The organism is Lysinibacillus fusiformis (assembly GCF_002845985.1).
Taxonomy (GTDB): Bacteria; Bacillota; Bacilli; order Bacillales_A; family Planococcaceae; genus Lysinibacillus; species Lysinibacillus fusiformis_D.
Genome location: NZ_PDFK01000001.1, coordinates 173,014 through 1,095,759, shown reverse-complemented (window position 1 = coordinate 1,095,759; position 922,746 = coordinate 173,014). Strand labels below are relative to the sequence as shown.

875 protein-coding genes, 5 pseudogenes, 4 riboswitches and 2 other annotated features (2 of these 886 cut by a window edge) are annotated in these 922,746 nt (G+C 37.5%); of the genes and pseudogenes, 693 read left to right on the top strand and 187 right to left on the bottom strand.

Annotated features, from left to right (window positions below):
- The 43 genes from CRI88_RS05385 to CRI88_RS05175 all read left to right on the top strand — a co-directional run.
- Window positions 1-132, top strand: partial view of a zinc ribbon domain-containing protein gene (locus CRI88_RS05385; protein WP_058843791.1) — the 3' end only. 681 nt of this gene lie to the left of the window's left edge; 132 of the gene's 813 nt are visible here — the last part of the coding sequence; its start codon lies beyond the left edge, outside the window; the stop codon is at window positions 130-132.
- A 348-nt stretch (window positions 133-480) separates the two neighbouring features.
- Window positions 481-2,382, top strand: a complete 1,902-nt coding sequence (locus CRI88_RS05380) for an AraC family transcriptional regulator (RefSeq protein ID WP_036123691.1) — start codon at window positions 481-483, stop codon at window positions 2,380-2,382.
- Between the two features lie 87 nt (window positions 2,383-2,469).
- Complete coding sequence (locus CRI88_RS05375) at window positions 2,470-4,194, top strand: ABC transporter ATP-binding protein (protein WP_036123690.1); 1,725 nt, start codon at window positions 2,470-2,472, stop codon at window positions 4,192-4,194.
- 38 nt (window positions 4,195-4,232) lie between these two features.
- On the top strand, window positions 4,233-5,027 hold the full coding sequence (locus CRI88_RS05370; RefSeq protein WP_036123689.1) for an ABC transporter ATP-binding protein: 795 nt from the start codon (window positions 4,233-4,235) through the stop codon (window positions 5,025-5,027).
- A 33-nt stretch (window positions 5,028-5,060) separates the two neighbouring features.
- Window positions 5,061-6,113, top strand: coding sequence for a FecCD family ABC transporter permease (locus tag CRI88_RS05365; RefSeq protein ID WP_036123687.1), 1,053 nt, complete (start codon window positions 5,061-5,063; stop codon window positions 6,111-6,113).
- Entirely contained in the window at window positions 6,110-7,144 is a 1,035-nt protein-coding gene (locus tag CRI88_RS05360) for a FecCD family ABC transporter permease (protein ID WP_036123683.1), read from the top strand. The genes CRI88_RS05365 and CRI88_RS05360 overlap by 4 nt, the downstream gene beginning before the upstream one ends.
- 122 nt (window positions 7,145-7,266) lie before the next feature.
- Window positions 7,267-8,316: an NAD(P)/FAD-dependent oxidoreductase gene (locus tag CRI88_RS05355; RefSeq protein ID WP_036123680.1), complete on the top strand. Its 1,050-nt coding sequence runs from the start codon at window positions 7,267-7,269 to the stop codon at window positions 8,314-8,316.
- 199 nt (window positions 8,317-8,515) lie between these two features.
- On the top strand, window positions 8,516-8,719 hold the full coding sequence (gene rpmE / locus CRI88_RS05350; protein WP_004269457.1) for a 50S ribosomal protein L31: 204 nt from the start codon (window positions 8,516-8,518) through the stop codon (window positions 8,717-8,719).
- Window positions 8,720-8,835: 116 nt separating this feature from the next.
- Entirely contained in the window at window positions 8,836-9,408 is a 573-nt protein-coding gene (locus CRI88_RS05345) for a thymidine kinase (protein WP_036123677.1), read from the top strand.
- A 152-nt stretch (window positions 9,409-9,560) separates the two neighbouring features.
- Window positions 9,561-10,637 carry a peptide chain release factor 1 gene (gene prfA / locus CRI88_RS05340; protein WP_036123674.1) on the top strand — a complete coding sequence of 359 codons (1,077 nt, stop codon included), beginning with the start codon at window positions 9,561-9,563 and terminating at the stop codon, window positions 10,635-10,637.
- The gene (gene prmC / locus CRI88_RS05335) at window positions 10,624-11,484 is read left to right on the top strand and encodes a peptide chain release factor N(5)-glutamine methyltransferase (RefSeq protein ID WP_101966467.1); all 861 of its coding nucleotides are present in this window, start codon (window positions 10,624-10,626) and stop codon (window positions 11,482-11,484) included. The genes prfA and prmC overlap by 14 nt, the downstream gene beginning before the upstream one ends.
- A 44-nt stretch (window positions 11,485-11,528) precedes the next feature.
- Window positions 11,529-12,119 (top strand): stage II sporulation protein R, encoded by a 591-nt coding sequence (locus tag CRI88_RS05330; RefSeq protein ID WP_036123670.1) that lies wholly within the window; start codon window positions 11,529-11,531, stop codon window positions 12,117-12,119.
- A gap of 101 nt (window positions 12,120-12,220) precedes the next feature.
- Window positions 12,221-13,255, top strand: a complete 1,035-nt coding sequence (locus CRI88_RS05325) for an L-threonylcarbamoyladenylate synthase (protein ID WP_089933130.1) — start codon at window positions 12,221-12,223, stop codon at window positions 13,253-13,255.
- A 172-nt stretch (window positions 13,256-13,427) separates the two neighbouring features.
- The gene (locus CRI88_RS05320; RefSeq protein WP_036123667.1) at window positions 13,428-13,925 is read left to right on the top strand and encodes a manganese efflux pump MntP; all 498 of its coding nucleotides are present in this window, start codon (window positions 13,428-13,430) and stop codon (window positions 13,923-13,925) included.
- A gap of 22 nt (window positions 13,926-13,947) precedes the next feature.
- Entirely contained in the window at window positions 13,948-14,388 is a 441-nt protein-coding gene (locus CRI88_RS05315; RefSeq protein ID WP_036123665.1) for a low molecular weight protein arginine phosphatase, read from the top strand.
- An 8-nt stretch (window positions 14,389-14,396) separates the two neighbouring features.
- Window positions 14,397-15,680 (top strand): methyl-accepting chemotaxis protein, encoded by a 1,284-nt coding sequence (locus CRI88_RS05310; protein ID WP_058843798.1) that lies wholly within the window; start codon window positions 14,397-14,399, stop codon window positions 15,678-15,680.
- A gap of 357 nt (window positions 15,681-16,037) precedes the next feature.
- Window positions 16,038-16,475, top strand: a complete 438-nt coding sequence (gene rpiB / locus CRI88_RS05305; RefSeq protein WP_036123645.1) for a ribose 5-phosphate isomerase B — start codon at window positions 16,038-16,040, stop codon at window positions 16,473-16,475.
- A gap of 86 nt (window positions 16,476-16,561) precedes the next feature.
- Window positions 16,562-17,104, top strand: coding sequence for a TIGR01440 family protein (locus CRI88_RS05300; protein ID WP_101966466.1), 543 nt, complete (start codon window positions 16,562-16,564; stop codon window positions 17,102-17,104).
- 58 nt (window positions 17,105-17,162) lie between these two features.
- Window positions 17,163-18,404 carry a serine hydroxymethyltransferase gene (gene glyA, locus CRI88_RS05295; RefSeq protein ID WP_036123640.1) on the top strand — a complete coding sequence of 414 codons (1,242 nt, stop codon included), beginning with the start codon at window positions 17,163-17,165 and terminating at the stop codon, window positions 18,402-18,404.
- A 269-nt stretch (window positions 18,405-18,673) separates the two neighbouring features.
- On the top strand, window positions 18,674-20,833 hold the full coding sequence (locus CRI88_RS05290) for an EAL domain-containing protein (RefSeq protein WP_036123637.1): 2,160 nt from the start codon (window positions 18,674-18,676) through the stop codon (window positions 20,831-20,833).
- Between the two features lie 124 nt (window positions 20,834-20,957).
- Window positions 20,958-21,587: a uracil phosphoribosyltransferase gene (gene upp / locus CRI88_RS05285; RefSeq protein WP_004269470.1), complete on the top strand. Its 630-nt coding sequence runs from the start codon at window positions 20,958-20,960 to the stop codon at window positions 21,585-21,587.
- Between the two features lie 167 nt (window positions 21,588-21,754).
- Complete coding sequence (gene wecB / locus CRI88_RS05280; protein ID WP_036123633.1) at window positions 21,755-22,876, top strand: non-hydrolyzing UDP-N-acetylglucosamine 2-epimerase; 1,122 nt, start codon at window positions 21,755-21,757, stop codon at window positions 22,874-22,876.
- 536 nt (window positions 22,877-23,412) lie between these two features.
- On the top strand, window positions 23,413-23,784 hold the full coding sequence (locus tag CRI88_RS05275) for an ATP synthase subunit I (protein ID WP_036123631.1): 372 nt from the start codon (window positions 23,413-23,415) through the stop codon (window positions 23,782-23,784).
- A gap of 36 nt (window positions 23,785-23,820) precedes the next feature.
- Window positions 23,821-24,531 carry a F0F1 ATP synthase subunit A gene (atpB, locus tag CRI88_RS05270; protein ID WP_058843803.1) on the top strand — a complete coding sequence of 237 codons (711 nt, stop codon included), beginning with the start codon at window positions 23,821-23,823 and terminating at the stop codon, window positions 24,529-24,531.
- A 65-nt stretch (window positions 24,532-24,596) separates the two neighbouring features.
- A complete protein-coding gene (gene atpE / locus CRI88_RS05265) occupies window positions 24,597-24,821 on the top strand; it encodes a F0F1 ATP synthase subunit C (RefSeq protein WP_004269474.1) in 225 nt (74 codons plus the stop codon).
- Between the two features lie 173 nt (window positions 24,822-24,994).
- The gene (atpF, locus tag CRI88_RS05260) at window positions 24,995-25,519 is read left to right on the top strand and encodes a F0F1 ATP synthase subunit B (protein ID WP_089932992.1); all 525 of its coding nucleotides are present in this window, start codon (window positions 24,995-24,997) and stop codon (window positions 25,517-25,519) included.
- Window positions 25,516-26,052, top strand: coding sequence for a F0F1 ATP synthase subunit delta (locus CRI88_RS05255; protein ID WP_036123623.1), 537 nt, complete (start codon window positions 25,516-25,518; stop codon window positions 26,050-26,052). Before atpF ends, CRI88_RS05255 begins: the two co-directional genes overlap by 4 nt.
- Window positions 26,053-26,080: 28 nt before the next feature.
- On the top strand, window positions 26,081-27,589 hold the full coding sequence (atpA, locus tag CRI88_RS05250; RefSeq protein WP_036123620.1) for a F0F1 ATP synthase subunit alpha: 1,509 nt from the start codon (window positions 26,081-26,083) through the stop codon (window positions 27,587-27,589).
- Window positions 27,590-27,636: 47 nt separating this feature from the next.
- A complete protein-coding gene (gene atpG / locus CRI88_RS05245; RefSeq protein ID WP_036123615.1) occupies window positions 27,637-28,494 on the top strand; it encodes an ATP synthase F1 subunit gamma in 858 nt (285 codons plus the stop codon).
- A 49-nt stretch (window positions 28,495-28,543) separates the two neighbouring features.
- Complete coding sequence (gene atpD / locus CRI88_RS05240; RefSeq protein WP_089932989.1) at window positions 28,544-29,959, top strand: F0F1 ATP synthase subunit beta; 1,416 nt, start codon at window positions 28,544-28,546, stop codon at window positions 29,957-29,959.
- 24 nt (window positions 29,960-29,983) lie between these two features.
- Window positions 29,984-30,391 carry a F0F1 ATP synthase subunit epsilon gene (locus CRI88_RS05235; RefSeq protein ID WP_036123609.1) on the top strand — a complete coding sequence of 136 codons (408 nt, stop codon included), beginning with the start codon at window positions 29,984-29,986 and terminating at the stop codon, window positions 30,389-30,391.
- Window positions 30,392-30,460: 69 nt separating this feature from the next.
- Entirely contained in the window at window positions 30,461-30,700 is a 240-nt protein-coding gene (locus CRI88_RS05230) for a DUF1146 family protein (protein ID WP_036123606.1), read from the top strand.
- 484 nt (window positions 30,701-31,184) lie between these two features.
- Complete coding sequence (gene murA / locus CRI88_RS05225; RefSeq protein ID WP_036123602.1) at window positions 31,185-32,504, top strand: UDP-N-acetylglucosamine 1-carboxyvinyltransferase; 1,320 nt, start codon at window positions 31,185-31,187, stop codon at window positions 32,502-32,504.
- A gap of 82 nt (window positions 32,505-32,586) precedes the next feature.
- Window positions 32,587-33,525 carry a stage II sporulation protein D gene (gene spoIID, locus CRI88_RS05220; protein ID WP_101966490.1) on the top strand — a complete coding sequence of 313 codons (939 nt, stop codon included), beginning with the start codon at window positions 32,587-32,589 and terminating at the stop codon, window positions 33,523-33,525.
- A 37-nt stretch (window positions 33,526-33,562) separates the two neighbouring features.
- Window positions 33,563-34,240, top strand: coding sequence for a M23 family metallopeptidase (locus CRI88_RS05215; RefSeq protein ID WP_036123599.1), 678 nt, complete (start codon window positions 33,563-33,565; stop codon window positions 34,238-34,240).
- Between the two features lie 156 nt (window positions 34,241-34,396).
- A complete protein-coding gene (locus CRI88_RS05210; protein WP_025114760.1) occupies window positions 34,397-34,657 on the top strand; it encodes a sporulation transcriptional regulator SpoIIID in 261 nt (86 codons plus the stop codon).
- A 209-nt stretch (window positions 34,658-34,866) separates the two neighbouring features.
- Window positions 34,867-35,862 (top strand): rod shape-determining protein, encoded by a 996-nt coding sequence (locus CRI88_RS05205; RefSeq protein ID WP_036123595.1) that lies wholly within the window; start codon window positions 34,867-34,869, stop codon window positions 35,860-35,862.
- Window positions 35,863-35,883: 21 nt separating this feature from the next.
- Window positions 35,884-36,717, top strand: coding sequence for a flagellar hook-basal body protein (locus tag CRI88_RS05200; RefSeq protein WP_058843804.1), 834 nt, complete (start codon window positions 35,884-35,886; stop codon window positions 36,715-36,717).
- Window positions 36,718-36,742: 25 nt separating this feature from the next.
- Window positions 36,743-37,582: a flagellar hook-basal body protein gene (locus CRI88_RS05195; RefSeq protein WP_101966465.1), complete on the top strand. Its 840-nt coding sequence runs from the start codon at window positions 36,743-36,745 to the stop codon at window positions 37,580-37,582.
- A gap of 47 nt (window positions 37,583-37,629) precedes the next feature.
- Entirely contained in the window at window positions 37,630-37,914 is a 285-nt protein-coding gene (locus CRI88_RS05190; protein WP_036124463.1) for a DNA-directed RNA polymerase subunit beta, read from the top strand.
- Window positions 37,915-37,969: 55 nt separating this feature from the next.
- On the top strand, window positions 37,970-38,413 hold the full coding sequence (fabZ, locus tag CRI88_RS05185; protein ID WP_036124465.1) for a 3-hydroxyacyl-ACP dehydratase FabZ: 444 nt from the start codon (window positions 37,970-37,972) through the stop codon (window positions 38,411-38,413).
- A 147-nt stretch (window positions 38,414-38,560) separates the two neighbouring features.
- Window positions 38,561-38,944, top strand: coding sequence for a hypothetical protein (locus tag CRI88_RS05180; RefSeq protein ID WP_036124467.1), 384 nt, complete (start codon window positions 38,561-38,563; stop codon window positions 38,942-38,944).
- Between the two features lie 109 nt (window positions 38,945-39,053).
- Window positions 39,054-39,464, top strand: coding sequence for a hypothetical protein (locus CRI88_RS05175; protein ID WP_036124468.1), 411 nt, complete (start codon window positions 39,054-39,056; stop codon window positions 39,462-39,464).
- Between the two features lie 445 nt (window positions 39,465-39,909).
- Here CRI88_RS05175 and CRI88_RS22725 read toward each other — a convergent pair whose 3' ends face one another.
- Together CRI88_RS22725 and CRI88_RS05165 are read right to left on the bottom strand one after the other, a co-directional pair.
- Window positions 39,910-40,875, bottom strand: coding sequence for a nuclease-related domain-containing protein (locus CRI88_RS22725; protein ID WP_257982874.1), 966 nt, complete (start codon window positions 40,873-40,875; stop codon window positions 39,910-39,912).
- Between the two features lie 80 nt (window positions 40,876-40,955).
- Entirely contained in the window at window positions 40,956-41,381 is a 426-nt protein-coding gene (locus CRI88_RS05165) for a YwpF family protein (RefSeq protein WP_036124472.1), read from the bottom strand.
- A gap of 297 nt (window positions 41,382-41,678) precedes the next feature.
- Between CRI88_RS05165 and CRI88_RS05160 the strand changes: the two genes are divergently transcribed.
- Window positions 41,679-42,077 carry a single-stranded DNA-binding protein gene (locus CRI88_RS05160; protein ID WP_036124475.1) on the top strand — a complete coding sequence of 133 codons (399 nt, stop codon included), beginning with the start codon at window positions 41,679-41,681 and terminating at the stop codon, window positions 42,075-42,077.
- A gap of 248 nt (window positions 42,078-42,325) precedes the next feature.
- Here the strand turns inward: CRI88_RS05160 and CRI88_RS05155 are convergent, their stop codons facing one another.
- Both CRI88_RS05155 and CRI88_RS05150 read right to left on the bottom strand, forming a co-directional pair.
- The gene (locus tag CRI88_RS05155; RefSeq protein WP_101966464.1) at window positions 42,326-45,088 is read right to left on the bottom strand and encodes a DEAD/DEAH box helicase; all 2,763 of its coding nucleotides are present in this window, start codon (window positions 45,086-45,088) and stop codon (window positions 42,326-42,328) included.
- The gene (locus tag CRI88_RS05150) at window positions 45,085-46,659 is read right to left on the bottom strand and encodes a hypothetical protein (RefSeq protein ID WP_101966463.1); all 1,575 of its coding nucleotides are present in this window, start codon (window positions 46,657-46,659) and stop codon (window positions 45,085-45,087) included. The genes CRI88_RS05155 and CRI88_RS05150 overlap by 4 nt, the downstream gene beginning before the upstream one ends.
- Window positions 46,660-46,864: 205 nt before the next feature.
- On the opposite strand from CRI88_RS05150, the gene CRI88_RS05145 reads away from it, so the two are divergent.
- Window positions 46,865-47,341: a transcriptional regulator gene (locus tag CRI88_RS05145; RefSeq protein ID WP_036124322.1), complete on the top strand. Its 477-nt coding sequence runs from the start codon at window positions 46,865-46,867 to the stop codon at window positions 47,339-47,341.
- A 364-nt stretch (window positions 47,342-47,705) separates the two neighbouring features.
- Window positions 47,706-48,536 (top strand): flagellin N-terminal helical domain-containing protein, encoded by an 831-nt coding sequence (locus tag CRI88_RS05140; RefSeq protein WP_036124319.1) that lies wholly within the window; start codon window positions 47,706-47,708, stop codon window positions 48,534-48,536.
- A gap of 40 nt (window positions 48,537-48,576) precedes the next feature.
- On the opposite strand, the gene csaB is transcribed toward CRI88_RS05140, so the two are convergent.
- The 5 genes from csaB to CRI88_RS05115 all read right to left on the bottom strand — a co-directional run bounded on the left by csaB (window position 48,577) and on the right by CRI88_RS05115 (window position 56,099).
- Complete coding sequence (csaB, locus tag CRI88_RS05135) at window positions 48,577-49,656, bottom strand: polysaccharide pyruvyl transferase CsaB (protein WP_101966462.1); 1,080 nt, start codon at window positions 49,654-49,656, stop codon at window positions 48,577-48,579.
- Window positions 49,656-51,569, bottom strand: coding sequence for a DUF5693 family protein (locus CRI88_RS05130; protein WP_101966461.1), 1,914 nt, complete (start codon window positions 51,567-51,569; stop codon window positions 49,656-49,658). Before CRI88_RS05130 ends, csaB begins: the two co-directional genes overlap by 1 nt.
- A gap of 20 nt (window positions 51,570-51,589) precedes the next feature.
- The gene (locus CRI88_RS05125; RefSeq protein WP_101966460.1) at window positions 51,590-53,146 is read right to left on the bottom strand and encodes a putative polysaccharide biosynthesis protein; all 1,557 of its coding nucleotides are present in this window, start codon (window positions 53,144-53,146) and stop codon (window positions 51,590-51,592) included.
- A complete protein-coding gene (locus CRI88_RS05120) occupies window positions 53,143-53,883 on the bottom strand; it encodes a WecB/TagA/CpsF family glycosyltransferase (protein ID WP_036124308.1) in 741 nt (246 codons plus the stop codon). The genes CRI88_RS05125 and CRI88_RS05120 overlap by 4 nt, the downstream gene beginning before the upstream one ends.
- Before the next feature lie 365 nt (window positions 53,884-54,248).
- Entirely contained in the window at window positions 54,249-56,099 is a 1,851-nt protein-coding gene (locus tag CRI88_RS05115) for an S-layer homology domain-containing protein (protein WP_058844999.1), read from the bottom strand.
- A 629-nt stretch (window positions 56,100-56,728) separates the two neighbouring features.
- Here CRI88_RS05115 and CRI88_RS05110 point away from each other — a divergent pair.
- Window positions 56,729-60,253, top strand: coding sequence for an S-layer homology domain-containing protein (locus CRI88_RS05110; RefSeq protein WP_101966459.1), 3,525 nt, complete (start codon window positions 56,729-56,731; stop codon window positions 60,251-60,253).
- Between the two features lie 627 nt (window positions 60,254-60,880).
- On the opposite strand, the pseudogene CRI88_RS05105 reads toward CRI88_RS05110, so the two are convergent.
- From CRI88_RS05105 to CRI88_RS05095, 3 genes and pseudogenes are all read right to left on the bottom strand, one after another.
- Window positions 60,881-62,247 (bottom strand): annotated as a pseudogene (locus CRI88_RS05105) (IS3 family transposase).
- A gap of 152 nt (window positions 62,248-62,399) precedes the next feature.
- Window positions 62,400-63,749 carry an IS1182-like element ISBsp5 family transposase gene (locus tag CRI88_RS05100; protein ID WP_101966458.1) on the bottom strand — a complete coding sequence of 450 codons (1,350 nt, stop codon included), beginning with the start codon at window positions 63,747-63,749 and terminating at the stop codon, window positions 62,400-62,402.
- Between the two features lie 1,076 nt (window positions 63,750-64,825).
- Complete coding sequence (locus CRI88_RS05095; RefSeq protein WP_145991281.1) at window positions 64,826-65,017, bottom strand: hypothetical protein; 192 nt, start codon at window positions 65,015-65,017, stop codon at window positions 64,826-64,828.
- Between the two features lie 314 nt (window positions 65,018-65,331).
- On the opposite strand from CRI88_RS05095, the gene CRI88_RS22420 reads away from it, so the two are divergent.
- The 7 genes from CRI88_RS22420 (at window position 65,332) to CRI88_RS05065 (ending at window position 74,492) form a co-directional block, all read left to right on the top strand.
- Window positions 65,332-65,496 carry a hypothetical protein gene (locus tag CRI88_RS22420; RefSeq protein WP_180957782.1) on the top strand — a complete coding sequence of 55 codons (165 nt, stop codon included), beginning with the start codon at window positions 65,332-65,334 and terminating at the stop codon, window positions 65,494-65,496.
- A 600-nt stretch (window positions 65,497-66,096) separates the two neighbouring features.
- Window positions 66,097-66,465 (top strand): hypothetical protein, encoded by a 369-nt coding sequence (locus CRI88_RS05090; protein WP_101966456.1) that lies wholly within the window; start codon window positions 66,097-66,099, stop codon window positions 66,463-66,465.
- A gap of 708 nt (window positions 66,466-67,173) precedes the next feature.
- Complete coding sequence (locus CRI88_RS05080; RefSeq protein ID WP_101966454.1) at window positions 67,174-68,004, top strand: YiiX/YebB-like N1pC/P60 family cysteine hydrolase; 831 nt, start codon at window positions 67,174-67,176, stop codon at window positions 68,002-68,004.
- A gap of 173 nt (window positions 68,005-68,177) precedes the next feature.
- Window positions 68,178-69,293, top strand: coding sequence for a hypothetical protein (locus CRI88_RS05075; protein ID WP_101966453.1), 1,116 nt, complete (start codon window positions 68,178-68,180; stop codon window positions 69,291-69,293).
- Window positions 69,294-69,312: 19 nt separating this feature from the next.
- Window positions 69,313-69,465 (top strand): hypothetical protein, encoded by a 153-nt coding sequence (locus CRI88_RS22415; protein ID WP_180957773.1) that lies wholly within the window; start codon window positions 69,313-69,315, stop codon window positions 69,463-69,465.
- Window positions 69,466-70,037: 572 nt separating this feature from the next.
- Window positions 70,038-71,930 carry a stalk domain-containing protein gene (locus CRI88_RS05070; RefSeq protein WP_058845003.1) on the top strand — a complete coding sequence of 631 codons (1,893 nt, stop codon included), beginning with the start codon at window positions 70,038-70,040 and terminating at the stop codon, window positions 71,928-71,930.
- Window positions 71,931-71,999: 69 nt separating this feature from the next.
- Window positions 72,000-74,492: an S-layer homology domain-containing protein gene (locus CRI88_RS05065; protein WP_101966452.1), complete on the top strand. Its 2,493-nt coding sequence runs from the start codon at window positions 72,000-72,002 to the stop codon at window positions 74,490-74,492.
- A gap of 90 nt (window positions 74,493-74,582) precedes the next feature.
- Here the strand turns inward: CRI88_RS05065 and CRI88_RS05060 are convergent, their stop codons facing one another.
- Together CRI88_RS05060 and CRI88_RS05055 are read right to left on the bottom strand one after the other, a co-directional pair.
- Window positions 74,583-75,842 carry an HlyD family secretion protein gene (locus tag CRI88_RS05060; RefSeq protein WP_180957772.1) on the bottom strand — a complete coding sequence of 420 codons (1,260 nt, stop codon included), beginning with the start codon at window positions 75,840-75,842 and terminating at the stop codon, window positions 74,583-74,585.
- A complete protein-coding gene (locus tag CRI88_RS05055) occupies window positions 75,839-76,516 on the bottom strand; it encodes a hypothetical protein (RefSeq protein WP_101966450.1) in 678 nt (225 codons plus the stop codon). Before CRI88_RS05055 ends, CRI88_RS05060 begins: the two co-directional genes overlap by 4 nt.
- A gap of 555 nt (window positions 76,517-77,071) precedes the next feature.
- Between CRI88_RS05055 and CRI88_RS05050 the strand changes: the two genes are divergently transcribed.
- The 4 genes from CRI88_RS05050 to CRI88_RS05035 all read left to right on the top strand — a co-directional run bounded on the left by CRI88_RS05050 (window position 77,072) and on the right by CRI88_RS05035 (window position 85,662).
- Window positions 77,072-81,121, top strand: coding sequence for a cell wall-binding protein (locus CRI88_RS05050; RefSeq protein ID WP_257982873.1), 4,050 nt, complete (start codon window positions 77,072-77,074; stop codon window positions 81,119-81,121).
- A gap of 193 nt (window positions 81,122-81,314) precedes the next feature.
- On the top strand, window positions 81,315-82,382 hold the full coding sequence (locus tag CRI88_RS05045; protein ID WP_036124284.1) for a CAP and S-layer homology domain-containing protein: 1,068 nt from the start codon (window positions 81,315-81,317) through the stop codon (window positions 82,380-82,382).
- A gap of 221 nt (window positions 82,383-82,603) precedes the next feature.
- Window positions 82,604-83,515, top strand: a complete 912-nt coding sequence (locus CRI88_RS05040) for a C40 family peptidase (protein WP_036124282.1) — start codon at window positions 82,604-82,606, stop codon at window positions 83,513-83,515.
- Between the two features lie 233 nt (window positions 83,516-83,748).
- Window positions 83,749-85,662: an N-acetylmuramoyl-L-alanine amidase gene (locus CRI88_RS05035; RefSeq protein ID WP_089932944.1), complete on the top strand. Its 1,914-nt coding sequence runs from the start codon at window positions 83,749-83,751 to the stop codon at window positions 85,660-85,662.
- A 136-nt stretch (window positions 85,663-85,798) separates the two neighbouring features.
- Here the strand turns inward: CRI88_RS05035 and CRI88_RS05030 are convergent, their stop codons facing one another.
- Both CRI88_RS05030 and pruA read right to left on the bottom strand, forming a co-directional pair.
- Window positions 85,799-87,772 carry an S-layer homology domain-containing protein gene (locus CRI88_RS05030; RefSeq protein ID WP_101966448.1) on the bottom strand — a complete coding sequence of 658 codons (1,974 nt, stop codon included), beginning with the start codon at window positions 87,770-87,772 and terminating at the stop codon, window positions 85,799-85,801.
- 263 nt (window positions 87,773-88,035) lie between these two features.
- The gene (gene pruA / locus CRI88_RS05025; RefSeq protein WP_036119871.1) at window positions 88,036-89,580 is read right to left on the bottom strand and encodes an L-glutamate gamma-semialdehyde dehydrogenase; all 1,545 of its coding nucleotides are present in this window, start codon (window positions 89,578-89,580) and stop codon (window positions 88,036-88,038) included.
- Window positions 89,581-89,760: 180 nt separating this feature from the next.
- Between pruA and CRI88_RS05020 the strand changes: the two genes are divergently transcribed.
- The gene (locus CRI88_RS05020; protein ID WP_036121141.1) at window positions 89,761-91,098 is read left to right on the top strand and encodes an AAA-type ATPase lid domain-containing protein; all 1,338 of its coding nucleotides are present in this window, start codon (window positions 89,761-89,763) and stop codon (window positions 91,096-91,098) included.
- Window positions 91,099-91,193: 95 nt separating this feature from the next.
- Here CRI88_RS05020 and CRI88_RS05015 read toward each other — a convergent pair whose 3' ends face one another.
- Entirely contained in the window at window positions 91,194-92,168 is a 975-nt protein-coding gene (locus CRI88_RS05015; RefSeq protein ID WP_058843863.1) for a proline dehydrogenase family protein, read from the bottom strand.
- A gap of 544 nt (window positions 92,169-92,712) precedes the next feature.
- Here CRI88_RS05015 and CRI88_RS05010 point away from each other — a divergent pair.
- The gene (locus CRI88_RS05010) at window positions 92,713-93,312 is read left to right on the top strand and encodes a TetR/AcrR family transcriptional regulator (RefSeq protein WP_101966447.1); all 600 of its coding nucleotides are present in this window, start codon (window positions 92,713-92,715) and stop codon (window positions 93,310-93,312) included.
- A gap of 43 nt (window positions 93,313-93,355) precedes the next feature.
- Here CRI88_RS05010 and CRI88_RS05005 read toward each other — a convergent pair whose 3' ends face one another.
- Together CRI88_RS05005 and brnQ are read right to left on the bottom strand one after the other, a co-directional pair.
- On the bottom strand, window positions 93,356-94,723 hold the full coding sequence (locus CRI88_RS05005; RefSeq protein ID WP_058843861.1) for a S41 family peptidase: 1,368 nt from the start codon (window positions 94,721-94,723) through the stop codon (window positions 93,356-93,358).
- Between the two features lie 180 nt (window positions 94,724-94,903).
- The gene (gene brnQ, locus CRI88_RS05000; protein WP_058843860.1) at window positions 94,904-96,235 is read right to left on the bottom strand and encodes a branched-chain amino acid transport system II carrier protein; all 1,332 of its coding nucleotides are present in this window, start codon (window positions 96,233-96,235) and stop codon (window positions 94,904-94,906) included.
- A gap of 250 nt (window positions 96,236-96,485) precedes the next feature.
- Between brnQ and CRI88_RS04995 the strand changes: the two genes are divergently transcribed.
- The gene (locus CRI88_RS04995) at window positions 96,486-97,379 is read left to right on the top strand and encodes a C40 family peptidase (RefSeq protein ID WP_058843859.1); all 894 of its coding nucleotides are present in this window, start codon (window positions 96,486-96,488) and stop codon (window positions 97,377-97,379) included.
- A gap of 87 nt (window positions 97,380-97,466) precedes the next feature.
- On the opposite strand, the gene CRI88_RS04990 is transcribed toward CRI88_RS04995, so the two are convergent.
- Both CRI88_RS04990 and secA2 read right to left on the bottom strand, forming a co-directional pair.
- Window positions 97,467-98,363 carry an accessory Sec system S-layer assembly protein gene (locus tag CRI88_RS04990; RefSeq protein WP_036121124.1) on the bottom strand — a complete coding sequence of 299 codons (897 nt, stop codon included), beginning with the start codon at window positions 98,361-98,363 and terminating at the stop codon, window positions 97,467-97,469.
- Window positions 98,363-100,726 (bottom strand): accessory Sec system translocase SecA2, encoded by a 2,364-nt coding sequence (gene secA2, locus CRI88_RS04985; RefSeq protein ID WP_036121120.1) that lies wholly within the window; start codon window positions 100,724-100,726, stop codon window positions 98,363-98,365. The genes CRI88_RS04990 and secA2 overlap by 1 nt, the downstream gene beginning before the upstream one ends.
- A 225-nt stretch (window positions 100,727-100,951) precedes the next feature.
- On the opposite strand from secA2, the gene CRI88_RS04980 reads away from it, so the two are divergent.
- Window positions 100,952-102,019, top strand: a complete 1,068-nt coding sequence (locus tag CRI88_RS04980; RefSeq protein WP_036121117.1) for a glycosyltransferase family 4 protein — start codon at window positions 100,952-100,954, stop codon at window positions 102,017-102,019.
- Between the two features lie 315 nt (window positions 102,020-102,334).
- A pseudogene (locus CRI88_RS04975) lies at window positions 102,335-102,627 on the top strand (transposase); the annotation flags it as partial.
- Window positions 102,628-102,813: 186 nt separating this feature from the next.
- Here the strand turns inward: CRI88_RS04975 and CRI88_RS04970 are convergent.
- Complete coding sequence (locus CRI88_RS04970) at window positions 102,814-103,869, bottom strand: LCP family protein (RefSeq protein ID WP_036121114.1); 1,056 nt, start codon at window positions 103,867-103,869, stop codon at window positions 102,814-102,816.
- 148 nt (window positions 103,870-104,017) lie between these two features.
- Window positions 104,018-104,653: a YigZ family protein gene (locus tag CRI88_RS04965; RefSeq protein ID WP_036121111.1), complete on the bottom strand. Its 636-nt coding sequence runs from the start codon at window positions 104,651-104,653 to the stop codon at window positions 104,018-104,020.
- Window positions 104,654-104,818: 165 nt separating this feature from the next.
- On the opposite strand from CRI88_RS04965, the gene CRI88_RS04960 reads away from it, so the two are divergent.
- The 41 genes from CRI88_RS04960 (at window position 104,819) to prfB (ending at window position 143,771) form a co-directional block, all read left to right on the top strand.
- Window positions 104,819-105,967, top strand: coding sequence for a sensor histidine kinase (locus CRI88_RS04960; RefSeq protein WP_036121108.1), 1,149 nt, complete (start codon window positions 104,819-104,821; stop codon window positions 105,965-105,967).
- A 34-nt stretch (window positions 105,968-106,001) separates the two neighbouring features.
- Window positions 106,002-106,676, top strand: coding sequence for a response regulator transcription factor (locus CRI88_RS04955; RefSeq protein WP_036121104.1), 675 nt, complete (start codon window positions 106,002-106,004; stop codon window positions 106,674-106,676).
- Window positions 106,677-106,970: 294 nt separating this feature from the next.
- A complete protein-coding gene (locus tag CRI88_RS04950; protein ID WP_036121101.1) occupies window positions 106,971-107,522 on the top strand; it encodes a DUF3225 domain-containing protein in 552 nt (183 codons plus the stop codon).
- Between the two features lie 227 nt (window positions 107,523-107,749).
- Window positions 107,750-108,592 carry a DegV family protein gene (locus CRI88_RS04945; protein ID WP_036121098.1) on the top strand — a complete coding sequence of 281 codons (843 nt, stop codon included), beginning with the start codon at window positions 107,750-107,752 and terminating at the stop codon, window positions 108,590-108,592.
- A 62-nt stretch (window positions 108,593-108,654) separates the two neighbouring features.
- Window positions 108,655-110,022, top strand: a complete 1,368-nt coding sequence (locus tag CRI88_RS04940) for an ATP-dependent helicase ComFA (protein ID WP_101966446.1) — start codon at window positions 108,655-108,657, stop codon at window positions 110,020-110,022.
- Window positions 110,019-110,609 (top strand): ComF family protein, encoded by a 591-nt coding sequence (locus CRI88_RS04935; RefSeq protein WP_036121092.1) that lies wholly within the window; start codon window positions 110,019-110,021, stop codon window positions 110,607-110,609. The genes CRI88_RS04940 and CRI88_RS04935 overlap by 4 nt, the downstream gene beginning before the upstream one ends.
- 79 nt (window positions 110,610-110,688) lie before the next feature.
- Window positions 110,689-111,102: a TIGR03826 family flagellar region protein gene (locus CRI88_RS04930; RefSeq protein ID WP_036121090.1), complete on the top strand. Its 414-nt coding sequence runs from the start codon at window positions 110,689-110,691 to the stop codon at window positions 111,100-111,102.
- 121 nt (window positions 111,103-111,223) lie between these two features.
- Window positions 111,224-111,484, top strand: a complete 261-nt coding sequence (flgM, locus tag CRI88_RS04925; RefSeq protein WP_036121087.1) for a flagellar biosynthesis anti-sigma factor FlgM — start codon at window positions 111,224-111,226, stop codon at window positions 111,482-111,484.
- A gap of 27 nt (window positions 111,485-111,511) precedes the next feature.
- Window positions 111,512-112,012, top strand: a complete 501-nt coding sequence (locus tag CRI88_RS04920) for a flagellar protein FlgN (protein WP_101966445.1) — start codon at window positions 111,512-111,514, stop codon at window positions 112,010-112,012.
- Window positions 112,013-112,026: 14 nt separating this feature from the next.
- Window positions 112,027-113,619, top strand: coding sequence for a flagellar hook-associated protein FlgK (gene flgK / locus CRI88_RS04915; protein ID WP_101966444.1), 1,593 nt, complete (start codon window positions 112,027-112,029; stop codon window positions 113,617-113,619).
- 61 nt (window positions 113,620-113,680) lie between these two features.
- Window positions 113,681-114,583 carry a flagellar hook-associated protein FlgL gene (gene flgL / locus CRI88_RS04910; protein WP_089934776.1) on the top strand — a complete coding sequence of 301 codons (903 nt, stop codon included), beginning with the start codon at window positions 113,681-113,683 and terminating at the stop codon, window positions 114,581-114,583.
- 60 nt (window positions 114,584-114,643) lie between these two features.
- Window positions 114,644-115,207: a DUF6470 family protein gene (locus CRI88_RS04905; RefSeq protein WP_089934778.1), complete on the top strand. Its 564-nt coding sequence runs from the start codon at window positions 114,644-114,646 to the stop codon at window positions 115,205-115,207.
- Window positions 115,208-115,221: 14 nt separating this feature from the next.
- On the top strand, window positions 115,222-115,665 hold the full coding sequence (gene fliW, locus CRI88_RS04900) for a flagellar assembly protein FliW (RefSeq protein WP_101966443.1): 444 nt from the start codon (window positions 115,222-115,224) through the stop codon (window positions 115,663-115,665).
- Complete coding sequence (csrA, locus tag CRI88_RS04895; protein WP_089934782.1) at window positions 115,665-115,883, top strand: carbon storage regulator CsrA; 219 nt, start codon at window positions 115,665-115,667, stop codon at window positions 115,881-115,883. The genes fliW and csrA overlap by 1 nt, the downstream gene beginning before the upstream one ends.
- A gap of 187 nt (window positions 115,884-116,070) precedes the next feature.
- Window positions 116,071-116,880 (top strand): flagellin N-terminal helical domain-containing protein, encoded by an 810-nt coding sequence (locus CRI88_RS04890; protein ID WP_089934783.1) that lies wholly within the window; start codon window positions 116,071-116,073, stop codon window positions 116,878-116,880.
- 195 nt (window positions 116,881-117,075) lie between these two features.
- A complete protein-coding gene (locus CRI88_RS04885; protein WP_089934785.1) occupies window positions 117,076-118,761 on the top strand; it encodes a motility associated factor glycosyltransferase family protein in 1,686 nt (561 codons plus the stop codon).
- A gap of 1 nt (window position 118,762) precedes the next feature.
- Complete coding sequence (locus tag CRI88_RS04880) at window positions 118,763-119,086, top strand: DUF8042 domain-containing protein (protein ID WP_089934787.1); 324 nt, start codon at window positions 118,763-118,765, stop codon at window positions 119,084-119,086.
- A 258-nt stretch (window positions 119,087-119,344) separates the two neighbouring features.
- Window positions 119,345-120,322, top strand: a complete 978-nt coding sequence (pseB, locus tag CRI88_RS04875; protein ID WP_089934790.1) for a UDP-N-acetylglucosamine 4,6-dehydratase (inverting) — start codon at window positions 119,345-119,347, stop codon at window positions 120,320-120,322.
- Window positions 120,322-121,392 (top strand): FkbM family methyltransferase, encoded by a 1,071-nt coding sequence (locus CRI88_RS04870; RefSeq protein ID WP_101966442.1) that lies wholly within the window; start codon window positions 120,322-120,324, stop codon window positions 121,390-121,392. Before pseB ends, CRI88_RS04870 begins: the two co-directional genes overlap by 1 nt.
- Window positions 121,393-121,409: 17 nt before the next feature.
- Window positions 121,410-121,973: a UDP-4-amino-4,6-dideoxy-N-acetyl-beta-L-altrosamine N-acetyltransferase gene (gene pseH, locus CRI88_RS04865; protein WP_089934795.1), complete on the top strand. Its 564-nt coding sequence runs from the start codon at window positions 121,410-121,412 to the stop codon at window positions 121,971-121,973.
- A complete protein-coding gene (locus tag CRI88_RS04860; protein ID WP_036167149.1) occupies window positions 121,966-122,205 on the top strand; it encodes a hypothetical protein in 240 nt (79 codons plus the stop codon). Before pseH ends, CRI88_RS04860 begins: the two co-directional genes overlap by 8 nt.
- Before the next feature lie 17 nt (window positions 122,206-122,222).
- Window positions 122,223-122,978: an SDR family NAD(P)-dependent oxidoreductase gene (locus CRI88_RS04855; RefSeq protein ID WP_101966441.1), complete on the top strand. Its 756-nt coding sequence runs from the start codon at window positions 122,223-122,225 to the stop codon at window positions 122,976-122,978.
- A complete protein-coding gene (locus CRI88_RS04850) occupies window positions 122,971-123,801 on the top strand; it encodes a transketolase (RefSeq protein WP_089934797.1) in 831 nt (276 codons plus the stop codon). Before CRI88_RS04855 ends, CRI88_RS04850 begins: the two co-directional genes overlap by 8 nt.
- Complete coding sequence (locus CRI88_RS04845; protein ID WP_089934798.1) at window positions 123,794-124,765, top strand: transketolase family protein; 972 nt, start codon at window positions 123,794-123,796, stop codon at window positions 124,763-124,765. The genes CRI88_RS04850 and CRI88_RS04845 overlap by 8 nt, the downstream gene beginning before the upstream one ends.
- Before the next feature lie 58 nt (window positions 124,766-124,823).
- Complete coding sequence (locus tag CRI88_RS04840; RefSeq protein WP_089934803.1) at window positions 124,824-126,158, top strand: AMP-binding protein; 1,335 nt, start codon at window positions 124,824-124,826, stop codon at window positions 126,156-126,158.
- Window positions 126,155-127,216, top strand: a complete 1,062-nt coding sequence (locus tag CRI88_RS04835; protein ID WP_089934807.1) for a LuxE/PaaK family acyltransferase — start codon at window positions 126,155-126,157, stop codon at window positions 127,214-127,216. Before CRI88_RS04840 ends, CRI88_RS04835 begins: the two co-directional genes overlap by 4 nt.
- Window positions 127,213-128,385, top strand: coding sequence for an acyl-CoA reductase (locus tag CRI88_RS04830; RefSeq protein WP_089934811.1), 1,173 nt, complete (start codon window positions 127,213-127,215; stop codon window positions 128,383-128,385). The genes CRI88_RS04835 and CRI88_RS04830 overlap by 4 nt, the downstream gene beginning before the upstream one ends.
- Before the next feature lie 15 nt (window positions 128,386-128,400).
- Window positions 128,401-129,123, top strand: a complete 723-nt coding sequence (locus tag CRI88_RS04825) for a cytidylyltransferase domain-containing protein (RefSeq protein ID WP_101966440.1) — start codon at window positions 128,401-128,403, stop codon at window positions 129,121-129,123.
- A complete protein-coding gene (gene pseG, locus CRI88_RS04820) occupies window positions 129,123-130,082 on the top strand; it encodes a UDP-2,4-diacetamido-2,4,6-trideoxy-beta-L-altropyranose hydrolase (protein ID WP_089934813.1) in 960 nt (319 codons plus the stop codon). Before CRI88_RS04825 ends, pseG begins: the two co-directional genes overlap by 1 nt.
- A complete protein-coding gene (pseI, locus tag CRI88_RS04815) occupies window positions 130,079-131,125 on the top strand; it encodes a pseudaminic acid synthase (protein WP_089934815.1) in 1,047 nt (348 codons plus the stop codon). The genes pseG and pseI overlap by 4 nt, the downstream gene beginning before the upstream one ends.
- Window positions 131,122-132,252, top strand: coding sequence for a UDP-4-amino-4,6-dideoxy-N-acetyl-beta-L-altrosamine transaminase (pseC, locus tag CRI88_RS04810; RefSeq protein ID WP_101966439.1), 1,131 nt, complete (start codon window positions 131,122-131,124; stop codon window positions 132,250-132,252). Before pseI ends, pseC begins: the two co-directional genes overlap by 4 nt.
- 196 nt (window positions 132,253-132,448) lie before the next feature.
- Window positions 132,449-133,669: a flagellin lysine-N-methylase gene (fliB, locus tag CRI88_RS04805; protein WP_089934816.1), complete on the top strand. Its 1,221-nt coding sequence runs from the start codon at window positions 132,449-132,451 to the stop codon at window positions 133,667-133,669.
- 200 nt (window positions 133,670-133,869) lie between these two features.
- On the top strand, window positions 133,870-134,259 hold the full coding sequence (gene flaG / locus CRI88_RS04800; protein WP_089934818.1) for a flagellar protein FlaG: 390 nt from the start codon (window positions 133,870-133,872) through the stop codon (window positions 134,257-134,259).
- 21 nt (window positions 134,260-134,280) lie between these two features.
- Entirely contained in the window at window positions 134,281-136,773 is a 2,493-nt protein-coding gene (gene fliD / locus CRI88_RS04795) for a flagellar filament capping protein FliD (RefSeq protein ID WP_089934819.1), read from the top strand.
- A gap of 27 nt (window positions 136,774-136,800) precedes the next feature.
- On the top strand, window positions 136,801-137,160 hold the full coding sequence (locus tag CRI88_RS04790; RefSeq protein WP_089934820.1) for a flagellar protein FliT: 360 nt from the start codon (window positions 136,801-136,803) through the stop codon (window positions 137,158-137,160).
- A 208-nt stretch (window positions 137,161-137,368) separates the two neighbouring features.
- Entirely contained in the window at window positions 137,369-137,779 is a 411-nt protein-coding gene (gene fliS, locus CRI88_RS04785) for a flagellar export chaperone FliS (RefSeq protein WP_058843826.1), read from the top strand.
- Window positions 137,780-137,974: 195 nt separating this feature from the next.
- Window positions 137,975-138,355, top strand: a complete 381-nt coding sequence (locus CRI88_RS04780) for a PilZ domain-containing protein (protein WP_036121003.1) — start codon at window positions 137,975-137,977, stop codon at window positions 138,353-138,355.
- Between the two features lie 99 nt (window positions 138,356-138,454).
- A complete protein-coding gene (gene hpf, locus CRI88_RS04775; RefSeq protein ID WP_036121000.1) occupies window positions 138,455-139,006 on the top strand; it encodes a ribosome hibernation-promoting factor, HPF/YfiA family in 552 nt (183 codons plus the stop codon).
- 142 nt (window positions 139,007-139,148) lie between these two features.
- On the top strand, window positions 139,149-141,659 hold the full coding sequence (gene secA / locus CRI88_RS04770; RefSeq protein ID WP_036120997.1) for a preprotein translocase subunit SecA: 2,511 nt from the start codon (window positions 139,149-139,151) through the stop codon (window positions 141,657-141,659).
- A gap of 343 nt (window positions 141,660-142,002) precedes the next feature.
- A complete protein-coding gene (locus CRI88_RS04765) occupies window positions 142,003-142,545 on the top strand; it encodes a competence protein ComK (protein WP_036120994.1) in 543 nt (180 codons plus the stop codon).
- A 121-nt stretch (window positions 142,546-142,666) separates the two neighbouring features.
- Window positions 142,667-143,771 (top strand): peptide chain release factor 2 gene (gene prfB / locus CRI88_RS04760; RefSeq protein WP_283778204.1). Its coding sequence is split into 2 segments (ribosomal slippage): window positions 142,667-142,741 and window positions 142,743-143,771, totalling 1,104 coding nucleotides; the frame shifts between segments, so codons are not numbered across the junction.
- A 41-nt stretch (window positions 143,772-143,812) separates the two neighbouring features.
- Here prfB and CRI88_RS04755 read toward each other — a convergent pair.
- Window positions 143,813-144,322, bottom strand: coding sequence for a competence protein ComK (locus CRI88_RS04755; protein ID WP_036120991.1), 510 nt, complete (start codon window positions 144,320-144,322; stop codon window positions 143,813-143,815).
- Window positions 144,323-144,548: 226 nt separating this feature from the next.
- Between CRI88_RS04755 and CRI88_RS04750 the strand changes: the two genes are divergently transcribed.
- The 13 genes from CRI88_RS04750 to CRI88_RS04690 all read left to right on the top strand — a co-directional run bounded on the left by CRI88_RS04750 (window position 144,549) and on the right by CRI88_RS04690 (window position 159,389).
- On the top strand, window positions 144,549-144,797 hold the full coding sequence (locus tag CRI88_RS04750) for an IDEAL domain-containing protein (protein WP_036120988.1): 249 nt from the start codon (window positions 144,549-144,551) through the stop codon (window positions 144,795-144,797).
- Between the two features lie 461 nt (window positions 144,798-145,258).
- Window positions 145,259-147,238: an excinuclease ABC subunit UvrB gene (gene uvrB / locus CRI88_RS04745; protein WP_101966438.1), complete on the top strand. Its 1,980-nt coding sequence runs from the start codon at window positions 145,259-145,261 to the stop codon at window positions 147,236-147,238.
- 7 nt (window positions 147,239-147,245) lie between these two features.
- A complete protein-coding gene (gene uvrA, locus CRI88_RS04740; RefSeq protein WP_101966437.1) occupies window positions 147,246-150,113 on the top strand; it encodes an excinuclease ABC subunit UvrA in 2,868 nt (955 codons plus the stop codon).
- Window positions 150,114-150,201: 88 nt separating this feature from the next.
- Window positions 150,202-151,392 (top strand): DUF4097 family beta strand repeat-containing protein, encoded by a 1,191-nt coding sequence (locus CRI88_RS04735; RefSeq protein WP_036120976.1) that lies wholly within the window; start codon window positions 150,202-150,204, stop codon window positions 151,390-151,392.
- Window positions 151,393-151,634: 242 nt separating this feature from the next.
- The gene (gene ftsE / locus CRI88_RS04730; protein ID WP_036120973.1) at window positions 151,635-152,321 is read left to right on the top strand and encodes a cell division ATP-binding protein FtsE; all 687 of its coding nucleotides are present in this window, start codon (window positions 151,635-151,637) and stop codon (window positions 152,319-152,321) included.
- Window positions 152,311-153,195, top strand: coding sequence for a permease-like cell division protein FtsX (gene ftsX, locus CRI88_RS04725; RefSeq protein ID WP_036120971.1), 885 nt, complete (start codon window positions 152,311-152,313; stop codon window positions 153,193-153,195). Before ftsE ends, ftsX begins: the two co-directional genes overlap by 11 nt.
- A 54-nt stretch (window positions 153,196-153,249) precedes the next feature.
- On the top strand, window positions 153,250-154,557 hold the full coding sequence (locus tag CRI88_RS04720; protein ID WP_101966436.1) for a murein hydrolase activator EnvC family protein: 1,308 nt from the start codon (window positions 153,250-153,252) through the stop codon (window positions 154,555-154,557).
- A gap of 260 nt (window positions 154,558-154,817) precedes the next feature.
- Window positions 154,818-155,450: a hypothetical protein gene (locus CRI88_RS04715; protein WP_036128484.1), complete on the top strand. Its 633-nt coding sequence runs from the start codon at window positions 154,818-154,820 to the stop codon at window positions 155,448-155,450.
- Window positions 155,447-156,034, top strand: coding sequence for a peroxiredoxin family protein (locus CRI88_RS04710; RefSeq protein WP_036128486.1), 588 nt, complete (start codon window positions 155,447-155,449; stop codon window positions 156,032-156,034). Before CRI88_RS04715 ends, CRI88_RS04710 begins: the two co-directional genes overlap by 4 nt.
- Before the next feature lie 77 nt (window positions 156,035-156,111).
- A complete protein-coding gene (locus CRI88_RS04705) occupies window positions 156,112-156,387 on the top strand; it encodes a hypothetical protein (protein ID WP_101966435.1) in 276 nt (91 codons plus the stop codon).
- 34 nt (window positions 156,388-156,421) lie between these two features.
- The gene (locus CRI88_RS04700; protein ID WP_058843819.1) at window positions 156,422-157,864 is read left to right on the top strand and encodes a S41 family peptidase; all 1,443 of its coding nucleotides are present in this window, start codon (window positions 156,422-156,424) and stop codon (window positions 157,862-157,864) included.
- Window positions 157,865-157,986: 122 nt separating this feature from the next.
- Window positions 157,987-159,168 (top strand): PDZ domain-containing protein, encoded by a 1,182-nt coding sequence (locus CRI88_RS04695; RefSeq protein WP_036120958.1) that lies wholly within the window; start codon window positions 157,987-157,989, stop codon window positions 159,166-159,168.
- Window positions 159,168-159,389: a DUF2198 family protein gene (locus CRI88_RS04690; RefSeq protein WP_036120955.1), complete on the top strand. Its 222-nt coding sequence runs from the start codon at window positions 159,168-159,170 to the stop codon at window positions 159,387-159,389. The genes CRI88_RS04695 and CRI88_RS04690 overlap by 1 nt, the downstream gene beginning before the upstream one ends.
- A gap of 33 nt (window positions 159,390-159,422) precedes the next feature.
- Here CRI88_RS04690 and CRI88_RS04685 read toward each other — a convergent pair whose 3' ends face one another.
- Both CRI88_RS04685 and CRI88_RS04680 read right to left on the bottom strand, forming a co-directional pair.
- Window positions 159,423-159,749: an AzlD domain-containing protein gene (locus tag CRI88_RS04685; protein WP_101966434.1), complete on the bottom strand. Its 327-nt coding sequence runs from the start codon at window positions 159,747-159,749 to the stop codon at window positions 159,423-159,425.
- Window positions 159,746-160,480, bottom strand: a complete 735-nt coding sequence (locus CRI88_RS04680) for an AzlC family ABC transporter permease (RefSeq protein ID WP_058843818.1) — start codon at window positions 160,478-160,480, stop codon at window positions 159,746-159,748. Before CRI88_RS04680 ends, CRI88_RS04685 begins: the two co-directional genes overlap by 4 nt.
- Window positions 160,481-160,603: 123 nt before the next feature.
- Between CRI88_RS04680 and CRI88_RS04675 the strand changes: the two genes are divergently transcribed.
- The 8 genes from CRI88_RS04675 (at window position 160,604) to CRI88_RS04640 (ending at window position 173,763) form a co-directional block, all read left to right on the top strand.
- The gene (locus tag CRI88_RS04675; protein WP_036120940.1) at window positions 160,604-161,155 is read left to right on the top strand and encodes a helix-turn-helix domain-containing protein; all 552 of its coding nucleotides are present in this window, start codon (window positions 160,604-160,606) and stop codon (window positions 161,153-161,155) included.
- Window positions 161,156-161,166: 11 nt separating this feature from the next.
- A complete protein-coding gene (locus CRI88_RS04670; protein ID WP_170829911.1) occupies window positions 161,167-161,805 on the top strand; it encodes a TVP38/TMEM64 family protein in 639 nt (212 codons plus the stop codon).
- 246 nt (window positions 161,806-162,051) lie between these two features.
- Complete coding sequence (gene addB, locus CRI88_RS04665; RefSeq protein ID WP_101966433.1) at window positions 162,052-165,561, top strand: helicase-exonuclease AddAB subunit AddB; 3,510 nt, start codon at window positions 162,052-162,054, stop codon at window positions 165,559-165,561.
- Window position 165,562: 1 nt separating this feature from the next.
- On the top strand, window positions 165,563-169,282 hold the full coding sequence (gene addA, locus CRI88_RS04660; protein ID WP_101966432.1) for a helicase-exonuclease AddAB subunit AddA: 3,720 nt from the start codon (window positions 165,563-165,565) through the stop codon (window positions 169,280-169,282).
- 79 nt (window positions 169,283-169,361) lie between these two features.
- Window positions 169,362-170,528, top strand: a complete 1,167-nt coding sequence (locus tag CRI88_RS04655; RefSeq protein WP_101966431.1) for a DUF418 domain-containing protein — start codon at window positions 169,362-169,364, stop codon at window positions 170,526-170,528.
- Between the two features lie 124 nt (window positions 170,529-170,652).
- Window positions 170,653-171,555 (top strand): fumarylacetoacetate hydrolase family protein, encoded by a 903-nt coding sequence (locus tag CRI88_RS04650; protein WP_036120924.1) that lies wholly within the window; start codon window positions 170,653-170,655, stop codon window positions 171,553-171,555.
- Window positions 171,556-171,735: 180 nt separating this feature from the next.
- Window positions 171,736-172,101: a YisL family protein gene (locus CRI88_RS04645; RefSeq protein ID WP_036120921.1), complete on the top strand. Its 366-nt coding sequence runs from the start codon at window positions 171,736-171,738 to the stop codon at window positions 172,099-172,101.
- 132 nt (window positions 172,102-172,233) lie between these two features.
- On the top strand, window positions 172,234-173,763 hold the full coding sequence (locus CRI88_RS04640) for an alpha-amylase family glycosyl hydrolase (protein ID WP_230593788.1): 1,530 nt from the start codon (window positions 172,234-172,236) through the stop codon (window positions 173,761-173,763).
- A 44-nt stretch (window positions 173,764-173,807) separates the two neighbouring features.
- Here CRI88_RS04640 and CRI88_RS04635 read toward each other — a convergent pair whose 3' ends face one another.
- Together CRI88_RS04635 and CRI88_RS04630 are read right to left on the bottom strand one after the other, a co-directional pair.
- Window positions 173,808-174,665 carry a DegV family protein gene (locus tag CRI88_RS04635; protein ID WP_036120917.1) on the bottom strand — a complete coding sequence of 286 codons (858 nt, stop codon included), beginning with the start codon at window positions 174,663-174,665 and terminating at the stop codon, window positions 173,808-173,810.
- A gap of 143 nt (window positions 174,666-174,808) precedes the next feature.
- Complete coding sequence (locus CRI88_RS04630) at window positions 174,809-175,618, bottom strand: Cof-type HAD-IIB family hydrolase (protein WP_036120914.1); 810 nt, start codon at window positions 175,616-175,618, stop codon at window positions 174,809-174,811.
- A 121-nt stretch (window positions 175,619-175,739) separates the two neighbouring features.
- On the opposite strand from CRI88_RS04630, the gene CRI88_RS04625 reads away from it, so the two are divergent.
- Window positions 175,740-176,504 carry a prolyl oligopeptidase family serine peptidase gene (locus CRI88_RS04625; RefSeq protein ID WP_058843813.1) on the top strand — a complete coding sequence of 255 codons (765 nt, stop codon included), beginning with the start codon at window positions 175,740-175,742 and terminating at the stop codon, window positions 176,502-176,504.
- Between the two features lie 53 nt (window positions 176,505-176,557).
- The gene (locus CRI88_RS04620; RefSeq protein WP_036120908.1) at window positions 176,558-176,866 is read left to right on the top strand and encodes a metal-sulfur cluster assembly factor; all 309 of its coding nucleotides are present in this window, start codon (window positions 176,558-176,560) and stop codon (window positions 176,864-176,866) included.
- Window positions 176,867-177,361: 495 nt separating this feature from the next.
- Here the strand turns inward: CRI88_RS04620 and CRI88_RS04610 are convergent, their stop codons facing one another.
- On the bottom strand, window positions 177,362-178,048 hold the full coding sequence (locus tag CRI88_RS04610) for a Crp/Fnr family transcriptional regulator (protein ID WP_036126671.1): 687 nt from the start codon (window positions 178,046-178,048) through the stop codon (window positions 177,362-177,364).
- A gap of 270 nt (window positions 178,049-178,318) precedes the next feature.
- Here CRI88_RS04610 and CRI88_RS04605 point away from each other — a divergent pair, with 270 nt between their 5' ends.
- The gene (locus CRI88_RS04605) at window positions 178,319-180,445 is read left to right on the top strand and encodes an ATP-dependent Clp protease ATP-binding subunit (RefSeq protein WP_082673756.1); all 2,127 of its coding nucleotides are present in this window, start codon (window positions 178,319-178,321) and stop codon (window positions 180,443-180,445) included.
- Window positions 180,446-180,494: 49 nt separating this feature from the next.
- Here CRI88_RS04605 and CRI88_RS04600 read toward each other — a convergent pair whose 3' ends face one another.
- A complete protein-coding gene (locus tag CRI88_RS04600) occupies window positions 180,495-180,689 on the bottom strand; it encodes a YjzD family protein (protein ID WP_004227469.1) in 195 nt (64 codons plus the stop codon).
- 578 nt (window positions 180,690-181,267) lie between these two features.
- Here CRI88_RS04600 and CRI88_RS04595 point away from each other — a divergent pair.
- From CRI88_RS04595 to CRI88_RS04585, 3 genes are all read left to right on the top strand, one after another.
- Complete coding sequence (locus CRI88_RS04595) at window positions 181,268-182,206, top strand: beta-ketoacyl-ACP synthase III (protein WP_058844656.1); 939 nt, start codon at window positions 181,268-181,270, stop codon at window positions 182,204-182,206.
- Between the two features lie 30 nt (window positions 182,207-182,236).
- Window positions 182,237-183,478 carry a beta-ketoacyl-ACP synthase II gene (fabF, locus tag CRI88_RS04590; protein ID WP_058844655.1) on the top strand — a complete coding sequence of 414 codons (1,242 nt, stop codon included), beginning with the start codon at window positions 182,237-182,239 and terminating at the stop codon, window positions 183,476-183,478.
- A gap of 105 nt (window positions 183,479-183,583) precedes the next feature.
- A complete protein-coding gene (locus CRI88_RS04585; protein WP_036126664.1) occupies window positions 183,584-183,805 on the top strand; it encodes a YuzI family membrane protein in 222 nt (73 codons plus the stop codon).
- Window position 183,806: 1 nt separating this feature from the next.
- Here the strand turns inward: CRI88_RS04585 and trpS are convergent, their stop codons facing one another.
- A complete protein-coding gene (gene trpS, locus CRI88_RS04580; RefSeq protein WP_101966430.1) occupies window positions 183,807-184,796 on the bottom strand; it encodes a tryptophan--tRNA ligase in 990 nt (329 codons plus the stop codon).
- A 116-nt stretch (window positions 184,797-184,912) separates the two neighbouring features.
- Window positions 184,913-185,135: a binding site (T-box leader), on the bottom strand.
- Window positions 185,136-185,625: 490 nt separating this feature from the next.
- Between trpS and spxA the strand changes: the two genes are divergently transcribed.
- Window positions 185,626-186,021 carry a transcriptional regulator SpxA gene (spxA, locus tag CRI88_RS04575; RefSeq protein WP_025116803.1) on the top strand — a complete coding sequence of 132 codons (396 nt, stop codon included), beginning with the start codon at window positions 185,626-185,628 and terminating at the stop codon, window positions 186,019-186,021.
- A gap of 434 nt (window positions 186,022-186,455) precedes the next feature.
- A complete protein-coding gene (mecA, locus tag CRI88_RS04570; RefSeq protein WP_036126663.1) occupies window positions 186,456-187,124 on the top strand; it encodes an adaptor protein MecA in 669 nt (222 codons plus the stop codon).
- Between the two features lie 227 nt (window positions 187,125-187,351).
- On the opposite strand, the gene CRI88_RS23260 is transcribed toward mecA, so the two are convergent.
- A complete protein-coding gene (locus CRI88_RS23260; protein WP_445352025.1) occupies window positions 187,352-187,564 on the bottom strand; it encodes a hypothetical protein in 213 nt (70 codons plus the stop codon).
- On the opposite strand from CRI88_RS23260, the gene CRI88_RS04565 reads away from it, so the two are divergent.
- Window positions 187,465-188,502 carry a competence protein CoiA gene (locus tag CRI88_RS04565; RefSeq protein WP_445352023.1) on the top strand — a complete coding sequence of 346 codons (1,038 nt, stop codon included), beginning with the start codon at window positions 187,465-187,467 and terminating at the stop codon, window positions 188,500-188,502. The two genes, CRI88_RS23260 and CRI88_RS04565, sit on opposite strands and share 100 nt — an antisense overlap.
- A gap of 51 nt (window positions 188,503-188,553) precedes the next feature.
- A complete protein-coding gene (gene pepF / locus CRI88_RS04560; RefSeq protein ID WP_101966428.1) occupies window positions 188,554-190,371 on the top strand; it encodes an oligoendopeptidase F in 1,818 nt (605 codons plus the stop codon).
- An 856-nt stretch (window positions 190,372-191,227) separates the two neighbouring features.
- On the opposite strand, the gene CRI88_RS04555 is transcribed toward pepF, so the two are convergent.
- The 4 genes from CRI88_RS04555 to CRI88_RS04540 all read right to left on the bottom strand — a co-directional run bounded on the left by CRI88_RS04555 (window position 191,228) and on the right by CRI88_RS04540 (window position 194,295).
- The gene (locus CRI88_RS04555) at window positions 191,228-192,040 is read right to left on the bottom strand and encodes a DsbA family protein (RefSeq protein WP_036126658.1); all 813 of its coding nucleotides are present in this window, start codon (window positions 192,038-192,040) and stop codon (window positions 191,228-191,230) included.
- Window positions 192,033-192,440: a globin domain-containing protein gene (locus CRI88_RS04550; RefSeq protein WP_004227447.1), complete on the bottom strand. Its 408-nt coding sequence runs from the start codon at window positions 192,438-192,440 to the stop codon at window positions 192,033-192,035. The genes CRI88_RS04555 and CRI88_RS04550 overlap by 8 nt, the downstream gene beginning before the upstream one ends.
- A 456-nt stretch (window positions 192,441-192,896) precedes the next feature.
- Entirely contained in the window at window positions 192,897-193,679 is a 783-nt protein-coding gene (locus CRI88_RS04545) for a lytic transglycosylase domain-containing protein (RefSeq protein ID WP_036126656.1), read from the bottom strand.
- Between the two features lie 28 nt (window positions 193,680-193,707).
- Window positions 193,708-194,295 carry a CYTH domain-containing protein gene (locus CRI88_RS04540; RefSeq protein ID WP_036126653.1) on the bottom strand — a complete coding sequence of 196 codons (588 nt, stop codon included), beginning with the start codon at window positions 194,293-194,295 and terminating at the stop codon, window positions 193,708-193,710.
- Between the two features lie 126 nt (window positions 194,296-194,421).
- Here CRI88_RS04540 and CRI88_RS04535 point away from each other — a divergent pair, with 126 nt between their 5' ends.
- From CRI88_RS04535 to CRI88_RS04510, 6 genes are all read left to right on the top strand, one after another.
- Window positions 194,422-194,805 carry a UPF0738 family protein gene (locus CRI88_RS04535; protein WP_036126652.1) on the top strand — a complete coding sequence of 128 codons (384 nt, stop codon included), beginning with the start codon at window positions 194,422-194,424 and terminating at the stop codon, window positions 194,803-194,805.
- 56 nt (window positions 194,806-194,861) lie between these two features.
- Entirely contained in the window at window positions 194,862-195,533 is a 672-nt protein-coding gene (locus CRI88_RS04530; RefSeq protein WP_036126650.1) for a GTP diphosphokinase, read from the top strand.
- The gene (locus tag CRI88_RS04525; RefSeq protein WP_036126648.1) at window positions 195,530-196,324 is read left to right on the top strand and encodes an NAD kinase; all 795 of its coding nucleotides are present in this window, start codon (window positions 195,530-195,532) and stop codon (window positions 196,322-196,324) included. Before CRI88_RS04530 ends, CRI88_RS04525 begins: the two co-directional genes overlap by 4 nt.
- Window position 196,325: 1 nt before the next feature.
- A complete protein-coding gene (locus CRI88_RS04520; protein ID WP_058844601.1) occupies window positions 196,326-197,222 on the top strand; it encodes an RluA family pseudouridine synthase in 897 nt (298 codons plus the stop codon).
- A 298-nt stretch (window positions 197,223-197,520) separates the two neighbouring features.
- On the top strand, window positions 197,521-198,897 hold the full coding sequence (gene mgtE / locus CRI88_RS04515; RefSeq protein WP_036126643.1) for a magnesium transporter: 1,377 nt from the start codon (window positions 197,521-197,523) through the stop codon (window positions 198,895-198,897).
- A 53-nt stretch (window positions 198,898-198,950) separates the two neighbouring features.
- Window positions 198,951-199,352 carry a hypothetical protein gene (locus tag CRI88_RS04510; RefSeq protein ID WP_230593938.1) on the top strand — a complete coding sequence of 134 codons (402 nt, stop codon included), beginning with the start codon at window positions 198,951-198,953 and terminating at the stop codon, window positions 199,350-199,352.
- Between the two features lie 65 nt (window positions 199,353-199,417).
- Here CRI88_RS04510 and CRI88_RS04505 read toward each other — a convergent pair whose 3' ends face one another.
- Entirely contained in the window at window positions 199,418-199,942 is a 525-nt protein-coding gene (locus tag CRI88_RS04505) for a CotY/CotZ family spore coat protein (RefSeq protein ID WP_008174263.1), read from the bottom strand.
- An 81-nt stretch (window positions 199,943-200,023) separates the two neighbouring features.
- Between CRI88_RS04505 and CRI88_RS04500 the strand changes: the two genes are divergently transcribed.
- From CRI88_RS04500 to CRI88_RS04475, 6 genes are all read left to right on the top strand, one after another.
- Window positions 200,024-200,482, top strand: coding sequence for a YhcN/YlaJ family sporulation lipoprotein (locus CRI88_RS04500; protein WP_231745077.1), 459 nt, complete (start codon window positions 200,024-200,026; stop codon window positions 200,480-200,482).
- On the top strand, window positions 200,483-200,938 hold the full coding sequence (gene spoVAC / locus CRI88_RS04495; protein ID WP_101966427.1) for a stage V sporulation protein AC: 456 nt from the start codon (window positions 200,483-200,485) through the stop codon (window positions 200,936-200,938).
- Complete coding sequence (locus tag CRI88_RS04490; RefSeq protein WP_036126636.1) at window positions 200,932-201,927, top strand: stage V sporulation protein AD; 996 nt, start codon at window positions 200,932-200,934, stop codon at window positions 201,925-201,927. Before spoVAC ends, CRI88_RS04490 begins: the two co-directional genes overlap by 7 nt.
- 16 nt (window positions 201,928-201,943) lie before the next feature.
- Window positions 201,944-202,303, top strand: coding sequence for a stage V sporulation protein AE (spoVAE, locus tag CRI88_RS04485; RefSeq protein WP_170829916.1), 360 nt, complete (start codon window positions 201,944-201,946; stop codon window positions 202,301-202,303).
- 65 nt (window positions 202,304-202,368) lie between these two features.
- Window positions 202,369-202,542, top strand: a complete 174-nt coding sequence (locus CRI88_RS04480; protein ID WP_080717135.1) for a YjcZ family sporulation protein — start codon at window positions 202,369-202,371, stop codon at window positions 202,540-202,542.
- A gap of 127 nt (window positions 202,543-202,669) precedes the next feature.
- On the top strand, window positions 202,670-202,918 hold the full coding sequence (locus tag CRI88_RS04475; RefSeq protein ID WP_036126630.1) for a stage VI sporulation protein F: 249 nt from the start codon (window positions 202,670-202,672) through the stop codon (window positions 202,916-202,918).
- Window positions 202,919-203,044: 126 nt separating this feature from the next.
- Here the strand turns inward: CRI88_RS04475 and CRI88_RS04470 are convergent, their stop codons facing one another.
- The 3 genes from CRI88_RS04470 to CRI88_RS04460 all read right to left on the bottom strand — a co-directional run bounded on the left by CRI88_RS04470 (window position 203,045) and on the right by CRI88_RS04460 (window position 204,795).
- Complete coding sequence (locus CRI88_RS04470; protein WP_101966426.1) at window positions 203,045-203,473, bottom strand: GNAT family N-acetyltransferase; 429 nt, start codon at window positions 203,471-203,473, stop codon at window positions 203,045-203,047.
- Window positions 203,474-203,476: 3 nt separating this feature from the next.
- On the bottom strand, window positions 203,477-203,992 hold the full coding sequence (locus CRI88_RS04465; RefSeq protein ID WP_036126625.1) for a YjcG family protein: 516 nt from the start codon (window positions 203,990-203,992) through the stop codon (window positions 203,477-203,479).
- An 83-nt stretch (window positions 203,993-204,075) separates the two neighbouring features.
- Complete coding sequence (locus CRI88_RS04460; RefSeq protein WP_101966425.1) at window positions 204,076-204,795, bottom strand: alpha/beta hydrolase; 720 nt, start codon at window positions 204,793-204,795, stop codon at window positions 204,076-204,078.
- A gap of 113 nt (window positions 204,796-204,908) precedes the next feature.
- Here CRI88_RS04460 and CRI88_RS04455 point away from each other — a divergent pair, with 113 nt between their 5' ends.
- A complete protein-coding gene (locus CRI88_RS04455) occupies window positions 204,909-205,490 on the top strand; it encodes a phosphatidylglycerophosphatase A family protein (protein WP_036126573.1) in 582 nt (193 codons plus the stop codon).
- A 15-nt stretch (window positions 205,491-205,505) separates the two neighbouring features.
- Here the strand turns inward: CRI88_RS04455 and CRI88_RS22410 are convergent, their stop codons facing one another.
- From CRI88_RS22410 to CRI88_RS04435, 4 genes are all read right to left on the bottom strand, one after another.
- A complete protein-coding gene (locus CRI88_RS22410) occupies window positions 205,506-205,658 on the bottom strand; it encodes a hypothetical protein (protein WP_180957781.1) in 153 nt (50 codons plus the stop codon).
- Window positions 205,659-206,075: 417 nt separating this feature from the next.
- Entirely contained in the window at window positions 206,076-207,887 is a 1,812-nt protein-coding gene (locus CRI88_RS04445) for an ABC transporter substrate-binding protein (protein WP_101966424.1), read from the bottom strand.
- 12 nt (window positions 207,888-207,899) lie between these two features.
- Entirely contained in the window at window positions 207,900-209,396 is a 1,497-nt protein-coding gene (locus CRI88_RS04440) for an ABC transporter permease (RefSeq protein ID WP_101966423.1), read from the bottom strand.
- Between the two features lie 13 nt (window positions 209,397-209,409).
- Complete coding sequence (locus CRI88_RS04435; RefSeq protein WP_058843230.1) at window positions 209,410-210,840, bottom strand: ABC transporter permease; 1,431 nt, start codon at window positions 210,838-210,840, stop codon at window positions 209,410-209,412.
- 121 nt (window positions 210,841-210,961) lie between these two features.
- On the opposite strand from CRI88_RS04435, the gene CRI88_RS04430 reads away from it, so the two are divergent.
- The 14 genes and pseudogenes from CRI88_RS04430 to CRI88_RS04365 all read left to right on the top strand — a co-directional run bounded on the left by CRI88_RS04430 (window position 210,962) and on the right by CRI88_RS04365 (window position 226,860).
- The gene (locus CRI88_RS04430) at window positions 210,962-212,701 is read left to right on the top strand and encodes an ABC transporter ATP-binding protein (RefSeq protein ID WP_036126538.1); all 1,740 of its coding nucleotides are present in this window, start codon (window positions 210,962-210,964) and stop codon (window positions 212,699-212,701) included.
- A 133-nt stretch (window positions 212,702-212,834) separates the two neighbouring features.
- Window positions 212,835-213,455, top strand: a complete 621-nt coding sequence (locus CRI88_RS04425) for a thermonuclease family protein (protein WP_101966422.1) — start codon at window positions 212,835-212,837, stop codon at window positions 213,453-213,455.
- A 723-nt stretch (window positions 213,456-214,178) separates the two neighbouring features.
- A pseudogene (locus tag CRI88_RS04420) lies at window positions 214,179-214,424 on the top strand (ATP-binding cassette domain-containing protein); the annotation flags it as partial.
- A 1,051-nt stretch (window positions 214,425-215,475) separates the two neighbouring features.
- Complete coding sequence (locus CRI88_RS04415) at window positions 215,476-216,627, top strand: Gfo/Idh/MocA family protein (protein ID WP_058844174.1); 1,152 nt, start codon at window positions 215,476-215,478, stop codon at window positions 216,625-216,627.
- A gap of 18 nt (window positions 216,628-216,645) precedes the next feature.
- Window positions 216,646-217,638 carry an ABC transporter permease gene (locus CRI88_RS04410; protein WP_036126514.1) on the top strand — a complete coding sequence of 331 codons (993 nt, stop codon included), beginning with the start codon at window positions 216,646-216,648 and terminating at the stop codon, window positions 217,636-217,638.
- 13 nt (window positions 217,639-217,651) lie between these two features.
- Entirely contained in the window at window positions 217,652-218,530 is an 879-nt protein-coding gene (locus CRI88_RS04405; RefSeq protein WP_036126512.1) for a carbohydrate ABC transporter permease, read from the top strand.
- 19 nt (window positions 218,531-218,549) lie between these two features.
- Window positions 218,550-220,166 (top strand): extracellular solute-binding protein, encoded by a 1,617-nt coding sequence (locus tag CRI88_RS04400; protein ID WP_101966421.1) that lies wholly within the window; start codon window positions 218,550-218,552, stop codon window positions 220,164-220,166.
- Window positions 220,167-220,363: 197 nt separating this feature from the next.
- The gene (locus CRI88_RS04395; RefSeq protein WP_058844173.1) at window positions 220,364-221,035 is read left to right on the top strand and encodes a YesL family protein; all 672 of its coding nucleotides are present in this window, start codon (window positions 220,364-220,366) and stop codon (window positions 221,033-221,035) included.
- Complete coding sequence (gene nagA, locus CRI88_RS04390) at window positions 221,032-222,210, top strand: N-acetylglucosamine-6-phosphate deacetylase (protein ID WP_058844172.1); 1,179 nt, start codon at window positions 221,032-221,034, stop codon at window positions 222,208-222,210. The genes CRI88_RS04395 and nagA overlap by 4 nt, the downstream gene beginning before the upstream one ends.
- A 69-nt stretch (window positions 222,211-222,279) precedes the next feature.
- On the top strand, window positions 222,280-223,011 hold the full coding sequence (locus CRI88_RS04385; protein WP_058844171.1) for a GntR family transcriptional regulator: 732 nt from the start codon (window positions 222,280-222,282) through the stop codon (window positions 223,009-223,011).
- A 69-nt stretch (window positions 223,012-223,080) separates the two neighbouring features.
- Entirely contained in the window at window positions 223,081-223,923 is an 843-nt protein-coding gene (locus CRI88_RS04380) for a class II fructose-bisphosphate aldolase (RefSeq protein ID WP_036126503.1), read from the top strand.
- Entirely contained in the window at window positions 223,920-224,858 is a 939-nt protein-coding gene (gene pfkB / locus CRI88_RS04375; protein ID WP_058844170.1) for a 1-phosphofructokinase, read from the top strand. The genes CRI88_RS04380 and pfkB overlap by 4 nt, the downstream gene beginning before the upstream one ends.
- A gap of 10 nt (window positions 224,859-224,868) precedes the next feature.
- Window positions 224,869-225,885 carry an SIS domain-containing protein gene (locus tag CRI88_RS04370; protein ID WP_230593934.1) on the top strand — a complete coding sequence of 339 codons (1,017 nt, stop codon included), beginning with the start codon at window positions 224,869-224,871 and terminating at the stop codon, window positions 225,883-225,885.
- A 99-nt stretch (window positions 225,886-225,984) separates the two neighbouring features.
- Entirely contained in the window at window positions 225,985-226,860 is an 876-nt protein-coding gene (locus tag CRI88_RS04365) for an ROK family protein (protein ID WP_058844169.1), read from the top strand.
- Between the two features lie 486 nt (window positions 226,861-227,346).
- Here CRI88_RS04365 and CRI88_RS04360 read toward each other — a convergent pair whose 3' ends face one another.
- From CRI88_RS04360 to CRI88_RS04350, 3 genes are all read right to left on the bottom strand, one after another.
- Entirely contained in the window at window positions 227,347-228,444 is a 1,098-nt protein-coding gene (locus CRI88_RS04360) for an ABC transporter ATP-binding protein (protein ID WP_036126498.1), read from the bottom strand.
- 82 nt (window positions 228,445-228,526) lie between these two features.
- Entirely contained in the window at window positions 228,527-229,432 is a 906-nt protein-coding gene (locus CRI88_RS04355) for a PucR family transcriptional regulator (protein WP_058844168.1), read from the bottom strand.
- A 420-nt stretch (window positions 229,433-229,852) separates the two neighbouring features.
- The gene (locus CRI88_RS04350) at window positions 229,853-230,728 is read right to left on the bottom strand and encodes a glycine betaine ABC transporter substrate-binding protein (RefSeq protein ID WP_058844167.1); all 876 of its coding nucleotides are present in this window, start codon (window positions 230,726-230,728) and stop codon (window positions 229,853-229,855) included.
- Window positions 230,729-230,954: 226 nt separating this feature from the next.
- Here CRI88_RS04350 and CRI88_RS04345 point away from each other — a divergent pair, with 226 nt between their 5' ends.
- The 15 genes from CRI88_RS04345 to ssuE all read left to right on the top strand — a co-directional run bounded on the left by CRI88_RS04345 (window position 230,955) and on the right by ssuE (window position 247,690).
- The gene (locus CRI88_RS04345; RefSeq protein WP_036126492.1) at window positions 230,955-231,527 is read left to right on the top strand and encodes a manganese efflux pump; all 573 of its coding nucleotides are present in this window, start codon (window positions 230,955-230,957) and stop codon (window positions 231,525-231,527) included.
- A gap of 463 nt (window positions 231,528-231,990) precedes the next feature.
- Complete coding sequence (gene isdC / locus CRI88_RS04340) at window positions 231,991-232,602, top strand: heme uptake protein IsdC (protein WP_231745045.1); 612 nt, start codon at window positions 231,991-231,993, stop codon at window positions 232,600-232,602.
- A complete protein-coding gene (locus CRI88_RS04335; RefSeq protein WP_101966420.1) occupies window positions 232,603-234,027 on the top strand; it encodes an NEAT domain-containing protein in 1,425 nt (474 codons plus the stop codon).
- An 82-nt stretch (window positions 234,028-234,109) separates the two neighbouring features.
- Window positions 234,110-235,402 carry an NEAT domain-containing protein gene (locus CRI88_RS04330; protein WP_257982872.1) on the top strand — a complete coding sequence of 431 codons (1,293 nt, stop codon included), beginning with the start codon at window positions 234,110-234,112 and terminating at the stop codon, window positions 235,400-235,402.
- Window positions 235,403-235,417: 15 nt separating this feature from the next.
- Window positions 235,418-236,326: a heme ABC transporter substrate-binding protein IsdE gene (gene isdE / locus CRI88_RS04325; RefSeq protein ID WP_058844163.1), complete on the top strand. Its 909-nt coding sequence runs from the start codon at window positions 235,418-235,420 to the stop codon at window positions 236,324-236,326.
- Between the two features lie 94 nt (window positions 236,327-236,420).
- On the top strand, window positions 236,421-237,386 hold the full coding sequence (locus CRI88_RS04320) for a FecCD family ABC transporter permease (protein ID WP_101966418.1): 966 nt from the start codon (window positions 236,421-236,423) through the stop codon (window positions 237,384-237,386).
- Between the two features lie 6 nt (window positions 237,387-237,392).
- A complete protein-coding gene (locus tag CRI88_RS04315) occupies window positions 237,393-238,163 on the top strand; it encodes an ABC transporter ATP-binding protein (RefSeq protein WP_058844162.1) in 771 nt (256 codons plus the stop codon).
- A 12-nt stretch (window positions 238,164-238,175) separates the two neighbouring features.
- A complete protein-coding gene (gene srtB / locus CRI88_RS04310; RefSeq protein ID WP_036126477.1) occupies window positions 238,176-238,958 on the top strand; it encodes a class B sortase in 783 nt (260 codons plus the stop codon).
- Window positions 238,959-239,369: 411 nt separating this feature from the next.
- Window positions 239,370-239,897, top strand: coding sequence for a YceI family protein (locus CRI88_RS04305; protein ID WP_036126475.1), 528 nt, complete (start codon window positions 239,370-239,372; stop codon window positions 239,895-239,897).
- Window positions 239,898-240,082: 185 nt separating this feature from the next.
- On the top strand, window positions 240,083-241,024 hold the full coding sequence (locus CRI88_RS04300; protein ID WP_101966417.1) for an NAD-dependent epimerase/dehydratase family protein: 942 nt from the start codon (window positions 240,083-240,085) through the stop codon (window positions 241,022-241,024).
- A 105-nt stretch (window positions 241,025-241,129) separates the two neighbouring features.
- A complete protein-coding gene (locus tag CRI88_RS04295; protein WP_058844161.1) occupies window positions 241,130-242,407 on the top strand; it encodes an AAA family ATPase in 1,278 nt (425 codons plus the stop codon).
- Window positions 242,404-242,979: an RloB family protein gene (locus CRI88_RS04290; protein ID WP_089931869.1), complete on the top strand. Its 576-nt coding sequence runs from the start codon at window positions 242,404-242,406 to the stop codon at window positions 242,977-242,979. The genes CRI88_RS04295 and CRI88_RS04290 overlap by 4 nt, the downstream gene beginning before the upstream one ends.
- Window positions 242,980-243,106: 127 nt before the next feature.
- Window positions 243,107-245,188 carry a catalase gene (locus CRI88_RS04285; RefSeq protein WP_170829776.1) on the top strand — a complete coding sequence of 694 codons (2,082 nt, stop codon included), beginning with the start codon at window positions 243,107-243,109 and terminating at the stop codon, window positions 245,186-245,188.
- Between the two features lie 462 nt (window positions 245,189-245,650).
- Window positions 245,651-246,991, top strand: a complete 1,341-nt coding sequence (gene lpdA, locus CRI88_RS04280; protein ID WP_089931873.1) for a dihydrolipoyl dehydrogenase — start codon at window positions 245,651-245,653, stop codon at window positions 246,989-246,991.
- Window positions 246,992-247,156: 165 nt separating this feature from the next.
- The gene (gene ssuE, locus CRI88_RS04275; RefSeq protein WP_036125935.1) at window positions 247,157-247,690 is read left to right on the top strand and encodes an NADPH-dependent FMN reductase; all 534 of its coding nucleotides are present in this window, start codon (window positions 247,157-247,159) and stop codon (window positions 247,688-247,690) included.
- Window positions 247,691-247,734: 44 nt separating this feature from the next.
- On the opposite strand, the gene CRI88_RS22405 is transcribed toward ssuE, so the two are convergent.
- Window positions 247,735-247,890, bottom strand: a complete 156-nt coding sequence (locus tag CRI88_RS22405; protein WP_170829777.1) for a hypothetical protein — start codon at window positions 247,888-247,890, stop codon at window positions 247,735-247,737.
- A gap of 209 nt (window positions 247,891-248,099) precedes the next feature.
- Here CRI88_RS22405 and CRI88_RS04270 point away from each other — a divergent pair, with 209 nt between their 5' ends.
- From CRI88_RS04270 to CRI88_RS04240, 7 genes are all read left to right on the top strand, one after another.
- Window positions 248,100-249,488: an aldehyde dehydrogenase gene (locus CRI88_RS04270; RefSeq protein ID WP_089931875.1), complete on the top strand. Its 1,389-nt coding sequence runs from the start codon at window positions 248,100-248,102 to the stop codon at window positions 249,486-249,488.
- Window positions 249,489-249,791: 303 nt separating this feature from the next.
- Window positions 249,792-251,258 carry a UDP-N-acetylmuramoyl-L-alanyl-D-glutamate--2,6-diaminopimelate ligase gene (locus tag CRI88_RS04265; protein WP_036125930.1) on the top strand — a complete coding sequence of 489 codons (1,467 nt, stop codon included), beginning with the start codon at window positions 249,792-249,794 and terminating at the stop codon, window positions 251,256-251,258.
- 134 nt (window positions 251,259-251,392) lie between these two features.
- On the top strand, window positions 251,393-252,970 hold the full coding sequence (locus CRI88_RS04260; protein WP_058845183.1) for a peptide chain release factor 3: 1,578 nt from the start codon (window positions 251,393-251,395) through the stop codon (window positions 252,968-252,970).
- A gap of 181 nt (window positions 252,971-253,151) precedes the next feature.
- Window positions 253,152-256,205, top strand: coding sequence for an efflux RND transporter permease subunit (locus tag CRI88_RS04255; RefSeq protein ID WP_089931880.1), 3,054 nt, complete (start codon window positions 253,152-253,154; stop codon window positions 256,203-256,205).
- Between the two features lie 20 nt (window positions 256,206-256,225).
- Window positions 256,226-257,311 (top strand): SDR family oxidoreductase, encoded by a 1,086-nt coding sequence (locus CRI88_RS04250; protein ID WP_089931883.1) that lies wholly within the window; start codon window positions 256,226-256,228, stop codon window positions 257,309-257,311.
- A 319-nt stretch (window positions 257,312-257,630) separates the two neighbouring features.
- On the top strand, window positions 257,631-258,392 hold the full coding sequence (locus CRI88_RS04245; protein ID WP_036125867.1) for a TerC family protein: 762 nt from the start codon (window positions 257,631-257,633) through the stop codon (window positions 258,390-258,392).
- Between the two features lie 108 nt (window positions 258,393-258,500).
- On the top strand, window positions 258,501-259,856 hold the full coding sequence (locus CRI88_RS04240) for a TrkH family potassium uptake protein (RefSeq protein WP_089931885.1): 1,356 nt from the start codon (window positions 258,501-258,503) through the stop codon (window positions 259,854-259,856).
- A gap of 986 nt (window positions 259,857-260,842) precedes the next feature.
- Here CRI88_RS04240 and CRI88_RS04235 read toward each other — a convergent pair.
- Window positions 260,843-262,582, bottom strand: a complete 1,740-nt coding sequence (locus CRI88_RS04235; protein WP_089931886.1) for a B12-binding domain-containing radical SAM protein — start codon at window positions 262,580-262,582, stop codon at window positions 260,843-260,845.
- Window positions 262,583-262,892: 310 nt separating this feature from the next.
- Between CRI88_RS04235 and CRI88_RS04230 the strand changes: the two genes are divergently transcribed.
- Both CRI88_RS04230 and CRI88_RS04225 read left to right on the top strand, forming a co-directional pair.
- On the top strand, window positions 262,893-264,260 hold the full coding sequence (locus CRI88_RS04230) for an ATP-binding protein (protein WP_244504793.1): 1,368 nt from the start codon (window positions 262,893-262,895) through the stop codon (window positions 264,258-264,260).
- A gap of 120 nt (window positions 264,261-264,380) precedes the next feature.
- On the top strand, window positions 264,381-264,827 hold the full coding sequence (locus CRI88_RS04225) for a MarR family winged helix-turn-helix transcriptional regulator (RefSeq protein WP_036125858.1): 447 nt from the start codon (window positions 264,381-264,383) through the stop codon (window positions 264,825-264,827).
- An 85-nt stretch (window positions 264,828-264,912) separates the two neighbouring features.
- Here the strand turns inward: CRI88_RS04225 and CRI88_RS04220 are convergent, their stop codons facing one another.
- The 3 genes from CRI88_RS04220 to CRI88_RS04210 all read right to left on the bottom strand — a co-directional run bounded on the left by CRI88_RS04220 (window position 264,913) and on the right by CRI88_RS04210 (window position 266,549).
- Window positions 264,913-265,602: a hypothetical protein gene (locus tag CRI88_RS04220; protein ID WP_089931889.1), complete on the bottom strand. Its 690-nt coding sequence runs from the start codon at window positions 265,600-265,602 to the stop codon at window positions 264,913-264,915.
- Between the two features lie 61 nt (window positions 265,603-265,663).
- Window positions 265,664-266,281, bottom strand: coding sequence for a CPBP family intramembrane glutamic endopeptidase (locus CRI88_RS04215; protein WP_036125844.1), 618 nt, complete (start codon window positions 266,279-266,281; stop codon window positions 265,664-265,666).
- 79 nt (window positions 266,282-266,360) lie between these two features.
- Window positions 266,361-266,549 (bottom strand): YkvS family protein, encoded by a 189-nt coding sequence (locus tag CRI88_RS04210; protein WP_004224583.1) that lies wholly within the window; start codon window positions 266,547-266,549, stop codon window positions 266,361-266,363.
- Between the two features lie 123 nt (window positions 266,550-266,672).
- Here CRI88_RS04210 and CRI88_RS04205 point away from each other — a divergent pair, with 123 nt between their 5' ends.
- The 3 genes from CRI88_RS04205 to CRI88_RS04195 all read left to right on the top strand — a co-directional run bounded on the left by CRI88_RS04205 (window position 266,673) and on the right by CRI88_RS04195 (window position 268,299).
- The gene (locus CRI88_RS04205) at window positions 266,673-266,861 is read left to right on the top strand and encodes a hypothetical protein (RefSeq protein WP_036125841.1); all 189 of its coding nucleotides are present in this window, start codon (window positions 266,673-266,675) and stop codon (window positions 266,859-266,861) included.
- Window positions 266,862-266,955: 94 nt separating this feature from the next.
- Window positions 266,956-267,132, top strand: coding sequence for an aspartyl-phosphate phosphatase Spo0E family protein (locus tag CRI88_RS04200; RefSeq protein WP_080717115.1), 177 nt, complete (start codon window positions 266,956-266,958; stop codon window positions 267,130-267,132).
- 300 nt (window positions 267,133-267,432) lie between these two features.
- A complete protein-coding gene (locus CRI88_RS04195) occupies window positions 267,433-268,299 on the top strand; it encodes an NAD(P)-dependent oxidoreductase (protein WP_058845177.1) in 867 nt (288 codons plus the stop codon).
- A gap of 60 nt (window positions 268,300-268,359) precedes the next feature.
- Here CRI88_RS04195 and CRI88_RS04190 read toward each other — a convergent pair whose 3' ends face one another.
- Window positions 268,360-268,752, bottom strand: coding sequence for a DoxX family protein (locus CRI88_RS04190; RefSeq protein WP_036125836.1), 393 nt, complete (start codon window positions 268,750-268,752; stop codon window positions 268,360-268,362).
- 155 nt (window positions 268,753-268,907) lie between these two features.
- Here CRI88_RS04190 and CRI88_RS04185 point away from each other — a divergent pair, with 155 nt between their 5' ends.
- The 6 genes from CRI88_RS04185 to CRI88_RS04155 all read left to right on the top strand — a co-directional run bounded on the left by CRI88_RS04185 (window position 268,908) and on the right by CRI88_RS04155 (window position 278,116).
- The gene (locus CRI88_RS04185) at window positions 268,908-269,228 is read left to right on the top strand and encodes a winged helix-turn-helix transcriptional regulator (RefSeq protein ID WP_036125834.1); all 321 of its coding nucleotides are present in this window, start codon (window positions 268,908-268,910) and stop codon (window positions 269,226-269,228) included.
- Between the two features lie 707 nt (window positions 269,229-269,935).
- Complete coding sequence (locus tag CRI88_RS04175; RefSeq protein ID WP_058843413.1) at window positions 269,936-271,258, top strand: MFS transporter; 1,323 nt, start codon at window positions 269,936-269,938, stop codon at window positions 271,256-271,258.
- A gap of 65 nt (window positions 271,259-271,323) precedes the next feature.
- Complete coding sequence (locus CRI88_RS04170) at window positions 271,324-272,226, top strand: chemotaxis protein (RefSeq protein ID WP_036125743.1); 903 nt, start codon at window positions 271,324-271,326, stop codon at window positions 272,224-272,226.
- Between the two features lie 153 nt (window positions 272,227-272,379).
- Window positions 272,380-273,927, top strand: a complete 1,548-nt coding sequence (locus CRI88_RS04165; protein ID WP_089931891.1) for a Ppx/GppA family phosphatase — start codon at window positions 272,380-272,382, stop codon at window positions 273,925-273,927.
- The gene (locus CRI88_RS04160; protein ID WP_036125738.1) at window positions 273,924-276,080 is read left to right on the top strand and encodes an RNA degradosome polyphosphate kinase; all 2,157 of its coding nucleotides are present in this window, start codon (window positions 273,924-273,926) and stop codon (window positions 276,078-276,080) included. Before CRI88_RS04165 ends, CRI88_RS04160 begins: the two co-directional genes overlap by 4 nt.
- Before the next feature lie 29 nt (window positions 276,081-276,109).
- A complete protein-coding gene (locus CRI88_RS04155; protein WP_058843414.1) occupies window positions 276,110-278,116 on the top strand; it encodes a putative bifunctional diguanylate cyclase/phosphodiesterase in 2,007 nt (668 codons plus the stop codon).
- Window positions 278,117-278,164: 48 nt separating this feature from the next.
- Here the strand turns inward: CRI88_RS04155 and CRI88_RS04150 are convergent, their stop codons facing one another.
- Window positions 278,165-278,776 carry a TetR/AcrR family transcriptional regulator gene (locus CRI88_RS04150; protein ID WP_058843415.1) on the bottom strand — a complete coding sequence of 204 codons (612 nt, stop codon included), beginning with the start codon at window positions 278,774-278,776 and terminating at the stop codon, window positions 278,165-278,167.
- Between the two features lie 236 nt (window positions 278,777-279,012).
- On the opposite strand from CRI88_RS04150, the gene CRI88_RS04145 reads away from it, so the two are divergent.
- From CRI88_RS04145 to CRI88_RS04070, 16 genes are all read left to right on the top strand, one after another.
- Entirely contained in the window at window positions 279,013-279,906 is an 894-nt protein-coding gene (locus CRI88_RS04145) for an NAD(P)-dependent oxidoreductase (RefSeq protein ID WP_058843416.1), read from the top strand.
- A 16-nt stretch (window positions 279,907-279,922) separates the two neighbouring features.
- On the top strand, window positions 279,923-281,443 hold the full coding sequence (locus tag CRI88_RS04140; RefSeq protein ID WP_058843417.1) for a CoA-acylating methylmalonate-semialdehyde dehydrogenase: 1,521 nt from the start codon (window positions 279,923-279,925) through the stop codon (window positions 281,441-281,443).
- Between the two features lie 57 nt (window positions 281,444-281,500).
- Complete coding sequence (locus tag CRI88_RS04135; RefSeq protein WP_089931893.1) at window positions 281,501-282,262, top strand: 3-hydroxybutyrate dehydrogenase; 762 nt, start codon at window positions 281,501-281,503, stop codon at window positions 282,260-282,262.
- A 16-nt stretch (window positions 282,263-282,278) separates the two neighbouring features.
- Entirely contained in the window at window positions 282,279-283,463 is a 1,185-nt protein-coding gene (locus CRI88_RS04130) for an iron-containing alcohol dehydrogenase (protein WP_089931895.1), read from the top strand.
- Between the two features lie 154 nt (window positions 283,464-283,617).
- Window positions 283,618-284,385: a 2,4-dienoyl-CoA reductase gene (fadH, locus tag CRI88_RS04125; protein WP_058843419.1), complete on the top strand. Its 768-nt coding sequence runs from the start codon at window positions 283,618-283,620 to the stop codon at window positions 284,383-284,385.
- Window positions 284,386-284,448: 63 nt separating this feature from the next.
- Complete coding sequence (locus CRI88_RS04120) at window positions 284,449-284,688, top strand: hypothetical protein (RefSeq protein ID WP_036125717.1); 240 nt, start codon at window positions 284,449-284,451, stop codon at window positions 284,686-284,688.
- Window positions 284,689-284,885: 197 nt separating this feature from the next.
- Window positions 284,886-285,326, top strand: a complete 441-nt coding sequence (gene cbpB, locus CRI88_RS04115) for a cyclic-di-AMP-binding protein CbpB (RefSeq protein ID WP_036125716.1) — start codon at window positions 284,886-284,888, stop codon at window positions 285,324-285,326.
- Between the two features lie 68 nt (window positions 285,327-285,394).
- On the top strand, window positions 285,395-286,282 hold the full coding sequence (locus CRI88_RS04110) for a LysR family transcriptional regulator (RefSeq protein ID WP_036125714.1): 888 nt from the start codon (window positions 285,395-285,397) through the stop codon (window positions 286,280-286,282).
- A 173-nt stretch (window positions 286,283-286,455) separates the two neighbouring features.
- Window positions 286,456-288,846, top strand: a complete 2,391-nt coding sequence (locus CRI88_RS04105) for a DUF7408 domain-containing protein (protein WP_036125712.1) — start codon at window positions 286,456-286,458, stop codon at window positions 288,844-288,846.
- Window positions 288,846-289,781: an ABC transporter ATP-binding protein gene (locus tag CRI88_RS04100; RefSeq protein ID WP_089931897.1), complete on the top strand. Its 936-nt coding sequence runs from the start codon at window positions 288,846-288,848 to the stop codon at window positions 289,779-289,781. Before CRI88_RS04105 ends, CRI88_RS04100 begins: the two co-directional genes overlap by 1 nt.
- On the top strand, window positions 289,778-290,623 hold the full coding sequence (locus tag CRI88_RS04095) for an ABC transporter permease (protein ID WP_036125707.1): 846 nt from the start codon (window positions 289,778-289,780) through the stop codon (window positions 290,621-290,623). Before CRI88_RS04100 ends, CRI88_RS04095 begins: the two co-directional genes overlap by 4 nt.
- A gap of 12 nt (window positions 290,624-290,635) precedes the next feature.
- Window positions 290,636-292,081, top strand: coding sequence for a hypothetical protein (locus tag CRI88_RS04090; protein WP_089931898.1), 1,446 nt, complete (start codon window positions 290,636-290,638; stop codon window positions 292,079-292,081).
- Window positions 292,082-292,092: 11 nt separating this feature from the next.
- On the top strand, window positions 292,093-293,088 hold the full coding sequence (locus CRI88_RS04085) for an AAA family ATPase (protein ID WP_089931900.1): 996 nt from the start codon (window positions 292,093-292,095) through the stop codon (window positions 293,086-293,088).
- Complete coding sequence (locus CRI88_RS04080) at window positions 293,085-293,960, top strand: DUF58 domain-containing protein (RefSeq protein ID WP_036125551.1); 876 nt, start codon at window positions 293,085-293,087, stop codon at window positions 293,958-293,960. Before CRI88_RS04085 ends, CRI88_RS04080 begins: the two co-directional genes overlap by 4 nt.
- A gap of 11 nt (window positions 293,961-293,971) precedes the next feature.
- Window positions 293,972-295,717: a vWA domain-containing protein gene (locus CRI88_RS04075; protein WP_089931901.1), complete on the top strand. Its 1,746-nt coding sequence runs from the start codon at window positions 293,972-293,974 to the stop codon at window positions 295,715-295,717.
- A complete protein-coding gene (locus CRI88_RS04070) occupies window positions 295,701-298,298 on the top strand; it encodes a VWA domain-containing protein (protein WP_101966416.1) in 2,598 nt (865 codons plus the stop codon). Before CRI88_RS04075 ends, CRI88_RS04070 begins: the two co-directional genes overlap by 17 nt.
- 223 nt (window positions 298,299-298,521) lie before the next feature.
- Here the strand turns inward: CRI88_RS04070 and thiW are convergent, their stop codons facing one another.
- The 7 genes from thiW to CRI88_RS04035 all read right to left on the bottom strand — a co-directional run bounded on the left by thiW (window position 298,522) and on the right by CRI88_RS04035 (window position 305,042).
- Window positions 298,522-299,022, bottom strand: a complete 501-nt coding sequence (thiW, locus tag CRI88_RS04065) for an energy coupling factor transporter S component ThiW (RefSeq protein ID WP_101966415.1) — start codon at window positions 299,020-299,022, stop codon at window positions 298,522-298,524.
- Between the two features lie 91 nt (window positions 299,023-299,113).
- Window positions 299,114-299,221, bottom strand: a riboswitch (TPP riboswitch).
- Between the two features lie 66 nt (window positions 299,222-299,287).
- Complete coding sequence (locus CRI88_RS04060; protein WP_036125545.1) at window positions 299,288-300,484, bottom strand: MFS transporter; 1,197 nt, start codon at window positions 300,482-300,484, stop codon at window positions 299,288-299,290.
- Window positions 300,485-300,712: 228 nt separating this feature from the next.
- The gene (locus CRI88_RS04055; RefSeq protein ID WP_101966414.1) at window positions 300,713-301,786 is read right to left on the bottom strand and encodes an ABC transporter substrate-binding protein; all 1,074 of its coding nucleotides are present in this window, start codon (window positions 301,784-301,786) and stop codon (window positions 300,713-300,715) included.
- Window positions 301,783-302,580, bottom strand: coding sequence for an ABC transporter permease (locus CRI88_RS04050; RefSeq protein WP_036125540.1), 798 nt, complete (start codon window positions 302,578-302,580; stop codon window positions 301,783-301,785). The genes CRI88_RS04055 and CRI88_RS04050 overlap by 4 nt, the downstream gene beginning before the upstream one ends.
- The gene (locus CRI88_RS04045; RefSeq protein ID WP_058843427.1) at window positions 302,577-303,386 is read right to left on the bottom strand and encodes an ABC transporter permease; all 810 of its coding nucleotides are present in this window, start codon (window positions 303,384-303,386) and stop codon (window positions 302,577-302,579) included. Before CRI88_RS04045 ends, CRI88_RS04050 begins: the two co-directional genes overlap by 4 nt.
- A complete protein-coding gene (locus CRI88_RS04040) occupies window positions 303,376-304,482 on the bottom strand; it encodes an ABC transporter ATP-binding protein (protein WP_036125536.1) in 1,107 nt (368 codons plus the stop codon). Before CRI88_RS04040 ends, CRI88_RS04045 begins: the two co-directional genes overlap by 11 nt.
- Window positions 304,483-304,499: 17 nt before the next feature.
- Window positions 304,500-305,042, bottom strand: coding sequence for a helix-turn-helix domain-containing protein (locus tag CRI88_RS04035; RefSeq protein WP_036125534.1), 543 nt, complete (start codon window positions 305,040-305,042; stop codon window positions 304,500-304,502).
- Between the two features lie 406 nt (window positions 305,043-305,448).
- On the opposite strand from CRI88_RS04035, the gene CRI88_RS04030 reads away from it, so the two are divergent.
- The 10 genes from CRI88_RS04030 (at window position 305,449) to CRI88_RS03995 (ending at window position 311,581) form a co-directional block, all read left to right on the top strand.
- Window positions 305,449-305,991: a peroxiredoxin gene (locus CRI88_RS04030; RefSeq protein WP_004224676.1), complete on the top strand. Its 543-nt coding sequence runs from the start codon at window positions 305,449-305,451 to the stop codon at window positions 305,989-305,991.
- 148 nt (window positions 305,992-306,139) lie between these two features.
- Window positions 306,140-306,595: a TlpA family protein disulfide reductase gene (locus CRI88_RS04025; protein ID WP_036125531.1), complete on the top strand. Its 456-nt coding sequence runs from the start codon at window positions 306,140-306,142 to the stop codon at window positions 306,593-306,595.
- 141 nt (window positions 306,596-306,736) lie between these two features.
- Complete coding sequence (locus CRI88_RS04020; protein WP_004224679.1) at window positions 306,737-307,399, top strand: potassium channel family protein; 663 nt, start codon at window positions 306,737-306,739, stop codon at window positions 307,397-307,399.
- A 6-nt stretch (window positions 307,400-307,405) separates the two neighbouring features.
- The gene (locus tag CRI88_RS04015) at window positions 307,406-307,885 is read left to right on the top strand and encodes a hypothetical protein (protein ID WP_089931904.1); all 480 of its coding nucleotides are present in this window, start codon (window positions 307,406-307,408) and stop codon (window positions 307,883-307,885) included.
- A gap of 131 nt (window positions 307,886-308,016) precedes the next feature.
- Entirely contained in the window at window positions 308,017-308,520 is a 504-nt protein-coding gene (locus tag CRI88_RS22720) for a GNAT family N-acetyltransferase (RefSeq protein ID WP_257982871.1), read from the top strand.
- An 80-nt stretch (window positions 308,521-308,600) separates the two neighbouring features.
- Window positions 308,601-308,789, top strand: coding sequence for a Type 1 glutamine amidotransferase-like domain-containing protein (locus CRI88_RS22715; protein ID WP_308302773.1), 189 nt, complete (start codon window positions 308,601-308,603; stop codon window positions 308,787-308,789).
- Window positions 308,764-308,973 (top strand): Type 1 glutamine amidotransferase-like domain-containing protein, encoded by a 210-nt coding sequence (locus CRI88_RS22710; protein ID WP_257982870.1) that lies wholly within the window; start codon window positions 308,764-308,766, stop codon window positions 308,971-308,973. Before CRI88_RS22715 ends, CRI88_RS22710 begins: the two co-directional genes overlap by 26 nt.
- 134 nt (window positions 308,974-309,107) lie before the next feature.
- The gene (locus CRI88_RS04005) at window positions 309,108-310,064 is read left to right on the top strand and encodes a S66 family peptidase (protein WP_101966413.1); all 957 of its coding nucleotides are present in this window, start codon (window positions 309,108-309,110) and stop codon (window positions 310,062-310,064) included.
- 17 nt (window positions 310,065-310,081) lie between these two features.
- On the top strand, window positions 310,082-310,576 hold the full coding sequence (locus CRI88_RS04000) for a GNAT family N-acetyltransferase (protein ID WP_101966412.1): 495 nt from the start codon (window positions 310,082-310,084) through the stop codon (window positions 310,574-310,576).
- Between the two features lie 24 nt (window positions 310,577-310,600).
- Complete coding sequence (locus tag CRI88_RS03995) at window positions 310,601-311,581, top strand: S66 family peptidase (protein WP_101966411.1); 981 nt, start codon at window positions 310,601-310,603, stop codon at window positions 311,579-311,581.
- Window positions 311,582-311,617: 36 nt separating this feature from the next.
- Here the strand turns inward: CRI88_RS03995 and CRI88_RS03990 are convergent.
- The 3 genes and pseudogenes from CRI88_RS03990 to CRI88_RS03980 form a co-directional block, all read right to left on the bottom strand.
- Window positions 311,618-312,156, bottom strand: a pseudogene (locus CRI88_RS03990) (GNAT family N-acetyltransferase).
- Window positions 312,157-312,275: 119 nt separating this feature from the next.
- The gene (locus CRI88_RS03985; RefSeq protein WP_101966410.1) at window positions 312,276-312,479 is read right to left on the bottom strand and encodes a hypothetical protein; all 204 of its coding nucleotides are present in this window, start codon (window positions 312,477-312,479) and stop codon (window positions 312,276-312,278) included.
- Window positions 312,480-312,555: 76 nt separating this feature from the next.
- Window positions 312,556-313,779, bottom strand: coding sequence for an MFS transporter (locus tag CRI88_RS03980; RefSeq protein ID WP_036125512.1), 1,224 nt, complete (start codon window positions 313,777-313,779; stop codon window positions 312,556-312,558).
- 593 nt (window positions 313,780-314,372) lie between these two features.
- On the opposite strand from CRI88_RS03980, the gene CRI88_RS03975 reads away from it, so the two are divergent.
- Window positions 314,373-315,941 (top strand): glycoside hydrolase family 10-like protein, encoded by a 1,569-nt coding sequence (locus CRI88_RS03975; RefSeq protein WP_101966409.1) that lies wholly within the window; start codon window positions 314,373-314,375, stop codon window positions 315,939-315,941.
- A gap of 61 nt (window positions 315,942-316,002) precedes the next feature.
- On the opposite strand, the gene CRI88_RS03970 is transcribed toward CRI88_RS03975, so the two are convergent.
- Window positions 316,003-319,092, bottom strand: a complete 3,090-nt coding sequence (locus CRI88_RS03970; protein WP_058843430.1) for an efflux RND transporter permease subunit — start codon at window positions 319,090-319,092, stop codon at window positions 316,003-316,005.
- A gap of 99 nt (window positions 319,093-319,191) precedes the next feature.
- Between CRI88_RS03970 and CRI88_RS03965 the strand changes: the two genes are divergently transcribed.
- Window positions 319,192-320,025 (top strand): TetR/AcrR family transcriptional regulator, encoded by an 834-nt coding sequence (locus CRI88_RS03965; RefSeq protein ID WP_058843431.1) that lies wholly within the window; start codon window positions 319,192-319,194, stop codon window positions 320,023-320,025.
- Window positions 320,026-320,073: 48 nt separating this feature from the next.
- On the opposite strand, the gene CRI88_RS03960 is transcribed toward CRI88_RS03965, so the two are convergent.
- From CRI88_RS03960 to CRI88_RS03945, 3 genes are all read right to left on the bottom strand, one after another.
- Window positions 320,074-320,850, bottom strand: a complete 777-nt coding sequence (locus tag CRI88_RS03960) for a serine/threonine-protein kinase (RefSeq protein WP_089931906.1) — start codon at window positions 320,848-320,850, stop codon at window positions 320,074-320,076.
- A gap of 297 nt (window positions 320,851-321,147) precedes the next feature.
- Window positions 321,148-322,815 (bottom strand): ribonuclease J1, encoded by a 1,668-nt coding sequence (gene rnjA / locus CRI88_RS03950; protein WP_036125500.1) that lies wholly within the window; start codon window positions 322,813-322,815, stop codon window positions 321,148-321,150.
- 5 nt (window positions 322,816-322,820) lie between these two features.
- On the bottom strand, window positions 322,821-323,030 hold the full coding sequence (locus tag CRI88_RS03945) for a DNA-dependent RNA polymerase subunit epsilon (protein ID WP_012293082.1): 210 nt from the start codon (window positions 323,028-323,030) through the stop codon (window positions 322,821-322,823).
- Between the two features lie 435 nt (window positions 323,031-323,465).
- On the opposite strand from CRI88_RS03945, the gene CRI88_RS03940 reads away from it, so the two are divergent.
- Window positions 323,466-324,236, top strand: a complete 771-nt coding sequence (locus CRI88_RS03940; protein WP_089932152.1) for a Cof-type HAD-IIB family hydrolase — start codon at window positions 323,466-323,468, stop codon at window positions 324,234-324,236.
- Between the two features lie 41 nt (window positions 324,237-324,277).
- Here CRI88_RS03940 and CRI88_RS03935 read toward each other — a convergent pair whose 3' ends face one another.
- Window positions 324,278-325,045, bottom strand: coding sequence for a DeoR/GlpR family DNA-binding transcription regulator (locus CRI88_RS03935; RefSeq protein WP_101966488.1), 768 nt, complete (start codon window positions 325,043-325,045; stop codon window positions 324,278-324,280).
- Between the two features lie 151 nt (window positions 325,046-325,196).
- On the opposite strand from CRI88_RS03935, the gene CRI88_RS03930 reads away from it, so the two are divergent.
- The 5 genes from CRI88_RS03930 to phnX are packed head-to-tail and all read left to right on the top strand — an operon-like array spanning window position 325,197 to window position 330,454.
- Window positions 325,197-325,949, top strand: coding sequence for an ABC transporter ATP-binding protein (locus CRI88_RS03930; protein WP_058843433.1), 753 nt, complete (start codon window positions 325,197-325,199; stop codon window positions 325,947-325,949).
- Entirely contained in the window at window positions 325,942-327,573 is a 1,632-nt protein-coding gene (locus tag CRI88_RS03925) for an ABC transporter permease (protein ID WP_036125493.1), read from the top strand. Before CRI88_RS03930 ends, CRI88_RS03925 begins: the two co-directional genes overlap by 8 nt.
- Window positions 327,570-328,556, top strand: a complete 987-nt coding sequence (locus CRI88_RS03920; protein ID WP_101966407.1) for an extracellular solute-binding protein — start codon at window positions 327,570-327,572, stop codon at window positions 328,554-328,556. The genes CRI88_RS03925 and CRI88_RS03920 overlap by 4 nt, the downstream gene beginning before the upstream one ends.
- A 13-nt stretch (window positions 328,557-328,569) precedes the next feature.
- Window positions 328,570-329,670, top strand: coding sequence for a 2-aminoethylphosphonate--pyruvate transaminase (gene phnW / locus CRI88_RS03915; protein WP_101966406.1), 1,101 nt, complete (start codon window positions 328,570-328,572; stop codon window positions 329,668-329,670).
- Entirely contained in the window at window positions 329,660-330,454 is a 795-nt protein-coding gene (gene phnX, locus CRI88_RS03910) for a phosphonoacetaldehyde hydrolase (RefSeq protein ID WP_101966405.1), read from the top strand. The genes phnW and phnX overlap by 11 nt, the downstream gene beginning before the upstream one ends.
- Before the next feature lie 45 nt (window positions 330,455-330,499).
- Here the strand turns inward: phnX and def (CRI88_RS03905) are convergent, their stop codons facing one another.
- The gene (def, locus tag CRI88_RS03905) at window positions 330,500-331,057 is read right to left on the bottom strand and encodes a peptide deformylase (protein ID WP_036125484.1); all 558 of its coding nucleotides are present in this window, start codon (window positions 331,055-331,057) and stop codon (window positions 330,500-330,502) included.
- 394 nt (window positions 331,058-331,451) lie between these two features.
- Here def (CRI88_RS03905) and pdhA point away from each other — a divergent pair, with 394 nt between their 5' ends.
- The 15 genes from pdhA to CRI88_RS03830 all read left to right on the top strand — a co-directional run bounded on the left by pdhA (window position 331,452) and on the right by CRI88_RS03830 (window position 346,131).
- On the top strand, window positions 331,452-332,567 hold the full coding sequence (gene pdhA / locus CRI88_RS03900; RefSeq protein WP_058843438.1) for a pyruvate dehydrogenase (acetyl-transferring) E1 component subunit alpha: 1,116 nt from the start codon (window positions 331,452-331,454) through the stop codon (window positions 332,565-332,567).
- 3 nt (window positions 332,568-332,570) lie between these two features.
- Window positions 332,571-333,548, top strand: coding sequence for an alpha-ketoacid dehydrogenase subunit beta (locus tag CRI88_RS03895; protein ID WP_036125477.1), 978 nt, complete (start codon window positions 332,571-332,573; stop codon window positions 333,546-333,548).
- 47 nt (window positions 333,549-333,595) lie between these two features.
- Entirely contained in the window at window positions 333,596-334,933 is a 1,338-nt protein-coding gene (locus CRI88_RS03890) for a dihydrolipoamide acetyltransferase family protein (protein WP_101966404.1), read from the top strand.
- Window positions 334,934-334,937: 4 nt separating this feature from the next.
- On the top strand, window positions 334,938-336,353 hold the full coding sequence (lpdA, locus tag CRI88_RS03885; RefSeq protein WP_036125472.1) for a dihydrolipoyl dehydrogenase: 1,416 nt from the start codon (window positions 334,938-334,940) through the stop codon (window positions 336,351-336,353).
- Between the two features lie 203 nt (window positions 336,354-336,556).
- Window positions 336,557-337,462, top strand: a complete 906-nt coding sequence (locus CRI88_RS03880) for a LysR family transcriptional regulator (protein WP_036125556.1) — start codon at window positions 336,557-336,559, stop codon at window positions 337,460-337,462.
- A 405-nt stretch (window positions 337,463-337,867) separates the two neighbouring features.
- Complete coding sequence (locus CRI88_RS03875) at window positions 337,868-338,494, top strand: phosphate starvation-inducible protein PhoH (RefSeq protein WP_101966403.1); 627 nt, start codon at window positions 337,868-337,870, stop codon at window positions 338,492-338,494.
- Complete coding sequence (locus tag CRI88_RS03870; protein WP_058843442.1) at window positions 338,494-339,102, top strand: hypothetical protein; 609 nt, start codon at window positions 338,494-338,496, stop codon at window positions 339,100-339,102. Before CRI88_RS03875 ends, CRI88_RS03870 begins: the two co-directional genes overlap by 1 nt.
- A gap of 198 nt (window positions 339,103-339,300) precedes the next feature.
- Window positions 339,301-339,933 (top strand): hypothetical protein, encoded by a 633-nt coding sequence (locus CRI88_RS03865; protein ID WP_036125465.1) that lies wholly within the window; start codon window positions 339,301-339,303, stop codon window positions 339,931-339,933.
- On the top strand, window positions 339,930-340,532 hold the full coding sequence (locus CRI88_RS03860; RefSeq protein WP_036125464.1) for a hypothetical protein: 603 nt from the start codon (window positions 339,930-339,932) through the stop codon (window positions 340,530-340,532). Before CRI88_RS03865 ends, CRI88_RS03860 begins: the two co-directional genes overlap by 4 nt.
- The gene (locus tag CRI88_RS03855) at window positions 340,529-341,677 is read left to right on the top strand and encodes an ABC transporter substrate-binding protein (RefSeq protein ID WP_058843443.1); all 1,149 of its coding nucleotides are present in this window, start codon (window positions 340,529-340,531) and stop codon (window positions 341,675-341,677) included. The genes CRI88_RS03860 and CRI88_RS03855 overlap by 4 nt, the downstream gene beginning before the upstream one ends.
- 14 nt (window positions 341,678-341,691) lie before the next feature.
- On the top strand, window positions 341,692-342,693 hold the full coding sequence (locus CRI88_RS03850) for a FecCD family ABC transporter permease (RefSeq protein ID WP_036125460.1): 1,002 nt from the start codon (window positions 341,692-341,694) through the stop codon (window positions 342,691-342,693).
- On the top strand, window positions 342,690-343,502 hold the full coding sequence (locus tag CRI88_RS03845) for an ABC transporter ATP-binding protein (protein WP_101966402.1): 813 nt from the start codon (window positions 342,690-342,692) through the stop codon (window positions 343,500-343,502). The genes CRI88_RS03850 and CRI88_RS03845 overlap by 4 nt, the downstream gene beginning before the upstream one ends.
- A 535-nt stretch (window positions 343,503-344,037) precedes the next feature.
- Window positions 344,038-344,820, top strand: coding sequence for an SDR family NAD(P)-dependent oxidoreductase (locus CRI88_RS03840; RefSeq protein WP_058843445.1), 783 nt, complete (start codon window positions 344,038-344,040; stop codon window positions 344,818-344,820).
- 194 nt (window positions 344,821-345,014) lie between these two features.
- Window positions 345,015-345,461 (top strand): CidA/LrgA family protein, encoded by a 447-nt coding sequence (locus CRI88_RS03835; protein ID WP_058843446.1) that lies wholly within the window; start codon window positions 345,015-345,017, stop codon window positions 345,459-345,461.
- Window positions 345,454-346,131: an LrgB family protein gene (locus tag CRI88_RS03830; RefSeq protein WP_058843447.1), complete on the top strand. Its 678-nt coding sequence runs from the start codon at window positions 345,454-345,456 to the stop codon at window positions 346,129-346,131. Before CRI88_RS03835 ends, CRI88_RS03830 begins: the two co-directional genes overlap by 8 nt.
- A 59-nt stretch (window positions 346,132-346,190) precedes the next feature.
- On the opposite strand, the gene CRI88_RS03825 is transcribed toward CRI88_RS03830, so the two are convergent.
- Window positions 346,191-346,787, bottom strand: a complete 597-nt coding sequence (locus CRI88_RS03825) for a class I SAM-dependent methyltransferase (RefSeq protein WP_058843448.1) — start codon at window positions 346,785-346,787, stop codon at window positions 346,191-346,193.
- Window positions 346,788-347,050: 263 nt separating this feature from the next.
- Window positions 347,051-348,520: an aminotransferase class I/II-fold pyridoxal phosphate-dependent enzyme gene (locus CRI88_RS03820; protein ID WP_101966400.1), complete on the bottom strand. Its 1,470-nt coding sequence runs from the start codon at window positions 348,518-348,520 to the stop codon at window positions 347,051-347,053.
- A gap of 143 nt (window positions 348,521-348,663) precedes the next feature.
- Between CRI88_RS03820 and CRI88_RS03815 the strand changes: the two genes are divergently transcribed.
- Both CRI88_RS03815 and CRI88_RS03810 read left to right on the top strand, forming a co-directional pair.
- Entirely contained in the window at window positions 348,664-349,623 is a 960-nt protein-coding gene (locus CRI88_RS03815) for an NAD(P)H-dependent flavin oxidoreductase (protein WP_058843450.1), read from the top strand.
- A gap of 20 nt (window positions 349,624-349,643) precedes the next feature.
- Window positions 349,644-349,931 (top strand): UPF0223 family protein, encoded by a 288-nt coding sequence (locus CRI88_RS03810; protein WP_036125382.1) that lies wholly within the window; start codon window positions 349,644-349,646, stop codon window positions 349,929-349,931.
- 111 nt (window positions 349,932-350,042) lie between these two features.
- Here the strand turns inward: CRI88_RS03810 and CRI88_RS03805 are convergent, their stop codons facing one another.
- Window positions 350,043-350,669 (bottom strand): YktB family protein, encoded by a 627-nt coding sequence (locus CRI88_RS03805; protein WP_036125380.1) that lies wholly within the window; start codon window positions 350,667-350,669, stop codon window positions 350,043-350,045.
- A 126-nt stretch (window positions 350,670-350,795) separates the two neighbouring features.
- Here CRI88_RS03805 and CRI88_RS03800 point away from each other — a divergent pair, with 126 nt between their 5' ends.
- Together CRI88_RS03800 and CRI88_RS03795 are read left to right on the top strand one after the other, a co-directional pair.
- On the top strand, window positions 350,796-350,993 hold the full coding sequence (locus CRI88_RS03800) for a hypothetical protein (RefSeq protein WP_036125378.1): 198 nt from the start codon (window positions 350,796-350,798) through the stop codon (window positions 350,991-350,993).
- Window positions 350,994-351,202: 209 nt separating this feature from the next.
- Window positions 351,203-351,997 (top strand): inositol monophosphatase family protein, encoded by a 795-nt coding sequence (locus CRI88_RS03795; RefSeq protein ID WP_036125376.1) that lies wholly within the window; start codon window positions 351,203-351,205, stop codon window positions 351,995-351,997.
- A gap of 107 nt (window positions 351,998-352,104) precedes the next feature.
- Here the strand turns inward: CRI88_RS03795 and CRI88_RS03790 are convergent, their stop codons facing one another.
- The gene (locus CRI88_RS03790) at window positions 352,105-352,290 is read right to left on the bottom strand and encodes a DUF5325 family protein (RefSeq protein ID WP_036125374.1); all 186 of its coding nucleotides are present in this window, start codon (window positions 352,288-352,290) and stop codon (window positions 352,105-352,107) included.
- Window positions 352,291-352,428: 138 nt separating this feature from the next.
- Between CRI88_RS03790 and typA the strand changes: the two genes are divergently transcribed.
- From typA to CRI88_RS03765, 5 genes are all read left to right on the top strand, one after another.
- The gene (typA, locus tag CRI88_RS03785) at window positions 352,429-354,273 is read left to right on the top strand and encodes a translational GTPase TypA (protein WP_036125372.1); all 1,845 of its coding nucleotides are present in this window, start codon (window positions 352,429-352,431) and stop codon (window positions 354,271-354,273) included.
- Between the two features lie 30 nt (window positions 354,274-354,303).
- Entirely contained in the window at window positions 354,304-354,702 is a 399-nt protein-coding gene (locus CRI88_RS03780; protein ID WP_036125369.1) for a YlaH-like family protein, read from the top strand.
- A gap of 238 nt (window positions 354,703-354,940) precedes the next feature.
- Entirely contained in the window at window positions 354,941-355,933 is a 993-nt protein-coding gene (locus CRI88_RS03775; RefSeq protein WP_058843452.1) for an ABC transporter substrate-binding protein, read from the top strand.
- Between the two features lies 1 nt (window position 355,934).
- Window positions 355,935-356,702: an ABC transporter ATP-binding protein gene (locus tag CRI88_RS03770; RefSeq protein WP_036125365.1), complete on the top strand. Its 768-nt coding sequence runs from the start codon at window positions 355,935-355,937 to the stop codon at window positions 356,700-356,702.
- Window positions 356,695-357,489, top strand: a complete 795-nt coding sequence (locus CRI88_RS03765; RefSeq protein WP_036125362.1) for an ABC transporter permease — start codon at window positions 356,695-356,697, stop codon at window positions 357,487-357,489. Before CRI88_RS03770 ends, CRI88_RS03765 begins: the two co-directional genes overlap by 8 nt.
- Before the next feature lie 757 nt (window positions 357,490-358,246).
- Here the strand turns inward: CRI88_RS03765 and CRI88_RS03760 are convergent.
- Both CRI88_RS03760 and CRI88_RS03755 read right to left on the bottom strand, forming a co-directional pair.
- Window positions 358,247-358,450, bottom strand: coding sequence for a YlaI family protein (locus CRI88_RS03760; protein WP_036125360.1), 204 nt, complete (start codon window positions 358,448-358,450; stop codon window positions 358,247-358,249).
- Window positions 358,451-358,461: 11 nt separating this feature from the next.
- Window positions 358,462-358,962, bottom strand: coding sequence for a molybdopterin-binding protein (locus tag CRI88_RS03755; protein ID WP_036125357.1), 501 nt, complete (start codon window positions 358,960-358,962; stop codon window positions 358,462-358,464).
- 182 nt (window positions 358,963-359,144) lie between these two features.
- On the opposite strand from CRI88_RS03755, the gene CRI88_RS03750 reads away from it, so the two are divergent.
- From CRI88_RS03750 to CRI88_RS03730, 5 genes are all read left to right on the top strand, one after another.
- Window positions 359,145-359,426: an Fpa/YlaN family protein gene (locus CRI88_RS03750; RefSeq protein ID WP_036125355.1), complete on the top strand. Its 282-nt coding sequence runs from the start codon at window positions 359,145-359,147 to the stop codon at window positions 359,424-359,426.
- A gap of 60 nt (window positions 359,427-359,486) precedes the next feature.
- Entirely contained in the window at window positions 359,487-360,668 is a 1,182-nt protein-coding gene (locus CRI88_RS03745) for an FtsW/RodA/SpoVE family cell cycle protein (RefSeq protein ID WP_101966399.1), read from the top strand.
- A gap of 12 nt (window positions 360,669-360,680) precedes the next feature.
- Entirely contained in the window at window positions 360,681-364,115 is a 3,435-nt protein-coding gene (pyc, locus tag CRI88_RS03740; RefSeq protein ID WP_101966398.1) for a pyruvate carboxylase, read from the top strand.
- A 131-nt stretch (window positions 364,116-364,246) separates the two neighbouring features.
- Window positions 364,247-364,867 carry a TetR/AcrR family transcriptional regulator gene (locus CRI88_RS03735; protein WP_101966397.1) on the top strand — a complete coding sequence of 207 codons (621 nt, stop codon included), beginning with the start codon at window positions 364,247-364,249 and terminating at the stop codon, window positions 364,865-364,867.
- Entirely contained in the window at window positions 364,860-365,048 is a 189-nt protein-coding gene (locus CRI88_RS03730; RefSeq protein WP_036125343.1) for a hypothetical protein, read from the top strand. Before CRI88_RS03735 ends, CRI88_RS03730 begins: the two co-directional genes overlap by 8 nt.
- Window positions 365,049-365,102: 54 nt before the next feature.
- Here CRI88_RS03730 and CRI88_RS03725 read toward each other — a convergent pair whose 3' ends face one another.
- Window positions 365,103-366,026, bottom strand: coding sequence for a COX15/CtaA family protein (locus CRI88_RS03725; RefSeq protein ID WP_036125337.1), 924 nt, complete (start codon window positions 366,024-366,026; stop codon window positions 365,103-365,105).
- A gap of 336 nt (window positions 366,027-366,362) precedes the next feature.
- Here CRI88_RS03725 and cyoE point away from each other — a divergent pair, with 336 nt between their 5' ends.
- The 7 genes from cyoE (at window position 366,363) to CRI88_RS03690 (ending at window position 372,969) form a co-directional block, all read left to right on the top strand.
- Window positions 366,363-367,280, top strand: coding sequence for a heme o synthase (cyoE, locus tag CRI88_RS03720; protein ID WP_036125331.1), 918 nt, complete (start codon window positions 366,363-366,365; stop codon window positions 367,278-367,280).
- A 99-nt stretch (window positions 367,281-367,379) separates the two neighbouring features.
- On the top strand, window positions 367,380-368,468 hold the full coding sequence (gene coxB / locus CRI88_RS03715) for a cytochrome c oxidase subunit II (RefSeq protein WP_036125330.1): 1,089 nt from the start codon (window positions 367,380-367,382) through the stop codon (window positions 368,466-368,468).
- A 40-nt stretch (window positions 368,469-368,508) separates the two neighbouring features.
- The gene (gene ctaD / locus CRI88_RS03710; protein WP_036125328.1) at window positions 368,509-370,392 is read left to right on the top strand and encodes a cytochrome c oxidase subunit I; all 1,884 of its coding nucleotides are present in this window, start codon (window positions 368,509-368,511) and stop codon (window positions 370,390-370,392) included.
- Window positions 370,392-371,018: a cytochrome c oxidase subunit 3 gene (locus CRI88_RS03705; protein WP_036125326.1), complete on the top strand. Its 627-nt coding sequence runs from the start codon at window positions 370,392-370,394 to the stop codon at window positions 371,016-371,018. Before ctaD ends, CRI88_RS03705 begins: the two co-directional genes overlap by 1 nt.
- A complete protein-coding gene (locus CRI88_RS03700; RefSeq protein WP_036125323.1) occupies window positions 371,018-371,362 on the top strand; it encodes a cytochrome C oxidase subunit IV family protein in 345 nt (114 codons plus the stop codon). Before CRI88_RS03705 ends, CRI88_RS03700 begins: the two co-directional genes overlap by 1 nt.
- Window positions 371,363-371,543: 181 nt before the next feature.
- Entirely contained in the window at window positions 371,544-372,467 is a 924-nt protein-coding gene (ctaG, locus tag CRI88_RS03695; RefSeq protein ID WP_036125321.1) for a cytochrome c oxidase assembly factor CtaG, read from the top strand.
- Window positions 372,468-372,507: 40 nt separating this feature from the next.
- On the top strand, window positions 372,508-372,969 hold the full coding sequence (locus tag CRI88_RS03690) for a DUF420 domain-containing protein (RefSeq protein WP_036125319.1): 462 nt from the start codon (window positions 372,508-372,510) through the stop codon (window positions 372,967-372,969).
- An 18-nt stretch (window positions 372,970-372,987) separates the two neighbouring features.
- Here CRI88_RS03690 and ytvI read toward each other — a convergent pair whose 3' ends face one another.
- Entirely contained in the window at window positions 372,988-374,046 is a 1,059-nt protein-coding gene (ytvI, locus tag CRI88_RS03685) for a sporulation integral membrane protein YtvI (protein WP_089931923.1), read from the bottom strand.
- A 147-nt stretch (window positions 374,047-374,193) separates the two neighbouring features.
- Complete coding sequence (locus CRI88_RS03680) at window positions 374,194-374,595, bottom strand: YugN family protein (protein ID WP_051891699.1); 402 nt, start codon at window positions 374,593-374,595, stop codon at window positions 374,194-374,196.
- A gap of 147 nt (window positions 374,596-374,742) precedes the next feature.
- On the opposite strand from CRI88_RS03680, the gene CRI88_RS03675 reads away from it, so the two are divergent.
- Window positions 374,743-375,930: a CAP domain-containing protein gene (locus CRI88_RS03675; protein ID WP_036125317.1), complete on the top strand. Its 1,188-nt coding sequence runs from the start codon at window positions 374,743-374,745 to the stop codon at window positions 375,928-375,930.
- 150 nt (window positions 375,931-376,080) lie between these two features.
- Complete coding sequence (locus tag CRI88_RS03670) at window positions 376,081-377,553, top strand: UDP-N-acetylmuramoyl-L-alanyl-D-glutamate--2,6-diaminopimelate ligase (protein ID WP_036125315.1); 1,473 nt, start codon at window positions 376,081-376,083, stop codon at window positions 377,551-377,553.
- Here CRI88_RS03670 and CRI88_RS03665 read toward each other — a convergent pair.
- Entirely contained in the window at window positions 377,534-378,031 is a 498-nt protein-coding gene (locus CRI88_RS03665) for a PaaI family thioesterase (RefSeq protein ID WP_089931925.1), read from the bottom strand. The two genes, CRI88_RS03670 and CRI88_RS03665, sit on opposite strands and share 20 nt — an antisense overlap.
- Before the next feature lie 90 nt (window positions 378,032-378,121).
- Here CRI88_RS03665 and CRI88_RS03660 point away from each other — a divergent pair, with 90 nt between their 5' ends.
- A complete protein-coding gene (locus tag CRI88_RS03660; protein WP_036125306.1) occupies window positions 378,122-378,568 on the top strand; it encodes a YlbF/YmcA family competence regulator in 447 nt (148 codons plus the stop codon).
- 521 nt (window positions 378,569-379,089) lie between these two features.
- Here CRI88_RS03660 and CRI88_RS03655 read toward each other — a convergent pair.
- Window positions 379,090-380,004 carry a glycerophosphodiester phosphodiesterase family protein gene (locus CRI88_RS03655; protein WP_036125304.1) on the bottom strand — a complete coding sequence of 305 codons (915 nt, stop codon included), beginning with the start codon at window positions 380,002-380,004 and terminating at the stop codon, window positions 379,090-379,092.
- A gap of 327 nt (window positions 380,005-380,331) precedes the next feature.
- Between CRI88_RS03655 and CRI88_RS03650 the strand changes: the two genes are divergently transcribed.
- Window positions 380,332-380,604: a YlbG family protein gene (locus CRI88_RS03650; protein WP_036125303.1), complete on the top strand. Its 273-nt coding sequence runs from the start codon at window positions 380,332-380,334 to the stop codon at window positions 380,602-380,604.
- Between the two features lie 2 nt (window positions 380,605-380,606).
- Here CRI88_RS03650 and CRI88_RS03645 read toward each other — a convergent pair whose 3' ends face one another.
- Window positions 380,607-380,996 carry a DUF7147 family protein gene (locus CRI88_RS03645; protein ID WP_036125301.1) on the bottom strand — a complete coding sequence of 130 codons (390 nt, stop codon included), beginning with the start codon at window positions 380,994-380,996 and terminating at the stop codon, window positions 380,607-380,609.
- A gap of 56 nt (window positions 380,997-381,052) precedes the next feature.
- Between CRI88_RS03645 and CRI88_RS03640 the strand changes: the two genes are divergently transcribed.
- From CRI88_RS03640 to coaD, 3 genes are all read left to right on the top strand, one after another.
- Window positions 381,053-382,474, top strand: coding sequence for a hypothetical protein (locus CRI88_RS03640; protein WP_058843461.1), 1,422 nt, complete (start codon window positions 381,053-381,055; stop codon window positions 382,472-382,474).
- A 72-nt stretch (window positions 382,475-382,546) separates the two neighbouring features.
- Complete coding sequence (gene rsmD / locus CRI88_RS03635) at window positions 382,547-383,113, top strand: 16S rRNA (guanine(966)-N(2))-methyltransferase RsmD (RefSeq protein ID WP_036125297.1); 567 nt, start codon at window positions 382,547-382,549, stop codon at window positions 383,111-383,113.
- Between the two features lies 1 nt (window position 383,114).
- Window positions 383,115-383,606, top strand: coding sequence for a pantetheine-phosphate adenylyltransferase (gene coaD, locus CRI88_RS03630; protein ID WP_036125293.1), 492 nt, complete (start codon window positions 383,115-383,117; stop codon window positions 383,604-383,606).
- A 57-nt stretch (window positions 383,607-383,663) separates the two neighbouring features.
- Here coaD and CRI88_RS03625 read toward each other — a convergent pair whose 3' ends face one another.
- Window positions 383,664-384,563 carry a hypothetical protein gene (locus tag CRI88_RS03625; protein WP_230593889.1) on the bottom strand — a complete coding sequence of 300 codons (900 nt, stop codon included), beginning with the start codon at window positions 384,561-384,563 and terminating at the stop codon, window positions 383,664-383,666.
- Between the two features lie 118 nt (window positions 384,564-384,681).
- On the opposite strand from CRI88_RS03625, the gene CRI88_RS03620 reads away from it, so the two are divergent.
- Complete coding sequence (locus CRI88_RS03620; RefSeq protein ID WP_036125288.1) at window positions 384,682-385,728, top strand: SepM family pheromone-processing serine protease; 1,047 nt, start codon at window positions 384,682-384,684, stop codon at window positions 385,726-385,728.
- Window positions 385,729-385,780: 52 nt separating this feature from the next.
- Here CRI88_RS03620 and CRI88_RS03615 read toward each other — a convergent pair whose 3' ends face one another.
- Window positions 385,781-386,992, bottom strand: a complete 1,212-nt coding sequence (locus CRI88_RS03615) for a nucleotidyltransferase (RefSeq protein WP_089931931.1) — start codon at window positions 386,990-386,992, stop codon at window positions 385,781-385,783.
- Between the two features lie 167 nt (window positions 386,993-387,159).
- Here CRI88_RS03615 and CRI88_RS03610 point away from each other — a divergent pair, with 167 nt between their 5' ends.
- The 31 genes from CRI88_RS03610 (at window position 387,160) to ileS (ending at window position 417,389) form a co-directional block, all read left to right on the top strand.
- Entirely contained in the window at window positions 387,160-387,693 is a 534-nt protein-coding gene (locus CRI88_RS03610) for a YceD family protein (protein ID WP_036125282.1), read from the top strand.
- A gap of 24 nt (window positions 387,694-387,717) precedes the next feature.
- On the top strand, window positions 387,718-387,891 hold the full coding sequence (rpmF, locus tag CRI88_RS03605; RefSeq protein WP_010858320.1) for a 50S ribosomal protein L32: 174 nt from the start codon (window positions 387,718-387,720) through the stop codon (window positions 387,889-387,891).
- Window positions 387,892-388,054: 163 nt separating this feature from the next.
- Window positions 388,055-388,822 (top strand): enoyl-CoA hydratase/isomerase family protein, encoded by a 768-nt coding sequence (locus CRI88_RS03600; RefSeq protein WP_058843463.1) that lies wholly within the window; start codon window positions 388,055-388,057, stop codon window positions 388,820-388,822.
- A gap of 110 nt (window positions 388,823-388,932) precedes the next feature.
- Window positions 388,933-389,310: a transcriptional regulator gene (locus tag CRI88_RS03595; protein ID WP_036125273.1), complete on the top strand. Its 378-nt coding sequence runs from the start codon at window positions 388,933-388,935 to the stop codon at window positions 389,308-389,310.
- A 212-nt stretch (window positions 389,311-389,522) separates the two neighbouring features.
- A complete protein-coding gene (locus CRI88_RS03590) occupies window positions 389,523-390,425 on the top strand; it encodes a ketopantoate reductase family protein (protein WP_101966396.1) in 903 nt (300 codons plus the stop codon).
- Entirely contained in the window at window positions 390,422-390,817 is a 396-nt protein-coding gene (locus tag CRI88_RS03585; RefSeq protein ID WP_036125267.1) for a DUF3397 domain-containing protein, read from the top strand. The genes CRI88_RS03590 and CRI88_RS03585 overlap by 4 nt, the downstream gene beginning before the upstream one ends.
- Before the next feature lie 271 nt (window positions 390,818-391,088).
- Window positions 391,089-392,705: a bacillithiol biosynthesis cysteine-adding enzyme BshC gene (gene bshC / locus CRI88_RS03580; protein ID WP_036125265.1), complete on the top strand. Its 1,617-nt coding sequence runs from the start codon at window positions 391,089-391,091 to the stop codon at window positions 392,703-392,705.
- Window positions 392,706-392,958: 253 nt separating this feature from the next.
- Window positions 392,959-393,390 (top strand): division/cell wall cluster transcriptional repressor MraZ, encoded by a 432-nt coding sequence (gene mraZ / locus CRI88_RS03575; RefSeq protein ID WP_036125263.1) that lies wholly within the window; start codon window positions 392,959-392,961, stop codon window positions 393,388-393,390.
- A gap of 61 nt (window positions 393,391-393,451) precedes the next feature.
- Window positions 393,452-394,402 carry a 16S rRNA (cytosine(1402)-N(4))-methyltransferase RsmH gene (rsmH, locus tag CRI88_RS03570; RefSeq protein ID WP_036125261.1) on the top strand — a complete coding sequence of 317 codons (951 nt, stop codon included), beginning with the start codon at window positions 393,452-393,454 and terminating at the stop codon, window positions 394,400-394,402.
- Window positions 394,403-394,774 (top strand): cell division protein FtsL, encoded by a 372-nt coding sequence (ftsL2, locus tag CRI88_RS03565; protein ID WP_036125259.1) that lies wholly within the window; start codon window positions 394,403-394,405, stop codon window positions 394,772-394,774.
- Window positions 394,771-396,993, top strand: a complete 2,223-nt coding sequence (locus CRI88_RS03560; RefSeq protein ID WP_051891697.1) for a penicillin-binding protein — start codon at window positions 394,771-394,773, stop codon at window positions 396,991-396,993. Before ftsL2 ends, CRI88_RS03560 begins: the two co-directional genes overlap by 4 nt.
- A 57-nt stretch (window positions 396,994-397,050) precedes the next feature.
- A complete protein-coding gene (locus CRI88_RS03555) occupies window positions 397,051-398,967 on the top strand; it encodes a stage V sporulation protein D (protein ID WP_058843466.1) in 1,917 nt (638 codons plus the stop codon).
- A 125-nt stretch (window positions 398,968-399,092) separates the two neighbouring features.
- The gene (mraY, locus tag CRI88_RS03550) at window positions 399,093-400,064 is read left to right on the top strand and encodes a phospho-N-acetylmuramoyl-pentapeptide-transferase (protein WP_036125252.1); all 972 of its coding nucleotides are present in this window, start codon (window positions 399,093-399,095) and stop codon (window positions 400,062-400,064) included.
- Window positions 400,064-401,413: a UDP-N-acetylmuramoyl-L-alanine--D-glutamate ligase gene (gene murD / locus CRI88_RS03545; protein WP_036125250.1), complete on the top strand. Its 1,350-nt coding sequence runs from the start codon at window positions 400,064-400,066 to the stop codon at window positions 401,411-401,413. Before mraY ends, murD begins: the two co-directional genes overlap by 1 nt.
- A gap of 40 nt (window positions 401,414-401,453) precedes the next feature.
- Window positions 401,454-402,533 carry a putative lipid II flippase FtsW gene (gene ftsW, locus CRI88_RS03540; RefSeq protein ID WP_058843467.1) on the top strand — a complete coding sequence of 360 codons (1,080 nt, stop codon included), beginning with the start codon at window positions 401,454-401,456 and terminating at the stop codon, window positions 402,531-402,533.
- A 20-nt stretch (window positions 402,534-402,553) separates the two neighbouring features.
- Complete coding sequence (locus CRI88_RS03535; RefSeq protein ID WP_036125245.1) at window positions 402,554-403,384, top strand: cell division protein FtsQ/DivIB; 831 nt, start codon at window positions 402,554-402,556, stop codon at window positions 403,382-403,384.
- The gene (locus CRI88_RS03530) at window positions 403,365-404,090 is read left to right on the top strand and encodes a DUF881 domain-containing protein (RefSeq protein ID WP_036125243.1); all 726 of its coding nucleotides are present in this window, start codon (window positions 403,365-403,367) and stop codon (window positions 404,088-404,090) included. Before CRI88_RS03535 ends, CRI88_RS03530 begins: the two co-directional genes overlap by 20 nt.
- A gap of 121 nt (window positions 404,091-404,211) precedes the next feature.
- On the top strand, window positions 404,212-404,931 hold the full coding sequence (locus tag CRI88_RS03525; protein ID WP_058843468.1) for a DUF881 domain-containing protein: 720 nt from the start codon (window positions 404,212-404,214) through the stop codon (window positions 404,929-404,931).
- A 3-nt stretch (window positions 404,932-404,934) separates the two neighbouring features.
- Entirely contained in the window at window positions 404,935-405,306 is a 372-nt protein-coding gene (locus CRI88_RS03520; RefSeq protein ID WP_036125237.1) for a small basic family protein, read from the top strand.
- Window positions 405,307-405,401: 95 nt separating this feature from the next.
- Window positions 405,402-406,685, top strand: coding sequence for a cell division protein FtsA (gene ftsA, locus CRI88_RS03515; protein ID WP_036125235.1), 1,284 nt, complete (start codon window positions 405,402-405,404; stop codon window positions 406,683-406,685).
- Between the two features lie 53 nt (window positions 406,686-406,738).
- A complete protein-coding gene (ftsZ, locus tag CRI88_RS03510; RefSeq protein WP_058843469.1) occupies window positions 406,739-407,896 on the top strand; it encodes a cell division protein FtsZ in 1,158 nt (385 codons plus the stop codon).
- Between the two features lie 191 nt (window positions 407,897-408,087).
- Window positions 408,088-408,921 carry a sigma-E processing peptidase SpoIIGA gene (locus CRI88_RS03505; protein WP_036125177.1) on the top strand — a complete coding sequence of 278 codons (834 nt, stop codon included), beginning with the start codon at window positions 408,088-408,090 and terminating at the stop codon, window positions 408,919-408,921.
- A gap of 13 nt (window positions 408,922-408,934) precedes the next feature.
- On the top strand, window positions 408,935-409,642 hold the full coding sequence (gene sigE / locus CRI88_RS03500; RefSeq protein WP_009373518.1) for an RNA polymerase sporulation sigma factor SigE: 708 nt from the start codon (window positions 408,935-408,937) through the stop codon (window positions 409,640-409,642).
- Between the two features lie 114 nt (window positions 409,643-409,756).
- On the top strand, window positions 409,757-410,530 hold the full coding sequence (sigG, locus tag CRI88_RS03495) for an RNA polymerase sporulation sigma factor SigG (RefSeq protein WP_004227313.1): 774 nt from the start codon (window positions 409,757-409,759) through the stop codon (window positions 410,528-410,530).
- A 128-nt stretch (window positions 410,531-410,658) separates the two neighbouring features.
- Window positions 410,659-410,901, top strand: coding sequence for a PRC-barrel domain-containing protein (locus CRI88_RS03490; protein ID WP_230593885.1), 243 nt, complete (start codon window positions 410,659-410,661; stop codon window positions 410,899-410,901).
- A gap of 118 nt (window positions 410,902-411,019) precedes the next feature.
- Window positions 411,020-411,724 (top strand): YggS family pyridoxal phosphate-dependent enzyme, encoded by a 705-nt coding sequence (locus CRI88_RS03485; protein WP_036125178.1) that lies wholly within the window; start codon window positions 411,020-411,022, stop codon window positions 411,722-411,724.
- Window positions 411,708-412,205 (top strand): cell division protein SepF, encoded by a 498-nt coding sequence (locus tag CRI88_RS03480; RefSeq protein WP_036125175.1) that lies wholly within the window; start codon window positions 411,708-411,710, stop codon window positions 412,203-412,205. The genes CRI88_RS03485 and CRI88_RS03480 overlap by 17 nt, the downstream gene beginning before the upstream one ends.
- Before the next feature lie 20 nt (window positions 412,206-412,225).
- Window positions 412,226-412,507, top strand: coding sequence for a YggT family protein (locus tag CRI88_RS03475; RefSeq protein WP_058843470.1), 282 nt, complete (start codon window positions 412,226-412,228; stop codon window positions 412,505-412,507).
- A 273-nt stretch (window positions 412,508-412,780) separates the two neighbouring features.
- On the top strand, window positions 412,781-413,569 hold the full coding sequence (locus tag CRI88_RS03470; RefSeq protein WP_058843471.1) for a YlmH family RNA-binding protein: 789 nt from the start codon (window positions 412,781-412,783) through the stop codon (window positions 413,567-413,569).
- A gap of 95 nt (window positions 413,570-413,664) precedes the next feature.
- Window positions 413,665-414,189 carry a DivIVA domain-containing protein gene (locus CRI88_RS03465; RefSeq protein ID WP_036125171.1) on the top strand — a complete coding sequence of 175 codons (525 nt, stop codon included), beginning with the start codon at window positions 413,665-413,667 and terminating at the stop codon, window positions 414,187-414,189.
- A gap of 96 nt (window positions 414,190-414,285) precedes the next feature.
- Window positions 414,286-414,509: a binding site (T-box leader), on the top strand.
- Window positions 414,510-414,620: 111 nt separating this feature from the next.
- Entirely contained in the window at window positions 414,621-417,389 is a 2,769-nt protein-coding gene (ileS, locus tag CRI88_RS03460; protein WP_036125168.1) for an isoleucine--tRNA ligase, read from the top strand.
- A 104-nt stretch (window positions 417,390-417,493) separates the two neighbouring features.
- Here ileS and CRI88_RS03455 read toward each other — a convergent pair whose 3' ends face one another.
- Window positions 417,494-418,690, bottom strand: a complete 1,197-nt coding sequence (locus CRI88_RS03455) for a helix-turn-helix transcriptional regulator (RefSeq protein WP_036125166.1) — start codon at window positions 418,688-418,690, stop codon at window positions 417,494-417,496.
- Window positions 418,691-418,893: 203 nt separating this feature from the next.
- On the opposite strand from CRI88_RS03455, the gene CRI88_RS03450 reads away from it, so the two are divergent.
- The 14 genes from CRI88_RS03450 (at window position 418,894) to pyrE (ending at window position 434,153) form a co-directional block, all read left to right on the top strand.
- Window positions 418,894-419,229 (top strand): DUF485 domain-containing protein, encoded by a 336-nt coding sequence (locus tag CRI88_RS03450; protein WP_036125161.1) that lies wholly within the window; start codon window positions 418,894-418,896, stop codon window positions 419,227-419,229.
- Window positions 419,230-419,253: 24 nt separating this feature from the next.
- Complete coding sequence (locus CRI88_RS03445) at window positions 419,254-420,822, top strand: sodium/solute symporter (protein WP_101966395.1); 1,569 nt, start codon at window positions 419,254-419,256, stop codon at window positions 420,820-420,822.
- 167 nt (window positions 420,823-420,989) lie between these two features.
- Entirely contained in the window at window positions 420,990-421,469 is a 480-nt protein-coding gene (lspA, locus tag CRI88_RS03440; RefSeq protein WP_036125155.1) for a signal peptidase II, read from the top strand.
- Complete coding sequence (locus CRI88_RS03435; protein ID WP_036125153.1) at window positions 421,466-422,377, top strand: RluA family pseudouridine synthase; 912 nt, start codon at window positions 421,466-421,468, stop codon at window positions 422,375-422,377. Before lspA ends, CRI88_RS03435 begins: the two co-directional genes overlap by 4 nt.
- 240 nt (window positions 422,378-422,617) lie before the next feature.
- Window positions 422,618-423,163 (top strand): bifunctional pyr operon transcriptional regulator/uracil phosphoribosyltransferase PyrR, encoded by a 546-nt coding sequence (pyrR, locus tag CRI88_RS03430; RefSeq protein ID WP_089931954.1) that lies wholly within the window; start codon window positions 422,618-422,620, stop codon window positions 423,161-423,163.
- A gap of 17 nt (window positions 423,164-423,180) precedes the next feature.
- Window positions 423,181-424,491 (top strand): uracil-xanthine permease family protein, encoded by a 1,311-nt coding sequence (locus CRI88_RS03425; RefSeq protein ID WP_058843474.1) that lies wholly within the window; start codon window positions 423,181-423,183, stop codon window positions 424,489-424,491.
- Between the two features lie 194 nt (window positions 424,492-424,685).
- Entirely contained in the window at window positions 424,686-425,564 is an 879-nt protein-coding gene (locus tag CRI88_RS03420; RefSeq protein ID WP_058843475.1) for an aspartate carbamoyltransferase catalytic subunit, read from the top strand.
- A 1-nt stretch (window position 425,565) separates the two neighbouring features.
- The gene (locus tag CRI88_RS03415; protein WP_089931957.1) at window positions 425,566-426,843 is read left to right on the top strand and encodes a dihydroorotase; all 1,278 of its coding nucleotides are present in this window, start codon (window positions 425,566-425,568) and stop codon (window positions 426,841-426,843) included.
- Complete coding sequence (gene carA, locus CRI88_RS03410) at window positions 426,843-427,943, top strand: glutamine-hydrolyzing carbamoyl-phosphate synthase small subunit (protein ID WP_036125049.1); 1,101 nt, start codon at window positions 426,843-426,845, stop codon at window positions 427,941-427,943. Before CRI88_RS03415 ends, carA begins: the two co-directional genes overlap by 1 nt.
- Complete coding sequence (gene carB, locus CRI88_RS03405) at window positions 427,936-431,133, top strand: carbamoyl-phosphate synthase large subunit (protein ID WP_089931960.1); 3,198 nt, start codon at window positions 427,936-427,938, stop codon at window positions 431,131-431,133. The genes carA and carB overlap by 8 nt, the downstream gene beginning before the upstream one ends.
- 1 nt (window position 431,134) lies before the next feature.
- Window positions 431,135-431,908, top strand: coding sequence for a dihydroorotate dehydrogenase electron transfer subunit (locus CRI88_RS03400; protein WP_101966394.1), 774 nt, complete (start codon window positions 431,135-431,137; stop codon window positions 431,906-431,908).
- Window positions 431,905-432,816, top strand: coding sequence for a dihydroorotate dehydrogenase (locus CRI88_RS03395; protein ID WP_036125043.1), 912 nt, complete (start codon window positions 431,905-431,907; stop codon window positions 432,814-432,816). The genes CRI88_RS03400 and CRI88_RS03395 overlap by 4 nt, the downstream gene beginning before the upstream one ends.
- A complete protein-coding gene (gene pyrF, locus CRI88_RS03390; RefSeq protein WP_058843479.1) occupies window positions 432,816-433,520 on the top strand; it encodes an orotidine-5'-phosphate decarboxylase in 705 nt (234 codons plus the stop codon). Before CRI88_RS03395 ends, pyrF begins: the two co-directional genes overlap by 1 nt.
- A 3-nt stretch (window positions 433,521-433,523) precedes the next feature.
- Complete coding sequence (gene pyrE, locus CRI88_RS03385; protein ID WP_058843515.1) at window positions 433,524-434,153, top strand: orotate phosphoribosyltransferase; 630 nt, start codon at window positions 433,524-433,526, stop codon at window positions 434,151-434,153.
- A 73-nt stretch (window positions 434,154-434,226) separates the two neighbouring features.
- On the opposite strand, the gene CRI88_RS03380 is transcribed toward pyrE, so the two are convergent.
- On the bottom strand, window positions 434,227-435,015 hold the full coding sequence (locus CRI88_RS03380; RefSeq protein WP_058843480.1) for an MBL fold metallo-hydrolase: 789 nt from the start codon (window positions 435,013-435,015) through the stop codon (window positions 434,227-434,229).
- A gap of 736 nt (window positions 435,016-435,751) precedes the next feature.
- Between CRI88_RS03380 and CRI88_RS03375 the strand changes: the two genes are divergently transcribed.
- Genes CRI88_RS03375 through CRI88_RS03355 form a run of 5 tightly spaced genes read left to right on the top strand, consistent with a single transcriptional unit; the run spans window position 435,752 to window position 441,440 of the window.
- A complete protein-coding gene (locus tag CRI88_RS03375) occupies window positions 435,752-436,765 on the top strand; it encodes an ABC transporter ATP-binding protein (protein ID WP_036125038.1) in 1,014 nt (337 codons plus the stop codon).
- On the top strand, window positions 436,762-437,697 hold the full coding sequence (locus CRI88_RS03370; protein ID WP_101966393.1) for an ATP-binding cassette domain-containing protein: 936 nt from the start codon (window positions 436,762-436,764) through the stop codon (window positions 437,695-437,697). Before CRI88_RS03375 ends, CRI88_RS03370 begins: the two co-directional genes overlap by 4 nt.
- Window position 437,698: 1 nt before the next feature.
- The gene (opp4B, locus tag CRI88_RS03365; RefSeq protein ID WP_036125033.1) at window positions 437,699-438,661 is read left to right on the top strand and encodes an oligopeptide ABC transporter permease; all 963 of its coding nucleotides are present in this window, start codon (window positions 437,699-437,701) and stop codon (window positions 438,659-438,661) included.
- 35 nt (window positions 438,662-438,696) lie between these two features.
- Complete coding sequence (locus tag CRI88_RS03360; RefSeq protein WP_036125031.1) at window positions 438,697-439,596, top strand: ABC transporter permease; 900 nt, start codon at window positions 438,697-438,699, stop codon at window positions 439,594-439,596.
- Between the two features lie 17 nt (window positions 439,597-439,613).
- Complete coding sequence (locus CRI88_RS03355; RefSeq protein ID WP_058843481.1) at window positions 439,614-441,440, top strand: oligopeptide ABC transporter substrate-binding protein; 1,827 nt, start codon at window positions 439,614-439,616, stop codon at window positions 441,438-441,440.
- Between the two features lie 175 nt (window positions 441,441-441,615).
- Here the strand turns inward: CRI88_RS03355 and CRI88_RS03350 are convergent, their stop codons facing one another.
- The 7 genes from CRI88_RS03350 to CRI88_RS03320 all read right to left on the bottom strand — a co-directional run bounded on the left by CRI88_RS03350 (window position 441,616) and on the right by CRI88_RS03320 (window position 451,774).
- A complete protein-coding gene (locus CRI88_RS03350) occupies window positions 441,616-442,542 on the bottom strand; it encodes an ABC transporter ATP-binding protein (RefSeq protein ID WP_036125026.1) in 927 nt (308 codons plus the stop codon).
- Window positions 442,535-443,590, bottom strand: coding sequence for an ABC transporter ATP-binding protein (locus tag CRI88_RS03345; RefSeq protein ID WP_058843482.1), 1,056 nt, complete (start codon window positions 443,588-443,590; stop codon window positions 442,535-442,537). Before CRI88_RS03345 ends, CRI88_RS03350 begins: the two co-directional genes overlap by 8 nt.
- Window positions 443,591-443,603: 13 nt before the next feature.
- Window positions 443,604-444,524 carry an ABC transporter permease gene (locus CRI88_RS03340; RefSeq protein WP_036125023.1) on the bottom strand — a complete coding sequence of 307 codons (921 nt, stop codon included), beginning with the start codon at window positions 444,522-444,524 and terminating at the stop codon, window positions 443,604-443,606.
- The gene (locus tag CRI88_RS03335; protein ID WP_036125020.1) at window positions 444,524-445,453 is read right to left on the bottom strand and encodes an ABC transporter permease; all 930 of its coding nucleotides are present in this window, start codon (window positions 445,451-445,453) and stop codon (window positions 444,524-444,526) included. The genes CRI88_RS03340 and CRI88_RS03335 overlap by 1 nt, the downstream gene beginning before the upstream one ends.
- 128 nt (window positions 445,454-445,581) lie before the next feature.
- Window positions 445,582-447,237 carry a peptide ABC transporter substrate-binding protein gene (locus CRI88_RS03330; RefSeq protein ID WP_036125017.1) on the bottom strand — a complete coding sequence of 552 codons (1,656 nt, stop codon included), beginning with the start codon at window positions 447,235-447,237 and terminating at the stop codon, window positions 445,582-445,584.
- 909 nt (window positions 447,238-448,146) lie between these two features.
- The gene (locus CRI88_RS03325) at window positions 448,147-449,832 is read right to left on the bottom strand and encodes a methyl-accepting chemotaxis protein (RefSeq protein ID WP_058843483.1); all 1,686 of its coding nucleotides are present in this window, start codon (window positions 449,830-449,832) and stop codon (window positions 448,147-448,149) included.
- Between the two features lie 247 nt (window positions 449,833-450,079).
- On the bottom strand, window positions 450,080-451,774 hold the full coding sequence (locus CRI88_RS03320) for an Rqc2 family fibronectin-binding protein (protein WP_036125010.1): 1,695 nt from the start codon (window positions 451,772-451,774) through the stop codon (window positions 450,080-450,082).
- A 261-nt stretch (window positions 451,775-452,035) separates the two neighbouring features.
- Between CRI88_RS03320 and CRI88_RS03315 the strand changes: the two genes are divergently transcribed.
- The 15 genes from CRI88_RS03315 (at window position 452,036) to spoVM (ending at window position 466,444) form a co-directional block, all read left to right on the top strand.
- Window positions 452,036-452,911: a YicC/YloC family endoribonuclease gene (locus tag CRI88_RS03315; protein WP_036125007.1), complete on the top strand. Its 876-nt coding sequence runs from the start codon at window positions 452,036-452,038 to the stop codon at window positions 452,909-452,911.
- Between the two features lie 43 nt (window positions 452,912-452,954).
- The gene (gmk, locus tag CRI88_RS03310) at window positions 452,955-453,572 is read left to right on the top strand and encodes a guanylate kinase (protein ID WP_036125005.1); all 618 of its coding nucleotides are present in this window, start codon (window positions 452,955-452,957) and stop codon (window positions 453,570-453,572) included.
- Window positions 453,573-453,576: 4 nt separating this feature from the next.
- Window positions 453,577-453,804 (top strand): DNA-directed RNA polymerase subunit omega, encoded by a 228-nt coding sequence (gene rpoZ / locus CRI88_RS03305; protein WP_036125003.1) that lies wholly within the window; start codon window positions 453,577-453,579, stop codon window positions 453,802-453,804.
- A 125-nt stretch (window positions 453,805-453,929) separates the two neighbouring features.
- Complete coding sequence (gene coaBC, locus CRI88_RS03300; RefSeq protein ID WP_058843484.1) at window positions 453,930-454,934, top strand: bifunctional phosphopantothenoylcysteine decarboxylase/phosphopantothenate--cysteine ligase CoaBC; 1,005 nt, start codon at window positions 453,930-453,932, stop codon at window positions 454,932-454,934.
- Window positions 454,931-457,342, top strand: a complete 2,412-nt coding sequence (gene priA / locus CRI88_RS03295) for a primosomal protein N' (protein WP_036124935.1) — start codon at window positions 454,931-454,933, stop codon at window positions 457,340-457,342. Before coaBC ends, priA begins: the two co-directional genes overlap by 4 nt.
- Window positions 457,343-457,428: 86 nt before the next feature.
- Window positions 457,429-457,923: a peptide deformylase gene (gene def / locus CRI88_RS03290; protein ID WP_036124934.1), complete on the top strand. Its 495-nt coding sequence runs from the start codon at window positions 457,429-457,431 to the stop codon at window positions 457,921-457,923.
- Between the two features lies 1 nt (window position 457,924).
- Window positions 457,925-458,866, top strand: a complete 942-nt coding sequence (fmt, locus tag CRI88_RS03285) for a methionyl-tRNA formyltransferase (protein ID WP_036124932.1) — start codon at window positions 457,925-457,927, stop codon at window positions 458,864-458,866.
- A complete protein-coding gene (gene rsmB / locus CRI88_RS03280) occupies window positions 458,863-460,224 on the top strand; it encodes a 16S rRNA (cytosine(967)-C(5))-methyltransferase RsmB (protein ID WP_036124929.1) in 1,362 nt (453 codons plus the stop codon). Before fmt ends, rsmB begins: the two co-directional genes overlap by 4 nt.
- On the top strand, window positions 460,224-461,366 hold the full coding sequence (gene rlmN, locus CRI88_RS03275; RefSeq protein WP_036124927.1) for a dual-specificity RNA methyltransferase RlmN: 1,143 nt from the start codon (window positions 460,224-460,226) through the stop codon (window positions 461,364-461,366). The genes rsmB and rlmN overlap by 1 nt, the downstream gene beginning before the upstream one ends.
- A 6-nt stretch (window positions 461,367-461,372) precedes the next feature.
- Window positions 461,373-462,122, top strand: a complete 750-nt coding sequence (locus CRI88_RS03270; RefSeq protein ID WP_058843486.1) for a Stp1/IreP family PP2C-type Ser/Thr phosphatase — start codon at window positions 461,373-461,375, stop codon at window positions 462,120-462,122.
- Window positions 462,123-462,124: 2 nt separating this feature from the next.
- Window positions 462,125-464,110, top strand: a complete 1,986-nt coding sequence (pknB, locus tag CRI88_RS03265) for a Stk1 family PASTA domain-containing Ser/Thr kinase (RefSeq protein WP_101966392.1) — start codon at window positions 462,125-462,127, stop codon at window positions 464,108-464,110.
- An 11-nt stretch (window positions 464,111-464,121) separates the two neighbouring features.
- Window positions 464,122-465,006 (top strand): ribosome small subunit-dependent GTPase A, encoded by an 885-nt coding sequence (gene rsgA, locus CRI88_RS03260; protein ID WP_036124921.1) that lies wholly within the window; start codon window positions 464,122-464,124, stop codon window positions 465,004-465,006.
- 2 nt (window positions 465,007-465,008) lie between these two features.
- Entirely contained in the window at window positions 465,009-465,677 is a 669-nt protein-coding gene (gene rpe / locus CRI88_RS03255; RefSeq protein WP_058843488.1) for a ribulose-phosphate 3-epimerase, read from the top strand.
- Window positions 465,674-466,324, top strand: a complete 651-nt coding sequence (locus CRI88_RS03250) for a thiamine diphosphokinase (RefSeq protein WP_101966391.1) — start codon at window positions 465,674-465,676, stop codon at window positions 466,322-466,324. Before rpe ends, CRI88_RS03250 begins: the two co-directional genes overlap by 4 nt.
- A gap of 18 nt (window positions 466,325-466,342) precedes the next feature.
- Window positions 466,343-466,444 carry a stage V sporulation protein SpoVM gene (gene spoVM, locus CRI88_RS23185; RefSeq protein WP_099805045.1) on the top strand — a complete coding sequence of 34 codons (102 nt, stop codon included), beginning with the start codon at window positions 466,343-466,345 and terminating at the stop codon, window positions 466,442-466,444.
- 97 nt (window positions 466,445-466,541) lie between these two features.
- Here spoVM and rpmB read toward each other — a convergent pair whose 3' ends face one another.
- Both rpmB and CRI88_RS03235 read right to left on the bottom strand, forming a co-directional pair.
- The gene (gene rpmB, locus CRI88_RS03240; protein ID WP_004227417.1) at window positions 466,542-466,730 is read right to left on the bottom strand and encodes a 50S ribosomal protein L28; all 189 of its coding nucleotides are present in this window, start codon (window positions 466,728-466,730) and stop codon (window positions 466,542-466,544) included.
- Window positions 466,731-466,915: 185 nt separating this feature from the next.
- Window positions 466,916-467,659, bottom strand: a complete 744-nt coding sequence (locus CRI88_RS03235) for an IclR family transcriptional regulator (RefSeq protein WP_058843516.1) — start codon at window positions 467,657-467,659, stop codon at window positions 466,916-466,918.
- Between the two features lie 267 nt (window positions 467,660-467,926).
- Here CRI88_RS03235 and CRI88_RS03230 point away from each other — a divergent pair, with 267 nt between their 5' ends.
- From CRI88_RS03230 to CRI88_RS02715, 103 genes are all read left to right on the top strand, one after another.
- Window positions 467,927-468,799, top strand: coding sequence for a dimethylarginine dimethylaminohydrolase family protein (locus tag CRI88_RS03230; protein WP_089931986.1), 873 nt, complete (start codon window positions 467,927-467,929; stop codon window positions 468,797-468,799).
- Between the two features lie 14 nt (window positions 468,800-468,813).
- Window positions 468,814-469,575, top strand: a complete 762-nt coding sequence (locus CRI88_RS03225) for a dimethylarginine dimethylaminohydrolase family protein (RefSeq protein ID WP_036124824.1) — start codon at window positions 468,814-468,816, stop codon at window positions 469,573-469,575.
- 101 nt (window positions 469,576-469,676) lie between these two features.
- Window positions 469,677-471,098: an amino acid permease gene (locus tag CRI88_RS03220; protein ID WP_036124822.1), complete on the top strand. Its 1,422-nt coding sequence runs from the start codon at window positions 469,677-469,679 to the stop codon at window positions 471,096-471,098.
- Window positions 471,099-471,136: 38 nt separating this feature from the next.
- A complete protein-coding gene (locus CRI88_RS03215; RefSeq protein ID WP_036124820.1) occupies window positions 471,137-472,741 on the top strand; it encodes a M20/M25/M40 family metallo-hydrolase in 1,605 nt (534 codons plus the stop codon).
- A gap of 171 nt (window positions 472,742-472,912) precedes the next feature.
- Window positions 472,913-474,118, top strand: a complete 1,206-nt coding sequence (locus tag CRI88_RS03210) for a GGDEF domain-containing protein (RefSeq protein WP_058843491.1) — start codon at window positions 472,913-472,915, stop codon at window positions 474,116-474,118.
- A gap of 108 nt (window positions 474,119-474,226) precedes the next feature.
- Complete coding sequence (locus CRI88_RS03205) at window positions 474,227-474,586, top strand: Asp23/Gls24 family envelope stress response protein (protein ID WP_004269431.1); 360 nt, start codon at window positions 474,227-474,229, stop codon at window positions 474,584-474,586.
- 18 nt (window positions 474,587-474,604) lie between these two features.
- Complete coding sequence (locus CRI88_RS03200; protein ID WP_058843492.1) at window positions 474,605-476,254, top strand: DAK2 domain-containing protein; 1,650 nt, start codon at window positions 474,605-474,607, stop codon at window positions 476,252-476,254.
- Between the two features lie 351 nt (window positions 476,255-476,605).
- The gene (sdaAB, locus tag CRI88_RS03195; protein ID WP_036124814.1) at window positions 476,606-477,268 is read left to right on the top strand and encodes an L-serine ammonia-lyase, iron-sulfur-dependent subunit beta; all 663 of its coding nucleotides are present in this window, start codon (window positions 476,606-476,608) and stop codon (window positions 477,266-477,268) included.
- Between the two features lie 14 nt (window positions 477,269-477,282).
- Window positions 477,283-478,191, top strand: a complete 909-nt coding sequence (gene sdaAA, locus CRI88_RS03190) for an L-serine ammonia-lyase, iron-sulfur-dependent, subunit alpha (RefSeq protein WP_058843493.1) — start codon at window positions 477,283-477,285, stop codon at window positions 478,189-478,191.
- A gap of 165 nt (window positions 478,192-478,356) precedes the next feature.
- Window positions 478,357-479,508, top strand: coding sequence for a M20 metallopeptidase family protein (locus CRI88_RS03185; RefSeq protein WP_058843494.1), 1,152 nt, complete (start codon window positions 478,357-478,359; stop codon window positions 479,506-479,508).
- A gap of 143 nt (window positions 479,509-479,651) precedes the next feature.
- On the top strand, window positions 479,652-481,697 hold the full coding sequence (gene recG / locus CRI88_RS03180) for an ATP-dependent DNA helicase RecG (protein WP_036124807.1): 2,046 nt from the start codon (window positions 479,652-479,654) through the stop codon (window positions 481,695-481,697).
- 131 nt (window positions 481,698-481,828) lie between these two features.
- On the top strand, window positions 481,829-482,401 hold the full coding sequence (gene fapR / locus CRI88_RS03175) for a transcription factor FapR (protein ID WP_036124838.1): 573 nt from the start codon (window positions 481,829-481,831) through the stop codon (window positions 482,399-482,401).
- Window positions 482,402-482,403: 2 nt separating this feature from the next.
- Window positions 482,404-483,396, top strand: a complete 993-nt coding sequence (gene plsX / locus CRI88_RS03170; RefSeq protein ID WP_058843495.1) for a phosphate acyltransferase PlsX — start codon at window positions 482,404-482,406, stop codon at window positions 483,394-483,396.
- Window positions 483,397-483,414: 18 nt separating this feature from the next.
- On the top strand, window positions 483,415-484,368 hold the full coding sequence (gene fabD / locus CRI88_RS03165) for an ACP S-malonyltransferase (RefSeq protein ID WP_058843496.1): 954 nt from the start codon (window positions 483,415-483,417) through the stop codon (window positions 484,366-484,368).
- The gene (fabG, locus tag CRI88_RS03160; RefSeq protein WP_058843497.1) at window positions 484,361-485,107 is read left to right on the top strand and encodes a 3-oxoacyl-[acyl-carrier-protein] reductase; all 747 of its coding nucleotides are present in this window, start codon (window positions 484,361-484,363) and stop codon (window positions 485,105-485,107) included. The genes fabD and fabG overlap by 8 nt, the downstream gene beginning before the upstream one ends.
- 58 nt (window positions 485,108-485,165) lie before the next feature.
- Window positions 485,166-485,402, top strand: a complete 237-nt coding sequence (gene acpP, locus CRI88_RS03155; RefSeq protein WP_036124798.1) for an acyl carrier protein — start codon at window positions 485,166-485,168, stop codon at window positions 485,400-485,402.
- A gap of 441 nt (window positions 485,403-485,843) precedes the next feature.
- Window positions 485,844-486,608 (top strand): ribonuclease III, encoded by a 765-nt coding sequence (rnc, locus tag CRI88_RS03150; protein WP_036124796.1) that lies wholly within the window; start codon window positions 485,844-485,846, stop codon window positions 486,606-486,608.
- Between the two features lie 3 nt (window positions 486,609-486,611).
- Complete coding sequence (smc, locus tag CRI88_RS03145; RefSeq protein WP_058843498.1) at window positions 486,612-490,193, top strand: chromosome segregation protein SMC; 3,582 nt, start codon at window positions 486,612-486,614, stop codon at window positions 490,191-490,193.
- The gene (gene ftsY, locus CRI88_RS03140; RefSeq protein WP_036124791.1) at window positions 490,190-491,482 is read left to right on the top strand and encodes a signal recognition particle-docking protein FtsY; all 1,293 of its coding nucleotides are present in this window, start codon (window positions 490,190-490,192) and stop codon (window positions 491,480-491,482) included. The genes smc and ftsY overlap by 4 nt, the downstream gene beginning before the upstream one ends.
- Before the next feature lie 201 nt (window positions 491,483-491,683).
- Complete coding sequence (locus CRI88_RS03135) at window positions 491,684-492,019, top strand: putative DNA-binding protein (protein ID WP_036124788.1); 336 nt, start codon at window positions 491,684-491,686, stop codon at window positions 492,017-492,019.
- Between the two features lie 12 nt (window positions 492,020-492,031).
- Complete coding sequence (gene ffh, locus CRI88_RS03130; protein ID WP_036124787.1) at window positions 492,032-493,390, top strand: signal recognition particle protein; 1,359 nt, start codon at window positions 492,032-492,034, stop codon at window positions 493,388-493,390.
- 94 nt (window positions 493,391-493,484) lie between these two features.
- Window positions 493,485-493,757, top strand: a complete 273-nt coding sequence (gene rpsP / locus CRI88_RS03125) for a 30S ribosomal protein S16 (protein WP_004269411.1) — start codon at window positions 493,485-493,487, stop codon at window positions 493,755-493,757.
- Between the two features lie 15 nt (window positions 493,758-493,772).
- Entirely contained in the window at window positions 493,773-494,006 is a 234-nt protein-coding gene (locus CRI88_RS03120) for a KH domain-containing protein (RefSeq protein WP_004269410.1), read from the top strand.
- A 386-nt stretch (window positions 494,007-494,392) separates the two neighbouring features.
- Window positions 494,393-494,908, top strand: coding sequence for a ribosome maturation factor RimM (gene rimM, locus CRI88_RS03115; RefSeq protein WP_036124784.1), 516 nt, complete (start codon window positions 494,393-494,395; stop codon window positions 494,906-494,908).
- Window positions 494,908-495,645: a tRNA (guanosine(37)-N1)-methyltransferase TrmD gene (gene trmD, locus CRI88_RS03110; protein ID WP_036124836.1), complete on the top strand. Its 738-nt coding sequence runs from the start codon at window positions 494,908-494,910 to the stop codon at window positions 495,643-495,645. The genes rimM and trmD overlap by 1 nt, the downstream gene beginning before the upstream one ends.
- Before the next feature lie 116 nt (window positions 495,646-495,761).
- Window positions 495,762-496,106, top strand: a complete 345-nt coding sequence (gene rplS, locus CRI88_RS03105) for a 50S ribosomal protein L19 (protein ID WP_036124783.1) — start codon at window positions 495,762-495,764, stop codon at window positions 496,104-496,106.
- A 105-nt stretch (window positions 496,107-496,211) separates the two neighbouring features.
- The gene (lepB, locus tag CRI88_RS03100; protein WP_036124779.1) at window positions 496,212-496,775 is read left to right on the top strand and encodes a signal peptidase I; all 564 of its coding nucleotides are present in this window, start codon (window positions 496,212-496,214) and stop codon (window positions 496,773-496,775) included.
- A gap of 57 nt (window positions 496,776-496,832) precedes the next feature.
- Complete coding sequence (gene ylqF, locus CRI88_RS03095) at window positions 496,833-497,708, top strand: ribosome biogenesis GTPase YlqF (RefSeq protein WP_058843499.1); 876 nt, start codon at window positions 496,833-496,835, stop codon at window positions 497,706-497,708.
- A gap of 165 nt (window positions 497,709-497,873) precedes the next feature.
- A complete protein-coding gene (locus CRI88_RS03090) occupies window positions 497,874-498,635 on the top strand; it encodes a ribonuclease HII (RefSeq protein ID WP_036124775.1) in 762 nt (253 codons plus the stop codon).
- A gap of 54 nt (window positions 498,636-498,689) precedes the next feature.
- Entirely contained in the window at window positions 498,690-500,579 is a 1,890-nt protein-coding gene (locus CRI88_RS03085; protein WP_058843500.1) for a hypothetical protein, read from the top strand.
- Complete coding sequence (locus tag CRI88_RS03080; protein ID WP_058843501.1) at window positions 500,576-500,878, top strand: EscU/YscU/HrcU family type III secretion system export apparatus switch protein; 303 nt, start codon at window positions 500,576-500,578, stop codon at window positions 500,876-500,878. The genes CRI88_RS03085 and CRI88_RS03080 overlap by 4 nt, the downstream gene beginning before the upstream one ends.
- 161 nt (window positions 500,879-501,039) lie before the next feature.
- Window positions 501,040-502,200: an ADP-forming succinate--CoA ligase subunit beta gene (sucC, locus tag CRI88_RS03075; protein WP_036124767.1), complete on the top strand. Its 1,161-nt coding sequence runs from the start codon at window positions 501,040-501,042 to the stop codon at window positions 502,198-502,200.
- A 19-nt stretch (window positions 502,201-502,219) separates the two neighbouring features.
- A complete protein-coding gene (sucD, locus tag CRI88_RS03070; protein ID WP_054610302.1) occupies window positions 502,220-503,122 on the top strand; it encodes a succinate--CoA ligase subunit alpha in 903 nt (300 codons plus the stop codon).
- Between the two features lie 193 nt (window positions 503,123-503,315).
- A complete protein-coding gene (dprA, locus tag CRI88_RS03065) occupies window positions 503,316-504,212 on the top strand; it encodes a DNA-processing protein DprA (RefSeq protein ID WP_036124762.1) in 897 nt (298 codons plus the stop codon).
- Between the two features lie 92 nt (window positions 504,213-504,304).
- The gene (gene topA / locus CRI88_RS03060) at window positions 504,305-506,383 is read left to right on the top strand and encodes a type I DNA topoisomerase (RefSeq protein WP_036124760.1); all 2,079 of its coding nucleotides are present in this window, start codon (window positions 504,305-504,307) and stop codon (window positions 506,381-506,383) included.
- A 19-nt stretch (window positions 506,384-506,402) separates the two neighbouring features.
- Entirely contained in the window at window positions 506,403-507,716 is a 1,314-nt protein-coding gene (trmFO, locus tag CRI88_RS03055) for an FADH(2)-oxidizing methylenetetrahydrofolate--tRNA-(uracil(54)-C(5))-methyltransferase TrmFO (protein WP_058843502.1), read from the top strand.
- Window positions 507,717-508,003: 287 nt separating this feature from the next.
- Window positions 508,004-508,903: a tyrosine recombinase XerC gene (xerC, locus tag CRI88_RS03050; RefSeq protein WP_036124756.1), complete on the top strand. Its 900-nt coding sequence runs from the start codon at window positions 508,004-508,006 to the stop codon at window positions 508,901-508,903.
- A gap of 21 nt (window positions 508,904-508,924) precedes the next feature.
- The gene (hslV, locus tag CRI88_RS03045; RefSeq protein ID WP_036124754.1) at window positions 508,925-509,470 is read left to right on the top strand and encodes an ATP-dependent protease subunit HslV; all 546 of its coding nucleotides are present in this window, start codon (window positions 508,925-508,927) and stop codon (window positions 509,468-509,470) included.
- Window positions 509,470-510,870: an ATP-dependent protease ATPase subunit HslU gene (gene hslU, locus CRI88_RS03040; protein WP_036124752.1), complete on the top strand. Its 1,401-nt coding sequence runs from the start codon at window positions 509,470-509,472 to the stop codon at window positions 510,868-510,870. Before hslV ends, hslU begins: the two co-directional genes overlap by 1 nt.
- Window positions 510,871-510,957: 87 nt before the next feature.
- Entirely contained in the window at window positions 510,958-511,737 is a 780-nt protein-coding gene (gene codY, locus CRI88_RS03035) for a GTP-sensing pleiotropic transcriptional regulator CodY (protein WP_004229266.1), read from the top strand.
- 592 nt (window positions 511,738-512,329) lie between these two features.
- Window positions 512,330-512,722, top strand: a complete 393-nt coding sequence (gene flgB / locus CRI88_RS03030; RefSeq protein WP_036124750.1) for a flagellar basal body rod protein FlgB — start codon at window positions 512,330-512,332, stop codon at window positions 512,720-512,722.
- Window positions 512,723-512,725: 3 nt separating this feature from the next.
- Window positions 512,726-513,187 (top strand): flagellar basal body rod protein FlgC, encoded by a 462-nt coding sequence (gene flgC / locus CRI88_RS03025; protein ID WP_036124747.1) that lies wholly within the window; start codon window positions 512,726-512,728, stop codon window positions 513,185-513,187.
- A gap of 23 nt (window positions 513,188-513,210) precedes the next feature.
- The gene (gene fliE / locus CRI88_RS03020) at window positions 513,211-513,516 is read left to right on the top strand and encodes a flagellar hook-basal body complex protein FliE (protein ID WP_036124744.1); all 306 of its coding nucleotides are present in this window, start codon (window positions 513,211-513,213) and stop codon (window positions 513,514-513,516) included.
- Window positions 513,517-513,636: 120 nt separating this feature from the next.
- Window positions 513,637-515,229 carry a flagellar basal-body MS-ring/collar protein FliF gene (fliF, locus tag CRI88_RS03015; protein ID WP_036124742.1) on the top strand — a complete coding sequence of 531 codons (1,593 nt, stop codon included), beginning with the start codon at window positions 513,637-513,639 and terminating at the stop codon, window positions 515,227-515,229.
- A 15-nt stretch (window positions 515,230-515,244) separates the two neighbouring features.
- On the top strand, window positions 515,245-516,258 hold the full coding sequence (gene fliG, locus CRI88_RS03010) for a flagellar motor switch protein FliG (RefSeq protein ID WP_036124740.1): 1,014 nt from the start codon (window positions 515,245-515,247) through the stop codon (window positions 516,256-516,258).
- Window positions 516,251-517,039, top strand: a complete 789-nt coding sequence (gene fliH / locus CRI88_RS03005) for a flagellar assembly protein FliH (protein WP_058843503.1) — start codon at window positions 516,251-516,253, stop codon at window positions 517,037-517,039. Before fliG ends, fliH begins: the two co-directional genes overlap by 8 nt.
- Before the next feature lie 5 nt (window positions 517,040-517,044).
- A complete protein-coding gene (gene fliI / locus CRI88_RS03000; protein ID WP_036124834.1) occupies window positions 517,045-518,370 on the top strand; it encodes a flagellar protein export ATPase FliI in 1,326 nt (441 codons plus the stop codon).
- The gene (gene fliJ / locus CRI88_RS02995; RefSeq protein WP_036124736.1) at window positions 518,371-518,820 is read left to right on the top strand and encodes a flagellar export protein FliJ; all 450 of its coding nucleotides are present in this window, start codon (window positions 518,371-518,373) and stop codon (window positions 518,818-518,820) included.
- Window positions 518,821-518,824: 4 nt separating this feature from the next.
- On the top strand, window positions 518,825-519,433 hold the full coding sequence (locus CRI88_RS02990) for a MotE family protein (protein WP_036124734.1): 609 nt from the start codon (window positions 518,825-518,827) through the stop codon (window positions 519,431-519,433).
- A gap of 26 nt (window positions 519,434-519,459) precedes the next feature.
- Window positions 519,460-520,725 carry a flagellar hook-length control protein FliK gene (locus CRI88_RS02985; RefSeq protein ID WP_058843504.1) on the top strand — a complete coding sequence of 422 codons (1,266 nt, stop codon included), beginning with the start codon at window positions 519,460-519,462 and terminating at the stop codon, window positions 520,723-520,725.
- Between the two features lie 2 nt (window positions 520,726-520,727).
- Window positions 520,728-521,417 (top strand): flagellar hook assembly protein FlgD, encoded by a 690-nt coding sequence (gene flgD / locus CRI88_RS02980; RefSeq protein WP_036124730.1) that lies wholly within the window; start codon window positions 520,728-520,730, stop codon window positions 521,415-521,417.
- A 15-nt stretch (window positions 521,418-521,432) separates the two neighbouring features.
- Window positions 521,433-521,801: a TIGR02530 family flagellar biosynthesis protein gene (locus tag CRI88_RS02975; protein ID WP_058843517.1), complete on the top strand. Its 369-nt coding sequence runs from the start codon at window positions 521,433-521,435 to the stop codon at window positions 521,799-521,801.
- An 86-nt stretch (window positions 521,802-521,887) separates the two neighbouring features.
- Window positions 521,888-522,856 (top strand): flagellar basal body rod protein FlgG, encoded by a 969-nt coding sequence (gene flgG, locus CRI88_RS02970; protein ID WP_036124729.1) that lies wholly within the window; start codon window positions 521,888-521,890, stop codon window positions 522,854-522,856.
- A gap of 101 nt (window positions 522,857-522,957) precedes the next feature.
- A complete protein-coding gene (locus CRI88_RS02965) occupies window positions 522,958-523,179 on the top strand; it encodes a flagellar FlbD family protein (RefSeq protein ID WP_036124831.1) in 222 nt (73 codons plus the stop codon).
- Window positions 523,169-523,597 carry a flagellar basal body-associated protein FliL gene (gene fliL, locus CRI88_RS02960; RefSeq protein WP_036124726.1) on the top strand — a complete coding sequence of 143 codons (429 nt, stop codon included), beginning with the start codon at window positions 523,169-523,171 and terminating at the stop codon, window positions 523,595-523,597. Before CRI88_RS02965 ends, fliL begins: the two co-directional genes overlap by 11 nt.
- 31 nt (window positions 523,598-523,628) lie before the next feature.
- Complete coding sequence (fliM, locus tag CRI88_RS02955) at window positions 523,629-524,624, top strand: flagellar motor switch protein FliM (protein WP_036124724.1); 996 nt, start codon at window positions 523,629-523,631, stop codon at window positions 524,622-524,624.
- Entirely contained in the window at window positions 524,617-525,840 is a 1,224-nt protein-coding gene (fliY, locus tag CRI88_RS02950; protein ID WP_058843505.1) for a flagellar motor switch phosphatase FliY, read from the top strand. The genes fliM and fliY overlap by 8 nt, the downstream gene beginning before the upstream one ends.
- Before the next feature lie 21 nt (window positions 525,841-525,861).
- A complete protein-coding gene (locus CRI88_RS02945; RefSeq protein ID WP_004269288.1) occupies window positions 525,862-526,224 on the top strand; it encodes a response regulator in 363 nt (120 codons plus the stop codon).
- 10 nt (window positions 526,225-526,234) lie between these two features.
- The gene (locus CRI88_RS02940; RefSeq protein WP_230593865.1) at window positions 526,235-526,909 is read left to right on the top strand and encodes a flagellar biosynthetic protein FliO; all 675 of its coding nucleotides are present in this window, start codon (window positions 526,235-526,237) and stop codon (window positions 526,907-526,909) included.
- Window positions 526,906-527,571: a flagellar type III secretion system pore protein FliP gene (gene fliP, locus CRI88_RS02935; protein WP_036124231.1), complete on the top strand. Its 666-nt coding sequence runs from the start codon at window positions 526,906-526,908 to the stop codon at window positions 527,569-527,571. The genes CRI88_RS02940 and fliP overlap by 4 nt, the downstream gene beginning before the upstream one ends.
- A 13-nt stretch (window positions 527,572-527,584) precedes the next feature.
- Entirely contained in the window at window positions 527,585-527,854 is a 270-nt protein-coding gene (gene fliQ / locus CRI88_RS02930) for a flagellar biosynthesis protein FliQ (RefSeq protein WP_036124229.1), read from the top strand.
- 4 nt (window positions 527,855-527,858) lie between these two features.
- Window positions 527,859-528,632 carry a flagellar biosynthetic protein FliR gene (gene fliR, locus CRI88_RS02925; protein WP_036124227.1) on the top strand — a complete coding sequence of 258 codons (774 nt, stop codon included), beginning with the start codon at window positions 527,859-527,861 and terminating at the stop codon, window positions 528,630-528,632.
- A gap of 1 nt (window position 528,633) precedes the next feature.
- Window positions 528,634-529,722 carry a flagellar biosynthesis protein FlhB gene (flhB, locus tag CRI88_RS02920; RefSeq protein ID WP_036124225.1) on the top strand — a complete coding sequence of 363 codons (1,089 nt, stop codon included), beginning with the start codon at window positions 528,634-528,636 and terminating at the stop codon, window positions 529,720-529,722.
- 24 nt (window positions 529,723-529,746) lie between these two features.
- Window positions 529,747-531,780, top strand: a complete 2,034-nt coding sequence (flhA, locus tag CRI88_RS02915; protein ID WP_036124222.1) for a flagellar biosynthesis protein FlhA — start codon at window positions 529,747-529,749, stop codon at window positions 531,778-531,780.
- Window positions 531,777-532,967, top strand: a complete 1,191-nt coding sequence (flhF, locus tag CRI88_RS02910; RefSeq protein WP_058843506.1) for a flagellar biosynthesis GTPase FlhF — start codon at window positions 531,777-531,779, stop codon at window positions 532,965-532,967. Before flhA ends, flhF begins: the two co-directional genes overlap by 4 nt.
- On the top strand, window positions 532,964-533,839 hold the full coding sequence (locus CRI88_RS02905; RefSeq protein ID WP_058843507.1) for a MinD/ParA family protein: 876 nt from the start codon (window positions 532,964-532,966) through the stop codon (window positions 533,837-533,839). Before flhF ends, CRI88_RS02905 begins: the two co-directional genes overlap by 4 nt.
- Window positions 533,840-534,994, top strand: a complete 1,155-nt coding sequence (locus CRI88_RS02900) for a protein-glutamate methylesterase/protein-glutamine glutaminase (protein ID WP_082673691.1) — start codon at window positions 533,840-533,842, stop codon at window positions 534,992-534,994.
- Window positions 534,995-535,009: 15 nt separating this feature from the next.
- Entirely contained in the window at window positions 535,010-537,073 is a 2,064-nt protein-coding gene (locus CRI88_RS02895; RefSeq protein ID WP_036124212.1) for a chemotaxis protein CheA, read from the top strand.
- A gap of 27 nt (window positions 537,074-537,100) precedes the next feature.
- Entirely contained in the window at window positions 537,101-537,547 is a 447-nt protein-coding gene (locus CRI88_RS02890; RefSeq protein WP_036124209.1) for a chemotaxis protein CheW, read from the top strand.
- A 9-nt stretch (window positions 537,548-537,556) separates the two neighbouring features.
- Entirely contained in the window at window positions 537,557-538,189 is a 633-nt protein-coding gene (locus CRI88_RS02885) for a chemotaxis protein CheC (protein ID WP_036124206.1), read from the top strand.
- Window positions 538,189-538,695, top strand: coding sequence for a chemotaxis protein CheD (locus CRI88_RS02880; RefSeq protein WP_369802726.1), 507 nt, complete (start codon window positions 538,189-538,191; stop codon window positions 538,693-538,695). The genes CRI88_RS02885 and CRI88_RS02880 overlap by 1 nt, the downstream gene beginning before the upstream one ends.
- On the top strand, window positions 538,695-539,066 hold the full coding sequence (locus tag CRI88_RS02875) for a hypothetical protein (protein ID WP_036124203.1): 372 nt from the start codon (window positions 538,695-538,697) through the stop codon (window positions 539,064-539,066). Before CRI88_RS02880 ends, CRI88_RS02875 begins: the two co-directional genes overlap by 1 nt.
- 686 nt (window positions 539,067-539,752) lie before the next feature.
- Window positions 539,753-540,523 (top strand): FliA/WhiG family RNA polymerase sigma factor, encoded by a 771-nt coding sequence (locus tag CRI88_RS02870; protein WP_036124200.1) that lies wholly within the window; start codon window positions 539,753-539,755, stop codon window positions 540,521-540,523.
- 23 nt (window positions 540,524-540,546) lie between these two features.
- Window positions 540,547-540,855, top strand: a complete 309-nt coding sequence (locus CRI88_RS02865) for a hypothetical protein (RefSeq protein WP_036124197.1) — start codon at window positions 540,547-540,549, stop codon at window positions 540,853-540,855.
- Between the two features lie 9 nt (window positions 540,856-540,864).
- Window positions 540,865-541,449, top strand: coding sequence for a hypothetical protein (locus CRI88_RS02860; RefSeq protein WP_036124194.1), 585 nt, complete (start codon window positions 540,865-540,867; stop codon window positions 541,447-541,449).
- Window positions 541,450-541,605: 156 nt separating this feature from the next.
- Window positions 541,606-542,325, top strand: coding sequence for a 30S ribosomal protein S2 (gene rpsB, locus CRI88_RS02855; RefSeq protein ID WP_004269262.1), 720 nt, complete (start codon window positions 541,606-541,608; stop codon window positions 542,323-542,325).
- A 99-nt stretch (window positions 542,326-542,424) separates the two neighbouring features.
- On the top strand, window positions 542,425-543,312 hold the full coding sequence (gene tsf / locus CRI88_RS02850) for a translation elongation factor Ts (RefSeq protein WP_036124190.1): 888 nt from the start codon (window positions 542,425-542,427) through the stop codon (window positions 543,310-543,312).
- A gap of 213 nt (window positions 543,313-543,525) precedes the next feature.
- Window positions 543,526-544,251: a UMP kinase gene (pyrH, locus tag CRI88_RS02845; RefSeq protein WP_036124188.1), complete on the top strand. Its 726-nt coding sequence runs from the start codon at window positions 543,526-543,528 to the stop codon at window positions 544,249-544,251.
- Entirely contained in the window at window positions 544,251-544,808 is a 558-nt protein-coding gene (gene frr / locus CRI88_RS02840; protein WP_036124184.1) for a ribosome recycling factor, read from the top strand. Before pyrH ends, frr begins: the two co-directional genes overlap by 1 nt.
- 311 nt (window positions 544,809-545,119) lie before the next feature.
- Window positions 545,120-545,914, top strand: coding sequence for an isoprenyl transferase (locus CRI88_RS02835; RefSeq protein ID WP_036124181.1), 795 nt, complete (start codon window positions 545,120-545,122; stop codon window positions 545,912-545,914).
- Entirely contained in the window at window positions 545,911-546,711 is an 801-nt protein-coding gene (locus CRI88_RS02830) for a phosphatidate cytidylyltransferase (protein ID WP_036124178.1), read from the top strand. The genes CRI88_RS02835 and CRI88_RS02830 overlap by 4 nt, the downstream gene beginning before the upstream one ends.
- A 63-nt stretch (window positions 546,712-546,774) precedes the next feature.
- The gene (gene dxr / locus CRI88_RS02825) at window positions 546,775-547,920 is read left to right on the top strand and encodes a 1-deoxy-D-xylulose-5-phosphate reductoisomerase (protein WP_058843508.1); all 1,146 of its coding nucleotides are present in this window, start codon (window positions 546,775-546,777) and stop codon (window positions 547,918-547,920) included.
- Between the two features lie 46 nt (window positions 547,921-547,966).
- A complete protein-coding gene (rseP, locus tag CRI88_RS02820; protein WP_058843509.1) occupies window positions 547,967-549,229 on the top strand; it encodes an RIP metalloprotease RseP in 1,263 nt (420 codons plus the stop codon).
- 131 nt (window positions 549,230-549,360) lie between these two features.
- The gene (locus tag CRI88_RS02815) at window positions 549,361-551,067 is read left to right on the top strand and encodes a proline--tRNA ligase (RefSeq protein WP_058843510.1); all 1,707 of its coding nucleotides are present in this window, start codon (window positions 549,361-549,363) and stop codon (window positions 551,065-551,067) included.
- Window positions 551,068-551,336: 269 nt separating this feature from the next.
- The gene (locus tag CRI88_RS02810) at window positions 551,337-555,668 is read left to right on the top strand and encodes a PolC-type DNA polymerase III (RefSeq protein WP_089932000.1); all 4,332 of its coding nucleotides are present in this window, start codon (window positions 551,337-551,339) and stop codon (window positions 555,666-555,668) included.
- A gap of 334 nt (window positions 555,669-556,002) precedes the next feature.
- Window positions 556,003-556,479, top strand: a complete 477-nt coding sequence (gene rimP / locus CRI88_RS02805) for a ribosome maturation factor RimP (RefSeq protein ID WP_036121405.1) — start codon at window positions 556,003-556,005, stop codon at window positions 556,477-556,479.
- A gap of 24 nt (window positions 556,480-556,503) precedes the next feature.
- Complete coding sequence (gene nusA, locus CRI88_RS02800) at window positions 556,504-557,643, top strand: transcription termination factor NusA (protein ID WP_058843511.1); 1,140 nt, start codon at window positions 556,504-556,506, stop codon at window positions 557,641-557,643.
- Between the two features lie 136 nt (window positions 557,644-557,779).
- On the top strand, window positions 557,780-558,058 hold the full coding sequence (rnpM, locus tag CRI88_RS02795; protein ID WP_036121399.1) for an RNase P modulator RnpM: 279 nt from the start codon (window positions 557,780-557,782) through the stop codon (window positions 558,056-558,058).
- Complete coding sequence (locus CRI88_RS02790) at window positions 558,055-558,363, top strand: YlxQ family RNA-binding protein (protein WP_036121397.1); 309 nt, start codon at window positions 558,055-558,057, stop codon at window positions 558,361-558,363. The genes rnpM and CRI88_RS02790 overlap by 4 nt, the downstream gene beginning before the upstream one ends.
- Window positions 558,364-558,377: 14 nt before the next feature.
- The gene (gene infB / locus CRI88_RS02785) at window positions 558,378-560,669 is read left to right on the top strand and encodes a translation initiation factor IF-2 (RefSeq protein ID WP_036121394.1); all 2,292 of its coding nucleotides are present in this window, start codon (window positions 558,378-558,380) and stop codon (window positions 560,667-560,669) included.
- A complete protein-coding gene (locus CRI88_RS02780) occupies window positions 560,669-560,947 on the top strand; it encodes a DUF503 domain-containing protein (RefSeq protein WP_036121391.1) in 279 nt (92 codons plus the stop codon). The genes infB and CRI88_RS02780 overlap by 1 nt, the downstream gene beginning before the upstream one ends.
- 78 nt (window positions 560,948-561,025) lie before the next feature.
- Complete coding sequence (gene rbfA / locus CRI88_RS02775) at window positions 561,026-561,367, top strand: 30S ribosome-binding factor RbfA (RefSeq protein ID WP_036121387.1); 342 nt, start codon at window positions 561,026-561,028, stop codon at window positions 561,365-561,367.
- Window positions 561,368-561,478: 111 nt separating this feature from the next.
- Entirely contained in the window at window positions 561,479-562,390 is a 912-nt protein-coding gene (gene truB / locus CRI88_RS02770; protein WP_036121383.1) for a tRNA pseudouridine(55) synthase TruB, read from the top strand.
- A gap of 12 nt (window positions 562,391-562,402) precedes the next feature.
- Window positions 562,403-563,350, top strand: a complete 948-nt coding sequence (ribF, locus tag CRI88_RS02765; protein WP_036121380.1) for a riboflavin biosynthesis protein RibF — start codon at window positions 562,403-562,405, stop codon at window positions 563,348-563,350.
- A 173-nt stretch (window positions 563,351-563,523) separates the two neighbouring features.
- A complete protein-coding gene (gene rpsO, locus CRI88_RS02760) occupies window positions 563,524-563,793 on the top strand; it encodes a 30S ribosomal protein S15 (RefSeq protein ID WP_036121378.1) in 270 nt (89 codons plus the stop codon).
- 458 nt (window positions 563,794-564,251) lie between these two features.
- Window positions 564,252-564,767 carry a DoxX family protein gene (locus CRI88_RS02755; protein WP_036121376.1) on the top strand — a complete coding sequence of 172 codons (516 nt, stop codon included), beginning with the start codon at window positions 564,252-564,254 and terminating at the stop codon, window positions 564,765-564,767.
- Between the two features lie 897 nt (window positions 564,768-565,664).
- Window positions 565,665-567,779 carry a polyribonucleotide nucleotidyltransferase gene (pnp, locus tag CRI88_RS02750; RefSeq protein ID WP_058845147.1) on the top strand — a complete coding sequence of 705 codons (2,115 nt, stop codon included), beginning with the start codon at window positions 565,665-565,667 and terminating at the stop codon, window positions 567,777-567,779.
- Between the two features lie 91 nt (window positions 567,780-567,870).
- On the top strand, window positions 567,871-569,094 hold the full coding sequence (locus CRI88_RS02745) for a M16 family metallopeptidase (RefSeq protein ID WP_058845148.1): 1,224 nt from the start codon (window positions 567,871-567,873) through the stop codon (window positions 569,092-569,094).
- Between the two features lie 523 nt (window positions 569,095-569,617).
- On the top strand, window positions 569,618-569,803 hold the full coding sequence (locus tag CRI88_RS22700) for a hypothetical protein (RefSeq protein ID WP_197412998.1): 186 nt from the start codon (window positions 569,618-569,620) through the stop codon (window positions 569,801-569,803).
- 73 nt (window positions 569,804-569,876) lie between these two features.
- Complete coding sequence (locus CRI88_RS02730) at window positions 569,877-570,872, top strand: ABC transporter substrate-binding protein (protein ID WP_058843934.1); 996 nt, start codon at window positions 569,877-569,879, stop codon at window positions 570,870-570,872.
- Between the two features lie 17 nt (window positions 570,873-570,889).
- The gene (locus CRI88_RS02725; protein ID WP_036121351.1) at window positions 570,890-571,882 is read left to right on the top strand and encodes a FecCD family ABC transporter permease; all 993 of its coding nucleotides are present in this window, start codon (window positions 570,890-570,892) and stop codon (window positions 571,880-571,882) included.
- Complete coding sequence (locus CRI88_RS02720; RefSeq protein ID WP_036121348.1) at window positions 571,882-572,664, top strand: ABC transporter ATP-binding protein; 783 nt, start codon at window positions 571,882-571,884, stop codon at window positions 572,662-572,664. The genes CRI88_RS02725 and CRI88_RS02720 overlap by 1 nt, the downstream gene beginning before the upstream one ends.
- Before the next feature lie 11 nt (window positions 572,665-572,675).
- Complete coding sequence (locus tag CRI88_RS02715) at window positions 572,676-573,170, top strand: pyridoxamine 5'-phosphate oxidase family protein (protein WP_036121345.1); 495 nt, start codon at window positions 572,676-572,678, stop codon at window positions 573,168-573,170.
- 215 nt (window positions 573,171-573,385) lie between these two features.
- Here CRI88_RS02715 and CRI88_RS22695 read toward each other — a convergent pair whose 3' ends face one another.
- On the bottom strand, window positions 573,386-573,898 hold the full coding sequence (locus CRI88_RS22695) for an ATP-binding cassette domain-containing protein (RefSeq protein ID WP_230593795.1): 513 nt from the start codon (window positions 573,896-573,898) through the stop codon (window positions 573,386-573,388).
- Window positions 573,899-574,039: 141 nt separating this feature from the next.
- Window positions 574,040-574,384 carry a GntR family transcriptional regulator gene (locus tag CRI88_RS02705; RefSeq protein ID WP_231745016.1) on the bottom strand — a complete coding sequence of 115 codons (345 nt, stop codon included), beginning with the start codon at window positions 574,382-574,384 and terminating at the stop codon, window positions 574,040-574,042.
- Between the two features lie 160 nt (window positions 574,385-574,544).
- Here CRI88_RS02705 and CRI88_RS02700 point away from each other — a divergent pair, with 160 nt between their 5' ends.
- From CRI88_RS02700 to CRI88_RS22400, 60 genes are all read left to right on the top strand, one after another.
- Window positions 574,545-574,808: a YlmC/YmxH family sporulation protein gene (locus tag CRI88_RS02700; RefSeq protein ID WP_036121342.1), complete on the top strand. Its 264-nt coding sequence runs from the start codon at window positions 574,545-574,547 to the stop codon at window positions 574,806-574,808.
- A 9-nt stretch (window positions 574,809-574,817) separates the two neighbouring features.
- Complete coding sequence (locus CRI88_RS02695) at window positions 574,818-575,597, top strand: NAD(P)-dependent oxidoreductase (RefSeq protein WP_036121339.1); 780 nt, start codon at window positions 574,818-574,820, stop codon at window positions 575,595-575,597.
- Window positions 575,591-576,181 carry a dipicolinate synthase subunit B gene (locus CRI88_RS02690; protein ID WP_036121336.1) on the top strand — a complete coding sequence of 197 codons (591 nt, stop codon included), beginning with the start codon at window positions 575,591-575,593 and terminating at the stop codon, window positions 576,179-576,181. The genes CRI88_RS02695 and CRI88_RS02690 overlap by 7 nt, the downstream gene beginning before the upstream one ends.
- A gap of 82 nt (window positions 576,182-576,263) precedes the next feature.
- The gene (locus CRI88_RS02685) at window positions 576,264-577,301 is read left to right on the top strand and encodes an aspartate-semialdehyde dehydrogenase (protein WP_058843933.1); all 1,038 of its coding nucleotides are present in this window, start codon (window positions 576,264-576,266) and stop codon (window positions 577,299-577,301) included.
- Between the two features lie 13 nt (window positions 577,302-577,314).
- A complete protein-coding gene (dapA, locus tag CRI88_RS02680) occupies window positions 577,315-578,214 on the top strand; it encodes a 4-hydroxy-tetrahydrodipicolinate synthase (protein ID WP_058843932.1) in 900 nt (299 codons plus the stop codon).
- 266 nt (window positions 578,215-578,480) lie between these two features.
- Complete coding sequence (locus CRI88_RS02675) at window positions 578,481-580,148, top strand: ribonuclease J (RefSeq protein WP_058843931.1); 1,668 nt, start codon at window positions 578,481-578,483, stop codon at window positions 580,146-580,148.
- Window positions 580,149-580,301: 153 nt separating this feature from the next.
- Window positions 580,302-582,593 (top strand): FtsK/SpoIIIE family DNA translocase, encoded by a 2,292-nt coding sequence (locus CRI88_RS02670; protein WP_058843930.1) that lies wholly within the window; start codon window positions 580,302-580,304, stop codon window positions 582,591-582,593.
- A 200-nt stretch (window positions 582,594-582,793) separates the two neighbouring features.
- Entirely contained in the window at window positions 582,794-583,522 is a 729-nt protein-coding gene (locus CRI88_RS02665; protein ID WP_036121324.1) for a GntR family transcriptional regulator, read from the top strand.
- Between the two features lie 54 nt (window positions 583,523-583,576).
- Window positions 583,577-584,659, top strand: a complete 1,083-nt coding sequence (locus CRI88_RS02660; RefSeq protein ID WP_058843929.1) for a BMP family lipoprotein — start codon at window positions 583,577-583,579, stop codon at window positions 584,657-584,659.
- A gap of 357 nt (window positions 584,660-585,016) precedes the next feature.
- Window positions 585,017-586,564, top strand: coding sequence for an ABC transporter ATP-binding protein (locus tag CRI88_RS02655; RefSeq protein ID WP_089932014.1), 1,548 nt, complete (start codon window positions 585,017-585,019; stop codon window positions 586,562-586,564).
- The gene (locus CRI88_RS02650; protein ID WP_036121315.1) at window positions 586,564-587,610 is read left to right on the top strand and encodes an ABC transporter permease; all 1,047 of its coding nucleotides are present in this window, start codon (window positions 586,564-586,566) and stop codon (window positions 587,608-587,610) included. The genes CRI88_RS02655 and CRI88_RS02650 overlap by 1 nt, the downstream gene beginning before the upstream one ends.
- Window position 587,611: 1 nt before the next feature.
- Window positions 587,612-588,571 carry an ABC transporter permease gene (locus tag CRI88_RS02645; protein WP_036121312.1) on the top strand — a complete coding sequence of 320 codons (960 nt, stop codon included), beginning with the start codon at window positions 587,612-587,614 and terminating at the stop codon, window positions 588,569-588,571.
- A gap of 175 nt (window positions 588,572-588,746) precedes the next feature.
- Entirely contained in the window at window positions 588,747-590,018 is a 1,272-nt protein-coding gene (gene yfmF, locus CRI88_RS02640; RefSeq protein ID WP_058843927.1) for an EF-P 5-aminopentanol modification-associated protein YfmF, read from the top strand.
- Window positions 590,015-591,316, top strand: coding sequence for an EF-P 5-aminopentanol modification-associated protein YfmH (gene yfmH / locus CRI88_RS02635; RefSeq protein ID WP_058843926.1), 1,302 nt, complete (start codon window positions 590,015-590,017; stop codon window positions 591,314-591,316). The genes yfmF and yfmH overlap by 4 nt, the downstream gene beginning before the upstream one ends.
- On the top strand, window positions 591,313-592,041 hold the full coding sequence (gene ymfI / locus CRI88_RS02630) for an elongation factor P 5-aminopentanone reductase (protein ID WP_036121304.1): 729 nt from the start codon (window positions 591,313-591,315) through the stop codon (window positions 592,039-592,041). Before yfmH ends, ymfI begins: the two co-directional genes overlap by 4 nt.
- A gap of 43 nt (window positions 592,042-592,084) precedes the next feature.
- Entirely contained in the window at window positions 592,085-592,342 is a 258-nt protein-coding gene (locus CRI88_RS02625) for a DUF3243 domain-containing protein (RefSeq protein WP_004224939.1), read from the top strand.
- 217 nt (window positions 592,343-592,559) lie between these two features.
- Window positions 592,560-593,345 carry a DUF3388 domain-containing protein gene (locus tag CRI88_RS02620; protein WP_008178931.1) on the top strand — a complete coding sequence of 262 codons (786 nt, stop codon included), beginning with the start codon at window positions 592,560-592,562 and terminating at the stop codon, window positions 593,343-593,345.
- 16 nt (window positions 593,346-593,361) lie between these two features.
- On the top strand, window positions 593,362-594,291 hold the full coding sequence (locus tag CRI88_RS02615; protein ID WP_170829781.1) for a helix-turn-helix domain-containing protein: 930 nt from the start codon (window positions 593,362-593,364) through the stop codon (window positions 594,289-594,291).
- 47 nt (window positions 594,292-594,338) lie between these two features.
- A complete protein-coding gene (gene pgsA, locus CRI88_RS02610; RefSeq protein ID WP_036121302.1) occupies window positions 594,339-594,917 on the top strand; it encodes a CDP-diacylglycerol--glycerol-3-phosphate 3-phosphatidyltransferase in 579 nt (192 codons plus the stop codon).
- Window positions 594,918-594,934: 17 nt separating this feature from the next.
- Window positions 594,935-596,194 (top strand): competence/damage-inducible protein A, encoded by a 1,260-nt coding sequence (locus tag CRI88_RS02605; RefSeq protein WP_058843925.1) that lies wholly within the window; start codon window positions 594,935-594,937, stop codon window positions 596,192-596,194.
- A gap of 158 nt (window positions 596,195-596,352) precedes the next feature.
- A complete protein-coding gene (gene recA, locus CRI88_RS02600) occupies window positions 596,353-597,417 on the top strand; it encodes a recombinase RecA (RefSeq protein ID WP_036121272.1) in 1,065 nt (354 codons plus the stop codon).
- A 560-nt stretch (window positions 597,418-597,977) separates the two neighbouring features.
- Window positions 597,978-599,537, top strand: coding sequence for a ribonuclease Y (rny, locus tag CRI88_RS02595; RefSeq protein ID WP_036121270.1), 1,560 nt, complete (start codon window positions 597,978-597,980; stop codon window positions 599,535-599,537).
- A 119-nt stretch (window positions 599,538-599,656) separates the two neighbouring features.
- Entirely contained in the window at window positions 599,657-600,451 is a 795-nt protein-coding gene (locus CRI88_RS02590; RefSeq protein WP_231745015.1) for a tyrosine-protein phosphatase, read from the top strand.
- Between the two features lie 41 nt (window positions 600,452-600,492).
- Complete coding sequence (locus tag CRI88_RS02585) at window positions 600,493-601,629, top strand: O-antigen ligase family protein (protein WP_257982869.1); 1,137 nt, start codon at window positions 600,493-600,495, stop codon at window positions 601,627-601,629.
- A 68-nt stretch (window positions 601,630-601,697) separates the two neighbouring features.
- A complete protein-coding gene (locus CRI88_RS02580; protein ID WP_089932015.1) occupies window positions 601,698-602,414 on the top strand; it encodes a YveK family protein in 717 nt (238 codons plus the stop codon).
- The gene (locus CRI88_RS02575) at window positions 602,414-603,112 is read left to right on the top strand and encodes a CpsD/CapB family tyrosine-protein kinase (RefSeq protein ID WP_036121265.1); all 699 of its coding nucleotides are present in this window, start codon (window positions 602,414-602,416) and stop codon (window positions 603,110-603,112) included. Before CRI88_RS02580 ends, CRI88_RS02575 begins: the two co-directional genes overlap by 1 nt.
- Window positions 603,113-603,127: 15 nt before the next feature.
- Window positions 603,128-604,207 (top strand): glycosyltransferase, encoded by a 1,080-nt coding sequence (locus tag CRI88_RS02570; RefSeq protein WP_230593792.1) that lies wholly within the window; start codon window positions 603,128-603,130, stop codon window positions 604,205-604,207.
- On the top strand, window positions 604,164-605,363 hold the full coding sequence (locus tag CRI88_RS02565) for a glycosyltransferase (RefSeq protein ID WP_257982868.1): 1,200 nt from the start codon (window positions 604,164-604,166) through the stop codon (window positions 605,361-605,363). The genes CRI88_RS02570 and CRI88_RS02565 overlap by 44 nt, the downstream gene beginning before the upstream one ends.
- Window positions 605,364-605,382: 19 nt before the next feature.
- On the top strand, window positions 605,383-606,912 hold the full coding sequence (locus tag CRI88_RS02560) for an oligosaccharide flippase family protein (RefSeq protein WP_089932019.1): 1,530 nt from the start codon (window positions 605,383-605,385) through the stop codon (window positions 606,910-606,912).
- Window positions 606,894-607,904 carry a glycosyltransferase family 2 protein gene (locus CRI88_RS02555; RefSeq protein ID WP_257982867.1) on the top strand — a complete coding sequence of 337 codons (1,011 nt, stop codon included), beginning with the start codon at window positions 606,894-606,896 and terminating at the stop codon, window positions 607,902-607,904. Before CRI88_RS02560 ends, CRI88_RS02555 begins: the two co-directional genes overlap by 19 nt.
- Before the next feature lie 405 nt (window positions 607,905-608,309).
- Window positions 608,310-609,107: a TIGR00282 family metallophosphoesterase gene (locus CRI88_RS02550; protein WP_058843922.1), complete on the top strand. Its 798-nt coding sequence runs from the start codon at window positions 608,310-608,312 to the stop codon at window positions 609,105-609,107.
- A gap of 178 nt (window positions 609,108-609,285) precedes the next feature.
- Window positions 609,286-609,552: a stage V sporulation protein S gene (locus tag CRI88_RS02545; RefSeq protein ID WP_004224903.1), complete on the top strand. Its 267-nt coding sequence runs from the start codon at window positions 609,286-609,288 to the stop codon at window positions 609,550-609,552.
- Window positions 609,553-609,814: 262 nt separating this feature from the next.
- The gene (locus CRI88_RS02540) at window positions 609,815-611,554 is read left to right on the top strand and encodes a 2-oxoacid:acceptor oxidoreductase subunit alpha (protein WP_101966390.1); all 1,740 of its coding nucleotides are present in this window, start codon (window positions 609,815-609,817) and stop codon (window positions 611,552-611,554) included.
- Window positions 611,554-612,420, top strand: a complete 867-nt coding sequence (locus CRI88_RS02535) for a 2-oxoacid:ferredoxin oxidoreductase subunit beta (RefSeq protein ID WP_058843921.1) — start codon at window positions 611,554-611,556, stop codon at window positions 612,418-612,420. Before CRI88_RS02540 ends, CRI88_RS02535 begins: the two co-directional genes overlap by 1 nt.
- Before the next feature lie 171 nt (window positions 612,421-612,591).
- Window positions 612,592-613,299, top strand: coding sequence for a lantibiotic protection ABC transporter ATP-binding protein (locus CRI88_RS02530; protein WP_036121278.1), 708 nt, complete (start codon window positions 612,592-612,594; stop codon window positions 613,297-613,299).
- A 1-nt stretch (window position 613,300) separates the two neighbouring features.
- Entirely contained in the window at window positions 613,301-614,029 is a 729-nt protein-coding gene (locus CRI88_RS02525; RefSeq protein WP_101966389.1) for a lantibiotic immunity ABC transporter MutE/EpiE family permease subunit, read from the top strand.
- A 3-nt stretch (window positions 614,030-614,032) separates the two neighbouring features.
- Window positions 614,033-614,788, top strand: a complete 756-nt coding sequence (locus CRI88_RS02520) for a lantibiotic immunity ABC transporter MutG family permease subunit (protein ID WP_101966388.1) — start codon at window positions 614,033-614,035, stop codon at window positions 614,786-614,788.
- A 10-nt stretch (window positions 614,789-614,798) separates the two neighbouring features.
- Complete coding sequence (locus CRI88_RS02515; RefSeq protein WP_058843918.1) at window positions 614,799-615,458, top strand: response regulator transcription factor; 660 nt, start codon at window positions 614,799-614,801, stop codon at window positions 615,456-615,458.
- Window positions 615,449-616,822 (top strand): sensor histidine kinase, encoded by a 1,374-nt coding sequence (locus CRI88_RS02510; protein ID WP_101966387.1) that lies wholly within the window; start codon window positions 615,449-615,451, stop codon window positions 616,820-616,822. The genes CRI88_RS02515 and CRI88_RS02510 overlap by 10 nt, the downstream gene beginning before the upstream one ends.
- 214 nt (window positions 616,823-617,036) lie before the next feature.
- Window positions 617,037-617,414, top strand: a complete 378-nt coding sequence (locus tag CRI88_RS02505) for a 2-oxoglutarate ferredoxin oxidoreductase subunit beta (RefSeq protein WP_257982866.1) — start codon at window positions 617,037-617,039, stop codon at window positions 617,412-617,414.
- Between the two features lie 241 nt (window positions 617,415-617,655).
- Complete coding sequence (locus tag CRI88_RS02500) at window positions 617,656-618,744, top strand: ABC transporter substrate-binding protein (RefSeq protein ID WP_101966385.1); 1,089 nt, start codon at window positions 617,656-617,658, stop codon at window positions 618,742-618,744.
- On the top strand, window positions 618,734-619,570 hold the full coding sequence (locus CRI88_RS02495) for an alkaline phosphatase family protein (RefSeq protein WP_058843915.1): 837 nt from the start codon (window positions 618,734-618,736) through the stop codon (window positions 619,568-619,570). Before CRI88_RS02500 ends, CRI88_RS02495 begins: the two co-directional genes overlap by 11 nt.
- Window positions 619,571-619,642: 72 nt before the next feature.
- Window positions 619,643-620,488 (top strand): ABC transporter permease, encoded by an 846-nt coding sequence (locus tag CRI88_RS02490; RefSeq protein WP_180957771.1) that lies wholly within the window; start codon window positions 619,643-619,645, stop codon window positions 620,486-620,488.
- A complete protein-coding gene (locus CRI88_RS02485) occupies window positions 620,485-621,270 on the top strand; it encodes an ABC transporter permease (protein ID WP_058843914.1) in 786 nt (261 codons plus the stop codon). Before CRI88_RS02490 ends, CRI88_RS02485 begins: the two co-directional genes overlap by 4 nt.
- Window positions 621,267-622,268, top strand: a complete 1,002-nt coding sequence (locus tag CRI88_RS02480; protein ID WP_036121224.1) for an ABC transporter ATP-binding protein — start codon at window positions 621,267-621,269, stop codon at window positions 622,266-622,268. The genes CRI88_RS02485 and CRI88_RS02480 overlap by 4 nt, the downstream gene beginning before the upstream one ends.
- Window positions 622,265-623,047: a DeoR/GlpR family DNA-binding transcription regulator gene (locus CRI88_RS02475; protein ID WP_036121221.1), complete on the top strand. Its 783-nt coding sequence runs from the start codon at window positions 622,265-622,267 to the stop codon at window positions 623,045-623,047. The genes CRI88_RS02480 and CRI88_RS02475 overlap by 4 nt, the downstream gene beginning before the upstream one ends.
- Window positions 623,047-624,060 carry a histidinol phosphate phosphatase domain-containing protein gene (locus tag CRI88_RS02470; RefSeq protein WP_089932031.1) on the top strand — a complete coding sequence of 338 codons (1,014 nt, stop codon included), beginning with the start codon at window positions 623,047-623,049 and terminating at the stop codon, window positions 624,058-624,060. Before CRI88_RS02475 ends, CRI88_RS02470 begins: the two co-directional genes overlap by 1 nt.
- A gap of 568 nt (window positions 624,061-624,628) precedes the next feature.
- Entirely contained in the window at window positions 624,629-625,897 is a 1,269-nt protein-coding gene (locus tag CRI88_RS02460) for a carboxylate--amine ligase (protein WP_058844646.1), read from the top strand.
- Window positions 625,898-626,100: 203 nt separating this feature from the next.
- Window positions 626,101-627,645 (top strand): tRNA (N6-isopentenyl adenosine(37)-C2)-methylthiotransferase MiaB, encoded by a 1,545-nt coding sequence (miaB, locus tag CRI88_RS02455; RefSeq protein WP_058844647.1) that lies wholly within the window; start codon window positions 626,101-626,103, stop codon window positions 627,643-627,645.
- Window positions 627,646-628,083, top strand: a complete 438-nt coding sequence (locus CRI88_RS02450; protein WP_058844648.1) for a YlbF/YmcA family competence regulator — start codon at window positions 627,646-627,648, stop codon at window positions 628,081-628,083.
- Window positions 628,084-628,218: 135 nt separating this feature from the next.
- Window positions 628,219-628,866, top strand: a complete 648-nt coding sequence (gene cotE, locus CRI88_RS02445) for an outer spore coat protein CotE (protein WP_170829783.1) — start codon at window positions 628,219-628,221, stop codon at window positions 628,864-628,866.
- A 128-nt stretch (window positions 628,867-628,994) separates the two neighbouring features.
- Entirely contained in the window at window positions 628,995-631,565 is a 2,571-nt protein-coding gene (gene mutS / locus CRI88_RS02440; RefSeq protein ID WP_058844649.1) for a DNA mismatch repair protein MutS, read from the top strand.
- Between the two features lie 19 nt (window positions 631,566-631,584).
- Complete coding sequence (mutL, locus tag CRI88_RS02435) at window positions 631,585-633,447, top strand: DNA mismatch repair endonuclease MutL (protein WP_101966384.1); 1,863 nt, start codon at window positions 631,585-631,587, stop codon at window positions 633,445-633,447.
- A 19-nt stretch (window positions 633,448-633,466) separates the two neighbouring features.
- Window positions 633,467-634,960 carry a glycerol kinase GlpK gene (gene glpK, locus CRI88_RS02430; protein WP_058844651.1) on the top strand — a complete coding sequence of 498 codons (1,494 nt, stop codon included), beginning with the start codon at window positions 633,467-633,469 and terminating at the stop codon, window positions 634,958-634,960.
- Between the two features lie 18 nt (window positions 634,961-634,978).
- A complete protein-coding gene (locus CRI88_RS02425) occupies window positions 634,979-636,625 on the top strand; it encodes a glycerol-3-phosphate dehydrogenase/oxidase (protein ID WP_036124680.1) in 1,647 nt (548 codons plus the stop codon).
- 3 nt (window positions 636,626-636,628) lie between these two features.
- Entirely contained in the window at window positions 636,629-637,546 is a 918-nt protein-coding gene (locus CRI88_RS02420; protein WP_101966383.1) for an alpha/beta fold hydrolase, read from the top strand.
- Entirely contained in the window at window positions 637,533-638,435 is a 903-nt protein-coding gene (miaA, locus tag CRI88_RS02415) for a tRNA (adenosine(37)-N6)-dimethylallyltransferase MiaA (protein ID WP_036124676.1), read from the top strand. Before CRI88_RS02420 ends, miaA begins: the two co-directional genes overlap by 14 nt.
- Before the next feature lie 97 nt (window positions 638,436-638,532).
- Window positions 638,533-638,763: an RNA chaperone Hfq gene (gene hfq / locus CRI88_RS02410; RefSeq protein WP_036124674.1), complete on the top strand. Its 231-nt coding sequence runs from the start codon at window positions 638,533-638,535 to the stop codon at window positions 638,761-638,763.
- A 96-nt stretch (window positions 638,764-638,859) separates the two neighbouring features.
- Window positions 638,860-639,162: a rhodanese-like domain-containing protein gene (locus CRI88_RS02405; RefSeq protein ID WP_036124673.1), complete on the top strand. Its 303-nt coding sequence runs from the start codon at window positions 638,860-638,862 to the stop codon at window positions 639,160-639,162.
- Window positions 639,163-639,170: 8 nt separating this feature from the next.
- Window positions 639,171-639,347 (top strand): hypothetical protein, encoded by a 177-nt coding sequence (locus CRI88_RS22400; RefSeq protein ID WP_180957780.1) that lies wholly within the window; start codon window positions 639,171-639,173, stop codon window positions 639,345-639,347.
- Window positions 639,348-639,704: 357 nt separating this feature from the next.
- Here the strand turns inward: CRI88_RS22400 and CRI88_RS02400 are convergent, their stop codons facing one another.
- Window positions 639,705-640,100, bottom strand: coding sequence for a hypothetical protein (locus CRI88_RS02400; protein WP_036128186.1), 396 nt, complete (start codon window positions 640,098-640,100; stop codon window positions 639,705-639,707).
- A 288-nt stretch (window positions 640,101-640,388) separates the two neighbouring features.
- On the opposite strand from CRI88_RS02400, the gene CRI88_RS02395 reads away from it, so the two are divergent.
- A complete protein-coding gene (locus tag CRI88_RS02395; RefSeq protein WP_058843942.1) occupies window positions 640,389-641,243 on the top strand; it encodes a DMT family transporter in 855 nt (284 codons plus the stop codon).
- Window positions 641,244-641,315: 72 nt separating this feature from the next.
- Window positions 641,316-641,491, top strand: a riboswitch (cobalamin riboswitch).
- A 94-nt stretch (window positions 641,492-641,585) separates the two neighbouring features.
- Entirely contained in the window at window positions 641,586-642,641 is a 1,056-nt protein-coding gene (cobT, locus tag CRI88_RS02390; RefSeq protein ID WP_101966382.1) for a nicotinate-nucleotide--dimethylbenzimidazole phosphoribosyltransferase, read from the top strand.
- Window positions 642,642-642,715: 74 nt separating this feature from the next.
- Here the strand turns inward: cobT and CRI88_RS02385 are convergent, their stop codons facing one another.
- Window positions 642,716-643,321 carry a trimeric intracellular cation channel family protein gene (locus CRI88_RS02385; protein WP_101966381.1) on the bottom strand — a complete coding sequence of 202 codons (606 nt, stop codon included), beginning with the start codon at window positions 643,319-643,321 and terminating at the stop codon, window positions 642,716-642,718.
- Window positions 643,322-643,670: 349 nt separating this feature from the next.
- Between CRI88_RS02385 and CRI88_RS02380 the strand changes: the two genes are divergently transcribed.
- The 3 genes from CRI88_RS02380 to glnA (CRI88_RS02370) all read left to right on the top strand — a co-directional run bounded on the left by CRI88_RS02380 (window position 643,671) and on the right by glnA (CRI88_RS02370) (window position 646,843).
- Entirely contained in the window at window positions 643,671-644,924 is a 1,254-nt protein-coding gene (locus tag CRI88_RS02380) for a methionine gamma-lyase family protein (RefSeq protein ID WP_036128177.1), read from the top strand.
- 154 nt (window positions 644,925-645,078) lie between these two features.
- A complete protein-coding gene (locus tag CRI88_RS02375) occupies window positions 645,079-645,453 on the top strand; it encodes a MerR family transcriptional regulator (protein WP_036128174.1) in 375 nt (124 codons plus the stop codon).
- A 55-nt stretch (window positions 645,454-645,508) separates the two neighbouring features.
- Window positions 645,509-646,843, top strand: coding sequence for a type I glutamate--ammonia ligase (glnA, locus tag CRI88_RS02370; protein WP_036128172.1), 1,335 nt, complete (start codon window positions 645,509-645,511; stop codon window positions 646,841-646,843).
- Window positions 646,844-646,952: 109 nt separating this feature from the next.
- Here the strand turns inward: glnA (CRI88_RS02370) and CRI88_RS02365 are convergent, their stop codons facing one another.
- Window positions 646,953-647,261, bottom strand: coding sequence for a CotD family spore coat protein (locus CRI88_RS02365; protein WP_036128170.1), 309 nt, complete (start codon window positions 647,259-647,261; stop codon window positions 646,953-646,955).
- A 467-nt stretch (window positions 647,262-647,728) separates the two neighbouring features.
- Between CRI88_RS02365 and CRI88_RS02360 the strand changes: the two genes are divergently transcribed.
- From CRI88_RS02360 to CRI88_RS02350, 3 genes are all read left to right on the top strand, one after another.
- Complete coding sequence (locus CRI88_RS02360) at window positions 647,729-648,733, top strand: ABC transporter substrate-binding protein (RefSeq protein ID WP_101966380.1); 1,005 nt, start codon at window positions 647,729-647,731, stop codon at window positions 648,731-648,733.
- Between the two features lie 133 nt (window positions 648,734-648,866).
- Entirely contained in the window at window positions 648,867-649,883 is a 1,017-nt protein-coding gene (locus CRI88_RS02355) for a FecCD family ABC transporter permease (protein WP_036128167.1), read from the top strand.
- Entirely contained in the window at window positions 649,876-650,244 is a 369-nt protein-coding gene (locus tag CRI88_RS02350) for an iron ABC transporter permease (protein ID WP_257982865.1), read from the top strand. The genes CRI88_RS02355 and CRI88_RS02350 overlap by 8 nt, the downstream gene beginning before the upstream one ends.
- 17 nt (window positions 650,245-650,261) lie before the next feature.
- On the opposite strand, the gene CRI88_RS02345 is transcribed toward CRI88_RS02350, so the two are convergent.
- Window positions 650,262-651,835 (bottom strand): IS3 family transposase gene (locus CRI88_RS02345; protein WP_089934003.1). Its coding sequence is split into 2 segments (ribosomal slippage): window positions 650,262-651,193 and window positions 651,193-651,835, totalling 1,575 coding nucleotides; the frame shifts between segments, so codons are not numbered across the junction.
- Window positions 651,836-651,904: 69 nt separating this feature from the next.
- Between CRI88_RS02345 and CRI88_RS02340 the strand changes: the two are divergent.
- The 4 genes and pseudogenes from CRI88_RS02340 to CRI88_RS02325 all read left to right on the top strand — a co-directional run.
- Window positions 651,905-652,606 (top strand): annotated as a pseudogene (locus CRI88_RS02340) (FecCD family ABC transporter permease); the annotation flags it as partial.
- Window positions 652,607-652,654: 48 nt separating this feature from the next.
- Window positions 652,655-653,500 carry an ABC transporter ATP-binding protein gene (locus CRI88_RS02335; RefSeq protein ID WP_058843946.1) on the top strand — a complete coding sequence of 282 codons (846 nt, stop codon included), beginning with the start codon at window positions 652,655-652,657 and terminating at the stop codon, window positions 653,498-653,500.
- Complete coding sequence (locus CRI88_RS02330) at window positions 653,478-654,248, top strand: IucA/IucC family C-terminal-domain containing protein (RefSeq protein ID WP_101966379.1); 771 nt, start codon at window positions 653,478-653,480, stop codon at window positions 654,246-654,248. Before CRI88_RS02335 ends, CRI88_RS02330 begins: the two co-directional genes overlap by 23 nt.
- A gap of 952 nt (window positions 654,249-655,200) precedes the next feature.
- Window positions 655,201-656,556 carry a YjiH family protein gene (locus CRI88_RS02325; protein ID WP_101966378.1) on the top strand — a complete coding sequence of 452 codons (1,356 nt, stop codon included), beginning with the start codon at window positions 655,201-655,203 and terminating at the stop codon, window positions 656,554-656,556.
- Window positions 656,557-656,803: 247 nt separating this feature from the next.
- Here the strand turns inward: CRI88_RS02325 and CRI88_RS02320 are convergent, their stop codons facing one another.
- Window positions 656,804-657,793 (bottom strand): acyltransferase family protein, encoded by a 990-nt coding sequence (locus CRI88_RS02320; RefSeq protein ID WP_257982864.1) that lies wholly within the window; start codon window positions 657,791-657,793, stop codon window positions 656,804-656,806.
- 237 nt (window positions 657,794-658,030) lie between these two features.
- Between CRI88_RS02320 and CRI88_RS02315 the strand changes: the two genes are divergently transcribed.
- Window positions 658,031-658,282, top strand: a complete 252-nt coding sequence (locus CRI88_RS02315; RefSeq protein WP_016991985.1) for a phage holin — start codon at window positions 658,031-658,033, stop codon at window positions 658,280-658,282.
- An 81-nt stretch (window positions 658,283-658,363) separates the two neighbouring features.
- Entirely contained in the window at window positions 658,364-660,445 is a 2,082-nt protein-coding gene (locus CRI88_RS02310; RefSeq protein WP_101966376.1) for a DUF2339 domain-containing protein, read from the top strand.
- 38 nt (window positions 660,446-660,483) lie between these two features.
- Here the strand turns inward: CRI88_RS02310 and CRI88_RS02305 are convergent, their stop codons facing one another.
- Genes CRI88_RS02305 through CRI88_RS02295 form a run of 3 tightly spaced genes read right to left on the bottom strand, consistent with a single transcriptional unit; the run spans window position 660,484 to window position 662,903 of the window.
- Complete coding sequence (locus tag CRI88_RS02305; RefSeq protein WP_445352024.1) at window positions 660,484-662,016, bottom strand: DUF7305 domain-containing protein; 1,533 nt, start codon at window positions 662,014-662,016, stop codon at window positions 660,484-660,486.
- On the bottom strand, window positions 661,994-662,452 hold the full coding sequence (locus tag CRI88_RS02300) for a type II secretion system protein (protein ID WP_180957770.1): 459 nt from the start codon (window positions 662,450-662,452) through the stop codon (window positions 661,994-661,996). The genes CRI88_RS02305 and CRI88_RS02300 overlap by 23 nt, the downstream gene beginning before the upstream one ends.
- Window positions 662,453-662,456: 4 nt before the next feature.
- Window positions 662,457-662,903 carry a prepilin-type N-terminal cleavage/methylation domain-containing protein gene (locus tag CRI88_RS02295; RefSeq protein ID WP_058843953.1) on the bottom strand — a complete coding sequence of 149 codons (447 nt, stop codon included), beginning with the start codon at window positions 662,901-662,903 and terminating at the stop codon, window positions 662,457-662,459.
- Between the two features lie 311 nt (window positions 662,904-663,214).
- Here CRI88_RS02295 and CRI88_RS02290 point away from each other — a divergent pair, with 311 nt between their 5' ends.
- The 10 genes from CRI88_RS02290 (at window position 663,215) to CRI88_RS02245 (ending at window position 673,009) form a co-directional block, all read left to right on the top strand.
- Complete coding sequence (locus CRI88_RS02290) at window positions 663,215-664,546, top strand: G5 domain-containing protein (protein WP_058843954.1); 1,332 nt, start codon at window positions 663,215-663,217, stop codon at window positions 664,544-664,546.
- A 17-nt stretch (window positions 664,547-664,563) separates the two neighbouring features.
- Window positions 664,564-666,234: a GspE/PulE family protein gene (locus CRI88_RS02285; RefSeq protein ID WP_231745020.1), complete on the top strand. Its 1,671-nt coding sequence runs from the start codon at window positions 664,564-664,566 to the stop codon at window positions 666,232-666,234.
- A gap of 11 nt (window positions 666,235-666,245) precedes the next feature.
- A complete protein-coding gene (locus CRI88_RS02280) occupies window positions 666,246-667,292 on the top strand; it encodes a type IV pilus twitching motility protein PilT (protein ID WP_036128104.1) in 1,047 nt (348 codons plus the stop codon).
- Window positions 667,289-668,494, top strand: a complete 1,206-nt coding sequence (locus tag CRI88_RS02275; RefSeq protein ID WP_058843955.1) for a type II secretion system F family protein — start codon at window positions 667,289-667,291, stop codon at window positions 668,492-668,494. Before CRI88_RS02280 ends, CRI88_RS02275 begins: the two co-directional genes overlap by 4 nt.
- Window positions 668,495-668,581: 87 nt before the next feature.
- Window positions 668,582-669,067 carry a prepilin-type N-terminal cleavage/methylation domain-containing protein gene (locus CRI88_RS02270; RefSeq protein WP_036128097.1) on the top strand — a complete coding sequence of 162 codons (486 nt, stop codon included), beginning with the start codon at window positions 668,582-668,584 and terminating at the stop codon, window positions 669,065-669,067.
- Window positions 669,068-669,179: 112 nt separating this feature from the next.
- A complete protein-coding gene (pilM, locus tag CRI88_RS02265; protein WP_058843956.1) occupies window positions 669,180-670,154 on the top strand; it encodes a type IV pilus biogenesis protein PilM in 975 nt (324 codons plus the stop codon).
- A complete protein-coding gene (locus CRI88_RS02260) occupies window positions 670,154-670,747 on the top strand; it encodes a PilN domain-containing protein (RefSeq protein ID WP_058843957.1) in 594 nt (197 codons plus the stop codon). Before pilM ends, CRI88_RS02260 begins: the two co-directional genes overlap by 1 nt.
- Window positions 670,744-671,433, top strand: coding sequence for a hypothetical protein (locus tag CRI88_RS02255; RefSeq protein WP_058843958.1), 690 nt, complete (start codon window positions 670,744-670,746; stop codon window positions 671,431-671,433). Before CRI88_RS02260 ends, CRI88_RS02255 begins: the two co-directional genes overlap by 4 nt.
- 67 nt (window positions 671,434-671,500) lie before the next feature.
- The gene (locus CRI88_RS02250; RefSeq protein WP_036128085.1) at window positions 671,501-672,253 is read left to right on the top strand and encodes a prepilin peptidase; all 753 of its coding nucleotides are present in this window, start codon (window positions 671,501-671,503) and stop codon (window positions 672,251-672,253) included.
- Between the two features lie 33 nt (window positions 672,254-672,286).
- Window positions 672,287-673,009, top strand: a complete 723-nt coding sequence (locus CRI88_RS02245) for a gamma-glutamyl-gamma-aminobutyrate hydrolase family protein (protein ID WP_036128080.1) — start codon at window positions 672,287-672,289, stop codon at window positions 673,007-673,009.
- A gap of 110 nt (window positions 673,010-673,119) precedes the next feature.
- Here CRI88_RS02245 and lexA read toward each other — a convergent pair whose 3' ends face one another.
- Window positions 673,120-673,737: a transcriptional repressor LexA gene (gene lexA / locus CRI88_RS02240; protein WP_004232118.1), complete on the bottom strand. Its 618-nt coding sequence runs from the start codon at window positions 673,735-673,737 to the stop codon at window positions 673,120-673,122.
- A gap of 166 nt (window positions 673,738-673,903) precedes the next feature.
- Here lexA and yneA point away from each other — a divergent pair, with 166 nt between their 5' ends.
- Together yneA and CRI88_RS02230 are read left to right on the top strand one after the other, a co-directional pair.
- Window positions 673,904-674,218: a cell division suppressor protein YneA gene (gene yneA, locus CRI88_RS02235; protein WP_058843959.1), complete on the top strand. Its 315-nt coding sequence runs from the start codon at window positions 673,904-673,906 to the stop codon at window positions 674,216-674,218.
- A complete protein-coding gene (locus tag CRI88_RS02230) occupies window positions 674,215-674,880 on the top strand; it encodes a YneB family resolvase-like protein (RefSeq protein WP_058843960.1) in 666 nt (221 codons plus the stop codon). The genes yneA and CRI88_RS02230 overlap by 4 nt, the downstream gene beginning before the upstream one ends.
- Before the next feature lie 40 nt (window positions 674,881-674,920).
- Here the strand turns inward: CRI88_RS02230 and def (CRI88_RS02225) are convergent, their stop codons facing one another.
- Window positions 674,921-675,496 (bottom strand): peptide deformylase, encoded by a 576-nt coding sequence (def, locus tag CRI88_RS02225; RefSeq protein ID WP_058843962.1) that lies wholly within the window; start codon window positions 675,494-675,496, stop codon window positions 674,921-674,923.
- A gap of 268 nt (window positions 675,497-675,764) precedes the next feature.
- The gene (locus tag CRI88_RS02215; RefSeq protein WP_058843964.1) at window positions 675,765-676,286 is read right to left on the bottom strand and encodes a GNAT family N-acetyltransferase; all 522 of its coding nucleotides are present in this window, start codon (window positions 676,284-676,286) and stop codon (window positions 675,765-675,767) included.
- A 186-nt stretch (window positions 676,287-676,472) separates the two neighbouring features.
- Here CRI88_RS02215 and CRI88_RS02210 point away from each other — a divergent pair, with 186 nt between their 5' ends.
- The 3 genes from CRI88_RS02210 to CRI88_RS02200 all read left to right on the top strand — a co-directional run bounded on the left by CRI88_RS02210 (window position 676,473) and on the right by CRI88_RS02200 (window position 679,088).
- Window positions 676,473-676,706 carry a DUF896 domain-containing protein gene (locus CRI88_RS02210; RefSeq protein WP_036128062.1) on the top strand — a complete coding sequence of 78 codons (234 nt, stop codon included), beginning with the start codon at window positions 676,473-676,475 and terminating at the stop codon, window positions 676,704-676,706.
- 124 nt (window positions 676,707-676,830) lie between these two features.
- Complete coding sequence (gene tkt / locus CRI88_RS02205) at window positions 676,831-678,825, top strand: transketolase (protein ID WP_101966373.1); 1,995 nt, start codon at window positions 676,831-676,833, stop codon at window positions 678,823-678,825.
- A gap of 47 nt (window positions 678,826-678,872) precedes the next feature.
- Entirely contained in the window at window positions 678,873-679,088 is a 216-nt protein-coding gene (locus CRI88_RS02200) for an HAD family hydrolase (protein ID WP_058843966.1), read from the top strand.
- A 39-nt stretch (window positions 679,089-679,127) separates the two neighbouring features.
- Here CRI88_RS02200 and CRI88_RS02195 read toward each other — a convergent pair whose 3' ends face one another.
- The 5 genes from CRI88_RS02195 to CRI88_RS02175 all read right to left on the bottom strand — a co-directional run bounded on the left by CRI88_RS02195 (window position 679,128) and on the right by CRI88_RS02175 (window position 682,579).
- Window positions 679,128-679,760 carry a response regulator transcription factor gene (locus CRI88_RS02195; protein WP_036128056.1) on the bottom strand — a complete coding sequence of 211 codons (633 nt, stop codon included), beginning with the start codon at window positions 679,758-679,760 and terminating at the stop codon, window positions 679,128-679,130.
- Complete coding sequence (locus CRI88_RS02190) at window positions 679,735-680,775, bottom strand: sensor histidine kinase (RefSeq protein ID WP_036128054.1); 1,041 nt, start codon at window positions 680,773-680,775, stop codon at window positions 679,735-679,737. The genes CRI88_RS02195 and CRI88_RS02190 overlap by 26 nt, the downstream gene beginning before the upstream one ends.
- On the bottom strand, window positions 680,772-681,464 hold the full coding sequence (gene liaF / locus CRI88_RS02185) for a cell wall-active antibiotics response protein LiaF (RefSeq protein ID WP_230593964.1): 693 nt from the start codon (window positions 681,462-681,464) through the stop codon (window positions 680,772-680,774). The genes CRI88_RS02190 and liaF overlap by 4 nt, the downstream gene beginning before the upstream one ends.
- Before the next feature lie 103 nt (window positions 681,465-681,567).
- Window positions 681,568-682,206: a PspA/IM30 family protein gene (locus CRI88_RS02180; RefSeq protein ID WP_036128047.1), complete on the bottom strand. Its 639-nt coding sequence runs from the start codon at window positions 682,204-682,206 to the stop codon at window positions 681,568-681,570.
- A gap of 16 nt (window positions 682,207-682,222) precedes the next feature.
- Window positions 682,223-682,579: a lmo0954 family membrane protein gene (locus CRI88_RS02175; RefSeq protein ID WP_036128044.1), complete on the bottom strand. Its 357-nt coding sequence runs from the start codon at window positions 682,577-682,579 to the stop codon at window positions 682,223-682,225.
- 306 nt (window positions 682,580-682,885) lie between these two features.
- Between CRI88_RS02175 and sirA the strand changes: the two genes are divergently transcribed.
- From sirA to CRI88_RS02160, 3 genes are all read left to right on the top strand, one after another.
- Entirely contained in the window at window positions 682,886-683,344 is a 459-nt protein-coding gene (gene sirA / locus CRI88_RS02170; RefSeq protein ID WP_170829784.1) for a sporulation inhibitor of replication protein SirA, read from the top strand.
- Window positions 683,345-683,442: 98 nt separating this feature from the next.
- Complete coding sequence (locus CRI88_RS02165) at window positions 683,443-683,661, top strand: YneF family protein (RefSeq protein ID WP_004232154.1); 219 nt, start codon at window positions 683,443-683,445, stop codon at window positions 683,659-683,661.
- A gap of 145 nt (window positions 683,662-683,806) precedes the next feature.
- A complete protein-coding gene (locus CRI88_RS02160; protein WP_058843967.1) occupies window positions 683,807-684,277 on the top strand; it encodes an S-ribosylhomocysteine lyase in 471 nt (156 codons plus the stop codon).
- Between the two features lie 584 nt (window positions 684,278-684,861).
- Here CRI88_RS02160 and CRI88_RS02150 read toward each other — a convergent pair.
- Window positions 684,862-685,833, bottom strand: coding sequence for an alpha/beta hydrolase (locus CRI88_RS02150; protein ID WP_036127977.1), 972 nt, complete (start codon window positions 685,831-685,833; stop codon window positions 684,862-684,864).
- A 207-nt stretch (window positions 685,834-686,040) separates the two neighbouring features.
- Here CRI88_RS02150 and CRI88_RS02145 point away from each other — a divergent pair, with 207 nt between their 5' ends.
- The 3 genes from CRI88_RS02145 (at window position 686,041) to CRI88_RS02135 (ending at window position 688,200) form a co-directional block, all read left to right on the top strand.
- Complete coding sequence (locus CRI88_RS02145) at window positions 686,041-687,225, top strand: acetyl-CoA C-acetyltransferase (protein ID WP_080717167.1); 1,185 nt, start codon at window positions 686,041-686,043, stop codon at window positions 687,223-687,225.
- Window positions 687,226-687,247: 22 nt separating this feature from the next.
- The gene (locus CRI88_RS02140; protein ID WP_036127968.1) at window positions 687,248-687,514 is read left to right on the top strand and encodes a YqkE family protein; all 267 of its coding nucleotides are present in this window, start codon (window positions 687,248-687,250) and stop codon (window positions 687,512-687,514) included.
- Window positions 687,515-687,693: 179 nt separating this feature from the next.
- Window positions 687,694-688,200, top strand: coding sequence for a GNAT family N-acetyltransferase (locus CRI88_RS02135; protein ID WP_058843266.1), 507 nt, complete (start codon window positions 687,694-687,696; stop codon window positions 688,198-688,200).
- A gap of 414 nt (window positions 688,201-688,614) precedes the next feature.
- On the opposite strand, the gene CRI88_RS02130 is transcribed toward CRI88_RS02135, so the two are convergent.
- Window positions 688,615-689,094, bottom strand: a complete 480-nt coding sequence (locus CRI88_RS02130) for a VanZ family protein (protein WP_058843267.1) — start codon at window positions 689,092-689,094, stop codon at window positions 688,615-688,617.
- Window positions 689,091-689,990 (bottom strand): aldo/keto reductase, encoded by a 900-nt coding sequence (locus CRI88_RS02125; RefSeq protein WP_058843268.1) that lies wholly within the window; start codon window positions 689,988-689,990, stop codon window positions 689,091-689,093. The genes CRI88_RS02130 and CRI88_RS02125 overlap by 4 nt, the downstream gene beginning before the upstream one ends.
- A gap of 76 nt (window positions 689,991-690,066) precedes the next feature.
- Between CRI88_RS02125 and CRI88_RS02120 the strand changes: the two genes are divergently transcribed.
- The 12 genes from CRI88_RS02120 (at window position 690,067) to CRI88_RS02065 (ending at window position 700,908) form a co-directional block, all read left to right on the top strand.
- Entirely contained in the window at window positions 690,067-690,624 is a 558-nt protein-coding gene (locus CRI88_RS02120; protein WP_058843269.1) for an NUDIX domain-containing protein, read from the top strand.
- Window positions 690,625-690,677: 53 nt separating this feature from the next.
- The gene (locus CRI88_RS02115; protein WP_036127953.1) at window positions 690,678-691,190 is read left to right on the top strand and encodes a hypothetical protein; all 513 of its coding nucleotides are present in this window, start codon (window positions 690,678-690,680) and stop codon (window positions 691,188-691,190) included.
- Window positions 691,191-691,311: 121 nt separating this feature from the next.
- Window positions 691,312-691,776, top strand: a complete 465-nt coding sequence (fur, locus tag CRI88_RS02110; protein WP_004232171.1) for a ferric iron uptake transcriptional regulator — start codon at window positions 691,312-691,314, stop codon at window positions 691,774-691,776.
- Between the two features lie 288 nt (window positions 691,777-692,064).
- Window positions 692,065-692,967, top strand: coding sequence for a site-specific tyrosine recombinase XerD (xerD, locus tag CRI88_RS02105; protein WP_058843270.1), 903 nt, complete (start codon window positions 692,065-692,067; stop codon window positions 692,965-692,967).
- A 101-nt stretch (window positions 692,968-693,068) separates the two neighbouring features.
- Window positions 693,069-694,250, top strand: a complete 1,182-nt coding sequence (gene deoB / locus CRI88_RS02100) for a phosphopentomutase (protein ID WP_058843271.1) — start codon at window positions 693,069-693,071, stop codon at window positions 694,248-694,250.
- Window positions 694,251-694,263: 13 nt separating this feature from the next.
- A complete protein-coding gene (locus CRI88_RS02095) occupies window positions 694,264-695,514 on the top strand; it encodes a thymidine phosphorylase (RefSeq protein ID WP_036127942.1) in 1,251 nt (416 codons plus the stop codon).
- Between the two features lie 240 nt (window positions 695,515-695,754).
- Window positions 695,755-696,108: an anti-sigma F factor antagonist gene (spoIIAA, locus tag CRI88_RS02090; RefSeq protein ID WP_036127938.1), complete on the top strand. Its 354-nt coding sequence runs from the start codon at window positions 695,755-695,757 to the stop codon at window positions 696,106-696,108.
- Window positions 696,101-696,541 (top strand): anti-sigma F factor, encoded by a 441-nt coding sequence (gene spoIIAB, locus CRI88_RS02085; protein WP_036127935.1) that lies wholly within the window; start codon window positions 696,101-696,103, stop codon window positions 696,539-696,541. Before spoIIAA ends, spoIIAB begins: the two co-directional genes overlap by 8 nt.
- Before the next feature lie 58 nt (window positions 696,542-696,599).
- Entirely contained in the window at window positions 696,600-697,343 is a 744-nt protein-coding gene (gene sigF / locus CRI88_RS02080) for an RNA polymerase sporulation sigma factor SigF (protein WP_283778184.1), read from the top strand.
- Window positions 697,344-697,358: 15 nt separating this feature from the next.
- Entirely contained in the window at window positions 697,359-698,807 is a 1,449-nt protein-coding gene (locus CRI88_RS02075) for a spore germination protein (protein ID WP_036127928.1), read from the top strand.
- A 210-nt stretch (window positions 698,808-699,017) separates the two neighbouring features.
- Entirely contained in the window at window positions 699,018-700,337 is a 1,320-nt protein-coding gene (gene lysA / locus CRI88_RS02070; RefSeq protein ID WP_101966371.1) for a diaminopimelate decarboxylase, read from the top strand.
- Between the two features lie 199 nt (window positions 700,338-700,536).
- A complete protein-coding gene (locus CRI88_RS02065) occupies window positions 700,537-700,908 on the top strand; it encodes a GNAT family N-acetyltransferase (RefSeq protein ID WP_036127920.1) in 372 nt (123 codons plus the stop codon).
- On the opposite strand, the gene CRI88_RS02060 is transcribed toward CRI88_RS02065, so the two are convergent.
- A complete protein-coding gene (locus CRI88_RS02060) occupies window positions 700,905-701,411 on the bottom strand; it encodes a DUF309 domain-containing protein (RefSeq protein WP_036127917.1) in 507 nt (168 codons plus the stop codon). The two genes, CRI88_RS02065 and CRI88_RS02060, sit on opposite strands and share 4 nt — an antisense overlap.
- Window positions 701,412-701,466: 55 nt before the next feature.
- Between CRI88_RS02060 and CRI88_RS02055 the strand changes: the two genes are divergently transcribed.
- The 15 genes from CRI88_RS02055 (at window position 701,467) to CRI88_RS01985 (ending at window position 718,005) form a co-directional block, all read left to right on the top strand.
- The gene (locus tag CRI88_RS02055; protein ID WP_058843273.1) at window positions 701,467-702,246 is read left to right on the top strand and encodes a segregation/condensation protein A; all 780 of its coding nucleotides are present in this window, start codon (window positions 701,467-701,469) and stop codon (window positions 702,244-702,246) included.
- Window positions 702,218-702,817, top strand: coding sequence for an SMC-Scp complex subunit ScpB (gene scpB / locus CRI88_RS02050; protein ID WP_101966370.1), 600 nt, complete (start codon window positions 702,218-702,220; stop codon window positions 702,815-702,817). The genes CRI88_RS02055 and scpB overlap by 29 nt, the downstream gene beginning before the upstream one ends.
- Before the next feature lie 70 nt (window positions 702,818-702,887).
- Window positions 702,888-703,958, top strand: a complete 1,071-nt coding sequence (locus tag CRI88_RS02045) for a D-alanyl-D-alanine carboxypeptidase family protein (RefSeq protein ID WP_058843274.1) — start codon at window positions 702,888-702,890, stop codon at window positions 703,956-703,958.
- A gap of 616 nt (window positions 703,959-704,574) precedes the next feature.
- Window positions 704,575-705,306, top strand: coding sequence for a pseudouridine synthase (locus CRI88_RS02040; protein ID WP_036127908.1), 732 nt, complete (start codon window positions 704,575-704,577; stop codon window positions 705,304-705,306).
- A 334-nt stretch (window positions 705,307-705,640) separates the two neighbouring features.
- Window positions 705,641-706,174, top strand: coding sequence for a thiol-disulfide oxidoreductase ResA (gene resA, locus CRI88_RS02035; RefSeq protein ID WP_036127905.1), 534 nt, complete (start codon window positions 705,641-705,643; stop codon window positions 706,172-706,174).
- 13 nt (window positions 706,175-706,187) lie between these two features.
- Window positions 706,188-707,864 (top strand): cytochrome c biogenesis protein ResB, encoded by a 1,677-nt coding sequence (gene resB, locus CRI88_RS02030; protein ID WP_036127902.1) that lies wholly within the window; start codon window positions 706,188-706,190, stop codon window positions 707,862-707,864.
- A complete protein-coding gene (gene ccsB / locus CRI88_RS02025) occupies window positions 707,861-709,042 on the top strand; it encodes a c-type cytochrome biogenesis protein CcsB (RefSeq protein WP_036127900.1) in 1,182 nt (393 codons plus the stop codon). The genes resB and ccsB overlap by 4 nt, the downstream gene beginning before the upstream one ends.
- A gap of 115 nt (window positions 709,043-709,157) precedes the next feature.
- A complete protein-coding gene (locus tag CRI88_RS02020; protein ID WP_004232215.1) occupies window positions 709,158-709,874 on the top strand; it encodes a response regulator transcription factor in 717 nt (238 codons plus the stop codon).
- A complete protein-coding gene (locus CRI88_RS02015) occupies window positions 709,867-711,642 on the top strand; it encodes an ATP-binding protein (RefSeq protein WP_058843275.1) in 1,776 nt (591 codons plus the stop codon). Before CRI88_RS02020 ends, CRI88_RS02015 begins: the two co-directional genes overlap by 8 nt.
- A 78-nt stretch (window positions 711,643-711,720) precedes the next feature.
- The gene (gene sigX, locus CRI88_RS02010) at window positions 711,721-712,254 is read left to right on the top strand and encodes an RNA polymerase sigma factor SigX (protein WP_036127894.1); all 534 of its coding nucleotides are present in this window, start codon (window positions 711,721-711,723) and stop codon (window positions 712,252-712,254) included.
- Entirely contained in the window at window positions 712,251-713,531 is a 1,281-nt protein-coding gene (locus tag CRI88_RS02005) for a hypothetical protein (RefSeq protein WP_058843276.1), read from the top strand. The genes sigX and CRI88_RS02005 overlap by 4 nt, the downstream gene beginning before the upstream one ends.
- A gap of 156 nt (window positions 713,532-713,687) precedes the next feature.
- A riboswitch (FMN riboswitch) is annotated at window positions 713,688-713,875 on the top strand.
- A 219-nt stretch (window positions 713,876-714,094) separates the two neighbouring features.
- Entirely contained in the window at window positions 714,095-714,682 is a 588-nt protein-coding gene (locus tag CRI88_RS02000) for an ECF transporter S component (RefSeq protein WP_058843277.1), read from the top strand.
- A 185-nt stretch (window positions 714,683-714,867) separates the two neighbouring features.
- On the top strand, window positions 714,868-716,214 hold the full coding sequence (locus tag CRI88_RS01995) for a sodium-dependent transporter (RefSeq protein ID WP_036127836.1): 1,347 nt from the start codon (window positions 714,868-714,870) through the stop codon (window positions 716,212-716,214).
- Between the two features lie 189 nt (window positions 716,215-716,403).
- Window positions 716,404-717,738, top strand: coding sequence for a type I glutamate--ammonia ligase (glnA, locus tag CRI88_RS01990; protein WP_036127833.1), 1,335 nt, complete (start codon window positions 716,404-716,406; stop codon window positions 717,736-717,738).
- Between the two features lie 81 nt (window positions 717,739-717,819).
- On the top strand, window positions 717,820-718,005 hold the full coding sequence (locus tag CRI88_RS01985) for a sporulation protein Cse60 (RefSeq protein ID WP_036127831.1): 186 nt from the start codon (window positions 717,820-717,822) through the stop codon (window positions 718,003-718,005).
- A 44-nt stretch (window positions 718,006-718,049) separates the two neighbouring features.
- Here CRI88_RS01985 and CRI88_RS01980 read toward each other — a convergent pair whose 3' ends face one another.
- The gene (locus tag CRI88_RS01980; RefSeq protein WP_231744961.1) at window positions 718,050-718,436 is read right to left on the bottom strand and encodes an NUDIX hydrolase; all 387 of its coding nucleotides are present in this window, start codon (window positions 718,434-718,436) and stop codon (window positions 718,050-718,052) included.
- A gap of 202 nt (window positions 718,437-718,638) precedes the next feature.
- Between CRI88_RS01980 and CRI88_RS01975 the strand changes: the two genes are divergently transcribed.
- The 3 genes from CRI88_RS01975 (at window position 718,639) to CRI88_RS01965 (ending at window position 721,164) form a co-directional block, all read left to right on the top strand.
- Window positions 718,639-719,502, top strand: a complete 864-nt coding sequence (locus tag CRI88_RS01975) for an AraC family transcriptional regulator (protein ID WP_058843279.1) — start codon at window positions 718,639-718,641, stop codon at window positions 719,500-719,502.
- 157 nt (window positions 719,503-719,659) lie between these two features.
- On the top strand, window positions 719,660-720,163 hold the full coding sequence (locus tag CRI88_RS01970; protein WP_231744963.1) for a pyridoxamine 5'-phosphate oxidase family protein: 504 nt from the start codon (window positions 719,660-719,662) through the stop codon (window positions 720,161-720,163).
- Between the two features lie 230 nt (window positions 720,164-720,393).
- The gene (locus tag CRI88_RS01965; protein WP_058843280.1) at window positions 720,394-721,164 is read left to right on the top strand and encodes a GNAT family N-acetyltransferase; all 771 of its coding nucleotides are present in this window, start codon (window positions 720,394-720,396) and stop codon (window positions 721,162-721,164) included.
- A 36-nt stretch (window positions 721,165-721,200) separates the two neighbouring features.
- Here CRI88_RS01965 and CRI88_RS01960 read toward each other — a convergent pair whose 3' ends face one another.
- Window positions 721,201-721,464: a Parvovirus coat protein VP1-like protein gene (locus tag CRI88_RS01960; RefSeq protein WP_082673680.1), complete on the bottom strand. Its 264-nt coding sequence runs from the start codon at window positions 721,462-721,464 to the stop codon at window positions 721,201-721,203.
- Between the two features lie 180 nt (window positions 721,465-721,644).
- Here CRI88_RS01960 and CRI88_RS01955 point away from each other — a divergent pair, with 180 nt between their 5' ends.
- From CRI88_RS01955 to CRI88_RS01945, 3 genes are all read left to right on the top strand, one after another.
- Complete coding sequence (locus tag CRI88_RS01955) at window positions 721,645-722,694, top strand: DUF418 domain-containing protein (RefSeq protein ID WP_058843281.1); 1,050 nt, start codon at window positions 721,645-721,647, stop codon at window positions 722,692-722,694.
- Window positions 722,695-722,828: 134 nt separating this feature from the next.
- Window positions 722,829-723,458, top strand: a complete 630-nt coding sequence (locus CRI88_RS01950; protein WP_058843282.1) for a hypothetical protein — start codon at window positions 722,829-722,831, stop codon at window positions 723,456-723,458.
- 23 nt (window positions 723,459-723,481) lie between these two features.
- Entirely contained in the window at window positions 723,482-724,735 is a 1,254-nt protein-coding gene (locus CRI88_RS01945) for a glutathionylspermidine synthase family protein (RefSeq protein WP_058843283.1), read from the top strand.
- Between the two features lie 181 nt (window positions 724,736-724,916).
- Here CRI88_RS01945 and CRI88_RS01940 read toward each other — a convergent pair whose 3' ends face one another.
- Window positions 724,917-725,390: a YbaK/EbsC family protein gene (locus tag CRI88_RS01940; protein ID WP_058843284.1), complete on the bottom strand. Its 474-nt coding sequence runs from the start codon at window positions 725,388-725,390 to the stop codon at window positions 724,917-724,919.
- A 250-nt stretch (window positions 725,391-725,640) separates the two neighbouring features.
- Here CRI88_RS01940 and CRI88_RS01935 point away from each other — a divergent pair, with 250 nt between their 5' ends.
- The 3 genes from CRI88_RS01935 to CRI88_RS01925 all read left to right on the top strand — a co-directional run bounded on the left by CRI88_RS01935 (window position 725,641) and on the right by CRI88_RS01925 (window position 727,698).
- Complete coding sequence (locus CRI88_RS01935; RefSeq protein ID WP_058843285.1) at window positions 725,641-726,789, top strand: PstS family phosphate ABC transporter substrate-binding protein; 1,149 nt, start codon at window positions 725,641-725,643, stop codon at window positions 726,787-726,789.
- A gap of 31 nt (window positions 726,790-726,820) precedes the next feature.
- Window positions 726,821-726,917: riboswitch (guanidine-I (ykkC/yxkD leader) on the top strand.
- Between the two features lie 125 nt (window positions 726,918-727,042).
- On the top strand, window positions 727,043-727,384 hold the full coding sequence (locus CRI88_RS01930; RefSeq protein WP_036127755.1) for a DMT family transporter: 342 nt from the start codon (window positions 727,043-727,045) through the stop codon (window positions 727,382-727,384).
- Window positions 727,384-727,698 carry a DMT family transporter gene (locus tag CRI88_RS01925; RefSeq protein WP_036127751.1) on the top strand — a complete coding sequence of 105 codons (315 nt, stop codon included), beginning with the start codon at window positions 727,384-727,386 and terminating at the stop codon, window positions 727,696-727,698. Before CRI88_RS01930 ends, CRI88_RS01925 begins: the two co-directional genes overlap by 1 nt.
- A gap of 46 nt (window positions 727,699-727,744) precedes the next feature.
- Here the strand turns inward: CRI88_RS01925 and CRI88_RS01920 are convergent, their stop codons facing one another.
- The 4 genes from CRI88_RS01920 to CRI88_RS01905 form a co-directional block, all read right to left on the bottom strand.
- On the bottom strand, window positions 727,745-728,629 hold the full coding sequence (locus CRI88_RS01920) for a glycine betaine ABC transporter substrate-binding protein (protein ID WP_036127748.1): 885 nt from the start codon (window positions 728,627-728,629) through the stop codon (window positions 727,745-727,747).
- 86 nt (window positions 728,630-728,715) lie between these two features.
- On the bottom strand, window positions 728,716-729,570 hold the full coding sequence (locus tag CRI88_RS01915; protein WP_058843286.1) for an ABC transporter permease: 855 nt from the start codon (window positions 729,568-729,570) through the stop codon (window positions 728,716-728,718).
- Window positions 729,563-730,762: a quaternary amine ABC transporter ATP-binding protein gene (locus CRI88_RS01910; protein WP_101966369.1), complete on the bottom strand. Its 1,200-nt coding sequence runs from the start codon at window positions 730,760-730,762 to the stop codon at window positions 729,563-729,565. Before CRI88_RS01910 ends, CRI88_RS01915 begins: the two co-directional genes overlap by 8 nt.
- Window positions 730,763-730,920: 158 nt before the next feature.
- Window positions 730,921-731,556, bottom strand: a complete 636-nt coding sequence (locus CRI88_RS01905) for a GntR family transcriptional regulator (protein WP_036127739.1) — start codon at window positions 731,554-731,556, stop codon at window positions 730,921-730,923.
- Between the two features lie 269 nt (window positions 731,557-731,825).
- Here CRI88_RS01905 and CRI88_RS01900 point away from each other — a divergent pair, with 269 nt between their 5' ends.
- The 4 genes from CRI88_RS01900 to CRI88_RS01885 are packed head-to-tail and all read left to right on the top strand — an operon-like array spanning window position 731,826 to window position 735,347.
- Window positions 731,826-732,554, top strand: a complete 729-nt coding sequence (locus CRI88_RS01900) for a GTP cyclohydrolase II (protein WP_036127735.1) — start codon at window positions 731,826-731,828, stop codon at window positions 732,552-732,554.
- An 18-nt stretch (window positions 732,555-732,572) separates the two neighbouring features.
- On the top strand, window positions 732,573-733,685 hold the full coding sequence (gene ribD / locus CRI88_RS01895) for a bifunctional diaminohydroxyphosphoribosylaminopyrimidine deaminase/5-amino-6-(5-phosphoribosylamino)uracil reductase RibD (RefSeq protein WP_058843287.1): 1,113 nt from the start codon (window positions 732,573-732,575) through the stop codon (window positions 733,683-733,685).
- Window positions 733,682-734,767, top strand: a complete 1,086-nt coding sequence (locus CRI88_RS01890) for an FAD-dependent oxidoreductase (RefSeq protein ID WP_036127728.1) — start codon at window positions 733,682-733,684, stop codon at window positions 734,765-734,767. Before ribD ends, CRI88_RS01890 begins: the two co-directional genes overlap by 4 nt.
- Before the next feature lie 16 nt (window positions 734,768-734,783).
- Entirely contained in the window at window positions 734,784-735,347 is a 564-nt protein-coding gene (locus CRI88_RS01885; RefSeq protein WP_036127725.1) for a 5' nucleotidase, NT5C type, read from the top strand.
- A gap of 47 nt (window positions 735,348-735,394) precedes the next feature.
- On the opposite strand, the gene solA is transcribed toward CRI88_RS01885, so the two are convergent.
- The 4 genes from solA to CRI88_RS01865 all read right to left on the bottom strand — a co-directional run bounded on the left by solA (window position 735,395) and on the right by CRI88_RS01865 (window position 740,485).
- Window positions 735,395-736,510, bottom strand: a complete 1,116-nt coding sequence (gene solA / locus CRI88_RS01880; protein ID WP_036127723.1) for an N-methyl-L-tryptophan oxidase — start codon at window positions 736,508-736,510, stop codon at window positions 735,395-735,397.
- A gap of 128 nt (window positions 736,511-736,638) precedes the next feature.
- Window positions 736,639-737,988, bottom strand: coding sequence for a uracil-xanthine permease family protein (locus CRI88_RS01875; RefSeq protein ID WP_036127721.1), 1,350 nt, complete (start codon window positions 737,986-737,988; stop codon window positions 736,639-736,641).
- A 48-nt stretch (window positions 737,989-738,036) separates the two neighbouring features.
- Complete coding sequence (gene guaD / locus CRI88_RS01870) at window positions 738,037-739,404, bottom strand: guanine deaminase (protein ID WP_036127717.1); 1,368 nt, start codon at window positions 739,402-739,404, stop codon at window positions 738,037-738,039.
- A gap of 190 nt (window positions 739,405-739,594) precedes the next feature.
- On the bottom strand, window positions 739,595-740,485 hold the full coding sequence (locus tag CRI88_RS01865) for a LysR family transcriptional regulator (RefSeq protein WP_036127713.1): 891 nt from the start codon (window positions 740,483-740,485) through the stop codon (window positions 739,595-739,597).
- Window positions 740,486-740,601: 116 nt separating this feature from the next.
- Between CRI88_RS01865 and CRI88_RS01860 the strand changes: the two genes are divergently transcribed.
- From CRI88_RS01860 to CRI88_RS01850, 3 genes are all read left to right on the top strand, one after another.
- Window positions 740,602-741,786, top strand: coding sequence for a YbfB/YjiJ family MFS transporter (locus tag CRI88_RS01860; RefSeq protein WP_036127709.1), 1,185 nt, complete (start codon window positions 740,602-740,604; stop codon window positions 741,784-741,786).
- 185 nt (window positions 741,787-741,971) lie between these two features.
- A complete protein-coding gene (locus tag CRI88_RS01855; protein ID WP_036127705.1) occupies window positions 741,972-742,712 on the top strand; it encodes a class I SAM-dependent methyltransferase in 741 nt (246 codons plus the stop codon).
- Window positions 742,713-742,726: 14 nt separating this feature from the next.
- Window positions 742,727-743,242 carry a DUF6886 family protein gene (locus CRI88_RS01850; protein ID WP_036127702.1) on the top strand — a complete coding sequence of 172 codons (516 nt, stop codon included), beginning with the start codon at window positions 742,727-742,729 and terminating at the stop codon, window positions 743,240-743,242.
- 515 nt (window positions 743,243-743,757) lie between these two features.
- On the opposite strand, the gene CRI88_RS01840 is transcribed toward CRI88_RS01850, so the two are convergent.
- From CRI88_RS01840 to CRI88_RS01820, 5 genes are all read right to left on the bottom strand, one after another.
- Window positions 743,758-744,558, bottom strand: a complete 801-nt coding sequence (locus tag CRI88_RS01840; protein ID WP_036127699.1) for an ABC transporter ATP-binding protein — start codon at window positions 744,556-744,558, stop codon at window positions 743,758-743,760.
- On the bottom strand, window positions 744,558-745,589 hold the full coding sequence (locus tag CRI88_RS01835) for a FecCD family ABC transporter permease (RefSeq protein ID WP_036127696.1): 1,032 nt from the start codon (window positions 745,587-745,589) through the stop codon (window positions 744,558-744,560). The genes CRI88_RS01840 and CRI88_RS01835 overlap by 1 nt, the downstream gene beginning before the upstream one ends.
- Window positions 745,586-746,620, bottom strand: a complete 1,035-nt coding sequence (locus tag CRI88_RS01830; RefSeq protein ID WP_170829786.1) for a FecCD family ABC transporter permease — start codon at window positions 746,618-746,620, stop codon at window positions 745,586-745,588. The genes CRI88_RS01835 and CRI88_RS01830 overlap by 4 nt, the downstream gene beginning before the upstream one ends.
- Window position 746,621: 1 nt before the next feature.
- Window positions 746,622-747,683 carry an iron-siderophore ABC transporter substrate-binding protein gene (locus CRI88_RS01825; RefSeq protein WP_036127692.1) on the bottom strand — a complete coding sequence of 354 codons (1,062 nt, stop codon included), beginning with the start codon at window positions 747,681-747,683 and terminating at the stop codon, window positions 746,622-746,624.
- Between the two features lie 325 nt (window positions 747,684-748,008).
- Window positions 748,009-748,494, bottom strand: coding sequence for an NUDIX hydrolase (locus CRI88_RS01820; RefSeq protein WP_036127689.1), 486 nt, complete (start codon window positions 748,492-748,494; stop codon window positions 748,009-748,011).
- A gap of 129 nt (window positions 748,495-748,623) precedes the next feature.
- Here CRI88_RS01820 and CRI88_RS01815 point away from each other — a divergent pair, with 129 nt between their 5' ends.
- Both CRI88_RS01815 and CRI88_RS01810 read left to right on the top strand, forming a co-directional pair.
- Window positions 748,624-749,070: a 2-thiouracil desulfurase family protein gene (locus tag CRI88_RS01815; protein ID WP_036127686.1), complete on the top strand. Its 447-nt coding sequence runs from the start codon at window positions 748,624-748,626 to the stop codon at window positions 749,068-749,070.
- 69 nt (window positions 749,071-749,139) lie between these two features.
- Window positions 749,140-749,874, top strand: a complete 735-nt coding sequence (locus CRI88_RS01810; protein ID WP_036127684.1) for a DUF4184 family protein — start codon at window positions 749,140-749,142, stop codon at window positions 749,872-749,874.
- Window positions 749,875-749,924: 50 nt separating this feature from the next.
- On the opposite strand, the gene CRI88_RS01805 is transcribed toward CRI88_RS01810, so the two are convergent.
- The 4 genes from CRI88_RS01805 to CRI88_RS01790 all read right to left on the bottom strand — a co-directional run bounded on the left by CRI88_RS01805 (window position 749,925) and on the right by CRI88_RS01790 (window position 753,372).
- A complete protein-coding gene (locus CRI88_RS01805) occupies window positions 749,925-750,632 on the bottom strand; it encodes a hypothetical protein (protein ID WP_036127682.1) in 708 nt (235 codons plus the stop codon).
- Window positions 750,625-751,497, bottom strand: a complete 873-nt coding sequence (locus tag CRI88_RS01800; protein ID WP_036127678.1) for an ABC transporter ATP-binding protein — start codon at window positions 751,495-751,497, stop codon at window positions 750,625-750,627. Before CRI88_RS01800 ends, CRI88_RS01805 begins: the two co-directional genes overlap by 8 nt.
- A 133-nt stretch (window positions 751,498-751,630) precedes the next feature.
- A complete protein-coding gene (locus tag CRI88_RS01795) occupies window positions 751,631-752,647 on the bottom strand; it encodes an ABC transporter permease (protein WP_036127675.1) in 1,017 nt (338 codons plus the stop codon).
- Window positions 752,644-753,372, bottom strand: coding sequence for an ABC transporter ATP-binding protein (locus CRI88_RS01790; protein ID WP_036127672.1), 729 nt, complete (start codon window positions 753,370-753,372; stop codon window positions 752,644-752,646). Before CRI88_RS01790 ends, CRI88_RS01795 begins: the two co-directional genes overlap by 4 nt.
- Before the next feature lie 116 nt (window positions 753,373-753,488).
- On the opposite strand from CRI88_RS01790, the gene CRI88_RS01785 reads away from it, so the two are divergent.
- Window positions 753,489-754,085, top strand: coding sequence for a TetR/AcrR family transcriptional regulator (locus CRI88_RS01785; RefSeq protein ID WP_036127669.1), 597 nt, complete (start codon window positions 753,489-753,491; stop codon window positions 754,083-754,085).
- A gap of 448 nt (window positions 754,086-754,533) precedes the next feature.
- Here the strand turns inward: CRI88_RS01785 and CRI88_RS01780 are convergent, their stop codons facing one another.
- From CRI88_RS01780 to CRI88_RS01770, 3 genes are all read right to left on the bottom strand, one after another.
- On the bottom strand, window positions 754,534-755,433 hold the full coding sequence (locus CRI88_RS01780; protein ID WP_036127666.1) for a hypothetical protein: 900 nt from the start codon (window positions 755,431-755,433) through the stop codon (window positions 754,534-754,536).
- A gap of 472 nt (window positions 755,434-755,905) precedes the next feature.
- Complete coding sequence (locus tag CRI88_RS01775) at window positions 755,906-756,406, bottom strand: ImmA/IrrE family metallo-endopeptidase (protein ID WP_036127663.1); 501 nt, start codon at window positions 756,404-756,406, stop codon at window positions 755,906-755,908.
- A gap of 90 nt (window positions 756,407-756,496) precedes the next feature.
- Window positions 756,497-756,853 (bottom strand): helix-turn-helix domain-containing protein, encoded by a 357-nt coding sequence (locus CRI88_RS01770; RefSeq protein ID WP_036127660.1) that lies wholly within the window; start codon window positions 756,851-756,853, stop codon window positions 756,497-756,499.
- 154 nt (window positions 756,854-757,007) lie between these two features.
- On the opposite strand from CRI88_RS01770, the gene CRI88_RS01765 reads away from it, so the two are divergent.
- From CRI88_RS01765 to CRI88_RS01670, 21 genes are all read left to right on the top strand, one after another.
- Window positions 757,008-757,256 (top strand): helix-turn-helix transcriptional regulator, encoded by a 249-nt coding sequence (locus tag CRI88_RS01765; protein WP_101966368.1) that lies wholly within the window; start codon window positions 757,008-757,010, stop codon window positions 757,254-757,256.
- A 23-nt stretch (window positions 757,257-757,279) separates the two neighbouring features.
- A complete protein-coding gene (locus CRI88_RS01760) occupies window positions 757,280-758,044 on the top strand; it encodes a phage antirepressor (RefSeq protein WP_036127657.1) in 765 nt (254 codons plus the stop codon).
- 249 nt (window positions 758,045-758,293) lie between these two features.
- Entirely contained in the window at window positions 758,294-759,316 is a 1,023-nt protein-coding gene (locus CRI88_RS22295; RefSeq protein WP_051891756.1) for a DnaD domain protein, read from the top strand.
- Between the two features lie 205 nt (window positions 759,317-759,521).
- Entirely contained in the window at window positions 759,522-759,941 is a 420-nt protein-coding gene (locus CRI88_RS01750) for a hypothetical protein (protein WP_230593959.1), read from the top strand.
- Between the two features lie 725 nt (window positions 759,942-760,666).
- Window positions 760,667-761,125 (top strand): phage tail terminator family protein, encoded by a 459-nt coding sequence (locus CRI88_RS01745; RefSeq protein ID WP_101966366.1) that lies wholly within the window; start codon window positions 760,667-760,669, stop codon window positions 761,123-761,125.
- A complete protein-coding gene (locus tag CRI88_RS01740; RefSeq protein ID WP_080717164.1) occupies window positions 761,097-761,318 on the top strand; it encodes a hypothetical protein in 222 nt (73 codons plus the stop codon). Before CRI88_RS01745 ends, CRI88_RS01740 begins: the two co-directional genes overlap by 29 nt.
- Window position 761,319: 1 nt before the next feature.
- A complete protein-coding gene (locus tag CRI88_RS01735; protein WP_036127649.1) occupies window positions 761,320-762,642 on the top strand; it encodes a phage tail sheath family protein in 1,323 nt (440 codons plus the stop codon).
- 15 nt (window positions 762,643-762,657) lie between these two features.
- On the top strand, window positions 762,658-763,173 hold the full coding sequence (locus CRI88_RS01730) for a phage tail tube protein (RefSeq protein WP_080717163.1): 516 nt from the start codon (window positions 762,658-762,660) through the stop codon (window positions 763,171-763,173).
- A 62-nt stretch (window positions 763,174-763,235) separates the two neighbouring features.
- Entirely contained in the window at window positions 763,236-763,670 is a 435-nt protein-coding gene (locus CRI88_RS01725; RefSeq protein ID WP_036127646.1) for a phage tail assembly chaperone, read from the top strand.
- A 493-nt stretch (window positions 763,671-764,163) separates the two neighbouring features.
- The gene (locus CRI88_RS01720) at window positions 764,164-766,086 is read left to right on the top strand and encodes a hypothetical protein (RefSeq protein ID WP_036127644.1); all 1,923 of its coding nucleotides are present in this window, start codon (window positions 764,164-764,166) and stop codon (window positions 766,084-766,086) included.
- Window positions 766,079-766,762 carry a LysM peptidoglycan-binding domain-containing protein gene (locus tag CRI88_RS01715; protein WP_101966365.1) on the top strand — a complete coding sequence of 228 codons (684 nt, stop codon included), beginning with the start codon at window positions 766,079-766,081 and terminating at the stop codon, window positions 766,760-766,762. The genes CRI88_RS01720 and CRI88_RS01715 overlap by 8 nt, the downstream gene beginning before the upstream one ends.
- Window positions 766,763-766,769: 7 nt before the next feature.
- The gene (locus CRI88_RS01710) at window positions 766,770-767,717 is read left to right on the top strand and encodes an XkdQ/YqbQ family protein (RefSeq protein WP_257982863.1); all 948 of its coding nucleotides are present in this window, start codon (window positions 766,770-766,772) and stop codon (window positions 767,715-767,717) included.
- Between the two features lies 1 nt (window position 767,718).
- Window positions 767,719-768,033 (top strand): DUF2577 domain-containing protein, encoded by a 315-nt coding sequence (locus tag CRI88_RS01705; RefSeq protein ID WP_036127387.1) that lies wholly within the window; start codon window positions 767,719-767,721, stop codon window positions 768,031-768,033.
- Window positions 768,033-768,437 carry a DUF2634 domain-containing protein gene (locus CRI88_RS01700; protein ID WP_036127378.1) on the top strand — a complete coding sequence of 135 codons (405 nt, stop codon included), beginning with the start codon at window positions 768,033-768,035 and terminating at the stop codon, window positions 768,435-768,437. The genes CRI88_RS01705 and CRI88_RS01700 overlap by 1 nt, the downstream gene beginning before the upstream one ends.
- Window positions 768,437-769,522: a baseplate J/gp47 family protein gene (locus CRI88_RS01695; RefSeq protein WP_101966363.1), complete on the top strand. Its 1,086-nt coding sequence runs from the start codon at window positions 768,437-768,439 to the stop codon at window positions 769,520-769,522. Before CRI88_RS01700 ends, CRI88_RS01695 begins: the two co-directional genes overlap by 1 nt.
- Window positions 769,515-770,063 (top strand): putative phage tail protein, encoded by a 549-nt coding sequence (locus CRI88_RS01690; RefSeq protein WP_036127374.1) that lies wholly within the window; start codon window positions 769,515-769,517, stop codon window positions 770,061-770,063. The genes CRI88_RS01695 and CRI88_RS01690 overlap by 8 nt, the downstream gene beginning before the upstream one ends.
- Window positions 770,063-771,460, top strand: coding sequence for a hypothetical protein (locus CRI88_RS01685; RefSeq protein WP_101966362.1), 1,398 nt, complete (start codon window positions 770,063-770,065; stop codon window positions 771,458-771,460). The genes CRI88_RS01690 and CRI88_RS01685 overlap by 1 nt, the downstream gene beginning before the upstream one ends.
- 11 nt (window positions 771,461-771,471) lie before the next feature.
- A complete protein-coding gene (locus tag CRI88_RS01680) occupies window positions 771,472-771,846 on the top strand; it encodes a hypothetical protein (protein WP_036125443.1) in 375 nt (124 codons plus the stop codon).
- 1 nt (window position 771,847) lies between these two features.
- Window positions 771,848-772,000 carry a hypothetical protein gene (locus CRI88_RS22395; protein ID WP_155273203.1) on the top strand — a complete coding sequence of 51 codons (153 nt, stop codon included), beginning with the start codon at window positions 771,848-771,850 and terminating at the stop codon, window positions 771,998-772,000.
- Window positions 772,001-772,129: 129 nt separating this feature from the next.
- Window positions 772,130-772,537, top strand: a complete 408-nt coding sequence (locus CRI88_RS01675; protein ID WP_058843309.1) for a phage holin family protein — start codon at window positions 772,130-772,132, stop codon at window positions 772,535-772,537.
- The gene (locus CRI88_RS01670) at window positions 772,534-773,196 is read left to right on the top strand and encodes a M15 family metallopeptidase (RefSeq protein ID WP_101966361.1); all 663 of its coding nucleotides are present in this window, start codon (window positions 772,534-772,536) and stop codon (window positions 773,194-773,196) included. The genes CRI88_RS01675 and CRI88_RS01670 overlap by 4 nt, the downstream gene beginning before the upstream one ends.
- 316 nt (window positions 773,197-773,512) lie before the next feature.
- On the opposite strand, the gene CRI88_RS01660 is transcribed toward CRI88_RS01670, so the two are convergent.
- Complete coding sequence (locus tag CRI88_RS01660; RefSeq protein ID WP_036127293.1) at window positions 773,513-774,070, bottom strand: hypothetical protein; 558 nt, start codon at window positions 774,068-774,070, stop codon at window positions 773,513-773,515.
- 296 nt (window positions 774,071-774,366) lie between these two features.
- On the opposite strand from CRI88_RS01660, the gene CRI88_RS01655 reads away from it, so the two are divergent.
- Genes CRI88_RS01655 through CRI88_RS01640 form a run of 4 tightly spaced genes read left to right on the top strand, consistent with a single transcriptional unit; the run spans window position 774,367 to window position 777,782 of the window.
- Window positions 774,367-774,939, top strand: coding sequence for a class I SAM-dependent methyltransferase (locus tag CRI88_RS01655; protein ID WP_036127285.1), 573 nt, complete (start codon window positions 774,367-774,369; stop codon window positions 774,937-774,939).
- Window positions 774,939-775,526 carry a DedA family protein gene (locus CRI88_RS01650; RefSeq protein ID WP_101966360.1) on the top strand — a complete coding sequence of 196 codons (588 nt, stop codon included), beginning with the start codon at window positions 774,939-774,941 and terminating at the stop codon, window positions 775,524-775,526. Before CRI88_RS01655 ends, CRI88_RS01650 begins: the two co-directional genes overlap by 1 nt.
- Window positions 775,527-775,579: 53 nt before the next feature.
- Entirely contained in the window at window positions 775,580-776,281 is a 702-nt protein-coding gene (locus tag CRI88_RS01645; protein ID WP_101966359.1) for a response regulator transcription factor, read from the top strand.
- Window positions 776,265-777,782 carry a sensor histidine kinase gene (locus CRI88_RS01640; RefSeq protein ID WP_374703114.1) on the top strand — a complete coding sequence of 506 codons (1,518 nt, stop codon included), beginning with the start codon at window positions 776,265-776,267 and terminating at the stop codon, window positions 777,780-777,782. The genes CRI88_RS01645 and CRI88_RS01640 overlap by 17 nt, the downstream gene beginning before the upstream one ends.
- Here the strand turns inward: CRI88_RS01640 and CRI88_RS01635 are convergent.
- On the bottom strand, window positions 777,777-778,094 hold the full coding sequence (locus tag CRI88_RS01635; protein WP_036127276.1) for a hypothetical protein: 318 nt from the start codon (window positions 778,092-778,094) through the stop codon (window positions 777,777-777,779). The genes CRI88_RS01640 and CRI88_RS01635 overlap by 6 nt on opposite strands.
- 198 nt (window positions 778,095-778,292) lie before the next feature.
- Entirely contained in the window at window positions 778,293-779,186 is an 894-nt protein-coding gene (locus tag CRI88_RS01630) for a LysR family transcriptional regulator (RefSeq protein ID WP_058843311.1), read from the bottom strand.
- 100 nt (window positions 779,187-779,286) lie between these two features.
- Here CRI88_RS01630 and CRI88_RS01625 point away from each other — a divergent pair, with 100 nt between their 5' ends.
- The gene (locus tag CRI88_RS01625; RefSeq protein WP_058843312.1) at window positions 779,287-780,468 is read left to right on the top strand and encodes a YbfB/YjiJ family MFS transporter; all 1,182 of its coding nucleotides are present in this window, start codon (window positions 779,287-779,289) and stop codon (window positions 780,466-780,468) included.
- Window positions 780,469-780,510: 42 nt separating this feature from the next.
- Here CRI88_RS01625 and CRI88_RS01620 read toward each other — a convergent pair whose 3' ends face one another.
- From CRI88_RS01620 to CRI88_RS22290, 3 genes are all read right to left on the bottom strand, one after another.
- On the bottom strand, window positions 780,511-781,371 hold the full coding sequence (locus CRI88_RS01620; protein WP_036127272.1) for a YitT family protein: 861 nt from the start codon (window positions 781,369-781,371) through the stop codon (window positions 780,511-780,513).
- A gap of 32 nt (window positions 781,372-781,403) precedes the next feature.
- On the bottom strand, window positions 781,404-781,943 hold the full coding sequence (locus CRI88_RS01615; RefSeq protein WP_036127271.1) for a helix-turn-helix domain-containing protein: 540 nt from the start codon (window positions 781,941-781,943) through the stop codon (window positions 781,404-781,406).
- 160 nt (window positions 781,944-782,103) lie between these two features.
- Window positions 782,104-782,301, bottom strand: a complete 198-nt coding sequence (locus CRI88_RS22290; protein WP_139149502.1) for a hypothetical protein — start codon at window positions 782,299-782,301, stop codon at window positions 782,104-782,106.
- Between the two features lie 537 nt (window positions 782,302-782,838).
- On the opposite strand from CRI88_RS22290, the gene CRI88_RS01610 reads away from it, so the two are divergent.
- A complete protein-coding gene (locus tag CRI88_RS01610) occupies window positions 782,839-783,642 on the top strand; it encodes a geobacillin-26 family protein (RefSeq protein ID WP_036128530.1) in 804 nt (267 codons plus the stop codon).
- Between the two features lie 247 nt (window positions 783,643-783,889).
- Here the strand turns inward: CRI88_RS01610 and CRI88_RS01605 are convergent, their stop codons facing one another.
- On the bottom strand, window positions 783,890-785,284 hold the full coding sequence (locus tag CRI88_RS01605; protein WP_101966358.1) for a hypothetical protein: 1,395 nt from the start codon (window positions 785,282-785,284) through the stop codon (window positions 783,890-783,892).
- 505 nt (window positions 785,285-785,789) lie between these two features.
- On the opposite strand from CRI88_RS01605, the gene CRI88_RS01600 reads away from it, so the two are divergent.
- Both CRI88_RS01600 and CRI88_RS01595 read left to right on the top strand, forming a co-directional pair.
- Complete coding sequence (locus CRI88_RS01600) at window positions 785,790-786,428, top strand: GntR family transcriptional regulator (protein WP_036127231.1); 639 nt, start codon at window positions 785,790-785,792, stop codon at window positions 786,426-786,428.
- Window positions 786,429-786,447: 19 nt separating this feature from the next.
- Window positions 786,448-787,497 (top strand): 2,3-butanediol dehydrogenase, encoded by a 1,050-nt coding sequence (locus CRI88_RS01595; protein WP_036127229.1) that lies wholly within the window; start codon window positions 786,448-786,450, stop codon window positions 787,495-787,497.
- A gap of 250 nt (window positions 787,498-787,747) precedes the next feature.
- Here CRI88_RS01595 and yiaA read toward each other — a convergent pair whose 3' ends face one another.
- Complete coding sequence (gene yiaA / locus CRI88_RS01590; RefSeq protein WP_036127227.1) at window positions 787,748-788,218, bottom strand: inner membrane protein YiaA; 471 nt, start codon at window positions 788,216-788,218, stop codon at window positions 787,748-787,750.
- Window positions 788,219-788,802: 584 nt separating this feature from the next.
- Window positions 788,803-790,221, bottom strand: coding sequence for an aminotransferase-like domain-containing protein (locus CRI88_RS01585; protein WP_101966357.1), 1,419 nt, complete (start codon window positions 790,219-790,221; stop codon window positions 788,803-788,805).
- Window positions 790,222-790,334: 113 nt separating this feature from the next.
- On the opposite strand from CRI88_RS01585, the gene CRI88_RS01580 reads away from it, so the two are divergent.
- The 5 genes from CRI88_RS01580 (at window position 790,335) to CRI88_RS01560 (ending at window position 794,967) form a co-directional block, all read left to right on the top strand.
- Window positions 790,335-791,258 carry a DMT family transporter gene (locus CRI88_RS01580; protein ID WP_089932122.1) on the top strand — a complete coding sequence of 308 codons (924 nt, stop codon included), beginning with the start codon at window positions 790,335-790,337 and terminating at the stop codon, window positions 791,256-791,258.
- A 76-nt stretch (window positions 791,259-791,334) separates the two neighbouring features.
- Window positions 791,335-791,994, top strand: a complete 660-nt coding sequence (locus tag CRI88_RS01575; protein ID WP_101966356.1) for an MBL fold metallo-hydrolase — start codon at window positions 791,335-791,337, stop codon at window positions 791,992-791,994.
- 160 nt (window positions 791,995-792,154) lie between these two features.
- On the top strand, window positions 792,155-792,364 hold the full coding sequence (locus CRI88_RS01570; protein ID WP_058843320.1) for a hypothetical protein: 210 nt from the start codon (window positions 792,155-792,157) through the stop codon (window positions 792,362-792,364).
- 433 nt (window positions 792,365-792,797) lie between these two features.
- The gene (locus tag CRI88_RS01565) at window positions 792,798-793,733 is read left to right on the top strand and encodes an EamA family transporter (RefSeq protein WP_058843321.1); all 936 of its coding nucleotides are present in this window, start codon (window positions 792,798-792,800) and stop codon (window positions 793,731-793,733) included.
- Window positions 793,734-794,025: 292 nt separating this feature from the next.
- A complete protein-coding gene (locus CRI88_RS01560) occupies window positions 794,026-794,967 on the top strand; it encodes an alpha/beta fold hydrolase (RefSeq protein ID WP_180957769.1) in 942 nt (313 codons plus the stop codon).
- 414 nt (window positions 794,968-795,381) lie between these two features.
- Here the strand turns inward: CRI88_RS01560 and CRI88_RS01555 are convergent, their stop codons facing one another.
- On the bottom strand, window positions 795,382-796,002 hold the full coding sequence (locus tag CRI88_RS01555; RefSeq protein WP_089932129.1) for a flavin reductase family protein: 621 nt from the start codon (window positions 796,000-796,002) through the stop codon (window positions 795,382-795,384).
- Between the two features lie 250 nt (window positions 796,003-796,252).
- Between CRI88_RS01555 and CRI88_RS01550 the strand changes: the two genes are divergently transcribed.
- From CRI88_RS01550 to CRI88_RS01525, 6 genes are all read left to right on the top strand, one after another.
- Window positions 796,253-796,867 carry a TetR/AcrR family transcriptional regulator gene (locus CRI88_RS01550; protein ID WP_257982862.1) on the top strand — a complete coding sequence of 205 codons (615 nt, stop codon included), beginning with the start codon at window positions 796,253-796,255 and terminating at the stop codon, window positions 796,865-796,867.
- A gap of 15 nt (window positions 796,868-796,882) precedes the next feature.
- Window positions 796,883-797,572, top strand: coding sequence for an ABC transporter ATP-binding protein (locus tag CRI88_RS01545; RefSeq protein ID WP_058843325.1), 690 nt, complete (start codon window positions 796,883-796,885; stop codon window positions 797,570-797,572).
- Complete coding sequence (locus tag CRI88_RS01540; protein ID WP_058843326.1) at window positions 797,565-799,295, top strand: FtsX-like permease family protein; 1,731 nt, start codon at window positions 797,565-797,567, stop codon at window positions 799,293-799,295. The genes CRI88_RS01545 and CRI88_RS01540 overlap by 8 nt, the downstream gene beginning before the upstream one ends.
- Window positions 799,296-799,799: 504 nt before the next feature.
- A complete protein-coding gene (locus CRI88_RS01535) occupies window positions 799,800-801,398 on the top strand; it encodes an ATP-binding protein (protein ID WP_036124914.1) in 1,599 nt (532 codons plus the stop codon).
- Between the two features lie 13 nt (window positions 801,399-801,411).
- Window positions 801,412-802,086 carry a response regulator gene (locus tag CRI88_RS01530; protein ID WP_058843327.1) on the top strand — a complete coding sequence of 225 codons (675 nt, stop codon included), beginning with the start codon at window positions 801,412-801,414 and terminating at the stop codon, window positions 802,084-802,086.
- A gap of 35 nt (window positions 802,087-802,121) precedes the next feature.
- On the top strand, window positions 802,122-803,096 hold the full coding sequence (locus CRI88_RS01525; RefSeq protein WP_036124911.1) for a tripartite tricarboxylate transporter substrate binding protein: 975 nt from the start codon (window positions 802,122-802,124) through the stop codon (window positions 803,094-803,096).
- Window positions 803,097-803,144: 48 nt separating this feature from the next.
- On the opposite strand, the gene CRI88_RS01520 is transcribed toward CRI88_RS01525, so the two are convergent.
- The 7 genes from CRI88_RS01520 to CRI88_RS01490 all read right to left on the bottom strand — a co-directional run bounded on the left by CRI88_RS01520 (window position 803,145) and on the right by CRI88_RS01490 (window position 811,020).
- Complete coding sequence (locus CRI88_RS01520; RefSeq protein WP_036124909.1) at window positions 803,145-803,933, bottom strand: ABC transporter ATP-binding protein; 789 nt, start codon at window positions 803,931-803,933, stop codon at window positions 803,145-803,147.
- Window positions 803,934-803,948: 15 nt separating this feature from the next.
- Window positions 803,949-804,962, bottom strand: a complete 1,014-nt coding sequence (locus tag CRI88_RS01515) for a FecCD family ABC transporter permease (protein WP_058843329.1) — start codon at window positions 804,960-804,962, stop codon at window positions 803,949-803,951.
- Entirely contained in the window at window positions 804,959-805,963 is a 1,005-nt protein-coding gene (locus CRI88_RS01510) for a FecCD family ABC transporter permease (RefSeq protein ID WP_101966354.1), read from the bottom strand. The genes CRI88_RS01515 and CRI88_RS01510 overlap by 4 nt, the downstream gene beginning before the upstream one ends.
- An 87-nt stretch (window positions 805,964-806,050) precedes the next feature.
- Entirely contained in the window at window positions 806,051-807,040 is a 990-nt protein-coding gene (locus CRI88_RS01505; protein WP_369802717.1) for an ABC transporter substrate-binding protein, read from the bottom strand.
- Window positions 807,041-807,405: 365 nt separating this feature from the next.
- A complete protein-coding gene (locus tag CRI88_RS01500; protein WP_089932132.1) occupies window positions 807,406-808,533 on the bottom strand; it encodes a Ger(x)C family spore germination protein in 1,128 nt (375 codons plus the stop codon).
- 29 nt (window positions 808,534-808,562) lie between these two features.
- The gene (locus CRI88_RS01495; RefSeq protein ID WP_089932134.1) at window positions 808,563-809,963 is read right to left on the bottom strand and encodes a spore germination protein; all 1,401 of its coding nucleotides are present in this window, start codon (window positions 809,961-809,963) and stop codon (window positions 808,563-808,565) included.
- On the bottom strand, window positions 809,956-811,020 hold the full coding sequence (locus CRI88_RS01490; protein ID WP_058843334.1) for a GerAB/ArcD/ProY family transporter: 1,065 nt from the start codon (window positions 811,018-811,020) through the stop codon (window positions 809,956-809,958). The genes CRI88_RS01495 and CRI88_RS01490 overlap by 8 nt, the downstream gene beginning before the upstream one ends.
- A 391-nt stretch (window positions 811,021-811,411) precedes the next feature.
- Between CRI88_RS01490 and CRI88_RS01485 the strand changes: the two genes are divergently transcribed.
- From CRI88_RS01485 to CRI88_RS01405, 17 genes are all read left to right on the top strand, one after another.
- On the top strand, window positions 811,412-812,086 hold the full coding sequence (locus CRI88_RS01485) for a response regulator transcription factor (protein ID WP_180957768.1): 675 nt from the start codon (window positions 811,412-811,414) through the stop codon (window positions 812,084-812,086).
- 438 nt (window positions 812,087-812,524) lie between these two features.
- A complete protein-coding gene (locus CRI88_RS01480) occupies window positions 812,525-814,018 on the top strand; it encodes a helix-turn-helix domain-containing protein (RefSeq protein WP_058843336.1) in 1,494 nt (497 codons plus the stop codon).
- 421 nt (window positions 814,019-814,439) lie between these two features.
- The gene (locus tag CRI88_RS01475; protein ID WP_080717152.1) at window positions 814,440-816,152 is read left to right on the top strand and encodes a methyl-accepting chemotaxis protein; all 1,713 of its coding nucleotides are present in this window, start codon (window positions 814,440-814,442) and stop codon (window positions 816,150-816,152) included.
- Between the two features lie 577 nt (window positions 816,153-816,729).
- Window positions 816,730-817,524, top strand: coding sequence for a nicotianamine synthase family protein (locus tag CRI88_RS01470; protein WP_231744971.1), 795 nt, complete (start codon window positions 816,730-816,732; stop codon window positions 817,522-817,524).
- Window positions 817,525-817,547: 23 nt separating this feature from the next.
- Complete coding sequence (locus CRI88_RS01465; protein ID WP_170829789.1) at window positions 817,548-818,879, top strand: opine metallophore biosynthesis dehydrogenase; 1,332 nt, start codon at window positions 817,548-817,550, stop codon at window positions 818,877-818,879.
- 423 nt (window positions 818,880-819,302) lie between these two features.
- A complete protein-coding gene (locus tag CRI88_RS01460; protein ID WP_036127185.1) occupies window positions 819,303-820,130 on the top strand; it encodes a helix-turn-helix transcriptional regulator in 828 nt (275 codons plus the stop codon).
- Window positions 820,131-820,213: 83 nt separating this feature from the next.
- A complete protein-coding gene (locus CRI88_RS01455) occupies window positions 820,214-821,197 on the top strand; it encodes an iron-siderophore ABC transporter substrate-binding protein (protein ID WP_036127182.1) in 984 nt (327 codons plus the stop codon).
- Between the two features lie 67 nt (window positions 821,198-821,264).
- Window positions 821,265-821,603 (top strand): cupin domain-containing protein, encoded by a 339-nt coding sequence (locus CRI88_RS01450; RefSeq protein ID WP_036127180.1) that lies wholly within the window; start codon window positions 821,265-821,267, stop codon window positions 821,601-821,603.
- Window positions 821,604-822,081: 478 nt separating this feature from the next.
- Window positions 822,082-822,588: a phage tail protein gene (locus tag CRI88_RS01445; RefSeq protein ID WP_036127178.1), complete on the top strand. Its 507-nt coding sequence runs from the start codon at window positions 822,082-822,084 to the stop codon at window positions 822,586-822,588.
- Window positions 822,589-822,605: 17 nt separating this feature from the next.
- Entirely contained in the window at window positions 822,606-823,106 is a 501-nt protein-coding gene (locus CRI88_RS01440; protein WP_058843341.1) for a phage tail protein, read from the top strand.
- Window positions 823,107-823,127: 21 nt separating this feature from the next.
- A complete protein-coding gene (locus CRI88_RS01435; protein ID WP_036127114.1) occupies window positions 823,128-823,652 on the top strand; it encodes a phage tail protein in 525 nt (174 codons plus the stop codon).
- Window positions 823,653-823,739: 87 nt separating this feature from the next.
- Window positions 823,740-828,284 (top strand): S-layer homology domain-containing protein, encoded by a 4,545-nt coding sequence (locus CRI88_RS01430; protein ID WP_257982861.1) that lies wholly within the window; start codon window positions 823,740-823,742, stop codon window positions 828,282-828,284.
- Window positions 828,285-828,755: 471 nt separating this feature from the next.
- A complete protein-coding gene (isdC, locus tag CRI88_RS01425; RefSeq protein WP_080717150.1) occupies window positions 828,756-829,448 on the top strand; it encodes a heme uptake protein IsdC in 693 nt (230 codons plus the stop codon).
- A 72-nt stretch (window positions 829,449-829,520) separates the two neighbouring features.
- The gene (gene isdE / locus CRI88_RS01420) at window positions 829,521-830,444 is read left to right on the top strand and encodes a heme ABC transporter substrate-binding protein IsdE (protein WP_101966351.1); all 924 of its coding nucleotides are present in this window, start codon (window positions 829,521-829,523) and stop codon (window positions 830,442-830,444) included.
- Between the two features lie 21 nt (window positions 830,445-830,465).
- A complete protein-coding gene (locus CRI88_RS01415; protein ID WP_101966350.1) occupies window positions 830,466-831,434 on the top strand; it encodes a FecCD family ABC transporter permease in 969 nt (322 codons plus the stop codon).
- A 15-nt stretch (window positions 831,435-831,449) separates the two neighbouring features.
- Window positions 831,450-832,220: an ABC transporter ATP-binding protein gene (locus CRI88_RS01410; RefSeq protein WP_058843346.1), complete on the top strand. Its 771-nt coding sequence runs from the start codon at window positions 831,450-831,452 to the stop codon at window positions 832,218-832,220.
- Between the two features lie 380 nt (window positions 832,221-832,600).
- Window positions 832,601-835,705 (top strand): NEAT domain-containing protein, encoded by a 3,105-nt coding sequence (locus CRI88_RS01405; RefSeq protein ID WP_058843347.1) that lies wholly within the window; start codon window positions 832,601-832,603, stop codon window positions 835,703-835,705.
- A 582-nt stretch (window positions 835,706-836,287) separates the two neighbouring features.
- Here CRI88_RS01405 and CRI88_RS01400 read toward each other — a convergent pair.
- A complete protein-coding gene (locus CRI88_RS01400) occupies window positions 836,288-836,614 on the bottom strand; it encodes an antibiotic biosynthesis monooxygenase (RefSeq protein WP_036127104.1) in 327 nt (108 codons plus the stop codon).
- Between the two features lie 221 nt (window positions 836,615-836,835).
- Between CRI88_RS01400 and CRI88_RS01395 the strand changes: the two genes are divergently transcribed.
- The 5 genes from CRI88_RS01395 to CRI88_RS01375 all read left to right on the top strand — a co-directional run bounded on the left by CRI88_RS01395 (window position 836,836) and on the right by CRI88_RS01375 (window position 844,127).
- Window positions 836,836-837,807, top strand: coding sequence for an ABC transporter substrate-binding protein (locus CRI88_RS01395; RefSeq protein WP_058843348.1), 972 nt, complete (start codon window positions 836,836-836,838; stop codon window positions 837,805-837,807).
- Window positions 837,808-837,828: 21 nt separating this feature from the next.
- Window positions 837,829-838,857, top strand: a complete 1,029-nt coding sequence (locus CRI88_RS01390; protein WP_058843349.1) for a FecCD family ABC transporter permease — start codon at window positions 837,829-837,831, stop codon at window positions 838,855-838,857.
- Window positions 838,844-839,632 (top strand): ABC transporter ATP-binding protein, encoded by a 789-nt coding sequence (locus CRI88_RS01385; protein WP_036127098.1) that lies wholly within the window; start codon window positions 838,844-838,846, stop codon window positions 839,630-839,632. Before CRI88_RS01390 ends, CRI88_RS01385 begins: the two co-directional genes overlap by 14 nt.
- A gap of 118 nt (window positions 839,633-839,750) precedes the next feature.
- Window positions 839,751-840,656 carry a ferrochelatase gene (locus tag CRI88_RS01380; protein WP_036127096.1) on the top strand — a complete coding sequence of 302 codons (906 nt, stop codon included), beginning with the start codon at window positions 839,751-839,753 and terminating at the stop codon, window positions 840,654-840,656.
- Between the two features lie 984 nt (window positions 840,657-841,640).
- A complete protein-coding gene (locus tag CRI88_RS01375) occupies window positions 841,641-844,127 on the top strand; it encodes an S-layer homology domain-containing protein (RefSeq protein WP_058843350.1) in 2,487 nt (828 codons plus the stop codon).
- Between the two features lie 75 nt (window positions 844,128-844,202).
- Here CRI88_RS01375 and CRI88_RS01370 read toward each other — a convergent pair whose 3' ends face one another.
- Both CRI88_RS01370 and CRI88_RS01365 read right to left on the bottom strand, forming a co-directional pair.
- Entirely contained in the window at window positions 844,203-845,330 is a 1,128-nt protein-coding gene (locus tag CRI88_RS01370; protein WP_058843351.1) for an acyltransferase, read from the bottom strand.
- A gap of 310 nt (window positions 845,331-845,640) precedes the next feature.
- Window positions 845,641-846,633 (bottom strand): NADPH:quinone oxidoreductase family protein, encoded by a 993-nt coding sequence (locus CRI88_RS01365; protein WP_058843352.1) that lies wholly within the window; start codon window positions 846,631-846,633, stop codon window positions 845,641-845,643.
- A gap of 332 nt (window positions 846,634-846,965) precedes the next feature.
- Here CRI88_RS01365 and CRI88_RS01360 point away from each other — a divergent pair, with 332 nt between their 5' ends.
- From CRI88_RS01360 to CRI88_RS01310, 11 genes are all read left to right on the top strand, one after another.
- On the top strand, window positions 846,966-847,553 hold the full coding sequence (locus CRI88_RS01360) for a TetR/AcrR family transcriptional regulator (RefSeq protein WP_036127086.1): 588 nt from the start codon (window positions 846,966-846,968) through the stop codon (window positions 847,551-847,553).
- A 374-nt stretch (window positions 847,554-847,927) separates the two neighbouring features.
- The gene (gene rocF / locus CRI88_RS01355) at window positions 847,928-848,833 is read left to right on the top strand and encodes an arginase (RefSeq protein WP_101966349.1); all 906 of its coding nucleotides are present in this window, start codon (window positions 847,928-847,930) and stop codon (window positions 848,831-848,833) included.
- A 278-nt stretch (window positions 848,834-849,111) separates the two neighbouring features.
- Entirely contained in the window at window positions 849,112-850,539 is a 1,428-nt protein-coding gene (locus CRI88_RS01350; RefSeq protein WP_101966348.1) for an amino acid permease, read from the top strand.
- 200 nt (window positions 850,540-850,739) lie between these two features.
- The gene (locus CRI88_RS01345) at window positions 850,740-851,513 is read left to right on the top strand and encodes a DUF817 domain-containing protein (protein WP_101966347.1); all 774 of its coding nucleotides are present in this window, start codon (window positions 850,740-850,742) and stop codon (window positions 851,511-851,513) included.
- 130 nt (window positions 851,514-851,643) lie between these two features.
- Window positions 851,644-852,222 (top strand): pyridoxamine 5'-phosphate oxidase family protein, encoded by a 579-nt coding sequence (locus tag CRI88_RS01340; protein WP_058843356.1) that lies wholly within the window; start codon window positions 851,644-851,646, stop codon window positions 852,220-852,222.
- Between the two features lie 192 nt (window positions 852,223-852,414).
- A complete protein-coding gene (gene vanR, locus CRI88_RS01335) occupies window positions 852,415-853,107 on the top strand; it encodes a VanR-ABDEGLN family response regulator transcription factor (RefSeq protein WP_197412989.1) in 693 nt (230 codons plus the stop codon).
- Between the two features lie 22 nt (window positions 853,108-853,129).
- Complete coding sequence (locus tag CRI88_RS01330) at window positions 853,130-854,224, top strand: sensor histidine kinase (protein WP_170829796.1); 1,095 nt, start codon at window positions 853,130-853,132, stop codon at window positions 854,222-854,224.
- Window positions 854,225-854,312: 88 nt separating this feature from the next.
- Window positions 854,313-855,230: a D-alanyl-D-alanine carboxypeptidase family protein gene (locus CRI88_RS01325; RefSeq protein ID WP_058843359.1), complete on the top strand. Its 918-nt coding sequence runs from the start codon at window positions 854,313-854,315 to the stop codon at window positions 855,228-855,230.
- A gap of 89 nt (window positions 855,231-855,319) precedes the next feature.
- On the top strand, window positions 855,320-855,715 hold the full coding sequence (locus CRI88_RS01320; RefSeq protein ID WP_036127069.1) for a VOC family protein: 396 nt from the start codon (window positions 855,320-855,322) through the stop codon (window positions 855,713-855,715).
- A 365-nt stretch (window positions 855,716-856,080) separates the two neighbouring features.
- Window positions 856,081-857,214 (top strand): CamS family sex pheromone protein, encoded by a 1,134-nt coding sequence (locus CRI88_RS01315; protein ID WP_101966346.1) that lies wholly within the window; start codon window positions 856,081-856,083, stop codon window positions 857,212-857,214.
- Between the two features lie 211 nt (window positions 857,215-857,425).
- Window positions 857,426-858,712 carry an NtaA/DmoA family FMN-dependent monooxygenase gene (locus CRI88_RS01310; protein ID WP_369802718.1) on the top strand — a complete coding sequence of 429 codons (1,287 nt, stop codon included), beginning with the start codon at window positions 857,426-857,428 and terminating at the stop codon, window positions 858,710-858,712.
- A gap of 427 nt (window positions 858,713-859,139) precedes the next feature.
- Here CRI88_RS01310 and CRI88_RS01300 read toward each other — a convergent pair whose 3' ends face one another.
- The 3 genes from CRI88_RS01300 to CRI88_RS01290 all read right to left on the bottom strand — a co-directional run bounded on the left by CRI88_RS01300 (window position 859,140) and on the right by CRI88_RS01290 (window position 862,396).
- Complete coding sequence (locus CRI88_RS01300; RefSeq protein WP_036127048.1) at window positions 859,140-860,066, bottom strand: TIGR03943 family putative permease subunit; 927 nt, start codon at window positions 860,064-860,066, stop codon at window positions 859,140-859,142.
- Window positions 860,067-860,077: 11 nt separating this feature from the next.
- Window positions 860,078-861,076, bottom strand: coding sequence for a permease (locus tag CRI88_RS01295; RefSeq protein ID WP_101966345.1), 999 nt, complete (start codon window positions 861,074-861,076; stop codon window positions 860,078-860,080).
- Between the two features lie 120 nt (window positions 861,077-861,196).
- The gene (locus CRI88_RS01290; protein WP_180957766.1) at window positions 861,197-862,396 is read right to left on the bottom strand and encodes a helix-turn-helix domain-containing protein; all 1,200 of its coding nucleotides are present in this window, start codon (window positions 862,394-862,396) and stop codon (window positions 861,197-861,199) included.
- 165 nt (window positions 862,397-862,561) lie between these two features.
- Here CRI88_RS01290 and CRI88_RS01285 point away from each other — a divergent pair, with 165 nt between their 5' ends.
- Window positions 862,562-863,320, top strand: a complete 759-nt coding sequence (locus tag CRI88_RS01285) for an SDR family NAD(P)-dependent oxidoreductase (protein ID WP_036127043.1) — start codon at window positions 862,562-862,564, stop codon at window positions 863,318-863,320.
- A gap of 597 nt (window positions 863,321-863,917) precedes the next feature.
- On the opposite strand, the gene CRI88_RS01280 is transcribed toward CRI88_RS01285, so the two are convergent.
- From CRI88_RS01280 to CRI88_RS22685, 7 genes are all read right to left on the bottom strand, one after another.
- On the bottom strand, window positions 863,918-865,579 hold the full coding sequence (locus CRI88_RS01280; protein WP_036117349.1) for a methyl-accepting chemotaxis protein: 1,662 nt from the start codon (window positions 865,577-865,579) through the stop codon (window positions 863,918-863,920).
- A complete protein-coding gene (locus tag CRI88_RS01275) occupies window positions 865,576-866,562 on the bottom strand; it encodes a BMP family lipoprotein (protein ID WP_058843790.1) in 987 nt (328 codons plus the stop codon). Before CRI88_RS01275 ends, CRI88_RS01280 begins: the two co-directional genes overlap by 4 nt.
- Window positions 866,563-867,362: 800 nt before the next feature.
- Window positions 867,363-868,631 (bottom strand): PTS ascorbate transporter subunit IIC, encoded by a 1,269-nt coding sequence (locus CRI88_RS01270; protein WP_036127027.1) that lies wholly within the window; start codon window positions 868,629-868,631, stop codon window positions 867,363-867,365.
- Window positions 868,632-868,664: 33 nt separating this feature from the next.
- Window positions 868,665-868,928 carry a PTS sugar transporter subunit IIB gene (locus CRI88_RS01265; protein WP_058844267.1) on the bottom strand — a complete coding sequence of 88 codons (264 nt, stop codon included), beginning with the start codon at window positions 868,926-868,928 and terminating at the stop codon, window positions 868,665-868,667.
- Window positions 868,925-869,383: a PTS sugar transporter subunit IIA gene (locus CRI88_RS01260; RefSeq protein ID WP_058844268.1), complete on the bottom strand. Its 459-nt coding sequence runs from the start codon at window positions 869,381-869,383 to the stop codon at window positions 868,925-868,927. Before CRI88_RS01260 ends, CRI88_RS01265 begins: the two co-directional genes overlap by 4 nt.
- A 61-nt stretch (window positions 869,384-869,444) precedes the next feature.
- Window positions 869,445-869,648, bottom strand: coding sequence for a hypothetical protein (locus tag CRI88_RS22690; protein WP_257982860.1), 204 nt, complete (start codon window positions 869,646-869,648; stop codon window positions 869,445-869,447).
- A 230-nt stretch (window positions 869,649-869,878) separates the two neighbouring features.
- Window positions 869,879-870,076 carry a hypothetical protein gene (locus CRI88_RS22685; RefSeq protein ID WP_257982859.1) on the bottom strand — a complete coding sequence of 66 codons (198 nt, stop codon included), beginning with the start codon at window positions 870,074-870,076 and terminating at the stop codon, window positions 869,879-869,881.
- Window positions 870,077-870,231: 155 nt separating this feature from the next.
- On the opposite strand from CRI88_RS22685, the gene CRI88_RS01250 reads away from it, so the two are divergent.
- The 7 genes from CRI88_RS01250 (at window position 870,232) to CRI88_RS01225 (ending at window position 875,298) form a co-directional block, all read left to right on the top strand.
- Window positions 870,232-871,428: a hypothetical protein gene (locus CRI88_RS01250; RefSeq protein WP_058844269.1), complete on the top strand. Its 1,197-nt coding sequence runs from the start codon at window positions 870,232-870,234 to the stop codon at window positions 871,426-871,428.
- Window positions 871,429-871,454: 26 nt separating this feature from the next.
- Window positions 871,455-871,658, top strand: a complete 204-nt coding sequence (locus tag CRI88_RS22680; protein ID WP_231745051.1) for a hypothetical protein — start codon at window positions 871,455-871,457, stop codon at window positions 871,656-871,658.
- 20 nt (window positions 871,659-871,678) lie between these two features.
- On the top strand, window positions 871,679-871,840 hold the full coding sequence (locus CRI88_RS22675) for a hypothetical protein (RefSeq protein ID WP_249649171.1): 162 nt from the start codon (window positions 871,679-871,681) through the stop codon (window positions 871,838-871,840).
- A 191-nt stretch (window positions 871,841-872,031) separates the two neighbouring features.
- On the top strand, window positions 872,032-873,330 hold the full coding sequence (locus CRI88_RS01240) for a M48 family metallopeptidase (RefSeq protein ID WP_308302772.1): 1,299 nt from the start codon (window positions 872,032-872,034) through the stop codon (window positions 873,328-873,330).
- An 87-nt stretch (window positions 873,331-873,417) separates the two neighbouring features.
- On the top strand, window positions 873,418-874,233 hold the full coding sequence (locus CRI88_RS01235; protein WP_036127018.1) for a YitT family protein: 816 nt from the start codon (window positions 873,418-873,420) through the stop codon (window positions 874,231-874,233).
- 86 nt (window positions 874,234-874,319) lie between these two features.
- A complete protein-coding gene (locus CRI88_RS01230) occupies window positions 874,320-874,694 on the top strand; it encodes an MmcQ/YjbR family DNA-binding protein (RefSeq protein WP_101966343.1) in 375 nt (124 codons plus the stop codon).
- Between the two features lie 58 nt (window positions 874,695-874,752).
- Window positions 874,753-875,298, top strand: a complete 546-nt coding sequence (locus CRI88_RS01225; protein ID WP_101966342.1) for a hypothetical protein — start codon at window positions 874,753-874,755, stop codon at window positions 875,296-875,298.
- Window positions 875,299-875,363: 65 nt separating this feature from the next.
- Here CRI88_RS01225 and CRI88_RS01220 read toward each other — a convergent pair whose 3' ends face one another.
- The 6 genes from CRI88_RS01220 to CRI88_RS01195 all read right to left on the bottom strand — a co-directional run bounded on the left by CRI88_RS01220 (window position 875,364) and on the right by CRI88_RS01195 (window position 879,272).
- Window positions 875,364-875,708 (bottom strand): GIY-YIG nuclease family protein, encoded by a 345-nt coding sequence (locus tag CRI88_RS01220; protein ID WP_058844272.1) that lies wholly within the window; start codon window positions 875,706-875,708, stop codon window positions 875,364-875,366.
- A 17-nt stretch (window positions 875,709-875,725) separates the two neighbouring features.
- A complete protein-coding gene (locus CRI88_RS01215; protein ID WP_036127011.1) occupies window positions 875,726-876,481 on the bottom strand; it encodes a DUF2087 domain-containing protein in 756 nt (251 codons plus the stop codon).
- A gap of 134 nt (window positions 876,482-876,615) precedes the next feature.
- A complete protein-coding gene (locus CRI88_RS01210) occupies window positions 876,616-877,491 on the bottom strand; it encodes an ABC transporter permease (protein ID WP_058844273.1) in 876 nt (291 codons plus the stop codon).
- Window positions 877,491-878,411, bottom strand: a complete 921-nt coding sequence (locus CRI88_RS01205) for an ABC transporter ATP-binding protein (protein WP_036127007.1) — start codon at window positions 878,409-878,411, stop codon at window positions 877,491-877,493. Before CRI88_RS01205 ends, CRI88_RS01210 begins: the two co-directional genes overlap by 1 nt.
- 5 nt (window positions 878,412-878,416) lie before the next feature.
- A complete protein-coding gene (locus tag CRI88_RS01200) occupies window positions 878,417-878,821 on the bottom strand; it encodes a DUF3021 domain-containing protein (protein WP_036127006.1) in 405 nt (134 codons plus the stop codon).
- Window position 878,822: 1 nt separating this feature from the next.
- Window positions 878,823-879,272 carry a LytTR family DNA-binding domain-containing protein gene (locus tag CRI88_RS01195; protein ID WP_058844274.1) on the bottom strand — a complete coding sequence of 150 codons (450 nt, stop codon included), beginning with the start codon at window positions 879,270-879,272 and terminating at the stop codon, window positions 878,823-878,825.
- Window positions 879,273-879,472: 200 nt separating this feature from the next.
- On the opposite strand from CRI88_RS01195, the gene CRI88_RS01190 reads away from it, so the two are divergent.
- Window positions 879,473-880,501: an AbrB family transcriptional regulator gene (locus CRI88_RS01190; protein ID WP_089933301.1), complete on the top strand. Its 1,029-nt coding sequence runs from the start codon at window positions 879,473-879,475 to the stop codon at window positions 880,499-880,501.
- Between the two features lie 40 nt (window positions 880,502-880,541).
- Here CRI88_RS01190 and CRI88_RS01185 read toward each other — a convergent pair whose 3' ends face one another.
- Window positions 880,542-882,236: a methyl-accepting chemotaxis protein gene (locus tag CRI88_RS01185; protein ID WP_170829850.1), complete on the bottom strand. Its 1,695-nt coding sequence runs from the start codon at window positions 882,234-882,236 to the stop codon at window positions 880,542-880,544.
- A gap of 230 nt (window positions 882,237-882,466) precedes the next feature.
- On the opposite strand from CRI88_RS01185, the gene CRI88_RS22390 reads away from it, so the two are divergent.
- The 3 genes from CRI88_RS22390 to CRI88_RS01175 all read left to right on the top strand — a co-directional run bounded on the left by CRI88_RS22390 (window position 882,467) and on the right by CRI88_RS01175 (window position 885,299).
- Window positions 882,467-882,607 carry an RAxF-45 family protein gene (locus CRI88_RS22390; RefSeq protein WP_004232534.1) on the top strand — a complete coding sequence of 47 codons (141 nt, stop codon included), beginning with the start codon at window positions 882,467-882,469 and terminating at the stop codon, window positions 882,605-882,607.
- A gap of 104 nt (window positions 882,608-882,711) precedes the next feature.
- Window positions 882,712-884,511, top strand: coding sequence for a ribosomal protection-like ABC-F family protein (gene abc-f / locus CRI88_RS01180; RefSeq protein ID WP_089933294.1), 1,800 nt, complete (start codon window positions 882,712-882,714; stop codon window positions 884,509-884,511).
- Between the two features lie 47 nt (window positions 884,512-884,558).
- The gene (locus CRI88_RS01175; RefSeq protein ID WP_257982858.1) at window positions 884,559-885,299 is read left to right on the top strand and encodes a GNAT family N-acetyltransferase; all 741 of its coding nucleotides are present in this window, start codon (window positions 884,559-884,561) and stop codon (window positions 885,297-885,299) included.
- A 57-nt stretch (window positions 885,300-885,356) separates the two neighbouring features.
- Here CRI88_RS01175 and CRI88_RS01170 read toward each other — a convergent pair whose 3' ends face one another.
- Complete coding sequence (locus tag CRI88_RS01170) at window positions 885,357-886,919, bottom strand: bifunctional metallophosphatase/5'-nucleotidase (RefSeq protein ID WP_244504851.1); 1,563 nt, start codon at window positions 886,917-886,919, stop codon at window positions 885,357-885,359.
- 182 nt (window positions 886,920-887,101) lie between these two features.
- On the opposite strand from CRI88_RS01170, the gene CRI88_RS01165 reads away from it, so the two are divergent.
- The 5 genes from CRI88_RS01165 to CRI88_RS01145 all read left to right on the top strand — a co-directional run bounded on the left by CRI88_RS01165 (window position 887,102) and on the right by CRI88_RS01145 (window position 891,585).
- A complete protein-coding gene (locus tag CRI88_RS01165) occupies window positions 887,102-888,175 on the top strand; it encodes a phosphate/phosphite/phosphonate ABC transporter substrate-binding protein (protein ID WP_244504853.1) in 1,074 nt (357 codons plus the stop codon).
- Window positions 888,176-888,285: 110 nt separating this feature from the next.
- A complete protein-coding gene (phnC, locus tag CRI88_RS01160; protein WP_058844280.1) occupies window positions 888,286-889,089 on the top strand; it encodes a phosphonate ABC transporter ATP-binding protein in 804 nt (267 codons plus the stop codon).
- Window positions 889,046-889,861, top strand: a complete 816-nt coding sequence (gene phnE, locus CRI88_RS01155) for a phosphonate ABC transporter, permease protein PhnE (protein ID WP_058844281.1) — start codon at window positions 889,046-889,048, stop codon at window positions 889,859-889,861. Before phnC ends, phnE (CRI88_RS01155) begins: the two co-directional genes overlap by 44 nt.
- Before the next feature lie 10 nt (window positions 889,862-889,871).
- Complete coding sequence (gene phnE, locus CRI88_RS01150; protein ID WP_101966341.1) at window positions 889,872-890,678, top strand: phosphonate ABC transporter, permease protein PhnE; 807 nt, start codon at window positions 889,872-889,874, stop codon at window positions 890,676-890,678.
- 172 nt (window positions 890,679-890,850) lie between these two features.
- The gene (locus tag CRI88_RS01145; protein ID WP_036126981.1) at window positions 890,851-891,585 is read left to right on the top strand and encodes a hypothetical protein; all 735 of its coding nucleotides are present in this window, start codon (window positions 890,851-890,853) and stop codon (window positions 891,583-891,585) included.
- 161 nt (window positions 891,586-891,746) lie between these two features.
- Here CRI88_RS01145 and CRI88_RS01140 read toward each other — a convergent pair whose 3' ends face one another.
- Together CRI88_RS01140 and CRI88_RS22385 are read right to left on the bottom strand one after the other, a co-directional pair.
- On the bottom strand, window positions 891,747-892,118 hold the full coding sequence (locus CRI88_RS01140; protein WP_036126979.1) for a hypothetical protein: 372 nt from the start codon (window positions 892,116-892,118) through the stop codon (window positions 891,747-891,749).
- Between the two features lie 109 nt (window positions 892,119-892,227).
- On the bottom strand, window positions 892,228-892,578 hold the full coding sequence (locus tag CRI88_RS22385) for a hypothetical protein (RefSeq protein ID WP_170832562.1): 351 nt from the start codon (window positions 892,576-892,578) through the stop codon (window positions 892,228-892,230).
- A gap of 85 nt (window positions 892,579-892,663) precedes the next feature.
- Here CRI88_RS22385 and CRI88_RS01130 point away from each other — a divergent pair, with 85 nt between their 5' ends.
- Window positions 892,664-893,194 (top strand): NfeD family membrane protein, encoded by a 531-nt coding sequence (locus tag CRI88_RS01130; RefSeq protein WP_082673732.1) that lies wholly within the window; start codon window positions 892,664-892,666, stop codon window positions 893,192-893,194.
- A gap of 15 nt (window positions 893,195-893,209) precedes the next feature.
- Window positions 893,210-894,763 (top strand): flotillin family protein, encoded by a 1,554-nt coding sequence (locus CRI88_RS01125; RefSeq protein WP_058844285.1) that lies wholly within the window; start codon window positions 893,210-893,212, stop codon window positions 894,761-894,763.
- Window positions 894,764-895,264: 501 nt separating this feature from the next.
- Here the strand turns inward: CRI88_RS01125 and CRI88_RS01120 are convergent.
- The gene (locus CRI88_RS01120) at window positions 895,265-896,146 is read right to left on the bottom strand and encodes a tyrosine-type recombinase/integrase (RefSeq protein WP_058844286.1); all 882 of its coding nucleotides are present in this window, start codon (window positions 896,144-896,146) and stop codon (window positions 895,265-895,267) included.
- A 414-nt stretch (window positions 896,147-896,560) separates the two neighbouring features.
- Between CRI88_RS01120 and CRI88_RS01115 the strand changes: the two genes are divergently transcribed.
- Window positions 896,561-899,338, top strand: coding sequence for an S-layer homology domain-containing protein (locus CRI88_RS01115; RefSeq protein WP_058844230.1), 2,778 nt, complete (start codon window positions 896,561-896,563; stop codon window positions 899,336-899,338).
- A 610-nt stretch (window positions 899,339-899,948) separates the two neighbouring features.
- Here CRI88_RS01115 and CRI88_RS01110 read toward each other — a convergent pair.
- Window positions 899,949-900,494, bottom strand: a complete 546-nt coding sequence (locus tag CRI88_RS01110) for a GNAT family N-acetyltransferase (RefSeq protein ID WP_058844231.1) — start codon at window positions 900,492-900,494, stop codon at window positions 899,949-899,951.
- A gap of 16 nt (window positions 900,495-900,510) precedes the next feature.
- Entirely contained in the window at window positions 900,511-901,335 is an 825-nt protein-coding gene (locus CRI88_RS01105; RefSeq protein ID WP_036126881.1) for a methyl-accepting chemotaxis protein, read from the bottom strand.
- A gap of 300 nt (window positions 901,336-901,635) precedes the next feature.
- Between CRI88_RS01105 and CRI88_RS01100 the strand changes: the two genes are divergently transcribed.
- Together CRI88_RS01100 and CRI88_RS01095 are read left to right on the top strand one after the other, a co-directional pair.
- Window positions 901,636-902,841, top strand: a complete 1,206-nt coding sequence (locus CRI88_RS01100) for an MFS transporter (RefSeq protein ID WP_058844232.1) — start codon at window positions 901,636-901,638, stop codon at window positions 902,839-902,841.
- 24 nt (window positions 902,842-902,865) lie between these two features.
- Window positions 902,866-903,594, top strand: coding sequence for a sulfite exporter TauE/SafE family protein (locus CRI88_RS01095; protein WP_101966340.1), 729 nt, complete (start codon window positions 902,866-902,868; stop codon window positions 903,592-903,594).
- A gap of 184 nt (window positions 903,595-903,778) precedes the next feature.
- Here CRI88_RS01095 and CRI88_RS01085 read toward each other — a convergent pair whose 3' ends face one another.
- The 3 genes from CRI88_RS01085 to CRI88_RS01075 all read right to left on the bottom strand — a co-directional run bounded on the left by CRI88_RS01085 (window position 903,779) and on the right by CRI88_RS01075 (window position 905,696).
- Entirely contained in the window at window positions 903,779-904,561 is a 783-nt protein-coding gene (locus CRI88_RS01085; RefSeq protein ID WP_080717138.1) for an enoyl-ACP reductase FabI, read from the bottom strand.
- 164 nt (window positions 904,562-904,725) lie between these two features.
- On the bottom strand, window positions 904,726-905,319 hold the full coding sequence (locus tag CRI88_RS01080) for a hypothetical protein (protein ID WP_101966338.1): 594 nt from the start codon (window positions 905,317-905,319) through the stop codon (window positions 904,726-904,728).
- A gap of 128 nt (window positions 905,320-905,447) precedes the next feature.
- On the bottom strand, window positions 905,448-905,696 hold the full coding sequence (locus tag CRI88_RS01075) for a ferredoxin (RefSeq protein ID WP_004232564.1): 249 nt from the start codon (window positions 905,694-905,696) through the stop codon (window positions 905,448-905,450).
- A gap of 106 nt (window positions 905,697-905,802) precedes the next feature.
- Between CRI88_RS01075 and CRI88_RS01070 the strand changes: the two genes are divergently transcribed.
- The 7 genes from CRI88_RS01070 (at window position 905,803) to CRI88_RS01040 (ending at window position 913,239) form a co-directional block, all read left to right on the top strand.
- Window positions 905,803-906,834: a YpbB family protein gene (locus tag CRI88_RS01070; RefSeq protein ID WP_036126810.1), complete on the top strand. Its 1,032-nt coding sequence runs from the start codon at window positions 905,803-905,805 to the stop codon at window positions 906,832-906,834.
- Window positions 906,835-908,277, top strand: coding sequence for a RecQ family ATP-dependent DNA helicase (locus tag CRI88_RS01065; RefSeq protein ID WP_101966337.1), 1,443 nt, complete (start codon window positions 906,835-906,837; stop codon window positions 908,275-908,277).
- Between the two features lie 86 nt (window positions 908,278-908,363).
- Window positions 908,364-909,080 carry a LysM peptidoglycan-binding domain-containing protein gene (locus tag CRI88_RS01060; RefSeq protein ID WP_036126804.1) on the top strand — a complete coding sequence of 239 codons (717 nt, stop codon included), beginning with the start codon at window positions 908,364-908,366 and terminating at the stop codon, window positions 909,078-909,080.
- Window positions 909,081-909,224: 144 nt separating this feature from the next.
- Window positions 909,225-909,980 (top strand): metallophosphoesterase, encoded by a 756-nt coding sequence (locus tag CRI88_RS01055; protein WP_036126801.1) that lies wholly within the window; start codon window positions 909,225-909,227, stop codon window positions 909,978-909,980.
- 113 nt (window positions 909,981-910,093) lie between these two features.
- Window positions 910,094-911,059, top strand: coding sequence for a YpdA family putative bacillithiol disulfide reductase (locus tag CRI88_RS01050; protein ID WP_036126799.1), 966 nt, complete (start codon window positions 910,094-910,096; stop codon window positions 911,057-911,059).
- 58 nt (window positions 911,060-911,117) lie between these two features.
- Complete coding sequence (locus CRI88_RS01045; protein WP_101966336.1) at window positions 911,118-911,678, top strand: glycerol-3-phosphate acyltransferase; 561 nt, start codon at window positions 911,118-911,120, stop codon at window positions 911,676-911,678.
- A gap of 4 nt (window positions 911,679-911,682) precedes the next feature.
- Window positions 911,683-913,239: an aminotransferase class V-fold PLP-dependent enzyme gene (locus CRI88_RS01040; RefSeq protein WP_058844238.1), complete on the top strand. Its 1,557-nt coding sequence runs from the start codon at window positions 911,683-911,685 to the stop codon at window positions 913,237-913,239.
- A 13-nt stretch (window positions 913,240-913,252) separates the two neighbouring features.
- Here the strand turns inward: CRI88_RS01040 and CRI88_RS01035 are convergent, their stop codons facing one another.
- Window positions 913,253-914,221 (bottom strand): asparaginase, encoded by a 969-nt coding sequence (locus CRI88_RS01035; protein ID WP_101966335.1) that lies wholly within the window; start codon window positions 914,219-914,221, stop codon window positions 913,253-913,255.
- An 85-nt stretch (window positions 914,222-914,306) separates the two neighbouring features.
- On the opposite strand from CRI88_RS01035, the gene prsW reads away from it, so the two are divergent.
- The 9 genes from prsW to CRI88_RS00990 form a co-directional block, all read left to right on the top strand.
- Window positions 914,307-914,981, top strand: coding sequence for a glutamic-type intramembrane protease PrsW (prsW, locus tag CRI88_RS01030; RefSeq protein ID WP_036126792.1), 675 nt, complete (start codon window positions 914,307-914,309; stop codon window positions 914,979-914,981).
- Between the two features lie 98 nt (window positions 914,982-915,079).
- Window positions 915,080-915,889, top strand: a complete 810-nt coding sequence (sleB, locus tag CRI88_RS01025; RefSeq protein ID WP_036126789.1) for a spore cortex-lytic enzyme — start codon at window positions 915,080-915,082, stop codon at window positions 915,887-915,889.
- Between the two features lie 15 nt (window positions 915,890-915,904).
- Window positions 915,905-917,188 (top strand): PepSY1/2 domain-containing protein, encoded by a 1,284-nt coding sequence (locus tag CRI88_RS01020; protein ID WP_036126787.1) that lies wholly within the window; start codon window positions 915,905-915,907, stop codon window positions 917,186-917,188.
- 86 nt (window positions 917,189-917,274) lie between these two features.
- Window positions 917,275-917,934, top strand: coding sequence for a flagellar brake protein (locus tag CRI88_RS01015; protein WP_058844239.1), 660 nt, complete (start codon window positions 917,275-917,277; stop codon window positions 917,932-917,934).
- Window positions 917,935-918,030: 96 nt separating this feature from the next.
- Complete coding sequence (gene cmk / locus CRI88_RS01010) at window positions 918,031-918,705, top strand: (d)CMP kinase (RefSeq protein WP_058844240.1); 675 nt, start codon at window positions 918,031-918,033, stop codon at window positions 918,703-918,705.
- 102 nt (window positions 918,706-918,807) lie between these two features.
- The gene (gene rpsA / locus CRI88_RS01005) at window positions 918,808-919,944 is read left to right on the top strand and encodes a 30S ribosomal protein S1 (protein WP_058844241.1); all 1,137 of its coding nucleotides are present in this window, start codon (window positions 918,808-918,810) and stop codon (window positions 919,942-919,944) included.
- Between the two features lie 127 nt (window positions 919,945-920,071).
- The gene (locus tag CRI88_RS01000) at window positions 920,072-920,284 is read left to right on the top strand and encodes a hypothetical protein (RefSeq protein WP_058844242.1); all 213 of its coding nucleotides are present in this window, start codon (window positions 920,072-920,074) and stop codon (window positions 920,282-920,284) included.
- 390 nt (window positions 920,285-920,674) lie between these two features.
- Window positions 920,675-921,985 (top strand): ribosome biogenesis GTPase Der, encoded by a 1,311-nt coding sequence (gene der, locus CRI88_RS00995; RefSeq protein ID WP_036126778.1) that lies wholly within the window; start codon window positions 920,675-920,677, stop codon window positions 921,983-921,985.
- 108 nt (window positions 921,986-922,093) lie between these two features.
- Window positions 922,094-922,746, top strand: the 5' portion of a protein-coding gene (locus tag CRI88_RS00990) for an NAD(P)H-dependent glycerol-3-phosphate dehydrogenase (RefSeq protein WP_058844243.1). The gene runs 364 nt beyond the window's last position; the window shows 653 of its 1,017 coding nt (coding positions 1-653); its start codon is at window positions 922,094-922,096; its stop codon lies beyond the right edge, outside the window.

The following is a 922,746-nucleotide window of genomic DNA, read 5'->3' as shown; positions in this document are numbered from 1 at the left end:
AATACATCTAAAATTATTGATAATTTCTATAGTTTTATTTTTTATCTAGTTGTAACAGCTATCTTAACTTCAATTATCTTCTCTTTTATTATTGACTCAACAATAGGGGACTATTTAAGTTTTTTAATATAAGAAATTAATAGCTTCAAAGAAAATTATTGAAGAGAAGACAGTTCACAAATACGTATCCATATGGCACTAACACATGGACAAGTTATTTTATCAAAAAGAAGCAACCTTCTAGTATTGTTGTCTTGTTCTGCAACGAAGGACCCTCATTCATATTAGACGTTAAAATTTGGCGTCTGGATGATCCTTTGAATAAAAAGAGGCTTTAAAAACAATTGTTTGTTTAATACCTGCCAAGTTCGCGCTTGGCAGGTATTTTTGTATATGTTTTATTTTATAAATGTATATTGAAATTGATAATCATTATCAATATAATGAGGCTATAAAGTATGTTTATTGAAGGAGACGAAGATGAATTATGACGCTTATATGCTTCTTTGGCAAAATGCATTTATCCAGTTGAAGCAAATCGATTACATAAATAAATCAGATGTTCATGTGTCAAAGGTTTTAACATATAGCTCGTTTCTTATTGTCACAGGAGGTGGTGCACAGGTTGTCATTGATGATCAACCCTATCACGTGCAGCGCTTCAGTATTTTTCATATAGGAAAATCTCAATGCCTTCAGATTACAGCACAACAGAGTGTGAGCTACTTTCTCATTAGCTATAAGGGGGATGTCATGTACAAAGATGCTTTTATGCAACATTTGCACATGCATTATCAACCATTTCAAACACATTTTTCATGTGTACCCGCTAATCCGATCGTCATTCACAGTATCCTTCAAGATATGTACAGTAAATGGCAATCTGGTTCCATTCAGGAGCATTTATCTGTAAGGGCCTCCTTCTATGAGCTTGTCTATCATGTCTTTCGAGAATTAGCGGAAGGGCAAGGTAAACCACATGAGATGGATAAGGCAGAAGCTGCACGATTGTTTATTAAGCAACACATTCATCAACCACTATCTATACAGACATTAGCAGATATGCTTCAGATTAGTACACGGCATTTATTACGCATCTTTAAAGCGCGTTATGAAATAGGTCCACAAATTTATTTACAGCAATTGAGAATAGAGCAAGCTAAGCAGTATTTATTAACCAATCAATATGGCATTAAAGAAATTGCCATTTCTCTTGGTTTTGAAGATGAATATTATTTTAGTCGTGCTTTTAAAAAAGCAACAAATATGGCTCCAAGTAGCTTTAGGCTGAAATATACAGCTAGTATGTCCGAAATTGCCATTACAAATGAGAATCATTTTCAATACAATAATAATCAGCTCGCGCAAGCAAAACGATTTGAGAATGGAGAAAATGAAATCATGATGAGAAAGATGATTCAGCATATAAAGCTACCTTTTTTACTAAGCCTGATTGTTTTACTGGCAGCATGTAATGAAGATACGAGCCAATCTAAGGTTGACGAACAAACTTTGTCTGATACGGCAGTGACTAGAACCGTAACAGATGATAGTGGACGCGAAGTTGAAATTCCAGTGAAGGCAGAGAGAGTCGTAACCGATTGGTATCTTGGGCAAATTTTAGCGTTAGATGTTGTACCAGTTGGAGGCGTAACGGCTAACCTTGATTATGCAGCTTTCTTAAAGCAACACTATAAGGATGGGGAAATTACGAATATTGGTACAGATGGCAAGGTATCATTAGAAAAAGTTTTAGAGTTAAAGCCAGACCTGATTATTACTTGGAATGTGGAAGATGTAGCGAAATATGAAAAAATTGCCCCGACAATTGTCTTCGCTGAAGATGCTCATCAATCAGCAATGGAGGAGATTGAGGCAATGGGAAATTACTTAGGAAGACAAGCAGAGGCTGAAAAATTTACAAAAGAATTTGAAGACCGTATAGCAAAAGCTAAGGAAAAAATCATGGATGTGATTCCAGAAGGATCCACATTTACTATTTATGAAATGTTTGAAAAAAATGCAACGATTGTAGGGCAATCAAGTGTATCAGGCGGTAGAGCACTCTATCAAATTTTGGGCATGAAACCTCAAGAAAAGGTGCAGGAGATTTTTGATACAAAGGAAGCAAGTAATGGACGTTATGAGATTTCCTATGAAGTAGTAGGTGATTATGTAGGTGACTATAACTTCATGATTAATTTCTTTAACAAAGATGGCCAGTTGCCAGCAACGTGGACAAATTTAGATGTCGTTAAAAATAATCAAGTATTAGAGCTTCCATCTGAATATTATTTTGCTTCTGATCCGCTTTCTGGCTTACACCAAGCTGAAGAATTAGCTGACAAAATAGTTGATTTTACGAAGGCTCAGCAACAATAACTGTGAAAACATGTGAGCTATCTGTATGTAGAATCAGATAGCTCATTTATTAGATACGAAAATGACATTACCATAGGAGGTTGCAACATGTTATTAAGGCGCTTTTTTTCATATTATAAACCCTATAAAGGTTTATTCATTTTAGATTTTAGCTGTGCGATATTAGTGGCACTAATCGAGCTGGCATTTCCACTTGTTTTAAATAAAGTAATTGATGATATTCTGCCAGATGGGGAATTAAAATGGATTCTTATGGCAAGTTTATTGCTGTTTGGTCTATATATTTTCAATTCTATTCTTCACTTTATCGTATCGTACTGGGGGCATATGCTAGGGATTAATATTGAAACAGATATGAGGAAGGAATCCTTTAGCCATGTGCAAAAACTATCTTTCCGATATTTTGATAACAATAAAACAGGGCATCTTGTTTCTCGATTAACGAACGATTTAATGGATATTGGTGAACTTGCTCACCATGGTCCAGAGGATATTTTTATTGCGGCAATGACGATTATTGGGACGTTTGGGGTTATGTACTATATTGATCCAACCTTTACAATTCTTATTTTCTTACTTGTACCGATCATTTTAATTTTAACGATTATTTTTGGGAAGTTAATGTCCAAAGCATTCCGTCAAATGTTCGGAGATATCGCAGATTTCAATGCGCGAGTTGAAAATAATGTAAGTGGTATTCGTGTGGTACAGGCTTTCACAAATGAAGATCATGAGATTAAACGCTTTAAAGTAAATAATGAACGATTCCGTATGACAAAGCTGTTCTCCTATAAAGTAATGGCTTGGAATGAGGCTATTTCAGGCATACTCACTAAAGTATTATCACTCTTTACTTTATTTGTAGGAGCGTATTTTGTTTTAAATGGACATATAACAAATGGAGATTTTATCGCATTTATTTTACTATCAGGTATTCTTTTAGGCCCAATTAACAAAATTAATATGTTTATAGAAAGCTATCCGAAAGGTATGGCAGGATTTAGACGCTATATCGAATTTTTAGAAACGGAACCTGAAATTGCGGATCGTCCAGAGGCAAAAATGGTTGATGAAATTAATGGCGAAATTACTTTCTCCGATGTATCGTTTGGCTATGCTGCCAATAACCGTGCCCTACATCATATTAATTTAAAAGTAAATCCTGGCGAAACCGTTGCCTTGGTAGGTCCATCTGGTGCAGGGAAATCAACAATCTGTAGTTTATTGCCACGTTTTTATGAAGTCAATGAAGGATCCATTAGTATTGATGGTATGGATATACGCGATTTTAAACTGCATTCCTTACGTTCGCATATTGGGATTGTCCAGCAGGATGTCTTTTTATTCGATGGTACCATTCGTGAAAATATTGCCTATGGTGATTTAAATGCCAGTGAAGAAGATATTTGGTATGCAGCACAACGAGCGCAACTGACGGATGTCATCAATGCTCTACCTGAAGGTATGGATACATTAATTGGTGAGCGTGGTGTGAAATTATCAGGTGGTCAAAAGCAAAGATTATCCATTGCCCGTATTTTCTTGAAAAACCCAAAAATCTTAATACTAGATGAAGCAACATCTGCATTGGATACAGAAACTGAACAAGCTATCCAACAGGCATTAAATGAACTTTCCATTGGACGTACTACATTAGTGATTGCTCACCGATTAGCAACAATTAAGGATGCAGACAGAATTGTCGTTGTGTCGAAAAAGGGCATCATTGAAGAAGGTACACACGAGCAATTAATGGAACGCCAAAATGCTTACTATGGCTTGTATACAGCTCAATTTGGTTTACAAATGTAAGAGTGGAACGCATTCTCAAAAATGAAAGGAAGTTAAAGATGTCAGTACTCGAAATAGATCATGTTGCGATTGGTTATTCTTCAGCGCTCATCGTCAACGATTTAAGTGTGGAGATTCCTAAAGGGCAAATCTCCACAATCATCGGCCCAAATGGTTGTGGCAAGTCTACTTTATTAAAGGCTGTTGCCCGTGTATTACGAACACAAAATGGAGCTGTCTATTTAGATGGCAAGGCGATACATCAATTAAAAACGAAAGATGTGGCCAAAAGAATGGCTATTTTACCTCAAACAGCAACAGCACCCGGAGGATTAACGGTTTTTGAATTGGTATCATATGGTCGCTTTCCTCACCAAGTTGGGTTTGGTTCCTTGCAAAAGGAAGACTACGAATATATCCACTGGGCGATTGATGTAACGGGGCTAAGAGAATTTAGTGATCGACCAATTGAAGCATTATCAGGTGGCCAGCGTCAGAGAGTATGGATTGCTATGGCATTGGCGCAAGGCACGGATATTTTAGTACTGGATGAACCAACAACTTATTTAGATTTAGCGCACCAGCTAGATATATTATTGCTACTGCAAAAACTAAATAAGGAAGAAGGACGAACAATTATCATGGTCTTGCATGATTTAAATCATGCGTCACGATTCTCCCACTTCATAATGGCTATGAGAGACGGCGATTTAATGGTGAACGGTAGTCCAAAAGAAGTGATGACAAAGGAAAATCTACAAAAAGTATTTAATATCGATGCAGAAATGGCTGTTTGTCCATATAGTAAAAATCCAATCTGCCTATCTTATCAGTTGTACGACATGAAGGAATAAAAGTTTAATTGAAAGTTATGAGGAGGAAGTAAAATGACTACGTCGACAGGAGTAGGAGAGCTCAACGATTTAGAGGAGCTACAGAAACGATCTCATCCGATCCGTGGAGTAGTGGCTTTAATCGTAGGAGTAATTGGATTAATATTTGCCATTGGCTTATCGATTTCTTTTGGAGCAGCAGATATTTCATTGGGTACTGTTTGGACAGCAGTTACCCATTTTTCACCAGAATTAACAACACATCAAATTATCCATGATATTCGCTTACCTCGAGTACTTGGAGCAGCATTAGTAGGTGCAAGCTTTGCAGTAGCGGGTGCTATTATGCAGGGGATGACACGTAACCCATTAGCAGACTCGGGGCTACTTGGTCTGAACTCTGGAGCGGCCTTTATGTTAGCATTGTGCTTTGCCTTCTTCCCTGGTCTGCCTTACATGTATTTAATTTTATGGTCCTTTGTAGGCGCAGGTCTTGGCGTAGCCATTGTTTATGGTATTGGCTCACTGTCAAAAGGTGGCTTAACACCGATGCGGCTAGTTCTAGCAGGTGCAGCTGTTAGTGCATTGCTTGGAGCGTTAGGAGAAGGGATTGCACTTTATTATCGTATTGGACAAGACCTAGCATTTTGGTATGCTGGCGGTGTTTCAGGTACAAAATGGAGTCATCTACAAATATTGTCCCCATGGATCTTTATTGCGATGATAGGAGCACTTATCCTATCACGTTCAATCACTGTACTGAGCTTAGGTGAAGAAATTGCAGTTGGACTTGGGCAACGGACAGCAGTTGTAAAAGTATGGGGAATGATCATTGTTTTAGTTTTAGCAGGTGCAGCCGTGTCTGTTGTCGGTGCGGTTGGTTTTGTAGGGTTAATTATCCCTCATTTAACGAGATACATAGTTGGACATGATTATCGCTGGATTATCTCTTGTTCTATAGTATATGGGGCATTGCTTGTTGTGTTAGCTGATTTAGTAGCACGTATTATCAATCCACCTTATGAAACACCGATTGGCGCACTAATTGCCTTTATCGGTGTACCATTCTTCCTTTATTTAGCACGTAAAGGAGGGAAAGAACTATGAGTAACAGCTATTTAACACCGAGTCAGCTTAAGGCGAAAAGAAAAAATTTCTCCATCCTTGTTACACTCATTGTGTTAATCATTATTACCTTTATTATTAGTATGAATACTGGCGTTATTAAACTGACGCCAATGGAAGTTCTGCGCACACTTTTTGGTCAAGGTGATGCACAACAGCAACTTATATTATTTGAGTTCAGACTTCCTAGAATTGTGATTGCTGTGTTAGTAGGTATGGGCTTAGCGGTTTCAGGCGCTATTTTACAGGGCATTTCCAAAAATGCTTTAGCGGATCCAGGAATCTTAGGGATTAATGCTGGGGCAGGACTTGCTGTCATGCTCTATGTATCATTTTTCCCAACTACGAAAGCAGCACCTGTTTATTTACTGCCAGTACTGGCTTTTGTAGGGGCAGGTTTGACAGCTGTTCTGATTTATTCACTTTCTTATAGACGACATGAAGGTATTACACCAATGCGTTTAATTTTAACAGGGGTAGCTGTGGCAGCAGGGATTAGCTCGGCTATGATTGTGCTAACACTACGCCTATCACCAGAAAATTATCAATTTGTAGCGACATGGCTAGCAGGTAGCATTTGGGGCTCGAATTGGCGATTTGTGCTGTCGCTGTTACCATGGTTAATTATCTTATTGCCTTTTGTTTATGCAAAATCACGGGTATTAAACGTACTAAATCTAGGCGAATTAACAGCTGTAGGGCTAGGTGCCTCTATTGAAAAAGAGCGCCGTTGGTTATTGGCTGCTGCTGTTGGTTTAGCTGGAGCTAGTGTTTCTGTAAGTGGAGGCATTGGTTTCGTGGGTCTTGTTGCACCACATTTAGCTCGACAACTTGTTGGCGCTAAACATCAGTTTTTACTGCCAACTGCAGCTCTGTTAGGAGGATTTTTAGTGTTGATGGCAGATACAATCGGTCGTTCTATATTAGAGCCTTCAGAAATTCCAGCGGGGATTGTGGTTGCTGTTTTAGGAGCACCTTATTTCTTATATTTATTGGCGCGATTGAAAGAGTAACTATAGTTTGTGGATGGTGTGTGAATAGTATGATCCTCGTCGGAAAGAATAGACAGGCAGTAGCTTAACACAACCTCAAAACTGTATGATCGAATCGAGACAGAAGGGGATGGAGAACGGAAATGTCAGAAGAACTATATGATGTAACGATTGTTGGTGGTGGTCCAGCTGGGCTTTATACTGCCTTTTATAGTGGGATGCGAGATTTAAAAACGAAAATTATTGAATACAGCTCACAGCTTGGCGGTCGTATGTTAATTTATCCTGAAAAAATGATTTGGGATGTCGGCGGAGTAACACCTATTTTAGGGGGACAGCTGATTAAACAACTTGTTGAGCAAGCTAAAACATTCGATCCTACAATTGTTTTAAATCAAAAGGTGGAAAAATTAGAAAAGCAACAGGATGGAACATTTATGTTGACATCTTCTACAGGTGAGAAGCATTTTTCGAAAACAGTTATTTTAGCAGTGGGGTATGGTGTTCTTTCTATGCAAAAGCTTGAAATAGAAGGAGCAGACCGATTTGAAGTAACAAATTTACATTATACAGTACAGGAACTAGAGATTTTCCGACACAAGCATGTGTTAATTTCAGGTGGTGGTAATTCTGCAGTTGATTGGGCAAATGAGCTAGAGCCAATTGCTGCAAGTGTTACAGTCGTTCATCGCCGAGATGATTTTGGCGGCCATGAAAAAAATGTCTTGCGCATGAAAGAATCCTCAGTTCGTGTAAAAACGCCATATGAGGTTGTTCAATTGCATGGTGACGGTGATTTAATTCAGTATGTGTCCATAGTCAATAAAGAGACAGGTGAAAGTGAACGAGTAGAGGTAGATGCTGTCATTGTCAACCATGGTTTGAAATGTGATTATGGTGCACTTGAAGAATGGGGATTAAACATCCAAGATGAAGTAGCGATTGTCAATGAGAAGCGTGAAACGAACATTGAAGGTGTCTATGGAGCGGGTGATTTTATTGATCATCCTAGTAAAGTAAGATTAATAGCAGGTGCATTTACGGATGGAATACTAGCATTAAATAGTGCCAAGCTATATTTGGAGCCAGATGCACCGAAAGTAGCCTATGTGTCATCACATAATATTCGCTTCAAAGAACGAAACGAGCAAATTGGGTTAGTAGACAATGATTATCGCGAAGTTCGTGGATAAGAAAGATGGAAGGTTCGTTTTTAATATTTTTTACTTGAAAATAATAAAATGACTATGCTATACTTCAAAAGTATGCAACGTGTACATATGTAGCTGACCCTTTCGACGCAAATTTTGTAGTCGACATATTCGGGCTATGTAAGGTACAGTTCGATAATACTCTGTTCCAGATGGTTCAGGGCGAGAGGAGAAAACGAATATGAAACAAGGAATTCATCCAGACTACAAAGAAGCAACAGTAACTTGCTCTTGTGGGAACACTTTCAAAACTGGTTCAGTAAAAGAAAACATCGTTGTCGAGTTCTGCAACGAATGTCACCCATTCTACACTGGCCGTCAAAAATTCGCGTCTGCTGATGGTCGCGTGGATCGTTTCAACAAAAAATACGGTCTTAAAAACTAATGTTAGTTTAATACCTGCCAAGCATGCGCTTGGCAGGTATTTTTTTCAGTAAATAATACACGTTGATGCAATACCTTTCAAAATCCACATTGACATAAAGAAAGGGAGAAGACAGAATGGCACAGCTATATTTTAAACATGGTGCAATGAATAGTGGAAAATCAATAGAAATTCTAAAAGTTGCCCATAATTATGAAGAACAACAAAAGCCTGTGATGATGTTTACTTCAGGTTTAGATACACGTGATGAGGTTGGCTTTGTTTCCAGTCGAGTAGGTTTACGCCAACAAGCCATCCCTGTTTATGAGGATACAAATATTTTTGAACTAGTGGAATCCAATACTGTCAAGCCATACTGTGTGCTTGTGGATGAAGTTCAATTTTTAAAAAAAGCACATGTTTTACAACTTGCTAACATTGTGGATAAATTGGACATCCCCGTGATGGGCTTTGGCTTAAAAAATGATTTTCAAAATGAGCTATTTGAAGGTAGCCAATACATGCTTACATATGCAGATAAAATTGAGGAAATGAAAACAATTTGCTGGTTCTGTCATAAAAAAGCAACAATGAATTTACGAGTAGATGAAAGTGGAAAGCCAGTCTACACAGGTGATCAAATTCAAATTGGTGGTAATGACTCGTATTATCCGGTTTGTCGAAAATGTCACGCACAGCCACCACTTTAAAGCCAATAGACAGGTGGATACGCTAAGAAAAAGTAGCATACATGCGAAATTTTTCTTATACTAAGTAGTGGAAATAAACATTGTAATTACTGAATAAAAGCTTCTTTGTCAAAAAGGAGCATACCTTAAAAAACTAAATAGAGGTGAAATCCATGTTTGATCGATTACAAGCAGTGGAGGATCGTTATGAAAGGCTAACAGAGCTTTTGAGCGATCCGGATATTGTGAATGATAGTAAGAAATTACGTGAATATTCTAAGGAACAATCAGATATCCAAGAAACAGTGGATACTTATCGTGAATATAAAAGTGTTAAAGAGCAGATAGTAGATACTCGTGAAATGTTAGATAGTGAAAAAGATCCTGATATGCATGAGATGGTAAAGGAAGAATTTAACCTATTAAAAGCACAGCAGGAAGAGCTAGAAGAACGTCTACGCATTTTATTAATTCCTAAAGATCCTAATGATAATAAAAACGTTATCATGGAAATTCGTGGAGCAGCTGGTGGTGACGAGGCCAATATTTTTGCGGGTGATTTATTCCGTATGTACTCTCGCTATGCGGAAACACAAGGCTGGAAAATTGATATTATGGAAGCTACACCAAACCCAATGGGCGGCTATAAAGAAGTAATCTTTATGATTAACGGACAAGGAGCCTATTCAAAATTCAAATTCGAAAATGGTGCACACCGCGTACAACGTGTCCCTGCTACCGAATCTCAAGGTCGTATTCATACATCGACGGCAACAGTTGCGTGTTTACCTGAAGTGGAGGAAGTAGATGTTGAAATCCATGAAAAGGATATTCGTGTAGATACATTTGCCTCTTCAGGTGCTGGTGGTCAATCTGTAAATACAACGATGTCTGCTGTTCGTATGACCCATTTACCAACAGGTGTTGTGGTTTCGATGCAGGATGAACGCTCACAAATTAAAAATCGTGAAAAAGCCATGAAAATTCTACGTGCTCGTGTTGCTGATATGTATATGCAAGAAGCACAAAAAGAAATTGATGCTACACGTAAATCTGCTGTAGGCTCAGGCGATCGCTCCGAGCGAATTCGCACATACAATTATCCACAAAACCGTGTAACAGATCACCGTATAGGTTTAACGATTCAAAAGCTAGATCAAATCGTCGAAGGAAGACTAGGCGAGATTATCGATGCCCTTATTTTAGAAGAACAAGCATCGAAGTTAGAGCGATTAAATGATGACTTATAAAAATGTGATGGAGGCCCTAGAGTGGGCTTCTTCTTTTTTAGTGGATAATGGTCGTGAGCAAACAGCAGCACGTATCGTCATGCAACATGTACTTGGTACAAGTTATTCAGAAGTTATGTTGCACTTACAGGATGAATTAACAGCAGCACAGCAAGTGAAATTTAAAGCGCTCATAGAAGAACATGTCAATGGCCGCCCTGTACAATATTGTGTTGGAAGTGAAGAATTTTATGGCCGCTCCTTCCTAGTCGATGAATCTGTCTTAATTCCTCGGCCAGAAACAGAGGAGCTAGTACTTGGTACAATCAATCGCCTGCCTAAACTATTTTCACAACAAACCCTGAAGTTGGCTGATATCGGTACAGGCAGTGGAGCTATTGCTATTTCGATGAAACTGGAATGTCCAGCGCTAACTGTTGTAGCCACTGATTTATCACAGGATGCACTAGCGACGGCGCAAAAAAATGCTCAACGATTAGAGGCTGATATTGATTTTAGGTTGGGCGATTTAACAGCGCCACTTGCAGGAGAAAAATTGGATGTTGTCTTATCAAACCCACCGTATATTGCCTTTGATGAGGCACAGGAAATGTCGAATGTTGTACTAGAGCATGAGCCACATAGTGCACTATTTGCTGAGGAAGATGGTCTGATTTTGTATAGAAAATTAGCTGAGCAACTACCAGCCTACATGAATAAACCAGCATTGATTGGGTTAGAAATCGGTTATACACAAGGTGAGCAAGTAGCCAAATTCTTTCAAGATAGTTTTCCACATGCGACAGTTTCAATAGAAAAAGATATTAACGGTAAGCCTCGAATGATTTTTTGTGAGATTCATGTATAAAGTTTCTTAATCTTGCCAACAATGTTGAGCAAGGAGGGATTTATATGTTAAATGAATACAAGATTATTAGATTACCTAAACAAAATATCTTTCTAGCTTTTGCTAGACTAGTATTAATCGCGATTGCTTTACAATTATGTATTTTATATATTCCATCATTAGTAGGCTTTGCCAAGGAAGCTACCAATGATGAGCAAGAAAACGATTTTCGTATACGTGTTATTGCGAACAGTAATACGACACAAGATCAGCTAGAGAAAGAGCAGCTTGTCCAAGAATTAAAGCCATACTTTATGCAAGTAGCCACTGCTGGCAATGTAGGGAGTGAGCAAATTCTTTCGCTAAAACAACAAATTGAAACAGAATTGAGCGAAAATTATCCACAGATGGATACACAGATTGTCATTGGGGATAACTTATTTCCACCAAAAAGACAAGGTGCTGTACTCTATCCACAAAATGTGTATCACTCGATTGTTGTGAAGATTGGTGATGCACGTGGGGATAACTGGTGGTGCAGTATCTTCCCATCTATTTGTGAGCCTGAAAAAGAAGAAGTAAAAGAAGAAGTAAAAGAAGAAAAAGAGCAAGTAACATTCTTTATATGGGAATGGATTAAAGGACTTTTTGAATGAATTGTGCACAAATTCAGACAACTTATACACATTTTTTCGTAAGTTATAAACATTATGTGGATAATTCAGTAAAAACCAATAATTGAAGGTAGGTTTTAATGATGGAAACCGTTTGCAAGGTTGTGGACAGTAATGTGAATAGTCAGATTAATTATACACAAGCTGTGGATATCTTAAATGCGGGAGAGGTAGTAGCATTTCCGACAGAAACGGTTTATGGCTTAGGAGCAGTGGCCACAAATGATTTGGCAGTGAAAAAGATATTTGAAGCAAAAGGCCGACCTTCAGATAATCCTTTAATTGTCCATGTGGGGACAAAAGAGGAAGTAGCCATTTATATCGATCAAATTTCTGAAGTAGCCAAACAGTGCATGGATTTCTTTTGGCCCGGCCCCTTAACGCTTGTAATGCCAGCAAAGCCAAATGTTTTAGCACAAAGTGTCACAGCTGGGTTATCAACAGTGGGCATTCGAATGCCGAATCATCCAGTAGCACTCGCATTGCTACAGCAGCTTCAAAAACCGCTTGCTGCACCAAGTGCCAATCGTAGCGGTAAACCAAGCCCTACAGAGGCAGTCCATGTATTAGATGATTTGGGAGGATACATACCTTATATTTTGGATGGAGGTTCTACAGGCATTGGGCTCGAATCTACTGTGTTAGATGTGACACATGAACCTCCAGTAATTTTACGTCCAGGTGGCATTACAAAGGAAATGCTTGAGGCGAAGATAGGTCCCGTTATTCAACCAACCAATATAGAGCAGAAGCTAGAAACAACGCCTAAAGCACCAGGCATGAAATATACACATTATGCTCCAAATGCTCCTGTGTATTTAATAGATTGTCATTATGAGAAAGTCAGCGAGGCTGTTCAGCGAATGCAGCGAGAAGGACATGTAGTAGCATTGCTTGCACCAGTGAATTTTGAAGATATCAAAGCTGATTTTTACTTCTCAATTGGTGAAGTTGGAAGTAAACAAGAAATGGGTGCGAACTTATACAATGCACTTAGAGCATGTGATAAAACCGCCGCTACCATTATATTAGCAACAACAACCTCAACAGAAGGTGTAGGAGCAGCTATCATGAATAGACTTGAAAAGGCCTCTGGAGGCAAATGGTATTCATTATAAATGAATATAGTTCAGGTACATTAGCGACAAAAGACATTGATATAAATCATGTCTTTTGTCCTTTTTGTTTATCATTACAAAATATAAAAGAAAAACTATTGTGGACAATTATGATAATAATGTATTTTCGAGCATAAAATGATAAAATATTAGGGAGAGAAGGAGTGCGTTCTTGCAGGGAATTCTTGCAGGTATACTAACGTCTGTTGATGTGATTGGTCTATATGTCTTACTGCCAAATGTTAGATATCGCTTATTTTTGTCATTATGGACAGCAGCATTGCATATGCTTTTCCCGTTATTAGGCTTTGAGCTAGGAAGCTATTTAGTTCGATTTCTATTAGAATGGGGACAATGGATTTCAAGTATTTTATTATTTTGTATTGGTATGCATTTACTATTATTCTCTCATCGAGATGAAAAAGTAACAATATCACCTGTAATTTTGGCTGTGACTGCAAGCCTAGATACCTTTTCAGTTAGTGTTTCTTTTGGTATGCTTAACTTAGAAAAAACTATTTTTATCATGAGTGCAGGCTTGAGCGCTCTAATTTGCGCTTATGGTTCATTAGTCATTGCCCGTAGAAGCCAAGTATTTTTTGGCAATAAAATTCAAATAGCTGCTGGCGTTATATTTATTATCATGAGCATTCTAGCTATTCAACAATAAATGAAATTGGAGAGTGATAAGTGTGAAAATATTATTTGTTTGTACAGGCAATACTTGTCGCAGTCCGATGGCAGAAGTTATTTTAAAACATAAACAAATCAACAATGTAGAGGTGCGCTCAGCAGGTATTTATGCCATGCCAAATGCACAAATGTCAGCACATGCACAACAAGTGTTAAATGAAGCGCAAATGTCACATCAGCATTTTGCAACGCAATTATCAATGACAGAAATGGCATGGGCAGACTTAATTTTAACGATGACGACTGCTCACAAAGACGCCGTGATTTCAAATTATCCAGAAGCTGAACATAAAGTATTTACCTTGAAAGAATATACAAATGAGGGCAGTCTGGAAAATGTAGTAGATCCTTATGGTGGCAATAAAGCAATATATGAAGCAACATTTGCAGAATTAAAGGAATTAGTTGATCAATTAATACAAAAACTTGAAAAGAATTGAGGGGCCCTATGAAAAAACAATTTGGTTTACGGCTTAAATTGGTATTATTTGTTAGTGTACTTGCGCTTATCACCTACAGTGTCAGTTTTATATTCATTGAGTTTTTACAACCTACTTTCTTCCCAGACACGAATCGAATGGTTTTTGAGGTAATTACCTACGCATTAGGTATTATATGGTCAGGTATATTAGCGGCGTTGTTAAGCGTGATCTTAATCAAACCTTTACAGCAGCTCGAACATTCAGCAATCCTTGTAGCTGAGGGGAAAATTGGACAGGATGTACAAATGCCTAAAACAAATGATGAAATTCGATCCGTTGCTGAGGCGTTCCAACAAATGGTGTTAAATCTGCGTCAAATGGTGGAAAGTATCGATCAAAACTTTCAGCAAACAAATCAATCAATTATTCAGCTATCTGATGAGGCGGGAGTGGCAACTAGAAAGGCAGAAGGAATTGCCTCTACTGTGAAGCATATATCTGCAGGAGCAGAAGCATCTGCAACAGCTGTACAAGACACTGCCGAAGCTATTGAAGATGTGCGAGCTCTTGCAACAGAAGTAAATAGTAGAGCAGAAGCATCAGCATCACAATCAAAAGAGATTCTACATAATTTATCGACAACAACAAAGGCCATCGAAATATTAGTGAATAGTATTCAGCAAATTGCTACAGGTAATAATGAGGCACTAAAAAGTATTCATGCACTTGAAGAAAATGCTGGCCAAGTAGAACGGATTATTAGTTTAGTTGGTGACATTGCGGCACAAACAAATTTACTGGCATTAAATGCCTCGATTGAAGCAGCACGAGCAGGAGAGCATGGAAAGGGCTTCGCAGTGGTAGCTGAGGAAGTTCGCGGTTTGGCTGATGAAAGTGCGAAAGCTGTCCAAGGTATTACAGCTTTAATTCAGTCCATGCAGCAAAATGTAGAGGTAGTTGTTAAACAAATGAATGAACAAGTAGCATTTGCGACGAAGGAAGCTGATCGCGTTTCTGAAACAACGACAGCCGTTGAAGGTATGGCTTCCAACGTACATGAAATGGCAACAGCAATTGTTGAAATTTCCTCGTTAATTGAACAGCAAATGCATAATATTGAAACGACAGCTCGCCAATCACAAGAAGTTGCAGCCATTGCTGAAGAAACGTCAGCAGGTGCACAGGAAGTTCGTAGCGCCGCTGAAGAGCAAGCTTATGCTATCGAGCAGGTAGAGCATTTGGCTCAAAGTTTGAAAAAGCAATCGGAAGCATTGCATAAGATGATTCAACAATTTGATAGACAAGCATAGTTCTAAAGGCTATACATAAATGCGACGTAAAATCGGATTTATGTATAGCCTTTTTTATTAGAGAGCTTCCATCTTAAGATCACACTCTGTCAAAGTATTTATGTCCATCGTAAGTGAAAAGCTAAAAAAACTTCAGAAGATGGAATATTACAACAAAGGACCTTTATCCGAACTTATTAACATGATATTCACATTATCCACAGAAAAACGAGTTTAAAAGTGAATATTTTTATGTTAATATACAATAAATGTTCGTCTTTCAGGAGAAATCAGCATAAAAAAACAAGAAAAATCATGTTATTCTTCAGAAAGAAGTGGTACACTAAGGGTGACTATAATTCGAAAAGAGGGAACCCAGTGAGAATAGCAATTTCTTCTGATCACGGAGGCAACAACTTACGTCGTGAGATTATGCAGCTATTAGATGAACTTCATATTAGCTACGAAGATTTTGGTCCACAATCTGCGGATTCAGTAGACTATCCTGATTATGCAAAACCTGTTTCTGAAGGTGTTGCTAATGGAGAATTTGATAAAGGTATTTTAATTTGTGGCACAGGAATTGGTATGTCCATTGCTGCTAATAAGGTGAAGGGCATTCGTTGTGCATTAGTGCATGATGTATTCAGTGCCAAGGCAACACGTTGCCATAATGACTCAAATATTATAGCCATGGGTGAACGTGTCATTGGTCCAGGCCTTGCACGTGAAATCGTCCAAACTTGGCTAGAAACAGAGTTTGAAGGTGGCCGTCATACACGCCGCATAGAAAAAATTGCTGAGCTAGAGCAATAATTGTTTCATGATTCCATATATGGCATTCGTCAAGGATGTCCTATATGGCATGATTTTAATGGATATAGATGAAGGAGCTGAGCTTAATGGTAGTAAAACAAATACGAACGCATTTGACTCAGTTACTCAGTGAGTTTGAAGAGCAGGTAACGTTACGACCTCATACAATTTTTGTTGTAGGGTGCTCTACATCTGAAGTGATTGGTCAGAAAATTGGCACAGCAGGGGCATTGGAAATAGCTGAAGCCATTTATGAGCCGTTACAAGAATTTGCATCGAAACATCAATTACATTTAGCATTCCAAGGCTGTGAGCATATTAACCGCGCTATTACTATGGAGGCATCGACGGCTGAACGATTTGGCTATGATGAAGTAGCAGTAGTTCCAGTACGTACAGCAGGTGGATCGATGTCTGCTTATGCCTATACACAATTTGCTAATCCAGTGGTTGTTGAAACAATACAGGCACATGCAGGTATTGATATTGGACAAACATTAATTGGTATGCATTTGAAAGCAGTAGCTGTTCCCGTTCGAACATCAGTGAAAATGGTGGGAGAAGCGATTGTTACGGTTGCAACAACACGTCCAAAGCTAATTGGCGGAGAACGTGCAATATATAAATAAGTACCCTTATTATAAGTGGTATAGATAATTAACGATACTTTAGGAGGCTTTTTCAAACATGGCATATGAAAAATTAGCAGTACAAGACAAAGCAGTATTAGACGGAATTCTTGCAGAAAAAAAACGTCAACAAGCAAATATTGAATTGATTGCATCTGAAAACTTTGTTTCCGAAGCGGTTATGGAAGCACAAGGATCAGTACTGACAAATAAATACGCTGAAGGCTATCCAGGTAAACGCTACTACGGTGGTTGTGAACATGTAGACGTAGTAGAAAATATTGCACGTGATCGCGTGAAAGAAATTTTTGGAGCAGAATATGCTAATGTACAACCACACTCTGGTGCACAAGCAAACATGGCTGTTTACCATACAATTTTAGAACCAGGTGACACAGTTCTTGGTATGAACCTTTCTCATGGTGGTCACTTAACACATGGATCTCCAGTAAACTTCTCTGGTATCCTATATAACTTTGTGGAATATGGTGTAACGAAAGAAAATCAAGTAATCGATTATGAAGATGTACGTCAAAAAGCATTAGAACATAAACCAAAACTGATCGTTGCTGGTGCTTCTGCCTACCCACGTGAAATTGACTTCTCTAAATTCCGTGAAATCGCAGACGAAGTGGGTGCATACTTCATGGTGGATATGGCACACATTGCTGGTCTTGTAGCTGCTGGTGAACATCAATCACCAGTGCCGTATGCTGATTTTGTTACATCAACAACGCATAAAACATTACGTGGACCACGTGGTGGTTTAATTCTTGCTTCAAAAGAATGGGAGCAAAAATTAAATAAATCTGTATTTCCAGGAATTCAAGGTGGTCCATTAATGCATGTCATTGCTGCAAAAGCTGTAGCATTTGGCGAAGTATTACAACCAGAATTTAAAGACTATGCAAAGCAAATTAAAGCGAATGCCAAAGCTTTAGCTGAAGTACTAATTGCTGAAGGCGTTGAAATCGTTTCTGGTGGTACAGATAACCACCTATTACTGTTAAATGTAAAATCACTTGGTTTAACAGGTAAAGTAGCAGAGCATGCACTAGATGAAGTAGGTATTACAACGAATAAAAACACAATTCCTTACGATACAGAATCGCCATTTGTTACTTCTGGTATTCGTATCGGTACGCCAGCTGTTACTTCTCGCGGCTTTAAAGAAGAAGATATGAAAGAAGTTGGAGCAATTATTGCTGCGGTTCTTAAAAATCCTGAAGATGAAGCAGTTAAAGCAGAAGCAAAAGATCGTGTAAAAGCATTAACAGATAGACACCCATTATACGCATAATAGAATGAGAGGGCTGTGTTTAAAGTACATTTGTTACTTTAAATACAGCCTTTTATTTTGTGAATTTAGGACTAAACTATAAAAAACATATTTTTTCCGAAAAAATAGAATAATCATCTTGTTTTTGAATAAATTTACATAAAATAGATAAGTAGGGTTTAAGGACAGATAATGTCCTAGAAAAGAAGTTTTTTTTCATAAAGGTGAAAATTTATTTGAATTTTATGTACAATGGAAATGGGATGAAGTGATAGAGATGGAGGGATTGGATGGTCACTAAATCATTAGACATAGAAAATGATGTTTTATTAAGTAGCATTCGTAAATTAGGGGATAATTCGAAAGAAAGCTACGTTATTTTTGATGCGACAAATCATCATGGCATACTAGCGTGTAATGATTCATTTTGTATGCTTACAAATGCTTCGCGTTCACAAATCCTAAATACTGATTATTTTTCATGGCTCTCTATAGATGAAAAAAAGACAACCATAAAAATGATAAAAGAAAAAATACATAACGGCATAATGGTCCAGGCAAAGCTCTATCATAATGGCATTAATAAATCGCCCTTTTGGGCAGAGATACAAGCATTACCATTTTGCAATGAGGCTAATCGTACGAAATATGTTTTAGTGCTTGTGAAGGATGTAACGTATTACCGTACTGAAGACTTCCTCATGAGATTAGAAAATGATATGTATAAGGCCATCGAGCGAGATAGCACTCTTGAACAAAAGATGAAAATTATTTGCCGTGGACTGGATGATTTTTTTACGCCGAATATTGCAAGTATGGTTCTGGTAAAAACAGAGTCCAATCAATTACAAGTTTTCACAGGTAATGATCCGGAGGAAAGTGTGCCAAGATGCTGTGAAAACAATGCATTTTTTATTGAAGTAATGCAATCAGGAAATGCTAGGCTCGTGGAAAATTTAGATGAAGTAAATATCCCTGAGGAACATAAACAATATGCTACATTATTTGAAAAGCCGTATGGATGGTTTGTACCTATACGCAATCAACAACGGCAAGTGATAGGGCTATTTTCGATCTATTTTCAAAAAACACGAAGCGACCAAATGTCTTTTAAAAATATGCTTCAAAAAATGGGGTCACTTGTTGCGTTGGCTGTTACCTATGCTCGAACTCAAAAAAAAATTTGGGATTTAGCCTACACGGATATTACAACGGGTCTACCTAATCGTCATAGCTTTGTTAATTCGATTGAAAAAGAAGTGGAGCATGGTTTAAGCGGTTTTATCAAAATATTAAAACCAAGTGAATTTCATCAAGTGGTGGAACTTTACGGGCGTGAGGTTGGAGATGAGCTTTTAAGGCAACTCGCTAAAAGATTGGAGCAAGACAAGCCAGAAGATAATGAATATGTTGCTAGATTTACAAGCTCTAGTCTTATTATGTCTACGTTGGCACACAATGAAAATTTACAGGAGTATGATAAGCGGATAAAGGAAACAATTCGTCAGCCCTTTATTATAGGGGGAAAGCAAATCTATATCACGCTAAAAACAGGAATCGCTTCCTATAATAATGACACAAAAATCATTGATGCGATTCGCTTTGCTGATAATGCTCTTTCCTTTGCAATTGATAGACCAGGTACACATACTGAAATTTTTACAACAGAAAAAAATGATGTGCTTATACAGAAAATGACGGTTTTAAATCATTTATCACAAGCAATCAAAAATAAAGAAATTACAGTCCATTTACAGCCTAAGGTAGACTTACGTAATGGTGAAATACACAGTATTGAGGCACTGGCACGGTGGATTTCTCCAAAACTAGGCTTTGTGTCACCAGCCATCTTCATTCCAGTAGCTGAGAGTACCGGGAAGGTTCTGGAAATAGATGTTCTTGTTTTAGAGACTGTGCTTTCATGGCTTTCAGAACGTCAACGGCTAGGAAAGAAATTAGTGAAAATTGCAGTTAATATCTCACCTGATCATTTTTACTATACGCATTTCGTTCAGGATACACTGAAACTTGTTCAAAAATATAATATTGACCCTAGCTATATTATTTTAGAGGTGACTGAAAATATTGGTTTAGTAGACTTTCAATCTGCCTTTAAAATTATTCAAGAATTAAAAAGCTATGGTTTTAAAACATCAGTAGATGATTTTGGAACAGGTTTTTCATCATTAAGCTATCTACAACAGCTACCCTTCACTGAATTAAAGATTGATCGTAGCTTTATTAATGCGATTGAAGATGCGGCAACGCTTGCGATTGTACGCTCCATTATTCAGTTGGCATTAAACTTAGGGATGATTTCAGTTGCAGAGGGCATTGAAACGGAAGAGCAGGTAGAAATTTTACGTGCACTAGGCTGTACAGTAGGACAAGGCTATTTTTATTATAAGCCAATGCCCATTGAACAAGTAGATAAAATTCTTGATCAATAGCTTATTTTTGACAAATATAAAATAACAAAAGGAGTCGTCCTAAATTAATTTTTGAGGCGACTCCTTTTTTCTGTTATACTAGTTGAGATAAAAATGAAATCCGAACGGTGAGGAGAGAATCCCTTTGAGCAAAGTCTATGTATTTGATCATCCACTAATCCAACACAAATTAACTTATATTCGCGACAAGAACACAGGAACAAAAGAATTTCGTGAGCTAGTAGACGAAGTAGCAACACTTATGGCGTTTGAAATCACACGTGATATGCCAGTAGAAGAAATTGAAATTGAAACACCTGTAACAATTGCCAAAACAAAAGTACTTTCTGGTAAAAAGCTTGCGATTGTACCAATTCTACGTGCAGGTATCGGTATGGTAGATGGCGTATTAAAGCTTATCCCAGCGGCTAAAGTTGGTCATATTGGTCTTTATCGTGATCCTGAAACGTTAAAACCAGTTGAATATTATGCAAAACTTCCAGCAGATGTGGAAGAGCGTGATTTCATCATTGTAGATCCAATGCTTGCAACTGGTGGTTCAGCAGTGGAAGCCATCCACTCACTGAAAAAACGTGGAGCTAAAAACATTAAATTCATGTGCTTAATCGCTGCACCAGAGGGTGTAAAAGCTATTCAAGAAGAACATTCTGATGTAGATATTTATATTGCTGCACTCGATGAAAAATTAAACGATCATGGCTATATTGTACCTGGTTTAGGTGATGCCGGAGACCGTCTATTCGGTACAAAATAAAAATCAATACATGTAATTTCCTCATTTAGGAAACTAATAACTTGTGAAAGCGTCCTTCAAATTGAAGGGCGTTTCCTAGTATGTGTAGGCAAGTACGTCTATTGATGACCATTAATAGATGTAGTTGACCATTTCATACAATAACAAAAAGGACGGTGCAGATCGTTTTGATAAAAAAATGGAAAGTAATGACGATTTTTGGTACAAGACCAGAAGCAATTAAAATGGCTCCTCTCGTTTTGGAGTTACAAAAGTATCCTGAGCAAATAGAATCTATTGTAACCGTAACAGCACAGCATCGCCAAATGCTCGACCAAGTATTAGAGACATTTAACATAACACCAAACTATGATTTAAATATAATGAAGGATCGTCAAACATTAATTGATGTAACGACAAACGCATTACAGGGCTTAGATAAAGTAATGAAAGAAGCACAACCAGATATCGTTTTGGTACATGGTGATACAGCAACAACCTTCATTGCGAGCTTGGCGGCATTCTATAACCAAATTGCTATAGGGCATGTGGAAGCAGGCTTACGTACATGGAACAAGTATTCACCATATCCAGAGGAAATGAATCGTCAGCTAACAGGTGTGATGGCAGATTTACATTTTGCTCCAACGGAAGTATCTAAAAAGAACCTGCTAGATGAAAATAAAAATCCAGACACGATTTTTGTGACAGGAAATACAGCCATTGACGCATTAGCAACAACGGTCAGTGAGCACTACACACACCCTGTATTAGATAAGATTGGCGAAGATCGCATGATTTTATTAACGGCACATCGTCGTGAAAATCTGGGTGAACCAATGCGCCATATGTTCAAAGCGATTACGAGAATATTAACAGAGCATGAGGATGTTCAAGTTGTATATCCAGTGCATATGAATCCAGCTGTTAGAGAAATTGCGAATGAAATCTTAGGAGACAATGAACGTGTACATTTAATAGAGCCTCTTGAAGTGTTTGATTTCCATAATTTTGCGGCAAATTCATATATGATTTTAACGGACTCAGGTGGCGTACAAGAAGAAGCACCTTCATTAGGGAAACCAGTGCTTGTTCTAAGAGATACGACAGAACGTCCAGAAGGTATTGAAGCTGGCACATTAAAGCTAGCAGGAACGGAAGAAGAAACAATCTATGCCTTAGCAAAGGAATTACTAACAGATAAAAATGCCTACGAAGTAATGGCGAAAGCATCGAATCCATATGGAGATGGGCATGCATCGAAGCGTATTGTTGAGGCACTGCTAGAATTTTTACAAAGAACTAATTAATGTACTATATTTAATTCGGAAAAATAAGTCTAATGTACCTATTGAAATGGGTAAGCTAATTTACGAGCATAATCATGTCGTAAATTAGCTTTTTTTTCGTGTGAGAAGGTTGGGAACTTTTGAAACTATGAAATTTCATACACAAATTTGTCAACAATTTGACAAGAGTATATAGGCTGTGAAGTTTTTCTCCTTTACCAATTGACTTCAAATATCACCTATTGTATGCTTACAAAGGGTAAGAATGATAAGGGTTTCAGTTCATAAATAGGACGTTGAAACACTTGTTATATCAACTTTCTACTAAATTGACAGTTCAAAATAAAACTGTCGATTTGCAACGTTTTGTGCGTTTCGGTTTTTACCGAGTCGGTAAGGGGTGTAAGTTATTTTTGGGCATTTACACCTGTAATTGAAATGACTCTCCCATTACTATTCCGCTGTGAGTAGTGTCTTTCACTGCTCTTTTCTGATTTCACATAGTGGTCAGCAAACGTTTTCATTACTCGAAAAAATGATTCAGGAGATTATAACCAATGCTAGATTTGCATCACATTTTTGCTGTGCAGAAGAGGGCGTTATTTTTTTTGCTTGCACTCTGCGCATTAGGCTGGGGGTTTACTCCCTATCAAACTGTTTTTGCGGGCATCGCAATAGGTGCATTTTTTGGTACGTATAATTTTTGGATTCTAGTTCGACGTATGGAGAAGTTTGACAGATCCATTAGTGAAGGGAAGAAGATAGGCTCACTTGGTACAGCACTTCGCTTTGGATCAGGTGTTGCGGCAGTCGCAATAGCCATTTCGTTGCCAAACTATTTTCACTTAATTAGCACGGTTATAGGGCTAATGATTCCGTACGTTTTTCTCTTTGTCGAGAGAATTGTGTCACATGTAAGGAACCGCTAATGTGCTTTAAATTAGAAAGAGAGGTGAAAAATAACAATGAATCATGAAGCTCCGTTACTAGAAGTCGGTTTTTTAACATTTAATAAATCGACAGTTATGATGTTACTGGTTGCAGCAATTATCGTATTTTTAATTGCCTTTATTTCAACTAGAAGCCTAAAGTTAAAACCTACTGGTATGCAAAACTTTATGGAATGGATTATGGATTTCGTTAAGAATATTATTAAAAGCAACATGGACTGGAAAACTGGTGGTCGATTCCACGTTCTAGCCATTACGCTAATTATGTTTATCGCAGTATCTAACTTACTAGGTCTTCCATTCTCTATCGTCTATGATCATCAGCTATGGTGGAAATCACCAACAGCTGACCCTACAGTTACGATGACATTGGCAGCAATGATTTTAGTCTTAACGCAATACTATGGTGTTAAAATGAAGGGTACAGGTCATTATGTTGGTACATTCTTCAAACCAATGTCATTCATGTTCCCGCTGAAAATAGTAGAAGAATTTGCAAACACATTAACATTAGGTTTACGTCTTTACGGTAACATTTACGCGGGTGAGATTTTACTTGGCTTACTTGCAGGTTTAGCATCATCAGGTGCTGTGGGATTCATCGGGGCAATCGTTCCTATGATGGCATGGCAAGGTTTCTCAATTTTCATCGGCTTTATCCAAGCCTTTATCTTCACAATGTTAACAATGGTTTACATGGCTCATAAAGTGAGCGATGACCATTAATATAAAGCATATATCCTATGCTTGAATCACAAAAAAACAAACAATTCCAAGGAGGAAATTTTCAAATGACAGGTTCATTAGGTTTATTAGCAGCAGCAATCGCAATCGGTTTAGGTGCACTTGGTGCAGGTATTGGTAACGGTCTTATCGTATCAAAAACAGTAGAAGGTATCGCTCGTCAACCAGAAGCTCGTGGCGTTCTTCAAACTACAATGTTCATCGGGGTTGCATTAGTTGAAGCCCTACCGATCATCGCAGTAGTAGTAGCATTCATCGTAATGAACAAATAATTCAGTTGAACACTGAATTTTACTAGTGGCGAAGCAGGATTCACCAGATGAAACTTCGCCCTTCATTTTGGAACGGATAAAAGCTATGTGTAGATATAGCTTTTTAAAATAGGTAGTTTTTTTAATCATTAAATTATGTTGAAGTTAAAGCTCTTGAAGGGAGTGAAACAATCGTGTTTTTAGATTATCTTGTACTAGGTGCTGGCACTGGTGGAGGTTTTAACAATGGTGACATCATCTCAACATTGGTTATCTTCATAGTGTTAATGTTATTACTTAAGAAATTCGCTTGGGGTCCACTTATGGGCATCATGCAGCAACGTGAAGAATTAGTAGCGAGTGAAATCGAAGCAGCTGAAAAAGCGCGCAAAGAATCGCACCAATTTTTAGAAGAACAAAAGAGCCTTCTTAAAGAAGCTCGTACGGAAGCACAATCGATTGTTGAAGGCGCTAAGAAACAAGGCGAACTACAAAAAGAAGAAATTCTTACTGTAGCGCGCAATGAAGCAAACCGCTTAAAAGAATCGGCTTTACGTGAAATTGAGTCTGAAAAAGAAAAAGCTATTGCAGCAGTACGTGATGAAGTCGTTTCATTATCTGTACTTGCAGCATCTAAAGTCCTTAGCAAAGAGATTTCTGAGGCAGACAACCGTGCTCTAATTGAAGAGACGATTGCGAAGGCAGGCGAAGCTCGATGAGTAATTCAACTGTAGCAAAACGTTACGCTCAAGCGCTTTTTGAATTAGCGCAACAAAAAAACAATCTTACTGAAGTTGGAGCAGACTTAAACGAACTAACAAAAGTAATGAAAGAATCTCCTGATTTTTTAACGCTTTTAAGTGCGCCTAAGTTCTCCATCGAACGTAAAAAACAAATGGTAGCTGAAATCTTCACTGGTGCAACACCAGAAGTTTTACACACGGTTCAACTTCTAGTTGAGAAAAAACGTGTAAACGAGATTAAGCTAATTGCCAATGCATATGCTGAGCTTGCTGCACAAGCACAAGGTATGGCAGATGCAACAGTATTTTCAACACGTGCACTTTCTGCAGAAGAAAGCGCTAATATTTCGACAGCATTTGCGAAACTTGTTGGAAAACAATCATTAAACATTACAAACGAAATCGATCCAACTTTACTTGGTGGTATTCGTGTTCAAATCGGTAACCATATTTATGACAGCTCAGTAGTTAACAAACTAGAGCGTCTAAAACGTGAATTAATCGGTTAATAATTTAGAAATGTGAGAGGTGACATACATGGGCATCAAGGCTGAAGAAATCAGCAGTCTGATTAAACAACAGATTGAGAATTATGAATCTGAACTTAAAGTAAGCGAAGTTGGTACAGTTATCCGTATTGGTGACGGTATCGCTCTTGCTCATGGCCTCGACAACGCCATGGCTGGAGAGCTTTTAGAGTTCTCTAACGGTGTTATGGGTATGGCTCAAAACCTAGAAGAAGGTAACGTTGGTATCGTAATCTTAGGTCCATACACTGACATCAAAGAAGGCGATGAAGTTCGTCGTACAGGTCGTATCATGGAAGTACCAGTTGGTGAAGAACTGATTGGTCGTGTTGTAAACCCACTTGGTCAACCAGTGGATGGACAAGGTCCTATCAACGCTACAAAATCTCGTCCAATCGAAAGCCCAGCTTTCGGTGTAATGGCTCGTAAATCAGTACACGAACCACTACAAACGGGTATTAAAGCGATTGACGCATTAGTGCCAATCGGTCGTGGTCAACGTGAGTTAATCATCGGTGACCGTCAAGTAGGTAAAACATCTGTAGCAATCGATACAATCTTAAACCAAAACGGTGAAAACATGATTTGTATCTATGTTGCAATCGGTCAAAAAGAATCTACTGTACGTGGTGTTGTTGAGACTTTACGTAAACATGGTGCTTTAGATTATACAATCGTTGTAACTGCAGCAGCATCTCAACCTGCTCCATTATTATACTTAGCACCATTTGCTGGTGTTTCTATGGCAGAAGAATTCATGTTACAAGGTAAACACGTTTTAATCGTGTATGATGATCTTTCTAAACAAGCATCAGCTTACCGTGAACTTTCACTTCTTCTACGCCGTCCTCCAGGTCGTGAAGCATACCCTGGTGATGTATTCTACTTACACAGCCGCTTACTTGAACGTGCTGCGAAGTTAAATGAAACTTACAACTGTGGTTCTATCACAGCTCTTCCATTCGTAGAGACACAAGCTGGGGATATCTCTGCATACATCCCAACTAACGTAATCTCAATTACTGATGGTCAAATCTTCTTACAATCTGACTTATTCAACTCAGGTGTACGTCCAGCGATCAACGCAGGTCTTTCAGTATCACGTGTAGGTGGATCAGCTCAAATTAAAGCAATGAAAAAAGTTGCGGGTACACTACGTCTTGACTTAGCTGCATTCCGTGAGCTTGAATCATTTGCTCAATTCGGTTCAGATTTAGATAAAATTACACTTGCTAAACTTGAACGTGGTAAACGTACGGTTGAAGTGCTTAAACAAGACCTAAACAAACCACTTAAAGTTGAAAAACAAGTTGCTATCCTATATGCATTAACTAAAGGTCATTTAGATGATATCCCAGTACAAGATATCGTTCGTTTCGAAAACGAATTCTTAAGCTGGTTAGATTCAAACCACACTAACGTTCTAGATCATGTTCGTACTACAAAAGAGCTTGCTCCGGATGCGGATTATGAAGCAGCAATCAATGCATTCAAGAAAACATTCGCTAAATCAGAATAAGTTCTAGCTAGTCACTTGATTAAAAAACAAAAGGTGGTGAAATACCAGTGGTAAACTTACGCGAAATAAAAGGTCGTATTAATTCAACAAAGAGTACGAAACAAATTACGAAAGCGATGCAGATGGTTTCTTCTTCAAAGTTACGTCGTGCAGAGCAAAATGCTAAAGCTTACGTTCCTTATATGGAAAAAATCCAAGACGTAGTAGGCGCGATTGCAGCAGGTACAAAAGACAGTGGACACCCAATGTTAACTGCTCGTCCTGTAAAGAAAACAGCTTACTTAGTCATTGGTTCTGACCGTGGTCTAGCAGGTGCTTACAACTCAAGTATCCTACGTCAAGTACAACGTACAATTAACGAGCGTCATAAATCAAAAGACGAATACGTTATTTTAGCAGTAGGTCGTGTTGTTCGTGATTACTTTGTGAAACGTGATCATAATGTCATCAGCAGTGTTGTTGCTCTTCCTGACCAACCAACATTCGCTGATATTAAAGAAATCGCTCGTAATGCTGTTGGTATGTTCATTGACGGTACGTATGATGAGCTTTATATGTACTATAATCACTTTGTCAGCGCAATTGCTAACGAAGTGACAGAGAAAAAACTTCTTCCATTAACAGATATCGCACCTGTAAACAGTAAAGCTTCTTATGAATTCGAACCATCTGGCGAAGCAATTCTTGAAGTATTACTTCCACAATACGCGGAAAGCTTAGTTTATGGCGCATTATTGGATGGAAAAGCAAGTGAACATGCTTCTCGTATGACTGCTATGAAAAATGCAACTGATAATGCATCTGATCTTATTGCAGATCTTTCATTGCAATATAACCGTGCACGTCAAGCAGCGATTACACAAGAAATTACAGAAATCGTTGGTGGAGCTGCAGCCTTAGAATAGGCTCAGCTCACCAATGTCGTATAAGAATACGATAGGAGGGTACACAGTAATGAATAAAGGACATGTTATTCAAGTAATGGGTCCAGTTGTCGACGTAAAATTCGAAAACGGCCAATTACCAGCAATCTATAACTCATTAACAGTTAAGATTGAACGTCCTAATGAAGAACCAACAACTCTTGCATTAGAAGTTGCACTTCATTTAGGCGATGATTCTGTTCGTACAATTGCAATGTCATCTACTGATGGCTTACAACGTGGAGCAGAAGTAACAGACTTAGGAAAAGCTATCTCAGTACCAGTTGGTGAAGTGACACTAGGTCGTGTATTCAACGTACTTGGAGAAGTAATTGACTTAGGTGAAGAGATTCCAGCAGATGCTCGTCGTGATTCAATTCACCGCGAAGCTCCATCTTTCGATGAACTTTCAACTACAGTTGAAATTCTTGAAACAGGTATCAAAGTAGTAGACTTATTAGCACCTTATATTAAAGGTGGTAAGATCGGTCTATTCGGTGGTGCTGGTGTAGGTAAAACAGTATTAATCCAAGAATTAATTAATAACATCGCACAAGAGCACTCAGGTATCTCTGTATTTGCTGGTGTAGGTGAGCGTACTCGTGAAGGGAACGACTTATTCTTCGAGATGAGCGATTCAGGCGTTATCAAGCAAACAGCGATGGTATTCGGTCAAATGAACGAGCCTCCTGGTGCACGTATGCGTGTAGCTTTAACTGGTCTTACAATGGCGGAATACTTCCGTGATGAGCAAGGCGCTGACGTACTTTTATTCATCGACAATATCTTCCGTTTCACACAAGCAGGTTCAGAGGTTTCTGCCCTATTAGGTCGTATGCCTTCTGCGGTAGGTTACCAACCAACACTTGCAACTGAAATGGGTAAACTACAAGAACGTATCACATCTACGAACAAAGGATCTGTAACTTCTATCCAAGCGATTTATGTACCAGCCGATGACTATACTGACCCGGCTCCAGCTACAACTTTCGCCCACTTAGATGCAACTACTAACCTTGAGCGTAAATTATCAGAAATGGGTATCTACCCTGCGGTTGACCCATTAGCTTCGACTTCTCGTGCATTATCACCTGAAATCGTAGGCGCTGAGCACTACGCAATTGCTACTGGTGTACAACGTACAATCCAACGTTACCGTGAATTACAAGATATCATTGCAATCTTAGGTATGGATGAGTTATCTGATGAAGACAAACAAACAGTAGAACGTGCTCGTCGTATTCAATTCTTCTTATCACAAAACTTCCACGTAGCGGAACAATTCACTGGTCAAAAAGGTTCTTATGTACCTGTAAAAGAAACTGTTCGTTCATTCAAGGAAATCCTTGATGGCAAATGGGATCACCTTCCAGAAGATGCTTTCCGTCTAGTTGGTTCTATTGATGAAGTAGTTGAAAAAGCGAAAAGCATGGGCGTAGAGGTTTAATACTAGGGACGAGGAGGAAAAAATATGAAGACAGTTCAAGTCAATATTGTCACTCCCGACGGCCCAGTATACGATTCTGAAGTATCAATGGTAATCGCTAAAACAACTTCAGGAGAAATCGGTGTTCTTGCAGGCCATATTCCAATGGTTGCTCCACTTGCAATTGGTGCAGTGAAGCTGAAAAAAGAAAACGGTTCGACTGATATAGTTGCTGTAAGCGGTGGTTTCATTGAAGTTCGTCCAGAAAAGATCTCAATTTTAGCGCCTTCTGCTGAAATTGCTGAAAACATCGATGTTCAACGTGCTAAAGAAGCCGTTAAACGCGCTGAAGGACGTCTTCAAAGTAAACAAGACGACATTGATTTCAAACGTGCTGACCTAGCATTAAAACGTGCGTTGAATCGTATCAACGTTCATGAGGGTAATATCTAATTCATTTTTAACGGGCAGATATAGTATCTGCCCGTTTTTTAAGGTGAAGTAAATTGAAGGAGGGGTAGCATGGAACTGTATGAAGCGATAGGACAAGAAGCATTACTGGGCATTTTATCTCATCTGTTTTTTATTGCTATTACTTTTTACGCATTACAAGCTTTTATGGTGGAGAAACTATTTAAGAAGAATCGAGTATTTCAAATTCAACTTATTTATATTTTACTCAGTATTACGATAGGCTCAGCAGTATCTAATTTCTTTCTCCAAATATCTAGCTGGTCAGGCAAACTTCCCTATTTATTTTAAAGCACTCGTTGTTAAATACTATAAGATTTATGCACCTACATGCTTCAAAGGACTTTATAATACCATTTGTGTGGCCCTTTGAACTATGTATAAAAATCTTCCGTACCAGTTTTGCCTTGGCATCATTACAGCTTACGATGCGTCTGTTATTGGTAAGACGCACGCTAACAAAATATGTACATGATGCATTCATATAGTAAAGGGAATATTTTACTGAATGAAGATAAAATAGGTTTTTTGTGCATATATCTTTGGGTATGTATTGAAAGTGAACGGGTTATTGGTCATTCACAAAAAAAAAATGACAGCGTACAATAAATAAATAGCAAAATATCTAATAATGCCTTAAAATAGTGATTTGGACGCTTGAACGAGCGTTAGAAAAGTTGTACTATAGAGTTGTTTGTTTACTGATTATGACATTATACTTCTTTTTAAAATAAAAATTCGATAGGTTAATAGATTGAATTCGGAGGGACATAGGGTGGATAAAATAATAGTGACTGGCGGCCAAAAACTACAGGGAAAAGTACGTGTAGAGGGCGCAAAAAATGCAGTGTTACCAATCCTTGCGGCAGCTTTACTTGCTTCAAAAGGAGAAAATGTAATTAAAGAAGTCCCTAATTTAGCAGACGTCTTTACAATAAACGAAGTACTTAAAAGTTTAAACGCAGCAGTTACATATATACCTGAAGATAATGCCGTATATATAGATGCAACTAAAGAACTTTCAAGTGAAGCTCAATTTGAATTTGTTAGTAAAATGCGTGCATCTATTTTAGTGATGGGTTCTCTACTTGCTCGTAATGGATATGCTCGCGTGGCACTACCAGGAGGCTGTGCAATCGGTTCTCGTCCAATTGAGTTACACTTAAAGGGCTTCGAAGCTATGGGTGCAAAAATTTCATTTGGTCACGGATATGTAGAGGCAAAAACGGAAGGTCGTTTAAAAGGGGCTAATGTGTATTTAGATTTCCCTAGTGTTGGTGCTACTGAAAATATTATGACAGCCGCATCTTTAGCAGAAGGGACAACTGTAATTGAAAATGCTGCGAAGGAGCCCGAAATTGTCGATCTTGCAAACTTCATCAATAGCATGGGCGGTCGTGTAATTGGTGCTGGTACAAATACAATACGTATCGAAGGAGTCGATACATTATATGGAGTAGAGCACCATATTATTCCCGATCGTATTGAGGCTGGTACATTTATGGTGGCAGCAGCTATTACGAAGGGTGATGTAGTCATTGAAAATGCTGTTCCTGAGCATATGACAGCTTTAATAGCTAAGATGCGTGAAATGGGTGTAGAGATTACTGAACTGGATGAGGGAATCCGTGTACGTGCTCCTCATACATTAAAAGCTGTTGATATTAAAACAATGCCACATCCAGGCTTCCCAACAGATATGCAATCACAAATGATGGCATTAATGTTAACTGCGGAAGGTACGAGTATTATTACAGAAACGGTATTTGAAAATCGTTTTATGCATGTTGAGGAATTCCGTCGCATGAATGCTGGTGCTAAAATAGAAGGACGTTCTGTGTTTATCGAGGGGCCGGTTAATCTTCAGGGAGCTGAAGTAATGGCAACGGATTTACGAGCTGCGGCTGCCCTAATTTTAGCAGGTCTTGTATCTGAAGGAATAACACGTGTGACGAAGCTTCATCATTTAGACCGTGGTTATGTTGATTTCCATGGCAAGCTAGCATCGCTTGGTGCCAACATTGAACGTATTACTGAACTTACTGAAGAAGTAGTGACAGTTGAAGACACAATAATTGAATTACCTACAAACTAAATGGATTTCTCAACCCTTTGCTTTTGGAGCAGAGGGTTTTTTGTTTGCTCATAACTTTAAGAGATCTAGCATATTATTCCTTATGAAAAAATGGATGATTAGTATAGGTGTCATTTGTTTGATTGGAGTATTATACATGCTTCCTGTTATAGGGCTTAGTGAAAGACGAGAGGCTGTCAAACCTCCAACTAGTGATGAGAATGCCTGTGAAATATTTATAGAAGTGGAGGGACAAGAGGAAAAAATCCCTTTGGAAACGTATATTACAGGTGTTGTTGCAGCGGAAATGCCTGTTTCTTTTAAAAAGGAGGCATTGAAAGCCCAAGCGATTGCAGCACGCACATATGCACTGAAAACGACAAATTACGGTAAAACTGCAATTGCTCCAACTGTGGCAAGGCAAGTTTTTTATGATGAGGAGCAAAGAAAGGCGAATTGGGCTAGCAATTTCCTGGGAAATGAAAAGAAAATTGTCGAAGCAATCAATGAAACGAAAGGACAAGTTCTTCTTTATAATAAGGAACTAATTACAGCCATGTTTCACTCGACAAGCAATGGTAAAACAGAAAGTGCCTTTGGCTATAGTGGGAATGATATTCCATATTTGAAAAGTGTTGCAAGTATCTCAGATCAAGCATCACCGAAGTTTGAGGCTCAGCAAGAATGGACATTAGCACAATGGAATAAGTTGTGGCCTGTACAGTGGCAAGCTAGTGATTTTAATCGTATCCAGCTATTTTACAATGAGTCAGGGCGAGTAGAGCGTTTACAGTTAGGGAGCAATGTCTGGACTGGTAGAGAGGTTAGAACACTTCTTGGCATACCATCAACTGATTTTACAATTGTCTATGACGCGAAGACAAGAAAGGTCCATGTGACAACCCAAGGTTATGGTCATGGCGTGGGCATGAGTCAATATGGCGCTGAGGCAATGGCAAACGAAGGGAAAACGGCTGCCGAAATTTTACACTATTATTATCAAGATATTGAAATAAAAAAAATAGATGCATGTTTAAAATAACTTCTAGTTGTTCACACTGCAACTAGAGGTGATGAAAATGAGAGAGGATAAAAACAATAAAACTTCTCAAAACCAAAATCCAAATCAAAAGGAAAATGGTCAATTACAAAAGAAACCTTGGTTTTGGCCAGCAGTTTACACAGGTGGTGCACTAGTTCTAGCAGGATTGTTATTTGGTTACAATAGTCTCGTATCAAAAGTAGAAGAGGCTCCTTTACCAGATTTAGCGGAAGTTGATCCAGGTCCTGTAGTAGAAACAAATGCACGTACTGAAAACATGAAGTACCCATTCAAAGAAGAGAGTCTTAGTAAAGTACAAGTTTTACAAGAGTTCTACGAGTTAGAGGCAAATGAAGAGTCCCGTGAAAATGCACTAATGGTATTTAATCAAACATTTACAACGTCTTCTGGTATCTCTATCGCTATGAATGGTGAAGAATTTGAAGTACTAGCTGCTATGAGTGGTAAAGTACTAGAGGTAAAACTAGACGCATTTACAGGCAATAAGATTGTAATTGAGCATCCAAACGGTATGCAAACACATTATAGCTCTGTAAAGGATATCGCTGTTAAAGAAGGCGATGAGGTTACACAAGGTCAGGCATTAGGAAAAGCAACTGATAACGAGTGGAATCAAGCGGCTGGCGTCCACATGCATTTCGAAGTTCTTGAAGACGGAAAATATATTAATCCGAAAAAATTACTAGCTTTTTAATTCGAAAAGCTAGTAACGCATAAAAAGTCAGCATTTTATCAGGAAAATGCAAAAAATGTTCTGAATAGCTTTGTCCTTACATAAGGTGAAGAAATGCGCAAATGTGCATCTGATTGCCAAAGCATTTTGTGAAATTGTGTGGAAAGGACGAAGAAAGTGCATGAGCACATTCGGAAGCGCTGCATACGCCTCGGTGAATTACTGATTGAGACGCGTGAGACTGTGCGTGTCCTCGCGAAAATGACTGGTTATTCAAAAAGTACGGTGCACAAGGATTTAACAGAGCGATTACCAACAATTCATGAAGGATTAGCTGACCAAGTGAAAGAAATACTCGCCTACCATAAGGCCGTACGTCATATTCGTGGAGGAGAAGCAACGAAAAACAAGTGGAAAGAGAGAGCGAGTCAAGACTGATTCGTTCTTTTTTATTGTCTTGGAAATGTATTTATGACGAATTCTATGGAATAGTAATTCTATATTATAGCCGTTCATAACCTGAAAAGAAAACAGTCTCATTCACTAAATTTAGGTGAAATTACCAATAGAATATGATAAAATATTCTAGATAAAGAGATAAAATGAACGTTATGTAGTTGGAACTGGCGGGAAGGAGAAATTATAGAATGTTTTCGAAAGATATTGGCATTGACTTAGGAACTGCGAACGTATTAATCCACGTTAAAGGTAAAGGAATCGTCCTAAATGAACCATCTGTGGTGGCGATTGACAAAAAGACAAACAAAGTATTAGCGGTAGGGGAAGAAGCTCGCCAAATGGTAGGGAGAACGCCAGGTAATATTACAGCAATTCGCCCACTAAGAGATGGAGTCATTGCAGATTTTGATGTGACAGAGGCGATGTTAAGACATTTCATCAATAAATTAAATGTAAAAGGATTTTTGGCGAAGCCACGAATTTTAATTTGCTGTCCAACGAACATCACAAGTGTTGAGCAAAAAGCAATCCGTGAAGCCGCAGAAAAATCTGGCGGTAAAAAAGTATATTTAGAGGAAGAACCAAAAGTAGCTGCTATCGGTGCAGGCATGGATATCTTCCAACCAAGTGGTAATATGGTAGTCGATATAGGTGGCGGAACAACAGATATCGCAGTTCTATCAATGGGTGATATTGTAACAAGTGAATCCATTAAAGTAGCAGGAGATGTGTTTGATAACGACATTTTGCAATATATTAAAAAAGAATATAAATTGCTAATTGGTGAACGTACAGCAGAAGCAATCAAGATGACAATTGGTACAGTTTTCAAAGGTAGCCGCAACGATACAATGGATATTCGTGGTCGTGACATGGTAACAGGTTTACCACGTACTATTACAATTCATTCCGAGGAAATTGAACGAGCATTGCACGAGTCTGTAGCGATGATTGTCCAATCAGCAAAAAATGTCTTAGAAAAAACACCACCTGAGCTATCAGCCGATATCATTGACCGTGGCGTTATTATTACGGGTGGCGGTGCACTATTACATGGAATGGATCAGCTATTAATAGAAGAGTTAAAGGTACCTGTCTTCGTTGCAGAGAGACCTATGGATTGTGTAGCAATTGGTACGGGAATAATGCTAGAAAACATTGATCGTGTGCCAGCATCCTTATAAAAATAAAATGAGGTGATTTCTTTGTTTAAAGGGTTTTATACAGTTGCAACAGGTATGATCACGCAACAAAGAAGAACAGAATTACTAACAAATAATTTATCAAATGCGAATACACCAGGATTTAAAGCAGATCAATCAACTATTCGCTCATTTCCAGACATGCTAATGTCTAGTATTGGTAAAACAAATGCTCCCGCCAATCAACAAGCAGGCGCTGAATATATGAGTCAAGTAGGAGCTTTAAATACAGGAACATATTTACAAGAAACATTGCCAAATTACATACAAGGCCAAATCTATAGCACTGATTTTACAACAGATATGGCGCTAATTGATGGAAACTTACCACAAAACGAAGATGGGATTACGGGGTCAATTTTCTTCCGTCTAGAACATCCAGCTGGTGGTGAGGCCTATACACGTAATGGTAATTTCACATTAGATGGTCAAGGCTATTTAGTAAACGGGCAGGGTCTATACGTACTCAATGATGCAGGACAACGTATCCAGCTTCCAAACGATGATTTTCGCCTCGATGAAAATGGAGCCATTTTTGTAAACGATCAGCAAGTAGCACGAGTTGGCGTATCATATGCTGCTAATCCGAACATGCTACGTAAACAGGATAATGGTCTTATTCGTACAGAAAATGGTGAGAACTTACCAACAGCCTATGGTGCGAATGGCGTTTCCTTTACGCTACGTCAAAACTTTTTAGAAGGTTCAAACGTAGATTCTGGTCGCACAATGACAGATTTAATGACAGCCTACCGAGCATTCGAAGCAAATCAAAAAGTATTACAAGCTTATGATCGCAGCATGGAAAAGGCAGTGAATGAAATCGGGAAAATCTAACGGGCGAACAGGAGGCGTTTTATAAATGCTACGTACAATGATGACAGCAACGAACACGATGGGTCAATTACAAAATAAACTAGATACAATTAGTAATAATATTGCTAATAGTAGTACAACCGGTTATAAAACGAAGGAAGCATCCTTCAATGAACTACTTTATCAGCAATTTAACAATGATAAGCAGGACCGAGCTGAACGTCAAACACCAGTTGGTATTCGTTATGGATCTGGTGCCATGCTTGGACAAATTAAATCCAATGAAAAGCAAGGCTCATTACAAACAACGAATCGAGATTTAGACTTTGCTTTCACAAAAGCAAAACAATATTTCAATATTTTAATGCCAAATGGTGAAAATGGAACTGAAACAGTGTATACTCGACAAGGTGACTTTTATTTATCTCCGTTGAATAACGGAACAGTAATGCTCGTAACGGCAGAGGGTTATCCCGTAGCCAATGCAGCAGGACAAGCTATTACATTACCAGATACTGTTCAAAAGTTTGCCGTTCGAGATGGTGGTGTTTTAGAAGCATCTTATCCAAATGGTGATATCATTCGTACGGATTTAGCTGTAACAGAATTCCAAAAACCACAATTAATGGAACATATTTCTGGTTCTTATGTTGGTTTACCAGACAATCTAGCTGAACTTGGCTTTACACAAGCGGAAGTTTTGACAGAGCTTGTGGGTGCGAACCGTCAGCAAATTGGCATGCAAAGTGGTACACTAGAAATGTCCAATGTAAATCTCTCAAAGGAAATGACAGAACTAATACAAACTCAACGTTCTTATCAGTTCAATGCAAGGGCGGTTACATTAGCAGATCAAATGCTAGGACTAATTAACGGCATTCGATAAAAAGTCATCCAAAAACACATAGTTAGGAATGAAGAGGAGTACAATCTATGACAAACGATTCACGTCGACGTTCTGTGCCGACACAAGAAACCGATACGCAACCAGAAAAGAAAGAACGCCGCTCAAATGGAGAGCAACGCGAGGTTCGCTGGGTGCAAATCCGACTGATTCCGATTTGGTTACGCATTGTAATTGTTCTCGTCTTAGTCGTTGCTGCCGCAGCATTAGGCGCAATGTTTGGCTTCAGTGTGATTGGAGAAGGCAATGCTATGGATATTTTTAAAAGGGACACATGGCAGCATATATTTGATATTATGAACGGTAAAGAATAGCAATATTCTTTACCTTACTTTGTGTATACATACTTAATTTCGAGGGGGAAATTACATGTTAACAGCAGAACAAATTCAAGCAATTTTACCACATCGCTATCCTTTTTTATTCGTTGATCGCATTGTTGAATTAGATGAAGGTAAACGCGCAGTAGGTTTAAAAAATGTTTCGATCAATGAAGACTTCTTTAATGGACACTTCCCAGGCTATCCTGTAATGCCAGGTGTATTAATTGTAGAGGCATTAGCACAAGTGGGTGGAGTCGCTTTATTAAATGCAGAAGAATTCAAGGGACGTTTAGCCTTTTTAACAGGTGTGGATAATTGTCGTTTCAAGCGTCAAGTAGTTCCTGGCGACCAACTTAAATTGGAAGTAGAATTTGTTAAACTTCGTGGCGCAATGGGTAAAGGTCATGGTATAGCGACTGTAGATGGAGAACTTGTATGTGAAGCCGATATTCTATTTGCGATTGGACCTGAACAGCCTAAACAAGCCTAATTTGCATTTGTAGACCAAAAGATATAAAATAGATAAAGTCAAGTTAAAAGTTGATTAGTAGGTTCTTAAATTGCAGTGACGAAAAAGCGTTTGGGAATTGAAATAGATGTAATTTTTAGGTTTTACAAACGTAGGAGGATTATTAAGATGTATAAGGAATTGTCTTCAGGTATTAAAATTAGCATTACTCGTTCGATTTCGACATCTTTTGAAGCATACTTAGCAAGTATTGGTTGGGATGAAGAGCGTTTTTCTATGGAAGACTTCATTGCAAGCTGGCAGACTTATTTTCAGGAGAATGCCGCATGGATCGAAAAAATCCCTGCTGATATATTGTTGAGTGCACAGTTTCATGAAGAGATGGCACAAAAAATCGATGAGGTCATTGCTAAAATTTTAAATGAAGAACCAACAGCGCAGCAGATCGAAACAATCGAGGCATTGCAAAAAGAGCTAGGCACAAACTATAGCTATGACTGTAAAGCAGAAGCAGCATACATTGAACAAGTATTAAAAGAAAAACAAAAATAGTTTGTACAAATATCGGATAGTTCCCTCCTTTCCCGGGCAATCTATGTAGGATCACAAATACACACGATGTATTTGCTGACATAGTACCCAAGAAAGGAGGTTTTTTACTATGTGGAAAATGTCATTTTTAACCATTATTCTTGCAACTGTATTCCTTGGAGGATGTAACTGGGGAAATAATGCAGTCGAAGATCACCCTGTTCGAGACGTCGAAAATGACGTTCGTCGTGGTGTAGACAATGTGGAAGATGCATTAGACCCGAATAATCGTGACGATGCATACGATCGCAACGTAGATGGTACTAACCGAGGTACTGTTAACGAAAATACAACATTGCCTGAAGCGACAACACCTGGATCAAATGCCGATATCAACAGCACAAACGGCTATGACAACGTACCAAATGCTAATGGTGTAAACGGTGTTGAACGTAATGACAACGTAAACAATAATAATGATATTGTCGACGATAAAGTCAAAGACACTGAAAAGTACCGTGATGGTATGAACAACCGATAACATAAAAAAGAGTGTTTCCTAAATGGAAAACACTCTTTTTTGATAAAAAGAAGCGAATACTCGCGGAAGAAAGGTAAATACTCGCGGAAGAAAGGTAAATACTCGCGGAAGAAAAGTGAATACTCGCGGAAGAAAAGTGAATACTCGCGGAAGGAAGGTGAATACTCGCGGAAGGAAGGTGAATACTCGCGGAAGAAAGGTAAATACTCGCGGAAGAAAGGTAAATACTCGCGGAAGAAAGGTAAATACTCGCGGAAGGAAGGTGAATACTCGCGGAAGGAAAGTGAATACTCGCGGAAGGAAAGTGAATACTCGCGGAAGGAAAGCGAATACTCGCGGAAGGAAGGCGAATACTCGTGGAAGAAAGGTGAATACTCGCGAAAGCGAAGTGTATGCCCCATGAGCGTTGCAAATACTCTCGCCAGAGAAGCGAGCCAATCAACCCTCAAAAAAATCTCTTCATGTAATCCAATAAATTTTCAGGTAAATGGTAAACACGATTTTTATAGGTTCCGGTATAAGGGAACTGAAATTTCTGAAGCAATCGTGTAGCTGTATCGATAGAATCAATTTTGAAAAATTTACGTAACTGTTGATTAGTAATAGAATGGCTAACCAATAGTTGATAATCGAGCATGGCTTCTGCAAAAATTTCTATACTCCGATAATGACAAAATGAACATTTCCAAATGCCTCGATAGAAATACATATTATGTTGATAGGAACATTTAGGACAAAGCACACCATGCCGAAATCGTGATGGGGCAATCGAAGTTTGAATGTGAGGGATCGTTTGTTTGGAGAGAAGCCCTTGAACCAGTAGAGCTAATTGATCATCTGTTAGCATTTTTTGAGGATGCTTTTTAAAAAGTGACTGGAGATGTTGATGAAGACCTGACACATGAAAAATAGGGAGCACTTTAGAAGGATTAACGATGATCGCTGAAGAGTTTGCTATAACAACGGCACCTTCAATGGGGAGTGAGTAAGAAAGACTTTTAAGAAAACGCATATGACGCTCAGTTTGGGTAAACGCATTTGGAAATCCTTCTACTGTGCCATCTGCCTTTGTGCGTGTACATTGATGTGTGAGTTGATTAAATTCTAGTCGACCATGAATATTTTTAATTTCTAAAACGAAGATAAATTGAGGGCAAATAAAAAGTGTATCAAGCTGATGCATATGTTGAGCAGTGTTCTTGAGACACAAATTATGTAATACGAAAAAAGTATTTGGACATAGTAATTCATGCCATTCGCGGTCCACTTTTTGTTCACCGGCAAAACCTGCATCCAGTCGGCGATATTGTTCCTGATAATAGTGAAACTCAACATCATTCTTTAAAAGCCTCCTCATCACAGCCTCAAGCCATAATAATTTTAAAGGCTTCTCTCTGATAGCAATAACCAAATATAACGCTCCTTTTTAAATAGTATTGTACTGAAAAAAGGCAGCTTGTCCAATAAAAAAACGATGCAAAATTCGCATCGCTAATCATTTTTTAATTTTGGTCGCTGCTTCATATCTTTCGTAAAGCGCTCCAGTAAATCCTCTAGGGATACACCCTCAGCAAGTAGCTCGGAAAGCAATTGTTCAGCATATTTAGAGCGTTTAATTTTGAGTGTTCCTTTTAATAGTACTGAAACATGATCACCAATTTCTTGAACTGTATGTACGATTACCTGAAAAGGAGCGGGTTCATTATCTGGAAATGAAATAACTGCACGGACATTGCAGACTGTAGCATTTACTAAGAGCTCATCAAAGGTTGAGCGATATTGTTTTTCCATAAACAATTCTAGTATCCAAGATTGATGGCTGTTTTCCTGATTAATAATAATGCCATCGACTAAAGGGAATGGTTGTACGCCATCTTTCGTGACAAGGTCAAAGGAAAGCATTTTAAATGTTTTCATTATGTATATTCCTCCTAAGTCTGTCATTCTTTTATTATAACACATGAAGTAGTGACTGTTTGTTATGTGCACCTGTGACGATATTTCAAAACCTGCGAAAATGCTGATTTCATGAAATAGCATTTGCCATTACAGCCCAAAGCATTCAGCTAGAAAATTAAAAAAAATTAGCAAATTAAAAATGCTAATTTACCCAATTTATGCTGCAAAACAGAAGGAAATTTATAATATCGGATTTTGCCAATGCGGATATCCTTTTGTAAGATGAAAGCAATCCAACAGAAAGGTGGTGAACGAATGAATCAAGTCGGACTGGTCGGAAGGTTTACGAAAGATCCGGTGTTACGTTACTTATCTGGAAATCGTGTACAGACTCATTTTTCATTGGCCATTAACCGCAATTTTAAAAACAATCGTGGAGAAGTAGATGCAGACTTTATTTTCTGTACAGCTTGGGGAAGGCTAGCAGAACATATCGTCAAATATTGCGGTAAAGGCTCTTTAATCGGTGCAAATGGTCGTATTCAAACAAGATCATTTGTAAATGAAGAAAACACTAAGATTTTTATGACAGAGGTGGTTGTAGAAGATATACGATTTTATCATCTCAAACAAAGGAATAGTGACGAAACGGCTATTGTACCGCCACAGCCACCGAATGAACAGGAAGACTTAAAAGATTTTGTTTTACCATAGACAAGCTATTTACATACGGAGCAAGAGAAATATCGTTGTCTGATCCGCCATTCTCCTTATATTTCTTGCACCGTAGCAACAGAAAGGAATGATGTATACACATATTAAAAAGACATTGCTGAAGACCGCACAGCAATGGCTGTTTTGACACAACTAAATAAGAATGTTTGAAGTAAGTAGGGATAAGAAGTAACGAGGTTCCACTAAAAGAGCGCCAAGAACAATGTAGCTCTTGGCGCATCTAATTACTATATGTCCAATGTTATTAGATCACGAAGTTCTTGATCTTCTAACTCGGTCAACCACTGGCTTGATTGAATGAGTTCTTCGGATAATGCAGATTTCTGCACCAGCATTTTATCAATTTTTTCTTCAATTGTACCGATCGTTACAAATTTATGGACCTGCACAAATTGTGTCTGCCCAATGCGATAAGCACGATCAGTTGCTTGATTTTCGACAGCGGGGTTCCACCAGCGATCTGCATGTAAAACATGATTAGCAGCTGTTAAATTAAGACCTGTTCCACCTGCTTTTAAGGAAAGAATAAATATAGGGAAGTCTCCTGCCTGAAAAGCCTCTACTAAGCGGTCACGCTGCTGCTTAGGCATAGCACCAGTTAAAAACGGTGCATCCACATTGTATAGTTCACTTAAACAATGCTGTAGCAATTGCCCCATTCCGATATACTGTGTAAAGATAAGGCATTGTTCGCCATTGTCCACAATCTCTGCTGCCATTTGTACAATGCGCTCTAGCTTAGTCGAACGTGCAAGCATTGTTTCGGCATCCTCGAAAGATTCCTTTAAATATAAGGCAGGATGATTACATAGTTGCTTTAACTTACTAAGCATCTTTAAAACACGTCCCTTTTTTTGAAAACCTGTTAACTGTTCTAGCTGATCGAGTGTCTCTAAAATATATCCTTCATAGAGAGAAGCTTGCTCGGCTGTTAATGGACAGTATTCGTTCGATTCTAGCTTATCTGGTAAGTTAAGCTGTAAATGTGGATCACGCTTTGTACGACGCAATAAGAAAGGTTGAATTTTAGCTCGTAACTTCTGCTTATGTGATTCAGACTCGTCTCGTTCAATAGGCAAAATAAATTCTTCATTGAAGCGACCAAAGCTACCTAAATAACCCTTATGAATGAAATCAAAAATAGCCCATAGCTCAGATAAGCGGTTTTCTACAGGTGTTCCTGTAAGGGCAATATGATGGTCTCCTAACAATTTACGAATGGCTCTTGATTGTAAGGTCTGCATGTTTTTTATATTTTGAGCTTCATCGAGCACAACAGTTGCCCATTCTATATTCTGTAAAAATTCAGTATCCTGTGACACAGTACCATAGGTTGATAAAATAACATGTGGTTTTTCGGCAGTCACTAGCTCTTTAAAATCCTCATCCTTAGCTCGATTTGTCTGATAATGCGTATGCACAATCAGTGAAGGGGCAAATCGAGCGAGTTCTTTTTGCCAGTTACCGAGGACTGAGGTTGGACAAATAATAATGGTTGGCTTCGTATAATCAGCTGCTGTCTCATAAATATGAAGTAAATAGGTGATTAGTTGCACCGTTTTCCCAAGTCCCATATCATCGGCTAGACATGCACCAAAACCTTGTTCGCGCATAAAGATTAACCATTCAAAGCCCTCTTGTTGGTAAGGACGTAATTCGGTTTGTAAGGATAAAGGAATCGGTACTGCTGGCAAGCCCTTCTTCTCCAAAAGCTGCTCCATATATGATTTTAATGATTGTTGTATTTCCAGTGCGAAAATTGGATCATCTCTTAGCGCATCATCGGCATCTTCTTCGAGAGGAGCAGACAAGTCCTCGGGTAATTCTCTAAACAACAATTCTCGAACAGTCCAACTTTCATCTTCTGCCTGCTGCATTAGTTCACGCATTTCGTGCATCCAATTGGCATCGACTCGGAACCATTCCGTACCTATACGAATAAATTCACGTTTCTCATCCACCAGCTTTTTAAATTGCTCAGCTGAAATCGTTTGCCCATTCATAGAAAATTGCCATTTAAACGTTAAAATATCATCTAATCCTGCTACCTTCTTTGTGGAGACATTGTTAGTTGTTACACGTACACGTAATTTGGATTGTTTTAAATCTTTTAGCCATGCAGGGAGTACAACATCAAAACCAAGTGCCTGTAATCTGGCGAGATCCTCACGTAAAAAAGACCGTACTTCTGAGTCCTCCAATGTCACACGAATAAAGGTATCACTTCTGATATCGTCATTGGATAGAAGATTCACAATTTGTTGTTGCTGTTGTTCAATTTCAGTGGCGAACATTCGCCATTTCGTAGGAAGCGCCTCTTCAATTGGTAAGGATTGCTTACGAATAGCAGGAGTCCAGTAGTTTTTTGTCGTAGCCGTGCTGAGCACTGTTTCTAATAACCAGACATCTGCTTCATCTTCTGGCTCACTTAACCGTAAAGAAACTGAAACTGCACCGGCTTGACGAGCCTGATCCAATGGCCAGCCACCACGTAAGAAAAAGGGTAGAAGTTTTGGTAAATCAGCTAGTATTAGACCAACCTGTGAAAGCTTTTGCTGAACAGCTATTTCTAATAATGCTGTATCGACGTGAGCAATAGGAAAAGTTAGCGAAGAAAAATCTTCCGCAATGACAGCGTGTGACCAAAGTGAAGGCTCCTGCCAGTATTCCTGTAACGCCAGTACTTTTCCGAGCCATTCCTTACTTTCATCATTTGCACCAAGCCAATTAATAAAGGGATGTTGGAAGCTTGATGAAAAAATATCAAGTAATTCAGCAGTAGAAACCTCAATCGTGAAATCAGTCCGACTGGTTAATAAGCCATAGACATTTGCTTCATAGGTAAAGAATAATGAAGAAATTAATGTATCGGCGTCGATTGTCGTACCATTTGCAGTAAAACCCTGCAACGTAAAATATCCTTCCCGCGCTACATCAATACGAAGTTGTTGAGTTTGGGAAAAGGCGGAAGGAGCATTTATTGTCATCATACTAAGTTTCCTTTCTCAATTTCTTCTTGTAACGCACGTAATCGTTTATATTCTGCACGAATGGTTTGCATATATGTTTCAAAATAAGCTGTTTTGCCAGCTCGTTTTGCGGCACTACGCATACTTTTCCAAATACGCACAGCTTGCTTATAATTCATACGTGATTTTTGTGAAATTTCAGCCATTGCATAGACATGGTATAAAGGTAAAACAGTAGCTGGTTCAATCTGTAAGACGTCCTTTAATCCACACATTTCTAAATAGGATAGAGATGAAGGATTTAATTGATGGAGAGCAGCCCATTCACGGTAACGTCCTTTTTTAATTAAAAACGATGAAAATGGCTGAAGCCCATACACACCAAATGCACTGTATAACATTGCTTCCTCTTCCTCAGTAAGCTGTATGTCATCAAATAAAAGCTGAAATTGCCTTACGTACTGGGCTCTTTGAACGACTGGTACGACTTCCTGTAGGAAGGCTTCAGTCAAAGGTAATATAGCTCGTAAAATGACAGCTAATGAATAGGACTCACCAGCACGTTGAGCAAAAGTAGCCAGTTCAAATAAATCCTGCATTTGCGGTAAATCAATCTGTGCCAAATTTTCGAGCAGCAGATCCTCCTTTTGTAATAACACATAAAATAATAGCTTTAATGATTGCAAAGAAATTTCTTCCGAACGGTTTTCTAGATTATTTAAATAAGTTAATTCCTGCTGGCGTCGAGGCTTCTCATAAAAAAGCACTGCCCAAAGCAGCATATATAGACGAAGTCGATGGGCAAACAGCCCTTGTCGTTCTAATAAAAATTCCCTTACTAGCTCTTGAATGGCATCATAAAAAGGATCAGTCGCAAAAAGACGTGACCGATTCGTTAACTCAGTAAGAATGCTTTCAAAGGATTGCATGCTTTGATCGATAAAGTATTTCATATATGGAGAATCTAATGAATGCCCAGCTGTTGCATTTAAATGCCGCCATATAGTATTTAAAATAGCTAATTCCATATAGAGCTTATAAAGGGGCTGCCATTCACGTTCAAAGGGCATATGTCGGCGAAGACGCTCCAATGCATCTGTTCTTACAGCAGAAAGCCCATAGCCCTCTAATACTCGGCCAGATGGTAATAAGCGCTTCATTACTTCATCAACCATCATCGACCAGCTTTGTGGTCTACGTTCTTCTGCTAAGGTTTTTAGCTGGACCGATTTTTGAGCACGCCAAGTACTCGACCAATTTTGCACGGAGTCAAAGTATTGGTAGAGAGCGAGTAAAGCACCTACTTGATGTCGACACCATTTAGGTTGTGGACAGTTACAATGTAGCTCTTCCTTGTAAAAATCAATTTCAACAGAAGCGGGTCTGACATCCTGAACACTTGCATATAATATAGAACTTGTTCCATTAAAACGTTCAAAAACAATGGATTTATTTCTTACAGAAAAGACAGCACGACGCACTAGTTCTTCATCTTCCGTAGAGGAAGGATGTAGCCCTTGTTCAGCTTCTTTTAATTTAGTCAGCACAAATACTTGATGTTCTTTAGCTATTTGCGATATAGACAATGCCATAACCTCACTCCTTTCATCATGTATGGCTATGTTTAACATTGTTAATTGTAAGAATGAAAAAAAGACTGTCCTTCCATTATACGATTAAAATGCAGTAATGATAAGCTGAATGATCAGAAAGAAAAAAATGAATTCAAAGATAGTTAACAAGCCAATTGATTTGTGTTAAAATCTGAATAATCAGATAACTAAGGAGGGATGAAGGATGATGCAAGTTCAATACATGAAGCCGTTTTACACAAAAGTTACTGGAGACAAATTACGTCTCGTATTTGCTTATCAATATTTCTCTATTTTAAAAGAGAATGAGATTTTCCATTTCATTCCCATAGAAGGTAAAGAGATGATTATCAACATGAAGACACAGCAAATTGAAAATTTATCTGAGGTTTTTGTTTTCCAAAAAGGAAATCGTTTTATCCGATTACCACTTTATCAACTACTGCTTATTACGAATGTTCATGAGCATCTAGCACCAATACTTGAAAGCGCAACACCAAAGAAACAAATTCCACTTGTTTCATCTGTGACGGTTGGCGAAATCGATCAGCTTATCGCAGAATTAGAGGAGAAAAATTTTGATTATTTAATTGATCAAACATTATTGGAGAACGATAAAGAACTCTTTTTCGAACTGCTACAGCAAAAGAGCCATCAACTTGGAGGTTTAACAATTGAATAGATGTAATGCCCAGTAAGCACCTACTTTTCAGAAATGATAAGCAGGTGCTTTTACTAAAATTTGGCATGTACCTCCAGAAGGAGAAGAATTGTATTCCAGCACAAGCTACGATAGGAGAACACCTTCATTAAACGTCTGCTACTATTCTATTGCCACAAAGCTGAATGAGCGACTTGCAAGTCAGCTAATCATCATCGCTCATAATGGCTATAGGTTCACTAAAAAATCTGGACACCATTAAGCTGAAAGGAGTCATGTGCCTATAAATTGTTAATAATACATAAAAAATTAGCAACGATTCCCATAATGGTGATTAATAGAATAGAGAATAGGCCGATATACATATTAAGAAGGTGGTGAAAGCATGCTTGGTAAGTGGTCAGCTACGGGGATGTCGATCCTGAATAATATGAATCGGCATCAAAGTGCGATGAGTAAAGCTATGCTACGCATTTCGTCGGGGTATCGAATCAATAGTGCAGCGGATGATCCAGCTGGATTGGCGATTTCTGAAAAAATGCGTTCTCAAATTCGGGGATTGAATATGGCGGCTAAAAATATACAGGACGGCATTTCTCTCGTGCAGACAGCAGAGGGGGCACTGAATGAGACACATGCGATGATTCAGCGCATGCGTGAATTAGCAGTGGAGGCAGCCAATGACACATTAACCGATGATGATCGTGAAAAATTAGAGCTGGAGTTCCAAGAATTAAAGAAGGAAATTCAGCGACTCTCTACGGATACAGAATTTAATACGAAGACATTACTCAATGGAGATCATGAGACAAATAGCATTAAAATTCAGGCAGGGGCCAATGCAGGGCAGCATATAGAATTATTTATCAATGGTATGGGCTCTGAAGCACTCGGTTTGAAGGATGTGTCCATTGCTACTCGTGAGGATGCGGATAAAGCCATTTCTTCAATGGATGAGGCTTTAAAACGTGTATCTAATGAGCGTTCTCGTCTAGGAGCGTACCAAAACCGTTTGGAACATGCTTATAATGCTAATGTTAACACCGCAGAAAATTTACAAGCAGCAGAGTCTCGTATTCGAGATGCAGATATCGCAAAAGAGATGATGAATATGGTGAAGGCTCAAATTTTGATGCAGGCTAGTCAATATGTCTTAGCTATGCATATGCAGCAAGCACAGTCTGTTTTAAAATTATTAGAAATCGGAAAAAAATGATGAATTTCAATATTAATTGAAATTCATCATTTTTTCATGTTTATTGTGAAAAAACCTCAATGGCTAATTTCGCCGTTGCTGTTGCTTCATTTTGTAAGGGTATGATAGCCTGACGCATATTTTCTTGAACCGTCGTAAATGATTCAAGGATTGTGACGGCTTGTTCAAACAATGTCACACCGTTCCAATCATCTGCTTCGACATGACCAATAACTGGTTGACTGACAATGTCAGCAAACGCATCGATTTTTGGATCGTACGAGATGGCGATAAAAGGAGTCGCATAGATTGCAGAAAAAATGAGAGAATGTAGTCGCATCCCAATTAATAATTGAGATTGTCCAATTACTGCGATTTTCTCCTCTATGGATAAATCGGCTGGCGCAATCAAACTTTTCTCCTTCATTAGTGCAGCTACTTCCTGTGATGTTTGTAAATCATGCTCACCATGCATAGGTAAGAAGACAATTTGCTCACCTTGACGTACTAATTCGTCTAGGCTATGCGCAATTTTTTCTTTATACGCTATGGCGGATGGCCAGTCACGCACACTTACAGAGATATAGCTATCTGCTGATAATGTGACACTTTCGAGCCATTCACTATGAAAGTCACTGCCGTTAAGCCCCATAACAGGGTCTGGCACAAGCTTAGCCTCTTTTCGCACACCAATCTCTGTTAGAAGAGCTTGAGAGGCTTTATCTCGGACTGTAATTTGCTCTACCTTATTAAAGACAGAGCGAACAATGAATTTACTTAGAGAGTGATTAATCGGGCCCATGCCTTGGGCGTAAACAAATACTGGTTTTTTCAACCATTTTGCTATTTGGATAACGCCCGCATAGTAAGGAATGGTTTTCATTCCTGTTTGATCCTGCATAAGGCTACCGCCACCGCTGATAAGTCCATCTGCCCTTTTAAGCAATTGGCGTATTTCTTTCATTTTCCAACGATTCACGGCTTTGACACCGTATGTTTGCTCAGTAGCTGCTGGATTATTGGATAATACCGTGATTTCTATATCATGCTGCCACTTTTTTAGAGAGTGGATAATGGACAGCAGGATGGCATCATCGCCAACATTATCAAATCCATAATAGCCAGATAAAACAACGTGCATTATGACCACCTCGCGATTGCCTTAGAAACCCAACGATAACCAATTTTGAAGATGAGGATAAACACTAATCCTACTACAAGGCCAAGAGATACGCTGTATAGTGTACGCAAGACAGAAACAGCTACTGGAATGTGTAGGTGGGTAAATGTATTGACGATGGATAGGAATCCGATAACACCTGGTACAAGTAGGATACTACCCCATTTGCGATTAATCCCCATTACATATAACGCTAAAATAAAGAATGGGAAACCAATTAAAAATTCCTTCGTCCTTGGTCGAACATACAATGTATTTTCGAGCCATTGTCTAAAGGCTAATTCCATATCACTGACAGAGCCAGAGTTACCTGTACGGCTAATGTAAAATAAACCGATACCTGCGACAACTACTAGTAATAGCACATGCCAATATTTTAGTTCTTTGTTTAATAATGTGACGGTATTCGATAAAGATTTTTTGATGTTTTGCTCAGCTAGTCGGTTGATCTCAATTACAGTAAATAATAATACACCCATAATTGGAATGAGATAAACAAGCTTAACTCCTTTAAATACAGCAAAGCCTGTCATAAAGGCATTACCATTCAATAAGCCAATGACAATGATAATCCCAATAAGGCTAATCGCTACGGCCTTCACATATTGCACCAAGATTTTAGTCATTTTCGTAGAGCCTTGCGCCGATTTGATGACTGCATAGGTTGGTGCAAGGACTGCAATAATTAGTGCAAAAGCTTGTAAGAATAGAGTACTTTTTAGAATAAAGTACGCAATAGCTAGTAACGCCATAAAGCCAGCTGCCGCTAAACGAAGAGGCATCCATTTTACTAACTCTGAAACGATAAAGGTAAATAAAATACCTGCTAATAATACGGTTGCTGTGACCCATGCTGGAACGGCAACTTTATCAAATAGCTTTGGTTCACCTGGTTGGAAATGATCGGGCATTGTCTCATGAACACCATTTAAGTATTCAATCGTGTCTTCTATATTATCTTTGGCATTGCCTGTTGTTTTAATATGATAGAAGATGGAGCGAATATTACGCTCTTTGACAGCTCGTGTTGTACGGTCAATACTTGCATTTAACTTTAATTTTGTTTCTCTGTTGACATTGATACTATGCAAACGAATCATATGATAATCCGTCATTTGAGCGATTTTACTTTCGCCTTTGAGCGGGTTGCTTTCAATTGTGTAGAAGTAATAGCCAGCATCACTTAATTTTTCAACTAATTGATTGCCATCTTCTTGTCCAAATCCAATGGCTTCATCGCCTTGGCCAAGCAAACGACCAGCAGAAGCATCTTTTAACGCTAGTAATTGATTTACTATTTTTTCATTAGCTACTTCATTATCTGCATTTTCCACTTTAAAGATGTGGGCTAGTTCATGCTTACTAATCATATCAATCGCAGGCTGATCGTAGCCAATTGGTGTTTTTAAATCAAAATTGTGGTTAGAAGCAGGGAGGAAATAAAAAGCTTCTTCTCCTATTTGTACTTCCTCTGGTTCCATGCTTTCCATGATAAGCTTCTGATAGCTTTCATTTTCAGGCACTCGAATATAATAGCCACCCTTAGTGATATCAATAGCATCTTTATAAGGTGTAAATAATAATTGCGCTGCTAATTCGCTTTCTTTATAAACCGTAATTAAGTTTTGTTTTTCCATTTCCTTTAATGTTAAAGGCTCTAGACTTACCGTATTCAGTCCAGCATCCTTTAAGGAGGAAAGGATTTCATCCATTGTTAAATCGCTATTTTTTTCTGCGGTTTGTATTTCATGATAGGGAATGACAATTTCATAAGCATTATTCGATTGCTCTGCATTCCACCTCATCATCATACCTGTGGAGGAAACGATGAGTAAAAGAACAATGATTCCCCAAAGCCATTTCTGTTTCGACATAAGTGTCCTACCTCTCTTAATTATGAAAATCTTTTTCCGATAACAGGGATTTTCTTTAAATCTTGTTTATGGATTGCTTTCATCATCCATAGAAGAAGGAAATAAAGAGCTCCTCCCACTATGATTGCAACAGTTAGATAACCCATCGCCAACATTCGAGACCAATGTGTAAAATCAAGCCAAAGCGTTGGTAAACCAACGGCTGCCCCCATTACAATGGAAGACACAATCATTTTTACCGTATCTTTTCCAAGAACAGTGAAGCGAATCATACGATAAATGAAGACAGAATTCACAATAAATAACACTAAGTACACCAACAATGTTGCATATGCAGCACCATCTAAACCGAATTCTTGAATAAAGAAGATGTTCGCAAACACCTTAAGGACAACTCCACTCAAAATAATGATGGCTCCTGTTTTGGCAGCGTTCATGCCCTGTAAAATACCTGTTCCAAGTAATGTCAGGGATGTAAAGACCGAGCTAAGGTTAATGATGGCTAACATTAAGCTTCCCTCTAAGTCTTTGAAAAGAGCTAGATTTAAAGGCAAGGTTAAGGCTAGCAACCCGATAGCAGCTGGCCAAGAAATAAGATGTGTCATACGATGTGTTCGTTCAATAATACTGCGTGTTTCATTCAATTTACGTTCTGCTAGCTTCGTTGTAATCAGCGGCACAAGTGGTAAGATAATTGAAGAAGCGAAAACCGTTGTGATTTGAACTAATGTCAGTCCTCGACCATAAATCCCGTAAAGGAAGCTAATCTCACTTGCATCTGCTCCAGCATTTCTTAAGCCATATGTGACCGTGAAGGAGTCAACGAAATTAAAAAGTGCCATTGTTACAGAACCAATTGCAATGGGTATGGAGATTTTTAAAATGGTTTTACTGTATGTGGAAAAATCCTTACTAGAATATTTCTCCTTGCTCGTCACTTTTACCGAAGAACGGAAATATTTAAAGAGTAAATAGAAAAGTGATCCAAGTGCACCTAATACAGAACCTGCCATAATACCACCAGCTACGATATCATTGGAATAATCCATCGCAACTAAGAAATACGCAACAATTAAAATTAAAGCGACACGTACTAATTGCTCAATCACTTGTGAGATGGCAGTAGGTCGCATATCCCCAAAGCCTTGGAAAAATCCTCGATAGACAGCCATATAGGGAGCAACGAGTAGTGTTAGGGCTACAATGATTAATGCAATCTCCGTTGAAGGGCCACCAAGTGCATTCGCTATCTGCTCTGAAAAGCCGTAAATGATTGTAAAACTAATGACGCCAAAGGATAATGCAAGGATTCTTGCAGTCACATAAATTTTCTTAATTTTGGCAGTATCCATACTCGTCCTAGCTTCCGCAATCAGCTTAGAAATAGCGATAGGGATACCAGCAACGGATAAATACAGTGCCACCATATAGACAGGATAAACAAGACTAAAGATACCGAGTACTTCATCACCAGCAATATTTTGCAGCGGTATACGGAAAATACTACCGATTACTTTAGAAAGTAATGTTGCAATTGTTAAGATAAGTGTACTTTTGACAAAGGTTGACTGACTCATTTTGTTTTGCCCTGACCTTTAAGCTTTAATGCAAAAACCTTTAAAGCAAAGCGAGGGAGAACGAGCATTCTGCCAAAACGACTTGGCTGACGCAGCACTCGGTAGAGCCACTCCAAGTTTAACTTTTGCCAAATGACTGGAGCACGCTTTACAGTGCCAGCGATCACATCGAAGGAACCACCTACACCGATAAATACACCCTTTGAAAACTTATCCAGATTTTCTGTAATCCATTTTTCCTGTCTTGGTACACCTAATGCTACAAACACGAGATCAGGCTGTAATGTCGCGATTTCATTTGCAAAATCATTATTATTCCAGTCGAAGTAACCATCATGATAACCAACGACATCAACATTCGGGTAGTTTTTATGAATATTCGCAACCGTCTTTTCGATTGTTTCTTTTTGTGCACCTAATAAATAAATTTTAAAACGCTTCTGCTGACCTACTTCCAGCAGCTGTACCATCGTATCATAGCCTGTTACACGTTCTGGCAGTGATTCACCAAGGATTTGTGCAGCTTTAACGACACCAATGCCATCCGCACAAATGTAGGTCGCCTGCTGTAAATAATTCATCACAGTGGCATTTTCATTTGCCTGCATAACAACTTCTGGATTGGCTGTTACAACGAAAGTCTTTTCTTGCTGTTCAATACGATGAACGAGTAAATCAACAAACCCTTGCTGATTAATATGTAAAAAGGGTACGCCCATAATTGTTACATGCCTCATATAGTGTTCAAACCTTTCTGTAATTCCTTTTTCACTGCAATCTATCATACCATAAAAGCAATATTGACAGGAAATTTTCGTATAGGGGTTTAGTCGTTATGGAAGAGGGTATATCTCAGACAAGGGAATGAAAGCGGAAAGGGATGTCGATAGTCATAGTCGAGTAGCGCCTATTACTTAGCATGATCGATGAAACAGCTGAATAAGCATGAAATTGTACTAAATTTTAGGAGAATTTTTTCATAATCCTAACATATAATTTCGAGTTTCTTCTATTATATAGCGATCAAATAGTAGGACGAAAAATGAACAATAAAAAGAGTGCGCAGCAATGTCGCACTCTTTTTTAGATAATCGCAATTGAATCATTTTTTTACAATATAATCACCATGCACCCAGCCAGTTTTGCCGTTGTAGATTACCTGATACCAAGCACCATTTTTTATGAACTCACCTTTGTCATCGACTTCACCAATAATAAAGCCATTCGGTTTCACTGTTCCTAAAATAGCGCTTGTAGTGGAAGGTTCACTTCTGACATTGAGCGTGATATTCATGTTAACAATCTGTAGACCATTTTCAAGCATGACATAATCATCAAATACCCAGCCTTCTTGTCCATTAACACTTACTTTGAACCAGCCACCATTTTCGCCAAGGACTTTAAAGGATGTATCCTTTGGTAAATTCGTAATGATTGAAGCATTATCAGTTGTAGTCGGGTACGTTCTCATATTGAGATTAATCGTAGCCTTGCCTGTTGCTCCAGCTAACCCTAAATCCAACGCATATTGCTTCGTTGGGCTTGGTAATGATGGCGCGGAAGACTGACTTTGATAAGCAGGTACATCAAACACCAAATTAGTTGTTGTATGAGCACCAATTAATTCGTAGATGTCATAAATCTTTTTTGCTTGAATGACTGCCCACATCACATGCGTAGCATATTGGTGAACGGTTGGATTTTCAGGATTCCAACGCATTTTATATAGTGTGTCTTGCCCCTTGCTAATATACTGATCCTTTACAAATTGAGCACCACCGATAATAGCATCCTCAACAGTAAACCAACCATTTGCATAGGCACGCTCAGCCCCATATTTATTAGCATCTGCATCAATAGCACCAATACCATAAGCATTGTAAGTTTTCTTAATCGCTGTTAATTTTTCACGATTTTCTGCGGTCGCCATCATCGGTTTACCATTAGTATCTAAACCAACCTCGATACCTTTAATGAGTGAAGAGCCACCATTGGCTGTTTCATGTAAGGCATGGGACACCAAATAAATGGCATTGACATTGTTATCGACACCCGCCTTTATAAAGGCATCAGCTGTATTCGCTAAGCTTCCTTTATTCGCAAGTACCTTATCATTCAGTTCCTTTGCACTAAGGTTATTCACCACAGTAGATAATTTTAAAAATTGATAATAAGATGGGCTATCCTGCATAAAGCTTTTTGGGTGCACATAGTATGACACTAGTGCCTCGCTAGCCGTGAAAATGCCTGCACCATCGACCTTTGGATTATTCTTCGCCTGATTACGCACCACCGTTGAGTAATCGTGTGAGTAGTTCGTCGTAGTGTATTGCTTACCACCTGTTTCAGGTGCTTCCAAATGGATTAAACGATAGAGCACAGTAGCTGCCTCGGCACGAGTTGTTTGGGCAAGAGGTGCAAATTGATTATTAGGCTTCCCGACAAGTAGTCCTGTCGTGACGACAGCTTGTACATCTGCATAGGCCCATTTGGCAATACGAGCATTATCACTAAACGTAATAGGGGAGGAAGTTGTGTTGATGTTTTGATAATGGAGAGCCCTTTTTAACATAGCCGCCATTTCCTGACGGTTAATATGATCATTTGGGTTGAACTTACCTTGCTCATCACCTTTGATCAGTCCGTGATAGCTTGCCTGTTCGATGACCCCGTAATACCAGTCGCCCTTCTTAACATCTGAGAAGGTTGCATTACTAGAAGCAGCTGGCAGATTAAGTGTTCTAACTAGAAATGCAGCAAACTCAGCACGAGTAACAGCATCATTCGGACGATAATTGCCGAATTCATCACCTTTCATTAAATCGTTGGTAATAAGATAGTTCATTTCATGGTAGGCCCAGTGCTTCGAAAGATCTTCTGCTGAAGCGGAAGTAGGTGCCAGATATAACATTCCGGCAAGCACGGCCCCGTAAAGAGGAAATTTACGTTTCATTTTTTTAGCTCCCTTCAATAGCTGATGATGTTCTATCAAACTATCAAAAGTGTAGCATAAAAATAGCCAATCTATCATTACAACATGAGGACAGATAGAGACTGCTTTTCATTAATATAGTAGAAACTCTTGAAAAGTCTGGATTTTACAGAAAAGTACAAACAGTATTACTGTAGCTTTACAATTATTACTAAATTATTACGGGAGTCTTTAATTTTTGACAATTTAGTAACCATTCTAGAAAACACTTGGTTATTAAGGAGAGTCAGGTATAATAGGTAACGGAACTATATGTTACCAATCCAAATAAGGGGATAAATAGATGGGAGATTTTAAGTTTCTATAAAATACCACACTAGGTATGGTAAAAAAATCTTCTATAACTAAATTTATGTCCCAGTGCTTGAATTATGGAAAAAAGAGTGTTATATTATTGTAGAAAGTGAATAAGCTTACTAGAATGGTATTCTACTACTCTTTTTCTAGTAACTTTACTAAGAAAATTTGCTTTAGTTTTGAATTATTCAGGAAAGCTATAATACATAAATTTAGGCAACTAATTATGGTGGTACTATAGTTTTCATTGGAATAATATCAATTTTTAGGAATATTAGGGAGGAATACAAATAATGGCAAAGCAAAACAAAGGCCGTAAGTTTTTCGCGGCATCTGCAACAGCTGCATTAGTTGCATCAGCAATCGTTCCTGTAGCATCTGCAGCACAATTAAATGATTTCGATAAAGTTTCAGGGTACGCTAAAGAGGCAGTTCAAGCTTTAGTTGACAGTGGTGTAATTCAAGGAGATGCTAACGGCAACTTCAACCCAACTAGCACAATCACTCGTGCACAAGCTGCAACAATCTTCGCAAATGCTCTAGAATTAGAAGCTGAAGGTTCTGTAGACTTCAAAGACGTAAAAGCTGACGCTTGGTACTACGATGCAATCGCTGCAACTGTAGAGTACGGAATCTTTGAAGGTGTAAGCGCAACTGAATTTGCTCCTAACAAACAATTAACTCGTTCAGAAGCAGCTAAAATTCTTGTTGAAGCTTTCGAATTAGAAGGTGAAGCAGATCTAGGTCAATTCGCTGACGCTTCAACTGTTAAATCATGGGCTAAATCTTACCTTGAAATCGCAGTAGCAAACGGCGTTATCAAAGGTTCTGAAGCAAATGGTAAAACAAACTTAAACCCAAATGCTTCAATTACTCGCCAAGACTTCGCAGTTGTATTCTCACGTACACTTGATACTGTAGATGCAACTCCAAAAGTTGACAAAATCGAAGTAGTTGACGCTAAAACTTTAAACGTTACTTTAACTGACGGTACTAAAGAAACTGTTACTTTAGAAAAAGCTCTAGAGCCTAACAAAGAAACAGAAGTTACTTTCAAAATCAAAGACGTTGAGTACACAGCTAAAGTTACTTATGTTGTAACTACAGCTACTGCAGTTAAATCTGTATCTGCAACTAACCTTAAAGAAGTAGTAGTAGAATTTGACGGTACTGTTGATAAAGAAACAGCTGAAGATGCAGCTAACTACGCTTTAAAATCAGGTAAAACAATTAAATCTGTATCTTTAGCTGCTGATAATAAAACAGCTACTGTTACACTTACTGATAAACTTAACAACAACAAAGCTGATGCTATTAGCATTTCTAATGTAAAAGCTGGCGATAAAGAAATCAATGTGAAAAATGTTGAATTTACAGCAGTAGATAATAAAATTCCAGAAGTTACTGAAGTTAAATCTTTAGGAACAAAAGCTGTAAAAGTTACATTATCTGAGCCTGTTGAAAACTTAAGTTCTACAAACTTCACATTAGACGGAAAAGCGTACTTCGGAAATGTTGTTATGGGTGCTGGTAATAAAACAGTTATCTTAACACCTTACAGCACTTCTGCACTTTCTGTTGGCGATCATAAGCTTACTGTTTCTGGTGCAAAAGACTTCGCTGGTTTTGTTTCATTAAATTCAACACATGAATTTAAAGTTGTTGAAGATAAAGAAGCACCGACAGTGACTGAAGCTACTGCAACACTTGAAACTGTTACATTAACATTCTCAGAAGATATTGATATGGATACTGTAAAAGCTTCAAATGTTTATTGGAAATCTGGTGATTCTAAGAAAGAAGCATCTGAATTCGAGCGTATTGCCGATAATAAATACAAATTCGTATTCAAAGGTGCTGAGAAAACTCTTCCAACTGGAAAAGTAGATGTGTATGTAGAAGACGTTAAAGATTACTCTGATAACAAAATTGCTAAAGATACAAAAGTTACTGTAACTCCTGAAATCGATCAAACTCGTCCAGAAGTAAGAAAAGTAACTGCTCTTGATGAAAAAACTATCAAAGTTACATTCTCTAAAACTGTAGATCCAGAGACTGCAGTAAAATCTGGCAACTACACAATTAAAGACAAAGACGACAAAGTAGTTTCTGTTGATAAAGTAACTGTAGATTCAAAAGATTCTAAATCTGTAATTATTGACTTATACTCAAAAGTAAGTGTCGGTGAAAATACAATTACAGTTAAGAATGTTAAAGATGCTACAAAACTTAACAACACAATGCTGGATTACACTGGTAAATTCACAAGATCAGATAAAGAAGGTCCAGATTATGAAGCTGTAATCAATGCTGATGCAAAAGCTAAACGTGTTGTTTTAAAATTCGACAAAAAAATGGATGCAGCATCTTTAGCTGACTATTCAAACTACTTAGTAAAAATCAATGATACTTTACAAACATTATCAGAAGATGTTGCTACACTTTCAGTTTCAAACGATGCTACAGTAGTAACTATTACTTTTGCAGAGACAATTAAAGGTGACGATGTTGTATTTGCTTCTGGTAAAGCAACTTCTGGATCTGGTAAAGTAAATGTAAATGAATTACAAGTTATGGGAGTAAAAGATACTTCTGGTAACTTGCATAAGAAATTTAATGGTTCAGCAAATAAAATTACTTTAACATCAACATCAACGGCATTAACACTTGCTCAGATTGACACAGATTATCCTGCAGATTACAAAGCAGAATTAGTTGATAGAAAAACTGTAAAAGTTAAATTCTCTACAGTTATTAACTCAGCAGCTACAAATGCATTTACTTCTGAATCACATAAAATTGATTCAATTCAAGTGAATGGTACTTCAACTGTTACAGTTAAATTCAAAGATGAAATTAACACAAATGCTTCTGGTTTAGATTTAAAAGTTAATCTATCTAAATTAGTTGATATTGCAGGAAACGAAAGTACAAATAATACTCCAATCGCAATTACAGCTGGTATTAACTTATTAGATTCTGTTGCACCAGTTGTTGTAGGAGAGCCTGTTGTTGATAAAGAAACAATCACTTTCACTTTCTCAGAAAACTTAACTAGTGTTTCTGCTGGAGAAGTTTTAAGCACAGACTTTACTGTAACTCGTGTATCTGATAATAAAGATTTAGCAATTAAAGATTACAGTGTTGCTATTGAGAATAATAACCAAGTGGTTATTACACTTAGTGACAACCGTGAATTTGCAACTGCTTATAAAGTTACAGCAAAAAATGCTAAATTAATCACTGATAATAATGGTCCGAAGAAAAATGCAATTGCTGATTTCAGTAAAACAACAGCTACTAAAGTTGAAACTAAATCAACTATCGATGGTAACGCTGCTACTGAAGCACTTAAAGCATTAAACAAAGGTATTGATGAAGGTAACGCTACTTTAGCGCAATATACTGCAGTAGGAATTACAGGAGTTACAGCTTCTAACTTAGCGGCTGTTAATACAGCAGTTAAGGTTGGTAAAACAAAAGACTTAACAAAAGCTGAAATCCAAACATCAGTTGATAATCATTTAGCAGCAGCAGTACTTGCTGATTTAAATACTGCTAAAACAGCTGTTGAAGGTGCTACTTATACTCTAGTAGCTGCTGATACGAATGCTACAGCAGCAGCAAAAGTAAAAGCAGCGGTAGAAGCTTTATCAGCAGTTAGCTCTAAATCATTTACAGTTGATGTAACAGAAGTTAACTTCACTCCAGCAGTAGCTGGAACAACTGATGGTGAATATGAATTTACTGTTAAATTAACAGCAGCTGATACTCAAACTGTTACTACATCAACTGTGACTGTAGTAATTCCACAATAATTTGTCTGAGATATCAGATTCTAACAAAATTCATTTCATATGAATAACGTACACTTGGTGTACAAACCATTCTGACAATTAATTGCAATTTAAGAATGTGAAAAGCTCTACATAGCTTCGGCTGTGTAGAGCTTTTCTTTTTCACCGCAACAAAGCAAATTACATACTTTCCTTGAATGAGCTTTAACATCTAAATTAGATGTTGGTAATTTATGTATTTACTAAACCATACAAGGAGTGAATTACATGGAATAAAATCAAAGAACAAAGGAAGATGAGTTCGTCAGAAGACACAGTAACTATCATTTGGGCTTGAATAGTGACAGAGAGCGATTTGTTGTTTTGGCGTAATCGATGTACCCAGTCATTCTTATTCCTGTTGGAAAAGGAAATCGAAATAAGGGAAGGAAGCAGGGGAACGTTTGAAGTCTTGTTAGAAGAGGTGTGTCAGCGCCAGTGAGGCTAATAAGAAGGCATCGGGTTTGTAGTAGTGTGGATCGCTAGCCGTTTGGACTTGTATGGTAACATATGAGAAGAAGAAAATTAGCAGGAGCGAAGAAACCCAGTCAGTGGTAGATCTATAAGAAACTTATTTTGATCTGACCCAAAAAAGTTAGACATATTTAGTTAAGCAACTGCTAAGACCTGAGTTCGGTACTCCACCGGGCTTAGGTCTTTTAATTTTTCTTTCATTCGTTTGTGATTGTAGTAGTGAATATAGTCTTTGAGCTCCTGTTCAAAATGTACCATGGATTCAAATTCTTGTAGATACAGGAGTTCAGATTTTAATAAGCCAAAGAAATTTTCGATGACTGCGTTGTCCAAACAATTACCCTTACGGGACATACTCTGCATAATACCATGTTGCTTTAATGTTTGTTGATACTTTTTCATTTGATAATGCCAACCTTGATCTGAATGAAGAATAACTTGATCACTTGATTCGAGGCGCTCCAATGCTTGTTCTAACATATTATGGACTAGTTTATACACTGGAATTTTCATCACCCGTCCTTGATCTATGCAATGATTTCGCCATTACATAGATCAAGGACGGGTGATAAATAGCGTTTCTCACCAAATAGATGGAACTCTGTCACGTCTGTTACCCATTTCTTGTTCATTTTTTCCGCTGTATAATCGCGTTGTAATATGTTTGGGGCAATTTTTCCGATGTTACCTTTATACGAGAACGATATTTCTTCATGCGGACTTCACACTTTATGCCAATGGCATTCATCAAGCAGTTAATCGTTTTTGGATCGTGATGAATACCCAATTTTTTTAGTTCTTTGGTGATCCGACGATAACCATAACGTCCCTTATGTTCATGATAAATGGACTGAATTGCGACTTTCACATCTGCGTATTTATCATACAATTCAAACGCTTTTCCCAGTAATAATTCATACTACGTGGAATATCAGTGACTTTGATTAATTCCACTACTTCATAGATTTCCTTTAGTTCATAAATTACTTGCACTTTGATTTGATTGGTAATTTTTCTTGCATTTGAACTAAAGTATTCAACTTTTTTAAGTACGCATTCTCCATTTCTAATTGTTTAATTCGTGCTTCTAACGCCTCAACAGATCCTTCAGCTGGTGTTGATTTCGTTGTTCTTTTTGTCTCTTTTTTCATAGATGGATGCCCTTTTTCTTAGAAACAAGAGCATCATAACCACCAACTTCAAACTTCAAACTTCAACTTCCGAATCATGCCAGGAGATGAAATATTGAATAGTGCAGCAGTATCTCTCGAAGATGTACCTGTCTCGTTCATATAATTAAGTACATTCATTTTATAGTCAGCTGAATAGTTTGTATAGGACTTTAAGAAAGTCTCTACGCCATTTTTTTGATAACGGCGAACCCATTCACTGACAACCTCTGCTGTCACACCGATATCTTTCGCAATTTCAAGCATGGTTTCATATCCATTTAAATATCGTTGAACTGATTGAATACGTTGTTCAACACTTACTTTTGCCATAAAAAAACCCCGTAAAAGTTAGATTGATGTCTAACTTTTACGGGGCAGTTCATTCACTCTCGATGGCTTTTGTCATTTTTCTTCCTATTTTATTTTTAACATTTGGTAATATACTACCAAATTCAACATACTCTTCGAGCTTAGTTGCTCTCTTAAGCTACTTGCCACGTCCAAGTAGCCAGTTTCTTCAAATTCATGGCAGCAAAAGTAAGCATCGCCTGCATGGACAATTTTTTTAGACCTCTTAAGGTTGTCCATCGCATACCATGCTTTTCTTTTGCATCGGCAAAGACACGCTCAATCGTTTCTTTGCGCTTTGCATAAATCTGTTTGATGTCATAGGAATGGCGTAAATGTTCAGCTTCCTCCACATATGACTCCCAAATATGGCGTTGAATGAGTTTTTGATGATGCTTACTTTCTGTACATTGGGAAAGGCTTGGACACTTCGCACAAATCAAAGGATTCGATTTATATTGGCGATATCCTTCCTTCGTCGTTGTCGCATACTTCAATATCTGCCCTTGTGGGCAAAGATAACAATTATAGTGCTCGTCATATGTATACTCGTGCTTTCGGAAGAATCCATCTTTCGTTTTAGGACGTGTATACGGAAGAACAGGCAACATTTGATTCTCTAACAAAAAGTTCGTAATCGCTGGTGTTTTATAGGCTGCATCTGCTGCAACAGCTAATGGTTTTTGAACATTTTGAATGACCCTTTCCACAAGTGGCTGTAATACATGGCTATCGTGCACATTTCCCGGAGTCACAATGGCACCTAAGACAAAGCCCTTTTCATCTGTGGCTGCATGAAAGGAATATGCAAACTGTTTCGTACGTTCATCCTTCACGTAATACCCACTTTCAGGATCTGTCGTGCTTTCCTTTATTTCTTTCCATTCTTCCTTTTCAAACTTCTCCGGGGGAAAGGGCTTTTTTCCGTGTTCTTCACGATCCATATTTAACTCTAATTGAAGCTTCTCTTCATAAGCTCGTGTTTCTTTTCGCACGACCTTTTTATCATACTTCCGTTTATTCGCACTCGCTTTCACATGTGTGGAATCAATAAATAGACGGTCTGCATGGAGGAGTCCCTGATGCATAATCTCTTTTAATATCCGATAGAATATCTGTTCAAATATATCAGTGTCTTGAAAGCGACGGACATAATTTTTACCGAAGGTAGAGAAATGCGGGACTTCTGTATGGAAACCAAATCCTAAAAACCAACGATACGCCATATTCGTTTCAATTTCTTTGATGGTTTGACGCATGGAGCGAATGCCAAAAACATATTGAATAAACGTCATTTTGAAGAGAACAACAGGATCAATACTGGGACGCCCATTAGGTGAATAAAGATTTTCTACTAAAGGATAGATAAATGAAAAGTCAATAGCAGCCTCTAGTTTTCGCACTAAATGATCGTTGGGAACTAATTGATCAATCGTTAACATTTCTAATTGTTCACGTTCATTGGTTTGATTCTTCGTCATCATGGTTGATCACCTCAAAAGTTTACTTTTTATCAATAGATGAATAAGGAATTCTTTATGTAGAAGTTGATTGGAACGAAGGGCGGCGACTCCTGCGGGAAAAGCGGGAAAGTCGAGATCCTGGACTGAGCGAAGCGAGGGAAGCAGCTCGACCCCGCCCGCGGAAAGCTTTACTTTATTTCATTGTAAAAGAAAAAAGACTGTAGGCAAACTCAAAATTCATCGAGTTTGTCTACAGTCTGAGACAATCATATTATATGATTGTCTCTTTTTTTATTTTGTATCTACTCAATGAAAGAAGGTAAACTTTGGAAAGATGAATTCTTATTCTAGTTAATATAGAGAGATTTCTTGTAATGTTTTTTATATTTCTTAACCAATATAATCTGATTTTTAATACAAACCTTCACTTAATAAACCAATAAATGAGCAATAGCAAACTCTTAAAAGTTTAACTTCTAAGTATTTAATGCTTGAATACCTTTAATGGAAAAAGGAGATGAATAAGTAAGAATCATAGGGTAGGTTAAATATGGAATTTAATAAAGAAAAAGAAATCTATTGCTACAGTTGTCGAAAAAAAACTATATTTACTTATAGAGATAAGTATAGAAAGAACGGGGTAGACAGTTATTGTAGTGAATGTTCAGGTATTTGGCTTGAATGGCAAATAGAGCTGTTGAGAGGGAAGTGGAAAAGTGGATTGAATAAATAAACATCTTATCAAATGACTAATAGGTTGTTTATAAATATTTAATCGAGAAGTTTATATTAGAAGCTCTGTAAAGCAGTGTGTTGCTTTGAAATAAAATTTGAGCAAAAATACCTTGCAAACCTTTATTTTGCGTTAAATAAGAAGAATCCCTTTTGAAAAAAGATTGATCAAAAGGGATTCTTCTTTAGCAATTTTAAGTTAGGTTTTATAAAAAAGTTTGATTATTTCTACCTGTGTTGCTCCAAAATCGCGCCCTATTCTGGAAGATCAAGATAATGATTATGATCGCTGCATTTAGTTCGTTATACTAAATTATTATTAGTTTAAGTACAATAACTCACAATCTTTCAACACTAACTCATTATTATTTTTCTAAGTCGATGACAATAGGTTCAAGTTCAATTTTTGTATGACCTTTTCCGAAATTGAGACTTGCAATTTGAACAGGCTGAATGATAAGCTTACTAGCTCCCTCTTGAAACGTACCGAAATCACTTGATCCTTTAAATGTTCTGCCATTATCAGGTGACGTGCGACCACCACTAGTTCCATTCATATACACATTACCGAGGTCATCTGTAACATGGAGCACCAAAAGAAAATTATATTTATGTTGCACCTGAATTTGTTGGATATGTTGAAGAACAACAAGAAGTCACATTAAATTACGAACACAGCGAATATAAATGGTTATCGTTTAAAGAGGCAATTGCCATGGTTTCTTTACCTGGAAATGATGAAGTCTTAATGTCTATTGAAAAACATTTTGTCATGAGAAATCCTTCCGAATATTTGCGTATTCGCGTATAGAAAACTAATGCACATTAGTATTATTACATGACATAAATAAAAATATATGGAGGTATAGTTATGTGGATAATATTAGGGATTATTGCAATAGTAACAACACTTATAAATCTTTATATATATGTAGCAGGAAAGGATTATAAGCTTGCTATGGCGATAGGATTATCATTTACAGCATTAACACTTTGTTCAGAATACAGTCTTGTATCAGGGTGGGTAAAAGGCTAGTTAATATATCACCGTTAGTCAGAAGTATAAAATGAAATTTAATATTTGTAAGAAGGTTTAGATAGCTGAGAAAAAGGAATGATAGCTATTAATCGCTTAGCTTATTAGCTATCAACGTCTAAATTATACCTTTTTATAACTTTAAAAATATGGAAAATTATATATGTAATGTGATAAATTATTCCTAGAGGTGAATAAAGATTATGGATAAACGTCAAGAATAGCAATAAGAAGTCATGACATTACAATAGGTTTAGGCAATAAACAAGTACCAGAGTTTGAGATGTTAACAGAAATCGGAAATATGGTTAAATTCGCATTAAATATCCGAGGGCTTCCGATGATTGTATACCAAACTTTAAAGTTAGCAGCATATCATTTCTTAGATATTCTTACGTACATGTGTAGTATATAGTGGAATATCTTGCAGAGATTGAATTTCTTAAAATATCATCGGAAGGAAAGAACAAACAAGCGGTTAAATAATTTCTATTTTACTTGTGAAATGTATTCCCTAAAAGTTTGGCATTCTGTCTTTTTTATGGTGATTATTTGAAGTTAATTTGTTCATTATGAGTTAGTAAATAAAAGGAGGATTCAATGTTTATTGTATTTTTTATTCTATTAATCTTAATTATCGTTACTACAATTTTTGTAAGCATTTTGTTAAAGAAAAAACCTCTCATTTCTGTCCTTGTACTTGCGTTGATATGCGTGACTGCTCTGTTCACAAGGCCTTCAGAAACTACGTACTATAATGAATTGGCAAATAAACATGGTTTGCAATGCTATGATAACGGCACATGCACTGCCGGTCAACACGTTTATACGGTAGAGCAGTTTAGCAGCCACAATTTAGGTCTTTTTACAACGTATCATTTAAAAATGACTTATGGTGGCGGTACACATTTGCGCGAAATTGATAGCATTGGAGCCTTCTACAATATTTTTACGTATACAAATAGATAAGATGATGGGACATAAAGTAGTAGTTTCACTTTTTTAGCTTCAATTAACACGTTCTTATCAAATTTAAGGGCTAATTTCGTGCTTAAATATGCTAATCTTATAACCTTCATAATGAAATAACGTTCCCAAAAAGGTTAGGGAAACAGCCACCCCCTATTCAATTGAATAGGGGGTGGCTGTTTATAATCAGTATAAATGTTATTCGGGATAAGGTTAAATGGTCGAAACCCGAATGACCTTTTAAGGGCCGTGAGGTCAAGGCTGGACAAAAACAGTTTAAACGGCGGGGTAGCGCTGAACCTAACGAAATTGAAGGGTAGTTTTGCAAAGGCAAGCGCAAGTAAGAGCGGGTCCTTATTCAAGCACGTCTTCAAAGAACCAGAGAGATGATTATTGTTCTACAATTTCTCCTCAACAATATAGAAAAGGTCCTTCGGGTACTTTTTCGCCAATTTTCAATCGATGTATTTAAAAGATATTGGCTACATTTTTCCATAAGGGAATAGCTGGAGCTACTTTGCAGAAGTTATTTTAATAGCTTCTATTCAAAAATGGTAATCATTACTATATATGTTATCAATAATATATAAAACCTTTTTTTGTTAAATAGTTTATTTTTTCCTTTTTGTGTGATATATTTGCATCAAGAATCGATTCGAATATATTGCAATGTATTAAAGAAATATAAATTTTTTTAGGAGTGGAATTATGAAAAATAAAATGATTAAAATGTCTGCTATTGCTGTTATTTCTATTAGTCTTTTTAATTTTGGAACTAACGCAAGTCTTGCAAAAAGTGAAGGAGATAGTTTTGAACAACTTGTTCAAAAGTTGGAAGAGACAAAAAATTATATTCAATCTGGTATTGAATTATCAATTAACGAAAGAGACCAACTATCAATAGAGAATTACAATATGTTACATGACTATTTAGAAGAAAATCCAAACATTGATCATGAAAAAAAAATATCAATTGTAGATCAAGTAAATGACCTTGATGTTATAATATATGATTCTCAATTAGAAAATAAATCAATCAGTTATACAAATAATGATGATACTGCTATTTCTCCATTTGCTTTAGAGATTGGTGGTGGAACTTCTAGATATAAAGGAGATATTTTAATTAGTAACGTAGCTAAATCTTATGATGTTATTCGACATGGACATACTGCGTTAATGAGTACAATTCCTAATTACGTTGTTGAAGCTGTTCGTTCAGGGGTTGTACATAATCCCGCTTCAGTTTATTGGGGTCAGTCACATATAAATGATGAAGAATTATATTATGTTAAAGATGCCCCTGATTCTGCATATTTAGCAGCATATCAATTTGCGGTTGATCAAGTAGGTGAACCATATAATGTAAAAACTGGTTTTGACAATAATGATGAATGGTACTGTTCAAAACTTGTATACAAGGCTTGGCAATCTGCTGGCTATAGAGTTGGACCAAAAATGGGTCCTGTATTGCCGATTGACATTGCTGCTAGTGGTAACACAATAAAATATTCTAATGTGCCCAAAAATATGTTCTAAGATTTATTACATATGGGTTGTCTTAAAAGGGGTATTTTAATCAAAAATGCCCAAATAGCGAAAGCAGAAACGTTGATTTAACAACATTTCTGCTTTTCGATTTTCACATAAATTCATTTCAAAAAGTCCTTTTTATACAATTTTATATAATTATAAGAAATATAGGTGTAAATATGAAAATATTGAAATTTTTTGCTGTTTTTATCACTTTATTATTACTTTCAAGTTGTGAAGAACCTATAGTATATAAAGAATCCGAAAAAGAAATAGATATTATTGAAATTAATGATGTTACAAATTTCACAACTGATAGACAGGGAGATTATTTAGTGTTTAATTTAATGGATCCTGTTGCAGAAAAAGGATATATACAAGAATTTAATTCAAATGGTGAAATTATAAAACGCTATGAAATTTCGGATAGACTTTTCGCTCCTTCTAACATTTATTTTTTCCAAAATAAATACTATTTTGCTAGTAGTGGATATTCAGGCGATTCTAAAATCATGTCGTACAACCCAAATAATTCGAAAATCTCGTTTATTAATACAGGTCAAAATGACTTTGTAGAAAGATTCTATATGGATGACGATTCAAAATTTATTATGACAAATATGGATAAAAATTTAGATAATAAATTTTGCAAAATTGGACCCAATAAGTGCATTGAATTTCCTGAAAATTACAGAATACATGATATTACAATACTTGAAGGTGCTCCAATTGTAGTAGGGATTGTAAAAGATGCACAAGAAAATAGTGAGGATATTTTAAAAATAAGGAAATATAATGAGGACTTAGAAATTATAGATGAAGTTAATTTAAACCAGTATCCTAATTATTTTTCTTTTACTGGTAAAAATAATAAACTATATTTATTTATGTATAGTGGAGATATTGTAGAAATAAGTAGTGATTTAAAAGTAAGCACTTTTTCTTCTGACTTTACAGCTATAATGGATGATATAGTTAATATAGAATTCAAAAAAAATTTAATGCTAGAGAATGGAGATCTTTTGATCAATATTGTTTTAAACACTATTGATCAAAAATTAAATTTTATAGTAAAAGTATCATTTAGTACTGGTTCTCCTCAAATGGAGATAATAGAAAATACAGCTAATCAAAATCTTTTAAATGTTGATTATGATGCCAATGAATTTTATACAGCTTCTTATAAAGAGGATAAAAATGTAATTTCTATATGGGATTCAAAAACTTTAAAAATAAAAAATAAGTTTATGCTTGATAGTACATATAGCGTTTATTTAGTAGATAAGATAAACTAGTCTAAAATCAAATTTTGATATGCGAAAATCTGTTGCTAAACGACCATTAATTCAATACTTACGACATAGTAATAACCAACAATTTAAACATATTTTAGATTCATTAAATTTAGCGATTTGGCAACTACTCAGCCTCTCTTCACGATTAGAAGAGGGGTTTTTAGTACGCTGAGCATGTGCTATAACCTGTTATTTATATATTGCACAAGTGAAATTAATACACTACAAAAAACGAATTCGATATCATCTAACTAAGTATCATTAACGAAAATCAGCTATATTCATAGTGTTCACATCTGTCCAATTAAGCATCATCCAACCTAGAGATGTTTTGAATGCAGTAATCCTCAAATACTTCATTTTCTATGGTGATTACCCAAAAGTTATGTAACTTTTTTTTATAAAACGAGTCTACTTAAGAAAATATAACTTTACTGGGAGTTCTAATAGTAATGAAGTTACTTATCAAATATTATGCACATATAATTTGATAAAAAGCTGACTTCATTACCTTTAAAATACAGTACGATGGGGGTTATACATAAGGATTTATCAAGTAGCAATGAGTTTGATAGAAAATGTTCATGGAGATTTGGAAATAGCCTTTTCTTTCTATGAAGCTTTTGAAGGAGAGGGGTTAGCACTCTAGTACCGAATTCAACACTTTTCGATAAAAATCCCACATTTTAGGGTTTTTTCGTGTTAAGATGTTAAAGACTATGGAATGTGAAAAAGGAGATTAGCATGTTTAAGAAACTTAGGAATACATGTATTGTATCGGCAGTTGCTTTGGCTACTATTTTGCCTGGACAAGCATCTGCAACAGCTATTAGTAAAGATGGAATTCAGATAAAAAACAATGTTTCGATTACGATTAATGGAGAGACGATTAGTGTCAATGACCCTATCTTAAATAAATCGGATTTCTTATTATTACCGATGCGCGCATTATATGAGGCGATTGGTGCGAATGTGGAGTGGAATAAGGATACATTGACAGCGTCAGCTACTCGAAATGGTAAGCTTGTCGATTTAACGATTGACTCTATGAACGCATTAGTAGATGGGGAAGAGGTGGCGATGGATGTCGCACCGTTTATGTATAAGGACCGAACTTATATGCCATTACGCTTTGTCAGTGAAAACTTTGATGGCACTGTGAATTGGGACCCCGATACTCAAAGTGTAGATATTACGTTATCTGATGAAACACCAGAGCAACCTCAAGAAAACCCATATATTTTACATATTAATAATCATCGCATTGTGATGAAAGATCCAATTGTGATGAAGCAATCAAGATCCTACATCCCAGCGAATTATATATATGAATACCTTGATGATTCAACAGGCATGTGGCTACCAGATAACTCTTTTGAATTACAAATAGCTGGCATGAGCTTTGTTTTTAAGGATAACAGTAATCAAGTTTTAGTGAATAATGAAGTTGTCACTTTAGAAGAGGTTCCTTTTGTTCAAAAAGGGAAGATGTACGTTCCTATTACCTTTGTAGTGAATGCATTAGGCGGAAACTTGCGTTATATAAGTGAAAAACGAGAAATGTATTTATATGTCTATCATTATATGTATACAAGCTCTTTCCTTGAAAAATCATTTGGCTCAACAGCTTATCCAGAAGCCGTTCCTTCTGCTCGTTTAGAGGGAGATCGTGATTTATTTATAAGTGACAACCCAGAAACTTTAACACGTAAATTAGTTCCTAAATCTAATGCTACGCTTGCACAATACGATGTTAATGCAACAGCAGCAACGAATAAGCACCGTATCTTTGGTTGGCATTATAACACATTAGGGACAGATGTGAAGCTTGGGATTACGGTTCAAAATAAATCTACTACAGAGAGTATTAAGGTAACAGAATCGAAGGGCATTAACCAAAAAACTGGGAACAGCTGGGTAGGCCACGATATTGGTTTAACGATTGCTGATGCTGTTTTAAATAACAAGCTTCAAAGATCAACAAGTAAAGGTACTGTGATTGAACCAGGAGAAACAAAGGTTATTGAAACATACGATTTAGAATACGACTATATTATTGGTTTTTTACATGATTTAGATATCCAAGCGGCTAACGGTGGAAAGCCAGAGTATACAATTCGTACAGTGCTTACAAAGGATAATAGTGACTTAAGAACGATTCAATCAGAGCAGGTTGCTGTTGATGAATATGCTAAACATCCAAGGGGTGCGTGGCCAAGTGCTACAATTCTAGCAGAGCTACCAGCCTATACAGTAGATTCTCCAGAGGTAGGCTATAACATTTCTAACGGTCGTACAGACCATTTACAAACGGCTGAAAATTCCTTCTCGCAAATCAATGGAGCAGTAGGGAATCCAGGTCATTTTGGCATGAACTATAAGGTGTCGATTCCAGTGGTGAATTCATCTGGCACATCAAAAACGATTAAGATGAAATTAGCTGGTCGTGGTGGTTTATATAGTGGTGCTATTAAGGTCAATGGCAAAGTATATTTAGTGCCTTCTTTACGAGTAGGAACAGAATATGTTGAGCTGCCAGAGTACACAATTGATGGTTCATCAGGAACAATTGAATTAGAACTAATGCATGCTGGTGGTGTCAATCTTCCAGTAGCTATCTATGTAGGAACAAAATAAAAAAGTCACTGGCACGGGTCATGTGACATGAGATCGTGCCATACTTTGAATATATTCGGAGTGAAGAAATTGGCAAGGAAACTAGTAACAATTATTGTAGCCCTATTTGTGCTTATACTAACAGTTAGCCCAATCAATGGACAAGCAGCTGGTTTAGGCAATAAAGTCAGTGAAGTTAAAACGGAGGTTTCACCACAGGTAACACATATACAGCAAAGCTATACTTCAGGTTCTATTCGTGAGTTTGTAAATGTTTTAGATGTTAATTTAAATAATACATATACAAAATTAGAAATCGGTATGCCCAATCCTATTAATTCATTAAAAACAACATCAGCGATGGCAAAGCAAAATACGTATGATGGACATCGTGTTGTGGGAGCTGTCAATGCTTCTTACTTTTTAGGTAATGGTATGCCCGCGAACTTGTTAGCGGAAAAAAATGAAATAGTGAACTATGGTATTTTAGGAGATACGTATGATAGCCCAACACAAAAACCAGTTGCGTTTGGTTTATCAAAATCAGGGAAAGCGATAGCAGATTATTATACAACAAATCTAACGTTCCAAGTGAATGGCAAAAGCTATCCTATTGATCTCATTAATAGTGAACGAGGAACGAATAAAACAGTTTTATATACACCTGAAAAAAGAACGACAGGTACGAATACATGGGGTGTAGAATTAGTGGTGACAGGTGCTAGCCAAGATACAAATGTTTTGCATTTTGGCGATCAGTTTTCAGGCACAGTTTCGCATGTAACAGCCTATGGGGCAGAAGGTAACTCATCTGTACCAGCGGATGGCTTTGTTATTTCTGTTCAAAATAAAGAGTTAGCTGCTGAATTAAGTACAATTACTTCAGGCACGAATGTGGATGTAAGCTTATCCATTGATCAAAAATGGATGGATGCTCAATTCATTTTAGCTGCTGGACCAATGCTAGTGCGAAACGGCAAAGTAGATATTTCGATGCCGACGAATTCTGGTTTTGCTTCAACACGTAGTCCACGTACAGCAGTTGCAGTGGATGCCACTGGTACGAAGGTATCTCTTGTAACAATTGATGGTCGCATAAGCGGTCACAGTAATGGTGTGAATTTATCAGATTTAGCTTCTCATTTAATTTCAATGGGCGCTTCTTCGGCTATTAACTTAGATGGAGGCGGCTCTACAGCGATGGTCGTGCGTAATCCAGGTGGCTATTTTGCCAACCTAGTGAACAGACCATCAGAGGGCAGTGAACGTCGTGTATCAGCCATTTTGCAGGTTGTGAATACAGCGCCACCAGGACAAGCAAAATCGATTACATTAAGTAGTGTCAGTCAAGTAATGAAAGGTTCGTCTGTAGATATGCAGGTAGCAAGTGCCTATGATCAATACTTGAATCCGATGACGATCAACCCAGCCAATATGAAATGGACTGTGGAAGGAAATATCGGGAAAATGGATGGGGCAACCTTTACTGCTACACAAAAAGGTGAAGGGGAAATTATCGCAGAATATGAAGGAATCCGTACGTCTACACCTGTAAAAGTAATAGACTTAGCAGAAAAACCTATCGTACTAGATAGCTTCGATAATGCGTCATCTTGGACAACTGAAGTGGCAAAAGCCAATGCTTCATTAGCAAACTCTAAAGAGTATGCTAGACAGGGAACTGCTAGCTTACAATTAAACTATGATTTTACGACAGCAGGCACAGGCACAAAAGCGGCCTATATGGTTGCTAAGACACCAATTGCTATGACAGGTCAGCCTAAAAACATCGGTCTTTGGGTATTTGGTGATGGCGGTAAGCATTGGCTAAGAGGTGTAGTTGTTGATGGTTCTGGCGCTAAGCATACGATTGATTTCACAAGTCAGGGTGGTTTAGACTGGAATGGCTGGAAGTACGTTACGGCGAATATTCCGAGTGATTTAGCGCAGCCATTGAAATTTGAACGTTTATATGTTGCTCAACCAACAGCGTCTCTTCAAAAGAAAGGGCAGCTATACTTCGATCAATTACAGGCTGTCTATAAAGATAATCATGAGGAATTAATTTATACAGATGTTGCAAAAGGACATTGGGCATTTTCTGAAATCCAAAGCCTAAACAATAAATTGCTTATTAAAGGGTATGCCAATGGAACATTTAAGCCAGAAGCATCGATTACTCGTGCAGAGGCAGCGACAATCATTGCTAGAGCTTTAAATCTAACAACGACGAAGGATTCAAGCTTTAAAGATGTGAGTAAAGGCCACTATGCATACAGTGCCATTGCTGCCGTAGAGCAGGCTGGCATTATTAAAGGGCAAGAAGCAGGGAAGTTTAATCCAAATGGACAGCTTTCACGTGCAGAAATGGCTGCGATTTTAACAAGAGCGTATAAATTAACAGGTACAAGTAAGGTAAGCTTCACAGATGTTAAATCAACACATTGGGCATATAGCAATATCCAAGCACTTGTGGCGAATAATTTAACTGGAGGTTTCCCAGACAATACATTTAGACCAGATGCACAAATTACACGTGCTCAATTTGCAAGCTTCTTAAATAGATGCTTATCATTCAAATAATATTGATGAATCCCCTGTAGTTACTACAGGGGATTCGTTCGTAGCAAAAAAATCCGCTTCGCTCATAAGAGAGCGAAGCGGATTTTTTATTTAGAATACAATGTATTTCACATATTGTTTCCAAGTTAAATCTTTAAAATGGCTCCATTGTATTTTCTCAACAGGCAATGTGCGGAAGGTATAGGCTGCAATATTACGTTTCTCATTAGAGAGCATTGGCGTGCCTTCCTCTACATAGTCCATAAAAATAGCGGATTTCGCTGTGTTAAATTGCACATTGATATCGATCAGCTGGATTTTGCCCTCCTGATTGATAATATAAAGCTTTTTATTTCCTTTTTTAGTCGTCGCTAGCCACGATTTATCGACTTTGTAAGAATCGAATGCTTCATTGACAATAATGGATGCCTTGCCTGTAGTTGAAAATGGGATGTCCTCTAATGGAGCATCTTGCTGTAACGTTACTTCATAATTTGTTGGCTGTGGTAAAGCTGCTGTTTTGGCTAGCTCATTTGCCCAAAATGTATGATCATCTGTAGCGATCATTTGTTTTTCTAAAACCACACCTGATAAGGCATCTTTAACATGTTTGACTTTAAAATCAACGGTTTGGCCTTCCTGTACCTTTTGCCATTCCTTTTCTGATAAATAGGCATACATTGCTTTTTCATTAGAATAGATTTCAAACGTTACTGTACCAGCTTCTTCTTTAATGGCAGATACGATACCGTCAATAGGGCTGACAATGCCTTGACGAGATTGAATTTGTGTAATTTGTGCTTCAATTAGCGCAATTTGACGATTTGTTTCGGCAATATGTCGATTTAACAGTGCAACGGCTGTCGATGCTGAATTTTGTTGAGCAAGCTCTAATTTTAGCGTAACAGATAGTTTATCATTGATTTGGTCCGTATTAATCGAGCTTTTCGGATTAGAGCCATCTCCATATTCATCCTCAATTTGGTCGAGTGCATCCTGTAAATCACTTAATTCTGTTTCATAGGCAGTACGTTCTGATTCAAGCTTTGTTATCTCTTCATCTACCTCATCAGTTTGATAGGTAGCAAGCAAATCATTCATCATCACTTCCTGACCACGCTTTACATTCACAGCCGATAAGCTAGTTGCATCAGCCGTAATCGTAAATGTTTCAGCAGGTGCTACAATCGTTTCTTTATTGACACGCTCAGTATTTGTGCCGATATAGGCTTTTTGAAACTCGTCGATAAAGTAGGATCGTGTGATGTTGCTATCATTCTTGAACACTAAATAAGCATTTATACCGATTACTAGCATCGCCAACACAATGGTCATACTTGTCCATGGTCTTGCTTTGATAAATGCCATCATCCTAACCCCCTAGCAATCCATTCTTTTATTGGTAGCACACTAATCATCCCAACAAATAAGGCCATAAATAGTTGTACACCAATCAATTTGACTACTAATATTTTTCTACTAGCTGCTTCCTCCCATTTAGATAGGAATAGATACTGCACAATAATGATTAAAACGGTCGTTACTGTCAATTGGTTGATGCTAAATAAGACGAAATCTGTTTCAATCACCTGTAGGGCAGCTGGAGCTAATGAGAAGAATGAAAACATTGTTGTATAGCCTACTGCGTAGAAAACAGCAAAGAGAATTGCTTTTTCGATTAATAAGAAGGCAACAACATAAAGCTGGACTTTTTTAATCCAAGAGTAAGGAATGTCCGTTAATAGATGTAATAGATAGGTAACCCCATAATAATGGAAGCAAAAATAGACGATTGCCCATAATACAGCACCGAGCATGGAAAGTACGCGTGCTACAAAATAATCATTTTGTTGATCCATTGCGAATAGGGTCGTTAAATTTTCCGTCCCCATTCCCCAATATTCGCGTACAGTATACAACAGGATAAATAAAATAAACACTGATAATACGCGTTTCTTATATCCGATGACCTCACCTTCCTCTACTATGTTTGTAAAGTAGGCAGGATTTTTTAAGCTATGCCAGAACTTATAATGGTAAAACATAAACAGCGTCCTTTCTTCCAAAATAGGATTTCAAAGTTGTAGTATACACCTTGTAAAAAGATTATGACATATGAAATTAGCTGTTTTTTTTCATTAATTTCGTAGAAAAAATCATATGCCGTCACTACATGTCGGTTGATGTAAACATCACATAAATCTATTGTATAGTATAATTGAAATAACTTCCTGTTTTTCTAGCTAGTAAATTTGAAAAATTATTTTTGATACTCATAATTTTGTAAATATACTAGAATGTCTTGAAAACATGATATTTATACCGATACTAAAGTAATGATTATCAATTACACTTTGCTGTAATTACGTCCGGATTTTTTCGAGCTTGCTCGAAACGTTTTATTTCAAAATCTGTGACATCCGCCAGAGGTATTGGGGCTACTTGATGCTGGTCACAGACCTTCATTACTACAAGACGTGGCACATTTAGACGGTGTTCCCTTATTTCGGTGGGCATTTAATTAATCGATGAAAAAAGTAAAACAAGAATTTAACTCTGTATAGTGGAAGGGGATAAATTCTGAATCAAGATAATTGAAAATGAACATAATCATTTTCCCATACATAAAAGATGAAAGGGTGGTTCGATTGAATCGAAAATTGACAGCAGGGGTCATAACAAGTCTTTTACTTGCACCTACGGCTATAGCGAATGCACAGGAAAATGATGCGCAAACTCGTGTGACACCACAGACAGAGCAAGTTGGCTATGCCAACGCGGTAGCAGCTGCTACGACAAGAGAGCAGCTCATTGCAGAATATGGTAAGTTATCTGAAAATTCTTCAGGTGATGAAATGGTGATTGCAGAAGGAAATCTCATTGTTGTACAAAATTCTGGAGATTTTAATGTTGATGAAAAAGCAATTATAAAAGCGAAGTATGAATATGTAGTAAAACATCGCGAGCTATTAACAAAGCTTAAAGGAATGGGCAATAAAGTTAATGGAATTTTGTATTCAAGTAAAACGTTTTTTGAAGAAGTTGAAGCTGTAAATGACGAATATGTTAAATTTTTAGGAGAAAAAGAACCAACAGATACAACATCCTATCTATATGTACAAGCTCAATTTAAACAGGCCGTTGATACAGCGCTTATAAATAACGCAAGTAGTATTGCTCCTACTATGCGTAACTCGGTGTTGCAATATGGTTATGATAAGGCAGCACGTGATGCGTATTTTGGCAAAAAAGGACTGGACGTTGGAAAACTATCAAAATTAGGTAAGGATGTAGAAGCTACTGAATTGATTGCTAGCGAGCTAGTGGATTTAGTTAATTTATTGGAGAGTTCTGCAAATTTTGAAGATATTTCGACTGCACTAAACAGTTTTACAACTGGATATAATACCTTAACTGCAGATCAAAAGAAGGTGGTTGAAGCTTATAATCCAAACGATGCTTCCGTAACGCCCTTCAAAAAATATAAGGACGCTCTAACGAGTCAGTCTGCTGTAGAAAAAGTTATTTTAAGTATTAATCAGCTGAAAGCAAAACAACCATCTGAATTCACATCAGCAACAAATTTCATTAGTGCGGTATCGTCTGTTGAAAAAGCATATAACAGCCTTGATACGGCATCAAAAAATTTGGTGACAAACGCTTCTATACTTGAAGAGTATAAAAAAGCGGCTGAAATTTCCAAGCGAATTTCAGCACTACGTGTATCAAGTGATGCTGCTTATCGTACAGAAGTAGCTTCAATTAAAGATATTTATGATAATCAATTAACCCTAGAAAAGGGATATATAAAGAATGCGGCTGATTTTGAAATAGCGGTCGCGAATATTGCTTCTGCACAACAGATTGAAGGACTCATCTTGGCAATTGCAGGTGCTTCAGATAAAGTACAAGCAATTAAAGATGCTCGAACTGCTTATGATGCTCCTCCAGCACCATCTGGAACAACAATCAATGCGGCAAATGTCAAAAAAATTGTTAATAATCTAGCAGAGTTAACGAAGTGGGAAAAGGTTTATAACGCGTCTTTAACTGTGGATAAATTAATCGATAGTATTGATCCAACAGCTTCTACTTTTGAAAGCAAGACATTAGCTGCACAGGCTGCTTTCAATAAGCTTGGAGAAAGTGAAAAGACGTTAGTTCAAGGCACAAATAAACTGACTCTGTTTTTCAAATATGCGGATGTATCGAAAAAAGTGAATGCACTAAATTCTTCTGTGTCTGACTACAACGCACAGCTTGCAACATTGAAAAATGCAGTTGCTGCTTTAGATGCATCGGGCAGTGAATATGCAGCAGCGCTTGATAATATCAAAGATAAACTCAATGAAAAATTAACAGTTCTTACAAACGAAGCATCAGCAGTAACAGATGTTATGAGCAAGATCGACAGTTTAAATACATCATCTAATCTCGTACAGGATATGCTAGATGCCCGTTCAGCTTATAATGCACTACCATCAGCAGCAAAAAGTCGTGTAACGAACATTAAAGTTTTAACAGATTTTGAAAAATCACATAAAGCTGTTGTGAATGTCATCTCACTCTTTGAAAAACTTGATCCATCTTCTAAAAGCTATATTTCCAAAGCGAAGTCAGCTTTTACTGCTTATGCAAAGCTAGATGACAATAATAAAGTATATGTAAAAAATTACAAGGATTTAAAAGATATAGTACCAGTTGTAGATGTCATTGTTCAAATTAATGCTTTAAATCCTTCTAAAAAAACGTATAAAGTGGATGTAACAAAAGCAACAGAGGCATACGCGGCATTAGCAGATGCAACACTTCAAGGAAAGGTTGTCAATTATGCTGACCTAATAAAAGCACAGGGGTATATCGATACAGCCAAAAACTTTGATGCCCATGTCGCAGCATTGGCGAATGAGAATCCTGACACATTTGTCAAAAAGGTAGCCGACCTAGCTGCAGAATATAAGGCGATGGATAAAAATGTTAAAAAGCTGGTGGAAGAGTACAAAACGTTAAGTGCGTATGAAAAAAACAATAAGGCTGTAGTAAAGGTTATTCAAATGATTGATGCCTTAAACCCAACAAGTAAGGATTATACGAAAAAGGTACTTGCTGCACGCAAAGCCTATAATGCGCTTGATACAGTATCACAAAAACGAGTGACGAACTATGATAATCTGACAGCAGTTGAGGATGTAGCTTCTTTGATTGGTCTTATTGCTTCATTAAAGCCAACGAGTAAAACATTCTATCAGGATATGAAAACAGCTCGTGAGCTTTACGATTCACTACCTGAAGCGAAACAACAAGCTATCATCAACTATGATGCTCTGGTGGCAGCAGAAAATGAACAGGGCTTAGCGCAGAGCGTGATTGAGCTTATTAATTTAACAGAAGAACAAGATGCAGACTATTTAACGAAGCTGATGAATGCACGAGTAGCCTATGATAAGCTGTCATCGAATCAAAAGAAATTAGTGACAAATATTAAAGATTTAACAACACGTGAAAAAGCGGTTAAGCCGATTTTAAGTGTGATGGTTCAAATTAATGAACTAGATCCAGAAGCGCAAAACTTTGTTAGTAAGTTTAACGCCGCACGTAAGGCCTATGACAAACTATCAAAGGATCAGAAGAAATATATTGATAATATTGATATACTCTTAAAGTTTGAGCCCGTTTCTAATGTGATGGAATTGATTAGCAAACTAAAATCTTCTAATAGTACATTCCTTCAGGATACATCACGAGCCCGTTCATTGTACGATGCACTGCCTGCTGATTTGCAGCAATATGTGACAAACTATTATTTATTGCAAGCAGCTGAGTCTAGTATTTTAGGTGCTGGGAATGTAATGCAGATGATCAATGACTTACCATCTGTTGATCCAAAGCAATATGTGAAACGTATTCAAGAGATTCGTGCGGCTTATAATGCTTTACCAAAGGATCAGCAGCGAGCTGTACAAAATTACAGAGTGCTACAAGATCAAGAGAAGCTAATTAAGCCTGTTATTACTGTGGTAGAGGATATTGACCGACTATTAACAGCCAAAGATATGAACAGCCAGTATCAAAAGATTTTAAAAGCCTATGATAAGCTCAATGCCGATCAAAGACGCTATGTCTATAACGACCAGCTATTGCTATCATTAGACAACGTGATAAAAGTTTATAATAGCATTGCTAACTTGAATCCGAAGGATAAGTTCTACTTTGGTATGATCGAAGCGGTGCGTAGAGAGTATGATAGCTTGAATACAATAGATAAACAGCGTATTTCCAACTACTCTATTTTATTAGAGGCAGAGAAAAGCATGGCTGACGTCAAGAAAGTGGTTGAGTTAATAGCAGGACTTTCACCAAGCTCGCCAACCTATATTGAAGATGTGGCTAATGCAGTTGCTGCTTATAAAGCGCTGGATTCAAAAGTACGAGGACAAGTCATCAATGAGGATGTATTAAAGCAGGCTGAAAAAGATGTGGCAGCTGTTTTGAAAGTTGTCCAAGCCATTGGCGGCATTGATCCAGAAAGCTCATCCTTCGAGAAAAAAGTATTAGCTGCTCAAAAAGATTATAGTAATTTATCGATTGAGCAACAGGGGTTAGTTTATAATTTCCGCATTTTAGAAGAATATCTAAAAATGATACAATAGTCTGACGAAAAAGGAGTTTCCCCAATGAAGATTGCGGGAAAACTCCTTTTATAACGAGAAAATAATGGTTCTACTTATAAATTTCCAAAAAAGTGAAACTATATCAGATGAAATTCGTATCTTATAATGTGCTTACTTATTTTTATTGCATCATGGATACATATTCATTTGACAGAGTGAGGAGGTAGCCCTGTTGAAAAAAATACTTTGTATAGTGGTCCTTTCAATAGCTGCAACCATAGGAAGTTTAACTAATTCAAGTCAGGTAGAAGCTGCATCTGCAAAAGCTGTAGATGTGACTAGTTCATATTGGGCAAATGCTTCCATTCAACATATGCTCACTAAACAATATATGACTACATATAACGATCATACATTTAAGCCTGAGCAAGCTATTACGAGGGCTGAGGCTGCCGCTACCATTGCTCGTTCTCTCCAGGTAAATGTAGACATTGCGAATTCCGCAAAATTTAAGGATGTTCCTGCAACACATCCATATTACAAGGAAATTTGTCAGCTCGTTCAGCTAGGTGTTATTCAAAAAGGTGATGAATTTCATCCAGAAGAGCCTTTGAAGCGAATGCAGGTAGCGAAAATGCTAACACTTGCCTATCAGTTTAAAGTAGATAGCAAAAACAACAGCCAGTTTGCAGATATTGCTAGCACACATTGGGCAAAGGACTATATCGAATCCTTAGCAGATATAGGCATTGTTAGTGGAGTGGATACAAAACATTTTGCACCGGACCAATTGGTGACGCGTGCACAGTTTGCTGTTTTTGTTGAGCGCAGCATAAATTTTCAGCAAAAGATAAAGAAGCTGGAAGTAGCCTATGATTATTTAGCGAAGCAATATATCCCAACAAAAAACCTTTCTACAGAATGGTCTAAAAAGGTCATTGAATTAATCAATGTGGAAAGAAAAAAGAATAAGCTAGAAACGGTTGTCTATGATCCAGAGCTGACACAAATCGCGATTATCAAAGCACAGGACATGGTGAATCGCCATTATTTTGAACATGTTTCTCCATTTTATGGTGCACCTTGGGATTTAGCGACATTATTTGATTACGATTACACAAGCTTTGGCGAGAATATTGCCAGAAATATAAAAACACCTGAAATTGCTGTAAAGGCGTGGATGGCTTCCACTAGTCATCGAGAGAATATTTTAAAAGAACATTATACAAATACAGGTGTTGCGATAGCACAGGACATCAAAGGAAATTACTATTGGGTTCAAATGTTCTCTAGTCAATAAGTTGTTGTGTAACAAAGAGTCTCTAATATTACAGGAATGTTACGAAAGATCCAAAATACGATAAAAAAATTTCCTTTTGAACGCTGGAAATACCACCAAACGTTGGTATTACAGCGTTTTTTTGCTGTCTAAAACCGTTACACAATTGAAAAATAACAATCGCTTTTTTTGTGATAGTCTATGTATAGGCAAAAAAGTTTTGAGAGGGGTATAACAAAAGTATGAATAAGAAATGGTTATTACCGATTTTTGCATCTTTTATGTTATTTTCAACAGCTCATATAAACACTGCTGAGGCAGCGACTAAAGCAGATGTAACTGATACAGCTTCTAAATACGTAGGTATTCCATATAAATACGGCGGTACAACAACAAGTGGTTTTGATTGCTCTGGCTTTACTTCTAAAGTATTTTCAGATTTAGGCATTCAATTAAATCGCACATCTGGCTCACAGTATCAACAAGGTACTGCAGTAGCGAAAAGCGATTTGCAAGTTGGCGATTTACTATTTTTCAATACAAGTGGTAGTGGTATTTCACATGTGGCTATATACATAGGTGACGGTAAAATGATCCACTCTCAAACTGGTCAAGGCGTAAGTTATTCAAGTGTGAATGATCCATACTATTGGAGCTCTCGTTATGTAGGTGCTAAACGCGTTGCGACATTTGATACACAACAGCAAGCAGAAGTTAAACAAGCAGCAATTGACTTTTCAGTATATGCTTCTCGCGCAGAGGTAGCTGTCCAAATTGCGAAAGCTTTGAACTTAGATACATCTGATACAAATGCTGGTTTTGTAGACGTAAAACCATCCAATGCCCATGCAGGTGCAATCGCAGCTGTGGCAAAACTAGGCATCTTTGAAGGCGATGCGAATGGTAAATTCAACCCGTCTTCACCAATTACACGCGCACAAATTGCTAAAGTATTAGTGGTAGCATTTGGCCTTGAAAACAATGGTGGAAGTGTAGCATTTAGCGATGTACCTCAAAATAGCTGGGCTAATGGATATATTTCGACTTTAGCATCAAATGGTATTACAAATGGCGATGGAGAAGGTAGCTTCGGTTCAGATGAGTTACTTAAAATCGACCAACTAAAAGTATTTATCAAACGAATTCAACAATAAGTTCATAAAGTTAACACTTTAATTGTGTTATAGATTGCAAGAATTGATCTTTTGAATAGCGTATAATGGAAGAAGGGTTTGCAATCGCAGACTCTTCTATTTTTATGATAATTTTGTAGGAAAGGGTGTGACTTGGAAAATTAAATTTTAACAGTTCTATTGTCTGATGCATTATTTAGCTAATTTTGTTAAAATGGACACGTTAAGAGAACAAGAAGGGAGGAAATAAGACATTGAACATCAAAAAAATTAGTCTTATCTTGTGCGTCTTATTGATTTCGGCTTCTATGTTTACGATACATAGTGCAAGTGTCAGTGCAGCTACCAATTCAAATATAACATTTGAAGATGTCACTAAAACACACCCAGCCTATGAAGAAATCAATTATTTAGTAAGTTTAGGTGTTATTCAAGGATACTTTGTCAATGGTAAAAGAGTATTTGGCCCAAATAACAATGTAACAAGAGGACAAGCTGCTAAGATGGTTGTAGTTGCTTCAGGTAACAAACCATTAGTTGTTAATAAATCAAGCTTTTCAGATGTTACAGTAGGCACTGAAATGTCAGGTTACATAGAGCGTGCTGTCCAATTAGGATTTTTCGACAAAAATATAAAAGGTGAATTCCTACCAAATAAGCCTCTAACTCGTGGAGAAATGAGTTATGTATTAACAAAGGCATTCAATTTAGATACTAGTGAGTATGAGGGAATTGACTCACCATTTACGGACGTAGCGATTACACATGAATATGTGAAATACATTAATACCATCTATTATAATGGTATTACGAACGGAACGGGTGATAAGTATTTACCAAATAGTACTGTAACACGTTCACAATTTTCTTTATTCGTTGCACGTGCAAAAAGTGAAAAATATCGCTTAGAATTACCTGTAAAAGGTGTACAAGTGCCAGATACATCACAAGTGATTGGCTTAGTAAAAGTTACTACAGAGGGGTTAAACATCCGTAAATCAAAGGATTCCTCTTCTAGTACTAACATCGTAGGTAAAGTCAATACAGGCGGTAAATTATCAGTATATGCAGTTGAAGGCAATTGGTTAAAGGTAACTTATAAAGGTGCATTTGCCTATGTTTTTAAGCAATACACTGAATTTTTAGATGCAGATGGCAATGAGCTAGGAGCAGTCGAAAAAGAAGTTACGACAAATGGTGCTGTAAACTTATATGTGAAGCCAACATCTTCCGCAAAAGTAATTTCATCAGTTAAAGCCAACGAAAAACTACCAGTTTACAAAACAATAGGTGGCTATTATTTAACACAAGTAAATGGTTTGCCAGGTTATATTGTAGCAAACAGTACTACGGATGCTACTGGAGAAGTAAAACCTAATCCGGATCCAACACCACCACCAGCTTCTGGAGATGTATTAGGTAAGGTAACGGTTGCTAACCTAAATGTGCGTAGTCAAGGTAACTCAACTTCGCCAGTGCTATTTAAGCTGAACAAGGGAGAGTATGTCCAAGTTAATAGCATTAATGGTTATTGGGCAGAAATCACCTATAATGGTCAAACAGGATATGTTCATAAATCCTATTTAAAACTATTAAATCAAACAGCTAAGCCTTTACAAAATCGTATTATCATCCTAGACCCAGGTCACGGTGGTAAAGATCCAGGTACTGTAAAAGGTTCTGTTTCTGAAAAAAGCATTACATTAAAAGTCAGCACACAAGTTAAGCAATTACTAGAGAATGCTGGTGCAAAAGTTTATATGACACGTACTGGTGATACGTATCCATCATTACAAGATCGTGTAGATTTTACACAAGCAAACTATGGTGAGATTTTCGTTAGTGTCCATGTTAACTCTGCTGCCAATGCGTCAGCACAGGGTACTGAAACATATTATGCAATATCTACAGGAGATATGTATCAAGAGGACATCGATTTAGCTACATTTGTGAATAACCAAATTGTTAACAATTTAAATATGAAAAACCGTGGTGTGAAGCAAGAGCAATACTACGTCATTCGTAACATGGTCATTCCATCTATTTTAGTGGAGCTAGGATTCTTAACGAATACAGAGGATCACAATAAAATGACGAATGATCAATACGTTAAATTATTTGCAGAATCTATTTACAATGGTATTTTGCAATATTATAAGAAACAATAATAGTTGAAGAACGATTCCAAAGGGGTGCTATCTTTTGGGATCGTTTTTCTTACTTTATACATACCCGCATTCGAAAAATACAAACAAATCTATAAAAAAATGGCTGCCTCGTTCCTTAGGAGGCAGCCATTTACTATTATTTCACGGTATTGATGAATTTAATATAATCCTTACTTATATAGGCAGGTTCAGTGGGTAATTTATCTGAAACAACTTGATACCAACCATTTGCTCCTGTATCTGTGACAATGACGGGCATATTACTTTTGCTAAATGTGAACAATGGACTTTGACTTGTTGATGCGTCTGCACGAACATTTAGACCAGCTGTTGTAGTTAGGGCAATTTTATAAGGGTTATTTGCATCTTTAAAGCCTAAAGCCTTTTCTGCACGATAGTAGTGTCCAGCAATTTTAGCGCCCCAGAATGGATCTGAAGCGTATTTTACATTGAAGCCGATAGCCTTAGAACCAACCACTGCACCATTCGTATAACGTCCTCCTGGTGTAATATAATTTGGCTGTAAGAACCTTTCAACAAGCTCATTAATGTTTGCACCAACACTATCAAACTTTTTGTTTAGTGGGTTTGTGTCATAGACATATAAACCAAATAGATTGTTCAAGTTTTGTGCGTGATCACTCATACCATAAGCGCTCTCATGCTGTGCTAGAGATAAAATAAGCATAGCATTAATATGGGCATTCGCTTCTACTTCCTTTAACACAGAGCCTAAGCCAATTAACTTACTTTTTGTTGTTGCATCCTTATAAATGGTAGCACCTGAGCTTTCAACTTCCGCTAATTTTTGCAAAATATATTGATCTAGCTCTTCTGCTGTATATTGAGTTGTCGCACGAGCGGGTAGGAATTGATAGTAATTATAGCCTTCTCCTTTTGAAGAACCATTGGCATTTGTAAAATTAATGCCATCCCAGCTAAAGTATTTTTCGCCTTGCTTCATAAAGCTAGGAGCCTTACCGTACACGTAACTAGAGGAATACTTATTCGTTTTATAATCATATAGGGTATGCTTGATTTCACCATTTTCATTTGAATAGAAAGAACGTCCCTTTACTAATGTAGAAGGAATTAAGCTAACGTCAGCCTGTTTTAAATAGCCTACATGACCAGCTAAGCGTACTTTTACTTGTGTGGCATCACTGCCTAGATACTCCATTTCTGTATTTCCAGCAACAGCGATTTGATCCTTAATTGTTTCAGAGTTCAGTGCAACGTAATTATTCGTTACAACATAACCCGAAGTCATTTTTATAATTTTATTATTTTGAGTAATCACTAACGAATTACTTGTCATCGCTTTTTCAGCTGCTTCAAAGGTAGGAAGGCTTTGCTTGTCTACTAGATTGCCATTTGAAATTTCTTTGATGATATATGCTGTAGTATTACCGTTATTCCCAGTATTTTCGTTGTTACCAGCGTTTCCATTATTATTGCTATTATTCTCTGAGTTTCCGTTGTTTTCGTTATTCTCAGTATCCATTTGATCGGCAAGAAGAATTAAACGTAGAATGAATGTTGAAGCTTCACCGATAGTGGCATTGTCTCTAGGTAAAAACATGCCATTAGAGCTTCCTTTAATCAGTCCTAATTGTGCACCAATGGCAATATCCTGACGGAAATCTTTAAAAATAGTGGCATTGTCTTTAAATGTAATAGAAGAAGTACCTTTTGGTATTTTTAAATAATCCACCGCTCTAATTAGCATAACTGCCATATGCTCTCTTGAAATGCGTGCGTCAGGCTTAAAAGAGCCATCTGTATACCCTGTGATAATTCCAGCAGTAGCGGCAAGCTTAATTTCATTTGCATATAAATAGGTGTCTGAGACATCTGTAAACGTCATGTCGCTTTTTGTACCTAAATCTAAAGCCTTTGCTATGTATGTGGCAAATTCACCGCGTGTAACCGTGTCATTTGGACGATAGCTGCCGTTTGCATCTTTAATCAATGCATCTTTAGAGATTAAATAACGCAAGCCACTTTCGTGCATATGGCCTGATAGCTCATCAGCATTGGCCGATTGTGGTTGCCAAATGACTACACTAATAAGCATCATAAGCAACATAAAAATTGATCGTTTTTTCATAGTTTTACCCTCCTAAACTGATATCATTTTAACAAAGTTATACAATCAAGTTAAGGGTCAAATGTTAGAAATATCATAAAATATGCCAACGAATTCTAGGAAATAAGTAGGCTTTTCGTTTTTGTAGAAAGATTTTGTATGGAATAAGGGAGGGGGAGTGAATCAAAATTCATATGAGTTTCTTCTATTATATAGTGGTTTTCTGTTTAGCCCAAAAAATAATGCCGCCCATTGTTTGGAATGGACGGCATTTTTGAAAAATATTAAAGCATTTCTGAAGTTGTTTTTGCTTGCATATGCAGTTGTAGGTAGTCTGGTCCACCTGCTTTTGAGTCTGTACCTGACATGTTGAAGCCACCAAATGGTTGGTAGCCAACGATGGCACCTGTACAGCCACGGTTGAAGTAAAGGTTTCCTACATGGAATTCTTCACGTGCTTTTTCTAAGTTTACACGGTTTTTCGTGATGACTGCACCTGTTAAACCGTATTCTGTATCGTTCGCAATTTCAATAGCGTGATCGAAATCTTTTGCTTTTGCGATTGCTACCACTGGCCCGAAGATTTCTTCTTTCATAATACGTGCAGAAGGTTCTACGTCTGCGAATACAGTTGGCTGTACAAAGTAACCAACTGAATCATCTGCTGTACCACCAGCCACTAGACGACCTTCGCCTTTACCGATTTCGATGTATTCCGTAATTTTGTTGAATGCCGCTTGGTCAATAACTGTTGCCATGAAGTTGCTGAAATCTGTTGGATCTCCAACTGTTAAAGCATTTGTTAATTCTTCTACACGATTAACAACTTGCTCATACACATCTTCAACGATGACTGCACGAGAACAGGCTGAACATTTTTGACCTGAGAAGCCAAATGCTGATTTGACGATTGATTGTGCAGCTAATTCTAAGTCTGCTTCTTTATCAACTACGATTGTATCTTTTCCGCCCATTTCAGCGATGACACGTTTAATCCAAATTTGACCATCATTTAATACAGAAGCACGTTGGTTGATACGTAAACCAACATCACGTGAACCTGTGAAGCTGATGAAGCGTGTTTTTGGATGATCGACTAAGTAGTCGCCTACTTCAGCACCAGAACCTGGTACGAAGTTCACGGCACCTGCTGGAAGACCTGCTTCTTCTAATACTTCGATAAATTTATACGCCACTACTGGTGTTGTAGAAGCTGGTTTTAATAAGACTGTGTTCCCTGTTACTAAAGCGGCCACTGTTGTACCAGCCATGATCGCAAATGGGAAGTTCCAAGGAGAAATAACGATACCGATTCCTAGTGGAATATAGTCATAACGGTTGTATTCACCTGGACGGCTTTCTACTGGTTGACCGCCTTTAATGCGTAGCATTTGGCGACCATAGTATTCCAAGAAGTCGATTGCTTCCGCTGTATCTGCATCTGCCTCTGCCCATGGTTTCCCTGCTTCTTTTGTTAATAATGCAGAGAATTCATGTTTACGACGACGAATAATAGCTGCTGCTTTGAACAAAACGTCAGCACGAATCGCAGGGTCAACTTTTTTCCATGTTTTGAATGTTTCATCCGCTGCTTGCATCGCTTTTTCAGCTAACTCTTTGCTTGCTTTTGACACACGGCCAATCACTTCTGTTTTCTTTGCAGGATTGTACGAAACGATTTTATCTTCTGTTGTAATGCGCTCGCCACCAATGATAAGTGGGTAGTCTTGACCTAAGTAACCTTCAACTTTATTTAAAGCCTCCACATAAGCATTGTAGTTTGCCTCTTGTGAAAAATCTGTGAATGGTTCGTGTTTGTATGGAATCATGTCAGTTTCCTCCCCATGGATAAGTGATGCCAAATGATTATGCACCTTTTAAGATTGTGATAATTATATAATGCAATATAATTTGGCATTTATCAACTCAAATCTTAAAATTTTTTCAATTTTTGCATCTGTTTTTCGTATTGGTGTTAGAATAAGCTTAATGGAATACAGGAGGACAAGATGGATAATAATGTACTACAAAGTATTTATAAATATGTCATTGAAAAAGGTGATATGGGAATTTGCGTCGTAGATACGGATGGCAAGTTGCTCATATATAATAAAAAAATGAGGGAATTAGAAGGTGTTAACGAAGATGAGTTTGAGGAAAGACGAGCCTTAGAGATTATTGATTTTGAGATTGAAAAAAGTGATATTTATAAAGTCCTCAGCTCTGAAACACCCATTTACAATATCAAAAAAACGTATTGGAATAAAAAAAATCAAGAAGTGACCTATATAAGCAATATTTATCCGTTGCACTATGAAGGTGCTTTGGTGGGGGCTGTGGAATTTGCGCGAGATATTACACAGCTTGAATATATGATGTATCAGCCATTAAGAAGATATGGCGCACCATTGACATTTGACATTATCACGGCTGTATCACCAGTCATGAAGGATGTTATTGAAAAAGCAAAGATTGTAGCGCTAAGTAGAATGCCTGTTGTCTTAATAGGGGAATCAGGTACAGGCATTGATATGGTGGCTGAGGGAATTCATCATGATCTAAAGGTTCAAAATGATATGTTTATTGCTTTAATTTGCCGTCGAGACGAAAAAACGGTTTTAAAGCAATTTGAAAAATATATTATTGAAAAGGAAAAAATCACTTTTTTTGCAGAGCGTATCGAATATTTATCGCTTGAAGCACAGGAAAAGATTGTTGAGCTTTTTAATAATCACCCAAATCATCAGCATGTTCTAATCGCTAGTGTTGGCAAAGACCCAATTGATTTAATTCAAAAGCAAGAGCTATCTAAAAAGCTGTATCGACTTTTTTCTGGCATCACAATATATGTACCACCTTTACGAGAAAGAAAAGAGGATATCATGCCCTTTATCGATGACTATTTCAAACGGCATCGTGATAGCTTTGGCTCATCGATTCAAGGGCTTTCAGAAGAAGTACGTGAAACCTTTTTAAAATATGATTGGCCAGGTAATCTAAAGGAATTGGAAGTTCTATTGGATGAAATTACGTCGTTGATTACCAATGAAATGATTGTGGAGTCACATATGTTGCCTGTCCATTTCAAATGGAAAATCCAAAGCTCATGTGAGGAAACGGAAAAAGAAGTATCTACGAGTGACTTGTTTGTAATTAAAAATCAGCAGGATATTCGACCGTTAGACGTCTACATGAAAGAGGTAGAGGAGTACTATATTTCGAAGGCGTTAGATTTTCATCAGGGGAATATTTCTAAAACGGCTGCGGCATTGGGGATTCGTCGTCAAAGCTTACAATATCGTGTTAAAAACTATAAGCTCAATAAAAAAAGCGAAAACATTGATTAACGATGTTTTCGCTTTTATTGTTGATTTGATGGATAGACTCCCAAAAGTGACGGATAGAACTATCTAACTGATGGATAGCATCTAGCTTGTAATGATTATTTTCCTTTTTTTGAAAGGCGACCAAGAGCAAATGCCGCAGCTCCTAAGCCGATTGCCATATTTGTTTTTTTATTAAACACTTGTTTTGTCACAAGTGCCACATTTTGTGGGCGTTCTGCTAAACGGCGCATAAAGTAACCGTACCAATCGTTACCAAATGGTAGGTACGTGCAGAAGTTATAGCCTTCACGTGCAAGATCTAGCTGCATTTCTTTACGGAAACCATATAGCATTTGGAATTCGAATTTTTCATTTGGAATATTATGTTGCTTCACAAATTGTTTTACATGGTTAATAACATTATGGTCATGTGTAGCGATCGAAGTAAATTTACCATGTAATAAATGATACTCGATTAGTTTTAAATAGTTGCGATCAATATCACCTTTTGATTGATATGCTACATTTTCTGGCTCTTTGTAGGCACCTTTAACGATTCGTAATCGGAAGTTTTTGTATTTCTCAATATTTTCTTCTGACTCGAAGAAGTAAGCTTGAATAACTGTACCTACGTTATCAAACTCTTTGTGTAGTTCCTCTAATAATTCAAAAGAGCTGTGTAAGCGTTCGTAGTTTTCCATATCGAAATTTACGAAAATGTTATATTGATGTGCCAGAGCCACGATTTCTTTTAAGTTTTCGTAGCAAAATGCATAATCAATATCTAAACCTAATTGAGAAGGTTTAAGGGAGATGTGAGCATCAAGCTTTTCATCATGAATAGCTTGAACAACAGCTAAAATATTATTTTTTGCAGCTGTTGCTTCTGATTTTTCGTAGACGAATTCGCCTAGATTATCGACTGTACATGAAATATTAGCATTGTTTAATTCTCTAATCGATTGCACAACTTCAGGTAAGCTTGTTCCAGCAACTACACTTTGAGCACCCATTTTTAGACCATATTTTTGTGCAGCGCTATTTAATAATTTGTTTTCTGATAAGTAAATGAAAAAATCACGTAATACCATCATATGCCTCCAAAATTGAAAATTTTAAATTCTTGGCGATTATAACACTTTTTTTGAAAAGTAAAATGGCTAGATTTTTAGAAAAAATTTTTTTGAAGAAGCGATAAGGGGAGAAAACTATTGTATTGATTGACTTTTGAAAGTGAAAAAAACAAATAAAAAAATTTTTTTCAATAAAAGGGACTTTTCAAAATAATAGTTTTGAATTATGTTGAAAGGTATGTGTATTACACAAAGCATGTAATTGTTAAGAGAATTTTCTGATATTTAATCAAGGTGCTCAATTGATTTTTGAGTCCTTTTGGTATTTTAATATAATGTTAAAAGTAATTATCTTTAGAAGAAATTCTAAGATAATTACTTTTTTATTTCTATTATAAATATCATATTAATAGTAGTTCATAGTAAAAAAAAAGTGGGTGTATTATAATAGAATGGTGTATAATCATGGATAAAATATGTACAATTTGTGAAGATATAGTTACTTTTGATTTGTAATACTGAAGGCAATATGACTACTTTAAACTAAGATAAGGTGGAAAGTATGGCAAGAGGCAGAAAATTTAATTCAAATGGAGAGCGAAGCAAACAAATCTTACTTGAAAAAGCGATAGAGCTATTTTCTGATAAAGGTTATTATCAGACAAAAATTAGTGACATTGTAAAGGCTGCCAATGTAACACAGCCTACTTTTTATCTGTATTTTAAAAGCAAGGATGCCCTTTATAATGATTTAAATATACAATTCCAAAGTGGATTTTTGGAAGCGCTGGAAAGTCAATCAACTGAAATTGTTGAAAACGGCTTAAAAGGATTTGTCACGCTGTTAGAGCAAAAGTTATTAAACTTGTTCGTTTATATTACGGAAAATCCCAAATTGACAAAAATCGGTTTTATCGAATCAGAGCAATCCCATATAGTGAAAAAACAACTGACACAGCAAATTATCCACCTAATTTATCTTCATGATTGCGACAAAGATTTGCAGATGTATAGTGTGGATATGAAAATAATGATAGACAGCTTAGTAGGATCAATGGAGCGACTCATCATAATTTATTTATTAGAGCAAAAAAGATTACCTGCTGATCTGGCAAATGATATTATACAATTATATTTTTGGAAAACAAAAGAAACGATATAAAAAATCCTCTCAACGATAAAATGTCTATCGATGAGAGGATTTTTTACTGATTTATTTTTATATGCTGATAGTAGCCTTTTTGACTCTTGCTATTTGCATGAATAAGTAGCATATATTCTTGATCTGCTACTAAAGATTTTGCTGGGGTAACGACAAGTGTTTGCCCTTCAACTTTAGCAGTTATAGATACTTCATTTGCCCCTAAAGCAACTAGTTGAACGTGATCTTTAGCAATTTGTGAAGAAAGAACTGCGGGGATTTTCACACTTACTTTTTCTTTTGTTGCATTACTCTTTGCAGTAGATAACTTTCTATATTTTGGATACTGTTCCTTTAGAGCATCAAAATGTGCTTGGAAAATAGGAGCTGATGTTGTTTGTATATTTGGCTTAACCCCTACTTCGTGAATAGTCTGACTAGCAGGTCCTGTAAATTTACCGACTGTTAGCTTTAAATAACTTCCATCATGTAAGGTATAAAAGCCTTGCATAGCACCTTTTCCATAGGTTGTTTCACCATATAATATAGCCGCCTTTTGGTCTTTTAGTGAGGCGGAAAGCATTTCAGAAGCACTAGCACTATAGCGATTCACGAGAATACGAGTATTTTTTGGAAATTTTGTATTTTGGTGAACTGCTGGTATTGTGTAGGAGGCGTGTGCTTCCTCTAATAAATAGGCGATTTTAGCAGACGGGAATAATCCTGTCATTTCTTCCGCTGTTGTCACGTAACCCCCACCATTATTTTGTAAATCCAAAATGAACGATGTTGCACCACGTTGTTTTAAGTCAATAAGCGCTTTTTTGACAAGCTGTGCGCCATCTTCAGAAAAGGAAGCCAACGAAATATAGCCAACATGTCCAAACAGTAATTCAGATTGTACATTTGGTAATGTGAATTTTTTTCGTGTAATAGTTTTAGTTGTTGTCGTTTCATTACTATGCTTGATTGTAACCTTCACTTGGGTCCCTTCATTACCGATTAAGAGGGAAGAGGTTTCTTGTGTAGAGCGACCAATAATAGATTCACCATTAACGGCAATGATGATATCTCCAGCCTTAATACTAGCTTCAAAGGCGCCACTGCCTTCAATTACTTGTAAAATATGAATCCCATCTTCGTGTTCTTCAATTATAACACCAATCCCAATTGTTGATAGGTTAATGCTATTCATATAATCCTCAAATTCTTGCTTTGTAAAATAAGTGGAATATGGATCAAGCATCTCCATGATTTCTGAGATGGACGTGGCTTTCTCTAAGTTTCCATCGATTGTTCCAACATAAGTATTTTTAATGATCTCCTTAATTTCCTTCATAAGCTGTTGATCATTACTTGCAGCATGAGTAGCCGTGAAAGGAATTAGAAAGAAGGCTAGAACAAATACAAACGACCACATTAATTTTTTCATTGGACACCTCTTTTCTAGAACTCGAAAAAGGAATGCACCATGCTCATTAGGCGTTTAATGGATGGATACATTTTACAATTGAGTCTCTATTTTTATTATACATGAGCTGTAGGAATTGTGGGGGGATTAAATAAGATAAAAGAATCTGCTTGTTATGAACAACAAGCAGATTCCAATAAATTATTTCGCTGAGGCGTTATTAGTTAGCTTATGAATCATAATGCCAATAAATGCGCCAACTATGGCTGGTAAAAGCCATCCTAAATTTTGCTCATACAGAGGCAATGCTTTTAGCATGTTTTCATACGGCGCGATTTCTACCTTCATTTCTTTTAAGCCACCGTAAAGGCTAACAAGGAAAGTTGGAATGAGCGCTAAAATATAAACAATTTGTCCACCTTTAAAGAAATGGTCCGCTAATGATAATACCATCAATACCATCGCCAGTGGATAAATGATTAACAGTACAGGTAAAGATGCACTAATAATTGTTGAAAGACCAACATTTGTAATAGCTGCACTAATAATAGTGAAGACAATCAAAAATGTCTTGTACGAGATTTTTGGGAAGAGCTTGTGGAAATATTGGGCATTAGCAGTTAATAAACCGACAGCCGTTGATATACAAGCTAGTAAAATAGTAGCAGACAAAATAATACTTCCAAGACTACCAAAAAGCACTTCCGCTGATTTTGCAATAATATCTCCGCCATTGGCAGAGGCACCAATTGCAGTAATACTTGTATTCCCAATATGACCGAGTGAGATATAAACGAAAGATAAACCTATAGCCGCAACCACACCGGCAAAAATCGTCGTATTGATTTGCTTTTTCTTATCTGTCATGCCCATATCACGTAAAGCTTGTAAAATAACGATACCGAAAACAAGTGCACTTAGAACATCCATTGTTAAGTACCCTTGTACAAAGCCTTCAGCAAAAGGAGAGCTAATATATTTTCCTGCTGCTTCCCCTGGTTCTCCCATTGGAGAGATAAAGCTTTTGACAGCGAGCAATAAAATAACTAGAAGCAGGGCAGGTGTTAAGATTTTTCCTACTCGATCGACAAGCTTCGAAGGGTTAATAGAGAGATAAAGAATTAGGGCGAAAAATAAAATAGATGTGATTAAAAGCGGCGCCCAATGTCCCTTCATCGCTTCAGGAAGGAACGGTGCAATCCCTATTTCATAGGACACAGATCCAGTTCGCGGTACAGCGAAGAACGGTCCAATGGCTAAATAAACAATGGATGTAAAGATTACGCCAAAAGCAGGGCTAACACGATTGGCAAGCAGCTGTAAATCGCCTCCTGCTTTGGCGACAGCAACGATAGCTAATAGTGGTAAACCGACACCTGTTATTAAGAAACCGATCATAGCAACTGTGATATTTTCACCTGCTTGTTGACCTAATAACGGTGGAAAAATAATATTCCCAGCACCCAAGAATAAGGCAAATAATAGCAATCCTACTGCTAAATTTCCTTTGATGAAATGCAAGATGTTTTTCATAAGTATAAAAACTCCTTTAAGATTGAAAAGATAAAACTTTCTAAAAATTTTAAATACAGAAGTGTATGTTATCATAGGAACAAGAATCTGGCAATGAATATATTATTGCAATATAGTCGGATTTTGTCGTATTCTATAGGATTACTAAAATGTTTGAAAAATAGTCAGTATTTCCGATTTTTCATGAAGCAGTTATCTAGTATGATAGACACACAAGGAAATATTCTAGCACGAACGGAGGCAATTTGGTATGCAAAAGACAAAAAAATGGAGAATTCTTGTTTTAAGTACTATCGCAACTTCATTTTTAGCACTACAAACAGCAGAAGCAGCAACTTACACCGTACAAAAAGGCGATACTTTATCCAAAATCGCGCAACATCATCAAGTTACGATTGAGGATATTATGAAGTGGAATAATCTATCGAAAGATACGATTGTTGTAGCTCAAAAGCTTGAAATTCAAAAGCAAACAACGAGTGAGGGGACAAAACCTTCAACCCCATCAACATCTGTCAAACCTACTGCTGGCTCTCATACAGTGGCGAAAGGTGACACATTATCAAAAATTGCAAAGCAATATAATGTGTCAATTAAAGATATACAGGAATGGAACAAGCTTGAGAAAGACATAATTTACATTGGACAAGTACTAAAGATTTCTTCAGGAGCCGTGAAACCCGGGGGTGAATCTATACATAATAATGTGACTTCAGATACGGGCACACCATCCAAAGTGACAGATAAAGATCCTACAGCAAATGGACAAGCTATTTATAAAAAAACAGTTGAAGTGGCAAATACATTGGTTGGGACACCCTACCTATACGGTGGTAATACGCCAGTGGGTCTTGACTGCAGTGGATTTATTTTCTATGCCTTTAATCAAGGCGGATTAAAAATAGGAAGAACAAGTAGTGAGGGGTATTTTAATGGCAACACAACACTTGTGGAAAACCCAGTACCAGGAGATCTAGTTTTCTTTGAAAATACATATAAAGAAGGTATTTCTCATATGGGCATTTATATTGGGGATAATAAATTCATCCACGCGGGCACAGATGGCGTAGAAATTTCAGATGTTACTTACACTTACTGGTCTTCTAAACTAGTAGCTTATAAACGTTTTGATAGTGTGAAATAAAAAAGGAGTGATTTTTGCTTACGCAGAAATCACTTTTTATATGACATAAACAAACCCCCTTCTTAACGAAAGAAGGGGGTTTTGATGTTATTGTGTAACACGCGCTGTCCAACGGGAGAGATCAGCATCATTTGCATCAACAAGCTCTGCTGGGAAAACAAATGTCCAAGGCTTAGTTGAGTTTGGTTGCACAGTTAAGATTGGGTCCATTTTAAATGAACCTTTGGCAATTTGTTTGCCTGTTGCATCAATAATTTCTAATGGCAATTGTTCAAGATTAATTGCTTTATTGTGGCCATTGCGGATAAAGATCGATACATTTAAATTACCATTTTCAGCTAGCTTTGCCTGTAAACCTGTGAAGTTTACCTCTGTTTCGCCTAGCTCTGGTAATGTTTTAACGATTTTTTCAAGCTCCTCTTTTTGAGCTGCTGGTAATTGCTTTTCCCAAGATGGATCAAGCTCTAATTGGTGTCCGCGAAGGGAAACAAGGTTAAAGGCAATTTTCCAGCCTTCTTCAGGAACCTCATCAACTTTGATGGTAGACTTGTCAAATTCGAATACCCATGGACGAGCACTTTCTGCTGGAATTGTGCCAAGTGCTTTAAAATCGAATTTTTTAGATGCTACAAGCTCATCATTTTTATCCATAATGAATAGTTCGATTTCACCTAGCTCAATCGCTTGTGGTAAAGATGAACGGAAAAATGCACGTACTAACCATTTTCCACCACGACCTTCTTCAATACTAATAGAAGATAGAGATAATTGATTTGGTTTCAATGGTTCTAGCTCATTAGCAAGGAAGTTAAAGATATATTTTTGCTCCTGAGGTACGTCCCATTCTGGATGGAAAGAAAGCTTTGTTTCAACATCACGGTTTTCACCTTTATTTGTAGAAACAGTACCTAGCAAGTCTTTTGAGTCAATTGTGTTTTCTTGAACGATTTTATCTGATTTTTTAAAGAATGAAAATAAGCCCATTATTGTTCCTCCTGCTGTGCTTCAATTGTTTTCATGAAGCTTGTAATTTCTATAATGATTGAACGACGTAGTTCTTGGAAATTTTTACCGAACAATTCCAGTCCTTCACGTTGATAAATTCGCATCGGATCTTCTTGTTGATAATGACGTAAGCCTATTCCTTCTTTTAAATGCGCCATGGCTTCCAAATGTCTTACCCAGCCACTATCGATGTAGCTAAGCATAACTTGAGGGATAGCTTGAAGTATTTGCTCATTTTCAGAGAATTTTTCGATTTTATTAAGTAGTTCTAGTTCAGATGGTTCGATATCTGCTAGTATCTGTTTAATTCTTCCGACCTCACGATCGATTGTAACAGGCGTAATGAATAGTGAGTTTAATGTTTGCTCCATACGATCATAATCCCATTCGATAGAAGAAACATCTTCTGGTGCAGCATCACGAACAGCAAAATCAACTGTTTCACGTAGCATTTTTTTCAGCTCGCCCATTAAGTCTTCACCAGCTAAAATTTTGTCACGTAATCCATAAAGAACCGTGCGTTGATCATTAATAACATCATCTAGTTTTAAGTTGTATTCACGCATGCCGTATTGAGAACCTTCCACAATGCGCTGCGTACGATCTATAAGCTCCTGCACCTCTTTGTTTTGAATAATGCCATTTTCATCTGTGACCATTTTTGCAGAGAATTTTTCAACTTCTTCTTTTGCGTAACGACGGAACATATCATCTTCAATAGAGAGAATGAAGCGGCTTTCGCCTATGTCTCCTTGACGACCTGAACGACCACGTAACTGATTATCTACACGTCGACTTTCATGCTTTTCTGTACCCATTACATATAAACCACCAAGATCATGCACTTCTTCCCCTAGCACGATATCTGTACCACGACCAGCCATATTTGTTGCTACAGTAATACGACCTTTTTGACCTGCTTGTGAAATAAGCTCTACTTCTTGCTCTACGGTTTTTGCATTGAGTAATTGGAAAGTTAATTTTTCTTTTTTTAGATAATCAGCAACCGTTTCGGACTGTAAGATTGATGTTGTACCAATGAGAATTGGTTGACCTTTTTCATGACGTTTTTTAGTCTCAGCTGCAACATATTTATATTTTGCCTCTTGGGTGCTAAAAATAATATCAGGCTGATCGACACGTTGACGTGGACGGTTGGTTGGAATTTGCACAACTTCCATACCGTACACTTCTCGAATTTCCTTTTCCTGTGTTTTCGCTGTACCCGTCATCCCAGAAAGTCTCGGATACATACGGAAATAGTTTTGAATTGTAATTTGCGCCATTGATTTATTTTCATCCGTGATGGTAACGCCCTCTTTGGCTTCAATTGCTTGATGTAAGCCATCAGAGAGTGAGCGACCTTCTAAAATACGGCCAGTAAACATATCAACAAGCTCAATTTTGTCGTTTTTAACGATGTAATCTACATCACGTTTAAACATGACGTGTGCACGAACTGCTTGAATCACATAATGGAAAAGTGTTTGATGTTCTAAATCATACAGATTATCAATATTGAAGGCAGCCTCAACCTTTTCAATACCTTTGTCTGTTAAGGAAGTAGCTTTTGTTTCTTCATCAAAATCATAATCTTCCTCGACTTTGAAACGCTTGGCTAGCATGGCAGCAATTTGATGTAATTCGTTATTCGATGCCATTTTACCTGCGATAATGAGAGGTGTTTTGGCCTCATCAATCAGGACACTATCTACTTCATCAATAATGGCAAAGTGATATGGTCGTTGAACCTTATCTGCTAAGCTATGGGCCATATTATCACGTAAGTAATCGAAACCGAATTCAGTTCCAACACCGTATGTAATATCTGCGTTGTAAGCTAATTTTTTTTCATCTTGCTCCATCATCGGTACATTTAAACCAACAGTTAAGCCAAGGAACCGATGGATTTGACCAACTAACTCATAGTCTCGTTTTGCAAGGTAATCATTTACTGTGATAACGTGAACGCCTTTACCTTCTAATGCTCGTACATAAGAGGGAAGGGAAGCAACGAGTGTTTTACCTTCACCTGTAGGCATTTCAGCGATATTGCCTTCAGTCAATACAAGACCACCGATAAGCTGTACATCAAAATGACGCATACCTAATACACGCTTTGAGGCTTCGCGTACAACTGCAAAGGCGTCCGGGATGATTGATGTAATAGGCTCACCTTGTTCTAATTGATTTTTGAAAATAAAAGTCATTTCTCTTAATTCAGCATCTGACTTGTTAACATACGTTTCTTCAAGATTATTAATTTGATCTACTATTTTATAGTAGCGCTTTAATTGACGAGCACTAGTTTGCTCTTTGTTACTTTTGAAAATTGAGAACATGAAATATACGCTCCTTTAAAGTTGTCTACATGCTAGACACTTCATTATTTTATCAAATTTTGCGAATGGTGACTACAATTGACTGTATAGGAATCTATGAATGCTAAAATGTACAAAATATTTGTGAAATCGTGGAAAATGTTTAGAAAAAGTATATTTCAATGCTTGTTCATGCTATAATCAATTTGGATTTCAATGTAGATTATTTATTTGAGGAGGAGAGACATGCTTTACGTGTCTTTAATAGCAGCGTTCGTTGCATCCATTTTGTTAACTCCATTAGTGAAACGTTTAGCGTTTAGAATAGGTGCTGTTGATGCACCAAACTACCGAAAAGTACATGCTCGAATTATGCCAAGACTTGGCGGCTTAGCCATTTTCCTTGCGTTTATAATTGGTGTGACGATTTTATATTCATTTTTAATCCATACTAAACATGGTAGTCCCGAATCTTTGTTAGCAATCATTATAGGTGCTTGTATTATCGTTGCCACTGGTGTTATTGACGATATGCGTGAGATTTCTGCCAAGGCAAAGATGATTGGTCAGCTAGGTGCCGCACTAATTGTTGTTTTTGTAGGTGGAATTCAAATTGAAATGGTTAACTTACCATTCTTAGGTACATTAGACTTTGGTTTACTAAGTATCCCATTAACAATTATTTGGATTGTTGGGGTTACAAATGCTATTAATTTAATTGATGGCTTAGATGGCCTAGCAGCAGGTGTTTCTACAATTGCACTCATTACATTAGCAATCATGGCGTTTATTATGAGCAATATGTTTGTTTTAGCGCTAGCAGCCATTTTAGCTGTAGCTTCACTTGGTTTCTTATTTTATAATTTCCACCCAGCGAAAATTTTTATGGGTGATACAGGGGCATTGTTCCTCGGATTTATGATTTCCGTGTTGGCATTACTTGGTTTTAAAAATGTTGCATTCGTAGCTTTAATCATCCCAATTATTATTCTTGGTGTACCGATTTCTGATACATTCTTTGCGATTGTTCGTCGTGTACGCATGAAGAAGAAATGGTCTGATCCAGATAAATCTCACTTACACCACCGTTTACTGGATATGGGCTTTACACATCGTCAAACTGTATTAATTATTTATGGCATCGCGATGATGTTTGGATTAGCAGCGATCATCTTCTCTATGGCAAAATTATGGGGAGCTATTTTACTTGTAGCTGTTATTTTAACAGCCATTGAAATCTTTGTTGAGGTCATTGGGCTAGCAGGTAAAAACTATAGACCATTATTAAACTTTGTACGGATTTTCAGTAAATAAAACGAAAGCAATCATACATTTTGTATGATTGCTCAGACTGTAGATAAACTCAAAAAAATTGAGATTATCTACAGTCTTTTTTTATTAAAACCGTCGATTGATGCTAAAGGCGGGGGCGAGTTGCTTCCCTCGCTTTGTTATTGCCACTACTTCGCACCAATCAGCTTCTACATAAAATACTTCATCGTGAACGATTAGAGATGTTAACGATCGATTAATAAGTACCTAAGAAGCATTTAGTACGAAAATGAAAGAAATCGCAACGAATATGGCGTATTGCCAATATAACCATGCATCACAATGTACAGAAAATAACTCATTCAACACCATATTTGGGAATTATATTTAGAGGAAGCTGAACATTTACGACATTCCTATGACAGCAAACCAATTTATGCAAAGCGCAAAGAGACGATTGAATGTGTCTTTGCGGACGCGAAGCAAAAGCATGGATTGTGATGGAAAAACCTTAAGAGATCTAAAAACATTGTTCATGCAGGTGAGGCTTACTTTTGCTGCCAAAGAAACTGGCTACTTGGATGTATAGCTTAAAAGAGCGCTTCTCAATGTCTTTCTTATTGATAAGCATAAATAGCAACTTTGAGTGAACCACATTACTGACGGACATTACCATTATAATGTATAGGAAATGGAAAGGGAGGAAAGCTAAAATAGGCTTGTTTAACTAGTTCATGACAGGGTAAATGAAAAGAGCAGTTTAATCTTTGGGGAAGTAATATAAAAAGCCCCTAGACAAGATGGCTTGTCTAAGGGCTTTGGAAAGTCATTACTGGTTATTCAACGGCTGAATTATCATCGCTTGCAGCACTGTCTGTTCCTGAAGTATTGCCACTTGTTAGGCTTGATGAACTTTCATTTCGTCCAAGATGGTTATTGAAGATTTCCTTCACTTCATCTACAGAATCCTGATTTAACTGATAATAATAAATACCAGTAGACATGTCATCTGTACCATCCAATGTTAAAGAGTCGATACGTGGAGCACCTTTTGATAAGTAAGATATGAAGGATTTCATTTCAGTGAATGTCATATCTGTTTTCATGTTATCACCAAGGGCTTTAATGACATCATCATACTTTGTGATGGAACCAACAGAAGCAACTTTTTTGATAATAGCTGAAAGAATTTCTTGTTGACGTTTACCACGCTCAATATCACTATCTTGCTTACGTGTTCTTGCAAGGGCAAGAGCCTCACTACCGTTTAAATGCTGTAAGCCTGGCTGTAAATTGATTGTGAATTTATCAAATTCATCTAATTCGTGTAAAGCATAAGGTACCTCTGCTTCAATACCACCGAGTGCATCGACAACGTCAATGAAGGCATTGAAGTTCATACGCACATAATAGTCGATTGGAATGTCAAATAGTTGTTCTACTGTTTCGATAGTAGTAAGTGTTCCACCCATTGCATGAGCATGAGTAATTTTATCTTTATAACCGACCTTAGGAATATAAACGTAAGAATCACGAGGAATACTTAACATTTTAATTGTATGTGTTTTGTTATTTAACGTAGCTAAAATAAGTGCATCGGAACGTGAGTTTTCAGAACCCTGTCCACGATTATCACTATCATCAACCCCGACAAATAAAATAGATACATTATCATGTACTGGCTCTACTTTTTCTTCTCGCTGAGTAGAAACCTGTCGACCTTCTAATTCCTCGTATGCTGAGTTTGCAGCATGCTCTACCTGTTTTGTAAGGTAAACACCATAAGCCGTTACACAAATCACCAAGCTGGCAACTAATAGTAGTGTAACTTTTATAATTAAGGAAGCTTTAGAAGATCTTTTTTTGTACGGTTTAACAGATCTTTTTTTCATATTAGATATATTCTCCTCTAATTATTGGGAATAATAATGCGATAAAGCTAAATTTTATTCAATTACAATAAAGCAAACGAATGGTCAATAAAAATAGCCTAACAAAAAAATTATACTATGCATATTTAGTTTCGACAATTAAAACTATTTATTTGACAATAAATTCTATAAATTGAGCATCTTCGAATGTAATGGAAGCTTGTCCATTTGTGATTTCTGTAATCCAATTTCGGAACTGCTCTTCTTCCTCTTTTAACACAGAAGTAATGATTTCGACACCCTCTAAATACCGTATTTCCTCTAAAGAGTAAGATGAACCTCTTATTTCATTTTCGACTTTCCCTAGCCATGTGTAATCAATGGCTACCTTCATGAAATGATGAAGTTTACGTTCAACTACTTGTGCAGCAATGAGACCCTCTGTTGTCGCTTTCCCGTAAGCACGAATGAGACCACCACCACCGAGCTTAATACCTCCAAAATAGCGAGTAACTACGACGACCGTATCTTTTAAGCCTTGTTTTTTTAAGACCTCTAACATAGGGACGCCAGCCGTACCACTAGGTTCCCCGTCATCATTCGCTTTTTGAATATGATCATGCTCACCAATAATATAGGCTGAGCAGTTATGTGTTGCATTATGATGCATTTTTTTTATACGATCTATAAAGGAAATTGCATCCTCTTCCGTTTCTGCACGTTCTATATAAGTGAGAAAGCGGGATTTGGAAATAACAATTTCGCTTTCACCATATCCTTTTACTGTTAAATAGTTTTCTCTCATCCGTATCAATCTCCTTTTAATTAGAGTTCTATTCTATAATTTTCGTGTAGAAAAAGCATTAAATTTTAGCATGGTAATGCTATAATGGGTGTAGACTATGGAATATATGAAATTGGTCTATTAAAATAGTGAGTAATCATAAGACATTAGACTGGGGAGTATACTATGTTTTCAAATGATACCTTCGATTTAAAGTCGCTTGATGACATTTTCAATCGAATGTTAGATACAATCATGAGCTCAAAGGATGACATCTTTATTATAAGTGAACAAAGCCGAAGAAGCTTTGAAGATATGCAAAAAGAGCTGGAAATTGTTCGAAAACAAATATCAATTGTAATTGATGAAGGCGATGCTCTGGAAAAAAGTACGCAGCTTGCTAAGCAAAGACTTGTATTAGTAAGTAAAGCTTTTGATAATTATACCGAAGAACAAGTTAGAGAAGCATATGAAACTGCACATGATTTCCAGGTAAAGCTCTCCGTTATTAGAACGCAAGAAAAACAGCTACGCGATAAAAGAGATGATCTAGAGAGAAGATTAAGAGGATTACTCGATACGATTGAACGTGCTGATCATATTGTCAATCAGGTAAATGTCATTTTGAATTACTTAACTTCAGATTTAAAAAATGTTGGTTTAGCGCTTGAACAAGCAAAAATGAAGCAAGATTTTGGGATACGTATTATTGCAGCTCAAGAAGAAGAGCGTAAGCGTTTATCAAGAGAGATTCATGATGGACCTGCTCAAATGCTTGCAAATGTACTAATGCGCACTGATTTAATAGATAGAACGTATCGTGAAAAGGGTATTGAAAATGCATTGGCTGAAATTGCTGATTTAAAGAAAACGGTGCGAAATGCTTTATCTGAGGTGCGACGTATTATTTATGATCTACGACCAATGGCACTTGATGATTTGGGAATTGTTCCGACATTAAAGAAGTATTTATCGACAGTAACTGAATATAATCCAGGTGTTGAAGTTCATTTCCAATCGAGAAGTACAGAAAAACGTATACCTTCAAATTATGAGGTATCCATTTTCCGATTAGTGCAGGAATGCGTAACAAATGCCATGAAGCATGGAAAATGTAAAGACATTTGGGTAAAGCTTGAGTGGTTAAAAGAAGCTGTCAATATCGTTGTGAAAGATGATGGCATTGGCTTTGATCCACAAGTAGTGAAAGACCATTCCTTTGGGATTTTAGGAATGAAAGAACGTATCGAAATTTTAAATGGTACAATCACGATTACTAGTGAAATCAATCGAGGGACAACGGTTTTATTTAAAATACCGTTAGAAGTAGAGTGATGCAATGTTGCAGAAATTTAGGGGGTAAAGACAAATGACAAAGATTATAATTGTAGACGATCACCAGCTATTCCGCGAAGGAGTAAAACGCATTTTAGATTTTGAAGATACGTTTGATGTAGTAGCTGAAGGTGATGATGGTACTGACGTGGTTACGTTATATGCTGAAAACGAACCAGATGTTGTATTAATGGATATTAACATGCCAGGTAAAAATGGAGTAGAAGCAACGTCAGAGTTAATCAATGATTTTCCTGATGCGAAAGTGATTATGCTGTCGATCCATGATGATGAAACATATGTGACACATGCATTAAAATCAGGTGCTCTTGGCTATATGTTAAAAGAGATGGATGCCGATGAAATCGTTGAAGCGATCAAAGTCGTTGCTAATGGTGGATCTTATTTACATCCAAAAGTAACAAAAAACCTAGTAGCTGAGTTCAAACGCCTGTCTGAACACGAAAATAAAGGGAACTTCCACCAAACAGAAATTCGTCGTCCATTCCATTTATTAACTAAACGTGAATGTGAAGTATTACAGCTATTAACAGATGGTCAATCAAACCGTACAATTGGTGAGACATTGTTTATCTCTGAAAAAACGGTTAAAAACCACGTTTCAAGTATTCTACAAAAAATGAATGTTAATGACCGTACACAAGCTGTTGTAACAGCCATTAAAAATGGTTGGGTGGAAGTACGATAAGTGCTAAAACTGTTTTTAAAGGCTACTTTCTATTGAAGTAGTTTTTAAAACAGTTTTTTATTGTTTTTTGGTAATTATTTATAAAGGTTTACGAAATCATGAAGAGGCTATTCACAATTTTGTAACATTGCTAAACGGGACTGTTTATACGTATAAACATGAAAACTAACAGAACGTGCAACATTTTACAAGCAAATGCGTCATAAGAAAGATGTAGCACCTAAATGTTGAAAAAGCACAACAAAATTCCTACTACAGCATTTATATGCTACAATATGCGCGGGAGGTTTTTTGATGTTAAAGAAAAGTTTTCTAGCAGTGTTAATCTTATTCGTATTAACTTTAACTGCATGTGGTAATAAAGAAGAGAAGATGAGTGACGAGGATCGAGAAAAAGTAATAGAAGATGGTACAGTAGGCTTTGAGATGATGGGTGGTAACGTGGAAAAAGCTGAAAATGTGCCAGCAGCAGATGAAAAGGCAATTTTAGCATCTTTCGATGAGTATATTGCTGCATTAAATGCTGAAGAAATCGAGCGTTATATGAAGACAATCTCGAAAAATCCAAAGGGTTTTAAATACGATGAAGAAAAAACATATGCAACAGAAGTATTCGATCAATTTGATATTAAGCGTGATGTAGAAAACGTAACGATTGCTAAATATGAACCAGAAGAGGCTCAGGTATTTGCCAACATGAAAATGCACTCTCTTCAGATTGAGACAAATGTTGAACACGAAAGTGCAGGACGTCAAGTAACAGTCTTTGTGAAGGAAGACGATGATTGGAAGGTTACAAGTGTCTTTTATATTGGTGATGACTCACAGTCTAGTACAGGCAACTAACAGGAGCTATCTTCATTCAATATAAGAATTGAGTGAAGATACGCCTACTATACATAGAAAATGAATGCGAAATGAATAACGAAAACGTGAATCTCACGTTCGTCATTCATTTTACATTCATTTCTTTTTGTTTTCATTCCGTATCCTGTGCGACAGCGAACAAACAACAACAATTGCACCAAGAAGAAATAGATTGTAAACTAAGAATCATAGGAGAGTGGACATGGATGAGGACGGCAATCGTAACAGATAGTACTGCATATCTTTCAGCTGAGGAACGTGCACGCTTAAACATTCACATGATACCTTTAAGTGTTAATATCTCAGGTGAACTATTTGCAGAAGAAGTAGACATCACAGCATCTGAGTTTTACGATAAGGTGCGTGGAGCAAAAGAATTCCCAAAAACAACACAGCCTCCAATCGGAGAATTTGTTGCTCTCTTTGACGAGCTAGCGAAGGATTATGACGAGGTTATTTCGATCCATTTATCAAGTGGTATTAGTGGAACATATCAAGGGGCAGTACAGGCAGGTGAAATGGTAGAAGGCATAAAAGTGCATGCCTTTGACAGTGAAATTTCCTGTGCGGTTCAGGGCTTTTATGTTTTAAAAGCTGCTGAAATGGCGAAAGAGGGCCATTCAGCGCAAGACATACTGGCGGCATTAGCGGACATGCAGCAGTATATCCGTGCTTACTTCATTGTAGACGACTTAGCTCATTTACAACGTGGTGGGCGTTTGTCTTCTGCGGCAGCCTTGATCGGCGGTTTATTACAAGTAAAGCCTGTTCTACATTTTGTAGACAAGGTGATTGTGCCTTTTGAAAAAATCCGAACACGTAAAAAAGCATTAAAACGTGCGGAGGAATTGCTAGCAGAGGATGCGAGAAAGTATGAAGCTGTGGACGCTGTTGTCATACATGGCAATTGCCAAGCAGAGGCACAGGAATGGCTAGAGCAATTAGCAGAAGCGTACCCGAACGTAAGTTTTAAATTAAGCTATTTCGGCCCTGTCATCGGCACACATTTAGGTGAAGGATCGATGGGCTTAGGCTGGACAAAAAAATAAAATTTCTATGAGAAGGTCTCTACAGCAAAGTAGAGGCTTTTTTCTATGGAGGGAGAGAAATTATGAAATATAAAGGTTGGCTGTTACCACCGGCATTACGTGATTTCCATGAAGGTCGCATTTGGTTAAAAAACCATTCTCCATATTCATCAGCACATATTGATAAGGCAATCGAGCGAAAATATTTTAATTTAATAGAAGGAATTCAAATGAAGCCAGTTATTCGTTGCAATCGCTGCCACAATACAAACCCGCAATTATTCACTCTATTTGATTGTTCAAAATGCCAGCAACAATGTTTATATTGTCGGCACTGTATCAAAATGGGGAGGGTGAGCAGCTGTACGAATTTGATGGTTTGGATTGGCCCTAAAGCCATTAAGACGTACAAGCATTTATTCAAATGGGCAGGGCAATTCACGGAACTCCAACAACAGGCTGCAAATGAAACTTTAGCAAGTGTGGAAGCAAAGCGTTCGCATTTAATTCATGCAGTGTGTGGTGCTGGAAAAACTGAGCTACTTTTTCCAACGGTTTATGATGCGCTAAAGCGAGGGCTACGTGTTTGTATTGCAACACCACGCACAGATGTAGTGTTGGAATTGACGCCACGCTTCCAGCAAGTATTCCCTGAAACTATTATTCATGCATTATACGGTGGTGTCTCACAACAACATGGCTATGCCCAGATGGTTATAGCAACGACCCATCAGCTTTACCGATTTGACAAGGCTTTTGATGTTATCATTGTCGATGAAGCAGATGCTTTTCCTTATACATTTGATGAAACCCTACAAAGAGCAGTAGGAAAGGCTAAAAAAGAACATGCTCCTATTGTATTTGTTACAGCAACCCCATCACCATCATTACTACATGCCTTTCAGCAAGAAAGCTACTCCTTTATTTCAAAACGCTATCACAATCATCCATTGCCAGTTCCTCAAGTGCGTGCTTTATGGGGCTATGATAAAAGCTTCCAGCGAGGTACGATCCCCAAAAGGTTAAAAAAATGGACAGAGGAACGTCTTAGCCAAAAGCAGCCATTTTTAATCTTCTTTCCAACAATCGCCTTAATGAATAGAGCAGAACCCCTTTTTCAGTTGCTAGATGAAAAGATAGTAGCTGTGCATGCAGCAGATTCGGAGCGAAAGGAAAAGGTGCTGAAGCTAAGAAATAAAGAAGTTCCAGGATTATTAACTACAACTATATTAGAAAGAGGCATTACAATTAGCAATGTACAGGTGGCAGTAATCGGAGCAGAGTCATTGATTTTTACAGCCAACGCTCTTATTCAAATTGCGGGTCGTGTTGGGCGGGATAGACAATTTCCTGCTGGTGAGGTCTTGTTCTTTCATCACGGCATCACAATAGAGATGGATGAGGCATGTGCAAAAATTGCTTTATATAATAGAAAAGGATTTCCCCAATGAATAAAATAGAATCGCATTGCTTAATTTGCTCACAGCCGTTGACATCAACCATATCCTGGAAAATGCTGTTAACAAAGCAGTTTTCACCGACTATATGTGATAGGTGTGCTGCTCGCTTTGAACATTCACAGTCAGCTACAGCACTCTATCAGTATAATGACGCGATGAAAGATTACTTACATCAGTTTAAATTTCTTCAGGATGTAGCTCTTGCAAAAGTATTTCGACAGGAGCTTTATGCTCGATTTAGAAAAGAGAAAGCGATGATTCTACCAATTCCCATGCATCCCCTCAAGCAACAGGAGCGTACCTTCTCACACACAGAGGAACTTATAAAGGCAGCTTTTATTCCGTACATTCAGCTATTAGAAAAGACAACAACAGAGACACAAAGCTCCAAAAATAGAGAGCAGCGCATACATGTAGCACCTCTTTTTCGCGTAAAGGTAGGCTCACAAGTAGAGCATAAAGATTACCTTCTTTTTGACGATATTAAAACTACAGGAACAACCATTCAGCATGCCGCAGATGCGCTAATGCAGGCGGGGGCTAAAAATGTCCAATACTTCACATTAATTGAAGGATGAATTTTCCAACGTATTATGTATAATAGATGATGGGTATAGCATTCGTAGATAAGATTTCTTGAAAGAGGAGGAAAAGCAGATGGCTGAGGTTCGCAATTGTCCAAAATGTAATGAATTTTTTAATTATACAGGGGTCCGAGAAGTATGTCATAAGTGTGCACAATCGGAGGAAGAGCTTTATCAAATCGTTTATCGCTTCCTTCGTAAACGTGAGAACCGTGCAGCAACAGTTGAGCGTATCGTAGAAGCAACTGGAGCAGAAGAGGAGCTATTGTATAAATGGGTTCGTAAAGGCCGCTTGCAGCCAGCCATGTTCCCTAACCTTGGCTATCCATGTGATAACTGTGGTCACCTGACAACAACAGGCAAGCTTTGTACAAAATGTCAAGATGAATTAAAGGCAGACTTACGTACATTTGAAGCAGCCAAGGAATTCCGCGACAGTGTAGAGCAACGCGATCGTGTAACCTATCACGCAGAGCGAAAACGCTAATAACGGGAAGTGTGTTAATTTTAAACAAAATTAGCACACTTTTTTATATGTGAAAACTTAACATTATGTGAGACAATCCGAAATAATAGGAAGATAAGATTTTTAGATGGGGGGGTTCAAAATGAAAATTACATCTTATGGAATTAATGCAGTAAACGCCTATAAAAACCAAGTACGTAACGTTAAATCAGATACAAACAAAGCATCTTTTGCTGATAAAATTGAGATTTCGAAAGCTGCTCAAGATATGAAAAGCGTATCAACATACAGTACAGAGCGAGCTGACCGCGTACAACAGCTGAAAAAAGACATTGATTCTGGTGAATACAAAGTAGATGCTCGCAAAGTAGCAGAGGATATGCTGAAATATTATCGTTTCTAGGGAACAGCAGAAAGGGTGTATAGCGATATGTCTGTAGAAGCGATTAATTCTACATTAACGATGCTAGAAAGAATGCATAAAAGTTTACTTGAACTAGCCTTGAAAAAAACAGAAATCATTAAAGCTGGCGATATCGAAGCTCTAGACCAATTGCTCAAGGATGAGCAGGCACACATAGCGGCCATCGATAAGCTCGAGCAACAGCGTCAGAAACAGGTAACGGACTACCTCGAAGCAAAGGGACTTGCTTCATCTGACAAAACGACTGTCGCAGATGTCATCGAGGCTGCTGACCAACAGGCTGACAAAGCAACCTTATCAGTAGTTCGCGATCGTTTACTGCAAATTATCACTGACCTACGAAAACAAAATGACTTAAATCAAAAACTTGTTTTCCAATCACTACAAATCGTCAACCTAACATTAGATGCTGTAAGACCTCGCACAGAGCAAATGAACTACTCTAGCAACGAGGTTCACGGCACAAATAGCATAGCTAAAAAATCATATTTCGATTCACAAGCCTAAAAGGAGGAAGAAAAATGCGCTCAACATTTATGGGCCTAGAAGCAAGTAAACGCGGCCTCTTCGTACAACAAACAGCTTTATACACAACAGGACATAATATTTCCAATGCCAACACATTAGGTTACTCACGCCAACGAGTAAACATGCAAGCAACACCAGGTTTTCCAACAGCGGGCTTAAACCAACCAACTTATCCAGGACATCTTGGTACTGGGGTTGAAGCGGGGTCTATCCAACGTATTCGCAGTGAATTTATTGACCGCCAATATCGTCAAGAGACGAATAAGTTAGGTTATTGGGAATCTAGAACAAATGCCATTTCTCAAATGGAAGATGTTATGAATGAGCCTTCGGAATTCGGTTTAGATAAAGCTTTCGAACAGTTTTGGAAGGGACTTGAAGATGTGGGGACGAAGCCTGCAGATGGTGCTTCACGTAAAGTAGCCGTTAGTCGTGCGGAGCACTTAGCTGATTCTTTAAATTACCTTGATAAACAGTTAAAAATGATTCAGGGTAATCTTGGAAATGAACTTAATGTTTCGACAACTCAAATTAATACTATCCTTAAACAAATTGCTGCCGTTAATAAGCAAATTCAAGAGGTTGAACCTAGTGGGCATGTACCAAATGATTTATATGATGTGCGTGATACTCTAGTTGATAAACTAAATGAGTATATTCCAGTATCGATTGAACGTATTCCTTCTGGTGGTTTAGCATCAGAGGTTGCAGAAGGAAGCTTAAAAATTACTTTTAAAGGTAATGACGGTGTTATCAGAGATTTAGTAAACGGTAAAGATTTCGCTCAATTTACAGCAATGGGTACAAACGGCACGAAGGTGACTGGCGATGAAATTACAAATTCTTTCTCTGAACTACAATTAACAGGATTGGAATCTTTAGATGCGCATGAAGCGGGTGCTGTCACTAGTGCACAAACGGCAATTAAACAGCAAGACTTTGAAGCATCAAAAGGAAAATTACTTTCACTAATTAATTCGTATGGTTATCAAAGTGCGGGTGGCGATATTAAAGGATACTACACAGAAACTTTACAAAAATTAGATCAATTAGCCAATGCATTTATTAAAGAATTCAATGCGCAGCATGCAAAAGGTTATACCCTTGAAGAAAAAGATGCGAATGGAAACATCATAAATCCTTCGAAACCAGGTGGCGTTTTCTTTGAAGGAACTGGTGCTGGTGGAATCAAGGTTAATGAAGATATCTTAAAAAATCCTAACCTTTTAGCAGCATCTTCTGACCCAACAGAAGAAGGAAATGGTAAGAATGCTTATGAACTTGCCAATATGCAGCATAAATTATATGCAGATATAGATAATGCAAGCTTACAATCATTCTATCAAGCGATTGTCGGAAAAGTTGGTGTAGATGGTGAAGAGGCATTACGTATAGCTGCGACTTCTGAATCCCAACTTCTGATGGTATCTAATAGTCGCGATGCTGTAAGTGCGGTTTCTTTAGATGAAGAAATGACAAATATGATTACTTTCCAACAGGCGTATAATGCAAATGCACGTATGATTACGGTTGTCGATGAAACATTGGATAAAATTATTAACGGTATGGGCCGAGTTGGTTTATAACAATAGAATCAAGTAAATAATGACCAATTTATCAACCTACAAGAAGGAGGCTTTTTACAAAATGCGTGTAACACAATCAATGCTATCAAATAACATGCTACGAAATTTAAATAACAGCTATGGTAAAATGTCTAAGCTACAGGACCAAATAAACTCAGGTTCAAAAATCACTCGTCCATCCGATGATCCAGTTATTGCAGTAAAGGGTATGGGCTATCGTCGAGATTTAGCTAAAGTAGAGCAATACACTCGTAACACGATTACGGCAAGTAGCTGGTTGGATTCGACAGATGAATCTCTTAATCAGGTTGGCGAGCAAATGAAGCGAGTTCGTGAACTTGTTATTCAAGCTGCCACTGATTCAAATACATCAGAGGATCGTGACAAAATAAAAAAAGAAATTGACCAAATTCGCCAACAATTACAGGATGTAGGAAATACGAATATTGGTGGCAGTTACATATTTAGTGGAACTAGAACTAACGAGCCTTTATTTATTGGTGGAGTCATAAATCCGAATACTAATCAAGAAGGTGTAAAAATAGAAATTTATGATGGTATCCAGCTTTCTGTAAATACCCCAGGGAAAGATTTATTTAATAATATAGATGATATGATGGGGAAAATTTCGGATTTATTAGGCGACCCAACAAAAACAGGTGAAGAAATTGCTAGCATGCTTGGCGGGGTATCCTCAGCTACTACAAATGATGATATTACAGCCATGCATAATAAAGTTTTAGAAGCACAGGCAGATATCGGTGCACGGCAAAACCGTGTAGAAATGATGGAAAATCGACTAGGTATACGTGAGGTTAACGTCACAAAACAACTCAGGGATAATGAGTCTGTCGACTATGCAAAGGCCATTACTGAAATGGTGACACATGAATCTATTCATCAGGCTGCACTTTCAGTAGGTTCTAAAATCATTCAACAAACATTAGTGGATTTTATCCGTTAATATAATTTAGGCGTTTGGACACTTTGTTCAAACGCTTTTCTTGAAAGGAGAGCTAGTATTGTGAGGCTACCACAAATACAAATTCGCACAATCGATGCCAAAATTGATCTTCACATTGGTAAACCTCAGCAACATATTGAACAGCCAAAGGCGACACAGCATATTGAACAACCAGCCGCTATTTTAGATATAAATACAACGAGAAGTGTTTTGAAAATTGACTCCTCACAGGCAAGAAGAGACATAGGAATGATTGGTCCTTTAGAATCAAGTGCAAATTACGCAGAAAAAGGAAAACAAGAGGCAATAAAAGGAATGGCACGCAGAGCACAAGAGGGACGTCAAATGATGGAGAACGCTGGAAAAGATCAAGGACGGGCAATAGTTCAAAATATAGCTAAACAAAACCATGGTCCACACCGTGTACAATTTAATGTCAAATTTGTACCATCCGTAGGATCAGTCAAAATTAATTACACACCAGGTACAACGGATGTCAATATTCAACGAAGAGAACCAGTAATTGACGCTAAAGTGAACAAACCTATACATGAATACACACCAGGAAAAGTAACTGGTACAATGATACAAAGACCAGATGTTGACATCGATGTCATCATTTAAAGGAGAGTTTATAAATGAAAATTGCTACTAAATTTTTAGGAGAAGTAGAAATTGGTGAACAAGATATCCTTACATTTGAGCATGGTTTACTAGGATTAGAGGAGGAGAAAAAATTTGTTTTGTTACCGATTGATGCAGACCTTCCACTTGCATTATTACAATCTGTTCAGAATAAAGAAATTGGTTTTGTCGTAGCCTACCCTTTTGCATTCAAACAAGATTATAGCTTTGATATTAGCGAAGAAGATCGTGAGCAATTACAAATTGAAAAGCAAGAAGATGTTCTTCCATATGCTATTGTAACATTAAAAGAAGCATTTCAAGAATCTACGATTAACTTGCTGGCACCTGTTATTATAAATATAGAAAAAAAACGCGGTAAGCAAATCGTTCTTCAAGACAATAAAGCCTTTCCATTACGTTATCCAATGCTACCATTGGAAGGAAGTGCGAAATAATGCTAGTTCTTTCACGAAAAAAAGATGAGTCAATTATGATAGGCGATCAAGTTGAAATAAAAATATTAGCAGTTGAGGGTGACCAAATCAAACTGGGGATTGTTGCACCGAAAACGGTGAAAGTACATCGATCAGAAGTTTTTGAAGCAATCCAAGCGGAAAATAAAGAAGCCCTTTCTGTAACATCAAACTTTTTAGAGCAATTGAAGAAAAAATAATAAGAGATATATGTTTATTTTGAAATAATTACATAAAAAATAAAAAAACTTTCTAAAAAACTATTAAACATTTCCAACTAATTACGATATATAGTTTGTAAGGGGCAGGAAGTACATACATACTACCTAATCCGAAATTCCACACGGATGTGGAATAACACACTAAAAATTCAAGGAGGAATTCCAAATGAGAATTCAACACAACATTTCAGCTTTAAACACACACCGTAACCTTACTTTCAACAACACTCAAGCTTCTAAAAACCTTGAGAAACTATCTTCAGGTTACAAAGTAAACCGTGCGGGCGATGACGCTGCTGGTTTAGCAATCTCTGAAAAAATGCGCGGACAAATCCGTGGTCTTGATATGGCTACTAAAAACGCTCAAGACTCAATCTCTTTAATCCAAACTGCTGAGGGTGCTCTTAACGAAACTCACGCAATCCTACAACGTATGCGTGAATTAGCAGTACAATCTGCAAACGATACAAACGTAACTGCAGACCGTACAGCACTTAACAAAGAAGTTACTGCATTAAAATCAGAAATCGACCGTATCGCTAAAAACACAGAGTTCAATACTCAAAAATTACTAGATGGTTCATTCTCTGGCAAGAAATTCCATATCGGTGCTAATGATGGCCAAGCTATTACATTAAAAATCGGAACAATGGGTACAGCTGGTTTAAAAATCACTGGTAAAATTGATTCTCAAACAGCTGCTGACAAAGCAATTAAAAACTTCAACGAAGCTTTAGAATTAGTTTCTTCTCAACGTTCTGATTTAGGTGCTGTTCAAAACCGTTTAGAGCACACAATCAACAACTTAGGTGCTACATCTGAAAACTTAACAGCTGCTGAATCACGTATCCGTGATACAGATATGGCTAAAGAAATGATGGGCTTCACTAAGAACAATATCTTAATGCAAGCTGCTCAATCTATGTTAGCTCAAGCTAACCAACAACCACAAGGTGTACTTCAATTATTACAATAATTGATTAACTTTTAGCATAAAATATTAAAAGCTTGAACGAAATTTCGTTCAAGCTTTTTTTAATAAAAAATTTAAAAATCCTTTTTTATACCGATATAATCAAAGAAGTAAGACACTTTTCTGTAAAACAAATCTGATTTAATAACCCTTTTTTTAAAAGAGAGCCTCACCAAGGTTAACCAAGGAGACGACTTTATGGAAGATTTAGATATAATTTATTTACAAACAAAAAATGATAAGCCAAATGCAAAAGTAAATGGGTATTTTTTACATAGTAATTACAATCCTGAAGCAGAAGCTGATAAATACATAGATAAGAACTATAAAGAAGGATATTTAAATATACTGTTTGGCTATGGACTAGGGTACATAGCTAATGCTATTGCAAAAAAGTATGGAAACACTGATATTTTAGTGTATGACCCTTTATTTAGTAGTTTAAATATTGAGGGTAAAGATAAAATTGAAGGCGTTTTTTCTGATTTACAGGACTTTTATATGCGTTCAGAAGATTATATAGCTGATTTTGATCGTAAAGTCAATATACTGCTCTCACCTAATTATGACAAAATTTTTGACAAGGAATATAAAGAATTTCTAGACTTTATTCGTCATATACAAATTGAAGATATTGTGAATGAAAATACAATAAGATTTTTTGGCGATTTATGGCAGGAAAATTACATTATGAATTTATATTATGTTCATAAAGATCAGAGTTTAAAGGAACTTTACAATAAATATGATTGCCCAGTAATTTTAGCTTCGGGAGGTCCTTCATTAACAAAACAGTTACCACTGTTAAAAAAATTGAAAGATAAATGTTTGATAATTAGTGCAGGATCTACCATCAACTCTCTACTGGCAGCAGAAATTACACCTGACTATGTAGTAACAATGGATGGAGGAGAAAGTAATTATTTACACTTTAAAAACATTAAAAATAATGCTTTCGATTTGATTTATGGTTTAGGGAATGCATGGAAAATAGAACGAGATTTTAAAGGAAACCGCTATAGTTTTTGTTTTTATGGAGAAGATAGTATACAAAAACGTATTAAAGAAGGGCTAGGTAAGGATTTACCAATGCTATCAACTGGTGGTACAGTTGCTATAACTGCATTAGAAATAGCAAGTAAAATTAGTACAGGACCAATCGCAATTATTGGACAAGATTTAGCTTATACGAACAATAAATCCCATGCAGAAAATAATAATCATTATAGTGAGTTAACTGATGAATTTTTCAAGAAAGACATGACTTTTGAAGTAGAAGGATACTACGGCGAACCTGTAAAAACGAATCACCAATTTAACAGTATGAGGAAGAGTATAGAAAAATTATATATAATGTTGCACAAACAACATAAAATTTATAATTGTACCGAAGGTGGCGTAAAAATTAACGGTATCCCACAATTAGATTTTGCAACATTTTGTGAAAACTATATGTATCAGACAAATAATATTTCAAAATTGGAACTTAAAAATGAAATAGATAATAGCGTTGTCAATTATAAGCAATTTATGAGTCGAGAAATAGAAGTCTATTTAAAAATAAAAAAATTACTAGTAGAAGCGATTCAACTGTTAAAAGAAGAAAAAAATAATACGGTATTTTCAGCTAGTACATTAAAAAAACTAGATAAAATCGATTCTAAATTGAAAGAATATTATCCACTAGTAATTATGGAAAGAATCATTGACCCGATTACTATGGATGTGATGAGAATGACTATAGATAATAAACATTTAGAGACAGTAGAAAAATTTAAACAAATTCATAAACAAAATATGTATCTTTATGAAAATATTTTAGAGGCAACAGAAAAATCTTTAAAATATACAAGAATAGCATTAGAAGAATTCGGGGGTTGTTAAAATGGACAAAATAGAGATTGTAGATGAATATTACAAATATATAGCTAAAATTCCAGCAGGGTTACAATATATTGCTGATAGTTTAAGATCTGGCAATGTTCCGACAGCTTTAAATGAAATATTGAATTTTTCAGAGGGAATTACTTGGATAAAACAAATGGAAGAAATACTAACGGATCAAGGGGTTAATACAAATTTAAACAAACAACAATTAGAAGAGTATTTAAACCTTATAAATGAAGGTTTAGAAAAACAGGATTTTGTCCTTGTAGCTGATATTTTTGAATATGAAATGTTGCCATATTTTGAACAAATTATAGCTTGAAATTAATATCAATTAAGAGATAGTTAAAATAAGAACACTTTTTGAATGTATATTCTAATTCAAAGAGTGTTTTTTCGTCTATCTATTAAAATGAACATTTGCTAAGGAGGAAATGTGTAGAGTAAAAAGGAAAAAGTGAAATATGTACAAATAAAAAGTGGATATTGCATTAAAAATTATATTTATTTTTCAAAAGTAGAAATACGTTAAAATTATCCGATATAATATTTATATGATACATAATAAGGGGAAATACTAATGAGTGTTTTAAAAGATAAAGTGGTATTAGTAACAGGCGGTACAGGCTCTTTTGGTAAAAAATTCATCAGGAAAGCACTTACATTAGGTGTAAAAAAAATTATCGTTTTTAGTCGTGATGAGTTAAAGCAATATGAAATGAAGCAAGAGTTCCAAGATGAACGAATCCGATTCTTTATTGGTGATGTGCGGGATAAAGACCGATTATATCGTGCCTTTGATGGTGTGGATATTGTCATTCATGCAGCTGCTATGAAGCATGTTGATGCATGTGAATATAATCCTTTTGAGGCGGTAAAGACAAATATTCATGGAGCTCAAAATATTATTGAGGCAGCTATCGACCGTGGTGTAGAAAAGGTAATTGCGCTTTCAACGGATAAGGCATGTAGCCCTGTGAATTTATATGGTGCGACAAAATTAGCATCTGATAAATTATTCGTCGCTGCCAATGCTTATGTAGGAGAAAAGAAAACAAGATTTGCAGTTGTACGCTATGGCAATGTAGTAGGAAGTCGCGGTAGCGTAGTACCATTCTTTAAAAAGATTAAAGATACAGGTAAATTACCTATTACAGATGAGCGTATGACCCGTTTCTGGATTACCCTCGATCAAGGGGTACAATTCGTATTAGATAATTTGGAACGAATGTACGGTGGGGAAATCTTTGTGCCGAAAATTCCAAGTATGAAAGTTACAGATTTAGCTAAAGCGATTGCTCCTGAATGTGAAATAGAAGTTATTGGAATTCGCCCTGGTGAAAAACTTCATGAAGCAATGATTATGGAAGATGATGCTCGGCATACATTAGAGTTTGATACATATTATGTCATTCAACCTGAATTTTCTTGGTGGTATGCTGATAAGTTTGAAGGCGGTATTCCTCTACCAGACGGCTTTGCTTATACAAGTGATAATAATAAAGAATGGTTAAATGTTAAAGATCTAGTGAGAATGATAGGAGAAAAAGACATATAATGAATACTGAACCTCGGTATACAGTTGTGTATGGTATAGGTTACGCAGCAAAAGTTTTAATAAACTATTTGGATTGGTTTGAGAATATCCAAGTGGATTATGTCTTTGTAAGTTCAGGGCATAAGAAAGAACAGAAATATTGTTATCATAGTAAAAGTGGAAAAATGAGAAGTGTACCTATAGTTGAACTTAATGAAATAAGTTTACTAAATGATAATGTTGATATTTATTTAACTGTAGTTTCCCATAATGAAGAAGTATTTAGTTCTCTTATGAAAACGGGTTATAAAAATATTGTAAATATACAGTCTATAGAGAACTATGAAGATCCATTTTTTGAAGAATATTTTAAAAAATTCAACATCGACCTTTCGAAAGAAATAATTGATTTTAATGGTATTCAAATATATAACCCTATACTATTTAATAGTGATTTAAAAGGTGCTTTTTTTGAAACAGTAGGGGATGAATTATCACCTAGCATTTTAAACGATTTTTCATTAGTAGTAGATGGTGCTTATGAGTTTGAAGATGTTCACCTCGAAGAAGGAGATTATATAATCGATGCCGGTGCAAATATAGGGTTATACTCTTGTTACGCAGCTAGTATGGGGTGCACAGTATATGCTTGTGAGCCAGGGAAAAAATCACTCGAGATATTAGAAAAACAAAAAAAGATATATGACAATATTCAAATAATACCGTATGGTTTATCAGACCATCAAGGGTACATGGATTTATTTGAATCAGACACAGGAGTACTAGACTCTTTTTATATGAATCGTGGAAATGATCAAATAAGATCAGTTCCTATTGATACAATAGATAATTTGGTTGAAAAAAAGATGATTAAGAAAGTAGATTATATTAAGGCTGATATCGAAGGTGCAGAACGATATATGCTTATAGGGGCTCAAAAAACTTTAAAAGAAATGGAGCCAAAATTATCAATATGTACGTATCATTTCCCAGAAGATGCGCAAATTCTCGAAAAAATAATAAAAGATGCTAACCCAAAATATGTAGTTAAGCATAATTGGAGAAAACTATATGCGTATGTTCCAAAATGAATTAGTGGTGAATAATAATGAGTATGGAATTTAAATTATTAGATGAAGATGGTTTAGATTTAGTAATGAAATGGCGCACTAGTGAACACGTAACTAAATTTATGTATACGGATATCGAGCCTGATTTAAACAAGCAAAGAAAATGGTTTGAAAAGATAAACAAAGATTATACTCAATTAAATTGGGTTATCGTTTATAAAGATAGCCCTATAGGTTTAATTTCATTAAATAATATTGATTACATACATGAGAAAGCCAGTTCAGGCTTTTATATTGGTGAATTAGAATATTCTATTGTTTCAAGCCGTATCCTGCCTTATTTTCTAAATTTTTATTTCTTCGAAATGAAGTTTAACAAATTAGTAATTGAAGTTCTCTCTATAAATGAATCTATGTTGAAAATGGACTATCATTATGGATTTAGAAAAGTAGGTACGTTAACTCAGCATATAAAAAAAGATGGCGTATATTATGATGTAGAAGTTCTGGAAATCTTAAAAGATAAGTGGATTAACAACTATCAAAAATATCATAAATTAAGGGCTCCATTCGAATTGAGAGGAAAAAATAGCAATGAATAATTTAAACAAGTATAACAATGTTTTTAAAGAGTGTTTTAATATTACCGAGGACCAATTAAATGAAACGTTAGTATATAACTCAATAGAAGAGTGGGATTCTGTAGGGCATATGGCAATGATTGCTGAATTAGAAGATGTGTTTGATATTATGCTTGAAACAGATGATGTGATTGAGTTTAGCTCATATACGATTGGTATAGAAATTTTAAAAAAATATGATGTTGAAGTATAAAGTAGGAGGTAGTTAGTATGCTTTTAAGCGGAAAAGTAGCGGTTATAACAGGATGTAATCGGGGAATTGGAAAAGCCATTACAACTGTATTTGCTAAACAGGGCGCTAATATAATTGCATGTGCTCGAAAAAGTACTGTGGAATTTGAAAGCTACTTAACTAATCTTCAAAACGAGACAGGTGTTCTAATAACACCTGTCTATTTTGATATTAGTAAGGAAGATGAAGTTAAATTAGCCATAGAAGAAATAAGAAATCTGTTCTCTACGATTGATATATTAGTTAATAATGCTGGGATAGCTGGGGATACAATTTATCAAATGACTACAATGGAAACACTTGAAGAAAAAATGAAAGTGAACTTTTATGGCCCTTTTTTATTGACTCAATATATTACGAAATTAATGAGAAAAAGTACAGCGGCATCTATTGTAAATATTACATCTATTGCAGCCGATGATAGTTACAAAGGGATGATTTCCTATACGGCAAGTAAGGCTGCATTTAACGCCTTTACTAAAACAATAGCGAATGAACTAGGTAATGTTAATATAAGGGTAAATGCTATTGCTCCAGGTTTTACAGAAACCGATATGGTATCAAATGCAATCACAAATAAAGAATTTTTGACACAACTACAAAGTCATTTAGCTTTAAAACGTTTAGCTAGACCTGAGGAAATTGCAAATAGTGTGTTATTTTTGGCATCTGATTTGTCATCCTACATTACTGGACAAATATTACGGGTAGATGGGGGACTTTTTAATGATTAATGCAAGCTTAGTAGAAAAATTAAAGAAACAAGCTAGTCATATGAGAATAAATGCTTTGAAATTAGCAAATGCTTCAGGGAATAATGCTGCTCACGTAGGTCCGGGCTTATCCATTATTGAAATTTTAGCTGTTTTGTACGGTCACACTATGAATATTAATAGTAAAAATTCTTTAGACGAAGGTAGAGACCGTTTTATTTTAAGTAAAGAACATGGGGTATTAGCTTACTATACTGCTTTATATGAGAATGGAATTATTACAGAGGAAGATTTAGCTAGTTTTATGAATACAGGTAGTGCCTTTTTAGGTCATCCAGTAATGAATCGTAAAAAAGGTATTGAATTTACAAGTGGTAGTTTAGGAATGGGCTTATCATTGGCTATCGGTGTTGCGATGGGATTAAAACGTAAGCAATTATCAAGTCATGTTTATGTATTATTAGGTGATGGTGAGAGTAACGAAGGGTCGATTTGGGAAGGGTTTTTATCTGCTCCACATTTTAAATTAGATAATTTAACAGTCATTATTGACCGGAATGGTATTCAGTTAGGTGGTAAAACGAACGATATTTTACCAATGAATCATTTGGAGAAAGTACTAGAAGAGATGGGCTGGGCTGTCTCCACTGTAGATGGGCATGATATTGAGGCATTAATAAGTGTATTTGATAGTGTTTCTCATAAACCTAGAGTAATAATAGCTAATACTATTAAAGGCAAAGGTGTTTCTTTTATGGAGCACAATATTGATTGGCATCATGCTGTGCTAACGGATAAATTATTTAACGAAGCGATAGAAGAGCAGGTGAAAGAAAATGAATAATACATTAAAAAATCATAAAATGTTAGCACGTTTAGGTCAACGAGGCACATTTGGAATGGTCATGTTAGAGAAGGCCAAAAAAAAGGAAGATTTATTGGTGATAACAGCAGATGTATCTATTCCAGCAGGCTTAGATCGTTATAGAAAGCAACATTCTGACAAATTTATTGATGTAGGAATTGCTGAACAAAATATGATTGGTATAGCCGCTGGTTTAGCCAGTGAAGGTTTTGATGTTTATACAACAACATATGCTCCATTCCATACGCTAAGATGTTTAGAACAAATTCGAATGGATATTGGTGAAATGAAACATCCAGTAAGAATGGTAGGATTATCTAGTGGTGTAGTATTAGGTATGATAGGTAATATGCATTGTAGTTTTGAAGATATAGCTGTTATTCGTGCTATCCCTAACATAGCAATTATTTCACCTGCAGATTCTTTTGAATTAGTAAAAGTATTAGAGGCTCTGGAAAGTTATCCTAATCCAGTATATCTTCGATTGACTAGTGGAGCGCCCTCTCCAATTATTTATAAAGAGGATTATAATTTTGAAATCGGAAAAACTATCTCAGTGAAAAATGGCGAAGATATCGCGATATTTGCTACGGGTTCCATTATAAGTGAGGCAATAAAAGCTGCAGAATTATTAGAATTAGAAGGCATTAATACTGAAGTAATTAATGTCCATACTATCAGACCTTTAGATAATGAAGGTATAAAAATGGTTATTAAAGATAAAAAGCTTCTTGTAAGTATGGAAGAGCATGTAATTGCTGGAGGGCTAGGTAGCGCCATATCCGAAGCAATAGCTATGGAGGTTAAAAAGCCTCCTCACTTAATGATAGGATTACCTAGTGATTATAGCAGAGCAGGAATATATGAAGAGATGCTAGACTATTACGGATTAACTGCTAATAAAGTTGCTAAAAGTATAAAGGAAACATTAAATAATATTTAATTATTTATTGGTGTGGTAGATGCTATCACACCTTTTCCTATAAAGAAGGAGCGAGCTTATGGAACTTTTTAATTTAGAGAGTAGTGATGTGGCGATTATTACAAATGAACAAACATATGCTTTTAGTGAAATTCCTAAAATTGAATTTCGTAGTACAAGCAAAGAGTTAATATTGATACTATGCCAAAACACAATAGATATTTTAGCTACTTATATTTCAGCTATGAATAGCAAGCATGCGGTTATGCTGATTAATGAAGGTATTAATCATGAATTACTAGCAAACATTATAAAAACATATCAGCCGAAATGGATTATTGGATTAAAGAGCCATGAAGGATATGAAATAAATGAAAATCAATTAATAAGAACAAAAGAAATAGTAACCAATATTCATCCTGACCTTGCAATTTTATTAAGTACTTCAGGTACAACTGGTAGTCAAAAGTTTGTTCGTCTTTCCTATGACAATATTAGGGTAAATGCTGAATCTATTATAGAGTATCTAAAAATTAATCAAAATGAACGAGCAGTTATGAATCTACCACTTTCTTATTCATATGGCATGTCGATTGTGAATAGTCACCTTTTAGCAGGTGCTTCAATTTTATTGACTGATGAAAGCGTGATGGAGAAGTCATTTTGGGAACTTGTGAAAAAACATAAAGCAACTTCAATTGCAGGTGTTCCATTTACATATCAAATGTTACAGCGTATAGGCTTTACAAAAATGGAGTTACCTTATTTAAAGACAATGACACAAGCTGGGGGACGATTAAATGAAAAGCTTGTAAAGCATTTTGCAGAATATGCAAAAGAACAAAATAAGAGATTTTACATAATGTATGGTCAAACTGAAGCTGCACCACGTATTTCATATATTCCTTATGAAAAAGTATTAGAGAAGTCTAGCACAATTGGTATTGCTATTCCTGGTGGCAAACTTTCTATAGATGTAGAAACCGAGGAGTTAATTTATATGGGTGCTAATGTCATGATGGGGTACGCTGAGAATTTATCAGACTTAGCAAATGGCTATGAACTTAATGGGGTACTATATACTGGCGATACAGCAATCATTGATGAAGATGGATACTTTACAATTACAGGACGAATGAAGCGTTTTATTAAGTTATTTGGTTTGCGCATTAATTTAGATGATGTGGAGAAGAAACTTGAAGAAGAACTACAAATACCTTTAGCTTGTACTGGATCTGACGATAAATTAATTGTAGCTATTGAACAAGCTGATTATGTTGAAAAAGTAAAAGAAGCGATTGAACATTTATATAAGCTTCACAAAACGGCATTTAAAGTCAAGGTGATTGATGAAATTCCACGTTTTGTAAGTGGAAAAACCGATTATATGAAGCTAAAGGAGAGCTGTTTATGACGGTCCCTTATCATTTAGTACAGGCCGAGAAAGAAATTGAACTAGTAGTTAAATTAAATGAACTAACTAGATGGCACACTGAAAATTGTCATGAATATAAATCAATGCTAGAAAAAAGCAATGCATTACTAGAAGCAAGTTGTTTAGAAGAAGTACCATTTTTACCTGTGCAGTTGTTTAAGCTAATGAATTTAAAATCGGTTTCTCAAGAGAACGTTGTAAAAGTGCTAACATCAAGTGGGACAACGGGACAGCAAGTATCTAAAATTTACCTCGATAAAGAGACATCGATTGCACAGACAAAAGCACTTGTAGAAGTGATGAAACCTATTTTAGGTAATAGACGTTTGCCAATGATTCTGTTAGATACGAAATCTGTGCTAAAGGATCGAAAATCATTTAGTGCACGTGGAGCGGGAATTTTAGGGTTCTCTAATTTCGGTCGCAAACACTTTTATGCTTTAAATGATGATATGACATTGGATGTTGAAGGTTTACAAGCGTATTTAAAAGAATACGAAGGACAACGTATATTACTGTTTGGTTTTACATTTATGATATGGCAGTACGTTTATAAAGAAATAAGAGATAAAGGTTTAAATATTAATTTTGGTGATAGTGTACTTATTCACGGAGGTGGATGGAAAAAGCTTAAGGATGAGGCGGTTGATGCTTTGACTTTTAATCATCTTCTTAGTAAGCAATTAGGCATTCAAGAAGTACATAACTATTATGGCATGGTTGAACAGGTCGGTTCAATTTTTGTAGAGTGTAATGAAGGACATTTACATGCACCGAGCTATGCTGATGTGATTATTCGTAATCCGATTACGTTTAATGTTTTACCTGTAGGACAACAAGGTTTAATTCAGGTAGTGAGTGAATTACCAAAAAGTTATCCGGGTCATTCTTTATTGACAGAAGATTTAGGAACAATTCATGGTATTGATGATTGTCCATGTGGATGGAAAGGAAAGTATTTTAGTGTAGTTGGACGTATCCCGAAGGCAGAATTACGCGGTTGTAGTGATACTTTTCAAGGAGGTGTGCGTTTGTGAAAATATTTTGGCCAAAGAATGGGAATTTTGATAATGTACTATGCAACTTGAATAATCAAAAATTGAATCAACCTTTTGCTGAAGAAGTAATTGCTTTTACACAAAGTTTATCGAAGCGTTTTGTACGGATGCGATACATGCCTGAAGTTGTAGCACTTGGTTACTGGCTTCGAAAATCAAATATTAAGCAAATGCAAGCAGAGTTTGAAAAGGCTACTAAGGGAAAAGTAGTTCGTGGGCGAGGTACAGCTTTTCATATCGCTCCTTCAAATGTTGATACTATTTTCGTTTATTCATGGATGCTGTCACTTCTTGCAGGGAATCGCAATATCATTCGTATTTCAAGTAAAACGGAAATAAATGAGTTATTACAAGTGATTTTAGAAGAGTTACCTAATTATAAATCGTTAGCGGAACAAATAATAATTTGTACATATGGTCATGATGAGAGTGCAACAGAAATGCTCAGTCTAACATGTCATACACGTGTTATTTGGGGAGGGGATGAAACGGTAAAAGCCATTCGTAAAATTCCCCTTGCACCACTAGCAAATGAATTAGCATTTCCAGACAGATTCTCATTAGCCATATTAAACTCCGAAAAAGTTATGTTATTAGATGATGAGGCACTAGATGCATTACTTGAGCAATTTTATAACGATGTGTTTTGGTTTGACCAAATGGCATGTTCATCACCAAGACTTATCGTTTGGATAGGTGAGAAAATAGAATCTTTTTGGACGGCATTTGAACGTAAAATCCAGAAAAAGCAACATGAGTTATTAGCAGCAACGCAAGTATTGAAATATTCGACAAGTTTACAATTAGCCGCGGAAAATTATGTAGAAAAAGTAGTACCTATAACGAACTTTTCACGTATAAAGCTAAATGATGTGCCAAGAGATGTACGTGAAAAGCATTGCGGTGGTGGCTTGTTTTATGAGTATGAAGTTGAAAACTTAATAGACTTAGAACAAATTATAATCGATAAAGATCAAACAATTGCATACTTTGGTTTTGAGAAACCTGAGTTAAAGGAATTAGTAGAATCAATTTCTACACGAGGGATAGATCGAATTGTCCCAATCGGGCAAGCGCTAAATTTTGATGGTGTTTGGGATGGACAAAGTTTCTTAACATCGTTTACGAGGGAAGTAATAATTTTATAAATGGAGAGTTTAACTATGAAAACAATTGTAATTATCCAAGCAAGAATGGGCTCCTCTCGTTTGCCAGGGAAAATTTTAAAACCGCTTGGAGATGTAGATGTTTTAAGGTACGATATCACGCGCTGTCGTGCTATCAAAGGTGTTAATGAAGTTATTGTTGCGACAAGTACTTTAAAACAAGATGATGCAATTGCAAATTGGTGTGAACAGCAACAAGTTGCATATTTCAGAGGTTCTGAGGGAGATGTATTAGATCGCTATGTTCAATGTGCAAAGCAATACAAACCTGATTATGTGATGCGTGTAACATCGGATTGTCCATTTGTTGACTATGAAATGGCAAGTGATATTGTAGAATTAATTCTAAAAGAACGTAAAGATATCGTGTTAATTGACGGGCAATTACCTCGAGGATTAGCGGTAGAACTTATTTCATATGAAGCACTTTTATATATTCATAAAGTAGGGCTAGAATCTCGACATCGTGAGCATGTTACTTATTACGCCTATGAATTTGCTGAAGAATTTGAATCAGTTACATATAAAGCGCCAGCAAATCGTATTGCGCCAGAACTACGCATTACGCTAGATACAATCGAAGACTATAAACTGATTTATGAGGTGGCAAAGCATTTCAACAACCCATTAATTTCAAGTAAAGATGTGATTCAATTTTTAAAAGATAATCCTGAAGTTGCAAAACTAAATGCTCATATCGAGCAAAAGCCGGTGATTTAATGAAAGTCATTATTCGTACAGATGCATCTATTGAAATCGGTAGTGGTCATGTTATGCGTTGTTTGACAGTTGCAAAAAATTTGCGTGTGAATGGATGTGAAGTAATCTTTTGGATGCAAGATTTACCTGGAAATCTAATTGATTACGTAATCAGTGAAGGTTTTGGAAATATTTTTGAAGCAGAGCAAGCAGACATATATATCATTGATCATTATGGGATTGATAAAGAGTGGGAGTGCAAAATACGTGTATTTACAAAAAAAATTGTGGTAATTGATGATTTAGCGAACCGTAAGCATGATTGCGAGTTGCTTCTGGACCCTAATGTATTGCCAAATTTTGAATCACGATATGACGATTTAGTGTCTGATGCATGTATAAAGCTATTAGGTCCAAAATATTTAATTATGCGTGATGAGTTTATTGATGCAAGACGGCTATTGCGCAAGAGGAATGAGCAAATTGAAAATTTACTCATTTTTATGGGCGGTTCGGATCCAACGAATGAGACGATGAAAATTTTGGAGGCACTTGAAGAATTTCAGTTTAAACATATTGATGTAGTTGTTGGAAATGGTAATGTTTTTAAGGAACAAATTCGGGAGATTTGTGAAGAGCGTGGGTATGACTATCACTGTCAAATTAATTATATGGCAAAGTTAATGCAACAGGCTGATTTTGCTATTGGTGCGGGGGGAAGTACAACATGGGAACGTTGTTATGTTGGACTACCTTCATCGAGTACTATTGTAGCTAATAATCAGAAAGAAGGGACAGAATTTGTTGCAGAACTTGGCATAGTTATTAATCTGGGATGGCATAAAGACGTGACATCGGAAACTTATAAACAGTTATTAAAAAATTTACAGATTAAAGATTTAAGTGAAAAAGGGCTTATTCTAACTCAAAATGAGCAACCAAATGAGTGGGTTTATAAAATATTGGAGTTGATAAAATGATTAAAATAGGAAATAGAGAAATTGGTCGTCATACGAAGCCATTTATTATTGCAGAAATGTCAGGTAACCATAATCAATCATTGGAAAGAGCATTACATTTAGTAGAGCTAGCCGCAGAAGCAGGTGTTGACGCTCTGAAATTACAAACCTATACACCTGATACAATTACATTAGACGTTCATACAGGTGAGTTTTTCATCCAAGAAGATGGAAATCTCTGGAGAGGTAATTCTTTATATAATTTATATAAAGAGGCTTATACACCTTGGGAATGGCATAAGGAGATTTTTGCAAAAGCACAAGAACTTGGTCTCCTTGCTTTTAGTTCTCCATTTGATGAGACAGCAGTGGATTTCTTGGAAACATTGAATGTACCAGCATATAAAATTGCCTCATTTGAAAATGTAGATATCCCATTAATTAAAAAAGTTGCGCGAACAGGAAAACCAATGATTATTTCCACAGGTATGGCGACTGCTGCTGAACTAGATGAAGCAGTTCGTGCTGCTCGCGAAGAAGGTAATAATCAAATCATATTACTGAAATGCACTAGTACATATCCTGCTACACCTGCTAATTCAAATTTAGTAACTATACCACATTTGAAAGAAATGTTTAGTACAGAAGTAGGTTTATCAGATCATACAATGGGGGTTGGTGTATCGGTTACTGCAGTGGCACTTGGAGCAACGGTAATTGAAAAGCATTTTACAACATCTCGGGCTGAAGGAGGGGTTGATTCTGCATTTTCAATGGAACCACATGAATTAAAAATGTTAGTGGAAGAAACGGAGCGTGCATGGCAAAGTTTAGGGAATGTGAGTTATGGACCAACAAATGCGGAGAAGGAATCAGCAAAATTCCGACGTTCTTTATATATAGGCTCAGATTTAAAAGCTGGTGATATTTTAACAGAACAAAATGTTCGCAACGTTCGACCAGGCCTTGGTTTGCCAACGAAGTACTATGATTTAGTGATTGGTAAATCGATTAAGCATGATGTAAAAAAAGGAACTCCATTAAGTTGGGATTTATTACTATGATTGATTCACCTCGATTTATCTCATATGGCAGTCAAAGTATAGATGAAGATGATATTCAAGCAGTTATTGAAACATTGCGTTCACCAAACTTAACTCAAGGACCGAAAATTGCACAGTTTGAGCAAGCTGTGGCAGATTATGTTAGTTCAAAATATGCAGTAGCATTCTGCAATGGAACAGCAGCTTTACATGGTGCTTGTTATGCTGCTGGAATTGATGAAGGGGATGAGGTCATTACGTCTCCTATTACCTTTGCTGCAAGTGCAAACTGTGTACGCTATGTTGGCGGAACAGTTGTTTTTGCGGACATCGATGAACGTACTTATAATATTAACCCTGAACAAATCCGTTCTAAAATTACATCAAAAACAAAGGCAATTATTCCAGTGGATTTTACAGGACAACCTGTTGATATAGATGTCATTATGGATATCGCAAGGAAGCATGAACTCGTCGTAATTGAAGATGGTGCTCATTCATTTGGTGCTAGTTATAAAGGGCGAAAGGTTGGAACACAGGCGGATATGACAATGTTTAGTTTTCACCCTGTAAAGCCTGTGACAACAGCAGAAGGTGGCATAGTTGTTACAAATAACGAAAATTATTATAAAAAACTAGTAAAGTTCAGAAGTCATGGAATTGAGCCAACAGCTTATGCTGAAGAACAAGGTGACTGGTATTATGAAATGACAGAATTAGGTTATAATTTTCGTATGACAGATTTACAGGCAGCCCTTGGTGTTTCACAAATGAAGAAACTTGATTATTTTATTAAGCGGAGACAAGAAATTGCTGCAAAGTACAATGAAGCATTAGGAAATGTGACTGGAATTACAATACCGAAGCAACTAGAGGATACTGAATCTGGCTGGCATTTGTACATGATTCAATTAGATGAAGCAAATCGGAAACAAGTATTTAATGCTATGCGAGCTGCAAATATTGGTGTCCATGTTCATTACATACCTGTTTATTGGCATCCGTATTATCAAAAGCTTGGTTATGAGCAAGGACTATGCCCAGTAGCAGAGGAATGGTATAAAAAAGCGTTAACATTGCCTATACATCCTCGTTTAACTGATGAAGATATTAACTATATAGTGAGTATATTAAAAGAATACATTTGATGAGGAAGTATTCTTTTAATATGAAGTTATTATCATTTATATTAACTGTAGTTGAATAGAGTGAGAACAATTAATAGAAGATACCACTATCTATTTTTAAAACTATCAATAAATTATTCAAAAAAGAAAAGTAAGCATATGTTCAGATTAAAAAAATAATGTATATTAATATTAAATTATAAAAAGGGTGTAGGAAATGAGACCTATTTTAGTTCCTGAATATATACAAGATTTCAGTTGTATAGGTAGTGCTTGTGAAGATACTTGTTGTGCTGGTTGGAATATAACAGTTGAAAAGAAAACATATCAAACGTATCGTAAAGTGCGTCAGCCGGAGATGGCAGAAAAACTATTAAAATATGTAAAACGAAATCGTAAAGGTCATGATGACTCTAATTATGCAAAGTTCATTTTAGATGATAATAAAAACTGTCATATGATGTTAGAGGACGGGTTATGTAGTATTCATAAAGAATTAGGAGAAGAGTTTTTATGTAATACTTGTGCTGTTTATCCTCGATTCCTTACAAGTGTAGGGAATGTAACAGAAAAAAGTTTAACATTGTCTTGCCCAGAGGCAGCACGAATTGTTCTATTACGTAAAGATGGAATCGGTTTTATAGAGACAGAAGAACCAAAAAATACGCGTGGACTAATAAATAAGGACCTAAAATTAGAAAAACACCCTCATTTTTGGGATTTGCGTATTTTTACAATTCAGCTTCTTCAAAGTCGCCAACAACCTATTGAGATTCGTTTAATTATTTTAGGGCTATTCATACAAAAAATTGAACAATTAAAACCGAATGAATTGGAACAAGAATTACAAATGATAATGCAAGATTATCTAAATCGTTTAGATAACGATGAATATATTAAATCGTTAGAAGATATTAAGGGTAATTTAAATTTTCAATTGAATTTAGCACGTGCATTAATTCGCCTTCGTATTACAAGTGGTATTGCTTCAGAAAAATATATCACTATTCTTCATCAATTAATAGAAGGCTTAGCTTTGGAAGAGGATGAAGAAAAAGAATTACGTGATATGGAAGCAACAGTATTGAAATACAAAGAATCCTATACTAATATATATGAACCATTTATTAAAGAAAATGAATATATGTTTGAAAATTACATGGTGAACTATGTATTTAAAAATCTATTTCCCTATGATTGTAAGACATTCTTTGAAAGTTATATGATGCTTGTTGTCAATTTTACGTTAATTAAGTTGCATCTAATTGGTATGGCCGCTAAACAACAACAATTAACACAAGAAATGTTTATTGAATGTGTACAACAGCTTGCGAAGGTGATTGAACATACCCCATCTTATTTGCTAGATGTTCGTGAGGGTATGATGAATTTAGGTTATACAACAATGGGGCATATGTTTGTCATGATTAGTAAGTAGAGCTACCGTAATTTTTTATAAATGCTTTTTATAATAGTTAAAGATTCAAAGAAGCCCCTTATTCAGGTAAATATCATCTGAATAAGGGGTTTTTTTGAGAAAGGTATCATCTAAAGTAGTTTGCTGTAAAAAGGTGAAACATTTCTAAAAACTTCCGATACTAGATATAAGAATACGAAATGTTTGGGAGGTTACATATTATGCGTATTGCAGCTCAAGGACAATCTACAGATGTGGGAACTGCAACGTCATCAACATCTTCTAAGAAAGCTATTATAGAAGAAACTACGATGACTACTATTAAATCTCAGTTAATAACGCAATCACAAGGAGAAAAAATACCAGTTGCTGAGGGTCAAGAGGTATCTAAAGAAAAGTTGCAAAATGTAGTAGATACTGTGAATGAATTTTTGCAAATCAATCATAATGCTTCTAAATTTGTGTTACATGACGGTTTAGATCGTTATTTTGTACAAGTTGTTGATACCCAAACAGAAGAAGTCGTAAAAGAGATCCCTCCAAAAAAACTTTTAGACGCATATTATGAGATGCAAAAGTTATTAGGGATGATTGTGGACGAAAAAATATAAGAATATTTAGGAGGAAATATAATGGTAAATAGAATCGGCGGTTTAGCTTCAGGAATGGATATAGATTCAATAGTAAAAAAATTAATGAATGCGGAAAGAGCACCTTTAAACAAGTTATATCAAAAGAAACAAACGTACGAGTGGCAACGTGACGCATATCGAAGTGTTAATACAAAGCTAAAAACATTTGATACTTATATATCAGATAATCTAGTACTAAAAAGTCTTATTTCTAAAACGGCAGCTAGTTCTAATTCTAACTTAGTATCTGCAACTGCAACAGGAAGTGCTTCAGGAACACTGTCAATCGAGGGTGTTTCCCAATTAGCTACAGCAGCTCGTAAAGTTGGTGATCAAGTTAATGCTGTAGGAACTACGAAAATGTCCGATTTAGGAGCAACAGGAACTATAGAATTTAAAGCCATTCAAACCAACGGTCAATTAGCGAGTGAGGCAACAAAGATTGAAATTACTTCTGATATGACAGTTGATCAATTTATTAGTAAAGTGAATTCTAGTAATGCAGGAATTAGTGCTGTATTTGAAAATGGTCGATTCTCCTTTACTGCCAAAAACACTGGTGATGTTAAAGGTGATGATGAAATCAAAGTTGTAGGTGGTTTAGATATTTTCAATAAGTTAGGGTTTGCTGATCCTAATAAAGTTCAAAATACAGAAGGAAAAAATGCTATTTTCACTGTGAATGGTATAGCAACAGAAAGAACAACAAATACGTTTACGATTTCGGGTTATAATGTAACGTTAAAAGATACATTCAACGGCCTCCAAACGATTGCAGATAAATATAAAGCTGCTGTGGAAGAATTAAAAAATGCTACTACCAATTTAGCAAATAAACAAGCAAATCTTATTACAAAACAAAATGCTTATGGTGCTAGTGATATTAATAGTTATACAGCTAACCATGAAACTGCATATAAAAACGCTTTTGGAAATACTTTATCTTTGTCACAACAAGTGCAATATAACAAACTTGGAAATAATGCGTGGAGAAATTTATCAACTGATGAAATAAATTACATTAAAAACCAATCATCTGCACAAGGTATTAAAGATAATCTAGATGGAAGCTCTTTAAGTGATGAAAGCAAAGCGAAATTAAAGGATTTATCTAATGATGTGTTAGATGTTTTATTTTCAAACAAAGATCAGCTTACAGATTTTAAAGCTCAAGCAGAGTACGAAAAGTATGGTGCAAAATTAAAAGATTTTGATCAAAATGCCATCGATGCATTAAAACGTTTCTCATATGACAGTAATGATTCAATTGATAAAATTCATAAAGATATAGATGATAATCCTGAATTTACAAAAGAAGTAAAAGATGCGTTAAAATCTTTAAGTAAAGATGATTTAACTAATTTAATAGCAACAGATTCAGCAACTTTAAAAACTTATCAAGAAAAAGCTCAAGCTGAGGATTTAAAACAAAAGTATAATCAATTTGGAGATGCGTTAATTAAAGGTTTGCAAGATGGATCTAAAAAGGTTGAGGATTTAACAGAAAAACAAAAAGAGGTTTGGAATAGCTTATCCCCAGAAGAAAAAGGTCAATTCTATGATTTGGCGGATCAGAATATTAAACGTTCAGAGTATTTAACTGCCGATGCTGAAGAGAAAGCAGCTCAAACTCGTTTAACAGAAGCAACTAATACCGAAAAGGCAGCAACAGCAGATGCAAATGCGGCAGGTATTTTAAAGGATGATGGTAGTGGTGGTAAAATCGTTGACGAAGATAAAGTAAATGCTGCTCAAAAAGCACAAGCAGTCACAATGACTTCCACAACAGATGTTGATGACATCATGGCTAAAATTAAGGAGTTTATCACTACTTATAACGGTTTTATCAAAGATTTAAATGATCAAACAAAAGAAACTAAATATCGTGATTATACGCCATTGACTAGTGAGCAAAGAGAAGACATGTCAGAAAATGAGATTAAGCTTTGGGAAGAAAAAGCGAAGAGTGGGTTATTAAGAGGTGATACTCTTATTCGTGAAGGGCTTTCGGGTATGCGTTCTTTAGTATATCAATCAAATCCTGGTATTGATTCAAAATATAATACCCTTTTCAGTATTGGGATTACAACATCAAAAAACTATAATGATGGCGGTACATTAGAAATTGATGAAACAAAATTACGAAAAGTATTAGAAGAAGATCCTGATGCAGTTGAAAAACTCTTTAAAAATAGTGAAGGTAAAAAAGATGATGTAGTAGATGGAAAAACAGTCGATACACGAGGTTATTTAGAAAAACTACGTGAATCGATGAAAACTTTTGAAATTACTATTGAAAAAAAAGCTGGACGTTCTACGATGACAGACGCTCAATATGCAATCGGAAATAACCTAATGGATACAGAAAGTCGAATTAGTACTTGGAAGAGAAAACTAGAGGATATAGAATCTCGCTATTGGAAGCAATTCACAGCAATGGAGCAAGCAATAAATAAAGCAAATCAACAATCCAGCATGTTCATGCAAGGCTGAGGCTTCTAATTAAGGTAGGAGAATAATATGCATCAAACAGATCAACTATTGCAAGTGTCAGCCAATTTATTTAAGCATTTAGGTGACATTCCAAATGGTGAAGAGCGTGACGAATACATCAACACAATCAACAGCATGTTGGACAAGCGTGGAACGATTATTAAAGGGTTGAAACAAGAAGGCTTTCAATTCGATGAACAAAACCGCAATCATCGTACACTGCTTGAATTAGATAATGGTATTAAAGAGAGATTGGCTGCTGTAATGAGTGCCGTTAAACAAGACATGGCAAACCTACAAAAAACGAAAAAAAGTGAACAGCAATATTTCAACCCTTACTCCAATGTTCGTGTGATGGACGGGATGTATTACGATAAAAAGAATTGACATTTTATCTTCATTTAGTGTGGTGGAAGCCGCAAGCTGAATGAAGATAAAGCTCCGGCGGACGTCAAGAATTTTAAAAGGATGAATTATGATCACACAATTCAAAATCCCGACACAATTACGCTTGGGCGTTATTGATCAAATAGCTTTTCTTCGTAAAATGGTTTAAACTAGTAAATAAGTAACCTTTCAAAGGAGTTGTCCTTTATTGGCAGCAAATTTAACAGCACAAAACGCGTATAAACAAAATAGTGTGACTACAGCTTCTCCTGGCGAGTTGACATTAATGCTTTATAATGGATGTTTGAAATTTTTGATTAAGGCGAAACAAGCTATTCAAGAGAAAAATGTCCAAGAAAAAAATACAAATCTTATAAAGGCACAGGCAATCATTGCCGAGCTAATGTCTACACTCAATATGGATATTGAGATTTCGAAACAAATGCTACCTCTTTACGAATATATGAATCATCGTTTAGTAGAGGCAAACATTCAAAATGATGTAGCGATTATTGAAGAAGTAGAAGGATTGGTGACGGAATTCCGCGATACGTGGAAGGAAGTTATTCGCATTACTCGACAACAGCAATTTGGTCAGGGAAACAGCGGACAAATTTAGACAAAATTAGAGACCATCTTCTGATGATGGTCTCTTTTCTATATGACAGGAATAATAACTAGAAATTAACACTAAATAGTCATAAATTAGGCTATTTGACGGTAAAATATGTTACTTATTCCCTCTAGCTGTAAGAAGGGCATCGTGTCATAATCAAAGCAATATAAATGTTTAACATAGTACTGGGGTGGGAATATGATCTTTAAGCGTCAAGAAGGTTTCCGATTTAAATTTGAGGAGCCTGTTCAAATAACTTTTGCTATTTATGAGAACGGAAGGGTCAATCATGGACAAACGGCTATGGCGGACTTGCTGGACATTAGTCCACGTGGGTTAAAGATGTTTACTGAAGTGGATTTAGGCGTGAATCCTCCACCATTGGATATCCATTTTGTGCTTGATACACAAGAGGTGCGGGCTTATGGTGAAGTTATTTGGAGCCGTCCGTTTGGTAGCGGCAAGCAATATGGCATTTATTTCAATGATCAGGCACGAGTAGAAGATTTGATTGTAGAAGAATTAAAGCTGCGACGTAAAAAGGAAGCGGCAGAAGCAAAAAAGCAAAGCAACCATTAATTTTATAAAAATTTTTTGTAAAAAAAAGAATTATTTTAGAGGAATTTCACACACTTGTGTAGAAATAGATAGTATAGCAGTTATAAAGGAGGAGTTTACATGTTAAACTTTAACATTCGTGGTGAAAATATTGAGGTAACTCCAGCTATTCGTGAGTATGTTGAGAATAAAATCGAAAAAGTTGAACGTTATTTTAACGAAGATGTTAACGCCAATGCTAACGTAAATTTAAAGGTTTATAATGACAAGCAAACAAAAGTGGAAGTCACAGTTCCGATGAAGAACTTAACTCTTCGTGCTGAAGAGCGTCATAATGACATGTATGCTGCGGTTGATCTAATCGTTGATAAATTAGAGCGTCAAATTCGTAAGCATAAAACAAAAGTAAACCGTAAATTCCGTGAGCGAGAAGGTGCAGGCCTTTATTTTGCTACTACACAAGCAGCCGCTGATGCTACTACAGAGGAAGAGGAATACTCAATTGTACGTACAAAGCAATTTGATTTAAAACCGATGGATCAAGAAGAGGCTGTTTTACAAATGAATATGTTAGGGCATGATTTCTATGTCTTTACAGATGCTGAATCTAATGGCACAAATATTGTGTATAAACGTAAAGACGGTAAATATGGCTTAATCGAAACAACTTAAAACTTCATGATGACAAAGGCTCTCGCGATGGCGAGAGTCTTTTTTGTATGACTTTCTTCTGCAAGTAGGGTGACTGTTTGCATGAAACTGTTACACAATGGTAAAATGGAAGTTGAATCTATATAGGAAGTGAAAAACATTCATGGCAAACCTATTAAATAAATTATTTGATTTCAATAAACGTGAGTTAAAAAAATTAGAAAAAATAGCTGACCAAGTAGAGGGATTTGCTTCTCAAATGGAACAGCTTTCAGATGAACAATTACAAGCAAAAACAGAAGAGTTTAAAAAGCGTTATGCTGATGGAGAGCATTTAGAGTCGATTCGTGCAGAGGCTTTTGCTGTTTGTCGCGAAGCATCTAAACGTGTTTTAGAGATGTATCCTTTCCGTGTTCAAATCATGGGGGCTGCTTCACTGGATGAAGGTAATATTTCAGAGATGAAAACAGGTGAAGGTAAAACATTAACAGCTACTATGGCGGTTTATTTAAACGCGATTACTGGTAAAGGTGTACATGTTGTAACAGTCAATGAATATTTGGCTAGTCGTGATGCTGCTGAGATGGGACAGCTGTATAATTTCTTAGGTCTTACAGTAGGTTTAAATTTAAATAGCCTGTCAAAAGAAGAGAAGCGTGCGGCATATGAAGCGGATATTACTTATAGTACAAACAATGAATTAGGATTTGACTATTTACGTGACAATATGGTGCTTTATAAAGAAGAACGTGTTCAACGACCACTTCACTATGCCGTAATCGATGAAGTGGACTCTATTTTAATTGATGAGGCTCGTACGCCATTAATTATTTCGGGTCAAGCTGGGAAATCAGCACAGTTGTACAAACAGTCTAATGCTTTTGTACGCATGTTAAGTGCAGATACAGATTACACATACGAAGAGTCGACAAAAGGTGTTACATTAACAGATGCAGGTGTAGAAAAGGCAGAAAAAGCATTTGGGATCGACAATTTGTTTGATTTAACACATGTACGCTTAAATCATGCCATTAACCAATCGTTAAAGGCACATGTGAGTATGCATAATGATGTTGACTATGTTGTCCAAGAGGGCGAAATTGTAATTGTTGACGGCTTTACGGGCCGTTTAATGAAGGGCCGTCGATATTCTGATGGACTTCACCAAGCAATTGAAGCCAAAGAGGGCGTTGACATTCAAAATGAATCGATGACAATGGCTACCATTACGTTCCAAAACTATTTCCGTATGTACCAAAAGCTTGCGGGTATGACAGGTACAGCGAAAACAGAGGAAGAAGAGTTCCGAAATATTTACAACATGAGCGTTATTGCGATTCCAACGAATAAACCAATAGCTCGTGATGACCGTCCAGATTTAATTTTTGCTTCGATGGAAGGAAAATATAAAGCGGTGGCGGCCGATATTGCTGAGCGTCATAAGGCGGGACAACCTGTGCTTGTTGGTACAGTTGCAATTGAAACATCTGAAATTATTTCGCAGTTACTTGATAAACATAAAATCCCTCATAATGTCTTGAATGCGAAAAACCATGAACGCGAGGCAGAAATTATTGCAAATGCCGGTACTAAGGGCGCAGTAACGATTGCGACAAACATGGCGGGTCGTGGTACAGATATTAAACCAGGTGAAGGTGTACTAGAAATTGGTGGTTTAGCGGTCATCGGGACAGAGCGACATGAATCACGTCGTATCGATAACCAGCTTCGTGGACGTTCTGGTCGTCAAGGGAATCCAGGGGTTACGCAGTTCTATCTATCCCTAGAAGATGATTTAATGCGTCGTTTTGGCTCTGATAATATGAAGTCGATGATGATGCGCTTAGGCATGGATGATTCTCAGCCATTGCAATCAAAAGTTGTGTCGAGAGCTGTAGAATCAGCGCAGAAACGTGTCGAAGGTAATAACTTTGACGCACGTAAACGTTTATTACAATATGACGATGTGCTACGTCAGCAACGTGAGATTATTTATAAAGAGCGTTATGATGTATTGGAAACAGAGAATATGCGTGTACTCGTAGAGTCTATGATTCAAGAGACAATCGATAATGTTGTTGGTCTGTATACTCAGGGTGAGCAGAAAGATTGGAACTTAAAAGCAATTGAAGATTTTGTAGCGGCTAATCTGTTAGAAGAGGGTCAGCTTAAAGTAGCAGATTTCCAAGGCAAGTCTGCTGAAGACATTAATCAGTTGGTTTCGGATGCTGTTCATGCTCGTTATGATGAAAAAGAGGCAGAACTGACACCAGAGCGTATGCGTGAGTTTGAAAAGGTAATTTTATTACGTTCTATTGATACGAAATGGATTGATCATATCGATGCGATGGACCAACTTCGTCAAGGTATCCATCTACGTGCATATGGACAAAATGATCCACTTCGAGAATATCAACAAGAAGGCTTTGCTATGTTTGAGGATATGGTTGCGTCTATTCGTGAGGATGTTGCGAAATATGCAATGAAGGCAGAAATTCGCAGTAATCTTGAGCGTGAAGAGGTGGCGAAGGGCCAAGCGGTTAATCCGAAGGAAGAAGGCGGCTCAGCTCCGAAAAAACAACCTGTGCGTAAGTCTGAAAATATTGGTCGTAATGATTTATGCCCATGTGGAAGCGGCAAGAAATTTAAAAACTGTCATGGTGCAGGTCAATAATATATTAGTGAAAAAAATCATTTTAACTACATGTTGAAATGGTTTTTTTCTTTTGACATTATACTGTTTTAGGAAGAAATTTAGGAATAAAAGTCAGAATTTATAGACAATTGAAAAATATGGGTATACAATAGCTGTAATATTAGGATTTTAGTTCAGGGAAGCTCCCGTTATTATCCTAAATAAGAAGGTGCTATGAAGACTTAGACCTAGAAAGGGAAGGGGTGCTATGCATGATAATAAAGCAATTTTACGAGTCACAAACATCTGGAATGTACGAATATTGGTATATCCCTTTTTATTTTAATTGAAAAAACATAAAGTGTATAAAGGAGGACTATAGGTGCATAAAAAAGATATTATGAATAGTGAAACGATGATGTATATGCCTGTGTATGATTCCTTTGGAAATTTATGTACGCGGGTGATTGAGAAAAATAATGAATATCTATCGAAATTAGCACCAACGAAGTTAATGGACTATAACCTTCGTTATTTTGGTTCGAGTTTAAGAGGGGCATTTGATGGCTCGAAAATGATTTTAGGAAAGCTTAATAAAAATCCAATTGTAGTGGATGAACGATGTAATATTTTATGGTTTCCAAGTAAGTCTCCTCTACAACCTGAATGTATCTGGTTCGCCGTTCATCATATTGATGAATATATCGCTGTGGATAAAAAGAGAGCAAAAATAACTTTTACGAATGGCAAAGAACTGGTAGTGGATGTCAGTGTTAAAGCGTTAGAATATCGTATTCAGAGAGCCTATTTATTAAAATATAGGTTAGAAAAACGAACAAAGCATTTGCTTGTTCAGTATGACCGTGTAAAGGTTTTTCAGCGTCTCGCTCTTAATATGCTAGAGGACGAGACACAGGATCATTGATTACTCCGAGAAAACAACTGCTAGATAGTATGTTTTCCTTTGTAAAAACGTTATAATGAAAAGATACGGAGCTTTGTGAGTGCAATGTTAGCTCCATTACTAACGTTCGGAGGATTTAACAATGATTGAATTAGCAGATGTACGCAATGTGTTAGACACTACAGCCAAAAAACTGGCGGACTTCAGGGGGTCTCTTTGACTTAGAAAACAAAGAGGCACGCATTCAGGAGCTAGATGAAATGATGCTAGAGCCTGGCTTTTGGGATGATCAGCAAGGGGCACAGGTGACCATCAATGAAGGCAATGGCTTAAAAGCAATCGTCAATGAATATAAAGATTTAGTGGAAACCCATGAAAATTTAGATATGACACTGGAGCTTTTACAGGAAGAGCCAGATGAAGAGTTACAGGAAGAACTAGGCAAAGAGCTAGCAGAATTCCAGCAAAAAATGGGGGATTTTGAGCTGCAATTGCTGTTAAGTGGTCCATATGATCAAAACAATGCCATTTTAGAGCTACACCCTGGTGCCGGTGGAACGGAATCTCAGGACTGGGGTTCTATGCTGTTACGTATGTATACAAGATGGGCGGAGAAACGTGGATTTAAAGTGGAGACTGTGGACTATCTTCCTGGTGATGAAGCAGGGATTAAATCGGTAACATTGTCGATTAAAGGTCACAATGCTTTCGGTTATTTACAGGCTGAAAAAGGCGTGCATCGTCTAGTGCGTATCTCACCATTCGATTCGTCAGGCCGTCGTCATACATCATTTGTTTCTTGTGATGTTATGCCAGAGTTCGACGAAAATATTGAAATCGACATTCGCACAGAGGATTTAAAAATTGATACGTATCGTGCTACAGGTGCGGGTGGCCAGCATATTAATACGACAGATTCAGCAGTTCGTATTACACATATTCCGACTGGTACTGTTGTACAGTGTCAAGCAGAGCGTTCACAGATTAAAAACCGTGAAAAAGCGATGACGATGCTAAAAGGAAAATTATATCAATTAGAGTTAGATAAGCAGCAAGCGCAACTAGATGAAATACGTGGTGAGCAAAAGGAAATCGGCTGGGGCTCACAAATTCGTTCGTATGTATTCCACCCATACTCTATGGTGAAGGATCACCGTACGAATGAAGAAACAGGTAATGTTGGTGCAGTGATGGACGGCGATTTAGATCCGTTTATTAATGCCTATTTACGCTCGAAAATTGGCTAATACACAAATCCCCCAAGAGGTGTTCTTGGGGGATTTTCTAGTTAAAAGGGAGGGTGATATGGCGCATCTTGGCTAAGCTGCTTGCGCTCGTTCATGTAATATTTATAGAGCATCGATGCATTCAAAAACTGTTTACTAATCGAGGCATATTGAATAGGTAGTTCAATTGTTTTACCATTTTTTAATGTGACAACACACCCCGTCTGACTTGGTGTAATATTGATAATCGCGTGAAGTCCAATCCATATATTATGAATGGAATTCGGGGAATAAGTTGGTAGAAAAATACAGGGATAGCCGTAGTCAAAGGCCACGACGATTGGTAGCTTATGTTGATTGCCAAAGAAACGTTTAGCCGATAGTTTTGCAGCTTCATAGGTTGAACCTAATGAGATACAAGATTTTCGAAGCACATGCATCGGTTTACGCGTGACGATCAGCTCATTGTGCTTATCGATAACATGAGTGAAAACCTTGGAGTTGTGCTGAATAGGTTGAAGCAAGTAAGTGTTGAATGAAATTAAGTAGCTATTGACAAAATTGCTAGTCATATAGAGAGAGCCTCCTTTTTCTGTTGATAACGGTAGTGTAGAACAAAAGGGGAGTTTCAAAAAATAGACAAAGTAGCTGAAAACCCTTCAGAAAAGAATGAAATGCTTAGAGAATTCACTGCAAATGTCACGAGATTAATAGCTAATCCAAGTTATTTTCAATTCGTAAGCATTGCAATTTAATTTCAATTTTCATATAATTTAGAAAAGGATCGAGGTGAGATCGTTGGATAAATATTATTCGTACACAGATTTTCTAAAAGCCGTGGGTCAGTCGAAAAAAGTTGATGAGGCAGAGAAATTATTAAACGAGATTTATTTAGATTTATTTTTAAATCGTATCCAGCGTATGCATCGTCAAGAGCAGCTCATGGTTCTGATAGACAGAGTACTCGATGAAAAAGATGAAAACGCATTTTACCAATACGCAGCCGAACTACATTCCTTGCAGCAAACAGAGGATGAATCATACTAAACGAACCCGCTCTCCATGTCTAGTGGAGAGCGGGATTTTTTTGATTGAAGGAGGGCTGCTCGTTCAAAAAGTGAGAGTCTTCGCTTATAAAAGAGGGAGAGTTGCTCAGAAAGTAAGAACTCCTGCTCAGGAGTAAATCCGCTCTCAAAGCAAGAGCCCTGGCTCATAAAAGAATGCAACCCACGCCAAAAATCTGTTACCCCACTCACAAAAGCAGAAGCCCTCTACTGAAAATATGGTGACTTCTACTCAAGAATCGAAATCTATTGAATAGATTAAGCTTGAAAACGTGTTGAAGCGGCTATTATGAGAGTAATAAGTATTCTTCGCTTCACGGTTATTCATTTAAATTTTAGGGATAAAAAAATTTTTTACAAACATTCGTTCGTTAAATGTTCGAAATTTTAATATTGCTATGCTAAAATATATGTACAAATTGGAAGGAAAGGACGGGGACATGTGTGCAAACATTTGATTTACAAGCGCCATATCAGCCTAACGGGGATCAGCCACAGGCAATTGCGGAATTAGTGGAGGGTGTGAAAGCGGGCAAGCGTCATCAAACATTACTTGGTGCTACAGGAACAGGTAAAACGTTTACCATTTCTAATGTCATCCAGCAAATTAAAAAACCAACACTCATTATGGCACATAATAAAACACTAGCTGGCCAGTTATATAGTGAGTTTAAAGAGTTCTTCCCGAATAATGCTGTTGAATATTTTGTCAGCTACTATGATTACTACCAACCAGAAGCCTATGTACCGCAGACAGATACCTATATAGAAAAAGATTCCAGCATTAACGATGAAATTGATAAGCTGCGTCACTCTGCTACTTCTGCATTATTTGAGCGTGATGATGTCATCATTATTGCATCTGTGTCCTGTATTTATGGTTTAGGTTCTCCTGAAGAGTATCGAGAAATGGTTGTATCGATTCGCACAGGTATGGAAATTGAACGTAATCAGCTACTGCGCAAACTTGTAAATGTTCAATACGAGCGTAATGATGTCAGTTTTACTCGGGGGACATTTCGGGTACGTGGAGATGTAGTGGAAATTTTCCCAGCCTCACGTGACGAGCATTGTATTCGGGTGGAGTTTTTCGGTGATGAAATCGATCGTATTCGAGAGGTGGATGCCTTAACTGGAGAAATTTTATCGGATCGAGAGCATGTTGCTATATTCCCGGCATCCCACTTCGTTACACGAGAAGAGAAAATGCGAAAAGCGATTGAAAACATTGAAAAAGAATTAGAGGAACGTCTTGCGTTGCTACGTGCAGAGGATAAATTACTAGAGGCACAGCGCCTAGAGCAACGGACACGTTATGATTTAGAAATGATGCGTGAAATGGGCTTTTGCTCAGGGATTGAAAACTATTCACGCCATTTAACATTGCGTGGAGCAGGTGCCACTCCATATACATTGCTAGATTACTTCCCAGATGACTTTTTGCTTGTAGTAGATGAAAGTCACGTAACACTTCCTCAGGTTCGTGGTATGTATAATGGTGACCAAGCTCGTAAAGGTGTACTCGTAGAACATGGTTTCCGTTTGCCATCAGCACTTGATAACCGTCCACTACGTTTTGAAGAATACGAAAACCGAGTGCATCAGGCCATTTATGTATCAGCCACACCAGGCCCTTATGAGCTGGAGCATACGCCGGAAATGGTTGAGCAAATTATTCGACCTACTGGATTATTGGATCCGTTAATTGAAGTGCGACCTATTGAAGGGCAAATCGATAATTTAATTGATGAAATTCAAGATCGAATTGCCCAAAATGAACGGGTTTTAGTGACAACATTAACGAAGAAAATGTCAGAAGATTTAACGGCTTACTTGAAAGAAATGGGCTTAAAGGTCGAGTACCTACATTCCGAAATTAAAACGCTAGAACGTATTGAGATTATTCGTGAGCTACGTAAAGGAACGTACGATGTACTCATCGGTATTAATCTCTTGCGTGAAGGGCTTGATATTCCTGAGGTGTCACTTGTAGCGATTCTTGATGCTGATAAAGAAGGATTTTTACGTTCGGAACGTTCATTAATTCAAACGATTGGTCGTGCTGCACGTAATGCAAATGGTCATGTCATTATGTATGCGGACCATGTAACAGATTCGATGAAAAAGGCAATTGATGAAACACAACGTCGTCGTGCATTGCAAATGGCTTACAACGAGGAGCATGGCATAACGCCTCAAACCATTATCAAGAAAATCCCAGATGTAATTCGTGCGACACAAGTGGCAGAAGAAGAAGAATCCTATGTGACAAAGGCTACGAAAGGCAAAAAGCTGACAAAGGCGGAAAGAGAACAGCTTTTGGCTTCCTTAGAGGTCGAAATGAAGGAAGCAGCAAAAGCGCTTGATTTTGAACGTGCGGCTGAGTTGCGAGATACAATATTTGAATTGAAGGTAGAAGGGTGAATGACTTGTGAAAAATACTGAAATTGTCGTGCAAGGTGCACGTGCTCATAATTTAAAAAATATCAATGTCACAATTCCACGTGACCAATTAGTCGTATTAACAGGTTTATCAGGCTCAGGAAAATCTTCTCTAGCATTTGACACAATTTATGCGGAGGGCCAACGTCGTTATGTTGAGTCCCTTTCTGCCTATGCCCGTCAATTTTTAGGACAAATGGATAAGCCAGATGTCGATGCAATAGAAGGATTATCGCCTGCTATTTCCATTGACCAAAAAACAACGAGTCGTAATCCACGTTCTACGGTTGGTACGGTAACGGAAATCTATGATTACTTACGATTACTTTATGCACGCATTGGTAAACCGATCTGTCCAAATCATGGCATAGAAATCACTTCCCAAACGATTGAGCAGATGGTAGACCGTTTATTATCATATCCAGAAAGAACAAAAATGCAGCTTCTTGCGCCGATGGTTTCTGGACGCAAGGGAACCCATGTTAAACTGCTAGAGGATTTAAAAAAGCAAGGGTTTGTTCGTGTGCGAATTGATGGGGAATTACGGGATTTAGATGATGCGATTGATCTTGATAAAAATAAAAAGCACTCGATTGAAGTAGTAGTGGACCGTGTTGTTATGAAGGAAGGTATTGCCTCACGTTTGAGTGATTCCTTAGAAACAGCTTTACGTTTGGCTGATGGTCGTGTACTTGTTGATGTGATGGAGTATGAAGAATTATTATTTAGTGAACATCATGCCTGCCCGATATGTGGTTTTTCTATAGGCGAGCTAGAGCCTCGTATGTTTTCATTTAATAGCCCGTTTGGTGCTTGCACAAGCTGCGATGGCTTAGGCTCAACACAGGAAGTGGATTTAGATTTAGTCGTTCCAGATTGGGATCGTTCCTTGTTAGAGCATGCTATTGCTCCATGGGAACCGACTAGTTCACAGTACTATCCACAATTATTAAAAGCGGTGTGTGATCATTATGATATCCCAATGGACGTGCCTGTGAAGGATTTACCAAAGGAAAAGATGGATAAGGTTTTATATGGCTCAGGAAAAGACAAAATTCACTTCCATTATGAAAATGAGTTTGGCAATGTGCGAGACCAAATGATTGAATTTGAAGGTGTTGTGCGCAATGTGGAACGCCGTTTTAAAGAAACAACATCCGATTATGTTCGTGAACAAATGGAAAAATATATGGCACAGCAGCCATGTCCGTCCTGTAAAGGTTATCGTTTAAAGCCTGAGACGTTAGCTGTGAAAGTAGCAGATAAGCATATTGGTGAAGTCACACAATATTCAATTCAGGAAGCGGACACATTTTTCAAAGAGTTGGATTTAACTGAAAAGGATATGCAAATTGCTCGACTGGTTTTACGAGAAATTGAAGAACGATTGGGCTTCCTTGTCAATGTAGGTTTAGATTATTTGACATTGAGTCGTGCAGCAGGGACATTATCAGGCGGAGAGGCGCAACGTATTCGGCTCGCTACACAAATCGGCTCACGTTTAACAGGAGTTCTCTATATTTTAGATGAGCCTTCGATTGGTTTGCATCAACGTGATAATGATCGTTTAATTAACACGCTGCAAAATATGCGTGATATCGGCAATACGTTAATTGTGGTAGAGCATGATGAAGATACGATGTTGGCAGCCGATTATCTTATTGATGTGGGACCTGGAGCAGGTGTTCATGGCGGTCAAATTGTGGCAGCAGGCACACCACAGGAAGTTATGAAGAATGAAAACTCTCTAACAGGGCAATATTTAAGTGGTAAAAAATTCATTCCATTACCAGTGGAAAGACGTCAACCAAATGGTCGTAAGCTGTCCATTAAAGGTGCTAAGGAAAATAATTTACGTAACGTCAAAGTGGATGTGCCACTGGGTTTATTTGTAGCGGTGACAGGTGTGTCAGGCTCTGGGAAATCGACACTGATAAATGAAATTTTATATAAATCATTGGCACAGAAGCTGAATCGTTCAAAGGTTAAGCCTGGAGAACATAAAGAAGTGACGGGCCTTGATGAGCTTGAAAAAGTAATCGATATTGACCAATCACCAATTGGTCGTACGCCTCGTTCAAACCCAGCAACGTATACAGGTGTCTTTGATGATATTCGTGATGTTTTTGCGGCAACAAATGAAGCAAAGGTACGAGGCTATAAAAAAGGTCGCTTTAGCTTTAATGTGAAAGGTGGACGCTGTGAAGCATGTCGAGGAGATGGCATTATTAAAATCGAAATGCACTTCCTTCCAGATGTTTATGTTCCATGTGAGGTATGTCATGGCAAACGTTATAATCGTGAAACACTTGAAGTGAAGTATAAAGATAAGAGTATTGCAGATATACTTGATATGACGATTGAAAATGCAGTAGTGTTCTTTGAAAATATTCCTAAAATCCAGCGTAAACTACAAACAATTGTCGATGTGGGCTTGGGCTATATGAAATTGGGACAACCAGCTACCACTTTATCGGGTGGTGAGGCACAGCGCGTAAAGCTAGCCTCTGAGTTACACCGACGATCTACAGGGAAATCCTTCTATATTTTGGATGAGCCAACGACAGGTTTACATGCCGATGATATTGCTCGATTGCTAGTCGTGTTGCAGCGGCTTGTTGAAAATGGGGACTCTGTATTAGTCATTGAGCATAATTTAGACGTTATTAAAACCGCTGATTATATCATCGACTTAGGGCCAGAAGGTGGAGATAAAGGTGGCACTATCGTTGCAACAGGTACACCAGAAGAGGTAGTAAAAGTCGCTGGCTCTTACACAGGGAAATACTTAAAACCTATCCTGGAACGTGATCGTCTGCGAATGGATGCATTGCTAGTAGAAGCGTCTCAATCTTAACAGACCCAATTTATTCAATTTTGCAGTGAAACTTTTCATATGATGAATCGTATAAATAGTATAACGAACTGAGGGAGGCTATTTATTTATGCAAAATGAACGTCAACGAATTTTAGAACTTGTAGAAAAAGGAACGATTTCGGCACAAGAGGCGATTACATTACTAGAAGCATTAGAGCAACCTGGCAAGTCTACTCAAAATGTTATGGATGATGTGTCAAAAGAGGCGCAATCCTTTTCAACTGAAAAAGAAGAGTCACTATTTGAAGAAAAATCAAAAGATGGTGACAAGAAAAAAGATGATTTTATGAAATATTTCCAAGATGAAATGCAAGATTTTCGTAAGGATTTAACGCAAATCGGTTCTCTTTTTATGGATATGATGAATACCGCTGTTAAAAAGGTAAAGGAATTTGATGTAGCATCTCCATTTGGAGATAAAATTGAATTTACACATACAGAAGAAGTGGCAGCTGCTAACGTAGACAATGTTATTGTTGAATTGCCAAATGGTAATTTCTCATTGGAAGCCAGTGAAGGAGATACGATTCAGGTAGTTTGTAAGGTGAAAGCACCGCTGATGAATGAGAGCGAGGAAGAAACACGCAATCACTTTTTAGAGCAATTTGTTGTAAAAGAGGATGAGCGTTCACTTCGCATTTTAAGCCAATTAAAGCTTGTTCAAGTCAATGTAAAGGTGCAAGTACCTAAGGATAAACTTGAAAAATTATCTGTTCGTCTCATGAATGGTAGTGCGTCACTACAGGATATAGAATTTGAAGAATTAAAAGTTAAAACATTGAACGGAGCTATTAAAGGCACTAAGTTTAATTTTGGAAAAGCGGAAGTGGACTCTTCTAATGGTTCCATTGAATTAACGAATGTTCGTGGTAAGGATTTAGAGGCCGAAACATTGAATGGACGTGTCTATTTAGATGGTGCTTTGGATGAGGTAGAGGCGAAGTCTGTCAATGGACATGTAGTGGTAACAACTTGTTCCACAAATTCATCTAAAATAAAAGCTCAAACAGTTGCTGGAGCGGTGGAAATATATGTCCCACGTACCATTTCATTAAGTGGTAAAGTTGTGACGAATTTCGGGAAAGTAGATGTAGGCATTCAGGATGTTTCTAAAATGGAGTCACAGGACCAATTCCTATCCAAAGTAGTACGCTTTGATAAAGAAGTTGAAAGTGCAAATCGCTTATTTATCGAAGGCGAATCGAAAACTGGCGCCGTTTTAGTGCGCTACACAACAACGGACGAACAACAAATGTAACATGGGAAGCATTCAGGCGAAAGCTTGAATGCTTCTTGCGATTTCAAACAGTATTCGACTTGGTTTATCGTCGATTGCTGTTTTTATTTTTGTCATTTTTTTAATGATAATGGCAATGAAAGAACGAAATAGAAGGAACTGGCACGTATTGAAATGAAACTGTAATAAAAAAACAGAAATAGAGTGCTATAATAGTAAAAGAAATACCTCTTACATAGATGAGAGTTTTAGGTGGTTTAATCATGATAGAAATGAAAAATGTGACAAAGAAGTACCCAAACGGTGTAGTTGCGACAAATGGTATTTCCGTTAATATAAAGCAAGGCGAATTTGTGTATGTAGTTGGTCCAAGTGGAGCAGGTAAATCTACATTTATTAAATTGATGTATCGTGAAGAAAAGGCAACATCAGGGCAAATTATAGTCAATGGTATTGATTTAGCAACATTAAAAAATAAGAAGGTCCCTTTTTTGCGCCGTCAACTTGGCGTAGTTTTCCAGGATTTCAAATTACTACCTCGTTTGAATGTTTATGAGAATGTAGCATTTGCACTTGAAGTAATTGAGGAAAATCCAGATGAAATCCGACGTCGTGTGATGGAAGTATTAGAACTGGTGGGATTAAAGCATAAAGCAAGAATGTTCCCGAATGAGCTTTCAGGTGGGGAACAGCAACGAGTGTCGATTGCACGCTCAATCGTCAATGTTCCTAAAGTGGTGATTGCAGATGAACCAACAGGGAACCTCGATCCTGAAACATCGTGGGAAATCATGAATTTATTTGAGGAAATTAATGCTCGAGGGACAACCATTGTGATGGCGACCCATAACCGTGAAATTGTCAATACGATTCGTCGTCGTGTTATCGCAATTGAAGGCGGTTTAATTGTCCGTGATGAACACGGAGGTGAATACGGCTATGAAATTTAATACAGTAAAGCGCCACTTCCGGGAAAGTGTGAAATCACTTGGCCGAAATAGCTGGATGACCATTGCGTCTGTCAGTGCCGTAACAGTTACGCTTATACTAGTAGGCGTTTTTGCGCTTATTATGATGAATTTAAATAAAGTAGCGACTGATTTAGAAAACGATGTTGAGATTAAAGTTTTAATTGATGAGACAGCAGATGAAGCTGCAGAAAAAGCACTCGTCGAAAAAGTCAAAAAATTGCCTGGTGTGTCAGAGATGACCTATTCCACTAAGGAAGATGAGTTAACTAAGTTAGTAAAAGATTTTGGTGATGATTTTAAGCTATTTGAACAAAGCAACCCTTTACGTAATGTAATCTATGTAAAAGCTGCTGATCCCCAGCAAACAGCTAAAATTGCAAAAGCGATAGATAAATATGAGTATACGTATGACGTTATGTATGGCGAAGGAAAAGTTGAAAAACTATTTAACTTCTTAAATATTAGTCGTAATGTAGGCATCGTACTTATTTTAGGGTTATTATTCACGGCGATTTTCTTAATTTCGAATACAATTCGTATTACTATTATTGCTCGTAGAGATGAAATTGAAATTATGAAACTTGTAGGGGCTACGAATTCATTCGTACGTATCCCATTCCTATTGGAAGGTATGTGGCTCGGAATTTTAGGTTCGATTATTCCGATTGCGGTTGTCACAACCCTTTACCACAATGTATATAAAATTATTGCACCACGTTTACAAGGTGAGCTAATTCAATTACTTGATTTTTCTCCACTTGTGTATCAGGTGAGCGGTCTCCTGTTACTCATTGGCGTGCTTATCGGTGTTTGGGGAAGCTTTATGTCAGTGCGTAAGTTTTTAAAAATTTAGTCACAACGGATATTTGTGAAGAAGAAAAAGAATAGTCGAAGGGGAGTTCAATCGGTGAAAAGTAAGGCGAAAAAAACATTGAAAACACTTGCAGCAGCATCTGCTCTATTTCTTTTTATCCAAACTCCATCAGCATATGCAACAAGTTTATCGGATTTAAAAGAAGAAAAGAAACAAATTGAAACAAAGAAATATGATTTAAATTCATCCATTAGTAATAAGTCAAATGCCATCACGGCTAATCAAGAAAAGCAACAAAAAATCTTAGATCAAATTCAAGCATTGAACGCTGAAATCGACAAAACCAATAGTAATATTAAAAATGTTCAAGCAGATATTCATACAACAAATGAAGAAATAAAAAAATTAGAAGCTTCCATTAAAGAACTTCTGCATAAAATTGAAGAGCGAGATTTATTATTACAAGAACGTGCACGTGCGATTCAAGCTGGTGGCTCGGTAAGCTATTTAGATGTTTTGCTTGGATCTAATAGCTTTGTAGATTTCATTGATCGCTTCTCTGCAGTTAATGCACTATTAGAAGCGGATCGTCAAATTATTCAAGATCAAAAAGATGATAAACAACAGTTAGAAGAGCAAAAGCAAAGTGTAGAAGAAAAACGTCAAAAATTGGAAGGCAAGAAAGATGAGCTTGAACGATTAAAGGCATCTTTAGATAGCCAAAAAGCTGAGAAAAATAAACTAGTTGACCAATTAGAAAAAGAGCAAGAAAAGCTCAAATCTGAAAAAGTATTACTTGAAAAAGAGTACTCAGAAGCATTAGAAGTAAGCCAAGAATTACAAGATCAAATCATTGCTGAGCAAAAACGTTTAGCTGAAATTGCTCGCCAACAAGAAGCAAAACGTAAAGCAGCTGCTGCGGCGGCAGCGGCTGCAGCAGCCAACAATGGTGGTGGTTCATCAGGTGGTACTGTGAACGCGCCTCAATCAAATGGTACTTGGATTAAACCAACGAACGGCCGCCTAACATCACCTTATGGCTGGCGTAATATTGGAGCTGGCCCTGAATTCCATTACGGTGTGGACCTTGCAAATGCAACAGGAACACCGATTTGGGCAGCGGCGGATGGTGTAGTTTCTTATGCAGCACCACTTAGTTCTTATGGTAATGTTGTCATTTTAACGCACTCAGTTGATGGACAAATTTATACAACAGTTTATGCCCATTTAAGTGCATTTAATGTTAGTGTAGGACAAGAAGTAACACAAGGTCAGCAAATTGCAGCAATGGGTAGTACAGGTCGCTCTACTGGCCCTCACTTACACTTTGAAGTGCATATTGGTCCTTGGCGAGGACAAGCTGTGGGCAGTGTAAACCCACTAAAATATATTCCATTGTAAAATAGAACAGCTATACATTAGAGAATTCTAGTGTATAGCTTTTTTTATTTCATCTATATCTTTAGAAGATAAGAACTCCCTCCTCTATGAGTAACGGCTATTATACGATTCTATTTAATGTTATGATGAATATATACATAGTGGGGTATTTTTAACAGATGTTAATTTCTGAAGATTTTCTGAACACAGTGTGAAATATTCTTATTTTAAAAGGGTTCTATGCTATGCTGTATCTAACTTTCGGAGGAGGATTTGTTGGAGTGATTAATACAGAGTGGTACTCGATTCGAGCACTAACTTTACCAGCTACTGCAGTGGCTTTACTCATTACATTTTTTATAGTGTGGCTCATATTACGCGTGCAATTTTCAAAAAAATGGTCTGAAGTATATGCTGATGCGATTTTTACATTTCTCATTGTTTGGAAACTAAGCCTACTTGTGACTGATTTCAAAGCTGTTGTGAATAATCCAATGTCATTACTTTATTTCAATGGCGGTACAATAGGTGTTTATCTCGGTGTCATCGTAGTGTCCTTACAAATATGGAGAAAGCGGCACAATCTTCAGTTTGAAAAACAAGATATTATCCCTTGTAGCTGGGCTATTATTTTAACGCAATCTATTTACCAAATGATTGTCGTGCTACTCAATGACAACACTACATCGAGTGAAATCATTACATTAGTTGTGCTAAGTGTATTAACCATCATCATATTATGGAAACTAGCAGCGATGAAACAAGCTTTATTATTGTATACAGTTGGCTATTTGATCGTAGCTCTCTTCCAAACCCTTGGTATATGGCAAACAACTGTGGGTGTGAGTGTAGTACTACTTTGTTTGGGATTAGCCATTCAATATGAACGAATCAATGTGGGAGGTAAAGAATGAAAAAAAATATTGGGCTACTGATCGTTGTGCTATTAGTGATTGCGATGATTGGTACATATGTGAGACAACAAATTAACGAAGAACGTGCTATTGAAAAGTCTGCTCTTGGTAAGGATATGGAGGAGCTAGAAACGGGCTTGAAAAAAGGGGATATACCGCCTGATTTCACCTTAACAAGCTTAGACGGAGAAGATATCACATTAAGTGATTTGCGTGGAAAAAAGGTTGTACTAAATTTCTGGGCGACATGGTGCCCACCTTGTAAGGCGGAAATGCCGCATATGCAAAGCTTCTACGATGAGTATGCTAAAGAGAAAAACGTTGAAATTATAGCTGTCAATTTAACAAGTGCAGAACGGGATGTGACTGCCGATGCCAAAGTAGACACAGTGATGACATTTAGAGATAGCTTTGAGCTAACATTCCCCATTTTATTGGACCCAGACAATGACGCTGGCTTAGATTATCAAATCATCACCATTCCAACCACTTATTTTATTGATTCCAATGGCTATATCCAACGCGCCATCAGAGGACCAATGGATGTAGATATGTTAAATGATTATGTAGATGCACTAGATTAATTCATAAAAAATCTGTTCGTTTTCTATAGTAGAAACGAGCAGATTTTTTATTTTTATAAGAATTAAGGTGAACAATTGTGGGGCAGGAGGGAATACTCGCGAAGCTAGAGGAAATACTCGCGGAGTCAGAGGAAATACTCGCGGAGTCAGAGGAAATACTCGCGGAGTCAGAGGAAATACTCGCGGAGTCAGAGGAAATACTCGCGGAGCCAGAGGAAATACTCACGAAGGCAGGGAAAATACTCGCGGAACAAAGGAAAATACTCTCGAAGCAACAACCAACACCCATGAGAAAAGTGAAATATTCTCTCTTCATAAATTTGAAAGGTAATCTTGTATGTTTGAAAAAATAGAGTCATACAGTAAAAGAGACGGAGGAGGGAAGAATTGCGCAAATTAACGGCCGGTGTCGGAGTCCTGCTTAGTAGTTTGGTGGTAGGTAGTGGTATTTACTTTGATTGGTTTTCTAGTGACGATAAAAAGGAGCCTGTTACGGAGGTTGATACAATTGGTGAAGCCATGACACTTATTGAAGAAAAATCAGTCTACAGCACAAAAAAGGATGCATTGGTGGAGGGGGCTCTTCGTGGTATGGCTGATGCCATTAAGGATCCTTATAGTACGTATTACTCCCAGGAAGAGGCCGAGCAACATCGGCAAATGCTGGCTGAGGAAAGGGTAGGTATTGGGATTGAACTAGCAGAAAATAAAGGGAAGTTTATTGTTGTGTCTCCAGTTCGTTCTTCACCTGCTGAGAAAGCTGGTATGCGTTCACTCGATGAAATTGTACAAGTTGATGGAGTGCGTGTAGATGGGAAAACGATGAGTGAATTAATGCATTTAATTCAAGGTGAAAAAGGGTCGAAGGTAACTATTGTTGTCTACCGTCCGAGTGAGGATAAACATATTAAGATGACAATGGAGCGTGCTGCAATCTCTAATAAAACGGTATCGAGTGAGGTTATAAAAGTAGAAGATACAACCATTGGCTATGTGGCTATCTCGTTGTTTGGGGAAAAAACGGCCAATGAATGGGTTGCTGAAACGAGTAAATTGCTTCGTAAAGATGTTGAAGGTATTGTGATTGATGTACGTGATAATCCAGGTGGTTATTTACATAGCGTCGCAGCGCTACTGAGCACGGTATTGGACAATGGCAAGGTATTTGCATATATGCAAAATGCGGAAGGTGCTATGGAACCATTGAAAACGCAAACGAAAGGCTTTGATGAAAAATATATAGCAACGATGAACAAAATCCCAATCGTTGTCTTACAAAATCAAGGTAGTGCTTCAGCGAGTGAAGTATTGAGTGGTGCTTTAAAAGGCTGGGGACGTGCTTCACTGATTGGTGTCAAGAGTTTTGGGAAAGGGACTGTGCAGGAATCTTGGGAGCTATCAAATGGTGGAGAGCTGAAATTATCAACTAATAAATGGCTGACACCAAAACGCGAATGGATTCATGGGCAAGGCATTGAAGCAAGTTTAGTAATTGAGCAAAATGAATTATTTGCTTTTCAACTACATCCACTAACAGGCAAATTTAAAGTCGGTGATATGAGTGAGGAGATCGCCTATTCACAAACTGCCTTACAGAAACTAGGCTATCAAATAGATCGTTTAGATGGCTATATGGATGAAACGACTGCAGAGGCCGTCAACCTTTATCGCAAACAGAAAAAATTAAAATTAGCAGAAGATGAATTTTATATGGATACAACTTTCTTCAATAGCTTAAATGAGACATTAAAAAATTATAAAGCGGATCGTCAAAATGATCAACAATTCCAGATGGCCACTAGCTTTTTACTGCATACTATTGAACAATAAACCTATCTGACAGAACAAAAATAACATAATACAAAGCTTTCTATGAGTTTGTACTACGCAAGAGTGTAGTCGTTTGATACAATAAATTCATAGTATTCAAGATAGAAATGGCGGGTGTTCGTATGGTTAGTGAGATTTTAATAGAAATTGTAACAGCGATTGGCCGCTTTTTACTCAACCCATTACTGTATATAGTCATAATATTTGCTATTTTTTTAGGATATCGTCGTGTAAAACAGGAGCGTAAATATTTTAATAGACGTATTATTTGGGGCTGGACAGAGTTAATCGGACAATGGAAAGATGGATGGCTTTATGCACTGCTCATTTCTCTTATCAGTATTGTCGCAGGGCTTACTGTACCAAAAGAATTTTTAATCATTTTAATAGTAATTTCTATAGTAGCGCTAGTCCTGTACCTTATTAATGCACTATCGCCCATTGTGACAATGGGTATTGCAACACTTGTGATATGGGCCATGTCCTATTACAATTGGACATTTACTTGGTGGATATTTTCCTTGGAGGGGAGCAATTTAGAGGATGGCGCAATTGTTACGATTACCATTTTGGCAGGCCTTTGTGTTATCGCAGAGGGGCTATTAATCCGTCGTGCTGCCATGAAGGTATCAACGCCTTCCATAGAGAAAACAAAGCGGGGTATGCAGGCTATTGTCTATCGCACAAAAAATGTATGGGTATTACCTATTTTCTTTGTTATGCCTGGTGATGCTATATCGGCTGTATTGCCATATTGGCCACTGTTTACGATAGGTGATAGTAGCTTTGCACTTGTTTTATTCCCTCTTATCATTGGCTTTGCTAAGCTATCAAGAAAGGAATTACCAGTCATAAAATTACCTAAAATAGGGCGATCTGTCTTATTGCTTGGAGAGCTTATTTTAATAGGTGGCTTAGCTGCTTATTTTGAGCCGATGATCGGTTTCATCGTACTTGGTGTTGGGGCAATTATACGTATCATCATCTCTATCTACTTTGCACAGCAGGATAAAACAGATCATTATGCCGTTGCACCAAGTACAAAGGGTGCCATTATCGCAGCTGTTCTTCCTGATTCGCCAGCAGAAAAAATGGGCTTGCTTGCAGGGGAATGTATTCGTAAAGTAAATGGAAAATCTATTTTTACAGAGAATGAGCTATACGAGGCATTGCAATTAAATGCAGCACACTGTCGTCTAGAAGTGTTGGACCGCAACAATGAAATTCGTTTAACACAGCATGTGATTTACAGCAATGATCATTACCGTATTGGTTTATTACTAGCTGAGCCGAGGGAAATATAATGGATGTTTTTGGAAAAATGATATTAGCGCTATTTATACCAGCGATCCTTGTCTTATTGTTTACAAGAATTACCTATAATCGCTATGTTGCGCTGTTATTAGCGATTGCACTTATCGCAGCTTCTGTTTATGCAGGCTATACATCTTCGCCTATTATTTATGTGATGGATGCATTTTCATTAACCGTAGGCTTTTGGTTAGCTAGTAAAATGAAGAAATAAAAAGGTCAGTCCTCTCAAAGGGGATTGACCTTTTTACATGAAAAATCGAACAGCTGCCATAATGATTACGCCTGCAATGACAGTAATCGATAAACTTTTTGTGATAAGTGCAACAATAAGAGTTGGCACAAATGTAACAAAGACGGGCCAATCAAGAGTCACTACTTTCCCACTTTCAGTATCGAATAAGTTTTCAATTACAAGAGCACTTAAGATACAAACAGGTATAAAGCTGAGCCACTTGAGTGCAACATCTGGGAGTGTTACACTACGTACAAAAATAAATGGAATGACACGCGGCAGCCATGTAACAAGTGCACAGCCAATAATAAGCCAGACCATATAAGAAGTTGTTGTCATTTATCTGTCACCACCCCAATTGTTGCGACAATGACTGTTGCTAGAAGCACAGCTACATGTGAAGGCACTAGATAAGAAAGGCCATACATAATAACTGTCATATAGCCGATTAACTTGATATAATGCATGATTTTGCTTTTGCCAACACTGCTCAATTGCAGTACTAACAATGCAACAAACATGGCAATTAAAGCAAAATCTAGGCCCCATTTTTCGGGATTTGCTACCCATTGTCCTAAAAAGGCACCTGCAACACAGGAGAGAATCCAAAAAATGTAGGCTGTGATGTTAAGCCCATCCATCCATTTGCCGTATAATTTGCCTGTTTGCATTTGCTTTGTTACTGCGACACCAAAGGTTTCATCCGTTAATAATGTACCGAAACCAACATTTCTAAGCATAGAGTAGCGCGTAAAATGAGGTGCTAATGTTAAACTCATTAATAAATGGCGTAGATTAACTACAAAAATGGTTACAATGATAGCAGAGGCAGGGCTGCTTGTTAAAAGAAGTGCACAAAAAATAAATTGTGCAGATCCTGCATAAATAAGTATCGTTAACAGGGCAATTTCAAGGACAGATAATCCAGAAGCGGAACCTACAACACCGAATGCAAGTCCTATACTAATATAACCGAGTAAAGTAGGTATGCAATCTTTGACGCCCTGTAGAAAGCTGTCGTTGGAAGGGCTTATGGAATCATCATGATGAAGCTCTGTTGTACTTGTCATAAATAGGCCATCCTTTCTTAATCATTTCCATGTATACTATTGATGGAATTGTTTGATAGTTCTTGATGTTTATTAAAGTATACATATGTCTGATAAAATAAACAATAGAAATTGGTGATTAAAATGGAACAAATGAGTCGAAATTTAGCATTTCAATTAAAGAAAATTAGACAGCAGCGTCATCTAAGTCTAGATGACGTAGCTAAAGCGACAGGTGTTAGTAAAGCACAGCTTGCACAAATTGAAAAGGGTGAGGCTAATCCGACTGTTTCAACAATTTGGAAAATCGCAGCTGGTATGCGCATATCATTCTCTTCATTATTACAGCCACCAACCGCTCATTACATGCGTTATAGCAGTAAGGATGTGCCGCATGTGGATGAAGATGAGGGACGTTATCGTGTCTACTCCATTATTCCGTATAATCCTGAGCGAGGCTGGGAATTTTATAAGGTTGAAATGGAGCCAGGCGCAATTAGTAAGAGTGAAGCTCATACAGAAGGGGTAGAGGAAACTGTAATGGTCATCAAAGGACAAGCAGTTATTTCTGCTGGGGATATGCATGAATTACTGGATGAAGGGGATACACTAGTATTCTCAGGGCATCAACCCCATGAATATCGCAATACTTCGGAAGGGCTAACAATTTTTCATTTAATTTTACAGTATAAATAGAGGTGTCGATGTTGAGTGAATGGTTTACTGTAGAAAATATTGAACAGGTTGCGGCACAATATCGAACATTTGGCCCAATCATTGGTTTACTGCTACCATTTTTAGAAGCGTTTTTACCTTTTCTGCCATTAGTCGTATTTGTTGTAGCGAATGCAAGTGCATTTGGCTTATGGTTAGGGTTCTTATTATCATGGTTAGGCTCTGTAGCGGGCTCCTATGCTGTCTTCTTGCTTGTTCGCCATTTTGGCAAGCATCCAAGGCTACGATTTTTAACAGGTAGTAAAAAGGTTCAGAAACTTATTAAATGGGTGGATATGAATGGCATCAGCCCTCTTTTTGTCCTCCTTTGTTTCCCTTTTACACCATCTGTTATTGTCAATATTGTTGCTGGGTTATCCCATATTCATAAAAAGTTTTACTTAGTCGTTTTATTGGCTGGGAAGTTCGTGATGATTTTAGGCATGAGTGTGTTGGGCTATGACTTAAAATCGTTATTGACAAGCCCCGTCAGATTGGTCATTGCTGCTGTAGCCATCGTAATTTTATGGTGGGTCGGTAAGCTGATAGAGAAGCGCTTGAACGCTCGTGTGGAAAGAGATTTGAAGCAAGCGCGAAAATTGACGAAAAATCAGGATCATCATGCTCGCTAACCAATTGTTTGTAGCCTCTTTAATTTTTAAAGAGGCTGTTTTTTTGTGTCATTATCTTCTCACATGAAGGTTGATAGATAGTATTTACTAGTTTTTTTCGATAGAATTTAAGATAGACGATTAAAGTTGCTGTAACATAGGTACGTTAACTAACTAGCAAAGGAAATGCTCAAAAAGCGTATCAAATAATCAAATCATCAAAAGATTCACCCAAAATGGGCAAGTCAATGAGGAGGGGGAAAGAATATGTCATTGCGTATTGTTTCAGGACGTTCAGGAACAGGAAAATCCGCATTTATTCATCAGGAGATCATTGAACAGCTTAAAACGGAGCCATTGGGACATCCGATTTTCATAATTGTCCCCGACCAGATGTCTTATTCTACAGAATATGAGTTGACGAATAAGCATGGTTTACAAGGCTTGATCCGTGCACAAGTGATGACGTTTAAGCGTTTAGCGTGGCTGGTTTTACAGGAAACTGGCGGGATTGCTCGCAAAGAAGTGAATGGCTATGGCTATCGAATGCTCATTCGTAAACTTTTAGAGGAACAAAAAAGTGAGTTTTCCTTATTTCGACAAGCAGCAGGAAAACGTGGCTTTACGGAGGAGATTGAAACACTTTTAAAAGAATTTAGCCGCTATAGCGTCAATAGCTCAGTCTTAGCAGAGGTAACGGAATCATTAAAGGCAATTGATGCTCCAAATACCTTACAGGCTAAAGCAAATGATTTACATGTAGTGTTACAGGCCTTAGAGGAACGACTAGGCACGACATATGTCGACAGTGAGGGCTATTATCCAATTTTAACAGAGCAATTGAAGTATGCTGATACGATGAAGCAAGCAACCATTTATATTGATGGATTTACCGCCTTCACTGTACGGGAGTTAGAATTAGTACGTGAGTTGTTAAAAGTAACTAAACAAGTAACCATTGTTCTTCCGTTTGATCATTCAGATGAAGCGTTTGATGAACAGGCACTATTCCATGAGGCGGCTTTAACAAATCAACGGTTGCATGACATCGCCAATGAAGAGGGCATCGATGTTGATGCACCATTACATTTTTACAATACTAAAAGGTTCCATTCTGAAGATTTGCAGCATGTGGAGGCTAAATTTACTGATTTGGTGCCCAAAACGAAAAAATCTTCTGGAGATGTGATGGTACTTGAAGCGTCTAATCGTCGAGCCGAAGTACATGCGATTGCCCGGGAAATAACAAAGCTGACAAGAGAAGACGGTTATCGTTATCAGGATATAGTTCTTTTATATAGACAAGCAGAGCTATATGATCCACTTATTACAAGTATTTTCCAACAATATGAAATTCCTATTTTTACAAATACAAAAAAGACGATGTTACATCATCCACTAATCGAGCTAAGTCGTTCTGCACTAGAGGTCATGACGTCTACTTGGAAGTACGAACCTGTTTTTCGTAGTGTGAAAACAGATTTATTTTTCCCACTACATGCTGAGCTAACCATCTGGCGTGAGCGAGCAGATCGATTAGAAAACTATTGCTTGGCACAAGGCATCTATGGAGAACGGTGGTTTGAGGAGGCACGTTGGTTTTATAAAAAGTATCGTGGATTAGAATTCCATTCGCGTGTTCAAACAGATGAGGAACGTGCTATGCAGGCGGAAATCGAGGCTATTCGAGATGAAATTCGTCTACCGTTAAAGAATTTACAAGATAAGCTTGATAGTGCGAAAACGGGTAGAGATATTGCGACTGCATTATTTGAGCTAGTGGAGTCATTACAGGTTTATGATAAGCTTCAAGCAATGAAAGATCGTGAGCTAGAGCGAGGTGACGCATTAGCAGCGAGTGAACATGAGCAAGCTTGGAACGAATGGATTGGTGTTCTTGACCAATTCGTCTATATGTTTGGGGAGCAAGAAATGACTTTGGAGGAAGCAGCTAAAATTCTTGATGAAGGGTTTGATACGCTAGAATTTTCTCGCATTCCGCCGACCTTAGATGAGGTCATGGTCGCTACTGTTGATTTAGCCAGATTGTCTAATATCAAAGTTACTTTTGTAGTGGGTATGAATGATGGTGTTTATCCAACTCGAATGGAATATGAGGGTTTATTGTCAGATACAGAGCGAGAATGGTTTAGCCAAATTGGCTACGAGCTTGCACCAACCTCCACCAATCGTTTATTACAGGAAAATTACTTATTCTACCGTGCTATTACAACACCATCTGACAAGCTGTATATGACATATCCTACGGCAGATGAAGAGGGCAAGGCACTGCTATCCTCTCTTTATATCAAGAAAATGATTGGCAATGATAAAACAGCTGGTCTATTAAGTGAAGTTGTCATTGAGCGAGTGGTGATGGATCCAATTGAATTACTTAACGGAGGTGTTTTACCCTATTTACGCCACCCTCGTACGGCTTTAGCGCATCTGATGGTGCAGTTACGTCAAGCTGAGCATAGCCGTGAACTAGCACCAGAATGGCTAGCATTACAAAAATTTTATAAACAAGATCCGTATTGGGCACTCATTTTTGAGCGTGTCCTCTATCCGATTACCCATAAAAATGAAGCTGAACCACTTGAAACATATATTACACAGGAATTATATGGTCAGAAGTTAACATCAAGTGTGTCACGAATCGAGAAATACTTTAGATGTCCATTTTCTCATTTCACTACGTATGGTCTACGTTTAGAAGAACGTGCTGAATACCGACTTGAAACCTTTGCGATGGGTGATTTATTCCACGAGGCATTAAAGTGGATTACTGAAGAAACACATCGCCAGCAGTTATCGTGGATTCGTTTAACAACACAGCAAATTAAACAATTAGCACGACAAGCAGTAGAGCAAATTGTGCCCGTCTTTTCACATCAAATTTTATTGTCGAGTGCTCGTTATCGCTATATTCAGCGTAAGCTTATTCGCATTGTTGAGCGCACAATGACTGCACTGACACAGCACGCTAATGTATCCCACTTCAAGCCTATTGCTATTGAGGCGTCGTTTGGTCCAGGGCAGCATGAACAGCTACCACCGCTTGAAATTGATTTGACTAGCGGCAAGAAAATGTTTATGCGAGGACGTATTGATAGAGTGGATAGTGCAACAATCGATGATCGTTCTTATTTGCGGGTTGTCGACTATAAATCATCAGCTCGAGAGCTGGACTTAAATGAGGTTTATTATGGATTGTCCTTACAAGTCCTTACGTATTTAGATGTAGCAATGGAAAATAGCTCTTATTGGCTACCTGGTCAAACTGAACCAGCTGGAGTACTGTATGTCCATGTCCATAATCCAATGTTAAAGCTAGATAAGGATTTAACAGATAGTGAAATAGAGGAAGATCGATTAAAGCAATATAAAATGAAGGGCCTACTGTCAGAAAATGCTGAGGCGATTTTATCGATGGACGAGCAATTAGAAGAAAGTAGTGGGTACTCAAAAATTATTCCTGTATATATGAAAAAGGATGGGACACCGTCTGAATCACAATCACGCATTGTTCCTGTCAATGATATGAAAAAGTTACAACATTTCGTTCGACGTAAACATCAGGAAGCAGGGAATGGCATTTTATCTGGTGATACAGCCATTAGCCCCTATAAATTAAAAGCCAAAACAGCATGTGATTACTGTCAATTCGCCGCGGTTTGTCAATTTGATCCTTCAGATGGTAAACAAAGCTATCGTCAGTTGGCGCAAGCGAAGCCGAATGACATTGTTGATAAAATTCGGAAGGAGATGGAGTAGCATGGCACAAACAATTCCTATTAAGCCAGCAGATGTCACATGGACAGATGATCAATGGAAGGCGATTTATGCTAGTGGTCAAGACACACTTGTTTCAGCCGCGGCAGGGTCTGGGAAAACAGCAGTACTGATTAATCGGATGATTGAAAAAGTCATTGCTACCGAGAATCCTATCAATGTGGATGAACTATTGGTAGTGACCTTTACGAATGCTTCAGCCGCTGAAATGCGCCATCGTATGTCAGAGGCATTAGAAAAAGCAATCGCAGAAAATCCAACATCTAATCACTTAAGACGCCAGCTTAGCCTTGTCAATAAAGCGCAAATTTCCACGTTGCACTCGTTCTGTTTAGCCATTGTGAAGCAATATGCATACTTGCTTGATATAGATCCAGGCTTTCGTATCGCCAATGAAGCAGAAATCGCTTTATTAAGAGATGATGTATTAACGGATGTTCTAGAAGATGCCTATGATGCTGAGGATGAGGCTCAAGTACAGGCTATTTATCGCCTTGTTGATAGCTTTACTTCGGATCGTGATGATCAAGCAATCGAAACGCTGATTAGTAAACTATATGATACGTCACGTGTACATGCAGAGCCTCAAAAATGGCTATGGAGTCTTCCTCAAGTATACGAGTTAGCAGAGGATGTAACGATTGATGATCTAGAGCTTTCTCAATATGTTAAATTGACCGTTCGCCATAGTTTGGAAGAAGCCTTCGTGTTAATTTCAGAAATGCGGGCGATTACATTACAGCCAGACGGACCGGCTCCTTATGCTGAAACGGCAGAAGTTGATTTTGCCATGATTCAAGAAGGGATTCGAATTAGCCAAAACGGTACATGGCAGGAGCTATTTGAATTTTTTGCGATGGTCAAATGGTCTACGTTAAAACGAGTATCCAAAGATGCATTAGTAGATGTAGAGTTACAGGAGCTTGCGAAGAAAAAAAGAGAAGCAGCTAAAAAAATAATGAATAAAATCAAAGAAACGTATTTTGTTCGTACACCTGCACGCCTACTTGAAGAAATACGATTAATGGCGCCAATAATTGCCACATTAGTAGACCTGACCGCTACTTTTAGTGAACAGTTCCGCCTAGCTAAGCTAGAACGGGGAATCATTGATTTTTCAGATTTAGAGCATTATGCGCTACAAATTTTGACAGTAGAAATAGATGGTGAACTTCAGCCTTCGCCAGTTGCATTAGATATGAAAAAACGTTTTAAAGAAGTACTTGTGGATGAATATCAGGATACGAATATGCTACAGGAAACCATTTTGCAGCTTGTCAAAACAGGGGAAGAGAGGGATGGCAACCTGTTTATGGTTGGAGACGTAAAGCAAAGTATTTATCGCTTCCGATTAGCTGAACCGAAGCTCTTTATGCGAAAATATAGTGATTTTTTGGAGATGCCTGATGTAACGGGAATGCGAATTGATTTAAATGCTAATTTCCGTAGTCGCAAAGAAGTGTTGAATGCTACAAACTACGTATTTGCACAAATTATGGGAGAGCGTGTTGGTGAGATTCTTTATGATGACAATGCATCATTAAAGCCAGCAGCACCTTATGATGAAAAAGAAATACCTGTTGAGCTTGTAGTGATGCATCCGCCACAGGATGAGGAAGCAACAGAAGAGCTTGAGGAAATGGGCAATGAAGCTACTACAGAGCTAGAAGAATTGAAAAAATCACAATATGAGGCGCGCTTTATCATTGATCGTATACGACTGATGATGGAAGATGGGACAACTGTTTATGATACGAAAACGAAGTCTGAGCGACCATTAAAGTATAGTGATATTGTGATTTTAATGCGCTCCATGACATGGTCGACAGATTTAGTGGAGGAATTTAAGCTGGCAGGGATTCCACTCTACGCTGAGTCATCTAAAGGCTATTTTGATGCGCTCGAAGTGATGATTATGTTAAATGTCTTGAAGGTAGTCGATAATCCCTATCAGGATATTCCACTAGCTTCTGTACTGCGTGCACCGTTTGTTGGTTTAACGGAAAATGAGTTGGCAAAAATTCGTTTAGCCGATCAGAAGGTACCGTTCTATGATGCTTTACGTCAATTTATTCGTAGCGAAGGGCATGGCGTGCAATCAACTACATTTGAAAAGCTTCAACGCTTTATGCTGGCCTTCGAAAACTGGCGAGATTTAGCACGTCGTGGATCATTGTCCGATTTAATTTGGAGGATTTATTTAGATACACATTATTATGAAATGGTTGGTGCAATGCCAAATGGTAAGCAGCGTCAGGCGAATTTACGCATCTTACATGACCGTGCATTAATGTATGAAAAAACGGCCTTTCGTGGACTATTCCGCTTTCTCCGCTTTATTGATCGAATGCGTACGCGTGGGGATGATTTAGGTACTGCAAAATCAATTGGCGAAAAGGACGATGTTGTGCGTCTTGTGACGATTCACTCCTCAAAGGGATTAGAGTATCCAGTAGTCTTTGTTGCAGGAATGGGACGCCCGTTTAACAAAATGGATTTTCATCAACCTTATTTATTCGACCAAGATTTTGGACTCGCTGTCAAGGCTATTGACCCAGAAAATCGCATCACATATACATCTTTACCGTTTTTAGCGTTAAAAGAAAAAAAAGAGCTGGAAATGCGTGCAGAAGAAATGCGTGTTTTATATGTTGCCATGACTCGTGCGAAGGAACGTCTAATTTTAGTGGGCTCTGTGAAGAATTGGGAGAAAACACGTGACAACTGGCAGGATGCACAAAGTTTACCGATAGATGCGCCGCTACAGGAATATTTGCGAGCAAGAGCTAATAGCTATTTGGATTGGGTAGGACCAGCAGTGGCAAGGCATGCAGACTTTACTACAGTTGCTACCACTTCTTATAAGCCGTTAGAAGATCATTCACGCTGGTCGGTACAAGCGATCAACACAAGCCATTATTCATATGAAATACATGCGATGGATGAAGAAGTACAACAATGGCTCACGATGCCAGAGGACGAGGCATTACTAGATGAAATTACGTCACGCTTTCAAGCGCAGTACGCCTACCAAAGGTCTACAAAAAAACGTTCTAAAACGTCTGTTAGTGAGATTAAGCGCTTAGAAAACTTACAGCGCCAGGCGGAACCTGAATTTTACTTTGCCACACCTGCCAAGCAAAAAGCTACTTCCATTGCACCTCGACCAGCCTTTTTACAGGAACAACAGCTAACAGGTGCTGAAATTGGAACAGCTGTGCATACAGTGATGCAGCATGTCCCACAGTATGGCTTTGTTGAAATCCAAGATGTGAAGGATTTTGTAGAGGATTTAGTGGCGAGACAATTGTTAACTGAGGCAGAGGGAAAAATGGTTCCACTAGCGAAGATTTTTCATTTTTTTGAGACAGAAATAGGGCAGCGGTTCAAAAAGGCAAAGCAAATACGCAGGGAAATGCCCTTTACCATTAGTAGAGTTGATGAAGATGGCGATGCTCAAATTGTACAAGGGATCATTGACTGCTTATTTGAAGATGAATATGGCGATTGGGTCTTGCTAGATTATAAAACTGACCGTATCCTGCCACATTTTGCACAGGAGCCTGCCCTGACAAAGGAAATACGAAATCGTTATGCTGTACAGCTTCGTGTTTATAGTGAGGCCATTGAATCAATTTTACACATCAATGTGAGCGATAAAGTATTATATTTATTCGATAATGAACAGGCCGTACAGGCATAAAGAACTTGTTATGGCAAAGCAGGGCAAGCCTTTTTTGCCTTGCTTGCACCATAGCATTTAGTCAAGAGGAGGCTATTTCGTGGAGTCAAAACCGACCATGTTGCAGGAACGAATGGCAACATTAGATATTTTACGAGGCATTAGTTTGGTAGGTATTTTACTTGTAAATATGTATACCTTTTATTTGCCAATGCCGCATATTGATTTGGCATCGTGGTTTACAACACCATCTGATATCGTTTGGCAAAAAAATATAGACATATATGTGCAGGGAAGCTTTTACCCATTATTTGCAATGCTATTTGGTTATGGGCTTGCCATGCAGTGGCAAAAAGCACAGAGCCGTGAACAAAATTTTTACACACTAGGTCTTCGCAGACTGTCTGTATTGTTTGTTTTTGGTTTTCTACATGCTGTGCTGATTTGGTGGGGCGATATATTAATGATGTACGCGTTCTGTGGCGTTTTTTTAGTGCTATTCCTACGCTTTAGTCCTATTTGGTTAGTAGCTAGTGCATTTATTATTAACGGTTTAATGCAAGTTTTTATGTTATTCGTTGTAGGAATTATTCTTTTTAATACCAAGGTAGATGATTATTTAGATATCGTATCTGTAGAGAAGGCTATTACGGCTTATGGTACAGGCAATTGGGTAGATGCCTTTATGCAACGCTTAACAGATTTATCGACGCAGGCAGGCATAGGGATGTGGTTTGCAGCACTGTTCACTATTTTACCGTATATGTTAATAGGTGCTGCAGCGTCAAAATGGCGTCTAGTAGAACGAGCTAAAGAATTGAAATGGCTCTGGCTGACATTAGCGATCACGGGGTTGGTCATTGGTATCGGTGTTAAAAGTTTACCAATTATGTTTACAAGAACATATTTACTAGATTATTTAAAGGTATACATAGGTGGTCCAATTTTAGCAGTAGGGTATATCGGGGTCATTGTGTTACTTTGCTTAGTGCCAATTGTACCGAAGTTACTTAGTCCTTTTGCTAAAATTGGTCGTATGTCCTTAACGATGTATATTCTTCAATCTATTATAGGTACTTGTTTATTCTACCAATTTGGCTTTGGCTGGTACGGTAAAGTCACTGTGGAAACAGGGGTACTAATTGCTATCGGCATTATTGTTGTGCAAATGATCCTAGCTGAAGTTTGGTTATCTAAGTGGAAACAAGGACCATTAGAGGCGATATGGCGTAAATTAACGTATAAGCAAAACGTGGAATCACGTTAATATATGCCTCTTCACATGCATAATTTATGAAGATAGTACAACTTATAAAATTATTGTCGCAAAAGTAAGGCAATTTCTATCATATTGTTGTATTATGTAGAAAAAAGAAGGAGCTCTTAAAATCATGAAAATTTTATCATTCAAATTAGGTGGACATGTAAGCTTTGGACCAAAAGTAAAAAAAGAAGAAGCGGTATGGGATGTACTCGCTATTCAAAATGAACTTCAAGTTCTCCCTTCTTTTTCAAGTTCAATTGTGGATGGCATTGCTTTAGGCTTTGATTTCGTTGAACAGATTCGTAAATTAGTAGAAGCAGCAGAAAAATCAGATCGTGCCGATAGTTTTAAACGTGAATTTACAGATATCGAGTGGCTTTCACCAATTCCGCGTACACCCAAAAATATTATGTGTATCGGTAAAAACTATGATGAACATGCCAAAGAAATGGGTGCAGAAGCAGCACCAACAGATTTAATGGTATTTACAAAATCACCAACTGCTATTGCAGCGGATGGACAAACAATTTCCATTCATGCTGACCTTTCTTCCAAAATGGACTATGAAGGTGAGCTAGCGATTGTTATTGGAAAACGTGGTAAAAATATTCCTAAAAATTTAGCATTTGATTATGTATTTGGTTATACAATTGCTAATGATATATCAGCTCGTGATTTACAAGACAAGCATAAACAATTTTTCTTAGGTAAAAGCTTGGAAGGTACTTGCCCTCTTGGACCATACCTTGTGACAAAGGATGAAATTCCAAATCCACAAGACTTAACAGTGGTGACAAAGGTCAATGATGAAGTACGCCAAAACGGTTCTACGAAGGATATGATGTTCTCTGTTGAAACCTTAGTATCTATTCTATCTCAACATGTAACATTAGAGCCAGGAGATGTTATTTTAACAGGTACGCCTGCAGGAGTTGGAAAAGGGATGAACCCGCCACAGTTCTTAAAGGCTGGGGATACAGTAAAAGTATCTATTCAAGGCATTGGTACATTAGTCAACCATTTTGAATAATGACGATAACCATCCGCGTGAGTCTTTACTCCGCGGATTTTTTCTTTCTACACTCGATAGGCTGTGAGATGTCGAGCTATAATTGATGTAAATTATGTGAACACTGTTGTAATGTTTGAAACCCTTTCCATCGCATGGTAGGATAGAGTTTGATAGAAAAATGAATGAGGTGGGACAAACATGAGTTTTTTAACTAGCCAAACGCATTTGCATATTACTACGTGGGTTATTGCTATTGTTATCTTTTTAATCGCTGCACTAATGGGCAAGCAATCAAAGGGCTTACATATGGCTTTACGTCTATTCTACGTATTAATTATCATCACAGGTGGGGCATTATTCTTTAAATATCAGGCTGGAGACCCGATGATGTACGGACTGAAATTTTTATTCGGTATTTTAGTAATTGGTATGATGGAAATGGTATTAGTGCGTCAAAAGAAAAACAAACCAACAGGGATGTTTTGGGCATTATTCGCAGTATTCCTATTTATCACGCTGTTCTTAGGCTTTAAGCTACCATTAAACATTAATTTCCTAGCATAATAATTTCTTAAAGGTCGTGAAGTATTTGCTTCACGGCTTTTATTTTGCTAAAAGGGTGAATACGAGAGAACTGACACCTTTTTGCCCTAATTCATTTCGCATTTTCGTAAAATCTTTTGAAAAGATAGCGACGTGACAGTGTTATTTGGTAAAATGACGATGGATTGGTTTGAAAGAGAGGGAATAACAGTGAAATTTAAGAAGTGGATAAGTGCGACGGCTGCATCACTTTTATTAGCAACTTCATTCGTAAGTACTACACCAGTAGCGCATGCGGATGAAAAAGCGACAACATCGATAGCAGAAGAAAGCATCTTTGATTTACTCGTTGACCGTTTCTTTAATGGTTCGGGCACAAACGATTTTGATACAAATACGAAAGACCCTTCGAAATTTGCAGGAGGCGATTTTACAGGTCTGCAAGATAAGCTAAAATTTATTGGTGAGATGGGTTTTACAATTGTTTCTATTGGTCCTATTTTTTCTACAGAGAAATATGATGGATCACTACTTACAAGCTACACGACAATCGAACGTCATTTTGGAACAACAGAAGAATTCCAAAGTGTTGTAGAAGCCTATAAAGCTAAAAATATGTCCATCATGGTGGATTTCCCGCTCAATAATGTGAGTCCAAATCATGAATGGGCAAAGGACTCATCAAAAGCTGACTGGATTGCTTCTACGAATAATGGACAAGTACAATGGGATTTATCGAACAAAGCTGTGCAAGAGGCGCTCATTCAATCAGCCACTGAATTTGTTTCTACATATGATGTTGGTGGTATTCGTTTAACGAATATTGCAGAGGCTGATATAGCGTTTGTCAATGCGATGATTGCAGCATTAAAAGAGACAAAAGCATCTCTTTACGTGATTGCTAATGAAGAAAGTGATGCTGATTTTGATGCAACCTTCTCACCAGCAACAGCGGATATTTATCGTAATATTTTTAAAAACGTGGATATGGATTCGTCTAAATTAATGGAGCCTTTTACAGGAGAGAAGCCGACACAGATTATGGTGGATTCACTTGAAACCCATCGTTTTACATTCGATTCTGCGACTGAAAATATGTTTCCGCCTACACGCTTAAAAATGGCGATGGGTGCTTTATTTATGCTTCCTGGGATTCCCGTTGTACAATATGGTACAGAAATCGCCATGAATGGGGAAGCAAAACCAGATACACATCAGTTGTATAACTTTAAAACAGACGAAGAATTGATTGATTATATTAAAAATGTTCAATCCTTACGTAATCAATCTGCAACTTTACGTAAAGGTGATTTTGAAGTAATTACAAATGACAATGGCCTACTTGTCTTCACACGTACCTCTGACGAAGAAAAGTGGGTAATTATGGTGAATAATACAGGCAAAACGCAACGTGTGGACTTAACACCAGCGCAACTTGGTGAAGGGAAAATGCTGAACGGAATTTTACATGAGGAAAAAGTTCGTATAAATGAAAAAGAGGTTTATCCTGTTATTTTAGACCGAGAAATGGTTGAGATTTATCAGGTTCGCAATGATGAAGGCTTAAACATGCCCTACATGGTTGCCCTTGGTTTAGTGTGGGTAATCTTTATCGGCTTTGTTGTTATCATCATTAAACGAGGAAAAGTTCGTCGTCAAGAACAAGACGTCCAACAACCATAGCACAACGAAAAAGCATGTTAGGAGCAATCCTAACATGCTTTTTATTAGCCTTGATAGCTTTTGTTCGTAAAGAAGATTGCAATAGTGCCTGGTCCTACATGTGAACCGATTGCAGAGCCAATCATAGTAATTTGAACAGCTTGAGGAGAAAAACGTTCCTGAATAGAAGCCTTTACTTCATTGGCAAAGGCCACATCATCACTATGACTAATACCAACAATTTTATCCGTAAAGCTTCCGCCACGCTCCTGCATTAAATCTAACATACGATTAAGTGCTTTTTTACGACCACGTGACTTTTCAATAGGTATCAGCTTGCCTTCCTCTACATTTAAAATAGGTTTAATGCTCAGAAGACCACCTAAAAAGGCACTGGCCTTGGATACACGACCACCTTTGGCAAGGTAATCTAAATCTTCTACTGTAAATAAATGCTCCATCTGAGGTGCATATGCACTCATTTTAGAGGCCATGTCCTCTAAGGATACCCCTATATTTCGAAGGCGAACTGCTTCCTCTACAACTAGACCATGTCCTAGTGAAGCGCATTTAGAGTCGATAATGACTAATTTTAATGAAGGATATTGCTCTAATACTTGATTGCGAATCATTTGAGCAGTACTATATGTGCCGGATAATTCCGATGAAAAGGCAATATAGATGCCTTCTTCTTCATTTTTAGCTAGTTCCTCAAAGTGCTTTAAAAACAGCTCAGGTGACACTTGTGATGTTTTTGGTTGAGCACCTTGGCGGATGGCATCGTAAATCTCTTTGGAATCAATCGTAATGACATCTTCATATTCTTTGTTGTTCAATTGCACTCGTAAAGGGAGTAACACGACATCATTTTCTTCATAGTAAGACTTCGGTAGATCGCATCCACTATCCGTAAAAATCTTCATTCTCTTGTCCCCCTAATTTCAACTTACTCATCAAGTATTTTTAACTTTATTCAGTCGGTACTCACTTAAGGTAAATGGAAGGGGTACCACTGAATAAAGTTAAACTGGTAAAAATGGAATGTTAACTTGAACTTACTACTTAACTATGATAATTTCAAGCGTTCAATGAGGATTTTTGCGATTCCATCATCATTATTTGTTGCTGTAATTTCATTGGCAATGTTTTTAAGACTTGGAATACCGTTCCCCATCGCTACACCAAGTCCAGCATATTCGATCATTTCTAAATCATTGTCTTCATCACCAAACGCGATGATACGCTCACGTGGAATACCTAAATCTTTTGCCACATGCGCAATACCCACAGCTTTATTTAAGCCGCGACGTACAATTTCAATAATATGAAGTGGCGCGCCCCATCGACGATGCTCAATAACTTCTGCGTGCACCGCCTGTAAATGGTCACGTATAATGACCGAATTCGCTTCATTTGCTTGAATTAATAAACTTGTGGGATTTTCCAAGAGGTGTGTGTATAAATCCCCAAGTGTGATTTTGGGATTACCCATATTAAAAATATTTAAGATACGATCGTCCTCTGTGTGTACATAAATATCATCTTTTACCTCAGCGATAATATTTTCATACTCGTAACTATTGATGGATCCAACAACATCATGTACAACACTTAAATCAATCGGTGTGTGCATATGTTGCCAAGATACATTTTTGGGATGATGTACATATGCGCCATTAAAATTGACAATGGGTGTAGTGAGCCCAAGTTCATGATAATAAAGATCACTTGCACGGTATGGACGCCCCGTTGCAATCATCACTTGATGCCCTAATTCCTTAGCCTGCAATAATGTTTTTTTCGTTTTTGCTGAGATTTGTTGTTGGTCTGTTAATAAAGTACCATCTAAGTCTAGTACGATTAAATGCGGTTTCATAGCTCGTTGCCCCTTTCCTATAGTTTGAATAGTATCTCTTTGTCTTTCATTCGTCAAAATTTTGTCACAGTGAAAAAAGTTTGCTAACATAAAGATGAGACAATAGTTGGGAGTGACAAAAATGTTTGTAGAAAAAGAAGTGTGGGGAAATATTCCTTTATTACATATACATACAGACAAGATGAATGAAGAAACCCCAGTAGTGATTTTTTTGCATGGCTTTATGAGCGCGAAAGAACATAACTTACACTATGCATACCAATTGGTGCATAAGGGGGTGCGTGTCCTATTACCGGATGCAAAATTTCATGGTGACCGTAGCGAAGGCCTTACAGAAATACAAATGAACTTGAAATTTTGGGATATTGTTTTAAATTCTATTCATGAAGTGCAACAATTATATGATGAATTAAGGAATAAAAATTTATTGGCCAGTCATAATATTGGCATAGCAGGTACTTCAATGGGCGGCATCGTGACCTCCGGCTGTTTAAAACTTTATGATTGGATAAAAACAGCGTCAATATGTATGGGTGCACCAGGTTTTATTAAATTAGGTGAATATCAATTGCAGCAATTTGCAAAAAGCGGTATCAATTGGCCGATGTCAGAGGAAGATGTCCGAAAAGTCAATGAGCTCTTAGCTAAATATGATGTTAGTTTAACGCCAGAAAAATTCGCAGGTCGTCCGGTTTTCTTTTGGCATGGAGAATTAGATAAAACAGTACCTTTCCATGAAACGTATAAATTTTATGAGACATTACGGGAATACTATCAAGCAAGCCCTGAATATTTAAAGTTTATGGTGAACAAAAAGGCAGGACATGCAGTTCCACGTGACGGTATGCTAGCAGCAACAGACTGGCTTGCACAGCATTTGGCATAACAGGATGCATCTGCTATGATAAGGTTAACACTATGATGGAAGGAGAAATACGAATGGATCAAGATATGAAAGATAGCATGTTTGGTGCTTTAGAAAATGTAATTGACCCTGAGCTTGGGATTGATATCGTCAACTTAGGTTTAGTATATGATGTAGATTTAGATGATGAAGGTGTAGCAACTGTTACGATGACATTAACATCGATGGGATGCCCACTTGGGCCAGTTATTGTGGATCAGGTGAATACGGCATTAGGGGAACTTCCAGAAGTGAAAAGTACAAATGTTAACATTGTATGGAATCCACCTTGGTCAAAAGACAAAATGTCACGCTATGCAAAAATGGCATTAGGCGTACGCTAAAATTGCAACATTAAAAATCCCTGCTTATTTTATAGGCAGGGATTTCATGTTGTTGAAAAAAGATGATGTTCATAGTAGAAAAGAACCTTTAGCAAGGCGAGAGGTTGATTTCCGTTCCCCAGCGTCCTTTCCAGGGGGCGTCCGATAAGCCGCTGCTCCAATCACCCATGTGGTAAAAGGATAGACTCTTATTTTCAATGTGGAGAAGTGATGAGTGACAACACCAGTAGTGAAAACATTCACTTTATTTGAAAACCTTGCTAAAAAGAAATATTTTTATGGATTGGGGTGGAAGGCTACTTGACTCCCGTGGGATAGCGAGACAGGCGAGCCCCTGCACGGAGGAAGCGGCTCGGCGCTCGCCCACAGGAAAGCAAGTAGCCTGCAACGGAAATCCATTTTCACCCTTCACAAAAATGCTATGGATGGTTTTGTTTTTCAACACGATAAAATCCCTGCTATATTTTATAGGCAGGGATTTCGTTTGTAACGAAATTAATCGATACGGCATATTTGTAATGGACAATTTTCACAAGCAATTTCATTTTTTAAAAATTGTAAATCATGAATTGTAATAAAGCCTTTATCAAAAGTGATAATATCGTGTTTTTTTAAATCATTCAACATGCGATTAATCATTTCACGACTTGTTGCACACAAATTCGCAATTTCCGTATTTGTTAGCTGGAAATCAATAAAAATCGAGCCATTTTCTAAAGGTTTACCATACGTATTGGAAAGCCGAATGAGCGTTGAAAATAAAGCACCTTTTTTTCCATTTAACACTAAATCACGCAAACGACTTTGATGCTTTAAGTTTTCTGTTTGCAACCACTTTATATATTCCACCATAACAGTAGGCTGATCTTCTAGTAAATGCTCCAATGATTTACGACTTAACACATACATCGTAGAAGGCTCTAATACCTTTGCAGTCATGGAATTATAGACTAGGTTACAAAATAATGACCCCTCTCCAATTATACTGTCAGGACCACAAATACGAATAGTTAATTCCTTGCCAGTTTCGGTTTCTTGGCTTATCGAAATCACACCAGATTGGATGTAATAAATTTCTTTTGCCCGTTCACCCTCTAGAAAAATTTTATTTCCTTTATTCACTTTGATAAAAACACCATGCTTTTGAAATAGATCCTTCATTTTTTCAAACATATTATCCATTAAAACCATATCTCCAACACATCGCTTTCTTTTTGTAATAAACGGCAATTATTACAAAAGGATAGTGGATTTTTCGATACTAAAACATAGAAACATACCATTATTATAACGTAAATTTCCATAATCCGTGAAAAAATTTTAGTGCGATTTCTTTGCGAAGCAATGTCGATTGATGTAAAATAAAGTTAGTCAAAAAAGGTCAAACTTTTTTAAAAGAACAAGAATGGGTATAACAATGATAAGAAACATGATGGTAAAGGAGTGCTAGCTATGCAATTTCAACAAACAGATAACAAAAAACCACTAGAGCAATTTGGACGAAATTTGATTGAAGAAGTTAAAAACGGCAAAATGGACCCTGTTATCGGGCGTGATGAGGAAATTCGAAATGTCATTCGTATTTTAACACGCAAAACGAAAAATAATCCTGTATTAATTGGTGAACCAGGAGTTGGTAAAACAGCGATTGTTGAGGGTTTAGCACAGCGTATTGTGAAAGGCGATGTGCCAGAGGGCTTGAAAGAATGTGTGTTATATGAGCTAGATATGAGTGCTTTAATCGCAGGGGCAAGCTATCGTGGCCAATTTGAAGAGCGCTTAAAAGGTGTGTTAAAAGAGGTGAAAGATTCAGAAGGACAAATCATTTTATTTATTGATGAAATTCATACCATCGTCGGCGCAGGCAAAACAGACGGTGCTATGGATGCAGGGAATATGCTCAAGCCTATGCTTGCACGCGGTGAACTACATTGTATTGGTGCTACAACACTAGATGAGTATCGTATGTACATTGAAAAAGATCCTGCCTTAGAGCGACGATTCCAGCAAGTTCTTGTACGTGAGCCTTCGATTGAGGATACGGTTTCCATTTTACGGGGCTTAAAAGAACGATTTGAATTACATCATGCAGTACGAATTCATGACAGAGCAATTGTTGCGGCAGCAGAACTGTCCAACCGATATATTACAGAGCGATTTTTACCTGATAAGGCAATTGATTTAATTGATGAGGCTTGTGCGATGATTCGTACAGAAATTGATTCGATGCCACAAGAATTAGACGCAGTGACACGTCGCATTATGCAGCTTGAGATTGAAGAACAGGCATTACGTAAGGAAAAGGACGAGGCAAGTAAAAAACGTCTAGAGCAATTGCGTGAGGAATTAACAAAATTAAAAGAATCCTCAGAGGGCATGCGCCAACAATGGGAAGCAGAAAAAGAAATGTTACACGACATTCAGAAAAAACGGGAAACATTAGATAAATACCGTCGTGATTTAGATGAAGCAGAAAGTAAATATGATTTAAATAAAGCTGCGGAATTACGCCATGGCAAAATCCCAACATTAGAAAAGGAAATTCAGGAACTCGAAAAACAGTTAGAAAATGGGGCAGAATCCCGCATTTTACGTGAAGAAGTAACGGCAGATGAAATTGCTGCGATCGTTTCCCGCTGGACAGGAATTCCTGTAACAAAATTAGTAGAAGGAGAGCGTGAAAAACTTCTACGATTAAAGGATACATTACATGAAAGAGTAGTCGGTCAAGACACAGCAGTACAATTAGTAACAGAAGCTGTATGGCGTGCACGTGCGGGTATTAAAGATCCACATCGTCCGATTGGGAGCTTTTTATTCTTAGGTCCAACAGGTGTTGGTAAAACTGAGCTTGCTAAGGCACTTGCTGCGCAGTTATTTGATGCAGAAGATCACTTTATTCGAATTGATATGAGTGAATACATGGAGAAACATAGTGTGTCTCGTCTCGTTGGTGCTCCTCCAGGCTATGTAGGTTATGAGGAGGGCGGACAATTAACAGAGACTGTACGCCGAAATCCATATTCCGTGGTCCTCCTAGATGAAATTGAAAAAGCACATCCAGATGTGGCGAATATTTTATTACAAATTTTAGATGATGGCCGCATTACAGATAGTCAGGGACGTATGGTGAATTTTACAAATACAGTGGTCATTCTAACATCCAATATTGGCTCTAGTTATTTAATGGAGGCAAAAGAAGGCGATAATGCTGTTGAAGACTTAGTCATGGCGGCCCTACGCCAACATTTTAAACCAGAATTATTAAACCGTATGGATGACATTATTTTTTTCCATGCTTTATCTACAAAGCATTTTACTGCGATTGCTTGGAAGTACGTGGAGCAACTGATTAAACGTGTGGCAGAACAGGAAATTACTTTATCTGTCGAGCAAGAGGTTATTGACTGGGTAGTACAGCAAGGAGCGGATGCTCAGTTTGGAGCGAGACCATTAAAACGCTTTGTACAACGACATATCGAAACAGCAGTAGCTAGAGAACTGCTTCGTGGTGAGGTTTTACCAGGAGAAACTTTGCATGTGAAAATGCGTGATGGTCAATGTGTTGTGGAAAAATAACAGAAAAAACCTGTTCGGCAATGTGCTGAACAGGTTTTTTCTAGATAAATTAATGATGGTCTGCAGCTTCTGGTGTAGGGTCGTTTGGAATGATTGCTCCAATAATAAAGATTAGAATGGAGAATACAACAGAAACGATTGCCCCTGTTTTAAAATCAAATGGTACACCAAGTACAGAGCTGACTACGTAGTTTAACATAGAAACTAGTAGGAATGACCATATGAACGTTACGATATATTGCATTAATTTCACCTCAACCGAACTTTTTTCATTATAAGGTTTTACTCATATTCATTATCATATCATAACATAAATCGAAAAAAAATGAACCTTTTATGTGAAACATGGCGAATTTGTCACAACAAATACGAGGATCTGCAATTTATATTCAACGGTATATCGTAGCATTTGATTGCAGAAGGTATGCTGATGTTTAATGATAGGAAGTTAGTGTGTGCTTTGTAATGAAGAAGAGTCAGGGGAATTTGTCTCGATTAGGGTTTTTGCTCGTAACGAGTGAAGAAGCGCTCTAATTAATAGTAGGGACTTGGCTCAGAGCTAGTAGAAAGCGCCCCTAAGTAAGACACTCCGTTCATAAAAAGGTGAACAGTACTATGACGTAGAAGTTCACCCGCTTAAAAATGACGATAATGCCAAAACTCTCGCCTAACCTAATAAAGAGTCAGCCCTCACCAAAAATAAAATCTCCACCACGTCCAAAACACATTAATTTTAAATCATCTTGCGTCCTTCCTTTCGTATGCGTTATAATTATGACCAGTTACTAATAATTGATAGTAAGAAAGCTGAGGGGTTGCTATATGAACGCTGGTATTATAGGAATTGGCAAATATGTTCCTGAGAAGGTCGTTACAAATTTTGATTTGGAAAAAATAATGGATACTTCAGATGAATGGATTCGAACTCGAACAGGCATTGAAGAACGTCATTTTGCGGCAGAGGATCAGGAAACTTCAGATTTAGCAGTAGCAGCTGCTAAAGAAGCTATTGCAAAAGCGGGTATTACGCCAGAGGAAATTGGTTTAATACTTGTAGCAACTGTCACACAGGATCAAACTTTTCCAAGTGTAGCATGTATGGTTCAGGAACAAATCGGAGCAGTGAATGCGGCGGCGATGGATCAAGCAGCGGCATGTGCAGGATTTATATATAGCTTAGTGACAGCGAAGCACTTTGTAGAGGCAAATACTTATAAATATGTCTTAGTAGTAGGTGTAGAAAAGCTGTCGAAAGTCATTGATTGGAAGGATCGTAATACAGCTGTTTTATTCGGTGATGGTGCTAGTGCAGCCATTGTTGGGCCAGTATCTGAAGGCAGAGGTATTGTATCATTTGAACTTGGTGCTGATGGTACAGGCGGTAAAAACCTTTATTTAACACAGCAAGACACGATTACAATGAATGGTCGTGAAGTGTTTAAGTTTGCTGTACGTCAAATGGGTGAATCGGCTGTTAATGTGTTAAAGAAAGCAGGATTAACAAAAGAAGACGTAGATTTTTTAGTGCCGCATCAGGCAAATATACGAATTATGGAATCTGCTCGTGAGCGATTAGAGCTACCACCTGAAAAAATGTCAAAAACGATTCATAAATATGGAAATACTTCAGCAGCATCTATTGGTATTTCCTTGGTAGATGAGCTCGAAGCAGGTAAGATTAAAGAGGATGACTTATTAGTCCTCGTTGGTTTTGGTGGCGGCTTAACATGGGGTGCCGTAGCCATGAGATGGGGAAAATAAGAAGGAAAAATGCTTGAGGGGAGTAAGACAATGAGTAAACGACGAGTAGTAATTACAGGAATTGGCGCAGTGACACCACTAGGAAATAGTATCGAAGAAACATGGGCTAACATCAAGGCTGGTAAATCTGGCATTGGTGAGCTGACACGATTGAATAAAGAACTTTTTGCAGCAAAAATCGCAGCAGAAGTGAAGGATTTCGATATTGAAAAATATATTGATCGTAAAGAAGCACGTAAAATGGATCGTTTTACGCACTACGCGTTAGCCGCTTCCATTATGGCAATGGAAGATGCACAATTAACAATTGATGAAGAGCTAGCTCCACGTGCGGGTGTATGGATTGGCTCTGGTATCGGCGGTATGGAAACTTATGAACAACAATTTTTAACATTCCAAGAGCGTGGCGCAAGACGTGTCAGCCCATTCTTCATTCCAATGATGATTCCTGATATGGCTTCAGGGCAAGTATCTATTCACGTTGGTGCAAAAGGTATTAACTCATGTTCTGTAACGGCGTGTGCTTCGGGAACAAACTCCATTGGTGATGCCTTTAAAGTAATTGAACGTGGGGATGCAGATGTGATGATTTCAGGTGGTGCTGAATCACCAATCGTTACAATGGCTGTGGCAGGCTTCTGTGCAAATACAGCTTTATCATTAAATCCAGACCCACAAGCAGCATGTCGTCCATTTGATAAAAACCGCGATGGTTTTATTATCGGAGAAGGCGCTGGTATCGTTATTCTAGAAGAGTATGAACATGCAAAAGCTCGTGGCGCTAAAATATATGCTGAAGTTTTAGGTTATGGTGCAACAGGTGATGCACATCACATTACGGCTCCAGCTCCAGAGGGTGAGGGGGCAGCACGTGCAATGACGCAAGCATTGACAGATGGTGGAGTTGATCCATCACAAGTTGATTATATTAATGCACATGGTACTAGCACACCTTACAATGATTTATTTGAAACACAAGCTGTTAAAACTACTTTTGGTGATCATGCGTATAAGCTTGCTATGAGCTCTACAAAGTCTATGACGGGTCACTTATTAGGAGCAGCTGGTGGTGTGGAAGCGATTTTCACAGCATTAGCCTTAAAAGAAGGCATTTTACCTCCAACAATTAATTTAGTAGATCCAGATCCAGAATGTGATTTAGATTATGTTCCAAACGAAGCGAGAGAAGCAAACATTCAATATGCGATGAGTAATTCTCTTGGTTTTGGTGGTCACAATGCCAGTCTTCTATTCAAAAAATATGAAGCATAATATATAAACTTAAAAAACGTCAGCCAAATTTAAACGGCTGACGTCTTTTTTTATAGTTTTGTGAATAAATGATAAGTAAGAAGAAATAGAAAGGATGCCTCTACTGTGTTTCGTCTCTTTTTATTTTTAGTAAGCTATGGCTTAATGATTCTCTCTGTAGGGAATCTCATATTGTATTTAAATTACCGAACATTAGGTTATTCCTGGAAGGTTGTTTTCAAATTTATTTTTCAAACAACGGAATTTTATATGGCGGTAGGAGCCTGCATTATCATTTGTGCTGTTGTGCTTGATTTAGGCTTTGATCGCTCCACAGACAAGCCATAAATTAGCGACGTGTGCGGCCGAGACCCATTGCATCTTCCATGCGTTTTAATGTAGCACTGGCAATCGTATTCGCCTTTTCAGCACCTTCATCTAAGATGACATCTAATTCAGAGGATTCTACTAAATGATAGAATTTTTCTTGAATTGGTGTTAGATGTTCGATAACAGCTGTTGCAACACCTTGCTTGAATCCACCATAACCAATTCCCTCATATTTTTTGACTAAATCTTCAATGGCTATACCAGAAATAGCCGATTCGATTGTCAATAAATTCGAGACACCTGGTTTATTTTCTACATCAAATGCAACAATACCATCAGAATCCGTAACCGCTGATTTAATTTTTTTCTCAATGTCCTTTGCCGTATCTAGCAAACGGATTGTCGCTTTCGTATTAGGGTCAGATTTACTCATTTTCTTTGTTGGCTCTTGTAAGGATTTAATACGAGCGCCTGCTTTTGGTAATTGAATTTCTGGAATTGTTAAAACGTCACCAAAGCGTTTATTAAAACGTTCTGCAAGGTCACGAGTTAGCTCGATATGCTGCTTCTGATCATCGCCGACAGGGACAATGTTTGTGTTGTAAAGTAGAATGTCTGCAGCCATTAACGGTGGATATGTTAAAAGAGCAGCAGAAACGCTTTCTTTACCATGTGATTTATCTTTAAATTGTGTCATACGTTCTAGCTCCCCGATAGACGCAACACATTGTAACATCCATCCTGCCTGAGCATGCGCTGGCACCTCTGATTGAATGAATAACGTAGATTTTTTAGGGTCGATGCCAGTAGCAATATAGGTAGCTGCCAGCTTACGAATGCTTTCACGTAATTCTTTAGGATCTTGGGCAACCGTGATCGCATGCTGATCAACGATACAATAAATAGCATTTCCTTCGTCTTGTAGTGCAGGGAATTGCTTGAATGCTCCTAAATAGTTCCCTAAAGTAACGATTCCTGTAGGCTGTACGCCTGAAAAAATAGTTGTCATTAAAAGTTCCTCCTCGAATTCAAATTCCGTGACGGTTGTCAGTGGCGTTTTGCTCACTTTTCCACCTCACGATAAAGACAAAAAAACATCATGCGTCCTCATTAGATTTTTTCTAATGAAGGGACGAATGATGTTTTGAATCCGCGGTACCACCCAGCTTGCCTAAAAGGCCACTCAGCTTCGTAACGTGAAGGGACGAGCTCTGCTAATAGCTTCTAATAGCGTTCACAAAGCTAACTCGGAAGTCCATTCCATATGCCTCCACGATCTGTTTGCAGCAACCACAGACTCTCTAAACGTGAAATGAACATATGTACTACTCTTCGTCAGCGTTTTTCTCAATTTAAATTATTCAAATTGATTTGATTGCAAAGAATTATATTATAAAGATTCCATTGTGTAAAGTCAGACTTTTGACGGTGGTTTTTTTCGAGAAAAAATTATATGCTTTTTTTGTTGTGTAATTTTGTTATAAATATAAAATTTTTTATTAAAATTGTGTTTAGGTGTACACGTCAAATTGACAATTTTCTCGTTTAATCTTTTTAAATGAGAACAACTAAGATACATGCTTGGATGTTTAAAATGCACTGAAAGTGGGAATGTTAGTAGTAGCACATAAGATAGAAGGAAATACGCTTTATTAAAAGCTGTATAAAGAGACAGAATAATTTGTGACGGGTTCAGTCTTTTTTTATTGGAACTATATTCAAATACAGCTGAGTACTGTATAATGGTACTGTGTATTTTACTTTACATTAATTCTAATTTAACACTTTGGTTCTGGTTTATAGATAATGATTACAAAATGAAAGGATGTGTCAGAATGATCGTAACCCTATTTACATCACCAAGTTGTACCTCTTGTCGTAAAGCGAAAGCTTGGTTAGAGGAGCACGAAATTCCATATACAGAACGTAATATATTTTCTGAGCCACTAAGTATTAGTGAAATTAAAAAAATTTTACGTATGACAGAAGACGGGACAGATGAAATCATTTCTACTCGTTCAAAAATATTTCAAAAATTAAATGTGGATGTTGAAAGTTTACCACTACAACGTTTATATGAATTAATTCAGGAGTATCCTGGTTTATTACGCCGACCAATTATTTTGGACGAAAAACGTCTACAAGTTGGCTATAATGAAGATGAAATTCGTCGCTTCCTACCTCGAAAAGTTCGAGCATATCAGCTTCAAGAAGCGCAACGAATGGTGAATTAAACCTACTCATTTTGAATAATATATATTGTAGATGTTACAAATGTGGAATGCATGTTGTGACATCTATTTTTTTATGTTTTACTTATGTAAAACCTTCTATATGAAGTATAATAATTGATAGGGAAAAGTCATATATTTCCGTAAAAGTATGTTAAACTTGATTTAAGTTAAATAGTTTACTACAATTTCAATAATTCAAATATCTTCTGTGAAACGGTGTATATCCTTTTCATTTTATGACAGAACAGCATACAATAGAGTTAGAGACAACTGTGAACAAAAAAAATCATGTTTGCGGTTCCTCGATGGTTTTACTGAGTGTGGTCAAAGGTTGAAAAACAAATGCAGTATGAAGGTTAAAAACAAAGAATAAAAGCATACTAATGAAACAAAACTGTTTTTCAGCATATGACAGTGAAGGGAGATGAGGTCTAGTGGACATCGAACGTGTAAATGAAAATACACTCAAGCTCTTTATTACGTATAATGATATAGAGGATCGCGGCTATAGTCGTGAAGAAATTTGGTACAATCGAGCAAAGGGTGAGCAACTTTTTTGGGATATGATTGATGAAGTAAACACGGAGGATTACTTTGATGTAGAGGGTCCGATTTGGATTCACATCAATGCATCTGAAGTAGGCTTAGAAATCATTGTCACACGTGCACATATTTTAAAAGACGGTGAAACATTAGATGGTCATTCGAGTTTTGATGAACACAAAGAAATGTTTGCACCATTCGATGAAGTTGGAGAAGATCTTCTTAGCCAGCTAACTCAACTTGGTGACATGGATGAGTCAGAGTTATTTATGGATACAGACATTTATGTTTATAAATTTAAAGATATTGATGAGTTAATCCCTGTCGCAAAACGAATGACAGACGAATTAGTGGATTCCTCATTATTCAAATATGAAGATTGGTACTATTTAGTTGTTGATTTCGGGAACGCAGATGAGGATTTAAATCGTCATGATCGAAATGCGGTCATCAAGGAATTTTTAACACCATCCAATTTAACCATTCACCGTCTAGAGGAGTACGGTGAAAAGATTATGGAATTTAATTGCTTTGAAACAGTTCGAAAATACTTTGCATAAGCATTAAAATACTTCATTTTTTAGACTGTAGTAAAACTCGTAAATTTATTGAGTTTTGCTACAGTCCTTTTTTGCATTCCTATTTAAGCTATCATCGGTTAATTGACCAGCGTTGTACAGGCCTCTCTGCTCATGCTGTGAAATCTGCTGAATGAAGATATATGAGACGGCATTTTTTAAATTTCAAGAAATAATTGCTTAATTTTTGTGAGGGCAAACCAACTCCATTATAGTTGACTAAAAAGGAGTTGATTAAATGCTGGTAGCTTATAACAACAAACAGCAGCTATTTCTCCCATATCAATATACGAGGAAAGCTTTACAACGATATAGGCGACAAATGAAATTTTTTTGTCCTCAATGTCTAGAACCAGTTCAATTGAAAGTAGGTCAACATAATATTCCCCATTTTTCACACTTCGCCAAAAAGCATTGTCCACAATTGTTCGCTGAAGGTGAATCTAAACTTCATCTCCAAGGTAAAATGCAATTATTTGAATGGCTCACAAAGCATGGATATCAAGTGGAGCTAGAGCCATTTTTAAAGCAGCTTGCTCAACGCCCGGATTTGCTCATTACAATAAATGATCGTCACTATGCAATTGAATTTCAATGTAGCACAATCTCCCATGAAAAATGGCAACAACGTACAGCTGGCTACGAAAAAAACGATATACAAGTAATTTGGCTTTTTCAAACGCCTCAAAGCAAAGATGCAATCAACGGCATCAGCAAAATTACCATTTCCCCATTGCTGCAAAAATCGTTTATGACAACTACATCAGGTGTACCTTATTTAATGACGTATAACGCTAGGACGGCCCATTTTACTTATTGGACGAATCTTCTTCATGTACATGGGCATACTTTCATAGGTAAAGTTCAGACAATACCAGTCAATCAACAACACTTTCCTTTTTATATACCGAAGCAAATTACTCAAGAAGAATTTCAACAGTATTGGCAACTTTATAAACAAGCATGTAGGCAATTTGTATCTGCGCGTCTTTTATATAGTAAAAAGGGGGCGCAAGATTTATTTTTACGAAATTGCTATGAATTAAACTTTGCGTTAACTGCTATGCCTTCCTACATTGGAATCCCAGTGAAGGGTGGAGCAGCCATCTCCTTGTTTACTAGTGAATGGCAAACGATGCTGTTGCATTTTAGTAAACAATTAGGTCGACAGCCCTTTATGTTAACGAAGCAGGAGATTCACCATTTTTTAAGTAAGCATCAACTAGAAGTGACAACACAGGCGGTAAGTGCTGTCCTGTATTATGGACAGCTCTTGAAGCATATGACTCAAGAAGAGCAGTCGCTAGATATTTGTGAGCATGTATATGTACATTTATTTGCAATTGCCACAATATATTGAGAAAATATGAGAGTAAAAGGAAAAAAGCACATATAAAGGGGGCTGGCATACATGGCTAGTAACAGTAATCAGATTTTGGTTAGAAATGAAGTACCCGCAGAATTAACATGGCGCTTAGAGGATATCTTTGCAACAGATAAAGCTTGGGAAGAGGAATTGAAGGAAGTTGCAGAGCTTGCTAAACAAGCACCGAGCTATGCAGGTACTTTAAATAATGGGGCAGAGGCATTATTAACAGCTTTACAATATCATGATCATCTATATGAGCGTGCGATGAAGCTCTACACATATGCCCATATGCGCTATGATCAAGATACAACAAATAGCTTTTATCAAGATATGAACAGTCGCATTCAAACATTGGCAACTAGTATCTCAGCTGGTCTTTCATATTTAACACCAGAGATTTTAGCATTAAGTGAAGAAACAATTGAAGGCTACTTAGCAGAAAATCAAGACCTACAATTATATAAGCAATCTTTAAAAGAAATTACAATGGCACGTCCACATGTATTACCAGCTGAGCAGGAGGCATTGCTAGCGCAAATGTCTGAGGTAACGGGTACAGCTTCTAATACATTCAGTATGTTAAACAATGCGGACATGGTTTTCCCTTATGTGAAAAATGAAGAGGGAGAGGAAGTACAACTTACACATGGTAACTATATTAAGTTTTTAGAGAGCAAAGATCGCTCAGTGCGTGAAGGTGCATTTAAAGCTATGTACGAAGCATATGGCAAGTTTAAAAATACGTTCTCGGCAACGCTAACGGGTAATGTGAAGAAGCATAATGTGAGTGCTCGTATTCGTCATTATGATTCTGCACGCCATGCAGCCATGTCTAATAATTTCATTCCAGAAAATGTGTATGATCAATTAGTTGAAACAATTCATAAGTATTTACCAGCTATGCAGCGTTATATTTCGTTACGTAAGAAATTATTAGGTGTAGACGAATTGCATATGTGGGATTTATTTGCACCACTTGTTAAAGAAGTGGAAATGAAAGTCACTTATGATGAAGCGAAAGATATTTTAGTGAAAGCACTAGCTCCATTAGGCGAAGAATATCAAAGCATCGTCCAAAGTGGATTGGATAACCGTTGGGTTGATGTATTAGAGAATAAAGGGAAACGTAGTGGAGCCTACTCATCAGGCGCGTATGGTACGAATCCGTATATTTTAATGAATTGGCAAGACAATGTGAATAATCTATTTACATTAGCGCATGAATTTGGCCATAGTGTTCACAGCTATTATTCACGTAACAATCAGCCATTCGTTTATGGAGATTATTCTATTTTTGTCGCAGAGGTTGCTTCAACATGTAATGAAGAGTTATTAAATGACTATTTACTAAAAACAATTGATGACCCTCAACAAAAAATTTACCTATTAAATCATTGGTTAGATGGTTTCAGAAGTACGGTATTCAGACAAACAATGTTTGCAGAGTTTGAACATCTTATTCATCAAATGGATAAGAACGGTGAGTCATTAACAGCTGATCGTTTAACTGAGGTTTATTATGAACTAAACAAAAAATACTTCGGCGATGATATGATTGTAGATGAGGAAATTGGCTTAGAATGGGCTCGTATTCCACACTTCTACTATAATTACTATGTTTATCAATATGCGACTGGTAAATCAGCCGCTACAGCATTGAGTAAACAAATTTTAGAGGAGGGGGCACCAGCTGTAGAACGTTATATTAATAACTTCTTAAAAGCTGGATGCTCTGATTTCCCAATAGAAGTATTAAAGGCAGCAGGTGTTGATATGAACGTTGCTAAGCCGATTGAAGATGCATGTAAAGTATTTGAAGAGCGTTTAAATGAGTTAGAAAAATTATTGTTGAATAACTAATTAAAAGGGCGGTGGGAATATTCCTACTGCTCCTTTTTATATATTGTCCATGTTATTTCAAATGAAAGAATAATGATTTTTTTTGATTTCTAAATAGTTTAAAAGTGTGCATCTTGGAAAAATACTGTTTGTAATCGCTTTCTATTTGACAAATTTGTGAATCTAGTATTGGTTGCATTGCTAAATATATTATTCCATGATAGAGTAATTCTTGTGAAATAAATCACAAAACAAACATACACCCCTTTGTTTGAACGTGAACATTTCTCCCATCCCCTTTGTGAAAAAGAAGCGTCTCTATCGGTCGAGGATAGAGGCGCTTCTTTGTATTTTGCTTTATCTAACAAAATATCCATAGAATTTATGTGAAAGGTGAAAATGGATTACCGTTGCAGGCTACTTGCTTTTCTGTGGGCGAGCGCAAAGCCGCTTCCGCCTCGCTATCCCAAGGTAGTCAAGCCTTCCACTTCAACCGATAAAAATATTTCTCTTTAGCAATGGTTTTTAAATAAAGGGAAGGTGTTCACTACTCATTTTATGGAGGAGCGGTACGCATCATTTCTCCACATTGAAAATAAGAGCCTATCCTTCCTCTAATTATGCTCGTATGAAAGATAAGGAAAAGACACTTTTGCCACATGGTGATTGGAGTGGAGCCAGCGTCACTCCTAGGGGATTAGCATCACAACTGATACCTTGGGACGAACGCAGTGGGTGAAGTGACTCGGACGCTGGCGGAACGGAAATCTATCCCAGGCTTTGTGAAAAGGTGTATTATTGCTATTGACATGACCTTTTTTCAACAACATGAAAAGGACTCCATCATGAAAGATTGGAGTCCCTGTCGTTTCTTGTATTATTTAAGACGCCATAACGTAGCGTGAGTTGTCTGGATTCGTTCGATTTTTTGTTGTAGCATGCGTTTCTTTAATTCACGCTCTGCTGCTTGCTCTGTAAATGAATAGATAAAAGCTATTTCATTTGTAGAAAGTGTATGGAATTTAGAAAATAAGTCCTCTATTGATGGTAATGGCTGACGGACAAGCTGTTCGTTCAGCATTTCTTGTAAAATATGTTCATAAACTTCATAGGAATAGCTACCGCTGACTTTTAGTCCTTCATCTTCAATACATTCATTGAAAAACACGATACTAGGGACTTCGTCAACTTCCATTTCACGTTTAATATATAAATCGCATTGGAAAGCTCGTGCTGCTTCCTTTGAGCCAAAGTCGACAGTGAATTCATTCATGTCTAGTTGAACATCCTCTGCAATTTTTAAAAGCGTTGCATAGGAGTTTACATCTTGGTGGTTTAGTAATACATATTCTTGTAGTTTCGACAAATAGCGTGCACCTGCACGTTTTCCCTGTAGTTCGGCTGCTTTAATAGCAATTGAAGGTAAGACAGGGTGATTAATATCAAGTTCGACTCCCGAGATACAACCTTTGACACGTTTACTTAAGCAATTTAAAGAAGTAAGCTCTGTGCTTAGAACAAAGCGCCACGTGAAATAGTGGTTGTATTCAAGCTGTAATTTACGAAGAGTTGCTTGCATACTGAAAGCTTCAGGGCAAAGTGGATCTACGAAAATATACAATTCAATAGGCTTGTTGGCAGTAGAAATCGTCGGCGTTGGCTCTTGCAGCAACATTTGAATATTATTCACGTAACAATTCCCCCTCATCGTCATTTGGCGTATTAACCATGTGATGAGCTGTTAATACTAAACGTTGATAATAAGTTTCACGGAACTTCCCTTCCAAACCTACCTCATCCATTGCTTCTGACATACACTCTAGCCAAGCTTGAGCACGGTCAGGTGTAATCGGAAAATTCATGTGACGTGCACGCATCATTGGATGTCCATGTTCCTCAGTAAAGAGATTTGGTCCACCTAAATACTGTGTTTGAAATTGAATTTGCTTACGGGCTGTCTCTGTTAAATCCTTTGGAAAGATTGGAATAAGATCAGGATGCTGAGCCACTCTTTTATAGAACGCGTGAATGAGTTCTGACAGTTTTTCAGCTCCCAGCTCCTCATAAGGAACAGTGTATTTTCGACTCATAGGTTATATGCTCCTTTAATTCTTCTTTATATCTTAAAGTATCATTTTATCGCATTCAGCAAGTGTTCAAACGACTGCTGAATCTAGAACACCGTCAAAAAGTGCTACGCCTGTGGCAATGAAAGTGTTGCCACAGAGCCCTCCGGCAGATGTCACAGGTTTATAAAGAGATCTGTACATTAACCGTTGTCACAGGACGTGACTTTCTTAGGCTAACTTCTACTTTTCTGCTCGGAAAAATCTAGACACATCGTTAGCGGCAATTAAGCCGAAGCGTTATTGATATACTTGTCATCCTCAAAATGTGAATTTCTTGTGACTACCTTCATTCTATCAACGTCTTTTCGTTAACACAAACAAAGAGCTCTTTCGAATTGTTGTTCGCTAAAATAGCACAAATTTCACCACAATGGGTGAAATTTGTTGGAAAAAGTATGGATAAAAGGAAAGATGCGATTACACTGTGTAGTAATTCATCACTTTTTTGACATAATTCTGTGTTTCTTTGAAAGGAGGAATCCCTCCATATTTCGTAACGCGAGACGCGCCAGCATTGTAGGCTGCTAAAGCTAGTGTAGGGTCATTATTAAATTTATCTAGCATTTGACGCAAATATTTTGCCCCAGCCATAATGTTTTGCTCTGGATCAAAAGCGTTTGTCACGCCTAAATATTGTGCTGTTGTGGGCATTAATTGCATTAAGCCCTGCGCTCCTGCATGACTCACTACAGTTGGATTAAAATTAGATTCTTGCTTGATGACAGCCGCAATAAGCTTTTCGGGTACCTGATAAGTAGCGGCAGCTTTTTCGATAATAGCGGCATATTGATTGGCTCCTGTTAGTGAATTGGCGTACGCTGTAGAGCCTATAACATCATCTGAAACATAAGAATCAAGCTTTGTGCCAGTATAGTTGTTTGCTAAAGCTTGTTTGACAGATTCAGGGATAAACACAGCATTAGAGCCTTGATAAAGCAATGATTCGAGTGAGCTGCCTTCTGAATTATTGGCTAACATTGTCAGCTGATTGACGAAATCTGAATGATTTGCTGTTCCAGAAGCAAATAAGCTAGACAATTTGGCATTGCTTGCTGTCGATGCTTCTCCTAATAATTCATTAATCATGTCAGAAAAAATAGAATTATTGTCTGTCAGATTGTTTGTTGATGCATTTTCGGTAGCTCCAAGTGTTTGCAATGCTTGAATTTCTAGTAAAGATTTTAGTGATTGAATATCCAAGGAGTCAGTCACCTTCCTTTTTATACTATTATGAATTTTGTGCTTGTAGAGCTTTCATAAAGCGGGCTATTTTTTTATCTGTAGCCTGTTTTTTAATTCCGTATTGCTGTAAAAATTCGTCGAAAATTGTATTTCCTTTTATTGCATCTTTTGCTTCATATTCTACCTCATAATCGTCGCACTGCAAATAGTAAGAATGGTCAAAAACAAGAAGCCCCTCTTTATAAGGAATTTCGACACGATCTGTAGTGAGTGAGCCAAATACTTGTAATTGTTCTAAAGGAATACTGTGGCTGGCTAATTTTTTTGCTACTTCTTGAGCAAAAAAGCCTTTACCATCAAGCATTTGCTGTGCCTGTACTGCAGTTAATTCATCTGTTGTTTCAAGATGAGCATGCTCGGTATTTTTCTCTTTGAGTGTACATTCGTAATAATCACCAATTTGTCTAATTCGCAGCCCGCTTTGCAGTTGACGAATGGCCTGTGTAGGCGTGTCAAAATAATGATTTACTTGTCGATGAATAGCATTTTGGCTAATGTGGAAGTCTTGTAACAATTGCTCGTATTGTTGTTTTGTTAATAGATTTTTAAACTCAATTTCAATTTCTTGTGTCATTTATATTCACCTATTTAATTTTTTATTTTTCATTCGTTGTTTCGCTTGATTTAGTATTTACACACTGCAACTATTTACCCTGTGTGATAAAATAAGAGGAAGAGTACAACGAAAAGGGGAACCGCAGTGCGTAAAATTTATACAATAGAAACATCGAATTTTGAACAAGATCAACTTCATTTTAGTTTAAACGACAATGAAGTAAATTTACAGTTAAAACCTGCTGGACAACTCATTGCAGATTCAGATGAGTTTGCATTTATTTATTTACTTGATGCAGGCGAAGACTATCATTACTTGCGTTTTCCACCGAGTAGTTGGGAGAATCTTGTACATATTTTACAAAAAAAGAAAGATCCAATACTACGAATAGGTGAAGAAGAGATTGAGCTGACAAATTTCTACGATGAATTGGAAATGCTCGTGTATAATATTGAAGGAAATTACAATTACGGGGCAGAATTTGTCCAAACCGTGGAACAACACTTTCAGGCAATTCTTGCTGAATAGAAAGACAAAACGAACAGACGGTGGTGTTCGATACCGAATGTCGGGAGGTTTTTACAATGGGACAATGGGAAATATTTTTAAGTCCTTATAAACAAGCAGTAGACGAGTTAAAAGTAAAATTAAAAGGCATGCGTTCTCAATTTGGTATTGTTAATGCCAATTCACCAATTGAATTTGTAACAGGACGTGTTAAGCCTTTAGCAAGTATATATGATAAAACATTAGAAAAAGGATTAGCTTTTGAGCCCTCTAAACAACTTGGTGATGAACTTGGTGATATCGCCGGGCTTCGGATTATGTGTCAATTTGTTGATGATATCGCAACCGTAACAGAGCTTATTCGTCAGCGTAAAGATATGCGTGTAGTGGAAGAACGCGATTATATTACACATAATAAGCCAAGTGGTTACCGCTCCTACCATATGATCGTGGAATATCCTGTTGAAACGATTCAAGGAAAAAAAGTAGTGTTAGCCGAAATCCAAATTCGAACACTAGCCATGAATTTCTGGGCATCTATTGAGCACTCTTTAAATTATAAATATAAGGGCATGTTCCCAGAGGAAATTAAAAATCGTTTACAAAGTGCAGCAGAGGCAGCATTTCGATTGGATGAGGAAATGTCATTGATTCGTAGTGAAATTCAAGAGGCACAGGCCTACTTTAGCGAATACAAAGAAGCATCGAATCCTAATTTACTAACAGAGAAGGAGCGTGACGCCCAATGAAATTTTCGATTCAATCACGTAGAGATGCACAATCTAACGAGCTAATGGAGCTAGCTAAAACTTATTTACAGGATTTTGGCTTAACTTATGATGAGGAAACACCCGAAATCGTTGTTTCTATTGGAGGAGACGGCACGCTTTTGCATGCCTTTCATCGATATTCTCATTTGTTAGACCAAGTAGCATTCGTTGGTATTCATACGGGGCATTTAGGGTTTTATGCGGATTGGAAGCCATCTGAATTAGAAAAATTAGTTTTATCCATTGCTAAAAAAGACTTTAATGTTGTGGAGTATCCACTTTTAGAAGTAAAAGTAGAGCATCACAATGCCGATTCGAATACGTACCTAGCGTTAAATGAAGCAACAATCAAATCGCCAGATGTAACACTTGTTATGGATGTCGAGCTGAACGGCAATCAATTTGAGCGTTTCCGTGGAGATGGTCTATGTGTATCAACGCCTTCTGGTAGTACGGCTTATAATAAAGCACTTGGTGGGGCAATTATCCATCCTACATTAGCGGCACTACAAGTCACTGAAATTGCATCCATTAATAATCGTGTTTTCAGAACAGTAGGATCACCATTAATATTACCAGCACACCATCATTGTGTGTTACGTCCGGTAAATGAACAGAACTTTAATATGACCGTTGATCACTTGCAAATTACACAAGGTGATGTCAAGGCTATTGCATTTAATGTAGCAAATGAAAAAGTACGTTTTGCCCGTTTCCGACCATTCCCATTTTGGGAGCGCGTGCATGAATCTTTCGTCGCTAATGAATAATATGGATACAAGGTTTACATTGCACTTTGTGGCTGATAAAGAGGGGCAATTATTACGAGAAGCCCTTCAGGAATGGCGTATATCCAAGAAAGCCTTAACCGCCATTAAGTTTGATGGTGGCTTATTAACAGTCAATGGTGTCGAACGTAATGTGAGACATGTCCTTCAAGAGGGTGACTGTGTGGGAGTGACATTTCCTCCTGAGGAAAGAAGTGACGGTCTTGCTATTGAGCATGGTGATTTAACCATCGTATTTGAGGATGATGCAATCTTAGTGCTTGATAAACCAGCTCACCAGAGTACAATTCCCTCAAGAGAGCATCCAACCAAAAGCATTGCAAATTTAGTTTGTGGCTATTTTGAGCAACAAGGATTAGCTTCCACAGCCCACATAGTCACAAGGTTAGATCGAGATACATCAGGCTTACTCTGTATTGCCAAGCATGCGCACATTCATCATTTAACAGGGCTTGCTCAGCGTAGTAGAAACATTTCAAGGCAATATGAGGCGATTGTGCATGGCCATGTCGAACAAAATTTTCAATCCATTGTGGCTCCTATAGGGCGTAAAGTGACGAGTATTATTGAAAGAGAAGTACGAGAAGATGGGCAATATGCACATACAGATGTAACCGTGCTAAAGCGGTTTTTACTTGATGCTGAACCAGTGACATATGTACGATTGCAATTGCATACAGGACGTACACATCAAATTCGCGTACACATGGCGTACCTTGGGCATCCACTTGTTGGGGATGACCTTTATGGTGGAAGCCGTCATTTGATTGATCGACAAGCACTACACTGTGTCTCCTTAAGTATGGAGCATCCACTGACTGGTAGGCCATTACACTTTACAAGTATGTTAAATGAAGACATGCAGAGATTATTGAAGTAGTCTTTGACTGATAGAAAGGAGATGTTCGCACAAACGGGCATCTCCTTATCATTTTTGATGTAATAACAGTGTATAGGAAGTATCTTTACACCGACTTTATAAAATTAATGTATAGTAAAATAGAAATCGTCATGATTTTACGCTTAAAATCGAATTTTATAAAAATCTGTACACCGACTCTGATGGATAACTTAAAAAAGGGTTTGCAGAAAAGGTATAATACACTCTATTATATAGAAGGTAGATTTTACGGCATTGCCCGTAAAGATGATTGAAAGCTCGGAAGGAGGGGACAAGCATGATAGAGGAAAGAAATGAAAAGGATGATGTGCAATTTGATGAGGCACATCTACGAGGAATGCTCGAAGCACATAATATTGATGCATTCCGTGATGAGTTTTTAGAACTTCATCCATATGATCAGGCAACGTTTTACGAAAAGGTGGAACCTGATATAAGGAAGATCATCTATTCGTTCTTGTCTCCGACAGAAATGGCTGATATTTTTCAGGCAATCGATATCGAAGATGATGAATATAAAGCGTACCTAGCTGAAATGGATCCTTCATATGGGGCAGAAATGCTTTCGCATATGTATGCTGATGATGCGGCAGATGTCTTAAATGAGCTGGATTTGGCACAGCGTGAAAGCTATTTGGAAATGATGGATGAGGAAACGGCTGAAGAAATTAATGAGCTATTAAGCTACGATGAATATACAGCCGGTTCTATTATGACAACTGAATACGTTGCTATACCAGAAAATTCAACAGTGCGTTCAGCAATGGCCATTTTGCGTAAAGAAGCACCAGATGCAGAGACTGTTTATTATATTTTCGTGGTGGATGAAGAACACCGTTTGACAGGTGTTATATCACTACGAGATTTAATCATTGCTGACGAGGATACACGTATTCGATCCATTATGAATGAACGTGTTGTGATGGTACATGCAAATGATGACCAAGAGGAAGTCGCACAAATTATGAAGGACTATAATTTTTTAGCGACACCTGTTATTGATGATAAAGGGGAACTGCTCGGTATTATCACGGTCGATGATATTATTGATGTTATTGATGAAGAGGCTTCTGAGGATTACTCAAAATTAGCCGGTATTTCGGATATGGATAAGTTTGATGTAACACCTTTCCAAGCAGCTAAAAAACGTTTACCTTGGTTAGTGGTACTACTGTTTTTAGGTATGCTGACAGCCAATTTAATGGGGCAATTTGAAGATACTTTAGATAAGGTAGCCTTACTAGCTGTCTTTATTCCACTTATTTCAGGAACATCAGGGAATAGTGGAACACAAGCATTAGCCGTGGCGATCAGAGGTATTGCAACAGGAGACGTGGAAGAACATAGTAAATTCAAGTTACTACTACGTGAAGCAGGTACAGGCTTAATGTCAGGCGTTGTTTGTGGATTAATCGTTATTGGCATTGTTTATTTCTGGAAACATGAACTTGTTTTAGGAATGTTAGTAGGAGCAGCACTTTGTGGTTCTATTTTAGTCGCGACATTAGCGGGTTCCTTTATTCCGTTGTTAATGCATCGACTAAAAATAGACCCTGCTGTGGCATCAGGACCTTTTATTACAACTTTAAATGATATAACAAGTATTTTAATTTACTTAGGATTAGCGACAGTTTTCTTAAGTCAAATAGGCTAAGAACCAATTTACTTACTTTCGCATATTGTATGGAAAAAAGGGAAGTGAGTAAAGTGGATCGAGAGCCACGCTTGTTTATAAAATCACCATCATATTTTTTAAATATTTCTAAGGCGTTACATGAACTTGATTTGGATGAAAGTACATCCGTATATGTAAGGGACAACATTTTCGATGAGCAAACAGTTGATGGGAAAGAAGATATCGTAGAAGATGTACAAATAGATCCGTACTTACTAAAACAACTTCAATTTTTAGAAAAGCCATTTCGTCAGAGGGCCTATCAGCCATTATTAGTTTGCTTAAAAGATGGTAGAAAATTAACTGGAACTGCCTCAGAAGTACAGAGTGATTCTTTAATGCTAACGTCATTAGAATTAAAAACACAGGAAATCATTCATTTTGAAGAGATACAACAAATACTGTGGCGTGGAAGAAAATTGCCAACATTATAAAAAAAGTGTACAGCAGAGGATGCTGTACACTTTTTTTTATGTGTGTGTGTCAAAGGTGAAAGAAATTAATCACAAATCCCTAAGTCAACATCAGCGATACATTGTACAGCGCAGAAACAAGATAAATCTACAGTAATACAGCTATCTGTTGAGTTCCAGTCATCTACTTTACAGATTTTCTTCATGTTTACGCAACAGCCGTCACGACTTAATAAGTCTACTGTACTTTCACTAGAGTCAAATGTACATAATGGCTCTAAAACACGTAAAGTTGCACAGCACTCATCAAACATATCTTCTACACGGAAGAATACGGATGTACAAATACAAGGATCTGCTGTTGGAGAGTTAAAGAATGCTTTGAAAGGAGTACCATCTTTTGTAATTAACATGAATACACGTGTATCTGCTTGAGAGCGTGCAGGACTAACAATTCCGCCTAGTGGTTCTAAGAAACAGTTCGCTGTACATGGAGAACACTCATCTCGCACCGCTTGATTTTGAATATCTAAAATAGCGCGAACTACGTCACAAACGCAGCCTGCTGAATGGATTGGTCCAATAGGATTTGTTGGCTTACCACAACCCATATTGTCACCTCCTTTCCTTGTTACTACTTCTACAATATGTACTTTTGAAAAATGGACTCGGGCTTTCGTATATATCTTCGAATGAATAGTTTTTTTATGTGTGGAGAAACTGTAAAGAAAAGGAGGGGAAAACATTTGAGGCTACTAGGAATGACATTACCTCTCTTAGTCGTTTTATCGCTGTTAAATGGTTGTGCTGAAAAAGAAAAATTTATTGTCTATGGGTCGCCACAAAATGAAAGTGAAGTCGAAGCCCTTATAAAAGAAGAAGACTATGTTGAACGATCAACGGTTATCCAATATGACGATAGTATGCTTGTTGCAGTACAAATCAAACCATGGGAAAAGTGGAAAAAGACTAAGCTAGAGAAAAAATTGCAAAAGAAATTTGATGAGAAATATCCAAACAAAGATGTATTTGTCTCAGCTGATTATAAAATTTTTTATGAAGCCAATAAAATAAAAAAGGATCAGATTGAAGATAATAAATTGAGCGATAAAATTACAAAACTAAAAGAGCTTGCAAAGGAGCAGACATAAATGGAAAAAGAACAATACCAACAGTTAGAGCAATATGTTACACCAAAGCCCCCTTATTTAAAGAATATAGCTAAGGCATTCTTTGTTGGTGGACTGATTTGTGCAATTGGTCAAGCTGTGTCCCTTTTTTATATTATTTTTTTCAATTTTACGGAAGCAACAGCAGGAAATCCAACTGTTGCCACAATGGTATCCTTTGCCATGATTTTAACAGGCTTGGGCCTTTATAAAAAAATTGGTCAATTTGCTGGAGCAGGCTCAGCAGTTCCAGTAACAGGCTTTGGTAATGCCGTTATTTCTGCGGCTATCGAACATCGGTCAGAAGGGTTGGTACTGGGCGTCGGTGGCAATTTATTTAAATTGGCAGGGTCAGTTGTATTATTTGGAGTAGTATCTGCATTTTTCGTTGCTCTCATTAAATATATCCTTGTGACGATAGGAGTGGTTTCATGGTAATCGTTTTTCAATCGAAACCATCTCTTTTAGCTGGTGGAGTAGTAGCTGGCCCATTGGAGAATCGCAGTATTTTTAGTCAGTATTTTGACTCGGTCTATGATGATGAACGATGGCAGATGAAAACAAATGAACAGGGGCATCGCAAAATGATCGAAGAGGCCTGTGAATTTGCTATGAAAAAATTGGGAATACAAAACGGAGATATTGATTATTTAATGGGTGGGGATTTGGTTAATCAAATGACACCGACCAATTTTGCAGCTAGAGATTTAGAAATCCCCTTTATTGGATTATTTTCGGCTTGTGCAACATCTGTATCCTCTGCCATTATTGCATGCCTATTAACAGAGTTAGGTGTGGCTAATTTTTCATTAGCTGGTGCCTCAAGTCAGCATAATTCCATTGAACGTCAATTTCGTTATCCCATCAATTATGGTGCTCAAAAACCTCAAACTGCACAATGGACTGTGACAGCTGCAGGCTATGCCCTTATTGGAAAGCATCGTGAGGAGTATCCTTCTATAGAAGCAGCAACGATAGGCAAGTCAGTTGACTATGGCATGGATGATCCTTTCCATATGGGTGCAGCGATGGCACCAGCCGCCTTTCAAACGATTCAATCTCACCTACAGCAAAGAAACCAAAAAATTTATCATTATGATTTAATTTTAACGGGTGATTTAGGTCAGCTTGGATTAAAGCTGTTGAAAGGAATGCTTGTGGAAAATGGTGTGAAGAATGAAGAGCTAACGTTATTACGTGATGCAGGTGCCGAATTTTATGGACAGGATGAAGCATTCCAATCTGGTGCAAGTGGAGCAGGCTGTTCGGCGGCTGTTTTTTTTAGTTATGTTATTCAACAAATGCGCGCAGGGAGTTATAAACGAGTATTACTTGTGGCAACAGGGGCATTATTATCGCCGCTATCCTATCAACAAGGCGAGACGATTCCATGTACGGCACATGCGATAGAAATTACAATGAAATGAGGCAAAAACCATGGTTATGACATTTGTATTTGCATTTATTATTGGAGGCATTATTTGCGTCATAGGCCAATTATTAATGGATGTTGGCAATTTAACACCGGGACACACACTAAGTACGTTGGTTGTCCTCGGTGCCGTATTGGATGGTATGGGTTTATATGAGCCACTAATCAATTTTGCTGGAGCAGGAGCTACAGTACCCATTACATCCTTCGGGAATTCATTAACTCATGGGGCATTGGCGGAAGCAGAAAAGCATGGACTTGTTGGCGTATTAACAGGCATGTTCGAAGTAACAAGCTCAGGGATCAGTGCTGCTATCGTATTTGGCTTTATCGGTGCATTAATTTTTAAACCAAAAGGAAATATTGACTAGACGAATACCCCTCCCATTTTTACAACCGAAACATATTATAGGTTGTAGAAGGGAGGGGTGCTTTTATGGGATATCAAGGCTGGTCCTCACAACCTTATGGAAATAATGTTGGTGGGTGGAACAATAGCTATTGCGGAGGTTACTCTGGAGGCGGCAACAACTATGGCTATGGTTCTACGTTTGTTCTAATTGTTGTCCTATTCATTCTATTAATTATTGTTGGCGCTACTTACATCTAATTTGATGAACATAAAGGCTTTAGCTTCTATTTAGGACTATCTAAATAAGGTTAAGGCCTCCACCATTTGCGAAATGTTTCGTGCAAGACGCAAGGTCAATTTGAGTTTTAATGATAGGAGGGAAAACATGCATCGCTCGTTTTTTAATTCGATTGAGCAAAAAACAGGTGTATCGATGGATGAAATCTTCGCATTAGCCAATGCCATTCAACATGCGGATTTTACCAGTGAAAAACAAGTAAGAAAAATTGTAAGACGTGTAGCTAAAATTTCTAACAGATCGATTACGCAAGAGTTGGAAGATAAACTTGTACAATCTATTATTCAAGATGGCGCATCACTAGATTTAGATAAAATCACTAGAATGATGAAGTAGCGTATGGCATATCTACTTGGCAATGTAGCTTGTTACGATGGAGTAGATAAATGGTGGCAAGCGAATTCGTGTCTATTTAAAAAGGGTGTTACGACAATGCGCAATGCATATCGTAACACCCTTTGATTACATTTTTTTCTCCATAGCACGATGTGGAATACCTGCATCCATAAATTCAGGAGAGGTAACTGTAAATCCAAGCTTTTCGTAGAAGGGAATGGCATAGCTTTGTGCATGCAATTTTAATATTTCCTTGTTGATAGAAATGGCATGCTTCTCCATTTCCTTCATCATTAAAGCTCCTAATTTTTTACCACGCTGAGATTGTAAAATACAAACACGTTCAATTTTAGCTGTTGTGCCGTCAATACTACGTAAACGTGCTGCTCCTACTGGTTCAACGTTATCATACATAATGAAATGTGTTGCAGTGGCATCCTCAGCATCACATTCTAGATGAAGCGGAACACCCTGCTCTTCAACAAATACCTTTTGCCGAATAGCAAAGGCATCATCGTGTTCTTGCTTTGTTTCAACAATTTTCACCTGATACAAGAATCACTCAGCTCCAGACAAACGGAATGTTTCATATGTTGTCCATGAGCCATCTTCTAATTGATATAAAAGATGGATGCGATCAATTGTATCCTTTTCATCAACGCCAGTCATGCGTAATTGTCCAAAGATATCGTCATGCTCAGAAGCTGACATTTTTTGAGCGATTGTAATATGAGGAACAAATACATGTTTCATTTCCCCATGAGGGATGTTGTCTTGAAGTTCATGTTGGAATGCTACTAATTGTTCAGTTGGTTCAATGCGGAAGTAAATCGCATTTGTTGTAGGGAAAAACGAACTTATGCGAGATGCATGAATGTTTAAAGGTGCATATTTAGCAGCAAGTTCATCCAATTGCTTGACGATGGTTTGAATTTCTTCTTCAGATGCATCGAAGCTGTCCTTTAACGTCATATGCGGTGTAATCTTTGCATAATGAGGATCATAACGTTTGCGATAAGTGTTTGCTAAATCTTGCAATTTTTTTGATGGAAATGCCACAATACCGTACTTCATAGTCCATTACCTCCCGAAAATAAACAATTTTTCTATTTAAGTATAACAGAAATTTCAATTTTCGTAATTTGAATCACCCAATATTAATTGAAATTTTCAATTAAAGCACGTCGAAGGTCTGGTTTCCAATATTTCCATGTATGATTGCCTTCGAACTCGTCATAAAATGTAGTGAACCCTTTACTAATCATGAGCTCATGTAATTGACGGTTAGGTGTTAAAAAGTCTTTGATGGTTTTATCCATTGTCACTACCTGATCTTCGTCCTTACCTACTATATGGTAGATAGAAATCGCGCCAGGATCTTTAAATTTTTCAACAGCCTGTAAGACATCCTCATCAACATATGGTGATTGTAAAATGACTTTGCCAAAGATGCTTGGGTACTTTAGGGCAGCCATTAAGGAAGCAGTGGCAGCCATAGAGTCTCCAATGACGCCACGACTCATACCCATTTGGTAAGTGGCATATTCATTGTCTAAATAGGGTACTAGCTCATGAGCTAAAAAGCGTAGATAGGCTTCGTGTTGCTCACCGCTTGGAATATATTTATGACGTCGATCTTTAATATCTTTGTAAGGAACAAATGCTATAATTAAATTTTCGATTTCATAGTCATCAATCAGTTCATCAGCTAGCTTTGTAATGCCGCCGAGTTGGAAATAATCTTTACCGTCTGATGCGATTAAAATATTGTATTTATAAAGTGGAGAATAATTTGCAGGAACATAAATATAGAGCTGTAATTCTTCCTGTAATGCTTCACTATAAAATGTTAAATCCTGTACTGTTCCCTTATCCAATGATGACACTCCTTCTTGTGTTTGTAACAAAATTGTACCATATTACGAAAGTAAAGGTATAATAGGTTGGGCTAGCTTTATACTAGCAATAAAAATCGAAATGAGGGTTAATTATGCATAATAAAAGTATTCGTGTGCACTCTGACGAAGTAGCAAAGGCAGCTCAAGCCGCGTTAATTCGTAGAGGTGTAGCGATAGAGGATATCGCAAAAATTGTTTACGAAATGCAAAAAACCTATAATGAAGGTTTAACACTGGAGCATTGTGTTCATTCTGTTGAACGTGTTTTACGTAAGCGAGAAGTACAGCATGCTTTATTAGTAGGAATTGAATTAGATGAACTAGCAGAGAAAAAATTATTATCTTCACCACTGCAACAAATTATCGAATCGGATGAGGGGTTATTTGGTGTAGACGAAACAATCGCACTAGGATCTGTTTTTACATATGGCAGTATCGCCGTTACCACTTTTGGTCATTTAGACAAGCAAAAAATAGGGATTATTAAAAAACTCGATACAGAACCTGGACATCATGTCAACACATTCTTAGATGATTTAGTTGGCAGTATAGCAGCTTCAGCGGCTTCACGTATTGCACACCGCATGCGTGATCTAGAAGAGGAAGGCGAAACATTTGCTGATATCGAGCCTGAAGAGCTAGGACCAAAACCAAAATCACATAATGAAATATAAAATGAGTTTCTACTATTAAAAATGAGCCTTCTCAATTTTGAGAAGGCTTTCATGTTGTTGAAAAAAGATCATGTCAAAGGCAGAAAAAGCAAATTTGCAAGGTAAGAGGTTGATTTCCGTTCCGCCAGCGCCCTTTCCAAGGGGCGTCCGATGAGCCGCTTCACTCACTTACGCTCGCTCCACTCCAATCAACCATTCTGCAAAGTGTCTTTACTTTTTTTCATAGTAATATAGCGATTAAATAGCCCATTATTTTTAGAGGGAATAAGCTCTTATTTTCAATGTGGGGAAGTGATGTGTGACAACACCTCTCCATAAAGAGTAGTGAAGACCTTCGCCTTATTTGAAAACCTTTGCTAAAAAGGTAATACTTTTGTAGGTTGGAGTGGAGGCTACTTGACTCCCGTGGGATAACGAGACAGGCGAGCCTCTAAACGGAGCGATAGCGGAGGAAGCGGCTCGGGGCGCTCGCCCACAGGAAAGCAAGTAGCCTGCAACGGAAATCCATTTTTACCTTCTAATTGACTGTTTTGTTTTTCAACACTAAGTGAGCCTTCTCAAATTTTGAGAAGGCTCAAATTAGTATTACTTATTATCGTTATATGCTTTTATAAATTCTTTTACTTTCTCGCTATCTGCCTCCAGTTTTAAACCAGTATCGATTAATGGAGATACTGTGGATACAGCTGGTTTTTTATTGCCTTGGTAATAGCTAATGAATTCGTCTTGGTTAATGGAGTATAGGATTGCTTTACGTAAATCTGCTGAATCAGAAACTGCACGTCCAGACGTATTCATTTGTAAGTAAGACACAGCATTACTATCTGCCGTATTTAATGTTAATTTAGCGTCTGATTTCACAATATCCAACTTCGTTTCTGGAACTGTTTGAAGAACATGTATTTCACCATTACGTAATGCAGATAGTGCACTATCAACATCAGAGATAAATCGAACATTAATTTTGGCGATTTTTGGTTCATATTCGCTACCTGCACGGTAAGCAGGGTTTTTCACGAATTGTGCTTCATAATCATTTTTCTTCACTAAAATGTAAGGACCACTTGCATATAGCTGATTGTTAAATGTTGCTGAACCTTCCGTTATAGTAGCTTGATCACCATAGGCAATGTCTTTATCAGGATCATAGCTAGCCACGTCATACGTATTAATGCTTGTTACTTGTTTTTCAGATACGATACCACCAGATTGGTGTGCTAAATAATTTAATACTTGTGGGAATGGAGTTGGCGTTGTAATTTTAACAACTTGGTATGCACCTGCTGCATTATGAACAGCACCTTTTTCCTTTGTTAATTGTGCTATTGAAGCAGGTAGGTTTTGTGATAAGGCATCTAACACTGATTGCTCAGAGCCTGCTACTTTTTTGCTTTGTAATTCAGCTAAATCAGAAACGATTTCCACTGTTTCTATATTTTCATGAATGCTATAAGTACGATGATCTGGTACTGAATTAGCATCTTTTGCACGATTTAATGAGAAGACAACATCTTCAGCTGACACTAATTCACCTGTATCAATTGCTGCACCATCTTTCACAGCTGCAAAGTGGATATCATCACGTAAAATGAAGTAATATTCTTGATTACCTTCAGCCATTACATGGTTATAAGATAATGAACCATCTGAAACAACTTCATCTGTATCTGTTAAGTTAACAAGACGAACGTACATATTCGTGTTTAATGTATTGATGGAACCATCATTCCCTTTGATTGGGTCAAGTGAAGTAAGGGAGTTGATTGTTTGGTGTAAGATTAAAGGTTCTGTTGCATTCTTAGCCGCATCATTAAATTCAATTTTTTCCCAAACCTGTGCACGAGATTTTGGTAAAAGGACCGTTTTAGGATTTACTAATTCAGAGTAGATCCCTTGATATTTATTGGAAATATATAAAGGCGCAATATAAGCTTGATCGAATACTAGTAATTGCTCTAAATCTTTATATTTAGCTGCTGCTTCTTCACCAGTCAATGTGCTTGCTTCATCGATTAGTGCATCTAATTTTGAATCTGCAACAACACTGTAGTCACCGCCTGTTTTAAATAGACCACGTACAGCATAGTCAGGGTTCCCAGTTACTGTCGTCCAGCTTGAAAGAGCAAGATCATAGTTACCCGCTTCTTTTTGAGCAGAGAATGAACCGTAATCTGGTTGAATATTTAGTTTTACATCAAAACCATTTTTCACCAATTGGTCGCGTACAATATTCATATCTTCTTCAGCAGAGGCCATTCCTAATACTTCAATGGCCACTTTGCCATTGCTCTTGTTATTATCTTTTGAATCTTTACTGCCTTCTACGTCAGTTTTTGTTTGTACACAGCCAGCTAAAGCTAGTACTGCAACGAATAAAAATACAAGTAATTTCTTCATAGTTACCTCCAATTAATTTGTTTTTGGATCTAAAGCATCTCGTAAACCATCTCCTAAGAAGTTAAAGGAGAGGACAAGAAGCATAATACAAAGACCTGGGAAAATCGCGACATATGAATGTGTCTCCAGGTACGTACTACCAACTTTTAAAATATTGCCCCATTCGGGAATATGTGGCTCAATACCAAGCCCTAAAAAACTTAAACTACTTGTTGAAATAACAGCTCCCCCAATCGTTAAGGTTGCTTTCACAATCATTGGTGCTAATGAATTGGGAACAATATGCTTGAAAATAATAGCAGCATCAGATGCACCTAAAGCTCTAGCTGATTCCACAAATTCAAAATTAGCAAGCTGCATAACATTAGCCCGCATTGTACGAGCATAGGTTGGAATTGCCCCAACACTCAGCGCAATAATGAGGTTCACTGTATTAGCACCAAAGGCAGCGATAATAGCAATAGCTAACAAAATGCCAGGGATAGCATATAAAACATCAAGGCTTCGCATGATGATATTATCAGTGGATTTTCCATAATAGCCTGACAAAGCGCCTAATGTCCCTCCCACAACTGCTGGAATAATCGTTGAGAAAAATCCGACGATTAACGATATTTGTGCACCAAATACAATGCGAGAAAATAAATCTCGTCCGTAATTATCTGTGCCTAGCGGATAGTCCAATGATGGTGTTTGCAGTAACGCACCATAGTTATTTTCTGTAGCAAAATCATAGTCAAAAGTCCAAGAGCTTGTGACGGACAATGAGAACATGAAAATAATGAAGAATAAGCCGAATACAGCCATCGTATTACGTAAAATCTTTTCCCATATTTTTTGCCACTTTTCTATAGAAGACGGATTTGCCTTTCGAGCCTTTTGAATCAGGCTATAGCCTAGTAATGTCGCAAATAGATTACCAGTGAAAGTTGCAAATAGTAATAAAACGCCGGGAATAATCATCCATTTAGGTGCCTCAGTAGCTGTCACATATTTCGTACATAAAATGGCCATCACGATATAAAATAGCGCTAGTACTAAGAAAACACCCATCGCCAGTAAAAAGGTATCCGTTACATATGGTTTAAATATATTCAATGCTGCAATACCAATGATGAATAATTGTGTAATAAAGGCATAGGCTGCAAAAGTATATTCTGCAGATTTTCTTTTCGACACAAGCATAAATGCAAAGGATGTTGAAAAAATATTGCCTGACAATATAGTGATTAACAATGGATAGCCCAGCACTCGAGTGCTTTTTTGAATGTCACCGTGCTTTGCTAAGTCCTTTTTAATTCGTAAATTGATGAAAGCAACATATGCCGTGGTAATAGCATAAATAACAAAAAAGAGTATAATAACTGGTCGCCAGCTATTGGTAGAAAAATTATAGCTATAGGCTAGAAACAAGAAAGAAAACAATAAGGAAAAGACAAAAGTGAAATGAGAATTGACATATTCCTGTGTAATCTTCAAGAGTAGTTTGACATGTAAGATGTTTTTCACAGGTGATCCTCCTTTAAGACTTCTTCATTTTCGAGCGAATGCGTGGATCAAAAAAGGCATACATGATATCAATCAATAAATTGACAATTGAAATAGTAATGGCAATATAAACAACGCCTCCAAGAATGGCCGGAATATCAGGGATAAATTGTTTATCGACGATATAGCTACCAATCCCACTAATGTTGAATACCTTTTCTGTTACAGATGCGCCTCCCAACATACCCCCAAAAAGAAGTCCAATCACCGTAATAATTGGAATCATGGCATTACGAATGGCATGTTTTGAAATGACTTTAAATTCATTTAAGCCTTTTGCTTTTGCTGTAATAATGTAATCCTCATGAATCACCTCAAGCATACTCGACCTTGTCATCCTAGCGATGGATGCTGTAATGGATGTTCCCAAGACGATAATGGGCATGATGAGCGATAACCAATTGTGAGGATTATAGGTCGCTGGAAACCATTGAAGCTTTAAAGCAAACGTTAAAATAAAAATTAAACCTTGCCAAAAGCTTGGGATGGATAAACCGATTAAAGCAATGAACATAAATGTATAATCCAAATATGAATTTGGACGAACAGCTGAAATAATACCGACTGGAATAGCAATGGCGATAGCCATTAACAATGACAATACGGCTATTTCAAGTGTGACAGGAAATTTTGTCGCAATGCTGTGGGTAATATCTTCTTTACCTGCAAAGGATGTTCCTAAATCAAATGTAAATAGGCCAGATAGTGCGTTCCAAAGCTGCGATAAATAAGGCTGATCTAAACCGTGAATACGATTAAAATTCGCAATCTGCTCGGGTGTTGCTTCAACTCCGAGTAGGTTTCTTGCTGGGTCAAATGGTGATAAATACAAAATAGTAAACACCAATGTAGCTACACCAACAATGACAATGAAGCTTTGTAAAAGACGTTCAATAATAAATTGTAGGAACGGATTCGCAAATAAGATAAGTACTACATAAAATAAAAAAGCTGGTAGAAAGGTAAGAGCGATAAAGCGTTTGTTTGTTAGTAGCTGATTAAAAAATTGGTTATACGTTAGTTGTTGTATGCCCTCTTTTTGTAAATCTTGATCCACTTGCTGTTGTAGTTTATTTTGAGCTAATTGCTTGGCTGTTGTTTGAATTTGTGACTGTAATACAGTCTCTTTAAAAAAGGTAGCTTTTGCTATTTCTTGTTGTTCAAAGTCCTTTTGCCAGTGAGCAACCAAAGCCTTCTCTAGGTAGTACTGACTACGTAATGCAAAAGCCTGATCATAATTGTTTGAATGATTTCTTTTCCGATAGATAAAGTATGTAAAGGGATGAACTAAAATACTTAAGAAAAAAAGAATCAAATGGTAAGGCTTTTGATGCATTAGTTTTTGATAAACCGTAGAAAAGAAAATAAATTCCTTAGGTTTTAAATGATTTTTTGAAGTAACCATGCATTTCCTCCAAACGTAAATAAAATATTCAGCATCATATTGTATAATTCCTATCAGTATTGTAAAGTATGGATTATACTTGTAAGTAAGTCAATCACAAATTTTAAAAAGGATGGGTCGAATGAATGAAAAGCTTTTAGAAATCAATAATCTTCGCGTGTCCTTTATCACAGGGGAGACAGAATTCGAAGCTGTTAAGGACGTTAGCTTCCATCTAAATAAAGGTGAAACACTCGGAATTGTAGGAGAGTCTGGAAGTGGAAAAAGTGTAACGGCTCGTTCCATTATGCGTTTATTACCATCGCCGCCTTCATTTCTGAAATCTGGCACTATTGTGTTTAAAGGCCAAGAACTCACGGAATTAAGTGAAAAACAAATGGAAGGGATTCGTGGACAAGATATTAGTATGATCTTTCAGGATCCGATGACATCAACAAACCCTACCATTCGAATAGGAGATCAAGTGGCTGAAAGTTTAATCAAGCATCAGGCCATGTCAAAAACAGAGGCCTACCAACAAACAATTGAATTATTAAAACTGGTTGGTATTCAGGATGCTGAAGAAAGATATCGACAATACCCTCACGAATTCTCAGGTGGTATGCGCCAACGTGTGATGATTGCCATGGCACTTGCTTGTAACCCGTCCCTGCTTATTGCGGATGAGCCAACTACAGCACTTGATGTAACGATTCAAGCGCAAATACTGAAATTGATGCGTGATATGCAGAAAAAAATGGGGACGTCTATTGTTTTAATTACACATGACTTAGGCGTGGTTGCAGGTATGTGTGATCGTATCATCGTCATGAAAGAAGGAGAAATTGTTGAACAGGGCACAACGGAAGAGATTTTTGCGAATGCTCAGCATCCATATACCCAAAAATTATTGAATGCGCTACCAAAGCTGCATGAAAAAAAGCAGCCAAAAGAGATAGCCAATATTCAGTCAGGTATCAATCGTCATAAGCCATTGATTGAGGTGACACATCTGTCGAAGGAATTTTCACTAGGTCGTGGTCAAACGCTAAAAGCAGTCAATGATTTATCCTTCCATATATATCCTGGTGAAACATTGGGCTTGGTTGGTGAATCAGGCTCAGGAAAATCTACTACAGGTCGAACGATTCTTCAGCTTCATCAGCCTACAAATGGAGAGGTTTTATATCAAGGCATACCCGTAACAAGACTAACGAAAAAGCAGTTAAAGGCAATGCGTCGTCATATGCAAATTATTTTCCAAGATCCTTATTCATCGTTAAATCCTCGAAAAAAAATCTTAGATATTATCGGGGAAGCTCTTGATATTCATGGTCTAGTGAAGACACATGAAGAGAGACGACTACGAGTAGAGGAATTGCTTGAGCTTGTTGGTTTAAGGAAAGAACATGCTATGCGTTATCCTCATGAATTTTCAGGGGGGCAACGTCAGCGAATTGGGATTGCTAGAGCATTAGCAGTCGAGCCAAACTTTATTGTTTGTGATGAACCTTTATCAGCACTGGATGTTTCTATTCAAAAGCAGATTGTAGATTTATTAAAGGAATTACAGCAAAAACTTGGTTTAACATATTTATTTATTGCCCATGATCTGTCAATGGTGAAACATATTAGTGATCGTGTTGCGGTCATGTATGGTGGGAAAATTGTTGAATTGGCAGAAAGTGAAGAACTATATACTAATCCACAGCATCCTTATACCCGTGCATTATTACGCTCAATACCTATTCCAGATCCTGCAATAGAGAAGAAGAAATATAATGATGCCGAATATATCGAAGATAAAAAAGTACGCTATGAAGTAGAAAATAGTCAGCTAGTAGAGGTTTCTCCTAACCATTGGGTAGCTGTGACAATGTGATAGCTTGAATGTAGTAGCTTGATATTTTACAATAGAAACATCGTGCAACTTTTTGTTTTCCTAATGATGAGTTGCACAACTTATACCAAGCGTAGGTATAAGCAAAGATGATTAGTTGTGAGGGGCCTACTACATGAAAATGCAAGATATAAAAACATTAATAACAAGTGGTACGATTATTCTGGCTGTAGCATTGTACATGATATTTGGCAGATCACCTGCCGAAGATCAAGATACTAAAACAGTGACAGATCAGCAAGGAACTATTTCAATTGAACAAGTGGAAGAAAAAACAGGAAATAAACGCTTTGAGCTAGACTATATTAAAGCATATGATGGAGATACGATTCAGGCGACAATTAATGGTGAGAAACGAAAAATTCGTCTGTTAATGGTGGATACACCTGAAATGAATTACAACAAAGGCGATGCCCAGCCATATGCTGAACAAGCAAAAGATTACACGATTAATTTATTGGAAAAGGCTAAAAAAATTGAAGCAGTCTATGATGTTGGGCCAGAAACAGACAATTATGATCGCCTTCTAGCCTATGTTTTTGTAGATGATGTATTATTGCAGGAATCTTTATTAAAGGAAGGTCTTGCAGTTGTACGTTATATTCATAAGCCAAACAACACATTTGAAGATGCATTTAGAGCTATTCAACAAAAAACACAGGATGCAAAATTAAATATTTGGTCACATGATGACTACTTCCAAAATGATGGTTTCCACCCTGAAGTAGTTCAATAAACTAAAAATCCCTTTACTATACGCCTTTTAAAGGGCAATTTCAAAAAAGCTACTGTCTGTATTCTACAGGCAGTAGCTTATGTTGTTGAAAAAAGGTAATGTCAACGGCATAATAAGCAATTTTTTAAGGCGAGGGGTTGATTTCCGCTCCGCCAGCGTCCTTTCCAGGGGGCGTCCGATGAGCCGCTTCACTCACTGCGTTTCGCTCCAGGGTCTCATCTGTGACGCTAAATCCCCTAGGAGTGACGCTGGCTCCACTCCAATCAACCATTCTGCAAAAGTGTCTTTTCCTGAACAAAATAGCCCATTATTTATATTATAAGAGAGGATAGCCTCTTACTTTCAATGTGGAGAAGTGATGTGTGACAACACCCCACCATAAAAGAGTAGTGAATACCTTCACTTTTTTGCTAAAAAGTGAACATTTTTATTTTATGGATTGGAGTGGAAGGCTACTTGACTCCCGTGGGAATAGCGAGATAGGCGAGCCCCTGCACGGAGGAAGCGGCTCGCCGCTCGCCCACAGGAAAGCAAGTAGCCTGCAACGGAAATCCTTTTTCACCTTTCACATAAATTCTATGGATGGTTTTGTTTTTCAACACTATGAGCTACTGTCTGTATTCTACAGGCAGTAGCTTTTTTAACCTAATTCTCTTAAAATCACCAAACCTAATTTTAGCATAATAAGATGTTGGGGTTTTCGTTAGTAGATGTATCCCAAAACAACTAATTGGATTTGGTCGCTTTCCTTACTCAAAGGGAAGATTAACTAAAGAAGATGAGATGATTATTTCTAAATATATCGATTTCTTAGACTTAACTGATTTAGAGAATAGATATTTAGATGAACTTTCTGGTGGTCAAAGACAAAGGACATATGTAGCGATGGTTTTGTGTCAAGAAACTGAATATGTACTATTGGACGAGCCATTGAACAACCTTGATGTTGCTCGTTCTGTTCAAATCGTTTGCAGTAGCAACTGTCTGTTTTCCGTTCTAGCTTTTAAAATAATTTGTGTTAGTCTGCACACACTATCCTACAATAAAGGGATACAGTTTCAGCAACAATTGTTGATGGTCTTCCAATAATATCGAGCAATAGAAACAATGATGAGCCTAGTAACCTTATTTATATTCATTGGAGCAACGATAGTTTATAAAAGTAAATGAGGGTAGATCGTTACTGATTGAACTTTGCTAATAAATATAGTATTTGTTAGCATGAAAAAAGAAGTTGCACAAATTATAAGATTATTGTTGACAAGTTAAATGAAAATGATTATCATTATCATATAAAGAATATTCCTTGACTACAATACAGTGTAGCAAGGATGAACTTTAGCTACTTTTCTCCAGAAGTTTGCTAGTTCATGATTACGCTCCTGAAACCCCCCTCATTTTTTGGGAACGTGAAAATCTCAGACGACTCATCTATCATAGGTGAGTCGTTTTTTTATGTTTTGAGCATAAAAAACAGTCTGTGATAGTAACTCAACAAGCTGTCTCTCATTATTTTTATATAAAAGATACTGCAAAATTAATACTTCAAGCACTAATAAAATATATGAACTAGGTGGTCTACTGAGCTCATATAGTTTTAATTTTCAGGTACTATTTAATATTAGTCAAAATTGGATTATTAAAAACCAAAATATAGAGAGCATCGTTTACATATAGATGATTCATTTCGAAATTTGTTTATTTTTAGAAAAATATTTTAAGAAAATAGAGTAGTAGATTGAGCTATTGAAGAAGTGATATATTTTCTGAATTTTCGGATAGGTCAACTCATATACGTTTTATTTAATTTATACTAGCGAACAAAACCTAGGGTATTGACATATTAAGTGTTAGAATTATATATTTATTCCAGTTAAATTTTTGGAATATTCATTACATTTTTTTGCTTTAACTTGTACCTACAACGTGTTGACGTGTAGTGGTGTTGTTATGAATAGTTTAATTTGATTTGTAAACGTTTACGAAATACAGGGGAGCAAGGATAAGAGGGGGAATTACAATGAAAAAAATACGAATTGGTGTAATTGGAGCCGGTTTAAGAGGGGGCTTAGCACAATACTGGCATAAACCTACTGGAGCATCAGAAATAGTAGCATTAGCTGATATCTCTCAAGAACGTTTAGAAAAATTTCAGGAAAAATTCGATACACCATTATTTTTAACAAAGGATTATAAGGAATTATTAACAAGGGATGATATCGACGCAATTGCGGTTTTATCACCAGATTATCTGCATGAAGAACATATTATTACTTGCTTAAGTGCAGGCAAGCATGTATATGCTGAAAAACCATTAGCCATTACTGTGGAAGGGTGCGATCGAATATTAGATGCATGGAAAAAGTCAGGAAAGCATCTAATGGTTGGCTTTAATATGCGTTATATGAGTATGTATCAAACGATGAAAGGCTTAATTGACTCAGGAGCTATTGGAGAATTAAAGGCTATATGGGTACGTCATTTTGTTGGATTCGGCGGTTACTTCTACTACCACGATTGGCATGGTAATTCAAAAAATACAACATCTCTGCTACTTCAAAAAGGCTCACATGATTTAGATGTCATTCATTGGATTTCTGGGAAATATGCAACGAAAGTCTCTGCATTTGGTAGCTTAGATTATTATGGTGGAAATCAGCCAAATACGTTAACGTGTCCAACATGTGACCAGAAAAAAACTTGTCCAGAATATGTTGAACATACATTTACGGAATGTGCATTCCGTGAAGAAATTGATGTAGAGGATAATAATATGGTCATTATGGAATTGGAAGGTGGCATAAAAGCTTCTTACTTACAATGTCACTTCACACCAGACTATTCACGAAATTATACATTCATAGGTACGAAAGGGCGTATCGAAAATGATGATATCAATAATAAAATTTATTTAAAAACACGAAAATCAAATTCTTGGGAAGAACTTAGTGATGTTGTTTACGAAATGAAGCCTGAGGAAGGAAGCCATGGTGGGGCTGATCCAAAAATTGCCCAAGATTTTGTAGAACTCATTCTCTACAATAAAGAACCTTTAACAACGCCATTTGCAGGACGAATGAGTGTTGCGGTGGGCTGCGCAGCAACAGAGTCTATTCGTAACGGAGGCAAGGTTATGGAGATCATACAGGAATCTACCATTCTGCAACATTGATAAATTGGGGGTGTAATTATGACGCTTTTAGATAAAACAACTGTTGAGGACAAAACATCTAAAACACAACGTTTTTTCAAAAAGCAATCAAAAGTAAAGAAAAATCACTTGGTAGAGTGGAAAAAATCTATCAAAAAAAATTGGGAGCTTTATTTATTACTAGCTCCTGTCATACTTTACTTTTTGGTTTTTCATTACTATCCACTATATGGGGTGCAAATTGCCTTTAAGGATTTCATTGCTACAAAGGGAATTATGGGAAGTCCGTGGGTAGGGTTTAAGCATTTCGAACGTTTTTTTGATAGTTATTATTTTTGGCGCTTAATAAAAAATACGATAGGGATTGGTGTATTCACTTTACTTATATCTTTCCCAATACCAATCATTATTGCATTGCTATTAAATGAAGTGAAAAGTCTTCGTTTTAAAAAATTTGTACAGACAGTTATTTATGCCCCACATTTTCTATCAACAGTAGTCGTTGTGGGTATGCTGTTACTATTCTTAAAGTCTGATGGGATGATTAATCAAATAATTTTGTTATTTGGGGGTACACCAATTGATTTTATTTCAGAACCAGCATGGTTTAAATCAATATACGTACTATCTGATGTTTGGCAAACGATGGGATGGAGCTCCATCATATATATTGCCGCTTTAGCAGCCGTAGATCCAGCACAGCATGAGGCGGCAATGATAGATGGGGCATCAAAATTCCAAAGAATTATTCATATTAATATTCCTGCGATTATGCCGACTATTGTCATTTTATTTATCTTAAATGTAGGATCTGTCATGGCAATTGGATTTGAGAAGGTATTTTTAATGCAAAATGATTTAAATATGTCGGCATCGGATGTTATATCAACTTTCGTTTATCGTAGCGGGATTTTAGAAGCGCAATATAGCTTTTCAGCAGCTGTTGGCTTATTCAACTCTATCATTAATTTTATCCTCCTTATTATGGTTAATAAAATAGCTAAAAAAGTGAGTGATACAAGTTTATGGTAAAGGAGAGATTGAAATGAAAGAATCAAAGGGCGATCGTGCGTTTACACTCTTTAATTATATTTTTTTAACAATTGTAGCAGTTGTTGTTTTGTATCCACTTATTTTTGTTTTAAGTGCTTCCCTTAGTAATCCGGAGTACGTAATCTCGGGGGATATATGGCTATGGCCAAAGGAATTTACGGTGGAGGCCTACCAAAAGGTATTCCAAAATCCAGATATTATGAATGGATTTATCAACACATTGAAGTACACATTCTTTGGAACATTGTTAAATATAGTTATGACAATTTGTGCAGCCTACCCTCTTTCTCGTAGACATTTAAAAGGAAAAGGCTTTATTATGGCATTTATGGTTTTCACCATGTTTTTCAGTGGAGGACTAATTCCTACATATTTATTAATTCGTGATTTGGGCATGATTAATACTTTTTGGGTCATGATTATTCCGAACGCGGTAGCTGTATGGAACATCATTATTATGCGGACATTTTTCCAGTCCATTCCATATGAGCTAGAGGAATCTGCCATGATTGATGGCGCAGGGAACTTCCGTATTTTGTGGAGTATTGTTCTACCACTATCATTACCAGTTATGGCAGTCATGGTTTTATTTTACGCTGTAGGACATTGGAACTCTTATTTCCAAGCATTGATTTACTTGCAAGACCAAGATAAGTTTCCACTACAACTTATTCTGAGGCAAATATTAATTCAAGGACAAGCTGACGATATGATTAAAGCGACGTCAGAAAGCTTTTTAGCTCAAAAACTTAGCGTTGAAGGGTTAAAGTACGCAGTTTTAATCGTTGCTAACCTACCAATGTTAATGCTTTATCCATTCTTACAAAGATATTTTGTAAAAGGTGTCATGATTGGTTCATTAAAAGGTTAAAGAATAGGGGCGATTTTAAATGAAAGTGAAAAAAAAGCGTGTTTACGGTTTAGTAACAAGCCTGATGTTAGCTGCAAGTTTGCTAGGAGCATGTTCAGATAATAAAGATAATGGTGGAGAAAAAAGCGGTAATCTAGATCATTTGAATGCAACGGATATGCCTATTACAAAAGAGAAAATTGAAGTAGACGGTTTTGCAGCAAAGTTTTTTGCATCACAAGATTGGAACAATCTAATGTTATGGGAAGAATACGAGAAAATGTCTAACGTCCATATTAATTGGACAACTGTTCAGACTGAAGTATTAGCGGACAAAAAGAACTTACTTTTAGCTGCTGGAAATTATCCAGAAATATTCTTTGCATCAGCATTTTCAAAAACTGATTTAATCAAGTATGGACAACAAGGTGTATTCTTACCGTTGAATGATTATATTGATCAATATGCTCCAAATTTTAAAAAACTATTAGAAGAATACCCATCTGTAAAACAAGGTGTGACGATGGCAGATGGCAATATTTATGGCTTCCCAACAATTTACGATCCGAAGTTTTCATCACTTCGCGTCGGAGCTCCATGGATTAACCAGAAATGGCTTGATAATCTAGGTTTACAATCACCTGAAACAACAGAAGACTTGTATAACGTGCTGAAAGCATTTAAAGAGAATGATCCTAATGGCAATGGTTTACAAGATGAACAAGGCTGGGGAACTGGCTATGGTATTGAACAAATTATTTCTTATTTAAGAGGTTCATTTGGCTTGAATAAACAAGGAACGATGAATCTGAATTTAGACTTTAAAAAAGGAACTGAAGAATTCCGTTTCGTGCCAACGACAGACGAATATAAACAATTACTTGAGTTTTTAAATAAACTTTACAAAGAAGGTTTAATCAATAAAGATGTATTTACGACAGAGCCTCAGAAATTTGCGGCAGAAGCAGCTAAAGGGACGTTTGGTATGCTTAGTGAAGTAGACCCGAAAGAGTTATATAAAATAGATGGTTATACTGGTGCACAAGTTTTAGAAGGACCGAATGGGGATAGACAATTTACTGCGATGACTAATGGTCTTGGTAATTTAGGCATGTTTGTTTTAACAGATAAAGCGAAAAATCCTGAAGCGATGGTTCGTTGGATTGATCATTTATATGGTGATGAAGGAGCTAAAATGTTCTTTATGGGCTTTGAAGGTGTCACTTACGAAGAAAATGCGGATGGTACTATTCAATATGTAGAAAATATTACGAATAACCCAGATGGCAAAAACTTAGATCAAGCGATAAGTGATTATTTAACATGGCCAGGCGGCTATTACCCTGGGATTGTAACGAAAAAGTACTTCCAAGGTGCAGAGGCTAAGGAAAATTCTATTAACAATGCTAACCAAGTAATGCCATATGCATTGAAAGATGATGAAATTATTCCAGGATTGAATTACACAGTAGAAGAAAATGATCGAGTGTCAGCCGTTTTAACAGACATTCAAACGTATGTAAATGAAATGACGGCAAGTTTTATTACAGGTAAAGAAAGCTTCGATAAATGGAATGATTATAAGAAAACAATTGAGAAGATGGGCTTACAAGAATATTTGGAAGTAGCACAAGGGGCATATGACCGATCAAAATAATTAGATTTAGATTTCCTTCAAGCTTAATAAGAAGGAGAAGGTCACATAAGCTAAATAGTCACTTTTGATTCCAAGCTTATGTGACCCTCATTCTATAAACCTTCTTTCTAATGACGTGTCTAGTTAGAGAAACCAACTCTTCACACTTAAAATGAAGCATGCACGATATATAGTTGTATGTGAATCGTAGGGAGGTAATGTACTTGGAATTTGAAGGGTGGAAAAGTAAATTATACTGGATTGTAGAGTGGATCACATTGTTAGCAGTGCTACAGATATTATGGACAGGCTTAACTTTGCTTGGACTTGTTTTATTTGGACTATCCCCAGCAACTGTTGCAATGTTTACTACTTTACGTAAAAGATTACTAGGAGAAGATGACTTAAAAAGATTAGTAAAAATATATTGGAATACATATAAAGTCGAATTTATTCCATCTAATAAAATAGGTATTATCTTACTGGGTTTAGGCTACTTTTTAATCATTAATTTTCAGATTATTATAACATTTAATGGCATACTTGGTTTACTTTTGCTAACAATGTTCATCACAATTAGTATGCTATTCGGTATTATTCTAGTGAATATATTTCAACTATATGCCCATTATAATTTACCATCATTACGTTACTTTGCGGCTTCCATCATATTTAGTATTGCGTATCCATTACAGATGATTAGCAGCATTATAGGGCTTGCCATACTATATAAAATTTATAGTTGGATTCCTGGCTTATTACCATTCTTCGGTGTTAGCTTAACTGCATTATTTTTAACTTGGATGTCATCTCATATATTTAAGAAAGAAATTGAAGCAGAGGAACAAACGAATCTACCACAGTATTCTGGTGGAGGGATAACCTCATGAATAAAATATGGATTATTAATGCTAATATCGTTTTGGAAAATCAAATTTTAAATAACGGATTTCTAGAAATGTCGGGAGGGAAAATTACAGTAATTGATCAAATGGATAATTGTCCTTCACTAGCTTCGATAGAGAATGTAATAGACTGTCAGCTAAAAGGTTATATAATCCCTGGAATGATCGATATCCATGTACATGGTGCTTTAGGACATGATTTTATGGATGCTGATCAAATTTGTTATTCGAAAATGGCGAAGTATTTAGCTAGTGAAGGCATAACAGCTTTTTTAGCAACAACGATGACAGCTCCTATGTCAGAGATTGAAGCTACTATTGAGGAACTTTATTCTTATTATAAAAACCAACCTACAGCAGTAGCTGAAATGTTAGGAATTCATTTAGAAGGTCCATTTATTAATGGGGCAAAAAAAGGAGCCCAACCAGAAGAGTATATCTTAAAGCCAAATGTTCAACAATTTAATGATTTATACGATAAGTCTCAACAATCCATTCGTCTTGTCACATTTGCACCTGAGGAAGATAGCAATTTCGAATTACTAAAAGAATTGACTAGTAAGGGAATTATTGCATCTATTGGTCATTCTGACGCTGACTATCATACGGCAATCCATGCATTAAAAGCTGGTATCACTCATGCAACACATCTATTTAATGGTATGAGTGGACTTCATCATCGTGATCCAGGTGTTGTTGGAGCAGTGCTTTTAGCTGAAGATGTGTATGTTGAGGTAATTCCAGATAATATTCATTTCCATAAAGATTTACTACCAATGGTTTACAAAATGACGGGCTTAGATCGTTTATTAGTCATTACAGATGGTATACGTGCAAAGGGGATGCCAGATGGTATGTATAGTTTAGGTGGAAATGAAGTAGAAGTAATCAATAATCAATGTATTCAACGTAAAACAGGATCCTTAGCTGGAAGTGTGTTGAATATGAATACAGCAAGGAAAAACATAGAAGAGTGGCTTACACTTTCAATCGTTGAACAAATGCGTCTTGTTTCTTTGAATCAAGCAGTACATTTAGGGTTCGATAAGCGAAAAGGGTCTATTGCACTAGGAAAAGATGCAGATGTTGTTTGGTTGAATGAAGAAGGAGAAGTGGAGAAAACTTTTTGCTTAGGGAATCTTGCCTTTGAGAAGGGTTGATATATCAATAGGCATCTTTTTATATAGATGGTATATTGATTACAAAACCTAGAGAAGGAAGGAAAAAAGATGCATTTGTTAGATCAATCCAGTGTAATCCCATTGTATCACCAATTGAAACAAATATTATTTGCAAAAATACAATCAGGTGAATGGAAGCCAGGAGATAAAATTGACTCAGAAAACCAATTAATGGAAATGTTTCGAGTTAGTCGAAATACAGTAAAAAAGGCAATTGAGGAATTAGTAAAGGAAGAGAAATTATATCGTATACAAGGGAAAGGGACCTTCGTTTCGAAACCTAGACTTGAACAATCGCTTGGAGGATTTTATAGTTTTAGTCGCATGATTCAAGAAAAAGGTTTAAATCCAAGAGATGAAGTGCTAGAAATACAGAAGGTTTATCCCTCAACAAAGGTTAGGTCCAATTTAGCATTAGAGGAAAATGAGCAAGTAGTAGAAATGAAGCGTTTACGATTTGCAGATAATGAGCCTATTATTTTGGAATCATCATTTTTACCTTTAAGTATTATTAAGGATAGTGAAATATTAAAAGAAGTAACTACTTCCTCTTTATACAGCTTATTAGAACAACGGTTTAACATTATTGTTGTAAGGGCGCGAGAAGCTTTTGAACCAGTCCTTATTAATAAAGATGAAGCGCCTTTATTGAAAACAGATGCTGGAAAACCAGCTTTATTACTAGAACGAACTGCGTTTGATACTTCAGGAAAACCAGTTGAATTCTGTATTTCGATTGTAAGAGGGGATCGTTGCCGATTTTATACAGAATTAAACTAATTGAGTAATTCCCTCTATTTTTTTATGTTATAGATTATACCAACAACCCATTGAGGGAGGAATTCTATTATGCCATTAGTGACAACTAAAGTTATGTTAGAAGATGCTTATAAAAATAATTATGCAATCGGTGCTTTTGGAGCACATAATTTGGAAATTATAAAAGCAGTAATTGCTGGTGCAGAAAAAGTAGGTGCACCTGTCATTTTGCAGACAACTTCAAGCACTTATAAATATGTTGAGATGCCTTATATGATTGCACTTGCAAAAACAGCAGCTGAACAGGCAAAAGTACCGGTGGCATTACATCTGGATCATGGTGAATCTTATAAGATTGTTATGGAATGTTTACGGGCAGGCTATACCTCTGTGATGATTGATGGTTCCTCCTTACCTTTTGAGGAAAATATCTTATTAGTAAAAAAAGTAGTAGAAGCTGCAAATGCGTTAAATGTACCTGTTGAAGCAGAGCTTGGGACAATTGGTGGTGTCGAAGATCGTTTAAGTGTCCATGAGGATAATGCATTCTTTACTGAACCCAAGCAGGCTGAACATTTTGTAAAGGTTACAGGAATCCAGTCATTTGCTCCAGCTTTTGGTACAGCGCATGGTAAGTATAAACAAAAGCCAAAATTACAATTTGATCTTTTACAAGAAATTCATTGTTCTACAAATGTGCCCTTAGTCATGCACGGAGCATCTGGAGTGCCAGAAGAGGATGTGCGTAAATCTTTGAATTACGGCATTGCAAAAGTGAATTTTTCTACTGAGCTGAAGGATTTATTTGCTGAGCAATTAAGAGCTTATTTTAAGGATAATCCAACTGAAAATGATCCAAGAAAGTATTTCCTTCCAGCACGTGAATCTTTAATTAAGTTAGTAGAGCAAAAGATTGAGATGTTACAAAAATGATTACTACATTAACCTTAAACGCAGCCATTGACCAAGTATATGAGGTAGGTTCTTTAATGGTTGGTCAAACCAATCGTGTATCGCAGAAGTCACAACAAGGTGGAGGGAAAGGTGTTAATGTAGCTCGTGTTATCGTGGCACTTGGTGGCGATGTAATTATTGGCGGTTTCGTTGGTGGATTAAATGGTAGTAGAATAAAGGAACTTTTACAGGAAGAAAATTTACAAACAGAGTTCATACAAATACAGGAAGAAAACCGAATTTGTTTAACCGTTATTAATCAGCAAAAGAAGGAAATGACAGAGCTTTTAGAGACAGGACCAACCATTTATGAATATGAATGGAATAAAATGTTAAATTGGGTTGAGGCACAAGCCGAACATACTAGCTATTTTGTGTTGTCAGGAAGCCTACCTAAAGGTATCCCAAAAACGGCCTATGCGGAGATTATTCATAGATTAAAGCAAAAAGGGATTCGAGTTGCACTTGATACAAGTGGTGATGCGTTGAAACATGGTATTAAGGCAATACCCTCTATCATTAAACCTAATGAGGATGAAATGACTCAATTGATTGGTAAGCCAGTTCTAGCTCAGAAAGACTTAGTTCAAGCTGGTGTAAAATTACAAGAATTAGGGATTGAACATGTGTGTTTTTCATTGGGCGAGCAAGGGGCTTTATTCGTTAATTCGTTAGGGGTTTACAAAGTGAATGCACCACGGATAAATGTTGTCAATACAGTTGGCAGTGGTGATGCCTTTTTAGGTGGACTTATTTATAAGCTCTCACAGGGTGCAGACCCTACAGAGGCATATAAATGGGCTGTTGCATGTGGCTCAGCGAATGCAGAAAATAAAGAGATTGCAAAAGTACAAAAAGTGACTGTTGAAAGTCTCTTAGCCGAGATACAAATAACTAAAATTAAAGAGAAGTAGGGATTTGTTTATGTACACTTACAATGAGATTATGGCACAAGGACAAAAGTTAGAAAAAACAAAAGACATTGTTCAATCAATTGCATTCAATAAAAGTGCTGTAGATGTCGTTCTTTTCACGGGGTGTGGAACATCATTTTATTTAGCGATTGCTGCAGCACGTTATTATCAAGCTGTAACTGGAGAGTTTGCTATTGCTGTACCAGCATCTGAGTTGTTTTTACACACAGAAACGTATATTTTAAAAAATAAAAAGTATCTTATCATTGGCATTTCACGTTCGGGGACAACTTCGGAAATCATTATGTCTTTAGAACATTTGAATGATGCGGAAAATATACGTACTATGGCAGTGACATGTAATGGGGACACACCTATGGCTAAATTAACTGATGAATTGATTGCTTTAAATGATATATCAGAAAAAAGTGTGGTAATGACTCAATCATTTTCTAATATGCTATATGCTCTCCAATTATATGCAGCGAAAATTAGTGGACGAACGGATATGATGAAACAGTTAGAGAAAATTCCTAGACTTGTTCATTCGGCATTAGGCAATGGAAAGCAATTAACACAGGTGACAGAAGATGTCTCAAAAAAGCGTTTTATCTTTTTAGGGTCTGGTGCTTATAATGGGTTGGCTAAAGAAGCGACATTAAAGCTAAAGGAAATGACGCAAACGGAATGTGAAAGTTACTCCAATTTAGAATTCCGTCACGGCCCTATCTCTATTGTCGATAAGGAAACGGTTGTTATTTTATTTACACAAAATGAAACGAAGGAATATGATCACGCATTAGTGAAAGATATTCAAAAGCTGGGAGGTTTCGTTGTTGTCATCGGTATAGCTTCAGAAGAATTAGAAGCAGATTTAATTCTCAAGTTATCAGAAGAAGTAGATGATTTAAATCGACTTGTTGAAGCTATTCCTTATTTCCAACTATTGGCTTATCAAAATGCAATATTTAAAGGTTGTGATCCTGATAAGCCACGTAATTTAACGCAAGTCGTAAATCTTTCATAACATAAGCAGATGCAATGAAGAATAGACATATATATAACCTTTACTTTCTGAGAATTGCGAATTCGAGTAGATCATGTGGCGAAAACTGGTGGTGGAAAGATGCGTTATATTTTAGTAGCAGATGTTGGCGGAACAAAATTAGCAACGGCTTTATTCAATCAACAGCAACAGTTGTTAATCAAAAAAGAGGTACCAAGTGATGTTACAAATAGAGAAACTTTATTCCATTGTTTAATTAATAGTTTTGAAAAGCTATGTATAGAGCAAGAAGTCTCTATTAATGAAATCTCTAAGGTATGTATTGGTGTACCTGGTATTGTGGATGTTCAAAAAGGTCTAGCAGTTTATCAAAATAATATACCGTGGAGTAACTTTCCGATTTCTGAGCGTTTAATTGAATTTTTCCCATATGCACAAATATTGATGGATAACGATGTTAACATGGCAACCTGGGGAGAATACAATGCTAGAGGATTCTGCAAAGAAGTGATGGTATATGTAACATTAAGCACCGGATTATCTTGTTGTACAGTTGTAAATGGCGAATTTATAAGAGGAACAGGATTAGCTGGTGAAATAGGTTTTAATATCGTTGGTAATGATGGAGAAACATTAGAAGAAAGTGTGTCAGGACCTGCTATAGAAAAGTTAGGAATAGCGTTACTGGGGAATTCGGAAATTCGATTAAAAGATATGATGGAGCTCTATTACAAGGGAGACCTCATCATGAATAAGCTTTTGCAGCAATTAATCTACTGCATGGAAAAACAATTGCATCAAATGATTTTGATGCTTGACCCACATTGCATAGTGTTAGGTGGCGGCTTTTTTAATCACCATCCGAAAATCATAGAGCAGATTAAAGAGGTGATTCAGCAACGTTTGTTAAACACACCTTTTGAAGGGAAAGAGCAAATTATAGGCAGTAGTATTCGTAAAGGTGAGGCGGGACTGTACGGTGCAGCAATGAAATAAAAAGAGCAATCGTTTTTATACTTAATATTATATATTTCTACTTCAAAATAGCGGTACCGTTAGGGAAATAGGGATTTACATCGATAAAAAAATCCAACTTCCTTATAGATTCTATTGAGAAATTTTTGACATGAAATGTTTCATTTCTACAAGACGGAGGTAATAGTTGACAACCTCATATAAAATAGTTGAGATAGCTTAGTGGCGAAATGACAGTGTATTTTTCCATCTAGCTATCTTTTTTGGTTATTTTGCTTTGTTTTATATAAAGTAATAGCAAAATAACATCCACCAAGTAAAATACGATTGTTGGATGCAGAAACACTGATGATCTTCTAAAATCGAATCAGATCAGTGAAGTTGGTTGAATCTAAAGTCAATCAATAATCGAGTATGGACTATGAGTGGGAGGTAAAAAAAGCGGGAAACAGACTCTTTGCCTGAATCCCTTTCTATGTGGATTAATATTTGCAGTACTTTTTGCTTCTAACGAATGCGTTTCTCTGTTTCTAAGTCAAAGAAATGTGCCCGAGACATATCAAATTGTAGGTGTGCAACTTGGCCTTGTGTAATTTTTGTATCAGAGTTAACACGTGCAATATAAGGCTGTCCATTTAACTGGGCATGTAACATCAGCTCAGCACCTGTTAATTCTGATACTTCAATATTTGCCTCGATGGACGAGAAGAAAGGCTCAGAAATGACAGAAGAATTTTCATAAATATGCTCAGGACGAATGCCAAGAATCAGCTCTTTTTGTAAGTAGCCTTGTTCTAATAATAATTTTGATTTTTCTGCTGGAATAGTTAATGAAATAGGACCGATCTGAATTCCTTCTTCATGGAAAACCCCTTTAAAAAAGTTCATGGATGGAGAGCCTATAAAACCGCCAACAAATTTATTTTCAGGTAAGCCATATACTTCTTCAGGTGTACCAATTTGTTGAACAATACCGTCCTTCATAACAACAAGACGCGTTGCCATTGTCATTGCTTCAGTTTGGTCATGTGTTACATAAATTGTCGTTGTTTTTAAGCGCTGATGAAGCTTGGTAATTTCTGCACGCATTTGTACGCGTAGTTTTGCGTCTAAATTGGACAAAGGCTCATCCATTAAGAAAATATGTGCATCTCGGACGATTGCTCGACCAAGGGCAACCCGTTGTCTCTGACCACCCGATAAAGCTTTAGGCTTGCGATCCAAATATTTTTCTAAATCAAGAATGGCTGCTGCATTGTGGACACGTTCTTTAATTTGTTGTTTTGAAAATTTTCGAAGCTTTAAGCCAAATGCCATGTTGTCGTATACCGTCATATGAGGGTATAGTGCATAGTTTTGAAAAACCATCGCAATATCACGTTCCTTTGAAGGTACATCGTTCATTCTCTTGTTATCAATAAAAAAATCGCCTTCCGAGATTTCCTCTAAGCCAGCTATCATACGTAAGGTGGTTGATTTCCCACAACCTGATGGACCAACAAGTACAATAAACTCTCTATCCTGAACAGTTAGATTAAAATCAGATACAGCCGTTACACCGCCATCGTATATTTTATAAATATTATTAAGTATGATTTTCTCCATATTTAATCCCCTTTGTTCTTTTTTACAGTTTAAATAAAGTGAGGAAGAAAACCAATGTCTAAAATGCATAATGTTCAGTTAACTATTTTTGTGCATTTTGTAAAAATGACCAAAGATAACTAGCAAAGTAAACAAGTATTGCACCATCTAAATTTTTTATGTTAATATTTGTGATTTCCTGGAATTTTGATAAACGATAGGTTAATGTATTACGATGTATGTGCAACTTCTTGGATGTCAACGAAATATTTAAACCACATTCATAAAAAGTTTTAACAGTTTCAAGTAATTCTCTATCAGACTTTAAAGGTATAATAATTTGCTCTTCTAAAAATTTTAGAATAGAAGTAGGCAATTGTTGTGTTAGTAAAATAGGGAATATCGTTTGAAATGAATAATAAGGTTCAGCAAATCTTAAATGTAAACATTCCTTGAACCATTGTGCTTCTCTTTGGAATTTATATGGAAATTTCTTATCTATTTCATAAAATTCTCCAAGATATAATTGGATTCTGACATAAAAATCTGCTTCAATTGTACGAATAAGTGCAATAAAATCTTCTTTCTCATTCATAGAAAGACTCTTAGGTTCAATGAGTAAAAATTGATTTGTAGTAACTTGAATTAATATCGTATCTTCCTGAAAAAAATTATAAAGAGCTTCTTTTAAAGCCTCTAAAGGAGGGTTTTCATTTATAAAAGTAATTTGAATAACTCGAGCTTTATTAAAGGATAAATTGGATGGTATATCACCATTTGAATAGATAAATTCATACCAAGTATCCGATGCCTGAAATAGTGAAGAGGTAGCTTCAGTATAAAAAACAGTAAGCCATTGGTAGTCTCGCTGTGAAACCTCATGCTTTGAGATGGAAAACCATTCTTTTGTTTGGTGATGGTAGAAAATATAAGAGTCATATGATAGCTGAGTTGGCTTTGTTCGATAATAACGATATGAAGGAAACAATGCTTTGAGATTTAAGTTCATTAAATATTCCTCTTCTTTCGATATATAGTAAAAAATATAAAAAGCGCTAAATGAAAGTCATACAATTTTGTAAAAGACATAGGTTGGAAAAAAACAACGTTTATATAAGCATTTCAAAAGGGTTATAAAACTCCAAATATGTACAATCAAAAAATATGTGATATAAATTTTTCTCCTATTACTAGTAATAATAAATGCTAGGAAAAAAGTTAATAAGTAAAGCTTTGATTCATGGAGCATCACCTCAAAGGATTTATTTTTCATTTATCTATGTAGATAGAGTGCTTTATGTGAAATTAGTGGCTTTACTTCATTTAATTGTAAAAGAAAAAAGACTGTAGGCAAACTCTCAAATTTTTTGAGTTTGTCTACAGTCTGAATCCAATGACTAATGATGAGTAATTGGATCTTTTGTAGTTGTTATGCTTTTACATCTTTTGTCCAATCCGCGACTTTGTCTTGGTTGTTTTCAATCCATTTTTTTGCTGCTTCTGTGGCACTCATACCTTCCATAATATCGAACATCACACTTTCTATATCTTCGGAAGTCCAATGGAAATGATCAAGGACACGATAGGCATCGGGATCATCTTCTTTCAAGCCATTACGAGCAAATGTGCCAATATATTCTTCTGTCCCATATAAACCTTTTGGGTCATCTAAATATTTTAAATCGTATGCATTAAATATCCAGTGCGGTGACCACCCTGTAATGATAATTTCTTCATTATTAGTAATGGCTTGACTAAGGGCGGCTGTCATTGCACCTGCAGAAGAAGTAAGTACATTCCAGCCTTCTAGATTGTTATATTTCTTATAGGCATTTTCTGTCGTAGCCATCATATTAGCCCCAGGTTCAATGCCTGTAATTGTTTTATTGGCTTCAGTGGTTAAGTCTTCGATTGAATCGACATCCATATAGCTTGGAACAACTAAGCCAATTTTAGCCCCAGTTAGATTTTCACCTAAATTCTCTATTTTATCTTTGTATTTCTCTACTTGCGGAGCATGTGTTTGCGGTAACCAAGCAGATACCATACCGTCAACCTCTCCGTTTGCAAGTGCCTCCCACATAATGCCATTGTCGAGTGGCGTTAATGTTACCTCATATCCTAAATCCTCTAAAACTTGTCCTACTACGTGAGTAGAAGCTACTTCAGTATCCCATTCAACATAGGCTAGGTTGATTGTCTTTCGATCTTCTTTTTTAGATCCTGCATCTGCTGAACTACATGCAGTTAAAACGAGTAGACATAGTAAAGAAAAACCTATTTTCCATAATTTTAGATGTCTCATAAATTTCCCCTCTCTAGCAATTCTTATATTCTTGCGAAAATTAAAAAATCAATAAGTAACAACTTAATTTTAATGACAAGTTGTTACTTTTGTCAAATGGATGTTGTACAAATCATGAGGGGAATCATGGGATTAGCCGTGCAGTCTATATTGGGCTGCCCAAAAATCTTTCTATTGATCACATATGATAGGTGAAAATGGAAACGGTGATTTGAGGAGGCTTAGTATGCATTGGATTACCATTATTTTAATAGGAATTGCAGCGAATTTAGATAATTTGGGAATCGGCCTAGCTTATGGCGTCAAACAAGTTAAAATTCCGATTTTATCCAATGCTGTGATTGCTGTCATGTCAATGATTGTCACATACATCGCAGTAACAGCAGGCAGCACAGTTGTTGCGTATATTTCACCGCATACTGCCAATTTATTAGGCAGCTTGCTGTTGTGTATTATTGGGCTCTGGACTTTAATGTCCAATAATTTTTCTAAACAACAGATAGCTGGCAACCCTGAGTTATTTGATGAAGATAAAAACTTAGTGATTTCAACGCGAGAGGCAATGGCACTCGGCTTCGTTTTATCAGCGAACTGTTTAGCAGGGGGCATTGCTATTGGGGCAAATGGCATTTCGGCCCTTTGGACGGTCATATCGATTGGTGTGTTTTCGTTTATTACAGTGGGAGTGGGGAGTCAATGTGGCTCTTTACTATCAAAAACGTATATTGGTAAGCATTCAACTGCGATCTCAGGATGGCTGCTAATTATGATTGGCATTTTCGAGATTTTTGCTAAATGACATATGAAAACAATGGGTAACCCCCACACCATATGTAGATGGAGTATTTAATCTAGAAGTTGATTGGAACGAAGAGCAGCGACTCCAGCGGGAAAAGCGGGATGGACTGAACGGATGTTTTTTCTACGAAAGCGAAGCGACAGTAACGACGCAAGGGAAGCAGCTCGGCCCCGCCCGCGGAAAGCGTCCGCTCCTAGTGGAAATCAACGGCATTACTTTATTTCATCGAGTTTGTCTACAGCTTGAGAATATAACCATATTTTGGTTATATTCTTTTTATTAGGAGGAAAATTTGACATATTGAGGACGAATTTGGTTTAACGGTTGACATACACTGGTATCAACGATTATTCTTGGGAGTAGAATCGTAATTGAGAATAATTTTCGTTTAGGTGAAAGTGCTTTCATGAGGATATTTTTTCAATTATGATGTTTTACTATGACCAAGGGAGGCGTGCAATACATGAAGAAAATGCTCATGTTGATCATGCTTGTTAGTATTATTGTCGTTAACTTAGGGTTGACACAAGCATCTGCTCAACTGGCTGATGGCACACATTCGATAAAATATCAGGTCAATAAACCTGACAGTAACTCTGCATCCATTGCCAACGATTATTTTGTAAAACCAGCAAATGTAACAGTGAAAAATGGTACTGCTACAGTACAAATTACTTTAAAAAGCAGTGCGTGGATTACGAAATTTCAACCACCTGGTGGAGCAACTGTTGTGAGTGAAGATAAAGCAGCAGATACTCGCACTGTACAATTCACAGTTAATGACTTATCAAAACCAGTAGTAACAGCTATGAAAATTGATATTGATGATATTAATTATCACCATGAATACAGTGTATCGCTTGTATTTGATGCCGTATCGACTGCTAGCCCAGCTGCTACAACGCAACAAGCAACACAAAATGAATCAAAGTCACCCCAAGCATCTACTACAGAAAGTCAAGTGCCGAACCCACAGACAGGTGACGCAACACCTTATCTATTAATTGTTGCTTTAGTGGGATCAGCATTTTTACTTTATAAAAAAAAATACCAAACAAAAACGGAGGGTCAATAAATGACTAAAAAACGTCAATCTCGCGCAACTAAAATAGTACTAGCTTCATTGCTAGTGGCATCTCTTTCAGTCCCATCTTTTGCATCGGCAGCAGAGGTAGTAACTACAAATACTGAAGTGAAGGCAGAAGCAACAAAAGCTGACAAAACGGCAGCAGTTATCAATTTCCAAATCTTCAAACCTGGTACAACAGAAGCACAACCTGCTATTAGCTCTCATCTAGTACCACAGGGTTCAATCGTTGAAAAAGATGGAAAATTTGAAGCGAATTTAACGATTACAGCTAAATCAGCACCAATGATTGCAGGTCTACAAACAAAGCAAGGTGATAAATTTGTAGATGCTACAGAAGTGAAAAATAGTGATGGCACAATTACATACAGTTTCCCTGTTGTTGTTGATGAAGTAAAATCAGCAAAAATCCATGTGGTTGTTCCTTCTGCAAATATGGACAAATGGTATGATTTTGATTTAAAAGCAGTGAAAGAAGTAAAAGAAGAAGTAAAAGTGGATGAAGTAGCTGTTACTGTTTACAAAAATGGTACAACAGAAGAATCTATGATGAAACAATATATTGCACCGAAAGTAGGCGTTTCTGCTAAAGACGGTAAAAATATTGTGACAATGACATTCCCTCAAGGCCAATATGTACATGGTTTTACTGTAGAGGGGAAAGAAGCAACACTAGTGAAACAAGATGATGCTACAAATGCACGCACATACTCATTTGAAGTAGCAGATTTAAAGAAACTTGTGAATGCTCAATTACACATCGTTGTTAATGAACCAGCACAAGGTGTGAAGTATGACTCGAATCATACAGTACAATTTAGTTTTGCTGTCGAAGGTGCAGTAAAGCCAGTTATAAATCCATTTAAAGATATTAGTAAAGATGCGAATAAAGAAGCCATCCTATCACTTTACAGCTTAGGAATTGTTAAAGGACAAGACAACTTTAATCCAAACAATAACATTACACGTTCTCAATTTGCCTTAATGGTGGCACGTGCATTGAACGTCTCTTCTACAAAAGATGCAGGATTTAAAGATACAGGTAAGCTTAGTGCAGAAGCTGTTCAAGCTATAAATGCATTAGCGGAAGCTGGGATTGTTAAAAAAGCAACAAACTTTAATCCAAATGACACATTAACTCGTCAACAAGCAGCTGTGATGATTTACCGCACAGTAACACATGTAGCAGGTAAAGAAATGAACTTTGGCGACCCAAGTCTTTCTTACTATGCTGATGGGGCAAAAGTGAAAGATGAAGAAGCGAAAAAGGCCTTTGCACTTCTATATGCAGGTAAAGTGATGACTGGTTCACCTACTGCAGATGGTAAAACAGTTATTGATGCAAATAGCCCATTAAAACGTTCACATATGGCAAAAATTTTAAATGGTTCATTGCAATACATCAACAAATAATGATCTTCACAGCAACTTCCTTTCTCATATTGATGGGGAAGGAAGTTCCTGTGCTTTTAAAGAAATGGGAGGCTATGATGCAATGATTCTAAAAAAAAATAACCTTTGCATAGTGGCTGTTTGTACAATTTTATTAATCTTTTTTTCTCCATTCATTTTTCTAGAAGCAGAAGCAGAGGAATCTGTTATTGCAGATGGTAGTTATCAAGTTGAACTAAGTTTTTCTCCAATCGAAGGCTTTGAAGGAAGTATTTTCAAACAAGTAGCAACACTCGCAGTTAAGGATGGGCAATATCAATTAACGATGAAACTTGAAGAACTCAATCCTATAAGAGATATACATATCGAGCAGCAAGGCAATGAGCTTTCTTTTACACTAGATAAAATAGAAAATTTAGTTCAGTTTGATGTTTTAGCCTTACAACAACCAATTGTCCTAAAGGGCAATATAGAGCTTGCAACAGAAGAACAATATGCTTCGTTTTCCCAAGAGCTTCGCCTCAAAGTGCAGACACTGTCACCAAATATTCCACAAGGTGAAGGTAGTGAAGAAGTGGCTGAGGGAATAAATTCAGAAGGAACAATGGGCCAGGAATGGTCATTGGATTATGAGTTAATGGTAGATGGTAAACAAGAGCCCTCTATTATGAATAGCTATGTGAATCCAGTGGCAAAGGTGATCGAAAAAGATGGTAGATACTACGCACAAATGACGATTTTACAATCAGCTTGGATCACAGGATTAACGGTAGATTATAAAGGACAGCAAGTTGAACCTAAACTACTTTCACTTTTAGATAATGTACGAATCGTGGAATTTGAGGTTGAAGATTTAACACAACCATTACGATTGTGGGTGAAGATCGATATTCCTGATATTTCTTATCATCATCAATATTTTGTTCAATTAGTATTTGATCCAGCACAGGTTGCAAAGATTTTAGATAAACCTTCAGAAGAAGTATCCTCCGAACCCAAAGACAGTGATAAAACAGCAGAAATAGTAGGAAAAGAGCAAGTGCAAAAGCAAGTGCAAACGCCGTTGGAACAAAACAATGTGAAGAAGGAAGCGAACTCGGCTACATCGACAGTACCCACTACCCAATCGATGCTTGTTGTACCACAGGAAGAAAAACTAGCATTTGATCGGACACTGGATGAATCAGTGGACGAAGCAGAGGAAGAGGCAGCAGAGGAAAACAAAAAAGAAGAGGTTGCCACTGATAAGGTAGTGAACCATTCTACGGTAAAGCAGCAGATCGAGCCGCTAAACATTGTAAAAATTATGTTGCTAATCGCTATTTGCCTTGTATCAGGTTGGTTACTCATTCGCCGTATTAAAAAAGCCAAAAAAGATCGTACTGAGCAGAAATAAGTAGGAGATGACATAATGAAAAAGGATTGGAAAATTGGGATACTGTTAATGACATTACTATCACTGCTTCTTGCTGCTTGTAGTGGCAGTGACAAACCAGCAACAAAGGATAAAACAGTTGCAGTAAGTGAACAAGTAGCTGAAGAGAGTGAGCAACGAATCATTGCTGGAACAGTTGTAGTGGCAGATATTCTAGATAAGTTGGAGCTTGACGCAATCGCAGTACCGGAAACGGAAAAGCAATTAGCCAAACGTTTTGAGGATTTGCCGACCATTGGTAATGCAATGGAGCCTGATATGGAAATTGTGAAATCATTGAATCCGACAGAAGTATTATCGGTATCGACTTTAGAGTACGATTTACAGGATAAGTTTAAACAGTTGAATATTCCTGTAGACTTTTTAAATTTACAAAGTGTTGATGCGATGTTAACGGAAATCACAACACTTGGTGAACGCTATGATCGTGTAGCACAAGCTGAGGAATTAGTGCAGGATTTACAGAAAAATATGGAAGCTGTTCAAGGTGTTGCTGCGAATAAAGAGGGGCCTCGTGTCTTAATTTTACTTGGTATTCCAGGAAGCTATTTAGTCGCAACTGAAAACTCTTATGCAGGGGATCTTGTTAAACGAGCAGGAGGAATCAATGTCATGGAAGGGCAAGATGCTGAGTATTTATCTTCAAATACGGAGCATTTACATAGCAGTAATCCTGATATTATTTTACGCTTATCACATGGTATGCCTGATGAGGTTGTGAAAATGTTTGATGAGGAATTTAAAACAAATGATATTTGGAAACATTTCGATGCAGTGAAAAACGGTAAAGTGTATGATTTAGAGGAAGAATTATTCGGGACGACAGCCTCCTTACAGGTACCTCAAGCTTTAGGACAACTGATGGAAATCTTCTATCGTAAATAGTAACTAGAATTGTCGCTCGTATGATGTATTACTACTCGTCATAGAGCGTTTTTCTTATCCTGAGAGAATATAAATATAAAAAAGGAAATCCAATATGACAAAAAGAATCGTCAGTTTTTTTATTGTAACTGTTTTATTACTAGTGACAATCGTTTATTCAGCTACAACAGGTAGTATAAAAATGGGCTTTTTCGAGTTTATAGGGGCATTATTTGAGGAAGGGAATAGCCAAATGGAGGCTATACGAGATTTAAGGTTTCCACGTATCATTGTGGCATTATTTGCAGGTGCAGCACTTTCAGTCTCTGGGGTGCTTTTACAATCCGTGATGCGTAATCCTTTGGCTGATGCTGGTGTCATTGGGATATCTTCTGGTGCAGCATTTGTACAGCTCTCTATCATTGCCTTTTTCCCCGCATTATTTTTTATGACACCTGTCTTAGCATTTATGGGTGGTGCATTGGCTTGTTCACTCGTATTTGCACTTTCGTGGAAATCCGGCTTGAGTCCACTTAAATTGATCTTAGTGGGGATTGCCATTAACGCCATGTTTACAGGATTAACAGAGGCACTTATTAGCTTAGGTGGTTCCTTGAATACGTCAGCTTCCAGTGTAATCGGTTCTAATTTAACGATGCGTACATGGAAAGATGTCTCTACGATTGTGACCTATGGGACAATCGGATTAATTGGCGCATTTGCATTATATAGTTGGTGTAATTTGCTTGTATTACAAGATAAAACAGTCAAAAGTTTAGGGTTTCAAGTAGCACGGGCACGCTTACTGATTGCCGCTGTCGCTGTTCTATTAGCGGCTGTTTCAGTTGTTGTGGCTGGAGTTATTTCGTTTGTGGGGCTATTAGTACCTCATATTGCACGCAGATTGGTTGGGCATGACCATCTTGTGCTTATTCCTTTTACAGCACTTGCTGGTGCCTTATTAATTTTAGTAGCAGACACGATTGGCCGGACAATTATTGCACCTATTGAAATTCCAGCCTCAACCATTATGGCAATCATAGGTGGTCCATTCTTAATATTCTTATTACGAAAAGAGTGACGAAACATGGATATACAAGACATCATTGTATCGCATGATAATACACGTAACCATTTAAATGGTGTTTCAACAACGATTGTCCAAGGGAAAATTACGACAATCATTGGACCAAATGGCTGTGGGAAATCTACATTATTAAGTGTTATCTCTCGCCTTCATTCACCTAAATCAGGGACTGTCTCGTTAGAAAATAAAGATTTACTGCACTATAAGCCGAAAGAATTTGCTAAAAAACTGGCCATTGTGTATCAACAAAATGACATACCGAGAGATTTAACGATTGAAAAACTAGTTGGGTTTGGTCGTTTGCCACACCAAACAATGCTAAAAAAGAATCACGATGAGGACTCAAAAGCCATTGAATGGGCACTTGCCTGTACAAATTTACAGCATAAAGCTACAACAAGTTTAGAGGCGTTATCAGGTGGAGAGCGGCAGCGAGTGTGGATTGCTATGGCATTAGCACAACAGTCAGAAATATTATGTTTAGATGAGCCTACAACCTATTTGGATATATACTATCAAATAGAATTGCTAGAGCTGGTGAAAACATTAAACGAGCAGCATGGTTTAACGATTATCATGGTACTACATGATATTAATCAAGCCATTCGCTATAGCGACCATATTATTTTGATGAAGGAAGGTCAAATTTTTGCAGAGGGTGCGCCACGTGATGTGATTACGAAAGATATGATTAAAGAAGTGTATGGAGTGGATGCAATCTTTAATGAAGATAAACAGCTTGGCTACTATATGATGCCAATGGGAATATAAGAAGGTAATCCGATGAAGAAGAAAGTATCCAAGTTGCTAACACTGCTATATTTAGGCATATTTTTATTTTCTGTTTTTTCACTTGCAAAGTATCTATATACGTACTACGAAACGTCAAAATCATTAAAAGAAGTACAGGATATTTATCAGGCCACATTAGCAGCTAATGAAGAACAGCCAGCAGAACAAATCGAGGAGACAGAAACAACAAATGATGTATCAGCATTCACTATACGACCACAGTTCCTTGATTTATTGGCGATTAATCCTCAAATTATTGGGTGGATTTCAGTAGACGGAACAAAGCTGAATAATCCAATTTTACAAGCTGACAATAATGACTATTATTTAAATCATAACTTTAAAAATAAGGAGAGTCGTGCAGGCAGTGTTTTTATGGATTATCGAAATCAAATACTAGACATGAACAAAAATACGATTTTATATGGTCATGCCATGAAGAACGAGACGATGTTCGGTAGTTTAAAAAATTACTTAAAGCAAGACTATGCAGATGAGCATCCCATCCTATATCTTGATACCTTATATGAGGGCTATGATATTGAGGTTTTTGCTGCATATGAGACGACGATTGATTTCTATTATATTGAGACCGACTTTGCCAACAATGAAGCTTACCAAAACTTTATAGAGGAGATACAACAGCGATCTTCTATTCAGATGAATGTCGATCTAAGTCCAGACGATAAAATTTTGACGTTATCTACTTGTAAGGATGCGGTTTTAAGTGACGACCATCGCTTTGTCGTGCAAGGCAAGTTAGTCAAGCGTTGAGGGGAAGAAATGTAAAGGGTGAACCTTTAAGCTTGTTGGCAAGAATAGCTCCAACCTTGATTTTTCACAGCGAGTTGGAGCTTGCCTTCATCTCATTGTCACCTCTTCATATTTAAACCTTCATAAAAGCTTATATCAGTAGACAGAATGATCTCTACTGTCTGAAAGGATGTACCGATAATTTGGATATCCTTTTTTATTTTTAAAATTACTTGACGTAACTTTATTATTAATATATAGTAAGTTACATAAAGTAATTGATTGCTTTTCGTAATCATAATGTTTAACCAATCGAGTAACTACAAATGTTTATCCAATTCTGTTTTGGGTAACATAAATACTGTAGTTGCTTCATATTTTAAAATATATCTCGAAATCGAGATATAATCAACTTATTTGGAGGAATTTATAATGGCAAAATGGAACATTGATTTAGGACACTCAGCAGTAAACTTTCAAGTAAAACACATGATGGTATCAAAAGTTAAAGGCGTATTTGATAGCTATTCAGCTGATATTGAAGCGACAGACCTTGCAGACTTAACAACTGCTAACATTAACTTTACAATTGATCCAGCGAGTATTAATACACGTAGTGAGGATCGTGATAATCATTTAAAAGCAGAAGATTTCTTTGATGCTGAAAAATATCCAACAATTACATTTAAATCGACAAACATTGCTAAAAAAGCAGGAGATGAATATGCAGTAACTGGTGATTTAACAATTAAAGGCGTGACAAAGTCCGTAACGTTTGATACAGAATTCAATGGAAAAGGTACAAATCCATGGGGACAAGAAGTATATGGTTTTGAAGCTGAAACAACAATCAATCGTGAAGACTTTGGCCTAACTTGGAACGCAGCGTTAGAAACGGGTGGGGTTCTTGTTGGAAAAGATATTAAAGTAACTGTTGAATTAGAAATAAACCCAGCTTAAAAATAGATGATAGAGCATGCTTGAAGTAATTTTCAAGCATGCTTTTTATATAGAAAAATATAGACGTTTTTTAGTTAATCATTCTAGTAATGCTATTCTGTTAGAAATTACCATCAAATAAGTTTCTTGCATATTTTTAGTAATTACTGCATATAAATCATCATATTGTTTTTGGGGGCGATAGGATGAATGTATTAGTGACAGGTGGCTATGGTTTTATTGGCAGTGCCGTAGGTAGGCGTTTTTTCGAAGAAGGTGCAACAATTTATATTATTGATAATTTAAGTACGGGTCATTTACGAAATGTTGACTTTGAGCATAAATCCTATCTTTTAAATGTAGAGGATGAGGTTTGTGAGCATCTTTTTAAAGAAATACATTTTGATGTAGTCATCCATTGTGCGGCACAAACGAGCGTACAACAATCCATCCAAGAGCCAGTAAAGGATATTTTGACAAATATCGTTGGGCTAAGCCAAATGCTTTTTTTAGCTTCTAAGTATAATGTACAGCATTTTGTTTTTGCTTCGTCAGCATCGGTGTATGGAGATAGTCATTATCCGCCATTAGAAGAAACAGATGTCTGTGAACCGATATCTATGTATGGACTCAATAAGAGCATTGGGGAAACCTACTGTGAGAAATGGCATAAAGATTATCGTTTACCTATTCTCATCTACAGATTTGCTAATGTTTTTGGTCCAAGGCAACAAATGCAGGGCGAAGCAGCAGTGATCCCAAGTATGCTAAAAAGCAGTATGGCAGGCAAACCTTTTACGATTTATGGTGACGGTGAACAAACACGAGATTTCATTTATGTCGATGATATTGCAGATGCTATTTACGCTGGTGTATCTGCCCGTTTGCAAGGCACGTATAATGTATCCACAAATGAAGCTTGGTCTATTCACCAAGTCATCTTACTGCTGCAACATTTAAATCACCCACTTGAAATTCAATATGCCCCTGCGCGAGAAGGAGATATCGAACATTCATTTTTAAGTAACGACAAATTAGCCAAGGCCATTGGCTGGAGGCCAAAAACTTCTTTTGCAGAAGGAATCGAACGTACATTGCATGCATTACAAAATGAAAAACTAGCAGAAATTCAACAAAATAGTGGCTAAAGGGCATTTAAATTATGTAGGCATATTACATCGTGTAATATGTCTTTTTCTATGTCTATAGTATAATAATTCATTAAAGAAATGGTTGTGGACGGAGGCTTATTGATGCTTGTAGATTTTAGAGTGAAAAATTGTTTAAGTTATAAAGATGATACGTTATTTTCAATGGTAGCGGGCAGCCGTCTGCGAAAATGGAAGGATACTCATACCATTCAATTTGATTCACTTCGACTTGTGAAAAGTGCATTTATTTTTGGACCAAATGGTAGTGGGAAATCCAATCTTTTTACGGCTATTAAAGTATTACGTACTTTGCTTTTTAATTTTGAAAATTTAAATAATGTTAAGCAGTTACGTTTACCCTATCAACCGTTTAAGTTAGGAAGACAGCAGGGCACACCAACAGAGTTTATGATATCGCTTTTTTTAGATGGTGCTCTTTATGATTATGAAATACAGTACAATGCTTCTCAAGTTCTCTATGAGCGTCTTGTGAAGACGAACAAGTTGCAAAAAGAAGAGCTGTTTGTCAGACAATGGGATGGTACACAATATTCATATGAAACAGCTCAAACGAGTGCACAGGAGCTGACAAAATATACACGTAACAATACGGCCTTTTTGTCTGTCTTGCATGTTTTTAATGATTCAGATGCTTTAAAGATATTCGATTGGTTTTTACATAAAATTCTATTTCTTGATGAAGCAAATCGGTTATCAAGTCATCCTCTAATTCGTAAACTTGAAGAGAAGCCCTTTAAAAAAGAAGTGATCAAACTCCTTAAAATTGCAGACCTATCCATTCAAGATGTCACGGCCAGACGTGTGGAACGTCGAGAGAAAAATACAATTGGTTATGAGTATGAATCGTCTGAGGTGATTCAAGAAGTAGATATTGACCTACATTACTTATCATTTGATGAAGCTGGTGCACCGATAGGAACGGAAACGATTAATTGGACAATGGATTCGAAAGGCACAGTACGAATGCTACATTTAGCATGCGTGATGGTGGATGCTTATAATAAAGGAAAAACGATTTTTATAGACGAATTCGATACGGCATTCCATGTGTCGATTTGTGAGTTTTTAATGGCCATTATGAACAGCAAACGCAATCGAAATAATCAATTTATCGTGACAAGTCATGAAATAGAATTGCTAGATCAGCCATTGCGTTCAGATCAAATTTGGTTTGTTAATAAAAGCTTTAAAAATGAATCAGAGCTTTACTCTTTATTTGATTTTGCAGATTTACAAAAGAAGCGTGGAGATCTTTCTTATGCGAAACGCTATATAAAAGGTGAGTTTGGTGCAATGCCTGTTATCAATGAGTATTTATCTGAACAATATTTAGAAGAAGCGGAGGTATCTGAGCCTTGAGAGTACGTCAACAAGGGAACCGAACACTGCGTAAAACGATTTTAATTTATTGTGAAGGTGAGACAGAACGTATTTATTTTGAACAAATGCGTATATTAAAGCGCTCTAAAATGGTAAGTGTCAAAATAAAAAACGTTAAACGTTCAGCTATTAAGCTTGCTCAACATGCTTATCGAGATTCCAGCTATCAATATTTTGATGAGGTTTGGATTGTTTTTGATAAGGATGACTTAACCGAAAAGCAATTAGAGGAAGTCAATCAATTTTGCGAGGAAAAAAATATTCGCATTGCCTATACAAATGAAGCATTTGAATTGTGGCTACTCCTGCATTTTGAGGAAGTCGACAGTTCAGAAAAGTATCCTCGTGCTGTCTTGAATGACAAGATGGAACAGCATCTTGGCGTAAGTCGTTATTTCCGTCACAAGGCAGATGAATCCATTATTGCCCCCATCGCATTACGACATGAGGTAGCGATTAAAAATTGTACAGACATGATGGCTCTTCGAAAGACGGAGAGCCGCGACAACCCTTACTGTAACATACATGAAATGATACGATACATATTTTAAGCGTGAGTAGGTTTTCTATTTCCAAATAGAGACCTGCTTTTTTATTTTTACACAATGCATTGTCGAAACGAAAGCATGTTTATTTTTCCAAAACATATAGTGTATATGGAGCGAAAGTAGTAAATAGATGAAAGGGGATTGTGTGGATAACTCAAAGTCGAATCAACGCAAAAATCTAGAGGAGAATGCCAAGGATCAGCAACTAGAGCCATTCCGTGTCGAGAATGAAGGCACGAGAATGACAACCAATCAGGGGCTAAGGGTGTCCAATGATGAGGATTCGCTTAAGGCAGGCGTTCGTGGGCCAACAATTATGGAGGATTTTCATCTTAGAGAAAAAATTACCCATTTTGATCATGAACGTATTCCAGAGCGCGTCGTACATGCCAGAGGTTTTGCAGCACATGGCGAGTTTGAATTGTATGAATCCATGGCAGAGTATACGAAGGCGAAATTTTTGCAGGATCCGAAAAAGAAAACACCTGTGTTTGTCAGGTTTTCAACAGTGGTAGGGAGCTTAGGATCGATGGACACAGCTCGTGATGTACGCGGATTTGCAACGAAATTTTATACGGATGAAGGAAATTATGATTTAGTCGGTAATAATATTCCTGTCTTTTTTATTCAGGATGCCATTAAGTTTCCCGATTTAATTCATGCCGTAAAGCCTGAGCCACACAATGATATGCCACAAGCAGCCTCTGCACACGATACCTTTTGGGATTTTGTAGCCAATAATCAGGAAATTGCGCATATGGTGATGTGGGTGATGTCTGACCGTGCCATTCCGCGAAGCTTTCGTATGATGGAAGGTTTCGGCGTGCATACATTCCGCTTCGTCAATGACAAGGGAAGATCGAGATTTGTCAAATTCCATTGGAAGCCTGTACTCGGTGTACATTCTCTCGTTTGGGATGAAGCCCAGATAATTGCTGGGAAGGACCCCGATTTTCAGCGACGGGATTTATGGGAAGCCATCGAAATTGGCGATTATCCAGAGTTTGAGTTAGCTGTCCAAATTCTTGAACCTGAAGATGAATTTAAATTTGATTTTGATATTTTAGATGCGACAAAGCTTTGGCCAGAGGAAATAGTACCAGTGAAGAAGATTGGCAAAATGACCTTAAATCGTAATGTGGATAATGTTTTTGCTGAAACAGAGCAAGTTGCCTTCCACCCAGGTAGCGTTGTACCAGGCATAGACTTTACGAATGATCCTCTGTTACAGGGACGATTATTTTCATACTTAGACACACAGTTAATCCGTCTAGGTGGACCAAACTTTGCAGAAATCCCCATTAATCGACCGATTTGCCCAGTGCATAACAATCAGCGGAATGGCTTTAGTCGACAGACCATTAATTTAGGAAGAGTGAGTTATCATAAAAATTCGCTGGCTAATAATACACCCGCCACTTCTACTGCAAGGGAAGGGGGATATGTTCATTATGAGGAAAAGGTTGAGGGACGCATCACAAGAGCGCGCAGTAAATCCTTTGATGATCATTTTTCACAAGCACGACTCTTTTGGAACAGTATGTCCCCGCCTGAAAAACAACATATTATAGAGGCATTTAGCTTCGAGGTAGGAAAAGTGAAGAGTAAATCAGTTCGGCAGCAAGTTGTGGATATGTTTGTCCATGTAGATAAAGCAATGGCTACAACAGTGGCAGACAATGTTGGCGTTAATCGCCCTACAGGAGAACAGTCCAAGGTCACAGCCTCCTCACCAGCACTTAGTCAAGCCAATACCATTAAATTGCCTTATACACTTAAGGTCGGAGTCTTAATTGGCGATGGCTTTGATGCAAATGAGGTCGGTGAAGTATTGAAATATTTAACAAGGCAAGGTGTACGCTACAGCATTATCTCCGATCGACTAGGTGTTGTGACAGGGAATAATGGGGTTCAATTAACGGCTACTGACACATTTATCACAACTGATGCTGTATTATTCGACTCGTTATATGTTGTTGGGGTAAAGGCAAGCAATCAGGCGAAATTCAATACTTATATCGTCAATTATATCAATGAAGCATATCGTCACTTTAAGCCGATCGGATTTGCTGCTACTGGCACAACTTTCTTCAATATGTCCAATGCAAACGTAGGCCCTGGCATTGTGTTAGCAACAGGTAACAAGGATTTCGCTAAAAAGTTCGTAGCAGCCATTGCCCAGCAACGATTTTGGCAACGAAATATCTATTAAATAGATCGGTGAGTAGCGAACACTTTCAGAACGAAGAGAAATACTCGCGGAACGAAGAGAAATACTCGCGGAACGGAGAGAAATACTCGCGGAACGGAGAGAAATACTCGCGGAACGGAGAGAAATACTCGCGGAACGAAGAGAAATACTCGCGGAACGAAGAGAAATACTCGCGGAACGGAGAGAAATACTCGCGGAACGAAGAGAAATACTCACGGAACGAGAAGTGAAATACTCGCGGAACGGAGAGAAAACTCACGGAACGAAGAGAAATACTCGCGGAACGGAGAGAAAACTCACGGAACGAAGAGAAATACTCGCGGAACGAGAAGTGAAATACTCGCAAAAGGTAAGTAAATATTGTGCATGTCAAAAGGCCTTTCATTGAATGAGAGGCTTTTCCTCTGTCTGTCATTGCATTCAAATTTTGCGAATGATATGGTGGTACATGAGGTGAAAATTATGGAAAAATTTGATATTGCTATCATTGGAGCGGGACCAGGTGGTTATGTGGCTGCCATACATGCAGCGAAACATGGCAAAAAGGTTGCTCTCATCGAACGGGATAAGCTAGGGGGAGCCTGTTATAATGTTGGCTGCATTCCTTCAAAAATTTTATTAGAGCATAGTAAGCTTGTACAGGAAATTAAACGAGGGACGAGCTGGGGAATTGCAGTGCCTCAAGTGGAAATTCATTTTCCTCGATTGATGCAGCGAAAAGATACAATTATTCAAGAGCTGTTAAACAATATTGAGCACTATATTGTCAGCAATCAGATTACTTTATATCGTGGTGAGGCCTCTGTCGCAAAGGATTTAACGATTACAATTGGGAATGAGACGATAATGGCTACAGATATTATTTTAGCGACAGGCAGTAAACCATTTGTCCCCCCATTTGAGGGTTTAGCAACTTCGACCTATTTTACAACGGATACATTTTTTGATATAGACGAGTTACCAGCTCAATTAACCATTATTGGGGGTGGGGTAATTGCAGTTGAAATGGCCTTTAGTTTAGCGCCACTTGGTACAAAGGTAACGTTACTGAATCATAGTGAGGACATATTACAAACGGAAGAGGCTGAAGCAAGACCGCTGATTCGAGAAAAAATGAAACAACTTAATATCGAGCTTGTGACAGATTTCAAGTTTGTAAAGTTTGAAGGCAATAGCATCCATACATCTAAAGGTGCTTATACATATGAAAATCTCTTATTTGCAACTGGTCGTCGTCCCAATACAGAAATCGCTCAGCAATTAGGCTTAACTTTAGATGGTCGATTAATTGCAGTGGATGAACATTTACAGACAAGTCAGCCACATGTTTATGCCATAGGTGACTTAGTAGATGGTTATCAGCTAGCGCATTCTGCCAGTGCTGAAGGCATTTACGTTGTCGATTATATTGTGGGCAAACAGCCAACACCAATTGACCAAAATTCAATTCCTCGTTGCGTTTATACACATCCGGAAATTGCTACATTTGGTTTATTAGAGGAGCAGGTCACAATACCTTACACCGTAACCAAAATGCCACTACAGACAAATCCTAAGGCATTAATGGAGGGGAATACAGAAGGCTTTGTGAAGTTAATTACAGCAGAGGAAAGTGGTCAAATTTTAGGTGCATGTGTTGTAGCCGATGGTGCCACAGAAATGCTTAATGCTATATTGGCAACAAAAAACGCAGGTGGTACAGCCCAATCACTTGCGCAGATGATCTTCCCACATCCAACGGTGTCGGAGCATATTGGAGATGCCGCAAAGGCTGTTTTTGGGAAAGCAATTCACCAATCATAAAAAAGCTATTGACATTCAGAGAATTTATGTTAGATTAATTTTATAAGAATACTTGGTATTAGAGTTGACTAGGCAACTAGAGGCTTCTATTTTACAAAACGGTAATCCGCCTGATTGTAAAATAGAAGCCTTTTTTAATGACAATGATTAAAAGGAGTGGGAAAAATGACAAAAGCAGTTATTTTGAATGGGAGCAATTCGAAAAATTCTAGAGTTACAGCCATTCATGAAAAGGTGGAAAATCATTTTATTGCGCGAGGAATAGAGGTACATTCCAATTATGTACATGAACTACCAGCTACCGATTTACTCACTGCCAATTTTGCCAGTAAGGAAATCCAAGCAGAAAATGCGCATGTTGAGCAAGCTGATTTTATTGTCATACTAACCCCTATTTATAAAGCTTCCTATACAGGTATTTTGAAGACCTATTTGGATTTACTGCCTCAAAAAGCCTTGCTTGGGAAGATCGTACTTCCTATTGCTGTAGGAGGTTCAATCGGTCATTTATTGGCATTAGAATATGCATTAAAGCCAGTTTTAGCTGTGCTTGGAGCAACATCAATTACCCATTCTGTTTATATTGTGGATAAACAAATTATTCGCCTTGAGGAAGGTGGCTTTGCGATTGAAGAAGAGGCTAGCAGCAGATTGGAAGCGGTGTTAGAACAATTACAGAAAGTGTTAATCGTTAATTAACGTGGTAAAAGCGCATTATAGGGGCATCCTATAATGCGCTTTCTTTAATTGATTTCAATATTTTCTTCATTCTCCATAGGTATTGTAGAGAGATATAAAAAAGCTTCATCTTGCAATAGCAATAATTTTTCTTCACAAATTCCGTGTGATAATGGTCCAGAAAATATGGACTCCCACCATGTCCCAGTTGTTGTTGTCATTCATCTACGCCCCCATTTCAGTTTTAATATGTAGTTGTATATTTCCCGAGATGAAAAAACTAAAACATTTCATTTTCACATAAAGCCATTTCACCCCCGATGCAGAAAGAGGATTTTTGCCCTTCGATGTTGTATCGTATAGACAATGATAGTTTGTTTCAAAATGAAAAAACTATGTATGGCATTTTAAAAAAAGGGGTGCTTTATTGATGAATTTTACGTCACAAGATGTGGAAAATATGATTACAGAGCAGCGTCAATTTTATTTTTCTCGTGCAACAAAAAGTGTAAAGTTTCGAAAAGAACATTTAAAAAAATTAAAAGCTTCCATTTTAAAATACGAAAAAGACATCTTGAATGCGCTGTATTTAGATCTTCGTAAAAGTGAATTTGAAGCATATGCAACTGAAATTGGCATTGTTTTAGATAGTATTTCATATATGGTAAAGCATGTAGAAGAATGGATGGAGCCAGAAGCAGTTAAAACACCGATACAATATCAAATGGGCAAAAGCTTCATTGTTCGTGAACCCTATGGTGTCACATTAATTATTGGACCGTTTAATTATCCATTTCAACTAGTTATGGAACCATTAATTGGTGCCATTGTTGGAGGGAACACAGCAATTGTCAAGCCGTCAGAAGCGTCTGTCCATACAGCAGCTATTGTGAAAAAAATAATTGAAGAAACGTTTCATTCCTCCTATGTACGTGTGGTAGAAGGTGAAAAAGAAGAAGTAACAGCTCTTATTCATGCGTCCTTTGATTACATTTTCTTTACAGGCAGTGTAGCTGTTGGAAAAGTGATAGCAAAGGCAGCAGCAGAACGTTTGACACCAATTGCTTTAGAGCTTGGTGGAAAAAGTCCAGCGATTGTCGATCAAACTGCAAACTTAGAAGTAGCAGCAAAGCGGATTGTATGGGGGAAATTTACAAATACTGGGCAAACATGTGTGGCCCCCGATTATTTACTTGTTCATAAAGATGTTTATGACCGTTTTATGAAAATCTTAAAAGAAACGATCCGATCGTTTTATGGCAAAAATCCTTTAAAAAGCCCTGATTACGGACGTATTGTGAATTTGAGACAATTCGATCGTTTACAACAAATTATCAAGGAAGAACGAGATGCCATTACATTTGGCGGCCGAATTGATCGTGATGATTTATATGTTGAGCCAACAATCATCGAGTATGTAAAATGGACAAGCCCATCTATGCAGGAAGAACTCTTTGGTCCTATTTTACCTGTTATGATGTATAATGAGTTACCACTGGCGATTCATCAAATTCGTCAATTACCAAAGCCTTTGGCGGCATATTTCTTCTCAGAACATGAAAAGGCCATACAATACTTTTTGGAGGAATTACCCTTCGGTGGTGGATGTATAAACGATACCATCACCCATGTTGGAAATTTACATTTACCATTTGGTGGTGTTGGACCATCTGGTGTGAAAGCGTACCATGGCAAAGCAAGCTTTGAAAACTTTACACATCCTAAATCCATTTTAAAGAAGTCCTCTAAGCTTGAGACAAATGTATTGTTCCCACCATATAAACAAAAAGTGAAAATTGTGCGGTCCATTATGAAATAGAAATTAGAAGGGAGATATCTTAGGATGTCTCCCTTGAAAAATAACCTCTTTGTCCTCAAAAAATCTTCCTAATTATGTCGAAAATCGTCGATTTGTGATTATAAATGAAAATTTCGAAGAAAACATAATTATTTCTTTAAATGAAAGCGTTTTCGTTGAAAAAACACATCTGAGGCATTTTATTTATCATGAAATAAGTAGTAAAATAAGTTCAATAGAACGTGGGGGTATTCATCTTGTCGTTTTTTGTCGAGTAATCAAAAATGATGATATGAGTGTAGAGATTGATTGGAGGACTATGAAATGTATGCAGAGGAATTGTTAAGCGCATTACCTTTGAAAAAAATAATTGGCGTGTTGCCAGATCAAGTTAGTGATATTGTAATTGACTCAAGAAGTGTGCAACCAAATAGCATGTTTGTTTGTATCAAAGGTTACACAGTGGATGGGCATGATTATGCGCAAAAGGCAGTGGATGGTGGCGCAACAATCGTTGTAACAGAACGTCAATTACCGTTAGGAGAGACAATTGCACAAGTGATTGTCAGAGATACAGATCGTGCGGTAGGCTTATTAGCCGCAAAGTTTTTTGATTATCCTTCTAAGGATATAACGATGATTGGAGTAACTGGAACGAATGGTAAAACATCCGTAACAGGAATTATTCAAAATATCATGCATGGTATGGGCGAAAAATCCGCTTTATCCGGCACAATCGGTTTTAATTTAAATGGTATTTTATATGAATCTGCCAATACAACGAGTGATGCTTTATCGACACAACAAATGATTTTCCGAGCAAAAATGGAAGGTTGTCGTTTAATGACGATGGAAGTTTCATCACATGGCTTAGCACTTGGACGTTTAGCAGGTGTTGATTATGATATCGCTATTTTCACAAATCTAACACATGATCATCTTGATTTCCATGGTACGATGGAGGAATATGGCCATGCAAAAGGCTTATTATTTTCCCAACTTGGACAAGATTTAGAAAAGAGCAAATTTGTTGTCTTAAATGCTGATGATGCTTGGTCAGAGCGCTATGCCGCAATGACACCATTTCCAGTGTGGACATATGGTTTAAAAAATGAAAAGGCCGATTTCCGTGCCATTAACTGTGAATATCACGACTATATGACTTTGTTTGATGTGGAAATGCCAGAAGGGATTTATCGTGTAAAAATGAATTTGCTTGGTGAATTTAATATTTACAATGTGTTGGCAGCTATGATTGCATTTTACGGTCGTGGGTATTCTATGGAGTCCATTATTGAGCAAATAGAGCAACTACCGCCAGTTAAAGGTCGTATGGAGAAAGTTTGTTCAGATTTACCTGTACAAATTTTTATTGATTATGCCCATACACCAGATGCAATTGAAAAAGCGATTGAAGCGGCACAGCCTTATAAAAAGGGTAAGCTGATTTTCTTAGTTGGAACAGGTGGCAATCGTGATAAATCGAAACGTCCTGCGATGGCTGAAAAAGCGTCTGCTGCAGAATATGTCATTTTGACGACAGATGATCCACGCTATGAGGACTATGATAGCATTACGGGCGATCTTGCCAAAGGGATGCTTCATGACCATTATGCTTGTATCGGGGATCGGGCAGAGGCAGTACGTCATGCCATTGAGGTTGCCGAACCAGGAGATATGATTATTTTTGCTGGTAAAGGTCATGAGGATTATCAAATTATTGAAGATACAAAATTTCCACATAGTGATGCAGAAATTGCAATAGAAGCTGGCCGATTAAAATTTGTTTAATGAAAGATTAAATGTTAGGAAACCCTTTTAGTTGAACTAAAGGGTTTTCTTTTTTGAGATTTCATGTAAAAAGGTTGTACGAAAGGCAAGTCTTCTTTTATTATTATTAAGTATGAAAAAAGGAGAATGACGAGATGAATTCAAATTTAGAAAAAGATATACTATCACGTCGTACTTTTGCCATTATCAGTCACCCTGATGCTGGGAAAACGACGATTACAGAAAAGCTTTTACTATTTGGTGGTGCCATTCGTGACGCAGGGACAGTAAAAGGGAAAAAAACAGGTAAGTATGCAACGTCTGACTGGATGGAAATTGAAAAGCAACGTGGGATTTCGGTTACTTCATCCGTAATGCAATTTGATTATAATGGTTCTCGTGTGAATATTTTGGATACCCCTGGTCACCAAGATTTCTCTGAGGACACATATCGTACATTAATGGCTGTGGATAGTGCTGTCATGGTAGTGGATGCTGCCAAAGGGATCGAGGCCCAAACATTAAAGCTATTTAAAGTTTGTAAAATGCGTGGTATCCCTATTTTTACATTTATCAACAAATTGGATCGTCAAGGGAAAGAGCCACTTGAGTTAATAGAAGAGCTTGAAGAAGTACTTGGCATAAACGCTTATCCTATGAACTGGCCAATCGGTATGGGGAAAGAGTTCCTTGGTATTTACGATCGTTATAATAAACGTATTGAGCAATTCCGCACAGATGAAGCTGAACGATTCTTACCAATTGACGACAATGGAGAGCTTGCTGTGGAGCATCCAATGAAAGTTACTTCTTATTATTCACAAGCAATGGATGATGTTTTACTGCTAGATGAAGCTGGAAATGCCTATTCTGAGGAAAAAATTCGTCGTGGAGAATTAACACCTGTATTTTTTGGTTCAGCATTAACAAACTTTGGTGTGCAAACGTTCCTTGAAACCTATTTACAATTTGCACCGACACCTCAGCCTAGAATTACCGAAGATGAGCAATTTATTGATCCTGTTGAACATGATGAGTTTTCAGGTTTCATTTTCAAAATTCAAGCCAATATGAATCCTGCCCACCGTGACCGCATTGCCTTTGTACGCATTGTTTCTGGTAAATTTGAGCGCGGAATGAATATGACATTAGCTCGTACAGGTAAGTCATTTAAAGTGACTCAATCTACACAATTCCTTGCAGATGATCGTGAGACCGTAGATGAAGCGGTTGCGGGAGATATTATTGGGTTATATGATACAGGAACTTACCAAATTGGGGACACTGTTGTAGGTGGCAAGAAAACATTCCAATTTGAAAAATTACCGCAGTTTACACCAGAGCTATTCGTACGTGTAACAGCGAAAAACGTAATGAAATCAAAGCAATTCCATAAAGGGATTTTACAATTGGTACAAGAGGGTGCTATTCAATATTATAAAACGCTGCATACAGAGGAAGTCATTCTTGGTGCAGTTGGTCAATTACAATTTGAAGTGTTTGAGCATCGTATGAAAAATGAATACAATGTGGAAGTAAGAATGGAGCCAATCGGTTCTAAAATTGCACGATGGATTGAAAACGAAGAGGATGTTAAAGAGTCCATGTCTTCTGGTCGATCTATGTTAGTGAAAGACCGCTTTGATAATCTTGTTTTTCTATTTGAAAATGAGTTTGCCATGCGCTGGTTTGCTGATAAAAACGAAAACATTAAACTTTATAGCCTTCTATAATTACCAAACACGAATCGACAATTTTGCGATTCGTGTTTTTTTGCAAGGAAAATTGACACTGTTTGTAGAATATAGACAGTATTAGGAAATATATTGCACGACGAACTAATTGAAGGGGGCTTAGCTCATTTATAAATCGGCTATCCTAGAAAGGAAGAGGTAGAAAAAGGAGTTTGTTTATATGAATATTAGTCATTTTTCCATTAAAAGACCCGTCTTTACAATTGTTACGATGCTTTTTGTCATCCTGTTAGGCGGTGTTTCCTTATTAAAAATACCGATTACGTTAATTCCAGAGTTAAATCCCCCCATAGGTGTTGTTGTCACTTCTTATCCTGGGGCAAGTCCAACAGAGGTGAATGAGAAGATAACGAAACCATTAGAGGCTACACTTGCCACCTTACCTGGCATAAAAAAACTACAGTCAACCTCACAAGAAGGCTCTAATTTAATTATGCTTGAGTTTAATTGGTCCACGAATATGGAAGATATCCAACTCGATATTTTACAGCGAATTGATATGACACCGCTGCCAAATGATGCGGGCAAGCCTAGTTTTTTAAAGTTTGATCCGTCTCAATTTCCCATTATTCAACTATCATTACGTGCAGAAAATAATGATGTAGATGTACGTTTATTAGCAGAGGACTTAGAAAAAGAACTGCGACGGACAGAGGGTGTTGCAAGTGTAAATGTTTCTGGCAAGTTGATCGAGGAAGTTCAAATAATATTAGACGAAGCAAAGCTAGTGGAAAAAGGCTTAACACAAGCAGACATTATACAAATTATCCAAGCGAATAATGTATCTCTCCCTGGTGAACCTGTTTCAACAGATGATGGTAAGCTGTTAACAACACGTATTGTAAGTACATTATCGTCACCTGAAAGTATTGCAAGTTTGATCGTTTCAGTGAACCCGTTAACAGGTGAAGCGCTAACTGTGAGCGATCTTGCAACCGTAGAGAGGACAGAGCAACAATCTATTACGACAACTCGTGCCAATGAGCATCCAGCAGTCCTTATGTCCGTTTTACAGGAATCTGGCGCGAATACAGCAGAAGTTTCCAAAGCGTTTCAGCAAACATTAGATGAACTACTAAAGAAAGAGCAATATAAGGGAATAACGGCAGACATTCTTGTCGATCAAGGTAATTATGTAGATTTAGCCATTAATAACATTGGCTCTTCTTTAATTTTAGGTGGATTATTCGCGATGTTCATCCTATTTGTTTTTTTACGTAGTGTAAAGAGTCCAATCATTATTGGTATTGCTATTCCTTATTCGGTTATTGTGACATTTGTGTTGATGTTTTTTGCGGATTTTACCCTTAACATCATGACACTAGGTGCTCTTGCACTGGGCATTGGTATGCTAGTGGATAATGCCATTGTTGTTATTGAAAATATCGAAAGACATTTAGGGCTAGAAAAGGATCCTATCACTGCAGCGCAGGAAGGAACTAAGGAGGTTGCACTTGCTATTACAGCTTCCACGTTAACTACTATAGCCGTATTCATTCCTGTTATGTTTATCGAAGGATTGATTGGACAAATATTTACAGAATTCGCCCTAACGATTTCGTTCAGCCTAATCGCTTCTCTAGTAGTTGCGCTTACTGTCGTTCCAATGCTAGCAAGTCGTCTTTTAAAAATGAAAAATACCAATTTTTATGAGCAGCGCAGTAGCTCTAAATTTTACAACCATTATAAATCCTCTATTGTATGGGTATTACGGCATCGACTGCTAATTCTAATTTTCACGGTGATGTGCTTTGGTTTATCCTTATTTGGGCTGACTAGAATTGGTACAGAATTTTTACCACCTACCGATGAAGGATTCACATCTATAAGTGTCAATCTTGAAAAAGGTGTCGCTGTATCGGAAACAGAAAAGGTAGTGAAGCATATTGAGGAGCGCTTGAAGCAGGAAAAAGATGTGGATGTTTATGTTAGCTTAATTGGGGGTACGCAACAATCGCAAGCGCGTGGACAAACGAGCGCCAATCAAGCTGAAATGTATGTCAAACTAGTACCATTAGCAGAAAGGCAACGTTCCATTTTTGAATTTGTGGAAGAGCTGGAGCAAGATATAAAGGGAGAGCTTGGAGAGCAAGTTGATATTACATTTAATGTATCAACAGCAACGGGTTCGTCACCACATACATTAACGTTCCGATTAACAGACTCAGATGAACAAAGGCTACAGCACACTGTTAAAAAAGTGCAGCAAGAGCTACAAGCGATTCAAGAAGTAACAAAGGTTTCAACGGATCTAGACCAGACTGTGCCAGAGATTCAAATTGAGGTTGATCGAGAAAAAGCAAAAGACTACGGTTTTATCCCAGCACAAATTGCTCAAACCGTGAACCAAATGACAAAAGGACAATTAACGTCTCAACTACTTACTGAGGACGGCGCTGTATTACCCGTTTATACGGGTTTTGGACAGGTATTTAATACGAGTATAGATGCGCTAAAAGCCATGCAGCTTCGTTCTCCAGCAGGATTGTTTGTGAAATTAGAGGATGTTGCTACTGTATCTATACAAGAGGGACCCGTGTCCATTCGTCGTTCTGATCAGGCAGCAGCAGTAGCCTTTTTTGTAGATTATGAAACAAAGGAATCATTGGGCGGCATTTCGGCAAAAGTAGATAAAGCATTGACCCAAGTTCATTTACCGCCTGCTACTCAAATTGTTTTTAGTGGGGATCGAGAGCTTTATGATAGTGCAATTGACGATATGCTATTAGCAGTTATGCTAGCAATCGTACTAGTTTATATTGTAATGGCTGCGCAATTTGAGTCATTTAAATATCCGTTTGTCATCATGTTTACAGTCCCATTAATGATCATCGGTGTGGCGATTGCTATGTTCGCAACACATACTTTAATCGGTGTGACGTCTGTCATCGGTATTTTAGTGCTTGTAGGGATTGTCGTGAACAATGGCATTGTGCTTGTCGATTATATTAACCAGCTAAAGGCGAAGGGCATGTCTGCTTATGAAGCTATTTTACTGGCTAGCCAAGATCGTCTTCGACCGATTTTAATGACGGCATTAACGACTATTTTAGGACTGTTTCCACTAGCGCTTGGTATTGGTGAAGGAACAGAGATGAACCAACCGATGGGGATTGCGGTTATTGGAGGCCTTGTCACCTCGACATTGCTAACATTGTATATTGTACCGATTATCTATAGTTTAGTGGATAAAGAAACAAGAAAGATGCGCTAGATTTCAAGGGGGAATAGGAGATGAACGTTCATTTTTTTACTGGATTTCCTGGTTTCATTTCAAGTCAACTCATTCGGACATTATTCCAAAAGAGACAGACACAACAAGTTATTGCGATTGTGTTGGCAGGTGAAACCATTAAGGCAGAGCAGGAAAAAAGCAAAATAATAGAAGCTTTCCCTGACTGTTCAATTCATATTGTAGAAGGCGATATTACGCTGCCAAATCTGGGTTTAGACGATCAAATAATCAGTGGAATTGTACCAAAAATAGAAGTGCTTTGGCATTTAGCCGCTATTTATGATTTAGCGGTACCACGTGATCTTGCATGGAAAGTGAATGTCCATGGTACAACAATGGTCAATGATTTTGTGCGCACCTTACCGAATTTAAAACGCTATATGTATTTTAGTACAGCCTATGTGGCAGGCACACGTGAAGGGATACTGCGTGAAAATGAACTCATTCGGCCTCCAGCATTTAAAAACTACTATGAGGAAACAAAATATGAGGCCGAGCTTCGAGTTGAAGATTTAAAATCAGAAATACCACTTACGATTATTAGACCTGGGATAGTGCGAGGGCATTCAATGACAGGTGAAACCATTAAATTTGATGGACCTTACTTCTTTTTAAATTTAGTAGAACGATTAAAGAGTTTACCCTTTATTCCATACATCGGCCGATCGACATCAACGATTAATGTCGTGCCCGTTGATTATATTTTAAATGCCTCAGTTTTTGTAGTGAATGAACAAGGTGCAGAAGGCAAGACACTTCATTTAACAGATCCCAATCCTCACCCTGTACAGGAAGTATACCGTACTATGGTGAAATTAATAACGAATGTCTATCCAAAGGGACGTTTCCCATTTATATTAGCAAAGCTATCGTTACAAGTTCCTTTTATTCGAAAAAAACTTGGAGTTGAACAAGAAACGCTAGATTACTTAACATGGAATGCCACATTTGACACAGCTGAAGCACAGCAAATTTTACAAAAAGGTGGTATTACATGCCCTGATTTTATACAGACTATGCCAAAAATGATTGCCTTTTATTTAGCACATAAGGAAGAGAAGAGCTATCAAATTCAGATTAAGTAAAAACAATATAGATATTTTTGTCAGTTGTAAATGATAGTGCTATAATGATGGAAAGAAGATACCTTCGACAATTTGTCAAAGGGGAGTAGCTAACAGGAATGATATGTCCTGGTTTCACATTCGTCAAGACATGGTTATGACCATCGGGTGTGATAGTGAATGGCTCTATACGTAATGACGTGTAGATTGATGTACCATAAAAGAAATAGGTACGAATTTACTTAGCGAGACCTTTGCCTGAATTAGGGCAGAGGCTTTTTTCTTTTGTACTTTAGATAAAATGGTCGTTTTAGGGATAGAGCTTAGAGGAGGCACTAGAATGGAAGCAATTATATTACAATACGGCTGGGTGTTAATTGTCCTTGTTGTATTAGAAGGATTACTTGCAGCTGATAATGCGGTAGTGATGGCTGTGATGGTCAAGCATTTACCACAGGAACAGCAAAAAAAGGCGTTATTTTATGGACTATTTGGAGCACTGATTTTCAGATTTTCCGCCTTATTTGTTATTACAGTATTGGTAAACTATTGGCAAATCCAAGCAGTCGGTGCGGCCTACCTATTGTTTATGTCTGCGAAAAATATATATGATTTGCGTAAACATAAAGATGATGAAGAGGAAACAGCTGAAAGAGCAGAGAAAAAGGGTTCTGGATTCTGGTTAACGGTTCTTAAGGTTGAAGCAGCAGATATTGCATTTGCTATTGATTCGATGTTGGCAGCCGTTGCGATCGCTGTAACTTTGCCTCACTTAGGAAATTTTGATATTGGTGGCATCAATGGAGGACAATTTATTGTCATGCTTCTTGGTGGATTTATCGGTGTCATTATGATGCGTTTTGCAGCACAATGGTTTGTTAAAGTATTGAACGATTATCCTTCACTTGAAACGGCAGCATTTCTTATCGTTGGTTGGGTCGGTGTGAAGCTCGTTGTCTTAACATTAGCTCATGAAAAAGTAGGGATATTACCTGTAGAGTTTCCCCATTCAACTGCCTGGGAATTAACATTCTGGATAGTCTTACTAGGCATTGCATTTGTGGGCTACCTAGTGGGAGTTCGTCATAAAAAAAATAATTAGTATCTAAATGGGAGGAATAGTTGTTACTATTTCTCTTTCTTTTTTTATGTATCTTTTCTATACTATTATCTATCTAGTTGGGCATCATATGTGGGAGGAGTTGTTAAAGTGCCTTGGAAAAAATCATCAAATAGACTTGTCACACCATTTCAGGTACTTGTTTCTTATTACTTTATAGCTATAGCGATTTCCTTCCTGTTATTACGACTTCCAGGCGTTCATCAAGAGGGCGTAAGAATTTCCTTTTTAGACAGCTTGTTTACAGCAGTAAGTGCAGTTAGTGTCACGGGCTTAACAACGATTACTATTTCGGAAACCTATACAACCTTTGGGCTTGTGATGATTCTTGTTATTTTACAGTTAGGGGCCATTGGTATTATGTCACTTGGTACCTTTGTGTGGCTGCTAGTAGGGAAAAAAATTGGGATGCGTGAGCGTCAATTAATTATGATTGACCATAACCAGTATAATTTGTCCGGTGTTGTGAAACTAATTCGTGAAATCATAAAGATTTTATTTGGCATTGAAGTTGCGGGTACGATTATTTTAACGCTACATTTCACCAATTATTTTGATACATTTGAAGAAGCCTTTTTACATGGGATATTTGCTTCCATCTCTGCTACAACAAATGGTGGTTTCGATATAACTGGAATGAGCTTACTGCCATTTCATGATGATTACTTTGTACAAATGGTTACAATGGTACTGATCGTGTTAGGTGCTATCGGCTTCCCAGTATTAATCGAATTAAAAACGTTCTTGCTCAATCGACGTGAGAATTTTCGTTTTAGTTTATTTACTAAAATTACTACATCCACATACGCTATTTTATTTGTTGTAGGTGCACTTGTCATTTTACTTCTTGAATCTTTCCATTCCTTCAAGGAAATGTCCTGGCACGAGGCGCTATTTTCGGCGATGTTCCATTCAGTATCAACAAGATCGGCTGGATTGACAACATACGATGTTACGACATTTAGTGAAGCAACAGATATATTTATGAGTTTCCTTATGTTCATCGGTTCTTCGCCAAGCTCAGTTGGTGGAGGGATTCGCACAACTACTTTTGCCTTAGCTATTTTATTCTTAATTACTTTTGCTAGGGGAAGAGAAGATATTCAAGTATTTGGGCGAGAAATTCATTTAATAGATGTCTTTCGCTCATTCGTCGTTATTTTATTAGCATTTTTTATGGTGTTAATTGCTACACTTATCTTACTCATCACAGAGCCACAAGCATCACTGATTCAGATCATTTTTGAAATCACTTCAGCGTTCGGTACTTGTGGTATGTCGTTAGGAATCACCGAGGACTTATCTGTCATTGGTAAAATCATTATCATTATTTTAATGTTTATCGGTCGAGTAGGGTTAATTTCCTTCCTTTACACACTTGGTGGTGGGGGTAGAGGGAAAAAATCAAGCTTCCATTATCCAAAGGAACGCGTAATCATTGGGTAATTATAACGAAACGATGGTATATAAGGGCTTTGTAAGGGACAATCATTAGATTGCCCTTTTTTGCCCCCGAAAGTTCAATTTTCTAGATAATCACTGAATTTTTTGAGGGGACTTCTTTCATGTTCAGTGGTTACATGTAAATAGCTATTTGCAGTTATCTCTCTATTTTTGTGAGCAAGAATGGTACTAACAATGTTACATCTACATCAGCTTCTTACTTCATAACTGAGAGTGTGTATGCATCTTGAAATACTCATGCTAACTAGGGAGCATAACACATTACTATTAATATGATTCTAAAAAAATAATTACCCTATTTTGACCAATCAATACACTAAATACATAGCTCTGGGGCCATTGCACCCTATACAGTCAGCAAAAAGATTATTTTATGAATAAAACGAATTTACTGGTAAATATTATAAGTATAGTAAATGACTTTCTTCTATTATATATAGATAAAAAGAAGTAATTTGTCGAAAACTGTCATTACAGGTGTATATACACTAGGGAAAACCTCTTGTTCGCGTCCCCTATCAAAAGTTAATTTTAAGGAATTAAAAAGTAATTGCCTTAATATAGGTAGTTCAAATACAATAAAAAACACATAAAAAGGCTACACGAATAAATGCGTAATAATGGGGAATGTTTTAGAAGAAAATGATACTTAATAAAGAACATTCCTGCGTATTTTTCATTAAAAAAGGTGAAAAATACGAAATTGTCATACAATTTTCAAAAAATTTAAAATTGTTTTTCCCGCATTTTTAAAATTTTTGTGGGTATTATTTACAAAATAGAACTAGCTTGTCTTTAAGGCATTTGCCCTAAACTTTTGGAGGGAGGCTATGAATACTTGACTAACTCATTTAGTTAGTCGAAGAAAGTACATATACAGTCATGTTATTTTTGTGAAAAGGATTTAAGAATTGTTTAAGAAAGAAAAAAACTAGTCCTGACTGTTAGCACAGAACTAGCTTTTATTATTAACTAGAGTGGATAGATGCAAAATATGGTTGCTGACCGTGACGGAAATAGGTTAACAGATAGCCATTTTTTTGTACAATTTTGCCATTTAGGAAATTGTGATAGTCAAGGCCATGAGGGATAATCAGTGTATGCTTAAACAACTCTTTCTCAGATAGCTTAAAGCTAGCAAATTCCTCGCCAGCGATAGTAGGATCTTCGCGTAATGCTTGATAAAGGGCTTTTTGTTGCTCTTCTGTTGGGCGTTCATTCCACCACAGCTTACGTGGTTGGAACTGCTGTGCCATTAGATAATCAAGCTGCATGAGACTCTGGATAATATTTAAATTCACGCCCTCCACAGTTTCCAAAAACATTAATAAACGGCGGAATAAATCTTCCAACTGATGGCCAATACGAGACCAACCTTTTGTTTCCCAATACGTCCCAAAGTTTTGGAAAAAATCAAATGGTGTGTCAAAGACCTCAGTAACTAAGTATTCAATCGTATGATCCATCCGATGGTCATTCCAATACTTCTCAAGAACATCCTCTGCATGTTTAATGCGTACGATATCATCAAAGGTTAGCACATTATTTGAAAAGATTTCGTAAGGAGAGACATCCACATAGGTATAACCAAACTTTTCCGCTTCTAATCGAAGGCCTGTACCACGTAAAAGCTTTAAAAATCCTAGCTGTAACTCTTCTGGTCTCATCGCAAAAACGTCATTAAACGTTTGACGGAAGCTTGCGTAATCTTCCTCTGGTAGACCAGCAATTAAATCTAAATGTTGATCTATTTTTCCGCCATCCTTCACCATTGTTACCGTTCGTTTTAGCTTTTCAAAGTTTTGACGACGTTTCACGAGTGTATTGGTTAAATCGTTTGTAGATTGTACGCCAATTTCGAAACGGAACAAACCTTTTGGTGCATTGTCATTTAAGAATTGAATCACCTCAGGGCGCATAATATCTGCAGTAATCTCAAATTGGAATACAACACCAGGTTTATGTTCATCAATTAAAAACTGGAACATTTCCATTGCATAGCTACGGCTAATATTGAAGGTACGATCCACGAATTTAATTGTCTGAGCTCCGTTATCCATTAAAAAACGAATATCTTCTTTTATTTTTTCACGGTTAAAGTATCGTACACCTACTTCAATAGAAGATAAACAAAATTGGCAACTAAATGGGCAGCCTCTACTTGTTTCGATATACTGAATGCGTTTACCTAAATGGGGAAGATCCTCCTCAAAGCGGAATGGACTTGGTAATTCACGCAAATCAATTTTAGGTGGCATAGCGTGAATTTTGACTTTTCCATCCTCTAAATAACAAATGCCTGGAACATCCTCTAACAAAATTTCACCGTGGAAATAGCGTAATAATTGTTTGAAAGAAGTTTCTCCTTCGCCCATGACAATAAAATCTACCTCGCGTATTTGACGTAACCAATGATGAGAATCGTAAGAAACCTCAGGACCTCCTAGCAAAATTTTAACATTTGGACAGACAGTCTTTAACATTTTTATAACGTGAATGGTTTCTTCTATATTCCAGATGTAGCAACTAAATCCAACAATATCAGGTTTTTTTTGGAATAAATCTGATACAATATTAAAAGCAGGATCCTTAATAGTGTACTCTGCTATAATTGGATTAAATTCTGGTAAAGCGGCGCCTTTAAGATAGCGCAATGCTAAATTTGTGTGAATATACTTTGCATTTAAAGTAGTTAAAATAGTATTCATGCAATAATCTTCCTTTCAACATCTTATTGTATCAGTCAAGTATCTGACATACAATATAATTCTTTTTACCTATTTATTTTGTGAACGGTTCGTGAAATAATTTAAAATACTTAAATTTACTAAATTTTGTAATAATAGAATCGTGCTGTCATAAAGTATAGTAAAGGCTCAAAATTCGATTTAGAGGTTTTTTACTCTTTTGAAAGGTTCGGTGAGAAAGTTGAAGCAAAATGATATTAATCAATGTTTTGGAAATCTTATGAAAAGTACTTCGTCACCAACACTTATACTCAATAAAGCAGGGAAAATTTTGAACGTTAATGAGGCTGCTATTAAACGTTTTAATCTTAATTTAACGTATATTGGCTATTTAGCTATGGACGAGCCATCTAATTTTAAATGGACTAAATTCGTCAAACAATTACAAAATGATTTACGTTCAGAAGAAATTTTTAATATTCGTACAACTGGAAACGACTATGAAATGCTGTCTTTTAAATGTTTTTATGATCCTAATACAGAAGAAATTGTTGCGCAAATTTCTACACTAAATGATGATGTTGCTCATAAATTATACATGAGTCAGGCGCATGAAAGATCACAATCTTTTAATGCATACGATTATTTACCTTATGCTGTTATTGTAAGTGATGCTAGCGGTATTATTCTTGGGCTTAATAAGTATGCGGAAATGTTTCTGAAAGTTGAAAATTCGCAGTTGCTCCATAAAGCACATCAACATATATTCGATTCATTTACATTGAAAAAGGGACAAATTACATCATACCTGTCTAAGCTGATGGGTGACAAGCATGCAAGTATTCATGTAGTCGATGAAACACAAGTAAGCAGAACTTGCTATTATGAAATTTCCAGTATTTTCGATGAATACAATAATATTATTGTCACGGTTATCAATGATGAAACAGAGAAAAAACAACTTCAGCATAAAGTCGAGCATCAGCAAGCATTAAATGTTGTGGGACAGATGGCTGCAAGTATTGCGCATGAAATTCGTAACCCATTAACTTCTTTAAAGGGATTTACTGAATTATTAAAGTTAAATGCTGATGATGAATCACGCATGTATCTCTCTGTTATTGACAGTGAGCTTCAACGGATGGAACAAATTTTATCCGAGCTTTTAGTGTTGTCTAAGCCAACGACGATGAAAGTTGAATTATTAGAACTGGATCATATTGTAAAGCAAGTCATTGAGTTTATGCTACCAGATGCACTCATGAAAAATATTATGATTCAGTACATTTCTCCTTCTAACCAAATTTATATCGGTGGCAACGAGAATCGCTTAAAGCAGGTGTTAATGAACCTAATTAAAAATGCAATGGAATCCATGAATAATGGTGGCACGATTACAGTTGAAATGGCGACAAATGACTGTGCGATTGTCGAGCTTATGATTAAAGATGAAGGGGTTGGCATGGACAGCACGACACTTCAAAACCTATTCCAGCCTTTTTACACGACAAAATCAACAGGGACAGGACTGGGCCTTGCTTTCGTGAAAAAGGTGATTGAAGAACATGATGGGGTAATAGGCGTTAATAGTGAACTACAGAAGGGGACATGCTTTCATCTGCAGTTCCCAATTTACACATTTAATCAACTTGATACATTGGAAGTATCCTCAAAAGATTCTGCTTATTTAGTAACGTAAATAGAGTAAAAATGGTGAGATAATTCACAATAAAACCTTCTAAATCATATAATGCTTTTGACAATGCTTTTCTAATATCGCTATAATGTCATATAAAGAGCGAAGTGAGAGGAAAAGAATATGAAGTCAGAAGATCTAAAACAATCTTTAAAATTATATATTGTACTATCGCGTGCATTGAAAGCGATCAATGAGACAACACATCAATTATTTCAGGATAATGGTTTAAACCCAACTGAATTTGCTGTTCTAGAGCTTCTTTACCATAAAGGGAGACAACCTTTACAGCAAATAGGCAATAAAATTTTGCTCGCTAGTGGGTCTATTACGTATGTCATTGATAAGCTTGAAAAGAGAGGCTATTTATTACGTGTTTCTTGTCCTTCAGATCGTCGTGTGACATATGCAGAAATCACTGGAGAAGGTGAAGCCTTTATGGCAGAGCTATTCCCAAAACACGAGCAGCATTTGCATGAATTAATGAGTGTGCTATCACCGCAAGAAAAGGAACAAGCAATTACGTTATTAAAGAAAATAGGCCTTTCTATTAAGGATTTATCTTATTAAAAAAGTTGTCTCATTGATTTGAGACAACTTTTTTATAATGGAAATAAAAGGACGATAGACAATGTCTATCGTCCTTATTGTCTTACTATTTTTTAGAGATAGTGGCTGCCATATTAAGCATAGCATCTGTTAAATCTTGTTTATCGTTATCGTGAATTGTTAATTTTGTAATGAGACCATCTTTTTCAAAAACAACCCCAATAACTTTCTCTGTGTCAAAGTCTACGACATAACCCTCGATATGTTGAACATCTTTAAATGCTGCTAATTCTTCAGTAGTTAAAGCTACTGTTTCGCCTACAGCATTCATATAATCTTGCATAGTTGTTTTCACTTCATCAAAGCTTGATTGTGATGCTTCAATTGTTTCAATACGCATAAACACTTCGTCATCATCATTAGATACTAACATATCTTTACCTGGTTCTTCCTGTGTCATTGTAAATCCTGGAAGCTGTTGTAGCTTGTAGGTTTGATTGACACTTTCAGACTGAGTGGCTGTTTCCGTTTTATTTTCGCCTTTTTGTACGTATTTCACATCTTGTTGTGGCTGTTTAGAAGTATCCTCTGTATTTGTATCATCTGATGCAGGAGTTTCCTCTTCTTCTTGTGATTCGCCTGCAGTTTCATCTCCAGATGGTTTTTGATCAACACCAGTATTGGATGGCTCATTTTGTTGAGCATCTGAATCCCCTGTTTTATCAGAGGTATTACAACCTACAACTAATATGGTTGTTAGTACTAATGCAAGAATTGAAAATAATTTTTTTTGCATAAAAAACCCTCCTTTTCTAAATTAAACGTTTGTAAAGATAAAATGTTTCCAAAATTAAATGTTATGATGTTAAAGGCAACACTAAAAATAATAATAGTACAAAAACGACATGAGCTACAATAACAAGTGGCATACTTTTTTTCCACTCATAGATGAAGCCCCAAATAATACTTGCCAAAAGTACAGCTATAACACCAAGTATAAAACCACTTAGAGCAATTGATATCGCACACAGTATTGCAGTTACTATAACGGCCAACGATGGACGCATAAAGCGTTTTAACTGCTGTTGGATATAACCACGCCAAAATAGTTCTTCACCTATGGCAACGATGAATACGAGTAAAACATAGTGCCAAATATTTTGTGGTCCATAGTTTGTTAAAAACTTTTGAACGGATTGTACTAAATTATTATTAATATATGGAGCGAGCCAGTAACCAAAGCGAATGATACCATATGTGATGGTACCGTATCCAATACCAAAGAGTAAAAATTGCCATGTAGGTAATTTATCTTCAATGGAGCCAGCTAAGATGGCGATGGCAATACATACTAATAAAGTAAATGCATACATGTACCAAAATACTGCTTGGTTAGCAAAGGTAAAAGCAAGCATGCCATAAACGAATAATAAAGAAAGGAGAAATAGTAGTGTTTGTTTCGAATTTGTTAGCATATTCGACCTCCATACTTTAATTTTATCAAAAAAATAGCCCCTTATCATCTATAAAGACAAATAGGGACTATTCGGACTATTAAGCTTCATTAGTATATAAAATTTTATAACGTTTATGATTGACGACCGTTTTCTCTTCAATCTCAAGGGAATCAAAATTCTCCATATATGTTAAATTAACAATCACCGAATTTTCATTTACCTTTTCGACAATACCTTGTAGACCATTTTTAAACTCGATAATATTTCCAACTTCAGCTATTTTCACAGACAGTCAGCTCCTTCATCGACTAATAATATACAGTTTGCATGAAAATTTGGGAAACGTAAAGCTTTTTTTAAATAATTCATAATTTATTACACAAAAGATGAAAAGAGAGGTATAAAATAAATGGAAAAATACGAAAATATGCTTAAACAATTACAAAACGGGGAAATAGAAAGTATTGAAATTCAAAAGGAAGATTTTTATGAATTTCGCGAAATACTTGTAAAGCATCCTTTATTTAAACATTATAGGGGTGAGGCCAAACAAAATGGACGGATTATATATACTTATACTGAACTTCCGAGAAGTTAAAATTTGTCGAACATTGTCGTAAGTTAATGCTGTAAGAAATAAAATATAAATGTATAATAATGGTATGATTATTTGTGTGTGGAGGGTTGTATGAATGGTCAATCTACTCTTGAAACAAATGGAACAAACTCGTGAGATGATGATTCGCTCAGGTGTAGAAAACGGGTTACAAAATGCAAAAACCATTCAACTGAGTCGCAGATTAGATCAGTTAATGAACACTTATTATAGACAGATGGCATTTGAGGAAGAAAAAGACCAAGAAAACTAAAAAGATTGTTCCAGTATTCAGAGTAAAAACATTTTAACATATATGTTTAAAATGCATTTCAATGGGGAATAACTTACTATGAACACAGCAACATTCTCATTTCCCCCTTTAGAGCAGTGATCCCCCAATCACTTGCTCTCTTTTTTTTCGCTTATTCGGTATATATGTCATACATAAAAAGTTTAGTACAAGTTATGGGAAGAGTTTGAATTATATGTTTCCTTCACCTAAACTGAAAAGATACAGAGTTTGGATTCTCACAGAGAGTGCAGACATTCTAAAATAAAGGAGCATGTACATATGACGAAGAAACGTATAGCATTTATTGGCACTGGTGTGATGGGTGCTAGCATCATTAAACATTTAATAAAAAATGGGCATGAAGTATCTGTGTTTACGCGGACAAAGGAAAAAGCAGAACCTCTTGTGGCATTGGGAGCGTCTTGGGCAAGTTCGCCAGCAGCAGCATTTAAAAATCGTGACATTGCCTTCACAATGGTTGGATATCCTTCAGATGTTGAGGAAGTATATTTTGGGCAAAATGGTCTTTTCCAAACAGCAGAGCAAGGTAACATTGTCGTTGATATGACGACTTCAGAGCCTTCCTTGGCAAAGAGAATTTATGAGCACGCCCTTTCAATGGGTGTAGAGGCTTTAGATGCTCCTGTTTCAGGTGGTGATATAGGAGCACAAAATGGTACATTGTCCATTATGATTGGTGGCGATCAAGCTACCTATGATAAGGTATTGCCAATTATGAAGCATTTTGGGGGAAATATTGTTTATCAAGGTGAAGCGGGTGCTGGGCAACATGCAAAGATGTGCAACCAAATTGTCATTGCTTCAGGTATGATTGGAGTGTGCGAATCACTAGCATATGGTTTAAAGGCAGGTTTAGATTTACCGACGGTATTACAATCAATCGCATCAGGGGCAGCTGGCTCATGGTCTTTAAGCAATTTAGCTCCACGCATGATACAAGGGGATTTTGCTCCAGGCTTTTATGTTAAACATTTTGTCAAAGATATGAAAATTGCTTTAGATGAATCCAAAAAAATGGGTATCTCTTTACCAGGGCTTTCATTAGCATATGACATGTATGAGAAATTGATTGAAGAGGGCTATGGTGATAATGGTACACAAGTTCTTCTAAAGTATTATAAATAGTGGCGTGAATAGGAAACCTGAAGTCTCTTTATTTCTTGGGAGACTTCAGGTTTTTTAGTACTACTCTTTACCAAAAAGTTGAGAATCTAAAGAGAAGTTAGATGCTCCTGCTAAAGCAAAATAAAGAGCTATAGCGCCTAAAGCTAAATCTAATTCATAACCAGCCAATCCATCAGCTCCGATAAAGCCAATGCTTAGTTTTGCTGTAAAGATAGCAACGATCATTGTAATCGTTAGTAAAGCGCCAAAGATTCTAGTGGCTAAACCTAAAATAATGGCAATTCCGCCTACTAATTCAATAATCGCAACGATATACGCCATAAATCCTGGTATACCTAGACTATCAAAGAAGTCAGCTGTGTAGCTGATTCCACCTTGAAACTTTTGAAAACCATGTACGGCAAAAATAATGCCAAGAACGACACGTAAAATAGTTGAACCAATCATTTGCATAATAAAATAACTCCTTTTCTTTAACTTACATTTCGTAACCTAGTTTATTTTTAAAAATAACTTTTGTCAAGTAACTTAATGTATTTTTAGAATTGGTTTTTTAGAAAAAGTGCTATACTGTTAAATAGGAACTAACAACAATGGAGGCTAGTAGATTGGATCAAAAAAATATTTGTCCACGATTTGAAAAAGCACTCATGATATTAAATCATCGATGGAATACTTTGCTAATTTATCAGTTGCTCGATGGTCCACAACGTTATTCAACCATTAAAAATCAGTTGAATATTAGTAGTCGTGTTTTAACAGAACGATTAAAGGAGTTAGAGACAGAGCAAATCGTGTTACGTACAGTAATTCCTTCGACACCAGTTGTCATTGAGTATGAGCTTACGGAAAAGGGATATGCTATTGCGCCAGTGCTAAAAGCAATTGAACAATGGTCTTCTGACTGGGTGACACTAAATGAAAAATGATAAAAAGGTATTCAAGTGAGGGGCTTGAATACCTTTTTATCGTGTTGAAATACAAACAATCAATAGAATTTGTGAAAGGTGAAAATGGATTTCCGTTGCAGGCTACTTGCTTTCCTGTGGGCGAGCGCCGAGCCGCTCCGTTTAGGGGCTCGCCTGTCTCGCTATCCTACGGGAGTCAAGTAGCCTTCCACTCCAATCCATAAAAATGTTTCTTGTTAGCAAAGGTTTTCCAATAAAGTGAAGGGTATTCACTACTCTTTATGGTGGGGTGTTGTCACTCATCACTTCTCCACATTGTAAATAAGAGCTTATCCTCTCTCTAATAATATAAATAAAGGGCTATTTTGTTCAGGAAAAGACACTTTTACAGAATGGTTGATTGGAGTAGAGCCAGCGTCACTCCTAGGGGATTAGCGTCCCAGAGGAGACACTGAAGTGAACACAGTGAGTGAAGCGGCTTATCGGACGCCCTCTGGAAAGGACGCTGGCGGAACGGAAATCACCTCCCCTCACCTTGTCAAAAGATCTTTTTTGATTTACACGGAAAACGATGGAAAATGAGTGTTCATTTATCGGTCATTTGGCAGTTATTTTTCAATGAAATTGCTGTTATATTGTAAATAATATTAATTTTCTTTAAAAAAAGATATTTTTTATTACAGAGAGAGGTTAATTGATTATTATAGAAAATAGAGGGGAGGTTTTATATGAAGAAAGGTACAGCAATCGATGTACAGCATCGAAGTCAGTTAGCCATTTATTTATCATTGCCAATACTTTCATGGGCATTTTATGATTTTGCGAATACAATTTTTTCTTCAAATATAAATACAATTTTTTTCCCGTTTTACATGGATGAAGTGCTGGGTACGAATGAAGTCATGCAACAAGTAGCAAGCACCTTTATATCCTACGCCAATGCGATTGCAAGCTTGTTGCTCGTTATCTTTTCACCGCTTTTTGGGGTTTGGATTGATAACACTGGCTATAAAAAGAGGTTTATCGTATGGTTTGCATCTATTTCCATTCTTTTTACATTTATGATGGGGATCTTTGCAAATGTACAATCGACAACCAACTATTCAGGTGTCCCTCTTAGTTTATTTTTAGTAGTTGCAAGCTTTGTCATTGCAAAATTTTTCTTTAATTCAAGTCTAGTATTCTACGACTCTATGATGGGTGATTTAGGAACAAAAGAAGAGATGCCATTAATCTCAGGGTATGGAGTTGCAATTGGTTATTTGGGCACACTTTTCGGATTACTTGTATATTTATATGTTGGTAACAGCGATTTTCACCGAGCGTTTATTCCAACAGCTATCTTGTATTTATTATTTTCATTGCCATTATTTTTAATTAATAAAGATACACCTATTCCAAAAGCGCAGCGCAAGTCCATAAAGTTTTTAGACGGCTATAAAGAAATCATTCAAACTTTTAAGGATATGAAGCAATATAAGGCCATTTTTACGTTCATGATTGCTTATTTCTTTTTAAATGATGCCATTGCTACGACGATCGCCATGATGGCTGTTTATGCTACGGCAATTGTTGGATTTAGTTCTGGTCAGTTTATCGTTCTTTATTTGGTCTCTACGGTATCAACAATCATTGGTTCTCTTGCATTTGGCTATATAACGAAATCCATAGGAGCTAAACGTGCCATTACGATAGTTGCGCTCATTATGATTATTGCTTTAGTGTTCGCTGTTTTTGCCTCAGCACAATGGATGTTCTGGCTAGCAGGTAGTCTATTTGGGATATCTCTTGGATCCATGTGGGTGACATCTAGGACCTATATTATTGAATTATCACCATATGAGAAACGCGGGCAGTTTTTCGGCTTATTTGCCTTTTCAGGTAAAGTATCATCGATTATCGGTCCAGCCGTATATGGAACAGTGACATTATGGATGAAGGATTATGGCACCCTTGCTAGTCGTGTCGCGTTATCAACATTAATAGTGATGACAGTAATCGGCCTATTGGTACATCTAAAAGTTAATGATAAAAATGGAAATAGCAAGTAGGAGAAATGTATTGCCTATGATACAATTGAATTATAAATAGATGTAGAGAAAGGAGCGGGATTGCATTGGAACATAAAGGAATATTATTAGAAAGTGGCACAAATGAGCTAGAAATCGTTGAATTTGAAGTAGCAAACAATAAATTCGGCATCAATGTCATTAAAGTGAAAGAAATTATTCAACCGATACCAGTAACATTTATCCCACACGCGCACCCGCATGTAGAAGGAATTATTCAATTACGAGGTGAAGTATTACCGGTTGTAGATATGCTGCGAGTATTAGGAATTCAAGGTGCGGAGCGTAATCCACAACAAAAATATATTGTGGCTGAATTCAATAAGCAACGTGTTGTTTTCCATGTAGATAATGTGACACAAATTCATCGTATTTCATGGAATCAAATTGAAAAGCCATCTGATATGTATCAAGGTGGGACATCACAAGTAATTGGTGTAATTAAACAAAATGAACAAATGATTCTATTGCTAGATTTCGAAAGAATTATGGTGGATATCAATCCTGAATCAGGAATTAGTGTGGAATCTGTTAAAAAGCTTGGTAAACGTGAACGTTCTGGAAAGCGTATTTTAATTGCAGAAGATTCACCATTATTACGCAAATTATTATTCGATACAATGAGCGAAGCTGGTTATGACAATGTTGAATTCTTTGAAAATGGTCGCGATGCTTATGAATACTTAGAAGGAATTGCGAATAGTGGTAGCGATATCGCAGAACATATTCAATTAGTGGTAACTGATATTGAGATGCCACAAATGGATGGTCATCATTTGACACGAAAAATCAAAGAGCACCCTGATCTTCAAAAGCTTCCTGTCATCATTTTCTCAAGTCTCATTACAGACGATCTTCGCCATAAAGGGGATCAAGTAGGAGCAGAAGATCAAATTAGTAAGCCAGAAATTGCAGAGCTCATTTTACGTGTTGACCAACTTATTCTGTAATGGTAATGACTTACAAGATACTTCACAATTTTAATAATGGGTATCCTAAAAGTAAAAATAAATGAAAGAAAAGTCGGATGCCTTAAAAGGGTGCCGACTTTTTTGTATAGGTCCACATTTTATGAACAAAATAGGCTTGGAGGATGTGATGATTTGAATGAACTAAAAACAGCCATTATTGATATCGGCTCCAATACCATTCGATTAGTATTATATCAGTATGATAATGAAGAGGGGCTTCGTGAGCTAGGAAATATTAAAACGGTAGCACGTTTGCGTACATATATATTGCCTTCAGGAGAAATGTCTGAAGAAGGTATTCAAGTGTTATCAGAAACTTTATTCACATTCAAAGCGATGCTAGAGGATTTTGAAATAACTGATGTCAAAGCAGCTGCAACTGCTGCTATCCGACAAGCCACTAATCGAGATCAAATTATAGAGGAAATGAAAAAACGAACTGGTATCCAAATCGAGCTTTTATCAGAAGAAGAAGAAGCCTATTTTGGCTATGTTGCAGTTGCCTATTCCATGGGTACAAAATCGGCCGTAACAATTGATATTGGTGGTGGAAGTACCGAAATTACGCTCTTTGAAAATAAAGAAATTCAGCAATCACATAGTTTTCCATTTGGGACAGTTTCTTTAAAGCAACGATTTGTAAAAGGCGACATTATGAATAGTAGTGAAAAAGTGGAACTCATTGCCTTTGTTAAAGAGCAATTTCAAACACTCCCTTGGATACAAAATGTCGCATTACCTGTTATCGCAATTGGTGGTAGTGCGCGGAATATTGTACAAATTCATCAGCAAAAGCATGACTATCCAATTGCAAGTGTGCATGGCTACGAAATGTCTAAGGCAGATTTGGATGATTTAAGCTCATTTTTAGGTCAACTAAGCTTTCAGGAATTGAAACAATTAGATGGGCTTTCATCGGATCGCGCAGATATTATTGTACCTGCATTAGAGGTATTTAGAGTATTAATGGAGGCGGTTGGTAGTGGGACATTCCAACTGACAAAGAGAGGTTTACGTGAGGGACTCATTTTTCAACGGATTTTGCAAACAGATGCACAGGCCTTTGATAAATACAATGTATTTGAAGGGAATGCAAGAAGATTAGCACGTCAGTATGGTCGAACTGAAATGGAAGTTGATTATTTAATGAATTTAGCAGACCAATTGTATCGTGAATGCTGTCATTTAGGTTATTTGCAATATAATCCAGAAGATTTGCATTTATTGTCGAAAGCGGCCAAGGTTTTTAATATTGGAGAGTATATTGAATTAAGCTCTTCCAGCCAACATACTTTTTATTTAATCGCAAATCAATCCATTGATGGTTTAAATCATTTAGAACGAGTAAAACTAGCACTTCTTGCATCCTATAAAAATAAAGATTATTTTGAACGATTTGCCGCTCCGTTTGCAATATGGATGGATCGTGAGGAATATCGCAAATTACGAGATTTTGGAGCGTTATTAAAATTTGTCTATGCGTTAAATGTGTCAAAGCGCAATGTTGTTCATGCCATTGAGATGCGCACAGAAGAGGATTATGTACAACTGGATATTTATGTGAAAAAGAATGCAGCTGCTGAAAAGTATCAAGCCAATCGCCATAGAAAACATTTAGAACGAGCATTAAAAATCCCAATGAGGATCAATTTTATTGAAGAAGGGTGGAACAATGGATGACAACTGAAGTAACGAAAAACGAGCTACATGAGGAAGACTTTTCAGAAAAACATAGTCGGTTATTAGAGGAGATTGCCAAGCCTCAGTACTATAATAATCGGGAATTGAGCTGGCTTGCCTTTAATGAACGAGTATTAGAGGAAGCGGAGGATATCAATAATCCTCTGCTAGAGCGTTTGAAATTTTTAGCTATATTTAGCTCAAATTTAGATGAATTTTTTATGGTGCGTGTTGCAGGGCTACAAGATCAAGTTCGAGCTGGCTTTCATAAACCTGAAAATAAATCTGGATTAACACCAAAGGAGCAGTTGGCGAAAATTGCAGAGCGTACACAAGCATTAGTTCGTCGACAGACAGAAGTTTATCGTCATTTAATCTATGATTTGCTTCCACAGCATAATGTACATATTGCAGATATGAAAGATTTAAACAGAGCACAAAAAGCATTTATCAATGAGATGTTTGCGGAAACAATCTTCCCAGTTTTAACCCCTGTAGCAGTAGACGCGTATCGTCCTTTCCCAACATTATTTGGTAAGACATTGAATTTACTCGTACTGTTAGAGCAGGATGAGACCGAAGTTGAAAGTCGGGAAAAAGTAGCCATCGTACAAGTCCCTTCTGTCCTAGACCGTTATATAAAAGTACCATCCGAAGAAGGGAAAACAATTGTTGTTTTATTGGAGGACGTGATTGTAGCGCATATTGAAAAGCTATTTTATGGCTATAGTGTAAAATCAGCACAAGCTTTCCGTCTAACAAGAAATGCAGATTTAACGATCCATGAAGAGGGGGCTCGCGATCTGCTAGTTGAAATTGAAAAGGAACTAAAAAAACGAAAATGGGGCGTAGGGAGCCGTTTAGAAGTTCGAGTTGGAGAAATGAATGAGGAAGTACTTCAATATTTATTAGATGAATTTGAAATTGAAGAAACAGATGTGTTCCATATTGATGGGCCTTTGGATTTAACCTTTATGTTCTCTTTCGTTAAAGGTATTTCTGTTGGTCGCGAGCATCTAGAATATGAAAGCTTTATTCCACAGCCACCTTTAGATTTACAATCAGATGAAAATATTTTTGAAAAAGCTCTACAACAAGATATATTTTTTCATCATCCATATGAATCGTTTGCTCCAATTGTTGATTTTATTGCAGAGGCAGCGGTTAACCCAAATATATTAGCAATCAAGCAAACATTATATCGAGTAAGTGGCAATTCACCGATTATACAAGCATTAAAACTTGCAGCTGAAAATGGCAAACAAGTAACAGTGCTAGTTGAACTTAAGGCTCGTTTTGATGAAGAAAACAATGTACACTGGGCAAAACAATTAGAACAAGCAGGCTGTCTTGTGATTTATGGCATGAATAATTTAAAAACGCACTCTAAAATAACACTAGTTGTTAGTCGTCGTAACGGTAAAATTGAGCGTTTTGTCCATCTTGGGACAGGAAATTATAATGATGCTACTGCAAAAATTTATACGGATATGGGCATAATAACTACAGATAAAGAGTTTGGCATTGATGCGACAAACTTCTTTAACTACTTAAGCGGCTATACAGAAAAGCCTACCTTTAATCATTTAGTCGTGGCACCATTTGATATTCGAGATGAATTTATTCGTTTAATGGATGAGGAAATTGCTTGTCATAAAAAACATGGTAATGGTTTTATTAGGGCAAAAATGAACTCACTGACAGACAAAGACTTAATGATGAAGCTTTATGAAGCATCCATTGCAGGTGTAAAAGTGGAACTCATTATACGTGGTATTTGCTGTATTAGACCAGGTATTCCTGGTATAAGTGAAAACATTACAGTGACAAGTATTGTTGGCCGTTTCCTAGAACATTCTCGTATCTATTGGTTCCATCATAATGGAGAAAATAAAGTCTATTTATCGTCAGCAGATATGATGACACGCAATATGATTAAACGTGTAGAAATATTGTTCCCTGTATATGCAAGTGAAGCAAAAACTCGTATTATTGACATAATGAATGCACAATTAATGGATACTGCGAAAGCACGTATTCAAGACTCGAATGGTAAATACCATTACAAAGAGTTTGATCGTAGCGAAGATCCGTTAAATAGCCAGGAAGTTTTCTTAAAGGATGCATTAAAGCCTACGCTAGACGAAGAATAGAGCAAACACGCTACTTAGTGAGGGATAGAATGAAAAAATATAGAGAGAGTGTAGCGCCATTTGCAGATTATCAGCAGCTCATCCAACTGAATCCATTTGATGCAGTTGTCTGTTTGAAAAAAGTGGATACGGCCGTGTTTGAGGTTGTTGAATTTAATGATAAGCTATCTTTATTGCTTGAGTTACAAGATAGCTCAGCCAAGAACGCGGAGCATTTTTTTTCAGAGCCATGCTGGCTGCAATTGTCGGAACTGCTAAATCAAGATGTCAATCAACAGCATGTCCTAACATTAGGTACTGATCTTCAAAAAAAAACATTTGTGATTCATGTACAGCACTTAGCTAATTCTATGGTCGCTATGATCCTTCGTGCAACACAAAGTGAAATAGCGCCATATTTACAATTTGTGGAGCAACATGTGAGCCCAGTGTTAACGACAGATATACAAGGTCGTATTATCCATCAGAACGTTGCTGCTACCTCTGTCTTATCTAGAGAGCAGCACAGCCTAATAGGACTAGATATTTTTTCATTATTAGAAAGTAGATATAGCAATGAATTTAAATTATTATTTGCCAAAACCATTGAAGGTTCAGCTTTTGGCATGCCTAGGTGTTTATTAAAGGGCCAATTGCTAAGTAAAGAGCCTTTTTATTTAAGAACGCATCCAACTTATTATAATGGTGAGGTAATAGGGGTACATTTATTTGTCAAAGAAGCCAATTCATTTATGAATGATCATGAGGCATTTTATTACCTAGCGCTGATGGACGAATTAACAGGTATTTGGAACCGAAAGGCTTTTAAAGAACACTGGCTGCACCATTTAAATGATAAAAAGCAAGAACACAAGCAAGCTGCTCTAATTTTGGTTGATATTGATCGCTTTAAAAAATTTAATGAATCTCTTGGCGAGAGCAAGGGTGACGAGCTTATGCGTATGTTTAGTCATAGGCTTCGTGAGCTTTGTTACTCAAAATGCTCCCTTTATCGCTATAACAGTGATGAGTTTATCTTTGTGCTAAAAGATGCAACCATCCAAAAAATTGAGCATACCGCGAATGCAATCTTGGATGTTCTAAAACAGCCGTTTATGATAGATGGACAGGAATATTTTATTAGCGTGTCGATTGGCATTTCGCTTAGTCCAGCAGATGGAAGAGATTTAGAGACACTTGTACGGAAAGCTGATAAGGCTTTATTTTCTGCTAAAGAGCATGGCCGATCACATTACCGTTACTATCGTGAAGATATGACAGCTGTCTTTCCAAATGAAGCATTAATGGAGGCACATTTACGTCGTGCCATTGAATTTAATGAGCTGAGTCTCCATCTACAGCCACAAATGGATTTAGCAAACAATAGCATCAATAGCTTTGAAGCATTACTGCGGTGGAATAATCGTAAATTTGGTTTTGTGTCACCTGCACAGTTTATTCCGATTGCTGAGGCTTCAGGCTTAATAATCGAAATAGGTGATTGGATTATTGATGAGGTTTGTCGTTACCAAAGAGAATGGCAATCGAAAGGCTATCGTCCTGTACGGATAGCCGTTAATATTTCACCTAAGCAGTTTAGAAAAGAAAATTTCGCTCGAAAAATTAAAGCGGCTTTGAAGAAATATAGTGTACCACCCGAATTATTAGAGGTGGAGATAACCGAAAGTTCTATGACAAACGTTCATGAAACTTACTCGATTTTGACCGAGTTGAAGCAATTAGGCGTGTATGTGTCAGTGGATGATTTTGGGACAGGCTATTCCTCATTAAGCTATCTTAAGCGCTATCCAATTGATATCATTAAAATCGATCAGTCATTTATTGCAGATATTGCAAAAGATGACAAAAACGAAGCCATTATTAAGGCAATTATTTCGATGTCTCATAATTTAGGATTAGAGGTCATTGCTGAAGGAATTGAAGAGGCTTCACAAGTTGATTTTCTTAAACGTCATCGCTGTCAAAAAGGACAGGGCTATTTATATAATAAACCATTACCAGTGGAAACAATTGTTCAACAATATTTTGTTAGCTAATCAACGAGTAGCACTTTCATCGCCTAAAATGGGTGAAGTGCTACTTTTTTATTTATGGCTTTTAAGACCATCCAAGACAATAGTTGTGAATTGGGCCATTTCGGAAGCCAAATCGAAATCCTCACTATGAATTAACCAATCATAAACATTGGCACGCATACAGCGCCGAATAATTGCTTGTATGTTAGGAGCAGATACATCTTGTCTGAATTCCCCCTGTCGAATTCCTTCCTCAATATATGTATTCATAATTTGAAAGATTTTACGTTGTGGATTGATTAAGTAGTGATCTTGTTCTACTTGGTTTGTCATGGCAGCTGTATACACTGTGCGCAATAAATCTTTTCCTACAACTTTCGTTAAATAGTTCATTTGTTGTTGATAGACAAATAAAATTTTTTCACTTGCTGATAATGAAGGATCAATATTTTTTTCTACAGTGCTATAAAATTGATCCAGCTCCATAAATTTTTCTAATATAACATCATATTTGGATGGGAAATGTGTATAAAAGGTCCCTTTCGAAACATTGCAGGCTTTTGTAATTTGTTCAACAGAGACATGTTCAAAACCATACTTGTTAAATAAATCTAACGAGGTTTTTAATAATTTTTCCCGTGTTTCTAATGCCTTTTTCTGTCTGCTCGTTAATGATTCCATCGTAGCTTATTACCTCCAAAGTAAAGTATTGTAAAATATTTTTTGTAAAAATATTCTGAAAATATCTTTTTTTTAATTGACGAGATGGAATTATTTTGATTATGATTTAATTGACCGCAGTCACTGACTATGGTCAACAAAAGTATCTCGTTATTAATGTTACGACAAAAAATAGGCGTTGGCTAGTGTATCATGCAGCTTGTCTGCTGAATTTTCAAAGATTGGGGGAAGTTTAAATGAAGGAGAAATTAGGTTTTATTGGCTTAGGCAATATGGGGTTACCGATGTCTATCAATTTATTAAAGGCAAATTATCAAGTGTATGGCTTTGATACAAATGCAAAGGCCATGGAGCAATTTAGAGCAGCGGGTGGCATTGGTGTGGAAACAGCAAAGGAAGTTGCACAGCAATGTGATGTGGTGATGACCAGCTTACCGACTCCTCAGGTAGTAGAAATGGTGTATCAATCAGAACAAGGAATCATTCATCATGCTAAAAAGGGGTGCTTACTCATTGATTTTAGTACAGTTAATCCCGAATTGAACGATTCATTATATAAAGAAGCAAAAGCCTTAGGGTTACGATATTTAGGAGCACCTGTAAGTGGGGGAGTAATTGGAGCAGTAAATGCTACTCTAACAATTATGGTTGGTGGCGACAAGGAAGATTATGAAAGTGCTGCAAAAATATTCGGAATAGTCGGTAAAAATAGTTACCATCTAGGAATTTCGTCAAGTGTAGGTACACGTATTAAATTATTAAATAATTTAATGATTGGATTTTATACAGAGGCTGTCGCTGAAACAATCGTACTTGGTGAAAAGATGGGCATTCATGCTGATGTGCTGTATGAAGTGTTAAGTAATAGCTATGGTCAAAGCCGTATTTATGAACGCAATTATGTGGAATATATGAAAAACGATAATTATGAGCCAGGCTTTTCGACAAATCTACTATTAAAGGATTTAAAGCTAGCGAAGGAAATGGCTGACGAAGCAGGCGTATCGCTGCGAATCGGGGAAAAGTTGGTGGATTTGTATAGTGAAATTGCTCAGCAAGGCTATGGTGAAAACGATATGTCTGCTGCTTATTTAAGTTTAAAAGAAACTGCTAAAATAGAACAATTTTAAGAGGAGGAAAAGAAAAATGACAACAGCACAAGAAATTCAAACATTAACACATTTTATTGGCGGACATTTAGTGGAAGGAAAAAGCGGCCGTTATGGTTCAGTATTCAATCCTACAACAGGTGATGTCATTGCAAAAGTACCACTTGCCACAATAGCAGAAACACGGGAGGCAATTGAGCAAGCACAAGCGGCATTTCCTAAATGGCGTGACACATCTGTGGCAAAGCGAGCAGAAATTGTCTTAAAGTTTCGAAACCTTATTACAGAAAATATGGAGGAGCTACTGCAAATTATTTGTACAGAAAGCGGAAAGACGCTTGAAGATGCTAAAGGAGAAATCACCCGAGGACTTGAATCTGTTGACTTAGCTATCGGTGCCCCACACTTAATGAAAGGGGAATACTCTGTTAATGTTGGCGGGCAAATTAATGCCTATTCTGCAAAATATCCATTAGGAGTAGTGGCGGCCATCTCGCCATTTAACTTCCCAATTATGGTGCCTTTAGCACAAACAAGTATGGCTATTGCTGTAGGGAATGCTGTTGTGTTAAAAGCATCAGAACGTGTGCCAATGACTGCATTGTTTGTTAGTGAGCTGTGGAAAAAAGCTGGGTTGCCCGATGGTATTTGGACAGTGATAAATGGTGATAAGGATGCCGTTAATGAACTTTTGGAAAACCCAACTGTGCAAGCCATTTCATTTGTTGGCTCAACACCGGTGGCGAAGTATATTTATGAAACAGGCTCAAAGTATGGAAAACGTGTCACTGCCCTTGGTGGTGGTAAAAACAATATGGTTGTGATGCCAGATGCAGACCTTGAACAGGTAGCAAATGCCTTTATTGGGGCAGCATATGGTGCAGCCTCTCAGCGTTGTATGGCAATATCTACGATTATGCCTGTAGGGAAAGAGACAGCAGACCGTCTAGTGGCGATTCTTAAAAAGAAAATCACTAATCTGAAGGTAGGTCCATATACAGACCCTGATGCAGATTTTGGCCCTGTCATTTCTCAACAATCAAAAGAGGCGATTCTTGCTGCAATTGAGCGGGGAGAAACTGAGGGAGCATCGGTGATTTGTGATGGCCGTGAACTTGATATTGTCAAAGAATCTAAAGGCTTCTATGTAGGACCTACATTATTAGATCATGTAAAGCCAGGGATGGAAATTTATGAGCAAGAGGTATTTGGACCTGCTCGTAATGTTGTACGTGTAGATTCACTGGAGGAGGCTATTTCACTTATTAATAAACATGAGCTAGGCAATGGTGTCACAATCTTTACGAATGACGGGTTAGCAGCTCGTCAATTTACGACTGAAATAGATGTTGGCATGGTAGGTGTCAATGTACCAATTCCAATTCCAGTTGGCTACCATAATTTTGCTGGTTTTAAAGGCTCTCGTTTTGGTGAAGGGCATATGTTTGGTCCAGATCAGGCACGATTCTTTACAAAAACTAAGACAATTTCAGAGCGTTGGATGGCAGGTAATGCTTCGACAGCATCCACATTTGCATTCCCAAGTAATAACGACTAATACAAGAGCTGTAGATTCTTACAGCTCTTTTTCTTAAAAAAGGAGAGGGAATGGTGTATGCAAGGAAAAACAGTTTTCATTACAGGGGCTGCTCGTGGCATTGGTCTTGCCATCGCCCAAGCATTTGCTAGGGAAGGAGCAAATGTAGTAATTACGGATAAAAATGAACAGCTTTTAAAGGAAGCGGTTGCTCAAAACCCTTCTTTAACGATATATACATGTGATGTGACAGAAGAACAAGCTATACGAGAGGCTATTGCATTTACGATTGAAAAATTTTCAACAATAGACATTTTAATTAATAATGCAGGATTTCAACATGTCTCATTGATTGAAGACTTTAAAACGGAGATTTTTGAGGCTATGCAAAAGGTCATGGTCGTTGCACCATTTGTGGCGATGAAATATGCATTACCACATATGAAGAACAATCAATTTGGTCGCATTATCAATATGGCCTCCATCAATGGGGTTATCGGGTTTGCCGGTAAGGCTGGTTACAACGCAGCAAAGCACGGTGTTATTGGGTTAACAAAAGTGGCAGCCCTGGAGGTAGCAAATGATGGGATTACAGTTAATGCCATTTGTCCAGGTTATGTGGATACAGAATTAGTGCACAATCAATTGAGCGATTTAGCGAAGACTCGAGGTATTCAAGTAGAGGAAGTACTAGAACAGGTGCTTTATCCACTTGTACCGCAAAAACGGCTGTTGGATGTCTCTGAAATTACAGGGCTAGCTTTATATTTAGCAAGCGATGTAGCAAAGGGGTTAACTGGTCAGGCGATTCTTTTAGATGGTGGTTATACGGCTCAATAGCTTAGGAGGGTGAAATATGATTCAAACGAAAACAATCTTTACCGTTCATTCACCAGGAACCATTGTATATGGGCGTGATTCTTTTAAGGAAGTAGGGGACTATGCCAAAGCATTAGGCTCTAAGGCATTAATCGTTAGTGATCCAATCATGGATCGCTTAGGTTTTGTTAAGCAGTGTCATACCTTGTTAAAAATCCAAGGGATAGAGGCTGTTTCATACTTAGGAGTGACAACTGAGCCGGATGATACGTATGTAGCCGAGGGACTACAGCTGCTGCAGAAACACCACTGTGATGTCATTATATCTGTTGGTGGAGGAAGCTGTATTGATACGGCAAAAGCGATTGCGGTAGTAGCTACAAATGGTGGCTACATAGGAGATTATATGAAAATGGCCAAAGTTGCAGCGCATGCACCAATACCGCATATAGCCATACCAACCACAGCGGGGACAGGCTCTGAGGCCACAGATGCAACTGTTATTACGAATACAAAAACGGCTGTAAAAATGATGATTAAACAGCCAGCTTTTATGCCAACTGTTGCAATAGTCGATCCTGTTTTAACTATAACATCACCGCCTGCGATTACAGCAGCAACGGGAATTGATGCTTTAAGTCATGCCATTGAAAGCTATTTATCACGTTTAGCGCATCCATATTCGAATGTTCTTGCATTATCTGCCATGGAATTAATCGTCAATAATATACTTAAAGTTTATGAGCAAGGAGATGATGTGGATGCGAGGGAAGCGATGTCATTAGGCTCCATGCAGGCAGGGCTGTCATTTTCAAATGCTTCTGTTGCCTTAGTTCATGGAATGTCGCGTCCAATCGGTGCACTCTTCCATGTTCCACATGGCATCTCCAATGCGATGCTTTTACCAGCTGTATTGGACTATTCAAAAGAAGCTTGTATAGATCGTCTAGCGGATTTAGGACAGTTTTTTAATAAAACAAAAGAGTCGTATTCACAAGAGGAGCTAGCACAATTAGCCATTACGTCCATTAAGGTAATGTGTAGGCATATGAAGATTGGCAATTTAAAACATTGGGGAATAGAAGAACAAGCTTTTTACAATGTTATCCCTAAAATGGCTGAGGATGCTCTTGCAAGTGGCAGTCCTAGCAATAATCCGAAGATACCAACAAAAGAAGAATTAATGGAACTATATAAAATTGCCTATACGTATGAGTTTTAATGATTGTGAGAGTTATTCAAACTGCTGAATAGCTCTCTTTTTTTGAAAAAACAGAAAATATTCTAGTAATCTATAGAATTAATATGACATATTCGAGAAAATATAGTAAAATTCTAATGAATCATCATTCATTTTTTACTAAGGGGGAAATGGAATGTTACAGGGGAAAACGATTATTATTACGGGTGGATCAAGTGGTATGGGGCTTTATATGGCAAAGCAATTCGTCACTGAAGGTGCTAATGTTGTCATAACAGGGCGTGACGAAGAACGATTAGCAGAGGCTAAAAAATTTATTGCTGAGGCGGGTCCCTCTATTGAGACGTTTCAAATGGATGTGCGTGTACCTGAGCATGCAGAGGCCATGCTCGCATTTGCTATTGATAAATTCGGTCAGGTGGATGGGCTGGTAAATAATGCGGCAGGTAATTTTATTGTACGAGCTGAGGATCTATCTCCGAATGGGTGGAAGGCTGTTGTGGATATTGTGTTAAATGGTACATTTTTCTGTTCTTCAGTAATTGGGAATTATTGGATTAAAAATAATATAAAAGGATCTATTTTAAATATGGTGGCTACTTATGCTTGGAATGCTGGAGCTGGTGTTGTTCACTCAGCTGCAGCAAAAGCTGGTGTATTATCACTGACGAGAACGTTGGCTGTCGAGTGGGGAAAACAGTATGGTATTCGTGTTAATGCGATTGCACCTGGCCCAATTGAACGAACAGGTGGGGCAGATAAGCTTTGGGAATCCGAAGCAGCAGCAGCTCGTACGCTAGATTCAGTTCCATTAGGTCGTATAGGAACACCAGAAGAAATTGCTGATTTAGCTACGTTTATGATGTCTAACAAGGCAAGCTATATGAATGGAGAATGTGTAACACTGGATGGTGGGCAATGGCTCAATCAATATCCATTCTAAAAATATTTGCATAACAGTGAGCTGGGTTGACGCATACTAAGGGTAAAGAAAGGAGTGTTACCTATGGGTATGTGGTTAATTCCAGCTATTATTGCCATTGTGATCATTTCTGCAATTTCGTTTGTGTCTACGCTGAAAATTGCAAAAATGACCTCTGAACGGAAATCTGAAAATGATACACCGATTTCAGAAACAGTCGAAGAGTATGCCACGATGTTGAACCCAATTGTTTGGGTCTATGCGATTTTTTTGCTTTTTTTAGGGATTATGATTTTTTATTACTGGAGTAAGGCTGGTTATTAGATAGAAACCATCTTCATTCAGTTAAGTAGAAACTTGACTGAATGAAGATATACTTAGCTTTTGTAGGATAGACCAAAATAATTCATTGTTCATGAAAACTCTTCCCGACCTGGTCATGGTCATACATAGAAAAGTTATGATATGATGAAAGAGAAGGACTGTTCTCCACAGCGAGAACAGAAAAGGAGAAGAAGTTCATGATTTCAACTAACAGCAAAGACTTATTAGCAATGCCAATTAGTGAATTTATTATTTCCTCTGAAAAAGTTGCGCATGTACAAAGTGGAAATAGTGCAGAACATGCACTCCTTGTACTAACGCGTACAGGGTACTCGTCCATACCTGTATTAGATCTGAAATATCGACTTCAAGGTTTACTTAGCATGAAAATGATTACCGAATCGATTCTTGGTCTTGAGCATATTGAATACGAAAAGCTACCTGATATTAAAGTTGACTCTATAATGGACAAAGAAATTGCCGTATTGAAGTTGACGGATACGTTCCAGCGAGCTTTAGATTTAGTCATTAACCACGCCTTTTTATGTGTAGTAGACGAAGACGGTACATTTGCAGGGATCTTAACAAGACGTGTTATTTTGAAGCAATTGAAAAAATATATTTATCAAAAAGAGTAGTAGCTTAAGAGGGAACTCAGATGAAAATCATGAGGCCCTCTTTGCTTGTAGTGGAGGTTTAAAGATTGATGGCAACAGAGGCAGAAGTATTAAAAATTTTAGCTGAAGAACGCAATATGCGGAAAGCAGCAGAGCGTCTATTCTTATCCCAACCGGCCCTTTCTCAACGATTACAAACGATTGAAAAGGACTGGGGTGCACAGTTATTTATTCGCTCACAAAAGGGGCTAACTGCAACTCCCGCTGGAGAACAGGTGATTGCGTATGCGAAGGAAATGCTAGCTAAAAAAGAAGAGATTTTTGAAACCATTCAATCCTTAACAACAAAGGTCAACGGGACATTAAAAATTGCCTGTGCATCCATTGTTGGTCAAAACTGGCTACCTAAAATTTTAAAGGATTTTGTGTCAAAATATCCTGAAGCTAAAATATCACTGATGACGGGCTGGAGCTCTGAAATTGTCAAGGCACTCTATGAGGGCGAGGCACATGTAGGCATTGTACGTGGCCAAGTTGACTGGAAGGGAGAAAAGATTCACCTTTTCAGAGATACTCTTTATTTAGTGGACAAAGAAGTTAAGACCATTGAAGATGTGTTGAAGACAGACCGTCCATTTATACAATATAAAAGTGATTCTAACTACTATCAAGAAATTCAACAATGGTGGCAACAGCATTTTGCATCAAATCCTAGAAAACAAATTTTAGTGGATCAAATTGAGATTTGTAAGCAAATGGCCTTAAATGGCATCGGCTATGCTATTTTACCTTCCATTACTTTAAATGACCACGATGCCATTCATAAAATCCCGCTGTCCAATGATGAAAAGGAATTTGGGCTTACGCGAGATACTTGGTTAATTGGCTATGAATCCTCCTTTGAATTGAGACAGGTAGAGGCTTTTGTTGAAGTAGTGCAGGATCATGCACGTTGTTTGTTTGATTATACAAAATAGCCAAAAAGGCAGTTCCAAGTCATATCGGAATTGCCTTTTTGTATTCCTTATTAAATCGCTTATTTCTTAAGAGTTTATGAATATTCATGAAGATATCATAAGAAATGGAACAAAATGCAATTTAAATCGTATAATTATGTAACCATCTATTTACATAAAAAGGAGTTGAGCTTTTGAAAAAGACAAAAATGACGGCACTGACCTTATTAGTCATGCTTGTAATTAGCTTTTTATTGCCTTCTACACAGGCAAGTGCTGCTGCTACATTAGAGGTCAAAGCAACAGCGGGTATTTCAGGTAAAGCTAAATATCAATCAGTGGTGCCACTACAAGTAACAGTAAAAAATAATGGTGCAGATTTTTCTGGAGATATGGCCATTAATTCTGCCAATTCTTATGAGGCTGCATCAGCAATCGTCGTGCCAATCGATATAGCAGCAGGAGAAGAAAAGACATTTACTTTCTATCAGGATGGGTTAGCTGACTATAGTTATTCGGACGCAGATTTATTTGCCTTTTATGAGGGAAGCATTGAGAAAGGAAAAAAGGTTGCCTATAAAGGAACTAAACGCCTACAATCTAATTTTTTAGATCCTTCAGCAACGTTTATTTATACATTAACAGATAAAAGTGATCGACTATCGGCCTTTTTACGTTTATCAACATTTGTTGTTCAAAGCAGTGTCGAAGTATTTAATATTAATCAATTAAAAGATTATACATTCCCAGAAGATTCACAGGGACTTGCTATGGCCAATGTCATTGTAGTGGATGAAGTGGCGATAGCCGATTTAACACAAAAACAACAAGAGTCCTTACTAAAATGGGTACAAGATGGCGGTACATTACTCTTAGGGGCTGCTGACCAAATTGATGCCACAGCAGGTATTTTGAAAGAGTATTTACCTTTATCATTATCACAAGAGATGACTTCTATTTCTGCAGAGGCATTAACTAAATTATCGGGTGGAGGCATTTTTACACAGCCTATTTCGGTTTACTCGTCTACTAGTAGTGAAGGAAGTCTACCAGTACTAACAGAAAATAATACAGTGTTAGCAGCAAAGAAAAAAATTGGTAGTGGAGAAATTATTCAAACAGCTTTCTCTTTAGGTGATCAACCGCTTGCATCAATGGACGGCTATGCTGCCCTTATAGCTAAAATGATTGATATTCAAAACATTTCGCAGCAAGGGATGATGAGACAGGGGCAATCATCACTCGACCAAATTTCTTATGAGCTTCGTAACATTAATGAATTATTTCCATCCTTTGAAGTATCAGTAAGCTATATGCTAATTGTCATTATTCTTTATATTTTAATTATCGGGCCACTGCTTTACGTTGTTCTTAAAAAAATGGACAAGCGTGAGCATGCATGGTGGATCATTCCATCGATTTCAATTGTCCTTTCAATTGTTCTCTTTATTGTTGGAGCCAAGGATCGTATTGTTCAGCCACAAGTTCAACAATCTGCATTCTATAAAGTAAACGAAGATAGTAGTGTAAATGGTTATTATGTAGAGTCGATTCTAACAAATCGTAGTGGGGATTTTGTGGTCAATGCTGATCAAAATACGACTGCCATTGCTTTGAGAAATTACAATAATTTCACAGGGACGATGGGAGCTTTGCATGAATCTTCTTATATAAAAGAAAATGCTAACGGTTCGACGTTAACATTACGCGACTTAAGCTACTGGTCTGTGCAATCCTTTGGTGGAAAAACGTCAGCTCAAAATATGGGCAAGATGGATATTGATATAACATTGAAAAATGAAAAGCTAACAGGAACGGTTAAAAATAATTTCCCATTCACATTAAAAGATGTCACATTAATTTCTGGTGTGAAAGAAGTGAAGCTAGGGGATATTGAAGCGAATGGAACGTTACAGGTTAATAAGGAACTGAAAACAACGGTTCTTCAAAAACCATCGATATTCAATAATTATAATTATAGTTACCCATCGAAGAAGGATGAGGTAGACCCAATGCGTATTGAAAGAATGAAATCATTAGCATTACCGCTTGTAGAAAATGATAACCAGCCAATACTCACAGCTTGGACAGATCAAGCTCTTGTAGGAGTTGAACTAGAAACAAGTGCTAATATGTCACCGATTACTACGCTTGTTCAACCGTTTAAAGGAAAAGTGGAGCTATCAGGTCCATTTACAATGAAGCGCAATAACTTCACTTATACATTAGTACCACTTTCAGCAAGTGGACACTATGAAAAAATTGATGAATTGAACAATTGGTACCTATCTGATGGTTTATACGAAGTCACAATGGCAATGCCAGATCAATTTATGGATGCTGTTCAATCACTTAATGAGCTCACAGTTTCCAATAAGGATGTTGCACGTATGCAGATAGCGATCTGGAATAATGAAACTAACGTATATGAACCACTGGTAGATACAAAGCAAGTGTTTACGGATAAAATTTCAAAGTACTTTAATCAAGATGGAGAACTGCGAATGGAAATAAAATATGGTCCTGATCCATCTGGAGAACAAACGAAATTACCAGATATAGAGCTGAAAGGAGTGGCAAAATAATGATAGAAATTCGTGACTTAACGAAACGATATGGCTCCTTTACAGCACTAGATCATTTAAACTTGTCCTTAGAAGAAGGCGTTGTATTTGGATTTGTTGGTGCTAACGGGGCAGGGAAATCTACAACATTCTCTATTTTAGCCACACTATTGTCGCCAACTTCTGGTGATGCCTTGATCAATGGCAAAAGTGTTGTGAAGGAACCGAAGGAAGTGCGCAAGCAAATTGGCTATATGCCTGATTTCTTTGGTGTCTATGACCAGCTAAAAGTAGATGAATATTTAGATTTTTATGGTGCGAGCTACGGTATTCAGCTAGCAGAGCGTCAAGTGTTAATTCCACAACTATTAGAGCTAGTGAATTTAACAAACAAACGCTATGAATATGTGGATTTATTATCACGGGGGATGAAGCAACGCTTATGTTTAGCCCGTGCCCTTATCCACGATCCCAAGGTATTGATTTTGGATGAGCCTGCATCAGGTTTAGATCCGCGAGCTCGTGTGGAAATGCGAGACATTTTACGGAATTTAAAATCCATGGGGAAAACCATTTTAATTTCCTCGCATATTTTGCCAGAGCTTGCTGAGATGTGTGATGAAATCGGCGTCATTGATAATGGCAAGTTAATTGCACATGGCAATGTAGCTGCGATTCAAGCACAACTACAGGGAGAAAAGCGTATTGTGTTGAAAGTGACAGATCGACTCGATGCAGTACGTGCATTTTTAGAGGAAGATCCCCATATTTCTTCTATTGATGTCATCGATAATCGCTTAGAAATAGCTTTTAATTATCGTGGAACAGACGCAGAGCAAGTGTCATTATTGAAAAAGGCGATGCTTGCCGATTTACCGATTTATGCATTAAGTGAGGAAGAGAAAGATTTAGAGGATGTCTTTATGGCAATCACGAAGGGAGCGGACAATCAATGATGGAAAGATTTTATAATCCGGTACTCGTAAAAGAATTGAAGTTACGCTTCCGTTCTTTTAAAAGCTTCTCAGGGTTAATGTTTTATTTAGCAGTACTGTGTATTTTCATTGCAGGATTTTTATTGCTTACGACTGAATTTACTGGCAGGGGCTTCTTTAGACCAGAAACAAGCTTTATGATGTTTGCTGTGCTAACCATTTTACAAATGGCATTAGTTCTTTTCATTACTCCAAGTTTAACTGCAGGTGCCATCAGTAGTGAACGTGAGAAGCAAACTTTAAATATTTTACTAACAACAACACAAAGTTCTACACAAATTGTTATTGGAAAATTATTATCCTCTGTAGCATTTCTAGTATTGATGCTAGTAGCAGGATTACCACTATATAGCTTAGTATTTCTATTCGGTGGTGTATCACCTTCACAGCTTATTTCTATATTTTTATTTTATTTAGTTACTGTAGTAGCAATAGGTAGTATTGGTGTGATGTTTTCAACAATTACAAAGAGAACCATTGTGGCCATGATTGCAACATATGGATCGATTATTTTTTTAGGTGGTATTACAGCATTCTTCTTCTTTTTAACAATGGCCTTTCATCAAATGGGTAATGCCATTGGTACAAGCACCTCCTTTATGACTTATTTTTGGGCGTCTATCAATCCAGGTGCCTTGATGTTGACGCTTATTTCACCAGAGATGGGTGATGCGTTAGCTGAGCTTTCTGGTATAGAACTACCTGTATGGATTATGTATTTAATTGCTTATGTATTGATTATTGTACTTTGTTTAACGATTGCAATTAAAAAATTACGTGCCAACATGAAAAGTAACCGATGAGGAGGAATTGGTATGGAGCGTCGTAAGCAGTTACGAAAATATATTCAGCGTGCAAAGTCGAGCTTAACTCTTGAAAGAAGTATTCCCATTGCACAGTACGGTTTGTTTTTGGCATTGCTTTCGAGTGCTTCTCTCGTTTTAATTTCCCGACTATTTGTTTGGCCATATTATCGTCAAATAGCATTAGGTGCATTCATTACTGTTATGGCTGCAACTACTGTTTACATATGGTGGAAACGTGTCAACGAAAGAGAGGCTTTGCATACTCTGGATCATTATTTTTCTCATAATGAGTTAGTGACAGCATTATCGTTTAAAGATGATCAGGACCCTCTTGTCCAATCTTTATTATCTAAAGCCATACAAAATGTTGAAAAAGCTTTTGCTGACTTTAAGGCTCGAAAGAAACATCTGTTTCGTCCAAAGGCATTTATCGGATTATTCGTCACAACAGTTGTACTAGCCATTCTTTATATGTTTCCAGCAGCGACGCAAATAGAAGCAATCGAGGTTGAAAAAGAGCAAGCTGTTATCGAAGATATGAAAAAGGAAGTTGCTGAACTAGAGAAAAAAGCACAAACAAAAGAAGTTAAGGAGCAATTGCAAGAGCTTCAAAATACTTTAAAAGAGGCTGAAACGGCAGAAGAGGCTTTACGGGAAGTTGTGAAAAAGCAAAAGGAACTAGCCCTAAAGGAACAGCAATTAAAGGATAAACAAACGGCTAGTCAAGATGGGGCAGAAGAAGAACAAAGCTTATCGAAGGAAGAGGTTGAGCAGCTAAAAGAGCTTGCTCAAATGCAGCAAGGGCTAACAGAAAATGCAAATGCTACTCAAACGGCTATGAGCAAGCTTGGTAAGCCAGCAAGTAATTCCTTACAAAATGCTATTGCTAGTGCTAATCAAAATGCAAGCAGTAACAAACAAAACAATCAACAGTCTTCTGGCAATGCCCAACCTAGCAATCAGCAAAGCCAAGCAAGTCAGTCTGGTCAAAATAATGCTCAAAGTGGTTCCAAACAACAAGGACAGGGACAAGGGCAAGGACAGGGGCAAGGACAAGGACAAGGACAAGGACAAGGGCAAGGACAGGGGCAAGGACAGGGGCAAGGACAAGGACAAGGACAAGGACAAGGACAGGGGCAAGGACAGGGGCAAGGACAGGGGCAAGGACAAGGACAAGGAGCAGGAAGTGGCCAAGGCGGTCGAAATTTATTGACGACACCTAATCGAGTTGGCGGATCAAGTGAGACATCAGTAGATGGTGGAGCGTTAGGAGATGGTTCTCATGTATCTGAGCAACAGGGAAATGGACCAATAACAAAGGGCTCTATTCGACCATATGAAGAAGTAATTGGCTCCTATAAAGACAGCTATTTAGAAAGCTCAGAGCGTTTACAATTACCAAAGGATTTACAAAATGTCGTGCAATCTTATTTCACGTCAATTGAGTCGCAGTAGGAGGAAAAGAAATGGCATTTACAGAGCAACAGTATGTAGAGATGAGCGCGAAATTACACCAAGTAAAAGAAGAAATTCATCGCTTCATTGTTGGACAGGAAGAAGCAATTGATTATACGCTGTATGCAGTTCTAGCAGATGGTCATGCCTTATTAGAAGGTTTACCAGGATTAGGGAAAACAATGTTAATCCGTACAATTTCTGAAGTACTAGATTTGTCGTTTTCACGTATTCAATTTACACCCGATCTTATGCCTGCTGATATAACAGGGACAAGTATGATTGAACGGACGCCTGATGGCAAGCAACAATTTACATTTCAACCTGGGCCAATCTTTAGTCAAATGGTGTTAGCCGACGAAATTAACAGGGCAACACCGAAAACACAAAGTGCCTTGTTGGAAGCAATGGGAGAAAAAACGGTGACGATTTTGGGGGATACGAAAAAAATGGCGAAACCATTTTTCGTGTTAGCGACTCAAAATCCTATTGAAATGGAAGGAACCTATCCATTACCTGAAGCACAAATGGACCGTTTCCTTTGTAAAATTCTTGTACCGTATCCTGAAAAAAGTGAACTTATGGAAATTATGAAGCGAACGACAGGTGCGCAGGAAATTGGTTTACAGAAGATGATGAATACTGAGGGTCTTATGGAAGCTCAGCAAATGGTGAAAGAAGTAATGGTTGCCGATGAAATGCTGGAATTTGCCACAGATCTAGTGGTGGCTACGCATCCTGAAAGACCAGATGCTCTGAATGAAGTTAAACAATATGCCATGTATGGCAGTGGTCCACGTGGTTTGCAAAGCTTAATAAAACTAGCAAAGGCTAGAGCACTTATGAACGGACGTTTCCATGTTTCTGTAGCTGATATAAAATCTGTTGCAAAACCCGTTTTACGTCACCGAATGCTGTTGAATTATGAAGGGGAGGCTTCAGGGAAAACAGCTGATGATGTAATTGATGTTATTTTAGAAAAAGTTCAACAAGGTGTTAGCAAGTGACAGCAAAATACTTATTGCCCGAAGACTGGTTAGCAAAAATCAGTCGCTTTCAAGTAGCGACGGCCTCCAAACTACGCGGGCAGCATAAGGGCTCGCACCGTTCACAACGCTTCGGGGCTTCTCTCGATTTCTCAGATTTTAGAGAATACCATTTAGGTGATGATGTACGCCAAGTAGATTGGAACGTTTTTGCTCGAACAGATAAATACTTTATCAAGAGGTTTTTAGACGAGCAAGAGATGCGTGTACACATTTTACTCGATACTACTAAATCAATGGGGGAGAGCGCTAAGTGGCTATTTGCTCGTCAAATTGTGGCCTCCCTCGGCTTAATGGTGCTCGGTCGTGATGATCGTTTGTCTTTTTCGTTTGTCCAAGATGAAGTGAAACCACCGTTTCGACGGAAGGGTGCCATGTATCGTCGAGCTTTTTTACAAGTAGTAACAGATATAGAGGAAGCGAATTATGCCAATCGATTTGCACAGGGTGCACTAAAAGCTATGCCTAAGGATAGTACCGTACTCTTCATTATTACAGATGGGTTAGAGCCAATTGAGGAATGGGAGCAGCTGTTAAAAAGGCTACCACGCTATGCTGGGGATGTTCGCATTTTGCAAATTGTTACGCAAGAAGAGTTATCACCAAATTATTTGGGGGATGTCCGCCTTCTTGATCGTGAAACAGGCAATGATGTCAATGTGACGATGTCTACTAAAGTATTAGACACCTATCATGCAAGACGATTATTACATGAAGAAGAATTTGAAGCCATTTGCCGTCGCTTTGGCGTTCGAAAATTACAATTGAAAGTGGAAGATGGACTGCAACATGCGATCTTTCAACAATTATTAAAAGCACATTGGATTAGGTGAGGTGAGCCGTATTGGGCTTTAGTCAAATTATATTTAGCTGGACGGCCATCATCCCGGTCATTGTCCTACTCTATTATTTCTTTCGTAAAAAATATACTGATCAAACTGTCTCTTCGACTCTATTTTGGTCTGAAATTATGCAGGAAACCCGTGTATCACCTTATTTAAAGCATTTACAAAAAAATGCCTTACTATATTTACAGCTGCTAGCCTTACTGCTACTTGTATTGGCGCTGATGAATCCATATGTGAAAAAATCAACCATTGTGGGTGCGCAAACGATATTTATTGTTGATACATCAGCCACGATGCTAGCAGGAAAGGATTCATCAACCTTTGACACACATAAGCAAGAAATGTTGACATTGATGGAAGAGTTGAATGGGCGACCTGTTACATTGATTACAACAGGTGCCGCTCCAAAAGCCGTTTTGCAGCAAGAAACAAATATGAATGACATTGAAAAAGCGATTAAAGATTTACAAGTATCCTATGAAACGGCTGAAATGACGAAGGCACTGGATGTTGCACAGGCATTTGTGGGCGATACACCGACTTCTATCTATGTTTTTACAGATACGCTTGATAAAAAGCAATTACCAATGGATAAAGATTCAGTGAAATGGCTAGTTAGAGGTGCTGCAAAAGACTTAACAAATATCGCCATTACACGCTTTGCTGCAACGACAGATGGTCAGGTTACGATGGCACTTGTACAGCTCCATAATGATACAACTGCTGAACAAAAGGTGACATTAGCGATACAAAATGCAGAGGGTGAAAAGCTGGTAGCAGAACGTGTCGTTGTGCCTCCAAATGAAGCCATTACGAAAACCTTCAAAGATTTACCCTTAGCAAAATCGATGACAGCTATTATTGATGCAAAGGATGATTATGCCGTAGACAATCAACAAACCGTCTTACTACAAACGACTACTTCAAAAATTGTTGTTGATCAGGGTATGCATCAGTTGATACAAAAAGGTTTTCAAAGTGTCAGTAGCGGCGTGAAAATCGTTCCGTCTTTACAAGTAGCTGACAATCAGGATGCAACTGTCATCACAAACCAAACAGCCTTATTGGAGAAGATGGAGAAACCGCTAGTATTATTTGGACGTGATGATGCCGAAAAAGTGGAAACAAGTGGTACAGTAAGTGCTAAAAGTGATGCATTATTTGCTTTTAGCGAACTAAAGGATATTTATGTTAGTGCTATTTATCCTGGATTTTCGGATTATGAAACCATTGCTTCTGTAGGAGATGAGCCGTTTATCCAACGCTCTCCTAAAGGGGATATCGTTGTTTTAGCGGATATTGCTGATACAGATTGGCCATTGCATCCATCATTCCCGCTATTTTTATGGAGTACTGAGCAACAGTTAACAGAATCAGTCGGTTCACTTGGTATTTTCACACCGAATGAACAGCGTGCAGTAGCCTTAGCGCAAGGAGACTGGAGTGTTTATTCGCAAGAAGATGAGTTTCTTTCTTCTATTACACAGGGCATGTTAATTGCACCAAAACAACCAGGTATTTATATGGTACGTTCAAATAATGAAGAAAAACAATTTATTGTGCAATTGCAAGCCCAGGAACGTGTTATTGAACAAGGAACAAGCTATACATTAGGCGACATTTCAGACAATGGGAAGGAAGAGGTATCGATGGCCTCCTTCGTACCTTGGTTAATTGTAATAGTTTTAATTTTGCTTGTTTCAGAGTGGGAGGTGCAACGACGTCGTGGATTTACGAATTGATACGCCATTAGTATTGTTGCTATTACTTCCATTGTTCTTGTATTTTGGATGGACTTATTTTCGAGAACGGCAGCGACTAAAAAAGAGTCATATTGTTGTGCTTGCTATTCGCATAGTAGCGATATGCTGTTTAGTTTTGGCACTTGCAGGGCCGTATTTATTATTACCGATAAAAGAAGAACAGATCGTGTATTTACTAGACCGATCTGCGTCTATGAATGGTACAGAAGATGAGATGGCTCAGTTTATACAGGAGAGCCTACAATCTAAAAAAGAACCCCAACTTGCAGGGATCTATTCTTTTTCTTCCACTTTACAAACAGAAGCCATTTTGTCTAAAGAATTAAAGGATGTACCGAAGCTTACAGAAATCAAAGCAACAGATCAAACGAATATTGAACAAAGTCTACAGCTTGCAACAGGCATAGTTGATCCTAAAAAAGCGACTCGCCTTGTATTATTAACAGATGGTAATGAGACAAAAGGAGATGCTTTAGAATTTGTCTCCAGATTGAAAGGTGCCAATATTAGTGTGGACGTTGTACCTTTTAGTCTACCAGTTGTCCATGATGTGTCGCTCAAAAGCTTTGTCTCTCCTCAGGTTGCTTATGTAGGAGAGCAGCAACAATTAGTAACAGAAATTCATGCAACAGCAGCAGGGCAAGGGGAGCTGTTATTATATGAAAATGATGAACTAATTCATCGCGAGGCAGTTGAGCTGACGGAAGGTACAAATGTGTTTACCTATAAACACGCAGCAACAGCTGAAGGACTTGTAAAATACGAAGCAGTTATTCAAGTTGGGCAGGATGCTATTTTTGAAAACAATAAATTAACAAGTGTCACAATGGTACAAAGTGAACCCCATTTACTCATCGTCAATGGCTATGAAACAGCTTCACCTATCGCGGCAGCACTTGGTAGTCAATCCATTGCCTATGATGTTGTCGATCCTAAAAGCCTACCAAATGAACTGTCCAGCTATTTACAATATAATGCGATCATTTTTGACAATGTGCCTGGTCATTTAGTTGGTGAGGCGAAAATGAGTGTGATTGAGCAAGCAGTCAAAAACTTTGGGGTTGGTTTCACGATGGTTGGTGGAGAAAATAGTTTTGGTTTAGGAGGCTATTTTAAAACGCCAATTGAAACGTTATTGCCTGTGGAGATGGAAATTAAGGGCAAGGAGCAATTACCTTCATTAGGGCTAGTCATAGTGCTGGATCGTTCTGGCAGTATGCATGGCTCGAAGCTGGAGCTAGCTAAGGAAGCAGCGGCACGTTCTGTTGAAATGCTACGAGATGAGGATACATTAGGCTTTATCGCCTTCGATGATCGTCCTTGGGAAATCATAGAAACCGCACCTCTTAAAAGTAAAGAAGAGGCAGTGGATACCATTCTATCAGTAACACCAGGAGGCGGAACAGAAATCTATAGTTCATTAGCTAAAGCCTATGAAAATCTCGCCGATTTAAAGCTTCAACGTAAACATATTATTCTTTTAACCGATGGGCAATCACAATCTGGGAATTATGAGGATTTAATTGCTGAGGGAAAAGAAAATGGTATCACTTTATCAACAGTAGCGATTGGACAAGATGCTGATGCTAACTTACTCGAAGCACTTAGTGATATGGGTAGTGGACGGTTCTATGATGTTATTGATGAACAAACCATTCCTTCTATTTTATCTCGTGAAACAGCTATGATTTCTCGTACCTATATTGAGGATAATCCGTTTTATCCAGCAATTTATAATGCCGCAGGATGGAATTCGCTATTTGCCAATGGCGTCCCTCAAATGAATGCTTATATTGGAACGACAGCTAAGCAAGGGACAACCGTAATTGCAGAAAGTGAGAAGGAAGATCCTGTGTTAGCACAATGGCAATATGGACTCGGTAAAACATTTGCTTTTACATCCGATTCAACGGGTAAATGGACAGGAGATTGGGCAAGATGGCAGGACTGGGGAACATTTTGGCAGACGCTTATTTCACAAATGTTGCCAAGCTATAATGATGTTGCCTATGATGTGAGATTAGAAGCTGATGGCTCCTTTATGATTACAGACCCTACAAATGAAGCCGCATTTTTAGACATTGTAGCGGTTAATGAAGCAGGGGAGGAGTTAGAAACTCAGTTAGAAACCATTTCAGCCTCCCAAATTCGAGCTGTTGTACAGGCCGAACCTGGATTGATTTTCTTCCGTATAGCGGATGAGCAGCAGGCCATTTATCAGGCAGGCCTAAGTGTTCCTTATAGTGCTGAGTATGAACTGCTCCCTGTTAATGAAAAACTGGTTGAAGAGTTAACAAATCAAACAGGGGGAGCCGTTTTAAAAGAACCACAAGATGTGTTCCGTGACTTTACAACCAAAGGAGCGGATCGACAAAACATTGCTACATGGCTTCTTTTAGCAAGTATGCTTCTATTCTTTATGGATATTACCATAAGACGTTTTGGGTGGAGTTTCCTAACAAAAACGAATAAAAAAGAGCAGCCAATTGAGGAGAAACCTGTACAAGCAGAAGATACGAACGTAGCCCAGCTATTAAAGGGTATGAAAAAACGATCATAATAAAGTGAAGGCAGTGCAAAATCATTCCATTTTGCACTGCTTTTTTGAATGCTTTGAGGTTTTAAAAAATGGTGCAAAGGTGATTGACAAAGTGCAGCCTTCGAAAAGTGCTTCTCAGGGGAGAGAGACGCTCATAAAGAAACGAACCCCGCTCAAAGACTAGAAAAGGAATCTTCTCGCACATCTTAAAGAATTTCCAAAATCAAAAAGCACTCAGCACCACTCAATAAAGCGAAGAATTAAAACTCTTTACTAGTACCGATTTTCGCAAAGTACTAGCTACCATAACACCTAAGATGGCCCCGATGGTACTTGATGTTAAAAAGGCTGGCATGAAGAATAATGCGGCTACGGATGTCTCCATAAGCAATTTTGCATAGGGTACGGCAATAAGTGAAGCTAAAATACCAGTGCCAAAAACTTCGCCGAATCCTGCTAGCCATGGTTTTCTACTGTATTTGTAGGCAAGGGCCGCACACAATGCACCAATAATACTACCAGGAATCGCTAAAAGAGAGCCTGTACCAGTAAAGATACGAATGATGGCTGTCACAAAGGCAACTAGAACTGTTGGCACGGGTCCTAGTATAATAGCTCCTATTACGTTAACAGCATGCTGAATGGGGTAGGCACGTGCGATGCCTGTTGGTATGGATACAAAGGTAGATCCTGCTACAGCAATCGCTACTAATAAAGCCATGATTGTCATTTTACGAATTGACATAAGGTTCACTCCTCTTGAATAAAATCATGAGGGAAATTAAAAGGCCGCTTCCTTTAAACAATAGGAAGCGGCCTTGCATAGACAATGATAGTAGCAAGTAGCGCCACTTCCCTCCGCTAGTATGAACTAGATCAGGTTCAAAGGGTCCGTACATCATCATATACGTCTCAGCCTTTTAAAGGCTCCCCTAGTGGTAAATATCATTCAATTTTATTAACCAACATTACTGTAACATAATGTTAAAAATAGTCAATGATTTTTCTGACTATTTCGTATCAGGATGCATTAGATGAGGTGCTTTTTTCAATGTCCAGATGAGTGCAAGGAAGAAGCAGGCTAATAATATGATAGATCCGAAAATATATGGACTGTTCATATTCCAGTCAAATAGTAAACCTGCTAAGGCTGGTCCAATCATATTGCCAAGGCTCATGTAAGCATTATTCAAGCCCGCAGCAAACCCTTGTTCTTTCTCTGCAAGCTTTGAAATTAGTGTATTTACAGCAGGACGAATTAGTGTTGTTGCTGTAGAGAAAATAGTTGCTACAACTAATATAAGAGCGAAGCCAGATACAAACAATATTAAGAAAATAGCAACAGATGCAATAAATAAATTGACTAACACAACTTTCATTTCACCAAAGCGATTAAAAAGTGGTGTAATCACAAACATTTGTACAACTACCCCAAAAGCACCACCGACAACTAAAATAATCGCAATATCTACGGGTGTGTAATTAAACTTTTCTGTCACAAATAATGACAAGGTTGTTTGGAAGTTGGCAATTCCGAACGAGAACACGAGCATGATAATGAGCATAACGAAATAAGGCATATGTATGGAACGAGCCATTTGCTTCGCCAGATTTTCTTGCTTTTGCTTGTCATGTGAAGTGTTTGGTTTAGTAGATGGTAATAAAAAGTAAGATAAAACAGATGCAAGTATGGCAGCAACTCCTGCCGTGAAAAATGGAAAATGTAAACTAACCTTTGCTAAGAAACCACCTATTCCTGGCCCTATCATAAAGCCCAGTGACATAGCAGCACCTAACATACTCATACCTTTTCCACGTTCCTCGTAGGTAGTAACGTCAGCTACAAATGCCATAATAGGAGGTGCAACAAATGCGGAACCTAGACCGCCTAAAAAGCGTGCTAAAAATAGCATCCAGACGTCTGTGGCTAGGCCAAAACCGATTTGTGCAAGACCTGTCACAATAAGACCGAAAATAATTAAATTTTTCCGACCATACTGATCCGAAAGATTCCCAGCAATTGGAGAAAATACGAATTGAGCTAAGGCGAACGTTGCAATTAGCATACCTAGAACTTGTCCTGCTGCACCAAAAATTTTTAAATACTCTGGCATGACAGGAATAATAATTCCAATACTCCCCATTGCGATAAACATATTAAACATTAAAATATATAAAGCCGCCTTATTGGACTTCTGCTGGGTCATCGAATGAACCCCCTTTTTATAATCAAATATACTAAAGTCTATCATAAGATATCCTATCATCATATCGGTTGAAAGTCTGAAATGAAACATACCTGCTAGTGCAGCAATACCAATCCACGATGTAGAAAAGAATAAACAGACAATAGGTGAGGTGCTGCCAGAAGCAGGAAGATAATAGAAAAAGGTCTATCGACAAAATAAAAATTCATCGATAGACCTTTATATGCTTTAACGAATACTCATTTTAAATTCTAAAAACAATTCATTATATTTCCCTAAATAGTCTGGTCCTAAATTTTTGTAAACTTCTAATGTATCGCGTTGTTCTTCAGAAGGATAGTAGCGTTCATCAGAAACAACTTCTTCATCCATTAAGTCCATAGCAGCTATATTAGGCGTAGAGTAGCCTACATAATCGGCATTTTGTGCACCCGATTCAGCACTTAGCATGAAATTGATAAAGGCATGGGCACCGTCGATATTTTTCGATGTTTTAGGGATGACCATATTATCGAACCATAAATTCGAGCCTTCCTCAGGTACAGCAAAGTCTAGCTCCTCATTTTCATACATCATATCTGCTGCTTGCCCAGACCAAGTAAGGGCTACAGTGGCCTCATTGTTGATCATTAATGGTGTAATTTCATCTCCAATGATGGCTTTTACATTTGGTGCAAGTGTGATTAATTTATCAGTAGCCTTACGTAGTTCCTGATTATCTAGTGAATTCAAGGAATATCCGAGACTGTTTAAGCCCATTCCAATGACTTCACGAGCACCATCCACTAAAAAGACTTTTCGTTTTAAGGATGGATCCCATAAATCATCCCAAGAAGAGAAATCTAAATCTCCCACAAGGCTTGGATTGTAGACAATGCCTACTGTTCCCCAGAAATAAGGGACCGAATATTTATTGTCATCATCGAATGGTAAATCTAAAAAGTAAGGATCGATATTTTTAAAATTAGGGATTTTTGTTTTATCTAAAGGAATCAATAAATTTTCTTCCTTCATTTTTTCTATCATATATTCAGATGGAACGGCAATATCATATGCTGTTCCACCTTGTTGAATTTTGGTCATCATCGCTTCATTGGAATCAAATGTCTCGTAGATGACATGAATGCCTGTTTCTTTTTCAAATTGTTTCAACAAGTCAGGATCAATATATTCTCCCCAGTTAAAGATTGTTAACGTGTCTTTTCCACTTTTACCGCCGCCTACACTTAAGGCGTCAGCCGCATAGAATAAAAGGGCTGAAACAACAAGGATGGCGATGGTAGCTTGAATTAATGACTTCATCGTTGTCCCTCCATTCTTTTACTCGTACGACTTGTAATGAAATAATAACCAACAACGACTAACACCGTAACAAAGAATACCAAACCAGAAATAGCATTAACCGTTAAAGAAATACCTGCACGGGCCATGGAGTAGATTTCTACAGATAATGTGCTGAAGCCATTACCCGTTACGAAAAATGTCACGGCAAAATCATCTAAAGAATACGTAAGGGCAAGGAAGAAGCCCGCAAAAATCCCTGGTTGAATATAAGGAAGAATGACACGCATCATAATATCCTTTTTCGTAGCCCCTAGATCTAATGCTGCATCGATTAAGGATTTATTCATTTCTAGTAGTTTAGGTAAAACCATTAGAACAACAATCGGTACACTAAATGCGACATGGGCTAACAAGACAGACGCAAAGCCAAGCTTAATGCCAACCATTGTAAATAAAATTAAGAAGCTAGCACCAATAATAACGTCTGGGCTGACGATTAAGACATTGTTTAAGGATAGTAAAGTATTGCGCATTTTTGAATCCTTGACAGTCACAATACCGATTGCACCTAGTGTGCCAATAATAGTAGAAATCAAAGCAGAAAGTAATGCCACGATTACAGTATTAATTAATATAACAAGAAGACGTGAATCTTCAAAAACAGCTTTATAATGCTCTAAAGTAAAGGATTCAAAGTGATTCATGGAGCCGCCACTATTGAACGAGTAAAAGATTAAATAGAAGATGGGAGCATACAGAACGATAAAAACAATCGTTAAATAGACTTTAGCTGATGCAGATAGTTTGTTCATCGTACGCGACCTCCTTTATCTTTTTGTCCCGTAATGAGCATAATAATTACCATGAATAAAATTAAGAACACAGCAATAGTAGAACCCATCCCCCAATTTTGTGTTACAAGAAATTGCTGTTCAATCGCTGTACCAAGGGTGATGACGCGATTTCCGGCAATTAAGCGTGTAATCATAAACAGGGATAGCGCTGGAATAAAGACAACTTGAATTCCAGATTTAACGCCATCCATTGTTAATGGTAAAACGACACGGCGAAAAGTTGTAAAAGCAGAGGCACCTAAATCGCGTGCTGCATAAATAAGTGTTGGGTTTAATCGATCTAAGGAGTTGAAGATCGGTAAAATCATAAACGGAATAAAAATATAGACCGATACAAAGACAAAGCTAATATCCGTAAAGAGCATTTGCTTAGGATCGAAGCCAAATACTTCAATAAATGCATTAATTGGTCCATACAATCCAAAAATGCCGATAAAGGCATATGTTTTTAACAATAGATTAATCCAAGAAGGAATAATGATGAGCAGAAGCCAAAGCTGTTTATGCTTTGTCTTCGTTAAGAAATAAGCAGTTGGGTATGAAATTAATAAAGTAAAGAATGTAATTAAAAAGGCATACCAAAACGAGCTCAATGTCATCTTTAAGTAAACAGAAGTAAAGAACGCTTTATAGTTATCGAGCGTGAAATTGCCATGTAAATCAAGTAGGGAATAATAAACAACGAGGGCAATCGGCGCGATAACGAAAAAGGCAATCCATAACACATATGGAAATAACGCTGATTTCGATGTCTTAGTTTGCATCTTCATCGTCTCCATACGATTCTAATCGTTTATCGAACTCTTCCTCAGTTTCATTTAAGCGCATTACGTGAATAGCCTCAGGATCAAAGCCTAAGCCAATTTCTGTCCCTACTTCTGCTTTTTTCAATGAATGGACTAGCCATTCATTGCCATCCTTATCGTACGTCGATAATTCATAATGTACGCCTCGGAATAATTGTGTATCCACTTTCACCACAAGTTTCCCTTTATCGATAGTTGTCATTTCTAAATCTTCTGGTCGAATAACAATATCAATTTTTTCATTTGGTTTCATCCCTTGGTCGACACATTCAAAAATTTTGCCAGCAAATTCAACTTTGAAATCTTCAATCATCACACCTGGTACAATATTAGATTCACCAATAAAGTCAGCCACGAAGCGGTTAATCGGTTCATCATAAATATCCACTGGCGTACCTGATTGTTGAATTTGTCCTTCACTTAAAACAAAAATCTCATCACTCATAGCAAGTGCTTCTTCTTGATCATGTGTAACAAAGACAAAGGTTTTGCCAAGACGTTGCTGTAATTCACGCAATTCATACTGCATTTCAGTACGTAGCTTTAAGTCTAATGCGGAAAGTGGCTCATCCAGTAAAATGACTTCAGGGTCATTAACAATGGCACGCGCAATCGCCACACGCTGACGCTGCCCACCAGACATTTCAGAGATTTCACGGTTGCTGTAGCCTGCCAAATTGACAAATTTTAATGCCTCAGCCACACGTTCCTTTATTTCATTTTCAGGCAGCTTTTTAATGCGTAGTCCAAATGCGACATTTTCGAAAACATTTAAATGAGGAAATAGCGCATAATCTTGAAAAACAGTATTGACCTGACGTTCATTTGCAGGTACTGCATTAATTTTTTTATCGTGGAAAAATATATCTCCAGTCGTTGGTTCTGTGAAACCAGCAATAATTCGTAAAATGGTTGTTTTTCCACAACCAGATGGACCAAGGAGTGTATAAAATTTACCTTTTTCAAGCTCCAAGTTGATATTCTTTAAGACGACGGTACCGTCACTATAAGACTTTGAAACATTTTCAAAGCGGATAATGGAATTCGTTGTCATTGATGCGCCTCCTTAAGCTATAAATAAGAATCTGTTGCAACGAGTAAAATTTTAGTTTCATCTGCATGTGCATTGAAAATTTGATGATGATCTGTCGCGTCAAAATAAAGAGCATTGCCCTCACTTGCAATATACTGTTCATTCCCTAAAACAAGACGAATACGTCCTTTGACAACATAAATAAATGTTTCTGAGAGCGACGGCTCAAATTGCTTGAATTCGCCATCAGCAGCAAAGGTTAAGAAAATGGGTTCCATCTCTTTTTCGTTAGATGTAGGGATTAGCCATTGAATTTCATAATTTTTTTCTTCATCTGTATAGATAGATTGGTCTTCTTCTGTATAGACAACCTTTTGTTCAGGTGAGTCATCATCAAAAAAATCTTTAGGTGTTGAACCTAACACTTCCAAAATAGAAAATAATGTTTCAATAGAAGGTGAGTTTAAATCACGTTCTAATTGGGAGATATAACCTTTACTTAAATCTGTACGTTCTCCAAGTTCCTCTTGGGTAAGACCTTTTTTTAAACGAAGCGCTTTAATTTTTGCTCCTATTTGCATCTTTTCCCTCCTAGAAGAAGTTTAGCAATCATAAACTTTTGAAATACGAAGTTTACTTTAACGAAACTTTTAGTTTACTAAAACCATTACAATTATACATAATAATTTTTTTTTTGCAATCATTTTTCGTGAAAAAAATAGCTATAAAATGTTAAAAAAACAGGCATAAAGAAAATGGAGAAAAATTTTGTATAGGGTAGAATATTTTTGTTAAAAATAGTGAATAAATAGGCTGTAGCAGTCATTTCATTTGTGGATTTGACGATTTCTTGTCATGCCACTTCAAACGTACAAACGAGCGGAGTTTACTTGTTTGAAAAACTGCGGTTACTCTGCTATCGTAGAAGATGAGTTCGCTTGTGCGAATGGAATATATAAACTACATATTTATTCGGAGGGATTTATTATGGCAGAACGCATGGTAGGTAAACAAGCACCTGACTTTACAATGGAAGCAGTACTTTCAGACAAATCATTTGGTAAAGTATCATTAGAAGATATTAAAGCACAAGACAAATGGACAGTTCTTTTCTTCTATCCAATGGATTTCACATTTGTATGTCCAACTGAAATCACTGCGATGAGTGATCGTTATGACGAGTTCGAAGACTTAGATGCAGAAGTAATCGGTGTTTCTACAGACACAATCCACACTCACTTAGCATGGATTAACACAGACCGCACTCAAAATGGTCTTGGTGAATTAAAATACCCATTAGCTGCAGATACAAACCACCAAGTTTCGAAAGAATATGGTGTTTTAATTGAAGAAGAAGGTATCGCATTACGTGGTCTATTCATCATCAACCCAGAAGGCGAATTAAAATACCAAACAGTATTCGATAACAACATCGGCCGTGATGTTGATGAAACGTTACGTGTACTTCAAGCACTTCAAACTGGTGGTCTTTGCCCAGCAAACTGGCGTCCAGGTCAAGCAACTCTATAATCTAAATAGAGTCGAGTCATTATGGAACAAATTAAGAGTCCCCACGACAAGTTTGTGGGGACTTTTAACTGAATTTTTGTTTTTGAGAAGGGTTTTCAATTGTTATCGAACTAGTTGAAAACAACCTATATATTAGAGGAGGATTTTTATGAAACTTCGTGAACAAATGCCTGAGCTAGTAGGTGCAACGACTTGGTTAAATGGGGAAGTAACAAAAGCTGAATTAGTAGGCGAGAAACCAACATTAATCCACTTTTGGTCAGTAAGCTGTCATTTATGTAAAGAAGCAATGCCGGACGTCAACAATTTCCGTGATCAATTTAAAGATGAATTAAATGTTGTAGCAGTACATATGCCGCGTTCTGAGGCAGACACTGATTTAGATACAATCAAAGCAGTAGCAGCAGAACATGATATTGTGCAACCAATCTTTGTAGATAGTGAAATGAAACTAACAGATGCTTTTGAAAACCAATATGTACCAGCATATTTTGTGTTTGATAAAGATGGTCAGCTGCGTCATATGCAAGCTGGAGGAAGTGGCATGAAAATGCTAGAAAAGCGTGTCAATCGCGTGCTAGATGAGATGCGTAACGCTGAATAATAAAAAGAAGTTTAGACGGGGATCAAGATCCTCGTCTTTTTTGTTATCCAACATTGACGAATAGACTCTTGTTTTAACAATACATATGATAAAGAATAAGCTACAATGATGGTATAGTAGTTTTCGGAGGGATTTTTTATGATGAAAAAAGAGTTTGCGGTCATAGGGCTTGGACGTTTTGGAGGAAGTATTGTTCGTGAATTAATGAGTCAGGGTGCACAGGTGATGGCAATTGACCATTCTTCAGAGCGTGTAGATGAATTTGCCTCCATTGCTACCCAGGCTGTCATTGCAGATTCAACTGATGAATCGGTACTGAATTCATTAGGTATCCGTAATTTTGAGCATGTTATTGTAGCAATTGGTGAAGATATTCAGGCGAGTATATTAACAACGATTATTTTAAAGGAAATTGGTGTTGAGCAAATTACAGTAAAGGCTCAAAATGACTATCATGAAAAAGTTTTACGTAAAATTGGTGCAGATTTTGTCGTCCATCCTGAGCGAGATATGGGGATTCGTATTGCTAATAATATGTTATCTAATACAGTGCTAGATTATTTAGAGCTTTCGGATGAACATTCAATTATGGAGTTAAAGGCAAATGACGCGATTGCAGGATACTCCATTATGGATTTAGATATTCGAGCAAAATATGGCATTAACATTGTAGGAATCAAGCGTGGAGCTGATATTATCGTGTCTCCACAAGCAAGTGATAAGATTTTACTAGGAGATATTATGCTTGTGATAGGTGCTGACGTTGATATAAATCGCTTTGTTAAAAAGGCATTGAATGGGTAATGGCAAATGACTAAACGAAGATGGAGACTTGTTATTTTTGCCGCTGTTTTACTAATTGGTGCTTTTATCATGCAATATCGAGAAAAAAATGAAGATGAGGCAATCTCCTTAATTTTAGATCATGCCACAGAAATCGATGCAATTGAATTATTGCAAGGGGACCAATCTTTATTGCAAGCTACAGGAGATGAAGCAAAAGACTTTATAGAGAAACATCCATTAAGTCATGTAAGAGATCTTTCTAAAAAGGAAAGAACAATTTTTGAAGAAGAGCCAGCTTATCATATTGTTTATAAAATGAAAGAAAAGCCTCTTTATGAGGTGGAAATTTTAGAGGTAGCCATTCGTTCTGAGCTTGATGAAGAATTGCAACAAATGGTCTTCACCGTTGGCGATACACAATATTTGGTTTATTGGGCCAATGAGAAAAAAGCCCTCGAACAATCAACCAATACACAACGGTTACTCGAACAATTCGGACAATAACGCAAGTAGTGATTCAGCAATAAGGGCTGGTCACTACTTTTTTTATAAAAGTGGAAAGTAATATTTGGAAAAAATGTTTGATTTCTGTCTGATGGTTGAATTACACTTTGCATAAAGAAGGAGGTAGAAAAATGCAGTTTATAACAAGTAACTGTGTGATAGAGCCATTACAACCAGAACATTACAAAGCTATACATATGCTTTACTCCAATGAACAAGTTAGAACCTATCTTGGAGGTGTGCCACAGGACAGCTATATAGAGGCATCCTTTAAAGGCATGCTAGCAGCACCATTTCCTAATACATATTTATATATATCATTAAAGACGACAGGTGAATTTATTGGTCTTGTTTCTATCGATGAATACCATGATAAAGAGTTATATGAGCTTTCCTATCAATTTTTACCACAGTATTGGGGAAAGGGGCTAGCTTTTGAAGTCCTTACAGCGGTGATGGAGGAGGGCTTGAATTATTTAGATATATCATCGATTGTGGCAGAAACACAAACTGCTAATAAGGCATCTTGTCACTTACTCGAAAAGTTAGGGATGCACAAAGTACAGGTGTTAGAGAGATTTGGTCATGAACAAGCCCTGTACGAAATAAAGAAAAACCATAAAGAGTCAAGATAAATTATTGCACAATCAGCAGGTGGATTTTCGCGGCAAATCCCTTCATTTATCGCTGACTATATTTTGTATCAAATGAACGAATCAAAATATGTTTTATTCCAACAGCAAGTAATGATGCCCAGGGGTATAGAGAGAAGTTTTATTCAGCATTCCATCATTGTGAAGCAACACATATTTTGCAAAAGGATATGGGTGACAAAAATATTCGAGAAAAAATACTTGACCAGCATATTATCTATGTAGGTGGGGATTACAAGTTTTCTAGTTGAAAAATGGCGACAATATCGTTTCCATGAAGTATTAAAGGAGGCTTATCAAAAAGGAATTGTATTAGCTGGCATCGGCGCAGGGGCAATGTGTTGGTTTGAAAAGTGCTATAGTGAAAATATAAACAATGGCTATGAGGGATATAATGGCTTAGGGATGTTGCCAGAGACATATTGTCCCTACTAGGAGGATCAGGAAAGAGGATTGATATTTGATAGCTGTCTAGAAAAGACTATACACTCAATAATGAAGAGATACTCCATTTTAGGAATGAAAAATTAGTGGCTAAAATTCAAACCTATTAGAAGGGATGTAGAAAAATGCGAGTTCCACAAAAACTATCAATTGGTGATGAGATACGAGTCATTGCTCCAAGTCGAAGCGCCAAGCTTGTAAAAGTAAGGCAAACGAAAACCATACTGGAGAAATTAGGGTTTAAAATTTCATTTGGCCAACATATTTTTGAATGTGATTTACAGCAGTCTGCATCTATAGAGCATCGAGTGGCGGATATACATGAGGCATTTCGTGACCCTCAAGTAAAAGCGATACTAACAGCACTTGGCGGATACAACTGTAATGAGATTTTACCGTATTTAGATTATCAAATGATTGCTGAAAACCCGAAAATACTTTGCGGGTTTAGTGATATTACGGCTCTGGCTACAGCCATTACAAAAAAATGTGGCTTTATCACTTATTCAGGACCTCATTTTTCTAGCTTTCGTATGGAGCAAGGACAGGAGTATCAGCTTTCTTACTTTCAAAAGTGTTTAATGGGAAATGCTCCGTTTCCTCTAACTGCGTCTAAAGTTTGGAGCGACGATACATGGTATATAGATCAGGCAAAACGCCATTTTGAAGAGGCTAGTTGGAAGGTCTATTCAGAAGGGGAGGCAAGTGGGCAGCTTTATGGTGGGAATTTATGTACACTCAATTTATTGCAAGGAACACCTTACATGCCTGATCTAGCGAATTGTATATTATTTTTAGAAGACGATGAGCTTGTCAATCCTGCCATTTTTGCACGTGATCTAACGTCTTTATTACAATCAACTACGCAAATAAAGGGAATGGCAATAGGTCGATTTCAACGAGCTTCTGATATGACAGAAGAACAATTGCATTTTATTTTAGATAAACACCCAAGATTACAAACTATTCCTGTATTTTATGATGTGGATGTTGGTCACACACAACCGATTTTGACATTTCCTATCGGTGGGAATATCTACATGAATACAAAAGAACGAATAATGCAGATTACTAAATTTTAAAGAGAGAGGAACTTTACATGCTAATACGAGAAGCAACACGCAAGGATAGTACACAGATTATAGCTGTTATGACAAATGCAGAGGCATCCAATCTTATGCTATTTGGCCCAGGTGAGCGAAAATTAGAGCCCAAGCAATTTGGAAGCTATATTGAAAAGCTATATCATAGCCACCATTCAGCTTTGTTCGTGGCGGAAATGGAACAGAAGATTGTTGCTTATTTAATTTTACAGGGCAATGAATCATCTAGAATTGCTCACCGTGCTTATCTTGTAATAGGCATACATAGTGACTATCGAGGAAGGAAAATAGGGACGGCATTATTTAATCATGTAGAGGATTGGGCAAAAGTTAATGGTATCCATCGTTTAGAGTTAACCGTTATGGAAAATAATGAGGCTGGAATTGCTTTATATAAGAAAATGGGATTTGACATAGAGAGAATAAAGCGAAATTCCTTATATGTAGATGGTCAATATATCAATGAATATTATATGTCAAAGCTATTATAATTTGATAGGGAGAGGAATGTACGTATGACGACACAGATCAATATCGGCATTTATTCACCATCCTCACCAGCAACGGTGACGGCGTTGAAACGTTATGAACGTGCCAAATTGTTTCTAGAAGAGAAAAACCTTCAAATCGTAACAGGTTCTCTTACTGGCAAATCAGATTATTATCGCTCTGGTTCACCAAAGGAACGTGCGGAAGAATTAAATGAATTACTACGCAATCCAGATGTGGATATCATTATGTCTACAATCGGAGGGACAAATGCCAATAGTATGCTGCCCTACATTGATTATGAGGCGTTTCGTCAACAGCCCAAAATAGTCGTAGGTTATTCGGATGCAACAGCCATTTTACTTGCTCTTTATGCAAAGACAAATATAGCAACTTTTTATGGTCCAGCGTTTGTCCCTTCTTTTGGCGAGTTTGAACCATTAGTAAATGACACCTTCAAGTTTTTTGAGGATTATTTCTTTAAACCGCAAGCACTACCCTATGAAATACCAATGCCCTCTTACTGGTCAGATGAACCTGTTAACTGGCTCAAGAAGACGGTCGATAAAAAGCTCAAGAAAAATGACTGGTTAACAATTCAGGAAGGGGTTGTAGAAGGTAGGTTAATTGGCGGCAATGTAAATGCAATGTACGGTTTTATTGGCACGCCTTATTTCCCTGAAATTTTGGAAGGTGACATTTTATTAGTGGAGGACTGCTTAAAAAATGCTGCTATTGTTGAAAAGAATTTTGCTATGCTGAAATTGCATGGTGTCTTTAATAAAGTAAGGGGCATTATTTTGGGCAAACATGAATGCTATGATGATTTAGGAACGGGCAGACAACCCTATGATATTCTACTTGAACAGTTGGATGGAATAGAGATACCTCTATTAGCAGAGGTGGATATTTGCCATACACATCCTATGCATCCAATAGCGATAGGGAAACGAGTAAAGCTAGATGCAACAGCTAAAAAGATATATTGTGTAGAAAAATGGTTGTAATGATAAAGCCTTGCATACGGAGCAAGGCTTTGTCTGCTAAAGATTTCTATAATCATCATCAGGGATGGCGTACATTTTTACATTTTGGTATTTTCCTTTAACAAACATACTTTTGCGTAAAATTCCTTCAAATTGCATGCCTGATTTCTCCATAACCTTTTGAGAGGCTATATTTTCTTCAAAACATCGCGCTTGAATACGTACCAAATTTATTTTCTTAAAGCCAAAGTCAATCAGTTTTTTTTGTTGCTTCTGTAGTGAATCCTTTATTCCAATAATCCTCCGAAAGTACATAACCAATTTCTGCATATTGATGTGGGTTGCTAATCGTAACAAAATCGATTGTACCAATTAGTGTACTTCGAAGCCCCAAAGTAAGAGATTATCTTGCTGATAGCCATTTAATATAAGTTTAGAAAAGCTTTAGTATCCTCTAAACTTGCATGGGCTTGCCACGTCACATAGCGTGCCACATTTTCGCGAGAAGCGTAATCATACATGGCCTCTAAATCTAGTGAAGTAATAGGTCTTAAAAGTAGTCTTTCAGTTTTCAAAATAGGTATTGTATGTTTCATTTATTTCCCCCTTTAAATTACTATATGAAAAAGTCGACCCGATTTCTTAATACATTGGGTCGACTTTTTATCTTAATATCCTTAAAAGCTGTTTGGTGAAAAATCCTGCTAGCTTCACTTTATGGATAACGTTTAGCAGTAGCTGAGGAATCCTTTGTTTTGGATTTATGTTGTTCGTCTTTTACTTTTTCATTCAGTTCTTCAACAGGTATTGGATCGACTGTTTTCATATCCTCGTGTTGATCGAAAATGCTTTTTTTATCTGTATTCAGTACATCAGGGTTGTTTGTATAACGAGTTTTCGCTTGTTTTTTTTCAGTCATTCATTATCACCTCTTACTATTAAGCTTTCACTTTTTTACTAGAGTTTAAACATATTAGTTTTAGGTGATATGTGGACTAATCGTTTGTTGGCTTACCAGCAGCTAACAAGACTTTACTTCCAAGTAAGAAAAATCCTTGAATGAAAAGTAATATTCCTGTCCCTATTAGTAGCCATTCGATGGCAATTATATCAGCTATTGGACCAAAAATAAGCATACCTAAAGGCATCATAGAGGTAGAAATCATGCTAAGAATACCAAATACTCGCCCCATATAATCACTTTCTACTTTTTCTTGTAATAACACCGTTGCGGGTGTATTAAAGATTGGCATAGCTATTCCTGTAACAGCCATTATCACGAGATACAGCCAAAAAACAGGAATAATTCCAAGAGCCATTGTACAAAGACCAAATAATAAAGCAGATAATGTCATGGTATGCACTTTATTTTTAAAGCCACCCCATGTCGCGATGGCGATACCACCGATTAACATACCAATGGCAAAGGCCATTTCGATGGCAGTCAAACGCCATACATCATCGCCAAAGCTACGTGTAACTTGCAAAGGTGTTAAAAAGGCAGCAGGTGCAGCGAGCAGCATGAAAAAGGCAAAGAACAAGAATAATTGTTTTAAGAAAGCATGCTCTTTAATGTAGATGAAGCCTTGTTTCATATCACTAAAATAGCTTGTTGTCTGTGGCTGATTCGCTTTGGCATGTGCAGGAATATGCAGAAATAATAAGAAGATGGTGATGGCAATAGCAGCTGTCGTCACATCAATAAAGAAAATGGATTCGATTGAAGCCATCGTTAATAATGCCCCACTTGCCATGGGTGCAAGAATCATGATAAAAGCTTGAATACTACTGTTTATCCCATTGACCTTCATTAAATGCTCTTCAGGCACAAATTGCGGTAAAATAGCGCCTACAGCAGGTGTTTGAATACCTGCACCAACTGCACGTACCGCTGATATAACGAATAATAGCCAGAGCTCATCATAGCCAGTTAAAAATAAAATAGCTAAAATTAACGTGGATAAGGCAATCATGCCATCTGCCAAAATAATAAGCCATTTACGATTGTAGCGATCTGCCCAGACACCAGCAATTGGTGCTAAGAAGAAGGTCGGTACAAACCCGCAAATAATCGCAATGGTCATCATGATGCCTGATTGCGTTGTAAGTGTGATATACCATGTAATGGCATATTGCACTAGAGCAGAGCCAAAAAGTGATATGGTTTGACTGCTTAAAAAAAGTATCGTATTGCGTTTCCAATGATCCAAATTCGTCATCCCTTTCTAACAGTAGTGCCTGTGTGGAAAGTTGAAAGACAACAAAAAAGAGGGGGTGTTGAAGTCCCCTCTCTTCCTGTATTCCTAAAACAGACTAGACTAATCCCATTTCCCTTGCACAGCAGGCAAAGTGTACACATATTTAGTTAGTAATGTGAAATCGTAGTCTGATTGAAGCTGTCATTAGGAATACCCTCCGTTCTATATAAGTTGTGTTGATTGTAGCATAAAGTTTAACTGCGCGTAAAGAACGAATCAAACACCTTAACATTTTAGGACCAGAGCTAATAACAAGGGAAATGATAGAAAAATAACAAATTGCCGAGAAAAGCATTTCACCGCTTTCTTGGCTGTTTTTTTTGTTTTGATTATACAGATTTTGGAATCAACTAAAGTATTTGATAAAATGAATGACAACAAAAAGTATCATTTAGTAGTGCTATTAATTTATAGATTTTAAGCTGCTTCTTCTTAAATAGACGGAAATACTTATGACCGCATTATTTCATTCATCCAGTGAAGTATCTTTGGAGACGTGCATTTAGCGAGAACCTATCATATACTAAAATAGAAAAATAGCAAATGGAGGAAATATGAGAAAGAATAATAGTAAATGGAAACTTATCACTTTTATCGCGATGATTTTTGTGTTATGCCTATCGACAATTCCTGAAAAGACAGCGATGGCAAGCACGACACAGCCGAAAAGGGAAATGCGGGCTGTCTGGATTTCAACGGTTCTTAATATTGATATGAAAGCGGGTATGACTAAGGAGCAGTATACAGCTTGGACACGCCAAACATTGGATCAATTAAAAGCCAGCAAATTGAATACAGTTATTTATCAAGTAAGGCCAACAAATGATGCAATGTATGCGTCTGAGCTAGCGCCATGGTCATCCTACATAACAGGGAAAAAGCAAGGTACAAATCCTGGTTACGATCCTCTTGCAATTATGGTAGAGGAAACACATAAACGAGGGATGGAGCTGCATGCCTGGATGAATCCTTATCGTGTAACAATGTCTGGACAAAAACTAACAGACCTTGCTGCCGATAATGTGGCAAGAACCCATCCAAACTGGGTTGTCAAATATGGCAAACAATATTATTTAAATCCTGGTTTACCAGAAGTACAAGACTATTTAGTGGAAACAGTAAGAGAGCTAGTAGCCAATTACGATATTGATGCTGTCCATATGGATGATTATTTTTATCCATATAAAATTGCAAATGAAGTCTTTCCAGATCAAGCAGCTTTTAAAAAATATGGTGGTTCCTTTAAAAAGGTGGAGGATTGGCGACGAGATAATGTCAACCAACTTGTAGAAAATCTATACACAGCCATTAAAGATACAAAGCCATATGTTCAATTTGGTATTTCTCCATTTGGCGTATGGCGCAATAAATCACTGGACAAAACAGGAAGCGATACGCGAGCTGGTGTCAATAATTACGATGATTTATATGCAGACGTCAGAACATGGATTCAAAATGGCACGATTGATTACATTACACCACAGATTTATTGGTCAAGAACATTAGCTGTTGCGAAATATGGGACATTGCTAGATTGGTGGAGCCATGAGGTACAAACATATGCAAAAACACACCCTGTTCATCTATACATTGGACTTGCTGATTACAAAGTTGGCAATGACAGTGATGCAGCATGGAAAAACAAAATGGAATTACCAAATCAAATACTAGCGAATCGTTCGGAAAAGGTAGCAGCCAAGGGGCAAATGCACTTCTCCTTAAAAAGTATTCAAAACAATAAACTGGGCTATGCAACGATTGTTAATCAACAACTATATAATTATACAGCACTGACACCAGGTGCAACTTGGGATGATGATACTAGGCTGAATAAGCCGACTTCTGTACAAGTGACAAAGGGAGCGACTGGTCGCAAAATTGACATTATAGACGAAAATGAAACACAACCACGCAAGTATGTCATTTATCGTTTTACAGGGAACAAAGAGGGTTCTTATAATGATCCTCAAAATATAGTGGATGTTGTTTATAATCTGGATGGCATTACTGAATTTGTGGACAAGACAGCTCTTGCTAAGCAAAGCTACACATACGGCATTACGGCTGTATCTGCTGCAGGTGTGGAAAGCAAGGAAGTTTTTGTGGTGAAAGATAATCAGTAAATAGCTTATGATAAAAAAACAGCTACTCACGCAATATAACTGCATGAGTAGCTGTTTTTTATTAATTTTCTTCAATATCTTTACGGTTTTTCTTTAACATTTTAGACAGCATTTCATAGACAATTGGTACAACAACTAATGTTAATAGTGTTGAAGATAGTAAACCACCAATTACAGTAATAGCTAAGTCTTTCGAAATTAAACCACTGCCACCAGAACCAAGTGCCATTGGAATCATTGCCCCGATTGTGGCAATGGCTGTCATTAGGATTGGACGTAAACGTGTTGCTCCTGCTTCGAGGATCGCTTCACGCATGGCAAGACCATCATGTTCCATATGAATGATGCGGTCGACTAATACGATGGCATTGGTTACGACGATACCAATCAACATCAACAGACCCATCATTACAGATACAGAAATAGTTTGACCTGTAACGAATAAACCAATAAATGCTCCAATTACGGCGAATGGTAGGGAGAATAGAATAGCGAATGGAGCTAAACCTTCTCCAAATGTTACTACTAAGATGAAGTAAACAATGGCAATTGCTGCTAACATAGCAATACCAAGCTTAGTGAATGTTTCTTGCATATCGGCAGCAACACCCGCAACCCCAGTTGTAACACCTTTTGGTAAATCTAATTTATCAATTTTCTTATCAGCAGCAGATGTGGCTTTTGAAATATCGTCTCCGATAATCGTACCAGATACTGTTGCAAAGTATTCACCTTTTGAACGAGATAACGAGTTAAGTGTCGTACCTTCCTCGACATCAACTAATTCACCGATTGTCATGGTTGTGCCTAAAGCCGTTTTAATTTCAGTAGCTAAGACATCATCTAAGGAAGTAGCAGCTGCTTTAGCATCACGTTGAACGATCACATCAATATCTTTACCATCATTTTTAACGGTAGTTAATACTTCTTTTGTTGTATTCGAATTTAATGCCATCACGATTTGAGCTGTTGTTAAACCATATTGTAGGACATTTTTTTGTTCTACTTTTAGTACATGCTCTACGTATGGATCTTCGTTATCAGATTTAATATCTTCTAAGCCATCCACTTCTTTTAGGACACCTTCTACTTGTTTCACAGCATCTCGAAGTTTATCTAAGTCATCACTGTATAATGTGTAGCTGACTTCGTTTGAAGACATAGACATAGAAGAGAAGTTTTGGGACTTCCATTCTCCTGATTGACCGATGTTGAATACATAGTCTTCTACTTCTTCACGAGCTTTAGGGAAGTCTTCCATATCTGGATCAAAGATAAGGTACATTAAGGCACCGCCAGCGCCTCCACCCATCATCATTGCTGATGGATCAACATTATTTGCATCCGTTATGGAAACTTGTAAAATATTAACGTCTTTACGCTTCATTAATTCTTTTTCTACTTTTTCAACATTCGCTGCCGTTTCATCAGCTAGCTCTCCAGTTGAAGGAGTATACGTTAAGTACATTACTTTTTCTTCTTGTGATCCCATGAAACTAAAGCCAATAAGTGGTGTTAATGCAAGAGAACCAGCAAGTAAGGCAATCGCAATGATAGAAGTAATAATTTTGTGATTTAATGTTTTTTCTAAAATACCTCTGTACCAAGTAGCAAGTTTCCCAACTTCTTTATGTTGGCTTTCTGTTTTCTCACCGTATAATTTTTTACGGAATAAGAAGTGAGATAATGCAGGTACGATTGTGATAGCTACTAATAATGATGCACCTAGTGCAAATGTCATTGTTAGGGCGAATGGCATGAATAATTCGCCTACCATACCACCTACGAAAATTAGTGGGGCAAATACCGCTACCGTTACTAATGTAGATGAAAGAATTGGTTTAAACATTTCAATCGTTGCTTCACGAATAAGGGCACGACCCGTAAGTTTTTCTTGTTTTAAGTGAATGCGTCGATAAATATTTTCAACAACTACGATCGAGTCATCGATCACACGCCCAATTGCGACGGTAATCGCTCCAAGTGTCATAATGTTGAGTGTGATATCCATCCAGTTTAATAGCAGTAATGCCATGAAGACAGAAACTGGGATAGAAATAATTGAAATAATAGTTGATTTGAAATCGCGTAGGAATAGTAAAATGATTAAGACTGCAATAGCGCCACCAAATACTGCTTTTTCGATCATTGTAAATACAGAATCTTCAATTGGGGCTCCTTGGTCAAGGGAAATATCTACATTTAAGCCGTCTAATCGTTTTTCTTCATCTTTAATAAGGTCTTTTACTGCATTAACAACTGTTACCGTATTCGCATCCTGACCTTTCACGATTTGAATGGCGATGGCATCTTGCCCATTTGTACGTGAAACAGATTGTACTTTACCTTCTACTTCAATTTTTGCAATATCACCTAGACGAACGAAAGGTGAAGGATTTGTAGCTGAAGGTGTAACTGGAATTAATAAATCTTTTAGCTCATCAACAGATTGTACTTTACCATCTACTGAAACAGCCTGTTCGCCAACAGTAAACTGATATAAACCAAGTGACAGTGACATATCACTTGCCTGAATCATTTGTTTAACTGTATCCTCCGTTAAACCAAGTGCAGCCATTTTTTCTTCATCATATTTAAATGATACTTGTTCAATGTGCTGACCTGTGATGGTCGCAGAGGCAACACCATCAATTTTTTCGATTTTCGGAAGTAACACGTCTTCTACTGTAGAAGTTAAGTCTACAATATCTTCCTTAGAGCTACTTACAGATAAAGCAACTACTGGCATCATGTTCATGCTAATCGCCATAATAGTAGGCTCTTGAGCACCTTCAGGTAGTTTAAGATTATCTAAAGCTGCTTCTAATTGACGTTTCTTCTCATCCATATCAATTCCGTAGTCGTATTCTACTTGAACTTGTGCTACGTTGGAAGAGGATGTTGAGTAAACAGCTTTCACATCTTCTAAGCTTTCTATGGATTTTTCAAATGGAATGGAAAGCTCATTCATTACTTGTTCAGGCGTTGCGCCAGGATATACTCCCATGACAATTAAATATGGGATTGAAATATCGGGTATTGATTCCATTTTCATTCTTGTACCGGAATAAATACCAGAGACAGTGATGATAATTGTTAGTAACCAAACTGCCAATTTGTTTTTTAATACGAAATTAACTAAACCTTTCACCTTCACACCTACCCTTTATTGACTATCTAAATTCAATTATTTATACTAATGACTAATCGGTCATTTGTCAACGAAATGCATTAGGAGAGATTTAAAAATATGTTAAAAAAGCAATTAATTATGGAGAAAGCGATAGAGCTATTTTCTGAACAGGGTTTTGAAGCTACGTCAGTTCAACAAATTACAGAACGCTGTGGAATTTCTAAAGGTGCATTTTATTTATCCTTCAAAACAAAAGATGAGCTCGTTATTTCAATGGTGGATTACTATTTACAGCAGTTCATTACAGATATTGACCAAGTAGTCAGAGGAACCTATAGTAAAGAAACCGTATTGGTTGAATTTTATAAAAGCATCTTTCAAGCATTCAAAGCACATTCTACATCTGCTCGTGTGTTCTTTAACGAAAAGGTCTTTCTAACAAAAAAAGAGCTATTTCATAAAATAACAGCGTATGAAGCAGAAATGTCGAAATCAATCATCTATATGCTTGAACAACTTTATCAGGATAAATTACAAGAAACGAAATATGATGTGATGTATTGTATAAAAGGATTTATGAAGAGTTATGCTGAGCTTTTTATTTTTTCAGATATGCCACTAGATTTAGAGCAATTGGCAAAATCTTTAGCAGAGAAGACAGATATTATTGCACACCATACAACCATTCCTTTTATTACAGCAGATCTTGTGCCATTTATTGCAAAACCTTGTGAACAAGATGTTTCAAAAGATGCTTTACTACAATTATTGGAGCAAAATATTGATCCTACTGAGGATCCTATTGTAAAAGAATCCCTTGTGCTATTGAGACAAGAAATAGAAAATCCTACTTACAGTAAAGCCATCATTAAAGGGCTAATAGAAAATCTACGTCAAGACACAGCCTATCATTGGATTGCTTATGTAAGCGCAAAATACTTTAATATTTGAACTGCTGGATAGAATTGTTCACGTTAGATAGGTGAACAATTCTATTTTTTAGTGGGTGAATGAGGGGACAGATTGCCAAGCCTCTAATGCACTATTAAAAGGGTCTTGAATCCATAATAGCCGTTCAAGAAAATCTTTGACTTCGATCGGTAATTTCAATTCTTGCTGCCAGGCTTGCTCTTTTCGTTTGCTTGGCTTGTAGTCTGAGTACAGTAAAAATAATAAAAAATGACCGACAAAATATAAATCGCTAATATGATTTTCTGCCCGTTTAGGATTTTCAATAGCAGAGAGGTCGATGTGCTTCTGATAAGTGGTAGCGAGACCAAAGTCAATAATATGCAATTGTTGATGGACTAGCAATATATTAGGAATACGTAAATCGCGATGAACAATACCATGATTGTGTAATTCAATAATTTGTTCTAAAAGTTGCTTTGTAATGGCAAGTGATTGAACAACTGTAAACTTGGCACCATCCTCAAAAATCAGTTGTTCAAAAGTTTGCCCATTGACATAGTCCATAATAAAAAATGGACTTTCTTGAATCGTTCCTGTTGAATGGATGGTAGGAACATAGGGCAGTGAAACTTGTTGGAGTATGTGTATTTCTTGTTTAAATTTTTGGATGGTTTTCTTGTGGTGACGGTGTTTGGGACGCAAGCATTTTAAGACAAATAGCTTTGATGAACAATCCTCAATCAAATATGCACGACCATATGCACCATAGCCAAGCAATTTTTTAAAGGAGAAGTTGGGATGTTTGGCAATGTAATGTGCTACAGCCTGATCGAAGCCTTTTTCGGATAGTCGCTTCCACCACATTAACTGCTAAAGAAACTCATTGAGCTGAAAAGACTACGTGAGCTTTTACGAGAGCCACGTTTATAATGCTTATGACCATAATAATTATGTCGTTTAGAATACTTGCGACGGCTACTTGATGAAGAATAACGACGTTTGGATTTACCATTGAGCAAGGAATGAAGAATTTTATCTAGCATAAAAAACGCTCCTTTAGATGTTGTTATAACTATATACGTAAAAATAAAAAAGGAGGTTTCAATATTTCAAAAATAAAAAAGAAGCTATGTAAACTTTACATAGCTTCTTCACAAGAGGTTAAACCTCCATAATAATCGGTAGAATCATTGGTCGACGTTTTGTCTTTTCGAATAGATACGGCCCTAAAACATCAGTTATTTCATTTTTCAATTCTGTCCATTGAGGTGTTTTGCCTTGAATCGTTGCATTCAGATGACGATTTAGCATTTTCTGTGCCTCGTTAATCATCGTACCTGATTCACGCATATAGACAAAGCCACGTGAAATGATGTCAGGACCTGAAACGATTTTTTGGTTTTCCATATCTACACTAACTACTACAATGACCAGACCTTCTTCAGAAAGGATGCGACGATCACGTAATACGATATTGCCGATGTCGCCAATACCATTACCATCAATATAAACATCTCCAGAAGGGATACGACCGGCAACATGCGCTTCATTGGCACTTAATGCCAACACATCACCGTTTTCCATCACAAATGTATTGTCGAGTGGAACATCGCAATCTTCTGCTAGATGTGTATGCATTTTTAACATACGGAATTCACCATGGATAGGCATAAAGAATTTAGGCTTCATTAAACGAAGCATCAGTTTTTGTTCTTCTTGTGAGCCGTGACCAGATGTATGGATATTGTTTAAAGCGCCGTGAATGACTTCTGCACCTGCGCGGAACAATAAATTGATAATTTTATTAACACTCACAGTATTACCTGGTACTGGGGAAGAAGAAAAGATAACCGTATCGCCAGGTTGTATTTGAATCTGACGGTGCGTACCATTGGCAATGCGTGATAGGGCTGCCATTGGTTCACCTTGAGAGCCTGTACATAAAATCATCACTTCGTTTGCAGGAAGTCGGTTGATACTTTGAGCATCGATAAATGTATCCTTTGGAGCGGTAATATAGCCAAGCTCACGACCAATGGTAATAGCATTGTCCATGGAGCGACCAAAGACAGCAATTTTTCTTCCGTATTTTATGGCAGCATCTGTGGCTTGCTGTAATCGGTGAATATTTGACGCAAATGTAGCAAAAATAATACGACTATCCACTTTACGGAAAATCTCATCGATACTCTTTCCAACTGTACGCTCTGACATTGTGAAATTAGGCTTTTCAGCGTTGGTACTATCTGATAGTAAGCAAAGCACGCCATCACGTCCAATTTCAGCCATCTTCGTTAAGTTGGCTGGCTCACCCACTGGTGTAAAATCAAATTTAAAGTCACCTGTGTGAACGATATTACCAGGTGGTGTTTTCACAACAACACCATATGCATCAGGGATACTGTGTGTTGTTCTAAAGAAGCTCACAGATGTTTTTCTAAATTTAATAACATCCTCTTCTTTAATTTCGATTAGCTTTGTTGTACGTAGCAAGCCATGTTCTTCTAATTTATTACGTAATAAGCCAAGTGCAAGCTTACCACCATAGACAGGGACATTTACTTGACGTAAAAGGTAGGGAATACCACCGATATGGTCCTCGTGTCCATGTGTAATAAACAGTCCTTTAATTTTGTCGACATTACGTACTAAGTACGTATAATCAGGAATAACATAGTCAATGCCGAGTAAATCATCTTCTGGAAATTTAATGCCAGCGTCAATTAAAATGATTTCATCTTGAAATTGAACGCCGTAAGTGTTTTTGCCGATTTCGCCCAGTCCGCCGAGCGCGAAAACAGCTGCTTGGTCATTTTTAACAAACTTCATGTTTGTTAAATTTCCTCCAAGACGAAGTTCGGGCTTGCTTGTTCGTACTCTAAATAGTTACCTTCAAGCAGTTGAACGAACTCGATGTTGTAGTTACGGTCTTTTAGCTTTTGACGTACTTCGCGTTCTGAAGCAGCTTCAAGGTATAGACTTTTAGTGTTTTCGCGAACTGGAATCTCATTTGCATTTTCTTGATAATAAACTTTGTAAATCATAGTTTGCTCTCCTTTAATTGCGTACAATTTTCTTGCACCTTTGACTACTACCACACACGTGCTACAAGAAAACAACGAATTTCCTTCATAAAGAAATGTACGTTTGTAATCCTTGTATCTCAAAGCTTCAGCTGTGCACTATGTTTTAAATTTATATAGGAAGTAGTGAGACAGTGGTTGCGTATAGCCAAATAAATGCATTTCCTTTATATTATCACGCAGTTCCTCTAAAATAAAGAAAAGCCCTTCAAATAATGAAGGGCAAATGTTAGGCAATTGATTTTTTTCCGAGTACGCCACGAAGTTGCTTCAACAATTTCCGTTTTAGTTTCTTCAGCATGGCACATCACTCCTTAGGATCATTATAATAAAAATTATTGTCTATGTAAAGTCATTTACCTTGAAAGGATGCTATTTATGGAAATGGTTAATAAAATGAACAAAATTTTGTTTTTTGATGTAGATGGTACGCTTTATAACAGTGAAAAAAAATTACCTGCATCTGCAAAAGAGGCGCTTTTGGCAGCACGTCGAAATGGCTATGAACTGGCAATTGCAACAGGACGAGCTCCGTTTATGATTGAGTCACTACTAGAAGAATTAGAAATTGATACGTATGTTACTTTCAATGGACAATATGTTGTATACAAGGGTGAAGTTGTCTATACAAATGGCATTGAAAAGGAAGAACTAGCAAAAATCATTGCCTTTGGTGAGGCTCGTAATGAACCAGTAGTATTTTTAGATGATAAACGTATGATTGCCTCTATTAACGATCATCATATGGTAGCTGAGAGCTTAGATACACTGAAATATCCATATCCAGCATTAGACTCTTCTTATTATATGCAGAACAATGTATATCAAACACTTATTTTTATGGAAGAAAAAGATGAATCTTTATATTGTGAGACATTCCCAAATGTTCAATTCATACGATGGCATCGCTATTCTTGTGATATTTTACCAAAAGGTGGCTCAAAGGCTGCTGGTATCGAAAAGGTGCTAGAAAGAATGGGCATCACTTTACAAGATGCTTTTGCTTTTGGAGATGGTATAAACGATATTGAAATGCTGCAAGCTGTTGGGACAAGTGTTGCCATGGGGAATGGTCATGAGAGAGTGAAGGCGGTGGCACATCATATTGCCGACCATGTAGATGAGGATGGTCTTGCAAAAATCATGCGCAAGCTAGCAATTATATAAAAAAACAACTAGTTGGAAAAATTTCAACTAGTTGTTTTTTATTATGACTGGTTTTCCTCAATGTTGACGACTTTTATTTGAACGCTTTTATCGGAAAAATGCTGAATCGTCTTTTTAGAAAGTGCATTGTCTGTGATAATGACATCTACGTCAGTCAAAGGACAAACTTGAATCGCTACATCCTTATTAAATTTGGAGGAATCTGTAGCAACGTAAACTGTTTGGGAGATAGAGATAATTTGTTTTCTAGTAATTGCCTCATCCAAACTAAAATCAGAAATACCTTTTTCAATGGAAACGCCACTAGCACATATAAACGCTTTATTGATATTCAAATGTTCAAAGCGGAATAAAAACTCATTCGATGTCACTGATTTTTCGGAATGACGAACTTTACCACCGATTAGTATAACCTCAATATTAGAGCCGATTAGATCAAATGCTATAGGTAGTGAGTTTGTTACTACTGTTAATTTTTCCTTGTTCAATAAAAAGGGGGTCATTTGATAGGTAGTGGTTCCACTATCGACAAAAATACACTCCCCATTTTCCACGAGTGAGGCACAAGCTTTGGCAATGGCGATTTTCTCTGCTAACTGCTCATGAAGTCTTTGATCGATTATTCCCTCAACAGGCTCAATATATTTAATACCCCCATAAAACTTTTCAATTTTCTTATCATGCATCAGCTGTTGGACATCGCGGCGAATTGTTTCCATCGAAACATTAAATTCTTTTGTGAGTGTTACTAACTTAACAACCTTATGTTGTCTTACATACTGCAAAATTTGATGTTGTCTTTCTATCATATACATGTTATCACCTCTACTAGATATTTACTCAAAATAATCATAACTTTGTCAATACTTAGTCAGAATTTACTCAACATTTACACAAAAATGCATTTTCCTTTACAAATGGTCACTATACTAAAGCTAAGAACTGAGAGAGGTGACCAATTTGTTAGAGCTAAAAAATATCGCAAAAAGCTATAAAAATAAGAAAGTTTTAGTAGATATCAACGTAACCATCGAATCAGGTGAAATCATTTCGTTACTAGGGCCAAGTGGTTGTGGTAAAACTACCTTGCTCAATATCATCTTAGGGCTTGTAGATCAAACGGCTGGTCAGCTTGTCTACAATGGACAAGATATATCCAAGCAGTCGATGCAAGAAAGAGGGTTTAATATTGTGTTTCAGGATTTTGCGTTATTTCCTCATTTAAATGCATACGACAATATCGTTTATGGTTTGAAAAATAAGAACGTGCAAATGTCCAAAGAGGAGATACAAGAATATATCGATTTTTTAGAGCTAACACCTCATCTGCAGAAAAAGATTCACGAATTATCTGGTGGGCAAAAACAACGAGTTTCCATTGCGAGGACACTTGTGATGCAGCCTAAAATACTATTGTTAGATGAGCCACTAAGTGCATTAGATGGCGTCATTAAGGAATCCATCAAGGAGCGTATTAAATCTATTGCCCGTGAATTTAAATTGACAACCATTATCGTGACACATGATCCAGAAGAAGCCCTCACATTATCTGATAAAGTCATGATTATTAATGAGGGAACAGTTGCTCAATTTGGTACGCCTCATGAAATAGTAACAGCACCAAAAAATCAATTTATTGAGGACTTTATTTTAAGGCAGCTTCATATTAAGCGACATAACATCTATCAATTGTTTGGAGAAACATATGCTTAAAACGAATAAAATGATGAAATTGATTTTTCTACCGATTCTTATTTTTTTCCTATTCTTTTTAATTGTGCCATTACTTTATATGTTTTGGCAGTCTTTCAAAATAGGAAATGTGGTGACCATTCAAAATTATATAGATGCTTTACAAAATATCGAAATTCGAGAAGCCTTTATCAATAGCTTTAAAGTTTCTTTTGTAGCCTCAGTGATTACAACCATTTTAGCTTTTTTATTGGCCTATGCTGTTCATTTTACAACGATGCATCGCCATGCGAAAAAGCTTGTGCAAATAGGCATTACTTTGCCCATGCTTCTGCCAACCATCACCTATGGTTTTGTGCTGATTTATACATTTGGTAATCAAGGAATTCTAACGAAATTAGTGGGGCAACCCCTTTTTACAATTTACGGGTACAACGGTTTGGTGCTTGGTTACGTTTTATACACATTGCCAGTCGCTTTTATTTTAATGCAAAACTCCATGCAATATATCGACAAACGATTTTTACTGGTTTCCATGTTAATGCATGATCATTCACTTCGTCGCTTTTATCATACTGTATTCCGTCCAATGTTAGGTACGATTGGTGGTGCTTTTATTTTAACGTTTATTTTAAGCTTCACAGACTTTGGTATACCCGCATCTGTTGGTGGAAATTACACAGTGATTGCCACTGAACTTTATCAAGCGATGTTAGGCTCCATTGTCCATTTTGAGCGTGGCGCAGTGATATCAGTGTTAATGCTAGTACCTGCCGTACTTGGTGTTGCCCTATTAACAATTTTAGAGCGTTTCAATTTTCACTATAAACAAGGTGGGCGAAGTGACCTTGTAAAGCATCGTCTGCGTGACACGTTGTTTACTATTTATTCAATTGTCTGTGTGACGATCGTATTCATCATTTTTGCAACGATGTTTATTGTGCCTTTTACGAAAGGCTATCCATATAACTTCAGCTTTACATTAGAGCATGTTCAAAATGTACTAGCAGAGAAGGATTTAATAAAGGTATATGTCAATTCTCTTATCGTGGCAGTATTAACGGCTATATTAGGCGTGGTCATTACATTTCTGTCAGCGCTACTCAATGTTCGGACACCGTTAAAAGGAAGAAAAAGCTTAGATGTAGCCTCCATGATTACAAATACAGTACCAGGAATGGTGCTTGGATTGTCCTACTTGTTTTTCTTTAATGGAAGTTCATTAAAAGGTACATTTTTCATCATTGTTGCATGTAATATTGTTCATTTTTTTACGACACCTTATTTAATGGCGAAAAATTCATTACAAAAGATGGACCCTACATGGGAGGTGACAGCTGAGCTATTAAAGGATTCTTGGTTAAAAACCGTTAGACGAATTATTTTGCCGAATATTAGACCAACGATTTATCAAATGTTTAGTTACTTTTTTTTAAATGCTATGGTCACGGTTAGTGGTGTTATTTTCCTTGTCAGCACGAAGACAATGCTTGTCTCAACACGCATCAAAGAGCTTCAGCATTTCGCAAAGTACACCGATATTTTCGTACTATCAATATTCATTTTATGTACAAACCTCATTGTGAAATTAGGTTGTGATTATATAACAGCACATAAAGAAAAAGCGGAGGAGATATCAAAATGAACAAGTCAACAAGCATGATGTTAGGGACAATTAGTGCAGCGGGGGTTGTTTTAGCTGCGTGTGGAGGGGCTGCAGCTGATTCCAAAGAGCAAGTCATTATTTATTCAAATGCTGATGATGAAGCAATTGAAGTAATGGAATCCACATTAGATGATAAGGGCTATCAAGGTAAGTATTTAATCCAATCATTCGGTACTTCTGAGTTAGGTGGCAAAATGATGGCAGAAGGGACAGATATTGAAGCAGATGTTGTCACGATGGCTTCCTATTTTATAGAAAGTGCTCAAACCTCTAAAGCCATGTTTGTAGATATTTCTTCGGACTTAAAGCCGCTTGATGGAGGAGTTACATATGCACTGCCAATTTTAGGCAATATTGGCTCCATCTTTATTAATACAGAAATATTGCAACAAAAAGGGCTAGCAGTACCGAAATCGATTAAGGATTTGACAGACCCTGCTTACAAGGAATTAGTATCCTTCCCAAATATTATGGATTCCTCAACAGGCTGGCTTTTAGTACAAGCCATTATAAAGGAATATGGTGACGATGAAGGACAAAAGGTGTTAGCTGATTTAATTAAAAATGCTGGCCCACATATTGAAAGCTCAGGTTCTGGCCCTATCAAAAAGGTGAAAACTGGTGAGGTTGCTGCAGGCTTTGGTTTACGTATTCAAGCGATTGATGCTAAAAACGAAGGATTGCCGATTGAATATATTGACCCGACAGAAGGAAACTTCACTTTAACGGAATCTGTGGCTGTTGTGGATAAAGAAGGTGATGAAGCTTTAGCTAAAGAAATGGCAAAGGTGATCGCAACGGAGGCTCGCAGTGGTTTATTGGAGCAGTATCCTGTAGCTCTATATGAAGGGGAACAGGTAAAGGATGAGTATGTTCCAGCTTATTTAAAAAAATGGGATACAACATTAACGGTTGATTTATTAGAAAAACATCAAGCCTTCTTTAAAGAAGCGCAGCGATAAGGAGTTATAGCAGATGAGTAACTATAAATTATTGACACCAGGACCATTGACAACAACTGAAGCGGTAAAACAGGAAATGTTAAAAGATCGTTGTACATGGGATGACGACTATAAAAATGTGACACAAGTGATTCGCAAGCAACTTTTAGCGTTAGCTCATGTCGAGGAGCCTGAATATACCACGGTGCTTATGCAAGGAAGTGGAAGCTTTGTCGTAGAGTCTGTACTAACAACTGCGATTGGTGATAACGATAAAGTACTAATTCTAACAAATGGTGCTTATGGTGAGCGAATTGTTGAAATGGCTAACGTTTTAAAGTTACAACATGTTGTTTATAGTGTCCCTTACGATGAACAGCCATCATCATTAGAAGTTCAAGCTTTTCTTGAAAAAGATGCAAGTATTACACATGTAGCCGTAGTGCATTGTGAGACAACTACTGGTATTTTAAATCCAATAAAGGAAATAGGAGAAGTTGTTCATTCATTCGATAAAACGTTTATCGTGGATGCGATGAGTAGCTTTGGTGGTGTACCGATGGATGTATCCAATTTGCATATTGATTTTTGCATTAGTAGTGCCAATAAATGTATTCAAGGTGTGCCAGGTTTTGGATTTGTTATCGCGAACACAAAAGCTTTAGAAAAATGTAAAGGACAAGCCCGTAGCGTAGCATTAGACTTGTATAGCCAATGGGAAGTGATGAAGCAAGATGGAAAGTGGCGTTTCACATCACCTACTCATGTAGTGGCAGCTTTTGCGAAGGCGCTTGAGGAGTTAATCGATGAAGGTGGAATCGATGCCCGCTATAAGCGCTATGCGCATAATAATCATATACTTCGCTCTCGTTTGTCAGTGCTTGGGTTTGAAGCGTACGTTTCAAAAGAGCTTCAATCACCTATTATTACAACATTTTTATTCCCACACAATGAGTTTACTTTTGAGCATTTTTATCAGGAAATGAAAAAAGCGGGTTTTGTCATCTATCCTGGTAAGTTGACTGATGTGGATACATTCCGTATTGGCAATATTGGTGATATTCATGAGGAAGATATGCTGACGTTATGTGAGGTTATAGAAAATTATATGGTGGTGAAAACGAATGAAAATTGAAACGGTTATTTTGGATTGGGCAGGAACAGCAGTAGATTTTGGTTGCTTTGCCCCTGTAAATGTTTTTTTAACAATTTTTGAAGATGCAGGTGTCAAAGTTACACTGGAAGAGGCTCGTAAACCAATGGGGATGCTGAAAATTGACCATATTCGTACGATGCTGGAAATGCCAAGAATTGCTGAAGAATGGCAACGTGTGCATGGACAAGCCTTTACAGAAGAAAATGTAAGTGCATTATACAAGCAGTTCGAAACAAAGTTAATGGAATCGTTGGCAACTTATACAGATCCTATCCAGCATGTGAAAGCGACCGTACAGCAATTGAGAGAAGCGGGAATTCGAATTGGCTCAACGACAGGCTATACTGATTCCATGATGGAAGTAGTGACAAGACATGCAGCTGACAAGGGTTATCAACCTGATTTTTTCGTAACACCTACACAGGTAGGGGATAAAGGACGACCATACCCATTCATGATTTTTAAAAATATGGAGGCATTAGGGTCAAAAGCAACAAAGCAAGTTGTGAAGGTTGGCGATACAACCTCAGATATAATGGAGGCCTTGAATGCAGGTGTTTGGGCTGTTGGTGTTATTATTGGAAGTTCAGAAATGGGACTTTCTGAAGCAGAGTTCCAAGCATTAACTGCTGAAGAACAACAGCAAGTGATAGCGAAAACGAAATGCATTTTTGAAGAAACTGGCGCTCATTATACGATTGAAACTATGGCAGAGCTACCTGCGTTAATTGAAACGATTAATGAACGTATAACTAGAATATAAACAAAACAAACCTCGGCAGATGTGGATAACTGCCGAGGTTTGTTTTTAGTCTCGCTCATATGGGATTGAATCTGGTATTTCGGCAAATGGATTTTTTTCATTAATTCGGTCATAAAACATAACACCATTCAGATGGTCTAATTCATGCTGAAATGCAATAGCTGGCAATCCTTTAAGGCGCATCTTTTTCTCTTCACCATCAATTGTTTTAAATTTTACTGTGATGCGTGCATGACGTGGCACATACCCAGGAATATTACGATCAACAGAAAGACATCCTTCTCCTGCTGATAGGTATGTGTTTTCGACAGAGTGGCTAACGATCTTTGGATTAATGGCCACAAAGCTTAATTGTTCGCCAGCCTCATCTTTTAAATGAAGGGCAAACATACGCTGTAAGCAATTTACCTGATTGGCAGCTAAGCCAATGCCACTACGCAAATTATATTTTTCGGCCATTTCAGGATCTTGGCTGTTGATTAAATATTGAAGCATATCCTCTGCAAGCTTTCTTGTTTCATCAGTTAAAGGGAATTTAACTTCCTCTGCTTTTGTGCGTAAAGTCGGATGACCTTCGCGGATAATATCATCCATTAAAATCATATAGTAATCTTCCTTTCAACTTTGTAGTGCCTTATTAATAAGTATACATCACGTCTTAAAACAATCACATGAAAAAAGACCTTATTTGAATATACTCAAAAAATTTTTCTAATGCTATTAGATTTTCGAGAATGGGGTATTCTACTAGGGGAAAAGCTGTGAGAAAACGTATGAGCTGTACGGTGTAAATAAGGTGTTGTAATACAGAATTTGAATATTACTGATACAGTATAGGACAGCAATGTTTGATTGTTATTCTAGAAAAAATCTTTGTATAGAGCAGTAATAGATGATTGACCGACAGTATTTTATTCAGTATACTGAATTTCAAGAATAAGTTGTACTAGTTAAAAAGGTGATTTATTTTAATACAGCTGAAAGGGAGATGTGACAAATGAGCAAGAAAAACAATAATATTTTTGATGCTAAACAAACGCTAACTGAAATCGAAGATAAGTTTGAAATGTTTCAAATTTTGAATGAAGAAGGCGAAATTATAAATAAAGAGGCAGATCCACAATTATCAGATGAGGAACTAGTTGAACTAATGACACGTATGGTTTATACACGTATTTTAGATCAACGTTCAATCTCACTAAACCGTCAAGGTCGTTTAGGCTTCTACGCGCCGACTGCTGGTCAAGAAGCTTCGCAACTTGCTTCTCATTTTGCGTTAGAACAAGAAGATTGGATTTTACCAGGTTACCGTGATGTACCACAAATTGTATGGCATGGCTTACCTTTAGATAAAGCGTTTTTATTCTCTCGTGGACATTTTATGGGGAACCAAGTACCTGAGGGTGTAAATGTTCTAGCACCACAAATTATTATCGGTGCTCAATATATCCAAGCAGCAGGTGTTGCACTAGGTATACAAAAGCGTGGGAAAAAAGCTGTTGCAGTAACTTATACTGGTGACGGTGGTTCTTCTCAAGGCGATTTCTATGAAGGAATTAACTTTGCAGGTGCGTTTAAATCACCAGCAATCTTCATCGTACAAAATAACCAATATGCAATTTCAACACCTCGTGAATTGCAAACAGCTGCTAAAACAATTGCACAAAAAGGTGTGGCAGCTGGTTTACCAAGTATTTTAGTAGATGGAATGGATGCGCTTGCAGTTTATGTAGCAACGCGTGATGCACGTGAGCGCGCAGTTAATGGTGAAGGTCCAACATTAATTGAAACAATGTGTTACCGTTATGGTCCTCATACAATGGCTGGGGATGACCCAACACGTTACCGTACATCTGATACAGATAATGAATGGGCACAAAAGGATCCACTTGTTCGCTTCCGTAAATACCTAGAAGCAAAAGGTTTATGGGATGAAAAGAAAGAAGAAGCAGTAATCGAACGTGCAAAAGAAGAAATTAAAGAAGCAATTAAAAAAGCAGATGCTGCTCCAAAACAAAAAGTAACAGAATTAATGGAAAACATGTATAAAGGCGAAATGCCATCTAATTTAAAAGAACAGTATGAAATCTATAAAGAGAAGGAGTCGAAATAACCTATGGCACAAATGACGATGATTCAAGCAATTACAGATGCACTTCGCACAGAATTAAAGAATGATGAAAACGTTCTTGTATTCGGGGAAGATGTAGGTGTCAACGGTGGGGTATTCCGCGCGACAGAAGGCCTACAAAAAGAATTTGGGGTTGATCGCGTTTTTGATACACCATTAGCAGAATCAGGTATTGGTGGCTTAGCAATCGGTCTTTCTCTTCAAGGATTCCGTCCAGTTCCTGAAATTCAATTCTTCGGTTTCGTTTATGAAGTAATGGATTCAATCAGTGGTCAATTAGCACGTATGAGCTACCGTAGTGGCGGGGTATATAATGCACCAGTAACAATCCGTTCACCATTTGGTGGTGGTGTGCACACACCTGAAATGCACTCTGATAGCTTAGAAAGCTTAATGACAGCACAACCAGGATTAACAGTTGTTGTTCCATCAACACCATATGATGCAAAAGGTTTACTTATTTCATCTATCCGTAATGACAACCCAGTTATTTTCTTAGAGCATTTAAAACTATACCGTTCATTCCGTGAAGAAGTACCTGAAGAAGCATACGAAATTCCACTAGGAAAAGCAGATGTAAAACGTGAAGGTACTGATTTAACAATTGTTGCTTACGGTTTAATGGTTCATGAAAGCTTAAAGGCTGCTGAAGAACTAGAAAAAGAAGGACATTCTGTAGAGGTCATTGATCTACGTACAATTCAACCGATCGATGTGGAAACAATTATCGCATCAGTTGAAAAAACAGGTCGTGCAATCGTTGTCCAAGAAGCTCAAAAACAAGCAGGTATCGCTGCAAACGTAGTAGCAGAAATTACAGAGCGCGCAATTTTAAGCTTAGAAGCTCCTGTTCTTCGTGTGGCTGCACCAGATACTGTGTACCCATTCCCACAAGCTGAAGGTGTTTGGTTACCAAACTACAAAGATGTAATGGAAACAGCGAAAAAAGTTTTAACATTCTAATAAAGCTTCTAAACTTGAACAACAGTAACTAGAAAGGATGGGTACACATGGCATTTGAATTCAGATTACCGGATATTGGCGAGGGAATTCACGAAGGCGAAATCGTGAAATGGTTCGTTAAAGCTGGAGATACAGTAAAAGAAGACGATATTCTTTGTGAAGTCCAAAATGATAAAGCGGTAGTAGAAATTCCTTCACCAGTTGAAGGAACAGTTGAGGAAGTTTTAGTAGGAGAAGGAACAGTTGCTGTAGTTGGCGATGTCCTAATCCGTTTGGATGCACCTGGCTATGAGGACTTAAAGCTAAAAGGTGATCATCATGCTGAAGAAAAAACAGAAGCACAAGTTCAGGCAACTGCAGAGTCTGGTCAGGACGTAGAGAAAGCTCCTGCTAAAGAGGAAAAGGCACCAGAAAAAGCTCCTGAAAAAGCGGAGACAGTGATTGATGAAACAAAACGTGTGATTGCAATGCCTTCTGTACGTAAATTTGCACGTGATAAAGATGTTAACATCCGTGAAGTGAAGGGTACAGGTAAAAATGGTCGAATCTTAAAAGAAGATATTGAAAACTTCTTAAAAGGTGGTGGCTCTGTAGAGGCTGATACGGCAACTATTGAAACAATTGATGCAACAGTTCAGCAAGAGGCAGCAGCTCCAGCAGCACCTGTAGTTCTTGAAGGGGAATTCCCAGAGACTCGTGAGAAAATGTCTGGTATTCGAAAAGCGATTGCAAAAGCAATGGTACACTCGAAACAAACAGCTCCGCATGTTACACTTATGGATGAAGTCGATGTAACAGCTCTTGTAGCACATCGTAAAAAATTCAAAGATATCGCTGCTGAAAAAGGTGTCAAATTAACATATTTACCATATGTAGTAAAAGCACTTATTTCAACTTTACGCGAGTTCCCTGAATTTAACCGCTCATTAGATGATGCAACGCAAGAAATTATTCAAAAGCATTACTATAATATTGGTATTGCTGCTGATACTGAAAGAGGCCTATTAGTACCCGTTATTAAGCATGCAGATCGCAAATCTGTATTTGCAGTGTCTAATGAAATCAATGAGTTAGCGACGAAAGCCCGTGAAGGCAAGCTTGCGCCACATGAAATGAAAGGTGCTTCCATGTCCATTACGAATATTGGCTCTGCGGGAGGACAATGGTTCACGCCAGTAATTAATCATCCTGAAGTAGCTATACTAGGTATTGGTCGAATTTCAGAAAAACCTGTAATAAAAAATGGTGAAATTGTAGCCGCACCTGTGTTAGCATTATCATTGAGCTTTGATCATCGTATGATCGATGGAGCCACTGCACAAAATGCTTTAAATCACTTAAAGCGTTTGTTAAGTGAGCCAGAATTATTATTAATGGAGGCGTAACAAAATGGTAGTAGGAGATTTCCCAATCGAAACAGATACTCTTGTCATTGGTTCAGGTCCTGGAGGATATGTAGCAGCAATTCGTGCAGCTCAAACTGGCCAAAAAGTAACAATCGTTGAAAAAAATGTACTTGGTGGTGTGTGCTTAAACGTAGGTTGTATCCCATCAAAGGCATTAATTTCAGTAGGTCACCGTTTTGAGCAAGCTAAACATTCAGATGACATGGGAATCATCGCTTCTGATGTGAAATTAGACTTCTCAAAAGCACAAGCATTTAAAGACAGCGTTGTTAAAAAATTAACAGGCGGTGTTGAAGGCTTACTTAAAGGTAACAAAGTTGAAATTGTACAAGGTGAAGCTTATTTCGTTGACGCTAACTCAGTGCGTATCATCAATGGTGAATCTGCTCAAACTTACACATTTAACAATGTCATTATTGCAACAGGTTCTCGTCCAGTTGAAATTCCAACATTCAAATTCTCTGATCGCGTACTAAACTCTACTGGAGCACTTTCTTTACAAGAAGTTCCTGGTAAATTAGTTGTTATCGGTGGCGGATATATTGGTACAGAGCTAGGTTCAGCATACGCAAACCTAGGTTCACAAGTTACAATTATCGAAGGCGGAAAAGATATTTTAGCTGGCTTCGAAAAACAAATGACGCAAATCGTGAAAAAAGGCCTTAAAAAGAAAGGCGTTGAAATGGAAGTTAACGCATCTGCAAAAGGCGTTGAAGAAACTGAAAACGGCGTAGTAGTAACTTATGAAGTTGGTGGAGAAGAGAAGAAAGTTGAAGCTGACTATGTATTAGTAACTGTGGGTCGTCGTCCAAATACAGATGAAATGGGCCTTGCTGAAATCGGTGTTGAATTCGGTGAACGCGGTCTAATCAATGTTGACAAACAATGTCGTACAAATATTTCAAACATCTATGCAATTGGTGATATCGTTGCAGGTCCTCAGCTTGCACATAAAGCTTCTTACGAAGGTAAAGTTGCTGCTGAAGCGATTGCTGGTGAAAAATCAGTTGTTGATTATCTTGCTGTACCGGCTGTATGTTTCACAGATCCAGAAATGGCGACAGTTGGTTACAACGAAGAACAAGCGAAAGCAGAAGGCATTGAATACACTGCAGCGAAGTTCCCATTCGCAGCAAACGGCCGTGCGCTTGCATTAAACCAATCAGAAGGTTTCGTGAAGCTTGTTGCTCGTAAAGAAGATGGCTTATTAATCGGTGCTCAAATCGTAGGTGCTGGTGCATCTGATATGATCGCTGAGATGGGCTTAGCGATTGAAGGCGGCATGACTGCTGAAGATATCGCTTTAACAATTCATGCTCACCCAACATTAGGTGAAATTACAATGGAAACTGCTGAAGTATTACTTGGCAACCCAATCCACATTGTAGCGAAAAAATAATTTGAATAAAGGAGTGTAGAAAAAGCGGATGTTCATTCGCTTATCTACACTCCTTTTTTATTTACAATTGTTTTCTTAAATGCAGCTTGTCGTTGAATAAAATAAATAAAAGGTAATAACTTGAAGATGTGGCCCTATGGATATTAAATTTTACTTTATGCATAAAAAATAGTATTATAATTGATAATAATTATCAATTAAAAATGAAGGAATGGGTTACGATGAATGAGCGCTACCGAACATTTATTTTATTAGCACAATACAAATCATTTACTGAAACAGCGAAGCAGATGTTTTGTTCCCAACCAACAGTTTCTCAGCATATTCAGCAATTGGAAAGTGAATTAGGCTGCCAGCTGATCTCACGGAAAAAGCGACAAATCGAGTTAACTACACAAGGTGAAATGGTGTTGGCTTATGCGCAGAAGATGCAGGAAATGGACCAACAATTGCGAATAGCAGTAAAGCAGACACAACAGGAAAATATCAAATTATATATAAGTCACTATATTGCAGATAGCTTTTTTGATGAGCTATTTGATAAAAATAATAGCACATATAAACAATATCCATATGAAATTAATAGCTATTGCTATGAAGATTTAAAAAGTAGTTTAGTAGAAAACCATGCCAAATTTGCTGTGATGCCGATTTATGATGCTGATAAGATTGTTCACGAGTCATTTGATATCGATATTTTATTTGAGGAAGAATTAGTATTAGTGATGACAAATGATCATCCTTTAGCAAGTCGTCAAATCATTTATACAAGAGATTTGAAAAACTTATCGATGCTATTGTCCCAAAGTTCTTATTTGAATCAGCATATTAAACAAGCTTTACATCAGAAGGCAGTACCTGTTTATTATATACAGATGACTAATTTTGAAATTATTAAGAAGGCTGTGCAGCAGGGTATGGGCGTATCCTTTTTACCTTATAAATCAATAGAGGATAGTCTAGATAAATTAACGTTTAAATATGTGAAAGGTCTATCTATTAAACGAAAAAATGGTATTGTATTTAACCGTAACCAAATTTTAAATGAGCAAGAACAAGCATTTTGTGAACGTATAAAGAAGAAATTGAAGATAGAGTCTATCAGGTAAGTTAAACTTATAAAGGTAAATAAATCCTTTATAGTGTTTCTTCTATTATATTTATTAAAATATTTTCTAAATTAATCCAAGCAATATACGAAGCTCTTATTTACTGATTCGTAATTGTTTGGGTTTTTTTATCTTAATTGAGCATCTATGCCAGCAGTATGGTAGCACTTGGAGGAATTTATATAGCTTTTTTGCGATGACTTCCAAGAATCATTTTTGATAGAATATCATCCTTCATTTGTAGGTTTATAGCATTCTATAAGAAAATGTAATAGTACAATAGGAGATTTTTATAATTCGAGAAAAACGGATAAGTGGACAGCGAAAATTAAAATCTTACACCTTACATGATATTGATAATCGTTATCAATGGTGATATAGTTCGAAATGCAAGGAGGTATGAAGATGTCAAAAGACTATATTGTTGTTCATCCATGTAATATTTTTTCTCAAGGCAAAGCAGATGAAAATTTTGAAATTGTAGATATGTATGATTTACCGAATATTGAGCTGTCTTCTTATAAATGTATGATAATTTTAGGGTTTGTCGATCAAGAATTTTTGCAAGAAAAGAAGCAAATTATCGCAGATTTTTTGGCAAGTAAAAAGATTGTATGCTTCTTCGGTAACTTAGTCACAAATTGGTTGCCAGGACAGCAGGCATTTATTGCAAAGGAAATTCGAAATCATTGGGATTATGACATCTCAATTGCGAAAAAACACAGAATTTTTGCAGGTGTAAAGGAAGAAGATATGACAATAAATAAAGGTGTCAAAGGATTTTTTGCTCGTGGACATCATCCAGCACCTACAGATGCGGAAATATTATTAACCTTGCCAGACGGTGAGCCTGTGACATTTATTGACCGAAGCTCAACAAATGGGACTATTTTTATGCATGCAGGTAATAATCTCTTTAATATTGGAGGCATGACACCTTCATCATCAAAAACAACCAGTCGTATTCCTACACAGCTAATGCAATGGGTACAAGAAGAATACATGTATTTAGCGGAAAGGAGTGTCAAGTAGTGCGTAAAATAGCTGTTATGTATAGTGGTAGTTCACAACATTGGCGTACATATAAGACATCTGAATTCGCTCAGTATATCGATCAATTGATTCCAGTGCGTCAGTTAGAGGAAGAAAATTTAGATGCCTTCGATGTATTAATCATCCCTTCTCAATCTCATACAGGGTTATTAGATAAAAATATTCAAAAGATCTATGATTTTGCGAATACAGGTAAAGTAGTGGTCACATTTGGCCCTCAGCACAGAGATTGGTTGCCAATGCATAATTGGGAATCTAGGCCAACTAATTTTTGGTGGTGGCTAGAGCCTAATGCTGATAGTGGCTTGCGTTTAATAGAGGCAACGCATGATTTATTTAAGAATTACCTTACACTGGAGGATGCAACTTGGCATCAACATGGTGTGTACTGGCCAAGTGAGGGCTGTGAAGTTTTAGTATCGACAGATGATGGTGGGGCCGTCTTATATATTGATCGAGTGAACACAAATGGGATTTGGGTCAATACAACATTGGATCCAGATTATCATTTTGGATCTTATTTTATGCCGGCAACAGAACGCTTCTTACGAGGATTTTTACCTTGGCTAAAGAAAGGGCAAATATAAGGAATGCTAAGTGCGCAAAACGATTACTAATAGCTCTATTTGAGACGCAAGTGCTAGTAGTATGTTGGTTCAAGGTTTTGACAGGAAAGCTTGCCGTACATAGTGTAGAAAAATAAGCTTGTGGTATTAAATTAATTATTTTGGAATTTGCTCGTCATTGGTACGGAAATTTTTTGATAAAAGAAAGTAGGAGAACTAGTGGAACCTATTGCTTATGTTGGCATTGATATTCAGTTTACTCGATTAACGGCTGAGGATCGTGAACGTGGCTTAGTATTTTTATATTTATATGATTTACCCTATGTTGATTTAACTGCCTATGCAGGAATAATTATCACAAATCATGTAGAAGAGCAATTTCTACTAGAACATAAAATGATTTTAGATGAATATTTGCTACAGGGTGGTGTTATCTTTTCACTGACAGAAATATCATTGCCATGGTTAGCAAATGTAGCTAATTGGAAACGCTCTCCTATTCCATTGAAAGATCGCGAAATCATGATTGAACAAGCTAATTGTTCTTTATTTAAAGGGATAGAGCCATATGATATTAATTATCGAAAAGGTGTACGGGGCTTCTTTTCTCGTGGCTATTTTGAAGAATTACCAGCACATGCGGAAGTGTTAATTACAGATCAAAGTGGTGTACCGATACTTTATGTTGATCGACACTCAACAAATGGCACCATTTTTGCAGGGGCAGGTACCGATATTTACAAGGTATTTATGCATGAAGAAAATACATCGAAAAAGCTTAGTATGCAAATGCTAGATTGTATTCGTGAGGAAGCTAATCGCAATTATGCAAGTGGAGGTATGGGCAAATGATAGGGATTGTGACGAATGGCTTACCATTTCAAAATCGCTTTTTTGCAGAGCAAGAATTTCATTATTTATATGATGAAGTGCTACATATTCGCCACTTTCATCAATATGATTTAACAAAGTATGACACACTTATTTTATCTTGTCGCTTAGATATCCGTTCTTTAAAGCGGTATCAGTCACAATTACTGAAATTTGTTAATGCTGGCAAAAGACTGATTATTTTTGGTGAAATATTGGATTGCTGGTTTCCGACAATTGATTGGGAAGATTCTGAGGTCAATTTTAGTTGGTGGGTGAGAGATGGCGGTGATTTACCGATGAAAATGCAAAATAATGTGCATCCACTTTTTAAATACGTGACATTGCATGATATGAAATGGCATTATCACGGTTCTTTTTTACCACCACAAGGAGCGCAATCGTTATTAGATATTCCAAATGGACGATCGTTATTTTATGTAGATAATGTGAGCTTTAATGGAGAACTAGTTGTCACTACACTTGATCCGATGTTTCATATTGGACTAGGTTTTATTGATCAATCAAAGCCGTTTTTACATGGGATGGCAAAATGGTTAAGAGAGGAAGAAAAACATTGAAGAAGTATGGACTTGTCGCTGCTGTAGCACTAACAATGTTGCTGGCAGCTTGTAATAATAACAACGAAGAGACGCAAAATAATACTAAGCCTCAGGTGGAGCAACAATCATCAGAGTTACAAACGACAAAGGAAGAGAAGCTTGTAGTTGACCAATTAGGACGTGAAGTAACAGTACCAAATTCGATTGAGCGTGTTGTAATGGGAGGCATTCTTCCATACTTCTCTACTTGGTATGTAGCAACAAATTCTACAAAAGAAATTGCTGGTATGCATCCAAATTCGTATAATGCAGCAAAACATTCGATGCTAGCAAAAATGTCTCCAGATGTTTTAAAGGCTGATACTTCGTTTATTCAGAATGGTGAAGTCAATGTGGAAGAATTAATGAAAGTAAATCCACAATTATATATAGAGATTGCAACAGATGAGAAATCAATCCATAAAGTATCAGAGGCAGGTATTCCTGTGGTTGCGCTCAAGGCAATTGACGCAGCTGCGGCAGAGCCATTAGCTACCTTTAATAGCTGGTTAGAAATAACAAGTCAAATAACAGGCACAACAGAACGTGCTAATCGCTTCCTAGAGGAAGGCAAAAAAGTACAAGCTCAATTAGATGAAAAGTTAAAAACGATTGAAGAAAAAGATAAGCCTCGCGCGATGATGTTGTTTAGACATAATGAAAAGTCGATTACAATTGGAGGGAAAAACTTCTTTGGTAATCAATGGCTCAATGCGACGGGAGCAATTGATGTAGCTGAAAATGATATCCAAGGACAAAAAGAAGTCAATATGGAACAGGTATATACTTGGAATCCAGATATTATTTTTATTACCAATTTTACAGAAACACAGCCAGCTGATTTGCTTGAAAATAAGATAGCTGGGCAGGATTGGAGTCAGGTGAAGGCAGTTCAGGAGGGTAAAGTGTATAAGATTCCATTAGGCATTTATCGTTGGTTCCCACCTAGTGGAGACGCACCTTTAATGTTAAAGTGGCTTGCACAAAAAAATCACCCAGCGCTATTTGATTATAAAATAGAGGATGAGATTAAAGCATATTATAAAGATTTTTATGAATACGATGTGACAGATGAAGATATTCAAGCTATTTTAAATCCGTCTTCAGAAGCAGCTAAATATTAAGGGATGATTGGTAAATGCAAAACTGGAAAAAGATTATTTTATGGCTCCTCCCCTTGGTGATTGCCGTTATTTCTCTTGGTGTAGGACGCTTTGAGGTTGGTATCGAGCAGCTATTAAAGATTCTTGCTTCACAGATTTTCCCTATAGAGCCGACATGGACAGAGATGGAAGAAACGGTTATTATCAATATTCGCTTGCCACGTATTCTTCTCGCATTGTTAATTGGTGGAGGTTTAGCAATTGCAGGTGCTAGCTTCCAAGGAATGTTTGGTAATCCGCTAGTATCACCAGATATTTTAGGTGTTTCGGCGGGAGCTGGCTTTGGTGCTTCTCTTGGGATATTATTGTTTGGGCAAAATTTTGCCACACAGATAATGGCATTGCTTTTTGGATTAGGTGCTATCGGCTTTACGTTTTTAATTGCTGGCGCACGCAAAAATGCTCCTATTTTTATGTTTGTCTTAGCAGGTGTTATTACATCGGCACTGTTTAATGCGCTTATTTCGTTAACTAAATTTGTAGCTGACCCAGAGGAAAAGCTACCTGCGATTACCTATTGGTTGATGGGTAGCTTAGGAACGGTTACTTATAAAGATTTATATATAGGTGGACCACTGATTATTATCGGTATGTTAATACTTTATTTCCTAAGATGGCGATTAAATATTTTAACCCTCCCAGAGGATGAGGCAAAATCAATGGGAATTTCTGTAGTGCCTTTGAAATGGATGATTATATTTGGTGCCACTTTGATTACTGCGGTATCTGTTGCGGTTGCAGGAATTGTTGGCTGGGTGGGTTTGATTATTCCACATGTTGCTCGTATGCTTGTTGGAAACAATAATCAGCATGTATTACCAATGTCGATTGCTATTGGAAGCGTCTATTTGTTAGTAATTGATAATTTAGCACGTTCTATAACAGCAACAGAAATACCTTTATCGATTTTAACAGCGATTATTGGTGCACCATTCTTTGCTTATTTACTGCGTAAATCTGGAGGTGGATGGGCGTGATAATTGAAGTGAAAAATGGCAATTTTTATTATGAAAAGCATCGTAAGAAATCCCAAAATCTTTATGAAAACAATATTAATTTTACACTGGAACCAGGACAAATTATGGCCATCCTTGGTCCTAATGGTGCTGGAAAGACAACGATGCTCAAATGTATTACAGGGTTACTAGAGTGGAAGCAGGGAGAAACCTATATAGATGGCAAGCCATTGTCTACTGTCAAGCGTAAGGAGCTTTGGCAACGTATTGGCTATGTACCGCAAGCTCATAAAATGGTATTTGGTTTTACAATAGAAGAGCTTGTTGTGATGGGAAGAGCCCCTTTTATTAGTACATTGGCCCAACCATCAAAAAAAGATTTAGAAGCGGCGCATTTGGCATTAGATACAATTGGTATCGTCCATTTAGCAAAAAAATCATGCAATGAGGTAAGTGGCGGCGAGCTACAGCTGGCTTTAATAGCTCGCACACTGGTTGCCGATCCAGAAATACTTATTTTAGATGAACCAGAGTCACATTTGGATATTCAAAAACAAATTACTATTTTACAAACAATCAAGCAATTAGCGAGAGAGCGTGGCATTTCTTGTATTATTAACACGCATTATCCTAATCATGCCTTTTATTTAGCTGATCGGGTCCTGATGACGGCAAAGGATAAGGGTGTTGTATATGGCGCTGTACGTGAAATAATGACGGAGGAAAGAATGCAGTCGTTTTTTGGTATCGAGCTAAAAAAAATACTGTATGAAGAAGAGAATTATGTGGTAGAAACGATGGTTCCACGTGCATTAGGTGCAGAAAAATAAGGAGTGCCGCTGCCTCCACTCCAATCAACCATTCTGCAAAAGTGTCTTTTCCTTTTTCATACTAGCCGTTGGGAACTAAATAACCCTTTATTTGTCTTATTAGAGAGAGGAAAGACCCTTATTTTCAAGATGGAGAAGTGATGAGTGACAACACCCCTCCATAAAAGGAGTAGTGAAAATCTTTGCTAAAAGGATAACCTTTTTATGGATTGGAAGGCTACTTGACTCCGATGGGATAGCGAGACAGGCGAGCCCACAGGAAAGCAAGTAGCCGGAAATCCATTTTCACCTTTCACAAACATTCTATGGATAGTTTTGTTTTTCCACACTATGTAGCATGTAGTTGTTTTTCCAACTACATGCTTTTTAGCTATTTTACTGTATTAGCTTGGTGCGTGAGTCGGCTACATTGATAATCAGGTAGTGGTATTGCCTTCAAATATTATTTCTATTATTTGCAAGCTCCTTTAATTATTCTGAATAATCGATAAATGGTATAATGATAGCATTGTAGAAAGTAAGGGAGGATTTCATAGTGGAGCTTAATTTAACTGGGAAAGTAGCAATTATTACAGGATCGAGTAAAGGAATTGGTTATTATACGGCCATGCAACTTGTCAAAGAGGGGGCTCATGTTGTACTTTGCGCACGTGGAGAAAAACAGCTACAGGTGGCGGCTGGATGTATTAAAAATGAAACGGATGTGGATGTTTTAATTGTTCCAGCTGATGTTACAAAGGAAAAGGATTGTAAGTATTTAATTGAGCGTACAGTAGAACATTTTGGACGCATTGATATTCTCATTAATAATGCAGGTACGGCTTCAGCGAATCCCTTTGAGTCAGTGAGTAGTGAGCTGTGGCAAGCAGATTTAGATTTAAAAGTATTTGGGGCTATACATTGCTCCAAATATGCTGCACCATATATGCGTAAGGCTGGTGCAGGTGCAATCGTTAATGTGACAGCGGTGATGGCTAAGACACCTCCAGCAAGCTCGCTTCCTACTACAGTTAGCCGCGCTGCGGGACTTGCTTTGACAAAAGCGATGAGCAAGGATTTAGGGAAGGATAATATTCGCGTAAATTCTGTATGTATTGGGCTTATTCGCAGTGATCAGATCGAAAAGAATTGGAAAAAGGAAGAACCTAATTTATCGTGGGAAGAATATTCTCGTATGGTAGGGAAAACTATTCCACTTGGACGTGTAGGTGATACGCAAGAAGCCGCTAACGTCATCACATTTTTAGTTTCTGATGCAGCAAGTTATGTTACAGGGACTTCAGTGAATATTGATGGTGGCTCTGGTCACGCATTATAAATAGGATAATCTTTTTTAGGAAAATAATTTTAATGATGTCTCATTAAATTATGATGAGACAACCCCTATATTTCTCTTAATTAAAAGAAGAAAGCCATCCGCTTTCTTTTTTTATATTATTTTCCTAAAATTATAATAGACAGAAAATTCTTGCAGATGTAGAATGAACGATATAGGGGGTGAAAAGTGGCGAAATGTTGAACGAAAATTTTGCTGCGCTATTGTTGCGAGTTATTCGTATCATTGCTCAAATTGGCATACTGACGATTTTTTATTACATGGGGGTGGGAATAGTAACATATTTACACATACCTCTTCCAGGAAGTGTTATTGGATTACTATTATTAGCACTTTCACTCATGTTTAAAATCATTAAGGTGGAATATATTCAAGACGGTGCCAGTTTTTTAATTGGTATGTTAACATTGTTTTTCATACCAGCAACGGTAGGTGTTATTGATTATCCAGAACTCATGTCAGTCACTGGCCTGTTGATTATTTTAGCCGTTATTGCTAGTACATTAATCTCTATTTATGTCACGGGTTTACTGACACAAATCATTGAGAAAAAAGAATTGGCGAAAAAAGAAGGTACGGAAACCACTGTTGATGAAGGGAAGGGAGAGTTAACGGTTGATTGAAGCAATTGTTGTCCTAAGTACCGTCATTATGTTTGTATTGTTCACAAAGCTTTATCAGCGATTTCCACATCCCATCATGATCCCCTTGGTCACTACTACAGTGGTCAGTGTGATGATTTTACTTATATTCGATATTCCATATGCAACATATATGAGAGGTGGAGAATGGCTTCAGAAAATGCTTGGACCAGCAGTTGTCGCACTTGCCTATCCTCTCTATAATCAACGAGCTATTATTCTAAAATATAAGTATTCTATTTTATCAGGACTTTTCATCGGTATGATTACAGGCTTAATGACAATTTTTGTATTACTAAAATGGATTGGTGTAAAGTCTAGCTGGATGCTGACGGCCTTACCTAAATCATTAACCACGCCTGTTGGGATGCAGGTAAGCGAAACGATAGGGGGTATCCCGCCTCTAACTGCTGTTTTTGTGATGATTGCAGGATTTGTAGGGGCTATTATTGGACCATTCGTTATTAAATATGGCAAAATCAACTCGGCCGTTAGTAGAGGTGTGGCTGTAGGCAGTGCCTCACATGGTGTAGGTCTTGTAAAATTAAGAGAATATGGGGAACAGGAATTATCAGTTGGTTCATTATCGATGGGCTTAACCGCTGTTATTGGGGCATTTTTCTGTCCTTTATTTGTTTATTTATTTTTATAATCCAATTGTCGCTTTGTGCAAAAAAAGAGTTGTCTCAAAAACTATTTGAGACAACCTCTTTAGCTTTTTTCAATAATCAATTGAATCGTATGGGCTAGCCCAGTGTGTAGCATTCCTTCATGTCGAATTTGCTCACCTGTAAAAAAGTGGATAATTTTATATGCTTGACACCATTGAAGGACATCTAAAGGGTTATATAAAAAATCGAGTTGCTGTGGACCACCTGAAGCATAAGGGAGCTGATAAATGGAATATAACTCCATCATAATTCGCCCTCCTGGTTTGACTGAATCGATAATCTTTTGTATGACCGTTTGTTGTTGCTTTGCTGGAAAATGTCCAAATACCATAATGGCCGCATCATATTTATTAACGGGAAGCTCATCCAGCAGTAAATCGGCTAGCTTAGTTTGAACTGTCACTTGATGCTTCAGTGCTAATTGTTCAGTTTTTTGAAGGCCACTCTGTGCATAATCATAGGCAGTAACCGTATGTCCAGCTGTGGCTAAAAAAACAGCATTACGTCCTTCACCCTCTGCATAGGCGGCGATATTAGGGGAATCTTTCAAATAATATACATAATCTTTAATAAAGGCATTAGGTTGTTCGCCATAAACGTATTCTGCTCCTTGAAAACGTTGATCCCAAGTATTCATTTAGTTCACTCCCTTTTTTATATTGTAAATAATATAGATTGCTTATTCTAATTTTTAGCTTATTAGTTGAAAGCTTCAAAAAGCAAATCATAAATTCTTAAGTAATATTCAAGTACCATTTATTATGTAATTAATAATGATTGGGACAGGTAAAGAGAAATTTCTAAAGCTGCAATGATATCCAAGCATAGCAAAGCTCACATGAGTGTTTTAGAGATAATGAAAAAGCTAGCTCTTCACAATGAAGAACTAGCTTTTAATTTTTAAAAAATAGGTTTTCGTTCTTTTATTACCCGAATTGTTTTCAATGTTGTATCCTCGGGTCCTTGTACTGGTAAACCTGCTTCAATATTCATTTGAATATAATGAATATTTTCTTGTGTAATTATTTCCCCGGGAATAAAAATCGGAATTCCAGGAGGATAGACCATAATAAATTCTGCACAAATACAGTTATCCGCTTCTGCAAGAGGAACGACTTCTGTATCGGCATAAAAGGCATCACGTGGTGACATGGCAAGAGCTGGGATTTCTGGTACATTCACTACAGCTTCTGTGATAGCCGCTTCAGAATCGAATGCTTTTGACATACGAGTAAGTGCATTTACTAAAAGATTAATTTCTTTTTTCGTATCTCCCAATGTCACTAAACATAAAATATTGTAAAGGTCAGACAGTTCCACTTCAATATTGGCATTATATCGTAACCATTCCTCAGCTCTATGACCAGAAATACTTAAATCTTTTACACTAATAAGCAGTTTTAATGGGTCCATATCATAGGTCGCCGATGAATGTAATTTTTCCTTACCTGCACACTTTAAGTGCGCTATTTGATTGATGCGTTTACGCGCATCTTTTGCTAAACGCAATGCATCGTCGATTAAATCATATCCATGAATGGCTAGCTGGCGACGAGCTGTGTCAAGCGAAGCGAGTAATGGATATGAAGTCGATGTCGTTGTTAGCATGGAAAAGACAGCTTGTACACGTTTCGCTGAAACAAGACCTTCACGGACATTTAAAATGGAAGTTTGCGTCATGGAGCCACCGAGCTTGTGTACACTTGTTGCTGCCATATCTGCACCTGCCTCCATTGCTGAATACGGTAGGTCATCATGGAATTTTATGTGTACACCATGTGCTTCGTCTACGACTACTGGAATCTGACGATCATGAGCGATTTCGACAATGCGCTTTAAATCAGCTGTAAAGCCAAAATAAGTTGGATTAATAACAAGTACAGCTTTTGTGTCTGGATAAGCATTCAACGCTTTTTCGACAGCTTCAGGCGATATGCCATGAGAAATTCCATATTCACTGTCGACTTCTGGGTGAATAAAAATTGGAATTGCACCAGCGAATACAATCGCCGACATAATAGATTTATGAACATTCCGTGGCACTAGAATCTTATCACCTGGGCCGACGACGGTCAGAATCATCGTCATGATGGCGCCACTAGTACCTTGGACGGAAAAGAATGTATGATCAGCACCAAAGGCTTCAGCTGCAAGGCTTTGTGCTTCTTTAATAGCACCCTTTGGTGAATGTAAATCGTCTAGTGGAGCAATATTAATTAAATCAATTGATAAAACGTTGTCGCCGACGAATTCTCGGAAAGCAGGGTCCATCCCTTGCCCTTTCTTATGGCCTGGAATATGGAATTGAATTGGATGTCTGTTCCGATGTTTAAGTAATACGTCGAACAATGGAGTCTCTAGTTGTGACAACGCAGGTACCACCTCACTTTATAATATCTAAGAAAACAAATGAATTATAGCACCTAACGACACGAAAAAATAGACTTTTCATAAAAATAAAAGGTTTTTTTCAGGATAAAGAGAAATTAGTATCGAACGAAAGGGGAGGTACTATGAATTGGAATACACGTGTGACGGAGCTTTTGCAGGTTAAATACCCCATTATTCAAGGAGGGTTAGCCTATTTAGCATATGCTGATTTAGCGGCAGCTGTATCGAATGCTGGCGGTCTAGGGCAAATAACAGCCATGAGCTTACGAGATCCTAATTTATTACGAGCAGAGATCCAGAAAGTCCGAACATTAACAGATAAACCGTTTGGCGTAAATTTTGCGATTGGTCTGCATGGTATAGGCTTTGAGGAGATGGTGCGCGTTGCAGTTGAGGAAGAAGTACCAGTTATTACGATGACTGGAGGAAACCCAGCACCTATTTTTGAGTTGCTAAAAGGAACAGCTATCAAAAAATTGGTACTTGTAGCTGCTCGTAGACAAGCCCAAAAAGCTGAACAACTAGGAGCAGATGCTGTGATGGTTGTTGGTCAAGAGGGGGGAGGTCATCTTGGGCGAGATGACGTTGGCACAATGGTGCTAGTTCCTCAAGTGGTTGATAGTGTGAAAATTCCAATCATTGCTTCTGGAGGCATTGGTGATGGGCGTGGTTGGCTAGCTGCACACGCATTGGGAGCTGAAGGTATTGAAATGGGCACACGCTTTATTGCCACAAAAGAATGTGTCGATGCATCAGAGGCTTATAAAGAGGCTCTGCTTGCTAGTACGGAGGCTGATACGACGATTATTAAGCGTTCTATCGGCGCGCCAGCACGAGCTTTACGTAATGAATTTACGACAAAGATTTTAGAAATTGAGGAAAAAACACCAACATATGAGGCTTTAAAAGACTATATCAGTGGTTCAGCCAATAAGCGTTTTATTTACGATGGCAATCAAAATGAAGGCTTTGGCTGGGCTGGTCAAGTGACGGGAATGATTCACGATATCCCAACCGTAGCGGAACTTATTAATCGAATGGTTGCAGAAGCTGAAAGTATCCGGTTAAAATGGGGGCAATAACATAAAGGTGGTTTTGTCGAATGGAATATTCTTATCCGTTTTCAACTGATTGGTCCACAGAGGAAATTGTGGATGTCGTTCAATTCTTTGAAGGAATTGAGAAAGCTTATGAAAAGGGCATCAAGCGTGAAGTCATGCTGGCTAAATATCGTCGCTTTAAAGAGATTGTTCCATCTCAAGCAGAGGAAAAAACAATTTTTCGAGAATTCGAAGAGGCAAGTGGCTATATTAGCTATCCTGTCGTCAAACAAACCAAGGAAGCCGAAGATGGGATGCTTATAAAAATTGTCCCTAAAAACGGTCGATAAAAAATGGATGTGAGCACAACTCACATCCATTTTTTAATTTTTTGTGTTAAAAAACGACATTTTGCATAAACTACATCAATAAAAATCATCATTAAATGAATCTAAGTAAAACTATTTTCCAACAATGACGTTGTAAAGAGGAAGTAAGCGATTAAATGTTTCCTCTGTTAATTGTTGTAACTCGCTAGCTGTTAGCTTTGTCGCTTGCTCTTTTGGAATGTGACGACCAACCAAGAACTCACCTTTTTTGACATCTCGTAGTCGTATAAGCAATGCTTCAAGCTTGTCTTCTTTTGCCTCTTCGAGAGAAATGGCCTCAGGGGACATATGATCACCTGACACAATAAAATCAGTAGGAAGTTGCTCCAATAAAGATTTATGGGCAAGTAAACGCTCAGCCATAACATTTTTTTGCGGTGCTTCATAAATAATAGCTAAGACGATGAATAAATGTGTGTGCCATAGACCAATCTGAAAGTGAGGCAATGATTTATAACCTCTTTTATAGGGAGCGAAGGCAACCCAACTATCCTTTGGTGGGTTAACAGTTCTTCGAGCATGTTTGGCAACATGAGGGAAGAATTCTTCACCTAGTTGGCTAGAGAAATAAGCAGAAAAATCCTCTCCTAGTTGATTGAATTTTGGACGTACAAGGGAAGTTAAAGCATCCATTCTTTGTTCTAAACCGTCTATTGTAAAAACATTAAAGTCTTTGTTTGTCCACTTTGTTTTTGGCAATTTTATTTTACTCCTTTCGTTTTATAAGGTTTATTTTACGCTGATTTTGGGAAAAAATCTTATAACAAGAACTTTATCGAAATAAAAAAGTTTTTGTAAAAAAAATTAAAAAAGGAAGTGTTTTTTATGAAACCTATCGTAAAAATTATACGTAAAGTTGACATTGAAAAGCAATATGAACACATTTTACAATTAGAATTAGATTATGAATTAGCATCACTCTTTGAGGCGATGAATGAAAAAAATGATATTGAAATTGAAAAAAGTAAAAAACGTCTGGCTGAAATACAGATGGAACTTGAAAGCTTGCACGCCTATGCGTAATCAAAATTTAATACCTATTTAAAAAATCACTTGCTGAATATTCCGACAGCAGGTGATTTTTATTGTGACAAAGGGTAAAATAGAAATTATATCAAATTGCAGTCCTCTGTTTTTTTATAGTCGAAACAAATGGTTAAGTGATGGAAAAGGTATGAGGAGCATAAAGAGAGCTAGAGAGCCTTTTCTTATATTCGAAGGGTGGGTTTTGAGTGCATTTACAACAAATTGATGAATTTGCAAAAAGTATCATTTTTGAAGCTGGAAGACGTATTCGAGAGGCTTTTTCGTATAATCTAGTTATTGAGACAAAATCAGGTGCAAATGATCTCGTTACCAATATTGACCGAGAGACCGAATTATTTTTTATCGAGCAAATTAAAGCTTTTGATCCAACCCATAAAATTTTAGGGGAAGAAGGAATGGGCGAAAAGGTCGAATCATTAGATGGTGTTGTCTGGATTATTGATCCGATTGATGGCACGATGAACTTCGTCAAACAACATCGTCATTTTATGATTTCTATCGGTATTTTTGTAAATGGTGTTGGAAAGTTAGGGTACATATTTGATGTTATGCGAGAGGATTTATTTAATGCCATTGAAGGTCAAGGGGCATGGTATAATGATTCACCATTGCGTAAACTACAGTCTGTCTCAATGGAGGAGTCGGTCATAGGCATTAATGCACATTGGGTGGCACCCAATCGACATATCCACCATGAAAAGGTGATAGAAATGGTTCGCAAAGTGCGTGGTACACGATCCTACGGGTCAGCGGCAATGGAAATTGCATTTGTTGTTAGTGGCAAACTAGATGCATATGTCTCCATGCGACTAGCACCATGGGATATTGCAGGCGGAACCATCATTGCTCAGGAGGTTGGGGCAGTTGCAACAAATTTACATGGAGAAGGCTTTGATTTCCTCCATCAAGATACTTTTATCATCGCCAATCCTTCCATCCATAAAGAATTATTAGAAAAATATATTGTGCCGTACGATTAAATAAAAAGGAGCCGTCTAGTAACTAGACAGCTCCTTTTCATGTTGATTGCTTATTTTTTCAGTGGGTTTTCAACCAGCTAAATTAACATCTGCCAAGGCATACTTGATTAAAGTAAGCCTTGTGTACGTAGTTTACGCTTCATTTTAAAGGCTGTCATGAAAATGACACAAGTTGCCACAATACCTGCTATTGCACCAAATACACTACTAGCCGCAACAGAATAGCCGATAGAGCACATTGCTAGTACAGCTGCTAATGCATAGATAGCCATTACGATTTTTGCACGATTCATAGCCTAGCCTCCTATATAAAAAATTTGTAAATCAAATATATTTTTTAGAATGATGGAAATTCTAATAAGGACATTTCTATCCTTCTTGTGCTATAATATCACAGTTAAACATTCGAAAAAAGAATATGGAGTGGAATAATGACAAACTTACGTCAAGATCTTCGCAATATCGCAATTATCGCCCACGTTGACCATGGTAAAACTACCTTAGTCGACCAATTACTAAAACAATCAGGTACATTCCGTTCAAACGAACGTGTTGAAGAACGTGCAATGGACTCTAATGATATTGAACGCGAACGTGGTATTACGATTTTAGCTAAAAATACAGCAGTAAACTATGAAGGAACTCGTATCAACATCCTTGATACGCCTGGACACGCTGACTTCGGTGGTGAGGTAGAACGTATTTTAAAAATGGTAGACGGCGTTTTACTAGTTGTCGATGCGTATGAAGGTTGTATGCCTCAAACACGTTTCGTACTGAAAAAAGCATTAGAACAACGCTTAACACCAATCGTTGTTGTTAATAAAGTAGACAAAGATTCAGCTCGTCCACTAGAAGTAGTGGATGAAGTGCTTGAATTATTTATCGAGTTAGGTGCAGATGACGATCAATTAGATTTCCCTGTTGTCTATGCTTCAGGTGTAAATGGTACAGCTTCTTTGGACGCAGATCCATCTAAACAAGAAGAAAATATGAAATGTCTATTCGAAAAAGTGATCGAGGCTATTCCAGCACCAGTGGATAACTCAGAAGATCCATTACAATTCCAAGTAGCTCTACTTGACTATAATGACTTCGTTGGACGTATCGGAATTGGTCGTGTATTCCGTGGAACAATTTCTGTAGGTCAACAAGTTGCACTGATGAAATTAGACGGTACAGTGAAAAACTTCCGTGTAACGAAAATCTTTGGTTTCTTCGGTTTAAAACGTGAAGAAGTAGAGACAGCAAAAGCTGGTGATTTAATCGCCGTTTCAGGTATGGAAGACATCAACGTTGGTGAAACAGTTTGTCCTGTTGAACACCAAGAAGCGCTTACACCATTACGTATTGATGAGCCGACTTTACAAATGACATTTTTAGTAAACAATTCGCCATTCGCAGGTCGTGAAGGGAAATGGGTTACTTCTCGTAAAGTAGAAGAGCGTTTACGTGCTCAATTACAAACGGACGTATCTTTACGTGTTGAAGATACTGATTCTCCAGATGCTTGGACAGTTTCAGGTCGTGGTGAGCTTCATCTATCAATTCTTATTGAAAATATGCGTCGTGAAGGTTTCGAATTACAAGTATCTAAACCGCAAGTAATCGTGCGTGAAATCGACGGCGTAAAATGTGAGCCATTCGAACGTGTTCAAATCGATGTACCAGAAGAAAATGTTGGTTCAATTATTGAATCAATTGGTGCACGTAAAGGTGAAATGCTTGATATGGTGAACAACGGCAGTGGTCAAGTTCGTTTAACGTTCTTAGTACCAGCTCGTGGTTTAATTGGTTATACTACTGAATTCATGTCGATGACAAAAGGTTTCGGTATCATCAACCATACGTTTGATTGCTACCAACCATTACTACCAGGTAAAATTGGTGGACGTCACCAAGGTGTACTAGTTTCAATGGAAACTGGTAAATCAACAACTTATGGGATGATGCAAATTGAAGACCGTGGTACACTGTTCTTGGAGCCAGGTACAGATATTTACGAAGGTATGATCGTTGGAGAAAATACTCGTGACGCTGATATCACTGTAAACATCACAAAAATGAAACAAAAAACAAACATCCGTTCAGCAAATAAAGACCAAACGAATGTTATTAAAAAACCACGTATTTTATCTTTAGAAGAAGCGCTTGAATACCTAGGTGATGACGAGTACTTAGAAATCACACCAGAATCTATTCGTCTGCGTAAAAAAATTCTTGATAAAAATGAACGTGAGAAAGCAGCGAAAAAATTACGTAACGCAGAACAATAATTTTCCGCTGACATGAAAGGAAGAGGAGTCTTGGATATTAAGTCCGCTTTATTGGGTGAACTAAATGTTATTCAAGTTGCTGCACAGACAAGTTCCGATGAAACAACAAGAGTTTATGGAAGAATGGCGGGTATAACTAGATTTTTATACGAAAATTTACCAAGCTATGAAATTGCAGGCTATGTTGTATTTCTTCTTGTATTTGCACTTTCTGCCATTGTCTATAAGTTAGGCTTTGCCAAGAAATTAAAACTATCTCAAAACATTATTATTTATGCGTTCCTATTTTTAGGTTGTATCATGCTAACGTTTTTTGCCCTATTCTTGCCAATGATTGAGGGTCTGATTGTAGCAGCCTTAATTTTAATCGTATATAAAACAAGATTATGGCGTGAAAAAAGAGAAGAGCAACAAGCTACCAATCAGTAACAAGTATGTATTTTATAATAAGAATTTTTATACAGTCTTAGCAATTATTACGCTAAGGCTGTTTTCTTTTGTATCAATTCTCGAGCTTGCTCGAAAAGTGCCTTCTCAAAAATATTATTTGATGTACCTGACGCTAAATAATTGCTAAATCAAAATAAATTGGTAGGCACCGAAATCTTCTAATGTGAATAAGTTAATGTCGATAGGCTTATTTTCATCACATCAAGGAGGAAAGGGAATGCGTGGGCTTACAAAAGGTTTGCTATTAGGTGTCATTGCTTTGTTACTCCTTTCTTTGACAGCATGTAATAAAGCAGAGCTAGAAAAAGTCAAAGTAGGAGAAGTAACTCGTTCAATTTTCTATGCGCCACAATATGTAGCACTTGAGAAAGGATTCTTCGAGGAGGAGGGTCTTTCTGTTGAGCTACAAACGATTGCAGGTGGCGATAAAACTATGACGGCGTTACTTTCAGACGGGATTGATATTGCTTTAGTTGGATCAGAGACATCTATTTATGTCACTTTACAAGGTGCTAATGATCCCATTCAAAATTTTGCACAGTTAACACAAACTGACGGTACTTTTTTAGTAGCAAGAGATAAAATGAATAATTTTTCGTGGGATCAATTAAAGGGCTCAACATTTTTGGGGCAACGTAAAGGCGGTATGCCTCAAATGGCAGGAGAATTTGTGTTGAAAAAACATGGCATTGACCCTGTAGATGATTTAACACTTATTCAAAATATTGATTTTGCCAATATTGCTACTGCTTTTGCCTCAGGTACTGGTGACTATGTACAATTATTTGAACCAACTGCGAGCGTCTTTGAGAAAGAGGGGAAAGGCTATATCGTAGCTTCGTTTGGAACGGAGTCTGGCAATCTTCCTTACACGTCTTTTATGGCAAAAAGTAGTTATTTAAAGGATGAAGCGAAAACGGTTCAGGCTTTTACAAATGCATTGCAACGAGCACAGGATTTTGTACAAAATGAGAGTTCAGCAGAAGTAGCAAAAATGATTCAGCCATATTTTGAAAATGTCGATATAGCGATCATTGAAACCGTGATTGAGCGTTACAAAGCGCAGGGCTCTTATGCTACTGACCCAGTTCTCGATGAAGGAGAGTGGGATAACTTGCAAACAATTATGGAGGAAGCAGGTGAACTTCCTCAACGAGTGGAATATGACAAACTTGTGAATACAACCTTTGCCAAAAAGGCTGCTGAGTAATATGGAATTTTTACAGCTGGAGAACATTCACCATAGTTATTTTTCAAACACACAGGCAAAGGAAGTATTACGTGATATTAGTCTAGCGATTCGTGAAGGAGAATTTGTATCCTTTATTGGACCGAGTGGCTGTGGGAAAACAACATTATTATCAATTATTGCAGGATTATTTCCTGCAACTGAAGGCAAGGTCTATATAGATGGTGAAGAGCTATCAGCACATAATCAATCTAGTATTGGCTATATGCTTCAGCAAGATTATTTATTTCCGTGGAAGACCATTGAGGAAAATGTAACAATCGGTTTGAAAATTATGGAACGAAGCAATAAAACACATAAAGTGACAGCCAATGCACTGTTGCAGGAAATTGGCTTACCACATGTCGGGAATAATTATCCACGAGAATTATCAGGAGGTATGCGACAGCGTGTGGCTCTTGCTCGCACATTAGCCGTAAACCCAAAAATATTATTATTAGATGAACCATTCTCCGCTTTGGATTATCAGTCGAAATTAAAGCTTGAGGATTTAGTTGTGGAGACCTTAAAAACGTATAAAAAGACGGCTATTCTTGTAACACATGATATTGGCGAGGCTATCGCGATGAGTGAGCGTGTCTTTCTATTTTCAGCCAATCCAGGGGCATTGCACAGAGTGTTTGAAATACCTGATGCTCTTCGTGAGCTGTCACCCTTTGATGTAAGACAGCATCCAGCCTATACAGATGTTTTCCAAACCATTTGGAAGGAGCTGGAGAGTCTTGGATAACACATTATTTAAACAATATCAGCAATTACTAAAAAAAGAAAAACGCTTTGTACGGTTATATCAGCTTATCATTCTACTGCTATTCTTTGGTGGGTGGGAGCTTCTTTCAAGACTAGAGTGGATTGATCGTTTAATATTTAGCTCACCGACACATGTTTGGCATACATTTATTGAAAAAGTAAGTGATGGTACATTAACATTACATGTTGGTGTGACATTAATGGAGACGGTGATTGGTTTTATTGCTGGTACTTTACTTGGAACATTAATCGCTATAGTATTGTGGTGGTCTCCGCTACTATCAAAGGTTCTCGACCCTTATTTAGTAATTTTAAATGCGATGCCAAAAGTTGCGCTCGGCCCTATTTTGATCGTTGCGCTCGGACCAGGCTATTTTTCCATTATCGCCATGGGTGCATTGATTTCCATCATTATTACAACCATTGTTGTGTATACAGCCTTCAAAGGTGTCGATCCAAATTATAGTAAGGTCTTACAAACATTTGGGGCAACTAGATGGCAAATCTTTCGTGAAGTAATTTTGCCAGCTTCATTTCCTACGATTATTTCAACTTTGAAAGTTAATGTTGGCTTATCATGGGTAGGGGTGATTGTAGGTGAATTTTTAGTAGCTTCAAAAGGGCTTGGTTATTTAATTATTTATGGCTTCCAAGTATTTAATTTTAACCTTGTGCTCATGTCGCTTCTGATCATTGCGTTTTTTGCGACCATTATGTATCAAGTAGTTGAATTGGTTGAAAAAATAATTATTAAAAATAACGGATAAAAGAGGTTCTCTATAGTTGAGGTACTTCTCAGACTGTTGACAAAAGGAATCGAGTGTGAACTTCTCGATTCCTTTTGTCATTTTTGATACCTTTTTTTCCATTCGCAAAGACATGCTTCAAGGTTCCTCTGCGCTTTGCATAGATTTGTTTAATATTATAAGGATGTTGTAAATATTCAACTTCCGCTACCACGATTCCCCGATAGGACGTTGAATGAGTTTCTGATGATTATTACTTTTTGTTCATTGTAATAAGGCTTAGGCGAGGGCACTTAATACAAATCAAAGGATTTGGTTTATTTGGGTAATATTCCACATTGAATGTGGTTTCTTTCATAGTTTGGGCATGGAGCCAATGCCAAAGATAAATAGAATAAATGTAAGAAAACATACTTGGACGTCCATAAGCTGAAGGGAGTTTTTCTACTAAGTTAAACGACAATCGATAGCAGCCTCTAGTATTCATACTAAGTAAACTTTGGGTATTAATGGATCAATCGCTAATTGTTCACGTTTATTGGTTTGCTTCATGGATTATCACCACAAAGGTTTACTTTTCATCAATACATGTAGATGGAGTACTTTATGTAAAAGTTGATTGGAACGAATGGCAGTGACTCCGCCCACGAAAAGCGTCCGCCTGTAGTGGAAAGTAAAAGAAAAAAGACTGAAGGCAAACGCTCGATTTTTTTGAGTTTGTCTTCAGTCTGAGAGGTGTCTTTATAGTTGAGGCACTTCTTTTTAATCTGTCATTTAGTTAAAATTCTTTATCCATTTGAGGTGAAGTACGATAAAAACGGAAATTGCCCGTTTCTATTCGTGCAAACGTATTTTCTTTAATACGATCATGACAAATTGTACACATATACGTATGAATTGGACGATTACGTAACTTCTTTGCTAAAGGCAGATTATCATCTAAATTATCAATCGTATCGCAAATAACGCATTTTACGCGCATTGCATTCCCTCCTATTCAGCGCGAATGGCTGATATGTTTTTAATAGGATTGTCAATATTTGAACCATCTTTTAATAATACATGGATTGGGCCATCTTCTAAAAGAGGCTTGCCGTCTTGGCTATATTTTAATATTAGTGTTGAAGCTTCTTCAATTGTGAATGGGAATTCTTGTCCATCTTTGCATTCTAAAACGATTTTTGTCGCTTCAGGTTTAATTTCAGCATTCTTCAAGAAATGACTTAATTGGATACCAAAAGTACCTGTTTCCATTCCTTTACGGTCAAATTTACGCTCTGATTTTAATGTAGGTGGGAATGTGGCCCCCTCCATAATTTCACGAGACCAGTGAGCACCAACCTCACGCATATATTTGATGTCAGAATCTTCCTCAATGTTTTGTGTCGTAAAGTAAGTGTTTAAATCTAATTTACGATCGTCGAATATCCATACAGTGGGATCTAATGTTAGTTGGTATGAGACGGCACCTGTAATAGGAATTATTGTTTCCATAATAGAAATCCTCCTTAAATCTTGTATATCCATGACATAGTATAACGCTAATGCCTAGAGATAATAAAGAAATATAAACCGAATTCTCTATTTTCCAATGAAGACACTTGCATTTTTAACGACTAGAAGATAAACTTTATTAAGATAGAATCGAAGAAATATCAGATAATGGGGGCGTCCTCATGGATACGAAATCACAAACTTCTTTTCAAGAGAAGGCTTTGGAGCTATTAGTTGCTGATGCAGACAAGATTGCTCGCCTTATTCGAGTACAAATGGATCATTTAACAATGCCACAATGCCCTTTATATGAGGAAGTATTAGATACACAAATGTTCGGCCTATCACGTGAAATCGATTTTGCTGTGAAGCTTGGACTGATTGAACGTGATAAAGGCAAAGAAATTCTCGATTCACTCGAGAAGGAACTGTCTGTGTTGCACGACGCGTATACAGACAAATAAAAAGAAAAACTCAAACGCTTCTTTGCGCTTTGAGTTTTTTTACTAGAACGAGGTTTTCTAATGAGACAATATTTAAAAAGATATGCACAAAATTTTGATTACCCCTTATTTTTTACGGTCCTATTATTAAGTTTATTTGGGTTAATAATGATTTACAGTTCAAGTATGATGGTAGCGATTGCGCAAAAAGAGCAAGCACCTGATTTTTTTTATCAAAAACAAGTTACCAATTTATTGGTGGCATTTATTGGTTTTATAGTGGCAGCCTTTTTCCCCTACAAGCATTATGCGAATAAGAACATTATGTTATTACTAACGATCATACTAGCGGTGTTATTCACATGGTTAAAATTGTTTGGTCACGGGGCAGATCAAGTAGGCTCTCAGAGTTGGATTGCTATTCCAGGATTAGGGAATTTTCAACCTTCGGAATATGCGAAACTATTTATTATTTTATATTTTGCAGCTGCTTTTTATAGAAAAGCGCAAAAACATACGTTTGAAAAGCTACAACCAACTGAAATTTTTTATCCCATTTTCCTATGGATTTTAGTGGTTGCTGGGGTAGCTTTCGAAACAGACTTAGGAGCAGTTATTATTCTGTGTGGAATAGCTGTATCTGTAGTAGCTTCAAGTGGCATTCCCTTTAAAACATTTTGGAAGTTCTTTGGTGTATTAGTAGCCTTCGGTACAGCAATCCTTGGTATCCTTTTGCTATTCAAGGGGGAACTACTAACTGATAACCGTAAAGGACGGATTCTATCTTATTTAAATCCGTTTGAATATGAGAGTGGTAGTGGTCACCAAGTGGTGAATAGTTATTATGCCATAGGCGGAGGTGGCTTAGAAGGACGTGGTCTTGGTCAATCGATTCAAAAATTAGGGTACTTACCTGAACCACAAACAGATTTTATAATGGCGATTATAATGGAGGAATTGGGAATATGGGGAGTTTTAATTGTCTTAGGTGGTTTAGGATTTATTGTATATAAAGGTTTTTCCATTGCATTACGAACAAAAGATCCGTTGGCACGCATGATTGCAGCTGGTATTGCGAGTTGGATAGGCTGGCAATCGTTTATTAATCTTGGGGGGATAACCGGGTTAATCCCGTTAACCGGTGTAACGTTACCTTTTATAAGCTATGGCGGTACATCTATAATCATTCTATCTTTAGCGATGGGAATATTAATCAATGTTTCTATGTTTGAAAAGGTAGAGAGGAAAAAAACACAATCATAAAGGGGGATATCTATGGAATCAATCAACAAAATTCTCGTAGCTAATCGAGGAGAAATTGCAATTCGTATTTTCCGTGCCTGTACGGAGCTGAATATCCAAACCGTTGCCATCTATTCAAGGGAAGATAGTGGTGCCTTTCATCGCTTTAAAGCAGATGAAGCTTATTTAGTGGGAGCTGGCAAGAAACCAATTGATGCCTATTTAGATATTGAAGGTATTATTGCCATCGCAAAAGATGCAGATGTTGATGCGATTCATCCAGGGTATGGTTTTTTATCAGAAAACGTGGAATTTGCACGTCGCTGTGAAGAAGAGGGGATTGTCTTTATTGGACCAACTTCTCAGCATTTAGATATGTTTGGGGATAAGGTCAAAGCACGTTCGCAAGCTATTGCGGCTGAGATTCCTGTTATTCCTGGTACAGATGGTCCTGTAGCCGATCTAGCAGAGGTAGAGGCATTTGCTAACGATTATGGCTTTCCAGTTATGATTAAAGCGGCACTTGGCGGTGGTGGGCGTGGGATGCGTCTTGTGCATACACCAGAGGAGCTTGCTTCTTCTTATGAAAGGGCAAAATCAGAGGCAAAGGCTGCTTTTGGATCTGATGAGGTGTATGTTGAAAAGGCCATCATCAAACCAAAACATATTGAAGTACAAATTATTGGCGATCAGCAGGGCAATATTGTGCATTTATATGAACGTGATTGCTCGATTCAACGTCGTCATCAAAAAGTGGTTGAGATTGCGCCATCCCATTCGATTTCACAAGAGTTAAGAAATCGTATTTGTGATGCTGCGGTGAAATTAATGAAGAATGTCTCGTACATAAATGCAGGGACAGTGGAATTTTTAGTTGCAGGAGAAGATTTTTATTTCATCGAGGTGAACCCTCGCATTCAAGTAGAACATACGATTACAGAAATGATTACAGGTGTCGATATTGTCCATGCCCAAATTAAGGTGGCAGCAGGCTATGGTCTACACAGTGAAGAAATTCATATGCCGAAGCAAGAGGATATGCCAATGATTGGCTATGCTATTCAGGCTCGTGTGACAACGGAAGACCCTGCTAATGACTTTATGCCGGATACAGGAAAATTAATGGTTTACCGTTCAAGTGGCGGTTTCGGTGTGCGTTTAGATGCAGGGAATGGATTCCAAGGTGCTGTCGTTACACCATACTATGATTCTTTACTAGTGAAAATCTCAACATCAGGCATGAACTTTAAAGAAGCTGCTGCGAAAATGGATCGTAATTTAAAAGAATTCCGTATTCGTGGTGTTAAAACAAATATCCCGTTTTTAAATAATGTCGTCACACATGAAAAATTTTTATCAGGTGCTTTTGATACAAGCTTTATTGATACAACACCAGAGTTATTTGAATTCCCTGTTCGAAAGGACCGAGGAACTAAGCTGCTAAGCTATATTGGGAATGTTACATTAAACGGCTTCCCTGGAGTAGAAAAAAAATCTAAGCCCATTTTTGTGCGACCGAACATACCTAAAATCGATCCACTTATTGTGCCACCAGCAGGTACAAAGCAAATTTTAGACACACAAGGGGCAGATGGCTTAGTACAATGGATTTTAGCACAGGATGATGTACTGCTAACAGATACAACATTCCGTGATGCTCATCAATCCCTGCTCGCTACACGTGTTCGATCACAGGATATGTATCAAATTGCTGATGCAACAGCTCGTATGATGCATCAACTATTCTCGCTGGAAATGTGGGGTGGGGCAACATTTGATGTAGCCTATCGTTTCTTGAAAGAAGACCCGTGGGAGCGTTTAGCCAAACTACGTGAGCAAGTGCCAAATGTGTTATTCCAAATGTTATTGCGTGGAGCCAATGCTGTTGGTTATACGAACTATCCTGACAATTTAATCCGTGAATTTATCGCCGAATCGGCAGCATCAGGCATTGATGTCTTCCGCATTTTTGATAGCTTGAACTGGATTAAAGGCATGGAAGTAGCTATTGATGCAGCGCGTCAATCTGGAAAAATTGCGGAAGCGGCGGTTTGCTACACAGGAGATATTCTGGACGACAGTCGTGCCAAATATTCGGTGCAATATTATAAAGATATGGCGAAAGAGCTTGAAGCAGCAGGTGCCCATATTTTAGCGATTAAAGATATGGCGGGTCTATTGAAGCCAGAAGCAGCTTATCGTTTAATTTCCGAGTTAAAAGAGACGACAAGTCTGCCAATCCACTTGCATACACATGACACAAGTGGTAACGGGATTTATTTATATGCGAAAGCCATTGAAGCAGGAGTAGATATCATTGATACAGCTCTTGGCTCTATGGCTGGCTTAACATCTCAGCCAAGTGCAAATTCTTTGTACTATGCGATGAAGGGCGGTAAACGCGAGGTACGTGCGGATATAGATGCTTTAGAGAAATTATCGTACTACTGGGAAGATGTACGTAAATACTATAAAGATTTTGAAAGTGGTATGATCAGCCCACATTCTGAAATTTATGTGCATGAGATGCCTGGTGGACAATATAGTAACTTACAGCAGCAAGCAAAAGCAGTGGGTCTTGGCGATCGTTGGGAAGAAGTAAAACATATGTATTCCCGTGTAAATCTACTATTTGGTGATATTGTTAAAGTAACACCATCTTCCAAAGTGGTAGGCGACATGGCACTTTTCATGGTGCAAAATGATTTAGATGAAAACACAGTGCTAACTCGAGGGCAAACGATTGATTTCCCAGATTCTGTTATTGAATTCTTCCAAGGCTATCTTGGACAGCCACATGGCGGATTCCCAGAGGCACTACAGCAGGTTGTGCTCAAAGACCGCCAAGCAATTACAGTTCGTCCAGGAGAGTTATTAGAGCCTATTCAGTTTGAACAATTAGAGACTGTACTGGAGGATAAGTTAAATCGTCCTGTTACGAAAAAGGATGTATTAGCCTATGCACTCTATCCAAAAGTCTTTGAAGAGTATGCGAAAACGGAAGAATCCTTCGGCAATATTTCGGTTCTAGACACACCTACATTCCTATATGGCTTAAAGCTAGGGGAAATTATTGAAGTCGAAATCGAAAAAGGAAAAACGTTAATTATTAAACTTGTTTCCATTGGTGAACCTCAGCACAATGGGACGCGTGTTCTGTACTTCGAGTTAAACGGACAATCTCGTGAATTGGTTATTCAAGATATGACTGTAGAGGTAGATGGTAATCTAGCTTTAAAAGCAGATCCAAGCAATCCAAATCAAATTGGTGCTACAATGCCAGGTACTGTGTTAAAAGTCGTTGTTTCCAAAGGTAGTCCAGTTAAACGCGGTGACCACCTATTAATCACAGAAGCAATGAAAATGGAAACAACCGTTCAAGCACCGAAAGACGGCGTTGTGAAAGAGGTTTATGCAAGTGCAGGGGATGCCATTTCAACAGGGGATTTATTGATTGAAATTGAATAAATAATCATGAAAAAGGTTATGAGATGCTATTTGAGTATCTACATAACCTTTTTCATTGTATTTAGACATTAAATCCTTTAAAATTTGATTAAGTAATCAAAAAAATAATTAATCAATCAAAAGGAGGATCTATGGATAGCCATAAAAACACGTTTATTCAGGAAGCTAGAAAGCAACAAATTATTGCAGCAACTATAACGACGCTAGATGATATTGGTTATGTCAAGGCAAGTTTAGCACAAATTGCTAAACGGGCTACTATCAGTACAGCATTAATTTCATACCATTTTGCAGATCGTCAAGATTTGATTGACCAAAGCCTGCAAGCGTTACTTGAACAATCCGCAACATTTATTTTGACAAAAACATATGCTGCCGATGATCCAGCTACACAATTGGCAAATTTCATAGAGGCAAGTATTGCTTATCAAGCGACACATCCGAAGGAGAATGCGGCATTATTAGAAATTATATTCAATGCTCGTACAGCTGAGGATGTTCCTTATTATAAAATTTCGGATGATGGTGAAGATCCTTTATTGAAGGCTTTATGTAAAATATTAGAGGATGGTAAAGAACAGGGGACATTTACTGTTGACTCTGTCCAGGTGATGGCAAAAGTGATTCAAGGTGCTATTGGTGAATATATGCTAATAGGAGGACCGATTTCGGTTGAGGCAGAGGAATATAGTCAAGAAGTAATTAAGATTATGTGGACAGCAATGAAAGTAGAGGGACATAAAAATGCTTAAAGCACTATTTAATTGGATGTTTGTCATTGGTTTAATTCTATTAGGAGGTCGTCTTGTAACGGTTATTTGTCGATATTTCGATATTCCTTTTACAACATTTTTTAAAGACTATGCGCTAGTATCTATGATTATTTTAATTGTAGGAATTATAGGAACGGAGACCTTGAAGAAACAAAAATAAGAATCATAGAAAAAAGATTCGTCACATAATAGGTGGCGAATCTTTTTTGATAGCCTATTTCTTTTTTTCATTATAATTACTACGAGCAACTAACATGATCATGTAGCATAATAGACCGAATAAAAGGGAAATGAATAATGAATGCAGTAAAGCGACTGTTAAATTCAGTCTAGTGAGGACTACTAACATACCAGCAATCACTTGTAAAACTACTATAGTAAAGGCAATAACCCATCCATAGTAAATAACACGTTGATTTTTATATTCTTTCACAGCGTGCCAAGTTATGTATGCAATCCAAATGAAAATAATAAGAACAGCTAGTCGATGTCCCATTTGCACCCACTCGTACATGTTATTCGGTAGTGCGAAAGGTGTTTCATTATAGCAAAATGGCCAGTCAGGACAAATTAAGCTCGAATCTGTATGACGAACTAACGCCCCTGTATAAACAACTAAATAAGAATAAATTGTGACAGCAATTGTATGCCAACGTAACTTTTTACCAATAAATACGTTATCGGCATCAAATTTTCGATCGACCTCAAATACAATCATAGAAAGAAGAAGAACCGCAGCAAAGGAAATAAGAGAAATCCCAAAATGAAGTGCAAGGATGAAATCACCTTGTCCCCATAATACTTGAGCTGCTCCAATAAGAGCTTGCGCGATTAAGAAAAACATCGCTAAGAAACCTAATAGCTTTACTTCACGAATATGTCCGAGCTTACGCCATGTCCAAATGGTTAACACAAGAATTGAAATAGATACGACTCCAGTTACAAGACGATGTGAAAATTCAATCAGGACTTCTGGTGTAATCTCCTTTGGAATAAGAGATCCATTACAATCAGGCCAGTTTCGACCACAGCCTAAGCCACTATCTGTTTTGGTAACGAGAGCTCCACCTAGTAATATAAGGAGCATCCCTACTGTAGCGGCAACAGCAAACCACTTTAAATACCTGTTGTGTTGCATAAAATGAGTCACCTACTTTATCTATCAACATTACAAGAGCGTAATGTTTCTGCTACTAGATAATATCGAAAATACGTATAAAAAACAACTTGTAAAGAGAAGGGAGTAATAGATGTCGAATCCATTTCACAAATTGTTCATAATTTCGTGCTTTAACCTTCACAATTCATTTTAGAAAATGTTTTACTATAGATATGTTGTTTTTATTTATATTTCTAGACAAAACTAATTTTTACAACTTCATCTAAATTTCACTTAATGTCTAGAAATCAATCGCAAATTTCGCTATAGTTATTGTTAGCGGAATATGCTTACAAAAATGAAAGGAGAGGTATTATGTCAAACGGTCGTACACTGGCGGCTACTAGAAATACTGGCCCAGAAACAACATCTGTTGTAAAAGATTTCTTAGCACTAATAAAAATTGGCATCGTTAACTCGAATCTTGTCACAACGTTTACAGGGATGTGGCTGGCTTTTCAGTTTACTAGTAGACATTTCTTGCAAGAGCTTGATGTTATATTCTACACCATGCTGGGTGCGGCATTAATCATTGGTGGCTCAGGTGCAATGAATAACTTCATTGATCAGGATATTGATCCTATCATGAAAAGAACAAAAGCAAGACCGACAGTGACTGGCAGATTCAAGCCGAATTTTGTATTGACCATTGCCCTCTCATTTTTAATTGTAGGTGAAATTTTGTTATTTGCGGCATCGTTTGCAGCCGGCATGTGGGGACTAGCAGGAATATTTGCTTATGTCGTTCTGTATTCAATGTGGTCAAAGAGGAAGCATGTTAGTAACACGGTTGTAGGAAGTATTTCAGGGGCTATACCTCCAGTTATTGGATTTGCAGCGGTTGAACCTGCTTTAGGTCTAGGAGCACTTGCCTTATTTCTTATTATGTTTGCATGGCAGCCACCACATTTCTATGCGCTTGCTATGAAACGTACGGAGGAATATCGTGCAGCTAAAATACCAATGCTACCTGTAGTAAAGGGATTTAAACGTACAAAGTACTCAATGTTATTCTGGATTCTTTTATTATTACCGTTACCTTTCCTTTTACCAGAGCTTGGAATTGGCTTTTTAACTCTTGCCACTGCATTGAATTTGGGTTGGTTAATACTAGCTCTGAAAGGCTTTACAACAAAAGATGATATGAAGTGGGCAAATAAAATGTTTATTTATTCGTTGAATCATATGACCATACTATTTGTAGCCATCATAATATTTGCGCTGTTTAGCTAAAGTTAGGAATTCTTTCTTTTTTTTAAGAATTCATATAGACAGAACTAATGTCCTAGGAACACATGAAAATACAACAAAGAAAGAGGGGTTTAATTAAGCATGATGAAAGGGCTTAAAAAATGGCGTCTTTTTTCACTTCTAGCAGTGATGATGGTTTTCCTTTCAGGTTGTGGTGAAGATTATCTTTCTACACTAAAACCATCTGGAGAAGTAGGTAAACAACAATTAAATTTATTACTGTTAACTACTATAATTATGACGCTAGTAGTAGTAATCGTATCCGTTATTTATTTACTTGCATTCCTAAAATACCGTCGTTCACGCGTTGGTGAAAATGTTATCCCTAAGCAAGTAGAGGGTAGTCACACATTAGAAGTGATTTGGACAGTTATACCGATTATTTTATTATTAATTATCGCTGTACCAGTTGTTACAACTACTTATAAATTTGCAGATGTTGCTGCAATGGATGAGGTAGATGAAGAAGGGAATAAAACTGCCCTAACGATCAATGTAACAGCAAAATTATACTGGTGGGAATTCGAATACCCTAACCAAGGTATCGTAACGGCTCAAGAGCTAGTAGTACCAACAGGTGAAAAGGTTTACTTTAATTTAAAAGCTGCCGATGTTAAGCACTCATTCTGGATTCCTGCTGTAGGCGGTAAAATGGATACAAACGTAGAAAACTTAAACAAATTCTACTTAGTATTTGATAAAGAATCTAAAGATCTTAAAGATGGCGTATTTTATGGAAAATGTGCTGAATTATGTGGACCTTCACATGCATTAATGGACTTTAAAGTAAAAGCATTAAGCCCAGATGCATTTGACGCATGGGTTGATGCAATGAAAGCAACAGAAGGACAAATTGCTGACAAAGCTTCAACAGATCTTGGTGAAGCAACTTTTGCTAACAGCTGCTTAGGCTGTCACGCTATCTCAGGTTCAGGAGCAGGCGGTACACCAGGTCCAAACTTAACTACGTTTGGTGACCGTAACCGTGTTGCTGGTTTCTTAGAACACAATGAAGAAAACTTAAAAGCTTGGATTAAAAACCCAGAAGAATTTAAACCAGGTAACTTAATGATGAACGCTGAAGGCACTGCGCCTATTTACGGTGATTTATCTGATGAAGAAATTGAAGCTCTTGCAACTTATATCATGAGCTTATCAGTTGAAAAATAAATTTCGTTCTATGTAACAAATTTTGAGGGAGGTAAAAGTTGTGAGCTCATACACACAGAAAAAGGGCTTTGGAGCAACTGTCTGGGATTACATTACTACTGTTGACCATAAAAAGTTAGCAGTCATGTATTTATTAGCCGGCACATTGTTCTTCGCTATCGCTGGTTTTGAAGCGTTATTAATGCGTATTCAGTTAATGAAACCAAATAACGATTTCGTGTCAGCTGGTTTTTTCAATGAATTATTAACAATGCACGGAACAACAATGTTATTCCTAGCTGCTACTCCATTACTATTCGCATTTATGAACATGCTTGTACCATTACAAATTGGTGCGCGTGACGTTGCATTCCCGTTCCTTAACTCTTTAGGGTTCTGGTTATTCTTCCTAGGTGCTGTATTCCTTCACCTGTCATTCTTTATGGGTGGCGCTCCTGATGCGGGCTGGACTTCTTATGCATCATTATCTTTATATTCTCCAGGACATGGTATTGACTTCTATGTTCTTGGTTTACAAATTTCAGGGGCAGGTACATTAATTTCAGGTCTTAACTTCATCGTTACGATCATTACAATGCGTGCTCCTGGTATGACATTCATGCGTATGCCATTATTCACATGGACAGCTCTTGTATCAAGTGCATTAATTTTATTCGCATTCCCTCCATTAACAATTGGTTTATTAATGATGTTATTCGACCGTATGTTCGGTGGTAACTTCTTTGACCATACAATGGGTGGTAACACAGTAATTTGGGAGCACTTATTCTGGATCTTCGGACACCCAGAGGTTTATATCTTAGTATTACCGGCGTTCGGTTTATTCTCTGAGATTATTCCAGCGTTCTCTCGTAAACGTTTATTCGGATACTCTTCAATGGTATTCGCAACAATTTTAATTGGTTTCCTAGGGTTCATGGTTTGGGCTCACCATATGTTTACAGTTGGTCTTGGGCCAACAGCAAACGCAATCTTCGCTGTTGCAACAATGGCAATCGCGGTTCCAACAGGTATGAAAGTATTCAACTGGATCTTAACTATTTGGGGCGGATCTATTAAAGTTACAACACCAATGCTTTATGCACTTGGTTTCATCCCGTCATTCGTTGCGGGTGGTGTTACAGGGGTAATGCAAGCATCTGCACCTCTTGACTATCAATTACACGATTCTTACTTTATCGTTGCTCACTTCCACTACGTAATCGTTGGTGGTATCGTTACAGCATTATTTGGTTCAGCGCACTTCTACTGGCCAATTTTCTTCAACCGTATGTTAAACGAAACGCTTGGTAAAATTACTTTCTGGGTATTCTTTATTGGATTCCATTTAACGTTCTTCGTTCAACACTTCTTAGGTTTAATGGGTATGCCACGTCGTGTATTCACTTACATGGAAGGTCAAGGTTGGGATCAGTTCAACTATATCTCTACAATCGGTGCATTAATGATGGGTGTAGGGGTTATCTTAATGGTAATCAACTGCTTAATGTCTATTAAAGGCAAGCCAGCAGGTCGCGACCCATGGGGCGATGGACGTACTTTAGAATGGTCAATTCCACAACCAATTCCATTCTACAACTTCCGTCAAACGCCACTTGTACGTGGTTTAGATCCATGGTGGATTGAAAAACAAGAAGGTAATAAAGAAGTGACATTTGCTGAGCCAATCGGTGATATTCATATGCCAAATAACTCAGCGATTCCATTCGTTATTTCATTAGGTATGTTTATTGCAGCATTCGGTGCACTTTACAATCCAGATGCAGATAAACCATGGTCTATCTATGTATTAATCATTGGTTTAGCTATTACATTTGGGGCGATGATTGTTCGTTCAGTTAAAGACGATCATGGTTTCCACTTACACAAAGAAGAAATTCTTGAAATTGAAGAACATCTTTACGGCAAAGGAGGAAATAAATAATGGATTTCAATACTAAATTTACTCCTCATACTTGGCCAGATCATCCTGAACAAGCTACGATGGAAGGTAAAAATAAAGTCGTTGGTTTCTGGATTTTCCTTGCCTGTGAAGTTGTACTTTTCGCAAGTTTATTCGCTACTTATTTAGCGCTTAAGAACAAAGGGCCAGCTGGCATGGAGTTCACAACTCAAGGTTTATTTGAATTACCATTAGCATTTGCTATGACGATGTTATTATTAACATCATCACTAACTTCTGTTTATGCAATTTACCATATGCGTAACTTTAACTTTAAAGGGATGCAAACTTGGTTAGCCATTACTTTAGCTTTAGGTCTTGGATTCTTAGCACTTGAAATCTATGAATTCCAACACTATGTGCACCTTGGTTTTACATTTAACCAATCTGCATTCGCAACTGCGTTCTATTCTTTAGTTGGTACACACGGTTTCCACGTAACTTTAGGACTTGTATGGATTGCAACTTTAATGATCCGTAATGCGAAACGTGGTTTAAACTTGTACAATGCACCTAAATTTTTCGTAGCTGCTTTATATTGGCACTTTATTGACGTTGTTTGGGTATTTATCTTTACAGTAGTTTACTTGATGGGAGTGATCGGATAATGTCTTCACACGATACACCTATAGTTGCTAAGTCACAGGCACAGTATGAGTATGATCGTCATCATAATGCCGTTCATATGCGTAAACAAGTAATCAACTTTGCGATCATGATTTTCTTTACGTTTATCGCATTCGCAGTAGTTGCAGCTGATTTTTCTAAATACTTAATCATGCCATTCGTATTATTATTGGCTGGTGTTCAAGTTGTACTTCAGCTTTATTCTTTCATGCACTTAGAGGACAAAAAAACACACTTTGGTGGTGTTATTGGCTTCTTCATGTGGATGGGGATGTTAATCGCATTTACATTCTTCTTAGCATTTTTAACAATCATTTGGTGGTAATCACCAAAAGAGCACGTTCGTTAATTGTACGAACGTGCTTTTTCTTATGTTTTAAAGTTGTGAAGGTTTCAAAAAGAGACAAACACTGTTAAACTTAACATTTGTTCACCTTTCGTTCATTGCAGTATAGCTGTAAGCGTTTTATAATAGGAGTACTGAAGTTTAAAGGAGTGCGTTCTATATGCCACTTAGTATATTTGGTTTCCAAGCATTGTGGAGTCCCTATTTAATAGGAGTTCTTGTTTTTATAACGATTATCTATTTTTTAGTCACAGTAAAGTGGCGTAATGATTTTAAAGTAAGTGAACCTTTGAAAAAGGGAGAAGCCATTTATTTCGTGTTAGCCATGATTACTATTTATATCATTAAAGGTTCTCCAGTTGATTTAATGGCTCACATTATGTTTACCATGCATATGGTTCAAATGGCGATCTTATTATTGCTTGTTCCGATTTTCTTAATTAAAGGAATCCCTTGGTGGGTTTGGAAAGTTGCGATTGAAGCACCGGTTGTTAGAACGTTGTTTAAAGTACTGACATTACCAGTTGTTGCAGTCTTTGTGTTTATTGGTCTATTTTCCTTCTATCATTTGCCTTCAGTATTAGATTACATTAAATTAAATGAAACATTACATGGTACCTATACATTTGTATTATTTCTTTCAGCTATTTTTATGTACTGGCCTTTAATTCAAAATATGCCTAATAGTGCTAAAATGAAGCCTTTGCATAAATTAGCCTATATTATTGCAAATGCTGTGTTAATTACACCTGCTTGTGGATTAATCATTTTTGCTCCTAATGCAATGTATGAGACATATACAAATGGTGATGCATGGTTAAAAGCAATGGAGCTGTGTGTACCAGCCTCTACATTATCAGGCTTATCATTATCAGGACCAGAGCTGTTTACAGACATGAAACCTGTTGCAGACCAGCAATTAGGTGGCGTATTAATGAAAATCTTACAAGAGCTTATTTTTGGTGTATTAATTGGGACAATCTTTACGAGATGGTATCGTTCTGAACAAAAAGATCCAGATAAAATTACGGCTGATGCATTAGCTGCACACCAAAAAAAATGGGAAAGTCAACAGCAACATTAATTGTAATATAGAAATTTACTTTGTATAAGGGGTTTTGACAATGGAATTGCAAATTTTGCCTACTATTAGTACATCGTTTATCGTCATTAGTGCTGTACTAGTAGCGATAGGATGGGGCTTAATTATAAAAAGAAATGTAGAGGGGCATAAGAAAGTAATGCTTGCTGCAGGTGTTGCGGCACTTATATTCTTTATTATCTATGCATCCCGTACAATCTTTATTGGAAATACGGCTTTTGGCGGTGGAGAACATTTAAAACCATATTATACGTTCTTTTTGATTTTCCATATTATTTTGGCGACATCTGGAGCCGTTTTTGGTATCGTTAGTATTATTTCGGGTTTGAAAACAAATATTAAGTTACACAGACGTATTGGACCAATCACAAGTATTATTTGGTTCTTTGTTGCCATCACTGGTGTACTTGTTTATTTATTGCTATATATTTTATTTGAACCAGGTGAAACAACATCCGTTATTAAAGCCATTTTAGGGTTTTAAAAAAAATCTCCCTCTTTATTATTGTAAAGGTGGGAGATTTTTTGTAGTTGGTTGAAATATAGAAAGTATCACTACAACAAGTAAAGGGCCTATTAATATCCCAAGAAAACCAAATATTTTAAAGCCGATAAACATGGCAATGAAGGTATTTAAGGAGGAAAGGCCAATTTTATCACCAATAATTTTTGGTTCAATCATTCTGCGGACTAGAAATTGCCCCACATTTAGTAACGTTAGAACGACAGCATATATATAGTCGCCTACAAATACTTGATAAATGGCCCATGGGACTAAAAGGATAAATGAATCGAGAAAAGGGATAAAATCTAATACAACGAGTGATAAAGCTAACAGTATGGGAAATGGCGTTTTTAAATAATAAAATGCTGCGAAGGATATCGCAAAGATACTAGCACCAACAAGCAATTGTGCTTTTAAAAAGCCGAATAAGGCTAGTTTAACGCGCTGCCCAATAAAAATGATTTTTTGATGATAGTGAAAAGGAAAGGGCATTAATAATTTACGATTAATGGCTGGCAAATCTAAGAGCAACATATACAAGACAATCCAATAAACAAAAACATCAAATAAAAGGGAGGGGATATATGTTAGTAAAGTAGACAATACATTCACATTTGTTAAGGATATGGCGAATTTTTCTATAGAGGCTAAAGCATTTTCAATCATGAATTGAATTTGTAAAACGAGTTCTACAGGTAAATGATAGGTGTAGTTACTGAGCTTGGATTGCATTTGAATCCATAAGGCTGATAGTTGATTAAGGTACTCAGGAATATCGATGATAAAAGAAGAAAATTGTTTCCAGCTTATATAGAGTATAAGTGTACATAATAATAAAGAGATACTGAGAAAAAATAAAAAAAAGATGAAAACAACTATTTTACGTTTTTTTCGAAACCGTTTGCACATTCGAACAATAATCGGTTCTAAAAGTAACGCGGTTAAGTAGGCAAGGAGGATTGGTAACGATATAGAAATGAACCAGAGAAGCAGAAGCCCAATCGCTATGACGATTATGGGATGCCGAAAAAAAGGACGATTAAAAAAAGATAACATTTTTCTCACCTACATCCATGTAATAGATATAGGTAGTATGAGGAGAAAAAAATTTTTTACTCAAAATAAAAAAAGACTGGACCACCAGTCTTTTCATAAAATGAAGCTACTTACGCTATACTTGCTGTCACTTTAGTTTAATAAAGATTAGCGTGCGTTAACAGGTTCGAAGTTATTTTTATTTGTTGGCTCAATTGAGAATTGATCTAATTCTAATTTAACCTTTTTTAAGATTTCTTCACATTTTGTTACAAGATGTGCTGGGTAAACTTCATCATCCCCATATTCAACACCATGTGGGTAATAGTATTTACCTAGGGCTGGTTTCATTAACGTAAGGATGGCATCGTGTGCACCTACATCACCAGAAATGGCATATGCGAATACGCGTAGGTAATAGCGACCTTCACGAGTATCGAAACGTTTATCGAATGTCATACGTTCGTAATCCCAACCGCCATCACATTCTAAACCATGCTTTTTCATAATGCTGACAATTAGCTCTTGATCAGCTGTTAAATTTTCAAGGTTAGTATTTTCAAAATACATGTATAGTCCTCCTTTAGGTTCTCGTACAAAGTATACGCTCATTTTTATAATAGAGCATATTCGACATTGTTGCAATGACAACATTGTGTCAACCCAATTACAATTGATATAATAACTTACAATAATGGTGATGAAAAGGAGTCCTGTATGAAAGCTTTATTCCGCATTTTAATGGTTTGTGGCGCAATTGCATTAATTGGCTTTATGTTTTTCAATACCCCGCAGGAAAATGAGCCGTTAGAAGGACCAAATACCAATTCTAATATAATACCTCAAACACAACTAAAGCAACAGTCTGCTGTAGGAGCAATGACACGTCCTCAAACAGGCATATCAACTTTGGTAGGAAAAGGCATTCAAACCGTTTTAGAGCAATATGGGGAACCAACGAGAAAAGAACCGTCTTCATTTGGCTATCAATGGTGGGTCTACAATAAAGATGTTGCTACGTTTTTTATGATTGGTGTTGAAAATAATATTGTAACGCAAGTTTACATAGCTGGACAAGAAATCGATGCATTTCCTTTTAAAGTTGGACAAAAACGCGATGAAATATACCGTATGACGATTATTGATTATGAGGTAGCGGCCACTGTGGGAGAAAATATTTTCATTTTCTCGATGAGTGAAGAAGATATGCAAACAAGGTTGCTTGTCAAATTTGATGGCCTTTATGCACAGCTTTATATAGATAGGGAGACAAGTGAGCTACAGGGAATACGTTATACAGACAGTGAAACACTTGTCCTTCATCAACCATATGAAATGAGTTATCAAGGTGAACTAGTGAGACGTACGCCACCGTCTTCATTTTTGCAGCAAGAAATCGATGTAGCTAGCGCCAAACAGCTTGATGATCTCTTAAATGTTACGAGGGTACATCATGAATTACCACCTTTAGCAATGGATGAATCATTAGAAGAAGCTGCAAAAATGCATAGTGAAGATATGAAGGTGCAAAATTTCTTATCACATGAGTCTCCAACTAATGGAGATTTAAAAAAGAGATTACAGGCACATGACATCGACTATAGTGCAGCGAATGAAAATCTTGCCACTGCTTATTTTGATGCGATAGAAGCTATGCATGGTTGGACAAATTCGCCTGAACATAGGAAGGTGTTATTGGATGATCGATATACACGCGTTGGTTCCGGTGCTTTCGTAGATTATTATACACAAATCTATATAGAGCCTACTGCACAGACGATGGATAGTGAAGAGCAAGATAGAAAAAAACAAGATATTGAAGAACAGGATAACGAAGAACAGAGAAATAAAGAACCAGATAGTGAGGACCCTGTAGAGAATACAGAGCAATCCTCCTCATCCTAACAACAGAATATCAGTTTGAAGACAAGCTCGAATAGCCGAGCTTGTCTTTATTTTTTTATAAGGTAGTACTTTCACTGTAGGCTTCTACATTTTTCGTCACACCGTTACAAACGCCGTCATATGATAGAGAACGGAAAGGGGGAATGAGGCTTGCAACTAGCTGAGCTATTAAAGGATTGGCCATGTAGTGTGACAGGAGGATCCATTCGAACAGAAATTACAGGCGTAGAAGATTATGCACAGGCCGTACAACCCGGTGACATTTTTATTGTACGAAAGGGCAAAAAAACATCAGGAAGTCGTTTTGTTAAAGAAGCGTTGGCACGGGGGGCTGCTGCCATTGTTTCGGAAGAAAGTATTTCTTTGCCGATTATGGATAAAGAAATTCCTTTTGTGTGGGTTCCGAATACAGCATTATTTTTATCGTATGCGAGTGCGAAGCTCGCTGCTTTTCCAGCAGAGGCTTTAACGGTTATTGCCATTACCGGCACAAATGGAAAGACCACGGTGAGCCATTTTGTTAGTCAGCTTCTAAATGCCTTACATAAAAAAGCAGCAGTTATTGGAACGGTTGGCTTTTTCATCAATGGCGAGAAACAACAAACGGCTTACGAGCAATTAACAACATTGCAGGCCAAAGAATTGCATCCGATATTAAAGCAATGTGTACGAAAAGGGGTTACACATGTTGTGCTAGAAGCCTCTTCAATGGGCTTACAGCAGCATAGACTCGACCATTGCGATATTGACTGTGGTGTATTTTTAAATCTATCAGAGGACCATTTAGAAGATCATGGTGGTTTAGAAGCATATAAACGTGCAAAAAAAAGATTAGCCGATTTATCCAAAAAGTTAGTATTAAATGGAGATGATAACTTTTGTCGTTCTGTAGGGATTTATGATAAGAAAAAATCCTGTTCATTTGGCTTTGATAATCACAATGATCTACATATTCAAATTGTCAGTGAAACAGTTGGAAAAACCGTACTTTGCTTACAAACAACAGCGAGTGAGCATATTGTGGAAATCCCTTTTGTCGGAAAATATCATGTACAAAATACTATTGCTGCCTTAATGGCTATATGGCGCCTAGGTGTCCCGATGGAAGATCTAGTTGGTCATATGTGGTCCTTAAAACTACCAGAAGGACGACTTGAGAAGATTGATAATCCTTTGGGTATAGAGGTTTATGTAGATTATGCGCATACAGCAGAAGCCTTACAAGCCGTTTTACAAACCTTTAATCGTTCCAAAACAATTTACCTTGTTTTTAGTTGTGGTGGAAATCGTGATAAGGCGAAGCGCTTCGCCATGGGAGCGGTAGCAAGTAAATACGCGGACGTTATTTATTTAACAACAGATAATCCACGAGATGAAGATCCAATCGTGATAAATGAAAGCATTATTGCAGGCTTTACAGAGCAACAATATTATGAAATTTACTTAGATCGGAAGCTTGCTATCCATCAAGCGTTAGCAAAGGCGAAAAAGGGCGATATTGTCCTTGTGGCCGGAAAAGGGCATGAACAAACACAGCAAATTAAAAATCAAAAATTGCCTTTTTCCGATCAACAATGCATCAAAGATTATTTTGCCAGTCTCATTACAGACGACGCTGAATAATAAAGAAAGATCCTGTAGCAATAGCCAGCTTGCGACCTGTCTCATCTTCGATATCACATGCCATGACGAGTGTTTGACGTCCTTTATGAACAAAACGACCGCGCGCAATCAATTCTTTATTCGTTGTTGTGGCAATATACGATAGATTCATATTCGTTGTAACCACATTATATCCCTCTGGTACAGAGCGTGAAGCAAGTCCGCCCATAGCTGCATCGGCAATTGTTGCAATAATGCCACCATGAGGCACCTTAATTGTATTATGAATAACTGGTGTAATAGGGATACGAACCTCACTAATTTCAGGCTCAAACTTACCTACCATATGTAGGGCAGCATTAAGATAACGACGGTGAATGCCTTGCTGCTTCTCTCTTAGCCCATTTAAAAGATGTAATAAAACTTCTTCATCTTCCTCAGTACTTTCTTGTAAAATTTCAGCTAGTAATTGTTCTATCTGTCCTTTAGATGTTGTCATTAATTGGAAAACCTCTTTCATTAAAAGTATCAATAATGTAAAATTACCATAAAATCTGTTATGATGGGAAAGAGATTGGGGGAATTAAAAATGATGATGACCTCTGACTGGGTACTCATTTTGGATGAGACCGAAGCGCTTTGTGAGATGATTCTTTCCTCAGAACCTGCGATTGCGCTACAGCAAGCGTATGATGCAGTCTATAGTGATGCACAAATTGTAGAAGCTATTTACGCATTTAATCGCATGAAAGAGCAGTACGAAGATGTACAACGTTTCGGAAAATATCATCCAGACTACCATACAATCATGAAGTCAATTCGCCAACAGAAAAGGGCACTTGACTTGAATGAAAAAGTTTCAGCTTTAAAAATTGCTGAAAACGATTTTCAGGATTTACTCGATGAGATTAGCCTATTAATAGGTAAAACAGTCTCTGAAGCTGTAAAAGTTCCTGTTAGTAACCCATTCTTTGCATCTGGTTCATCTTGCGGAGGAGGATGTGGCTCGGGCGGCTCATGCTCTTGCTCAGCATAAAATACGATGTGTATGTTACACATCTCTTCTAGACTGTAGACAACTCCAAGTATTCACAGGAGGTTGTTTACAGTCTTTTTTCAATTGATAGGAGGAAACATACTTGAATGGCTGTCATCCCTGGTGACAGGATAGGAAAAAAGTTGTTTAGGCTGCTAAAAAGGTTCTAAATCAAGTAACTTTATTGGATGGCCTTACAAATATCCTTTTATATTATAGTCTAGTTGGATCCGTGGTATGCAAGGTCAAAAGGATTGGATACTCGATTTGAGGATTATTAAGATTTAGAGGCTTTCCTCAGATTTAAGACAGGGAGTTGGCCCATTTTTAAGGAGCTATCGAGGGAACCATGACGAGTTAGTAACGGTTTCTGGGGAAGAAAACGAATACAGTAATTCTTCAATATATTATTGCTCATGAAATCCATCAGATTAGACAAGCCCATATCTGCTCATTATATAGGTAGAACATTCAAATGAAGGGAAGGCACGTAACTAGTGTCCTTCCCCTTTATGTTCGTATCATGATAACGACTCTTGTTCCTGTAATAATTCAGCAGCTATATCAGGGCGATCTGTAATGATCCCCTTGGCGCCATTATGGATTAATTTTTTCATCGTGTCGATATCATTGATTGTCCAATAGTGGACAGGTATGTTGAGATGATTCAAAAATTGAATAAATTTAGGTGAATCTAATGCGATAACGCCTGATTTAGGTGGGATTTGGAAAACATCAACTTTCGGATGATATAAGTGCCCAAATTGACTTGAGAAGGAGGCAAATGCTTTTCTCACATCTGATTCACCGGCACCAAGTGCTACTTGATTTTGGGCATATAAATTAAAACGATCGATTTGCTCACCATAGAAGCTTGTCACAACGACACGCTGTTCAGCGCCTAGCTCTTCGATTAAGCGCCAAAGTTTAGAAGGCATCAAACTTCCCTCATAAGTATCTGGAGCATCTTTAATATCAATATTGATGAGCATATTTGGATAAGTTTCAAGTAGCTCTCGTAATGTCACTACATTAATTTTTTCCTCTCGATATGGAAAAGCGCCATCCAAATCTTCAAATTGATAGCCGTGATTTAAGGCATTGATTTCTGCTAAGGTCATATCGGCAATGAGACCATAGCCATCCGTTGTACGATCAACTGTATCATCATGGAAAACAATGATTTCCTCGTCTTTTGTTAAACGGATATCAATTTCAAAGCCATCGACTCCTAACTGTGCTGCTTTTTCAAATGCGATCATTGTATGCTCAGGTGCTAAAAGAGCCCCGCCACGATGCGCCAGAATGATGGGGCGATCAAATTGCAATGCTTGTTTGCCTTCACGTTGCTGTGGTTTAGAAATAGCTTTACTACCTGCCCAAGCCGCTGCACTTGCCGCAGCAATAGCAAGGGCAATTTTTGTTTTCTTACCCATATTCGTCCTCCTTAACAATTATCTTCATATAAAAAGTAATGGTGAATTCATTGTCAGTATTGATAATTAAAGTACCTACTAAAACTAATAGCTAGTAGAAGTGAATGATGCTTTTTTCATGCTGATATATGCAAAAGCAAAAAAATACGGAGCTATTACGCGGAGGCGTAAATGTTCCATGAAAACAACTAATTCATATCTCTACGATGTTTCTCGCAGTATGCTTTTCCATTATAACGGAAAATTGAGCTTTCTGTCAGCTAAACTCTGTTGCTATCATTTTCCGGTCTATGGTATTCTTTTATGTAAGAAATGAGGGAATCCAATATGAACGAACGACAAGGGCTAATCGTTTACGTCCATCAATTAAAACATGCTAAATCTCTTCGGAAATATGGTCATGTTCTTTATATTTCAAGAAGGCAAAAATACGTAGTGCTTTACTGTAATCGTGAGGACATTGATATGATGACAACAAAACTACAACGCCTTCCATTTGTGAAAGACGTTGTGGAGTCTTATCGTCCATTTGTGAAAACTGAATATGAAAATGCAAAACCAGATAAAGCAAAGGAATATGACTACAAAGTAGGTCTATAATCTTACGTCAATGCAGGTATATAGTTATTTAGTCTTAATATACCGATTAAGTATTGATAAAATAGTTTTGATTCCGAAAATATAGATGAGTGCTTTATTTCTACAACAACTGCTTTCCGATCGAGTTGTTCTATTTGTGCTTCAAACATTTTTTGTCGCATTGTAGGTTGTTCTTCATTATATGGGATGCCTTCTCGGCAAATATAGATAGGCATGAACTTACTTTCACCAACTGGTTTGAGAGCTACAGCTAATGAGATCACCTTTTTATCTTCTTTTGTAGATGTTAGTATAAAGGCTTGATGAAAGCGTTCCTGATTTGTTTTGATAATTTCGAGTAACTCGTAAACATCACCATAGCCTTCTCCTAATTCTATAAATTGTTGTGGCATAATAATTGCACATCCTTTCCAATACTCATAGTATCATGCTGCGGGAGGTCAAGCACATGAAATTTGCATTAAGCTTTTTTTCTATTTTAGCACTAATTATTACAGGAACGATATTTTTCCAGTATCATGCTTATTCATCTGATTTAGAAACAGGCATAGGGGATTTTCATTACTCTCAAGAAATAGAGATTGTCTATCGTGAAAATAGCTTAGATATTCGCCAGCATTTTAAAAATTTACCAAATCAAAAGGTGAAAATTAAATGGCCAGAAAAAGCGACAAATCCTAGTTGTTTTATCGAGAGCGAAAATAGCTGTGATCGTTTATCAGATGAGGTCTCTTATTTTGCCAAAGGGGAAACGAAATCACAATCTGTGTCATACATAATTCCAATTGAGGGCGGCTTAAAAAATAAGATGCTCCTTCAAAATGTTTTTGCTACACTAATAAATGGTGAAGCATCGTATTCAATTGTTCATATTTCTACAGATAGTAAAGTGAATGGACAGTGGATTACAGGTTTACCTTTAGTAGGGCAACAACAACTGTCTCTTGTGAATTACACAATGTTTAAAGGAAACGGTACCGTTCAAGATCTTTATTGGCAAGCAGGTAAACTTAAAGTACAAGAGCAAACACCGATTTTATCTATCTATGCACAGCAGTCAATTCCTAATGATTTCCTAAAATCATTAGAAAGCTTGCAGTTTTTGAATGATGAGCATATTGCTATTATTCAAGAAAAAAGTCCGGTAACAGCTCATGATGAAAGATTGTTATTTTTACCAACACTTACTGCACAAGCCGTTGAGCAGGAAGTGATTTTATCACAAATCAAATCACAATTTAAATTTGTAGATTCTCCAGAATGGTTGCCTGAAGTTGTGGCATCCTATTTAGTAAACGATTCAATTGGTGGAGACAAAACAAAGAAAATGGTTAAGACATTAAATGACTATATGACAGATAGTCAACAGCAAGCTTGGCAGGAAAAGCTGAAAAACCTTGGGGAAGAACCGCTTTCGCCTGATACATTGGACAAGTATTTATCACAAGCGTTAGATGCGAAAACATCTTATTTTACATTAAACGCAGCTCAGAAAGATGGAACATATCCGCTCTTATTTGAGGATGCTCGTGATGTGTATGTGGATGATGTATTAAAAGAAGACGTTCATGCTATTCTATATGAGGGTCAAGTGTTGTATACGGCAGATACGTTATTGCCTTATCTTGGCTATTCGGCTGAGGAAGGGAAGAATGGCTATTACGTAAATAGCGAGCATCGCACATTCCGATTCCCGAAAGAGCCTGGTTTCTATGTATTTAATCAGCGGAGATATGCAACAATTTCAGAGCCAATTATTAAAATTGCTGATCATTATTATGTGGAAGAAGCTTGGTTGCAACGTTTATTCCTAGTTGAACTACAAAAGAAGGACGAGCGAATTCAAGTATTAACACAAGAACAACAATAACTTTTGCAGCGGAGGGTCATCCTTTCGCTGCAAAAATACTTTATATGGATGAAAGTACGGTGATATGCTGTTATGAGAGTTGTAGCAGGAGAGCGCAAAGGAATGCCGCTAAAAGCAATAGCTGGAAATACGACAAGACCTACAACGGACAAAGTGAAGGAATCGATTTTTAATATTATAGGTCCGTTTTTTGATGGAGGAATCGCGCTTGACCTGTTTGCAGGAAGCGGTGGCTTGGGCATTGAATCACTAAGTCGTGGGGCAAAGCAAGCAATCTTTATTGAAAAAGATGCAAAAGCATTCCAAGTGCTACAAGAAAATATAAAAAAATGTCGTTATGAAGAAGATACAGAGCTTTTTCGTATTGATGCAAAGCGTGCTGTGAAAGCGCTGTTAAAACGTGATCTTACGTTTAAATATGTCTTTTTAGATCCACCTTACCATCAACAGGAATACTATGATTTAGTTCAGATTCTTGTGGACAATGATAAAGTTCAACGAGATGGTATTATATTATGTGAACATGCGAAAGAGGTACAATTGCCTCGAAATTTTGGTGAATTTGTGTTAACAAGACAAGAATCATATGGCGGAACAATTATTTCTGTTTATCGCTGTACAGAGGAAGAGGGAGAATAAGTTGTCTGAGAAAATTGCTGTAGTTCCAGGAAGTTTTGACCCTGTCACATTCGGCCATCTTGATATTATCAAACGTGCGGCAGATGTGTTTGACATCGTATATGTAGCAGTATTAAACAATTCAGCAAAGAATCCGTTGTTTTCTGTAGAGGAACGCATGGCCTTAATGGCTGAAGTAACAAAAGCATTACCGAATGTCCGTATAGAAAGCTCTTCAGGTCTTTTAATAGACTATGCTAAAGAAAAAAAGGCGAAGGCCATTGTACGTGGCTTACGAGCTGTTTCAGACTTTGAATATGAAATGCAAATTACCTCTATGAACCGTTTTCTAGATGAAACAATTGAAACATTTTTCATTATGACGAAAAACCAATATTCATTCCTAAGTTCCAGTATAGTAAAAGAGGTTGCGAAATACGGTAGCGATGTTAGTGAGCTAGTTCCTACTTGTGTCGTAAAGGCTTTACAAGATAAATATGATTTTGCGCAATAATTATGCAGAGGATGTCAAAGCAAAGTGACATCCTCTTTTTGGTACATAGAGCGATCATTATTTCAGAAAAAATAGAGCATAAATAGTCGGAACAATGATTATGCTAAGGAGGCGGAATTTGATATAGGGTCTGACAGAAAGTTTTGCTGATTTTGCGATAACGAAGATTTGTAAGTGAATACTAATACTTTGCATCGTTAATAAAATGACAACTAGTAAGGTGATATGTGGAAGATCTGGGAAGGCTGTAACGGTCATTTTAAGACCATTCGTCACCTCAAGAATAGCTGCAAGAGAAAGTTCAATCGTATAGGGAAGTTTAGGGATTAGTTGATCTAGCCCCTGTTGGACAATGGTCTGAATGGTTGTGAAAAAGATGATGGTTGTACCAACTAACAGAATTGTTGGAGCTGTTTCTTTAATACTTTCTGAAAATGGTGCACTATACAGTGGTGTGTTGTGTACGGAAATAGTGGGTGGGTCAGTTTTGCGAAATAAGTAGTAGCCAATTACTAAGCAACAAATATTAAACGTATGTAGTAAACATAAAAACAACCATCCAAACGTATTACTGTGTAGTAAATCAAGACTTACAAAACCTAAAACGAACAGTGGACTTGGTGCATGACAAACAGCTAGTAGAAAATTTGCCTCTTTGGGGTGTAATTGACCACTATTTTTTAAATAAACAATGGTTGTTGCCCCTGTTGGATAGCCTCCAAGTGCGCTAATAATGTAGGCTTGTACGTATAATGAGGCCCTTTTCGTTTTAGTACGCATAGGGGCAGTTAAACGCAGAAGCCATTGTGTTAATACTAGATACGGCAATAAATACGGAAAAAGTGCTTCCATGAAAAGGTTAACGCCTAAATCAGTACCACTATGAGCGGTTTGTGGGAATAACAAGAGTAAGAGAATTAGAATTACGCAGAGCACTATTTGAATTGTAGCAAACATGTTATCAACTCGTTTCAACTTTTTGTCATTCACATAGGCAAATGCTAAAATCAATATATGTGAGAAAGGCAAAAACATGAACGTATGGTTTTGCAAGCGTCCTAGGAGGTGTTTTCAAGTGAAGAAAAAAATTGGTATTTATGCAGTGTTAATAGTCGTGATTTGTTTTATGATGTTATACCGACTAGACGCGTATATTATGAAACCTGGAAGTGCATATGATGTCAGTAAATTCGTGACGGTAGATAGCAAAGAGGCTGATAGTGTGGGGTCTTTAAGCTTAATGACTGTCGCGATGCAGCAAGCCACCCCATTTTCGTATTTGTGGGCTAAAGTTCAAAAATATCAAAAGCTAATGGATATTGAACAAGTACGCAATCCTTTAGAGGATGATGAGGAATATAATATTCGACAGTTAAAATTAATGTCTGATTCCCAATTTAATGCGAAATATGTAGCTTTCCAAAGAGCAGGATTAGAGACTAAAGTTCATTTTAACGGTGTATTTATATTAAATGTGTTAGATGGAGGAGCGTCTGATGGCATTTTAAAAGCTGGGGATGAAATTATCGAGGTTGACGGTCAAAAAATAACTAGCCAGCAAATGCTTGTTGACCTTTTAAAACCTAAACAGCTTGGAGATAAAGTAACAATACAATTTATACGTAATGAAGAGCAAAAACAGGAGACAATTACCTTACAGGAGATTCCGAATACACAGGAACATAGAGCAGGGTTAGGTATTTCTTATACGGAAAGTAAATCGATTGAAACAATGCCAAAAGTGACGATGAAAACAGAGGATATTGGAGGGCCCTCTGCTGGCTTGATGTTTACACTTGAAATATTGGACCAGCTTCTTGATGAAGATTTAACAAAGGGTTATGCTATTGCTGGTACGGGTGAAATGTTAGTAGATGGATCGGTTGGTAGAATTGGCGGGATTGATTATAAGGTCATTGCCGCTGATCGGGACGACATGGAAATCTTCTTCGCGCCCGATGATGAAATTTCTCAAGAAATGAAAGCGAAATACCCAGAGCTAGAATCTAACTATTCGACGGCTGTTAAAACGGCCAAAGAGATCAAAACTAAAATGAAAATCGTTCCAGTGAAAACGGTTGACGATGCCATTAGCTATTTAAAGCAACTACAGCCGAAATAGATAGAGCGAAAAAGGGATGCTAGAATTTTACTAGCATCCCTTTTGATAGCCATTAACAACGGATAGGGGGTGTTTGATAATCTTTGGGAAGAGTCCAATCCTTTGTGCCTTGTTCGATACTTAAATTGTATAGCTCTGCTGCATGTATATCTATTGCTAACATTGCATCATTGGTAGCTGCCACTCGGCTAATTAAAGGTAATTGGATATCCTTTTTTTGCTTACCTAAATAAGCTTGCCCCACCGAGCTCATACCTAATAGCCGAATATAAGAGGGTGCTTCGAAACTTTGAAGCTGCTCTTTTGTAAACCCCGTGTATATATGTGTTATCATGCGTTGAAGGCGGGTCCATGTATAACGTTTAGATTTAATTTTTTCCATAAAGCTATTGAAGGAGGAGCTAGTTTTGGCTGCTTTCACAATAGCATTTTCAATTCCCTCTGTTACTTCTGCATAACGAGTCAGTTCTGAAGGCGTGTGTCTGATGATGGTAAACTGTAATAACGGCCAAAATGCTTCCCAGCTTGCAAATTGACTATACTGTTTATGCCAGTCTGTTAAATAACTATAAGTAGTCTCAGGAACAACATTTTGCACACTCTGTAAAGAATTTGTAGACGCAAGTGCTTTACGTATACCAGTGGCACTTGCAATCGATGTGTCTTCCTTTAATGCATCATGGTATCCTGCAGCTACGCGAGAAATAGTTAGTGGTTTGATGTGACTGTTAAGTGATTTCGCTGCTTCAAGATAATGAAAGCCTAGTATATTATTTGGCTGTGCGAGATCAATGTATGGAGCAGGGAACTTCTGAGAAAGCTGTTCATAGGCATAATGTAGGCTTTTCGGATAGCTTGCACCTGTTTTAAGGCTGTTTTTAATAAGCATGTCATATTCTGCACGGTTGTGGTCTATCAACTCATATGTGTTTAAAAAGGGTTGAATCGAGCCGTCTTCACTTCCGAAGGCAAATGAGTCACAGCCAACGGCGCTTAATAAGGAAATGGCACCTTTTGCGAAATCTGTGGCTGGTGCTGTACTATAGACGTAGGGCAGCTCAATAACAATATCTACACCACCAGCAAGCGCCATTTTAGTACGTGTCCATTTATCTACCATGGCTGGCTCTCCACGTTGTAAAAATGTGCCGCTCATAACAGCGATAACAAGTTCCGCCTGTGCTACTTTTTTAGCCTGTTTTAAATGATAAGCATGTCCGTTGTGAAAAGGATTATATTCAACGACAATTCCAACTGCTTGCATGCTTTTCCCCCTTATAATTTGTGTCATTATTTGAAACTGTTAGGAGCAAATACACTTCTCATAGTATTTAATTATAAGTGGGTTTTTAAGTGGTGACAAGAAATTATCTTGACATCTATTTTTACACATTATATAATCAACATTGTTGTCTCGAGGTGATTAAACGAATGAAATGGTCAATTCATCAATTATCTAAATACCGCCAAAACGGGATGCCAATCGATGCCTTTGTCCAGCTGGACGAAGTGATGGAGCGAAACCAGGATATTCGAGCAATTTCGCCCGTTCATGTAAAAGGGCTATGTACTTTTGGTGCATCGCAAATGACATGTCAGTTAACTGTGACAGCAACGTTAACACTGCCATGTGCTCGCACGTGGGAGGATGTTGAGTTTCCAATTGAAGTCGAAACAGTTGAAATTTTTAGCTGGATTGATGAAGATAAACGAGGAGACGATGACGGAGACATTCACTATATAGAAGGTGAAGTCATCGACATGAAACCAATTCTCGAGGAATTAGTATTGCTTGAGGTACCAATGCAAGTGTTCAAGGAAGATTCTGAAGGACAAGTGCAGGGCGGTAAAAACTGGTCTTATGCAACAGATGAAGACGTAAAGCTACACAAAAAAGCTGACGAACAAAAAGTGGATCCAAGACTAGCTTCTTTAGCTAAGTATTTTGATCAAACAGACGAATAGACGATCTGTAAGGAGGTGCCATCAATGGCTGTACCATTTAGAAGAACTTCTAAAACTGCAAAAAGAAAGCGTCGTACGCATTTCAAATTATCTGTACCTGGTATGGTAGCTTGCCCTAACTGTGGTGAGGCAAAATTATCACACCGTGTTTGCAAAGCTTGCGGACAATACAAAGGTAAAGAAGTAGTAAGCAAATAATACAGTGTTTGCTCACTTAAAAGGCTAGTAGAGAGACCATGGCTCTTTACTAGCCTTTTTGTTAGCTTGAAAAGACGGAATATTTCGTTGATTATGAAGTTCTTTACAATAGTAAAATAATTGTGTGATACAATTTATTCACAGGAATAAAGGGGGTAACAGTATGTCTTACACAATTGATAATCATGATGGCATTATGACATTTACCATTAACCGTGAAGAGAAGCGGAATGCTGTCAATGATGAGGTTATGAATGGTCTTCAAGAAGTCATTACATATATTCGTCAGCATGAAGATGTGCGTTTTTTGGTAGTGACAGGTGCAGGCGATAAATCATTTTGCTCAGGAGGGGATTTATCTGAGTTTCATTCACTGGAAACAGAGGATGAGGCATTTGGTATGTTAAGTAAGATGGGGAAAATATTATACGATCTTGCTACGTTACCTGTGCCCACTATAGCGCTTATAAATGGTACTGCTGTTGGCGGCGGCTGTGAAATTGCAACAGCTTGTGATTTCCGTTTAGTGGCAAGTCACGCGAAATGTGGCTTTATTCAAGGTACATTAGCCATTACAAGTGGATGGGGTGGCGGTACATATTTATTTGAACGAGGTTTACGCCATGATCGCGCGATGAAGATGCTAGTAGATGCAAAGCCGTATCCTGCACAACTACTATATGAAATTGGATGGGCGATGCGTGTATTTGAAGGCTCAAAAGAAGAGGCTTTAAATGATTTTATTGAACATATGCGAAAAATTCATCCTGCTGTTCATAAAGCCTATAAGGAAATTGAACTTCGGAAGTGGCGTGAACGCAATATGTATGAGCGTGTGATGGAGGAAGTTCGTACTTGCGCGAAGCTGTGGGAAAGTGAAGCGCATCACCAAGCAGTTAATAATTTCTTGACTAAGAAGAATAATAAGTAATGTATAAAGGCAGTGATGAGAGGGAAACATCATCACTGTCTTTTTTCATGCAATGATTCTATTTTGCCCACTTGTGCATATAGTAGTAAAAAATGCGAGGGTGATAGATTATGGAATTGAAAAAAAGAAAAGATCAATGGACAAAGGAAGACGATGAAAGACTAGCAGAAATTGTGTTGCATAATGTGCAAAATGGCAAAACACAGCTAGAAGCCTTTGAAATGGCGGCTGTAGAATTGGGTCGTACAAAGCAAGCTTGTGGCTTCCGCTGGAATAAAACATTGCGTGGTCAATATAGTCAGTCACTATTAGCTGTTCGAAATCAGCCCCAACAATCTATGCGAAGTCACTTGAAATTGGCATTGACAAGTTTTGACGAATTAACGGAGGCTTATCAAACGCTTGAGATGAAGCATCGTGAATTGCAAAATGAGCATGATAAGTTAGTGAAATGGCTACAACAGGGCTACTCATTGATGAAAGATTAAAGTTCTAAGTATGATGACTACATTATTTTTCTTTCCTGGCGATAAAACCCTTTCAGTGTATCGTCAACAATCGGTCTATCCTGTATAATAAAAGAACCTGCATAGAAGGTGCCTTAGAAGTAATCTGAGGCACCTTATTCTTATAGTTTTATTTTGGTTTAGCAATTGTTTTTTTGTGCCGAAAACATTCAAACGAAGGAGGGGTGGAGAAGATGGACGTAGCGGTAATTGGTGCAGGAGCGGTAGGTCAACTAACAGCGAGCTTTTTAGCGGAATCGGGTATGTCAGTAACGTTGGTTGCAAGGAGGCAGGAACAGGTCAATGAACTAAATACAAAGCAGTTAACACGTATCAATGTTGATGGTACCAAAACTGTGCAAAATGTTGTTTCTACTACAGATTTGGCCACTCTACCACCACAAGATTTACTTGTGATTGCTGTTAAATATGGTCATTTGCAAAAGCTCTACAAACAATTTGCTGCATTATCGAGTGATATGCCATTGCTTTTTATGCAAAACGGCTTAGCGCATTTCGAGGAGGCACTAACCTTACCACAAAAAAATATTGCCTTTTGTTCAATTTCTTTTGGTGCTCAAATGATGGGGCAAGCAACAGTTCAACATAGAGGAGTGGGACACTGTAAACTTGCGGTAGAAAGAGGGGATCAACGGATCTTTCAAAAGCTATTACAATTACAAAATTCTTTGTTTCCTGTTGAGCTGGTTCGTAATGCTGAGCAAATGCTTTTTGAAAAAGCAGTGCTAAATAGCTTAATTAATCCATTATCAGCTGTATTGCAAGTGAAGAACGGTGGGTTGGTAACGAATCAACAGGCGTTTTTACTTATGGAAACTATTTATAAAGAGCTTACAGAAGCTTTTCAAGCTATTGAACAGACTATACCTTTTACTGATGTGGTAGACTTATGTAGGAAAACGGCCAAGAATACATCATCTATGCTTACAGATCGTCTACAGGGTCGAAAAAGTGAAATTGAAACAATTGTTGGTGTCATTCTAAACAAAGCTTTAGCTAACGGTCATAATTTACCTACTTTGCGTACTTTATATCACCAAGTACTTGCAATAGAGGAGAGCGGTGAACGAAGTTGAAAGACTTTTTACATATACTGATTAGTATCATCATTTTTTGTCCAATTGTTCTTTTTGTCATTGTTTATCTTGTTGGCAGAAAGGTTAAAATTCGCGGCACACATGCTTTTGGAGCAGCATCTGATGTGACGACATTGTGCTTGTTTTTTTCTGTTCCATTAGCTATTGGGGTGCTGTGGCGCGTGAATGTAGGAGCACTTTTAGTCATGCTTGCGATAATGATGGCTATGATTTTTACATATATTGATTGGAGAACTAAAAAGGAAATAGAAGTAAAGCCGTTACTAAAGAAAATTTGGCGTTTTTTATTTTTAATACTTAGTACAGCCTATGTAGTGATCTGGATAGTGGGGGTTATTCAATCCATTGTAGAATATTTACAGGTTGTCTAAGCATTTTCTTTTCATGTTGAAGCTATAAGCGTTAAAATAATAGCATCAAAATTAGTTATAAAAAAATCATTCTTTATGAATGGGAATATTGATTAAATTCATAGATCTTAGTGCTATAAGCATAGTTTAGTCATCTTGTGCTGTTGCTAGCTTATGTAATGATGAAAGATGGGCTAAAAACATTTAAGACATCATGTGCATAGTATGAATGGAATTAATTTCTCATTATGGAGTAAGAAAATGATTTAGTGAGTAGAGGAGTTTATGTTAAATGAAACTGGAGTCTATCCAAGTACCTATAAAAAATCATGTGCTAGCAGATTACTGGTCGCCAAATACCGCCATTCATCAATTTTTTGAGTATGAGTATAATGATCAAGCTTTTGAGGAAAGAGCGAAGCATTTAGCACAACATGCTCGAGACCAAAAAGAATTAACAGCCATCATTCGTCAATTTATGGAGCCGCTTGGGCTTTCTAACAAGGCGAATGAACATTTAGAACAACTAGAGCAAGGAGCTATGGTGGTAGTCGGTGGACAACAAGCAGGTATCTTAACTGGCCCTCTTTACTCCGTTCATAAAGCTATTTCAGTGATAGCATTAGCGAAAGAGCAAAGTGCTAAGCTTCAACAGCCTGTCATTCCTGTTTTTTGGATAGCTGGAGAGGATCACGACTTAGAAGAGATTAATCACACTTATACAGTACATGGAGAATTACTAAAAAAGCGTGCGTATAGTGAGCGCTCTAGACGTAAAACGATGGCTTCTGCAACAGTTCTAAATAAAGAGTTGATGACGCAATTGATTAATACAATTGTTCGGGATATTGGTGAGACAGAGTATACGGAAGCGTTGATGAAGCAACTAGTAGACGCGCTGAACGAAAGTGAAACATTTACAGACTTCTTTGCCTGTTTGATGAATCAACTATTCAAAGAGGAAGGCCTGCTGTTAATTGATGCAGCCAACTTCCAATTCCGTCAATTTGAAAGCAAATATTTTGCGCAAATCATCCACTACAATGAAGAAATTGCTAGAATAGTAACGGAACAGGAAGAGGAACTGGAGCGTGCTGGCTATGGTAAGCCTATTTTGGCGACATATGAAGCGGCCAATTTATTTTATGTAGAGGATGGAGAACGTCATCTTTTAGAAAGAAAAAATGAGCTATTTGTTAATTTAGCGGCAAATCTCAAATTTACACAGGATGAGCTGTTGGCAATTGCTGACAAGCATCCTGAACGTTTAAGTAATAATGTAGTGACTCGTCCGTTAATGCAGGAGATGACACTGCCTGTGTTGGCATTTGTTGGTGGCCCAGGTGAATTGGCTTATTGGGCAACACTGAAAAATGCATTTTCAGCATTAGATTTACAAATGCCGATTTTTGCGCCTCGTCTTCATATCACAATTGTTACACGTCACGCAGAGCAATTATTACGTGAGCATCAACTAACTGTGACGGATGTATGGGAAGGCAAAGCATTGCAGTTAAAAGAACGTTTTATTGCAGACGTGCAGGACAGTGAAGCAAAACGACAAATACAAGCTATGCAGCAGATAGTAACAGAAAAATATGAGGAGCTAGCTTCCTATTTAGAAAAACAGCATTTGCATTTAGAAAAGATCCTTGTAAAAAACCAAGAAAATCATGAGAAGCAATTTGATTATCTACAGCAAAAAATTGAACAAACTGTACTAAGCAAGCATGAAGCGACGATTCGTAAATTTATGACGCTGCAACATGAATTGTATCCAAATGATGGTTTCCAAGAGAGAACCTATAATCCATACCAATATATCAATGAGTTTGGACCTATGCTAATTACCGAAATGCTGAAACAAAATTACAGCATTGGTAAGCACCACTATTTACTCTATTTATAAATAATGAAATAAGTTCTTTTTACCTAATTATTTGTTTACCTCCATATGGATTTGGTGAATAATGTCGAGAAAAATAGTATATAAAGAGCTATCCTACTAAGGGTAGCTCTTTTCTTATGTCCTTTAGCATATATCAAAAAAAATCCTAAAGGCCAAATTGCATATTAAGTGATAAAATGTCAAGTTTTTTTTAAAAAAAGTGGAGGAAAGTGGGGGGATGTGGTACATTATTTAATAAAGTGGGGTGAGTAGTATGTTCATGGGAGAATATCAACACTCCGTTGATGCAAAAGGGCGAATAATCGTACCGGCAAAATTTCGTGAAGCTTTAGGCGAAACGTTTGTTGTCACAAGAGGTCTCGATAACTGTCTATTTGGCTATCCTATGAATGAATGGCGAAAACTCGAAGAAAAATTAAAAGGTTTACCAATGACCAAAAAAGATACCCGAGCATTTGCAAGGTTTTTCTTTTCTGGAGCAACAGAGGTAGAAATAGACAAGCAGGGGCGTATCAATATCCCAACTACTCTCATGCAACATGCACATCTTGTAAAAGAGTGTGTGGTGTTAGGGGTTTCAAATCGAATTGAGATTTGGGCAAAAGATGCTTGGGAAGCTTACTTTAGTGAGTCTGAACAATCTTTTAATGAAATTGCAGAAAATATGATTGGCTTTGATTTTTAACTTTTATAGGTATTACAACGCGATAGTTGTATGAGGTTAAGGCCTGAAAGGAGCGTGTGGTATGTTCGATCATACAACCGTGTTATTAAAAGAAACTGTTGATGGGTTGAACATCGATCCTGATGGTGTATATGTGGACTGTACGCTAGGTGGTGCAGGTCACAGTGAATATTTAGTACAACAATTATCAGATAAAGGTCGTTTGATTTGCTTTGACCAAGATACGACGGCCATTGAAAATGCGAAAATTCGATTAGCGCCCTATATTGAGCGTGTTACATTTATTCATTCGAATTTCCGTTATTTAAAAGAGGAACTAGTAGCTCATGGTTTCGAGCAGGTTGATGGCATTTTGTATGACTTAGGTGTATCTTCTCCACAATTAGATACACCTGAACGAGGCTTTAGCTATCACCATGATGCACCACTTGATATGCGTATGGATCAAACAGCAACGCTGACAGCATTTGATGTTGTTAATCATTGGGCATATGAAGATCTCGTTCGGATATTTTTCCGTTATGGGGAAGAAAAGTTTTCAAAGCAAGTGGCTCGTAAAATCGAAGAAGCTCGTAAAGTAGCTCCAATTGAAACAACTGGTCACCTTGTAGAATTAATTAAAGAGGGTATTCCAGCAGCGGCACGCCGAAAAGGTGGACATCCAGCAAAGCGCATTTTCCAAGCAATACGAATTGCTGTCAATGATGAGCTAGGCGCAGCAGAGGATTCATTAGTCGATGCGATTGATATGATTAACGTAGGGGGGCGCATTAGTGTCATTACGTTCCATTCATTGGAGGACCGCCTATGTAAGACAATCTTTAAGGAAGCGTCATCATTACCGGAATTACCACCAAACTTACCTGTAATTCCTGATGACATGAAGCCAACTTTAAAGCTGATTACACGAAAGCCAATTATTCCTTCTGATGAAGAATTGGCAGTCAATAATCGTGCACGTTCAGCGAAGCTTAGAGTGGTGGAGAAAATTAACGACAAAGGGCGTGAGTAAATGGCAGCAGTTCGTGTAAGGCAACAGCACCAACATCAACAAGTGCAACAACCGATAACACCACCTAGTCCACAACCCACTATCATACGTCGTAAAAAACCGAACCAGAAGTTTGAAAAGACAATGCTACTTGCTTTAGTTGGCATTATTATAGTTTTAGGAGTAATAGTGTTAAATAAACAAGCAGCTATTCAAACAACAAGTATAGACATTCAAAACATTGAATCAGAAGCAGAAGAGATTGCGAAACAGAATGTTGACTTGACGGTTCGTGTGAGTGAACTTTCTACATACGAAAACATATGGAAAAAAGCGAAAGAACTCGGTTTAACTCAAAATGAGAAAAATGTAAAGGTAGTGCCGGGAGAATGAAAAAAAAGAGATTTCGATTCCAATGGGGAGCCTTTCTATTATTAATTTTTTATGGAGGGCTCTTTTTTCTATTATTTACAAGAATGGTGACGATTCAGGCGACAGGGGAAGTAGAAGGACAAGAGCTTGCAGCGAGAGCCGCAGCGAAGTATGGTAAAGAAAGTGTACTTACAGCAAATCGTGGGAAGATTTATGATCAAAATGGGCAAGTAATTGCGGAAGATACATTAAGTTACCGCATAATTGCCATTGTAAGCGAAAAGGCTACGACAGATCCTAAGAAACCAAGACATGTAGTAGATTCTGAAAAAACGGCCGAGGTTTTGGCTAAGTATATTCCAGCAATGAAGGACAATGAAGAAGAGATTGTTAAAAAACTGAACAATCGATATAGAAGTGATGGCGAGCCTTTATACCAAGTTGAGTTTGGCAGCGCTGGACGAGGCATTAGTCACGAAGTCATGAGTAAAATAAAGGATGAAAAATTACCAGGAATCCTATTTGTCAGTGACTTAAAACGTTATTATCCAAATGGTGTATTTGCCTCCCATTTAATAGGCTATGCACTGAAAAAGGATAATGAAGATGGAACAGTTACAACAAAGGGAGAAATGGGCCTAGAGTATACGTATGATAAAGAGCTAACAGGCGTCAATGGCAAGATTAAATATGAGACGGATGCATTCCATTACTTACTCCCAAATAGCGAGAAAATGGTGACACCTGCCAAAAACGGGAATGACATTTATTTAACGCTCGATAAAACAATCCAAAGCTTTTTAGAGGAAGCAATGACAAAGGTTGAACAGGAATATAATCCTGAATCTATGACAGCGGTCGTAGCAGATCCGAAAACAGGGAAAATTTTAGCGATGTCTCAGCGTCCTACGTTCAACCCTGAAACACGTGAAAGTCAAAATATGAAGTGGTTGAATGAGGTGATTGAGGAGACAATCGAGCCTGGATCAACGATGAAAACATTCACGCTTGCTTCAGCTATTGATACAGGAAAATGGACACCGAATGAATGGTTTATGTCAGGATCATATACAGTATTTGACCGTACGATTCGAGATCACAATAGATATGGTTGGGGACCAATTACTTATTTAGAAGGGTTCCAACGATCTGCCAATACGGGTATGGCCCATTTATTAACGAAGATTGGTGATGATGTCTTTATTGAATATCTGGACCGCTTTGGTTTTGGTCATAAAACAGGTATTGATTTACCGAATGAAGCGGCAGGTACTATTTTATCGAAGTATCCTATTCAACGAGTGACAACAACTTACGGCCAAGGTTCTACAGTAACGCCTATTCAGTTAATCCAAGCGATGACAGCAATTGCGAATGATGGAAAAATGATGCAGCCGTATGTTATTGATCGTATTGTCGACTCATCAACTGGAAAAGTTATTCAAAAGCATGAGCCCGTGGAAAAAGGACAACCAATTAAAGCTGATACAGCGAAACAAGTACGAGAAATCCTTGCTTCAACGTTAACCTCAGAAAAAGGTACGGCGAAGGATTTTATACTGGAGGATTATGAGGTTGCTGGGAAAACGGGGACTGCCCAAATTCCAAAAGCTAGTGGTGGATATCTTTCAAACCAATACCTCTATTCATTCTTAGGCTTGGCTCCTGTAGACGATCCACAGTTAATTGTCTATGTCTCAGTGAAAAAACCTAAGTTGAGCAACGAGCTTGGATCTGTACCAGTGTCAAAAGTATTTAACCCAGTTATGTTAAATAGCTTAAAGCATCTTAACATCAATCCAGATGATGTACAGCATGTCAATAAAGTTAGTATACAAGATTATACAGGTCAAAGTGCTGAAGCCGTGGAGGTAGAATTAGCGAATGATGGTTTACAGCCAATCATTGTTGGCGCTGGTGGTAAAATTATTGAACAATATCCAACGAACACTCAAAAACTTGTAAAAGGTAGTTTTATATTTTTAAAGACAGATGGCGAAATAACATTGCCAGACTTTACGAATTGGTCATTACGCAATTTACTTGTTTTTAAATCCATGACAGGGCTAGAGATGGAAATTTTCGGTGAAGGCTTTGTAGCGAGTCAAAGTGTATCCGCAGGAACTATCATCACTGATAGTTCACCGATTGTTGTCAAGCTCAAAACACCTGCAGAAAGCTTTGTGCAAGATGTTGAAGCCCCCGCTGAGGGTGAAGTTGAAGAAATAGAGGATGAATAATACTGAATAGAAGTCCACTTTATTTCATACGTTGTAAAAAACAAGGTGTGATGTCGAATGAAGTGGATTTCTATCCATTCTAAAAAGCGTTTACGTATTTTATATGTGTTGTTTATGTGTGTGGCTGTGGCAATTATTGTAAGACTGCTCTTTTTGCAAGTATTAGATCAAAAAGAACTGACAACGAAGGCAGAGGAGAATTGGGACCGAGAAATTCCATTTGCAAATGAACGTGGGCATATTACAGATCGAGATGGTGAAAGCATCGTAACCAATAAGCTAGCTCCAACCTTGTATTTCATGCCTTCACAAAGTAAGGATATTGAAGGGGCTGCAGAAAAAATTGCGCAAGTTCTGGAAGTAGACAAAGAGAAGCTACTAGAGAAAATGCAGAAAAAAGCCTATTTAGTGAAGTTAGCGCCGGAAGGGAAAAATATACCCTATGAAAAAGCGGTGGAATTACAAGGTATGCAAATTGAAGGATTATACAGTGGTGTGGACTATTCTAGGGATTATCCTTACGGCACACTCTTATCTCGATTTTTAGGCTTTACTGGCTATGATGCTCAAGGCTTAGCTGGGATTGAATATGAATATGATAAATTATTGCAGGCTAATTCTTCTGCGATTCGCCTCTTTACAGATGCAAAAGGTAATAATTTACCAAATGTTTCGAGTGCATGGAAAGCGGGAGAGGATGGTGCAACAATTGAGTTAACCATCGATGTCGATGTCCAGCAGGTTGTTGAGCGTGAATTGTCACAAGCTATGAAGCGCTATGAAGCTGACCAAGCATTGGCTATTGCTATGAATCCAAATAATGGTGAAATTTTAGCATTAGCCTCCTATCCGACTTTCCATCCAGCTGAATATCAATTAGTAGAGCCTGCGATTTATAATCGAAATTTACCTGTATGGATGACATACGAGCCTGGTTCAACTTTTAAAATTATTACCTTGAGTGCAGCCTTGGAAGAAAATTTAGTGGATTTAGAACATGATACTTTTTATGACCCAGGCTATACAATGGTTGCTGGTGCAAGGCTTCGCTGTTGGAAGCGTGAGGGGCATGGGCATGAAACATTTTTAGAGGTAGTTGAAAACTCCTGTAACCCAGGTTTTATAGAATTAGGACAGCGGTTAGGTAATGAGCGGTTGTTGCAATATATTAAAGATTTTGGTTTTGGTCAAAAGACAGGATCTCATATTGCTGGTGAAGCTTCAGGGATTTTATTTTCTAAGGAAGCCTTTGGACCTGTTGAGCAGGCCACCACTTCATTTGGGCAAGGGGTAGCCGTGACACCTATTCAACAAGTGCAGGCAGTAGCTGCTGCAATCAATGGAGGCAAGCTCTATACGCCATATGTTGTGAAAAAGGTATTTAATCCGAATACAGGGGAAGTTATACAAGAGACGGAGCCAGTTGTTAAAAATCAGGTGATTCGTGAGGAGACATCTGCCAAAGTACGAGGCGCATTAGAATCGGTAGTGGCGAATGGTTCAGGTCGACAAGCCTTTCGTGATGGCTTACGAATTGGCGGTAAAACAGGAACCGCACAAAAGGTTGAAAATGGTCGTTATAAAAGTGGAGAATATATCGTATCATTTATAGGCTTTGCGCCTGCAGACAATCCGCAAATTGTCGTCTATGTAGCTGTTGACAATCCGAAAAAGACAACACAGTTTGGCGGTGTTGTAGCAGCACCGATTGTTGGGCAAATTATTGAGGATGTTGCACCTTTTGTAGGTATTGAAAAATCGAAGGAACAGCTTGAAAAGGATTATCGTTATGGTGATCCAATTACTGTGAAGGTACCGAATTTTATTGGTCAAACAAAAGATGATATTGCCAAGCAATTTTATCCATTCCGCATAGAATGGCATGGGGAAGGGACCAAAATTGGTAACCAATTACCTGAAGTGGATAGTGTTATCAAACAAGATGGTACCATTCATTTATATTTGGAGAACTAAAATAACTTTACCTTTAAAAAATGGGAAAGAACCACTATTATTATGAAGGGTAGTAATAAATAAATGAAAGTTTATGCTTTTTTCTTAAAGAAGAAAGTGAAACAAGATTTAAAGGAGATTTTTCAATGAAACTCGCAACAACACTTACCATTTTAGCTCTTGCTTTTATAGTAACAGTTATCCTGGCACCAATTAGTATTCCACTTCTTCGTCGTCTAAAGTTTGGGCAAAGTATTCGTGAAGAGGGACCAAAATCACATATGAAAAAAGCTGGTACACCAACAATGGGAGGAATCATTTTTTTAATATCTATCGTCCTTACAACTGTTGGTGTAGGTAGCTTTTTAGATTTATTAACGACACAAACCGTAGTACTTTTATTAGTATTAGCAGGGTTTGGTTTAATAGGTTTATTGGATGATGGTTTAAAAGTTGTATTTAAAAGAAATTTAGGTTTAACTTCTCTTCAGAAGTTGATTGGTCAAATTGTTATTGCTATTCTTGCTTATTTCCTGCTGTATGTAGGATCATTTGATACAACGCTCGCTATTCCGTTTACTGAGTGGACAATAGATCTTGGGGTATTCTATGTAGCCTTTTTAATTTTCTGGCTAGTAGGCTTCTCCAATGCCGTAAATTTGACGGATGGTTTAGACGGGCTAGTGGCAGGCACTGCTTCAATTGCCTTTGCAGCATTTGGCGTTATTGCGCTCTTCCAAAATCAAGCGGATATTGCACTATTTACATTTGCTGTAACAGGTGCTTTATTAGGATTTTTATTATTTAATGCCAATCCTGCCAAGGTATTTATGGGAGATACGGGTTCGTTAGCATTAGGTGGGGCATTAGCGATGGTATCTGTGCTAGTAAAGGAAGAATTCTTGCTTTTGCTAGTTGGTTTAGTGTTTGTTATCGAAACATTATCCGTTATTTTACAGGTAGGTAGCTTTAAGCTTCGCAAAAAGCGTATTTTTAAAATGAGTCCTATCCACCATCACTTTGAATTATCAGGTTGGTCAGAATGGAAAGTCGTGCTTGTCTTCTGGTCAACTGCTCTAGCAGTAGCATTGATTGCAGTCTTATCGGAGGCGTTCTAATGAAAAACTATACAGATTTACAACATAAAAAAGTACTTGTGTTAGGTCTAGCAAAGAGTGGTGTAGCCGCTGCTGAAATTTTACATGAGCTTGGCGCCTTTGTAACCGTCAATGATTCCAAACCATTTGATGAAAGTCCAGATGCACAAGGTTTATTACAAAAGGGGATTACAGTGATTTGTGGTCGTCATCCTGAAGATTTACTAGATGAAGGCTTTGAATTAGTAGTCAAAAATCCTGGGATACCATATAGCAATCGAATTGTGGCTGATGCCCTTCGTCGTGAAATACCTGTCTGGACAGAGATTGAGCTTGCTTATTTAATTAGCGATGCGCCATTTATTGGTATAACAGGATCAAATGGCAAAACCACAACGACAACTTTAATTTTTGATATGTTAAATAGTGGGAGTAAAAATCCTCTAATTGCGGGGAATATTGGGACAGTAGCCTGTGGTGTCGCAAAAGAAGCTAATAAAGATGACATCATTGTAACTGAATTGTCTTCATTCCAATTGATGGGAATAAAAACGTTTAAGCCAAAAATCGCTATTTTAACAAATCTTTATGATGCACATCTTGATTATCATGGGACATTTGACAATTATGCTGGAGCAAAGTTTGGTGTGACACGTAATCAAGATGATAGTGATTATTTTATTTATAATGCGGATCAACCGATTGTTGTTGGATATGCAGCACAATCGAATGCTCAAAAAGTTCCATTCAGTTCAAAGGGACGTACTACAAGCGGCATTAGTGCAGATGAGACAACGATTTATTGGCAAGGTGAGCCATATATGGAGCGTGCTCATATCGCCCTGCCTGGCAAGCATAATTTAGAAAACATCCTAGCAGCCGTTGCAGCTTGTATTTTAGTTGGCTGTGACAAGGCGAAGATGGAAGAGGTGTTAGCGACTTTTGGTGGCGTTCGTCACCGTACACAATTCGTTCGCGAATGGAATGGTCGAAAGATTTACAATGATTCTAAGGCAACCAACTGCTTAGCAACAAAGAGTGCTTTAGATGCTTTCCAAGCACCTATTATTTTACTCGCAGGTGGCTTAGATCGTGGACATTCTTTTGAAGAACTTCGCCCTTGTATGCAGCATGTAAAAGGTGTTGTTGCATTTGGAGAAACAGGCTTACGCTTTGTAGAATTTGCAAAGTCGTGTGGTGTCCAACAGACAGTCATTGCCCAAAATGTAGAAGACGCTGTACACTATGCAGCACCGATGTCGGCAGAGGGAGATATTATCTTACTATCTCCAGCATGTGCAAGCTGGGATCAATATGACAGCTTTGAAATACGCGGAGATGTTTTTATTGATGCTGTAATGAAGCTGTAATGAGCCTGTAACTATTTTAGAATATACTTGACTTGGAAGGATGGCATTACTGAGAGGTAAAGAAAGTTACTTATTGCTCGTCACAACTTTGATGCTATCAATAATCGGCATTGTTTTCGTCTATTCTGCAGGTACCTACTGGAGTGCCGTTCATTATAGTGGAAAAATGCCGTTTTATATGAAGCAAAGCATATACTTTGTGGTAGCCATTATCGTATTTTTAATCACGATTCGATTAAATATTTTGAGAGAGCAGTCCTTTTGGAAAATGGCCTATATATTTTCGTTAATTTTACTTGTTCTCGTACTAATTCCAGGTATTGGGCTTGTGAGAAATGGCTCGCAAAGCTGGATTGGTTTAGGTCCATTAACAATTCAGCCAGCAGAGCTAACGAAAATTACAGTCATTGTGTACTTGAGTCATATATTAGCGCAACATAAAACAGGAAAACCGATTGTTAATTGGCGCCATGGGGCGATTCTTCTACTACCCGTTGCCCTTATTATGTTGCAGCCTGATTTCGGCTCAGTATTTATTCTTGTTGTCTCTGTGTTTTTATTATTTTTTGTCGCTGGCTATCCTCTAAAACTGTACGCCATGATTATGCTAGTTGGTGTTGCTGGATTGGTAGGGCTCATTGCGACAGCACCGTATCGTCTAAAGCGTATAGAAGCATTTCTTGATCCATGGGCAGATCCCTTAGTAAGTGGATTCCAAGCAGTGCAATCCTTAATGGCAATTGGTCCAGCAGGGATATTCGGTCATGGTTTTGGTCAAAGTCGTCAAAAATTCCTTTATTTACCTGAACCGCAAAATGATTTTATTTACGCAATTATTTTAGAAGAAGTCGGATTAATTGGTGGCCTTGTCATTTTAGCGCTCTTTGTACTGACAATTTATGCAGGCTATAAATTTGCTGTACAGGCTAAAAATCGAACATCCTATTATGCGATTATCGGGCTTGTTACGATGTTGATGGTGCAAGCATTTCTAAATATAGCTGTCGTAATAGGTTTAGTGCCAGTAACGGGTGTTACATTGCCCTTTATTAGCTACGGAGGTACATCTTTAGTAACAATGTGGTTAATAATAGGTATTATTTATCAATTAGCGAAATAAATATAAAGGAGGAGTACTTTTTGGAGAAAGTAATCGATATAGAAGATCGCATACCTACGCTTAAAAAGCGACGAAAAAAGCGTACTAACCGGAAATTTATAGTGCTAATATTACTTTTCTTTATTGTGTTAGCAGTACTCCTTTATTTTCAATCTCCATATAGCAATATCAAGAAAATCACAGTTCATGGTGCTAAGCTAGCGAATGACGAATATTATTTGGAGACAAGTACCCTTGTTCCAGGTAAATCAATGTGGGGTTTCAAAGTGGAAGATGTTGAGCAGATTTTATTAAAGGATAAATGGGTAAAAGAAGCACATGTTAAACGTAACTGGCTACAAGGCGTTACAATTGAAATAAAAGAATGGAAAAAGGTTGCGTACTTAGCTGGAGACGGCACCTACTATCCTTTGCTAGAAAACGGCAAACGCTTTGAACAAACTGGTAATGATACACCAATTGATGCACCTGTTTTTATCGGGATAACCGGTGAAAAAACCATTAATAAGCTTGTTGAGCAGCTAGCGCAATTAAAGCCGGAAGTTTTGGCTTTAATTTCTCAAGTTAACACGAATAGTAATGATGCGAATCCAAATGCGGTCAAGCTTTATATGAATGATGGCTATGAAGTACGTGCTGTGATTCAGACGCTGGCGGAAAAGTTAGATTACTACCCCTCGATCGTTGCGCAAATTGCCAACTTAGAAAAAGGTGTGATCGATTTAGAGGTCGGTTCATACTATCGTCCTTTTAATGAGGAGTACAACAAGATAAGTATTGACTTGGAAGCAAGTGCAGATGGGGAAATGGTTAACCAGGAAGTGACGGAAGATGAACAACAAGAAGAATAGCAAAGGGAGTTTTTTTTCTAGAAAACAATTTGAATTACTAATTGTTTGTGTAACAACAGGATTTATCATAGGCTATTCATACAACCAAGCAAAAGACAATCGGGAAGCAGGCACTATTAATTCAGAGCTTTTTGAGCAAGAGGACTCTTATCGTGAGGAGTTAATCACTCAACAAGAACGCAATAAAGAGCTTACAGAAGAGCTAAATAATTTACAAGAACAGATTCGAAAGTATGAAAAATCATTTGCTTCAAATGAAAAGGATTATAAGAAGCTTGTTGAACAAGCAGAGGATTTACGTTTATTACTTGGTGAACTAAAAAGTGAGGGAAAAGGCATACGTGTAACTCTTCAAGATGGAGACTATGATCCGAAATCTTTGAATCCAAATGATTATATCGTTCATGAAAGCCATGTTTTTAAATTGTTGAACGAACTGAAAATTTCAGGTGCTCAAGCCATTGCTATCAATGGACAACGTGTTATGGCTAATTCCTATATTCGCTGTAATGGACCAGTGATAACAATTGATGGGACACAGCACCCAGCGCCATTTGTGATAGAAGCAGTAGGTGATTCAGAAACTTTAATGGCTTCTTTAAATTTAAATGGTGGTGTGGTGGATCAGCTATTAAATGACAATATTATCGTGTCATTGGAAGAAAATCAAAAGCTGACAATGCCAAAAGTAAAAGTAGAAAGTTAAGGACAAGCTTTATTGATCCTACTTAAAGTCTAACTTAGCCTCCAGATAAATAGACGATTGTAGTATTTACAATTCAAATATGAATTCTGCGGGGCATGCGATACGTCTAGGAGGGGCTATTTTGAAAAGAAATATGTACACCCGAATAACGATCGTGCTATTTATTATCGGTTTGATGATAGCGGTACAATACAATACCATACAAAAACCAGCTGAGCGAGATACACGAGATATTTGGGCAATAAGAGAGGAATTAGCACAAGAAAAACAAAGACATTCCGCATTACTGGCAGAAATTCGCTCACTTCATGAAGTAGTGGATCGCTATGAGCAATCTGAGAAAGTAAATCAGCAAGCAGCTTTAAATGAAACATTAAATCGTTTAAAGCTACAGGCAGGATTAACAGAAGTTATGGGGGCAGGCGTCATACTACATGTTGAACCTGCACCAGAATTAATTGAAATGGGGTATGAAATTAAAGAAATTTCACCCGATTTATTAACTCAGTTATTAAATACGCTTTTTAAAAATGATGCTACGAGTGTTTCCATCGATGGCAACCGTGTTGTACAAACAACAGCCATTCGGGATATAAATGGTAAGACAACAGTGAATAGTATACCATTGTCTTCCCCTACTTTCGAGATTCATGTTGGGACAAGCAATTATAAAGCAGCACAAAAATTGTATAATTCACTACAAGCCTCAACATTTGTAGACTCATTTTATTTAGATAATTTTAATTTAGTGATTGAAGAGCCAACTGAGCAGTTACAAATTCCAGCATTTGATCAGCCATTGACAAATGATTATTTAGCAGAGGTAAAAAAAGGAGATTAATATATGTGGCTACCATTTTTAGGTTTGCTATTTGGACTTGCCCTTGGCTTGTTAACAAATATACAAATCCCCTCTATGTATGAAAATTATCTGTCAATAGCTGTTTTAGCAGCTTTAGATACATTATTTGGTGGTATTCGCGCGCAATTACAGCAAGTTTACGACGATAAAGTATTTGTATCAGGATTCTTTTTTAATATAGTTCTAGCAGCGGGTTTAGCCTTTATAGGCGTGAACTTAGGGATTGATTTGTATTTAGCAGCCATTTTCGCTTTTGGAGTACGATTGTTCCAAAATATAGCAATAATTAGGCGTATATTACTAACCCGCTTAGATGAAAAACGTCACAAGAGAAAAAGAACTTCCATAGAATGAGAGAAAAATTGACCAAAATACTCGATTTGCTTAGACATTATGCCAAATTTACAATAGAATGAAAATAAGAGCATTTTTCAAGGAGGTGCAGCGAATTGAATCAGCAAGATTTATACATTTCACTTGATATTGGGTCCTCCTCTATCAAGGTATTAATAGGTGAAATGAGTGACGGGCAATTACATGTAATTGGCGTCGGAAATGTAAAATCGAATGGCGTTCGAAAAGGTGCAATTGTTGATATTGATGCAACAGTACAATCTATTCGAAAAGCAGTAGAACAAGCCGAACGAATGACAGGTTATCAAATTCATGAAGTCGTTTTAGGCGTTCCAGCTAACCAGACGATGTTACAGCTAGTTAAAGGTGTTGTCGCTGTGAATAGTGAAAATAGAGAAATTACAGATGATGATTTAGACAGAGTGGTAGAATCTGCACAAGTCATGTCGATACCTCCTGAACGTGAATTAGTTAACATCATTCCAAGACAGTTTATTGTAGACAACCTTGATGAAATTAAAGATCCTCGTGGTATGATTGGCATCCGCCTTGAGATGGATGCAACAATGATAACGACTTCCAAAACGCTTCTACACAACGTTCTTCGCTGTGTAGAACGAGCTGGTTTAAGTATACGAGAAATATATTTGCAGCCATTAGCATCAGGCTACTTTGCATTAACTGAAGATGAAAAAAACCAAGGGACTGCCTTTATAGACTTAGGAGGCGGATCTACAACAATCACGGTATTTGAAGAGGGTTTGTTAACGCATACGGGTGTCATACCAGTTGGTGGTGATCATATAACGAAAGATATTTCAATCGTTTTAAAAACACCAACAGAACAAGCAGAGCAGATCAAACACCAATTTGGACATGCCTTTTATGACGATGCATCTGATGATGAAGTCTTTGAAGTGCCTGTTGTAGGTACAGATTCAACTGATCAGTACAGTCAGCGTTATATTTCAGAAATTATTGGCGCTAGATTAGAAGAATTATTGGAGTTAGTGATTGATGAGTTGGCGCGTTTAGGTGTTCGAGATTTACCAGGTGGCGTTGTTTTAACCGGTGGCGTTGCAAAGCTTGAAGGAATAGCCCAATTGGCACGTCAAATTCTACAAACGCGTGTAAGAATCTATACACCCGATTATATTGGCGTTAGAGAGCCTTCATTTGCGACGGCAGTTGGACTTATTCGTTACGCCTATTTAGAAGATGATTTTTACGGTAAGAGTACGAATACGCAACCTGTTGAATATGCAGCTGTAGGGGCTCAACCAGCTATAAATAAAAAGCAAGAGTATTCTACACCTTCAGAACCAAAAGAAAGCGTAATCGGGAAAGCAAAAAAATTATTTGATAAGTTTTTTGATTAACTAGAATGCGTAATGAATGATACAGAGTCGAGTTACCGTGGGAGGAAAAAGAGATGTTAGAATTTGATACAAGTGTTGATGAACTTGCAGTAATAAAGGTCATAGGTGTTGGTGGCGGCGGTAACAACGCGGTCAATCGAATGATAGAACATGGTGTACAAGGCGTTGACTTTATCGCAGTGAACACAGATGCACAGGCATTAAACTTATCCAAAGCGGAAATAAAGCTACAAATTGGTGCTAAATTAACGCGTGGACTAGGTGCAGGTGCAAATCCTGAAGTAGGAAAAAAAGCTGCTGAAGAGAGCAGAGAACAGCTAGAAGAAGTTCTTCGTGGGGCAGATATGGTATTTGTGACAGCTGGTATGGGTGGCGGAACAGGTACTGGTGCAGCCCCAGTTATTGCACAAATTGCACGTGAATTGGGAGCCCTTACAGTAGGGGTTGTCACACGCCCATTTACGTTTGAAGGACGTAAGCGCCAAACACAAGCAATCGGTGGAATTGGTGGCATGAAGGAATCAGTAGATACACTGATTGTGATTCCGAACGATAAGCTTTTACAAATTGTTGATAAATCAACACCAATGTTAGAAGCCTTCAGAGAAGCTGATAATGTTTTACGTCAGGGTGTACAAGGTATTTCGGACTTAATTGCAACACCTGGTCTTATTAACTTAGACTTTGCTGACGTGAAAACAATTATGTCTAACAAAGGTTCAGCATTAATGGGCATTGGTATCGCAACAGGCGAAAATAGAGCTTCTGAAGCTGCGAAGAAAGCAATTTCAAGTCCATTGCTTGAATCGTCAATTGATGGTGCTAAAGGTGTCCTTATGAACATTACGGGTGGTTCAAATCTAAGTTTATTTGAAGTACAAGAAGCGGCAGATATCGTAGCTTCTGCGTCAGATGAAGAAGTAAATATGATTTTCGGTTCTGTTATTAATGAAAATCTTAAAGATGAAATCATTGTTACAGTTATTGCGACTGGCTTCACTGAAGAAGCACTACAGCAACAACGTAATACAGCAAAACCGTCACTCAACATAAACAGACAATCTGCTCCACAACAACAGGCGCCGATTCGTGAACAACGACAAGAAACGCATGTTCAACAAGAGCAGCCACGTCAAAATCAGCAACATTATGCACAGGATGACATGCTTGAAGTACCTGCATTTTTACGTAACCGCAAAAATCGCGGATAAAACAAGCATAAATCTTCTAGAAAGCTCGTATTCTACTTAGGTAGGGTACGAGCTTTTTATATTGCATAACATGTTGTTCAAATGTGTAAGGAAACCATGTATTTTGTCAAAACATTTTCAGGAAATGATGCGATTGTTTGACAATATTTGTGGGAATAACGTGCTAACTTTGTAAGTAGGAGGCGGCTGTTATGTATGGAGAATGGCTGGTGCTCATTAATACGCTTTTTAATCTAGCAATACTCACGTTTACGGCAAGAGTAACAGGGGTCTTGGTGAAGAATTCAAGATTATTAATGAGTTCAATTTGTAGTAGTTTTGTAGCTGTCATTGGCGGTCAAATGCTGTGGACGACGATTCTTAGTTTTATATTGCTAATTGGTATAGCATTTCACTTCAAGATTCGAAGTTTTCAGAAGCAAGGTCCTATTGTATTAACAGCAACAATCGTTATTGGCGGTTTATTAACAGCTCTACAACCTTTTTTGAAAAATCTTTCTGTTACCCATTTTATTATGATTTGCTTTTTACTTGCAGTTTTAAATCTTATTGCATTCTACAAGCAATGGGGTTTTGTAAAGCTAGAACGCTTAAGTGGTCAATTTGTTTTTGATACAACTTTAAAAATTTTTGGGGCAACCATACCACTTTCTGCTTTTGTGGATACAGGTAATCAAGCTATTGAGCCATTATCAGGAAAGCCGGTTCATTTTGTTTCCTATACAGCTTTACGGCCACATTTACCTTCAGCGTTCCGTCAATCATTAATAGAATGGCAAGAAACAGATCCGTACAATGTATCCATGTTTTCAGAAGATTATCAGCGTTATATACGATTTATTCATGTTAATACGGTACAGCAGCAAACCGTAGTGCTTGGTTTTCGTTTTGATGAGTGGCATATAAAGGGGGAGCCCTCACAAGTGAAAACGAATGAATATATCGTTTTAACCAAGAAAGCTAAAAATTTTCCACATAGCACAGCAGCAATTTTACATTTTTCAGCGCTTTCAAATAACTCATAGAGGGGGAGAACTATTGCTTCTTAGGCTACTTGCTAGCTTGAAAAAATTATGGAGTAAGTTTCGGAGTCGTGAAACGTACTATATAGGGGGAAATGATTCATTGCCAGTGCCATTAAGTCGAGAAGAAGAAGTTACAGTCATTGCATCCTTTATGAACGGTGATTTACGTGCTAGAGACACACTAATTGAACGTAATTTACGTCTTGTTGTATATATTGCAAGACGTTTTGATAACACAGGCACGCCAATAGAAGATTTAATCAGCATAGGTTCGATTGGTTTAATTAAGGCGATTGAAACGTTCAATACTGATAAAAATATTAAGCTTGCAACATATGCATCACGTTGCATTGAAAACGAAATTTTAATGCATTTACGAAAAACAAGTCGTATGAAGGGTGAAGTTTCACTAGATGAACCACTAAATTCTGATGCAGATGGAAATGAATTATTACTGTCAGATATTTTAGGAACAGAAGAGCATATTATTCTTGATAATGTTGAGAAGAAAATTGAACGTCAGCATATGTTCCATGCGATTAATTTATTAGGTGCGCGAGAGCGGTATATTATGGAATGTCGTTTTGGTCTCAATGGAAAAGTTGAAATGACTCAAAAAGAAGTGGCAGATCATTTAGGCATATCGCAATCATATATTTCCCGATTAGAAAAGAAAATTATTCAAGATTTACGTGAAAATTTAAATCAACCGATTTCGTAGAAAGGGAAATTTAACCTGCCTAAAATTGGTCGCAGCTTTTGTGCATATTCTTGTTTCTCTCGGACAAACTGATGTCACGGTTTAGTCAGAGAATAACATCCGGAGGAATCGAATATGCGAACAAAAGTAGATCTTTGCGGCTTAGATACATCGACTTTGCCAATTTTAAAGCACGAGGAAATGAAGGAACTCTTCATCCGTTTACAAGCTGGAGAAACTGAGATTAGAGAAGAGCTTGTCATGTGCAATTTAAGGTTAGTGCTTAGTATTGTCGGTAGATTTGCCTATCGGGGTGAACAGGCAGATGATTTATTTCAAGTGGGCTGTATTGGGCTCATGAAAGCCATTGATCATTTTGATTTAAAGCATAATGTAAGATTTTCGACATATGCTGTACCAATGATTATTGGTGAAATTCGTCGCCATCTGCGTGATCATCATGCATTGCGTGTATCGCGCTCTCTAAGAGATATAGCTTATAAGGCAATGCAGGCAAAAGAGCAATGGATAACCGATAATTTGCGTGAACCAACGATTGAAGAAATTGCTGAGATGATTGACATGAAAAAAGAAGATGTTTTATTCGCTTTAGATGCCATTCAAGATCCAGTTTCATTACAGGAGCCCATTTATTCAGACGGTGGAGACGCTGTTTATATGATGGACCAATTACGTGATGATGATGTATCAGAGGATCAATGGGTTGCCTACGTGTCGGTAAAGGAAAGTTTGCAAAAGCTAGATGAACGTCAGCAAATGATCGTTGCAAAACGTTTCTATTATGGCGAAACGCAAACGGAAATCGCGAAGGAATTGGGGATTTCCCAAGCACAAATTTCACGTCTTGAAAAAAATGCTATTGAAACAATGCAAAAAGATTACAAATAAAAAAATGCGCATCGGATTATTCGGTGCGCATTTTATCTTCATTCAATGAACAAGTGATACATAAATATAAAGTAACAGCTAAGTTTGATGATAGAAATGAATGTACAAAAATAAAGAATAGAGGAGGTATGTCATTGCGTTTTTCATTATTACAGCAAAAAGAAGTGATTGAAGCAGGAAATGGGCGATTTATAGGTTTTGTAATAGATGCTGAAGTCTCAAAAGAAACGGGCTATGTGACAGCATTTTTGATTGCAGAGCCTCGTAAATATCTTGGTTTTTTTAAAGGGGAAGAGTCTGTAAGAAAAGTGTATATGAAAGATGTGCTTGTCGTTGGCAAGGATGTTATTTTAGTTAAAGCACTTTCCTAAGGCATATGTTAATAAAATTGTGGTGAATGTAAACTGACATAGGTCAGGCTATTCATTGATAAATCAAGCATTGCTTGTTACAATAAAAGAAACTATTGTTGTAAAGTTGGGAAAAACAGTGACAAAAATCTTAACAAATTTAAACAAACTACATGATTTAATAACAGCAGCAGAAAAAAAAGGCAATCGTCAGGGTGATAAAGTCCAAATAATTGCCGTAACGAAAGAAGTTTCTGTTGAAAGAACACAAGAAGCAATTGATGCAGGACTCTCTCATTTAGGAGAAAATAGACCTGAAGGCCTGCAACGTAAAATTGCAGAGATTCATGCTGATGTACATTGGCATTATATCGGGTCACTTCAAACACGTAAAGTAAAACAAGTCATTAACAGCATTGATTATTTACACTCCTTAGATCGTTTGAGTCTGGCAGAAGAAATTGAAAAAAGAGCAGATCGGCCAGTTAAATGTTTTGTACAAGTAAATGTTTCGGGTGAAGAATCAAAACATGGCTTAAGTATCGAAGAAGTTTTGCCTTTTGTAGAAGCGTTAAAGAGTTTTACAAAGATTCAAGTTGTAGGTTTAATGACCATGGCACCAAATACAGAAGACGAAGCAATCATTCGCTCTGTTTTCAAGCAATTAAAACAATGTCAACAGCAAATAGCCGAGCAAGGATTCGCACACGCACCTTGTACCGAGTTATCAATGGGCATGTCTAATGACTTTGAAATTGCGGTAGAGGAAGGGGCTACTTTTGTTCGAGTCGGAACGGCTCTTGTTGGAAATGAAAGAGGGGAACAGGATGAGCATGAAAAATAAAATTAAAAACTTCTTTTACCTTGAAGAAGAACTAGAAGAAGAAATCACGCAAGCTCCTATTCAGCAGCAACAGCCCATACAACAACAGCAACCGATTCATTCCGTAAAGCCTAAAAAAACGATTAAAGAGCGTAGGGCGCCTATTCAAGAAATTATGCCGCAAAGTTCAGCAACGCCTAACAACATTGTAAGCTTGCAGGCAGCTATGAGCTCTAAGGGAGCAAAAGTTGTTTTAATTGAGCCTAGAGTTTATGCAGAAGCACAAGATATCGCGGAGCATTTAAAAAATAAGCGTGCTGCAATTGTCAATTTACAACGTATTGAACGAGAGCAAGGTAAACGCATTATTGATTTTTTAAGTGGTACAGTCTATGCACTTGCCGGGGATATCCAACGTATCGGTAAAGATATCTTCCTTTGTACGCCAGATAATGTAGAAGTGACTGGTGAAATTACAAACTTTATTTTAGACGATAATTAATAGCGAGGATTGTAGTTTATATGACTTTTTTTATAATACTTGGTTATGTATCATTAGCATTTAGAATCTATTCATTTATGCTAATTGGCTATATTTTAATGTCTTGGGTGCCTGCCGCTCAAAATTCAGCCATTGGACGTATGCTTGAAAAAGTGTGTGAGCCGTATTTAGGGATTTTCAGAAAGTTCATTCCACCACTTGGAATGATTGATATTTCACCAATTGTGGCTATCTTCATGTTGAATTTTATTGAACGAGGGCTTGTTATAGTCATCCAGAAAATATTTCTTATGTTCGTTTAGCAGTAAATCCTCACTCTTAGGTGGGGATTTTTTATTTAGCAATGTTTTTGTACGGAAAGAGCAACGGTGGTTCAAAAAAATAGAGGGTGATAAAGGTTTATTTAACGGGTGTTCAAATATCCTTGTATAATGAGACTGCCCCAGTGGAAAAAAGAGCTTTTCAAGTAAATGTAAAAAAATTATACTCAATGATGCAAAGACGTCATAACTTGGAAATACTATGTTCATCCAGCCCACCAAGCATATAGAACTAGTGAAAGAGGAGACAACGAGATGGAACACTTAATTCAGCATTTTCGAAAAGATGAACAACCGTTTATTGAACAAGTAATAAGTTGGCAGCGTGAGGTAGAGGATCGCTATGCACCTAAGCTAACAGATTTTCTTGATCCCAGACAGCGTTTTATCGTGACATCTATTATCGGACAGGACGATACATTGAAAACGGCATGTGCAGGGTTATTTGACGGGGCAGAGAGACAGCGTATGCTTATTTATCCTGCTTACTATGAAGTTATGGAGGAAGACTTTCAGCTGACAGTATTTACAATTCACTATCCTATGAAATTTGTCCAGCTCCGGCATCCAGATGTGTTAGGGGCCTTGTTATCATTAGGCTTGAATCGTGGTAAATTTGGTGATATACGTGTCAATGAGCAGCAGGTGCAATTTGTAGTAGCACAAGAGGTAGCAGATTATGTTCGTTTGCATTTAACGGGTATTGGTAAAGTCAAGGTACATGTTGAATCTTTAAAGCAAGACGAGCCACTTCTCTTCAATGAGGATGAGTGGTTTGAGGAATCTCATACTGTTTCATCCATGCGTTTAGATGTGATTATCGCTACCATTTTAAATGTGTCACGTCAAAAGGCACAAGCTTTGATTACTGGGAATAAAGTACGTGTCAATTGGACAGAGCGAGATACAGTTGCCTTTGAATTACAAGAAGGGGATATTTTATCGATACGAGGGAGCGGTCGTGTGAAAATTATTATGACAGAAGGCCGTACAAAAAAGGATAAAATCCGTCTGCAAATCGGTCGATTGGCCCAAAAAAGCTGAAAGTGAAGTAAATTTCATTAATTTTTACTGCTAAGTTGTCGGAACAATTGTATAATAGAAATTACGAATGTACATGTAAAGGAGAGAAGGATTGTATGCCATTATCACCTATTGATATACATAATAAGGAGTTTACAAAAGCTTTCAGAGGTTATGCTGAAGATGAAGTAAATGAATTTTTAGACCAAATCATTAAAGACTACGAAATTTTGTTACGTGAAAAAAAAGAGGTTGATAAGCAATTAGAGATGGCCTTAGAACAGGCGAGGCATTTTAGCTCCTTAGAAGAAACTTTGCAGAAGTCCATTGTTGTTGCACAAGAAGCGGCTGATGAAGTGCGAAGAAATTCACAAAAAGAGGCTAAACTCATTGTAAAAGAGGCTGAGAAAAATGCTGATCGAATTGTCAATGATGCTTTAACAAAAGCTCGTAAGGTGACGATTGAAATTGATGAGCTTAAAAAACAATCTAAAGTATTCCGTAATCGTTTCAAGATGCTTGTTGAGGCACAGCTTGATTTGCTTAATGCTGATGACTGGGATCATTTGCTTCAATATGATATTGATTTAACAGAAATTCAAGCATCTGTTGAGGAAGCACAAGAATCTGAAGAGATGTAACTTTTCTTTTTAATGGTTGCACTCGACAAATGAAACTTGACGCCATTGTTTGAATTTCATATACTTTGTAATAGTAATTATTTTGAAAAGATATGCATACAGGCAGAGACGAAGACAGTATTTGTTAGGCGTAGTTAAGCGATTTGGGGACAGTGAGAGCCCAAACATGCAACTAACATTGAACATCACTTCTGAGCTAAATAGCTGAAAAAAGTAGGTTATTTCGTGATGCACGACGTTAACGTGCTTGAAAGAGGTAGTGCAATATTTTTGTGCTACAAGTAGGGTGGTACCGCGAGTAGAAGCTTCTCGTCCCTTAGTGGGATTGAGGGCTTTTTTTATTTGTTCACGAATTGTTTGAGTTGCGTTTGCCAATAACTGTCCTAGAAGTAATTGTCTATATGCTTGGGTAAAATAAAGGAGGAATTTTAATGGTTGAATACAAAGATACGTTATTAATGCCAAAAACAGATTTCCCAATGCGTGGGAATCTACCGGCGAATGAGCCAAAAACGCAAGAAAAATGGAATGACATGGATATTAACAAATTACAGATGGAACGTACTGCCGATCGTCCAGAATATGTTCTACATGATGGTCCTCCCTATGCAAATGGTGATATCCACATCGGCCATGCCTTAAATAAAGTATTGAAGGATATGATTACACGTCATCGTTCAATGACTGGCTACCATGTGAATTATATTCCAGGCTGGGATACGCACGGTCTACCAATTGAACAAGCACTGACAAACAAAGGTGTAAAGCGTAAAGAAATGTCAGTAGCAGCATTCCGCCAACTTTGTGAAGAGTATGCATATGAGCAAATTGATAATCAACGTGCCCAATTCCGTCGTCTAGGCATTCGTGGTGATTGGGAAAACCCTTATATTACATTAAAGCCTGAATTTGAAGCACGTCAAATTGAAGTGTTCGGTAAAATGGCTGAAAAGGGTTACATTTATAAAGGCTTAAAACCAGTTTATTGGTCACCATCTTCTGAGTCTGCTTTAGCAGAAGCTGAAATTGAATATAAGGACATCAAATCACCATCAATCTATGTTAGCTTTGCTATTAAAGATGCGAAAGGCATTGTACCAGCAGATGCTAAATTTATTATTTGGACAACAACACCTTGGACATTACCAGCAAACTTAGGCATTTCTTTAAATCCTGAATTTATGTATGTTGTAGTTGCTGTAGCTAATAAAAAATTCATCATTGCCAAAGAATTATTAACATCAGTAGCGAATGCCCTTGGATGGGAAGACTATGAGGTTGTTCAAGAAGTAAAAGGGGAAGCACTTGATCGTCTTGTAGCGCAGCATCCATTTTATGATCGTGAATCTCTTATTATGGTAGGAGAACACGTAACTGCTGAAGCGGGTACAGGTTGTGTTCATACAGCTCCTGGACACGGGGAAGACGATTATCATATTGGTAAACAATATGGTTTAGGCATTCTTAGCCCTCTTGATAATAGCGGCTGTTATACAGATGAAGCACCTGGTTTTGAAGGCGTGTTTTATAATGATGCCAACAAACTTGTAACAGAAAAACTAAAAGAAGTAGATGCATTAGAAAAACTTGACTTCTTTACGCACTCTTATCCACATGACTGGCGTACGAAAAAACCTGTTATTTATCGTGCGACACCACAATGGTTTGCCTCTGTTGAAGCATTCCGTGGTGAGTTGTTAGAAGCTGTAAAAGCTACAGCATTTACACCAGCTTGGGGAGAAACTCGTCTTTATAATATGATTCGTGATCGTGGAGATTGGGTTATTTCACGTCAACGTGCTTGGGGTGTGCCGATTCCAATTTTCTACGCAGAAAACGGAGAGCCAATTATTACACCTGAAACAATTAGCCATATCTCAGCATTATTCCGTGAGCATGGATCCAATATTTGGTTCCAAAAAACAGCAAAAGAATTATTACCAGAGGGCTTTACACATCCAGGTAGCCCGAACGGCGAATTCACAAAAGAAAATGATATTATGGACGTCTGGTTCGATTCAGGTTCATCCCACCAAGGTGTACTTGTAGAGCGCGGCATGAAATATCCAGCTGATTTATACTTAGAAGGCTCTGACCAGCATCGTGGTTGGTTTAACTCATCTCTTATTACATCTGTTGCTATTAATGGCTATGCACCATATAAAGGACTATTAACACATGGTTTTGTTCTTGATGGTGAAGGACGTAAAATGAGTAAATCATTAGGAAATGTGATCATTCCACAAAAAGTAATGGATCAGTATGGAGCAGATATTCTTCGTCTATGGGTTGCTTCTGTTGACTATACAGCGGATGTACGAATTTCGATGGATATGTTAAAGCAAGTATCAGAGGTGTACCGTAAAATTCGTAATACATTTCGTTTCTTACATGGCAATATCGCTGATTTCGATCCAAAGAAAGATCGTGTTGCCTATGCAGAGCTTCGTGAGATGGATCAATATGTCTATATGCGTTTACAGGATGTCTTACAAACTGTTCGTGCAGCATATGATCGTTATGATTTCGCTGCTGTTTATCACATCGTCAATAATTTTGTCGCAGTCGAGTTATCTTCATTCTATTTAGATATTGCAAAAGATGTTGTCTATATCGAAGGTCACGACAATAAAGATCGTCGAGCGATGCAAACAGTTATTTACGATACATTAATGACATTGGTTAAAATCATGACACCAATCATCCCTCATACAACAGATGAAATGTGGTCTTATCTACATGCCCAAGGTATTGTAGAGGAAGTTTCTGTTCAATTAACGGACTTCCCAGAGGTAGATGTTCAAGAGAATTTTGAAAGCCTACGTACAAAATGGGAAAATATTATTGATGTACGTGACGATATCTTAAAAGCATTAGAGGAAGCTCGTAATGCTAAAACAATAGGTAAATCACTAGAAGCAAAAGTAACAGTATATGCCAAAGAGGATGTTGTAGCCTTATTGAATGATGTGAACATTGACTTTGCACAGCTTTCAATCGTTTCTGCTTTTGAAGTAGCTACTATTGATGAGGCGCCTGCTGAAGCTTTAGCACTTGAGCATGTATCCATTGTAGTTGAGAAGGCAACAGGGGAGAAATGTGAGCGTTGCTGGTCAATTTCTGAAACAATTGGTGCAAATGAGGCACATCCTACAGTTTGTGCGCGCTGTGCAGAAGTTGTAGAAAAATATTACGTTTAACGGAAATGAATAATAAGAATCTGCATTTCTATTGTAGATCATACGCAAGTCTCCTTGATGGGGGCTTGCTTTTTTTCATGGAGGTTTTGCAGATTCTTGTTAGATTATTTAAATAAAATTTCTGTCGTATTGCGATAGTCCGTTGGAGAGATTCCTACATATTTTTTAAAGGTTAAACTATAGTAATTAGGTGTATTAAAGCCACAGGTGGAGGAGATCTTTTCTACGGTATAGTCGTACTTCCGTAGAAAGGGTAAGCTCTTGATGAGGCGTGTAAAGGCGACATAGTCAACGAAATTACGACCAGTCTCTTTTTTAAATAGCCTGCTAAAATGTGTGGGACTAAAGCTTATATATTTTGCAACATCACGAACGGTCAATTGCTCATCATAATGTTCTTCAATATAATGAATGGCCTTTTGAAGCTGCACATGCTTTGTTAAATCTTCATAATATCTGATATGAATATTATCTATAGGTGGTTTTCTACGTGCTTTTCGTGCTTGACTATAGGACTCCTTTACGTGCATTGCGTCCTGAAACACTCCTCCAACCCCCATGAAAAGATGGATACAATAGTCCTTTTTAAGTGTCTCGATGACCTCCAATAGACATGATTCGCCTACTGTCCAATGTTTAAAAGAGTTATACTCAGTCGGAATTCTCATGAGAAGTAATAAGTAGCGTTCGAAATGTAAAAAAGATAAGGGTGCTTTATTGGCAAAATGCTGACGAAAAACATTTGTAATGTTACTGCTTGCGTCATGAGGAATAGCATCACTATCGATATAGCCCTGAATTAAGAACACAATATTAGGAATACAATTTGTTGATAAAAATGATGCAGATTGAATGATTTCTTGTTCATTATCAATTTCGCCACGTATAAGACGTTTCAAAAATGCTTCTCTGAACGGAGAGGTATGATGCTGGGACACTTGTTGTGATAGCTCAAGCATTGTGAGTGTACTTGCTTTCTTGTCCTGATAGGATGTGTACAGTTTTTTTACGATTCGTAAAAATTTTGATTTCTGTAATGGTTTTATGAGAAGTGCAGGTAAAACTAATTCAATTGCTATACCAGTCGAGTAGGTGAGGTGTTCTGTAACAATTGGGACAATTATACTATTAGGATAATTTCTTTTTAATCGATTAATCTTCACCCAATCAAATAACCGATTGACCTCATAGACAATAATGACCTCATCTTCTCGCTTAGGCACTTTACACTCCTCCAAAGCATTTGGTAAAACCTCTTTTAACCATTCACTCATTTGCTGTTTATCAAATGAGCTTTCCATATACCATACCACCTTTAAAATGCTACCAGCCTCCTACGAATGAAAAGATAAAAATATTTTAACTTAAAATAGCAATTATTTGTACTAATACAGCAAAATTTTATATCTATATTGTGGTTGAAATAGAATAAAATAATTGTAGTGCATAATAATTTGAAATTTCAGATAATTATTCGCTGATATGACAAAGGGGGAGTTAGCTTATGGCGGAAGTAGGCAGTCATGATTATGACTACGTGGAGGCAGGAACAATTGATGTGAAAGATCTACCGCCTCTAGATGCAACAACAAATAAAATTATGAAGGATGAATTTACAACAGGTTTAGGCTTAACGGTATTTTACTTTATTTTGATTTTTAGTATTCCTGTTATGAATTGGTTTGCTCCAGCATTTGCATTCAAGAAAATATGGGGCGGTATGACAGTCACATGGTTTGTGACAACGATTGTCATGATGGCTATGGCTTTTATTATTGCGTATGTGCATACGGCCATGTATGAGAAGCGTTTAAAAAAATACGATATAGCAAATAAGTAGGTGAAACAAAGGGGGAAGTGTTGAATGATGGAAGCTCTTTTAGAACCAAAGATGTTAATGACCGTTGCGTTAATGGGAACGATTGTCTACATTACGTATTTAACCAAGAGAAATGCAACAGCTTCGGATTTCTTTGTAGGTGGCCGAAGCTTTGGATGGTTTACAAATGGTTCTGCCATTGGCGGAGATTATTTAAGTGCAGCAACATTTCTTGGAATAGCTGGTTTAACATTTCAACTAGGTTATGATGGTGCTTATTATGCTTTTTGTTTCTCTATTGGATTAACATTATTAGCTATTTTCGTAGCGGGCCCTTTAAGAAGATTTGGTGCATTTACGGTTGCTGATTTTTTAGGTTATCGTTTTCATAGTAGCAGGGCTCGACTCGTAGCGGTTGCAGTCGTTTTAGCCATCTCAGGCTTTTATGCGGCTCCTCAATTACTAGGTGCTGCTCAAATATTAAGTATGTTTTTTGGTACTTCCTATGAATTTGGCATTATCTTTACATGTGTTGTCATGGTTTTTTATGTAGGGATAGGTGGAATGAAAGGTACGACAATCAACCAAGCTTTGGAGCTGTGGATTCGCCTTGGCGCATTTATTGTGATGTTAATTGCTGCAGTTTATGGTGGTTTGCATTACGATAAAATTTTAGCTGCCATCCATTCATTCAGTGGCTCTATTACAGGAACTTCTCCGTATGCCTTAGATGGTAATGATGTGAATTTTGATGGTGCCGCTTGGACAGGCACAGGCTTTTATTTCCCAACATTTTGGCAAACTATTAGTATGACCATTGGTTTAGCCTTAGGGACAATTGGGCTTCCCCATATATTATTACGCTTTTATACAAACCCAAGTGCTAAAGCAGCGCGTAAATCTGCGCTCATGGCTATTGGCATTGCTAGTACGTTTTTCTTATTAGCTGTTTATTTAGGTGTTGTAGGCCGATCTATTTTCATTTCGGGAACAGCTAGTGAGGAGGTAATGCGTGATTTAGTATTAGGTGGGAATAACATGGTCATTCCGACGACAGCCCTTGCGCTAGGTGGTAAATGGTTACTTGGTTTAGTAATTGCAGGTGCATTTGCAGCTATTTTCTCTAATCTTTCAGGGCTATTTATTACAAGCTCTGGCGCATTAGCCCATGATTTATATGCCAATATTATGAAAAAGGATATAACACAAAAACAACGTGTTGTAGCTGGTAAAGTGGCCATTGTATTATTAGGGATTTTATATGGAGCACTTGGTTTACTTGTCAAGGATGCATCCATCGGTCATTTAGTGGCGCTCGCCTTTACGGTTGCAGCAAGTACATTCACGCCAATCTTTATTCTCGGTATTTGGTGGAGGGGCATGACAGAGAAGGGTGCCATTGCAGGATTGCTCATTGGTCTTGGCGTGTCAATGTGGATGATCTTTTTACCAGGAACATTACCAAGTTTCTTGCAGTTTAAAATACCAGGTATTGTGACAGTACCGGTTGGCTTCTTATCTGTTATTATCGTGTCACTACTAGATCGTAAAGTTCCGGCTGATGTCAATGATTTCATGAAGCGAGTGCATTCGAAAGAATCTGAAACCGTTTAACTCAACAAGTCAGAGCTATTTCTATTGCTTAAAAAGTAAATAGAAATAGCTTTTTTATATTCTTGAAGGAGATTGGGCATCCGCCATCTTTTGATGTGATATTAGTTATTGTGATGGGTGCTGTTATGGTAGAATAGGTAAGATGTTGAGTGAACGGAGGAATGACTGTGTATAAATATTATGGATTGGCTGCTTTTGTTGTTTTATTAGATCAATGGACAAAATGGCTAATTGTGAAAAATATGGAGTATGCTGAACGCATTGCTGTGTGGGACCCATGGTTTGGCATTTTATCTCATCGTAATAGAGGTGCAGCATGGGGGATGCTAGAAGGGCAAATGTGGTTATTTAGTATCGTAACAGTTGCTGTCATTTGTGCCATTCTCTACTTTTATCATAAAGAGGCAAAAGGAAAGCCCGTTTTTCAAGTGGGTTTAATGCTATTACTTGGTGGCGCATTAGGAAACTTTATCGATCGTCTTTTTAGAGGAGAAGTGGTCGATTTTGTTGATGTTTTAATTCCAATTATTAATTATGACTTCCCTATTTTTAATGTGGCAGATGCTGCATTAACTATAGCTGTCGTTGTACTAATGATTGGTTTGATTATGGAAGATAAAAAAGAAAAGAAACAGGTGAAACAATGACGCAAGTAACATATACAATCGAAGAACAGCAGCAAGGAGAGCGCATTGATAAAGCACTTTCAAGCTTACAATCAGAGTGGTCACGTACACAAATTGGGAACTGGGTTAATGATGGGATTATCAAAGTGAATGGCGATGCTGTAAAAGCAAAATATAAAGTAAAAGCTGGTGATGTCATCTTGATTGATGTACCAGAAGTAGAAATTCTAGATGTAATAGCCGAAAAATTAGATTTGGATATTGTTTATGAGGATGCAGATGTCCTTGTTGTCAATAAACCAAAGGGGATGGTCGTTCATCCAGCACCAGGCCATATGTCCGGTACACTGGTAAATGGTTTAATGTATCAATGTAAGGATTTATCCGGTATTAATGGTGTGATGCGACCTGGTATTGTCCATCGTATTGATAAAGATACGTCAGGTCTATTAATGGTGGCTAAAAATGATACAGCCCATGAATCGTTAGTGAATCAGTTAGTGAATAAAACGGTGACACGTAAATATATTGCCCTTGTACACGGTCATATCGCACATGATAAGGGGACAATTGATGCACCGATTGGTCGCGATCAAAAGGATCGTCAAAAACAGGCAGTCGTTGATAACGGTAAACATGCGGTGACACACTTCCAAGTTGTGGAGCGTTTTGGTGATTATACACTAGTAGAATGTCGTTTAGAAACGGGACGTACACACCAAATTCGTGTGCATATGAATTATATCGGCTTCCCACTAGTGGGAGATCCAAAATATGGTCCGAAAAAGACAATAGACTTTGGTGGACAAGTTTTGCATGCTGCAACTTTAGGATTTGATCATCCTTCTTCTGGTGAATATTTGGAGTTTGAAACACCACTTCCAGTTGATTATGAGCAATTATTAAATGATTTACGAAATAGGCATTGACGAATAAGAAAAGAAAGTCTATACTAACCACAGTGAATGAACAACATAACTAAATATTCACCTTTAATAGCAGTCCAGAGAGGCTGAGAAGGGACATGTGATAGTGTTGCAAAAATTTGTGCTGCAAATTTTTCGACATGCTTTTTTCGACACGTATACAACCCCTCTCAGGCTATTCGCCTCGAGAGGTTTTTTTATGGACACATGGCTGACACTAGAGTAGAGAGAGGAGGAACGGATATGGCACAAAATGAATTATTAGATGGCCCATCAATGACAAGGGCACTCACACGTATTGCCCATGAAATTATTGAACGCAACAAAGGAATCGATGAATGTATTTTAGTTGGCATTAAAACAAGAGGTGCCTTTCTAGCCAAACGTTTGGCACAACGAATTGAAAAAATTGAAGGTAAACCTATTCGTACAGGGGAAATTGATATTACGCTATACAGAGATGATTTAACAACCAAACATGAAAACGAACAAGCACATGTAGAACAAGTTGATATTGAGTATGTAGTGAAAAATCAAAAGATCATTTTAGTAGACGATGTACTTTATACAGGACGAACAGTACGTGCAGCACTGGATGCTGTAATGGATTTGGGGAGACCTGCTCAAATTCAACTAGCCGTGCTAGTGGATAGAGGGCATCGAGAGTTGCCAATTAGAGCAGACTATGTAGGGAAGAATGTTCCAACTTCTGGCTCTGAGCGCATCATTGTCAACTTACAAGAAGTAGATGGAGAAGATTGCGTCATTATTTATAAAGAAGACGAATAATAAAGTGAGGAAACAATATGTCAAATGCAGTTTTAGATATTAAGGATAAACCAACTCCACTTCAGCTTGTGACATTAAGTTTCCAGCATATGTTTGCGATGTTTGGATCAACAATTTTAGTGCCACAGTTAGTAGGACTTAGTCCAGCGATTGCTCTTTTAACAAGCGGGATTGCTACATTATTCTTCCTATTAATTACGAAATTTCAAGTACCAGCCTATCTAGGGTCATCCTTCGCCTTTATAGCACCAATCATACTTGCGGCAGGCGGTTTAAATGATGATGGCTCGAGTGTCCACCCAGGCAATGCCATGATCGGTGCGATGGCTGTCGGGATTACGTATGGAATTGTATCCTTAATCATTTGGAAAAGTGGTTATAAGTGGATTATGAAAATTTTGCCGCCAATCGTGGTAGGTCCAGTTATTATGGTAATTGGACTTGGACTATCTGGTACAGCTGTGAATATGGCCATGAACGTCAATGGAGAGTATAGCTTTTTACACTTCTCAGCTGCTTTAGTTACGGTCTTTACAGCGATTATCTTTACGATTTTCTTTAAAGGAATTTTAAGCACTATGCCAATTTTGATGGGCTTAATCGTAGGGTATATTTACTCCATGATCGTAGACATCGTAGATTATACACCAATTGCCCAAGCAAAATTCTTCGCAATGCCTGATTTCTTAATACCAGGTGTGCATTATGAGTTTGAAATAACAACAAAAATTCTACTTATCATGGTACCAATCGTGATTGTAACAATTTCGGAACATATTGGTCACCAGCTAGTATTAGGAAAAGTAGTAGATCGAGATTATATTAAAGAGCCAGGGTTGCACCGTTCCCTATTAGGAGACGGACTTGGAACATTTGTGAGTGCTATAATCGGAGGGCCTCCGAAAACAACTTACGGTGAAAATATTGGTGTACTAGCTATTACTCGAGTGTACAGTATTTACGTTATTGCAGGTGCAGCAGTGGTTGCCATCTTACTATCATTCTTCGGGAAAGCAATGGCAGTGATTGCAACGATTCCAACCGCAGTACTTGGTGGAGTGTCTATCTTACTCTTCGGAATTATCGCAGCCAGTGGCTTACGTATGCTAGTAGATAATCATATTGATTTTGGTAATAGCCGTAACCTAGTTATTGCCTCAGTGATATTAGTCATTGGTATTGGCGGTGCCAAGTTTGTTATCTCTGAATCATTAAGTGTTGAAGGAATGGCACTAGCCGCGATTATCGGTGTGCTATTGAATGCGATTCTACCAGGTAAGAAAGAAGCAGATATACCCGTACAATACAATCAAAATAAAGATTCATAGTAGTACCTTTTAATGAATTGTCCAGAGAGGCAAAAAAAGGGAAGTTGTGGACAGGCTGAAGTAGGATGTATGTCTTGCTGTAGTTTGTCACGCCTCCTTATGCCTCGTTGATGACATCAACGGGGCTTTTACGTTATATACAGAGAACGTCATACATAGACGTTCACGATTCACAACCTAATGGAGGTCACATGATGAAGAACTTATTATCGATGGAACATTTAACAACAGAAGAGATTAACCAAATCCTAGATCTTGCGCAAGCATTTGAAAATGGTGAAACATCATCGTTATCTCGCCCATACAAAGTGGCCAATCTTTTCTTTGAACCAAGTACTCGTACAAAAACAAGCTTTGAAATGGCAGAATACAAAATTGGCTGTCATGTTATCCCTTTCGATGCAGGGTTTTCGAGTGTTACGAAAGGGGAAACGATGTACGATACTGTCAAAACGTTAGAAATGATTGGTTTAGATGCTGTCATCATTCGAGCTTCAGAAGATGAGTATTACAATGAGCTGCTGGATGGTATTAATGTAGCGATTATTAATGCAGGGGACGGTGCTGGGCAACATCCTTCACAATCCTTATTGGATCTTTATACCATCAAAAAAGAGTTTGGCTGTTTCGAAGGGTTGAATGTCACAATTGCAGGAGATATCTCTCATAGTCGAGTAGCCAAATCAAATGCAACAGCATTACAAAATTTAGGGGCAAATGTTCATTTCCTTTGCCCAGAAGAATGGTCTGGCGGTTTTGAAGCGCATCATTCATGGGATAATCTGATCGAAATAAGTGATGTCATTATGTTACTACGTGTGCAACATGAACGTCATAAAGTAAATAAAAGCTTCTCAAAGGAAGGTTACCATCAAGAGTTTGGTTTAACAATTGAACGAGAAAAGCAAATGAAAGAATCCGCCATTATTATGCATCCAGCACCCGTAAATCGTGATGTTGAAATTGCTTCTGAGTTAGTAGAGTGTGATCGCTCTCGAATTTTTGAACAGGTGCGGAACGGTGTTTACACACGGATGGCTATTATGGAAACCATTTTAAAGGGGAGAGAATAACATGACAAAGGTACTTCAAAATGTACAAATGCTAGATGAACAAGGTGAATTGAAGACAGTCAATATTGCAATGGCAGACGGAAAGATTACGGCTATTGGTCAGGATGTGACTGTAGCAGGTGCAGAACTGATTGAAGGACATGGTTTAATCGTGGCACCAGGTTTTATCGATGTTCATACACATTTACGAGAGCCAGGATTTGAGCATAAAGAAACCATTGCTACAGGCTCCGCCTCAGCAGCAAAGGGTGGCTTTACGACAATTTGTGCGATGCCTAATACAAAGCCAGTACCTGATTCGGTTGACAACATGCAGCTCATCAATGGGCTCATTAAGGACAGTGCTGTTATTCGAGTACTCCCATATGGTTCCCTAACAAAGGATATATCGGGCGAGGTTCGAACAAATATTGAAGAATTAAAAGCACATGGAGCCGTAGCGTTCTCAGATGATGGTGTAGGCATTCAGCTAGCCTCAACGATGTATGAGCAAATGAAAGATGCGGCCCAGCACGATATGGTTGTTGTAGCACATTGTGAGGACAACTCATTAATCTATGATGGTGTGATGCATGAAGGAAAGCGTAATAAAGAGCTTGGGCTTCCAGGGATACCTTCCATTTGTGAATCAGTACAAATTGCACGAGATGTACTACTAGCAGAAGCGGCAGGGGCACGCTACCATGTTTGTCACGTTTCTACGAAGGAATCGGTGCGTGCAGTAAGAGATGCGAAGGCAGCAGGTATTCGTGTCACAGCAGAAGTTTGTCCACATCATTTATTACTAGAAGAGATGGATATACCATCTGACGATGCAAATTGGAAAATGAATCCACCATTACGCGCAGCTGATGATAAGGATTCTCTACATGCAGCACTACTTGATGGCACAATCGACTGCATCGCAACAGATCATGCACCACATACAGTAGAAGAAAAATGCTGCGGTATGGTTGGCGCACCATTTGGTATCGTCGGTTTCGAAACAGCTTTTCCATTGCTTTATACACAATTTGTTGAAACAGGAAAATGGACTTTAAAGCAATTAATTGATTGGATGACAGTGAGAGCAGCTGAGATTTTTGATCTGCCATATGGCACATTAGCAGTAGGCGCTTCAGCGGATATGATTTTAATTGATATTCAAAAAGAACAAACAATTGATGCAGATGGCTTTGTATCAAAAGGTCGTAATACACCATTCAACGGCTGGGTGGCAAAGGGTTGGCCAGTACTAACGATTTTTGAAGGCAATATCGTATATCAGGAGGCAGAGTAATGAAAAAACGTTTACTAGTTTTAGAAGATGGCACAGTATTTACAGGTACAGCATTTGGTAGCGAGCGCGCTTCACAAGGTGAGGTTGTATTTACAACAGGGATGACAGGTTATCAGGAAACGATTTCAGATCCTTCATTCTATGGACAAATTGTTACATTGACATATCCTTTAGTTGGTAATTACGGCATTAACCGTGATGACTTTGAATCGATTACGCCAGCCATTCGTGGATTCGTTGTGCGTGAATTGGCTAAAAAACCTTCAAACTTCCGCTGTGATTTAACTTTAGATGACTATTTGACAGCAAAGGATATCCCAGGAATTGAAGGCATTGATACGCGAAAATTAACACGTATCATACGCAGTAAAGGATCGGTTAAAGCGATTTTGACGGCTGCTGATGAAGAAGTAAATGTGGATGAAATTGTAGCACAATTACAAGCGACACCAGCCATTACACACCATGTCCGTGAAGTATCTCCAAAAGCTGCTTATCCATCTCCTGGTCGTGGTAAACGAGTTGTCTTAATTGATTATGGTATGAAGCACGGAATCCTACGCGAATTAAACAAACGTGATTGTGATGTGTTGGTAGTACCTTATAATACACCAGCTGAGGAAATTTTAGCTTGGCATCCAGATGGTATCATGCTATCCAATGGACCAGGGAATCCTGAAGATGTTCAGGAAGGTATTGAAACAGTACGTAACTTAATAGGAAAAGTGCCAATGTTCGGTATTTGTTTAGGACACCAAATCTTTTCATTAGCTAGTGGAGCAAAAGCCTTCAAACTACCGTTTGGACACCGCGGTGGTAACCACCCAGTCAAAGACTTACGCACAGGACGTACAGATTTAACATCTCAGAACCATGGCTATGCTATCGACATCGATTCATTAAAAGAAACGGATTTAGAATTAACACATATCGCATTAAATGATGGAACATGTGAAGGTGTGCGTCATAAGAAATATCCGATTTTCACAGTGCAATATCACCCAGAAGCATCACCAGGACCAGAGGATTCAAACCACTTATTTGATGAATTCATCGAAATGATGGAAGTAGAAGCAGGGAAGGGGAAACAACATGCCTAAACGTACAGATATTGAAACTATTTTAGTAATTGGCTCAGGCCCAATCGTTATCGGACAAGCAGCAGAATTTGACTATGCAGGTACACAAGCTTGTCTTTCATTAAAAGAAGAAGGCTACCGTGTTATTTTAATCAACTCAAACCCTGCCACAATCATGACAGATACAGAAATTGCGGACAAAGTATATATCGAGCCAATTTCTCTTGATTTTGTCTCTCGTATTTTACGTAAAGAGCGTCCAGATGCGATTTTACCAACACTTGGCGGTCAAACAGGTTTAAATATGGCGATTGAGTTAGACAAATCAGGTATTTTAGACGAGCTTGGTATTGAAATTCTTGGTACAAAACTAGATGCTATCCATAAAGCAGAAGATCGTGATTTATTCCGTAATTTAATGTATGAGCTAGGTGCTCCAGTTCCTGAGTCTGATATTATTCATAACTTAGATGAAGCCAAAAGATTTGTTGCGAAAATTGGATACCCTGTCATTGTTCGACCAGCCTTTACACTTGGCGGTACAGGGGGCGGTATTTGCTACAACGATCAAGATTTAGAAGAGATTGTGACATCGGGTTTAAAATATTCACCCGTAACACAATGTTTATTAGAAAAATCAATTGCTGGCTATAAAGAGATTGAATATGAAGTAATGCGTGATGCGGCTAACAATGCCATTGTTGTATGTAACATGGAAAACGTTGACCCAGTAGGAATCCATACAGGTGACTCAATCGTTGTAGCACCAACGCAAACACTATCAGATCGTGAAAACCAAATGCTACGTAATATTTCGCTAGATATTATTCGTGCACTTAAAATAGAGGGTGGCTGCAACGTCCAGCTAGCACTTGATCCATATAGCTTTAATTACTATGTGATTGAAGTAAACCCACGCGTATCGCGTTCATCTGCACTAGCATCTAAAGCAACAGGTTATCCAATTGCTAAGCTAGCAGCTAAAATTGCAGTTGGTTTAACATTAGATGAAATTAAAAACCCTGTAACAGGATCAACATATGCTTGTTTTGAACCTGCACTTGATTATATCGTAGCTAAAATTCCTCGCTGGCCATTCGATAAATTCGAATCAGCTAAACGTAATCTTGGTACGCAAATGAAAGCTACTGGTGAAGTAATGGCATTAGGTCGCACATTTGAGGAAGCTATGTTAAAAGCGGTTCGTTCTCTTGAGACCGGTCAAGTACATTTAGAGTTAAAGCATGCTGAGGAAAATTCAGATTCTTGGATTGAAAAACGTATCCGCAAAGCTGGAGATGAGCGCCTATTCTTTATCGGTGAAGCTTTACGTCGAGGTGTAACAATTGAACAAATTCATGAATGGTCAGCGATTGATCTATTCTTCTTAAATAAGTTTAAAAATATCGTGGATATGGAACAAACACTTGCTGACCATAAAAATGATAAAGATGTCCTACGTACAGCAAAACGTTTAGGCTTTGCAGATAAGAAGGTTGCTGAGCTTTGGGAAACAACACCAGAAGCCATTTATGCTTATCGTAAAGAACATGGCATTATTCCAGTCTATAAAATGGTTGATACATGTGCAGCGGAATTCGAATCGGAAACACCATATTTCTATGGCACATATGAAGAAGAAAATGAATCTATTAAGTCAGAAAAACCTTCTGTTGTGGTACTTGGATCAGGCCCAATCCGCATCGGCCAAGGGGTAGAATTCGATTATGCAACAGTACACTCAGTATGGGCGATTCAAGAGGCTGGCTATGAGGCAATTATTATCAACTCCAACCCAGAAACAGTATCAACAGACTTCTCTGTTTCTGATAAGCTCTACTTCGAGCCATTAACAATTGAGGATGTTATGCATATTATCGATTTAGAACAACCAATTGGTGTTGTTGTTCAATTCGGTGGTCAAACAGCCATTAACCTGGCCGATAAATTAGCAGCAAATGGTGTAAAAATCTTAGGTACATCTTTAGAAGATACTGACCGTGCAGAAAACCGCGATAAGTTCGAGCAGGCTTTACGTGAATTAAACATTCCGCAGCCGCTAGGGGAAACAGCCGTTTCTACAGAGGAGGCTCTTGCCATTAGTGAGCGTCTAGGCTTCCCAGTACTTGTTCGTCCATCGTATGTACTTGGTGGACGTGCAATGGAAATTGTCTACAATCAAGATGAATTACAGCACTATATGGAAAATGCAGTGGAGGCATCTCCAGATCATCCTGTTTTAGTAGACCGTTACTTAACAGGACAGGAAATCGAAGTAGATGCTATCTGTGACGGCGAAAATGTTCTAATTCCAGGAATTATGGAACATATTGAGCGTGCAGGGGTTCACTCTGGAGACTCAATCTCTGTCTATCCACCACAAAAATTAACACAGGCACAAAAGGATACATTAGTTGATTATACAACTCGTCTCGCGAAGGGCCTAGGCATCATTGGCTTAATGAATATCCAATACGTAATTTCACAGGGCGAAGTATTTGTGATTGAGGTAAACCCACGTTCATCACGTACAGTACCATTCTTAAGTAAAATTACAAATATTCCAATGGCTAACATTGCAACGAAAGCAATCCTTGGAAAATCTATTGTAGAGCAGGGCTACCCAACAGGTTTAGCGCCTGAACAAAAGGGTGTATTTGTAAAAGTACCAGTGTTCTCATTCGCAAAATTACGTCGTGTAGACATTACATTAGGACCTGAAATGAAATCCACTGGTGAGGTAATGGGGAAAGATGCAACATTAGAAAAAGCCCTTTATAAAGGTTTAGTTGCAGCAGGTATGGAAATTCGTACAGAAGGTACAGTATTGTTTACTGTATCTGATAAAGATAAGGAAGAAGCGATTGCATTAGCAAAACGTTTCTCTACGGTAGGGTATCGCATTGTAGCTACTGAAGGTACAGCAAAAGCATTTGAAGAAGCAGGAGTACGTACAGATATTGTTGGCAAGATTGGTGCGAAAGGACAAACATTGATTGACCTTATCCAAAATGGTGAAGCTCAGCTTGTTGTCAACACATTAACTAAAGGGAAGCAGCCAGCTCGTGATGGCTTCCGAATCCGTCGTGAGTCTGTAGAAAATGGCGTACCTTGTCTAACATCTTTAGATACAGCAGAAGCAATGGTTCGTGTTATCGAATCCATGACATTTACAGCAGAACAAATGCCAAAAGCGGAGGTAGTACACTAATATGATACGTCAAGAGAAAATGACGGTCGTCTCTCAAAAGCAAATTGCGACAAACATTTTCGAACTGACACTTCATGGTGAACTGGTTCAGGAGATGACTCCTGGCCAGTTTGTCCATGTAAAGGTGTCAGATTCATTGGAGCCGCTTTTACGTCGACCAATTAGTATTGCAAATATTGATAAAGAAAACAATGAGTTTACTATGATTTATCGTGCTGAAGGGCGTGGTACGAAAGTGCTGGCGACGAATCGAGAAGGTCAACAAGTCAACGTGCTTGGTCCAATAGGTAATGGTTTCCCAGTAGATGCGGTACAAGAGGGAGGCACTGCACTATTAGTTGGCGGTGGAATTGGTGTACCACCTTTACATGAATTATCCAAACAATTGAATGCTCGTGGTGTGAAAACCATCCATGTCCTAGGCTTCCAAACAGAGGATGTCTGCTTTTATGAGGATGAATTTAGTGCACTTGGTGAAACACATTATGTGACTGTGGATGGCTCGAAAGGTACAAAAGGCTTTGTAACAACTGTATTAGAGTCAAGTGCCCCAAAGTTTGATGTATTTTATTCCTGTGGGCCATTACCGATGCTAAAAGCATTAGAGGGCTTTTATCCTGAAAAAGAGGGTTATTTATCATTTGAAGAACGTATGGGCTGTGGTATTGGAGCTTGCTTTGCATGTGTATGTAAAACAACTGATGAAGTTGAAAAAGACTATGTTAAAGTATGCTCTGATGGTCCAGTTTTCCCGAAAGGAACGGTGGCACTATGAGTCGTTTAACCATTCAAATACCAGGCTTAGCGTTAAAAAATCCAATTATGCCAGCTTCGGGTTGCTTTGGCTTTGGCCGTGAATATGCACAGCTTTATGATTTGTCAAAACTAGGTGCTATCATGATTAAGGCAACAACGGTCGAAACACGTGCCGGTAACCCAACGCCACGTGTTGCTGAAACAGCGGCGGGGATGTTAAATGCAATTGGTTTACAAAATCCAGGCATTGAAAAAGTGATGAATGAAGAATTGACATTTTTAGAGAGCTATGATGTGCCAATTATCGCTAATGTTGCTGGTACTGAAACGGCAGATTATGTGGAAGTAGCGCGTCGTATTTCAGCAGCATCAAATGTCAAAGCATTGGAACTGAATATTTCTTGCCCTAACGTGAAGTGTGGTGGCATCCAGTTTGGGACAGACCCAGCAACAGCACGTCAGCTTGTTGAGGCTGTCAAGGCTGTGTCTGAAGTGCCAGTCTATGTGAAGCTATCACCAAACGTGACAAATATTGTGGATATTGCTTTAGCTGTTGAAGCAGGTGGAGCAGATGGTATTACGATGATAAATACATTGGTAGGTATGCGTTTAGATGAGCGTACAGGAAAGCCTGTCATTGCTAATGGAACAGGTGGACTATCAGGTCCTGCTGTTAAACCTGTAGCAATCCGAATGGTTTATGAGGTGTACAAGGCTGTCAATATTCCGATAATTGGTATGGGTGGTGTAACAGAAGCACAGGATGTCATTGATTTTATGTCTGCAGGTGCTTCAGCTGTAGCAGTAGGAACAGCAAACTTTGTTGACCACTTTGTCTGTCCAAACATCATTGAAGAATTACCAGCAAAGCTTGATGCATTAGGTGTAGAACATATAACAGAGATTATCGGAAGGAGCCATCGCTGATGAATACGAAACCAATATTAGCACTAGATTTTCCAGGAGAAAAAGAAGTGTTTGATTTTCTAAAACAGTTCAATGAGCCTCTTTTCGTGAAAATTGGTATGGAATTATATATGCAAGAAGGGCCTGACATTGTTCGAAAAGTAAAGGATTTAGGTCATGATATTTTCCTTGATTTAAAATTACATGATATCCCGAATACAGTAGGCTCGGCGATGAAGGGTCTAGCAAAACTAGGGGTAGATTTAGTCAATGTGCATGCTGCTGGGGGACGTCCTATGATGGAGGCAGCACTAGAAGGACTTGAAGCGGGTACACCTGCTGGCAAAGAACGTCCAGCATTAATAGCCGTTACACAATTAACATCAACAACAGAAGAACAAATGCAAGCAGAACAACAAATTGCTCTATCTTTACAAGAGTCTGTCTTACATTATGCAAGTCTTACAAAACAAGCAGGTTTACAAGGTGTAGTTTGCTCTGTACATGAGGCGAAGGCAATTGCAGAAGTGTGTGGAGATGATTTTCTACGTGTAACACCTGGAATTCGTCTAGCAGGCGGTGCTGCACACGATCAAAAGCGTATTGCCACACCAGATGGCGCAAAGCGTGACGGTTCATCACTCATCGTTGTTGGGCGTGCCGTAACTGGTGCACAGGATCCAGTAGCTGCATATAAAATCGTAAGTGAATTATGGGAGGCATAAATGATGACATTACAAAATGAAATTGCACACGCTATGTTAAAAGTGGGTGCTGTAGAATTAAATCCAACTGAATTATTTACATGGGCGTCTGGTATTAAATCTCCTATTTACTGTGATACTCGTTTAACAATCTCAGACCCAGTTATTCGTAAACAATTAGCAAATGGCTTAGCAGCTGTTATCAAAGAGAATTTTGGTGCAACAGAAATCGTAGCAGGAACAGCTACAGCGGGTATCCCACACGCAGCATGGGTAAGTGATATTTTAGAATTACCGATGGTTTATGTACGATCAAAAGCAAAAGAGCATGGTCGTGGTAATCAAATCGAAGGAAAATACGCAGCAGGTCAAAAAGTAGTTGTTGTGGAGGATATCGTTTCCACAGGCGGTTCTTCGATTACAGCAGTAGAAGCATTGCGTGCAGCTGGCTGTGAAGTATTAGGCGTAGTTTGTGTCTACACCTATAATCTTCCACGCGCTGAGCAAGCATTTGATGAGGCTGGCATTCGGTATGTATCGTTAACAAACTTCGATTATTTAATTGAAGCAGCAAACGAATCAGGTGCTATTAAAGAAGAAGATATTCCATTTTTAAAAGAGTGGCATGCGAAATTAAAGGCTGGAGAGTTATAATGAAAAGCTGTTCTATAGGTTATTTGACCTGTAGAACAGCTTTTTTCTTTCTATTTAAATAGGATGAGGGTATTTAAAATTGAATACTAAAACCATTAAAACGATGAATACCTGTCCCAAAACGTACTAGATTATTCTCACGAAGTGTCATAATTGCCCGTTTCACCTCCAATAAAATAGAAGGATCAAGACCTAATGTGTGATGTGAACCAAAAATTTTCGTAAGCGAAGGTAAGTTAGCTATTTTTTCTAAAGATTGAACTAAATCCTCGGGGGAAGTAGTTGGAAAAAATGCATAAATAGGTGCTTGATCATAGAGTAAGTCCCCTGTAAACAAATAACCATATTTATGATCCAAAATAGCAATATGGCCAGGCGAATGCCCGGGTGTGTGGAGAATTGATAATTTTCGGTTCCCCATATCTATAACATCCCCATCTTCTAAAAATCCAGAAGGCTGTCCCTGAAAAGGCTTGTAATTCGATGGATTAAACGTTTTAGGTGTAGGTAATGTAATATTACGTCCAATATCCTTTCTAATCTGTTCGATAGATAATTTAGGGATACCATTGATTAACCAATCAACTTCATCCTTATGAACATAAATATCATCAAATGCTCCATGGCTACCAATATGATCCCAGTGGACATGTGTTGTCATCACAGAAATGGGCAAAGAGGTTAATTGTTTACTAATCCTTTGAATATTATCAATGCCAAGACCTGTATCAATGAGAACAGCCCGTTTTTCTCCAAGCAATAAAAAGGAATGTACTTTTTCCCAATGACCATATTCACTTATAGCATATGTTTCATTATTGATTTCTTCTACTGTAAACCATTCATCATTAAATTTTGCCATCACAGACAACCCTTCCTTATGTTAATAATTTAATAAAACTTTGTCATTGGAAATTTTAACATAAAAACATGTAATTTCCTTTAAAAATATTCTAAATAGTATTTCTATATCGAAAATTGGAGAAAAAATCGGCAATCAGAAATAATTAAGAAGTATGGTAGATAGCTATAAACTAATAGCTATAAATTATTTTTTTAAAGTAATTTGAAATATTAGCACTTCAACGTCCAAAATTATTTATTGAAAACAAAAATGTGTGAAATATAACTTTTTCATAAAAAGTATTTTTTTTACTTTTTGCTTTAAAATACTGAATTGATTGAATTTTTAAGCATTTTATTTGCGCGAATAAATATAATGTGAAATATCATTAATTATATTTATATAATATTCATTTGTGAGAATTGTAACTTTGTAAAGAAAAAGTAAAATAATTCTTAACTTTAAATACTGAAATTACTATTTTTTTAAGGAAGAGGTATGGTGGAAATTTATATTTTGGTTTGTAATAATTTGAAAAAGGTACTTGCGTTTATACATGTTTTCTAGCTAAAATAATAGCACGGTTTAATTTTCAGATAATTCTATCAGCGGCTTACTCGTTTAAAGCGAAAAAATTATTAAAATTATACTAGCTATAATGAAAAAGAGAGGGGAAGAGAGAAAAATTAAATATGATTCTGATATAAAGTATCATTTGTATTTTCAGAATATTGAATAATAGAGGAGAGATTGTTTGAATACAGCAAAAGACTTATTAACAATTACAAATTTGTCTACAAGTTTTCGCATTAAAGATACATACCACGCTGCTGTAGATGATGTCTCACTTTCCCTTAAAAAAAATGAGGTATTAGCAATAGTTGGAGAATCTGGTTGTGGTAAAAGTACATTAGCGACTACTATTGTAGGCTTGCACAATGAAGTAAATACAAAGGTTTCTGGTGATATTTTTTATAATAATCAAAATTTAGCTCAATTGAATGACCAACAATTTAATAACTTACGTGGTAATGACATAGGATTTATCTTTCAGGACCCACTTTCAGCACTTAACCCTTTAATGAGAATTAACGAACAAATTGAAGAAGGGTTAATCTATCATACTAAGCTTTCAAAACAACAGCGAAGTGAAAGAGTATTAGAACTACTAAATCAAGTTGGGATTGCGAACCCAAAACGTGTTGCTAGACAATTTCCGCATCAGTTATCTGGTGGTATGCGTCAGCGTGTTATGATTGCAATTGCCTTATCATGTAAGCCTGCTATATTAATTGCTGATGAACCGACAACAGCTTTAGATGTTACGATTCAGGCTCAAATTTTGGACCTGTTAAAAACATTACAGACTGAAACGGAGACAGGCATTATTCTCATTACGCATGATTTGGGTGTTGTAGCAGAGATGGCTGATCGAGTTGTAGTTATGTATGCAGGGGAAGTAGTGGAAGAGGCTCCCGTTCAGGAATTATTCAATAATCCAAGACATCCATACACTCGCTCGCTATTAAATTCAATTCCACAAACACATAGCGAAAATGAAAGACTCGAGGTTATTCAAGGGATGGTGCCATCTCTAATAAATTTACCTCGAGAAGGTTGTCGTTTTTCAGGAAGAATTCCGTGGATTGATGCATCTTCACACGAGACAAAACCTCAATTACATGAAATTGCACCAGGACATTTTGTGAGATGTACCTGCTGGAAACACTTTCATTTTGAAGGTGAAGAAGGGGGCGGGGCTATATGAGCTTTATGCAAATTAAGGATTTAAATGTTCATTATCCAATACGTGGTGGATTTTTTAATACTATTGTTGATCGAGTATATGCGGTGGATGGCGTGACAATGGAGTTTGAAAAAGGGAAAACCTATGGATTAGTAGGTGAATCAGGATCCGGTAAATCGACTACTGGAAAAGCGATAATTGGCTTAGAAAAAATCACCTCTGGTCAAATTTTTTATGAGGGTGAGAATGTGACAAATCAACAAAGACAGCGTGATTCTGCCTATAACAAAGATATTCAAATGATTTTCCAAGACTCTCATTCAAGTATGAATCCTAGAAAACGCGTTCTTGATATTCTAGCAGAACCAATTCGAAATTTCATGAAGCTAAGTGATCAAGAGGAACGCAAACGTATTAAAGAGCTACTAGCTATTGTTGGGATGTCAGAGGATGTCTTACTTAAATATCCACATGAATTTTCGGGAGGACAAAAGCAGCGTCTTGGCATTGCGCGAGCGGTTGCATGTAACCCTAAAATGATCATTGCGGATGAGCCTGTTTCTGCGCTAGATCTATCTGTACAGGCACAGGTCTTAAATTTTATGAAAGATATCCAAAATGAATACGGTCTTACTTACTTATTCATTTCCCACGATTTAGGTGTTGTTAAACATATGTGTGATCATATTTCTATTATGTATAAAGGCCGCTTTGTGGAAACTGGTACAAGACATGATATTTATAAGAATCCACAGCATATTTACACGAATCGGCTTCTATCAGCCATTCCGAATATCGAACCAGAGACTAGGGATGAGCGCAAATTGATTCGACAAAAAGTAGAAGAGAATTATCAACAAGAGCAACATAAATATTATGATGAGCATGGAAAAGTCTATCCACTGAAATCCATTTCAGAGACACATATGGTTGCAATGTCGGGAGGAATGTGAAATGTGGAAAACAATTATTAGAAGAGTAATTTTAATGATTCCTCAAATGTTTGTGTTAAGCTTAATTATTTTTATCCTAGCAAAACAAATGCCAGGAGATCCTTTTACAGGGTTAATTACTCCAGAGACAGACCCTGCAAGAATTGAAGAACTAAGAATTCAAGCGGGTTACTATGACCCTTGGTATGTACAATATTACCATTGGGTAATCAATGCCTTTCAGGGCGATTTTGGACAAAGCTATACATATAAACTTGCAGTGTCCACATTGATTGGCGAGCGTGCATTAAACACATTCTGGCTCGCTCTACTTAGTACCATTCTCGTTTATTTAATAGCTATTCCATTAGGAATGATAGCTGGACGTAAACAGGATACTTTGTACGATAAGTCGATTACTCTGTATAGCTTTATAAGCTATGCAATACCGACCTTTGTATTGGGTTTAATCTTCTTATATATCTTTGGATACCGTTTAATGTGGTTCCCAACGAGCGGAACAGTCGATGTAGGTGTAGAGCCTGGAACACTCGAGTATTATTGGAATCGCTTGTATCATTTAATATTACCTGCAATGACGTATGCAATTTTAGCTACAACGACGATTATTCAATACTTACGTTCAGAAATTATCGATGCCAAGACACAGGATTATGTTAAAACAGCACGTAGTAAAGGTGTACCGATGAAAAAAATCTATAGAAGACATATTTTCCGTAACTCCTTATTACCAATTGCAGCCTTCCTTGGCTTTACAATTACAGGTTTATTAGGCGGCTCGATATTCATAGAGACAATTTTTGGCTTCCCGGGCATGGGGCAATTATTCATCCATTCCGTAACAAGTCGCGATTATAGTGTTATTACAGCTCTTGTTATGCTTTATGGCTTCTTAGCGTTATTAGGTAGTCTATTGTCAGATATAATTATGAGCATTGTTGATCCACGTATCCGCATAGACTAACAGCTAAATTGAACGCATAAGGAGAGGTGAATAAAATGGATCAAAAAAATGATGTAGTGAAAGTTGAAAGTACTCCACCAACAGGAATTCAAGTGGTTATACGTGAATTTAGAAAAGATAAATTAGCATTATTTTCATTTATAGGAATAACATTACTTATAATTGCGATATTAATTATGTCCTTTTTTATGAACCAGGATGAAATATTACGAATTAAATTATTAGAGCGCTTTACAGAGCCTGGCGTTAATGGATATATCCTTGGGGCTGATGAAGCTGGGCGTGATATGTATGGACAGCTTATTATCGGTGCGAAAAATTCTATTTTAATTGCAATTGCTATCACTCTTATTGCAAATGCTTTAGGGATCGCACTAGGTATAATAATGGGCTACTATGGTGGCTTTATTGATAATTTATTTATGCGTATCATTGATTTTCTTATGACATTACCGACATTAATGATTATCATTGTATTAGTTACAATTATTCCTAAATATGGTGTTTTAGAGTTAATTTTGATTTTAAGTGCCTTTCAATGGATAGGTACTGCACGTCTTGTTCGAAGTAAAGCTTTATCTGAAGGACGACGAGATTATGTAAGTGCCTCCAAAACAATGGGGACTAGTGATTTTGCCATTATGTTTAAAGGGATACTACCAAATTTAAGTTCGTTGCTAATAGTAGAGTTAACGTTAAACTTTGCAGGGAATGTGGGTATTGAAACAGGTCTATCATTTTTAGGCTTTGGTTTACCTCCTTCTACACCTAGCTTAGGGACATTAGTAAGCTATGCAACAAACCCGATAGTATTATCTACAAAATGGTGGATTTGGTTGCCCGCATCATTATTAATTTTAGTTTTGATGCTTGGTATAAATTATGTTGGTCAAGCGCTAAGACGTGCGGCTGACGCAAAACAACGATTAGGATAAAAGGGGAGGATTTACACATGAAGAAGAATTGGTTATTCCTATCCGTACTTTTTGCATTCATGCTAATTTTAGCAGCCTGCAATGGTGGTGGAGGCAGTGGGTCTGAAAAAGGCTCAGAAACAGATAATACAGAAAAGTCAGGTGAAACAGAAAAATCCGGTGAATCTGAGGCAACGAATGATTCGTTACTTCCAATGGAGGTAACAAATGAAGGAGACGCAATCCAAGGTGGTACTTTACGCGTAGGACTTGTAACAAGCTCTCCATTCCAAGGAATTTTCAACTGGGAGCTATACGAAGATGCTTATGATTCAGAAATTTTAGCATTTGCTTCAAATGTACTTTTTGAACAAGATGGCAACTTCATTGTTACGGACAAAGGTATTGCAAAATTAGATGTTGATGCTGATGCAAAAACAGCAACTGTCACAATTCAAGGTGATTATAAATGGTCAGATGGTACACCTTTAACAGCTGATGATTTAATTTTCCCATATGAGCTAATTGGTCATCCAGATTATACAGGTGTTCGCTATGATGATGATTTCAAAAATATTGTTGGCGCAGAAGAATACCATAATGGGCAAGCAGATACAATTTCTGGTATTACAAAAGTCGATGAAAAAAGCATTAAAATTCAGCTTAAAAAAGTATCACCAGCTATTTACTCCATTGGCGATGGTTTATGGGCGTATGCAGAGCCTAAACATCAATTAGAATCTATTCCAGTGAAAGATTTACTTGCTTCAGATGCAGTACGTAAAAATCCAGTTACACTTGGTGCATTTAAAATTGATAAAGTCGTAAATGGTGAGTCTGTACAGTTTGTAGCAAACGAACATTATTTTAAAGGTAAACCGAAAGTTGATAAAGTTGTACTTGAGGTTGTACCACCAACTTCAATTGGCGAAGCATTACGTACTGGAAAATATGATCTTGCAACATCATATCCAACTAATCAGTACGATAGCATTAAGGATCTACAAAACTTAGCATTATTAGGTCGACCAGAATTATCATATTCTTATATCGGCTTTAAATTAGGAAAATATGATACAACTAATAAAGTAAACGTATTTGATGAAAAGTCAAAAATGAATAGTGTTGAATTGCGTCAAGCTGTTGCTTATGCAATGGATGTTGAAGGTGTTGCAGAAAAATTCTATCAAGGATTACGTGAGCGCGGAAATTCTTTAATTCCACCAGTATTTGCATCATATTATGATTCAACATTAGAAGGCTATAATTATGACCCAGAAAAAGCAAAAGAATTATTAGATAAAGCAGGTTTTAAAGATGTTGATGGTGATGGTATTCGTGAAGATAAAGATGGTAAAAAATTCTCTATTCGCTTAGCTTCAATGGCTGGTTCAGAAACAGATGAAGCAATTGTTGAATATTTCCGTCAAAACTGGAAAGAAGTAGGGTTAGATGTACAATTAACTACTGGTCGTCTTATCGAATTCAATGCTTTCTATGATAAAGTTCAAGCAGATGATCCAGAAATCGATATGTACCAAGCTGCATGGGGAACTGGAACAAATCCATCTCCTAAAGGTTTATATGGTGAAGGTGCTGAATTTAACTTTAGCCGTTATGTATCTCCTGAATTAACAAAATTATTAGACGCTATTGACTCAGAAGAAGCTATGGATCAAGATACACGTACAAAAGCATTCAGAGCATGGCAAGAATATATGAGTGAAAAAGCAATGGTAGTACCGACTTTCTTCCGTACAGAAGTTATTCCTGTTAATAAGCGCGTGAAAAATTACAATGTGGAATATGGAAATTCTACAGAACTGCAAGATATTGAATTAACAGCAGATGCTCCAATAAAATAATTGGTATCGAAGAAGCAGTCTTTCTTGATAGAAGAAAGACTGTTTTTTTCAAAAAGTATAAACGCACTTTGCTTAAAATAAGGTAAAAGGGGTAAAGACATCTACACCTAGGAGAAAAGCGGAGAGCAAAAAATCCATCCACTGGAAACCTCCAATGGATGGATGTAATTAGTTTTTATCGATTAGCAACCCAAGTTTTTACTAAATCAGCAGTACCATAAACATAATGTTGGTCGCCTACTTCATGATAGGCTGCACTTTGGTCAACCTCTGTATGCTTGTACTGAATACGTTGACGGCGCTTCTCTGACATCGGATCAGGAAGTGGGATAGCTGATAATAAAGACTTTGTATACGGATGAACAGGATGATTGTAAATATCATCTGCTTTACCGATTTCCATGATTTTTCCACGGTACATTACAGCAATTCGATCACTGATGTATTTGACCATGGAAAGGTCATGGGCAATGAAAAGATATGTTAAGCCACGTTCTTTTTGTAACTCTTTTAATAAGTTAACAACTTGTGCTTGGATTGATACGTCAAGCGCAGAAATTGGCTCATCCGCAATGATGAATTTAGGATCTAGGCTTAATGCACGAGCGATCCCAATACGTTGACGTTGACCACCAGAAAATTCATGTGCATAACGATTCGCGTGCTCTTTGTTTAAACCAACAGCTTCAAGTAACTCTTGGATTTTCGCACGACGTACCTTTTTATCCTTGTAAAGGCCATGGATATCAAAGGCTTCACCAATGATTTCACCAGCTGTCATACGAGGATTTAAAGAAGCATAAGGATCCTGGAAAATCATTTGCATTTGACGGTTAAATTTCTTTAACTCAGTTTTAGATTTTTTTCCTTGGACATTCTCACCATCGAAAACAATCTCGCCACCTGTAATATCATATAATCGAATGATTGAACGACCAGTTGTTGATTTACCACAACCTGATTCACCCACAAGACCAAGTGTTTCGCCTTCATAAACATCGAAGCTAATACCATCTACAGCTTTGATCGGATTACTTGGTGAACCAAAATACTGCTTTAAATTTTTGATTTCAAGAATTTTTTTCGCACCAGCTTTAGTCATTTTCTTGTGCCTCCTTTGCTAAATACCCTTCAATACGTTTAGCAACTGCTTCAGGAAGAGGAATCTTTGGTGCATCAGGATGCAATAACCACGTTTTTGCAAAATGCGTTTCACTCACTTGGAACATTGGTGGTTCTTGTTCATAATCAATGGCCATTGCGAACTCGTTACGTGCTGCAAATGCATCCCCTTTAGGTGGGTTCGTAAGATCTGGTGGTGAACCAGGAATCGTGCGCAATAACTCATCCGTATCATTATCTAGATCAGGCATAGAACCTAGTAGACCCCATGTGTATGGGTGTTTCGGATTATAGAAAATATCATTAACAGTACCATACTCCACGATTTGTCCAGCGTACATTACGGCTACACGATCTGCAATGTTTGCCACAACACCTAAATCGTGTGTAATGAAAATGATAGATGTTTTTGAGTTTTTCTGGATTTCTTTCATTAGCTCTAAAATCTGTGCTTGAATTGTTACGTCTAGGGCTGTTGTTGGCTCATCGGCAATCAATAGCTTCGGATCAGCCGCAAGGGCGATGGCAATAACAACACGTTGACGCATACCACCTGAAAATTCATGTGGATATTGGTTATAGCGTTTTTCAGGGAAGGGGATACCTACCTGTGTTAAAAGTTCAATTGCACGTTTTTTGGCATCAGCTTTGGAAACTTTTTTATGTTGCAAAATTACCTCAGTTATTTGACGTCCGACCTTCATAGTTGGATTCAAACTTGTCATTGGATCTTGGAAAATCATAGCAATTTCATTTCCGCGTACTTTTGACATTTCTTTATCCGTTAACGGAACTAAATCACGACCATTAAATAAAATTTGTCCTGACTCATAAATACCGGGTGGCTGTGGAATTAGTTTCATTAACGCATTACTCGTAACACTTTTACCAGAACCAGATTCTCCTACTATAGCGAGTGTTTCACCCTCTTTTAAATCAAAGTTAACACCACGTACAGCACGGACAAGCCCTGCATAAGTTTTAAAGTTAATTTTTAAATCTTTTACTTCTAGAATTGTTTTACTCATTTCGGCCACCTCCTTATTTACGTAGTTTTGGATCTAGTGCATCACGTAAGCCGTCACCAACTGCGTTAAACGCAAAGATTGTTAGTGAGATAAATACCGCTGGGAAAATCAAGCGCCATGGAGCATTGGCAATGGCTTTATTTCCGTCAGAGGCCATTGTACCCCAAGAAGCTGTTGGAGCAGGAACTCCAAGACCAAGATAACTTAGGAATGATTCAGTGAAAATAGCAGATGGAATTGTTAAAGTCATCGTAACTAAAATAGCACCAAGAGCATTCGGAACTAAGTGTTTAATGATTAAATGGCCTGTACTAGCACCTAATGTACGAGCTGCAAGAACATATTCTTGGTTTTTAATAGATAATACTTCACCACGTACAATACGTGCCATGTTAATCCATCCAGTGATAGACAGGGCAATAATCATTGGGAATAGACCTGGTTGCATAACAACTAAAAGTACGATTACTACTAAAAGGTAAGGTACAGCTGTTAAAACGTCAGCAATACGCATCATAATGTTATCAACACGACCGCCTGCTAAACCTGAAATACTTCCCCAGATAACACCGATAATTAAGTCAATAATCGCCGCTGCAATTCCGATAAATAGGGAAATACGAGCTCCTTCCCAAATACGAACGAAAATATCACGACCTAGATCATCTGTTCCAAACCAAAATTGTGCAGATGGAGGTGCATTGTAAACACCTAGTTGATCACTTGATTTATACTGAGAAAGCATTGGTACGAAAATAGCCATTAAAATAACAATGATTAAAATAATTATCCCAATGATGGCCATTTTGTTATGAGAGAAACGGAGAAATACTTCTTTCCAAAAGGAAACTGATTTATCAGCTAATTTTTCCGTTGCTTCATGATTGCCACCAACAATTTTGAACTTATCTTTTTCAATTTGCTGCTGTGTCATTATTTTTTCGCTCCTTTCAGTTTAATACGCGGATCAATCACACTATATAGTATATCAACGATTAATACCGCAAATAAAAGGATGATGGAATAGAACACAGTCGTACCCATAATGACTGTATAGTCACGGTTTGTAATACTTTGTACAAAGTGTTTTCCAAGTCCAGGAATAGCGAAAATTTGTTCAACAATGAAACTACCTGTTACCACACCAGCTGTTAATGGGCCTAGGTATGTTACAACTGGTAAAAGAGCATTTCGTAATGTATGGCGGAAAACAACTGTCCATTTTCCAATTCCTTTGGCACGAGCCATTTTTACATAATCACTATTGTTTTGCTCAAGCATACTTGAACGTGTTAATTTTGCGATAAAGCCCATATGTGAAAATGCAATCGCAAGGGCAGGTAAAATGCTGTAACCAAAGCCTTTCCAGCCACTAACTGGGAACAACCCTAATTTAAAGGATAAGAAATACTGCATTAAACCCGCTAAAATAAATGAAGGTACTGAAATACCTAGCACCGCAAAGGACGTTGCCAAATAATCCGGGAACTTATTATGGTATAGCGCGGAAACTACGCCAATTAAAACTCCAAATCCAACTGCTAATAGCATAGCTTCAATCCCTAATGTTAAAGACACAGGGAAACTTTCAGAAATCATATCATTTGTAGAACGCGCTTTATACTTCATTGACTCACCGAAATTGAAAGAGGCCGTATCGATTAAATAATCTTTATATTGAATATACCAAGGGTTATTTAATCCATACGTTTCGTTTAACTTCTCCTCGATTTGAGGTGGAAAATTACGTTCACTCGCAAATGGACTACCAGGAGCGAGACGCATTAAGAAAAACGTAACCGTTACGATGACGAAAAGCGCGAGAAGTATATACATCAGCCTTTTCAAAATATATTTAATCACATAAAACTCCTCCTTCTATTTGTCAATTGTCAGACAAATATATGCCTTCGTATTTTAAAAAGAGCTGACTCGAGCCTAAGAGACTACGAGGCAGCTCTCTTTTTATAGAGCTTAATTAAACAATAGAATTATTCAGTAATTTTAACATCTTTAAGTTGAATGATACCGATTCTATCTGGAGACATATTTTGTACTTTATCATCTTTAACATATAAGTTAGTGTAGTAATAAATTGGTCCAACTGGGAATTCAGTCATAGCAATTGCTTCAGCTTGTTTTAAGATTTCAGAACGCTTTGCAGTGTCTATTTCTGAAATAGATTGTTTTAATAAATCTTTATATTGAGAGTTTTCCCAACCAGTATCGTTATTACCGTTGGCAGCAGTATCGTACATTTCTAAGAATGTATAAGCATCGTTGTAGTCAGCAATCCATCCCATACGACCAACTTGATAGTCTAATTGGTTAAGTTTTTCTAAATATACTTGCCATTCAGAGTTATCAAGGTTTACTGAAATTCCAAGGTTTTTGCTCCAACCTTCTTGGATAAATTGAGCGATAGCAGCATGTCCTTCACTTGTATTAAATGAAAGGTTGATACTGATTTCTTTTGGATCAGAAATACCAAGCTCTTTCATTCCAGCTTCAAGTGCAGCTTTTGCTCCTTCAATATCATTGTCTTTATAATAACCACGGTCTTCTTCAAAACCAGAAATTGCAGATGGAACCATACCTAGAGCAGGCTTTTGTTCACCTTTAGTAACGTTATCGATTAAGCTTTGGCGATCAATTGCTAATGTTAAAGCTTTACGAATGTTAGCGTTTCCAGTAATTTTATCTTTTGTATTAAATTTGTACCAATAAATAGCTGCATAATCCTCAATTTGTAATGAGCCATCAGTTTTGAAACCATCAATTGCATCAAGTGCTACTGTTTGGTATGGAGAACCTAAGTAGTCAATTTCTCCATTTTTAAACATTGTTACTGCCGTAGCTTCATTCTCAACCATGCCTATATTAACTGTTTCAAGGTCTACATTTGCAGCATCCCAGTAATCAGTATTTTTCTTAAGAACTATTGAGTCACTGTGTTTCCAAGTATCTAAAACGAAAGGTCCGTTTGTTACATAGTTTTCACCAGCATCAGTGTACCATTCATCATTACCTTCAACTACTTTTTGGTTAACAGGTGCGTACGTTTTGAAAGCAGTTAATTCTAAGAAGTAAGCAGTCGGATTTGCTAATGTAACTACTAAAGTTTTATCATCTTCAGCTTTAATTGCTACATCATCAACAGCACCTTCACCAAGATTGTAAGCTTCAGCACCTTTAATTGGGTAGAATACAGAAGCATATTCCGATAGATTTTCAGGATTTAAAGCCCATTTCCAAGCATATTCGAAGTCACCAGCAACTACTGGATCTCCGTTTGTCCATTTTGCATCACGTAAATGGAAAGTGTAAGTAAGACCATCTTCACTTACGTCCCATTTCTCAGCCATTGCTGGAGTTGATTTACCTTCTTTGTCTGTACGTGTTAAACCTTCAAAAATGTTAATTAATACTGCGCTAGATGTAGAATCCGTCGCAAGTTGTGGATGTAAAGATGGTGGTTCAGAAGCTACAACTAGGTTTAAGTCTTTAGAAGCTGTCCCAGATGAACCAGAATCTTTTCCATCGTCTTTAGATTTTTCAGACGAATCTCCACCGAAGCCACATGCAGCAAGTACTAAAGAAAATACTGCAAGAACTGTTAATAATAAAAACTTTTTGTTTTTATTCATGTGAATCCCCCTTATACAATTTTTAAGCCTTTTGTGAAGCTCCTATTTAATATACCAAAAAAATCATTGTGCACAAAATAAAAAAGATTCAAATTTATATAGTATTATCTGACATTTAATAGAGTGATAAATTTTTCTGATTTATCACTCTAATGGAATAGAGTGTTTATATGATAATATTTTGATAATTATCTATTTTGAATATCAAAAATAAATCAAAAATAAAAAAATGATTTACTATACCGAAAATTCCTATTTTTTTGATAATATTATCGATATTTGAAAAATGAATCAAAAGTCATGGATGTAATACCTTGAGGGATTTGTATAGATTTGTAGAAAATCTGTGTAAAACTAAGTGAATTAGTTTCTTTTGGAGGTAATTTCTTGTAATTTATGATCGCGAAACATGATTATTTTTATCTATTAATGATATATAAGAAACTTGTTTTGTAATTTTCTAGGATTAACCAATTGTGGATAGGAACAAGAAAAAATAGAGCAAATCTATGAAAAAAGGTACCCATTCTAAGGAAATTTTGGGTTTAACGAGAAGTGAATGATGATAATTATATTTTTTTGAAATAATTTACTAGCTAACTGACTATACATGCATATATGCAATGCTAACCTATTTTATTCATCCATTAATTAATGCAAGTATTGCTTGATTTTTGACCATATTCTCCCAAAACAGCCAACTATGTCAATGATGTTTTTTTAAGGATGTCATTTGTCTTGCTGACAAGGATTGATTATGCAAATAATTACTAAAAATCTGATTTTTAATTGATTGAAACCGCCTTCATTAGCTTTTCAGAAAGATATGCTTCTGGATTCATGAGGATAATATGTATGAAAATTACAAAAACAGTGCTCTCATATATATGAAATGCACTGTTTTTTAAGTTAAAGTTTGAAATGATTGATTTGATTCTGTAAATCTAAGGACTTTTCACTTAGATCAGAGGCAACTTGATTTATTTGTTGCATCGTAATAGATTGCTCCTTGCTTGCTGTAGCTACGATTTGAGTATTGTCTGAGCTAGTTGAAGCACCATGAGCAATTTCTGCAACAGAGGCGGCTACTTGTTCGGCACTGGCTGAAATTTCTTCAGAAGTAGCTGATATATCTTCTATTTGATCTGTCATCGTATTAATCGCTTTTACGATTGATTCAAATGCTTGCCCTGCATGTCCAATGGTTTTTACACCCTCTGTGACAGAGTGAAGTCCATCGAAAACTGCTTTTTCTACATTATGTGTATCTTCCTGAATTTCCTGTGTTAATGTAACAATTTGATTGGCTGATTGCTTGGACTCTTCAGCTAGCTTGCGAACCTCATCTGCAACAACGGCAAATCCTTTCCCATGCTCTCCAGCACGTGCCGCTTCAATCGCTGCATTAAGTGCCAATAAATTCGTTTGATCGGTAATGGCTGTAATGACAGCTGTGATTTGACTAATCTCTTCGGATTGTTTGCTCAACTTTTGAACAAGGGTATTGATTACTTGTGTTGATTCATGAATTACATTCATTTGTTGTTGAGCTTCTTCTACTGTGTTATTGCCATTTGTCGCTAATTCAAATGTTGTAACAGCATTATGATGTAGTTGTTGAGTTGCTTCCGCTATACGTTGAACATCTACTGCCGTTTCATCCATAGCATGTGCGCTTTCGTTGGCTGCAACTGTAGCGGCTACAGCTGCATTAGCTGTTTCATTTATACGCATTGTAATCTCGTCTGCAGAGGTAGTGATTTCTTCAGTTGAGGCAGAAAGTTCTTCTACGGAAGCTGTTAAATGCTCTGCATTATTTTGAATATGGGTTAATAAATTTTTTATATTTCCCTTCATTTCATTAAAAGCTGTCGATAGCTGACCAATTTCATCCTTTGAATAGTGAGTAAGATTTTCATGAAACAATTCACCGCTGGCAATATGGTTAGCTGCTTGAACTACCGATTTTAAAGGACGAGAAATAGTGCGTTGTATGTAGAATATTAGGAAAACACCTAGGGCAATACCAATAATAATTGCAATGACAGAAATAATTTGAGAGTTGGATACTGCCTGTTTCGATTCTTTTGTCACCGTGTCAAGCTGTTGTTTTTGATAGTTCCCAATTTTATCTGATATGTCCTGTATATTTCTATTGGCTTGCTGTACGTCACCATTGACCTTTTGCAAAGCTCCTTCAAGATTACCAGCTTCAAATAGTGCCAGTGCTTCTGTCGCCGACTTGTTAAAAGCATCATTATATGTAGCTAACTCGTTTGCATATGTTTCCATTTCAGCTGAATCCGCTTTTTCCGTTATTGCTTCTACATGCTTATCTAGCATACTTGCATATTTTGTAAAACTCTCTTTATTTGCTGGATTGTCTTCAATGATAATGGCACGAATGAAAAGTCCTTGCATGGCCATTTCAAATTGAATATCATCTGCTAACTCTACAAGAGCGACATGTCCTTCTAATGCATTTTCAATCTTTTTTTCAATGTTTGAAAATAGCAGGAACATAATCATTAATGAAATGATTAGCGTGAGAATAATTGTAAAGAAACCAAAGCTTAATTTTTTACCTACAGACATGTGGATACGCCCTTTCTGATGCTATTCAAGTTTTATATTTAAATATTGCTTTTCTGAAAGGGAGAAGTCAATAACTGATGGGAGAAACAGTTCAGATTATTCATATGTTTTTTTAATGTTATTATAATAAGGAAGATTGTCTGTAAAAAACAATGAAGATATGGCTGTTTTCATCGTTTTATAGTACGGATTACGTGTTTGTACTATAAAAAAGAAGAAACCGAGATGTTTTGTCTCGGTTTCTATCTTATGACTGTTTTTTTAACTGTAAAATGACAGCCTCATCAGGGTCAATATACAGTGTTTTCTGTTCAAAGTAAATGACAAAACCCGGTTTAGCCCCATTTGGTTTCTTGACCTGTCGAATTTCTGTGTAATCCACTGGCACAGAAGAAGATTCTCTAGCTTTAGAAAAATAAGCGGCTAATGTGGCAGCTTCTCGTAATGTTGTGTCGTCTGGTTCACTTGAATGGATGACAACGTGAGATCCTGGAATATCCTTTGTGTGCAACCAAATATCTGTGCGTTTTGCTATTTTAAACGTCAACATATCATTTTGCTTATTGTTTTTTCCAACAGAGATCGATACTCCTGTAGATGAAACATAGCGCTCTGGTTCTGGCTTTACTTGTTTTTTCTTTTTCTTGGCATGACGTAGTTTTAAGTAGCCTTGCTCTGCCAGCTCTTCGCGAATTTCCTCAATATCCCCTGGAGAAGCTTGCTGTACTTGTTGTGCCAGCATTTCAAAGTAGGCAATTTCTTCTGTCGTTTTTTCAAGCTGCTCTTGAACCATAACCAAGGCGTTTTTTGCCTTTGTATATTTTGTGTAATAGCTTTGCGCATTTTCAATCGGTGTTTTACGTTCACTTACTGGAATCGTAATCACTTCGCCTGTTTCACTATAGTAGTTTGTTACCGTTACCTCTTTGACACCTTTTTCAAAGGCATAAATATTTGCCATTAATAGCTCACCATAAAGCTGAAATTGATCAAGCTTGGAGGCACGCTCGTAGTCCTTCGTCAGCTTTTTCGTTTTTAAGGATAGTTTATCAATTTCATTTTGTAGCCAGCGCTCTAAATCACCTGCTTGTTGTTTCACACGGTCTCGTTCTGCACGTGCAAAAAATACGCGGTCGAGAAGCTCGTGAACATTAGGGTAGACAGTTACTTCTCCCTGCAAATGACTCAACTCAATAGGTGAGAAATACGTTTTGTTATTAGAAAGTACATACATTGGCTTCATACCACCGTTTGCAAAGGATGTCATAAATTCCTTGAAACAGGCTGGTGCATTAGATGCTGTTGTCATGCGGTACAATAATTCTTCAGCGTGAAGAGGCGAAAAACCGGCTAACTGTGTTACGATCTCTTTGGTCGTTTTTGCTTCAGCGAAAAACATTGTTAGCTCTTCATCTGTAACCGTTAATGGGTTCCATTTATTTTGTGTGGGTGGTGCAATATACGGTTGACCTGGTAACACAGTTCGGAAGCTATTTACGGATGGAGGTAAATGCTTTAAGCTATCAATAATTTTCCCCTGTTCTTGATCAATCAACAGTAGATTGCTATGTCTACCCATGATTTCAGCGTGTATTTCCCTTACAATAGGATCGCCAATTTCATTTTTACTGTGAATTTCTACTATTATAATACGATCAAAATCATGTTGTTTTATGGATGAAATAAAACCACCCTCTAAATGTTTACGCAAAAGCATACAAAACATGGGAGGCTCTGCTGGATTTTCAATCGTATGCTCCGTAAGATGGACACGTGCATAAGAAGAGTGGATGGAGAACAGTAGTTTTTGATTTTTTCCGTTTGCCCGCACATGTAACACAACTTCTTGTGCATTAGGTTGATGTATTTTTGTAATCCGACCAGTGACAAGCTGTTGTAGGTCGGCCGTTACTGAATAAGTAAATAAGCCATCAAATGCCATATGAATTCCTCTTTCCAACGATATCAAGCATCTTGGTACTTTCGTATTTTTTTCATGGTGTAGTTGCTTTCGCTATCTGTCAGCTCCGACAAATACACAATTTGTATGTTTATCATAGCATTTTTTAGGTGAATATTAAAATATAGCTTCAATTGTGGTAGAATTAGCTTTTATTCTAACCAATTTTTTTGGGAGAGTCGTCATAATCGACAGAGCTTATGTTATAATAATCCCAGTATGCAAAGAAAGGTGTGACGAACCTTGGTGCGTAGTATGACTGGTTTTGGCAGAGGTGTCACAACAACTAGAGACTTTCAATTAACCGTGGAAATGCGCTCGGTCAACCATCGTTTTTTAGAAATTAACGCAAAATTTCCGAAAGAATGGCTTGAAGCAGAAATTTTTGCAAAGAAACTAATTTCACAAGCTTTGTCACGCGGCAAAATTGATGTGATGGTATATGTGAAAGACTTAGAGAACGTAGAGCAATCTATTGAAATTAATTGGTCATTAATTGAAGCGTATCGTAAGGCAAAAGAGCAATTAGCAAGTAAAGTACCACTTGAAGAAAAATGGACGATGCAAGAGCTTTTATCGCTAGAACAGGCACTTGTACAGCAAAAGCCACAGCTTACACCAGAGGATTTGCTAAGTGCTGTTGAACAAGCGATTTCACAAGCAATTAAACAGCTCGTACAAATGCGGGAACGTGAAGGGCAAGAATTACAAGAAGTTGTTGTACAATATAAAGAACAGTTGATGGAACAAGTGAATCAAATTCGTTTGTGCTCTTCTCTTGCTGTTGAAAAATATCGTACACGATTAATAGAACGAATTGCTGAAGTCGCAGATGGCACATTGCTAGATGATCGTTTACTAGCAGAAGTAGCGATTTTTGCAGAACGCGTAGACATCTCCGAAGAATTAGACAGACTAGATAGTCACTTTAATCAGCTGGAGGAAACATTACTTGAAACCATTTCAGTTGGACGTAAATTAGATTTTTTAATGCAGGAAATACATCGCGAAATTAATACGATTGGTTCAAAAAATCAATCTACAGAAGCAGCTGTTGCTGTTGTTCAGGCGAAAACAATTTTAGAAAAGATGCGTGAACAAGTGCAAAACATCGAATAACTTGCACGTGTCTGTTATAAATTAAGGGAGATATAGAGAATAAATGATAAAAGAACGTGGATTATTAATTGTTCTGTCTGGCCCATCTGGTGTAGGTAAAGGGACAGTGCGAAAAGAATTATTTTCTCAGCCGAATACGAATTATGAGTATTCCATCTCGATGACAACACGAAATCCTCGCGAAGGGGAAGTAGATGGTGTAGACTATTTTTTCAAGACACGTGAAGCATTTGAAACGTTAATTGAACAAGGTGGCTTATTAGAGCACGCTGAATTTGTTGGTAACTATTATGGAACACCACTAGCCTATGTGAATGAAACACTGGATGCAGGTCGTGATGTATTTTTAGAAATCGAAGTGCAGGGTGCAGCACAAATTCGTAAAAAAGCACCAGATGCCTTATTTATTTTTTTGGCCCCTCCAAGTTTAACGGAATTAAAAGACCGTTTAGTTGGGCGTGGGACGGAAACAGAGGATATCATTGCGAAACGCATAGCTACTGCAAGTGAAGAGCTTGAAATGATGAGCTTGTATGATTATGTTGTGGAGAATGATGAAGTGACGAATGCCTGTGATCGTATAAATGCGATTATTAAAGCCGAGCATTGTCGTAGAGAACGTGTTGAAAAAAGATATTTGTCAATGTTGAGAGGAGAATAAAACAATGTTATACCCATCAGTGGACGCTTTAAAAAAAGAAATCGATTCAAAATATTCATTAGTGAGCCTTGCTTCTAAACGTGCTCGCCAAATGCAAGAAGAGCAAGATACAGAACGTTTACACAAGTATGTTTCTCATAAATACGTAGGAAGAGCACTTGAAGAAGTAGCGGCAGGTGTACTTACGAAGGTATCACAGGATGAGTCCGCTGTGTACGAAGACGAAATTTAACATACATGTAACGTAGTTGGGTTACATGCATGCTAGTTCGCAGTAGATTTTGATTATACAGAATGCCGAGAGCTCCCAGGGAATCCTTCTTTGGGAGCTTATCATTTGAAAGGACGACACCTAGCATGAATAAAAATATTTTACTATGTGTTTCAGGTGGAATTGCAGTATATAAGGCTGTTGCGCTCGTTAGCAAGCTATCACAAGCAGGGGCCAATGTAAAAGTTATGATGACAGCTTCTGCTAGACAGTTTGTGAATCCATTAAGTTTTCAAGTGATGTCCAAAAATGACGTTTATTTTGACACGTTTGATGAAAAAGATTCAAGTGTGATTGCCCATATCGATTTAGCAGATTGGGCTGATTTGATTTTAGTGGCTCCCGCTACGGCCAATATGATTGGCAAATTAGCCAATGGTATTGCTGATGATATGGTCACAACAACCTTGCTTGCTACTACAGCCCCTGTCTGGATTGCACCAGCTATGAATGTACACATGTATGACCATCCAGCGGTAAAACGAAATTTAGATCGGCTATCAGCTGATGGATACCAATTCATTGAGCCTTCAGAGGGGTTTTTAGCATGTGGCTATGTCGGGAAGGGACGTTTAGAGGAACCTGAAAAAATAACGGCCCTAGTAAAGACTTTTTTTTCAGGACAATCCAAACCATTAAAAGGTAAAACCGTAATTGTGACAGCAGGTGCGTTGCAAGTACCATTAGATGAAAAGCATATGATTAGCCCACAGGCAAGTGGCATTATTGGACGAGCATTAGCGAATGAGGCAAGGATACGTGGGGCACATGTGATTGAAATTGAAAATAGCAATTTGTATGATGTTATTCAACAACTGGAAGCCTATAAAATCCAATATCCCCAAGCATTTTTTATACATGCAGCGAATGTACCAACCATCGACGAAACGCCGATTATTTCTGTAGAAGGAACGAATGCAATCACTTTCGGACAGCAAGTGCAAGGTAAACCAATGATCAATATACTTTCTGATAGCTGGATTGATTTTAGTGAAAATGCTCAGCTTAATGGACAATTTTTGGCTACGACAAATCCCCAGCTTTTTGCACAGACACTCTGGTCTCATATTACAAAGGATGAGGTGCAATGAGCTTTTTAATAGCAGAGGTCATTGTAGACGTCTCTACCTACCATGTAGACCGTCCCTTTGATTATCAAGTACCTCTCGAATGGGTAAACGTAATAGAATTAGGCTGTCGTGTGAAAGTGCCATTTGGTCCAAGAAATGTTTTAGGCTTTATCGTTGGCTTGAAAAAGGAAACAGATGTACCACTGAATAAATTAAAGGCTATCACTCAAATTTTAGACATGGAGCCGGTCCTGACAGAAGAAATGCTGCTAATGGCGAAATGGTTAAAGAACAACACGATTTGCTATGAAATAGATGCCTTGCAAGTGATGTTACCATCTGCACTTCGGGCTAAGTATGAAAAAATAATTAAATTACAACAGTCTCAAAGTCTACCAGAAGAAGTACAGTACATTTTTGGTAAACGCCAACAAGCCAACTTTAAAGAATTTGAGCGAGCAGGTTTACTTCCTTTATTAAAGCAGTTGGTTGCAGAGAGCATTGTTTCAATTGAGAATGTTGTGAAGCAGCAGGGCAATGTAAAAGAAATCCGAATGGTTCAAATTACAGAAGACCAGCAACTTGTAGAACAGGCTTTGGAACAGTCAAAAAGAGCCGTTAAACAACGTCTATTACTACAATGGATGTGTCAACATCTAGGAGAAATTTTATCACCCCAGCACATTTGTGAGGAAACAGGAGTCTCGATATCGGTATTAGAGGCAGTAATTGAAAAAGGAGCTGCCCAGTTTATTCAAGAGGAAGTTTTTCGTGATCCATTTACGAAGAAAGTTTCTCGTACACAGGCCTTACAATTAACAGAGGAGCAGAGGGGTGCTCTTCAAGCTATTACTACAGCTATAGAGCAGCAACAAGCGCAAACATTTTTGCTACATGGTGTAACAGGGAGCGGTAAGACAGAGGTTTATTTACAGGCTATTCAAAAGGTGCTAGATGAAGGGAAAGAAGCCATTATGTTGGTACCTGAAATCTCTTTAACACCTCAAATGACTGAGCGATTCCGCAGTCGCTTTGGTGAGATGGTTGCTGTTATGCATAGTGGATTATCTGTTGGAGAGAAGTATGATGAATGGCGTAAAATTCAACAAGGTAAAGTGAAAGTAGTAGTTGGTGCTCGTTCCGCTATTTTTGCACCCTTTACGAATATTGGTCTTATTATTTTGGATGAGGAACATGAATCAACGTATAAGCAAGAAGACTCGCCGCGTTATCATGCAAGAGATGTCGCCATATGGAGGAGCGAATTTTATAAATGTCCTATTATTTTGGGTAGTGCAACACCAGCTCTAGAGTCATTTGCCAGAGCTAAAAAGGGCGTATATACGCTACTCTCATTAACGCAACGTGCTTTACACCAAGCATTGCCGACTGTTTTTATTGCAGATATGCGTGAAGAGCTTCGTCAAGGAAATCGTTCGATGTTCTCAGACTCTCTTGCTGAGGCGATTCGTATAAGACTTGAGAAAAAAGAACAGATGGTGCTGTTTTTAAATCGTCGTGGTTATTCATCGTTTGTTCTATGTAGGGATTGTGGTACGGTTGTACAATGTCCAAATTGCGACATTTCCTTAACCTATCATCGGACAACGGAGAAATTAAAATGCCATTATTGCGGTTACGAGGAATCTGTTCCTAAAATATGTCCACAATGTCAAAGCGATCATATTCGTTACTTTGGTACAGGTACACAAAAAGTCGAGGAAGAACTTTTTAAACTATTTCCTGAGGCAAGAGTGTTACGTATGGATGTAGATACCACGAAGCATAAAGGGGCACATGAAGAAATCTTAGATACATTTGGAGCTGGACATGCAGATATTTTACTGGGGACGCAAATGATCGCAAAGGGTCTTGATTTTCCTAATATTACTCTTGTCGGTGTACTAAGTGCTGATACATCCTTGCATTTACCTGATTATCGTGCAGCAGAGCGCACATTTCAGCTACTAACACAGGTAAGTGGAAGGGCAGGACGACATGATAAGCCAGGGGAAGTAATTATTCAGACGTATACCCCTGAGCATTATGCAATTGAGCTAGCCAAAACGCAGGAGTATGAACCATTTTATGAACGAGAGATGTTTTTACGTCGTCGCTCCAGCTATCCACCTTATTATTTTGTAGCCCTTATTCAATTATCTCATGAAGATGTCATGATGGCTGCTGAATATGCTGGACGAGTGGCAGATTGGCTACGAGGAAATTTATCGAATCAAGTAGCCATTATAGGACCAACAACGGCAAGTATTGCTCGTCTCCAAAATAGATATCGTTATCAATGTTTGATAAAATATAAAATTGAACCAAATCTAATTCCAGTGTTACAGCGACTGCTTGCCATGTATCGAGCAGAATGGATTAAACAAGGAATATTAATGACGGTAGATTTAGATCCGTCTACTATATAGTGAAATTAACAGCAAGATTTTTTTACAATAGTAAAATGAACAATCAGCTATTGCACTAGCTTGAATACAGAAATGAGGAAATGAGAATGGCTATAAAAAAAGTAATCGAAAACCCAGCAAAAGTACTATCAACACCATGTGCAGAAGTGACAGAAATTAATGATGGAATCATTGCATTACTAGATGATTTATATGACACAATGGTGGAATATGATGGCGTTGGTATTGCAGCGCCACAAATAGATGTAGGCTTACGCGTAGCAATTGTAGAACTAGGTGAGGAACGCGATATTTTAGAAATGATTAATCCAACGGTTATTGAAACAGATGGAGCGGAAATAGATATTGAAGGTTGCTTGAGCTTTCCAGGGTTATATGGTGAAGTAGAACGTCCTAACTATGTTAAAATTGAAGCTTGTGATCGTGAAGGACGTGTATATGAATTAGAAGCAGGAGGCTTTGATGCCCGTGCCATCTTACATGAAATTGATCATTTAGACGGCGTGCTGTTTGATTCGAAAATCAAGCGTATTATTACAGCAGAAGAACTTGAAGAACTGTACGCAGAAGAGGAGGAATAAAATGACGTCTATAATTTTTATGGGGACACCTGACTTCTCAGCACCTATTTTGCGTATGCTACATGATGAAGGATACGATATTAAAGCAGTTGTGACACAGCCAGATCGTCCAGTTGGGCGAAAGCGTGTATTGACACCACCACCTGTGAAGGCTGCAGCTTTGGAACTTGGCTTACCAATTATTCAACCAGAAAAATTGCGCGGCTCTGAAGAGTTACAACAAATTCTTGCTCTACAGCCAGATTTAGTGATAACAGCAGCTTTTGGACAAATACTACCAAAGGAGCTATTAGATGCTCCTGCTTTTGGCTGCATTAATGTTCATGCCTCACTACTTCCAAAATACCGTGGAGGCGCTCCTATTCATCAAGCTATTATAGATGGCGAGAAAGAGACTGGGGTAACCATTATGTATATGGCAGAGAAGCTTGATGCTGGAGATATTATCTCTCAAAGAGCGATTCCTATTGAAGAAAACGACTATACAGGTGGCCTTTTTGAAAAGCTAAGCATAGTGGGTTGTGAGCTCCTAAAAGAGACACTTCCTTCTATTATAAATGGTACAAATAGCCGAACAGTCCAAGATGAAGCACTTGTTACCTTCGCCAGCAATATTTCGAGAGAGCAAGAACGCATCGATTGGACAAACGATGCTGCTACTTTATACAATCAAGTACGTGGTCTTCATCCGTGGCCGGTTGCTTATACAACTTTTGAGGATGGTAATTTTAAAGTATGGTGGGCAGCTATTGGTAAATGCAAGCATGAGACGAATCCAGGTACAGTTGTAGCGATTGAGAAAGATCATTTTGAAGTAGCTGCTGGCAACGGTACAACTTTAGCCTTATATGACGTGCAGCCAGCTGGCAAGAAGCGTATGACTGCAGAGGAGTATTTACGTGGTACAGGTTCTAAATTACAGATTGGGGACCAATTTAAATGAGTAAAAAAAGTGTAGTGATTTGGGATGGAAATGTGCGAGATGCTGCATTATCTATTCTATTAGCAGTTGATAAAAACCAAGCATATAGCAACTTATTGCTAAACGAAACAATTAAACGACATAAAATTGAGGCGAAAGATCGTGCCTTATTAACTGAAATTACGTATGGAACTTTACAGCATAAAATGACGCTTGATTTTTATTTAGAGCCTTTTATTCGTGGGTCAGTCGATCATTGGGTACGTTGGTTATTAAGAATATCGTTGTATCAAATTCATTATTTAACTCGTATCCCACCACATGCTGCTGTAAATGAAGCAGTGGAAATTGCCAAGCGTAGAGGGCATCGTGGTATTGCTTCGACGGTGAATGGGATTTTAAGATCGGTGTTACGTAGCGGCGTTCCTTCTACAGAGGATATAGCAGATCCAATGGAGCGACTTGCTATTGAAACAAGCCATCCCGAGTGGTTAGTGCAACGATTTGTAGCAAACTACGGTTTAGAGCTAGCAACAGCAATGTTGCATGAAAACAATGTGCCAGCTATGCAAACAGTGCGTGTGAATACAACAAAAACAACGGTTAAACAGGCTATTGCTGAACTAGAGGAAGAAGGATTAACAGTACAGCAAAGTGATTTAATGCCTGAATGTTTACGTGTAACCAATGGTCAACCTGCACGTACAAAAGTATTTAAAGAAGGTCACATTACTATCCAAGATGAAAGTTCAATGATACCTGCTAAAGTGTTAAATCCATCTCCTGGCATGCGTGTCCTTGATATGTGTGCAGCCCCGGGTGGAAAAACAACACATTTAGCCGAAATAATGAAAAATGAAGGATCTATTTTAGCGACAGACCTTCATCCACATAAATTAGATTTAATCGACCATAATACAGAACGTCTAGGGCTTGATATTGTTGAAACAGCCCCAATTGATGGACGGAAAGCACCAGAATTTTTACAAGCAGCGTCTTTTGATGCTATTTTAGTTGATGCACCATGTAGTGGGCTAGGGGTTATGCGACGTAAGCCCGATATTAAATATACAAAGCGAGAAGAAGATTTAGAAAATCTACAAAAAATCCAATTAGCTTTACTTGAGGCAGCAACTAAAGTATTGAAAACAGATGGAAAGCTTGTGTACAGTACTTGTACAGTCGATCTACAAGAAAATGAAGGCACAGTTCATGCCTTTTTAACAGCGCATCCAGAAATGGAAGCAATACAACTAGAGTCTTTACCAACAAAATTAGCGGAAAAGCAAGCTAATGGCATGCTTCAAGTCTTTCCACAAGACTTTGGCAGTGACGGTTTCTTCGTTGCCGCCTTTCGTAAAAAAGGAGAATCCAACTAATGGTGGATCAAGAGAAATTTAATGAACGTATTAACGATTTAGTTGATGAAGCGGAAGACAAGCCCGTCCGACGTGTCAAGAAAGAAAAACCAAATTTAAAAGAATCTATTTATTCTTTACAGCCATATCAGTTAGAAGAATGGTTAACAGAAAACGGTGAAAAACCTTTCCGTGCTACTCAAATTTTTGACTGGCTGTATAATAAACGTGTAAAGACATTTGAAGAAATGTCGAACCTTTCAAAGGGATTGCGTGATAAGTTAACAGCCAATTTTGCGTTAACAACACTATCAACCATTATTAAGCAAGAATCTAAAGATGGTACCATTAAATTTTTATTTCAATTGCAAGATGGCTATTCAATCGAAACCGTATTAATGCGCCATGAATATGGCAACTCTGTTTGTGTAACAACACAAGTAGGATGTCGAATCGGCTGTACATTTTGTGCTTCCACTTTAGGTGGTTTGAAGCGACATCTACTAGCAGGAGAAATCGTGGAGCAAGTTGTCAAAGTGCAGCAGACTTTAGATGAAGTGGGCGAGCGAGTATCGCATATTGTCATTATGGGTATTGGCGAACCTTTCGATAACTATGATGCGATGATGAACTTCTTAAAAGTAATCAACCATGAAAAAGGGTTAAATATCGGTGCACGTCATATTACTGTATCAACATCAGGGATTGTTCCAAAAATTTATCAGTTTGCAGATGAACAATTACAAATTAACTTCGCCGTGTCACTACACGCACCAAACCAAGAGGCACGTCAAAAGCTAATGCCAATTGCTCGTGCATACAAATTGGATGAATTAATGGAGGCTGTTCGTTACTATACTAAAAAAACAGGGCGACGAGTGAGTTTTGAGTATGGATTGATGTCTGGTGAAAATGATTCAGTGGAAATTGCAGAGGAGTTATCGGCATTAATTAAAGGAATTAAATGTCACGTCAACTTGATTCCTGTCAACTACGTACCAGAACGTGATTATGTTCGTACGTCTCGTAGTCAAATTTTTGCTTTTGAAAAAACCTTAAAGAAAAATGGGATTAACGTAACGATCCGCCGAGAGCAAGGCTCAGATATCGCAGCTGCGTGTGGTCAATTACGTGCTCAAGAGAGATCTGAAGAAACGAGGTGACCAGTGTTGGAATACACAGTCGAAAGTGATATTGGTTTAAAACGATCAATTAATGAAGACCGTGCTGCATTTTTTAAACGTCCTGACGGGCTTGCACTAGCACTTGTGGCGGACGGCATGGGTGGTCATAATGCTGGTGATGTAGCAAGTGATATGGCAATTAAACAGATGGAATCCTTTTTTTTACAGGCAGACGCACATCATTTTGTATCAACAACATCAAAAAAAGAATGGTTATTGCACACAGTTAAGCAATTGAATAAAACGATATATGACTATTCTTTATCACATGAAGACTGTAAAGGAATGGGCACGACGTTTATTGCGGTGTTAATAGAAGAGTATCATTGCTTCATTGCACATGTTGGGGATAGTCGTGTGTATTATTTCTTTGAAGATGGTGCACAACAAATAACAAGAGATCATTCATATGTAAATGTACTGGTAGAAAATGGCGAAATAAGTGAAGAAGAAGCTTTGACACACCCAAAGAAAAATTTCATTTTAAAAGCTGTTGGAACAGAGGAAACGCTAGAGCCAGACTTTTATGAAGTAGATTTAGCATCAGAATCGTATTTACTCATTTGTTCAGATGGCTTAAGCAATAAACTCACTGTCTATGAAATGGCTTCAATTATAACGTATCCAGATGCCATTGAAGAAAAAGGACGTAAGCTTGTAGAATTGGCAAATGCCAGCGGGGGAGAAGACAATATCTCCCTCGTGCTACTAACAAAAAAGGATGAGGAGGTGTAAGAATGCTTGTAGGTAAAAGAATTAGTGACCGTTATAAAATTTTGCAGCTCATTGGTGGCGGAGGTATGTCCAATGTTTATTTAGCGCACGATATGATATTAAACCGTGATGTAGCCATAAAAATATTACGCTATGATTTTTCCAATGAGGATGAATTACATCGACGTTTTCAACGTGAGGCACTGTCTGCTACAAGTCTTACACATCCAAATATTGTTAGTGTTTATGATGTAGGGGACGATGGCGATCTACATTATATCGTGATGGAATATGTTCAAGGAAAAACGTTAAAGCAGTACATACAAGAATTTGCACCAATTTCTCCTGCTAGAAGTGTGCATATTATGAAACAATTAACGTCTGCCATTGCAAATGCCCATGAAAATCATATTATCCACCGTGATATTAAGCCGCAAAATATTTTAATGGATGCGGAGGGTAATGTAAAAATAACTGATTTTGGTATTGCCATGACGTTAAGTGCTACATCGTTTACACAAACGAATTCAGTGTTAGGTACGGTGCATTATTTATCACCTGAGCAAGCCCGAGGCGGGACGGCTACTAATAAATCAGATATTTATGCACTTGGCATTGTGCTATATGAATTATTAACAGGTGAGTTACCATTTTCTGGAGAATCGGCGGTTTCCATTGCACTCAAGCATTTACAAACAGAAACACCTTCTGTTCGTGCTTTTGATGCAACCATTCCTCAAAGTTTGGAAAATGTGGTGCTGAAGGCTACGGCTAAAGATGCTTCCCATCGTTATAATACAGTGGAAGAAATATATGATGATTTGGAAACAGTCTTATCACCAACACGAGTAAACGAACCAAAATTTGTCATACCTGTTGATAATGATACGACGAAAGCTATACCAATTATTAAAGAGCCTGTTCATAAAAAAGGCGAAGATTTAACCCAAACGAGAGTTATGGAACCGATTATGGAAGTGAAAACACCATCTCAAGCAAAGCCTAAAAAAACTGTTGAAAAACCAGCTCCTGTTAAGGGAAAGAAGAAAAATTGGCCAAAGTATGTTGCTGGATTATTGATTGCTGTGATTGTCATCTTCCTATTCTTTTTATTTGCAACAGATTCGTTTAGCCCGAAAAAGATTTCTGTACCTGATGTGACAAATTTAACTGTGGAAGAAGCTACAAAAAAATTAGAAGCAGAGGGGTTTGTTGTTGGTGAGGAGCATCAGGAGCGGAACCATGAGGAAATTGAGAAAGGTAAGATCATTGAAACAGATCCAGCAAAAAATTCATTGCGTGCAAAAGGCACAGAGATTGATTTAATCGTCAGCTTAGGTGTGGAAATGACGACTGTAGATAATTATGTTGGACAGAATTATAGTCAAGTGGAAGCTTTAATAAAAGGAAAGTATAAAGAAGTACTAAAAGAGGATGTCCCTTCTAATGAACCAGAAGGAAGAATCATTGAGCAAAGTATACCCCCAAATACTGAAGTTGTTGCGAAGGAAGAAACAATTACGTTTAAAGTAAGCCAAGGGGTTAGAATGATAAGGCTTGAAAACCTCAATAATTATACAAAAGCGGATATGGATGACTATGTGAGGAGAGTTGGCCTTAATTGGCGTATTTCACGTGAAGAATATCATGAGTCGATTCCTGCGGGCAGTGTGATATCACAATTGACAAAAGCGGGTACTATGGTGGAAGAAGGTTCCTTCATATCCGTTGTGATCAGTAAAGGACCAGCGAAAAAGCCTGATAAACCACTGGTCATACCTGTAGTCATTGAGTATAAACCTACAGAAGAGGGTATAGCTCAAAACATTCGCATTGAAATTCAAGATAAAAATCATACATTTTCTGAACCAGTAGAGTTTCCAATTTTAGATGATACACCTTACAATATACAGCTTGTTATTGAAGAAGGCAAAGATGCAAGTTATAGAATTATCCGTGACTCAGAAATAATCTTAGAAGACAAAGTTAAATATGAGGATGTCAATTAAGGAGGAATTGGATGGCGCAAGGCCAAATAAGAAAAGCATTAAGCGGTTATTATTATGTTTATGATGGTCATCAACTTATTCAATGTCGAGGACGTGGGGTCTTTCGCAATCGCGGAGAATCCCCGCTTGTTGGTGATATTGTAGAATATTCAACGGAAACAGAAGGATCGGATGGTACCATTCAAAAGATTTTGGAGCGTCAAAATGAATTAGTTCGTCCGCCAATTGCCAATATTGATCAAGGTATTTTAGTATTTTCCGTAAAAGAACCTAATTTCAATACCATTTTATTGGATCGCTTTTTAGTTGTTTTAGAATCATTCCATGTACATCCTATTATTTGTTTAACAAAAATGGATTTGCTGGAAAATGATAAACGTGAGGAATTACAGCAATATATCGTCGATTATCAAAACATGGGCTATACGGTTTTACAAACCTATAAAGATGAGGAAGAATTAGTTGAACGCCTACAGCCTATTTTAAAAGGAAAAACCACTGTATTAGCAGGTCAATCTGGTGTTGGAAAATCAACTTTGCTGAATACACTAATTCCTGAATTAAACTTAAAAACAGGCATCATTTCTCAAAGCTTAGGGCGAGGAAAACATACTACTCGTCATGTCGAGCTTATTGAGGTCTGTGATGGTTTATTGGCAGATACTCCTGGATTCAGTTCTTTTGATTTTGATGAAATTGATAAAGAGGAATTAGGCGCATGTTTTCCTGAAATGGTCAGAGTGGCGGATGATTGTAAATTTAGAGGCTGTTTACACTTGAAAGAGCCAAAATGTGCAGTAAAGGCAGCAGTAGAAACGGGAGAAATTCGTGACTACCGCTACAAGCATTATGAACAATTTATGCAAGAAATTATGGATCGAAAGCCGAGGTATTAATGATGATACAAATAGCACCATCAATTTTAGCAGCAAATTTTGCAAAATTAGGGGAAGAAGTAAAAGAAGTAGAGCAAGCAGGTGCAACACTGATTCATATTGATGTCATGGATGGTCACTTTGTACCGAATATTTCATTTGGCTCAATCGTATTGGATGCTATCCGTCCATTAACGAATTTACCGTTAGATGTACATTTAATGATTGAAAATCCAGATCAGTATATTGAACAATTTGCAAAAGCTGGTGCAGATTATATTACAGTGCATGTTGAAGCATGTCGTCATTTACACCGAACAATACAATTAATTCGTTCGTATGGTGTAAAGGCTGGCGTAGTATTAAATCCACATACACCAATAGAGTCGATTCAACACATTTTAGAAGATATCGATATGGTATTGTTGATGACTGTTAATCCAGGCTTCGGTGGACAAAAATTTATTCATTCTGTTGTACCTAAAATTGAAGCATTATCGGCAATTATTAAAGAGCGGGGTCTAGAGATTGCCATTGAAATTGATGGTGGTATTACTGCTGAAACGATTGTTCCATGTGCACAGGCTGGAGCGACGATTTTTGTGGCAGGATCAGCTATTTATAGTAAAGAAGATCGAACAGCTGCACTCCAAGAGATTTTAGCGGCTGGTGAGGCAGCGATTAAGAGATGACGATAGTCGTTGTTTGTGCAGGTGGTCCAAAACAAGAGCTTTGCTCATTTTCATCGTTTCAACAACAGGATGTAGTATTTATTGGAGCAGATCGTGGTGCTTTATATTTACTGGAGCATGGGATTACCCCTCATGCCATTGTTGGTGATTTTGATTCCTTAACAGATGAGGAATATCAATTTGTGCTGGCACAAACCAATGACCAACAACGTTTTCAGGAAGAGAAAAATGAAACAGATACGGATTTAGCTTTGCTTAAAGCCTATACTTATGCACCTCAAGAAATTGTCCTAACAGGTGTTACAGGTGGGCGCTTAGATCATTATGAGGCAGCGGTTCGTTCCATTTATCGACTCCAAAAAGAGCATCCTCAAGTTGAGCTGAAGATTATTAATCATGCAAATATGTTGCAATTTTTATTACCTGGTACGCATACTATTTTTGCAGATGATCGATACCGATACTTGTCTTTTTTTGCTCATGAGGAACCGATTCAAAATGTGACATTACGGCAAGTAAAATATGAAACAACGAATGAGGAAATCTCTTTAGGAACATCACGATTTACAAGTAATGAAATAATAGGAACTTCAGGGTCTATATCTTTCTCGCATGGCATATGTTTAATGATAAGAAGCATAGATTAGCGTAAGGGGGAGAGAGTCCTGAAAGTATATACGTTCCAGCTGCCGAAATTCGTGAGTAGTATCACGCGTACGTGTATTAACCTATTTAAAAAAGATAAGAAAGTAAAAAAATCCGACTAATGTTAGTCGGATTTTTTTACGTTAAGTATATTGAATACTGTAAAAAGAAAAAAATCGATTTGCGCCCAATGCGAAATCGATTTTTTAGAAGCGGCGATTAAACGCGCTCGATTTTACCTGATTTTAATGCACGAGCAGAAACCCATACACGTTTTGGTTTACCGTCAACTAAGATACGAACTTTTTGAAGGTTAGCACCCCAAGTACGTTTGTTAGCGTTCATAGCGTGGGAACGGTTGTTACCAGTACGAGCTTTACGTCCAGTGATTACACATTGTTTTGGCATGTTGTATTCCCTCCTTACTGTTGATGCTGAAAGATTATTATTTCAGTTCGGTATTTCACATACCATAATAATTTAACATACGATGGCGTTCAGTGCAATAGTTTTCACATATCCTTTCAAGAAAAAAACCTTTACAGGCAAAAATCAGTTAGTAAAAGAAGGGAAACTTAAGAAAAGAAGTATTACTACCCTTTTCCACGATAACCAAGTTTTGTCGATACTCGTTTACCAGTATCAACTAAGCGCTCAATTAATGTATTAATATGATCTTGAGAGACATTAAAATTCACAAAGCCGATGCTCACTGCACCTATCACTTCTCCAAAACCATCTTGTACAGATACCGCAATGGAGGAAGTACCAGCAGTTCGTTCTCCATGACTTATTGCATAGCCCTGCTGTCGGATGTTTTGAAGTTGTCCTTCTAATTCAGCAATTTCGTCTTTCGTTATTAGCTGTTCCAAAATTTCTTTTGACTGAGTGTCAGGCATAGAAGCAAGAATGGCTTTATTGGCTGCGCCGATATGCATAGGTATGCGAATGCCAAGTTGGTCATAAATACGAATCGGATTTGCAGCACTGTCTATTCTTTCTATAATAATTGTATCTAAACCAGCAGGCTTACTTAAATAGACACTTTCTTCAACTTCTCTTGCTAAGCGTTCTAATTCAGGCCTAATTTTACTAATATAATCCATCGTGTCATATACCTGTAAGCCAAGTTCCATCCATATTGTTCCGAGGCGATAATGCTTAGTCTGCTCATCCTGTTCAATCATACCTTGTTTAATCATGGCTTTTAAAATTCTATGTAAAGTACTTAGTGGTAAATCGCATTTTGTAGAAAGCTCTGAAATAGACAAGCTACGGTCATTTGCTTCAGATGCTAAAACCTTCGCAATCGTCATAGCTCGCTCTAATAATTGCATTTGTCCCACCTCCCTTCCTCCTATTTTATTTTTATTCTCCAATTACGTCTAGTTCCAATATTTTCGAGCGAATAGATGTCTATACAAAGATGTGTAAAATGAATCCTCGTACAATTGTTTTTCAATGGATAAATCAAATTTAGATTAAAGGAAAAATAAAAAGTTTTCTAAATATATTGACAGTATAGCATAAAACGAATATATTTTTCATATAAACTTTCCTCTTAACGGAAACGTTTTCCACTACACGGAAAAGGGGTGAAGGGAATGCATTATTGTTCATCAATGTATGCACCTTTGAAACACGTTATAGTAAAACATCCGAAAGATGCTTTCCGAAGCCAGGCACATCTTAGCGATGAATGGAAAACATTTAACTATTTATCTGAGCCTAACTATGAAGAAGCGCTAAGAGAATATGCTGAATTTATTAGGATTCTTGAAAAGTATGTTGATACGATTGATTATTTGCCTGCTAATGATGAAGTAGGGTTAGATTCGCTTTATGCACATGATCCAGTTAAATTCACACCAAATGGCGCCATTATACTGAAATCTGGCAAAAAATTGAGACAGCCAGAAGCAGCAGTATATAAGGCCTTTTTACAGGAGAAAGGTATTCCAATCATTGGGGAACTAACAGGAGAGGCGGTATCAGATGGTGGAGATCTTGTTTGGTTAGATGATCGAACACTCGTTGTAGGTAGAGGTTATCGTACAAATGATGAAGCTATCCATCAATTAAAGGAAATGACAGCGGATATGGTGGATGAGTTTATTGTTGTGCAGCTACCCCATGACTTAGGTGAAGCTGAGTGTTTACATTTAATGTCTTTCATAAGTATGGTAGATCGAGATTTAGCTGTTGTACATTCACGTTTAATGCCAGTATTTTTCCGACAACTGCTTATCGAGCGAGGTATCCAATTAATAGAAGTACCGAAGGATGAGTATGATGCACTGGGCTGTAATGTCTTGGCGCTTGCACCAAGAGTGTGCGTTATTCCTGAAGGGAACAAAGTAACAAAACAACAGCTACTTGATGCTAGTGCAACAGTGTTTGAATATAAAGGTGATGAAATTACTGTTAAAGGAACAGGTGGGCCAACATGCCTAACTTGTCCAGTAGTAAGAGGATAAAGGAGACGAAAATTATGTTTAAAAATGTTATTGTTAAAAATCCAGGAAATAGTTTTGTAAACGGTTTAACAACTAGTGATTTAGGTAAACCCATTTTAGAAAAATTGTTTGAACAGCATGAAAAGTATATAGATGCTTTGAAAAAATGTGGCGTTGAGGTTACACAATTACCAGCAAATGAAGCATTCCCAGATTCAACATTTGTAGAAGATACGGCAGTATTAACATCTGAATTTGCTATTATCTCAAACCCTGGAGCAGCTGCTCGTAATCGTGAAATCGAAGATATTGAACCAGCAGTGAAACCATTCTTTGAAAAAATTTACTATATTAAAGGCTCTGGAACGCTTGATGGTGGAGATGTATTACAAGCAGAGAAGAAATTTTACGTAGGGATCTCAGACCGTACAAATGAAGAAGGCGCACAGCAATTTAAAAAAATTGTTGAGCAAGAAGGCTATGAAGCGACTATTATTCCATTAAAAGAGTTCTTCCATTTAAAAACAGGGGTTGCCTATGTTGGGGATAATCGTATGGTGGTAGCTGGTGAGTTTGTCGATCACCCTGCATTTGAATCTTATGATAAAATCGTGATTCCTAAAGAAGATGAATATTCTGCTAACTGTATTCAAGTAAATGATTATATTATTATTCCAGCTGGCTACCCAGAAACAAATCGTAAATTACAAAATCTTGGCTATCAAACTATTGAACTTGAGATGTCTGAGTTTAGAAAACACGATGGTGGCTTAAGTTGTTTATCATTACGTTTTTAAGACATGCTAACATTGCCCAATCAATTTAAAAGGGAAAATTGATTGGGTACTTTTATTCTTTGATTATCTGAATATTTACACTATATGGGAAGTAGGGATGGATGTTGAATAAAGGGGATCAGCTTCACAACAATCAATTAAATCGATCGATGAAAAGCCGTCACTTATTAATGCTTTCACTTGGGGGTGTTATTGGAACGGGCTTATTTTTAAATGTTGGCTATACCATTAATCAAGCAGGACCAGGTGGTGCTCTAATTGGTTACTTGTTTGGTGGCCTAATTTTGTTTATGGTCATGAACTGTCTTGGGGAATTGGCTGTTTATATGCCAGTTACAGGCTCCTTCCAAACATACGCTACACGTTTCATTAGTCCTTCAGCTGGTTTTTCATTAGGCTGGATGTATTTTGTCGGGTCTGCCGCCACAGCTGGTGTTGAATTTACAGCTGCTGGGATTTTAATGCAACATTGGTTTCCAACTGTACCAATATGGATTTGGTGTGCTGTGTTTATGGTTCTTTTATTTGTCTTAAATGCTTTAACAACAAAGGGCTTCGCTGAAGCAGAGTTCTGGTTTGCTAGTATCAAAGTTGTTGCAGTCATAGCATTTATCATTATAGGTGGTGCGGCCATTTTCGGATTAATTCCATTAGCAGATCGTCCAACGCCACATCTGACAAATTTAGCACCTACTGGTTTATTCCCAGCAGGTATTTCTATTATTTTTGTCACAATGATGAATGTTATTTTCTCTTATCAGGGATCAGAGCTTGTTGGTATTGCAGCAGGTGAAACCGAGAACCCTGAAAAAAATATTCCAAGAGCGATTCGTACTATTCTTTTTAGAATTATAGTCTTTTATATTGCCTCCATTATTGTATTATCGGCGATATTCCCAGCATCAGAGCTTGGTCTTGTAGAGAGTCCATTTGTAACGTTGATGAATATAGCAGGTGTTCCATATGCAGCTAGTATCATGAATTTTGTTATATTAACGGCTATTTTATCAGTCGGCAATTCATGTCTGTATGCGTCAACACGTTTATTATTCTCTATGTCACAAGAGGGAATGGCACCTAAGTTATTTGGTCGATTGACTAAAAATAAAGTGCCTTTAAATGCGCTCATTTTTACAATGGCTTTCTCACTATTATCCTTATTAACAAGTGTAATGGAAGCTGATGCAGTATTTGTGTTACTCATGTCGGTGGCCGGAATCTCTGTCACAATCTCATGGATGGGGATTTGTGCTTCTCAACTAATGTTCCGCTATCGTTATGTAAAGTCTGGAGGAAATTTGGCTGATTTAAAATTTAAAACACCTCTATTTCCTTTAATACCTGTATTTTGTATTATCTTTTGTGTATTTATTTTAGTATTTTTAGCGTTTGATCCAACGCAAAGAATCGGTTTACTGTACGGGATTGGCTTCTTTATTGCCTGTATGATTTTTTATCAATTGAAATTAAAAAATGCAACAACGACAGATAGTAAAAGTGAAGAGTCACTAGAAATTCGTTAACCAAAAATTTAACGAATTGAGGCTAAAGGAGAGTTTGTATGAATAATTATATGTGGAATACACCTGAAAAACTGCGAGCATTGCTATGTGAAATTGTCAGTTGGGAAAGCAGGACATTGACAAAGGGTGAAAATGACTTTGCCTATAAATTAAAAGATAAATTGTTAACGCTTCCATATTTTGAAAAACATCCAGAGCTTATTGAATTACATGATGCAGGGCTTGGAAGAAATGCTGTTACGGCATTTTATAAGCACCCAACAGCAACAGAAACAGTGGTGTTAATCAGTCACTTCGATACAGTGCATACGGAGGAATATGGAGAACTAGAGCCACTAGCTTTTTATCCAGAGGAATTAACAAAAAAACTGATGGAGTCTAAATACAAAGAAGATTTACCAGAAGCGGCTAGAATTGATTTGGAGTCAGGTAATTATTTATTTGGTCGTGGCACAATGGATATGAAAATGGGACTTGCTTTACATATGCAGCTCATTGAAAAGGCAAGCTTTGAACAATGGCCAATTAATTTGATTTTAACTACTGTACCTGATGAGGAAGTAAACTCTGCTGGAATGCGAGCTGCTGTTGTGGAGCTTGTGAGACTTCGTGAACAACATGGGCTAACCTATAAATTATTTTTAAATAGTGAACCTTCCTTTTCGCAAGGGCCATCTGATACAAATGAATATATCTATTCAGGTACTATAGGGAAAATAATGCCAGCTGCTTTATTTTATGGCAAAGAGACGCATGTTGGCGAACCTTTAAAGGGCATGACCGCTAACTTTATTGCTTCTTATATGACACAGTACATGGAGTGGAATCCTCTTTTCCGTGAAACAGATTTGGGAGAAAGTACGCCACTGCCAGTTTCTTTACAATTAAAAGATTTAAAAATGGAGTATTCTACACAAACACCATATCGTGCGGCTGCACTGTACAATGTATTTTTATTAAAACGTACAGCTGCAGAAGTAATGGCTATCTTTGAACAAGTGGCATTACAAGCCATGGCTGCTTGTAATGAGCAATACCAAAAAGTTTGCACCCGAGAAAAAGTACAAGGGGTAGGGAATGTACAGGTTTTGCGATATGAGGCATTGTTGGAGCATGCTATCCATAAATTGGGTGAGGAGGAAGTGCGAACGATCAAACAGCAAGTTCTTCAGCATCACGCATGGGACGATCGTGAAAAATCTATACGTATTGTTGATCAGCTCATGATTCGTTGTCAGGAATTAGCACCAGCAACAGTTTTGCTATATGCACCACCTTATTATCCAGCAATTAATTCATCCAATCATCCACTTGTTATTCAATCGATTGAATTGATGAAGAAAACGGCTCAAACATTTGCTATTGAGGTGGAGCAGATTCATTATTTTAACGGGATTTGTGATTTAAGTTATGTTAACTACACAGATGATTCAAACGAGTGGTTAGCATTCGAACGTAACACACCTGTATGGGGAGATACGTATAGTATTCCGTTTAAAGAAATGTCTGCATTACAGGGGCCTGTATTAAATGTCGGTCCCTTTGGCAAAGATGCACACCAAAAAACAGAAAGACTGCATGTGGATAGTGCCTTTAAAGAAATGCCTGTTATGATCGACAAGCTTATTAAAAGTCTTTTTTAGTCAAATAAATTTTAAAATATTGAACTGAATATAATATAAACAAAGTTGATGCTATAAAAGTATCAACTTTTTTATTTATCAAAAAAATTTCGACCTACTTGTATTTTTCATTCTTTAGACGATACATATAGAACATTATATAACTGAAAGCGGACAATAGGAGCGAGTATTATGAAAAATCAAGAAAAAATAGCTTTTTCTATTCGCAAAGAAATGGTTCAGTCGAATTTAAAAGGGATGAGAACAGTTGCTTGGTCACTTATGTATGTATCGGCTATTATTTCCCTTATTCATTATGGAGAGGTTTTCTTTGTCAAAGCAGAAAGAGCCATGGTCCCCGTCTATATTGCCATTCATATCGCCATGTTTTATATAGATATAGCCGTATTGTTATTTGTTAGGGAAAAACGAATTCACATTACCTCTGTTAATATACAGAAGTATGAACACCTAGTTGTTATTTATATTTACACGATTATGCTATTGATTACGGCAATTTCGGTAATGGATGTTTATTTCTTTCATCATGCAGCATTATATGAGGTGATTTTAATCATTATTTGTACGGTATTTGCATTACCTTTACGAAAAATTAGTTGGATTATTTTACTTTCTGCACCAGCAATTATTGCGAGTACATATTTGAGTGTTGGCATGTCCAGTGAGAATATTAAAGTCATATTACCGATGTCTCTTTTAATTCCGATTGGTATCATAATTCAATATCAGACCTACAAGGTTCGAAAACAAATAACTACGCAGCATATTTTATTGGATGAAGAAATGATCAAAACGAAACAATTATCAGAGCTGCTAGCTGTTAAAAATAAAGCATTAGCAGAGCAAGCACTAAAAGATCCTTTAACGAATCTGCCAAATCGACGAGCATTTAATCAGCAATTGACTAAAATAGGACATCAGCTTCATCAACCACAAACATTAACGGTAATGATGATTGATATTGATTATTTTAAAAAGTTTAATGATTACTATGGACATATACAGGGTGACGCGGTCATTGTTAAAGTAGCCTCCTTATTGGCGGAAATTGCAGAGAAGTATCAGGCGTTTGTTGCTCGTTGGGGTGGAGAAGAATTTATTATGATTAGTCAGCATACTGAGAAGTTTGCTGAGCCTATATGTGAAGAAATTTTAAAGGAAGTGCGTGACTTAAAGATTCCACATAGGCAATCAGATATTGTTCAATACGTAACGGTTAGTATTGGAATGTGTCATGCTAACCTGACAATGTATGAGCATTTACAAACATGCTGTGATATTGCTGACCAAGCGTTATATTTAGCTAAGCAGAACGGACGAAATAACTATTTTCGTAAAATGGCAATTTTTGACGGAAAGGAAAATGCGTCTATTTGAAGTCAGAAAACGTTGCTATAAAGCCTTTCTATACTGCCTTAGGTTGCTTAAATTATAACGAAAGTGTTACAATATACTTTAGTCAAAAAGAGCCAAGGAGGCATTCCTATGTCAATTGAATTAAACAATGAATTCGGCCAAATTGATATTTCAACAGATGTACTTGCACAAATTGCTGGTGGTGCTGCTGTAGAATGCTACGGTATTGTTGGCATGGCATCTAAACATCAAATTCGTGATGGTCTAACTGATATTTTACGTAAAGAAAACTTCGCAAAAGGTGTTGTTATTCGACAACAGGACGACGATTTACATATAGATATGTACATTATTGTTAGTTACGGGACAAAAATTTCGGAAGTTGCTTACCAAGTGCAATCGAAAGTGAAATATACAGTAGATAAAACATTAGGTATGAGCGTAAAATCTGTCAATATCTTTGTACAGGGCGTTCGTGTAGCGAATTAAGAGGAGGAACTAAATCGAATGCAGTCTTTAGACGGTATAAAGTTTGCTGAAATGGTACAAATGGGTGCGCATCATCTATACCAAAATGCAAATTATGTAGATTCATTAAATGTATTCCCAGTACCGGACGGTGATACAGGGACTAATATGAACTTATCGATGACATCTGGCGCAAAGGAAACAGAACTTGCCGCTTCAGAACATATTGGTAAAACAGCACAGGCATTATCAAAAGGTCTTTTAATGGGTGCGCGCGGAAATTCAGGCGTTATTCTATCGCAATTATTCCGAGGCTTTGGGAAGTTTATTGAAAAAGAAGCAACCATTGATGCAAAAGGCTTTGCAGCGGCTTTCCAAGCGGGTGTTGATACAGCTTATAAAGCTGTTATGAAACCTGTAGAAGGAACTATTTTAACAGTAGCACGTGAGGCGGCAAAAAAAGGTGTAGAAGTGGCAGAAACTGAAACCGATATCATTGCCGTGATGGAAGCTTTTACAGCAGAAGCAAAGGCTTCATTAGATCGCACACCTGAATTGCTACCTGTTTTAAAAGAGGTCGGTGTTGTGGATAGTGGTGGTCAGGGCTTACTATTTGTGTATGAAGGGTTTCTAGCCTCTTTAAAAGGTGAGCCTCTTCCAGAGAAAAATGATGCGACCTTAGATGATTTAATCAATGCAGAGCATCATAGAGTACAGGATTTCATGAATACTGAAGATATTGAATTTGGCTATTGTACTGAAATAATGGTGCGTTTAGAAGAAGGGAAAGAACCTTTCGATGAGGAGCATTTCCGTAATGAATTAAATCCTTTGGGGGATTCTTTGCTTGTGATCTCCGATGAAGAAATTGCGAAGGTTCATATCCATTCTGAGCAACCAGGTTCTGTTTTATCAATCGGACAAAAATACGGTAGTCTTATTAAAATAAAAGTTGATAATATGCGTGAGCAGCATTCAGCGATTGTTGGTGAGGAGCATAAAGCACCAACGACTGCCAAAAAAGTAGAAAAACATCCGTATGCTATCGTAACGATTGCGATGGGTGAGGGTGTGGCAGAATTATTGCGCTCTATCGGTGCTTCATATGTCATTGAAGGTGGTCAAACAATGAACCCTTCAACTGAAGATATCGTTAAAGCCGTACAAGAAATCGGTGCAGAAAAAGTATTAATCTTACCGAATAATAAAAATATCGTTATGGCAGCAGAGCAAGCGGTTGAACTATTAGAGATTGACGCAGCGGTTGTTCCTACGAAGACGATTCCACAAGGGATGGCAGCGATTTTAGCGTTTAACCCTGAAGCAGCTGTTGATCTAAATAAAAAGACAATGTCCGATGCATTTGCTAATGTGAAGACAGGTCAAGTAACCTATGCAGTGCGTGATACATCTATTGATGGTGTGGAAATCCGTAAAGATGATTTTATGGCATTAGCAGAAGGTAAAATTGTCCTTTCTACACCAGCATTAAAGGATGCAGCAGAAAAGGTAATCACAGATTTAGTCGATGAAGATGCTGAGATAGTTACAGTGATCTATGGCGAAGATACAACTGAACAGGCTGCTTCAGCATTAGCAGCTTTCATTGAAGAGAACTATCCAGATGTAGAAGTTGAATTATTTGATGGTAAACAAGGGTTATATCCATATATTATTTCAGTAGAATAATTACATGCTACTTTGCTATTCCGTAAAGAAAGCAGTGCACAAAACGTGTACTGCTTTTGTTTATGCTACAAAGAAGAGGATGTATAATATTTAGTAAAAACGTGCTAAATATGAACAGCTAGATGTACGTGTCCAGAGGATAAAAAATTTGGAATTATTGGAATATCAACTGTTTTATTGATGTGTATATATGGTGTGGACAAAAAATAAACCTATATAGTTACTATAAATTATAGTAGTGGTAATTTTCTGAAAGTTGATAAATTAAATGCTTTACTTTTATAGTAGCTATCAAGCATGATATAAGTAAAAATAAATATTATTATATGAATAGAATAGAGGGGTGTTTGTATGAAGTTTACTTCAGTATTTGATATTATTGGACCAGTCATGATTGGGCCTTCCTCCTCTCATACGGCAGGTGCAGCTCGCATTGGGCGTGTTGCAAGGGATTTATTTGGTAGACAACCTAAATGGGCAAAAATTCATTTATATGGATCATTTGCTGAAACGTATAGAGGACATGGTACAGATGTTGCGATAGTGGGGGGCCTATTAGATTACGATACATTTGATGACCGTATTAAAATAGCATTTGAAGAGGCCGAAAAAGTGGGATTAGAATATGAATTTATTCCCGAAACGGCTAATACGGAGCATCCCAATACAGCTCGGCTTGTCATTGGAGACGATGAAGGGGAAATGTCTGTAGTTGGTATTTCGATTGGTGGCGGAAAAATTGAAATCAGTGAAGTCAATGGTTTTAAGCTACGTTTAACAGGTGGTATGCCAGCAATTCTTGTTGTGCATGATGATCGTGCTGGCTGTATTGCCAATGTAGCCAATTGTTTAGCAATGCATGAAGTCAATATTGGGCATATGGAAGTTTCACGTATAGAACGTGGTTTAACAGCTCTAATGGTGATTGAAATTGATCAAAACATTGAAGATAAGGTGCTACAGCAAATATCTTTAATTCCACATATTACAAAGGTCTCTAAAATTAATAACTAAGGGGGTGTCCCAAAATGGACGTTTTATTTCATAATGTTCGTGAGCTTGTAGAACGAGCAGAGCAAGAAGAAAAATTAATATCAGAAATCATGATCGAACAGGAAATATTGATTACTGGCAGAACGCGAGAAGAAATCATCCAACAAATGGATCGAAATCTAACCGTGATGGAAGAAGCCATTGAACGAGGATTACAAGGTGTGCAATCAGTAACAGGTTTAACTGGTGGGGACGCCGTATTGCTTCAAAATTATATTGCGCAAGGAAAATCACTATCAGGTGATTTATTATTAGATGCTGTAAGCAAAGCCGTTGCAACAAATGAAGTAAATGCAGCGATGGGAACAATATGTGCAACGCCGACAGCGGGTTCTGCAGGTGTTGTACCAGGAACGCTTTTTGCAGTGAAAAATAAATTAAATCCAACTCGTGAGCAAATGATCCGTTATTTATTTACGTCAGGAGCTTTTGGGTTTGTGGTTGCGAATAACGCTTCCATTTCAGGTGCTGCTGGTGGTTGTCAGGCAGAAGTTGGTTCTGCTGCAGGAATGGCTGCTGCTGCCATTGTTGAAATGGCTGGAGGTACGCCACAGCAATGTTCGGAAGCATTTGCCATTACCTTAAAAAATATGCTTGGTCTTGTCTGTGATCCAGTAGCAGGTCTTGTTGAAGTACCATGTGTCAAACGTAATGCCATGGGTGCATCTAACTCGCTAGTAGCGGCAGATATGGCACTTGCAGGTGTAACAAGTCGTATTCCCTGTGATGAAGTAATTGGCGCTATGTATCGCATTGGGCAATCCATGAGTCCGAATCTGAAAGAGACTGCACGAGGCGGTCTAGCGGCAACACCAACAGGAAAGGCTATTAGTAAAGCTATACTTGAAAATGGTGGCCTACAAAGTATTAAAGCTCTTCAATAAAACTGGTGAAACATGCTATCTAAAAAGGTAGCATGTTTTTATATTGGTTTAGTTGCGAATGATTTTAGTATAATAAAATAAGCACCCATTTTGTAAGGGGGGGCTTTATCAGACGCTCCATTCCTTTGTAGGAACGCTCAAGGTAAATTAAAAGGAGTTTTTTTAGTGGAAATAACTAATCTACCATTTTTAACAAAACAAGCTATAGAGGATCGTCGTTATCTTCATCAATATCCAGAGCTTTCTGGACAAGAATTTGAAACAAGTCAATTTATTCGTAAACGATTAGAGCAGCTTCAAATTGAAATATTAGAGTATGATCCTCCTAGCGTAGTGGCTATGATTCAAGGAACAAAAGATACGAAGACAATTGCCTTACGAGCAGATATAGATGCCTTACCAATTGTTGAAGAAGGTGATAAGCCCTATATCTCTCAAAAGCCAGGTGTGGCACATATGTGTGGTCATGATGGGCATACAGCGATTTTATTGGCAGTAGCACAATGGATAGCGATGAATAAGGAAAAAATCGAGCCAAATATTATGCTTATTTTCCAATCAGCTGAGGAAATCACACCAAGTGGAGCAGACTTTTTAATTCAAAATGGTGTTTTAGAAGGTGTCGATGCTATTTTCGGTATTCATTTATGGCAAGGTTTAGAAAAAGGGAAAATTGGCTTAACACATGGGCCAATGATGGCTTCGGTCGATGATTTTGAAATTGAAATTCAAGGTCATGGTGGACATGGTTCAATGCCACATGAAACGATTGATCCCATTTATATTGCGAGCCATTTAATGCAAGCCTTTCAGAGTATCATTAGCCGAACAATCAATCCTATTGAGGCTGGCGTTATTACAGTAGGAAATATTCAAGCAGGAACAACGTATAACATTATTCCAGAGACAGCAAAATTAATAGGAACTATTAGGGCATTAACTCCTGAAACAGTAGCTACCATTCAAACGAAGATGGTAAGTTTAACAGAAGGGATTTGCCATGCTTTTGGGGCGAAAGGGACAATCGATTTTATTATAGGGACGCCTCCCCTTATCAATGATCCTCAGCAATCACGCTTCGTAGAATCTATCGTTTGTGAAAATTTTGGGCAGGATGTATTCGAGCTTGTTGATCCAGTAATGGGGGGCGAGGATTTTTCATATTATCTAAAGCATAGGCCAGGTGCATTTATTTTTGTTGGGATGGGTGGCGAAAAAAGCCAATATCCACATCATCATCCAAAATTTGATTTAGATGAAGATGTCTTTCCTGATGCCATTAAGCTTTTTATTGACATGATTTTGCAATATAAATGACAGACGTTTATAACCCTATCATGCATTGATGGGGTTTTTGCTTATGTGTAGAGGCTGCGAATTAATATATGATACATTAGATAGAGGAAGCTAGGATGGTTACATAAAGAGTACCACTTGAATGAAGGGAGTTGTGGGATAGGATGACTGAATTATTTAGCCATGTCAATGAAGTGAAAGGCATCGGGAAAGAAACAGCAGCACATCTTGAATCACTAGGCATCAATACAGTAGCTGATTTATTATGGACGTTCCCACATCGACATGAAGATTTTCGTTTAAAAGATTTAGCGCAAACACCACATAACGAACGCGTTACAGTTGAGTGCAAGGTAGAACGTGAGCCTACGATATTATTTTTAGGTCGTAATAAATCAAGACTTCAAGTAACAGTTTTGGCAGGACGTCACTTAGTAAAAGTTGTATTTTTCAATCAAGGCTATTTAAAGCAAAAGCTTGTACCGGGTTCCATTATTACCGTGACGGGGAAATGGGATCGTGGTAGACAAGTAATCAATGGTACAACTGTCACATTTGGGCCAAAAACAGATCAAGTAGACTTTGAGCCAGTGTATAGTCTGAAAGGTTTGATTCCACAAAAAAGATTTCGTAAATATATGCGACAAGTGTTAGATGATTTTGGTGCAGAGCTACCAGAGGCGATTCCATATTATTTACAGGAGTCCTATAAGCTTGTTCCGATACGAGAGGGCTTGGAGGGTATCCATTTTCCGCTGGATGCTGGGCATGCTAAACAAGCAAGAAGACGCTTTGCTTATGAGGAGCTATTAAACTTCCAATTGCGTATACAGGCATTACGTAAAACGCGGAAAGAGAGTGAGCGTGGCACAATCATTCAGTTTGATGTGCATAAACTACGAGCATTTATTGCTTCATTGCCCTATGAATTAACAAATGCTCAAAAACGAGTGGTTAATGAAATTTGTAAAGATTTGAAGGAACCACATCGAATGAATCGTTTGCTGCAAGGCGACGTAGGTTCTGGGAAAACAGTAGTAGCGGCAATCGGTTTATATGCAGCTGTGACAGCGGGCTTTCAAGGAGCCTTAATGGCACCAACTGAAATTTTAGCGGAACAGCACTTGGAGAACTTAAAAGAATGGTTTCAACCCTTTGATGTTCGTGTTGCTTTGTTATCTGGGTCAACTAAAACAAAGGAGCGACGTGGGATTTTAGCAGATTTGGCAAATGGTGATCTTGACATTGTCATTGGCACACATGCGTTAATTCAGCCAGATGTTATATTTCAAAAGCTAGGTTTTGTCATCACAGATGAGCAGCATCGCTTTGGTGTGGAACAACGTCGAATTTTGCGTGATAAAGGGGAGAATCCAGATGTCCTCTTTATGACAGCTACTCCTATACCGCGTACACTTGCTATTACTGCATTTGGGGAAATGGATGTATCGATAATTGATGAAATGCCAGCGGGCCGTAAACAGATTGAAACGCATTGGATGAAAAAAGAGCAACTCGGCTCTGTGATGTCCAAGCTAGAATTGGAGCTAGCGGCTGGAAGACAAGCTTATGCTATTTGTCCACTTATTGAGGAATCTGATAAGCTTGATGTTCAAAATGCTGTAGAAATTTATGAGCAACTAGCCACTTATTTTAAAGATCGTTATCAGGTCGGTTTAATGCATGGACGTTTATCAGCCGATGAAAAAGATGCGGTGATGCGCGATTTTAGTGAAGGAACAATTCAGCTTTTAGTTTCTACAACAGTTGTGGAGGTAGGTGTTAATGTACCGAATGCTACCTTTATGATTGTCTATGATGCTGAGCGTTTTGGCCTAGCGCAATTGCACCAGCTCCGAGGGCGTGTCGGGCGTGGTGAGCACCAGTCATACTGTATTTTACTTGCTGATCCTAAGTCTGATGAAGGGAAAGAGCGTATGCAGTCGATGACGGAAACGAATGATGGTTTCCGTTTAGCTGAAAAAGATTTAGAATTAAGGGGACCAGGGGACTTTTTTGGTAGAAAGCAAAGTGGTTTGCCAGATTTTAAAGTAGCTGATTTAGTACATGATTATCGTATACTCGAGACCGCAAGAAAAGATGCAACAGAGATGCTTGAAACAAAAGCGTTTTGGCAGGATGATGACTATCAATACTTGCGTAAAATGCTAGAAGAGTCGGGTGTATTACAGGGAGAGCGCTTCGATTAGTATTGAGGGCTTATGAGCATAGGAGAATGTGAGTACTTGATTTCAAAACAAGTCTTGCATTCTTTTTTTATACTCTATATACTGATATTAGTACCAAGTGCTAATAACAACTCAAAAGGTGGCGAATGATGTTGAGACGAACGAAAAAAGAGCGACAGCGACTACTATCTGAAACGATAGCTGAAAATCCATTCGTCACAGATGAACAGCTAGCAACACAGTTTCAGGTAAGTGTCCAAACAATTCGTTTAGATCGTATGGAGTTATCTATACCAGAATTACGAGAGCGAATTAAAGATGTTGCTTCTAAAAACTATGAAAATGAAGTAAAATCTCTACCGATTGATGAAGTCATCGGAGAAATTGTAGATATTGAATTAGATAATCGAGCACTATCGATTTTTGATGTACAAGAAGAGCATGTTTTTCAGCGCAATGGCATCGCACGTGGACATCATTTGTTTGCACAAGCAAACTCATTAGCGGTCGCAGTAATTGATGACGAACTAGCATTAACCGTACATTCCAATATTACATTTGTGAAACCTGTGCGTGCTGGAAATCGTGTTATTACAAAAGCGATTGTTATCGGACGAGATGATCTTAATCATCGTACAAAAGTCGAGGTAACATCTACCGTAAATGGTGAAACCGTTTTTGTTGGTGAATTTGATATGTACCGCACGAAAGGTAAAGGTGAGTAACAATGAAATTAGCGCTTGATGGAATGGGTGGAGACAATGCACCAAAATCAGTTGTTGAAGGTGCACTCTTAGCATTAGAGCAAATCCCAAATTTAGAAATCCAATTATATGGTCAGCAAGATAAGCTTGAGCCATTTTTAAAACAACATGATCGATTAACAATCATACATTGTGAGGAAATAGTAGAAGGAACGGATGACCCTGCACGTGCTGTTCGTCGAAAAAAGGATTCTTCAATGGCTCGCATGATGGAATCGGTGGAAGAAGGTAGAGCAGATGCTTGCCTATCTGCTGGGAATACCGGAGCGTTAATGGCAGGGGGCTTATTTAAAGTTGGCCGAATTGAGGGGATAGCCCGTCCAGCTTTGGCTACAACATTACCGACATTGGATGGTAAAGGCTTCTTAATGCTTGATTTAGGAGCAAATGCAGATGCACGACCAGAGCACTTAGTGCAATATGCGATTATGGGTGATATTTATGCTAAAAAGGTTGGAGGCTTACAAAAACCACGAATTGGCCTATTAAATATCGGTACTGAGGAAAAAAAGGGTAATGAATTAACGAAAGCTGCCTTCGAATTATTGAAGGAAGCTGATTTGAATTTTATTGGTAATGTAGAAGCGCGTGATTTGCTTGAAGGAGTAGCGGATGTTGTTGTAACAGATGGCTTTACAGGCAATATGGTGTTGAAGTCTATTGAAGGGACGGCTGGCGCTTTATTTTCAATGTTAAAAGAGGCATTTATGTCATCAACGAAAACGAAAATTTCAGCAGCACTCATGAAAAATAATTTACGTGACTTAAAAAATAAAATGGACTACACAGAGTATGGTGGTGCAGGGTTGTTTGGCTTACAAGCACCTGTAATTAAAGCGCATGGCTCATCGAATGCAAAAGCAATTTTTAGTGCGATTCGACAAGCTAATACGATGGTAGAGCATGCTGTTATTTCGACGATTACTGATACAGTACGTCACTTAGAAATTGATTAAACAAAGGGGATTATTCAAATGACGAAAATAGCATTTATTTTTCCAGGACAAGGTTCGCAAGTAGTAGGGATGGGTCAAGAGTTTGTTGAAAATGCAGCAGACAGTAAAGCATTTTATGATCGTGCAGATCAAGCTCTTCAATTTGAATTATCTAAGTTAATGTTAGAAGGTCCAGCTGAGGAGTTAACACTGACATACCACGCTCAGCCAGCACTTCTTACTACGGGTGTAATGGTAGCTGAAAAGCTGCGTGCAGCAGGAATTCAGCCACACTATGCTGCGGGTCATTCGCTTGGAGAATATGGTGCATTGGTTTTAGCAGGCGTAATGTCATTTGATGATGCCGTGTCTATCGTGCATAAACGTGGTCTTTATATGAATGAAGCTGTACCAGCAGGACAAGGAGCGATGGCAGCGATTCTAGGGATGGAATTAGAGGCATTGAACGCAGTTACAGAGCTGGTTTCAGCAGCGGGTGATTCTGTGCAGGTAGCCAATGTGAATTGTCCAGGACAAATTGTTATCTCAGGCACTAAAGAAGGTGTAGATAAAGCGATTATTGCTGCAAAAGAAGCAGGGGCAAAGCGCGCAATACCTTTAGTTGTGAGCGGTCCATTTCATTCTGAATTGATGCGACCATCCTCAGAAAAACTGCAAGCAGCATTAGCAGAGATTACTTTATCTGCACCTGAAATCCCTGTTATCGGCAATGTAATGGCGAAGGAATTAAAGGATGTACCAGCGATTCAGCAGGAGCTAGTTGAACAGGTATATAGTGCAGTGCAATGGGAAGCATCTATGCGTGAAATGATTGCACAAGGTGTCGATGTCTTTATCGAATGTGGACCTGGCAAAGTATTAAGCGGTCTCTTGAAAAAAATTGATCGTTCAGTTGCTGCTTATTGTGTCTATGATGAAGCATCATTAGAAGCGGTTTTAGAAGCGTCGAAGGAGTGGTCAATCAATGCGTAAATTAGAAGGTAAAGTAGCTGTTGTAACAGGAGCTTCAAGAGGGATTGGACGTGCTATTGCTGTAAAGCTTGCTGAGGAAGGTGCTAAGGTTGTAGTAAACTATAGTGGCTCACAGGCAAAAGCGGAAGAAGTCGTTGAGATGATTCAAGCAAACGGTGGGGAAGCCATTGCGGTGCAAGCTAGCGTTTCACAGACGGAAGAAGTAACCGCATTAATGGATGCCGCTGTGAAAACATTTGGTTCTCTTGATATTTTAGTGAATAATGCAGGTATTACTAGAGATAACCTGTTAATGCGTATGAAGGAAGACGAATGGGACGATGTATTAAATACGAATCTTAAAGGGGTTTTCCTTTGTACAAAGGCGGTAACACGTCAAATGATGAAGCAGCGTGCAGGTCGTATTATTAATATTTCTTCCATCGTTGGTGTAGCGGGTAATGCTGGTCAAGCAAACTATGTTGCGGCTAAAGCAGGTGTTATTGGACTCACAAAAACGACGGCAAAAGAATTAGCTTCACGCAATATTTTAGTTAATGCGATTGCGCCAGGCTTTATTGAAACAGAAATGACAGAGCAACTACCAGAAGATATTAAAAAAGGTATGCTTACGCAGATCCCTCTTGCGAAACTTGGACAGCCAGAGGATATTGCCAAGGCAGTAGCTTTCCTTGCTTCCGATGATGCTAACTATATGACAGGGCAAACGCTTCATATAGATGGTGGTATGGTAATGTAATTTCGATTAGGCATATACGCTGATTTTTTGTATAATCATTTGAGGGGAGGTGAATCATTTGTCTACAGTATTAGAACGTGTAACAAAAGTAATCGTGGACCGTTTAGGTGTTGAAGAAAGCGAAGTAACACTTGAAGCTTCTTTCCGTGATGATTTAGGTGCTGACTCATTAGACGTAGTTGAACTTGTAATGGAACTTGAAGACGAGTTTGATATGGAAATTTCTGATGAAGATGCTGAAAAAATCTCAACAGTAGGTTCTGCAATTTCATACATCGAAAGTAAATTAAACTAATTTCGTTAAAACTTTATTTAGCGAAAATGGATCACCTTTATAGATGTGATGGTCATCATAATACACAATGGTATTTATGATAGCATGAATAAAGTAGAAATAGTTTGTCTGCTTTGACTTGATAGAAGAAGCAGCTTCAATGAACAAAGATGTATTCAAAGGGGACGAAATAGATCGATTTTCGATCTATTGACGTCCCTTTTTCATGTTAAAAATCGGGGGCATAATGTCTAAAATTTTTTTGAGCTGACGACTGGAGTTAACCAAAAATCATCCCACAAGCATTCAACTTTCATTTTAGAGGAGATCATTTTCTATGAATAAGATAAATTTTCGAAAAAATTTCCAAAACATTGTGTTTAAGCCGAAATACTTTTGCATAAACGCCTTGAAAAAGGTACACTAAAACGGTAGAAACTATTAGGAAGGCAGATTTGTTCAATGGCTATGAAAAGAAAAGGAACTATGCAGAAATCTGGCGTACTTCCTGAAAAAGTACGCAACCAATTCGAGCTGTTACAGCATGAATTAAATATCACTTTTATTAATAAAAATTTATTGTATCAAGCATTCACGCATTCATCTTATGTGAATGAGCATCGCCGTAAGCTATTTACGGATAATGAGCGTCTTGAATTTTTAGGAGACGCAGTACTTGAACTATCTGTTTCTAAATATCTTTTTGAGAAATACCCAAATATGAGCGAGGGTGAGTTAACAAAGTTAAGAGCTTCTATCGTTTGTGAGCCATCACTAGTTATTTTTGCGAATGAATTAGGCTTTGGACGCTTCGTGTTACTTGGAAAAGGTGAGGAATTAACAGGTGGTCGGGAACGCCCAGCGCTACTTGCAGATGTGTTTGAATCATTTGTAGGTGCACTCTATCTAGATCAAGAATTACAAACGGTCGTGTCGTTTTTAGAGCGTATCGTGTTCCCAAAAGTAGAAGTAGGTGCTTTTTCGCATGTGATGGATTTTAAAAGTCAATTGCAAGAAATGGTACAACAAACCAATAATGGACTTCTTCATTACGAAATAATCGATGAAAAAGGCCCAGCACATAACCGTACCTTTGTATCAAGCGTATTATTGAACGGGCAAGAGCTTGGTATTGGTCGTGGAAAATCAAAAAAAGAAGCCGAGCAGCAAGCTGCACAATGTGCAATGCGAATGATGCGTGAAGAAGCTGCAAAAGAGGAGGCTTAATAGATGTTCCTAAAACGACTAGAAGTGATTGGCTTTAAATCCTTTGCGGAGCGCATTGGAATTGATTTTGTACCCGGTGTTACAGCGGTTGTTGGACCAAATGGCAGTGGAAAAAGTAATGTCACAGATGCGATTCGTTGGGTACTTGGGGAGCAATCGGCAAAGTCGTTACGTGGAGCAAAGATGGAAGATGTTATTTTTGCTGGCAGTGACTCTCGTAAGCCACTCAACTTTGCAGAGGTAACACTTATATTAGACAATACTGACGAGCAACTTGCTTTTTCTTATACAGAAGTCAGCGTAACAAGACGCGTATACCGTTCAGGTGATAGTGAATATTTATTAAATAACCAACAGTGTCGCCTGAAGGATATTACGGACTTGTTTATGGATTCAGGGCTTGGGAAAGAGGCATTTTCAATTATTTCTCAAGGCCGTGTTGATGAAATCTTAAATAGCCGCCCTGACGACCGTCGTTCGATTTTTGAAGAGGCAGCTGGCGTTTTAAAGTATAAAATAAGAAAGAAAAAAGCAGAGCATAAGCTTGTAGAGACAGATGAGAATTTGTATCGTGTATTAGATATACTCCATGAATTAGACAACCGATTAGAGCCGCTTGAAATGCAGGCTTCTAGTGCGAGAGACTATGTCCAAATGTCTACCGAGCTAAAAGATTTTGATATTGCCATTCTTGTGCATGATTTTAAAAATTGTGCACAATCTTTGCATGCACTAAAAGCTGAATTTACCGAGCTGTCTGCAACTGAGCAACAACAAGCTCAAAATATTGCAACAATCGATATACAAACAACCAATATTCGCAAGTTATTAAAAGAACTTGATGATTATTTGGATGTTTCACAGGCTGATCTTGTCAATGCCACAATGGAGGTAGAGCGTTGGGATGGTCGTAAGGCACTAATGGCTGAAAAACGACAAAATGCTTCCAATCAACTACTGCAGCTGAATGCGACATTACAAGAAGCAAAAGAAGAAGTAGACGTACTGCTTGTACAAGAACAGGAGAAAAAAGAAGCATTTTCAGAGAAACAGCAAGCACTCTCCATACTCAAGCAGAGCATTAAACAGTTAGAACAGTCATTAAATCGTTCTGTTACGGAAATTGAACAAGAAATTGAAGAACAAAAAAATCGATATATTGATTCATTGAATGAAGAAGCAACTATTAAGAATGAATTGAAAAATATCGATCAGCAATTAGCGCAACAAAAGGCTATGGCAGCAAGAATGTCCAATCAAACTGATGAAATTGGACAGGAGCTTACGCAAATTGTTGCTGAGAAAGAAAAGCTAGTCGCTGAACACACTTCCACAACAAATGATTTGCAAGCTAAGCTTGAACAATATGAGTCGCTGCAAGTTCAGTTGAAAAATACAAATTCTTCCTTTGCTGAGAAACAGGATATGCTGTATAAAGCTTATCAGCATCAGCAGCAATTAAAGGCGAGAAAAGATACATTAGCCGAGTTGGAAGCCGATTTTTCAGGATTTTTCCAAGGAGTTAAAGAAGTTTTGCTCGCTCGTGATAAAGGTGAATTACAAGGAATTGAGGGGGCTGTCGCTGAATTACTACAAGTTGAGGGGAAATACTCTCAAGCGATAGAAACAGCTTTAGGTGCAGCCTCTCAGCATATTGTCACAACGAATGAACGACATGCACAGCAAGCCATTCATTGGTTAAAGCAAAAACGAGCTGGACGAGCTACTTTTTTACCAAAAACCGTGATGAAGTCACGTAAAATTAATCCAGCTACGATCCAACTAGCGATAGAGCATCCAGCTTTTATTCAAATAGCAGATGCGCTTGTGACATTTAATGAAGATAATCGTACAATTGTTGAAAATCTTTTAGGGCATGTCATTGTGGCAGCAAATCTGGAAGGGGCCAGTCAAATCGCTCGATTATGTGGTTTCCGATACCGAGTGGTCACACTTGATGGAGATATTGTCAATGCAGGGGGTTCTTTAACAGGTGGTGCTATGAAACAGCAATCCTCACTCTTTACAAGAAAAGCCGAATTAGATGATTTAATCCTCAAGCTAGAGTCATTACAGGATTCCATTTATAGTGCTGAACAGGCTGTAGCAACCGAAAAAGACAAGCTTGCAACACTTCGAGATCAAGTAGAACAGTTAAAGCTTGAAGGAGAGCAATTACGAAAAGATGAGATGCAACAGGCTGGTCGTATCCGCGAGTTAGAGGTTGTTGAAAAAAGCTTATCAGCCCGAGTATCTTTTACTTCAACTGAAACTCAAGATGTAAAAACACGTGAGGAAGCATTGTTATCACAAAAGCAAGAGGCAATGGAGCGATTAAACGCACTAGCCGATGAGCTTGTCGAAATCAATGATACTGTCGAGCAATTAAGTAAGGTAAAGCTACAAGGTGAGACAGAGAAGGACGTATTACGAGAGCAACTAGCGGAAAAACGTTCACAATTAGCAGTAATGCAAGAACAAATGTCGCAAGTTCAAATTTCCACTGCTGAGCTAGCACTACAATTGAACAAAGCTCAACAAAAAGTTGAAAATATTTCTCAGGAAATATTATGGCTTCAATCCGATGAATCGACAAATCATTTAAGTGATGAAGAGGTTGAGGAGCAGGTAATCACATGGAAAGCGAGAAGAGATGCCTTACAAGAGACTATTTCTCGAAAGAAAGAGGAGAAGGTAGGGCAACAACAAGAACTCACAACATTAGAAGAACAACTGAAAGAAATGCAACGTATACATAAAGGATACCTTGAAGCAATACGTGCAAATGAGTTGAAACAAAGCCGTTTAGAATTTGAAATGGATAATTTCAAAGAACAACTCGAAGAAAACTATCAGTTAACATTTGAAGAGGCAGAGGAAGAAGCTCTTTCGATAGAAGACGAAGAGTTCGTACGACGCCGTGTGAAACTGTTGAAAAAATCCATTGAAGAGCTTGGTCCTGTTAATTTAGGGGCGATTGAGGAATATGAACGAGTACTTGAACGTCATACATTCTTAACTGAACAACGAGAGGATTTACTTGCTGCACAGGAAACATTGCATGAAGCCATTAAAGAAATGGATGAAGAAATGACATTGCGCTTTAGTGAAACGTTCTATGCAATACGAGAACAATTTAAACTTGTTTTCCGTGAATTATTTGGCGGTGGGCAAGCGGATTTAGTGTTAATTGATCCGCAAAATTTACTAGAAACAGGCATTGAAATAGTGGCACAACCTCCAGGGAAAAAACTACAAAATTTAAGTTTGCTTTCTGGTGGTGAGCGAGCACTGACAGCAATTGCCTTATTATTCTCTATCCTAAATATACGACCTGTACCATTCTGTATTCTCGACGAAGTAGAGGCGGCTTTGGATGAGGCAAATGTTGTGCGCTATAGCCAGTATTTAAAAAGATTTAGCCGTGACACACAATTCATTGTTATTACACATCGTAAAGGGACGATGGAGGGAGCTGATGTCTTGTATGGTATAACAATGCAAGAATCGGGTGTATCAAAACTCGTATCAGTAAAATTAGAAGATGAACCCGTACTTGCGGAGCAAAGGAGCGAACAAGCATGAGTTTTTTTAAGCGTTTAAAAGATAAATTAATGGGAAATCCAGCCGAGGAAGAAAAACTAGAGGCGCTTGACAACGAGCAGGATGCTGATCTTCAAGAGCTAGATCTAGATGAAGCAAACGAAACGGCTGCTATTGAGACTGTTGATGTAGAAGTGGTTGAGCAAATAGAAGAATCTCCAGAGATGGAAATTGTGAAAGAAGCAGCAGTAGAACCTTCAACTGAAATAGAAAAAGAACAACCAGAAATACAGCCAGAAGTACAAGATCTGGAAGTACAAGAGCTAGCAGTTATTGAGGATACACCAGTAGAGGAGAAAAAGCCTTCTGCTTGGTCGATTACACAAAAATTCAAGGCTGGTCTTGAAAAAACACGTAATTCCTTTACTTCTAAAGTGAACGACCTTGTTGCGCGTTATCGTAAAGTGGATGAGGATTTCTTTGAAGAATTAGAGGATTTATTATTACAAGCTGATGTCGGCTTTGAAACAGTTATGGAGCTAATGGATAAACTGCGTTTCGAAGTACAACGTAAAAATATAAAAGATACGAACGGTATCCAAGCCGTGATTTCTGAGAAGCTTGTAGAAATTTATGAGCAAGGTGAAGAAGATTTAATTGATCTAAATATGCAGCCAGATGGTGAGCTGACAGTTATTCTATTTGTCGGAGTAAATGGCGTTGGAAAAACGACAACGATCGGCAAACTAGCGCATCGCTTAAAAACACAAGGGAAAACCGTTGTTTTAGCTGCTGGTGATACGTTCCGTGCTGGTGCGATAGATCAATTACAAGTATGGGGAGATCGTGTCGGTTGTGAAGTTATCAAACAATCTGAGGGCTCTGATCCAGCGGCAGTCATGTATGATGCGATTCGTGCAGCCAAAAATAGAAAAGCCGATGTATTAATTTGCGATACAGCTGGTCGCTTGCAAAACAAAGTGAACTTAATGAATGAACTTGAAAAGGTACATCGTGTCATTTCACGTGAAATTCCAAATGCGCCACATGAAGTATTATTAGCATTAGATGCCACAACAGGCCAAAATGCACTTGTGCAAGCACAAACATTTAAAGAAGCAACGAATGTAACAGGTATTGTCTTAACGAAGCTAGACGGTACAGCTAAGGGCGGGATTGTGCTTGCTATTCGCAATAAGCTGCACATTCCTGTGAAATTTGTTGGTCTTGGTGAGAAAATGGATGATCTACAGCCATTTGATGCTGAACGATATGTTTATGGTTTATTTGCCGATGGTTTGGATAAAGAATTAGAAAATAATGAAGATTAACAGCGAACATCGCTGAGTAATTTTATAAAACGCTCGACTGTGTATAGGTGAATTGACTTGTTTAAAAGAGTAATACTTGCTAAAGGCGTAAAATATGCCTGCAAGCAGACATTTAAGCTTTTAGACAAGGAGATTACCTTGACACAGACGGGCGCTTTTCGTTATGATACAAATGACTAATAGCGGGAGGAGAAACATTCGATGCTACTTGAAAAAACAACACGCATGAACTTTCTCTTCGACTTTTATCAAGCATTATTAACAGATAAGCAAAGAAGTTATATGGAACTATACTATTTGGATGATAACTCTCTAGGAGAAATCGCTGAATCGTATGGAGTTTCACGCCAAGCTGTTTACGATAATATTCGTCGAACAGAAGCGATGCTTGAGGAATATGAAGAAAAATTATGTTTACTTGAAAAATTTCAACAACGTACCCAAATGCTGTCACAGCTTACAATGGGGATTACAGAGAAAAGTATGACAGATGAACAGCAGTTAGCACTTATTGAACAGCTGAAAGAATGGGATTAGGAGGCGAAAGCAATGGCTTTTGAAGGATTAGCGGAACGACTCCAAGGAACGATCCAAAAGATTAAAGGCAAAGGGAAAGTATCAGAGCAAGACGTTAAAGAAATGATGCGAGAAGTCCGATTTGCTTTAATCGAAGCGGATGTTAACTTAAAAGTAGTCAAAGAGTTTGTGAAAAAGGTAAGTGAGCGTGCTGTCGGTGTTGAAGTTATGCAAAGCTTAACACCAGGGCAGCAAGTTATTAAAATCGTACAAGATGAATTAACGGAATTAATGGGTGGCGAACAAAGCCCTATTAAGTTTAATACAAAGCCGCCAACAGTCATTATGATGGTCGGTTTACAAGGTGCGGGTAAAACGACGACTACAGGAAAACTGGCAAATGTCTTACGGAAAAAATTTAATCGTAAGCCGTTACTAGTTGCCGCAGACGTTTATCGCCCAGCAGCCGTTCAACAGCTACAAACATTAGGTAAACAGTTATCATTACCTGTTTTTGCTTTAGGAACCGAGGTATCTCCAGTAGAAATTGCTCGTCAAGCAATCGAATTGGCAAAGGAAGAGCATCATGATGTGGTGATTATCGATACGGCTGGTCGTCTTCATATCGATGAAGATTTAATGCAGGAATTAAAAGATATTCGTGCATTAAAAGAGCCAGATGAGGTATTCCTTGTTGTCGATGCTATGACAGGTCAGGATGCTGTCAATGTGGCAGAAAGCTTTAATGAGGCCATTGGTATTACAGGCGTTGTTTTAACAAAACTTGATGGTGATACTCGTGGAGGTGCTGCATTATCCATTCGTTCTGTAACGCAGAAACCGATTAAGTTTGTCGGTATGGGTGAGAAAATGGATGCGCTAGAGCCTTTCCATCCAGAGCGTATGGCGTCTCGTATATTAGGTATGGGAGATGTTCTGTCGCTGATCGAAAAGGCGCAAGCAAATGTAGATGAAGCAAAAGCCAAAGAATTAGAAGAAAAATTCAAGTCCCAAACCTTTACATTTGATGATTTCGTTGAACAATTACAACAAGTCAAAAAAATGGGACCACTTGATGAAATTTTAAAAATGCTCCCAGGTGCAAACAAAATCAAAGGCTTGGATAATGTAAAAGTAGATGATAAACAAATGGGGCGTGTAGAGGCCATTATTTACTCGATGACCCCTGCTGAAAAGACCAACCCAGAAATCATAAATGGTAGCCGTAAAAAGCGTATTGCTAAAGGCTCTGGGACATCTATTCAAGAGGTGAATCGTCTCATTAAGCAATTCGATGAAATGAAAAAAATGATGAAGCAAATGACTGGAATGGCAAGTGGTAAAGGCAAGAAAAAAATGAAATTACCAGGCTTTGATTCATTGTTTAAATAATAATTTTTAGGTGTTAAGAAAAAACACTTTACAAACAACCTAAACATTGATAATATACTATCTTGTGTGAAACTTATTCGGAGGTGCTATTAAAATGGCAGTTAAAATTCGCTTAAAACGTATGGGAGCTAAAAAATCTCCTTTCTATCGTATCGTAGTTGCAGACGCTCGTTCACCACGTGACGGTCGTCAAATCGAAACAGTTGGTACTTACAACCCACTAACTCAACCAGCTACTGTAAACATTGATGAAGAGAAAGCTCTTAAATGGTTAGCTGACGGTGCAAAACCATCAGATACAGTGCGTAACCTGTTCTCAGAACAAGGTATCATGGAAAAATTCCATAACCAAAAATTCAGTAAATAATCGGGGGCGACGTCTTTGAAGCAGCTGATTGAAGCAATCGTTTTACCGTTAGTCGATTATCCAGAAGAAGTTCGTATTGAGACGGATGAAAATGCAAATCGAATTGTTTATAAACTTTTTGTTCATCCAGAGGATCGAGGGAAAGTCATAGGCAAGCAAGGGCGAGTAGCGAAAGCGATTCGTACAATTGTTTATTCAGCGGCAGGTAGTCACCATCAAAAGAAGACCTACGTCGATATATTGGATTAATAGAAAAGATTTTCACGCTCTTGCAACAAGTACAAATGAGTCCTGATAGGTGTGTTTACATGTCGCTTAGGAGTTCAAAGTGGCTTTTAGCATGAAACGTAAAATCTGGACAAAGAAGGAGGGAGCTTGTAGGTTCCTTCCTTTTTTTATCTTGTTTTAACAGCAGCATGTATCTAGTATTTCTGTTTAAGCAGAACAGAAAACTGTTATAACGATTACAGCTAAAGGGTATTGCTTATATTAATAATGACAAGACAAATCAGTCTTAGCTAAAACGACATTCTTCCAAGCACATCTGTAAGCGGTGATAAATGAGCGAACGGTAGCTATTTATTTGGTGAGCAGGATGCTTTATGGAGAGAAGTTTTTTACGAGGTGAAAGTTGAATGGAATGGTTTAATGTAGGTCGTATTGTCAATACACACGGTATTCGTGGTGAGATACGTGTATTATCGACAACAGACTTTGAAGAAGAGCGTTTTGCAGTAGGAAATAAACTTGCTGCCTTTAAAAAAGACGATAAGAAGCCAACCTGGGTAACGATTGGTTCGGTGCGTCGTCATAAAAACTTTATTCTTTTAACTTTTGAAGGCATGAACAATATCAACTTGGTTGAGCCGTTTAAAGAAGGCATGCTGAAAGTAACAAAAGATCAAATGACAGATGATCTACTTGCAGAAAATGAATTCTTTTTCCATGAAATAATAGGCTGCACAGTTATTTCTGAAGAGGGCGAAACAATTGGTGTTGTGGCAGATATCCTGCAAACAGGAGCAAACGATGTATGGGTAGTTAAAGGCTCGAAGAAAGAGCATTATATCCCTTATATCGAAGATATCGTAAAAGATATTGATGTTGTAGATAAAAAAATTATCATCCATGTAATGGAAGGCTTATTATGATGAACATTCATGTATTAAGCCTGTTCCCTGATATGTTCTCAGGCGTTTTTGGTGCATCTATTTTAAAGAAAGCGCAAGAAAAAGGTGCTGTAAAGCTAGAGGTCACGGATATTCGTACATTTTCAGGGAACAAACACAAGCAAGTCGATGACTATCCATATGGTGGTGGTGCGGGTATGGTTTTAAAGCCTGAACCTATGTTTAGTGCAGTGGAGGCCATCACTGCTGGCAAACAACCACGTATCATTTTAATGTGTCCTCAAGGTGAACGATTCACCCAGAAAAAAGCAGAAGAGCTAGCACAAGAAACGGAGTTAGTGTTCTTATGTGGTCATTATGAAGGCTATGATGAGCGTATACGTCAGCACCTCGTGACAGACGAGATTTCCATTGGCGATTTCGTGTTAACAGGTGGGGAATTAGGCGCTATGACTGTTATTGATAGCGTAGTTCGATTGTTGCCTGGTGTCTTAGGGCAAGAGAATTCGCATATCCAGGATTCTTTTTCAACGGGTCTACTTGAGCATCCACATTATACACGACCTGCGGAGTTTCGTGGGATGAAGGTACCTGATGTTTTAGTATCGGGGAATCACGCTAGAATCGAGCAATGGCGAGAGGAACAATCGCTGAAAAGAACTTTTGAGCGCCGTCCTGACTTATTGGAGCATTATCCATTAACAGACAAGCAAAAATTGTATCTAGAAAAACTAAAAAACAATCATCAAGATGCTTGATTGCCTGCTCTATTTATGATAACATCTAATCTGTACTTCTATGTGAAGTGCTGAATTACGGTGTTCCGCTGTGGCATAGATTGCGTGCAAGAGCATCTGTCTAAGGAGAGAAAACAATGTCAAACATTATTACAGAAATTACAAAAGCTCAGCTTCGCACTGATCTACCAACTTTCCGTCCTGGTGATACTGTTAAGGTACACGTGAAAGTAGTAGAGGGTACTCGTGAACGTATCCAACTTTTCGAAGGTGTAGTAATTAAACGTCGTGGTGGCGGTATTAGCGAAACTTTCACAGTTCGTAAAATTTCTTACGGTGTAGGTGTTGAGCGTACATTCCCTGTACACACACCAAAAATCGCTAACTTAGAAGTTGTACGTCGTGGTAAAGTACGTCGTGCTAAACTTTACTACCTACGTAACCTACGTGGTAAAGCTGCTCGTATTAAAGAAATTCGATAATTATGACTTAAAAGTGAGGGGCTTGTGTTCAAGCCCCTTTTCTTTTTGCTTGTCATCTTTATTCACTATCATCTAAAATAGTGTTAGACAAGGGGGCAATTCTCAATGGAAAAACAAGTGAAAGAAAAGAATGAATTATGGGAATGGACAAAAGCACTATTAATTGCATTTGCGATTGCTGCAGTGATTCGATATTTTTTATTTACACCTATTGCAGTTGATGGAGAGTCCATGATGCCAACCCTTGAAGATGGCGACCGGATGATTGTGAATAAGATTGGTTATAAAATAGGTGAACCAAAGCGTTTTGATATCGTTGTATTTCATGCACCTGAACAAAAAAATTACATAAAGCGTGTAATAGGACTGCCAGGAGATACGCTGGAATATAAGGACGATCAATTATATATTAATGGTGAACCAATAGATGAGCCCTATTTAGATGCATATAAAGCGCAAATTGCTGGGGGGACCCTAACAGAAGACTTTACCTTAAAAGATATTGATGTTTCCGTGGATACTATTCCAGAAGGATATGTTTTTGTCATGGGGGATAACCGTCGAAATAGTAAAGATAGTCGTCATATTGGCCTTGTTGAACAAAAGGAAATTATTGGTAATACAAGTTTGATTTTCTGGCCATTTAGTGACATAAAAATTGTAAAGTAATGCAAGAAAGGGAGAGCTTAATCACTCCCTTTTTCTTTTAGTTTAGGAGGTATAGCTATGACAATACAATGGTTTCCAGGGCATATGGCGAAAGCCCGACGTGAAGTAACGGAAAAATTAAAGCTTGTCGATATTATATTTGAATTAATAGATGCACGTTTACCGCTATCCTCACGTAATCCGATGATCGACGAAGTGATTAACCAAAAACCACGTCTTTTAATTTTAAATAAAGCGGATATGGCAGATGAGCAAGAAACACGTAAATGGGTAGAATATTTTGCACAACGTGGTCATAAAGCCGTAGCCATAAACTCACTTGAGGGTAAGGGCTTACAGCAAGTAACAAAAGCGGCGCAAGAAATTTTAAAAGAGAAATTTGATCGCATGAAGGCGCGAGGTATGAAACCTAGAGCTATTCGTGCCATGATTGTTGGAATACCTAACGTAGGGAAATCCACACTGATTAATCGCTTGGCGAAAAAAAATATCGCTAAAACCGGAAATACACCAGGTGTAACAAAAGCACAGCAATGGATTAAAGTTGGTAAAGAGCTAGAGCTACTGGATACACCAGGTATTTTATGGCCAAAATTTGAAGATCAAGAAGTAGGCTTTAAATTAGCTTTAACTGGTGCGATTAAGGATACCATCACAAATATGGAAGATTTAGCTGTCTATGGCTTGCGTTTCTTATCCGATCATTATCCAAAGCGTATGGAGGAACGTTATGGTTTCGAATTTATCCATGAGGAGCTAGTGGATACTTTTGATCATATTGGCAAGCTACGCCGTGTATTTGGACCTGGCGGAGAAATTGATTATGATCAAGTAGCACAGCTGATTGTTCGAGATATACGCGGCTTACAATTAGACAAACTGACCTTTGATTTTGTTGATGAACAGCTAAAAAAAGAGGCTGAACAATTATAAGTATTGAAACTGTCACATGTTCTTTTGTGACAGTTTTTCTTTTAGGAATGAATTTTCTTACCGATAATGACTATAGAGAGGAAAATAGTTTTCAAATGAAAGAGACTACATAAAAAACTGAACATGATATAGTTTTATTGAGTAGAAGCAAGAAGGAGCACTTAAATGAAAACCATTAAAGAAATTAACACTGCATTGAAAGGTGCAGAAGAATGGCAAGATTGGATGATAGAAATAGCAACGGATGAAAGAACAGGTGTACAGAAGGCGTGGCATACTTGGCAAAAACGACAAGATAAAAAACGTCAATTACTGCAAGAACATCAAGCGAAAGTAGCATTTGATTTAAGCTATGGGAGTATCGATACATTGGTTGCGGGTGTAGATGAAGCAGGACGTGGACCATTAGCGGGACCTGTTGTGACAGCAGCTGTTATTTTACCTACAAATTGTGAGGCCCTTGTTGGTCTGAATGATTCAAAGCAATTATCAAAGGAGAAACGAAACGCCTTTGCAACGTTAATTAAAGAGCATGCCATTAGTTATTTTGTTCATTTCCAATCCGCTCAGCAAATCGATGCACTGAATATATACGAGGCAACCAAACAATCTATGAAAGTAAGTGTAGAATCATTGGCGACAAAGCCTGATGTAGTTTTAGTAGATGCTATGACATTACCCATTTCGATTCCTCAGGATTCAATTATCAAAGGGGATGCCAAGAGCTTAGCAATCGCAGCTGCCTCCATTCTAGCTAAAACAGCCCGAGACGATTATATGGAGCAACTAGACAAAGAATTTCCTATGTATGGCTTTGGGCAACATGCAGGCTATGGGACAAAGCAACATTTAAATGCATTGGAAGAATATGGACCAACAATTCACCATCGTAAATCATTTGAACCGATAAAATCAATGATTCAATAAAGCTACAGAATGGGACAATGACACGAGGGAGTAATTGATGAAAGGAGTATGTATATGTCAGCCACATCATTTAATCCGATTCAACTACAACAAAATGCCATGACTTCAGCAAATCAGCCACTTGCTTTAAAGCAGGGACAAGTATTTCACGGTACCATTAAGCAATTATATCCAGATCAAATGGCAGAAATACAAGTAGGTAATCAAAAATTTATAGCGAAACTTGAAGTACCGTTAAAGACGGGTGATGCCCATTTCTTTCAGGTAACAGGAACAAATCCACAAACCGAATTAAAAGTGGCTACAGGACCAATGGCACAAGCATCTTCTCCAAATCAACAAATCAATCAGCTACTAGAATCCATGAATTTGCCTAAAACAGCAGAGATGCAGCAATTGCTAGGACATTTTATGAAGGAACAGTTACCTATTTCAAAAGAGCAATTAATGCAGGCAGAAATGTGGCTAAAGGCATTACCAGAGGGCATTTCAAAAGCGGATGCACTACAGGTCATTCAAAAAATGATAGAGCTTAAAATGCCAATGACGAATGATGTTTTTCAAGCCTTACTAAGTGGACAAAAAACATCTGGTATGGCGATGACTATGGATAATTTTGCACAGCTTTTAGCAAGGGATACTACTTTATCTGAAGTGCTTAAGCAAAATTTGATGCAGCAGGTACAAGCGATTGCTAAACCTTTTGAAATAGAAACAGGCAGTCTGATTTTAGCTAGAGCGATACAGAGCTTAACAAATGATGCTGCTGCGATGAGTGAAAAAATGCAAGCCTTAACAATTTTAAAGGAAGCAGGCATACTGCCACAACAAGCAACATGGCAAAACTGGACGAATATCAATGACCCTAAAGCGGCACAACCAATGCAGCAGGCTGGCCAAGTTGTACAAACGATCCTTGCATCAAAGCCTGAAAATGTAAGTCAGCTAATTGAACAGTTGAAATCATGGACAGCCAACCAAAATTTCTTAACAAATGAACAAAAACTACAGCTCAATCAGTTAATGGATCGTTTTAATCAATTACCAGTATCGAAGCAAACATTAGAAATTTTTGCTAAACAAATGCAGGAGCAGTTAATAAAAGCGTTTGCTCAAAATACTGCTGATCGTTTATTTACACAGGATGCTAATGCATTGTCTAGCAAGGAACATTTGCTATCTCTTATAAGGCAAGAAGCGACGACTCCATTACAAAATGAAGCACTGATGCGTAACCTTGTTAAAACTAGTGTTGAATCACCGCAACCGATGATTCAACAAATAGTGACACAAGCTGATGCACTTGTACAAAATTCGGTGGATAGTAAGGCGATGCAGCATGCTCTTAAAACGGTGTTAAAAAATTTAGGGATTAGCTATGAGGCGACATTGGGGAACAAATCAGCAGATATACAAATGATTACCCATCAATTAAAGCCACAGCTCCACACATTATTGCAGGAAAGTAATATTACACCACAATTGAGAGAAGCGGCAGAAATGTTGATGACGCGTATGAATGGTATGCAGCTATCTTCAGGAGAAAATGGCCATCAACATCAGCTCATTATGCAAGTCCCGCTTGAATTTTTCGGCAAAAAGATGGATGCAACATTACAGTGGAATGGTCGCATGAAGGAAGATGGCAAAATTGATGCCAATTATGCACGCGTATTATTTTATTTACAGATGGCATCCATGCAAGAAACGGTAATTGATATGCAGGTTCAAAATAGAGTAGTTACAGTAACGATATTTAATGAAAATTCGGATATTCAGCCACTTGCGGAGCCATTAAAGGCTGCCTTGAAAATGGGATTGGCAGAAAAGGATTATCAACTATCAGGTGTTTTTATTAAACAATTTGACAAGGGGCAAACAGAAAAAGGAAGTACTGTAGTAGAACAGCGAGAGGAGCAGAGTGGGGTGGATATCCGCGTATGAGCGAAGAAAAATTTACTCGAAAAGAAGCAATTGCACTTACCTATAAACTTGGACAAATGGATAGTCCGACTGTTGTAGCAAAGGGAAAAGGGAAAATTGCCGAGAATATTTTGGCACGTGCAAATGAGCATAATGTGCCGATTTATGAGGATCCTAACCTTGTGCAGTTGCTTGGTCAATTAGATTTAAACGAGTCTATTCCAGAAGAATTATATCAGGCGGTTTCGGAGGTTTTTGCTTTTATTTATCGTTTAGATCAACAACATGCGAAAAAATACAGAAAAAACGAAGTATTCTGACTGTTTTGCAAGCTGTTTTAGTACACAAAATAGAAAAAAGCGTCATAATAAGAGAGAAAATTCGAACTAAAGACAAAGTGTAGACTTTATCAGAATGTTTCGTTAGAATAGTCTATGTTAGTAAAACAATTCTATGCAAATGTTTGATGGGAGGATGTATTATGAATATCCATGAATATCAAGGGAAAGAGATTCTGAGAAAATATGGTGTAGCAGTACCAAACGGAAAAGTTGCTTTTTCCCCTGATGAAGCAGTAAAAGTAGCGAAAGAACTTGGCTCAAACGTAACAGTTGTCAAGGCGCAAATTCATGCAGGTGGTCGCGGTAAAGCAGGCGGTGTAAAAATCGCTAAAAATCTTGACGAGGTGCGCACATACGCAAAAGAGTTATTAGGGAAAATTTTAGTGACTCATCAAACAGGTCCAGAAGGAAAAGAAGTAAAACGTTTGTATATTGAAGAGGGTTCTGATATCCAAAAAGAATACTATTTAAGTCTAGTATTAGACCGTGCCACATCTCGTGTTACGATGATGGGATCTGAAGAAGGCGGTATGGATATTGAAGAAGTTGCGGAAACAAATCCGGAAAAAATCTTCAAAGAAGTAGTAGATCCTGTAGTTGGATTAACAAGCTTCCAAGCACGTCGTATGGCGTTTAATATGAATATTCCAGCAAACCTTGTGGGGAAAGCTGTTAAATTAATGTTAGGCTTATATCAAGCATTTATCGACAAAGATGCATCAATTGTAGAAATTAATCCACTTGTAGTAACTGGACAAGGTGATGTAGTGGCATTAGATGCTAAATTCAATTTTGATGCCAATGCATTATATAGACATAAGGATATTGTCGAATTACGCGATTTCGACGAGGAAGATCCAAAAGAAATCGAAGCATCCAAATATGATTTAAGCTATATTTCATTAGAGGGTAACATTGGCTGTATGGTTAATGGTGCTGGTCTTGCTATGGCAACTATGGATACAATTAGCTATTATGGCGGTAGCCCTGCTAACTTCCTAGATGTAGGGGGCGGTGCAACAGCTGAAAAAGTAACAGAGGCTTTCAAAATTATCCTTTCTGATTCAAACGTAAAAGGCATTTTCGTAAACATTTTTGGTGGAATTATGAAGTGTAACATTATCGCTGAGGGTGTTGTAACGGCTGCTAAAGAAATCGGTTTAGCTGTGCCATTAGTTGTACGTTTAGAAGGTACAAATGTAGAACTTGGAAAAGAAATTTTAAATGCGTCTGGTTTAAACATCGTTGCAGCGGATTCAATGGCTGACGGTGCACAAAAAATTGTGGGACTAGTAGGCTAAGGAAGGCAGGGAGAGAACAATGGCTGTATTTATTAACAAAGATACGAAGGTAATTGTACAAGGGATCACGGGCGAAACAGCTCTTTTCCATACGAAGCAAATGCTTGAGTATGGCACAAAAATCGTAGCAGGTGTAACACCAGGTAAAGGTGGACTTGAGATCGAGGGAGTTCCTGTTTTCAATACAGTAGCAGAAGCTGTAGCTGCAACAGGTGCTACAACTTCAGTTATCTATGTACCTGCACCATTTGCGGCAGATGCAATTTTAGAAGCTGTTGATGCTGAATTAGAATTAACGATCTGTATCACAGAGCACATTCCTGTCCTTGATATGGTGAAAGTTAAACGTTATATGGAAGGTAAAAAGACTCGCTTAGTAGGTCCAAACTGTCCAGGTGTTATTACAGCTGATGAATGTAAAATTGGTATCATGCCAGGTTACATTCATACAAAAGGCCATGTAGGAGTAGTTTCTCGTTCTGGTACATTAACATATGAAGCAGTACACCAATTAACGCAAGCTGGTATTGGTCAAACAACAGCTGTAGGTATCGGTGGAGACCCTGTCAACGGTACAAACTTCATTGATGTTCTTGAAGCGTTTAATAATGATCCAGAAACTTACGCAGTAGTTATGATTGGTGAAATCGGCGGTACGGCTGAAGAAGAAGCAGCTGAATGGATTAAAGCAAATATGACAAAACCTGTTGTAGGCTTTATTGGTGGACAAACTGCCCCTCCAGGAAAACGTATGGGTCACGCTGGTGCGATCATTTCTGGTGGTAAAGGAACAGCAGCTGAGAAAATTAAAGCAATGAACGCTGCTGGTATCGAAGTTGCAGAAACACCTTCTGTCATTGGTGAAACATTGATTAAAGTAATTAAAGAAAAAGGGCTATACGAAAAGTGTAAAACCCATTAAAATGGAAGATGTAGCTATTGCGGCTACATCTTTTTCATTATTTACACGCTGCTATCATATTTCATGAAACAAATTCCTACTTACTTATGAAAAAAACGACAATTTTATGGCAGATGTATAAATAATGATGAAAAGTTGTGTTGCATTATCATGCGGTCATTTAATTTCTTCTATTATAAAGGAGGTTTATTGAATGATCCTTGCAGTAGATACACAGAGATTACTAGCTTTGCATTATATATACCCGTTACCTCTTCAGAAACTTCAACAATTATTGTCCCCGGTAAATATGTTAAGCTCTTTTGAAGACATTCATCATGATGAGATAGCGAAAATTCTACAAATATCGGCACAAAAAGCATATCAGCTCTCTCAAAGTTTTCGACAAATTATGATAAAACCTTTTGGTGCTGCGTATGCACAAGCCAATATTTTCCCCATACCGTTTTATCATCCATATTTCCCGGCGCAATTATTTGAAATATCCAATCCACCTACTGTATTGTATGTGAAAGGTCAGTATTCTTTGTTAACAAATAACAAACAGATAGCTATTATAGGCTCTAGGAAGGCTACAGCGTATTCTAAGAGGGCAATGGACCTCATAGTACCGCCTCTTGTTCAAAGTGGTTATACGGTCGTTAGTGGGCTTGCTAGAGGTGCTGATACAATGGCACATAGAGCAACAATTGATATGGGTGGTCACACAATTGCTGTACTTGGACATGGTTTTAATTATCTCTATCCAGCAGAAAATCAGATTCTTGCTAAACAAATGGCAGAGCACCAGCTATTAATAACGGAATATCCCCCTCATATGAAGCCTGAAAAATGGCATTTCCCGATGCGTAACCGAATCATTAGTGGTTTATCCCGAGCTTTAGTTGTGACAGAGGCTGCCCTAAAAAGTGGTACGCTTATTACGACAGAGCTCGCATTAGAGCAGGGGAAAGATGTATTTGTGGTGCCTGGACCTATTGATGCGACACAATCTAAGGGGACCAATCAATTACTTTTAGAAGGTGCAATTCCAGTCATGAATGGTCATCAAATCGTTGAAACACTGGAGCTCTTTTCTAACAAAAATTGAAAAAAAGTTGCATTATCTTAAAATCTGTTATACATTTTGCAACAGGTAACTTAAAAAAATTAGTAATAGACCTCGCTAAGGGGGAGACATAGATGGCGGATTATTTAGTGATTGTAGAATCACCAGCAAAAGCAAAAACGATTGAACGATATTTAGGAAAGAAATATAAAGTAAAAGCGTCGGTTGGACACGTACGAGATCTTCCACGTAGCCAAATGGGTGTTAGTGCAGAAAATAACTTTGAACCTAAGTATATTACGATACGCGGTAAAGGACCTGTTTTACAGGAATTAAAATCTGCGGCTAAAAAAGTGAAGAAAGTATATCTAGCGGCCGATCCAGACCGCGAGGGAGAAGCGATTGCTTGGCACCTTGCGACTGCGCTAAATATTGATATTCACTCGGATTGTCGTGTGGTATTTAACGAAATTACCAAAGATGCGATAATAGATTCCTTTAAAAACCCACGTCCAATCAATATGGATTTAGTAGATGCACAACAAACAAGACGTATTCTGGATCGACTTGTTGGCTATAACATTAGTCCGATACTGTGGAAAAAAGTGAAAAAAGGTTTATCTGCAGGTCGTGTACAATCTGTAGCGCTACGTATGATCATTGATCGTGAAAATGAAATTAAAAACTTTAAACCAGAAGAGTATTGGACAATTGAAGGAACGTTTGAAAAAGGTAAAAAAACATTTGATGCGCTTTACTATGGAAATGGTAAAGAAAAAATTAAATTAACAAATGAGGCACAAGTAAAGGCAATATTAAAAGATGTAAAAGGAACAAACTTTGATGTTGTCAATGTTACGAAAAAAGAACGCAAGCGTAATGCTGCACCAGCCTTTACAACATCTTCCTTACAGCAGGAGGCAGCAAGAAAATTAAATTTCCGAGCTAAGAAAACGATGATGCTAGCTCAGCAATTATATGAAGGTATTGATATTGGGAAAAAAGAGGGAACAGTCGGGTTAATCACCTATATGCGTACCGATTCCACACGTATTTCAGATACGGCAAAAGCAGAAGCGGTTACTTATATTGAAGGAAAATATGGCAAAGAATTTATTGCAACAGATATAAAACAAACGAAGAAGGCTTCGAATGCACAGGATGCTCATGAGGCGATCCGTCCAACGAGTACAATGAGAACACCAGAAGAATTAAAAGCAGTTCTTAGTCGTGATCAGTTACGTTTATATCGTTTAATTTGGGAGCGCTTTATCGCGAGCCAAATGGCACCAGCAGTTCTTGATACAGTAGCTGTAGATCTTCAAAATGGTGATGTACTATTTCGTGCAAACGGCTCACAAGTTAAATTCGCAGGCTTTATGAAACTATATATCGAAGGTACTGACGATCAAACAGAGGAGACGACAAAGCTTTTACCTGAGATGGCAATTGGTGATCAAGTAAAATCGCTCGAAATTGAGCCTAAACAACATTTTACACAGCCACCACCACGTTATTCAGAGGCGCGACTTGTTAAAACTATGGAAGAACTAGGCATTGGGCGCCCATCCACATACGCACCGACCCTCGATACAATTCAGCGCCGTGGCTATGTTGTATTAGATGCTAAACGCTTTATGCCAACAGAGCTAGGTGAAATTGTACATCAACTCGTACTAGAATTTTTCCCAGATATCATAAACATCGAATTTACAGCACAAATGGAACAAGATTTAGATGATATTGAAGAAGGCAACCGTCAATGGAAAAGTGTTGTGGAAGAGTTTTATACAGATTTTGAAGTGCATGTAAAACATGCAGATGAAGCTATGGAAAAAGTTGTGATTAAAGATGAGCCTGCTGGAGAGGATTGCGAACTTTGTGGATCTCCTATGGTCTTTAAACTGGGTCGCTATGGTAAATTTATGGCTTGCTCAAACTTCCCAGATTGTAGAAATACAAAAGCTATTATGAAACCAATTGGTGTAAAATGTCCTTCCTGTGAAACAGGCGAAATTGTGGAGCGAAAAAGTAAAACAAAACGTCTATTCTATGGTTGCAATCAGTATCCAGAATGTGAATTTGTATCATGGGACAAGCCAATTAGTAGACCATGTCCAAAATGTAATGCATTATTAGTAGAGAAAAAGATAAAAAAAGGTGTGCAAATTCAATGTACGAAATGTGACTATGAAGAAGCACCAACTCAATGATAGGAAGATGGTAAGAAACATGACTGAACAAGTAGTAAATGTAATAGGAGCAGGTCTTGCTGGTAGTGAAGCTGCATGGCAAATTGCAAAGCGTGGGGTAAAAGTAAGACTTTATGAAATGCGTCCAGTAAAGCAAACTCCGGCACATCATACTGATAAATTTGCAGAGCTTGTTTGTTCTAACTCATTGCGTGCAAATGGTTTAACAAATGCTGTAGGCGTTATTAAAGAAGAGATGCGTACGCTAGATTCGGTTATCTTAAAGGCAGCAGATCAGTGTTCAGTACCAGCTGGAGGTGCATTGGCGGTAGACCGTCATGAATTTGCGGGCTATGTGACAGAGACTGTGAAAAACCATCCACTTGTGGAGGTCATTCATGAAGAAGTCACAGAGATTCCTGAGGGTATAACAGTTATTGCTACAGGTCCACTAACATCAAAAGCTTTAGCTGAAAAAATTCAAGGTTTAACTGGCTTGGATTATTTATACTTCTACGATGCAGCAGCACCTATTATCGAAAAAGATAGCATAGATATGGATAAAGTTTATTTGAAATCTCGTTACGATAAAGGAGAAGCGGCTTATTTAAACTGTCCTATGACAAAGGAAGAATTTGATCGTTTCCGTCAAGCCTTGATCGAAGCAGAAGTTGTGCCATTGAAGGAATTTGAAAAAGAAATTTACTTTGAGGGTTGTATGCCGATTGAAGTTATGGCAGCTCGCGGAGAGAAAACCATGTTATTTGGACCGATGAAACCAGTTGGTCTTGAAGATCCAAAAACAGGAAAACGTCCGTATGCGGTTGTGCAACTTCGTCAAGATGATGCTGCTGGTACCCTTTACAACATTGTAGGCTTCCAAACTCATTTAAAATGGGGTCCACAAAAGGAAGTGCTACAGCTAATTCCAGGGTTAGAGAATGTAGAAATTGTACGTTATGGCGTCATGCACCGAAATACATTCATTAATTCACCAAAAGTTTTAGAAAAAACATATCAGCTTCGTGAGCATAAGAATATTTTCTTTGCAGGTCAAATGACGGGTGTAGAAGGATATGTTGAATCAGCAGGAAGTGGATTAATTGCAGGAATTAATGCAGCTCGTTTAGCACTTGGACAAGAGCCTATTATTTTCCCATTCGAAACGGCATTAGGCAGTATGGCGCGTTATATAACAGAAGCACAGTCGAAAAACTTCCAGCCGATGAACGTTAACTTCGGTATATTCCCTGAATTACCACCTGGTCGTCGTTCAAAACCAGAACGTGCGGAAATGCATGCAACACGCGCAATAAGCTCAATTCGCAATTTTGTGAATTCACAAACAATTTAATTGCAAAAAGCCTCTAAAAGTTGATATACTCTTAGAGGCTTTTTCTTTTTGTAGACAAAATGCTTAATTAGACGTATTTTATTATTTTGTATGAAGATTTTCTCAATTTATAACTAATTACACTTGCTATATTATGAAGATAGGTTTAGTGTCAGTATGTATGTTTATTAATGAAATGAAAAACGATACAAACTTGTAAGAGATGACAAAGAAATATTTATCCGTTATATTACAAGTGTCAGTCATTTGAGAAAATTATTAATAAATCATTGGTGGTGAATCTTTCCATGTTAGTTTCGTCCCAAGATGCACTCGAACAGTTCATGCTTTACATCCAAGTTGAAAAGAACTTCTCTGTTCATACAGTGCGAGAATATGAATCAGACCTGCTAGATTTTTTAACCTTTTTACAAAGAGAGGGCATCGATGATTTAGCGAGTGTTGAATATATACATGCACGTCTTTATGTAACAAAGTTGTACGATGAGAAAAGAGCAAGGGCCTCTATTTCTAGGAAAATTTCCTCGATACGCTCCTTTTTTCGCTTTCTAAATAGACAGTACGGATTAGATGACGGAGCATTTCGTTCTCTTTATCATCCAAAAAAAGAATCACGTTTACCCAATTTTTTCTACGAAGAAGAATTGAAGCAGCTATTTGATGCGAATACTGGTGATGATTTGAAATCATTGAGAAATATAGCTATATTAGAGCTGTTGTATGCGACAGGTATTCGTGTAAGTGAACTGACTTCAATCCAAGTAGGGGATGTAGATTTTCATTATTCGATTATACGGGTAATGGGAAAAGGTCGAAAAGAACGAATTATTCCATTTGGTCAATTTGCGAGTTTAGCAATGCAGGACTACATAGAGCAAGCTCGTCCACGATTGATGAAAAAAACTAGTCACCAGCAGTTGTTTGTCAATATGCGTGGTGGGGAACTTACTCCTCGAGGGGTACGTCATATTTTAAACGAAATGATTGACAAGGCCTCACTCCATACGAAAATTTACCCACACATGCTTCGCCATACTTTTGCCACACATTTATTGAATAATGGCGCAGATTTGCGGACAGTGCAGGAGTTATTAGGTCACTCACATTTATCTTCTACACAAGTTTACACACATGTAACAAAAGAGCATCTTCGTCAAACATATATGAATGCCCATCCAAGGGCATAATAGAGCTAAGGAGGAAGGCAGATGGGACAAATTCATGCGACAACGATATTTGCAGTTCATCATAACGGAGGCTGTGCCATGGCTGGTGATGGTCAAGTAACATTGGGAAATGCAGTTGTGATGAAGGGAACAGCAAAAAAGGTCAGACGTCTGTTTAATGGGCAGGTCCTTGCAGGTTTTGCAGGTTCCGTCGCTGATGCATTTACACTTTTTGAGATGTTTGAAGGCAAACTAAATGAGTATAATGGTAATTTACAGCGTGCAGCAGTGGAAGTAGCAAAGCAGTGGCGCGGTGATAAAATGCTTCGCCAGTTAGAAGCGATGTTATTAGTAATGGATAAAACGACATTGCTACTCGTTTCAGGTACAGGGGAAGTCATTGAACCGGATGATGGCATTTTGGCTATTGGTTCTGGTGGAAATTATGCATTATCTGCAGGTAGAGCATTGAAAAAATATGCAGGTGAAACAATGACTGCTCGTGAAATTGCTGAGGCGGCATTAGAAACAGCTGCTGAAATCTGTGTATTTACGAATCATAATATTATCGTGGAGGCGCTGAACTAATGACGCAAAAAAATTTAACGCCAAGACAAATTACTGAGCATTTAGATCGTTATATTGTTGGGCAGAATGAAGCTAAGCGCGCTGTAGCCATTGCGTTACGTAATCGCTATCGTCGTTCGTTGTTACATGAGGATATGAAGGATGAAGTTATTCCTAAAAATATATTAATGATTGGACCAACAGGTGTCGGAAAAACGGAAATTGCAAGAAGAATTGCTAAGCTTACAAATGCTCCTTTTGTGAAAGTTGAAGCGACAAAGTTTACTGAGGTAGGTTATGTAGGGCGTGATGTTGAGTCAATGGTACGTGACTTAGTAGAAGCCTCACATCGTCTAGTAAAGGAAGAAATGATGGAGTCTGTTAAGGAACAAGCAGAAGAATTAGCAAATGAAGCGATTGTGAAACTTTTGGTGCCTTCTTTACGTAAGAAACAGGCGATGCAAAATCCGTTTGAAATGCTATTTGGTGGTAAAGAGCAACCAACGACTGATGATTCTTCAACAGATGAGGTTGAAGTACGCTCTAAGCGTGCACAAATTGCGATTGATTTACGTAACGGTAAATTAGAAAATGAGTGGGTTACTGTGGAGGTAACAGAACAAAATCCATCTATTTTTGATGCGTTACAAGGAACGGGAATGGATATGTCTGCGAATAGTGGCATGCAGGATATGTTATCCAGTTTGATGCCGAAGAAACAGAAAAAACGTCGTGTACAAGTGAAGGACGCCCGTCGTATTTTAACAGTTGAAGAAGCGAATAAGCTGATAGATGCAGATGAAGTGGCACAAGAGGCTATTACTAGAGCTGAGCAAACAGGTATCATTTTTATTGATGAAATCGATAAAATTGCTAGTAAAGAAGGCAATTCTTCAGCAAATGTCTCACGTGAAGGTGTCCAACGAGATATTTTACCAATCGTTGAAGGTTCAACTGTTACAACGAAATACGGTGCGGTGAAAACGGATTATATGCTGTTTGTAGCTGCTGGTGCATTCCATATGTCGAAGCCGTCAGATTTAATTCCTGAATTGCAAGGACGCTTTCCAATTCGTGTAGAGCTTGAAAAATTAACAAAACAGGATTTTGTACGTATTTTACAAGAACCAGACCAATCACTTATTTTGCAATATAAGGCATTGTTAGAAACGGAAGGCGTGGAAATTCATTTCACAACAGATGCTATTGAACGAATTGCTGAAATTGCTACGGAGGTTAATCAGGAAACTGACAATATCGGAGCTCGTCGATTACACACGATATTAGAACGTTTACTTGAAGAACTATCGTTTGAAGCTTCTGAAATTGCACCAGCAAGTATCCCGATCAATGCTGCGTATGTAGATCAAAAACTTGCGGGTATAGTAAAAAACAAAGATTTGTCACAGTTTATATTGTAAGAAAAAGCTAATTAGTATCATTCAATAATAAAAACCTTTAGAATATTTAATAAATACTCTTCGGATTATTTATAGGAGGAACATATAATGAATTTATTAGAAAAAACACGTAAAATTAACTCGATGCTTCAAGCATCTGCTGGTAAACCAGTAAACTTTAAGGAAATGGCTGATACATTAGGCGATATTATTGATAGTAATGTCTATATTTTAAGTCGCAAAGGGAAATTATTAGGTATTTCAATTCACCAACAAATTGAAAATGAGCGTATGAAAAAAATGTTCGAAGAGAGACAGTTCCCAGAAGAATACACACATAGCTTGTTTACGATCTCTGAAACATCATCAAATTTAGATATTAACAACGAACATACTGCTTTCCCAGTTGAAAACAAAGATTTATTCCAAAACGCTTTAACAACAATTGTACCGATTGTTGGTGGTGGTGAACGTTTAGGTACATTAATCCTTGCTCGTTTATCTTCACAATTTGAAGATGATGATCTAATTTTAGCAGAGTATGGTGCGACAGTAGTTGGTATGGAAATTTTACGTGAAAAATCAGAAGAAATTGAAGAAGAAGCCCGTAGCAAAGCTGTCGTACAAATGGCTATTAATTCACTTTCATACAGTGAGTTAGAAGCAATTGAGCATATCTTCGAAGAACTTGATGGCAATGAAGGCTTACTAGTTGCTTCTAAGATTGCTGACCGTGTGGGTATTACGCGTTCAGTGATTGTCAACGCATTACGTAAACTTGAATCTGCTGGTGTCATTGAATCTCGCTCTTTAGGTATGAAAGGTACTTATATTAAAGTGCTAAACGATAAATTCTTAAATGCTTTAGCAGAAATTAAAATGAAATAAATACTTCTTTAAGAAGATTCTGAAAGCGTCTAGGGTAAAACTAGGCGCTTTTTTTTGTGTATTAGCCCGTGAGGGAGAAGATTTTTGTGCTTATTTTTTTGCCATAAGTACAAAAATGCTGATTATTGTAGGTTCTTATTTCTTTCTTCCTAATGCTGTTCAAAAAATCGTCACTACCTTTAGCATATAAAAATGTAATGTGTGTTACTTTAGAAGAATGGTGAAAAACTTGTTCAAATATGTGTCACATTCATAGGCAAAATATGCTTGTGTTGATTGAACTAGTAAAATGGGACCTTTATTTAGTCAATATTTATAAGGCGATAAAGCTCAGAAAAAGGCATATTTAATACAAAAACCGTAAACACTGTCGAAATGGTGTAAAATAACTAGATGTCTAATAACCTTTGATAAACCTTAGAGACATAAGGGATGCAGAAGTTTTGTCATGGTTATACATTAGAAAAAATAGGGCGGATAGACTATTAAAAAGTGACAAAAGACAATAGACACTAGGTATCATCTTAATTACAATTGTATTATTGGATAAATTAACAAGTACATAAATTGAAATAAAATGAGGTGAACAGTTTTGAATTTATTTGGTGGAACTATTAGTAGCCTGGAAAACGGACTTTCCTATGCAACTTTGAATCATAAAACAATCGCAAACAATATTGCGAATGTCGATACGCCTAATTATAAGGCGAAAAATGTTAGTTTTAAGGATATGTTGGTAGAACAGCAAAGTATGTCTATTTCCGCATATCGTACTGACAGCAGACATTATGATTTCACAATTCGACAATCTACGCCTGGCGTTAATAATGTTGAGAACTTGCGATATAGAAATAATGGCAATGCTGTAGATATGGATGCTGAGCAGGCAAAATTAGCAGAGAATCAAATTTATTACAATGCTTTAATTGACCGTGTTAATGGAAAATTAAACACATTGAATACCGTTATAAAGGGAGGTAAGTAATAGATGTCTATATTTCATGGGATGAATACCACTGCCTCTGCTTTAACAGCGCAACGATTACGAATGGATGTTATTTCTTCCAATATGGCAAATGTGGATACGACTCGTGCTCGTCAAGTGAATGGGGAATGGGAACCGTATCGACGTAAGTCTGTGACGTTCGCAGCACAAGAAGGACAATTCTCGAAATTTCTGAATGTAGCCCTTGGTAAAAATGCGAAAAGTGGTGTTGGCAATGGTGTGAAAGTTTCTCGAATTTCAGAAGATCAAGAAACACCTTTCAAACTTGTTTATGACCCAACTCATCCAGATGCAAATGCAGATGGTTATGTGAATATGCCAAATGTGGATCCATTGAAAGAGATGGTAGATTTAATGTCAGCAACACGTTCCTATGAGGCGAATATAACTGTATTTAACGCAAATAAATCCATGCTAACAAAGGCTTTAGAGATTGGTAAATAAATAAGTAGAAAGGAAGATACATAATGACTATTTCGTCCGTTTCGCTAATGACACCTACTCAGGTTGTAAATGAAACAAATAAACTCAATACAACACCTTATGAAGCGCAACAAAGCTTCGCGAACTCGTTAAAAGAAGCAATAGCCAAAGTAAATGATCAGCAAATAACTTCTGATAAATTTACTCAAAAGCTAATTAAAGGTGAAGATGTGGAGTTGCATGAAGTGATGATTGCTTCACAAAAGGCGAGCATTACATTAAACGCAACAATTGAAGTTCGCAATAAGGTGATTGAAGCTTACCAAGAAATAATGCGAATGAGTGTTTAATTTTATTGTCTAGATAAGGAAACTCTTTTCAAACTAGATTAATAACCACTACTATAGTGGACTCATTATGTTCGCAAATTATTGATGGCTAGGTTATTCACTATAACCGGAGGATTCATAATGAATGAACGATTGACGAAAATAAAAAACGACACCAGTCAATTTTGGACAAGTCGAAGTAAAAAGCAAAAAATAGTTATGATTGGCTCCGTGGTAGGCGTCATCGCACTTGCAGCCATCGTGACGTTTTTTGCTTCGAAAACTACATATGTTCCACTTTATAAAGATTTATCAACAAGAGAAATTGGACAAGTAAAGGAAGCACTAGATTCCCAAGGTGTGAACTATGAAATTGCTCCAGGTGGAACATCTATTTTAGTGCCAGAAGAGCAAGTTGACTCCTTGTTAGTACAATTAGCTTCAGAGGGCTATCCGCAAACAGGTACAATTGATTACTCATTTGCTAATAGTTCAGGATTTGGTATGACAGATAATGAATTTAACCTCTTAAAAAAAGCAGCAACTGAAACTGAAATTGCTAAGCTTTTTAAAAATTTAGAGGGTGTAAAAGATGCCAAAGTAATGATTACAGTTCCTGAAGAAGGGGTATTCGTAACGGATGTGCAAGGCGAGGCAACGGCATCTATTGTTTTAAATACAGACCCTGGCTATAAATTTACAGAGCAGCAAATTACTACTATGTACAATTTGGTGTCAAAAAGTATTCCCAATTTAAAAACTGAAAACATCGTAATCTCTAATCAATTCTCAGAGTACTTTGATTTGAATGCTGCTACTACTGATGGTACTTCCACAGCGACAGCCGAAGGTCAATTACAAATGAAGAAATTAGTAGAACGTGATCTACAGCGTCAAGTGCAAAATATGCTAGGAACGTTGATGGGACAAGATAAAGTGATGGTTTCTGTTACAACGGATATTGACTTCAAGAAAGAAAATCGTGAAGAAAACCTTGTGACACCTGTTGATGAAGAAAATATGGAAGGTATCGCAATTAGTGCTCAACGAATTACAGAGCAGTATTCTGGTACAGGCGCAGCAGCTGCAGGAACACCTGAAGCTGAAACAACTACAGATAACTTCACAACGTATAACGAAGGTGCAACAGGGAATGGTGACTATGAACGTACAGAGGAAACGATCAATAATGACGTGAATCGTATACGTAAAGATATCCAAGAAGCTCCTTATAAAGTTCAAGATATTGGAATTCAAGTCATTGTTGAACCACCAACAGCGACAGATGCAGCGTCATTACCAGATGGTGTTCGTGAAGATATCGAGAAAATTTTAAGTACAATAGTTCGTACAACAATTTCCAAAGATGTGGCAGCAGAACTTACACAAGAGCAAATTGACGAGAAAGTAGCTGTTTCAGTACAACCTTTATATGGTAAGGCGACAGAGGTCGCTGATGAAAAACCAGTTATCCCATGGTGGGTTTGGGTCATTGGCGGTATCTTATTAGCTGTTATTTTATTACTAGCATTCTTTATTATCCGTTCTCGTAAGCGTGCGCAGGAAGAAGAAGAGCTAAGTATCCTAGAAGAACAAGAAGAATTAATGATTGATGATATTAATGAAGAAATTGAAACGGAAGCTACAATGCGTCGTAAGCAGCTTGAAAAAATGGCTAAAGAAAAGCCAGACGATTTTGCAAAGTTACTGCGTAGTTGGATTGCGGAAGACTAACTAGGAGGTTCGGCTGTGTCCAAGAAAGATAAGGAATTAACCGGAAAACAAAAGGCCGCACTCTTGTTAATTTCATTAGGGCCTGAGGTTTCAGCTTCTGTCTATAAACACTTAACAGAGGAAGAAATTGAACGTTTAACATTAGAAATTTCAAGTGTTAAAAAAGTAGAATCAAATGTCAAAGAAGAGATTATTGAAGAATTTCACAATATCGCACTAGCGCAAGACTATATCACACAAGGTGGTATTGGCTACGCGAAAACAGTATTAGAAAAAGCGCTTGGTGTTGAACAAGCGCAAACGATTATTAATCGTCTAACATCTTCTCTACAAGTGCGTCCGTTTGATTTTGCTAGAAGAGCTGATCCAGCACAAATTTTTAACTTTATTCAAAATGAACATCCACAAACAATTGCCCTGATTCTCTCTTATTTAGAGGCGGGGCAAGCGGGTGTTATTTTATCTTCACTACCACAGGAAGTACAGGCGGATATTGCTAAACGTATAGCAGTAATGGAATCGACTTCTCCAGAAGTAATTAGTGAAATTGAATCTGTATTAGAGCGTAAATTATCGTCAACAGTTACACAGGATTACACTGAAACAGGTGGTATCGATGCTGTCGTAGAAGTGTTAAATGGCGTAGATCGACAAACAGAAAAAACAATTCTCGATGCACTCGAAATACAGGATCCAGAACTTGCAGAGGAAATCAAAAAACGTATGTTTGTGTTCGAAGATATCGTTACACTCGACAATCGTTCCATTCAACGTGTTATTCGTGACTGTGAAAACGAAGACTTACTGCTTTCAATGAAGGTATCAAGTGAAGAAGTAAAAGATATTATTTTCCGCAATATGTCACAGCGTATGGCTGATACATTTAAAGAAGAAATGGAAATTATGGGACCTGTACGATTACGTGACGTAGAGGAGGCGCAATCTCGAATTGTTGCTGTTATTCGTCGTCTAGAGGATGCTGGAGAGATTATTATTGCTCGCGGTGGAGGAGATGACGTCATTGTCTAGAATCATCCGTTCTATTTACACCCAGTCTGATAGCGATAGTATTAAAGAAATCCAAATCCGAGATATGTTTGAACCGATTGAAGTAGACCAACATGAAGTCTCATCTCAGCATCAATTAACATTGGATGAAATAATGGCAGAGCGAGATCGTTTACTTGCAGAAGCTAGAGCTACTTTGCAAGCAGAACGTGAGATGTTTGAACAAGAAAAGCAATTACACTTCCAAGAAATTGAACACTTAAAGTTAAACTGGGAAGAAGAGAGACCGAATCGAGTGCAAGAGGCGTATGATGAGGGGTTTGGGCAAGGCTATGAAGATGGTATGAACAAAGCCTCTGAAGCAATGGCCCAGTCACTTCAAACTGCGAATGAAGTTATGATTCAAGCGAAACAAAATGCACAAAAATATATTGAAGATCAAGAAGCGGTCATTTTAGAGTTAGGCTTAACTGCAGCAGAACGAATTATTGGCACCTCACTAGAGCAAGATAACGAACTGTTTGTGTCAATTGTGCGTCGAGGGTTGAAAGAAGCAAGGGAAATGAAAGAAATTAAAATTTATGTTTCCCCAACATACTACGCTTTAATTACCACTAATCGAGATGAATTAGCAGAAATGTTCCCGATGGATGTACCATTTATGATTTTTGTGAATGAAGATTTAGACAATGAAACAGATTGCTATATTGAAACAAATCATGGTCGCATTATGGTTAGTATTGATGAGCAATTGAATGAGCTTAGATTAAAGCTACATGAAATATTAGAGAGTAAGGAATGATCTTGATGAAAACGGCTCAATTAATCGAACATATTCCTCATATACCTACTTTTAAAAAGTTTGGTAGAGTAACTAGAGTTGTCGGCTTGATGATTGAGTCGCAAGGTCCAGATAGTTCCATAGGTGATGTCTGTAAAATTCATGTGGAAACTGTAAACAATGGTCACCAAATCATTTTAGCAGAGGTTGTTGGTTTTAAAGATGAGATAGTTGTCTTAATGCCATTCACCTCTTTACGTGAAATATCTATTGGCTGTCTTGTTGAAGGGACTGGTGCCCCTCTAGAAGTAAAAGTGGGCCCTGAGTTAATAGGAAAAGTATTGGATTCTATGGGGAATCCAATCGATGGCACCTTATTACCGAAAGGGTTAATGACCGTCCCTACTGAGCAAGATCCACCGAACCCACTGACTCGTCCACCAATTGACGAAAGACTCGAAGTAGGGGTGAAGGCGATTGATGGCATGCTAACAGTTGGTAATGGTCAACGTGTTGGTATTTTCGCTGGTTCTGGGGTCGGAAAAAGTACGTTACTAGGTATGATTGCTAGAAACACGCAAGCAGATTTAAATGTCATTGCGCTCATAGGAGAACGTGGTCGTGAGGTTCGTGAATTTATCGAACGTGATTTAGGCGCAGAAGGTTTAAGTCGCTCCATTGTTGTTGCAGCCACATCAGATCAACCAGCATTAATGCGGATTAAAGGCGCTTTTACAGCGACAGCGATTGCCGAATATTTTAGAAATCGAGGCTTAAATGTCATGCTGATGATGGACTCCGTTACACGTGTAGCCATGGCACAACGTGAAATTGGACTTGCCACGGGAGAACCACCGGCACAAAAAGGGTATACGCCTTCTGTATTTGCGATATTACCTAAATTATTAGAACGTACTGGTACTAATGAAAAGGGCTCAATCACAGCATTCTATACCGTTTTAGTTGATGGTGATGATATGAATGAACCAATAGCTGATACTGTGCGAGGGATATTAGATGGCCATATTGTATTGGATCGAAATCTAGCCAATAAAGGTCAATATCCAGCCATCAATGTTTTAAAAAGCGTAAGCCGTTTGATGAATCATGTTGCAGAGCCAGCGCATAAAAAAGCTGCTGAACGATTAAGGGAACTCTACTATACATATGACAAATCTGAGGATTTGATCAATATTGGAGCTTACAAAAGAGGAACTTCTAAAGAGATTGATGAGGCCATTCATTATGAACCGCTCATTACGCATTATCTTAAACAAGGCTATTTAGACAAAGTAACATTAGAAGAAAGTGTCAATGAGTTAATAACATTATCGAACGGTGGTGCGAAATAGATGGTCAGTTATGTGTATCGTTTTGAAAAAGTGTTAACAATTCGTGAGCAAGAAAAAAACGAAACCGAAATGGCTTATAAAGAATCTGTCCGTTCTTTTGAAGAAATAGCAACAAGATTATATGAATTACTTAAAAAGAAAGAAGACTTAATCGCATTTCAGCAGGAGCGTTTAACGATTGGCTCATCTATTGACGAAATTCATCATTATAGTCGTTTTATAGATAGTCTTGAGAAAACAATTGCAGATGTACAACAGAAAGTGATACAAGCTCGTGCGAAGATGAATTGGCACGAGGAAAAATTATTAGAAAAAAACTTGGAAGTACGTAAATTTGAAAAAATGAGAGAAAAAGATTTGAAGCTATTCCAGCAAGAGCAAGATCGTATAGAAAGCCTTTTTCTAGATGAAATTTCATTACAAACGTATAACAAGAGAGAAATCAGGTGATTTCATGGCAAAAAAAGACAATCGATTGACAGCGGAGTTAGTAGAAGTGCAGTCAAAGAAAAAAACAGGGGGCTTTCTAAAGTTTTTTACTTGGATTGTACTACCGATTATGTTTGTAGTAGCGGTTTTACTTGTTGTGGCAACGTTAATGAATACGAATGTCTTTGATTTAGGGAAAAAGGCAATAGGAAGTTTACCCTTTGTCCCATCAGAAGAGCAACAAGCTAAAGATGCTGCCATTAATAACGACTCTAAATTAGTTAATTTACAGGCAGAGATACAAGAAAAAGAAGCTGAAATTACACAGCTACAAAAAAAGCTTGATACAACAACAACTGAAAAAGAGAAGTTAGTGATAGAAAAAGAACAGTTGCAATTTGAAATTGAAAAATTGAATCGACAACAAGATGATGTAAAGCGTGACTTTAATGATATCTTATCAACGTTCGATAAGATGTCTCCGAAAGCTGCAGCACCAGTATTAATCAATATGAGTGATGCGGAGGCGCTACGAATTTTAACGAATTTAAAGCCTGATAAGTTAGCAGCCATATTAGAGAAAATGGATGCCAAAGATGCAGCAAAATATACGGAGTTAATGGCTAAACAATAAGATAAATGAAAGGAGGTGAAAGAACAATGGATGTAGCAATGATGCAAATGATCACTAAGTCTGTACCTAATAAAGCAGCAAAATCTTCAACCGTTAATAGTCCTGAAGGTAAGGTCAATGGAACTCCGAATAAAGAAAATGTATCGAATTTCGGGTCTGTTTTTAGTAAAATGATGTCGTCTTCAACGCAAACAAACCAATCTTCGCAGTCAACTGCAACAAAGGAGCTAGCCGATTTACAAGCGGTTTTAAATGCTGATTCAATGGAGGAATTACTAGATTTACTAGGAATCCCTCATGATGATGGGTTATTAATGCTTCAGCTTGGCGAAGACAATAAAGCAGTGGCAATGGATGAAATGCTTAATTTAGAAAATATACTAAATGCATTAGGTATTGATGAAGAGCAACTTCAAAAAATAGTCCAACAGCTGCTAGGAGAAGAGAAGGAAGCTAGTGATGTTTGGGAGCTACTATCACTAGTAGATGCCCAAGCGCCGATACTGCAGGCACAAATAGGACCTGCTTTACAAGGTGAAGGACAAGTAACACCAAAAGACGCTACACAACTGCTTCAAGTATTGAAGCTAGCACAATTAGTCGGACAGAAAACGGACTTAACAACTTCACAAGAAAACTTATTAACAACGGTTAAGAGTCTATTAACATCATTACAAACGCAAGTAGAAACTACACAACTAACAACAACCAAAACAACTGGAGCATTGCCATTACAAGGCTTTCAGCAAGTAGTTCAGCAAGTACAAGTGACGAAGCAGAGTGAGACAAGCACAAATGACATGGTTACACCGCAAACAGTTCAAACAAAACCGGATACATTCCATGTCACATTACCAACTGCCAAACCTGCGCAGTCTGAGGCTTTGTTAAAAGAAATGCAGGCTATTATGAATAGAGCACAAATTTCAAATGCACAAGGGATCACACGCTTAACGATTAAATTGTACCCAGAAAATCTTGGGACAGTTCGTATTGAACTTGTACAAAATGATGGCGTACTGACAGCTCGTTTACTAGCTTCTACAGCTCATGGACGTGAATTACTTGATAGTCAAGCACATCAGCTAAAACAAGCTTTTGTTCAACAAAACATTCAAGTAGATCGTCTTGATATAGCACAATCACTACAAGATGCAGATCGCCAGCAACGCGATCAAAGCTTCTTCAATAATTTCTTTAAGCAGCAACAGGATGAAGAGCAAGAACATAAAAATGAAGATGAAGATGAAGGACTATCCTTTGATGACTATTTAATCAATGAGGAGGTGTAATAATGGCAGATGCAACAAAAAATGTAAGCAATACATCCATAACGGATGATTTGTATTACTCGAATTATAAAAAACCAACGAAACAAACAGGTAATAGTGAGCTTGGCAAAGACGCCTTTCTACAACTTTTAATTACACAATTACAGCATCAGGACCCTACAAATCCTATGGATGACCGAGAATTCATTTCTCAAATGGCACAGTTTTCTTCTTTAGAACAAATGCAAAACATGACAAAGACAATGGAGTCATTATTGGCATCACAGCAACAAACACAGATGATGAATTATGCATCCTTTGTTGGTAAAGAAGTGAAATGGCATGAAATTACAGATAAAACAGATGAAAAAGGGGATCCTGTTGTAAATGAAGGAACAGGTGTAATTGAATCCTTGAAATTTGTAGATGGTAGTGTTGTATTCAAATTAACAGATGGAAAAGAAATAACGCCTGGTAATATTTCAGGAATACTAGGTGGCTCTGGAACAAATACAGATGGCGGTAATACTGTACCAGAATCTCCGCTTGTACAGGCAAGTAAACTGATTGGTAAAAATGTTACGTATAAAGATGGCGACCAAGAATTACAAGGTCGAATTGTCTCTGTTTCAAATAAAGATGGCGTTATCTATTACGTATTAGATAATGATAAAAAACTAACAGATAAAGATTTTACAGTAATTAGCGAATAAAGGTGGAGAAGAATGATGGATAAATTTTCAATTCATCGTGTACCCTTGCATCCATCTATTCGCACAATACAACCTAAGCCAATTCAATCGCAGCAATCCTTTAAAGCTCATTTACAGGAGGCTGCAAAGCAAGAACTAAAGGTGAGCAAACATGCGCATGAACGGATCATTGAACGTAAAATTGACATCTCTGAACAAGAATGGCAGGTAGTATCGGATAAGGTATTTGAAGCACACTCAAAAGGTGTCAAACAACCATTAGTCTTGATGGATCAAGCAGCTTTAATTGTCAGTGCTAAAAATGCTACTGTCATTACAGCAATGGATCGCACGGAGGCAAAACAACAGTTATTTACAAATATTGATGGCACGATTGTGCTGTAAAGGCTGGACCTTCTTATGTAAGGAAGCCTTGGTGATGCTGATTGATAGAGGCACACCTATAAAAAACGAAGGGAGAACGAAAACTTATGTTACGTTCTATGTATTCAGGTATTTCAGGTCTTAAAAACTTCCAAACGAAGCTAGATGTTATTGGTAATAACATCGCAAATGTTAATACTGTTGGCTTTAAAAAGGGGCGTGTTCTTTTTAAAGATTTAATGTCTCAAACACAAGCTGGTGCATCTGCAGCAACAGCTACACGAGGTGGTGTTAACCCACAACAAGTTGGTTTGGGTTCTCAATTAGCTGCTATTGATACAATACATGGTGGCGGCTCATTACAAGGTACTGGGCGTGGACTTGACTTAGGGATTGAAGGAGATGGCTTCTTCATGGTAGCTGACGCAAATGGAGCTCCAGACCCAGATAGTGGTTTTATTGGCGAAGAAGGTTTCAATAATACCCTATTTACTCGTAATGGTGTTTTCTATATGGATAGCAATGGCTATATAGTAAATGCTGATGGTAAATATCTAGTAGGAGTATCTGCTGGAGAAGAAATTGTTATGGAAACTGATGACGATGGTATCAATCCAGATGAAGCACCAGTCGCTTCTGGAGATGAAGGTGCTAACTTATTTGATGATGATGGTGTACTAGACCCAGACGATGGTGAGGTAGGGCCAATCCGTATCCCAACGACTGCTAAAGAAATTAGCATCGGAGCTAATGGTACGATTGAATATGTGGACCTAAACGGTGATCGTAAATGGGCAGGACAGCTAATTATGGCTAAATTCCCAAATGCGGGTGGTCTTTCTAAGGTTGGAGGAAACTATTACCAACAAACAGCAAACTCTGGTGCTGCCTATGCACAAGTAGCCACTGTTGCAGGGATGGGTAAAGTAGTACCTGGCACAGTAGAAATGTCCAATGTAGACTTATCAGAAGAATTTACAGAGATGATTGTGGCTCAACGAGGTTTCCAAGCGAATACTCGTATTATTACAACATCAGATGAAGTGTTACAAGAGCTAGTAAACTTAAAACGATAATGATTATATAGTTCTTTAATTCATAACAGGTGTTTGATAAAACATATTTTCATATGAGGGAGGGTCGGGCCGGCTCTCACGCTAGACCCGGCCCTATTTCAATGATCGAACTAACACGTCTTAATGGCAAAGCATTTACATTAAATGCTTTATACATAGAAACAGTCGAATCGTTTCCAGATACGACTATTACTTTAACAACTGGAACAAAAGTAATTGTTTTAGAGAGTGAAGATGAGGTGCGACAAAAGGTAACTGCCTTTTATAATAATATACAAATTTTATCCAACCCGCATCTACGAGGTGAAAAAGATGAAGAATAATAAAATGTTAACAATGATTATTATTTTGCTAGTAGCAGTCATACTGATTGGCGTTATTTTATTTGTATTGCTTACACAATTTAATAAGCCAACAGGAGCTGTTGAGCCATCCATTGATGAGATTGTAGAATCCTCTGTGGAGGTACCTGAAATCACGACGAATCTTGCAGATAACAGAGTTGTACGCTTGTCATTAAAAATTCAAACGACAAGTAAAGATGCTGCTACAGAATTAACAAAGCGTGTTTTCCAAGTGCAAAATATTGCCATTCAAGAGCTTTCTGAAATGGAGCAAAAGGATTTAGAGGGTAAGCAAGGGAAACAAATTTTCCAAAAATCATTAAAAACAAGGTTAAATGAATTGATGCAAGAGGGAGAAGTTCAGGAAGTATATTTTACCTCCTTCATCACTCAATAAAACAGAAACTGCTTGAAATGGAGGTGGGCAAATGGCAGGAGATGTGTTATCTCAATCCGAGATAGATGCGCTGCTTTCCGCTATATCAACTGGGGAAATGTCAGCTGACGATATAAAAAAGGAGGACGAGGGACGCAAGGTTAAAGTTTATGACTTTAAACGAGCACTTCGATTCTCAAAAGATCAAATCCGAAGTTTGACCCGAATACACGAAAACTTTGCACGACTATTGACAACCTTCTTTTCTGCACAGCTTAGAAGCTATGTACAGATTACGGTTGCATCGGTAGACCAAATACCATTTGAAGAGTTTGTACGTTCGATTCCGAATATGACACTCATTAATGTGTTTGAAGTGCCACCATTAGATGGTAATATATTGATGGAAATAAATCCGAACATTGCCTATTCCATGTTAGATCGTCTAATGGGCGGTAGTGGGGCAAGTCATAGTAATGTAGATAACTTAACAGAAATTGAAACAAAGATTATGACAAACCTTTTTGAACGCTCATTCGACAATTTACGCGAGGCATGGGAAAATGTTGCAGAAATTGATCCAATATTAGTGGAGCTTGAAGTAAATCCACAATTTTTACAAATGATCTCACCAAATGAAACAGTGGTCGTAATTTCGTTAAATACGATTATTGGTGAGACAAGCGGTATGATTAACATCTGTATCCCGCATGTTGTGTTGGAGCCTATTGTTCCAAATCTATCTGTTCGCTACTGGATGCAGACAAATACAAAAGAGATGTCTCCAGAGCAAACAAAAATGCTGGAAACACGTGTGAAACAAGCACAATTACCACTTTCAGTTGAACTGGGTCTGTCGGACATTACCATTGAGGATTTCCTTACAATGCAAATTGGTGATGTTATACAATTAGATCAAAAAATCGAAGATCCATTAATACTGAAAGTTGGAACATTGCCAAAATTCACGGTTCAACCAGGTAAGCAAGGCAAAAAATTAGCAATCCAGATTATCGACCCTTTGAAAGGAGGAGACGAAGATGAGTGATGAAATGCTCTCCCAAGAAGAAATTGAAGCGTTATTAAGGGGCGAGACGTTGGAAGATAAAAACAGCGACACTGCAGCTTCTTCAAATGATGAGACTAATGATTTAAGAGTTGAGGATTACCTTGATTCGTTTGCACAAGATGCATTAGGTGAGGTAGGTAACATTTCTTTCGGAAGTTCTGCTACAGCACTTTCTGCGTTATTAGGTCAAAAAGTAGATATTACTACTCCAAGTATTTCCATGATAAACCGTAATAAATTAGAAGAGGAGTTTCCTCATCCTTATGTGGCTGTACAAGTGGAATATACGATTGGTTTAACAGGTATGAATTTACTTGTTATTAAACAATCGGATGCAGCCATTATTGCTGATTTAATGTTAGGTGGCGATGGTTTAAATCCGAAGCCAGACTTAGGTGAAATTCAACTAAGTGCTGTTCAAGAGGCTATGAACCAAATGATGGGTTCAGCGGCAACATCGATGTCGACTGTATTTAATAAAAAAGTGGATATTTCTCCACCGACTATTGATTTAATGAATATTTCACAGGATGAAGGCCGTGACAATATTCCAGAAGACGATTTATTAGTTAAAGTATCCTTTAGACTACGCATTGGTAATTTAATTGATTCAAATTTAATGCAATTATTACCGCTTAAATTTAGTCAAAACATTGTAAAATCTCTTTTAGGTGAAACAGAGTCTATTGAAGAACCAGTAGCTGCAACGATTGCCCCTGAGGCACCATCAATTGCAGCGCCACCAGTTCAACAACAAGCACCTGTAACACCACCACCTGCACAACCAGTATATCAACAGCAGACAGCACCAACACAGCAACCTATTTATCAAGAGCAACCACAGTTTACGCAACCAGCAAGACCTGCACAACCTGTGAATGTGCAACAAGCACAGTTTGCTAGCTTTGATCCAAATGTAATCTCTCAATCTGAAGCTAGAAATTTAAATATGCTACTTGATATTCCATTGCAAGTTACTGTAGAGTTAGGACGTACGAAACGTTCTGTTAAAGAGATTTTAGAACTATCGAGTGGTTCAATTATTGAGCTAGACAAATTAGCGGGGGAGCCTGTTGATATTTTAGTCAATAGTCGTTTAATCGCTAAAGGTGAAGTCGTTGTTATTGATGAAAACTTTGGTGTCCGTATTACAGATGTTTTAAGTCAAGCAGAGCGTTTAAATAATTTAAGATAGTTTCAATTGGAGGAGTTAACCATGTCTAAAAGAATTTTAATTGTAGACGACGCTGCATTTATGCGCATGATGATCAAGGATATTTTATCAAAAAATGGATTTGAAGTTGTTGGAGAGGCAGCAGATGGCTTACAGGCTGTTGAAAAGTACAATGAATTAAAACCCGATTTAGTAACAATGGATATCACAATGCCTGAGATGGACGGTATTGCGGCTCTTAAAGCGATTAAGGGAACAGATCCAAGTGCAACTGTAATTATGTGTTCAGCCATGGGACAACAAGCAATGGTAATCGATGCAATTCAAGCTGGCGCGAAAGACTTTATCGTGAAGCCTTTCCAAGCAGATCGTGTAATTGAAGCGATTCAAAAAGCACTGGGATGATTGTATGAGAATGTTAAAATCATTTCGTTTCACGATGATTTTCGCATTTCTTGTATCCTTCCTGTTTTTGTACCCGACACCAACTTCTGTTTATGCGGATGCTGATACGAATAGTGTCACTGATTGCATTGAAAACCCAGAAGCTTGTAATGGAGATACTACCGATCCAGCTGCTAAACAAGAAATAAATGTATCAGCAGCTGGAGATATATCTGCATGGGAATACATAAAAATGGTTTTGGCGCTTATTTTTGTTGTAGCTTTATTTTATGGATTGATGAAGTTTTTAAATAAACGAAATTTAAACTTCCAACGTAATCAAATGGTACAAAATTTAGGCGGTTTATCGTTAGGTGCTCAAAAGTCAGTTCAGCTTTTACAAGTAGGTAAATCATTGTATTTAGTAGGGGTTGGAGAAGATGTGCAACTGTTACGTGAAATTACTGATCCTGAAGAAGTTGAAGCATTGCTAGCACTCTATAACGAAAGGCAAGAACTTGCAACAACATCACCGTATATTGCAGAAGTACTTTCTAAGTTTAAGAAAAAAGAGCAAGTGAGTATGCACAATGAACAAAAGCAAGATTCATTTGGCAAACTATTTGAAAAAAAGATATCTGAAATAAAACAGGAGCGTAGTGATGAGATAGAGAGATGGAAGCAAAAGGAGAAGGATGATAAATGAATGATTTAATCAATGTTTTTTCCAATAGCGATCCAACCAACGTCTCTACATCTGTTAAGCTCCTACTGTTACTAACGGTTTTATCTCTTGCACCGAGTATCTTAATATTAATGACATCTTTCGCTAGAATTGTCATTGTCTTATCCTTTGTGCGGACGGCATTAGCGACACAGCAAATGCCACCAAATCAAGTGATTGTTGGTCTAGCACTATTTTTAACGTTCTTTATTATGGCACCAACTTTTCAAGAGGTGAATAAAGAGGCATTACAGCCGTTATTTGCTGAAGAGATTGGTTTAGAAGAAGCATATGATCGTGCTAGTGCACCATTTAAAGAGTTTATGAGTAAGCATACAAGGCAAAAAGACCTTGAATTATTTTTATCTTATAATCAAGCAGAAAAACCAGCATCAGTGGAGGAAATCCCACTAACAATGCTCGTCCCAGCATTTGCTTTAAGTGAAATAAAAACAGCATTTCAAATTGGTTTTATGATTTTTATACCATTCCTTGTCATCGATATGATTGTTGCGAGTACTTTAATGTCGATGGGGATGATGATGTTACCACCAGTAATGATTTCCTTGCCATTTAAAATCTTATTATTTGTTCTGGTCGATGGCTGGTATCTAGTCATGAAATCGTTACTACAAAGTTTTTAGGGGATGATACAGTATGACAGGTGAATTGGTTATTTCCATAGCAGAACGTGCCATTATGATTATCCTTCTAACAAGCGGTCCGCTATTATTAGTTGCTTTAATCACTGGTTTAGCGGTAAGTATCTTTCAAGCAACAACTTCGATACAAGAGCAAACATTAGCATTTGTACCCAAAATTGTCGCTGTCCTAGTGGCCATCGTATTCTTTGGCCCATGGATGTTATCTCAAGTTACTAGCTATGCGAGAGACATATTCGAGAATTTAACACGTTATATAGGGTGAGTCCATGAATGAATTAATTCCACATTTAACGGTTTTCTTATTAGTACTTGTGCGTGTTTCAGCATTTTTTGTTACGGTCCCCTTTTTTTCATATAGGACCATTCCGCCACAAGTCAAAATTACTCTCGCACTGGTATTAGCTTGGATGATGTACTATACAATTGATGTTGAGCCATTGGTCTTCAATGATGAATACATATTATTAGTGATGAAAGAAGCACTTGTTGGACTATTGCTTGGTCTTATGGGCTACATCATCATGTCTGCAATACAAATTGCAGGAAGCTTTATTGATTTTCAAATGGGATTTGCCATTGCCAATATTATTGATCCACAAACAGGTGCGCAAAGCCCATTAATTGGTCAGTTCTTTAATATGCTAGCACTTCTTTTTTTATTAGCGATTGATGGCCATCATATGATTCTGAATGGAATTTACTATAGCTATCAATTTTTACCGATGGATCAATTTCCAAGATTTGCTAGTGAAAGCTTACCGAAATTTATTATGACGACTTTCACAGCCGTTTTCGCGATAGCATTTCAGATGGCTGCTCCTGTTGTGGCGACCTTATTTTTAGTCGATTTAGCTTTAGGAATAACAGCAAAAACAGTACCGCAATTAAATATTTTTGTGGTCGGTTTTCCGATTAAAATCGGAGTTAGTTTTTTAGTAATGTTTACAATGATGGCTGTGATGATTCAAGTTATTCAAAAGCTCATTACGATTATGATCTACGGTATACGGGATTTAATGGCCATTTTAGGTGGTGGATGATATGAAGCTACTACTAAGTTTAGATATCCAGTTTTTTGCAGGTGAAAAAACAGAAAAGGCAACCCCTAAAAAACGTCAGGATGCTCGAAAAAAAGGGCAAGTTGTAAAGAGTCAAGATATTTCTAGTGCCATTGTCATGCTTATGGTATTTATCTTTTTATTTTTCTTTGCTGGCTCCTTGCGTGATGAATTATTAGCTTTTTTTAGACAAACATTTATTCATAACATACGCATCGAAAAATTAACGATTGATAGTGTGATGCGCTTATTTACAGAAACATTGATACAGATGGCTTTTATTATTGTGCCCATCATGGCGATTGCTTTTGTTGGAGCTCTTGCGGGTAATTTCCTGCAGTTTGGCTTTTTATTTACATTAGAACCAATGAAATTTGATTTAAAAAAGATGGATCCTATTAAAGGGTTAAAAAAAATATTTTCTGTTAAGGCCATTGTTGAACTGCTGAAGTCGGTCTTAAAGATTGGCTTTATAGGAAGTGTCACAACAATTATTATTTGGACAAACCTACCAGAAGTTTTGGCTTTATCTTTTAAAAGTCCATGGATGACGCTCATTACAGTAGGGAAGCTTGTCGGCATAATGGGTATAGCCGCATCTTTAGTTTTACTTTGTGTATCCGTTCTGGACTGGATGTATCAAAAACATGAGTATGAAAAAAATCTTAAAATGTCTAAGCAAGATATTAAAGATGAATATAAAAATAGTGAGGGTGACCCGCTGATTAAATCCAAAATCAAACAACGTCAACGCGAAATGGCGATGCGTCGTATGATGTCAGAGGTGCCGAATGCAGATGTTGTTATCACCAACCCTACTCACTATGCGATTGCCCTCAAATACGATGAGGACAATATGGATGCCCCACGTATCGTTGCGAAGGGGACAGACTTTGTCGCCCAAAAAATTAAGCTGATCGCCAAAGAGCATGATGTCATAATGGTTGAAAATAGACCTTTAGCACGTGCGATGTATGATCAGGTAGAAATTGGTGATCAAGTACCAGAGGAATTTTTTAAGGCAGTAGCAGAAATACTCGCTTATGTTTACCGTATTAAGCGAAAAATTTAAAGCTTTTAAGTAGGAGGGACACAAATGAAAGTTCGCGATATTGGGGTTTTAGGTGCGGTTATTTTAATCGTTGCGATGCTCATCATCCCTCTTCCTCCGTGGATGTTAAGTTTCTTAATTGTCATTAATATTACATTAGGATTAATTGTACTGCTAACAGCAATGAGTATGAAGGAAGCATTGGACTTTTCTATCTTCCCATCGGTCATTTTACTGTTAACCTTGTTCCGATTAGGACTAAGTGTTTCCACAACCCGTGCTATTTTAGCAAATGGTGATGCAGGGTCAGTCGTTGAAACCTTTGGTGATTTCGTAGTTGGCGGGAATGTTCTTGTTGGTTTAGTTGTCTTCTTAATTCTAGTGTTAATTCAGTTTATTGTAATTACAAAGGGCGCGGAGCGTGTAGCTGAAGTAGCAGCACGTTTCACACTCGATGCAATGCCTGGTAAACAAATGAGTATTGATGCTGACTTAAATGCAGGGGTCATTTCCGAAAAAGAAGCACGTGAACGACGTGAAAAGGTATCGGGAGAAGCAGACTTCTATGGAGCGATGGATGGTGCCACAAAATTCGTAAAAGGGGATGCCATTGCCTCAATGGTAATGGTTATTATCAACCTATTATTTGGGATCATTATCGGGGTAGTGCAAATGGGTCTTCCATTTGCAGAAGCAGCAACTCATTTTTCTAAACTAACAGTTGGAGATGGTATTGTATCCCAAATCCCGGCTTTACTTATTTCAACAGCTACAGGGATTGTTGTAACCCGTGCCTCTTCAAAAGGAAGTCTTGGCCAGGATATAACAGGACAATTATTTGCTCAGGCAAAGCTTCTTTATGTAGCTGGTGGAACGATTATCTTACTTGGATTATTTACACCAATTCCAGATTGGATAACGATTCCAATTGGTGCGTCACTCATTACAGGAGCATATATGATGGGGCGTAAGAAGCCAGAGGATGAAGAGGAATTACTTGAAATTGAGGAAGAAGTGGCAACAGATGGCATGAAGAGCCCTGAAAATGTTGTGAATTTATTAAATGTGGACCCGATCGAATTTGAATTTGGTTATGGATTAATACCTTTAGTAGATGCTACACAAGGTGGGGATTTATTAGATCGTGTTATTATGATTCGACGACAGCTAGCATTAGAATTAGGTATCGTCATCCCAGTTGTTCGTATTCGAGATAATATTCAGCTGCAACCAAATGAATATCGTATTAAAATAAAAGGGAATGAAATGGCACGAGGCGAGCTCTTATTAGATCATTATTTAGCGATGAGCCCTGGTGATGATGACTCTATTGAAGGAATTGATACTGTGGAGCCATCATTTGGACTACCAGCGAAATGGATTACGGAGCAAGTGAAAGAAGATGCCGAAATGTATGGTTACACAGTTGTTGATCCACCAAGTGTGGTGTCAACACACTTAACAGAAATCATTCGAGCAAATGCACATGAGTTACTAGGACGCCAAGAGACGAAGCAGTTAATCGATCACTTACGCGAAACACATCCTATTTTAGTCGAAGAATTAACACCGACTCCTTTGTCTACTGGAGAAATCCAAAAGGTACTTGGCAAGCTTCTTCGAGAAAATGTGTCTGTACGTAACTTACCTATAATTTTTGAGACATTAGCAGACTATGCAAAATTAACGAGTGATACAGATATTTTAACGGAGTATGTCCGTCAAGCATTAGCACGTCAAATTACTGCACAATATGTTGGAGATAGTTCAGCATTAAAGGTGATTACGGTGTCAGGTAAAGTAGAAAAAATGATTGCTGATAGTATTCAACAAACGGATCACGGAAATTATTTAGCAATGGATCCTCAAGATTCTCAAACCGTTTTAGAGACTATTGCAGCAGAAGTAGAGCGTGTTTCCTTTATGGAGCAATCCGCTATCATTTTATGCTCTCCAGCAGTTCGTATGTATTTACGACAATTGACGGAGCGTTATTTCCCTCAAATTCCAGTTCTCTCTTATAATGAGCTGGATGCTTCAGTTGAAATTCAAAGTGTTGGGGTGGTGAATGTTCAATGAAAATGAAAAAATATTATGCATCATCCATACCAGAGGCGATGAAGCAAGTGCGGGCAGAATTAGGTGAGGACGCAGTCATTTTAAATTCAAAAGTAGTCATCACAAAGAAATTTTTCGGTATGATTAAAAAGAAAAGTTTTGAAGTGGTCGCGGGAGTTGATGTTATGGAGCCAAGTTATGTGGCTCCAGCACCAGCTGTACTACCTGTAGAAACAAAAGAAAATGCAAGGTTACAAGAGATTACAAATGCTATTCAAGCAAAAGTCCATCAAGAGCCAACACCACATGTTGCAGCAGTGCATGAGGATACTAGCATCTCTGAAGAATTGAGGAAGGAAATTGCAGATTTAAAATCTTTAATGCAATCGATGCATAAAAAGACCACCCAAGCTCAATATCCCGATGAACTCTTCCCCTTCATTGAATACTTAAGACAGCAAGAGCTAAGTGAAGAGCTCATCACAACGATAGGTGATGAGCTTTTTATGCATTTCAAAGAAGCGTCAGAAATAAATTTTTCACAATGTAAATTAATAACGAAAAATTTACTACGTAAGCAGCTAGAGGCCCTTCCTGTCGGAGGATTGTCCTATGAAAGAAAGTATATAAATGTTTTAGGCCCAACAGGAGTTGGAAAGACTACAACGATTGCTAAAATGGCAGCGCGAGCTGTGTTAGAAAAAAAGAAAAAAGTCGGCTTTATTACGACCGATACGTATCGAATTGCTGCCATAGAACAGCTAAAAACATATGCAGGTCTTTTACAGGCTCCAGTTGAAATTGCTTATAATGCGACCGATTTCGAGCAAGCAATCCAAAGTTTATCCCATTTAGATTTGGTGTTTATTGATACAGCAGGTCGCAATTATAAAGAGGTCAAGTATGTGGATGATCTCCAACGTCTCATTAAGTTCGATGATCAAGCAGAGTCTTACTTAGTCCTTGCTATGACAACGAAAGAAAAGGATATGGAGAACATTGTAGACCAATTTAAGCAATTACCAATTGAAAAATTCATTTTCACAAAAATTGATGAAACAAATTCTATTGGCACAATGATCAATTTAATGATTAAATATAATAAAGGACTTGCTTACTATACGAATGGTCAAGAAGTACCAGAAGATATTGAGGAAGCTGATTTAGAAGCAGTACTTAATTTGTTTTTTCAAGGTGAAGAAAAATGAGAGACCAAGCTGAAACATTACGCTTGAAAATGATGAGGCAGCAGGGCGAACTAGGTAGAGCCATCGCAGTTGTCAGTGGCAAAGGTGGAGTAGGTAAAAGTAACTTCACCATGAATTTTGCTATAACCTTGGCCCAAAAGGGAAAAAGAGTTGCCATTGTAGATATGGATATTGGGATGGGGAATATTCATATTTTAATTGGGAAAAATGCTTCTTATAGTTTGAAAGACTATTTAGAAGGAAATAAATTACTAGATGAGGTAATATTTGAAGGACCTTATGATCTAAAGTATATTTCAGGTGGGTCTGGTATGACGAGCGTTCTAGATTGGTCACAAAGTATGTTTGAGCGATTGATTCATGCCTTTGAACAGCTTCAAAAAAACTATGATTATATTTTATTTGATATGGGGGCTGGTGCGACAAATTGGTCATTAGACTTACTGACATCCATTGATGAAATTATTGTCATTTCAACAGCGGAGCCTACTTCTATAACAGATGCGTACTCCATGATGAAATATATTCATGTACGTGATCCAGAGAAGGAGTTTTACATTCTTTGTAACCGTGCTTTTAGCAAAGAAGAAGGAATTGAAACGAATGAACGTTTAAAAATAACGATGAAACGTTTTTTAGACAAAGAAATAACCATTCTAGGTTCATTACCTGAAGATCCAGTTGTGCGTAAGGCTGTGCGTGAGCAAGTACCATTCTCGCTTGCTTATCCAGACGCACTAATATCAAAGACATTACAACTTATAGTCGTTCGTTTTATGGAACATCGTGCAGAGGAAATACACGCACATGAACAAACAGCTAAAAAATTTTTATCGAAACTCAGAAGTATTTTCTCGAAAGGGCGTGATTAATTGGACTTTTTACATAAAAGCAAGCTATTAGTTGTGGATGATTCTGCTTTTATGAGAAAGCTAATTAGTGACTTTTTTGTTGGCAACTCTAAGGTGGAAGTAGTTGGAACGGCACGAAATGGAAAAGATGCGATCAAAAAAATACAGTCGTTGAAGCCAACAGTTGTGACAATGGATATTGAGATGCCTGAAATGAATGGGCTCGATGCTTTAAAAGAAATTATGATTCAATGTCCAGTTCCTGTAATAATGCTCTCGAGTACCACTCAACGTGGGACAGAAAATGCAATAGCAGCAATTGAGAGTGGCGCAGTAGATTTTGTCGCAAAGCCAAGCGGAACCATTTCTCTTGATTTACATAAAATCCAAAATGAGCTTGTTCACAAAGTAGAGCAAGCGGCAATGGTGCCGATTTCCAAACTGAAAAAACCTTCTGGTAGTAAAAAACAACAAGAACCAGTGACAAGAGCGAGTACCGTAGTAAAGGAGCCACAACAGCATGGACGAACACCAACTCTTATGAATGTTGCTGCTAGCAATGTAGCTACATCAAAGCCACTGGTAGAATGGAGTAAAGTTGGAAAGAAAATGGTGTTAATTGGTACATCAACCGGAGGACCTCGTGCACTTCAGGAGGTCATTACTAAAATTCCTAAGTCCATACAAGCACCTATATTAATTGTTCAGCATATGCCAGCTGGATTTACTAAATCACTTGCTACTCGTCTGGATCAGCTAAGTGAAATTGCTGTAAAAGAAGCGGAACAGGGCGATATATTGCAAAATGGAGTAGCTTATATTGCACCGGGTGGTTATCATTTAAAGCTGAGAAAAGTAGGAACGACTTTTGGCATTGTTCTTGATAATCAGGAAGCACCGAGATCAGGCCATCGCCCTTCTGTAGATGTAATGTTTGAAGATGTTAGTCAATATAAGGATTTTGATAAAGTGGCAGTCATTATGACTGGTATGGGCCATGATGGTTCTAATGGACTGAAAGCATTGAAAAAAAGTGGTAATGTCATAGCTATTGCAGAATCAGCCGAAACTTGCATTGTATATGGTATGCCAAAAGCAGCAGTAGAAACGCAACTTGTTGATGAAGTTGCAGATGTAGATGATATTGCACAAACAATAATGAAATATTTGCCTTAAAAGGGGTGTCCTCTTATGGAAGTCAATCAATATTTAGAGATGTTTATCGAAGAAAGTAAAGAGCATTTACAAGCATGTAGTGAACATTTATTAGAATTAGAGAAGAATCCAGATGATTTGGCCATTGTTGGGGAAATATTCCGCTCTGCCCACACGTTAAAAGGTATGTCTGCCACAATGGGCTTTGAAGATTTAGCGGATTTGACACATAAAATGGAGAATGTTTTAGATGCTATTCGTAATGAGAAAATCCATGTCACACCTGAAATACTAGATGTTGTCTTTGAATCTGTTGATCATCTAGAAGAAATGGTGATGGATATTGCGAACGGTGGAGATGGTAAACGTGATGTTTCATCAACTGTTGCTCAACTGAAGCGCATTGAATTAGGTGAGGAAGCAGTACCAGAAGTGGTAGCAACAGTGGCACCAGCAGTCGTTGCAAGTGTTTTAGAATATGATAGCTTTGAACAAACAGTTATTACACAATCATCTGAACAAGGCTTCAATGCATTTGAAATTGCAGTTACATTACGTGAGGATTGCCTATTAAAGGCTGCACGTGTATTTATGGTGTTTGAAATTTTAGAAAAAGATGGAGATGTCATTAAGTCCAGTCCATCTGTTGAAAAGCTTGAAGATGAACAGTTTGATCAACAATTCTATGTTGCTTTTGTGACAAAAGAAACAGCCGAAGATATGCAGAAAAAAATAATGAAGGTTTCAGAGGTTGATGAAGTCGTTGTGACAACAATTGACCTGAAGAAATTTAGTGAAAAACAATATGAAGCCCATCAGGAAGTAGCAGCAACAGCAGTGGTAGAAGCAGAACCAACACCAGCAGCTACGCCTGCGAAAGCTGAACCTGTTGCGGCACCAGCCAAAGCAGCAGCACCAGCTAAAGCTGATAAAGCTCATGCACCTGTAGGGAATAAAACGATTCGTGTAAATATTGAACGTCTTGATATTTTAATGAACTTGTTTGAAGAGCTTGTCATTGATCGTGGTCGACTACAATCGATCGCTACAGAAGTGAATCATGGTGAGTTAAATGAAACAGTAGAGCGCATGAGTCGTGTGATGGGTGATCTACAAACAATTATTTTAACGATGCGTATGGTACCAGTGGAAACAGTATTCAACCGATTCCCAAAAATGATTCGTCAGCTATCGCGTGACTTAAATAAAAAGATCAACCTAGAAATCATCGGTGCAGAAACCGAGTTAGATCGTACGGTTATAGATGAAATTGGGGATCCACTAGTTCACTTAATCCGTAATTCTGTGGATCATGGGATTGAGAATCCGACGGCTCGTCGTGCAAAAGGTAAGCCAGAAGAAGGAACAGTTGTCCTACGTGCGTATCATAGTGGAAACTATGTCTTTATTGAAATTGAAGATGACGGCGCGGGCATTAATCGTGAAAAAGTACTAGCGAAAGCTATTTCAAAAGGCATTGTGACACAAGAACAATCATATTCAATGTCTGATAAACAGATTAATGAGCTTATTTTAGCTTCAGGCTTCTCAACTGCCGATGTCATTTCTGATGTTTCTGGTCGTGGGGTAGGTTTAGATGTTGTGAAAACAACGATTGAATCACTTGGTGGTAATATTTCAATTGAATCTACACAGGATGTTGGATCTATCTTCTCGATTCAATTACCACTGACATTATCGATTATTTCAGTCATGCTGGTGGAGATTGAAAAAGAAATTTATGCAATTCCACTATCTTCTATTATTGAAACATCTATTATCCGTTCATCAGAGATTATGAATGCGCATAATCAAAAAGTAATCGACTTCCGTGGCAAGGTTGTTCCATTGGTATTCTTAGAGGAAATCTTTGAGGTTCCTCGTAAAGAGTCACAAGATGAAGAATTCCATTCAGTTGTAATTGTTCGCAAAGGTGAAAAACTTGCTGGTCTAGTAGTGGATTCTTTCATTGGACAACAAGAGATTGTCTTGAAGTCATTAGGAAATTACTTAACAAATATCTTTGCCATTTCAGGTGCAACGATTTTAGGTAATGGTAAAGTAGCCTTAATTGTAGATTGTAACGCACTAATTAAATAAGGTGAATGAATAAGAGAGGTGTAAAGTATGACAAACGCAGTGGAACAAGAAAGTATTAAAGTAATTGTCTTTCAGCTAGCAGATAAAGAATATGCAATTCCCGTGTCCCATGTACAAGGAATTGAAAAATTAATGCATATTACGCGTGTACCGAAAACCGTGAAATATGTGAAAGGTGTAATCAATCTACGAGGTGTTGTTACACCAATAGTCGATTTACGTGAACGCTTTGAACTACCTGTTTCTGAACATGAAGAAACAACACGCATTATCATTATTTCATTAGAAGATATGGAAGTAGGTTTTGTTGTAGATTCAGCGAACGATGTTATTGATATTCCAGCAAGTGCAATTGAACCGCAACCAGAGGTCGTTGGCTCACTTGAAGAAGAATTTATTTCAGGTGTTGCCAAAGTAGAGAAACGATTATTAATCTTGTTACATTTAGAAAAAGTATTAAATCCACTAAAGTAGGGATCGATAATGACATTTAATCAAAAGATTACATCGCTACATTTAGATGTATTAAAGGAAATTGGAAATATTGGTGCTGCGCATGCCGCGACAGCACTTTCCAATTTACTTGGGAAAAAAATTGATATGCGCGTTCCAAAGGTAGAAATGGTGTCCTTTAACGAAATGATGGAACTGGCTGGCGGATCTGAAAACGTTGTAGTTGGTATTTACCTTCGTATTGAAGGAGATGCTGAAGGAAGTATGTTCTTTATTTTACCTATCGAGCAAGCAAATCGCTTTATCCGTCGTCTTATTTTTGATGATACATTTGACTTTAAAAAGCAACCAGTTTCAGAGCTAGGCTTATCAGCTATGCAAGAAATGGGCAATATTTTATCGGGCTCCTATTTATCTGCCTTATCGGACTTTACCAATTTGAAAATTTACCCAACAGTACCTGGTCTAAGTGTAGATATGTTTGGCGCTATTATCAGTATTGGTTTAATCGAATTATCACATGTAAGTGATAATGTTATTGTGATAAATACATCCATTTTTGAAGAAGGTGTAGAAGACCACGAAACGGTGAGAGGTCATTTCTTCCTGCTTCCCGATCCCGACTCATTCGATGCAATTTTTAAAGCATTAGGAGTTTCATGATGATGTTAAGCAGCAGTAGTGGACAAGTAATTAAAGTGGGAATTGCACAAATGGATGTAGTAAAGTTACCTAACACCATTCGAACTTCTGGTCTTGGTTCTTGTGTGGGCGTTATTTTATATGATGAGTCAAAAAAAATTGCTGGTTTAATCCATGTGATGTTACCAGATTCAAGCTTAGGTAGAGCTGAGTCAATCAATGTGGCAAAATTTGCAGATTCAGGTATTGCAGCAATGATAGATTTATTAAAATTAGAAGGCGTTCAAAAATTTAAACTAAAGGCAAAAATTGCAGGGGGGGCGCAGATGTTTCAATTTACATCTGACAAAGATACGATGCGTATCGGTCCCCGCAATGTAGAAGCAGTTAAACATGAGTTAAAGAGACATGGAGTACCTTTAGTGGCCGAGGATACTGGTGGAAATAGTGGTAGAACGATTGAATTTAATCCTGCAACGTCGATATTACATATTCGAACAGTTAACCAAGGAGTGAGCGAAATCTAATGTTTGGTTCTATTTTTTACAATCTATGGGGAGCATTAATTGCTTTTTCAATTTATTTTTTCAGTACATTTCAAAAACCATCTACTCCCCTTCGCATCATCATCAGCGCTTTTGTTGTAGCAATTATCGTCTTTATCGCTATGTATATAGTACGTTTTTTAATTGCTTACATCATGTTTACGCCAGAGGCTAATGAAGAAGTGGATGAAGATGGTCTAACAGATCATGAACTTGATGCTACTGATGGCGCAAAGCAAGAAGCTCCAGCAGTTAATTCAACGGTTGAATTCCAAGATGAAAATTCCGAGGAAATTGCTCAAGTAGTACGAACGATGATGAATCGAGAAGAAGAGCAACAAGTGAATGCGTAAAAATGAGTCGCGAATAGCGGCTCTTTTTTTATTGGGCATTTGAAGGCTTTATTATACGAGAAACTCAAAAGCTCAGGCTAGCTTATTAGCGCACTTTATTACAGGAGGAAAACCACCGCTTAATGAAGCAGATAAGCAAAAATGGTCAAAAGGAGGGGGAGGGCGAACATGGTATTAGTAATGGGCTGAAGCAATCGCTCGTAGATCTCAATATTCAATGGAAAAATTATTTCTAGCTCTATAGCACGTTTTTGAAACGACAATTGGTGCATTGTGGATGCAATGTAGGTATTATAACCTTTTTGTTCAATGTCATAGTTATGATGCACCTTAGCATCGAATTAAATAGCGTCCTAAATTATAAGTTTAATTCTGTAGACAAATTTTAGAACTGTATCCAACTGTTCATCATAACAAGGGTACAGTTTTTCTATGAGATTAAAAAATTAAGGAATATATTAGAGAGTAAGAGAAACAAATGAAATTATAGTCGATTCTTGTTATAATATAGGAAAGATGGCAACTGCTTATCGAGTTTTTAACTATTCGAAGCTCACGTCTAGATTAGCTTTAATGTGGATTTTTTACAAAGATTAACCGAAAAATCCTGTTGAATGATTAATTTTATGAGCGCAAATAGTCAGTGGCAAACGGGCGCGTAAAGCGTTTTTAGAGAGGTGGATTTCATGACACAACCAATTCTGAACGATGAGCAAAAACTATGGAATCGCTGGATTCATGAGCGTGATCCAGATGCTGGTGATTTACTTATAAAAAAATATATTTCTTTAGTATCTTACCATGTCCAACGTATTGGTGCGGGTTTGCCAAAGAGCGTATCACGAGACGATTTAACGAGTTTAGGCATGGTAGGGCTTTTTGATGCATTAAATAAATTTGATATTAACAGAGATTTAAAATTCGATACATATGCTTCGTTTAGAGTAAGAGGCGCTATCATTGATGGTTTACGTAAGGAAGACTGGTTACCGCGTTCAGCGCGTGAAAAAGCCAAAAAATTAGATGCTCAAATTGAACAATTAGAGCAAAAATATATGCGTCATGTAACACCTGAGGAACTTGCGGAGCATATGGAAGTATCTGTTGAAGATGTGTATCAGACAGTGCAAGAGCATTTTTTTTCAAATGTTCTTTCCATTAATGAGCAACAGGATCAAGAGGAAGCGGACGGTAAGTCATTTGTCATCCGAGATGATACGACAAAAACACCTGAGCAAACTGTTATTAAATCGGAGTTATTAGGTGACTTAGCTGAGAATATTCAAAAGCTCAATGAAAAAGAACAGCTTGTACTTAGTTTATTTTACACAGAGGAATTAACTTTGACTGAAATTGGTGAAATGCTTGAACTGTCAACATCACGTATTTCACAGATTCATTCAAAAGCGCTATTAAAGCTACGAAAGCTATTATCAAGTGAAATGATTAATGCGTAAATATCCTTGAGGGAGAGATTCCAATGAGTTTAAAAGGTGTCGAATTACAAATTGCTATTCCAAAAACATTTGAAGCGGGGAAAATGGCAGATCAGGCACAGCAACAAGCATTAGCCCAACAGGCACACGCAAATGAAGCATTAAAAAAAGAAGTAGAGCGCAAGCAAAAAATTGTCAATACAACAGAAGGTATGGATGAAATTAGTGAGGATGAGGATGCAGGTGGCGAATATTTAACAGGTATTCATAAAAAGAAGAAAAAGAAGCAGGGTCAACAAGAAAAACAGGCACAACATCCGTTTAAAGGGAATTTCGTGGATTTTAGTGGATAGGAGTTTACAATGACAACCATACTAATAGCGTTACTATTCTTTTTACAGCTACTTTCATTTTACTTCCTTATTATTTTAAATACAAAGCTAGCAAAATTTAAGGATTTAGAAAAGAAGCAAGAACGTTTAATGAGGGAAATGGACGATACGATTACGGCTTATTTAGCAGAAATGAAAGATGAAAATGACCGTCTTATTAAAGAGTTACAAAATGTCAAACAGCCCGAAATAGCGGCGAGTAGCTTGCAGCAAATAGAACAAAGTGTGACACCAATGGAACAGTCGTCTTCGGATTTAACCCAAGGGACTAAAAGTGATAGTTCGCTAAGTTTAGATAAAGATTCTCGTATCTACGTACCTAAAAAAATTGTAGCAAATGCTTATTCACGTCAGCAACATACTGGTGCAAAAAAGGCACAAGCAGTGCCATCTCCAAAAGAGGAGATGGCAAGTCTACCTGAAAAAGAAAAAATGCTGACGGTGGAACAGCAAGCGCTAGAATTAACAAAGCAGGGAAAATCGGTAGAGGAGATAGCGAAACAACTGCAAAAGGGGAAAACAGAAATCGAGCTTTTACTGAAATTTCATCACTAAATTGTTGCGAATCAATCAAAGCTATGATATAGTTGCAAATGGTGTTATTACTACACACGCATTTTGATGTAGTAAGTGGTGCTCTAAGCTTAGGGTAGCTTGTTGCAGATGATAAATGCGGAGGATAAAAACCAAACATACTAGGAGGAAATTCACATGTCAGTAATTTCTATGAAACAATTACTTGAAGCTGGTGTACATTTCGGTCACCAAACTCGTCGTTGGAACCCAAAAATGAAGAAATATATCTTCGTTGAACGTAACGGGATCTACATCATCGACTTACAAAAAACGGTTAAAAAATTAGAGGAAGCTTATGACTTCATGCGTCAAGTTGGTCAAGACGGTGGTAAAGTTCTTTTCGTTGGTACGAAAAAACAAGCACAAGAAGCGATCAAAGATGAAGCTGAACGTTCAGGCAACTACTACATCAACCAACGCTGGTTAGGTGGTACTCTTACAAACTTCGGTACAATTCAAAAACGTGTTGCACGTATGAAACAAATCGAAAAAATGGAAGAAGAAGGAACTTTCGAAGTTCTTCCTAAAAAAGAAGTAATCCAACTTAAAAAAGAACACGAACGTCTAATCAAATTCCTAGGCGGTATCCGTGATATGCACGATCTTCCAGACGTAATGTTCGTGGTTGACCCACGTAAAGAGCGCATTGCTGTTGCAGAAGCTCGTAAATTAAACATCCCTCTAGTAGGTATTGTTGATACTAACTGTGATCCAGATGAAATCGACTACGTAATCCCTGCTAACGATGATGCTATTCGTGCTGTTAAACTTTTAACTGCTAAAATGGCTGACGCTTTAATCGAGTCAAAACAAGGTGAAGAAGAAGCTCCAGCTGTAGAAGCTGCTGCTGAGTAATTCACGTTTACAAAAAGGTGATAAGTGGCTCAAAACCCTTATCACCTTTTTTAGAACCTATCATTAAATAGTTCAACCAATTTGAGGAGGAAACACTAAATGGCAAACATTACTGCACAATTAGTAAAAGAATTACGCGAAAAAACTGGCGCTGGTATGATGGATTGTAAAAAAGCGTTAGTAGAAACTGATGGTAACCTAGAAGCTGCAATCGACTTCCTACGTGAAAAAGGTCTTTCGTCAGCTGCTAAAAAAGCTGACCGTATCGCTGCAGAAGGTACAACTTACATTTTAGAACAAGGTAACGAAGCGATTATCGTGGAAGTAAACGCTGAAACTGACTTCGTTGCGAAAAACGACAAATTCCAAGTATTAGTTTCTTCTTTAGCAGAGCAATTACTTGCTGCTAAACCAGCTTCAGTTGAAGCCGCTTTAGAGCTTACAAATGCTGAAGGTGTAAAAATTGAAGATCAAATTTCAACAGCTGTTGCAACAATTGGTGAAAAAATTACACTTCGTCGTTTCGAAATTAAATCAAAATCTGATGCAGATGCATTCGGTGCTTACTTACACATGGGCGGCCGTATTGGTGTATTAGTGACTTTAGAAGGTTCTACTGATGCAGCAGCAGCTAAAGATGTTGCGATGCACATTGCAGCAATCAACCCAACATATGTTTCTCGCGATGAAGTTTCTGCTGAAGAAGTTGAACGTGAGCGTAAAGTATTAACAGAGCAAGCTCTTAACGAAGGTAAACCAGAAAACATCGTTGCGAAAATGGTTGAAGGCCGTCTTGGTAAATATTTCGAAGACGTTTGCTTGCTTGATCAAACATTTGTTAAAAACTCAGATCAAAAAGTACGTGATTTCGTAGCTTCAACTGGTGGTTCAGTAAACGGCTTTGTACGTTACGCTGTTGGTGAAGGTATCGAAAAACGTGAAGATAACTTTGCAGAAGAAGTAATGAGCCAAGTTAAAGGTAACTAATTTCGCTTGCATTTGATTCTAATCAAATAATATCTAGATTATCTAGACTAAAATGGGGAACACAACATAGCGTGTTCCCTATTTTTCCGAAATGAACGAAAAACGGATATAATTTTCTATTCTGCCTTATTCACAACTAGCAATTATTGTTAGATATACTATAATGGAAAAGGGAATAGAAAGGTTTTAAATAAAGTCTTACGGAGGTTTACAATGAGTGTACCGCAATATAAACGAGTAGTTATTAAACTAAGTGGTGAAGCGTTAGCTGGAGAAGCGGGCTTCGGTTTATCACCAAAAATAATCAAGTCTGTTGCAGAAGAAGTAAAAGAAGTAGTAGATCTTGATGTAGAAGTTGCTGTTGTTGTAGGTGGCGGTAATATATGGCGTGGTAAAATAGGTAGTGAAATGGGAATGGATCGTGCTGCAGCCGATTATATGGGCATGTTAGCAACCGTTATGAACTCACTAGCTTTACAAGATGCTCTTGAAAAATTAGGTATTGAAACACGCGTTCAATCTTCTATTGTGATGACTCAAGTAGCGGAGCCATACATTCGTCGTAAAGCAGTTAGACATCTAGAGAAAAAACGTGTCGTTATCTTTGCAGCAGGGACAGGTAATCCGTTCTTCTCTACTGATACTACTGCCGCATTACGCGCAGCAGAAATTGACGCAGATGCGATTTTAATGGCTAAAAATAATGTCGATGGCGTTTATTCGGCAGATCCAAAAGTGGATGAAACAGCCATTAAATATGATACACTCACATACTTAGAAGTTATCCAACAAGGCTTACAAGTAATGGATTCAACGGCTTCCACTTTATGTATGGATAACGATATCCCGCTAATTGTTTTCTCAATTACGGAGCCAGGTAACATTAAACGTGCTGTACAAGGCGAAAAAATCGGAACAGTTGTTAGGAGGAACGTATAATGGCTAAACAAGTCTTAGAACAAGCAAAAGAAAAAATGAACAAAACAATCACAGCTTTCTCACGTGAACTATCATCTATTCGTGCGGGTCGTGCGAACGCATCTTTATTGGATCGTATCATGGTAGACTACTATGGGGCACCAACACCAATTAACCAACTTGCAGGTGTTTCTGTACCAGAAGCTCGCTTACTAGTCATTACACCTTACGATAAAACAATTTTAGGTGATATTGAAAAAGCAATTATGAAATCAGATATCGGGATTACACCAACAAATGATGGTTCGATCATTCGTTTAATGATTCCAGCGCTAACAGAAGATCGTCGTAAGGATCTAGTAAAGCAAGTGAAAAAAGAAGCAGAAGACGCAAAAATTGCTGTACGTAACGTTCGTCGCGATGCAAACGATGATTTGAAAAAACTTGAAAAAGCTGGCGAAATCACAGAAGACGATCTACGTGGCTATGGTGACGATATTCAAAAATTAACAGATGAATTCATTGTGAAAGTAGATCAAGTAGCGAAAGATAAAGAAAAAGAAATTTTAGAGGTGTAAACAAGACGTTTTACATGTCTATGATGGAACTTTTTGATGAGATGAAGGCGTCCTATACATAACAGGACGTCTTTTCGCTTTATTGTTCATAATCAATTGCTTTGTCATATAAAGAGCATACATGAAATGCGAAAAGATCATTAATAACAACATCATCGATTTTCTAACAAACTTATTCTTTATTATGTGTATAGTTCTAAAATAAGCTAGTACATACATAGTCAATTTAGAGGGAAAAAAAAGACAAAAAGCGCTTTTGTTTGTTATGATAGGTTAGTATACGTCCGATTAGTTGTAGTGGGGGAGTTAGCATGTTTAAAAAGCTATTAGGAAAACAAATAAATATGGATACACTATCATTGGAGGAGCGTGTGGCCCTAACTAAAAGCGAGCCGATTCCTGCCCATGTAGCGATTATTATGGACGGAAATGGACGTTGGGCGAAAAAACGTGCTATGCCACGAGTTGCTGGTCATCATGAAGGAATGAAGACCGTACGTAAAGTAACTAGGTTTGCGTCGGATTTAGGAATTAAAGTTTTAACCGTATATGCATTTTCCACAGAAAATTGGAAGCGACCAAAACCAGAGGTTGATTTTCTTATGCGTCTACCTGTTGAATTTTTAGGTTCTTTCTTACCAGAAATGATGCAGCGTAATGTACGTGTCGAAATGATTGGCGATCCATCCTTATTACCTGCTCATACGCAAAAGGCGTTGTATGAGGCAATGGAAGAAACAAAGCATAATACAGGGCTTGTCTTAAATTTTGCGCTGAACTATGGGAGTCGTTCTGAAATGGTCAATGCCATGAAAACGATGCTGCAAAAAGTGCAGGACGGTCAATTAACGATGCAAGACATAACAGAAGAATGCTTAACGTCTCATTTAATGACGGCCCATTTGCCTGAACCAGATCTTCTAATTCGTACAAGTGGTGAAGTACGATTAAGTAACTTTATGTTATGGCAGCTCGCCTATACAGAATTTTGGTTTACAGATACATTGTGGCCAGATTTTAGTGAGGAAAGCTTACTGGAAGCGGTGGAAAATTATCAGAAGCGTAATCGCCGTTACGGTGGGTTGAAGGGAGAAGAAACAACTTGAAACAACGAATTATCACGGCAATAATTGCAGCAGCACTTTTTATTCCGTTCGTTATTTATGGCAAAGTACCATTTACCATACTTGTGCTTGCAATGGCTATTGTCGGTTTTTATGAAATCTTAAAAATGAAAGGGATTTCCATTTTTTCTGTGCCTGGTTTTCTAGGGTTAATAACATTAGTATTACTTGTTATACCGAAAGATTGGAGTGAAAAAGTTGTAGAGACAATAGGCTATTCATCCAATTTAATGGTTGTTTATGGTCTAATGATGTTACTGCTGATTTACGTGGTCCTTGTAAAAAATAAAATAACCTTTGACGAAGTGGGCTTTATTTTATTGGGTGCATTTTATGTGGGGTTAGGATTCCATTATTTAATTGAAACAAGAAATGTTGGATTAGAGTATGTTGTCTATTGTTTATTAGTTGTTTGGACAACAGATTCAGGTGCCTATTTTGTAGGAAGAAAATTAGGAAAGAATAAGTTATGGCCTGAAATCTCACCGAAGAAAACGATTGAAGGTTTTCTAGGCGGAATTGTCATTGCGGTTATTTTTGCAGTTGGTATGCAACTCATTTACCCATTTGCAAATGGTTATATATCACTTGTTTTTGTCACGATTTTTGCCTCTATTATTGGACAAATGGGAGATTTGGTAGAATCAGCTATCAAACGTCATTTTGATGTAAAAGATTCGGGCAATATTTTACCAGGGCATGGCGGAATTTTAGATCGCTTCGATAGTCTATTATTTGTCGTGCCTCTCCTTCATTTTTTACATTTGTTTGGTAATTAATCTGTATATTAAAAGACATCTTGCTAAATCATTTGCTTAGATAGAAAAAGGGGACAATTTGTTGTGAAAAAAATTAGTTTATTAGGTGCAACGGGTTCAATCGGTTGGCAAACCTACGATATTTTAAAAGAACAACGTGATGCGTTTCAATTAGTGGCTTTTTCTTCAGGGAAAAACATTGAGAAAACACGAGAAATGATTGAAACATTAAAACCCGAGCTAGTTTCTGTGCAGCTAGAAGAGGATGCACGAGACCTTGCGAAAGATTATCCTGAAATCCAATTTACATTTGGGGCGAAAGGTCTTGTAGAAGTTGCTACACATCCAGACTCAACTGTACTCGTCAATGCTGTGCTAGGCAGTGTTGGTCTGGAATCAACATTAGCAGCTATTCGCATGGGCAAAACGATTGCCATTGCTAACAAGGAAACACTTGTTACAGCTGGTCATTTAGTCATGGCAGAAGCCAAAAAACATAAGGCCACGATTTTACCTGTTGATAGCGAGCACTCAGCCATCTTCCAATCAATGAATGGCGAAAATCCCAAAAATATTGAGCGTTTAATTATTACAGCTTCAGGTGGTAGCTTCCGTGATAAAACACGTGACCAATTACAACATGTGACGGTCGCAGATGCATTGAATCACCCGAACTGGTCTATGGGCGCAAAAATTACGATAGACTCCGCAACAATGATGAATAAAGGATTAGAAGTCATTGAAGCACATGTTTTATTTGATATGCCATATGATAAAATAGATGTACTTTTGCATAGAGAAAGTATTATTCACTCTCTTGTTGAGTATCATGATACTAGTGTGATTGCTCAGCTAGGCACGCCAGATATGCGCGTACCGATTCAATATGCTTTAAGCTATCCTGATCGTATACCATTACATAATGGTCAGCGACTAAATTTAGCGCAAATTGGACAACTACATTTTCAAGATATGGACTTTGAGCGTTATCCGGCTTTGCGTTTAGCATATGAGGCTGGTCGTACAGGTGGTACCATTTTGACAGCGATGAATGCAGCAAATGAAGCGGCAGTTGCAGCCTTTTTACAAGGGAAAATTACATTCCTTGAAATTGATGAGACGATTGAACGAGTAATGCATGCACATCAAAACATTGCAGTACCAGATTTACAAACGATTTTACATGTGGACAGTGAGACAAGAAAAATAGTGTTAGACATGGTAAAATAACGAAAGTACTGTATCGTTAACTAATCGCTATTAAAGGTGGGATATTATGCAAACAGCCATTGCATTTATTTTAATATTTGGGATGCTCGTCTTCTTCCATGAACTTGGACATTTCTTATTTGCTAAACGTGCAGGTATTTTAGTGCGTGAATTTGCTATTGGAATGGGTCCCAAAATTTATGGGAAAACGCATGGAGAAACAATGTATACTATTCGATTATTGCCTATCGGTGGGTATGTTCGTATGGCCGGCGAGGATATGGATGGCACTGAACTACAGCCAGGCTATCGAATAGGGCTAATTGTCGATGAAGATAATGTTGTGAAAAAAATTATTTTCAATCAAAGTAATAAGCAGCTACCAGATTTATTATTTTTAGAAGTTGAGCGTGCTGATTTAGAGAAGAATTTATTTGTAGAAGGCTATGATGAAGAAGAACGTCTAGTTCGTTATGACGTAGCAAGAGATTGTGTTCTTGTGGAAAATGGTCGTGAATTGGTCATTGCACCACATGATCGTCAATTTATTGCAAAAACAGTTGGTCAACGTGCGATGACAATCTTTGCAGGTCCTTTGTTTAACTTTATTCTTGCGTTTGTGATTTACTTGGTAATTGGGTTAATCCACGGTGTCCCAACATACGAGCCGATTATCACTGAAGTAGTAGAAAATGATCCAGCTGCACAGGCAGGAATGCTTGCGGGAGATAGAGTAACAGCCATTGACGGACAAGCCGTTGAAAAATGGCAGGATTTAGCCGCTATTGTTCAAGATCATCCAAACGAAGAAATTACAGTGACTGTGGAACGTGATGGACAATCTATGAACTTAAATATGACTGTGAAAGAAATCCAGCAGGATGGCGAAAAATATGGTCAAATTGGTGTGCGCTATGACAGTCCGAGAGAATTTAATCCATTAAAAGCTGTAGTTTATGGAGCACAAGAAACCTATAATATGACCATGAAAATATTTGAGCTTCTTGGTATGTTGATTACTGGTAAGTTCACAATAGATGCGCTTTCTGGACCTGTTGGCATTTATAAAGCAACAGAGCAAGTAGCCCAGTATGGTATTATGAACTTAATGAATTGGGCCGCAATGTTAAGTATTAACTTAGGAATTATGAACCTACTTCCATTACCAGCACTTGATGGTGGTCGTTTATTATTCTTTGGTTTTGAAGCTTTACGTGGTAAACCAATCGATCGTCAAAAAGAGGGAATTGTCCATTTCGTAGGAATTGTCCTACTGATGATTTTAATGGTTGTCGTGACATGGAACGATATTCAACGATTCTTCTTTTAAACCAATGACAGTTAAATGAAATTTCATTTTCTAGCTTTGAGCGCAATTACTATGAAACATTGCGCTCAAAGCTAAATTTGTTTATGCTATTGAGAGTATAAACTTATCTATTAAAAAAGGTGGAACACTGAATGAAGCAAAGTAAAACATTTATCCCAACATTACGTGAAGTACCTGCGGATGCTGAGGTAAAATCACATAAGCAATTATTACGAGCAGGGTTTATTCGTCAAAATACAAGTGGGGTATACTCGTATTTACCGCTTGCAAAACGTGTCTTAACAAAAATTGAAACAATTATCCGTGAAGAAATGGAAGCCATCAACTCTATTGAGCTTCTAATGCCTTCTTTACAATCTGCTGAGCTTTGGCAGGAATCAGGTCGCTGGGAAAAATACGGACCAGAATTAATGCGCCTAAAAGACCGTCACAACCGTGATTTTGCATTAGGACCAACTCATGAAGAAGTGATTACAACTTTAGTACGTGATGAAATTAAATCCTATAAAAAATTGCCGTTAACATTGTATCAAATTCAAACTAAATTCCGTGATGAAAAGCGCCCTCGCTTCGGCTTACTACGAGGAAGAGAATTTATAATGAAGGATGCTTATTCTTTCCATGCATCACGTGAAAGTTTAGATGAAACATATGAAGATATGTATCGTGCGTATTCAAATATTTTTTCCCGCCTTGGCTTAAACTACCGCGCTGTCATTGCAGATGCAGGTTCGATTGGCGGTAAAGGTACACATGAATTTATGGTGCTATCTGAAATTGGGGAAGATACGATTGCCTACTCAGATACTTCTGACTATGCAGCAAATATCGAAATGGCTGAAGTCATTGCGGATTATCAACCATCAGATGACGCTTTAAAAGAAGTTGAAAAAGTGGCAACACCAGAGCAAAAAACAATTGAAGAAGTATCAGCGTTCTTAAATGTAGAGCCAGCCAGTGTGATCAAATCTTTAGTGTTTGATGTAGACGGGGAGCTTGTGGTTGTCCTTGCACGTGGGGATCATGAAATTAATGATATCAAGCTGAAAAATGCACTTGATGCAGGTTCTGTGGAGCTGGCTAGTGAAGCAGCAATCCGTGAATTATTAGGCTGTGGCGTTGGTTCAATTGGGCCAGTGAAATTACCAGTAGACGTAAAGGTAGTAGCGGACCAAGCTATCAAATCTATCCGTAATGGTATTGCAGGTGCAAATGTAGATGGATTCCATTTAGTGAATGTCAACCCAGAGCGTGATTTTGCTGTGAATGACTACTTAGATATTCGTTTTATTAAAGAGGGAGATCCTTCCCCAGACGGACAAGGGTTTATTAAATTCGCAGAAGGTATCGAAGTTGGTCATATTTTCAAATTAGGTACTACATACTCTGCTAAAATGAATGGTACTTTCTTAGATGAGCAAGGGAAGGCTCAACCGTTTATTATGGGCTGTTACGGTATTGGGGTATCTCGTATTCTAGCTGCCGTGGCTGAGCACTTCCAAGATGATAATGGATTTACTTGGCCAATACAATTAGCACCATATGATATTCATGTTGTGCCAGTTAACACGAAAGATGAGGCGCAAGTGGCATTAGCAGATGAACTTTACGGTTTATTAAAATCATATCGTTATGATGTACTTTTAGATGATCGTGCCGAGCGTGCAGGTGTAAAATTTGCAGACGCTGATTTAATTGGTTTACCTGTGCGTGTAACGGTTGGTAAAAAAGCATCTGAAGGTATGGTAGAAGTGAAATTCCGTCAAACTGGTGAAACATTTGAATGGAAAAAAGAAGAGGTCATTGATCGCCTTAACGAATTTTTCCGTAAAAACTAATGGCTTGTTAAGAGATCGGTTATAATTGGAAGTTAATGCTTTTGATAGAGGCTTTCGTAAAATTTTGATAAGATAGAGATAAATAATTCGCGACACTTCTGCGGGACAGTGAGCCAAGCAAGAAACAACAGATGGTAAAACTCTGTTAAGCTTGAAGAGCGCCCGCAGTGAGGGAGCGAATTTTTTTCTTGAATTCTCTCGTGTCTTTGAGACGAATTAGAAGAGGAGGCTTAACAACCTACCTCTTTCTGAAAGTAGGTGTCGTTAGATTGGAACAGCAACAAGAGGCAAGAATGAGACTTCGAATGCTCTTGCAACAATTAGAATTAACAGATGATGTGTACATGTCATTTTTTGAGGAAGGTGAATTATCACGCCTAACAGTCCATAAAAAGGTTAGACTTTGGCATTTCACCATTAAATTACAAGATATACTGCCGTTTCCGTTATATCAGCTTTTCCGTACACATTTAACGGAGAAATTTTCAGCAATTGCACAAATTAATACTACCTTTGAAACGGTAGAGAAAAATGTGACAGAGGAACTGGTGCAAGCTTACTGGTTAAGTGTTGTGGAACAAATTGATGAGATGGCACCGACGCTTAAAAGCTGTCTCATCTCTCAAGTGCCAATGTGGAATGGCCAAAAAATTACTTTGTCCTGCATGCAGGAAATGGAATTTATGATGCTGAAAACAAAGTATGCTGACAAGCTTTCCGAAAGCTATGGTCAATTCGGCTTCCCCCATATGGTAATCGACTTTGTACTACAAGAAGAGACGGAAGAAATGATCGCGGCACAAGAGGCGTTTATGGAGCAGAAACGTATGGAAGAAGTGGCCCTAGCGCAGCAAGCGATGCAAGATTTCCAAAAACGTGAGCAAGAGAAAAAGGATAACCCGGCATTGGCGAATCTTGGTGACCGTCCATTCCAGCTTGGAATGCATATTAAAGATGATGAAATAGTGGAAATTAAACGGATTGTCGAGGAAGAACGCCGTGTCATTATTGAAGGGTTTGTTTTTGATACGGAGATTAAAGAGCTAAAAAGTGGACGCTCCTTATTACAAATTAAAATTACCGACTATACAGATTCCATCATCGTTAAAATGTTCTCTCGTGATAATGATGATGCAGAATTAATGCAGCATCTGAAAAAGGGCATGTGGGTTAAAGTGCGAGGCTCTGTTCAAACGGATACATTCATCCGTGATTTAATTGTCATGGCGAATGATATTAATGAAATCAAAAAAGAAACACGACAAGATTTAGCACCAGAGGGCGAAAAACGTGTTGAGTTACATTTGCACACACCGATGAGCCAAATGGACGCAGTTACACCTGTTGACCGGCTTGTTGCACAGGCCGCAAAATGGGGGCATCCAGCAATAGCTATTACGGATCATGCTGTTGTGCAATCCTTCCCTGAAGCATATGCAGCAGGAAAAAAACATGGGATCAAGGTCATTTATGGTCTAGAAGCAAATTTAGTAGATGATGGTGTACCGATTGCCTATGCTCCTGAACATCGTTTATTAGCAGACACAACGTATGTTGTCTTTGACGTAGAAACAACAGGGCTATCTACGGCTTACGATACGATTATTGAATTGGCCGCAGTAAAAATTAAAGACGGGCATGTCATAGATAAATACGAAAGCTTTGCCAATCCACATCATCCACTTTCGGCTACTACCATTGAACTAACAGGAATTACAGATGATATGGTTCGAAATGCACCTGAAGTGGAGCAAGTGATTAAAGAATTTCATGCCTTTATTGGTGACGCAATAGTTGTTGCTCATAACGCATCATTTGATATAGGTTTCTTATATACAGGCTATAAGAAATTTGGCCTTGAAGGAACAACCCATCCGGTCATTGATACATTAGAGCTTGCAAGATTGCTTTATCCTACTATGAAAAATCATCGTTTAAACACACTGTGTAAAAAATTCAATATTGAATTAACACAACATCACCGAGCGATTTACGATACAGAGGCGACAGGCTATCTACTATTACATTTATTAAAAGATGCAGATGAGCTAGCGATTAATTACCATGACGACTTCAATAAGCATATTGGTGGTGGCGATGCCTATAAAAAAGGTCGACCAATGCATTGTACGATTTTAGCCGTTGATAATGTGGGCTTAAAAAACTTATTTAAAATCGTCTCACATTCTCATACGAAAACATTCTATCGTGTTCCTCGAGTGACACGGGCTGTACTCGAGCAGTATCGCGAAGGTTTATTAGTAGGTTCAGGCTGCAGTAATGGTGAACTCTTCGAAACGATGATGAATAAGTCACCTGAGGAAGCAGAGCAAGTTGCTCGATTCTATGATTATATCGAGGTACAACCGAAAGCTGTGTATGCGCCACTAATTGAACGCAATGTTGTACGTGATGAATGGACGTTAGAGGATATTATTCGTAAGCTTGTTAAGCTTGGGAAGAAGATAGATAAACCTGTTGTTGCCACTGGAAATGTCCACTATTTAGATCCAACAGATGCCATGTTTAGGCAAATACTTATTGGTTCACAGGGTGGAGCTAATATTTTAAATCGATCCAAGCTACCTGAGGTTCATTTTAGAACAACGGATGAAATGCTCAAGGAATTTGATTTTTTAGGACCAGATCTTGCAAAAGAAGTGGTTGTAACGAATGCGCAAAAAATTGCAGAGAGTATTGGTGATGTAAAACCGATTAAGGATGACCTCTATACGCCAAAAATTGAAGGCTCCGATGATGAGGTAACCAATTTAACGTACGAAATGGCCCATCGTATTTATGGTGAGGAGTTACCAGAAATCGTGAAAGCTCGAATTGAAAAAGAATTAAAATCGATTTTGGGACACGGCTTTGGTGTTATTTATTTAATTTCAGCCAAACTGGTGAAAAAGTCATTAGCTGATGGCTATTTAGTTGGTTCACGTGGTTCGGTTGGTTCTTCATTAGTCGCAACCTTCATGGAAATTACAGAGGTTAACCCATTACCTCCTCATTATATTTGTCCTAATTGTAAGCATTCTGAGTTTTTTGATGATGGTTCGGTCAGCTCAGGCTTTGACTTGCCAAATAAAGACTGTACGGAATGCGGCACACCTTATAAAAAAGATGGACAAGATATACCATTTGAAACCTTCCTTGGTTTTAAAGGTGACAAGGTACCCGATATCGATTTGAATTTTTCTGGTGAATACCAACCACAAGCTCATAACTATACGAAGGTGCTATTTGGAGAGGATTATGTTTATCGTGCTGGAACTATTGGTACAGTGGCAGAGAAAACAGCATATGGCTATGTAAAGGGCTATGCAAATGATCATAATTTACATTTCCGAGGTGCGGAAGTCGACCGTTTAGTGCAAGGCTGTACAGGAGTAAAACGTACATCTGGGCAACACCCTGGGGGAATTATCGTTGTACCTGATTACATGGATATTTATGACTTTTCTCCAGTGCAGTTCCCTGCAGATGCACAGGATGCAGAATGGCGGACAACCCATTTTGACTTCCACTCTATTCATGACAATATTTTAAAGCTTGATATACTTGGACACGATGATCCGACGGTTATCAGGATGTTGCAGGATTTATCTGGAATAGATCCAAAAACAATCCCAACCGATGATCCTGTCGTAATGAAAATTTTTAGTTCTCCAGAAACGTTAGGAGTCACAGAAAAGCAGATTGGCTGTAAGACAGGAACATTGGGTATCCCGGAATTTGGTACACGTTTCGTACGTCAAATGCTTGAAGATACAAAGCCTTCCACATTCTCAGAGCTTGTCCAAATTTCTGGACTTTCCCACGGAACCGACGTATGGCTAGGCAACGCACAGGAATTAATTCAAAACGGTACATGTGTGCTGAAAGAAGTAATTGGTTGTCGTGATGATATTATGGTGTATTTAATTTATCAAGGTCTAGAACCATCACTGGCCTTTAAAATCATGGAATCTGTACGTAAAGGGAAAGGCTTATCTGAGGAGTTTGAAGCTGAGATGCTCGCCAATAAAGTCCCAGGCTGGTATATCGAATCTTGTAAAAAGATAAAATATATGTTCCCGAAAGCCCATGCGGCAGCATATGTGCTAATGGCTGTACGTATTGCTTGGTTCAAGGTACATTTCCCAATCCTCTATTACGCAGCGTATTTCACAGTTCGTGCAGATGACTTTGATTTAATTGCGATGGTTCAAGGGTCGCAAATGATTCGAGCACGTATTGATGAAATCAATATGAAAGGTTTAGATGCATCCACTAAAGAGAAGAACTTATTAACGGTGATGGAGCTTGCATTGGAAATGTGTGAACGAGGCATGAGTTTCCAGAAAGTTGACTTATACCGTTCTCAAGCAAGTGAATTTGTCATTGATGGCAATTCATTAATTCCTCCGTTCGATGCGATTCCAGGACTTGGAACCAACGTTGCCAAAACGATTGTAGCCGCTCGGGAAGAGGGAGAGTTTTTATCCAAGGAAGATTTACAGCAACGTGGGCGTGTATCGAAAACACTTATCGAATACATGGACCAACTTGGTTGCTTAGAAGGCATGCCTGATGCCAATCAGTTATCACTTTTTTAGTAAGTGATTTGTGTCGTGGCGAAAGGTCACTGTAGAATTTCAAAATCCTGACACAATATGGTTAACTGTCATGAAGGAAATTTGCATTGTGCTGAGAACTGTGCTATCCTTATGGTAATAATTTGTTGATATTTTTCCAGCAAAAGAGTGGGGCATACCCGCTCTTTTCTGTTGTTATACCGTAGCAAAACAAATTTTGACTAACAGCAGGTAAGACCGTAAAATTTCACCAAAGCAACTGGTGGAATTTCTGTTTTATTATGATTCATTACTGCATTAACTTACAGTGATGAACAATTCATACGCTAGAATTTGATAAATACAGGAGGCAACAATGAGCAAAGTACCATCTTTAATTGAAGAGCTCGCTAAACCAATTGTGGATGAGTTAAATCTTGAGCTAGTGGATATTGAGTACGTCAAAGAAGGACGTAACTGGTTTTTACGTGTTTATGTCGATACGCCTGAGGGTGACATTGACATTGACCAATGTGCTCAAGTTAGTGAACGACTAAGCCTGTTATTGGATGAAAAAGATCCAATTACACAAAACTATTATTTAGAAGTTTCTTCACCTGGAGCAGAGCGCCCCTTAAAAAAAGATACGGATTTTGAAAAAGCAATTGGCAAATTTATTTATGTAAAAACCTATGAACCCATTAAGGACATGAAGGAATTCCAAGGCTACTTAACGTCATACGATGAACATACATTAGTGGTGGAAGTACGTATTAAAACACGTAAAATGACAGTAACAATTGAACAAGAAAAAATCGCATTGGCACGACTTGCCATTGATTTTTCAGCATAATGCATATTTAGGAGTGAAAACAAAATGAGTAGTGATTTGTTAGATGCGTTGAATGCGCTAGAAGAACAAAAAGGAATTTCAAGAGATGTGTTAATTGAAGCCATTGAAGCGGCATTAGTTACAGCTTACAAACGCAACTTTAATCAAGCACAAAATGTTCGAGTGGACTTAAATTTAGATAAGGGCTCTATTCGTGTATTTTCACGTAAAGATGTTGTGGAAGAGGTAGAAGATGATCGTTTGCAAATTTCTTTAGAAGATGCAAAAGTCATTAATCCAGCTTATCAGCTAGAAGATATCGTGGAACAGGAAGTAACACCACGCAACTTCGGACGTATTGCCGCACAAACAGCAAAACAAGTTGTCACACAACGTGTACGTGAAGCGGAGCGAGGATTAATCTATGAGCAATATGTAGACCGTGAAGATGATATCGTAACAGGTGTCGTGGAACGTTTGGATGCTCGAAATATCTATGTAGGTTTAGGGAAAGTAGAAGCTGCATTGCCAATTAATGAACAAATTCAAGGCGAATCTTATCATCCACATGATCGTATCAAAGTATATATTACAAAGGTTGAGCGTACGACACGTGGACCACAAGTGATTGTGTCTCGTACACATCCTGGTTTATTACGTCGATTATTTGAGATGGAAGTACCTGAAATTTATGAAGGTATTGTAGAAATTAAATCGATTGCTCGTGAAGCTGGAGATCGCTCTAAAATTTCTGTCCATGCACATAATGAAGAAGTAGATCCAGTAGGTTCATGTGTTGGAGCTAAAGGTGCTCGTGTACAAACGATTGTCAATGAACTAAATGGTGAAAAAATTGATATTGTAGAATGGTCTGAAGATCCAATTGTATTCGTAGCCAATGCATTAAGCCCATCGAAAGTATTAGATGTTCAAGTGAACGAGGAAGAAAAATCAACTACGGTTGTCGTACCAGACTATCAATTATCATTAGCAATTGGTAAACGTGGGCAAAATGCACGTCTAGCTGCAAAGCTTACTGGTTGGAAAATTGATATTAAGAGTGAAACAGATGCTCGTGAATTAGGTATTTATCCTTCTGCTACAAGCACTTTCATCCCTGCTGAAGATGAAGAAAGTGATTTTGATGACGTGGCAGTTGACTTATATCAAGACGACGAAGAATAAGTAAGAAAGCCCGTGTGACGAGTTAGCTGACAGTATTCAGTGGGCCCCCTACGCCGACTGAATACTGTCAGAGCGTCAAGTAGAGCATGACTTGTCCACCTCTTACGACAAGCTTCAGAGAGGAATGGTGATTCTTATGGCTGTAAACAAAAAGGTACCTCTTCGTAAATGTGTAGCAACTGGAGAAATGCTACCAAAGAAAGAGATGGTACGTGTTGTTCGTTCAAAAGAGGGCGAAGTAAGTGTAGATATCTCCGGAAAAAAGCCTGGGCGTGGTGCATATGTATCTAAATCAGAGAATGCAATCGACATCGCGCGCAAAAAAAATGTATTAGGGCACCAGCTTGATGTTAAAATTCCTGAAGAAATTTATGAGGAACTTATTTTGCTGATTCGTAGGGAGTCAATTTTATGATAAATCAAGCAATATTTAATTTGCTTGGGATCGCAGCAAGAGCACGTAAAGTGATTTCAGGAGAAGAGTTAGTAGTAAAGGAAGTTCGGAATGGCAATGCTAAGCTAGTATTGCTTGCAAACGATGCCTCTAAAAACTCTAGTAAGAAAATTCAAGATAAGTGCACGTACTACAACGTTGAGTATCATGTAATTGGAGATCGCTATGATCTAGGACATGCTACAGGTAAGGAGGCCCGAGTGGCTTTAGCTATTACCGATAAAGGTTTTGCACGTAAATTGTCTAGTCTACTCAACGAAAACTAATCGGGGGTGAGCAGATGACCAAAATCAGAGTTCATGAATATGCGAAGCAAGTGAATAAAACGAGTAAAGAGGTTATTGAAGCACTAAGTAAATTAAATGTGAGTGTAACAAACCATATGTCGATGTTGGAAAAAGATATTGTGGCAAAGTTAAACCAATCATTTAAAGCAACACCTGAGAAAAATGTAGCAGCAAAAAAAACCATTCAAAATATGGGGCAAAGACCTCAATCGAATGGACAGCAAAAACCACAGCATTCGGTGAAAATGCAAGAAGGACAAAGGCAGCAATCTGCTACTTCTAAGCCTAAAGCAAACAATCAGCAACACACACAGCAAAACTCAAATTCGTCTAACGAAAAATCTAAGAATACAAAAGGTAATCAAAATAGAAATATGACACAAAATAATAATAATAACAATAATAATAATAATCGTAGAGGTGGCGGTGGTTACAACCAACGTCCAAAACCAGGCATTCATGGAGGCAAACGTCGCCATCCAAAAACGCATCAACCGTCTATACCAGTAAAACAAAAGGAACTGCCAGAAAAAATTACTTTTGTTGAATCATTATCAGTAGCGGAATTAGCAAAAAAATTACACCGTGAGCCATCTGAAATCATTAAGAAATTATTTATGCTTGGTGTAATGGCAACAATTAACCAAGAATTAGATAAGGATGCAATTGAATTAATCTGCGCAGACTACGGTGTAGAAGTGGAAGAAGAAATTCGTGTAGATATTACGGATTTAGAAACACACTTCGAGCAAACAGAAGAAGTGAACGAAGCAGTATTATCAGAACGTCCACCAGTTGTAACAATCATGGGTCACGTTGACCACGGTAAAACAACATTATTGGATTCTATTCGTAATACGAAAGTGACAGCAGGAGAAGCCGGTGGTATCACACAACATATTGGGGCATACCAAGTAACGGAAGGCGACAAGAAAATTACTTTCCTTGATACACCAGGACACGCTGCTTTCACAACAATGCGAGCACGTGGAGCAAAAGTAACTGACTTAACCATTTTAGTAGTTGCTGCTGACGATGGTGTCATGCCGCAAACAGTAGAAGCGATTAATCACGCTAAAGCAGCCGAAGTACCAATTATTGTAGCTGTGAATAAAATGGATAAACCATCAGCAAATCCTGATCGTGTCATGCAAGAATTAACAGAGCATGGCTTAGTTCCTGAAGCATGGGGCGGCGAAACAATTTTCGTACCGATTTCTGCATTAAAAGGTGAAGGCATTGATACATTGTTAGAAATGATTTTACTTGTAGCCGAGGTTGGTGAGCTTAAAGCGAACCCAGATCGTTTAGCGCTTGGTACAGTTATTGAAGCACAGCTTGATAAAGGACGTGGCTCTGTTGCTACGCTATTAGTACAAGATGGAACATTAAAAGTAGGAGATCCAATTGTTGTAGGTCATACGTATGGTCGTGTACGTGCGATGGTGAATGACAAAGGTCGTCGTGTAAAAGAAGCTGGCCCATCGACACCAGTAGAAATTACAGGTTTAAACGATGTACCTCAAGCTGGTGACCGCTTCGTAGTCTTTGAAGACGAGAAAACAGCACGCCAAGTTGGTGAAACTCGTGCCATGTCAGCAATTCAAGCACAGCGTTCAGAAAAACAACGTGTTACGTTGGATAACTTATTTGAACAAATGAGCCAAGGCGAAATGAAAGAGCTTAACTTAATTGTGAAAGCTGACGTTCAAGGTACTGTTGAAGCAATGGCTGCCTCATTAATGAAAATTGATGTAGAAGGCGTAAATGTGAAAATTATTCACACAGGTGCGGGTGCTATTACAGAATCTGATATTTCTCTTGCAGCAGCTTCCAATGCGATTGTTATTGGATTTAACGTACGTCCAGATGTTAACGCAAAACGTGCTGCAGAAGAAGAGGGTGTAGATATTCGCTTACACCGCATCATCTATAAAGTAATTGAAGAGATTGAACAAGCGATGAAAGGTATGCTTGATCCTGAGTTTGAAGAAAAAATTATTGGTCAAGCAGAAGTTCGTCAAACAATTAAAGTATCAAAAGTTGGTACAATTGCTGGTTCATATATAACAGAAGGAAAAGTAACGCGTGATTCAGGTGTACGTGTAATCCGCGATAATGTGGTTATATTTGAAGGTGAGCTAGATACGCTTAAACGCTTCAAAGATGAAGTGAAAGAAGTAGCAAGAGGATACGAATGTGGTATTACGATTACAAACTTCAACGATATTAGAGAAGGCGATATTATTGAAGCCTATATTATGGAAGAAGTTAAACGCGTCTAATGATCGTTTATGCAGAGGTTGAATTCATCATTCAAACTGCCCATTCGTTAAAGGAAAAACGCGCTGTCTTACAGCGTATGATTACCCGCACAAAGCAGAAATTTAATGTTTCTATTGCGGAAATTGACCATCAAAATGTATGGCAGCGTACGAAATTAGGACTTGTTGCTGTTTCTTCATCAAAAGATGCAGCTGAACGGGAAATAAATCATGCGCTCCATTATTTGCAGTCAAATCCATCATGGGAACAGCTTGATGTGTGGCGAGATTATTTATAAGCAATAGTAGATAGCTGTAAGCTTGATACAGCAATGAAATGCACAGCTATCTGTACATCGAAATAGAGGTGACAAATTATGTCTCTACGTTCAAACCGTGTTGCTGAGCAAATGAAAAAAGAGCTTGGCGATATTATTGGCCGTAAAATAAAAGATCCGCGTGTTGGTTTTGTGACTGTTACAGGTGTTGATGTAACGGGTGATTTACAGCAAGCGACAATTTATATTACATCTTTAGGCAATGAGCGTGAACGTGAAGAAACGCTTAAAGCTTTAGTAAAAGCTTCTGGCTTCATTCGATCAGAAATCGGATCACGCATTCGTTTACGACGTACACCAGAACTACTCTTTGAATTTGATTCATCGATTGAATATGGTAACCGTATTGATTCATTGTTAAGAGGTTTACACAAAGAATAAGCTAAAAAAGTCTGCCACATGCATGTTAATGCAGGCAGACTTTTATCTTTATGGAAAAAGATTATGTCAATACGTAGTCGATGATAGAGAAGGTAACTGGGAGGCACTAATATGAACGGTATTTTACCACTTTGGAAAGAAAGAGGCATGACGAGCCATGATTGTGTCTTTAAATTACGGAAAATTTTGCGCACAAAAAAAGTTGGGCATACAGGGACACTAGACCCGGGAGTAGAGGGTGTGCTACCTATTTGTATTGGCCAAGCAACGCGTATTGCTGAATATTTAACCGATGCAGGAAAGGTCTATGAAGCTATCATTTCAATCGGCCGTACTACAACAACAGAGGATGCAGAAGGCGAAACGGTTGCGCAAGATCAGACCACAAAAAGCTTTTCTCGTGAGCAGCTGTTAGAGGTGTTAGCTACATTAACAGGTGTTATTGAACAAACGCCACCAATGTTTTCAGCGGTAAAAGTAAATGGAAAACGTCTCTATGAGTATGCCAGAAAAGGCGAAACGGTTGAAAGACCAACACGTCAAGTAACGATTTATGCTTTAGAGCTGCTTGATGAGATTGAACAATATGAGGGGCAAGAGATTACATTTCCGGTTCGTATTGCTTGCAGTAAAGGGACCTATATTCGTACACTAGCTGTGCAAATTGGTGAAGCTCTTGGCTATCCTGCACATATGAAGGAGCTCGTACGCACAGCCTCAGGCACCTTTACTCGTGATAACTGCTTTACATTAGCGCAGGTTGCTGAGCTAATGGATGCAGAGCAAGCAGCTACCTGTATTTTACCTGTCGAGTATGCATTAGCAGACTATCCATATATTGAGATTACTGCCGCCAATGAAAAAGAAATTTTCAATGGACAAGTGCTTCCAGCAGATGCATTATTAAAGAGTCATGATAAAATTGTGTTTGGAATCAATGGAAAGGCAGTGGCGGTTTATCAGGCTCACCCTACGAAGGATGGTTTGATGAAGCCACACAAGATGTTTCCGACGATAGAGTAGGAGGATTTTTCAATGGAGGTCATTCATTTAAAATACCCACATCAATTACAGCAACGAGAAAGCATGCAGCCATATTCGCTTGCTCTTGGCTTTTTCGATGGTGTACATAGAGGGCATCAGGCAGTTATCAAGACAGCGAAGGAAGAGGGAAATAAGCGGCAAATTCCGACTGCAGTGATGACATTTGATCCACATCCTTCATTAGTTCTTGGTGGACGTAATGAAAAAGTTTTTTATATTACACTCTTACAACAGAAATTACAGCTCTTTGAAGAACAGGGTGTGGATACGGTGTTTGTTGTCCATTTCACCTCTGATTTTGCTAAGCTTTCACCAGCAGCATTTATTGATACTTTTATTCGTGGATTAAATATTCAACATGTTACAGCTGGCTTTGATTATTCGTTTGGGGCATTCGGAAAAGGAACTATGGACGATATGCGTGCATTAAGTAATGGTGAGTATGGTGTAACCATTGTGGAGAAGAAAACAGACGATGTTGAGAAAATCAGCTCTACCCGTATCCGGAAGCTACTACAAGAGGGCGATATGGAAGAAGCTACAACACTATTAGGCAGACCATTTGAAATCAATGGGATTGTTGTACACGGTGATAAACGCGGACGTACTATTGGCTTCCCTACAGCAAATGTCCAAGCTTTAGAAGGCACTTTCATTCCAGCAAGTGGTGTTTATGCTGTTCGTTTACTCGTGCAAAATAACTGGTATGATGGTGTTTGTAATGTGGGCTACAAACCAACTTTCAAAGATCCAAATGATAAGCAATTATCGATTGAGGTCCATATTTTAAACTTTGATAAAAATATTTATGGTGAAGAAGTACATGTAGCTTGGTACAAACGGATTCGAAGCGAACGAAAATTCGATGGGATTGAGGCGTTGAAAGCGCAAATCGAAAAGGATAAACAAGAAGCTATCCGATACTTTAACGATTTGTAAGCGTCACAGCATGATGAGATGACAACATTCAAGCCGACGTTTTACTTGCTTGATCAAATGATTTATGGTAACATTCATAAGTGCATAAATGCTTAACCTTAGCTCGGTATATCGATGACTCCAACGTTTACTGTGCTAATGGGGATTCATTATATTTTAGGAGGTCCATTCAAATGGCTATTACAAAAGAACGTAAAAACGAAATTATCGCTGAGTACCGTACTCACGAAAGTGACACTGGTTCACCAGAAGTACAAGTTGCAGTATTAACAGAGGAAATCAACGCTCTAAATGCTCACTTACGTACACACAAAAAAGATTTCCACTCTGAGCGTGGTCTTCTTAAAATGGTAGGTCGTCGTCGTCACTTATTAAAATATCTTCGTGAAACAGACGTACAACGTTACCGTGAACTAATCAACCGTTTAGGCTTACGTCGCTAATTCAAAGCGCAAGTATAGCTGTATTAGACTGTAGACAAATTTTAGTTTGTCTACAGTCTTTTTTTATGGTTGAAACTTGCGACATATATGCAGCGTATTGTTCATAATGCAGGTTTATTCTCGTCTATTATTTTATGTTGTTCAACAATAAGCCATAACTTTATTACACAACGATGAACGAATCATCAAAACAATTTAGTATGGTTGAAAAGGATGGTATATTCTAATCACATTTCGCAACCAAATTCAAAAACTATGCGATAGTCTATCTTTGTTGCTGCTCAATGCATTGAACGAATTGAATAGTGGTTGTTTTTTCGTTTACGAATGAATAGTCATTTATAAAATGTTCACAATCTACGAAGGACAACAGGGTGCAAGTGTGGAGAATAGCTGATCTCTATAGATTTATTGAAGACCGTTGTGAAAAGTAAAAAATAGAGAGTAGGGATTGGTTAATGTTTAATACATTTTTAAGAGAGAATAACATTGTTGCTGCTATTCTAACAGCCGTGCGTATTTACTTGGGCTGGCATTGGCTGACAGCAGGTTGGAGTAAATTGACGAATGGATTTGATGCCTCAGGGTTTTTAACATTTGCATCAGAGAATCCTGTCATGAGTGGAGAAAAAGTGGTATATCCTACATATGTAAAATTTATAGAGTCATTTGCCTTGCCAAATGCTGAAATATTTAATGTGGTCATTCCTTGGGGAGAATTCCTTGTCGGTCTTGGCTTAATACTAGGGTGCTTAACTACATATGCAGCATTTTTTGGAATGGTTATGAATTTTGCCTTCTTGCTAGCTGGTACGATTTCTAGTAATCCATTTGATATTCTACTGGCGATCTTTATCGTTGTGGCAGGCTATAATGCTGGAAAATTTGGGCTTGATCGCTTCGTAATGCCTATCATAAGCAAAAAAATGAAGCTAGAAAAAAATACAATGCACTCCATGACGAAAACTACATAACTTACGATTTCATAAAATCAAATACCCTGTAGCAAATCGTTACAGAGTATTTGATTATGTTGTTGAAAAAAGGTGATAGCAATAGCAGAAAAAGAACCTTTCGCAAGGCGAGGGGTTGATTTCCGTTCCGCCAGTGTCCTTTCCAGGGGGCGTCCGATGAGCCGCTTCACTCACTGCGTTCGCTCCGGGTCTCAGCTATGACGCTAAATCCCCTAGGAGTGACGCTGGCTCCACTCAATCAACCATTCTACAAAAGTGTCTTTTCCTGAACAAAATTGCCCTTCATTTATATTATTAGAGAGAATAGGCTCTTATTTCAATGTAGAGAAGTGATGAGTGACAACACCTCTCTGTAAAATGAGTAGTGAACATCTTCACTCGAACCTTCGCTAAAAAGTGAACATTTTTATGGATTGGAGTGGAGGAAGCGGCTTGGCGCTCGCCTACAGGAAAGCAAGTAGCCTGCAACGGAAATCTACTTTCATCTTTCACAAAAATGCTCTAGATGGTTTTGTTTTTCAACACTAAGATCAAATACCCTGTAGCAAATCGTTACAGGGTATGATTGATAGTACCTCTATTTTTGTTTTAGCTTTACTTGCTATGTGACTTTCTTTATACTGATAAGATGTTGTATGATGAGCGCAATGTTATCATAAATTGATATTTAAGCTTGTACCTTTTGGTAGGAATCCATTGAAAATCCGTATACCAATGTAAAAAATGCTTTTTCAATAAAATATAGAAATAAATCTTAAATAAATTGGCAATAACTGAATTTAAATGTATGATTATTTCATGAAATATTATTTAGCATAGAACAAGCATTTTTGGTACACTTACTATTAGTACATACAGACGAAGTAAGTGTTTTTATAATAGAGAGGGGTTCATTGAATGAACGAAAAGAAAGTCTATTCCTATGAATGGGCTGGCCGTCCACTTGTAATTGAAGTTGGACAGTTAGCAAAACAAGCAAACGGAGCCGCATTAGTACGCTATGGCGATACTTCTGTACTTGCCACAGCAACAATGTCAAAATCACCAAAACCACTTGATTTCTTCCCATTAACAGTTAACTATGAAGAACGTCTATATGCTGCAGGTAAAATTCCTGGCGGCTTTATTAAGCGTGAAGGGCGTCCATCTGAAAAGGCGATTTTAGCAAGCCGTTTAATCGACCGTCCAATTCGTCCGATGTTCCCAGATGGTTTCCGTAACGAGGTACAAGTCATTTCGATGGTTATGTCCAATGATCCTGACTGTACATCTGAAATGGCAGCGATGGTAGGTTCATCATTAGCATTATCTATTTCTGATATTCCATTTGATGGACCAATAGCAGGTGTACAAGTAGGTTATATTGACGGAGAATTCATCGTTAACCCGACAGTGGAGCAATCGAATCACTCAACAATTCATTTATCTGTAGCAGGCAACAAAGATGCCATCAACATGGTTGAAGCGGGCGCACTTGAAGTGCCAGAAGAAATCATGTTAGAAGCTATTATGTTCGGTCATGAAGAAATCAAAAAAATCATTGCTTTCCAAGAACAAATTGTGGCAGAGGTAGGTAAAGAAAAGTTACCAGTGACATTATTTGAGATTGACGAAGCGATTCAAGCCGATATAAAAGCAGCTTGTGAGACTGATATGCATGATGCGATTCAAACTGCGGAGAAGCATGCGCGTGATGAGGCCATTCAAGCTGTAAAAGATCGTGTTATCGCTTCCTATGAAGAGCAAGAAGCCGACGATGAAACAATGAAACAAGTGTATAACATTCTTGATAAAATGGTAAAAGAAGAAGTGCGTCGTCAAATCACGGAAGATAAGATTCGCCCAGATGGTCGTAAGCTCGACGAAATTCGACCACTTTCTTCTGAAACAGGCTTATTACAACGTACACACGGTTCTGGTCTATTTACACGTGGACAAACACAAGCCCTATCTATTTGTACATTAGGGGCGCTAGGTGATGTACAAATTATTGATGGCTTAGGTGTAGAAGAATCAAAACGCTTTATGCACCATTACAACTTCCCTCAATTCTCTGTAGGGGAAACAGGTCCAATCCGTGGTCCAGGCCGTCGTGAAATTGGTCATGGTGCGTTAGGTGAGCGTGCGCTTGAAGCTGTTATTCCAGATGAATCGGCTTTCCCATATACAATTCGTTGTGTATCTGAAGTACTTGAATCAAACGGATCCACTTCACAAGCTTCTATCTGTGCATCTACATTAGCCATGATGGATGCAGGTGTACCATTAAAAGCACCAGTTGCAGGTATTGCAATGGGTCTTATCAAAAAAGGCGAGCACTATTCCATTTTAACGGATATTCAAGGGATGGAAGACCATTTAGGTGATATGGACTTTAAAGTTGCTGGTACAGCTAAAGGTGTAACAGCACTACAAATGGACATTAAAATCGACGGTTTATCTCGCAATATTTTAGAAGAAGCACTGACACAAGCGAAAGTTGGTCGTATGCATATTCTAGAGTCAATGCTTGCAACACTTGCTGAACCTCGTGAAAAATTGTCTGAATTTGCACCAAAAATTGTCATCGTGAAAATTAACCCAGATAAAATTCGTGATGTGATTGGACCTGGTGGTAAACAAATTAACAAAATTATTGAAGAGACAGGCGTTAAGATTGATACAGAACAAGATGGTACAATCTACATTTCTTCTGCAAATGAGGAAATGAATGCACGTGCAAAACAAATTATTGAAGATATCGTACGGGAAGCAAAAGTAGGGGAATATTACTTATCGACTGTGAAACGTATTGAAAAATTCGGTGCATTTTGTGAGATCTTCCCAGGAAAAGATGGTTTGCTACACATTTCCGAAATTCAAGAGGAACGTACAAAGCAAGTGGAAGATGTCTTAAAACTTGGCGATCAATTACTTGTGAAGGTTATTGAAATTGACAAGCAAGGTCGTGTGAATTTATCTCGTAAAGTAGTAATACAAGAGGAAAAAGAACGCGCTGAACAAGAAAAATAATAATGATTCCAAAGGCTGCGTATGATTGCGCAGCCTTTTTAAATAGTAGCAAAAAGACTAGTAGAGAATTTTTATAATTGGGGGAGATTTTTTGGTTCAAGTACATACATGTCAAAATGGTGTTCGGCTAGTATCAGAGCATATAGATCATGTGAGGTCTGTTGCATTAGGTATTTTTGTGAATGCAGGTTCTCGCTATGAGCTACCAGAAGAAAATGGCATCACACATTTTATTGAACATATGTTGTTTAAAGGAACAACAACTCGCTCAGCCCGTCAAATTGCTGAAGAATTTGATCGAATTGGCGGAGAGTTAAATGCGTTCACATCGAAAGAAAATACATGTTATTATGCAAAAGTTTTAGATCATCATGCAGAGCTTGCTGTCACAATACTAGCAGATATGTTTTTTCATTCTACGTTTGCGGAAGAAGAATTAGAAAAAGAGCGACAAGTGGTATTAGAAGAAATATTAATGAGTGAGGATGCGCCTGATGATGATGTTCATGAAAAACTGTGGAGTGTCATGTATCCGAATGATGCACTTGGTCGTCCGATATTAGGAACTGCTGAGACATTAAAGACTTTTACAGCTAACGCCATACGACATTATATGGACAAACATTATGGTCCAGAATCTGTTGTTATATCCATTGCAGGGAATATTTCAGCTCAGCTTATGCAAACGATTGAAGATTTATTTGGACACTACCAACCTTCTCCACAAGCGATTGCGCCTGTACTGACAAATCCTGCATTTTATCCAGGAGAAATGACGAAAATTCGTGATACCGAGCAAGCACATCTTGCGATTTCATATCCAGCAATTGGTGTGAAAGATCCAGATATGTATAGTTTTATTGCACTGAATAGTATTATTGGGGGCAATATGAGTTCTCGATTATTTCAAGAAGTACGAGAGGAACGTGGGTTAGCTTATTCTATCTTTTCCTACCAATCCTGTTATGCCGATGTTGGCGCGTTTACGATTTATGGTAGTACTAGTCGCCAGCAATTAGCTCAGCTTCAGCATACCATTGATGCTACTTTACTGGACATTGTCGCTGGTGGCATCACAGCAGAAGAGCTTGATAATGCAAAAGAGCAGCTGAAAGGTAGCTTTGTCCTTGGTTTAGAAGGCACGGGGGCCCGTATGAATCGCAATGGGACAAGTGAGCTGGTGCATCGTAAGCATCGTACTGTAGACGAGGTACTTGCATCTATAGATGCTGTATCCATGGAGTCAGTAGATCGACTAATTGCCAAAATTTTAAAAGCCGAACCAGCTATCTCGATTATTGGCCCAAGCGAATAAAAGAGCTTAAAATGATACTAATTATCCAAGTTATAACAATTTATTCATTATAGTAAAAAGGAGAACTTTGAATATTTCCAAGGTTCTCCTTTTAGTGTTGAAAAACAAAACAGTCAATTGAAAGGTAGAAATGGATTTCCGTTGCAGGCTACTTGCTTTCCTATGGGCGAGCGCGAGCGCCTCGAGCCGCCTCCTCCGCTATCACTCCGTTTAGAGGCTCGCCTGTCTCGTTATCCCACGGGAGTCAAGTAGCCTCCACTCCAACCTACAAAAGTGTTACCTTTTTAGCAAAAGTTTTCAAATAAAGCGAAGGTCTTCACTACTCTTTATGGAGAGGTGTTGTCACACATCACTTCCCCACATTGAAAATAAGAGCTTATTCCCTCTAAAAATAATGGGCTATTTAATCGCTATATTACTATGAAAAAAAGTAAAGACACTTTGCAGAATGGTTGATTGGAGTGGAGCCAGCGTCACTCCTAGGGGATTTAGCGTTACAGATGAGACCATGGAGCGCACGTAAGTGAGTGAAGCGGCTCATCGGACGCCCCCTGGAAAGGACGCTGGCGGAACGGAAATCACCCCCTCCCCTTGCAAAGTTGCTTTTTCTGCCTTTGACATGATCTTTTTTCAACAACATGAGGAGAACTTTGAATATTTTCAAAGTTCTCCTTTTTTAATGTTTATTTTCTTCTCAATTAAGCATTGAAATTCTCAATTAACTTTGATAGTATGAATGATATTGAAAATCATTCGCATTTAAATTGGAGGATATTTATCTTATGAAAAAATGGCTTGCTGTCAGTACCCTTACATTATCACTAGCGCTAGCTGGTTGTGCAGATCAGGAAGAAAAGAGTACTGACAAAGAAATAAAAGAAGAAGCAACAACACAACAAGAAACAGCAGATACAGCTGATGTGCAAGAGGATGCATTTCAAGATGGTGTCGATGAGGAAGCATTCCAAAAGGCATTAGCAAGCTTCCCAACAACAGCACCAGAAAAAATTGTCACGACATCTGTGCCTTTAACAGAAATGTTACATCTTTTGGACATCACACCAGTAGGAGTGCCAACATCGACAAACCCTATCCCAGCAGACTTTGATTCTATTACAAAAATCGGCTCGCCAATGTCGCCCGATTTAGAGGTTATTTCAAGCTTACAAACAGACTTAATCCTTGGGGCATCATCATTACAAAGCTCACTTGATCAAGCACTACAGGGAATGAATTTACCGACAGCTTATTTACCAACGGATTCATATGAAGACTTAAAATTAAGCTTTAAAGTGCTCGGTACGTACTTTGGTAAAGAAGAAAAAATGAATGAGGTTTTACAAAATCTTGTAGCAAAAGAAAAAGAATTGGAAGAGAAAGCACAAGGAAAAGAATTACCATCTGTGATGCTTGTCATCGGTACATCTGATTCCTTTATGGTAATGAACGACCAATCCTACTTAGGAAGCTTAGTAGAACGATTAGGTGCAGACAATATTGCGAAATCGGTACTAAAAGCAGAATCAACGTATTCGCCAATGAATTTAGAAGATATTGTTGTAGCTGATCCGGACATCGTTTTTGTTTTAGCATCAGGTGATCATGGAGCAAATGAAGATAAATTTAAACAAGAGATTAAAAAGAATAGTGCATGGCAACAATTATCAGCCTATAAAAATGACAAAATCTATATGCTTGATTATAGTACATTCGGTGTCACATCCATTACAAATGCTGAGAAAGCACTAACAACAATTGCAGATTATTTTTATAAATAAGTTCGTGAGGTAGAGGTATGATTCATACAGCAAGAAGTCGCATGATTATTATCACGACCTTTGTGGTAACGATTTTAGCAGCCATTGTAGCGATCGGGTTAGGCAGTGTTCATATTTCCGTACCTGATATTTTATCTACCCTGATCAATGGACGTGATCAAGAGGGTGTTTATACAACCATCATCTGGGATATTCGCCTACCGCGCGTGCTGCTGGCATTAATTATTGGTGCTAGTATCGCCATTTCGGGTGCCTTATTGCAGGCAGTTATGGGCAATCCATTAGCCGATCCTGGGTTAACAGGGGTAACGAGTGGGGCAGCGGCCTTTGTGTTACTTATTCTTTTAGCTAATCCAGAGCTAACGCATTTGATTCCGCTTGCAGCTTTTGTTGGTGGCTTAATTGCAGCAGCCATAGTATATGCTCTTGCATGGAGACGTACAGGCATTACACCCATCACCATTATTTTATCAGGGGTAGCCGTAAATGCATTGTGTGGTGGAGTCATTGGATTCTTATCCATTCTTTACAGTGATCGTTTACCATCAGCTGTGCAATGGATGAATGGTAGTCTTGCAGCAAAAGGAAATGCATCACTGCATATGATTTATGTGTATGCCATTATCGGCTGGATTCTATCCATTTTTGCCATTCGAAAAGCTAATATTATTCGTTTAGGCGATCAGGTCGCAACCAATTTAGGAGAAAGTGTGACCCGTATTCGTATTATGTTGTCTATTTTAGCTGTTTTTCTAGCAGCAATTTCGGTTGCAGCAGTTGGCATGATTGGCTTTGTTGGATTAATCGTCCCGCATATGGCTAGGCTACTAGTTGGCTCCGATTATAAGTACATGTTGCCTATGAGTATGGCTATGGGAGCTATTGTCTTATTGATTGCCGATACGGGTGGACGGACATTATTTGCACCACTTGATATTCCAGCAGGTATTTTAATGGCTGTTCTCGGTGGACCTTACTTCTTATATTTAATGAGAAAGAGGGCGTTCTAATGTTAACAATTGATCAGCTATCCATCAGCTATGAACAAAAGGAAGTTGTCCATAATTTTTCATTTGAAGTGAAACAGGGCGAAATTTTATCCATTATTGGACCGAATGGCTCCGGTAAGTCAACGATTTTAAAGGCGATCGCACGGATGCAGCCGTATCATGCAGGAACCATCCTATTTGATGGTGTAAATATGCGTCAATTATCCTCAAAGGAAATCGCACGCAAAATGTGTATGCTGAGTCAACAAAACCAAGCACCGAGCGATATTTCCGTCAAAAATTTAGTCGCCTATGGTCGTTATCCACATAAAAAATGGTTTGAGCGTCTCAATGCAGAGGACGAGGCCATAATTGATTGGGCATTGGAAAAAACCTACCTCTCACATTACAAAGAAAAGCCTATTGCCGCTTTATCTGGTGGGGAGGCGCAACGTGCGTGGATTGCAATGGCATTGGCACAACGGCCCCAAGTGCTATTATTGGATGAGCCCACGACCTTCTTAGATATTGCCCATCAGCATGAAGTGCTAGAATTAGTGCGAGAGCTTAATCGTGATATGGGCATGACTGTTGTGATGGTGCTCCATGATTTAAACCAAGCCTCTAGCTATAGCAATCAAATCGTTGTTGTAAAGGACGGCTTACGAGCACAAATGGGTACACCGGATGAGGTTATGACGGAGCAAATGATCCAACAAATTTATCGTATGGAAGCAGAAATTCAATATGTCACATGGGATAATGCCCCACGGATTCAATTAAAAAATACGGTCAAAGTATAGGAGGAAACAGCATGCCAAAAGCAATTGATATTGAACAAGTAAAACAAAACTATGAAGCATTTATTCAAGGTAAAAAAAATTGTGTATTAAGCTTTGTAGATGGGGAAGGCAAGCCTTTTAGTAGTACAACGCCTTTTATACGTTTGAATGGGAAATTTTATGTGTATATTAGTCGTATTGCCGAACATTACCAGTTAATGGAGCAGTCAGAAGTAGTCGATTTAATTTGTGTAGCAGATGAAGCTGTGACAGCCAATCCATTTGCCACAGAGCGAGCACGCTGGCAATGTCAGCCTAAAAATTTAGGAAATGAAGGTCATGAGGAGATTTTTGCTGCCTTCGATCAACTATTTAATGCAAAAATGATGGAAATGTTACGTTCACTCGATTTCTCATTATTTGAATTAACACCTCTAGACGGACGCTATGTAGTTGGGTTTGGCAAAGCCTTTACGATTGATATTGCCAATGACACATTAATCCATGTTGTAATTGATAAAAAATAGGTTGCCAATGGGCAGCCTATTTTTTGATGGTGATTAGCAAATTTCTCGCGTCGTATATAAATGAAGCCATTTAAGGTTTTTCAAGCCTGAAAGCCTCATTTCCTTCATGTTTAAGTGCTAAAGCCTCGATTCCAAACGCTCCCTGACGTCTTCTCACAATCGCATGCTCTGGCAAATCCCTTACTTCCTCACTATTCCCTTTGAAAATCCCATAATCATAAGAGGGCATCCTTACTTTCGCTCAATAAAATTTCACCTTTATGAATCAACTTAATATAGTCAGCATTTTTTTCTAAATCGCTTGTAATATAGGAAGAAAATAAAATGCTATGTGTTTCATCCTGCATCAATGCTAAAAATAAATCCAAAATTTCAGCCCGAATGATAGGATCGAATCCACTTGTTGGTTCATCTAAAATCAATAATTTTGGATGATGTGACAATGCTAATGCAATTGACAGCTTCATCCTCATACCTCTTGATAGTTCCTTGATCTTCTTCCTCTTTGGGACATTAAATTGAGCTAATCGTTCAAAATAATAGCCTGAATCCCACGTTTGGAATACTTTTCTCATGATTTTGTCGAGCTGCGTCGCATTTAGCGTTTCTGGTACGTGTAAATCGTCAAATACGACTCCGCTGTCGTTTTTTATCGATAGTTCATGTTCGACATGATCTTTATTAAAAAGCAATATTTCGCCATATTCTTTTTTTAGTAAGTTCAGCATGCATTTAATGGTTGTGGATTTTCCAGCTCCATTTTCTCAGATAAAGCCTACACGGTTCCTTGAGGGACTGAAAAGCTTACATCTTTTAAAGAAAAGCCTTCAAAGACCTTATGTAAATCATGAATCTCAATGGCATTCCTCTTAATTGTCCACCTCTACTATTAAAGATAGGAGTTCCTGCAATTTTTCATTAGAAAGACCGGCTGCTTTCGCTATTTTTACGGCCTTTTGCAAATGCTCCTCAAGCTGTCGCAGAAGTTCCTTGCGTAGAAAATCTTGATTGCGCTCTGTAACAAAGCTCCCTTTGCCTGCAACTGTTTTGATGAAGCCGTCTCGCTCTATATCGGTGTATGCACGTTTGGTCGTCATGACACTGACCTTTAAATCCTTTGCTAGAGCACGGATAGATGATAGTGCATCACCTGCATGTAATTTATTCGCTAGAATGCCCTCTTTGAGCTGTATCGTGAGGTTTATCACTGGCATTACTTAAATGGATATGCACAAATCCTCACCCGTTATAACGGTGTATATACACTATGTACAGATGTCGATGGAAATGCAACACATTCCTACTTTTGGTAGGGGGCACGATTTGCAAAAACTCGCATATATTGAGGTAATGGCACAAGGAGGGAGATGAGGCATGCTACTATCTGAGATGGTGGATAAGGAGTTAATTCAAATTGAGGGTGGCGTACATTTTGGCATCTTGGCACATACAGAATGCCTATTAGATGTGCAAACAGGGAAAATACATGGCTTTGAAATTGTGAAAGATAAACTACCATTCCAAAAAAAGAAAATGAAAGTTAGTGAAATGATACCTTGGCACGAAATTATCTTAATTGGTGAAGATCGGATTTTATTTAATAAAACATCTTCAGTACAGTCAGAATATTTACAGTGAGGTGAGCTTTTGGAAAACGAAAAATGGCTTGTTATCGGTGAGGACTCACGATTAAAGGAATTAGCGACAATGCTAAGAAGTCCATCGAGAACAGTGTTTTATAAAAGAACGACCGTTTGGAACGAGGAGTTAAATAAACTGGTTTTAGAATACCAACCAAATAAAATTATCCTACCAATTCTTCCATTAAAAATAGAAGTTGAGCAGCTCTATGGAATATCACAAGTTAAATTTTATACAGGCCGATTAACGATGCATTGGAAGCAATTACTAGAGAAAAATGAATCCATTTGCTATTTGCAGCAAGAATCGTTTATATGGCAAAATGCTCGGTTAACAGCGGAGGGATTTATCGCCACGTTTTACGGACTCGAGCAAAAATGTATTTACGGACAAAATTTTACAATCGCAGGCTTTGGACGCATCGCCAAAATGCTCGCCTCTTTACTAGTTAAGATGGGGGCGAACGTCCACATTGTTGCACGTTCTGTTGTACAAGTGAGCGAGGCAAAAGCATATGGCTATAAAGCTACGAATTTAGATGATCGTCGATGGTCTATTACGGATGATATTTTCATCAATACAATTCCAGCAAAATGGATTACAGAATCATTTATAGAGCATGTTCCAGCAGTTTTATATGATTTGGCCTCAGAGCCAGGCTGTTTAGATATAGATGCGGAGCAATTACAAACATATGTACTATTGCCATCATTGCCTGGGAAATACTTTGCACATGACGCTGCTACAATCTTGTGCAAGGCAATAGAGGAGGAAGAAGATTGTTAACGGGGAAACGAATTGGGCTAGGTATTACAGCCTCACATTGTACGTATGAAGATGTCATACCTAAAATTCAAAATTTTATTGATGTCGGAGCAACGGTTGTGCCAATTATTACTCACTCCGTTTTACATGCAGCTACTCGCTTTGGTACTGGAGATGAGTGGATTGCCAAAATAGAAGCATTAACAGGAGAAAAGGTTATTTCTTCTATAAAAGAGGCGGAACCATTTGGTCCATCCAATCCATTAGATGCAATGGTGATTGCGCCAATGACGGGCAATAGCATAAGTAAGTTTGCGAATGCAGCAACAGATAGTCCCGTATTAATGGCAGCGAAGGCAACATTGCGTAATGGATCACCTGTTGTATTAGGTATTTCAACAAATGATGCACTTGGTTTAAATGGTATAAACATTATGAAGCTGTTGAATGCCAAAAATATTTATTTTATTCCTTTTGGTCAGGATGCCCCCCTCTCCAAACCGAATTCTTTAATTGCTGATTTTGATCAAATGGTGGATACTGTTCATGCAGCAATTACGCAGAAAAAGCAATTACAACCGCTGTTGATACAATATTTCAAATAAATCATAGATTACACACAATTTTCAGTATTTTTGTGATACAATAGCACACATTATGGAACATGTATTCAAGGAGAGATGACAGATGACAAAGCAGTTAACAGTTGCGGTTGTTGGGGCAACAGGAGCAGTAGGTTCGAAAATGATGGAGCAATTAATTAAACGTAAATTTCCGATTGGGCATATTAAATTTCTAGCCTCTGCTCGTTCAGCGGGAAAATCAATCGAATTTAATGGTCAAACATATACAATTGAAGAAGCGACACCTGAAGCTTTCGAAGGCGTCAATGTCGCTTTATTCTCAGCTGGTGGGTCAGTATCAGCTGTGCTTGCACCAGAGGCAGCTAAGCGTGGTGCAGTAGTTATTGATAATACGAGCCATTTCCGTATGGATCCAGAGGTACCGCTTGTCGTACCTGAAGTGAATCGAGGCGACTTAGCGAAGCATAAAGGGATTATTGCGAATCCGAACTGCTCTACAATTCAAATGGTGGCTGCACTTGAGCCAATTCGTAAAGCATTTGGTTTAACGAAAGTAATCGTTTCAACATATCAAGCCGTTTCAGGAGCGGGTATTTCTGCTATTCAAGAATTAAAGGCACAGAGCGCAAATTGGGAAGCAGGTAAAGATGTAGAAGCAACTATTTTGCCGTCTGGTAGTGATAAACGTCATTACCCAATAGCACGCAATGTCATTCCACAAATCGATAAATTCACAGATAATGGATTTACATACGAAGAAATGAAAATGATTAATGAGACGAAAAAAATCATGCATGCACCAGAGCTCAAAGTAGCTGCTACTTGCGTTCGTGTTCCAGTCGTTTCAGGTCACTCTGAATCTGTTTATATTGAGGTAGAGAAAGAAGCGTCAATCCAAGAGATTTTTGACGTATTACGCAATGCACCAGGTGTAGTATTACAAGATGATATTGCAACACAAACTTACCCAATGCCTATTTATGCAGAAGGGGAAGACGCTACTTTTGTAGGACGTATCCGTCAAGATTTAGACAACAATAAAGGATTCCATCTATGGATCGTTTCTGACAATTTATTAAAAGGCGCCGCATTAAACTCTATCCAAATTGCAGAAGCAATGCTTGAGGATAACTTACTATAAGAGGGGTGTAAGGATGAATTTAGGTCGAATTGGGACGGCTATGATTACGCCGTTCAAAGATGATGGCACGATTAATTATCCAGAACTAGAACGTATTATTAATCATTTGATAGACAACGGTACAGACTGTATCGTTGCCTGTGGTACGACTTCTGAAAACCCAACAATGTCTACTGAGGAAAAAATCGAAGTTGTGCGCTTTACAGTAGAGAAAGTAGCAGGACGCGTACCGGTTATTGCAGGTACAGGGGACAATGAAACAGCCTACTCGATAGCGATGACTCATAAAGCAGAAGAAAATGGAGCAGACGGTATTATGCTTGTAGCTCCATATTATAATAAGCCGAATCAACGTGGTATTTTCGCTCACTTTGAAACCATCGCTAAACAAACAAGTCTACCTGTTATGCTCTATAATGTCCCTGGGCGTACAGGTGTCAATGTTGCCTATGAAACTTCTGTTGCTTTAAGCAAGATTCCAAACATTGCTTGGATTAAAGAAGCGAGCGGTAACTTAGATCAGATGGGAGATGTTATAGAGAACATTGATCCAGATGATGACTTCTTAGTGTATAGTGGGGATGATGGTTTAACATTACCGTTAATGGCCATAGGCGGAGCAGGCGTTATTTCTGTAGCAGCCCATGTTGTAGGCAATGATATGCAATTAATGATTAAAGCGTTTGAAGAAGGAAATCATAAGCTAGCAGCCAAAATTCACCGAGCATTATTACCTTTAGTACGTGCGCTGTTCGCTCAACCGAACCCATCGCCTATTAAATATGCGATGACAAAGTTAGGCTTTGATACACTCAATGTACGTCTGCCAATGATGGAAATGACAGATGAAGAAAAAGAGAACTTTGACCGAATTTGGGATACGTACCAAGAAAAAGCGAAAAATTTTCGATAATGAGCAACGAGGCTGATAACTCTATCGGCCTCGTTTTTGTATGCTATAAACATCCATTCATCACTTCTCATCCTTAAAAATACTTGATTAACTCTATTCGTACAAGGTATCCAATATTTGTTTTTCCATCTACTAGCAATCAGCAAATCAAAAGAAAATCTATTTCCTACGTGAAACATGTATTTTTAATTTGTGCAAAAGCTTTGCAAACCGTATAATAAATGTTAAGTGGTTGCTGTTCGGGATATTTTTTAGGAGGAAATAAATTGACAAAAAAGAAAAATGAATTGATTCGTATCATCCCTCTTGGGGGTGTAGGCGAAATTGGGAAAGCAATGTACGTAGTAGAAATTGATGAAGAGCTATTTGTAGTGGATAGCGGCTTAATGTTCCCAGAAGATGAGATGCTAGGTATAGATATCGTGATTCCTGACATTACGTACTTAGAAGAAAATAAAGAACGTGTGAAAGGTATTTTCTTAACACATGGTCATGAAGATGCGATCGGCTCTATTGCCTATGTTTTACAAAAAATAAAGGCACCTGTGTACGGATCGAAATTAACCATTGCATTAGCAAAGGAACATTTAAAAGAATTACCTGCACCACATCAGGTGAAATTTTTCGAAGTAACAAACCGTAGTCGTATGAATTTTAACTCAACGTATGTAACATTCTTCCACACAACACATAGTATTCCCGATTCGTTAGGGGTAGTGTTCCATACATCTGAAGGCGCGATTGTTCATACAGGAGAGTTTAAATTCGATCAGTCAGCGACAGGTAAATTTAAACCTGATTTAGCAAAAATGGCACAGTTAGGGGAAGACGGCGTCTTTATTCTATTATCTGAGTCTTGCGAAGCTGAACGACCAGGCTATACGACATCGGAAATTGTGATTGAAGAGCAATTATCAAAAACATTCCACTCAGCACCAGGTCGTATTTTAGTAGCTGTCTATGCATCGAATTTTATTCGTATTCAGCAAGTTTTTGCCCAAGCCCAAAAATCATTCCGTAAAGTTGTGATTGTTGGTAAGCCATTGGAAAAAGCTGTTGATTTAGGTGTACAGCTTGGTTATTTAACAGTTGAAGAAGAGACAATTATTCCAATTTCAGAAATGCAAAAATATCAAGATGATGAAATTATCATTATTACAACTGGCAATAGAGGAGAGCCTCTAGATGCATTAGAAAAAATTGTCCGTAAGCACCATCGTGACATTAAAATTAAACAAGGTGATACGGTGTTAATTACATTTACACCTTCTCCTGGTATGGAAGTACAAATGGCTAATACGATGAACTCTATGTCAAAAGCAGGCGCTGAAATTTTGACTTCTAGTAAAAATGTCCACGTATCAGGACATGGTAGTCAGGAAGATTTGAAGCTGATGCTGAATTTAATGCAGCCAAAGTATTTTATTCCTGTTCAAGGTGAATATCGTATGCTCATTGCTCACTCGAAGTTAGCGCAACAGCTCGGTATGCAAAAATCACAAATCTTTATCGCCGATAAAGGGGATATCGTAGAATACAAAAATAATAAAATGCGCATGAGTGGTCGTGTACAAGCTGGTAACGTATTAATTGACGGTATCGGTGTAGGCGATGTAGGAAATATTGTACTTCGTGATCGTAAATTATTATCGCAGGATGGTATTTTCATTGTAGTCGTGACATTAAATCGAGCACAAAAGAAAATTGCCTCTGGCCCAGAAATTTTATCACGAGGCTTTGTCTATGTACGAGAATCAGAGGAATTAATGATTGAGGCATCTGACATTGCAAAAAATGTGATTGAAAAATATGTTGGGAAAGATACATTTGAATGGACGAATATTAAACAAGAAATTCGAGATACACTCAATACGTATTTATTCCAAAAAACAAAACGTCGTCCAATGATTATTCCAATTATTATGGAATATTAATTGAACGAGCTCATCGTAAAGGTTTTGAGGAAAAAGTAGATGAAAAGGATTTTCTCCCAATTGCGGTGGAAAATCCTTTTTTTGAAATATTCGAGTTCTACATGTTATGATTCGCTACATATATAAAATGGATCGCAGAAGAAGGTGAAATAGATGGCAGTTAGTAAAAGAAAAAAAGTGACTAAAAGTAAAGCGACAACTGAAAAAAAAGATATGCATCCGCTTATGTATGAAATTTTAGGACTGCTTTTAATTGCATTAGCAGTCATTATGATTTTTGAATTTGGCATGATTGGTCGGATTCTAGAAAACATCGCAATGTTCCTTTTAGGTAATTTACATTTTGCTGTTCCATTTATGCTTATATTTGTTGCATTGTTAATGATGATTGGTCGTAAAAAAGTCAGTATGAAGGATCGATTAATACTTGGCATGGTACTCATTATTATGAGCTTAACGATTTTTAGTCATGGCATATTATTTGAACAGTTATCAAAATCAGGTGGTCTATTATCTGATTCTGTGCTGCGTGAATCGTGGCGAATATTAATCAATACAGATGGCATTATTCACCGCAGCAATGCTCTGGGCGGTGGGATGATTGGCGCCCTTTTATTTAGTGGGCTTCATGTATTATTTGAAGCCTCGGGGGCAAAAGTTGTTGCTTGGGTCATCTTCTTTATTGGGCTCATACTTGTCACTGGCAAAGCATTAGTGCCTTATTTAGCAGAAAAAACACCAGATCTATTTGGCAAATGGAAAAAAAAGCATCATGATAAAAAGAAAAATAAACCGAAAAAACCAAACAATCGCCGCTCAAGGGTAGAAAGTGGAGATGAGGTTGCGGCTGTAAATCAAATTACGGATGTGCCTGAACAAGAGGAGGAAATACCTCATGAGCCGATTATCTCTGCTTTTACGCAAAATGTCTCGCAGGAAAGAGCTGTGTTTGATACGCCTGCTATGGTGGAAAATGAAGTAGAAGAAGCAGCGGATGAGGTTCATATTCAAGGTACAGATGCAGTGGAAAATGCAGACTATCAGCTACCGTCTTATAGCCTATTACAACTACCACCTCAGCATGATCAAAGTGGTGAATATTCAGTTATCCAGGCGAATGCCAAAAAGCTTGAGCAAACATTACAAAGCTTTGGTGTAAAGGCAAAGGTAACACAAGTGCATTTAGGACCAGCTGTCACAAAATATGAAATTTTGCCAGATATAGGTGTGAAAGTAAGTAAAATTGTCAATCTGCAAGATGACCTTGCATTAGCACTTGCAGCTAAAGATATTCGGATGGAGGCCCCAATCCCTGGAAAATCTGCGATAGGTATTGAAGTGCCAAATAGCGAAGTGGCTATTGTAACACTTCGTGAGGTATTGGAATCGAAGGACGGTGCGAAGCCAGAAGCATTATTACAAGTAGCCTTCGGGCGTGATATTACAGGACAAGCTGTACTAGCCGAACTCAATAAAATGCCACATTTACTTGTAGCTGGTTCAACAGGCAGTGGGAAAAGTGTTTGTATAAATGGCATCGTTGTATCCATACTAATGCGTACAAAACCGCATGAAGTAAAACTTATGATGATCGACCCAAAAATGGTGGAGCTCAACGTTTATAATGGCATTCCTCATTTATTGGCTCCTGTCGTAACAGATGCACGTAAAGCTTCGCAAGCACTGAAAAAAGTGGTATCTGAAATGGAACGTCGCTATGACTTGTTCTCTCATACAGGTACACGAAATATTGAGGGCTACAATGCACATGTTCAAAAAGTGAATGAACAAACAGAGGAAAAAAATCCAAAGCTACCTTATATTGTAGTCATAGTGGATGAGTTAGCAGATTTGATGATGGTCGCATCAAGTGATGTTGAGGATTCTATTACACGATTAGCTCAAATGGCACGTGCAGCAGGAATTCATTTGATTATTGCAACACAACGACCAAGTGTAGACGTTTTGACAGGTGTTATTAAAGCGAATATTCCATCGAGAATTGCTTTTGCCGTTTCGTCAGCCATCGATTCAAGAACGATTTTAGATATGGGTGGAGCTGAGCGCCTACTTGGACGGGGTGATATGTTATTTTTACCTGCGGGCGCTTCCAAACCGAAAAGGGTGCAAGGTGCCTTTTTATCGGATCAAGAAGTAGAAGCAGTCGTTCATTTTGTTATAGAACAGCAAAAAGCGCAGTATCAGGAGGAGATGATTCCTACCGAAGAAGAAACCATTTTAGAGGAAACGGATGAATTATATGATGAAGCTGTCCAATTAGTTGTCAATATGCAAACAGCATCCGTTTCCATGCTGCAACGTCGCTTCCGTATTGGCTATTCAAGGGCTGCACGAATTGTCGATCAAATGGAGCAACGTGGGGTTGTAGGGCCACCAGAGGGCAGTAAGCCTCGTCAAGTACTTGTTCACCAATATGATAACTAAGCAAAAAAGCTAGATGTCGAAATGGTGAGAACTACTGTATATTTGTCCAAATATTTGCAAAGAAAATGAAGAAAGAATGAATTCTATAACAGATTTTATTCAAAACTGTTTATTTCATTCTGCAAAAATGTTATATTTATGAACGATTAGTAGGAATGTTGTACATCAGATGTCTGATCTCTGATTTGGTGGTGATATATGTGACTATTAAAGCAGATCATCGTCATCTCTATCTTCAAGTTATCGATCGTTTAAAATCTGACATTGAGGCTGGCATTTTTAAAGAAAATGAAAAGCTGCCTTCAGAGTTTGAATTATCGAAATCACTAGGAGTCAGTCGAGCTACTCTTAGAGAAGCTCTTCGACTGTTGGAAGAGGAAAATGTGATTGTGCGCCGACATGGGGTTGGGACTTTTGTCAATCCTAAGCCGTTGTTTACATCAGGCATCGAGCATCTATCGAGCATTTCTTCTATGATCGAAACAGCAGGTATGGAGCCGGGTTCCCGTTTTTTAAAGGCAACTGAGCACACACCTTCTGAAGAAGATTTAAAACGCTTCCAATGTGATGGCGACGATAAAATACTCACGATTGAACGTGTCAGAACAGCGGATGGTGAGCCAGTAGTTTACTGCATAGACAGGCTACCCGCAAGCTTCCTGCCTACTGACTTTGTCGAAAAAAAAGAAGTTTCACTGTTCTCTGCTTTAGAGCAATCAGGCAAAATTCATGTAGCCTATGCTGTAACTTATATTGATCCAATTGGGTATCATGAACAAGCCTCACCGATTTTAAATTGCGGACGTGAAACAGCTCTTTTAGTGTTAAAGCAGTTGCATTACGATGACCATGATCAAGTAGTGCTCTATTCAAAAAATTATTTCCGAGCTGATAAATTCAGCTTCCATGTAGTTCGTAAACGGGTGTAGAACATTTCTAAATTTTTTTCCTGCTAATTACAATACCTTTGGGGGGTTAATTAAATGAAAAAACGTAAATTTGGTTTAGTATTAACATCAGTATTAGCGGCAAGTGCTATTTTAGGTGCTTGTGGTACGAAAGACGACGAAAAACCTGCAAAAGACAATGACAATGCTTCAGGCGGCGACAAAACAGAAGAAACTTTCTCAGTAGCAATGGTTACTGATGTAGGTGGCGTTGATGACAAATCATTCAACCAATCTGCATGGGAAGGTGTACAAGCTTACGGTAAAGAGCACGGCTTATCAAAAGGTGATGGTTTTGATTACCTACAATCAAAATCAGATGCAGACTATGATTCAAATTTAAATGCATTACTACGTCGTGACTTCAATTTAATTTTCGGTATTGGTTATATGATGGAAGATGCAATGGCTGCAATTTCTGAGGAAAATCCAGATGGCCAATTTGCAATCATTGATGCTGAAGTAAAAGCAGACAACGTAGTATCAGTAATGTTCAAAGAGCAAGAAGGTGCTTTCTTAGCGGGTGTAGCTGCAGCGAAAATGTCTAAATCAGGTAAAATCGGCTTCGTAGGTGGCGTAGATATCCCAGTTATTAATCGCTTTGAAGCTGGATTCCTTGAAGGGGCAAAAGCTGTAAACCCAGATATCATCATCGAAGATAAATACACAGGTGCATTTGATAAAGCGGATGTTGGTAAAATTACAGCAAGCGGTATGTTCTCATCAGGTGTTGATGTAATCTTCCACGCTGCTGGTGCAACTGGTAACGGTGTATTCTCTGAAGCAAAAGAACGTAAGAAAAAAGATCCAGAGGCAAACATTTGGGTAATTGGTGTAGATGCTGACCAATACGAAGAAGGTAAAGTAGACGATAAAACAAACGTAACATTAACTTCAATGTTAAAAGGTGTTAATACAGCAGTAGTAGATATTTCAAATAGAGCAAAAAATGGTGATTTCCCAGGCGGAGAAACACTTACTTATGGTTTAGCTGAAGACGGTGTTAAACTTGCAGATTCACGCGGTGCGATTCCAGAAGATGTACAAAAAGTAATTGATGAATATAAAGAGAAGATTGCTAAGGGTGAAATCAAAGTTCCAGAAAAAGTGGAAAAATAATTCAACTCTTGATCATCATAAGGGACTTTTAGAAGGACCTTATGATGATTTTTCAATCTATCGTTATATTTAGATTATTCGCAATACTCTATTTAACTAGATTTATAGGAATCTTATAGAGGTAAATCATGATGGTAATAAGTTAATAGAAGAAAGGTTTCTAACGATGACCTTTCCTGTATTAATTTAGCAAAACAACTACCTCTATAGGTGGGTTTAGATCAAGCAATAATTCTAGCCTCTGGTAGAAATTGACTACTGGACGTATGGCTTATCTGTACCATCAATCATGTAGCAGCAGATACTATACGCTAAGGCAAAAATACTTAATAAGTGCCTATTAAGGGAGTGACAATTTTGGAATATGTGATTGAGATGCTTGGAATCCGTAAAGAATTCGGGAGTTTCGTGGCGAATAATAACATCACCCTCCAACTGAAACAAGGCGAAATCCATGCATTGCTTGGTGAAAATGGTGCAGGTAAATCGACTTTGATGAACGTCCTTTTTGGTTTATATCAACCAGAGGGTGGCGAAATTCATGTTCGTGGGAAGGCTGTAAAAATTACAAACCCGAATGTTGCCAATGATTTAGGAATTGGCATGGTGCATCAGCACTTTATGTTGGTAGAAAACTTTACGGTTACAGAAAACATTATTTTAGGCACGGAGCCTACTAAAATGGGGATTGTCAATATAAAAGATGCGGCGAAGAAAGTACACGCACTTTCTGAAAAATATGGATTGGATGTTGATCCAAATGCCAAAATCGAAGACATCACAGTTGGTATGCAACAACGTGTTGAAATATTAAAAACATTGTATCGTGGTGCCGAAATTTTAATTTTTGATGAACCTACGGCTTCATTAACACCACAAGAGATTACAGAATTAATTCAAATTATGCGTCGACTGATTGCAGAAGGTAAATCTATTATTTTAATTACGCATAAGCTAAAAGAAATTATGGAAGTTTCAGATCGTGTGACGATTATCCGTAAAGGAGAAGGGATTGGCACTGTTGTAACCGCTGCCACAAATCCTGATCAATTGGCTGAAATGATGGTTGGCCGTCAAGTTGAATTTAAAACAGAAAAAATTGACGCAAACCCAACTGAAGAAGTGCTATCGATTGAAAAGTTGGTAGTAACGGATTACCGAGATATTGATAAGGTAAAAGGTTTGAACTTAAATGTTCGCAGAGGTGAAATCGTAGGTATAGCTGGTATCGATGGTAACGGTCAGTCCGAATTAATCGAAGCCATTACAGGACTACGTAAAATCAAAAGTGGGACAGTTAAGTTAAATGGCAAAGATATTACCAATATGAAGCCTCGTAAAATTACAGAGGAAGGCGTCGGTCATATCCCACAAGACCGTCATAAACATGGTTTAGTGTTAGATTTCCCGATTGGTCATAATATTGCACTGCAAACGTATTACCAATCTCCAATTGCAAAGGGTTTTGTCATGGATTATAAAAAAGTGTCGGAAAAAGCTCGTCAAATCATTGAAGAGTATGATGTGCGTACAGGTAATGGTGAAATGACACCGGCTCGTGCATTATCTGGAGGTAACCAACAAAAAGCTATTATCGGTCGTGAAATCGACCGTAATCCAGATTTATTAATTGCTGCTCTACCAACACGTGGACTTGACGTAGGGGCTATTGAATTCATTCACTCTCGTCTCATTGAGCAACGTGATAAAGGAAAAGCCGTTCTGTTAATCTCATTTGAATTAGATGAGGTCATGAATGTATCGGATCGTATTGCTGTTATTTATGATGGACAAATAGTAGATGAGTTAAATCCAAAAGAAACAACAGAACAAGAGCTAGGCTTACTTATGGCAGGGCAAAGTAAAAAAAATAATAAGCATGATGCGAAGGAGGGGAACGACTAATGTCAAATCGTGTCATTAATCTACTCGTTCCTATCATCTCTATCATTATCGGTTTAATTGTAGGGGCTATCGTTATGGTAGTCAGTGGCTATGACCCAGTAGAAGGTTATATTGCTCTTTGGACAGGTATTTTTGGAGATTCATATTCAATTGGGAACACAATTCGTCAAATAACACCTTATATTTTGGCAGGTCTTGCAGTAGCATTTGCATTCCGCACAGGACTGTTCAATATTGGGGTTGAGGGTCAGCTGATTTTAGGTTGGCTAGCAGCAGCTTGGGTAGGATACGCATTTGAGCTACCTAAAGTTATTCACTTACCATTGGCATTACTTGCTGCTGCAGCTGCAGGTGCATTTTGGGCCTTTATTGCAGGTTTCTTAAAAGCGAAATTTAAAGTCCATGAAGTTATTGCGACAATTATGCTCAACTATACTGCGCTTTATATTGCCAACGCAGTGATTAAAAAATTGTCCGATGGAAGCTTTAAAACAGAACGTATCCATGAATCAGCTTCTTTACGTTCTCCGTTTTTAAGAGAGCTTACAGACAATTCAAGTCTTCACTATGGGATCATTGTTGCACTATTAATGGTAGTAGTTATGTGGTTCATTTTAGAAAAAACAACACGTGGATACGAGCTAAAAGCAGTAGGCTTTAACAAAAATGCTGCCGATTATGCAGGTATGAGTGTTAATAAAAATATTATTTTAGCGATGACGATTTCAGGAATGTTTGCAGGTCTTGGTGGTGCGATGGAAGCTTTAGGTACATTCCAAAACGCATCTATTAAACCTGGCTTTACAGGAATCGGTTTTGACGGTATCGCCGTTGCGCTACTTGGTGCGAATACACCACTTGGGGTAGTGTTTGGAGCATCACTATTCGGTTCATTAAAATATGGTGCATTAAATATGCCAAATGCTGCGGGTATTCCAGAAGAAATCGTATCAATTATCATCGCATTGATTATCTTCTTCGTTGCATCAGGCTATATTATTCGAGTAGGCTTGCAAAAGCTGAGCAAGAAAAAGGAGGGACAATAACATGAGCTTTTTAGAAATGTTATATTTCATCATCCCTTCAGCGATTCTTTATGCAACACCTTTGATTTTTACTGCTATCGGTGGAGTATTCTCTGAACGCTCTGGTGTAGTCAACATCGGGCTAGAAGGCTTAATGATTGTTGGTGCTTTTGTTGGTATTTTTGTCAATTTAGAATTCGCTTCATCATTAGGTGTGGCAACGATTTGGGTAGCGATGTTAGCAGCTATGATTATTGGTGGGATTTTCTCTCTTTTCCATGCTGTTGCTTCGATCTCTTTCCGTGCCGATCAAACAGTTTCAGGTGTAGCCATTAACTTACTTGGCTTAGCTGCTACAGTTTTCTTAGTTAAAATGATTTATGATAAAGGTCAAACGGATATGATTACACGTCCAATCGACCGTTTCGGTATTCCTTATTTAGAGGATATTCCATTCTTTGGTCCTTTATTGTTCCATGATGTTTACAGCACATCTATTTTAGCATTTGCGGTAGCCATTGGTGCTTGGTTTATTATCTATAAAACACCATTCGGCTTGCGTTTACGTGCTGTGGGTGAGCACCCAATGGCAGCAGATACAATGGGGATTAATGTTAATAAAATGCGCTATATTGCCGTTGTTATTTCTGGGGCATTAGGTGGTCTTGGTGGTGCAGTCTATGCACAAACAATTACACATGACTTTTCGCATGCAACAATTGCTGGACAAGGTTTCATGGCCATTGCCGCTATGATTTTCGGGAAATGGCATCCAATTGGTGCATTAGGAGCAGCCTTATTCTTCGGTTTAGCGCAAACTTTAAGTATTGCAGGAAGTCAAATTCCATTCATCGAGAATGTACCAGCCGTTTATCTGCAAATTTTACCATACGTCTTAACAATCCTTGCTTTAGCAGGCTTTATTGGTAAAGCGAATGCTCCAAAAGCAAGTGGACAGCCTTATATTAAAGGTAAACGTTAAGAAAAATGAATCAAAAAGACTGAGTGAACGATGCTCAGTCTTTTTTTACATATGAAATTGGTGCATTTTTTAATTTTTCCCATACATACTTTGGATTCTTTTTGCAATTATAGACAATAGACATGTATAGTATGTGTAGTACATCGTTATATTAAGAAGGATAGGAGGGTTTCATATGTTTAAAACAATACCTTTTGCAAAAGGTGTCAATTTGCATATCCGACAAACAACCCAATTTAAAACCGTAAATTTTTCGATTAAATGGAGAAGAGCATTAACTGCAAAAAGTGCATCGGAACGTACAGTGTTAACCAATGTACTACAGCATAGTAATGCTAAATATAAAACAACTGCTGCTTTCCGTAGCTTTTTAGATGATTTATATGGTACTGTTTTATATTTTGATACATCAAAACGAGGTAATGAACATACGGTGCTAATGAATGTGGAGACTGTGAATGATCATTATCTAGCAAATACAAGTGTCTTAAACGACGTACTTGGTTTATTGCACACAGCTATTTTTGAGCCTAATTTAGAAAACGGTGTCTTTAAGGAATCGATTGTAGAACGGGAGAAGAAAACAGTCATTCAACGGATTGAATCTATTTTTGATGATAAATCTCGTTTTGCTCAGTTCCGTTTACAACAAATCTTGAGACCAAACGAGCCTGCATCGATTTCGGCTAATGGTAGCGTAGAAGAAATTCAAAAAATTACGCCTGCTTCTTTATTTGAGGCATACCAATCCATGCTCGCTAACGACAAAATAGATATTTATGTTGCTGGAGACATTAATGAAGAGGAACTTGTAGCGAAATTAAAAAAAGCGCTACCATTTAATGATCGCACACCAGAGGAAGTGCCAGCAGTATTACCACAACAGCATCCTGACAATGATTACGTAAGAGAACAGCATGAAATGAAACAAGGTAAGCTTCATATTGGCTTTAGCACGCCTATTCGATTTGGAGATGCTGATTTTGCTAAAATGCAGATTTTTAATGGCATTTTTGGAGGCTATCCTCATGCTAAATTATTTATGAATGTGCGTGAGAAAGAGAGTCTTGCTTATTACGCATCAAGCTCCTATGCATCGCATTACGGTCTTCTGTTTGTTGTTTCTGGGATTGAAGCTAAAAATGAAGAAAAAGCATTGTCTTTAATTAAAGAACAACTTGCTGTCATGCAGGCTGGAGACATTACAGATTTAGAGCTGGAGCAAACAAAGGCTATGCTGACAAATCAGCTAAAAGAGTCCTTGGATTCTGCGCGTGGACAAATTGAAATTTTTGACCAATATAAAGATTTACCTGAGGAATTCTCTGTTGAAGCCTGGGCAAATAAGTGGAAAGCTGTAACAAAGGAAGACGTTGTTGCAATGGCTAAGCAAGTGCAGCTTGAAGCGGTCTATTTCTTATGTGGAAAGGAGCAAGCCGCACAATGAAAACAATTGAATTTAAACAACTAGATGAAACACTTTACTATGAAAAACTAGACAATGGCTTAGATGTATATATTTTACCAAAAAAGGGCTTTTCCAAAACATTTGTAACATTTACAACAAAGTACGGCTCTGTTGATCGTACGTTTGTACCAATCGGTGAAACGGAAAGTATTACAGTGCCAGATGGTATTGCACACTTTTTAGAGCATAAAATGTTCGAAAAAGAAGATGGTGATGTTTTTCAAAAATTTAGCGAATATGGTGCTTCGGCGAATGCCTTTACGTCGTTCACACGCACAGCTTATTTATTTTCATCTACTGACAATATATATAAGAGCACAGAAACTTTATTGAATTTTGTGCAAGAGCCATACTTTACAGAAGCTACTGTCAACAAAGAAAAAGGAATTATTGGGCAAGAAATTACGATGTATGATGATCAACCAGACTGGCGTCTATATTTTGGTACGATTGAAAATATGTATCATCAACATCCTGTAAAAATTGATATAGCAGGAACGATTGAATCGATTGACGGCATTACAGCAGAGCATTTATATACGTGCTACAATACGTTTTATCATCCTTCAAATATGTTATTATTTGTCATTGGCGCTGTAGAGCCAGAGGAAATGATGACTTTTATTCGTGACAATCAAGGTAAAAAAGAGTTCCCAGAGCCAACACCAATTCAACGTTTCTTTGATACAGAACCAACAGACGTAGCGATTAAAGAACGTACATTAAATATGGATGTACAAAAGCCGAAAATTTATGTTGGTTTGAAAGCAAAGGATACGAATTTATCAGGACAGGATATGTTAAAGCATGAGCTGTCTGTTCAAATCGCGCTTGAACTTATTTTTGGCCGTACATCTAATTTTTATGAACGTGTCTATGAAGAAGGTTTAATCGATGAGACATATGCATTTGATTTTACGTTAGAAAATGGCTTTGGTTTTGCCATGATTGGTTCGGATTCAGCAGAGCCTGATAAATTGGCCCAAGCGATAAAAGAAGAATTAGTGAAATATGAGGGGAATAGCCAATTGGATAGTGCTGGTTTGGAACGTATAAAACGTAAAAAAATTGGCTTCTTCCTACGAGCATTAAATTCGATTGAGTTCATCGCAAACCAATTTACACGTTATTCCTTTAATGATATGAATTTGTTTGATGTGGTACCAGTTCTTGAAACATTAACAATAGAGGATTTACACAAAGCCTTTACTTCTATTCAAGGAGAATCCCAACAAACAGTCTTTAAAATTTTGCCAAGCAAGCAGGGAGCACAGTGAAAAAATTTGCCCTTGTTTTAGGCGCATCAGGTGAGATTGGTCGTGCCATTTGTCAAAGTCTTGCAGAAGATGGATGGTCCATCTATGTGCATTATTCGAATAATAAAAATGCGGCACATAAATTATGTGATTCGCTTTCTAAAACCTTCCCTGCACAAGAGTTTATGCTTGTGCAGGGGGATTTTTCTATTTTAACAGGAGCGGAAATGGTAGCCGCGCAAATTTTTAATGTGCAGGCCATTGTCTTTGCAAATGGGCAGGCACATTATTCGCTGCTCGAAGATACAACAGTGGAGGATATGGATGCTTTATGGCGTGTCCACGTTCAAAATCCAATGCGACTGACAGCTTTACTATCTGAGAAACTGCGTAAGCATGAGGTGAGCTATGTATTATTCATTGGCTCCATTTGGGGAGAGGCTGGCTCAGCGGGTGAGGCACTTTATGCAACCGTTAAGGGAGCACAACATGCTTTTGTCAAATCCTATGCAAAAGAAGCGGCACTATCCCGTATTCGAGTAAATGCTGTTGCTCCAGGGTTTATAAATACGTCAATGAACAGCCATTTAAATCAAGAAGAACTTAATTATATTTTAGAAGATATTCCTTTAGGTACCATTGGTCAGACAAAGGATGTAGCTGAAATGGTACGTTTTTATTTGTCTGGTAAAGCAGATTATGTGACAGGACAAATCATACGATTAAATGGCGGTTGGTACATATAATATTCTTTTTTGCACATACTACATGTGTAAAGGAGGAGGAAATATGACCATTTTAGAAAACTGGCAAAAATGGACATCGTTTTTAGGACAAAACGTTATGCAAGCTGAATCGAGTGGTATGCCGAAGAAAATGATTCAAACGGCTGCTGTCCAAATTGGGGAATATTTAGCGACAAATGTCGATCCTAAAAACGAACAAGAGCGAGTGCTGTCGGATTTATGGGGCGTTGCCTCTGAAGATGAGAAGCATGCATTAGCGAATTGTGTCATTAAGCTTGTACAAAATAAGCATGTGCAGTAAATAAAAGAGGAGAGCCAATCTCCTCTTTTTTCTATATAAAAAAGCTATTTATCTACGAAAAAGGGAACGTATGTAAGCCTAATCTACATGCATCAAAAAAAATTAGTAAATAACGCCGTAATTCCATGTATTCTAACTTTCCATTACATAAAAAATCAGCTATGATGGAACTTATAAAGGATTTTTTACGTTAACTAATAGGAAGGGAACGAGTGTGTTGAGCGATTGGTACTTTGAATATGAAATTCAGGTGAATCGCCCTGGATTATTAGGAGATATTGCTTCACTTTTAGGGATGCTTCGTGTCAATATTATATCAATAAATGGTGTCGATGAGGACCGACGTGGTATGTTAGTGCATACAGACAATGATGAGGCGATTGAACGTTTTCGTACAATTGTTTCGACAATGGAACATATTAACGTAACCAAATTTCGACAACCAAAACTTCGTGACCGCCTAGCTATTCGGCATGGTCGTTATATTCCTCGAGATGCAGACGAAAAAAACACTTTCCACTTCGTAAGAGACGAACTTGGTATTTTAGTCGATTTTATGGCAGAGCTTTTTAAAAAAGAAGGACATAAGCTAATTGGTATTCGTGGTATGCCACGCGTTGGAAAAACTGAATCCATTGTAGCTGCAAGTGTTTGTGCCAATAAAAAATGGATTTTCTTATCGTCTACAATGATTAAACAAACTGTTCGTAATAAACTTGTGGGAGACGAATTTAGTCGTAACAATATTTTTATTTTAGATGGTATTGTGACTCGGCGTTCATCTGATGAGCGACATTTGCAATTAGTGCGTGAAATGATGAATATGCCTTGCATTAAAGTTGTTGAGCATCCAGATATGTTTGTGCAGCATTCAGAATATAAAATAGAGGATTTTGATTATATCATTGAATTACGTCATCACACGGATGAAGAAATTACTTATGAAATAATGGAAAAAAATCACATGTCCGAATCCGATTCATTTGGAGGATTTAATTTTTAATTTGATGTTAAAGTAGGTGTTATTAGTGGCAGAATTAGGTACTCGACTGAAAGAGGCGAGACTGTCTAAAGGCTACAGCTTAGACGATTTACAAGAAATAACGAAAATTCAAAAGCGTTATTTAGTAGGAATTGAAGAAGGCAATTATTCCATTATGCCTGGTTCGTTTTATGTACGAGCTTTTATTAAGCAGTATGCAGAAGCTGTTGGTTTGAACGCAGAGGAAATTTTAGAGACTTATAAAAAAGAACTACCGAGTACTCCAAATGACCAAGTAAGTCAATCGATGACGAATAGTCCAAGTAGAAGAAAAGTTACGAAAGGCCCTTCGAATAAAATGATGGAGGCTATGCCAAAAATCATTGTAGCTTTATTTATCGTTGTAATCATTGTGGCCATATGGATACTATGGCAATCTAAAAATAGTTCAGGGACAAGCGAAGTAGAAAATACTACTCCTGAAATGGAATATGATACTAATATTCAACCAATTGATAGTGAAAAGGATAAAAAAGACAAAGAAAATAAAGATGCACAGAAAAAAGATAAAGAAGATACAAACTCTACAGAGGAAACACCAACTGATGAAGATCAAACAGATCAAACAGAAGAGATGAAGCAAACAATTTCCGCGGGGACGGTTGAGGCGGATGGGGCGACGACTTCTTATACCTTAACAGGTACAGATACAATGAAAATTAAAATCGAAGTATCAGGTCCTACATTTGTGGGTATTCGCAACCAACAGCAACAAGAATTATTAACGGACACACGTGTCTATAATGCTGGAGAAGTAGTTGAGTTTGATGCTACAACACAAAACTATGTACGTGTCCGTCTTGGTAATTCAACGCAGGCTAAAATCTATATTAATGACGAACTTCTACCGTATGCACAGCAGATTGTAACGCAAAATATCGTCATCAATTTCAATAAAGAACAGTAGTCATCAGGTGATGGCTACTTTCTTTCATCATGAAAGGTGTTAGAAAAATGAACATTCCAAATAAAATTACCATCTCTCGAATTTTGCTTATTCCATTTTTTGTCATTGTGATGATGTTTGATTTCGGCTGGGGAACTTTGACACTATTTGGCGCTGAGATGCCGATCCACCATTTTATAGGTGCACTTATTTTTATCTTTGCTTCAACAACAGATTGGGTGGATGGTTATTATGCACGTAAGTATAATCTTGTGACAACATTTGGGAAATTTTTAGATCCCTTAGCTGATAAATTACTGGTTTCAGCAGCCTTCATTTTAATGGTAGAACTTGATATGGCACCTGCCTGGGTAATCATCATTATTATTAGCCGTGAATTTGCCGTAACTGGCTTACGTTTGATTTTGGCAGGTGAGGGAGAAGTTGTTGCTGCTAATCAGCTCGGTAAAATCAAAACTTGGGCACAAATTGTAGCGATTGCAGCTGCTCTTTTACACAATACAATCTTTACACTGTTTGGTATTCCATTTGATACGATCATGCTCTATATTGCATTGTTCTTTACGCTTTGGTCTGGGTGGGATTATTTCTATCTAAATCGACGTGTTTTACTTGAGTCTAAATAAGAAAGGTCTTGTGAATCATGAATGCTGAAATTCTTGCGGTTGGCTCAGAACTATTATTAGGTCAAATTACGAATACAAATGCGAGATTTATCTCAAGTCAATTATCCGAGCTTGGTATCAACGTTTTTTATCATACTGTAGTAGGCGATAATACGAAACGTTTAGAACAGGCTATTGAAGTGGCGGAGACTCGTGCCGATTTAATTATTTTTTCGGGAGGACTTGGACCTACGAAAGATGATTTAACGAAGGAAACGATTGCTCGTCATCTTGGTGTTTCGCTTGAGTCTGATGATGTAGCATTAACGTATATTGAGCAATTTTTTGCCAAACGAGGACGTCCAATGACGGAGAATAATCGGAAACAGGCATTAATTTTAGCTGGCAGTGAAGTGCTAGCCAACCACCATGGAATGGCGCCAGGTATGATTTTCACAAAAAATGACCGCACCTATATTTTACTTCCAGGACCACCAAAAGAGCTGGAACCTATGTTTCAATTTGAAGCGAAACCAAAGCTTGCTGCGATGCTTAATGATGGAGGGATCATTGCATCACATGTGATGCGTTTCTATGGGATTGGTGAAGCAGAGCTTGAAGTACGAGTTCAAGATATTCTAGATGCCCAAACAAATCCTACAGTTGCCCCACTTGCCTCTGATGGAGAAGTAACATTACGTGTTACAGCTAAAGCGGCTACAGAGCAGGAAGCTCAACAGCTTATAGCTACAAAGGTTGCTGAGATACAGGCACTTGTGGGAGATTATCAATATGGTGTAGATGACGACTCTCTTGCCTCTAAAACGGTAGAAATGCTACTTGATAATCAGTTAACCATTGCTGCCGCAGAAAGTTTAACAGCTGGGTTATTTCAATCTGAGCTTGCGGAAATTCCTGGGGTAGGCAATGCACTGATTGGTGGCGTTGTTACCTATGCTGCTGATGCAAAGATAAAACAGCTTGGCATTTCAAAAGAATTAATTGATACACATGGTGTAGTTAGCAGTGAGTGTGCGGCGGCAATGGCAAGTGCTGTTCGCGAAAAGTTTGCTACTAATATTGGAATTGGTCTTACAGGAGAGGCTGGTCCGACAGCGCATGATCACCAGCCAGTAGGTACGGTTTGGATTGGTATTGCTATCAATGATGAGGAGCCACTTACTTATTTACTGCATTTATCAGGCATGCGAAATACAAATCGACTACGTGCGGTGAAATTTACATGTCATTATTTAATGCAGCTTTTAGAAGAACGCGGTTATACAAAACGATATTAAATAGAGTGAAATAGAAATTTGGGTAGAGGAAAACTATCCAAATTTTTATTTTGAAGAAAAATCGAATAAATGTTCGCTTTTTTCTTGCGCGTTTTCTTAAAAACAAGTATAGTAGAGATAGATAAAAACAGTGAACAGTTTTCGAAGGAGGAAAATGAATGAGTGATCGTAAAGCAGCCTTAGAACAGGCTCTAAAACAAATTGAAAAGAATTTTGGTAAAGGTTCCATCATGAAACTTGGTGAAAGAACCGATTTAGAAATTGCGACATCTTCAAGTGGTTCGCTAGCACTTGATGCAGCATTAGGCGTAGGTGGTTATCCACGTGGACGTATTATCGAAGTATATGGTCCTGAATCATCTGGTAAAACAACAGTTGCTCTACATGCTATTGCAGAAGTGCAGGCAACAGGTGGACAAGCAGCATTTATCGATGCAGAGCATGCATTAGACCCAATCTATGCACAAAAATTAGGTGTTAATATTGATGAGCTATTATTATCACAGCCAGATACAGGGGAGCAAGCACTTGAAATTGCAGAAGCATTAGTGCGTAGTGGTGCTATTGATATTATTGTTATTGACTCTGTTGCTGCCTTAGTGCCAAAAGCAGAAATTGAAGGCGATATGGGTGACTCTCATGTCGGCTTACAAGCACGTTTGATGTCTCAAGCATTACGTAAGCTTTCAGGTTCGATTAATAAATCAAAAACGATTGCTATTTTCATTAACCAAATTCGTGAAAAAATTGGTGTCATGTTCGGAAACCCAGAAACAACACCAGGTGGACGTGCGCTGAAATTCTATAGCTCTGTCCGTTTAGAAGTGCGTCGTGCAGAAGCAATTAAACAAGGTAATGATATTGTTGGTAACCGTACAAAAATTAAAATTGTTAAAAATAAAGTAGCGCCACCTTTCCGTACAGCTGAGGTAGATATTATGTATGGAGAAGGAATTTCTAAAGAAGGCGAAACAGTTGATTTAGGTGTAGAATTAGATATTGTGCAAAAAAGTGGTTCTTGGTATGCATATGGTGACGAACGCCTAGGTCAAGGTCGAGAAAATGCTAAACAGTATTTAAAAGAAAATGTAGCTGTTTTAGAAGAAATCGCTAATAAAATTCGAGCTTCTTATGGTATCGCGGCTTCTTCTTATACAATTGCGGCACATGATGAAGAAGAGATGGATGACGAATTAATGTTGCTTCTTGAAGAAGAAAAATAAACGATTGCATTGTTCCCGCTTTATTTAAGGGGACAATGCATTTTTTTGTCTATAATCTTCAATTTTTACACATAATAAGAGAGAGGCTCTAAGCCTTAGACGTGTTATTTCTAATGTACTGTTTTTATGGTAATTGTTTTGAAGGTGAATTTTTTTCTAGTGTAAAAGTAATAGGGAAAAAATTCACTGAATGGATAGGACTTACTTTTTTTTATCCGATGGGGCGAGCAGACGCCTGACTAACCTTGACAGAGTTTGAGGCTAGCTATACAATTAAATATGTATAATTTCTGAATTATGACTTTAAATAGGCAGTACATTTTGTCTTCATTTAGCAAATGTTTATAGTGAAATGGACATTACACTTTTTAAGATTTCCTTGTTATGGGTGGTTGTTGTTCCTTTTCAATAGATGTCTAAACACCTACTGAATGAAGCGAAAGCTTTGGCTAATAAAACGGATTTTGCACAAGTAAAATCTAGCACATTTTTGCCAAAGTGACATAGATGTATGCGCCGACTGAAACTGTAATACCCAAATAGCAAGAGGAGGTGTTCATATGGATGGAATTACTATCATCTCCGCTTTGCTTGGACTCATCGTTGGTGCCGCTGTTAGCTATATCTACATGAAAAAAGTGAATGACTCAAAAATCACTGGTGCTAAACATGTCGCTGAAACAATCGTTGAAGAAGGAAAACGAGAAGCGGAGGCAATGAAGAAAGAAGCACTACTTGAAGCCAAAGATGAAACTCACAAATTTCGTACTGAAGCCGAAAATGACATTCGTGAACGTCGTTTAGAACTTCAAAAACAAGAGAACCGTTTATTGCAAAGAGAAGAGAATCTTGATCGCAAGGATGATGCTCTAAATAAGAGAGAAGCAAGCTTAGAGCGTAAAGAACAAGCTCTAGCTGAAAGACAACAGCATATTGAACAGATGGAGAGCAAAGTGGATGAGCTCGTTGCATCACAGAAAACAGAGTTAGAACGTATTTCTGCTTTAACTAGAGAAGAAGCTAAATCAATTATCCTCAATGAAGTAGAAAAAGAACTGACAACTGATATAGCTGTGATGACGAAGGAAGCTGAAACACGTGCAAAAGAAGACTCAGATAAAAAAGCACGTGAAATTTTATCATTAGCACTACAACGCTTTGCTGCAGATCACGTAGCAGAAACAACTGTCTCTGTTGTGAACTTGCCGAATGATGAAATGAAAGGTCGTATTATTGGTCGAGAAGGCCGTAATATCCGTACTTTGGAAACGTTAACAGGCATTGATTTAATTATTGATGATACGCCAGAAGCCGTTATTTTATCAGGCTTTGACCCAATTCGTCGTGAAACGGCTCGACTTGCACTTGAAAAACTTGTACAAGATGGTCGCATTCATCCAGCTCGCATTGAGGAAATGGTGGAAAAAGCTCGTCGTGAAGTGGATGAACAAATTCGCGAAACAGGTGAGCAAACTACATTTGAAATTGGTATTCATAACTTACATCCGGATTTAATGAAAATTTTAGGCCGCATGAAATATCGTACAAGCTATGGACAAAACGTCCTAAAACATTCAATTGAAGTCGCACATTTAGCAGGATTACTTGCTGCTGAACTTGGTGAAGATGTAGCATTAGCTCGTCGCGCAGGTTTATTACATGATATTGGGAAAGCAATTGACCATGAAGTTGAAGGTAGCCACGTTGAAATCGGTGTGGAATTAGCAACGAAATATAAGGAACATCCAGTCGTTATTAACAGTATTGCTTCGCATCATGGTGATACAGAAGCAACATCTGTCATTGCGGTATTAGTCGCAGCAGCTGATGCATTATCAGCAGCTCGTCCAGGAGCACGTAGTGAAACACTTGAAAACTATATCCGCAGACTTGAAAAGTTAGAGGAAATTTCAGAAAGCTATGATGGCGTAGAAAAATCTTATGCAATTCAAGCTGGACGCGAAATTCGAATTATTGTACAACCTGAAAAAATTGATGATTTAGCCTCCCATCGTCTTGCGCGAGATATCCGCAAACGTATTGAGGAAGAATTAGACTATCCAGGTCATATTAAAGTAACAGTCATTCGCGAAACACGTGCTGTGGAGTACGCGAAATAATATTGAAAGTTAGAGGTTTCTTTAGATTCATATCTAGAGAGCCTCTTTTTTACTTTCAGTAGAGTCATGTTTAAGGAGCTCTTATCATAAAAAAGAACAAGGCTATATTTTGATTAACGATGAAAGATGTGATGATCCTGATTGATCTCCATGCACATGTATTATACGGTGTAGATGATGGACCCCAAAATGAAAGAGATTCCTTGAATATGTTAAGGCAAGCTGCTAAAGAAGGAATTACAGAAATCATTTGTACATCCCATGCCATGCACCCACAATATCATGTCCCATATAAAAAAGTCGAAGAGCGAGTCAAGAGTTTACAACAATTGTTACAGCATGAGCAAATACCAATTACACTCCATACTGGCCACGAAATACGCTTACATGATGAGCTTCCTACACTACTTCAGCAACAACAGCTCCATACATTAGCAAAGTCCAACTATATTTTATTGGAACTTCCTTCTAGCACTATCCCCGCCTATACGGTAGAAATGATAAGACAATTAAAAATAGCGGGTTATAAACCCATTTTGGCCCATCCTGAACGAAATATGGCTATTAGAGAAAATCCAAAAAGGCTGAATGCCCTCATTCAACAAGGGGTATTTACACAATTGACGGCGGGTAGTTTAACCGGATTGTATGGTAAGGAAGTACAGCGATTATCACTTGCTTTAGTGAGGGCCAATTACATTCATATGATAGGCTCTGATGCCCACGATCTACGCACAAGATGCTTTTATTATCAAGCAGCACTGCAATATCTGGAGAGAAAGAAAGAGGGAGATTCGATCAATCGCCTCTTAACGAATAATGCAAGCATTTTAGCAAATAAGCCAATTTTGCCACTCGAATTGGATGATATGGCTTTAAGGAAACGATGGTATTTCTTTCATATGTCTTTGTAGGATTTGAGCGTGACAATCACATGAAAATATTCTACACATTAATGTTTAGCACACTTATTTTTATGAGTCTCATGCAGCCAGTCGCTGGTATTTATCATAAATTATCTTTAGTAATCGGCTTGTTCATCATAGTGATATCTGTACTCCTGCATAAAAAAATACATATTCACAATGTACAAGCCTGTGTTTTCTTTAGTCTGTATACATTTTTTTGTGTCATAGCAGCAGGTATGAATCAGGACATGATTTTATTGAAAAACAGTTTACAATTGATGTGCCTGTTTATAGCTGTTTCTATTTTTTTTAATGATCTTGTGAAAGCACAAGTATTAGAAATCGTGTTAAATAGTGTGCTAATCGCCTATATCCCATTTTTAATGCTATGTTTTCAGCAAGCACATTATATGTTTGAAGCTTTTGCTGGTGTATTTGAAAATCCAAATACAATGGGGTTTTCTATGATTGGTTTAGTGATAGTAGTATTAATGAAACTGTATAACGTGACAATACAGATGTTACATGGGCAACAAAAGGTAAAATACATGCTGTCTTTTATACTTTATACGGTCGTCTATTTAATTAGTTTGTATGTTATTTTGCTATCAAATGCGCGTACATCATTATTAACCGTTGCTCTTGCCACAGTTGTTGTCATGGTTTGGATTGTTAAAAGCATGAACAAAACCTTCCTGCCCTTCATAAAGTTGGTCACATTGTTTACATGTTTAGGTGTAGTTGTAGTAATGGTGATGATGAAAATGGACATGATGCAAGAGGCGGTACAAAGTATTCTATTAAAAATGGAGAAAAAATCTACGAACATAACAGATGGTCGCCTTGAAATTTGGCAATATGTTTTTGAGCATTTTCATTTTTGGGGACACGGTGTTGAATCATTGTGGTCTATAGGTGTTTCCCATGCACATAATACATTGATTAATATTTTACAGGAGGCAGGCTTGCTGGCACTGGTTAGCTACTGTTTGTTTCTTTTTGCCATTGCCAAGGGTTATCGTCAGATGAATGAACAGCTTATCGTTTTTACAGCCTTGGTCGTGGTTGCCGTATTAGGGGTTTCTACATTTGAAATACTTTATTTTAATATGCTTCATCTCCTTGTATTTGTTGTAAGTGGAAGTATGAGGGATAGGGGCAAAAGCGCGACTTTGTCCGAATAACCAGTAGGCTTGTTTAATATACTTTATTAATATTGTGCACGATTTGCCTATTAGGAGGGGATCCATTTGTGAATGAAGAAATGACAATACAAAGTCTCATAAAAGTATTGCTAAAACGCTGGTTCTTCATCCTCATGCTCATGCTTCTATCTATGGGCATCGCTATATTGATAAGTTATTATATTCAAACGCCGATATATGAAGCGGAAACGCAATTATTGGTCAATCAAAAAAGCTATGAAAATCAGCAACTAGTAGGTGCACAAAATGTTGATACGGATCTGCGACTCATTAATACGTACAATGTGATTATTAAAAGTCCTGTTATTTTAGCGAAGGTTATTGATGTACTGTCACTTGATACGACACCAGATGAATTAATGAAGCAAATAGAGGTTTCAAGCGCCAATAATTCCCAGGTGGTGAATATTCGCGTACAGGATAAAAATGAAGAGAATGCAGTGAAAATCGCCAATTCAATTGCAGAAGTGTTTAAAGAGGAAATTCCTGTCTTGATGCATGTAGACAATATTAATATTCTTTTTGTTGCCCAAAGCAGTGAGCAGCCAGTACCAGTAAAGCCAAATAAAATGCTGAATCTTATTATAGCTGCTATTTGCGGCTTCGCTTTGGCTATTGTGTTAGCGTATTTTTTAGAAACGATTGATAGGACCATTAAAACAGAGCAAGATATCGAGGAGATTTTATCATTACCAGTGATTGGGGTCGTCAGTAATATCGAATTACAGACGAGAAAAAAACTGAGGGTCAGGGGGCCATCCTAATGTTTTTTAAGAGAAAAACAAAGAAAATACCAATGGCTCGAAAGCTGATCACCGTTTCCGATATGTCGTCGATTCCATCAGAGCAATATCGAACAATTCGCGCAAATATTAAGTTTTCACAGCCTAATCGAGATGTGAAGACGATTTTAGTAACCTCTTCCATTGCTGGCGAGGGAAAATCTACAAATGCGGCGAATATTGGTGTGGTATTTTCGCAAGAGGGTAAAAGCGTGCTGATTGTAGATGCTGATATGCGTAAACCTACTTTGCACCATACGTTCTATCTAGACAATATTTTAGGGCTTTCCTCAGTATTATCACGGCAATCTGCACTACAAGAGGTGATTCAAGAAACTTTCGTCGAAGGAGTAGATATCATTTCGAGTGGGCCAATTCCTCCCAATCCGACAGAGTTATTAGCTTCAGAAACGATGACCTCCCTCCTGGCTGAAGTGAAAAATATATACGATATCATTATTTTGGACGCACCACCGTTACTTTTTTTATCGGACGCACAAATTTTATCGAATAAATGTGATGGCACCCTTTTAATTGTCAATACAGGGGCGGTTGGGCAAGCAGACGTTATCAAATCGAAGTCAATCTTAACAGTTTCTAAGGCTAATATTTTAGGTGTTATCTTGAATAACTATAAGATCAAGGGCAATACGTACGAGCATTATTATGGCAAAGAATAAGGATGGAAAATAGCTTTGAAAAAAATTTTGCATATTATTCCAACAACAGATTTCGGCGGTATTACATCGATGGTTGTCGACATTTGGACGAATACGAATAAATCAATGTACCATTTTGATTTTCTATCGTTTAATAAAGGGCAATACCATGAGACATTAGTTCAACAGGGCTCCAAGATATTTTACGAAACATACATTACCCAGCAAGGACCACTTGCTTATATGAGGAAACTTTATCGAATCCTAAAGCAGCAACAATATGACGCAGTTCACGATCATACAGGCTATCGAGCGATCTTTACATTGCTGGCAGCTCGTTTAGCGGGTGTTCAATGCCGTGTTTTACACAGCCATACGAATGTTGCTGAGGAGTGGAACAATAAGATTATGTTAGCATTGTTGAAAAGACTAAGTGTTTACAATGCAACGAAATTGGTGGCATGTAGTCAAAAGGCGGGGGAATTTTGCTTTAGTAAAAGGCCTTTTGAAGTAATAGCAAACCCAATTGAACTTCAAAAAGTAAAATGTATATCATTTGAAGAGAGAAAAAAATGGAGAGAAGAACTAGGGATAAAAGATGATGAATTAGTGTTAGGGCATATTGGACGCTTTGTACCAGTGAAAAATCATTCTTTTTTAATTGAACTCTCCGTCTATTTAAAACAGCGGGGTATCCCTTTTCAACTATTTTTGATAGGGGATGGGCCTTTAGAGCAAGAAATTCACCAGCTCGTCCAACAAAAAAATGTAGAGGACTGTGTACGATTTTTAGGACAGCGTGCAGATATACTCACGCTCCTTCAACTCTTTGATAAATTTCTCCTGCCATCACACTTTGAGGGCTTTGGGATTGTCCTTTTAGAGGCACAAGTTTGCGGGACACCTGCTATTGTTTCTTCCTCTTTACCGAGAGAAGTAGATTTACATATTGGTTTAGTGCATTATCTAGATCTACATGGAGAGATTGATAGTTGGCTTCAGGCCATTGTAACTCAGAATGGTCAAGTGGATCACCAAATGATTCATGACCATATCAAAATGAAAGGACTTGATGCACAAGCGATTGCAAGCAAATTGTGCACGCTCTACATATAACGAAACTACATCAAAGGATGAGACTATTCAAAAGAAGATTAAAATTATGCATATCATCACGACCATTGGCCTTGGTGGAGCAGAGGCCATGCTTTATCGTCTCTTAGAAAACATGGATCGGGATAGTTATGAGGTAGAAGTCATCTGTTTAACGGAGATGGGAACGTATGGTGAGTTAATAAAAAAGCAATTAAATATTAAGGTAACGATATGCGATCTGCGTAGCAATCGTGTCAACGCATTTATGAATTGCTATCGTTTATGTCAAGAAAGCGACATTATTCAAACATGGATGTATCATGCTAATTTACTAGGATATATCCTAGCGATATTGCTAAAAAAGAAATTAATTTGGGGAATTCACCATAGTAATCTCAATAAACAAGATAATAAACGCCGGACAATTTTTATTGCCAAGCTTTGTGCAAAATTGTCAAAACGTGTAGATGCTATTATTTCATGTGGACCAAAAGTAAAAGAAATCCATGAAGCGATTGGCTACAGTGGTAAGCAGCATCGTGTCATTGTTAATGGCATCAACACAGATCAATATCAGCCAAGCACGAAGAGGCAATATTTTGTAGAACAATTTGACATCATCAATCAACCCATTTTATTGCATGTTGGCAGATGGGACCCATTAAAGGATTATGAAAATTTGATGGCTAGTGTAAAAAAGCTAAGGCAGCAACGGCAAGATTTTTATTTGTTTTTAGTAGGCTTTGAAATTGATGATGCCAATAGGGATTTACTACAACTGATTGAGTCGGCCCAGTTAGAGGAAGTGACGTTCTTATTAGGCAGTAGAGAGGATATTCCACAATTAATGGCAGCAGCTGATGTATTCGTTTTATCCTCAGTAGGAGAGGGGCTACCGAATGTGCTAGTGGAGGCATTGGCAAGCGGCACATGCTGTGTCACAACGAATGTTGGAGATTGTGCTTATTTGGTCGGGAATAGTGGTGAGGTTGTAGCTGCCAAGGATGCAGAGGCTTTAGCAAGTGGGATTAATACGGCTTTAAATTACAGTTCACGGCAATATGCACAAAAAGCGAACCTTGGTCGTGAACATGTGTTAGCAAATTTTCAAATTCAACAGGTTGTTGCGCAATATCAATCATTATATCCAGCAATTCTAAAGGAAAGTCCATCCTAACTAATAGAAAGGTGTGCTCATGAAAGAAATAAAGATTGGAGCCATTCTTTCTTATATAACAATCGGCTGTACAATGCTCTCTTCACTCATTTTCACACCGATTATGATATCACTCCTTGGTCAGAAAGAATTTGGTCTATATTCCTTAATGATTGTACTTGTAGGTTATCTCTCCATTTTAGATTTGGGGTTAGGTAATGCTATTGTACGCTATATTGCTAGAAATCGAGCAGCAGCAGATCCAACATTAGAAGCAGCATTAAATGGATTTTTTCTGAAATTATTTGTTGGTATCGGCTGTCTTACTTTATTAATAGGATTTTTCTTATTTTCTCATGTGGATATTATTTTTGGGCAAAGCTTATCTGGGGAACAATTAGAAAAGGCTAGGTTAATGGGCTTTATAATGACGATTAGTTTAGCAATGCAATTTCCGCTAGGTGTCTTCACTTCCATCTTACAAGCATATGAAAAATTTATTTTTATTAAATTAACGACATTATTACAGGTGATTGTGCAGCCCCTGACAATGTTGTTTTTTCTTTTACAGGGAACAGATGCGGTGACATTGATCTATATTATTGCTATTTACAACATACTTTTTTTACTGTTAGATGCCATTTATTGCATGAAGGTGCTGTCCATCCAATTCACATTTAGTCTCCAAAATACAACTCTCATAAAGGAAATTTTCATCTATTCATTTTTTATTTTTATTACTGTGATTGTTGATAAAATTTATTGGCAAACAGATCAAGTGTTATTAGGCATATTTAAGGGGACCGAGGATGTTGCCATCTATGCAGTAGCGATTCAAATTGTGTTGATTTTTATGTCACTGGCTTTAGCGATTAGCGGATTGTTTTTACCTCGTATTTCTATGCTAGTGACAAAAGAAGATGGCTTAGTAGAAATAAATCAGCTATTCGTAAAAGTTGGCGCGATTCAATTTTTAGTTGTGGGCTATATATTAGGGGGCTTTTTTCTTTTTGGTCAAGAGTTTCTAGTATTATGGCTAGGTCAAGAGTTTATTGCCATTTATGCGATTGTCCTCATTATTATGGTGCCGTTTAGTATTGATCTCATACAAAATCTAGGTCTTAATGTGTTGAAGGCAAAAAATTTGTTTAAATTTAGAACCATTTTATTAATCATTGTTGCCGTTGCAAATATTTTTGTATCAATACCGGCTATTTACTTTTATGGCAAAATCGGTACCGCGATTGTTACAGCTTGTTCATTATTTATTGGAAATGTAGTGATTATGAATATGTATTACCACAAGAAAATTGGCTTGGATATCTTTAGGTTTTGGCGAACTATTGGCAGGCTAGTACTGGCCTTTGTTGTTGCTATTTGCTGTAGTGAACTTTTATGGGAACTAACAAACCCTTCAGTTACTTGGCTATCTATTAGCCTATCTATTTTTTACTACACGCTACTGGCAGGTATCAGTCTATTTTGTATTGCTTTGACGAAAAAACAAAAATCAAAGTGGCTAGAGCTTTTTCGTAAAGGAGGCGCAATATTTTGGCGTCCAAAATCTTAGTGAGCGTTATTGTACCTGTTTACAATGCTGAGCCCTATTTGGAGAAATGTTTAACAAGCATTTGTCAGCAAACATTAAAGGATATTGAGATAATTGTCATTAATGATGGCAGTGAAGATCAATCATTAACGATCTTACAAAAGTTTGCACAAATTGATGCACGTATGACCATTTTTACGAATGCCAATAGTGGTGTTAGTAAAGCAAGAAATGTTGGAATAGACCATGCCAACGGTCAATATGTTACCTTTGTTGATGCAGATGATTGGCTAGAGCTAACGATGCTTGAAGAATTGTATCAAGCATGTAAGCTGACAGGCTCTGCTATTGCAAAATGTGATTTATTTTGGCAAGCAGCGGAGGGCAGCAGGTCGTTATATTATCCATCCAACAGCTACTGTACTTACAGTGTCATTGATTGTTTACACAAATTATTTACTGAAATAGGGGAAACACATTTTGGTTTTGCCAGCTGTAAATTGTATAAAAAATCCTTTTTAGATTTCCATAGGCTACGGTTTGATGAAGCGATGAGCTTTGCAGAGGATACAGTGTTTCTGACAAGGGCTGTCATACAAAATCAGTCCATCTGTTATGTTCCAAGACAGCTTTATTATTATAATGTGGCGAATGAAAGCTCCTTAACAAAAAAAGCCATGGTCCATTTACGATACAATTATGATGTATTGTATAAAAAGCTTTTGAAGGAATTACAGGATGGCGAGGTTTATGCGGAAGTGAAAAATAGCTTTCTGAATTACCAATTGGAGGGGCTATTGATTATTCTTCATCAAAGTGCTACTGCACAAGAGATGAAGTATGAGATTCAATCCTTTTTAAAGGCTTATCCAGACGTATTAAAGGTTAAGTTAATGAAACGAAAGATGAAACAAATTGTTTTTTTAAAGCTTATCAAAAACAATTGGCTTACACTATCTTCAACACTAATTTATTTAAATGTGAAAAAGCATCAAGTGATTTCGCGTTGTTAGATTGATCTTGATTTAGCCGATGTTTTTTGCAATGAAGACGCCAACTGAAATAGGGAGACACCAAAAGGAGCAATAACGGTGTGACCAATATCATGTTGCTCCAAGGATACTGGCGGAGGTTATTGATATTGAAGAAAGCCTGCACGATGCAGGTCAGTTAATTGTTGTCACAGGTCGTGACGGTCTTAGGTTAACTTCTACTTGTTAGCTCGAAAAAATCTGGAAGCATTGTTTATCTGCGCAAAGGCGAAGTATCAGCGGCAATGACGCCGAGGCGTAATTGATATTTTATTTTGCGTAATCCTCCTCCTAGCGTTACAATTAGTGATGGTATTCAGGTGCGAAGTTAAAGTCTCAGAAGCATAATGATATAGAGGCGTAATGGAAAGAAAGAGTGGTTAAAAAATGAAGGTTTTATTTATTGGCGATATTGTAGGTTCAATTGGTCGAGATGCGGTGGAAAAATATTTACCTCGCTTAAAAAAGAAATATAATCCAGACGTTGTCATTGCCAATGGTGAAAATGCTGCGGCAGGACGTGGCATTACTCATAATATTTATAATAGCCTGCTACAAATAGGTGTAGATGTAATTACAATGGGTAATCACACATGGGACAATAAAGATATTTTCGATTTTATCGATGATGCGGATTATTTAATTCGTCCTGCTAACTTTTCAAGTGAGGCACCTGGTAAAGGTATGGTGCAAATTTCTAAAAACGGTGTGACATTATCTGTCATTAATTTACATGGTCGTGTATTTTTACCTCCTCATGAGGACCCATTCGCAATGGCAGATAAGCTAATTGAGGAAGCCCGTCAAACGTCACCACTTGTTTTCGTAGATTTTCATGCGGAAGCGACTAGTGAAAAGATTGCCCTTGGCTGGCATTTAGATGGCAAGGCTTCTGCGGTTGTGGGGACGCATACACATGTACAAACGGCCGATGCAAGAATTTACCCGAACGGCACAGCCTATATTACGGATGTAGGTATGACAGGTCCATATGATGAGGTTTTAGGCATGACGAAGGATAGTGTCATTTATAAATTCCAAACAAATATGCCATCCCGTTTTGAAGTACCGAAAAAAGGACGAGAGGTTTTAAGTGGTTTCTTTGTAGAGATGGATGATCGAACAGGGAAAGCTACTGCCTGTGAACGCATTTATATAAATGAAGATTATCCGTTTCAAGGATAAATAAGTCGAAGTATGTTGGTTTACGACTCTTTTGCTGTGGATACAGGTTTATTTGTGAAACTAGTCTATTTCCGTTTTGCGGAGCATAAAATGTGCTACGGACAATAACTTGAGGTCCAAAAAGGGGGACATGAGTTGTTGAGCGTAAACACTATTCGCGAAACGGGGAGGAATAATTGTGGATTCATTAAAAGTATCATCACGCTCTAATCCAAATTCAGTTGCAGGTGCATTAGTCGCGGTAATCAGAGAAAAAGGGCAGGCAGAAATGCAAGCAGTTGGGGCAGGTGCACTTAACCAAGCCGTAAAAGCAGTGGCCATTGCACGCGGATTTGTAGCGCCAAGTGGCACAGATTTAATTTGCGCACCGGCGTTTGCCGATATTTTAATTGCTGGTGAAGAACGTACAGCCTTGAAGCTGCTCGTGGAAAAACGTATTCGATAAAAAAGTAATGAACTAAAATGCCTTGTCACATAATAACGTGGCAAGGCATTTTTTCGTTTTCCTGTTTACATATGATACATGTCACTTGAAATAGAGGTGTGATTTTGCTTGGATTTGAAAATTACAACTTTATGAACAGGATTTTCAGTCAAAGGTCTGATTTTCGCCTAAATCGTTGAGAAACAATAGTGCAGAAGGTTTCTTCGTGTTAAACTTATGAAGGAAAAATAATAGTACACATTGGATTTAAGGAGTTGTTGACATGTTACATCAGCTTTCATGGAAAGTCGGTGGGCAACAGGGTGAAGGGATTGAGAGTACAGGTGAAATTTTCTCAATGGCAATGAATCGTCTAGGCTATTTCCTATACGGTTATCGTCACTTCTCTTCTCGAATTAAAGGTGGCCATACGAATAATAAAATTACAGTTCGTCCAACAGAAGTGCGTGCAATTGCGGATGATTTAGATATTTTAGTGGCATTCGATCAGGAAACAATCGATGTCAATTATAAAGAGCTCACAGAAAACGGTGTTATTTTAGCGGATGCAAAATTTGACCCGGTCAAACCAGAAGATTCAAAGGCGCCATTATTTGCTGTTCCATTTACAGAAATAGCAGCAGAGCTTGGTACATCGTTAATGAAAAACATGGTAGCCATCGGAGCAACAGCATCATTGCTTAACCTAGAGGATGCAGTGTTCCAAAATGTTGTTGATGATATTTTTGGGAAAAAGGGCGAAGAGGTCGTTCAAAAAAATATGGAAGCCATTACACGTGGTCGTCAAATTATGAATGAGCTTTTGGGTGAACGTGTAGGCCAATGGGAACTTGCACCTGCAGACGGCAAACGTCGTATGTTTATGATTGGTAACGATGCAGTGGCACTTGGTGCATTAGCTGCTGGGACACGCTTTATGGCAGCATACCCAATTACGCCAGCTTCTGAAATTATGGAATACTTAATTAAGAAGCTACCAAAATTCGGTGGGACAGTTATCCAAACGGAGGATGAGATTGCTGCGGCAACAATGGCAATCGGAGCTAACTTTGGTGGTGTACGTTCCTTTACTGCTTCAGCAGGCCCTGGTCTTTCATTGATGATGGAGGCAATTGGTCTTTCAGGTATGACAGAGCAACCATTAGTAGTAGTAGACACGCAACGTGGGGGCCCTTCAACTGGACTACCAACAAAGCAAGAACAATCGGACTTAATGGCTATGCTTTACGGAACACATGGAGAAATCCCTAAAGTAGTCATTGCGCCTTCAACAATGGAGGAAGCATTTTTTGATACAATCCAAGCATTTAATATTGCAGAGGAATTGCAATTACCAGTTATTTTAATGACAGATTTACAATTGTCTCTAGGGAAACAATCGGTAGAACCGTTTGATTACGATAAAATTGAAATTCGTCGAGGTAAAATTGTGATTGATGACCTTGATGAAGCTGTCGATAAAGCCTACTTCAAACGCTATGAAGATACTGAAGATGGGATTTCACCTCGTGTTTTACCAGGTACATTGCATGGTATTCACCACGTTACAGGTGTTGAACATGATGAAACAGGGAAGCCATCTGAGGCAACGGGCAATCGTCAAACACAAATGGATAAACGCTTCCGTAAATTAGAGAGTTTGAAATTTGATAACCCTGTCTTTGTCAATGCACCACATGAGGAAGCGGATATCTTATTAGTAGGCTTTAACTCAACAAGAGGAGCTATCGAGGAAGTGCAAGAACGACTTAATGCGCAAGGAATGAAAGTGAATCATGCGCATATTCGTTTAATTCACCCATTCCCATCTGAGGAAATGGCACCTCTTGTAGCACAAGCGAAAAAAGTGATCGTTGTAGAAAATAACTATACGGGTCAATTGGCTAATATTATGAAGATGAATATTGGTGGTCACGATAAAATCGCGACAATCACTAAATATAATGGTACGCCATTCTTGCCAGGTGAATTAGAAAATCGTGTGAAGGAGTTGACTCGCTAATGGCAACATTTAAGGATTTTCGTAATACAGTGAAACCAAACTGGTGCCCAGGTTGTGGAGACTTCTCTGTACAAGCAGCTATTCAACGTGCTGCAGCAAATGTCGGAATTGAGCCAAATGAACTTGCTGTAATTTCAGGAATTGGTTGTTCAGGACGTATTTCGGGCTATATTAATTCTTATGGATTCCATGGTATTCATGGTCGTGCACTACCGATTGCACAAGGATTAAAAATGGCCAATCGTGATCTACATGTCATCGCTTCTGGTGGTGATGGTGATGGATTTGCTATCGGTATGGGGCATACAATTCATGCTATCCGTCGTAATATTGATATTACGTATATTGTAATGGATAATCAAATTTATGGTTTAACAAAAGGTCAAACATCGCCACGTTCTGCTGCTGGATTTATTACAAAATCTACACCAGGTGGAGCGATTGAACCATCGTTGAAACCATTAGAGGTAGCATTAACAAGTGGTGCAACATTTGTGGCACAAGGCTTCTCTACTGACATTAAAGAGTTGACAGCTTTAATCGAAGCTGGTATCAACCATAAAGGCTTCTCATTTATCAATGTCTTTTCACCTTGTGTAACGTATAACAAAGTGAACACATACGATTGGTTTAAAGAGAACTTAACAAAACTAGCGGATGTAGAAGGCTATGATCACAATGATCGTGGTATGGCAATGCGTACAGTGATGGAGCATGAGGGCTTAGTAACAGGTGTTATTTATCATGATACGGAAACAACATCGTATCAAGAAAAAGTACCTGGCTACTCAGAGCTACCATTAACAGATATCGATATTAAAATGAGCGAAAATGATTTCAATGATTTAGTAAAAGAATTTATGTAAAAATGATAGAATCAAAGCATTTGGAATGAGGACATTCTAAATGCTTTTTTTATGCTTTAGTAAGGAATCGCGAGTAAAAGCCTAGCTACCGCGAGTATTTGATATTGAATCCTTATAAAATCCTTATAATTGTTTTTTATACTAAGGTCATTGAAAGGATGATGATTAATGATGAAAGATTTAATATTGAAGATAGAAAATCTTAATAAGTCGTTTAAAGGGCAAAAAATTGTGGATAATGTATCGTTAGAAATCCAACGTAATACAGTCTACGGTTTACTTGGACCAAACGGAGCGGGGAAATCCACAACATTAAAAATGATGACAGGTATGTTACGACCAAATGCTGGAAATATCATTTTTAATGGACATACATGGACACGAAATGATTTACAGGACATCGGCGTGTTAATTGAAACACCTCCCCTGTATGACAATTTAACAGCAACGGAAAATTTACAAGTTCGCACGATAGCGTTAGGTCTACCGCAAAGTCGTATTGAAGAAGTATTAAAAATTGTAGATTTAACGAATACAGGAAAAAAACGGGCGGGGCAGTTTTCCTTAGGTATGAAGCAACGATTAGGTATAGCGATTGCGCTGCTAAACAAGCCAAAGCTGTTAATTTTAGATGAACCTACAAATGGACTGGATCCGATTGGTATACAGGAGCTTCGTCAGCTTATTCGCTCATTTCCAGAGCAAGGTATCACCGTTATTTTATCTAGTCATATTTTGTCTGAGGTGGAACAGGTCGTGGATGACATTGGCATTATTGCTGATGGCAAGCTTGGCTATCAGGGACCGGCACCACAAGGTCAGGAATTAGAATCACTGTTTATGCAGGTTGTAGCTACCAATAGAAAGGTAGGTTACTAGCATGATAGCCATAATGAAAGCGGAAAAATTAAAATGGAAACGAACATTTATTGCCAAACTACTTTGGCTTACGCCCCTTGTGACCTTACTGATAAGTGCCGTGCTGATGGGTGGCGTGTATTTTCAAATAGGTGCTTATAACTGGTGGTATACTTTGCTGCTGCCAGGTGCACTGACGATTTGCTGTGCCTTAGTGGTCGAAAAGGATAAAAAAATAAAATACCATAGTATTCTTGCTTTACCACTGGATCTTAAAAAGATTTGGCTAGGAAAAATAGTATCATTAAGCATATGGCTTCTTTTGATTACGATTATTTTCTTTGGGGGAATCACGGCTGGGGGCAGGCTATTCGGTTATAGTTTACCAATAGCGAGCAGTTTACTAAGTACTTTTGTTATTTTCTTGACGTTTTTGTGGCAAATACCTTTATGTCTTTTCCTAGCAGCTAAATTAGGCACCTATTTGACTATCTTACTCAATGTAGTAGCCAATATCTTAGGGATTGTTGCCTTTGCGGATGGGGAACTATGGTATTACTATCCATTTGCAATTGGTGCACGTTTATTATGTTCTACACTTGGCATATTACCAAACGGTCTACCAGTACCACAAGGTAGTCCTTTATTGGATAAAGGCGTTATACTTCCGGGCTTACTGATAGCACTAGTTTGGTTTATGATGATTAGCTTTCTAACTGCGAAGTGGTTCCAAAAAAGGGAGGCGAACTAGCGGATGGACATGTTACGATTATTGAGAGTGGAATGCCTTAAAACAAAACGAACACCTTTTTTGCTGACACATATACTTGTCCCCCTTGCTATTTCTGGGCTATTTCTAGCCTACTACTCCTATTCGCCATGGGATTTTCAAGGAAAAGTAACTGCCTATTTTCAGGGGTTAGCTTGTGGGCTACCGATTATTATAGGATTAGTATGTGCTATGGCATCTGAGCAAGAAGCAAACGCTGGTCGTTTCCAAGGCATGCTAGCTACAACAAACATAAAAATAAAGGCATACATGAGCAAGCTCATCTTATTATTATTGTTTAGCTTTGGAGCCATCTTTCTATCTATAACTATTTTTAGTTTTGGCATTAGAGAATTATTACATGAAGTAGATTTGAGCTATTCATTTTATAGTATGGCTGCTTGTATTCTATTCGGCAGTCATGTGATTTTCTATATGTTACATTTATTTGTAAGCCTCCAATTTGGTAAAGGCGCTTCGATTGGTTTAAGTATTGTAGAAGCGCTGTTGGTCGCCCTATTGCTTACAGGCTTAGGGGATCGTATTTGGCCCTTTTTACCTTATGGATGGAGCGGTCATTTTGTTTCATTATGGATTTTAACATCGATGGGAACCGATTTAACATTGCTCAAAACAAGTATTCAAACTGGCATAATGGCGTGCTTAGGGGGTATCCTATTGACTTTTGCGCTGTCTTGTTTATGGTTTTGGAGATGGGAAGGTAGAGCATCTGAAAATTAGAGGGTGAATTATGGCAAATATATTAGTAGTGGATGATGAAGTAGATATTTTAATGTTGATAAAAAATGCACTTTATAAAGATAATCACTTAGTAACCATTGTGTCCAAACCGACAGAAGTAGGAAAGATGGATTTAGGTTCCTTTGATTTAATTTTGCTTGATGTGATGATGCCTATTATGGATGGCTTTACATTATGTGGGCAAATTCGGCATGCTGTAGATTGTCCGATTCTTTTTCTTACAGCTAAATCCTTAGAAGAAGATGTGATGTATGGTTTAGGCTTAGGTGCAGATGATTATTTGATTAAACCATTTGGCATTGGAGAGCTACGGGCAAGGGTGAATGCGCATATCCGACGGGAAAGCAGAGAGAAGCGGAACATCCTTTATAGTGATAAAGTTCATTTTAATCTTTCTGGTAAAGAACTGTTTGTTCAGAATGAGCGCGTTCTGCTAACTAAAAGTGAGTATGAAATATGTGAATTTTTAGCACGGCATCGTGGGCAAGTTTTCTCAAAAGAACAGATATACGAATCAATTTTTGGATTTGATGGCAAAAGTGACAGTACAGCGATAACAGAACATGTCAAAAATATTCGGTCAAAGCTACATGCGTTTGACATAGATGTCATTGATACGGTTTGGGGGATCGGCTATAAATGGAGATGATAAAACCGAGGAAAGGAACACACCTTCATACATTTTTCCTGAGATATTTATTCTTTCTTTGCTTAAGTATCATTTTATTAGGGGCACTATTAATCGGTTTATTCATGTTTGCTTTTTCAGCTACTATTATTTTGCCAGCCAATTATGCTGAAACACAAATCACTTTAGCGAAAGACCGTATTGCTACAAGCAGTGAGGTCACAGATGATATGATTCCTGATCTTGTAGACTACGCAGTGATTTCTAATAAGGGGGAATTTCTTTCTGGTACTTTAACAGAAAAAGAGGCTTCCCATGCATGGCGTTTAAAGGAAAAGGGAGAGACGAAAAGTAATGTTCGATTTTATGCATTTGTTGAGCGAGAACAGGAAGTGTGTATTTTACGCTATGGTTTAGCCCCTGAGTATCGCTCACCTGTTATGAGAAAATATTTACCTAATCCCCAATTAACGGCTTTACTATTGTTTATTATAGGCGTTATCGTACAGGCAACGGTACTTGCTGTGCATTTCGGCAGAAGACTTAAACGAAAAATGTTGGGCCTACAAGAAGCCATTGAAAAAATCCAACATCAAAATTTAGATTTTCATATAAAACCATCTGGGATTCGAGAAATTGATGATATTGCACTCTCCTTTGAGCAGATGAAGGAGGCATTAAATACTTCATTGACACAACAATGGCAGGCAGAGAGAGCACGCAGAGAACAAATTTCTGCACTTGCTCATGATTTGAAAACACCTCTTACAATTATTAGAGGTAATGCGGAACTTTTATTGGATACTGTTCAAGATGAAGTACAAAAAGAATACAACACTTATATATTAAAAAATACGCTAGAAATTGAAAAATTCACAAAGCAATTAATGGATATATCCAATATGGAGCAAAGTGTTGGTGGTGTAAAAACAACTGTAGAGCTGGCTTCATTTATACAACAGCTAGAACAGCAAATGAAGGCGCTTGCTTTAGAAAAAAACCTTGAAGTTAGTGTAGAAAAGAATAAACTGCCTGATGCCTTTATGATAGAGGAGGAGCTTTTTTATCGGGCTTTATTAAATTTGATCGTTAATGCTATAGAGCACACGCCACATAATAGCAAAGTCACTTTATTTGTTCAGGGAGAGGCCGATATTATTCATTTTACTGTGATGGATAGTGGGGCTGGTTTTTCATCGCAAGATTTAAAGAGAGCCACAAAGCAATTTTATCGGGGAGATCCAAGTAGAAATGCAGCAGACCATCATGGCATGGGGCTTTATATTGCCGAGTCCATCATTCAAAAACATGGTGGAACACTAACGTTGGCTAATGATTCAATAACGGGAGGAGGAAAAGTGATAATCACTATTGCGACGTCTTAATTATAAGATGTCTTTTTTTAAGATGTCTTTTTTTATTGTTAGCGATCAATCGCGAGTAAAAGTACTGCTACTGTGAGTAAAGACACTGCAATCACGAGTATTCAATGTACAATCGTGAGTAAAAGCACAATTAAAGGTTTCATGTAAAAATTGTAGGGGGCGGTGCGGGCAATGTTCTTTTAAAAAATGCTACAATAAAAGAAAAAAAGAGGCGATGCACGTGAATAACGTCATTGATTTTATTGCAAAGAAAAAGGAACGTGAAGATCGAAAGCGTGCTCAGGATTTAGAGCGTTATGTAGCTACACAGTGTAATTTTCAGCAACCTGAAAATATTGATGCTCTTGTAGATGACAAACTGATTGAAGTGAAGGATCATACGTTGTTTCTGGGCTTTCTATCTATTTTAAAAGATGAGCAAATCGAGCCGCTCACGATTTTTCAAGATGTCTTTACGTTAGAACCTTCTCGTTTTGAGATGTCCTACAATATGAGATGGTGGTCAGTTGTGCAACTGGCGTTTACATTTTTAACAATTCTAAAGGAAAATGAGCCGCATACATATGCAGATTTTTTAGGTCTCCCCAAATAATCTAGGTATGTGTACGTCTGGTAAAGCCAACGTACACATACAAAACTAGATTTCTTCTTCATCTCCTCCATTCAGCTTTACAATGTTCCTTCACTTATTAAGTATTTTCATAGATATTTATAATTTCTCAATAATTTTTACTAAATATTTTTAAGACCTCCATACTTGCTTAATGTTTGTTTTATACCATTAGGGTTGTAAGCAAATAAAAATAAACCAAAACAAATGGAGGGTCCAACACATGGCAATTCAAAAATTGTGGAAAAAAGGTCTAATCGGTGCATTAGCCATTTCCATGTTGGCAGCATGTTCTGACAGTTCATCTAGTGCAAATGAGGTAAACAAGGATTTATCGCTTGAAGAAATTACAGAAAAAGCAAAGGAAGAGGGCACTGTTAACTCTGTTGGTATGCCAGATACATGGGCGAACTGGGTGGAAACTTGGGAAGAGCTAGGAACCGAATATAGCATCAAACACAAGGATACGGATATGTCGAGTGCTGAGGAGTTAGCGAAGTTTGAAGCAGAGAAAGATGATGCGACAGCCGATATTGGGGATGTTGGAATTGCCTTTGGACCAATCGCTAAGGACAAGGGCTTAACATTACCATATAAAACTTCCTACTGGGATGAAATACCGGATTGGGCAAAAGACGATGAAGGAAACTGGATTGTTGGCTATACTGGAACAATTTCATTTTTAACAGATACAAATAATGTAAAGAATGCCCCGACCTCATGGGAGGATCTGAAAAATGGGGATTATACAGTCAGTATTGGAGATGCATTAACAGCTAACCAAGCGCAGTTTGCTATTTTAGCAGCAGCTATGGCCTTTGGTGGAGATGAATCAAACATCCAGCCAGGCGTTGATTTCTTTGCTGAATTAGCGAAACAAGGTCGTTTACAGGGGGATCCATCAGTAGCGAACTTAGAAAAAGGTGAAATTGATGTAGCGATTTTATGGGATTTTAATGCATTAGGCTATCGTCACCAAATCGATGAGGAGCGCTTCGATGTAGTGATACCAAAGGAAGGATCTGTTACTTCTGGTTATGCAACAATTATTAATAAATATGCCAAAAACCCTCATGCTGCCATGCTAGCACGTGAATACATTCTATCTGACGCTGGTCAAGAAAATTTAGCAAAAGGCTATGCGCGTCCGATTCGAGACAACGTAGAACTTCCACAAGATGTAAAGGATTTATTATTACCAGCAGATATGTATACGAATGCACAGCCAGTAAAAGATCAAAAGAAATGGGAAGAAACAACAAAGCAAATCCCTCAACTCTATCAAGAGCAGGTGTTAATCCATGCAAAATAACAAAGTGGTTCTTATTGTCATCGATGCATTGCGCTTTGATACAGCCTGTACACATATGGGATTCTTGCACCATTTAGTGGAGCGTCAGGTGGCTGCTCGCTATAAGATTTGCGCAGAGGTGCCATCATTATCAAGGCCATTATATGAGACGATTTTAACGGGGACACCCCCTATTGTTCATGGCGTTACTAGCAATATGACGGTACGCTTATCGACTCAGAAAAGTGTCTTTCATGTCGCGAAGGAGCATGGTTTGTCCACGGCAGCCTCCGCCTATTATTGGGTGAGTGAGCTTTATAATAGAGCACCATTTAACTATATGGAGGACAGGCTACAGCTTGATACGCAATTACCGATTGACAATGGCTTGTTCTATTTTGAGGATCATTATCCAGATAGTCATGTATTTGCTGATGCAGCTTGGTTAATGGATCAAAAGCAGCCTGATTTCCTTTATATTCATCCTATGAATGTTGATGATGATGGTCACAAATTTACGGCGGATTCTGCACAATACCGCAATCGTGTGTTAGCGATGGATGCCCTGCTCTCATTATTTATTCCAAAGTGTATGGCACAGGGCTATGAGGTAATTGTGACGGCTGACCATGGTATGACAAGTGATGGTAATCATGGTGGAACAACGCATGAGGATCGTCATGTCCCACTGTTTGTCATTTCGGATTCCGTCAAGGCTGGTATAAAAGAAGGGATTATTTCGCAATTACAAATTGCACCACTGTGTTGTCATTTATTAAATATGGAGCCTGCGGATGATATGGTGCCCCTTTTGCTAGAAGGTGTGTATACAGCAAAAGAGGTATAGCTAAGAATAATCGCTCCTTTTAGGTTGGAGCGACTACTATCCTTCTTGAGCCGCAAGTAATTATAGAAAGAAGTGGTTGTGTTGATATCGAAGCGGCAGTCCATTGCCTGGCTTTCGCCTTTTCTTGTACTACTCTTATTATTTTTCCTAGTGCCTTTACTGTATATGCTTATTACGAGCTTTCAAATTAGTGAGGGCTTTACATTAACGCAATACGAGTCCATTTTTACGAACGACTATATATTGCAAGGCTTTAAAAATAGTATTACATTGTCTGTTGTATCGGCTGTTATTGCATTAGTAGTCACATTGTTCGCTGTTTATGCCATGATGAAGTTGACTGAGCCAGTACGGGAGAAAATTTTAATACTAACGAACTTAACATCCAATTTTTCAGGTATTCCGTTAGCATTTGCTTTTATCGTTTTACTTGGTAATAGTGGTCTATTTACATTGTTATTTGAAAAATGGGACATTGATGCTTTGACATCCTTTTCTCTTTATAGCTGGGGCGGTTTATTACTTATTTATATTTACTTCCAGCTGCCATTATCGCTAATGTTGTTATATCCCATTTATGATGGGATTCAGCAACAGTGGAAGGAGGCAGCAGCTTTATTAGGAGCGTCTAGTTGGCAATTTTGGCTGAAGATTGGTTTACCAGTTATGTTACCTGGGATTGTAGGAACGTTTAGTGTGTTATTTGCTAATGCAATGGGAGCGTATGCCTCTGCCTATGCTCTAACAAGCAGTAATTATAATTTAGTGGCCATTCGTATAGGTTCCTTAATAAAAGGTGATATCTTTGCTCAGCCAGAGCTAGCTAGTGCCATTGCTGTTATATTAGCAGTGACAATGGTGACAGCCATGCTAATTAGTGAGTGGAGTATCTCTAAAACAAGGAGGAAAGTAAAATGAAAAAGCGAGGCTTGGCTGATTTCTTTTTCCTCTTGTTAGTGGGGTATTTACTATTGCCAGTATTGGCAACGACGCTTTATGCATTTGCATCGAAATGGAATAAAACAATATTACCAGAAGGACTTACATTAAAATGGCTTGCCACATTGTTTCAGGATACCGATTTTATCCAGGCATTTGGCCGTTCTGTGTTATTAGCAAGTGGTGCGGTTAGTATTGCACTCCTTGTCATTGTGCCAGCCATTTTCGTTATTGTTTTGTATTTTCCTACATACGAAAAATGGATACAGATAGCAGTGGTCATGGTCTATTCTTTCCCTGGAATCATTTTAGCTGTAGGGCTCATTCGAGTGTATAGCCAAATAGGTATACCAATGATATTCGTTGTTCTAGGAGCCTATGTGGTGGGGATTCTTCCTTATATCTATCAAGGAACAAGAAATAGTTTAAGAAATATAGATGCAAGGCAGCTACTTGATGGGGCCCAATTGCTTGGTGCATCAAAAAGGCAGGCTTTCACAAAAATTCTACTGCCTACCGTTTATCCAGGCTTATTTGCAGGTGCTTTGTTATCATTCTCCGTCTTATTTGGTGAATTTGTTTTGATTAACCTTGTGGTTGGTTCTCGCTTTGAAACAGTTCAAATTTACTTAATGAAAAAGCTTAGCACAAGTGGACATATTGCAAGTGCAGTTGTTTTTATCTATATCGTGCTAATGGGTCTATTAACATTTGTCATTGCCATTGTAACAAAACGATCGAAAGGTGCTACAAATCTATGAGTTATCTTATTATTGAAGGGCTTCATAAAAAATATGGACAAGCAACGGTTTTAAGCAATATTCAGATGAATATCCAAAAGGGTGAATTTATTACATTGTTAGGTCCTAGCGGCTGTGGCAAGAGCACCATTTTGCGCATTGTGGCAGGCTTAACAGATGCATCGTCTGGTAAAATTACAATTGAAGGAAAAGATATGAGTGGCGTACAGCCAAAGGATCGTCAAGTGGGCATGGTCTTTCAATCCTATGCACTCTTTCCTAATATGACTGTGCAAGAAAATGTTGCCTTTGGTTTGCGCATGCAAAAAGTCAATGCGGCAGACATCGAGCAGCGTGTTCAAGAAATGCTAGCCCTCGTTCATCTAAGTGAGAAAGCCAATGCTTACCCAAACGAATTATCGGGGGGGCAACAGCAGCGTGTTGCTCTGGCACGTGCGTTAATCGTCCGTCCTAAAGTGCTGCTATTAGATGAACCCCTTAGTGCACTCGATGCTCAAATTCGCAAGAAGCTACAAGCAGATTTACGAGCTATTCAACGTAAGCTCAATATGACAATGATTTTGGTAACGCACGATCAGGAAGAGGCTATGGCCGTTTCAGACAGAATATTTGTCATGAATAATGGGAGCATTGCTCAAAACGGTACACCAACAGAGATTTATACAAGACCGAATAATGAATTTATTGCAAACTTTATTGGGCATTATAATGTCTTTACACGCGAGACTTTAGAAAACATGCTTGGAGAATCTTTAGTCGAGCAAGCCTCTAAATTTGCCATTCGACCAGAAGCACTGCATCTCAATCAACGAGAAGGAGATATGTGTCTAGTAGGAATCGCTAAACAATCATTAATGAGTGGCAATATTATTCGTACTACATTTGATGGTGAAACGGTGTTTACAATGGAACAACTACATCAACAAGGCTATTCGATTGAAATGGGCAAACCCTATAACTGTTATGTCGCAAAAGAAGATGTGATTGCACTATCATGACGTACGCCAAACTTGAAAGATTTGATTTTATATTAAAGCAATTAGAGAGAGACGGGAAAATCATTGTTGCCAATATTGCCGATGCCCTTCAGGTAGCACCAGAAACAATTCGCCGAGATTTTGATGAATTAGAGCAGCAGCATTTATTATCGAGAGTCCATGGTGGGGCTATTAAATATACGAACGTGCGCAACGAGCCTGTATTTTTACGCAAGCTGCAAATGCAAAAAGAGGCAAAGCGCCAAATTGCTCGTATGGCAGCAAAACGTATTTGTGATGGTGATACCATTGCAATTGATACAGGTACGACAACGGTCCATATGGCCGATTTTTTACTAGCGGTTGATGATATAACGGTTGTAACGAACTCGATTGCAGCAGCAATACAATTTAATTTAGCCATAGAAGAACGACGTATGACAGGCAAGGTCATATTACTAGGAGGCACTGCGAATCCAAAACAATCTTCAGTTGCAGGTGCTATGACTTTAGAGATGCTTGATAATATGAATTTTGATAAGACATTTTTATCGTGCGGTGGCATTAGTGAGGGCATTGTTTATGATTACGATTTGGATGAATCCCTTATTTCTAAGAAGATGCTCAAGCATAGTAAAGTGAGTTATTTATTAGCCGATGCAACCAAAATAAATGGCAAATCATTTTTTCAAATTTGTCATCTTGATGAATGTACAGAAATTCTTTGTGAAAGTACTTGTCCATTAGAATGGCAAGCCTATGAGGAAAAATGGACGGTATGTAATGGAGGGAAAAGCTGATGACAATTGATTATCATGTACATTTAGAAGAGGGACCTTATTCATTTCGCTGGCTAGAGCGTACATCACAGGCACTGGAGTTTTTCCAGCATGAGGATGAGGCGAAAAAAGGCTCCAAGCAACAAATGTCCTGTCAAGTACAGCGGTTAGTACAGCGAGTGCAAAAGGGCTGTTATAGTGAGGAATGGTTGGATTTATATCTCGAACAGGCCAAGCAGCTTGGCTTGCGTGAGGTAGGCATTGTTGATCATTTATATCGTTTTCAAGAAACGCGTGCCTATTTCGAACGCTTTATGAGGTTGGATGATAGTGAGATTGGTCAAGTACAGCGCTATTGGCTAGATCGCGTGATGACAGAGAACATAGATGCCTTTGTGTCGACCATTCAGCAGGCGAAGGAAAAATGGCATCAACATGGCATTACTTTGAGACTGGGTATAGAGGCAGATTATTTTATTGGCGGGGAAGAGCAATTAGCTGCTTTATTAGCTGGTTATCCTTGGGATTATGTGATTGGTTCTGTCCATTTTGTTGACGGCTGGGGCTTTGATAATCCTCAAACACAACATCTTTTTGAGCAAATGGATCAGTCTGCTTTACAACAAAGTTATGAGCAATTTTTTAAGGTTGTCGAGCAAATGATTCATTCCAATATGTTTGATTTTGTTGCACATTTAGATAATTTTAAAGTATTTAATTATCAGGTGGAGAATCATGCTTTTCTTGATGCCTGGTATAAACGGATTGCCCAGGCCCTAACGACAACTCAAACTGCCACTGAAATCAATGCTGGGCTGTATTATCGTTACCCTGTAAAGGAAATGTGCCCAGGCCCTCGTTTTTTACAAACCTTACTTGACCATGGAGTGGCTTTTACTATATCCTCTGATGCGCATTTCCCTGATGATCTAGGTAAATATACAAGTGCTAATACCGAGCTACTAAAAAATCACGGTGTTCAAGCTATTGTTGCTTTTGAGCAGCGAGTCAAAAAAATGATAGCATTAACGTGATGGAAAAAGGTGATGTCAACAGCAGAAACAGCCATTTTGAAAGGCGAGGGGTTGATTTCCGTTCTGCCAGCGTCCTTTCCAGGGGGCGTCTGACGAGCTGCTTCACTCACTCCGTGCGCTCCAATGTCTCAACTGTGACGCTAATCCCCTAGGAGTGACGTTGGCTCCGCTCCAATCAACCATTCTGCAAAAGTGTCTTTTCCTGAACAAAATAGCCCATTATTTATATTATAAGAGAGGAGATAGCCTCTTATTTTCAATGTGGAGAAGTGATGTGTGACAACATCCCTCCACTTGAACCTTTGCAAAAAAAGTTAACATTTTTATGGAGTGGAAGGCTACTTGACTCCCGTGGGATAGCGAGACAGGCGAGTCGACAGGAAAGTAAGTAATCTGCAACGGAAATCCATTTTCACCTTTCACAAAAATTCTATGGATAGTTTTGTTTTTCAACACTATGAAAAGGCACTAAAGTTACATAATAGTGCCTTTTCATTCTGTTACATAAGTATAATGTAGCTGGCATACAAATGATTAAATTCATTTTTATAATGTGAGGCGAGTCAAATTGACATGTATAAAAGAACAACCTTTTTTACCTATTATTATACAATCGGGTCAGCATGCCTACGGGGTTGCCCGCTCTTTTTATGAAGCGTATCGTATCAAGAGTCTTGTTATTGAGCCCACCGTAAAAGGGGCAACAATGCGTTCACTCTTTTTGGGAGGCTCACAGGGAATTGCTACGCAAAATAGTAGCATTCTGGATTTTCACTATGTAGAGCGTCTAGATGACCCTACCCATTTTGTACAAGCTTTAATCGAGGTTGCCATGCAGTGCCAACAGAATAAATTGATTTTAATCGTTTGTGACTGCTATTATGCAGAGCTTATCATTGAAAATAAAGAACGGCTTGAAACATATTTTATTTTACCTTATATAGATCAAGCTTTACTAAAGAAGGTGCAAACGAAGGAAAAATTTTATCAGCTTTGTGATCAGTATAAGTTAAACTACCCCAAAACCATGATCATAACTAATGAGCATCACGCAGTCAGCGAACTCCCTTTCCAGTATCCCATTATCATTAAACCTTCCAATGCAGTGACATATACGCACTGTTCATTTCCCGAAAAGAAAAAAATATTTCTTGCAAATAATGCCAGTGAGATGCAATACATTATTCGCAGTATTTATCGTTCTAGCTATGAAGATTCCTTGATTGTTCAAGAATTTATTCCAGGTGATGATTCTTCTATTCGTGTACTAGATGTATTTGTAGGAAGAGATCATAAAGTCAAATTGATGTGTGTCAGCAATAAACTGCTTGAAGATCCTTCTCCGCAAAATAAAGGTATTTCTTTAGCTGTTATGACAGACTACGATGAACAGCTAATGGATTCCATTCGATACTTTTTAGAGGACATTGGCTATACAGGTTTTGCTAATTTTGATATGAAATATGATGCTCGAGACGGGATCTATAAGCTATTTGAAATGAATTTGCGAGCAGGGGCTTCCAGCTACTATGTGACGGCGAGCGGTCATAATTTAATGCAGTATATGGTGGATGATTATTTGCTTGGCGTTTATCATGAACGAACGTATGTCCAAACTAAGCATCTATGGTCACTACTTCCGCTAAAAACTTTATTTAAACACATGAACAATGAAAAATTAAAATTAGAAGCAAAGCGATTAGTGAAAGAAGGACAATACACAGATGCATTACTGTATAAAGAAGATATGAATATTAAACGTTGGATGAAGCTGAAATTGTATAATCAGTACTTACATGTAAAGTACAGCAAGTATTTTAATGAAAGCGATGGTTAGCATATGTAAACGAAAGGATAGCGCTTCAAAACTGAAGGATAGAACGCTAAAGCTGATGGATAATTACTCCTATCATCATGTAATTAAGTCGAAACCACGACATTTGAGGCGCAAACCTTGTAGGAAGTATCAACTATTCAGTATAATAATAAAATGGGAATTCAAGTGCATGGATTTCGTTTGAAAGGAGTTACCTGATTGCGATGAATGAGGAACAACGCTTAGCTAATCAACAGGTCAATCAACCAAAAAAAGAAGACAAGCCTGAAAAGGATTATAGTAAATATTTTGAGAAGGTCTTTACAGCACCTTCCTTAAAAGATGCTAAAAAACGTGGCAAAGAAGATGTCAAGTATCATAAGGATTTTAGCATTGCAGAAGAGTTCGCAGGAATGGGCAAAGATCGCACCTTCTATATTCGTACTTATGGCTGCCAAATGAATGAGCATGACACAGAAGTGATGGCCGGGATTTTTATGCAGCTTGGTTACACACCAACAGAGATGATTGAAGAGGCTGACGTTGTCTTGCTGAATACATGTGCTATTCGTGAAAATGCAGAAAACAAAGTATTTGGAGAACTGGGTTTCCTGCTGAAATATAAACGAAAAAACCCTGAGATGCTTATCGGGGTTTGTGGCTGTATGTCGCAAGAGGAATCTGTTGTTAATAAAATTTTAAGAAGCTATCCACACGTCGATATGGTATTTGGTACGCACAATATTCACCGTTTACCAAACATTTTAAAAGAAGCCTATATGTCGAAGGAAATGGTGATTGAGGTTTGGTCTAAAGAAGGCGATGTCATTGAAAATCTGCCGAAAAAACGACTTGGCTCCATTAAGGCTTGGGTTAATATTATGTATGGTTGCGATAAATTCTGTACGTATTGTATCGTTCCATATACTCGTGGTAAAGAGCGCAGTCGTCGTCCAGAGGAAATCATTGCCGAAGTTCGTGAGTTAGCGGCTGCGGGCTATAAAGAAATTATGCTGCTGGGACAAAATGTCAACGCTTACGGGAAGGATTTTGAGGATATCGACTATCGTCTTGGCGATTTAATGGATGAATTAAGAAAGATCGATATTCCACGTATCCGTTTTACTACGAGTCATCCGCGTGATTTTGATGATCATTTAATCGAAATCCTTGCAAAGCGTGGCAACTTAGTGGAGCATATCCATTTACCAGTTCAATCTGGCTCGAATGACGTCCTAAAAATTATGGCGCGTAAATACACACGTGAGCATTTCCTTGGTTTAGTAGACAGAATTAAAGCCGCAATACCTGAAGTAACATTAACAACAGATATTATCGTTGGCTATCCGAATGAAACAGAGGAGCAATTTGAGGAAACATTGTCCTTATATCGTGAAGTTGGCTTTGAGGCTGCATTTACGTATATTTATTCTCCTCGTGAAGGAACACCAGCTGCCAAAATGGTCGACAATGTACCTGAAGAGGTGAAAAAAGAGCGTCTTCAACGTTTAAATGAAGTGGTGGGTGAATACTCACGCAAAGCATTAGAACGGTTAAATGGTGAGGTTGTCGAAGTATTAGTTGAAGGTACAAGTAAACGACGAGACGATGTGCTAGCGGGCTATACGCGGAAAAATCGTTTAGTTAACTTTAAAGCACCAGCAGAAGTAATTGGTCAATTAGTAAAAGTAAAAATAATAGAGACTACATCTTATTCACTTACGGGTGAATTTGTGGAAGTCGTAAAAAATGAAAAGGTGGAAGCGTAAATGACACAAGTGTTATATACAAAAGAAGATTTAATTAAAAAATCACATGAAATTGCACATATGATTGCAAATACACCAGAGGTTGAATTTTTCAAAAAGGCAGAAGCACAGATTAATGAAAATCAACAAGTACGTGAACGTATTGCAAGCTTAAAAAGCTTACAAAAACAGGCGGTTAATTTCCAACACTTAGGGAAAGAAAAAGCATTAAAAATGATTGAAGATAAAATTGCTAAAATCGAAGAAGAAATTAATGCTATTCCAGTTGTGCAACAATTTAAAGAATCACAAGGCGATGTCAATGATTTATTGCAACTGGTATCGAATACCATCGCAAATAATGTTACAAATGAAATTGTTCGCTCAACTGGTGGCGATGTTCTTCGTGGTGAAACGGGTTCATACGTAGAAAATACTCAGCCAGGTAGCTGCTCTTAATAAATCCTCGAAATCAAAGCTCGAATGACAGCATTCGAGCTTTTTTCATGTCTTCTTCTATTGAAGCATTCCCATGCTATAGCAGACCTCTCACGGAAAAAGATTTGGACGATACTTTTCATTCTCTAAAAATATATGTTCACCCAATGGGCGCTACCTGCATATGATGGAGTGAAAAGAGTCGAAGGAGGAATTGCGCTGAAACGTTTACGACAAATCGTGACGAAAGCAGTAGTTGCCAAAGGGAAGAAGAGAACGGAAGAACGTGTAACATTATCACCAACAAATAAACCGACAAGTATTTTAGGATGCTGGGTAATCAATCATACTTGCTCTGCGAAAAGAGTCGGGAAATTTGTAGAAGTAACTGGGAAATTTGATGTCAATGTGTGGTATGCCTATAGTAACCATTCGAAAACAGCTGTGTTTTCCGAAACGGTTCACTATAAAGACAAAGTGAAGCTTCATTATCGTGAAGGTGAAATTAGCGTTGGTGATGATGTTCGTGTACGTGTGATACAAGAACCAAATTGTATTGAAGCGATTATCTCTCCATGTGGTACGAAGTTTGAAATTGTTGTAGAACGTGAAGTAGTTGTCGAAGTAATGGGTGAAACAACAATTTGTATTAGTGTCCATCCATTAGACTATGAAGAAGATTGGAGCTTTAATGATGAAAGTTCTTCATCCTCCTCATCAAGCTCCAGCTCATCTTCCAGCTCTGATGGAGAAAGCAGGTATGTGTTAGAGTCCTCATCGTTTCCTGATGAACGACCAAGATAAGTCTAAAAAACATCATTTTTTGATACATGCGAAATGCTAGCATCTTAAAAAAGGTGAAGGAAGCGTTTCGCATGTATCTTTTGTTATAATAAAAATATCTATATGGTAAGAGCGAGGTAAATAATTATATGACAACATATACACCAATGATGCAACAGTATCTACAGGTAAAGGAAGACTACAAAGATGCCTTTTTATTTTTTAGATTAGGTGACTTTTATGAAATGTTTTTTGAGGATGCCATCAATGCCTCACAAATTTTAGAGATTACATTAACGAGCCGAGATGCAGGCGCAAAAGAGCGAATACCAATGTGCGGTGTGCCGCATCATTCGGCTAAAAATTATATTGAAACACTTGTGCAAAAGGGCTATAAAGTGGCGATTTGTGAACAAACAGAAGATCCAAAGCAAGCAAAAGGTGTGGTCAAACGTGAAGTGGTTCAGCTTATCACACCCGGAACCATTATGGAAGGTAAGGCGCTTGACGGTAAAACCAACCACTTTATTGGGGCAGCAGAGCAATTAGATGACACGACATTTGGCTATGCCTATTTAGATTTATCGACAGGTGAAGCAGTGGCTTCTTCTATTGAAGGCGATGGAAAAGCCCTCTTAATGCAAATGCAGGCTTATGGTATTCGAGAGCTTATTGTAACGGATAGTTTACAGCTACTATTAGCAGAGCACGCCGTTCATGCTGGGATTGTGCTATCAGTTGAAGTGGATGAAATGCCTATGGACAAAGCAGCAAGCTATTTAGAAGCCGTACCTCAGCCATTACAAGTTGCCTGTCTTCGTTTGTTAGCGTATATCGATCAAACACAAATGCGCTCTTTATCGCATATTCAAGCTTTCACGTTTAATGAAATTAAAAATTATTTACGCATTGATTCTAGCTCCAAACGAAATTTAGAGTTGATTCAATCGATTCGTGGTGGAGACCAAAAAGGAACACTTTTATGGCTATTAGATGATACCGTGACAGCAATGGGTGGGCGAAAATTAAAACAATGGCTACATCAGCCGCTGGCTACTCGTACAGCGATTGAGGACAGGCTGGCGATTGTCACGGATTTATTGGAAGAATATTTTGTGCGCACTGAGCTACAAGCTTCCTTAAAACAAGTATATGATTTAGAGCGTTTGGCTGGTCGTGTTGCGTTTGGCAATGTAGGCGGACGTGATTTAGCCCAATTACGTGATTCATTGCGCCAAGTGCCAGCTATTCAGCAGCAGCTGATGGGGGCAAATAAAGAGACGTTACAGCAACTAGGTGCAGCACTTGATACATGCACAGATGTCGAGGCTTTATTAGCAATGGCGATCACTGATAATCCACCTATTACCATTAAAGAAGGGGATGTCATCCGTGATGGCTACAATGAGCGCTTAGACGAACTACGCTATGCTGCTCGCAACGGTAAAGATTGGATTGCCCAACTTGAACAAGAAGAGCGAATGAAAACAGGCATTAAAAATTTAAAAATAGGCTATAATCGAATTTTTGGTTACTATATTGAAATTACAAAATCGAATATTCATTTAGCGGACTTAACACGCTATGAGCGCAAACAAACGTTGGCGAATGCAGAGCGCTATATTACACACGAACTAAAAGAAAAAGAAGCATTAATTTTAAATGCAGAGGAAGAAAGCTTAACATTAGAGTACAATCTGTTTGTGGAAATTCGGGAGGCATTAAAGGCATATATCCCACGTGTACAAGCACTTGCAGCAAGTATTAGTGAGCTAGATGTTTTACTAAGCTTTGCAAGTGTTTCAGAAAAATATCGTTTTACAAAACCAGAATTTCATGGTGGACGTGCGCTCGAAATTATAGAGGGACGACATCCAGTTGTTGAAAAAATGTTAAATAAGCAAATGTATGTACCAAATGATTGTGTGCTAGAAGAGCAGCATAATATGATGCTTATTACAGGGCCGAATATGTCTGGTAAAAGTACTTATATGCGCCAAGTAGCCTTAATTGTTGTTATGGCGCAAATGGGCTGTTATGTACCTGCTGAAAAGGCGAGACTGCCTATTACCGATCAAATTTTTACGCGCATTGGAGCGGCTGATGATTTAGCAGCAGGACAATCCACATTTATGGTAGAAATGCTTGAATCACAACATGCTATTATGCATGCAACAAAAAATAGCTTGATGCTATTTGATGAAATCGGACGTGGCACATCGACTTATGACGGCATGAGTTTGGCACAATCGATGATGGAATATATTCATGATAAAATCGGTGCAAATACGTTGTTTTCTACGCATTATCATGAATTAACGGCACTGGAAAAGGATTTACCTCGCTTACAAAATGTCCATGTATCGGCTACGGAAAAAAATGGAACGGTTGTGTTCTTGCATAAGGTGAAAAAAGGAGCCGCTGATAAATCCTATGGTATTCATGTAGCACAGCTCGCACAATTGCCAGAAGAAATTTTAGCGAGAGCGCGTGTTTTACTGGAGAATTTTGAGGCTGGGAAAGAAGTAGTTGCTGAAACACAAGTAATGGCTGAACAACCCGTGCAAATGTCTTTGTTTGCAGAGGAAGAGCCGATTTCACCAGCCGAGGCAGAGGTGCTAAAAAAATTAGAAAAAGTCAATATTTTAGGCACTTCACCTATGCAGGCAATGAATATTTTATATGAGCTACAGCAAGAGCTAATCAACGTAAAAAAATAGATAAAGGAGTGATACGTTAGTGGGAAACATACAAATTATGGACGAGTGGCTATCCAATAAAATCGCAGCAGGAGAGGTAGTAGAAAGACCAGCTTCTGTTGTCAAAGAGCTAGTGGAAAATGCCATTGATGCGGGGAGTACGTCCATTGATGTTTTTTTACTAGAAGCGGGTCTCACTTCCATTCAAGTAATAGATAATGGTAATGGTATGGATGAAGAGGATGCATTGATGTCATTCTCTCGCCATGCTACTAGTAAAATTCATCAGGAACATGATTTATTCCGCATTCGTACACTTGGTTTCCGTGGGGAAGCATTGGCATCCATTGCTTCTGTTTCTAAAATGACGCTGATAACATCAAATGGTGAATCTGGAACGCATTTAGAGCTTGAAGGTGGACATATCCTAACACATAAGCCTGGCCCTTTGCGTAAAGGTACGGATTTAACGGTATCTCAGCTATTTTTTAACACGCCCGCACGCTTAAAATATATGAAAACTATTCAAACTGAACTTGGGCATACGATAGACCTAATGAATCGCCTAGCACTTAGCAATCCACAAATTGCATTCAGATTACTGCATAATGGTCAACAATTATTGCAAACCAATGGGCGAGGAGATGTGCAACAAGTACTGGCCGCTATTTACGGTGTACATAATGCCAAGAAGATGGTGCCGTTCCAAGGCGAATCATATGATTATCGAATTTCTGGCTTTGTGTCCTTGCCTGAGGTGACACGTGCTTCCAAAAATTATATGTCTCTGTTTGTTAATGGTCGCTGGGTCAAGCATTATTTAGTGCAAAAAGTGGTTGTGGATGCCTACCATACGTATTTACCCATCGAACGCTATCCGATAGTTGTCCTTTATATAGAGGGAGATCCTTATTTAACAGATGTCAATGTGCATCCTGCGAAACATCAAATTCGTTTAAGTAAAGAGCCAGAGCTTTTGAAATTAATCGAGGAAACCATCCGTGAAAAAATACGCAGCGTTATTCGCGTACCTCAGATGGAGAAGAAAGAAAAAAGTGTCAAACCTACTAATGAGCAACTTAATATTTGGAAGCCTGCTCCCAAAATAGATGTAGAGAAGATGCATGCAATTGTTGAGAAACTATATGATGTCCAAACCATTCAAGAGAGCAATCGTGAACAGTTGGTCGTGCCAGAGCCTGTACCTACTATGATAGAGGATAGCTGGCAGCCCGATCTGCGATTGGAGACTGAGACAGTTGAACAAGTAAGCAGTGTAGAACAACAAGAAGTAATTGAGAATGAGTCTACGAAAGAGCCATTTCCTGAACTAGAAGTAGTTGGGCAAATCCATGGCACATACATTGTTGCACAAATGGAAGATGGTTTTTATTTAATTGATCAACATGCTGCACAAGAACGCATTAAATATGAATTTTTCCGTGAAAAGGTCGGTCAAGTCAATCCGCATGAACGTCAAGCATTATTGCTTCCACTAACTTTCCACTATGCGGCCGATGAAGCACTTATTTTACGAGAATACAAGCATGAGCTAGAAGCTGTAGGTGTATTTTTAGAGGAATTTGGTCAGTCATCTTTTGTTGTACGTGAGCACCCAAGTTGGTTCCCACAAGGGGAAGAGCAGGAAATCATTGAGGATTTAATTGAACAGGTGCTAACAACGAAAAAGGCCGATGTCAAAAAATTACGTGAAGCAGCGGCGATTATGATGAGCTGTAAAAAATCGATCAAAGCCAATCATTATTTAACAAAAGAACAAATGGAAACATTACTACGAGATTTACGTAATGCAGATAATCCATTTACATGCCCTCATGGACGTCCAGTGCTTATTCATTTTACATCGTATGAAGTGGAAAAAATGTTCAAACGGGTTATGTAGAGACAAGGGGGAAGTTGGGATGGGCGAATTTATTTTAGCGATTGATCAAGGAACGACAAGTTCAAGGGCTATTTTATTTAATAAAAAAGGTGAAATTGTTCATGTCGCACAAAAAGAATTTCAGCAAATTTTTCCGAAGGCTGGCTGGGTAGAGCATAATGCAAATGAAATTTGGGGTTCTATTCTAGCCGTTATTGCGGCGGTCTTAACCGAAAGTGGGCACGAAGCAAGTGAGGTACATGCCATTGGCATTACCAATCAACGCGAAACGACAGTTGTATGGGATAAAAAGACAGGTCAGCCCATTTACAATGCGATTGTCTGGCAATCGCGCCAAACACAGGACATTGTGAATACCTTAAAAGATCAAGGCCATGAAGAGCTTTTTCAGCAAAAAACAGGGCTACGCCTAGATGCTTATTTTTCTGCAACAAAAATTAAATGGATTTTAGACAATGTGGATGGCGCACGCGCAATGGCAAACAATGGAGATTTGCTATTTGGGACGATTGATTCTTGGATTGTTTGGCGATTATCAAAAGGAAAGGCTCATGTAACCGACTATTCAAATGCAGCTCGAACATTGCTTTACAATATTCATGAATTGCAATGGGATGATGAGCTTTGTCAGCTTTTAGCTATTCCAATGTCAATGTTACCTGAAGTGAAAAATTCATCTGAAATATACACGGAAACAGCACCAAGTATTTTCTTTGGTGAAAAAATTCCGATTGCAGGGATTGCAGGTGATCAACAAGCCGCTCTTTTTGGTCAAACTTGCTTTACAAAAGGAATGGCTAAAAACACTTACGGTACTGGCTGTTTTATGCTATTAAATACAGGCCAGCAAGCAGTGACCTCTGAAAATGGTTTACTGACGACTATTGCTTGGGGGATAGATGGAAAAGTGACCTATGCATTAGAAGGTAGTGTTTTTGTAGCAGGGTCAGCAATCCAATGGCTACGAGATGGGCTACGTATGATTCGTACTGCTGAGGATTCCGAAACCTATGCTAAAAAGGTGAAGAACACGGATGGTGTCTACATTGTCCCTGCCTTTGTTGGTCTAGGAACTCCTTATTGGGATACAGATGCTCGTGGTGCCATTTTTGGCTTAACACGAGGAACATCAAAAGAGCATTTCATCCGGGCAACACTTGAATCATTAGCCTATCAAACAAAGGATGTACTGGATGCAATGGAAGAAGCAGCGGGTACCCCGATTGAAGTACTCCGTGTCGATGGTGGGGCTGTTAAAAATCATTTTTTAATGCAGTTCCAAAGTGATGTTTTACAGCTACAAGTTGAGCTAGCACAGCTTAATGAATCAACAGCACTAGGTGCAGCCTATTTAGCAGGTCTTGCCACAAACTTTTGGCCAAACCAAGAGACCTTATCTGCATTATGGATGAGTGGCCAAACCTACCAACCACAAATGGAGGACGAGCAAGCCACAGCTCTTTATACTGGCTGGCAAAAGGCTGTAGAGGCCACACGAATTTTTAAATCATAGCTATTGGGGGAGAAAGGTATGTTTTCATTTGAGCATCGTCCAAAAATTTTATATTATCTAGAGCACTATAGCTTTGACGTATTAGTCATTGGTGGTGGTATTACAGGTGCAGGAATTGCATTAGATGCCGCATCAAGAGGCCTTTCTGTCGCATTAATTGACATGCAGGATTTTTCAGCTGGTACGTCGAGCCGTTCAACCAAGCTGATTCACGGTGGCCTACGTTATTTAAAGCAATTTGATGTGGGTGTCGTAGCGGAAGTGGGGCGTGAACGTGAAATCGTTTATGATAATGCGGTTCATGTCACAACGCCTGAAAAAATGCTATTACCTTTATATAAGAAGGGCTCACTTAGTCCGTTTACAACATCTATAGCATTAAAGGTTTATGACCGCTTGGCGGGTGTCAAAAAACATGAACGTAGAACAATGTTAAACGTCCAAGAAACCCTAGCATTAGAACCTTTACTTAATGAAGATGGACTTGTGGGTGGAGGGTATTATGTTGAATATCGTACGGATGATGCACGTCTGACGATTGAAGTATTGAAAAAGGCTGCAGAATATGGAGCATTGTGTCTCAATTATGCAGAGATGACGGAATTTATCTACAAAAAGAAAAAGCTTGTTGGCATTAAAGTGAAGGATCATGTTACGGGAACAATACTCGATGTACATGCAGCACAAATTGTCAATGCTACAGGCCCTTGGGTAGATGACGTACGACACAAGGATAAAGTAACAGATAACAAGCAATTACGTCTGACAAAAGGCGTTCATATTGTCCTCAACCAAAAGGATTTTCCACTGAAGCAAGCTGTTTATTTTGATATTCCTGATGGACGTATGGCTTTTGCAATTCCGCGAGATGACAAAACCTATATAGGGACAACGGATACAGTCTTTGAGGGAAATCTTGTACACCCTGTTGCTACACAGCAAGATGTAGATTATTTAATTGAGGCTGCTAAAAAAGTCTTTCCAACTGCTACTATTACAAGAGAAACGATTGAATCATCCTGGGCAGGAGTACGCCCGCTCATTTATGAAAAAGGAAAGGACCCTTCTGAAATTTCAAGGAAAGATGAAATATGGACAGCGCCAAGTGGTTTAATGACAATCGCTGGCGGTAAGCTCACAGGCTATCGTCAAATGGCTGAAACAATTGTCGATAAAATTGTAAAAGCTCGTCGCTATAAGCATGCAAGTGCTTGTTTAACACGTGAGCTCTCACTGTCTGGTGCAAAAGGAATCAACGCGATTAATTTCCCTGACTATATGGCTTATAAAGCACGAGAAGGTGTACAATACGGCTTAAATTATGATGAAGCCAAACAGCTTGTACAAAAGTATGGCACAAATGTAGATGGATTATTTAATCGTGTTAAATTTTTACATGAACATGGCAGTACAATGCCTCTAGCTTTACACGCTATGCTACTGTATGGCATGGAAGAGGAAATGGTCTATACACCGAGCGACTTCTTTATTCGTCGTACAGGCTTGCTTTACTTCGATATTGAGGCTGTCAAGCTTTATAAGCAGCAAGTAATTCAAGTGATGCAACAACACTTGAATTATACGGAGGAACAAAAACACAAGTATATGGCTGAATTAGAGCAAGCCATTAAGGATGCAACAAATTTTGTGAAAAAAGGGGAGTAAGGGATGGAGCGTTATATTCAAATGTTGGATGGACATTTTGTCTTTACTCGAACATTGGAGCCCACAACGCCATGTATTGGTCATATTCACATTTTGCATGGTATGGCAGAGCACAGTGGTCGCTATTTAACATTTGCTAAAACACTCAATGCGGCAGGCTATGCTGTGACGATGCACGATCATCGTGGTCATGGTGAAACGGCGGCCTATAATGGCACGTTAGGTTTTTTTGCTGAAAAGAACGGTTTTGAGCGTGTGGTAGAAGATGCCCATGAAGTGGTCACGCAATTACATGCACCTTATGCAAATGTACCATTCATTATTTTTGGTCATAGTATGGGGTCATTCATTACTAGACGATATATTCAACTGTATGGTGAACAAGTAGACAATGTTATTCTCTGTGGTACGGGAAATGTGACAGCTCTGCATGCTGTTGGAAATATCGTAGCCAAGGTATTAGCTAAGGGGCTAGGGAAAGAAACTGAAAGTAAGCTGCTAAATCAATTGAGTTTTGGTAGCTTTAATAAACAGTTTCCAAATCCAAAGACGGCCTATGACTGGCTATGTTCTGTCCAACAAGAGGTGCAGAAGTATATAGATGACCCATATTGTGGCTTTATTCCAACCAATCAATTTTTTGTCGATTTAACAACGGGCTTTGCAACACTTAATCGTAAAAAAGAATTAGCAAAAATGAGAAAAAATCTTCCCATTCTCTTGATAAGCGGAAGTAAAGACCCGGTTGGCGAACAGGGGCTGGGCGTTTACACAGTTGCTGAACAATTGGCAACAGTAGGAGTAAAAGATGTAACGGTTTATTTATTTGAGGACAAACGGCATGAAATTTTAAATGAAGACAATCAAGAAGCGGTCTTTCAAGTATTATTACGGTGGTTAGAAAAATATGATAGAAACTAAATTACAGCAGGCAGAGGTCGTAGCGATTGTAGGACCAACTGCCTCTGGTAAAACAGCTTTAAGCATTGAACTGGCGAAAAAATATAACGGTGAAGTCATTAATGGCGACTCCATGCAAATTTATAAAGGACTCGATATTGGGACTGCTAAAATTAAGGAAGAAGAGATGGAGGGCGTACCACACCATCTACTCAGTTTTTTAGAGCCGACAGAATCTTTTTCAGTAGCGGATTATCAAAAATTAGTCCGAGCAAAAATTGCAGAAATCCAATCTCGACAAAAATTACCCATTATAGTAGGTGGCTCAGGCTTATATGTACAAGCGGTCCTCTATGATTTCCAATTTACTGATGAGAAAGTTGATGAGGAAGCACGAAAAGCCTACTATGATGAATTAGCAAAGCTTGGCCCTGAGGCAATGCATGATAAATTAAAACAACTAGACCCTCAAACAGCGGAGACGATTCATCCAAACAATACGCGTCGTGTCATTCGTGCATTAGAAATGCTGGAATTAAGCGGTGTATCCAAAGCAGCTGAAGCACAAAACCGAGGGGAAGTACCTCTCTATAAGCATGTCATTTTGGGGTTAGGTCAAAATATGACCCGTGAAGTGCTTTATGACCGCATTAACCGTCGTGTTGATTTAATGATGGACAATGGCCTTTTAGAAGAAGTCAAAGGTTTATGGCAGCAAAATATTCGAAATGTGCAGTCCATACAAGCAATTGGCTATAAGGAATTGTATGATTATTTGGATGACAAATGTACCCTCGAAGAAGCTATTGATAGCTTAAAACAAAATTCACGCCGCTATGCAAAAAGACAACTTACCTATTTTCGCAATAAAATGGATGTCCATTTTATTACGACGGATGAACAATTATAATAATTAAGAAAAATTTCTAAAAATTACTAATTGATAAATTGGTAGAACATGCTACTATAGGAGTGAAGAGGTAGAAAGTTAGTGGGGAGGCTATTTGATGAAATCAATCAACTTGCAAGATACGTTCTTGAACCAACTACGTAAAAACAGTGTTTTTGTAACTGTATTTCTGTTAAATGGATTTCAGTTAAAAGGGACTGTGAAATCATATGACAATTTTACAGTTTTATTAATGGATGCTGAAAATAAGCAGCACCTAATCTACAAGCACGCCATTTCTACATTCGTTCCAGCAAAACAAATAGAGTTTTTAGAGACAGAAGGATAAAAAATTGTTAAACAGCTTGTGTTCACCACACTGGCTGTTTTTTTTGTTACAAGCTATAATGTAAGTGGAATTTGAAATTTTGGAGGAAAAAAGTTCATGAAATCAATGGAAACAACACAATTACTAGAACGATTAGATGCAAATGAGGACCTATATATTATTGATGTACGTGAAGAGGATGAAGTAGCACACGGCATGATTCCTGGTGCCAAGCACATTGCCCTTGGGACAATCCCGGAACGTTTAGAGGAATTAGACGTAGAAAAGCCATATATTGTTGTTTGTAAGGCTGGTGCTCGTTCTGCTAATGCATGTGCTTATTTAGAAGCGCAAGGATTTGATGTAACAAATCTTGAAGGCGGCATGCTAGCTTACGATGGAGAATTAGAATTTAAATAAATGACATAATGAAAAATAAAACCATCCATAGCATTTTTGTGACAGGTGAAAATGGATTTCCGTTGCAGGCTACTTGCTTTCCTGGTAGCGAGCGCCGAGCCGCTTCCTCTGCTACCGCTCCGTTTAGAGGCTCGCCTGTCTCACTATCCCACGGGAGTCAAGTAGCCTTCCATTCCAATGCATAAAAATGGTACCTTTTTAGCAAAGGTGTTCACTACTCTTTATGGAGGGGTGTTGTTACTTACCACTTCTTCACATTGAAAATAAAGGGCTATCCTTTCTCTCATCAGACAAATAATGGGCTATTTTGTTCACTACGGTTCGTATGAAAGAGAAGGAAAAGCCACTTTTACATATGGTTGATTGGAGTGGAGCCTGTGTCACTCCTAGGGGATTTAGCGTCACAGAGGGGACCTTGGAGCGAACGCAGTGAGTGAAGCGGCTCATCATCGGACGCCCCCTGAAAGGACGCTGGAACGGAAATCAACCTCTCGCTTTTCAAAGTGGCTGTTTCTATCATTGACATCACCTTTTTTATATACTTATTTTCGGAGTGTGTTCATGATGAGGCTGAAATTTTTTTCAAAGTTAATATACGGATTCACATTTTTTTGCCCACGAACCTTTAAAGCATAACTGGAAAAATTTAAACCAGCACCATATATTTGTAAAGCACCATTCGCAAGATCCCCCTTTTGAAGAAGTTCAAGACCATCTTTTAAGAAATTTTCACTCTCATCGAAGTGACATTCCGTCATGTATTTATCCCCGCTATAATATAACTTCAAATTTTCGATGATTATATTCGCTGTTTCGTTACTTATACTAGCATCGACATTCATTAATAACTGATTGATTGGTTTCACTAACTGAGCGTAGTGACTATCATAATTTTCACAAGTCTCCGCAATGGCATTTCTCAATTCTCTTGCATTCATCCTAACTCCTCCTCAAAGAAAATTTATGACTTACCTTATATTGTACATACTCATAATAGTATGAAGGGATTAGTGACCCCTTTCTTTATAAAACTTACTCTTTAATTTTCAGAAATATGTTACAATTATGTAGGTGAAGGAGGGATTTTGTATGTTTTGTTCAATAGCACCCCCAACAATGTCTTTACAGTAGAATCTACTGTTTAGGCATACAATAACAGTTTGCTCATTTTCAATAGATTCTACTGTATAGGTTAATACTTTATACGTAGAAAGTAGGTATTTGTAATGAGCGGAAAATTAGCATTTGTATTATCCATGATTATTTTTGGAGCAGTTGGTGTTTTTGCCAAGTATATTCCGTTATCTTCAAGTGAAATCGCTTTTTGGATGAGTTTAATAGGTGCTTGTTTTTTAGTAGTGATTTTTATTTATAAAAAGAAAAGTTTTTCGAAATTAGAGATTATAAAAAATAAGTGGAAATTAATACTTTCTAGTATCGCCTTGTGTGGGAACTGGATTTTTTTATTTCAGGCTTATAAAGCAACAACGATTGCCAATGCTGCATTGAGTTATTATTTTGCACCAGTACTCGTTATCTGTTTATCTCCAATTATTTTAAAAGAGAAGCTAGTTGGCAGAAAAATAATGTATGTCTGTGTGGCCCTTATCGGACTATATTTGATTGTCCAAAGTCAAGGCACTGGGGACAGTGAGCATTTTATAGGCATTGTCTACGGTCTTATCGCGGCATGCTTTTACACAGCGCTAACATTGACAAATAAATTTATATGTGGCTTAAAGGAACCAGAAAATACAATGATTCAACTTTCTTTAGCAGCATTTTTCCTTAGCTTCTATCTACTTGGAACTACAGGATTTCAGGTCATGAAAATCAGTTTTGAATCAGTCCTATTCTTAATTACATTAGGCATTGTCCATGCAGGGGTTGGATTTTTATTGTTCTTTTTAGGCATGTCACAGTTAAAAGGACAAAGTATAGCCATTCTTAGCTATATTGATCCACTGACATCATTAGTAATTTCCACGATGATTATAGGAGAAAAAATGGCGCTTCTACAAATAATAGGAGCGGTCCTATTATTAGGCTCAACATTGCTAAGCGAAATAGAAAAAGAATAGGTAACCGAAGAAATGGTACAAGGCGAGTATTCTAATATTGACAGAAAAAATACGCTGTCGTAGATTATAAATAGTTTAATAAAAGCATTAGGTGCCCAATAGGGAGAATAGGGAATAAAGTGAAAAACTTTAGCGGACCCGCCACTGTATAAGGGAGTGTCATCGTAAATGCCACTAGCGAATCGCTGGGAAGGCACGATGATATGTTGAGCTTGAGCCAGGAGACCTGCCTACTTGCTTCGGAAGTATATAGATGATGGAAAAGTCTGTAGTTTATTTGTCATGACAATAAACTACAGACTTTTTATTTTGTCTTCATGTAGAACGAGAGGAGAAACAATAATGCAATTATTACAAGACACGATTCAAAATATCCAAGAGGCTGATATGAATAGTATGGACCAAGCTAGAAAGCGAATTGATGCGCTTTGTAAGCCCCCAGGTAGCTTGGGGAAACTAGAATCACTTGCCGTACAGCTTTCAGGCATAACAGGACAATTATATCCAATGGTCGATAAAAAAGTGATGATTGTCTGTGCAGCAGATCATGGCGTTTGTGAGGAAGGCATAACAACGAATCCACAAGATGTTACGGTCTTTCAAACATTAAATTTTCCTAAGGGAGGTACAGGCGTTTGTGCGATTGCGGGCATTACCAATGCAAAGGTAGTAACAGTAGATGTTGGGGTAAAAGAAGATATTCCGCTTGATGCAGGTGTTATCATTCATAAAATTAAACATGGCACAGATAACATGGCACAGGGCCCTGCTATGTCAAGAGAAGAGGCTATTCAATCCATTGAAGTGGGGATTCATGTGGCAACAGATGAAATCACAAAAGGAGCCAACCTACTTGGAACAGGTGAAATGGGCATTGGTAATACAACGCCGAGCACTGCCATATTAGCTGCTTTGACTGGCTATGACCCTATTGAAATAACAGGGTTTGGCGCAGGAGTTGGTCAAGGAGGGATTGCTCATAAAGCAGCAGTAATTGAAAAAGCAATTACTCTCAACAACCCCAATCCTAACGATATCATTGATGTTCTAGCTAAAGTTGGAGGGCTAGAGATAGGGGCTATGGCTGGTATCATGCTGGCTGCCGCAAGTCACCGAAAACCTGTTATTATTGATGGTTTTATTTCGACTATTGCTGCGCTTATTGCTTATCAAATTGAACCGAAAGTAAAAGACTTTATCATACCTTCCCATGCTTCAGAGGAACCAGGGGCTAAAATTGCCGCATCATTACTTGGTGTAGAGCCAATGCTGCATATGAACATGCGATTAGGCGAAGGCTCTGGTGCTGCTCTAGCCTTTCCTCTTTTAGATGCCGCTTGTTCTATGATGAAAAATATGGTGACATTAGAAGAAGCCATGAATCTTTTGGCTAAATAGTTACTGAATAACAAATAAGCGCAAATAGTTAATGAACTCTTTGCGCTTATTCATTTTTTTATCAATTACAGTATCTATGCCCGATTCAACTTACGCAAAGGCAAACGCCACTTCATCATATAGGAAAGAATGCGTAATGCTGTAATCACTGCAAATAATACATAAAGGAAAATGTCTCCAGTCAAAACTTCAAATCCGATAACAAGCCCTGCGAGAGCAGCCCAAACACCATAGACTTCATCACGGAGAACTAGCGGCTTCCGTCTAGCTAATAAATCTCGCACAATACCACCACCTGAACCTGTTAAAACAGCAGCTACAACGACTGCGCTAATTGGCATATCTAGCTTCACTGCATAGAGTGCACCTTGAATAGCGAATGCGGATAAGCCAATGGCATCTGTGAAGTTGCCCCAACGATGCCAATGCTGAATCAGATGATGCGGGAAGATAAAAAATATCGTAATCGCAGCTAGTGCAATTTGAAACATCATATCCTGTCCCCATAAGGTTGTGACAGGCAGTCCGATGAGTAAATTTCGAATAGCTCCTCCACCAAAAGCAGTGACAATACCGAGTATATATACACCGAATAAATCGTATTCTTCTTCCATGGCAATGATTGCCCCAGAAATAGCAAAGGCAATTGTTCCAATAATACTAAAAACCTCCCAAGCCATCCCTTTCACCCCTTCTATCAATAAATGAACTTCTTTTTTAAAAGTTAAAAGACTTTTTTTGACGTAACAGAATCTATGAATTTAATAGCCAAAATCAGTCATTACATACGCTTCTTGAAGTAAGTCCGCACATTAGCTTAGCGTAAAATTCGCTTAGAAACAATAGGCAAGTTTTGCAGGGGTTCATACAAATTGATAAGATGTTATTGAAATAAAGAAAAACATTCGTCAAAAGCGTTGATATACCAGTAGTTATTTAGGGAATTCTAGAATGAGTGAAGTCAATTTAGAGAGTCGATAGATCTTACTGATTGAAATGCGGGACAATTGTGAAATGGAGAAGAAAAGAATGACGTTTACATCTAATTTATCAGCACAAACGCTATCCTTAGCGTCAAAAATAGAGGAGCAAGTTCGACCCTATCATGCAAAGGTAGAAGAAATGGCGTTTTATAATCAACAGAAGGTGCTAGCAGCATTTCGCAAGCATCAAGTAAGTGACTATCATTTACATCCATCCAATGGCTATGGCTATGACGATGAGGGACGCGATAATTTAGAGCGTGTTTATGCGGAAGTTTTTGGGGCGGAGGCTGCCATTGTACGACCACAAATTATTTCAGGAACACATGCAATCACGCTTAGTCTATTCGGTGTCCTTCGTCCTGGTGATGAGCTGCTTTATATTTCTGGTCAGCCATATGACACATTGCAATCCATTGTCGATGGTGGTAACAAAGATACCGGTTCACTGAAAGATTATAAAATAGGCTATCGACATGTGGATTTAGTGGAAAATAAAGCAATTGATTGGGTAGGTGTAGAAGCAGCCATTACTACGCAAACAAAAATGATTGCCATTCAACGTTCGAAAGGCTATGCGACACGTCCATCCTTTACGATTGCAGAAATTGCTGATATGTGCGCAAAGGTGCGCAAATTAGCCCCACATGCCGTTATTTTTGTAGATAACTGCTATGGTGAGTTCGTAGAGGCGAAGGAACCAACAGAGGTTGGTGCTGATTTAATGGCAGGCTCACTCATTAAAAACCCTGGTGGAGGATTGGCGAAAATTGGTGGCTATATTGCTGGCCGTGCAGATTTAGTAGAGAAATGTGCGTATCGTATGACATCTCCAGGTATTGGGGCAGAGGCAGGGGCAACATTAAATACATTAGGAGATTTTTATCAAGGATTTTTCCTAGCCCCACATGTCGTATCACAAGCCTTAAAAGGTGCGATCTTTACAGCAGCTATGCTGGAGGAAATCGGAATGAGCACTTCTCCAAGCTATGATGCAAATCGTACGGATTTAATCCAATCCGTTTCCTTCCAAACTGCACAGCAGATGATTGCCTTCTGTCGTGAAATACAAGCCAATTCTCCAATAAATGCCCATTATGCTCCAGAACCAGCTTATATGCCTGGTTATGAAGATGATGTCATTATGGCTGCGGGAACATTTATTCAAGGCTCCAGCATTGAGCTGACAGCAGATGGTCCAATCCGTCCACCATATACAGCCTTTATCCAGGGTGGACTAACATATGAACATGTTAAATTTGCTATTTGTAGTGCTGTTCAAGCCATTCAAAAAAAGTAATATGAAAATAAATAAACCTTAAATTTGAATAGTTTTTTACAATTTTCTATCGGATTGAAAAAAATAACGCCTTACATGTTAGGAAACCTCACATGGTTGGTTGACAGTGAAAAAATTTCGTTATATGATAAGCGGGTATTGGAGGAGGACTTAAATGAGTCGTGAAATTAGACGAACTATGCCGTTATTATCAATGAGTATTGTGATGCAATTAACTGAACTCTCGGCACGACAAATTCGTTATTATGAAGAACACCATTTAATTGAGCCGCACCGAACAGAAGGCAATCGTCGCATGTTTTCATTAAATGACGTCGACACATTGCTTGAAATTAAAGACTACTTAGAGCAGGGTATGAATATGGCGAAGATTAAAAAATTATTTGCTAAAAAGAAAGATCCTGTTGCTACAGATGAACAAGATTTAAGTGATTCAGAATTACGCCAAATCATGCGCGAAGAAATGCGTCAAGCTCAGCGCATGCAAAAATCATCCATCCGACGAGGGGATTTATCTCGATTCTATTAATAAATAGGGTAGGGTAAACATAAAAGCTAGACAAATTATAGGAGTGTGGAAAACTGTGGGTAAATACACAAAAGAGGACATTAAACGTCTCATCGAAGAAAAAAACGTAAGCTTTATTCGTTTACAATTTACAGATATTCTTGGCACAATCAAAAATGTTGAGATTCCTGTAAGTCAATTAGACAAAGCATTAGAAAACAAAATGATGTTTGATGGCTCATCTATTGAAGGTTTCGTTCGAATCGAAGAATCTGATATGTATTTATATCCTGATCTTGATACTTTCGTAGTATTCCCTTGGACTTCTGAAAAAGGGAAAGTGGCACGTCTCATTTGTGACGTATACACTGCGAAAGGCGAACCATTTGCTGGTGACCCACGTAACAACCTAAAACGTATTCTTAAAAAAATGGAAGATATGGGCTTCTCAAGCTTCAATTTAGGGCCTGAGCCAGAATTCTTCTTATTCAAATTAGATGCAAAAGGCGAACCAACGTTAGAAGTAAATGACCATGGTGGTTACTTCGACTTAGCTCCAACAGATCTTGGTGAAAACTGCCGCCGTGATATCGTATTAGAGCTAGAAGAAATGGGCTTTGAAATTGAAGCATCTCACCATGAAGTAGCTCCAGGACAACACGAAATTGACTTTAAATATGCCGATGCTGTTACAGCTTGTGATAACATTCAAACTTTCAAATTAGTTGTTAAAACAATTGCACGTAAACATGGCTTGCACGCTACATTTATGCCAAAACCATTATTTGGTGAAGCAGGCTCTGGTATGCACTTTAACGTGTCACTATTTAAAGGTAAAGAAAATGCATTCTATGATGAAGCTACAGAATTAGGTCTTTCTGAAACAGCTATGCAATTCATGGCGGGTGTTCTTGCACATGTACAAGGTTTCACAGCTGTAACAAATCCAACAGTAAACTCTTATAAACGTCTAGTACCTGGTTATGAAGCACCATGTTATGTAGCATGGTCTGCGCAAAACCGTTCACCACTAATTCGTATCCCATCAGCACGTGGACTTTCAACTCGTGTAGAAGTACGTTCTGTGGACCCTTCAGCAAACCCATATTTAGCAATGGCTGTTATTTTAGAGGCAGGTCTTGAAGGTATTCGTCAAAACTTAACGCCACCAGCAGCTATTAATCGCAATATCTATGTGATGTCGGAAGAAGAGCGTCAAGCTAATGGTATTGAAAACTTACCAGCAGCACTTGATGATGCTTTAACATTACTTGCTAAAGATAAAGTAGCGCAAGCAGCTTTAGGTGAGCATATTTACGCAAACTTTAAAGAAGCAAAAGAAATCGAGTTCGATATGTACCGTACAACCGTTCATCAATGGGAACGCGATCAATATTTAAAAATGTACTAAGAATTAATAAAAATATAAAAAAACGAGTGCCTCTTCACTTGGAAGGTACTCGTTTTTTTGTCTATAGTTCCAGAGCATGATAGGGCAGCATGGCACCCCATCGTTATTGTTAACGGCCCATATGTTTACGATGGTGTGGCATATGACAAGGGTTAGGTGGCATACCGCACATTGTATGTGTTTCACAGCATTCATTAACAACAGACTCTGTGCATGGGAAATAGTATTGATGATCAATCATATGTTTATTTACTGTTGTGACATGTGCTGGTTGTACATGTGGAACAACCGTATGGATATAATTTGTGCGAACATATTGCTCTGGTGGTAAAAATTGTGGTGGATCAAATTGCGTTGGCATTGTTTGTGGCGGACAGCAGTGTGGACCTTTTGCCGGATGGCGTCTTCGTTGAAACATGTTATTACCTCCTGTTTTGATAAGTTGTAGTTCATTATTAAGATATGAGATATACGTCGATAGGGTCTATTTATTTGCCTATTATTGAATAGGTAAATCTAACAAGTCGCTGAAATGGTAGAAAATCTATAGCTGGTTAGATACATATTGGGTGAAAGAAGCAGCTACTGAAAGCCTCTCCCAACATCAAAATGACATTGCTTAGAGCTATTGTTTTAAATAAATGCCATGAATTTTAGTCAATTATCTATTACACCTCAGCATCATTGCGACGAAATTTTCATAATAAATACAAAAATCCTACACCTTCTAAACTATATGGGAGGGAGTTGTAGGCTAATCAAGATAAAAAATTATTAAAAAAGTATGTTTTTTGAAAAAAAAGATATTGTCAATAAAACGGTCGTACAGTATACTCTTTAATTGATAATGAATATCATTATTGATTATATTTTAGGAGGAAATGTATGTCGAAATTATCACTACGCAATAAAAATGTTTCTATTCTTTTTGCGCTATTCTTAACATTCTCGCTTTTATTGGTGGGATGTGGAGATAAAGCATCGAACGGTAGTTCGCAAGAAAATGACAAAGCAGAAGAAAGTAACACAGAAGAATCTTCTAGCCGTGAGATTACACATGCTATGGGCACTACCACAATTGAAGGAACACCTACAAAAATCGTTACGCTATACCAAGGGGCTACAGATGTAGCAGTAGCGATGGGCATTAAGCCAGTGGGGGCAGTAGAATCTTGGGCTGAAGCACCTTTTTATAATTATTTGAAAAAAGATTTAGATGGCGTTGCGATTGTTGGACAAGAAACGCAACCTAATCTTGAAGAAATTGCAAAACTTAAACCAGATTTAATCATTGCATCGAAAGTGCGTCATGAGGAAATTTATGATCAGTTATCACAAATTGCACCGACTGTTGCTCATGAAACGGTTTTTGATTTCAAGGGAACAGCTGAAATGATGGGTCAAGCAATGGATCAGGAAGAAAAGGTGAAAGAGTTACTAGGAGATTGGGATACGCGAGTTGCTGATTTCCAAACAAAAATTCAAGAGAAGCTTGGCGATAAATGGCCATTCCATGTTTCAGTTGTTAACTTCAGAGCAGACCATGCACGTATTTATGTAACAGGATATGCAGGTTCTATATTGTCAGAGCTTGGCTTCCAAGGTCCTAAAAATTTAACAGATGACTCATTGGAAATCGTGAAGCTAACGGATAAAGAAAGTATTACACAAATGAATGCCGATGTTATTTATATGTTTATGGAAAATGATGACGCAGTCAAGAAAAATTATGAAGAGTGGACAAAACATCCGCTATGGAAAGAGCTTGATGCTGTGAAGGCAAATCAAGTTTATCAAGTAGATGAAATTAATTGGAATCTAGCTGGTGGACTTATTAGTGCTAATTTAATGCTAGACGATATTTATGACAAGTTTGAATTAGAAAAATAGTAAAAGAGACTAGGGCTGTTGAAAGTGTTATAGAATACTTGAATGACAGCCCTCTCATTATAGGGATTGGACATATTAGAAACCTACAATCCCTTTCATAAGATAAATTGTGGATCAAGAAAGTTGGCGTAAAATGAGAATTATTCTTTCCAGTACCTCGATGAAACAAGTAGGCTTATTCATCAGTTGTTTGATCCTTTTGCTGGCATTTTTAATCAGCATAGCTATTGGTCAAACGTCCATACCCTTCTCGTCAATCTATGATGCCATTTTTCATTTTGATGCTGCTAATAAGGAGCATGTTATTATTCGGACATCGAGATTTACAAGAGCTGTGATCGCTACAGTAGTTGGCGCAAGTCTTGCCATCGCGGGAGCATTAATGCGGGCATTAACAAGAAATCCTTTAGCAGCTCCTGATATTTTAGGGATTAATGCAGGGGCGATATTTTTTATTGTTAGTGCCATTACTCTTTTTTCCATCAATTCTTTAATGAGCTATATGTGGATTGCCTTTTTAGGTGCAGGTGCTGCGGGAGCTATGGTATTTTTCCTAGGGTCATTAGGAAGAGATGGTTTAACACCGATTAAAATAGTATTAGCTGGTGCAGCGATTACAGCTCTATTTGTCTCGTTTACGCAAGGGCTTTTAGTGATTGATGAACAAGGCTTACAAAGTGTTCTTTTTTGGTTAGCGGGATCTGTATCAGGTCGTAGCATTGACATGCTTATACCAGTTTTACCGTTTATTTTAGTGGTCACAGTTGTGGCAATAGGTATGGGTCGTTCTATAAATATTTTACAATCAGGTGATGATATTGCAAAAGGCTTAGGACAACGAACAATGATTACGAAAATCACACTCGGTCTCATTATTATCATTCTTGCAGGTAGTTCAGTTGCTGTAGCAGGTTCAATTGGCTTTATTGGTTTGATTGTCCCTCATATTGCGATTCAGCTTGTTGGTACGGATTATCGTTGGATTATTCCGTACAGTGCAGTATTAGGAGCAATATTGCTGCTGTTAGCTGATATGGCTGCGAGATATGTGATCATGCCATTAGAAATGCCAATTGGTGTAATGACTGCCTTTATCGGAGCTCCTTTCTTTATTTATATTGCACGAAAGGGGTTAGCGAAAAATGTCTAATTATAGGACAGTTCGAACGAAATCTGAACGTATATCTTTTCAAATAGCCAAAAGAACTAGTGGGATTTTACTATTATTAAGCTTATTATTAGTCATCATAACAGTCCTTGGTTTATCTGCAGGTAGTGAATTTATCCATCCTATCACAGTGGTGAGGGAATTATTGGGCTATGGTAATGGAGAGTACGATTTTGTCTTACATACATTAAGGCTCCCACGTGTATTGATGGCATTATTAGTTGGTGCAGCGCTAGGAGTTGCTGGTTTAATTTTACAAGGGATTATCCGTAATCCACTTGCTGCTCCAGATATTATCGGTGTAACGAGTGGTGTGAACAGCTCCCCGTCAAGTAGACAGTAGAAATAATAAAAAATGTATTAAGCGGCTTGAGTCCTGAATTCTAACGGACTCAAGCCGTTTAATCGTTTCTGATAACGATAGTAATTATAAAAATGAATATAATCATCAATCGCTAGTTTTAACTCTTCATATGAATCGTACTTATGTAAATAATACTTCTCACACTTCAATGTGCCCCAAAATGATTCAATTGGTCCGTTATCAATACATCGACCAACACGGGACATACTTCGCGTCATATTAGCTTTTTCTACAATCCGCTTATATTCCTTCGATGTATATTGAAAACCCCGATCGCTATGTATCAATGGTTGCTCGTCTGGTTGTAATGATTCAACTGCTGATTTTATAGTTTTGAAAACGAGGGAATTATTATTCGAATGACCCAATACATAACTCACAATCGAACCATCATATAAATCGATAATTGCACTTAAATAAGCTTTTTTTCCATTTCCACACTTAAACTCTGTGACATCTGTACACCATTTTTCATTTGGCTTTTCCGATGTAAATGCTCGGTTTAATACGTTCTCCGCCACATGATGTGCTGGGGATTTACGATAGGGCTTGCGCTTTCTACGAATAACAGACTTCAATCCACTAATCTGCATTAAACGATAAATACGCTTTTCGTTAACCATCGCCTGATTATTTTCTTTTCGCTGACGATTGATTGCCAACGTTGTACGACGATAGCCGTAAATGCCATTAACTTGTTGGTAAAGGAGATGAATGTCCTTTAAAATTGCTTCATTTTCAACTTCTCTGTTAGAAGGCTTGCGACTTAGCCACTTATAGTAAGCTGCACGCGAAACATCAGCTATTTCACATAGTAAAAGAATCGAAAGTTCTTCCTCTTGATGTAATTCTTGAATCGCTAAATAGCGTTGCTGTAGACGTATTTGGCTTAACGACGCCTCCTTTCGATTTCCTCTAACTTTTTTAAAAATAAATTTTCTGCACGTAAACGTTCATTTTCACGTTCAATACGTTGAATCTCTAATTTCAATTTCTCCTCAACGGTTAATTCGACTTCATCTTTTGTGCGACCGCGACGATCACGTAATCCCTCTTCACCGTTCGTTTCAAATTTCTTCGTCCATTGATATACCTGTTGATACGAAACACCATAGGTATGCGCTGCCAACTGATAATTTTTCTGGTGTTTCAAACAGTACTCGACAATCTCAATACGTTCTTCAAAAGTTGTCTTTCTTCCTTCTGTCATAGCTTGACTCATTCCTTTACCTGAATCTTTTATTTCACTATGGCTAGTATACTTTTTTACCCAGCTTTTTAAAACGGAGGTACTGCTAATCTCGTATTTCGCCAACACCTCCATCTGTGAATAATTTCGTTGAATGTAGTCCTCCACAGCCGCTAATTTTAACTCTTTTGAATAAAATTTCCATGAAGTAGCTTCGTGTAATCCATCACGTCCACTTGTCTCATATTTCATTTTCCAGCTATATAAAGTTTGATGATTTAATGAATACCTTTCACACAATTCATTGATAGAATAGTTACCTTCTTCAAACAATTGAAGGATATGTAGTTTTAACTCGAGTGGATGTTTGCTTCGCCCCATAAAAAATACTCCCCTTAGATAAACAAATTTTATTTTTTAATCTGTCTACCTAATAGGGAGCATATCAGTGCATCCATGGGGGCGATTATTTTTATCGTGTACTTTATGGGGTCAGTCAGCATTCAATTTTTACCGTTAGCTGCTATTTTAGGTGCTGGCATTGTTTCCTTTATCATTTACCTATTGTCATGGAGAAAAGGCGTCACACCTATTCGTATGGTGCTTATTGGTATTGGGATTTCAGCCTTAGCAAAGGCCGTTGTGACGATGCTGCTTGTGATCAGTAATGTAGCTGCAACAACGAAGGCCTATTTATGGCTGACAGGTAGTTTGTATGGGGCTAATATGCAGGATGTCTATTTGCTTTTACCATGGGTTGCTCTGTTATTGCCACTAACGTTTATTTTGGCAAGAACAGTAAATGTGAAGGAATTAGGAGATGAAATTGCGATAGGGCTAGGGGTAAAGGTTCAAGTGTACCGTTTACTTTTTTTACTCATTAGTGTGATGCTAGCTGGCTCTGCGGTTGCATTTGCTGGTGGAATTGCCTTTGTTGGATTAGTAGCCCCTCATATGAGTAGAATGCTTGTAGGGCGTTCCTTTGCTGGATTGATACCTGTGACTGCTATAATCGGTGGGATGATTGTTATCGTAGCCGACATCGTAGCACGCACTGCTTTTTTACCAAAGGATTTACCAACAGGTGTCTTTACGGCTGCAATTGGGGCACCATTCTTTATTTATTTACTATTTAGAACGCGCAATCAATAAAGCTACAGGAAATAACAGTTAAAAGCGTGAGAAGAAGGTGACGGGATTTTGAAAAATGTTTTAGAAGCACAAGATTTACATGTAAGTTATGGTGAAAATCTTATTTTGGAGGATTTGAATCTTCAAATACCAAAAGGGAAAATAACAGTACTAGTAGGTGCTAATGGTTGTGGAAAATCAACGCTACTACGAACGTTTGCACGATTACAAAAACCAAAGTCGGGTGAAATTTTCTTAGAAGATGATTCACTAGATACGATTTCAACGAAAGAGGTGGCTAAACGGTTAGCCATTCTCCCACAGGGACCTGTTGCGCCAGAAGGACTAACCGTTCAACAATTGGTAAAACAAGGTCGTTATCCACATCAGAGCTGGTTAAAGCAATGGTCTACTGAAGATGAAAAAATTGTGAACAATGCGCTTGAGGTAACACAGATGACAGAATTTGCAGATCGACCAGTAGATGCATTATCAGGTGGTCAGCGTCAACGTGTATGGATAGCCATGACATTGGCTCAAAAAACAGATCTTATCTTACTAGATGAACCTACGACTTATTTAGATATGGCCCATCAAGTAGAAATTTTAGATTTACTATTTGATTTAAATGAAAATGAAGGGCGTACAGTCGTGATGGTCTTACACGATTTAAACTTAGCCTGCCGCTATGCCCATCACATTGTAGCTGTGCGAAATAAACAGGTGTATGCGCAAGGTAAGCCAGAGGAAGTGGTAACACCTGAGCTTGTACAAGCTGTCTTTCGTATGGACTGTACGATTATGAGAGACCCTCTATTTGGTACGCCTTTATGTGTTCCACATGGCAAGGGACGAACAGTTCAGGTGGAGAAATTAGAGGAGGTAGGGTCAGTTGAGCTTACAACTGTCAGCTGAAGAAAAAGCAGTACTATTACGTGATTATCGATTGACAATTGAGCCAGCGGTAGATGCTGCTTACTCTCTACTAGCCCAAAATTTATTAGACACTGAACAAGCCTTAGCCTATTTACAAAAAATCGCACCTTTCTTTCATTCCACATCTACATTAGTTACAGCATCGTTATTTGCAAAGCGCTATAGCGTCTTAACGATGGCTTCAGCATTCTATGCTATGTCAAGATATGATAAGGGGCTATATGTTGGTATTGAGAATATTTGGGTGGAAGCAGAAGATCATGCGAAACCATGGCTTCCAAACATTCGCTTAATCGATGACTCTGTGTCAGTGCCAACACAAGATCGTGAAGCATGGCGTGATGAGGTTCTCCAAGGAATTTTTGTAGGTAATCTAGCGAAAGTGTGGCAGTCATTAACAAAAATAAGTAAAATCCCAAAAGCAATCTTATGGGAAAATACAGCTATTTATGTCAATTGGCTATATGAAACAAAAATAAGCGAAGGGGGCAGTGAGCAAGAAAAAGCTCGTATACAAGAAGACTATCACTATATTGTCAATCAAGCGCCAGGTTCTCTTTTTGGCGAAAGGAAAAATCCTTTGACAAATTATTGTGGTCCCAAAGTGACAATCAAGGAATCAGAGCAACCAATACGCTTGAGAAAAACATGTTGTTTCTATTATCACACCTCTGATGAAGCAAATGACTTTTGTATCTCTTGTCCCAAAATCAAAAGACTTGGCTAACCTCATGAAGCATTGACAATTCCACAAAGTGAATAAACAGTCGTGGGGTTTATTCACTTTCATGTTGGTGAAAAAAGATGATGTCAATAGCAGAAAAAGAACCTTTAGCAAGGCGAGGGGTTGATTTCCGTTCTGCCAGCGTCCCTTCTCCAGGGGGCGGTCCGATGAGCCACTTCCAGGGTCTCAGCTGTGATGCTAAATCCCCTCCAATCAACCATATGCAAAAGTGTCTTTTCCTCTATCTTTCATACTAGTCGAAGCGATCAAAATAGCCCATTATTTGTATAATTAAAGAATAGAGGTTCTTATTTTCATTGTAGAGAAGTGATGAATGACAACAGCTCTTCATAAAGAGTAGTGAATACCCTTCACTTTATTTGAAGACCTTTGCTAAAAAGGTACCATTTTTATGGATTGGAGTGGAAAGCAAGTAGCCTGCAACGGAAATCCATTTTCACCTGTCACAAAAATGCTATGGATGGTTTTGTTTTTTAACACTATGCAAAGAGGCGGAAAAGTTATTATCTATTTTCGCTATTTTCGAAATAATCGAGTTTCTTCCCAGCCTCGTTTCCTTCCTATTAAAATTTCTGTTTATCATAATATAATATTGATATACTAGTTTTAAAGAAAAAAACTATACTAATGATGTATAAAAATTCAGAAAATTGTAGAGTTGAACCATATGTGTTGTTGCGTTTACAATAGTTTTATAACACGATTATGTTATAAAAACATGAATAGAGTCATTGTTTTTCTATTTAAAGCTCAAAACTTCATTGTTTTTGTAATAGTACTATAACAGAAAGAGGAGGGAGGTATTGAATGAACACTACATGTTTAGCTTATAAAGTATTACAGCAAACGAAGTATAGTGAAAGATAAAATAGGGGAATGCATCATACATAGTTACAAGTTTAAGCAATACTAAGAAATGAGGTTTCAGTCAAAAATGAAAAAGTATTCTGTTAGTACATATATTTATTTCATCATTCCTTCTTTAATTGGTATTTTTCTATTTATGACTCCTGTATTAACGGATGAGGGCTGGAAAGTACCGATTGCCATTTTAGCAAATATTTTAGCTGGTGTAGTGGCTCCAGTCATTAGTTATTTTACGATTATTATGTTTGCAATTTCCGCGTTTGGCGCACTTATAGCTAAATGGATTCCTCGAAAAAATATGAAAGAACCTAGTATTTTAGATACATTGTTTTATGTCAATTGGTTTTGGACGATTACTCGCTTTTTAGGTTTAACTTTTGCTTCGATGGTTGTCTTTCAATTTGGACCTTCTGCCATCAACAATGAAAATACAGGTGGGCTACTGATGGATCCAAACGGTGGACTTGTGACGTTTTTATTTACCATTTTTTTATTCGCAGGTTTCCTTTTACCATTTTTAACAAACTTCGGTTTGCTTGAGTTTTTCGGTACAATGATGGTGAGAATCATGAGACCTCTTTTTAAAAGCCCAGGGCGTTCTTCGATTGATGCTCTTACGTCATGGGTCGGTGATGGAACGATTGGAGTGTTAATGACGAGTAAGCAATACGAGATGGGGAACTATACCAAAAAAGAAGCAGCGATTATTGCTACTAGCTTCTCTGTTGTCTCCATCACCTTCTGTATCGTAGTATTGGATACCGTCCACTTGGCACGCTATTTTATTCCTTATTATTTAACAGTAGTACTTTGCGGTGTTGTACTAGCGATTATTATGCCTCGAATTTATCCTCTTGCACAAAAGGAAGATACGTATATCGATGGTACTCCAGTAGACTATTCGCGTGAGGAATTGCCAGAGGGCTATAATTCTGTGTCGCATGGTTTAGAAAATGCACTTGCTATTGCTCATGCAAATCGGGATCCGCGCCAATTTTTAAAAGATGGTTCTAGAAATGTTATTGATTTATGGGTTGGCGTTGCTCCTATTGTTATGGCTTTTGGTACAATTGCCTTAATGCTTGCTGAATTTACCAGTATCTTTGTGATTTTAGGAAAACCATTTGAGCCGATCCTAACTGTACTAGGCTTACCTGAAGCGGCAGAAGCGGCTCAAACAATGGTCGTAGGCTTTGCCGATATGTTTCTGCCTTCTATTTTAGGTGCAGGGATCGAATCAGATGTTACTAGATTTGTCATTGCTGTTGTTTCTGTATCACAGCTAATTTATATGTCTGAAGTTGGTGGACTTATTTTAGGAACAAAAATTCCATTGAAATTTTTCGATTTAGTCGTTTTATTTATATTACGTACGCTTATTTCCCTACCAATCGCTGCATTGGTTGGTCACATGCTCTTTTAATGAAAATGCCAAGTCTAGATCGACTTGGCATTTTTCATGAGATAATGATAACTGCCTTTTTTACGTATACATAAATAGATATAATGAGATACAAATTTGGAAAAAGTAATTTAAAACACAAGGAATAGATGCACTTCAATCAAAGAATAAGGAACAACCATTCATAAAAAGAATCAAATAAACAACAGAAACATCCTATTCCTATACAAAATAAGGTTTCTAAAAAGCCTTCTCAATTATGAGAGGGCTATTTTTGATGAGACTTTCCAATCAGATAAGCACTAAAAGGGATAAATGAAATGATTTTGATGAGCAGCATACAGACAAGTAAACTGGATAGAAAAAGAGAAATGACTTGAAGAGCAGTAGTGGGTAGTAATGCGCTATAGGGAGCTAAATATTCTTGAATTAGCCAGTGAATTAAAAAGATCCCAAAGGAATAGCGACTTAAAATAGGGATAAAAGGGAGCTTAGGCAAAACCTGTGCAAACGCCAGTATGCAAAACGCCATCGCCAACACGAATAGCATAATATCAATTCTTCTTGATGTAATCTGTTGGGCACCTAAATAATAATTTATATATAAAATAGCCATTGCAAGTATGACAGCTATAATTGTGAAATATTTATATTGGACGAGGTAGTGCGCGATTTTTTCATAATGACTGCCGATAATATAGGCTAGTGCAAAATATGGGAGCCAGCCGACAAAGAGCAGGCGCATAAAATGTTCATTTTGTATGAAATAATCTATATTGGCATTTGCTAGTGTCATATAGAAAATGCCAAGTAAGAACATAATGGGCGTAAACCAGAGGCTGGATACCTGATATTTCTTGCCAATATAGAAGAGAATATAGAGTTGAAAAATAGTCATGACAAACCAACCCGAAAAATCACCTAAAATAATATGGCGATATAATGCCTCCCAAAAGCTTTCATCATAATGAAGAGCTGCGTTGGCTGCATATAACATGCCTGCAGCTATAAACGGAATAACAATAAACTGAAAACGACGTCCTATAAAATGGGGAGGTAGCTGATGTTGGTAGCGTTTAGCTAAAATTAAAATGGATAATAAGATAAAAGTTGGTGTAGCGAAACATAATAATAATCGAAAAAACTGATAGTAGGGTTGATCCATATAGCCATTTATACTTTCAATATTGGTCGTTGCATGTAATAACACAATACTCAGGCAAGCTACTACCCTTAAGACGTTCCACTCATACACCATCTTCATCACCCTCATTTTCAGTAAATTGTTAGGTATTTCGTTACCGAATGCAACCTAACTATATATATGAACATGTCTAGCGTGATAAAACCTGCCTTACTTGCTATGGCTGAAAATAGTTTATGCCGCAAAATATTATTAAAAAATCCTAGTAACATGGCGAGAGCTCCATTTTTGCATATGTGTCACATAACCACTATGCATATACTGTGGCAAGAGGGGGGGAGGTGAGCTTTTATGAGAATTAATTGGAAGGTTCGTCTTCAACATATTCCATTTCTACTAGGGCTATTTTCATTGTTACTCTTACTCGCACAACAAGTTGCAGCGATTTTTGGCTATGATTTCACAGGGGTAATGAGTGAGCAAATGTCATCTATTTTAAATACAGTTTTATCCATTCTTGTATTAATGGGTGTTATTGTGGATCCAACGACACGAGGCACCAGTGATAGTGAGCGTGCCTTAATGTATAGGAGACCGAGATAAATTAAACAAAAAGTGTAATTTTACAATAAGGATAAATATGTTATACTGTTAGAAAATTGATAAAGTGGGGAGGATGATTGAATGTCTCTTGAATTGGAGCGAAGAATTGCTAAGCTCGAAGAGGAAATGGCAGATTTACGTCAGGAGTTGTCTTCGTTAAAAGGTACACAAAGTACCGAAAAAATAAATACTCTTGATGCCAGACAGTCGATGATCAAGCAATCAGAACCAATAAAACCAAAACCAGCACTGGAGTCGAAGCCTGTCCCGACTAAAGTAACGGAAAAAGAAGTGCAACCGCAGCCATCGATGGAGGAGCGTGTTATGTGGGCACTGCCAAAAGTATTCATGGTTATTTTAGTAATGGGCGTACTTTGGGGCCTAAAACTTGTTAGTGATTATGGTTATTTATCGAATGGCGTGAAAATCATCCTTGCCTATGCATTATCGGTAGGTTTGGCGGTTATAGCCTATGTACTAGAACGTAGAAAAGTAGGCTCATCTGCTATAACGATTTCCTTATATGGCGGGGCATTTATTGTCGGTATTTTAACAACTGCCGCGAGTGCCATTTTATATGAAATCATTGGTCTTACTCCAGCACTAGGCATTACACTTCTTTATATTGGCTATGGTATTGCCATTAGTTATTGGAAGAAAAATGAAGCACTTACCGTTTTTGTAGCCTTTACATCGTTATTGCTACCTTATTTATTAGAATATATGGATTTTAATGCGGTCATTATCTTGCTTTTTGTCGTGATATTATTTGCTTCATTGCAATGGGTCATTTATCAGCACAAGCAAAAGCTAGCTCTCTATATTGCTACATTCTTCTCGGTGCTAGCGGTGAGCGTAGTAGCGTTTATGAATATTGATAAGCAAGTTATCTTTGCATTTGGTTTATTGGTGATTCTATCAATATTTTACGTAATTTGGTGTTTAATGTATAACGCACAATCCAAATGGAAGCCTCTTCATATAGGGCTTCAATTTTCCTTAGGCTCATTTAGTTTATTGCTGATGAATCTTATTATTCGTTCACTTCCGCATGGAGAAATGCTGCTCCTTGTCCTAATGGCTTTATTTGGAGCGGTGGCGTTATATAGCTATCGCCAAAAATGGCAGGAAGTATTGGATAGCGCTGTTACACTCGCATTTATCACCCTATGTAATACGATACTTTTAATGAATATACCAAATAAAGTGGATGATTTACTTTATCCGATGATTGCTTTTGCTGGCGTGATGATGAGTTTGCGACTACGGGCAAGTATGATGAAGGTCGTTTCTTCATTTGTTCTTATCATCACATTCATTTTAAATTTCATCTTTCATGAACCAAAACCATTTTTCAGCATAGATCATTTAAGCTTGTTCATGCCAATTATTTATTTCGTTATTATTTACTTATATGCAAGACGTCCAAAAGAGACACTTACGACATTTGAAAAGGTCATGAAGGATCTGTATGTGATTGATATTTTAGCAGTGGCCACAACTGGCTATTTCTTAGCCTATATTGGCAAACTAGATACCGTTTATTTTGCAGCAACAAATGGCATTCCATATATGATGTGTATCGTATTAGCTGCCTTATTTACTGGCTCTCTATTTGTAGAGGAAACCTATAAAGGTCGTGCTTTAACACCAGTTCTCGGCTCATTTTTCCTATTATTCTTCTTGATGATCAGCACCAAGCCGACCATGATGGAAAGCTTAAATATTATAACTAGATTGGTATATATGGCAGTCATTGTCGCCATCATCGTAGATATTCTAGTAAAAGGGTTTATTTATCGATTGTATGAGGTGCGTCTGGGGAAATATGTAGATGCTATTGTAAGCACTGGTATCGTGCTCACGATGATTTCAATATGGGGGCTGATCCATCAATTTACGTTTAACAACGTCCTTGATTGGAAGCTAAGCATCGCACTGACAACCATTACATTATTTTTGACGGCAAGCGTTTCCCTATGGATAAGCTCCACACATCAATTAAAAACACTGCGCTCAACAGGTTTTATTCTGTTAGTCATGGCGTTTATTAAGCTAATTTTCTTTGACTTATCTGCCCTTGATTTATTAATTAGAGCTATTCTATTTATAACGATTGGTGGTATTGGCATGCTGCTATCGGGTAGGTTGTTGAAGAAATAAAGAAGAAGAGATTCCAATGCATTTTGGAATCTCTTTTTCTATTGTTCTACTAATTCATTTTCTTTTATTAAAGTGATAGGATCGCCAATTTCTGTATGTCCTGAAGAAGGTGGTTGGATTGTGCCTTCTGTAAATGTAACGGAGGTACCTCCATTAGCTAGTAAATTATCAGAAATAATAGCTCCTTTAATGTGAGCGCCGCCTTCTAAAATGACAGAAGCATTTGGTGCAATAATATGTTGACCATTTGAGTTTGAACCACCATTAAAAGTAACCTTAGTTGCTCCTGCATATATATTCCCCGTTAATCCTATCCCCCCTGTGAATGTTAAATTGGCTTGCTTAGAATAAAGAGAGGCAGCGCTTTGTGTTTCTCCTGCAATTGTGATAGCTGATGCTCCGTTATAATATAAATTTATTTGATTAGCATTACCGTTCCTGTTTAAAGATCCTTTTAGATTAAAAGTATTATTAATATATACATTTAACTTTCCTGTTCCTACAATTTTAATATGCCCCTGTAGTATATTAAAATCTTCGATATATAAATTTTTATCTGTATCTCCTACATTTATAGTTAACGTATTATTTTGATCCACTTTGAACTGTTTGAAATGTGTATCACCATTTAACTGTAAAGTATAGTTATTAGTCATCCAATTATCAGCTAAAAAATGTCCATTATTAATAATGAAGGTTTTGTTGTGTGGATCTTTGATGACTTCTTGATTTGGAGGAACAGGTAATTTTGATAATTGTTGCATTTTCTCTAATGGAAATAAAGGCAGGATACTTGAATCAGGATATTTCCTACTTTGCGTAAGTTTGCTTGATAAATCTCCCATCCAAGATGGATATTGGAAATGATCACTTGAAGCACCTACAGTACCAGAAATAGATGAACCACCATCCAATGAAATTATACCGATGTCAGTAGCTACATCTCCCTTTATGGATGCCCCACCTGTTAGCTTAATATTGCCTTTAGTTTGTACTGCAAATTCAGGGGTAGCAGTATTTAAATTTTCCTCATCATCCCCACCATTATTATTAGTTGTTTCGGCATCAAGAACAAAGTCTACACTTTGCTGTAGTTCTCTTTTTTGTGAAGGCGATTCTCCATATGTACCGATAGAAGTTATCCAATATCGAAGATTCGTATCTAAATCCTGTTTTAGGGTAATCCTGGCAATAGGTTGCATTCCTAGTTGTTCTTCAAAATTATTTATAATGTTTTCGTTATTTAATAGTGGTTCTATTATGCTTTTAATATTCTCTTCATATAATTCTACAAATTTTTCATACTTTTTCTGTTGAATTGGTAAACGATCGTATTCTGCTTTTGCACTTTGATAAGCTTCATTCGCTTTTTCTAATAAAATTGCTTTTTCATAATTTACACCTGCCTCAGCAATGTAATAAATGGATTGATCTTCTCGCTCATGTTTAGAGAGTTTTAAGGAATTTGAAGATACAGCAAGTAAACCTAGACCTAAAATCGTCACTAATATAATGGTTAAAAAAACTAATAAAAATGAAAAGCCTTCATCATTTAGTAGATTTTTTTTCATCTTTTGCACCGTCACCACTCCTAAAAGATAGTTGTGTAGAGATTGTGTGTTCGTTAATACTTTCAATATTTATGGAAATAGAGTCGCCAATACTTGTTAAGGAAAATGAGTGTATATGAGTTGCAATAACCTCGTTGTTACGAGTAATCGTATTTTTTTCAGCATCAAAGATATATGTGTATTGAATAGAACCATCTCTGTTTTTAAATGTTGAATTATTAGGATCATACGTAATGGTTTTTCTCATATCTTTCGTAATGAGCTTTAAAACATAAGACAACTCGGAAAGCTGTTCATTATTTTCAAGTTGTTTTTTATTAGTTTCTTTGCTAGACGAAAGTATACTAAAAAGAATTGTTGAAACAATGCTTAAAATTAAGATAACAGCAAGTACTTCCACGAGTGTAAAACCTCTGTTATTTTTTATGAACCACATGTATTCACTTCCTACTATATATATTTTCCATCTTGCTTTTGAGTACATCGTTCTCATAAACTTCGATAACAATAGTATCTAGATATTCATATTGACAATGGCGCTTAATGGTTAGAATAAACCGTCTATCTTCCATCTGTTTTTCATAGCTCCAAATAGTTGAAAATTTACTATTTTTACTACAACTAATATATTGAGGATTTTCTGTACTTGTATAGAGTAATTGTCTAGCTAGTTGTTCTTCTGTTCTGCCTTTGATTTCTCTAAATATATTTTCCATTTCATTTTGAGCAAGATAGGTAGAATCTACGATTGTGCTAGAAGTTTTGGAAGTTTTGTTAGATTGAATAAATAATCCGAAAAATGAAAGCAATATTATTGTAATTAGAATTAAAGAAGCAACGACTTCAATTAATGAAAAGCCACCTTCATTTTTAAAGTTTTTTTGCAATAATATCGCCCCTTATAAGTTTTTTGTGTCAAAAGAACCAAATGGTTATTTAGTGAATTATGTATTATGAAAAGAGTAGTTCAAAAAGCGTGATTCTAATCGACTAGTAATAAAGTATTCATAACGATAATATAACATTATATAAGAGATAAACTAGTCTAAATCGTGAAATTTTTATATATTTTGAAGGGGTTATTTAAAATAAATTAGGTTTTTAGTAGTGTAATGTAGTAGTAAATATAGTATTCTAGTATCTGGATGAGCATAAAGTTGCAAACCAATAAATTACGATGTTTAAGGGGGATTGACAGATGAAAAAAATTATAACCATTACTGTATTATTGATTGGAATATTTATACTAGCTGTAGTCTGTCTACCTAATTTTATAATAAATGGGAAAGTTTTTGCTAGTGATGAGACAAAAAGTTCAACAATTGGAGGTATAAAAGTCGGGGGTGTTAATAGTGCAAATTTATTACCAACTGTGGAAAAAGCAATTAAAGACTGGCAGCAAACAGAAATAAATGTTAAAAGTACTAATATCTCTAAGACCATTGACCCGAAACAATTAATTTTTGATACTACTACAGCCATATCACAGTTTGAACGGCTGACAAAAAAACCATGGTATGCCTTTTGGAAAAATGAAAAAATTGTACATATCCCCATTCCTGTAACTGCCAGCGACACTGTTATTCAGGAACTAGATGAAATGGGCATTTTGGATACTGATAAAACGCTTCAAAAAATAATAGTACAAGCAAGTTATTTGAAAGAACATGAGGTTGAAGCAGTAATCAATGCTGCTGCTTTGCAAATGCAAGAAAGGATTGCCTTTCAAATTGCGGATGTACCGACAGATAGTCAAGGGGTTGCAAAACTAATCCCTTTATTAAATGACGTCACACTTGTACCGAACCAGTCATTCTCCTTGCTTTCACTTTTAGGGGAACAGGCTGGAGCTGCGAATGATACAGGTTTAGATTTTGTAGCTTCCATCCTCTATAGTGTAATTCTTCAGACAGAGTATGAAGTTCTAGAAAGACATTCTCAACAAACAAAGCCCAACTATTTACAACTGGGGATTGAAGCGGATGTCAATGCTGCATTAGCGAAAGACTTACAATTTATTAATCGTTCTAATCAGCTTGGCAAAATGCAAGCTACAATTGAGGGCAATCAATTAAAAATAGAAATATTTACAGCAGTAAAAGACAAAGATATAACGGTTCGTATCAGTAAAGATAAAATCGTTAAGCCACGAACTATTTACCGTTATTCAGAAGATTTAAAGGCTGGTCAAGAGCGTGTGGAACAAGAGGGGAAAGAAGGGGTGAGAGTTGAAGTTTATCGTTCCATTGTAGAGAACGGTGCAATGGAAGAACAGTTTATTAGCAGAGATTACTATGCGCCTCAAAATCGGATTGTGACACGTTCATCGCAGGAGCCTATTACAGTCACTCCACCAACAAAAAACGCAGGGCAAAGTATAGCAGATCCTGATTTAGAGATAGATTTAGATGGCAACGGCTTACCTGATATAAAACCTTCAACACCTGAAGAATCTGAGCAAGAAGATGGACCAGAAATTGTCTATGGTTATTATGACAAGGGCGGTAATTTTGTACAAACAAGTCCATAATGATTGGAGGTATTTTTATGGCGATGAAGCCAGGTCGTAAACGTTTAGGGGATTTACTTGTTGAATCAGGCGTTATTACAGCAGAACAGCTAGAGTATGCACTGACTACTAAGTTGAAAAATGAGAAACTAGGTGATTTTCTCATTAAAGAAAACGTCTTAACGGAGCAACAACTCATTGAAGTTTTAGAATTTCAGCTTGGTATCCCTCATATTAGCTTAAATCAATTTTCAATCAGCCCTGAATTATTACAATTAATTCCTGCTGAGTTGGCAAAGCGGACAAATATTATGCCTATCCGCAAAGAGAAAAATAAATTGTTTATTGCGATGGAAGACCCGATGGATTATTTTGCTATCGAAGAAGTCCGTATGACGACAGGTTGTCAGATCGAAACAAGCATTGCTGCAAAAGATGATCTATATCGTACAATTACCAAATATTATGATTTGCAGGAGTCGATGGATGCTGCAATGTTAGATTTAGCGGCAACTAGTACTGAAACGCAAGACGAGATTGAGAATGAAGATTCACCCATTGTTCGTTTAGTAAATCAAATTATTGCCAATGGTGTAGCACAAAGAGCTAGTGATATTCATTTTGATCCACAAGAAACAGAGCTACGTGTGCGCTACAGAGTAGATGGAGTACTTCGTACAGAGAGGTCATTGCCCAAGCATATGCAAAACGTAGTATTGGCTCGGATTAAAATAATGGGCAATTTAAATATTACAGAAAATCGTATTCCACAAGATGGGCGTATAAAAACGAATGTCAATTTTAGACCAGTTGATATACGATTAGCCACATTACCGACTGTCTTTGGAGAAAAAGTTGTTATGCGTATTTTAGATTTAACCAATTCGTCCAATGATATTGAGAAATTAGGCTTTAGTGCTACGAATGAAGTACTATTCAGGAAAATGATAAGCCGTCCCAACGGCATGATGCTTATTACTGGACCTACGGGTTCTGGTAAATCCTCTACGTTATATGCAGCTCTTTCGCATTTAAATGAGGAAGGCGTCAACATTATTACGGTTGAGGATCCTGTGGAATACCAATTAGATGGCATCAATCAGATCCAAGTAAAGGAAGAGGTTGGCTTAACGTTTGCGGTAGGGTTACGTTCGATTTTACGACAGGACCCTGACATTGTGATGGTAGGGGAAATTCGTGATCTTGAAACAGCGCAAATTGCTATACGTGCTTCACTTACAGGACATTTAGTGTTAAGTACGCTGCATACTAATAGTGCAGTAGAATCCATCTCACGTTTACATGATATGGGCATTGAACCATTTCTACTATCTTCCTCACTTGTAGGCATTATGGCTCAACGACTTGTACGTAAAGTTTGTCGTGATTGTGCTGAACCATATGTATTCACCTCACGTGAATTAGAAATACTAGAGGAAAATGGGTTGGAAGGTGTTACCCAAGGTAAAAGGGGGCGTGGTTGTCCTGCATGTAATCATACAGGCTATCGAGGACGTATGGCGATTCATGAAATCCTTCCAGTGGATCGAAAAGTGAAGGACATGATTTTAAATCGAGAAGGTGATTTGGTTCTTCGTGATTATATGAATGACAAAGGCTATCACACCCTATTAGTAGATGGACTATTAAAGGTTGTAGCAGGTCAAACAACAACATCAGAAATTTTACGTGTTGCAAGTGTAGATTAGGGGTGATAAAAATGACATCTTATTCAATCGTTGAATTATTAACACGTGCGTTTGAAGAAAAAGCATCGGATCTTCATTTAACAAAAGGTATTCCGCCAGTATATCGTATTCATGGGCAGTTGGAACATTATGGTGCAGATCCATTAGATTCTGAAGAATTAAAGGGAATGGTAAATGCCATTCTCCCTGTACATAAACAACAGGAGTTTGAGGGAAAGGGAGAAACTGACTTTAACTTTTCATTGCCTGGGAAATGTCGATTCCGTGTAAATGCCTATCATCAGCGAAATGAAGTGACAATAGCGGCTCGTTTAATTGAAGCTAAAATTCCATCTATTGAAGCACTTAATATGCCACAAGTGTTATATAAGCTTGCGGAAAAACCACAAGGTTTAATTTTAGTAACTGGTCCAACAGGCTCAGGTAAATCAACTACATTAGCAGCAATGATTGATTATATCAACGAGACAAGATCAAAACATATTATTACGTTAGAGGATCCAATTGAATACTTGCATACTCATAAAAAGTCTATCATCAATCAGCGTGAGGTTGGTGTCGATACAATGAGCTTTGCGAATGGTTTACGAGCATCATTGCGTCAAGACCCAGATATTATTTTAGTTGGGGAGATGCGAGATTATGAAACGATTTCAACGGCTATCACGGCTGCTGAAACAGGGCATTTAGTAATGGCAACACTTCATACAAGTAGTGCACCAACTACAATCGACCGTATTATTGATGTATTTCCACCGCATCAGCAAAGTCAAATTCGAGTGCAGCTTGCGAATGTACTGCAAGGTATTGTTTCACAGCGTTTATTTATTCGTAAAGATGTAAAAGGGCGCATTGCTGCGACAGAAATTTTAGTACAAGCTCCTGCCATTTCGAATTTAATTCGCAATGAAAAAATTCACCAAATTCCAAGCGTAATGCAGACAAGTAAAGCATTGGGCATGCACACATTAGAATCTTCGATGCAGCACCTGATTACCACAGGTAAGATCTCGCTAGAAGATGCACGGCCATACATGAACGCTGGTGATTATAGTTGACTGTATTTCGTTATAGTGGTCGCACCAAAACAGGAGCACCTAAAAAGGGCATTATTGAAGCCCCAAATAAAAAAATTGCTATGGAGAAGCTTCGTGCACAAGGAATAAATGCGCGGGAGCTTCAAGAATCAAATAGCATTTTACATAAGGACATTGCCATTGGTACAAAAGTGAAGCACCAAGAGTTTGTTATTTATTGTCGGCAGTATGCGACATTAATTCGTGCTGGTGTCCCTGTCGTTGAAGCGACGCGTATTTTGGGTGAGCAAACACGGAATAAACCACTAAAGCGAGCATTGATGCAAGTTGAAGAGGATATTCGGAGTGGGATGGCATTTTCAGATGCAGCAGGTAAACATCCCAAAGTGTTTCCCTTGCTTTTTGTCAATATGATGCGTGCTGGAGAGGCTACTGGTAACGTTGACGACACATTAGATCGTCTGGCAAGCACACTAGAAAAGCAATATAACATCAAGAAAAAAATTCAATCGGCAATGACCTATCCAGCAATATTATCCCTTTTAACGCTGGTGGTTGGCATGTTTTTAATGGTTTTTATTGTGCCTACCTTTATGGATGCATTTAAAGATATGGACTTAGAAATGCCGCTAATTACAGTTATTGTTGTTGGTATAAGTGATTGGTTGATTCAGTTTTGGTATCTCGTGATTTTAGGGCTATTAGTGTTAGTAGTGGGATCACGTTATTTTTATAAAAATAATAAAGAGTTTCATTATACAGTTAATGTTTTGTTACTCCGCATGCCTATCTTTGGCCAACTTTTACAAAAAGATATTATAGCGAGAATGACGAGAACTCTATCTACTCTTTTTAGTAGCTCGGTGCCGATTTTACAAGCCCTAACGATTGTTGAAAAAGTCGGAGGTAATCCAGTTATGGGAAAAGTAGTGCTGGAGGCCCGCGATAATTTAGAAAAAGGTGGCACATTATCAGAGCCACTTGAAAAAAGCTGGCTATTTCCACCTCTTGTTACACAAATGACAGCAATTGGTGAGAAAACAGGCTCCTTGGATTACATGCTTGAAAAAATTGCTGATTTTTACGAGGAAGAAGTAAACCGTGCCGTCGATACAATGAAGTCACTTATCGAACCTTTAATGATTATAGTACTTGCTCTTGTTGTAGGAGTAATTGTTGCGGCTATATTCTTACCAATGTTCCAACTATATGAAAATATGTAATTTTTAATTATATAAAACTTATTTAGAAATTGAATTAGAAGACCGTGTTTTCACACTTCATATAAAACTACTAAGGAGGAATTCTCTATGTTTAAAAAATGGAAAAATAAAAAACTATTGAAAAATGAGAAGGGTTTAACATTAGTTGAACTTTTAGCTGTAATTGTTATTTTAGCAATTATCGCAGCAATCGCTGTGCCTGCAATTGGTAATATTATTAATAAGTCAAAGGACCGTGCTATTTTAGCAGAAGCATCAAATATTCTATCTGGTGCTAAGATTGCTTATATTGATGGCGCTTGTAAAGGAGACAGCTCAGATAATGAGTGTGTGAAAGATGAATTAGAAGCGTTTGTAGATGGTATTGAGCTAGGAAGCAATGATAAAGTAACGTATAACGAAAGTGAAAAAAAATGGTCAATTTCATATGGTAGATTTGAAGAGATTAAAACAGAGAGTCTCAAAGTTAGCTCAACTGCAGGTGCAATAACAATATTTGAAGAAGAACTTAATAAACTATTAAAAAGTGCAGGAGTAGATAAGAAAAAAACAGAAAATACTAAAACTCAATAATCAGTCCTCCCAACCCATTCAGAAACGATAATTTTCTTGCGTTTCTGGCTGGGGAATGGATGACTAATTGATAAAATCATTTATACTGAATAGGAAAAGGAGGTCTTTTCACATGTTTAAGAGAAAGAGAAAGTCGCATGTATCGATTGAACTGAAGGATTATGTGCTACGTGCGATTGTGGCGAAAGGACCTGAGCCTAGTCATTGGCATGGCTATGAATATCCTTTACCAGTTGATATCGTTGAAAATGGAGCAATCATAGATGAGGTGGCTCTTTTTGAAATTATTAAAGAACAGGTTGTGAAGTGGACAGGAAAAAAACAGGCTGTGCGTATGTTTGTGCCTGATACAACTGTTTTATTAAAAAGTTTCGAGCATCCTAAAGATGTTAAACCACAGGAATTACGAGGATATGCTGAAATGGAGTTGGGCCATTCTATTCATTTACCTTTTCAGGACCCGTTAATTGATGTTTATGATCCCGATGCGGAGGACGGCAAGGCGATATTATTTGCTGCACCTTCAGAGGAAATTACGAAAATAGTAGGAATGCTGTTAGATGTCTCCTTGGACCCTGAAGCTGCCGATATTCGAGCCTTATGCAATATACGTTTGTTAGAACATATGTCAATGTTAGTGCCTAATAAAACATATTTAATTGCTGAGTGGTCTATCAATGAACTTTCCATTAGTATCTTTTCAAACGGACAGGTTGAGTTTTTACGTTATCAATCGATTGAAACAGATATGGCACAATGGCAGGGCAAAAAAGTCGATGAATTTAGCTACCAATTTCTCTACAATGGTGAAACCGAAGATTACCAGATGGTCGTCATGGATCAGGTTTTAGAAATTGATCGGATGATGAATTTCTTTAAGTTTTCTTTACATAAAGGGGAAAAAACAGTAGATGAAATCATAATGCTTGGTGATAACCCGTTACTCAAATCAATAGGAACCTTATTATCTTCTAATTTAGAGACACCTTTGATGATTGTTGATGGAGCAAAAATTGAAAAGTTCTTTCCTTATTTTAAAAAAGAATTTTCAACATTGCTAGGCTTAGCTTTGAAGGAGGTTCATTAATGGTTCCAGATATAAACCTCTTACCACAGCTTGAAAAACGGTCTACTTCACCAAAGCTTTTTTATAGCTTGATAATTGTCATTGTGGGTCTAATAGCAGCTTATTTACTATTTATATTTTTTACAGCTAAAAGTGATTTGTCACGTTTAGCTGCTGAGGAAAAGACATTAACGACACAGCTTGAACAATTACAGCAAGAGTTAGATGTAAGACAAAGTGTTGATCAGGGATCATTGGAGGAATCTGTTGCCTATATTCAAGGTGTTTCTTATCCTGTAACCCCATTAATTGATGAAACGAAAACTTTACTACCAACTCAAACATACTTGCGTAGCTACGTTTTTGGGGAAAATACAGTTACTATTGAAGTGGATTTTGAAACGATGACCGATATATCGAAATATGTAGAGCGACTTTTAATGAGTAGTTTTTTTACAGACGCACAAATTAATACAGTGTCAAACTTCGATATAGAGCTTGGCGAACAGAAGGAATTAACGCCTGAACAAAAATTTAAAGAAGTACCACGTTATTCAGTGTCCATTACGGCGACAATCGACTTTATATATTTAGCTGGAGGACGACGCTCATGAATAAATTAACGAGTAGTAAAAATTCATCTATTATCTTGTTATTGACTTTAATCGTTTCTATTTTATTTGCGCTTTATTATTATTTATTATTACCAAGATTAAATGAAGTAGAAGCAAAAGAGAGTCATGTATCACAACTCCAGCAAGAGATTTCTAGTGTAAAAGAACAATTAGCTCAATTAGACAAGGAGCAGGGTCAGTCGACTATCAATGTTTTAGCGTTAAGACAGAAGCTACCTACAACAAGAGCTGTTGAAAAGATCATACTAGATTTAGCTGAGATTGAGGAAGTGACAGGAACACGCATAAAGTCATTAACAGTTCAAAATGATGATGCGGCTGTTTCGCAATCAGATGTATCGCAAGACCTTAATCTGTTGGAGCAAGCTGAAGAAGAGGTTAATGGTGAGCAGGATAACAAGATTAAGAGTTCACCGATTTCATCTATTTCAAAGGATTCCTTACCATCGAATTTAAAGTTGATTACTTTTATATTAGAGGTTGGGGCGCTTGATTTTAATTCTCTAGAGAGCTTTTTACAAGAAATTGAACAATTACAGCGTGTGATGAAAACGGATACTATCGAATTCAAATTGCCTGGAGAGCAGGATCAATTAGAAAAAGATACGGATCTTACTTTACAAGCTACCGTCCAGGTGACGACGTTCTATTACGAAGGAGAGTAATAATTGCATTGATAGGCGTTCCATACTGCATCTGTATGGGCGCCTATTAGTTTAGGAGGACAGAAAATTGGAAATGGCTTATACAATCTTTCTATTTTTATTTGGGCTTGTCTTTGGCTCTTTTTATAATGTGGTAGGCTTACGTGTGCCACAGAAGGAGTCGATTGTACAACCTCCTTCACATTGTACTAAATGTCAAAGGCAACTGACGGCGCTTGATTTAGTGCCAGTTTTATCTTATGTGTTTTTTGGGGGGAAATGTCGGAGCTGTGGTAATAAAATAGCTTGGATTTATCCAGTAATGGAATTATTAACAGGATTATTGTTTGCCTTTGCATATTGGCAGCTTGGTTGGAGCATAGAGTTTATAGTAGCCCTATTTTTTATTTCATTATTAGTCATCATTGTTGTTTCTGATATAGCCTATATGCTGATTCCGAATAAGGTGCTTTTATTCTTTTTACCCTTCCTTATTATTGGACGAGTATTGTCGCCATTAACACCCTGGTGGGACTGTGCTGTAGGTGCAGTCGTTGGTTTCGGCATATTATATAGTATTGCTGTGATATCAAACGGGGGCATGGGTGGAGGCGATATTAAATTATTCTTTTTAATTGGACTTGTTCTTGGTACAATGCATACACTGTTAACATTATTTATAGCTGCAGTTATCGGCATGATTGTCGGGCTTGTCGTGTTAACGAAGAACAAGCAGGGGAGAAAAACACCTATTCCTTTTGGACCTTCTATTGCATTAGCCGCTATCATTGTCTATTTTTATGGGGATTCATTAATCGATTGGTATTTAGGTTTTTGGTAATTGTTCAATCTTCAAGCATATGGAGGGAAGCAAGTGAAACCGATTATTGGCATTACAGCCTTTGTGGAAGATGATTTATCCTCTCGATTAAATGCTGCTTACAGTAAAAGTATCATTGATGCAGGTGGGATTCCTCTTATTATTCCACTTGGCGTAGAGGAGGATGCCACACAAATTCTATCCCTTACAGATGGTTTATTGTTATCTGGAGGCTATGACGTGCATCCATTTCTGTATGGGGCAGAGCCTGCACCAAAACTAGGGAAAATTCATCCAGCAAGAGATACGGTAGAGTTAGCATTAATTGAAGCGGCATTCACACGAAAGATGCCTATTTTGGGTATTTGCCGAGGCATTCAAATACTAAATGTAGCACTAGGTGGTACTTTATTTCAGGATATTGATAGTGACCATTTTAGTACTAAGCTGCTCAAGCATGTACAGCAATCTGCTCGAGCTGTAGCTACTCATTATGTACAAATTATGGAGGAGAATTTATTAGCGACCATTTTACAACAAGAGAAAATAGCGGTAAATTCATTTCATCATCAGGCAGTTAATGTATTAGCAGAGAAATTAAAAGTAGCAGCAAAATCGAGTGATGGCATTATCGAAGCAGTTGTTCATGAAGAGTTGCCATTTTGCTTGGCTGTTCAGTGGCATCCCGAGGAACTAGCTATAGCAGGAGATGAGCCTGCACAAAAATTATTTTCAGCCTTTGTTGAAGCTAGCTTAAAATTCAAAAAGGAAGCGTAGCAGGGGGACTGTACAAAGAATCCAACCATATATGGATTCTTTTTTTGCGTAAAAAAGAGGATACATGCTCTTAGAAGGAACACATAATCCTCAAAACCTACTTTAAATGATTAATGTACACGACGATATAGTCCTACAACTTGTCCTAAAATAGAAACTTGATCGACGATAATAGGCTCCATAGATGAGTTTTCAGGCTGTAAACGGAAATGATTTTTTTCCTTGAAGAAACGTTTGACCGTTGCTTCATCCTCTGCTGTCATGGCTACAACAATATCTCCGTTATTAGCTGTTGCCTTTTGCTTCACAATAACTAAATCGCCGTCTAAAATTCCTGCTTCAATCATAGATTCCCCCATAATCTCTAGCATGAATAACTGATCCTCGCTTGTGCCATACGTATCTGGTAATGGGAAATATTCTTCAATGTTTTCAATAGCAGTAATTGGGGAACCAGCAGTTACCTTCCCCACAAGTGGTACATGAATGACTTGTTGCTTTTGAATAGACTCTTCAGGCTCTAAAATTTCAATTGCACGTGGCTTTGTTGGATCTCGACGAATAAAGCCCTTTTGTTCTAATCGAGCTAAATGACCATGAACAGTTGAACTTGAAGCAAGTCCGACTGCTTCCCCGATTTCACGTACTGATGGTGGATATCCCTTAGCTCGTACCTCTTCTTTAATAAAAGCCAAAATGTCCTCTTGTCTTTTCGAAACTTTTTTCATGAGTGCTCACCTCTTTTTTCTAATATCATTCTTCTTATTTGATAGTATAACAGAATGCGAACATGTATGCAAACATAGGTTCGAAAAGTGTTTGACAAAAACGTTTGTTCGCTTTATTATGAGAACATACATTCCGAACAAACATTCTAAAAAAGGGGTTGTAACTATGACATGGTTAAAGAAAAATACACATATCTCCATTTTATTAGGAGCTTGTCTACTATTTGCAGGATACCTTTACATAACTGATCCAGGAGATGTTAATTACGCAGAAATTCAAATTGAACATGGGGATAGCTTGTGGTCGTTAGCAGAGCAATACCGTGGTAAGATGAGTACAGATGATTGGATTAAGCTGGTCAAAACAGAAAATGAATTAGCAGATATTAAAATTGTGGCAGGAAAGTCTCTAGTTATTCCTGTATTGAATAATCAAGCCAATCCCATCCATACTATCGAAATTGCGAGAACTGAACAATGATGAATAAACAATTGTCGGCTGTTGTCTATTGCCGTGTAAGTACTGAAAAAGAAACACAAAGCTCCTCATTAGAGCGCCAACAGGAAGAGTTGCTGCGCTATGCTAGAGAGCAAGGCTATGAGGTAAAGGGTGTATTTAAGGATAAGCATAGCGGCTATGATGTAGAACGCGATGGCTTGCTTGAAATGCTTGATTTCATTAAAGAAAAGGGAATTAATGCCCTTTTTGTACAAGATGAAACACGATTAGGACGTGGGAACGCAAGGATGGCTGTGTTGCATTTATTGCAAAAATCAGCAACAGATGTTTTTTCCATGCGCGATGCAGGACCCGTTCAACTAAATGAAATGGACACGATGCTGCTTGAGATTTTAGCAATCGTGGAGGAGTATCAACGAAGAATCCATAATGCTAAAATACGTCGAGGCATGCGACGCGCTGTAGAAAATGGCTATCGTCCTGAAAATAATTTATCGAACCGAGGGAATCCCCATGGGCAGGAGCGAAAGGATCTACCTGTAGATGAAATTGTCAAGCTACGCAAACGTGGATTTACCTTTGAGGAAATTTCGATCACGCTTCGAGGGTTGGGCTTTGAAGTAAGTAAAGCGACTGTTCATCGTCGCTTCCAAGAACATCAAGAAAGATTAGCAGGCAAATAATATCGCCTGCTAATCTTTTTTTATTCACAGTAAAAAAACGCTATTGATAGGAAGTCAAACTGTTGATGATGATGTTAGTAGGTAGTCGAAAAGGATTCTCTTTATTTATTCGATCATAAAACATTATGCCATTTAAATGATCGATTTCATGTTGGACAACGATCGCCCCATAGCCCTGAAACGGCAGGATGAATTCTTGACCATCAATGTCATATGCTCTGACCTTAATACGCTCGTATCTTGGCACAAAACCATGGACAGGTCGATTAACCGACAGGCAGCCTTCTCCATCAGGTAAATAAATCATATTGAGGGAATGACTTATGATTTTGGGATTGATAAACACCATTTCATTATGATCAAATAGTACAGCAAACATTCGTTTGTCTACACCTATTTGATTTGCAGACAACCCAGTTCCAGGGCGAAGCTTATATTTTTTTGCTAGCGTTGGATCTTGGCTGTTTTTGAGATATTGCAGCATAGCTAATAAAGTATTTCGATCCTCTTGGTTTAAGGGTGTCGTCACTTCTTCGGTTTGTTTTCGTAATAATACCGAGTCTTCTTTCACAAAATCTTTCATGGTAATGATCGAATCAGGAAGAAATTTAGTCATACATAAACACCTCATCAATACGGCTATTGAGGACTTTAGCCATCTTCAAAGCTAATGGCTCGTACTTATCATTTTCAATACAATTAATTGTCTGTCTAACAACACCGCATTCTTTCGTAAGTATAGCTTTGGTTATCCCTAATTTGTTTCTCAACATTTTGATCATACTCCTCAGGTTTATCCCTCCGTTTTGTCTGAAGTGTTAGCCATTTATTTTATACTCTTTTTACTGAATGACCAAATGTTGTTACTATGTAACACGGTCATTTTATAGAGTTCTATGCCATTCTTCTTGCAAGATTGCGTAATAGTATTCATCCCACCAATTGTCACCATGCGGTATACATTTTTTAAAAAATCCTTCACGCCGCATACCGATCTTTTCCATCACTCGGTAAGAAGCTATATTTTCGGGTTGGCATGTTGCTATTATTCTATGAAGCTTCAATTTGGAAAATCCATAATCTAATAGGGCTTGAGCAGCTTCTGATGCATAGCCATGTTGCTGATAAGCAGGATTCAATACCCATCCAATTTCATAGGTATGTTCGCCAAAGCATCGATGAAAAACTAAATGACCAATAACTTCTGGTTGATCGCGTAAAGTAATGGCAAAATGCTTAGCTTGATCCGCGCTATTTTCTGTTATAAATTTTTGGACTTGTTCTTCCGTTAAAACTCCTTCAGGCATATAATGCATCACCGTTTCATCAGACATATAGCTATAAACAGCCTGCCAATCTTGGGCTTCAAATTTTCGGATAAGTAATCGCTGTGTTGTGATGTTCATTTAATTTCCTCCAATAAATATAAATTTTTTCCTTTTATTATTAGTTATACACGACTAACATCTGGAAGTCATGTAAATTATGGCTAAGAAGTGTTATTAAGGGTTGGTATAACTGCATTTTAAGGGAAAGCATGCTATACTTTGCATACTGAAGTCATTAAGCTAGGTATTGAAAGGTGTGTAACAATGTTATCAAAGGAAAAAATTAACCGAATTAATGAACTTTCTGCTAAGGCCAAAAGTGGTCAATTAACAGAAGCAGAGGCTAAGGAGCGAACAGCGCTTCGCAAGGAGTACTTAGATACGTTTAGAGCGACTATGCGAGATACGATTGAAAATGTAAAAGTGGTAGATGCAGAAGGTAATGATGTGACACCAGAGAAAGTAAGACAAGCTAAAAAAAATAAATTTCTAAATTAATGTGACACAATTCAATAAAGTATGTATGAAAACGCAATTAGTATAACAAAAGCATTGTTTTCTAAAGCAATGTTGACTAAACTGTAAAAGAACAATATAGGACGAGAAAGGATGTCACAATATAATGACTCAACACGCGGATCTTTTAGCAATTAATGCTATTCGAACTTTGTCAATCGACGCTATCGAAAAAGCAAATTCTGGTCACCCAGGTTTACCAATGGGGGCGGCGCCAATGGCTTATACGCTATGGACAAAACAATTACGCCATAATCCAGCAAATCCAAAATGGTATAACCGTGATCGTTTTGTACTATCAGCTGGTCATGGTTCTATGCTTCTGTACAGCTTACTTCATCTTGGAGGCTATGGTTTACCAATGGAAGAAATTCAAAACTTCCGCCAATGGGATTCATTAACACCAGGACATCCTGAATACGGTCATACAGTAGGTGTAGAGGCAACAACTGGTCCACTTGGTCAAGGGATTGCTATGACAGTTGGTATGGCAATGGCTGAGCGTCATTTAGCGGCTACTTACAATAAACCTGGTCATGATATCGTTGACCACTACACATTTGCCCTTTGTGGTGATGGTGACTTAATGGAAGGTGTAGCAGCTGAAGCTATTTCATTGGCTGGTCACTTAAAACTTGAAAAATTAATCGTACTTTACGATTCTAATGATATTTCTTTAGACGGTGACTTAGAAAAGTCATTCTCAGAAAACGTACAAAAACGCTTTGAATCTTATGGCTGGAATTACTTAAAAGTGGCTGATGGTACAGATGTAGATGCCATTAATGCCACAATTGAAGAAGCGAAAAAATCAACTGGCAAACCAACATTAATTGAAGTAAAAACAGTGATTGGTTTTGGTTCTCCAAATAAATCTGGTAAAGCAGATTCACATGGTGCGCCACTTGGTACAGATGAAGTTGTCTTAACGAAAGCTGCGTATGAATGGGCACACAAGCCATTCCAAATTCCTGCTGAAGTGTATGATACATTTAATGCTGCTGCTGAAATACAAGGTGCACAATCTGAGGAAGCTTGGAATGCTAAATTTGCTGCATATAAAGAAGAGTTCCCAGAGTTAGCGGCTCAATTTGAAAAAGCGATGAATGGTGAATTACCAGAGGACTTTGCGTCAGAGCTACCAGTATATGAGGCAGGTAAATCTGTAGCAACACGTTCTTCTTCTGGTGACGCGATTAATGCCATTGCGAAGAAAACTCCTTCATTCTTTGGTGGTTCCGCTGACCTTGCTGGCTCCAATAAAACAACGATGAAGGGCGCAGGCGATTTCTCTGCAGACGATTATGCTGGTCGCAACATCTGGTTTGGTGTTCGTGAATTTGCAATGGGTGCTGCGATGAACGGTATGGCTCTTCATGGTGGTTTAAATGTATTTGGCGGTACGTTCTTCGTATTCTCTGATTATGTTCGTCCAGCAGTTCGTCTTTCTGCATTAATGGGGCTTCCTGTAACATATGTATTTACACATGACTCTATTGCAGTAGGGGAAGATGGTCCAACACATGAACCAATCGAACACCTTGCATCACTACGTGCGATGCCAAATCTATCTGTTATTCGTCCTGCGGATGCAAATGAATCAGCGGTAGCTTGGGAGCTTGCCGTAGCATCAGAAAAAACGCCAACTGTTTTAGTATTATCTCGTCAAAACTTACCTGTCCTTGACGCTTCTATTGAAACAGTTCGTGATGGTGTTACGAAGGGTGCTTACACAGTATCTCCTGCTACAAAAGAAGTAGCAGATGCTATTTTAATCGCAACAGGCTCTGAGGTTTCACTTGCTGTTGAAGCACAGAAAGCGTTAAAAGCAGAAGGTGTGGATGTGGCAGTTGTTTCCATGCCGTCTATGGATCGCTTTGAAAAACAAGACGCAGCTTATAAAGAATCTGTCCTACCAAAAGCTGTGACAAAACGTCTTGCGATTGAAATGGGTGCATCATTTGGCTGGCATAAATATACTGGCTTTGAAGGTGACGTTCTTGCAATCGACAAGTTCGGTGCATCAGCTCCTGGTGAATTAGTAATGGAAAAATACGGATTCACTGTAGAAAATGTCGTAGCGAAAGTAAAAGCACTATAATTTATATTAAAATACCGCAACACTCAGTCGATGTTTAAGTTCGCTGAGTGTTGCGGTATTTTTTTATCGTTTTTCATTATGATAAAAGTGAGATTATTGCAGAGGTGCTGCATCATTTTGCCAAGTATCCAAAGGAACAATTTATCATGATCGGGGCTTGTGAAAATGATTTTGATGCTATCGGCGTGACATATGGTTATGGATCACGACAAGAATTAGAAAAGGTATATTGTGGATCTAATCAAGTATCTCTAAATACATGAAAAAACTGCATGCTGACATGCAGTTTTTTATGTAGGTGTTTATTTAGCAAGGCCATTTTGAAAAGCATAGACAACAGCCTGTGTACGATCTTGCACTTCGAGCTTTGCTAAAATATTGCTAACATGTGTTTTTACGGTCTTTAAGGCAATGTATAGTTCGTCAGCGATTTCCTGATTGGCTTTACCCTTTGCCATGAGCAATAATACTTCCATTTCACGGTCAGTGAGCTGTTCGTAAAGGGGCGTATTATTACCGTGGCGCATACGGTGCATCATTTTGGATGTGACTTCTGGCTCTAATACTGTTTCGCCACCTATGGTTTTACGAATAGCATCGGCAATTTGTTTAGCATTAGAAGTTTTTAAAATATAGCTTACCGCACCAGCCTCTAAAGCAGGGTAGACTTTATCGTCATCTAAAAAACTAGTCACCATCATGATTTTTGCCTCTGGCCATGCCGTTAAAATTTCCGCTGTTGCCTCTGCTCCTGTCATGATGGGCATGACATTATCCATTAAAATAATATCAGGTCTTAGGGCAAGGGCACGCTCCACAGCCTCTTTGCCGTTTTCAGCCTCACCTACAACTGTAATATCTGGTTGTGCTGAAAGATAGGCTGAAACGCCAATCCGTACCATTTCATGATCATCCACTATGAGCACTTGTATCATCGACATGAACCTCCTCCTTCTGTAGCGGAATTTTAACCTCCACAATCGTTCCTTCTTCAGGTACGGACACAATTTTGTATGTGCAGCCAATTTCAACAGCTCGTTCAGCTATATTTTGTAAGCCGTACGAAGTTGATTTATCGGCCTCCACATCAAAGCCTAACCCATTATCCTGAATTCGTAAAATGGCTAAGTCATCTCGTGCAACAAGCAGTAACTCCACTTCACTTGCTTTGGCATGACGGAGCGTGTTAGAGAGGGCTTCCTGTGCAATACGGAATAAATGGTCTTCTTCTGCTTTTGTTAAGGCCATTTCCTCTAGCTCATATTCAATATGGAAATAAACTTTTTGTTGAAGTTCAATAATCAATTCCTCTAAGCCTTGTGCTAGCGTTTTATTGTGTAGAGCTACAGGTCGTAAGTGGAGCAGCAATGCGCGCATTTCTAGCTGTGCCTGCTGAACAATCTTTTCCACCTGTTTTAAGCTAGTAGCATTTTCGTCATTTTCAGTTAATGCTGAGAGTAACATAGAAGCCGCAAATAATTGCTGTGATACGGAATCATGCAATTCCCTAGCAAGTCGTTGGCGTTCAGCAATAATACGCTCCTGAATAATTTTATCATTTGCTTCTGCCCGTTCATTGGAGAGTCGCTGTAAGCTTTTTCGCTGTGTATCGATTAATTCACTTGTTTGAACTATTGCCTTTTTTAATGATTTCGGAAGTGCTTGTTTTTTAGGGAAAATAAAATCAGGCTCGATTAATTGCTTCACAATGCGTGTTGCTTGAGCTTCTCGTGCCCGAGCAGTCATGCTGATCCAGCTAGCAAACAGGAAGCTAAGTACAAACAGGCTAACTACGATGATGCCTCCTAGCGGAATATTATCGTAAGTCTGCTGCCACAATGGCTCCCATGTTTTTTCATCCGGATTGCCCCATACCGCCACAAGCAGACCGAAAACAGCACTCATTAAAATGAAAAATAGCGTAAACAATCTTGAGATAAAGGCAATCATTTTCGTAGCACCTCCAAATCTCCCAGCCAGGTTGCGACATGAATAATTAAAACGCGTTTAGCATCCTCAGGGTTGCCGTCAGCGAAAGTAATACTTTCATTTAAGATGCGTTGTGGCCCCTTATGTAAGCAGATAAGCTCACCAAATAACGTCGTATACTGTAAACGGAAAGGGATTTCATAGGGAATATAGATTTGAACTTTCCCGATCCCTTGGCGAATTGTAATGAGACTAGTGCCAGCAGGTAAGATTGTTTGTGTTGTATCAATCGTAATATCTCCTGCAAGGCGTTGAATTTGTACATCTTGCCATTTGTACGCTTCTGTAGGTGCTGGCATTGTGCCAATCAAGTCATTTTTAGTTGTAGGAAGCTTTTCAAAAAGCTCTGCACCGACTACCTTTGGTTCGTTTTCTCGTTGTAGGTATTGATAAAGCATATATAAGAGCATGATGACGACGAATAAACGTAGGCTCCACATGGTAAACAAAGCAATAGCAATGAAGAAAATTCCTGTCCATTTAAAAAAACGAACTTTTTTGGAAAAACTTAAATAAAGAAGTACTGCCCCAATCAATAAACAGAAGGCTCCGCCATTATTAAAAATAGTAAGCTCTACAAAGACGAGTAAAAAGAAGCATAGTACCCAAAACGTGAGCTTATTTGTTGTGAAATTTTGCAAGAGGGTCACCCTTCCTTCTACTAATAGTATAAGAGAGGGAATGGGACCCTCTATTTTTAAACGTGAAAGAATGCGCCTTATAAAGTTGGCGCATTGCTTTCATTATAACATGTTATTTATTTTCAATTAGCAGTGGTGAGTGATCTTCTGCTGCTTTTTTTTCTAATTCTGCCAGTCTTGCCTCGAAAGTTGTTACCTCATGATCTTTATCGATTTGGTAAGCTAATTTATCGATATAGGCTTCTAAATCTTCAAAATTTGTTTTATTGTTTTTGGCAATCATGCCGTCCATTTGATGGTGAGCACGTGTTACATTTTCTTTTCCCATCAGCTGTAATTGACGTACTTTCATATCTTTAATTTTATGCTTCATTGTTTCGAATTTACGCTCTAGCTCGAAGTATTCACGTGTACTCGATTCAATGCTCGCTTGTAGTGTATGATTACGAGCTGTGTAAGCCGTTACTTCATCTGTAGCGAAATCAATTAAATCCTGTTCACCACTAGTTGTTGCCAATGTTAGTTGGGCTTCACGTTTAGCTAGTAATTCAGCATTTTGCTTATATTCTTGCTCTAGCTTTTCTTTTAATTGCCCTTGTCGTTCTAATAATTTACCTGTTTGTTCTGTTTGTTTTTCTGCCTCGCGAATGTATTGATTTAACATTGCAATCGGATTTTTTTGTTCCTTTTTATCAAATATTTGATGTAAGTCTGCCTCTACTGTATATCTAAAACGTTGAAATAAATTCATTTAATTTCGCTCCTTTTTATTTTGTTAAGTTTGACCATTCTTTTTCAAAGTTTGTAAACGGATCTTCTTCTTTTTTCCCTTCGATTGTAGGGATTTTTACATCTTCGCCATTCCATTTTTTATAGATGACATAGATAATAGCGATAGCTGCAAGACCGATCATTGCTGGAATGTTAGACACTGCTGATAGAACACCGATTAGACCAACTGTAAACCAGAAAATTTTACCGAATGTTGATTTGCTTGCCATGTAGAAATGCATGCCTAGTGCTACAAATAATCCGGAGAATAGTAAACCTGCCAGTGGTCCTATTAAGGCAAGTGCAACACATGCTGCGATGACGCCTCCAGTTAGTAAAAGAAATTTTTTCATTTGTTTTAGCTCCTTTCGTTTGTACCTTTATGTTACCTCTATACAAGATTGTCTAAAACGGACTCGAAATTGATTTTGATCTAGGTCTTGAGGCTGAGAACCATCTAAGCTGTAACGAAAGTGGGTTTTTGGCGTATAAAACGAGCTGTTTTTTCTTGTTTTTGGAAAATAACTATTTTGTTTTATCAAAAAATACCATTTGTCATAAAGTCATTTATAGATGCGAAACTAGAATTTTTTCGACAAAAATAGAAGATAGATCCTTCCTTCGTTTGACAAATTAACAAGGTTGGATGAGCTATACTTATGGAAAAGAAACTGAGCGAAGGAGGATTTCTGGTGAGAACCTATTCTATATATAAGATAAAAGAAGAGCATTTAACATTTATTTTTGGCAGAGAGCGTAAGTTGTTAGAGATGATGCAAGGCTGTGAAGACGCCAACGAGAAATCCTTAAAAGAGCTTGCATATATATGTGAATCTGTTCGTTTTGAAGAAATTGCAGCGATGTTGGAACATCAACTTGATTCCAAATATGCACATTTAGAAAGAGCCCGCAATGCTTTGTTTTTAGAACATCCGATAAAAGGCAAAATGGCTATTTATTTGGTCGATCGTAAAATTTGTGTTTATTGTGAAGGTTCGCGAATGTTAGATTTAGATTTATTTCAAATGCTTGCCAAAATGAGTGAACGGTTTATTGCTTTTAATAAACAGGATAATGAGTGTGGGTGGTTAAAGCCGATGAAGTATACAATGCACTAGGAAAATTCACTACAATATATAGTAACACGCTATCATTTGGTGTATAATGGTGCGTGGAGAGTTTTTCTCGGTATATTGTAGTGGAGGAGGTTGGTTGTATGCCTACATGGGGCTGGATTATTATCGTAATTATCGCATTAGCAGCGGGAGCGGCACTTGGTTTCTATTTCGCTCGTCAAGCTATGATGAAATATTTAAAAGAAAACCCACCTATTAATGAGCAAATGATTCGTATGATGATGGCACAAATGGGTCGTACGCCGTCTGAAAAGCAAGTACGTCAAATGATGGCACAAATGAATAAATTCCAAAAGTAATCGGAATGATGAGAGCAACTAGTTCAAACTTAACTAGTTGTTTTTTTTATATTTTTTACAGTATTTAAAAAATTCTTGAAAATCATATAATTCTATCGGGAAACTATGTATAATAGAATTACCATACGGAAAGGGGTTATGTATTATGCAAAAAGAAAAGACAAATGTAGAAAGCTTTGATCTGGATCATACAAAAGTAAAGGCACCTTATGTTCGTTTAGCTGGTGTTAAAACGGGTCAAAATGGCGACGAAGTGTACAAATATGATATTCGCTTTAAACAGCCAAATAAAGAGCATATGGATATGCCTGCCTTACATTCTTTAGAGCATTTATCTGCTGACATTATTCGTAACTACTCTGATCACATTGTTGATTTTAGTCCAATGGGTTGCCAAACAGGCTTCTATGTATCACTGATTAATCATAATGATTATGAGGAATTATTAACTATTTTAGAGAAAACATTTATTGATGTGACAAAAGCAACAGCTGTTCCTGCATGCAATGAGGTGCAGTGTGGCTGGGCTGCTAGCCATAGCTTGGAAGGTGCACAATCATTAGCTGAAGAATTTTTAGCAAAACGAGATGAATGGCATATCGTTTTTGGAGAATAATCATTTATAAAACCTTGCGGAGATAATTCCGCAAGGTTTTCTTAGTGTTGAAAAACAAAACAGTCAATTGGAAGGTAGAAATGGATTTCCCTTGCAGGCTACTTGCTTTCCTGTGGGCAAGCGTCCCGAGCCGCTTCCTCCGCTATCGCTCCGTTTAGAGGCTCGCCTGTCTCGTTATCCCACGGGAGTCAAGTAGCCTTCCACTCCAACCTACAAAAGTATTACCTTTTTAGCAAAGGTTTTCAAATAAGGCGAAGGTCTTCACTACTCTTTATGGAGAGGTGTTGTCACACATCACTTCCCCACATTGAAAATAAGAGCTTATTCCCTCTAAAAATAATGGGCTATTTAATCGCTATATTACTATGAAAAAAAGTAAAGACACTTTGCAGAATGGTTGATTGGAGTGGAGCCAGCGTCACTCCTAGGGGATTAGCGTCACAGATGAGACCCTGGAGCGAGCGTAAGTGAGTGAAGCGGCTCATCGGACGCCCCCTGGAAAGGGCGCTGGCGGAACGGAAATCAACCTCTCACCTTGCAAAGTTGCTTTTTCTGCCTTTGACATGATCTTTTTTTCATGTGTGCTAAAAATGGAATGGAATGACATTGGAGGAGGAAGACTCGGGATTGATTTTTTGGTAAATAAAACTTTCTAAAAAATCATGAATTAAATCCTCATATTCATCCATATTTTCATTAAAGGACTGTGCATGTGCCCCAGTGTCAAAAAGTTTTAATTTTTTGGGACCTGCTTTTTTATTGTAGAGATCTAGTGACATCGACGCTGGAATAAATGTATCAGGAATACTGTGAATAAAGAGTACTGGTTTTTCAATATGTGTCACGGCTTCAGCAGGTGTTACACTTTTGAAGGAGTAGCCATCTCTGAGGCGGACAAAGAAATCGGCAAAGCGAATGGGAATAATGGAGCCATATTTAAATTCGGTTTTGGCGATTTGCTTCAACAACATGGAAAAATCGGAGAACGCACAGTCTGAAATATAGAAATCAGCACCATCTTCCACTGTTCCAGCATAAAGTAGCATAGTTGCTGCCCCCATGGATTCACCGTGAATCCCAAGGATAGCGTCTTCACCAATCATGGCTTTCACTGTCTTTACTACTGCATCAAGATCATTTTTTTCATAGTAGCCATAACTCGTTGTTTTGCCCCCAGATTCACCATGACGACGATGGTCAAAAATAACTGAATTATAGCCAAGTCTTTCAAATAATCGAGCATATTTTACGGAATTTATTTTATTTTCAGTGACACCGTGACAAATGATGATGGTGTTATTAGTTTGCAAAGGCTGAAACATAATGCCTCGAATTGAGTAGCCATTAGGAGAATCAATATTGAGTTCACATTTCAAGTTATTATTGTACCAAGCTTCATCAAAGCGCTTGGCAGTCGTTTCTCGTTCTCGAACAAACTCCGGGTCTTTTTGTTGGATATACATTAATTTATTGGAAAGCGCGAAGCCGAACAGACCTGTTGCAGCTGCGGCTAGCGTTGTTGTAATACCAGAGAATAAAAGCATCTTCTTTTTCATCATAAAACACCTCCACATGCTGTTTCTTATTTGTAATGTTCCCAACTAAGATTGTTTAAAACACGTCAACATTTTACAATATCTTTGGCAAAACTGCGATTATTTCTATTATCGAAAATCGTCAAAATATTTGTTAAAATATACATATCTGCTAGTAGCATATGCATGCAGTGTTGATTTTTGAACGGGGAAAAGGGGAGAATGATTATGACAAACGAGGTAGTAATCGTGAGTGCTGTGCGTACAGCGATAGGCTCATTTCAGGGGACATTAAAAGACGTACCAGCGACAACGTTAGGTAGCATTGTCATTAAAGAGGCGTTAGCACGTGCAGGTGTAGCAGGAGAACAAGTAGATGAGGTCATTATGGGGAATGTCTTAGCGGCAGGGCTTGGACAAAACCCAGCTCGTCAAGCGGCAATTAAAGCGGGGTTACCTCACGAGGTATCAGCATTAACAATTAATAAAGTATGTGGATCGGGTTTAAAGGCTGTTCATTTAGCCACACAGGCGATTATAGCGGGAGATGCTGAGATTGTTGTTGCGGGGGGCTTTGAAAATATGAGCCAAGCACCTTACGTCTTAAAAAATGCACGAGAAGGCTTCCGAATGGGCGATCAAAAGGTAGTAGATACAATGATTCAAGATGGCCTATGGTGTGCTTTTAATGATTATCATATGGGGATTACCGCTGAAAATTTATGTGATATGTATCAAATTTCTCGAGAAGAGCAGGATGCTTTTGCGGCTCGTTCTCAGCAACGTGCAGAGGCAGCGATTGCAGTTGGCAAGTTTGAAAATGAAATCGTGGCTGTCGAGATTCCACAGCGTAAGGGAGAGCCACTTCTTTTCAATAAAGATGAATTTCCACGAGCAGGTGTGACAGCGGAGTCCTTAGCTAAGCTACGACCAGCATTTAAAAAGGATGGCTCCGTTACCGCAGCGAACGCATCGGGTATTAATGATGGTGCAGCAGCAGTTGTGGTGATGTCAAAGGAAAAAGCACAAAAGTTAGGCATTCAACCAATGGCAATTATTACAGCGAATGCTAGCGCAGGTGTCGATCCAGCTATTATGGGGACAGGTCCTGTAAAAGCTGTCCAAAAAGCACTAACAAAAGCAGAGACAACTTTAGACGATATCGATTTAATTGAAGCAAATGAAGCATTTGCAGCACAATCAATTGCTGTAGATCGTGAATTAAGCTTTAATCATGATAAACTAAATGTTAACGGGGGTGCTATTGCTCTTGGTCATCCAATCGGTGCAAGTGGTGCTCGTATTTTAGTGACGCTATTGCATGAAATGGAAAAGCGTGACGCAAAAACGGGCTTAGCCACATTATGTATCGGTGGGGGACAAGGCGTAGCAACTGTTGTAAAGCGCCCTTGATATCAATAAGAAGGTGAATGTAATGGGAAAGAAACGAAAACAGCAGCAACGCACTGACAATAGCATGACAGCTAGCCTACCTAAGCAAGAGGCGGTCACATTAGCGGATCAGCTTGGCGGCGATGTGCTCGCAAAATTAAAAGCGGCGAAGCAAGATTTAACTGCTAAAGAGCAGGCGGCAGAGGAAGAACGTCAAGCAAAATTAGCGTTTGAACGCAAACAACGTGAAAAAAATAAATCGTTTGAAGAATTACTAAACGAATACGGCGATAAAGGCTCTAAATTTTAAAAATAAAGCAGTGAATTCACACAGGTGGGTTCACTGTTTTGTCTTTTACAGCATTTAAATTATGTCGTTATAGTCGATATACAAAGAGAGATTTTTGAATTTAATGGAACGGGAGACGCTGCCAATAACATATACCTAATTGTAGTTTAGTATCAATTAAATTATGTTAGGAGAACAACATGGTAGAATTACAGACAGAAAGAATAAGATTAATTCCTTTAAACGCCAAGTATCTAAAATTACTAATAGAGCATGAGAAACAAATGGCCAAGCAGTTGTCATTAAGTATGGGTGAGGGGCATTTAGATTGCGAGCTTAAACAAGCATTGTATTTTAGACTTTCCAAAGTCGTAGAAGATGAGCAAAACTATCTTTGGCATACGAACTGGTTACTTGTGTTAAAAGAGAAAAATTGTGCTGTTGGTGGCATAATGCTAAAAGGTATGCCAAATGACCAAGAGGAAGTTGTGATTGGGTATTATACTTTTCCTCCTTATCAGGGGCAGGGCTATATGACAGAATCAATCATAGCTCTTCAAAACTGGTTACTTCATCAACTAAATGTAAAATACGTTATTGCAGATACCGAAAAAGATAATGTGGCATCCCATCGAGTTTTAGAAAAAGCAGGAGCTGCCTTGTATAAAGAAACAAACTCCCTCTATTTTTGGAGATTCCAACTTTAAAAAAATGGCTAAGACAAAAGACTATGATTGTGCCTTTTGTCTTTATTTTGGTTAAAAATGGTAATGTCACAAAAAGATTTTTTAGCAAGGCGAGTAGTTCCGTTCCGCCAGCGTCCTTTTCAGGGGGCGTCCGATGATCTGCTTCCCTCACTTACGTTCGCTCCAGGGTCTTCTCTGTGATGCTGGCTCCACTCCACATTAACCATTCTGTAAAAGTGTCAGTAGTGAATGAAATATTTCTATTTTTAGAGAGTGGAGACGGGATTAATCACCACTACCATCAATAAAGTAGTGAACACCTTCATTTTATTTGTGAAACCTTTGTAAAAAAGAGAACTCTTTTGTGGAGCGGCAAACCTTTTTTACTTTAAATTCTATGGATATTTTGTTATTCAACACAATGAAGACAAAAGGCTACGGTAATGCCTTTTGTCTTTTATTTTTGAGTATTTTTCTCAATGCTACAACGATACTCACAAAAACAATGGCTCCAGCTGTATCGACTAAGACATCTTGGAAGCTCATTGTGCGACCTGGTGTAAAGCTTTGACGAAATTCGTCAATGATAGCAATTGTAGCTGTTCCTGCAATGGCAATACTTGCTGCAAAACGTCTTTTTCCCCAAGCAAAATACAGACCAAGTGCAATGCATCCAAACCCAATAAAATGTGTCAATTTACGAATTAAAAACTCTACAAATGGAAAATAACCACGTTCTTCAACGGAAACGATGGTTCCCCAATAGGGAATTTTTAAAACAGATAGTTGTTTTTCAAAAGGTTTATTGGCAAGTAGATCTTCTAATTCTGGTAGGATACTCTGTTGCTCATAGGTCATACTAGAGGAGATTACTAATATGACAAGACAGATGATGAAGACCAGCCATTTTTTCATCGGTGTTCTTGATACTGCTCATTTTTAGTCAGTTTATTGGCTGCATTAAAATCTGTGATTACGTTGATTTTTTCATAGGCAGCTAGCGTTTGAGCTAGCTGTTGTTGTGAGCTTGCCCCAATTACCGTTGAAGCGATCGTAGGCTCTTTCAAATTAAAGGCGATGGCCAGCGCATGTAAATCATCATATTGTAAAGCTAAGTCTGTTAACGATGCTGTTAATTCCTCTGCCGTATAGCCGTTAAAACCATTGACCTGTTGTAGACGTTGTTGCCAGCTATTTGTTAATAAGCCTTTTGCCACTGTGCCACGTGTTACAACAGATGCACCTTGATTTGCAATAAACTCAAACCATTCTTCAGGGCGACGATCTAGAGCACTATATTGCATCATAACGCTTTTAGCTGAGCTTGCAGGTAAAAATCGCTGCAATACATTTGGACGAATAGAAGAAATGCCATATTCACGAATGAGCCCTTCTTTTTTAAGTTCTTCAAATGTGTCAATAATTCCATCCCAATCATCTTCCATTGTGCCGCCATGTAATTGATAGACATCAATATAGTCTGTACCTAGTCGTCGTAAGCTAGCATAGGCAGCTTCTTTAATATAGTCTGGGGATGCGTCCCAATGCCAACCATCGACGCCTTCTGTCCAACGGTTTCCTACCTTTGTTGCTAGGATGACATCATGACGACGTTTACCTAACGTTGTACCAATGATTTCTTCGTTTGCACCAAAATCATATAAATCCGCTGTGTCGATATAATTAATCCCGGCATCTAATGCCATATCGACAATGGCAGCTGCTTGCTTTTTATCTGTCGAAAGAGACATGCCTCCTAAACTAATCTCTGAAATAAACAATTCACTTATGCCAAGCTGTCTTTTTTTCATATGATCGTCCTCCTTCGATTTCTCTACTTGTAATGGTACAATGAACATATCTGAAGAACAAGCGAGGTTATCGTCAGTGAAAAAGTTTGAGGAAAAAACAACGACAACAACACCAATCTATGATGGAAGAATAATAAAACTACAAATTGATGAGGTAACTTTACCAAATGGACAGGTTGCGAAACGTGAAATCATAAAGCATCCCGGTGCCGTAGCAGTTATTGCCGTTACGGACGAGGGGAAACTAGTGTTGGTAGAACAATATCGTAAAGCGCTTGAACGTTCAATCGTTGAAATTCCGGCAGGGAAGCTGGAACCTGGTGAGGAGCCAGTGGTGACAGCACGTCGTGAATTAGAGGAAGAGACAGGCTATGGAGCGCATAAACTGACTTTTTTACAAACATTTGCAACATCACCAGGCTTTGCGGATGAAGTTATTCATTTGTTTGTAGCGAGGGAATTATATACAATAGATAATAAAGCAGATTTAGATGAGGATGAATTTGTCGAATTATTAGAAGTTTCGTTGGAAGAAGCACAAATAATGGTGGCAGATCAGCGTATATATGATGCTAAAACGGCATTTGCAGTACTCTGGCTGGCTGCAAATTTAGAAAATAATCTTTTAGCATAATAGAGACGGACGAGCATAAGCTGTACAAACCTTGATAGAAAAGGAGCATGTTTATGTCTCGTACGGTGTCTATTTTTTATCACGCTTCCATCATTGCAGTAAGTTTTGTTTGCGGCGTTATTTTCTTTCATATTATTGGTGGACCGAAAGCGGAACCATTTATATTATTTATAGAGCCTCGTTTAGCAGATGGGGACAGGCACTCCATTTTTCGTTTAGTACTGCCTGTCACTATTTCTATAGGTCTTGTATTATTACTAGCAACACATAGCGTATTAAAAGTTTTAGTGCGTGTGACAGTAGCCATACGTGCCACTTTTTTTGGCTTTAGTTCTGTTTTTTTATTACAAAAACTTGAAGCTTTTTGGCTTTATACGATTTGGTGGTTTCCATTTCAGCTCATCTATTGTATATTGTTGCTAGTCCTATGCAATTTACTTGTACCCGCTTGGTCCAAGCGAAAAATCGGGAAACAAGTATCTGGTCGAACAATTTTGTTGAATTTTATCGCATTTTTCATCATAATAGTTGCTGAGTTTATTGTTATTGCTTATGTGTTAAAATGAAGGATTGAATGGACAGAAATTGTGATCAGATAAAAAATAGAAGCATGTTAGAAATCTATTCACTATCTTGTAATAGGATTTACTCCTTTGGTATAATGGAAAGAGTTTAGGGGGGCGTCACATGGAGAGCCGAATTGATCGTATAAAAAAACAGCTGCATAGTGCTAGTTACAAGCTGACGCCGCAGCGAGAAGCGACAGTTGCTGTCTTGCTTGAGCACGAAGAGGACCACCTAAGTGCTGAGGATGTTTATCTTTTAGTAAAAGAAAAAGCACCAGAGATTGGTCTAGCTACTGTTTATAGAACGTTAGAATTATTAACTGAGCTCAAAATTGTCGACAAAATCAACTTTGGCGATGGCGTATCGCGCTATGACCTACGCCAAGAGGGAGCTGCCCATTTCCACCATCATCTTGTTTGTATCGAATGTGGTGCTGTTGATGAAATTCAAGAAGATTTACTTGAAGATGTGGAAGCCGTTGTTGAAAAACGTTGGAACTTTATTATAAAAGATCACCGACTAACTTTCCACGGCATATGCTGGCGCTGTCATGATAAAAACGACGAATCGAATGAAGAAAAATAACAAAAAGCTGTCTGTTTTAATCTTAAGTATAGATTGAATCGGGCAGTTTTTTGTTTTTTTGAGGCAGCAAATGTTTTTGTTCCGAAAGCGAAGTGTAAGAATAGAAGTCTCCTCGGACGAGCTTAATGAAAGAGTTATTAATAACTTGGACACATTTAAGTAGAGTGGCCTTGGATTAATTATAATGTAACGATAATATGGTTGGATTATGTCGAATAGAGGGGGCTTTAGCACATTTCTTAAGGCCATGATAAAATAGAGAATAATTGACAGTGAGGGGGCGTTATGATGAATGAATTTCAATATGCAGTAGAGGACTATATCCATTTTATTCAGGTGGAAAGGCAGTTATCTGTTAATACATTAGCATCCTATCGCCGTGATTTAGAAAGCTATGTGCATTTTTTGCAGGAAGCAGAGGGGATGGCTGATTTTAGCCGTGTGGAACGAACAACTATTTTGCGGTATTTAGAGCAATTGCGAGCACAGGGGAAGACAAGCCGTACCGTTGCCCGTCATATTTCTTCTATCCGGAGCTTCCATCAATTTTTACTGCGAGAAAAGCGTGCAGAAACAGATCCGACTGTTCATTTAGAAATGCCAACTATTGAGCAAAAGCTACCGAATATCCTATCTATCGAAGAAATCGAAGCGTTACTAACAGCTCCGAATCGAAGTAAGCCACAAGGTATACGTGATCTTGCCATGCTAGAGTTACTATATGGATCTGGCATGCGCATTAGTGAGCTCATTGCACTGGATTTAGTCGATATTCATTTAACGATGGGCTTTGTCCGTGTCTTTGGGAAGGGTGGGAAGGAACGAATTATTCCACTTGGCAAAAATGCCCTTTCGGCGATTAATGCCTATTTAAACGGTGCTCGTGGTCAGTTGCAAGGAAAGCACCCAAAAACAGATGCGTTTTTTATTAATCAAAGAGGGAAACGTTTAACAAGGCAGGGTTGTTGGAAATTAATGAAGGAGCATGCTTTAAAGGCAGGCATCCAACATGAATTAACCCCACATACATTGCGTCATTCCTTTGCTACTCATTTGGTCGAAAATGGCGCTGATTTACGAGCGGTGCAGGAAATGCTTGGTCATGCAGATATTTCTACAACGCAGATTTATACACATATTAGTAAAACAAGATTATCTGAGGTCTATAAGCAATTCCATCCACGTGCTTAAAACTCTTCAATAAGTAAAAATTATATTTTAGTCGGATGTCTGACCTTTATTTTTCGCATTTTTTTGGTAAAATAGAGTCATGAGATTAGGAGGCAACCATTATGAATAAACCGTTTAACAAAATCCATGTTGTTGTCATGGACTCAGTAGGTATAGGTGAAGCGCCAGACGCAGCAAATTTTGGTGATGTTGGTGCACATACATTAGGACATATCGCTGAAAAAATGAATGGGCTTACAATGCCAGTGATGGAGTCCTTTGGTTTAGCAAATATTGAATCATTGCAAGGTATGCACGCGGCTACAGAGCCAAAAGCATACTACGGTAAAATGCAAGAAGCATCTGTCGGCAAAGACACGATGACAGGCCATTGGGAAATCATGGGGTTAAATATCGATAAACCATTTAAGGTTTATCCAGAAGGATTTCCAGCGGAGCTTATTGCTGAGTTAGAGCAACGTACAGGTCGTAAAGTACTGTGCAATCAACCAGCAAGCGGTACACAAGTGATTGAAGATTTCGGTAAGGAACATATGGAAACAGGTGCGATTATTGTTTATACATCAGCCGATCCTGTTTTACAGATTGCTGCTCACGAGGAAATCATTCCATTAGAAGAATTATATAAAATTTGCGAAATGGCGCGTGAATTAACATTACAGCCTGAATATTTAGTAGGACGTGTCATTGCAAGACCATTTGTTGGTACGCCAGGCAACTTCACACGTACTGCCAATCGACATGACTACGCATTGAAGCCATTTGGTCGTACAACAATGAATGTTTTAAAGGACGCAGGATTAGATGTCATTGCCATTGGAAAAATCTCAGATATATTCAATGGTGAAGGTGTCACTGATTCGGTACGCACAAAAAATAATATGGATGGTATGGATCAATTTGCAGAGGTTGTCCGCCGTGATTTTCGTGGGATGAGCTTCTTAAATTTAGTGGACTTTGACGCCAACTTTGGTCATCGTCGTGATCCATTAGGCTATGGACAGGCACTACAAGAATTTGATGCACGCCTACCAGAAATTACAGAAGCGATGTCAGAGGATGATTTATTAATCATTACTGCCGATCACGGAAATGATCCAACCTTCCATGGAACAGATCATACACGTGAATATGTACCGTTAATTGTCTATTCACCACGTTTCAATGGTGGAACAGAACTAGCTTTGCGTGAAACTTTTGCGGATATTGCAGCGACAGTTGCTGAAAACTTTAATGTAGAAGCACCACCATTCGGCAAAAGTTTCTTACATGATTTGAAATAAGGGGGTTTTTCGTATGAATATGGTTCAATTGTTTGAAAAGAAAAAACAAGGAATAGAGCTATCTCAAGCTGAAATTCAGTATTTTGTTGAAGGCTATACGACGGGTTCCATTCCAGATTATCAAGCAAGTTCACTTTTAATGGCTATACGCTTACTAGGTATGTCTGATGATGAAACATTTTATTTAACAAAGGCCATGATCGAATCAGGGGATGTTATTGATTTAACGTCTATTGATGGCTTTAAAATCGATAAACACTCTACAGGAGGAGTTGGTGACAAGGTCACACTTGTTGTCACACCAATTATCGCTTCTTTAGGAATCCCTGTGGCGAAATTTAGCGGTAAGGGTTTAGGCATTACAGGTGGAACAATCGATAAACTTGAATCCATTGAAGGCTTCAAAACAGAGCTTTCATCACAGGAGTTTATTGACAATGTCAATCAGCATAAAATTGCAGTTGCCGGACAAACAGGGAATCTTGTACCAGCCGACAAAAAATTATATGCATTACGTGATGTGACAGGTACTGTCGATTCTATTCCATTAATCGCTGCGTCGATTATGAGTAAAAAAATTGCAAGTGGTGCAGATGGTATTGTACTTGACGTAAAATGCGGCTCAGGTGCGTTTATGAAGACGCAAGAAGAAGCACAGATTTTAGCGGATACAATGACGGCCATTGGAGAAAAACTTGGGCGTAAAGTTGTCGCACATATTAGTGATATGGATAATCCTTTAGGAAAAATGATTGGGAATAAACTTGAAGTTGTAGAGGCGTATGCCTTATTAAGTGGACGCTTGGAAGAAACGCATGAAGATTTGTTGGATGAATGTATTGTTATTTCTTCCTTAATGTACCAAGTTGCCGCTGGCGTGAATGAAGCGGAAGCGACCGCTGCGGTTAAGCGCGTGCTTGCTGATGGTTCTGCTGCTGCAAAATTTGAGGAGTTCATTGTTGCACAAGGTGGTGTAGTTTCTGATATTGTCCAAAATGAAACCGCTCATAAAGTAGCGGTGACAGCTGTTGCAGAGGGCACTGTGGAAACCATTAATGCCTTATTAGTAGGTGAAGCGAGTGTCAGTCTAGGTGCTGGACGATTAACGAAGGAATCGGTACTTGATTATGATGCAGGCATCCAGCTGATTGCTAAAAAAGGTGACCATGTCAATCATGGCGACACGATTGCTTATTTATATGCCAATCAACCAATTGTTGAAGAGACAATCAATAAAATACAGCAAGCATATACAATTGCATAAAGATTCGTTAGCGAGGGCTCTCACTTTAAGTGAGCTCTCGCTTTTTTTGCGTTCTAAGGATCGTTAAACTTTAGCTAGCAATGGCGTTTAGAAAATGTAGATTTATCCCATACTGCACTTAACCTAAAAAGCTATAAGTATGTCGATTAGACACTATTTCGGAAGACTTTGCACTAGTTCTGTCAGCCGCAAGGATTCATTGCATTGAATGTGGAATTGCACGAGGAGGAGGCGATGTTCATGCATTATCAATTAGAAATGGTCACAAGAGAGACTGTCGTTATACGTTTGTTTGGGGAGCTCGATCACCATGCAGTAGAACAAATTCGAGCGAAAATTTCTACAGCAATTTTTCAAGGCACTGTGACGACCATCATTTGGAACTTAGAAGGGCTTTCCTTTATGGATAGTTCAGGCGTTGGCTTAGTGCTTGGTCGAATGCGTGAGTTAGAAGCAGTTGCTGGGCGAACTATTTTATTGAATCCATCGCCAACAATGCGAAAAGTATTTCAATTTTCAGGATTAGGGCCATGGATGATGGATGCAACAGAGGAACAAGCGATTGATCGCGTAAGGGGGATTGTAAATGGATAACGAAATGACATTAACATTTTTAGCACTTAGTGAAAATGAAGCCTTAGCCCGTGTGGCTGTTACAGGTTTTATTGCACAATTAGACCCAACTATTGATGAGCTATCAGAGTTTAAAACAGTTGTCTCTGAAGCGGTTTCCAATGCCATTATTCATGGCTATGAAGAAAATGGTAAGGGTGTTGTTACAGTTCATGCAAAACGTGAGGATGACATTGTAACGGTATCTGTCATGGATAAAGGAATAGGAATTGAGGACGTTAGTCGAGCAATGGAGCCATTATTTACAACGAAAAGTGCGATGGAGCGTTCGGGTATGGGCTTCACCATTATGGATAGCTTTTCAGATCAGCTAACAGTAATGTCTAAATGGCAAGAAGGAACAACTGTAACGTTTACGAAGAAATTTTACACAGTTCGCACAGCGGTAATGTGAGGTTGAGACAGTGAAGCCGCTAGAACAGTCGTCCGATAAGCTATTGTCTCAGGAGGAAATGCGTGATTTAATTGCACGCGCACAGCAGGGCGATCATGAGGCTCGTAAACGAATGGTAGAAGGCAATACGAGACTTGTGTGGTCCATTGTTCAACGTTTTACAACGAGAGGTGTTGAGCTTGAGGATTTATTCCAGATTGGCTGCATAGGGCTGATGAAATCTGTAGATAAATTCGATTTAACCTATGATGTGAAGTTTTCAACCTATGCAGTCCCTATGATCATTGGTGAAATTCAACGCTTTTTAAGGGATGATGGCATGGTGAAGGTGAGTCGCTCTATTCGTGAGCTAAATTTTAAAATTCGTCATGCTACAGATGAATTTATTAAGAAAAATGAACATCCACCAACCATTCAAGAACTTGCTCAGGTACTTGGTGTGACAACGGAGGAAATTGTCACAGCATCCGATGCGCTGAGAGATCCAGCATCTCTTCATGAGCAATTGTATGAAAGTGAAGGGGATTCCATTACATTGATGGACCAAATGAAAGATGAAAAATCTGAGCAACCATTTGATTATATCCCATTGAAGGAAGTACTCACGAGACTTGAACCGAGAGAGCAGTCTATTATTTATTTACGCTATTTTTCAGATTGCACGCAAACAGAAATTGCGAATAGGTTAGGGATATCACAAGTACAAGTGTCTCGTTTAGAGAAAAAAATCCTTGCCCAGCTGAAAAGTTGGATGGCTACAAGCGCTACCGTGGAGCAGGAAGCTATAAAAAAAGACATCTAAGAAAATGGTGACAGCATGACAAATAAATTATTTAACAGCTTAGAAGAAGCCGAAGATTTTCTTATTGAACATTTTGGTGACGGCGAATCATTTGACGTTGGTATTAAACACTTATTTGTCAAGGATTTGCCGGTCCTTTGTGCATATATTAGCGGGCTTGTGGACGGAGAAGCTTTAACACAGTTACTCTCTAGCATGCTTCCAAATGAAGACATTGACATTGATGTGGAGGATGAGAAGGAATATTTTGAGTCCTATTTTAATTTCCATGGGCGTTCAGAGGAAACAGAGCGTAAAGCCTATTTATTAGCCATGTTAAGTGGACAAGTCACCTTTATTACTAAAAGTGGCTATTGCTACGTTGCAGAGCTGAGAAATTATCCAGGACGTTCTCCAGAAGAGCCAGATAATGAAAAGGTAATTCGTGGTTCGCGGGATGGCTTTACAGAAGGAATTTCTCAAAATACGGCTTTAATACGTAGGCGAATTCGCAATAGTAATTTACGTTTCGAGCTACATAAAATATCCAAAATCGGCCAAACCGACGTGGCGATCGCGTTTATGAAGGATATTGCCAATGAAGATATGCTCGAAAATTTACGACAGCGCCTTGGACAAATTAATCACGATGGCTTGACGATGGCCGATAAATCATTAGAAGAATGGCTTTTTAAGCAAAAATTCCATCCAGTGCCATTTGTACGTTATACGGAACGACCTGATATTGCAGCAGCGCATCTGCTTGAAGGGCATATAGCGATATTGGTCGATACCTCTCCATCCGTGATTTTAGTACCTGTTACTATATTTCATTTATTACAGCATGCGGAGGAATATCGACAGGCACCAACAGTTGGTACGTTTGTGCGATTTATGAGGTATTTTGGTTCTGTCATGGGTTTACTTTTATTACCATTGTGGTATGTGTTTGCTACAAATGAATCCTTACTGCCGGATGCCTTATCCTTTTTAGGCACCGAAGAGAAATCGCATGTACCATTATTATTGCAAATATTGATTGCAGATATAGGTATTGAATTTTTAAGGATGGCCGCCATTCATACTCCGTCACCATTATCGACTGCGATGGGATTAGTTGCGGGGGTAATCATTGGTCAAATTGCTATTGATGTAGGATTATTTTCTGCGGAGGTAGTTCTTTATACAGCAGTAGCAGCTATTCTTATTTTTATTATTCCATCATATGAACTCAGTATCTCGATCAAAATTTTTAGGTTGCTGTTATTAATTATAACGGGTCTCTGGGGTGTCAATGGCTTATTTATTGGCTTATTTTTATTGTTTACGTATTTATGTTCATTACGACCTATGCAGGCACCTTATTTATGGCCGCTTGTTCCATTCTTCCCAACGGCAATGCTTCGTGTCATCATTCGTTTCCCAATGACTTCCGATGCATTAAGACCTTATGTAGTCGCTTCCAAACAGCGAAAAAGATCATAGGAGCCGTTGCACTCGTTTTTTTCATGTGATAAAGTTCACATATAGTATTTTGTGATTTTTGCAAAAATTATTTTCATTCAAGAAAAAGTAGGGTATATACATTTTTCTTTTAATATTTTTATGGAAATAATTACTTGATGGGATGCCACGAAAGCCCCCACAAAGTGTGAAAATAACAAGATGGAACGATGTGAAAAGGGAGAGATGCACATGCATTTATATGGAACACAAGCGATTTCTGAAGATGGTCATTTAACAATTGGACAGGTAGACACACTAGAGCTAGCAACAGAGTATGGTACACCACTTTTCGTGTATGATACTGCACTTATTCGTAAGCGTGCACGCGGCTTTATCGATACGTTTAAAAAATTAGGCGTAAAAGCAGAAGTAGCTTATGCTTCAAAAGCATTTGCATGTGTAGCGGTGTATCAATTAGCAGCAGAAGAAAATTTATCCTTGGATGTTGTATCTGGTGGGGAGTTATTTACTGCCTTAAAGGCAGGCTTCCCAGCAGAGCGCATTCATTTCCATGGTAATAATAAAAGCATTGCTGAAATAGAGCTAGCTTTTGACTCCAAGATTGGATGTATGGTTGTAGATAATTTCTATGAAATACAGCTTTTAAAAGAAATTTCGGAGCGCCGTCAGCAAAAAATGCGTATTTTATTACGTGTTACACCAGGTGTGGAAGCACATACGCATGATTTCATCACGACAGGTCAAGCAGATTCAAAATTCGGCTTTGACTTAAACAATGGTCAAGCGGATGAAGCATTCCAACAAACATTTAACCATGAATTCCTAGAGCTACTTGGCTTACATTGTCATATTGGCTCACAAATTTTTGATACTGCTGGCTTTGGCTTAGCTGGAGAAAAATTGATTGACAAAATTTCTGATTGGAACAAGACTCACGAATTTACGTGTACTGTGTTAAACTTAGGTGGGGGCTTTGGTATTCGTTATACTGAAGAAGATGCACCGCTGGAACCACAAGTTTATGTAGAGGATATGATAACAGTTGTGAAAAATAAAGCAACTGTGCTTGGACTGAAGATGCCAGAAATTTGGATTGAACCAGGTCGATCACTTGTAGGTGATGCAGGAACATCTCTTTATACAATCGGTTCACAAAAAACAGTGCCAGATGTGCGCAAATATATTGCGGTTGATGGTGGGATGAGTGATAACATCCGCCCAGCATTATACGATGCTAAGTATGAGGCAGTCATTGCAAGTAAAGCGAATGAGCCGAAAAACGAACTCTATACAGTGGCTGGTAAATTATGTGAATCTGGCGATAAATTAATTATTGATGCGAAACTACAAGATGCTGCTTCAGGCGATGTGTTAGCCGTATTCTGTACAGGTGCGTATGGTTATTCGATGGCTAGTAATTATAACCGTGTGCCAAGACCTGCTGTTGTATTTGTAGAAAATGGACAGCATCAACTAGCTATTCGCCGCGAAAGTTATGAAGATATTGTGCAAAACGATCTCCCGCTAACTTTAAAAAAGGGTGAGTAAATTTGAGGAAAAATAAGTGGGTATTACTAGCGTCCATTTCAACTTTTATTTTGTTGTGGGGCGTTGTCTATTGGGTGTTGGCGTCTAAAGGTATTCTCGGACCTGGTTCGTAAGACAGAAATTGGCTTGCGGTAAAAGTACAAATCGTGTAGGATAGTCAAAGATTATGTACAGCTAGAAAAAGAGGGAATAGACAAATATGTTAATTCGATATAAGAAAGCTTTAGAGAAAATAGCAATGGGGCTACTTTCATTTATGCCTAATGAAAAAGACGTAAAAAAGCTTACAGAGACCATCCACTCCTATGAAAATGACGATAATTGGGTTTTATATTTATGGAAAAAGAATGATGAATATGTTGGCATTGTTGGGCTTGTCATTGATGAGCATAATACAGCTACCATCCAGCATGTATCGGTGATCCCTTCCTATAGGGGTGAAGGCGTAGCAACGGAAATGCTTCAAGAAGTGGCAGAACTTGGCCAATATGAAAGTGTACGTGCTACCGATGCAACACGGAGCTTGGTTCAAAAATGTATCCATTGTAAAGATGAAAAAGCAGACGATTAACAGCGTCTGCTTTTTCTTTGTTTGCTTTCTTGCCGCTCTGCAAGAATATGTGAGCGATCTCGTAGCATATGTTTATGAAGAAGATAGTTTGAACTACTAGAAGGCAAGAGCTGTATACGTGCAATCGTTAACTCCAGCAAATTGGGAGAGAGAGGGAGCTGGATAGCTTGAAAGGAATTGCCCGTTTTCAACGAAATAAGGGTCGTTGTTACTTGTGTTAGGAGTTGCTGATAATCAATTTCTTGGAAAAAAATATGGCCTTCATTTTCTTGGAAATTATGAAGTGCCTTTTCTAAAATTCGTATAGCGCCAGTATTGTTACCACGTCGCCAATGATAGAAACCTGTTGCAAGCTGCACATAGCCAACAAGCGGATGCATTTTATCACCAGGTGCAATTTCCTTCCAATATTCCTCCAGCACTTCATGGCATTCAAAAAAATCTTGATTGCCATTAAAATAAGCACAGTAATCTATAAATAAAGTATGATGCTGTGGATGCATTTTGGACTCCTTTCCACTATACTAAAAGAACATAGAATCTCAGGGTGGTAAAATAATGTCTTATGAAGTAAAATTAGAAGCCTTTTCAGGGCCTCTTGATTTATTATTGCATTTAATTCACAGATTGGAAATTGATATCTATGATATCCCAATGGCTGAAATTACACAACAATATATCGACCATATACATGCAATGCAAGTACTGGAATTAAATGAAGCAAGTGAATATTTAGTAATGGCAGCAACATTGCTGGCAATTAAAAGCCGCATGCTATTGCCGATTCATGAAGGTGAAATGGAAGACGCAGAATTAGAAGTGGACGGCCCTGACCCTCGTGAAGAACTGGTGCAACGCTTAATTGAATATAAAAAATATAAGGAAGCAGCCAGTAATTTGCAAGAGCTTGAAACGGATCGATCACAAGTATTTACAAGGCCACCAGCTGATTTAACAGGGTTGGCCTCGGATGAACAAATGGCTTTGTTTGATTTAAATGTGAACATCTATGACATGCTTGGAGCATTTCAAAAATTGATGCGTCGCAAAAAATTAAAGAAACCACTAAAAACGACAGTAGCGAGGCAGGAAAGATCAGTAAAAGATCAAATGCGTTCTGTTGTTGATTCTTTACGTTTAACAGGTGGACGTGCATCATTTTTCGAGCTTTTTCCCTATGAAGATAAGCCGACACTTATTCTGACGTTTGTTTCCCTTCTAGAACTGATGAAACGTCAGGTCGTCGTCGTAGAACAAGATGGTAACTTTGAAGAATTAACGGTTACCTTGCAGAAGGAGGAATGGGAAGATGACGAAAACTTTGATGTTACAGAGTAGAATTGAAGCCTTATTATTCGTTGTTGGAGATGATGGCTTAACGATTAAACAGCTATCGCAACTTTTAGGAGAACAGGAAGAGCTGATTGTTCAGGCGATGAGTGCATTGAGAGAAGCCTTTGACGAAGATGTAGCAAGAGGCATTACTGTGAAGGAAATTGCAGGCGTTTATCAGCTCATTACAAAATCTGAGTTTGCTGATACGATTCAAAGATTAGTAGAGAATCCAACGGCACAATCCCTATCCCAAGCCTCCTTGGAGGTGCTGGCGATAGTGGCTTACAAACAGCCCATTACACGTGTAGCAATAGAAGATTTGCGCGGTGTAAAGTGTGAACGACCAATTCAAACATTAGTGTCACGAGGATTAATTAAAGAGGTAGGGCGTTCAGAAGGAACTGGACGTGCCATACTATATGGAACGACAAAAGAATTTTTACATTATTTTGGCTTAAATACTATTGAAGAAATGCCGCCTCTACCTGAAGAGGATCTTGTTGAAACAGAACAAGAAACAGATTTATTTATGACAAAGTTCCAAGAGACATTTAGCAGTCAAAATAATGATTAGGTATAATGCGTAGCCTTCAACATAAATATGAATCTATATTTTCCTATCACATTAAATAAGGAGTGGCTCGTTGCTTCGGTTATTTCGTTTAACACTGTTCATGCTCATGATATTAATGGTAATGCTTCCTCAAACTAGCTTTGCCAGAGGGGGAAGTGGCTATGCTGTCTTAGATGGCGCTACAGGCCGCGTTTTAATAGGGTCTAATAGCGATGAACGCTTACCTATTGCTAGCCTAACAAAAATTTGGACAGCACTTGTCGCAATCGAAAATAGTGACCTGCAAGATGAAGTTGTAATATCACCGAATGCTGCTATGGCTGAGGGGAGTTCTATTTATTTACAGGCTGGCGAAACAGTAACAGTCGAAACGTTATTGTACGGTTTAATGCTGCGTTCAGGCAATGATGCTGCGACCGCTTTAGCAGAACACGTAGGGGGCTCTGTGGAGGGCTTTGTCAAATTAATGAATGAAAGAGCTGTGATTGCAGGTCTGACTAACACCGTTTTTATGAACCCTTCTGGTCTTCATCATGATGAGCATTTATCGTCAGCAAGAGATACTGCTGAGATGTTAAGACTTGCTTTGCAAAATAAAACATTTGAGAAAATTGCTTCAACGATTCTTTATCGGGCGAATACGGTAAACGGAATGCTTTGGGAAAATAAACACCGATTATTAAGAGAAGGTTCAGGGATGGCTGCACATATAGATGATGAAACGGAGCAGCCTGTTAGTTCTTTAAAATCAGCGACTGGCACTGCGTTCGCTGGAAAAACCGGCTTTACAAAGGTTGCTGGACGTACACTAGCAACAGCCTTTCAAAAGGACGGGCAAATCTGCATTGTTGTCACTTTAAATGAATCCGATGATTGGAATGTACATCGAGGTTTATCGAATAGAGTATGGCAAGACTATAGCCTTGAAACCGTAGTGAAGAAGGGCAAATACAACGTCAACAAAAAGTTAGCTATTCGATTAGAAGAGCCCGTTCGCCTACAATTAAATAAAGAAGAAAAAGAGCAGGTGCGGCAAGTTTTACATGTATCAAGAAAACGTCAAGAAGCTGTCTTGTCGATCTTTATTGGTGAAGAGCGTATTTATGCAACTCCAGTAAAAGTTGAATCAGCAGATCGTTAAAAACGATTTGCTGATTTTTTTAGTATGGAATCTCTGCTAAATGACGGATGACTATAGCATAAACAGCCAAGTGATTCAGTGCAATATGCTTTTATTTTGAGCCGTTCTTTCGTGCTCCTATAATCTGCATTACTAGACAACTAACTGCTTGGAAGAAAGGTGAGTAAATCAATATAGAAAAAGCTGACGTAACAATACATGCTAAAATTTTTTTGTGCTACAAGATGTTTTAACAATTGAGCAAACACTAACAAGTAGAAGCTCAAAACGTTTTCATTTCAATATGGACTAACAATTGACAATAAGGACGATTAAAAGCTGCTGAATGATAGCTTTCTTGTCTGTTAAAATAAAGATTTTTAAGTCGATTCGCTTTTTTGCCAAATGAGTATACTGGTTATGAGGAACGTAAAATGTAGGTGCAAATGATAAGAAATTTGTGAATGAGAAATAATTTGGAATACTCAATTAAAAAATGTGAAATTTGTTTTTCTTTAATAATGCTTCAAAGTATGACATAATTTTCACAGATTAGCGGGAAAGATAACCCTATTCATAAGAGCGAAATCGAATGATGACGAAAGTGTCAATGTGAAAGAAAACTAGAGGTGAAAAAATGGAAAGATTACAAAAGGTCATTGCCTATGCAGGAGTTGCTTCAAGGCGCAAGGCAGAGCAATTGATAGTAGAAGGCAAAGTAAAAGTTAATGGTGTAGTTGTTCGTGAGTTAGGAACGAAGGTTTCTAATTCTGATACAATTGAAGTAGAAGGTGTGAAATTGGAAAAGGAAGATAAGGTATATTATTTACTTTACAAACCACGTGGAACAATTTCGGCTGTGACGGATGATAAAGGACGCAAAACTGTCACAGATTTATTTCACCATATTCCGCAACGTATTTTCCCAGTTGGTCGTCTTGATTATGATACATCTGGATTATTATTATTGACAAATGATGGGGAATTCTCCTATATGTTGACACATCCGAAGTTTAAAATTGATAAAACCTATATCGCGCGTGTCAAAGGTATTCCAACAATTGAAGGGCTTAAAAAACTTCAAAGAGGGATTAAATTAGAGGATGGGAAAACAGCTCCAGCTAAGGTTAGTATGACATCCTTTGACGAAAAAGCAGGCAAAGCAATTTGTGAAATTACGATTCATGAAGGACGCAATCGCCAAGTTCGTCGTATGTTTGAAGCCATTGGGACACCTGTTGTCAAATTAAAACGTGAACGCTTTGCATTCTTAGATTTATTCGGCCTTACACCAGGAGAATACCGTGAATTATCAAAGCATGAAGTCAAGCAATTACGTGTTTTAGCGGAGACTGGAAAGCTTGATTAAAGAACATTTGCCAAAAGAAAGTAGATACCACAATAGGTATTATTTGGGTGTTTACACTTTCTTTATGGTGAATTCGTTCATAAATCATTCATAATTAATAGCTAAGTGTTTTTGTATCATTTTGCTATAATAGGTGAGAATAGTACACCTAGTAACAGTTTGTTCAAAAGAACTGTTACACATACAATCTGGTATTGTTGACGTCAATTTGAAAGAAGTTTTTACATAATTAAAGACGTATATAAAATGAAAAAGTTCATTGGGTCTGCATTAGGTAAAAGCTTCGCGTTTACAAACTTTACGCTAAGCCGTAATTGATAGGGGGTTTATTAACTTGGAGAAAAAGAAAAAGCGTCTCGTACTGCGAACGGTCATCTTAGCACTGCTAGCGTTGGCAATCGGGTACACAGTATATGGAACAGCGACAAAGGAAAAAGTAGAGTTAGTGGCAGTAGGCTCTGAAGCACCTGACTTCACGTTAGTAGATTTAAACGGTGAAAAACATAAATTGTCGGATTATAAAGGACAAGGGGTATTTTTAAACTTCTGGGGAACTTGGTGTAAGCCTTGTGAGAAGGAAATGCCTGCGATGGACAATCAGTATCAAGAATTTAAAGATCAAGGTGTACAAACTTTAGCGGTCAATATCGCTCAAACTGATTTTGAAGTGCAGAATTTTGTTGATCGGTATGGTTTATCATTCCCAGTAGTGATCGACAAAACGAAAAGTGTTATGACTGCTTATAATGTAGGTCAATTACCTGCTACAGTATTAATTGATCCTGAAGGCAAAGTGACTAAGATTATTACAGGTGAAATGACGGAGGAAAATATCGCTTCGTACATGGAATTAGTGAAGCCGGAATAAGGAGTATATGACGATGGAAAAAATCATTTGTGCTTGCGGTCATAGTAACCCATACGGCACGAAGCTTTGTGAGAAATGTGGTCGTCCTTTAACCGAAGAAGAACAGCAAAATAAAGTAGTTGATATGCGCTACGATGGTATGGCCATTCGCTCTAAAACATATAACAAGTCATTTATTGATAAAATATGGAATTTCTTCTCAAGTGTTAAAGTCGGTATATCCTTAATTATTATCACATTAATTGCTGCTTCAATCGGAACATTACTACCACAAGAGTTTTACGTGAAAGCTTCTGATTTGGAGAAGGGAGCTTATTACGCAGACGTTTATGGTACATTCGGTAAAATTTATTATACGTTAGGCCTTTCAGATTTATATAGCTCGTGGTGGTTCCAAATTTTAGTTGGTATGCTTGCTGTATCCATTATTGTGGCAAGTCTTGACCGGGGAATACCACTTTATAAATCATTGAAGAATCAACGTGTGAAAAGACATGAAAGCTTTATGAAGCGTCAGCGCATTGTTGCAGAAGGACAAGTGACAGCAGGCGCAGAGGAAACGCTTGATAAAGTGGCACAAAAAATGTCTGAGATGAGATATTCTGTTCGTCGAGATGGTAGCGCTCTCTTAGCTGAAAAAGGACGCTTTTCTCGTTACGGTCCGTACATAAACCATGTCGGTCTCATTATCTTTTTAGGTGGGGTCATGCTACGTCTGGTGCCAGGTTTCTATGTTGATGAATCAATCTGGGTACGTGAGGGCGAGACACGTGCGATTACTGGCATGGACGGTTATTTCATTGAAAACAATGATTTTGTTTTAGAGACACATGATAATGAACCACAGGGTGAGCAAGTAAAGCAGGGTGTAAATGTTGTTGCGAAAAATTTCCAAACAGATATTACACTATATAAGCAGCCTAAAGATGCTTTGCCAGGTGACACAGATAATCTAGAAAAAGTAAAAGACTATTCCATTCGTGTAAACCATCCTTTAAAGGAAGATGGCTTTGCGCTTTACCAAATGGATTATCGTTTAAATGAATTAAAGCAAATGAATTTCGAATTAATCAATAAAACGACTGAACAATCACTTGGTAAGGTGGAAATTGATTTAACAAACCCAAAAAAGGAATATGATTTAGGTAATGGTTCTTCCGTTCAAATTCTTGTTTATACACCAGATTTTGATGGATTTGAAAATGGTGAGCCACAAACAAAAACATCCATTCCAAATAACCCAGCATTCTTATTTAAAATGACAACACCAGAAACACCTGAAGGCGAAGTGAGCTTTGTTGAAATTATGCAACCTCCTTTAGAGCCACTTGGTGAAAATAAATACAGAATGAAATTTGCAGCAGCAGAAATGCGTGATATGTCAGGTATTACAGTACGTAAAGATCGTACAATTCCTATCTTATTTGTTGGGGGCGTCATCTTTATGATTGGTGTTGTTATTGGTTCTTACTGGAATCACAGACGTTTATGGATTCAAGTGGAACCAGATGGCCGTGTGTTAATGGCTGCCCATGTTAACAAAAATATGTTCAGCATGAAAAAGGATTTAGATGCTGTTACAACATTTGCTGCATTGCCTCCGTATCAAGATCAGTTAGAGAAAGATGAGGCTGGCGAAGAGTCCACGAATGGTGGCATTAAAGAAAAGGAAGGTGACAACACCTTATGAGTTTGATTGACATAAGTGGAAACCTATTATTTGTAGCTTTTATTGCTTATCTAGTTGCAACATTATTATTTGGTGGTTCAATTAAGCAAGCAAATGCTACTGGTAAAAATACTGGCAAATGGGGCAAGCTTGCCATTGTGGTAACCATTATTGGTTTCTTATCACAGCTAGGCTATTTTATTACGCGTTGGATCTATACAGGACATGCACCAGTAAGTAATATGTTTGAATTTACGACTGCCTTTGGTATGTTCATTGTTGGCGCGTTTATTTTAATTTATTTTATTTATCGTTTGACTGCACTTGGGCTAGTTGCATTGCCTGTTGCATTATTAATCATCTCCTATGCAGCAATGTTCCCGAAAGAAGTAAGTCCGTTAGTACCATCGTTACAAAGTCATTGGCTAACGATACACGTTATCACAGCAGCATTAGGGCAATCTATTTTAGCCATTAGTGCTGTAGCAGGGCTCATTTATTTATTAAAAGTAGTCGATTTAACAAAGCCTTCTAAACAACGTTTTTGGTTAGAAGCCGTGATGTACTGTCTTGTAGTAGTAGTTGGTTTTGTCGCAGTGACATCTACATTCGGTGCTATGGATTATGAGTCTAGCTATAATTATGTGGATAAAGAAGGAACTACTCGTAAAATTATTTACAATTTACCGCCAATTTTCGGTATGAATGAGTATGAAGCAGTTGAAGAACATGGTATGTCACCGCTAGTAGAAATGCCTGCATTAATTAATGCCAAAAAATTAACAACTGTTTTTTGGTCATTATTGGTAGGGTCAATCTTGTATTTATTAATTCGTTTAATCGCTCGTCGTCGAATTAGTGCCATTTTCCAACCACTTGTTAAACGCGTTAATTTGCAATTATTAGATGAAGTTGGTTATCGTTCGGTGCTGATAGGATTCCCTGTATTTACCCTAGGTGCTTTAATTTTTGCGATGATTTGGGCACAAATTGCTTGGAGTCGTTTCTGGGGTTGGGATCCAAAAGAAGTATGGGCTCTTATTACATGGTTATTCTACGCAGCATTCCTACATTTACGTCTATCAAAAGGCTGGGAAGGTCGAAAATCTGCTTGGTTGGCATTAATTGGTTTCGGAATTATTTTATTTAACCTAATTGCTGTTAACTTAATTCTTGCAGGTTTACACTCTTACGCGTAACTTGTAAAATAACAAGCCTTTTCGCTGTGGCGAAGAGGCTTTCTTTTCTTTTCAATATGTGTCACACCATGTACAATAGAAGTTAGAGAAAGATTGGAAGAGAGGGATCGTGAAAGTGTCAGAAAATATTTCAGTATTAGTAGTAGACGATGAGGATCGTATTCGCCGATTATTAAAAATGTACCTAGAGCGAGAAGGATACCTTGTTGACGAGGCAGAAAATGGTGAACAAGCGATCGAAAAATCTTTAGAAAAAGAGTATCACTGTATTTTACTTGATATTATGATGCCTGAAAAAGACGGGCTAGAAGTGTGTGCGGAAATTCGAGAACGCGCAGCAACGCCGATTATTTTATTAACTGCAAAGGGCGAGGAAGCGAATCGTGTACAAGGCTTTGAGCTTGGCGCAGATGACTATATTGTAAAGCCATTTAGTCCTCGTGAGGTTGTGTTACGTGTGAAGGCTATTTTACGTCGTTCACAGGCTTTCTCACCAACGACAAATGCCTCTTCTTCAAAAGATTTAGTAGTGTTCCAGCATTTAATGATCGATCATGATGCACACCGTGTAACGGCAGAGGGCATTGAGGTTAATTTAACACCGAAAGAGTATGAATTACTATACTTCTTAGCAAAATCGCCAGACAAAGTATTTGACCGTGAACAATTACTAAAAGAGGTTTGGCATTATGACTTCTTTGGTGATTTACGTACAGTTGACACACACGTAAAACGTTTACGTGAAAAGCTCAACCGAGTTTCTGAAAACGCTGCTAAAATGATTGTGACGGTTTGGGGCGTTGGATACAAATTTGAGGTTGTCAATGAATAGAATATGGAATAGTGTTGTCGGGAAGCTATGGGTAACCATATTGCTTCTCGTTTCATTTGTATTATTTGTTTTCACGGTATTGATGCTTGAATTTCTTCAAAACTATCATATGCAGCAAGCCGAAATATCTTTACGGCAAACAGCTGCAACAGTAGCAAGTATAGTGGATGACAATGAAACAGCGGAATCTACTTCGGAATTATTAAAAGATATCTTACCTACAGGAACCAATGCATTAATTGCAATCAATCATGTTGAAGTATCCTTTGCCATGCAGGAGGGTGTCAACAAAAAAGAAATACAAGAGACCATTTTAGCCAATAAATCGTTTCGAGAAGTATTTCAATCAGATGAACCTATTACGAAAGAAATGATGATGCCTTCTTCGACAGATCAAGAAAAAATGGAATCTTATGTCGTGCTAGGTTTCCCATTAAATGTTGAAAATGCAGTACACGGAGCTGTCTTCATCTATCAAAGCCCAGATGCACTACATAAAACGTCTAAGGAAACAACGAAAATTGTTTTTTTGGCGGCTTTCATTGCATTTGTGCTGACGACATTCTTCGCGTTTTTCCTTTCCTCACGTATTACGTCACCACTTAGAAAAATGCGAGAGTTGGCTTTTGAAATTGCGAAGGGTAATTTTGAAGCGAAAATGCCAACAACTCAAAATGATGAAATTGGTCAACTTGCTGTTGCCTTCAATCAAATGGGCCGTCAATTAAAGCATAACTTAGAGGTCATCAATCAAGAAAATGAACAACTTTCAAATATTTTGACATCTATGACAGATGCAGTTATTACATTTAACCGTGACCTTACAATATTATTAAGTAATCCACCAGCTGAACGACTTATGCAAAAATGGTTCGTCAATAAAGGCTCACAAAGTGCTAAACCTATTCCTCCAGAGCTGTATCATATGCTTGATCATGTGCTAATGTTTGAGGATAAACTAGAAGAGGAAATTGAAATGGATGGTAACTACTATACATTTACTATTAGCCCTCTTTATAGTGGTGACATGATACGTGGCGCTGTGGCTGTTATTCGTGATATGACTGAGCAACATCGCTTAGAAAAACTACGATCCGATTTTATCGCCAATGTCTCTCATGAGCTACGGACACCAATTGCCATGCTGCAAGGATATTCTGAAGCATTAATGGATGATGATTTTATTCAGGATCAGGAAGAACGTAATGAGATTACTAAAATCATTTATGATGAATCGAAGCGGATGGGGCGTCTTGTAACAGATTTATTAGATTTAGCACGCATGGAATCGGGACATATGACGCTGTATAAAGATGAATTACCGATTAATTCTACATTCGAACGTATTACTCAAAAATTTGCACAGGTTGCAAAGGAAAAACACGTTCGTCTATTGTTTGAAAGTGAATTTAATGACGATGCCATGATTAATATCGATGAGGATCGTATTGAACAAGTGCTCACAAATCTAGTAGATAATGCACTTAGACATACGGATGAAGGAGCAGTCACTGTAAAAGTTGAGCAGGAACCAACATTCGCTAAAATATCTGTTCAAGATACAGGGCACGGCATTCCTCATGACGACTTACCTTATGTCTTTGAACGTTTTTATAAAGCAGATAAGGCACGCACCCGTTCAAAAGGTGGTACGGGTCTCGGTTTAGCCATTGCAAGAAATATTGTGAAGGCACACTCAGGTAATATTATGGTAGACAGTGTGCTGAAAGAAGGTACGACCTTCACGTTTTATTTACCGTTCGATTAATAACATGTATTGCTATTAATTGGCTGTAACTTTCACGAATGTAAGACGACAAATATTATAGAACGGGGGTGGAGTGCTTTGAATGACTCCGTGTTCCATCGACTATACGATGCATATCACCAAGACGTGTTCCAGTTTTTAATATATTTAGTAAAAAACCGTACATTGGCTGAAGATTTAGCACATGAAGTTTATGTACGAGTATTGCGCTCATATGATCAATTTGCAGGTAATAGTAGTGAGAAAACATGGCTTTTTGCTATTGCCAAAAATGTAGCGATTGATCATTTTAGAAAGCAGGCTGTACGCCAGAAGCATTCACTTGATTTCTTTGACTGGGAAACGGAACAGCTCCATTCAACCACACCATCACCGGAAGATATGCTACAGGCCAGTGATGAATTTATGCAAGTAGCGTCAGCACTGGAAAACTGTACAGGCGACCAAAAAATGGTCATTATTATGCGCTATTTTCAGGATTTATCGATTGCAGAAACTGCTCAAATATTAGATTGGACAGAAGCTAAGGTAAAAACGACCCAGCATCGAGCCATAAAATTTTTAAGGCAACAGCTACAGCCGATTAGAGAACAGGAGGCGAAACGGCAATGACGCATAAGCCATTTGATGATGAGCAGCTTGAACATGTATTGAACAATGCCCCTAAGCTTTCTGACCACCGTTCAAAAGAGGACATATTAAATCGGTTAATGGCAGATGCTCGCTTGCAGGATAACAGTTACCTTCAAGAAGCGATACAACAACCAAAAGAGGATGAACAAAAGCAAAGCAATTCCTCCATCCAAGAAGAACGAACAACACGATCTAAGCTTCGTAAAATGCCAATTTTTATGAGCATTGCAGCAGTTTTTGCGTTAACGATACTTGTAGGCTCAATGGTCATGAATAATGATGTTGGACATAAAGATCAAGCTAGTACTGCCGATACGGCTACCTATTCTACTTTACAGGAAGATCTTTCTCCAAAGGAGGCTGCTACGCAAGACGAAGCACTCCAATCTCCTATCGTAGCAGAGCATGAGCGCATGTTATCTTTACGGTCATCTGTCTATGAGGAAGATGTGAAAGATGCTGTCGTTTTCCGTATTGGCTTAGCAGGGCGAGATGCGGAAAGTGTACCAATGACGTATGTGATACCAAATGAGCGAGTAGCAACGGATTTTGGAACAGAAAAACCTTCTACTTTACAGATGTATGAAAAATACGCGCCTCAAATAGATGAGAAAGCTAAAGGATTTACTGATTACCATCCTTACAAAGGTGAGCTGAAGGAGAAGGATGATAAGCTTGTCCATGTGTTGCCAAAGGACAATAGCTATGATGTTGCTTCTGCTACTGTCAATGAGTACAAAGGAACTTTGGAGGATACATTCTCTGATTCTGAATATACAGAAGTTGAGATTCAAAATGAAGATGGAACACCTTATGAGTTTTCTCAAGAAGGTGAGCCAAGTCCACCTATGTCATTAACGAACGCCAAGCATTATAATTATTATATATATCAAGATGGTACAGGTGCAGAATATTTATCACCAGATTTCCGTCAAACATTTGCAAATGTCACAGAGGCGCTCACACTGATGAAAAATAAAAATGATGATGTCTATGTGTCGGTTGTTCCTGAAAACGTATCATATACGGTCACAGAGGAAGCAGAGGGTGTAGTCGTTACATTTGATCTTCCGCTTGATTTAACATCAATGGAACCGATTCGTGCCACACAACTGATTGAGGCCATGATGTTAACGGCTGCTAGCTTTGACCAACAATTACGCCTAAATAATGTTGTCCAAGAAAGCTGGGAGGGCTTTGATTTAAAAATGTTTTTACCAAAGCCTGTAGGGCCAAATAAGCAATATATGCCTTAGTCAAAGAAAATAACAATAAGAAATGGAGCATTCCTGTTCGGTGAGGATGCTCCATTTTTTTTACAATGCATACAAGTCTAATAGGTTTTTTGAGCAGAACTATTTACTTTTTGTTGATAATTCTTTATAGTAAAACTGTAGTATAAAATAATAGTGATTCATCTTCGGGGCAGGGTGAAAATCCCGACCGGCGGTAATAGAGTGCTAAACCGTTAATGTTTATTCATTAACTCGAATGGTTTAGGCAAAACTCTTTAGCCCGCGACCTGTGCAAATTTATTTGCATGGCTGACTTGGTGAAATTCCAAGGCCGACAGTTACAGTCTGGATGGGAGAAGATGGAGGTACGATCGTCATTCATTGTTATGAAATGAACTATGACCGAGCGCTTTTTTTGTATGGCTTTTAAAATAGTGCTCAAAAAATAGTTTAGATTGACGCTTATTCGTCATGCCTTTCTCCCTTGTGCTTTTTAATGCATAAGGGTTTTTTCATGCTAACAATTGAAAGATCGTCACCTTTCTTCTTGCGAGATTGAATCAGCAAAGAGGAGAGAGTTTTCTATGAAGAAAAATGTTAAACTTCAATCGTTTATTACGATTGGTATGCTGAGCAGTATTTCGTTTTTATTAATGCTTTTTAATTTCCCAATACCGCCGTTCCCAGCATTTTTGGAAGTGGACTTTAGTGATATGCCTGCATTAATAGCGGCCATCACAATGGGACCTGTAGCTGGTATTTTAGTAGAATTATTTAAAAATGTGTTGGATTGGATTTTCTCGGGTACGCCAACAGGTGTGCCAGTAGGGCATATTGCCAACTTTACAACAGGCATTTTATTTATTTTGCCAGTTAGCTTTATTTTTAATCGTTTTAAAACGACTGCTGGTCTTGTTGGAGGTTTAGCGACAGGAACAGTCGTGATGGCAGTAGGAATGAGCGTTTTGAACTATGTTGTATTTTTACCGATGTACACATATTTCCTTGGTATGGAACCTGTTGTAGGTGACTCCCTTTATAAAATGATCGTCGCTGGGATTTTACCATTTAATATTGTAAAAGGTATTTTATTAACAGCTATTATGGCGTTTTTATTTACTACAATGCGCAAATGGATCGACCGCCAGCGCTCTATGTATATAGCAAAATAATGGACCATAAACCTCGAGTAGTTAGCTCGAGGTTTTTTTGTAGGAAGAAGTGATGGGACGAATAAAATTAGAAAAAAGTAGTAGAAAATGCTCGTGCTCTAGTGCTTTATTATTATAATCTAGTCGAAGAACACATTTTCATGTAGAATAGAGGGGAGTTTAGAAAGTTTGAGGAGTTTGAAGAGATGAGTGAAAAAAAGGGACAGTGGTCTAGTAAATTAGGATTTATTTTAGCATCAGCGGGTGCTGCGATTGGACTAGGAGCAATTTGGAAGCTACCGTATGTAACGGGGCAAAGTGGTGGAGGTGCATTCTTCCTAATCTTTGTGTTATTTACGTTATTAATAGGGTTGCCAATGCTATTGTCCGAGTATGTTTTAGGGCGTGGTACACAATCGGAGGCGGTAACCGCGTATAAAAAGGTTGCTCCGACAAAACCAGGATGGGCTTGGATTGGCCGAATGGGTGTGCTAGGTTGTTTTTTATTATTAACATTTTATAGTGTTGTTGGAGGTTGGATTTTTATTTACAGCGGGCTAGGCGTCGCTGGTGCTGTGATAGATCCTGCGATTGATCCAGCTGCACTATTTGGAAAAATTATAGGTACACCTTGGATTACGCTAGTAGGTTTAGCTTTGTTTACATTAGCTAACGTACTCGTTATTTCATTAGGTGTACAAAATGGTATTGAAAAGGCGAATAAATGGATGATGCCGTTACTCTTTGTGATGTTCATTGTTCTGGTTGTGCGTGCTGTTACATTAGATGGCGCAATGGAGGGAGTGAAATTCTTCTTATGGCCTGATTTCTCAAATATTACTGGTAGGGCATTATTAGAAGCGTTAGGGCAATCATTCTTTGGATTAGCTGTAGGATTTTCTTGTCTTGTTACATATAGTTCCTATCTAAAAAAAGATGTCAGCCTTCCAAATTCAGCAGGTTCTGTTGTGCTCTTAACCGTGCTTGTATCATTTTTAGCGGGTTTAGCAATCTTCCCTGTTGTGTTTGCCTTTGATTTAGAGCCAGCCGCGGGACCGGGCTTGTTGTTCATGGTGCTGCCGACAGCTTTTAGTCAAATGCCGTTTGGAGAATTATTTTTAGCGATGTTTTTATTGCTATTTTTATTTGCTACATTAACGTCATCATTTAGTTTATATGAGATTATCGTAGCGGCATTTATGGAACATAGTCAGAAATCTCGTCCGATGTGGACGCTTTTACTTGGTGTAGTCGTATTGATTGCGGCTATTCCAGCGGCACTTTCTTCTAGTGTTTTATCGGATGTAACCATTTTTGAGAAAAGTATTTTTGATGCCACTGATTTTTTAGTGTCGAATATAATGCTGCCATTAGGAAATTTATTCATTGCTATTTTTATTGCCCACATAGTGGATAAGGAATTTGTAAGGAAAGAACTGTTAATGGGTAGTCACTTAGGGCAGGGCTATTATGCAACATATCGTATGTTAATGTTAGTCGTTGTACCGATCGTTATTCTAGTTGTGTTCATTAATATGCTATTACAATATTAAAATAAAAAAAGTGTATCCATTGTGGAAATGGATACACTTTTTTTATGCATCGAAAATCAAGATAAATATATTCTAAAAAAACTATGTTATAAAACCTAACATATCTATTGCGTGAATTTCAATTTTCATGTATTTTAAGAACAGTTATAAAAACGTATGTTAACTAAATTTACATTGGAGTGGTGAAGAATGAAACATTACACAAAAGAAGATATTATACGCCGAGTAAAGGAAGAAAATGTGAAATTTATTCGCCTACAATTTACAGATATATTAGGAACAATCAAAAATGTGGAAGTCCCTGTCAGTCAGTTAGAAAAAGCATTAGATAATAAAGTCATGTTTGATGGTTCATCCATTGAAGGTTTTGTGCGTATAGAGGAATCTGATATGTATTTAAAGCCTGACTTTGATACATTCGTGATTTTTCCTTGGACTGCTGAGAAAGGCAAGGTGGCTCGTTTTATTTGTGATATTGCCAGACCAGATGGAACGCCGTTTGAAGGAGATCCGCGCTCCAATTTGAAACGTGTTTTAAAGGAAATGGAGGAGTTAGGCTTTACTTCCTTTAATTTAGGGCCAGAGCCAGAGTTCTTCTTATTCAAACTGGATGATAAGGGGCATCCAACACTAGAGTTAAATGATAGTGGAGGCTACTTCGATTTAGCACCGACAGATTTGGGAGAGAATTGTCGTCGTGATATCGTTTTAGAGTTAGAGGGAATGGGCTTTGAAATTGAAGCCTCCCATCATGAAGTCGCACCTGGTCAGCATGAAATTGATTTTAAGTATGCTAGTGCCATTGAGGCATGTGATAACATACAAACGTTTAAGTTAGTCGTAAAAACCATTGCTGCACAGCATGGTCTCCATGCAACATTTATGCCGAAGCCATTATTCGGTGTAAACGGCTCAGGAATGCATTTTAATTTATCATTATTCGAGGGTGATAAAAATGCCTTCTATGATGAACATGCAGACTTACAATTAAGTGCAACGGCACGTAGTTTTATGGCAGGGATTATAAAGCATGTACACGGCTTTACCGCTATTACGAATCCACTTGTTAATTCCTATAAACGGCTAGTGCCTGGCTATGAGGCTCCTTGTTATGTCGCGTGGTCTGCTCAAAACCGTTCACCACTAATTCGTATTCCAGCAGCTCGTGGACTATCTACTCGAATTGAATTGCGTTCAGTTGATCCAGCTGCAAATCCATACTTAGCAATGGCTGTTATTTTAGCATCTGGACTTGATGGTATACGGAAAGATTTAACGCCACCTGCAGCAGTAGATCGTAATATTTATAAAATGACAGCAGGAGAGCGAGAGTTGAACGGAATTGATAGCTTACCTTCCTCATTAGAATATGCGTTGATTGAATTAGAGATGGATACCATTGTTCGTAATGCACTAGGCGATCATATTTATGATAAATTTACAGTCGCCAAAGAAATTGAGTGGAATAAATATCGCACACGCGTCCACAACTGGGAACGTGAGGAGTATTTAACGATGTACTAAAAAGCGTTGGAGCTGTTTTGGCTCCAACACTTTTACATTTCCTTTCTTTTCATCTATTATTAGAGAAAAGGAGTGTGGGCAATGACACAAACGACCCAGGTTGTGACCATTCAAAACAATGATATTGTGCAATTTGAACATGACATTAACCGGGCTTTAGTAGATTTAAGAAGCTTTTTAATACTTGATATCAAATACAATACGCTCTATATTGGCGAACAGACAGTCATCCATTCTGCTTTAATTATTTATCAACAAAACGATTAGCAATATGTACTTGAGATGAGTCATGTCATTAAGACGTGACTTTTTTATTGAAATAAAGATAAAAGAAAGGCACGATCTTCTGGAAAAGTTAATGACAATTGGGCCACTTCATTTTTTGATTGCCAAGCAATGTCATAAATTAATTCGTCAGGATCATGAATCATCATTTGTCCGTCAATCATAACTGTTTCAAAGTAATGAACTTCCACAGCTTCATTCTGCTTACAATAAATTTCTTTTAGAATAGCTACTATATAGCCCGTTTCTTGATAAACCTCTCGAATACAGCAAGCCTTAAAATCTTCCGCTGCTTCTTTACCACCTGATGGAACAGCCCACGTTTTTTCTTCTTCCACCGTTCCTTGTAAAACCATTAATAATTGATTGTTATCGTTCAAACAAATAGCAGCAGCACCTTGCCATTTTCCCAAGAGAAAAACCTCCATTTCATTTCTATTTATACTTAATTTACCTATTAAAGAACGTAGTTGTAAATATGTGTAGGGTGGAGGGTGAAAATAAGTAGGGAGAATCGTCGGGAAAATACTTCCCTTTTAACCTGTCCAAAGTTAGCATAAAAAGACAGGTTATACAGCAATATCTATTTTATGATGGAATCAAGGAGTGAAAGCAATGAGTTGGATTGAGTCGATTCAAAAGGCCATTAATTTTATGGAGGATCATTTATTAGAGGACATTACGATTGAACAGATTGCACAGGAGGTTAATTCATCTGTCTTTCATTTTCAACGCACGTTTGCAATTTTGACGGATATGTCCATTGCTGATTATCTGCGACGAAGAAGATTGACATTAGCTGCACAAGAATTAATAGGCACGGAACAAAAAATAATCGATCTCGCCTACAAATATGGCTATGAAACTCCTGAAGCTTTTACAAAAGCGTTTCGTAAGCAGCACCATATAACGCCTAGTGAAGCAAGAAAGAAACAAGGGCCATTACAATCATACAATCGCCTGGTCATCCAGGTAAACTTGAAGGGAGCAGAACCAATGAAGTATAAAATCGTAGAAAAAGAAAAGTTTCAAATTGTTGGAGTGAAAAGAACGTACAACTGTCAAGACGGGGAGAACACACGAGAAATTCCTCTATTTTGGCAAGAGGTAAATCAAAGTGGCTTCGACCATCAACTATACCAATTAAATAATGGTAATATCAATGGAGTACTAGGTGTTTGTGTACCAAATACAAACCAAGGACAAAAGGGTTTCATTGATTACTGGATTGCTACAGATCATGTAGGGGAAGTAGGAGAAGATCTATTAACAATGGAAGTACCTGCCTCCAAATGGGTTGTCTTTGAAGTACATGGCCCTATGCCAGATGCGATGCAAAATACGTGGAAGCAAATTTATTCAGAGTGGTTCCCGTCCAATCCATACGAACCAGCAGGAACAGCGGAACTTGAGGTTTATCCTGAAGAGGATGCCTATAGTCCTGACTCCTATTCTGAAATTTGGATTCCAATTAAATAACAACAAAGCCAAGAATGCATGGATTAAGCATTCTTGGCTTTTATTATTCAAAAGAAAATTTATCCTTTTTTTAGGTGTGTTAAAGATGTAAAATATATGTATGTTTAAAATAAACGATTGAGTTAATCGTGATATATTTTCATGAGGGGGTTAAAGTATGATGAGAGGTACGATTCAAAACAAGCGTGTAGAAATTTCACAAGAGGAAGCACAGCATTTCTTAAAAGTAGGGCAAGTAGCGCATGTTGCAACGGTTGATGAGGGAGGTTTTCCATACGTTATTCCGTTTGTCTATGTATATGAGGGAGAAGATAAACTATATTTGCATATTGGTAATATTCGAGAAAGTCATTTTTGGTCAAATATTAAACAAAATCCTAAAATCTGTATCGAAGTGAGTGAGATGGGTGATTTACATCCAGGGAAAAAATATGCCTGTCAATCTGCACTTGTGTATCAAAGCGTGGTGTTGTTTGGACAGGTCGTACGCATTGAGGAGGAGTCGAAGAAAGAATGGTTCTTTGATGCACTGCTTGAGAAGTATGGCAATCCTGCATGGACATTTGAAAAGGAAGGCTATCCGATTCTGCCTAAAATTGAGTTGTTTGAAGTACAAATAGAGAAGTTAACAGGGAAAATTAATCACGGCATGTATCACTAAATGAAGAAGCTAAGAATGGTCGAATTCTATCATTCTTAGCTTTTAAATTTGATTTCGCTAAAGCATATAGTTAGCCAGCAAAGTAAAATTTAATTTTTTCCAGCATCCACTTTTCCCCCCAAGATTTTCGTGATATTGGATGCAAAATATGGCTATCTGCGCATCATTCAGTCCCTTTAACTAAATTTATCTATTATTATAAGAGAATAGAAATAACAGGAGGAGGTAGCATGATGAAAGTTATAGAGGCTCATTACCCGATTATTAAACAAACCATTAAAAGAGCCCCGACATTTGTGTATAGTATACTAGATCAATTAATAGAAGGTACGGTCTATACAGACACAGAGAATTTACAAACATTATTATTTCAAACAAAATCAGGAATCTATTTTGTAGCTGGCGATTCAATTCATACGGTACTTGACGATCAGCTTGTCTGTTGTTTTCAACAGTCTATAGAGCAAAAGAAACGTTTTACCTTATTTTCTTATTCAGAACAGTGGAATATTAAAATTGAACAACTGCTACATGATCAACTTCGAAAATTAGAGCGCTATACCTTTACTTTCGATGAAGGTTTGTATGATTCTAGAGAGGAGCGGGAAGTACCCAATTTTGAGGTTATGCCTATTACTCGTCATCATATAAAAAATGCACAGGCGTTTACCTATGCTTACTACGATGAATATTGGGATTCAACAGCTAATTTCCTTGAAAATGGTTTTGGCTATTGCTTAGTGCAGCAAGAGCAAATCGTTAGTGAAGCTGTCTCTATTTTTAAATCAAATGATTTTGCAGAAATTGATATTATGACAGATTCGAATTTTAGGGGGCAAGGATTGGCCGGCAGGATTGCCCACATTTTTATCGATCATTGTCTTGCCAACCAGCTAAAGCCTTGCTGGGATTGTGATGTGTCAAATACCGCATCTATTTATCTAGGCACAAAGCTTGGTTTTACGACTCCGCAAAAATATGCTATTTATACAAAGAAGTAGCCCACGCTGTTTGCAAAAACATCGTGAGCGTCATTGTTAAAAAAATCGATGACGTAATTCGAAAACGCGATAAAACAAACGGGCATCTCTAGCCATTTTATGATTTGCATTCATATGGGGGCGGAGGCATTGTTGAAACAATTCATCACAGAACTTTGTGCTACCATGGCGTGCATAGCATTCATCATGCAATTTACAGCAACTATCCACAGCATTCGTAGGCTCACCTGGTCCTGAGCAACCAGGTCCACAGTATCGATAACCAGGATAACAAAAACCGAGCTTGCGATTTCTATTCATCTGTTAAACCTCTCTTTACGATGTTTTTACTATAAAATATGAAACATTTTTTTGAAGAAGCGGATGAAAAACTATAAGACTATTTTTGATTTGTAAGGTTCCTGTAAGCTTTAAAAAAAATAGCTGTAAGGATGGGGAGTTATGCTAGCTATAGCATAAAAGATAAGGAGTTAATTCAACATGAATCCATCTGTTACACAAAAGGAACGTATCGTTTCCTTAGACATTATTCGAGGATTAGCGTTATTCGGTATTTTATTTATTAATGTAGGTGCCTATGTGGTCCTCATAGAGGGAGGTCCTATGCCTGATATGAGTGGTATCAATGGCATCATTGATTCACTTATTGATATTTTCATTGAAAAGAAATTCTTCTCTATCTTTTCATTTCTGTTTGGCGTTGGCTTTTATATTTTTGCTTCACGTGCAGAAGCTCGTGGGGATAAACCAAGAAAGCGTTTTGCTAGACGTTTATTGGCCCTATTATTGATTGGCATTATTCATATTTTTCTATTTTGGGGTTCCATCTTAGCCATTTATGCGGTGATTGGATTTTTATTGCTACCATTTTACTCTGTCAAGATTTCAACTATTAGTAAATGGTTATTTACCATCATTTCACTTCATATTCTTGTTATCCTAGGTCAAATGTATATGCCAAATAATGCTGTTTTATCAGCTATTTATGGCTTATTAGGCAATGATGCCGTAGCGATTTTTATCATGTTTTTAAGTGGTTTTTTAGTTGCAAAAGCTGGTTGGGTTGGCCATATTAGTGAGCATGCTCAAAAAATAAAAAGAGTGCTTTATAGTACATGTCCATTCTTTATTGGATTTTCTCTATGGATTTGGTTCGCATCACAAGCAGATGACCAACAAATCCAATCAATTATTGGCTTAGGAGTTGTGCCAACAACCTATTTTTATTTAAGCTGTTTATTTTTACTATTAGAAAATAAACAAATAGCGAAGCTGCTTCAACCAATTGGACGTGTAGGACAAATGGCGTTTACAAACTATTTGGCACAAAGCTTTATTGGGACGGCTATCATTTCGTTAATGGGCTTACAAGTCGTTTCACCATCAGAAATAGTAATCATCGCGAGCATTACTTTTATCATTCAAATTATTTTTAGTGTGATTTGGTTTAAATTCTTTTCAATTGGACCATTCGAAAAGCTATGGCGATTTATGACTTACGGCAAAAAAACTGTGACAAAGCAATCATAAAACTCTGGAAATCCCAAACATGCATACGGTTTGGGATTTTTTTGTTAAAATTAATTGTATGTTTTTGTAAAAGTGAAACCTATCATGATAGACAATCGTAAACTAGAGAACAGAAATAAAGGAGCGTTTATAATATGGCAAAGCAAATGAAAAAATATATGGCTGTGACAACAGCATCTTTTATGGCTGTGCAATTAGCAGCATGTGGCAATAGCGAAACACAGACAGTAGCTTCTTCTACGTCTACCCTAGTAACGGAAGATCAAGGTCAAGGAAACACAAATGAAGAGATAGCAAGTGTTTATAATAGTGAAATGGCAGATGCCTGTGATGAATGGCAAGAAGGGGACGATGGCTCCTATGAATGCCTTGATGAAAATTCTCCTTACTATGCACAGCATTTCTTTAATGGGCTTATGTATGCAACTGCTGGAGCAATGATTGGAAGTGCTATTTATAAAAGTCGTAATTTAAAAAATGGCACAGATCGAAATGAGCAAAATGGTGGCGGTTCTGCAGTACCGCGATCGACACAAAGTGGTAATGCAAATAATAAATCTACAAATGGTATTACGAACAGTTCACAAAATAAGGCTGATACAACTTCAAATGGTTCAAATACTTATTCGAGTGGACAACGCTCTTATTCAACAGACAGTTCATCAAAAAGCACGAACTCCTACACTAATAGCTCCTCCTCCAGCACAGGAAAATCTGGTTTTGGTTCAGGTGGAGCATCCCGTGGCGGCTCGTCCTCCTCATAAAGTGTGGAAAGGGAGCAAATAACATGATGAATCATACACAACAACGGCAAGCGTTCTATTCAAAATTCCCAGACTTTTTTCCTGACTTTGAGGATTTAGAGTATGCGCTATATGATGTCTTAGAATTGCCAAAGCAGCAGATCGATCAACTTCACTACGCAACACAAATACTTTGGCGCATCTTTTTAAAAGTAGGGAAACAATTTAAGCATTTGTCGATTGATCAACTTTTAGCGTTAGGGATTCGCCCTGAAATGATACCGTATATTCAATTAGACTATTTACAACAGCAATCTGTTTTGGCGCGATTTGACTTTGTTTGTACAGAGGAGGGCCACATTAAATGTCTAGAGTTGAATGGAGAAACACCGTTCCTTGTACAAGAAACCTTCGAGATAAATGAGGCACTTTGTCAGCATCTTGGCTATAACAATCCAAATGATATAATAGCTTTACAAAAAACATTGTCAGGTGCGCTTTTTGCTGCTATGCAATATTTACATAATGTTAAAAAGCCAAAGGTTGTCATCACGGGTAAAGCAGCCAAAGAGGATTATGAGGAGTATTGCCAGGTACAGTTTATTAAGCGCTGTATTCCTTTTGATATTGAGTATGTACCTATCCAGGATCTCATCATATTTACTAGTGATACACCACATATAGTACAAGGTCTTTATACACCTGCAATGGAGAAAATCGATATATTATTTCGACCTGCACATCCTGTAGAGTTTTTAATGGATGATGTAGCATCAGATGGTGATCGCATTGGGCTGCATTTGTTAGAACTTGTCAAAAAACGACAGTTAGCTATCATTAATCCGCCTGCTGCTTATGTATTACAATCGAAAATCTTATTGTGGTTAATATGGGAGCGGAGAAACGATCCTTTACTCTTTACCGCTGAGGAACGGGTAGCTATTCAGCAATATATGCTACCAACCTATCTTTCAGCTGAGCCGTTTATTCGTAATAATCTTCCTTATGTGAAGAAGCCTGTTTATTCTCGGGAAGGAAATACAGTAGAAATTTACGCAGCAAGTGGGCAGAAAATAAATGCCTCCATATCCACACATTATGATGATAATTTATTTATTTTCCAACAGTATGTGGAGATGCCTAGCATGACAATTCAATTAAAAGAAGGATATCAGACTAAAAAATGGCTAATAGGTTCATTTGTTGCTGACAATCGAGCATGTGGTTTAAGCTGTCGTGTCGGTAATCAAATAACAGAATGGGATTCACATTGGCTAGCTGTGGGTTATAGGGACTAACAAATCTAGTTTTGTAGAAGGAGGCTGGGACAAAAGAAAAAATGTTAGACCATTTACAAGTTTGGTCTAACATTTTTTTGCGTTATTAGAACACATATACTTTAATAAATTACAAAAATAACATTCATTTTTTGCTTTTTCTCAATAAAATGAGTTATGTCCTAGCCTCATCGTTTAGTCCTTATTCATTCCAGCCTTTACAGACATCAATCCATTCTTTATAGGGGGCATACGTTTCGAGTTCTGAAATCGTTACCTCAATGGCAGAATTGCTGCTACCACATGCAGGAAAAACAGTGGTAAAACGTTTCAGAGATTCATCTAAATAAATGGCTACACCTTCGTTCACACCAAAAGGGCAAACACCTCCGACATCATGACCAATCATCGTCTCCACATCGTCCTTGGATAGCATCTTTGCCTTTGTACCAAACATTGCTTTATATTTTGCATTATCGATTTTAGCATCCCCTGCAGCAACAATTAATACCGCGCCATCATTCACAAGAAAAGATAATGATTTTGCGATGCGTTCGGGCTCACAGCCAAGGGCCTGCGCTGCTAATTCAACAGTCGCTGAGCTTTCTTCCAGCTCTTGTATTTTGTGCTCAACATGCCATTTTGCTAAATGACTACGTACTTTTTCAATCGCCATATGTACACTCCTCCTACTTTTATCAATGACGCCTCGTCATAATGGTGTCCTGATTCATTCGAGCTTGTTCTTCAAAAGCTCCTCTCCCTTTAAAGAGGGACTTTTCTGTTTTTTTGTAAAAACAAAAGAAGTCGTTAAATCAAGATAAATTTAATTTTAGCATAATTTTCAGAATATATAGTTGTGAATGCTCTATCTTTCAAGTATGCTAACTATAGGGAGTGTAAAATTACACTAAAAGGGGGTTCCAATGTTCAAGTTTATACAAATCGTATCTGTGTTGATTGGTTTATCAGTAGTGACATTAATGGTTGCATTGATTATCACACTGAATGGCAGCATTCATTTGATACAGTTAGTTTGGACAGTACCTGTTTGTTTATTTGTCCTGTTTATTTGTAGTGTATTTAAATGGACCAACACCAAAAGACGAAGAGGATGGTTATTTGGAGTAATGGGAATTGCCTTATTAATAGCTTCCATCAAACCAATCCAACATTATTATAAAATGAGTATTCCTACTGTTGATGCGGAAATTGATGTATCTGCCTATCAGCCATTTATGCTGGGCAATAAAGTGATAAAGCCTGACACAAAAGCATCCTTACAATTGACCGAGTCATTACCAAGATTAGATAGTGCAACAGCCATGTATCCTTTGTATGCGGCTTTTGTAGAGGCTACCTATCCCAAAGGTGACTATCAGCCAGATACTAGTAGAGTTCAAGTAAGCCGAACACCTGAAGCCTATCAAAATTTAATAGCAGGAGATGTGGATCTTATCTTTGCAGCAGCACCGTCCACCTCACAAGAGTGGCAAGCAGAAAAGGAAGGTCTTACATTTGACATGACACCAATAGGACGTGAAGCATTTGTCTTCTTCGTGCATCATAAAAACAGTGTGGATAATGTAACGCTTGAGCAGGTGAAGAAAATATACGCTGGTGAAATAACCAATTGGCATGAGGTCGGTGGGGAGAATGAGCCAATCCGTGCTTTCCAACGCCCAGCAGATAGTGGAAGTCAAACAACATTAGAAAAATTGATGGGCAATACGCCAATTATGGCGGCGCCTTCTGAAGATATTGTGTCGGGAATGGGAGGAATCATTCGTGAAGTGTCGCAATATCGAAATTATAAAAACGCAATGGGCTTTACGTTTAGATATTATTCTACAGAGATGGTAGGTAATCAAAAAATCAAATTACTATCCATTGACGGGGTAGCCCCAACAAAAGAAACGATTCAAAATGATACATATCCTTTAGTTGCTGAATTTTATGCCATCACAGCCGGAACAGAAAATCAAAATACGCAGAACCTTATTGAATGGATACTTTCCGAGGAAGGGCAAGCGATAGTTGAAAGGGTCGGCTATGTACCAGTGGAAAATTATTAAAAGGTTTGCTATACTAAGAGCAACAATCGAATGAAAAGTTTTCTAGGGTTCCGTAGCTTTTGCTAGTCTGGTCCGAGAGAAAACCACAAATTAATTTTGTGACACGGAAGGATAAAAGCCTGGGAGATACTGTTTAATGACAGTTTCTTCAGGCTTTTTTGTTTGGCTAAAATCATGTTATTTGGCGAAAGCTGAGGAAGGTGCTTTATCAATCAGTTAATCGACCGTGTCTCATAAAATGGAGGGATTTAGGATGAATAAACAGTGGATCAGTGTCATTATAGCGGCTTGCTTTGAAGTAGGCTGGGTCATTGGTTTAAAGCATGCAACGAGTGTGCTGGAATGGATTGGGACAGTTATTGCTATTTTTATTAGTTTTTATTTACTCATAAAAGCGGGGGAGCATTTACCTGTTGGTACGGTATACGCTGTCTTTGTTGGATTAGGGACAGCGGGGACTGTTTGTGCAGATAGCTTGTTGTTTGGGGAGCCGTGGAAATTAGCCAAAATAATATGTATTGTTGTTTTACTTGCAGGAGTTGTGGGCTTAAAGCTTGTAACGGGAGAGCCGAAGGAACAAGAGGTGAATGAATAATGGCATGGATGGCATTAGTTATGGCAGGGTTATGTGAGATGATGGGCGTATATATGATTAGTAAATATAATAAAACAAAGACTATAAAAAATTTAGGGCTGCTGATTTTTGCATTTACCTTAAGTTTTGCGGGTCTTGCTTATGCGATGGAAACATTACCAATGGGTACTGCCTATGCTATTTGGACAGGAATTGGAGCTGCTGGGGGAGCACTACTGGGTATGTTATTTTTTAATGAATCAAAGGACTGGAGACGAATGGTTTGCATTGTACTTGTTTTAGGAGCAGCCATTATGTTGAAGCTATTGTCGTAAGAAAAAATGCACTTCCCCTTGTAAAAGTGGAAGTGCATTTTTTATATTATTTTTTTACGTCTTTTGTCCATTCTGCTACTTTATCTGGATTAGCTTCCACCCATTCTTTTGCAGCCTCTTTTGGATCTTTGCCATCCATTACTTCAAGCATGACACTTTCTAAATCCTCTGCAGTCCAGTGGAAGTTATCAAGCACCGAGTATACATCTGGTAAATCTTCTTTTAAGCCTTTACGAGCGAATGTATTAATTGTTTCTTCTCCACCATATACACCTTTTGGATCTTCTAAGTATTTAAGATCATATTTCGCAAATTTCCAGTGTGGTGACCAACCAGTTACAATGATTTCTTCTTTATTTTTTAACGCTTTTGCCAATGAAGTTGTCATGGCACCAGAAGAAGATGTAATAAAGTTCCAATCTGCTAAATTATCATATTCTCCTAAAGCTTTTTCTGTAGCAGCAGTAATACCAGCACCAGGCTCGATACCTGTAATAGTATGATCAGCTTCATTTGTTAAATCTTCAATAGAATTTACATTCATATAACTTGGGACAACTAAGCCAATTTTTGCACCAGCAAGGTTTTCGCCAAGCTCATCTAAATTAGCTTTATATTTCTCATATTGTGAGGCGTGTGTATGTGGTAACCATGCCGCTACCATTCCATCAGCCTCTCCTTTCGAAACAGCCTCCCACATAATCGCATTATCCAAAGGAGTTAATGCTACATCATAGCCTAAATCTTCGAGTACTTGCCCCACGACATTCGTTGAGGCGATTTCTGTATCCCATTCAACATAGGCTAAGTTGACCTCCTTAGAATCACTGTTTTTACCAGAGCTTGACCCTGTGTCGCCTCCACTACATGCAGCAAGCATGAGGCCTAGACCTAGAGCCATTCCTAACTTAGATAGTGTTTTCAGTTTCATCGAATCTCCCTTTCTATTCATCGTTTTGTATCAAACTGCCGACACCCATCGCTTGATGGCTGCAGGCGAGAAAGATTAACTATATTCTATAAAGCTTTCTTTTTATTGAAGCTTTGTGTTAAACGGTCAATGATAATCGCAAAAATAACTAAGCCTAAGCCTGCAACGAAGCCATTCCCAACTTGTGTACGCTGTAAGGCTGTTAATACTTCACGTCCTAGACCTGGAGCCCCAATCATAGAGGCGATAACTACCATAGAAAGTGATAGCATAACGGTTTGGTTAATTCCTGCCATAATCGTTGATTTCGCAAGAGGAATTTCTACTTTAAATAGTTTTTGACTAGCCTTACTACCATAAGAGTCTGCGGCTTCTACTAATTCCTTTGGTACCTGACGAATACCTAGGTTTGTCATACGTACAGTTGGGGGTAAAGCAAAAATAACAGAAGCGAAGACACCAGGCACAATCCCGATACCGAAGAAGGCAACTGCTGGGATTAGGTACACAAAGCCAGGCATTGTTTGCATGAAATCGAGTATTGGTTTAATAATGTTTTCAGCTATTGTTGATTTGGACATTAGAATACCAAGTGGAATACCGATGATGATGGATATAATACTTGAAAAGATTACAAGCGTGGTTGTCTCCATAAGGTGAGTCCATAATCCTTGGTTATAGATAAACAGCAAGCCTATTAATGAAAATGCGGCAAGCCCGAATTTTTTACCAGCTACTAAGAAGGCAAATATCACGACAAGTAATATAAGAATAATGGCTGGGATACTAATTAGTAAATCAGTGACCTGATTCATGAGTAGTTTTCCAAATTGTTGAATCGTGTTAAAGAACGCTGAAAAATTACTCGTCAACCAGTCCATAGCTGATTCAACCCACGTAGCTAGTGGAATTGTTGGAATATTATCTAAAAAATTATTCATGTGCTTCGGCCTCCTCATCGCTCGTTGACAGTGCTTGGATGACAACGCCTCTAATCAGAACACCCAGTAAGCGGTCATCTTTGACAACTGCAATAGGAGTAGGTGAATTATAGATCATTCCTAAAATATCCTGTAAAAGCATATCTGGCGGAACAGTTAACATCTCTGATTGCACAATAGAATGGACTGTTTGTTCATGTTTTTTAGCTGCAGCCAGTGCATCATCAGCTGTAATAAAGCCTTTTAAATGTCTATTTTTATCAACAGCCATTAATAAACTGACAGCCTCTTGACGCATACGTTTAAGCGCTACTTTAGGACCGTCAAGGTCTACATTGACATAAACAGGACGCACCATAACGTTTTCTGCTGTTAATACTTTCGAACGGTCCACATCTTCCACGAATGTTTTGACATAGTCATTGGCTGGATTGGTTAATATTTCTTCTCCTGTACCAATCTGAATGATTGAACCATCCTTCATAATGGCGATGCGATCCCCAATACGTAATGCTTCATTTAAATCATGTGTAATGAATAAAATAGTTTTCTTCAATTTTTGTTGTAGATCAAGTAGCTCATCTTGCATTTCTTTACGGATCAATGGATCCAGTGCAGAAAAAGCTTCATCCATTAATAGTATTTCAGGATCGTTGGCAAGGGCACGTGCTAACCCAACACGCTGCTGCATACCACCTGATAATTGACTTGGGTATTGATCTTTGTATGCGAGTAATCCAGCATTTTCGAGAGCCTGTTCCGCTTTTGCTTGGCGTTCTTGCTTTGAAATACCTCGAACTTCAAGGCCATATTCGGTATTTTGAAGTAATGTGCGATGGGGGAATAAACCGAAGTTTTGAAAAACCATACTCATTTTATTTCTTCTGACAGTCCGTAGACTTTCTTTTCCCATAGTAGAAATATTTTCTCCATCGATATATATATTTCCGCTCGTTGGTTCAATAAGGCGGTTTAAGAGCCGTATAAGTGTTGATTTACCACTTCCTGACAGTCCCATGATCACGAAGATTTCTCCTTCGTTGACCGTAAAGCTTGCATCGTATACACCAACAGTCGCACCTGTTTCTTTTAAGATATCAGTTTTACTTTTTTGCTGTTTAACGAGTTCTAGTGCTTGGGGAATATGTTTACCAAACACTTTTGATACGTGTTCTATTTTAATTTTTTCCATAGAAGCACTCCTTTCGTAGATTATTACTATGTGAGGATAATGATACCCAAAAATAAACAAGTAACAACCTTACTGTAACAAAGAGTTGTTACTTTTGTCAAATCGACTAATAAGAAAAAAACCGTTTAAACGCTGTTATATCAGCGTTTAAACGGTTTTTAATTTGGATATAAAAAGCTTTGAACTCTGGCGAAGCTTTCATCATTTCCGACAAAATAAATAATGTCACCTTCCTCAAATGAGACATAAGGACCAGGGGATAGTAATAATTCATTGCCACGTCGTATACCAACAATGGTGCTTGATGTATTTTGCCAAAAATTTAAGGTTTGTACAGTTTGATGAATGCATGGACTATCAGCTGTCATTTCTAATTGATAAGGAATGAATGGATTGACCGAACGGTAATGCTCAGTGCGGCTAATGAGCTGCTTTGCCTTGTCTTGTAAATTAATTAATTCATGATGCTGCTTTTGAATACTCGTCAATAGTTCATTTTGTATTTCGTGAATGGATTGAACATCATGAAACTGTCTGACGAATTGTGCTGCTTTTTCATACGATTTAATAATTACGCCGCTACCTTTAGAAGCCTCAACAATTTCTAAGTCTTGTAACACGGCAATGGCTCTTCTCGCAGTCTCTGCTGAAACATTGTATTGACTTGCAAGAGAGGATCTTGCGTATATTTTATCGCCAATGCGGTATTTTCTTTCTACGATCTTAGAGGCAAGGTCGATGGCTATTTGTTGATATTTTGGCTGCTTTACTTGAACATTTTTTTCTAAGTTCATTTTAAACTTCCTTTCGTCATTACAGTACCACAGCTTATTATAGACTAGCCTGCACAGAAAAAATAGCACCTCCATAAGCTAGTGGTATATGATGAAAAAGTAATGCTAAAATTTTGGTATCTATCATTTATATTAAAAGAATAATAGCTGTTGTTTGACACTTTTTAGTTATTATTATAAACTAAGTTACGTTATGTAAGTGATGTAAAAATACATGTGCTCAGTTGGCGAATTCAGCCAACTGTTTCTATAGAAGGTTGGAGATTAATATGACAATTACGACTAAAGTTATGGACTTAGTGAAGGATAAAATGACAATCGTGAAGCATACAAATACAGAAAATATTTGTCTAGTTGGCCCAGTGAATTTACCTGTAAAACAAGGCGATTTTTCTGCATCATTTCAATGGTATAACTGGCTAACAGTTGATGCAAATTTAACGAAAGAGGAAATTATTGATGGTTTAGCAAATGCCAATTTAGCATTTTTGCAACAATCATCTGTGCTGGTGTATGGTGATTTTACCCATTCCGAGGATGCTTTAATCCGAATGCATAGTATTTGTCACACTGGTGACATCTTTGGCAGTCAGCGCTGTGATTGTGGCTACCAGTTGCATGAATCCATGAAAATGATCGCAGAGCACGGCTGTGGCGCTATATTTTATTTAGCCGATCATGAAGGTCGTGGCATAGGGTTATTCTCTAAATCTCTTGCTTATTTATTACAAGAGGAAGGGCTAGATACAGTAGAAGCAAATCATGCACTCGGCTTCCCAGATGATACTCGTTCATATGACGAGGCACTTGCGGTATTAGCTACTCTACGCACAAAACCTGTCACACTTATTACAAATAATCCGAAGAAATTGGCTGCTTTACAGGCTCGCGGTATGGCTGCCGAAGGGCATGTTCCATTATGGGGCGGTTTGACAGAGACAAATCGTTTTTATTTAGAAACAAAAGTTGAAAAATCTGGACATATGCGCGAAAAATAATAGGTGGAGGTTGTGATGATGGCAAATGTTGATGAAAAGTATATGCAATTAGCACTCGATTTAGCAGCGAGTGCCAAAGGAAATACGAACCCTAATCCACTTGTTGGGGCTGTGATCGTGAAGAATGGCGTAATTGTAGGCACGGGCTTACACAGAAAAGCAGGTGAACCACATGCTGAAGTGCATGCTTTTCGTATGGCTGGAGAGCATGCACAAGATGCTACATTATATGTAACGTTAGAGCCTTGTTCGCATTATGGGAAGACACCACCTTGTGCGAAGCTAGTGAAGGAATCTGGTGTAAGTCGAGTTGTGGTAGCCATGCAAGACCCAAACCCAGCTGTAGCAGGGCAAGGCATTCAATTGCTACGGGATGCGGGTATAGTAGTTGAGGTGGGAGTTTTGGAGCAACAAGCTCGCCGTGTTAATGAACGTTTCATCCACAATATGCTGACACAACGCCCATTTGTTATTTCCAAATTTGCTATGACTTTAGATGGGAAAATTGCCACACATACAGGGCATTCTAAATGGGTAACTGGCGAGGCTGCACGTGAGGATGTTCACTATATTCGCCATGAAGTAGACGGCATTTTAGTCGGTGTGGGTACAGTCATTGCTGACAATCCTACTTTAACAACAAGATTAAAAGAAGGATACGGAAAAAATCCAACACGTATTATTATGGATAGTTCTCTACGCACACCCGATTATGCAAATGTGTTAAATACGGAGGAAGCACATACGATTCTTGTATGTAGTGAGGACGTAAGCCAAGAAAAAATGAAGCGATTTACAGACAAAGGTGTGACGGTTTTACCAGTACGTAAAAATGAATATGGACTTCAGCTTGATGATATGCTTGAAAAGCTTTATACACATGGCATTACGGATATTTTGCTCGAAGGAGGAAGTAAAATAAATGCTTCTTTTTTACAGCAAGGAGCGATCGACAAATATGTGGTGTATATAGCGCCTAAAGTTCTCGGTGGGAATCTATCATTAACACCGTTTGCTGGTTATAGTCCTTCTCAAATGAATGAGGCATGGAATGTTGAATGGACTTCATTTGATAAGGTAGGCGAGGATTTGCGTATTATTGCTTATCCAAAGCAAGGTGAAGAAAAGTGAACTATCAAGCAGATGTTTGTATAGTAGGGGCAGGACCAGCTGGCGCACTGTTAGCCTACTTACTAGCCAAAAAAGGGCTAACAGTGATCCTACTTGAGCAAAACGCAGCACTTGGTCAGTCATTTCGAGGCGAGCACTTAAATGAAGAGGGCGAGGCTGTTTTAAAAAATCATCATCTTTTTGAGGCAGTTGAGTCACACGGTATATTACGAATGGAGAAGCTGGAGTATTACGCAGATGGTAACGCCTTTAAAACGATTTTTCCTGATGAAGCAGTAGGTCATTTAGGCATACATGTCCCACAAGCTCATTTATTAAAGGGAATTTTACAAAATACACGGCCGTTTCCCAATTTTACATGCTTGCTACATACAAAGGTAACAAAGCTCATCGTAGACACTTCTGGTCATTATAGAGGAGTTATAGCAATAAAAAATGGAAACACTATCAAAATTGATAGCCAATTAATTATTGGTGCAGATGGTCGCTATTCTACCATCCGTAAGGAAGCACATATTGATGTTCAGAAACAGAAACATGGCTTTGATTTACTATGGGCTAAAATTCCTGCACCTTCAAATTGGGAACCTTCTATAAAAATGGCACTAATCGATGATAAGCAGCTGTCATTGTTTACGCAAGTTGGTGGTTATATTCAAATAGGCTGGAATATCGAACAGGGTAGTTTCCCTCAGCTGCGCAAACAAGCTTTTACTCCTTTTATCCAGCAGCTTACAACACAATTTCCACTATTAGCTAATACAGTACAGGAGCATATTCAGTCTTGGAAAGACTTTGTGTTATTAGATGTTTTCAGTAGTCACTGTGACTGTTGGGGTACCCAGGGCATTGTATTGTTAGGTGATGCTGTCCATACGATGACACCAACTGGGGCATTTGGATTAAATAGTGCTCTAAAGGATGCCGATTGTTTGGCATCTTTGCTAAATAAAGACACGTTAGCACAATTTAATGTACAAGATTTTCAACAAATGCGTAAGCAAGCCATTGAGGAAGTATTAGCAAAACAAATTGAAAAAGAGCAAACATTTGCTTCTAACTTTATAAATAAGGCTTCTTGAAAGGGCGAACAACTAGATGAAATTTGGCTTTGATATAGATGACACTTTAATTGATTTACGAGCACACGCTTTTTTACTCTATAATAAAAAACTAGGTAAAAATGTTTCCTTTAAAACCTTTCAAGCCTTACAACGTGTAGAAATACATGAGCCTTTTGGTTTAACAGACGAAGAAGGTTATGCAATGTGGAATAGTACAATGGAGGAGATTTATTTTACGGACTGTCCTTCTTTTGAGGGGGCAATAAAAACGCTCCAAGCTCTAGCGGCGCAAGGGCATGATATTTACTATATTACATCTCGTCCCAAACAATACTGTACACAAACAAAAGCATGGATGGAGGCGCAAGGTTTTCCAATAACGGACGGTCATTTTTTCTGTGGAATGCAGGATGCAGAAAAAGTCAATATTATAAAAGAGCTTGCGTTAGATGTTTATGTAGATGATAAACCAACAGTGCTGGAAACACTTCATGATGTGACAACTAAGGTGATTTTAAAAAATCAATCCTATAACCAGCATGTGAATCTTCCACGTTTATATGATTGGCAAGAGTTTCAAGTGCTGATACAAAAATAAAAGATTGGTACAACGATTATGCGTTCGTTGTACCAATCTTTATTTTTTTAAAATCGATTCAACTTAAAGGTTGATAAATCCTGTTTACTTTTGCCATCTACAATTAATTCCGCTAGTACTTCCCCTACAGCGCTACTAAATTTAAAGCCATGGCCCGAAAAACCTGCAGCAATAATAATATTTTGATGTTTAGGCAAAAAGTCAATTATAAAATCTTCATCAGGAGTCATCGAATACTTGCATGTTTTGCCGTATTTTATTGCACCATGCTTGGGCATAAACTGATGAATGAAATTTTGTAAATCAACAAGATCTGCATCATCAAATGGGCGCAAAGGAGTATTTGGATTGATCACTTCGCCACCATCATGTCGCCCAAGTTTTAATCCTGCTCCATCAATACTAGGAAAGCCGTAGTAGGTTGAATCTGCAAATTCAAAGCAATAGGCTGGGAAATTTTCATCACGATAAAGCTCCTCATCTGCCTCAAACCATGCAAACGTTTTACGTGTTGGGGTAACTGGGATGGTTACGCCCATCGTTTGTAGTAACTCGGTTGCCCATGCACCAGCCGTCACTATTAAGTGCTTTGCTTTGTAAAGGTTATGTACAGTTTGCACCTGTACAATTTCTCCAGCTTGAATAGCAAGTACTTTTTCATTCGTCTGTAAGCTTGCACCAGCCTCTAACGCCAATTTTTGATATGCTCGAATACATGCTTCTACCCGAAGGACGCCTGCTGTCGGCTCAAAGCAAGCCACTAAATCTTCTGGCAAGAATAGCCCTGGCCATTTGTTCATCGCTTCCGCTGCTGAATAATGTTCGAGTGCTAAATCATAGAGTGCTGAGCTTGCCTTGACATTCTGAATAAAGTCACAGGTTGGTTCTCCAATATTGACTACGCCAGTTTGTAAAAATAAGTTCTCATTGGCTAAAGACTCTAGCTCTTGCCAAAGCTCACCAGCTCTTTTTACAAAAGGTACATAGCTAGCCCCTTCACCATAAGCAAAGCGAATGATTCTTGTATCTCCATGATGACTACCTTCTTCATGCGGGGGAGTAAAGGCATCTAGCATAAGAACTTTGTTACCTTTCTTTGCTAAATAATAACCAGCCGCCATCCCCATGGAGCCAGCACCAACTATTATGACATCATATACCATTCTGAATCCCTACTTTTTTGCTCTAGTATAACAGATTAGCAGGGAAGGAAACAGAAATTTTAGAAAATAAATAGGCACAACACCTGCAATCCAAATGGACTAGAGGTGCTATGCATTGTAGATACTTGCTATTTTGAGCTTGGTAGAATTTTATTAAGGAAAATCGCTACTAGCGCAGCGGTTGCGATAGGCGATCCAAATAAATATTGAACGGTTGTAGGTAGTGAATAAAGGAAATCATCAGGCAATAATGTCAGAGCTAACGTTAAAATGACAGGAATCGCAATGACATACATTTCCTTTTCGCCAATATGTTCATTTTTCATCACCTGTAATCCGCTGATGGCAATAATGCCACAGACGATGACAAATACACCACCAATGACTGCTGAAGGAATGGCTGAAATAAGTGCCGCTAATTTACCAGAGAAGCCGAAGATGATAAACCAAATACCTGCTGCTATAAATACTCGACGGCTCGCAATCCCTGTAATTGAGATAACACCTGCATTTGTAGAGTAACCCGTCACAGGTGTAGAGCCTAGTAATGAAGCAATAAAACAGCCAATGCCTTCACCAATAACGCCTCGATTAATTTGTTGATCTGTTAATGGTTTGTCGATGACATTGCTAATGGCAAACCATGTTCCTGTTGTTTCCGCCATTAAGACAATATAAATAATGACCATTGTGATAATGGCTGAGATATTAAAGCTAAAGCCGAAATCTGCAAATGGAATTTGCGGCATACTAAACCATTTTGCTTGTGATACAGGAGATAAATCTAAAACACCCATCCTATTTGCCGCAATACTGCCGCCGATTAAGGCAATGATGACAGATGCAATACGGAATAGACGCCCTTTTTGGTGGAAGACTGTCCCTAACATGACACAAATGATTAATACAATGGCTGAAATCAAAGCTAAATAGATGTTCTGATTAATGGATGCACCTGCTCCATTAAAAATATTATCACTTAAACCGACAGGCATTAAGGAAAGACCGACAACAAAGATAATCGTACCGCCAACAATCGGTGGAATAAATGTTTGAACAATTTTATTGAAAATGCCTGTATAGCCTAAAATAATGACGCAAATAGCACCGATTAAGCTGGCACCTAGCACAGTGCTCCAGCCTAAATCACCACTGCCACTTGCCGCATAGATTCCAACAATAGCCCCTAGTGGAACATAGGAAGGGCCTTGTGCCATCGGTAATTTCATACAAAAATGGGTTTGTACAATAGTCGCAATTCCTGCCGCAATAAAGGTGGATTGAATTAATGCACCTGCCTGCCCTGTTTGTAGACCAATGAGCATGGCAATTAAAAATGGCACAACGTAAACATCCATGGCCATGACATGCTGTAAACCTAATAGAGCTGATTGGCTGAACGAGATTTTTTCATCTGGTAATACGGTTAATTGTGTTTTTCTTGTTTCGTTTGTTCGTTTACTATGTTGCGTTTTCACGAAGTTGTACACCTCAAAATGATAGATTTTTAATGAATAAGAGAATGACTAGTCTCTCGCATGAACTTTACTTCCTTGCACCCATACCTCACGGATATTTTCTGGGCGTACAAGATACATTATTTTTTGGAATATATCGAGTAAATCTTCCTTTTGATCAAAAATTGGAAGCTTAGCAGTAGGGATTTTTGTATCTATAATTTGTACATCCCATGTATAGTTTTCTTGTAAACGCCCAATTGGAAGGCTTAAGCTTTCACCACCACCAGCAGTGGCTAGATAGAAGGCTTCATTAATGGTAATACGTGAATTTGGCACACCTCGTTTTTCAGCTGCAAGGGTTGTATCGACACCATCCTCTAACATTCTTGATGACATAACAGCTTGTCTTGCATTATCAAAAAGACTTGGAGAAAATCCCCCTGAAACATCTGAGCCTAATCCAATATCAATGCCCATTGCATGGAAGCGGGCGATTGGAATCACACTGTTAGCAAAATAGGCATTAGAGATTGGACAATGACCAATGGCAGTGCCTGTTTCAGCAAATAATTGAGCATCATCATCACTTAAAAAGTTACAATGAGCCATAACCGATTTATCACCTAATAAACCAAAATCATGTAAGGCTACTGCATCATTGCTATTAAATCTCTCTTTGACATAACCATGCTCCCAGTCACTTTCGCTACAGTGAGATTGAATATGAGTATCATATTTCGCTGCTAAATCACCTAAGCCCATTAAGGCATCATCTGTACAACTTGGAATAAAGCGAGGTGTGACCACGGGGTAAACACCTTGTTTAGTTGTTTTCGCTAATTCTTTTACCGCTAAAATAAACTCTTCTGTATCAGCTAATGCGGTTTGTGTGTTTGCATCTCGATAAAAATCGGGATTTTGCTCAGGATCATCCATGACCACTTTTCCGACAAGGCCACGTTGACCCTTTTCAGCACAAATTTTAGCTAATAGTATGCTAGCTTCTTTATGAACTGTCGCAAAATATAAGGATGTTGTTGTGCCATTGGCAAGCAGCGTGCTCACTAAATCCTCGTAAACCTCTTGTGCAAACGTTAAATCCGAAAATTTTGATTCGATTGGGAACGTATAGGTGTTTAGCCAGTCATAAAGTGGAATGTCTAAGGCTGTACCCGATTGTGCCCATTGTGGTGCATGAACGTGCAAGTCAACAAATCCTGGTAAGAAATATTGACCTTCAGCTAATGGATGGAAATTAGGTTGATGTTGATATGTAGTTAATAGTTGTTGGTAATCAGTACGTTCTGGACCGACTGCTTTATCAATCATGCCGTCAGCATTTATGAAAAACAAATAATCTTTTAAAATTTGAACTTCAGTAGCAGATTTACTAGTAAAAGCTGTCCCTTTGAAAATATACGTATATTCAGTCATAAAAACCACCTTAATGTTCGTTTATAGATAATAACACGGATTATTATAGGCTATACAAACGATGAAGTCTATAAAAAACGAATATTAATGAGTTTGTGAAAGAAAAAAAGAAGCTGTCCAACTACATTTTTACAGCTTTGACAAGCATTGATGGATGAGAAGAAGGCACATGTTTTAGCGTGCCTTCTTTTTATAGAATGGATTCATTGATGATATGAAGAAAGTTATGAAAGGAGGGGGAATGGTGCTGTTCATTTTTTCGTGTACAAAGATAGATAGGACGTTGAATATCAATATCCTTAATAAAAACACGGGCAACTTGTTGCTGCTGGATAAAGCTAGAAGCTGCTATGGACGGAGCTAGCATTGTTCCGAAACCTGCTGCAATAGCATGGATCGATTCATTAATTCCATCTAGTTGCAGTCCTACTTTCGGTGGGGGAATTTTATGCACTTTACATAAAGCATTTAAATATTCTTTTGTGGAACTCCCGTCTTCCCTTGTCACAAAGGGCTGTTCCATAAGTTCTGCGAGGGAAATCGTTTGACCTGCTAATGGATGACTGTATGGCACGATAAACCAATAATCTAAATTCATCAGAAATTGATAATTAATATCAGGATGATGGCCATCTTCTTTAACGATAAAGGCTAAGTCAGCTTTATAATGCAATAATTCCTCAATGACTTGCTGTGAATTAGCCGTTTTTAAATGGAGATTTGTTGCTGGATAAATTTGTTTAAAATGAGCCAACCATTTGGGCAGTAAAAAATGGGAAGGCACATGCGTCGAGGCAATTTGTAATTCCTCATTGCCTGTATATTTCAGTTGTTCAATTTTATATTCAATATCGATTTCTAAATCAAATAATCGCTGTGCCTGTTTATATAAAAACGTGCCATTTGGTGTTAATGCAATGCCTCTCCCTTTGGATTCTATCAGGGTCAAACCTAGCTCTTTTTCTAAATTTCGTATTTGAATGGTGACAGCAGGCTGACTAATCATAAGCGTTTGTGCCGCTTTGGAAACACTATTGTGCTCAGCCACCTTTGTAAATAGCCGTAAAGCGTGTAAATTCATATGCAAGCACCTTTCATTAATTTTTTTTATGATTTTATATACATTATATATTAGATTTATTAATTTACGCTCTGTATCCTTATAATTACAGTAGGAAAAAGGGGAGGGGGATAAAAATGACTCGACAGCATATGGGGGTTGTCTTTGGAGGAATTTTATTACTAGTTGTCGCAATGGGAATTAGTCGATTTGCATTTACACCGATTTTGCCATTTATGCGTCATGATGTAGGATTTTCGTTAGAGGTGGCTGGATTTTTGGCTTCAAGCAATTATATTGGCTATTTCATTGGCGCATTATGGGCAGGATTTATTCATCGTCGACGTAAAAATATTTTATTGGCAAGTGTCGTTTTCAATGTTCTATCGGTGGGATTAATGGGCTTGCTAGAGGTGTATTCTGTATGGCTAGTTCTCCGTTTAATCGCAGGCATTACAGGTGGGCTTATTTTTGTTTTAACGTCTAGCATTATGATGGATTATTTGGCGAGACATTCATTATCGCGATGGTCTGGCTATGTATTTAGTGGCATTGGTTTGGGAATTGCTATTTCTGGCTTATGTGTTCCTACAATAGAAGCGAAATTTGCTTGGGAGGGAACATGGCTAGGTTTAGGTATGCTATCAGCTATCTTTTTACTCATTACCTTTATTCTGTGGAGAAATTTAGAGGTTCAAGACAGCATAAAAGTGATGAAAACGCTCGATACCAAAATGACAAGAGGCTTTATGCCATGGCTGATTCTATCCTATGGCTTAGAGGGATTAGGCTATATTATTACAGGTACTTTTTTGGTTGATATTATTCATAATATCCCTTCTCTCCAAGCTTACTCCTCTTACAGCTGGGTTATTGTGGGACTTGCAGCTATTCCATCAGCACCTGTTTGGACGGTCTTATTGGAGAAGTTTTCAGCGATAAAAATTTTGTTTGTGGCATACATACTTCAAGTGATTGGCATCCTATTACCCGTATTTTCACAAACTGTATGGAGCGTATTGTTAGCATCATTTTTATTTGGTCTGACCTTTGTAGGAATTGTCACGTTAACTACTTCCTATGCACGACAGCTTTTCCCGACACAGAGCGGTTTTGTTGTATCTTTATTAACAACCTTTTATGCTTTTGGACAAATTATCGGACCGATCGTCGCAGGAAAGCTGGTTGAAGTTTATAGTAGCTATAAAGCAGCACTTGTATTTGCTGGTGTCATCGTGTTTCTTGCATTGCTCGTTATGGTAATTGGTAGATGGCTAACTGTAAAAAAAGAAGCTGCTGCAGAACATACAATTTCTATATAGCGCATAAAAGCCAGAAATCCTATTTGGATTTCTGGCTTTATCATTTACTTAAAGAAGCCGTGCCTCTATCTACATGATATTAAAAAATATAATAAAAGTCTATATATTTTTTTCTTTATATGGAAAAATAGATAAGTGCACAAAGGACGTAACGTTACGATTCTACATTGAAATGGGGACTTTATATGAACACAGAACAAGCTATTCAACGTTGGAATCAATATGCAGAGCGGTATACAGCTACCTACGATGAGCAGGGTGACAATCATCGTGTAGTACTGTTAAATCCCACCATCTTTTCTTTACTGGAAGGGCTAGATGGAAAGCATGTATTAGATGCAGGATGTGGAGAAGGATATTTAAGTAGGTTACTAGCGAAGAAAGGGGCAAGCGTAACGGCTGTTGATTTTTCACAAAAAATGCTGGATATTGCTATGGAAAGAACACAACAGCAGGAAGCTATTCAATTTTTACACGGGAACTGTGAAAATTTAGCGTTTCTAGCAGATGAGCAATTTGATGGTATTGTGTCAAATATGGTTCTTCAAGATTTAGAGGACTACAAGGCTGCATTGCATGAAATGTATCGTCTTTTGAAACCTAATAGCATTTTTATTTTTTCAATTCTGCATCCATGTTTTGTGACACCAAATAGTGGATGGATAAGACATGAGCAGCTAGATCAACAGTATTGGAAAATCCAGCGTTATTTTTATGAAGGGGTTTACCAACAACTAGATGCTGACCCCTCAATTGTGCTGTATCACCGTACATTAACAAGCTATGTGCAAGCCATTATTCAAAGTGGCTTTACCATTGAAGCTATTGTAGAGCCAAAGCCATCACAAGACATGCTAGAGAAGTATCCTCAATTTGAGGAAGATTTGCATTGTGCAGATTTTATCGTCTTTAAACTTAGAAAATAAAGGAGAGTGAATCCATGCGTTTATTTCATGTCAGTGAGAACCCTACTATTACGATGTTTCATCCTCGACTACCTGAGCGAGCAGATTTAGATGCAACCAAAGGGCTTGTATGGGCCATCAATGAGAGATGCTTGCCAAATTATTTAACGCCGAGAGATTGTCCTCGTGTTTGCTTTCATGCAGGGGTACAAACAACAGAGCAAGATAGAGGGCATTATTTAGCACAAGCTTCTCATGTAGTGGTCATTGAAAACAAATGGTTTGAAGTATTGAAGAATACGAGACTTTACCTATATGAGTTTGATAGTAATGGATTCACATTACTGGATGATAATGCAGGTTATTATACAAGTGAATTAATACAAATGCCCATTAATGTCTCTGAGGTTAACGATATAGCTAAAGCATTATTGGAACGGAGTGTTGAATTGCGAATAGTGGATCGCTTGTGGGATATCCATGACGAAATCCAGTATACAAGCTTAAATTGGTCGATGTGCAGGATGCGCTTTGCACAGCCAAGACACTAAAGAACAAGCCTCGTCATGCTGCTAGTGCATGGACGAGGCTTGTTTGTCTATTAATTAGATAAAGGTATACAGCTAATTACGAGAAGCAGGGTGATATTCATTGAACCCTACCATCTATTCTTTGGTGGAAGAGCCAGATGGAAAGCATGTATTAGATGCAGGATGTGGAGAAAGATATTTAAAGTACTACTCTAACAAATTTTCAATCTCGTCTTCCAGTACGATCAAAATGAGGTAGTTTTAAAGGGTTTAGGTATATCGTTCATAGTGGTGTTCACTACTGAATGAAAAAGGAAAAGATACTTTTGCAGAATGGTTGATTGAAGTGGAATCAGTACCACTCCTAGGGGATTTAACGTCACAGACGAGACACTAGAGCGAACGCAGTAAGTGAAGCGGCTCAACGGACGCCCCCTGGAAAGGATGCTGGCGGAATGGACATTAGCCCCTCGCCTTGCTAAAAGGTCTTTTTCTGCTAGTAACATGATCCTTTTTCAACAACATTCCCTTTATAACTAGACAGCATGATAACGGCCAACAGGAACAATTAAAGGTGTTTTAGAAACAGGGTCTTCAATAACCATGCTATCTAAGTCAAATGTATCTTTAATTAACTCACTTGTCACAATATCTTTTGGCGAACCTTCTGCAAGTAAACGACCATTTTTTAATGCGAATAAGTAGTCCGCATAGCGGGCAGAAAGATTAATGTCATGTAATACCATGACAATGGTTGTACCATATTTTTTATTTAAATCTGTTAGTAAATCTAAAATTTCAACTTGATATGTAATATCTAAAAATGTTGTTGGCTCATCTAAAAATAAAATATCAGTTTGTTGCGCTAATGCCATAGCAATCCACACACGTTGACGCTGACCACCTGAAAGTTCATCGATATTGCGGTCAGCAAACTCTGTAATGTTCATCATTTCAAGAGCTTCTGCAACTGCCTCATAATCTTGTTTGGACCAGCCTTTAAATAATGTTTGATGAGGAAATCGACCACGGCCAACTAAATCAGCAACAGTAATTCCTTCAGGAACGATAGGGGACTGAGGTAAAAGTCCTAACACACGAGCTAATTGTTTTGGTGGCATTTGATGAATGGATTTGCCATCTAGCATGGCATGACCACCAGTTGGCTTAATCAGGCGTGCCATTGTTTTTAATAATGTAGATTTTCCGCAACCATTCGCACCAATAATAATGCTAATTTTATTACTTGGAATAGCAATGCTGACATTTTCTAAAATCGTCTTTTGCTCGTAACCAGATGTTATATGTTCAGCCTGAAGCGTATGTGTTGGTTTCATCATATATCTCCCTTTCGATTGATTCGAATTAACAAGTAAATTAAGTAAGGTGCACCAATGATTCCTGTAATAACACCTACTGGATATCTAGCTGTAAATGCGAATTGACCAATTAAATCAGCAGCCAATACTAAAATAACACCAATTAGACCAGCTGGAAGTATATTTGAAAACCCGACACCAACTAATTTTTTGGCAATTGGTCCAGCAAGGAATGCAACAAAGGCAATCGGTCCTGTAGTTGCTGTAGCAAGTGCAATGATTAATACAGAACAAAGCATTAAAATGATTCTTGTTTTGTTTGTGTCTACACCTAGAGAGGTGGATGTTTGTTCACCAAGCTCAAGCATTTCTAAATGCTTCCCGAAAAATAACAGTACAGGTGTAAATACAATGACGATTATCATTAATGGATAGAGTGACTCCATTTTCGCACCATTTAAGCTCCCACTCAACCATCTCATGGCACTTGGAATATCATGTGTATTGCCAATTAGCATTAAATAAGAGATGAATGCATTTAGCATTGCTTGAATACCAATCCCGATTAATATTAATTTGCCAATTGAAAAAGAAGAGCCTCTTGATAAAGCATAAATAATTAGGACAGTAGCTAAACCGCCAATAATTGAAGCGATGGATACAACGATATTACTTGCTTGCAGGACAATAATACAAAATACAGCAGCAGCACTTGAACCAGCTGTAATACCAATAACATTTGGATTTGCTAAAGGATTGCGCAACATAGTTTGGAAAATATAACCTCCAACACCAAATGCAAAGCCAGCAAATGTACCAGCTAACATGCGTGGTAATCGAATTGTGCCTACAGCGAAAGAGGCACCTTGTACATGTTGGCCAAGGAGAACACGGATAACATCTTCAACAGGATAAATCGTGTTACCAAGCATTAGCATTGTGCAACACAGTATTATGGAAATAACAGTCAGTACAGAAGTTATTATGACAAAGCGTCTTTTTCTTCGTTGTCTGCCTTTCATTATGGATATCAATGTTTCATTCATCATAACGCACGCATTTTCGCTTTCATCGTAATTAAAATCAAGATAGGGGCACCAATAAAGGCTGTTAAAATACCCACCTCTAGCTCACCAGGACTGCCGAGAAGTCGACCACAAACATCTGAAAACGTTAAAATAATTGCTCCTGTTAAGGCAGACATAGGAAGGATAAAGCGTATATCAGGTCCTATAATAAGGCGGACAACATGAGTTGCTAATAAACCGATAAAACCAATAGGTCCTGCTAGAGCGGTAGCAGCCCCACATAAAAGAACTCCACCTAGTGCTGCAAACATACGTAGTGTACCAGTACGAACACCTAAACCAGTTGCCACTTCATCCCCGAGTGCTAAAGCATTTAGTGCTGGAGCAGTGAAGAGGGCAATCAATAGGCCTACAACTAAAAATGGAATAAATAGCTGAATAGCGTCCCAGCTTCCAGCTCCTACACTACCAACTTGCCAAAATCGAAATTGATCCATTACATTTGTACGCGGAATCATAACCGCAACGACTAATGAAGATAAAATGGCACTTGTAGCAGCCCCTGCAAGTACAAGCTTTAATGGTGTAGCACCACTTGCACCCATAGAGCCTATTCCAAATACAAAAATAGCAGTGATAATGGCACCCGCTATTGCTAACCATATATATTGATTGGCTGAACTAATGTTTAAAAAGGCGATACCACAAACGACAAAAAGTGATGCCCCTGTGTTTACCCCCAAAATACTTGGATCTGCAATTGGATTACGTGTAACGGCTTGCATTAGTGCCCCAGAAACGCCTAATGCCGCACCACACAGTAAACTAAAAATTGTTCGGACGATTCGTTTTCGAACAACAACGGCTTCATGTGACTGAACATCAGGATGGAACAAGCCATCCATTAGTCCAGTCCAGCCAATTGTACGAGAACCGAATAGTAGCGAAGCAATTACACATAACGCAAGAAAAATGATAAGAAAAAGCAAAACTTTAGCGAAATTTTTAGGGATAAATAACTGCTTCTGTTCGGTAGCTTGTATCTTATTCATATTACTTTATATTTTTTGCTACGTCTGAGATTAATGATAAATAGTCATCAATTGTATAGGCAATTGATAGTGGGCTAGGGGTACCAGCAGCTGCAAGTGGCGTATTATCACCAATAACAACAACATTCCCATTTTGAATAGCAGGTACTTTCCCTAAAATTGGGTCAGCTTGTAAAGCTGGTAAAGTTGTTTCATCTCCGTAAGCAATAAAGATTTCTACATCAGCTAAAGCATCTGCATTTTCAGCGCTTAATTCAATATAGAAGCTGCTATCATCCGAAATTTGTTTTGTAACGCTTTCAGGATATTCCATACCTAATTCCATTAAGAATTCACCGCGTGGATCTGCAGGTGTATAAACATAGAATTTTGATAAATCTGTTGGAGTAAACATAGCGAATGCAGCTTTTTTACCTTTAATAGCAGCATGTTCATTCACTTTATCTTGGATCAATTTTTCAGTGTCTTTGATTAATTGTTGACCTTGTGCTTCCATACCCATACCTTGAGCGTTTAATGTAACTTGGTCACGCCAAGAAGTTACCCAAGGAGTTTCTTTATAGGCTACAACAGGTGCGATTTGACTTAATGTCTCATACTCTTCTTGCGTAATACCAGAGTATGCAGCAAGAATGACATCTGGGTTAGAGTCAGCAATGGCTTCGAAGTCTAAACCGTCAGTATCTTGATAAATATTCGGATTTTCTTCACCAAGCTCTTTTAATTTTTCAGCAGTCCAAGGAAGCATACCACTACCATCTTGTACACCATAGTTAGCTGCAGAGAAACCAACTGGCACTACACCAAGTGATAGTGCAACGTCATGGTTAGACCAAGCAATTGTTGCTACACGCTCAGGCTTTTTCTCAATAACAGTTTCACCAAAAGCGTGTTTAATTGTAATCGGATATTGCTGTTCATCAGTAGTTTCTGATGTATTGTCTTTTGTTTGTTCTTCTTTTTTAGCAGTGTCTTTATTAGATGAATCAGAACATGCTGCTAAAGCTAAAACCATTAATGATAAAAGCATTACTATGAACATAGAATTTTTAATTTTTGACATTTTTTTTACCTCACTTTATTTTAAAAAATGATAATGATAATCCTTATCATTCAGAGAAAAATATTACGCTAATTTCAGTAAAAGTCAACAAATATTTTTGCATTTTTGATGTTTTTTTGCTTTATCACAATTATACGATATTCGGTATAAAAACTGAGCTAGAAAAAAGCGGAAATGCCCCGCACTTCTTGGTTGAGAATTCTTAAACTATTATCCTTAATTACACATCCCTAAATTGGTATATGTAACGAATTTTTCCTAGAAGAGACGTTTAGAAAGCAAGCCCCGTCCTACACTTATTGCATGGACGAGGCTTCCTTGTCTATTAGACTGTAGATGTTTGTTCGATTGGTGTGGAAGAAATATGAACTAATTGTTTGTCTTGATAAGTGAAGATGTAATCATAATTAGTTGCCTCATTGAGCATTGTTGGTAAATAATGTTTTAAATCTGCAATGCCAACATTTTCAGGGTGGAAAATCCAAGTAAGGTCCTTCCAATCAAGAATACCCTCTGCAACTTTTATAGGTGTTATATATGTAAAAGATTCAGGTAGTTCTGCTATAAAAGCATACATACAGCCATAGTTAACAACACCATCTGTCCATGTGATTTTTCCTTTATAAGTAATTTCTTCAACCGTAATACCTGTTTCTTCTTTAATTTCTCGTATAGCACCTGCTAATGGCGTTTCGTCCTGTTCAATTTTACCACCTACACCATTCCAGGCTCCCATCCATGCTGGGTAATTTCTATTCAATAAAAGAATTTGTTCACCCTTCTTTAGAAAACAAATTGTAAATTCAGCCAAAATTGTTTCTCCTTTTCTATTTAGTCGTTACTAAAAATATTGTATCAAAGAAATCATTCTATCACGTCAAAATTGCATCCTGTATGCGTGTTATAGTTAATAAAGATAGTTGAAGGAGTGAGAATCGCTGTGATATTAATAAGTGCTTGTTTAGCAGGGTTAAGTGTTCGTTATAATGGCACCAACAGTTTAGATGAAAAAATACAAAGGCTTATGTTAGAAAATAAAGCGATTACTGTTTGCCCAGAGCTGATGGGCGGTTTTTCAACCCCTCGGGAGCCTGCTGAAATTGTGGGAGGCAATGGAGGGGATGTACTTGATGGCAAAGCAACCGTTATTGAAAGGACTGGGCGTGATGTCACAGAGCTGTATTTAAAAGGAGCCTATGCGACTTTACAAAAAGCACTTGAAGTAGACGCCTCTCTGGTCGTTTTAAAGGAGTATAGTCCATCTTGTGGTAGTGCAATGATTTATAATGGGGCGTTCAATGGTACTAAATTATTGGGTGAAGGGGTAACTACAGCATTACTACGAAGGTATGGGATTGAGGTTCTATTAGAAGAGCAATTTTTATGAAAGGTCGGTTTTAACGAGAGAGTAACCTTTGTCAGTTAGAAACGTCTGAACTGGTGGGAGGTGGCTTATATGCCATTAACATTCGCACATCCAGCCGCAATTTTACCTTTTTCAAGACGAAGTAAGTACATCCATTTTTCAGCACTTGTACTAGGAAGTATGGCACCTGATTTTGAGTATTTTTTTAGAGGTAGACCAATAGGTGAGATAGGTCATAGCTTAACGGGATTTTTCATTTTTAATTTACCTCTTATTATTGTGATTTACATCATTTATTGTAAGTATGTTCGGCAGCATGTAGTTCATCATTTACCAGTATGTTTACAGGATACAGCTAACCAAACAACTTCCAGGAGTAAACGACTCAATGTCATTGTCTTTGGTTATTCAGCGTTTTTGGGTATGCTCACACATGTCATTTGGGATTCCTTTACACATAAAAATGGATTTATGGTTTCGCATCTATCTATTTTATCAGAAACAATGCCCATTTTCGGTTTTCAATTCCCCCTTTATAAATACTTACAGCATGGCAGTACTTTAGTAGGCATTACGTTGATTATCGGTTATGTCTATGTTAGAGCAGCCCATCAATCAACGAATTCATTGCTCACTATTCATCCTAAACAAAAATTATTTTTCTGGATACAGGTACTTGGATTAGCAATCTTCTATGTATGTTGCTGGTCTATTATAGATGGGGTATCAGTTAGCAATTATGGTGTATGGGTGGTCCGTATGATTGATTCATTTTTCTGTAGCTTGCTAACCATTTGTTTATTGAAAACATATTGGCAAAAATAAATAATAACGAGCATGACAGGACTTCCTTTAAGTGGGAGTCCTTTTGTTCGTTACCTCCTTTTCAGTTTGGATAAAAAGAAAAATACATAGATAACGAAGCTAGCATAAACTAGTATCCAGATGAACTGCCAATAGAACTTACTAGGGATGGATTTTATTTGATCGCCAACAGTCATTATTTCTAAAGAAAGATGGAGTGGTGGTAGAACCAAAATAAGACCTTTCATTTGCGGGATTGAATCTTTTAACGTTGCGACTACCAAGGTTAATAATAAGACGCTAATGACTCCCCACCAAGTGTTTTGTTTATTTTTGACAAGCTCTCTTGTAAAGATAGCAGAGAGAGCAATCCCCAAAATCGCTAAGCTAACATGAGAGAGAAATCCAAGAAATAGGTGTGTAAAGCTTGGTTCCTCGGCAAAAGCATGGATAGCTGTGGGATAAATAACAGAAACCATACTTAAGCTAAAAGCAATCAAAATGGCAATTATAAACAGGCTGAAATGATAAGATGTCGCACCATTTGCATGTAATATCGTTATCATTTTTTGCCCTTCATCCTCTGAATGAAATAGTGTGACGGTAAACCAGCCCATCAGGAAAAAGAGGATTATAGAGGTAAATGAAAAGCTATCTAATATAGGGTTTGGGACGAATGTGTAGTTAACAACAAGACATAAAATAAAAATAGAAAAAGGTGGAATATACTGATAGGTTCTCAAATAATTTTGTAACTGATATCGGCCTAAACTAATCATGTTGTATGAACTTCTCCTTATCATTGATCGGTATGAGTTGTTTAATAGAAGCGTTTTTATCAAGTAGCTGTTGTAAAAGATGGTCAGTACGCTGTGCTTGGATATGGACAATCACTTCATAAAAACCATTCGCTAATGGTGATTGCTGCTGTATTTCCGTTACATGTAATAGATCTTTTATGTATGTAATATTCGAAATTTCAAAAATTAATTGATTGTAGGTTGTAGGAGTAACAGATAAATCCGTTTGCATCACTTCTTTATGGTGAATCATTAGAATCGTATCAACGACATGCTCCAGTAGCTTTGTTTCGTGACAGGATAAGATAATCGTCATCCCTTGTTGTTTGAGCGTCTTCAGTGTTTCTTCCAAATCATTCTGTGTTTGCAAATCCAGCCCTGATAAAGGTTCATCTAATATTAACAAGTCCGTTTCGTTGAGCATAGCCTGCATAATCATTATTTTTTGTTTCATACCTTTAGAAAAATGGGTCATTCTAGTATCCTGTACATCTTCCAGATGAAATAGTATTAATAAATCATTTATTCTCGATAAAAGTTTTTGTTTAGCCATCCCACGGATTCGCCCCATATGCTGAAGATATTCCTTGGGGGTAAATAGAATAGTGGAAGGGGCAACCTCTGGTACATAGCCAATGTTTAAAGCTTGTTTAGAAGACATAAAGGAACCATTGTCTGGCGTAATAAGCCCAGCAATCATTTTTAAGAGCGTGCTTTTGCCAGATCCGTTTTTTCCAACAATAGCAATTATTTGATTGTCGTAGATGGTAAAGGAGACATTTTCTAAAATGGAAGTACCTCTGTATTGCTTAGTGATGTTTCGTGCGTCGAGCAATATGTTCATCAATCTGCACCTACTTATACTGAAATTCATTCATTTCATTGTAAATGATTTGTAGTATGTATGGCAAAAGAAACCATTTTTATTGAAAAACAGTAAGGAGCTGTTGATGATGAACAGAACCTTACTGTATTTTTTACAGCGACCGATATTTTTTTAAACTAATGATATTTAAGGTAATAAATACTACAGCGAAACAAGCAAGAATACTGAGATTAATTATAATATCATTGAAGGAATAACCTTTATACATAACCCCATTTAATGCGTCCGCTGCGTAGTAAAGTGGCATGATACGTCCAATATTTTGAAGCCATTCCGCCATACTATCAAGCGGAAAAATGCCTGAAAAGAATACTTGTGGAACAATAACAAGCGGAATAAATTGCATCATTTGGAATTCTGAAGCGGCAAAGCTTGAAAGCAGGGCACCTAAGGATAACGATACAAGGGCAATCATCATATTAATGAGTAAGACAAGCCAAATGGAGCCTACATGGACAATATCAAGCACATAGATGCCAAACAGTACGATAATAATTGTTTGTAGGAAGGCAAATAAACCATAACCGACCATATAGCCTGCTACAATTTCTGAGCGTTTGATAGGTGTTGCAAGTAAACGTTCCAATGTCCCAGATGTTCGTTCCTTTAACAAGGCAATCCCTGTAATTAAAAAGACAAAGAAAAATACGAAGAAGCCAATGAGCATGGGACTAAATATATCAAAAATGGCCGTATCCTTATCACCATAAACATAGTCTGTTTCTAAACTACCTATGGAGTCTTGAGAAGTCTGTAAAAGTTGAGCAAGCTGCATTGTTAAAGCTTTTGACTGGGAAGGATCATCATTTAATAAAGTTAACTTTAGTTCGTTTTGCTCTATTGCTAGCCATCCATCATACTCTTTGTCCTGTAGCTGTTTTTTCGAAAAATCATCGTCTTCAATAATTGTAAAATCTGTCTCTTTCAATTTGTCAATCAATGGTGTGGGACCATTAGAGACGACAAGTGTGACAGAAGCCTCGTTACTATTGAAAATAAAATACATTAATGACAAGACAAGAAGTGGGGCTAAAAATAATAAAGCAAGTGTCCGCTTATCTCGTTTCATTTGTTGTATGATTCTTGTGACGATAGCACCCATTCTCATTGTACGTCACCTCCAGCCTTTAAAAACACTTCATCAAAATCTTTTGCCTGATAAAAGGCTTTTAATGCCTGTGGTGTCCCTTGTGCAATAATATGCCCGCTTCTGAGCATAGCTAATTGATCGCATCTTTCCGCTTCATCCATCGCATGTGTCGTCACTAAAATCGTTTTATGTTCGTGTTCTTTTAAACGAATAAGTTCTTGCCAAATTTCCTTTTTTAAAACAGGATCAATGCCAACCGTTGGCTCATCTAAAATCAATACCTTAGGATTTTGAATAAGGGCAATGGCAAGGGACAGCCGACGTTTCATACCTCCAGAATAATTCATCACTTTAAGCTGTAAGTCATCGGTCAAACGAACAAGGCTTGCGGCATAGGCTACACGCTCCATTTGCTCCGCCTTCGATAATGAATAAAGCTTGGCAAAAAAATGTAGATTTTCTTCACCAGTTAAATCCGTATAAAGTGCATCTGACTGTGCCATATAGCCGATATCATTCAATAATTGCTTATGTGGAACAGCTAAATCTAATACTTCAATAGTGCCATTATCAGGTTTTAGCATGCCCATAATCATTTTAATTAGCGTTGTTTTTCCACAGCCTGACGGACCAAGTAAGCCCATCAATTGTCCCTTGGGAATATCTAAGGTAAGTGGGGCAATAACTTGCTTATGTTGAAATCTTTTTTCAAGGGTTTTAATAGAGATTGCGTGGTTTCCCATATGGATCTCACTCCTTCACTGAACACTATGTTGATTTGATAAAAATTTTACGGTAGCATGTGAACAAATACAATCAACAGTTTGCCTGTAAGTGTTAAGTAACTGGAGGGAAGTTTGTGTCTGTACATGAAAAGATGAATTTTGAAACAAAGCAAGCCATTAAAAAGGTTTTTATCCAGCAAGTAGAGGAGGTCGGCTTTGAACGTGTGACCGTCAAAAATTTAGCGTTAGCGGCCCAAATCAATCGTGGAACGTTTTATTTACATTATACGGATAAATATGACGTAATGGAGGATTTGCAACAGGAGCTATTAATGGAATTAGAACGCTATGTCAAACATGTTCAACCAGTGGAAGCATTCCAAACATTAAAAATGGGTCAATTCTATCAACCCTTTATTAAAGTGATAACATGTATAAAAGAGCATGCAACAGCCTTTCGTATGTTATTAGGAGAGCAGGGAAGTCCTGCTTTTACACAAAAGATGAAAACTATCTTTGGCAATCATATTTTGGACAGATTATCAGTGATTCGCGAGGAAGTAAAGGATCCAGAATTTCAGCAATACTTACAAGCCTTTATCGCATCTGCCATTCTGGGTGTAATTCAGGAGTGGCTTGACAAAGGCAATGAAAATTTAACGGTAGAAGAAATGGTCGCCCTCCATTTTCGATTATTACGATTTTTAGGAAATGTAGTAGCCAATAGTTAACGGCACTGTAGCGGTTGGGGATGATAATTGTCAATCTCGTTTAACGAAAAAATGACTAGCTAAACTATCGCAAAGTACACCAATTAGAAAATGACTGCCAAGGTCCACCGGTAAGAGCAATCTAGTTGAATATTATCTGAACCGAACAATGTATAGATTGCCCCCTATTATTAAGTGCTTCAATGTGATAAAAGATATTAAAAATCCCAGCACGATAGGCATAGCAAGTTTTAAAGCCTTACTGCTACAACAAAAATAGACCGAAATTTTGCAGCAATAGCCTTGTTATGTTTAGCTCATGAGAAAACAACATTTCGAAGATTGTCACCAAGGTAGTAATAGTAAGGAGTATAAATGGCTAGCGCATTATGCGCATATAAAAAAGAACATGACGATGAGCCTTTTAGCTAGTCTCACGCATGTTCTGCTGATAACCTTTTGTTCAAATTTATTTGTCATAATAATCGTTCAATGCCACTTCCAAGCGTTCTTCTAAATGCTGAGAAATATAGCTTAGCACAAATTGCTCTTTATCCATCTCAATTTGAGCTGACTTGAACATTTTAGTGAAAAAACTTACTTTATGCTTCTCTGAAAAAAGCCGTAATGCTTCCGTTCGCAAAGTAGATACAATCTCATTTTCTATATGACGCTCTCTAATCTTCTGCACAATATCCTTCACACTGTTTTCTTGTAGCTCTGAAATTTGCTGTTGGAGATGTTCATTTTCTTGTTTCAATTCTACTGTTTCTTTTTGAATTTCCTCTACTTGAAGAGCGGAGTCTGCGGATAATCGCTGAATATTTTGAGCAAGAAAATCCTGATTGATGTTTACTTGTAATGTTCCTTGCTCTTCATCTGGCAAAATCTGAAAGAGGCCAGTTTGGATCATCTGCTGTAGGACGTTTCCAAGCACATCAATTTTATGTGATAAATCATCAGAATCCATAGTCGTTGCGGTAATTTGATGTTTCAGCAACTGACCATTATCATCAATGCCTAGCAATAATTTTATCCCCCTCACACGATACTCATCCTTCAATAATAAAATCATTCTTAGCCTTACTATAGCAGGTAGGTTTAAACGAATATTACCATTCACGTTCGGCGATGTATTGTCAAAAATGTATTGTTCAAATGGTTTTAAATAGTAGCGAAGCATAGCGTCTGTAATATCAAACCAGCCCGCGACTTCTGCTATTGTATAGTGTTTGGATTCATCGATATCTGTTAAATAAGCATCCTGATAAAGATTCTCCTCTAAAGGCGTATGTTGTAGTGCAACAAACAATGGGTCATCTTGCACAATTCCAAGTACCATTTCTTTTGCATCATTTACTTTAAGCATCCTTTCACACCCCACTTTATTTTTCCCCATGACTAATTGTTCTCTATATAGGTTTCTATTCGTTTGGCAGCAATTGTATGCCTATTTTATGTAGGAAATAATCATTAGAACAATGTACCTTTTAATCTTTTATGACTCTTGAGGAAAATATTAGTCATAAATGGAGATACATTAAAATAGAGGGGGAGGGGATACTCATTTAATACGTACCACGTTTTGTACCCTGAAATCCAATAAATCATTTCAGTAAAAGTGATGATGTTCGATATGTAGTTGCTAAAGAAAATACAGTGTTTTAATTACTAAGCCATTAAGGTTAGGACCAAGCAAATTATGGATACAAAAATTCCTCTTCACCATTTAGGAAGCAATCACCGATTATTACTATGGGTAACTTTAAGTTCATTTGCATCTCATGAACAGGTATCTAAGTGAAATTGCTAATATTGGAAAATTTCATCAGCATTTCCTTTTAGTACATTTTCGCTGCTTTTGCATCTAATTCATGCATAAATTTATTGTTTTTATATTGTTCTAATCTTTTATAAGCGAAATCCCATTCAACATTGAATAGCTCTTGAATTAGTTGAATGGCTTTATCCTCGCTTTCCGGTAAGGTAATTTTATTCAACATAAATGTTGGTACACATGCTTGTACCATAAAATTATTAGCTTTCCACTCTTGATACTCAATCCACGAGTAGGGCATCTTTTCCTGACTGCCACTATGAAATAAAACATGACACAGTTCATGACAAAAATCTTGCCACAATTGTTTAGGGGACAGATTTTGATCTAAAAAAATATAAGCCTGATCACCTAAAAATAGGACTTGACTGGGATTATCCCAGAAATATACTAGAATGCCTAACTTGTAGGCTATTTCATTTACATCTAGTTGATGTGGTAACAAAATTTCTAATTTAGTATAAAGATTTTCTATAAAATCTTCGGTGTATGTAGTATATGACATAAAACCATCCCCAAATTCCTTGTAATGAAACGTATGTTCTTATTTGATTTATAATAAAAGCCCACTTCTAGGAAGAAGGGCTAAAAAATATTATTTCTTTTCATGTTTGATAATCTCCCAAATGTCTCGTAAACGGCGAACAGTTTCTTCATCTGACTTAGGAAGTTCTTTATAAAAGACCTGCAATTCTGGATCATTAGCAAATGCTTGGAAAGCAGCCTCATCTTTATCAAAAGGTTGTTTTTCATCTGTTTCACATAATATATACGCTACGCTTACATCGTATTTTTCTGCTAACTTTTGAAGGCTTCCTATGGAAATTTCATTGCGGCCTTGTTCATAATACCCGTATGCACTTTCAGAAATATTTAAGAATTTGGCAACATCTGCTTGTGTTAATTTAGCTTCTTTTCTTAACTCTTTAAGCCTTTGCGGTACGTTAGACATGATTACACCTCACTTAAATATGTAACCTAATTATACAACAATTTGTTGGGTTTGTAGTTAAATAAAAATAAAAAACAACAAAAAATCTAGTTTTGGTTTGACAGACAACTTTTTGTTGGGTAATATAAAACCATAAAAAGTTGGGGGTGTGGTTTTGGAAACAACAAATCGTCGGTTAATACTTATTGATGCTAGAAAACAAAAAAATTGGTTGCAAAAAGATGTAGTGGAAAAACTTGATATTGAACTCGGTATCACTATTAGTGAAAGCTATTATGGAATGATTGAACAGGGAGTACGCACACCGTCCTTAGATGTAGCATTAGCAATTTCTGACCTATTTGAAATGGCACCATCAAAAATTTTTTTGAAAAATAAAACAACATTTTGTTGTGTTTGGTAAGAAACTAATCTGGAGGTTCTTATATGAATCGATTGCAAACTTTTAACTTTCATAATCAAAACGTTCGAATTGTTGAATTAAATAACGAGCCTTGGTTTGTAGCCGCGGATGTTTGTAGAGTATTAGCACTAACTAATCCTACTGTAGCAATTAACCGTTTAGAAAATGATGAACGGTCGAAGTTCAACTTAGGGCGTCAGGGTGAAACAAACATTGTCAATGAATCTGGACTTTATGAACTAATATTCGCAAGTCGTAAACCAACGGCAAGAGCATTTAAAAAATGGGTTAAATCAGAAGTTTTACCCTCAGTTAGAAAGGATGGTGGCTATATCACTACTATCGAAAACGATGATGATGCATCAATTATGGCTAAAGCTTTATTAATCGCCAGTAAAAAAATCAAAAATAACGAGAAAAATATGGTTGAGCAGCGATTGTTGATTGATTCACAAAAAACAAAAGTGTTATTTGCAGATGCAATACAAGCTAGTGAAACAAGCATTCTTATTGGAGAGTTCGCCAAAATCTTAAAGCAAAATGGTATAGATGTTGGACAAAAGCGTCTATTCAAATGGCTAAGAGAAAATGGCTATTTAATCAAGCGTAAAGGATCAGCTTACAATTCACCAACACAAAAATCAATGCAACTGGGTTTGTTCGAAATTAAAGAAACACCTATTCATCATAACAGTGGGGAAATCAGTATTAGTAAAACATCTAAAATCACTAGTAAAGGACAGGCTTACTTTATTAATAAGTTTTTGGGCAAGGTAGTGACAATATGATTAGTACAATAGTGAACGAATCGATGGTGATTCGAAATTTTTTCATCATGACTAAAGAAAGAATAGAAGGCAACTCAAATAACTTTACTAGAGTCACTCTTCATCCCAAAGTACGTTTTGTTGATTTAGCACAAATAAAAACAATTGTCCCCTTCGAACCTGATTTCAAATAACTTTTTAAACGATCCACTAGTTAGACAACATCAGTGTCAACCACATAGTAAAAAGAACACATTAGGGGGAGAGAAAATGGCTAAATACAGACATGTACACACAACTTTTTGGGATGACGGCTTTGTATTAGATCTTACACCAGAGGAGAAATATTTCTATCTGTATTTGATGACAAACAATAATACAACACAATGTGGTATTTACGAATTACCTTACAGAGTAATAGAAATGCATACAGGTTATAACCGTGAAACAGTACAGAAACTATTACAAAGGTTCTTTGAATACGGAAAAATTACTTACAACGAATTAACGAAAGAAATCATGCTAATTAACTGGGCAAAATACAACTTTATAAATTCGCCTAAAGTTAAAAAATGTATCGAAAAAGAGCTGTTTGCAGTAAAACATACCCCATTTGTTAAGAGCTATGTTACCTCATTGGAACAGTTAGGATACAGTCTCGATACCGTATCAATACTGTTAGAAGTACAGGATGAGCAGAAAGAACTTAATCCTAGTAATGACAATGGTTCGATACCGTATCAATACCCTATCGATACACCTTCTAAAGTGTGTGGGGAAGAAAAACAAAAAGAAAAACAAAAAGAAAAACAAAAACAAACAGCAGATAGTGAAATAGTCAGTCAGTCGACAGTCACTGAGGAACAATTAATTTTCTTAACTAAATTCTATGATGAAAACATTCAAAGAGCATCGAGTTATATTTGCGAGTGCATAGAACGCATGGCAAGTGAAAATAATCCAGCACTTGTTTATGAAGCCATGAAAATAACGGCACTACATCAACCAAACATACCAATGCAGTATACAGAACAAATTTTAGCAAACTGGAGAAAGTCTTTTATTAAGAATGTTGAGCAATTAAAGGCCAAGGAAGAAAGGGAGAAAAAAAATAGACAGCAATCTAGCCGATATTCTTATCAAAAGTCTAACAGTCGTACAGAGATAGTGCCAGAGTGGTTCGCCAATCGTAATGATAAAGACGAGTCATCAATTCCATCTGCTGAGTCTAATAACAACACGATAGATTTTGAAGCTGAAAGACAAAAGGTTTTAGAAATGCTTGGTAAATAGGAGTGTATGAGCAATGACTAAAAATGAGATTGCATGATCGTATGTTTTGATGTTCAAGGATGAAAGAGCATTTAAAAAACAAAACGTATATTGAGGGTGTGCGTTTGACATTTATTTAGCACAATGTAAAAAACATTTGTTATAACGGCCAGTGGTGGAATGCTAGAGCAGAGAGAATTGAAAAGATACATAGGAGGGCATAACTATGATAAAAGAGAAAATACAACTAAATCGTTACCAACTAGATAAGGCAATTAAAAAGTACAATGACAATATGTGCAAGTACATGAGAATGAAGGATGAACTAGATTCATTAACAGCTGTAACATCTACAGCAAAGTATGGCTTTGAGGCAGCAATGCCAAAAGCTATTGGAAGAACAAGCGACCCAGTGCATGCTCATGTTCAAATGAGAGCTTTACGCGAGGAGCGCATGAACAAGATTAAAGATGAGCTACTATTAGTTCAAAATTTAGCTGACAAGGTAACTGGCGACCTTGAACAGGAAGTACTTTTCTGGTTACTAGAAGGCATGCCATTCCGCTGGATTGGTGCAAATCTTAATATGAGTCATACTAGCGTACAACGTGTGCGAGAAAGAGTTTTAGATATGATGCTGAAGTAACCAAAGGGTTACTTCTTTTTTGTGAACCTTTAAATATTTTACTAGGGGTTTTATTGGGCTAACAGAAATGAAGAGCTATTATTTTGTTATATACTTTTTTCATTTAGACGACAATATAGTATCTACTATTTTATTCTAGTATTCATTTAAGAGTGATTGATAATATTTCATTTTACTTGCCAAATGTTCCAAGTGTGACAGATGTTCCAAACGTTCCAAACATATCATTTTAAGTAATAGATAATGTAAACTTGGAAGTAGGACGACGGGTTAAGGATTTCACCTTTTGGAATTTATAAAACAATAAATGACCAAGGCGACAGACCGTCGACCAATCAATGTCCCATAAACTTGTTTGAGGCATAAAAAGGAGTGGTTTTCAGTTGAAAAATTTGTAGGATAGAACTAAATGGGCAAGAGTAGCAGCTATAGCAATCCCATCACTCCAAGAAGCACAAAACGTATTCCAAGCAACCATTTGAAAAGGAGGCTATGTGGAATGGCTAACGTTCAAGTAAAAGTTAAAACGACGCTTTCCTATTCGGTATAAGGAAGGGCGTTTTTTAGTTGGAGATGAATAAAGGATTGACGGTTCAATGTTAGAACGATTTGATGAGCTGAAAAAACTACTTAATGAACTACCAAAACGTTTGAAAGTGAGTGATTCGATGTATTTAATTCTATATTCATATGTTTACTAACTAACTTGTTGAAGGAGGCTTTTGATGGAAATTTATGATATTCAAAACGCTTTATCTAGTAAGCTCCACGAAGCTTTCGGAGCGGAATATAAAAAATATATTGATGAATTACCGCAGGAGTTTAATACGCCTGCTTTTTTAATTCAATTTTTGAGCTTAGAGCATATCCGACAAATAGGTGGTCGATGGAAAGTAACAGCACATTTTAACGTGAAGTATTTCCCTAAAAATGGCATACCTGAGGTGTCTAATATGACTTTAAAGGTTCAACAAGCAATCAAAGAAATAACATTGTTAAATGGTTCACTACTGCTTGGTACCGGAGCAACTAGCGAAGTTATTGAAGGCATTAGTAATAATTTTATTCATTTTAATTTCTTCTTACAAGAAATTGAAGAGAAAGCTTTTATGGGGTCATTAGATCATAATATTAACAAAGAAGAGGTGGTTTCAGTTGGCGAAAGCAATTCAGAAGAAGGTTGAGTCGATGGAAAGCAAAAACGTTGAAAAGGTAATTAGTTCGAATTTACCGAAATTTACAAAAGAGCAACTTTCAAAAAGTCAAAAATATAAAGATCGCCGTGATGCACTCAATGCATTGTTAGAAAAAGAAAAAACTTATTCATTCGCTCAAGTGGATGAAATACTGAAGAAATTCGATAAGGGAGGTAATTAATATGGCGTTAGGTGGAGGAGTATTTTTATCACAAAACAAAGTATTACCAGGGAAATATCACAATTTTATTAGCGCTACTCGTGCATTTGTAAATCTAAGCAATCGCGGTTACGTTGGTTTGCCAATTGCACTTGACTGGGGCGTAGATGGCGAAGTATTTGCTGTAACACAAGAGGATTTACGAAAGAATTCTCGCAAAATTTTTGGTTATGAATATATGGACTCAAAAATGAAAGGTATCCGTGATGTATTTAAAAATGCTATCACGGTTTATTTTTACAAACTTGCTGTGGATGCAGAAGCGGCTACAAATGATTTTGCAACAGCTAAGTACAAAGGTGCACGAGGGAATGATATTACGATTGTCATTCAGGCAAATGTCGATGAGCCATCGAAATTCGATGTTAAAACATTGCTAGCTAATGTGTTAGTAGACGAACAAATGGCGGTAGCTACTGCTACAGAACTAATCGCTAATGATTTTGTTGTGTTTAAAACGAATGCAACTTTAGCTGTTACAGCTGGTACCGCATTAGCTGGAGGTTCCAATGGCTTAGCTATTACTGGTGGGGCACATCAAGAGGCACTAGATGCTTTAGAAGCATATGGTTTCAATACTCTTGGCTGCTTGTCTTCAGAAAGTTCAATTAAATCGTTATATATTGAGTATACAAAGCGTATTCGTGACCAAATCGGTGGTAAATTCCAACTTGTAGGTCATAAACTTGGCAGTACTAACCATGAAGGGATTATTGACGTACAAAACGATACTAATGGACCAGAAGAAGAAGTGTTTGGTGCAGTATATTGGGTATCTGGTGCTCAGGCTGGAGTAGCTGTCAATAAGTCAAATACTAATAAAAAATACGAAGGTGAATTTACAGTTGATATGTCTGAAACAAAGACACAGTCACAACTCACAACGTTATTAAAGGCTGGCAAATATTTATTACATCGTGTTGGGGATGAAATTCGTGTACTTGAAGATGTGAATACCTTTACATCGTTTTCAGATGAGAAAAACGAGGACTTCAGTTTGAATCAAGTCATTCGTGTGCTTGATCAGCTTGCAATTGATACAGCTCAATTGTTTAACACTCATTATTTAGGTCAGGTGCCAAATGATCAAGATGGTCGAATTTCTTTATGGAATGACATTGGTAGTCTTCGAATGGAAATGCAACGTATTAGAGCTATTCAAAATTACAACAAAGATGAACTAACCGTGGCACAAGGTAATTCAAAGAAAGCTGTTGTCGTAAATGAAGTCGTGATTCCTACGGTTGCGATGTCACAACTTTACATCACGACAACAGTAGCATAAGGGGAGGGCAAACAGATGAAATCAAACAAAACATTAATTCCAATGAATCTACAGTATTTTGCGGATGCTACTATGCATGCTCGCAATGCCATTCATGGCGCTCAAGGCCGAGCATACGTGACGGTTGAAGGCAGTCGTTACTTATTTGCTCAATTAATTAATTTAGAAGCCCGTATGGATAAAACTAAAACGCAAGTTCCTATTATGGGGCGTGTAGCTAAGGGTAACAAAGCTACTGGCGCGGAGTATACAGGTAGCGCTACATTCCACTTTAATACTTCAATATTCCGTAAGTTATTAAAGCGTTACAAAGACACTGGGGAGGATATTTATTTTGATATCCAAGTGACTAACGAAGATGGCTCAGCGTCGGTAGGCCGTCAAACAACCATTCTAATTGATTGTAATATGGATGGAGGGATCATCGCTGCATTAGATGCAGATGCGGAGTACTTAGAAGACTCTATAGATTTCACTTTCGAGGATTGGGATATGCCAGAAGAATTTACAACTTTACAAGAAATGCTATAAGACGAGAGCTCATTATATATGGGCTCTTTTAAATATAAATAAAAAGGATATGGTGATTAATTATGTCAAACTTAACTGCATTTTTTGCACACAATAAAAAGCAAAATGAAAACATTAAGCATGCTATTTCAAAGAAATTCGTGGATGAACATGGCGATCCAATTGAATGGGAGTTCGCGCCAATTTCGCCAGAACGGGACGAGGAATTAAAATCTGAATCTACTAAGCGTTCTATGATCATGCAAGGAAAGCGTAAGGGGCAGTATAATACTGATTTTGATCATTTTAAATACCAACGTTTATTAACTGTAGAATCAATTGTATATCCTAATTTAAACGATAAAGAGCTACAGGATTCTTATGGTGTAATGGGGGCAGATGCTTTACTTGGAAAGATGCTGACAATCGGTGAGATTGCAGATGCCTCAGCGGTAGCACAGGAAGTCAATGGGTATCAAGCTGAGCTAGAGGATATGGTTGAAGAAATAAAAAACTAATAGACGACGGTGATGGTGAGGCTAATATAATGCACTGGTGGGTGCACAAAATGCGTCGCCTTCCGTCTGAATATGTGTCACTATCCTTGGCAGATAAAGCTTGTATTATAGCGTCTCTAAGGATCAAAATCGAAGAAGATAAGAAGCAAGAACGAGAGGCAAAACGAGGGTCTAGAAAAGGTAGAAAGCGTTAGGAAGTAGCTTGTTAACCTAAATGGCTATCGTTAAGCTAGCTGTTTTATATGTTTCTTTAAAAGATATGATATAAAAAAGGGACATTTATTTATTTGAATTCTGTCTGTTTTCAATTAAAAGGGTGGAAAGTTACTTTGGAGTCTTGTGAATTTAACCATGCAGGATAATGTAGTTGGAAACAACAGAAAATATATAAATTTACTAAGAAATAGAGAAAGTTAAAGTACAAATTATTAAACAATAGCCATAAAAAGCATCCTTTGAGTAGGATGCTTTTTTAATAAAGAGGTGAGAGTTCATGGCTACAATCCGTACGGCAATTCAAATTGAAGATCGTTTAAGTAAACCAATTAAAGTCATGCATAAAATGGTTTCCAGGATGGTCAATCAGTTGGAAGCTATGCATGCTGCTTCTAGGCAAATGATAGATACCTCTAGTGTTCAACTAGCTCAGAAAGAATTAGCTAGAGCTGCTGAGCAATTTAATAGAGTTGAAAAGGAAATTCGTAATGCTGATCATGCTCAACAAAGTTTTAGCAACAACATTAGGGATGGTACTACAGCAGTTGGTGGATTATTAACTAAAATCAAGGAGATAGCAGGGAAATATTTAGATTTTCAAGTAGTTGGGAGAGTACTCTTGTCCAATGAACATAACACCACATCTGGGTTAAATGTAATCAACAATGGTTTACAAACAACCGAGCAACCTTTAACACAAGCAATGGGAAGTGGAAACCTTCAAGGCCAGGATTTAAATAACGTATTTCAGTCTACGTCAAATGGTGTCCAAAATACTACGAATTACCTTAATGCTTTCATTGAGAAATTACGAGAAATAGCAAGTAGTGGTGAAATTTCTATGGCCAAGATAAGGAATGCTGTACTTGGTTTGGCTTTTGAGGGAATATTTGATGGGATTGTAAAAAGCGATCTTTTTAAGGAGCTCGTGCAAAATGCAGCTATTGCTATGGAGAAATTATCTTCAATTGCCTCGAGTACATTGAATTTTTTTATACCCGATGGAAGTTTAAAGGATAGTTGGTCGTTTATAGTTCCTATAATAAGTACTGTTGCAGCGGCAATGTTGGTATACGAGTCCGCTTTACTACTAGTAAAAGCAGCCGAAATAGCGAGTACGATTTGGACTGGTTTAAGAACGCTTGCAATTGGACTATTAACAGCAACTACATGGACGAGTGTGTCTGCAACATCAGCCGCAACGGCCGCAGCATGGGGCTTAAATGCAGCGATAGCAGCCAATCCAATATTTATTTTAGTAATAGCCATTGTAATTCTTATTGGTCTTTTCTATTTAGCGGTAGCCGCTTTCAATTATTTTGCTGGGACCTCGGTTAGTGCTACAGGAATAATAGCTGGGGCTTTCATGGTGTTAGGATCATGGATTTATAATAGAGTAGCCTATATGTGGAATTTGTGGGCCTCTTTTGTGGAATTCTTTGTAAATGTATGGAAAAATCCGATGTATTCGGTCAAGAAATTATTTTATAATCTAGCAACCAATATGTTAGATTTAATTATTTCAATGATTAGTGGATGGGATGGATTTGCTACAAGCTTTGTTAATGCTATTGTTGACGCAGTTAACTTTGCGATACGAGCTTGGAATTGGTTTGTGAAGCTATTACCAGAGAATATTTCATCTTCTGTAGGTTTAAAAGTGGGCACAGAGTATAGTCACCGAGAGTCCATTACAAGTGATCTAAAAGGTCTTAGAGGAGTTTTGGATAACTGGATTGGCGAAGCTCCTGATGATTATTGGGAAGCGCCGAAAATGGAATTTAAGGATCTTGGTAAGTCTTGGGATAAAGGCTACAATTGGGGAGCCAATCTATTTAAATCGGGTGAAGAAAAAAACGACAGTAATAAAGAAGATAAGATGAAAAATGACATTAATAATGCGCTAGCGTTAGGTGACAAACTCGATAAAGGTAATGAGCTAGGTAAGAAAACAGCAGACAATACCGAAAAAGCAACTGAGGGTATTAAAATAATGAATGAGGATTTAAAGTATCTCCGTGATATAGCTGAACGTGAAGCGATTAATCGTTATACAACGGCAGAAATCAAAGTAGATATGAAAAATGAAAACCGTATCAACAGTGAATTAGATATTGATGGCATTATTGATAGATTTGGTCAACGTGTTGAAGAAGTTTCAGGAATGCTAGCGGAAGGGGGTTCAATCGAAGATGTATAATTTTTTTCTAGATGGTTTACAGTTTCCTATTGCGCCTTCTGAACTAGCTCTAAAGATTAATGGTAGAAACGAAACTATGGTGTTAATGAATGAAGGAGAAGTAAATGTAATAAAGAGAACAGGGCTAACGGATATTGAGTTTGAGGTACTACTCCCAAACGTCAAATATCCATTTGCTGTTTATCCGAACGGTTTCCAACCAGCCACATTTTACCTAAAGAAGTTAAAAGATTTGATGCTAGGTGAAAAGCCATTTCGATTCATTGTGAATCGTATGTTGCCTAACGGTAATCTCCTTTTTGACACCGATATGACCGTGTCACTTGAGAATTATGAGATATCGGAATCAGCCGAAGAAGGCTTCGATGTCAGTGTGAAAATTAAATTAAAACAATATCAAAATTATGGGAATAAAAAGATTATCTTGAAAACCTCTACAAAAGCCAAAAATGCAACAGGTACTACAAAGACAGCATCGAAAGCTGTAGTAGAGCAAAAAAGGCCAACTACAGGCAAAGAAACCCCTAAAACACATACGGTTAAATCAGGTGAAACATTGTGGGCCATTGCTAAGAAGTACTTAGGTGATGGCTCTAAATACACTGAGTTAGCAAAAATCAATAATATTAGTAATCCAAACATGATTAAAGCAGGGCAGGTGATAAAGCTTGGCTAAATCACAATTGTATATATCGAGTAAAGGGCAACTTTATGAATGTGCTGTTGAAGATGGGATTCAGTGGGAAACGAATCGCAAAGGTACTCCAGGAAAGCTAACGTTCAACGTACTTAAAGATGATGTGCTTAGCTTCCACGAGGGTGATGCAGTCCGTTTCGAATATGACGGACACAAGGTTTTCTATGGTTTTGTTTTTATCAAAAAACGTTCAAATAACAGAATCATTACGGTTACTTGTTACGATCAGCTCCGCTACTTTAAAAATAAAGATACGTATAGGTATGAGAATAAAACAGCTGCTCAAGTACTTCAAATGATTGCAAAGGACTTTAAATTAAAGACAGGCACTATAGACAATACAAAATACGTTATTCCTTCTATGGTTGAGGATAATCAAGAACTGTTCACTGTCATGGATAATGCCTTGGCTGAAACGACTCTTAATACTCAAAGGCTATTTGTGCTCTATGATGACTTTGGAGCTTTGAATTTACGTGAAGCTAAGACACTTCAAACAGATTTACTGATAGATGAAGAATCAGGTGAATCATTTGAGTACACCTCATCCATTGATGAAAACACGTACAATAAAATCAAGTTAGAACGTGAGAATAAAGAGACTGGTGAACGTGATACTTACATTGTCCAAGACGATAGCAGGATAACTGAGTGGGGTGTACTTCAGTTAACAGATAAGTTCGAGGAAGGTGAAAACGGCAAAGCTAAAGCTGCAAGCATGCTCAAGTTCTATAACCGTAAATCACGAAAATTACACATCAATAAGGTGTTTGGTAATCCAATTGTGCGTGGAGGAAGTCAGGTAGCAGTGCTGTTGTATGTTGGTGACGTATCAGTAGCCAATTTCATGATGGTAGAAAGTGTTAAGCATACCTTCAAGGAATCTAATCATCGTATGGATTTAACGTTGATTGGCGGTGATTTCATTGCGTAGTATGGAGGATATTTTAAAAGAAATTCAGAAACTTGTTCTGGGCGTTCTCAATGCACAGAAGCTTGCTACGGTTATTTACGGCAATGTAATAAGTGTAGGTCCTTTAGAGGTTCAAATCGATCAAAAATTGACTTTAAAAGAAAAACAATTGAAGCTCACCCGTGCTGTTATGGATTATGAAGTAGAGATGAGTGTGAATGGTGGAGCAAAGCAGAAAGCTAAAGTCTTTAACGGCTTAATAACAGGTGACAAAGTGACGATGATTCGCGTGCATGGTGGTCAACAATATTTAATTATAGATAAAGAGGTGATTTGATGATTCCGCAGGTCATAAATGATGGACTGGCATTCGATTTTGAGGAAGAAATTGAACCTTCTAATACTTTTAAAATAAATAACGAATTAGATCGCTGTTATGGCACCGTTGATGAACTAGAGGCCTTGAAACAAGCGATTTTTTTAATGCTCAATATCGAGCGATACAATCATTTAATTTACAGCTGGAACACAGGCTTTGAAACTAATGATTTAATTGGGCAACCAACTGTCTATGTTACTAGTGAAGTAAAACGACGCATCCAAGAGGCTTTATTACAGGATGATCGCATTACGGAAGTAGATACTTTTGAAGTAACAACAAATAAAAATAAAGTGCATATTCAATACACAGCACATACCATATTTGGTGAAATCACAGCAGAGAAAGAGGTGGATTATTGATGGCAGTAGCCTTTGATTTAAATACTTCCTATGAGGATTTATTAGTTCAGAAACTATCCAATGTACCAACGCAGGATAAACGAGAGACATCGTTGATTTATCAGGCAACAGCAGCCAATACAGCTGAGACAGCTCAAATACTTTTTACATTGCTGAACTACGAAAACGAATTGTTCGCAGATACGGCCTCACGAGAAAATTTAGTAAGGCGTGCAGCTGAACGAGGGCTTAGTCCAACCCTTGCAACGAAAGCTATTCGAAAAGGAGTTTTCAATATTGATGTTCCGTTAGGCGCACGATTTTCACAGGAAGAATACAACTACGTAGCCCTTGAAAAAATTGAAAAAGGTGTTTTTAAGATGGAGTGTGAGACAGAGGGTGAAGTTGGGAATTTCGAGACAGGACAGCTTATACCGATTGATTACATTGCAGGTCTTGAGACGGCACAGTTAACGGACTTGTTGATTCCAGGAGAGAACGAAGAAGATACAGAGGCTTTTAGGGCACGTTACTTCAATAGCTTTGAAAGTATTTCGTTTGGTGGGAATCGCGCCGATTACAAAGAGCGAGTTGGAAACATACCTGGGGTTGGAGGTGCACGCATCTACCGAGCGAAGTATGGAGGCGGCACTGTTGGTGTTACAATCATTGATTCTACTTTTTCGAAGCCATCCACTGAATTAGTTGAGTTAGTACAACAACTAATGGATCCATTAGATGCGCAAGGTGATGGAGTAGGGCTTGCTCCTATTGATCACATTGTTACTATCTCGGCTGTCAATGAAACGATAGTGAATATAGGTACAACAATAACGCTTCAATCTGGATGGTCTTTTGAAGATGTAGAGAATACTATCCAAGAAGTAATCGATGGATACTTTGAGGAGCTTGCGGAATTTTGGGCATCTGCAGTTACTAAACAAGAAGATGAAACAGGGTTGATTATCCGAATAAGTCAAATTGAAACACGTATTCTTGGTATTAATGGAGTCATCGACATAGCCAACACAACATTAAATGGCAAGGCAAGCAACCTTGAACTTGATAGAGAAGCTATACCGAAAAGGGGGACTATAAGTGGCTAGAAAAGTGGATGTTTTAAGCTATTTTCCCCCTATCCTCCATGAAATCAAGGAACTTCAAAAGATTGCATCACTTGAAAATCCATCACTAGAGCGTATATGGGAACTGACTGAATCATTGTTAGGTAATCAATTTATCTTAACCCTAGATGAACGCGGTGCCGATCGTTATGAGAGAATGCTTGGTTTAGTTACTGGTGAATCCGAAACACTCGAAACACGTCGTTTCCGTATTTTATCAAGATATCAAGAACAAGCGCCCTATAGTTTTCCAGTTCTGAAACAGCTACTTGATAGCTTGCTAGGAGAGGGAAAATACGAGCTTACTCGCAGTACATCTGAAAAGTGGGTACGTGTAAAGCTAGAGTTAACGGTGTCTCGTGAATTTGAAATTGTCGAGGTATTACTTGAGCGAGTAACGCCTCAAAACATGTTGGTCTATGTGGAAATCAGATACATCCAACATAGTGCACTGGCGCGCTTTACACATGCTCAACTGGCTGCCTATACACATAAACAACTGAGAGAGGAAGTGTTATCGTAATGTCTACTGACACTGCTAATTATGGTTTTACAAAGGATAATGAAGATGATTTTTATAATGTAAATGTGGTTAACGCCAATCTTGATAAGATTGATACAGAAATGAAGCGAATTGAGGATGAATCAAAGAGCTTTAATCAACAAGTGGTTGATAACACTAATGCTATTGTCAACGCAAATACGAAGCTCGATACCCATATTGTCGATTATGTGAAGCATCCAGGCTACGGGGTGACTACTTTTAGTAGCCCAACCTATTCGGTCACATTGTCCCCCGCACCGACTCAATATGTTGACGGTATGGGGATAGTTTTGAGACTCAATGCCGATCAAATAGCGGGTAATGCGGCAATCAATGTTAACAATCTAGGTGCGAAAAACATCATAAGTTCGAAAGGTTTTTCTGTTAAAAACCTAAAGAAAGATGCAATTTACAGCTTTCGCTATAGCGCAGCGAAGGGGGCTTTTATCTTACAGGGTGAAGGGGGGGAGTATGGGAATGCTACAGAGAATGACGTAGCGACAGGTAAAACATTCGGGACAGACGAAGGGCTAAAGACAGGTGCGGCTACTATAAGCAAGTTGCCGCCATTCATGCCTAATAAGCAGAAGGTTTATACATCGGGTGAATTAAGATCGTGGAACCACTTAAGCTCACCTGTTTATGCCCGTGATGGACTCTTTGCTATTTCAGCAACTAACACACCCGATAACGTATATGCTGTTAAGGTTTTTAGGCTATATAATGGCGGTTATTCCTCAATCCTAGACTCTAGCGTATACCCATTCTTAAACGCTACGGTGTTCCGCGATAGTTGGCACTACGACAATGCCGCGTGGACGTTGTATAGTGGTTCACTGTCAACAGGCATTAGCATATGGCAAATCACATCAACAGCTATGAATCACGCAGGTACTGTAACCGCGGCAAAGGCTTGCGGTAGTTCGGTTTCGGGTATTATGTATGACGGCTTCTTATACACAATAGAGCGCCAAGCTGGAATCACATACCTGCATAAAATGAACGCACCTCTCGCGGGGAACCCAGGCGGTCTTGTGCAGTCATTCAGCGTGCCGTTAGATGCGTATACTAGCACTATTAACGTATCTTATACATGGCGTGTGCAATTAATAGACGGCTATGTAATGTTCACGCGGACAGACTACGGAGAGGTTAGAATATATGATCTGAAACTCACACTAGTTAAAACGATTACTGCTAACTATGGCACAGGTCAAGACGCTATATTAATAGACGCTAATATCATGGGATTGCTTTCGTCGACGATAGTGTACGATAGAAATAATGGAGTATTAGGTTTTAAAAACACAGGATTACAGCCATATTACGCTAACATACACACATATCCATACAACTGGATAACATCAAATGGCTAGGAGGAAAACACATGGACAACATCTATTTAAAAATCACTAATAATTTAGAGGAAGTCGTAGGCAATGCTACTACATATACGTATGGTGGCATCGACATGAGTAAATCAGTCGGCAGTTTTATTGACGACAAGAAAACGCCAAAGGTCGGGTATGTGATCTATAACGGCACACGCGAGTCCTTAGAGGGCACAAGTACAATTGAAATCACAAAAGAAGAATATCAAACAGCGTATGATGCTTATAGTGCTGTCATTGGTGAGGAACAGTCTCAAGGTGGGCCCCTCCAAGAACGCATTATAGAGCTTGAGCGTCAAAATGCAGAATTGAGAGTATCACAAGCAGATCAAGATGAATTAATCATGACAGCGTTACTAGGAGGAAACTAATATGTCGAGTGCTGTATACAATCTATTCTTACGTAATTGGTGTAATTGCAGAGCAACAGAAGAACAAATTGATTTAGCAGTTACAAAGGAGTTATTAACCGAAGAAGAGGCTATCAAAATTAAAGCCACTGAACAAAATAACGAAAACAAGTAAACGCAGCATAAGCTAGCGTTATTTTTTATGCTATGAGAGCAATCGAGATGGGCAAACGGTACATTGTACTGAACCTCGATGCTTCTCATGGCTTTTTTTTACACTAAAAAAGGCAAAGGACGTAGATAAATGGAACAATCAATTAAATTTTTACTTAGCACAGTAGGTGGAGTAGTATCGTGGTTCGTAGGTGGATGGGGTTTATTGATGACAGCATTGTTAATATTGAATGTAATTGATTTTTTATCAGGCATGGCAGCAAATTGGGGGACGATTAATAGTAAGAGGGGTTATCAAGGCATCATCAAAAAAGGCATGATGTGGGTTTGGATCGTGGTAGCCAATCTAATTTATTTAGTGCTACAAGATCAAGGGTTTTCAATTGGACAGATTATTCCTGATGCAGTTGTATTATTGTTCATTTTGAACGAGCTTGTTAGCTTAGGAGAAAATTCAGCCAAGCTTGGGGTGGACATGCCTGCACCAGTTAAGAAAGCTTTAGAAATCTTCAATACGAAGGAGGAGAAGACAAAATGAGTACAAGTGTAACAACATGTCGTGATTTAAGGGAATTAACAGTAGCTGCACAAACAGCCTGTCGATTACTCTTTCAGGAGTGTTGTAAAGCAGGTATTGATTTTATATTCGTCACAGAAACATATCGCAGCCAAGCTCGCCAAAATTATCTATATGAACAAGGAAGAACAAGACCAGGGCAAGTAGTTACCTGGACGCGTAATAGTAATCATACATCACGTAGAGCATGGGATATTGCTGTAGCACCGCCACGAAATCTATATGATATTTCTACTCTATTGAAGGTGGGGACAATAGCTAAAAAGCTAGGTATCACTTGGGGAGGCTCTTGGCCAGCAGGGCAATACGATGCACCTCATTTTGAAATTCCTACAACATGGCAAATGCCTAATGGCTATAAATTAGAAGGACAAGTAGTAGTGCCAACGAGTAGCGCTGGAAAGGTTCAGCTTATTGTAGAGGATACACTAAAACAAAAGGAGGAAGATTTAATGCGATTTACAAACGAGACAACTAAAGCCGCAGTACGTGACTACATTAAACAAGCAGTAGATAAAAAGCTTATTGAAAAGTCACATCTAGAAAAATTTGATGCCGGTACATTGACTGACGGTGATTTTGCAGGAATAAAAATCATTATTTCACAACGTAGTAACTAAAGTATAAAAGACCAAGATAGCTTAATTGCTTTCTTGGCCATATAACTAGTTTTTATATCTGCTATACTTGTGCCCCCTCTTACTATTAGATATTTCATAGTAGAATTTCTTGTAGTAATCATAGAGTGTTGTTTTCTTCTAAGATAATTGTTTTTTATCATACGTATCCTAGTATCGTACATAATTTTAATTAAACTATTTTTTATATCTCCCTCAGAATTAGAGGAGTTATTTGAAAGTCACCAAAATAAATTAAAAGCTACAGGACTTTTCATTGTGGAATTCATATTTGAAAAGCCGATTTTACTTAAAAACACTATGTACTATAGTAATATGAAGCTATCTTTTTCAAGTCAGATGCTGGGAAATTAGCTAAATCAATCTTGTCCATATCCGTCTTTTTAATGACCGTGGTCATTGCAGACCCAGTAGTAGGGTTACCATAATCATCTTTGAAGTGATCTTGCCAATTGATGTGGATATTACCCATATCCTCTACATCCTTTAAAATTTTAAGTAATTTAACTGTATTTTGTTGAGCATCATTTAGCTTTTTCTTTTTTGTTATGGAATTATCAATCATCAGCTTTAAATAATAGGTATTTCCCATGCTTTCAACCCTAATATCTCGATCGCGACCATCAGTTGTAGTAGTTCCAAATAAATCAGCAGCTATCTTGGCAATACGTTCCTCTAGAGGGATATTTGTATCATTTGCAGCTTTCATATCAATAACGATGACATCATTTTTCTTCTTTAATTCCTTTTCAGAAGTTTTCTGATCGTCACCAATCATTGTAGTTCCAATAGCACCAATTACAATGAATGTGATGATTAAAATAAACCACCATTTTTTATAAAAAGGTTTATTCATAAATGTTGTCTCCTTACATAATTCGTTATTCTATTAAATTATATCAATAATGGAAGGTGTTGTCAGCTGTCACTCCATATAGATATTTGTCAAAAATTACGCATCTCAAAGAATGAGTGATTTTTTTATATGAACCTACAAATATTTCATACAAAGATGTAACCATTATGGAATTGATATCAACCAAATATTGTAAAACCTTAAGAAAAAGTTAAGAATTCTCCTTGCAAATCTTTAAGAAATGCTCTTTATAGTTAGAACCATCAACAATGAAAGCAAAGCGAGGAGAAAACGACATGCAGCTCATTACCTTCCTAACTGAATTTATCAAACATCCGAAAACAATTGGAGCAATATCACCTAGCTCCAAAAAGTTGGCTCATAAAATGGTACAACCCATTTGTTTTGAAACGGCTCAATGCATTGTCGAGCTTGGACCAGGGATGGGTTCCTTTACTACAGAGCTTGTGAAAAGAAAGCAGCCAGCTACATTGCTTATTCTCATTGAACATAATGCGATTTTTTGTGAAAAGCTACGTCATCAATTTGCACATGAAGCCAATGTTGTGGTAGTCAATGGCTCAGCAGAAAACTTAAGGCAGTTTATGGACGAACTCCATATAGAAAAAATTGATTATGTCATTTCTGGGCTGCCATTTACCTCTTTAAAGTCTGATGTATCATGTTGTATTTTAAGCAATGTGAAGGATTGTTTACGCAATGGAAAATTTATAACATTCCAATATTCACTTGTGAAAAAAGCATTCTTTCAATCATATTTTGAGGATATTTCTCATGAAAAAGTATGGATGAATATGCCGCCAGCATATGTACTAAGCTGTAAACTTGGTCATACGAGGGCTAGTTAATGGAGCTACAGGATCTTTTAGGATTCATTGAACAATATGGCTATTTTGCTTTGTTTTTTAGTTTATGGTTAGGCATTATAGGGATGCCGCTACCAGATGAGATGATTGTGATGAGTGGTGGCTTTTTATCTTCGTTAGAAAAAATGGTCGTATGGAAATCCTTTTTACTGACCTATCTAGGTGTTATTTCGGGGCTTTCACTAGGGTATTTCCTTGGTAAAATCTTTGGACATCGAGTGCTCGACAAACTTATCAAAAAGAACAAGGCAAAATACCTTGTAAAATCAAAGGAATTACTAAATAAATATGGTCGCTTTGCATTAGTACTGAGCTATTTTATTCCGATTGTTCGACATATCTTGCCGTACTTGGTGGGGATGAATAATATGCCCTTTAAAACGTATGCCTTGTTTTCCTATACAACAGGCTTTGTTTGGACATTGATGTATTTTACACTTGGTTTATTATTTGGCAGTCAAATGGAAGTTATTTCGATGCTGGCTACTAAATATGGTATTTATTTTGGAATTATCAGCGTAATCATCAGCAGTTTTTATTATTTTTATATACGAAAATTAAAAAAATAGTTAAAATGAGGAAACGTTATAATGGACAAATATTTGATTATTGGTGGGGTTAGATGAGTAAAGAAACCATTTTAATTGTAGATGATGAAAAAGAGATACGGAATCTTATTGCTATTTATTTAAAAAATGAAGGCTATCATGTGCTAGAGGCTTGTGATGGGGAAGAAGGCTTGCAGCTATTAAAGAAGCATCAGGTGCACTTAATTGTACTGGATTTAATGATGCCTAAAGTGGATGGTACTGAAATGTGTATGAAGGTAAGAGAAATTGCGGAAATGCCTATTATTATGCTGACAGCAAAATCTCAGGATATGGACAAGATTGTTGGCTTAACAATAGGCGCTGATGACTATGTGACAAAGCCCTTTAATCCGTTAGAGTTAATTGCCCGCATTAAATCACAGCTTCGTCGCTATCTGAAAATGAATGGCATGAATAGCAGCAATAATGAAGAGCTGGAAATCGGTGATTTACGTATTAATACTGCGACACATGAGGTTTTTGTCAATAATGAAAAAGTCAAGTTAACACCAAGAGAGTTTGCGATTTTAGAATTGCTTGTCCGTAATCCAGGCATCGTGATGAGTGCAGAGCAAATTTATGAAAGGGTCTGGAAAGAGGAGGCTTTTCAATCAGAAAATACAGTGATGGTCCATATACGTAAAATTCGAGAGCGAATTGAAACAAATCCAAGAAATCCTCAATATATCAAAACAGTATGGGGAGTAGGATATAAAGTTGAAAAAGATCTTTAGGTTTTTATGTAAGCTCATAGGGCTCTTCAAACATATCGGTACGAAGATAAAAAACAATATCCAGCGTAGCATTCGAATTCAACTATTTACAACGTTTATCCTATGTGCGCTGGGCAGCTTTTTGGTGTCACGTGCAGTCCTCCCATTGTTTGAGAATATCAATGAGACCGTGATGGTGGATTATAGTGCCAGTATGCAGATGATGTATTATCAGGCACAGGATACAGCAGAATTAGCGATCCAAGAAAATAGTGTTAATGTGTTAAAGCAATGGATTGACCAAGAAAATGACAAGGTGGACAGTGCCCAGAATGCTTTACAAATTATTGTGACAGATGAGGGCGGGAAGATTTTATATAAAACCAAGCAGGTCAAAGAGCAAGAAATTGATCTGCATGAAGAAATAAGAAATGTCATGGATTTTGCAATCAATCAACCGTTTAACCATACGTATCCAGGTGCGATAGAAACATCACGAGAGGCATTTACCACGTTAGTGCCGCTAACCCTGCAAGATAAAAATTATTATTTCTTCGTGAGTGGGCTTCCACAAGGTGAAGCGATAACTAGTACAAGCGAAGGGCCCATACCTTTTTTCATTGGGGTTATTTTGTTTATCGTATCTTTTTTCTATAGTACCAAGCGTAAAATGAATCAAATTGAGGCATTGGCAGAGGGGGTTATGGTCATCGCAAAAGGAAATTTAGCTTATCGTATTGAGAAAAAAGGACAAGATGAAATTGCATTACTAACCGATAATATTAACCAAATGGCGGAAAAAATTATGACAAGCATCGAAATGGAGCGAAAAATCGAGCAACAAAAAAATGAGCTTATTACAAATGTTTCACATGACCTGAGAACACCTCTTACCTCTATTATGGGTTATTTACGTTTATTAAGCGAAGAGAAGTATGAGACGAAAGAGCAGTATGACGAATATTTGAAAATAGCTTTTTCTAAATCTGAGCAATTGAAAAATTTAATTGATGATTTATTTGAGTATACCAAGCTAACGAATGATAAAAATACAATAGTACGACAACAGGTTTGTGTGAATGAGCTACTCGATCAACTAATGGAGGAATTAGTACCCTTAGCAGAGGAAAAACAACGGATTTTTATGAAACATTTCTCAGAGGAAAAAATTTTTGCGGCGCTTGATTCGGAAAAAATTGTTCGTGTGTTTGATAATTTACTCATTAATGCTATTAATTATAGCGCTGATGATGGAAAAATTATGGTTTCTCTTGAAGGGCAAGACGATCATGTGCGTATCTGCGTGGCAAATCAAAGTGATGCCTTTACAACGGAGGAGCTTGATAGTTTATTCGAGAGATTTTATAAAAAGGATCAAGCGAGAACAAATGTTACAGAAGGTTCGGGACTTGGATTAGCGATTGCCAAAAGCATCGTAGAGCTTCATGGAGGAACGATTCACGCTAAATATAAAAACGAGACATTGTACTTTATTATTACATTGCCATTAGCAGCTTCATAAGTTCAATTGCAGTGGAAGAATGTAAATAGCATGTTGTCTGTGTTTATGATGACCTAGCATTTCCTGCATGGTTGCTAGGAGAGCTGTGTCCTTGATGAAGAGTTGAATTTCTGTTTGCTTGTATTGTTTTTGAAAGTCAAAAATATAGTCTGTAATGATTTGTAAGTTATAGTGGTTTTGAATCTCTACCTCGACGAAAAACGGCAGTGTTAACTCTGGCAGTTTTGTGCTCCCTCCACGACGAATCCAGACCGCTTCCTGCACATAGTAGCGGATAGGTAATTGTCGATTACTAGCGATAAAAATATCCATAAAAAGCTCCCTTCAGTATGTAATTACAGCCTAAAGGAAATGTATTCAGTCGTCAAAAGAAAACATAAGCTGCTCAGCCAAGGATTATGTGCTGAACAGCTTTTTAGTAGAAGGTGGATAGTAAAGGATAGCGTTACTAAAGTGGTGGATAGCGTTATCAAAGTGATGGATAGCAATACCAAAGTGATAGAAAGCATTTCAAAACTTTTGGCTAGTATTCTCGCAACGTTGGTAAGCATCAAGAGATTCTAAAAAATACTGTAGTATAGGAGACTGTACATCATCCTTACGATAAATAAACCACGTAGGAATTTGTGCTTGCTTGTTCGTGATCGCATGCAGTGCCAATGCTTGTGTGGCACTATATTTTTCCGCGATGGCACGAGGAAGTAAGGTAAAACCTAATCCCGCAGCAACACAGCCTAAGATTCCATCAAGTGTTCCAAACTCCATTCGATTTTGTGGGCGTACACCATCCTCATGTAACCAATGATCTAAAATAGCCCGATAGGAACAGCCATGACGGAATGTAATTACAGTGCTACTCGCTAAATCTCGCAGCTGCTTAATTGGTTTATGCTTGCTAGATGTGACAATAACAAGCTCCTCGTAGACAAACTCCTTTACCAATAGATTTTCTTTATAAACAGGTCCAGTGACAAATGCACCATCTAATTCATAATTTTCTAACCGGTCAATATTATCCTGTGAAGGGCTTGTCAAAATGGTAATATCCACCTGTTCATGAGCTTGATGAAATATGGTTAATAACGCTGGTAAGTGTAGTGCTGCAGTCGTTTCCATTGATCCAATTCGTAATACACCTTTTGGTTCTCCTGTATCCTGAACAATCTCAAAGGATTTTTCATAGAGGTGAAGCATTTTTAAGACTAGCTCGTAAAATTGTTCTCCTTTCGGTGTAAGCTGTATTCCACGATGTCCACGATAAAAAAATGTTGTGCTATACAGCGTCTCAAGACTTTGAATTTTCATAGAGATGTTGGATTGCGTGTAATTAAGTGCTGTGGCAGCTTTAGAAAAACTACCTGTTTGGACGACTGTCCGAAAGATCGTTAAATCATTAATATTCATAGATCCTCCAACTATCAGTTTTTTTGATACCTATTATAACGAATTGAGTCTATTTGTGATATCTGGATATTTGTTATAGTAAATTGGAAGGAGTGATTCTATGCACAAGCAAACGATTCAATATGTAATTGGTGGGATTTTTACATTGGTAATCGCCATGGGCATCGCTCGTTTCTCCTATACAGTTATTTTACCGTATATGCAAGAAACATTTGAATTTAGCCGTGCAACAGCAGGATATTTAGCCACAAGCAATTATTTAGGCTATTTAGTAGGAGCATTGGTGGCAGGGCGTTTACCTATAGCAAATAAACGCATTCCTTTTTTACAGCTAGCACTCGTTATTAGCATTTTAACTACTGCCTTCATGGGCATTACGAATGCAATCCTTATATGGTACATACTGCGGTTTATCTCAGGTGTAATGAGTGCCTTTATTTTTGTCGTCATTGCGAGCCTTGTCCTTGATCAGTTAGCTAGCAGTCGTAACATGCATCTATCAGGACTTTTCTATAGTGGGGTAGGGACAGGTATTGCTTTAAGTGCCATCATTGTTTCACCAATACATGCCATTTTTCAATGGAATGGAACTTGGATTGCTTTAGCTCTGTTTTGTGTCATATTGTTTGTGCTGATTATAAGATTCATCAAACCGATCCCACCGTATGAACAACACTTAGTAAGTCAAGCCATTGCGCCTCAGAAAGCTCCACCGAAGACGTGGCTAAAATGGTTAATCATAGCTTATAGCCTTGAGGGGCTTGGCTATATTGTCACAGGTACCTTTATTGTGTCGATTGCACAGGAGTCAACAAGCTTTCATGGAGATGCAGCTTTTGTATGGTTTGTAGTGGGCGTTGCGGCGATTCCTTCATGTATTGTATGGTCGAAGCTAGCACAGCATTATGGCTATGTAAGAACATTACTGATCTCTATGCTATTGCAAGCATTTGGTATCGTGTTACCTGCATTTACAACGAATACGCTTACCCTTTATGCCAGTGCCTTTACTTTTGGTGCAACCTTTATGGGCATTACAACAGTTGGCACAACATTAGCAAGACATATTGTACCGATAAACAGTCATCAAATTATAGGCTATTTAACTGCTGGTTATGCATTTGGCCAAATGATTGGCCCATCCATAGCAGGGACAATGGCGAATATGACGAATAGCTATCAGTATGCATTGATAGGCGCTGCAGCCGTAGTAGTGCTTGGGGCTCTATGTTTAATTGGTGGAGTAAAATATGATAGGACGACTGCTCCCATAAGTGAATAAAAAAAGTAAGTAAGACCTATCTGTGTCTTACTTACTTTTACATTAATGGATATCTCGTTTCTTAAAGTTCCCACCACGAACTTCTGAAACATCAGAAATGACAACAAAAGCACCTTCATCGATATCCTTTATAATTGAAACTAATTTATTTTCTTCCATACGGTTAATGACACAGTTTAAAATTTCCGTTGGTTCGTTAGAGAAACCACCACGTCCATGTGTATAAGTAACACCACGTCCTAGACGAGCTTGGATCGCGTCCCCAATTTCCTCAGATTTTGCACTAACCACACGAACTTCTTTTGATTTCTCTAAACCAACTTGGATAATATCAATAACATTTTTTGCAATATAATATGTTAAAGCTGAGTATAAAGCACTCTCTAAGCCAAAGATAAAGCTTGCCCCTAAGAAAATAAAGGCGTTGATAAATAAGATAATATCGCCGACTGAAAATGGAATTTTACGTGATAATAGTACAGCTAAAACTTCAGAACCATCTAAAGCACCACCGTTACGTAATACAATCCCGATACCCACACCGAGCAGCATACCACCAGATAAGACAATCAGTAAGGGATCATTTGGGCCTAAAATGGTTTTAACATCATGTAAAAGCACCGTAGAAATGGATAATGCTGCGATACCAGCACTACTCATTAATGCAAAGGTTTTTCCAACTTGCTTATAACCGATATAAATGAACGGAATATTTAAGACAAAGAGCAGTATGCCTAACGGGATTCCGAAGAGGTGAGCCCCCATAATACTTAGACCCGTTACACCGCCGTCAATGACAGCATTTGGAATTAATACAGCTTCTAGTCCATAAGCGGCAATCACTGCTCCAATAATAATCATAATTAATTTTCGTATATTTTCTAGTGACTTTCCTTTTTTCATAAATCTTCTCCATTTCTTTACGTCAATAGTACTTAAGGTTTTGGAATAATATTTATCGCAATTGTTTTAGTCTCAGAACCTTTATTTGAGTCGGCCATATTATAGTATTTAGTGAGTAAATTGTTAAGATCATGTTCGAAGCTTACAAATTGATCAGTAGTTAAGGTTAAATCATGTAAAGAAAAAGTAGCTAAGTCGCTTTCACTTTCTTTTTCTTCAAGTGAGGATAAATAATGTTGATATTTAGACAGTAATGTTAATTGATAATAGGACATATACGTTAATTTTTGCTTCTTCGTTAGTTTTCGCCAATCCTCCTCGCTAAATTTTGCCGCATGTTCATTTAAGGCATAAAATTTTTCTGTAACTGAACGGATTTTTCGCTCTCTAACAATTTTGATGATGTTTTCGTCCATAAGGATTTGAATGTGGCGATATAAAGTAGCTTGTGGCACATCCTTAATGATTGTAATCATCTCTAAAGTACTTAAGCCTTCCTTTTTCATATGCAACAGAGCTTGTAAAATCTTCATTCTCACAGGATGTATTAAGACATCTGCTTTGCTGTGCATCAATTCTCCTCCTTCTAAAAATGAGATGGCTTTAAGGAAAGAAAGTAATATTATCAAAATGAGAACGTTATCAAATATAATATATTTTTTTTAAGATGTACAGTCAAATGGCAAGTGAATTTTCCTCTTTTATAGAAGGAACAGGAAATAATTCATTGTATCACTCTCTACTAAGATGGTAGATTAAAAACATAGCAACTATCGCAACAAGCCCAATGACCACAGATATTAAATTTCGTCTTGTCAGCTCAAATGGGCTCACATTACAAATGGCAGCGGCTGGAATTAATGCCCAAGGAATCAATGTTCCGCCACCGATATAAAACATATTAGGACATTCTAATTGAAACCGCGTCATTATTATTACCCTGAGCTGTTTCCAATTTAGACATATTAAGTAGGTCAAGTCCATGAAAGTTTTTTAAATTATTAAGGTATAATGTTTAAAATAAGGATATAATTAACAAATTAGTGTTATGGAGAGTAGGAAAATAAAGTACCTGAGAATTATCTCTTTTTGCTCTTTATAATCAAGACTTTAATAATAAAAAGAATGGAGTGATATTGTAATGTCATGGTTAGCAATTGTCGGATTTTTTTTACTCTTTATAATATTTATAACTTGCAGTATATACTTATTACTTAAAAATAAAAAGGAAAAAAATGTGCATAATAATATATTAGCTTTTATTTTTTTATTAGTAGGGATATGTCTATTAATATTAAATTTATTATTTTTGCTCGATTAATAATTAGAATAACATTCCCTAAAACTATATATATAACCAATTATATAGTAATATGGAAATATAGGGGAAATTAATAAAGGATAGGAGAGTGAGGGAGATGTGAGGAATTTAACTATTCCCTAAATAACTTGAATGGAGAATAAAAAATGAAAAAAATTATTAAAAGTTTAATTTTTGTGATTACTGCTGTTCTTATATTTTCAAATTTCGCTCCAATTCTAGCAAACGCTAACGAAATGGAAAAGAATAACTTCCTATCTTCGTCAAAAAAATTAATTGATAATTCGGACTTTAATTCAGAATTAGGTATGGTTGATAAGGAAGCAATTGAATACCTTGGTAGTCTTCAAATAAATGTAATTGAAGATAATGAGAATTTTAGAATAGTAGAGTCAATTGAAAATGGCAAACCAATGGTCGCAATATTTGATAAAAATTCGAATGTTTTAACAACTCAAATTAAGGGTGATGATTCATCCAAATTAGTAATAGATTTGAATGAACTTGCAGCTTTAGAAGAGTCATTGAAAGAATCGATATCTGGAGATATTAGCGCTTTCGCATCTTCGATGAAACAAGATACTTTCACAAACTATGAATATACTATTGAATTTACTTCACCTGAATCATGGCAATTACGCAGACCAAATCCTGATAATCCAATAAACTGGTTGTATAAAGATGTAAAGAAAACAACTGGTAACGCAACTAACCTAGAAAAGTTTAAAAATGCTGTTAACGATTTAAATGATTATGAATGGAAGTATATTGGTGCAGCATCTGGAGCTGGCATATTAGCTATAGCTGCGCTAATAGTTGGTGCTATAAATGGAGGTGCAGGGATTGCAGTCGGATTAGCTGCAGCTGGAGTAACTGGTGCTGCTTACAATTATGCAATATCAATGAATAGAGCAGCAAAAGACGCTCATTATTATTACTTCCAAGTTTAAGATTATACGTATCACTAAAGGCCATCTGTCTGGAATTTTTTAGATAGATGGCTAATTTGTATGTTAATAAAATTACTTTGAAACGAGCAATCTATAGAGCTCGTTTTTTCTGTGTACACTTGCCATGTTTGAATTTTTAATAGTACATGCAATAAATTGACTCGAGGAAAAAGGACTACCGATATAGTCCTGTACCCCAAAAGTTAGATTTTTGACTCTAACTTTTGGGGACATCAAGGAGCCTTATTTAAATCAAAAACACCGCAACTATCGTCGTCGCAACAAGCCCAATGACCACAGGGATTAAGTTTCGTCTTGCTAGCTCAAATGGGCTCACATTACAAATGGCAGCGGCTGGAATTAATGCCCAAGGAATCAATGTTCCGCCACCAACCCAAATAGCTGTGATTTGTCCTAAAGCAGTTAACGTTGCGGTTCCTTCACCAAGGGCATTGCCGAACAGACTGCCGACAGAGCCAGCTAGGGAAATTCCCGAAAAGCCTGAGCCATCTAACCCTGTAATAGCGCCAACCACTGCTAAAGTGACCACGGCAATTTCCTTTGTTAAAGGTACTACCGCAGCAAGACCAACACCAAGATCATTGACAATTCCATGTGAGGTAGCGGGTAAATGGTCACCGAGAATTTGTGTAAAGCCAGCATCTCCAAGATAGAAAAAGGCGGCAATAGGGATGACAGGTCCGAACACTTTAAAGCCGAATTGGAATCCTTGAATCAAATAGCTTGTCGTCTTTTCGAGCCCCTCAGCTTTGTGAGTAACAACACTAAGCAAAAGTAAGATGAAAACAGAGGTTCCTCCGATTAAAGCTGTTGCATCGCCGCCTTGCAATTTAAAGACAGCCATTGCAATGACATCTAAGACGAAAGCAATGGGAATGAGTACAGCAAAAAATCGTCTTTGCCCGACAGACAGTAAATTTTCCACAATTTCATGTCTATCTTCACCAGCTTCACCGACAGTATTCAAAAGTAAGGTTCCTCGTTTCATATCTCGTCGTAAGAAAAAATAAGCAACAATTGTCGTTACAATCCCCATTGTAATGACGAGTGGAATACTAGCTGAAACGACATCACCAACAGGAATTCCAGCAGCATCAGCCGTTAGTTTTGGAGCCCCTTGTATGACAAAATCACTTGATAACGCAATACCGTGCCCAAATAAGTTCATCGCCATGGCAACGCCAAGTGCTGGGAGGCCAGCCCGAATCGCAACAGGTAAGAGCACCGCCCCTAACAGTGCGACTGCAGGGGATGGCCAGAAAAACCATGAGATAAACATCATTAATAGACCAATCGTCCAATAGGCGAGTGCTGGTGTTTTAATAATCTTCGTGAAAGGTGCAACCATAACCTCATTAATACCAGAAGTCATCATCACTCGACTCATGGCAACAATAATCGAAATAATAAGAATCGTTGATAGCAGCTCTGTAATAGCATAAATAAAGCTGTTAAACACACCACTTATGGACGAAGTGAAATCGCCAGTCGCAACAATCGCTAGCATAAAGATGCCTACTACACAAATGAGGGTGGTATCGCGACGTTTAACCATAAATCCGATGATGAGTACAATAAAAACAACATAAATCCAATGGAGAGCTGTGAATTCAATCCCCATACGTTTCCCCCTCAATATTCTGATTCTATAGAATATGAAGAGAAAAAAAGATGGTGATGATTTTGAAAAATTTTGACCTAGGTGAAATGCTGTGTGAATTGAAAATAGAAATAATTAACTAATAATGATGGGAAATTAAGTTATTAATGAAGTGCTCAAATTGTAAGGAGAACTTTAAGCAATCTAAACTATAGGATTTTCTAGTGTCTTTATCTGCATCTTTGCCAACTATCTCAATGAAATGCCTCTTATTATAAACAAGTAATCAACTTAACAACCACTTTCTTAGCAAATTAAAGGGCCTCTTAAAAGATGCTTGATGTTATACAATAGTGGCCGAAAACTACACCTCAAACAAGATAATTGAAAGAAATGGATTTTTATATTAAAATACTTTTATAGATTATCGATAATCTATAATCCATAATATATAACACCTATAGCTAATCACCCTATACACTAAACTATGTTAAAATAAAGGATATAAATTTAATGGAGTGGTTTGATGGGGTTTGATGAAAGTTCAATTTCAAAAAAAACAATTTCTGAACAAATAGCTGAACGATTATTATTTCGCATATTTTCTGGTTATTATGAACAAGGTCAGCGCTTAATCGAAGCGGAAATTGCAAAAGAGTTACAAGTAAGTCATGCACCTGTCCGTGAGGCTCTTTATCTTTTACAAAAAGATGGTGTAGTCGAAAAAGTACAACATAAAGGTGTAAGAGTTAAGACTATATCGGATCAGGAATTGAAGGATTATTTGGAAGCGCTTTATTACCTATTGGATTCTGCACTTACAAAGTGTGAACCTAAATGGAATGCCGATTTGCAAAATGAACTATTACTTCGTTTTGAAGCGATGAAACAAAGAAAGTCTGCTGAAAATATTTATGAATATGTTGTTTCGTTTGCGCACTTGTTACAATTGTTTTTTGATGTTACAGGAAATATTGCGATGCTACGATTCTTTAAAGAAACCATATTTGTTACAAATGTAGCTGCACAAACAAAATGGAAAATGGATCTAGTTGAATCCTACCATCTGTCCATCAACACGTTTATCAGGTGTATAGAAGTGTCGGATTTTAATCATGCACGAGTGGCTATTAAAGATGTTATTTTATGGTACCAATTTAAATAATTTTATGGGGGTAACATAAATGAAAGCTGCAGTTTGGCATAATGTGAAAGATATTAGAGTCGAAGAGGTTGAATTACGAGCTTTAAGAGAAGAAGAAGTGAAAGTAAAAGTAGCATGGGCTGGTATTTGTGGAAGTGATTTGCATGAATACGAAGAAGGTCCAGTTTTTGTACCAGTTGATGTAAAAGCTGAATTAACAGGTGAAGTTGCCCCGCTTACAATGGGTCATGAATTTGCTGGGATTATCGAAGAAGTTGGCTCTAAGGTTACGGACTTAAAGGCAGGAGACCGAGTTGTCATCAATCCTACATTAACTTATAGAAACAAACATGAAGATGTCGATCGATATGATGGATTTAATTTCATCGGACTACATGGAAACGGTGGATTTGCGGAATATGTCAATGTCCCTGTAACAAATGTACACCGTTTAGCAGATAACTTAACATTAAAAGATGGTGCACTAGTAGAACCAATGGCTGTTGCTGTACAAGCAGTCAAAGATGCTGGGGTTACATTAGGAGATTCTGTAGCTGTATTTGGTGCTGGACCAATTGGATTGTTAACAGTAATCGCTGCAAAAGCATCGGGTGCAAGTAAAGTTATCGTATTAGATTTATCCGATGATCGATTAGAAAAGGCAAAAGAATTAGGTGCAACCCATGCCATTAACTCTGGTAAAGAAAATCCTGTACAAGCCGTTCGATCGATTGTAGCAGGTGGGGTTGATGTATCCTTTGAAGTTGCGGGAGTAGCTCCTACCTTTAAACAAGCAATTGATGTTACAAAACCACGCGGTAACATGATGATCGTTTCGATTTTTGCAAGACCAATCGAATGGAATCCAATGCAGCTTACAAACACAGGTGTTAATGTACTGTCATCAATTGTTTATACACCGTCAATTTTCCAAAGAACAATTGATGCAATGAGCTCTGGTCAATTAAATCCACAGGGTATCATCACAAGTCAAATTGAATTAGATGACATTGTTGATAAAGGATTCAAAACGTTAACAAACGACAAATCACAATCTAAAATTTTAGTCGCGATAAGTGGAGAAAATTAATAACATGGATAGATTAAAATAAATCTATCCTAACAAAGGGAGTATGGCTTATTATAGTCATGCTCTTTTCTTATAGCCTGTTTGATGATTCAAAACTGTTTTTCAAAGGATTTGCTGAACTCCATTGAGGGGAAGAGGGGCGTTGCAGCTTAAGAAAGCGTTTATACTCGATATTTTTGAAATATAATAAGAGAAGAAAAATGACAAAAAGAATCGAGAATGAATTTCACGATTCTTTTTGTCATATAGTTTAATTTCTTTCTCTTGCCCTCTGTGTGTCTCTAATATTTTTTTGAACTGTTATGGAGGCAAATAAACTAAGGACAAATGACATACCATAGAATCCTTTTTCGCTTAAAACAATACTTCCAGCATTATATAAACCAATACCCATTAATAAAATAGATACAATAAGTGCAATCCAACTAATACCATAATAAATAGTAGTAACTGGTATTCCCTCATCTTTATCTCTTACTGATTTTTGTAAAGATACTGCTGAATAGAGCCCGAATACTAAAACAGCTAAGTAATATCCTTTTTCGTTTAGTTGCATCGTTGCGTTAAATAGGCCTATAAGATAAGCAGTAACACCTACGAACAGTGCTGCCCAGGAAGCACCCTTGAAAGCAGCAGTCGGTTCTCCCTCTTTCCTTTCTACTTTTATTTTCGGATCAGGCTGTTTTCCCTTATCTAATGATGTCTCATTTTGATTAGACAATATCTTTCTCCTCCTTCTATCTCTGTATCAAAACATTCTTATTCTACAGGGATGTGATGAGAACAGAAATTTCTCTAAAACTGGCTTTTCAGTAATAAAGCAACCCCCTTTGAAGGAAGCGGCTTTATACTTGACCGTTATTTTGCTGCACTATAGATAGTCAATGTGGCTTCATCGAATTTAAAGGGACGATTATTGTTTCTTGGTAAATTTGCGCTTTACCCCGAGACAATTTTTTCTGTCCTTTGTTGCAATTCCTTTTTAGGGGCAGGAATCTGTTGTACCGATAAGAACTAGGTGTATAACTTTTTTTCATTTTATTCAAATAGACAGCAGAATATGTTAGGTAGATGTGGCTGCCTATTGTTGCTTTGCCCACTGTTATTGACGAACAATGAACGAAATAATTTAAATGGTTGATAATAGCTAAGGCATAAATAAAGCTGTGTAAAACCTGACTTATGGTTGAAATTAAATTGGTCAGTTGCAACAATTGTATTTAAATGCTAATAAAAGGCTTTTAAAGAAAATTTAAAAGCCTAGGCCCATTTGAAAGTGAGTAGCTGGTTTCAAAAAAGTACCCCTCACGTAGAAAGAGATTGTGCCACTGCAACCAACCTTTTTACTCCTTCCCTTAGTTGTTTTTCATTTGCATAAGAATAGCTTAAACGTACCCAGGATGATAGTTGTTTTAATGGATCACAAATTTGACCCGGTACAAAGGATATAGATTGTTCAATACTTTTAGATAGTAATAATTCAGTTGGAACATTATCTGGGAGCTGCACCCATAAATTCAGACCACCTTTTGGGCTAGTCCATCGCCAACCTGTTACAGCTAGCTCTTCTTCCATGATTTCCTTTCGAATCTGTAGGGCGATCCTAATTTTCTCCAAATGCTGTTGCAATCTTAGGGATGAAAAGTAATGGAGAAAAATTTTTTGATTGAGAAGTGGTGAGCCATTATCAGCCAATGATTTTTCTATTAGGAGTGAGTTCATTAATGATGATTGACAAATCACAGTCGCAATTCTCAAGCCAGGAGAGATATATTTGCAAAAGCTTCGGATATAAATGACTGTTCCAGCACTATCGTACGTGTAAATGGGTGGTGGTGGGGCTTGATCAAAATAGATGTCGTGATAGGCATCGTCTTCAATTAATAGAAATCGATATTGTTCAGCTAGTTCTACTAATTTTTTGCGCTGCTCGACAGAAACAGTATAACCAGTCGGGTTATGGAATGTGGGGTTGAGATAAAATAGGCGCGGCTTGTATTGTTTAATATAGTATTCAACCTGTTCTAAATCGTAGCCCTCTGGATGGATATCAACCGTTACAATCTGTGCTCCTTGTGCTCTAAAAATATCAATCGCAGCACTGTAGCTTGGACGTTCAAATAAAACGACGTCTCTTGGTTTAATAAAAGCTTGAGCGATTAAGTGAATCGCTTGCTGTGAGCCAGAAGTGATTAACAGATTATCTGCACTCAAATGAGTTTTATACTGGTTGATAAAATAGTGAGTGAGTGTTTCACGCAGCTCTAGATCACCTTGTACAGTTGAGTAGGTGGCAAGTACTTTAGGATAAAGATCAAACACTTCCTTCACATAATCTGAAAAATAATGATTAGGCAAAAGATTTGGATCAATCAACGCCTGAGAAAAATGATAGGAAACAGAGGGTTGATGGATTTCGGATAAATGATTTTTTTTTACGTATGCAGAAACAATGGGATTGTCCTGATCTAGATATTCAAGATTTTTCGTTACAGTTGATTGGACATAATAGCCTGCTTTATCTTTTACATAAACTTTGTCATGCTGTTTTAGTAATTGATAAGCTTTTAATACCGTTAATCGATGAACATTCATTTCAGATGCTAATTGTCGGACGGAGGGAATCTTGTCATGTTCTTTCCATTCTTTACGTTCTATACGGTGCAGTACATAATCGTAAACTTTGTTAAAAAGATAATCTTCATTTTGATTTGCTTTGCCCATATTGATTCCTCCTTTTCAAAACGATTGTACCACGAACCTATCTAATCTGTTCTATCCCTTTTAATCTGTTCTATTGTCTTTCTTTTATGATAGAAAAAGAGGAGGAGGTTTATATGGTACTTATTAATTATTTTTTCATGTGTTTGATTTTTGGAACGACTTTTTTAGCGATTAAAATTGGTGTTGATGCAGGAATGCCTCCGTTTTTATCAGCTGGCCTCCGTTTTTTTATTGCCGGTTTACTGCTATTTAGTTTTATGGTTTGGAGAGAAAGAACGACAATACGGGTGTTATTTCGTAAAGAGATGTTTTTTACAGGAGTGGGCTTAACCTTTGGGACGTTTGCCACATTATATTGGGCAGAACAGTATGTGACATCAGGGATTGCAGCTGTCTTATCTGCTACAGGTCCAATGATGATCATTATTATACAGACATTCCTATTGAAGCAAAAAGGAAATCGAAAATCATTTATTGGTTGTGTTGTCGGAGTCATTGGTGTTACGTTCTTGATCTTACCTAGCCTTTCAATTGAGATTAGTCCCTTCTGGATGGTTGGTTGTTTTGCCATAATACTAGGGGAAGTTTTTTATGCATCTGGAACCATTTATACGAAACATGTCATCCGAAAATTTGAAACGACATCTCCAATTGCTTTAAATGCAGCGCAAATGATGCATGGTGGGATTTTATTAATCGTTTTGTCACTTTTTACTGAGAACATTCAGCTTCATTATCTTTTAAGCCCAGCTTCAATTGGCTCTCTTCTTTATTTAATTATTTTTGGTTCAATGATCGGCCATAGCATTTATTATTGGCTTGTTTCCCGAACGAATCCTGTTTTTCCTTCTACATGGCTGTATATCTCACCAGTCATTGCCGTTACATTAGGTGTGACCCTCTATCATGAATATATTTCTTGGCTAACAGGCATAGGTACTCTGACGATTATTGCTGGAACGGTTCTAGTCAATTTCGAAACATTGAGGGAGTTGCTTTGGCGCAATAGGACTATGCTTCAGGATGTGAAAAATTAATATAGCTTGAATAAGAGAGGTAAGAAATTCTATTATTCTACATTGATTAAATCAAATTTAAAAGGAGAATGAAGCTATGAAAATTTCTAAGGGAGTAGAGATTCTGGCTCTTGAATTTAATGGGAACATCATTCATCCAACACTTTTATGGGATCAGGAAATGGCTGTTTTAATAGACACTGGATTCCCAGGTCAAATGGAAGATTTGCGCGTAGCAATGGATAAGGTAGGCATGTCGTTCGATAACCTAAAGGTTGTGATTTTGACACATCAGGATATAGATCATATAGGCAGCCTCCCGGAAATAGTGCGAAATTGTGGAAGTAATATAAAAGTCTATGCGCACGAACTAGATAAGCCTTATATCCAGGGGGATTTACCACTTTTGAAAGACGCGCACATAGCGAATCCACCCAAGGGGAAAGTGGATGTGGCCTTGAAAGACGGTCAAGAACTACCGTATTGTGGCGGAATTCGAGTGATCCATACTCCAGGGCACACGCCTGGCCATATCAGCTTATATTTAAAGCAAAATAAAACACTTGTTGCTGGAGATTCGATGTATAGTGTAAACGGTACACTGGGAGGAATTCATGTTCCAACTACTTTGGATATAAAGGTCGCTCGTCAATCTTTGAAGAAATATTTAGACTTAGACATTGAATCTGTAGTTTGTTACCACGGAGGATTATGTAACGTAAATATTAAAGAGCAGATTCAAAAATTTTACAAATAATGATCTCTTTTTTTGAGGAACTATTGCTAAGTGTAAATGGAAGTCTGTTTTATTGTTAGCCAGCTCATGTTATAATGAAGAGCTTAAGATGATTAAGACCTTTTTATAACGGATGCCAAGAAAAGCCTCCGCAAAATGAAAAATATGGAGGTGTAAGAGAATGAATAAGCGTTGGACGATTAGTGAAATTCAAAAGTTTGTTGAGAATAATTCGGAAAGTAAGTTGCTAACGACTGAATATCATGGTTTTTCTCAAAAGTTATTATTTAAATGTGCATGTGGAAGTAACTTTGAAAAAACATTTACGAAATTTAAAAATAAACATCAACGAAAATGTGATGTATGCCAACCGCCAAAAGAGTCACGCTAAATGTATTGCCAATTTTCACTAAAGAGAAATAGACTTTTTCTATGTGACTGATAGAAGAAAATGTTGATTAAAATCACTTTACTCTTATAGGTAAGGTGATTTTTTTGCCTAGGATTACTACTGAAAAAGATGGTAAAGTAACATACTTAAGCAAATACAGAATAAAACATCACCAATTTAACCTTCTGTATTAATGAAATATCATGGATAGAAGCCAAACCCTTGATACATCTGGGTTTGGCTTTTTTAATATTTCCAAAATTTTTCTTTTTTCACTGAAAAACTCGGTTTGTAAACCATTATTGCCGAAAAAAAGATTGTAAAATAACAATCAGTGATTTATATTGGAGATTATGATTTTTTTTCAAAATCTCAAAATCATAATCGAAATTTAATTTATATACAAGTTTTAAGAGGGAAGTGAATTAGCAAAATGTATCTTTATCCCCTATTAGTCATTATTGCAGCTAGTAGTTTTGGAATCGTTTCAACTATCATAAAACTGGCAATGCGTAGTGGCTTTTCTGTATCAGAGGCAGTGACAAGTCAGTTTTTTGTCGGCTTCTGTATAGCAGTATGTATCAGCTTAGTTACAAACAGGTCAAAATTTAGCTTTAAAGGTGTTAAAATCCTTCTATTTGCAGGTATCTTAACTGGGTTAACAAATATTTTATATGGTCATTCTTTGAACTTTTTGCCAGCTTCCTTGGCAGTAGTACTACTGTTTCAATTTACATGGATCGGTATGTTGATCTCTTGTATTACAAAACGGCAATTTCCAAGCAGAATTGAATTAATCTCTTTAATTATATTGGTAGCTGGAACCATACCAGCTGCTGGAATAATTGATGTTGATTTATCCCAAATACCTTTGCAGGGATGGTTATGGGGATTAGCAGCTGCTCTTTGTTACTCTTTATTTTTATATGTGAACGGTAAGGCAACTGCAAGTATGACAACCTCTAACCGTTTAGTATTGGTTTCTTTCTTTGCTTTTATGATTACGGCGGCTTTTCAGTCTCCAGAAATTATTTGGAATGGTACTTTGTTTAATGAGGGGCTTTGGATTTATGGATTGGCATTAGGGTTATTTGGCATGATTATCCCCGTTTTCTTATTCACTATTGCAGTTCCTAAAGTTGGATTAGGTATGTCCTCTATATTGAGTGCTGTTGAATTGCCAATCGCCGTGATGGTATCTGTTATCCTATTAAGCGAAACGGTTACCATTTTGCAAATAGCAGGTATCGTCACGATCGTTGTCGGTATAAGCTTACCAACATTGCTAGATAAAGATGGATTGTTAAGTAGCGTCAAAACTAAGTACAAAAAATCCAGCAAAGAAGTAGCGAAAGGGTCTTCGATTTGAAGATCCTTTTTTCATGACAATCAAGCAATGTGATAACAATTCGGTTTTCTGATACGAATTTAACGTCCTCCTTAGTAGATTCAATTACACCTTTTATGCAACGCTGTAAATTTTTTTGTTCATACTCCGTTCATATTGTTGTCATAAGCAGTACACCTTCGTTGTATAAGCTATCCTTAACGGTTTATGAAAGTAGCCGGAATCCACTTAGAGATAACGAAAGGGAGGTGTGGCACGAGAGCAATGGAGAAAACGGTGATCGCTTACCGTTCTATACTATCGTGCAAACATAATGAAAAAAATGATCCTCATTTTAAGTAAATTAATAGCAGTTTTTGCTGTAGCCATCATACTTTTTTTAGCGATTGTTTTCCTAGTGAATATTGTCTGCTCTAAAATAGAGCAAGGAAAAATAGAAACTTATGGGCAGTCTGTAGCAGTGGACGGGAAAACGATGAATGTCTTCATTCAAGGAGAAGGCGAAGAAACCGTTGTGCTTTTACCTGGTTATGGAACAGCGGCACCAGCACTTGATTTTAAATTTCTAGTAGATGAATTATCTCCATTTTACAAAGTGGTTGTCATCGAGCCTTTTGGTTATGGGTTAAGTGATCTAACTGAAAAAGAACGTAGCACAGAGAATATTGTTAGTGAAATACATGAAGCTTTACAGCGTCTTCATATTGAACGTTATATTTTGATGGGTCACTCCATTTCAGGCCTTTACGGATTGGATTATGTGAACAAATATCCAGAAGAGGTGAGTGCATTTGTCGGGCTTGATAGCAGTGTTCCAACGATAAGCGAGAAAAAGATTGATTCTTCTATAATAAGAACTATAAAACTACTTAAAAAATCGGGTTTAGCGAGATTGCAAGTAAAGCTAGGGGATGACCCATACGCCGTACTACCATATGATGATAAAACAAAAGAACAATTGAGAATTCTTAAACACAAAAACATGTATAACCCAAGCCAGTTAAATGAAGCTGAAATGATGTATGAAAATTTTAAAGCAGCTGAAAATAAATCCTTCCCAAAAAATCTCCCTATGATTTTCTTTATACAAGAAAATCATCCAGTAACTGACAGATGGATACCAGAGCATAAAAAACAAATAGAAGATTCTATAAATGGGAAAGTGATGACATTTGAAGGGGATCATTATTTATATCGTACCAAAGCAAAAGAAATCGTTGAAGGCTTCAGAGAATTTATGAAGGAAGTACAGTGAAGGTACTGAGAAAGATCCTTTATTTTATCTTATATTAATGGTCAGTAAGCACCTATCTCGATTGGGGAAATTAGGGTGAGCCAACTAAGTGCCTCCGATCAAGTGTAATATATTTGTTGTAGTTAATTATTTTGTGCGTATGAACAGCCAGTATCTATTTTGAAGCCAATTAAATAAAGTTCTTGAAATGAATAACCAGGCGCTCATATGAGTACCTGGCCTTTTTTATGCAGTATTAGAAGTGTTCAAAAAGGTTCTGAAAGGCGTAACGATAACGCTGAAACCATCATCAGGCGGCTCATGGCAAAAATCATGGGGAACAGCTCTGTAATGACATAAATAGCGCTAACCAACTACTTACTTAATAGAGTATGGGTTTACTTTTATACTGTATCTAGTACAACTTGATTATGTTTAGATCTCTGAACGGAAGTTGTTACCTAGCTTGCTTCCCAGACCAAAATAATGCCGAAAATTATAAATAAGTGGGCTCCATTTATTTGGATCAATATGATTTTCTTCAATAATAATTTCCTCATGAGCATGTACATGTATCGTTTGTGTCTCAACAATTGCAAAAGTAGGAGAATAATCTGGGATACGAATATGTTTTACCTTTGCCTCGATTTGAATGGGACACTCCATAATCCGAGTAGGAATGACCGTTGTAGAATTAATAGGTGTGAATCCACAAATATCAAATTTCTCTTTTCTATATGTAAAACCAATTTGTTTCTTAAAATCTGGAACTGTTTTTTTTCCTGTGTAAGGAGCTAACTGCTCCACATTTTCCCATAGAGAGGGGTCAGGAATATTAATGACACATTCAGGATGTCGTTCTAAATTTTCTATTGCTTTTCCACCAAGGCCAATACCTAAGACAATACAGTCTCCTAATGCCCAAGAAGATGACAAAGGGCTAATATTCACTGTTCCATCCTCATTTAATGTACTCAGTAAAATTACAGGAAATCCATAATATAAAATTTTAGGATTTATCATTTTTGTATTTGGTATTTGCTTTATTATTGTCATTTTAAGTTCCTCCTACTAAATATTTTCGCTGTCATAACTCATTGTAAAATATAAAGATTTCGATAAGCATCGAAGTGTTGATTACAAAATAATTACTTCAACAAAAGAATATGGAGGAAAGGTAAAGTTTAAAGTTCTTCATTTCGTCTCCTTGATATTTCTAAATTTTTTATGCCAATTTCCTTGACTTCATAAGAAAAATATGGAAATATATAAATAAACCGTTGGTCGGTTTATTTATAGGAGGTTTATGATGGCAAGGACAAATAAAAACTATGAACATAAAAAAAACGACATTTTAATTCGAATTTGGGAGGTTCTTCTGCAATATGGTTATGAAAAAATGACACTTCCGATAATCATAAAGGAATTGGGCATATCAAGAGGAGCCTTTTATCATTATTTTCAGTCAAAAGAAGAATGTGTAGATGAAGCTGTTAAATTGTTTGTTGAAAATGCGGTAGTGGAAATAAAGACGATGGATAATAAGACATTATCCGCAGATGTAAGACTTAAAATGGCAGTTCAAAATAGTATTTCTCTTTTTCATCAAAATAAAGAGCAAGATCGAATGATGAATCAACCTGAAAATGCTGTATTCCATCAAAAACTGATGATAGGTCTAACTAAATATCTTGCTCCGTATTTTGCAGAAATCATTGAACAGGGAGTGGAGGAAAAAATTTTTTACACAAATTATCCCTTAGAAATAGCTGAAATGTTATTGACACTATCAAATTTTTATTTAGATAAAGATTTATTTCATTGGGATCCAGAAACCATTCCATATAAAATAACAGCCTATGAAGAATTGATCAATAAAGGTTTAGGAACAACTGATAATATTGGCTTTTTTACTAACTAAAAAGGAGATTGGTAAATGGAAGCTGTTTTAAAATTACAAAATATAAGCAAAAAATTTAATGATTTTGATACAGTTTTACAAGAAATTAACCTTTCATTTTTTGCCCATACGTTTAATGTGATACTCGGACAAAGTGGTTGTGGGAAATCAACACTCATCAATATCATGTCAGGACTAATGAAGCCAACAAGAGGAAATGTTTATTATAAAGATTTAGATATTTCTCATGCGGAACAAAAAGAGATGATTCAATTCAGACGCTATAATTTCAGTAATATTTTCCAAGACTATTTACTATTGTCGGAATTAACGGTACGGGAGAATATTGAATTAGGGAAAACAGGGAATGCTCAAGATTTAGAATTCCGTGAACTTATAGCAAGGCTAGGGATCGAAACATTAGCAGATCGATTTCCCAATGAATTATCTGGTGGTCAGCAACAACGAGTTTCTATCGCACGTGCAATGATTAAAAATCCTGAAATTTTGTTTTGTGATGAAGCAACAGGAGCATTGGATGAGCATAACAGCAAACAAGTTGTGGACTATTTAAAGGAATTAAATAAAACCTATGGTACACTCATTATTTTTTCTACACATAACCTCAAAATTTCCACAGTTGCAGACCGTATTATTGTCATGAAGGACGGTCTTATTGAGGACGATTATTTAAATACTTCTCCACGGAGATTCTATAATGAGTAGTGTGTTTAAACAAATTTTCAAGAGTTTACTATGTGAAAAAGCGACTATGTCTGTGTTATTTTTTCTGAGCTGTTTAGGCTCATTTATGTACTTTTTTGTTCAAGTATCTATAGATGGGAATCTAAAACATTTGGCTTACAATAAAGCAAATGGGATATTAATTAATAGCTCGCAAAAAGAGCTATTGATTGCATTGCATTCTAATCAAATTTTAGCAGCTACTTTTTTAATCATTTTTTCTGTAATTGCAGCCTTTGCATTTTATATGTTTTTTTTAAAATATTACCGTAATCATCTGAAAGAAATTGGTTGCTATAAGGCTTTCGGATGTTCAAATAAACAAATAATCGCAGTTATGTTTTTCATTAATAGTAGTCTTTCTTTTATTGCCTTTATAGTAGGCTTCATATTGGGATGGATTTGCTCAGATGTATTATTACAATTATATCGTTCATCTTTTGATATTGAATCACTTCAAAAGGGAATTTTCCCTTCAAATTTAGCAATAGGTTTCCTATTTATTGTTGTATTATCGGGAATCATGGCAATAGTGCCATACTATAAGTTTTTAAAATTTGATATTTCCTCATTATTATGTAATTTCCCTGAAGAACACCAAAATAAATGGATAGTTTTCATTAGCAATAAACTATCCAATGCAGTTCCAATCAAATATCGGCGCTCATTTCGCATAGCTTTACGTAAGCCATTAGCAGTGTCTTTACTATTCCTGTCAGTAGGCTGTTTTACAGTTTTATGGATTATGAGCATGTCACTTCATTTCAGCAGTCAATATATTTATGAAACCCAGACACTTGGTAGGTCCTATAAATATGATATTCAGTTTGAAAATTATCAGCCGTATCATCCACTAGAAGAAGATAGTACTTTCTATTTAAGAAGTAATGTGAAGATTTCATGGAAAGGAAATGAAATTAATCAACAAGCAATAGGATTTCATAAAAAACCAAATTTGTTTCAATTTTATACATTAGATCACAAGGAGCTTTTCTTACCTAAAGAAAAAGAGGTGTATATAAATGAAGCTTTATCTGAACTCTATGGAATACGACAAAATGATTATATTGAAGTAAATATTAAACATAAAATCTATAAACTAAAAGTTGCTGCTATTGTGGGAAATGCAGAGAATAAGACTATTTATCTTTCAGAACCGCAATTAGCAAGTATGTTATCCATAAAAGAGTCAAGCTATAACGGAATACTTTCAAACACTGTTCCTAAACAGTATGAGAATAAATCAATAATAACAGAAAAGGAACGTTTAGCTTATTTACAAAAAAATAATGTTTCAAATAAAATAAGTGCAGTGATAAATCAACTATTAGGATGTATGATTGGCTGTTTGCTTCTTTATCTTGTCATACTGCTAAATTTTCAAGATTGCACAAGAAATATTCTTATTTTAAATATGTTAGGGTATTCTGCAAAGTCCATTAACAAAATGTTAATCAGTATTTATAAACCTCTTTTAAATGTGGCATTTATCATTATGGTTTCATTAAGTGTTATAGTTTGTCAGTTCATACAAAAAAGCCTCTCGATAAAAACGGGTGATTATATACCGTTTCAAACGAATTTGTTTATAATTGGCGGTATATGGTTGTTGCTAAATCTACTTTATCATCTTATCCACTGTAGATTTAATAATAAAATTGAAAAAATTCAAAATGCAGAACAGACTAAAAAATACATCCTTTAACACCAACATAAGTAAAATGATGTGACTATTAAGGAGATAGCAAACGAAGATGTTTTGAATGTAAAGAAATGCACCTCAAGGAACAGTGCATGGTAGTTGAAGATGCTGTTTGTTTTATCTTTCGTACGAGGGAAACTAAGGAATACAACATTAATTTTATGAACAGGGTAAATCATATTACTATATGAATAACTTCTTCTACTGGTAGAAATCTAAAGAGAATTCAATCACCATTTGATTATGAACGGTGGGGATTATTTAATGCTTATACAGTAAGCGATTTCGAAAGAATGGATGACAGAAATGAGCGAACTAACTGTATCATCTTTGTTTAAATGTGAGCATTCACCATATCCTAAGGGGTGCTTGAAAAGATGTATAAAATAGTGGTTGTAAAGTACAATAAGATGGGATACTCATAAGCTAAATTTCATTACGTGAGTTATCTACTATTTTCTTCATTCAATATAATTCTGTCTCTCTAATTTAGAAGGGTTAAATACGATGTTTAAAAATAAAAGGATTACATTAAAAACGAAAATACTAGGGTTAATTAGTTCCCTTATACTTCTCATTATTACGCTGCTTGCAAGTGTCTTTGCTTATTTACAAGCAGTAGATACTAGAAATCAAGTAGAACAATTAGCATTACAAGCGGCAAAATCGATTTCACTTATGCCTGAATTAAGAGATGCAATTGAACAAGAGGACTTAGAAACTCAATTTCGTCCTATCGCTGAGCAAGTGATAGATCAGGTAAACGCAGCAAATATTATCATTGAAAATCGTGATAAGATCATTTATTCTCATGTAGAAAATGATATTGAGGAAAGTGGTTTAGATGATACCAATGATCTAGCACTGCTATTTGGAGGCTCAAATATTTTTGAAGTTGAGCGAAGCAGTGGCTCCGTTATTATTGGGAAAGTGCCAATAATGGCCGACTATGGTGATTTCCAGCGCATAATTGGAGTCGTTTCGGTAGAGTTTTTGGAAACAGACATTTATCGAAATATTATTAGTAGAATTAAGACCATTGTCATTGCCTCTATTGTGATACTAATGCTCGGTATCATAGGTGGTATTTTTCTAACAAAAAGTATTAGAAAGGATACCTTAGGTTTAGAACCACACGAGATTTCATCGCTATACCTAGAAAGAAGCGCAATTCTTTTGTCTATTAAAGAAGGAATTCTTGCGATTGATCAAAATGGATTGTTAACATTAATCAATCATTCGGCTAAGAAAATGATGAATCTTAATGAAGAAAGATTAATTGGTCAGCATATCAATGACGTTCTAAAGAATTCAAAAATTGAAGAGGTTTTGCAAACAGGAAAAATGATGCACAATGTTGAGATTCTCTTGAATGATATCGTTTTTATCTTTAACGTTATTCCTATTATAAAAAACAATCAAATTATGGGGGCTGTATCTAGTTTCCGTGATAAGACTGAATTAAAGAATTTAATCAATACTATATCAGAGGTTAGGGCTTATTCAGAAGGCTTACGAGCGCAAACCCACGAATACACCAATAAATTATATTTAATATCTGGTTTGCTCCAATTAGAACGATATAAGGATGCTTTTGATTTTATTCAAAAGGAGTCAATCACCTATCAACATAGAAATCAAATATTATTTAATCAAATTCATGATGCTAATGTGCAAGCAATTTTGTTAGGGAAACTAGGGAAAGCTTCTGAAAAGAAAATAACATTAGAAATTGATCCTGATAGTCATGTCGATCCTTTGCCAAGCAATATTGAGGTAACAGATATTATTACAATTATCGGAAATCTCATTGATAATGCCTTTGATGCGGTCGCTAATCAACAAAGTAAGAAGGTATTGTTTTCAATTACTGGCTTTGGTAATGACATCATAATAGAAGTAACAGACAACGGAAAAGGGCTGTCTGAGGAACAAATAGATACCATATTCACTTTGGGCTATTCTTCTAAAGGGGAGAATAGGGGGTATGGCTTATTCAATGTTAAACGAATTGTGGAGTCATTAAGGGGCACAATTGAAGTGCATAATGATAAGAGTGGAGGAGCCATTTTTACAGTATACCTGCCAAAAAGGGCTTTCATATGAGGAGAGAAGTAAAGTGATAAAAGTTGTGATTGCAGAGGATGACTTTCGAATTGCACAAATACAAGAGGGATTTTTGAAGAGAGTATCTGATGTAAGCTTGGTTGGGAAGGCGTTAAATGCTAAAGAAACATTGAACCTGCTTGAGCAAGAAGAAGTTGATTTACTTCTATTAGATATTTATATGCCCGATGAGCTTGGAACTGATTTACTTCAGAAAATAAGGGGAGACTATCCAAATGTAGATATTATTATGGTTACGGCAGCAACTGAAAAAGCTATGCTAGAAAAGGCTATGCGTTTTGGCGTTTTCCACTATCTTTTAAAGCCGGTAACAATGGAAAAGTTTATTGAAATCATCGAGGAATATAAAAGGAAAAAAGAGCTCTTTAATAGTAGGGATGAAATCGATCAGTCAATTATTGATAGTTTCTTTGGCACTTCTGTCCAAACTGTGATGAATCAAAAGGACCTTCCTTCAGGGGTGGATCGTTTAACCTTGCAAAAAGTCAAAGAAATAATGTTTGAGCTTAAAGGTGGCGTTTCAATTGAGGAAATGGGGGAAAAGATGGGGGCATCTAGAACAACGGCAAGAAGATACCTAGAGTATTTGGTTTCAATCAACGTCTGTACAGCTAAACATGATTATGGAATTGTCGGAAGACCTGAAAGGAAGTATTACCTAATATGACAAAACACTGTAAATTTATGATAAAGGTCTAACGAATGAAGAAGAAACAACTCATGTTATTCCTACTGTTCATGATAATTCTCTTTACTTGCTCTACAAATGAATTTAAAATCGAGGAACCAATCACAAAAGAGGTAACGATTATTGCACCTAGCTCAATTGGTGGGGGATGGGATGTAACAGCTAGGGCTATGCAAGATATATTGATAAGTGAAAATTTGATGAATCAGAATATTTCTGTTATTAATAAAGTCGGTGTTGGCGGGGAATTAGGCTGGAAATATACAAAGGATCAAACAGATTCAGTAATAGCCATTAATTCAAGTCTACTTATCACTAATTATTTATTGGGTCAAAGTAAATTAACGTATAAAGACTTTACACCAATTGCCACCTTAGCGACTGAATGGGAAGTTACCATTGTTTCAAAAGGTTCGAAAATATCCAGTGCTAAACAGTTAATGGACGATCTCAAGAAAGATCCGCATGCTTATAAAATCGGTGTTTCCCCAAGGCTTGGAAATGATGATCAACTTTCCTTTGTATTAGCTAGTCAACAGGTTGGGCTGAAAACGGAACAGCTCGACTTTTATGTTTATGAAAATAGTGAACAAGTGGTGGAGGCATTATTAAAAAAACAAATCGATGTTGCCACGATGTCTTTATCAGAGGCGAAAAAATATGCTGAATCAAATCAAATAAAATTACTAGTGATTTCTTCTGAAAAAAGATTAAAGGAGTTACCAGAGGTTCCGACATGGGCTGAGCAAGGAATTGATTTAGTTTTTGAACATTGGCGTGGAGTGATGGGGCCTCCGAACATGTCAAATGCTGAAATTGAATTTTGGGATGCAACAATCGAAAAAATGGTGAAGACTGAGAAATGGAAGAAAACGCTTCAAATGTATATGTGGAATGATTTTTATAAAAATAGAAGAGAAACGATTATTTTTCTAGAAAATCAAAGTAGGATGTATGAACAATTAATGGGTATTCATATGGATTCGTAAATAAAGGGGCCGCTACATCTTAAAAGTAGCGGTCCCTTGTACTTAGTACTAGCTTAATGATAAGCCGATAGGAATACACAGTGGTGTTTGATCAACAGGATTTTCAATAATACAGCAATCAAGTCCAAATGCTTCTCTAATCATGCTTTTGGTAAATACTTTTTCAGGCGGCCCCTCTTGAAAAATTTTTCCTTTAACAATGCTAATAAGGTGGTCAGCATATTGTGCTGCCTGATTTAAATCATGTAAAACCATAACAATTGTTCGACCATGAGTTACGTTTAAATTGCGTAACAATTCTAGTATTTCAATTTGATGAGCCAAATCTAAATAGGTTGTTGGTTCATCTAATAATAAAAGATCTGTGTCTTGTGCTAAAGCCATTGAAATCCAAGCCCTTTGCCTTTGCCCTCCAGATAGCTCATCCAATGTACGATCTACAAAATCGGTCATTTTGGTGGCCATTAACGCACGGTTTACAATCGCATCATCTTCCAGCGTTTGTCTAGACAATAAACCTTTATGTGGATGTCTACCATAATAACAAAGATCTTTAACAGTTATATCTTCCGGAGCTTCTGGACCTTGAGGTAAAATAGCCAATTTCTTTGCAATTTCTTTAGAAGATTGCTGATGAATGGCTTTTCCATCTAAATAGACTATTCCTTCTTGAGGTGTTAATAATCTAGCTAAGGAGCGCAAAATAGTTGATTTGCCGCAACCATTCGACCCAATAATAACACTAATCTTACCTTCAGGAATGACTAAATTTATATCATCAAGGATTTGAGTTGATCCATAGGACAGTGAAAGATGCTCGGCTGATAATGTTGTCATAAATGTTCACCTTTCTTATGCTTTTTTTCGTTCAGCACGTAATAAATATAAAAAATATGGTGCACCAATCACTGCTGTAATGATACCAGCAGGTATTTCTATTGGAGGAAATAGACCTCTACCTAGGCTATCAGCGACTAAGAGAAGGATAGCACCGAAGAGCGCAGAAGCAGGAAGTAAAACGTTAAATTTAGATCCTACAATTCTTCTGGCAATATGAGGAGCGATTAAACCAATAAATCCGATAGAACCTACTGTGGCAACACATACGCCAATTAAAATAACGGAAACGCTTAGTAAAATATATCGCAAAAATTTTGAGCGTTCTCCAAGACCTGTAGCTATATCATCACCAAGGCTCAAAATATCTAATTTAGCAGTTAATCCAAATAGTATTGGGATAAGAATGAGGCATGGCAGCAAAAGATACACTTGGTCCCATCCTCTTGCCCAAAGACTTCCAGTCAACCATAAAAGAGTCATGCTTACATCATCTGGAAACTTAATCATTAAATATTCTATCCCTGCTTGACATATTGCTCCTAAAGCTATTCCCACTAAAGCCAACGTATTTGGCTGAGCACCTTTTTTATAAACAAACAGCATTAGAATGGCAGCAATGATAGCTGCTCCAATAAAAGCTGAAAGGGGAAGAAAAATAATAGGTGACGTTGGGAATAGAACAATGATGATAACGGCTGCTAAACCAGCCCCTTTCGTAACGCCGATTACATCTGGAGAGGCTAATGGATTACGGAGAATTCCTTGCAAAATTGCTCCAGCTGTTGCTAGTCCAGCTCCTACGATGATAGCGATTATAATACGGGGAATACGATAATTGTTTAGTATAAATCTTTGACTTTGTGTTCCTTCCCCAATTAAATTGTGAATGATTTCTGATGGTGTAATGTAAATAGCTCCTAAACCTAGACTTACTATTGATAAAATGAAGATGATGATTAAAAGCACAGGGAGAATAAGCTTAGGATGAAAATATTGTTTTTGCCTAAACTGTTGTCTATTATTCATTGTTTAATATGCCTTCCTTTCCTTGCTAAATAAAGGAAGAATGGTGCCCCAATGATTGCTGTAACTATTCCAACTGGCGATTCAAAAGGGTAAGCGATAAATCGAGCGAGAATATCTGCGTAAACTAAAAGTATAGCCCCAAAAAGTGCAGAGAATGGAATGATTCTTTGATAATCTCCTCCTAGCACTCTCCTAACAATATGAGGAACAATTAATCCTACAAAGCCTATTGGACCTGCGACAGCTACAGAAGAGCCAGCCAAAATAATGACCAGTATGCCAGCTAGAATACGGATGCGATTTACTTGTTGTCCGAGACCTTGGGCAGTGCTTTCTCCTAGGACAAGTATAGAAATAGATCGAGAAAGTAATAAGGCAATGAATAGCCCAGAAATAGACCATGGAAGAATGATCATAATATGTGTCCATGATTTTCCATTAATTGACCCCACTAGCCAATACAGAACATCCTTTGCCTGCTCACTAAAAATAATGATTCCTTGAGTTAAAGAGGACAAAAGAAAATGTACGGCCATTCCAGCTAACGCCAGTTTTACATGAGTCATTCCCCCTCCGGAAGCAAAGGAATAGACTGTTATTCCTCCTATTGCTGCCCCGATAAAAGCAGAGAAAACAAGCGATGGGGAAGAGAGAGAAGGAAAGAGGGCGAAAGCAGTGACAATAAACAATGAAGCACCTGCATTCACACCAAATACTTGTGGGGAAGCTAATGAATTTCGAGTAATCGCCTGCATAAGAGCACCTGCTACGGCTAAATTAGCACCAACTAATGCTCCGATGATAGCTCGGGGCAATCGAAGGGTCTGAATAATTAATTGATCTTTTGATGGATTGGTTTCGAAGAAGGACTTCAAAACCATTAATAGATCGACATCTGCTACCCCTACATAGACACTAATGATAATTCCTAAAATCAATAAAATGATTGCAGTTATTGCTGTACTATATATTTTTACTTTACCTTTAACTATAGATTCCATTAACTACAACACACTTTCTTACAAAAGATAAGACTTACTAGAAAGAGAAGTAAGTAGAATACTTTACTTACTCCTCTTTTATTTATTTTATTTTTCATTCAGCTTTGTTAATGTGTCTTTAGCAATTGCTTCTGCTGAAATAATGCCTCGGAATCTTGTCCATAAATCTCTATCAACACTATAAATCTGTTCATTTTTTACTGCTTTTAAGTCTTTCCAAAGTGGATTTTCCTTCCATTCATCAGTAAGCAGTTTACCTTCATTATTAGCTAAAAGTAGTACATCTGGATTGATTTCTACAAGTTGTTCCAGACTCATTTCAACATAAGGTTGTTCGTTCTGAATGGCCACCTTCAGACCTAATTGTTCAAGCAATTCTCCATCATAAGAAGAAGTAGTATGTGCTTGAAATGATGTATCTCGTACAACCGCAGGTAAAACAGTTAGATTCGAATCATGGCTTAGCTTTGAATTAATTTCGTTTATAATTTGTTTATGTTCATTTAATCTCTTTTCAGCAGCTTCCTTTTGATCTAATGTTTCTGCAATTGTTTTAAAAGAGTCCAAATTATCCTGGTATGTCGATTCACGACTTTTTAAGACAATTGTAGGAGCTATTTGCTGCAAGTCTTTGTAAATAGCACTGTGTCGTTCAGCATCTGCAATGATTAAATCTGGCTGTAAAGAGCTAATAACCTCTAAGTTAGGCTGTTCACGAGTCCCTACAGATGTATAATCTATGTCACGACCAACAAGCTTGGCAATCATATCCTTTTTATTATCATCCGCAATTCCTATAGGCTTGATTCCTAAAGTATTTAAAGAATCAACAAAAGATAGCTCTAGAGTAACTATCTTTTGAGGAGTGTTAGTAATAATAGTTTCTCCCATCTCGTGTTTAATTGTTCTACTATTAGATTCTTTTGCTTCCGTAGAAGTTTGTTCCTTTTTCTCTGTTTCTGTATTTTTTTGAGTAGCATTGCATCCAGTTAAAACCATCATGACTGTTAATAGGAGCAATAGCGTTATACCACTCAATTTCCCTAACTTAGTAAATCCTTGCATTAGTCTAATCATTCCTCTCTGGTAATATAAATGAAAATGATAATCATTAACAGGGATTATAATAGAATGTTCAATGCGGAGGGTCAATATAAAGAAAGTTATGTGACATAAAATTAATAGGAGTAAAAAGTTCATTTTGAACATTTTGTTCATAGCGGGTGACTAAGTTGAATATTCGCTTCGATAACATCGGGAAAGTGAGGGGAATAAACAGATATTTTATTTTCACCACCTACATACTTCCTTTAAATTCATACGAATAGATACGATTTTTTTGACATACAAAAATCCCCTTTAAGTTTCAACGTATTGTAGTTTTTTTACGTTCTAATGAAAGGGGATAATATCATGTCCTCAACAGGGTGAAGGTGATCTTTTTATTTTTTAGCTCCTTCATCCTTTATGAAAACATTTATATTAAATTTTTTAATTGAATTTTCAGTAATGGAGTTTAATTCATCTACAGTCCATGATTGGGGCTTGAAACGATAAGCTTTTTCTGAGAAATTGAAGACATCAGTGTTTATTTCCAGCCCTTTATTAAATGTACTTTGAAACTGTGATAAAATAATATTTTTAATATCATTTTCAATTGTTTCTTTTCCAATATTTTTTGGATTTTCTCTGATAGAAGCTTTTATTTCTAAATTAAGTATATATTTAGGAATCGAATTATCCACAATTTCTATATGATAATCTATATTATCAATAAACATCGAAACAGACTTATCCTTTATTGATAATTTCATGTTTTTAAAATCCTTATTAAACCAATCTAACCCTGATAGTTCTTCTTCCTTTATCCAGCCATTGAATTTTTGATGTGAAAGAAAATAGGCACCACTTATTTTTAATATATCTTTAGATGTATTATCCTCCATCCAATAATCTTCACTAATCTGTATGGAAGGAACCATTATTGATCCAACTGGTTCATAATATCTTTTAATCATGTCTTGTACAGTACTGGTGGAGATGAACGAATTAAAGAATAATTGTTCATTTGGATCATAAGGAAATGTTAAGATAGGTGGTTTATAAAAGAGACCATGTACATTCATTATCTCTTTAATATCATCATCTTCAAATCCATAGGCTAAAGTATTGTAACGTAAATAGTAATCCCTACTAAAAAAATCAAAAAATTCATCTAAATGTCCATCCAATATATTTTTGGAAATAAAGAAAGTTTGTATATGTCCATAATACAAAGGGTTAACCGAATTCTTTTCTATATCATCGATTGCTCCCTGTATTGTTTCACCTTCTCCATGTCCAACAACAATTGGAGCAGGCTCAGATGAAATGCCAGGATCTGAGCCCGCAACATTCGTAAATCCGAAAGCTTGAAAATATAAATGATACACATCATTAGAATAATCTATACCAAGAGCGGTAATATAAACTTCACTTTGTATTTCCTTCGTGCCTAAACAACCGCCTAGCATAAATAATAAAGGAAAAATGAATGTTATTTTGAATATGCAAGTATAGTAATGGGCCAATTATAATCTCCCTTCTGCTGAAAAAGCAGTCAGTCTTTTATTTTAATTCTAAATGGCATTTTTAAAAAACCTTTAATAAGATTGGGTATACTTACTTTGTAAAATGTAGAAAGGTAAGGATGCCCGAAACTTTCTAATGATGAGATATATGTTAAGAAAAATAAGACGCTTAAAACAAAGCCATACATTCCAAAAAAGGAGGCAATTACTAATGTAGCAACTCTTATTAAAAATACATTTCCTAGTATATTTTGATTAATTAATGTATAGCTAGATATAACAGTAAGTGCTCCAATTACTAATGTTGATGGTGATGTAAATCCTGCTCTTATGGCAGCATCACCAACTATTAAGCCTCCTAAAACTGCAACAGTTTGACCTACAGCTTTAGGTAAACGTATGCCCGCTTCTCGAAAGAGGTCAAAAAAAACGAGCATAATAAGAATTTCGAACGAAGAAGAGACGGGTAGTCCAATTTTAGATGCAGATATTGAAACTAGTAAGGGAAAGGGTAACTGGTTAAGTTGATGGACAGTTAATGCAATCCAAAACCCAGGTAAAAATATACTTGTTAATAAAGAGGTAATCCTTAAAATTCGTGAAAAACTCACAAATAAAAAATTAGTTTGATCATCTTCCGGGGCTTTCAAAATAAGTAGTAAATTTGCGGGTCCAATTAAACAGCTTGGACTTCCATCTACCAATATGACAAAACGGCCCTTATTGAGAGAACTTACTACAAAATCGGGTCTTCCTGAATAATCAAGGAGAGGGAAGAGGGTCAACTTATCATAAAGTAATTCTTCAATATGATAACTACTTGCAATATTATCTACTTTTATTTTATTTAGTTTGTTTTGTACATTCTTTAAAGTGGTCTGATCAATATTGTTCTCAATGTAGAGCAATAAAACTTTTGTTTTACTTATATCACCAATTGTAAACTGGTCACTTGATAAATTTTTACTTTTTAATCTCATTCTTATTAAAGAAAAATTGGTATCTATATTTTCAATAAACCCGTCTCTGGGTCCTCTTAATGAGACTTCCATATTTGATTCTTCAATGGATCGTTCAGGTAGTTTAGCTAAATTGGTTGAATATAAGCTGTTTGATGGAACATGAAAAAAATATAAAAAACCTGAGAAAATTTTGCTATTTATTTCATCTGTCTTCGTTCTGAACTCTTTTCTCTCCTGTACTTCTAAATAGCGATTTATAATTTCGACATCGTGTAAATGGCCTTGTTCAGCCAAAAATCTAATATTTGGTAATAATGAATTCAAAAAAAGTACACTATCAATTAAACTATGGCAATAGATAAATATAACTTCATGTTTTTCGTTATTAAACATATAGAATTTACTACTTACCGTTATATCTGATTGGTGACTTAATTCTTTATAAAAAAAATCCCTATTTTCAGTCAAGATTATGAACTCCCTTTTGCTTTTTTTCTAATACGTAGAAAACAGTCATAAATAAGAATAAAAATACAAAAATAGAAAGGAGATAAGTGCTTTTTATAAATGACAAAAAATCAGAAACAGACCAAGGAATTAATAATCCTATTGTTAAACATAGATAACAAATGAATAATATTAATTTTCGGTTTTTAAAAAAGGAAGATACAATATACATAAATAAACATATGCGAATAAAAGCCACTGATAATATTTGGAGAACAGATAAAGAATCCAATCTTGTAAAGTACTTACCAAATGATAAAACCCTCCATTGCTCGTTTAGAGGAAAGAGCATTTTCTGGGTTATATAAATGCCGAATTCAGATATAGCAGTCGCAATGGAAATAAAAACCAATATGACAAATACAATAGAAAAAACGAGTATTCCTTTTCTTTTCATTCTCTCTTTTACATAACCATTTAAAACAATTAAAATAAAACCCATTTCTAAAATACCAATACATATGTATAATATTCCCCATAAAATGGACGGAGTATTACTTGTATATACTGGTAACAATAGTTCATATTCATTGTTCATTGAGTTCCCTAAGTTGAGGAGTACAAACAAAAAAATGTAGAGTGAACAAATAATTATGGACTGGATAGCTATGGTTTTGATCCCTTTTAAGGAACCATAAAAGCATAATAATATAAATAAAATAACTGTTATAAAATATGGATAATCAGAGTTAAAACTTTCATCTGCCCAAATAATTGTAAACTTGAGTGAGACGAAAGTGGATGAAATAAAATAAACTATATATGAAGTAATGATGAATAAATAGAGTGGTCTGCTAGTCTGGACAGATGTTAATTCAAGAAATGAAGTATTATTTGTTGTAATTCTAGAAATAAACAAGGCAAAAAAGAATATTGGGATTACACTAGCTAATGCACTTATCCATGCTTCACGTTCGACCACTGTGAAAATTGTGGGAATTAAAACGAAATGTGCTAAAAAACTAACTGATAAGAATAACAAACAATATACATGTATTGGTTGTAAAACTTTGTTCATTTTATCTTAAACCCCCTCCTAACAATACTCCCCATGTTTGTTGTCATCTAATCTAAATAGACTTCTTTTTATTATTAACACACATGAACCCCGTTATAGCTCTAGCTCAAAATTTCACTCTCTTCATGGAAGTTAAAATGAGGCATTGCATAAATAATTAATCTAACAATGATGCTACTAATTATCAAAGCAAGTTAAAAAACTATCAAAAGTAGATTTTGATTTATTTTATATAACTGCTAAGATTTAACTAAATTAAAGCCTTTTTTAACAGTGCGAAACTGAGAAAAGGTTTATAAATTATAAAAAAATTACATAGATTATAAAATTTAATGAATATTTTTATGATTTAAATGAAAAGGGGGACTTTTTCAATTTGCTTAAGAAGAATATGATCATTTTAGAAAACAATCTTTATTTGAAAATGGGTTTAGTGAAAATACTGGAAAGTGATTACAATATTTATTCAGACATTGACTTATCAAAAAATCTTTATGATTTAATGAAACATTACAAGCCAGATATTATTGTCATTAATGATCTAAGTAAAAATAACCTAAAACATGTAAAACGGATTCGATCCGAATATCCTAATACATATGTTGTTATTCTTACTTCAATTATTTTAGAGGACGAGATTCATGAGGCTTTGTTAGCTGGCGTCTCAGGTTATGTTTTATATAATATAAAATCAAAAGAATTAAGAAAGGCAATGGATTTAATTTCCGAAGGTGAATACTACTTTAATAGTTCGACAATGACCATTTTTATAAAAAGTTATTTAAAACTTTTTGATTCGAAGGAAATCATATCTCATCTTTTTACAAAGCGTGAATATGTCATTTTGCTCATGCTTGCAGAAGGTAAAAATATACAAGAGATTAGTCAAACACTCAATATCTCGGAAAAATCGATTAATATAAATATTAATAAAATTTATAATAAATTATCAGTGAAGACTCGTATTCAAGCAATAGATAAAGCAGTTAAAAACAGGTGGATTCCTTATAATTTAGCTATATCTAATTTATATGTAAATTATAATAAAAAACGTACATTACTATAATAAAAGAAATCCGAATATTATTTATATTCGGATAATTTTGTTTTATTGGGGAATACTCCCTTTTAAGCAGCTAGCTCATTTTCTTTTAACTGATTTGTATCTACATAAAGCCTTTGACACCAAAATCGTTAATTGCCATAACGAAATTTCTTATATTACAAATACTTCTTTTTTCTTATATCTAATTATCAAATTATGCTTCATTTGAAACAAATGTTGATTTTGAAGACATGTGAATAGATGTTATGGTATTTGTTAATTAGAGATAAAGAGGTACCTAACATAGGTATTTTTGATTATTTCGAATGAATTTAATAGGGATTCTTTGCTCGATAGGTTTTAAAAAAAGTGCAATAAACCATAATGTAGTTACCAGTTCTATATATGCGTATTTTCGGCGTATTGATAGACAAATTAGTAAGAAATAGAGGTGAGAGTATGTACAATTTTTTAGATCGTTTCACTTTACAAAAGGTGCAATTATTAGATCATATCCATAATGAAAAACGTTTCTTTTCTAGTCAGGAGTTGGCTAAAAAAATGGATTTATCTGAAAGAACCATCTTAAAAATAGTAACAGAACTCTCAGGTGATTTACAAAAATTTGATGAAGCTACTTTTTTAAAAGAAATTAAACATAAGCAATTTAAATTAGATTGTAAAGATTATTTTTCAATTAAAGCAATAGAAAGATATTACTTACAAAATTCTTTAGCATATAAAATCTTTAATGATATTTTCTACAATAAATTAGTCGATTTTAATATGTTTATTATAGAGAATTTTACAAGTCAAGCTTCTATATATCGCCAAATTAATAAGATTAAACCTTTATTAAAAGAATTTCAATTAAAATATACATCTCAGGATTTTATTACACTTGAAGGATCTGAAAAACAATTTCGCTATTTCTATTATTTATTCTATTGGAATTCATGTTGGGGAGAAATTTGGCCTTTCACAGGAATATCTAGAGAAGAAATATTAGAAGTAATTAAGGGGTATAATCGAGAACTTCCAATATCTGTTTTATATTTGCTGGCGATTTGCTTAATACGAGCTAAAATGGGTTTTGTCATAGAAGAAGACGCAGCATATACAAGATACACAGAACATCATTATCAATATGAAAAGTTTTCACAAACATTTAGTTCTTTATTTAAAAAATTCACAGCCCTTAATGATGAAGCAATAGAAAAAGAGATAAAGTTTTCATTTTCATTTCTAGAATCTCAACATCGTTATGAGAAAAATGAAAGTACAATAAGTTTAATGATGAATTTTGCTCAATACCATAATCAAGAATTATTTGTGCAAGCTACTTTGTATTGGATGGAGAAATTCAGGGAGTTTTTTTCTATTACTTTAGATATAGAGGAATATGGCGTATTGTTTGTAAACTTACTTAACCTTCATTATTATACGTTGAATTTTTCTGGTCCTGCATTTCTATTTAAAGAGGATCTTTATAAAAAGAGATTTGATAGTCATGCCACTATACAAATTGAAATTATGAATCAATTTTATGATTATCTCTTAGAGAATGAAGCATTTTATAAGATTTTTGAACGTAGGGAGCTTTTAATTGGTAGATATCATCGATTACTAAAACAATCAATCGACGTACTTAAAAGAAGCACAATAAAGGTAAAAATATACTCTGTGATAAATGATGTTCCTTATTTATTTGATAAGGTCAAACGCGTTTTTTCGCATGTTGATTATTGCACAAAAGATGAAGAAGCGGAATTGATAATCACTGATCGCCTATACTTAAATATTGCTAAAGATAAAGAAGATATTTTTGTGTGGAATTCTATACCTGAAAGGGAGGATTTTTTCAGACTAGGTAAAAGGCTTCAAAAAATTTATTTTACTAAAGAACAACAGCCAGACCAACTACTTTTAAAAACATTATTAAGTCAAGTATAGAGTGGGGGAGTTTAATTGATCTTGAGAAAAGGATACTGGGATAAAAATTATTGGATTATTTGGAATATTGAATTTAAAAATGATAGAAGGAGAATATAAAACTAAGTTATACATGATGAAAAATATTATTGATATAAATCTATTATCATTGATTTTAAAATACATACTTTTGTTGGGTTTGATGTTTTCTTGAAAATTACTGGAGGAAAGGATACTAGACTCATAGATGATAAAAAGTTAGACAGAGCAGACTATACACCAGAGGTTAGAATGGTACCGTGCTATATAAATATAGTTTGGATAATAAAGACACGAACCAACGATAAAGTAAGACCAGCCTATTACCTATTGTTATTAAATGAATAACCAGTAAAACAAACAAATTTTCGTGTACTACATTTTCGAATCAGAGGGGATAATTATGATGTTACGCAATCTTTCCACAATGAAAAAATTATTAATCTTAATGTTAATATCCATATCTACAGTTGGTATTATTCAAGTGGTTGGGTATAACACGATGAAATCTTTAAAAAATAATATAGAGGATATATTTAAGGACCGCTTAGAACCAGGGATTATATTGACTGATTACAGGCTAAATAATCGTATTATTTTAACAGATATGTATAGATCCTTCCTTTATACTGATGAAAAAACGATAGAATTAATCAATAATGAGGTGAACAAAGCTTTTGAAGATAATGAAATGAATCTTCAATTACTTAATGACACCAACTTGAAGTCAGATGAAGCAGAAATTATAAGTGAACTGGTGGAACAATATCCAATTTTTAAAGAGACTATGGAGCAAGTATTCCAACTGAGTCTTGCTAATAAGAATGAGGAAGCGTTAAACCTCTATTATTCTATAGGTGAGCCTGAGTATAATAGTATTTTATCAAAAGGTTTAAAGTTAACAGAACTGAATAGAGATTATGCAAGCTCTTTATATAAAGATAGTGTAGACCAAGTGGATAAAAATACTAGAAATACAATGATCATTTCAGTGGTATTAAGCATACTGTATGTTGTAATTGGGTTTATTGGTGTTCGAAAATATATAACTGCTCCAATAGAAAAAATAAAAACTGCCGTTCAACGAGCAGAAGCGGGAGAATTAAATTTTAGTGTAGATTATAATTCTAAGGATGAATTTGGGATATTATCTACCTCACTTAATCGTATGATTGCTCAATTACGAGATTTAATTGGTCAGGTAAAGCAATCGTCTGAACATATGGTAGCATTTTCTACTGAACTCACAGCAAGTACAGAACAAACAAATTCAGCTAGCGAGCATATTGCGACTGTTACGTTAGATATTGCAAGCGGATCAGAGCATCAAGTTAGAACGATAATAGAAACAGAAGATATTGTTACACAAATGGTACAAGATGTCCAAACAATTGAAAGTAATTCAACTAGCGTATCAGAGGCAGCTATCCACGCAGAACAAATATCAGTGGATGGGAATGAAATCATTAAAAACGCTGTTCAACAAATGGACAAAATCCAAACTTCTATCGATAATCTAAATAATGTGATCTTTGGTTTAGGTGATCGCTCTTCAGAGATTGGACAAATCGTAGAAGTTATTACAAGTATTGCTGAACAGACTAACTTACTAGCATTAAATGCAGCGATTGAAGCGGCAAGAGCAGGGGAAAATGGTAAAGGTTTTGCTGTTGTTTCAGAAGAAGTTCGAAAATTAGCTGAAGAATCCTCTTTATCCGCACAGAGAATTTCTGTGTTAATTGATGGAATTCAAACGGAAACGAATAGAGCAGTAGAATCAATGCAGTTCACAACAAATGAAGTGGTTATAGGTATGAATAGTGTAAACACCGCAGGAGAAGCCTTCAAAAAAATTCAACATGCTACCAAACAAGTATCTGTTCAAGTTCAGGGGATTTCTACTTCGGTAGAACATATGGCTATAGAAATGAATAATATGACTGATTCGATGAAGCAAATCAATGGAATCGCCCAAAGTTCTGCAGAAGGAACACAAAATATTTCTGCAGCTACAGAGGAACAGCTAGCCTCAATGGAAGAAATTACAGCATCTACTTTTACACTTTCTAAAATGGCAGAAGAATTACAAAATAAAACAAATATGTTCAAAGTATGACGTGTATGATTTATTTGAAATTCTTAGGCAAAGATAAAATGGTTTGATAAACAGACATTATGAACTATAAGCCAATAAATTAGTATTAAATGTTACTATAGTATTTCACACGAAATGTATTTACATTTAACTATTTAACGCTCGACCAGGAACTCATATAACAAGTGAGTTTCTGGTCTTTTTTATGTGGAATCATAAGAATTAGACAGATTCCTCATCAATGATATAAATCCATATGTTTAAGATTTTATATGCATATGAAGATGCAAGCGTACCTCTTACAAAAAATATAACAGCTTTAGCACAAGTGTCTTCTAATATATACGGTTATGATTTTGCATTTGATCGACTATCAATCCATTAGTTGCTACAAGGATTTAAGATGGGGTAAACCTTCCATTGCTATTACTATTTACAACTTCGCGGCTTTCTATATTTGGGGGATACAATGAATCCCTCAATTTTTTACTAATTATTGAGGACGTTAAATTATTTACATAACCAAGGAAGTGTTGAAATAGTATTAAAAGTGTATGCATATATTGAACTTTAATCCTCAAATATAGGAGTGGGGCAAGTGAAGGATATAGAGTTGTTTTTAAAGAAATTACATTACTTTGATAATAAATTTAAGTTATTTATTTATCAAAACAAGGATCATCTACTAGTTGATTATTTAGAGTTGTGTGCGTTAATTGATGAGTATTCTTCTTTTATTATAAATCATGACAATGAAACACAATGGAATAATTTAGGGCGGTCAATTGAAATAGTATCATTAGTTCAAAATCTACGAAAGAACTCTTCTGTTTGTGTCCAAATCATGGAAAAATACCGGGCTTTATTATTAAGTCATGAAGAAAAGGAGATGACGGATTACTTTCGTAATATAGGAGACTGTATTGGCAAGGAATTCGGAGGTTTTCAAGTTACTAGTCAATCTAAGGTGCTTTTAATAGGATCTGGGTCTTTTCCTATAACATTATTAATGGTTGCGGAACAAACAGGAGCAGACGTTTTTGGAATTGATATTGATGATGAGGCGATTCAGTTGGGGAAACATGTAGTAAATAAATTAGGAAGTCATTTATCCATTCAAATTGACAAGAAGACAGTAGAAGAGCTCGCAGTTATGGAACAGATTAGTCATATTATATTTAGTTCAACTGTAAGCAGGAAATATGACATATTAGACCAATTATATGATGTAACAAATAAAGATGTGCTGATTGCTATGCGTTATGGAAATGGGTTAAAGTCTCTTTTTAATTATCCAATGCAGAAGGTAAACAAAAATAAATGGCATACAATAGAAGAAATTATCCACCCTCAACATGTCTTTGATGTTGTTTTATATCAAAAGGTACAATGATTTTAATAGGTGAGGAGAAGACTATGTCTTATTTTAATAAAGTATTACTGTTAGGAACAGGGCCTACAGTAATTCAATTAGCTGTGAATTTCAAAAATTATTGTAATAGTAAAGTAGCTATTGCAGGTCGAGAATCTTTACGCTCCAACATTTTCTTTGACACGATCGTTCAGCAACAACTTGCACTCAAAGTATTTATTCAAAATACACAACATCAGTCTGTTGCGGGAAAATGTACGATTGATGCGTTTTTTAAGGGTTATCATAAAATATCTGGAAATTGGGATACCGTAGTTCTTTGTGTTACTACAGACTCTTATCTTTCAGTATTAGCACAAATTGATACGAAAGTGTTGAAGCAGGCTAGCTGCTATATATTAATGTCACCTACATTTGGTTCTAGTCATTTAATAGCAAATTTCCTAAAGAATCTAACTCCTCAGGCAGAGATCATTAGTTTTTCAACATATTATGGGGATACTAGATGGATAGATGGAATACCATCAAATGAAGTATTGACAACAGGAGTGAAGAAAACAGTTTATGTAGGTTCAACTTACTCAAAATCACATAGACTAGATAAATTATCTGAATTATTTCATCATTTAGGGATTCATTTAAAAAAATTAGCTTCTCCCCTTGAGGCAGAAACAAGAAATATTTCTTTATACGTACATCCTCCCTTATTTATGAATGATTTTTCATTAAAGGCAATATTTGATGAGGATAGTATAACAAAGTATGTGTATAAGCTTTATCCTGAGGGTCCTATTACTTATACAATAATTCGGCATCTATTAAATTATTGGAAAGAAATGATGGAAATTGTGAAACACTTCGATATTCAACCTCTCAATCTATTAAAATTTATGGTAGACGATAATTATCCATTGCAGCCAGCAAGTATAGACGGACAAGAAATAGAGAATTTTAATAAACTCGAATCTATACATCAAGAATATCTGCTCTATATTCGTTATGCATCCTTATTAATTGATCCATTTTCTATACCAAATAAAGAAGGAAGATACTTTGATTTTTCTGCCGTTCCTTTTAGAGGTATTTATAAAAATCTTGATGGAGAATGGGATATTCCTAGAATGCCAAAAGAGGACTATTTCCGTATGAAAATCATTCAAGGGATTGCGCATGCCCTGAAATTGAAAAGCCCGACGCTTGATTATTTTGTACAAACCTATGAAGAAAAACTACAACAAGTTGTGGCTTCATCTAAGCATAAAATCTTTTCTGATGCCTTTCAAATAAAATCTTTTTCACAAGAAATAGAGATGATTTGTAAGGAGTTAATTTTGAGTAAGAAAACAAAAGAAGGAGAAGAAGAATATATAAAATGATAAAAAGCTATTAAGTTTACAATAAGGTTTAACAAAAAAGCCACTATAGCGGTGTGCGAAAACTAAGGGCAATTAGCGGACCTTTCAAAATTCTTTAGACATGGCTCAGTTTCCGAGTTTTTCATGCGTAGTGCAAGCCACCAATTAGTAGATGGGTGGTTCTATTTCAAATTGACAATGATAATCATTATCGATAAGGTGGGGATAGACGAAAGTCATCATGCCCACCTTTTCGCATTTCAGGGGCTAAACATGATCAGTAATTTGGCTGAGATGACTCAACCCGCCGATTGATTATGGAATCCTTAAAATCAGTTCTCGATGCCACTGAAACTTACTTTGAGCAGTAGCTTGTTGAGGGGTCCATGCTATTTGTTGTCAAAAGCCATTACTAGTAAACAATTTTGAAACGAGGTATGCAATTTGAAAATCGATGTGAATCAGTTAGCAGAACATTTAGCACATATTCCTTTCCAAGTAGAAGGAATATATCGATATACGAGTTATTTAGGTGTGCCGTACGCTGATTATACAGATTCCTTTCCTGGATTTATTTTTCCACTTACAGGGAAAATACAATTTCAATTTAATGGCACGCCTTATATCTTTTCACCAGGAAAAGTTGTGCATGGTGGTGCAAAAATGAAACTAGATCAAAAAAATTTTGATAATGCGAACTGGGAATATATTCTTGTTTTATACCGAATATGTAACTCAGAAATACAAGAGTCCAGTTTTTCTCATCAGCATTTTGAATTATCGACTGGACAATCTCCTCGTCTTATTGAATTACTTATGCGTCTTTGGCATGTGTATAATCAGCGCGGAGGTATTTCAATGTTTCAGACCGAAATGCTGTTTCGCGATGTACTGAATGAAGCCTTATTATGTGTTGCTAATAGGCAAAATAGCTGTGAATCACATACTTTATTCGAACGGGTATCTTCTTATATTCATGAATACTATCATCAAAGCCTTACAATCCCCTTGCTTGCAGAACAATATAACGTGAATCGAAATCGACTTTCTTATGTATTTAGAAAACATGCAGGTATGGGACCAGCAGAATATTTATTAAAATATCGTATCAACATGGCGCAAAAAATGCTTTTTACAAGTGATGCGCCTGTACAATATATTGCGCAAACTGTTGGAATTGCTGATCCCTTTTATTTTAGTAGAGTGTTTAAGAAACAATTTGGTCTTTCTCCTACTGAATATCGAGAGAAGTTCATCAATAATCCATGCTAATTTCAACAAGCATCCATTCAAATCCGAAAATTCCTTTACTATACTAATAGCGTATCAAAGATAATTTGTTGGAGGAATTTCGGATGCACAAGATCAAAGGACTATTATTCTCAACGCTATTATTAGCAGGCATACTAGCAGGTTGCAATGAAACATCAGTTGAAAAGAAAGGCGTAGCTACAGAAGACACTTCTACCTCTGCGGTTAATGCAGATGCAACTCATTGGCCAAGAACCATTAAGGATGCTTTGGGTAAAGAAATTGTTATCGAGAAAAAACCAGAAAAAATAGTTTCCTTATGGTATTTTTATCCTGAAATACTAGTTGCATTAGGTGAGCCGCCTACAGCTTCTACTGACAAAGAGTATCTATCTTCTTTATCTTATTTAAATGGAAAGCTAGATTCAACTGAAGAATTAGGAGATAAATTGTCTCCTAGTATTGAAAAAATTTTATCGACTGAGCCTGATTATATTTTAGCAACGGAACATCATGAAAAATTATATGAGTCACTAGAAAAAGTTGCGCCAGTCATTACGCTGAAATCTAAGGACATCTATGATGACTGGCAATATGGCCTTCGTACAGTAGCCGAGATTATTGGAAAGGAAGACGAAGCGGAAAAAGTAATTGATAAAATGATGCAAGAAATTACAATTGGTCGTGAAGCATTAAAGTCGATTCAAGGAGAGTCAGTAGCACTTGTGTTGTCTTGGGATGGAAAAACTTTTAATGTTCTAGGTGAAGAAAATCCTGTATATATTCTTGCGTTTGATAAAGAAAAGGGATTGGGGCTTACACCAGATATCACATTTAAAGGAAAAAATAATCAGTTTACTGCATTCGAAGGAATTTCAACAATTCAAGCAGACCATATTTTCCTTATAGGTGACATTACAAAAAAGGAAACATTAATGAGTGAATTACAACAAAGTAATGTATGGAATAATATGAACGCCGTAAAAAAAGGGAATATTCATTTAATGGATACTTCCGCTATTACTGGTGGTCCATTAGCTATTGAATACGCTTTGCAAAATATAACAAATGCCCTGCAAAAACAATAAAACGAAGAATTTAATTCGAGAAACAAACAGTGTTAAGAAGGTCAATAGATGATAAGGAGAGATGGTTATGCCCTACCAAGTTATAAATATAAAAGAAAATTTGTCTCAAATAAATGAGCTCTGGTCTCCGAAAGTTGTAGGTGAAATAAACGACTTTCAATTCAAACTAATTAAGATTGATGGAGATTTTATATGGCACGAGCATCAAGGTGCAGATAAGGTATTTATTGTGCTAGAAGGAGAAATGTTCATTGCTTTTCGTGATGGCCAGGTAAAAATTTCTAAGGGAGAGATGTTTATTGTTCCGGGAGGAGCAGAGCAAAAGCCTTTCGCTGAAAAGGAATGCCATATTATGTTGGTTGAGCCTAAAGTTGCTGTAAACACTGGCGGTATTGAGTCTAAATAAACGGCATCAAATGCTACAGAGGATCTAATGTTTGTCATTAGTCCGAATTCAATATTTGAGAAAAGGGTTCACGGCTAACTGAATGGGCAGTAAATGGATTAAATTGCTGTATCGCAAATCGTAGAATTAACCTCTAGATAAATAAGTAGGACAAGAGGCAACATACAATGAAGGAGACCGTTCGTGTTAATTAAACGGTCTCCTTTTGTTTTTCTTATATTTATACTTCACTTCATTACATGTGGTCTATCTTCTGGATTCTGATTACCTACCTTTGCTACAGCATATGCAATAGTAAAATGAGATTGTTTATTTGATTTCTTTCTATTGATTTTAATGAGTAGCTAAAATTGAAAAGATTGAAATTCATTCTAGGTAAAATATATTATTTTCATTTAATGCCATTTTTTTAACCTGATTTTAACCTTTCTACATTAATTTAGTGTAAGAGATACATCATTAAAGGAAGGTGTTTTAAATGGATCCATATGTTGGAGAAATTCGAATGTTTGCAGGTAATTATGCTCCAGATGGCTGGGCATTGTGCAATGGGCAACTCATATCCATTGCAGAAAATGAAGTACTTTATTCCTTAATTGGTACAACTTATGGCGGGAATGGACAAACGACATTCGCGTTACCAAATTTTCAAAGTAGAGTAGTTGTCCATCAAGGACAGAATCAAGCAACTGGTACGAACTATGTGATAGGTCAAATAGGAGGGGTGGAAACTGTCACTTTAAACACTTCACAGCTTCCAGCTCATACGCATCAAGTAAATGCTTTCTCACTTGAAGGTACAACACTGAGTCCTGAAAAAGCTGTTTGGGCAAAAAATATACAATATTCAACACAACCAGCAAATAGCACAATGAATGCAACAGTCGTTTCAAGTGTTGGAGGAAATACTCCTCATGACAATGTAATGCCGTTTCTGACAATTAGTTTTATTATCGCTCTTTACGGTATATACCCATCATTTTGATTAGGAGGAATGAAAAGATGAGTGAGCCATATGTAGGTGAAATCAGATTATTTAGCTTTGGAAGGGTCCCAAGAGGATGGGCATTATGCGATGGTCGAGTTTTGCCAATTAATACAAACCAAGCCCTATATTCCATATTGGGAACAACTTATGGTGGCGATGGCAGAACGACATTTGCATTGCCTGATTTAAGGGGGAGAGTTCCCGTTCATGTAGGTAACGGTGTCTCACTAGGACAAAAGGCGGGAGAAGAGACACATGTATTAACTATAAACGAAATGCCAGCTCATACACATGCAGTCAACGGTAGCTCGGACAGTGCTACGGTGAAAGCGGCTGCGGGTAATGTATGGGGGGCATCCACTAATAATATCTATTCTGATAATCAACTGAATACTTATATGAACACACAAGCATTATCAACATCAGGAAGTTCACTGCCCCATCAAAATATGCAGCCTTACAGTGTGGCAAATTATTGTATGGCTCTAGTTGGAATTTATCCATCAAGAAATTAAGAAAAAAGGAGATGCAGGAAAATGTCAGAAGCCTATATTGGAGAAATCAGAATATTTGGCGGTAATTTCGCACCAAAAGATTGGGCTTTATGTAATGGTCAGCTCTTATCAATTACTTCCAATACAGCATTATTTGCCATTTTAGGTGCAAATTATGGAGGAGATGGAAGGACCACCTTTGCTTTACCGAATCTAAATGGTAGGGCAGCGCTTCATCAAGGAACAGGAGCTGGATTAACACCGAGGAGTGTTGGAGCATCAGGGGGTGAAGCTACTGTTACGCTATTAACAACTCAAATGCCTAGTCATCATCATATAGCTGCTTGTAACAATGTTCAAACTTCAAATAATGACCCAACTGGAGCAATATGGACAGAGCAACAGGGAAGAGGCTCTGTCCCTGTCTATGCGACACAAGTAAATACACAAATGAGTTTATTGGCAATAGATGTAGTGGGTGGGAATCAACCACATAATAATATGCAACCATATCTTGGGTTGAACTTTATCATTTGCTTAGCTGGAGAATGGCCTCCAAGGAGTTAAGAATGAATGAAATGAAGGATGTGAAACAATTATAAAGGAGTAGTGTAGAGAATGGGGAAAAAGATAATAGCCATAACCTTGTGTTTTATGTTAGTAGTTTATAGTCAATTGACAGTCATATTGTTTGTTGCCCCTTTAAAAGCAGAGGCGGCTAATTGTGGAACGTCTAATTATCCAACTTGTGTTCAAGATTTAACACAAGCAAATTGGCTAAGTGATACAACGAACGGATTTGAAGTGTCTGGCATTGCAGGGAATGATGGTATTCATTTATTCACGTATAGTAATGATGCACAATTTCCAGCTGGCTATTATTTTAATGCAGATGAATATTCAACACCAAAATCGATTAGAATTTCTGCAGGTGAAAGTTTTTCAGGTGGTGTCTTTGATTTAAAAACGTTAAAGATTAATACTATCAATTCACATGCCGAAAATGATGCCTTGTCTCTGACGATTCAAGGGTATGATGAAGTAGGAAATCCAAAAGGAAATCCAGTTATTTTTAAGACAATTGCCAAGCATGACCCTATTTATGATATACCTATTAATATTGAGGGTATTAACTCTTTTATCATTACTGCAAGTGTGCAATTTATCAATACTGTACAGGCGGGGTTGTGGGATTTAACGTTTACGGAATTTACGATAGATATACCAAATAATAACCCTCCCAATAACCCACCGACATCTAGTAATGGAACCGTAAATGTAAATGAGGGGCAAGTGTATACATTTGATAGTACTTCCTTCACTTTTAATGATGCAGATGCTGGAGATACTTTGAAACAGATTCAAATCTCTACAATTCCTAATAGCGGACAACTCTTTCTCGATAACAATAATAATCAGCAATTTGAGGCAGGGGAAGCTATTGCAAATGGTGAGACAATAAGTAAAGCTGACTTAGATGTAGGTAAATTCAAATATATGACGGAAAATGGCTCTTCTGCATCTTTTACATTTAAGGTAAGTGACGGTATTGACTATAGCACTGTCTATACAATGAATCTAGTCGTCAATGCACGTCCTTCCGTGACCATTCCAACAACTATATCTAGCCCAACAAATAGCAATCCAATTTCTATAACGATTGTTTTCAGTGAGCCAGTGGCTGGTTTAGCGGCTGGAGATATAACTGTTACAAATGGAACTATTCTATCTATCACAGGAAGTGGTGCCACATATACTGCCCAAATATCACCAAGTGTGGATGGAGCAGTGAAAATTAAAATTCCTGAAAATGTAGTTGCTAATAGCAGTGGCGCATTGAATAAAGCATCTGCGGAATATCAAATAATCTATGATAGTACACCACCTACGAATATTGAACTCAGTAATACTACTATAGAAGAAAAGAAGCCCATTGGTACAACTGTTGGAACAATGACGGCAACAGACTCAGGAAGTGCACAAACTTTTACGTATTCACTGCAATCTGGGGATATAAGCTTCTTTACAATTGATGGAAATGTATTAAAGACAAATGCCCCGTTTGCCTATGATACGAAAAATAGTTATAAGATTACGATAAGAGTAACAGATGCTGCTGGTAATACGTTTGATAAGGAATTTACAATTCAGATTACTAAAAATCATGCCCCAACAGGCACTATTATGATTAATGGTGGAGCAGGCTATACAAATACTACTAATGTTACTTTAACAATGACTGCAAGTGATTTAGAAGGAGAAGCGATAGAAATGCGCTTGTCAAATGATGGTACTACTTGGTCCGGTTGGGAGCCGCGTTTATCTTCAAGAAATTGGACATTGTCACCTGGTGAAGGTAGTAAAACCGTTTATATGCAACTAAGGGATACTGCTGGCAATATATCGAATACATTATCAAATACAATTGTGTTAGATACGACCCCTCCTACCATAACAGGAGTGACAAATAACGGTGTTTATAATACAGACGTAACAATTAGTTTCAGTGAAGGAACAGCGACATTAAATGGTGCTCTCTTTACAAGTGGAAGCATTGTAAGTACATCTGGAAATTATACTTTGGTAGCAACAGATAACGCAGGTAATACAACAACAGTTTCATTTGTGATTGATAAAACGATGCCACAAGCTGTAGAGGTGACGATTAAGTCGAATAATCATGATCCGACAAAGGCCAAGATAGGGGATACTATTACATTAACAATTAAGACAGATAAAAATATTCAAGCACCTACAGTTAAGATTGCAGGAAAAGCCGCAACTGTCAATGGAGCTGCAACAAACTGGCAAGCAACATATATGGTAACAAATGGAGATATGGAGGGGACAACACCCTTTACCATAAATTTCAAAGATTTACTAGGCACTCCAGCAACAGAGGTCACTGATGTAACTGATGGAAGCTATGTCATAGTTGATAGTAGGAAGCCAACTGTTCAGCAGGTGACAATGGCATCTAATAATGCCAATCCATTAGTCGCGAAGGTAGATGATATTATCACAATAGATTTTGTGACAAGTGAGGATATTCAATCACCCAATGTAACGATTCTCGGACAAACAGCCATCATAACCGATAAAGGTGATGGAGATGCTAAAACTTGGCAAGCAAGCTATACACTGAAATCTGGGGACACAGAGGGACCAATTAGCTTTGCAATTGATTATCGGGATTTAATGGGGCATGAAGGCATACAAGTAACGGAGGTTTCTTCAGGATCAATTGTGATATTTGATAAAAAATCTCCAGAAGTAACAGCTTATTTCCCAATACATCAAGCAATGGATGTACAGTTTACAGAAAATCTCGTATTAACATTTAATGAAAAGGTTTTACCTGTAACGAATAGAAATATTGTCATTCGTAATAGTTCAGACAATCAAGTTGTTGAAACAATTGAAGTTACGCAAGCAAACGTCTCTATTATTAATGAATCCGTGACAATTAATCCTACATTAGAATTAACCCAAAATACAGCTTACAGTATTCAAATTGATGCAGGTGCCTTTACTGATTTAGCGGGTAATGTGTATGAAGGTATTACTGATAATACTACCTGGAATTTTACAACGGGCGCACTGCCAACATATACAGTTACGTATGACGGTAACGGAGCTGAAGGAGGTAAAGTGCCAATTGATTCGAAGCAGTATGTTGCTCACGAATTAATTAAAGTTATAGGCAATACAGGTAATTTAATGAAAGTCGGCTATACATTTATAGGATGGAATACAAGGTCTGATGGAAAAGGTGTTATTTACAAAGAGGGGCAAACCATTCAAATGGGGAAAGTGAATTTGATGTTGTATGCTGTATGGACAAAAAACATTGTACCGGGAGATGGAGGATCGTCCACTCCAAGTCCAGCACCTGAACCAGGTCTGCCAAGTAATCAAGTAAAGGTGAATGTTGTAGATCCGAATAAGCCAAACGAGGTTCTTCTTCAAACAGTGTTAACACGTCTATATATCAACGGTGAGATACAAGATACGGTAGCGTTTTCAATTGCCAATGCACAAGAGTTTCTTCGGAAATTAGTGAAGCTGGAAGAAAAACAATCTCGAATTGTCATACCAAATATGGAACCATCTGCAAGTGAAACAAAGGTGATACTTGCTAAAGAGGCAGCTAAACTATTAGTAGAAGGAAAATCTAGCTTTGGGATAGATATGAGGAATGTTAAAATCGAAATTCCATATAATTCAATGTCAGATTTCAACGAGGATATTTATTTCCGAATTGTACCGATTAAGAGTACAATCTCACAGGAAGATATTGAAGAGCGTGAAAGGGCATTGGGATTAACAAAAGGCACGAAAGTGAAAGTTATCAGCCAACCATTAACAATTGAAACGAACTTGCAAAATCGTCAAGTGTCATTGCTACTACCACTGCCAAAGAACCTGACATCCGTGCAAGAAAGAAATATAAGGGTTTATGTAGAACATAGTAATGGTACATCGGAATTATTGTCTGGAAGATTGGTAGAATTCAATAAAGGGCAGACAGGTATCATTTTTGATGTACAGCATTTCTCTACTTTTTCTTTAGTACATTTAGAACAAAAAGAGCTAGAGAGAACATCCGTCCCTTACATCCAAGGCTATGAAGATGGTACTTTCCGTCCGAATGAAAGTGTTACACGTTCACAAATGGCCGCAATGTTGGCAAGAAGTTTGAGTAATAATAATGTACCAGAAGTAACTGGAACTTTTTATAGAGATACAGCTCATTCATGGGCTAAACATGATATTGAGTATATCCGTACACAAGGAATCATGGAGGGACGACAAGATCATTCTTTTGGCCCCAATGATGAAATAACAAGAGCTCAAATGGCAGTTATTGCTATGCGTTGGCTTAATAAGCAATGCTCAGAGGAGACGACTGCTACTCCTTATTGCAATCTAAAGATAGGTGATAAGAAATACCATGATGTAGCTTCTACGCATTGGGCTGCCCAGGCAATAGAAGCTATTAGTGAGATGGAGATCATGGTAGGTTCTGGAAATGGACAATTTAGCCCAGATGAAAAGCTAACACGTGCCCAAGCAGTAAAGGTATTAAATCGAATTTTTAATCGTCCAATACCAACTTTAGATTCAGAACCAATCTTCAAGGATATACCAAAAGAACATTGGGCCTTTTTTGAAATTCAAGCAGCTACAATGAAATAAAAACATAATGAACTTTTTAACGGATTTGGAATTGCATAACTTCCAAATCCGTTTCTTTATTATTGATTTTTTATAACTGATAAAAGACTCCATATTCGATTCATCTAATTCTAGTAACACTGCACGAATTAAAAGCACATTCCTTAATCGAGCTACAGCAGGAGATGACCCGAAAAAACAAGAGATAATCAATTTTAAAATATGTCAATGGAAGTTTTATTTTGAGACACCACTTTTTTCATAAAAATAGAGATTTTTTTCTTATCAATCTGTTTTCATTGCTTCATAGACTTTTTGATTCTTACTTAACTTTTAAAATTGTTTAGGAAAAATAATCTATTTTGTATTAGTATTGACAAATTAATGTATACATAATATCATTCAATTAGTGATAATGATTATCATTATCATAATTAATATGTCGAACACGCAGAATAATAAAAAGGGATATTTTCTAATATCCCTTTTTATATGCATAGTGTTGATAATGATTATCAATTGAAAGGGGGTTTTACTATCAAAAGGTTAATTTCAGTAATGTTAGTCGCATTTTTAACAATTTTCGTTACACCTAATTTAAATGCTTCTGCTGCGCTTGCAGATGGGAAATATACAATCAATTACCAAGTGAATAAACCAGATTCTTCATCTGCTTCGATGGCAAATGATTACTTTTTGAAGCCTGCAACAATTATTGTTCAGAATGGTACTTCGGTTGTACAAATGAAGATGAAAAAAAGTGCGTGGATAACGAAATTTGAATCAAGTACAGGCGGTAATAAAGTCGTCAGCGAAAATAAGGCAGAGGATACACGTATCGTCCAATTTGCATTACCTGCTTATACATCGAAAACTGCTGTTACGATGAAGGTGGACATTGATGACTTAAATTATCATCATGAATATACAGTAGATTTTGTATGGGATGCGGCATCATTGAAAAACGAAGATGGTAGTGCAGTAGCAGCTACAACAGTACAAAATAACTCTAACACGACTAAAAAAACAGATAATACTGGTAAAACAGATATTTCGTCAGTTAAAGAAAAAGAAGTAAATCCACAAACAAGTGATGCTTTTCCAATAGGTATACTTTTATTGTTCTGTGTCAGTGGATTTATCCTATTTAATTTTAAAAAACGCATGAAGGAAGAAATCCATTGAAATATTTCGGAAGCACCCTCATCTACTTCACTCAGGTAGGAGTAGGGTGCTTTTTAAAAGGAGTGAATGGACATGATAAAAGAAACAAAAGTAAATAGTAGAAAGTTACATATGGTGGTGCTATGTATTATTTTTGTCGTTCTTTCAGCATGTACTAATTCAATTAAGGAAAATGAAAATAAGGTAAAAGAAAAAAAGGATGAAAATAAGACAACTGTTCAAGATGAAAATCGAATTATTCCAACGACAGTTGCAGTTGCTCATATTCTAGATGCACTAAATTTAGATGCCGTCGCTATTCCTACGACGATATATGATTTACCTAAACGATATGAGGGTTTACCCGAGGTTGGTAGTCCGATGTCACCTGATATGGAAATTGTAAAATCCTTGAATCCAACAGAGGTTTTCTCAGTGACTACGTTGGAGGCAGATTTGAAAAAGACATTTGATGAAGTTGGTATTAATGCTTCATATGTGAATTTACAGAGTATTGATAGTATGAAAGCTGCTATTTTAGAAATTGGAGAAAAATATAAACGGACAGAAGAGGCCATGAAGCTAGTGACGGAGCTAGAAGGAAAGATTACAGCCATTTCAATGAAGGCGGAATTAAATGAATCACCAAAGGTACTGATTTTATTAGGCATTCCAGGTAGCTATTTGGTGGCAACAGAAAATTCATATATTGGAGACTTAGTGAGATTGGCTGGAGGTCAAAATGTGATGAGCGGGCAAGAACCGGAATATTTACCGTCTAATACGGAATTTTTACAACAAAGCAATCCAGATATTATTATTCGTCTGGCACATGGTCTGCCTGAACAAGTTGTGGAAATGTTTAATGAGGAATTTACTACGAATGATATTTGGAAGCATTTTGACGCAGTAAAAAATGGACGTGTTTATGATTTAGATGAACCGTTATTTGGTACAACAGCAACGCTTGCAGTACCTCAAGCGCTAGAAGAATTAATTAACATTATGTATCCATAATGAGAAATGTAGAGGACTGAGATGAATAAAAAAATAAATAGTTTTTTAGTTGTAAGTCTATTACTTTTAGTCGTTATTATATATTCAGCCATTACTGGCTCTATTAAAATGGATACGATGGAGTTTATTAGGGCTCTTTTTGGGGAAGAAAACTCAAATTACACAGTCATTAAAGATTTACGATTTCCACGGATTATTGTTGCTTTATTTGCAGGAGCATCATTATCCATTTCCGGCGTATTATTGCAGGCAGTTATGCGTAATCCATTAGCCGATGCAGGTGTAATTGGCATCTCAGCGGGAGCATCATTTGTACAATTATTAATCATTACATTATTTCCAATGATGTTTTTCTTTACGCCATTATTAGCTTTTTTTGGAGGAGCCTTTGCTTGCTTTTTAGTATTTATGTTGTCCTGGAAATCAGGATTAAATCCTTTGAAAATAATTTTAGTGGGTATTGCGATTAATGCGATGTTTACGGGTCTAACAGAAGCCTTTGTTACGCTATGTAGCTATATGAATGTGATGGTTGGCGGTGTAGGTGGCTCTAATTTATCGATGCGAACTTGGAGTGATGTACGTTTAATTTCATTTTACGGTTTGATTGGTTTACTAGCTGCTCTTCTAATAGCCTCTTGGTGCAATTTATTGGCTTTACAAGATAAAACGGCCAAGAGTCTAGGCTTTAATGTAACACGTGCACGACTATTTATTGCAGCGATAGCGGTATTACTAGCGGCTATTTCAACTGCTACAGCTGGTGTTATTGCATTTGTCGGTTTATTAGTACCGCATATTTCAAGAAGGTTAGTAGGATCAGATCATAAATGGTTAATACCATTCTCGGCATTAGCTGGTGCCCTGCTAATTTTAACTGCCGATACATTAGGTAGAATATTAGTTGCGCCACTGGAAATACCAGCATCCACAATCATGGCGATAATCGGTGGACCATTTTTAATCTTCTTAATTCGAAAAGATAAATAAAGAGAGGTGAGTGTATTGAACGTTTCTCAAATTAAACTATCTTATGATCAGAAGCAAAATCATTTAGATGGGGTTACGACAACTATTGAAAAGGGAAAAATCACGACGATTATTGGCCCGAATGGTTGTGGAAAAACAACATTATTAAGTGTTATTTCACGTAATAATATGCCGCAACAAGGATCAGTAACGTTAGAACAGAAGGATATAATGACATACAAGGCCAAGGAATTTGCGAAAAAACTAGCCATTGTTTATCAGCAAAATTCAGTGCCGCAAGATATCACGATTGAAAAACTAGTTGCTTATGGACGGGTACCCCATCAACAATTAATGAAAAGAAATGTTGAAGAAGATGAGGCGGCAGTCAATTGGGCACTGTCAGCAACAAATTTAACACAGAAACGTACATGTAAATTGGATGCATTATCGGGTGGTGAACGTCAACGTGTTTGGATTGCCATGGCACTTGCTCAAAAATCATCCATTCTTTGTTTAGATGAGCCAACAACATATTTAGATATTTTTTATCAAATAGAATTAATGGAGTTAGTGAAGAAATTGAACAAAGAACATGCTCTAACAATTGTGATGGTGTTGCATGATATTAATCAAGCAATAAAATATAGCGATCATATTATTTTGATGAAAGACGGTAAAATATTATGCGAAGGTGCACCTATAGAAACCGTAACAGCAGAACGGATGAAAGAAGTGTATGGTGTAGAAGTGATTATTCAAACGCATGAAAGTGTTGGTACATATATGATTCCATTAAGCATTTAGGAAAATTATATGAGACAGATTAGCAGCTTCTTAGAGTTAATGAAGGTAAATTTTTAATCCTTTTAAATTTACAGTAAATATTTCAATGACAGTATGTTATTTAGCATTATTTACACAAAATAAAATAACAAAACATATTTTAACTTTCTTGACAATAATAGTTTGTGAGTTATAATTGGTGAGAATGAGAATCATAATCAATTAAAAAGGTAGATTTACTCACTAACATCCATGTAATTAATAGATGTTTTTCTTTTAATTTTAATTGAGAATGGGAATCATTTGGGTTTGTGGTAGTACTAGTTAAATTGTTTATACAAAAGGAGGTAATAACGCTTAGGATAGGTTGAAATAATTAAAAAACTCAGGAGGTTAGAGTATTGAAGAAATTTTTACAATATGTAGCAATGATAGTGTTGATGTTAGGTGCAGTATTACCTGGCTTGGGAATGGAAGTAAAGGCGGAAGAGAATACCGGATCTAGCTGCGTAGTTGACTATTCGGCAAATATCAAAATGCTCAACGAACAGCAAACAGCAGATTCAATGATGAATAGCTATGTTCAAAAGGAAGCTACTGTTCAACAAAAAGATGGTCAATTTACAGTAGACATTACTGTGCCACAAGCATATACAGCGTGGTACCAGGATTTTAAAGTAGAATCTGGCGGAGAATTAAAAAAAGCTATTGAAAAAACAACAGACACTAATGGTAACGATATTTACACATTCGTAGTCGATCAATATGAGCAAACAATAAAGGCATGGGTTGATGTTTATATTCCAATGCTATCGTATGATCATGACTATATAGTGTATTTAAAAATTGCTGATGTTACGGAAGTTAATCGTGTATGTGATGAAGCAACAGAACAACCAGAAGATAACAAAGATGAAATTATTACAAAAAACGTTCCTTTCACATTTTTAACAAATAATAAAACATATGATACGTATTTTAAAAGTTATATTAATTATGCTGATTTAGCGACAATTGGTGAAGAAAAATATGCCTATATTAAACTAACAGGTCACACATATGCATTTACGACACTAAAAGTAGGCAGTGAAAACGGAGAAGACGTAAAAATCGTAAGCTCTGAAGGAGAAGGCAATTCATTAGTACGTGTTATAAAGGTAAAATTAGATGCTGATTTAAAGGCTACAGTGATTATGTCAGGTGACAAGTATCCAGCAACACCGTTTACGTTTGATTTTGCACCGATAAAAGAACAAATTGTATATTTACCTGAGCATTTCAACTCGAACAATCAAGTAATTGAGTTTGGACTGACACCTGTTAGCTCTGGTGCACCTGCTCATACAATAATCGCATCCCTTTTAGGACAAGCATATGCTACAAAAACAGCAGACAATAAAATTGCTGTAACAATTAATTTAGTTGTAAATGGTACAACGAAGGGCTTTTCTGTAAAACAAGGAAATAAAATGATTGCAGAATGGACAGCAGGGGACACGAAAAATGTCATTAAATTTACAGTAGATTCATTAGAAAATTTAGCATTCACGTCAACAACTGAGCGAAATGGGAATGCATCCACAATGAGTACGACAGTTGAAAAAGTACTATTAACGGGTGAGATTGCTAAGCAAGAGGAGAATAGTTCGGAAGGAAATACCAACGGCAGTGAATCAGGTTCTGGGGAGAACAATAATAATTCAAATACCGGTGGCAATAACAATTCTAACACTGAAAACAATGAACAATCAACTAATGGGCTGTATACAGTGAACTTTACGTTCTTAAATGAATCAGGTACGGGTAGCTCTATTATGAACACATATGTTGATAATCAAGCATATGTAGTGAAAAATGGCTCTTCCTATCAAGTTCAATTAACACTAAAAAATAGTTCATGGATTACTGGATTTACAGTGAATGGTGCAACACCTAGTACAATTAGCGATACAAATGATGTACGAGTAGTGCAATTTACAGTATCGAATTTAGCTACTCTTCAAAATGCGTGGGTAAAAGTCGATATTGCGGATCTTAACTATCATCATGACTATAATATTCTATTAAAATTTGAAGAAGCGTCACTTTCAAAGATTAATGATAGTACAACATTCCCAAGTACAGGTGGTTCAACTAATAGTGGTTCAACAAATGGTAGTTCAACTAATAGCGGAACAAATACAAGTACTACAGGGAACTTTAGTCAAGAGGGAGTAGTTAAATTTGAATTTGCAAACAATACAAAAGAGATAGCTGTCTTCCTACAAAAAGCAAAAACAGTATTTGAAAATAACAAATATAAAGTTATGCTTTCATTAAATATTGAAAATAACTTACAAAATTTTATTGTCAAACAAAACGGTAAAGAAATTGCAAAATGGTCGAATAAAGTAGCTTCATTAGTACCGATTGCAACTGCAAAAACAACAACACTTTCATTTGAAATTGCTACACTAGATAATCTTGTTTTTGAAGCAATAACGGCGGATAAGACGATTTCCACAAATGTATCAGCAACGACAACAAAGACAAATGAAAAGAATACTCGTCAGTCCATTACGTATAAAATGGTGGCTGATCCAAACGGTAATATGGCTGATTTTATTACAAACTATTTAGCACCATACTTCACGAAAGCTGAATTAGTAACACTTGACGGTAAACGTTATATTGAAATGACACTAATTGGTAAAGCTTATGGTTTTGAAACACTTGCTTATATTGATGAAAATGGTAAGCAACAAAAAATCGAAGTGATAAGTTCTACAGGCGAAAAAATGGATCAAGTACGTGTTGTACGTTTACCATTAATTCAAGATCGCAATGGCGTAACGAAAATATTTGTAGATTCAGGTAGTTTAGGTTATGGGGCGTACACATTATTCTTTACGTTTGATGTGCCAGCTTTAGAGGAAGAAACAACAAACTCTAATAATACAGAGAAAACGGATAATATTAAAAATCCTTTTACAGATATTGGTAATATATTCAGCAAAGATGAAATTTTAGCTTTATACGCTGCTGGAATTTCAACAGGTACAACAGCTACAACATTTAGTCCAAATAAAAATATAACTCGTGCACAATTTGCAGTAATGGTCGCTCGAGCTTTAAATATTCAATCTGCTAAAGCAACCGCGTTTAAAGATGTTAAAGGTCAGTGGTTTGAAAATGAAGTACAAGCACTTGCAGAGGTAGGTATTGTAACAGGTGTAAATGCCACAACATTTAACCCAACAGCAAATATTACACGTCAGCAAGCAGCGGCAATGATTTTACGCATGCTTGAATATAAAGGCTATAAAGTAACGGTTGATAAAAATGCCTTATCCTACAAAGATGCTAATCAAGTAGTTGACTACTCAAAGCAAGCCGTATCGGAATTACAGGCACTAGACATTATGACAGGGTCTAATGGCTATTTAAATCCAGAAAGTAATTTAACACGTGCTCAAATGGCGAAGGTTTTAAAACGATCACTAGAATTAGTCAATTTAATTGATTAATAATTAAAGCAAGATACTATTACTATCCCATAAACTCCTCTAACAGTTGGATGAGGTGACTATATCATGTGCTTCTATGAGGTTTTCAGCTTGAGCTATTGCCGAAGGGGGTCGCCTCATCCAATAAAAAAATGCAATTCAAGTAGAAATTGAATTGCATTTTTTAAACATTTATACATCCGATTTTTTTTGTTTGCCTAAAACAAGCGTTTACTTTTCTAGGCTAATCTTATAGTGAAGACATGCGAATGTTAAGGGAAGCGTTCTAAACATAAAATTTGGCCAATATTAACTGCAAAAGTAGAAATACGGTGATTTATTTTGAAAATAGTTCATAAAAACTGTTGTCTTAGAAGAGGGATCCACAATAAATTATTGTGGAGGTTTTATAAAATAATTTAAAAAACGTTCTTAAACGATGCGAGTTTGAAATGCCAGGCTGTAAACTCGATGAAAAACGTCTAAGAACGTATAGTTATTATTCTTGTATTTTTACTGATATGTGTAATGTTAATCTTACAGATGGAAGAGGGAGCTGGCACATCTTTATCCTTTTAAGAAATCCTTGTACAGAAATTGCTGCTACTTTACTAAAGTTGCAGCAATTTCTGAAATAACAACCCGGTTACCCATTATTGGGGAAGACTCATTGTTTTCTTTGTTACCAATCTCTTCACGACGGTGTAAATTTTTAAAGTCATCTGATTCGCGCCATGCTTTGAATTGCTCGACTGTATCCCAGAACATCATAACGTTCATTTCATCGTGATCTTCTGGTTCAGAGCAAACGTTCACTTCAACTTTATTAAACCCTTCCCAGTTCAATAAATTTTTATCAGATATAAATAATGGTGCCATTTTATGAGCAAAACCTTTTTTTACTAAAAAACGGTTAGTTACTGTAATCATCTATTATATTGACCCCTTTATGACATTTTTAATTGATATTGATTTTCATTATCAATTAAAACATACATTAATTGGCTATGCAATAAAAAATTTTAAAAAATAACATTAAAAACGTTTGTTGACAATTATTTTTATTTCAAATAGAATCATAAACAACTGTATGAGAATGATTATCAATTTCAATTTGGTTTTTTTTAAAAAAGAAAGGGTTGGTAGTTACTATGAAGAAGTTTAAATTTCTATTAGTAGGTGCGTTAGCATTAGTATTAACAGCATGTGGAGAGGAAAGTAAACCAGCAGATGTGGGTGCTTCAACAGATAAAATAGAAATGGAACAACAAGTTGAAACAGGGGGGGCGGTAACATTAATAGATGACCTTGGAAATAAGCATGAATTTGAAGCAATACCGAGTTCAGTTGCTACATTAAATCCAGGAATGATGAATATTTTGCTTGCATTAGGTGCAAACGTTACTGGTCGACCAACGATTACATCCGATATGAAGGCAGAAGTAAAAGCTATTCAAGAGATAGGTAACCCACATGAACCATCATTTGAGCAAATTGCTGCATTGAATGCGGAAATACTTATTGTGCCACTTAGCTTCCAGCAGTTCGCTAAAACGGTAGAAGCTACAGGTACGAAAATTGTGTACTCAAATATGAATTCAGTAGATGATATAAAAAAGACGATTACAAAATATGGAGCATTATTTAATAACACAGCAAAAGCGGAGAAGTTAGTTGGACAAATTGATGAGGAAATTGCAAAAGGCTCAACAAAATCAACGTTAGATGCTCTCATTGTTTACGGTGCACCAGGTACATATTTAGCCGCGCTTGATAATTCACTATACGGAGATATTTTAAATAAGGCAGGTGGTAAAAATATAGCAGCTGATTTACCAGCGACAGATAAGTTTCCAACATACGCAACATTAAGTGTTGAGAAAATTGTTGAACGTAACCCAAAAATAATTATGCTAATTACGCACGCCAATCCAGGAACAGTAAAAGAAGGTTTTGAAAAACAATTGAAAGAAAACGCAGCGTGGAAAAACTTAGATGCAGTAAAGAATAATCAGATTATCTTTTTACCAGCAGAATTGTTTGATAATCCTGGTACACAAGTTGTAGAAGCTATTGACTATATGCGCGGGCTTTTAAAGACAGCTGAAGAAGCAGTTAAATAATTTTATTGTGGGGAAATAACGATGATAGCAGAAGCGGAAAAATATGCACACCCACTTGCTAAAAAACGAAAAATAGCGCTAATTGTGTTACCTATACTATTAATCATTGTGAGTATTGGCAGCCTTATGATAGGACAAGTTTCGTTTTCAGTAAGTGAAGTGTTTAATGGAATTTTGAGTTCAGAAGATACTATGGCACGACGAATTGTTTGGGAAATCCGAATGCCCCGTATACTAACGGGTATGATTATTGGTGTTTGCTTGGCTATTGCGGGTTCGATTTTACAAGGAGTCATGCAAAATCCATTAGCCGATCCAGGAGTTATTGGAATTACTTCTGGCGCTGGAATGATGGCTGTAGCGGTTATGGTTGTATTTCCTGGCTATATTATTTACTTACCTATAGCAGCTTTTTTAGGTGCTTTTGTAGCGGCAATGATTGTGTATTCATTATCGGTGAAAAAAGGTGGCACATCCCCAATGCGAATTATTTTAGTTGGGGTAGCCATCAATGCACTTTGTGGTGCAGGAACAAATGCATTAATGATTCTTTATAGCGATCGTGTACAATCTGTATTGCCGTGGTTGTCAGGCGGTTTAACGGGTGTTGGTTGGATGCAATTAGAGATGATTGTCTACTATGTCCTTGTAGCTATTATATTATCAATTTATGCGATTAAACATATTCGTATAATGCGTCTAGGCGATGAAATGGCAAGTCTTTTAGGACACAATGTTGAACGCAGTCGATTCTTTTTAATTGTATTAAGTACGTTACTAGCAGGAATTGCAGTAAGTGTTGCTGGTTTAATTGGTTTTGTAGGTTTGGTAGTACCACATATTTTACGATTAATTATCGGTGGAGATCATAAGTATTTAATACCTACTTCAGCATTGGCTGGTGGCTTACTTGTTGTTTTCGCAGATACAATTGCGAGAACTGTATTTGATCCTATTGAATTTCCTGTTGGCATTTTACTAGCATTTATCGGAGGGCCATATTTCCTGTATTTAATTCATAGAAAGGGGAATTCCATTGCTACGAACTGAGCATATCAATTACCAACATGAGTTCACCAACTTCCAGTTAGATGATATTTCCTTGACAATCAATGAAGGAGAAGTTGTTAGTTTAATAGGACCAAATGGCTCGGGAAAATCAACTTTATTACGTGTAATTTCACGTCTTTTAAAGCCGAATAGTGGGGCAGTATATTTAGATGAGCGGAATATTCATGAAATGAAGTCTAAAGAAGTGGCTAAAACATTAACGATGCTCCCACAAATGAATAATCATCAATTAGATTTAACGGTGCGTGAGTTAGTTGAATTTGGGCGTCATCCGCATAGTGGAGGGAAAACGTCGCTGTCAAAAGAGGATATAAAAATTGTCGATTGGGCAATTGATGTAACTGGATTGAATCACATGCAAAATCGGGTACTACCTTCGATGTCTGGAGGAGAACGCCAACGTGCTTGGATTGCAATGACTGTAGCACAGCATCCCAAAGTTTTGCTATTAGATGAACCAACAACATATCTAGATATTGCTCATCAATTAGAAGTGATGGAGCTTGTAAAAGAGTTAAATCATAAATACAATATGACCGTTATCATGGTGTTGCATGATATTAACCAAGCTGCACAAAATAGCAAACGTCTAATTGTACTAAAAAATGGGAAAATTCATTATGATGATTCACCTCATTGTGTAATATGTAAAGAAATGTTTCAATCCATTTTTGAAATTGATGCTGAAATTTATATGCAGCATGGAAATCCTGTCTTTACCCCAGTAAAATTGTGTTCAAGTTCTTGTAAATGAACGTATTTTTTCTATGGTCACAAGATGCTTCTGTTAGAAATAGTAATTTGAAATTTATGAAGCATCTGTAGCACATATAAAATTAACTTATTCCATTGAAGTAAAGGAGTTTATAAAAATGATTGGTATAATTTATTACGCTTATGGCGCACCAAAATCTTTAGACGATGTTACACCTTATTTTTCACATATTATGAATGGTAAAACGCCACCACCTCATGTGATTGAAAATATTACAGCGCAATTTAAAAAATTAGGTGGTGTTGATCCGTTAGCAGCCAATACGAGCCGTATTGCTAAAGGGCTGGAACATGCTTTACAGCAACGCTTAGCCCAGCCTGTAAAAGTATATAATGCTTACAAACATACAGAACCTTACATTCCAGATGTTGTTAACACGATGCTTGAAGATGGTATCTCAACTTTTATTACGCTACCTGTAAATCCGATTATGTCTTCAGGTGCTGCTGCGTTTCATGATGAAGTAAGTGCATTGCTAGCTTCTCATGATGTTACTATTATAAGTGGTCAAAATTGGCATTTAAATACAGAATTACTTGCTGTTTATAAAGATCGTGTTCATCGTGCCTATGAATGGATTTCCACTGAAAAACGAACGCACACTCATGTTTTATATACCGTGCATAGTCAGCCAATTAATCCTGAACGTAATGAACTGTATGTACGCCAATTCTCCGAATTAGCAGAGGCCATCTCAAAAGCTGCTCAAATTGATAACTGGCATATTACCTATCGAAGTGGTCATGGCAAAGGTGACTGGCTTGCTCCAGATGTAAAGGAAAAGATTAAAACATTACATGCAGAAGGTGCTCAAGGTTTTATCACATGTGAACTCCTTTCACTTTCTGCGGATATTGAATCCTATTTTGAAATCGGAAGTGAATGTCAAAAAATTTGTGAAGAACTTCAAGTTGATTTTGCCCAAGCGGAATTTCCAGGTGACAGCTACGATACCATTCAAGCATTAGCTACCATTGTTGAATCATTTATTCTGGCACAATAACAAAGGCTCAATCATATACATCATCGAAGCGCTCCCACGGATGTAGTGGTTTAGCCAAGGCGACAACATACCTTAGTTTAATGGAGTTTCTTGTATTATAACGCTAAATTTTATGACTATGATGTAACTGACGATCAACTAAAAGACGCTTTAAATCCACCGTCTGAAGCAGCAAAATATTAGTGAAGATGAAGTTACTCACTGGAGCAAAATTGCTGGTCGTCAAACTGCTTTAAAGGATGAACATTGTGTAATAGTCGTTCGCCCTGTCATTATAAATAAGAAGATATAGCCATCTGATACCGATATTGAATTGGTGTCAGATGGCTTTATTGTTTTAAAATTAGAAAAGCAGCAGATACAGTTTAAGCACACTTCTATTACTGTTCCTTGCTCCGTTTTTAAATAATATTGCTAAAAAATGCGAGATAGTTAGTTGATGATAGAAAATAGCTTTTAAATATTTTTGTGAATAAAGTTTAGGGGACTGGGGTTAATATTCATTTAATCGATTTAGACAAAATAATTTTAGCAATCAACTAATTATTAACCTAGAATTTAACACTGATAGAGCTTTAATTTTGTTCAGCTATTATATTAAGAAAGTAATAAAACAAATGTAAATGAAAAAGAACTGATTACATATAATCCCTTTAAGTAGGTGAACTTTATGCCTATTCTATCTATTTTTCTATATTATAGAAATTTTCTATGAAAAGATTACCTATATAACCAATCTAGTAGTAAAATTACCTTATTTTTAGCGTTTATTTATTGGTAATCTAGTTATATTATTGTCTTGTAAAGCAAATTACAGTTTGATTGGGATATTTAATCTTGGTAAATTTAGAAGTTTGCTTTCCCTATAATTGGTTGTAATTATTATTTGCGAGAACAATTTATACATATTTTAACAATTGAATAGCGCGATAATATTGTTCTCACAGAATAATATAATTTATTAGAATTCTGGAGGAATATACTATGAAGAAACAAAACAAAGGTCGTAAATTTTTCGCAACTACTGCAACAGCAGCACTTGTAGCATCAGCAATCGTACCAGTAGCATCGGCTGCCGAATTTAATGATGCAGATAGCATTTCATCTTGGGCAAAAGAAGCTGTACAATTTTTAACTGACAAAGGCTACATCCAAGGTGATGAAAAAGGGAACTTCAACCCAGCTGGTACGCTTACTCGTGCAGAAGCTGCTGAAATTTTATCAAAAGCTTTAGATTTAAAAGCTACAGGAACAGAAGATTTTTCAGATGTTGATGAAAATGACTGGTTCTATAATGCAGTACTTGCAACTTCACCAGAATTATTTGATGGTATGGGTAATGGCAGATTTGAACCTAAAGCTCAATTAACAAGAGAACAAGCTGCGAAAGTTATCGTACAAGGCTACCAATTAACAGGTAAAGCAGACCTTAGCCAATTCGCAGATGCTTCGAAAGCTTCTAAATGGGCTGTATCTTACTTAGAAACGGCTGTTGACAACGGCGTAATCAATGGTAAAGGTTCATTATTAGCACCACAAGATAAAATCAGCCGTGAAGAATTCGCTACTATGGTAAAACGTACAATTGATGCAACTGTGAAAGAGGTAACACCAGCTGTAGCATCTGTAAAAGGGTTAAATGCAAAAGAGCTTGAAGTAAAATTCAACACAGCTGTTGATGCAAAAGATGCGGCAATCACAACGAAGTATGCTATTGAAGGCGTAGCTATCACAAGTGCAGTAGTGGCTGAAGACGGCATGTCTGTTACTTTAACGACTGATAAGGAGTTAAAATTAACTAACGGAAAAGTGACTGTAAAACCAGTCAAAACAAAAGCAGATGCTAAAGTTTTAACTGAAGAATTTAACAATTTATTAACTTTTGCAGATACAACACCTGTTAGTGTGAATACTGTAGAAGCAAAAGGTACTACAGCAGTGATCACTTTCGATGAGCTTGTACAAAATGAAGGAACAGTAAGCTTAAATGGTACTGAACTGTCAAAAGATCGCTATACTTTATCTGGTAAAAAATTAACAATTACTGGATTGACAGCTGAGCAAACTTATAAAGTAGATATTGTTGGTGCCACTGATTTCGCGAATAATATCGCGAATCCTATCGCTGTGAACTTCACAGTTGCTAAAGCAGATGTAGATAATTCAAAACCAACTGTTTCAACAGCTGTAAACGGTACAGAAATTACGTTTGATTTCTCAGAAGAATTAATGAAACAAAAATTTGTTGTAGATGCTGATGCTTCAGTTGAAGGGTATGCGAAAGTAACTGTAGGATCAACTGTTTTCTACTTAAAAGATGCTGATTTGAAAGATGTAGCTGATAAAACTGTATTCACGATTGATGCGAAAGCAGTGTTAGGTTCATCAACATTTATTAATACAAATATTAAAGTAGAAGGACAAAAAGATGTAGCTGGAAATGCTGGAGACGCATTTGAGTTCAATGCTATTCTAACTAAAGATACAACGCCTGCTACACTTGTCTCTGCTTCTACAAAAATGTTAGTAGCTGATGATGTGAAGGTAACTACAGATGTAGATGCTTTATACCTTACTTTTAGTGAGCCTGTCAAAGTAGATGGTATTTTAACAATTAAAACTCAGAACGGTATTGCTTACACTGCTGGAAAAGAAATAGCGGTAAAAGACGTTAAAGGTACTGGTTACGATGTAGATGGTAATGGCAAAATTGAGGGTGCAGAGAAAAACACAGTTAAAGTTGACATTGATTTAGATAGCAATTCAACATACACATTTGAATTATCTGCTGGAGCAGTGAAAGATTTATCTAAAAACGTGACTGCAGAGACGATTACATTTAATGTTACAACTGGAACGTTCGAAGCTACACCTGAAACACCTACAGATTCATTAGTATTTGGAGCTACACCAGTTGTTGTAACAAATAACAATGTATTCACTGTTGAATATGCTACAGATGTGACTGCTACAGCAACAAATGCTGCTAACTACACACTTGGCGGAAAAGAGCTACCTGCTGGAACTCAACTTCAATTTGTAGATGGTACTAAAAAAGTACGATTCACTTTACCTGAAGGTTCTATTACTGCTAATGGTAATTATGTACTTGAAGCTAAAAATGTAGTTGATACAAAAGGAAATACACTTAAAAATGGGAAAGCTACAACTCAAGTAACACTGAAAGAAAATATTGTCCCTGTAGCTTCTCAAGTAACAGTAGTAGATAATAAAACATTTATCGTAGACTTCTCTGAAAGTATTGTAAATGAAGCTACACCAACAGGTTTAACAGTGAAAATTGCTGGCTCTACTGTGAAAATTACTGCTGCTGTTGTAGAAAACGGTAAACTTAAAGTGACAACTAAAGATCAATATGTTTTAACAGATAGCATTGTAGTAGAATTCAAATCAACTAACTTAGCTGATGTGAATAACAATAAAGTAAAAGACGGTTCTATTTCAAAATAATTCAACCTGTCAATTATAAGAAGCCCTGTAGAGATATCTCTACAGGGTTTTTAGTTTTATGATAATCTATGAATTTTATTTATAAGGGAACTTTTGCGGAATAGGCCCAAAAGCAATCCAATGGTATTTGAAAAATCTGCCCATTAACAGCACAATCATCCATGTAATAAATAGAGCAAAGATAAAGCCGCCAGCACTCCATAGGTGATAGAGGACACTATTGCCGCCAGTACTAATTTGTCTGTAAAGGAAAAGGAAAAATGGATGCAATAGATAGACGCCAAATGATACTACTCCTAAGTTTATGAAACCGTTGACCCATGCATGGTTCCATTTATTATAGATCCAATAAGAAAGCTGTAATAAGACGATACAGGCTGTTAAAGATTGGAGCTGAAAAACTAGTTCAAATATGGTGCTGTTCACTAAATAGGTTTGTGACGAAAAAACATAGTAATATAAATAAACATTATAGATAGTAGATAATAGCCCTACACACCATATAAAAAGGAGGGGGATAGGAAAATTTCCTTTTTTTAATTGAAGCCATCCTTTATATTTTTCAAAATAAATACCTAAAAATGCACCAGCTAAAAAATAGCAAATATAAGAGAAAGAAATACTCCCTCTATAGGGATACTGCCAAAACTCTGCATTTAATAGAATAAAGGCCCATTGAAGAACGAAGCCAATCCAAATTAGATGAGGAGATAGGGCTGGCTTTTTCTTTAAAACATATAAGAATAAAGGGAATATAAGATAGAACTGTACAATAATAAAAATATAATATAAATGAGTGTACGCTTTTCCTATTAATAGTTTTTCGAGAAATTCAACACTAAATAAAGCATGCCATGTGGATACTAAATCATGTGTCACATAAAATTGCATGGCTGTATAATAAAAAATTGAAAAAAAGAGATAAGGGACGAGTATTTGTGTCACTCTTTTTTTATAAAAACGAATGATAAGCTCTTTCGTGAGTTCTTTTTGTATATAGTTGTAAAATAAAACGAATCCGCTTAAGAAAATAAAAACAGGAACAGCGAATTTGGGAAAAATATTGAGAAATACATATAGTGGATAAAATTTTGACTCATTAGATAATGCTGTAACAGGTGTACTAGTAGAATGGATGAGGAGTACAGCAAGAATGGCTAATGCACGCGTAATATTTAATTCATTGATATGTGCTCGCTTCATATGATCATCTCCAAAAGTTGATTATGGTTTTCAGTTCCCAAAATGCTGCCTACATACTCTATGGGTATGCTCGTTAATGATAAATTAGACAAACATTATCGTCTGAATTTGTCTAAAGTGAGCAAGTGGGTCGTTCATGAATTACTATAAATGGCCATTATGTCAGGGAGATGTCAGCCATAAAAAAAGCTACCACGCTTTATATGCGTAGTAGCCTTTGTATCATTGATGAAGACTATCAATATTTTCTGGGAAATAAAAAGGGAAATGAGATAGTGTATCAAACCTTTTAAAATTTAAGTCGAATAGCTTATAAAGTAACAAGAATTCTTCCTCTTGCTTGACCTTTTAGTAAAAGAGGTAAAACATTTGGAAGTTGCTGTAATGTGACTTCTTGCTGAATGAAATTGTCAAGGTTTGCTGGTTTAAAATCTGTCGCAAGGCGCTGCCAGATGTTTAAGCGAATATCCATTGGACAATAAACAGAATCAATTCCAAGTAAATTTACCCCTCTTAAAATGAAGGGGAAGACACTTGTAGGAAGCTGTGTGCCTGCAGTTAAACCACTAATCGCAACAGCACCTCCGTATTGAATTTGACTTAATAAAGAGGCGAGTGGCTCTCCGCCAACAGAATCAACAGCAGCCGCCCATTTTTGTTTACCTAATGCTCTAATCTTCCCATCATAAACTTCTTCCCGAGTAATGATTGAAGTAGCCCCAAGATTATTTAAAAAGTCCTGTTCAGCTTTTTTTCCTGTGCTTGCTTCTACTTGATAACCAAGTGTTGAAAGAATAGAGACCGCAAAACTACCGACACCACCTGTTGCGCCAGTAACAAGAATTTTTCCTTTTTCAGGGTTAATGCCATTGTCCTCTAATTTTTTGATAGACAATGCAGCCGTAAATCCTGCAGTACCAATTACCATTGCTTCCTTGAGCGAAAGCCCTTTTGGAAGAGGCACAATCCATTTAGCAGGGATACGAGCATATTCACTAAAACCACCAAAATGGGAGACCCCTATTTCATAGCTAGTCGCAATGACCTCATCACCTTCGTTAAAGCGAGGGTCTTCAGAGGAAACAACGACTCCAGCTAAATCAATACCAGGAACAAAAGGATAGGAAGTAACGATTTTACCATCAGGAATAGAAGCAAGACTATCTTTATAATTAATGCTTGAATAATGAATCTTAATTAATACCTCACCTTGTGGTAGGTCTGCTAATGTCAATTCGTTTACTTTAACTGTAAATTCTTCCTCTTGATTGACAACTAACGCTTTAAAACTTCCTATTGTCATAGTAAACATCCCCTTATCATTTAATTCCAATAAACAGTAACAAAATTATTCTGACCGGTCAATATAAAATTGGAGTTTACCTATTCTTCCTGTATAATAGCTTTAACTTGATTCAGTATATGTTTTTGTATTGTTATGTACAGAAATCCCTCTCATTTATAATGGGAGATAGCCGTTGAATCCTCATAAAGCCGCCAGCGGATGTCACAGTTTTTAGAAATGAGCTTTCGAGCAAAATCAAAAAAATCTGGATGCATTGTTTCTTCGCGTACAAGCGAAGCGTCAGCGGCAATTACACTAAGGCGTAATTGATTAAATCACCGGAGGCATCTATGAAAAAGAAAGAGGAAGAACGTAAAAAACAAATTATGAAAGCAGCCTTTAATGCTGTTTCAAAGTTAGGTTATGATAAAGTTACACTACAAGACATAGCCGATCATGCCAATGTTTCAAAAGGGGTAGTTCACTACTACTTTACAAGTAAACAAAATATATTATTGGCATTACTGGAATCCACTACGAGCAAAATCTATAGTGTTGAAATACAAGAAATAGGCAAATATCAAACAGCTATAGAAAAGCTTCAAGCCTACTTAAACGCTGTTTTTGTGTCACCCCAAGATAATAAAAAGTTTTACAGAGTCTATTTAGATTTTTTAGCCAAGGCAAACGGCAATGAGGATTATAAAAGAATCAACTTAAAATTTTATGAGAATTGCTGGGGAATTGGTCAAGAAATTATTGAATTAGGAAAAAGGGAAGGTGTGTTTAGCCCAAACATTGATTCCTTAGCCTCTGCAAAAATGATGAGAGCAATGATTGATGGTTCGTTAATACAATGGTTAACTTGTGATTTAGAAGAACAACATAAATTTTATAAAGAAACCTGTTTGAATAGTATTGTGAAATTATTAAAATAGGGATAATAAAGCCTAATTACTATTGTAGTAAGGCTTTTTTTATGTAGAAAAAAAGGGGTTGATTTGAATAAATTAGAAATTATTTATCAATATATTATCTTTTTTGCTAAAATTACCGTCTTAATTTTCAAAAAAAACAATGGAAATAGAATATTTTTAATATTCATTTTGGTAGTTTATGTAAAATAATCGCTTAAAATAGGAAAAAATTGTTTTAATATTCACTGAAATAGCGTTTATGCAATCGTTTATACAAGCAAATATCTATGTTTTCAATAATTTAAACTGTATAAAAATTTAAAATAATGTCGAGTTGAGTCAGTATATCATTTTCTTTATACTGTGAAAGTAATTATTGGAGAGGAGAAATGATCATGAATAAAGAAGTGACAATTATTGGGGTACCCATGGATTTAGGCCAAACTAGAAGAGGGGTAGACATGGGACCAAGTGCTATTAGATATGCAGGGGTAACGGAACGACTTGAGGGCCTTGGTTATTCCATACATGACGAAGGGGATTTAACCATTGACATCGAACAGGAAGATAAAGAAATAGAAGGAAAGACAAACTTAAAAAATTTAAAAACGGTCACAGAAAGTAATGAAAAACTAGGTCAGAAAGTAGATCATGAAATTTCCTTAAAACGTTTTCCTTTAGTTTTAGGTGGAGATCATAGTATTGCGATTGGCACATTAGCAGGTGTCTCAAAGCATTATGAGAATTTAGGTGTCATTTGGTATGATGCACACGGTGATCTAAACACAGGTGAGACATCTCCTTCAGGAAATATTCACGGTATGTCTTTAGCTGTAAGTTTAGGTCTTGGCCATCCTGCACTAACGAATATCGGAGGCTATGCGCCAAAAGTTAAGCCTGAAAATGTTGTGATTATTGGTGCTCGTGATTTAGATCCAGGTGAGAAAAAGCTTATTAAAGAAATTGGTATTAAAGTGTATACGATGCATGAAATCGATCGTTTAGGGATGACAACTGTAATGTCACAAACAATTGATTATTTAAAGGAGCGTACAGACGGTGTTCATTTATCTTTGGATTTAGATGGACTTGATCCAAACGATGCGCCAGGTGTAGGAACCCCAGTTGCAGGTGGTATTAGTTACCGTGAGAGCCATTTAGCGATGGAAATGCTGTCAGAAGCAAATATCATTACTTCTGCAGAGTTTGTTGAGACAAATCCAGTATTAGATCAATATAATAAAACGGCAATTGCTGCTGTAGCTTTAATCAGCTCTCTATTTGGTGATACATTACTGTAAACAAAGGATAGTGACATCATTTCTCTCGTAAAGGAAGAACTTTTCTTAGGCTATAAGGTCGCCACAACCAAATATAAGAAATTAGCTCTCCCTAAATAAAGTTTACTATAGAAAAAGCAAATGCTCTAGCACATCAATAGCCTTTATTTTGTCAGAAAATTGACAGTTTATAAAATATATTAACTTGAACATCTATCAATTATTTAAATTTCAAATAGTTATCTGTCGTGCACGAAAAAAAGAAAGTGCTTACAAGATAATTAGTGTAAGGAGTTTTTATGGCAGCAGAACAATATGAATTGAAAAGAAGTATGAAAGCTAGACACTTATTTATGATTTCTCTCGGAGGATGTATTGGAACTGGTTTTTTTCTTGGCTCAGGGTACACCATTAATCAAGCGGGGCCAACCGGTGCCATTCTAGCTTATTTAGTAGGCGGAGCAGTAATGTATTTAACAATGCTATGCTTGGGTGAATTATCTGTTGCTATGCCAGTATCTGGTTCATTCCAAACATATACGACGAAGTTTATCGGTCCTGCCACTGGTTTTGCTGTTGGCTGGCTGTACTGGCTAGGCTGGGCAGTAACTGTTGCACTCGAATTTTTAGGTGCTGGACAACTTATGCAAAGGTGGTTTCCTGATTCTCCAGTATGGATGTGGTGCCTAATATTTGCTGTACTGCTCTTTGTCTTGAATGGTTTATCTGCAAAAGCCTTTGGCGAAGCAGAATTTGTCTTCTCAAGCATTAAAATTTTGGCCATCCTGATGTTCCTTGCGGTTGGGGGAGCAGCTATGTTTGGGCTGATCGATATGAAAAATGGAACAGATGCCCCATTTCTTACTCATTTTTATGAGGGTGGTCTTTTTCCAAATGGTTTAACAGCACTGCTCATTACCATGATTACCGTGAATTTTTCATTTCAAGGTACAGAATTAATCGGTATTGCTGCTGGAGAGAGTGAAAATCCCGAAAAAACAATCCCTAAATCTATTAAACAAACCGTGTGGCGTACGCTGTTCTTCTTTGTGTTATCTGTCTTTGTATTGGCAGCTATGATTCCTATGGATAAAGCGGGTGTTGTTGAAAGTCCATTTGTTGTTGTATTAGATAGTATAGGGATTCCGTATGCAGCAGATATTATGAATTTTGTTATTCTAACAGCTTTATTATCGGTCGCTAACTCGGGTTTATATGCTGCAACACGTATGCTGTTTTCTCTTTCCGTTGAAAAGATGGCAAGTCCATTGTTAGGGAAGGTGAATAGAAGAGGAATTCCAATGAATGCATTATTGATTACCCTTGCTGTTGCTGGTTTGTCATTATTGTCAAGCGTATTTGCCGCTAATACCGTATTTGTGTGGCTTTTATCCCTAGCAGGTTTAGGTGCACAAATTGGGTGGATTGCAATTACTGCTTCTCAAATTGCATTTAGACGCTCCTATTTACGCCAAGGAGGAAAAGTGGAGGATTTAAAATTCAAAGCACCATTCTATCCGGTTATTCCTATTTTAGGATTATTGGCAAACTGCATCGTTATGGCAAGCTTGGCTTTTGATCCCGCTCAACGATTAGCCCTTTACTGTGGTGGAGCTTTCTTCATTGGCTGTTATATTGTTTATTATTTAAAAGTGAAAAAAGTTACAAATTTAGTAATAAACCAACAAGAAGTCCAGTTAAAATTAGATCAAAAAATGTATCTTTAAGTAATAAGAGTAGCTGTATTATGTGGCTACTCTTTTCTTTATTAATAAAGAACAACAAAGACGAAACTACCAAAGAATAGTTCCAAAATAAAACGAAAAAATTTATCGTTTTTCGATAAAAAAATATTGAAATAGGATAATTTATCGTTTATTCTTCATACAAGAATAAATTTAGTTTTGAGCTAATCTGAGGTGGATTCATGTTAAAAAATTTTGTTAAAGATTTAGGAATCTTTACGTATCAACAATCGTTATCCTGTATTTTTCCTGTTGTAATATTTATTACACTTGCATTTTCTAGAGCTGTTCCAATACCAGGTGTAGCAAGATATGATTTCATTCTAGTCATCTGTCTATTGACGCAATACTTGATGTATAGATTTGGATTAGAAACAAAGGATGAAATAAAAGTCATCTGTCTGTTTCATATTATTGGACTTGTGCTAGAACTGTATAAAGTGAATTTTAATTCTTGGTCTTATCCTGAAGAGGCGTGGTCAAAAGTGGGAGGTGTTCCATTATATAGTGGATTTATGTATGCTAGTGTGGCGAGTTATATTTGCCAAGCCTGGCGTAGATTCGATTTGAAAATCGTGAGTTGGCCAAAAAGTTATGTAGCCATTCCACTAGGAGCCATGATTTACTTCAATTTCTTCACCCATCATTTTATTTATGATTTTAGATGGCTGTTAATGGCATTACTTTTTGTGGTGTTTTATCGAACAATGGTCAAATTTAAGGTGCGAAATAAAATCTATCAAATGCCCATCGTTGCGTCTTTCTTTTTGATTGGCTTTTTCATTTGGATTGCTGAAAATATCGCTACTTTCTTTGGGGCATGGTCATATCCTAATCAAGAGGTAGTATGGTCGATTGTGCATTTTGGCAAAATAAGCTCTTGGTTTTTACTTGTAGTCATTAGCATTCTGATTGTTGCACAGCTTAAATTATTTTATCGAGATGCAGGTGAATAAATAAAGTGCATAACTAACTTTCATTTCAATATTTGAAAGTTGTACCCATCCCTTTTCATAAAACTGTCCCTTTTTTAGAGGGCAATCCTGCTGTAGACTCCTCTTTAGTAGAGGATAGGGGGATAAAAAGATGAAAACAGACATTCGAATGCTGCAAAGAGCTTGTACAGATGAAAAACAAATTCAACCATTTTTAAAAGACGCACAAACCGCTTTTCTTGGTTTAGTGGATCAACATACACCATATGTTCTGCCACTAAATTATGTCTTCAAAGATGGGAGTTTTTATTTCCACGGTGCCAATGAAGGCAGGAAAATAGACATCCTAACAGCCAACCCAAATGCATGTATTTCTATATGCGAGAATTATGGAACAATGGTAGATCCCATTCCTGCTAACACGGATACAGCTTATATGAGTGTCATCGCAAATGGTTTGGTGGAAATTGTCACAGATTTAGATGAGGCTACTGTGGCAATGCAGGCAATGCTTGATAAATATGTCCCAGGTTATTATCACGCCCCTTTGTCGAAAACACATATCGAAAAGTATCAATCATCACTCGGGAGTAAGACGCTTGTTCTGAAAGTAAGGCCAACCAATTTAACCGTAAAAGAGCATAAATTAAATGAACAAATGCACTATTATTCAGGCAGAGTGGTAACACAGGATTTGAATCGGAAATCTACTACTGTGGCGACCAATTGAACAAATTAAATATCGAATAACGATAAGGCTTGGGATTCAATATGGAAAGTAGAGTTGGAAAGAGGTTTTTTCCATCTCTACTTTTTTATTGCGCTTTAAATAACCTATTCTTATTAATAGATATAGCTATTCGTAAGTGCTATAATGCCTGTGAAAAATCATTGGAAATTGTGTAAGTAGAAGGAGAGGACAATTCATTTGAATATTTTAGTTGTTGACGATGAAAAAGAAATTGCAGATTTAATTGAGTTATATTTAAAAAATGAAAACTACCATGTATTTAAGTACTATACAGCTCAAGAGGCTCTGGCGTGTATTATGCGGGAAAATGTGGATTTAGCTGTTCTCGATATTATGATGCCAGAGATAGATGGCTTTACCATTTTACAAAAAATCCGAGAAACATTTAATTTTCCAGTGATTATGCTTACGGCAAAGGAAGAAGAGATTGATAAAATAAATGGATTTTCTTTAGGAGCAGATGATTATATAACAAAGCCATTTCGTCCATTGGAATTGGTTGCTCGTGTCAAGGCACAAATAAGAAGATTTACATTGTACAACCAAGGTTCGAAGCAAACAGAAGATATCATTGATTTCGCTGGTTTGATGATCAATCAGAACACACGGCAGGTCTTTTTAAATGAAAGACAGGTATCCCTAACCCCTACGGAATTCGCAATTCTATGGTATTTGTGTACAAATCGAGGGAAGGTCATTAGTTCAGAGCAATTATTTCAAGAAATTTGGGGGGACAAGTATTTTAACAGCAATAATACCGTAATGGTTCATATACGACATTTAAGGGAAAAAATGAAAGATTCTGCGGAAAACCCAAAATTTATTAAAACTGTTTGGGGAGTGGGGTATACCATTGAAAAATGAGTTTGGCGGATTGAAGAGGAAGATGATTTTACAAATCGTTTTTATTCTTATTATAGCAATCATAATAGGTTTTATAATCAACTTTGCATTCATTGATGGTGTTTTACAAGCTCCCTTTGCAGATGCTTTTATAGCCTTTTGCGAAAATGTCTTGCAGCTCGATTACTTTGCTGCACAAAATGCCTACAATGTGTTATTTCAACAAAATAAACCTCTTTGGCTTACTATAGGATTTATCCTATTATTGTTGATCATTTTTTATATTGCCCTCTCTCGTTTTACTCGTTATTTTCATCAAATTAGTAACAGTATCACTATGCTTGCAGATGAGTCAGAGAAGGAAATTCATCTTCCGACAGAGCTCGATTTTTTAGAGAAGAAATTAAATGATGTGAAATATAAATTAGAAAAGCGTGCAAGGGATGCACAAGAAGCAGAACAACGTAAAAATGATCTGGTTGTTTATTTAGCCCATGATATTAAAACACCCTTAACATCTATCATTGGTTACTTAAGCCTTTTAGATGAGGCAAGGGATATGCCTGTTGAGCAAAAAGAAAAATATGTAACGATTACATTAGAGAAATCCTATAGACTAGAACAATTAATCAATGAGTTTTTTGAAATCACAAGATTTAATTTACAATCCATCGTTTTAGAGAAAGACCTTATTCCTCTTAACTATATGTTAATGCAAGTAGCCGATGAGTTTTACCCATTGTTAGCACCAAAGGGTCAAAAAGCCATCGTCAATATAGATGGAGAGATGACTATCTATGCAGACAGAAATAAATTAGCAAGGGTATTTAATAATATTTTAAAAAATGCAATTGCCTATAGTGAACCCAATAGTACAATCGAAATTAGTGCACAAAATGAAAACAATCAAACGTTTATTTCATTTAAGAATACAGGGAAGACCATACCGCCTGAAAAATTAAAGATGATATTCGAAAAGTTTTACCGTTTAGATAGTGCAAGGTCTACACAAACGGGTGGTGCTGGACTTGGTTTAGCCATTTCAAATGAAATTGTGCAAGCCCATGGAGGGACGATTACAGCTACTTCTCATCACAATCAAACCGTGTTCATAGTTATGATTCCAGCCAATTCTTAAGAAACCTTAAGAATTCACTAATAGTTAATTAAAAATAAGCTCCTTTTTTTATGGTTCAATAAAAGCATAAAGAGAAGGAGTTGTTTTTATGTTCACAAGAAAAGGTATTGTAAGTATATTGTTCCTGTTCATGATCGTATTTGTTTATTTGATATTGAAAGAAACACCTGTAACATTACGTCAGGAGATGGTTGATTCACCAAAAGTAATATCGACGATGAGTAGCGATATGCTCAATATCGATTTATATAGTTCTAATGCCATTTTAGTGAATTTAGATGAAAATCAAGTACTATTAGATAAAAATAGTGAGGAAGTCATTTATCCTGCATCTTTGACGAAAATGATGACTGTTTTAGTCGCAATTGAGCAAATTCCAAGCTTACAAGATGAAATCGTTTTACCTAAAAACATCTTTAATGATTTATACGAGGAAAATGCTTCAGTGGCAGGTTTTCTTCCGAATGAGAGGTTGACGATAGAGGATTTATTGTATGGTTCCATGCTGCCATCAGGTGCAGAGGCATCCATTGGTTTAGCTGAATATGCTGCTGGTTCAGAACGGAAATTTGTAAAGCTTATGAATGATAAGGCGCAGCAACTGGGAATGAAAAATACTCATTTTATGAATACAACAGGACTGCATCATCCAGATCATTATACAACTGTGAAAGATATGTCACTACTCTTACAATATGCCTTAACAAATGATGAGTTTCGAAATGTTTATACAGCAGAAAGATATTCTATTAAGTCAACGAACCTTCATCCGGAGGGTATTACATTTACTAATCGAATGTTTCAGCATATGACATCAAGTGTATTGCCAGGAGGGAAAATCCTAGGTGGCAAGACGGGTTATACAGAGGATGCAGGATTATGTTTAGCAAGTTTAGCAACTGTTAATGGACAAGAATATGTGTTAGTGACAGTAGGAGCTGAAGGAGGTCCTCGGACGGAGCAATATAACATTACGGATGCATTTTCTGTGTATAGTCAATTGTAAAACTGGTGACTATTTTCTATATGTTTTAATTTTCAATCTTTTTGAAAATGCTATATAGTGAATATATTCATCTTGAAGGAGAGGGTACTATGGGAAGATTAGTTCATTTTGAAATCCATGTAAATGATATGGAGCGGGCAAAGCATTTTTATGGGAAAGTATTTGGCTGGTCATTTCAAGACTGGAGTGACTATGCAGGCATGCCGTACTTTGGAGCAGTGACAGGTGAGGAAGATGAACTTGGTATTAATGGTGCGTTAATGCAACGACAAGGTCCACCACCAGAAGTCAATCAAGCGTTGAATGGCTTTGCTTGTACCATGGGTGTCGAAAGTTACGATGGAACAGAAGCCAAAATTCTTGAAAATGGTGGCAAAGTAGCTATATCGAAACATGCTTTACCTGGGATGGCATGGCAAGGCTATTATATCGATACAGAAGGCAATATTTTTGGCATTCACCAACCTGATAAAAATGCAAAGTAGCATTCGCTCCATAGTCGAGGGGTAATGCTCAAAAATGGGGAAGCCGCTTCAGTTGGAGGCTGCGCTGGGAAAGTGAGGAAGTTGCTTAGAAAAGATTGGTCTCGGCTCATTGGAAGAGCGACCTCCTTATAAACATGAAGAAACCACTCCAAAGCTAGAAGACTGCACCTGATCAAAAATAAACTTTTCTCACAACCATCTACAATAGTAAAGACCTATGTTCATTTTTTCTTGAACATAGGTTTTTTTTGATCTCACTATAGAATGGTGATATTTGTAAATATATGATGTTTTGTTTTGTAAAATTTGGTATGGTTAAATTATGGAAATATTAAATATCTACATATGATCAAGGAGTATTTGTGATGAAAAAGAGAAAGTGTTTATTTAGTTTAATCGCATCCATAGGGTTATTAGCATCTTGTAGTAGTGGTGAGGTTGAGCCTGATACGACGAATGAAAAAATGTATATTTCATCTATTCAAAAAAAGGAAGCCTATGAAATTCAACAGCCTGCAAAAAGTAATATTGCGCGAGGCTTAATGGTTAACAATATGAATAATGCGTTAAATATAAATGAAATAGAGAGGGGACTCATGGATTTATCTGTGAATCATTTTGCAACTGAAAAGCATTATTTGCAGGAAGGTCAATATTTGGATGAGCAAATGATTAAGCAATGGTTAGCTAGAAAAACAGAGGAAGGTATTGGCTTGAATCCAGCCATTGAAACTAGAACTGGTGATGTTTTAGAGGATGAGAAAAAGTATCCGCTAATTCTCTCTCATGTAGTAGAACATAATTTTATTCATAAGGAAAGTAACAAGCTAGAGGGAATGTCGATTGCGATATCGTTAAATGAATTTTATGATATACGTGTATCGGATGACAAAGGGTTAATTTACACAGGACAAGTGAAAGTAGATCAAAATGATGATGATAGCAATGATGTGAAAAATTACGGCAAAAAAATAGCTGGCAAGATCATTCAGGATATAAGAAACAATAAAAAGATACCGGAAGTCCCTATTTATTTAACTTTATATCAGGAATCCAATATAAATGATATTATTCCTGGCTTATTTTTAGCTGAAACCTTTATTGCAAAAGGAGAAAATACTATAGCAAAGTGGTCTGAGATTGATAAAAAGTATTACTCATTTCCATCAGAGGCATTATATAGCTTAGATCAAAATATGTATAATAAATTATTAATTTTTAAAGAAGATATTCAAGCAGGGTTTAAGCATTTAAACCCTAAAATTATAGGGAGACTTCGCTATGAAGAGGGCAAATTAACAGATATTAAAATGGAAGTACACGCGCCGCTAATCAATGATACGGAATTAGTAGGCTTGTTACAACTGATTAGTACAAATTTAAATACGATTTTATTTGAGTACATCCCTATTACCGTTCGGATCATTGATCAGAAGAAGGATGTGGGAATTGTTCTATGGGAACCGACAGAAAAACAAATTTTCGCAAATCCTATCTAACTATCATGTAAAAAGTCGTCGCAACTCAAATGAGAGACTCATGATTTTCCATGAGGCATAGTAAACGAAAAGTAATAAATAGCAATCAAAATAACAGGTCCTCATTCATTAGGTACCTGTCTTTTTTTGTATGTAAAGGATTTGGTTGCAATATTTAAAAAGTAAGCCTATTATGAAAATGATAATCATTTTCAATTAAAGAGAGGAGAATATAACAATGAGAAGACATCTTATTATTGGCATGCATATAGCTGTACATGGTAATCATGGTAAGAAGGGTGCATTACTTGATGAACATATTGCATTTGCACAGCGTGCTGAGGAAGCTAAATTAGATTTTTTATTTAAGGCTGATTATTTAGTAGCACATCCAGAATTAATGGCTAAAACAAAAGGAACGGTTGGCTTAGATCCTAGCTTTTTAATGGCAACGGTGGCACGAGAAACTAAGCAGATTGGTTTAGTGACTACCATCTCGACATCCTTTATACCACCATATTTGATTGCACGTCAATTGCAATCGTTGAATTGGATTAGTGAGGGACGAGTAGGCTGGAATATCGTCACTTCCATTGATGGGGCCAATAATTTCAGTAATGAACCTATGGCTTCATCAGAGGAGAGGTATGCTAAAGCCTCAGAATGTATAGAGGTCGTGAAACAGCTATGGCATAGTCATCCCTATGAAGTATTGGAAACAAATGGTGATTTAGAGAAAATAAATGAGCTTGTCAAGCCGATTGAGCATGAGGGTGAGTTTTTCCATATTAATGGCCCTTTAAATCTACCTATGCATCCAGCAGGTGATATACCATTCTTCCAAGCAGGTGCATCGGATGTAGGTCGTCAATTTGCGGCTACTGTTTCCAATGCGATTTTTGCAGCGACACCTGCTATGGAGGTGGGTGTTGAAATGCGTAATGACTTGCGTAAACGCGCGGTTGAGGTTGGTCGTTCAGCCGATGATATTCGGTTATTACCAGGGCTCTATTTCTTTATAGGCGATACATATGAGGAAGCACTCGAAATGTACCGTCAAGCACATGCACATTTAACACTTGAGCGTCGCTATAGTGCTCTAGAATCAGTGATAGGCATGGATATTCGTCATTTGGCACTGCAAGATCAGATAACGGCTGATATGCTGCCGCCAAAAGATCAAAAAGTACGTAGTAAAACACATGCCGATTTGGTGCGTCGTTATATTATCGACAATGAACCAACTGTTGAGGTATTGCTTGCACGTCCAGAAGTAATTGGCTCAGCTCACCTTGTGGCAATCGGCACGCCACAGGACATTGTCAATCAAATCATTACTTTTTATGAGGAGGGTGCATTGGATGGCTTTATTGCTGTACCAGGTGGACCTCCGAAATCTTTAGATTTATTCTTTAGTGATGTGATCCCTATGCTAGTAGAGCGGGGGCTATTCCGTGCTGAATATGAAGGGAGCACATTACGTTCCCATTTAGGTCTAGATGTACTATTACCCAATTAATAGATGAAAAAGGTGATGTCAACGGCAGAAACAGTCATTTTGAAAGGCGAGGGGTTGATTTCTGTTCCGCCAGCGTCCTTTCCAGGGGCGTCCGATAAGCCGCTGCTCCAATCCACCATGTGGTAAAAGGATAGACTCTTATTTTCGATGTGGAGAAGTGATGAGTGACAACACCAGTAGTGAATACCTTCACTTTATTTGAAAAACTTTGCTAACAAGAAATATTTTTATAGAGTGGAAGGCTACTTGACTCCCGTGGGATAGCAAGACAGGCGAGCCTCTAAACGGAGCGGCTCGGCGCTCGCCCACAGGAAAGCAAGTAGCCTGCAACGGAAATCCTTTTTCACCTTTCACAAAAATTCTATGGATCGTTTTGTTTTTCAACACTATGAAAGGGCAAAGATATAAACTTTGCCCTTTCATGTTGCTAGAAACTCATTCGAATATTTATGGGGTAAAGATATGGTGATTCAGGCTGTTCAATTGTTACCCAATCATCAATATGAATAACGGGTAGGCTTGCACCCTCATAAGTTGTTTGACCGATTGTACCGATTACCTCAATCCATGTATCCTCTTTGATAGTTGGAACCTCAGGAAATTCTGTCAAAAAGCCTACGATACTTGCATCAGCAACACAATGGGTAATAAGGAATCTGGAAACCACTAGTTGCTTTTCTGTAAAGCTATCTTCTTTCAAAACAAAGCCTTTTAACTGGATTTGCTTCCCTAAATAGTTTGCTAGATGTTGATGCATGTCCTCGTAATAAATCGTATAATCCTCATCTGTCATTTTCAGCATAGTTTGTTGAGATAGCTGTTGCTTTAATTGTTCATATTGCTTTTTTGTCATTTCCTGCTTTTCCTCCATTAGTTTAGGGTCAGGATCATGCTCGTCATAGATATTTTCATCAATCGTTTCATTTGAAGTGAGGTAATCCTCAATTTTGGATGGTTGACTTTGCTGAGTGAGAAAGAAGGCCCCACCCTTTTTATCAGCGATTGCAGCATCTAAAATTTTGGCAGGCACGAAGAAGCCCGTCAAAATCGGTGTCATAATAATAAGATAGGCTAGCCATTTTTTGCGTGTAAAGACTGAATGACCATGGTCATGATGTGAACAGCAAGCATGTCCACTGTCGTCGCAATGATGGGTCGTCTGGGTAAATGATATGACTCTTGTTAGCTGAACAAGAAACAGTATAAAAAATAAAATGGCAGCTGTTTGGCTAAGGCTTTCATATTTGGGGTTAATGAATTTTGTTAGTTCCCCGGTCCAATGCAGGCTCGCAATCATAGCTGAGAAAGCAAGTAGAATAAGGGCTCTTAGCGCTTGCTGAACGTGAAATTTCATGGTTTTCCCCCTTAGAGATACGGTGAAAGAATCCATATACTAATATAGACAATGATAGCCACTAAGGCGGCTAACCAGAAGACAAATTTGAAGCGAAATACGCTCATTAACATAATGGTATTTTTCAAGTCAATCATGGGACCAAAAACAAGAAATGCAAGAATGGATGGGGTTGAGAAAGTAGCACTAAAGGATGCCCCAATAAAGGCATCTGCCTCCGAGCAAAGTGAAAGAATAAAGGCTAAGCCCATCATGACCAAAATAGAGGAGGATACGCCATCTCCAATTTCTACGAGTGTTTTGGTAGATACATAGGTTTGGACAAAAGCAGCTAAAAATGCCCCAATAATTAAGTATTTGCCCATATCAAAAAATTCATCAATGGCATGTTTGAACATATTGAATAGTTTTGTGACAAAGGATGTTGGTTGGTTAGCTGTTGCCAATGAATGAGGTTGTAAGGAGCTTTTAAATTGTGACCCTTTAAAAAACAAGCTAATGAGTAATGCTACGACAATAGCGATAACAAAACCTAGCAGCATTCGTAAGCTGGCTATTTTCAAATCATTTCCAAATGCCATATAGGTAGAGAGAATAACGATTGGATTAATGAGTGGGCCAGTTAACATAAAGCCTATAGCTGCATGTATCGGTACACCTTTGGCAATCAATCTTCTCACAATAGGCACGATTCCACATTCGCAGGCTGGAAATAATGCGCCTACAAGACAGCTCATGACAACGGCCATTACCGCATTTTGAGGAATCCACCTTTGAATATGTTCCTCTGTGATAAAAATCTGAATAAAGCCCGCAATGATGATACCAATTAACACAAACGGTAATGCCTCAATTAAAATACTTAAAAAAATAGTATGCAGACTGAGTAAAGAGGAACTTAAATCACTTAATGCTGAGATATTGAATAACAGGAATGGTAGCAAGCTTCCTAATAGCATGAAGATGAACCAAAAATTCAATACATATCTTGATAGATGGAGACGTTCCACATGTACCTCCTTAAAGTGTAATGATTACGTTTTAAAATATGCAAGTGGTACTGCAAGTATGACTTTTACTATGTAAAAAGAAAGTAAAAGCTGGTCACGAACATTCTTTTACTTTCTTTATTATTGATGGACATCCTTATTTCTATATTGCTTAGGGGTGATACCTGTAAATTTCTTGAAAACTTTAATAAAATAGCTTTGATCTGTGAAATTAAGTAATGAACCAATGTCTAAAATGGGGTAGCTTGTATAGGTTAATAGCTTTTTTGCCTCTTCAATCCTTTGTTGCTGAATATATTCACTAAAGGAAATCCCTACTTCCTTTTTAAATAAGGAAGAAAGATAATTGGGGCTTAAGTGGCAAATTGCTGAAAGTTGATTGAGTGTTATTTCACTATATAGTTGATTTTCGATCGAATGGATGCAGGTTGTAATGGGTGCTGAATATTTGTTTTGCTTAGCTTGTGACACACGATGTGTAAAATCATAAATGGCTTCCTCCATTAACGAAAGAATGTCGATTAAGCTGCTTTGATCCTCAAGTTTTTGAATGTAAAAATCACTTAATGTAAAGGCTGTTTCTTCATTTAATCCACCTTCAATAGCAGCACGACAAATTAGTGCAATTCCTGTAATCATCAAATATTGTACACTTCTTAAATGATTGTGCTTTGAAAGCACTCCAAGTTGTGCTTGTCCGACAATGGAATAGTTCAAGACTTCGTTTAATTTCTCCATCCGCCCATTTTTCACATTGTCTAACAATATTTTTTCATAGTAAAGATTTGTATGCACACTATCTTTTCTTCTTGCATAGGAAAGTTCAAGCGCAGTATGTCCCTCATGACGAATAAGGGGCTTTAACGCGTGGTTGTGGTGAATCACAGCTGTTTTAGATATTTTTTTTTGGTAGATTGAATAATAAACAAATAAACTGATGGCTAAGCATTGCTGATAATGGAGAGTAGGAAACAAATCAGGCTCATGATAAATAGTTGATTTTATAGTGTCTTCTATTACTGGTGAAAGGGACGGCCCAACTACAAGCGCCCCTAAATATTGATTGTCTACTGTTAAGTTAATATAAAAATAATTGCATTCAGCTATAGAGAAAAAAATAGGATAGCTATTTGAAGCCGTATGATATGGGTATGTTTTTAGCTGTTCCTTTAGAGAAATATAGGATGGATTACTGGTATATTCTGCTGATGAATATTCAAAAACTACTTCTCCCGCTACATTAATATAAGAGACAGGGAGATGATGTATTTCAGAAATTAGTTGACTTATATATTGAAGATCGATAGTGGATATTTTCACATTTCTGCACCCCCGTTCGTAATAATACTATCAAAATGAAAGCAGTTTCAATTTTTATTGTATAGACAATGAGAAAGTACTATTTTGTGTAAAATAATACAATAAAAAAGAGAGAAGTAGCAATAAAATAGACAATGACTTCAAAATGTTAGGGAGGAATAGAAGATGGATCTTTTGAATAAAATTGCAGTTGTAACAGGTGCTGGAAGCGGTATTGGAAGAGCCAGCAGTTTGAAGCTTGCTAGCAATGGTGCAAAAGTGGTAGTCGTTGATTTCAACAAAGCAACAGGGGAAGAGACATTAAGCTTGATTAAAAAGCAAGGTGGAGAAGGTATCTTCGTTCAGGCAGATGTTTCGAGAAACGAAGATGTTCAAAAATATGTAAATGTTGCTGTTGATACTTATGGACGCATTGATATATTTTTCAATAATGCAGGAGTTATTCAAAAAATTTCTCCATTAACAGAGATTGAGGATGTAGAGTATGAACGTATTATGGCTATCAATGTGAAAGGTGTATTCCTTGGCTTAAAATATGTTTTAAAGGTAATGGAAGAACAAGGTAGCGGCTCTATTATTAATACGGCTTCAACAGCTGGAATTCGTAGTGAGCATAGTATGGCTGTTTACTCTGCAAGTAAGCATGCAGTAGTAGGTTTAACAAAAGCAGCTTCTTTAGAGTATGTAAAAAAGGGGATTCGAATCAACGGAATTTGTCCAGGAGGCGTAGAGACAGCATTAACAAACAGTGTAACAACTATGTTTGAAACAGGTGGCTATATTCCAGAAGAAATTCCAAATATGAGAATGGGACGCTATGCAAAACCAGAGGAACTGGCTGAAATGGTTGTTTTCCTAGCATCAGACAAAGCAAGCTATATGACAGGCTCAATCGTGGTAGTTGATGGCGGCTTAACTTTATAATAAAAAGAGGAAATCCAGTGAACATTATTCACTGGATTTCATGTTGTTGAAAAAAGGTAATGTCAACGGCATAATAAGCAATTTTGTAAGGCGAGGGGTTGATTTCCGTTCCACCAGCGTCCTTTCCAGGGGGCGTCCGATGAGCCACTTCACTTACTGCGTTCGTTCCAGGGTCTCCTCTGTGACGCTGGATCCACTCCAATCAACCATTCTGCAAAAGTGTCTTTTCCTGAACAAAATAGCCCATTATTTATATTATAAGAGAGGATAGCCTCTCTTACTTTCAATGTGGAGAAGTGATGTGTGACAACACCCCTCCATAAAAGAGTAGTGAATACCTTCACTTTTTTGCTAAAAAGTGAACATTTTTATTTTATGGATTGGAGTGGAAGGCTACTTGACTCCTGTAGGATAGCGAGACAGGCGTGCCCCTGCACGGTAGCAGAGGAAGCGGCTCGGCGCTCGCCCACAGGAAAGCAAGTAGCCTACAACAGAAATCCTTTTTTACCTTTCACATAAATTCTATGGGTGGTTTTGTTTTTCAACACTAAGAAATCCAGTGAACATTCATTCACTGGATTTTGTTTGGCAAAGATATTATAAGGTGAATTTTTTCAGCTCATGCATCAATGTATCTGTCATACCTTGCAGATCGTCAATTTTAGCGCTAATTTTTTGGAAGGCAAGTAACTGATCCTGTGTCGAAGCTGAAATTTCTTCTGTACCTGCTGCTGTTTCTTCTGTAATAGCTGAAATATTTTCTATCGTACTATTCACTTGCTGGCTCATTTCATTCGTTTGAACCATTTCCTTTGTAAGGCTTTGTAAATCATGATGAATGTCTGCGATATGTGTCGCAATGACAGCAAATGATTGTTCCGTTTCTACCATTGAATGGGACTGTTCATTTGAAAGCTGATATCCTCGCTCAGCCGTAGTAAGAATATGTGAGATGCCATCCTGTATATGTGTGACCATAGAAGTAATTAAATTCGTTGCATTCTCCGTTTCAGAAGAAAGCTTTTTCACTTCCTCTGCGACAATGGCAAACCCCTTACCGGCTTCTCCAGCACGGGCAGCCTCAATGGCAGCGTTTAAAGCTAATAGATTTGTTTGGCTAGCAATAGTGTGGACAGCATTGGCCGCTCCTTCAATTTCTGAAGTGAATTGCGAAAATTGCGTAACAGCCTCTTTAATATCAAGTGATGTCGTCGAAATATCTTTTGCAATGGTTGATTGTTTTTCTAATGAATATTGACCATTTTGAACAGCCTCTAATGCCTGTTTACCATTGTTAGCGGATTGCTCACTTGTTTGCATAACCCCCTTAAATTGGTCGGTCATATTATTCATAAGGATGGCCACAGATTGAATATCTTCTGACATCGTATAGCTACCTTTTGCTAATTCGTCAGTAGATGTGGCGATTTGATTACTGCTTTCATGAATATTTCTCATATGGCTTGTCACATCTTGTGTGAATACGTTAACATCCTTACCGATATGATCGATGGATTGTACAGTACTTTTCAAATTATTCATCATCTGTGAAAAGCTTTCCGATAGTTGATCAATCTCGTATCGACTGTTTGGTTGATAGGAGAGTGTAGAGGTATCTATAGTTAAATCTCCTGTAGCTGCCCCCTGTGCACACTCTACAATCTGATTAATCGGTTTGGTAATTCTTTTTGCTGCCACATAGGAATAAATAATCGTTGCCAAAATTAATAGCACACTGCCGATGATTGTAGTGGTTGTAATAAAACCAATTTTTTGCTTTGTCACTTGTATCATCTCTTGATACCATTCGTTCGTTTCTTTTTTGAGCAAATGCATATCGTTTAAAATACCTTTAATTCGGATAGATTGCTTTTTTATTTCAGAGCGGTTGTTTTCTTGAAAGCCGCTTTCTGTAGCTTTTTCTAGGTCATCAAATTTATCAGAAATTTTGTCGATAATCTGTTGATGGTCAGGTATTCTTGTGAGAGCAGCCAATGCTTCTAAATTGCTTTTTGTTTCTTGTAAAATAGCAAGTGCTTCATTTTTATTCGCTTCACTATCTAAATAGGTATAATTATTTAATGATTGGCTGGCCACAACCAAACTTTGCTCCAGCTCTTTCACTGCAAGCAAAAGTTTCGTGTCATCCTGTGCGGTTGTTTGGATATTAAATGTTTGAATGATAATAAAGCCAATCATAGCCATAGCCAGTACGATTGGGATGAGTGTATTCATAAATAATTTTTTACGTAATGTCACTGGCCATTCCCCTTTTCTGCAGTAACTTTTATCTTGCCCGAGATAATGGCTTCTTGTGCCTTTTCAATGGCAGCCTGTTGCTCTGATGTTAGTTGAATGACACGAATATCAGCTAGTCCCACACCTTGATCTGCTAGCCCTAATGCAAACGATTTTTGGGTAATTTTTCCGTCCTCTACTAATGTTTTAGCAAGTTGATAGACAGCAAGATCCACATTTTTTAGCATGGATGTGACAACCGTCTTTTCGGCAACAAAAAATTGATCGATATCAACACCCGCTGCATAAATCCCCATTTCCTCGGCCTTTTTAATGGCGCCGAAACCAGTAAAGCCAGCTGCATGATAAATAAAATCAACGTTATTTTTTATATATTGATCTGCTATTGCTGCACCAGCCTGCGTGTCATCAAAGGTACCCGCATATTCGCTCATAATGTCAATAGTTGGTTGTACATAACGAGCTCCTTCGATAAAGCCATTTTCAAAGTGATGAATAACAGGGGCATCTGCACCACCAATAAAGCCAATTTTCCCTGTCTTGCTTGTCATAGCAGCAACCATACCAACTAAAAAACTGCCTTCTTGTTCTTTAAAGGTAATCGAAATAATGTTGTCAACATCAGATTGCCCATCAATCAATATGAATTGTTGGTCGGGATATTGTTTCGCAGTTTTCTCTAGTGCTTCCTGTACAGAGAAACCAAGACCAATGATGATATCATATTTTTCTGCTACAAGCTCGTTCAGCTTGTCCTCATAATCACCATCAGGAGCCTCTTTGTAATCAAACAAAATGCCAAGCTCATCTCGAGCCTTTTCGAGCCCTTTAAAAGCTGAATCATTAAATGATTCATCGCCTAGTCCCGCGTCTGATAGTAAAACGCCTATCTTATATCCTTCAGTTGATGTCTCTGTCTGTGCGGATGAACAGCCTGTTAGCAATAGACCCATCAAAAGAAAAGTAATCATCAATTTCTTCAAAATGTTTGTACCTCCTGTTGTTTATAGCCTATATATCGGCAAAATGTGAATTTTTTTAGTCTGATGTCAGACTACAATGAAAATAAATTTTTATGTAGAGCATAAGAATAAATAGTCATTTCTATATACATAATAAGTTAATATTATAAACCTAGATGACTAATTAAGTAATATATTTATGAAGATTTCTACAGCAAGCTCTGTATGCCTAATCAATAATAAAGCCTAACGCAGATAGCGTTAGGCTTTCATGTTGTTGAAAAAAGGTAATGTCAACGGCATAATAAGCAATTTTGCAAGGCGAGGGGTTGATTTCCGTTCCGCCAGCGTCCTTTCCAGGGGGCGTCCGATGAGCCGCTTCACTCACTGCGTTCGCTCCAGGGTCTCCTCTGTGACGCTAAATCCCCTAGGAGTGACGCTGGTTCCACTCCAATCAACCATTCTGCAAAAGTGTCTTTTCCTGAACAAAATAGCCCATTATTTATATTATAAGAGAGGATAGCCTCTTACTTTCAATTTGGAGAAGTGATGTGTGACAACACCCCTCCACAAAAGAGTAGTGAATACCTTCACTTTTTTATGGATTGGAGTGGAAGGCTACTTGACTCCCGTGGGATAGCGAGACAGGCGAGCCTCTAAACGGAGTGGTAGCGGTAGAAGCGGCTCGGCGCTCGCCCACAGGAAAGCAAGTAGCCTGCAACGGAAATCCTTTTTCACCTTTCACATAAATTCTATGGATGGTTTTGTTTTTCAACACTATGAAAGCCTAACGCAGATAGCGTTAGGCTTTACTATATGTTCTAAACAGCTCCGAATAATTTTAATAGATTAATAATAATAATGCCGATAACACCGAAATCTGAATCGCCAAAGGTTGTGCCTTCATAGCCGATGTCGCCCATAAAGATTAGGAGTATGGCTGGAATAAAGCTAATTAATAGACCATTAGCAAAGGCCCCAGACATGGCACCGATTCTGCCGCCTGTAGCATTGCCAAAGACGCCAGCTGCAGCTCCCGTGAAGAAATGGGGAACGAGGCCAGGGACAATCACTTTTAAACCAATGAAGGGGAGGATAAACATAGAGACAAGTCCTGCTAAAAAACTAAAGATGAAACCAATGATGACAGCGTTTGGTGCAAAGGGGAAAATAGTTGGGCAATCTAGTGCTGGTTTTGTGTTTGGGACAAGCTTATCAGCAATGCCTTTAAAGGCTGGAATAATTTCAGCAATTAACATACGGACACCCGCCAAAATAATATAGACACCTGCAGCGAATGTGATCGCTTGCATAATAGCGAAAATAATAAAATTAGAGCCAGCTGATAATTGTGCCTCAATATAGGAGGGGCCTGCGAAAAGGGCAACAATGACAAAGAATACGCTCATTGTTAAAGAAATAGCGACAGAGGTATCTCGTAAAAAGCCTAATGATTTTGGAACCTGTATGTCCTCAGTTGATTTCGTTTTATTACCAAAGAGCTTACCAATCTTTGCAGAAACATAGTAGCCAACACTGCCGAAGTGACCTACAGCAAAATCATCACTACCTGTTATTTGCCGAACAGTGGGTTGTAAAATGGCAGGGAACACTACCATACAAAGACCAAGAATGATAGACCCTACGATAATAAGAGGTGTACCACTCATTCCACCAACTGACAATGAAGCCGCGATTAAACAAGCCATAAATAATGTATGATGCCCAGTTAAAAAGATATACTTTAATGGCGTAAATCGCGCAAATAATAGATTCATTATCATACCAAATACCATTATCAATGCTGTAGCTGTACCAAAATTAGTCTGAGCAGCTGCCACGATGGCCTCGTTGTTGGGAATGACTCCCTGTACTTGAAAGGCATGATCAAACATTTTACTAAAATGGTCTAACGAGCCAATCAAGACAGTGGCACCAGCACCAAGAATGACAAAGCCCATAATTGTTTTGAATGTACCTGAAAGAACAGTGGAGCTAGATTTTTTTTGAATGAGTAAACCAATAAAAGCGAATAGGCCGACTAGTATAGCTGGTGTTCCTAAAATGTCATGCATGATAACATCCAACATATCAACACCTCATCCTATCCAAATTTTCCGTACTTAAAGCAAAGGTTCTAGCTTTTCTTTTATTTCCACAATACTCATCATATTGACGATGCTCACAATGGTTCCATTGTCTTTCGCTAATTCATTCACAATGTCTGCTGCCCCTAAATAAATATCTGCTTTCTCCGCCTTTGCAGATGCTAAGTCTGTATGGGTTACCTCAGCATTTTTACCCAATGCCTCTAATGCCTTGTTTACATTCCATTCTAAAATCAAGCTACTACCTAAACCATTTCCACACACGACTAAAATTTTCATCCTGGTGACTCCTTTGTCGTATATTGTTTGATTTTTTCACAAATCATGTCTGCATGCTGACAGGCAATCAGGCCTTCAATATGGTCAGGGTCTTGTAACACTGCTGCCAAATCAGCTAACGCCTGTAGATGTGACGTATTGTCGATGGCAGCTAGCACAATTAGTAAGTAAACAGGCTGATTAGGGCTAAAAAAAACAGGCTGCTGTAACCGGAGCAAACTCATGGCAAGCTCATAAACACCATCAGATGGCCGTGCATGGGGAATGGCCACTTTTGGTGTAATGACGATGTAGGAGCCATATTGCTCAATAGATTGAATCATGGCTTCGACATAGCGTTGCTCAATTTTATTTTGCTGTACTAATGGTCTTGCAGCTAAATGAATCGCTTCTTGCCACGAATGGACAAAGTTTGCAAGCTGTATACAATCCTTTGTCAGAAGCCTAGTTAGCAAGGACAACCCTCCTTTCTTAAAAATATCCTCCCATTTCATGTTATTACGACTACCTGTGGAATTATGTCATAACAGGGGATATTTTTAATTGCTTTGCTACATCGTAAACCGAAGTTTTGACAAATTCATCAAGGGTATGATCTAAACGCGTTTTCGGATAAATCAACTGAATCTTTCTGTGAAGCGTCACATCATCTAAATCCTTCTTCATCAGTACACCCGATGTTAATTCCTCTTCTATTAAGGCAATAGATAGAAAAGCCACGTTTTTTCCAAAGGTCAGCATTTTTTTATGGTGCTCACAGAATCCAGCTCAATCGTATAAGTAGAAGGCTGGAAAGAGTCCATCCACTTCTCAATGAAGTGATTAGTGGAGCTAGAAGAGGTATGCAATAAAAGCTTATTTTTAAGAATATCTTCTTTGGTGCTGTCCTATTTAGTCGCTAGTTTGTGTGAAGGGCTAAATGCCAAAACAAGTGCATCTTCCCCAATTGTTTAATAATGCAGGAAGGGATTTTCCTGTTGGGTCTCTATGATAAGCCCGAAATCGAATTCTTGAAGTGCTCCTTTTTTTTCAATTTCAGGTGCTGTTTTTACGTCTAATGAAATGCGGATATCTGGTAAGCTGTTGAAACTTGATGAATTAAATCTGGCATAAAAATATGAGCAGGTAAGCCACTTGCCCCAAAACATATCGTGATATACGCCTTCTCCTGCCAACGAAAGGTGTTTTGATTTTATTTGTCCCTTCAGTATGAAGACAGCTATATCGAGAAGAGATCTATTTTTATGTTACTATTTTTGAATAGTGAAGAGTGATTTTATGGTAATTAAGAGGAGGATATAATATGGTGCAAACAGTTATTTTAGAAGGATTTGAAAATCGTCAACTTATTACGACACAATCAAAAGTAGAGCCATATAATATGTATATTATGAGTAGAGATATAAGTGAAAGTTGGAGCTATTTAACTGGTTATTATGAAGGTATTGTTCGCTATAATTATCAACTTAATCAAGTTGATCAATTGCTAATTCCGAATGGATTTCAGTTATCAAGTAATTCTTTTTATAATGAATATTTTTATTGCAGCAGATTGATGTGGGAAGGAAAAACTGCAAATTTAATATTAAACCAAATTGATTGCAAAAACCTAATTTTAAAAGATTCAATAACATTAAAAATAGAGGATAATAGTTCCAATCCTGAGAATTCTTCTTTATCTGAAACAGAGCTGTATGGCTTGGGAGAAAGATATTTAGTTGTATGTGTACCACAGATAGAATCGCAAAAATTTACTAGGCACTCAAATTGTATTCTCGTAGATTTTTTAGAAAATAAGTATTACTCAATACCTGAAAAAATAGGACAGGATGATACCTTTTTAAATGTTAATAACATAAAAGTAATTGATAAAAAAAATAAAAAATTCGTTTATTTTACAACTGGCTCATTATCCTACAGTAATAAAAAAAATGCATGGAATCATAGGGAAAAGGAAAATTCAAATTTTACTGAGAGCATTGTAATCATTGACTATAATTTATTTATAGAACAAATAAAAAATGATTTGCCAATTTCAGAGACTTGTATAGTAGATCAATGTGATAATAGTGAAAGCTTTGTATTGGAAAATAATAAAAACGAATGTGTTTATTGGTATAAACATAATCTTAGAGATGAAACATATATTTTGAAAATGTTTAATCCATTCAGTGAAAATTATCTAGAAAGAATTATTGATGGGAAGTATGATGTCATCTATTTCTTTAATGATGATTTATATGGAGTAAAAGAAAGCGAACATACACAAGTATTATATGATGCCAGTAATAATAAGGAGTTATATACAGTAGGAAATTCATGTTATTTCTATTATGGAAACAAAGAATGGATTGTTTTCTTTGAAACGCCAACTAATAGTTTTAATATGAAATGGATTGTTTATGATTTAATTCATAACAAAGAAGTTGCTTCAATTGAAAGCCCTCATCCAACAGTAGATTATATTAAAGAAAATAATACGATTATATTTATAAAATAATTGCCTCTCCTCTTTTTGCTTGGGGTATGGTAGCAGGGAGTACGAAGGGAGCCTATCATACTTTTGTCTCTTACGATACGGTTGATGCGAGTGCTGCCCAAAAATTGATTCTCGAAAATTCGGCAAAGAAAATTGTAAATTGGCATTCAGAAGCATGGTATAAAAATACGTTAGCTCAGGTAGTAGAATATGGATCTGCTAATGCCATAACTTATAAAGAAGCTTTCTAGGGCAAGAAGCGGATATTGAGGTGTGGCAGTACAAAGGAGACATTATGGTGGAGCTTTCTACAAAAGCAGATAATGCCAACCAAGCGGCTGTTATCGAAAAGCAATGGTATGAGCAGCTATTATCTGCAGGCTACTTAAGTATAGATCAGCGTGGAAAAACCGCATTTGTCATGAATAAATAAGTAAGAACATAATAAATTCGCAGCATTTTGAAACAATGAGAAAGATTTTGTATGCTCATTGATAGAAATGAGGCGAATTTTTCTTTTGTGAATTGAGATATTAAAAAAGTAGGTCTATGTTGTTCTAACTTTGATATTTTGGCTTACACTTACTATAGGACGAACTTTGGATGATATGAGGGGGAATTAACATAGCGAAGAAAATGGGCATTGTTACGCTGCTATTATTCGGTGTTTACGTGCTTTGTATGTACTGGTATATATTCCATAGCGGCGGAGGAAAAATACCTAGTGCTTTACAAGGAACGGTGGCAGATCCAGTAATGTTTATGTCTGGTAAGGAGCTTTTTTTAAGTGGTGAATATTCAAAAATACGGAATTTTTTATTCTTTGTAGCGACTCCTTTGGAATGGCTTATTTACTTTTTGATTTTATTATTGGGCATCTCCCGTTATTTTGAAAAAGTGACGACCTCCCAAACGAAGTGGAAGCTATTGCAAAATGCAGGCTACCTATTCCTGCTATCCCTATTGCTCTATATTGTTTTATTCCCGCTTGATTATTATCGCTATTACCTCAGCAAAAGCTATGGCATCAGTACGCAAGCATTTGCGTCTTGGATGAAAGATGGTGTTATTGATTTTTGGGTGAACTTTGGGATGAGCTTCATCATTGTGACGGTTATTTATTGGCTCATTAAAAAGAGCGAGAAACGGTGGTGGCTTTACGCTTGGCTATTAACCATCCCCTTTACAATCTTTGTGATGTTCATCCAGCCAGTTGTCATTGATCCTTTGTACAATGATTTTTATCCGTTAAAAAATAAAGAGCTGGAAACGAAGATACTCTCAATTGCTGAGCAGGCGAATATACCAGCAGAGCATGTTTATGAGGTCAATATGGCACAAAAGACCAACTCCTTAAATGCTTATGTGACAGGGATTGGTAGCAATTCGAGAATTGTACTGTGGGATACCACATTAAATAGACTGACGGACAATGAAATTTTATTTATCATGGCACATGAGATGGGCCATTATGTAGAAAAGCATATTTATTTTGGCATTGCAGGTTATTTATTGCTTACGTTGGTGGGGTTATGGTTTACAGCGAAGGTTATGCGACGTTTGGTTGGACGCTATGGACAGGTACTGAAAATCAATAAAGTTGGCAGCATTAGCTCATATCCATTATTTTTGCTCATTACCTCTATATTGTTATTTGCCTCTAATCCAGTGTCGAACTTCATCTCAAGATATCAGGAGACAAGAGCAGATCAGTATGCAATTAACCTCATGAATGATCGTGAAGCGGCCGTAACAGCTTTTCAAAAACTAACGATTTCAGGATTAAGTGAGGTCAACCCTCCGCTTCTTGTTAAATGGTTCCGCTATACACATCCGCCGATGCTAGAGCGTATTTATAAGGTGGCCGATACAGGTGATCACAAACAGACTGCCCCTTTAAAGGAAGAACAGAAGAAAAAGTAGGAATATAGGTTTTTCATCAGCAGAAATTGGGTAATCTATGAGAAAGATATATCAAAATTTGGTCGTTGATTGATAGGGGATATCATTATGCGTAATGTGATTATAATTACTCTTTCTTCCATTTTAGTGGCCTTTGCCTATAATTATTTATTAATTCCCCATGAAATCTTGAGTGGTGGATTGAGTGGTATCGCCATCATGCTTGGCATTATTACCCCTTGGAATACAGGGGTATTAAATTTACTGCTTAATTTGCCTTTACTGATTTTAGGTGTGATGAAGCTTGGTAAGCGATTTATCAGCTATACGATTCTTTCTGTAGCCGTTTTGTCAGTGAGTTTATATGTTATTCCAATTCACAAGGCAACACAAGATCCTATCCTTGCATCCCTATTTGGAGGAGTTATTGTAGGCTTTGCGATGGGTATGATTTTTCGTGCAGCAGGCTCCTCTGGGGGCTTTGATATTATTGCCATGCTACTAAGTCGTAAACGAGATTTTCCACTCGGTACATTAATTGCTGCTATGAATGGTGTTGTAGTGGCAGCTTCTGGCTTTGTCTTTAGCTGGGACGCGGCATTATTAACGCTTGTTTCCATTTATGCAACAGGAAAAGTGGTAGATACGATTCATACAAGCCATATTAAATTAACGTTGATGATTATTACGAGTAAAGGGGAAGAAGTCAAGCAGCAGCTGTTGCAAAAACTTCATCGTGGTGTAACGATTATCGATGCGAAGGGAGCCTACTCTGGTGAAGGACGAAAAGTGTTAATCACTGTCATTACGCGTTATCAACTCGCGGATGTAAAAAGTACGATTAAGGAAACCGATCCAAAGTCGTTTGTGAATATCCTACAGACAACAGAGGTTATGGGCATGTTTGATCGAAGTACGAACTAAATAAGGCTAGTCCCTACACACGTTTTAGGTTATACTAACCATAATCGAACGTGTGTTTTATTTTGTGTCGAAAGGGGAAGAAATAGATGGAAAAAGAAATGATTCATGCTCATTGTCTACAACTACAGGGAACGATTTATGACTATAAGGAGGAATGGCAAGCAGACCGCTATCATATTGGTGGGAAAATGTATGCCATGATTGGGGGAAATGCTACAGGTAAGCCTGTATTAACGTTAAAATGCGAACCTGCACGAGCAGAGGAATTACGAGAATCCTTTGTCAGTATTATACCTGGCTACTATATGAATAAAACGCATTGGAACTCCATTTATATGGATGCTGAAGATGTCCCGATGGATTTGGTAGAAAAGCTTATTCAACATTCCTATGAGCTTGTTTTCAGTAAATTAACGAAAAAAGCACAGCAGGAAATTCAGTTGTTAGAAGTGACAAAATAAACAAAGAAAGTTAAACTGTCTCAATCCAACTGAAAATGCTATAGGGTGGAGAAAATAGATGAGAAAATTCTTGTTATTAGCAATAGTCACTTTAAGCGCTTTATTATTGTTAGGAGGCTATCGTTTAACTGCATTAAGCGCTGCAAAAGCAAATTTTTTTATGACACCTGAGTATAAGAATGTTGAAAAGATTCAAGAAGGACACGATATTTTTTATTTGTTTAAGCGTGATAAAAAAGAAATCTATCAAACTGTTTTGGTACAAAAAAACGCATTTCTATATAAAAGGGTTTATGCTACGGGTATCTCCTCCACGAATGATTCTTTAGAGACAATAGGAGGCATGAGCTATCGTTTGAATCATGAAGGAACTTTGTTTGTTGTATTATCTCATGATGAAAATGTTTCCTATATAACAATTAACTCAAAGCAAGGAATTATCAAAAAATCCATTGAACATAGTAAACTAGTTTCGTTTTATATACCTTCTGCGCAGCAAATTGATTTATTAGAAGCTGTTGCTTATGATAAGCACGATCGCCCAATCTATTATTATGGCTATGATGATGCTGATAATTTAAGATGGAATCGTGTGGATGAATAAAAAATAGCTGAGGGAACTGTTAAATTTTCATTTGCTTGATCCCACAGCTATCTATTGGATAAATCCTAAGAATTATACCCACGCTCACCATAAGGATTTAGCGTGTCGAGCCATTTTTGCTCTAGCTTTTCAAGCTCTTTTTTGGCATCGAAATAGCCATCTTCTTTTTTCTTTAAATATTCAACGATTTTCACCTCAAAAGCATCTTGACCAAATGAATTGTAGTCCGCTTGAAGCTCCTTATTCGTATGTGTATTCGTTTTGAGCATAAACTGAAAACCATTTAAACGTTTTAAATTATTAAAGCTCCCCACAAACACTTTCCCAGTTTCTGTATTAGTCATCGTAAAAACGCCCGCTTCAATTTTCATGTCCTTATACATCTCTTTTAACTCTTTTTTATGATCCATTTCAAAAACCTGCCTTCTTATTTTTTAACCCAGTAAGCGCTACCGTCAGCTTTGCGGTCCAGAAAACCGTATTCAATTAAGTAGCGACGTATATGAACGTAGTCTTCATACATCGGTTTGATGATTTCATTTAATTCTTTTTCTGTATATTGTTTTTCTTTGTCAAAAAGCATTGTAATGGCACGAAGTACTATAATTTTTTGTTTTTCACGCTTAGGAAAACGAACTAGCTCCTTGCCAACACCATGTGGAAATAATTTCGCCAATAATTGCTGTTCTTCTGAGAGAGTGACATTATAGCGATCGTCAACCATTGTAGCTGTTTTATGAATAGACACAAATGGTTCCTCCTTTCGATCTTGTTCCTTCAATAATTCCATCATTACCAACAATGTTTTGGCTTGGCGTTCCTTTTCCTTTAAAGCAAAACGATGATGGCGAATGGTCGTGGCACTACCAATCTCTAATTCCTCTTTTATTTCCTGATCTGATCTACCTTCATAAAATAAGCGTAAAATATGGCTTTGATGTTCTGTTAAGCCTGTCATTTTTTTATTGAGACCGTTTAAATAATGAAAAACAGATTGATGTGTCATTGTCATATGCTGCTGCATCATTTTTTCGGCTTCATACAATAAGCCTTCATAAGGATAAATGATTCCTTTCTCTACTTTTTCACCGCACAGAAGGCAGGTGAAATGTGTTCCCTCATTGGTATAACCCTTTTTGAGGTCATCGATAGGAGCTTGCCAAAATAGTTCATTTACATCCATAGGGGAATCCTCCATAAATACAAACAATATTTATTTTTGTTTATTAATTTATATTTAAAATAACAAATTGTTTGTTTAAATGCAATAAAAAACACATCGTTTCCTAAACGATGTGTAAATCTGTTAGCTAAAATTTATTTATATTTTCTTTTAAATAACATCATAGATGCTAGCGCAAGTATGACGATTGTACAAACGATAATGATGAGGCTAGTCGAAGTGCTGAGTATTTTTCCATGAAGCTCATAGACAATGCCATAATTGATTTTATAGTCTTCCACATAGGAAGCAGGCACACCTTCAAAAACATCGCCAATAGAGCTATCCATAAATGCATTGCGTAACAGTAATGTTGTATGACTAATGGGGAAATACATGATTAAATTTTGAGCAAAGCCTGGTAGAGCACCAAGAGGTACATAGACACCACATAAAAAGCCGAGTACTGTCCCGACGATTGTGCCGAGTGTTGAAAAAGCATTTTGCGTGGACACAAATAATGACAGAAATAAATTAAAGACACTTGCTAGCAGGACAGATAAAAACAAAATGCCGAGTACATGAACAAAATCCCCAAAGCTTAGGAGCTTACCACCTGTTGCTACAAGAAAGATTTCACAGCCGATGAGTGCGATAAAGGAAAAAATACTACCGATGATAAACGCATTGATGACATAGCTTAGCTGAATCGTTGAACGGGAAAGGGGAGCTGTTAAAAAATCTGCTTGTGCTTTTGACTCCTGATCCTTAACGGCAATGCCATATGCACAGAGTGTAGTAGAAACAGCAATCATGGACAGTAATCCTGCTACAAGCCATTCATTGACCATCGTCATTAATTCTGGTGTTGCTTCTGTTAGTCGTTCAATGGCATCTACCTGCATTTTTTGGAGAAAGACAGCGTACAGCACAATGACAATAATGACTGACAGTAGGGAGAAGAATACCTGCGTTTTATCTCTTCTAAATACTTTATTATTCCGCTGAACTAGACTAATTAATGCTTCCACTACGCGATCTCCTCCTCTGCCATAATATGAAGAAAGACATCATCCATCGATCCTTTAATGACCTCAAAGGAAGCAATGAGTTTCTCTGCTTGTTTTAATAGGGTCAGCGCATGTAGAGTAGAGGATAAACGAATAGTATATATCCCTTGTTTCTCTGTATAAGAGAGCGCATTTTCCTCTAGCCACCTTACACCTTTCAATGGATTGTGAAAAACGAGAGCCATTGAATCATAGGCATATTTTGTTTTCAGCGCATCGGGTGTACCCTGCGCGACAATTGTCCCTTGCTTTAAGACAAGGACTTGATGGGCTACTGCTGCTTCCTCCATATAATGAGTTGTTAAAAAAACGGTCATATTAGTTTCCTGTTGAAGCTGCTTGATAGCCTGCCAAACGAATTGTCGTGTTTGTGGATCTAAACCCGTTGTAGGCTCATCTAGAAATAAAACACTAGGGCGATGAATAAGTGCACGAGCGATATCTGCTCGTCTTTTTTGTCCACCAGATAATGTTCCGTATTTTTGCTTTTCAATATCATCTAAATGCAAATAGGTGGAGACAAATTGATAATTTTCTGTGAGCTGTGTTTTTGATAAACCATATGTTTGACCACGATGCAGGATATTTTCGCGCACAGTTAATCGTTCATCTAATATACTTTGCTGGAAAACGACACCGATGGATTTGCGAATATCTCCATTATCATTGCTTGCGTCAAGAGTGAAACCATTAATGGTTACTTGACCGCTTGATTTTTTTAATAATGTACAAAGTATTTCAATGGTAGTAGATTTACCAGCACCATTTGCCCCTAAAAAAGCAAATAGAGTGCCTTGTTCAACTGTAAAAGAAATGCCTTTGACAGCTTGCTGTTCGCCATAGTGTTTACATAAATTCTCAACTTCTATTGCAATGGTCATCTTTGTTAATCCTTTCTTTTTTGAATTTCTCGATTCATTTTTTCAATATCCCTTATTTGAAAAACATATATAATACACCAAACAATGGAATAAATGATGGCTTCCGATAGCAACACATATTTCACACCTGAATGCTCAAACCAATTCCCGAAGTAGCCTGCCGTTAATACACATGCTGTGACAGCTATTAAATGTAAAAGTAGCTGAATCGTAAAAGGTATTGGCTCGATATCAAAAATGGCGGAAAATAGTCCAATCGCAATACCAAGAAGGGTAGCAATGATAATCTCCTCCAGTAATTCTGCTCCTGACATAACCGCATTGTTTGAAAGGACGCTTAATGTGACTAAGATGTAAGAAGAGCTAAGGGAAATGAGTAGTCCAATAATCATCATGCGTAAATACTTCATGCTATAGATCCCTCCCAATACCTAAATGTCGCTTTAATTCTTTTAAGTATTTTCGACTGACATGAATGGCTACTTCATTTTCGAGTAATAGTTGTGTAGTGCCGATTTTGCCCATTTGAATAGAGGCGATTTTATGGATATTGACAAGTGTAGATTTGCTCACGCGTACAAAATCTTTGGCTAGCTGTGCCTCTAGCTCATATAATTTTCGCTTTGACTCAAACTCTTGCTCATCCGTTTGTAAAAATACTTTGGCACCCTCCGCGTAAATGGAATAAATATCAGAAATTTTTAATAGATGAATTTCTTGTTGGAAATACCCGTCTAGCATCGTCGTTTGGGATGCTTGAAGCTGTTTCATCAATCTTTCAATTTGCTCATTATATTCGTTGGCATGAATATGAACCTCTGTTTCTTCAAGTTCATGATTGATGGTTAAATGAATTTTCATAGGAGGCCTCCTTTTAAAACACTGAATCAGGTATTACTAATGTAGCATAGAAAATTTTAACAAGGATAAAATCTTCGATAAGAGGTTTTATTTTATAGATAACGGGTTCTTTTTAAGCGATACAGTTCACAAGTCGGCCCGGTAGAAAAAAAGATACTTAAACGTCATAATAGGCTTATCGAGTTGAAGGGGTTGCTACCATGTTTGTTTTTGATAAGCATATGTTCATCACATTATGCATTGGTTTAATAGGTGCTGTGATTTTTCAATTTTTACATATACCGATGCCTTGGTTGCTAGGTGCGATTACAGCGGTGCTCATCGTGCAGCTGTCAACCAACGTACAATTGAAATGGCATCATTCTTTTCGTAATATTGGTTTAATCGTAGCGGGGTATTCCATTGGCTATGCTTTTACACCAGAGGCTGTTCAGGATATTAAGCTTTTTTTAGGGAGCATGGTCATTTTAAATATATTATTTATTTTGCTATTTTTCGCTGTTAGTTTTCTTGTAGCAAAGCGCACCGATTTGGATTTTGCGACTGCCTTGACGTGCTGTGTCCCTGGTGGCATGTCACAGGTTGTGGCATTTGCTGAAGAACAAGAGGAGATGGATATGGTAGTTATTACGTTCTTTCAAATCCTTCGTGTCCTTTTAATCGTCGGCTTTGTTCCTTTAATGGTAGCAGGCGCTGGTAGTAGCAGTTCTATGATCGATGGAATGTATACATGGAATCTTGTTGGTATACTTGTGGTATGTGGTGTAGCAGGGTGGCTAGCTCAAAAGTTAAAAATTCCAACAGGCTATATGCTTGGACCAGTGTTTTTACTAATGGGTATTAATATGGCAGGGGTAGAGGTACCCAAGCTACCATTATCATTACTGCATATTGCTCAACTCATGCTAGGAATTTATATCGGCTTATTGTTGAAAAAAGAGGATCTCCATTTATCGAAGAAGCATATTTTTTATGCATTTGTCTCAGCAGGTATTTTTATCGGAGCAGCTTATGGTCTAACATTTGTGATGACAGTGTTGTACAGTCTCGACTTTAGGACAGGCTTTTTAAGCATTGTACCTGGGGGACTTGATCAAATGGGAATTATCGCCGCTTCTGTACATGCAAACGTGGCAATCGTGACGGCTTTTCAGCTATTCCGTGTACTAGTGGTCTCGATCTTCCTTGTGCCCGTGGTAAAAGTGTTTGTGAAAAAAGTGAAAACATGAGGGGATAGTAGTACACTAAACCCTCATGTTTTTCTTTTATTTAATATTTAAATTGATGAATCAAATCCTGTAATGTTTCAGCGTTTCTCGTTAGCTGTGACGCAGCATCATTAATATCATCCATTGATAATAGATTGGTTTCCGCAATCTGAGTAACGACTTTTGATTGCTCACGAGCATCTATGGCAATTTCGGCCATAATTTGTGTGGAAGCATTGGCTTGTTCAATTCTTGCATATAACTCCTCTGCAATTCCTGAAACCTCTTGAATCTTATTCGTTACAAGCGAAACTTTGGTTGTAATTTCTTCAAAGGCTTTACTTGTCGTGTGAACCACCTCGGCACTTGTTGTGGCTTCTTGCTTACTTTGCTGCATGTGCACACGGGCTTCCTTAGAAAGCTGTTGCATAGTATGGATTGTTTCTGTAATTTCTGCTGCAGAAGTTTTGGATTGTTCCGCAAGTTTACGAACCTCCTCTGCAACGACAGCAAAGCCTTTGCCATGTTCACCAGCGCGTGCTGCTTCAATGGATGCATTGAGTGCTAGTAAATTCGTTTGCTCAGCAATCGCATGAATGACTTCCACAATTTCATCAATTTTATTAGCATGTGTGTCAAGGGCTGCAATGGAATTAGCACTTTCTTGAACAGCCTCTGACATCCTGCGCATTTGAAGCTGCATATCTTGTGCCGCTTCTTCTCCATGTTTAGCTGTATCCCAAGCATCGGATGCATAGGAGGATACTTCACCATTTGTTTCCGTAACGAGCTGAATCCCTCCAGCAATATCTTGCATTGCTTCAGCATTCTCATGAGCACTATGCTTTTGTGTACTCGCACCACTCGCTAATTCTTGCATATTAGCTGTTAATTTTTCTGTCGTTGCCGTAGTTGATCCCGCAGTGGCAGACAATTCCAAAGAGGATGCGGATACCTGATTGGCCGTTTCATCTACTTGTTGCATCATACTTCGTAAGGTGGTAAGCATGGCATTAAAGGATTTTGCGACTTGGCCAATTTCATCTTGCGAGTTCACCACAATTTGCTGAGTTAAATCGCCTTTCCCAGCTGAAATTGTTTCTAGCTGGTGATTTAATTGTTTCAAAGGTTTGACAATACCTCGTACGAAGAGCATGCCCGCAAGCACAGCAATGATAGCAGAAATCACAGCTATAATGCCCGTTTTTAGCAACATTTTTTGAGCTACTACATCAATGTCAGAAGAAGGTACGCCAGCGAAAATCATGCCAATAATTTCTCCATTTTTAGTTTTTATGGGTTTATATTTTGTAAAGTAGGGTTTGCCCACAACTTCAGCTGTACCAGAATATATTTTCCCTGTTGTTAAAACTGTGTCCGCTACTTTTGGATCGACAGTTGTGCCAATAGCACGTTGACCGTCAATGACAATATTTGTGTTAATACGTGTTTCTCCAGAAAAAATCGTAATCGCAGCCTGTGATAATTCTCCTAATGTATCAATAAGTGCTGTTTCCTTTGCGATGTTGACGTTTCCTTTGTACAGTTCCCCGTTTTTTATTTGCCAATCACCTGGGTGTGTTTGATCAAGATTATGTATACTTACATCTAAAATTTGATTGAGCCTTGTTTGGTACTCATTTTCTAAAGTTTTTTTCATTTCGCTTGTATTCATGAGACCGATGGCAATTAGCACAAACCCAATGATAACTACAATTAATAAGCTCATTTTACTTTGCATTCCTAGCTTTTTCATTAAATGTCCCTCCACATTTTTAGCTACATCATAAAACATGCATGAAAAACCATTACCAATAACCTAAATATTGAAATTAATTGGTAAATAATTTCTATTTTATATTAGTATATAACTAGAATGTCTATTTGTATATTTATAAAATTTAATGATTAGTGAATTTTTTCCTTTCCAAATAATCTGACTAATGTTATGATACCTATAACTATTATGAACGGAGGTGAAAAGGAATGAATAAAAACGCTACGAAAACATGTGTAAAAGTGGATACAGCTATGTATTTTGCACGTGTGATTACTTTCGATTTTGCGAACAACGGGATAGGTCTGTCCATTTTTAAGCAAAATCAAATAACAAACGTAGCGAATTAACCATTCTTTTTCACACATTTATATGAGAAGAAGACTGCTTGTTAAGGAGCAGTCTTTTTTGTGTTCTAAAGATGTTTTCGCACGTTTCATTGGAGGAAAAAACGATGCAAATGAAAGCTGAACAACTACAAAAAATTATGGGTGGCAATATAGTATTCGAAAATTTACAGCTAGAGGTAAATAGTGGCGAGCATGTGGCGATTGTCGGTGTGAACGGCAGTGGTAAAACGACTCTCCTACAGCTACTTGCAGGTGTAGAAATACCTGAAAAGGGGCGAATTATTAAAAGTAAGGAAGCGACGATTGGCTATTTACATCAAATTCCCCACTATCCACAACATGCTGTGAAAGAAGTGCTGGAGGAGGCATTTTCGGATATTTATGCAATGAAAGCAAGAATGACAGCACTTGAGCAAGAAATGCAGTCAACGGTAACGGATAAAATATTATTGCAATACGGGCAAGTGCAGGAGCAGTTTATGTTGCTGGGGGGCTATGAAGTAGACACCCAGTTAGCCATGATCGCAAATGGACTAGGTATTACGGATATGCTAGAACAGCCATTTCACAGTTTAAGTGGCGGAGAAAAAACAAAGGTAATGCTTGGGCAAATTTTATTGAAAAAGCCTTCTATTTTGTTATTAGATGAACCAACGAACCATCTTGATATGCAGGCAATTGAGTGGCTTGAAAACTATGTACGAAACTTTGAGGGCATTGTCATTGTCGTCTCTCATGACCGGCATTTTATGAATCAAGTAGCGCAAAAGATTATCGAAATTGAGGATGGAGAGGCTTTTACGTATAACGGCGATTATGATGCTTTTATAGCACAAAAAGAAGCAAAGGTTGAACAACAGTTTGCAAATTATGAAGAGCAACAAAAGAAAATTAAAAAAATGCAAGAAACGATTAAACGTTTAAAGCAGTGGGCGAATGAAGCGAACCCGCCAAATGCGTCTATGCATAGACGTGCTAAGAGTATGGAAAAAGCACTGGCACGTATCGAGCGAGTAAAGAAGCCAATCACCAAAAAGAAAATGAATTTAGCGCTAACAATGGCTGAGCGTAGTGGCAAAGAGGTAGTGCTATTAGAAGGGGTTCATCATGGATATGATAAACCTTTATTGAAGGACAGCAACCTCGCTGTTTATTTTGGGGAAAGGTTGGCGATTGTTGGGAACAACGGTAGTGGAAAGTCAACGTTATTAAAAATGATGCTAGGGGAAATCGTTCCGAAGCGTGGAATCTGTTATGTTGGTAGCAATGTGAAATTTGGCTATCTCTCACAGCAATTTGAACATCAAAATCCTTCTATCCGATTAATTGATGCCTTTCGTGAAAATGTTGCAGTGTCAGAGGCTGAAGCCCGGCATATTCTCGCACGATTTTTATTCTATGGCTATGATGTCTTTAAAAAAGTGAAGGACTTAAGTGGTGGAGAAAAAATGCGTTTACGTTTGGCACAACTAATGCATGAGGATATTAATATACTAATCCTAGATGAACCGACCAACCATTTAGATATTGAAGCAAGAGAAGTTTTGGAAGAGACACTAGAATCCTTTGAAGGCACAATCATCGGTGTGTCCCATGACCGCTATTTCTTACAGAAAATTTTCGCGAAAACAGCATGGATAGATAATCAAACAATTCAGGTTTTTGAGGGAGATTATGAGTGGGCTAAACAAAAAAGACAGGAATTCACAAAGAAAACGATTGAAAAACAACCAGCAAATAAAACACAGCCACCTAAAAAAGAACTACTGATTGAACAACAAATTGAAAAATTAGAGATAAAACTACAACAACCATCGCTTGCTAAAGAACAACGGCAGAAGCTTGAAATACAATTAGAACATTTATATGAAAGATGGTTAGAGGGGGGCGCAGAGCATGTTTAATTTAGAACGCATTATGCAGCTAGATATAGAGTATGTGAAGAGTTTCAGTGAAGTGGAGATTTGTAAGGAGGGGGGTCTTATTTTACAATCAGTCTATTCCAACCTATTATGATGCAAATCATGCACAGATTTGGAGAAAGATTGAACAGCCAGATGCGTTTTTACAAGCTATCAAAGCGTTCTATCAATCAAAATCTCTGATTCCACGAATTTATTTGTATAATCTTGAAGAAAACCATTTATGTATAGAGGCATTAGAGAAGCATGGCTTTCAATATGAGCATTTTGTCAACGAAATTCAGTACTGGAACGGTGAATATGCGATACTTCCACCTAATCCTGCCATTCAAATTGAGCGTGTAACGGATGCAAATATGGAGGAAGCATTAGCAGTAGAAATGAGCATTGCTGCATTTGGAGAGCCTTCATTAATAAAAAAGGCATTTGAGCAAACCTATCATTCGTCACATTTTACGTATTATCTATTAAGGCTAGATGGGGTGGCGTGCTGCTCGGCAAATATTTTTGTGTCAGGAAATCAAGGAAGGATCGAAAGTGTTGCAACAACTGAAAACTATCGTGGTCGAGGTTTAATCGGTTATATGCTGCAACATATCCAACAGCAGTCAGTGAAACAGGCATTAGAGGATCTTTGGATATTACCGATTAGTGAACAGGTTGCCAACGTCTATGACAAGGCAAATTTTAATCGGTGGGCTCCATTGCATCAATTCATGCGTTTACTGAAGGGAAGAGCATTCAAGACATTCGCCAACAGGCTTAAATAGATACACATAAAGATTGCCAAATTCCTGTAGTGCTTACAAGGAATTTGGCATTTTTATTTAGAACTGTACTTGCCAATTTTGATTACAAGTTACTTTGATGAAGGGATGCTTTAAAATATAATCAGCCATTATTTCGGTCATATCAATTTGTATTTCTTTTACAATGGGGCAATTTCTTAAAAAGTCAAAATTCCCTGCTCCTGTAGCACGATAGCTGCTCATTACGACATCAAATTCCGCATCCATTTGGATAGCCTTGCCATTGTACAAAAGTTTTGTCACACGTTCACCAATCGGTTTGGATATGTCAAAGATGTATTCGATACCCTCCCACATATCATAATTATAGGGCTGTGCCTTAGGATAAAGAAATGGCTCTGCCACTTTTAATTGTCCTGCCTCGACCGTAAAATAACTAGCAGATTGTTCAAGGGCCAGCAAGATGTCCTGTCCGGTTAATCGAAGTACCTTTAATGTATTGGCATAGATGTAGTTTGTAACAATATCACGCATGGTGACAGCTTGCTTTAAGCCACCTCGTTCATCATGGAAAAGAGCCGTACAAGAAATAGAAGTTCCGGATGTCGCCATTTGAATGCGATTGATAAACTCTATATAAGGATGCTCTTGAATGCGTGCTAGAAACGGATCTTCGATTTGTAAATCTCCTTGGATCACACCAATCGTTTCATCTAACCAGGCTTCGGTTTTTTCAAATATAGGAGAGATAAGCTGACAAACAGCTGCATTAGGTATTGTATTTTCAGCGCTATAAATAAGAGATGGTGTATGAGAAATCGTTTGGATCGTATGCTGGTCATCCATCTCGATTTCGAGTTTAATGCTACCGAGACAAACTCCTTTAGTACCAGGTTGAACAACGGATTTTCCCATAACAGTTGTGCAAATCTCACGATGTTGATGACCAGAAATAATAATGTCGACTTCATCAATTTCTGCGCACATGCGATACCCTTGATTTTCACCATCCTCTGCTTCAAGCAATTCTCCCGTTTCAAGATTTCGCTCAAATCCCCCGTGATAGCAAAGAATGAGAATATCAATTTGTTCATTAGCACGAATCCATTTTGCCCAGTAGCTAGCACTCGAAAAGGCATCCTCAAAGTGAAGACCTTGGATATGGAGCGGTTCTTCCCATTTTGTTACAAAATGCGTGGTCACACCTAAAATAGCCAATCGAACACCATCTACTTCTTTTAGTATATAAGGCTTCGTAAATGGCTTGCCATCCTCTGTCACGATATTTGCTCCTAGCCATGGAAAATTGGATTGGCTCCTAATAGATTGTAACGTCTCTTGACCATAATTAAATTCGTGATTGCCGAATACCATGGCATCATATTGAAGCTCATTGGCAACTTGAATCAATGGATTCGGTTCTTGTGTTTGGAATTTCTGGTGATAAAAAGTCATGGGACTTCCCTGAATAAAGTCACCATTATCAATTAAGAGGGTAGGCATTTCAAGCCGTTTTTCCTCGATGATGGTTGCTAGCTTTGCTAAGCCAATTGCTTCATTATGATTGTTTCGGAAAGTAGTTGGCATAATATAGCCGTGAATATCGCTAGTTGCCAGTATTTGTATGGTTTTTATCGTCATAACTGATCCTCCGATTAGTAGTATATCCACAGTATATAAAGTAATAGCCAGGAAAGTAGCGTATTTACAATATCAAAATACTATTTTACGAATTAGATACATAGATTTACTCTCTTTTAACACTAGGAAAATATTAACTGTATATACTGAGGAAGCATTTCAAAAATGGGGAGGATAACACTTTGAAGAAATTACTACTTTTGACGTTAATGTGCATGCTTTCTGTGTTCTTGATGGCATGTGGAAATGAAGTTACTAGTACATCAAGTGCTGATAAAACTGTAGAGACGTCTACTGAGGCAAGTGGCAATGAATCAGTAGACAAATTAACGATTGGCTTTGTGCCTTCACGTAATCCAGATGAAATTATTACAGCAACAGAACCTTTAAAGTGGTTGCTGAAGGACGAGCTCGCAAAATTAGGCTTTGATGTAGGTGAGATCGATATTACAGTAGGAACAAATTTTGAAGCAGTGGGTGAAGCCTTATCTGCAGGTACGACCGATATTGGCTTAATTCCTGGGGGAACTTATGTGCTCTATGATGATGGTGCAGAAGTCATTTTAACAGCTACACGTGCAGGCTTAAATAATGACTCTGATCATCCAATTGATTGGAATAAAAACAAGCCAACTGCTCCGACAACAACACAGGCCACTTCTTATAGAGCCATTTTGGTGGCAGGGCCATCTGAAAAAGGGAAAGCATTAGCAGCGAAAGTCAATAACGGTGAAAAATTAACGTTTGAAGATTTAAATGATGCTACTTGGAACGTCATGTCCTCTTCTTCACCAGCGGGCTATATTTATCCAACATTATGGTTACATGAGAATTTTGATAAAACAATTCCTGATTTAACGAAGGTTGTTCAGGCGGATTCTTATGGGAGTGCCTTTGCCCGTTTAGCAGCAGGTCAAACGGATGTTTTGGTCACATATGCAGATGCACGTCGCGATTATGAAGAAAGCTGGCAAGGCGAATTTGCCCGCTCTGCTTCCATTTGGGAGGAGACAGATTTGATTGGTGTTATGCCCGCTATTTATAATGACACGATTAGTGTGAGTAAAAACTCAAAGGTTATGACAGCAGAGTTGAAAGAGGCAGTTCAACAGGCATTCATAAATATTGGCAACACTGACAAAGGGAAAGAAGTGATTGCTATATATAGCCATGAAGGCTATCAGGCTGCAAAGGATAGTGACTATGACAATGAGCGTAAAGCACAGAAATTAGTGCAAAATCTAGGTTCGAACTAAAGTCAGTCTTGAAGGTGAAGAATCTGTGGCTTGCGGTTATCCCGCAGAAAGCAGATTCTTCTTTCATTCATTCATTCGGTGAGATTCTTTTTTAGAAATGGAGCGGTACAATGATTGAGTTTAAGGAAGTAGAAAAACGTTATCCAAATGGTTATCTTGCCTTACAGCAAATTAATCTTCAAATTGAGCAAGGTGAATTTGTGGCTATCATCGGTTTATCGGGTGCAGGAAAATCAACACTGTTGCGCTGTATTAATAAAATGCATGATATTACGGGGGGAACATTGCATGTTAATGATGTGAATGTGCACCGACTCAAGGGCAAGGGTATTCGCCATCTACGCCGTAATATTGGCATGATTTTTCAATCTTTTAACCTTGTTACTCGTGTATCAGTTTTGCAAAATGTGTTGGTTTCCTTTGTACCGACTATGCCTGCCTGGCGAAAAATTTTAGGCATTTTTACGAAAGAGGAAAAGCGTAAAGCATTAATGGCACTTGATCAGGTTGGCATTTTAGATAAGGCCTATGTACGTGTCGATCAGTTATCGGGTGGACAGCAACAGCGTGTTGCCTTAGCTCGTACGCTTGCTCAAAATCCTCAAATCATTTTAGCTGACGAGCCTGTTGCATCGTTAGACCCTGTAACAGCAAAGCAAGTTATGGAGGACTTTAAACGGATTAACCAAGAGCTAAGCATGACCATTTTGATTAACATTCATCATGTTGATTTGGCATTAGCTTACGCAACACGTGTTATTGGTGTACGTGGTGGTGAAATTGTCTTTGATGGACAAGCCGATGAAATCAACGAGGAAACGCTTGCGTTCATCTATCACAATACGAATCAGGAAAGAGGCGTAACGAACCATGCGATGGAAGCTGCTATCACCGAAAAAAATAGTATTGCCTAATGGCAAAGAAGTGCTGGAAAAACGGTCATTCAAGCCAATCGTGTGGCTTATTCTATTCGTATTAACTGTGCTTGCCATTCGTATTACAGGCTTTAGCTTAGAAATTTTAGTGAACCGAATTCAACAATTTTTTGTCATCCTACAACAGATGATTCCACCGAATTGGGCCTACTTATCAAAGCTATGGCAGCCGCTCTTCGATACGATTAAAATGTCGTTATTTGGCTCTATAGCGGGGGCTATATGTGCCTTACCAATAGCCGTTCTTTCAGCGACCAATATAACCAAGCATAGAGGAATTGCGCTGGTAAGTAAGTTTATTTTAAGCCTACTTCGAACATTACCGACACTTATTATTGCACTTATTGCGACATTTATTTTTGGGCTTGGAACGATGGCTGGCACAGTAGCCATTTTCCTATTTACCATTGCATATGTTGGAAAGCTATTATATGAGCAAATAGAAAACGCTAATATGGAAGCCTACGAGGCCATGCAGTCGATGGGGCTAACGACCATTCAATCCTTTCATTTTGCCATCCTGCCACAAATCCTTCCTAACTACTTGTCGACATCATTGTTTTGCTTTGAAGGGAATGTTCGTTATGCGTCTATTTTAGGGTACGTCGGTGCAGGGGGAATCGGCCTGCTGCTCAATGAAAGTTTAGGCTGGAGAAGCTACGAGAATGTGGGCATGATTCTTTTAATGCTTGTTGGTACTGTTTTTATCATTGAAACAACGAGCGAATATTTCCGTAAAAAATTAATGTAGAGGTGATGTTATGAATGCAATCGGAAAACAATTACAGTTACAACCAAATCGACGCATGTCATACATCATGATAATTGTGATCGTTTGTCTTTTATTTATTTGGTCTATAACAACGATTCATTTTGAGAATATATCAGTAAATGGGATAAAAATCGCTAAAAATATATTTGTAGGATTGCTGAATCCCGATTGGTCATTATTAGTCAATACGACAACAGCAGGTGTACCTTATTTATTAATCGAAACGATGGCCATAGCATTTCTTGGAACCATTGTCGGCGCATTGCTAGCCATCCCTTTAGCCTTTTTGTCGGCTTCTAACATTGTGCCAAAGCCTATTGCTTTTGTTGTCCGTTTACTGTTAATAATCATTCGTACGATTCCTGCCATTGTCTATGGTCTTATGTTCATCAGAGTAACAGGCCCTGGTCCATTTGCTGGTGTACTGACGATGTCATTAACTTCTATCGGAATGCTGTCAAAGCTCTATGTTGATGTTATTGAGGACTTAGATAAAAGTATTCTAGAGTCAATGGAGGCGATTGGTTGTACGTTGCTGGAAAAAATACGTTACGGTATTTGGCCACAGCTAACAGCATTATTTTTATCCATTGTGATCTATCGTTTTGATATGAATTTACGAGATGCAACCGTACTCGGCTTAGTTGGAGCAGGTGGAATCGGTGCGCCATTAATTTTTGCGATGAACGCATATAAATGGTCTGAGGTAGGGTCCATTTTATTGGGACTTGTCCTGCTTATTTTACTCGTGGAGTATGTTTCGAATCGCATACGTACGAAGCTTGTCAAAGGGTAAGTATGAATTGATGAAAACTAGTAAAATCCTGAATAGTATCGACTATTCAGGGTTTTTCATTTATTGTTAAAAAGAAGGATTTTCAATTATTAAAAGTTTTTTACTTGAAAAAATGTCGTATTCGATTTATTGTCTTTAGAGATACTTGTTTAATGGACTTGGAGGATATAAAATGCACGGAATTTATATACGCTATAATGTCTCAGAAGAAACCCAAGCAGCACAATGGCCCAAAAAAATGGATGCATTTGCGTATGTTCAACGAGGAAAACCACAACAAGACAATGTTAGCTTGCTGTCAAAAGAAGAGCTGAAAAACCATGCCATTCGCTATATTAAAAGCTTAAAAGACAATGCAAGTGTACATTTAGTAGAGCAACGCAACGGCGAAATTGAACATTTTGATCGACGTTATATGGAATCATTAAAGTTAAAAGAAAGCATCGATTCACAACTTATTAATCTAGAAGAAATTCGTTTATTATTACAATTAATGAATGTCTTGAATTTATCGCATGCATTTGGAGAAAATGCTGGAAAGCTATTGCGTCAAATTACCCCTTATGCAAAAGATGTGGAGCATCCAACATTCCAAACAACACGTGTTGAGCGCCATTTCTATTCGGAATTAATTGAACAAATTGAAATGGTCTATGCCCGAATTATGCGTCAACACAACCCATCAACGACTGAAATGCAGCAATCAGAAAAGCTCTGGACAACAGTCTGTGAGCAAGCAATAGAAAAGGTAGAAGCCCGCATTGAACGTTTATCTTCTATCAAATTAAAGCATGAGAAAAATTTACTAGAGTTTAATCACTTAAAACAGCAAAATATCGAGGCGAAGGAACGCTTAGATCTAGCTGTGAATGAACTGGATGAAATTTTAAATGTCCTAGAATCATAAGAAAGCATGTCTACCGATTGGAGTGCCAGTCGATAGACATGCTTTTTATGTTGTAGACGGATAGAAACGCCAAAGTGACGGATAGAACCTTTGATATGAAGGATAGAAATGAGAAAATGATGGATTAAGCCATAGAAGTGACGGATAGCACCACTCTTGCTTTACTTTTCCTCATTTTGATCGCGTTTGGTTTGGCGTGAAATACGCAGTAAATCAAGTACAAGCAATACGACAATGATATAGAAAAGAGGGCTAGTAAACGATAAACCGATTTGCGACTGGCCACCAAGCAATGTTAAAACAATCCATAAACCAACTGTATACAGCGTCAAACCAATATAGGCTTTTTTGGACAATTTTTTATATCTACCTTTATCGATAGCTAGCTGTATGATAACTAACACGACTAATAGAAGAAGAATGATTTTTTTAGTTAAGACTGCTGCAATCGTTGTGTCAGGGAAAAAATCATTCACGAATAATAATGTGAAAAATACTAGAATTAAAAAATTTAAGATCGTTGAAAGTTTCATGCCATATCTCCTTAGTTGCCAAAATTCTTTTCTATTGTAACATGGTTCAGTTAGAGAGAAATGAAATTATGATATATTGAAGCGAAAATTATGTATGGGGTAGGAAATATTAATTTTTATTGAAAGAATCATGATATCTTTTTAGCATTGTCGCAAATTGCTCACGTGTTAAGAAATTTTGAGGATGAGTGCCATCTGTAATACCTTTATTTCTTAACCACTCCCACGCAGCATTATGCATGTTTGAGGCTTTTCGAGCAGGGACAATAGCTTGCTTTGTTTTTAAAGCCTCCTCAAGCTCTTTTATTTTACTGAGTAATTCTGTATATTGTGACATTGTTAGTTCTCCTTTATTAGCTAAGATAGTATTTTGGACAACTTTAAGAGCTCTTAAAAAATTGTCCATGCAGGCGATTCTTTTTACTGCCCTAAATTTAAAGAAACTGGTGGCTTGCTCCATTTTTGTTTGAAAAATGCGAAAAATTTCGAAACTTTTCCAGGGGTATATCCGTATAGTAGGTAATATGATGAAAGGGGTGAGCAACTTGACGCTATTTGGCTATTCACTCGAACAGATCTTTTTGGTTGTTTTGATTTTTGCTGGTCTTGCCACAATACTCGTTATGTTTTTTGGTGATGCTGTCGAAGGTATTGGTGAAGGACTGCCCATTTTTAATCCGAGTGTCATTCTATCTTTCATTACGTTGATGTCAGCAGCAGGATTTATTTTAGAAAAACTAGCCTGGTTCTCTAGCGTTTGGAACATTATTGCTGCATGTATCATCGGCGTTATTTTAAGTACTTTGTTTTATTTATTCGTCCTTGTTCCGCTGCGATCAGCTGATGTTTCATTGGCTTATACGGAGGAATCACTAGGGGGGCAATTGGGAAAAGTCATTGTACCAATTCCTGTAAATGGTTTTGGTGAGGTTGTTATCGAAACGACAAGTGGTATGATTTCGAAACGGGCAACAGGCTATGATAATGAAGCCATTGACTATGATGAGACCGTGCTTGTTGTAGATGTGAAGGATGGTACACTTTTTGTCAGAACGTATGAGAAAAAATTTGTATAAAGGAGAGATCTATCTATGTCAACCGATATTTTAATTGTTTTAGGAATTGTAGCATTTGTATTAATCGCCCTAGTCGGCTTATATGTGACAAAGTATCGTACGGCGGGTCCTGATGAAGCACTGATTGTGACAGGTAGCTATCTCGGCTCAAAAAATGTACATAAAGATGAGTCGGGGAATCGCATTAAAATAATTCGTGGGGGCGGTACATTTGTATTCCCTATTTTCCAGCAAGCACAGCCATTAAGTTTACTATCTAGTAAATTAGAGGTAACAACGCCTGAAGTTTATACAGAACAAGGTGTACCTGTTATGGCTGATGGTACAGCCATTATTAAAATTGGCGGCTCTATTTCTGAAATTGCAACAGCAGCAGAGCAGTTTTTAGGAAAGCAAAAAACGGAGCGTGAAGCGGAAGCACGCGAAGTTTTAGAAGGCCATTTACGTTCGATTTTAGGCTCCATGACGGTGGAGGAGATTTACAAAAACCGTGATAAATTCTCACAGGAAGTTCAACGTGTTGCTTCTCAGGATTTAGCTAAGATGGGTCTTGTGATCGTATCCTTCACGATCAAAGATGTACGAGATAAAAATGGCTACTTAGATTCACTTGGTAAACCAAGAATTGCACAGGTAAAACGAGATGCAGATATTGCGACGGCAGATGCAGAGAAAGAAACGCGTATCAAACGTGCAGAAGCCTCTAAGGAAGCACAAAAGGCAGAGCTAGAACGTGCGACAGAAATTGCGGAAGCGGAAAAGGAAAATCAATTAAAGGTAGCTGAGTTCCGTCGTGAGCAGGATATTGCAAAAGCCCGTGCTGACCAAGCCTATGAGCTTGAAACAGCTCGTGCTAAGCAGGAAGTGACTGAGCAAGAAATGCAAATTCGCATTATTGAGCGTCAAAAGCAAATTGAATTAGAAGAAAAAGAGATTTTACGTCGTGAGAAGCAATATGACTCTGAAGTGAAGAAAAAGGCTGATGCGGATCGTTATGCAGTGGAACAAAATGCCGCTGCCGAAAAAATGCGAGAGCTAGCGCAGGCAGATGCGGAAAAATATCGTATTGAATCGTTAGCGAAAGCAGAGGCGGAGAAAATTCGTTTGGATGGTCTTGCCAAAGCAGATGCCGAAAGAGCGCAAGGTGAGACAGAAGCAGATATTATTCGCCTACGAGGTCTTGCAGAAGCTGAGGCTAAACGTAAAATTGCCGAAGCCTTTGAATACTATGGTCAAGCAGCTGTGCTGGATATGGTAGTGCGTATGATGCCAGAATATGCAAAAGAGCTTGCGAGTCCTCTTGGTAATATCGATAAAATTACAGTGGTCGATACTGGTGGTGGCGAAGGCAGTGGAGCAAATAAGGTTACGTCTTATGCAACTAATTTAATGTCTACACTACAAGAAACATTAAAAGAAACTTCTGGTATCGATGTGAAGGAACTGATCGAAAGCTATGCTGGTAAGCACACTTTGCGTCCAGAATTAGAGCAAATTGCCCTAGGTTTAGAAAAAAAGCAAGCACCTGTTGAAGCAGTAGAAACAAAAGAAACTGTAGAACAATCCTAATAAAAATATATTTACCCAAAGAAAAATGGCATTTCCAATTGTGATAGGTTCCCTATTAGGTAGACAGATTAAAAAATAAAATCTGTTTATCTAATGGGGATTTTTTTATGACAAAATATTCTTTCACTGAAGAAACAGTTAGCCATTATATCATTCTAGCAGGAGGAGCATTACACATTAAATGAAGTAGCAAAAAATTTAGATGTACACCAAGATACAAAAAAGATTGGCAAAATAATGATCTTTATTTTGAAGAAGGGGTCTGAGCAATTAAACCAATAGAAACCTACTCTAAAGAAATAACATTGAGACAAATATTTCGTTTTACAACAATGAATGCTACCAAGAAAATTTAATAGAATTTAAGGATCAACACTCATAAAGAATTTTTTATTTTCACTGTCTACTTGACTGGGAGCACCACACCCACATTTTTATGCAAAAAAGCCCAATCCTTTCAAATTGCGCTAATTACGTTTCATATTTAGTTTTACATAGTTGTCACATTATTTTTTTCTGAGGAAACCCGTAATTTTTTTGCCAGTTCGAGATGATTTTCAGCTTTGCCAACTGCTTTTGTTTCGTTTCGGCACTGGTTTTCAAATAACGTCTTGTGGTGTCAATGCTTTTATGTCCTAAAATATCCGCTAAATCCGACAGTGGATTGCCACAGTCTAAAAAGCTTCGGGCGAAGTAGTGCCGCAGATTGTGGGGGAAAACCATTGCTGGATCAACTCCGCATTGCTCTGCTACTTCTTTCATTGCACGTGCAATATAGGAACGGCTTATAGGGCTGCCTTTACTGCCCGTAAAAACAATACCGCTTTTCACATTTTTTTCCTTGCAATATAAGGATAAATGACCTTGTAAATCCTTATGTATGACAATCGTGCGTACAGTTCCTTTATTGTTAATAAGAACCTTACCGCTCTTGATAGCCTCAACGGTGATAAACTGCAGTTCCCCTATGCGTATTCCTGTGTAGGCAAGCGTTAGCATAATCATCGCAGTTTTCGTCTTTTTATTCGTGAAGGCGCTTTCAATCAACTTGTCAAATTCCTTTTGGGTAAGCTCATGTTGAGCGGTGGTCTGTTCTTGAATTCTCAGAGCCTTCAGGGTGAAATCATCCATCTCCATAAATTTTAAAAATTTATTGACCGCCGCAATGCTGCGGTTGACGCTTGAAGGTTTCAGCCTTATTTCCATTGATTTTTTATACTCTATTAAATATTCCTTTTGCAGTTTCCCATCTTTTCCCTCTAAAAAATCAATCAATTTCAAAATATCTTTTTGATAGCTTCTGATACTATTTTTTGCGTATTCATTGTATGTTAAATGTTTAATGAATTTAGGCAAACCACCCTTTAGCTTGTTTAATAACATAAAAATAATATACTCCTTTTTGACTTTGACAAGAGTATATCAGCAAGTATTACAATTTACAACATAGTTGCGATAAATATAATTATCGCAACTACTAGTTTTATAATAAACTATAATGGGCATAGTAAACCCTACAATTATTTCATTATTTGAACAAATCGACAAAAAAATTTCAAAGCTTGCAAAGCTCCTTTTTAGAAGGGTTTTGCAAGCTTTTTGAGTTGCGATAATTATATTTATCGCAACTCAAATAAAAAGATATGTAGGCAAAGGAACTGGTGCGGCTGGGGGGAGAAGCATATTAACACATACTTATGCGATCTTTTTGTTAACAGAATACATCACAAAAGTAATACTAATCCAAATTTAAAGTTGTTCAGAAGGAAGTTAGTAACAAATTGGAGGTAATGAAAAATGAATTATTTTAAAAGAATAACGGATGCTGTAGAAGGAATAGGCAATAAACGGATGGTTTCACTGCTGTTATTTCTGACAATGTTTTTTTCACTCATGCCACAGTTTATGTTGTCGGCAAATGCGGATAGCGAAGTTACCCTGTTTGTATCACCCAGTACAGTTTCCAACGATACTGCTCCTAGAGCGGATGGCGCAACCTATGCCACGCTGCAGGGAGCGATAAATGCAGCCCAGAACAATGATACGATTGCTGTAACAGAAGATATAACGATGTCAACGACAATTTCAATTATGAAAGATATTACGCTAATAGCTAGTGGAGGAAATTACAAAATTACATTGGGTATTAATGCTAGTTTTTGGGTCCAGAATGGCTTTGATTTGACTTTGGGTGGAGGCTCGGATACTGAAGTACTTACGCTTACGGGTTCTCAGAGAACACTTATATCTGTTGCAAATGGCAATATTGTAGTAAACAACGGAGCAAAGCTTTTAGCAACTGGCACTGGGAATATGGTACTGGATTTATACGATCCGAAGGCGTCCGGAAAAATAACTGGCGGACATTTGGAATCTTCCGGATCAATCGCCATTTCGATGACGAATGGTGCTACACTGGAGGAAATCAGTGGCGGAACTATCATTGGTAAAATGCACTCGTTATATATGTATGACGAAGGTACAAAAGTCAATCTAATTTCGGGTGGCACTTTCAAAAATTTGGCTGCTGCTCCAGATAGGTGGGCAAATGTTCAGGTGGACGGTAAGGCACAAATTGGTGAGATTTCCAACGGTGATTTTTTTGCGGAACATGAGATTTCCGCTCTTCGCCTGATTCGAGGTGGAAAAATTGGGGAAATCAGCGGTGGGAGATTTATTTGTGCGTATACTGGACTTACTACTAATAAAGAAGGAAGAGGAGTTGACATTGTAGCATTGGACTATCCGTCAGGTATCGATGAAATATCAGGCGGAACTTTCGACGGAGAGATAGGTGTTCTGCTGATCGAGGCCGGCGCTTATATTAACACGATAAGCGGAGGAACTTTTTCAGGTGGACAATCTGGCCTCCAAAATGATATTGGCGGTACTATTGGTACCATTAACAATGCCGTTATCACTTCAACGAACATTGGTCTTCTGAATGTTGGCACGATTAATGAAATCGGCAGTGGCACAGAAATCACTGGAGATTCTCTTGCCCTTTGGAACTATGCGTCGAATAATCCAAATGCTATTATCAAGCTCATCAGTGGGGGCAAATTTACCACCGTTAGCGCATCTGGGGAAGCTTTTCTAAACGAAACCACAGTAAACTTGATTTCAGGCGGCATTTTCACTGGTGGGTTCTATGCAATCAATTCAACTACATCAAGCAGCACTTCTCCTGCAAAAATCGGCACTATATCGGGAGGCGTTTTTTACGCCCAAACAACAGGTGGTGCAAGCCTTGTAGCTATCAAACTAGCCAATCTGTTAATTTTGGAGCCTGCTTTAATTACTAATAAGGGGGTAGCGCGTTTTTGGGGAAACGGAGGCAGTATTTTTAATGATGAATCCCTTGTAATCTACCCAGCAGGTTATCATATGAGTACTGCTACTGAAGCGGTAAGCAGTATTGCAGGTGTAGAATTTAAATATTTGACAAAGTCACTTTATACGGTAACCTTTAATTCCAACGGTGGTTCTGTAGTGGCAGAAAAAACGGATATACCCCTAGGTAGCCTTATAACCGAGCCAACGTTACCGACCAAAAGTGGCTATACATTCAGCGGTTGGTATAAAGAAGATTCCCTAACCAATGCATGGGACTTTGCTATAGATACTGTTACCGACAACATTACGTTATACGCAAAATGGATAAGTAAAGGTGGTAGTGGTAGTGGTAGCGGTAGCGGTAATGGCAGTGGCGATGGCAGTGGTACACCTACGGCAACATTACTAGTTCAAGGCATAGACAAGCAAACCGGGGAAATTATTTATAGTAAAAGTTCAAGTATTACAGTTGGCAGCACAGAAACTATAAACGCCCCGGCTATTGAGAGTTATCAATTGGATGCAGGCAGTAAAAGGACGGAAACGATAACGATCAAATCAGGTGAAAACAAGGTTGTATTCTACTATAACAAGAACACAGTCGCTATCCCTGAGCTTGAAACCGGTGAGCATATCAAGTATATCAATGGCTACCCTGACGGCAGCGTAAAGCCAGAAAGCTCAATCACAAGAGCGGAAGCAGCAGTAATATTTTTCAGACTGATAAAAGACGAAAATAAGAATACGGCTGTAAGTGGAAAGTTCAGCGATATCGGTGGCGGCACATGGTATGAACAGTCGGTCAATTACCTTGCAAGTCAAGGTATACTGAAAGGGTATGGGGATGGCACGTTCAAACCTAGACAGACAATCACAAGAGCGGAATTTGCAGCCATAGCCTCAAGATTTGATAACCTGTTAACAAGCGAAAACACTTCGTTCAATGATGTGCCAATCAATCATTGGGCGGCAGAGTATATTGACAGCGCGTATACTAAGGGTTGGATTAATGGCTATCCTGACGGCAGCTTTAGACCGGCAAGTTCAATCACCCGCGCGGAAGTTGTGAAAATTGTAAACACCATGTTAAACCGCAAAATCGAACTTAACGATATTCCATCGGACGCGCCGCAATACAAGGATTTAAATAAAACACATTGGGCATATTGCCACATCATAGAAGCGTCTACAGAGCATACCTACACACGTAAGGAAAACGGCTATGAGCTGTGGAAATAGTAAAGTAATTATTTTCTATTATTTTACTCTGCATGTTTCGATCTATGTGCCGAAAGAAAAAACAAAATCAGCGGAGGAGACCTTAAATTTGATATAATGATCGTTCTTCCGTTGAATTGTTAAAAGCATAGATAAATAAACTGGTGATAGGTATGCAACAAGAGTTCGATTAGGGGAAATTGATCTGGCTGATTCTCATATTCGAAAGTGAACTGCGCCGAATTGTTAGATCTACTCTAACAATTAGAGGTGCAGTTTTTCTATGGATAAATTTACTGCTGAGGAAAAATTAGGAGCCGTTTTACGCTATTTAAACGGCAAAGAAGGTTATAGAGAAATGGGGGAAATTATCATCTGCTGATAATACCCTATTGAATCGTTTCTTCTGCATTAAAATCTGAAACGTTCTATATAGACAATTGAAAGCGTACTATGACGGCAATCGTCAAACAAACTGTCAAAGACTATATAAATTTTGATAATGATATCCGAATACAAGCGACACTAAACAACCAGTCGCCGATTTAGTACCGACAACTGATTGGATAATGCTTTTTGATCCCTGTCTTATATTGGGGCAGTCTCAAATTGATTCATCAGGACGCTACTTTTATTTTTGTTGCTGCCATTCACTTACAAGCATGCCGTATACAACATGATCCACATAATGGTCATAGAGCCATTCTGCTGAGCGAATCGTACCTTCTTTTATTAGGCCAAGTCGTTCGGGTATTGCACGGCTTTTGTGATTGGTTTCAGCAACACGAATTTCCACTTTATGCAGCTGCAATGTTTCAAAGGCATATTGTAAGAGAGCTTTTACCGTTTTTGTCATAATGCCATGTCCCTGAGCACCTTCACTTAGCCAATAGCCGATCGTACCAATGTTATTATTCGGATTAATGGCATTAAAGCCAGCTATGCCGACGATTTCATGGTTAAAAAGAATAACGAGGGAGAGACTACTTTTTGATTCATGTCCTTTAATACAGCCCTCAATATAAGCTTTCGTGTCTGCCACTTCCTTCGTGTAATCCAACCATGGTAGCCATTCTTTTAGATACTCTCTAGAGGCATCTGTTAAGGCAAAAACCTTTTCTGCATCCTCCAAGGTGATTGTACGTAAAGATAGATCTTGGTCAATGGTTATTTGCATCTTGTGCACCTCCCAATTATTTTAATGCATCGTGCATAAAGCCCTTCATTTCGCGGCTTAGTACAGTCAGCTCTTCAATGATTTCGCTAAAATCCTGTACAAGCTGTGCTTGCTCATTCGTTGCATCATTGATTTGTCCCATATTTTGCTTTAAGTTTTCAAGATTTCTATTAATATTACGTAAGGAAGATTCTATATTTTCGGTAGCACTAGATGTCTCAAAGGACAATTTTCGAACTTCCTGTGCCACAATATTAAAGCCAGCACCATGCTGTCCAGCGCGAGCAGCCTCTATGGATGCATTTAAACCAAGTAAATTGGTTTGGCGGGAAATGCTTTTGATTAAATCCGTTACGGCATTGGTTTTTTCTGAATCTTCTAGGGCATGCTGTGCCTGCTTATTTATTTCCTCACTAGTAGCCGCTAATTCCTCTGAATGGGAAGCGATTGTGTGGACTTTATCTTGTAGGCTATTGACGATATTATCCATAGTACTCATATAATCTTCGAGTTTAAGCTCATTATCTATTGGTAGGCCAAATGCTAAGGCACCTACTACTTGACCATTTTCACGAATGGGGAATGAAAAAGCATTGATTGCTACGCCGTAAACATCCTTTGGTATAACCACATCTGCATTTTGTCCGTTAAAGGCAATGTAAACATTTTGGTCATTAGCATTTACTTTTTGTCCATCATGATAGCCTGAATCTACACGTTTCCCCGCTAAATACTTGATGACTGTTTCACTATCCTTTTCAATAACAGCTACAATGGCTTCTTGCTTTAATGCAAGGTGAATATAAGGTGCTGCAAGGGCTAAAGCTTCAATAATTTTCATAAAAATTCCTCCAAGTCTAGTCAATGAAAAATGGTTGTGTCATCTGTATTCATTGTGACAATGGTTCTAGATGATTACCTTTACTGTAGCATAATATTTGCCAAGTCAAAATAGTAAATTCCTTTTTATAAATAGCTTTTAAAAAGAGAGTTGGCGTGTTTTGAATGTCAATTAAAATTTGCTTTTTCCTGGTGAAAATGGTGATGAATTTGTCTATTATTTGACGGAGGGATCGTGTGTTTTACGAAATATTGTATTAGAATAATAGTAGTATGTTGAAGAGCTGAAGGAGAGAGAGTCATGGAATATATACAAAAAGGCACGAGAGCGTTTCATAAAGCAAACTGGGCCTTATTTTTGGCAGGCTTTATTACTTTTGCAAATCTCTATATAACGCAGCCATTACTACCGACATTTGCAGATGTGTTTCACGTCTCGCCAGCTGTAGCAAGTTTATCTCTTTCTGTCACTACCTTTGCCTTAGCAGTGAGTTTAATTATTGTTAGTTCTTTATCAGAGGCATGGGGAAGAAAATCATTGATGACGATTTCTATTTTTGCAGCCTCTGTATTGACAGTGGCACTAGCGTTTTCACCTAACTTTGAAATAATTTTAGGATTGCGTGTGCTACAAGGCATCGTTTTTGCAGGTTTACCGGCAATTGCCATGGCTTATTTGGGGGAGGAAATGGAACCAGCAAGCTTAGGTGTTGCCATGGGCTTATACATTAGTGGTAATTCTGTGGGAGGGCTTAGTGGACGAGTCATTATCGGGACATTAACGGACCATTATAACTGGCATATAGGGATGATGGTGCTAGGAGGAATTAGCCTTTTTGTCAGTGTGTTGTTTGTCTGGATGCTGCCAAGCTCCAAGCATTTTAGCCCACGTCCTTTACAATTAAAAGCATTAACTAAAACGCTGTTGCAACATCTGAAGGACCCTTCTATGTTGTGTCTATATGGTATAGGATTTGTTCTAATGGGAAGCTTTGTCACACTTTATAACTATATTGGCTTTCAATTAATGGCCCCTCCCTATAATTTGAGCGCGACCATTGTAGGCTGGATATTTGTCATATACCTAGTAGGGACATTTAGTTCAGCATGGTTTGGTAGCCTAGCCGATCGTTACGGACGCCAACAAATGTTATTACTAGCCATTGCCATTATGTTGGCAGGAGCCATAGTAACACTCAATGGGCTCCTTACTTTAAAAATTATCGGCATTACGGTGTTTACCTTTGGCTTTTTTGCAGCTCATTCTATCGCGAGTGGCTGGGTGAGTAGACGGGCAACACATGATAAAGCGCAAGCATCATCCCTTTATTTATTTTTTTATTATGTTGGTTCGAGTGTTGGTGGGACAGTAGGTGGTGTTTTTTGGATGAAGTATGGCTGGGTAGGTGTGATCGCCATGATTGCTCTATTTTTACTAATTGCTTGCGTGTTATCTTTCTTATTGAAGGAATTGATTGCTAAGCAACATGCTATAACCACTCTATAGTACTAAATGATGTGAGGTGTCGTTTTGCAGGAATTACTTTTGTACTTTTTTATTATACTAACAGCTTCCATTTTGCAAACAAGTACGGGGTTTGGTTTTTCCATCATGGCCACCCCTTTTTTACTGTTGCTCTTTTCTCCGCAAGAGGCTATGCAAATAAATATCGTACTGTCCCTTGTTATTTCATGTTCTCTCATTTGGAAGGTGAGGCATGATATTGATGTCGCTTTGCTGAAGAAGATAATAATCGGTAGTGTTGTGGGCGCTCCTTTTGGCAGCATTTTATTTGCCTTAGTCGATGTCACGACATTTAAACTTATTATCGCCATCCTTTTAATAGGTCTTACGTTTCTCTTGATGAAAAATCTCTCCATTCAACAAACAAGTGGTAGAGATTATGGCGTTGGTTTAATCTCAGGAATGTTTACAACAAGTATTGGTATGGCAGGGCCGCCATTGTTGCTGTATTTTGCGAGCACTCATCGAAATAAGGAAACCATTAGAGCTATTTCACTAGCCTATTATATTTTTATCTATCTTATTAGTTTACTATCTCAAGTCACTGTTGAGGGCACAAGTAAACTGGTTTGGATTTATAGTCTGTATGCCTTGCCTATTGTTTTCATCGGCCTTATTTTGGGACAAATCTTGTTTACTAGGCTCAATCAAAAGCTATTTAGATCGTTAATTTATCTTCTTTTAGTAGCAGCAGGTATGATTTTATTGATACAAAGTATATGGACGATGCTATAAAAAAGAATGGAAGAGAATATTTATCTTCCATTCTCATAGTGTTGAAAAACAAAACGATTCATAGCATTTTTGTGAATGGTGAAAAAGGATTTCCGTTGGAGGCTATTTGCTTTCCTGTGGGCGAGCGCCGAGCTGTTTCCTCCGCTACCGCTCCGTTTAGAGGCTTGCCTGTCTCGCTATATAGTTAACCCATAATATTGTAGCCAGCATCGATGTAAATTGTTTCACCAGTTACACCACGTGAAAGGTGAGATAGCATAACAATCGTCATATCGGCTACTTCATCTTGTTGAACATTACGTTTTAATGGAGCTGTTTCTTCAATTTTGTGTAAAATGGTATTAAAAGAAGGTACACCTTTTGCAGCAAGTGTACGAATAGCTCCAGCTGAAATGGCATTGACACGAATATTATCCTGACCAATATCAGCAGCAAGATAGCGCATGGAAGCCTCTAATGCAGCCTTTGCTACACCCATAACATTATAGCCGTCAAGCACACGTTCAGCCCCTAAATAACTCATCGTGACAATAGAGCCACCTTCTGTCATATACGGATGAGCCGCTTTTGCTGTTGAAATAAGTGAATAAGCACTTGTATCTTGTGCAAATGCATAGCCTTCACGAGTTGTTTCAAGGAAGCGGTTGTGTAAGTCTTCGGCGTGGGCAAAAGCTACTGAATGCACAATACCATGAATAACGCCAACCTTTGAGCCGATTTCATCGAAAGCTGCTTTTGTACTGTCATCACTATTTACATCGCATTGCACGATGAGTGAATCAGAATGGCCAATTGTGTCTAATTGCTTTTGTAATTTCTTTAATGAGCGTTCTTGTCGATAGGTGAAAATAACATTTGCACCTACGTCAAATAAGCGTTTCGCAATGCCCCAAGCAATACTACGATCATTTGCTACACCCATAACTACAATGTTTTTATCTTTTAATTGTAATAAATTATCCATCATTATAAAGAACTCCTTTGCGAGATAATATCTGTTATTAGTACCAACTACTAAAATCTTATCATACATAAAATATCGTTGCAATAACAAGATGAAAAGAGAAGTCGTTTCATAAGCAAAAAAATTCATCTCTTTCTTATGAGAGACGAATTAAAGGTAGTCCTATTTTATTTGTTACCATGCTGTTCATATAGATATACTGCTCGATTAACAGCACTGCTGACGGTGATTCTAAAGCTATTTTGTGAGCGAATGACTTGAGCTAGTATTTTGATTGCTCTTGTTTGATCTCGGTGGAATGTAGCATTGTCTGTTTGAAAGTCATCCTCTAAATGAGCAAGAAAATATGGTTTTAGGTGTTGAGGGAGTAATAAATCAGCTTCAGAGCTTTTTTCAAGCGTATTGTACACCCACAGGTCTATTGCATTTCCTAATTGGAAAGCGACAAAATACTGTAAATCATCATTATCAAATTCTTTTGTTTTTTGAATTATTTGAATTTTTTTGAGCTCGTCTATTAAAAATGTATTGATGGAATAGTTAATTGCTTTAGAAGGATTGAGAATGAGTTCATCGGTGAACTGAGATTTTAAGAAAACCCAGTTGTTTAACACGATGGCCCATGAATCTAGTGTATTCAAACATTTAGCACAAACATCTGGAAAAACTGGTTGCCATTTAGCAGCAAGATTTTTAAATAAATTCATATGGTCTTGATTAATAAGAAATAAACTATGTTCAACTTGTAGCTGCTTAAACATTATCATTCCTCCAATAGATTGGTATGTATAGCAATAGACCATATGATTCTCTCTTGATGCAAATATTTAATACACATAAGAAGGCACCCAAAGTAGGATGCCTTTTAGGGTATACATTTACTTGAAGACTATTCGAATTTTAATGAATCGCCATCGAAAGTTTCGTCGGCTACTTTGATGGAGTCTGTTGGACAACCTTCAAAAGCATCTTGCATATCTTCTAATAGATCTTCTGGTACTTCAGCAGTTCCCATGTTATCATCTAAAATAACGAAGGCAATCCCTTCATCATCATAATCATAAATGTCTGGCGCTGCGGCTCCACATGCGCCACAGGCGATGCATGTATCTTTATCAACTATTGTGTATTTAGCCATTTTTTTCTCTCCTTTAACGATGTTCCTACAAAGCTTCATACTCATTTTAAAGATGTTTATCTTACATTTCAACTTAAATACTATTAAATTGGAGGAATTTGCGTCAATGTTTCATCAAATTTTATTGCAAATCTTTCAAAAACTCCATAAGGAGCGGACAATTTCGGCAGCCTATCATGTTCTAAGAGGAAAGCGTTCAGGCCAGACAATTCAAGATATTGGCCTTTTTCAGTTGCATCCATATTTTGGTCTGTTGCCGAAACTACCTCGTGCCACATTTGACGAGGCGGTTACCTTATTTATGCAATATAGTTGGTTAAACGTGCAGGAATCTGGTCATTTTTACATGGAAAAGCTAGGATTGCAGCGTGCACAGCAAACACCGACCTTTTTCTTTGATGGTTGGCATTATCGAGGGAATGAGCATGTGTTTTATGCAAGGCTTTCTCTCATTGTCCAAAGCTTGTCACATCAAACTGCAACAGTTCGTTCTTTTTCACCGATCAGTAGGGATCCAGTAATTCAAACATGGGTGCGCTCTTTTTTACAGGAGCATCATTACAAGGAAGGTCATTTGCAGCAACAATTAGTGGCAGAATGTACAAATGTACTCCAAACGATCCCTGTTTCAGATGTCAACAAACAGCTTGTTCTTTACCGCCTCAGTGGTTATCGATTACCCGGCTGGACTTGGCAACAGCTTGCATTTGAACGGAAGGAAAACGTGTTAGACAGTCAATTAGCATTTATAGAAACACTACATATATTATTAAATGAAGTGCAACAAAAATTAAATGATTACCCATTGCTTGGTCGAGTGGCTGAAGGATTAAAAGTGACAATTTTATTAACTGATTCTGCCCAGCAAACAGCACAGTTATATGAGCAAGGCTATTCAATGGAGGAAATTGTACAAAAGCGAAAATTAAAACAAAGTACAATTGAGGATCATTTTGTAGAATTAGCCATGTATGAACCGAACTTTTCTATTGGACCATTCGTCTCATATGAAGAAGCACAAAAAGTTTGGCAGGTATCCAAGCAATATCAAACAAAAAAATTGAAAATATTACATGAAGCATTAAATGACATGAGTTATTTTCAATTAAGGCTTGTCCTTGCGAAAGGAGAAGTTTAAATGGAACTTGAACAATTATTGCACAAGCATTTTGGTTATTCATCATTTCGACCAGGGCAGAAAGAAGTCATTGAAGCTTTGCTGCAAGAGCAAGATGTTATTGCCTTATTGCCGACAGGAATGGGGAAATCACTCTGCTACCAGCTCCCAGCCTATATATTAGAAAAGCCTGTCTTAATTGTGTCACCATTGCTTTCATTAATGCAGGATCAGGTAGAAGAGCTGAAGCGTTTTGGAGAAAAGAGAGTGATCGCTTTAAATTCTTTTTTATCCCAAACAGAAAAACGCTATGGACTACATTATCTAGAGCAGTATCGGTTTATCTTTACCTCACCAGAAATGTTATTACAGCAGCAGGTACAAGAGAAATTAGCGCAAATGAAGCTTGGCTTAATCGTAGTGGATGAAGCGCATTGTATATCGCAATGGGGCTTTGATTTTCGACCGGATTATTTACGAATTGGTGAATGGTTTTCGAGGGAAAATCGTCCGCCAATATTGGCCCTATCCGCCACAGCAACGGATAAGGTCGTTCGAGATATACGTGAGACCCTATCACTCAAGACGCCATTTGAATTTATGTATAATGTTGACCGCGCAAATATTCATTTAGGTCGTATAATAGTAGAGGAAAAGGCTGATAAAGCTAGGTGGCTCATGCAGCATATTAAAGAAACAGCAGGGCCAGGTATTTTGTATGTATCTTCACGCAAACGTGCGCAGCAATATAGTGAAGCCCTTTTACAAGCAGGTATTCGCACCGCAGCATACCATGCAGGCTATGGAGCAGAAGACCGTCAGTTTATTCAGCAGCAGTTTATAGATGGTGAACTGGATTGGATAGTCGCCACGAATGCTTTTGGTATGGGCATCAATAAACTTAATATACGTCAGGTTATACATGAATCGATGCCTGCCAACATAGCGAATTATATGCAGGAAATAGGTCGTGCAGGGCGTGATGGTCAGTCTGCACTTGCCATTTTGCTGTATAGTGAAGGGGATGAAGAGCTAGCGAAATTTGTTGTGACAGGTGATTTGCCGACACCACACCATGTTGATCGCTATCAGGAGCTGCTTTCCCAGCAAATACAGCCAACACAGATGCTGAAAAATGGTGAGCTGAGCGAGACAGCTTTTCGTGTGCTGGATTATTGGGTGCAACAAGAATCTAGTGAACAAGTGAAGGCTCGATTAAATCATTTAGCCCTAGAGAAATACAGTGCGGTGAACGAAATGCTAAAAATCATTCAGACAAAAGACTGTATTCGTGAACATTTAGTCGGGTATTTTGGGCAAAAATTGCAGAAAAAGCCGGAAAACTGTTGTGAAAATTGTGGAATCCATTATGATGAAATCAAGAAAACACGCTTACAAGAAGATAAGAAAATTGAAATGGTTTCGTGGGAAAGTCGATTGCAGCAACTTTTAATGGGTATTTAGACTAAAACTGACGGTCATTTACTTTTTTCGTAAAATTCGTCATAATAGACATGATAGAAAGCGTAGTAAGGTTGGGGGAAAGGCGAATGAATAAAGAAGATTATCGCGATAAAATAGAAGAACATCGTCAATCATTTGAAGATGAACAAAATGAACAGCAATCCTTATCAAGAGTTTCCAGAATGAATAAAAATGGCAATAAAAATAAAAAGCCAAAAAATACAAGACGGAAAACACCGTTAATGACGATTTTGTTTGTTATTTTTATCCTAATTCCATTAACAATTCTTATTTATTTTTGGAAATTTTATGAGCCAGGAAAAACGATTGAACAAGCTGAAAAAGATACAGCAGAACAGGTCGTCGAATTAGATCCTTCCGAGTCATCTGCATCTGATAAAGAGAAAGATAAAGGTAAGGGACAAGACGATCAAGGAGATAAAAAAGCACAGGAGCAATCTCAAAAAGATGCAGACAAATTAGCAGCTGAACAAAAGGCTGCGGAAGAAGCGAAAAAAGCTGAAGAAGCAAAAAAAGCTGAGGAAGCGAAAAAAGCCGAAGAAGCTAGAATAGCACAACAACAGGCAGAGGCAGCAAGAAAAGCAGAAGAGGCGAAAAAAGCCGAAGAAGCGAAACAAAATGCTAAAGCCACTACACATACTGTCAAAGCGAATGAGAACTTATACCGAATCGCATTGAATCATTATGGCGATGGTAGTGAGGCGACATTAGCTAAAATTCGTGCTTTCAATGGTATGTCTTCAAATACGGTCAGGGTTGGGCAAGTAATTAGGCTACCTTAATAAGATTTTTTAATGGTTATATAGTTTTTCTAGTATAAAATAACAGACAAACGTTCACACCAAAACGTACGTCTGATTTAGCGAAAAGGCGATTCTTCTTAAGAAATGAATCGCCTTTTTGCTGTCGTAAGGAGAAGTGAGGAAATGCTATATATAGGGCTATTTCTTTTAGTTGTCATCGCCTTTCTACTTTATATGTGGAAGGTAGCGCATGAAAATAATGTATTACATCACCAGCTTTCATTACACGGTGAACAGGAACAGGTACGATTATTTTTTATTTCAGATGTACATTTACGTAAAATAAATAAAAAAATGATTGCACAATTAGAGGGACATTTTGATGCTGTGATTATTGGTGGTGACTTTGCAGATAGCCGCACACCTATTGAACGGATTCATGAAAATTTGACTTTATTAAAGTCTATCGCACCAATCTATTTTGTGTGGGGCAATAATGACAGAGAAATTGGAGAAGAAAGGCTAAAGGACATTTTACAGGCCTATCAGGTTCAAATCATTGTCAATGATGCTGTGCTACTTCCTGTAAAAAATCGTTTTTGGTTAAGTGCAATTGAAGATACAACAGTGAAAGAATATAGCTTTGAAAAGGCCTTTGAAAAGGTAGGAGAGCAGGATTTAGTTGTTTTCATTGCACATAACCCAGGTGTTTTTGCCAAAGTTCGAGCAAAGTTCCGAGCAGATTTAATGATGGGGGGACATTTACATGGGGGGCAGATTCGATTCGGTCCTTATGGTGTTCATCCCAACGGTTCCTATCGACAGCGTGATGGTGTCATGACCTTAGTAAGTAATGGCTATGGCACGACATTAGTGCCTTTTCGACTTGGCGCAAAACCTCAATGTCATATTATTGACATTGATATTTCGAGTAAATAACCAACCAATTCTTGTGAGAAGGCGTATAATAAAAAGGTATCGTCTATTCTATAATTATGTGAAAGCATGAAGCAGCAACTAATGCTGTTCAAATTCGATTGGAGTGTCAAGAAATGCAGCAAGCAGATGCAATTATTGTTGGAGGTGGCCCATGTGGCTTAGCAGCAGCAATAGCTTTGCAAAATATTGGATTACAACCTATTGTGATCGAAAAGGGCAATATCGTGAATGCCATCTATCACTATCCTACACATCAAACTTTTTTCAGTACAAGTGAACGTTTAGCTATTGGTGACGTACCTTTTATTATTGAAGGCCGTAAACCAAAACGAAACCAAGCACTTGTTTACTATCGAGAGGTTGTCCGCTTGAAAAATATACAAGTAAATCGCTTTGAAAAAGTGCAAAGTGTTGTGAAAAATAACGATGTGTTCACTGTCACATCTGATAAAGATACGTATGAAACGCCGTATGTAGTAATTGCAACGGGCTATTACGATCACCCGAATTATATAAATATTAAGGGTGAACAGTTACCCAAAGTATTCCATTACTTTAAAGAGGGACATGAATTTTTTGATACGGATGTACTTGTTATTGGTGGCAAAAATTCAGCTATAGATGCTGCGTTGGAATTAAATAAAGCAGGCGCTCGTGTAACAGTTGTCTATCGTGGTAGTGAATATTCTTCAAGCATTAAACCGTGGGTCTTACCTGAATTTGAAGGGGTAGTCAAAACGGGAGAAGTTGATATGCGTTTTAATACGAATGTGCTAGAAATTCGTGAGCATGAAGTGGTTTTAGAAGTAGCTGGGCAAGAGCAAGTAGTAAAAAATGATTTCGTTTTTGCTATGACTGGCTACCATCCAGATCACACTTTTGTCAAAGCGATGGGCGTTGAGATTGATGAAGAAACAGGGCGTCCTTTTGTTACGCCAGAAACGATGGAAACTAATGTCGAGGGCTTATTCATTGCGGGAGTTATTGCAGCAGGGAATAATGCCAATGAAATTTTTATCGAAAATGGGCGTTTCCATGGTGAATGTATTGCTCGAATTATTGAGCAAAGAAAAAAATAATGACCGAGGCTGTATAGGCATCTAGCTTATACAGCCTTTTTAGTAAGGAGGAATCACATTGATTGGGTTGTACTGGGCCCTTAGCTATTTAATGGGAAACTTCATGACAGCTTATTTCGTTGGTAAGGTGTATGGTGTCAATTTGCAGGCAGAGCGTAGTAAAAACTTGGGCGCACGTAATGCGGGAAATGTTATTGGAAAAGCGGCTTTTGTTTGGACTTTTCTTGGTGATGCACTGAAAGGAGTACTAGTCGTTTGGTTAGGGTATTTGTGGCAATTAGAAGAATGGGTCATGATTGGTGGAGCTGCATGGGTGATAGCCGGACATTTATTTCCTATCTGGTTGAAATTTAATGGCGGAAAAGGTGTGGCTACTTTTATCGGTGTTGGAATCGCCTTATCACCGAGCCTATTTTTATGGATGATTATTGGTACCATGCTTTCACTTGTCTTTACACGAAGTTTGACACTTAGTATGGTTGGAGGCTTTATTTTCTATATAGGAGCTATTATTCAGGCGGGGAAATTAGAGCCATATGGACTGCTCATTATAGCAATCATGTGCATGCTCATCAAGCATATGTCTAATATTCAGGAATCGTTAAAAAGGAGGAAGTGAAGAGATGTATTGGTGTAAAATTGCCCAAACAAATGCCGAGTTTGAGGCTATCGCTCGATTGAATTATGAAACATTTGTTGAAGAGATTCCACAGCATGAAGCGAATTCGACAAGAATAAAAGTTGATCGATTTCATCAGGAGAATACATATGTCGTTGTGTATAAGGAAACAGAATTAATTGGAATGGTCGCGTTTAGAGATCAACGACCGTTCTCGATTGATGAAAAAATTGGCGAGATTGAGGGATATTTACCTAAAGAAAATTGTGTGAAACCTTGCGAAATTCGATTACTTTCAGTGAAAAAGGGTTATCGAACGGGGCGGGTACTATTGAAACTTACACAAGCTTTAACTACCTTTGCCTACGAAAAAGGCTATACAGCAGCAGTAATTTCAGGGACAACAAGAGAAGAAAAGCTGTATAAGCAGATGGGCTTTAAACAATTTGCACCAGCTGTAGGAGCAAAAGATGCAATATTTTTACCGATGGTGCTAACAAGACATGAATTTGAACAATCATTACAACATAGACTAGCGACGGAACAGTTTACATTTTATCCAGGACCTGTGAAGCAATTGGAGATGAGTAATTATTCAGATTTATCGCACCGATCGTTACCATTTTATGCACTTTATGAACGAGTGCAAAAAAAGCTACTGCATTTATCGAATGCCAATTATATTGGTGTAATCGTTGGTACGGGGACATTGGCAAATGATGTGATGCTGGCCCAATTAAAGGCGCAACAATTAGGGAAAGGGCTTATTTTAACAAATGGTGAATTTGGCGAACGTTTACGGAAGCAGGCTACTCGCTGGTCATTATCGTTTGATGTAGTGGAGAAAGACTGGGGGACAGCGTTTGATGGAGATGAGGTGGCGTCACTGCTTGAAACGGGGGCTTATCAGTGGATGCTAGCAGTGCAGGGTGAGACTTCCACAGGGACTTGTAATGATTTAGAGCATTTGAGTGAGCTAGCTAGGCAATACCATGTAAAGCTATGTATAGATAGTATCAGTACGTTTGGTGCCATGCCATTTTCTTTACAAGACTGTTATTTGGCTACAGCAGTGAGTGGCAAAGCCATCGGTGCGTTAAGCGGGCTAGCATTTGTGTTTTCACAATCCCTTGTACCACCAGCTGCTACATTACCTGCTTATCTTGATTTAGCAAATTATCAGCAAGGTGCCATACCATTTACACTACCTGCAATGTTATTGGGTAATGTTGAGGTGGCATTACAAGCCTATCCAGCACGCTATGAGCAGCTACAGCAACGCTTTCAGGCACTGCTGCAGCTTCCCATCATGCAATATCAATACCGAACAGTCCACTATCCAATGCTTGTAACTGTTCGATTGCCAAGTACTTATTCTAACCTACCCATTGATCTAGCATTAAATGGGCTATTGGTTCATGGTGAAAGTCATTATTTACAACAAAGGGGATTCATTCAATTTTCCGTAATACAACCAGATTTCGACGAAGCCTTAGCTCGTCTTCGTGAAATATTGTACTACTATGAACAAGTGATAGCGGCAGAGCAAAGTACCAGCTAAAAATATATTGCCTTTACAGGAAAAAGTCCTTTAAGTTAATAGGCGTGCCTGTAGTGTTTAGACCTATTAACAATTTTAAGCGTGCCTTTTGGCCATTAATACCTGTGGCGAAAATTGCACCTAAGTCTTCCAGCATTTTCCCTCCACCAATGTAGCCATAAACACCCTCTGCAATCCCATTGAAGCAGCGGGATACGAGCACTACTGGAATGTCTCGCTGTAAAAGGCTTTCAATTCCTTTTACTACAGATGGAGGGACATTCCCTTGACCTAGTCCTTCCAGTACGACGCCATCATATTTGCATGCAAGCACGATATCTAGTAAATCTTCCTCCATTCCAGCATACACTTTTAACATCGCCACGCGCTTGGATAAATTGTTAACATCTACATATTGTCGACGAATGGGTGCATGATGGAATAGGATACGTGATTTTGTAATTAATCCAATCGGCCCATACTGTGGAGATTGGAAAGTATTCACTGAGCTCGTGCTTGTTTTAGTTGTGTTAACAGCAAGATGAACCTCATCATTCATGACAACAAGTACCCCTTTATTACGTGCTTCTTCATCGACGGCTACTCGGACTGCTTCCACTAAATTATAAATGCCATCTGCCCCTAGTTCGTTAGAAGAGCGCATGGCACCTGTCAGTACAATGGGGATGTCTAAGTTCGTTGTTAGCTCTAAGAAATAGGCAGTTTCTTCTAAAGTATCCGTACCATGTGTGATGACAACACCATCGATTGGCTGTGCTGTCATTTGCTCCATAATCACGTTGCGCAATTGTAGCATTTCCTTCGGTGTGATATGTGGAGAAGGAAGGTTAAAAGCTTCTATTTCGATGATGTTTGCAAGTGAAGCTAGTTTATTACTTTCCTTCATAAGGGGATTTTCTTCATTCGGCATGACTGCTCCTTCAGCACTCATAGCCATGGAGATTGTGCCGCCAGTATGAATTAATAAAATTGTTTTTTTCATAAAAAATAAAATCTCCTTTTAAAAAGTTTTTTTGTCATTACATGGTATAATAATAGCAGTCTAATTGTTGAAAGGAGCCGGCATCATGATCATTTTATTATCTGCTGCCATTGCTCCCGGTCTAGCGCTTTTTAGTTATTTCTATTTGCGCAATCAGATGGCTACGGAGCCAAGAAGAACTTTACTACAAACGTTTTTATACGGTGCATTCTTAACGTTCCCAATCATGTTTTTACAGTATGTATTAACAGAGGAAGGGGTTTTTCGATATCTTTATCTTCAAGACGTTCTTTTTTCTAGTGTCATTGAAGAGTTTTTTAAATGGTTTGTGCTATTAATTGCAATCTATAATCATGTAGAATTTGATGACCCATACGATGGTATATTATATGGTGCCAGCATATCACTTGGTTTTGCTACGATTGAAAATGTTCTCTATTTACTGTCCTTTGGCTTGGACACGGCATTCATGCGAGCCTTATTACCAGTATCGAGCCATGCATTGTTTGGTGTCGTAATGGGCTATTATTATGGACGGGCTAAGTTTTCAAAGCTTGTTAAGACGAAAGAAATGATTGCTATGGCGCTCTGTGCACCAGTTGTACTTCACATTCTATACAATACAATATTATCATTCAAAGGTCACTGGGTTTATTTAATGATACCTTTTATGTTGTTTTTATGGTGGTTTGGCTTGCGCAAAGTAAAACTTGCTCATTACCATCTGGTACAACATCTCCATATGCAAAAGAAAATTTAAAGCGTAGAAATCGTCAAAGATTTCTACGCTTTATTTCTGTTTTAGCATGTATAAATTACTCCTTTTGTTTCAAGCTATAAAAAAAAGGAGTGATAAAAGTGCGTTTAGTAAGCATACTTTTTGCTTTGATATTAGGAATTAGTATAATTGCAATTCCTCAAAATGATGCCAATGCATTTAGCGATCAGCAAATTACTCGTGGTGCCTATGGAGATGATGTTATTGAATTACAGGCTAGGCTACAATACTTAGGTTTTTATAAGAGTAAAATTGATGGCAAATTTGGCTATAACACATACTGGGCTTTGCGTAATTTCCAAGAGAATTATGGTTTACCAGTAGATGGGATTGCCGGCACTAAGACAAAAAAAGCATTAGCAGGCAATTCTGATTATGATGAAAAATGGGTTAAGGCACAATTAAATGCAGGAAATCAATTTACTTACTATGGCGGTAAGCCACTTGATCAACAAGTTAAAAAAGGCACTGGCGGTGGTAATAGCAGTGGAAGTAGCAATAAGAATGGTACACAGACACAGGTTCCACCAAAATATACGGAACGAGATTTACAATTAATAGCCAATGCCGTTTATGGAGAAGCTAGGGGAGAACCTTATGAGGGGCAAGTAGCAGTAGCGGCCGTTATTTTGAACCGCTTGGAAAGCCCAGATTTCCCGAATACTATTTCAGGTATTATCTTCCAACCGTTAGCGTTTACAGCAGTAGCAGATGGTCAAATTTGGCTAGAACCAAATGAACGTGCAAAAGAAGCTGTTATTGATGCTATGAACGGCTGGGACCCATCTGAAAATGCATTGTATTATTTCAATCCTAAAACAGCAACAAGTAAATGGATTTGGTCACGCCCACAAATTAAACAAATAGGAGAGCATATTTTCTGTTCATAGGAAGGAGGAACATAGATGAAAACTTGGCTCGTGGTCTTAACAATCGCTGTCATTGGATTAGGAGCATATAGTATTAATTTACATGGAGATAAAGAAGATTTACAACGTACCGTGCTCGCACAGTATACAGATAAGTTAACAGATGCTTCTGAAAAACTGTCCCATCTTCAGCGTTCAGTATCGCAATCCCTCTTGTTTCAAGACGAGCAGGCGATTCACAATGAGCTAGACTCAGTTTGGCGTTTAAGCTCAGAAGTTCGTTCTTCTATTGCAAATATTCCTATTGGACAAGAATTATCGAATCAATGGATGAATTACTTAGGGAGACTTGGCGATGAAGCTAAAAGAACAGCAAAAACAGGTGATTATGATGCTTGGCGTGAAAAGATGCCACAGGTGTCAACCAATTTACAGTCTCTTTCTGATGAATGGACAGCTGCAACCGTTGATTTTTATAAGCATGATGGAAAAATGGATATTTGGCTACAGCAAGTAGATAATAAAAATCCAAATACACAATTTGATACTGTGAAAGATACGTTAAAAGGCTATGGTGAAAAGGATTTCCCATTAACTTTATCTGAATCTGATTGGCAGAAAAAAATTGAGTTAAAGGCATTGCAGGATGCCGTTATTACCGAAAAAGAAGCACTAGAAAAAGTGAAATATTTATTCCCAGTCATTAAAGATGCTACATTCACTGTCACAAAAAGTAGTGATACAGCACCATATCCTTTCTATCATATCCAATTCCACCAAGGGATACGTCTAGGGTATGTTGATTTAACAGAAAAGGGTGGCCATTTATTATCCTATTTAGTAGAACGACCTGTTGATGAAGCTAAGCTATCACAAGAAGAAGTTCTTAAAAAGGCACAAGATTATGTTAAGAAATTAGGCATGAAGGATGTAGCCTATGTGGAATCACGTGAAAACCACCAAGCATGGCATGTGACATTTGCCCGTGTAAATCCAGGCGATAATGCGTTAATTTATGCTGACGGTGTGCAATTAAAATTAGCGAAAGATACAGGTGAGCTATTAGGTGCTAATGCGATGGAATATATTCAAGAAGAGAATATCAAACCGCAAACCGCTAAGCCTATTGATTGGAAAACGTTCTTCCAGGACGATATTCAAGTACAAGAAGTAAAAAATATTTATACAGACAATGGACAATTTGAACAACGTCTTTGCTATGAGGTCATTGCATTACGTGACGGAAATACACAAGAAACATTCCGAATCGTTATTGATGCGGAAAATCACAACGTATTAAAAGTAGAATATCTCACTTAGTAATAAGAAAATACTACCAATTTTTATAGCCAAAATAAACATCTCATGAGATAATTAAACTATAATTTTCGTACGGGGAGATGCTCATGGAAATAAAAATTGGTACACAATTACAACTTGAACCTACTTATACTGAGCGTGTGGAGAAATTCCAATGTAAAGTGGTAGAGCAGCAAGACAATATTCTTTATATCGACTATCCAGTTAATACGGCAACGAAGAAAACGGCGTTTTTAATAGATGGCTCAGAATTTAGAGCGACTTTTCGAACCGAAGATAAACATTCCTTTGCTTTTAAAACAGAGGTCATTGGTCGTAAAGCAGGTAATATACCGATGATTATGTTGCATTGTCCAAAGCCGGAGGAATTTATAAAAATTCAACGACGAGAATATGTCCGAGTGGAAACACCAGTGGATGTAGCGGTCCAATTCAAGGATCATAAATATCAACTTGTGTCAGCAGACATTAGCGCAGGAGGCTTGGCAATCATCTTGAAGGGAACAGTAGCTTTCAAAGATGATGATGAGGTAAAATTAACGATTGCATTGCCGTTTACTAATGGAGAAGTCAAATACGTTATTACAGAAGCTACCGTCGTGCGCATTTTTGAAAAAGAGGGTAAACGCATTGCGACAATCCAGCTAACGGATACAGATGACGTCGACCAACAGCATATTGTGCGTTTTTGCTTTGAGCGTCAATTAGTCAATCGTCGTAAGGAATTGAATCCATTTAATGTTTAATGTTCATGATGAATATTTTTATTTAGCCCTCTCCTAGCAGAGGGCTTTTTTTAGGTTATATGGTACAATAAAAAGCGATAGAAAGTAGGGAAGAATATGAAAAAAAACATTCAAATTGCGATAGACGGACCGGCTGGTGCTGGTAAAAGTACAATCGCGAAAATTGTTGCAGAAGCACTTGGATTTACTTATATTGACACAGGTGCAATGTATCGAGCAGTTACGTATAAAGCGATGCAACAAAACATACATTTAAATGATGAAGCAAAATTAGCAGAGATGCTAGCGGCTAGCACAATCGAATTGAAACCATCCCAACAGGGACAGCTAGTCTTTTTAGATGGTCACGATGTGACAGCGGAAATACGCTCAAATGAAGTCACTTCATCCGTTTCTCAAGTTGCTGCCCATGCGAAAGTTCGTGAGCTATTGGTTGCGCAACAGCAAAAGCTGGCAGCTAGTGGTGGAGTTGTCATGGATGGTCGTGATATTGCGACACATGTATTAAAACATGCAGAGCTTAAGATTTTTATGTCTGCAACAGTAGAAGAACGTGCTAGACGTCGATTAATTGATAATCAAAAAAGAGGAATTGACTCCTCTCTTGAAAAACTTCAAGAAGAAATTGCGCTCCGTGATAAAAAAGATAGTGAGCGTGAAGCATCGCCACTGATTCAAGCGGAAGATGCCCTATTTTTAGATACGACAGCATTATCCATTGATGATGCAGCACAAGCTATTTTAAAATTAGCAGAAGAAAAAATGCTATAAATCCTAAAATTTCAGACATTTTTAGAATTTAAAGGATTTATTTTTGTCTTTGTCTTCAATATCGAATAAAATAGTAAGGGAAGATGCGAAGGAGGGTTACATATGTCTGAAGAAATGAACTATGCAGAACAAACGTTTAACGAAGGTGATATCGTCAAAGGTATTGCAGCGCAAGTTGATGAAAAGGCAGTATCTGTGTCAATTCCAGGTGCACCGTTTGATGGAATTGTACCGATTAGTGAATTATCAAGCTTACACATTGAGAAAGCTTCTGATGTCATCTCTGTAGGGGATGAATTAGAGTTGATGATTACAAAGGTTGAAGAAGAGAACTTTGTCTTATCAAAACGTAAAGTTGATGCTTTAAAAGCATGGGATACACTTGAGCAGCAATTTGCCGCAGAGGAAATTTTCGAAGCGGAAGTAAAGGATATTGTTAAAGGTGGTCTTGTCGTAGATTTAGGTGTACGTGGCTTTGTACCAGCATCCCTTGTAGAAGACTACTTTGTTGATGATTTTGAAGGCTATAAAGGCAAAACATTAAGCTTCAAAATTGTTGAGCTGGATAAGGACAAAAATCGCCTTATCTTATCACACCGTGCAGTAGTAGAAGCGGAAAAAGCTTCTCAAAAGAAAAATGTCATCAATCAAATTAAAGCTGGCGAGGTATTAGATGGTAAAGTACAGCGTTTAGCATCATTTGGCGCATTTATCGACCTTGGCGGTATTGATGGCCTTGTACACATTTCACAAGTGTCACATGAGCATGTGAATGATGTGAGCGAGGTTTTAGCTGAAGGACAAGACGTCAAAGTAAAAGTTCTGTCAGTGGACCCAGAAAATGAACGTATTTCATTATCCATCAAAGAAACGATGCCAGGACCTTGGTCAAGTATCGAAGAACGTGCAGCGAAAGGCACTATTTTAGATGGTCGAGTGAAGCGTCTTACTTCATTTGGTGCATTTGTGGAAGTATTCCCAGGTGTGGAAGGCTTAGTGCATATTTCACAAATCGCACATAAGCATATTAACACGCCACATGAAGCGTTAAAAGAGGGACAAGAAGTACAAGTAAAAGTGCTTGATGTCAATGCTGAAGAAGGCCGCTTAGCGCTAAGCATTAAAGAATTACTAGAAAATCCCGAAGCAGAAGAAGTGATCGACTATGAATTACCTGAAGAAAACACAGGTTTCTCATTTGGCGATGTGATTGGCGATCAACTAAAAAACTTTAAATAATAATGTATGGAGCGAGGATGCATAAAGGTATCCTCGCTTTTTTATGTTGACGATGCAGATAGAATCTTCAGGTTGCGGGATAGTATTTTGAAAGCGGTGGAAAGAATTCTTAGATTGAGGGATAGAATTGAAAAAGCGTTGGATAGAACTTTCAGATCGAGGGATAGAATTGAAAAAGCAGTGGATAGAACCCTCAAATCGAAGGCTAACTCATAAAGAGGCGGATAAAAACTTCAAATGGAAGGATAGAACAGAAAAAGTGTTGGATAGAATCTTTAAATGGAAGGATAGAACAGAAAAAGCGGTGGATAGAACCCTCGAATCAAAGGCTAGCACATAAAGTGGTGGATAAAAACTTCAGATAGAAGGATAGAACTTATAAAGAGGTGGATAGAATCTTTAAATGGAAGGATAGAACAGAAAAAGCGATGGATAGAACCCTCGAATCGAGGGCTAGCACATAAAGCGATGGATAGAATCCTTAAATCGAAGGATAGAACAGAAAAAGCGATGGATAGAACCCTCGAATCAAAGGCTAATGCTTAAAGCGTAGGATAGAATCTTCAAATCGCAAGATAAAACTCAAAAATCAGAGGATAGAATCAAATAAAATTCATCAAACGTCTCGTTATTGCCATACATAGCGTTCTACATTATGGATATGATATGATATAATGGCATTTTTCGTGTATAATAGCGAAAGACAAGAAGTTGGAAGGATGAAGTACAGATGACGAAACCAGTAGTAGCCATCGTAGGTCGTCCGAACGTAGGTAAGTCGACGATTTTTAATCGTATCGTTGGAGAGCGTGTTTCGATTGTGGAGGATATCCCAGGCGTAACGCGTGATCGTATTTATAGTTCGGCAGAGTGGTTAACACACGATTTTAATATTATTGATACAGGTGGGATTGAAATTGGAGACGAGCCGTTTTTAGAGCAAATTCGTCAACAAGCTGAAATCGCCATTGATGAAGCGGACGTTATTATTTTTATGACTAATGGTCGTGAAGGGGTAACGGCAGCAGATGAGCAAGTTGCTAAAATTTTATACAAAACAAAAAAACCAGTCGTATTAGCAGTCAATAAAATTGATAATCCTGATATGCGTGAAATGATTTATGATTTTTATGCACTTGGCTTCGGAGAGCCTTGGCCGATTTCTGGTTCGCATGGCTTAGGTTTAGGGGATTTATTAGACGAATGTGCAAAGCATTTCCCGAAAGAAGATGAAGAACAATATGGAGATGATGTGATTAAATTCTCTTTAATTGGTCGTCCGAATGTTGGGAAATCTTCATTAGTAAATGCTTTCTTAGGGCAAGAACGCGTTATCGTTAGTAATATTGCGGGGACAACACGTGATGCTATTGATACGCCATATGAGTATGACGATCAGGAATATGTCATTATTGATACAGCCGGCATGCGTAAAAAAGGGAAAATCTATGAAACCACTGAGAAATACTCGGTTTTACGTGCGCTACGTGCCATTGAACGCTCAGACGTTGTTTTAGTGGTAATGAATGCAGAAGAGGGTATTCAGGAGCAGGATAAAAAAATTGCAGGCTATGCACATGAGGCTGGAAAAGCTGTTGTGATCGTAGTGAATAAATGGGATGCCATTGAAAAAGACGAAAAAACGATGAATGTCTTTACACAGCAAATTCGTGAGCATTTCCTATTTTTAGATTATGCCCCGATTATTTTTGTATCGGCTAATACAAAGCAGCGTGTGCATCAAATTTTACCGATTATTCAACGTGTAAGTGAAAATCATGCGATGCGTATTCAATCTTCTATCTTAAATGAAGTGATTGAGGATTCCGTGGCACGTAATCCCGCGCCGACGGATAAAGGTCGTCGTTTACGTATTTACTATGCTACTCAGGTTGCGATTAAGCCACCGACATTTGTTGTGTTCGTGAATGAGCCTGAGCTGATGCATTTCTCATACGAACGTTTCTTAGAAAATCGAATTCGTGAAACATTTGACTTTGAAGGAACGCCAATTCGTTTAATTACACGTGCTCGTGCTTAAGGTACTAGCTATACACATACAATACGCCAACCCGACATATTTGTTGGGTGGCGTCTTTTTACAAGAACAGAAATTATTATAGACAACCCAACAAAGGGAGGATTTTTTATGGAAAAAGTTTGTGTGTTAGGGGCAGGCTCATGGGGTACTGCACTGGCGATGGTACTAGCGGAAAATGGACATGATACGCTTGTATGGACACATAGAGCTAATCAGGCAGAAGAAATCAACCATCTGCATACGAATAAAAAATATTTACCAGAGACCGTTCTGCCTGCAAATTTACATGCGACGAGTGATATAGCAATGGCAGCTACGCATGCAGAGACTATTGTTGTGGCTGTTCCTACGAAAGCTATTCGAGAAGTTTGTGAGAAATTAACGGCTAAACTAGCTAGAAAAGTGTTATTTGTCCATGTTTCTAAAGGGATTGAGCCAGATTCATTAAAACGAATTTCTGAAATTTTAGCGGAAAGTTTGCCAGCTGAAAATGTGGAAGAAATTGTCGTTCTTTCCGGACCAAGTCATGCCGAGGAAGTTGTGCTGCACCACCCGACAACGGTTACTGCTGCTTGTGCTAACATAGACGCTGCTGAAAAAGTTCAGGATTTATTTATGAATCAATTTTTCCGTGTTTACACAAACGATGATGTGATCGGTGTAGAAATTGGTGGGGCACTGAAAAATGTCATTGCATTAGCTGCAGGTATTACAGATGGCTTGAATTATGGTGATAACGCGAAAGCAGCACTTATTACACG

What these genes read in the sequence shown, in the direction of transcription:
- CRI88_RS05380 (WP_036123691.1), top strand. Translation starts at nt 481, where the DNA reads ATGAATTATGACGCTTATATGCTTCTTTGGCAAAATGCATTTATCCAG.
- CRI88_RS05375 (WP_036123690.1), top strand. Translation starts at nt 2,470, where the DNA reads ATGTTATTAAGGCGCTTTTTTTCATATTATAAACCCTATAAAGGTTTA.
- CRI88_RS05370 (WP_036123689.1), top strand. Translation starts at nt 4,233, where the DNA reads ATGTCAGTACTCGAAATAGATCATGTTGCGATTGGTTATTCTTCAGCG.
- CRI88_RS05365 (WP_036123687.1), top strand. Translation starts at nt 5,061, where the DNA reads ATGACTACGTCGACAGGAGTAGGAGAGCTCAACGATTTAGAGGAGCTA.
- CRI88_RS05360 (WP_036123683.1), top strand. Translation starts at nt 6,110, where the DNA reads ATGAGTAACAGCTATTTAACACCGAGTCAGCTTAAGGCGAAAAGAAAA.
- CRI88_RS05355 (WP_036123680.1), top strand. Translation starts at nt 7,267, where the DNA reads ATGTCAGAAGAACTATATGATGTAACGATTGTTGGTGGTGGTCCAGCT.
- rpmE (WP_004269457.1), top strand. Translation starts at nt 8,516, where the DNA reads ATGAAACAAGGAATTCATCCAGACTACAAAGAAGCAACAGTAACTTGC.
- CRI88_RS05345 (WP_036123677.1), top strand. Translation starts at nt 8,836, where the DNA reads ATGGCACAGCTATATTTTAAACATGGTGCAATGAATAGTGGAAAATCA.
- prfA (WP_036123674.1), top strand. Translation starts at nt 9,561, where the DNA reads ATGTTTGATCGATTACAAGCAGTGGAGGATCGTTATGAAAGGCTAACA.
- prmC (WP_101966467.1), top strand. Translation starts at nt 10,624, where the DNA reads ATGATGACTTATAAAAATGTGATGGAGGCCCTAGAGTGGGCTTCTTCT.
- CRI88_RS05330 (WP_036123670.1), top strand. Translation starts at nt 11,529, where the DNA reads ATGTTAAATGAATACAAGATTATTAGATTACCTAAACAAAATATCTTT.
- CRI88_RS05325 (WP_089933130.1), top strand. Translation starts at nt 12,221, where the DNA reads ATGGAAACCGTTTGCAAGGTTGTGGACAGTAATGTGAATAGTCAGATT.
- CRI88_RS05310 (WP_058843798.1), top strand. Translation starts at nt 14,397, where the DNA reads ATGAAAAAACAATTTGGTTTACGGCTTAAATTGGTATTATTTGTTAGT.
- CRI88_RS05300 (WP_101966466.1), top strand. Translation starts at nt 16,562, where the DNA reads ATGGTAGTAAAACAAATACGAACGCATTTGACTCAGTTACTCAGTGAG.
- glyA (WP_036123640.1), top strand. Translation starts at nt 17,163, where the DNA reads ATGGCATATGAAAAATTAGCAGTACAAGACAAAGCAGTATTAGACGGA.
- CRI88_RS05290 (WP_036123637.1), top strand. Translation starts at nt 18,674, where the DNA reads ATGGTCACTAAATCATTAGACATAGAAAATGATGTTTTATTAAGTAGC.
- CRI88_RS05275 (WP_036123631.1), top strand. Translation starts at nt 23,413, where the DNA reads ATGCTAGATTTGCATCACATTTTTGCTGTGCAGAAGAGGGCGTTATTT.
- atpB (WP_058843803.1), top strand. Translation starts at nt 23,821, where the DNA reads ATGAATCATGAAGCTCCGTTACTAGAAGTCGGTTTTTTAACATTTAAT.
- atpE (WP_004269474.1), top strand. Translation starts at nt 24,597, where the DNA reads ATGACAGGTTCATTAGGTTTATTAGCAGCAGCAATCGCAATCGGTTTA.
- CRI88_RS05255 (WP_036123623.1), top strand. Translation starts at nt 25,516, where the DNA reads ATGAGTAATTCAACTGTAGCAAAACGTTACGCTCAAGCGCTTTTTGAA.
- atpA (WP_036123620.1), top strand. Translation starts at nt 26,081, where the DNA reads ATGGGCATCAAGGCTGAAGAAATCAGCAGTCTGATTAAACAACAGATT.
- atpD (WP_089932989.1), top strand. Translation starts at nt 28,544, where the DNA reads ATGAATAAAGGACATGTTATTCAAGTAATGGGTCCAGTTGTCGACGTA.
- CRI88_RS05235 (WP_036123609.1), top strand. Translation starts at nt 29,984, where the DNA reads ATGAAGACAGTTCAAGTCAATATTGTCACTCCCGACGGCCCAGTATAC.
- CRI88_RS05230 (WP_036123606.1), top strand. Translation starts at nt 30,461, where the DNA reads ATGGAACTGTATGAAGCGATAGGACAAGAAGCATTACTGGGCATTTTA.
- spoIID (WP_101966490.1), top strand. Translation starts at nt 32,587, where the DNA reads ATGAAAAAATGGATGATTAGTATAGGTGTCATTTGTTTGATTGGAGTA.
- CRI88_RS05215 (WP_036123599.1), top strand. Translation starts at nt 33,563, where the DNA reads ATGAGAGAGGATAAAAACAATAAAACTTCTCAAAACCAAAATCCAAAT.
- CRI88_RS05205 (WP_036123595.1), top strand. Translation starts at nt 34,867, where the DNA reads ATGTTTTCGAAAGATATTGGCATTGACTTAGGAACTGCGAACGTATTA.
- CRI88_RS05195 (WP_101966465.1), top strand. Translation starts at nt 36,743, where the DNA reads ATGCTACGTACAATGATGACAGCAACGAACACGATGGGTCAATTACAA.
- CRI88_RS05190 (WP_036124463.1), top strand. Translation starts at nt 37,630, where the DNA reads ATGACAAACGATTCACGTCGACGTTCTGTGCCGACACAAGAAACCGAT.
- fabZ (WP_036124465.1), top strand. Translation starts at nt 37,970, where the DNA reads ATGTTAACAGCAGAACAAATTCAAGCAATTTTACCACATCGCTATCCT.
- CRI88_RS05180 (WP_036124467.1), top strand. Translation starts at nt 38,561, where the DNA reads ATGTATAAGGAATTGTCTTCAGGTATTAAAATTAGCATTACTCGTTCG.
- CRI88_RS05175 (WP_036124468.1), top strand. Translation starts at nt 39,054, where the DNA reads ATGTGGAAAATGTCATTTTTAACCATTATTCTTGCAACTGTATTCCTT.
- CRI88_RS05165 (WP_036124472.1), bottom strand. Translation starts at nt 41,381, where the DNA reads ATGAAAACATTTAAAATGCTTTCCTTTGACCTTGTCACGAAAGATGGC.
- CRI88_RS05160 (WP_036124475.1), top strand. Translation starts at nt 41,679, where the DNA reads ATGAATCAAGTCGGACTGGTCGGAAGGTTTACGAAAGATCCGGTGTTA.
- CRI88_RS05155 (WP_101966464.1), bottom strand. Translation starts at nt 45,088, where the DNA reads ATGATGACAATAAATGCTCCTTCCGCCTTTTCCCAAACTCAACAACTT.
- CRI88_RS05150 (WP_101966463.1), bottom strand. Translation starts at nt 46,659, where the DNA reads ATGGCATTGTCTATATCGCAAATAGCTAAAGAACATCAAGTATTTGTG.
- CRI88_RS05145 (WP_036124322.1), top strand. Translation starts at nt 46,865, where the DNA reads ATGATGCAAGTTCAATACATGAAGCCGTTTTACACAAAAGTTACTGGA.
- CRI88_RS05140 (WP_036124319.1), top strand. Translation starts at nt 47,706, where the DNA reads ATGCTTGGTAAGTGGTCAGCTACGGGGATGTCGATCCTGAATAATATG.
- csaB (WP_101966462.1), bottom strand. Translation starts at nt 49,656, where the DNA reads ATGCACGTTGTTTTATCTGGCTATTATGGATTTGATAATGTTGGCGAT.
- CRI88_RS05130 (WP_101966461.1), bottom strand. Translation starts at nt 51,569, where the DNA reads ATGTCGAAACAGAAATGGCTTTGGGGAATCATTGTTCTTTTACTCATC.
- CRI88_RS05125 (WP_101966460.1), bottom strand. Translation starts at nt 53,146, where the DNA reads ATGAGTCAGTCAACCTTTGTCAAAAGTACACTTATCTTAACAATTGCA.
- CRI88_RS05120 (WP_036124308.1), bottom strand. Translation starts at nt 53,883, where the DNA reads ATGAGGCATGTAACAATTATGGGCGTACCCTTTTTACATATTAATCAG.
- CRI88_RS05115 (WP_058844999.1), bottom strand. Translation starts at nt 56,099, where the DNA reads ATGAAACGTAAATTTCCTCTTTACGGGGCCGTGCTTGCCGGAATGTTA.
- CRI88_RS05110 (WP_101966459.1), top strand. Translation starts at nt 56,729, where the DNA reads ATGGCAAAGCAAAACAAAGGCCGTAAGTTTTTCGCGGCATCTGCAACA.
- CRI88_RS05100 (WP_101966458.1), bottom strand. Translation starts at nt 63,749, where the DNA reads ATGATGACGAAGAATCAAACCAATGAACGTGAACAATTAGAAATGTTA.
- CRI88_RS05095 (WP_145991281.1), bottom strand. Translation starts at nt 65,017, where the DNA reads ATGAATGGAACTAGTGGTGGTCGCACGTCACCTGATAATGGCAGAACA.
- CRI88_RS22420 (WP_180957782.1), top strand. Translation starts at nt 65,332, where the DNA reads ATGTGGATAATATTAGGGATTATTGCAATAGTAACAACACTTATAAAT.
- CRI88_RS05090 (WP_101966456.1), top strand. Translation starts at nt 66,097, where the DNA reads ATGTTTATTGTATTTTTTATTCTATTAATCTTAATTATCGTTACTACA.
- CRI88_RS05080 (WP_101966454.1), top strand. Translation starts at nt 67,174, where the DNA reads ATGAAAAATAAAATGATTAAAATGTCTGCTATTGCTGTTATTTCTATT.
- CRI88_RS05075 (WP_101966453.1), top strand. Translation starts at nt 68,178, where the DNA reads ATGAAAATATTGAAATTTTTTGCTGTTTTTATCACTTTATTATTACTT.
- CRI88_RS22415 (WP_180957773.1), top strand. Translation starts at nt 69,313, where the DNA reads ATGCGAAAATCTGTTGCTAAACGACCATTAATTCAATACTTACGACAT.
- CRI88_RS05070 (WP_058845003.1), top strand. Translation starts at nt 70,038, where the DNA reads ATGTTTAAGAAACTTAGGAATACATGTATTGTATCGGCAGTTGCTTTG.
- CRI88_RS05060 (WP_180957772.1), bottom strand. Translation starts at nt 75,842, where the DNA reads ATGATGGCATTTATCAAAGCAAGACCATGGACAAGTATGACCATTGTG.
- CRI88_RS05055 (WP_101966450.1), bottom strand. Translation starts at nt 76,516, where the DNA reads ATGTTTTACCATTATAAGTTCTGGCATAGCTTAAAAAATCCTGCCTAC.
- CRI88_RS05050 (WP_257982873.1), top strand. Translation starts at nt 77,072, where the DNA reads ATGAACATAATCATTTTCCCATACATAAAAGATGAAAGGGTGGTTCGA.
- CRI88_RS05040 (WP_036124282.1), top strand. Translation starts at nt 82,604, where the DNA reads ATGAATAAGAAATGGTTATTACCGATTTTTGCATCTTTTATGTTATTT.
- CRI88_RS05030 (WP_101966448.1), bottom strand. Translation starts at nt 87,772, where the DNA reads ATGAAAAAACGATCAATTTTTATGTTGCTTATGATGCTTATTAGTGTA.
- pruA (WP_036119871.1), bottom strand. Translation starts at nt 89,580, where the DNA reads ATGATTCCATACAAACACGAACCATTCACAGATTTTTCACAAGAGGCA.
- CRI88_RS05020 (WP_036121141.1), top strand. Translation starts at nt 89,761, where the DNA reads ATGGATAATAATGTACTACAAAGTATTTATAAATATGTCATTGAAAAA.
- CRI88_RS05015 (WP_058843863.1), bottom strand. Translation starts at nt 92,168, where the DNA reads ATGGTATTACGTGATTTTTTCATTTACTTATCAGAAAACAAATTATTA.
- CRI88_RS05010 (WP_101966447.1), top strand. Translation starts at nt 92,713, where the DNA reads ATGGCAAGAGGCAGAAAATTTAATTCAAATGGAGAGCGAAGCAAACAA.
- CRI88_RS05005 (WP_058843861.1), bottom strand. Translation starts at nt 94,723, where the DNA reads ATGAAAAAATTAATGTGGTCGTTTGTATTTGTTCTAGCCTTCTTTCTA.
- brnQ (WP_058843860.1), bottom strand. Translation starts at nt 96,235, where the DNA reads ATGAAAAACATCTTGCATTTCATCAAAGGAAATTTAGCAGTAGGATTG.
- CRI88_RS04995 (WP_058843859.1), top strand. Translation starts at nt 96,486, where the DNA reads ATGCAAAAGACAAAAAAATGGAGAATTCTTGTTTTAAGTACTATCGCA.
- CRI88_RS04990 (WP_036121124.1), bottom strand. Translation starts at nt 98,363, where the DNA reads ATGGGCTTATTTTCATTCTTTAAAAAATCAGATAAAATCGTTCAAGAA.
- secA2 (WP_036121120.1), bottom strand. Translation starts at nt 100,726, where the DNA reads ATGTTCTCAATTTTCAAAAGTAACAAAGAGCAAACTAGTGCTCGTCAA.
- CRI88_RS04980 (WP_036121117.1), top strand. Translation starts at nt 100,952, where the DNA reads ATGCTTTACGTGTCTTTAATAGCAGCGTTCGTTGCATCCATTTTGTTA.
- CRI88_RS04970 (WP_036121114.1), bottom strand. Translation starts at nt 103,869, where the DNA reads ATGAAAAAAAGATCTGTTAAACCGTACAAAAAAAGATCTTCTAAAGCT.
- CRI88_RS04965 (WP_036121111.1), bottom strand. Translation starts at nt 104,653, where the DNA reads ATGAGAGAAAACTATTTAACAGTAAAAGGATATGGTGAAAGCGAAATT.
- CRI88_RS04960 (WP_036121108.1), top strand. Translation starts at nt 104,819, where the DNA reads ATGTTTTCAAATGATACCTTCGATTTAAAGTCGCTTGATGACATTTTC.
- CRI88_RS04955 (WP_036121104.1), top strand. Translation starts at nt 106,002, where the DNA reads ATGACAAAGATTATAATTGTAGACGATCACCAGCTATTCCGCGAAGGA.
- CRI88_RS04950 (WP_036121101.1), top strand. Translation starts at nt 106,971, where the DNA reads ATGTTAAAGAAAAGTTTTCTAGCAGTGTTAATCTTATTCGTATTAACT.
- CRI88_RS04945 (WP_036121098.1), top strand. Translation starts at nt 107,750, where the DNA reads ATGAGGACGGCAATCGTAACAGATAGTACTGCATATCTTTCAGCTGAG.
- CRI88_RS04940 (WP_101966446.1), top strand. Translation starts at nt 108,655, where the DNA reads ATGAAATATAAAGGTTGGCTGTTACCACCGGCATTACGTGATTTCCAT.
- CRI88_RS04935 (WP_036121092.1), top strand. Translation starts at nt 110,019, where the DNA reads ATGAATAAAATAGAATCGCATTGCTTAATTTGCTCACAGCCGTTGACA.
- CRI88_RS04930 (WP_036121090.1), top strand. Translation starts at nt 110,689, where the DNA reads ATGGCTGAGGTTCGCAATTGTCCAAAATGTAATGAATTTTTTAATTAT.
- flgM (WP_036121087.1), top strand. Translation starts at nt 111,224, where the DNA reads ATGAAAATTACATCTTATGGAATTAATGCAGTAAACGCCTATAAAAAC.
- CRI88_RS04920 (WP_101966445.1), top strand. Translation starts at nt 111,512, where the DNA reads ATGTCTGTAGAAGCGATTAATTCTACATTAACGATGCTAGAAAGAATG.
- flgK (WP_101966444.1), top strand. Translation starts at nt 112,027, where the DNA reads ATGCGCTCAACATTTATGGGCCTAGAAGCAAGTAAACGCGGCCTCTTC.
- flgL (WP_089934776.1), top strand. Translation starts at nt 113,681, where the DNA reads ATGCGTGTAACACAATCAATGCTATCAAATAACATGCTACGAAATTTA.
- fliW (WP_101966443.1), top strand. Translation starts at nt 115,222, where the DNA reads ATGAAAATTGCTACTAAATTTTTAGGAGAAGTAGAAATTGGTGAACAA.
- csrA (WP_089934782.1), top strand. Translation starts at nt 115,665, where the DNA reads ATGCTAGTTCTTTCACGAAAAAAAGATGAGTCAATTATGATAGGCGAT.
- CRI88_RS04890 (WP_089934783.1), top strand. Translation starts at nt 116,071, where the DNA reads ATGAGAATTCAACACAACATTTCAGCTTTAAACACACACCGTAACCTT.
- CRI88_RS04885 (WP_089934785.1), top strand. Translation starts at nt 117,076, where the DNA reads ATGGAAGATTTAGATATAATTTATTTACAAACAAAAAATGATAAGCCA.
- CRI88_RS04880 (WP_089934787.1), top strand. Translation starts at nt 118,763, where the DNA reads ATGGACAAAATAGAGATTGTAGATGAATATTACAAATATATAGCTAAA.
- pseB (WP_089934790.1), top strand. Translation starts at nt 119,345, where the DNA reads ATGAGTGTTTTAAAAGATAAAGTGGTATTAGTAACAGGCGGTACAGGC.
- CRI88_RS04870 (WP_101966442.1), top strand. Translation starts at nt 120,322, where the DNA reads ATGAATACTGAACCTCGGTATACAGTTGTGTATGGTATAGGTTACGCA.
- pseH (WP_089934795.1), top strand. Translation starts at nt 121,410, where the DNA reads ATGAGTATGGAATTTAAATTATTAGATGAAGATGGTTTAGATTTAGTA.
- CRI88_RS04860 (WP_036167149.1), top strand. Translation starts at nt 121,966, where the DNA reads ATGAATAATTTAAACAAGTATAACAATGTTTTTAAAGAGTGTTTTAAT.
- CRI88_RS04855 (WP_101966441.1), top strand. Translation starts at nt 122,223, where the DNA reads ATGCTTTTAAGCGGAAAAGTAGCGGTTATAACAGGATGTAATCGGGGA.
- CRI88_RS04850 (WP_089934797.1), top strand. Translation starts at nt 122,971, where the DNA reads ATGATTAATGCAAGCTTAGTAGAAAAATTAAAGAAACAAGCTAGTCAT.
- CRI88_RS04845 (WP_089934798.1), top strand. Translation starts at nt 123,794, where the DNA reads ATGAATAATACATTAAAAAATCATAAAATGTTAGCACGTTTAGGTCAA.
- CRI88_RS04840 (WP_089934803.1), top strand. Translation starts at nt 124,824, where the DNA reads ATGGAACTTTTTAATTTAGAGAGTAGTGATGTGGCGATTATTACAAAT.
- CRI88_RS04835 (WP_089934807.1), top strand. Translation starts at nt 126,155, where the DNA reads ATGACGGTCCCTTATCATTTAGTACAGGCCGAGAAAGAAATTGAACTA.
- CRI88_RS04825 (WP_101966440.1), top strand. Translation starts at nt 128,401, where the DNA reads ATGAAAACAATTGTAATTATCCAAGCAAGAATGGGCTCCTCTCGTTTG.
- pseG (WP_089934813.1), top strand. Translation starts at nt 129,123, where the DNA reads ATGAAAGTCATTATTCGTACAGATGCATCTATTGAAATCGGTAGTGGT.
- pseI (WP_089934815.1), top strand. Translation starts at nt 130,079, where the DNA reads ATGATTAAAATAGGAAATAGAGAAATTGGTCGTCATACGAAGCCATTT.
- pseC (WP_101966439.1), top strand. Translation starts at nt 131,122, where the DNA reads ATGATTGATTCACCTCGATTTATCTCATATGGCAGTCAAAGTATAGAT.
- fliB (WP_089934816.1), top strand. Translation starts at nt 132,449, where the DNA reads ATGAGACCTATTTTAGTTCCTGAATATATACAAGATTTCAGTTGTATA.
- flaG (WP_089934818.1), top strand. Translation starts at nt 133,870, where the DNA reads ATGCGTATTGCAGCTCAAGGACAATCTACAGATGTGGGAACTGCAACG.
- fliD (WP_089934819.1), top strand. Translation starts at nt 134,281, where the DNA reads ATGGTAAATAGAATCGGCGGTTTAGCTTCAGGAATGGATATAGATTCA.
- CRI88_RS04790 (WP_089934820.1), top strand. Translation starts at nt 136,801, where the DNA reads ATGCATCAAACAGATCAACTATTGCAAGTGTCAGCCAATTTATTTAAG.
- CRI88_RS04780 (WP_036121003.1), top strand. Translation starts at nt 137,975, where the DNA reads ATGATCTTTAAGCGTCAAGAAGGTTTCCGATTTAAATTTGAGGAGCCT.
- hpf (WP_036121000.1), top strand. Translation starts at nt 138,455, where the DNA reads ATGTTAAACTTTAACATTCGTGGTGAAAATATTGAGGTAACTCCAGCT.
- secA (WP_036120997.1), top strand. Translation starts at nt 139,149, where the DNA reads ATGGCAAACCTATTAAATAAATTATTTGATTTCAATAAACGTGAGTTA.
- CRI88_RS04755 (WP_036120991.1), bottom strand. Translation starts at nt 144,322, where the DNA reads ATGACTAGCAATTTTGTCAATAGCTACTTAATTTCATTCAACACTTAC.
- CRI88_RS04735 (WP_036120976.1), top strand. Translation starts at nt 150,202, where the DNA reads ATGCAAAATGAACGTCAACGAATTTTAGAACTTGTAGAAAAAGGAACG.
- ftsE (WP_036120973.1), top strand. Translation starts at nt 151,635, where the DNA reads ATGATAGAAATGAAAAATGTGACAAAGAAGTACCCAAACGGTGTAGTT.
- ftsX (WP_036120971.1), top strand. Translation starts at nt 152,311, where the DNA reads ATGAAATTTAATACAGTAAAGCGCCACTTCCGGGAAAGTGTGAAATCA.
- CRI88_RS04710 (WP_036128486.1), top strand. Translation starts at nt 155,447, where the DNA reads ATGAAAAAAAATATTGGGCTACTGATCGTTGTGCTATTAGTGATTGCG.
- CRI88_RS04695 (WP_036120958.1), top strand. Translation starts at nt 157,987, where the DNA reads ATGGTTAGTGAGATTTTAATAGAAATTGTAACAGCGATTGGCCGCTTT.
- CRI88_RS04690 (WP_036120955.1), top strand. Translation starts at nt 159,168, where the DNA reads ATGGATGTTTTTGGAAAAATGATATTAGCGCTATTTATACCAGCGATC.
- CRI88_RS04685 (WP_101966434.1), bottom strand. Translation starts at nt 159,749, where the DNA reads ATGACAACAACTTCTTATATGGTCTGGCTTATTATTGGCTGTGCACTT.
- CRI88_RS04680 (WP_058843818.1), bottom strand. Translation starts at nt 160,480, where the DNA reads ATGACAAGTACAACAGAGCTTCATCATGATGATTCCATAAGCCCTTCC.
- CRI88_RS04675 (WP_036120940.1), top strand. Translation starts at nt 160,604, where the DNA reads ATGGAACAAATGAGTCGAAATTTAGCATTTCAATTAAAGAAAATTAGA.
- addB (WP_101966433.1), top strand. Translation starts at nt 162,052, where the DNA reads ATGTCATTGCGTATTGTTTCAGGACGTTCAGGAACAGGAAAATCCGCA.
- addA (WP_101966432.1), top strand. Translation starts at nt 165,563, where the DNA reads ATGGCACAAACAATTCCTATTAAGCCAGCAGATGTCACATGGACAGAT.
- CRI88_RS04650 (WP_036120924.1), top strand. Translation starts at nt 170,653, where the DNA reads ATGAAAATTTTATCATTCAAATTAGGTGGACATGTAAGCTTTGGACCA.
- CRI88_RS04645 (WP_036120921.1), top strand. Translation starts at nt 171,736, where the DNA reads ATGAGTTTTTTAACTAGCCAAACGCATTTGCATATTACTACGTGGGTT.
- CRI88_RS04635 (WP_036120917.1), bottom strand. Translation starts at nt 174,665, where the DNA reads ATGAAGATTTTTACGGATAGTGGATGCGATCTACCGAAGTCTTACTAT.
- CRI88_RS04630 (WP_036120914.1), bottom strand. Translation starts at nt 175,618, where the DNA reads ATGAAACCGCATTTAATCGTACTAGACTTAGATGGTACTTTATTAACA.
- CRI88_RS04625 (WP_058843813.1), top strand. Translation starts at nt 175,740, where the DNA reads ATGTTTGTAGAAAAAGAAGTGTGGGGAAATATTCCTTTATTACATATA.
- CRI88_RS04620 (WP_036120908.1), top strand. Translation starts at nt 176,558, where the DNA reads ATGGATCAAGATATGAAAGATAGCATGTTTGGTGCTTTAGAAAATGTA.
- CRI88_RS04610 (WP_036126671.1), bottom strand. Translation starts at nt 178,048, where the DNA reads ATGGATAATATGTTTGAAAAAATGAAGGATCTATTTCAAAAGCATGGT.
- CRI88_RS04605 (WP_082673756.1), top strand. Translation starts at nt 178,319, where the DNA reads ATGCAATTTCAACAAACAGATAACAAAAAACCACTAGAGCAATTTGGA.
- CRI88_RS04600 (WP_004227469.1), bottom strand. Translation starts at nt 180,689, where the DNA reads ATGCAATATATCGTAACGTTCATATGGTCATTCCTACTAGTTTCTATG.
- CRI88_RS04595 (WP_058844656.1), top strand. Translation starts at nt 181,268, where the DNA reads ATGAACGCTGGTATTATAGGAATTGGCAAATATGTTCCTGAGAAGGTC.
- fabF (WP_058844655.1), top strand. Translation starts at nt 182,237, where the DNA reads ATGAGTAAACGACGAGTAGTAATTACAGGAATTGGCGCAGTGACACCA.
- trpS (WP_101966430.1), bottom strand. Translation starts at nt 184,796, where the DNA reads ATGACAACTATTTTTTCAGGCGTACAGCCTACAGGAATCGTTACTTTA.
- CRI88_RS04565 (WP_445352023.1), top strand. Translation starts at nt 187,465, where the DNA reads ATGAAATTTTTTTGTCCTCAATGTCTAGAACCAGTTCAATTGAAAGTA.
- pepF (WP_101966428.1), top strand. Translation starts at nt 188,554, where the DNA reads ATGGCTAGTAACAGTAATCAGATTTTGGTTAGAAATGAAGTACCCGCA.
- CRI88_RS04550 (WP_004227447.1), bottom strand. Translation starts at nt 192,440, where the DNA reads ATGAGTCGAAAATACACTGTTCCTTATGAGGAGCTGGGAGCTGAAAAA.
- CRI88_RS04540 (WP_036126653.1), bottom strand. Translation starts at nt 194,295, where the DNA reads ATGACACAAGAAATTGAAATTGAGTTTAAAAATCTATTAACAAAACAA.
- CRI88_RS04530 (WP_036126650.1), top strand. Translation starts at nt 194,862, where the DNA reads ATGGGACAATGGGAAATATTTTTAAGTCCTTATAAACAAGCAGTAGAC.
- CRI88_RS04525 (WP_036126648.1), top strand. Translation starts at nt 195,530, where the DNA reads ATGAAATTTTCGATTCAATCACGTAGAGATGCACAATCTAACGAGCTA.
- CRI88_RS04520 (WP_058844601.1), top strand. Translation starts at nt 196,326, where the DNA reads ATGGATACAAGGTTTACATTGCACTTTGTGGCTGATAAAGAGGGGCAA.
- mgtE (WP_036126643.1), top strand. Translation starts at nt 197,521, where the DNA reads ATGATAGAGGAAAGAAATGAAAAGGATGATGTGCAATTTGATGAGGCA.
- CRI88_RS04505 (WP_008174263.1), bottom strand. Translation starts at nt 199,942, where the DNA reads ATGGGTTGTGGTAAGCCAACAAATCCTATTGGACCAATCCATTCAGCA.
- CRI88_RS04500 (WP_231745077.1), top strand. Translation starts at nt 200,024, where the DNA reads ATGAATAGTTTTTTTATGTGTGGAGAAACTGTAAAGAAAAGGAGGGGA.
- spoVAC (WP_101966427.1), top strand. Translation starts at nt 200,483, where the DNA reads ATGGAAAAAGAACAATACCAACAGTTAGAGCAATATGTTACACCAAAG.
- CRI88_RS04490 (WP_036126636.1), top strand. Translation starts at nt 200,932, where the DNA reads ATGGTAATCGTTTTTCAATCGAAACCATCTCTTTTAGCTGGTGGAGTA.
- spoVAE (WP_170829916.1), top strand. Translation starts at nt 201,944, where the DNA reads ATGACATTTGTATTTGCATTTATTATTGGAGGCATTATTTGCGTCATA.
- CRI88_RS04480 (WP_080717135.1), top strand. Translation starts at nt 202,369, where the DNA reads ATGGGATATCAAGGCTGGTCCTCACAACCTTATGGAAATAATGTTGGT.
- CRI88_RS04475 (WP_036126630.1), top strand. Translation starts at nt 202,670, where the DNA reads ATGCATCGCTCGTTTTTTAATTCGATTGAGCAAAAAACAGGTGTATCG.
- CRI88_RS04465 (WP_036126625.1), bottom strand. Translation starts at nt 203,992, where the DNA reads ATGAAGTACGGTATTGTGGCATTTCCATCAAAAAAATTGCAAGATTTA.
- CRI88_RS04455 (WP_036126573.1), top strand. Translation starts at nt 204,909, where the DNA reads ATGCATAATAAAAGTATTCGTGTGCACTCTGACGAAGTAGCAAAGGCA.
- CRI88_RS04445 (WP_101966424.1), bottom strand. Translation starts at nt 207,887, where the DNA reads ATGAAGAAATTACTTGTATTTTTATTCGTTGCAGTACTAGCTTTAGCT.
- CRI88_RS04435 (WP_058843230.1), bottom strand. Translation starts at nt 210,840, where the DNA reads ATGGTTACTTCAAAAAATCATTTAAAACCTAAGGAATTTATTTTCTTT.
- CRI88_RS04430 (WP_036126538.1), top strand. Translation starts at nt 210,962, where the DNA reads ATGAATGAAAAGCTTTTAGAAATCAATAATCTTCGCGTGTCCTTTATC.
- CRI88_RS04425 (WP_101966422.1), top strand. Translation starts at nt 212,835, where the DNA reads ATGAAAATGCAAGATATAAAAACATTAATAACAAGTGGTACGATTATT.
- CRI88_RS04415 (WP_058844174.1), top strand. Translation starts at nt 215,476, where the DNA reads ATGAAAAAAATACGAATTGGTGTAATTGGAGCCGGTTTAAGAGGGGGC.
- CRI88_RS04410 (WP_036126514.1), top strand. Translation starts at nt 216,646, where the DNA reads ATGACGCTTTTAGATAAAACAACTGTTGAGGACAAAACATCTAAAACA.
- CRI88_RS04405 (WP_036126512.1), top strand. Translation starts at nt 217,652, where the DNA reads ATGAAAGAATCAAAGGGCGATCGTGCGTTTACACTCTTTAATTATATT.
- CRI88_RS04400 (WP_101966421.1), top strand. Translation starts at nt 218,550, where the DNA reads ATGAAAGTGAAAAAAAAGCGTGTTTACGGTTTAGTAACAAGCCTGATG.
- CRI88_RS04395 (WP_058844173.1), top strand. Translation starts at nt 220,364, where the DNA reads ATGTACTTGGAATTTGAAGGGTGGAAAAGTAAATTATACTGGATTGTA.
- nagA (WP_058844172.1), top strand. Translation starts at nt 221,032, where the DNA reads ATGAATAAAATATGGATTATTAATGCTAATATCGTTTTGGAAAATCAA.
- CRI88_RS04385 (WP_058844171.1), top strand. Translation starts at nt 222,280, where the DNA reads ATGCATTTGTTAGATCAATCCAGTGTAATCCCATTGTATCACCAATTG.
- CRI88_RS04380 (WP_036126503.1), top strand. Translation starts at nt 223,081, where the DNA reads ATGCCATTAGTGACAACTAAAGTTATGTTAGAAGATGCTTATAAAAAT.
- pfkB (WP_058844170.1), top strand. Translation starts at nt 223,920, where the DNA reads ATGATTACTACATTAACCTTAAACGCAGCCATTGACCAAGTATATGAG.
- CRI88_RS04370 (WP_230593934.1), top strand. Translation starts at nt 224,869, where the DNA reads ATGTACACTTACAATGAGATTATGGCACAAGGACAAAAGTTAGAAAAA.
- CRI88_RS04365 (WP_058844169.1), top strand. Translation starts at nt 225,985, where the DNA reads ATGCGTTATATTTTAGTAGCAGATGTTGGCGGAACAAAATTAGCAACG.
- CRI88_RS04360 (WP_036126498.1), bottom strand. Translation starts at nt 228,444, where the DNA reads ATGGAGAAAATCATACTTAATAATATTTATAAAATATACGATGGCGGT.
- CRI88_RS04355 (WP_058844168.1), bottom strand. Translation starts at nt 229,432, where the DNA reads ATGAACTTAAATCTCAAAGCATTGTTTCCTTCATATCGTTATTATCGA.
- CRI88_RS04350 (WP_058844167.1), bottom strand. Translation starts at nt 230,728, where the DNA reads ATGAGACATCTAAAATTATGGAAAATAGGTTTTTCTTTACTATGTCTA.
- CRI88_RS04345 (WP_036126492.1), top strand. Translation starts at nt 230,955, where the DNA reads ATGCATTGGATTACCATTATTTTAATAGGAATTGCAGCGAATTTAGAT.
- isdC (WP_231745045.1), top strand. Translation starts at nt 231,991, where the DNA reads ATGAAGAAAATGCTCATGTTGATCATGCTTGTTAGTATTATTGTCGTT.
- CRI88_RS04335 (WP_101966420.1), top strand. Translation starts at nt 232,603, where the DNA reads ATGACTAAAAAACGTCAATCTCGCGCAACTAAAATAGTACTAGCTTCA.
- CRI88_RS04330 (WP_257982872.1), top strand. Translation starts at nt 234,110, where the DNA reads ATGATTCTAAAAAAAAATAACCTTTGCATAGTGGCTGTTTGTACAATT.
- isdE (WP_058844163.1), top strand. Translation starts at nt 235,418, where the DNA reads ATGAAAAAGGATTGGAAAATTGGGATACTGTTAATGACATTACTATCA.
- CRI88_RS04320 (WP_101966418.1), top strand. Translation starts at nt 236,421, where the DNA reads ATGACAAAAAGAATCGTCAGTTTTTTTATTGTAACTGTTTTATTACTA.
- CRI88_RS04315 (WP_058844162.1), top strand. Translation starts at nt 237,393, where the DNA reads ATGGATATACAAGACATCATTGTATCGCATGATAATACACGTAACCAT.
- srtB (WP_036126477.1), top strand. Translation starts at nt 238,176, where the DNA reads ATGAAGAAGAAAGTATCCAAGTTGCTAACACTGCTATATTTAGGCATA.
- CRI88_RS04305 (WP_036126475.1), top strand. Translation starts at nt 239,370, where the DNA reads ATGGCAAAATGGAACATTGATTTAGGACACTCAGCAGTAAACTTTCAA.
- CRI88_RS04300 (WP_101966417.1), top strand. Translation starts at nt 240,083, where the DNA reads ATGAATGTATTAGTGACAGGTGGCTATGGTTTTATTGGCAGTGCCGTA.
- CRI88_RS04295 (WP_058844161.1), top strand. Translation starts at nt 241,130, where the DNA reads ATGCTTGTAGATTTTAGAGTGAAAAATTGTTTAAGTTATAAAGATGAT.
- CRI88_RS04285 (WP_170829776.1), top strand. Translation starts at nt 243,107, where the DNA reads ATGAAAGGGGATTGTGTGGATAACTCAAAGTCGAATCAACGCAAAAAT.
- lpdA (WP_089931873.1), top strand. Translation starts at nt 245,651, where the DNA reads ATGGAAAAATTTGATATTGCTATCATTGGAGCGGGACCAGGTGGTTAT.
- ssuE (WP_036125935.1), top strand. Translation starts at nt 247,157, where the DNA reads ATGACAAAAGCAGTTATTTTGAATGGGAGCAATTCGAAAAATTCTAGA.
- CRI88_RS22405 (WP_170829777.1), bottom strand. Translation starts at nt 247,890, where the DNA reads ATGACAACAACAACTGGGACATGGTGGGAGTCCATATTTTCTGGACCA.
- CRI88_RS04270 (WP_089931875.1), top strand. Translation starts at nt 248,100, where the DNA reads ATGAATTTTACGTCACAAGATGTGGAAAATATGATTACAGAGCAGCGT.
- CRI88_RS04265 (WP_036125930.1), top strand. Translation starts at nt 249,792, where the DNA reads ATGTATGCAGAGGAATTGTTAAGCGCATTACCTTTGAAAAAAATAATT.
- CRI88_RS04260 (WP_058845183.1), top strand. Translation starts at nt 251,393, where the DNA reads ATGAATTCAAATTTAGAAAAAGATATACTATCACGTCGTACTTTTGCC.
- CRI88_RS04255 (WP_089931880.1), top strand. Translation starts at nt 253,152, where the DNA reads ATGAATATTAGTCATTTTTCCATTAAAAGACCCGTCTTTACAATTGTT.
- CRI88_RS04250 (WP_089931883.1), top strand. Translation starts at nt 256,226, where the DNA reads ATGAACGTTCATTTTTTTACTGGATTTCCTGGTTTCATTTCAAGTCAA.
- CRI88_RS04245 (WP_036125867.1), top strand. Translation starts at nt 257,631, where the DNA reads ATGGAAGCAATTATATTACAATACGGCTGGGTGTTAATTGTCCTTGTT.
- CRI88_RS04235 (WP_089931886.1), bottom strand. Translation starts at nt 262,582, where the DNA reads ATGAATACTATTTTAACTACTTTAAATGCAAAGTATATTCACACAAAT.
- CRI88_RS04225 (WP_036125858.1), top strand. Translation starts at nt 264,381, where the DNA reads ATGAAGTCAGAAGATCTAAAACAATCTTTAAAATTATATATTGTACTA.
- CRI88_RS04220 (WP_089931889.1), bottom strand. Translation starts at nt 265,602, where the DNA reads ATGCAAAAAAAATTATTTTCAATTCTTGCATTAGTACTAACAACCATA.
- CRI88_RS04215 (WP_036125844.1), bottom strand. Translation starts at nt 266,281, where the DNA reads ATGCTAACAAATTCGAAACAAACACTACTATTTCTCCTTTCTTTATTA.
- CRI88_RS04205 (WP_036125841.1), top strand. Translation starts at nt 266,673, where the DNA reads ATGGAAAAATACGAAAATATGCTTAAACAATTACAAAACGGGGAAATA.
- CRI88_RS04200 (WP_080717115.1), top strand. Translation starts at nt 266,956, where the DNA reads ATGGTCAATCTACTCTTGAAACAAATGGAACAAACTCGTGAGATGATG.
- CRI88_RS04195 (WP_058845177.1), top strand. Translation starts at nt 267,433, where the DNA reads ATGACGAAGAAACGTATAGCATTTATTGGCACTGGTGTGATGGGTGCT.
- CRI88_RS04190 (WP_036125836.1), bottom strand. Translation starts at nt 268,752, where the DNA reads ATGCAAATGATTGGTTCAACTATTTTACGTGTCGTTCTTGGCATTATT.
- CRI88_RS04175 (WP_058843413.1), top strand. Translation starts at nt 269,936, where the DNA reads ATGAAGAAAGGTACAGCAATCGATGTACAGCATCGAAGTCAGTTAGCC.
- CRI88_RS04160 (WP_036125738.1), top strand. Translation starts at nt 273,924, where the DNA reads ATGACAACTGAAGTAACGAAAAACGAGCTACATGAGGAAGACTTTTCA.
- CRI88_RS04155 (WP_058843414.1), top strand. Translation starts at nt 276,110, where the DNA reads ATGAAAAAATATAGAGAGAGTGTAGCGCCATTTGCAGATTATCAGCAG.
- CRI88_RS04150 (WP_058843415.1), bottom strand. Translation starts at nt 278,776, where the DNA reads ATGGAATCATTAACGAGCAGACAGAAAAAGGCATTAGAAACACGGGAA.
- CRI88_RS04145 (WP_058843416.1), top strand. Translation starts at nt 279,013, where the DNA reads ATGAAGGAGAAATTAGGTTTTATTGGCTTAGGCAATATGGGGTTACCG.
- CRI88_RS04140 (WP_058843417.1), top strand. Translation starts at nt 279,923, where the DNA reads ATGACAACAGCACAAGAAATTCAAACATTAACACATTTTATTGGCGGA.
- CRI88_RS04135 (WP_089931893.1), top strand. Translation starts at nt 281,501, where the DNA reads ATGCAAGGAAAAACAGTTTTCATTACAGGGGCTGCTCGTGGCATTGGT.
- CRI88_RS04130 (WP_089931895.1), top strand. Translation starts at nt 282,279, where the DNA reads ATGATTCAAACGAAAACAATCTTTACCGTTCATTCACCAGGAACCATT.
- fadH (WP_058843419.1), top strand. Translation starts at nt 283,618, where the DNA reads ATGTTACAGGGGAAAACGATTATTATTACGGGTGGATCAAGTGGTATG.
- CRI88_RS04120 (WP_036125717.1), top strand. Translation starts at nt 284,449, where the DNA reads ATGGGTATGTGGTTAATTCCAGCTATTATTGCCATTGTGATCATTTCT.
- cbpB (WP_036125716.1), top strand. Translation starts at nt 284,886, where the DNA reads ATGATTTCAACTAACAGCAAAGACTTATTAGCAATGCCAATTAGTGAA.
- CRI88_RS04110 (WP_036125714.1), top strand. Translation starts at nt 285,395, where the DNA reads ATGGCAACAGAGGCAGAAGTATTAAAAATTTTAGCTGAAGAACGCAAT.
- CRI88_RS04100 (WP_089931897.1), top strand. Translation starts at nt 288,846, where the DNA reads ATGATAGAAATTCGTGACTTAACGAAACGATATGGCTCCTTTACAGCA.
- CRI88_RS04095 (WP_036125707.1), top strand. Translation starts at nt 289,778, where the DNA reads ATGATGGAAAGATTTTATAATCCGGTACTCGTAAAAGAATTGAAGTTA.
- CRI88_RS04090 (WP_089931898.1), top strand. Translation starts at nt 290,636, where the DNA reads ATGGAGCGTCGTAAGCAGTTACGAAAATATATTCAGCGTGCAAAGTCG.
- CRI88_RS04085 (WP_089931900.1), top strand. Translation starts at nt 292,093, where the DNA reads ATGGCATTTACAGAGCAACAGTATGTAGAGATGAGCGCGAAATTACAC.
- thiW (WP_101966415.1), bottom strand. Translation starts at nt 299,022, where the DNA reads ATGTCAATTCGTAAAATGACAATCATGGCTTTATTAGTAGCGATTGCT.
- CRI88_RS04060 (WP_036125545.1), bottom strand. Translation starts at nt 300,484, where the DNA reads ATGACCCAGCAGAAGTCCAATAAGGCGGCTTTATATATTTTAATGTTT.
- CRI88_RS04055 (WP_101966414.1), bottom strand. Translation starts at nt 301,786, where the DNA reads ATGAAGTCATTAATTCAAGCTACCATCGCCATCCTTGTTGTTTCAGCC.
- CRI88_RS04050 (WP_036125540.1), bottom strand. Translation starts at nt 302,580, where the DNA reads ATGAACAAACTATCTGCATCAGCTAAAGTCTATTTAACGATTGTTTTT.
- CRI88_RS04045 (WP_058843427.1), bottom strand. Translation starts at nt 303,386, where the DNA reads ATGCAAACTAAGACATCGAAATCAGCGTTATTTCCATATGTGTTATGG.
- CRI88_RS04040 (WP_036125536.1), bottom strand. Translation starts at nt 304,482, where the DNA reads ATGACAACGAATTCCATTATCCGCTTTGAAAATGTTTCAAAGTCTTAT.
- CRI88_RS04035 (WP_036125534.1), bottom strand. Translation starts at nt 305,042, where the DNA reads ATGCAAATAGGAGCAAAAATTAAAGCGCTTCGTTTAAAAAAAGGTCTT.
- CRI88_RS04030 (WP_004224676.1), top strand. Translation starts at nt 305,449, where the DNA reads ATGGCAGAACGCATGGTAGGTAAACAAGCACCTGACTTTACAATGGAA.
- CRI88_RS04025 (WP_036125531.1), top strand. Translation starts at nt 306,140, where the DNA reads ATGAAACTTCGTGAACAAATGCCTGAGCTAGTAGGTGCAACGACTTGG.
- CRI88_RS04020 (WP_004224679.1), top strand. Translation starts at nt 306,737, where the DNA reads ATGAAAAAAGAGTTTGCGGTCATAGGGCTTGGACGTTTTGGAGGAAGT.
- CRI88_RS04015 (WP_089931904.1), top strand. Translation starts at nt 307,406, where the DNA reads ATGACTAAACGAAGATGGAGACTTGTTATTTTTGCCGCTGTTTTACTA.
- CRI88_RS22720 (WP_257982871.1), top strand. Translation starts at nt 308,017, where the DNA reads ATGCAGTTTATAACAAGTAACTGTGTGATAGAGCCATTACAACCAGAA.
- CRI88_RS04005 (WP_101966413.1), top strand. Translation starts at nt 309,108, where the DNA reads ATGCGAGTTCCACAAAAACTATCAATTGGTGATGAGATACGAGTCATT.
- CRI88_RS04000 (WP_101966412.1), top strand. Translation starts at nt 310,082, where the DNA reads ATGCTAATACGAGAAGCAACACGCAAGGATAGTACACAGATTATAGCT.
- CRI88_RS03995 (WP_101966411.1), top strand. Translation starts at nt 310,601, where the DNA reads ATGACGACACAGATCAATATCGGCATTTATTCACCATCCTCACCAGCA.
- CRI88_RS03985 (WP_101966410.1), bottom strand. Translation starts at nt 312,479, where the DNA reads ATGACTGAAAAAAAACAAGCGAAAACTCGTTATACAAACAACCCTGAT.
- CRI88_RS03980 (WP_036125512.1), bottom strand. Translation starts at nt 313,779, where the DNA reads ATGACGAATTTGGATCATTGGAAACGCAATACGATACTTTTTTTAAGC.
- CRI88_RS03975 (WP_101966409.1), top strand. Translation starts at nt 314,373, where the DNA reads ATGAGAAAGAATAATAGTAAATGGAAACTTATCACTTTTATCGCGATG.
- CRI88_RS03965 (WP_058843431.1), top strand. Translation starts at nt 319,192, where the DNA reads ATGTTAAAAAAGCAATTAATTATGGAGAAAGCGATAGAGCTATTTTCT.
- CRI88_RS03960 (WP_089931906.1), bottom strand. Translation starts at nt 320,850, where the DNA reads ATGTGGTGGAAGCGACTATCCGAAAAAGGCTTCGATCAGGCTGTAGCA.
- rnjA (WP_036125500.1), bottom strand. Translation starts at nt 322,815, where the DNA reads ATGAAGTTTGTTAAAAATGACCAAGCAGCTGTTTTCGCGCTCGGCGGA.
- CRI88_RS03945 (WP_012293082.1), bottom strand. Translation starts at nt 323,030, where the DNA reads ATGATTTACAAAGTTTATTATCAAGAAAATGCAAATGAGATTCCAGTT.
- CRI88_RS03940 (WP_089932152.1), top strand. Translation starts at nt 323,466, where the DNA reads ATGAACAAAATTTTGTTTTTTGATGTAGATGGTACGCTTTATAACAGT.
- CRI88_RS03935 (WP_101966488.1), bottom strand. Translation starts at nt 325,045, where the DNA reads ATGATAGAAAGACAACATCAAATTTTGCAGTATGTAAGACAACATAAG.
- CRI88_RS03925 (WP_036125493.1), top strand. Translation starts at nt 325,942, where the DNA reads ATGCTTAAAACGAATAAAATGATGAAATTGATTTTTCTACCGATTCTT.
- CRI88_RS03920 (WP_101966407.1), top strand. Translation starts at nt 327,570, where the DNA reads ATGAACAAGTCAACAAGCATGATGTTAGGGACAATTAGTGCAGCGGGG.
- phnW (WP_101966406.1), top strand. Translation starts at nt 328,570, where the DNA reads ATGAGTAACTATAAATTATTGACACCAGGACCATTGACAACAACTGAA.
- phnX (WP_101966405.1), top strand. Translation starts at nt 329,660, where the DNA reads ATGAAAATTGAAACGGTTATTTTGGATTGGGCAGGAACAGCAGTAGAT.
- def (WP_036125484.1), bottom strand. Translation starts at nt 331,057, where the DNA reads ATGATTTTAATGGATGATATTATCCGCGAAGGTCATCCGACTTTACGC.
- pdhA (WP_058843438.1), top strand. Translation starts at nt 331,452, where the DNA reads ATGAGCAAGAAAAACAATAATATTTTTGATGCTAAACAAACGCTAACT.
- CRI88_RS03895 (WP_036125477.1), top strand. Translation starts at nt 332,571, where the DNA reads ATGGCACAAATGACGATGATTCAAGCAATTACAGATGCACTTCGCACA.
- CRI88_RS03890 (WP_101966404.1), top strand. Translation starts at nt 333,596, where the DNA reads ATGGCATTTGAATTCAGATTACCGGATATTGGCGAGGGAATTCACGAA.
- lpdA (WP_036125472.1), top strand. Translation starts at nt 334,938, where the DNA reads ATGGTAGTAGGAGATTTCCCAATCGAAACAGATACTCTTGTCATTGGT.
- CRI88_RS03880 (WP_036125556.1), top strand. Translation starts at nt 336,557, where the DNA reads ATGAAGGAATGGGTTACGATGAATGAGCGCTACCGAACATTTATTTTA.
- CRI88_RS03875 (WP_101966403.1), top strand. Translation starts at nt 337,868, where the DNA reads ATGTCAAAAGACTATATTGTTGTTCATCCATGTAATATTTTTTCTCAA.
- CRI88_RS03860 (WP_036125464.1), top strand. Translation starts at nt 339,930, where the DNA reads ATGATAGGGATTGTGACGAATGGCTTACCATTTCAAAATCGCTTTTTT.
- CRI88_RS03850 (WP_036125460.1), top strand. Translation starts at nt 341,692, where the DNA reads ATGCAAAACTGGAAAAAGATTATTTTATGGCTCCTCCCCTTGGTGATT.
- CRI88_RS03835 (WP_058843446.1), top strand. Translation starts at nt 345,015, where the DNA reads ATGTTGAACGAAAATTTTGCTGCGCTATTGTTGCGAGTTATTCGTATC.
- CRI88_RS03825 (WP_058843448.1), bottom strand. Translation starts at nt 346,787, where the DNA reads ATGAATACTTGGGATCAACGTTTTCAAGGAGCAGAATACGTTTATGGC.
- CRI88_RS03815 (WP_058843450.1), top strand. Translation starts at nt 348,664, where the DNA reads ATGAATTGGAATACACGTGTGACGGAGCTTTTGCAGGTTAAATACCCC.
- CRI88_RS03810 (WP_036125382.1), top strand. Translation starts at nt 349,644, where the DNA reads ATGGAATATTCTTATCCGTTTTCAACTGATTGGTCCACAGAGGAAATT.
- CRI88_RS03800 (WP_036125378.1), top strand. Translation starts at nt 350,796, where the DNA reads ATGAAACCTATCGTAAAAATTATACGTAAAGTTGACATTGAAAAGCAA.
- CRI88_RS03790 (WP_036125374.1), bottom strand. Translation starts at nt 352,290, where the DNA reads ATGAATCGTGCAAAAATCGTAATGGCTATCTATGCATTAGCAGCTGTA.
- typA (WP_036125372.1), top strand. Translation starts at nt 352,429, where the DNA reads ATGACAAACTTACGTCAAGATCTTCGCAATATCGCAATTATCGCCCAC.
- CRI88_RS03775 (WP_058843452.1), top strand. Translation starts at nt 354,941, where the DNA reads ATGCGTGGGCTTACAAAAGGTTTGCTATTAGGTGTCATTGCTTTGTTA.
- CRI88_RS03770 (WP_036125365.1), top strand. Translation starts at nt 355,935, where the DNA reads ATGGAATTTTTACAGCTGGAGAACATTCACCATAGTTATTTTTCAAAC.
- CRI88_RS03760 (WP_036125360.1), bottom strand. Translation starts at nt 358,450, where the DNA reads ATGCGCGTAAAATGCGTTATTTGCGATACGATTGATAATTTAGATGAT.
- CRI88_RS03755 (WP_036125357.1), bottom strand. Translation starts at nt 358,962, where the DNA reads ATGGAAACAATAATTCCTATTACAGGTGCCGTCTCATACCAACTAACA.
- CRI88_RS03750 (WP_036125355.1), top strand. Translation starts at nt 359,145, where the DNA reads ATGGATACGAAATCACAAACTTCTTTTCAAGAGAAGGCTTTGGAGCTA.
- CRI88_RS03745 (WP_101966399.1), top strand. Translation starts at nt 359,487, where the DNA reads ATGAGACAATATTTAAAAAGATATGCACAAAATTTTGATTACCCCTTA.
- pyc (WP_101966398.1), top strand. Translation starts at nt 360,681, where the DNA reads ATGGAATCAATCAACAAAATTCTCGTAGCTAATCGAGGAGAAATTGCA.
- CRI88_RS03735 (WP_101966397.1), top strand. Translation starts at nt 364,247, where the DNA reads ATGGATAGCCATAAAAACACGTTTATTCAGGAAGCTAGAAAGCAACAA.
- CRI88_RS03730 (WP_036125343.1), top strand. Translation starts at nt 364,860, where the DNA reads ATGCTTAAAGCACTATTTAATTGGATGTTTGTCATTGGTTTAATTCTA.
- CRI88_RS03725 (WP_036125337.1), bottom strand. Translation starts at nt 366,026, where the DNA reads ATGCAACACAACAGGTATTTAAAGTGGTTTGCTGTTGCCGCTACAGTA.
- cyoE (WP_036125331.1), top strand. Translation starts at nt 366,363, where the DNA reads ATGTCAAACGGTCGTACACTGGCGGCTACTAGAAATACTGGCCCAGAA.
- coxB (WP_036125330.1), top strand. Translation starts at nt 367,380, where the DNA reads ATGATGAAAGGGCTTAAAAAATGGCGTCTTTTTTCACTTCTAGCAGTG.
- CRI88_RS03705 (WP_036125326.1), top strand. Translation starts at nt 370,392, where the DNA reads ATGGATTTCAATACTAAATTTACTCCTCATACTTGGCCAGATCATCCT.
- CRI88_RS03700 (WP_036125323.1), top strand. Translation starts at nt 371,018, where the DNA reads ATGTCTTCACACGATACACCTATAGTTGCTAAGTCACAGGCACAGTAT.
- ctaG (WP_036125321.1), top strand. Translation starts at nt 371,544, where the DNA reads ATGCCACTTAGTATATTTGGTTTCCAAGCATTGTGGAGTCCCTATTTA.
- CRI88_RS03690 (WP_036125319.1), top strand. Translation starts at nt 372,508, where the DNA reads ATGGAATTGCAAATTTTGCCTACTATTAGTACATCGTTTATCGTCATT.
- ytvI (WP_089931923.1), bottom strand. Translation starts at nt 374,046, where the DNA reads ATGTTATCTTTTTTTAATCGTCCTTTTTTTCGGCATCCCATAATCGTC.
- CRI88_RS03680 (WP_051891699.1), bottom strand. Translation starts at nt 374,595, where the DNA reads ATGTATTTTGAAAATACTAACCTTGAAAATTTAACAGCTGATCAAGAG.
- CRI88_RS03675 (WP_036125317.1), top strand. Translation starts at nt 374,743, where the DNA reads ATGAAAGCTTTATTCCGCATTTTAATGGTTTGTGGCGCAATTGCATTA.
- CRI88_RS03665 (WP_089931925.1), bottom strand. Translation starts at nt 378,031, where the DNA reads ATGACAACATCTAAAGGACAGATAGAACAATTACTAGCTGAAATTTTA.
- CRI88_RS03660 (WP_036125306.1), top strand. Translation starts at nt 378,122, where the DNA reads ATGATGATGACCTCTGACTGGGTACTCATTTTGGATGAGACCGAAGCG.
- CRI88_RS03655 (WP_036125304.1), bottom strand. Translation starts at nt 380,004, where the DNA reads ATGGGTAAGAAAACAAAAATTGCCCTTGCTATTGCTGCGGCAAGTGCA.
- CRI88_RS03650 (WP_036125303.1), top strand. Translation starts at nt 380,332, where the DNA reads ATGAACGAACGACAAGGGCTAATCGTTTACGTCCATCAATTAAAACAT.
- CRI88_RS03645 (WP_036125301.1), bottom strand. Translation starts at nt 380,996, where the DNA reads ATGCCACAACAATTTATAGAATTAGGAGAAGGCTATGGTGATGTTTAC.
- CRI88_RS03640 (WP_058843461.1), top strand. Translation starts at nt 381,053, where the DNA reads ATGAAATTTGCATTAAGCTTTTTTTCTATTTTAGCACTAATTATTACA.
- rsmD (WP_036125297.1), top strand. Translation starts at nt 382,547, where the DNA reads ATGAGAGTTGTAGCAGGAGAGCGCAAAGGAATGCCGCTAAAAGCAATA.
- CRI88_RS03625 (WP_230593889.1), bottom strand. Translation starts at nt 384,563, where the DNA reads ATGTTTGCTACAATTCAAATAGTGCTCTGCGTAATTCTAATTCTCTTA.
- CRI88_RS03615 (WP_089931931.1), bottom strand. Translation starts at nt 386,992, where the DNA reads ATGCAAGCAGTTGGAATTGTCGTTGAATATAATCCTTTTCACAACGGA.
- CRI88_RS03610 (WP_036125282.1), top strand. Translation starts at nt 387,160, where the DNA reads ATGAAATGGTCAATTCATCAATTATCTAAATACCGCCAAAACGGGATG.
- rpmF (WP_010858320.1), top strand. Translation starts at nt 387,718, where the DNA reads ATGGCTGTACCATTTAGAAGAACTTCTAAAACTGCAAAAAGAAAGCGT.
- CRI88_RS03600 (WP_058843463.1), top strand. Translation starts at nt 388,055, where the DNA reads ATGTCTTACACAATTGATAATCATGATGGCATTATGACATTTACCATT.
- CRI88_RS03595 (WP_036125273.1), top strand. Translation starts at nt 388,933, where the DNA reads ATGGAATTGAAAAAAAGAAAAGATCAATGGACAAAGGAAGACGATGAA.
- CRI88_RS03590 (WP_101966396.1), top strand. Translation starts at nt 389,523, where the DNA reads ATGGACGTAGCGGTAATTGGTGCAGGAGCGGTAGGTCAACTAACAGCG.
- bshC (WP_036125265.1), top strand. Translation starts at nt 391,089, where the DNA reads ATGAAACTGGAGTCTATCCAAGTACCTATAAAAAATCATGTGCTAGCA.
- mraZ (WP_036125263.1), top strand. Translation starts at nt 392,959, where the DNA reads ATGTTCATGGGAGAATATCAACACTCCGTTGATGCAAAAGGGCGAATA.
- rsmH (WP_036125261.1), top strand. Translation starts at nt 393,452, where the DNA reads ATGTTCGATCATACAACCGTGTTATTAAAAGAAACTGTTGATGGGTTG.
- ftsL2 (WP_036125259.1), top strand. Translation starts at nt 394,403, where the DNA reads ATGGCAGCAGTTCGTGTAAGGCAACAGCACCAACATCAACAAGTGCAA.
- CRI88_RS03560 (WP_051891697.1), top strand. Translation starts at nt 394,771, where the DNA reads ATGAAAAAAAAGAGATTTCGATTCCAATGGGGAGCCTTTCTATTATTA.
- CRI88_RS03555 (WP_058843466.1), top strand. Translation starts at nt 397,051, where the DNA reads ATGAAGTGGATTTCTATCCATTCTAAAAAGCGTTTACGTATTTTATAT.
- mraY (WP_036125252.1), top strand. Translation starts at nt 399,093, where the DNA reads ATGAAACTCGCAACAACACTTACCATTTTAGCTCTTGCTTTTATAGTA.
- murD (WP_036125250.1), top strand. Translation starts at nt 400,064, where the DNA reads ATGAAAAACTATACAGATTTACAACATAAAAAAGTACTTGTGTTAGGT.
- ftsW (WP_058843467.1), top strand. Translation starts at nt 401,454, where the DNA reads ATGGCATTACTGAGAGGTAAAGAAAGTTACTTATTGCTCGTCACAACT.
- CRI88_RS03530 (WP_036125243.1), top strand. Translation starts at nt 403,365, where the DNA reads ATGAACAACAAGAAGAATAGCAAAGGGAGTTTTTTTTCTAGAAAACAA.
- CRI88_RS03520 (WP_036125237.1), top strand. Translation starts at nt 404,935, where the DNA reads ATGTGGCTACCATTTTTAGGTTTGCTATTTGGACTTGCCCTTGGCTTG.
- ftsZ (WP_058843469.1), top strand. Translation starts at nt 406,739, where the DNA reads ATGTTAGAATTTGATACAAGTGTTGATGAACTTGCAGTAATAAAGGTC.
- CRI88_RS03505 (WP_036125177.1), top strand. Translation starts at nt 408,088, where the DNA reads ATGTATGGAGAATGGCTGGTGCTCATTAATACGCTTTTTAATCTAGCA.
- sigG (WP_004227313.1), top strand. Translation starts at nt 409,757, where the DNA reads ATGCGAACAAAAGTAGATCTTTGCGGCTTAGATACATCGACTTTGCCA.
- CRI88_RS03490 (WP_230593885.1), top strand. Translation starts at nt 410,659, where the DNA reads ATGTCATTGCGTTTTTCATTATTACAGCAAAAAGAAGTGATTGAAGCA.
- CRI88_RS03480 (WP_036125175.1), top strand. Translation starts at nt 411,708, where the DNA reads ATGAGCATGAAAAATAAAATTAAAAACTTCTTTTACCTTGAAGAAGAA.
- CRI88_RS03475 (WP_058843470.1), top strand. Translation starts at nt 412,226, where the DNA reads ATGACTTTTTTTATAATACTTGGTTATGTATCATTAGCATTTAGAATC.
- CRI88_RS03470 (WP_058843471.1), top strand. Translation starts at nt 412,781, where the DNA reads ATGGAACACTTAATTCAGCATTTTCGAAAAGATGAACAACCGTTTATT.
- CRI88_RS03465 (WP_036125171.1), top strand. Translation starts at nt 413,665, where the DNA reads ATGCCATTATCACCTATTGATATACATAATAAGGAGTTTACAAAAGCT.
- ileS (WP_036125168.1), top strand. Translation starts at nt 414,621, where the DNA reads ATGGTTGAATACAAAGATACGTTATTAATGCCAAAAACAGATTTCCCA.
- CRI88_RS03455 (WP_036125166.1), bottom strand. Translation starts at nt 418,690, where the DNA reads ATGGAAAGCTCATTTGATAAACAGCAAATGAGTGAATGGTTAAAAGAG.
- CRI88_RS03450 (WP_036125161.1), top strand. Translation starts at nt 418,894, where the DNA reads ATGGCGGAAGTAGGCAGTCATGATTATGACTACGTGGAGGCAGGAACA.
- CRI88_RS03445 (WP_101966395.1), top strand. Translation starts at nt 419,254, where the DNA reads ATGATGGAAGCTCTTTTAGAACCAAAGATGTTAATGACCGTTGCGTTA.
- CRI88_RS03435 (WP_036125153.1), top strand. Translation starts at nt 421,466, where the DNA reads ATGACGCAAGTAACATATACAATCGAAGAACAGCAGCAAGGAGAGCGC.
- pyrR (WP_089931954.1), top strand. Translation starts at nt 422,618, where the DNA reads ATGGCACAAAATGAATTATTAGATGGCCCATCAATGACAAGGGCACTC.
- CRI88_RS03425 (WP_058843474.1), top strand. Translation starts at nt 423,181, where the DNA reads ATGTCAAATGCAGTTTTAGATATTAAGGATAAACCAACTCCACTTCAG.
- CRI88_RS03420 (WP_058843475.1), top strand. Translation starts at nt 424,686, where the DNA reads ATGAAGAACTTATTATCGATGGAACATTTAACAACAGAAGAGATTAAC.
- CRI88_RS03415 (WP_089931957.1), top strand. Translation starts at nt 425,566, where the DNA reads ATGACAAAGGTACTTCAAAATGTACAAATGCTAGATGAACAAGGTGAA.
- carA (WP_036125049.1), top strand. Translation starts at nt 426,843, where the DNA reads ATGAAAAAACGTTTACTAGTTTTAGAAGATGGCACAGTATTTACAGGT.
- carB (WP_089931960.1), top strand. Translation starts at nt 427,936, where the DNA reads ATGCCTAAACGTACAGATATTGAAACTATTTTAGTAATTGGCTCAGGC.
- CRI88_RS03400 (WP_101966394.1), top strand. Translation starts at nt 431,135, where the DNA reads ATGATACGTCAAGAGAAAATGACGGTCGTCTCTCAAAAGCAAATTGCG.
- CRI88_RS03395 (WP_036125043.1), top strand. Translation starts at nt 431,905, where the DNA reads ATGAGTCGTTTAACCATTCAAATACCAGGCTTAGCGTTAAAAAATCCA.
- pyrF (WP_058843479.1), top strand. Translation starts at nt 432,816, where the DNA reads ATGAATACGAAACCAATATTAGCACTAGATTTTCCAGGAGAAAAAGAA.
- pyrE (WP_058843515.1), top strand. Translation starts at nt 433,524, where the DNA reads ATGACATTACAAAATGAAATTGCACACGCTATGTTAAAAGTGGGTGCT.
- CRI88_RS03380 (WP_058843480.1), bottom strand. Translation starts at nt 435,015, where the DNA reads ATGGCAAAATTTAATGATGAATGGTTTACAGTAGAAGAAATCAATAAT.
- CRI88_RS03370 (WP_101966393.1), top strand. Translation starts at nt 436,762, where the DNA reads ATGAGCTTTATGCAAATTAAGGATTTAAATGTTCATTATCCAATACGT.
- opp4B (WP_036125033.1), top strand. Translation starts at nt 437,699, where the DNA reads ATGTGGAAAACAATTATTAGAAGAGTAATTTTAATGATTCCTCAAATG.
- CRI88_RS03360 (WP_036125031.1), top strand. Translation starts at nt 438,697, where the DNA reads ATGGATCAAAAAAATGATGTAGTGAAAGTTGAAAGTACTCCACCAACA.
- CRI88_RS03355 (WP_058843481.1), top strand. Translation starts at nt 439,614, where the DNA reads ATGAAGAAGAATTGGTTATTCCTATCCGTACTTTTTGCATTCATGCTA.
- CRI88_RS03350 (WP_036125026.1), bottom strand. Translation starts at nt 442,542, where the DNA reads ATGACTAAAGCTGGTGCGAAAAAAATTCTTGAAATCAAAAATTTAAAG.
- CRI88_RS03345 (WP_058843482.1), bottom strand. Translation starts at nt 443,590, where the DNA reads ATGAGTAAAACAATTCTAGAAGTAAAAGATTTAAAAATTAACTTTAAA.
- CRI88_RS03340 (WP_036125023.1), bottom strand. Translation starts at nt 444,524, where the DNA reads ATGACACAGCAGCAAATTGAAAAAGATAAGTTCAAAATTGTTGGTGGC.
- CRI88_RS03330 (WP_036125017.1), bottom strand. Translation starts at nt 447,237, where the DNA reads ATGAATAAAAACAAAAAGTTTTTATTATTAACAGTTCTTGCAGTATTT.
- CRI88_RS03325 (WP_058843483.1), bottom strand. Translation starts at nt 449,832, where the DNA reads ATGTCTGTAGGTAAAAAATTAAGCTTTGGTTTCTTTACAATTATTCTC.
- CRI88_RS03320 (WP_036125010.1), bottom strand. Translation starts at nt 451,774, where the DNA reads ATGGCATTTGATGGCTTATTTACTTATTCAGTAACGGCCGACCTACAA.
- gmk (WP_036125005.1), top strand. Translation starts at nt 452,955, where the DNA reads ATGATAAAAGAACGTGGATTATTAATTGTTCTGTCTGGCCCATCTGGT.
- rpoZ (WP_036125003.1), top strand. Translation starts at nt 453,577, where the DNA reads ATGTTATACCCATCAGTGGACGCTTTAAAAAAAGAAATCGATTCAAAA.
- coaBC (WP_058843484.1), top strand. Translation starts at nt 453,930, where the DNA reads ATGAATAAAAATATTTTACTATGTGTTTCAGGTGGAATTGCAGTATAT.
- priA (WP_036124935.1), top strand. Translation starts at nt 454,931, where the DNA reads ATGAGCTTTTTAATAGCAGAGGTCATTGTAGACGTCTCTACCTACCAT.
- def (WP_036124934.1), top strand. Translation starts at nt 457,429, where the DNA reads ATGGCTATAAAAAAAGTAATCGAAAACCCAGCAAAAGTACTATCAACA.
- fmt (WP_036124932.1), top strand. Translation starts at nt 457,925, where the DNA reads ATGACGTCTATAATTTTTATGGGGACACCTGACTTCTCAGCACCTATT.
- rsmB (WP_036124929.1), top strand. Translation starts at nt 458,863, where the DNA reads ATGAGTAAAAAAAGTGTAGTGATTTGGGATGGAAATGTGCGAGATGCT.
- rlmN (WP_036124927.1), top strand. Translation starts at nt 460,224, where the DNA reads ATGGTGGATCAAGAGAAATTTAATGAACGTATTAACGATTTAGTTGAT.
- pknB (WP_101966392.1), top strand. Translation starts at nt 462,125, where the DNA reads ATGCTTGTAGGTAAAAGAATTAGTGACCGTTATAAAATTTTGCAGCTC.
- rsgA (WP_036124921.1), top strand. Translation starts at nt 464,122, where the DNA reads ATGGCGCAAGGCCAAATAAGAAAAGCATTAAGCGGTTATTATTATGTT.
- rpe (WP_058843488.1), top strand. Translation starts at nt 465,009, where the DNA reads ATGATACAAATAGCACCATCAATTTTAGCAGCAAATTTTGCAAAATTA.
- CRI88_RS03250 (WP_101966391.1), top strand. Translation starts at nt 465,674, where the DNA reads ATGACGATAGTCGTTGTTTGTGCAGGTGGTCCAAAACAAGAGCTTTGC.
- rpmB (WP_004227417.1), bottom strand. Translation starts at nt 466,730, where the DNA reads ATGCCAAAACAATGTGTAATCACTGGACGTAAAGCTCGTACTGGTAAC.
- CRI88_RS03235 (WP_058843516.1), bottom strand. Translation starts at nt 467,659, where the DNA reads ATGCAATTATTAGAGCGAGCTATGACGATTGCGAAGGTTTTAGCATCT.
- CRI88_RS03230 (WP_089931986.1), top strand. Translation starts at nt 467,927, where the DNA reads ATGCATTATTGTTCATCAATGTATGCACCTTTGAAACACGTTATAGTA.
- CRI88_RS03225 (WP_036124824.1), top strand. Translation starts at nt 468,814, where the DNA reads ATGTTTAAAAATGTTATTGTTAAAAATCCAGGAAATAGTTTTGTAAAC.
- CRI88_RS03220 (WP_036124822.1), top strand. Translation starts at nt 469,677, where the DNA reads ATGTTGAATAAAGGGGATCAGCTTCACAACAATCAATTAAATCGATCG.
- CRI88_RS03215 (WP_036124820.1), top strand. Translation starts at nt 471,137, where the DNA reads ATGAATAATTATATGTGGAATACACCTGAAAAACTGCGAGCATTGCTA.
- CRI88_RS03210 (WP_058843491.1), top strand. Translation starts at nt 472,913, where the DNA reads ATGAAAAATCAAGAAAAAATAGCTTTTTCTATTCGCAAAGAAATGGTT.
- CRI88_RS03205 (WP_004269431.1), top strand. Translation starts at nt 474,227, where the DNA reads ATGTCAATTGAATTAAACAATGAATTCGGCCAAATTGATATTTCAACA.
- CRI88_RS03200 (WP_058843492.1), top strand. Translation starts at nt 474,605, where the DNA reads ATGCAGTCTTTAGACGGTATAAAGTTTGCTGAAATGGTACAAATGGGT.
- sdaAB (WP_036124814.1), top strand. Translation starts at nt 476,606, where the DNA reads ATGAAGTTTACTTCAGTATTTGATATTATTGGACCAGTCATGATTGGG.
- sdaAA (WP_058843493.1), top strand. Translation starts at nt 477,283, where the DNA reads ATGGACGTTTTATTTCATAATGTTCGTGAGCTTGTAGAACGAGCAGAG.
- recG (WP_036124807.1), top strand. Translation starts at nt 479,652, where the DNA reads ATGACTGAATTATTTAGCCATGTCAATGAAGTGAAAGGCATCGGGAAA.
- plsX (WP_058843495.1), top strand. Translation starts at nt 482,404, where the DNA reads ATGAAATTAGCGCTTGATGGAATGGGTGGAGACAATGCACCAAAATCA.
- fabD (WP_058843496.1), top strand. Translation starts at nt 483,415, where the DNA reads ATGACGAAAATAGCATTTATTTTTCCAGGACAAGGTTCGCAAGTAGTA.
- fabG (WP_058843497.1), top strand. Translation starts at nt 484,361, where the DNA reads ATGCGTAAATTAGAAGGTAAAGTAGCTGTTGTAACAGGAGCTTCAAGA.
- rnc (WP_036124796.1), top strand. Translation starts at nt 485,844, where the DNA reads ATGGCTATGAAAAGAAAAGGAACTATGCAGAAATCTGGCGTACTTCCT.
- smc (WP_058843498.1), top strand. Translation starts at nt 486,612, where the DNA reads ATGTTCCTAAAACGACTAGAAGTGATTGGCTTTAAATCCTTTGCGGAG.
- ftsY (WP_036124791.1), top strand. Translation starts at nt 490,190, where the DNA reads ATGAGTTTTTTTAAGCGTTTAAAAGATAAATTAATGGGAAATCCAGCC.
- CRI88_RS03135 (WP_036124788.1), top strand. Translation starts at nt 491,684, where the DNA reads ATGCTACTTGAAAAAACAACACGCATGAACTTTCTCTTCGACTTTTAT.
- ffh (WP_036124787.1), top strand. Translation starts at nt 492,032, where the DNA reads ATGGCTTTTGAAGGATTAGCGGAACGACTCCAAGGAACGATCCAAAAG.
- rpsP (WP_004269411.1), top strand. Translation starts at nt 493,485, where the DNA reads ATGGCAGTTAAAATTCGCTTAAAACGTATGGGAGCTAAAAAATCTCCT.
- rimM (WP_036124784.1), top strand. Translation starts at nt 494,393, where the DNA reads ATGGAATGGTTTAATGTAGGTCGTATTGTCAATACACACGGTATTCGT.
- trmD (WP_036124836.1), top strand. Translation starts at nt 494,908, where the DNA reads ATGAACATTCATGTATTAAGCCTGTTCCCTGATATGTTCTCAGGCGTT.
- rplS (WP_036124783.1), top strand. Translation starts at nt 495,762, where the DNA reads ATGTCAAACATTATTACAGAAATTACAAAAGCTCAGCTTCGCACTGAT.
- lepB (WP_036124779.1), top strand. Translation starts at nt 496,212, where the DNA reads ATGGAAAAACAAGTGAAAGAAAAGAATGAATTATGGGAATGGACAAAA.
- ylqF (WP_058843499.1), top strand. Translation starts at nt 496,833, where the DNA reads ATGACAATACAATGGTTTCCAGGGCATATGGCGAAAGCCCGACGTGAA.
- CRI88_RS03090 (WP_036124775.1), top strand. Translation starts at nt 497,874, where the DNA reads ATGAAAACCATTAAAGAAATTAACACTGCATTGAAAGGTGCAGAAGAA.
- CRI88_RS03085 (WP_058843500.1), top strand. Translation starts at nt 498,690, where the DNA reads ATGTCAGCCACATCATTTAATCCGATTCAACTACAACAAAATGCCATG.
- CRI88_RS03080 (WP_058843501.1), top strand. Translation starts at nt 500,576, where the DNA reads ATGAGCGAAGAAAAATTTACTCGAAAAGAAGCAATTGCACTTACCTAT.
- sucC (WP_036124767.1), top strand. Translation starts at nt 501,040, where the DNA reads ATGAATATCCATGAATATCAAGGGAAAGAGATTCTGAGAAAATATGGT.
- sucD (WP_054610302.1), top strand. Translation starts at nt 502,220, where the DNA reads ATGGCTGTATTTATTAACAAAGATACGAAGGTAATTGTACAAGGGATC.
- dprA (WP_036124762.1), top strand. Translation starts at nt 503,316, where the DNA reads ATGATCCTTGCAGTAGATACACAGAGATTACTAGCTTTGCATTATATA.
- topA (WP_036124760.1), top strand. Translation starts at nt 504,305, where the DNA reads ATGGCGGATTATTTAGTGATTGTAGAATCACCAGCAAAAGCAAAAACG.
- trmFO (WP_058843502.1), top strand. Translation starts at nt 506,403, where the DNA reads ATGACTGAACAAGTAGTAAATGTAATAGGAGCAGGTCTTGCTGGTAGT.
- xerC (WP_036124756.1), top strand. Translation starts at nt 508,004, where the DNA reads ATGTTAGTTTCGTCCCAAGATGCACTCGAACAGTTCATGCTTTACATC.
- hslV (WP_036124754.1), top strand. Translation starts at nt 508,925, where the DNA reads ATGGGACAAATTCATGCGACAACGATATTTGCAGTTCATCATAACGGA.
- hslU (WP_036124752.1), top strand. Translation starts at nt 509,470, where the DNA reads ATGACGCAAAAAAATTTAACGCCAAGACAAATTACTGAGCATTTAGAT.
- codY (WP_004229266.1), top strand. Translation starts at nt 510,958, where the DNA reads ATGAATTTATTAGAAAAAACACGTAAAATTAACTCGATGCTTCAAGCA.
- flgC (WP_036124747.1), top strand. Translation starts at nt 512,726, where the DNA reads ATGTCTATATTTCATGGGATGAATACCACTGCCTCTGCTTTAACAGCG.
- fliE (WP_036124744.1), top strand. Translation starts at nt 513,211, where the DNA reads ATGACTATTTCGTCCGTTTCGCTAATGACACCTACTCAGGTTGTAAAT.
- fliF (WP_036124742.1), top strand. Translation starts at nt 513,637, where the DNA reads ATGAATGAACGATTGACGAAAATAAAAAACGACACCAGTCAATTTTGG.
- fliI (WP_036124834.1), top strand. Translation starts at nt 517,045, where the DNA reads ATGAAAACGGCTCAATTAATCGAACATATTCCTCATATACCTACTTTT.
- fliJ (WP_036124736.1), top strand. Translation starts at nt 518,371, where the DNA reads ATGGTCAGTTATGTGTATCGTTTTGAAAAAGTGTTAACAATTCGTGAG.
- CRI88_RS02990 (WP_036124734.1), top strand. Translation starts at nt 518,825, where the DNA reads ATGGCAAAAAAAGACAATCGATTGACAGCGGAGTTAGTAGAAGTGCAG.
- CRI88_RS02985 (WP_058843504.1), top strand. Translation starts at nt 519,460, where the DNA reads ATGGATGTAGCAATGATGCAAATGATCACTAAGTCTGTACCTAATAAA.
- flgD (WP_036124730.1), top strand. Translation starts at nt 520,728, where the DNA reads ATGGCAGATGCAACAAAAAATGTAAGCAATACATCCATAACGGATGAT.
- CRI88_RS02975 (WP_058843517.1), top strand. Translation starts at nt 521,433, where the DNA reads ATGGATAAATTTTCAATTCATCGTGTACCCTTGCATCCATCTATTCGC.
- flgG (WP_036124729.1), top strand. Translation starts at nt 521,888, where the DNA reads ATGTTACGTTCTATGTATTCAGGTATTTCAGGTCTTAAAAACTTCCAA.
- CRI88_RS02965 (WP_036124831.1), top strand. Translation starts at nt 522,958, where the DNA reads ATGATCGAACTAACACGTCTTAATGGCAAAGCATTTACATTAAATGCT.
- fliL (WP_036124726.1), top strand. Translation starts at nt 523,169, where the DNA reads ATGAAGAATAATAAAATGTTAACAATGATTATTATTTTGCTAGTAGCA.
- fliM (WP_036124724.1), top strand. Translation starts at nt 523,629, where the DNA reads ATGGCAGGAGATGTGTTATCTCAATCCGAGATAGATGCGCTGCTTTCC.
- fliY (WP_058843505.1), top strand. Translation starts at nt 524,617, where the DNA reads ATGAGTGATGAAATGCTCTCCCAAGAAGAAATTGAAGCGTTATTAAGG.
- CRI88_RS02945 (WP_004269288.1), top strand. Translation starts at nt 525,862, where the DNA reads ATGTCTAAAAGAATTTTAATTGTAGACGACGCTGCATTTATGCGCATG.
- CRI88_RS02940 (WP_230593865.1), top strand. Translation starts at nt 526,235, where the DNA reads ATGTTAAAATCATTTCGTTTCACGATGATTTTCGCATTTCTTGTATCC.
- fliP (WP_036124231.1), top strand. Translation starts at nt 526,906, where the DNA reads ATGAATGATTTAATCAATGTTTTTTCCAATAGCGATCCAACCAACGTC.
- fliQ (WP_036124229.1), top strand. Translation starts at nt 527,585, where the DNA reads ATGACAGGTGAATTGGTTATTTCCATAGCAGAACGTGCCATTATGATT.
- fliR (WP_036124227.1), top strand. Translation starts at nt 527,859, where the DNA reads ATGAATGAATTAATTCCACATTTAACGGTTTTCTTATTAGTACTTGTG.
- flhB (WP_036124225.1), top strand. Translation starts at nt 528,634, where the DNA reads ATGAAGCTACTACTAAGTTTAGATATCCAGTTTTTTGCAGGTGAAAAA.
- flhA (WP_036124222.1), top strand. Translation starts at nt 529,747, where the DNA reads ATGAAAGTTCGCGATATTGGGGTTTTAGGTGCGGTTATTTTAATCGTT.
- flhF (WP_058843506.1), top strand. Translation starts at nt 531,777, where the DNA reads ATGAAAATGAAAAAATATTATGCATCATCCATACCAGAGGCGATGAAG.
- CRI88_RS02905 (WP_058843507.1), top strand. Translation starts at nt 532,964, where the DNA reads ATGAGAGACCAAGCTGAAACATTACGCTTGAAAATGATGAGGCAGCAG.
- CRI88_RS02895 (WP_036124212.1), top strand. Translation starts at nt 535,010, where the DNA reads ATGGAAGTCAATCAATATTTAGAGATGTTTATCGAAGAAAGTAAAGAG.
- CRI88_RS02890 (WP_036124209.1), top strand. Translation starts at nt 537,101, where the DNA reads ATGACAAACGCAGTGGAACAAGAAAGTATTAAAGTAATTGTCTTTCAG.
- CRI88_RS02885 (WP_036124206.1), top strand. Translation starts at nt 537,557, where the DNA reads ATGACATTTAATCAAAAGATTACATCGCTACATTTAGATGTATTAAAG.
- CRI88_RS02880 (WP_369802726.1), top strand. Translation starts at nt 538,189, where the DNA reads ATGATGTTAAGCAGCAGTAGTGGACAAGTAATTAAAGTGGGAATTGCA.
- CRI88_RS02875 (WP_036124203.1), top strand. Translation starts at nt 538,695, where the DNA reads ATGTTTGGTTCTATTTTTTACAATCTATGGGGAGCATTAATTGCTTTT.
- CRI88_RS02870 (WP_036124200.1), top strand. Translation starts at nt 539,753, where the DNA reads ATGACACAACCAATTCTGAACGATGAGCAAAAACTATGGAATCGCTGG.
- CRI88_RS02865 (WP_036124197.1), top strand. Translation starts at nt 540,547, where the DNA reads ATGAGTTTAAAAGGTGTCGAATTACAAATTGCTATTCCAAAAACATTT.
- CRI88_RS02860 (WP_036124194.1), top strand. Translation starts at nt 540,865, where the DNA reads ATGACAACCATACTAATAGCGTTACTATTCTTTTTACAGCTACTTTCA.
- rpsB (WP_004269262.1), top strand. Translation starts at nt 541,606, where the DNA reads ATGTCAGTAATTTCTATGAAACAATTACTTGAAGCTGGTGTACATTTC.
- tsf (WP_036124190.1), top strand. Translation starts at nt 542,425, where the DNA reads ATGGCAAACATTACTGCACAATTAGTAAAAGAATTACGCGAAAAAACT.
- pyrH (WP_036124188.1), top strand. Translation starts at nt 543,526, where the DNA reads ATGAGTGTACCGCAATATAAACGAGTAGTTATTAAACTAAGTGGTGAA.
- frr (WP_036124184.1), top strand. Translation starts at nt 544,251, where the DNA reads ATGGCTAAACAAGTCTTAGAACAAGCAAAAGAAAAAATGAACAAAACA.
- CRI88_RS02835 (WP_036124181.1), top strand. Translation starts at nt 545,120, where the DNA reads ATGTTTAAAAAGCTATTAGGAAAACAAATAAATATGGATACACTATCA.
- rseP (WP_058843509.1), top strand. Translation starts at nt 547,967, where the DNA reads ATGCAAACAGCCATTGCATTTATTTTAATATTTGGGATGCTCGTCTTC.
- CRI88_RS02815 (WP_058843510.1), top strand. Translation starts at nt 549,361, where the DNA reads ATGAAGCAAAGTAAAACATTTATCCCAACATTACGTGAAGTACCTGCG.
- rimP (WP_036121405.1), top strand. Translation starts at nt 556,003, where the DNA reads ATGAGCAAAGTACCATCTTTAATTGAAGAGCTCGCTAAACCAATTGTG.
- nusA (WP_058843511.1), top strand. Translation starts at nt 556,504, where the DNA reads ATGAGTAGTGATTTGTTAGATGCGTTGAATGCGCTAGAAGAACAAAAA.
- rnpM (WP_036121399.1), top strand. Translation starts at nt 557,780, where the DNA reads ATGGCTGTAAACAAAAAGGTACCTCTTCGTAAATGTGTAGCAACTGGA.
- CRI88_RS02790 (WP_036121397.1), top strand. Translation starts at nt 558,055, where the DNA reads ATGATAAATCAAGCAATATTTAATTTGCTTGGGATCGCAGCAAGAGCA.
- infB (WP_036121394.1), top strand. Translation starts at nt 558,378, where the DNA reads ATGACCAAAATCAGAGTTCATGAATATGCGAAGCAAGTGAATAAAACG.
- CRI88_RS02780 (WP_036121391.1), top strand. Translation starts at nt 560,669, where the DNA reads ATGATCGTTTATGCAGAGGTTGAATTCATCATTCAAACTGCCCATTCG.
- rbfA (WP_036121387.1), top strand. Translation starts at nt 561,026, where the DNA reads ATGTCTCTACGTTCAAACCGTGTTGCTGAGCAAATGAAAAAAGAGCTT.
- truB (WP_036121383.1), top strand. Translation starts at nt 561,479, where the DNA reads ATGAACGGTATTTTACCACTTTGGAAAGAAAGAGGCATGACGAGCCAT.
- ribF (WP_036121380.1), top strand. Translation starts at nt 562,403, where the DNA reads ATGGAGGTCATTCATTTAAAATACCCACATCAATTACAGCAACGAGAA.
- rpsO (WP_036121378.1), top strand. Translation starts at nt 563,524, where the DNA reads ATGGCTATTACAAAAGAACGTAAAAACGAAATTATCGCTGAGTACCGT.
- CRI88_RS02755 (WP_036121376.1), top strand. Translation starts at nt 564,252, where the DNA reads ATGTTTAATACATTTTTAAGAGAGAATAACATTGTTGCTGCTATTCTA.
- pnp (WP_058845147.1), top strand. Translation starts at nt 565,665, where the DNA reads ATGAACGAAAAGAAAGTCTATTCCTATGAATGGGCTGGCCGTCCACTT.
- CRI88_RS02730 (WP_058843934.1), top strand. Translation starts at nt 569,877, where the DNA reads ATGAAAAAATGGCTTGCTGTCAGTACCCTTACATTATCACTAGCGCTA.
- CRI88_RS02725 (WP_036121351.1), top strand. Translation starts at nt 570,890, where the DNA reads ATGATTCATACAGCAAGAAGTCGCATGATTATTATCACGACCTTTGTG.
- CRI88_RS02720 (WP_036121348.1), top strand. Translation starts at nt 571,882, where the DNA reads ATGTTAACAATTGATCAGCTATCCATCAGCTATGAACAAAAGGAAGTT.
- CRI88_RS02715 (WP_036121345.1), top strand. Translation starts at nt 572,676, where the DNA reads ATGCCAAAAGCAATTGATATTGAACAAGTAAAACAAAACTATGAAGCA.
- CRI88_RS22695 (WP_230593795.1), bottom strand. Translation starts at nt 573,898, where the DNA reads ATGCTGAACTTACTAAAAAAAGAATATGGCGAAATATTGCTTTTTAAT.
- CRI88_RS02705 (WP_231745016.1), bottom strand. Translation starts at nt 574,384, where the DNA reads ATGCCAGTGATAAACCTCACGATACAGCTCAAAGAGGGCATTCTAGCG.
- CRI88_RS02700 (WP_036121342.1), top strand. Translation starts at nt 574,545, where the DNA reads ATGCTACTATCTGAGATGGTGGATAAGGAGTTAATTCAAATTGAGGGT.
- CRI88_RS02685 (WP_058843933.1), top strand. Translation starts at nt 576,264, where the DNA reads ATGACAAAGCAGTTAACAGTTGCGGTTGTTGGGGCAACAGGAGCAGTA.
- dapA (WP_058843932.1), top strand. Translation starts at nt 577,315, where the DNA reads ATGAATTTAGGTCGAATTGGGACGGCTATGATTACGCCGTTCAAAGAT.
- CRI88_RS02670 (WP_058843930.1), top strand. Translation starts at nt 580,302, where the DNA reads ATGGCAGTTAGTAAAAGAAAAAAAGTGACTAAAAGTAAAGCGACAACT.
- CRI88_RS02660 (WP_058843929.1), top strand. Translation starts at nt 583,577, where the DNA reads ATGAAAAAACGTAAATTTGGTTTAGTATTAACATCAGTATTAGCGGCA.
- CRI88_RS02650 (WP_036121315.1), top strand. Translation starts at nt 586,564, where the DNA reads ATGTCAAATCGTGTCATTAATCTACTCGTTCCTATCATCTCTATCATT.
- CRI88_RS02645 (WP_036121312.1), top strand. Translation starts at nt 587,612, where the DNA reads ATGAGCTTTTTAGAAATGTTATATTTCATCATCCCTTCAGCGATTCTT.
- yfmF (WP_058843927.1), top strand. Translation starts at nt 588,747, where the DNA reads ATGTTTAAAACAATACCTTTTGCAAAAGGTGTCAATTTGCATATCCGA.
- yfmH (WP_058843926.1), top strand. Translation starts at nt 590,015, where the DNA reads ATGAAAACAATTGAATTTAAACAACTAGATGAAACACTTTACTATGAA.
- CRI88_RS02625 (WP_004224939.1), top strand. Translation starts at nt 592,085, where the DNA reads ATGACCATTTTAGAAAACTGGCAAAAATGGACATCGTTTTTAGGACAA.
- pgsA (WP_036121302.1), top strand. Translation starts at nt 594,339, where the DNA reads ATGAACATTCCAAATAAAATTACCATCTCTCGAATTTTGCTTATTCCA.
- CRI88_RS02605 (WP_058843925.1), top strand. Translation starts at nt 594,935, where the DNA reads ATGAATGCTGAAATTCTTGCGGTTGGCTCAGAACTATTATTAGGTCAA.
- recA (WP_036121272.1), top strand. Translation starts at nt 596,353, where the DNA reads ATGAGTGATCGTAAAGCAGCCTTAGAACAGGCTCTAAAACAAATTGAA.
- rny (WP_036121270.1), top strand. Translation starts at nt 597,978, where the DNA reads ATGGATGGAATTACTATCATCTCCGCTTTGCTTGGACTCATCGTTGGT.
- CRI88_RS02590 (WP_231745015.1), top strand. Translation starts at nt 599,657, where the DNA reads ATGAAAGATGTGATGATCCTGATTGATCTCCATGCACATGTATTATAC.
- CRI88_RS02585 (WP_257982869.1), top strand. Translation starts at nt 600,493, where the DNA reads ATGTTTAGCACACTTATTTTTATGAGTCTCATGCAGCCAGTCGCTGGT.
- CRI88_RS02575 (WP_036121265.1), top strand. Translation starts at nt 602,414, where the DNA reads ATGTTTTTTAAGAGAAAAACAAAGAAAATACCAATGGCTCGAAAGCTG.
- CRI88_RS02565 (WP_257982868.1), top strand. Translation starts at nt 604,164, where the DNA reads ATGCACAAGCGATTGCAAGCAAATTGTGCACGCTCTACATATAACGAA.
- CRI88_RS02560 (WP_089932019.1), top strand. Translation starts at nt 605,383, where the DNA reads ATGAAAGAAATAAAGATTGGAGCCATTCTTTCTTATATAACAATCGGC.
- CRI88_RS02550 (WP_058843922.1), top strand. Translation starts at nt 608,310, where the DNA reads ATGAAGGTTTTATTTATTGGCGATATTGTAGGTTCAATTGGTCGAGAT.
- CRI88_RS02540 (WP_101966390.1), top strand. Translation starts at nt 609,815, where the DNA reads ATGTTACATCAGCTTTCATGGAAAGTCGGTGGGCAACAGGGTGAAGGG.
- CRI88_RS02535 (WP_058843921.1), top strand. Translation starts at nt 611,554, where the DNA reads ATGGCAACATTTAAGGATTTTCGTAATACAGTGAAACCAAACTGGTGC.
- CRI88_RS02530 (WP_036121278.1), top strand. Translation starts at nt 612,592, where the DNA reads ATGAAAGATTTAATATTGAAGATAGAAAATCTTAATAAGTCGTTTAAA.
- CRI88_RS02525 (WP_101966389.1), top strand. Translation starts at nt 613,301, where the DNA reads ATGATAGCCATAATGAAAGCGGAAAAATTAAAATGGAAACGAACATTT.
- CRI88_RS02520 (WP_101966388.1), top strand. Translation starts at nt 614,033, where the DNA reads ATGGACATGTTACGATTATTGAGAGTGGAATGCCTTAAAACAAAACGA.
- CRI88_RS02515 (WP_058843918.1), top strand. Translation starts at nt 614,799, where the DNA reads ATGGCAAATATATTAGTAGTGGATGATGAAGTAGATATTTTAATGTTG.
- CRI88_RS02510 (WP_101966387.1), top strand. Translation starts at nt 615,449, where the DNA reads ATGGAGATGATAAAACCGAGGAAAGGAACACACCTTCATACATTTTTC.
- CRI88_RS02505 (WP_257982866.1), top strand. Translation starts at nt 617,037, where the DNA reads ATGCACGTGAATAACGTCATTGATTTTATTGCAAAGAAAAAGGAACGT.
- CRI88_RS02500 (WP_101966385.1), top strand. Translation starts at nt 617,656, where the DNA reads ATGGCAATTCAAAAATTGTGGAAAAAAGGTCTAATCGGTGCATTAGCC.
- CRI88_RS02495 (WP_058843915.1), top strand. Translation starts at nt 618,734, where the DNA reads ATGCAAAATAACAAAGTGGTTCTTATTGTCATCGATGCATTGCGCTTT.
- CRI88_RS02485 (WP_058843914.1), top strand. Translation starts at nt 620,485, where the DNA reads ATGAAAAAGCGAGGCTTGGCTGATTTCTTTTTCCTCTTGTTAGTGGGG.
- CRI88_RS02480 (WP_036121224.1), top strand. Translation starts at nt 621,267, where the DNA reads ATGAGTTATCTTATTATTGAAGGGCTTCATAAAAAATATGGACAAGCA.
- CRI88_RS02475 (WP_036121221.1), top strand. Translation starts at nt 622,265, where the DNA reads ATGACGTACGCCAAACTTGAAAGATTTGATTTTATATTAAAGCAATTA.
- CRI88_RS02470 (WP_089932031.1), top strand. Translation starts at nt 623,047, where the DNA reads ATGACAATTGATTATCATGTACATTTAGAAGAGGGACCTTATTCATTT.
- miaB (WP_058844647.1), top strand. Translation starts at nt 626,101, where the DNA reads ATGAATGAGGAACAACGCTTAGCTAATCAACAGGTCAATCAACCAAAA.
- CRI88_RS02450 (WP_058844648.1), top strand. Translation starts at nt 627,646, where the DNA reads ATGACACAAGTGTTATATACAAAAGAAGATTTAATTAAAAAATCACAT.
- cotE (WP_170829783.1), top strand. Translation starts at nt 628,219, where the DNA reads ATGTTCACCCAATGGGCGCTACCTGCATATGATGGAGTGAAAAGAGTC.
- mutS (WP_058844649.1), top strand. Translation starts at nt 628,995, where the DNA reads ATGACAACATATACACCAATGATGCAACAGTATCTACAGGTAAAGGAA.
- glpK (WP_058844651.1), top strand. Translation starts at nt 633,467, where the DNA reads ATGGGCGAATTTATTTTAGCGATTGATCAAGGAACGACAAGTTCAAGG.
- CRI88_RS02425 (WP_036124680.1), top strand. Translation starts at nt 634,979, where the DNA reads ATGTTTTCATTTGAGCATCGTCCAAAAATTTTATATTATCTAGAGCAC.
- CRI88_RS02420 (WP_101966383.1), top strand. Translation starts at nt 636,629, where the DNA reads ATGGAGCGTTATATTCAAATGTTGGATGGACATTTTGTCTTTACTCGA.
- miaA (WP_036124676.1), top strand. Translation starts at nt 637,533, where the DNA reads ATGATAGAAACTAAATTACAGCAGGCAGAGGTCGTAGCGATTGTAGGA.
- hfq (WP_036124674.1), top strand. Translation starts at nt 638,533, where the DNA reads ATGAAATCAATCAACTTGCAAGATACGTTCTTGAACCAACTACGTAAA.
- CRI88_RS02405 (WP_036124673.1), top strand. Translation starts at nt 638,860, where the DNA reads ATGAAATCAATGGAAACAACACAATTACTAGAACGATTAGATGCAAAT.
- CRI88_RS22400 (WP_180957780.1), top strand. Translation starts at nt 639,171, where the DNA reads ATGAAAAATAAAACCATCCATAGCATTTTTGTGACAGGTGAAAATGGA.
- CRI88_RS02400 (WP_036128186.1), bottom strand. Translation starts at nt 640,100, where the DNA reads ATGAATGCAAGAGAATTGAGAAATGCCATTGCGGAGACTTGTGAAAAT.
- CRI88_RS02395 (WP_058843942.1), top strand. Translation starts at nt 640,389, where the DNA reads ATGAGCGGAAAATTAGCATTTGTATTATCCATGATTATTTTTGGAGCA.
- cobT (WP_101966382.1), top strand. Translation starts at nt 641,586, where the DNA reads ATGCAATTATTACAAGACACGATTCAAAATATCCAAGAGGCTGATATG.
- CRI88_RS02385 (WP_101966381.1), bottom strand. Translation starts at nt 643,321, where the DNA reads ATGGCTTGGGAGGTTTTTAGTATTATTGGAACAATTGCCTTTGCTATT.
- CRI88_RS02380 (WP_036128177.1), top strand. Translation starts at nt 643,671, where the DNA reads ATGACGTTTACATCTAATTTATCAGCACAAACGCTATCCTTAGCGTCA.
- CRI88_RS02375 (WP_036128174.1), top strand. Translation starts at nt 645,079, where the DNA reads ATGAGTCGTGAAATTAGACGAACTATGCCGTTATTATCAATGAGTATT.
- CRI88_RS02365 (WP_036128170.1), bottom strand. Translation starts at nt 647,261, where the DNA reads ATGTTTCAACGAAGACGCCATCCGGCAAAAGGTCCACACTGCTGTCCG.
- CRI88_RS02360 (WP_101966380.1), top strand. Translation starts at nt 647,729, where the DNA reads ATGTCGAAATTATCACTACGCAATAAAAATGTTTCTATTCTTTTTGCG.
- CRI88_RS02355 (WP_036128167.1), top strand. Translation starts at nt 648,867, where the DNA reads ATGAGAATTATTCTTTCCAGTACCTCGATGAAACAAGTAGGCTTATTC.
- CRI88_RS02350 (WP_257982865.1), top strand. Translation starts at nt 649,876, where the DNA reads ATGTCTAATTATAGGACAGTTCGAACGAAATCTGAACGTATATCTTTT.
- CRI88_RS02325 (WP_101966378.1), top strand. Translation starts at nt 655,201, where the DNA reads ATGAAAAAGTATTCTGTTAGTACATATATTTATTTCATCATTCCTTCT.
- CRI88_RS02320 (WP_257982864.1), bottom strand. Translation starts at nt 657,793, where the DNA reads ATGGTGTATGAGTGGAACGTCTTAAGGGTAGTAGCTTGCCTGAGTATT.
- CRI88_RS02315 (WP_016991985.1), top strand. Translation starts at nt 658,031, where the DNA reads ATGAGAATTAATTGGAAGGTTCGTCTTCAACATATTCCATTTCTACTA.
- CRI88_RS02310 (WP_101966376.1), top strand. Translation starts at nt 658,364, where the DNA reads ATGTCTCTTGAATTGGAGCGAAGAATTGCTAAGCTCGAAGAGGAAATG.
- CRI88_RS02305 (WP_445352024.1), bottom strand. Translation starts at nt 662,016, where the DNA reads ATGAAAAAAAATCTACTAAATGATGAAGGCTTTTCATTTTTATTAGTT.
- CRI88_RS02300 (WP_180957770.1), bottom strand. Translation starts at nt 662,452, where the DNA reads ATGTGGTTCATAAAAAATAACAGAGGTTTTACACTCGTGGAAGTACTT.
- CRI88_RS02290 (WP_058843954.1), top strand. Translation starts at nt 663,215, where the DNA reads ATGAAAAAAATTATAACCATTACTGTATTATTGATTGGAATATTTATA.
- CRI88_RS02285 (WP_231745020.1), top strand. Translation starts at nt 664,564, where the DNA reads ATGGCGATGAAGCCAGGTCGTAAACGTTTAGGGGATTTACTTGTTGAA.
- CRI88_RS02280 (WP_036128104.1), top strand. Translation starts at nt 666,246, where the DNA reads ATGACATCTTATTCAATCGTTGAATTATTAACACGTGCGTTTGAAGAA.
- CRI88_RS02270 (WP_036128097.1), top strand. Translation starts at nt 668,582, where the DNA reads ATGTTTAAAAAATGGAAAAATAAAAAACTATTGAAAAATGAGAAGGGT.
- pilM (WP_058843956.1), top strand. Translation starts at nt 669,180, where the DNA reads ATGTTTAAGAGAAAGAGAAAGTCGCATGTATCGATTGAACTGAAGGAT.
- CRI88_RS02260 (WP_058843957.1), top strand. Translation starts at nt 670,154, where the DNA reads ATGGTTCCAGATATAAACCTCTTACCACAGCTTGAAAAACGGTCTACT.
- CRI88_RS02255 (WP_058843958.1), top strand. Translation starts at nt 670,744, where the DNA reads ATGAATAAATTAACGAGTAGTAAAAATTCATCTATTATCTTGTTATTG.
- lexA (WP_004232118.1), bottom strand. Translation starts at nt 673,737, where the DNA reads ATGAAAAAAGTTTCGAAAAGACAAGAGGACATTTTGGCTTTTATTAAA.
- yneA (WP_058843959.1), top strand. Translation starts at nt 673,904, where the DNA reads ATGACATGGTTAAAGAAAAATACACATATCTCCATTTTATTAGGAGCT.
- CRI88_RS02230 (WP_058843960.1), top strand. Translation starts at nt 674,215, where the DNA reads ATGATGAATAAACAATTGTCGGCTGTTGTCTATTGCCGTGTAAGTACT.
- def (WP_058843962.1), bottom strand. Translation starts at nt 675,496, where the DNA reads ATGACTAAATTTCTTCCTGATTCGATCATTACCATGAAAGATTTTGTG.
- CRI88_RS02215 (WP_058843964.1), bottom strand. Translation starts at nt 676,286, where the DNA reads ATGAACATCACAACACAGCGATTACTTATCCGAAAATTTGAAGCCCAA.
- CRI88_RS02210 (WP_036128062.1), top strand. Translation starts at nt 676,473, where the DNA reads ATGTTATCAAAGGAAAAAATTAACCGAATTAATGAACTTTCTGCTAAG.
- tkt (WP_101966373.1), top strand. Translation starts at nt 676,831, where the DNA reads ATGACTCAACACGCGGATCTTTTAGCAATTAATGCTATTCGAACTTTG.
- CRI88_RS02195 (WP_036128056.1), bottom strand. Translation starts at nt 679,760, where the DNA reads ATGATACAAGTGCTCATAGTGGATGATCATGAAATGGTACGGATTGGC.
- CRI88_RS02190 (WP_036128054.1), bottom strand. Translation starts at nt 680,775, where the DNA reads ATGATTGCCTTTATCTCAAGATTGTTTACGCTATTTTTCATTTTAATG.
- CRI88_RS02180 (WP_036128047.1), bottom strand. Translation starts at nt 682,206, where the DNA reads ATGAATTTATTTCAACGTTTTAGATATACAGTAGAGGCAGACTTACAT.
- CRI88_RS02175 (WP_036128044.1), bottom strand. Translation starts at nt 682,579, where the DNA reads ATGAAAAAATTTCTTTTACTAACTGGAGGCGTCATCGCAGCATGTGTT.
- sirA (WP_170829784.1), top strand. Translation starts at nt 682,886, where the DNA reads ATGGAAAAGAAACTGAGCGAAGGAGGATTTCTGGTGAGAACCTATTCT.
- CRI88_RS02165 (WP_004232154.1), top strand. Translation starts at nt 683,443, where the DNA reads ATGCCTACATGGGGCTGGATTATTATCGTAATTATCGCATTAGCAGCG.
- CRI88_RS02160 (WP_058843967.1), top strand. Translation starts at nt 683,807, where the DNA reads ATGCAAAAAGAAAAGACAAATGTAGAAAGCTTTGATCTGGATCATACA.
- CRI88_RS02150 (WP_036127977.1), bottom strand. Translation starts at nt 685,833, where the DNA reads ATGAAAAAGAAGATGCTTTTATTCTCTGGTATTACAACAACGCTAGCC.
- CRI88_RS02145 (WP_080717167.1), top strand. Translation starts at nt 686,041, where the DNA reads ATGACAAACGAGGTAGTAATCGTGAGTGCTGTGCGTACAGCGATAGGC.
- CRI88_RS02140 (WP_036127968.1), top strand. Translation starts at nt 687,248, where the DNA reads ATGGGAAAGAAACGAAAACAGCAGCAACGCACTGACAATAGCATGACA.
- CRI88_RS02135 (WP_058843266.1), top strand. Translation starts at nt 687,694, where the DNA reads ATGGTAGAATTACAGACAGAAAGAATAAGATTAATTCCTTTAAACGCC.
- CRI88_RS02130 (WP_058843267.1), bottom strand. Translation starts at nt 689,094, where the DNA reads ATGAAAAAATGGCTGGTCTTCATCATCTGTCTTGTCATATTAGTAATC.
- CRI88_RS02125 (WP_058843268.1), bottom strand. Translation starts at nt 689,990, where the DNA reads ATGAAAAAAAGACAGCTTGGCATAAGTGAATTGTTTATTTCAGAGATT.
- CRI88_RS02115 (WP_036127953.1), top strand. Translation starts at nt 690,678, where the DNA reads ATGTCTCGTACGGTGTCTATTTTTTATCACGCTTCCATCATTGCAGTA.
- fur (WP_004232171.1), top strand. Translation starts at nt 691,312, where the DNA reads ATGGAGAGCCGAATTGATCGTATAAAAAAACAGCTGCATAGTGCTAGT.
- xerD (WP_058843270.1), top strand. Translation starts at nt 692,065, where the DNA reads ATGAATGAATTTCAATATGCAGTAGAGGACTATATCCATTTTATTCAG.
- deoB (WP_058843271.1), top strand. Translation starts at nt 693,069, where the DNA reads ATGAATAAACCGTTTAACAAAATCCATGTTGTTGTCATGGACTCAGTA.
- CRI88_RS02095 (WP_036127942.1), top strand. Translation starts at nt 694,264, where the DNA reads ATGAATATGGTTCAATTGTTTGAAAAGAAAAAACAAGGAATAGAGCTA.
- spoIIAA (WP_036127938.1), top strand. Translation starts at nt 695,755, where the DNA reads ATGCATTATCAATTAGAAATGGTCACAAGAGAGACTGTCGTTATACGT.
- spoIIAB (WP_036127935.1), top strand. Translation starts at nt 696,101, where the DNA reads ATGGATAACGAAATGACATTAACATTTTTAGCACTTAGTGAAAATGAA.
- sigF (WP_283778184.1), top strand. Translation starts at nt 696,600, where the DNA reads ATGCGTGATTTAATTGCACGCGCACAGCAGGGCGATCATGAGGCTCGT.
- CRI88_RS02075 (WP_036127928.1), top strand. Translation starts at nt 697,359, where the DNA reads ATGACAAATAAATTATTTAACAGCTTAGAAGAAGCCGAAGATTTTCTT.
- lysA (WP_101966371.1), top strand. Translation starts at nt 699,018, where the DNA reads ATGCATTTATATGGAACACAAGCGATTTCTGAAGATGGTCATTTAACA.
- CRI88_RS02065 (WP_036127920.1), top strand. Translation starts at nt 700,537, where the DNA reads ATGTTAATTCGATATAAGAAAGCTTTAGAGAAAATAGCAATGGGGCTA.
- CRI88_RS02060 (WP_036127917.1), bottom strand. Translation starts at nt 701,411, where the DNA reads ATGCATCCACAGCATCATACTTTATTTATAGATTACTGTGCTTATTTT.
- CRI88_RS02055 (WP_058843273.1), top strand. Translation starts at nt 701,467, where the DNA reads ATGTCTTATGAAGTAAAATTAGAAGCCTTTTCAGGGCCTCTTGATTTA.
- scpB (WP_101966370.1), top strand. Translation starts at nt 702,218, where the DNA reads ATGACGAAAACTTTGATGTTACAGAGTAGAATTGAAGCCTTATTATTC.
- CRI88_RS02040 (WP_036127908.1), top strand. Translation starts at nt 704,575, where the DNA reads ATGGAAAGATTACAAAAGGTCATTGCCTATGCAGGAGTTGCTTCAAGG.
- resB (WP_036127902.1), top strand. Translation starts at nt 706,188, where the DNA reads ATGGAAAAAATCATTTGTGCTTGCGGTCATAGTAACCCATACGGCACG.
- ccsB (WP_036127900.1), top strand. Translation starts at nt 707,861, where the DNA reads ATGAGTTTGATTGACATAAGTGGAAACCTATTATTTGTAGCTTTTATT.
- CRI88_RS02015 (WP_058843275.1), top strand. Translation starts at nt 709,867, where the DNA reads ATGAATAGAATATGGAATAGTGTTGTCGGGAAGCTATGGGTAACCATA.
- CRI88_RS02005 (WP_058843276.1), top strand. Translation starts at nt 712,251, where the DNA reads ATGACGCATAAGCCATTTGATGATGAGCAGCTTGAACATGTATTGAAC.
- CRI88_RS02000 (WP_058843277.1), top strand. Translation starts at nt 714,095, where the DNA reads ATGAAGAAAAATGTTAAACTTCAATCGTTTATTACGATTGGTATGCTG.
- CRI88_RS01995 (WP_036127836.1), top strand. Translation starts at nt 714,868, where the DNA reads ATGAGTGAAAAAAAGGGACAGTGGTCTAGTAAATTAGGATTTATTTTA.
- glnA (WP_036127833.1), top strand. Translation starts at nt 716,404, where the DNA reads ATGAAACATTACACAAAAGAAGATATTATACGCCGAGTAAAGGAAGAA.
- CRI88_RS01985 (WP_036127831.1), top strand. Translation starts at nt 717,820, where the DNA reads ATGACACAAACGACCCAGGTTGTGACCATTCAAAACAATGATATTGTG.
- CRI88_RS01975 (WP_058843279.1), top strand. Translation starts at nt 718,639, where the DNA reads ATGAGTTGGATTGAGTCGATTCAAAAGGCCATTAATTTTATGGAGGAT.
- CRI88_RS01970 (WP_231744963.1), top strand. Translation starts at nt 719,660, where the DNA reads ATGATGAGAGGTACGATTCAAAACAAGCGTGTAGAAATTTCACAAGAG.
- CRI88_RS01965 (WP_058843280.1), top strand. Translation starts at nt 720,394, where the DNA reads ATGATGAAAGTTATAGAGGCTCATTACCCGATTATTAAACAAACCATT.
- CRI88_RS01960 (WP_082673680.1), bottom strand. Translation starts at nt 721,464, where the DNA reads ATGAATAGAAATCGCAAGCTCGGTTTTTGTTATCCTGGTTATCGATAC.
- CRI88_RS01955 (WP_058843281.1), top strand. Translation starts at nt 721,645, where the DNA reads ATGAATCCATCTGTTACACAAAAGGAACGTATCGTTTCCTTAGACATT.
- CRI88_RS01950 (WP_058843282.1), top strand. Translation starts at nt 722,829, where the DNA reads ATGGCAAAGCAAATGAAAAAATATATGGCTGTGACAACAGCATCTTTT.
- CRI88_RS01945 (WP_058843283.1), top strand. Translation starts at nt 723,482, where the DNA reads ATGATGAATCATACACAACAACGGCAAGCGTTCTATTCAAAATTCCCA.
- CRI88_RS01940 (WP_058843284.1), bottom strand. Translation starts at nt 725,390, where the DNA reads ATGGCGATTGAAAAAGTACGTAGTCATTTAGCAAAATGGCATGTTGAG.
- CRI88_RS01935 (WP_058843285.1), top strand. Translation starts at nt 725,641, where the DNA reads ATGTTCAAGTTTATACAAATCGTATCTGTGTTGATTGGTTTATCAGTA.
- CRI88_RS01930 (WP_036127755.1), top strand. Translation starts at nt 727,043, where the DNA reads ATGAATAAACAGTGGATCAGTGTCATTATAGCGGCTTGCTTTGAAGTA.
- CRI88_RS01925 (WP_036127751.1), top strand. Translation starts at nt 727,384, where the DNA reads ATGGCATGGATGGCATTAGTTATGGCAGGGTTATGTGAGATGATGGGC.
- CRI88_RS01920 (WP_036127748.1), bottom strand. Translation starts at nt 728,629, where the DNA reads ATGAAACTGAAAACACTATCTAAGTTAGGAATGGCTCTAGGTCTAGGC.
- CRI88_RS01915 (WP_058843286.1), bottom strand. Translation starts at nt 729,570, where the DNA reads ATGAATAATTTTTTAGATAATATTCCAACAATTCCACTAGCTACGTGG.
- CRI88_RS01910 (WP_101966369.1), bottom strand. Translation starts at nt 730,762, where the DNA reads ATGGAAAAAATTAAAATAGAACACGTATCAAAAGTGTTTGGTAAACAT.
- CRI88_RS01905 (WP_036127739.1), bottom strand. Translation starts at nt 731,556, where the DNA reads ATGAACTTAGAAAAAAATGTTCAAGTAAAGCAGCCAAAATATCAACAA.
- CRI88_RS01900 (WP_036127735.1), top strand. Translation starts at nt 731,826, where the DNA reads ATGACAATTACGACTAAAGTTATGGACTTAGTGAAGGATAAAATGACA.
- ribD (WP_058843287.1), top strand. Translation starts at nt 732,573, where the DNA reads ATGGCAAATGTTGATGAAAAGTATATGCAATTAGCACTCGATTTAGCA.
- CRI88_RS01885 (WP_036127725.1), top strand. Translation starts at nt 734,784, where the DNA reads ATGAAATTTGGCTTTGATATAGATGACACTTTAATTGATTTACGAGCA.
- solA (WP_036127723.1), bottom strand. Translation starts at nt 736,510, where the DNA reads ATGGTATATGATGTCATAATAGTTGGTGCTGGCTCCATGGGGATGGCG.
- guaD (WP_036127717.1), bottom strand. Translation starts at nt 739,404, where the DNA reads ATGACTGAATATACGTATATTTTCAAAGGGACAGCTTTTACTAGTAAA.
- CRI88_RS01865 (WP_036127713.1), bottom strand. Translation starts at nt 740,485, where the DNA reads ATGAATTTACACGCTTTACGGCTATTTACAAAGGTGGCTGAGCACAAT.
- CRI88_RS01860 (WP_036127709.1), top strand. Translation starts at nt 740,602, where the DNA reads ATGACTCGACAGCATATGGGGGTTGTCTTTGGAGGAATTTTATTACTA.
- CRI88_RS01855 (WP_036127705.1), top strand. Translation starts at nt 741,972, where the DNA reads ATGAACACAGAACAAGCTATTCAACGTTGGAATCAATATGCAGAGCGG.
- CRI88_RS01850 (WP_036127702.1), top strand. Translation starts at nt 742,727, where the DNA reads ATGCGTTTATTTCATGTCAGTGAGAACCCTACTATTACGATGTTTCAT.
- CRI88_RS01840 (WP_036127699.1), bottom strand. Translation starts at nt 744,558, where the DNA reads ATGAAACCAACACATACGCTTCAGGCTGAACATATAACATCTGGTTAC.
- CRI88_RS01835 (WP_036127696.1), bottom strand. Translation starts at nt 745,589, where the DNA reads ATGATGAATGAAACATTGATATCCATAATGAAAGGCAGACAACGAAGA.
- CRI88_RS01830 (WP_170829786.1), bottom strand. Translation starts at nt 746,620, where the DNA reads ATGAATAAGATACAAGCTACCGAACAGAAGCAGTTATTTATCCCTAAA.
- CRI88_RS01825 (WP_036127692.1), bottom strand. Translation starts at nt 747,683, where the DNA reads ATGTCAAAAATTAAAAATTCTATGTTCATAGTAATGCTTTTATCATTA.
- CRI88_RS01810 (WP_036127684.1), top strand. Translation starts at nt 749,140, where the DNA reads ATGCCATTAACATTCGCACATCCAGCCGCAATTTTACCTTTTTCAAGA.
- CRI88_RS01805 (WP_036127682.1), bottom strand. Translation starts at nt 750,632, where the DNA reads ATGATTAGTTTAGGCCGATATCAGTTACAAAATTATTTGAGAACCTAT.
- CRI88_RS01800 (WP_036127678.1), bottom strand. Translation starts at nt 751,497, where the DNA reads ATGAACATATTGCTCGACGCACGAAACATCACTAAGCAATACAGAGGT.
- CRI88_RS01795 (WP_036127675.1), bottom strand. Translation starts at nt 752,647, where the DNA reads ATGAGAATGGGTGCTATCGTCACAAGAATCATACAACAAATGAAACGA.
- CRI88_RS01790 (WP_036127672.1), bottom strand. Translation starts at nt 753,372, where the DNA reads ATGGGAAACCACGCAATCTCTATTAAAACCCTTGAAAAAAGATTTCAA.
- CRI88_RS01780 (WP_036127666.1), bottom strand. Translation starts at nt 755,433, where the DNA reads ATGCTTAAAGTAAATGATGCAAAAGAAATGGTACTTGGAATTGTGCAA.
- CRI88_RS01775 (WP_036127663.1), bottom strand. Translation starts at nt 756,406, where the DNA reads ATGTCATATACTACATACACCGAAGATTTTATAGAAAATCTTTATACT.
- CRI88_RS01770 (WP_036127660.1), bottom strand. Translation starts at nt 756,853, where the DNA reads ATGTCTAACGTACCGCAAAGGCTTAAAGAGTTAAGAAAAGAAGCTAAA.
- CRI88_RS01760 (WP_036127657.1), top strand. Translation starts at nt 757,280, where the DNA reads ATGAATCGATTGCAAACTTTTAACTTTCATAATCAAAACGTTCGAATT.
- CRI88_RS22295 (WP_051891756.1), top strand. Translation starts at nt 758,294, where the DNA reads ATGGCTAAATACAGACATGTACACACAACTTTTTGGGATGACGGCTTT.
- CRI88_RS01750 (WP_230593959.1), top strand. Translation starts at nt 759,522, where the DNA reads ATGATAAAAGAGAAAATACAACTAAATCGTTACCAACTAGATAAGGCA.
- CRI88_RS01745 (WP_101966366.1), top strand. Translation starts at nt 760,667, where the DNA reads ATGGAAATTTATGATATTCAAAACGCTTTATCTAGTAAGCTCCACGAA.
- CRI88_RS01735 (WP_036127649.1), top strand. Translation starts at nt 761,320, where the DNA reads ATGGCGTTAGGTGGAGGAGTATTTTTATCACAAAACAAAGTATTACCA.
- CRI88_RS01730 (WP_080717163.1), top strand. Translation starts at nt 762,658, where the DNA reads ATGAAATCAAACAAAACATTAATTCCAATGAATCTACAGTATTTTGCG.
- CRI88_RS01725 (WP_036127646.1), top strand. Translation starts at nt 763,236, where the DNA reads ATGTCAAACTTAACTGCATTTTTTGCACACAATAAAAAGCAAAATGAA.
- CRI88_RS01720 (WP_036127644.1), top strand. Translation starts at nt 764,164, where the DNA reads ATGGCTACAATCCGTACGGCAATTCAAATTGAAGATCGTTTAAGTAAA.
- CRI88_RS01715 (WP_101966365.1), top strand. Translation starts at nt 766,079, where the DNA reads ATGTATAATTTTTTTCTAGATGGTTTACAGTTTCCTATTGCGCCTTCT.
- CRI88_RS01705 (WP_036127387.1), top strand. Translation starts at nt 767,719, where the DNA reads ATGGAGGATATTTTAAAAGAAATTCAGAAACTTGTTCTGGGCGTTCTC.
- CRI88_RS01700 (WP_036127378.1), top strand. Translation starts at nt 768,033, where the DNA reads ATGATTCCGCAGGTCATAAATGATGGACTGGCATTCGATTTTGAGGAA.
- CRI88_RS01695 (WP_101966363.1), top strand. Translation starts at nt 768,437, where the DNA reads ATGGCAGTAGCCTTTGATTTAAATACTTCCTATGAGGATTTATTAGTT.
- CRI88_RS01685 (WP_101966362.1), top strand. Translation starts at nt 770,063, where the DNA reads ATGTCTACTGACACTGCTAATTATGGTTTTACAAAGGATAATGAAGAT.
- CRI88_RS01680 (WP_036125443.1), top strand. Translation starts at nt 771,472, where the DNA reads ATGGACAACATCTATTTAAAAATCACTAATAATTTAGAGGAAGTCGTA.
- CRI88_RS22395 (WP_155273203.1), top strand. Translation starts at nt 771,848, where the DNA reads ATGTCGAGTGCTGTATACAATCTATTCTTACGTAATTGGTGTAATTGC.
- CRI88_RS01675 (WP_058843309.1), top strand. Translation starts at nt 772,130, where the DNA reads ATGGAACAATCAATTAAATTTTTACTTAGCACAGTAGGTGGAGTAGTA.
- CRI88_RS01670 (WP_101966361.1), top strand. Translation starts at nt 772,534, where the DNA reads ATGAGTACAAGTGTAACAACATGTCGTGATTTAAGGGAATTAACAGTA.
- CRI88_RS01660 (WP_036127293.1), bottom strand. Translation starts at nt 774,070, where the DNA reads ATGAATAAACCTTTTTATAAAAAATGGTGGTTTATTTTAATCATCACA.
- CRI88_RS01655 (WP_036127285.1), top strand. Translation starts at nt 774,367, where the DNA reads ATGCAGCTCATTACCTTCCTAACTGAATTTATCAAACATCCGAAAACA.
- CRI88_RS01650 (WP_101966360.1), top strand. Translation starts at nt 774,939, where the DNA reads ATGGAGCTACAGGATCTTTTAGGATTCATTGAACAATATGGCTATTTT.
- CRI88_RS01645 (WP_101966359.1), top strand. Translation starts at nt 775,580, where the DNA reads ATGAGTAAAGAAACCATTTTAATTGTAGATGATGAAAAAGAGATACGG.
- CRI88_RS01635 (WP_036127276.1), bottom strand. Translation starts at nt 778,094, where the DNA reads ATGGATATTTTTATCGCTAGTAATCGACAATTACCTATCCGCTACTAT.
- CRI88_RS01630 (WP_058843311.1), bottom strand. Translation starts at nt 779,186, where the DNA reads ATGAATATTAATGATTTAACGATCTTTCGGACAGTCGTCCAAACAGGT.
- CRI88_RS01625 (WP_058843312.1), top strand. Translation starts at nt 779,287, where the DNA reads ATGCACAAGCAAACGATTCAATATGTAATTGGTGGGATTTTTACATTG.
- CRI88_RS01620 (WP_036127272.1), bottom strand. Translation starts at nt 781,371, where the DNA reads ATGAAAAAAGGAAAGTCACTAGAAAATATACGAAAATTAATTATGATT.
- CRI88_RS01615 (WP_036127271.1), bottom strand. Translation starts at nt 781,943, where the DNA reads ATGCACAGCAAAGCAGATGTCTTAATACATCCTGTGAGAATGAAGATT.
- CRI88_RS22290 (WP_139149502.1), bottom strand. Translation starts at nt 782,301, where the DNA reads ATGACGCGGTTTCAATTAGAATGTCCTAATATGTTTTATATCGGTGGC.
- CRI88_RS01610 (WP_036128530.1), top strand. Translation starts at nt 782,839, where the DNA reads ATGAAAAAAATTATTAAAAGTTTAATTTTTGTGATTACTGCTGTTCTT.
- CRI88_RS01605 (WP_101966358.1), bottom strand. Translation starts at nt 785,284, where the DNA reads ATGGGGATTGAATTCACAGCTCTCCATTGGATTTATGTTGTTTTTATT.
- CRI88_RS01600 (WP_036127231.1), top strand. Translation starts at nt 785,790, where the DNA reads ATGGGGTTTGATGAAAGTTCAATTTCAAAAAAAACAATTTCTGAACAA.
- CRI88_RS01595 (WP_036127229.1), top strand. Translation starts at nt 786,448, where the DNA reads ATGAAAGCTGCAGTTTGGCATAATGTGAAAGATATTAGAGTCGAAGAG.
- CRI88_RS01585 (WP_101966357.1), bottom strand. Translation starts at nt 790,221, where the DNA reads ATGGGCAAAGCAAATCAAAATGAAGATTATCTTTTTAACAAAGTTTAC.
- CRI88_RS01580 (WP_089932122.1), top strand. Translation starts at nt 790,335, where the DNA reads ATGGTACTTATTAATTATTTTTTCATGTGTTTGATTTTTGGAACGACT.
- CRI88_RS01575 (WP_101966356.1), top strand. Translation starts at nt 791,335, where the DNA reads ATGAAAATTTCTAAGGGAGTAGAGATTCTGGCTCTTGAATTTAATGGG.
- CRI88_RS01570 (WP_058843320.1), top strand. Translation starts at nt 792,155, where the DNA reads ATGAATAAGCGTTGGACGATTAGTGAAATTCAAAAGTTTGTTGAGAAT.
- CRI88_RS01565 (WP_058843321.1), top strand. Translation starts at nt 792,798, where the DNA reads ATGTATCTTTATCCCCTATTAGTCATTATTGCAGCTAGTAGTTTTGGA.
- CRI88_RS01560 (WP_180957769.1), top strand. Translation starts at nt 794,026, where the DNA reads ATGAAAAAAATGATCCTCATTTTAAGTAAATTAATAGCAGTTTTTGCT.
- CRI88_RS01555 (WP_089932129.1), bottom strand. Translation starts at nt 796,002, where the DNA reads ATGACAATAATAAAGCAAATACCAAATACAAAAATGATAAATCCTAAA.
- CRI88_RS01550 (WP_257982862.1), top strand. Translation starts at nt 796,253, where the DNA reads ATGATGGCAAGGACAAATAAAAACTATGAACATAAAAAAAACGACATT.
- CRI88_RS01545 (WP_058843325.1), top strand. Translation starts at nt 796,883, where the DNA reads ATGGAAGCTGTTTTAAAATTACAAAATATAAGCAAAAAATTTAATGAT.
- CRI88_RS01540 (WP_058843326.1), top strand. Translation starts at nt 797,565, where the DNA reads ATGAGTAGTGTGTTTAAACAAATTTTCAAGAGTTTACTATGTGAAAAA.
- CRI88_RS01535 (WP_036124914.1), top strand. Translation starts at nt 799,800, where the DNA reads ATGTTTAAAAATAAAAGGATTACATTAAAAACGAAAATACTAGGGTTA.
- CRI88_RS01525 (WP_036124911.1), top strand. Translation starts at nt 802,122, where the DNA reads ATGAAGAAGAAACAACTCATGTTATTCCTACTGTTCATGATAATTCTC.
- CRI88_RS01520 (WP_036124909.1), bottom strand. Translation starts at nt 803,933, where the DNA reads ATGACAACATTATCAGCCGAGCATCTTTCACTGTCCTATGGATCAACT.
- CRI88_RS01515 (WP_058843329.1), bottom strand. Translation starts at nt 804,962, where the DNA reads ATGAATAATAGACAACAGTTTAGGCAAAAACAATATTTTCATCCTAAG.
- CRI88_RS01510 (WP_101966354.1), bottom strand. Translation starts at nt 805,963, where the DNA reads ATGGAATCTATAGTTAAAGGTAAAGTAAAAATATATAGTACAGCAATA.
- CRI88_RS01505 (WP_369802717.1), bottom strand. Translation starts at nt 807,040, where the DNA reads ATGATTAGACTAATGCAAGGATTTACTAAGTTAGGGAAATTGAGTGGT.
- CRI88_RS01490 (WP_058843334.1), bottom strand. Translation starts at nt 811,020, where the DNA reads ATGAACAAAGTTTTACAACCAATACATGTATATTGTTTGTTATTCTTA.
- CRI88_RS01485 (WP_180957768.1), top strand. Translation starts at nt 811,412, where the DNA reads ATGATCATTTTAGAAAACAATCTTTATTTGAAAATGGGTTTAGTGAAA.
- CRI88_RS01480 (WP_058843336.1), top strand. Translation starts at nt 812,525, where the DNA reads ATGTACAATTTTTTAGATCGTTTCACTTTACAAAAGGTGCAATTATTA.
- CRI88_RS01475 (WP_080717152.1), top strand. Translation starts at nt 814,440, where the DNA reads ATGATGTTACGCAATCTTTCCACAATGAAAAAATTATTAATCTTAATG.
- CRI88_RS01465 (WP_170829789.1), top strand. Translation starts at nt 817,548, where the DNA reads ATGTCTTATTTTAATAAAGTATTACTGTTAGGAACAGGGCCTACAGTA.
- CRI88_RS01455 (WP_036127182.1), top strand. Translation starts at nt 820,214, where the DNA reads ATGCACAAGATCAAAGGACTATTATTCTCAACGCTATTATTAGCAGGC.
- CRI88_RS01450 (WP_036127180.1), top strand. Translation starts at nt 821,265, where the DNA reads ATGCCCTACCAAGTTATAAATATAAAAGAAAATTTGTCTCAAATAAAT.
- CRI88_RS01445 (WP_036127178.1), top strand. Translation starts at nt 822,082, where the DNA reads ATGGATCCATATGTTGGAGAAATTCGAATGTTTGCAGGTAATTATGCT.
- CRI88_RS01440 (WP_058843341.1), top strand. Translation starts at nt 822,606, where the DNA reads ATGAGTGAGCCATATGTAGGTGAAATCAGATTATTTAGCTTTGGAAGG.
- CRI88_RS01435 (WP_036127114.1), top strand. Translation starts at nt 823,128, where the DNA reads ATGTCAGAAGCCTATATTGGAGAAATCAGAATATTTGGCGGTAATTTC.
- CRI88_RS01430 (WP_257982861.1), top strand. Translation starts at nt 823,740, where the DNA reads ATGTTAGTAGTTTATAGTCAATTGACAGTCATATTGTTTGTTGCCCCT.
- isdC (WP_080717150.1), top strand. Translation starts at nt 828,756, where the DNA reads ATGCATAGTGTTGATAATGATTATCAATTGAAAGGGGGTTTTACTATC.
- isdE (WP_101966351.1), top strand. Translation starts at nt 829,521, where the DNA reads ATGATAAAAGAAACAAAAGTAAATAGTAGAAAGTTACATATGGTGGTG.
- CRI88_RS01415 (WP_101966350.1), top strand. Translation starts at nt 830,466, where the DNA reads ATGAATAAAAAAATAAATAGTTTTTTAGTTGTAAGTCTATTACTTTTA.
- CRI88_RS01400 (WP_036127104.1), bottom strand. Translation starts at nt 836,614, where the DNA reads ATGATTACAGTAACTAACCGTTTTTTAGTAAAAAAAGGTTTTGCTCAT.
- CRI88_RS01395 (WP_058843348.1), top strand. Translation starts at nt 836,836, where the DNA reads ATGAAGAAGTTTAAATTTCTATTAGTAGGTGCGTTAGCATTAGTATTA.
- CRI88_RS01390 (WP_058843349.1), top strand. Translation starts at nt 837,829, where the DNA reads ATGATAGCAGAAGCGGAAAAATATGCACACCCACTTGCTAAAAAACGA.
- CRI88_RS01380 (WP_036127096.1), top strand. Translation starts at nt 839,751, where the DNA reads ATGATTGGTATAATTTATTACGCTTATGGCGCACCAAAATCTTTAGAC.
- CRI88_RS01375 (WP_058843350.1), top strand. Translation starts at nt 841,641, where the DNA reads ATGAAGAAACAAAACAAAGGTCGTAAATTTTTCGCAACTACTGCAACA.
- CRI88_RS01370 (WP_058843351.1), bottom strand. Translation starts at nt 845,330, where the DNA reads ATGAAGCGAGCACATATCAATGAATTAAATATTACGCGTGCATTAGCC.
- CRI88_RS01365 (WP_058843352.1), bottom strand. Translation starts at nt 846,633, where the DNA reads ATGACAATAGGAAGTTTTAAAGCGTTAGTTGTCAATCAAGAGGAAGAA.
- CRI88_RS01360 (WP_036127086.1), top strand. Translation starts at nt 846,966, where the DNA reads ATGAAAAAGAAAGAGGAAGAACGTAAAAAACAAATTATGAAAGCAGCC.
- rocF (WP_101966349.1), top strand. Translation starts at nt 847,928, where the DNA reads ATGAATAAAGAAGTGACAATTATTGGGGTACCCATGGATTTAGGCCAA.
- CRI88_RS01350 (WP_101966348.1), top strand. Translation starts at nt 849,112, where the DNA reads ATGGCAGCAGAACAATATGAATTGAAAAGAAGTATGAAAGCTAGACAC.
- CRI88_RS01345 (WP_101966347.1), top strand. Translation starts at nt 850,740, where the DNA reads ATGTTAAAAAATTTTGTTAAAGATTTAGGAATCTTTACGTATCAACAA.
- CRI88_RS01340 (WP_058843356.1), top strand. Translation starts at nt 851,644, where the DNA reads ATGAAAACAGACATTCGAATGCTGCAAAGAGCTTGTACAGATGAAAAA.
- CRI88_RS01330 (WP_170829796.1), top strand. Translation starts at nt 853,130, where the DNA reads ATGATTTTACAAATCGTTTTTATTCTTATTATAGCAATCATAATAGGT.
- CRI88_RS01325 (WP_058843359.1), top strand. Translation starts at nt 854,313, where the DNA reads ATGTTCACAAGAAAAGGTATTGTAAGTATATTGTTCCTGTTCATGATC.
- CRI88_RS01320 (WP_036127069.1), top strand. Translation starts at nt 855,320, where the DNA reads ATGGGAAGATTAGTTCATTTTGAAATCCATGTAAATGATATGGAGCGG.
- CRI88_RS01315 (WP_101966346.1), top strand. Translation starts at nt 856,081, where the DNA reads ATGAAAAAGAGAAAGTGTTTATTTAGTTTAATCGCATCCATAGGGTTA.
- CRI88_RS01300 (WP_036127048.1), bottom strand. Translation starts at nt 860,066, where the DNA reads ATGAAATTTCACGTTCAGCAAGCGCTAAGAGCCCTTATTCTACTTGCT.
- CRI88_RS01285 (WP_036127043.1), top strand. Translation starts at nt 862,562, where the DNA reads ATGGATCTTTTGAATAAAATTGCAGTTGTAACAGGTGCTGGAAGCGGT.
- CRI88_RS01270 (WP_036127027.1), bottom strand. Translation starts at nt 868,631, where the DNA reads ATGTTGGATGTTATCATGCATGACATTTTAGGAACACCAGCTATACTA.
- CRI88_RS01265 (WP_058844267.1), bottom strand. Translation starts at nt 868,928, where the DNA reads ATGAAAATTTTAGTCGTGTGTGGAAATGGTTTAGGTAGTAGCTTGATT.
- CRI88_RS22685 (WP_257982859.1), bottom strand. Translation starts at nt 870,076, where the DNA reads ATGTTTTGGGGCAAGTGGCTTACCTGCTCATATTTTTATGCCAGATTT.
- CRI88_RS01250 (WP_058844269.1), top strand. Translation starts at nt 870,232, where the DNA reads ATGGTGCAAACAGTTATTTTAGAAGGATTTGAAAATCGTCAACTTATT.
- CRI88_RS22680 (WP_231745051.1), top strand. Translation starts at nt 871,455, where the DNA reads ATGGTAGCAGGGAGTACGAAGGGAGCCTATCATACTTTTGTCTCTTAC.
- CRI88_RS01235 (WP_036127018.1), top strand. Translation starts at nt 873,418, where the DNA reads ATGCGTAATGTGATTATAATTACTCTTTCTTCCATTTTAGTGGCCTTT.
- CRI88_RS01230 (WP_101966343.1), top strand. Translation starts at nt 874,320, where the DNA reads ATGGAAAAAGAAATGATTCATGCTCATTGTCTACAACTACAGGGAACG.
- CRI88_RS01225 (WP_101966342.1), top strand. Translation starts at nt 874,753, where the DNA reads ATGAGAAAATTCTTGTTATTAGCAATAGTCACTTTAAGCGCTTTATTA.
- CRI88_RS01220 (WP_058844272.1), bottom strand. Translation starts at nt 875,708, where the DNA reads ATGGATCATAAAAAAGAGTTAAAAGAGATGTATAAGGACATGAAAATT.
- CRI88_RS01215 (WP_036127011.1), bottom strand. Translation starts at nt 876,481, where the DNA reads ATGGATGTAAATGAACTATTTTGGCAAGCTCCTATCGATGACCTCAAA.
- CRI88_RS01205 (WP_036127007.1), bottom strand. Translation starts at nt 878,411, where the DNA reads ATGACCATTGCAATAGAAGTTGAGAATTTATGTAAACACTATGGCGAA.
- CRI88_RS01200 (WP_036127006.1), bottom strand. Translation starts at nt 878,821, where the DNA reads ATGAAGTATTTACGCATGATGATTATTGGACTACTCATTTCCCTTAGC.
- CRI88_RS01195 (WP_058844274.1), bottom strand. Translation starts at nt 879,272, where the DNA reads ATGAAAATTCATTTAACCATCAATCATGAACTTGAAGAAACAGAGGTT.
- CRI88_RS01190 (WP_089933301.1), top strand. Translation starts at nt 879,473, where the DNA reads ATGTTTGTTTTTGATAAGCATATGTTCATCACATTATGCATTGGTTTA.
- CRI88_RS01185 (WP_170829850.1), bottom strand. Translation starts at nt 882,236, where the DNA reads ATGAAAAAGCTAGGAATGCAAAGTAAAATGAGCTTATTAATTGTAGTT.
- CRI88_RS22390 (WP_004232534.1), top strand. Translation starts at nt 882,467, where the DNA reads ATGAATAAAAACGCTACGAAAACATGTGTAAAAGTGGATACAGCTATG.
- abc-f (WP_089933294.1), top strand. Translation starts at nt 882,712, where the DNA reads ATGCAAATGAAAGCTGAACAACTACAAAAAATTATGGGTGGCAATATA.
- CRI88_RS01170 (WP_244504851.1), bottom strand. Translation starts at nt 886,919, where the DNA reads ATGACGATAAAAACCATACAAATACTGGCAACTAGCGATATTCACGGC.
- phnC (WP_058844280.1), top strand. Translation starts at nt 888,286, where the DNA reads ATGATTGAGTTTAAGGAAGTAGAAAAACGTTATCCAAATGGTTATCTT.
- phnE (WP_058844281.1), top strand. Translation starts at nt 889,046, where the DNA reads ATGCGATGGAAGCTGCTATCACCGAAAAAAATAGTATTGCCTAATGGC.
- phnE (WP_101966341.1), top strand. Translation starts at nt 889,872, where the DNA reads ATGAATGCAATCGGAAAACAATTACAGTTACAACCAAATCGACGCATG.
- CRI88_RS01145 (WP_036126981.1), top strand. Translation starts at nt 890,851, where the DNA reads ATGCACGGAATTTATATACGCTATAATGTCTCAGAAGAAACCCAAGCA.
- CRI88_RS01140 (WP_036126979.1), bottom strand. Translation starts at nt 892,118, where the DNA reads ATGAAACTTTCAACGATCTTAAATTTTTTAATTCTAGTATTTTTCACA.
- CRI88_RS22385 (WP_170832562.1), bottom strand. Translation starts at nt 892,578, where the DNA reads ATGGAGCAAGCCACCAGTTTCTTTAAATTTAGGGCAGTAAAAAGAATC.
- CRI88_RS01125 (WP_058844285.1), top strand. Translation starts at nt 893,210, where the DNA reads ATGTCAACCGATATTTTAATTGTTTTAGGAATTGTAGCATTTGTATTA.
- CRI88_RS01120 (WP_058844286.1), bottom strand. Translation starts at nt 896,146, where the DNA reads ATGTTATTAAACAAGCTAAAGGGTGGTTTGCCTAAATTCATTAAACAT.
- CRI88_RS01115 (WP_058844230.1), top strand. Translation starts at nt 896,561, where the DNA reads ATGAATTATTTTAAAAGAATAACGGATGCTGTAGAAGGAATAGGCAAT.
- CRI88_RS01110 (WP_058844231.1), bottom strand. Translation starts at nt 900,494, where the DNA reads ATGCAAATAACCATTGACCAAGATCTATCTTTACGTACAATCACCTTG.
- CRI88_RS01105 (WP_036126881.1), bottom strand. Translation starts at nt 901,335, where the DNA reads ATGAAAATTATTGAAGCTTTAGCCCTTGCAGCACCTTATATTCACCTT.
- CRI88_RS01100 (WP_058844232.1), top strand. Translation starts at nt 901,636, where the DNA reads ATGGAATATATACAAAAAGGCACGAGAGCGTTTCATAAAGCAAACTGG.
- CRI88_RS01085 (WP_080717138.1), bottom strand. Translation starts at nt 904,561, where the DNA reads ATGATGGATAATTTATTACAATTAAAAGATAAAAACATTGTAGTTATG.
- CRI88_RS01080 (WP_101966338.1), bottom strand. Translation starts at nt 905,319, where the DNA reads ATGTTTAAGCAGCTACAAGTTGAACATAGTTTATTTCTTATTAATCAA.
- CRI88_RS01075 (WP_004232564.1), bottom strand. Translation starts at nt 905,696, where the DNA reads ATGGCTAAATACACAATAGTTGATAAAGATACATGCATCGCCTGTGGC.
- CRI88_RS01070 (WP_036126810.1), top strand. Translation starts at nt 905,803, where the DNA reads ATGTTTCATCAAATTTTATTGCAAATCTTTCAAAAACTCCATAAGGAG.
- CRI88_RS01065 (WP_101966337.1), top strand. Translation starts at nt 906,835, where the DNA reads ATGGAACTTGAACAATTATTGCACAAGCATTTTGGTTATTCATCATTT.
- CRI88_RS01060 (WP_036126804.1), top strand. Translation starts at nt 908,364, where the DNA reads ATGAATAAAGAAGATTATCGCGATAAAATAGAAGAACATCGTCAATCA.
- CRI88_RS01055 (WP_036126801.1), top strand. Translation starts at nt 909,225, where the DNA reads ATGCTATATATAGGGCTATTTCTTTTAGTTGTCATCGCCTTTCTACTT.
- CRI88_RS01050 (WP_036126799.1), top strand. Translation starts at nt 910,094, where the DNA reads ATGCAGCAAGCAGATGCAATTATTGTTGGAGGTGGCCCATGTGGCTTA.
- CRI88_RS01040 (WP_058844238.1), top strand. Translation starts at nt 911,683, where the DNA reads ATGTATTGGTGTAAAATTGCCCAAACAAATGCCGAGTTTGAGGCTATC.
- CRI88_RS01035 (WP_101966335.1), bottom strand. Translation starts at nt 914,221, where the DNA reads ATGAAAAAAACAATTTTATTAATTCATACTGGCGGCACAATCTCCATG.
- prsW (WP_036126792.1), top strand. Translation starts at nt 914,307, where the DNA reads ATGATCATTTTATTATCTGCTGCCATTGCTCCCGGTCTAGCGCTTTTT.
- CRI88_RS01020 (WP_036126787.1), top strand. Translation starts at nt 915,905, where the DNA reads ATGAAAACTTGGCTCGTGGTCTTAACAATCGCTGTCATTGGATTAGGA.
- CRI88_RS01015 (WP_058844239.1), top strand. Translation starts at nt 917,275, where the DNA reads ATGGAAATAAAAATTGGTACACAATTACAACTTGAACCTACTTATACT.
- cmk (WP_058844240.1), top strand. Translation starts at nt 918,031, where the DNA reads ATGAAAAAAAACATTCAAATTGCGATAGACGGACCGGCTGGTGCTGGT.
- rpsA (WP_058844241.1), top strand. Translation starts at nt 918,808, where the DNA reads ATGTCTGAAGAAATGAACTATGCAGAACAAACGTTTAACGAAGGTGAT.
- der (WP_036126778.1), top strand. Translation starts at nt 920,675, where the DNA reads ATGACGAAACCAGTAGTAGCCATCGTAGGTCGTCCGAACGTAGGTAAG.